We start from the raw sequence: 910,513 nt of genomic DNA, 5'->3' as shown, positions 1-910,513 counted from the left end.
CGCACATGCCCGCGGACCGGCGCAGCAGGGTGATGTTACAGTCGCCGCCTGTCCAAGACGAAAACGAATCGACCTATTCGAGATCGCTATAGGTCACAGCGAGAGAGGCGCTCCTTCGTTCATCTGCGTCCGGACCGCTGTCAGTCCTCGATGTGCTCCAGCCCGAGATACTCGGGGCTTTGCATTTCCATCAGGCGCGATACGACGCGCTGGAACTCGAAAGCGCCATCGCCCTCGACATAGAGCTTGTCGGGTGATGCTTCGGCCGAGCAGATCAGCTTCACCTTCTTCTCGTAGAACGCATCGATCAGCGTCGTGAACCGCCAGGCACGATCGCGGTTCTTGGGCGACAGCTTGGGCACGTTGCGCAGGATCACGGTGTGGAAATGCTCGGCGATGCAGAGGAAATCGGCCGCACCCAGCGGCTTGCCGCACCAGTCCTCGAAATCGGCCCACGCCACGCCGGGCGCCGCGCGCGGCACGATCACGTCGCGGCCCTGCGTGCGCAGCACGCGGCGGCTGCCCTTGGCGCCGTCGGTGAGATTGTCGAACGCCGCTTCCAGCTTGGCGTCGGCCCAGGCACCGGATGGCGTGATGTACATGTCGAGCTGGCGCAGCCGCTGCAGGCGGTAGTCGCGCCCGCCATCCAGCGACAGCACCTCCAGCTTGGCTTTGATCAGGTCGATGAAGGGCTGGAAGCGATCGCGCTGCAGGCCGCCCTTGTAGAGGTCGTCGGGCACACGGTTGGATGTCGCCACAACGGTGACACCCTCGGCGAACAGCGTGTCGAACAGACGCCACAGGATCATGGCGTCGGCGATGTTGGTCACCTGCATCTCATCGAAGCAGAGCAGCCGGGCTTCGGCCGCAATCGCGCGCGCGATCGGCGGAATGGTGTCGGACTCGCCGCCGCTGGCCGCCGTCTCCTGCCGGCGCTCGAACAGGCGCTGATGGACTTCCAGCATGAATTCGTGGAAGTGCACGCGCCGCTTCTTGGCGACCGGCGCGTCGGCGAAGAAGAGGTCCATCACCATCGACTTGCCGGTGCCGACCGGGCCCCAGATGTAGATGCCACCCGGCACCTGGACCGCGGGCTTGCGGCCCAGCCCGAGAAAGCTCAGCAAGCCGCCCGAGCGCGGCGTGGCGTTGGCCGCGCGCAGGGTGTCGTGCAGTACCTGCAGGCGCTCGGCCACGCGGCGCTGCGCGGTGTCGGCACGCACGACACCGGCCGCCAGGCGCACATCAAGATTGGCCAACGGCCCCTTGCCGGTCGGCGGTGGCATGGCGGGCGCGTCGGACGGCGCCGGGTCGTCTGGCGTCACAGCAACGTTCATGGCTGGCGGCATACCTAGCGATTCGCAGCGACAACGCAACAGCCAAACCGGAACTTCGGCCATTTCATATCGTTGCCGCTATTGGCTGAGACAGTACCGCCTGGTGGAGTTGTACGGCCGATCACGGAGACCATGATGCGCAGAAAAACGACATGCATGATTGCGACGGCGCTGTGCGTCGTGGCCACGGCGGCATCGGCACAACAACATCGCACGACGATCCAGTTGAACCTGATCAACGAGAAGGGCATGGCCGCCGCCATCGGCGCGGTCGTGTTCGAGGATACGCCCAAAGGGCTCGCCATCGAGCCCAACCTCAGCGGATTGCCGCCCGGCCAGCATGGCTTCCACGTGCACGAGAAGCCCAACTGCGCCGCTGCCGAAAAGGACGGCAAGATGGTGCCCGGCCTCGCCGCCGGCGACCACTATGATCCGACCGACAGCAAGGCCCATCGCGGGCCCGAACATGACGGTCATCGCGGCGACCTGCCGGCCCTGGTGGTGGAGAAGGACGGCGTCAGCACCGGCAAACTGTTGGCGCCCCACCTGAAGGTGGCCGACCTGCGCGGCCGATCGCTGGTGATCCACGCCGGCGGCGACAACTACGCCGACACGCCCAAGCCGTTGGGTGGCGGCGGCGATCGCATCGCCTGCGGCGTGTTCGACATCAAGATGGCGAACTAGTTTTCGGGACCGCGCGCGTGGACGCGCGCGGTCCCAGATTCACTGCGCAGCGATCCGCGCGGCGGGCGCGAACATCGTCTCCATCTCGCGCCGGATCTTGACGGCGGCGAGCGAGTCATCGAGCGCGACGTCGCCATAGGTCAGCGGCTGGCCGGCCTTGATCGCCCGCAGCAGCTTCACATTGTGCGCCAATCCCAGCGGCAAACCACCGGTCTGCAGCGACTTGCTGGCCGGGAACAGGTGGCCATAGACCGTGTAGCCGCCTTCGCCGTCGAGCACTTCACCCGCCGCCAGATCGCGCTTTGCCGTTGCGATCACGTCGGCGTTGAAGGCGATCGCGGTGCCGGTCGGCTCGCGCCGCAACGCGACGGCCGCTACCGAAACACCGACCTCCAGTCCGATCAGGTGCCAGCGCTTGTAGAGGCAGGCGTAGCGACCCGACGGATCGGTCTGCACCATGTATTCTTCGAGGCAGTTGCGGATGTAGTCGGTCTCCGCTTCGAAGCAGACCCAGACGCCCTTGCGGATCTCGTAGGGGATCGCGCGCCCGTCAGCCTCCAGCGCATTGATCACCTCGACCATGCCCTTGGCTTCGAGCTGGCCACCCTCGCTGCGCGGCCGCATGACATAGGGGATGTCATCGACGCTGGCCGAGGGATAGGCCAATCCCGCGGTCGGCACGGCAAGACCGGTGGCGTTGGCGACGGCGGCGCTTTCGATGGCGGGCTTGGTGCCATCGAGGAACGAGTTGAACATCTTGGGATTCAGGCCGCCGCGGCGCGCCTGTTCCTCGTTCAGGCCCCAATGCTTCCACACCGTGTCGGGCGTCGACTGCGCGAAGAACGGCCGCCACTTGTGGCCGCGGCCGGCGGCCACGACCGGAAAGCCGCACGTGCGCGCCCAGTCGACCAGATCGCAGATCAACGCCGGCTGATCGCCGAAGGCAAGGCTGTAGACCACGCCCGCTTCCTCGGCGCGGCGCGCCAGCAGCGGGCCGCAGAACGCATCGGCTTCGACCGTCACCATCACCACGTGCTTGCCGTGGCGGAACGCCTCGAGCGCATGATCGACCGCGGCCACGGGGTTGCCGGTGGCCTCGACGATCACATCGATCGCCGGATGCGAGACCAGGGCGCGCCAGTCGTCCGACAGATGCGTGTTGCCGCCCTTCAGCGCCGCATCCAGCGAGGATGCCGTCGTGCGCTCCTTGGCCCAGCCGACGCGATCGAGATTGGCGCGCGCACCCTGCGGCGAGAGATCGGCGATGCCGGCCAGATGCACGCCGGGCGTATTGGGGATCTGGGCCAGGTACATGGCGCCGAACTTGCCGGCGCCGATCAGCCCGACACGAACCGGTTTGCCGTCGGCCTCGCGCTTCAGCAGCATGCGGTGGAGATTCATCGTTCGGACCTTTCCTACTCGGCCGCCTGCCGTGGTGCGGCGGCAGCCTTGACGAGGCAGTCGTCGCTCCAGGCGTCGAGCGGCGTGAAGTCGCGGTGCGCGATATGGGCCGGCCGCTTGAAGCGGCGGATGGCGTTGCTGACCGCGTTGTAGGTGACATAGATGATCTGGCGGTCCCACGGCGACATGTTGGACGGGCTGCCGTGCACCAGCGTGCCGTGGAAGAAGATCGCCGATCCCGGCCCACCCTTGGGTGCCACGATGCCGCCCTGTGCCACCAGCTTGGCAATGGTGTCGTTGTCGATCACCCACAGCGGATAGGATGTCGTGGTGAGGTCGTGGCTGGCGTCGATGGCGCCCTTCTTGTGCGACTTGGGGATGAACCACAGCGGACCGTTGAACTCGTTCACCTCGTCGATGAACACCGCCAGGTTCATGGCCCGCGCCTCGGGCATGTCGTCATCGGCCTTCCAGGTGCCGTAGTCCTGATGCCACTGCCAGACATCGCCGTCGAATGCGGCTTTGCCGTTGATCTTGAACTGGTGGATGTAGGTGCGATCACCCAGCAGCTGCTCGGCCGGCTCGACGAAGGCCGGATGATGCACCAGCGCCTCGAACACCGGATGGTAGGTGTGCACGGCAAACGCCGTGCGTACCACGTCGCCGGTCTTCTCGCGCACGTTCTCCTCCCGGCGCTGGGTGAAGACGCCCGGCACCTCGTTCTTCAGGATCGCGGTCTCCTCGGCGGAGAAGTAGTTCGGGAAGAACAGGTAGCCGTCCTCGTCGAACTGCTTCAGCTGCTGTGCGGTGAGTTTCATGGCTTCCTCCTCAAGGGATTTGTTGTCGGCCGTCAGCCGGCCGCCCGCTGCGACTCCGGTGCTGCGCCAAGCTCCAGCGAACCGGCCAGACGCGCCGCCGCATCCTCGACATGCGCACGCACCAACGCCTCGGCCTGCGCAGCGTCACGCGCCACCAGTGCGTGGAGGATCGCGCCGTGCTCGCGCCACACGGCCTCGTAGGAATCGCGGTCGCGCAGCACGGCGCCCATGACGCGGCGCAAATGCCGCCAGTGCGGCGCGGCCGTCTCGCCGAACAGCGGATTGCCGGATGCCTCATAGATGAACAGATGGAAATCGACGTCGGCGGCGATCAACCGGCCGGTGTCGCCTGCCGCCATGGCCGCCTGCCCGGCCTCCAGCAACGCCAGTCCGCGACCCGCCAGTGTCGGGGTCATGCGCATCGCTGCCGCCCGTGCCGCCGCGGCGTCCAGCGCGGCCCGGATCTCATAGAGGTGGCGGACATGATCGGGCGCCAGCGGCGCCACCATCACGCCCTTGCGGCCGGCATCGACGATGAACCCCTGGCGCTTCAGCAGCATCAGGGCCTGCAGCACCGGCTGGCGCGACACCCCGAACAATGTCGCCAGCCCCTCCTGCGTCACCCGCTCACCCGGCGCCAGCCGGCCGGCGCAGATCGACTCGAGCAGCGCGTCGTGCACGCGCTCGGCCAGGTCGGGCTGCAGTTCCAGGCGTGTCATCATCTCCAGGCGTGTCATCATCACTCCTGAGTACCGTATTCCGTATACAGAAGATCAAAGAAACCGTTTTGTCAACGGTTTAAGACGAGCCAGGATCAGCCCAGTCCGAGCGCCCGCAGCCGCGCGATGCGATCCTCGGTAGCCGGATGCGTCGCCATCAGCGCCGATGCCTTGGCGCCGAACTGGCGCAGTGGGTTGACGATGAACAGGTGCTGGGTGGCGCGGCTGGCGCCGGCGAACGGACGCGCCGCCGCGGTGAGCTTTTCCAGCGCCGAGATCAGACCGGACGGGTTGCGCGTGAACTGCACCGACGTGGCATCGGCGAGGTATTCCCGCTGCCGGGACACGGCGAACTGCACCAGCTTCGCCGCCAGCGGCGCCAGCAACGCCACCACGATCAGCACGACGAACAGGATCACCCCGGCGCCGCCACCGCCACCGCTGCGGTCGCGCGACCGGCCGGGCCCCCAGTTCATGAAGCGCAGGATCATGTCGCTGACCAGCGCGATCAGGCCGACCGTGACGCCGACCACGGTCATGTAGCGCATGTCGAGGTTGGCGACGTGGCCCATCTCATGGCCGATCACACCCTGCAGTTCTTCCCGGTTCAGCCCGTTCAACAGGCCACGCGTCACGCCGATGGCGGCGTTGCGGCCGGAGGTTCCGGTCGCGAAGGCGTTCATCGCCTCGTCCTCGATGATGAACACGCGGGGCATGGGCTGTCCGGAGGCGATCGACATCTCCTCGACGACGTTGAACAACCGCGGCTCGCTCTCGCGCGAGACCTCGTGGCCGCCCGTCATGGCCAGCACCATGCGCCCACCCCAGGCCAGCGATATCGAGCTCCAGACGATCGACGCCGCGCCCAGGCCGAGCGCGGCCAGCACGCCGCCGGCACTCAAGACGCCAAGCTGCGGCTTGGCCTGCGATCCGATGTCGAAATACCAGCCCACCAGATAGCCCAGTCCCGACGCCATCAGCGTCAGCACCGCCAGCAGCAGGATCGTGCGGCGGCGATTGGCGCGCTGCGCCGCCAGGAAGTCGGTGGCACCGACGGCGGCACCCGCCGGCAGTCGCGCCGTCGCGGTCGGCGACGCATCGTCGGTTGCCGACAACCAGGGACCGGCTCCAGGTGCCGCCGGCGGCGGACCGTTCTGCTGCCGTGGCGCCTGGCCCCACGGCCCCGGTGGCCGATCTACCATCGCCGCCTCAACGCGTGGGATCGCTGCTCGCCGTCATTCCGAGCGAAGCGAGGAATCTTTTGGTGGTCCGACGACAGGTCATGGCGAGAAGATCCCTCGCTGCGCTCGGGATGACGGGTCAAGCACTCAACGCAGCTTCACTTGCGGCACCGCTTTTTCGGTTTCGGGCACGTCGAAGAACTGGCCGATCGTGAAGCCGAAGCGGCCGGCGATCAGGTTGCCGGGAAACGACTGGACGGCGTTGTTCAGAGCCATGACGCTGTCGTTGTAGAACTGGCGCGCGAACGAGATCTTGTTCTCGGTCGTCGTCAGTTCTTCCTGGAGCTGCATGACGTTGTCGTTGGCCTTCAGCGTCGGATAGTTCTCCATCAGCATGAGAAGCTTGCCGGTCGCCTCGCTGAGCGCCGCCTCGGCCACACTGGCCTGCGCCGGACCGGTCGCCGCGACGGCGCGATTGCGGGCTTCGATGACGGTCTTCAGCGTCTCCTGCTCGTAGCTCATCGCGTCCTTCACCACCTGCACCAGGTTGGGGATCAGGTCGTGGCGACGCTTGAGCTGGACGTCGATCTGGCTCCACGCGTTCTGCGATTGGTTCCGGCGCGAGACCAGGCCGTTGTACGTCGCGATCAGCCATACGACGACGGCAACGATCACCCCCAATACGATCCAACCGCCCGTGCTCATGAAGCGCTCCTGTTCTGGTTTCCTGCCGGGAGCCTACGCCAATTCGGCCATCGTCATAGCAGGTCGGCAGCCTCGCAATTGACAGCGCGACGCAAAAGAACTTGGCCTACAGCCCGAAAAAGAGTATCTATAATCCCGAAAAATGCATTTGTTACAAACCCTTACGTCACTTTCTGCATAACGGGGCAAGACGATGGAAAAGGTAGTGTGCGCAATACTTTCGACTCTCATCCTCGCAAGTTGCGCCAACTCGCCGCAAAGCTCTGCGAGCCTGTCCGACGTCAACCCGCAGAGCGGGCTGATGCCCGGCATGCCCTATACGGCCCCGGCCTCCACGGCACCGGCAGCGCCGATACAGCAGTACACCTATGTGTTTCCGGGCAGCCAGAACGCCTGTGCGCCGGATCCGCAGCGCTTCGTGGCCGCTTCGGGCGCGGTGACCTACCGGGTGAAGAACTGCGCCAAGGACGAGTACGACTATTTCCCCGAGGCCCACAAGGATCGGGTCGACGCGCTGGTCGCACAGTGCCGGGCGCGGTGCACGACAGCATCCAACTGACGCTTTGACGCCGGCGGATGCCGGCGGGCTCCCAACCCAGACACGCGGAAGTCGATCTTCCGCGTGTTTTCGTTATCCGCATTGCAAGTACGAAGCTGGACGTCACGGCCCGGGTCCGACACGGTTGCGCCCGCAATCGCATCGTCAAGGGTCCATCATGCTTGCTGTCGACCGTCTCAGCCTCGATCGCCGGATCGACGCCCTCTTCACCCGCGTCGCGCGCGAAGGATCACCCGGCGCCGTCGTCGGCGTGATGCAGGATGGCGAGATCCTGGTGTGCCGCGGCTACGGGTTGGCCAGCGTCGACTATCGCGTGCCCATCACGCCGGCGACACGCTTTCGCATCGCGTCGGTCACCAAGCAGTTCACCGTCACGGCGGCGCTGATGCTGGCCGCCGAAGGACGCCTGTCACTCGACGAACCGCCGCATACGTATCTGCCGGAGTTGCCGCCGTTGCCGGTGACGATCGACCAGATGATGCGCAACAGCAGCGGCCTGCCCGACTTCCTCGAGCTGATGCGGTTGGGCGGTCATGGGCTTGATCGGCCCTGCCATGCCCAGGATCTGCTGGCCGCCGCGTGCCGCAGCCATCATCTCAACTTCGCGCCCGGCAGCCGCTTCCTCTACAGCAACACCAACTTCCTGCTGCTGGGACTGATCGTCGAGCGCGTCAGCGGCCAGCCCCTCGGCACGGTCTTCGCCGAGCGCATCTTCGGGCCGCTGGGCATGACCCGGTCCCTGCTGCACCCGTCGCTCGACGTGCCGGTGCCCGATCTCGCCACCGGCTACCTGGCCAATCCGGACGGCAGCGTGCGCCGCGCACCACACGCCTATCCCCAGGGTGGCGAGGGCGGCCTGATCTCGACCGTCGAGGACCTGCTGATCTGGAGCCGTCATTTCGACCGGCCGGTGCTGCGTCCGACCGACCTGCCGCAACGCCTGACCACGGCCATGGCGCTGGCCGGCGGCAGCGCCAACAATTACCTGCGCGGCATCGAGCGCGGCCAGATGCGCGGCCTCGCCACGCTGGGGCATGGCGGCCTGTGGCCGGGCTACCGCACCGAGTTCCTGCGCGTGCCGGATGCGCGCCTGACGGTCGTCGTGATCGCCAACCTCAGCAGCATCGACCCGTACCGGCTGGCACGCCGGGTCGCCATCGAGACACTGCGCGATGCCAATGCGTTGACACCGGCGCCGGAACCGGTGGCCGCATCGGCGATCGAGGGCATCGCCGGCACGTACGTGAACGAGGCGGAGCCGGCTCTGTTCGATCTGCTGTGGCGCGACGGCGAGCCCACCGTGATCCAGAACGGCATGCCCTTCGCCCTGGCGCCGCGCGGCGATGGCTGGCTGGCGGCCGACAGGGGCTCGTTCGAATTCGCCGTGCGACTGCCCGCCGTCGACGACACGCTCGATGTGGCGCTGGGCGCCGGGCGGGTGTTGCCGTTTCGCCGGCTGGCCTATCGCGACCGCCCACCGGCCGACCTTCCGGGGCGCTACCATGCCCGGGACTGCGATGCGACCTGGACCATCCCGCCGGCATCGCCGGACGGCGGATTGGCCGTCCACGTGGCCGGTCCGCTGGTCACCGGCGGTGCGCCATGGCCGGTGCGCGGCGTGGCCACCGACCTGGTCGAGATCGAGACGCCAAGCCCGTGGCTTGCCACCACGCAACTGGCACGGATCGAGCGCAACGCGGCCGGCGACATCACGGGTTTTGCCGTTTCCAGCGGCCGCATCAAGCAAATGAAGTTCGCCCGGGTCGGCGCGATCTGACCGGCTCGACCTGCGCGGAGAAGATGGCATGGCCTTGTTTCGCAGACGGATCCTGATCGGGGCCGCAGCCGGCACCGTGGTCACGGGCGGCCTACCGACATGGGCGCAGACCCGCGCCGGTGGCGAGCCATACCCGAGCCGATCGATCCGGATCATCGTGCCGTACGGCGCCGGATCGACGACCGACATGGCGATGCGCATGATCGCGCCGCGCATGTCGCAACTGCTCGGCCAACCGCTGGTCATCGACAACAAATCGGGCGCGACAGGCGCCATCGGCAGCGATGCCGTCGCGAAGTCGCCGCCCGACGGCTATACGCTGGTGATGGGCACGGTGGCCTCGCACGCCACGCTGGTGCCGCTGATGCCCACCCTGCCCTACAACGTCTTGCGCGACTTCACGCCGATCGGCCGCGCCGCGACACCGCCGGGCCTGGTTGTGGTCCATCCGTCGGTGCCGGCACGCACGCTGGCCGAGTTCGTGGCCTATTCGAAGACAGAGCCCAACGGCGTCGATTACGCGTCCAGCGGCGTCGGCGGATCGGGCCACCTGGCGACCGAACTGCTGCGTCTGAAGACCGGCGCCAAGGTCGTGCACGTGCCCTATCGCGACGTCGGCCGGGGAATCTCGGACCTGTTGGCCGGACGCGTGAAGATGATGATCTACTACGCGCCGCTGCTGCCGCACATCCGCAGCGGCGACCTGCGCGGATTGGCCGTGTTGTCGGAGCGCCGCGTCGCTTTCGCGCCCGACCTGCCGACCGCGATCGAGCAGGGCGTACCGGGGCTGATCGCCTCGGGATGGACGGGACTGTTCGGCCCCGCGGCTTTGCCCGACACCATCCGCGACCGGATCTACGGAGCGATGAAGGATGCCCTGCTCGACCCGGCCATCCAGCCGCTGCTCGCCGACCAGGGACAGGAGGCTGCGCCCCTGGCGGGCCTGGAATTCCAGCGCTTCGTCGAAGCCGAGATCGACAAGTGGGCGCAGGTCGTCAAGGTCGCCGACATCCGCCTCGACTGACCGGAGCGCCTCAACATAACAAAGCCCTCCGCGCGGGGGGCTTTGCGTCAGCGTCTTGCGGCAGGTGCGCCCCTATTTCCGGGCCACCATCATCTTCTTGATTTCGGCGATGGCCTTGGCCGGGTTCAGACCCTTGGGGCAGGTCTTGGTGCAGTTCATGATGGTGTGGCAGCGGTAGAGGCGAAACGGATCCTCGAGCTGATCGAGCCGGTCACCGGTCGCCTCGTCGCGGCTGTCGACGATCCAGCGATAGGCTTGCAGCAGCACCGCCGGACCAAGATAGCGCTCGCCGTTCCACCAGTAGCTGGGGCAGCTGGTGGTGCAGGAGAAGCACAGGATGCACTCCCACAGGCCGTCGAGCTTGGCACGCTCCTGCGGCGATTGCAGGCGTTCGCGCTCCGGGGCCGGGCTCTCGTTCTTGAGCCACGGCTCGACCGAGGCCAGCTGGGCATACGCCGTCGTCAGGTCGGGCACGAGATCCTTCACCACCGGCATGTGCGGCAGCGGGTGGATCTTCACGTCGCCTTTCACGTCGTCGATGTACTTGGTGCAGGCCAGCGTATTGGTGCCGTCGATGTTCATGGCGCACGATCCGCACACGCCCTCGCGGCACGAGCGGCGGAACGTCAGCGTGCTGTCGACCTCGTTCTTGATCTTGATCAGCGCGTCGAGAATCATCGGCCCGCAGTCGGCAAGGTCGATGTCGTAGGTGTCGATGCGCGGATTCTTGCCGTCGTCGGGATTCCAGCGATAGACCTTGAACGACTTCACCTGCTTGGCGCCCGACGGCGCCGGATAGGCCGCGCCGTTGCGATCGATCTTCGAGTTGGCGGGCAGTGCGAATTCAGCCATTGCGTCTCACTCCGGGCTCTGCCTGCCGCTCAGTAGACCCGCGCCTTGGGCGGGAAGGATTGCACGTCGTTGCTCATCGGCTGAAGCTTGACCGGGCGGTAGTCGATCTTGGTACCACCCTTGTCGTCGACCCAGATCACCGAGTGCTTCAGCCAGTTCTTGTCGTCGCGCTCCGGGAAATCCTCGCGCGCATGCGCGCCGCGGCTTTCGGTGCGGTTGGCCGCCGAGCGCACGGTGGCCTGCGCCTGCAGCACAAGGTTCTCGAACTCCAGGGTCTCGACCAGGTCCGAGTTCCAGATCATCGAGCGGTCCTTGACCCGGATATCGGTCTTGGCGCCGAACACCGTGTCGAGCCGCTTGCAGCCTTCATCCAGCGTCTTCTGCGTGCGGAACACGGCACAATCGCTCTGCATGGCGTTCTGCATGTCCAGGCGCAGTTGCGCCGTGCCCGTGCCGCCGCTGGCATGACGCGCCCTGTCGAGCCGTGCGATGGCGTCCTCGCCCGCGTTGGGCAGCGACTTGTGCGCAGCACCCGCCTGCACGACCTCGCCGGCGCGGATCGCCGCCGAACGGCCGAACACCACCAGGTCGAGCAGCGAATTGGAGCCCAGCCGGTTGGCGCCGTGCACCGAGACGCAGGCCGCCTCGCCGATCGCCATCAGGCCCGGCACCACCACATTGGGGTCACCGTCCTTCACGGTCACCACCTCGCAGCGGAAGTTGGTGGGCACGCCGCCCATGTTGTAGTGGCAGGTCGGCACGATCGGGATCGGCTGCTTGGTGACATCCACGCCGGCAAAGATGCGCGCCGTCTCGGCGATGCCCGGCAGGCGCTCGTGAATCACCTTGGGCTCGAGGTGCTCGATGTGCAGGTCGATGTAGGCCTTGTTGGGCCCGCAGCCGCGACCTTCGCGGATCTCGATGGTCATCGAGCGGCTGACCACGTCGCGCGAGGCAAGATCCTTGGCCGACGGCGCATAGCGCTCCATGAAGCGCTCACCGTTGGCGTTGGTGAGGTAGCCGCCCTCGCCGCGCACGCCCTCGGTGATCAGGCAGCCGGCACCGTAGATCCCCGTGGGGTGGAATTGGATGAACTCCATATCCTGCATGGGCAGGCCGGCACGCAAGGCCATGGCGCCGCCGTCACCGGTGCAGGTATGCGCCGAGGTCGCCGAGAAGTAGGCCCGGCCGTAGCCACCGGTGGCCAGCACCACCATGTGGGCGCGGAAGCGATGGATCGTGCCGTCATCGAGGTTCCACGCCATTACGCCGCGGCAGACGCCCTCGTCCATGATCAGGTCGAGCGCGAAATACTCGATGAAGAACTCGGCGTGGTGCTTCAGCGACTGCTGGTAGAGCGTATGCAGGATGGCATGGCCGGTGCGGTCGGCAGCGGCGCAGGTGCGCTGTGCGATGCCCTTGCCGAACTCCGTCGTCATGCCGCCGAACGGACGCTGGTAGATCTTGCCCTCGGCCGTGCGGCTGAACGGCACGCCGTAGTGCTCCAGCTCGATGATCGCCGGAATCGCCTCGCGGCACATGTACTCGATGGCGTCCTGGTCGCCGAGCCAGTCCGACCCCTTGACGGTGTCGTACATGTGCCAGCGCCAGTCGTCGGCACCCATGTTGCCCAGCGCCGCCGAAATGCCGCCCTGCGCCGCCACGGTATGGCTGCGCGTGGGGAACACCTTGCTGATGCAGGCGGTCTTCAGCCCTTTGGCAGCAATGCCGAAGGTGGCACGCAGGCCGGCGCCGCCGGCACCAACGACCACGACGTCGTAGGTATGATCAATGACCTTGTAGGCGCGACCACCAATGGACACCGTGCCGGCGGCACCATTGCCGTTGCCCTTCTTGTCGTCGAGCGGCATGACTAGCCTCCGAACGCGATTTTGAAGATCGCCACGATGCCGGCGACGATCAGGGCCGCGGCGATGAATTTCACTGCCAGGTCCAGCCCGATGCGCCAGCCCTTGGTATGCACGTAGTCCTCGATCACGACCTGCATGCCCAGCGCCGCGTGCCACAGCCCGACGGCGATGAAGAGGATCAGCATGGTCATGGTGATCGGCGAGGCGATCCAGGCGCGCACCGCCGCCTGGCCTTCGGGCGCCACGCGCAGCATCGAGATGATGAACCACACCACCAGCGGCACCAGCGCTATCGCCGTGACACGCTGCAGCCACCAATGATGCGTGCCGTCCTGGGCTGAACCCAGGCCGCGCACGCGGGCGAGCGGTGAGCGAAGATCGGCCATGGCCCTTACCTCACCAGGCTGGCGATCAGCCAGCTGCCAATCGTGCAAACGGCCGTCGCGGCGAGCACCATCCAGCCGCTGGCATAAGCTTCCTTCAACTCGAGCCCGTAGCCGGCGTCCCAGAACAGATGCCGGATGCCGTTGAACAGGTGATAGAAAAGACTGGCCGTCCAGCCGAACAGGAAGATTCGACCGAGGATCGAGCCGTTGAAGGACGCGATGGCGCCGTAGGTGCTGGCATCCGACGCCGCAGCGCAGATCCAGACGACCAGCCACACCAGCCCCACCGCCAGCGCGATGCCGGTGGCGCGGTGCGTGATCGACAGCATTGATGTGAGCTGCGGCCGATAGACCTGCAGGTGGGGAGAAAGTGGCCGTGAAACCGGCCGGTCGGCTGTGCTCATGCCTGTCCCGGAAACGATGATGCCGGGTCTGCGCGGACGAATCGTCCGCAAAGACCCGGCCACGGCGGGCACTTTAGTCCTCGCGGCGAGCAAGTCAACGCATAGCACCAACCACCGCGTTGCGCATCGAAACCGAGTGCCTTGCACATCACGCAATGCGGTCCCGCTGGAGCCGCAGATCAGCGCGGCATCAGCACCCAATAGTCGAGGTCGAGGACGACCGCAGGGTCGGTCCGGCCATCCGCCGACTTGTCCGGAAAGGCTGATGACGGTGCGTTCTTGACGGCGAGCGTGCGCAGGCGCAACGCGCCGACGTCGGTGCGATGCGCGAGCTCGGCTTTGTCGGTCACCTCCGACCAGGCGTAGATCGTGTCGCCGGCCAGGGTCGGGTTGGTGTGACTGCCGGCATTGATCGCAGCCAGCCGTAAGGCATTGGCGAGGCCGTTGAACGACAAGGCCCGCGCCAGCGAAATGATGTGGCCGCCATAGATCAGGCGCCGGCCGAATCGACTGCCGGCAGCCAGGCGCTGATCGAAATGCACCTTGGCCGTGTTCTGGTAGAGGCGCGTGGCGATCATGTGCTCGGCCTCCTCGATGGTCATGCCATCGACGTGGTCGACACGCTCGCCGATGTCGTAGTCACGCCAGCGATGCGTCGCACCGGCGAGCTGCGCGTCATAGGACCCAAGCGACAGGCCGGCCGGCACCACGAGGTCGCTCGCCGCGACGGCCGGCGCCAGCTTGGGCGTCACGGCCACGGGAAGCTCGGCCTTGGGATCACGCTTGCGCACCATCACCCAGCGCACGTAGTCGAGCACGACTTCACCGTGCTGGTTGCGACCGGTCGAGCGCACATGCACGACACCGCTCTCGCGGTTCGAGTTCTCGCGCAGGCCGATGACCACCGACCGGGTCGACAGCGTGTCGCCGGGATAGACCGACGCGCCGAAGCGGCACTCGGCGTAACCGAGATTGGCGATCGCATTGAGCGACACGTCCGGCACGGTCTTGCCGAACACGATATGGAAGACCAGCAGGTCGTCGACCGGTGCGCGCGGCAGGCCCAGCGACTGCGCGAAGGCATCGGACGACTGCAGGGCGAAGCGCGTACCGTAGAGCGCCGTGTACAACGCCACGTCGCCCGACGTGACGGTGCGCGGCGTGGCATGGACCAGCTCCTGCCCGATGCGAAAATCCTCGAAGAAATTGCCGGCGTTGGTCTTGGTCATTGTCGGGCTCCGTGCTCTCCTCTCCCGCACGCGGGAGAGGAAGGGGCCCATCGTGCGCAGCACGATGGGAAGGTGAGGGCCCAAGGACTCGGCTCCTCGTGTGTATCCCCTCACCTCGGTTTATCGGCCGACGGCCGATAAACCTGACCGGACGCTGCGCGCCCGTCGACCTCTCCCGCTTGCGGGAGAGGTGAAGACATCAGGCGCCGGCGAGGGCGGCGATTGCCTTGGCGAGCGCGAGCTGGCGCTGGGCCTGCTCGACGTGAAGATTCTCGATCATGCGTCCGTCGACGGTGACCACGCCCTTGCCGGCCGCGCGCGCCTGATCGAATGCCGTGACGATCTTCTCCGCCATCGCGAGATCTGCCGCCGTGGGCGCGAAGACCTCGTTGCAGGGCTCGACCTGGCTGGGATGGATCAGCGTCTTGCCGTCGAAGCCCATCTCCAGGCCCTGCACACAGGACGCCCGGAAGCCCTCGGCGTCCTGGATGTCGTTGTAGACGCCGTCGAGGATTGCGAGGCCACTGGCGCGCGCCGCCAGCATGGTCACCCCCAGCGCGACCATCATCGGCAACCGCATGGGCGTATGGCGCGCGCGCAGATCCTTCACCAGATCATTGGTGCCCATCACGAAGCAGGCCAGCCGCGACGAGGCGGACGCGATCTCCTCGGCGTGCAAAATGCCGCGCGGCGTCTCCATCATGCCCCACATCGCCATCGACGGCGGCGCGCCGGCTTCGTCCAGCAGTTCGACCACGGCGGCCACGTCGGCGGCGCCTTCCAGCTTCGGCACCAGCACCGCGTCGGCACCCGAACCGGCAATGGCGACGATGTCGTCACGGCCCCACGGGGTGCCCAGGCCATTGGCGCGAATGACGATCTCGCGCTTGCCGTAGGCGCGGCTGGCGGCAGCGGCCACGACATTGGCGCGTGCCGCCGCCTTGGCGTCGGGCGCCACGGCGTCCTCGAGGTCGAAGATCAGCGCGTCGGCCGGCAAGGTGCGGGCCTTTTCCAGCGCACGCGTGTTGGCGCCGGGCATGTAGAGCACGCTGCGGCGCGGTCGGACAGTGGCAGTCATGGCGAAATCCTCTCCCCCCGGCAAGCGCGGCGGACTATATAGCGATCAACCGATGTAACAACCCATAGCCGCCCGGCATGCGAATCCTGTCGATCCAGTCTCATGTGGCCTATGGTTACGTCGGCAACCGGGCGGCAGCCTTTCCGTTGCAACGGCTGGGCCACGAAGTGTGGGCCGTCAATACGGTCGAATTCTCCAACCACACTGGATACGGTGCATGGAAGGGACGCGTCGCCGCACCCGATCAAGTGCGCGATGTCATCGAGGGCATCCGCGAGCGCGGCGTGCTGCCGTGCTGTGATGCCGTGCTGAGCGGCTATCTCGGCGACGCAGCCCTGGGCGAGGTGGTGCTCGATGCCGTAGCCGCCGTGCGAAACGCCAATCCCGCCGCGATATGGTGCTGCGACCCGGTGATCGGCGACGTCGGCCGCGGCGTCTTCGTGCGTCCGGGCATTCCGGAGTTCTTCCGCCAGCGCGCCGTCCCCCTGGCAGACATCGTGACGCCCAATCATTTCGAGCTCGAGCTGCTGACCGGCCGCACCGTGACGACGCTGGACGGCGCGCATGCGGCGGCGCGGACGCTGCTGGCGCCCAATAGCCATGCGGCCGGCCCCGCCATCGTGCTGATCACCAGCCTGCGGCATGCGGCCACGGCGGACGACTCGATCGAGATGATGGCCGTGACGGCCGGCGGCGCATGGCGCATCGTGACGCCGCTGCTGGCTTTCGCCGTGGCCCCCAACGGCACCGGCGATGCCGTGGCCGCGCTGTTCCTGGCGCAATGGCTGAAAACGCGCGATGTGGCCGCCGCGCTGTCCTATGCCGCCTCGGCCATCTTCGCGGTCCTTCAGGCAACATCGGTGGCCGGCGAACGCGAGTTGCAGTTGATCGCGGCGCAGGACACGCTGGTCGCACCGCCGCGCTCGTTCGCGGCCGTCCGGCTCTGAGGTGCTCTTGCTGCTCGATGGCATCGACCCGATCTATCTCGGCATCGAGGGCGCCGTCATCGGCTTCCTGATCGCCTTGCCGATCGGGCCCGCCGGCATCCTGTGCATTCAGCGCGCCATTTCGCATGGCGCGCTCGCCGGTTATGCCACCGGTGTCGGTGCCGCCGCCGGCGATGCGGTGTTCGGCGGCATGGCTGCCTTCGGCCTGAGCTATGTCGCTGAGTTCATCACCCACTACGAGACGGTGATCCGCGCCGTCGGCGGCGTGCTGCTGATGTGGATGGGCTGGTCCTACTACCACCATCGGCCTCGCACGATCGGCGATCCCGTCGCCGCCGATCGGGCACATCCCTACCTGACGTACCTGCACTACCTCAGCTCCAGCTTCTTCATCACCGTTTTCAACCCGATCACCGTGATGGCTTTCGGCGCCGTGTTCGCCAGCCGCGGGCTGAGCAATGTCGGCAGCGACATGCTCGCCGCCACCATCCTGATCGCAGGCGTGCTGGTTGGCGCACTGGCGTGGTGGGCGGCCCTGGTGCTGGTCTCGTCGGCCGCCCGCAGCTGGTTCGTGGGCGGCGGCCTGATCTGGCTCAACCGAGTCTCGGGCGCTGCCCTGGGCGGCTTCGGCCTGCTGGCGGCGATCTCGGTTCTGCCGATCAACTGGACGTCGGTGAAGGCGGCCGCGGGACTGCCGTAGGTTCTCTTCGCGCGCGGAGAACGCGCTACTACCCCACCGTCGTCTTCATGATGTCGAGCTCGGTGCGTACCCGGTCGACGACGCCGCGCCAGTCTCCCGGTATGGTCTGCCGGAAGATGCGCACGCTGGGATACCACGGGCTGGTGTCGCGGCCGTGCATCCAGCGCCAGTCGCACACTGTCGGCAGCAGCAGCCATGTCGGCATGCCCATGCCGGCGGCAAGATGCGTGATCGGTGCATCGATTGTCAGCAGCAGGTCGAGCTGCGACAGGGCCGTTGCGGCCTCGGCGAAATCGTAGATGCCGCGACCCACATCGTGCAGCAGCCCGTTGGCGCCCAGCTGCTGGATATCCTTCTGGTGAGCGCCGCCCTGCAGGCTGAAGAACAGCAGTTCCGGATCGCCGGCCAGCGCCATGAACTCAGCCAGCGGAATGGAGCGCTGGCGATCGAGCTGCTGGCCCGGCATCGCCGCCCAGTAGAGGCCGATACGCAGCCGCGCCCGGGGCAGCTTGCCGAGCCGGATCCGGCTTTCTGGCGGCGGCTTGAAGTAGGGCTCGATCGCCGTGGCCGCCGGCACATCGACGCCGCACAGATAGGGCAGCGACAACAACGACACGTGCAGATCGAAGTCGGGCAGCTGCTCGCCCTCGGCCACGACACGGTCGATGTAGTCGACGGACAGCAGCAGGTCCTTGAGCAGTGCCTGGCACAGCACCAGGACCGTGGCGCCGCGCCGCTTCAACTCGCGCGCATAGCGCACGAACAGCAGCACGTCGGACAGGCCCTGCTCCGGGTAGAGCAGGATGCGCTTGCCGCCCAGGGGGCCGCCATCCCAGGCCGGTTGCCGGAACTCGGGCGGCGGCACATCGGGCAACTGCTTGCGCCATTCGTACTCGGCGAAGCCGGCCGTGAAGTCGCCGCGCATCAGGTGGGCGATGGCGATCTCGACCCGGGCTCGCGTGTTCTGCGGCGCCAGTTGCAGCGAGCGCGACAGGCAGCCCAAGGCCTCATCCACGCGTCCGAGATCGCGCAGGCAGAGCCCCAGATTGAAGAACCCCTCGGCATAGTCAGGCTTCAGCGAGACGGCGCGGAAGTGATGGCGCACGGCCTCGTCAAGGCTGTTGGCAGCGCGCAGGGCATTGCCGAGGTTGGAGTGCAGCGCCGCGTTGTCCGGGTCCAGCGCCAGCGAGGTGCGGTGATGCGCCACAGCGGCATCGAGCTTGCCGATGATGCGCAGCGCCACGCCGAGGTTGTTGTGCAGTTCGGCATGATACGGCCGCACCGCCAGCAGGCGCATGTAGCTGGTGATGGCCTCCTCCAGCCGGCCGCTGCGATGGGCGGCGGCCGCCAATCGCATCTGCCGGTTGAAGCTGTCCTCCTCGCCCAGGAACAGCGGGCGTAGCTCGGCCGCCGGTGGATCGTCACCGCCGCTGCCACCGCCATTGCCGCCGAATCCTGCCACGTCCTTCACGGTCGATCCGTCCCCACGCCGGCCTTGCCGACGCCGCGCCGCACCCCGTCAGACGGGGCCGCAGCTCGGGCATCGAGCTTCCCTGCGGACCCCAGCATAGCACCCGCCGCCTGGATGCGTCGCGCTATCTGGTGCCCAGAACGTGCGGAAAACGCTCCCGGAACCGGTTTCTGAGCCAGCCGTCAGCCATTTCCGCCTGACCATCGCCAGCCGGAATTGCACAGCCGGTGCGGCGACCGTCACCACCAGGAAACTACCGGCCGCCCATCACTGGTCACATTTGGAGACCTTTGGTCGCCACAATCGATCCTCACGTTCAGGGGTAACGGCAAAGGAGGATGCGATGAAGACGAAGCTGATCGCCGCTGCGGTGGCCGCCGCGCTGACGGTGGGCATCGTTGGCCCGACCGTTGCCCCGGCATTCGCCCGCGACGGCTGGCACGAGCGCACGGACTGGCAGCGCCGCGAGGATTGGCGCCGGCAGCAGGAGTGGCAGCGCCAGCGCGAGATCGAGCGCCAACGCGCCTGGGAGCAGCGGCGCGAGGCCGAGCGGCAGCGGGCCCGTGAGCGTGAACGCGAGCGCGAGCGCCATTGGCGTTCCCAGAACGGCCGGAATGGACACGGCTACTGCGGTGGCGGCCGACCGCGCACGCTCGAGGAAGCCGCCTGGCGCCACCGCAACTGTTAGTGTCGGCCAGCGCCCGCAGACGACATCATCTGCAGCCGTCGCCCGCTCCCGCCAGGAGCGGGCGATTTGTGTGATCAAGCCGCGGCTTATTTCACCGCCAAGCGCCAGGCGCTGCCAATCATGTCGGCGAGGTCCAGCAGCCGTGCGACGTACTGATCGCGGGCCACGAAGCCCTTGCCGGCATCCCTGAAGAAGCCGTCTTCGAGCGCCGCGACCAGCCGGATCAGGCGCCGACGATGCAGGCCCAACCGGCGCTGCACCGGATCCGTCACGACGCCGGCGAAGGCACCGGCCATGGCCGCCACCAGCAGCAGACCGCCGGTGACCGACGCGACCAGGGCGGGCGTGGCGGCGACGGGAAACATGCCGTACCAGATGCCGCCCGCCCATGCCCCCAGCGGAAAGGACGCCACGGCGGCGTTGTGCGCGATCACGGCGGCCAGCGCCGGCCCCAGGCTGACCATGCCGGGGGTCGCCTGCTTCAGGGCCATCGCGCCTGTCGCCAGCGACAACAGCGAGGTGGCGATGTCGGCGGAGGCCGCACGCGTGCCGGCGTAGGTCGACAGCACGTCCTCCAGGCGGCGCCTGAAATCGCCATCGCCCGCCCGGCGCCCGATCTCGGTCAGGGCTTCGTCGAACGCAGCGGCCAGACGTGGGTCGCTGAGGATCATGTCGGCCAGCACGTCCCTGTCGGATCGCCGTGTGCCCTGCCCGAACGGCAGTTCAAGGAAATCCGTCATGATCAGCCATTCGACCTCGCGGGCGACGTCAGTGTCGAACAGCAACTTGCGGGATTTGAGGAATTCGGCAGCGCGCGCCGGACCCAGGCTGCGAGTCCAGGTCGCCGCCAGCCGCACCGCCAGATGCGGGACGGCCAGCAGCAGGTTGGCCGGTGCGCGGGCAAGATCCCATCCCAGGGCCTTGCGATGGATCGCCGCCGCGCCGGTCAGGGAAAAATGCCGGTCGACGAACGGCTTCACGCGATCGCGGCGGCTGGCAAAGTAGCGGCGGGCGGCGTCGTCGACGACGTCGCGTGCCAGTTGTCGATCCAATGCAACGGAAGGCAACGCCTCCACGCTCATCTTCCGCTCTCCGGAGCCCATGCGTTCCCGCTGCCGGTCAAACGACTCGGCTGGCATATAGGATGCAACCGCGGCGAGGGCTACAGGCGGCGCGGAGCTGCCGTCAGGGTAACGGCCGAACCACGGGCGTCGCCGGCGGCGGCGCATCGGGGCGAGGTGGGCCAGGGCGACGGAAGGGCACGGCGACCAGGAACAGCTTGCCGTTGCTGCAGGTCGCCGTCGAGGCGTCGAGCCCCTGCTTGGCCAGCGCCTGCGAGTCGGCTTCCGGTGCCACCGCCAGGCGTGTCACCCGCGGACAGTCATGGCCATGGTCGCGGATCAGCGCCGCGGCCGCGCGCTCCTGCGAGCCGGGCGGCGGCGGTATGTCGGCGCGTACGCCAGGGGCGACAATCACCGTGAACGACACAACAGCAAACGACACCAGCCAACGCGACACGGCCCCCTCCCTGCTCAACCGCGCTATCCTGCGCCAACCGACGTCGCCGGCAAAGCGTGCTTCGACAGGATATCCGCGGTGAGTGAGGTCGACGCCCTGCTGCTGTCTTGCGCCATCGAAGCGCCGGTGGCCGCGATTCTGGCCTGGGCCCTGCGCTGGGGGCATGCCGGGCGCGCCGCCCTGGCCGCGACGCTGGCGACGCTGATGACCCACGGGATCGCCTGGCGCGCCATCCTGTGGCTGCTCGAAGGCCTCGGCTATCCGCTGGCGGTACTGCTTGTCGAGACCGGCGTGGTCGCGGCGGAAGCGATCGCCTATCGCCTGATCGTGCCGCTTGATCTGCGCCGCGCGCTGGCCGTGTCGCTGATCGCCAATGCCGCATCGACCGGCGCCGGACTGGCGCTCTACGCGTTTGGGCTCGCCTGAGCCGCCGCCGCGCCGCCCAGCGCCAGCGCAAACACCGGCAGTTCCAGCCAGGCATGCACCAGCGCCGCCAGGGCATAGAGCTGGCGTTGCACGCCGTAGTCCAGCGCAAAACCCACCGCCAGTGCCGCACCACCGACCACGAGATAGCGCCCGAAGCGGGCGGCATCCGGCCACACCAGGCGCGGCCGGCTTGCCGTATCGATCAACCGCGGCAGGATGGCGATGACCGCGATGTAATGCATGCACTGCGCGAACACCGAGGCGGCGAACGCGTGCAGCGCCCAGTCGCTGTAGAGCGCCGACGCCGGCACGTAGGCACCGAGATTGCGCGTCAGATTGCCGGCCTGGAACAGCGTCGCCTCCGGCGCCACCAGGCCGAGCGCGGCGAACCCGGCGAACGGCAGGCCCGTGGCGATCAGCAGCGGCAGCACGATGAACGCGAGTGCCCCCAGCGCCAACGCCCGCCGGCGCGCGGCGCCGCGCAACACCTCGGCCAGGAAGCCCAGCGGGGTGAGGTTGTGCCCGATCGCCAGGCACAGCAGCGTCTCGAACGGCGCCAGCAGCGCGCCCGCCATCAACACCAGCGCCGCGATGACGGCGATCCAGCGGCGCCGGCGCATGCGCGCCACCGTCACGGCCAGCAGGATCGCACCGAGCCCGACCTCCAGCCCGACGGCGAGCGGCGCGGCTACCCATCCCTGCAGGCCGGCCAGGCGCAGCACGACGGCGATGCCCAGCAGCAGTGCCAATGTCCCGGCGAGGCCGCCATCCAGGCGGTCACCGAAGCGATGATCGACGTAGCGCAGTTCGCTCGCGACATGGGCGAAGCCGAACAGCGCCAGCACCGTGGTGTAGGTCGCCAGCGGCAGGGCGACCGACGCGACGAACGCCGCGACGATTCCCAGGATCCCGACGACGAGCATCGCATCCGGGAGGCTGCCGGCCGCAGGCTCATGTTCCTGGGGGCGCGGGCGTCCCGTCCGCATCGTGGTGAATGCCTCGCTCTCGCCTGACATGAGCGGGCGGGACGCCCGCGCTCCCGGGTCCCGATCGAGCGGAACCGGCCCTAGCGCTGCTTGAGGCTGGCGAGGCACGTCTGGACGACCATGTCGGCGTACTCCTGCGGTCCCACCGGTCCGTCGGGGTCGTACCAGAGGTATGTGTAGTTCACCATGCCCATGAACATCATGGTGTAGGCCTTCAATGTCCGGCCATCGGTCCTGCGGCCGCCGTCATAGGCTTCGATCAGCGCGCTGATGCAGGCCAGGATCGCGTTTTGCTTGCGCACGATCACCTTCTGATCCGACGCCTTCAGATTCTGCAGATCATGCAGCAGCACGACCTGCAGATCCTGCGAGCGGGCGTTGATGCGCACCATCGTATGGATCGCATCGCGGAAGCGGCTCGCCACGTCGGCCGGTCCTGACGCCGCCGCGCGGACCTCGGCGTACATCATGTCGAGATGATCGTTGAGCATCTCGCGCAGCAGGGCCTCTTTGGAGTCGAAATAGTGATAGAGCAACCCGCGCGAGGTGCCGTTGGCGGCGGCGATGTCCGCGATGCTGCTGTTGGGAAAGCCCTTGCGGGCGAAGAGCGTGGCGGACTTCCTCAGGATTTCTTGGCGGACCTCTTCATAATTCTCCGCTTGCGTCCGCGCCATATCGTCCTTGTCTCACGTCCGCAGCTGGACACGCTGAGCTTTCGCCTCGTAGCGCGGCAGCGTCCCTTCCGGGTGGCATTCGACCGGCACCTTCAGGCCCAGCCGGCTGGTCAGATCGCGACCGATGCTGGCCGCGAGGTCGTCAGGCACGCCATTATAGCTGCGTTCATATTCGACGGCGACACTCATGCGCCCGGGTGCCTGGTCCAGGGAATCGACGTAGATCTGCCACGCCTCCTTCACCGTCCCCTTGGTCGCGGCGATGACGTCCTCGATCTGCGACGGATAGACGATGACCCCGCGCACCTTCAGCATGTCGTCCGAGCGGCCGATGATGCGGCCGATCGTCATCATGCCCTGGCGGCCGCAGGCGCAATCGTAGGGACGATCCGATACCCGCACGAGATCGCGGGTGCGCCAGCGCACGACAGGCGATGCCTGCTTGTCGAGCGTGGTGACGACGATCTCGCCCACCTCGCCGGGGCCAACGGGCCTGAACGTGTCGGGATCGAGGATCTCGGTCAGCACCGTGTCCTCGTTGATGAGATGCATTTCGTCACGATCGTGGCTGTGCTCGCAGGCGACGGCGACGACAGGTCCACCGGCCTCGGTCGTGCCGTAGGTATTGTAGGTCTTGAAGCCCGCCGGCATCTCCGCTTCCAGCTCGTCGCGAAACGCGCGCGATACCGACTGGCCGCCGATGACGGCATGGCGCAGGGTCCAGTCTGTCCGCGGATCGATGCCCTTCTCGCGGGCGACGCGCACCAGGGTGGCCAGGAACACCGGCGATACCGACGCGAAATCGAGCGCCATGTCGCGCAGCCATTCCACAACCAACTCGCTGCGGCCGGGTCCGACCGGAAAGTTGACCATGCCCAGCTTCGCCATGCCGAGATCGTAGGCCAGGCCGCCGACCCATAGCCCGAAGCCGAAGCCGTTGTAGCCGCGATCGCCGGCGCGCAGGCCATGGCAGTAGAGCTGGCGCGCGACCTGTTTCGCCAGCAGCTCGTTCAGGTCATGGTCGGTGTAGCCGAAGAGCACCGGCAAGCCGGTGGTTCCCGACGTGGCGCAGAACCGGGTCACCTTGCTCACCGGCTCGCCCAGCAGCGGAAACGGATAACGCGCCCGCAACGTCGCCTTGTCGAGGAACGGCACGCCGGCCAGCGCCTGCGGGTCGGCCAGGTCACGGGGATGGATGCCGGCGGTCGCGAAATGCGCCACCCATTCCGGCGACTGCGCCAGACGCGCGCCGAGCGCCGCCAGCTTGCGGTGCTGGATCGCCCGCAGATCGTCGCGATCCAGCTGCTCGATGTCGGGATGCAGCATGGTGGCGGTCGCCATGGTCGTCTTCTCCCGAAATGTTTCTTGTTTCCAAGGTCGATGTTTATTATAAACCGGACGGCCGGTCAATTTATTGTGGACGCGATGGGAGAAGACGCCATGACGCCAAGCGCGCGCGATCTGGGTCATCTGATCGAAGCGGATCGTGTCCATGGTTCGCTGTACAGCGATACCGCGATCTTCGAGCAGGAGCTGCGGAAGATCTGGTACCGCACCTGGGTCTATGTCGGCCACGAGAGCGAAATACCGAACACCGGCGACTTCGTCATGAAGTCGATCGGTCCGCAGCCGATCATCATGACCCGCAGTTCGGCCGGCGCCGTGACGCTGCTGCTCAACCGCTGCCCGCACCGCGGCAACCAGGTCTGCACGGTGCCGAAGGGCAATGCGCGGACCTTCAGCTGCCCCTATCACAACTGGACATTCGCCAACGACGGGCACCTGACGGCTTTCGCCTTTCCGGCCGGCTACAGCGGCCAGGACATGTCCAAGCTCGGCCTCGGCCGGGTGCCGCGGGTGGCCAGCCATCGCGGCTTCGTCTTCGGCTCGTTCGCGGCGGACGGTCCGTCGCTGGCCGAGCACCTGGGCGGCGCCGCCGAGACCATCGACCGCCTGTGCGATGCCTCGCCGGAAGGCGAGATCGAGATCACGGCGGGCTTTTTGCAGCACCGCGTGCGCGCCAACTGGAAGTTCGTCATCGAGAACGAGACCGACGGCTATCACCCAGCCTTCGTGCACTCCTCCATCTTCAGCGTCGCCGACAGCGGCATCGGATCGCTGTACGGCCAGAAGTCGACGGCGCTCACCCGCGACTACGGCAACGGCCACACCGAAGTGGATCTGCGGCCCGAGTTCCGTCGTCTGGGCCGTCCGCTGGCCTGGTTCGGCACCACGCCCGAGCGCATGGCCGGCTACGTCGCGCGCATGAACGCGGCGCGCGGCGAGAAGAAGGCGACCGAGATCATGATCGACGGCGCGCCGCACGTCATGATCTTCCCCAACCTCTTCATCGCCGAGATCCAGATCTTCGTCATCCAGGCACGTGCCGTCGACGACACGGTCCAGCATGTGACCGCTCTGCAGCTCAAGGGCGCCGCCGACATCAACCGGCGGCTGCGCCAGCAGACCATGGGCTCGGTGGGACCCGCCGGCCTGCTGCTGGCCGACGATTCGGAGATGTACGAGCGCACCCAGCGCGGCGTGCAGATGCGCGATCCGGAATGGCTGTTCATCGGCCGCGGACGCCACCGCGAGCGCCTCGACGAGCACGGCTACCAGGTGGCGCACGCCACCGACGAACTGCCGCAGCGCGGCATCTGGCGCCACTATCGCGCCTTGATGGAGGCCGCCTGATGCCCGTGCCCACAGCCGACGACGATGCGCTGCTGCGGCGGGTCGAGCGCTTCATCTACCACGAGGCGCGCCTGCAGGACGAACACCGCTATGCCGAGTGGGAGGCGCTGTGGACCGACGATGGGATCTACTGGGTGCCGGCCAACGGCGATGACATCGACCCCGAGCAGCAGATGTCGATCATCTACGACAACCGCTCGCGCATCGGCGTGCGCATCCGCCAGCTGCTGACCGGCCGGCGCTATACGCAGGAGCCGCGCTCGCGCCTGCGCCACCTGATCACCAATGTCGAGGTCACGGACCATCAGGCCGGCACGATCCATGCCGCCTGCAACGTCATGGTGTTCGAGTCCAACCTGCGCGGCGAGACGATCTGGGCGGCCCGCACCGACTACGCGCTACGCGAGGCGGACGGCGACCTGAAGATGGCAAGCAAGAAAGTCGCGCTGGTGAACAACGACAAGCCGCTGCACACGCTGTCGTTCCTGATCTAGCGGCTGCTTCCCAGCCAGAGGAGAGAAACGTGAGCCAGACTGCCAAGACGTTGATCGCCGACGGACTCGTCCTGTTGAGCCTCGAGGGCGGCGTCGCCCACCTGCGGCTGAACCGGCCGGACGCCGCCAACGGCATGAGCGTGGAGCTGCTCAAGGCGCTCTACGACGCCATCATGATATGCCACGGCGAACCTGACGTGCGCGTCCTGCTGCTGACCGGCGAAGGCGCCAATTTCTGTGCCGGCGGCGACGTGCGGGCGTTTGCCGCGGAGGGTACAGCGCTGCCGCACTACGTCCGCCGCGCCACCGCCTATCTGCAGGATGCCGTGCTTTCCCTGTCGCGGCTGCAGGCGCCCGTCGTGGTGGCCGTGCAGGGCTTCGCGGCGGGTGGCGGCGGCTTCGGCCTGGTGTGCGCCGCCGACCTGGTGATCGCCGCCGAGAGCGCGAAGTTCCTGGCCGGCGCCACGCGCGTGGCGATGGCACCCGATGCCGGCGTCTCCGTCACGCTGGCGCGGCTGGTCGGCTTGCGCAAGGCCACCGAGATCCTGCTGAGAAACCCGATCATCAATGCGCGCGACGCGCTGGACCTCGGGCTGGTCAACCAGGTCGTGCCCGACGCCGCGCTGGCCGAGGCGGCACGGACCCTGGCCCTGGAGCTGGCCCAGGGCGCACCCCGGGCCCTGGCGGCGACCAAGCGGCTGCTGCGCAGCGGCATGGCGATGGGCATGGAATCGTGCCTGTCGGAGGAAGCGCGCACGGTCTCGGAACTCGCCGGTACCGCCGATGCGCGTGAAGGCCTGGCGGCCGTGATCGAGCGCCGCAAGCCAATGTTCACCGGCGCCTGACAATGAGCGACCTCACAGGCCGCCGCGCATTCGTGACCGGTGCCGCGAAGGGAATCGGCGCCGCCATCGCGCGCCGGCTTGCCACGCTGGGCGCCGAGGTGATCGTGGCGGATATCGACGCCAGCGGCGCCGACGCGCTGGCCACGGAGATCGGCGGCCGCGCCGTCGCGCTTGACGTGAGCGATAGCGCGCGGGTCGAACAGGCGATCGCCGATACCGGACCGTTCGCCATTCTGGTCAACAATGCCGGCGTCGACCAGCACGCCTTCTTCACCAGCACGACGGCGGATGACTGGCAGCGGCTGATGGGCGTCAATCTCCTGTCGGTGCTGGCCACCGTGCACGGCGCCCTGCCGGGCATGCAGGCAGCGCGTCACGGCCGCATCGTCAACATCGTCTCGGAAGCGGCCCGGGTCGGATCCAAGGGCGGCGCCGTTTACGCCGCGGCCAAGGGTGGCGTCATCGCCTTCAGCAAGTCGATCGCGCGCGAGAATGCGCGCTTCGGCATCACGGTGAACTGCATCGCCCCCGGACCGATCGACACGCCGCTGCTGCGCGCCGGCGTGGCGCGCGGCGGCGACAAGCTGCTGGCGGCGATGGTCGAGGCCACCCTGGTGAAGCGCCTGGGCACGCCCGACGAGGTGGCGGCGGCGGTGGCGTTCCTGGCGTCCGACGACGCGGGTTTCATCACCGGCGAGACGCTGGGCGTCTCCGGCGGCATGGGCCTGGGCGGCAGTTAATCAGCCCAGGCTGTCCGGATAGGCAAACAGGCCAGGCGCACCGCCGGTGTGTATGAAGATCACATCCTCGTCCGCCGGGATCCGGCCCGTTCTGATCAGATCGATCAGCCCGGCCATCGCCTTGCCCGTGTACACGGGGTCGAGCAGGATTCCGTCCAGGCGCGCCACCAGCGCCAACGCCTCGCGCATGGCGTCGGTCGGCACACCGTAGCCATCCCCGATGTAGTCGCCGACGGTCACCAGATCGACCGCCGGATCCACGACCTGAGCGATGTGCAGGGCCCGCTCCAGGTCTTCGACACGCGCCCGGATGCGATCGACCTTCGATGGCGGCGGTCCGTGGCAAATGCCCCACACGCGCACGTCCATCCCCAGCAGCTTCAATCCCGTCACCAGACCAGCCTGGGTCGCGCCGCTGCCCGTGGCGTGGACGACATGGCGCGGCCGGACGCCCATCGTCCGGCATTGTGCCGCGAGTTCGGCGGCACAGAGGACGTAACCGATCGCACCGAAGGCGGTCGACGCACCGCCGGGAATGTAGACGGCGCGGCGTCCTTCGGTGCGCAGTGCCGCCACGCGATCGCGCGCCCTGGTTTCGAGCGAACCATCGGCTGGCACCACGGTCATGGCGGCGCCGAGCAGGTGATCGAGCAGGACGTTGCCGGACCGGCGGTAGGCGCTGTCCGCCGACGCCGGCTGGCGGTCCTCCAGCAGCAGTTCGCATCGAAGACCTAGCCGCGCCGCGGCCGCCGCGGTCTGCCGGGCGTGGTTCGACTGCACGGCGCCAACGGTCACGATGGTGTCGATGGCGTCATCGGCAATCCAGCGGCCCAGTTCGAACTCGAGCTTGCGCGCCTTGTTGCCGCCCATCGCCAGGCCCGTCGCATCGTCGCGCTTGATGAACAGCCGGGCGCCCAGATGCCGGCCGAGGCCCGCCATCGGCTCCAGCGGCGTGGGCAGATGGCACAGGTCCACGCGGGCAAAACGCGACAGACGGTCGACGAGGTTGATGTCGGTCATGAGCGGTGCTTGCGGGCGAGTGTTGGGTCAAGTCGGTCGCGCAACCAGTCGCCCAAGATGCTGAATGCCAGCGACGTGCAGAAGATGATGGCCGCCGGCACGGCTGCGATCCACCAGGCCGTGATCAGGTAGTCGCGACCGAAGCCGACCATGCTGCCCAGGCTCGTTGCCGGCGGCTGCACGCCCAGTCCCAGGAACGAGAGCGAGCTTTCGAACAGGACGGTCTGCGGGAAGGCCAGCGTGGCGTTCACGATCAGGGCGCTGGCGATGTTGGGCAAGACGTGGTGCGTGGCGATGCGGATCGGCGCCAGACCCAACGCGCGCGCGGCGCGGACATAGTCCAGTTCCTGGGTCGACAGCGCCAGGCCGCGCGCCAACCGACCATAGCGCTCCCAGCCGTGCAGGCCGAGCATGACGATGAACAGCGGAAAGCTGTTGCCGGCCGCGGCCAGGATCGCGATCACCATCAGCAGGTAGGGCAGCGAGGCCTGGAAATCGACGATCACCATCAACCCGTCATCGACGGCGCCGCCGGCCACAGCAGCCGTCAGCCCGATGATCGTGCCGATGGCAGCGCCGATGACCGTGGCCGCGATGGCGACGACGATCGTCAGGCGGATCGAATAGATCAGCCGCGCCAACAGGTCGCGCCCGAGATCGTCCGTACCCAGCGGATGCGCCGCGCTGCCGCCCATGAAGAGGGGCGGCGCCAGGCGCGCCTGCAGGTCCATCGCCTCGTGGCCGTCGGGATAGAGCACCGCCGCCAGGCCGGCCACCAGCACCATGGCGACAACCCACAGCGCGCACGCACCCACCAGCCATGACATCGACTGGCGATTCATCGATCGGCCCGTGTGCGAATGCGCGGGTCGAGCCAGATGTAGAGCAGATCGACCGCAAGATTGGTGACGACCATCGAAAGGCCGGCCAGGATCACGATGGTCTGCACCACCGCAACATCGCGACTGACAACGGACGCCACCAGCAAGCGGCCGATCCCCGGCCAGGCAAACACGTTTTCCGTGATGGTTGCGCCCACGATGACGGAACCGAGGATCAGGCCCGCGATCGTCACCAGCGGCAGCGCCGCGTTGGGAAGCGCATGGTGGCGAACGACATAGGCGTACGAACCGCCGCGCGCCATCGCGGCGCGGATATAGGGTTGCCGCAGAACATCGAGCATCGCCGAGCGGGTGAAGCGGGCAAAGATCGCCGCGTCGGCCAAGGCGATCGTGGCGACGGGCATGACGTAATGGGCGATCGTGCCGCCGCCGGATGTCGGCAGGACCTGCAGGAATGCGCCAAAAACCAGGATCAGCGTGATGCCGGTCACGAACGTGGGGATGCAGAAGCCGACGGCCGTCACGGCGATCAACAGGCGGTCGATCGAGCGGTTGCGGTAGACGGCGGCCACGACGCCGGCCGGGATGCCGATGGCGATCGCCAAGCCGATCGCCAATCCCATGAGCGACAGCGTGGCCGGCACGCGCTCCAGGACCACATCGAGCGCCGGCCGCGCGCCGACGAACGATCGTCCGAAGTCGCCGCCGGTGATGCCGGCAAGATACGCGCCATACTGCGTCAGGATCGACGCATCGAGTCCCCAGCGCGCGCGGAACTGATCGCGCGCCGCCTGGTCGACATCGACCCCGAGCACGTGGAACGACGGATCGCCCGACAGGCGCAGGACGACGAAGGTGAAGGTGATCAGCAGGAAGACCGTCAGCGCGGCCCGCCCGAGCTTACGAACAAGGATGGCGGCCATGACAGGGGCGGCCCTGATGCACGCGGTCAGAACGAACGCAGGCCGCCAGCGCGGAAATCCATGAAGGCCGTATCGTTGGCCATCCACGTCACGGATTTGCGCTTGCCGTAGAACATCGGCAGTTCGTGCAGATACGTACCGGGCGGATCGTTTTCATAGATCACGAGCGCCCGCCGCGCCGCTGCCTGGCGTTCGCTCTTGTCGAGGCTCAGCAGACCGGCTTCGGTGGCATCGAAGTCGGCGCTGCTCCACTGCTTGCGGGTCGGAATCAGGCCACCGCGACCATAAAGGCGGAACAATTGGCCCAGCGGATCGGGATAATAGGCCGCATTAGAAATGTTGGAGATGCCGCCGCCGTCGGCGATGACCTGGTTGAAATTGTCGACCAGCTCGAGCTTCACGTTGACGCCGACGGCCTTCCACATCTGCTGCAGGATCTGGGCCGTGGCGACTTCACCCGTGTAGTAATCCTTCAGGTAACGATAGGGAATCTCACCGCCCTTGTAGCCGGCCTCGGCGAGGAGCGTGCGCGCCCGGGCCGGGTCGTATCCGGTCGCCACGTGATCGGCGATGAACATGTCACCGAAGCTGGCTTGTTGCAGGCCCTGCGGCACGGGCGTGCGGGATGCGAAGATCGCATCGGCGATCAGCTTGCGATCGATCGCCAGGTTCAGGGCGCGCCGCACGCGCGCATCCTTCAGGATCGGATGCCGGCTGTCGTAGACCAGCGCCCGGATGCTGCGGATCGGACCGCCGACCACTTCGGCGGCCGCACTGGCCTCGATCGGCCTGAACTGATCGGGGGCGATCTCGGTGATAATGTGGAACTCGCCGGCGAGCAGGCCGGCGACACGCGCCGCCGTTTCCGGCACCAGCTTCAAGGTAAAGGAACGCGCCGCCGGTTTCTCACCCCAGTAACCGTCGAAGGCCGCGAAGCGAACGAACTGCCCTTGCTTCACGGTGTCCACCTTGAACGGCCCCGTGCCCACCACGCTCTGCCCCCAGCGATCCCAGCTCCCGGCTGCCCGGTAGGCGTCGGCGCACGGCACCTGGCCCATCCAGCTGGCAAGCCGCAGTTCCAGCAGCGGGTCAGGCTGTCGCGTCCTGATGCGCACGGTGTGCGCGCCCGTGGCCTCGACATCGGTGATGAGTCCCAGGAACGAGCGGGCGATGGCGTGGCCGGGGGCGCCCTCGGCGTTGTAGCGGGCCGGCCCGAACATCACGGCGACATCGTCGGCCGTGAAGTCTTCGCCGTTGTGGCATTTCACATCGCGGCGAATGTCGAGTTCCATCGTCGTGGCGTCGATCATGCGCCACGCCGTCGCGAGTCCCGGTTCGAGCTTGCCGGTCGCGAAGTCGTACATGATCAGGTTTTCAACGACGTTCTGCGACACACGCTCGTTGTCGTTGGAATTGGCGCCCATCGGGTCGAGATGCTTCGGCAGGCTGGTGACGGCGACGACGAGGTCGCGTTGCTGCGCCTGGGCGGCGCCAATCGTCAGAGCCAGAGCCAGAGCCGCGCAGCCAAATCGGATGATGCTCATCGGGCCCTCCCGCGTGGATGGATATCCACTTGGTATGGACCAACTTTATAACAGCCTCGTGACGCCGCCCTTCAGTCGATCGGGATGCCGACGGACAGTTCGATTGCCGAGGCGATCCAGGCTTCCTCATCGACATGCACGATGCGCCCGGCGGCGTCGGTCTTGACGCGCGTGATGCGCAAACCGGGCGTATCCGGCACGACGTCCAAGGCCTCGGCTTCGGCACCCGACAGGCGGGCGGCGCGTGCCCGGAAACCGACCTGACGGACAACCGTGCCGTACTCCTTTTCGAGGAACGTCGTCAGCGGACTGCGGAAGGGACGTTCGAGAAAACCGGGGAAAGCCTCGGCCAGCAGATAGTTCTGTTCGGCGCACACCCGGCGATCATCGATCAGAACGATGCTCCGCTTGCGCAAGAGATCGATGCCGACGGGGACGGCGAACAGGCGCGCCAGCACGGCATCGGCAGCGATCATGGCCAGATCGAGCGTCTCGACCGACGGCCTGCGTCCCTGCTCCAGGACATTGCGGTATGTGTTGCGGTGACGGGTCGGATCATAACGCAGCGGCGGCGGCGCCACGAACCAGCCGCGCTTGCCCCGCCGCGTGCGCAGGATCCGGCCCTCGCCTTCAAGGTACAGCATCGCCTGCCGGATCGTCGTGCGCGCCACGCCCAGAGTCTCCGCCAGCGCGCGCTCGGTCGGCAGACGGCTGTCCGGCGTCAGACCACTCTCCCGCATGTGAGCAACGAGCCGATCCCTCACATGCAGGTATGCCGGTTGTTCGACGTCGCGCCGCGTGGCGGCAGCCGTCCCGCTCAACGTCGAAGCACCCAAGGTCCGACCTCTGCGTTACGCAAAGCGCGGCGTGAAGCGGCTGCCGCGTTCATCGATGTGGCACACGAACGGTGCACCGAAATGCGCCGGCATCAGCAGCGCGCCCGAGCCGGCGCAATCCTCCAGCACCCGCCGACGGCTCTTGCGGGCGTTGGCGGCGTCGGCGCAGGCGAAGCTGTTCCATTCAGGGTGAAAGACCTGCACCGCATGATGCAGGATATCGCCGCAGAAGACCGCGCGTTCGCCGCGCGAGGCGAGATTGATGGCGACCGTGCCGGGCGTATGGCCGGGCGCCGGCTCGATCGACAGATGCTCGTCGACCGTATGGGCGCCGCTCACCATCTGCGCCAGGCCGGCATCGACCACCGGCAGCACGCTGTCGCGGAACGAGCCGTGGTTGACCGGTCCCTTTTCAGGATCGCGATCGAGCGCCAGGTAGTGGTCGTAGTCGGCCTGGCTGAAGACATAGCGCGCGTTAGGGAACGTCGGCACCCAGCGGCCGTTGTCGAGCCGCGTGTTCCAGCCAACGTGGTCCATGTGCAGGTGCGTGCACATCACCATGTCGATCTGCTCCGGCTGCACGCCGGCCTCGGCCATGCGCTCGAGATAGCGGGTCTGCATCTGGTGCCACTTCGGGCGCGCCGGTCGCGGCTTGTGGTTGCCGACACAGGCGTCGATCAGGATGGTACGGCCGCCGATGCTGATCAGCCAGCTGTGCACGCTGAGCTTCAGGAAACCGCTGGCCGGATCGAAGTGATCCGACACCATCCAATCGCGGTGCGTCTCGACGATATCAGGATGCCAATCGGCAAAGAACGTCGCGGCGTCGAAATTGGGTTCGTAGCTCTCCTCGATGCGGCTCACCGTGGCGGCACCGATCCTCACCTCGGTCATTGTCATTCTCCTGGACCATGGGACCAATCCTCACCGCCCGGACGGAGAATGGCAACAGCCGCGACCGCAAAGAAAAGCCCCGGCGCCACGGACGCCGGGGGTTTCTTTTCAGGGAGCGCGGGCGAGACGCCCGCTCCCAGGCAAACTTTAAGCGGCAGCCTTGAGGTGCTGTCCCTTGATCATGGCCTCGGCGATCTGCACGGCGTTCAGCGCCGCGCCCTTGCGCAGGTTGTCGCTGACGATCCAGAGGTTCAGACCGTTCTCGACCGTCGGATCGGTCCGGATGCGGCTGACATAGACGCCATCATCGCCGGCGGTCTCGACCGGCGTGATGTAGCCACCGTCCTCGCGGCGGTCGACGACCACCACACCGGGGGCCTTCCCCAGGATCGCCCGCGCCTCGGTCTCGTCGAGCGGCCGCTCGAGCTCGAGGTTGACCGCCTCGGAGTGGCCGATGAACACCGGGACACGCACGCACGTGGCCGTGACCTTGATGCGCGGGTCGAGGATCTTCTTGGTCTCGGCCACCATCTTCCACTCTTCCTTGGTCGAGCCGTCGTCCATGAAGACGTCGATGTGCGGAATGACGTTGAAGGCGATCTGCTTGGTGAAGCGCTTCGCCTCGATGGGATCGTTGACGTAGATCGCCTTGGTCTGGCCGAACAGCTCGTCCATCGCCTCCTTGCCGGCGCCCGACGTCGACTGGTAGGTCGACACCACGACGCGCTTGATGACAGCGGCGTCGTGCAGCGGCTTCAGGGCCACCACCATCTGCATGGTCGAGCAGTTGGGGTTGGCGATGATGCCCTTCTTGGTCCAGCCGGCGATGGCGTGCGCATTCACCTCCGGCACGACCAGCGGCACGTCCGGATCCATGCGGAACTGCGAGGTGTTGTCGATCACCACCGCGCCGGCCTTGGCCGCCCGTGGGCTGTGCACCGCCGACACCTTGGCGCCCGGCGACGACAGCACGATGTCGATGCCCTTGAAGTCGAATTTCTCGAGGTCGTGGACTTTGAGGATGGTTTTCTCGCCAAACGACACCTCTTTGCCCACCGACCGCGCCGACGCCAGCGCGATGACGTCATCGGCCGGGAAGTTGCGTTCGTCGAGGATGTTGAGGAGTTCGCGGCCGACATTGCCCGTCGCGCCGACGATGGCGATTCTGTAACCCATTGTCCCTTCTCCAGAATTTCCCCTCGGACCGGCGAGAACGGTCCCCGGGCGAGCGGCTTTCCTACGCTCTCCGACCGCACCGCGCAAGCCGCGCCCTGCCGCATGGATGCCGGGCTGTCACGACCCTTCAACTGGCCGTGACAGCGGCTCCATTCCGCCGCCGGCGGCGTATCCGGACAGACACCATCGGCGAGGCAGGCCATGTACCGGTTGCGCGCACTGTTCGGCGTTCTTGTGCTGGCCGCATCGCTGGGCGGCCCGGCGCAGGCCGACGAGGCCAAGGACCACCCCATCGGCTGGCAGGACTGGACGGCTGACGTGTTCGCGCGCGCCGGGCGCGAGGACCGCTACATCATCCTGCACATGGCGGCCGTGTGGTGCCACTGGTGCCATGTGATGGAGGACACGACCTATCGCGACCCGGCCGTCCTGAAGCTGATCGGCGCGAAATTCATCCCCGTGCGGGTCGACCAGGACGCGCATCCCGAGCTCTCCTATCGCTACGAGAACTGGGGATGGCCGGCCACCATCATGTTCGACAAGGACGGCAACGAGATCTTCAGGCGCCAGGGATACCTGCCGCCCGAGCTGTTCGCCAAGCTGCTGGTGGCCGTGATCGAGGACCCGTCCGCCCTGCCGGCATCAGGCCTCGACGCCCAGGCACGCCACGGCGCGCATGCACTGGATGCGACCACACGCGAGAAGCTCGACGAGCTCTATGGCGCTGCCTACGACGCCCTGCACGGCGGTTTCGGCACCATGCATCGCTTCATCCATGGCGATACGGTCGAATACGCGCTGATGCGCAGCCGACCGCTGCGGCGCCAGGCAGACCCGGCGACCTACGCCGACATGGCGCGCCGCACGCTGGCCGGCGCCGCGTGGCTGATCGACCCGGTGTGGGGCGGCATGTACCAGTACTCCGACGCCGCGGACTGGTCCTCGCCGCACTTCGAGAAGCTGATGAACATCCAGCGCGATGCGCTGCGCAGCTACGTGCTGGCCCACCAGATCACCGGCGATCCCGCCGCCCTCGCCGCGGGCCGCGCCATCGCACGCTGGCTGATCGAGCGCATGCGCGCCCCGGACGGCGGGTTCTACGTCAGCCAGGACGCCGACGTTGACCGCGCGGTCACGGGCAAGATCTTCTACGCACTCGACGACGCCGGCCGCCGCCAGCTCCGCGAACCGCGCATCGACCGCAACCTCTATGCGCGCGAGAGCGGCTGGGCTGCGGCTGCCCTCGCCGCGCTCTACGACGTGACGGGCGAGCGCGACTATCTCGACGCCGCCACGCGCGCCGTCGACTGGGCCATTGCCCATCGTCGGGCGCCCAATGGCGGCTTCGGCCACGCCCGCGCCGCCGATGACGACGTGCATCTGGGCGACACCCTGGCCATCGGCGAGGCGGCACTGGCGCTCCATCGCTCGACGGGCGATCGGCGCTGGCTCGTCCTGGCGCTGGAGGCAGCACACGCCATCAACGGCGGCTTTCGCGACGGCGACGGCGGGTTTGTCGTTCGCCAGCCCGATGCCAACGCCATCGGTGTGTTGCGCAAGCCGGTGAAGCAGATCGACGAGAACGTCGCCGCCGTGCGCTTTCTCAACCTGCTGAATCGCTACACGGCCGACGCGACGCTGCGCGCCGCCGCCGAACACGGCATGGCGTGGCTGGTGGCGCTGGCCCGCAACGACATGGTGCTGCCGGGCGCGCTGCTGGCCGACGACGAACTGGCGCGCGAGCCGGCGCATGTCACGATCGTCGGCGCCAAGGACGACCCGGAGGCCCAGGCGCTCCACGCTGCGGCACGACGTTACCCGACACGCTACCTGCGCATCGAGTGGTGGGACCGGGGGGAAGGACCACTGCCCAACCCCGATGTCGACTATCCCGAGTTGCCGCAGGCGGCCGCCTTCGCCTGCGCCAACGGCGTGTGCTCGCTGCCGGTGTTCACGCCGGCCGAGGTTCACCGCATCGTGCGCCAGGTCGAGGATCGATAGCGCAAGCGGTCATGACAATGAGCGTCACTGCTCCGGCTTGACGCCGGCGGTCTGGATGACCTTGGCCCAGCGGGCGACCTCCTCGGCGAGGAACTGGCCGGTGCGGGCCGGATCGTAGCCGCTGGGGATGATGCCCATGCCGGTGAAGCGCTCCTTGACCTCGGGCAGCGCGACGACCCGCGCGACTTCCTTCGACAGCCGATCGACGATGTCTCCCGGCGTGCCGGCCGGCGCCAAGGCCATCATCCAGGTCGACGACTCCAGCAGCGGTCCACCCGCCTCGACGATGGTCGGGACCTCCTTGGCCGCTTCCAGCCGCTCCTTCGACAGCATGGCGAGCGCCCGGACCTTGCCGGCACGCACCTGCGGCATCATCGACGATGGCGCGTCGATCAGGATCTGGATGCTGCCGCCGATCAGGTCCTGCAGCGCCGGTGCCGTGCCGCGGTAGGGCACATGCGTCATCTCGACACCGACGGTCTGCTTGAACAGCTCGGTCGTCAGGTGCGCGGCGGCACCGACACCGGACGAGCCGTAGGAAATCTTGCCGGGATTGGCCTTGGCGTAGTCGATGAGCTGCTTCACGTCCTTGGGCGCGAAGTCGTTATTGGCCGTGAGAATGAGCGGCGCGATCCCCATCAGCGATACCGGCGCAAAGCTCTTCACCGGATCGAACGACAGTTTGCCGGCATAGAGCGTGGCATTGGCCGCGTGGCCGGCAATGACAGTCAGGATCGTGTAGCCGTCGGGCGTGGACTTCGCTGCCGCCTCGGCGCCGATCAGCGAATTGGCGCCGGGCCGGTTCTCGACGATGATGTTCTGGCCCAGTGCCGACGTCAGGCGCTCGGTGACGATGCGGGTGGTGGAGTCGGTGATGCCGCCCGGCGTGTACGGCACGATCCACCGGATCGGCTTGGCGGGCCACGCCTGAGCCTGTACGCCGCCGCCTGCCAGTGCAGCCGCACCGCCGACGCCGAGCGCCAGCGCGTGCCGTCGATTGAACAGTTTCGTCACCCTCAGCTCCTTTTTTGAAGTCGACGCCGTCAGTCGTCGCCGGCTTTACGGCGCTGCGGCTCTGGCTTCAAGAGGGTGCGAATTCTGGTCGCTAGACGTGCTGGCCACCGTTGATCTGGACCTCGGCGCCGGTGACATAAGACGAATGCCCGTCGCACAGGAAGTGGATCACGTCGGCGACCTCGTCGGTTGTCCCCAGTCGCCGCATGGGGATTTGCTCGGCCACGATCTTTTCCGTGCCGGGCGACAGGATGGCGGTATCGATCTCGCCCGGTGCGATGGCGTTGACGCGGATGCCCAGCGGGCCGAAATCATGTGCCATCTCACGCGTCAGCGTCGCCAGCGCAGCCTTGGACGTCGCGTAGGCTGTACCCGCGAAGGGGTGTACCCGCGAGCCGGCGATCGAGGTGACATTGACGACGCAGCCCTTGGCGGCGGCCAGTTCTTGGATCAGACCACGTGCCAGCATGACCGGCGCAAAGAAATTGACGTTAAAGACCTGATGCCACAGGTCGAACGGCGTATCGGCGGCCCCCAGGCGCGCACCTTCGGCGCCCTTGGGCGAGATGGCGGCATTGTTGACCAGCGCGTCGAGCCGGCCACCTTTCAGCCGCGCCTTGATCTGCTCAATGCCACGGCCGACATCGACCGGGTCGGCCAGGTCGAGTTGAACATGGTTCTCGCCGCCGCCCGGCCACGGGCACAGCGCACTGAACGGCTGTCGCGAAATGGTAATGATGCGCCAACCGGCCATGCCGAAGCGTTTGACCGTGGCGTGGCCAATGCCGCGGCTGGCGCCAGTCAGCACCAGCGTCTTGGTATTGGCAACGGCCGAATCCGGCGAAGCGGCCATGTCGTTCTCCAAAGATCCGATATGTGGGCATAGAACGCCTTCGGCGCAACAGGGTCAATCCTGCAAGCATCCGCTCGCCCCATGAACATCACCGCCCCGCTCTTCACTGCCAGCCGACAGCGTCTGGTCAAGCGGGGCCAATCATCTTAGAACCCACCTATGCAGTTTGACGACGTCATCCTCGGCCGCCGAAGCATCCGTGGCTACAAACCCGATCCCGTTCCCAGGGCCCTGATCGAGGAAATCATCGGGTTGGCGATGCGCGCGCCGTCGTCGATGAACACACAACCCTGGAACTTCTACGTCATCACCGGCGAGCCGCTGGACCGCATCCGCGCCGGCAACACCGAGAGGAATCTGGCGGGCATCCCCCATTCGCGCGAGTTCCGCACAGGACAGGGTTTTACAGGTCAGCACCGCGATCGGCAGGTTGGCGTCGCCAAACAATTGTTCGCCGCAATGGGGATCGCACGCGACGACAAGGAAATGCGCCAGGACTGGGTGATGCGCGGATTCCGTCAGTTCGACGCACCGGTCTGCGTGATCGTGACCTATGACCGCGTGCTGGACGGCAGCGATGACACGCCCTTCGACTGCGGCGCCGTGACGACCGCCCTGGTCAATGCCGCCTGGTCTCGCGGGCTGGGTGCCGTGATCAACAGCCAGGGGATCATGCAATCACCGGTGGTTCGCCAGTACGCCGGCATTGCCGATGATCAAGTCATCATGAAAAGCGTCGCCCTGGGCTGGCCGGATGAAAGCTTCCCGGCCAACGCCGTCGTGTCCCACCGCAAAACGGTGGCCGAGGCGACGGTGTTCGTCGGTTTCGACGACTGACCAGATCATCGGTACGCGCAGCGTTACAATCTCTTTAGCCGACGCAATCAGCCGGCTATTTTCTGGGCGCCACAAAACGGGGAGACACCATGGCCGAGATCATCCTGCATCACTATCCGACCTCGCCCTTCTCCGAGAAGGTGCGGATCGTGTTCGGGCTGAAGAACCTCGCCTGGCGCTCGGTCGAAATCCCCGTGATCATGCCCAAGCCCGACCTGATGCCGCTGACCGGCGGTTATCGCCGCACGCCCGTGCTGCAGATCGGCGCCGACATCTATTGCGACACCCAGATCATCCTGCGCGAACTGCAGAAGCGCTTCCCCGAGCGGTCGCTGACGCCGGCCGGCCATGAGGGCGTCGCCGAGGCCCTGGCCTACTGGGCCGACCGCACCCTGTTCTGGTCCGCCGTCGGCATCGTCATGGGCACGCTCGCCGACACGCTGCCCGAAGCCTTCCACAAGGATCGCAGTGCCTTCTCGGGCCGGCCGGTCGATCCTTCACGCATGAAGGCCATGGTGCCGGTGGGCCGCGACCAGACCTATGCCGGGCTGGCGCATGTCGAGAGCATGCTGGTCGATGGCCGCGCCTTTCTGCTGGGCGGACAGCCGTCGATGGCCGACGTGGCGGTCTACAACCCGGTGTGGTTCGTGCTGAAGCGCCTGGGCGCCTCGACATCGCCGTTCGACAAGCTGCCCCAGGTCATGGCCTGGGCCCAGCGCATGGAGCGTTTCGGCCACGGCCAACCGACCGACATGGCGCCGGGCGAGGCGCTCGATGTCGCCGAGCGCAGCGAGCCCGACATGCCGGCCGGCGTGGACGCCGGCGATCCCAGCGGCCTGAAGGCAGGCACCCCGGTGCTGGTGACTCCCGACGATACGGGCAAGGTGCCGGTGGGCGGCGAGCTGGTGACGCTCAACGCCTATGAAATCGCCGTGCGCCGCGCCGACGAACGGCTCGGCACCGTGGTCGTGCACTTCCCGCGCGCCGGCTTCGTGCTGGCACCGGCCGCCTGAATCACGTCGGGTCGGCTGCGCTGCGACGGCGCGTCGTCATCTGTTTGGTGCCTTCGTAGCGCAGCCGCTTGCACATCACCGCGAAGCCGTCGAGGTTGTCGACCACCCGACCGAAGATGCAGACCTGGTTGGGGTGCGGCCGCCCATCCTTGGTGTAGATCGTCGTCGGAAAGTTCACGAACGCGTTGCGTCCATAGGCAATCGTGACTTCCTCGATGTAGGGATCCCACACCATGTCGCCGGGTGCCAGCCGCTGGAAGCGGTTCTCCAACGCGTAGCCCAGCGTTTCCAGCAGCGGTATGCGGTCGAGATAGAACGCGGCGTGCCCGAACCAGGCGCAGTGGATCATGGTGCCGGCATAGGGCAAGGCATCCCAGAAGGCCTGGCACGTCCGGGGCGCGACGTGATCCAGCAGGACAGCGCCAAATCGCTCGCCACCCATCTCCAGGTCGAGCCGCCGCGCTTGCGGCGGCACGGCGTGCGGGATCTCGAACCGGTCGTACCACCAGCCGTCCCACATCCTGCGCTGCGCCGCCTTGTCAGCCGGATCGAGGCCCAGGTCTGCGCGCCGTTCCACCATTGCAGTACCTCCGCAAGTCAGTTGGTCCGGCGACTCTGATATCAATATGGTATTGTCGATATGGCCACTTCTTCAGAAGAAAGGCAGACCATTTTGGAGGATCGCCATCGTCAAGACAGCCCGATCCATCGACATTCCGGCGCTCACGCTCGACCGACGGTCTCGCGTTCCGCTGCACCTGCAGATCTACGAGCGGCTGCGGGCGGCCGTCCTCACGGGCGCGCTGCGCCGCGGCGCACGCCTTCCGGCAACGCGCGCGCTGGCGGCGGAACTGGGCCTCTCGCGCGCAACGGTGCTGGCCGCCTACGAGCAGCTGCTGGCCGAGGGCTATCTCGAGAGCCGGGTCGGCGCCGGCACGCGCGTCGCCCGTCAGCTACCGGAGAGCGCGCTGCATGCCCCCAGCAGTTCTCGCCGCGCCCGTTCCCAACCGCTCTCTGCCATCAGCCCACGCACCATCGCGACGCGCGGCAAACGCATGGCGGAGGACAAGTTCGGACCTGAGCTGAGGACGGCGCCGCGCCAATGGCGTGTCCCCTTTCGGGTTGCCGTGCCCGCACTGGATAGCGTGCCGTTTCAGATCTGGTCACGGCTGCTGTCGCGCCACATACGCCATGCATCGCCGGAGATCCTGGATTATCGCGACGGACGGGGCCTGAAACGACTGCGCGTCGCCATCGCTGGCCATTTGTCGGTGTCACGCGGCGTGCGTTGCACGGCCGACCAGGTGCTGATCACGGCCGGCGCCCAGAGCGCGATCGATCTCGCCGTCCGTGTGCTGCTGGATCCCGGCGATGCGGCCGTCATCGAAAATCCGTCGCACCTCGGCATCCGCGGGGCCCTGAAGGGTGCCGGCGCCACCATCGTCCCGGCGCCTGTCGATCGCGAAGGGCTCGTCCTGTCGGGGCGCCACGCGCCGCCGACGGGGACGCGGCTGGTGTTCGTCACGCCGTCCAATCAGTTTCCGCTGGCAGTGACGATGAGCCTGCCGCGCCGCCTGGCGCTGCTCGACTGGGCAGCGCGCGCCAACGCCTGGATCCTGGAAGACGACTACGACAGCGAGTTCCGCTTCGCCGGCCGGCCGATCGAAGCGCTCCAGGCGCTCGATCACGCCAACCGTGTGCTCTACATCGGCAGCTTCAGCAAGGTGCTCTACCCCGGCCTGCGGTTGGGTTATCTCGTGGTACCCAGTGACCTGATCGACACGTTCGCCGCGGCGCGACGCTTCATCGACGTCCATCCGCCGGTGGTGTTCCAGGCCGCCCTGGCCGATTTCATCGCGGCCGGTCATTTCGGCCGACACCTCAGGCGCATGCGCGTCCTCTACGGCGAGCGCGGACAGGTGCTGAAGGATGCCGTCGATCGCCACCTCGCCGGTGCGATCGCCATGGAGCGTCCGCAAGCTGGATTGCATGCCATCGGGTGGCTGCCGCAAACCGCCGATGACAGCCTGGTATCGCGCCTCGCTGCCGAGCAGGGCATCGAAGCGCGCCCGCTGTCGCTCTACGCAATCGGCCGGATCAAGCCCGGTCTCGTGCTCGGCTTCGCATCGGTGCCACCCCAGGAGATCGAGAAGGGCGTGCGCACGCTGGCGCGGGTTCTCGACGGCGTGACGCAACGACGACGCCCGCCGCAGGTTGACATACCGGGTCCTGCTTTCTAGATAACCGTATATATAGTTAGGCACCGCTGAAGGAAGCCATGGCGGCCACGACGCTATCCCAAGGCGACGCGCTCACCGTTGTCGACTACCGATGCGAAGCCTGTCCGACCGACACGCCTTTCGCCGAAGTGCATGAGGCGTTCTCGGTCTCCTATGTGCGCAAAGGCAGCTTCGGCTACCGCACGCGGGGCGAGACCTTCGAGTTGGTGGCCGGCTCCGTTCTGGTCGGCCATCCCGGCGACGAGTTCATGTGCACGCACGACCATCATGTCTGCGGCGATGAATGCCTGTCCTTCCAGCTGACGCCGGCGCTGGTCGCGGCGATCGGCGACGGGCGCCGTGTGTGGCAGACGGGTTGCCTGCCGCCGCTGCCCGACCTGATGGTGCTGGGCGAACTGGCGCAGGCCGTTGTCGAGGGCAAGAGCGATGCCGGCCTGAACGAGGTCGGCATGATGTTCGCCGCGCGCTTCGTCGGCACGGCAGGCGGACGGAAGCGAAAACCGATGGCGGTCAAAGCGCGCGATCGCCGCCGCGCCGTGGACGCCGCGCTCTGGATCGACCGGCATGCCCACCAGCCGATCAGTCTCGACCACGCGGCTGGGGAGGCCGGCGTCAGTCCGTTTCACTTCCTGCGCCTGTTCGCGCGCGTGCTGGGCGTCACGCCGCACCAGTACCTGATCCGCGCGCGGCTGCGTCGCGCCGCTCGTCTGCTGGCGGACGGCGCGGAATCCGTCACCGACGTCGCCTTCGATGCCGGCTTCGCCGACCTGTCGAACTTCGTGCGCACGTTCCACCGTGCCGCCGGCATGCCCCCACGCCGCTTTCAGCAGGCAGCGCGGGGTGATCGTCGAATCCTCGAAGCGCGGCTGGCGACACCACTGGTGCACTGAGGCACGCCGAGCGTAAGGGCGTTCATCCCTTCTCCCCGCGCAGGCGCAGGGGGTGTCCGGCGAAAGTGTCCGGCAAAATCTAGCACTTTTCGCTGCAGTAACGCTTCATGGTGAGCTTGTCGAACCATGAAGCGTTCCGCACCAACCGTCGTGCACGGCCTTCATGGTTCGACAAGCTCACCATGAAGGCTTTTTCCCCGGACAGCCCTGCGCGCAGGCGGGGAGAAGGTGGATAGTTCTCAGCTGGCGGCGGCGGCTTTCGCTGTCTGCCGTGCCTTCTGGGCCCGGTACAGAGCGAACTCCTCGCTGACCGCCTTGGCGATCGACGGGCGCTTGAGCATGCGCTGATAGTAGTCGTGCACCGCCGGATAGGCCGCCAGGTCGACGCCGCTGTACTGGGCCCAGTTGAGCACGGTGGCGAGATACGCATCGGCCACGCTGAAGCGATCGAGCAGGAATTCATGCTTCGCCAGATGATCCTGCAGGATACCCAGACGCAGCGCGGCCTTGTCGCGCGCATAGGTCTTGACGTCGGCCGGTGCCGTCGGGTCGAGCAACGGCACGAACAGGGCCTTGTGCAATTCCGTGCCGATGAAGCCGAGCCACTGTTGCAGGCGCGCCCGTTCGGCCCCGGCCGACGGGGCCAGCTGCGCCGCCGGGAAACGATCGGCGACGTACTGCAGCACCGCCGTATTCTCGGTCAGCACGAACCCCTCGTCCGTGCGCAGGGCCGGCACCTGGCCCATGGCGGTGACGGCGAGGAAGTCCGATCCGTCTTCGACGCGCTTGGCATGTGTATCGACAGACGTGAATTGCGCGTCGGCGCCGACTTCGTACAGGGCAATGCGGGTCGCGAGCGAACAGGCCAGGGGAGAGAAATACAAATTCATCGTCAGTCCTCCGGGTATTGATTTTTTGTACTGTATTGAACATAAATAGAATGAGTCAATGGATTTTATTCCAGATGGTACAAAAAACAGAAAAGCGTCCGCGTGGCCGGCCACGGGCCTATGATCCGGAGCAGGCACTGACCCAGGCGACCGATGCCTTCTGGCGCACCGGGTTCTCCGGCACGTCGCTGGACGATCTGAGCGCCGCGACCGGCATGAACCGGCCGAGTCTCTACGGCGCCTTCGGCGACAAGCGCGCGCTCTACCTGGCGACATTGGATCGCTACATCGAGACCGGACGGCGGCTGATGGAAGAGGTCCTGGACAACAACCTGCCGCTGCGCAAGGTGCTGAAGCGCCTCTACGATCAGGCGCTGGTGCTGTATCAGCCCCCGGGCGATGCGGCGCTGGGCTGCTTCCTGATCGGCACCGCCGCGACGGAGTCCGTCGCCGACCCTGATGTGCGCAACAAGCTCGGCGAGGGCCTGCGCACGTTCGACCGCGTGTTCGAAGCCCGCCTGCGGCACGCGCAGGCGCGCGGCGAGATTGCCGCCACGGCCAACCCCGCGGCGCTGGCCAAGATCGCCTCCGCCGTGCTGCATACGCTGGCGCTGCGATCGCGTGCCGGCGATTCGGCGGCATCGCTGCGCGCCACCGCGGACGCCGGCGTGCAACTCATCTGTGGATCGACGTGATCGCGTGCGATGGCAGTCGGAGGCGGTGACCGCGTCCGATTCCCGCCAGCAGCACCCTCACGCAAGGTTGTCGTGTTGAACACCGGAGCACATGTGATCCGGGGCCGTTGTCGGCTATCCGCCAATGGCCTCCCCGGCTGGCGCGGATTGGTCGTCGGCAACGGCGAGGTTGAACGCTAGGGTGTTCAGGCAGAACGACCAGGAGGGACTTATGGCTGCGAGCCAAAGCGACAAGGCCAACCGTTTCCGCGCCCTGCACCTGGGGACCAGTGCATTCGTCATGCCCAACCCGTGGGATGCCGGCTCGGCGCGCATCCTGGCCGGGCTCGGCTTCGAGGCCCTGGCGACATCAAGCGGTGCCTTCGCCGGCACCCTGGGGCGGCGCGACGGCAAGGTGCAGCGTGAGGAGGCATTGGCCCATGCCCGCGCCGTTGCCGGCGCCGTCGACATCCCGGTATCGGCCGACCTGGAGAACGGTTTCGGCCATGCGCCATCCTTCGCCGCCGAGACGGTGCGGCTTGCCGCCGAAACCGGTCTTGTCGGCTGCTCGATCGAGGACGCGACCGGCGAGAAGGATCGGCCGCTCTACGATTTCAATCAGGCGGTGGAGCGCGTGGCGGCATCGGCGGAAGCGGCAAAGTCGCTCGGCTTCGCTTTCACGCTGACGGCACGATCGGAAAACTTCCTGCGCGGCAATCCCAATCTCGATGACACCATCAAGCGCCTGCAGGCTTACGAGAAAGCCGGCGCCGACGTGCTGATGGCGCCCGGCCTGCCCGACCTCGCCGCCGTGAAGGCGGTGTGCTCGGCGCTGTCGAAGCCCTACAACTTCATGGTCGGCATCAAGGGCAGGTCGTTCACCCTCGCCGACCTCTCGGCCGCCGGCGTGCGCCGCATCAGCCTCGCCACGTCGCTCTATCGCGCTGCGATGAACGGGCTGATCAGCGCCGCGCAAGAGGTGAAGGACAAGGGCACCTTCGGTTATGTCGACACGTCGATCGCGACGCCCGATCTGAACAACTACATGCAAGGCTGAGCAGCCGGTACACGCAACCGCTCTGCCGCTGAGACGAGGGATCCAGGGACAGCCTGGATCCCTCGTTTGCGTTCGGCACAACCGCGCACCTCGAGATTCGCAAGATTCTTCAAGATCGATGCGACGGGGCTCTCCTAGGGTGACGCCGTCCGGATCCCGCGAGCACCGCATGCCGATACGCGGCACAGTGGCGGTGTCGACCGCGCGGTCCCTGTCATCAGGAGACGTGCCATGGCCACCCTGCGTCAGGAGATATCGATCAACGCACCGGTCGAACCGGTATGGTCCGCCCTGCGTGACTTCCACGCCCTGCACCGGCGCCTGGTGCCGGGTTTCGTCGTCGATTGCCGCGCCGACGGCGATGCCCGGGTCATCACCTTCTTCAACGGCATGACGGCACGCGAGCTGCTGGTCTCGATCGACGACACGCACCGCCGGCTCGTCTATGCGATCGTCGACGGCCAGGCGACCCACTACAGCGCATCGGCCCAGGTTTTCACCGATGGCGACGATCGCTGTCGCTTCGTCTGGCTCATCGACCTGCTGCCCGACACCCTGGCACCTGCCATCGGCGCCATGCAGGCGCACGGCGCATCCGTCATCAAACAGGCGCTGGACCGCCAGCCGGCCCATGCCTGATCGACGGGAGCGTCAGATGACAACACCTCTGCCCGCCTTTCTCGACGCGCTGCACGCCGAGGGTCCGGCGATCGATCGCACCGGCAACATGGATCTGTACGGTTGGCTCATCGGATCCTGGGACCTCGACGTCACCCGCTTCCGCGACGACGGCTCGCGTCGCCATTGGCCCGGCGAATGGCATTTCGGATGGACGCTCGAGGGGCGCGCCATCCAGGATGTCTGGATCGTCCCGCCGCGCGGGCCCGGACGCCAGGTCGATGCGGCCGCCAACGCCAATTCCTACGGCACGACGTTGCGGGTCTATGATCCGGCACGCAATGCCTGGCATATCCAGTGGACCGATCCCGTGACGCAAACCTACCTGTCGATGATCGGCCGCAAGGACGGCGCCGACATCGTACAGCTCGGGACAGCGCCGGACGGCCGTCGCATCCGCTGGAGCTTCCGCGACATCACGACGAACGCCTTTCGCTGGTGTGGCGAGACGTCCGCCGACGAGGGCGCCACATGGCAGCTTGTCGTCGAGTTCCTGGCCCGCCGTGCGGGCTCGACCGCAGAGTCCTGACGCGATGGAGACAGCATGACCGAACGCCCCGAGACTCTTCGCTATGGCGTGGTGAGCGCCGAGGACCAGCGCGCCCTGAGCGGACTGGACTTTGTGCAGGCCATTGTCGATGGTCGGTTGCCGCACAATGCCATGGCGGAGACTCTCGGCTACTGGATTGCGTCGGCCGCCGACGGCCGGGTCACGATCAGGGCGCGGCCTTCGGCGGCACACTTCAATCCTGCAGGGACCGTGCACGGTGGTTTTTCAGCCACGCTGCTGGATTCCTGCATGGGCCTTGCCGTCCACTCGACATTGCCGCGCGGCTGGGGTCAGACGACCCTGGAATTCAAGGTCTCCTTCGTCCGGCCGATCACCGTCGACACCGGGCTGATCACGGCGGAAGGCCAGGTGTTGAGCCGCGGCCGGCGTGCCGGCACCGCCGAAGGACGATTGACGGACGCGCAGGGGCGGTTGCTCGTCCACGGCACGACCACGTGCCTGATCTTAGAGAATCAACCGTAATCATCACCATCGACGCATCCCGCCACGGCGACTCGCAATAGCGGGACGCTGCCCTCTTGTGCTTTAGTATGCGCCGCATCCGATTGAACAAGCACCAACGTCCGGGACGGCACCATGAGCGAGGATCTGTCGATATTCGTCGGCGCAGGCGATGCTGATCAGGACCTGTTGCTGAAATACGGCAATCGCCATGGCCTGATCGCCGGCGCCACCGGTACCGGCAAGACCGTGAGCCTGCAGACGCTGGCCGAGGGCTTCGCGGCCTACGGCGTGCCGGTGTTCCTGGCCGACGTCAAAGGCGACCTGGCCGGCATGTCGCAGAAGGGCGGCGACAACCCGAAGGCCGTGGAGCGGGCCCAGCAGCTGAAGATCGAGGGCTATGCCGGCCGCGCGTTTCCGGTGATGTACTGGGACCTGTTCGGCGAAAAGGGCCAGCCGATCCGAACCACGGTGTCGGAGATGGGTCCGCTGCTGCTGGCGCGGCTGCTGGACCTCAATGCGACGCAGGAAGGCGTCCTGAACATCGTCTTCAAGGTCGCCGACGCGCAGGGCCTGCTGCTGCTCGACTTCAAGGATCTGACGTCGATGCTGCAGTGGTGCGCAGAAAATGCCGCCCAGCTCACGACAGAGTACGGCAACGTCAGCAAGCCCAGCGTCGGTGCCATCCAGCGCGCGCTGCTAGTGCTGGAGCAGCAGGGTGGTGAACAATTCTTCGGCGAACCGGCGCTGGACCTGAAGGACATGATCACGCGCGATGCCAACGGCATCGGCTGCGTCAACATCCTCGCGGCCGACAAGCTGATGCAGAGCCCACGGCTCTACGCGACGTTCCTGCTGTGGCTGCTGTCGGAGCTGTTCGAGGTGATGCCCGAGGTCGGCGACACCGACCGGCCGAAATTCGTGTTCTTCTTCGACGAGGCGCACCTGCTGTTCGACGACGCGCCCAAGGCGCTGATCGACAAGATCGAGCAGGTGGTGCGCCTGATCCGCTCGAAAGGCATCGGCGTCTACTTCATTTCGCAGAATCCGCTCGACATTCCCGAAAGCGTGTTGGGCCAGCTCAGCAACCGCGTGCAGCACGCCCTGCGCGCCTTCACGCCCAAGGACCAAAAGGCGGTGAAAACCGCGGCCCAGACGTTCCGTCAGAACAAGAAGTTCGACGCCGCCGAAGCGATTGTCGAACTGGGCGTCGGCGAAGCGCTGGTCTCGTTCCTCGACACCAAGGGCGCCCCGACGCCGGTCGAGCGCTGCCTGGTGGCACCGCCGCAGTCACGGCTCGGCCCGGTCAGCGACGCCGAGCGGCAGGCCGTGATCAAGGCGAGCCCGCTGGCCGGCAAGTACGACCGCGCCGTCGACCGCGACTCGGCCTACGAGGTGCTGATGGGTCGCGCCGGTTCGGGCCAGCACCAGGATGCCGGGGCACCACCGCCCAGCGCGCCCGCCCGACGTCGCGGCCAATACGGCGCACCGCCGCCGGCCGATACGGCGCCCGGCGGCGCCTGGGGCACACCACCGCAGCCGCAATGGGATCTGCCGCCGCAGCCACCCACCGACGACGCAGGCCCGCGCCCGCAACCCCGCCTGCGCCGCTCACTGCCGCCGGAGGAAGCGCCGCCACCGCGCGCGCCGGCGCGCCGCAGCGACAGCATCGTGGATGCCGTTACCAAGTCGGCGGCCCGCACCGTCACCAACGTCGTCGTGCGCGAAGCGTCCAAGGCCATTTTCGGCCGCGGCGGCATCGGCAGCTCGATCGTGCGCGGGGTGCTGGGCAGTCTGTTGAAATAGCCTGTCGCCATGACGCCGCGGCTCGAAACGGATCGCCTTCTGCTTCTGCCGCTGGGTGTCGACGATGCCACGGCGATCCAGCACCTGTTCCCGCAGTGGGAGATCGTGCGCTACCTCAACCCGCGGGTGCCGTGGCCGTACCCGGCGGACGGTGCCGAGGTGTTCCTGCGAGACGTCGCCCTGCCCGCGATCGCGCGCGGTGACGAATGGCTGTGGAGCCTGCGGTTGAAAGCTGATCCCGCAGCATTGATCGGATTGATCCACCTTCTGGCGCCCAAGAACGAGGAGATGGACAACCGCGGCTTCTGGATCGATCCCGCGCATCAGGGCCGGGGACTGATGACCGAAGCCGCCGATGCCGCGACGGACTTCTGGTTCAACACGCTGGGCTTCGCGCGCCTGCGCACGTCGAAGGCGGTTCCCAACCAGGCCTCCAGCCGCATCACCGAGAAGCAGGGCATGCGGCGCGTGGCGCTGACCGAACGCGACTATGTCGGCGGCCGCTTCCCCACCGAGATCTGGGAGATCACGCGCGACGAGTGGAACGCGCGACGGACGTAAATCGGGGCTCGCGCTTCCAGGTTCGAGCTGTTCATCCTCGGGCCGCTGCTGTCGTCCTGAGCGCAGCGAAGGATGACGGCAGCGGCCGACTACGGTTCGCTCTCTCCCAGCGTGATGGCCAATCCTTCCAGGATCTCGCCCCAGCCGGCCTGGATACGATCCCTGTGCTCGGCCCAATCGGGGCGCATCTCGTGGGTCAGAGTGAGCTCGCAACCGGAGGCCAGCGGCACGATGTCGATGGCAACGCGATCGATGTCCTGCGCGTACATCTCGACGGCAAGCGAGAACACCAGCCGGCGTGGCCGGTCGATCTCGAGATACTCGCCAGTGTGCGGCACGTCCTTGCCGTCACGCCGATCGACAAAGACGAACTTGCCACCGATCCGTGCGTCGATATCCACGCGCACCATTGTGCCTGTCGCCGTGGCGAACAGGAACGTGCCAGCCTTGGCCGGGTCGAGCCAGGCATCGAAAACGCGTTCCGCCGACGCGCTGAAGCGCCGCGTGACACGGGCAACGACCGCCGCTTGGCTGGCCATCCTGTCGCTCCTTCAAAGCTTCGAAATGACGGCGCTAGTGCCCGCGTCGGGTTCCGCTCTTCTTGCGCGTCTGTGCCGCAGCGCGATCCTCCGCCTGCAGCAACGCCTCCAGCGTATCCAGGCGGGCCGTCCACAGGGCGCGCTGCTTTTCGATCCAGGCCGCTGCCTCGTCGAGCGGCTTGGGATTGAAGGACAGGAAATGTTCGCGTCCTTCCCGCCGGCGATGCACCAGGCGCGCGCGCTCCAGCATGCGAATGTGCTTGGACACCGCGTTGAGCGACATGTCGAAGGGCTGCGCCAGGTCCGTCACGCGGGCCTCGCCCGACGACAGCCGTTGCAGGATCGCGCGCCGCGTCGGATCGGCCAGTGCCGTCAAGGTATGGTCCAAGGCCGACTGCATCGGGTGTCTCTCTATAATTCAACCATAATGTTGAATATTATGTAAACGTGTTGCCCTGTCAAGCGGCCGTGCCCGCGCGATGTCAGGGAATGATGCGGCGCCGGCGGAAGTCGTCGAAAATGCCGAGGAACATCGCTTCGGTGTCGACATAGTCATGAAAACCGAAGCGGCGTGCCTTCGAGCCATCGGCAAACATGTCGTAGTCCCATGAGAAGACGAAGTCGCCGAAGCGCCACGAGGAAACATCCTGGTAGGCAAGCCGCTGCAGGCCGTGCCGTGCCACCATGGCGTTCCACACCGGTTCCTTGTCGGCCATGACGGTGTCGAGCGACAGCGGCAAGGGCGGCGCCACGTCGAGGCCGAACGAGCCGGCAATCTTCGGCCACATCTCGCTCCAGCGGAACAGATCACCGTTGTTGATGTTGAAGGCCTGGTTGGCGCAGCGCGGGTCGGTCGCGGCCCATACGGTCGCCCGGGCCAACAACCCGGCATCGGTCATTTCCAGCAGCTTGTCGTAGGCCCCTGGCTTGCCGGGGAAGCGCAGGGGCAAGCCGAGTTCCTTGGACATCGCGCCATAGACCGCGATCACCATGGCGAGGTTCAGGGGATTGCCGAGGGCGAAGCCACACACCACGGCCGGCCGGATCGCCGTCCAGCTCCAGGCCTTGCCCTTCTGGCGCGCCTCCAGGGCGCGCTGCTGGTCGTGCATGAACTCAGGCGGCATGAAGTAGGCATCGGTCTCGCGGGCCGGCGTCTTGAACGGACCGAGATGGCCGCCATAGACCTTGTAGCCTTGCATCAGGCTGACGTGCAGCAGGCCGCGCGCCACCGGCTCCATGGCATCAAGGACATTCACCAGCATCGCGAGATTGGGCGGCACCAGTTCGGCCCAGGTCGGCCGATCCTGGTAGGCGGTGTAGAAGATGTGCGTCACCTCGGCCAGGTCGCCGAGCTTGCGGCGGCAGTCGTCCCGGTCGAGCAGATCGACGGACACATGGCGGATACGTTCCGTCGATTCCCCGCCCCGCCGCGACAGGCCAATGACGGTCCAGTCACCCAGCGCGGCGAGATGACCGACAAGATTGCGGCCGATGACGCCGTTGGCACCGACGACCAGGGCCACTTTGTTCTGCGTGCTCATGGCACTCACGCGATCGTATCGACCACACCGCCATCGACACGCAGCGCGGCGCCGGTCGTGGCGGATGCCTGCGGCGAGGCGACGTAGACGACCATGTTGGCGACCTCCTCGACCGTGGCGGCGCGTTGGATGATCGAGCTCGACCGGTGCGCCTTCACGAACGCCGCGGCGGCATCTTCGATCGACTGTCCGGCTTTGGCGGCGGTGTCCTTCAGCATCGCCTCGACGCCGTCCGACAGCGTCGGGCCCGGCAGGACGGCATTGACGGTCACGCCGGTGCCCGCCAAGCGCTTGGCCAGGCCGCGCGAGAGCGCGAGATAGCCGGTCTTGGTGAAGCCGTAGTGGATCATGTCGGCCGGAATGTTCAGCGCCGATTCGGACGACAGGAAAACGATGCGCCCCCACTGGCGGGCGATCATGCCGGGTGCGTAAGCGCGCGACAGGCGCACGCCCGACATGATGTTGACCTCGAAGAAGTGAGTCCACTCGCTGTCGGGGATCTCGAAGAAGTCCTGCGGACCGAAAATGCCGACATTGTTGATCAGGATGTCGGCCGACGGCTCGGCCTTGACGAAAGCCTCGCACCCCGGCGCCGTGCCGAGATCGGCGGCAACGCCGCGAACCGTGGCGCCGCTCACGGCCTGGCGGATCGCGGCGACCGCCTTGTCGACGGCCGCCGGTGTGCGGCCGTTGATCACGACGGTGGCACCGGCCTGCGCCAGACCCTTGGCGATCGCGAAGCCGATGCCGGCGGTCGACCCGGTGACAATGGCGGTCTTGTTGGTGAGATCGATGTTCATGACAGACTCCTGATCAGTCAGCGGTCCCAACGGAAACTTCGGATATGGCGCGCTGCGGCTTCCTGTCGAGGCGCAGCGCCACCACTGCGACAACGAGGGCGGCCAGCGGCACCAGGGCCGCAACCCACGGCAACGCACCCAGGCCCAGGCCGTGGTCGATCACGGCGCCGCCCAGCCAGGCGCCGACGGCGTTGCCGAGGTTGAAGGCGCCGATGTTGAAGCTGGAGGCCAGACTCTGGCCGGCACCCTCGGCCTTCTCCAGCACCCACATCTGCAGGGCCGGCACCGTGGCGAACGCAGCCGCACCCAGCAAGCCGACGAAGACCACCATCAGGATCTTGTCGTGAACGGCGAACGTCATGGCACCCATCACCAGCGCCAGCACGGCGAGCGTGCCCAGCATGGTCGGGACCAGCCGCCGATCGGCCAGCTTGCCGCCGATCAGATTACCGGCCATCAGGCCACCGCCGAACACCAGCAGGATCGGCGACACGGCGGCGTCAGTGAAGCCGGTGAGCTGCGTCAGCATTGGCGCAATGTAAGTGAACACCGCGAACATGCCGCCGAAGCCCAGCACCGTAGTGAGCAGGCCCAGCATCACCGGCGGACGCACCAGCACGCGCACATCCTGACGCCAGTCGCTGACCTCCGGTGTCGCCTGATCACGCGGCACGAAGAGGGCGATCACCGCCAGCGCGACCAGGCCGATCAGGGCCACGGCCCAGAAGGTCGAGCGCCAGCCGAACGCCTGTCCCAGCCAGGTGCCGAACGGCACACCCAGGATGGTGGCCACGGTGAGGCCGGTGAACATGATGGCAATGGCGGATGCGCGCTTGTCGGCGGCCACCAGGCCGGTCGCCACGACGGAGCCGACGCCGAAGAACGTCCCGTGGGCGAACGACGTGAGCACGCGCGCCGCCATCAGCGTCGTGTACGACGGCGCCAGGGCACCGGCGACGTTGCCCAGGACGAAGATCACCATCAGCGCCAGCAGCACGGTCTTGCGCGACCATCTGCCGGTCAACACCGTCATGATGGGTGCGCCCACCATGACACCGAGCGCGTAGCCGGAGATCAGCAGGCCGGCCGCCGAAATCGTGACGGCGAAGTCGGTGCTGACCTCCAGCAGCAGACCCATGATGACGAATTCGGTGACCCCGATGCCGAAAGCGCCGGCAGTCAGGGCGTAAAGGGCTATGGGCATGGAAAAGTCCTCTCACAACGGCATGCGCCGGATCCGCCCTCCACATGGACCCGACGCCACTCGTGAGTTAGAATGCCCAAAGGCAAAGTGCCTGTGAGATGAAGTCACAATGAGCCGACTGGACGTCAACCGCTCGGGCGAGATGGAAGTGTTCGTGCGGGTGGTCGAATTGGGCGGGTTTTCCGCCGCGGCCCGGGCCTATCGCATGACACCCTCGGCGGTCAGCAAGCTGGTGGCGCGGCTCGAACGGCGGTTGGGAACGCGGCTGATCAACCGCTCGACCCGACTGATCCAACTCACGCCCGAGGGCTCCGCCTTCTACGAGCGCAGCGTGCGCCTGCTGGCCGACCTCGACGAAGCCGAGCGCGGCGCCGCGACCAGCGCAGCCCCCAGCGGCCGGTTGCGGGTGAACACCAACGTCGCCATCGGCCGGCTGTACCTGCTGCCGATCGTCACCGAGTTCCTGGTCAAGCACCCCGCCGTGACCCTGGATATCGTGATCACCGATGCGGTGATCGATCTGCTCGAGGAGCGCACCGACATCGCCATCCGCAGCGGGCCGCTCAAGAGCTCGCGGCTGGTGGCGCGCAAGCTGGGCGAGACCCGCATGGCGATCGTTGGCGCGCCGGCCTATTTCCAGCGCTGTGGGACACCCTCGACACCGGCCGACCTGGACCAGCACAACCGCCTGGGCTTCGGCTACGCGCGCGCGATCGAGGGCTGGCCGCTGATCGAGGGCGGCACCCCGATCATGGTGCCGCCGGCGGGCAACGCGCAGGCGAGCGACGGCGAGACCCTGCGCCGCCTGGCCCTGGCCGGCCTCGGCCTGGCGCGTCTTGCGATGTTCCAGGTGCGCGCCGACATCGCCGCCGGCCGATTGGTGCCGGTGCTGGAGGACTACAACCCGGGCGACACGGAAGACGTGCACGCCGTCTTCCTCGGCCAGGGCGGCCACCTGCCCGCCCGCGTGCGCGCCTTCCTCGATTTCCTGGTCGCGAAGATCAGGGTGGCGTGAGGCACTCGGCGGTTTGCTTGGTGTCATGCGCTTAGCGCAGGTGGTCCATGGTGCAGGATCGATTTACGCCGCCAACGCTGTGCCGTTACGCTCGCGCCGCGTGAACGGAGGATCGGCGCACCTATGATTGCTTTGACCGGATATACGGATCGACTGTCGGCTGCGGCCGGTGAGCACATCGCGTTCAAGATATCGAGCAGCGGCAGCGAGCCCGCGCACGCACGGCTGGTGCGCATCCGCAGCGGCGATCCCAATCCGAAGGGACCCGGCATGAAGTTCGAGGACCTGTCGTCCCGCTTCACGCACACGTTCCCCTCGCGCGTCCAGCGGTCCTATCCCGGCTCGTACGCGGTCGTGGAGCGCGCCACGACGCTGTCGCCGCTGCAGGCGATCACCATCGTCGCCACGATCTGGCCGACCCTGCCCGGCAGCGGCGATCAATGCGTGCTGTCACGCTGGGATAGTGACGCGGGCGTCGGGTTCGCGCTGCTGGCAACGCCGCGCGGCCTGGCGCTGGAGATCGGCCGCACCACAGGCACGCCGCTGCGCATCGAGACCGGCAAGGCCTTTCGTCCACGGGCATGGTACCGCATCTGGGCGGTGGTCGACCCGGCCTCGCGGTCGGTGCGCGTCGGCCAGAAGCCGCTGCGCCCCGAGGCGCTGAGCGACGATGCCGGCGAAGCGCAAGGACCGCTCGACGCCAACGCGGCACCCGATGCACGACGGCCGGTTTTCATCGCAGCCCAACAGGCACAGCCGGCGCGGCGCTATTTCAACGGCAAGATCGAGGATCCGATGATCCTCGGCGCCGCCGTTTCGGATCCGACCGCGCTCGCCTTTGATCCCGCCAAGCTGCCGTTGCAGGCGGTGGCGGCGTGGGATTTCTCGCGCGGTTTCGACGGCATCGACATCGAGGATATCGGTCCCCATCGCCTGCATGGCGTGCTGGTGAACCTGCCGGCGCGGGCCATGAAAGGCTCGACCTGGACCGGCCGGGAGATGCGCTGGCGCGAGGCGCCACGCCAGTACGCGGCCATCCACTTCCACGACGACGATCTGCACGACTGCGGCTGGGAGACGGATTTCAGCTTCATGGTGCCCGCCGACCTGAAGAGCGGCGTCTACGGCATGCAGATCACATGCGGCTCGCACCAGGACACGATCCCGTTCTTCGTGCGTCCGTCGGCCGGCCAACCCAAGGCGAAAGTCGCCTATCTCGCCGCCACCTTCACCTACCAGGTCTACTTCAACTTCATTCGCGGCAACTACGACGATGCGTTCCGCCAGCGCGTCAAGGAATGGGGCGCCGCGCCGAACAACCCGCAGGACTTCCCCGAGTTCGGCCTGTCGACCTACAACCGGCACAGCGACATGAGCGGCATCTGCTACTCATCGCGCCTGCGGCCGGCACTGACCCTGCGGCCGGGCTTCCCGAGCTTCAACGACGCGCGCGGCTCGGGCCTGCGGCACTTCTCGGCCGACACCCACCTGCTGAGCTGGTTCGAAGCCAAGGGCATCGACTTCGACGTCATCACCGACGAAGACCTCGACGACTACGGCCTCGACCTGATCAAGGACTACAAGGTCGTCGTCACAGGCTCGCATCCCGAGTACCACACGCTGGGCACGCTCGATGCGCTGCAGGCCTACGTCGATGGCGGCGGCCGGCTGGCCTATCTCGGCGGTAACGGCTTCTACTGGCGCGTCGCGCGCTCGCCCAAGGTGCCGGGTGTGCTGGAGATCCGCCGCGCCGGTGCCGCCATCCGCACCTGGGCCGCCGAGCCCGGCGAGTACTACCACGCGCTCGACGGCGCCTATGGCGGCCTGTGGCGGCACAACGGGCGGCCGCCGCAGATGCTGGGCGGCGTCGGCTTCTCGTCCCAGGGACAATACGAAGGCTCGTACTACCGGCGTCTGCCGGCGGCAGACGACCCGCGCGTCGCCTGGATCATGAATGGCGTCAGCGACGAGGTCCTCGGCGACTTCGGCTTCAGTGGCGGCGGTGCGGCCGGCTTCGAACTCGATCGCGCCGACCATACGCTGGGCACGCCGCACAACGCTGTCGTGATTGCCTCCTCGGAGAAGCACCAGGATCACTTCGTCGCCGTGCCCGAGGAAGTGCTGGGCATCTACGCGACCGTGTCGGGACTGCCGATCGACAAGCTGATCCGGGCCGACATGACGTACTTCGATGCACCGCACGGCGGTGCCGTCTTCGCCACGGGCTCGATCACGTTTTGCGGCAGCCTGCCGCACAACGGCTACGACAACAACGTCTCGCGCATCCTGTTCAACGTGATCAACCGCTTCGGCGAACTGGGGTTGACCTGGAAGTAGCGGCCGGGGGGCATCGCCCTGCCGGTCAGTCCGGCAAGGCGATGCCTCGGAGCTCGAGACTGGAAACGGTGACGCCCCACGCTTCGGCGGCCGGCGCGACCTGCTGTTGCAGGGTGGTATTGATCGTGGCCCGATCGGTCGACAGCGCTGCGATCGGATGCGTGCCGATGACACTCTTCATCACCGTGCCGGCCAGCTGAGCCAGCGCGACCTTCAGGTCGGCGACCTCGTAAGTGGCCTTGACGGCATCAGCGATCTGGTAGCCCAGAACAGCACCCGCCTCGACCGTGGCGTTGTCCTTGGTCGTCGCGCGCTGGGGCGGCACATCCAGCGTCGCCTGGCGCATGTCATGCCGGGCGCCGATCCGGTCGATGAACGGCGCGACGAAATTGATGCCCGGCTTCAGCAGACGACTGAACCGGCCGAAACGTTCGACCGTCCAGTTCATATCGCGTGGCACGACCGTGAAACTGGCCCGCAGCAACAGGACCGCCACGATAACGATGACGGCGAGAGTGACGATGGACCCGAACGACTCCATGCGTTCCTCCCGACGTCACACCAGGCGGTCGAGTTCCTTGACGATGGCGTCACCCATCTCCTGGGTGCCGACCTTCTTCAGGCCCTTGGCGGCGGCAGCCTTGTCGTCGATGCCGCCGGTCAGCAGGTCGGCCGTGCGGTAGCCCGCCGCCAGCACGTTCTCGACGGCGCGCTCGACCAAGTCAGCCTCGCCCGGCAGGTCGAACGAATAGCGCAGCATCATGGCGTAGCTCAGCGTCTCGGCCAGCGGATTGGCCAGGCCCTTGCCGGCAATGTCGGGCGCGCTGCCGTGGATCGGCTCGTAGAGCGCCTTGCGCCGGCCGGTGGCGTCGGGCGCGCCCAGCGAGGCCGACGGCAGCATGCCGAGCGATCCGGTCAGCATCGAGGCCTCGTCCGACAGGATGTCGCCGAACAGGTTGTCGGTGACGATGACGTCGAACTGCTGCGGCCAGCGCAGCAGCTGCATGGCGAGCGCATCGGCATACATGTGGCTGAGCTGAACGTCGCTGTAGCTCTCCTTGTGCAGCTTGGTCGCTTCCTCGCGCCACAGCACGCCGGTGTGCATGACGTTGGCCTTCTCGGCCGAGCACACCTTGTTCTGGCGCTTGCGCGCCAGCTCGAAGGCCACGGCGCAGACGCGGCGGATCTCGCCCGATGTGTAGCGCTGCGTGTCGATGCCCTCGCGCTCGCCGTTGGCCAGGGTCTTCACGCCGCGCGGCTCGCCGAAATACACCCCCGACGTCAGCTCGCGGATGATCATGATATCCAGGCCCTTGACGATCTCGGGCTTGAGCGTCGAGGCATCGACCAGCGCGTCGAACACCTTGGCCGGGCGCAGGTTGGCGAACAGGTCCATCTCCTTGCGCAGGCGCAAGAGGCCACGCTCGGGCTTCTTGTCGAACGGCAGGGTGTCCCACTTCGGACCGCCGACCGAGCCGAACAGCACCGCATCGGCTTCCATCGCCGTCTTCACCGCGTCGTCGGTCACCGGCAGGCCGTGCTTGTCGAGCGCCGCACCGCCCACGAGGTCCTCGGTGATGTCGAAACCGACGGCGCGCTTCTTGCCCATCCAGGCAATGACCTTGCGCACCTCGTTCATCACCTCGGGTCCGATGCCGTCGCCCGGCAGTACCAGGAGCGTGCGGTTGGAGCCGGCCATCGCGATATCCTCCAAAACAAACCAGTTTCCGAAAAACGCGAAAGCGCCCGACGCCGGGCGCTTCGCCGCAGATGCGTGACGGCGCTCAGCGCGTCATCGACAACCAGGGCTGCGCCGACTTCTGCGCGCCCTCGAAGGAGTCGATCGCCGAAGAGGCCTGCAGGGTCTGGCCGATGTCATCGAGTCCCTCCAGCAGGCACTGCTTGCGGAACGGATCGATGTCGAACTTCACGGTGCCGCCGTCGGGGCCCTTGATCTCCTGGTTCACCAGGTCGACCGTGACGACAGCGTTGGCGCCGCGCTCGGCATCGTCCATCAGCTTGGCGATGTCTTCCTTGGGCAGCTTGATCGGCAGGATGCCGTTCTTGAAGCAGTTGTTGTAGAAGATGTCGGCGAAGCTCTCGGCGATCACGCAGCGGATGCCGAAATCGAGCAGCGCCCAGGGCGCGTGCTCGCGGCTGGAGCCGCAGCCGAAATTGGGGCCGGCAACGAGGATCTTGGCATTCTGGTAGGCCGGGCGGTCGAGCACGAAATCGACCTTTTTGCCGTCGGCGGCGTAGCGCATCTCGTAGAACAGGCCATCCTTCAGGCCGGTGCGCTTGATCGTCTTCAGGAACTGCTTGGGAATGATCATGTCGGTGTCGACGTTGACGATCGGCAGTGGTGCTGCCACACCCGTCAGTGTCGTGAACTTGTCCATGATCGTCCTCCGGTCCAGGAATGGCGGCGAATTAACGGGGATTGCATACAAGGTCAAGGCGCGGCGGCGGGTGTCTCCGATGCCGATTCTGCAGGCACCGCGGCCGCTTTTGCCGGCCCGACCAGGGCATTGGCCCACTGGTCGTGCAGCGCCTGGCGCCAACCGGTGCGCGGCAGCCACAGCAGGCAGGCCGGCGCCACCAGCCAGGCGATCAGGCTGAAGATCGCGGTGCCCAGGACCGGCGTCAGGATGGCCACCAGGGTGCCGGCCCAGAACGGCAGGGTGCGCACGACGGCCCGCTCGACCGACAGCCGCTTGCCCTCCAACGTGGTGACGGCAAGCCCCATCCAGCGTTTGCCCAGGGTGGCGCGCCAGGACGACGATTCGAGGCCGGCGCGATAGACGAGGTCGAGCAGGGCCACCAGCAGGGCCGCGATCGGGGTCAGGCTCCACTGATCGCCGGTCACCGCGATGATCAGCAGTGTCGGCGGGATCAGCAGCAGCGCGTCGATCACGCCGGCGGCCAGCCGCCGCCAGACGGTATCGGGGATCGTAAGGCGCTGCTTGTCCGCCACGGTCTTCAGCGATTGTCGCCGTCGAACAGATTGCCGATGCCACCCAGCACACTGCCCTCCTCGCGGCCGCCACCACCGCGCTGCGGCGCCGCCGCGAAGATCCGCGAGGCCAGGCGCGAGAACGGCAGGCTCTGCAGCCAGATAGTGCCCGGTCCCATGACACGGGCAAAGAAAATACCTTCACCGCCGAACAGGGCGGTCTTGATGTTACCGACATACTGGATGTCGAACTGGACGCTGGGCATGAGGGCCACCAGGCAGCCGGTGTCGACGAACAGCATCTCGCCCGCCGCCAGCTCGCGGCGCATGATGGCGCCGCTGCTGTGGACGAAGGCCATGCCGTCGCCCTCCAGCTTCTGCATGATGAAGCCTTCGCCGCCGAAGAAGCCGACGCCCAGCTTCTGCTGGAAGAAGATGCCCAGCTGCACGCCGCGGGCGGCGCACAGGAAGGCGTCCTTCTGGCAGATCAGCATGCCGCCCAGCTCACGCAGGTTCATCGGGATGATGGTGCCCGGATACGGCGCCGAGAACGCGACGGTGCGCTTGTAGGGCGACTGGTTGGTGTAGACCGTGGTGAACAGCGACTCGCCGGTCAGCAGGCGCTTGCCGGCCCCCACCAGCTTGTCGAAGAAGCCGCCGGAGGCCGTCTTGCGACCATCGCCGAACACCGCCTCCATGCCGACCCCGGCATCCATGTACATCATGCTGCCGGCCTCGCCGACGGCCGCTTCGCCGGGATCGAGTTCGATCTCGACGTACTGCATCTCCTCGCCGTGGATGCGGTAGTCGATCACGTCCATGCCGGCGGCGCCCGGCGCCGCGCCGGGCGCACCCCACTGCGGCCCGGGCGCCCCCGGTGGCGGCGGTGCGGGCGGCTGACCGCCCGATGGCGGGATCCACGACGGCATAAGCTCGGCTCCTGTTGGCGACAACCGGATCACAAAAAGGCCGACACGAGGCCGGCCTTTCCGTGGTTCAGGCAACGTTGCGCATCGGCTCTATTTCTTGATCACGACGGTGTCGGCGATCATGTCGTGCAGCGCCCGTTTGCGCTCGGTGAAGCCGGCCATCATGAAGCCGATACCGAACGGAATGAGGCCGGTGATGAAGAGCTTGGCGAAGAACCGGCCCGTGGCGCGGCCGAACGAGATCCGCGACCCGTCGGTGCCGCGCACGACCCGCAGGCCCAGCGCGCGCTTGCCCAGGGTGCCGCCGGCAGCCGAGCTGTTCATCATCGCTTCGTAGAGCCAGGCACCCACGAACGCCAACAGGTAGACGACAATGAAGATGCCGATGTTGTCGGCGAAGGCGTTGGCCACCGCCTGCTCGTCACCCGACGACAGCGCGCCGGACATCGAGGCGAACACGATACCGAAGATGATCCAGATCGGAATGCCGATGACCAGTCCATCGATGATGTAGGACACGACCCGGATCCAGAACCCGCCGAACACGACGCCGGGAGGCGCCGCGGCATAGCCGGGCGGGGCGTAGCCCGGCGGCGCATATCCCTGCGGGGCATAGCCCGGATGCGGCGGTGCCGCCGGATAGCCCTGCTGCGGCTGGCCGTAGCCGGGTTGTTGCGGCTGACCGTAGCCCGGGTGGGGCGGCGCCGGCGGGTAGCCAGGCTGCTGTCCCTGCTGCTGCCACGACGGCGGCTGTTGTCCCTGGTTACTCATCAACAATCTCCCCTTTTTGGCCGGCAGAAAATGACCGGCATCAGGTCTTGATCACCACCGTGTCGGCGATCATGTCGTGCAGCGCCCGTTTACGCTCGGTGAAGCCGGCCATGATATAGCCGATCATCAGGATAAAGGACGACACGAACTTGCCGAGGAACCGACCGGTGGCGCGGGCAAAGGTCAGCTGCGTGCCATCACCACGCAGGACGCGCAGCCCGAGGACGCGCTTGCCCACCGTGGCGCCTGATTCGGAACTCTCCTGAAGGGCGAAATACAGCCACGACACGATCAACCCGACCAGGCCGCTGGTGATCATGACCGTATCGAACTGTGGCGTGCCGACGGCCGCCTGGACTCCCATGATCAGCCGCAGCAGGAGACGGACGATCCAGCCGACGATGCTCAGGATGACGGCGTCGATGACGTAGGCCACGAAGCGTATCCAGAACCCGCCATACGTCGGCCCCTGCATCTGGCCGTACTGGCCATAGCCGGGTGGTGGCGGGGGTGGCGGTGGATACTGGCTGGACATGGACGCTCCTGACGCATCGTCTCGATCACCAGACAACGACCGGAGCGTACCACATCCCCCGCGCGGACGGCACCAAAGTGCCGCCGGCGTCAGTGAAACTCACGCACGTCCGTGAAAGTACCGGCGATCGCCGCGGCCGCCGCCATGCCGGGGCTGACCAGGTGCGTGCGCCCGCCACGGCCCTGACGGCCCTCGAAGTTGCGGTTCGACGTCGAGGCGCAACGCTCACCAGGCTTCAGCTTGTCGGCGTTCATCGCCAGGCACATCGAACATCCCGGCTCGCGCCAGTCGAAGCCGGCCTCGGCGAAGACCTTGTCGAGACCCTCCCGTTCGGCCTGTTCCTTCACCAGGCCGGAGCCCGGCACGATGAGCGCGTGCACATGACCGGCCACCTTGCGGCCCTGGGCCAGCGCGGCGCGTGCGATGGCGGCAACCTCGCGCAGGTCCTCGATGCGGCCATTGGTGCACGAGCCGATAAAGGCCTTGTCGATACGGATGTCCGTCATGCGCGTGCCGGGCTGCAGGCCCATGTAATCCAATGACCGTTTCCAGGCGCTGCGGCGGTCATCGTCGGGCGCATCGTCGGGGTTGGGCACGACGCCGGTGATGGCCACGACGTCCTGCGGGCTGGTACCCCAGGTCATCTGCGGCGTGATGTCGGCGACCGGCAGGGTGATCTCGCGGTCGTAGACGGCGTCCTTGTCCGACGGCAGCCGGCGCCACAGGCCCTGTGCGACCTGCCAGGCGCCGCCCTTGGGCGCATAGGGCAGACCCTCGAGATAGCGGAACGTCGTCTCATCCGGCGCGATCAGCCCGGCCCGTGCGCCACCTTCGATCGACATGTTGCAGACCGTCATGCGGCCTTCCATCGACAGATTGCGGATGGCGCGGCCGGCGTACTCGATGACGTGGCCGGTGCCGCCGGCGGTGCCGATGGTGCCGATGATGGCGAGGATCAGGTCCTTGGCGGTGACGCCTGCCGGCAGGTCGCCATCGACCGTGACCCGCATGTTCTTGGCCGGCTGCTGGATCAGGGTCTGCGTCGCCAGCACATGCTCGACCTCGGACGTGCCGATACCGAAGGCCAGTGCGCCGAAGGCACCATGCGTGGAGGTGTGGCTGTCGCCGCACACGATGGTGGTGCCCGGCAGGGTCAGGCCCTGTTCCGGCCCGATGATGTGCACGATGCCCTGGCGGATATCGTCCATGGCGAAGTACGGCACGCCGAACTCGCGCACGTTGGCTTCCAGGGTTTCGATCTGGATGCGCGACTCTTCGTCATCGATGCCGGCGGCCCGGTTGGTGGTGGGCACGTTGTGGTCGGCGACCGCGACCGTCAGGTCGGGACGGCGCACGCGTCGGCCGCTGGCGCGCAGGCCTTCGAACGCCTGCGGGCTGGTCACCTCATGCACGAGGTGGCGATCGATGTAGATCAGGCACGAGCCGTCGTCGCGGCGCTCCACCACGTGGGCGTCCCAGATCTTGTCGAACAGCGTGCGCGGCTTCGCCGGCTCGACCGGCGCCGATGCTGGCTTCCTGGCCATGATCTCACTCCCTCCCGTACGCAGGCCCGGTGTCCGCCGCGGCCGTCAATACCCTCCCCCGACGCAGTTGGGGGAGGTGGCCGAAGGCCGGAGGGGGAGACGACGTGGTCTATGTTACCACGACCACCTGGGCTCCCCTCCGCCCCTCCGGGGCACCTCCCCAGCAAAGCTGGGGAGGAAGAAGAATGACTACTTCTTGCCGCCGCCCTTGGCGGCGCGGACGCTGCGCTCGTCCTTCGGCCGCTCTTTCTTGACCTTCTCGCGCTTGGGCCGATTGGCCGCTGCCGCCGCCTGCTCGGCGACCAGCTCGCGCTGGGCATCGACGTCCTCGGCGATGCGCGAAGCCTTGCCGCGCAGCGCGCGCAGGTAATAGAGCTTGGCCCGGCGGACCATGCCCTTGCGCGCCACCTCGATCTCCCAGATTGCCGGGCTGTGCAGCGGGAAGATGCGCTCGACGCCCTCGCCGTACGAAATCTTGCGCACGGTGAACGACGAGTTCAGGCCGGCATTGCGGCGCGCGATGCACAGGCCCTCGAAGACCTGAATGCGCTCGCGGCTGCCTTCCTGCACCTTGACGTGGACCTTCAGCGTATCGCCGGGCTCGAACCGCGGCACCGCGCGCTCGGCCACGAGCCTGGCGACCTGTTCGTCCTCAAGCTGTTTGATCAGGTTCATGATGCTTATCCTTTCCTCTCGGAACCCCTGTCTTTCGACTCATCCTCTCGACGCTCGGCGACGTACCGTGACCACAGGTCGGGCCGCCGCTGCCGCGTGATCTCTTCCGCCTTCGTCCTGCGCCAGGCCGCGATCTTCGCGTGATGGCCCGTCTGCAGGATCTCCGGCACTGCCCGCTCGATACCGTCCGGTCCGGTCCATGCCGCCGGCCGCGTATAGTGCGGGTACTCCAGCAAACCCTCCTCGAAACTCTCCTCGGTCAGCGACTGTGCCGCTCCCACCACGCCCGGCAGAAGCCGGACACAGGCGTCGAGTGCGACCAGTGCCGCGATCTCGCCGCCGGAGAGAACCACATCGCCGACGCTCACTTCCTCAAGCCCGTGGGCCTCGATCACACGCTCGTCGATCCCTTCGAACCGGCCGCAGACCACGGTCACGCCGGGCCCCGCCGCCAGCGCCCGCGCCCGGGCCTGATCGAACGGCCGGCCGCGCGGGCTGAAGTAGATCGTCGGCCGATCCGACGTCGTCACCGCGGCGATGGCGTCCGACAGCACGTCGGGTCGCATCACCATGCCGGCGCCGCCGCCGAAGGGCGTATCGTCGACCGTACCGTGGCGGTCCCTGGCAAAGCGGCGAATGTCCACCGCCTCCAGCGACCACACACCTTTCTCAAGCGCCCGACCGGCGAGGCTCAGCCCCAGCGGTCCCGGGAACATCTCGGGGAAGATGGTCAACGCCGTCGCCCGCCACACGCGCTCTCAATCCTCTCCTTCCTGCCCATCGCCGCGCCGGCTGCTGCCGGTGCGGTCCTCCAGAAGTCCAGCCGGCGGATCGACCGTGATCGTGCCGCCCTCGACATCGACCGCGGGCACCGCCTGGGCCGTGAACGGCACCATGAACGATCGCCCATGACCGCCGCCCGACAACTCCAGCACCGTGCCGGCACCGAAATCGTGCACCGCCAGCACCGTACCCCACGCCCGACCGTCCGAACCGTGCGCGGCGAGGCCGATCAGATCGTCCTCGTACCACTCGCCCGGTTCCGGCGGCGGCAACCGGCTGCGCGCCGCATAGAGACGCAAGCCGCGCAAGGACTCCGCCGCGGTACGGTCGGCGATGCCGTCGATGCGGGCGATCACATCGCCCTTGGTCGACGTGCCCGTCGGTCGCACCGTGAAGGTCCGCATGCCCTTCTCGTCGGACAACGGACCGTACGAGCCGATGTCGGCCGGCTCGGCGCAGAGGCTGCGGATGCGCAGTTCACCGCGCACACCGTGAGCCGCCGCGACGACGCCCAGCAGCACCTTGCGATCAGCACGCGCCGCCATGGCCGATCATCGCGACCGATCAGCCCGCCGCCGCCTCGCCGCCCGCGGCTTCCGCCGCCTTGGCCGCACGCTCCTGGGCCTTGGCCTTGGGCGCCGACTTCTTGGGCTGCTCGCGACGCTCGGGCGCCTTGACCAGTTCGACGCCGGCGAGGAAACGCGTCACGCGATCGCTCGGCCGCGCACCGACGCCCAGCCAGTACTTGGCACGCTCGACGTTGATCTTGATGCGGTCGGCATGCTCGCGCGACAGCATCGGATTGTAGGCGCCGATCTTCTCGATGAAGCGCCCGTCGCGCGGGCTGCGCGAGTCGGCAACAACGATGTGATAGTAGGGGCGCTTCTTGGCGCCACCGCGAGAAAGACGAATAGCCAGCATGAAGTCGCTTGCTCCTTACCTGAACGCGTGAAACCGAAAATCCGATCGAACTACCTCGGCATGCCGGGCGGCATCATGTTGCCCAGCGACCGCATGAAACCCTTTTCGCCGAGCTTGTTGACCCGCTTCATCATCTTCACCATCTCGGCGTGCTGCTTGAGCAGCTTGTTGATGTCCTGCACATGCGCACCCGCACCGGACGCGATGCGCTTCTTGCGCGAGGCGTGGATGATGTCGGGGTTGCGGCGCTCCTTGGGCGTCATCGACTGGATGATCGCCTCCTGCCGCTTGATCACCTTCTCGTCGAGGTTGGCCTTCTGCATCGCCGCCTTGGCCTGCGCCGCGCCCGGCAACATGCCCATCAGGCCCTGAAGGCCGCCCATCTTGCGCAGCTGGCGCAGCTGCTGCAGCAGGTCGTCGAGATCGAACTGGCCCTTGCGCACCTTGGCGGCCAGCTTCTCGGCGTCTTCCTTCTCGATCGTCTCGGCGGCGCGCTCGACCAGCGAGACGATGTCGCCCATGCCCAGGATGCGGGTGGCGATACGATCGGGATGGAACTGCTCCAGCGCGTCGATCTTCTCGCCGGCGCCGATCAGCTTGATCGGCCGGCCGGTGACCGTGCGCATGGAGAGCGCCGCACCGCCGCGCGCATCGCCATCGACGCGGGTCAGCACGATGCCGGTGACCCCCACCTTCTCGTTGAAGGCACGCGCGGTGTTGACGGCGTCCTGGCCGGTCATCGCGTCGGCGACCAGCAGGGTCTCGGTCGGCTTCGAGGCGTCGCGCACGGCGGCGACCTCGGCCATCAGCTGCTCGTCGATCGACAGCCGACCGGCGGTATCGAGCATGATCACGTCGAAGCCGCCGCGGCGGCCCTCGTCGAGCGCGCGGCGCGTGATGCCCAGCGGCTGCTCGAACGGCACGATCGGCAAGGTGGCGACGCCGGCCTGCTCGCCCAGGATCTTCAATTGCTGCTGTGCCGCCGGGCGGGTGACGTCGAGCGACGCCATCAGCACCTTCTTGCGCTCCTTGAAGGAGCCACCGAAGGCATCGGCGGCCATGCCCTGCGGTCCCAAGGTCAGGCGGCGCGCGATCTTGGCCGTGGTCGTGGTCTTGCCCGAGCCCTGCAGGCCCACCATCAGGATCACGACCGGGGGCACGGCGTTGAGGTTCAGTTCGCTCGCCTCGCCGCCCAGCATCTCCACGAGATGGTCATGGACGATCTTCACGACCATCTGGCCAGGCGAAACGCTGCGGATCACCTCGGCGCCGACAGCCTTGGGCCGTACGCCGTCGATGAACTCCTTCACGACTGGCAGAGCGACGTCGGCTTCCAGCAGCGCCAGGCGCACCTCGCGCAGGGCTGCATCGACATCAGCCTCGTTCAGCGCGCCGCGGCCGCGCAGGCGGCCCAGCACATCACCGAGTCTTTTGCTCAGACCGTCGAACATCGCCGTCCTTCAACGCCGCGCCGCCCCGGAGGAGCGGCTGCCTCTGCCCAAACGACAAGCGCACCGATGCGCGAAACCTCGCGGATCGGTGGGGCCCCTCTGGAGTCGGCCCGCCGATGCGCGCCTGACCAGTCCGGACCGGGAAATCGTCTTCCCGTTTGAGCGGCCGCTGTATACGCGCGGCTCACCGTCCGAGTCAAACAGCACGGCGGGCCGGCATGCGCCGCCCTGCATTATATATTCCCTCCTGAGGAACATAAAATCAGGCCGCGGGCTTGGTGGCATGGAACAGCGCCACATCGATGGTGAAGCTGCCGTCCGTCTCGATCGCGAAGTGCCGGGTGACGCTCTCCGAGGCAGCGGCCTGCAGCGCACGGATGGCGTCGGCCTGGACCTTCGGCGTGCGCATGCGCTCGATCCAGACGGCAAAGTCCAGCCGCACCCGGTACGACGCCGTGGCGCCGACGACCAGGCCGGCGCCGGCCAGCGCCCGCTCCCACTCGGCGCGGGTGTAGTCGCGCACATGCGAGGGATCGCGCAGGACCTCGATGGCCTGGAAATAGGTGTCCAGCAGCGGCGGTCCGGGTGAGACGGCGTCGACGAAACCCGCCGTGCCGCCCGGCTTCAGCACCCGGGCGGCCTCGCGCAAGCCGGCATCGACATCGCGCCAGTGATGGGCGCTGTATCGGCTCAGCACGCAGTCGAAGCTGGCGTCATCGAACGGCAGCGACTCGGCCATGCCCTGCCGCGTCGCGACGTTGGCCAGCCCGCGCTCCCGCGCCGCACGCCCGACGACGTCCAGCATGTCCGGCGACAGGTCATAGGCAACGACGTCCCGGACATGCGGCGCCACGTTGAAGCTGACGTGGCCGCCGCCACAGCCCAGATCCAGCACCCGATCCGCGGACCGCCCCGCGACCAGGGCGGCCAGGGCCTGCAGGTCGGCGCCCTGGGCATGGACGGCGCTGGTCAGATAGGCGTTGGCGCGGGCCCCGAACTGGCCGTCGACCAAGGCCTCGTGGGTTCTGCTGGTGGACATGGCTGCGTGCTCCGGTGCTGGAAACCGCCTGGGTCCTTGCCGTAACAGGTATTGTTCACTGGTATAAGTTGTCTAGTTATGCTGGTATAATTTTCACCATGCTGACGGAAAGCGACTCCCGGCGCGAACTGGGCGACTTCGTGCGCGCACAGCGGGAGAAGCTCACGCCGGCGGTGGCCGGCCTGACGGTCGGCACCCGGCGACGGACGCCCGGCCTGCGACGGGAGGAGGTGGCGCAGCTCTGCGGGTTGAGCGTCACCTGGTACACCTGGATCGAGCAGGGCCGCGACGTCTCGGTATCGCCGACGGCACTCGCCCGGCTGGCCACCACCTTGCGGCTGGCGCGGGCCGAACGCGCCTATCTCTTCGGGCTGGCCGGCAAGCGCGACCCGGATCAGCACGACAGCGATGCCGGTGATGTGCCGGCGTCCCTGTTGGCCTGCGTCAGCGCGATCGCTACCCCGGCCTACATCCTGGACCGTACGTGGACGGCGCGCGGCTGGAACGCACCGGCCCAACGGCTGTTCGTGGGCTGGCTTGACGCGACGCAAGATCGCAACCTGCTGCGCTACATCTTCCTCGCCCCGGCCGCGCGCGCCTTGATCTGCGATTGGCCGGAGCGGGCACGCCGCGTGGTCGCCGAGTTCCGAGCCGCCTGCAGCGCGCACCTGAACGACCCGGCCCTGCGTGCGGTGATCGATGGCTTGCGGCTGCAGAGCCCAGCGTTCGCCGGCCTGTGGGACCAACACGGCGTCGTCGGCCGCGAGGGCGGCGCGCGGACTTTCAGCCACCCTATCGACGGTTTCCTGCGCTATGAGCAGGTGACCTTCGATCTCGCCACGCAGCCCGATCTGAAGCTGACAGTGTTGGTGGATGGCCCAACCGATGGGCCGACCGCGACAGGATGAACGAGCAGAAGCGAAAGGCGCCATGAGTTCGACCACCCCTGAACTGACGCCATCCGCCGGCGACGCGACATCCGTGGCGGCGCCCGCACCACCGGCACCACCGGCACCGCCACGACTGCACGGCCTCGACGTGGTGCTGACCGTGGTCGCCGGTGGCCTGTGCCTGATCGCGGCGCTTTACACCGTCAAGATGGTGCTGGGTGCTCAGCGACTGGCACTGGTGGCGAAGGGGCAGGATCCGCCCGCCATGATCCTGCTCTTCTCGGTCTTCTTTGCAGCCGTTGCGGTGGCGGTCTGGGTTGGCGTCGTGCGCCACGGCCGGACGGCATCCGGCCTGCTGGGATTGCGTCGCTTCGCCGTGCGATGGTGGTGGCTGGCGCCGCTCTGCACCTTGCTGTTGTCGGTGGCGATGGATGAAGTCCTGCTGCGGCTGGTGCGGGTGCTGTTCAACACGGATCTGACGCCGCAGACATCGCACGTGATCGCGGCCCTGGCGACGACCTTGCCGCTGGCGCTGGCGGCGACGCTCACCATCGGACTGCTGGGTCCGTTCGCTGAGGAACTGCTGTTTCGCGGCCTGATCTACGGCTACGTCGATGGCCGCTTCGGCGCCCGTGCCGCCTGGGCCACGAGCTCGATCCTGTTCGCTGCCGCCCATGCCGAGCCGGCGCATATCGCCCTGGTGCTGCCGATCGGGATCCTGCTGGGCTGGGTGCGCCTGCGCAGCGGCTCGCTGTGGCCCTGCGTGCTGGCGCACGTCATCAACAACACGCTGGTGGTGTGGTGGGCATACCTGGATCCGTGAGAGTCTGACCGAGTGGCCGCGCTGCGGCCACTCGACCAAAGTAGGATCAAATCACCTAGACCAGCTGGTCCTGGTGGACGATCAGGTGATCGGCCAGCACGCCGTTGGTAAAGGTGCCGTTGACGATGGCCAGCGTCTGGAAGGAATTGCCGCCGCCGTCGAGATCGACCTGAATCTGAGTCTGGCCGCCGGCCGCGCTGGCCCTGAGGTAGCCGCTGCCGATCAGGTCGAAGGCATCGTCGCCGGTGAAGTTCTGGAACATCGACGCCGACAGGACGATCCGGTCCTCCGACGCACCCGACAGCTTGAAGTCGGTGATGGTGTCGATGCCGTCACTCAGGCTGTCGAACCAGAACCGGTCGAAGCCGGCACCACCTGTCAGGGTGTCGGTACCCGCACCGCCCTTGAGCACGTCGTCGCCAGCGCCACCCTTCAGCACGTCGTTGCCGGCGCCGCCCGACAGCCGGTCGTTGTCGGCGCCGCCGTCGAGGTCGTCGTTGCCCGTGCCGCCATCGAGGATGTCGTTGCCCGCCGCACCCTTGAGGACATCGTCGCCGGCATTGCCCGTGAGCGTGTTCGCAAGGCTGTTGCCGGTGAGCCTGTCGTTCACCGAGCCGCCGATGACGTTCTCGACGTTCTCGATCGTGTCGGTGGCGAAGGTCGACGTGGTGCCGTCTCTCAGCGTCAGCGTCACGGCCGAGCCGAGGGCGCTGTAATCGATCGTGTCGATGCCGGCTCCGCCGTCGTAGCTGTCGCGGCCATCGGCCGTGCTGGTGACGACGAAAATGTCGTCGCCAGCATTGCCCTTGATGGTGTCGCTGCCAAGGCCGCCGATGATGGTGTCATTGCCGGCATCGCCGAAGATCACGTCATCGTCGGCGCCGCCGTCGATGCGGTCGTCGCCGGCACCACCCTGGATCAGATCGTCGCCGTCCTCGCCGTACAGGGTATCGTTGTCGAGGCCGCCGTCGATGCGATCCTCGCCCAGTCCGCCGGAGATGTGGTCGTTGCCAGCGCCGCCGGAGAGGACGTCATCGCCGCCAAAGATCGTATAGTACATGGCGATCGAGTCGTTGCCGTCGCCGCCATCGACAACATAGGCGGCCGCCGAGGTCGAGTTCAGTACGTCGTCGCCAGCGCCGAGCAGGATGGTCCCGCTCACCGTCGAGCCGACATAGAGGTTCACCTGGTCGTTGCCGGCGCCCATATCGATCGCCGAGCCACCCGTCGCGACGATCGATCCGGAGTTGTTCAGCGTATCACGGCCACCGCCCATCGAGATGCCGCCGACGATCCGGCCGGTGCTGTTGTTGCCGACGAAGTCCTCGTGATCTCCGATCAGATTGATCGCTTCGTTGCCGCGCAGGTCGAACCGGGCCGCGTCCGCCGGAGCGACACCCTCCGGGCCGTGGCCGTCACCGCGGATCAAGCCGTCGTTGACGATCGTGGTGACGCCCAACGCATTGCCATTGCTGGAATTGTCGACCTGAATGGCACGACCGTAGCCATAGATCTCGCCAGTGGCGTTGTTGACGATGCTACCACCGCCGATGGCCATGCCCTCCGAGACGTTCGGCTCGCCATTGTGATAGCCATCGGCACCCAGGCCGGCGATGCGACCGTAGTTCAGTACCTGCACCAACCCGTCGACGTCGATGGCGTCGCCATCCGAGGGGACCCCGTCGGCCGCACGGCCTTCCATCGTGCCCCGATTGGTGATGTATACCGTGTTCTCGACGGTGCCTTTGTTGTCGATGTTCACCGCCGAACCGTTGAGGCCGACCATGGTGGCGCCAACGGCGTTGTTGATCGTTGCGCCGACCTTGCCGGTGATGGCATGCCGAACCCCTTCGATATAGCCGCCCTCGAGGTTGTTAAAGGTCGCGTCGGAACTGCGGTTGTAGTTGAACCCGTCCGACCCGCCGACAATACGGCCGGCATTGTTCACCACGTCGATCTCTTGGAAATCCAGCGCCGGGCCGACGCGGCTGCCGCTGATAACGCCGGTCGTGAGATTGTTCAAAACGAAGGAGCCGTAGCTGCCCCCACCCAACACACGACTGTCGCCCTGGATCAAGCCGGCGTTGTTGATCTCGATGATCGCTCCTGCATCGTCGAAGACCTCAATGACAGCGCCCTTTCCGGCCATAGGTGCCAGTGACCGGATGACACCACCCTCGTGATTCCATAGCGTGACCGTGTGTGATGACCCCGTCCGTATCCGCATTGCCGAGCCCGCGGCTGCCTCGATCGTTCCCGCATTCTCGAGCACGACATTCGCTTCCAACGCGGCATGGGTATCAACGTTGATGACAGTCTCTTGGAAGGCCGGCGCCAGCGACTGGATGATGCCACCCTCGTGGTTGCGCAGCGTAACCGAGGAAGACGCCGTCAACGTCACGCCGATGGCCTGGCCCACCGCTGCCAGGATCGTTCCCGAATTGTCGACAGTGGCGTGCGCGTCATTGACATCGCTGGCGATATCCAGCCGCGCTCGCAGCGAGCCCCCGTGCTCGATCGTCAGGACATCGCTGTTGTCCAATCGGATATCCGACGTGACCGTCGCGCCATCCTTGATAACGATATCCGAATAACCCCGTGCACCGTCGGTCACCGACCAGGTTCCGTCTTGTACCACGAGGTTTTCGACGCCGGTGGTTGCAGCCAGCGTGCTCACGCCGCTGCCGACGAGAATAACGGTGTCATCACCCGCCCCACCGTCGATCGCGGTCGGCAGCGGTCCGGCCGTCGATACCCGAAATGTGTCGTCACCCGAACCGCCGACAATCTTCTCGATGCTCACGAGCCGGTCAGCACCTGCATCGGCACCGACCGCATTCCCGGCAACGAAGTCGACGGTGATGCCCGCCCGATCCTTCGCGTAGTCGGCCGTATCTTCACCGGCGCCACCATCGATCGTGTCGTCGCCGGCGCCACCATCGATCCAATCGTCACCGTCGTTGCCGTGCAGCATATCGTCGTCCAGGCCGCCGTCGATACGGTCCTTGCCTGCGCCGGCATAGATGTGGTCAGCCCCGGCCCCGCCGCGGAGAATGTCATCGCCGCCGTAGCTGTAGTCCATGGCCATCGTGTCGTTGCCGTCGCCGCCGTCGATCTCGAAGCCACCGGCCGAGGTCGAGAGCGCCACGTCATCACCGGCGCCGAGCAGGATGGTCCCGGCCACCGTCGCGCCGACATAGAGGTTCACCTGATCGTTGCCGGCGCCCATGTTGATCGCCGAGCCACCGGTCGCAACGATCGAGCCGGAGTTGTTCAGCGTATCGCGGCCGCCGCCCATCGAAATGCCGCCCACGATCCGGCCGGTGCTGTTGTTGCCGACGAAGTCCTCGTAGTCGCCGACGAGGTTGATCGCTTCGTTGCCGCGCAGGTCGAACCGGGCCGCGTCCGCCGGAGCGACACCCTCCGGGCCGTGGCCGTCACCGCGGATCAAGCCGTCGTTGACGATCGTGGTGACGCCCAACGCGTTCGCATTGCTGGAGTTGTCGACCTGGATGGCGCGGCCGTAGCCGTAGATCTCGCCGGTGGCGTTGTTGACAATGCTGCCGCCGCCGATGGCGATGCCCTCGGAGACATTCGGCTCGCCATCGTGATAGCCCTCGGCGCCCAGACCGGCGATGCGGCCATAGTTCAGCACCTGCGCCAGGCCGTCGACGTCTATGGCATCGCCATCCGAGTCGACCAGTTCGGCCGAACGGCCTTCCATCGTGCCTCGGTTGGTGATGAACACCTTCTCCGCTTCCGAGCCGCCATTGTCGATGTTCACCGCCGAGCCGTTGCGGCCGATCATCGTCCCTTCGTTGAGAACGGTGACGCTGTTGTCGCCGGTCACGGCGTGACGCGAGGCTTCCATCCAGCCCCCGGCGTGGTTGTTCACCTTGCCGCCGGTGCCGCTCTGGAAGTCGATCAGATCACCGCCGCCGGCAAAGCCCGGCGCCGTGGTGATCATGCCCCAGTTGTTGACGGTGGTGTTCTGGCCCGGCCGGATGACATCGGTGTCGCTGCCGGTCTGACGGATCGTACCACCGGCCAGATTGTTGATCGTGACATCCGCACCGCCCGACGCGAGGGTCTGGAAGTCGATGACGCGGCCGCTGGCTTCCATCAGGCCTGAATTGTTGATCGTGACGGTCGCGTCGGCGTGCGCCCGCTGCTGCGGATTCAACGAACCGCGGACCACGCCATCGGCTTCGTTGTTGAACGTGAAGGAGCCGGTCGCCCCCGCCGTCGTGTTGAGCACGCGGCTCGCTGCTTCGATCAGGCCTGCATTGTCGACCACGGCATTGCCGCCGCCTGCCCAGACGATGGCCGTGCCGGCGGCGAGCTTGCCGCCAGCCTCGATGGTCAGCCGGTCATCGTTGTTGAGCGTGATCGTGCTCGTTACCGTCGCACCATCCTCGATGGTGATGGCGGCGTAGTCACTGGCGACCACCGACCAGGTCCCTTCCTGGACCACGAGGCCTTCAACACCGGATGTCGCGGCCAGCGCGCCGGTGCCATTGCCCAGCAGCCTGATCGTGTCGTTGCCGGCACCACCGCCGATGGCGGACGGCAGAGGGCCGGCTGTCGACACCAGGAACGTATCGTTGCCCGAACCGCCGATGAGCTTCTCGATGTCGGCGAGCTGATCGTTGCCTGCGTCGGCGCCGACCGCTGTCCCCGCTGCAAGGTCGACCGTAATGCCTGCCCGGTCTTCCGAATAATCGGCTGTATCCACGCCGTCGCCACCGCTGAGCAGGTCATTGCCCGTGCCGCCGATCAGCACGTCATTACCGGCGCCCGCCAGAAGCTGGTCGTTGCCCGCGCCGCCCTGCAGGCGATCGTCGTCGGCACCGCCATCCACGACATCGTCACCGCCGCCGGCATGGACGAGATCGATTCCCGCGCCGCCGATGATGCGGTCGTTGCCGTCGCCTGTCGCAATCGAGTCCTGGCCATCGCCGGCGTCGATGTCCAGCGCGCCCGCGGCGTTCGACGACAGCACGTCATTGCCGGCACCCAGCACGATCTTGCCCGTGACAGCGGATCCGCCGTGCAGGTTGAGCGTGTCGTTGCCGTCACCCAGATCGAACGCCGTGCCGCCTGATGCGACGACGGAACCCTGGTTGGTCACGAGGTCGTTGCCGCCGCCCGTGGAAATGCCGCCGACGATCACGCCCGAGCGTGTGTTGACCAGCAGGTCGCCGGCGTCACCGGCGAACGCGATGGCCTGGCCCGACAGGCTCTGGATCATGCCCTCGTTGACGAGTTCGACGCCCGGGGCAGGCGCTGCATCCGACGCGACGGCGACGCCCTGGGCCAGGATGATGCCGCCGGCCTTGTTGTAGACCGAGCCGCCGCTGAGGCTGATGGCTCCGGCGGCTGCGGCGCCGTTCAAACCCAATGCCTGGATCAGACCTGCATTCTCGATGGCGGCCGCGCCCTCCGCGACAACCGCGTTGCTGCCGTTGGTCACCAGAATTGAGCCGCCGACGGCGACTTTCATGTCGCCCTGGTCAGCGAGCCTGACCTGCGACGTCACGATGGCGCCGGTGGCAATGGTCACGGTGTCATAGGCATCGCTTTGCAGCGTCCAGACGCCGCTTTGAACGTCGAGTGTTTCGAAATTCGTGTTGGTGCCCAGAGTACCGGCACCGGGACCCATCAGCTTCAGGGTGTCGTTGCCCTCGCCGCCATCGATCGGGGTGGCCACCGGCGCGCCGGCATGCACCTCGAAGGTGTCGTCGCCGTCACCAAGATCCAACGCTGAACCATCCGTCGACATCATTGTCTCCTTGTTGAAATCGTCACCCACGTTCACGCCCGCGATCAGCGTGACCTCTTCCGGCAAGAGATCGCGATGGCCGGCGGCCGTGATGGCGCCTGTGCTGGCAATCGTTGCGGCGAAGGCGTCTTCGTTGCGGGCGCTATCGATCTGGATCGCGTAGCCGTGCGGCCTGCCGCCTTGGTGGTTGACGATACGTGCGCCACCGCCATGGGACTGGGAGCCATTCGACGAAACTCTCCGCTGCGCCTCGCATGAAAGTGCGAGCGTTGAAGTTTGTGTTTGCCTGATACCGGGGAGATCGCAGGCGCGCGGAGCTAACACCGGCAATGTTACAGCGATGTGAGCTTTTCGTAACCGGTGATGGTTTCTTGTGGGAACGACGGCGTCCGCGCGCTGGAGAGCTCCCCGACCAGTAGTAGCCACCCGCGCCGTCAGTTATGAACACACCATGATCGCCTCTTCGGCCATCCCCGATGTCGAAAAACTCGCGACGCTGATCGGAACGTCACGGCGCGGCGCACCCACGGTCATCGAGACGGGTCAGAACAACCGCGTGTTCGATTTCGGCGACATGATCGTGCGCGTCCCCCGTCACGCCGCGGCTCAAGCGGCGCTGTGCCGCGAGGCGCAACTGCTGGAACGCCTGCGTGTGCAGCTGCCCATTGCCGTGCCCGCCGTCGCCATACGGGACGTCGACGGACTCAAACTGGCGGTCCACCGACGCTTGCCCGGCCAGCCGATCGAGTCGGCCGCCGATCTGGGGGCGGCGGAGCAAGCATCGCTGGCGCGTGATCTCGCTCATTTCCTGCAGCACCTGCACGGCCTGCCACTGGCCGTCCTCGGGCACGACGCAGCCCCGCCGAATCCTGCCCGCACCTGGCATGATCTCTTCCAGCGTGTCGCGCTATCGATCTTTCCGCGCGTGTCGACGGTGACCGCCCGGCGCATCCGGTATGATTTCGAACGGTTCCTGGGGCGCATCGATGACCTGCCGATCGTCGTCATTCATGGCGACTTCGGCACCGGTAACATCCTGGTCGACGGCGCGACCGTCACCGGCATCATCGACTTCAGCGGCTGCGATGCGGGCGATCCCGCTTACGACTTCGCGAGCCTTGCCGCCGGCCTGGGCAAGCCATTCGTGCGGCAGCTACAGCCCCACTACCCTGACCTGTCCGCGATGTGGAATCGCCTGGATTTCTACATGAGCACGTTCGCGCTGCTCGATGTCCTGTTCGGACTCGACCACGATGACGATGCGGCCCTGCAGGCGGGTCTGACGGCCATCAACAGCGCGCCGGGAGGGCACCGATAGACTGGACTGGCGTTCAGATGGTCGACGCCTCTGGCGAAAAGTTAGAGCTTCACCACCTCGGCGAACCAGTGCAGCTGGTCCTCGAATTCACCGAGGCTGTCGGCGGGGATCATCAGTGCGCAGGCATGATCGACGCCGATGGCGGAGAGGCCTGCGATCTTCTCGCGGATCAGGTCAGGGGAGCCGACGAGATTGGCGATCACCTGGTGCGACAGATCGCGACCGGTATAGGCCAGTGACTTGCGATGTGCGACTAGGCCCGACGCCATGTAGCGCCGTTCGGCCTCCTCTGCCGTCTTGGCGATGGTGAGTGAGAATTGCGGGGCGATCTCGATCGATGCGGGATTGCGGCCCAGCTCGGCGGCACGCGCCTTCAACACCCGGATGCGCTCTTCCAGTTCATGCCATGGCCGCCATCCCGGCAGCCAGCCGGTGCCGATGCGCGCGGCGCGCTCGACGGCGGCGAGATTGTGTCCCCCGATCCACAGCGCGAAGGGATCCTGTACTGGCTTGGGGAACATCTCGACGTCGCGGCATGCGTAATACGTGCCTTCGTGCGTCACACGCGGCTCGGTGAACAGGCGCCGCATCAGCGCGAGGCCCTCGTCGAGCATGTCGCCGCGCCGCGCCGTGGCCGCCAGCCGCGGTGCCCAGGCGGTGAACTCTTCGCGGTAAGCGCCGACACCGACGCCCAGGATCATGCGGCCCGCCGACATCTGATCGATGGTCGCGACCTGCTTGGCGAGCCAGAAGGGATCACGCATCGGCAGGACGGCCAACGCCGTGCCGACCTTCAATGTCGTCGTTGCCGCGGCGCAGAACGACAGCACCGTCATCAGCTCATAGAAGTTCGGCGGCCGCCCGGGAAAGAGGTCGCGCACATAGTGCTGCGTGGTGATGTGATCGTTGCCCCAGACGGAATGATAGCCCAGCCGCTCGCAGATCCTGGCCAGGCGCACGAAATCGCCGGGCTGCACGAAGGGGATCGGATACATCACGCCTTCGAAGCCGGTCGGCAGGCAAATGCTGAACTTCATGACGTCTCCTTGCCGTCATTCCGAGCGCAGCGAGGAATCTCCTGCGAATGGAGACTCCATGCCCGGGAGATCCCTCGCTGCGCTCGGGATGACAAGGTGTCCGGGACAGCGGCTGTCACCCCCGCGCCACAGCGAGCGCGGCGGTAATCGACGGTGCATCGTCGAGACCGCCGAGAATCACCTCGTCGAGGCCGATGGCGCGATATTCTTCGAGCCTGGTCCTGACCTGGGCGGCCGTGCCGCACGCGGCGTGACGGCGCACGACGTCGTCACTGACCAGGTGGTCGACCGTGGCCCAATCTTCGGCGGCATAGGCGGCGGCCAGCGCCGCCTGGTCGAGCGATGCGCCGGAGAGACGGACGTTCTCGGCGTGGTGGGCACCGCGCAGCACGAAGCCGATGGGCCGGCGGATCGGGTCGATGGCTTGCATCTCGGTGGCGGCGAGCTTGGTGTAAACGATACCCAGCTTGCGCAGGGCACGGCCATCGGCGCCGCCTGCCGCCTGATCGAGGCACGCCCTGACGAACGGCGGCGACGTGGCGGCGGAGATCAGGACGCCGTCGGTTTCGCGGCCGGCTAGCCGCAGCATGTTGGGCCGGGACGCCGCCAGCACGATCGGCACGTCGCGTCGTCCGCTCGCCAGCCGCCGACCAGCCGCACGGAAGACCTGGCCCTGGAAGTCCACGGTTTCGCCCGCCAGCAGGCTCCGACACAGGCCAACGGTCTCGCGCAACGCGACGAGCGGCCGGGGCGACTCGATGCCGGCCGCCTTGAGATCGGCCGGCGCACCGGCACCAAGGCAGAGGATCACCCGCCCCGGATACATCTCATCGAGCGTCGCGGCCGCCATGGCGATGAACACGGGGTGCGTCGAATAAGGGCTCATCGCCATCAGCGCGATCCTGATGCGCTGTGTGGCGCCCAGCGCCAGGGCGGCCGTGGTGATGGGATCGCGCAGGAACAGATGGCAGGCGATCCACAACGTGGTCGCGCCGCCGGCTTCCGCCGCCTGCGCCTGCGCCGGGATGTCGGCGATGGGCACGCGTCCATCCATGGAGATGCCGAACTCAGCCATGGGAGAATCCATAGACATCACGCAGGGCCTTGAGCACGTCCACGAACCCGCCCCGCACCAGAGGCGCGGCCGGCAGCGCCGTATCGATGACAGCCGGGTCCTTGAGGCCGCCGGCGGTCATCAACGCGACCACGCGCGCATCGGACGCGATCACACCCTGTGCCCGCAGGCGCTCGATCGCCGCGAACGGCGCCACCGAGGATGGCTCCGGCCACAGCCCTTCCTTGGCGCCCAAGGTCACCACCCAGCGGGCAAGCGCGTCATCGTCGATCGCAACGGCGGCCCCGCGGCTGCGCCGCACGACCTCCAGTGCCTGGACCGTGCCCTGGCTGGCGCCGATCGATGTCGCGATCGACGGCGCATTGCGCGGATGGTCGGGCGGCATGGCGGCATCGCTGGCCATGGCCGTGGCGATCGAGCCGGATACCTCGGCGGCGACAAAGCGCGGCGTGCGGGCGATCCAGCCCAGCGCCTTCAATTCCTCGAAGCCCTTCCACATGCCCAGCAGCGCATCGCCATAGCACACCGGCAATACGCACCAGTCCGGCACCTCCCAGTCGAACGCCTCGGCGATCTCGAAGGCGATCGTCTTGTAGCCCTCCATGCCGTAGGGATTGCTACCCACGACGGGGCCGAAGAACGGTGACGTCGGATACCAACCCAGCTCGCGCACGCCGGCCGATTGAAAGCGCCAGCGATCGGCCTTGTCCTCGACCACGACGACCATGGCGCCATAGGCCCGCATCTGGGCGACCAGCGGCGGCGATGCACCAGCGAACGTAAAGACGACGCAGGGAAGGCCGGCCTTCGCGGCATAGGCCGCCGCCGCCGCACCGGCGTTGCCGGATGAGCTCGATGTGATCACCGTGGCGCCGAAACGCCGGGCCATGGTGAGGGCCCCCGACGCCAGGCGATCCTTGAACGACCACGTGGGATTGCGCGACTCGTCCTTGACCCACACGTCGCCCAGGCCCAGGGACGGTGCCGGCAGCAACGGCGTATTGCCCTCGCCCAGGCTGACGGCATCGTCGGCGCGGGCCGGCAGAAAGGCATCCCAGCGCCACAGCGATGCCGGCCGGCGCGGTACATCACTGCGCGATAGGCCCGCACCCGGTTGGGAGTCGTAGACGACCGTCAGGTTCGACGGTGCCCCTGCCGTGCGGCAGTTCGGGCAGTCCTGCGCGTAGTGATCGATCGGATAGCGTGTGCCGCAACGGACACAGGCAAGCGCACTAGGCTGTGGCATGGAAGCACCAGGATGAAGTGAAATACGTCAATGGCGCAGCAAGGCGCCGGCCGTCATCCGATCTTGGGCATTACCTCTTCGGCGAAGACCTGCATCTGGTCGAGCAATTCGCTCACCGTGTTGGCGGCGAAGTAGAGGCCCAGCAGGTGGGTGACGCCGGCTTCTCGGAAGGCGTTGGCCTTGTCGATCACCTCGGCGGGCGTGCCGATCAGGTTGATGTCCTCGTGTGTCGCAGCGCCCTGGTCCTTCAGCGTCGACTTGCTGAGCGAGATCAGGTGTTTGTTCATCTGGCTTTGGCGGAAGCGTTCGATCGCAGCCTGGCGCGTCTTGCCGACATGCACGATGAACTGCGGGCAGACCTCGATGGTCTTGGGGTCGCGCCCCGCCTGTTCGGCCATGGAGCGCAACGTCTGCACGTCCTTGCGCAGACGTTCGACATGCATGCCGGCCGGCAGCCAGCCGTCGCCCCACGCCACGGTGCGGCGGATGTTGTTGGGGTTGTTGCCGCCAACGTAAATCGGCAGGTGCGACTGATACGGCTTGGGCCACAGCTCGACATCGCGAAAGCGGTAGAACTTGCCCTCGAAGCTCGCGACCCGCTCGGTGAACAGCGTACGCAGGGCTTGCAGGCCCTCGTCGACGATATCGCCGCGGTCCATGCGGGTGCCGGGCTGCAGCGCCAGGAACTCCTCGCGATAGGCGCCGATGCCGACGCCCAGTTCCAGCCGGCCCTTGCCGAAATGGTCGAGCGTCGCGATCTGCTTGGCGGTCACCACGATGTCGTGCCGCATCGGCAGCACCAGCACGCCGGTACCGACCTTCAGGGTCTTGGTGTTGGACAGCACGAAGGCATAGGTGACCAGCGGTTCCCAGAAGCGCGGCGGCACAGGGTACTCGGCGCGCACATAGTGCTGCGTCGTCATGTGGTCGTTGCCCCACACCGAGTCGTAACCGAATTTCTCGGCCGCCTGGGCGATCTTGATGACGTTCTCGGGATCGGAGAACGGGATCGGATAGGTGAGGCCTTCCATCCCCGTCGGCAAGCCGGCACTGACACGCATGGTGTGCTTCCTTGATGAGCGTTACGTCGTCCGTCTCGTCCGTCATGTCGAGCGCAGCGAGACATCTCCTGGGATCAGAGTCTCTATTCGCAGGAGAGTCCTCGCTGCGCTCGGAATGACATGAACGTCTTACTCCGCCGCCAGCGCGCGCAGTTTGGCGGTGGCCGCGGCGTCGATCGTGCCGTCTGCGCCAATGGCAACGCCGTAGTCACGCTGGGCGGCTTCGACCGAGATGAAGCCCTGCCGTACGTCATCCGCCACGGCGCGGGCATCGCGCTTGCGCGGATCGCCGAGACCGCCGCCACCTGGCATGGCGATGATGACGCGGTCGTCCTGCGGCACTGTCTGCAATCCCTTGCCGCGCAGCACGCCGCCCGAAGCCAGCGTGAGCGTGCCCGCGGCGCCGTTGCGCCCGCCATCGCGGCCACGCGGCGGATGATCGATTCGATCGTAGTAGGCACTGATGGCAAACGGCGCCGTATCGAGCGTGCCCACTTCCATGATCTGGCCAAGGCCGCCACGAAACTCGCCGGCACCGCCGGAGTCCTGGCGGTACTCCTTGCGCCAGACCACGATCGGCGAGACGGCTTCGTTCACCTCGATCGGCACGTTCTTCACACCGCTGGGAAACGCCGTGGCCGACAGACCATCACGTCCCGGTCGTGCACCGGTGCCGCCGGCATGGAAGCTCATCACGTTGAAGGGAACGGCATTGGCGGTCAGTGCCGGATCGCCGTCGGTTCGGCCAGGACCGCCAAGCGCGAACAGGTTCCACAGGCAGGACGTCCCTTCAGCCGGCACGCTGCCGCCCAGCGCCTGATGCAGGCAGCCGAACATGACGTCGGGCAGCATCTGTCCGGTCACATGGCGCGCCGCCACCGGCGACGGCGCCTTGGCGTTCAGGATCGAGCCTTCCGGTGCCGTAACGCGGATCACCGACAGCGAGCCCTCGTTGTTCGGCACCTTCGGCGCCACGATGCACTTCACGCCAAACGAGGCATAAGCCTCGGTGTAGCACATGGGCACATTGATGCCGTACGCCGAAACCCCGGAGGTGCCGGCGAAGTCGACGTCGATGCCGTCGTGACCGATCGTCATCGTCGCCACCAGGTCGAGAGGCTTGTCATAGCCGTCGACCCGCATGGAGAATGTGTAGGCGCCCGGCTTGATCCGGCGGATCGCCTCGAGCGAGGCCTGCTTCGACTTCTCGAGAACATGGCGGCCGAGCCGGTCGAGATCGTCGATGGCGAATTCGTCCATCATGGTGATCAGGCGGCGACAGCCGATCTCGTTGCACGTCGCCAGGGAGTAAAGATCGCCCACGACCTGGATCGGCTCGCGCACATTGGCATTCACGATCTCGATCAGCGTCTCGTCGACCTTGCCCTGGCGCGCGAAACGCATCAGCGGTATGTAAAGGCCTTCCTCGTAGACCTGCCGCGCGTCGGTGCCCATGCCGCGGCCGCCGATGTCGACGACGTGGCAGGTGCTGGCGAACAGCGCCACCATCCTGCCGCGTCGGAACGTCGGCGTGACGAACGTGAAATCGTGCAAGTGGCCGGTGCCCTTCCACGGATCGTTGGTCAGGAAGATGTCGCCTTCCTTCATGGTCGACGCCGGGAACTTGTCGAGGAAGTGCCGTACGGCGCGCGCCATCGAATTGATGTGCCCCGGCGTGCCGGTGACGGCCTGGGCCAGCATGGCGCCGCTGAGATCGAAGACGCCGGCCGACAGATCGCCCGCTTCGCGCGTCGACGTCGAAAAGCCGGTGCGGATCAGGGCCAGCGCCTGTTCCTCGACCACGGCGATCAGCCGATCCCACATCAACTGCAGGCGGATCGGCGAGAGCGGATCGTTGATGGTCATGCTGTGGTGCTCCTGGATCAATTTTTCGGACCGCGCGCGTCCACGCGCGCATCGGCGCGTAAGCGCCGACCGTTTTCGCTCTCCGCTTTGCTCCAAGCGAATGCGGGCGTGGACGCCCGCGGTCCGAAAAAAACTTTCATCGCCCTACACCCTCTCCATGAGGATCGCGCCGATCGGGTTGATGCGGGCGATGAAGTTCTTGGGCACGATGGTGGTCGTTTCGTCCTCGGCGATCACCGCCGGGCCGGGCAGTGCGCTGCCGGCCGCGAGATCGGCGCGGTGGTAGACCGACACCTCGTGCATGTCCTGATCGACCGGATCGTACATCGCGCGCTTGCCGCGCGGCGCACTGGGCTTGTCCGCCGGCTGCGCCGGACAGCGCGCAGGCGCGGTTTGTTCGGCCGCCAGACGCAAGGTCCAGTTCATGATCTCCACGGCGAGGCCCGGAATGGTCCGCCCGAACGTCGCCGCATAGGCCTCTTCGTAGAGCGCCGACAACTGCGCGCGCGACGCGGTGTCAAAAGCGCCCGATGGCAGGCTGACGGTGATCTCGTGGCCCTGGCCGCGATAGCGCATGTCGGCCGTGCGCGTCTCTTGCAGCCGGGCCCCCGACGCACCGGCCTGCACCACGGCTTCGGCTTCGGCGCGCATCTCGGCGAACAGAGCATTCACATAAGCCGGCTCGAAGGAGGCATCGAGCTGGACGTAGCGGCTGCGCACCACCTCGTAGGCGACAGGCGCCAGCAGGAAGCCGACCGCCGATCCCACGCCGGCGCCTTGCGGTACCATGATGCGGCGAATGCCCAGCTTCTCGGCCAGCCGCGCCGCATGGATGGGGGCCGCCCCACCAAAGGCGATCAGCGTGCGGTCCTGGATCTCCTTGCCGCGCTCCACGGCATGAACGCGAGCGGCGTTCGCCATGTTCTCCTCGACGATCTCGCTCACGCCGAAGGCCGCGTCCAACCGCTGCAAGCCGAGCGCCGTGCCGACGGATTTGTCGATCGCGGCACCGGCAGGATCGGGCAGCAGCGTGATGGAGCCGCCGGCGAAGTAGCCGGGATCGAGGCGGCCGAGCACGACGTCGGCATCGGTGACGGTGGGCGACGTGCCGCCGCGGCCGTAGCAAACGGGGCCTGGCTCGGCACCGGCGCTTTCGGGTCCGACGTTCACGCGCGCCAGGCTGTCGACCGAGGCGATCGATCCGCCGCCGGCGCCGATCTCGACCATCTCAATCACCGGGATGCGCAGCGGCAAGCCGCTGCCCTTGAGGAACCGATACTGCCGCGCTACTTCGAACGTGCGCGAGTATTGCGGTTCACCATCGTCGATCAGGCAGATCTTGGCCGTCGTGCCACCCATGTCGAAGGACAGCACCTTGTCGAGGCCGCATTGGCGCGCGAGGTTGGCGGCGAGGATGGCGCCGCCGGCTGGCCCGGACTCGACCAGTCGGATCGGGAATCTCCGCGCCGTCTCCAAGGTCGTGAGGCCACCGCCCGATGTAATGAGGAACAGCGGGCAGGCCAGGCCGCGCTCCCGCAGCGCGGCGTCCAGGCGGCCGAGATAGCGGGCCATCACGGGCTGCACATAGGCGTTGGCCACGGCCGTCGACCAGCGCTCGTACTCGCGGATCTCGGGCGAGACCTCGCTGGAGAGCGTGATCGACACGCCGGGCAGCAGCTCGGCCAGGATCTCCCGGGTGCGCCGCTCATGCTTGCCATCCAGATAGGCGTGCATGTAGCCGACCGCGATTGCCTCGATTCCAGCGGCCTTCAACTGGGGTGCCAGCGCGCGCACAGCCTGCTCGTCGAGCGGGATCAGCACGTTGCCGCGGCCGTCCAGCCGCTCGGGTACGCCGAACCGCAGCTCGCGCGGCACCAGCGGCGATGGCTTCTGCATGAAGATGTCGTATTGCTCGAAGCGATGCTCGAACGCCATTTCGATCGAATCGCGGAACCCTTCGGTGACGATCAATGCGGTGCGGGCCCCCTTGCGCTCAATGATGGCGTTGGTGGCCAAGGTCGTGCCGTGGATGAAGAGGCCGAGGTCGGCCGGCTTCACGCCCGCCTGCTTGAGGATGTCGTCGATGCCGGCCAGCACGCCTTCCTCGGGCGCGCGCGGCGTGGTGAGCACCTTGGTGCTGATCCGCTTGCCGCCCTGCTCCAACGCCAGGTCCGTAAAGGTGCCGCCGATATCGACGGCGAGACGCGCCTTGCTCATGTTGCCCTATGCCGCCGTTTGCTGGATGTTGCCGCCAAGATAGGCTTGGCGGATGCGAGGGTCGGCGCGCACGTCGGCCGCCGGCCCTTCCATGAATTTCTGCCCCTGCTCCATCACCAGGGCGCGATCGGAGATCAGAAGCGCGCCCCGCACGTTCTGCTCGACGACCAGCACCGTGACGCCGGTGCGCGCGATCGCCTGCACCGTCGTGAAGACGTCGGCCTGCATTTTGGGCGACAGGCCCAGCGACGGCTCATCGAGCAGCAACAGGGACGGTTCGAGCAGCAGCACCATCGCCATCTCGAGGATCTGCTGCTCGCCGCCCGAGAGGTTGCCCGCCTCGGTACGCCACTTGGTGCGCAGCATGGGAAAGAGCGCAATCACGCGGTCGATGGCCGCCGCATGCCGGGCCGCCGGCAAGGTGTAGCAGCCCATCTTGACGTTCTCGGCGACCGACATCGCGGGAAAATTGCAACGCCCCTGCGGCACGAAACCGATACCGCGCTGCAGCCGCTGCCAGGGCGGCAGGCGCTCGATCGCCTCGTCCTTGAACACGATCTTGCCGGAGAAGAAGCGATTGGTGCCGTAGATCGCGCGCAGCAGGGTCGACTTGCCGGCGCCGTTGCCGCCGATCAAGGTCGTGATGGTGCCGGCCTCGAGCCGGGCGGAGAAGTCGCGCACGATGGGGTTGTCGCCATAGCCCGCCGTAACATCGACCAGGTCCAGTGCCGGTGTCGTCATGCGGCACCCCGCATCTCGGCCTCGGCCATCTCGGGTGTCATGCCGAGATAGGCTTCCAGCACGCGCGGATCGGTGTGGATCGCCGCCGCCGTTCCTTCGGCGAGCTTGCGACCCTGGTCCAGCACGATCACGTGGTGGCAGAGGTTGGTGATGAATTCGACATTGTGCTCGACGATCAGGAACGTCTCGCCACCCGCGTTGAGCTTGCGCAGTACGTCCTCGACATCGCGGATGCGGGTCGGGTTGACGCCCGCCACCGGCTCGTCGAGAACCACGATGCGGGGCCGCGGCATCAATGCCGCCGCCAGCGCCAGCAGCTTCTTCTGCCCATAAGACAGAATGCCCGCGTCGGCATCGTAGTAGCGCGCGAGACCGACCAACTCGATCAGCTCGCGCGCGCGAGTCTCGGCGGCCGCTGCCGCGCGGCGATAGCGGCGGGTGCGGAAGAGTTCGTCGGACCAGGTGGCGTCATCGAACTGCTGGGCGGCGATCGCCAGGTTGTCGCGCAGCGGCAGGTTTTCGTAGACGCGCACGGTCTGGAACGTGCGCATCAGGCCGGCGCGCGCGATCTGATGCGCGGACCGGCCGGCGATGTCGGTGCCGGCAAGAACGACGCGGCCGCCATCAGCCTTCTGGAAGCCGGCGATACAGTCGATGGTCGTGCTCTTGCCCGAGCCGTTAGGGCCGATCAGCCCGGTGATGCTGCCCTGCTCGACGGTGAACGAGACGCCGTCGACGGCATGCACGCCGGCGAACGATTTGCGCAGGTCGCGGATTTCGAGCAGTGCCGTCATCGCAGCGCCGCCCGCATGCGCGCCAGACGGCGCTGGCGGATCCAACCGGCGAAGCCACCGGGCATCACCAGCATGATCACCAGCAGGACGACGCCATAGATGATCATGCGAAAGTCGGACGAGAAGCGCAGCACCTCTGGCAGCGCCGACAAGGCGATCCCGGCAATGACGACGCCCCAGAAGCTGCCGGCGCCGCCGATGATCACCATGATGAGGAACGTCTGCATGTAGTAGAAATCGAGGAACAGCGGGTCGATCACCTTGAGGTGGAAGGCGAAGATGCCGCCGGCGATGCCGGTGATGGCGGCGCTGATGGCGAACGCGGCGAGCTTGTAGGGCATCGGCGCGATGCCCTGGGCGCGCACCAGCGGCTCGTTCTGCTTGATCGCCACCAGCGTGCGCCCGATGCGCGACGTTCCCAGCGCGTAGAGAAAGCCGAGCGCCAGCAGGGCGTAGATCCAGGCGATCCAGTAGAAATGCGACGTGGTCTTGAACTCGAAGCCGAACAGACTGGGCGCCGGCAGGCCCGGGATCCCCAGCGGTCCGCGGGTCAGGTCAACCCAGTCGCGGGCGACCAGAGTCACCAGCAGCGCAAACGTCAGGGTCACGATCACGAAAGCATGCCGACCCACGCGCAGGGTCGGGTAGCCGACGATGAGCGCCAGTGCCGCGTTGAGCAGGCCCGCCCACAACAGGCCGAGCCAAAACGTGCCGCCGAAGGTCACCACGGTCAGCGCCGTGGCATAGCCGCCGATCCCCCAGAAGCCGAGCTGGGCGAACGACAGCAGTCCCGTGTAGCCGTAGATCAGGTTCAGCGCCGCCGCGGCGACCGTATAGATGGCCGCCGACACGGCAACGCCGAGAATGTAGTTCGAGCTCGTCAGGTATGGCAGCAAACCGAAGGCCAGTGCTGCGACGACAATCGCGACCGCTTTCATCCGACCCGCATCCCGCCGCGTGTGAAAAGCCCGTCGGGCTTCAGGAACATGACCACGACCATCAGGATGAAAACCGCCGCTTCCTGCCAGACGATCTCGAAGAAGCCGCCGATCCAGCTCTCGATCAGACCCAGGCCGATGGCTGATACGATCGCACCGGGGATATTGCCCAGGCCGCCGATGATGACCAGCGCGAAGGCCTTGAAGATCAGGAACTGACCCATGCCCGGCGTGACGAGCTGGATGGGCGCCAACGCGGCACCGGCAAGCCCGCACAGCCCAGTGGCCAGCACGACGGCGTTGCGCGCCACGACACGCGGCCGGATGCCGACCATCAGCGCCGCCTCGCGGTTCTGGGCGATGGCGCGCATGGCACGGCCGAACTGCGTGTGCTTCAGCAGCACGAACAGCAGCGCGAAGGCGCCGATGGCCACGACGGCACCGATGATGCGGGTCCAGGTGATGCGGATCGAGCCGATCAGCACGCCGTCGAAACCATACTGCGTGTCGACCATGCGCGGATTGGCCGTGAACAGGTACTGCACCACGTGCAGCACGATGATCGACAGCCCCAGGGTGATCAGGATCGAGCGCTCGAATTCATCGGGCCGCAGGCGCACCAGCAGGGTCTCGTAGATCACCAGTCCGCAGATCATGGTGGCGACCACGGCCGCCGCCATGGCCGGCCAGTACAGCGAGCCCATCGCCGGCAAGGCGAAGGACATGGCGAAGGCGCCGACCATCAGGAGTTCGCCATGGGCGAAGTTGATGATCTGCATGACGCCGAAAATCAGCGCCAGCCCGACGGCGATCAGTGCGTAGAGGAGCCCTAGCGTGATGCCGTTCAGCGTCAGCTGGACGAGGTAGACCGGGTCGACTGCCATGATGCTGCGGCCTATGCAAAATCCGTGTCGACGGATGGCCTGCTCCACCGACACATCGTCTCACGCGACATCGTGCTTAGCCTCCTCAACGCGGCGCGGAGCACCGGCATGGCCCAGTGACACCGAGCAGCGATGCGCGGCGTCGAGGACCATCTGCGTGATACGCGGCCACTCGGCTTCGCCATGCTCGCTGCTGAGGAATGCCACGCTCATCGACGCGACCGCCTTGCCCGACGCATCGCGGATTGCCGCCCCGATGGAGATGACACCGGGCAGGTTCTCCAGAAGCGCAAACGCGAAACCCTGGCGGCGGATCGTGGCCAGCTCGTCCGCCAGCGCCGGCGCATCGGTGATGGTGTTCGGCGTGAACCGCTCATAGGGCGGCGGGCCCACGACCAACGCCAGCTCCGCCGGCGGCAAGTCGGCCAGCAAGGCCTTGCCCATCGCGGTGCTGTGCGGGTTGGCACGCGTGCCCGGCATCATGCGCACGGCGATCGGACCGCTGCTCTGTGCGCAGTGCAGGTAGACGACGTTGTTGTCGCGCAGGACGCCCAGATAGCCGTTCAGGTGATGCTCGTCGGCCAGCCGGTTCAGCTCGTCGCTGGCGGTCGCCATCAGGCGATCGTCGCGGCGCAGCGCAGAGCCCAGCAACAGCGCGCGATAGCCCAGGCGGTAGCGCCGCGTCTCCAGCACCTGCTCGAGGTATCCGGCCCGCATCAGCGTGTTGGCCAGGCGCTGCACGATCGCCGGACTCAACGCCAGCGTCCGCGCGATCTCGCGGATGCCGATCTGCGAGGGATGGCCGTCGAGGAGGTCGAGGATCGCGATGCCCCGTTCGAGCGACTGATTGGTCGCCATTTTGTTCCAATTATCGCAACAGCGTTTCTCCTATTGATAGTCCGGGATCGATCAGCCAGTGTCAAGACCATGTCGTTCGTGGGGACGACAGATCGCAGGGGCAATTTCAAGGGGGCAAACGATGCAAAGAAGCTACCGGGTTGGCGCTTTTCTGGCCGCGCTGCTGTCGGCGGGCCCAGCCATGAGCCAGTCGATCGTGATTGGCGTGTCGACACCCGTCACCGGCCCGGCGGCCGTGGCTTCGGAATGGGAACTGTGGGGCGTCAACCTGGCGTTGGAGGAAGTCAACGCGGCGGGCGGCGTGCTGGGTCGCAAGGTCGAGATCCAGGTGCTCGACAACAAGTGCAACCCGTCCGAAGGCGTCAACGTCGCCAACAAGCTGGCGGAAGCCAAGGTCGTGGCGATCATCGGATCGCACTGCAGTTCAGCGCACCTCGCCGCCATGCCCATCATCAAGGACGCCAAGATCCCGATGATCACCGGCATCGCATCCAATCCGCAGATCACCGATCTGTCGGGTGTGGGCGGCAACGCGTGGGCATTCCGCATCAACGCATCCGACACCGCGATGATGAACACGCTGGGCGCCTATCTCGGCGACAAGAAGATCTTCAAGACCATCGCCATCGTGGCCGAGGACTCCGACTTCGGCCGCGGCGGCGCGGCGGCGTTCAAGGCGGTGGTCGACAGGGCCGGGATTGCCGTCGTCTCGACCGACTTCCATCCCCAGAACGCGCCCGACTACACCAGCATCCTCACCCGCCTGCAGCAGCGCCGCCCCGACGGCATCGCGACATTCCAGCTGGGCGGTGACTCGCTGAACTTCCTGCGCCAGGCGATGCAGTTGGGCGTGCGCATCCCCTATACGGGACGCGCCGAGCTTGGCGGCCGCAACCTGCAGATCATCGAGGCCGGCGGCATGGAAGGCTCGATCAGCGCCTGGACCTACAATCACGAGATCCCGGTAGCGACCAACAAGGCGTTCGCCGACAAGATCATGGCCAAGCACAAGTCGACACCGTACCTGCAGACCTGGGCATCCTATGACAGCTTCCGGATCATCATCCAGGCGATCAAGGAAGCCGGCAGCACCGACACCACCGCCGTGCGCGATGCCATCAAGAAGATGAAGTTCACCACGGTCTTCGGCAAGGATGTGACGTTCGACGACCACAACCAAGCCGGCCGCTACGTCATCCTGCAGCAGGTCAAGAACCGCAAGGTGATCGTCGCCGACATCGTCGAGGTGAAGTAGCGCTCGATACGCGATTACGCATCGATGCCGGCATGCGGCGGCCTGATGTGCGCCATGCGGCGGTCACGTCCCGGCGTGACGCGCCGCGACGGCGACAATCACCTCGTCGCCGTCGGCGTACTGGCGATCGGTCTCATACGCGCCGTGGAGCTGCTCCACCTCGAAGCCGTGGGCGGCCAGCAACGCCCGCAGTGAGTCCGGCGTGTCGGCACGCACGACGAAGCGTTCCTGCGCGACCGGGACGACCCGGCCGAAGCGATCGGCGTCAACCGCCCACTGAACGATGGTCGCGTCGTCCTCGTCGCGGGAATAGAGGGTGCGGCGGCGGAACGTCGTGTGGCCGAGCCGACGTTCCTCCACGACTTCGCGGCGGTCCGCCCATGCCAAGGCCGATGTGCGGACGTCGACGATCAGCCGCGCGTCCGGCGCGGCGTGCCGGCACACGGCCGCGAGCGCCGTCGCGCGCTGCGTGTCATCGAGAAGCATCAGGACGCTGCGCATCAGGATGACGTCGGCCGCGTAGGGCTCAGCAAAGGTCTCTGTGCTGCCCTCGACGAGGGTGATGTTGCGCGCGATCTCATCGCCGCCGTTCAGCCTGTCCATCGCAATCGCCGCCAGGACGGGCGAGGGCTCGAATGCCAGCACCTCGAGCCCGAGTCGCGCCAGGGCCAGCGCCGGACCACATAGGGCAGCGCCAAAATCGAGCGCGCGCCGGCGACCCGCCGTCCAGTGCGCCAGAAAGCGCTCCTCCTCCGCCGTGACGACCGCGTGCGGCCCGAAGAAGGCGTAGTAGCGTCCTGTCTGCTCGTACATGGCCAACTCCACGCTGTCGCCGACGACCCAGCACGCCGGACACCGAGGTCACTCCTTACCTGGAGGTCAGCGCTTACTTTATAGTGCGTAATCTACAGTGCGAGAAAGGCGGCCTTATCACTCGGCCGCGGCGACACCGAATGTCATCTCGCGGCGAACACGGCCGTCTTCGACGCATGGGGCGGCAATTCGGTTCACGCGGGTGACGACGTCGGTCATGCAGCGGCACTCGACACTGCGCCGCTCGGCCCGGGATGTTGTTGGCTCTGCAAGCCAGGCCGCCAGGCACCTGTACGATAATTTCGCAGCACGCGTACCGCTCATGCGCAGAGGCACCGGACATGGAAAGCACGATGAATGCCACCGGCACAGCGACACGCACGGCGCAGTGTGCCTGCGGTGGCCTGAAGATCACCATCACCGGCACGCCGGCGCGCGTCTATGCGTGCAGTTGCCTGGAATGCCAGCGCGCCACAGGCACGGCATTCTCATATCGCGCCCTCTTCACGCAGGACGCGATCGCGTACATCACAGGCGATCGCCGAACCTGGCGACGCAGCAGCGACTCGGGCCGCTGGGTCGAGCAGACCTTTTGCCCGACCTGCGGTACGCTGGTGTATATGGACGGCGAAGCCTTGTCGGGCGCCGTTGTGATTTCGGTCGGCTGTTTTGCCGATCCAGGCTTCGCAGCGCCGGCTACGCTGTTTCGCGCTGCCCGCCGGCATCATTGGTACGCATTGCCCGACGGCATGCGCGTCGTGGACTGACCGACGATCGCTTGAGGCCCGCCGCAGTCGGCCGTCTGCCGTGCATCAGCTGCCCAGCTTGCGATCGACGAAATCAAGCCGGTCCTGACCCCAGAAAATCTCGCCGTCGATGACGTAGCTGGGCGCGCCGAATACACCGCGATCAATCGCCCGCTTCGTGTCGGCCTCGCGCCTGGCCATGATCTCCGGCGACTCCGCTGCCGCGGCGATCTTCGCGGGATCAAGGCCGATGCCGGCGATGATGCCAGCCAGGGTCTGCGGGTCGCTAATGTCCTTCTCCTCTTCCCAGACGCCGCGCAGCACCGCATGCGCCAGCGCAATGGCCTTGGCGCCGTCGCCGGTCTCGCGCACGGCGATCACGCTGCGCGCCGCCGGCTGTTCGTTGGCGGGAAAGAACTTGGGCTGCAGGTTGATCGGCACGCCCAGATGGGCGCGCCAGCGCTTCAGCTCCATCATGCGATACGCCTGGCGCTGCGGCGCACGCTTGGGCAGCGGCAGGCCACCCGACGCCGGAAAGACCTGGCCGAAATCGACCGGCCAGATCGTCACGGTCGCACCGTGCCTAGCCGCGAGGGCTTCGATGCGCGCCGAACCAAGATAGGTCCATGGCGAAATCAGCGAGGCGTAGTAGTCGATATGCTTGGGCACGGCTCAACCTCTTTGGTGTCGCGGTATCGTATACGGCGGCACCGGACTTTTCGAGGCGCGGCTTTCCCGGAAGCGCGGGCGTCTCGCCCGCACCTTCGATGAGAGCTTGCTTTCGCACCGCACGGAACCAAGACATGAGCGGGCGGGAGAGGTTGTGAGAATATTGGCGACGTTCGCAGGGCCCTTTCGCCGATGAAAGAGATGTGATTCACAGTGTCTGAGGAAGAAGCCCGACGAGGTCAGAATGGCGCAGGGCCGTAAGGCGGGATTGCGTCTGGCGATGGCAGAGCGCAGCCAGATCGAGTGGCAGATGGCGTGCCTGGATGAATTGCTACCGCAGGATCACCGGGCGCGGCAGGTGTGGATGTATGTCGAAGGACTGGACCTGTCGGGGCTGTACGAAGCGGTTGGCTCGGTATCCGGAGAGGCCGGTCGACCAGCGATTGATCCGGCGATCCTGGTGGCGTTGTGGCTGTATGCAACGCTGGAGGATGTCGGCAGCGCCCGTCAGGTGGCACGGCTGTGTGAGCGCGATATCGCGTACCGCTGGGTCCTGGGCGGGGTAGGCGTGAGCCACAAGACGCTGTCGGACTTCCGGGTTGATGCTGGTGCGGTACTGGACGACCTGCTGTCGCGGTCGGTGGCGGCGCTGGTGGCGGCCGACGTGATGGATTTGCAGTGCGTGGCGGTTGACGGCGTGCGGCTTCGGGCCAGCGCCGGCGCCAGTTCGTTCCGAAGCAAGCAGCGGCTGGGGCAATTGCACGATCTGGCGTGCCAGAAAGTGGCGGCGTTGCGGGCGGAGCTGGATAGCGATCCGGCAGCATCAGACCGACGCGGGCAGCGCCGCCGGCTGCAGGCGGCGGCGGACCGTCAGCGGCGGATCGAACAGGCGCAGCAAGCGCAGGCCGAGATCGAGGCGCAACGGGCGGCCGAGGCCAAGCAGCAGCGGCGCAAGAAGCCCGCCAACAAACGTGAGCCACGCGCTTCGACGAGCGACCCGCAAGCCCGGGTCATGAAGATGGCGGACGGTGGCTTCCGGCCCGGCTTCAACGCTCAATTCAAGACTGCAGTTGGCAACGCGCTGATCGTCGGTGTGTCGGTGGACAATAACGGTTCCGATCGCGGCCGGTTGGGAGCAACGGTGGTCGAGATCGAGCAGCGCTACGGGCTGCGACCGCAACAGGTCCTGGCCGACAGCGGTTACGACAGCAAGGCAGATATCGCCGCCCTGCACGAGCCCGGGAACGGCGCTATCGAGGTATTTTGCCCACTCCCGCGCGACCGCCGCGGCCAGGTGCGCTCGCCGTGCGCCAAGGATGGGACGGGGGTGCTCGCCTGGCATCAGCGTATGAACAGTGACGACGGCAGGGCCCTCTACAGGCAGCGCTTTGCCACGGAGCGACCGCACGCTGACATGCGTAACCGCGGACTGACCCGCGTGCTGGTGCGCGGCATCAAGAAAGTGACGGCCGTCGTGCTGTGGCACGTTCACGCCTACAACTTCCTGACCATCTCTCGCTTGCTCCGCACCGCGTAGACCACACTCCTTCTCCGCTCCGAGGCCGCAGACCCAGCAACCTCACGCCACCGGCTACAGTCCACGTCCAGGCGCACGTCCGAGGCCAGCCTCGGCGTGCCAGTTTTCGCTCAGCTTGATAATTTTACAGCCTCGGACACCCGCGCTCCCGGGAATCAGGCGCCGTCTGCGAAATTTCTCAAGCCGGTTTGAGAAGCGTTCGATTTTCCCGCAGCAACATCAGGGACATCTTCCGGACGTCACCTCCCTCCGGAAAACGGCCATGACAACCCTTCTTCATCTCGACGCCAGCGCACGCCTGACCCGATCCCTGAGCCGGCAAATGACACGCCAGTTCGTCACGGCGTGGACGGCGGCGCGGCCCGGGGATCGCGTGATCCATCGCGACCTCGGGCGCGAGCCGCCACCGGCGATCAGCGAGGCCTGGATCGCGGCTGCCTTCACCCCTGAAGACAAGCGCACACCAGCGCAGCGCGACGCGCTGAGCCTGTCCGACGCGATGATCGACGAACTCGAACTGGCCGATCTGATCGTGCTGGGCACGCCGATGTACAACTACGGCATGCCGACGGCGCTGAAGGGCTGGATCGACCAGGTCGTGCGCATCGGCAAGACCTTCACCTTCGACCTCGCGCGCGGCGACTATCCGCTGGAGCCCATCATGCGCGGCAAGACGCTGGTGGTGCTGTCCAGCCGCGGCGAGTTCGGCTTCCTGCCCGGCGGACCGCGCGCCGCCATGAACCATCTCGACGATCATCTGCGCACGGTCTCGCACTATCTCGGCGTCACCGGCTCGCATTTCATCAGCACCGAGTACCAGGAGTTCGGTGGCGCGCGTCACGCCGCATCGATCGCGCGTGCCGAAGCAGACGTCTCGGCATTGGTTGAGCGATTGCTGGCCTCCAGCGGCGCCGGGGAGGACGGCAACCCGCACGCGCCTACACCGCCGCTTCTTGCTGCAGCCAGTCGGTGAACGTGCGCACGGAGCGCTTGCGCCGTGCCGACGCCCCCACCAGCAGGCGGAAACTGTAGCCGCCCAACACTGGTCCCTCGAGGCGGCGCAGATCGCCGGCCGCCACCTGGTCGGCCACCAGCACGCTGGAGCACAGCAATGCGCCAAAACCGCGTTCGAGCGCCTGGAGAGCCAGAGTCTCCTCGCTGTACCAGGAGATCTTGACCGCATCCGATGCCGTTCGCCCGAGTGTTTCGAACCAGGTGGCCCAGGTCGGACCATCGAGTGCCGCCTTCTTCCAGCGATAACCCAGCAGTGGCCGGCTCATCACGTCATCGATGGTCGGCGCGCGCCCCGGCGGACAGAGCGCCGCGCTGACCACGGGAGCATAGGTGTCCTCGAACAGCAGCGTCTCGCCCGGCCGGTCCGGCCGCTGCCGCCCGTAGCGGATCGCGAGGTCGATTCCGTCGGCGCTGAGATCGACGACATCCTCCGACGCATCGATGTTGACGATGATGCCGGGATGCCCGGCGTTGAAGCGATCCAGGCGCGGCATCAGCCAGCGTTCGGCAAAGGCACGCGTCGTCGAAACGGCGATCGCCTCGCCGCTGCGTCGCCGGTTGGTTTCCGAAAACGCCTCGGCCAGCTTGTCAAAACCGTCGCGGACCTGCGGGTACAAGCGCTCGGCGGCCGCCGTGAGCACGATGCTGCGCCCCTGCCGCTCGAAGAGCTTCATGCCCACGGTGTCTTCCAGCAGCCGTATCTGGTGGCTGACGGCGGTGACCGTGACGCCGAGTTCGTCCGCCGCCGCGGTGAAGCTCAACCGCCGCGCCGCGGCCTCGAAGGCACGCACGGCATTGAGAGGCGGTAGTTTGCGCACGCACCCTCCGGTTCGCCATCACAACGCCTCGACAAGCCCGGGATGAAGGCGTCACCATGGCGGCAATGACCAGGAAGAATATCGTGATCACCGGCGGCGATGCCGCCTATTTCGACCTCATGCGCGGCTGTGTCGCCTCGATCCGCGACAAGCCGGAAAGTCGCAACGTTGCGCTGGGCGTGCTCGATTGCGGGCTCGAGGCCGCGCAGCGATCATGGCTTGCGGCGCAGGACGCCATGCTGGTGAGTCCGCGCTGGGATTTCGACTTTCCCGGCCGCGCCGACTGCAGCGAGGCCTTCAAGGCGCTGACGGCCCGACCGTTCCTGCCGACCTACTTCCCCGGCTACGACACCTATCTGTGGATCGATGCCGATTGCTGGGTGCAGCACTGGTTCGCCATCGACCTGTTCCTCAAGGGCGCGGCGCGACGGCCGATCGCGGTGGCGCCGGAGATCCACCGCGCCTTCCGTCACTATCGCCATGCCTGGCCTGAGTTCAGTGCCGTCAATGGCGCGGCGTTCCGCCAGGCCTTCGGCGCCGACATCGCCGACCGGCTGGTGCGCTATCCGCTGATCAACGCCGGCGTCTTCGCCATCCAGACGGGATCGCCGGCCTGGGGTGCCTGGGCCACGATGCTGGACGATGCACTGCAGCGCTCGACCAACATGACCGACCAGATCGCGCTCAATGTCGCGGTTTACGAGCGCGGGTTGGCGGCCGAGGCGTTGCCCAGCACCTGCAACTGGCCGGTGCACCACGCCCTGCCAGCCTGGGACATCGCGCGCGGCCTGTTCGTCGAGCCCTCGCTGCCGCACGATCCGCTCGGCATCCTGCATATGACGATTTACACCAAGACCGTGCCCAGCTTCGACATCGTGCAGATCGGCGGCGACGCCGACGGCACAACCCGGCCGATGACGGTGCGCTACGTGCCGCCCGGCGAGAGCCGCACGCGAGCGCCGACACCGGACGCGTTTCGATTCTGATCTTCGCGCGCGTACCGGTCTGAGACGGTGCGCGCGCCGTTCGTCACGCCGTCATTGCTATGCCGCAAGGGCGGCGTCCATGAATTGCGAGAGGCGATAGCCCTTCACCTCCCGCGGCCCCTTTTTGGCATGGCCGGGATCTCCCTTCATCGTGTTCGCCACAAAGTTCGGAAGCCAATCGGACATGACGAAGTCGATCGTCTCCCGATGACTGCCGAACTGCCATGTCCCGACATTGGGATCGAAGAAGCGGCCCCCGGCCGATCGCGCGCCGAAACCGCCTCGGCTAAAGAAAAGGCCCACGCAATGGCCGCTCTCGTCACCGTTTCCGTACCTGTAGAGGATCGTCAGCGCGTACGCGGCCTGCGTCCGGGTCGTCGAGGAGCACTTCAGCAGCTCGAATATGAGCTTGGGGTGGTAATTCTTCGTGTCCAACAGCGCTTCAGGAACGATGGCGAAGCAATCATATGCGTGATGCTTGCGATCGACAGAGGAGAAGACCTCGTTCGTGTTGCTAAAATTCAGAACGCCCCTGTTTATCGTTCGTTTTTCAAACCCACCGCCAACGGGTCTGTCGACCTTCTGCGTCGTTGATCTCCAGTTGGCCGTTTGATGCTTCATGTTCTGAAGCTGCTTCATATAGGTGAGCCCGGGCCCTGGGCTCGACTGACTGGCCAGGCGGTGAATGATTTGGGTCTCGTGGTCACGCGTGCACAAAAGGGAACCCGCCCAATTGAAAACCAGCGTCCGACAGATGGCGGCGGGCTGCGAGTATCCGATCCGAGGCTTCGTTCGCAGCGACATTACCCTTCTCCTTGTCTTGCAGGGTATGGGCTGAGCGCGGCCGTTGCGCGCAACGGTCCGCTCAGACGGCAGGCCAGGGTCTGTGCCTATCCCCCCGTGGGGTTTCGGCAGGCCAAGGAACCCCGTTGGGCGCCGGCACCTTCGCCGGCCCCTGAGAGCGTCCTGACCTTGTATTGACCCGAGATGCCGTGCCCGCACTCTGCCGTCGGCGCGGCCAAGCGGGTACTTAAAAGTCCTTTAGAGATTCTTAAGTTCGTGATTTTCCGGGAATTTCCCCCGGAAATCCGGCGCCTCTACTGCAACCGTTCAACTGCCGCGAACGACCCGAAGCGACGGCTTGCTGGTCCGTGCCGGGCCTTGAGGAACGCCGGCAAGGCGCAATCCTTCAAGCGTCTTGAGCAGAAGGGCCGAGTTGGCGCGCCGGCTCAGCAGACGCGCGTAGGCCGCAAGGTTGAACGCGGGGTCGAGTTCCATCAGCTGCGCCACCGCGGCCTCGGCCGGCCGGCCGGCGGCCCCCAGCGCGGCCACATAGGCGCGGTGCGCCGTCAAGCGCTCCGGACTGGCGGCGATGGCGCGCTCGCCCCAGCGCACCGCGACGTCAGGGCGCCCGGCAACGAGATGGGCGAATGACATGCATGCCAACGGCTCGCCCGCACCGGGGTCAAGCGGGTCCAATCTCGACGCTTCCTCGAGATGAGGGATCGCGACCTCCGGTTCGTCCGCAAAGAGGTGGACCCAACCGGCCGCACTGCGCGTCAGCGCGGAGTTGGGATGATGCTCGACCGCGCGCCGCGCCAGCAGCACGGCCGCATCCAGCCGATGAACGAGGTATGCGAACAGCATGCCGACCTGCGCCAGCACGGCCGGTTCGTCCGGCGCCAGCGCCAGGGCCGCCTCGCCCAGCCGAATGGCTTCCTCGGCTTCGACAGTCGCCCCGTCGGAAAACGCCTGCGACACACGCCATACGCGGCACCAGGCGGCCGCGGCCATGGCCTGCGCGAAGCCGGGATCGATCGCCAGCGCCTCATGGAGGAATGAGAGCGCCGCCGCGCAGTTCTCGCGGGTCATGGGGTGCATGCAGGCGCTGGCGCGCAGCCAGGCCTGATAGGCGCCCGGCCATTCGGTGGGCCGCCGTCGCAGCTGCTCGATCTCGGCCCGCCGCAATCGGGGCTCCAACGCCGCAACGATGCTGCCGACGATCCGGTCCTGCAGGACGAACACATCGTCCAGGGCATGATCGAAGCGGTCGCTCCACGCTGGCACACCATCAGCGGTATTGATGAGGTCGACATTGACCCGCACCCGCCCGTCGGCATGGCGCAGCGTGCCCGTCACGACGTAACGCACACCCAACTCGCGCCCGATCTCCGGCGCCGGCAGGTTGCGGTCCTTGAAGCTGAAGGCTGAGTTGCGCGCCAGGACATAGAACCAGCGGATCCGCGACAACGCGGTAATCAGATCGTCCACGATGCCGTCGGCAATGTGGGGCGGCCCTTCTCCCACGGTCCGCATGGGCAATACCGCCAGCGACGGCCCCCGCGTCGGCGGCTGAGGAGCGATGTCAGCCAGCGCCGTCGCCGCAGGCTTGACCGAAGACGGCTCGGACAAGCCGCCGAGCCGGTAGCCGACTCCGGGAACGGTGACTACGATCTCTGCGCCGTCCGCGCCGAAAGCCTTGCGCAAGGCGGAGATCTGGACAGCAAGATTGCCCTCCTCTACGAGCCGGCCATGCCAAGCCCGGCGCATCAGCGCCTCCTTGGCGACCACCGCGCCGCGCGCTTCGATCAGGCTCAGAAGGACATCCGCGGCACGGCCACCCAGCGCCACCCGCTCGCCTTCCCCGACCAGCAGACGGGTCCGCGGCAGCAAGCGCCAGCGGCCAAAGACAATCCCTTCCTCGGACATCGCACCTTGCCGTCGGGCAGTGCACCGTGCTGTCGGGCGACTCTCCCGCCCGCGACAACCGCAGTGACTCTAGGGCAGCGGCAGCCTCGCTCCAAAACAAATCTACAACTCGTGGTACGACTTGTGGCGCACCCCACGGTCCGAGGCCTGCGGAGATTGGCCCGGTCAGTTCGCCACTTCATGGGCACGACGGTGGACTTGCCCGCCGCTGCGCGCCATATAGCCGGCCATGACCGCGACCGCCGACGTGCCGTTTCGCAAGATGCACGGGCTGGGCAACGACTTTGTCGTGCTCGACGCCCGATCACGGCCGCTTGATCTGACCCTGGAACGCCGCCGGACCATTGCCGACCGGCGGCGGGGCGTGGGCTGCGACCAGTTGATCGTGCTGGAGCCGCCGACCGACCGCCAGGCCGACGTCTTCATGCGCATCTACAACCCCGATGGCGGCGAAGCCGGTGCCTGCGGCAACGCGACACGCTGTGTCGCGCACGTGCTGATGAGCGAGCGCCAGGCCGATGCCATCGTGGTGCAGACCATTTCCGGCCTGCTCGATTCGGAAAAAACCGGGACCGGCGCCAATGGCCTGCCGATCGTCAGCGTCGACATGGGCCCGGCGCTGCTGGACTGGCGTGATATTCCTGTCAACGAAGCCTGCGATACCTTGCACCTGCCGGTCGCGCTGGGACCGGTGTCCGATCCGGTCGGCACCTCGATGGGCAACCCGCACGCCACCTTTTTCGTCGACGACCTGGACGCGATCCCGGTCACTCAGCTGGGGCCACAGCTGGAGACGCATGCGCTGTTCCCCGAACGCGCCAATATCGGGTTTGCCCAGATCGTGGGCGAGAACCGCATCCGCCTGAAGGTCTGGGAACGCAGCGCCGGCCTGACGCTCGCCTGTGGCTCGGGTGCCTGCGCCACGCTGGTGGCGGCGGCCCGGCGCGGTCTGACCGCCCGCAAGGCCGCGGTGATCGTCGACGGCGGCATGCTCGATATCGAGTGGCAGCGTGACGGGCACGTGTTGATGACCGGCGGCGTAGCGCAGTCCTTCGCCGGCACGCTCGATCCCTCGCTGCTGGTGTGACGGACTTGACCGAAGTCACCCCTTCCCGGGAGCGCGGGCGTCCCGCCCATTCACATTCCGGTGCGACGCACACAGGCGAAGGCAAGATTTCCACCAACGATGCGGGCGAGACGCCCGCGCTCCCAGGCGAAGACAGGATTGACGTCGTGACATTCGGCTGCCGCCTGAATGCGGTCGAATCGGAGGTCATGCGCGAGCGCGCGCGCGACGCCGGACTGACCGACGCGATCCTGGTCAACACCTGTGCCGTGACCGCCGAAGCCGAACGGCAGGCGCGCCAGGCGGTGCGCCGCTTGCGGCGGACGCACCCGGGCCGCGCCATCATCGTGAGCGGCTGTGCCGCGCAGATCGATCCGGCCGGCTGGCGCGCGATGGCCGAGGTCGATCGCGTGCTGGGCAATGCCGAGAAACTGACCGCTGCCGCTTACCTCAGCACCGAACGTGCCGCGGTCGGCGATATCATGACGGCGCCGCCAACGGCAGTCGACCTGCCGCCCGATCGCGCCAGCCACAGCCGCGCGTTCGTGCAGGCCCAGAACGGCTGCGACCACCGCTGCACCTTCTGCGTCATTCCCTTCGGCCGTGGTCCCAGCCGGTCGATGCCGGTGGGCGCCCTGGTCTCCCAGGTGCAAGCACTGGTGGCCGGCGGTTTCAACGAGGTGGTGCTGACCGGCGTCGACCTCACGGCCTGGGGCGCCGACCTGCCGGGCCGGCCCAGCCTGGGCGCGCTATGCCGGCGCCTGCTGCGGCTGGTGCCCGAACTGCCGCGCCTGCGGCTGTCGTCGCTCGATCCGGTCGAGGTCGACGATGCGCTGCTGGACTTGCTGGGCGACGAGGCGCGGCTGATGCCGCATTTCCATCTCAGCATCCAGGCCGGCGATGACCTGGTGCTCAAGCGCATGAAGCGCCGCCATCAGCGCGATGACGTGCTGCGGCTGGTGGAGCGCGCGCGACAACAACGCCCGGATATCGTGTTCGGCGCCGACCTGATCGCGGGTTTCCCGACCGAGACCGATGCGATGTTCGACAACACGCTGCGGCTGGTCGACGACGCCGGACTCACCTGGCTGCATGTGTTTCCCTATTCGGCGCGGCAGGGCACGCCGGCGGCACGCATGCCGCCGGTGCCGGGCGACGTGCGCCGCGCGCGGGCGGCGGCGCTGCGGGCCGCCGGCGACCGACGGGCCCAGGCCTTCCTGCGATCGCGGATCGGCACACGGGCGCAGCTGGTGATGGAACGCGACGGGACCGGCCACAGCCAGCACTTCGCGCCGGTGCGGCCGCAGGTCACGGCGGCGGCGCGCGCACTCGTCACGGTCGACATCACAGGGATTGAACAGGGCATGCTGGTCGGGCAGCCCGTTCTGCGCGAGGCGGCATGAGCGGCGAAAAGAAATCATGGTTTTCCCGGCTCAAGGCCGGACTGTCGAAATCGACGCAGCGCATCACGGAGAGCATCACCAGCCTCTTCGTGAAGAAGAAGCTCGACCAGAAAACGTTGGACGAGTTGGAAGAGGTGTTGATCCAGGCCGATCTCGGCGTGCCGGTCGCCGGCCGGCTGGTCGAGAACCTGCGCAAGACGCGCTTCGACAAGGAAGTCACCGACGAGGAGGTGCGCGGCGCGTTCGCCGACGACATCGCCCAGATCCTGGCGCCGGTCGCCCAGCGCCTGACCGTCGACCCTCAGCACAAGCCGCACGTCGTGCTGGTGGTGGGCGTCAACGGCAGCGGCAAGACCACCACCATCGGCAAGCTTGCCAAGCAGTTCGTCGAGGACGGCCGCAAGGTGATGATTGCCGCCGGCGACACCTTCCGCGCCGCCGCCGTCGAGCAGCTCAAGATCTGGGGCGAGCGCGCCAGGGTGCCGGTGATCGCCAAGGACACCGGCGCCGACGCCGCCGGGCTCGCGTTCGAGGCTCTGGAAAAGGCTCGGGCCGAGGGCGCCGACGTGCTGCTGATCGACACCGCCGGCCGGCTGCAGAACAAGACCGGCCTGATGGAGGAGCTGGCCAAGATCGTGCGCGTGATGCGCAAGCTCGACGCCACGGCACCGCATTCCTGCCTGCTGGTGCTCGACGCCACGGTGGGGCAGAACGCGCATAACCAGGTCGATATTTTCCGCCAGATGGTGGCGGTCGACGGCCTGGTGGTCACCAAGCTCGACGGCTCGGCCAAGGGCGGCGTGCTGGTGGCGCTGGCCGAGCGCTTCCAGGTGCCGGTGGTGGCGATCGGCGTGGGCGAAGGCATCGATGACCTGCGCCCGTTCGACGCCAAACAGTTCGCGCGCAGCCTGATGGGTCTCGAGACGGCGGCGTAGATACGCAGAGTAGCTTCATGGTTCGACCACCATGAAGGCTGCCGAAGGTGAAAGGACAGGGATGAGCGAGCAGAGAGAGTCGGGCGGTGGCCGCAAGCTGGCAAGCCTGGCTTGCGAACTGGGGCCGCTGGTCCTGTTCTTCCTGGTGAACGGCCGCTACGGCCCCCTGGGCGCACTCGTCGACGCCCTGTCGGGACCGCTGGGCATTGCCGACCTCGATCCGACGCGGCGCGGCCTGTTTGCCGGCACGGCGCTCTTCATGGTCGCCACCGCAATCGCTCTGCCGGCCTATCGCCAGATCGAGGGACGCTGGCCGATCATGCCGCTGGTCGGCGGCTTCTTCATCCTGGTGTTCGGTGGGCTGACCCTGTGGCTGCAGGACGAGCTCTTCATCAAGATGAAGCCCACCATCGTGAACTGCCTGTTCGGCCTCATCCTGACCGGTGGATTGCTGGCCGGCCGGCCGCTGCTGAAGCCGCTGTTCGGCGCCGCGTTCCGGCTCACCGACCCGGGCTGGATGCTCCTCACCAAGCGCTGGGCCGCCTTCTTCTTCGTGCTCGCGATCATCAACGAGATCATGTGGCGCTTCTTTTCGACCGAGACCTGGATCGTCTCGAAAATGGCGATCAGCATGCCGCTGACCCTGATCTTCGCGGTCGCACAGACGCCCCTGCTGAAGCGCTACTGGGACGGTGACGACAACCCGTTCAAGGCCGGATAGGATTTCCCCGCTTCAGCGGAGGATCTCATGGCGACTGAGCCCACCATCATGCCCGGCGCGGAGCCGTTCTCGGCCGCGGGCGACCGGCGCGGGGCGCTGGTCATTCATGGCTTCACCGGCTGTCCGCAATCCATGCGACCGCTGGGCCAGGCATTCGCCGCTTCGGGCTTCACGGTCGAGGTGCCGCGCCTGCCCGGCCACGGCACCACGGTCGAGGACATGGCGCATTACACCTGGCGCGACTGGACGGCAGCAGCCGACGACGCCTATCGGGCACTGGCCGAAAAAACCGACGGGGTCATTGTTGCCGGCCTGTCCATGGGCGGCACACTGACGCTCTGGCTGGCGCAGCGCTATCCGCAGATCAGGGGCATCGTCCTGATCAACCCCGCTGCCGAAGTCGACGACTTCAGCGCTCTGGGGGATGGCGTCAAGGCCATGATCGCCGGCGGCCAGCAGTTCATGCCGGGCGTCGCCGGCGACATCGCCGACCCCGACAGCAAGGAGCTGGGCTACGATCGCGTGCCGCTTGCCGGCATGGCATCGCTGATCGACGGCCTCCGCACGCTGAAGCCAGCCCTGCCGCAGATCAAGATGCCGGCCCTGCTGCTGCACAGCGTGCAGGATCACGTCGTGCCGGCGGGTTCACCGAAACTCCTGCGCGAGACCCTGGGCGGGCCGGTCGATTACGTCGCGCTGCAGAAGAGCTACCACGTCGCCACGATCGACTACGAGGGCGCCGAGATCAACCAGCGCGCGGTGGCGTTCGCCGAACGCGTGCTGCGGTAGCTTGCCCGTCTTCCTCCCCGCAGTGGGGGAGATGTCAGAGCCGCGGGTCGATCGGTTCGCTTTCCAGGGCCAGTACGCCGAACACGCATTCGTGCACGCGCCGCAGGGGCGCGCGGGCCACGAAGCGCGTCAAAGCCTCGTGGCCCAGCGCGAACTCGCGCAGGGCGAGGTTACGCTTGCCGCCCAGGCCGCGGCGACGCAGGCGCTCCAGGTTCTCCGGTGCATCGTACTCCGGCCCGTAGATGATGCGCAGATACTCGCGGCCACGGACCTTCAACGCCGGCTGCAGCAAGCCCTTCTCGCCGCGGACGATGAACGCGCGTGGCTTCACCACCATGCCCTCGCCGCCACTGGCGGTCAGCATTTCCCACCACTGAACGGCATCGGCACAGGCAGCATCATCGGCAAGATCGACGACCCGCCACCGCGTTGGGGCGAGGATGACCTGGTCGGCATTCGCGAGACGATCGGCGATGCCCATGTGCCAGACATGGTCGTGGTCGAACCACAGGCGCCCTTCGCTGGCCATGACGTGGAATGGCGCCACCCGCAGGTCATCGACCCCGGATACCGGCCAGACGTAGGGTGCCCAGGCCCGCGCATACGCCTGCGCCCGCACCACGCGCGCGGTGAAGCGGTCGTGCAAGGCATCAACCGGCGCGCCGCGCGCGCGTGCCTGCGCCAAAGCCTGCGTCGCGGCGCCCAGACCAGCCTGCGCCGAGGCGGCCACCGGCGCGAACTGGCTGTCGATCAGCGATTGTGCCTTGGCCGACCACGGCATGATCTCGGCATCCAGCAGCAGCCAGTCGGTGTCGAACTCCTGCCACAGCGATGCCTTGTCGACGGCCGCGCGCAACCGCGCCAGCACCGCGTCGTTCATTGCAGGATCACCAAAGAAGGTGCGGCCGGTCCGCGTCCAGATGGCACCGCTCTCGCCACCCACAGTCCCGAACCGCGCGCGGGCCACGGCGGCATCGCGGCACAGCGCGATGGCGGCGCGCGAGCCCATGTGCTTTTCCTCGCACACGACCTGCGCCGCGCCCCGTTCGCGGAAGTGCGCGAAGGCCTCCTCCGGCCGCTCCAGCCAACCTTCCTGGGTACTGGTTTCCGTGGGTGACATGGTCGGCGGCAGATAGACCAGCCATTGTGGTGCGATCGCGAAGCGGCTCATCGCCTCGAGCGCAGCGGCCGCGTTCTCCTCGGCCACCACGATGCGCCCGCGCAGCGCCGTGTCGATCCAACGCCGGCCGCTCACGTCCTCCATGTCGAGCAGATCGTCGGCTTCGGCCTGGGCCGAGCGCCCGTCGGCGGCCGGCGCCAGCGGACGCACCGGCTCGAAATAGGTCCGCGCCGCCGGCACGCTGACGAGCTGCTTCTCGGGCCAGCGCAGCGCCGTCAGCCTGCCACCGAAGACGCAGCCGGTGTCGAGGCAGATCGTGTTGTTGACCCACGCCGCATCGAGCACCGGCGTGTGGCCGTACACGATCGCTGTGTTGCCGCGATAGTCCGCCGCCCAGGGCAGGCGCACGGGCAGGCCGTATTCATCGACCTCGCCTGTCGTGTCGCCATAGAGCGCGAACTCGCGCACGGCGCTGGAGGCGCGGCCGACCATCTCAGCCTTCAGGCCGGCGTGGGCGACCGCCAGGCGACCGCCATCCAGCCAGGCGTGGCTCAGCAGCGAATCGAGAAACGTCCGGGTCCTGGCCTTGAAGGCGTCACCCTCGGCCGCCAGCTGATCGATCGACTCCTGCAGGCCATGGGCGATCTTCACGTCGCGGCCGGACAGCCAGCGCATCAGCTTGCGGTCGTGGTTGCCGTTGACGACGTAGGCCGTGCCGGCCGCCGCCATCGCCATGGCGATGCGCAGCACATCCGGCGTGCGCGGCCCGCGATCGACGAGATCGCCGACGAACACCGCCTTGCGGCCCGGCGGCGGCGTCACGGACACGGACCGCTCACCGTCGGTCTCGCTCCAGGCCACCGTGTACCCGAGATCCCGTAGCAACACCTCCAGTTCATCGGCGCAGCCATGGATATCGCCGATGATGTCGAAGGGCCCGCTATCGCTGCGCTTGTCGGTCCACAACGGCTGACGCGCGATCGTGGCGGTGTCGATGCTCTCGGCCGACGACAGCCGCCAGACCTGGCGGAACCCCTCGCGCGGCAGCCCGCGCAGGCCGCGGCGGATCTCGCCCACCATATGGCGCACGACGCCGGGGCCGAAGGGGCGTTCGGGTCGATCCTTGTTGCGCTCGATGCAGATGTCGACGCCGGGGTCGATCACGATCGCCACCGGCAAGGCATGCCAGCGGCGTGCCAGCTCGATCCAGGCCTTGCGGTCCGAAGCGCGCACGTTGGTGGCATCGACCACCGTCAGGCGACGGTTCTTCAGCCGCTTCTCGACGATGGCGCGCACCAGGTCGAAGGCGTCATGGGTGACGGCCTGGTTCGTCTCATCGTCGCTGACCAGCGCGCGGCAATCGTCCGACGACACCCGCTCCGTCGGCAGGAAGTGCTTGGCGGCAAAGGTCGACTTGCCTGAACCGGTCGATCCGATGAGGACCACCAGCGCGAAATCCGGCATGTCGATGCGCAGCGCGCTGCGGTCGCTCATCGGCGGAACACCGCCATCTGGGTCGGCGTGCCGTGCACGGCATCCACGGTGCCGATGCCGCTCAGCGCGGCGCGGTAGTTGTATTGCGTTTCGATCGAGCGGACCCAGGCAGCGAACTCGGCCCGCGTCCACTCGAAGCGATGGTCGGGATGGCGCAGCGTGCCGGGCGGCATGGTCGCGAAGAGGGCGTTGTATTCCACGTTGGGCGTCGTGACGATCACCGCGCCCGGCCGCGCCGCGCCGAACACGACGCGCGCCAGAGCCGGCAGCCGATCAGGATCGAGATGCTCGATCACCTCGACCAGGGTGGCGGCATCGAGACCGGCCCAACGCTGGTCACGATAGGTGAGCGCGGCATGCAGCAAGCTCAGGCGTCCTTCCGGACCACCGGCCTGGTGGAGCTTCAACCGTCGGGCCGCGCGCTCCAGGGCGTGCGTCGAGGCGTCGACGCCGACCAGACGGGCCAGACGGCGCTCGCGCACCAGGCGCGCCAGCAGCTTGCCTTCGCCGCAGCCGAGATCGACGACGCTGCGGGCCTCGACGGCCTCCAACGCGGCGACCACGGCATCCAGGCGCGCATCATTGAGCCGGATCGGTGTTTCCAGCGCCGTCTCGCCGGCATCGCGACTGCGCGGCGCTGCCGTCGCGGTCTCTTCTTCCTCCTCGCCCTCTTCCTCACGGATCTCGGGCGCCAGGCGCTCCAATGCGGCGCGCGCCAGCGACCGGCGGTGCTTCAGGTAGCGCTCGGCGATCAGGGCCTTGGCGGGATGGTTTTCCAGCCAGCCCTTGCCGTGCGCGACCAGCTTGGCGACCTCATCGTCGCCGACCCAGTAGTGCTTGTCGTCGTCCAGCACCGGGAGCAGCACATAGATGTGGGTCAAGAGCGCGCTCAGCCGGCCAAGGCCGCAGAGGCGCAGGGTGACGTAGCGCGCGGCGCTGGCGCCTGCGTCGGCCATCACCGCCTCGACCGCCACCGTCCATCCCAGCGGCTCGAACAGGGCGCGCACCAGCTTCTCCCCGCCGCGCGCCGGCAGCGGCGTGATCGTGGCCTCCAGCGGAATATCGGTGGCGGCCAGTGCCGGGCGATCCTTCGACGTGCCCGCCATGGCATTGCGCAGGGTGCGCGCCAGCGCCACCGACATGAACGACGAGGCGGCATAGGGCTTGTCGTTCACATACTGGTCGAGCAGCCCGTCGCCAGTGCCGCGCCCGCGCACCAGCCCGACCGGATCGATATCGAGGATCAGCGCCGCCTCGCAGCGCGTCTCGCTCGCCTCCGGGTAGAAGACATGGGCCTTGCCGAAGGCGAGTTCGGTCTCGTGCACGCGCTCGGGATGCTTGTGCAGGAGAAAGCCGAGATCGGTGGCGGGCCGATATGTGGTGGCGACGGACAAGAACATTGGTGCAGCTCGCGCAAACCCCTTTCAGCGGCGTGCCGGTTTCGCACTGGCCGGGTTCCCGCACGGGGTGCGCGGCATACAGGAAGCTATCGGGCTGTGCAACGGGAGGTCGCCCCTCCCGCCCGCACAATCATTCAAGACGGCGACTGGACGCGGCGCTAGCGTGCGCGGGCGATGACGCTGGAGCAGGGCCTTTCCTTCCTTATTTTCTCGTTCGTGGCGGCCGTCACGCCGGGGCCCAGCAACGTCATGCTGACGGCCACCGGGGCGATGGTCGGCGTGGCGCGCGGCCTGCCCTGCCTGCTGGGCGTCGCCGTCGGCATGGGGGCGTTGCTGTTCGCGGCCGCGTTGGGGCTGGGACAGGTCGTGCTGGGCCATCCGCGCCTGATGCAGGTCTTGAACTGGGGCGGCGCCGCCTTCCTGCTGTGGCTGGCCTGGAAGATCGCCACCGCCGAGCCCGCATCGCAGGACACCAACCGCAAGGCGGTGGGTTTCGTCGAGGCCGCCACGTTCCAGTGGATCAATCCGAAATCCTGGATGGTGGGCGTCAGCGCGGCCGGGACATACCTGCAGACGACAAGCGACAGCGCGCTGCTCTATGCCGTCACCTTCGCTGCGATCTTCGTGGCGGCGGCGCTGCCCAGCAGCTTTCTGTGGCTGGCTTTCGGTGCCTCGATGCACCGGCTGCTGCGCAGCACACGCGCCGCCCGCATCTTCAACATCGTCATGGGCGTCAGCCTGGCCGCCTCGGTGGCGATGATCCTGTGATCGGCATTGAGTTTCAGGCACATTGAAACGTCTCGTCTTGTCAGGAGCGCGCCACTGCGGGCGCATTGGCGCGCGGCGCCAAACGAGCCGCGCCCTCCGCAAGACGACGTGTGAAATTCAGCGGGAGGTCCTGATGGCAAAGAAAACGGCTGCTGATCCGGCTCAGCACGACGACGAGCGCTCCGGGGACGCGGCATTCGACCATCTCAAGTCAGAACTTGCGCGCGGCTTTGCGGCTCCCGACGGTACTTTTTGCCGACTGGACGCCGACATGGTTTTTGACGCAACGCCGAGGTCACGGAAAGCAGACTCGGATGTGGAGAAGAGAAGGGTGGTGGCGGTGCTCCCGGCCCCTACGTCGCCGGGCGCCACCACGCAGAAGCCTAGGCGGCGACGGTGACGGCAATGTGAAGCTTCAGCGTCAGGGCGATGGCGGTTGCCGGCCGGACATGGCACAAGAAACGCAATGAAAATCCCCCTCTTGTGGTGTGAACCGCCATGTTGCCGCCATATGCAGTGTCACACTCTCGGCTGCCTGCCGATGTCCTGATATCGTTTTTTCTGCCCCAGGCCTGAGATGAGTTTCGCCCGCGCTGTCGCCACTGTCGGCGGCTTCACCATGCTCAGCCGCATCGCGGGCTTCGCCCGCGACATGGTGATGGCCGCCGTCGTCGGTGCCGGACCGGTGGCCGATGCGTTCTTCATTGCATTCAAGCTGCCCAATTTCTTTCGCCGCCTGTTCGCCGAGGGCGCTTTCGCGTCGGCCTTCGTGCCGCTGTTCGCCAAGGAGCTGCAATCGGGTGGCCGCGCATCGGCCATCGCTTTCGCGCGCGAGGCACAGGCGGCGCTGCTGGTGGTGCTGATACCGTTCACCGCTGTCCTGATCGCGCTGATGCCGTGGGTCATGCGGGCGCTGGCGCCGGGGCTGGCCGACGAGCCCGCGACCTTCGCGCTGGCCGTCGAGTTCGGCCGCATCACGTTTCCCTATCTGCTCTTCATCTCTCTGGTGGCGCTCTATGGCGGCGTGCTCAACAGCGTCGAGCATTTCGGCGAGGTCGCGGCGACGCCCATCCTGCTCAACCTGGCGCTGATCGCCGTGGTGCTGGGCCTGACGCCGGTGATGCCCAACGGCGGCTACGCCGCCGCGACCGGCGTCTTCATCGCCGGCCTGGTGCAGTTCCTGTGGCTGATCTGGGCGTGCCGGCGCGAAGGCGTCGGCGTCGGCCTGACCAAGCCCGTGCGCAGCGCGCGCGTGATGCGCCTGCTGACGCTGGCATTACCGACAGCCATTGCCGGCGGCGTGCAGCAGATCGGCACCATGCTCGACGTGGTGTGGGCCTCGTTTCTGCCGGCAGGCGCCATCTCGGCGCTGTGGTATGCCGATCGCGTGGCGCAGCTGCCGCTGGGCGTGGTCGGTGTCGCGATCAGCACGGCCTTGCTGCCCCTGCTGGCACGCCAACTGCGCGCCGGCGAAGACAACGCCGCGATGGCCAACCAGAATCGTGCCATCGAGTTCGCACTGCTGCTGGCACTGCCGGCGGCGCTGGCGCTGGCGGTGCTGGCCGAGCCCGTCGTACGCATCCTGTTTGAGCGCGGCAGCTTCGGAGCGGACGACACGCGCCGCGCCGCCACCGCGCTCGCCGCCTTCGCTGCCGGACTGCCGGCCTTCGTGCTGGTCAAGGCGCTGATCCCCGCCTTTTACGCGCGCGAAGATACCCGCACGCCGCTGGTCGCTGCGATCATTGCCATCATCGTCACCGTGGCGCTGAACGTGGCCTTCCTGATGGCGACCCGGCTCGAGCATGTCGGCATCGCGCTCGCCACATCGGCGTCGGGCTGGGTCAATGCGATCTTCCTGGGTGTCTCGCTGCGTGCCCGCGACCGGCTGACGCTCGACCCGCGTCTGCGCCGCAACCTGCCGCGGATCGTTCTGGCCACGGCCGCCATGACGATCGGGCTGTGGTTTGCGATCCGGTGGCTCGCCGTGCCGCTGCACCAGGGCACCTTGGTGGGCGGCCTGACGCTGGCTGGCGTCTGCCTGGTGGGCGTCTTGATCTACGGTGGTGCGTGCGCGCTGCTGGGCGTGCTGCGCCTGGCCGAGCTGCGCAGCTTGCTGCGCCGCCAGCCCGGTGTGAAACCGCTCGCATCGGACGGCGAATAACGGGATTGCAACAGCGGTGCATCGGCTGGCAGCCGATCCGCGCTATGCTACCGTCGGTGGTCCCGGCGAGGAAGCAGCCATGGACAACGCGGGTTTCGATGCCGCCTTCGCGCGGCGCGTCGATGACATGCTGGACGCCTGCACCCGATGCGGTGCCTGTTTCACGGCCTGTCCGATCACAGCCCCGGCCGGCATCGCCGATGCCGAGCCGCAGCGCGTGGTTGACGGCGTGCTGGATATCGTGCGGCTGGGAAGCGGCCCCGACGAGGCGCGCCGATGGGCCAGCACCTGCATTCTGAGCGGCGATTGCATCAAGGCTTGCGACTATGGCGTCAACCCGCGATTCCTGCTCGCGGTGGCGCGCGTCAAGATGGCCAAGGCCGCGGGCGACGATGCCGCCCAGCGCCGCGCCGGCGTCGAGTCTTTCCGGCGCATGAGCCAGGACGTCTCCGTGCTGTCACGCCTGCAGCTGAACGATGCGGCGCTGGAGCGCCTGGGCCAGCGGCCGAGCCAGACGCACGCCCTGCCCGATGCCGATCCACCGCTGCCGGATGTCGTCTTTTACACCGGCTGCAACGTGCTGAAGACACCGCACATCGCGCTGCTGTGCCTCGACATCCTCGACCGGCTCGGCGTCAGCTATCGCGTCATGGGTGGCCCGTCGCACTGCTGCGGCATCCTGCAGTTCCGCGCCGGCGACACCAACACGGCATCGCGCTTCGCCGCCAGCACGATCACCAAGCTGGCGCAGTCCGCATCGGGCCAGGTGATCTCGTGGTGTCCCAGCTGCTTCGTGCAGTTCAGCGAGAACATGCTGCCGACATTCGAGCGCGCCACCGGCGAACGGCCGTTCGACATGACGCCGTTCATGCTGTTCCTGCACCAGCACCTCGATCGCCTGCGGCCGCTGCTGTGCCAGCCCGTGCCGCTGCGCGTGGCCCTGCACAAGCATGCCGGGGTCGCCGGCGTGGCCGACGCCGCCGCGGCCATCCTGCGCACGGTTCCCGGCGTCGAACTGGTCGATCTGGCGCAGCCCACGGTCGGCCTGCAGTCGGCGCAGCTGGCGTCGCTGCCGGCCTACAAGCGGCAACTTCAGCTGGCCGAGTTGGAGGCGGCGCAGGCCGCCGGTGTCGATGCGTTGGCGGCGGTCTATCACTCCGACCATCGTGATCTCTGTGCCCATGAACGCGACTGGCCGTTCCGCATCGTCAACCTGCTGGAGATCGTCGGCCAGAGCATGGGCATCGCGCACGAGGATCAGTACAAGCACCTCAAGGTGATGCAGGATGCCGACGCCATTGTCGCCGAGTGCGGCGATCTGCTGACGCATCACGGCATCGACACCGACCTTGCCCGCAAGATCGTCGTCAAGGGAATGCTGGAGGATCAACCGCTGCCGTTGCGCGGATAAGTCTGCGTGCAACACCTGCCTCAGAGTGCGCCGGAAGGACCGCCATGCCGCATTACACCGCGATCGTCACGCTGCTGGCCATCGCCTGGTATTTCTTTCTCGCGACGCGCGTTGCTGGCGCCCGCGGCCGGTTCAACGTCAAGCTTCCGGCGACCAGCGGCCATCCTGATTTCGACCGGATCTTCCGCGTGCATCAGAACACGCTCGAATGGATGCCGACGTTCCTGGTTCCGTTGTGGCTTTGCGCCATCTATTGGAGCGACATTGCCGCGGCGGCAGTCGGCCTCGCCTGGATCATAGGCCGCGTCGTCTATTTCGCCGGCTACAGCAAGGCAACAGAGAAACGCTTGCCGGGCTTCCTCATTCAAACGTCGGCATGCCTCCTGCTGTTCCTTGGCGCAGCCGCCGGCATTGTCATGCGCCTCGCCGGATTCTCGTCGTTCTAGGAAACGCGGCCGAGACGCACGATGGTCACGCCCGGCTTGACGGCGTGGTTCGACGGCATGACCAGCACGCAATCGTCGTAGGGCGTCACGAACGGCACGTCGTCGTCGTGGCCCAGGACAGTGCCGGCGCGCGGCACGGTGTCCTGGCCATTGTAGCGCTGCGTGAACGTGAAGTTGCCGTTCTTGGTGGCGATCGCGTGCGTCACTTCCACGACGCGCTGCGTGTCGGGCGTCGGCTGCCGCCACCCGGCCGGCAGATCCGCCGCGTCGACGACGCCGGTCAAGGCAAGGAAACGCGCCGTGACGTCCTTGGCCACGACCACCGACGAGGCACGCCAGTGCTGGCCCGTCTCGATCAGCAGTGCCGCCTTCGGACTGGCCGGGTCGCCGAAGCCGCCATAGTCGCGCATGCGACGACCTGACGGGTGACCTTTGTCGCGGATGATGTCGATAGGGGTGCCCACTTTCTGCGCGAACGCCACCCCCTTCTCCAGCGGGCCCGCCAGCATCAGGGGCACACAGTCGTCATGCATGGAATGCAGGTCCAGCAGCATGTCGGCGCGCTCGACGAAGGGGCGCAGCAGGCGCGCGCGGCGCAGCTCGACGGTGTCGCCCGGCTGGTCGAGGCGCGACCATACGCGGTTGAAGTCCTCGTTGACCATGCGCGACTTGAACGGATGGTCCTTGTTGAAGGAGAAGTACGCCTCGACATTGGCGAAGCTCAGGATCAGCGCGCCACGCCGTGGCCGCAGGCCGGCATCCAGCAGCGCATCGACCACGATCGCACCGGAGACCTCGTTGCCGTGGGTGAGCGCATTCACCATCACCGTGGGCCCGGGCGCGCCGCTTTCGAACACGTAGACAAACTCGGTGCCGCTATTGCCCGCCCGCCACCGCGTGATGTCGGGGAAATCGAACTCGATCGGAACGTCAGCCATGCCGCGGTCTCCTTGGGGGCGCCAGCATAACCGCTGTCATTGCGAGCGCAGCGAGGAATCTTTCGGGTCCCGGGCAGGTGTCCCGATCGAAAAGATTCCTCGCTGTGCTCGGAATGACAGAAGGCCCCGGCTTGACCGGACCGGCGTCTTCGGCGATATCGCGCCGCCGCCCGCTCCACCAGGGCGGTGCGCGGGCGTCCACAGCGCCGTGCCCACGTATGTTCTGACGGGAGTCCATATCCATGCCTGACGCCAGCAGCGCGGCATCCAACCCGCATCTCGACGCCTACACGGCGCGTGGCCTGAAGGGCCGCATCTTCTCCGGCGTGCAGCCGACCGGCAACCTTCACCTGGGCAATTACCTGGGCGCCATCCGCAATTTCGTGCGCCTGCAGGGTCACTACGACTGCCTGTTCTGCGTCGTCGACCAGCATGCCATCACCCAGTGGCAGGACCCCAAGGAGCTGACCCAGCAGACGCGCGAGATCGCCGCCGCGTTCCTCGCCGCCGGGCTGGATGCCAAGAACAACATCATCTTCAATCAGTCCACCGTGGCGGCGCATGCCCAGCTGGCCTGGATCTTCAATTGCGTGGCGCGCATCGGCTGGATGAACCGCATGACGCAGTTCAAGGAGAAGAGCGGCAAGGACCGCGAGAACGCCTCGCTGGGCCTGCTCGCCTATCCCTCGCTGATGGCGGCCGACATCCTGCTCTACAAGGCAACCCACGTGCCGGTGGGCGAGGACCAGAAGCAGCATCTGGAGCTGACGCGCGACATCGCCATCAAGTTCAACAACGATTTCGCCGTGCCGGACTTCTTCCCGATCGCCGAGCCGCTGATCTTCGGCGCCGCCACGCGCGTGATGAGCCTGCGCGACGGCACCAAGAAGATGAGCAAGTCGGATCCCTCCGACTATTCGCGCATCAATCTCACCGACGACGCCGACGCCATCACCCAGAAAATCCGCAAGGCCAAGACCGACCCGCTGCCGATGCCGGAGAGCGAGGCCGATGCCGAGAAGCGGCCGGAAGCCGACAACCTGCTGGGCATCTATGCGGCCATCGCCGACAAGGAAAAGGCCGATGTCGTGCGCGAGTTCGCCGGTCAGCAGTTCTCGGCGTTCAAGAACGCACTCACCGATCTGGCAGTCGCCAAGATCGGCCCGATCGGCAGCGAAATGCAGCGGCTGGTGAAGGATCCCGGCCACGTCGACGCCGTGCTGCGCGACGGCGCCGAGCGCGCCAACGCACTGGCGCGACCGATCCTCGACGAGGTCTACCGCGTCGTGGGCTTCCTGAAGCCGTAACGTTCTCTCCTCTCCCGCAAGCGGGAGAGGAAGGGGCCCGTCGTGCGCAGCACGATGGAAGGTGAGGGATCAAGCACGCGGCGCTGTATCCTTGGGCCCTCACCTCGGCGTATCGGCCGACGGCCGATACGCCTGACCGGGCGCTGCGCGCCCGTCGACCTCTCCCGCTTGCGGGAGAGGTGAAGATCACCAATCCGAGCGCGACAGCGCCTCGGCGGCGACGGCGCGCTGCACGGCGGGACGGTCCCAGAGGCGCGCGACGACGGCGCTCCACGCCGGGTACTGCCTGTGCATGTCGAGCCCGAGGCGCTTGCCCCAGCGAAACAGCACGAAGGGAAACGGATCGGCCGCCGAATAGCCCGGGCCGGCGGCAAAGCCGCGCTCGGCATAGGCCGCTTCGATCTCGCCGAAATAGCGCGCCACCGCAGCACGGCCATGGGCTTCCAGCGCCGCGGCGTGGTCGGTGCCGGCGGCGAAGCGTTCGGGCCGCCAGATGCCGGCGAAGGCGACATGCACGGTGCTGGAGAGCCACACCAGCATCTCCAGGCAGCGCGCCCGCGCCTGTGGCGCTTGCGGCAGCAGTCCCGCCTGGGGGTACTGCAGGGCGAGATACGACATGATCGCCGCGTTCTCCGTCAGCAGGAACCCGTCGATGAAGAGTGCCGGAATGCGACCGCGCGGGTTGACGGCGACATAGTCGGCATTCTCGAGCAGACGCTTGCCGCGCGCGTCGGCGAGGCGCAGTTCGAACGGAACGCCGACTTCATGCAGCATGATGTGCGGCGCGAGCGAGCACGCGCCGGGCGAATGGTAGAGTGCCGTCGTCATCGTCTCATCCCGCCGCCACTTGAGGTTCCTGGGGGAGCAGTCCTTCCTGCTGCAAGGCACGCTGAACGGCGGGGCGTTGCAGCAGGCGTCGCGTCAGGCGACCCCACGCCGGATAGGCCGTCATGTCAACGTCGATGCGCTCGCCCCAGCGATGGAAGACGAACAGGAACGGATCGACGATGCTGTAGGCATCCGGCACTGCCCAGGTCCGGCCATCGGCCAGGATCTGCTCGATATAGGCGTACTGTTCGCGCACGGCTTGCTGGCCCTTGGCAATGACGGGCGGCTCGTCGGCCGGGTCGGCGACAAAGCGCGCGGCACGCCAGATCTGGCCGTAGGACATCGCATGCACGTTGCTCGACAGCCAGTTCAGCCATTCCAGGCAACGGGCCTCGCCGATCGGTGATGCCGGCAGCAGGCCAGCCTGCGGATGGCTGCGCGCCAGATAGAGCAGGATCGCCGGCGCCTCGGTCAGCACGCCGGCCGGGCCCATGCCGCTGCCCGCGACGCCGTGCAGCACCGGCACCCGGCCCTTGGGATTGACGGCGCGGAATTCGGCGGACTGGGTCGTGCCGTCGCGTACCGAGGCGAGTTCAAGACGATAGGCCGCGCCGATCTCCTCCAGCACGATGTGCGGCGCCAGCGAGCAGGCATTGGGGGAGTAGTACAGGGTCAAAGTCATCGCTGATCTCCGATCAGGCAGCTGGCGATGTCGGAACGAAGCCTTCCGGCAGCTCGGGCAGATCGTGTTTCGGGTCGTACCAGGACGCGCTGTCCGATCGCCAGATGTGGCAGCGTGGCCGGTCCGACAGCGGGGTATCGAGGCATCCCAGCCGCAACAGGACGGTTGCCCTGGTGACCCGGTCGGCCAGGATCTGCGAACCGCATTGGGAGCAGAATCGCCTGAACTTGCCGGGAGACGATTCATAGGCGCGCAGCAGCGCCTCGCCCCGCGTCCAACGGAACTTGTCGCGGGGAACCTCGCAGACGCTGGAGAAGGCGCTGCCATGTGCCTTGCGGCACGTCGCGCAATGGCAGTGCACGATCGGTCCTGCCGGCGCATCGACTTCATAGGACACGCTTCCACAGAGACAGCTTCCGGTGAGCATGACCATCCCTCCTGCCACCGCTACGTAGGTGCCGCGGATTGCGCATGCCAGCGATGTTCATGAACCTTGCCGGTAAGATTTGCTAACATATGGACATGCCCCGGCACCTGCCTTCCCTGGAAACCCTGCGCCTGTTCGAGGCGGCGGCACGCCATCAGAGCTACACGCGCGCCGGCGAGGAGCTGGGCCTGACACATGCCGCCGTCAGCCAGCGGCTGGCGGCGCTGCGCACCCTGGTCGGCTATCCGCTGTTCGTGCGCGACGGGCGGCGCATGGTGCCGACGCCGGAAGCCCGGCGCCTGCTGCCCGGCACACGCCAGGCCCTGCAGCTGGTGGATTCGATCTACGGCCAGCGCGTCCGGCGCCCCCCGTCGGGCGCCCGGCCGCTGGCGCTCAGCGCCACGCCGTCGTTCGCGTCACGCTGGCTGGCGCCGCGCCTGGGCCATTTCGCGGCGGCGCATCCCGAGATCGAGCTGGAATTGCGGCCGTCGGCCGACGTGATCGACCTGCGCCGGACCGGAGTCGATGTCGCCGTTCGCTACGGGCCGGGCCAATGGCCGGGCCTGTCATCGGTGCATCTGGCCGACGAAACGGTCTTCCCGGTCGCCAGCCCAGCCTACCAGCGGCGCCTGCGGCTGCGCCGGCCACAGGACCTGTCACGCGCCGTCCTGATCCGGCACCACCTGCAACCCTGGGAGCCGTGGCTACACGAGGCCGGTTGCGAGTTGGTGCGACCGCCGAGCGGTCCGTTGGTCGCCGATACCGGCCTGACCCTGGATATCGCCGTCGCCGGCGGCGGCGTCGCGCTGGGCCGGCAGTTGCTGGCCGATGCCGACCTGCGGGCCGGCCGCCTGGTGCGCCTGTTCGATGTGTCGATCCGCGACACCTACGCCTATCACCTGGTCTGGCTGCCGCAATCACCGATGGCCGATGCCATCGCCAAGTTCCGGCGCTGGCTGCAGGGTGAACTGCGCGCCGGCGGCCGACGACGACGTGACAGCCCATGAGCCGCCGATGGTAGTATCGCCACCCCTTCGCTGATCCGATTGCTGTGTCCCGCTCCACGCGCCTTTTCGATCTGCTCCAAGCCCTGCGCCGCCGGCGGCGGCCGGTGACGGCTGCCGTGCTGGCTGCCGAGTTGAGTGTCTCGGAGCGCACCATCTATCGCGACATCGCCACGCTGGGCGGTCAGGGCGCCCCGATCGACGGCGAAGCCGGCCTGGGTTACGTCCTGCGGCCGGGTTTCATGCTGCCGCCGCTGATGTTCGGCGACGACGAGATCGAGGCCTTGGTGCTGGGCCTGCGGCTGGTGGCGCAACGCGCCGACGCGCCGCTGGCGACCGCCGCGGCCGATGTGCTGGCCAAGGTCACCGCCGTGCTGCCGCCGGCATTGCGCGACAAGGCAGAGAACGCTGCCCTGATTGCCGGTGCCACCCGCGCGCCGCAGGTGACGACCGATGTTGCCATGCTACGGCGCACCATCCGGGCTGAGTGCAAGCTGCGGATCTCCTACGCGGACGCCGAGGGCAAGGGCACGGAGCGCACGATCTGGCCGATCGCGATTGCCTTCTTCGACAAGGCCCAGGTTGTTGCCGCCTGGTGCGAAACACGCCAGGACTTCCGACACTTCCGCACCGACCGGATCCTTCATGCGCATCCCACGGATGAGCGCTATCCGCGGCGGCGCACCATGCTGGTGTCGGAGTGGCGCAAACGCGAGAGCATTCCCGAACAGATCTGATTTCAGCCAGATCTCGCAGCCACGGGCATATTTCTGTCACGCCGGCTGCGATCACTCCTGACGAAAACTGACAGCCCTTTCGACGATGCTCCCGAGCCTAGCGAAGGAGATCATCATGTCCATGCTGCAACGACTGGAAATCACCGACCAGCTGATGTCGCGCAGCGATGCGATCGACGCGCGCGTGCACGGCGAAACGCAGCAGCGAAACGCCCGGCAGCGCCCGCTGCTGCAGGCATTGACCGCGATGTGGCACCTGTGGCGCGAGCGTCGCGCTGCGCGACAAGCGTTGGCCAGCGTCGATGCGCGCACCCTGCGCGACATCGGTATCTCACCCGAATGCGTCGCTTTCGAACTGTCACGGTGGTCCTGGCGGCCGCTGCTGGACTGGCATGCCGCCCGCTACACGCACGGGATGGATATTCCCCGCGGAGATGGCATGGACAGCAACCGCCGTCGACACCCGCGTGGCTAGCCGAGCTCCGGCACGAAATCCACAGAGGGCGTGATGTCGGATCCCAGCTTCATCATCCTGTATGTCGACAACCCGCCCACCAGCGCCGGCTTCTACACCGGGCTGTTGGGCAAGGCGCCGATCGAGGCGTCGCCGACCTTCGCCATGTTCGCGCTCGATACCGGCGTCATGCTGGGATTGTGGTCGCGCCACACGGTCGAGCCCTCGGCAACAGCCGCCGCCGGCAGCGGCGAGATCGCGTTCGTGGTGGCCGATGCAGACGCGGTGCGCAGCACCCACGCCGATTGGACACTACGCGGGCTGACGATCGCCCAGGCGCCGACCGACCTCGATTTCGGGCACACGTTCGTTGCGCTCGATCCGGACGGCCATCGGCTGCGGGTCTTCGCACCGACCGCGCCATGATCCGCAGTTGGATTGCCGTGGCATGCGCCGAGCACGTGCGTCGCGGCGTTGCTGGCGGCTTCATGCAGGTGAGCCACGGCAAAGCGGCGCCATTGCGCCGCCTCACGCCTGGCGATCGCATCGCCTACTATTCGTCCAGCGAGACGATGGACAGCCGTGATCGGCTGCAGAGCTTCACCGCCATCGGCGTCATACAGGCGGGCGACATCGAGCAGGCCGACATGGGCGGCGGCTTTCAGCCGTTCCGGCGACGCGTCCGTTACCTCAGGGCACAGCCGGCACCGATCCGTCCGCTGCTGGACCGGCCGGGCTTTGCCCTGGCCGGTCCCGGCTGGGGCGGGCGCCTGCGCTTCGGTCTGGTGCCCATCGACGAGGCGAGCATGGATGCGATCGGCCAGGCCATGGGCGTTCGCTGACGATCACCGCTGCAGGGTATCGCGCAGCGCCGCGATGTCGTCGATGTGTTCCGAATCGTGGGTGACCATCGCGTCGACGACGTCATCGATCGTCATGTCGCCGACACCGTCCATGTGCCCCTTGCGCATGCGGTCGGTCGTCGACAGCCCACGCAGGCGCTCGAGGATGCGGCCACGGCCGTCGACGAACGCGGCGCAGGCGGCCGCAAGATCCTGCCGCTGGTAGTCACCGGCCACCGCCAGTGCGTCACCGTCGAGATCGTGCAGCGCCGGCAGATCCAAGGTCAGGATCCGCTCGATGCGTTCGCGATAGCCGCCGTGATCGATGTCGCGCAGGTGACAGACGTGCTCAACAAGGCTGAACGCGCCCGGCTTCGGCCGGGTCGTCCAGGCGCTCTGGGGAATCGCCGCAACGAACGCCTTGAGCTGGCCCGGCATGCGGGCAGCCGACGCCATCTTGACGGCGAAACCATCCCCCTCGATGCGGACCAGGTCCTCGATGCGGCACCCGAGGTTGCGCGCCAGGTGCGCCATGACCTCGATCGTGCCGGCCCGCTCGCCGGTCTCGATCTGGGTCAGGTAGGCACGGCTGATGCCCGTGAGCAGCGCCAACTGCGCCTGGCTGAAACCACGGGCTTCGCGCCAGGCGCGCAGCGGCGACACGCCGTCCGCCACCCGGCGGGTGACCTCCGGCGATACCTGGTCCCCGCGATCGTGGGCTGGCGCCTGGCGCAGCAGCGCCTGGTAGTGGTTCCAGTCGAGTACCGCGTGCTGCGGCGCACCATCACGATCGCGCAGAACCGTGACTGATTTCTCGGTGTCCATGCAGGTCATCGATATGTTGCAATAAGCAACCTATAAGGAGATATGTAGCAAATTGCAACATCAATCGACAGCAAGCGTTTTTGCCGCCGCGCGATGAGCGGCGATGAGGCCGGGCACCCGCGCCGGATCCGTGCGGCCCCATCCGCATTCGGAGGCGATCCCGAATCCCGTCACCACCTTTGATGCCGCCGCGATGCGGGCGCGATCACCGATGGCATCATCGTGATGGATCAGGCCCAGGTAGAGAGCCGTCTTGTCGGGCAGGTTCATGGCCCGCAGCGGCGCAACGTAGGCATCGTCGGTGCGATCCCGAGGCACCGGCAGATGGAGAAAATCCAGACGGCGCGGCAAGGCGTCGAGCAGCCCGCGCACCATCTCGACCAGGATGGCGGTGTCCTTAGGCATCACCAGATGCTCATCGCGCGGCGAGCCATAGCAGAGATGGTAGCCCAGCTCGACACCGTTGGGCACATGCGCGGCCAGACGCGCGAACTCGGCGAAGATGCGCTGCTTGTAGTCGCCGGGCCGATGCTGGAAGTAGTTCTCGAACACCAGCACTTCCTGGCAGATGTCCCATTGGATCGAGAGGTCGCCGTGCGGCACGGCGGCCAGGATGTCATCGAGCGCCTTGAACAGCGCGCGTTCGTAGACCGGCAGATAGTCGTCCAGCGCCTTGGGGCTGACGTACATGAAGCCGGACGCCATGGCGGTGGGCAGCGCGACCTGGAAGCGCACGCCGCGCGGGATCATGCCGGCATCGCGCAGGCGCTTGAACACGGCATAGGACTCGATCGCAGCCGGCGCGTAGCCGGTCTCGAACACGACCGCGCCGGGATCGACCCCGGGCTTGAAGCGCACCTGTTCGATACGGCGGAGCAGGACGCCATCCCATTGCGGCAGCGGCATCGGCGCGATCGTGGGATCGATCTCCATGTCGGGATGCTGCGTCAGCATCTCGTATTGCCAGTAGATCCAGCGATGGCGTGCACCGGTCTCGCCGTCGGGGATACGCCGCAGCCAGGGCCGCAATCCGCCTGCCAAGGCACGAAACACCGACTCGGCGTCGGGCATGGCAACGCTGCCGATCAGGTGCACACCGGGATGCTGCGGCATGGCGGCTCCCTCCCCATCTCTGTGATGCCTGTCACTCGGCGCGGTCGACCAGCGCCTCGTTGAGGGCGAGCGCGGCGGTACTGATGGCGCGGCGGGCACCATGGAGAACGGCACTCATGCCGAAGAAACCATGGATCATGCCGCCGAACTCGACATGATCGCAGCCGCCACCTTCATCGCGCAGGCGTTTGGCATAGGCGCGGCCTTCATCGCGCAACGGATCATAACCGGCGGTGATGATCATGGCCGGACACACCCCGGCGACGCTGGGCGCCCGCAGCGGTGCGGCGCGCCAGTCGCTGCGGTCGCCGGCCTGCGGCACGTAGTGATCGATGAACCACTGCATCGCATCGCGCGTAAGACCGAAGCCGTCGGCGAACCGCGCGTACGACGCCGTGGCGGTCACGCAATCCGTCACCGGATAGACCAGCAGCTGGAAGCGCACGTTGTTCAGGGCGCGATCGCGCGCCCACAGCGCCGCCGACGCCGCCAGATTGCCGCCGGCACTGTCGCCGCCGAGCGCCAGCAGATGCGGATCGATGCCGATGGAATCGCCTTCGTGACTGGCCCAGTCGAGCGCCGTCACCATGTCGTCGAACGCGGCTGGAAACGGTGCCTCCGGTGCCAGCCGATAATCCACCGACAGCACGGCCACGTCGGCCTGCGCCGCGAGCTGGCCGCAGGTGCCGTCGTGCGTTTCGATGTTGCCCAGCACCCAGCCGCCGCCATGAGCCCACAGCACCGTCGGCAGCAGCGCCTTGGGCGACGCCGAGGCCGGCCGGTACAGGCGGACCGGCAGCCGCCGCCCGTCGCGCACGATGGTATGGTCAGCCACGCGCACCGTGTCAGGGCGCGGACCACCCGAGGCGGTCCGGGTTTCGGCGAATTGCACGCGGGCAGCGACCGGGCCGATCGCCGTCCAGGCCGGTCGGCCTGCTGCGGCTTGCAGCTCCAGCAGTTCCAGCGCTTCAGGATCCAGGGGCACGTGGGCTCTCCTTGTTCATGCCGCGCTGTCGACCAACGCCTCGCGCACGGCCTGACCGGCCGACGCCAAGCCGCGGCGCGCCTGCGGCAGCACGCCCGGCATCCCGAGGAAGCCGTGGATCATGCTGCCGTGCTCGACATACTCGACCGTCACGCCGTCATGCGCCAACCGGTCGGCATAGATGCGGGCTTCGTCGAGCAACGGATCGAAACCTGCCGTCACGATCATGGCCGGCGGTAGGCCCGCGAAGCTGCGTGCGCGCAGCGGCGAGGCGCGCCAGTCGCTGCGATCGGCCGGATCGGGGATATAGTGATCATAGAACCAGACCATGGCCTCGCGGGTAAGCAGGTAGCCGTCGGCATTTTTCGCCAGCGACCCGGTGTTGGCCAGGGCATCGACGGCCGGATAAAGCAGCAGCTGGAAGCCGATCTGCACGCCGCCGCGATCACGCGCCATCAGCGCCACGACGGCCGCAAGATTGCCGCCGGCGCTGTCGCCGCCGACGGCAATCTTGGATCCCTCGGCGCCGATCGACCCGGCATTCGCGCTAGCCCACACCGTCGCCGCCCAACAATCGTCGACCGATGCGGGAAACCGGTGCTCCGGCGCCAGGCGATAATCGACCGACACCACGACCAGATTGCCGGCCTCGCTGAGGCGCTGGCACATGGTGTGGTGGGTCTCGATATCGCCGATCACCCAGCCGCCGCCATGAAAGTAGACCAGCAGCGGCAATCGAGCTGACGCCGCTGCCGATTTCGGCCGATAGATCCGCACCGGGATCTCGCCGGCCGGACCGGGGATCCGACGATCGTCCGATACCACGCTCTCGAGCACCGCACCCTGCACCGGCGCGCGCGTATCGCGCATCATCTGGCGCGCCGCGGGAGGCGGCAGGCTGTTGATCGCCGGCCGACCCGAGGCGGCGGCCATGTCGAGCAGCTTGCGGATGGTCGGGTCGAGCGCCATGTCGTTTCCTCAGGGGACGTGAATCGATCGCGATCATGGCCGTGCGTGCCCGCATGGCGCAACGGTTGGACACATCCCATATCGGAATACCCGTGCTAAACTCAGTGCACGCCATCCGGCTCCGCGCCACCGCCCCCCTGCCTGACGAGGATGCATGACCTTCGAGCCCGATGACGCCAAACCCCGCCTGGCCCAGCCTTGGTGGCGACGCGTACTCGGCTGGCGGCCGAAAATCTCGCTGTCCGGCGTCTGGAACACTCTGGTGCCGAAAGGCCGCTGGAAGCGGCTGGCGTTCGTGCTGCTGCTGATCCCGGTGCTGTATTACGGCGGCGGCGGGTTGTGGCTGCACAACATCGACGATCGGCCGGATTTCGAGGCGCAGAATGTGCAACCGGGCGAAAGCCGCGCGGTGGCGATCGCGGCGGCGTTGATTACGCGCGAGGTCGATGACCATCACTGGACGCCGATGGATCCGTTCTTCCTGCCCGGCGCCTGGCTCGACAACATGCCCAACTACCAGGCCGGCATCATGAAGGCGCTGGCGCGCTTTGCCGTCGAGATGCGCGACCAGTTGGCGCGCTCGCGCGGCTCGAGCCCGCAGGATCCCGACCTCGATCGCGCAGCGGCGCGGCTCAATGCCGACCCGAAGCAATGGGTGTGGACGCCGTCGATGTCGATCTGGCCCAGCGTGACGGCGACGTCGCAGTATCGCGACGGCCGCGCGGCACTGATCACCTACAACAAGCGTCTGGCGGTCAACCAGGCGAGCTTCGAGCGGCGCGCCGACAATCTGCAGGCCTTTCTCGAACGCGTCGCCACCGACATCGGCTCGACATCGGCGCAGATCGACCGCCACATCCACGACCATGGCGGTGATCTGCTCGACTTCTATGCCGACAATCTGTTCTACGCCAACAAAGGCCAGCTCTACGCCTACTACATGCTGCTGAAGGAGCTGGGTAACGACTATCAGGGCGTCTTGCGCGAGCGCGACCTCACTGGTCCGTGGACGCAGCTGATGGAGACGTTCCGCACCGCCGCCACCTTGCAGCCCTGGGTCGTCGTCAACGGCGCCGCCGACTCGCAGTTCCTGCCCAGCCATCTGGTGGCGCAGGGCTTCTACCTGCTGCGCGCCCGCACCCAGCTGCGCGAGGTCGCCGACATCCTGCGGAAGTGAGATCCCTCACTTCAGCACCAGCCGCACCCGTTGCTTGCCGCGCTCGCGCGCCGCGGCCGTGGTGAACCCGGCCTTGGCAAACATCGCCTCGAGCCCGGTGTAGACGAAAGCCGCGGGCGATTTCTTGCCGGCCTCGAGCTTCACCGGATAGCCTTCGGCAATCTCGGCGCCGTAGCGCTTCAGCGTCTTGACGGCGAAGGCCAGCAGCGCATCGGCCACGCCCTTGCCGCGCCACCCTGATTTCACGAAGAAACACGGCACCGACCAGACGCGTTCAGCATCATCGCATGCCAGGCTGGGCGACCGGTCGAGCTTGCTGAAGTCGATGCGGCGATCAAACGATATCCAGCCGATGGGTTCATCGCCGGCATAGGCCAGCGCGCCATGGGCCTTGCCCCGGCGCACCAGTGCGCGGAAGCGACGTTTGTTGGTGTCGCCCTGGATGTCAGGCCATTTCTCGCCCTTCTCCTGCCGCCAGAACATGCACCAGCAACCGCCCGTGGCGCCACGCGGTCCGAACAGCCGTTCGATGTCCGGCCATTGCTCGGGACTGAGTTCACGGCAGACGATCTTCATCTCATCCTCCGCGATCACCGAAACAATGAACGCCTACGATGCCGCCGCGCGCGGCATCCCACAAGCGGGCCATCCGATGCTCAACGACTACCGTCGGGAAACGACCAGTTGCAACCACAGTATGCAACCGCCCTGGTCACCCGGGGCCATTGGCCTGCGCACCATGCCCAGGCCGGGACTCCTTTGGTATTCGCAGCATTTGAAATGGAAACCGCAGCATCATGTATCGCCAGGCCAGGCGAAGCAGCGCCCGCAGGCGTTGGTCTTCGATCAGCATGACTCTCGACGATGGCAGATCGAGGAAACCATCGACGCTCGCACTGTGGGCGGCCCACAGGATCGCCTGGTGACGCGCCGCGACAGCCGCCTGAAATCAGTACGATTGCCAGTACTCCCCGGGGCGGGCCAACTCTGTGACCCGTGCCGCCTGGGCAGCCCGCATGGGGTCTTGTCGCATTGCGTGGCGCTACTAAGCTGCGCTTGAATTGACCTGCGAGAGGACGCGCCCATGACCGCCCGCCGCAAGACCGCCGAGCAATTGCGCAGCTATCGCTGGTACGGCGCGCAGGACCTGCGGGCCTTCGGCCACCGCTCTCGCACCAAGCAGATGGGCTTTGCGCGTGAGGACTGGGCCGGCAAGCCGGTAATCGGCGTCATCAACACCTGGTCCGAGGCCAATCCCTGCCATGTGCATCTGCGCCAGCGCGCCGAGGAGGTGAAGCGTGGCATCTGGCAGGCCGGCGGCTTCCCGCTCGAGATGCCGGCCATGTCGCTGGGCGAACCGATGATGAAGCCCACGACCATGATGTACCGCAACCTGCTGGCCATGGAGACCGAGGAACTGCTGCGCGCCAACCCGATCGATGGCGCTGTCCTGCTCGGCGGCTGCGACAAGAACATCCCCGGCCTGCTGATGGGCGCCATCAGCATGAACGTGCCGGCCATCGTGGTGCCAGCCGGTCCCATGCTGCGCGGCAACTGGCGCGGCAAGCAGTTGGGCTCAGGCAGCGACGTCTGGAAGTACTGGGCCGACAAGAAGGCCGGCGCCATCTCCGACGACGACTGGGACGAGATGGAGGACGGCATTGCCCGCAGCTTCGGCACCTGCATGGTGATGGGCACGGCGGCCACCATGATGTCCGTCACCGAGGCGCTGGGCTTCACGCTGCCCGGCGCGTCGGCGATCCCGGCGGCCGATTCGGCGCATGCGCGCATGGCGACCGAGGCTGGCCGGCGCATCGTCGGCATGGTGTGGGAGGACCTCAAGCCGTCGGACATCCTCTCGGTCGCCAGCTTCGACAACGCCATCCGGGCATTGATGGGCCTGGGCGGCTCGACCAACGGCATTGTGCACCTGCTGGCCTGGGCCGGCCGTGCCGGCATCAAACTCGACCTCGATCGGTTCGATGTCCTGGCGCGCGATACGCCGCTGATCGCCAACATCCGGCCCGCCGGCCAGTACCTGATGGAGGATTTCTTCTATGCCGGCGGCATGCGCGCTTTCCTCGCCAAGCTGGCGCCGCTGTTGCATCTGAACGTACCGACGGTCAGCGGCGGGACGCTGGGCGACGACATCGCCGGCGCCGAGACTTTCCTGCCCGAGATCATCGTCGATCCCGGCCAGGCGCTGAAAGCCAACGGCGCGCTGGCCGTGCTGAAAGGCAACCTGGCGCCCGACGGCGCCGTCATCAAGCCGGCCGCCGCCGAGCCGCGCCTGCACAAGCATGTCGGGCCGGCCCTGGTGTTCGAGAACTACAACGACATGGCCGCCCGCATCGACGACCCCGACCTGGACGTCACCGCCGACACGGTGCTGGTGCTGAAGCAGGCCGGGCCGCTGGGCGGTCCAGGCATGCCGGAATGGGGCATGCTGCCGATCCCGCAAAAGCTGCTGAAGCAGGGCGTGCGCGACATGGTGCGCATCTCCGACGGCCGCATGAGCGGCACCAGCTATGGCGCCTGCGTGCTGCACGTGACGCCGGAAAGCCACGTCGGCGGCCCCTTGGCGCTGGTCAAGACCGGCGACCTGATCGCGCTGGACGTCGAGCGGCGTACGCTGGACATGCAGGTGAGCGAGGCGGAGCTGGCCCGCCGACGGGCCGCCTGGCAGGCCAAGCCGGTGATCTACGAGCGCGGCTATGGCTGGCTGTTCACCCGCCACGTGCAGCAGGCCGACAAGGGCTGCGACTTCGACTTCCTGCGCCGCGACGCCGGCGCCCCGGTGCCGGAGCCCGAAATCCACTGACACGAACCGACCGTTCCACTGTCTTGAAGGTGACACAATAAGCCACCATATAGGGATGGTGGCGAGCCGGCGGTGTAATGGCCGGCGGGACCGACGATGTAATGGTCGGATACAGTCGCTGCTAAGACGGACCGCGCCCTTACCGGCGCGGTTTTGTCGTTTCAGCGCCGCATTGGCGCCATGGCCCTCGCGGCCGTCATCCCGCGCCAGGCTTCAGATCCTCGCTGTGCTCGGCCGGCAGATGTGGTCCAGGGGCAACTTCCGCCGCGCCTCCGGCGTTGCAGAGGATTGCCATCTCTTGACCACCGGGACTTCATGCGCGTCAGCCTGATCCACAATCCCTCCGCAGGGGACGATGAATTCTCACGTGAGCATCTGGTCTGGCTGTTGCAGGAGCACGGGCACGTTCTCGCCCACGAGGCCGCGAAGAACGAGGACTGGAGCCATCTCATCGAGGATCCCGGTGATCTCGTGGTCATCGCTGGCGGCGACGGCACGGTGGGTGCCGCTGCCTTGAAGCTGATCCACCGTCACGTCCCGATCGCCATCCTGCCGATGGGTACCGCCAACAACATCGCCCGCGCCTTGCGGATCCATGGCGGCCCGGCCGAGCTGATCGCCGGCTGGCCGACCGCCCGACGCCGCCCGATGGATGTCGGCGTGGCCAGTGGGCCGTGGGGCAAATCGTGGTTCATCGAGGGTGTCGGCCTGGGATTGTTCGCGACCGCCATGGCGGTGCTTGACGAACGCGACAGCCGCACACGCAGCAAACCTGGAACCCGCGAAAGCAAGTTGGAGCGCGACGTGCACACGCTGAAGGGGCTGGCATCGGAATATCCGCCGCTGCTGCTTGACGGCACGATCGACGGCCGGCCGCTGTCGGGCAAGGTGCTGCTGGTGGCGGCGATGAACATCGCCGCCGTGGGGCCGAACATGGACCTGGCTCCCAACGCCGATCCCGGCGACGGCCAACTCGACTTCGCGCTGGTGCGTGAAGAGCGCCGTGCCGATTTCATCGACTACGTCACCACGCGTCTGCGGGGCGGCGAGGCCACGCCACCGACCGACGTCCATCGAGGCCGCAGCCTGCGCCTGGCGTGGAGCGGCTACGACGCCCACATCGACGATCGCGCCTGGCGCGGGGAAAACCCGATGCCCGATGCCCATGCCGCCATCGAGATCGACGTGGCGGCACACGCGCTGGAGGTTTTGCTGCCGCCCGCCACCGAGAACGCGTAGACCGCCCCGATCATCCGCGCGCGAGAAGCGCTTGGTCTAGGGCTGACCCTCGACCGATATCCTCACACCGCTCAGCGCCTGGATGCGCGCAACGAGCAGTTGGCGCGCTTCGGGCCGGCCATGGGCGCCGGCCGGCGCGCCGCCACGGCGAGCGCCGCGCAGTGCGCCCACGAGGTGCCATAGCGAGCGGAACACCCGATAGTAGCGCACCGCCGCCGCATCGACCGAGCGCTGCCGGCCGTAGACGCGGCGGTAGCGCCACAGCGCATAGGACAGCAGCCCCCGCACGATCGGCCGCAGCCATGCCGGTACGCCCAGCGGCGTCGTGGTGATGGCCGCGATGGTCGAACCGACATCGAGCGCCGGATCGCCCAACGTGACGTTGCCCCAGTCGATGACTCCCGTGATCCGGCCGTCCTCGACCAGGATATTGAGGGGGTGGAAATCGCAGTGGCAGATGGCCGTGGCAGCCGCCGGCGGTTGATGTGCCACCAGCCAGTCCAGGGCCGGCTTCACGCCGGTCAGCCCCAGAGCGTTGATCTCGCGGCCCAACACCGCCAGCCGTGCCTCGAACGTGTAGGCCGAGGGCTGCAGGCCGGCGGTGCTCAACGCCCGCACCATCGCCTCGACGGGCAGCGCATGCAGCCGCACCTGCGCGTCGGCCCAGACGCGCGCGATCTGCTCCACCACGCGCGGCACGTCGATCACCAGGCGCAGCACACGACCGACAGCGGCGCCGGACACAAACGTGTCCATCCCCTTGGCCAGCGGCTGGCCGTCAACGAACGGCATCACCATGAAGGCACCGCCCAAAATAGCCGGGTCGGCCCCCACCAGCACGGCGCGCGGTGCCGGGTAGCCCACGCTCGCCAGTGCGCTCTGGACCGCGGCCTCCAGGCGGATCTGGTCCGGGTGATAGTGTGGCTGCAGGATCCGAACGATCAACGGGCCCGAACACACCGGCGGCGGATCCGACAGGCTGAAGCGAAGGATCGTCGTCTCGAACCCGCCGGTGATCCGCCGCGGCCTTTCGGCGTAGGCAAGCAATGGGACATCGAAGGCCGCCCGCATGTGAGCCAGCAATCGATCCGCGATCTCTGCGTCCGATGGAATCGGCACCTCCGGGAAGGTCGACGCCTACGCTAGCGCATGACCTTCCGCGTGCGCGAGTCCCTCTTGCGAACGTCGACGGGCGCGGCAGGCCGCACCGGTTTTGACAGGCGTTTCAGCTTCCTCTACCTCAGGCCATGACCTTCACCGTTGTCGACATCCCACCCGGCAAGATCGCATCCGTGGTCACGGCGCTGGAAATGACCGGCAAACCGCCGCGCCGGCCGGCGCCGTCGTCGGACGGCTTCTCGGTCCGCCGCGTCGAGCGGCCCGGCCTCGACTGGTATCGCGACCTGTTCCGGCGCATCGGCACGCCCTGGCTGTGGTTCAGCCGGCTGCGCATGGACGATGCCACCCTGGCCGCCATCGTGCACGACCCGGCCGTCGAGGTGTCGACGCTGGTCGCCGATGGCCGTGACGAGGGATTGCTGGAGCTGGATTTCCGCGTGCCGGGCGAGGTCGAGCTGGCATTTTTCGGGCTCACGCCGGCATTGGTCGGTCGCGGCGCCGGACGGCTGCTGATGGAAGCGGCGCTGACACGCGCCTGGGCGAGCCAACCGCGGCGGGTCTGGGTCCATACCTGCACCCTGGACCACCCCGGCGCCCTGGCGTTCTATCGGCGCTCCGGGTTCGTACCCTATCGCTGGCAGGTCGAGATCGACGACGACCCGCGGCTGGACGGTACCCTGCCGCCCGACTGCGCACCGCACATTCCGCTGGTCAGACCCGCCCCGGCCTGAACGTCAAGAAAAGCGCGCGACAGGCGCCACCTGTTTGTTGCATCGCGCCGTGGCCGGGCGCAAAAAGCGTGAAGCGGGTCGTAGCGGGTTGCGAACAGCCGAAGCAGACATCGGGCCCGTCGGAGGACTGGGCCCGCGTGGATGTCTATCTGCCCATCGCCGAGCTGTCGCTGAACGTGTTCCTGTTGCTCGGGCTGGGCGCCGTCGCGGGTGTGCTGGCGGGCATGTTCGGCGTCGGCGGCGGATTTCTGCTGACACCCCTGCTGATCTTCGCCGGCGTGCCGCCGGCCGTCGCCGTGGCCAGCCAGGCCAACCAGGTGATCGCCACCTCGGTCACCGGCCTGCTCAATCACTGGCAACGCGGCAATGTCGATGTCCGTATGGGCCTGGTGCTGCTGGTGGGCGGCCTGATCGGCTCGACTGCCGGCGTACAGCTGTTCGCCGTACTCAAGCGCTTCGGCCAGGTCGATTTCGTCATCCAGATCGGCTACGTCCTGCTGCTGTTCTCGATCGGTACCATGATGGTGGTCGAGGCGTGGCGCGCCTGGCAGCGGCGACGCGCCAATGTCCCGGCCCGGCGCAAGCTGCATCAGCACTTTCTGGTGCATCGCCTGCCGCTGAAGCTGCGCTTCTACAAATCCAAGCTCTATATCAGCGCCCTGCTGCCGGCCGGGCTGGGCTTCGCCGTCGGCGTGCTGTCGGCAATTCTGGGCATCGGCGGCGGGTTCGTGCTGGTGCCGGCGATGATCTATCTGCTGGGCATGCCGACCGTGGTCGTGATCGGCACGTCGCTGTTCCAGATCCTGTTCGTGGCGATCAACGTCACGTTCCTGCAGGCAGCCCAGAACCAGACCGTCGATATCGTGCTGGCGCTGGTCCTGATCCTGGGCGGCGCGATCGGGGCCCCGATCGGATCGCGGGTGGCCGCCAACCTGCCCGGCTTTCAGCTGCGCGGCCTGCTGGCGCTGCTGGTCCTGGGCATGGCGCTGGAACTGATGTTCGAACTGGTGGCACCGCCGGCTGCGATCCATACGCTGGGTGAGATGGTGCGCATGCCATGACCCGCCCGCGGCACACCCCCGGTCTCGTCCGCACCCTGCTGGCCCTGCTGCTGGCCCTGGGCGCACCGGCAGCGGCGCTGGCGCAGCCCCTGCTCGTCGACCTGTCGCGACCTCGGGTATCGATCACGTCGGCCTTTCGCGGCGCCGACGTTCTGGTGTTCGGCACCATTGACGGCCCGGGCGACGTGGTCATCACGGTGAGCGGCCCGGTCACGCGCCAGACGATCCTGCGCAAGGAGCGCGTGTTCGGCCTCTGGGTCAACGCCGGCCGCCAAGCCTTTGACGACGTCCCGGCCTATTACGCGATCGCCGCCACCCGCCCCCTGGAAGAGGTTCTGCCCACAGGCGGCGTCCCCGGCACGCCCGTGACCCTGGACGAACGGCTGGAGGCGGTGCGCGCCGTCGACGCCCAGCGCCGCCGGCCGCTGGATCTCACCGATTTCCGACAAGGCCTGATCGCCGCCAAACGCCGGGAGGGACTGTTTCCCGACACGGTCAATCCGATCACCGTTGTCGGCGGCCGCCTGTTTCGCGCCGAGCTGCGGTTCCCGTCGCGGCTGCCGGTGGGCGACTACGAAGTGCGCGCCTATATCTTCCGGGACAACCAGGCCGTTGCCGCCGTGTCGCGGCCGCTGGTGGTCAGCAAGGCGGGCTTCAGCGCCCGGGTCTCGGAAGCAGCGCACGAGATCGCGCCCGTTTACGGCGCCGGCGCCATTGCGCTGGCCCTGGCCATCGGCTGGCTGGCGGGTGTGGTGGCAAGACGGATCTAGCGGAGGGTAACGATGGCCGAGACCCCAACCGACCGGGTATTCCTGGTCGTGGTCGACGAGACACCGGAACTGCGTGTCGCCCTGCGCTATGCCTGCCGCCGCGCCAAGCGCACCGGCGGCCGCGTGGCGCTTCTCTACGTGATGGAGCCGCCCGAGCCGCAGCATTGGGAGACCATCGGCGATCTCATGCGCGAGGAAGCGCGTCAGCGGGCGGAGGAAATCGTTGCTGGCTTCGCCGACCAGGTCGTTGCCGCCACCGGCCTGCCGCCGATCCTCCATTTCCGTGAGGGCGGCCGGCGCGAGCAGCTCCTGAAGCTGCTGGCCGAAGACCCTTCCATTTCCATTCTGGTGCTCGCCGCTGGTACCGGCAGCGAAGGTCCCGGCCCCTTGGTCTCGTCTCTGGTCGGCAAGCACGTGGCCACGCTCAAGGTTCCGATGACGATCGTGCCCGGCAGCCTGACGGACGCGCAGGTCGATGCAATCACCTGAAATAAGGAGGCAATTTGTCTCGGTTATCCACTTCGAATATGATTGACTTTCGAACAACTTAGATTTGACGCCACTTGATGGCAGGGCTTTTTTGGATAGATAATTCCGTGGGTTACTCCGTTTTTACATAACAATTGATCATACACTCCGTTTTTTTGGCTTGAAGGCACCAAAAACGCCCCCTAACTCAAAAGGGTTCCGGTTGATCCGACGAAGTCGGATCGACCCGGCCACCAACCCCAACGGGTCGACGATCGACACTCGAGCTGACCCGGAGCCAGGCATGTTCATCCAAACCGAACAGACCCCCAACCCCGCGACGCTGAAGTTCCTGCCCGGTCGCGTGGTGCTCGAACAGGGCACGGCCGACTTCCCCAACGCCGAATCGGCGCAGCGCTCGCCGCTGGCGCGCCGGCTGTTCGACGTCGACGGGGTCGAGCGGGTGTTCCTCGGTTCGGATTTCGTCACCGTCACCAAGACCGGCGCGCAGGACTGGCAGGTGATGAAGCCCGCCGTTCTGGGCGGCATCATGGAGCATTTCACCTCGGGTGAGCCCGTTCTGCGTACCGAGGAGACGGCGGACGCCGCAGCCTCCGCCGAGGAGGATGATGAGATCGTAACGCAGATCAAGGAGTTGCTCGACACACGCATCCGTCCGGCCGTGGCGCAGGACGGCGGCGATATCGTGTTTCATTCGTACGAAGACGGCGTCGTCTATCTTCACATGCAGGGCTCCTGCTCTGGTTGCCCCAGTTCGACGGCGACGCTGAAGATGGGGATCGAGAACCTTCTACGGCACTACGTGCCCGAAGTGGTCGAGGTCCGACCGGTCGCGTAGTCCACTAGTTTTCCGCGTTCAGTACCGGCGGTGATTGCCGCCGGCGGCCTCATGATCGAGGCCGCCGGACGAGATCGTTCGTCGGAATTCCAACCAACAACGAACAGGTAACCTATGAACGAGCGCGCTGCCCGGGCGGCCGACTTTGGCCGCAACTATGCCCTGATCGGCGCGTTCGGAGCCTGTCTGCTCGGCGCCCTGACCGTTCCGACGGATGGTCCGCGTGCGGATTTGGCCATCGCCCTGCTGCCCCAGAGCGCGGATTCGCCTGAACTGGCGGCAGCGGACGTCGTCGACGTCACGGCTGTGTGGAAGACCGTCGCCATCGACATCCCCCTGCCCGTCGAACCGCCGCCGGTCGAACTGGCCATCGCCGCGCTGCCCACGCTGGAACTCGCCGTCGCCGAACTGCCGATCGCCGAGATGCCGTCGTTCGAAGCCGCCATTGTCGAATGGGAAGCGTCGTCGGCCGATGATGTCGTGGTCGTCAACGACGATACTCGCCGTGGACTGCATGGCCGTCTGGGCCATGCTGCCGGGCCGATGCGCCGGCAGGTCACGTCCATGCGCGTGGCAAACACCAGCGAACTGGCGAGCCTCTTCCGCTCCCACGACTATTCGCTCGACCAGGCGCGGCGCGGAGAGCCCGTGCCCGCCTTGCAGATCGACCGGGTGCCGGGCGATCTCGTCAACGTCAAGGACGGCAACGAGCGCAAGGCGCTGTTCATCAAGACGTTGCTGCCCATCGTGCTGGAGGCCAACGAACGCATTCTGGCCGATCGCATGCACCTGCAGCGCCTGCACGAGCGCCATGCGCGGGAACGCAGCCTCAGCGTGATCGAACGCATGTGGCTGGCGGAGGTGGCGGACCGCTATGGCGCGGAGTCGACCGACTTCATCGAACTGTTGCGGCGCGTCGATGTCATTCCGCCGTCGATGGCGATCGCGCAAGCCGGCGTCGAAAGCGGCTGGGGAACATCCTACGCGGCGCGCGTCGGCAATTCGCTCTTCGGCCAGATCCGTGCCGGCAGCCGCCAGATCCCGGCCGCCTTCTCGAGCATGTCGGCATCGGTGGAGGCGTATTTCCTGAATCTCAACACGCACTTTGCCTACAGCGGCTTCCGTGCCGAGCGGGCGCGACTGCGCACCGGCGGCAAGGACCCCGACGGCTACCACCTGATCGGCCAGTTGCTGCGCTACTCGGAACTGGGCCATTCCTACATCAGCTTCGTGCGCGGCGTGATCCGCGAGAATCGGCTGACCGATTTCGATGGCGCCAAGTTGCCGCCGATCTGACCCGCAGGTGCGGGCGCATGCGGGCGCCCGCACCTCCAGCAACTACATCATCGGCACCGGCAGGTCGGCATCGGCGATCAGGGGGAATCGCCGCGCGTCGAACAATTGATAGTGCCACCATTCATTGCGGTAGAAATCCCAACCTGCCGCGGTCATCAGTCCGAGAAGCAACAGACGATTGCGTTGGGCGTCAATGCTGACGTCGGGGTTCGCATGATGTGAGCGCGGCGTGAACGCATCGAACGCCGTACCCATATCGAGCGCCTGTCCGTTGCGATCGAGCAACGTGAGGTCCACGGCAACGCCGCGCGAGTGCGGCGAGCCGCGGCGCGGGTCGGCGAGAAATTCCGGATTGGGATCGGCATTCCATAGCGCCCATTGCGCTTCGGTCGGCCGCAGCGCGTCGAAAATGCGCAGGCGCCAACCCTGCAGGGCAGCCAGGTCAATCGCATGCCGCAAGTGTTGCGCCGCCGTACGGTGCAACCAGCACTGGGCATTCCTGTAGACGGGCTGTCCGGTTATGTTGGCCGTCGTCGCATAGGCCAACGCGATATCCACGTCAAAGTCCGGTGGCGCAATCTCGACGATGTCCATAGAAGTCATCATGCCTGCCACGCTCCCGCTGCGCCTGCGGATCTTGATCGGCGCCACGCACACCATCCCGTCATGACCGTCCCGCCTGTTCTTGCCTTCGACTGCTCCGGCACCGCCTGTTCCGTCGCCGTTGCGATACAGCAGACCGTTTCCGGCGTGACAATACTAGCGCACGACCGGCAGGAGATGCAGCGAGGCCATGCTGCGGCGCTGGCGCCCATGATCGTGGCAACGTTGGCCAGTGCCGGCGTGCGATCCGACGCGCTGGGCTTGATCGCCGTCACCGTCGGCCCGGGCAGCTTCACCGGCGTGCGCATCGGGCTTGCGATGGCACGCGGCCTGGCGCTGGCACACGACATCCCGCTGGCCGGATTGACGACAACCGAGACCCTGCTTGCGGCCGCGACCACCGCCGATCACCGGCGCCTGCAAACGCAACACCGTCGACTGCTGGCGGCGATCGACACGCATCGCGGTGACTACTACGTCGGTTTCGACGACACGCGGCCGCCGCGGGTTGCCGATGTTCCCGCGATCGCCGCCGAGGCCGACGGCGGACTGCTCATCATCGGCGATGGCGCGGCAGCGCTGTGCACCGCTCTCGCGCAATCCGGCGTCGATGCCGAACCCGCCGGCGGCCCGACGACGCCGGATGTCTGCGTGCTGGCACGTCTGGCGCTTCAGCGCGGCGCTGAGTATTGGCGCGACATCAACAGGACGAACGGCATGCCGGCACCGCTCTATCTGCGCCCGGCTGACGTCACGCTGCCGCGTACCGGGCGGTGAGCAATACCGTTCGCACACTGCGGCCGCACGACCGCAACGTGGCGGCGTCCCTCTATGCCCAGTGCTTCGACGCGCCATGGGAGCGCACCTGGACCGCCGCGGAATTCACACGCCTGCTGGAATCCCCCGGCTGCTTCGGCGCACTGTTGATGACCGGCGACCAGCCTGATGGGCTGGCGCTCGCCCGTGTCGCCGCCGACGAAGCCGAAGTACTGACGATCGGCGTCGTGCCGACAGCCCGCCGGCGTGGCGGTGCGACGCTGTTGTTGTCGACGTTGAGCCGGCGATGCCGGCGCCGCGGCGCACGCCATATCTTCCTCGAAGTCGCGGAAGACAACTTGGCGGCCCGCCATCTCTACGAAGCCCACGGCTTCGTGATCGTCGGGCGGCGAAACAATTATTTCGATCGCGGCCCGCATGGCCACGTCACAGCATTGACCATGCGCCGTGATTTTCACGGCAATCGATGAATAGCCAAGAAATATGACAATCGACGCTGAGTATCGGCCTGTCACCCGCGAGTCATGGTTCGCCGCTGCACATTCATTCCACTTCCGGCACAATATTGCGAAGCTCTCGGGTCTTTTATGACACCAATCGCCATAATAGTTGCGCACTTACGTTCAATAAACCCGCACACCAACGACCATCTCTACGCCCGGCGAATGACCAGGCGATGTATACTTGATCCATCCGATTCCGGTGCGAGGCTGACAATCGCGTGGCCTTCGGCCTGCGCCGATCGCGGCACGTTGCGCAGCGGTTCACCTGCATTCAGACGTACATCAAGCACGGCGCCTGATGGCAGCCGCTCAAGCGCGAGTTTCACGCGCACGAAGGTCATCGGACATACGTCCGCTGTAATATCGATGACAGCATCTGCACTCATCGCAGCAACGCACATATTTCTTGGCCGGCAAAGTCAAGGTTGATCCTGTACCGAGACAGTACTATATCGGAATTGTCCAGTAATTCTTTCCGGCCGATAAAGGAAAAACATGAGCGAACAAAACAAACCCGGAGCAGATCTTCTTGCCCTTACAACCCAGATTGTCACGGCTCACGTATCTAATAATACTGTTTCTGTCGCTGATGTGCAAAAACTTATCGAACAGGTTCATGCGTCGCTGTGCGCTGTCGGCAACGGCCGCGCGGCTGCTAAGCCCGAACCCGCAGTGCCTGTGAGCAAGTCCATCAAGCGCGACCATATTGTCTGCCTGGAAGATGGCACCGAGCACAAGATGCTGAAGCGGCACCTGATGAGTGCGTTCGGCATGACGCCCGAGCAGTATCGCGAAAAGTGGGGCCTGCCTGCCGATTATCCGATGGTTGCCCCGAACTATTCCAAGGTTCGCAGCGCATTGGCCAAGAAAGTCGGCCTCGGCACCAAGCGCATGCGTGCCCGCGTCGCGCGTACCAAGGGATAGCCCTGCCTCTGATTGTCAGCACCACTGACCCGTCGAACCGTACCGGAGTGCTAGAACTGTTGATCGGGCTGGCAGCCCCCGTCAAAGACGCAGTATAAGAAGACAGTTTGGAGGCTTTACCGGTGTCGGACAAATCGCGCCTTGAAGAGCGCTGCGTCGAGAAGGGACTGAAGATGACCGGCCAGCGCCGGGTGATCGCGCGCGTCCTGTCGGAGGCGACCGATCATCCCGACGTCGAGGCGGTCTATCGGCGCGCGATCGAGATCGATCCCAAGATTTCCATCGCCACCGTCTATCGCACTGTCCGCCTTTTCGAAGAAGCCAGCATCCTGGAACGGCATGACTTTCGTGACGGGCGCTCGCGCTATGAAGAGCACACCGAAGTCCACCACGATCACCTGATCGACATCCAGTCGGGCCGGGTAATCGAGTTCCAGAACGAGGAGATCGAGGAATTGCAGCGGGCGATGGCCGAAAGGCTTGGCTATCGCCTGGTCGATCACCGGTTGGAACTATACGCTGTTCCCCTCCCCACCGGCGATTCGGCCGGTCGGCGGAAAACTCGAAACAAATAGTTGGCCGAGACCCCCATTCCAGCTGATAATGGGGTGATGACCAGCGTCGCACTTCGCGCCGCCGCGCTCCGCCCCGGAGCCGACGCATTGCCGCCCATCGTGGCGGGCGATTTCGAAGTGCGTTTGGCTCGCAATGAAGCCGAAGTCGAGGCGGCGCAGGCTCTGCGCTATAAGGTCTTTTACGAAGAGATGACAGCCAAGCCGACGCCCGAAATGGCGGCGCTGCGGCGCGACTACGACGACTTCGACCCGCTGTGCGATCATCTGCTGTTCATCGACCGTCGCCGGCCGGGTCTGGCCGGCATCACCGGCACCTATCGCCTGATCCGGCGATCGGCCGCGGCAGCGCGCGGCAGCTTCTATTCCGTGTCCGAGTATGACGTGGCGCCGCTCGTCGGCTGGCCCGGCGAGATCCTCGAACTGGGCCGCTCCTGCGTCGACGCCTCGGCCCGCAGCATGCCGGCGATGCAGCTGATGTGGCGCGGCATCGCGACCTACGTCTTCCACTACGACATCGAAATCATGTTCGGCTGCGCCAGCCTGCCCGGGACCGACCTGCAGCGCCTGGCGCAGCCGCTGTCCTATCTGGCCCAGAACCACATGGCGCCGCCGGAGCTGCGGGCTCGCGCTCTGCCATCCCGTTATGTCGATATGAATATATTGCCGGCGGGCAGCTACGACACGCGCGTGGCCGAGCGCATGGTGCCGCCGCTCATCAAAGGCTATCTTCGGCTGGGCGGTTTTGTCGGCGACGGCGCCGTGATCGACTCGCAATTCGACACGACGGACGTCTGCATCGTCGTCAAGACCGACCTGATCACCGAGAAATACTACCGCCACTACGAGCGCGTCGCGCGCGAGACGGGAGCGATCTAGCCGACATCGTCGGCACCCTATACCCACTTACCCCCTGATCCATGTCCATCGGCTCCCCGACCCGCGGTTTCATCCGTCTCCTGCTCTACATCCTCTGGACATTGCCGCTGATGCCGCTTCAGTTCCTGGTGGTGCTGCTGCGCATTCGTCCGGCTTACCGATGGCTGCCGGTGATCTATCACCGCGTCGTCTGCTTCATCCTGGGCATCCGGATCGAGATCTACGGCCAGCCCTCGCGCGCCACGCCGACATTGTTCGTCGGCAACCACGTCTCCTACCTCGACATCGAGGTCCTGTCCTCGATCCTGCCGGTGTCGTTCATCGCCAAGTCGGAGGTCGCGGGTTGGCCCGTATTCGGCTGGCTTGCCAAGCTGCAACGCACGATCTTCATCGAGCGGCGCCAGCGCGCCGCGCGTGACGGGCGCGACGGCATTCAACGGCGCCTGGATGCGGGCGATGATCTGGTGCTGTTTCCCGAGGGCACCAGCAGCGACGGGACCCGCGTGCTGCCCTTCCGCAGCGCCCTGCTGGGCGCCACCCAGATGCGCCACGGGCGCGATCCGGTGCCGGTTCAGCCGATCACCATCACCTATGCCCGGCTTGACGGCATCCCCGTCGGCCGCCTGTGCCGGCCGTTCTTCAGCTGGTTCGGCGACATGGAGCTGGCGCCGCATCTCTGGAACATGATGGCCCTGGGCGAAGTGGCCGCCGTCGTCGTCTTCCATGAACCGGTCGACATCGACCGGATGGGTGACCGCAAGAAGTTGACGGAACACTGTTTCCGCACCATTTCCCAGTCCATGCAGGCGATCAACCGTGGACGCTATGACGAGCTGCCACCGCGGCTGGCGGCCTGAGCGCGACTCGACCAACCGCAGGGCGGATGATAGAAAGCGCGCGGTTTTGGGTGGAAATGGCCGCCCGCCAGCAATTCGAAGGCTCGATGACCGCACCGGCTCCGATGGCACGTAAGAAGGGACTGTTCATCCGCACCTATGGCTGCCAGATGAACGTCTACGATTCGGAGCGTATGGCCGACGTCCTGCGGCCGCTGGGCTACGCCCCGGCAGCCAGTCCCGACGACGCCGACATGGTGATCGTCAACACCTGCCACATCCGGGAGAAAGCATCGGAGAAGGTCTTCTCCGAGTTGGGCCGCCTGCGCGACGCGCAGGCTCGCCGTCGCGCCGCCGGCAATGACCTGGTGATCGCGGTCGCCGGCTGCGTGGCGCAGGCCGAGGGCGCCGAGATCATGCGCCGCCAGCCGGCGGTCGACATCGTCGTCGGACCGCAGGCCTACCATCGCCTGCCGGAGATGGTAGCCCGCGCCGTCCGCGCCGCCGGTCATCGCCGACCCGGCGCGACCAAGGGCGCCGGCGTCCTCGATACCGAATTTCCGGTCGAGCCCAAGTTCGATCACCTGCCGGCACCGACGACGGTCACCGGCGGTGCGGCCTTCGTGTCGGTCCAGGAGGGCTGCGACAAGTTCTGCACGTTCTGCGTCGTACCCTACACGCGCGGCGCCGAATATTCGCGGCCGGCGACGGCCATCCTCGCCGAGGCCCGCAGCCTGGTTGCCGCCGGCGCCCGTGAGATCACGCTGCTGGGACAGAACGTCAATGCCTGGCATGGCGCCGCGCCCGACGGCTCGACCGGGAGCCTGGCGCAGCTGATCTGGGCGCTGGCCGAGATCGATGGCCTGGCCCGCATCCGCTACACGACCTCGCACCCGCGCGACATGGACGATGCCTTGATCGCGGCGCATCGCGACGTGGCGGCACTGATGCCCTATCTGCACCTGCCGGTGCAGTCGGGATCCGATCGGGTGCTGGAAGCCATGAACCGCAAGCATGATCGCGATCATTACCTGCGGCTGATCGACCAGCTCAGGACGGCGCGGCCCGACATGGCGCTGTCGACCGACATCATCGTCGGCTTCCCGGGCGAAACGGACCGCGATTTCGCCGACACGCTGGCCCTGGTTCGCGATGTCGGATTCGCGTCGGCCTTCTCATTCAAGTATAGCCCCCGCCCCGGTACACCGGCAGCAATGCTGGAGCGTCAGGTGCCGGAGGCGGAGAAGGATGCGCGCCTGCAGGCCCTGCAAGCGCTGCTCGGCGAACAGCAGCGCGGCTTCAACGCCACCCTGGTCGGCCGGACGATCCCGGTGCTGTTCCAGGAGGCCGGCCGCAAGCCCGGCCAGGTGCTGGGCAAGTCGCCGTGGCTGCAGTCGGTGCATGCCTCAGGACCCGCGCGGCTGGTGGGACAGATCGTGGATGTCCACATCGTCGGCGCGCATGCCGTCAGCCTGTCGGGTGAGATCGTGACCGATGATATCGTCCAGACTGCCGTGACGCATCCCATCGAGGTCGCAGCGTGAGCGACGTGAACGGCCTGAGCGGCGCGCGCGCCGCCGACGTACGGCGGCTGACCTTCGACGACAACGCGTTGCTGCCGGCGCTCTACGGCCAGCATGACCGCCACCTGGTGCGCATCGAACAGCTGGTCGGCGTGCAGCTGAGCTCACGCGGCAACCAGATCGCCATCACCGGTGGCCCGGAAGAGACGGCACTGGCGCGGGCCGCGCTGCTGGCATTGTACGAGCGGCTCAAGCGTGGCCAGGTCGTCGACCAGGCCGAGGTCGATGCCGCCGTGCGCTTCGCCCGGGTCGGCGCCGATGCCAAGGTCGTCGACACCGCTGCGATCCGCACGCGCAAGCGGGTGATCCAGCCGCGCTCGCCGACCCAGCGCGAGTATGTCGAGGCGATTCGCGAACGCGATCTCGTGTTCGGACTGGGGCCGGCCGGCACCGGCAAGACCTACCTCGCCGTGGCCATGGCCGTGTCGATGCTGATCGCAGGCTCGGTCGAGCGCATCGTGCTCTCCCGACCGGCGGTCGAGGCGGGCGAGCGGCTGGGCTTCCTGCCGGGCGACATGAAGGAGAAGGTCGACCCCTATCTGCGACCGCTCTACGACGCGCTGCACGACATGATGCCCGCCGACCAGATCGCCAACCGGCTGGCGGCCGCCGAGATCGAGGTGGCGCCGTTGGCGTTCATGCGCGGCCGCACGTTGGCGCATGCGTTCGTGATCCTCGACGAGGCACAGAACACCACGCCCATGCAGATGAAGATGTTCCTGACGCGCCTGGGCGAAGGGGCACGCATGGTGGTGACCGGCGATCTGACGCAGATCGACCTGCCGCCCGGCGTGCCCAGCGGCTTGCGCGATGCGGTCGAGACGTTGAGCGGTGTCGAAGGCGTGCGCTTCGTGCACTTCACCGATCGCGACGTGGTGCGCCACGACCTGGTGGCGCGCATCGTGCGCGCCTACGACGCGCGCGACAGCCGCGAGGCGCAGCGCAAGCCCAAGCCGTGAGCCGCGCCGCCGCAGCGCCGCGCGCGACCATCGATATCGATATCCAGGATGCGCAGTGGTTGCTGCAGCAGCGGACCGTGCGCGCGCTGTGCCGGCGTGCCGTGCAGGCGGCGCTGGCCGGTGCGCCGAGGCGCCAGCCGGCTCCTGTCGCGCTGGCCATCGCACTGGCCGACGATGCCGCCGTGCGCGTCCTCAATCGTGACTTCCGCGGCAAGAACAAGCCGACCAACGTGCTCTCTTTTCCCGCCGATGGACGGGCCACCGCGCCCGGCGCGCCGCGCTTCCTCGGCGACATCGTGCTGGCACGCCAGACCGTGATGCGCGAAGCGCGCGCGCAGCGCAAGCGCCTGGCCGACCACCTGACGCACCTGGTCGTGCACGGCACGCTTCACCTGCTGGGCTATGACCACGAGGTCGATGCCGAGGCCGAGCGAATGGAAAGGCTCGAGGTCCGCATCCTCGCCGGACTGGGCGTGGCTGACCCGTACCAGGATTTCTCTCCGCCCGCATAGCGGGAGAGGGGTTCTCATACGATCGACAGCGACTGTTTGCGCCGTGGTGGCGGGAAAGCGCGATCGAGGTCGGCGAGATCCGCATCGCTCAGCTTGACCTTCAGCGCCCCGAAGTTCTCACTCAATCGCACCTTGTCGACCGACTTGGGAATCGCCACGACGCCCGGCAACTGCAGCAGCCACGCCAGCGCCACCTGAGCCGGGGTTGCGCCATGGCGGTCGGCGATAGCCTTCAGGTCGCGATCGCGCGCCAGCGGCCCGCGGTCGAACGGCGAATAGGCCATCAGCGGCATCTTGTGCTGCTGCATCCAGGGCAACAGGTCGAACTCCACGCCGCGACGCGCGAGGTTGAACATCACCTGGTTGGTGCCGCAGCGGCCGCCGTCCTTCTGGTGCCAGGACTGCAGATCGTCGCGGTCGAAGTTGCTGACGCCCCAGTCGGCGATCTTGCCCTGGTCTCGCAAGGTCTCGAACGCGGCGATGGTCTCCTCGAACGGTTCGCCACCGATCCAATGCAGCAGGTAGAGATCGATGCGATCGATGCGCAGCCGTTTCAGGCTGCGTTCGCAGGCCGTGACGGCACCGCGGCGCGAGGCATTGTGCGGATAGATCTTGCTGACGATGGTGAGGCCGTCGCGACGGCCGGCAATGGCATCGGCGATCGCCTCCTCGGCACCACCTTCGCCGTACATTTCGGCCGTATCGATCAGCGTGAAGCCGAGATCGATGCCGTGGCGGATAGCATCGGTCTCGTCCTTGCGTCGGCGCCGGTCCTCGCCCATGCGCCAAGTGCCGATTCCGAAGGTCGGCATGCGCGCGCCCGAAGGCAGTTCGACGCTCGGGATGGTCATGACAGCCACCGTCAGATGTGGAACTCCAGGCGTTGCGCGGTCTCGGCCTGCATGCCGTGCTCGCGCGCGTCGCGCACCATGTCCTCGATCGTGATCGCATCCATTCGCGACATGACCTCCTCGCGCAGGCGATTCCAGGTCGGCCATACCACCATGTGCGCCAGCGGCGAACCGACGGTCTCGTCCTGCGGCTCGGTCTCGGCCTCGAGCTGCTGAACCACCCGGATGATGTCGCCCAGGCTGATGCGCCGCCGCTCGCGGCCCAGCATGTAGCCGCCGCGCGGGCCGCGCTTGCCGGCGAGAACGCCTTCACGCACGAGATGCTGCAGAACCTGCTCGAGGTAGCGTTTGGGGATGTTCTGGCGGCGCGTGATGTCGCCACTGCGGACCGGCTGGTCGCCGGCATTCATCGCGATGTCGAGCACGGCCTCGATGGCAAACATGGTTTTCTTGCTCAGCCGCGGCATGCCGTCATCCCCGCGTGCCGGTGGAGCCGAAGCCGCCGGCACCGCGGGCGGTTTCGGCCAGCACCTCGACCTCGCGCCAACGGGCTTGCTCATGGCGGGCGATCACCATCTGCGCGATCCGCATGCCCCGGGTGATGGTGAACGGCTCGGCGCTGAGGTTGACCAGGATGACGCCCACCTCACCCCGGTAGTCGGCATCGATGGTGCCGGGTGCATTGGCCACCGTGACGCCGTTCTTGGCGGCCAGTCCCGATCGCGGCCGTACCTGGGCCTCGAAGCCGGGCGGCAGCGCGATCTGCAACCCCGTCGGCACAATCGCCCGTCCCAGCGGGGCCAGGACGACATCGCCGTCGATCGCCGCAAGCAGGTCCATGCCGGCAGCCATGGCCGTCGCATAGGCCGGCAGCGGCAAATCGGCGGCGTGGGGCAAGCGTTTGACGTCGATGATGACTGGATCAGACATGGCACATGCAATGAAAGGTGGGCGCGCCGAATTTCACATATCGGCCACGTGGATCGCAACCGGTCTTCCGGCTGACCCTGTATAACTTTGGGGTGACGTCAGGCCGTCAGGTGCTGGGCAATCCGTGCCGCCAGATGGCCGGCGACCGCGTCCTTCGATTGCGTCGGCCATGCATCGACCCCATCGGCCGTCACCAGATGGATCGTATTGTTCTCGCCGCCGAACGTACCGCTGGCGGGCGAGACGTCGTTGGCCAGGATCCAGTCGCAGCCCTTGCGCGTGCGTTTGGTGACGGCGTTGGCGACCACATTCTCGGTTTCGGCCGCAAAGCCGATGACCAGCCGCGGCCGATGGGCGCCCTGGGCCGACAACGTCGCCAGGATGTCGGGGTTAGGCACCAGTTCCATCGGCGGCGGCGGCGCGCCGGGCGTCTTCTTGAGTTTGGCGCCTTGGACGTTGGCTACCTTCCAGTCGGCCACGGCTGCCGCGCACACCGCCACGTCGACCGGCAGGGCGGCCTGGCACGCGGCGAGCATCTGGTCAGCCGACTCTACCTTCACGACACGAACGCCAGGCGGGTCGAGCTGCGATACCGGCCCGGCGACCAGGGTGACATCCGCGCCCAGCGCCGCCAGCGCCGCGGCGATGGCGTGGCCCTGCCGCCCCGACGAGTGGTTGGAGATATAGCGGACCGGATCGATCGCCTCGCGGGTCGGGCCGCTGGTGACCAACGCCCGGCGGCCCAGCAGTGGCCGGTGCGGCAACGAGATCGGCTCGGGCGGATACGGCAGGGCGCCCGGCACGGCAGGCGCCGGCAGCGTGCCGGTGAAAAACGCCTCGATGGCGGCCACGATCTCCAGTGGCTCGGACATGCGCCCCGGGCCGTACTCGTTGCAGGCCATGACGCCATCGTTGGGTCCGACGAACAGCACGCCCCGGCTGCGCAGGGTCGCGACATTGGCCTGGGTCGCCGGATGCAGCCACATGCGGACGTTCATTGCCGGCGCCGTCAGCACCACCTTGTCGGTGGCCAGCAGAACGGTCGAGGCAAGGTCATCTGCCAACCCCGCCGTCATCTTGGCCAGAAGATCGGCGGTCGCCGGCGCGACCACCAGCAGGTCAGCCTCGCGCGACAACTCGATATGGCCCATCTCGTTCTCGTCGGTGAGCGAGAACATGTCGGTGTAGACCTTGTCTTCCGACAGCGCCTGCAGCGACAGCGGCGTGACGAAGCGCGTCGCGGCCTGGGTCATGACGCAGCGCACGCCGGCACCGCGTTCGCGCAGGCGACGGATGAGGTCATGGCATTTGAAGGCGGCAATGCCGCCGGTGATGATCAGCAGAATACGCTTGCCGGTTAACATGACTCCCTCCCGCCGGGTGGCGGCGACCGTCCGGTCGGACGGCCGGATGATGGCAAACGCGCCGGGCTCCGCGCAAGGCGATGCATGGCAATCACGCGCGTCAGGTCAGCACTTCCCAACCGAGCCGCATCAACGGCATCGCCGCCGCGGCAAAATCCACCGATGCCGCGATCAGGGCGTCCCGGTCCGTGACGTCACGTTCGGCGAGGTTGCGCAGAACGAAAAAGGACTTCAGCCGCACGGCCGCGTCCAGACGGGGATGGACGTCCGAGAATCCCGCCGGCAGTCGCGTCAACTGGTCTTCCGGATCGAGCATCAGGCCACCCCGTTTCAGGGCGGACTGCATGGCGAGAAACCGCGATGGCCGCGCGACAATGGACCGGCGCAGCCTCAGCAAGTCGGTCGGTTCCGGACGATAGAAGCCCGCGGCCACGAACGAGCCCTTGGGGTCGATCTGCAGATAGAAGTGGCCTGTGGCATCACGTCGCCCGGTCCGCGACAGCATCATCGCCGTGTGGGCGTTGTAAGGCCGTTTGTCCTTGGTGAAGCGCACGTCGCGGTGGATGCGCAGAATGGCCGTCTTGGGGTCACCCAGGAACGGCACCTTGCGCCGGCGCATGGCGACAACCAATGCCTCGACAGTGGCGATCATGGGCGAGCGTACTGTTTGCTCGTACAGGTCGCGATTGGCCTGGAACCAGGCGCGATCCTGATGGAAGTCCAGGGCCTTGAGGAAGCGGAACGTGTCGGCACTGAAGGCTGATGGTCGCGGCACCGGCCGCGCGCTGCCCGCTTGTCTTGCCCTTGCCACCATGCCTCACCGCCACCATGCCGCGACGGCGGCAGCCAGCGCCGCGATCGCGATCAGCAGCACCCAGTCGACCCGCACCCGTCGCCCGCTTCCATCGGCAACGGGAGGCGTGGCCAGCTCGCGTTCGGCACGCCGCCGCTCGCGTTCGGCGATCTGCTCGACCGTATCGACCAGGCGCGGCAGCTTGCGCACGGCATCGACCGCCTCGGCCAGCGCCCGCTCCAGCCGCGCGCGCGGGCCGAAATGCGTGAGCATCCAGTCCTCGATCAGGGGCCGCGCCAGCTCCCAGATATTGACGCCGGGATTGAGCTTGGTGCCCATGCCTTCGGCCATCAGCATGGTCTTCTGCAACAACAGCAGCTGGGGCTGCGCCTGCATTTCGAACTGCTCGGTGACCCGCATCAGCTGGGCCAGCAGGCGCGCGATCGAGATCTGGCTCGACGGCTTGCCGAAAATCGGCTCACCGATCGAGCGACACGCCTGGGCGAACATTTCGACCGACTTGTCGGGTGGCACATAGCCGGCGCGGAACTGCACTTCGGCGACCGCCTGGTAATCGCGGCGCAGGAAGGCGATCAGCAGTTCGGCCAGATACCCACGCGTGTCGGCATCGACCCGCCCCATGATGCCGAAATCGACCGGCACAACGCAGCCCGACTCTTCGACGAAGGCGTTGCCACCATGCACATCGCCGTGAAAGAAACCGTCTCGGAACACCTGGAAAAAGAACGCCTCCGCACTCTTCTTCAGGACGGCATTCAGGTCATGGCCGGCCGCCAGCAACTTGTCGCGGTCGCCAATCGGGATACCCCGCACGCGCTCCATCGTCATCACACGCCGTGCGGTGCGATCCCAGTCGACGGCGGGCGTACGATAGTCCGGATCACTGGCGAAATTGGCACCCAGCTCCTCGGCGGCGGCGGCCTCCATGCGCAGGTCCATCTCGACGCGCACGACGTCGGCGAACGCCCGCACCGAAGCCGTCGGCCGCAGGCGGCGAAACCGCGGCTGCGTACGCTCCACCAGGTCGGCCAGCCAATAGAACAGATCAAGATCGCGCGCGAAGGCCTCCTCGATCCCCGGCCGCAGCACTTTGACCGCAACCTCGTGGCCATCGGCGGTCACCGCGTAGTGCACCTGCGCGATCGACGCTGCGGCCACGGCCGCGTCGTCGAACGTGGTGAACAGTGCCTCGATCGGCCGCCCCAGCTCGTGCTCAATGGTGCGCCGCGCGGCGGTACCGGCGAACGGTTCCAGTTGGTCGGCAAGCTGCCCGAGATCGAGCGCAACCTCCTCGCTCAGCAGATCAGCCCGCGTCGACAGGGCCTGTCCGAACTTGATGAAGCTCGGCCCCATGGCCGCCAGCGCCGCGGCCAAGCGCTGCCCCGGCCGCCTCGTCTCGCCCCGACGACGCACCAGCCGCGCCACAGCCACAAGGCCAGGGGCGATCCGCAGCGTCTCGAGCGGAAACAGCGCATCGTGCCGCGCCAAGGTAAAAGCAAGCTGTACGAGCCGCAGGCCATTGCGCAGGAAGCGAAGCATGGCGGCCGCAGTCTCAGATCCGCCAACCGCTATGCAAGGCGACGATGCCGCCCGACATATCGCGCCACGTCACATGCGAAAAACCCGCGGCGGTCATCTTGGCGGCGAGTTCGTCCTGCGGAGGGTGGCGGCGAATGCTCTCATGCAGATAGCGATAGGACTCGCGATCACCGGCCACAAGTCCACCCAGGGTCGGCAGCATCGTGGCCGAATACACATCGTAGACACGGCCCAGCAGCGGCATGGTGACGTGGGAGAATTCCAGGCACAGAAAGCGCCCACCCGGTTTGAGCACGCGGTGCGCTTCCGCCAGCGCCCGATCGATGTGCGTCACGTTGCGCAAGCCGAACGCAATCGTGTAGCCGTCGAACCGGCGGTCCGGAAACGGCAGCGCCTCGGCATCCCCGGCTGTCCAATCCAGTCCTCGCAGAATCCCACGGTCGACGGCGCGATCCTGGCCGACGCTCAGCATGGTGGGATTGATGTCGCAGATGGTGACGTGGGCCCCGCCTTGCGTCCGATCATGGATGCGAAACGCGATATCACCCGTGCCGCCGGCAACGTCGATGATCGCAGCCCCGGTGCGCGGCGCCAACATCGCCACCATCCGGTCCTTCCACAAGCGATGGACGCCCAGCGACATCAGGTCGTTCATCAGATCGTAGCGGACCGCAACGTTGTCGAAGACCTGGCGCACCAGGCCGGCCTTGTCGGCCGCCGGCACCTCGCGATAGCCGAACGGGGCAGTGGTGTCGGACGCGGTCGGGTCGGCAGGAGGATCGGATCGGGTCATGCACCCCTGCATATAGTCTGCGCCGGCACGGGACGCCACTTGCGTCCGTTTGTACGGCGACACCCCGCGATCACGGACCCAACAGGCGCAGGTGCAGTACCAACGGCCGATGGTCGGACTGGATATTCGGCCCCAGCCGCCGCTCGACCACCCGCAGGCCTGGACTGATCAAGGCATTGTCGATCGGCAGGCCCACCCCCGGCCATGTCGACAGCCAAGTCGGCCGCGGCTGCTCGGGATTCTCCGCCGCCGCCGCCGCGGTGTCGATCAGGCCGCTGCGCGCAAGCATGTCGCGCACGGCGCTGGAATAAGGCGTTGCGTTAAAGTCTCCGATCAGCAGCACGTGGTCCTGGGCCGCCAGACGGCGGCGGGCCATGGTGGCCGCCAAGGCCAACAGGCCGTCACGCAGAACGGCCGGCTCACCCCAGGCGGCTTCAGGCAGCGGCGGGCGTGGTGCATGCAGCGCGATGATCGCCAGGCACACCGAAGCCCCATCAATGGCACAGAACCGGGCCTCCAGGATGGGATAATCGGCTCCGAACGCATAATCGAAACGGACTTCGGTCGGCTGAATGCGGCTTATCAGCAGCAGGTCGAAGGCACTGCCGGCCGGGAACGGGGTCCGGAACCGGTAGCCGGGCGCGGTCATGGCGGCTGCTCGATGGCGCTCGGTCAATTCGGTCAGGATTACGATATCCGGCGTTTCAGTATCGAGCAGGCGCACCACGGCGGGGCCGCCCGTCACCCAGTTCCGGAGATTGGCCCAGGCGATGCGCACGGGAGCCCCCGCACCCGGCGCGACGCCCGGCTCGACCCGCGGCGGCGGTGCGAGATGGGGGTACAAGCTCCAGCCCAGCGCCGCCGCACACACAAGACTCTGCACGAACGAACGCCACATCTGGACGCTGACGGCAACGAGCATGCTCACCGTCGTTACGACCAGAATCTGCATCTGCAGCTGGGCGTAAAAGTCGAACAGCGGCCACCAGCTGCCGGCCAGTGCCAGAATCGCCAGCACGCACACGACCAGGACCAGCTGGCTGAAGGCGCCTTCCGCCCAGTGCCGCCGTGGCGCGCGACGCGATCGATCCCGGCCCGCTCCCAAAGTGCAGCCTTTCATACCCCGACGGCCGGTCGCACCCCTGCCGCGCCACATGTATAAGGTATGGGCAGTCCTTGCACACGTGCTACCAAACGCCATGCCCGAGTTGCCTGAAGTCGAAACCGTCCGCCTTGGCCTGATGCCCCGGCTGGCCGGGCGGCGCATCGTGCGCCTGACGCAACGCCGCCGCGACCTGCGGCTGCCCTTGCCGGCGCGCTTTGCAGCGCGCGTCGAAGGGCGGACGGTCACCACCATCGACCGCCGCGCGAAATACATGCTGTGGCGGCTGGAGGACGGTCACACGTTGGTCGTTCATCTCGGCATGTCGGGACGCCTGCAACTGCTGAACGGTGATGCGCGCAGCATCCCGTTCGAGGACCATGATCACGTCGTCTTCGACGTCGACGACGGCTGGCAGGTCCGGTTCAACGACGCTCGTCGTTTCGGATTGATGCTGCTGCTGCGCGACGAAGACATTGCCACGCATAAACTGTTCAAGCCGTTGGGCCCCGAGCCACTGGACGACACGTTCGACGGGCCGGCGCTGGCGACACGACTGAAGGGCAAACGCACACCGATCAAGAGCGCGCTGCTGGATCAGCACGTCCTGGTCGGCGTCGGCAACATCTATGCCTGCGAGGCACTGCATATTGCCGGCATCTCGCCGCGGCGCTCGGCACACAGTGTCACGGGCGAGCGGGCCGAGCGGCTGATGATGGCGATCAAGGACGTGCTGCGGCGTTCGATCGTCGACGGCGGCTCGAGCCTGCGCGATCACGTTCAGCCTGATGGCGAGCTCGGCTATTTCCAGACGCGCTTCGTAGTCTACGATCGCGAAGGACAAAAATGTACGCGCTGCAACAATGGTAAGGCCGTACGACGCATCGTGCAGTCTGGCCGTTCGACATTCTTCTGTCCGACGTGCCAGCGATAGGGGCACTGCGCCGCAATTGCCGCCGGCACTGAATCTGGATAGGAACGACTGAAACCATGGGGCCGGGAGGTCGTGATGACGGCATATGAAAACATCAAAGTCGAAACCCGAGGCCGGGTCGGCATCGTCAGCCTGAATCGACCCAAGGCATTGAACGCGCTGTGCGCGGCGCTGATCGTCGACGTGGGCCACGCGCTCGATGCGTTCGAAGCCGATGCCAACATCGGCTGCATCGTGATGACCGGCAGCGACAAGGCCTTCGCGGCCGGCGCCGACATCAAGGAGATGAAGGAGAAGTCGTACCAGGACGTTTTCCTGCAGGACTTCATCACTGTCGGCTGGGAAAAGGTGTCGCAGGTCCGCAAGCCGATCATCGCGGCGGTGGCCGGCTACGCGTTGGGCGGCGGCTGCGAGATGGCAATGATGTGCGACTTCATCATCGCCGCCGACAATGCCAAGTTCGGACAACCCGAGATCACACTGGGGACCATTCCAGGTGCCGGCGGCACACAGCGGCTGCCACGCTTCATCGGCAAAGCCAAGGCGATGGATCTCGTATTGACCGGTCGCATGATGGACGCGGCTGAGGCCGAACGGTGCGGCCTGGTGAGCCGTGTCGTGACACTGGACAAATTGATGGACGAAGCCGTCGCCGCGGCAGAGAAGATCGCGTCGATGTCCCTGCCCGCCACGATGGTCGCCAAGGAGGCCGTCAACCAGGCTTTCGAGACGCCATTGGCGAGCGGCATCACGTTCGAGCGGCGCACCTTCCACGCCACCTTCGCGTTCGCCGATCGGGTCGAGGGCATGAATGCCTTCGCCGACAAGCGAAAAGCCGCATGGAAACATCGCTGAACCGCCCGTTTTTCGGCCCAGATTGGGTGTTGATTCAAGGCTTTAGCGACAAGTCGCCACAGCCTTGACGCCCCCTTAGGGCATCGGTATAAGCCGCGCCTTCACGAGATCAGCAATTTCCCGGGCCCTCGGGCTCACCGGATGGAACAAGATGGCCAATCATAAATCCGCTGAGAAGCGCGCCCGTCAGACCGAACGCCGGACTCTGGTCAATCAGATGCGGCGGTCGCGGATGCGTACGTCGGTGCGTAAAGTGGAAGAAGCGATTCGCAGCGGCGACAAGACCGCGGCGGCGAGTGCATTGCAGTCGGCGGAGAGTGAACTGGCGAAGGGCGCCGGCAAGGGTGCCGCGCATCGCAACACGACCGCACGCAAGACCTCGCGCCTCGCTGCCAAGATCAACAAGATGGCCTGATCGAGTTTCGGTACACATCGCGGCGAAAGCGCCGGTCTTCGGACCGGCGCTTTTTTCATTTGTGGTCGCTCGTCATCATCGATCGTTCATTCGTCACGCTTGCACGTCATCGCATCACGATCGCATCACGCCGATGAACGTGTCGTTGCGCGATCGCATCGTCGCGTGCACCGCGTGCCGCATCCGTTGCGTCTGACAACGACATCGCGACTCAACGAACGTTGCGATTCTGGATATCCCATGACTCACGCTATCCACATTGATGCTTGTAAACGAACGAAGCGCGACACGTCCGTCGCAGCGTCGCATGCAAATCGCCTCCGTTGCGCGAACCTCAACATCGCGTCGCTACATGTAGCAGGCGTCATCGTTGCTGAAGCGGCGCGTCGCAACATCGTTGTAAGTGCAACGGAGGCGATGGATCGCTTGTCAAGAGTCCGTCACACGATCCTACCGACTCCGGTATCGAATTATTTTCCGCCAGCGCCGTCGTCGTCGTTGCGATGGCCGGTCCTCGCGTCTAAGGTTTCCTCGTTCGCGAGCGTGGGGTCGTACTTCGCGAACCGGTCTCGGCGCTAACAACGCCGCACAAAACACATCGCTGGTCAGGGGAGCTGTCGGCACGACGTTCCGACTTGGGGCTGCGTCCCTTAGTTGAAGTCCGCCGTCCGTTCGACATCCCCTCACGTAGCGTGAGCCAGGGCCGGTTCTGCATCCGATCGATCATGTGCCGCGGAGAGTGGGTGGGGACGCATGAGCCTGGCGATCGACATTTCAGAGCGTTACGCGATCGCCCCCGCCAACGGCTATGCCGGAGATGTGTCGCCCACCAATGCGTGGCGGATGCTCGAGGAGATTCCGGCCGCTGTTCTGATCGATGTGCGCACGGCGGCTGAGTGGACGTACGTCGGTACGCCCAACGTGGGGACGCTGGGCAAGGCGCCGATCATGATCGAGTGGCAGACGTTTCCCTCGATGCAGATCGACGCGCAGTTCGTTGCCAAGCTGGCACAGCACGTCGGCGCCGATCGCGATGTGCCTTTGCTGATGTTGTGTCGCAGTGGTGTGCGTTCGGCAGCCGCCGCCAAGGTGATGACGGCCGCCGGCTATGGGCGTTGTTTCAATGTCGTGAGCGGATTCGAAGGAACCGTCGACGACGCCGGCCATCGCGGCGTCCAGTCGGGTTGGAAAGCAGATGGACTGCCATGGAGTCAGAAGTAGGATGGGGGCTGCGGTGAAACACGGGCTGGCTAAATCCGAGCATCAACCCGAAACCAACAACAAGGTCGCGACCACAGCGGGGACGGGAATGGCTGACCATTTATTCAGGGGGACGCTGGAAACCCAGTGGGTGCGGGTTCAAGGGCGGCTGCAGCAGGAGGTCAGCGAGAAGGCCTACAGCACTTGGTTGGCGCCTCTGACTCTGGGCGACTTCCGCGAAGGTCGCCTGCGGCTGGCCCTGCCGACGCGGTTCATGCGCGACTGGGTCAGCAGCCACTATGCCGACCGCCTGCGGGTCTTGTGGCAACGCGAGAACGCGCAAGTGCGGACCCTGGAGATCGTCGTCCAGCCTCCCGTCGTGATTCGCCGGGGTCCTGAGATCGCCGACACGCCGTCGATCGCCGCCAGCCCGCGGCCGGTCATGACGCCGGTCGTGCCTGCTGCACTGCCGCGCACGGGACCGCCGGCATCGCGCACGCCTGAACGCAACTACGACGACCTGCTGAATCAACCCGACGCCCGCTTCACGTTCGATGGCTTCGTCGTCGGCAAGTCGAACGAGTTCGCCTACGCCGCGGCGCGGCGCGTCGCAGAAGCCGACTCGCCGACCTTCAACCCGCTGTTCCTCTATGGCGGCGTGGGCCTGGGCAAGACGCACTTGATGCATGCCATCTGGCATGCCGTCCGCGAGCGCGAGCCGCAGCGGCGGGTGCTCTACCTGTCGGCCGAAACATTCGTGAACCGCTTCATCCAGGCACTGCGCGCCAAGAACACCATCTCGTTCAAGGAGCAGTTCCGCGGCGTCGACGTCCTGATGGTCGACGACGTCCAGTTCATCTGCGGCAAGGACACCAGCCAGGAAGAGTTCTTCCACACTTTCAATGCCCTGGTCGACCAGCACAAACAGATCGTGTTGTCGTCCGACAAGGCACCGCAGGAGCTGGACGGCATCGAAGACCGCATGCGCTCGCGCCTGTCGCACGGGCTGGTGGCGGACATCCATGCCACGACCTACGAGCTGCGCCTGGGCATCCTGCAGAGCAAGATCGAGCGGTCGAAGGTCAAGGTGCCGGAGCGAGTGCTGGAGTTCCTGGCGCACAAGATCACGACCAACGTGCGCGAGTTGGAGGGTGCACTCAATCGCGTGATCGCCCACGCCACCCTGGTGGGGCGGGACACCAACCTCGAGACCGCGCAGGAAGTCCTGCACGACGTGCTGCGTGCCGCCGACCGGCGGATCAGCATCGAGGAGATCCAGCTGCGGGTCTCGCAGCACTACAATATCAAGATCAGCGAAATGCATTCGCCGCGGCGTTCGCGGTCGGTTGCCCGCCCGCGGCAGGTCGCCATGTACCTGGCGAAGATCCTGACGCAGTGCAGCCTGCCGCAGATCGGCCGCAAGTTCGGCAACCGCGACCACACGACCGTCATGCACGCGGTACGCAAAATCGAGGAGCTGAAGGCCAGCGATGGCACGATCGGCGAGGACGTCGAACTGCTGAAGAAACTGCTGCAGGGCTAGACCGTCCTGCCACTGTCCGATGCAGGGGCGCCGACCCGTACGGCGCCCCTTTTTCGTGCCTGGCGGGATACCCACTGAACCGCGGCTAACAGCCGGAAAACGCTGCGAAATGCGCTATTCAACCGACCCGGGCATGGTATAGTCCCCGGCCTTTTCGTGTGCTTGCCTGGGGTTGGCGACGCGCCGTGCCGCAAATGCCGGTGTCGACAGGCCATGGCGCCGTCGCGAAACGGTCCGGGACCCCTCCCGGCTGCTTCAACCACCCGATTTGGGTAATTGATTCCGGCCATGAAACTGACCATCGAACGGGCCGCCCTCCTGAAGGCCTTGACGCACGTCCAGTCTGTCGTTGAGCGCCGCAACACGATCCCGATTCTGTCCAATGTCATGCTGACGGCGCAGAAAGGGCGATTGGGCCTGGCCGCGACCGATATGGACCTGACGATCATCGAGCAGGTCGACGCCACGGCGTCCAAGACCGGATCGACAACGGCACCGGCGCACACCATGTATGAGATTGCGCGCAAGCTGCCGGATGGCGCGCAAGTCGAGATCGAGACCGGAACCGACGGCAGTCTGGCCCTGCGGGCCGGCCGTTCGCGGTTCACGCTGCAGTGCCTGCCGGTCGGCGATTTTCCGCAGATGAACGACGGCGACCTGCCGCACAAGTTTCAGATGTCGGCCACCGACCTGAAGGCGATCATCGACCGGACGCGGTTCGCCATCTCGACCGAGGAAACCCGGTATTACCTCAACGGCATCTACGTGCATGCCGCCAAGGCCGAGGGTGTCGACGTGCTGAGAGGGGTTGCAACGGACGGCCACAGGCTGGCCCGGGTCGAACTGCCGCTGCCGGCGGGCGCCGCCGACATGCCCGGCGTGATCGTACCGCGCAAGACCGTGGGCGAGCTGCGCAAGCTGATCGACGAAACCGAGAACCCCATCGATATCGAGCTGTCGGAAACCAAGATCCGTTTTGCCCTGGGCAGCATCACGCTGACGTCGAAGCTGATCGACGGCACCTTCCCGGACTACGAACGGGTCATTCCCAGCGGCAACGACAAGACGATGGAAGTCCGCTGCGCCGAGTTCTCGGCGGCCGTCGATCGTGTCGCCACGATCTCGACCGAAAAGTCGCGCGCCATCAAGCTGTCGCTGGGCAAGAACACGTTGACCCTGTCCGCGACCAGCCCGGATGCCGGCAGCGCCACTGAAGAAATCGAAGTCGGCTACGGCGGAACGCCCATCGAGATCGGCTTCAATTCGCGCTATCTGCTGGACATCACGTCGCAGATTTCCGGTGCCGACGCCCGCTTCCTGATGGCGGATGCGGGTTCACCGACCATTGTGCGTGATGCGGCCGACGAGAGCGCACTCTACGTCCTCATGCCGATGCGCGTATGAGCGGCGGCGCCCGTCACGCTTTCATCGACCCGACCGCCGATACGACCGAGCCGGCACTTCCCTTCGCACCGGCCAGCGGTCCATTGGCGGTGCGGCAGCTGCGGCTGACTGAATTCCGCAACTACCAGCGGCTGCGCGCCGATCTGGCACCCGGTCCTGTCGTGCTGGTGGGCGACAACGGTGCCGGCAAGACCAATCTGCTGGAAGCCGTCTCGTTCCTGACGCCGGGCCGCGGCTTGCGCCGCAGCCGCCTGGACGAGATCCAGCGCGGCGTGAAGGCAAACGAGCCGCCAGCACTGTCGGGCTGGGCGGTGGCTGCCGTCCTGGATGTCCCCGGCGGCAGGGTCGCGATCGGCACCGGCATCGAAACGGCACCTGCCGCCAATGGTGACGGCGAGCCGGGCCGGCGGGTGGTACGCATCGACGGGCGCCAGGCATCGAGCCAGCTGGCCCTCGGCGAGCACGTGGTGGCCATCTGGCTGACGCCACAACTGGACCGCATCTGGGTCGACGGCCCAGGCAACCGGCGTCGGTTTCTGGACCGCATGGTGGCGGCGTTCGATCCGGCGCATGCCAGCAGCCTTGCCGCCTATGATCAGGCCATGCGGCAGCGGGCGCGCCTGCTGGCCGAGGGCCGCACGGACGGACACTGGTTCGCCGCCGTCGAGGACACCATGGCACGCCATGGCGTGGCCCTGACCGTAGCGCGGCTGGATCTCGTGGCACGGCTGGACCAGGCGGCCCGCCTGGGTGTCGGCCCCTTCCCGCGCGCCAGCCTCGCGCTGAACGGCGAAGTCGAGGGCTGGGTCGCCGGGATGGCGGCGCTGGATGCCGAGGACCGGCTGCGCGAGCGCTTCGCCGCCAACCGCGGCATCGACGCGCAGGCCGGCGCCACCGTCTTCGGCCCGCACCGCGCCGATCTTGGCGTGCGGCACCTGGATCGCGACATCCCGGCCGCGCAAGGCTCGACCGGTGAACAAAAGGCGGTGCTGATCGCCATCGTGCTGGCCCACGCTCGGCTTGCCACGCTGGCACGCGGCCGACCGCCGCTGCTGCTGCTGGACGAGATTGCCGCTCACCTGGATGCAGGCAAACGCGCGGCGTTGTTTGCCGAAATCACGGCGCTGGGCACCCAGGCCTGGATGACCGGCACCGACGCCGCCGCCTTCGCTCCGCTCGCCGGCCAGGCGCAGTTCCTGCGCGTCGAGGCCGGCGACATCGTACCCCTCTGACCGACGGGACAATCCCATGGCCGACGAAACCAACGATCCGAAGATCCCGACCGACGGCGATATCCCGCTGGTGCCCGATGCGTTCGGCGACTACGACGCCAACTCCATCAAGGTGCTGCGTGGGTTGGACGCCGTGCGCAAGCGGCCCGGCATGTATATCGGCGACACCGACGACGGCACCGGTTTGCACCACATGGTCTACGAGATCGTCGACAATGCCATCGACGAGGCGCTGGCCGGCTTCTGCGATCGCGTCGAGGTAACCCTGGACGGCGACGGCTCCGTGAGCGTGTCCGACAATGGCCGCGGCGTGCCCACCGATATCCACTCCGAAGAGGGCGTGTCGGCGGCGCAGGTGATCTTCACCCAGCTCCACGCCGGCGGCAAATTCGAACAGAATGCCTACAAGGTATCCGGCGGCCTGCACGGCGTCGGCGCCTCCGTGGTCAACGCGCTTTCGACGTTCCTTGATCTGCGCATCTGGCGCGGTGGCAAGGAATACCACATGCGCTTCCGCGGCGGCGAGCCGGAGAAGGACCTTGAGGTGGTGAGCGACGCCCCGCCGGACAAGCGCGGTACGACCGTCACGTTCCTGCCGTCGCCCAAGACGTTCACCAAGACCGAGTTCGACTTCGCCACCCTGGAGCACCGGCTGCGCGAGTTGGCGTTCCTCAACTCAGGCCTGCGGATCGTGCTGACCGACTCGCGCAGCGTGGAGCCGGCCACCGTCGAGATGTTCTACAAAGGCGGCGTCGAGGCGTTCGTTCGCTACCTCGACCGCAACAAGAAGGCCCTGGTGCCGCCGATCTCGATTCGTACGGAAAGAGATGGCATCGACATGGAAGTGGCACTGGAGTGGAACGACACCTACCACGAGACCATGCTGTGCTTTACCAACAACATCCCGCAGCGTGATGGCGGTACGCATCTTGCCGGTTTCCGCGCCGCCCTCACCCGGACGGTCAACAAATACGCCGAGGAAAGCGGCATCGCCAAGAAAGAGAAGTTGGCGCTGTCCGGCGACGACATGCGCGAGGGCCTGACCTGCGTGCTGTCGGTCAAGGTACCTGACCCCAAATTCTCGGCGCAGACCAAGGACAAGCTGGTTTCCTCGGAAGTGCGGCCGGCGGTCGAGACTGCCGTTGGCGAGAAGCTGGCGCAATGGTTCGAAGAACATCCGACAGAGGCTCGAGCGATCGTCGCCAAGGTGGCCCAGGCGGCTGCCGCCCGCGAGGCCGCTCGCAAGGCACGCGAAATCACACGACGCAACCCGCTCGACATCTCGTCGCTGCCGGGCAAGCTCGCCGACTGCCAGGAGCGAGACCCGGCACTGTCCGAGCTGTTCCTGGTCGAGGGCGACTCGGCCGGCGGTTCGGCCAAGCAAGGCCGCAACCGTGCCTTTCAGGCGATCCTTCCACTACGTGGGAAAATTCTCAACGTCGAACGCGTTCAGTTCGACAAGATGCTGTCGTCGGCTGAGATCGGCACCCTGATCACGGCGCTGGGCACCGGTATCGGGCGCAGTATCGGGCGTGACGATTTCGATATAACCAAACTGCGGTACCACAAGATCGTCATCATGACGGACGCCGATGTCGATGGTTCGCACATCCGCACCCTGCTGTTGACGTTCTTCTTCCGGCAGATGCCCGAGCTGATTGACCGTGGCAATCTCTACATCGCGCAACCGCCGCTGTACCGCGCCACCAAGAACAAGTCCTCGGTATACCTGAAGAACGAGCGGGCGCTGATCGATCACTTGATCGCTGGCGGCCTAGAGAACGCCGTGCTGGAACTGCACGACGGCACGCAAATCGCCGGCGTGGAACTGCGGCGCGCTGTTGACATTGCCCGGTCGGTCGAAAGCCTCACGCGGCCCCTGTCGCTGAGCCGGCGGGTCACGAGCCAGGCGGTCATCGAACAGGCAGCCATTGCCGGCGCCATGAACCCCGACATCCTGGCCAATAGCGAGCGCGCCGCCGAGGCCGCCACCTACATTGCCAAGCGCCTGGATACGGTCAGCCCAGAGATCGAGCGCGGTTGGCAGGGCGCGCCGTCCGAGGACGGCGGCCTCGCCTTCGAGCGCTCGCTGCGCGGCGTCGCCGAACGGCACATCATCGATGCTGCGCTGATCCGTTCGGCGGAAGCGCGCAAATTGGATGCCCTGGCTGAGGAGCTACAGTCGATCTATCTGCGCCCGGCGACGCTGCGCATCAAGGATGTCGAGAAAGTCATCAATGCCCCGACCGAGTTGTTGGCGGTCGTGCTGGAAGCCGGGCGCAAGGGCGTTACGGTCCAGCGCTACAAGGGGCTGGGCGAAATGAATCCGGAGCAGTTGTGGGAGACCACGCTGGATCCGGCCGCCCGCACCTTGCTGCAGGTCAAGGTCAACCACGCCGATGAGGCCGAGGAAATCTTCACCACGCTGATGGGGGAAGTCGTCGAGCCGCGCCGCGAGTTCATCCAGACCAATGCGCTGAAGGTGGCGAACCTCGACGTGTAGGGCGGTCGCTCAAGTGCGGCGCGTTTCGGGCACGAAATAGAGAAACCACAGGAACCAGCTCAGCGCCAGGTAATCCAGCAGACCCCACGGGGCGCTGGTGCCGTCGAGCGCGGCCAGGATGGCGGGCAGCTTCAGAAAGCCAAGTAGGCCCACGAAGCCCAGCCACCATCTTTTTTGCATGTGCATTGCGTATCCGTCCTTGTCTCTGGCGGTGATCAGGCGGGTTCGCCGGGACGCGCCGTCGTGCGCTCGGCCGTGGCGCGGTCGTCTGCGGTCACCGAGGTCAGCCAGCCCAGATGACGGCCCAACCAGGCGCGCACGTCATCCATGCAGGTGAATGCCACCGGCACGAAAACCAGGCTCAGCACGGTCGACGCCAGCAAGCCGCCGATCACGGCGACGGCCATCGGCGCACGGAAACCGGCATCGGCACCAACGCCCATGGCGGCTGGAATCATGCCGGCCACCATGGCCACCGTGGTCATGATGATCGGTCGCGCGCGCACGGCGCCGGCTTCGAGCAGGGCCGCGCGACGCGGCACGCCGGCCTGCTGGCGTGTCATGGCGAAGTCGACCAGCAGGATGGAATTCTTGGTCACGATCCCCATCAGCATCAGGAGACCGATGGTCGACGACAGATCGAGTGCTGCGCCATAGGCCAGCAAGGCCAGCACGGCGCCGCCAATGGACAACGGCAATGCGATCAGGATCGTGACCGGCTGCAGAAAGTCTCGGAACAGCAGGATCAGGACGGCGAGTACGGCCAGAACCCCCATGGCCATGGCAGTGCCGAAACTCTCGAACATTTCTGACATGTATTCGGCATCGCCATATTCGATCTGCTCGATGCCCTCGGGCAGCATCCTCAAGGTCGGCAGTTCCGCGATCGCCGCTAGCGCCGTGCCCAGCGCAACACCGTTCAGGTCGGCCTCGACGGCGATACGCCGGCGCCGGTCCTGCCTCTCGATCCGTGCCTCGCCATCGGCAAAGCCGATATCGGCAACCGACGTGAGCGGCACCGCACCACCATTGTCACGGCCAACCCGCAACTGGCGCAGCGCATCGAGATCGGCGCGGGCCTCAGACCGCAACATCACGCGGACCGGCACCTGACGATCGCCGAAATTGAACTTGGCCGAATAAGCGTCGATCTGCCCCACGGTCGCTATGCGGGCCACTGTGCCGATCGCCTCCACCGATACGGCCAGCCGTGCCGCTTCGTGGAAGCGCGGCCGGATTACGAGTTCCGGCCGCGGCAGCGGTTCGGTCGATTCGACATTGGCGACCTGTAGCAAGCCGCGCATTTCCGTTTCCAGCGCCCGGGCTGCAGCCGCCAACCGCACCGGGTCGTCGCCGACGAGGATGATCGACACGTCGCGGGCGCCGGCGTCGGCCAGGAAGGTGAAGCGGATATCCGGCACGTTCGCCAGCATCAGCTGAACCGACTGCTCAAAGGCCCGGCGACTGACTTTGCGTTCCGCCCGCGGCTTCAGCACGGTGAGCACGCGCGCCTGGCGGACCTCCGTGATCATGACGAACACGTGGGCGACCTCGCTGCGCCGGCGCAGGTCATGGGCGATCCGCCGCGTGACCCGGTCGGTATCGGACAGCAACGATCCCGGCGGCAGCTCGACCTTGATCTGGGTGAGGTTGTTGTCGCCGGTCGGCATGAATCCGGTAGGCAGCAGGGGCACCAGGACCAGGGACCCGATGAAAACGGCCGCCGCAGCGCCCAGCGTCGTGCGCCGGTGATCCAGTGTCCAGCTCAGCAGACGATGATACCAACCGGCCAATCGCGACGGCTTCGAGGGGCTGCCAGCCGCCGGCTGGACTTTCGGCAAAAGAAAGTAAGCGGCCATCAGCGGCGTCAGCAGGCGCGCCACCAGCAGCGAGGCCAGGACCGCGATCGCCACGGTGAGGCCGAACTGCCGGAAATACTGACCCACGACGCCACCGACGAAACTGACCGGCGCGAACACGGCGACGATGGTGAGCGTGGTGGCAACGACGGCCAGACCGATCGCGTCGGCGGCATCGATGGACGCGAGGAAGGGCCGTTTGCCCATATGGATATGGCGATCGATGTTCTCGATCTCCACAATCGCGTCGTCGACCAGGATGCCGACGACAAGCGTCAATGCCAGGAGGCTGATGCTGTTGAGCGTAAAGCCCAGCAGATCCATGGCGAGGAACGTCGGCAGGATGGAGAGCGGCATCGCCAGCGCCGCAATGACGGTCGCGCGCCAATCGCGCAGGAAAGCGAACACCACGATGACTGTCAGGATCGCGCCTTCGACCAGCGCTTCCATGGCCGCTTTGTAGCTTTCGTGGGTGTATTCGACGGTCGACACGACCTCGCGGATCGTCACACCGGGCGAACGCGCCTGGATCGCCGCGACCCGGCGGCTGACCGCCTCGGCCACCACGGTGTCGCTCGAACCACGTGCCCGCGACACCGAAAAGCCAACGGCCGGTTCGCCATCGAAATGGGCCAGTTCACGCGGCTCACTGGCGCCGTCGCTGACCACCGCGATATCGGACAGCTTCACCCAGCGGTTACCCGGAAGGGGAATGGGCGTCGCCGCCAGGGCCGCGACGGAGGGAGCACTGCCCAGCGTGCGGATCGACTGCTCGCGCGCCCCGACCTCGCCCCGGCCGCCAGGCACATCGGCATTCAGGGCACGCAACTGGGTATTCACGAAATCCGCCGTGATGTTCAGGGCGGCTAGACGGTCGGGATCGAGTGCCACCCTGACTTCACGGCTGACGCCGCCCAGGCGCTGAATGCGCTGGACTCCGGGCACGGACAGCAGATCGCGCCCGATCGCGTTCTCGACGAACCACGACAGGTCGACCGGCGACATGTGCGGCGCTTGAACGGTGTAGTAGAGGATTGCGCTGCCTTCGATGTCGAGCCGTGTGATGATCGGTTCGTCGATTCCCTGCGGCAGGTCGGCACGAATTTGACTGACGGCATCGCGCACGTCGTTGGTGGCGCGGTCCGGATCAACGCCCAGGCGGAACTCGACGGTGGTTTCCGAAGAACCATCGGCAATGGTCGACTGGATATGTCGCACGCCTGACAGGCCGGCGATCATGTTCTCGATCTTGCGCGTGACCTGCGTCTCCAGCTCCGCCGGCGCGGCGCCGCGCTGGGTCACGGTGACGGTAACCACCGGAAACGTCACTTGCGGGTTGGCATTGACCGGCAGGCGCATGAAAGACGCCAAGCCCACGATCACCAGGGCCAGGAACAGCACGATCGTCGGAATCGGCCGCCGAATCGCCCACGACGATATGCCGCTCGTCATGGCGCCGCACCGCGTGTCGGCCCGTCATCGTCCGACGGCATCACCAGGTCGCCCTCGCGCAGGAACGCCGCTGCCCCCAGGACGACACGATCGCCCTCGTCCAAACCGGCGCGAATTTCAACCCGCCCGGCGCGCCGCACGCCGGCTTCGACCACGCGGCGCACGATGCGGTTGTCGGCACCGACGACGAACACAGACGCCTCTCCCGCCGTCCCGTGCAACAACGCGGCATCACCGATCGTCAGTGCATCATGCGTGCCGATTACGATCGTGCCGCGCCCGAAGACCCCGTGGTGCAGCGGTGTGTCGGGCGGACACGCCACGCGCGCCGTACCGAGCCTGTTGTCACGGCCGACTTTCGGTCCCACCAAACGGACACGGCAGGCGAGGGTCCGCGACAACCCGGTGACGCTCACGGTGACGGCCTGGCCGACGGCGATCCTCGGCAGGTCGGCCTCGGGAATGTCGGCCTCCAGTTCGATCTCGCCGTTGCGGATCAGCCGAAGCAACGGCTCGGTGCCGGCCAACGCGCCGCCGCGCGCCAGCCGCTCGGAGACGATACCGTCGGCCGGCGCCCGGATTTCCGTGCGATCCAGTCGCAGCGCGGCCTCGACCCGTTGCGCCTCGGCCTGCGCGAGATCGGCGCGCATGACCGTCAGTGCATGGCCGGCCGACAGGAACGCCGCCCGTCGTTCATCGTGCTGCTGGGCGCTGGCGGCGCCGACTTGGCGCAAGCCTTCGACGCGGCGAAAGCTGCTCTCTGTTTCGGCGTAGACCGCTTCCTGTTGGGCAATGGCCGCACGTGCCCGCTCGACCCGGCTTTGCGCATCCCGCAATTTCGCCGCCAGCATGTCGCGTTCGAGCCGCACCAGCACCTGGCCGGCGACAACGGCGTCACCCTCCTCGACCAGGACCTCGGCGATGCGTTCGCCCTCGACGGCTGCAGCCAGTGCGATCTCATCGCGTGCCGTGAACGTGCCGGTGACAGCCAATGTGTCCTGCACGGGCCCGCGGACGACAAGGCCCGTCGTCACCCGGCGGACAGTGCGGGTCTTGCCAGGATCGCTCGCCGCGCCGGCGGCGGAATTCGGCTCGATCATCGTGTCGAGCGCCGTCGTGACGACAACCGTCGCGACCACGGCGATCACCGCACCCGCGGTGAACCAACGCCATCGCCGCGCCGGGCGGGCAGCGATGGCGTTTATCGCCGGTCGTCCCCCGACGTCGTTCGATTCGAGTGTCGTTTGCATGGCTCTATCGCGCCAACAACCTGATCCAGGTTAGCGCCGCTTCCGTCGCGACGGAGATTTGGCCGGCTGCAGGAAACGCGTCACCAGGGTTCGCAGCATGGGGGCCTGCTCTTCGGGTTTGAAGGACGGCTCCAACGCCGCCCGACTGAAAGCGCCGTCAACCAGCGCCATCAGCCACACGGCGGCATTCTCGAGATCCAAGGTTGCGTCGACCTGACCACGGGCAGCCGCCCGCCCCAGTGTCTCCACCAGCAAGGCCTTGGCTTCGATTTCGTTGCGCCGCACCAGCGCGCCAACCCTCGGGTTGCGCATCGCCTCGGCCATGACCTCCACGCCCAGGCGCGTGGTCGCCGGATCCGCCACGACTTCCAGCAGCATATCCAGCGCGCGCAGCATCTCCTCGAGGATGTCGTCGGCATCGCGCAACTTGGCGAACAGATCCGCCGTCTCGCGACGGTCCTCCTCGACGATGGCCTCGATGATCGCGTCCTTGTTGGGAAAGTAGTGAAAGACGTTGCCCGGGCTCATCCCGGCCTCGGCACAGATCTCGGCTGTCTTGGTCTGGTGGAAGCCGCGACGGACAAAGCACGTAACGGCCGCCTCGAGGATCCGCCGCCGCTGGGCCTCTTGTCTTTTGGGATCAACCTTGCGCACGCCAACCGCCGTTCCCGATCGGTGAAAATTCTTAGATCGACTAGTCGGTCTAAAAATAGGAACCACGGCGGATCGCGTCAAGGGCAGCAGCCGGCGTTGACGCCGGCCTGGGACCCACCCTAGGTGAGTGACGTCCAGCCGCCATTGAGTGTGTGATGCTCGACCCTATCGGCGAGGTTCGACTGCTCGAACATCTCGCGTTCAACGCCTGGCCCGCCCTGCAGACCCTGGTCCAGGACGACTGGATCCTGCGTTTCGCCGACGGCTACACCAAACGCGCCAACTCGGTGAATGCCCTGGCGGCCGGCCGCGATACGCCACTGGCGGTGCTGGAACGGCGAATTGCGGATGCCGAGGCGCTCTATCAGCGCCGGTGCACCCGGTGCGTGTTCCGGCTCACGCCGCTGATGGATTCGCAGGTCGGCACGCTGCTGCAGGCCCGGGGATGGGCCGCTTTCGACGAGACCGTCGTCATGGTGGCCGATATCGCCGGCGGACGGCCGCCGACGGACGTCACCGTCGCCGCCGCTCGCAACGATACCTGGTCGACGGGCTACATGACGTTCAACGGCGTGCCGCGCGACCGTCAGGCAATCCACGATCGGATGCTGGAGGCGATCGTGCCCGAAGCCGGCTTTGCCCTATCGGTGGACGACGCCGGCGAGCCAGCAGCTTTCGGGCTCGGCGTGATCGAACGCCGTCACGTCGGCCTGTTCGATATCGTCAGCGACCCGGCCCGGCGCCGGGCCGGCCACGGCCAACGCCTGGTCGAGGGACTGATGTCCTGGGGCCATGCCAACAACACGACGCGGGCATACCTGCAGGTGGTCGCCGACAACAGCCGCGCAATTGCGCTCTATCACAAGCTCGGGTTTCGCGAAGCCTACCGGTACCATTATCGCGCCGCGCCGGTGTGACGACAGGTCACTAGAACGCGCCGACTGCCGAGCGTTCCCATTGGCTCTTGCGGATGGCGTGGAAACCATCGACCGTGCGCCGGATGATCTCGCTCACCGGCAACACCTCGTGAATCAGGCCTGCGGTCTGGCCCGCCAGTGCCAGCGACGCTTCCATATCGCCACCGAAATAGACGTCCTTTACCGTGCCGAAGACGGCGCGATCCATCACGCCAGCCTCGGCGATCGCCTTGGCGCGTTCCGTCTTCAAAGCCCGCACGCAGGGCGTCGACTTGCGATTCAGCATCAGCGTGCCGGTGTCGGCGGAATCGACGATGGCCTGCTTGTAGTTGCGATGCACCGGGCTCTCCGCGGCACTCACGAACCGCGTGCCCATCTGAACGCCCTCGGCGCCCAGCGCGAAGGCCGCCGCCATGCCGCGGCCATCGCAGATGCCGCCGGCGGCGATCAGCGGCAGATCGATTTTCTCCCGCACCGCCTGCAGCAGGACCAGGGTCGAAACGTCATCGGGATTCTTGAAGCCGCCGCCCTCACCGCCTTCGACGATCAAGCCATCGACCCCGGCTTCCGCCGCCTTGAGCGCGGCGGCCAGAGTCGGCACGACGTGATAGACGATCAGGCCGGCCTGCTTCAGCCGCGGCAGCAGCTTGGTCGGCGAACCGGCCGATGTCGTGACGAACCGCACGCCGCTCTCGCAAACGCGATCGACGATGGCGGGATCGCGCAGGAACAACAACGGCAGGTTGACACCGAACGGCTTGTCGGTGAGCGAACGCATCTTGGCGATCTCGGCCAGACAAGCGTCCGTTTCGCCGCTGGAGGTCTCGATGATGCCGAGACCGCCGGCGTTCGACACGGCGCTGGCAAGCTGGCTGCGCGCGATCCAGCCCATCGGCGCCTGCACGATCGGATAGGTGACGCCAGTGTGGGCCAGGACGCGGTTCATGCTACTCCGCCTCGTCGTTGATCGGCGGCCATAGCAGCACACACCACCAATTGCATTCCAGCCGACAAGGTGCTTGGTTTCGGCGAACGGAACGGGAGAGACCATGCAGACGCTCGCAACGATCGGGGATGCCGCGACGTCCCGCCTGACGCTGGTCGGAGCCTGACGCATGGCCAGTTCACCGGTTCCGGCAGCCTTGCCGGTCGCCGTGATCGGCGCCGGCATCGTCGGCATGGCAACAGCGCGGGCACTGCAACGGGCAGGACGCCAGGTCGTGGTGCTGGACAACGAGGATCCCGGCCGCAAGACCTCGTTCGGCAATGCCGGCTTCATTGCCATCGACCATGTGCTGCCGCTGTGCCGACCCGACGTGCTGCGGCGCGTTCCCAAGATGCTGCGGGATCCGAACGGCCCCCTGACGATCCACCTGCCCAGCCTGCTGTGGCTGCTGCCCTGGATGGCCCGCTTCGCGCTCGCCGCGCGCGACAGCGAGGTCAAGAAGGGTGTCGATGCGTTCGGCACGTTGATGGAGGAAGCCAACGCCAGCTGGAAAAGCGAAATCCAGTCGTCGAACCTGGGTGAGCTGTTTCGCAGCCTGGGGGCGCTCTATGTCTACGAAACCGAGGCCGGCTTCCAATCCGGGGCGCACGAACGCGCGCTGCAGGCGGCCAAGGGCACGGCCATGGAGATCGTCGACGGCAACCGTGCCCGGGAGCTGGCGCCCGGTCTCGCGCCTCATATCGTCAAGGGCGTCTATTATCCGCACGGCATGCACACCATCAGCCCGTACCACGTGGTGACGGCGCTGGCCGAGCGTTTCGTGGCCGAGGGCGGCCGTATCGAGAAGGCGAAGGTCACGGGCATCGACGTCGACGGCAATCGCGCCACGGCGGTGCGCATGGGCGATCGCGTCAAACCCGTGGATGCGGTGGTGATCTGCGCCGGCCGGGCCTCGGGCGACATCACGCGTCATCTACGCTTCCGCGCACCGCTGGTTGCCGAGCGCGGATATCACGTCATGGTCGAACCGACCAACGTGCGTTTCACGCTGCCGGTGTCACCGTCCGAACGCGGGTTCTTCATTACGCCGATGCGCGAGGGCCTGCGGCTGGCCGGCACCGTCGAACTGGGCGCGCCGGACAAGCCGCCGTCCTGGCATCGCGCCGACCTGCTGGTGAAGCACCTGAAGAGCATCTTTCCCGGTGTCGGTGGCGCCGAGACCAGCCGCTGGATGGGCGAGCGGCCGTCGCTGCCCGACTTTCGACCTGCCATCGGCCGGGCGCCGCACCATCACAACGTATACTGCGGCTACGGGCACCAGCATGTGGGCCTGACGCTCGCGACCGCCACGGCACGCCTGATCGTGCGGCTGATGGACGGCGAGGCCCTGCCGCCGACCCTGGCCAGCTGCGATCCTGGCCGCTTCGGTTCGTGATGAATAGGAGACGATGAATGGCCGACAATGAGTTCGCAATCCTCGATGACCGGTTCCGCTCTTGTGTCCGGGTCGCGGCGCGCGTGGAGAAGCTGTACGAAGGCTGCCGCTGGGCCGAGGGTCCAGCGTATTTCCCGGCCGGGCGCTATGTCGTCTGGAGCGACATTCCCAACGATCGCATCCTGCGCTGGGACGAGGCGTCCGGTACCACGAGCGTATTCCGGCACCCGGCGGGCTACACCAATGGCCATACCGTCGACCGGCAGGGCCGGCTGGTGTCCTGCGAGCACGGCAATCGTCGCGTTACACGGACCGAGCACGACGGCTCGATCACCGTCATCGTCGATCGCTACGAGGGCAAGCGTTTCAACAGCCCCAACGACGTGGTGGTGAAGTCCGATGGATCGATCTGGTTCAGCGATCCATCCTACGGCATCGACACCGACTACGAAGGGCACAAGGCCGAAAGCGAAATCGGCGCCTGTCACGTCTATCGGGTCGATCCGGCCACCGGCCAATGCCGCATCGTCGCCGACGACTTCGTACGGCCCAACGGCCTTGCGTTTTCACCGGACGAGCGGCGCCTCTACATTTCAGACACCGGCCGGTCGACAAACGCCGATGGCCCGCCGCATATGCGCGTCTTCGACGTCGGCGACGCCGGCAAGCTGACGAACGGCCGCTTGTTCGCCGTCTGCACCGCCGGTCCCTTTGACGGCTTTCGCCTCGACGACGCCGGCCGTATCTGGACCAGCGCCGGCGATGGCGTGCACTGCTACGAACCGGATGGCACCCTGATCGGCAAGGTGCTGGTGCCGGAGCGCGTGGCCAACGTCGTGTTCGGCGGCCCCAAGCGCAACCGCCTGTTCATCTGCGCCACCACATCGCTCTATGCCGTGTTGCTGCCGGTCAACGGCGCCAAGACATTCTGATCCCCAGGGGGCGCGAGCGCCCCGCCCGCGCTGCCATGGTTTCAGTCAGTTGATCGAACGGCGTCTCGCGACGGGCGGGCAGGCTCCGGCAGGACCTGGAAAATCGCGCGCACCCCGTCAGCCGTGAACGGCTGGACCAGTTGGCGCAGGAAGCCCGGTGCGATACGTCCGTCGATACCGATATCGGTCGGCGGACGGCGTGCCGGGTTGTAGTAGGTGCCCAACAACCGATCCCACAACACCAAGTTCTCACCATAGTTGCGGTTGCCCTCCGCCAGCACCTTGGAGTGATGCCAGCGGTGCAGGGCCGGCGTGCTGACGATGAAATCGAGAGGGCCTGTCCGCAGATCGATGTTGCAGTGGGTCAACAGGCCGGTGAACGCGGTGATGGCGCTGATCCACAAGAATACCGGCAGCGGCGCACCCAGCAGATAAAGCGGCGTCTGGCTCAGCGCGATCTTGAACAACGAATCGACGACGTGAAAGCGGCCGGTATTGAGCACCCACAGCCGCCGCACGCTGTGATGCAGAGCGTGAAACCGCCACAGGAATCGGCTTTCATGCGCCGACCGGTGCGCAACGTAGAGGCCGAGCTCGGCAATCACCAGGCCCAGAAGCACCTGCGCCGCCAACGGCCAGTCTCCCGGCCACGGCGATGCCGGTGTCCGCAGCGCCGGCTCGACGACAGTGGCCGCCACCATGCTGAGGCTGGAGGCGATCGCCGCCCCGATCTGCACCAACCCCTTGTTCAGAAGCGTATGAGCCAGGTCGTCGACGGTCTCCCGATCGGACCGCAGCCAGACTTCCTCGTGCGGCATCCACCGCTCGATGACCGCGATGACCGCTGCGGCGGCGACATAGGTCACGTTGAACCATACCAGGGGATGGTCGCTGGACAGCGCCAACCCGGTCCCCAAGAGCCCGCCGCCGAACAGCACCGGCCACAGGATGCGGGACAGAACCACCCGCATCCTGCCATGGCGGGAAAGCCGTATCATTATTGTCTCCATTCTCTACGCAACCAAGCCACTGACTGCGACCACCCATTCTGGTCTGTCGTCAGTTGCCGGACGGTGACGGCCTGTCCAGCACTGGAAGGACGCTGGCCCAGCCTCGACGGTAGAGCGATGAGGACTACTGGTATCGCGGATCGTCAGGCCGACGCATGGCCCAGACGTTATCCGTCGTAGTGTATTCGCTGTAACCCAGCCGTGCCACGGGCTTGAAGGCGGCAACATCGACCCTGCCGTTCTTGAGGATACTCTCGTCGATATGCACGCCGACCACCTGGCCGAAAACCATCGAGCCGGCATTCTTTTCGTTGCCCGGCTCGATCGGCAGCTCGATGGTCTTCCAGTAGCGGCATTCCAGCGCCATCGGCGATTCGGCGACGCGCGGCGGCTTGACGTACCGGCACGGTGCCGGCGTCAGGCCGGCCTCTTTCATCTCGTCAATGCCGTAGGCGAACATCGCCGTCGTAATGTTCATCCGCTCCTTCAACGACTCGCTGACCATGTTGACGACGAACTCGCCGGTCGATTCGGCATTCATGCGCGAATGCTTTGTCGCCGTATCGCCGTAGGTACCGGTGGTTGAGAAGTAGACGATGGGCGGGAACTCCGCGACGGCGTTGTAGAAGCTGTAGGGCGCCAGGTTCACCCTGCCCTCGGGATCGACCGTCGAGATCCAGCCGATCGGCCGCGGCACGATCAGCGATTTCAGCGGGTCAACCTTGAAACCGTGATCACGCTTGTGCGCGTCATAGAACATCCCTGTCTCCTGGACGGTATGGTATTCACGCTGCATAGCGCGCCCGATCGCCGCGGACAAACCACGAAGTGACGCCCCTGCGGTCAGTCGGCGCATCGGGCTTGCCGACCTTCCGCGGGCTCGCCATGTTGCAGCCATGTCGCGTGTCGCCAAGATCGTTCTCGCCGCCTGGATCGCGCTCATTGTCGCTTTTGGCGGTTACCTCATCTATTCCTCCGGCTCGGACGGCACGCCGGCCATCGGCGGCCCCTTCACCCTGACCGACCAGGACGGCAAAAAGGTCACCGAGGCGGATTTCAAGGGCAAGCCGACCTTGATCTATTTCGGCTTCACCTACTGCCCGGACGTATGTCCGACCTCGCTGCTGCTGATGCAGACCGCCATCGAGCAGCTGGGCAAAGACGCCGAGAAACGCGTCAACATGGTGTTGATCACGGTCGATCCGGAGCGTGACACGCCGGCGGTCATGAAGGACTACGTCGGCAATTTCGGACCGACCATCAAGGGCCTGACCGGCACGCCTGACGAGATCGCCACGGCCGCCAAGGCGTACCGGGTCTACTACCGCAAGGTCGAGGGCAAGGACGGCGCGCCCTACCTGATGGACCATTCTTCCATCTTCTACCTGCTCGATCAGCGCGGCCGCTTCGTGAAGCACTTCACCCACCAAAGCAAAGCCGAGGACATTGCCGCTGCAATCAAACCGCTTCTTTAATGCCGCAGGCGCTCAACGGCAGGCGCATTGCCCATTCAATTCCTTGAATCTGCTCATATTTTGCCATTGTGCACCGCCAAATTTCCCCGTGACATCCGCTACGGCTCAGGTAAGCTTCACGCTGAAAAATGAGCGCTTGATTTCTTTGAAGGACCCCGCTGATGGTGGGGTTTCTTCGCGTTAGGCGCGGAACGCGGACACTCATGCTCTATTCATTGTACGTTGCCAATCGCCAACTCGCGCAGCCGGTCCGTTGGGCCGCCGACATGCTCGAGGAGTTCTACGGCAGCCCCACAAACCCGCTGTCGGAAACGTGGTTCGGCAAATCGATGGCGGCGAGTGCCGAGATCGTTTCGCGACTGACCCGCGACTATTCGAAACCGGCGTTCGGACTCACCACCACGGTGGTCGACGGCCGCGAGGTTGCCGTCAACGAAGAGATCGTCCTGCGCCAACCGTTCTGCCAGCTCACGCGCTTTGCCCGCGATCTGCGCGGCCTGGTGCCCCGCAACGACCCGAAAGTCCTGCTTGTGGCGCCGATGTCGGGTCACTTCGCGACGTTGCTGCGCGGCACGGTGGAAGCGTTGCTGCCGGAGCACGAGGTCTACATTACCGACTGGATCGACGCGCGCGACGTGCCGCTCAGCGCCGGCAACTTCGACCTTGACGACTACATCGACTATGTCGCGACGTTCCTGCGCTACATCGGACCCGGCGCGCATGTGATGGCGGTGTGCCAGCCATCGGTGCCGGTGATGGGCGCTGCGTCGTTGATGGCGGCGGCCGACGATCCGATGCAGCCGCGCAGCATCACCTTGATGGGCGGCCCGATCGACACCCGCATCAGTCCGACCGTGCCCAACGATCTGGCCATGCGCAATTCGATGATGTGGTTCCGCCAGTCCGTGATCGCCTCGGTGCCCTGGGGCTATTCCGGCTTCATGCGGCGCGTCTATCCGGGCTTCCTGCAGCTCACCAGCTTCATCACGATGAACCTGGACCGGCACATCAACGCGCACATGCGCCAGTTCGAGCACCTGGTGAAAGGCGACGGCGATTCCGCCGAGAGCCACCGCCGCTTCTACGACGAGTACCTGGCGGTGATGGACCTGACCGCCGAGTTCTACCTGCAGACGATCCAGGTCGTGTTCAAGGAGCACCAGTTGCCGCGCGGCGTCTGGGTCTCACGCGATCGCAAGATCGAACCGTCGGCGATCTCCAAGGCCGGCCTGATGACCGTCGAAGGCGAGCTGGACGACATTTCAGGCCTGGGCCAGACCAAGGCCGCACATCGCCTGACGCCCAACATTCCGACCGACAGGCACGTCCATCTCGAGCAGAAGGGCGTCGGCCACTACGGCATCTTCAACGGCCGGCGTTGGCGCGAGCAGATCATGCCGCAGGTTCGCGACTTCATCCGCGCCAACGCCTAGGCCGCGTTCAGGGCTTCCAGCGCAGGAAGTTGGCGATCAGGCGCAAGCCGGTGGCCTGGCTCTTTTCCGGGTGGAACTGCGTGCCCACCATGTTGTCGCGGCCCACGACGGCGGTGATCGGCTCGCCATAGTCGGCGACCGCCAGCCGCTGGACCGGCTGCGCCACGCGCAGATGGTAGGAATGCACGAAGTAGGCATGGTCGGCAGCGGCAATCCCGGCCAGCACCGGATGGGCCGCGATGTCGCGCAGTTCGTTCCAGCCCATGTGGGGAATCTTCAGCGCCGGATCGGCGGGCTCCAGGCGCACGACATCGCCGGCGATCCAGTCCAGGCCCGCATGCACGCCATACTCGACGCCGCGTGTGGCCATGAGCTGCATGCCGACACAAATGCCGATGAACGGCTTGCCGCCGTCGATCACCTCGCGCTGCAAGGTTTCGACCATGCCGGGCACGCCGTACAGGCCAGCCCGGCAATCGGCGAAGGCACCGACGCCAGGCAGCACGATGCGCGCCGCCGCGGCGACCGCTTTCGGATCGCTGGTGACCAGCACGGTATGACCGGTCTCGGCCTCGCGCGCTGCGCGCTCGAACGCCTTGGCGGCCGAGCGCAGGTTGCCGGAACCGTAGTCAACGATAGCGACGGTGGACATGGTAACTACCGGGAGTCGGAAGACAGCGAGAACGGGGTGTAATCGACGAAGACGGCGCTACAGCACGCCCTTGGTCGAGGGAACCGCGGCCATGGCGCGCGGATCGATCTCGACGGCGTGTCGCAGGGCGCGCGCCAGGCCCTTGAAGCTGCTCTCGACGATATGGTGGTTATTCTCGCCGTACTGGTTCCACACATGCAGGGTCAGGCCACCGGTCTGGGCGAACGCCTGGAACCATTCCTTGAACAGCTCGGTATCCATGTCGCCGAGCTTGGGCCGGGAGAAGTTCACCTTCCAGACCAGATAGGGCCGGTTGGACGCATCCAGCGCCACATGGGTCAGCGTCTCGTCCATCGGGATCAGCGCACTGCCGTAGCGGCGGATGCCCTTGCGGTCGCCCAGGGCCTTGGTCAGGCACTCACCCAGCGCCAAGCCCGTATCCTCGGTGGTGTGGTGGAAGTCGATATGCAGGTCGCCCTTGGCCCGCAGCCGGATGTCGATCAGCGAATGCTTCGACAGCTGCTCCAGCATGTGGTCGAGGAAACCGATGCCGGTCGACACGTCGTAGGTGCCGGTGCCGTCGAGGTTGATCGATGCCTCGATCTCGGTTTCCTTGGTCTTGCGCGACACCGAAGCGGTGCGCGCCGCGGCGCCTGCGGCCATCGGGAAGGGCTCCTTTCGTGGGCGCCCTTGTAACAGATGGGATCAGGGGGAACCACCCCGAGGCCGAATGCCGCGTGGCGGCACTCGGCCGTGATCTGCCTGTCTTCTACGCAATCAGCTGCAAGGCCATCAGGACCAGGCCGACGATCGACACCGCCCACACACCGGTGCGCAGCCATGGAACGCCGGCGACATAGACCAGCGCATAGGCCAGCCGGCCCCAGAAGAAGAGCTGGGCGCCCAGCACGGTCATGGCGTTGCTCTTGCCGGCGGCGTGCGCCACCAGCACCAGCGCCGCGAACAGGACCAGATTTTCCAGCATGTTGAGGTGCGCGCGGCGCGCCCGGCCCGCCCATCCGGAGAAGGGTGGCAGGTCTTCGCGATTGCCGGCCAGTGCCGACAGCCCGACCTGCAGGTTGGCGCCCATCGCCGCGACCAGCATCTGCGCGAACATCAACACCACCGACCACACCAGCAAGGACAGTTCCACGCTCATGTCTTCCTCCAGCTGACGGCTCCCGGCGCAGGCCCCTGCCTTTCCCGCCGACCGTCAGCCGCCGATATGGTGGATCGGCTGCCATGCCTGCAATTACCTGCAGGATAATCGAGAGCCCGGCGCGGGAGTGCTATGGAGGGCGTGTTGTTCCTGTTCCGGGATGGTCACTATGAGCATCGCCTCCGATATCTCGTCCGGCGCCGAGCGCGCTCCCTTCGGCCTGCTGCTGCGTGACTGGCGCCGCCGGCGGGGTGCCAGCCAGCTGGAGCTTTCCCTGCGCAGCGGCGTCTCCCAGCGCCATGTCAGCTTTCTGGAATCGGGCCGGGCGCGACCGAGCCGTGAAATGGTGGTTCACCTCGCGGTCTCGCTGGATGTGCCGCTGCGCCATCAGAACCAGCTGCTGCTGGCGGCCGGTTTCGCCCCCGTCTACCGGCAGAGCAACCTGGAGGCTCCCGAAATGGCCGATGTGCGCCAGGCGATCGACCACATCCTGAACCACCAGGAACCCTATCCCGCCATCGTCATCGACCGGCTGTTCAACATCCTGCTGGCCAATACGGCGACCAGCCGCCTGATCGGCTTCCTGATGGGGCCTGCCGCTGCCGCCATCGACGGTCCGATCAACCTGCTGCGGGCGACCCTGGCGCCGCAGGGCCTGCGGCCCTACATCGCCAACTGGCCGGAGGTTGCCCATTATCTGATCACCCGCACCGCCGCCGAACTGGCGCTGAATGGCCTTGACGCTGACGCCAAGGCATTCCTCGATGAGCTATCCGGTTACCCTGACATGCCGACCTCGTGGCGCGACGCGCGGCCGGACGACACCGTGTCGCCGATCCTGCCCCTGCACTTCCACAAGGACGGCAAGGACATCCGCGTCATGACCACGATCTCGACCCTGGGCACGCCGCAGGACGTGACGCTGCAGGAGATGCGGATCGAGACTTTCTTCCCCGTCGACGCGGCCAGCACGGCGTTCTTCAAGCAGCTGGCCAAGGGCTGAAATAGGGGCCCAGGCCGCATATCTCGGTTGCCTCAAGGGACTTTCAATCGGTCCGTTCGGGCCCTATCTAAGGGCCCATGTCGGACTCGCAAATGCCGGTGTGGCACGGCACCACCATCCTCAGCGTGCGCAAGAACGGCCAGGTCGTGATGGCCGGTGACGGCCAGGTCAGCCTCGGCCAGACCGTGATCAAGGCCAACGCCCGCAAGGTGCGGCGGCTGGGTGGCGACGGTTCGATCGTGGGCGGTTTCGCCGGCGCCACGGCCGATGCCTTCACCCTGTTCGAGCGCCTGGAGGCCAAGCTGGAGCAGTATCCCGGCCAGCTGACCCGCGCCTGCGTCGAACTGGCCAAGGACTGGCGCACCGACCGTTATCTGCGGCGACTGGAAGCGATGATGGCGGTGGCCGACAAGTCGGCGTCGCTGGTGTTGACCGGCACCGGTGACGTGCTCGAGCCCGAAGACGGACTGATCGGCATCGGCTCGGGCGGCAACTACGCCCTGGCCGCGGCCCGGGCCCTGGTCGATATCGACGGCCTGGACGCCGAGGCCATCGCCCGCAAGGCCATGAAGATCGCCGCCGACATCTGCGTCTATACGAACACGAACCTAGTCGTGGAAAAGCTGTGACCGAATTTTCTCCCCGCGAGATCGTCTCCGAGCTCGATCGCCATATCGTTGGCCAGAACGACGCCAAGAAAGCTGTCGCCGTGGCGCTGCGCAACCGCTGGCGCCGCCAACAGCTGCCCGCCGCGCTGCGCGAGGAAGTGCTGCCCAAGAACATCCTGATGATCGGCCCGACCGGCTGCGGCAAGACCGAGATCGCGCGTCGCCTGGCCAAGCTTGCCAACGCGCCGTTCCTCAAGGTCGAGGCCACGAAATTCACCGAAGTCGGGTATGTCGGGCGTGACGTCGAGCAGATCGTGCGCGACCTGATGGAAGTCGGCATCGAGCTGGCGCGCGAGCGCATGCGCAAGGACGTGCAGGCCAAGGCCGAACTTGCCGCCGAGGATCGCGTGCTGGATGCGCTGTGCGGCCCGACCGCCACGGCCGACACGCGCCTGCGCTTCCGCCAGAAGCTGCGCGACGGTCAACTGGCCGACCGCGAGATCGAGATCGAACTGGCCGATACCGGCGGTCCCGCCACGTTCGAGATTCCCGGCATGCCGGGCGGCCAGATCGGCGTCATGAACATCGGCGACATGCTGGGCAAGGCGTTCGGCGGCCGTACCAAGAAGCGCAAGCTGACGGTCGCCGAGTCGTACGACCTGCTGATGCGCGAGGAGAGCGACCGGCTGCTGGACCAGGAGCGCGTGATCCGCGAGGCGCGCGAAGCGGTCGAACAGAACGGCATCGTCTTCATCGATGAGATCGACAAGATCTGCGCCCGCGGCCAGGAGTTCCGCGGTGGTGCCGACGTCAGCCGCGAGGGCGTGCAGCGCGACCTGCTGCCGCTGATCGAGGGCACGACAGTCAACACCAAGCATGGCCCGGTGAAGACGGACCACATCCTCTTCATCTGCTCCGGCGCCTTCCATCTGGCCAAGCCGGCCGACCTGCTGCCCGAAATGCAGGGCCGGCTGCCGATCCGCGTAACCTTGAAAGGGCTGACGCAGGAAGACTTCCGCCGCATCCTGGTCGAGCCCGAGGCGAGCTTGCTGAAGCAGTACAAGGCGCTGCTGAGCACGGAGAAGGTGACGCTGGAATTCCGCGACGATGCCGTCGACGAGCTGGCGCGGCTCGCCGCCGAGATCAACGGCTCGGTCGAGAACATCGGCGCCCGACGCCTGCACACGGTAATGGAGAAGCTGCTGGAAGAGGTCAGCTTCACCGCCTCCGACCGCGGCGGCGAGACGATCGCCATCGATGCCGCCTACGTACGCGACCGCGTCAGCTCGCTGGCCAAGAACGCCGACCTCAGCAAGTTCATCCTCTGACTCACGGTCAGAGGCAGAACATCTGTCCGATATCGAGCAGGATCGCTGCGCCGCGTGTCACCCACAGCCACGCGGCCGCCACGGTCAATACCGCGACGGTGCCGCCGATCGAGATCAGGAGCACCGCCGGGGGACGGTCGGTTGAGGTCGTCTGCAGCGACATGGCGCCGATTATCCGCCTATGCCGGCCGGGCCGCAAGCCGGGCTACCGGTACCTCGCGGATCGGCCAGTTGATCGCGGCCGCGAGCAGGCCCAGTCCGACCGAAATCCACCACATCAGGTCGTAGTTGCCTTGCAGGTCGTACAGCCGGCCGCCACCCCAGCCGCCCAGGAAGCTGCCGACCTGGTGGCTGAAGAACACGACGCCGTAGAGCATCGACATGTGGACCGGGCCGAACATGAACGCCACCAGCCCGCTGGTCAGCGGCACGGTGCCCAGCCACAGGAAGCCCAGGGTGGCCGCGAACAGCAGCACCGAGCCGGCTGACAGCGGCAGCGCCAGGAAGGCGATGAATGACAACGCCCGCAGGAAGTAAAGCAGCGCCAGCATGTCCTTGCGGCGATGGCGGCCGCCCAGCCAACCCCACAGGATGGCACCCGCGACATTGAACAGGCCGACCAGCGCGATCGCCCAGCCGCCCAGCTCGATCGGAGAAATCTCACGACCCAGCAATGTCATGCCGACGCTCTTGTCGGAGATGTAGGCGGGCAGATGCAGGCCAACGAACGAGACATGAAAGCCGCAGACGAAGAAGCCGATGGTCAGCAGCCAGAAGCCGCGTGTGGCGAACGCCTCGTTCAGTGCGTCGCGCAGACCTTGCGGCGCCGGCCCACCGGCAGCCGCGGGCGCCGGCCGCGTCTCGCGCAGCCCCAACGCCAGCGGGATCATGACCAACGACACCGCTGTCAGGATCAGCATCGTGGTGTGCCAGTTATTGAAGCGATCCAGCAGGATGCTGGCGAATGGCACGATGGCGAACTGGCCGAACGAGCCGCCGGCCGTGGTGATACCCAGTGCCAGCGACCGCTTGTCGGGCGGCGCGGCGCGGTTGATCACGGCCAGGATGGGGCCGAAGCCGGCCGCAGCCATGCCGACGCCCGTGATGGCATTGCCCAGGGTCAGCAGCACGCCTTCGGTCGCCAGCCCGATCATGACCATGCCCGCGACATAGAGCACGCCACCGGCCGCGACGGTCTTCACCGGGCCGAAACGGCGCTCGACGCCGCCCGCGAAAGGCGCCAGGACGCCCATCAGCAGCATCGAGAGCGCATTGCCGAACGACCACAGCTCGCGCCCTACCTGCAGGTCGGCCGCGATCGGTTTCTGGAAGATGCCGAAGCTCTGGCGCGCGCCGATCCCGATCGTCAGAATGATGGCGCCACAGACTACGGGAACCCACCAATCGCGTCGCATGCCCGCTCCCTTCGCAACAACTCGGCTGTCCGCGATCATCTGGCGCACACCCCGTGTATATGCAATGAAATCGAACTAACAGGGGTACAAGTTTTCTTGACGCAATTGTCCCTGGCATCGGCCTGTCGACACAGGCCTTGACTTGGCCGTGCCATGGCCCGATAGCGCCGTGATGCGTTCGGTTGTTCTCCGTCTGAGCATGGCCACGACCGGCCTCTGCCTGGGCTGGGTTGTTCTTGCCAGTACCGCGGCCACCGCCCAGGAGCGGCCGGTACTGCCGCGGCTCGAGCCGCACAAATGCTGGTTCAAGACGCCCCGCGGTGCGACCGCCAGCTGCCATCTGCTCAGCGTGCCCGAGAACCGTGCCATCCCGGACGGCCGCGTCGTGAAGCTGCCGGTGGCCATCCTCAAATCATCGGCCGGAGACCGCCGCGAGGCCGACCCGGTGATCTACCTGGCCGGTGGGCCGGGCGAGGCACCGCTGGCCGCTTCATCACCGGGAGTCGATCCCCTGAAGGATGGCGACTGGTGGCACTCGACCGCGGCCATCCGCCGCAACCGCAACTTCATCTTCATCGGCCAGCGCGGCGCGCAGCTGTCCCGGCCTGCGCTGCAGTGCGACGACATTGCCAGCCCCAAGACGCGACTGTCGCGTACCGGCGGCCATTTCGACGCCGTCGAGGACGAGCGGCGGGCCATGATCAAGTGCCGCGCCGAGTTGGAGCGCCGCGGCATCGACGTGGCGCAATACCGCACACCGGCTCTGGCCGACGACGTCGCCGACCTCGCCCGCGCGCTGGATCTGACCAAGGTCAATCTCTATGGCGTCAGCTACGGCACGCGCTGGGCGTTGGAGGTGATGCGCCGGCATCCGACCCTGGTGCGCGCCGCGATCCTCGACTCGGCCTATCCGCCGCAGATCAACGGCGATCAGGAAGAGGTCGATGCCGTGCGCCGGGCGTTCGAACGCCTGTTCACCACCTGCGCCGACGACACCTGGTGCGCCCGCACCTATCCCACCCTGCGCGCCGACCTCGAAGCCCTGGTCGCGAAGCTCGACCGCACACCGATCAAGCTGCGGCTGAAGCTGGCCCACGGCCGCGCCACCGCCTCGATCGACGGCACCAAGCTGATGCTGATCCTGCTGCACGTGATGCGGCTGGGCGGCGATGATATCGGCCGGCTGCCGACCACCATCGCGCGCACGGCGCGCGGCAACTACGCCGCCTTGCGCTTCTTCGCGCAGGACCTCGAGCAGACCGAGGGCGGCATCGTCGAAACGCCGATCGAGCAGATGGCCGGCCTGTACTATTCGATCGAGTGCCGCGAGACCACGGCCTTCGTCGACGGGCCGGCCCGCGAGCGCGCCATCGCACAGGCCGGCATCTACGGCCTGGTGGCGCGCTCCAACACCGGACCGGCCTTGTGCCCCGTGTGGCGCGTGCCGGCGGCCGATCCGGCCGAGCGGCAACCGGTGCACAGTGCCGTGCCCACGCTGCTGCTGAGCGGCTCCTACGACTGGTTGACCCCATCGGCCTGGGCCGAGGTGGCCAAGCAATCCCTGCCCAACGCGCAGCACGTCGAGTTCCGCGCCATGGGCCATGCCGTCACCGCCAACGACGACTGTGCCGAGACGCTGCTGGCGCAGTTCGTCAATCAGCCCGATCCCGCCCGCGTACCCGCCTGCGTGGGCACCAACGCGCCACCCAAGTTCACCGACAAGCCGCCGAAGTAGGGAGCGTCATCCCGAGCGCAGCGAGGGATCTCCCCGAAATACGGTCCGAGGCCTCGTGACGACGAGATCCCTCGCTGTCGCTCGGGATGACGCGCTCTTACCGCTTGTATCGGCGCTGCACGATCAGGTTGGCAGCGACGGTCAGCAACAGGGTCGCGGTCATCAGGATGAACGAGATCGCGGCGCCGAACGGCCAGTTGTTGACGCCGGCGAACTGGCCGTAGACCAGCGGTCCCATCATCTGGAACTTCGGACCGCCCAGCAGCACCGGCGTGGCATAGGCGTTCATGCCCAGGATGAAGGTGAGGATGGTGCCGGCCAGCACCCCGGGCAGCGCCAGCGGCCACAGCACGCGGCGGAACATGGCCAGCGGATTGGCGCCGAGACTGAACGCCGCCTCCTCGACATCGCGGCTGATGCCTTCGATCACGCTCTGCAGCGACAGCACCATGAACGGCAGGTTCACCGCCGCGATGCCGATGATCACCGCGGTTTCGGTATACATGATCTCGATCGGCGTACTGATCACGCCCAGGCCCATCAGGGTGGCGTTGATGGCGCCCTTGCTGCCGAAAAGGGTCATCCAGCCGGCGGCGCGCACGGCGTTGCCGACGAACAGCGGCAGAACCACCAGCATGATCAGCAGGTTCTTGAACCGGCTCTGGGTGCGCGCCAGCACGTAGGCCAGCGGAAAACCCAGCACGAGGCAGATCGCCGTGACCGTCACCGAGACGCGCAGGGTGCGCACCAGGATGTTGACATAGTACGGGTCGGTGAAGAACTTCACGTAGTTGGCGATCGTCACCGCCTCGACCATCAGCTTACGCTGGGCGACGAACTCGTTGAGGCTGTAGCGGAACAGGATCACCAGCGGGATCAGCAGCCCGATCGCCACCAGCACGGTGGCAGGCGCGACCAGCGACGCCGCGGTGAGACGCGCGCCACCGCGTTCCTCGGCCGCGATCAGGCGGGCGCTGGCGGTGGTGGTTGTGGTGGTGGCGGTGCTGGCGACGGCCATGACTCAGGCTGTCATCCCGAGCGCAGCGAGGGATCTATGTGATCCAAACATCGCCCTAGATCCCTCGTCTTGCTCGGGATGACAGAGTCTCAGCCTTTGAAGCTCTTGTCCCACCATTCCTTGAAGGCGGTGTCGTTGCTCGACAGGTAGCCGTAGTCGAGGTCCTTCAGGCGCGCCTGCTCCTGTTCGTCGAAGCCGATGCGCTTCTGCAGGTCGGGCGCCACCTTGGCGTTCTTGACGGTGGGGTTGTAGCCCATGTCGACGGCGAAAGCTTCCTGCGCCGACGGCGTTAGCATGGCATCGAGGTATGTATAGGCACCGTCTTTGTTCGGCGCGTTCTTGGGGATGCACATGCCGGAGACGAACAGCGGCACGCCTTCCTTGGCGGCCACCGTCTGTACCGGGATGCCGGCGTTCTGCCATTGCACGGCGCGCGCCTTCCACATGATGCAGAGACCGATCTCCTCGTTCTTCAGGCCCTGCGCCAGCGCCTCGTTGGTCGGATAGACGCGGGCGCCTGATTTGCGGCACTCCAGCAGCCGTGCCTTGCCAGGCTCGAAGTTGTTCATCGCGCCGCCCGACGCCAGCGCCGCGGCCATCATCGTGTACTGGTACTGAATGTCGATGATGCCGAGCTTGTTGCCGTGCCTGGGATCGAGTGCCTCGGCGAAGCTGGTCGGCGGCGCGGTGATCATCTTGGGATTGTAGAGGATCACCTTGCCCGAATAGATGTGGCCGATCCCCCACGCATACTTCATCTCCGGCAGCAGGTTCGCCGCATTGGGGATCTTGGCGTAGTCGATCGGCTCCAGGGTGCCGGCCTCGTTCATGTCGTACATGTTGTTGGCCGACAGCGCCTGGATATCGGTGGTGCCGCGGCGCAGCGACTTTTCGGCCAGCACCTTGGCGCGACGCGGCGGATCCTGCGCCTCGTCCTTGACCACCTCCCATCCCTTGGGAATGAGAATCGGCGTCTCGATGTTCTTGGCCAGCAGGCGCGAATAGTCGCCTCCCCAGGTGCCGACGATGACCTTCTTGTTGGCCTGCGCCACTGCCGGCGCGCCGAACGCCGCGGCACCCGCGACGCCGGCCGCACCGCGTAACGCAGCACGGCGGGAAAGAACGAAACGACCTGTCATGTGAGCCTCCTGTCCCTTTTGTTTCTCTGTGCTACGGACCCTGAACCTCGCCCGTTGTGGGGAACAATCGCGCAGCCGCTGCCGGCCAACCGACATGCACCGGGGCGCCGACCTCGGGTTCGAAACCGTCGCCGCGATTGGCAAGCTGAACGATGACACGGTCCGACGGCGACAGGCGCACATGCACATCGCTGGCGGCGCCCAGATACGAGACGAACTCCACCGTGCCGGGCAGGCTGTTGTCGAGTCCCGCAAGCGGCGTCGCGCCGATTTCCAGCCGCTCCGGCCGCAGCGCCAGAACCGCGCTGCCGACGGCGTCGCCAGCACAACGCAGCGCCAAGCCGCCCTCGGTGCGGAAGCGGCCGGGCGCTTCGACTCGGCCGGTGAGGAACGTGCCGCGGCCCACGAAGCCGGCGACAAAGCGGTCGGCCGGACGCTCGTAGAGATCGCGCTGGCTGCCGATCTGGCGTACGGAACCCTCGTTCATCACCACCAGCCGGTCGGCCATGGTGAGCGCCTCTTCCTGGTCGTGCGTCACCATCACCGTGGTGAGCCCCAGTTGGCGCTGCAGTTCGCGGATCTCGACCCGCACCTCCTGGCGCAGCTTGGCATCGAGGTTGCTGAGCGGTTCATCCAACAGCAGCACGTCAGGGCGCACGGCGAGCGCCCGCGCCAGCGCCACGCGCTGCTGCTGGCCACCCGAGAGCTGGCGCGGCAGACGCTCGCCCAGATGATCGAGGCGCACCAGCTTCAGCGCCTCACTGACACGGCTGGCAACGTCGGCCTTGCCCAGCTTGCGCATCTCGAGCCCGAAGGCGACGTTCTGCGCCACCGTGAGGTGAGGAAAGAGTGCGTAGCTCTGGAACACCAGCCCGGTGTTGCGCTTCCACGGTGGCAGCGCCGTCACGTCGCGTGTACCCAGCTGTATGCTGCCGGCCGTGGGGGCGATAAAACCGGCGATCATGCGCAAGGTTGTGGTCTTGCCGCAGCCGCTGGGCCCCAGCAGTACAACGAACTCGCCATCGGCGACATCGAGCGTCACGTCGCGCACGGCGTGGAAATCGCCGTAGCGCTTGGCAACGTGATCGAGAACGAGGCGGGACATCACACCACCCTGCTGATCTTGACGAAGCGATCGGTGATCAGCATGGCGCCGCCGATCAGCAGGATCTGCAGGACCGACACCGCGGCGATCGTAGGATCGATGCGCCACTCGAGGTACTGCAGGATCGCGATCGGCAACGTCGTGCGCCCGGGACCGACCAGGAACAGGCTCATCTCCAGATTGCCGAACGACGTCACGAACCCGAACAGGCCGGCGGCGACGATGCCGGGCCGGATCATCGGCAGGGTGACGCGGAAGAAGGTCGTGAGCGGGTTGGCGCCGAGATTCTGCGCCGCTTCCTCGATGGTGCGATCGAAGCCCGCGAGGCTCGCCGTCACCAGGCGCACCACCCAGGGAATGACGATGATGACGTGGCCGGCGGCCAGCGCCCAGAACGTGCCCAGCACGTCGACGTCGAGTGCATTCTCGGTCTCGACGTGAAAGACATACATCGACGTGCCCAGCACCACGCCGGGTACGACCAGGGGCAGCAACAGCAGGCTGTTCAGCGCCTCGCGACCCCGGAAGCGAAAGCGCGCCACGCACAGCGCCGCCGGCACGCCCAGGGCCAGGCCGATCAACGTGGCGATGACGCCCAGCCGCAAGCTGAGCGAAAAGCCATCGACGAACTTCTTCTCGTTGGCGATGGCGGCGAACCAGCGCAGCGAGTAGCCCTCCGGCGGAAAAGACGGAATCTCCTGCCGGAAGAACGCCAACCAGGTGACAAAGATCAACGGCAGGAGGATGAGCGCCAGCGCCAGCCCCGCCGCGCCATTGAGCGCCCAGCGCCCCAGCCGCCGCGAGTCGAGAGAGGCGGCTGCAGTCATCACACCCCCTCCCCCCTTGTGGGGGAGGGGGAAGGAACGGCGCTCATTTTCATCAGTTCAACGCGTTCTTGTGGAACTTGCCGGCTTTCATGATCACCGGCAGGTGGGCGCCCTGGTCGAGGAACAGTTCCAGCTTCTTGAGCGGGTTGCCGTCGACGACAATGACGTCGGCCGCGGCGCCCGGCTCGATGACGCCGAGCTTGCCCTCCTGGCGCAGGATCCGGGCGGCGATGGTCGTGGCCTGACGCACGATCTCGATCGGCTTCAGCACCTCGGCGCGATAGATGAACTCGCGGCTCTGCTCGACCTGCAGCTGGCCCAGCAGGTCCGAGCCATAGCCGACCTCGACGCCGGCCTGCTTGCAGATTTCCAGCGACTTCAGGCCGCCTTCCAGCACCAGGTCATTCTTGGCCAACATTTCGGGTGTCATGCCGAACTGCGCCGCGCGCTCCTTCATCGTGTAATAAGTGACCAGGTTGGCGATCATGAAACCGCCCTTGGCGCCCAGCAGCTTGGCTGACGCAGCGTCGATCAGGTTGCCGTGCTCGATGGTGCGCACGCCGTTCTCGACCGCGCGCGTGATCGCCTCGGGCGTATAGGCGTGCGCCAGCACGTAGCGGCCGAACGCATCGGCTTCGTCGGTAGCAGCGGCGATCTCGGCCGGGGAGAACTGCAGGCTGTCGAGCGGATCATAGGGTGAGGCGACGCCGCCGGAGCACATGATCTTGATCTGGTCGGCGCCCTGGCGCATCTGCTCGCGCACCGCCTTGCGCACGGCATCGGCGCCGTCGACCACCTCCATGCAATAGACCATGGCGTTGCAGCAGTTGCAGCTGGCGCCGTTGTCGGTGCGCCGCCGCCCGTCGCTGTGGCCGCCGGTAGGTCCGATGGCGCGGCCGGAAATGAAGAGCCGCGGGCCCGTGATCAGGCCGGTCTCGACCGCGACCTTGACGCCCCAGTCCGCACCGCCGGTGTCGCGCACCGTGGTGAAGCCGCGGTCGATCATGCCGCGCATCAGCTCGCTGGCGCGTGCCGTCATCAGGGTGAGCGGCACGGACTCGAGGTTGCGGATGCTCACTTCGCTCAGGAACACGTGCACGTGGCAGTCGATCAGACCTGGCATCAGGACGCGCTTGCCGCAGTCGACCACGCGCGCGTTGTCGGCCCGGATCGCCTTGGGCGAGACCTCCTTGATGGTCTCCCCTTCGATCAGCACCTCGTAGCCCTCGCGCGGTTCGTCCCAGCGCGGATCGAGCAGCGACAGATTGCGGAACAGGACCTGTTGCATGGGACTCCTCAACGCATTCGCGCACTCCCCGCGCGGGCGCCGCAGCCTACGCCGCCTTGCACGGCCGGAGCAAGAACAGGACAGCAAGAACGGGGCCAGACGGCCAGGCCGTGCACGACGCACGTGCGGGAAAGCGCATACCTGCGGCGATCCCGGCGAACCGCATATCCGGAAATAAAACGCCCTCTCAAAACGCGTGACAACAATGACAACAATGACAAGAACTCACGCCCTACACTTTTTCGTGGGGAACCGCAGCGTCCCCGGGGACAAAACGCGCGCGCCGAATCGCGTGACAACAATCACAACAATCACAACAATTCACTACCGCCCAGCCGTGTTGCGGTGCAGCGACAGGACTTACGCACCACGCCCGGAACATCGCCCCCGATGGCAACCTCGGGTCACCCCAGGATGCTGGTTGATGAGGGAATATTGGTGCCAGCCAACCGCGCAACAAGCGGAATAAAAATAAACATTGTTCCACCACGCACGAAGCAGGTGGAGCCAACTCAGCTTGCTATTCGACGACAATGCGCCACCAACGCCAGGAGGTCGTCCTCCGTGTTGTAATAGTGAGGCGAGGCACGCAGTACCGTCGGCAAGGCGCGCGCCGCTGCGTCCAGAAGCGTGCTTGATGCTTTGGACGTGGTGACGTTGATTCTGGCCTCCGCCAGGGCCGCCTTCACCGAATCCGCCGGTTGGCCATCGATCGTAAAAGATACGATCGCGGACGGATGAAGCCCAAGGTCGTGCACCGCGATGCCCGGCACGCGGCGCAACTCGGCACGCAAGGTATCGCCGAGTTCCCGACAGCGGGCCTCGATCTCGTCCAATCCCAACGCCTGGGCGTAATCGACGGCAACGCCAAGCCCCAGGCGCGCGGCGTAGTTGTTCTCCCAGCTCTCGAAGCGCCTGGCGTCGGGGCGCAAATCATAACGATCCGGCGCGACCCAGGGTGCGGCAAAGTGATCGATCATGGGCGGATGCAGCTGCGCCAGCAGCGCTTGCCGTACGTAGAGAAAACCGGTCCCCCGCGGCCCGCGCAGGAACTTGCGGCCTGTGGCCGAGAGCATGTCGCAACCCACCTGAGCGACATCGATCGGTAGTTGTCCTACGGCCTGACAAGCGTCGAGCAGGTAGGGAATTCCATGCTTGCGGGTGATCCTCCCGACCGCCGCTGCCGGATTGACCAACCCACCGTTGGTCGGGATCCAGGTGATCGCGACCAGCCGCACGCGATCATCGATCATTGTCTCCAGCGCCTCGGGATCAAGCACGCCATTTTCATCATTCGGCACGACATCGATCCTGACGCCATGCGTTCTAGCTACCTGCAGGAAGGCAACGTAGTTGGCCGCATACTCGGCGCGCGCGGTCAGGATGCGATCGCCCGGCCGGAACGAAAGTGAATAGAATGCCATTTGCCAGGCGATGGTGGCATTCTCCATCAGTGCGATCTCGCTTGTGTCGGCACCGACGAGACGAGCGACACTTGAGTAGACTGCGTCCAATGTTTGCTGCGCTTCGTCGGCCGCTTCATAGCCGCCTATGGCAGCTTCGCGCTTCAGGTATGTCGTCATGGCATCCAGGACGGGCTTCGGCATCAGCGCGGCGCCCGCATTGTTGAGGTGGATGCGATGTTCGATGCCGGGCGTGTCGGCACGAACACTAGCAAGATCGATCATTCGACAAACCCTTGCTCCACAGCCCGTCATCGGCGCCATCGCCAGATGATGCGGCACTGCTATGTCCTTCATGGTGATCGGGCTTCAAAGGCTGGTCATCCTGTTTCGTCCGGTGCTCGAGTTTCCCGGGTTCCGCGCCATCGCGCTTCACCCGGATCCACGACAGGCGGGGGTCACCAGTGGGCCGATTTCGGCACGCCCCCTGGCCGCCGACTCGTTGGACATCCGGTCAAACCAGCCGTTTCGCCGCCTATTGCCGCCCAGCGTGCGGCGAAGATAGCTTCGGCTCAACCAGGGCATCAGCGGATCGAACGGCACGAGTCGTGTCATTTCCGGAACGGAAGATCATGGACATATCTAAATTGTCGGACTTCAACACGGTGGCGCAGCACGGCGGATTCAGTGCCGCCAGCCGGGCACGCGGCATTCCCAAGACGACGCTGTCGCGCCGTCTGAGGGAACTGGAAGAGGAACTGGGTGTGCGCCTGATCGAACGGGGGACGCGGGCGCTACGTCTCACCGAGGAAGGAGAGCTGCTGCGCAGCCGCACCGCACGTCTGATCGACGAACTTGCGGAAGTGGGCGAGGAAGTGGCCGGTCACGCCGGGCGCCCGCGCGGCAGGCTCAGGATCAGCGTACCGGGACTATTTGCCCATACCGCGCTCGGCAAGATCGTCACGGATTTCATTGCCGCCTATCCCGACGTCACCGTCGACGTTTCGGTCGACGATCGGTTCGTGGATCCGATTGCCGAGAAATTCGATATCGTCGTACGGGCGAATCCGGAGCCCACCACCGATCTCGTTGGCCAGTGCTTCCTGCGGGATGACCTGGTGTTCGCCGCGCCACCGCGGCTGTCCATCCCCGACACGGACGGCGCCGTCGTGCCGGCCGTCACCATCGCCGCGGCGCACGACGCTGCGGAATGGACGATCGATGCGGGTGGCTGGCGCGGGACCGTCCGGCCCCGGGTGGTCCTGCGCTGCTCGTCCATGCTTCTTGTCTACAACGCCGTCATGGCCGGCGCCGGCGCTGCCGTACTGCCACGCTGGCTGGCCGAGCCGGACTTCAAGACGGGTGCGCTCATCAACTGGGGAACGGTGCCGGAGCGGCGGATCGACGCCTGGGCGCTGCACACATCGCGGCATCTGACCAGCCCGAAGGTGAAAGCCTTCGTCGCGATGCTGATAGCTGCTTACGACCCGGCGACAAGGCAGGGCGCGACGTCTCTGGCACGGATCGGCGGACGCTCGTTCGGGAAATAGGTTCAGGCGGCCGGAAACCATCTGCCGGCAAGCGGGCCGTTCGGTCCCATCGAGCGTTTCATTTTCGGCACGGTGCTTCCCGCACACGCGGCCTTACCGGCGATCGCGTCGAAGCGCATGTAACCACCGCACGAGCGAATTTCACTGCCGCTACTTTTGCGTGTCGCAGCGGTTCCCACTGCCGTGGCTGATACGTCGGCACGTGCATGGCGCCGCCGAACACCGAGCGCGGCGGCAACACCTGAAATGAGGACTGTCGGATGGCTGACCAACCACCTTCTCTGACCCACGCGACAGGAGCCCCGGTCAGCGACAATCTCAACATCCAGACCGCCGGCCGCCGCGGTCCTGCGCTGCTGCAGGACATCTGGCTGGTCGAGAAGCTCGCCCATTTCGACCGCGAGGTCATCCCCGAGCGGCGTATGCACGCCAAGGGATCCGGCGCCTACGGAACCTTCACCGTCACCCACGACATTACCCGCTACACCAAGGCCAGGATCTTCTCGCGGATCGGCAAGCAGACTCCCCTGTTCACCCGCTTCTCGACCGTTGCCGGGGAACGCGGCGCGGCGGATGCCGAGCGCGACATCCGCGGCTTCGCGCTGAAGTTCTACACGGAAGAAGGCAACTGGGACATGGTGGGCAACAACACGCCCGTCTTCTTCTCCCGTGATCCTTTGCGCTTCCCCGACCTCGGCCACGCGGTCAAGCGCGATCCGCGTACCGGCATGCGTAGCGCCGACAACAACTGGGACTTCTGGACGCTGCTGCCCGAGGCACTGCACCAGGTCACGATCGTGATGAGCGAGCGCGGCATTCCGAGGAGCTACCGCCACATGCATGGCTTCGGCAGCCACACCTACAGCTTCATCAACGCCGCGAACGAGCGGACCTGGGTGAAATTCCACTTCCGCACCCAGCAGGGCATCGAGAACCTGACCGATGCCGAAGCGGAATCCCTGGTCGGCAAGGACCGTGAGACACACCAGCGTGATCTCTTCGACAGCATCGAGCGCGGACAGTTGCCGCGCTGGACGTTTTTCATCCAGGTCATGACCGATGCGCAGGCCAAAACGTTCCCGTTCAATCCGTTCGACCTGACCAAGGTCTGGCCGAAGGCGGCCTTCCCGCTGATCGAGGTCGGCCATATCGAGCTCAACCGCAATCCGGAGAACGTCTTCGCCGAGGTCGAGCAGGCCGCGTTCTCGCCAGCGAACATCGTGCCGGGGATCGGCTTCTCGCCCGACAAGATGTTGCAGGCGCGGCTGTTCTCGTATGGCGACACCCAGCGTTACCGGCTCGGGGTGAACTTCAACCACATTCCGGTCAACGCGCCGAAATGCCCGTTCCACAGCTATCACCGCGACGGCGCGATGCGCACGGACGGCAATCTCGGGCGCATGCCGCCCTACTTCCCGAACAGCCGGCGTGAATGGGCTGACCAGCGCGATCTCAACGAACCGCCGCTCGAGATCGACGGCGCCGCCGCCCACTGGGATCAGCCCGACGACCACTATCAGCAGCCGGGCGATCTGTTCCGCAAGATGACGTCTGGTCAGCGGCAGGCGCTGTTTGACAACACCGCGCGCGCCGTGGGCCGCGCCGCCGTCGACATCCAGCGGCGCCACGTCGCCAACTGCACCAAGGCCGATCCCGCATACGGGGCCGGCGTCGCTGCAGCCCTGAAGCGCCTCGCGAGCGTCACGGAGACGCCGCGATGAATAAGGAGAGAATGCCCATGCGTGCGACCAACACGATGCCGCGCGACGACCGCCCGGCACAGCAACCCGCCGGTGTAAGCCCTGAGGGCGTCATCGCGATCTCGGCCGCGCTTAACGCGGTGCTGGCAGATCTTTTCGCCCTCTACGTGAAGAGCAAGAACTTCCACTGGCATGTGTCGGGGCCGCACTTCCGCAGCTACCACCTCCTGCTCGATGAGCAGAGTGCTCAGGTGCTCGCCACCATCGACCCCGTTGCCGAACGCGTGCGCAAGCTTGGCGGCACGACGCTGCGCTCGGTGGGCCACATCGCTCGCCTGCAGCGCGCAGCGGACAACGACGCCGAAGACATCGCGGCTGCCGACATGCTGAGCGAGCTACGCGACGACAACCGGCGTCTCGCCATAAATCTCCGCGAGGCCCATGACCTCTGCGATGAGCATCATGACATCGCGACGGCAAGCCTGATCGAGAACTGGGTCGACGAGGCCGAGGGACGCATCTGGTTCCTCGCCGAGGCCGTCCTGTAGCGATGCGTTGACACCGTCAGCGCCGCTGATCTCCACCGGATCCGCGGCGAGCAGGGAATGATTGCCCGGCATTGCCGTAGCCGCCGACCGCACAGGCTTCAGGCGCGACCGAGCTGCACTTGGCGGTCAACTGCAATCCACGTCGATCGAGCCACGGCCAGCAACGCTCCCGCTTCACCATAGGCCGCGGCCTCGGCAACGCGTTTGCGGCCGTCGCGGCCGGCCTCCCAGGCCGTGATGACGCAGCGTTCTCCCGGGCGCGGCCGTGTCTCTATCCGTGCCGACATCCGACCCAACAGGATCGGCGTCCCATCGAAGCTGCCGCTCTCCCGGTCATGAGAGGACGCATAGCCCGTGGGACAATCGAGCGCCGACCAGAGAAATTCGGGCGCGACGAAGCCGTCCTCCGCCGTCAGGCTCGGATCCGGTGTCCAGGTCGCCGCGAGCACAGCCGAAGCATTCCGGGACTGACGCACGAGCGGTCCGGGAAAAATGCGCAGGCCATCTCCCGGCGACCGCGCAGGACCGCACACGAAACACGTCGGCAGCGGATGCTCGTGCGGTTTGACCGGCGTCAGCAGCTCGGCGGCACATGCCTCGTCGAAGCTTGCCTTCTCCAGGCGCGCAAGTTCAAGACTTGCCGGTCGTCCGGTGGCGACGACCGTGGCGCCATCGCGAAGCTCCCACAACCCGTCGTCCGCCGCGACGACATCGAGCTGCTTGTCCAGGGGCGGCGGTGCGCGCAGCGTGATCTCCGCGCTGCCTGAAATGTGCCGGGCCAGCCGGCCACAGACATATCCGCCGTTCCCGGAGTTCGGAGGCCCGCAGTACCGCTTGTCGATGATTATCGATGTCATCGATTCCTTCCTCTCTTGCCCGCCGCCAGCGAACTCTCACCTTGTGCTCAGGACGATTCTTCCCTGAACCGTCCGATCAGCCACGGCGCGCAGCGCTTCCTTGACCTGTTCCAGGGGAAGGACGCGATCGATGTGGGGGTGAATCTTCCCCTCGGCCAACAACTGCGCCAGGGTGTCATTCATGCGCGCAGCCTGCTCAGGGAATTTCTCTATCCAGGCGCCGACAAAGACACCAACGATGGAATAGTTCTTCAATAACGGGAGGTTCATTGGCAGCGACGGAATCTGGCCACTGGTGAAACCGATCGGCATCAGCCGTCCACCCCACTTCATCAGCCGCGCCAGTTGCTCGAACATCGTTCCGCCGATGTTGTCGAGGCAGATATCGATGCCTTCGCCACCGGTTATCGACTTGATCCGCTCGCGCAGGTCTTCGTTCCGATAGTTGATGACATCGCAGACACCGTAGCCGCGCACCAAACCCGCCTTGTCGTCGGAGCCGACACCGGCGACGACGCGCAGGCCCAAGTAGCCGGCAAGGTCGACGGCGGCGAGGCCAACTCCACCTGCGGCCCCAGTGACAAACACCGTTTCACCGGGTTGCGCTCGTGCCGCCTCGACCAAGGCATAGTACGCCGTGCCGTAGCTGTGCCAGACCGTGGCCGCCGTTTCGAAAGCGACGCCGACCGGCAACCGCACACACTGCCGTTCCTTGGCGATCATCCGCTCGGCATAGCCGCCCGTCCAGCTCCCACACGCCACGCGATCGCCCGGCTGAAATCTCGTGACCCTCTCACCAACCGCGATGACGACGCCTGCCGCTTCAGTGCCGGGCACGAATGGCGTCGATGGTCGCATCTGGTAACGGCCCGAGACCAGCAGATGGTCCATGAAACTCACGGAGGCCGCATGGACGTCGATCAGAATCTCGTCACTGGCCGGCTTCGGCTCGTCGATCTCGCCGATGCGCAGGTCCTCCGCGCCAGTGAACGCACTGCATAGCACGGCTCTCATCGTGGCGCTCCCACAGGCCGAGGTGCCTGGCGATTGTCCGCCCGGCTCACGATGGCGTAGAACAGGATTAAGAGACGCGCGAACATCAATGTTTCCCCGTGCTGGCGGCAGCGGTGCCGAATGCAAGAGCCTGAACCGCTCGATAGCGAGCGCCTGACAGGTATCACCGGACCGTCCCCTGTGCGTCCCCGGGGCACCGATAGGGCAAGGGGGAGATTTCATGACCGGGTTCTCGCTTCAGACGCTCGGGTTCCCGGAGATCCACGGTGACAACCGCCCGATCAAGCTGAACCTGCGCAAGGGTCTTGCGCTGCTGATCTATCTCGCGGAGGCCCGGGGCGCCGTTGCCCGGGACGTCGTTGCCACGCTGCTGTGGCCCGAGAGTCCCCGCGAGACCGCCCGCGCGCGATTGCGGCGCATGCTTCATCGCATCGAGCTTACGCTCGGCCAGCCCATTTTCGAGACCGACCGCACCAGCGTGCGGTGGTCTCCGGCGATCGACCTGACGGTCGACTCGCATCTGTTCGAGAGCGCCTGCGACGGAGGCGCCTTTGAGGACGCCTGCCTACGCTATCGGGGTGACTTCCTCGCGGGCTTCGCTCTGGCTGATTGTCCCGAGTTCGACGATTGGGCGTTCTTTCGCCGCGAGGCGCTCAGAGGGCGGCTCATCCATGGGTTGGAACGCCTCGTGCAGGACAAGAATGCCGCCGGCGACCATTCTGCCGCGACAGCTCACGCGGGACGCCTTGTCGAGCTCGATCCGCTGAGCGAGGTGTATTGTCGGCATTTGATCCGCAGCCTCCTGCTTGCCGGCGATCGACGTTCGGCAGAACGGCACCACGCGGCACTGACACGGCGGCTGCGTGACGAGCTTGGAGTTGCACCCGAAGCCGCGACCGAAGCGCTCATGGACCCCACCACGCCGCCGCTGGTCCATGCCGTTCCAACAACACTCTATGTCGAGGGCGCCGGCGTCCATCTGGCGTATCAGACATACGGAAGCGGCGCGCTTGATATCCTGATCATGCCTGGCTTCGTGTCACACGTGGAACGCGCTTGGGAGCATCCCTCGTGCCGGGCATTTCTGGTTTCATTGATGGCGCTTGGGCGACTCATCATGTTCGATCGTCGCGGTATCGGGCTGTCGGACCGCGTCGGATCCGCCCCGAGTGTCGACGTCACGGCCGAGGATATCGGCACCGTGCTGCGGGCAGCGCACACGCGTCGTGTCATCCTGTTTGGGGCGTCGGAATGTGGGCCGGCATGCATCAAGTTTGCGGTCGATGAACCCCGCCTCGTGGCTGGCCTCATTCTGTTCGGCTCATTGGCCAAGGGTTGTTGGGCGCCGGATTATCCGTACGCGTTGCGGGCAAGCCAATATGACGCCTGGCGCCAGCAGCTCGTCGCCGAATGGGGTGGCCCTGCCGGGATCGAAACCTTCGGACCGAGCCTCTCTCGTGATCCCCAAGCGAGGGCCTGGTGGGCCGGACTGCTGCGCGCGGCCTCCAGTCCCGGCGGCATTTGGGCCGTGCTCAAGGCGTTGCGCGACACCGACGTGAGACACCTCCTGCCACGGGTTTCTGTGCCCACGCTGGTGCTGCACCGTCGGAACGATCAGGCCGTGCGTCTTGCGGCAGGCCGCGATATGGCCAGCCAAATCACCGGCGCTCAATTCGTTGAGCTCGACGGCAATGATCATTGGTTCTTTGCGGGTGCTCAACAACCAGTGCTCGAGGCCATCAAACGATTCGTTAACGCTCGGCCGCGCGACAGGCGGCCAACGCGGTAATGCAGGTCAGAAGCGCATGGTACTGGGCTTCGGTGAAGGGCAGATCGTACCAACATTGGAGCGCCACGACTTTGTGCCCGGGCAAATGATGGCGAATGAACTGGGTAGCGCCCCGCAGGCCCTCCTTGCCGTAGCCGCTCAGCGGCCACCGCGCAGGGCAAGGACCAGCCACGGCACGCCGAAGCGGTCGACGACCATCCCAAACAGGTCGGCCCAATCCACTGCGCTGAGCGGGGTCGTGACCTCGCCGCCGTCAGCCAGTCCGTTGAAAATGCGGCGCGCATCATCAGCGTTGTTCGTATGCAACGAGACGTTGAAGCCGCGCATCGGCGTGAAGGAGTCGGCCGGGACATCATTTCCCCGAAGCAACGTGTCGCCAAACCTCACTTCCGCGAACCTGATCTGATCGGCACCCGCGGCCACTGATCCCGGAGGCAGTTTGCGACCTTCGTTGCCACCGAACGTGTTCATCACGGTGATCTCGCCGCCGAGGAGCTTCGCGTAAAATTCGAAGGCTTGTCGGCACTGGCCAGCAAAAGCCAGTTGCGGGGCTACGTTCATCATTGGTCCTTCCTCGCCACTTCAGATCCGGCGGCGCCGCCCGGATGGTGTTCGAACTGAAACCTGGCCGACGCGGTAGCACTGCAGCACCACACCGCTGGCAAATGCGCGGCTTTCCATCAGCGCCAAGTCGCGCCGGATTCCGTCGTCGAACAGACGCGTGCCGCTGCCCAGCAGCACAGGGTACTGAATCAGGCAGATCTCATCGATCTGGCCCATCAGCGCCTGGGCCGCGCCGGCGCCTGCATAGACCGCGATCGGGCGCTTGGCCCGTAGCTTCAGGCCGGCGACGTCTTCCGTCGTCACCGCGTGTGAGTTCGCCCACCCGGTCCGTTCTTCACCATGGGTGAGTACGTATTTTGGCAGTGTGTTCATCAGCTCGGCCTGTTCGCTCAGGGCGGCTGAAGCGCCAGCCGTCCGCCCGGCGCTGGGCCAGAATGCGGCCAGCAGGGCGTGAGCCTTCCGACCGAAGATCATGCCGTCGATCGACCGCAGGGTGGCGGTGTGGACCGCGTCGAGCGAGGTGTCGCCCGCCATGAAGTCGATCGAGCCTTTCTCGTCCTCGATGTAGCCGTCCAGCGACACGGCGATCTGCAGGATCAGGTCAGCCATTGGGCCTCAGGTTCGTCCATGATCTCGTCATGCCAGCGGACACCACGCCAGCGACGAGTACGCGCCCTCGATGTCGCCCCGAGAACGATCCCTGCGACGTGGATCTTCCGCGGGTTCATGTGTTCTTCTCTGGGCCAGACTTGCCGTGAACGCCTGCTCGGCCAGCAAGGTTCCCGTGACATCTGAAGCACGATCGAACAGCAACTTTGTCGATCCAGCGCCGGGTCCCGGGTGCGCGGCGTCGTTGTTCTCCCCCGCTCTCGAAGTGTCTCGCGTCCGACTCTGACGCCCTGCATTTTTCGCAACTGCAAGAAGGCAATGCGGTTGGCGGCAGCCTCCTCGCCGCCCTCATCGGTGAATCCGGTTCATCCATCCGTCGTATGTTTCACTTCTGGTTGTAACGTTGTCCAGTCACTATCGAGATTCGATGAAATCGGACGTCGGGAGCGAGCGCCGATGGGCGCACGCCATCGCGCCGGGAGGATCCATGCGGCTCTATGACTACGGTCCCTCGCAAAACTGCTTCAAGGTCCGCTTGCTGGCATCACACCTGAATCTGAACCTCGAGATCGTGCCAGTCGCCATATTCAGAGGCGAGGGTGCCACGCCGGCGTTCCTGTCCAAAAATCCCACCGGGGCAGTGCCGGTGCTTGAAACGGATACGGGAGAATGCCTCGCCGAATCGAATGCCATCCTGACTTTCTTGGCGGAAGGGAGCCGCTACCTGCCGTTGAGCGGCATGGCCCGCGCTTGCGTAATCCGATGGCTGATGTTTGAGCAGCAGTACGTCCAACCGTCGATCGGCCTGCTTCGCTATTGGACGCAGACCAGCAAACTTGATCAGTACGCGCTGGGCGTCCCGTCGGCGCGCGCCTTTGGAAATCGAGCGCTCGACATACTGGATGGCGAACTGGGCAAAAGGCCCTTCGTTGCCGGCGATCGATATACGATCGCAGACATGTCCCTGTTCGCCTACAGCCACGTCGCGGCCGACGCCCACCTTGACGTCTCCACCAGAAAAAACCTGACGGCGTGGTTTGATCGCGTGCGGGCCGAGCCGGACTTCAAAGGCGACGTCATTCCGTATTCGATTGACCCGGATTCCAGGCGAAATTTGCCCTTCGCCGGCTAGTACCCGGAATCATGCGTCCCTGATACAGCTGTCATCCCGAGCGCAGCGAGGGATCTTTCAATGCAGGCGCACCCGTGCGTCACTTTCAGAAGATCCCTCGCTGCGCTCGGGATGACGATCCTGAGGCACACTCTAGCGAGAGTCCCACAAGCGTGGGCGATCGGGTTCGCGGCTGAAAGGCGACGAGCCAAAATCCGCACATTGCGAAACCCCAGCGCATCTCTTTGCGCAGGCTGGATCGTTGCGGTTCAAGCGAAGGTTGGAGATCGCGAAGGCGGGACAGCGCGGTGACGTGCGCCGCTGGCAGTCACGCTCCTACTCGTTCGCGCACAACGTACGCCCACGAAGCAGGCTCCGCGCAGGGGCTTTGACTCATCCGCGCGCAGAACACGAATACCGGGTTTGACTTTTATAGACGACCGGTCGTATTCTATTTGTTGACAGGAAATACCTGATGTCGCCGCCATAAAGGGAAGGCACCCGAACATGAAGCTGATTGGCACCTACCGATCGCCCTACGCGAGGCGCGTTGCTGCGGCCCTGATCTCCCGCGGGCTGCCCTTCGAGCACGAGCCGGTGAACGGCTATCGGGAATTCGAGATCGCAAGCCGCTACAATCCCGTGGCGAAGGTACCGTCGTTGGTCCTCGACGATGGCGAGGTGTTGATCGACAGCACGGCCATCCTCGACTACCTCAATGAGCTGACACCGGCGGCGCCGCTGATCCCTGCCGGATCCGCGGCGCGCCGCACGGCCCTGAAGCTCGCGGCGATCGGTTACGGCGTCTGCGAGCAGGCCACCAGCCTGTCGTTCCGCGGCGGCGAGGTGCCCGAGACCGAAGCCACGCGCTGGCGCGCACAGATCCTCGGCGGCCTGCGCGCGCTCGATGCGGCCGCGACTGAAGGCGGACCGCTGCAGGCGACACCTCTGGACGCCGCGGCGATCACCGCGATCGTCGCGGTGGAATACCTCGCGCGGACGAATCCCGGCCTGGAAATCCTCCCGGCGATCCCTGCCCTGGCCGAACTCGCCGTCGCGCATCGCGAGGCCCCGCCCTTTGCCCAGACCCGACCCGCGGCTTGAGCCCTGTGGAGGAAAGCATGACGGATCGGATCGCTCTCATCGTCGGTGTCGGCGGCGCGACCGGCGCCGCGCTCTGCCGGCGCTTCTCGCACAGCGGATATCGCGTCGCGATGATCGCGCGCAATGCCGAACGGCTTGCAGAGCTCGAGACCGAGATACCCCGTGCGCGTGGCTATCCCTGCGACGTCGCCGATCTCGACAAGCTCGGCGCGACAATCGAGCGTGTGCAGGCCGAGCTCGGAGCACCCCATGTGCTCATCCACAACGCCGTCGCGGCTACGTTCGCCAAGATCCTCGAGGCGTCGGTCGATGATCTTGAGCGAAATTTTCGGGTCAACACGACATCGCTGTTCTTTCTGGTGCAAAAGCTTGTACCCGCGATGATCGACCGCGGCGAAGGCGCCATCATGGTCACCGGAAACACCTCGTCGTTCCGGGGTATCCCGATGCGACCGGCCTTTGCGCCGACAAAAGCCGCCCAGCGCATTCTCGCCCAGTCCCTCTCGAAGGATCTGGGGCCCAAGCGCGTGCATGTCGGTTACATTACGATCGACGCTGCGATCGATGCCCCCTGGCTCGCGAGCGCACGGGGAGCACGGGGCATCAGGCCGCCGGCGGACTGGCCATATGATCGGGATGACTATTTCGCGCATCCCGACGCCATCGCGGACGAGGTCTATCACATCGCCCATCAGCACCCCTCCACCTGGTCCTTCGACCACGTCATCCGGCCTTTTGCTGAGAACTGGACCCTGAATTGATCGCCCATGCCCAAGCCCAACCATAAACAAACACTGCTCGACGCTGGCCTCGCCGCTTTTCATCGCCGCGGCTACCACGCGACCGGAGTCCAGGAGATCGTCTCGGCGGCCGGCGTGCCGAAAGGCTCCTTCTACAGCCACTTCGAGAGCAAGGACGCGCTCGGCCTGGCCGCCCTGGCGCGCTATTCGGAGGACCGTGCCGAGGCCCGCGCCTTGCTGCAGGACACGAGCCTTCCCGGGCTTGAGCGGATCGACCGCCACTTCGCAGCCCTCGGCTACAGCGAGAATGGCTGCCTCCTCGGCAACTTCACGGCCGAACTCGCGCAGCTCGACGCCTTCCACAAGGACTTGTCTCGCCTCTGGCGCCAGTGGACGGAGGCGCTCGCCCGATGCCTGGCGGACGGCCAGCGCGACGGCAGCGTGCGGACCGACGTACCCGTCGCGGAGCTCGCGCGCACGGTTCTGGCACTTTGGGAAGGCGCCGTGCTCTCCGCGAAAATCGAGCGGGGCCCCGAACCGCTCAACATCGTGCGCCACACGCTGCGACGTTTGCTGGCACCGTGACCGGAGCGTGTTCTTCTCACCAGAGCGGGTCCCCGCTGCGCGCTCACGGGCGACATGCCGTGCATCGGTTGACGCCGCTCACTGAGACGGTCACGGACAAGCGCGCCGACGGCGCTTACTCAGATCTTTGGCGGCCAGGCGTGCGTCTCGCCCTGGTGGTCGCGGCACCAGGCGTAGAGCGCGTCATACATGGTCATCGCCCAGCGCAGCATGGCGTGGTCGTCAGCAAACACCGACGACAAGCCGAGCGAAATCGCGAACAGGCCGGATGACTGCGGCGCGAGATCCAGGCGCGACGTATCGGCGCCACGCACGATGGTGGCGAGATGATGCAACGCCGGCTCATCGAGGCCGTATGCGGCGAGAATGGCGTCGAAGCTGCATTGCTCGCCGACGTGACTGAACTTCACACCGGGCACATCATAGGGAATGGCGCCGGTCTTGGTGGCGGTTACCGCCACCTCGGCCGGCGGCACGTAGAGGAACTCAGCCTCCTTGTCGACGAAGCGCGCGATCAGCCAAGGGCAGGCCAGCCGGTCGATCTTAGGTCGTTCACGAGTCACCCATTTCATAATGGTCTCCCGTTTCTTGCCTACAATGCCGGTTCTGTCGGTAGGCCGTCGGCGCGCCACGCACCGATGCCACCGCGCACGACGACGGCATCGACACCCTGCTGCCGCAGGCGCCGCGCGGCAGTGCGGCCGATTTCGAAGCCATAGGCGCAATAGACCAGCGCCTTGCCGCCGGCCGGCACCGCCGCGGCCAGCGCGTCGAGCTTCTCGGGCGCGAAATGACGCGCGCGCGGAAGAATCGTGCGCTGGAAGGCATAGTCGTCCTCCATGCGCGCGTCGATCACGGCAACGGTCGGGTCGTTGACCAGTGTGCGCGCCGTATCGACATCGACAACCGGTACGCCGTCGATCTCATCGGACATCGGGCTGGTCATCGCGGCGAACGAGGCAGCGACGACCGCGTGACGCCGCGCGATACGGTCCCACGCGATGTTGGCCATGAATGCCTCGACGTAAGCGCCGGCATCGGCGCCGAAATCGAGGTGATAGGCATGCTCGTACATGTCGAGCGCCAGGACGGGGACACCGAGCGCGATGCTGTGCGCGTGATCTGCCGCCCACATGTTGCGCAGCTTGCCGTCGGACAGAGACAGACTCAGCAGCACCCACCCGGAGCCGCCGCTCAATGCCTTGCCCATGGCGACGAAGTCGTGATGCCAAGCGTTGGTTGAGCCGAAGTCGCGCGCCAGTGCGGCCCCCATCTTTGCAGGAACCGTTCCGTCACCGCCCAGGCCATCGAAGTACAGTTCATGCAGGTCAGCCGAATTGGCGGCGATGAGTTCCTCACGCTTCACCCCGTTGAGGGCAAAGCCGGGCGTGGCGGTGACGTCCACTGCGTCGAGTTGCGCGCGGATGGCGTTCAACCGCCGCACCGCGCCGCCATAGTTGTTCTCGTAGTGACTGGCGATCAGGCGCAGTGACAGACCATGCAAACGCGACGGCTTGAACGGCAGGGCGCGGACGTGGCGGACCATCGGTCTTCCTCCCTGAAGCGGCCGGAACGGTAAGCGTGCAACGTGCATGATACAAGTGTTGCTTTTATAGAAACATATGTTATACACGAAGATGTGAGCGAGACATCCGACAGCCGTACCTGGCTTCTGCTGCTGCATCAGTTGCCGCCGCAACCCGCTTATTTCCGGGTGAAGATCTGGCGGCGGCTGCAGGGTCTGGGTGCCGTCGCGGTGAAGAACTCGGTCTATGCGCTGCCGGCGAACGACGACGCACTGGAGGATTTCCAGTGGCTGACGAAGGAGATCGTGGCCGGCGGTGGGGAGGCCACGATCGTAGAGGCACGCTTCGTCGACGGACTTTCTGATCAGCAAGTGATCGCGCTCTTCGACGCGGCGCGCACGGCCGACTGGGACGAGATCGTGGCCGAGGCGCGCCAGCTTGGCGACGGTTGGCGAGACCTCTCGGCCGATGACGCCCGCACGCGGATCGATCGGCTGGCCAAGCGTGCCGAGAAGGTCGCCGCGATCGACTTTTTTGGCACCACCGGCCGCGTTACCGCAGCCGGCATCCTTGAAGACCTGCAGCGCCGCCTGGCTGGCGACGCCGATCGGGAGGCACCGGCCATGAGCATCGACGCCGCGGTCAGGCTTTGGCTCAACCACACATGGGTGACCCGTCGGAACGTCGCAGTGGACCGGATCGCCAGCGCCTGGCTTATCCGCCGCTTCATCGATCCGCAGGCGCGCTTCAAGTTCGTCGACGGTCGCGGCTACAAACCCGAGCCGGATGAGCTGCGCTTCGACATGTTCGAGGCCGAGTTCACGCACGAGGGCGATCGCTGCACTTTCGAGACGCTGTTGCGCCGTGCGTCATTCGACGATCCGGCACTCACGGCCATTGGCGAAGTGGTGCATGACATCGACCTGAAAGACGATCGCTACGAGCGACCGGAAACCGCCGGCGTCGCCACCCTGATGAATGCCCTCGCGCGTGGTCCGCTCGACGACGCGGCACGCCTGGCACGCGGTGGCGACCTGTTCGACGGCCTCTACGAGGCCTTCACTGCCGCGGCGAAGAAGGGGAAGAAGAAGTGACCACGCCCGCGGTCGAGGATGCGGGCGCAGCCGGGCCGGCATACCCCACCTTCGGCGAGGCGATGGGGGTCTGGGCTCGTGTCGCGGCGTTGAGCTTCGGCGGACCGGCGGGACAGATCGCGGTGATGCATCGCATCATCGTCGAGGAGAAGCGCTGGATCGGCGAGGCACGCTTCCTGCAGGCCCTGAACTACTGCACGCTGCTGCCCGGCCCCGAAGCGCAGCAACTTGCCATCTACATCGGCTGGCTGATGCACAAGACGAAGGGCGGCCTGGTCGCAGGCTCGTTGTTCGTACTGCCCGGCTTCATCGCCATCATGGTGCTGAGCTGGATCTACGCCGGCCTGGGCAACGTCGGGGCAATCCAGGCGCTATTCTTCGGGCTCAAAGCCGCCGTGCTCGCCATCGTGCTCGAAGCCGTGGTGCGTGTCGGTCGCCGTGCGCTGAAGAACACCACGATGATGGCGATCGCCGCGGCAGCCTTTGTCGCCATCTTCTTCTACGATGCGCCCTTCCCCCTCATCATCCTGGCCGCCGGCCTCATCGGTTTTGGCGGCGGGCGCGCCGGTATTCCAGCATTCCTGGCCGGCGGCGGCCATGGCAAGGTCGGCGACAAGCAGATCGCCGACGCCGACTCGGTGCTGGGCGAGGTCACACCGGCGCATGCCCGGCCGTCGCTGCGCTGGTCGTTGTGCATCACGGGAGCCTTCCTGCTGCTCTGGCTGGTACCCGTGGCGGGGCTGCTGGTCGTCCTTGGCGACGACAACGTCTTCAGCAAGATCGCCATCTTCTTCAGCGAGATGGCCATCGTCACCTTCGGCGGCGCCTATGCAGTGCTGGCCTATGTGGCACAGCAGGCCGTCGATCACTATGGCTGGCTGCGCCCCGGCGAGATGCTCGACGGCCTGGGCATGGCCGAAACCACGCCCGGTCCGCTGATCATGGTAACGCAGTTCGTGGGCTTCCTGGCGGCATTCCGGGAACCCGGCGCCCTGCATCCGATGATCGCCGGCACCTTGGGCGGCATTCTCACGACGTGGGTAACATTCACCCCCTGCTTTCTCTGGATCTTCTTCGGCGCGCCGTTTGTCGAGGCATTGCGCGGCAACAAGGCTTTGTCTTCCGCTCTGGGGGCGATCACGGCGGCGGTTGTCGGCGTGATCCTCAACCTTGCGATCTGGTTCGCGCTGCATGTGCTTTTTGCCGAGCTCGTCCCTATGCACTGGCTCGGCCTGTCGGTCGAGGTGCCGGTGCTCGCCTCGGTCAATCAGCCCTCGCTCATCCTTACGACCGGCGCGGTCATCGCCGTGTTCCTATTCAAAAGCGGGATGATCCCAGTGCTCATCGCCTGTTCGCTGGCCGGCGTGGCGTATGGCCTGGCCGTCGGACTGCCATGAGCGCTAGCGACAGGTAAGCGATCTTGAGCCGGACTCCACACCGGTGGATCAGACCGCGTACTTGTGGAACGCACCACCCTTCATGATCGCGGCAAAGTGAGCCCCGCCATCCTGCAGGCAGCCGAAATCCTTGAGCGGATCACCGTCGACCAGCAGCAGGTCGGCGAAGGCGCCAGGCTCGATCACGCCGAGCTTGCCCTCACGGCGCACGATCTCGGCCCCCACCAGGGTGGCCGAGCGCAGCACGTCGATCGCCGGCATCACCTCGCGGCGGATCAGGAACTCGCGGCTCTGCTCGTTCTCCAAGGCCCCCAGCAGGTCGGAACCGTAGCCCATCTTCACGCCGGCGGCACGGCACAATTCCAGTTCGGCGTAGCCTGACTTCAGCACGTGCTCGTTCTTGTCGAGCATATCGGCGGTCATGCCGTAGGATGCGGCACGTTCCTTCATCACCACGTACGCCACGAGATTGGGCACCATGTAGGCGCCCTTCGATGCCATCAGCGCCGCCGCCTGGGCATCGACCAGGTTGCCGTGCTCGATGGTGCGCACGCCCGCGGTCATCGCGCGCGTGATGGCCTCGGGCGTATAGGCATGCGCCAGCGCATAGCGGCCGAAGGCCACGGCCTCCTCGACCCCGGCCGACATCTCCTCGACCGTGAACTGCCGGCTTTCCAGCGGATCGTAGGGCGAGGCCACGCCGCCCGAGACCATGAACTTCACTTGGTCGGCACCCTGGCGCAGCTGCTCGCGCGCCGCCTTGCGCACCTCGTCAGCGCCGTCGGCGATGCTGCGAAGGAACACCATGGCATTGCAGCAGTTGCACACCGGCTCGATCTGGGTGCGACGGTTGCGGTCGTTGTGCCCGCCCGTCGGGCCGATCGAGCGGCCGGAGATGAAAAGCCGCGGGCCGGGGATCAGGCCCGCCTCAAGCGCCGCCTTGATGCCCCAGTCGGCGCCGCCGGCGTCGCGCACCGTGGTGAAACCGCGATCCAGCATGCGCTTCAGCCGCTCGGCGGCATGCGCCGCCATCAAGGTCAGCGGCACGGTCTCCAGCCGGTTGACATAGACCTCGCTGTGCATGGTGTGCACATGGCAGTCGATCAGGCCGGGCAGCAGGGTGCGCCCGCCGCCATCGACGACCCGGGCGCCGGGCGCCCGGATCGGCCGGTCCGACACCTCGCGGATCGTCTCGCCCTCGACCAGAACCTCGTAGCCGCCACGCGGTTCGTTCCACCGCGGATCGAGCAGCGAGATGTTACGGAACAACACCTGGGACATCACGGACTCCGCCAGCCATGTCTGCAAACACGGCGTTAAAGCTAGAGCGTATCGCAGACAAAAGAAATCCTGGGAGCGCGGGCGTCTCGCCCGCATCAAGGCGAGAGCTTGGCTTTCCCTGACATGAGCGGGCCGGAGGCCCGCGCTCCCAGGTTTTATCCAGGTCTACTGGAATGCCCACAGAGAGAGGATCGGAAACGACGTCACCAGTTGCAGGGCGATCAGCGCCACCAGGAAGAACGGGACGACACCGATGTACATCTCACGCACGTTCACCTTGAGCACCGCTTGCGCCACGAAAAGGTTGACGCCGAACGGCGGCGTGAACGTCCCCAGGCTGAGGTTCATGACCAGGATGACGCCGAAGTGGATCGGATCGACTCCGATCGAACGGGCGATGGGCACCAGCAGCGGCGTCAGGACCAGGATGGCCGACGCCGTGTCGATGAAACAGCCGACCACCAGAAGGAAGATGTTGATGGCGAGCAGCACGGTCCAGGCCGGAACCTGCAATCCGCCGATGAACTGGGTGGCGGCATCCGACGTGCCGCTGACCGTGAGCAGCCATGAGTAGACACCGGCCACGGCCACGATGATGAAAACCTGTCCGGTAAGCCGTGCCGATCGCGCCGCCGAGTCAAGAATGCCGCGAAACGTCAGTTTGCGATAGACGAAGCAGGCGATGATCATGGCATAGACGCAGGCTACGCCGGCCGCTTCGGTCGGCGAGAACAGGCCGCCGTACAAGCCGCCCAACACGACGACCGGCGCGAGGATCGACCAGATGCCCGCGCGCGTCGCCGCCAGGAACCGTTGCCAGGTAAACCGGGTTTGCGGCCGCTCTTCGTTCAGCAGCGCGCGACCGTAAACCAGGGCGGCAAAGGCGGCCGCGAGCAGCAAGCCGGGCACAATGCCGGCGGTGAACAGGCGCAGGACCGACGTATCGGAAGCGGCGCTATAGAGGATGAACCCGATCGATGGCGGGATCAGGTTGTCCATCGCGCCGGCGGAAACAAGCAGACCCGAGGCATAGCGCTCGCTATAGCCCGTCTGGCGCAGCTGCTTGTACGTCATGCTGCCGACGGCCGCGACGGCAGCCGAAGTCGAGCCGGAGATCGCGGAAAACACCACGTTCGTGCCCAACACCGTCAACGGCAGATAACCGCGGACGCCGCCGATGATCGCACCCACCCAGGCGACAAGGCGCTCGGACACACCGCCCCGCGCCATCAGGTCCCCGGCGAAGACGAAGAACGGCACGGTGATCAGCGCATACTTGTTGAGCGAACTGAAGATCGCCTGATGCAGCAGATCGGCGGGGATATCGATCACGAAGGCCAGCGCCACCGTTACCGTGGCCAGCAGGACCAGCGCGAAGGGATAGCCGAACACCAGAAAAAGCAGCGGCAGCGCCGCCATCGTGATGTGCAACGCCGACATCGCTAGAAGCGCCCCGTGACGTACGATCTGGCCCGTATCAGCAGGGCGCACAGCGATCCGGTGAAACCCACGAAGATGGCGAGGTTGGGCACCCACAGCGGCATGCCCATCATCGGGTCGGTCTGCCCGGTCTTGATCATCAAAAGAACGACCTTGGCCGACTGCACGACGGCGAAGACCAGGCAGGCGGCGAACACAAGCGTCATGACGAGATTGTTCGCCAGGCGCCATCGCCCCGGCAGGCTCTTCGAGACGATGTCCATGGCCAGGTGATCGCCACGATAGGTTACGATCACGACACCGATGAAGACGCTCCAGCCCAGCCAGACGATCAGGATCTCCTCGGTCCAGACGATTGCGTAGTGGAACACGTAGCGGCCGATGATGTTCGCGAAGTTGAGGGCGACGGCGGCAAGCATGAGCCCGCCGAGCACCATCATCGGCCAGCGCACGAAAGCCGAGTCCGCCCACGACGGGTCAGCATGCTGATCGATATCGGGACTGAGCCCCGCGGCGTCCGCCTCGCCCGGCGGCAGGCCGGGCTCTTTGTGGTTGGGCATCTTCGTGCCTGCTCTTTTTTCTCTCCCCAGCGCGGTAGGGGAGGGATGGGCATCCCTAGTGCTTCTCTCCGACCGCGCGCAGCTGGCGATAGAACGTGCTGGCGAGCGCATTGTCGCGCGTGACGGCCTCGCCGACCGGTGCCAGCACCGTCCGCATGCGGGCGAGCTCGGCCTCCGGCAGTTTCACCAGGTCACCACCCATCGTCTTCCAGCGCGCGATCATCTGGTCTTCGATCTCGCGCGAGCGGGCGTTCAGGCGCCCCTGCATGTTCTCCCCCGCCTCGACGACGATCTTGCGCAAATCGGGTGGCAGCTTGTCGAGCCAGGCGCTGCTCAGTACGCCGACCGATACGATCATCGTGTCGCCGGTCTCCGTGATCACCTTGCAGATGTCGTTGAACTTGAAGTTCACATAGACCGCCATGCCGCTCATGGTGCCGTCGATGGTGCCCTGCTGGATTCCCGGAATCACTTCCGCCAGGTCCATCGGCACGGCCGCCGCGCCCAGCAGGCGCATGCGCTCGCGCTCGGCCGGGGTGGCGTTCACGCGCAGTTTCTTGCCTTTGAAATCATCGATGGTGCGGATCGACGGCTTGACGCAGTAGTTCGCCAGCGAATAGGTGAACACCGACACCGGCTGCAGCCCCTTGTCCTTGCCGAAGCCGAGAATCGCACGGTTGATCTCTGGATCGAGAATCACCTTGGCTGCGTGCTCGCGACCCTTGAACATCATCGGAATGGCAAAGACGCCAAAGCGCGGATCGATGCCGGCGAAGAAATCGGTCGGCGACGTGTAGGCCTGGATGGTGCCCAGCTGCGTGCCCTGGATCATCGACGGCCCGGTCCCCAGCACGGCCCGCGGATAGATCTGGACGGCGATGCGCCCCTTGCTCTGGGCCTCGACCTCCTCCTTGTACCAGTCCGCCCATTGCTGCTGGATGTCGTTGGCCGTACCGAACGCGATCTTCATCGTAAAATCGGCGGCGGCGGCCGTTGCCGCCGTTGCGGCCCATACCCCCAGCGCCGCAATGACACTGAGACTCCTGCTCCGTCCGATCATGGCCCCCCTCCACATCACCGGGTGGTTCCGAGGTCTGTCACCAGATGAGATCGCCCTCGCGGATCAGCATGCCGCACGGCGTGTCCGGCAACGTGTAGGGCGCATGCTCGTATCCGTGCGGAAAGCGGAACCAGAAGCCCTGCGTGTAATCCCTGTGCTCGTCCTTCAGGCAGCCGTAGAGGATCAGGCTCTCCTCGCCGACGGCATGATCGTGCGCCGGCACCTGCTTGCCCGGCAGCATCTCGCCCAGGCGGGCTGTCTCCAGCCCGTGGATATCGCGATAGAGGTGCGTCGCCATGCCGAAGCGCTGGCCCACCGCGACCCATTTATCGCGTTCGATCACGACCACGCTGCGCGCGCTGCCGCGCTCGCTGGCTCGGATCGGCATCCGCCGCTTGATATAGAGCAGGCAGCCGTCCCGGCTCGAGAGCGTGCGCCTCACCCCGGGCATCTCGCGCACGAAGGTGTACTTGGCATAGGCGCCGAGTTCGTCCTGATAGGCGCCGTCGAGCACGACGATGTCCATGCGGGTCTCGAGGTCTTCCGCCGGCAAGGCACTGCCGGCCTCGAACTTGACCAGCGCGGTTTCACGGCCCTTGCGCGGATCGATGATGCGCTCGAGCACCTTGCACGATACGCCGGCGGCGACGGTGGGCGCCCACGGCATGGCATTGGTATCGACGACCACCGGCGCCTTGGGATCGGCGTTGACCGGTGTGGCGGCCGACGACGCGATCGAATGAACGGACGGCATGCGGCCTCCCTATGCCTGCTGGTTGTGGCTTCCGTCACAGAACGGCCGCGTCCCGGTGCGCTTGCAGCCGCACATGGAAACGGTCTGGTCTTTCTCCTGGATGAAGACGATGGGCTTCGCGCCGGGCGGCGCCATCGTGTGCGATCCGTCGCAGAAGGGCTGGTACTTGCTGAGCCCGCAGGTGCACCACGAGTACTGGTAGCCGCCCAGCAACTCGACCCGGTGCGGCCCGGGCTTGTCCGCCGGCGCCGATTGCGACATGCGTCCCTCCCATCAGATTCCGGGATTGGGTGCTCTGACGGCATGAATCGCCGGCACCCATTGTCCCGACTTGAACGCGTAAGCCCGTTGGTGGAAACTCGAACGTGTACGCTGTCTGTCTGAACTTGAAGGCGTCGATCTTGTACCAGATCATTGGCCCAGGCGCACACCCATTTTCGCATTTCTGACAATTGGGCTATATTGGGTGATATGAAGAAGCCGACGAACCCGCCGCAACCGGAACTCCTGCGCCAGCTGCAGGCGTATCTGGAGCAGGACCGATTCTCCGACCAGACCCGGCTGCCGTCGGAACGCCTGCTGGCGGAGACGTTCGGCGTTACGCGCAATCGCATCCGCGGCAGCCTGCGCAAGCTCGCGGCGCAGGGCGTGATCTGGCGCCATGTCGGCATGGGCACGTTCGTCGGCAAGCAACCGGCGGATATCGGCGGCAACGGCACGCCGGGCATGGTTCCCACCAGTCCGCGCGAGGTCATGGATGCCCGCGTGATCTACGAGCCGATGCTGGCGCGGCTGGCGGCATTCAACGCCAACGACAACGACTATCGCGAGATGCAGCTGTGCCTCGACAAGATGGCCGCCGCACCGGCGTGGCCAGCCTGGGCATCGTGGGATGGACGCCTGCACCGGGCGATCGCCAAGGCATCCGGCAACAAAATGCTGCTGGCGATGTTCGATACCCTGCAGATGTATCGCAACCGGGACGTCTTCCGCGCGCTGGACCGCCCGTTCCAGGGCATCGACATGGCATCCAAGGACCATCGCGCCGTCGTCGCGGCCATCCGCGAGCGCGACGCCGATGGCGCCGAGGCCGCCATGCGCCAGCACATCCTGTCGCTGCGGCGCGCCGCGTTTGGCGACTGATATCACGGCGCGATTTCCACCCAAATAATTGGGTGAATTGGGTTGCCGACTACCCTGTGGCGATCGCCGCCCGACCGTCAAAGAGACGACCGGGCATATCCCCCAGTGCCTTGATATTGGGCATTGGCCAGCCTTGACGACCGCAGCGGCCGTGGGCCAAGTCGCGGCTCGGGCAAAAGTACGCTGGCCGCGCAGCTGGCCTGCACGTTGTCACTGCCGACGATCGAACTGGATGCGCTGTATTGGATGCCCGACTGGCAGCCGGCGCTGCCCGAGCTGTTCCGTCACCGGGTCGATGTCGCGACCACGGCCGACGCCTGGATCATCACCGGCAACTACAGCCAGGTGCGGGACCTGGTCTGGGGCCGCGCCGACACGCTAATCTGGCTCGACTTTCCCCTGCCGCTGATCTTGTGGCGCCTGCTGTGCCGGACGGTCTGGCGCATCACCCGCCAGGAGGATCTGTGGAACACCGGCAATCGGGAAAGCCTGCGCATGGCTTTCTTCAGCCGAGACTCGATCCTGCTGTGGGCGCTCAAAACCAACCGCCGCAACCGCGAGCGCTTTGCCGCCGACATCACCGACAGCCGCTTCGGCGCCCTTGATGTGCAGGTGTTCCGCTCGCCCGGTAAACTGCGGCGCTGGCTGCGCGACCTTGCGGTAGCCGACGCGTAACGTTCCGACCGGGCCATCCGCCACGTCTGCAGATCGCTACAGCCTATCTTCCCCGGCTTTCGGCGCGTAAGCTATCCTCTCTTCAACCGCTGCGGGCAGGGGGAGCCATGGCGGTCGATCCGAGAGATCTTGAGGCACTCGAGAAGGCTGTTAACGACGCGTCCGGGAAAACCGGTGCGCTCTGGATCACCTTCCTGACACTCGTCGTGTATCTGGTGATCGCCGTTGGTTCGGTGAGCCATCGCATACTGTTTCTCGAGCTGCCGATCAAACTGCCGATACTGAATGTCGAACTGCCGCTGGTCGGCTTCTTCATCGCGGCGCCGTTGTTGCTCTTTGTTTATCATTTTTATCTGCTGCTCCAGCTCGTCGTTCTCGCCCGCAAGGCAGGAACCTACGATGAAGTCCTGCGCAGCCAGGTGAGACTCACGGCGGATCGCGCACTCTTTCGCCGCCGCCTCGACCAGTTCCCGTTTCTCCAGTTGCTCGTCAGTCATCACGAAGCTGACGGCAAGGCGATACGGCATACGACTTCCCTGATCACGTGGCTCACGACGGTCGCTGCACCGGTGTTCACACTGCTGATGATCCAGGTGATCTTTTTGCCCTATCACGACGCCGCTGTGACGTGGATTCACCGGATCATCATCCTGGCGGATTTCGCAGTTCTCTGGGCCTTCTGGCCCGCCGCTCGATCCTCCCGCGGCGATTTGCTCCCGATCCGCAAGCCCGGCGACAGTCCAGCGGCCATGGCTGCGTACGTGTCCGTGGTGTTTATCGCCACGTTCGTGGTGCTGATCGCGACATATCAGAGCGAAGCGATCGGGATCGTAAAACACCACTTGCCCGGCGCGCGTCAGCTGACGGCAAATCTGTTCGAGGGGCCGGTCAATCAGGTGACCGGCCTTCGAACCAGCATCTTCTCGAATACGCTGGTCCTGTCCGACCAGGACTTCGTTGACGATGAGAGAATGGCGCGCATGGATGCCGCCGAAGACAGTGGCGCGGATGGACAGCAACGCGATCGGTTCAACCTGCCACGGGTCCGACAATCAATGAACAGCTTCCGCGGCCGCGACCTCCGAAACGCCATCTTCGATCGAGCCGACTTGCGGCGCAGCGACTTCACCGGCGCCGATCTTGGCGGTGCATCATTTCTTTCGGCAAAACTGCAGAAGTCATTCTTCGGCTGCGGCAGTGCACCGATAGAAAGATATGACGACACCGAGTATCGCGTCCGCGAGCAATGCAGCCGGGCGAATCATGCCCACTTCGTCAATGCGAACCTTGATGAAGCAATCTTCGAGAGCGCGCAGTTCTGGCGAGCCGACATGACTGGCACCCGGTTGCGGGGCGCACGGATAACGGATGCGCAATTCGTAGGTGCCATCTTCCACGAGACGGATTTTCGCGGTGCATTGGTTTGCGGTGCGACCTTTCAGCATGCCCAACTGCATCAAGCCGTTCTGAGCGGCGCCACGATTATCGGCGGGCGCTTTCAGAATGCCAATCTTCGTCATACCGATTGGCGCGTTGCCACGGTCAGGAACAGCAACTTTCAACTCAGCGACTTTTCACTGTCCGATATCTCAGGCGCTCAGTTTCAAGACGTTGACGTGCAGGGCAGCACATGGCGCGACGTCAAACTGAGATACGTGCTTTTCGAAGACGTCAAAGCGCATGGCGCCCTGCTCCTGGCGACGGAGGCCGAGATGGTGATGGCGCGCGGAGCCAATCTCGCGGCTTCACTGGAGCCTACACCGTCGGGAAAGATCGTGCAGAATGAGTGTGTCAAGCAGGACCCGCTGGAACCTGGTTTCCTTAATCGGCTTCGTGAGCTTCTTCCTCGGCGCAGTGCGGTCGATGCGAGCGGCTGGAACCAACTTGCTCGGCAACCCGTCGACGCCTCGAAGCACCGCAAGGCCATGGATGAGTACGTGGCCGGTGTGTTCTGTGCACCGTCCGACACGCCTCATGTTGCGCGGGGATTGTTCAGGGAAAAGCGGGTGGAGCCAAGGGCCTTGAGATCGCTCGCCCCGGTTCGCGACGATGTGCTCGCGGCAAACAACAAATGCCATGGACCCAACGGCCTGCTTGTGAGTGACCGGCTGGCGCTGGCCTGGCTGCTGATCCAATTGGGCTCGTCACCCGAACAATAAGAGTTTGCTTTTCATCCGCGGTTGACACTCCATGCGGAGATGCCGGCTCCTGCGGCACGGCGGCAAACACTCGACCGCCATTGACAGTCAACGATCAGCAGCACCGTAAATGTCACTCCACACCTTCACCTGCCTCGATGGCCACACCTGCGGCAACCCGGTGCGCCTGGTGACCGGCGGCGCGCCGATCCTGCGCGGCGCGACGATGAGCGCGCGGCGCCAGGATTTTCTGGCCCGCTTCGACTGGATCCGCCGCGCGCTGATGTTCGAGCCGCGCGGACATGACGTGATGTCGGGCTCGATGCTGTATGCGCCGACGCGCGAGGACTGCGACATCGGCATCCTGTTCATCGAAACCTCGGGCTGCCTGCCGATGTGCGGCCACGGCACCATCGGCACCGTGACCATGGCGCTGGAGAACGGCCTGATGACGCCGGCACGCGATGGCGAGGTGGCACTCGACGTGCCGGCGGGCCGCGTGGTGGCGCAATACGAGCGCGCCGGCCGCTTCGTCGAGAAGGTCCGCATCACCAACGTCGCCTCGTACCTGGCGGCCAGCGACATCCGCATCGACGTGCCGGGGCTGGGCGAGCTGGTGCTGGATGTCAGCTACGGCGGCAACTACTACGCCATCATCGAGCCGCAGAAGAATTTCGCCGGGCTGGAGTCGATCTCGGCCGGCGACGTGCTGCGCCTGTCGCCTGTCGTGCGCCGCCTGGTGCAGGAAAAATTCCAGCCGGTGCACCCGCAGGATCCGACGATCCAGGGCGTCAGCCACGTGATGTGGACGGGTGCCGCGCGCGACCCGCGGGCCCACCGGCGCAACGCCGTCTTCTACGGCGACAAGGCCATCGACCGCTCACCGTGCGGCACCGGCACCTCGGCCCGCATGGCGCAGCTGGCCGCCCGTGGTGAACTGGGGGTCGGCGCCGACTTCGTGCACGAGAGCATCATCGGCACGCTGTTCGAGGGACGCGTCGAAGCCGCAGCCCAGGTCGGCAACCACGCGGCCATCGTGCCCTCCATCGCCGGCTGGGCGCGCCAGCACGGCATCAACACCCTCTTTGTCGACGACCGCGACCCGCTGGCACACGGGTTTTCCGTACAGTAGCGCAGATCCGCTTGACTCTTTGTTGTCTTGGTACATAAATACCAAGACAACAAATCGAGAGCAGCCCATGGAGCGCATCCAGACCGGGATCCGGATGGAGAAACGCCTGGTCAAGGTCCTGAAGGCCCTGGCGGAATACAAGGACCTGACGCTGGGCGATCTGCTGGAAGGCATCGTGCTGCACGCGTTCGAGGGCAAGGCGCCGTTCGGGCCGGAAACACTGACGCTGATCGGCGAATTCAAGCGCCTCTACGGGCTCGACCTCGACGCCGCGAGCAGCCATGCGTTCAGGGAACCGCCCGAATGACCGACGACGCCTTCCTCGACGCACTCGAGGACACGACCTTGCCGGAACGGTCGTTCCAGCATCGCGATCACCTGCGCGCCGGCTATCTTTACCTGCGCCGCGACGGGTTCTTCGCCGGCATGGGCGCGATGGCGGCGGCCTTGCGCCGCTACGCGGCAGCGCACGGCAAGCCCGATCGCTATCATGAGACGCTGACGGTGGCCTATCTCACCCTCATCAACGAGCGCCTGCGCCTGGGCGGCGATGCCGGCGGCTTCGACGCCTTCATCGCGCGCAACCCCGATCTTGCGGCACCCGACCTGTTGGAGCGGTTCTATCGCCACGAGACACTGTCAAGCCAACGCGCCCGCCAGGTCTTCGTCCTTGAAGAAGCGCATCCCTCGAGCCGGGCGCGCTAGCGCAGACCAAGACGTCATCTCGAGCGCAGCGCGGGATGACAGTGCGCGGCGCTAGCCGAGGAAGCGCGTGGTGACGAGTGCGTGCAGCAGCATGCAGGTCGGCACCATCTCGTGAACCCACGACCGCTGGAACGGGTGCCTCGCCCCCGGCCAGGCGCTGTTCTTTTCCCAGCGCGCGTAAGGCAGGTTGATCAGGGCCGGGTTCTTGGCGGCATTGATCCCCAACGCCTCCTCCCGCGTGCGCTTGCCCATCGCCACGACATCCTCGCCCGAGTACTGGATGACCTGAGCGCCGTTCGCCGCCAACGCGGTGAACTTGCTGTTGGGGCAGTTGACGTGATGCCGCCCGTCGAAGTCGTAGACGGCGCGAACGCGCTTGGTCAGCTGCGGGCACGCCTCTACGAACTTGAACAGGAAGTCGAAGCCGCCGCTGTAGTGTGCCAGGATCAACGGCAGGTCGCTCGCCGTTCCCGTGAGATCCTCGACGATCTCGCGCAGCGCCGCGCTCACCAGCTTCTCGTCGCTCTGAAACACACCGACACCGGTCGCCGATGGCGACGGCACCACGACGGCAACGTCGCGCCGGGAGCGTGCGAGCTGCTTGATCACCTTCATGCGGCCGACCATGTAGTCGCCGATGCCGAAGCTGACGTAGCCGAACGGATCGCTGGCGTACTCGGGATTCTGCGGGTGCATCGGGTGATGGAAGTAGATCATGATCGCCTTGAGCGTCCCCACGCCCCTGGGATAAGCGACACCGACGAACTGGTTCTTCTTCGGGATACGATACAGCCGCATGTCGCACTCGCGCCCCGGCGAGCCCCCGAAAGGCAGGATCCAGTCTCGCGTGACCGCGGCCGGATCGGCCAGCATGTCGAAATTCTTGTCAGGTCGATCGAAGGTCCAGCTCGGCGGCAGCGCCGGCAATGCCTCCAACGTGCGGCTGTCGCTGGGAGTCGGCACGCCCGGTATCGGACCGGAAACCTTCTTGAGGCGCTGCCAGGTCGCGCCGCCGGGATCAATGCGCCCGTCCCGGCTGGGCAAGCCCTGCTTGGTCTGGAACCGTTTGATCGCATTGCCCAGGGCGTCGGGATCGCTGACCAGCGCCGTGACATCCAGCGGCGATTCGGGCCCCCCTTTTCCCGGCGGAACCGTGTTCAGGCGCGTGACGACATTGAAGACGTCGAGCGGCAGGTTGCCGCCGTTCCTGCCGACCGGAAAGCTGATCTCCGTCAGGTCCATGTCATCCTCCGCCGTCGCGCCGCCTGGTGGGCTTGTCCGCCCATCATTCGGCTGCTCGTTCCGTTCCGTCATCCGTCGAACGGATGAGACGGCGGCAGATGGGGGCGCACGAAAGGCTGGCGCCTACATGCAGGCGTCCCGGTACGCGCGCGGATCGTTCTTCAGCTTGCCGGGCCCGACAGCCGGTCCATGTTGGCGTAGACCCGCCGCAGCAGGCGCTTGAGCATGTCGGCCTCGGACGACGTCAGGCCCGCCACGGCGACATGCTCGTACCGTTCGGCGATCGGGATGATCCGGTCCGTCAGCCGGCGGCCGGCGGCGGTGACGTGGAGCGTGACGACCCTGCCGTCATCCGGCGCCCGCCGTCGCGCGATCAGGCCCTGCTTCTGCATGCCGTCGAGCACGCGAGAGAGCGTCGAGATCTCGATGCTGGTGTGGTCCGCCAGCTCGGACACGCGCTGGTTGTCGCGATCGCGCAGCGCTGCCAGCACGCGCCAGGCCTGCAGGGTGGTGCCGAGCGCCCGCATCTCCTCGGAAAACGCCTGCGCAATACGGGCGCCGGCACGGTTCAGCAGATAGGGGACGTAATTGTCGAGCGGCAGCATGGGTCCAGGCAGGCGTCGCGAGGCCTCTATATAGCCTCGCGGCACCCGACGATCATCGTGGATCAACGCCGCAGGCCGACCGGTCGTACCCCGTACCCTTTCATGCATTTCACTCTGCGGCCTTCAGGCGCAGCGCGGTATGGCTGCCCTCGAACGCCGGCGCCACCTCCTCCATGAAGCGCTGCATCTGGTCCTTGACCATGGCATGGGGCTGGGCGCCGTAGTTGAAATACAGGATCACCTCGGCGATGCCGGCGGCCTCGACGCCCTTCAAGGTATCGATGATGTGCTGTGGCGAACCGCAGATCACCGACTTGGTGGTCAAGGTATCGGCCTTCATGCCGCGCAGGATGTTCACGATGTCGACAAAGTACTTGTAGGTCGGCGGCACCTTCTCGCCCGAAGTCGACGGGAAAGCCGCGATCAGCGCATCGTGGAAATAGCGGATCAGCGCTTCCTTGCCGTAGCGCTCCTCCTCCGGCGTCGAGGCGACGTGCACGAAGTAAGAGCACATGGCGCGCCGTGCCGGGCGCTTGTACTTGGTCTCGCACTCCTCGCGGTAGACCCGCACCGCATCGGCCAGCGAGCCGTAGACCATGGCGGCGGCAAACGGCGCGTAGATGATGTTCCAGTCGTTCTTCGCCGCCAGCTCCATCGACGGGCGCGAGAAGCAGGCGACATACGGGCGCAGCGGGTTCTGCGCCGGCCGCGGCCGCACCTCGATGTCGTCGAACTGGTAGAAGCGGCCCTTGTGCGACCACTTGCCGGGCTCGGTCCAGGCGCGCCACACGACCTCGAGCCCTTCGGCGAACAGCTCGGCCGAGTCCTCGAACGAGGCCTGGAACGGCCCGTACTCCAGCCGGTCGTAGCCGCGGCCGGCGGCGAAGTCGACGCGGCCACCCGACAGCAGATCGAGCGTCGCCCATTCCTCGGCGACATGCAGCGGATGATGCACCGGCAGCAACGTCACCGCCGGCGCCAGGCGGATGCGTTTGGTGGCACCCGCGATCTGCGCCAGCATGGCGACCGGCGAGGCGTTCACGCCCAACAGGTTGAAGTGATGCTCGCCGATCCAGGCCGAGTTCATGCCCACCGTCTCAGCCCACAGGGCCTCGACGTAGATGTCCTTCAGGAACTGCTCGGCACTGCGCGGGTTGTTGGGATAGCGGTTGTCGCTGAGCGTGAAGTAACCGAAATCGAGCGCCATGTCCGATCCTCCCTGTTGTGAGGCGCATCCTGACTCGATTCGATTTATTTGTAAATGCAAATATCATGTCGAAACGACGCCTCCCCGGTTGAAGCTGGGGAGGCGTCCGCCCGTCGCCGGGCTCAGGATGAGGCGTCGGCGGGAATCAGGTCGCGGCTTTTTCGCGGGCCACGGTTTCGCGCAGCCAGGTCACGAAGGCCTTGATCTTGGGGCGGCGCAGGCGCTCGGCCGGTGCCACCACGTAGTAGGCGCTGTCGCTGGGCAGCTTGACGTCGAACGGCGCCACCAGGCGGCCGGCCTTCATGTCGGCCTCGACCAGCGGCCCGCGTCCCAGGGCCACGCCCAGCCCCTCGGTCGCGGCCTGGATGGCCGCCAGCGCCAGGTCGAACTTCAGGCCCCGTGTCGGATCGACACTCTTCACGCCGGTGGCGGTCAGCCACACCTGCCAGTCGTCGCGAAACGTCGAGACATGCAGCAGGGTGTGGTCCTTGAGGTCGGACGGGCGGCGCAGCGCCTTGGACCCCTTGAGCAGCGCCGGACTGCACACCGGGAAGATGTCCTCGGCGACCAGGCGTTCGGCGGCGGTACCCGGCCACTGGCCGCGGCCGTAGCGGATGCCGATGTCGACATCATCGCGCGCGAAGTCGACCAGCGCCGTGTTGGTCGAAATGCGCACATCGATGTCGGGATATTCCTGCTGGAACGATCCCAGCCGCGGCACCAGCCACTTGGTGGCGAACGAGGCGGTGGTGGTGACGGTGAGCGGGCCGCTGGCATCGGTCTTCAGCAGACGCTCGGTGGCATCGTGCAGCAGGTCGAAAGCCTGGCGCACACCCGGCAGGTAGGCTTGGCCAGCCTCGCTCAGCAGGATCTCGCGATTGCGCCGCACGAACAGCTTCAGCCCCATGCGGTCCTCCAGGCCGCGGATCTGATGGCTGATGGCGGCCTGGGTCACGGCCAACTCATCGGCCGCATCGGTGAAGGACAGATGGCGCGCGGCGGCCTCGAAGGCCCGCAAGGCGTTCAGCGGCGGTAGCGAACGACGCATGGAGTTCTCCAGATACAGCGTGATGGCACACGCCTAACTCATGAGGTTTTCTTATCCTGCCCCGACCCATCGTCGTTTGTAAAGACCCAGGCGTGGTCGCATATCCGTCAGCACTGAAAGCCTCATTGGAGGAGGCACCCATGGCTGATCGCAACACGACGAAGACCGCGTTGGCACAAGGGAAATTCATCCGTTCCTACGACCGCCCGCAACTCGAAGCCCGGGCTCGGGCCCTGCGTGCCGAAGCGGTCCTGGACATCGCCCAGGCCGCCGCCGCGGCGGCGCGCGGCTGGTTCGCGCGCCTTCTCGGCACGGCACGGGCAAGCACCTGATTTGACAGCGTAGTGGGTCGCAACACCGATTCGATGGAGAGTCACATGGCCTACACCACCTACACCAATGCCCTGTCCACCCCGGCGCGTGAATCGCTGCCGACACGCCTGGCGGCCGCGGTGCGGCGCTGGCGCCAGCGCGCCCATGATCGCGCCGAGTTGGCCCGCCTCACGGCGCGCGACGCGCGCGACCTGGGCATCGACCCGGGCGTGATCAACTACGAAGCCAGCAAGCCGTTCTGGAGAGCTTGAGAGCGACGCTCAATCGTCGTTCGCGCCGGCGGTCGCCCCTCCCCGACCGCCGGCGTCTTTCCTCCCGCATGGCGCGGCAACATCACACGAGTAAGCACACAGATGGCCGGGGATCGAATTCCTGGACCGATCATCGGCTCCTCGTCCTGACCGCGGACGGATGCGTGAAATGCGTCACGCCGTCTTGCCGGGCGGCCGTTCGTAGCGGAACCCCAGCCGGACCCTGACCTGATAGTGGGCGACCTTGCCGTCCTCGATATGGCCGCGGATTTCGCCGACCTCGAACCAGTCGAGATTGCGCACGGTCTGCGCCGCCGTGCTCAACGCCGTCTTGATGGCATGCTCGATGCTGGTTTCCGACGTGCCGACGACTTCATTGATCGCATAAACATGGCTCATCATCAGTCTCCGTTGCGGCCGACCGCGGCGCACTGCCGCTGACGCACGCGTGATCCGTCACCCGCGGCAACCTCGCCGCGTGCTGGATCGTTAACGACACCAGCCGGCGCCTGTTCCGACGCCGGTTTCCGTTTGTCGCTGCAGGGGGATCCGCCGTGGCCCTGAAGATCGAGGACTACGCCCTGATCGGTGATGGCGAAACGGCGGCGCTGGTCGGACGCGACGGCTCGATCGACTGGCTGTGCCTGCCGCGCTTCGATTCGGATGCCTGCTTCACCGCCCTGCTGGGAACCCCCGATCATGGACGCTGGCTGCTGGCGCCCGTGCAGCCGGCGCGCGTGTCACGGCGCTATCGGGACGACACCCTGATCCTGGAAACCCGCTTCGCAACCGACTCCGGGATCGTCACCGTGATCGACTTCATGCCGCCGCGTGACCCGCAGGCGGCGCTGATCCGGCTGGTGGTTGGCGTCGAAGGCCGGGTGCCGATGCGCACCGAATTGGTGCTGCGCTTCGGCTACGGCGCGACGGTACCCTGGGTGACGCGCATGGAAGACGGCGCGCTGCGCGCCGTGGCCGGACCCGACATGGCGCTGCTGCGCACGCCGGTCGCCTTGCGCGGCGAGGATCTGCGCACGGTCGCCGAATTCGTCGTCACACCGGGCGACACGATTCCGTTCGTGCTGACCTATTGTGCCTCCAACCAGCCGATCACGCGGCAACCGATCAATCCGCGCGCGGCACTCGCCACCACCGAAGCGTTCTGGCAGCGCTGGGCGGCACAGTGCAAACCGGCCGGCGAATGGAGCGGCGCGGTCAAGCGATCGCTGATCACGCTCAAGGCGCTGATCTACACGCCGACCGGCGGGATCGTGGCAGCACCGACGACATCGCTGCCCGAACGACTGGGTGGCACGCGCAACTGGGACTATCGCTTCTGCTGGCTGCGCGATGCGACGCTCACCTTGCTGGCCCTCATGAACGCCGGCTACTACGAGGAAGCACAGGCGTGGCGCGGCTGGCTGTTGCGCGCGATCGCCGGCGTCCCGGCGCAGGCGCAGATCATGTATGGCGTGGGCGGCGAGCGGCGGCTGACGGAATGGGCCGTAGGATGGCTCCCCGGCTACGAGAACTCGGCCCCGGTGCGCATCGGCAACGCGGCGCACAATCAACTGCAACTCGACGTCTACGGCGAAGTGATGGACGCATTGCACCAAGCCCGTCGCGTTGGCCTCGACAGCGGCGAGGCCGCCTGGGGCATGCAGCGTGCACTGATCGAGCACCTCACCAAGATCTGGGACCAGCCCGACACCGGCATCTGGGAAGTGCGCGACGCGCCGGAGCACTTCACCTATTCCAAGGTCATGGCGTGGGTGGCGCTGGATCGCGCCGTGAAGGGCGCCGAGATGTTCGGGCTGGAAGCGCCGATCAAGCGCTGGCGGCAACTGGCACAAACCATCCATGACGACATCTGCGCCAACGGCTTCGATCCGCAGCTGGGCAGCTTCGTGCGCGCCTACGGCGCCCGCGAACTGGACGCCAGCCTGCTGTTGCTGCCGGCGGTCGGTTTCCTGCCGCCCAGCGATCCGCGCATCCGCGGCACCGTCGATGCGATCGAACGCCACCTGCTGGTGGATGGCTTCGTGCTGCGCTACGACACGACTGCCGCGCAGGACGGCCTGCCGCCGGGCGAGGGGGCGTTCCTGGCTTGCAGCTTCTGGCTGGCCGATGCCTACGTCCTGATGGGGCGACCCGACGATGCGCGCCGACTGTTCGAACGCCTGCTGGCGCTGCGCAACGATGTCGGCCTGCTGTCGGAGGAATACGACGTCGTGCGCCAGCGCCTGGTCGGCAATTTCCCGCAGGCATTCTCGCACATCGCGCTGGTCAACACGGCCTACAACCTGACGCAGGTGCAAAAGCCGGTCGAACAGCGCGCCCGGCGCAACGGCGGGGACGCTGAAAGCACGCCGGCGCAGCGGGTATAGCCGGCCGCTTCCCCTTCTCCCGCAGCGGCGAAAGAAGAGGCGCCGTCACACCACCGCGCCGCTGGCGCGCAGCGTGGCGATGGCGTCGGCATCGTGGCCGGTTTCGCGCAGGATCTCGTCGGTGTGGGCGCCCAGACCCGGTGCGCGGCGCGGTGGCGCCTGTGACACGCCCGCCAAACTGAACGGGCTCGCGATGGTGCGCGGCACATCGGTATCGCCGGTCGCGACAAACGTGCCGTTGGCGGCAAGCTGCGGATCGTCCGGCAGATCGCGCAGGCCGGGCAGGACGCCGAAGGTGATGCCGGCCGCCGCCAGTCGCACGCGCCAGTCGCCCAGATCGCGGGTGGCGAACTGGGCGTCGAGGATCGCCATCAGCTCGGGCACACGCTCGGCGCGTGCCGCACGCGACGCGAAGCGCGGGTCATCGGTCAGCTGCGGCAGGTCCATGGCACGGCAGAAGCCGGCCCACAGCCGCTCCTCGCGCACGATGACCAGCGACAACCAGCGCCCGTCACGGGCACGGTAGGCGTTGGCGAGTGCGTTCTTGGCGAACTGTCGGCCGCGGCGCGGCTCGGGAAAGGCGCCCAGCAGTGCGGCCTGCGCGAAGATGCCGTTGGACCAGATGCCGTTGTGCAGCAGGTTGGTCGCCACCTGGCCGCCGCGGCCGGTGCGTTGACGCGTATAGAGCGCCAGCATGATGGCGCCGAACAGGGTCATCGCCGTCGGATGATCGCCCTGCGCCGGCAGGGTGAGCGCGGGCGGACCATCGGCCACCCGCATCGTATCGACGATGCCGGAACGGCCGAAATACGTCGTGATGTCGAACCCGGGCTGATCGGCTTCTGGCCCGGTCTCGCCGTAGCCCGACAGCGAGGCATAGATCAGCCGCGAGTTGATCGGCGCCACGTCGTCGTAACGCAGCCGCAGGCGGGCCCGCACCGGGAACGGATAGTTGGTGATCAGCACGTCGGCGCGCGCGATCAGCTGGTCCAGCACAGCCCGGCCGGCGTCACTCTTCAGGTCGAGCGCGATGGCGCGTTTGCCGCGGTTGTCCAACGCCCAGGAATAGTCGACCCCGCACTTGGGCATGCCGGCGCCATCGCCCATGCGCCGTAGCGGATCACCGTCGGGTGGCTCGACCTTGATCACGTCGGCACCGAAATCGGCCATCACCGTCGCCGCTGCCGGCCCGGCGATGAAGGACGCAACATCGAGTACGCGCACGCCGGCCAACGGCAGTGCTGCCTCACAAGTGGCGATATCGGCCACGGTTCCTCCCGGACGAAACTTGCTTTGGGCGCAGGATCACGACAGCACCCCGGCGGGTCAACCCGCACGCGTCGATCGGATCGTCCTGTGGAAGCGGTGGCCGCGTGGGACCGCGTTGCCGCGGTCCCACGTCATGGCTCTGAGACGGGGCGTCGCCCGGGGTCGCTCCGGGCTTCGCCCCTGAGGAGGCAGATGCATTGCAGCCGTCAAACTCGGTCGCTGATGCATCCGGTCGATGCGCTTATGTGCGCATCTGTCACGTGAGAGGGTGGGCCCGGCCCCGTGAGAAGATCGTGAAGAAACACTCACTTTGGAGGTCAAATCGCGTCAATTTCATAAGTCGTCCGCTAAAAAAGCACCCGGCACCCCGCAAGTTTATGCGCGACAATGCTTAATTCGTCGCTCCGCGCGAACGCAGGGTCGCGATCTCCCCATCCGACAAGCCAGCCTCCCGCAAAACCTGCGCGGTGTGCTCCCCGACCGACGGCGGCGCGCCGGCCTCGCGAGGCCGGGCGAACCCCAGACGCACCGGATTATTGATGGTGCGCGGCACGTCAGGAGACTTAGTTTCTGCAATGATACCAGCATGGTACGCCTGCGGATCGTCGGGCAGGTCCTGCAGCCGTTCGATCACCCCGAACGTCACCTCGTGGGCGCGCAGGACCTGACGCCAGTGCGGCCAGTCGTGCCGGGCGAAGGCGTCGTCGAGGATCGCGGCCAGCGCCACACTGTGGGTCCGGCGCGCCTCGCGCGTGGCGAAACGGGTATCGGTCGCGAGGTCGGGCCGTCCCAGCGCCCGGCACAGCCGGTCCCAGCCCTTGTCCTCGCGCACCAGGGTCAACTGCACCCAGCGGTCGTCCCGCGTGCGGTAGATGTTGGCCAGCGCGTTGCGCGGCCGCTCGCGCGGCGGCCGCGGCGTGATGAAGCCGCCGACCAGCGCCGCCTGGGCCAGGGTGCCGTTCGACCACACGCCGTTGGCATACAGCGACGTGCCGACCCAGCCGCCCTTGCCGGTGCGATCGCGCCGGCGCAGGCCCAGCAGGATGGCGGACACGATGGTCATGGCGGCGCAGCGATCGCCCTGGGCCGGCAGCGAGAAGCCGGGCGGACCGTCCTCGTAGCGCTGGGCATCGAGAATGCCGGCACGGCCGAAGTAGGCATTGACGTCGAAACCCGGCATGTCGCGATCCGGCCCGCTCTCGCCGTAGCCGGTGAGCGAGGCGTAGACCAGGCACGGGTTGACCGCAGCGACATCCTCGAAGCGCAGCCGCAGGCGATCGCGCACCGGCAACGGGAAGTTCACGATCATCACGTCGGCGCGCGCCACCAGGCGATCGAACGCGGCGCGACCGTCGGGATGCTTGAGATCGAGCGCGACCGAGCGCTTGTTGCGGCCATCGAGCTGCCAGACGAAGTTCACGTCGGTGCGCGGGTAGTTGGGATTCTGCCAGCTGTTGCGATGCGGATCACCGGTGCCCGGCGGCTCGACCTTGATGACGTCGGCACCGAAATCGCCCAGCACGACCGCCGCCGCTGGTGCGGCGATGAAGGAGCTGACATCGAGCACCGTCACGCCGGCCAGCGGCAGTTCGTCGTCCAATGCCGTGTCGTCGGTCATGTCAAAGAGGTCTCCCGCCGTCATCCCGAGCGCAGCGCAGCGATATCGGCGTCGGACAGACCGGCCTCGCGCAGCACCTCCTCGGTGTGCTGGCCCAATGTCGGGCCGGGGCCGGCGGTGCGCGGCTGCGCGAAGTCGAGCCGGATCGGGTTGCCGATGGTGCGCGGCATGTCGGGATTGTCCGCCGCGACAATAGCGCCGGCATGGACGGCCTGTTCATCGTCGGGCAGGTCCTGCGGACGGCTGATCACGCCGAACGTCACGTCGGCCGCAGCCAGCGCGGCGCACCAGTCGACGTAATCACGGGTGGCGAAGACGTCGCTGAACAGCGCCGCCAGTTCGGCCGCGCGCGACCGGCGCGCCTCGACCGTGGCAAAGCGCGCATCCTTCTCCAATACCGACAGGCCCAGTACGCGGCACAGCGCCGGCCACAGCTTGTCCTCGCGCACGATCACCAGCTGGATCCAGCGATCATCGCGGGTGCGATAGAGATTGCCCAGGGCACTGCGCGGCCGCTCGCGCGGCGGCCGCGGCGGCAGGAAGGCGCCGACCAGGGCGGCCTGGGCGACGACCCCGCACGACCAGATGCCGTTGGCCAGCAGCGACGTGCCGACCCAGCTGCCCTGCCCCGTCTTGGCGCGACGCATCAGGCCCATCAGGATCGCCGACACCAGTCCCATGGCGGTGGCGCGATCGCCTTGCGCCGGCACAGCGGTGCCGGGGGGCGCACCTTCATAGCGCTGGGCATCGAACAGGCCGGAACGCGCGAAATAGGCGGTGGCATCGAAGCCCGGCCGGTCGCGATCCGGACCGGTCTCGCCGTAGCCGGTGAGCGAGGCATAGATCAACCGCGGATTGACGGCCTTCACGTCCTCGTAGCGCAACCGCAGGCGCTCGCGCACCACCGGCGGAAAATTGCAGATCAGAACGTCGGAGACAGCGATCAGCCGGTCGAGTGCGGCACGTGCCTGGGGCTGCTTCAGATCGAGCATGACCGAGCGCTTGTTGCGGCTGTCGAGATGCCAGGCATAGTTGATCGGGCTCTTGGGGTAGCTCACCGAGCCCTGCACCATCTGGCGGTTGGGATCGCCGTCCGGGCCTTCGACCTTGATGACGTCGGCGCCCCAGTCGCCCATCACCGTGGCCGCCGCCGGCGCCGCAATGAACGAGCTGATATCCAGCACCCGCACGCCGGCGAGCGGCAACGCGTCATCGGATGGCGCGGCGGTATCGGACACGGCAACTCCTCACGGCGACAGAGGGACGATGCGTCAGAATCGCGGCGAAGAAGAACACGGTCAATCGACACCCGCGAAGAGCTTCCCTGCGTACACGCATTCTGAATTGCGGTTGAAGCATGCGGTTCCGTTGCGCCCATCGATACGCATTCTTGTTTTTTGTTGACAATTTTTCGACCAGCTTCGCAAATGGCGCCCGCCGAATGAGCGCGCCGACAAGAGCGTGCAGCGGGAGGAAACATGGACGCTCCGTCGTCGCGCCATCGTGGCGCGGCAAGCGATAGCACCGTGGCCGTGCTACGACGATCGACCGCTGCTGGCGACAGTGCCGACAGTCCGACGATCTGCGCCCTGCCGCTGCCGCAACAGATCGCCGACCATCTCGGCCACCAGATCATGAACGGCGACTGTCCACCCGGCAGCCGGCTGAAGGAAGAGAAATTCGCCGAGCACTACCAGGTCAGCCGCGGTCCCGTGCGCGAGGCGTTTCGCATCCTGGAGCGTCGTGGCTTCGTGGAGATCGTGCCGCGCCACGGCGCGCGGGTGCGCGTCTTCGATCCGGCCGATCTTGCCGCGCTGTTCAGCGTGCGCGGCGTGCTGCTGGGACTGGCGGCGCGCCAGGCCATCGAGCAGGCGGCGCCTGACGTCGTCGAGCGCCTGGCGGCACAGGTCGCGCGCCTGCGCCGCTCGGCCGAGGCGATGGACATCACGCCGCTGGAGCACGCCAAGATCGCCATGGAGGCGCAGGAAGCCGTGATCTGCTGCAGCGGCAACCGGCCGCTGATCCGGATGATGGAAGAACTCAAGGGCCGCGCCCTGTGGCGCATGGCCTGGCACGAGACACCGCTCGATTTCACGAGCCGCGCGCGACGTCAGCAATCGGCACGGCTGTGGGGCGACATGCTGCGCGCGATCAAGAACAGCGATGCCGACGGCGCCGAGCGCATCGGCCGCCTGCTGCTGGAAGCCTCGCGCGACCACATGCTGGCGGCGATGGCGGCACAGCGGCGCCACGCCGTCGCCGAGCCGGAGGATCCGGCACCGTCGCGACGGCGGCCCCGGCGATCGGCAACCGCCGCAAACGAGACCAACGTGACGGCGGAGGCCGACTGACATGCAGGCGTATATCGCACGCCGTCTGCTGGCGCTGATCCCGACCTTGTTCTTCGCCAGCGTCATCGTGTTCGTAACCGTGCGGCTGATCCCCGGCGACATCATCGACCTTATGCTGTCGTCCAACGACATCAGTGCCGGCAAGAAGTCGCGCGAGCAGCTCGAGATGGCGCTGGGGCTGGATCAGCCGATGTACCTGCAGTACTTCCGCTGGATCTACGCCATCCTGATCCAGGGCGATTTCGGCAAGTCGCTGTGGCAGAACACGCCGGTGGCCGAGCAGCTGCTGGTGCGCCTGCCGATCACCTTCGAACTCGGCTTCCTGGCGCTGCTGGTGGCGCTGGCTGTCGCCATCCCGATCGGCGTGTACTCGGCGATCCGCCAGGACACCGCCGGCGACTATGTCGCGCGTTCGTTCTCCATCCTGATGCTGTCGGTGCCGAGCTTCTGGGTCGGCACGATGGTGATGGTGTTCCCGTCGATCTGGTGGGGCTGGTCGCCCGACGTGAAGTTCGTGCCGTTCACCCAGGACCCGCTGCGCAACCTGGGACAGATGGCGATCCCGGCCGTCATCCTGGGCTGCGCGCTGTCGGCCGTCACCATGCGGCTGACGCGCACCATGATGCTGGAAGTGCTGCGCCAGGACTACGTGCGCACCGCCTGGGCCAAGGGCTTGGACGAACGTCTGGTCGTGGTGCGCCACGCGCTGCGCAATGCGCTGATCCCGGTGGTGACCCTGATCGGCCTGCAGGCGCCGCTCTTGATCGGCGGCGCCGTCATCCTGGAGCAGATCTTCGTCATCCCCGGCATGGGCCTGTTGCTGCTGGATGCCGTGAGCCAGCGCGACTATCCGATCATCACCGGCGTGTTCCTGATCGTCGGTGTGGCGGTGATGGTCATCAACCTGATCGTCGATCTCAGCTACGGCGTTCTGGATCCCAAGGTGAGGTACCGCTGATGGCCAGCATCGCCGACACCGCCGTCACGACGGCGCCGCGCCGGTCGCGCAGTCCGTTCACGCGCTTCGTCATCCGGCTGGTGCGGGAAAAGCCGCTGGGCGCCGTGTGCGCCGCCGTCTTCGTGCTGTTCCTGTTCTGTGGCGTCTTCGCCGACGTGCTGGCGCCCTACGGCATGAACCAAATCAGCCCGCTCAACCGGTTGAAGCCGCCCTCACTGCAGTACCCGTTCGGTACCGACAATCTGGGCCGCGACATGTTCTCGCGCTGCCTCTACGGCGCGCAGCTGTCGGTGATCATCGGTTTCTGCGCCGCCGGGCTGGCGACGATCATATCGGTCGTACTGGGCATCCTCACCGGCTATCTCGGCGGCAAGTTCGACATGATCGTGCAGCGCTTCGTCGACGCCTGGATGAGCTTCCCCGACCTGATCATCCTGATCGTGGTGGTCTCGGTGCTGGGCCCGGGCATGCCGCAGATCATCGGCACCTTGGGCCTGCTGCTGGGCATCGCCGGCTCGCGCATCATCCGCAGCGCCGTGATCTCGGTGCGCGAGAACATGTATGTGCATGCCGCCCAGTCGACCGGCGCCTCGACGTTCCGCATCCTGTGGCGCCACATCCTGCCCAACGTGATGCCGCCGGTGATCGTGCTGTTCACCACCCGCCTGGGCGTGGTGATCCTGGTCGAGTCGGGGCTGTCGTTCCTGGGCCTGGGCGTGCCGCCGCCGGCGCCGACCTGGGGCGGCATGCTGTCGGGCGCCGGCCGCACTTTCATGTACCAGGGACCGTGGCTGGCGCTGGCGCCTGGCCTGTGCCTGACCGTGGTCGTCTACGCCACCAACATGTTCGGCGACGCGCTGCGTGATCTGCTCGATCCGCGCATGCGCGGCAGCCGGTGACTATTCCCTCCCCCAGCTTCGCCGGGGAGGAAAATAAAGAGGAGGGGGTGATGATGAGTTTGCGCAGTTTGGGCAAAGGTTTGATGGCCGGCGCGCTGGCGTTGGCGATGGGCGGCACGGTGATGGCGCAGACTCCGGCCAAGCCGCAGTATGGCGGCACGCTGGAGATCGCCACCATATTTGCCACGCTGTCGGCACTGTCGTGGGATCCGAACGACTGGAACTGGAAGCTGAACCACGACACCAGCCAGTTCTACGAACAGCTCATCGCCGGCGATCTCGACAAGAGCGTGCGCAAGGGCGGCAAGTACGCCTTCACCATCGACTCTCACCTGCCGCCCGGTGCACAGCGCGGCGAGCTCGCCGAGAAATGGGAGATGGTGCAGAACCCGCTGTCGGTGGTCTTCACCTTGCGCAAGGGCGTCATGTTCCCGGAGAAGCCGGGTGTAATGCCCGAGCGCGAGATGACCGCCGAGGATGTCGTCTTCAGCTTCAACCGGCTGCGCGCCAGCGCCAAGGCAATCCCGACCTATTTCGACTTCGTCGACCGCGTCGAAGCCAAGGACAAGTACACCGTCGTCTACTATTTCAAGGAATACAACGCCGAGTGGGACTACCGACTGGCCTGGGGCTTCTATACACCGGTGACGCCGAAGGAGGTCATCGATGCCGGCGCCGGCAACTGGAAGAACGTCAACGGCACCGGCCCATTCGTGCTCGCCGACTTCGTACAGGGCAACTCCAACACGTACACCAAGAACCCGATCTACTGGGACAAGGAGACCATCGGCGGGCAGGCCTACAAGATTCCATTCGTCGATAAGCTGGTCTACCGCACCATCAAGGACGAGGCGACACAACACGCCGCGCTGCGCAGCGGCAAGATCGACATCCTGGAAGCAATCCAAGCGCGCAGTGTCGATGAGATCAAGAAGAGCAGTCCCAACCTGCAATGGTCCAAGCGGCTTTCCTTCCTCGGCCAGTATGTGGCGCTGCGCACGGACACCAAGCCATTCGACGACGTGCGCGTACGCCGGGCGATGAATCTCGCCATCAACAAGAAGGAGGTCATCGCAGCCCATTACCAGGGCCATGCCGAGCTGCACGCCTTCCCGATGCATCCGGACTGGACGGGCTACTTCGACCCGCTCGAGAAGCTGCCCCCGGCGGCGCAGGAGATGTACGCCTACGATCCGGCCAAGGCCAAGAAGCTGCTAGCCGAGGCCGGCTACCCCAAGGGCTTCACGGTCAAGATGCAGTACTGCGCCTGCTCGCCCGATCACACCGAGCTGGCGCCGCTGCTGGTGGCCTATCTCGAGCAGATCGGCGTGAAGATCGAACTGCAGCCGATGGAATATGCGGCGTTCCTGTCGGCGATGACGACGAAGAAACACGCCGCGGCCTACCTGATGAACAACAGCCATAACAACCCGACGACCAGCATCCGCAAGAACTTCGTCACCGGCCAGACCTGGAACGCGTCGATGTACGCCGACCCCAAGGTCGACGCCAGGATGGACGAGGTCTTCCGTGCACCGGACGAAGAGAAGCGCATGGAAATGCTGCGCGATCTGACGGCGGAGATCGTGGGACAGGCGCCCTATATCTGGCTGCCGACGCCCTACACCTTCGCCGCCTGGTGGCCGTGGGTGAAGAACTACGGTGGCGAGCTGAGCGTGGGATCGATCCGGCCCGGCCCGATCTATGCCCGTATCTGGATCGACCAGGAGCTGAAAAAGAAGATGGGATACTGACCCCTCGACGCCATCCCTGCCGAAGCGCGCCCCAAAGAGCGCGCCGGCAGATACCCATGATGCTGTGACCTAGGGAGGGTGACATGAAGGTGGGTTGGAGTCGCGCTTTTGGTGCCTTTGCGCTGAGTGCCGGCTTGCTGATCGGGCAGCCGGTGGCGAACGCGCAGACACCGGCGAAGCCGCAATACGGCGGCACACTCGAAATCGGCACGGTGTTCTACACGCTGTCGGCGCTGTCGTGGGATCCTTACGACTGGAACTGGAAACTGAACCACGACACCGGCCAGTTCTACGAGCAGCTCGTCGCGGGCGACCTCGACAGGAGCCTGCGCAAAGGCGGCAAGTACAGCTTCTCCATCGACGCCTTCCTGCCGCCAGGCGCCCAACGCGGCGAGCTCGCCGAGAAGTGGGAGCTGGTGCAGAACCCGCTGTCGGTCGTCTTCACCTTGCGCAAGGGCGTGATGTTTCCCGCCAAGCAGGGCGTGATGGCCGAGCGCGAACTGACGGCTGATGATGTCGTGTTCACCTATAAACGGCTGATCTCCAGTCCAAAGGCGATCCCCGGCGTCTACGATTTCGTCGATCGGGTCGAAGCCAAGGACAAGTACACGGTCGTCTACTATCTGAAAGAGTACAACGCCGACTGGGATGCACGTCTGGCGTGGGGCTTCTACACGCCGGTGACGCCGAAAGAAGTGATCGATGCCGGCGCCACCAACTGGAAGAACGTCAACGGCACCGGTCCCTTCATGCTGACGGACTTCGTGCAGGGCAACTCCAATACCTACACGAAGAATCCGATCTACTGGGACAAGGAGACCATCGGCGGGCAGGCCTACAAGATTCCGTTCGTCGACAAGCTGATCTACCGCACCATCAAGGACGAAGCGACGATGAACGCCGCCTTGCGCACGGCCAAGGTCGACATCCTGGAGTCGATCAGCGTGCGCCACGTCGACGAGATGAAGAAGAGCGTGCCGCAGCTGCAATGGAACAAACGGCTGTCGACTCTGGGTTCGTTCGTCGCGATGCGCACCGACACCAAGCCGTTCGATGATGTGCGCGTGCGCCGGGCAATGAACCTGGCCATCAACAAGAAGGAAATCATCGCCGCCCACTACCAGGGCCAGGCCGAACTGCACGCCTATCCGATGCATCCCGAGTGGTCGGGCTATTTCGACCCGCTCGACAAGCTGCCGCCGGCGGCACAGGAGATGTACGAATACAATCCCGCCAAGGCCAAGAAGCTGCTGGCCGAGGCCGGCTATCCCAAGGGCTTCAGCTTCAAGATGCAGTTCTGCGCCTGCTCGCCGGACCACACCGAGCTGGCACCCCTGCTGGTGGCCTATCTCGAGCAGATCGGCGTCAAGGTCGAGCTGCAGCCCATGGAGTACGCCGCATTCCTGTCGACGATGATGACCCGCAAGCATGCGTCGGCCTACCTGATGAGCAGCAGCCACACCAACCCCACCACCAGCATCCGCAAGAGCTTCACGACCGGGCATCAGTGGAATCCGTCGATGTACTCGGATCCCAAGTTCGACGCCAAGATGGAGGAGGTCTACCGCACCCAGGACGAAGAGAAACGCATGGAGATGCTGCGCGAGATGACGGCCGAGATCATGGCGCAGGCGCCCTATATCTGGCTGCCGACGCAGTACGTCTATGCGGCATGGTGGCCCTGGGTGAAGAACTATGGCGGCGAGATGTATGTCGGCGCCCTGCGGCCGGGACCAATCTATGCCCGCATCTGGATCGACCAGGAGCTGAAAAAGAAGATGGGATACTGAAACGACAACAGGGAGGGTGACATGAGGACAGGTTGGGAACGAACGCTGGGTGCGTTCACATTGGGTGCCGCGCTGCTGCTCGGGCAGCCGGCGGCGCACGCGCAAGGCGGCGATAAACCGCAGTACGGCGGCACGCTGGAGGTCGGCACGGTCTACGTGACCCTGTCGGCGCTGTCGTGGGATCCGGCCGACTGGAACTGGAAATCCAATCACGACAGCGGCCAGTTCTACGAACAGCTGTTCGCCGCCGACCTGTCGAAGAGCAAGAAGGCAGGCGGCAAGCACGCCTTCTATGCCGATGCCTGGCTGCCCAGCGACGGCACGCGTGGCGAACTGGCCGAAAGCTGGCAGTGGAAGGACAACCCGCTGCGCATCGAGATCAAGTTGCGCAAGGGCATCATGTTCCCGGAGAAGGCGGGCGTGATGAAGAGCCGCGAGCTGGTGGCTGACGACGTGGTCTACGCCTACACCCGCCTCGACAAGAGCCCCAAGAAGATCGTCGGCTACTTCGACCACGTCCAGAAGGTCGAGGCGACCGACAGCCATACCGTCGTCATCACCTTCAAGGAATTCTTCGCCGAGTGGGACTACCGGTTCGGCTGGGGTTACTTCTCGGGCATCTATCCGCGCGAGGTGGTCGAGGCCGGCATCGCCAACTGGAAGAATGCCAACGGCACCGGCCCCTTCATGCTGACCGATTTCGTGTCCGGCAATTCCAACACCTACACCAAGAATCCGAACTACTGGGACAAGGACAAGATCGGCGGCGTCGACTACAAGCTGCCGTTCGTCGACAAGGTCGTCTACCGCACCATCAAGGATGAGGCGACCAACATCGCCGCGCTACGCACCGGCAAGCTCGACCTGCTGGAATACATCCGCTGGCAGAACGTGGAGAGCCTGAAGAAGAGCGCACCGCAGCTGAAATGGTCGCGCTGGCTCAACATGAGTGGCACGTTCATGTCGTTCCTGGTCAACCAGAAGCCATTCGACGATGTGCGCGTGCGCCGGGCGCTGAACATGGCGGTCAACAAGCAGGAGATCGTCAGCGCCTACTACGCCGGCAACGCCGAGCTGTTCGCCTACCCGATGCACCCGGACTACATCGGCTACTTCGAGCCGCTCGAGAAGATGCCGGCCTCCATCAAAGAACTCTTCACCTACGATCCCAAGAAGGCACGCAAGCTGCTCGACGAAGCCGGCGTGCCCAAGAACTTCAGCTTCAAGGTCCAGGTCTGCTCGTGCAGCCCCGACCACATGGAGCTGCTGCCGCTGGTCGCCGCTTATCTCGAGCAGGTCGGCATCAAGCTTGAGATCCAGCCCATGGAGTATGCCGCGTTCCTGTCGGCCATGACCTCGCGCACCATGACGGCCGGCTACTTCATGAACAACGGCCATACCAACCCGACCACCACGATCCGCAAGAGCTTCACGACGGGCCAGCAATGGAACCCGTCGGGCTGGTCGGATCCGGCCTTCGACAAGAAGATGGACGAGGTCTACCGCACGCGCGACGAGGAAAAGCGCCAGGAAATGCTGAAGGAAATGACGCGCGAGATCCTCGACAAAGCGCCCTATCTCTGGCTGCCGACACCCTACATCTATACGGCGTGGTGGCCGTGGGTGAAGAACTACGACGGCGAGCTGCGTGCCGGCGCGGTGCGGCCGGGCCCGATCTATGCCCGCCTGTGGCTCGACCAGGAACTCAAGAAGAAGATGGGGTTCTAAAACCCGGGAGCGCGGGCCTCCGGCCCGCACGGCGCGTAGCGCCGAGATGTGAGCGGGCGGGACGCCCGCGCTCCCAGGAAGCAACAAGAGGTACGAAGCGTGGCTGTTGTGTCAGAGCAAACATTGACCGCACCGCGGCCGGCACCGGCGCCCGCCAAGGCGCCGCTGCTGCAGGTCCGCGACCTGGTCACCACCTTCCGCACCGACCGTGGCAAGGTGGTGGCGGTCGACCGCGTGTCGTTCGACGTCGCCCGCGGCGAGACGGTGGCGATCGTGGGCGAGTCGGGTTCAGGCAAGAGCGTGACGGCGCTCTCGATCCTGCGCCTGATCCCCAACCCGCCCGGTCGCATCGAGCAGGGCGAGGTGCTGTTCGACGGCCGTGACCTGCTGAAGCTCAGCGATGCCGAGGTGCGCGCCATTCGCGGCAACAGCATCGCCATGATCTTCCAGGAGCCGATGTCGTCGCTGAACCCGGCGCTGACGGTGGGCATGCAGGTCGGCGAGCCGGCGAACCTGCACCGCAAGGCCTCGTGGGCAACGGCCTTCGCGCGCGCCAAGGAACTGCTGTCCAAGGCCGCCATTCCCGATGCCGGCAGCCGGCTCAATTCGTATCCGCATCAGTACTCCGGCGGCATGCGCCAGCGCGTGATGATCGCCATGGCGCTGGCCTGCGATCCCAAGCTGATCATCGCCGACGAGCCGACGACCGCGCTCGACGTGACGGTGCAGGCGCAGATCCTGGCGCTGCTCAAGCAGCTGACACGCGAAGCGAACTCGTCGCTGATCCTGATCACGCATGACCTGGGCGTCGTGGCGCGCTACGCCGATCGCGTCGTGGTGATGTATGGCGGCCGCATCGTCGAGACCGCACCCGCCATCGATCTCTATACCAAGCCGCGCCATCCCTATACCCGCGGCCTGATGGCCTCGATCCCACGGCTGGACGGTGATACCGGCCAACGGCTGGTGCCGATCGAAGGCCAACCGCCCGATCTCGCCAACCTGCCGAAGGGCTGCGCCTTCGCACCGCGCTGCCAGTCCGCCACCGACCGCTGTCGCCAGGAGCGCCCGCCGCTCGAGGCTGTCAGCGATCGCCACTACAAGGCTTGTTTCCTCGATGCCTGACACCGTGACGACACAAGCGGCCGCAACGGCGGCCGACACCACCGCCGGCCCCCTGCTGCGCGTCGAGGACCTGAAGGTCCACTTCCCGGTGCTCAAGGGCGTGGTGGTCCAGAAGCAGGTCGCTACCGTGAAAGCGGTCGACGGCGTCTCCTTTACGCTGAACCGCGGCGAAACGCTGGGCCTGGTGGGCGAAAGCGGCTGCGGCAAGTCGACGACCGGGCTTGCCATCCTGCGCATGCTCAAGCCGACCAGCGGCCGCATCGTCTTCGAGGGCGAGGACATCGCGCGCCACGACAAAGGGCGCATGCGCAGGGTGCGCCAGCGCCTGCAGATGGTCTACCAGGATCCGTACGGTTCGCTCGATCCGCGCATGAAAGTGGGCGACATCGTCGGCGAGCCGCTGGTGGTGCATGGCGTCGCCGGCGACAAGGCAGCGTACCGTGCCCGCATCGCCGAGCTGATCCGCCTGGTCGGCCTGCTGCCCGACATGGCCGAACGCTATCCGCACGAATTCTCCGGCGGCCAGCGCCAGCGCATCGGCATCGCTCGCGCGCTGGCGCTCAACCCCAGCCTGATCATCTGCGACGAGCCGGTGTCGGCGCTCGACGTCTCGATCCAGGCGCAGGTGGTGAACCTGTTCATGGAGCTGCAGGAGCGGCTGGGGCTCGCCTACCTGTTCATCGCCCATGACCTGTCGGTGGTGCGCCACATCAGCAACCGCATCGCCGTGATGTATCTGGGCCGCATCGTCGAGATCGCCACGCGCGATCAGCTCTACAAGGAGCCGCTGCATCCCTACACGCAGGCGCTGATGGCAGCGGTGCCGATTCCCGACCCGGTGCTGGAGGCCACGCGGCCGCAGCAGATCATCACGGGCGAGGTGCCGAGCGCGCTGCGCCCGCCGCCCGGCTGCCGCTTCCACCCGCGCTGCCCGCACGCCACCGCCACATGCAAGACCGAGGACCCGCCGCTGCGCGACCGCAGCGGTGGCCGCGCGGTGGCGTGCCACCTGCACGCGTAGGTACAGATCATCCTGGACGTTGTTAACCCTCGCCCCGCGAGAGCGGGGAGAGGAGAAAGAGCACCGTCACACCTCGTCCACCGGCGCTTCGTTCCAGAAATTCAGCTCGATCTGGATGCCGTCGGGATCGCGGATGAAGATCAGCTGCAGCGGCCGCGCCGGTACCTTGTAGAGCGTATAGGGCACAGCGTCCCGCTTCAGGCGCGCGATCGTCTCGTCGATGCCGCTGCACCGAAGCGCGACATGATCGATCGCGCCGCTGCCCTGCGCCGTTCGGCCGCTCTCCGATATCAAATGCAGCACCGCCTGGTCGCCGGCGTAGAGCCACGCGCCGGGGAACGGGAACGGCGGCCGCGCACCGTCTCGCAGGCCGACATACGTCGCGTAGAAATCCACCGTCTTCGCGAGGTCGCGGCAATAGACGTTGTAGTGCTCGAGCGCGATGGCAGCAGGCATGGGCAGGATCCCCCGGAGACCGATTGCGCCTGATCTTAGTCGAGTATTTTTTGTTGACAATTTTTTGTTGTCATATGAAATCACGGCGGGGAGAAAGCGCATGACGGACATCAACAAGGTGCCGGTGCTGATCGTGGGTGGCGGCCCGGTCGGGCTGGCGATGGCCTCAGCGCTGGGGCGTTTCGGCGTGCGTTCGCTAGTGGTGGAGCGCAGTCCAACGACCACCGATCACCCCAAGTCGCGCGGCTGCAACACGCGCACCATGGAGATTTTCCGTCAGTGGGGCGTCGAAGCCGCCGTGCGCGCCCATGGCATGACCGGCCGCACCGACGTCTGGGTGATGATGGAGCGAATGGCCGGCCCGGAGTACGGCCGCACCCGCTCCGAGCCGCGCAGCGAGGAGACGCCGGCGCGCAAATGCCTGGTGGCGCAGGATGGCGTCGAGGCGGCGCTGCTGTGTGCCGTCCGCGACACCGGCATCGCCACCGCACGCTTTGCCACCGAACTGGTGGACTTCGAGGATCGCGGCACGCATGTCCGCGCCCGCATCCGTGACCTGCGCGCCGACACGATCGAGACCTGGGAGGCCGACTGGCTGGTCGCCGCTGACGGTGCCGGCAGCGGCACGCGTCATGCGGCGGGGATCGAGATGATCGGGCCGCCATCCTTGGCGGTGCTGATCAACGACTATCTGCGCGTCGACCTCTCGCGCTTTGCGGTCTCCAAGCAAGCCGCGTTGATCCGTATCATCCCGCCGGACCGGGCCATCCCGTCGGTCACGGTGCTCAACACCAACGGCATCGATCGCTGGCTGATGGTGATGGGGGTCGGCGACGAACGCCAGCGGCCGGTCCCCGACAGCGAGGTCGGCACCTTCCTGCAGCCCTATATCGGCGTCGATGACCTCGACGTGCGACGCATCAGCACTTCGACCTGGCGTATGAGCAAGCAGGTTGCCGCGACCTTCCGCAAAGGCAGGGTGCTGCTGGCCGGCGACTCGGCGCATCGCTTTCCGCCGACCGGCGGGTTCGGGCTGAACTCGGGCGTGCAGGACGCCCACAACCTCGCCTGGAAGCTGGCCTATGTGCTCAACGGGCAGGCGTCGGTGCGGTTGATCGACAGTTACGACCAGGAGCGCCGGCCGGTGGCGCAATCCAATGCCGACTGGAGCTTCGGCAACATGCGGCGCCTGCCGCATGTCGAGGAGGCCTGCCGATCGGGCAATCGCGAGCGGATCGATTTCTGGTTCAACGACCTCGACAACCACATGCACAGCACCGGCCAGGCGCTGGGCTTCGCCTACGAGCAGGGCGCCGTCATCAGCGACGGCTCGACGCCGGCGGCGCATGATCCGCGCCACTACACGCCCACCGACCGGCCGGGCAGCCGCTTCCCGCACTTCTGGCTCGACGACGCACACACGACATCCAGCCTGGACTGGTTCGACCGCGATTTCGTGCTGGTCGCCGGCCGGGACGCCGGCGACTGGCTCGAAGCCGGCCGCGCCGTGTCCGATCAGCTCGGCCTGCCCATCGCGTTGAAGCAGCTGCCGGTGCAGGGTGTCGATCCGGGCTGCAGGCTGGGCCGCCGTGGCGCGGCGCTGGTGCGACCGGACGGCCACGTTGCATGGCGCATGCCCTGGATGCCGACGGATCCACGCGCCGCGCTGGCCGGCGCCTTCGCCACGCTGCTGCACTGACGGGGCCGCCAATGCGTCGGCTGGTGGCCAACCATATCTCGACCGCCTACGACATCGCGGGCGCCGGCCCGCCGCTGGTGTTGATCCACGGTGCCGAGGCCGACAGCCGCATGTTCCGCACCGTCGCGTCCATGCTGTCGCCGCGCGCCACCGTGATCGTCTACGACCAGCGCGACTGCGGCCTGACCGAGCATGAGGCCGACGCCTACACGCTGCTCGACCTGGCGGACGACGCGGCGGCCTTGATCAGCGGTCTCGGGCTGGGCGCGGCGCATGTCTTCGGCCAGTCGCTGGGCGGGCTGATCGCGCAGCTGCTCGCTGCCCGTCATCCGGCCTGCGTGGAGCGCCTGATCCTGGGTGGTGCGATGCGGGCCGACGCATCGCTGCCCGACCTCAATCCGACCGGGATGGCCGCGGCAGCGTCCTACCGCGCCGCGGGCGATGCTGGGCTTGCCCCGTTGGCCGCCCTGTTCACGACCGCGACGTTCGTCGCCGAGAATCCCGGGGTCGTCGATGTCTGGCGTCATGCCAAGCCGCTGACCACGCCGGCGCAGCGGGCACGGCGACAGACCGCGATCCGCCGCCCCATCACCAAAATCGCGCTCGCCACGATCACGTGTCCGACACTGGTGCTGGTGGGTGACGCCGACCAGATCGTCCCCCCGGCTCACACGCGGACCATCGCCGACGACATTCCCGGCGCGATCTGCCGCACGCTGCCGGGGATCGGCCACGCCAGCGCGTTACAGGCTCCCGATCTGCTGGCGCGCGAGATTGCGCAATTTCTCCCTTTCCGACCCGCATGAGGGTGCCATGGACGTCCAACAGGCCTTCTCTTCACATGAGGACCTCCGGCGGCCGCAGAGAGCCTCGGCACGGGATGCATCACCGCTGTGCACCCTGCCGCTGGCCGAACAGGTCGCCGATCATCTCGGCCATCTGATCCTGCGCAGCGAATGCCCGCCCGGCAGCCGGCTGAAGGAAGAGACGTTCGCCGACCTCTATCATGTCAGCCGCGGACCGGTGCGCGAGGCCTTCCGCATCCTGGAGCGCCGCGGCCTGGTCGAGATCCTGCCGCGGCACGGCGCGCGCGTGCGCTCCTTCGATCTGGGCGAGCTCGGTTCGCTGTTCACCGTGCGCGCCGTTCTGTTCGGGCTGGCGGCGGGTGAGGCCACCCGGCACGCCAAGCCGGAATTCATCGATCGCCTGACGGCTCTGGTCGAGCAGCTGCAGCAATCGGCCGAAACGATGGACATCAGTGCGCGCGACCACGGCTTGCTCGCCTCCGACGCGATGCAGCTGATCGCCCGCTTCAGCGACAACAAGCCACTGATCCGGATCCTCGACGAGATCAAGATCAATCCGCTGTGGCGCATGGCGTGGAGCGAAACACCGGTCGACTTCGCGACCCAGGCGCGGCGGCGGCAATCGGCGCGCTATTGGCGCGATCTGCTGAACGCGATGAAGGGTGGCGACGCCCCGTCGGCTGAACGCATCGCGCGCGCCCTGCTCGAAGCGGCACGTGATTCGATGATGTCGGGTATCACGGCACTGCGCCGCGAGGCAGCACCGACCTGAAAAATCCCGCCAAGACAAGACGCGGGAGGGCTTGCAAGACACAGGAGGGGGAGATGCGCGTGCGGGCTTTGCGCGACCGGTTGATATCAGGCGCCCTGGCGGTGGCATTGAGCGGTGGCGCTGCGGCGCAGACCCCCGAGACGCCGCAGTACGGCGGCACCCTGGAGATCGCCACGGTATTCGCCGCGCTCTCGGCGCTGTCGTGGGATCCGTACGACTGGAACTGGAAGCTGAACCACGACACCGGCCAGTTCTACGAGCAGCTGATTGCCGGCGACCTCAGCAAGAGCATCCGCAAGGGCGGCCAATATTCGTTCACCATCGACTCCTTCCTGCCGCCAGACGCACAGCGCGGCGAGCTCGCGGAGAAGTGGGAGCTGGTCCAGGATCCGTTGTCGGTGGTCTTCACGTTGCGCAAAGGCGTCATGTTTCCCGACAAGCCGGGCGTGATGGCGTCGCGCGAACTGACCGCCGACGATGTCGTCTTCAGTTTCAATCGCTCGCGTTCGAGCCCCAAGGCGGCGCCCACCTACTTCGACTTCGTCGATCGCGTCGAGGCCAAGGACAGATACACCGTCGTCTACTATCTCAACGAGTACAACGCCGAGTGGGACTATCGCATGGCGTGGGGCTTCTTCTCGGCGGTGACGCCGAAGGAAGTCGTCGATGCCGGCGCCGGCAGCTGGAAGAACGTCAACGGCACCGGCCCCTTCATGCTGGCGGACTTCGTGCAGGGCAACTCCAACACCTACGCCAAGAACCCGATCTACTGGGACAAGGAGACCGTCGGCGGACAAGCCTACAAGATCCCGTTCATCGACAAGCTGGTCTATCGCACCATCAAGGACGAGGCGACCCAGCATGCCGCCCTGCGCACCGGCAAGATCGACATCCTGGAGCTGATCAACGCCCGCTCCGTCGAGGAACTGCGCAAGAGCGCGCCGCAGCTGAAATGGAGCAAACGCCTGGCCGGGCTGGGCTCTTTCGTGGCGCTGCGCACCGACACCAAGCCGTTCGATGACGTGCGTGTGCGCCGCGCGCTCAACATGGCGATCAACAAGAAGGAGATCATCGCCGCCCACTATGTGGGCGATGCGGAGCTGTACGGCTATCCCATGCATCCGGATTGGACAGGCTACGTCGACCGGCTCGACAAGCTGCCGGCGGCGGCGCAGGAGATGTATGCCTACGATCCGGCCAAGGCGAAGAAACTGCTGGCCGAGGCCGGCTACCCCAACGGCTTCACCTTCAAGATGCAGTACAATGCCCTGTCGGCCGATCATGCCGAGCTGGCGCCGCTGGTGGTGGCCTATCTTGAGCAGATCGGGGTGAAGGTCGAACTGCAGCCGATGGAGTACGCCGCGTTTCTCTCGGCCATGACCACGCGCAAGCATGCGCCCGGCTATCTGATGAACGCCAGCCACACCACGCCCACGAGCGCCATTCGCAAGGGCTTCGTCACCGGCGAGCTGTGGAACCCGCCGATGTATTCCGATCCCAAGCTCGACGCCAAGGTTCTGGAAATCCATCGGACGCAGGATGAAGAACAGCGCAAGGCCATGCTGCGCGAGGTCACCGCCGACATCATCGCCCAGGCGCCCTGCATCTGGCTGCCGACGCCTTACGTTTATGCCGCCTGGTGGCCGTGGGTGAAGAACTATGGCGGCGAGACCAGCCTGGGATCGATGCGGCCGGGCCCGGTCTATGCCCGCATCTGGATCGACCAGGCCCTGAAAAAGAAGATGGGATATTGAGCGGCCCTCTACCTTCCCCCACAAGCGGGGGAAGGTAGAAAACTCACGTCTGGCTGATACAGAAGGTGTTGCCGTCAGGATCCTGGAACAGCGCGAACCGACCCCAGCGGGCCACCGTCGGCGGTGCGGTGAAGACGACACCCTTGGCGCGCAGCGCCTCATGTGTGCCGTCCAGGTCGTCGGTCCAGAACGCCATGTTCATGAACTTGCCCGCTTTGTCGTCCGGTCCCATCGGCAAGGTCAGCACCAGCGCGGTGTCGGCGCCCGCGATCTTCAGTTCAATCCAGCGCATCGGCGAGGGCCCGCCCGGCTCGCCACCGCACTCCTCCGGCGCCATCGGCGTGTCCCGCGTGACCTCCAGCCCGATCACATCGCGCCAGAACGCCAGCGCCTTGTCCTGATCGCTGACGGTGATGCTGACAAAAGCCACCCGCTTGATCGCCATGGCTGAGCTCCGTTGTTGGTATGGGCGCGAAGGTAATTGCGTCGCCTCCAATATTCAAGTAATAACTTAAATATGGCACGACCACACAAGCAGGCAACGGATACGGGAGACGTTTTCCAGGCATTGGCCGATCCCCATCGGCGGCAGTTGCTCGCCTACCTCGCGACCGGCGAGCGCGGCGTGCAGGACGTGGCAGGTCACTTCCCGATCTCCCTCGCCGCCGTCTCGCAGCATCTGCAGATCCTGCACCAGGCCGGTCTGGTCACGCGCCGCGAAGCCGGGCGCCGCCGGCTCTACTGCGTCGATCCGGCCGGACTGGCGGCCGTGCGCACCTGGATCGACGGGCTGGCGCGGTTCTGGGAGTCCGCGGTCGACCGGCTGGAGGCCCACCTCGATGACGATGCCGGACAGTGAGTTCCAGCTGCTGATCGAGCGCACGCTGCGGCATTCGCCGGAGCGGGTGTGGCGCGCAATCACCAACGCCGACGAGATCGCGCGCTGGTTCTTCCCGATCCTGTTCGCGCCTGTCGTCGGCCACGCCTTTCGCATCACCGGGCAGGCCGTGCCCGGCTGGCGCGGCTGGACCGATTGCGCGGTGCTGGCGATCGAGCCGCCGCACCGCATGGTGTGGTCCTTTACCTGCACGGATGGCGCACCGACGATCGTATCGTTCGAGATCGCACCCCACGCTGAGGGTTGCCGGTTGCGCATCAGCCATCGCGGCCGCGTGCCGCCCGACACACTCGCCCTGCTCGACCAGGGCTGGAACCTCTACGCCGACCAGTTGTGCGGACTGCTGGCACCGTCATGAGACAGCCGCGCGGCGATCAGCTTGTCCGCGGCGGCACGAAGAAGCAGCGGCGCATGCCGTTGGGCTGGTGGCAACGCCAGAACCGGCCGTCCTGGCTGGGCAGCGTGTCGATATAGGGCACGACCTCCCCTGTCGGCTTGATCCACCAGCCGGGCGCGGTCGGCTCCACCTCGTCGGCGGGAATGACCACGCAATCCTCCTTGCCGCAGCACCATTCGTTGGTGAGCGGGCTGCGATAGCCGCCGCGGCCGATCCAGTCATGGTCGTCATGAGCACGGGCATCCGGTCCGAACCAGTTGCCCGGAAACAGGGCCACAAGAACCGCGAGCGTCATGACGCTGCCGCAGTGGTGCTGACACGAGGCGAGACGATCCAGCATCATCGTGCCTCCTTCGGGTCTCGCCGACCCGAGGCCGCCATCAGTCTATAGCGGATTCAGCTCAATCCGGAACCTGTGAACGCGGGCGGGACGCCCGCGCTCCCGGGAGCATGAACCGACTCGTTCGCACGCCGACGGTTCGACCGGCGTCGAAGCAACGGACGGCGAAGGGTGCCACCCGCGGTGATAGCGTCTCTCGTCCACGACAAACGCATGGAGATGACGATGCCCACTTCATCATCGGCTGGATCGCTCGCGCTGGCCGTCACCTGGGAAGCACGCCCCGGCGAAGCCGACGCCGTGGCCGACATCCTGCGTCGCATGGCCAGCGCCGTGCGATCGAAGGAGCCCAACGTGCTGCGCTTCGAGCCGCACCGCTCACCATCGAACGATCACGTGTTCTTCCTGTATGAGTTGTTCACGGACGAAGCTGCCTTCGAGGCGCATCAGCAGACCGATCATTTCAAGAGCCTGATCGTCGAGCAGGGACTGCCGAAACTGGTGCGGCGCGAACGCGTGCCGTTCACGCCGCTTGCCGCCTGAACGGCGGCCCATCGGGTGACGGGGCGGCCCGCCCTGTCACCTCACCCGACGCGCAATCATGTCCCGGTGCCTGGAGGGGCGACGGCAATCGGCGTGCATACCGATTGCCGCGACGTGGTATCGCTTGCCAACGATTGGAGACGGCATCGGCGCTGATTGGTCACCGAAAGAACGCGCCACGGGACCGCAGCGCTCGCTATGTAAAGGCTGCGGTCAGCTGACCGCATCACTGCGATCGGTGAAACGGGCTTTCCGATGCTGCGTCCCTTGTCGCTCTGTCTCCTCTTTCTGATCGGCACAGCGCACGCACAGGGCAATCCGGCGTCGGGCTGGATCGCCGATCCCCGCACACGCTGCCGCATCTGGAATGCCGAGCCGCAACCCAACGAATCCATCACTTGGAGCGGTGCCTGCGCGAACGGCTACGCCCAGGGCCACGGCATCCTGCAATGGTTCGAGAACCAGCAGCCGGGCGAGCGGTTCGAGGGCAACATGCAGATCGGCCGCCCCACCGGTCGCGGCGTCCATGTCTGGCCCGACGGCATGCGCTACGAGGGCGATTTCCGCGACGGCTACCGGACCGGCCGCGGCGTGCAGACCTGGGCGGACGGTGCGCGTTACGAAGGCGAATACCGCAGCGGCAACATGAGCGGCCGCGGCGTCTTCACCTGGCGCGACGGCGGCCGCTACGACGGCGAGTTCCGCAACAGCGACTTCCATGGCCAGGGCGTGCGCACGTGGCCCAATGGCGATCGTTACGAGGGTGAATTCCGCGACGGCAAGGAAAATGGCCGCGGCGTCTACACCTGGGCGAACGGCGATCGCTACGACGGCGAGTGGCGCGACGGCAAGGCACACGGCAGCGGCACCAAGACCGCCCGCAGCAAGCAGGTCTTCACGGGGGAATGGTCAGACGGCTGTTTTCGCGACGGCGCCCGCTGGGCCACGGCCGGCGTCAGCCGCCAGCAATGCGGGATCCGTTGACGGCACGTCAGTCTCCGCTCCAGTTGCGCACCGGGCCAGTGTCGACGTGGATGAAGCCTGATTTGTAGATGCCGATCCCACCGCCCCCGCACTGGCGCGCGATGTCGCCCAGCGTGGCGACCGGAACCCCCGTGACACTGAAGTCGACCGCCCGCGCCGAAATGTGGAAACTGTTCTCGGCGACATCGAAGCCGGCCATGTGCAGCAGATGGTTGGTCTGTGCCGAACGGTAGCCGCTCAGCACGCGCAGCGGCTGGCTCACCTTCGACTGCACCCGTGCCAGGATATCGAACAACGCCGGATCGACTGCCTTCACCTCGCCAGTGCGATAATCGCGCAGAAGCCGGTTGAGGCGCGTGAGGCCATCGTTGTCGTAACGATCGCCGGCAGAAAAAGTGTCAGCAAAGGATTCGCCAGTCTGCGCCACGACGAGATTCAGATATTTCGCCTGGAGGCTCGACTGCACGCTCTCGGATCGCACCGACGGCCCGCGTGCCCAAGCGGACGCACCCGTTGCCAGCGACACCGCGGTACCAGCCAGGCCCACCAGAGCGCTTCGCCGCCGCACCACACTGCTTGCCAAAGGCGTATTCATCGATGGTCACCCGCGCCAGTCATGACGTGAAGTGCCGAATCACATTCGGCTCAGCATCCAAGCGTCATAGTGTGGCGGGCGCGCGACCTCGCCAGTGATCAAGCCGTGATCGGGTTACCGATGCCTGTGAGGATGTTGTGGCCGTGGTGTCAGCCGGTCCAGTCGCGCATCGACGCCGTATCGACATGGACGAAGCCCGAGCGATAGACGCCGACGCCGCCGGCATCACTGCGTCGCGCAATCTCACCAAGCTTGGCCGCGGGAATGCCGGGCACCGTGAAGTCCACGGCCTTGGCGGCGACATGCTGGCTGTGCTCCGCGACATCCATGCCGACCAGATACATGAAGCGGTTCGTTCGCCAGGAACGATAACCGCTGAGCACGCGCAACGGCTGGCCGACATGCGACTGGATACGCGCCATCAGGTCGAACAACGCCGGATCGATCGGCTTCACTTCGCCGTTCTGATAGTCGCGCAGCAGCTTGCTGAGACGCGCGAGCTTGGGTGTGTCATAGCGGTCGCCTTCCGCGAACACATCCGAGAACGTTTCGCCGGTGTGCGCCACGATCAGGTCCAGGTGTCGCGCCACCGGACCCGGCACGCTGGGCGGCCCGGACGGCATCCGTAGTGCGGTCGAGACCCCCATGGTCATCGCAAACGCCGCAACGCCTGTGAGACCCGTCAGCAAGGTTCGACGCGGTACGGTTCCTGCTGTCGGCGCGGTGAGTGCCAGCGGCCGGGGACGCAGCGCCGTGTCGAGGCGAATCTCGGGCGCCACCCGGCGAAGCCCCGGATCGTCACGCTCCGACATGCGCCCGACCTGCCTGCATCATGCAGACCCCTGTAAAGAAGGCCGTCATTTTACAGGGCCCGATACAGCCACGGCAACCGCCTCGCCGTGGCGAGAGGCCCTCGGATCACGCCAGCTTCTTTTCGAAGCAGACACTGAGCGGATCGCCGACGTAAGGGCCGAACGCCGGTATCGGCCGCCATCCCAGGGCGCGGTAGAGGCCGATCGCCTCGGGCTGCGCGATTCCGGTTTCCAGGATGGCGCGCACAAAGCCGCGCCGCTGCGCCTCGCCTTCCAGGAACTGCAACATCAACCGTCCCAGTCCCCGGCCACGGAATGCCGGCACGACGAACATGCGCTTGATCTCGGCCGCCGTGTCATGGGGACGAAACGCACCGCACGCCGCCGGTTCGCCGCGCACATAGCCGACGGCAAACACGCCGCCACTATCCTCGAACGTTTCGGCATCGATGCCGTTGGTCGGCTCACCCGGATAGCGCTGACGGAGATCGGCATCCAGCGCCGCGATCAATGTCGCAGCAGGCTGCGATGTCGGCGTCTCGATGCGAATCTCGATCTCGGCCATGACGCCATTCTAGTCGGATCAGGTCGGCTGTGGCAGCGGCTGCGACACCATCGGCGGCGATACCGACATCGTGGGAGCCTTCGGATGCGCAATCGCGAATACCCCCACGGGTTGTTCGCGGCCGCGGATCGTGACCGTGCCGTTGGCAACAGCATCATCGCACGCCGCACCGGCGGCGGCATGGGTGGCGTCCGAAATCAGGCAGTCGGTGTCCAGCTCCTTGGTCAGCTCCTGCAGGCGCTGGGCAAGGTTCACCGTGTCGCCGTAGATCGTGTAGGTTTGCCGCCCGGCACCGCCGACCGTGCCGGCCGCGACCGCGCCGCTGGCGACACCGATGCGCAGTGCCAGTCGGTGTCCGGCGAAATCACGTGACCCGGCCAGGTCCAGAAGGGCACGCGAGGCCTCGACGGCCCGCACCGCGTGATCGGCGGCCGGCAGCGGCGCATTGAACGCGACCACCATCGCATCGCCCACGAAGTTCACCACCACGCCGCCGCGCATGACGATCACGGTTGCCGCCTCGTCGAAGAAGCGGTTCAACAGGCCGATCACGTCGGCCGGGGCCAGCGACTCCGACAGCCGCGTGAAGTCCTTGATGTCGGCAAACAGCACGCTGGCGTCGCGGGTCTGCGGCGCCAATGTCTGCGTATCCATCAATGCCGCCGCCACCTGCTCGGGCACGTACTGTCCGAACAGCCGCAGCACGCGATTGCGCTGGTGTTCGGCCGCTGCCCGGGCCCGCACCACTGCCCGCGCCCGGTGCACGGCCAGCGCCGCGATGCCGGTCACCAGCAGGATGATGATGCTGTCCATCACCCGCGATTGCAGGGCGATGAAATCGGGATCGAGCACCACGGCGACGTACTGTTCGCGCGACGGCCCGGCCGGCAGATCCGACCACGTGATGATCCGGTCCATGCCGGCCAGGATCCAGCCGATCGCCGCCCACAACGCCGCCACGGCACAGATGCCGGTCCACAGCACCAGCTTCGGCGACAAGGTCAGCACCGACGCGGCGATGATAATGAACACCAGCGTAATGCCGCGCAGGAACACGAGGTTCTGCGGCACGTCACCGCCTGTGCTCAATGGCACCAGCGCCAGATGGGCCGCGAACGCAGTGACATCGAAAGCGAAGAGAGCATAACGATGCCAGACGCGTTCATGCCGGGTGCCCAACAGGGGCAACTGCACCAAGCCGATGGCGATGAGCAGCGATACGGCCAGCAACGCGTAGAGGCCGCTGGGCCAATGCAGGACGTAGCCGTAATACAATCCGATCGGTGCCAGCGCCACCGAGCGGCCGATGACGGCCAGCCCGAAGCCGGCACGCTCGGCGTGATCCAGATCCGCCTCCACCGCCGCGCCGACGGCGGTGGCGCTGGCCGTGCGGGTGAAACGCCACATCGCGGTCGATGCTACACGAGAGCGCATTCGGACACGATCACCGTTCCGTGGGGTGACGTTTCCGGATAGGACTACGCACCTGCATGAAGGAGACGTCGATGTTTGCTCCCCTCGCCCGGATGCTGGTGCAGAAGCATGGCGGCAGTGCCGACGAACCGTTGCCGATCACCGTCTTCGATCCCGATGGCAACGTGGTCGACGCCAACGACCGCGCCGCGATCCGGTTCGCCCGGTTTCGCTGGGCCGGCTGGCGGCTGATCGAGCCGTACCAGGCCGGGCAGTCGATCACCGACTATGTGCTGGAATCGACGGCGGCCAGCGGCAAGTGGTCGATCACGATCTCGGCGCTGTCCAACGGTGGCGCCGTCATTGCCATCAAGACCGAGGGCGAGGTGGCACCGCCGGTCGCCGCGTTCGCGGTCAAGCTGGCGAGCAAGCTCAAGGGCTGACGGCGCATCCGTCAGCCGGTCGCCAATCGGGCTGCCGCCAGGTCCTGTGCCATCTTCCGGGAGTCGCCCGACGTCGACAGCCAGATGACGACATCCGTGGCCCAGGAGATGATGGCCGTCAGGAACCGCGTCCATCGCGTGCGGGCAACGATGTTCTCCTGCGCCGTCCTCAGGTGCTGCAGTTCTTCGCCTCGGATCGACTCGATCAGCGCGTGGAGCTGCACGTCACGATCGCGGACAAAGTGCAGTTGGTCATCCAGATGTCGGTGCACGGCAGCCTCGATCGCCGCGGTGCAGATCCAGATCCCTTGCCGGGTCATCAACGCCGTGGCGACGCCCAGGATCAGGCCACCGCTGCCCCAGAACCCCATGAAGCGGCACGGCCGGGCCTGTCGTTGCGGCATGGCGTCAAGAAACAGGCGGCAGTGCTCGATCTCATGGCCGATCGTCTCGGTCAGGAAAGGCAGGAGATCGGGGTAAAGGCGTCGCGCGACCCAGATCTGGGCTCGATAGATGCGAATGGCGCCGTGTTCGCCCGCATGATTGACCTTGAGGATTCGGGCGATCGTTCGCTGGTCTCGGGCTTCCATGGTCCGCACTCGTTACGTTTCACCGCTACCACGATCGCGCCGAACACACGAATACAACCATAGGTATATTTCACCTTGTGATATACGTTCTATAATTGTTCTCACGAACAAGCAGGAAATTATCATGGTCGCGCGCGTACGGACTGTCGCCTTTCAGGGCATCGATGTGGTGCCGATCGACGTGCAAGTCCAGATCTCAGGCGGCTCGCCGACCTTCACGCTGGTTGGCTTGCCCGACAAGGCCGTGGGTGAGAGCCGCGAGCGCATTCGCGCTGCACTGGCCTCGCTGGGCCTGGCGCTACCGCCCAGGCGCATCACCGTGAACCTGTCACCGGCCGATCTGGCGAAGGAAGGCAGTCACTATGACCTGCCGATCGCGCTGGCGCTGATGGCGGCGATCGGCGTGATCCCGGCCGATATCGTGGAGGGCTACGTTGCGCTGGGTGAACTGGCGCTGGACGGTGCCCTGACGCCGGTGGCGGGCGTCCTGCCGGCCGCCGTCCACGCTGCCGGCAGCGGGCGCGGCATCATCTGCCCGGCGGCGTGTGGCGGCGAGGCGGCCTGGGGTGGCTTCGAGGCGGTCGATTCGGCTGGGGAGGACGAGGCCGCCGCCGGCCGGCGCACCACCCGCTGCGGCGAGGTGATCGGCGCACCCTCGCTGCTGGCTCTGATCAACCACGTCAAGGGCACCCAGGTGCTGGCGCCGCCACCGGCGACACTGGCAACTGACAATGGCCGTTACCCCGACCTGCGCGACGTCAAGGGGCAGGAGAGCGCCAAGCGGGCGCTCGAGGTCGTTGCCGCCGGCGCCCACAACCTGCTGATGATCGGCCCGCCCGGCGCCGGCAAATCGATGCTGGCCGCGCGCCTGCCCGGCCTGTTGCCGCCGCTGGATGCCGACGAGGCACTCGAGGTCAGCATGGTCCAGTCACTCGCCGGCCAACTGGGCGAAGGCAAGCTGACCCGGCGGCGTCCGTTTCGTGATCCGCATCATTCGGCGAGCCTGGTGGCGCTGGTCGGCGGCGGCACACGGCCACGCCCCGGCGAAGTGTCCTTGGCGCACCATGGCGTGCTGTTCCTCGACGAGTTGCCGGAATTCAATCCCTCGGCGCTGGAGGCGCTGCGCCAGCCGCTGGAAAGCGGCCGCGTGACCGTGGCACGCGCCCATGCGCACGTCACCTATCCGGCGCGCTTCCTGCTGGTGGCCGCCATGAACCCCTGTCGCTGCGGCAACCTAGCCGACATGACGCGGGCCTGCGGCCGTGCCCCGCGGTGCGGTGCCGACTACCAGGGCCGCATCTCCGGTCCGCTGTATGACCGCATCGACCTGGCGATCGACGTGCCGCCGGTGGCACCGGCCGATCTCGCCCTGCCCCCGCCGGCCGAGTCCTCGGCCGATGTCGCCGCGCGCGTCGCGGCGGCACGCGCCGTCCAACGCCAGCGTTTCGCCGACCTGATCCGCAAGGACCCGTCGCTGGCATCAGGTGCGATCCCGCGCGCCAACGGCCAGGCCGACGGTGAACTGCTCAGTGCGATTGCCACGCCGGATGCCGACGGACGCGCCCTGCTCACGCGCGCCGTCGAGCGTCTCAACCTGTCGGCGCGCGGTTATCACCGTGTGCTGCGCGTCGCCCGCACGCTGGCCGACCTCGATGCCAGCGACGGCGTGCGGCGACTCCACATCGCCGAGGCCCTGGCCTGGCGCCGTGCACCACCGCGTGAGGCGATGGCGGCGTGATCCTGCGTCGGGGACGGAACTACAGTCCCCTGATCTCGCGCTCCGCCTTCAGTGCCCGCACGGCACGGCGCAGGCCTTCGGCGGTGCGATCGACGTCGGCGCCGTCATGCACCGACGACACCAGCCCGCCGGGGCTGGGCATGACGTCGATACCTTCGTTCATCAGCGCCATGCGGATCTTGCCCACGAGTGCGCCGTCGCGGGCGCCCTTCAGACCCTTGAAGCCGAGCTTGTGCGGATCGAAGGTCGCCGGATCGACGGGCACGCCGTTGGGGTTGGCGAAGATGTGGAACGACGAGGCATCGCCGTAGACACCCCACGGCACGGCCTCCTCGACCAGCACCTGGCGCATGGCATCGCGCAGGCGCGCCGAGGTGGCGTTTGCGCGGTCGCAGGCATCGGTGTTGGCGACGATCTCCAACGCCGCGACGGCAGCGGCGGCCGACACCGGGTTGGCGTTGTAGGTGCCTTGATGCCCGACCTTCTCGCGTTTGCCGGCCCGCGTCACGGCGTAGTCGAGCAGGTCCAGGATATCGCGGCGACCGACGACGGCGCCGCCGGGCAAGCCACCGGCCACGATCTTGGCCAGGATGCTGAGATCAGGCGTGATTCCTAGCGCCTTCTGGGCACCACCCGATGACCAGCGGAAACCGGTGATCACCTCGTCGAAGATCAACAGCACGCCGCGGCGCGCCGTCGCATCGCGCAAGGCCTGGATGAAGCCCGGCGGCAGCGGCACCTGGCCCCAGGACGCACCCGATGGTTCGAGGATGACGGCGGCGATGTCGTCGCGCTCTTCGAGCAGCTTCACCGTCGGCGCCACGTCGTCGGTCGGCATCACGATGGAGAGATCGACGATCGACGGCAGCACGCCGACCGGCACGCCGCCGTCAAAATGCGATACGGCGCCGGCCACTACCTGGTCATGCCAGCCATGGAAGTGGCCGGTGAAGCGTACGATCTTCAGTTTGCCGGTGAACGCCCGCGCCAGGCGCAGCACCATGTGCGAGGCCTCGGTGCCGGACGACGTGAACCGCACCTTCTGGGCGCAGGGAATGAGACGCGTCACCAGCTCGGCCCAGCGCACCTCTAGCTCGTGCGAGGCGCCCAGGTGCGTACCGATGGCCATCTGCCGTTGCACGGCCTCGACCACCGCCGGATGGCTGTGTCCCAGCAGCAACGCACCATGGCCGCCGAAATAATCGACATAGTCGTGGCCGTCGGCGCACCATTTGCGAGAGCCCTGCCCGCGCTGCACGTAAAGCGGATAGGGATCGAGGTAACGCGTGTCGTGAGTGATGCCGCTGGGGAACAGCTTGTTGGCGCGCTCGAACAGCGCCGCCGAGCCGGGCGTGCGGGCACGATAGTCGGCGACGATCGTCGAATTGGTCTGCGCGTCGGCAGGCATCGCCATGGTCAGGCTCCCGATAGGACTGAAACACCGGACGGGAGACTACGGCGCACCGTCAACAGCCGACAAGCAAACTTGATGCACGCCAGAGTTGACAACGGCCTGCCCTCAGGGCGGGCCCGAGCAGGGACATGCCCCCGACCCGTGCGACCGCGCCGCAGTGGAGCTACCGCTCACAACGGGCTATGATGGGGCCATGCGTTTTCTCGTTGCCATCGCCGCTGCCGGCGCCCTGGGACTGCTGTCGACCGCGACCCTGGCGCAGGATCGCCAGCAGGCCACCACGCTAAAGGTCGACATCGAGGGCGAGACGATCTCCGTGCCGGCCCCGTTCGGCTACTGCGATCTGGAACCCGGGGACCGGCGTGACCGCGTACTGATTGCCAGCTTCGACCGGCTGGCCGGCCAGGACCGTGTGCTGCGCCGTCTGGCGCCATGCGACGAGTTGAAGTCCTGGCGTGCCGACACCGCACACGAGCCGATCGAAATCGTCCAGATCCTATGGACTCGCCGGCTCGACACCGAGGGCGAGGATCGGCGCACATTCCTGCGCCGTGTCGTGCCGGGCGACGTGCTGGGCAAGGCTCGTGTGCTCGAACTGGCGGAAAAGGGCTTTCCCACCGGCGGCACGGAAGACCGCTTCGCAGCCGTGGGCCTGATCGAGCGCACCGACCGGGCCGCCATCCTGGCGGAAGCCGTCGTAACGAAGATCGACGGCGAGACCCGCCAGTTCATGGCGCTGACAGCAACGACGGCGGTCGAATCGACGCCCATGATCGTGCAGGTGCTGACGCCGTACGACGACGGCTCCGAGATCGACTGGATGCTGCGCGACACCCGCGAACACATCGACCGCTTGCTGAGCGCCAATGGCGAGACCTCGCGCCGGTTCCGCGAAAGCCGCCCGCCGATCGGCGAAACTCCGCCTGACGTCACGACGCGCAAGGCGCGCACGCCGCGCGACCGCTCCACGCCGGGCTTCTTCGACAACAACGGCGGTTACATCGCGTTCGGCCTGCTGGTGGGCGGCGGCCTGCTGATCGCCATCGGCATGCTCGTCGCCCGGCGACTGCGGCCGACGCCGTAAGGCCCTTCGCAGAAGGTCACATCGACGTTGCCGCCATGCGCGGCAGCAGGCGCAAGGCCTCGCGGTTGGTGGGGGACAGGCAGCGCGCGATGGCGTCGCGCCACGACACCCAGACGTAGCGCTCATGCTCGCCCGGCGACAGCTGCACCGCACACGGCGCGGCAACACATACCGAGAACGTGTGTTCGACATTGTGCGTCACATCGGGCGCATAACGACGGCGCCACGCCGGCCAGATCGTGTAGCGATTGACCCAGTTCCATGCGCGCGGCGCTTCGGCATCGATGCCGGTTTCCTCAAACAGTTCCCGCCGTGCGGTATCCTGCATCGTGGCATCGCGCGTTTCGCGAGCGCCGGTGACCGACTGCCACGCGCCGGGACGCCCGACGCGCTGCAGCAACAGCACCTGCAGGCCGGGCGTGTGCACGACGACCAGAACCGACTCGGGCAAGGCGAAAGTCATGAGGCTACCCATCCGCCAGTGACGCTTTGGCAGTATAACTGAACAGTGTTAATATAAGCGCGCGGACATCATATCATGCACGAGGAAGCCGATGGGCCTGCTCAGCCATTCCATCCTTGCGGTAGCGCTCGCGACGACGTTGTTCGTGGGTGGGCACTTTGTGCTCTCGCATGGGCTGCGGCGACCGCTGGTGGCGGCGCTGGGCGATAACGGCTTTCGCGTCGTCTACTCGGTGGTGGCCGCGATCGGACTGGGCTGGATGATCTGGGCGCACAAGACGGCACCCTATGTCGCGTTGTGGGGCGATCCGCTGTGGGCACGCCACCTGTTGCTGCTGATCATGCTGGTGGCGGTGTTCTTTTTCATGCTGGGCATGACGTCACCCAGTCCCGGCGTGGTCGGCGCCGAGACCATCCCGATGTCCTACGATAGCGGGTTGGGTATCCACGCCATCGTGCGCCATCCCGGCCTCTGGGGCTTCGCGCTGTGGGGCGTCGGCCACCTGATCGCCAACGGTGATGCCGCCACGGTGATCCTGGCCGGCGGCATCGCCGTGCTGGCCTTCGGCGGCATGCTGGGCATCGACGCCCGCAAGAGCCGCTCGTTCCCCGACGCTTACGGTCGCTTCAAGGCGCACACGTCGAACGTGCCGTTCGCGGCGCTGGCTGCCGGCAAGGTGCAGCTCGACTGGTCGAAGATCGGCCTGTGGCGCATCGCGCTGGCCATCGTCGTCTACGCCGCGCTCCTGTTCGCCCATCGGTGGATCATTGGGCTGAGCGCATTGCCCGTGTGACCGGTTTCCTCGCCGCACGCACAGCCGCGCCTCAGGCAGCGGCGCGATGTGCGCCGTGCGCCGCTGGCTGAGAACGCGTGACGTCGCGCGGCACAGCCCTGAGATGCATCTGTTCGCGGAGGTAGCGCTCGATCACGGACGCTTCCAGGCGCTCGCCGCACAGCGCGACATGGCCGTCAGGTCGCAGCACATAGAACGATTGCCGGGGAATCCCCGCCCGCGCCAGCGCGACGTCGTTGATCGGGTCCGCCGGAACCGCGTGGATCTTGACCAGGTCGGCGTTGCCCGCGAACGCAGCCGCCGCCTCAGGCACATGCTGGCCGAACACAAGCAGATGGAAGCACGTATCGTCGAGAGTCTGATACAGATCCTCGGTCGGCCCGTTTGCCCGCAGCCGCAGCGTCAGCCACGGGAAACGGTCACCCGCCATCGGCGCTGTCTCGGTCACGCCAGGCAGCGTGCGCGACAGCGGGCTCGCGCGATAGCTGATGCCGATCTGGGAGATGGTGCGGAAGGCAAGCGTGCGTACGCGCTCGAAGGTCATGGCGAATGCCGCCAGCCGCGCCAGAATGCGGGTACGCAGCAAGCCGGCGAGCCAGCCGTCGGACACGATCAGCTGGAAAGCACGGTCGGTCGAGCCCAACAGTCGCTGCGCCACCGGGATGCGCTCCTGCTCATAGCTGTCGAGTAGCGCCGCATCGGCGCGTCCCTGGATCACGAGCGCCAGCTTCCAGGCGAGATTGTAGGCGTCCTGCAGGCCGGTATTCATGCCTTGGGCGCCCATCGGACTGTGGATGTGAGCCGCGTCGCCGAGCAGGAAACAGCGCCGGTCGCGGAACCGCGCCGCTGCCCGGTGGTGGATGTGATAGGTCGAGAACCAGTCGCAGGACTTGAAGACCAGATCGGTGCCGGCTTCCCGGGCAATCGCGGGCACCAGTTCCTCGAACGTGACCGTGTCCCGTTGCCGCATGTCCTTGGGCAGAATCCCGATCACGCGCCAGCGGTCCTTGCCGCGCATGGGAAAGAACAGGTGGAAGCCGTCCTGCCACAGGTAGACGTTCAGTTCGCCCGCCTTCATCGCCCCGGTCGCTTCGGTATCGGCGACGAAAAACGTCTGCTCGTAGGGCGCGCCGGGAAAGACGATGCCGCTCATCTCGCGCACGGGACTGCGCGAGCCGTCACAGCCGGCCACCCAGGCGGCCCTGATCTGCCGGACACTGCCGTCCGGCTGTTTCAGCGAGGCAACGACATGGCCGGGCGATTGCTCGAACGCGACCAACTCGGTGTTCCACTGCACGTCCACGCCGTGGCCGCCCAGGCTCTCGCCCAGGATGCGCTCGTTCTCGTCCTGGCCCAGCATCAGGACGAAGGGAAATGCACTCAGGTCCTTGCCGATGTCGCCGATGGGGATGCGGGCAGTCCATCGCCCGTTGGCCCACATGTTGGCGCCGCCGGCGATCGCACCGCGCGCCAATGCCGTCTCGGCGAGCCCCATTCGCGCGTAGATCTCCAGGGTGCGGGCCTGCACGGCCATCGCTCGGGTCTGCTGCGCGGGACCGGAATGCCGATCGATGATCATCAGGCGCACCCCGTGGCGCGCCAACTGGTTGGCAAGCATCAGGCCGGTCGGGCCGGCGCCGACAATCAGAACATCCGTGTCCATTCGACCCTCGAGGGTCTCTGTGCCGCCGTGATCAATCTTCGTACAGTACACCGTTCGCGCGACGGCCGCTAATCGGCGCGTCGATCGGGTTCAAGGAGCGTCGTATGCCGTATCTCGTTGCCACCGACCTGCCCAGCGCACCCGCCGGCGAGCGTTTCCGGGCATTGATCGATCGCGGCGGTATCGTTCAGATGCCGGGGGCCCATAACGGCATGGCGGCCCTGCAGGCAAAAGCAGCCGGGTTCGAGGCGCTCTACCTGTCCGGCGCCGCGATGAGCGCCTCGATGGGATTGCCGGATCTCGGCATCATCACCATTGAAGACGTGTGCTTCTTCATTCGCCAGGTCGCTCGCGCCAGCGGCCTGCCGGTGCTGGTCGACGGCGATACCGGCTATGGTGAAGCGCTCAACGTCATGCACATGGTGCGCAGCTTCGAAGACGCCGGCGCCGCCGCGGTCCATATCGAGGACCAGCTGCTGCCCAAGAAATGCGGTCATCTCAACGACAAGAAGCTGGCCGACGCCCGCGACATGGCGGCCAAGGTCGCGGCCGCCGCCAAGGCACGGCGCCATCTGTACGTCATCGCCCGCACCGATGCGGCGGCGAGCGAAGGTATCGACGGCGCCGTGGCACGGGCCAGGCTCTACATCGAGGCTGGCGCCGACGCGATCTTTCCCGAGGCGCTGACCAACGCCGAGATGTTTCGCGCCTTTGCGCAGGCGCTGCCGGGCGTGCCGCTGCTGGCCAACATGACGGAGTTCGGCAGGACACCGTTCTTCACGGCGCACGAGTTTGAGGCCATGGGGTACCGCATGGTCATCTGGCCGGTATCGGCGCTGCGCGTCGCCAACCATGCCCAGGAGAGATTGTACGCTGCCATCCGTCGTGACGGCGGGACGCAAAACATGGTCGAGGCAATGCAGACGCGGGCCCAGCTTTACGCGCTGATCGGGCTGCAGGACTACGAGGCGCTGGACGCCTCGATCGTCGCCACCATCATTCCCCAGGGCATGCCGCAGCGGTGACAGCCCTAGAAGAAATGCCGGCCACCAATGCACGCATCGGTGCGATGCGCATTGTTTCCCGATCTGAAATCAACAATTTCCCGATAGAACCTTTATTCATCCATCTGAAACTGTCACCGTGACCGTCACTGCAAACGTTTGTATTGTCTTTGTGGGAGGCCCGGATGGCGCGGTCAGGCCTGAGCCTGCTGGTGGCAGCCGCCTTGATGATCGGCGCTGGCAACGGCTGGAGCGCACCGAGCGGAACGCTGCGCTTCGGCACCAACCAGCAGGTCGATGACTGGGAGACACTGACCAAGGCCAACGGCACATACACGTCGCTCGTCTATGAGGGTCTGGTCGAACTGGCGCCCGACGGCGTGAAGATCGTACCGAAACTGGCCACGCAGTGGACGGAGAGCCCGACCAAGCTCGAATTCACGCTACGCACCGGCGTCACCTTCCATGACGGCACGCCCTTCGACGCCGCTGCCGTGGTCAAGAACCTGGAGCGCATTCGCGACACGCCCAGTCAGTGGCGCTACATCATGGCCGCGGTCGACAAGATCACGGCCGTCGATGCCACGCAGGTGCAGATCACGCTGAAGCAGCCGGCGCCGAATCTGTTGCCCAACCTGGCGCGTCGCGGCGCCTACATGATCTCGCCGCAGGCGCTCGACAGCGGCAAGTGGAAGACGGCGCCAGTCGGCACGGGACCGTGGAAATACGAGGTCAAGGATTCGATCCGGGGTCTGCGCACGGTCGTCAGCTTCTACGAAGCCTACTACGCGCCGCAAGCCGTCGGCCCCAGGCGGATCGAGGTGACTCACATCGTCGATGCCGACAGCCTCTACAACGCGTTGCGGACGGGACAGGTCGACATCGTCTGGACCAACCCGTCGCTGGCGACGCGTGCCGAGGCGGACGGCCTGAAGACGACGTGGTTCCCGTCAGTGCTCTGGCATCTGCAGATGATGGACACCGTCAAGGTGTTCAACAGCCAGAAACTGCGCCAGGCCATCTGCTACGCCACGAACCCGCAGGATTTCCTCGATGGCGCGTTGGGCGGCCATGGCAAGATCCACACCCATCGCCTGCGCGCAGGCCAGCCCGGATACAGCGCCGACATCAAGGGCTATCCATTCGATCTGGCCAAGGCGAAGCAGCTGATGGCCGAGCTGGGCAATCCCAAGGTCGAGTTCACGCTGGCCACCTTCGACACCCAGCGCACGATCGCCGAACTGTTCCGCAGCCAGATGGCGCAGATCGGCATCGAGGTGAAGATCGACCAGATGACCTTCGGCCAGTTCTTCAGCACCTTCCGCAGCGGCAAATACCCGGCCGCGATCCTTACCGACTCCGCCGATACCGGACCCTACGACTACTATCTCTATCACTTCGCACCGACCGGTGCCGGCAACCCGCTGCGTACGCCGTTCCCGCCGATCGACGACGCCGTGCGAGCGGCACTGGCCGCCACCGATCCGGCGACGCAGGACGCCGCTTGGCGCACGATGATCAAGGTCATCGACGAACAGGCGCTGGACTGTGGTTTCTTCGACTACACGGCCTACTGGGCCTACAACCCGAAGAAGGTGGGCAACATCGTGTCCACGATCGGCGACGTTGCGGTGTTCCGCTACGCCGATGCCCGGGTGATCAGCCGATAGCGCCGTTTTGCGCGCCATCCTTCTTTTGATGATGGGAGTTCGTCGTGCCCCAAGCCTCGCACCGCCCGCTGCTGATCAAAGGTGGACTCGTCCTGACCATGGACCCTGCCCTCGGTGATCTCGATACGGGTGACGTGCTCATCGAGCAGGACCGCATCAGCGCCGTTGGACCGCGACTCGACGCCACAGACGCCGACGTCATCGACGCCAGCGGCATGCTGGTGATTCCCGGACTGATCGATTCGCACACCCACATGTGGCAGTGCCCGCTCAAGGGCGCCGGCGCCGGCCTGTGGGGCATGGCGGACTACAGCAAGCACGTCTTCCCGCTGCGTGAGCGCTTCACCGCCGTCGACATGTACGACGCGACACTCGCGGCGGGCATCGAGATGCTCGACAAGGGCATCACCACCGTTCTCGATTTCTGCCACAACGTCATGACGCCGGGACACGCCGAGCAGGCACTGCGGGCGCACTGGGATACCGGCCAGCGCGTCCTGTTCGCCTATGGCATGCTGGGGCGTTTCGCGTCGCTGGAGGCCGATCAACCCTGGCGCCTGGAGCAGGTGCGCAGCCTGCACCGCCAGGTCAGCGAGCATGCCTCGCCGCTGGTGCGGCTGGGATTAGCACTCAGTTCGCCGGAATATGCCGGCATGAAGCTGGTGGCGAACGAGATCGAGGCCGGGCGCGCACTCGGCCTGCCCATGACCTTCCATCAGAATCCGCCGGGGCAGATCCGGGCGCTGCACGAGGCCAAGCTGCTGGACGGCGACATCGTGCCGGTGCACGCCAACCTCGCCACCGATGACGAGCTGGCGCTGGTTGCCGCTTGCGGTGGCGGGATCTCCTTCACGCCAGAAGGCGAGTTCGGCGGCGGGCGTTCGATGAGCATCATCGGTCGCGCGCACCGGGCGGGCGTGACCCCCAGCCTGGGCGTGGACGTGCCGTCGCGCGTGGCGCTCGACGTCCTGGCCCAGATGCGGCTCACCTTCTCGGTGATGCGCGCCGAGGAGGCCACGGTCGAGCGGCAGACCGGACGCTGGCCGCTCGAACGCCATCCCGGCACGCCGCATGTCGAGCCGCGGCACATGCTCGAATACGTGACGGTGAACGCGGCCCGCGCCGTGGGCCTGGGCGACACGCTGGGACGCCTTGCACCCGGCTGCCTGGCCGACGTCGTGCTGCTGCACACCGGGCCCTACGGCCTGTCGCTGGGTGATCCGGCCGCACACGTGGTGCTGCAGAGCACGGTTGCCGATGTCGATACCGTCATCGTCAACGGCGCCGTGCGCAAGCGCGCTGGTCGTTTGACGGATCTCGACCCTACAACCGCCACCGCCGCGACGCGGCGCGTGCGGGAGCGGGTCATGGCCACCCACTGAGTCCGACCGTCAGGCCAGCACGGGAGGGAAAAACACCCATGAGACGGCTGTTGCTGACCCGGCTGCTGTCCGTGGTGCCCATGCTGTTCTTCGTTTCGCTGTTCACTTTCCTGCTGGTCCGACTCACCGCCACCGACCCCGTGGCCCAGATCCTGGGCCAGAGCGCATCGAACGAAGACCGGGCGGAATACGCACACCGGCTCGGCCTCGACCGGCCGCTGGCCGACCAGTTCCTCGGCTGGGTCGGGTCGGCCCTGCAGGGCGACCTCGGCAATTCCCTCTACACGAACCTGCCGGTGGCCGAGTCGATCAGCGATCGCTTCGGCGTCACGCTGTCGCTGGCGCTCGCCGGCATGCTGTTCGCGCTGGTCGTCGGAATCCCGGTCGGCATTGCGGGCGCTTTGCGCCACGGCTCGCGCTGGGATCGCCTGCTGACCATCGTGGTATCCACGGGCCTGGCCGTGCCCAGCATCTGGCTTGCCCTGCTGCTGTCACTGGTGTTCGCCGTGACGCTGCGCTGGTTCCAGGTCATCGGCTACACGCCCTTTGCCGAGAGCCCGCTGCTGTGGGCCTGGGGCCTGGTGCTGCCGGCCATCGCCCTGGGCATCCACACGGCGGCCGTCATCGCCCGCCAGACCCGCAGCGCCATGATCGAGGTGCTGCATGCGCGCTATATCCAGGCCCTGCGCGCCCGTGGCCTGCCGCAGCGACGGATCGTCCTGCTGTACGCCACCAAGAACGCGCTGGTCCCGGTGCTCAGCGTCATCGCCATCCAGATGTCGGTGCTGGTCGGCGTCAGCTTCGTCATCGAGCGGATCTTCGCCATTCCCGGCCTGGGAACGCTGCTGATCGACAGCGTCGTGCGGGCGGACTTCCCCGTATTGCAGGGCACCGTGGTCGTCGTCGCCTTCGTGGTGCTGGTCGTCAACCTGCTGACCGACATCGCCTACGGCGTGATCAATCCCAAGGTGCGTCCGCAATGAGCGCGGGAACCATCGCCGACGAAAGGTCCGACGCTGCCGTGGTTGAACCCGAGAGCGATGTCCGTTCGCACACCCGCCTGTGGCAGCGCCTGGCACGACGACCGCTGTCGCTGACCTGCATCGCCTATCTGGTGCTGCTGTTCGTTCTGGCGATCGGCGCGCCCCTCGTCGCGCCTTACGATCCGTTCCACCCCGACATCAAGCTTCGGCTGCAAGGGCCCAGCGCGGTACACTGGCTGGGCACGGACGATCTGGGGCGCGATACGCTCTCACGCCTGATCTTCGGCGCGCGCACGGCCCTGCTGGCCTCGTTCCAGAGCGTGAGCTTCGGCGCTGTCGTGGGCATCACCACCGGCCTTGTCGTCGGCTATCTCGGCGGCTGGTTCGATCGCATCGCCATGCGGGTTGCCGACGTCATGCAATCCATCCCCGCCGTCCTGCTGGCCCTGGCCTTGATCGGCGTGCTGGGCAAGGGGCTGGGCAATGCGATGCTGGCGGTGGGCGTGATCTTCTCGGTCAGCTTCATGCGCATCACCCGCGCCGTGGTGCTCGCCGAAAAGGAACAGCTCTATGTCGATGCGGCGCGCGTACTGGGCCTGCGGACGCTGTCGATCATGCTGCGGCAGATCCTGCCCAACATCTCGCCGCCGCTGATCGTACAAGCCTCGATCGCCCTGGGAACCGCCCTGCTGATCGAGGCCATGCTGAGCTTCCTGGGCGTCGGTATCGACAGCACCCAGGTCAGTTGGGGCGCCATGCTCGAGACCGCCCGCCAGTTCCAGAGCCAGCAGCCGCTGCTGCCGATCTTCCCCGGCCTTGCCATCACGCTGAGCGTACTCGCCTTCAACCTGCTGGGCGATTCGCTGCGGGACGCCACGCTGCCCACGGGCGCCACGGCTGAGAGCAGCATAAGCCGACGCACCGTTGCTCCCTTCGCGGTGTCGCCGACGTCGGTACACCGGCCGGAGGCACCGGCTGACGCATTGCTCGCGGTCAGCGGTCTCACCGTCGCTGCGCCGCGTCCGGGCGGCGGCTCGGCCGAACTGCTGAGCGACGTCTCTTTCCACGTGATGCGCGGCGAGACACTGGGCCTGGTGGGCGAGTCAGGCTGCGGCAAGTCAATGACTGCGCTGGCTGTCATGGGCCTGCTGCCGCCGGCCGTCAGCATCGCCGCGGGATCGATCCGGCTCGCCGGTACCGAGCTCGCCGGCCTGGACGACGATGCAATGCGACAGGTACGGGGCCGTCGCGTCGGCATGGTCTTCCAGGAACCGATGGCGGCGCTATCGCCGGTGCACACCGTGGGACGTCAGATCAGCGATGCGGTGCGCGCCCACACCGGCCTTGGCCGCCGGCAGGCGCTGGCGCGCGCCGCCGAGCTGCTGGCGTTGGTCGGCGTGCCCGACCCGCATCGCCGGCTCCAGGACTATCCGCACCAGTTCTCCGGCGGCATGGCCCAGCGGGTGGTGATCGCCGGCGCGCTGGCGTGCGAACCGGAGCTGCTGATCGCTGACGAGCCGACGACGGCCCTCGACGTCACCATCCAGGCGCAGGTGCTGGATCTGCTGATGGACCTGCGCCAGCGCCTCTCGATGTCGGTGTTGCTGATCACCCATGACCTGGGCGTGGTTGCCGATGCGTGCGATCGGCTGGCCGTGATGTACGGCGGCGAGGTGGTCGAGACCGGCAACGTCGAGGCCACGTTCAGCCACCCGCGGCATCCTTATACAGCCGCCCTGCTGGCCGCGATGCCGCGCGGCGAGGGCGTCGGTTCCCGGCTCGCCACGATTCCCGGTCGCGTGCCGCCGGCCTGGGCGTGGCCGCAAGGTTGCCGCTTCCACCCCCGATGCGCTCACGCCGTTGCAGCCTGCCGCCAGGAACCCAACATATTGCGCCACGGCGTGCGCTGCCGGCGAGCGGATGAGCTGACCTTGACGGATGCCAGATGAGCGACGTCCCGCTGCTCGCTGTCGAAAACCTGTCGGTCAGCTACCCGCTGAAGCGCGGCCTGTTCGGCGGCGCCCTCACGCTCGCAGCCGTGCGCGACGTCAGCTTCACGATCGAGCGCGGCCGCACGTTCGGGCTGGTCGGTGAATCGGGATCGGGGAAAAGCTCGATCGGCCGCGCCATCCTGGGGCTGACACCATCTTCCGGAGGCCGGGTCGTCTTCGACGGCACCGACGTGAGTGCCTTCGGTGAACGACTGCCTTTGTCGTTCCGGCGCGAGGTCCAGGTGATCTTCCAGGACCCGCTGTCATCGCTCAACCCGCGCCAGACCGTGGGCACCACGATCGGGCAGGCGATCCATCGCCACCATGATGTCTCGCACCAGCAATGCCAGCGCGAGATCGCCACCGTGCTCGACAGCGTCGGCCTGGCCGCGTACCAGGCCGAGCGCTATCCCTACGAGCTGTCCGGCGGCCAACGCCAGCGCGTGGCGATCGCCCGCGCCCTCGCCGTCCGGCCGCGCCTGATCATCTGCGACGAGCCGGTGAGCGCATTGGACGTCAGCACGCAGAGCCAGGTCATCAATCTGCTAATCGATCTTCAGCATGCGTTCGGCTTGAGCTACCTGTTCATCGCCCACAATCTCGATGTGGTGCGTCACATCAGCCACAGCATCGGTGTCCTGTATCTCGGGCGCCTCGTCGAGGCCGGCCCGGCCGACACCGTGTACAGTGCACCGGCGCATCCCTACACGCAGATGCTGCTGGCTTCGACCCTGGTCGCCGATCCGCGCGCACAGGCCGTTCGATCGCAGGCGCGGCGCCGCCAGCCGCGGTCCGAGCCACCCAGTCCGCTGAGCCCGCCACCCGGCTGTCCCTTCAACACACGCTGCGCCTGGGCTGCCGACGTCTGCCGAACACAGATGCCGACGTTCGAGGCGGCGGCATCGCAAGATCGGCACGCCGCCTGCCATCGAATCGATGCGGTCGCCTCTTCTCCCCGCTTAGGCGGGGAGAAGGTGGCGCGAAGCGCCGGATGAGGGGCTTCTGCGATGCTCGCTTCAGGAGCGGTCGGGGCATTTTCGTACTGACGTGAAGCCCCTCATCCGCCTCAGGTACTTCGACGCAAAGCGTCGAAGTACCGAAACGGGCACCTTCTCCCCGCCTTCGCGGGGAGAAGGGATACTACTCCGGTGCCGTGATCTTCTCGTCGCGGATCACCTTGGTCCAGCGGGCGACCTCGCTGCCGAGGAACGCCTGTGCCGCGCCCGGTGCGGTGCTCCAGACCTCGGCGCCCTGCGCGCGGATCTTGTCGACGACATCGGGCCGCTGGAGGATCGCCTGTGTCGTTTCACTGAGCCTGGCCAGAAGCGGCGCCGGCAGGTTTCGGGGTGCGGCGAGCGCATACCAGGCCAGGGCATCGAACTCCGGCAGCAGCGTCTCGGCCACCGTCGGCACGTCGGGTACCTGCCGATAGCGCGCCCTGGAGGTCACGGCCAGCATCCGGATCTTGCCGCTCTCAACCTGCGGCACCATGCCGGCCACCGAGCTGAACAGGACCGGGACCTCACCCGACAGCAGCGCCAGCATCGGCGTGTTGCCGCCCTTGTACGGGACATGATTCATCTGGATGCCGGCGCGCGATTGCAACAGCAGCGCCACCAGATGCATGCCGCTGCCGACGCCACCGGTGGCAAAGTCGATCTTGCCGGGCTCGGCCCGTGCCCGTTGCACCAGATCCTGGAGGCTGGCGTAGGGCGGCTTCGGCAAGGTCATGATCGCAAACGGACTGCTGGCCACCATCGAGATCATGGTGAAGTCGTCGACCGCATCGTAGGGCAATGACTTGTAGAGCCCCGGCGACGTCGCATGGCCCGACGCCATGAGGAACAGTGTGTATCCGTCGGGATCGCTGCGGGCGACGGCCTGCGCCCCGAGCGTTCCACCGGCGCCGGGCTTGCCTTCCACGAAGGCCTGCTGGCCCAGGCGTTCGCTGAGACCCGCGGCGATCAGGCGTGCGATGGCATCGACGGGTCCGCCGGCGGTGAAACCGTGCACGATGCGAATGGGCCTGGTGGGATAGCCCTGCGCCACTGCCGGCGTCGCCAGGACGCCGGCCAGAACGGCCAAGCAGGCCAGTCTGATCCAGCGATTCATGACGCGGCTCAGAAGACGTAACGGTCCGGCAGCGGACCGCTGTCGACTGATTTGTAGACGAACTTGCCCTCCTCCATCATGCGCAGGCGGGAGTCCATGACGTCCTGATGCAGCTTCTGCAGCCGGTCCTCGGGGAACGTCAGCTTGCCGCTGCGCTTCACGAACGTGCCCGCGATCATGACGTTCTCGATGTCGGCGGTCTCGGCGTACATCACCACCACGTGCGCCGGGTCGCCACCGGGCAGCGCCGGGAAGATGTTCATGCCGCGCGTGTCGATCATGATGAGGTCGGCCTGCTTGCCCGGTGTCAGAGAGCCGATCTTGTGATCCAGCCGCAGCGCCTTGGCACCACCGATCGTGGCCCATGCGACCGCATCGCGTGTGCGCGTGGCGTGCTGTGTGGCCGCCGGCCACTGACCGGCCTCGCGCAGGCTGCGATTGTCCATCGCACGCTGTTCCTGGAACGCATGCCGCGTCACCCAGAGCATCGAGCTGTTGAAGTAGGGATCGCAGTCGGTGCCCAGCGACGGCATGGCACCGAACTTCACCATGCGGCCCAGCATCGCCGGCTGTTCGTAGTTCAGCGCTTCGGTGAGGCAGGTCGCGGTGATGGTGCAGCCGGCGTCGAGAACGATCTTCAGCTCGTCCTCGGAGAAGCAGTTGCCGTGGGCGATGTTGTGGTCGGGCCCCAACAGGCCTTCCTTCGCCAGCCGCGGCATGCCGTCCTCGACCACGCGCTTGCCCTTGCGGCCATAGGTGTGGGCCGAATTAATCAGGCCGTATTCGCGCGCCAGCCGGATGTCATGCGCGGCAACATCGTACTCGCCCCAGTCCGGGCCCAGGATGGCCATCGCCAGGGTGACCAGGCGATCGTCCGATGCGAACCGGCCGGTGCGCAGGCGATGGATCTCCTCGCGCGGGAACGGCTTCTTGTAGTACGGCACCTCGCCCGCCTTTTCCGGCGGCTTCACCGTGCCGCGCGCGAACACCGCGCGAATGCCGGACTCCTCAAGGGCATCGATGGCGGCGTCCGTCATGTCCGCGTCGCGCAGGATGTGACACCAATCCATGATGGTCGTGGTGCCGTTGCGGATCTGATTCAACGCGCCCAGCAAGTTGCCCAGATAGACGTCGCGTGCCTGATACCGGGTCGCGAGATTCTTGTGCATGTTGCCGTGGTAGTCGCGGATGCCCACCCAGTCCGAACCGATGCCGCGCAGCTGGTACTCCCACGTATGGATGTGCGCATTCACCAGCCCCGGCATCACGAGGCGACCACTGCCGTCCACGACCGCTGCGTTTGGCGCCGTGATGTTCCTCTCGACGGCAACGATGCGATCACCGTCGATCAGGATATCGCCGCGATCGAGATCACCGATCTGCGGATCCATCGACAGAATGCAGGCATCTTTGATCAGGGTCTGGGGCATTTCGGCAGAGTCCGCAGGTTGATTTGATGCCTCATGTTGACGGTTTCCCAGCGATCAATAAAGATGTCACACTGAAACTGTCGATTTCTTGAGAAGAAATAATATGGATCGACTGACAGCCATGGCTGTATTCCGCAAGGTGGTCGAGCGCGGCAGCTTCACTGTCGCGGCCGAACACCTGAACATGTCCAACGCGTCGGTCAGCAAGTACGTCGCATCGCTCGAGACGCGTATCGGCACGCCGTTGCTGACGCGCACCACGCGACGCGTGAGCCTGACGGAGGCCGGCCGCAGCTACTATGCGAAGTGCATTCGGATTCTCGACGAGATCGAGGAAGCGGAGACATCGACCGGCCAGTTGCAGACGACGCCACGCGGCCTGCTGAAGGTGCGCGCACCGGTGTCGCTGGGTGCCGCCCGCTTCGGCCGCACCGTGGCCGATTTCCTGGCGCGCTTCCCGGATGTGACGATCGAGATGACGCTGAACGATCGCTTCAGTGACCCCGCTGACGAAGGCTTCGACGTCGCGCTGCTGATCGCCGGCAAGGTGACCGGCCTGACACGCGCGACGCAACCAATCGCCCGGATGGCCCGTGCGCTGGTGGCGGCCCCGGCGTATCTCGCGCAGCATGGCATGCCCACGTCGGTGCCCAGCCTCAAGCGCCACAACTGCATCATCTACAGCCGCGGCCACGTGCCGGACGAATGGCGCTTCAGCGGCACCGGCGGCGAGCGGGTGGTGCGCGTGAGCGGCAACTGCCGCTGCAACAACGCCATGCTGCTGCGCGAGGCGCTGCTGGAGGGTGCCGGCATCGGGCTGTTGCCGACCTTCCTGGTGACCGCCGACCTTGTCGACGGCAGCCTGCAGATGCCGCTGTCGGAATGGGTGCCGGAGTCGCGCACGATCTATGCGGTCTTTCCGCAGCAGCATCATCCGTCGGCCAAGGTGCGTGCCTTCGTCAACTTTCTCGCCCACAGTTTTGCCGCCGACAGCCAATGGCAGATTGCGCCGCACGAAGGGCGCGAGGCGTTCACCAATCTGCTGACACCGGCAGCATGACGATCGACCGACAGGCGGCCCTGCAATCCCTGCGGACAGGCAAGGCGTAATCGCCGGTTGCGGCGGTGCGCTCGCGTCTGCCACGCTGATGATTGTGAAGAGGCCGACACGTGCCTCGCACGGAGGAACGGCCATGGTGGATGCGCCCAGCACCACGACCGGCTGCTTGGCCGGCGTGCGGATCCTGGATCTCACTCAGTTCGAAGCCGGCCCGTCCTGTACCGAGGCGCTGGCATGGCTGGGCGCCGAGGTCGTCAAGGTCGAGAATCCCAAGGGCGGCGATCCCGGCCGTTCGGCGTTTCGTGGCAAGCCGGGCCAGGACTCGTGGTACTTCTTGCTGTTCAATGCCAACAAGAAATCGATCACGCTGGACCTGAAGAGTCCGCGCGGCATCGGCCTGGTCACCGAACTGGCGCGCAAGGCCGATGTCTTCATCGAGAATTTTGCACCCGGTGCCATCGAACGATTGGGCCTGGGCTACGACGCGATCCGCAAGGTCAATCCCGGCATCATCTATGCCCAGGTGAAAGGCTTCGGCACCGGCAGTCCCTTCGAGAATAATCTCGCCTTCGACATGATCGCGCAGGCGTGCGGCGGCATCATGAGCGTCAGCGGCGAGCCCGACGGGCCGCCCGTCAAGCCCGGCGCGACGCTGGGCGATACGGGCACAGGCATGCTGCTGGCCATCAGCGTTCTGGGCGCGCTTTATCGGCGCAAAGGCACCGGCCAGGGCGAGCGGCTGGAAATCGCCATGCAGGACGCGATGCTACACTATATCCGCGTCTGCTTCGCCGCCATGGCCGCCACCGGCGAGCCGGCGAAGCGCGCCGGCGCCAAGCTGTCATCGGGCGGCAACCCGCCGTGCGGCATCTATCCCTGCAAGCCCGGCGGCGCCAACGACTACGTCTATATCTACACCAGCCGTGCCAACCCGGCGCACTGGCATCGCCTGCTGCAGATCGTCGGCCGCGAAGACCTGATCGGTGATGCTCGCTACGAGACCGGCCTTGCCCGCACCGAACGCGAGCCGGAGATTGATGCGATGATCGCCGCGTGGACGCGCCGACACGACAAGCATGAAGCCATGCGCCAGCTGGGTGCCGCGGGCATTCCGGCGGGCGCCGTGCTCGATACCGGCGAGTTGCAGAACGATGCCAGCTTCGAAGCGCGGCACATCATGCAGACGATCGAGCATCCCACCAACGGCCCGTTCAAGATGCCGGCCTGGCCGGTACGGCATGACGGCGCGCCGCCGCCTGTGAAACCGGCGCCGCTGCTGGGCCAGCATAGTGACGACGTGCTCGGCACATGGCTGGACCTGAGCGCGGATGACATCAAGCGATTGCGCGCCGACGGCGTGATCTAGGCGAGGAGGCACCGGATATGGCCGAGCTGACCGGATCGGAAATCCTGGCGAAAGCGCTGAAGAACGAAGGTACGGAAAACCTGTTCTTCCTGATGGGCGGGCCGATGCTGCTGGCCGAGGCCTCTTGTATCAAGGAAGGCATCCGGCCGATCGACGTGCGACACGAACAGGCTGCGGCATTGATGGGCCAGGCCTACAGTCGCCTGTTGCAGAAACCCAGCGTCTGCATGGCGGCCAGCGGACCCGGCGTCATCAATCTGACCACCGGCCTCGCCAACGCGCTGATCGACTGCGCGCCTGTCGTGGCGATCGGCGGCTCCGCGCCGATCAGCCAGTTCGGCCGCCAGGTCTTCCAGGAGATCGACCAGGTCGCACTGCTGAAGCCGTGCACCAAATGGGCCGATCGCGTCTACAACCTCAAGCGCATCCCCGAGCAGGTGAACGCAGCCTTTCAGAAGGCGATGGGCGGCAAGCCCGGTCCGGTCTACCTCGATTTCCCTGGCGACATCCTCTACGGCAAGATCCCCGAAGAACAGATCGACTGGAGCCTCAGCGGCCGGCCGCTGTTGAACGCGCGGCCCATGGGCGACCCCAGCCAGGTGGCGCGACTGGCCGAAGCCATCGCCAGTGCCAAGCAGCCGATCATCCTGTCGGGCAGCGGCGTGATCTGGTCGCGCGCCTGGGACGAGATGCGCCAACTGGTCGAAAAGGCCGGCATCCCGTTCTATACCACGCCGCAGGGCCGCGGTGTGCTGCCGGACGACCATCCGCTGTCGTACCTCACCATGCGCTCGGCGGCGTTCCGTGAAGCCGACCTGATCATCGTGATCGGCACGCGCATGAACTACATCATCGGCCACGCCGCGCCGCCGCGTTTCGCTACTGGCGCCACCATCGCCCGCATCGACATCGATGCTGACGAGATCGCCTCATCGCCGCGCACGGTGCATATCGGCATCGTCGGCGACTGCAAGATGGTGCTGACCCAGCTGCTGGCCGACATCGACAAGCGTGTCAGCGCCGAACGCTTCGCGCCCTGGCGCAAGAAGCTGGCCGACGGCGAGGCCGCCAAGCGCGCGGCGCCCGGCGCCAACAAGCCGATGGACGACGCGCCGATCCACCCGCTGCGGCTGTGCGATGAGATCAAGAACTTCATGCAGCGCGACGCCATCCTGGTGGTCGACGGTCAGGAGATCCTGAACTTTGGTCGCCAATCGATGCCCACCTTCGCGCCGGGCCATCGCCTGAACTCGGGACCGTTCGGCACCATGGGTGTCGGCCTGCCCTTCGGCCTGGGCGCCAAGGTCGCCAAGCCCGACAAGCAGGTGATCGTCGTGCACGGCGACGGCTCGTTCGGACTCAACGCCATGGAGCTCGATACCGCCGTGCGCCACCGCATCCCGGTGCTGGTGGTGATCAGCCTCAATGGCGGCTGGACCGCCGATCCCAACCGGGACAAGCCAGGCCGCGATCTCGGCTACACACGCTACGACAAGATGGCCGAGGCGCTGGGCTGCCATGGCGAGTATGTCGAGCAGCCCGACCAGATCCGGCCGGCGTTGGAGCGGGCTCAGAAGAAGGTCGATGCCGGCATGGTGGCGGTGGTCAACGTCAAGACCGACTACCGCGCCCGCGCCGACACCGCCCGCTTCGCGGATTATTCGACGTAGCGGACTCTGTCATGTCGAGCGCAGCGAGACATCTCGCGGAGAAGAGGACTCCATTCCCGGGAGATTCCTCGCTACGCTCGGAATGACGTGAAAGACATCCCATGAAAATCGGCGTCCTGCAGTTCTTCAGCTGGCCCGAACGGCGCGTGTCGCTCGAGACCGTGTACCAGCGTGCCCTGCAGCGCATCGAGATCATGGACCGCACCGGCTTCGATGCGGTGTGGCTGGCGGAACATCATTTCAGCACCTTCAGCGTCTGCCCGTCGGTGCACATGGTGGGCACCATGGCCGCCGCGCGAACGACGCGCCTGCGCATCGGCACGGCTGTATCGCTGGCAGCGCTCTACCACCCGCTACGCCTCGCGGAGGAAGTGGCCCTGCTGGACGTGCTGAGCGGTGGGCGCGTCAACTGGGGTGCCGGCCGGGGTTTCTCGCTCACCGAATTCAACGCCTTTGGCGTGCCGCCGGAAGAAAGCGCGGCGCGCTTCCGCGAGACCGTCGAGATCGTGCTGCGTGCCTGGACCGAGCCACGGTTGAGCTTCGCGGGCGACTACTTCAAGTTCGAGGACGTCGAGTTGCTGCCCAAGCCGCTGCAACGGCCGCATCCGCCGACATGGGTGGCGGCGACATCCGATCCGGCCATCGACTGGGCGGCCAGCCGCGGCTTTTCGATCCTGATGGACCCGCATTCATCGATCGCCGATCTCGGCCGCAAGCGCCGGCGTTACGCCGAACAGATGGCGAAATCGGGCTTTGCACCGGATGGTCGCGACATCCCCATGGCACGCCTGGTCGCGCTGGCGGAGACCGAGGAGAAAGCGGCCGACGTCGCCCGCCGCGGTGCAGCCTGGCTGGTCGATGCCTATGCCGGGCCGCAGCATCAGAAAGGCAAGACGATGCATGTGGCGCGGACGTATGACGGTCTCGATCCGGTCGAGTTCTACCTCAAGGAGGTCGTGCTGCACGGAACGCCCGACTCCATCGTCGAGCGCATTCAGGCACTGCAGGTTGAGGTCAGCTTGAACTACCTGATGTGCGCGCCGCTCAGCCACGAGTCTTTCATGATGCTGGCCGAAAAGGTCGTGCCGCGGCTGGTGTGATCTACCACCGCCAGCCGGCGAACGGACGCACGAGCAGCAGGCCGGCGATGAAGCCACCGACATGGCCGGCCCAGGCGATGCGGTCACCGCCGGGTGTCGAGCCGAAGAAGCCCAGACCGACCTGCATGACGATCCACAGGATGGCGAACGGTACCAACGCATTCATGCGGCCGCGTTCGCGCATCAACAACAGCAGGCCGCCGAACAAGCCGCTGATGGCGCCGGATGCGCCCAGCATCAGATCGGTCGACGTCGGGTAGATCAGCGCATGCAGCAGCGCACCGGCGATGCCGGTGACCAGGTAGAAGGCGACATAGCGCGACGCTCCGAGGAAGCGTTCCACCGGTGCGCCGAAAGCAGCCAATGTCGCGGCGTTGATGCCGACATGCATCCAGTCGGCATGCAGGAACATGTGCGTCACCGGTGCCAGCAGCAGCGACAGTTCGTCGGCCGGCGCATCACCGAAGTAGCGCGCCGGAATGACGGAGAAGAACAGGATCAGCGACTCGTCGGTTTCCGCCGACAGCATCTGCCGCAACAGGTGCAGCACCAGCAGGACGACGATCAGTCCGAGCGTCATCGGCGGCAGGTTGATGGCCGGCTCGCCGCGCGGTGGCGGCTGGTCGCGCTGATCGAAAGGCACGCAGAGATCCCGCTGGCTGGCCGGTCAGGTGTTGGGGCCGCCCTGGCCCAAGGCACGCAGGCGCAGGCGCAGCGCATTGAGCTTGATGAAGCCCTCGGCGTCGCGCTGGTCGTAGGTGCCCTGGTCGTCCTCGAACGTGACGTGCTGCATGCTGTAGAGCGACTTGGGCGACTTGCGGCCGACCACGGTCGTGTTGCCCTTGTAGAGCTTCAACCGCACGGTGCCGGTGACGTTCTCCTGGCTGCGGTCGATCAGGGCCTGCAGCATCTCGCGCTCGGGCGAATACCAGAAGCCGTAGTAGATCAACTCGGCATAGCGCGGCATCAGCTCGTCCTTGAGATGCGCCGCGCCGCGATCAAGCGTGATGCTCTCGATACCGCGGTGGGCCGCATACAGGATCGTGCCGCCGGGCGTCTCGTAGACGCCGCGGCTCTTCATGCCCACGAAACGGTTCTCGACCAGGTCGAGGCGGCCGATGCCGTTGGCCTTGCCAAGCTCGTTGAGCTTGGTCAGCAGCGTCGCCGGCGACAGTTTCACACCGTCGATCGCGACCGGGTCACCCTTCTCGAAGTCGATGGTGATGTAGGTGGCCTTGTCCGGCGCCGCTTCGGGCGAAATGGTGCGCTGGTAGACCATCTCATCCGGCTCTTCCCAGGGATCCTCCAGCACCTTCCCTTCGGATGACGAGTGCAGCAGGTTGGCGTCGACCGAGAACGGCGCCTCGCCGCGCTTGTCCTTGGCGATCGGGATCTGGTGCTTCTCGGCGAACTCGATCAGCGTGGTGCGGCTGGTCAGCTCCCATTCGCGCCATGGCGCGATGATCTTGATGTCGGGCTTGAGCGCGTAATAGGTGAGCTCGTAGCGCACCTGGTCGTTGCCCTTGCCGGTGGAACCATGGGACACCGCATCGGCGCCCAGCTCGCGCGCAATCTCGATCTGCCGCTTGGCGATCAGCGGCCGCGCGATGGAGGTGCCCAGCAGGTACTGGCCTTCGTAGAGCGCATTGGCGCGGAACATCGGGAACACGAAGTCGCGCACGAACTCCTCGCGCACGTCTTCGATGAAGATGTTCTCAGGCTTGATGCCCAGCATTTCGGCTTTCTTGCGCGCCGGGTCCAGCTCCTCGCCCTGACCGAGGTCGGCAGTGAAGGTGATCACCTCGCAGCCGTAGGTCGTCTGCAGCCATTTGAGGATTACGGACGTATCCAGGCCGCCGGAATAGGCGAGCACGACTTTCTTGATGTCGCCCCGCTTGTGGGGGCCGGCGTACTGGACGGACACGATCAAGACCTCTCGGACGGCGCGGTCAGCCGCAAAACAAGGCACCGGACCACGTTGGCACGGGTTCAGCAAGGCGGCCGGAGTATAGGCAGCGCCAAAGCCGGGGCAAGCGGCGAAATCCTGAATAAAATCAATTCATTGGCTGGATGTCACAGATTTCGTGCCTGGCACGTCTGGTGGGTACGAATGCCGGAGACCGCCGTGACGATGCCCGATCCGTCCACCACAGCCCGCGCGACTTCCGCCGACGTGCCGCGTCCGGGGCATGGGGCCCTGACCTATGTCATTCCCGCGCTGCTGGGGGTGAACGCCCTGATCATGCTGGCCGCCGGCCCCTTCTGGTACGCAACGACTCCGGGCGTCCCGCAGACAGGGCCATACAACGGGCACTTCGTGGCCGATATCGGCATCGCTTTCGCCGCCGCCTCGGTCAGCTTGCTGATGGGACTACTGCCGCTGCCGCAGGCTCGGCTTTTTGCCCTGCCAGGCGCGATCTTCCTGATCGGCCACGCCCTGCTGCACCTGCTGGGCATCGTCCACCATGGGCTGTCCGACGTCGTCGCCGTCGCCACGGAAATCATCGGTATCTACCTGCCGGCATGGGTGGCATGGCACATCGTCCAGCCGGAACTGCCGACCCTGGTGGCCATGGTCCGAGCGCCTGCCCTGGTGATCAACGCTGGCATTCGCGCCGCCGAACGACGCCTGGGTGTCACGATGGACTATGTCCGCGACATCGCCCGGACATCGCCGGCCACCTTCGGCAAACTGCAGCAGGTGAGCGCTCTGGCAAACCGGAAACCGCACGGCGATCCGGCGCCCTTCCATTTCGCCGGACTGGGCGCCGTGGTGCACGACGATTGCGGCGAGTGCGTTCAGATCCACGTTAACCTGGCGCGTGCTGACGGCGTGCGCGCGGACTGGCTGCGCGCCGTGCTGGCGGATCAACTGGATGACCTGCCGGCGCCGTTGGCCGACGCCTTTCGCCTGGGGCGGGCGGTAGCCGCTGGCGATCCGGCCATGGAAACGTATCGCGCCCGCCTGCAGCAGCACTATGGTACCGCGACGGTCGCGGCACTGGCCTTCGAGATCGGTATCGCCCGCTTCCACCCCAGCCTGAAGCGTGCTCTGGGCGTGGCCCGCAGTTGCACCCCGGTGTCCGTGAAGGTGAGTGATGGCTGAGCACATCCACGACGACCCCGTCGCGACATTCGAGGCCGAACGCTCTCGTTTGCGCGCGCTGGCCTACCGCATGCTGGGCACGCTGGGCGATGCCGAGGACGCCGTGCAGGATACCTACCTGCGTTGGCACCGGACCGATCGCAGCACCGTACGCAAACCGCAGGCCTGGCTGGTCTCGGCCTGCACCCGCATCTGCATCGATCGCCTGCGCCGCGCCCGCACCGAGCGCGATGCCTATATCGGGCCATGGTTGCCCGAGCCGATGGTTGTCGAGACCCAGGACTCGCCGACGCTCGACGACACCCTGTCGCTGGCGTTCCTGGTGGTTCTGGAACGGCTGAGCCCGGCCGAGCGGGCCGCCTGGCTGCTGCACGAGGCTTTCGAGTATGACTACGGCGAGGTTGCCAGTGCCCTGGAGAAGAGCGAGGAGGCCTGCCGCCAGCTGGTGTCGCGGGCCAATCGCCACCTGAAGGCGGCGCGGCCGCGCTTCGCGCCCGACCGGGCACAGGCCGATGCGCTCGCCATGCGTTTCGCCAAGGCATCCCTGACCGGCGATCGCGCCGCCCTGATGGACATGCTGGCACCGGATGCCGAACTGTGGTCGGACGGCGGCGGCAAGGCGGTGGCGGCCCTCAATGTCATCACCGGCGCTGACCGCGTGATGCGTTTCGTGGTCGGCATCACGCGCAAACAGCCCGCAGAAATGCAGCGTACACCCGTGCGGATCAACGGCATGCCCGGTGTGATCGGCCACCTCCACGGCGCGCCACGGCTCACCTTGTCACTCGACATTGTCGATGGACGCATCGCCGGCATCTACATCGTGCGCAATCCCGACAAACTGAAACGCTTGCCATCACTGGTATGACGGTCGGTACAGCGACCGAGCGTCATCTCGCCACCGCGGGTGACGACCGTCTATAATCGCGGTCCTCGATTGGAGTCGCGATGCCCACGATGCTCGACCGTGTTGCCTACGCGGCTGGCCAGACCGCCCGGGTCGGCTGGTTCCTGGCCCACTACGCTGCCGGCCGGCGCCAGCTCAAACCAATGCCCCGGCCGGATTTTCCCGTGGGCCCCTTCCCTGACCGGCAGACTTTGCTGCGCGACATGCGCCAGTTGTTCACGCGTGAATGGGACGATATTGCAGCCGGTCTGTTCCCGCCGCCGCCCGTCCTCGACCAGGATCCAATTGCCTGGCTGCGCCGCAGCGCCCTCTATTTCCGCGACCTGCCGAAAGTGGACGAGCGTCGCCACGCGCGCACCAACGATGAGCCGAACCATGATCCGGCGCATGCGCACCTGCCGCGCTACTATCGCCAGAACTTCCACTACCAGAGCGGCGGCTGGCTGACCGAAGAGTCGGCCGCGGTCTATGACGTCCAGGTCGAGACCCTGTTCACCGGTGCCGCCGACGTGATGCGCCGCCGCGCGCTCAAGCCCATCGCGCTGTTCCTGGGCAACCAGGACCAGCGCCAGGCACGCCTGCTCGATATCGGCACCGGCACGGGGCGGCTACCCGGCTTCATCCGTCATGCGTTTCCCGGCCTGCATGTTACCGGTCTCGACCTCAGCCGGCCGTATCTGGACCACGCCCGCCGTACCATGGGCACCTCGCGGCGGTTGAAATGGATCGAAGGTGCCGCCGAAGCGCTGCCCTTTGCCGATGCCAGCATCGATCTGATCACCGCGTCGTTCCTGTTCCACGAGCTGCCTCCGAAGGTGCGCCGCGCCGCCGTCGCCGAGATGGCGCGCGTGCTGAAGCCTGGTGGCCGCGCGATCGTCATTGATTCGGCACTCGAGAGCGATCGGCCGGAATGGAAGGGGCTGTTCGACCTCTTCCCCTACTACTTCCACGAACCTTATTTCACCGACTGGGTCACGTCGGACCCCGATGCCCTCTTCTCGGCACACGGCCTGACGGCGCGTACGACGGAAATCGCATTCCTGTCACGCGTGATGGAATTCGAGCGACGGCCTCTCTAGAGAACCGAGCACCCGCGGTCGCGGTGCCTACACAACAGGTGCCAGTTTTACCGGCACACCGCTGAGTACGGCGTTGCCTGAAAGTGGATCGCGCAGGCTGCCATCGAACAGTGCGTTCAGGTTGGCGCCAGGCCTTTCGGCAGCGCGTGTCAGCCGGGCGCCATGTTTGTCATGACCCCAGCCGTGCGGCAGGCTGACGACGCCCGGCATCATGTCGTCGCTGATCTCGATCTGCGCTTCGATGGCATGATTGCCGCTGACGATGCGCGCCATCCGACCGCTCTGCAGTCCCAGACGTTGCGCGTCCTGCGGATGCACCAGCGCGGTACAGCGAAACGGACCCTTGGCCAGGATTGGCAGGTTGTGCATCCAGCTGTTGTTGGAACGCACCTGGCGGCGGCCGACGATCACCAGCTCAGGCAGCGGCCGTGCGAGATCGGCGGCCGGCCGCCGCCTGAGGTCGTCCAACAGCATTGCCGGCGCCAGTTCGATCTTGCCGGACGGCGTGCGCAGCAGATCGGGCAGGCGGGGTGCCAGCGGCCCCAGGTCGATGCCCGCCGGCGCGGCCTTGAGCTTCGCCAAATTGAGTCCGTCGGGCTTCATACCGAACATGTCGCCGTAAGGCCCGGCGCGCAGCGCCAGGTCGATCTGTCGCTCCGGCCCCTGCAGATCCGACACGGCCTGCATCACGGCCTCGGCCTGCGGGCCTGCGATCCGGCGCACATCGTCGGCGACGATGTCATCGTCAAGCTGCCGTATATCGGCGGCCGCTCCCCGACCCTGCACGATCGCGATCAGGCGCAGCAGGCTCTGCCATTCGGCGAGATGATCAGACGGACGCGTGAATACGGCTGGACTGAAGCGCGCCTGATTGCGGTACGACAGCTGTGGGAAGGCTATGTCGTAGTGCACCTCCTCCAACGGCGAGCTGCCGGGCAGAATGACATCGGCGTGGCGCGTCGTCTCGTTGAGGTAGATGTCGACGCTGACCATGAAATCGAGCTGGTCCAGCGCGGTCGCGAGGCGTGACCCGTTCGGCGCCGACAGAACAGGGTTGCCGGCAACCGAGATCAGCGCCCGGATCCGGCCATCGCCCGACGTCTCGATCTCCTCGGCAAGACAGGTGATCGGCAACTCGCCAAAGACTTCCGGCGCACCGCCGACACGGCTGTGCCAGCGACCAGTAACGATGCCCCGGCCGCTGCCCGGCTTGCCGGCAGCATTGGCGGCGAAGGCGGGCGCCTTGGGAAACATCGCGCCGCCCGGCTCATCGAGGTGCCCGGTCAACACGTTCAGAACATCGATCAGCCAGCTCACCAGGGTGCCGTATTCCTGGGTGCAAGTGCCAAGGCGACCGTAGACAGCAGCGCGCTCCGCGGCGGCGAGCGTGCGCGCCAGATCGCGAATCGCGATCGCCGCCATCCCGCAACGCGCGGCCACACGCTCGGCCGAGAATTCAGCGACGGCCTTGGCCAAAGCGTCGAGGCCGGCGACATGCGGTGCCAGCCGACCCAACCGCACCAGATTCTCGTCGAACAGCGTGTGCACCAGGCCCAGCAGCAGGAACACATCACTGCCTGGCCGGATGAAATGGTGCGCGTCGGCCATTGCCGCGGTCTCGCTGCGGCGCGGATCGATCACGACGATACGCCCGCCACGAGCCCGCAGCGCCTTGGCCTTGCCGCGGAAGTCGGGCACCGTCCACAGGCTGCCGTTGGACACGACAGGATTGGCGCCCAGGATCAGCAGGAAGTCGCTGCGCTCGATATCGGGCACCGGGATGGACAACCAATGTCCGAACATCAGGCCCGACGAGAGCTGCTTGGGCATCTGGTCAAGGGTCGAGGCGCTGTACATGTTCTGTGTGCCCAGCGCCTTGGCCAGGCGCGGGAAGTACAGCATCAGGCCGACCTGATGCACCGTGGGATTGCCGATGACGAGCGCCGCAGCATTGCGGCCATGCTGCGCCAGGATCGGCGGCAGCCTGCGCTCGATTTCGGCGAAGGCTTCGTCCCAGCTGACTTCGACAAAGCGTCCGTCGCGCTTGATCAGGGGCGTGCGCAACCGGTCCGGATCTTCGTGCAGATCCTTCAGTGCCGCCCCTTTGGGGCAGATGTAGCCGGCGCTGAATACATCAGCGTCGTGACCCCGAATCGACGTCACCTTGCCGTCCTTGAGTCGTAGCTCCAGGCCGCAGCAGGCTTCGCAGACCGGGCAGATGCGGTGGGCGATGGTTTCAGTTGCGTCAGCCATGCGCAGGCTCCGTTCGAGTGAACGCGGTCAGCATGGACCGTGCCACGCACCAAAGCGATTACGTCGATGGTTATCGCCGCGTGACAGCATCCGATTACCATCGAGAGAATTGAGAGACGGCAGCAGACCACCGATGTTCGCGTCAGGCACCGCACCGACCATCGAACGACGCGGTTGCCTTACCGATGGAGCCCTGACATGAGCAATCCCGCCGACCTGGTCGATCGCTACATTGCCGCGTGGAACGAAACCGACCCCGCACGCCGCCGCGACATCATCGCGCGCACCTGGACCGAGAATGCGAGCTATCTCGATCCGCTGATGCAGAGCGACGGTCATACCGGGATCGACACCATGATCGCCGGCGTGCAGGCCAAGTTCCCCGGCCACCGCTTCAGCCTGACGGGCAAGGTCGACGCCTACCAGGATCGCGTTCGTTTCTCTTGGGCGCTCGCACCCGACGGCGGGCCGGCGCTGGTGAAAGGCACGGACTTTGCCGTCATTGACGCGGGCCGGTTGCAGGCCGTGACCGGTTTTCTGGATCAGGTGCCGTCATAACCGCCCGACATCATCAAGCGTGGGCAAGGCGGACAAATGCTCCGCCTTGCCGCATGACACAGCGACTCAAAAACCCCCGAGGTCGTCAGAAATGCCGCGGTAGAGTTGCTGGGCAAATTCCGCCTGGCTCGTGCCGGTCAGCTGGCGCTGGTAACGCTTCACCCAAAGCACGCGAACCGGGATCGGCGTCGTGGGTCGCCGCTCAACGATCACGCGGCCGACTTCTCCCCAGCTGAAGCCGGTCATTCCGTTCGCGACCAGAATACGCGTCCCGTCCGAGAACTCCTCGACGCTCTCGATCGTCACCCCAAGCCGCCCCAGTATCGACAATGTCGAGGCGCGGACCCGGTCGTACGGTGCCTCGAATGCCGCCATGAGGCCGCTGCTGGGGTGCGCGTGCTGTATGTCGTCTGTTGTCAGGCATGCAGACAGACCGGCGCTTGCGGCGACGGCCAGAAAGGAACGACGCATCATCGAGCGATTCCCCGTGTTTACCGGGCTATCGCATTTTTGCCTCGCTGTCCGATCTTGCCACCCGGCTCAGTCCGGAACAGCAAATCCAGAGATAGCCCACCCCAGGGCCAATGAAGCCGGCGACACTGCAGCGTGTCAACGGTTGTCTTCCGGCAGTGTTCTACCCGTCAAATGGCAGCACGTGCTTCGACGTCGCGCACCTTTGTCCGGCGGTCGCGCTTGCTCTCGCTCTTGAGCTGGCCGCAGGCAGCGAGGATGTCGCGGCCGCGCGGCGTGCGCACCGGTGCCGACAAACCGCCCGCGTTGACGATCTCGGCGAAGCGGTGGATGCGGTTGTTGGAGCTGCACTCGTAGGGTGCGTCCGGCCACGGGTTGAACGGGATCAGGTTCACCTTGGCATGGATCGGCTTGAGCAGCCGCACCAGTTCGCGCGCATCGGCGTCGCTGTCGTTGACACCCTTCAGCATTACGTACTCGAAGGTGATGCGCCGACTGTTCTTGGCGCCGGGGTAGGCGGCACAGGCCTTGAGGAGTTCGGCGATCGGCCATTTCTTGTTGACCGGCACCAGCACGTCGCGCACCTCGTCCGTCACGGCATGCAGCGAGACGGCCAAGTTCACGTCCAGATCGGCCCCCACTCTGGGAATCATGGGCACGATGCCCGACGTCGACAGCGTGATGCGCCGCTTGCTGAGCGCGACGCCCTGGTCGTCCATGACGATCCGCAATGCCTTGGCGACATTGTCGAGATTGTAGAGCGGCTCGCCCATGCCCATCATGACGATGTTGCTGAGCATGCGCGTGGTCTCGATCGGCGTCGGCCACTCGCCATAGCTGTCGCGCGCCACCATGAACTGGCCGACAATTTCCGCCGCCGTCAGGTTGCGCACCAGCGGCTGCGTGCCGGTGTGGCAGAAGCTGCAGGTCAACGTGCAGCCGACCTGACTCGACACGCACACCGAACCGCGATCCGCCTCCGGGATGTTGACACACTCGACCTCATTGCCGTCGGTCAGGCGCAGCAGCCACTTGCGGGTGCCGTCAACCGAGCGCTGCTCGACGGCGATCTGCGGCCGTTCGATGACGAACAGCTCCTCCAGCCGCTCGCGCGTCTTGCGCGCGATGGTGCTCATGGCCGCGAAATCACGCGCGCCGTGCCAATAGATCCAGTGCCAGATCTGGCCGGCCCGGAACGGCTCCAGCCCGTGCTCGGCCAGCAGCGCCTTCAGTTCGGCCCGGCTCAGGCCGACCAGATTGGGGCGCAGGTCGTTGCGGCGCAGCGGCTCCAGGATCGCCAGCGGTTCGGTCTGCAGAACGGACATTGCGGACTGATAGTCTCGTGCCCGCGCCGGCGCAACTACCGGACGCGGCACTCCTGGGAGGCGCGCCAAAAAGCCGCCGTGAAGCCCAGCAGCGAAAAGGTGTCGGCGACTTCGCGGCCGGCCGTGTCGACGCCCCGCACGGTCACCACCTGGCCGACCCGCATGGAGTCGACGATCCGTGCATCGACCTCGGGACTGGGCGACCAGGCACCGTTACTGCCCTCCTGGGCGAACAGGCGGTACTTGGCGAAGCCAAAATCCAGCTCAATGTCACTGTCCGGTTTGACCGCATAGCCGGCGAAATAGGCCACCACGTTAAGTGCGTTCTTGGTCGGCCGCTGGGTCACGTAGAGCAGCGGCCGGTCCTTGGCTCGCCCTTCCGGCGGGGTCGGTATCGCCTTCTGCGTCACATAGCAGGTACGGTCCTCATCACCGCCCGCCGCCAGCGCCCGCCAGTCGCCAAAATCGTCGAGCTTGCGGGGCTGGTCAGGCGCTTCACCGGCCGGCGGCGCCGCTTGTCCCCAGGCCAGGGCCGACACGGCCACACCGGCTGCAGCCACACCGGCAACGAGCCCACGCGATATCCAACGATCGTGAATTTTCATTGCAGAATCATAGCCCAACCACCGGCAAACCACCATCGCGAGGCCTGGAGTCAGCCCTCACCTGCCGGTTTGGCAGCCGCCTGCATCTTTCGCCGCTGGCGTCGTTTCCAGATCGGCTCACCGAACACCGGCGGCGGCAGCGGCGTCTGCGGTCCCCCCGCGGCTACCGGCCGGTCGGCAAACCGTCCCAGGCTGACCAGGCGGTCATACATGACGATGGCGCCCGCGATCCCCAAATTGACCGAGAACCGCATGGGAATTCGCACAACGAAATCGCACAGCGCCTGGGCATCGGCAGAGAGCCCCTCGCGCTCGGCCCCCAGAAGATAGGCAACCTGGCGCGGGTGGCGAAAGCTGGGAAGCTCGACGGCCTCGGGTGTGATCTCGATACCGACCAAGCGGCAGGCCTGTGGCAGGCGAAACTCCTGGATGCTAGCGAAGTGGTAGGTCGGCACCGCACCCGGCGTATCGGACGTGTCGGACAGGCTTCCCTCGCCACGCCGGTACTGGGCATTCACGGTGAAGACGAAGCTGGCGCCGAAGGCGTGCGCCGTCCTGAACAAGGCACCGACATTCATCGCCTTGGTCACACCTTCGACGCCGATACCGAAATAGCCTTTCATCGTCCGCCAGATTGAGGCACAAGATGTTGTAGATTGCCTGCGCGCTTAGCACGTCCGCGGCGCGCGCAACAGGCGCCGGACGTTTTTGCCGAGCCGATCCGCACCATGAGTCATGACGTCACCGCCGGAGCGCCGCCTGCCCCCGCAGCGAACTCTCCGGCGAAGACCGACGCCACGGTGCGCGCGCAGTACGAGGCGATGCCCTACCCGCCGCGCGATCCGGCTGACGAGGCCCGGCGCCTGGTCGTCGGGACCCCCAGCCATGTGCTGGAGATCAACCACTATCTCTGTGCCGGCCGGCGCGACTTCCGTCAGCCGTTGCGGGCGCTGATCGCCGGCGGCGGTACCGGTGATGCCTGCATCATGCTGGCGCAGCAGTTGCAGGATCTGAAGTGCCCGGCCGAGGTCGTCTATCTCGACATTTCGGAAGCGTCGCGCGCCATCGCCGAGGCGCGGGCGCAGGCGCGCGGCCTGCGCAACGTGCGCTTCCACACCGCATCGCTGCTCGACCTGCCGTCGCTGGCGCTGGGCCAATTCGACTACATCGACTGCACCGGCGTGCTGCATCATTTGCCCGATCCCCAGGCCGGCCTGGACACGCTGGCCGATTCCCTGGCGCCGGAAGGCGGCATGGGTCTCATGCTCTACGGCGAATACGGCCGCAGTGGCGTCTATCCCATGCAGGATCTGCTGCGCACCCTGAGCCCGATCGGTACGGCCCCGGCCGAACGACTGGCGATGGCTAAGCGGCTGATCCGCTTCCTGCCGCCGACCAACCTGTTCCGCCGCAACACGTTCCTGAACGACCACCTGTCGGGCAACGACGCGGCCCTCTATGACCTGCTGCTGCACAGCCAGGACCGGGCCTATACGGTTCCGCAGATCGTGGACATGACCAAGCGTGCCGGACTGCGGCTGGTCGCCTTCATGGAGCCGATGCGCTACGAGCCGACCACCTACATGAGCGATCCGCAGATCGGCCGGGATATCGCGACGCTGCCGTTCCTCGAGCGGGCCGCGTTCGCCGAACGGCTGGCCAGCAACCTGCGCACCCACGTCTTCTACGCGACCAAGGCGGGCTACGACACGGTCGCCCGGCCAGAGGACACCTCGGCCATTCCGGTATTGCGCGAGATGGACGCGGCAGCCCTGGCGCAGGGCCTGAGGCCGGGCACGCCCCTGGTCGCCAACCTCGACGGCTTTCCCTGGCGCGCGCAATTGCCGCCATTGGCCAGTGCGATCGTCAGCCAGATCGACGGGCGCAAAAGCATTGCCGAGATCTACACCTCGATGGCGATGCGCGGCGGACTGCCGGTATGGGATGAGTTCCAGCAGCAGTTCGAACAGGTCTACGTGGTGCTGAACGGCATCAACCACATGCTGCTGCGCTTCCGATCCTGATACCCTCTCCCCGCCATGTCGCGCGCCTTCACGATCGCTCTGGCCACGGCCGGGCTGTGGGCGGTCTACCTCGTCGTCACCCGCTTCGTGGTGTCACGCGCGGGTCTTGATCCCTGGGCTTACACGCTGGTGCAGTTGCTGGCCGGAGGCCTCGTGATCTTCTGGATCGGCCGCAGGGCACCCGGCAACTGGCAATCGCTTTTCACACCCTGGATGGTGGGCTACGGCGTACTGCGCGTCGCCATCACCGGCGCATCGTCGGCTGCGTTGGCATGGCTGGTGGCATCGCAGAGCACGCTGCTGTCGACGGCCAATGTGCTGATGGGGGCCGTGGCAGGGCTCATCGCCTATCGCCTCGTCCCGTCGCCCGTGGAGCGCGCGGCCCTGAGCCTGTTGGCGCTCGGGCTCGTCGTTCTGATCGCCTGCCTCACACCCAGTACCGCCTACTATGGCGCGCTGTGGTTGCTGGCGTCGGAAACCGGGGTCGTGGTGACGGCGCTCGCCGTCGAAAAGCATCCGCGCAACCGCAGCGACAACATGGCCGAGCGCAGCCGCTTCACCGCCGAGACGTTGATCATCACGTCGATCGTGCTGATCGTGGCGTGGAGCGTCACCGGCATGCTTGAGCTGACGCGCTCACCCTGGGATCCCGACGGCAATGCGTTCGGCAATCCCACGCTGTGGCTGTGGGGCGTCGTGGCCGGTCTGGTCTTTCGCGGTCCTGGCCAGTGGCTGACGTTCTACGCCCTGCGCCATGCCGGCACGCAGGCTTACCTGATCGCCTTGATGCTGATGCCGGCCTTCACCATCGCGATCGAACTGGGTGCCGGCCACGCCGGCTGGGTCGATCCACCGGCACTCACCGCCGGCGAGTGGCTGGGCGCAGCGTTGATCCTGGGTGCCGCGGCATGGCTGATGGTGGCTCGCCTGCGCGGACGATAACCCCATAACGACAGAGGCCCGCGTCCAGGACGCGGGCCTCGTTGTCGAATGGTCCTGCCGCTAGGCCGCGGCGCGGATCGCGGCCTGTTTCACCTTGCCGTCGACGGCGGTCTCGAACTGCTTGAAGTTGGACTCGAAGCGGCGTGCCACATCCCGGGCCGCGGTTTCGTAGGCCTTCTTGTCCTTCCAGCTGGTCAGCGGGTTCAAGACATCGCTCGGCACGTCGGGGCATGCCGACGGCACCAGCAGACCAAAGTGTGGATCCGGTGTCGAGGCCACCTGTGCCAGCCGACCATCCAGCGCCGCACGCACCATCGCCCGCGTATGACGGATCGACATGCGCTCGCCGACGCCAAAACCGCCGCCTGACCAGCCCGTGTTGACCAGCCAGCACTTCACGTTCTGCCGGGCCATCTTCTCGCCCAGCATCTTGGCGTACACCGTCGGGTGGCGCGGCATGAAGGGGGCGCCAAAGCAGGTGGAAAACGTCGCTTGCGGCTCGCTGACGCCCTTTTCGGTGCCGGCCACGCGGGCCGTGTAGCCGCTGAGGAAGTGGTACATCGCCTGCTCGGGCGACAGACGGCTGATCGGCGGCAACACGCCGAACGCATCGGCCGTCAGCATGATGATGTTGTCGGGCGTCTTGGCGATACCCGTGACGCTGGCGTTGGGGATGAAATCCAGCGGGTAGCAGGCGCGCGTGTTCTCGGTGAACTTGTTGCTGTCAAGGTCGAGCAGCCCGGTGAGCGGATCGACCACCACGTTCTCCAGCACCGTGCCGAAGCGCTCGGTGGTGGCATAGATCTCGGGCTCCGCCTCGCGGCTGAGCTTGATCACCTTGGCGTAGCAACCGCCTTCGAAGTTGAAGACGCTGCTCTCGCCCCAGCCATGCTCGTCGTCGCCGATCAGGGTGCGCGACGCATCGGCCGACAGGGTCGTCTTGCCGGTACCCGACAGGCCGAAGAAGATCGCAACATCACCCTTGGGACCGATGTTGGCCGATGCGTGCATGGGCAGCACGTTCTTTTCCGGCAGCAGGTAGTTCAGGATGGTGAACACCGACTTCTTGATTTCGCCGGCATACCAGGTGCCGCAGATCGCCACGAGGTTACGGCGGAAGTCGCAGACGATGGCGCAGTCGGAGCGGGTACCATCGATCTCGGGCACCGCCTGGAAGCCGGGCAACTGCAGGATGGTGAAGTCGGGGCGGAAATCGGCCAGGTCCTCGCGCGGCGGGCGAAGGAACATGTTCATGGCAAACAGATTGTGCCAAGCAGTCTCGGTGATCACCCGCACGCCGATGCGATGCGCCGGATCGGCACCCGCATAGCATTCCCGAACGTAGAGATCGCGGCGCTGGGCGTAGGCCAGCATGCGGGACAGCAGACCGTCGAACTGGCGCGCTTCGATCGCCTGGTTGGTCTTGCCCCAGTCGATCTTGCCTTCGCTGGAGAGTTCGCGGACGAAGAACTTGTCGCCGGGCGAGCGGCCCGTGTGCACGCCGGTCAGAACGCACAGAGGCCCGCCCTTGCTGAGCACGCCTTCGCCGCGGCGGATCGCGTGCTCATAGAGTGCGGAGACGGGTAGGTTCCAATGAACGTTCCCGAGATTTTTCAACCCCAGTGAGTCAAGGCCATGTTTGCTGATGGCCATTCCTGCCTGCTGCACGTCTTGGTCTCCTGTGTCCCTACACTTTTTGTGTCGCAAGGGAATCAGATGGAACTACGCCCGGAAAGCGAACACCCACCCTACGGAGGTGCCCCGGACCCGGCAACATGCGACTTGCCGGTTAAACGTGACGAATCTGTGGAAGGTTCCGCTTCGCGGCAAGTGTGAAACATTGCAATCCACTGTCACGTTTTGTTCTATCGTTTGTGTTCAGTCGATTCACTCACAGTGCCGCCCGCGCCTGTTTGACCAACGCGACCAACGCAGCACGTGCTTGCTCGGCATCCAGTATCGGCACCGCGAAGTCGAGACGGGCCACTTCCCCAGCGCGTCGCAGGTCGAAGCCGTCGGCGTCGATGCCGGTCATGCGCCACCCGGTGCCGGCACGCCCCAGCAATCGCGTAGCGTATAGATCGATGGCATCGTGATGATCCTCATTCATGTGACTGACAATATCGACTTCGCGCTCGATCAGCGCCATTGACACTGGCGCCCCGACCAAGTCGGCCGGTTCCACCCAGCGGATACGGCCGAACCCGGCCACCAGGTGGGCTCGTGTGATCTCAAGCCGGTAGACGTGAAAATCGCTGAAATCGGCGTACAAAGCTGCGTCCGGATGACGCGCCAGAAAGCGCTGCCGCAGTCGCGGTTCGGTCGTGCGCCGTGCATGACCCAGCACCGTCAATCGAGGACCGGTCAGGGGTTGCTCCAGGCCGGTCGTACCATCGAACAGCAGCGATACGCGTGCGTCGGCGGCGATCGCCTTGCTGTGTTCGGCCAGCGCGCTGAGCAGCAGAATCGGCGCCAAATCATGGTCGACAGCCGTCAATACCAAGGACGCATAAGGCCAGGCCGCCCCCTGGCCCTCGGGGATGGCCTGCGACGCGGGCAGCGCGCTGGCCAGGGTGGCACGGTCGAGGCTGCGCATCAGGATACGTGCCTGCGGCGCGGGTTCCAGTTCCGGTGAAGGTGTCATGCCATGACCGTGCCGCCGGCGCGCCGGGGGGTCAATCTCGGCATCGCCCCTTTCCCCTTCGGCTTGTGTATGCTCAAAGACAGCGCATACCCCGCCCGGGTCCACCCTGGAGGCCCCACATGAAGAAGACGATTGCCCTGGTCGACGACGACCGGAACATTCTGACCTCGGTTTCCATGCTGCTGGAGGCCGAAGGCTTCACCGTCAAGACCTTCAACGACGGGGTCGCCGCCCTGGAAGGCCTCAACGCCAGTCCGCCCGATCTGGCGATCCTGGACATCAAGATGCCGCGCATGGACGGCATGGAGCTGCTGAACCGGCTGCGCAAGACCCAAACCATGCCCGTGATCTTCCTCACCTCCAAGGACGAGGAGATCGACGAGGTCCTGGGCCTGCGCATGGGTGCCGACGATTACATCAAGAAGCCCTTTTCGCAGCGTCTGCTGCTGGAGCGCATCCGGGCCCTGTTGCGGCGCGGCGACAAGGCCAGCCCCGACGCCAAGGATGCCGGCGAACGCATCGTGCGCGGCGACCTGGTGCTGGATCCGTCGCGCCACCTGTGCGTTTGGAGAAACAAACAGGTGAACCTGACGGTCACCGAATTTCTGCTGCTGAAGTCGCTGGCCGAGCGCCCGGGCCACGTGAAGAACCGCGACCAGCTCATGGACGCGGCTTACGGCGAGACGATCTACGTCGATGACCGGACGATCGACAGTCACATCAAGCGACTGCGCAAGAAGTTCCGTGAGATCGACGACGAGTTCGCCCAGATCGAAACCTTGTATGGAATCGGATACCGGTACCGCGACGGGCAATAAGCCCCACGCCAAGACCAGGTCGGCACCACCGTCGGACGTCGACTCGACGAGCCGGCGCCGGCCCTGGTGGCAACGCTGGGGAACCGGCTGGCTGTTCCCCGCGCAGCGGCAGTTGCCGCCTGCGGACCCTTCGGCCAGCGCGACATCCTCGCTGCTGCGTCGGCGACGGCGCGGACGACGGTTCTCACCGCTGACGCGTCGTGTGCTGCTGCTCAACATGCTGCCCATCGCGCTGCTGGCCGCCGGCGTGGTCTTCCTGGGTGACTATGAGGACACGCTGATCGAAGCCGAGCTGGCGGCGCTGACCGTGCACGGCGAAATCGTCGCCACCGGTCTCGGCGAGGGCGCCGTCCGCGGCGGCGAGACCACCATCAATCGGCTCGATCGCGACCAGGCCAACCAGCTGATGTCGCGTCTGACGGCGCCGATCGGGATTCGCGGCCGCTTGTTCGCCGAGACCGGCGAGATGCTCGGCGACACCCGCACGCTGCGCGACCGCGCCGGACGCATCACGTCACAGGCACTACCACCGCCCAATGCCCAGCCGGCGCCGCGCGATGCCCTGACCCGGCTCAGCGACTGGATTGACGCACGCCTGCGGGTGGCGCGCTCCGATGGCGAGTACGTCGAGCTGCCCGATCCGGTGGCGCGCGACTATCCCTGGGTCGAACAGGCGTTGCGCGGCATCAACACGCGCACCGCCCGACGCACGCCGGAAGGACGGCTGATCCTGTCGGTAGCGGTGCCGGTGCAGCGCTACAAGCAAGTGCTGGGCGCCCTGATGCTGACGCACGACGATACGGCGATCGCCATCCGCATCCGTCAGCTGCGCCTGGACGTGTTTCGCATCGCCGCCGTGGTGCTGGCGGCCACGGTGCTGTTGTCGCTGTTCCTGGCCAGCACCATCTCGCGGCCGATCCAAAGGCTGGCGCGCGCGGCCGACCAGATCCGCTTTGCGCGCGAAGGCACGCCGCGTATGCCCGATTTCGGCGCTCGCAACGACGAGATCGGCGATCTCGGCGAATCGCTGCGCGCCATGACCGACGCCCTGTGGCAGCGCATCGATGCCATCGACACGTTTGCCGCCGACGTGGCGCACGAGTTGAAGAACCCACTGACGTCGCTGCGGTCCGCCGTCGAGGTCGCAACCCGCATCGACGACAAGGAAAAGCGGGCCAAGCTCATGGAGATCGTGCTGGACGACGTGAAGCGGCTCGACCGGTTGATCAGTGATATCGCCGACTCATCGAGGCTCGATGCCGACCTGCAGCGCAGCGACCCGCAAGTCGTCGACGTCGGCCGCCTGCTGTCATCGATCACCGATGCCTACAATGCCACGGCCGCCGCCGAGGTGGGCGTGCGCGTCCAGCTCAACGTGCTGGGCGGCAAGCCCTTCATCGCGCTGGGACACGAGGGCCGCTACGGCCAAGTGGTGCGCAACATCGTCGACAACGCCATCTCGTTCAGCCCCAAGAACGGCATGATCGCGCTGGGCGTCATGCGCGAGCGCGATCAGATCGTCATCACGATCGACGATCAGGGCCCGGGCATTCCTGACGCCAATCTCGAATCGATCTTCCGTCGCTTCTACTCGGAGCGACCCAACGCCGAGCAGTTCGGCAAACACTCCGGCCTGGGCCTATCGATCTGTCGCCAGATCGTCGACGCCTACGGCGGCTCCATCGCCGCCGGCAATGTGCGCGCGCCCGATGGCCAGATCCAGGGCGCACGCTTCACGCTGCGCCTGCCAGTGGCGGCGTAAAGGCGCCTTCATGGTGAGCTTGTCGAACCATGAAGGCCCAACTCGTGCTGAAGTGCGTCATTCATCGCCAAACACTTCCTTCGTGTGCTCGCCGATCTTGGGTGCGCGATTGCGGATCGGCGGGCGCTTGCCGTCGAACTGGACCGGCAGTGCAATCAGCCGGACATCGCGCTCCAGATTCGGCACCGCCTGCAGCATGCCGATCGCTTCGGTCTGCGGCTCGGCCAGCATCTCGGGCAGCGAGTTGATGGGCGTGCAAGGGATGCCGGCGGCGGCAATGACCTTCAGCCAGTGGGCGCGCGGCTTGGTGCGCAGGATGCGCTCCATCTCCTGGACGATCTCGTCGCGGCGCTCGACCCGCTGACGGTTGGTCGCCAGGCCCGGGTCGCTCGCCCATTCCGGCTTGCCGATCACGGGGCAGAGCTTGCGGAACAGGGCATCGTTGCCCGCGGCGACGATGATGGGACCATCGGCGGTCTCGAGGCCTTCAAAGATCACGACACCGCGGCTACCGGTCGGATGCCGCTCCGGCACCTCCCCAGTGGCGGCGTAGCCTGAATATGGGTTGGTCCACCAGCCGATCGCCGTCTCCAGCAGCGAGGTATCGACCTTGCGCCCACGCCCCGTGCGATGCCGCTCGGCGATCGCCGCCAGCACGCCGATGGCGGCCCACATGGCGCTGCCGTGGTCCAGCACCTGCGTGCCCATGCGCACCGGCGGACCGCCCGGCATGCCCGACATCATCATCATGCCGGAGAAGGCCTGCACGATCGGCTCGTAGCCCGGATCCATCTTCTTGGGTCCCGTCGTGCCGTAGGCATTGACCGAGCAGTAGATCAGCCGCGGATTGCGTGCCATCAGCGCCTCGGCGCCCAGCCCCATGCTCTCCAGCGTGCCGGGGCGCATGTTCTGCACCACGACGTCGGCCGTATCGATCAGCCGAAGCACCTTCGCGACATCGGCCGGGTTCTTCAGGTCGGCGGCGACCGACTTCTTGCTGAGATTGACCGCGTTGAACGAGGAACTGGCGTCCGGCGACAGCAGCCGGCCCCAGCCGCGCGCATCGTCGCCGCCGTTCGGCTTTTCGATCTTGATCACATCGGCGCCCAGATGCGCCAGGATCTGGGCACAGAACGGTCCGGCAAGGTTCTGCGCCAACTCGATGACCTTGATGCCTTCCAACGGCAGCATTCGTTTCCTCCGTGTGCGGCACGCAGCATGGCGCGATTCTGCTGCCGCTGCCATGCAGGGGCGCGCAACGCTGCTTTTCGGGCGCCGCGTCTAAGGCAATACGTAGAGCAGCAGGGCCGGCAGGCTGAGGAACGAGACCACCGTGGTGATCACGATCATGCCGGCGACATCGGCCGGCTCACGCTTGTATTGCAGGGCGAAGAGATAGTTGAAGATCGCCACCGGCATCGCCGACTGGATGATCAGCACGCCGCGCGCGGCACCCGTCAGTCCGAACGCCCAGGCCACCACCAGGCCGATTGAGAATCCGCCAGCCAACCGCAACGCGGATAGCGCTGCTGCGCGTCCCGGACGTGTCACCTTCAGGGTTGCCAACGACACGCCCAGCGACAACAGCATGAGCGGGATCAGCATGTTGCCCATGATCTCAGTCGTGCGGACGAGCCAAACCGGCGGCCTGTGGCCCACCAGAATGAAGACGAAGGCCAGTGCGATGGCGTAAAGGATCGGCTGGCGCACCAGCTTACCGATGGCGAAGCTGCCGGCCGCGATATTGATGCCGACCGTGAACTGGCCGACGGCACCCACGGCGAACCAGGCGATACCCAGCGCCAGGCCTTCAGGCCCGAAGGCCAGGAAACACAGCGGCAGGCCGACATTGCCGCCATTGGGAAACATCAGCGCCGGCAGGTAGGAGTGCGCCGGCAACCCGACCAGCCGCAGCACGGTCCACCCCAGCAGGCCCATCGCGGCATAGCAGGCGAACGTCGCGGCGGCGAGTTGACCCAGGGCTGCCGCCGACACCTCCAGTCGCGTCAACGCACTGAAAACCAGGCAAGGTGCCGCAATGGACGATACCAGCGCCGTGGTAATGCCGGGATCAAACGGCCGCTTGAGCAGGCCCCAGATATAGCCGACAGCGGTGCACAACAGCACCGGCGCCATGATGGCGAAGATTTGCGACAGCAGGTCGAAGGACAGCACGGAGAAAGCAACGGCTGAAGGGTGTGCGGTGGACCATAGAGTTCGATGCGGACCCTGTCGACCGGGCGCTGACGGACGAAGCCTAGGCTATGTCCGTGAAGTCGCCATGGCGCCCCTTGCCGGCCGCGAAACGACCAGCACCCGCGGCGCCTTCCCTGGCATGAGCCTCCAGTCCGTTCGCCCATTCGCGCCGCAGCGCGTCGCGTACCGACAGGCCGTGGTTTTCGTAGGCACTGCGACGATCGGCGCGCACGGCTGCCTGCGGGAAGCGGGCGATCTCTTCCGCCATGGATTGCGCCGCAGTTCGGGTTTGCCCGTCCGCCACGATCTTTTCGCACAGGCCGATGCGGAGCGCTTCTTCCGCCGGCACTTTTCGCCCCGTCAGGATGATTTCCTGGGCCCGGCCCAACCCCACGAGACGTGGCAGGCGGACCGTACCGCCATCAAGCAATGGAATTCCCCAGCGCCGACAATAGACGCCGAAATAGGCAGATTGCCCGAGAATGCGGATATCGGCCCACAATGCGAGTTCCATGCCGCCGGCCACGGCAGGTCCCTCGACCGCGGCGATGACCGGCTTCGACAGCTCAAGGCGGGTCGGACCGAGCGGACCGCGCGGCGCCGGGTTGGCACCGGTCGGAAACGCGAGCCCCTCGGCGATCTCGTTCTGGAAGCGTGCCCGATCGGTCAGCGTCGCGGCGTATTTCAGGTCCCAGCCGGCGCAGAAAGCGCCACCCTCCCCCCACAACACCGCCACATGCGCCGAAGGATCATGCTCGAACGCCAGCATCGCCGCGTGCAGTGCGGCGGCGCTATCGGGATCCATCGCATTGCGCGCTTCGGAGCGCGCATGGACGACCGTCCAAACGGGACCCGCTTTCTCAATACGAACCGCCATGGCGATTTATCCTTTGATTCGGCCGCGTTCAGGCGCCTGGCAGGAGCCGCTCCAGGTATTGCGCCATGAGACCGTCAGCGTGCTCCTGGAAAAGCTTGAGCCGGCCCGTGCCGTCCATGATCAGCAGGCCAATGGCATGCGACACACCATCGGTGGCAAGCGCCGTCGCGCGATCGAACCCGGCGCTGGCGATCGTCGCGCTGATGACGTCGACAGCAGCCCGCAATTGGGCATTGAGGGTACGATCCAGATCCGGTTTCAGCCCGGTCGGGCGCACGCCGGCGCCCCGGAAGAGATAGAGACCCAGCGACAGTTCGGTAGGGCGCTCCTTGTAGTACGCGTAGAAGGCATCGACGGCAGCCCGGGCCCGGTCGACCGGCTCACGTCGCTTGTCGACATGCTGCTCGATGAACAGCTTCAACGCGGCCAACGACTCGCCCAGGATCGCGGCGTAGATTTCCTCCTTGCCGCTGAAATAGGGATAGATGGCACCGGTCGTGCAGCCGGCTTCGATAGCGATCAGGCGAATCGATGCGCCTTCGAGGCCGTGCGTTTCGAACACCCGTCGCGCGGCGTCGATCACCAGTTGGCGCTTGGTGTCCCGAATGACATCAAGCCGACCTCGAACTTTGGGATCGTCCGGCTTTCCCCGGGCGCGCGTCGTCGATGCCATGTGTGCCTCGGCTACCCCGCGGGATTGATCGGCCGATTGGCCGTCCAATCCCAGGTGCCTTGATCGCGGTTGCGCACGGCTTCCTTCCAGCCGACGGTTTCCGCCCGCTTCTTGAAGTTCAATCCCTCCGGCGAATGGCGGGTGATGCCGTCGAAAATGGTGGCAAACATCTGCGTCTGCTTCAGGCCCATGGCCTCGATCGCCTGGTTGACCATCAGCTTCTGCATCATGAGCTGATTGATGGGGACGGTGGCCATGCGCTCGGCCAGCGCTTCGACCTCGGCATCGAGCTGGGCGGCAGGAACCGCCTTGAGCACCAGACCGAGCTTCTCCGCCTCCCGGCCATCGATCTTGTCGCCGGTGAACAGCATGCGCTTGGCGCGCTCCGGCCCCAGGCGATAGACCCACATGGCGGTGGTCGGGCAGCCCCAGACACGCACCGGCATGTAGCCGATGCGGGCATCCTCGGCCATGACGATCACGTCGGCGCACAGTGCGATGTCGGAACCGCCCGCGATCGCATAGCCATGGACCTTGCAGATCACCGGACGGTAGGACCGCCACAGGCTCATGAACAGCTCAGTGTTGCGCATCATGAAGGCATAATCCTTCATGGGATCCCATGGCAGATCCTGCGTGGCGGCGTTGGCACCTTTCGTCTGTGCGTAGTGAGTGAGATCGTAGCCGGCACAAAACGCTTTGCCGCTGCCCGAGAGCACGATCACGTGCACGCCCGGATCGTCGTTGGCGCGTGCAACGCAATCGGCAAGCTCAGCCGGCACGTCGTCATCGATGGCGTTGAAGACGTCGGGACGATTCAACGTGATCCGCCCGATGCGGCCATCCTTCTCATAGAGAACCTTGGGCATGGGTTCCTCTTCCCCGCGTCGTCAATAACAATGTTATATTCTCATTGTAATCGTTACGCAAGATTGCTCGTCAATCGCCCGAGAGCACTTTCTCGGCAGTCGCGGCAGCGGCGTCGAACTGCTCCTCCAGCCACGGATGCACGCCGCGCAGGCCGGCAGCGACATCGCGTGCCCAGCGCACGTACTCGGTGCGTCGCTCGATCGACCAGCCGGCCGGCGGACTGGTAACAATGCCGCGCAGGTTGGAGGTCTTGTCGGCCAGCTTCAGCATCTTGGCGCGGTCGGTCTTGTGGGCGGCATGCGCAACCTGCAGCCGCTTGCGCTCCTGCTTGGGCAGCGACTTGTCGTCGGTGACCTCGCTCACCACCGACGCGACGTCTTCGTTGAACGCCCGCACCAGTTCATCGCGCGTGGTCTCGGTGTCCTCCAGGGTATCGTGCAGCAGGCCGGCTGCGATGAGATTCGCATCCCGCCCCTGCACCGCCGTCGCCAGGAGGTTGGCGACCTCGGCCAGGTGATTGATGTACGGCTCGGCGTCCTCGCCCTTGCGGCGCTGGTGCGCGTGTTTCTCGGCGGCGAAAGCGAAGGCCCGCGTCAGCAGCAGAATCTCGTCCATGCTCAGGTTCCTCCAGGCGCCAAGGGTGCCACGACATCGCGACGGCACCAACCTTGACTCCGGCAGCGGCGCATCGACACTCGGCCAACAAGCCAACGGGAGGGCACGCCATGGACGTCCGGACACAGATGCGCAGCGCCGCCGCCTACTACGCGCAGCGCGAGGCCATCGTTGCCGGCGGCCGCCGGCTCACCTTCGCGCAAGCCTGGCAACGCGGCATCCGCCTGGCCAACGGCCTGCTGACGCTGGGGTTGCGGCCGCAGGACCGGGTCGCGGTGCTGGAGGACAACCGCCTCGAATCGGCCGATGTCTTCCTGGGCGCCGCCATCGCGAACCTGGTGCGCGTGCCGCTCTATCCGCGCAACGCCCGCGACAGCCACGAGCACATGATGGGCCACACCGGCTGCCGGGCCGTGATCGTCGATGAGAAATACCTGCCCGAGATCGATGGCCTGCAGGCCGTCCTGCCGGCGCTGGAGCACGTGATCGTGCGCGACGCCGCCTATGAGGATTGGCTTGCGGTGCAGTCCGCCGTCGATCCCGATCCACCCATCGCACCCGGCGACAATTTCATCCTGCGTCATACCGGCGGCACGACGGGCAAGAGCAAGGGCGTCGCCTATTCGCATCGCGCCTGGCTCGCTGCCGCCCGCGACTGGTTCTACCTCTATCCGCCGGTCGAGCCGGATGATGCCTGCCTGCACCTGGGCCCGATCAGCCATGGCTCGGGCTATCTCTTCATGCCGATCTGGCTGGGTGGCGGCCGCAATGTGATGGTGGACCGCTTCGACCCTGCCGCCGTGCTCGATATCTTCGAGCGCGAGCGCATCGGCTACCTGTTCATGGTGCCGACGATGCTCAACGCCATCAACCGCGTCCCCGGCATCGAGCAACGCCGCTTCCCCCACCTGAAATGCATGCTGGTATGCGCCGCGCCGATCGCCGACGACACGGCGTTGAAGGCATACGATATCTTCGGCCCGGCGATGTACCAGGGCTACGGTCAGACCGAGGTCCTGCCGGTGGCGATGATGGGTCCGGCGCAGTGGTTCGCAAAAGACGTCCGGGGTTCCACGCCGCTGCGCGCCTGCGGCCTGCCGCTGCCCTTCGCGCAGCTGCAGATCTGGGACGAGGACAACAAACCGGTGCCGCCAGGCACGCCGGGCGAGATCGTCGCCAAGACCGATGGTCAGATGACCGGCTTCTGGAACGACCCGAAAGCCACGGCCGAGCGCATGGTCGACGGCTGGGTCAAGACCGGCGATGTCGGCTATCTCGACGCCAACGGCTATCTCTACATGATCGACCGCGTCGGCGACATGATCGTCTCGGGCGGCTTCAATATCTATCCGGCCGAACTTGAGAACGCGATCGCGGGCCATCCCGACGTGGTCGAGGTGGCGGTGTTCGGCATTCCGCACGAACGCTGGGGCGAGACACCGTGCGCCGTCTGCACCGTCAAGTCCGGCGCCACCGTGACGGAGGACGCGCTGATCGAGCTTTGTGAAGAGCAGCTGGGCAACTACAAGCGGCCAGGCAAGATCGTGCTGCGCGACGAGCCCCTGCCCAAGACGCCCGTCGGCAAGATCAAGCGCAAGGACCTGCGCGAGCCGTTCTGGATTGGCCATACCAGGCGGGTGGCGGGAAGCTGATCGTCAGTTCACGAGCCGGCACCACCAGCGCCGATTGGCGTCGACGCCAAACTCTTCGCATTTCCATGCGGCCGGGCGCGGCCATTTGCGCTCGGTCTCGCAAAATGCCGTGGCGGCCTTGTCGTCGTCGACCTGACCAGATAGCCGTGCCAGGCGGACGCACAGCCGGAAGAATTCGGCAGCATTGCCGCAGGGGTCACTGCCTCCTGCTTCCAGGCCCGTCATCAGCCGCATGACCCGCCAGGCCTCGCCCGAATCATGCCAACTCATGGTCGGTCCCTTCATGCGCGGCACACGGCATTGACGGAAGTGGAAGAAATCCACGTGGTCCGAAGTCCCCAGCCGGCGGTTCACGTCGGCGTCGGTGCTGACAGGCATCTCGGCAGGGGAGTCGCTCAGGCGCGCCATCCGCGCCAGGCCCGTGATGATCTGGCGACGGACACTGGCGCGGTTCTCGTCGATGCGATCCAGCATCGCGGTTGCCGCCTGCTCGCCACGGGCGACGCGCCCGTCATAGAGAGCCAGGATCGGGTCGACCAGAATGGTCGCGCTCTCCCGTCCATCGACCGGGCACTCGGGCCAGCGATTGCCGGGATGCAACACGGGGATGGGAACGCTGCCGCGCTGTTTGCTCGCCACGGCGGCGCAGTCCGGCGATGACGGCAGGCCTGGAATCGGCGGCTCGTGATAGCCCGTGCCCGTCCGACGATCCAGATGGTCCAGCGACGGATCGCTGCTGATGACGATGGCAATCGGCACGACTGGCCGCAAGCCGACCTGAACATCGCCACGACGTTCGATGACATAGCGCAGGATTTCATCCGCCGTCACGGCGCCGAAATTCTCATACAGGCCGCCATCGATGATGCGTGTCACCATGCGATCCTGCCCTCGGCTGTCGCGCATGCCACCAGCAGGCGAGATGACGGGGAAGCGCGCGCTCATGGTGACGGCAGTGCTGATCGGCATGTCGCGGCCCAGGATATCGAACGCATCGTAACGGTTGACGTCGTTGGCGATCTGGCCGCCACGGAAGTCGGCATTGGACGTGATGATCCGTTTGCCCTTTTCCACGGACGTTCCGTTGAGCGCCAGAATTGGCCAAGGCCGATAGGAATCACCCTTGCCGATGCCGGAGAACGTGGCGAGGAAACCGTCAGACCAGCTGAACTGGCCGTTCCGGTTCGTGCGAATGCTGTCCTGCCAGGCGGCTTCCCATGCTTTTTCCAGAGCGGCCGCGCGATCCGGCGGTTGCCACGCGCGCGGCAGAAACGTCAATGTGCGCCACGGCAGATCGACATAGAGGCCCGCGGCCATGGCCGGGGTCAGAAAGTCACGTTCGATGAACGACCGGGCATCACCCGCCGGATCCTTGAGGACAGTGGGTTTATCGTGAACCGATGTCTGGCGGTCGACCTCGACGATCGAGCGAAAAACCATGGCGCCCAATGACCCACCGGACACGCCACTGATCATGAACAGCCGGTCGGCAAAGCCCGGCTCGCGGGCCGCGATCTCGCCCAGTACTTGCGAGGTCCAGAACGCCGCGCGGCTGGCGCCGCCAGCCGTTGCGACAACGACGAACGGCGGCGCGACGACCCGGTCCTCCCCGTCAGCCGTTACTGCCAGCGGCTGCGTCATCTCGGGCCGGGCATTGACGGTCCACCAGTCCTGAAACAGCCGGCCGATCTCCTGCCGGCCCGTCACCGGATATGGTCCCGCGTCTCGGGCCGACGATCGCACGTCGTGATTATCGCCGAACAACCAGGGGCCAACCGCCAGCCACAGGATCGTCGTGCCCAGGAGCGGCAGACGAAACCGCGCCGACAACAGCGCCAGCAGGCTCAGGACCGGCACCATCGTTGCCAACCCCACCAACGTGGCGCGAACCGCACCGCCGAGGAAGTCCGACGCACCGACAGGATTGACCAGGAAGAAAAGAAACAGCACCGGCGTCAGCAGGAGGCTCAAGCCGAGCGCGGCGAAGGCAACCGGGTTGTCGTAGTCGCGCACGCTGTCGTGCGTGACGTCCGGCGTCGGCACCAGGTGCCCTTTCATCTTGTCGTGACCCAGCAACCGCGCTGTCAGCCAGGTGCGACTCGCGACCACGATATAGAAGACGATCGCCAAGACGACGAACCCGCCGGCCCACCAGGTGAACCGGGCCGCGTTGTCTTCGTCGCCGGCAGCACCATAGACGTCGCGTGCCTTCCAGAAGGCAACCGCCACAGCCAAGATTGCGGCTGCACCGATGATGCGCGGCACCTGGCGGCGCCACCACTGCCGCCAGCGCGCAGCGCGTTCAGGGTCGCCGCCCCCGGCAATCCAGAACGCCATGACCTCGGCGATGATCCCCAGCATGATAACGGTCGAAACGCCGTGCCCGACCCAGAGGGCTGCTCCCAGTGCAACGAGGATCAGCGCAAGGACGATGACAGGGGCCGCTCGCCGCCACGGCACCGATGATGCCCCGGGTTGCAGGTCGATGGGCGGCACGGAGAACGAGAAGTTGAGCGTAACGCGCGCCCAGTACCAGCTGACGGTGGCCCACAAAACCATGGTGGCAATCAGGCCGAGCGTGCCGACAACGCTGCCCTTGGCGACAGCGCTGGCCATGACGATATCGCGCGCCTGATCGGTCAACGCAATCAAGGCACCCCCGATCACGACCGAGAGCATCGGCGCACGACAAGCCCAGAAAAGGCGCAGGATGTCGCGCAACGCCCACCAGGGCCCGGCAATATGGCCGGCAATCCACGCAACGGCCGATGCAACTGCGCTGACCCGTCGCCAAAGCCAGGTGTTACCCGGATCGCCTGGATCGTTGGCCATGGCGCTCCCCCCATTGGACATCGATACGCCGCTTGCAGAAACTCTACCGCAGGGCGCACGCTTCGCGCCTGCATCATCTTTCGGTTAGGCTCCCGCGATGGTCCGATCCACCACCCGACTGCTGTGCCTGGTGCTGGCTGCCTTGTGCGGCACGTCTGGCGTGTCGGCACAGCCATCCACGACATTACCGACCGTCGATCGTTTCGATGCGATGTTCGGTGTCTGGATGAAGGACAGCGGGGTCGAGAAAGGCACGCTTGCCGTCGCGCAACAGGGGCGGCTGGTGCTGGAGCGCGGGTATGGTGGGCGGGATCCGAACGAACGCGTCCTGCTGGCCAGCTTGAGCAAGGCGGTCACCGGTCGGTGTGTCGCGGTGCTGATCGCCAACGGCAAGCTGCGGTTGGACAGTACGGTGGGCGATGTGCTGGCGCCGTTCTTCCGCCAGCATGGTGAGCCCGCCGATGCGCGCCTCAAGGCGGTGACGGTCGAACAGCTGCTGGTGCATCGCGGCGGCTTTGCGACGGCACCGCGCGATCTGATGACACCGCCTGCCGTCGCCTTGTTGGAGAAGAAGACACCCGGTGCGACCGAACCGGCGGAGTTGCTCGCCGCCACGTTGACGGCGCCGCTGGCCACGGCACCGGGCGAGGCCTTCGCCTACTCCAACATCGGCTACCTCGTGTTGGGCGTGATGATCGAGACCATCACCGGCGAGGGCTATGAGCGTTTCTGCGGCCGCGAAGTTCTCGAAGCCGCCGGCATCAAGGCGCCGCAGCTCGACACGCAGTGGCGCTCGTTCTCGTCGTTCGGCGGTTGGCGGCTCAATGGCGCAGAGTACCTCGCCTTCCTCGCCCGCACGCCCGACACGCTGCTGTCGGATACGCGCCCCTCGCGCGCTGCGACCGGTGCGCCCGCTGGGCTCACGCCGGCCTGGTACGCACTGGGTCAGTTCACCGCGAACCTCGCGCCCGACGCCCGCATCGCCTGGCACACCGGCAGTTGGGGTGTCGCGCCTGATACCGTGGGCATGCAGGTGGTGCAGCACCAGAGCGGCACATCATGGTTCGTCTGGTATTCACCGCGCCCGGGCAAGGATGCCACCGATACGCTGCTGGAGCGCATGGCCGCGCTGCCGCCACGGATCGTGGCCTGGCCCGAACGCGATCTTTTCCCCGAGCGCGGGCTGGCGTTGCCGTCGGCCAAATGAAACCGGCCCGCTCTTGCGAGCGGGCCGGTCCTTGATCGTTCCTGCAACGAAGAGAAGCCTTACTTCGCGTCGTTGTCCTTGTTGGCGCGGCGCAGGGCGGCGCCCAGGATATCGCCGAGGCTGGCGCCCGAGTCGGACGAGCCGTAGTCGGCCATCGCCTGCTTCTCCTCGTCGGCTTCGCGCGCCTTGACCGACAGCACGACGCGGCGCGAGGCACGGTCGATGTTGGTGATCTTGGCGTCGATCTTGTCGCCGATGGCGAAGCGGTCGGGCCGCTGCTCGGAACGCTCGCGGCTCAGCTCGGTCTTGCGGATGAAGCCCGGGATGCCGTCGGTCACCGTGACGTCCAGACCGTTCTCCTGGATGCCGGCGACGATGGCGGTGACCACCTCGCCCTTCTTCAGGTTGCCGGCCTTCTCGAACGGATCGTTGACCAGCTGCTTGACGCCCAGCGAGATACGCTCCTTCTCGGTGTCGACGTCGAGCACCTTGACCTTGACCATGTCGCCCTTCTTGAAGTCGCGGATCGCGTCTTCACCGGGCTTGTCCCACGACAGGTCCGACAGATGCACCATGCCGTCGATGTCGCCGGGCAGGCCGACGAACAGACCGAACTCGGTGATGTTGCGCACTTCGCCCTCGAGCTCGGTGCCGGCCGGGTACTTGTCGGCGAACGTGTCCCACGGATTGTCCAGGCACTGCTTGAGGCCCAGCGAAATCCGGCGCTTGGACATGTCGACATCCAGCACCATGACCTCGACCTCCTGGGAGGTCGACACGATCTTGCCGGGATGCACGTTCTTCTTGGTCCAGCTCATCTCCGAGACGTGGACCAGACCCTCGACACCGGGCTCCAGCTCGACGAACGCGCCGTAGTCCGTGATGTTGGTGACGCGGCCCTTGACCTTGATGCCGGTCGGGTACTTGGCGGCGGCGCCGTCCCACGGATCGGCCATCAGCTGCTTCATGCCCAGCGAGATGCGCTGCGTCTCCGGGTTGAAGCGGATGACCTGCACCTTGACCTGCTGGCCGATGTTCAGCGCTTCCGACGGATGGTTAATGCGCTTCCAGGCGATGTCGGTGACGTGCAGCAGGCCGTCGACGCCACCCAGATCCACGAACGCGCCGTAGTCGGTGATGTTCTTGACGACGCCATCCAGCACCTGGCCCTCGCTCAGCTGGCCCATCAGGCGGCTGCGGTCCTCGGCGCGACTCTCCTCGAGCACGGCGCGGCGCGACACCACGATGTTGCCGCGGCGGCGGTCCATCTTGAGGATCTGGAACGGCTGCGGCGAGCCCATCAGCGGGCCGACATCGCGCACCGGACGCACATCGACCTGGCTGCCCGGCAGGAAGGCCACGGCGCCGTTGAGGTCGACGGTGAAGCCGCCCTTGACGCGGCCGAAGATGGTGCCGGTGACGCGATGGTTGTCGCCGAACGCCTTCTCCAGCGCCGTCCACGACTCTTCGCGGCGCGCCTTTTCGCGCGACAGCATGGCTTCGCCGTCGCGGTTCTCCATGCGGTCGACGAACACCTCGACGGTGTCGCCGGTGCGCAGCTCGGCGGACGAGCCGCCCGTCGAGAATTCCTTGAGGGGTACGCGGCCTTCGGACTTGAGGCCGACATCGACGATCGCGAAGTCGCCGATGATGTTCACAATCGTGCCGCGCATCACGGCACCTTCGAAGCCCTGCGACTTGCTGAGCGAATCATCGAGCATCGCGGCGAAGTCGGCGGTCGAGGGATCAGCCTCCCTCAGGGCAGAACGTCTAGCCATACGATCACTTCTCCTCAACGATCCCGAGCGTGGGTCTCAGCTCGTCGGCCAGCCGGTTCATCCGGCGGATCCAATGCCTGGTGACACCCCGACCACGACGCACACGGTGCGACCGCAATCCAGCCATCGGTACCCGGATCGACCACGCCGCCGACGGCTTCAGGCCCGGCGTGGTCGCGTCGTGGATTCGATGAAAGCGACGATGCTGTCGAACGCTGCATCGACGTCGAGCGCACTCGTATCGAGTACGAAGGCACCAGGGGCCGGCAACAACGGTGCCGTGGCCCGCTCGCTGTCGCGCTTGTCGCGCGACGCCATCTCATCCAGAACGGCGCGTCTTATAGGGTTCGCCCCCGCCGCTTGCAACTCCCGGAAACGCCGCTCGGCCCGCGCTTCCAGGCTCGCGGTGACGAACAGTTTCACATCGGCATCAGGGCAGATCACGGTGCCGATGTCGCGGCCGTCGAGAATCACGCCCTGTTTGCCCGGCGGCGGGTTTTTCGCAAATTCGCGCTGCCACGCCAGCAGGTTGGCCCGTACCGCCGGAATGGCGGCCACGATCGAGGACGACTGGCTGGTGGCCTCGGACCGCAGCTCGGGGTCAGTCAGATCAACCGGCTGTAGGCTGGCGGCTACTTCGGCGGCGTATTTTGTGTCCTTCGGGTCCCGTCCGTCCCGCAGAATGCGCCGGCCCACGGCCCGGTAGAGCGAGCCGGTATCGAGGTGGGCCAGGTCGTAATGCTCGGCCAATCGGCGTGCCAGCGTGCCCTTACCGGCAGCAGATGGACCGTCGAGTGCGATGACCCGGGGACGAACTATTTGCACGCGCAATAACCTCTTATTATTTCCCGGGAGTGCGGGCCTCTGGCCCCGCTCATGCGGGCGGGACGCCCGCGCTCCCCGGTTTACACCAGCCGATAGCCTACGCCGGCCTCGGTGATCAAATGTCGCGGGCTGGCGGGGTCGGCTTCGATCTTCTGGCGCAGCTGGCGCACATAGACGCGCAGGTATTGCGGGTCGACCGTCTCGTCGCGCCAGGCTTCGCGCAGCAGGTGGCGGTGGGTCAGCACCTTGCCGGCGTGGATCACCAGCTGCTCCAGGATGTCGTACTCCTTGGGGGACAGCTTGACCTCGCGACCCGCCACCTGGACGTGGTGGTGCACCAGGTCGACCCTCAGGTCGGCGCTCTCGAATACCGGCCGCGTGCCCTGCTGCTGCAGGCGATGCCGCAAGGCGGCGCGCAGGCGCGCCATCAGCTCCTCGGCGCCGAACGGCTTGGTGACGTAGTCATCGGCACCGGCATCGAGCGCCGCCACCTTGGCCGCCTCCTCGCCGCGGCTGGACAACACGACGATCGGCACCGGGCTGTCCTGGCGGATGCGGCCGATCAAGGCCAAGCCGTCGATGTCGGGCAGGCCCAGGTCCAGCAGCACCAGGTCAATCTGGTGATGCCGCAGCATGGCGAGCGCATCCTTGGCCGTGGCCGCTTCGACGACGCGGTAGTCCTGCGCCCCCAGCGTCGTGCGCAACAGGCGACGGATCGGTGGCTCGTCGTCGACAATCAGGATGGCGGCGCTGTCGCTGGTCATGGTTCGGCCTTCCTCCCCAGCTTCGCTGGGGAGGTGCCCCGAAGGGGCGGAGGGGAGCCGACGTGGTCTTGGTAACCAGGACCACGTGGGGTCCCCCTCCGCCCTTCGGGCACCTCCCCCAGCGAAGCTGGGGGAGGGAAAACCGCTGGGAACGTGACAACGAACTCGGCGCCGGAGCGATCGCTGCGGTTGCGGGCGATGATGCGGCCGCCCTGCGCCTCGACGAAGCCCTTGGCGATGGCCAGGCCCAGGCCGGTGCCGGCGCGTCGCCGGTCACCCTCGCTCGACCGATAGAATTTCTCGAACACGTGCGGCAGATCCTCAGCAGCCAGGCCCGGTCCTTCGTCGCGTACCGACAACACCACGTTGCCGGCTTCGGCGCGCGCCGACAGGTCGATGACCGTGCCGGTCGGCGTATATTTGGCAGCATTGTCGAGCAGATTGAACAGCGCCTGTTCGCCCAGCACGAAATCGATATCCACCGGCGGCAGATCGGATGCGATCGACGTGGCGACACGGTGATCACGCAACAGGGGTTCGGCGCGGCGCAGGGTCGTGGCGACCAGGTCAGCCACATCGACCGGTTCGCGCTTCACACTGACGGCACCGGCATCCAGCCGCGTCATATCGAGCAGGTTGCCGACGAAGCGGTTGAGGCGTTCGGACTCGTCCTGCGCCGTCGCCAGCAGCTCGTCTCGGGTGGCCGGATCGTAGCGATCGCCGTAGCTGCGCAAACTGGAAATGGCACCCAGGATCGAGGCCAGCGGCGTGCGCAGATCGTGCGACACCGAGGTCAGCATGGCCGACCGCAGCCGCTCACGCTCGGCCCCCAGCCGTGCCGCATCGATATCGCGCGCCAGGATCACGCGCTCGATCGCCACTGCCGCCTGATCGCCCAGCGCATCGAGCAGGCGGCGCTGGTCCGGCGTCAGCGCCTCGTCGTTCTCGCGGTTGGTCACCCCCAGCACCGCGATCTTGCCGCGCGCGGTCCTGAGCGGCACGAACAGGCGCCGCGCGCCCGGCAGCGAATCGCTGCCCTTGCCGGTAGGCTGGTCATGGTCCCAGCACCACAGCGCCGCCGCCAGGTCGGCGTCCTCGAGCATATCCTCCGGCGGATACGCCGCCTTGATGTCGAGGTTGTTCCGTCCCGACGGATCGTGCTCCGGCATCAGCACCACGACCTCGACCCGCACCATGCGCGCGATCTGCGCAACGACGGTCCACAACAGGTCGTCGAGATCGGCCAGGCCCACGATCTTGCGGCTGAACCCATAAAGTTCGGCCGTGGTCTGCGCTTCGCGCCGGGCCGCCAGCGAGCGCGAGCGCGAGCGCGTGGCGAGCGCGCTGGTGAAGACGGCCACCAGCAGGAAAAAGAACAGGGCAACAACGTTGCCCGGATCGGTGATGGTGAATTCGTAGAGCGGCGGCAGGAAGAAGAAGTTGTAGGCGGCAGCTCCCAGCGCCGCCGCCCACACCGATGGCCAGATGCCGTGCCGCGCCGCCGTCAGCAACACCGGCACCACGAACACCAGCGAGATGTTGGCGAGGTTGACCAGTCGGTCGATACCGACGCCGACGCCCCCGGCGATCGCCACAGCCAGCGTCGCCTCGATGTAGGCCCAGGTCGGCGACCGTTCGGTGCGCCATCCGCTCCAGATCGAATCGGAGGCCGCGTGGGTCGAGGCGACGACCTCGACGGCGACGCCGCCTGCCGTACGCACCAGGTCGTCGACCACCGACCCGTGCAGCAGTTCGAACCACGTCGAGCGATTGGACTTGCCCACGACAATGCGCGTGACGTTGCGCTCGCGTGCGAAGGTCAGAACATCCTCGGCGATGCGCCGGCCGGGCAGGGTCGCCGCTTCGGCACCCAACCGCTCGGCCAGGCGCATCGTCTCGGCCAGCCGGTTACGCTCCGACTCGGTCAGCGATGCATGTCGGTCGGTCTCGACGTAGAGCGCCAGCAAGGGTGCCCGCAGGCTGTCGGCCGTACGCTTGGCGGCACGCACGACGTTCTCGGCGTCGGCCGAGGGATCGACACAGACCAGCACGCGCTCGCCGGCGGCCCACGGCCCGGCGATCGCATGCTCGCGCATGTAGCTGCGCATCTGTTCGTCGACACGCTCGGCCGTGCGCCGCAGTGCCAGCTCGCGCAGCGCCGTGAGGTTGCCCGGCGAGAAATAGTGCTTCAACGCCCGCTCGGCCGCCTCGCGCACATAGACCTTGCCCTCGCCGAGGCGCTTGATCAGGTCCTCGGGCGTGAGGTCGATGACCTCGACGCTGTCGGCGGAATCGACGATCGAGTCCGGCACTGTCTCGCGCACACGGATGCGCGTGATGCGCGCCACGATGTCGTTGAGACTTTCGACGTGCTGGATGTTGAGCGTGGTGTAGACGTCGATGCCGGCCGTGAGCAGCTCGAGCACGTCGAGATAACGCTTGGGATGTCGGCTGCCGGGCGCGTTGGTGTGCGCCAGTTCGTCGACCAGCACCAGCGCCGGACGGCGGGCCAGGACGGCGTCGATGTCCATCTCCGCCAGCGCGCGGCCCTTGTAGTCAATGTGTCGGCGCGGGATGACCTCCAGCCCGTCGATCAGCGCCGCCGTTTCTGCCCGGCCATGCGTTTCGACCACGCCGACGACGACATCGATACCGTCCGCCTGGCGCTGCCGGGCCGCCGTCAGCATTTCGTAGGTCTTGCCGACACCCGGCGCCGCGCCCAGGAAGATCTTCAGCTTGCCGCGCAGCTCGCGGTTGGCCGCCGCCAGCAGTGCCTCGGGCGACGGGCGGTCGTTGGTGCGTTCCGCAGTCTGGACGGCCATGGGGTGCAACGTCTAACGATCAGGCCACGCCCTGTCACCAACGCCCACGGGAATTGCTGCTTGCGGAAATTGCGGAAACGCACCGGCGCGTCCCCGGGGACAAAATCGCCTTCGCAAATCGCGTGACAACAATGACAACAATGACAACAAATCCGGGTGCGCGGGTTCTGGGAGGCGATGTCGCCGGGCGCAGGCAAACGACGCCAAGCGCGCAGCCCTTCGGCAGCACGCGACCACTTTGTCTTATAGATAATTCTTGATAAGAGAACAAGAGATTTTTTAGCCCGGCGTTGTACATCAGCCCCGCAGGATCGGACCGAGCGTGGCGAGCGCAGTCCAATAGGCAGCCAGGTCGAGGGACGAAATGCGTCGCGGATCGCGCAGCATGTCGGCTGCTTTGACGCTGGTGTCGTCACCTTGAGCCGACAGTCGCCGGATATGCAGCAACATGCCGCCATGCAGCACGACATACAGCAGAGCGACGGCGAGCAGGAAGTCATGCGCGCGGGCCGGATCGCGGACCACCCCGCCACTGGGTGCCAGTGCCACGAGCGTCATCAGCGCCGTGAGAACGAGGCTGCGGACGTTCGCCACCCGCAGCCACGGTCGCTGCAAGTCATCGGGACTCATGACGGACGATCACGCCGCAAAGCCGACGAACGGTGTCTCCTGCCACACCGGCGGCATCAGGGCAGCGGCACGGCGCGCCGCCAGTTCCTCGGCCGCCATCACCGGCTCGAGTGCCGCCGCCAGGCGGGCATCCGCTTCGGCGCCCAGCGGCGTCAGCGGCAAGCGCAGTTCGTTGGTGGTCAGCCCGAGCCGATGCAGCGCGCGTTTCACGGGAATGGGATTGCTCTCCAGGAACAGGGCTGCATGCAATGGCGCCAGGATCTGCGTAGCGCTACGCAAGGTCACCAGATCGGCGGCATCCCAAGCATGGTGCAGGGTAGCGCACAGCGCGGGTGCCACGTTGGCGGTGACCGAAATACAGCCATGGCCGCCGGCCAGACGGAAATCGGTCTGGCTCGCGTCGTCACCCGACAGCAGCACGAAGTCATCGCCGATCAGACGCAACAACCGGCCGACCCGCCGCAGATCGCCCGTCGCATCCTTCAGACCGATGACCCGTGGCAGTTCAGCCAGGCGGCGGACGGTTTCGTCGTGCAGGGCGAGCGCCGTGCGCGAGGGTACGTCATAGAGCACGATCGGCAGGCCGACCGCGTCGTGAATGGCGCGAATGTGCTGGATCACGCCCTCCTGCGTCGGGCGCAGATAATAGGGCGTAACGCACAGCAGCGCCGCGGCGCCAGCGCGCTCCGCTTGCTGGGCAAGGGCAATGGACGCCGCCGTGCTGCACGTGCCGGCACCGGCAATGACCGGCACACGACCGTCGGCCGTGGCGACGGCGATCTCGATCAGCTGCCGATGCTCATTGGCCGTCAGCAGCGGCGCCTCGCCTGTCGTGCCACAGGGTACCAGCGCCGACGTGCCGCGATCGATCTGCCGGGCGCACAAGGCCGCGAATGCCTTTTCGTCGATCCGATCGCCGCGCAGCGGCGTCACCAGCGCGGCGATCGAGCCGCCCAACTGCAAGCGTTCCGTGTTCATGCTCAGCTCCTGTCGAAATGGATCAAGCACGCGCTGCCACCCCGAGCCTCCGGGGATCCCTGGGAATGACGTCTCGCATGTCCCTCGCAGGGACCCCGCGTCACGTTCGGGGTGACAGGCGCGGCTTACGCAGCGCGCGCCAGCGCCGGCGCCCGCATGGCAACCAGGATGAGGTGGCTGCTGCTCTCACCAATCGAGGCGATGCAGAGGCCAAACGCAGCGATCTGCCGCTGCACCGATGCGAGGCCGCCGGCCTGCGCCAGGGCCGTCACATCCAGCACCACCCGCCCTTGCGGGCCGAGGCGGTGACAGGCGGTATCCATCGCCTCATCGAGTTCAGCATTGCTGTGCGGATCAGCGATCCAGGCCAGGTCGGCCGGCTCGACGTCCGGTGCACGCGTGCCCAGACGCAGACCGGCGACGGCGGCGCATCCCCGGTGCATGAGGGAGAGAACCAGCGGCAGGGTGTGGTGGCCGATCACCACGGCATGGGTTTCAGGCCGCGGCGGCGCCGCGGCGATCATATCGTCGCCAAGCGCCGCCTCGCGCTCGGCCGTCATACACGGTCCAGGGTCAGGCGTTGCTTCGATCAGACGCGGCACGGTGTGCCTCCTCTACGGTGGACAGCCGATAGTTGGCATCCTGAGGTGTGAAGCTCCATGTGGCTGACGCCGCCTCGACATAGGAACGACATAGGAGGATCCGGGAGTTTTTAGGACCGCGGGGGTCCACGCCCGCATTCGCTCGCAGCGAAGCGAAGAGCGAACGACAGTCGGCGCGAACGCCCTCAGGCGAAAGCAAGACTTTCGCCTGAGATGCGCGCGTGGACGCGCGCGGTCCAAAAAAGATCAGAACGACTTGCTGATGCTGAAGATGGCGCGCGGCGCGCAATAGTTGAAACCGCCACCGTTGCAGCGGCTCTTGGAGATGTTGGTGTCGATGTAGGTGACGCCGAGATCGACGCCGTACAGCGTGGCGACCAGGCCGACCTGCCACTCCCAGTAGTCGGGATTGGCGAAGCGCGCGTTGTGCTGGATCGACTGGTGGCCCAGGCCGCCGATCATCTTGAACGACACCTTATCGCTGATCTGGATGAAGCTCAGCGGTACCGTGACGAGCGCCTGCTTGTACCAGGCATTGCCCGAGCGGGCGAAGAAGTTGGGGCTGTAGCGCACCTGGCCCGCCACGCTGGCGAAACCGAAATCGTAGGTCAGCGACCCGCCGAATTCGTCGTAGTGCAGGTGCGCGCCGCGCTGCGAGCCGGGATAGCGGTAGCCGATCCAGCCGAGATCAAGCACCAGCTTCTCCTGCAGGAATTTGAACTTCACGCCGGCAACCATGTCGATCTCGACCGACTCGTCGACGTCGGGCGTGAAGTTGACGCTGCTGCCCCAGAAGCCGCCATAGACCGACACGGGCGCGAAATTGACGAACGACAGCGGCACTTCGTAGGTGAGGCCGGCCTGCAGCGCCGGGTCATTCTTGCTCTGGGAGATGCCGCGGAAGCGGTAGTCCGAGGTCAGCGTGACGATGCCGGTGATATTGCCGCCGAACGGGCCGGTAGGATCCGGTTTCGGTGGTTCGGGCGCCGGTGCTGATGCCGGTGCCGTTTGCGCAAAAGCCGGGACGGCCAACAGCATGGCGGCCAAGCATCCGGCCGCGAGAACACCCCTGGTCATGTTTGCTCTTTCCTCTGGGTTGAAATCGCCCTCCCTTCCCCGCTTGCGGGGAAGGTGGCCGAAGGCCGGATGGGGAATCGACGTGATCTCAGTTGCCAGGACCAAGGGCGGTCCCCCTCCGCCCCTTCGGGCACCTCCCCCAGCTGCGCTGGGGGAGGAACTATTTTGCGGCGTCGAGCGCCAGGTTGAGCTGCAGGACGTTGATCCGCACCTCGCCCAGCACGCCGAACTGACGATCCTCGGTGGCAGCGGCGACCAGGGCGCGCACGCGCTCCTCCGGCATGCCGCGCGCCTTGGCCACGCGTGCGACCTGCAAGGCGGCGTTGGCCGGGGAGATGTGCGGATCGAGGCCACTGCCCGAGGTCGTCACCATGTCGGCGGGAAGCGGCTTGTCCTTGCTGCCGCCGCGTTTGGCGACGTCTTCCTGCACGCGCTCCACCAGCGCTTTCGACGTCGGACCGAGGTTCGATGCCAGCGAGCTTGCCGCATTGTAGGGCGATGGCACGGTCTTGGTCGCATCATTGGGGTCGGTGTCGGTGGTTGCCGACAGCCGGCCCTGGAAGTACTTGTCGCTGGTGAAGTTCTGGCCGATCAGGCTCGAGCCGATCACCTTGCCGTCGCGCTCCTGCAACGAACCGGCGGCTTGCTGCGGCAGGATCGCGCCGGCAATGCCGGTCATGCCCAGCGGGTAGACAAGACCCAGCAGCACCGTCATCAGGATCATCATGACGAGGGCGGGACGAATGTCGCGAAGCATGGTCATTCTCCTCAGGCCAGACCGATCGCCGACACGACGACGTCGATCGCCTTGATGCCGATGAACGGCACGATGATGCCGCCCAGGCCGTAGATCAGCAGGTTGCGGCGCAGCAGTGCGGCGGCGCTGCTGGGCTGGTAGCGCACGCCACGCAGCGCCAGCGGTACCAGCGCGATGATGATCAGCGCGTTGAAGATGATGGCCGACAGGATGGCGCTCTGCGGCGTCGACAACCCCATCACGTTGAGCACGCCCAGCTGCGGATAGAACGCCAGGAACATTGCCGGGATGATGGCGAAGTACTTGGCGACGTCGTTGGCGATCGAGAACGTGGTGAGCGCGCCGCGCGTCATCAGCAGCTGCTTGCCGATCGCCACGATCTCGATCAGCTTCGTCGGATCGCTGTCGAGATCGACCATGTTGCCGGCCTCGCGCGCCGCGGCGGTGCCGGTGTGCATGGCGACGCCGACATCGGCCTGCGCCAGCGCCGGCGCATCGTTGGTGCCATCGCCGCACATCGCGACCAGCTTGCCCTTGGCCTGCTCGGCGCGGATCAGCTTCAGCTTCGCCTCTGGCGTCGCCTGCGCCAGGAAGTCATCGACACCGGCTTCGGCCGCGATGGCCGCGGCGGTGACGGCGTTGTCACCGGTGATCATCACGGTGCGGATGCCCATCTGGCGCAATTCGGCGAAGCGTTCGCGGATGCCGCCTTTCACGATGTCCTTGAGGTGAACGACGCCCAGGATCTGGCCGTTTTTGGACACCGCCAGCGGCGTGCCACCCTGGCGCGCGATGTCGTTGGCGATGCGCTCGGCGTCGGGCGGTATCATCTTGCCGATTCCCAGGCTCTGGGCATGCTCGATGACGGCCTCGACCGCACCCTTGCGGATGACGGCACCCTCGTAGTCGACACCGGACATGCGGGTGTTGGCCGAGAACGGCACGAAGCGGGCCTTGAGCTCACCCATCTCCATGCCGCGCAGACCGTGCTTCTCCTTGGCCAGCACGACGATCGAACGGCCCTCCGGGGTGTCGTCGGCGAGGCTGGCCAGCCGAGCCGCCTCCGCCAATTCCAGCTCGGTGATGCCGCGCACCGGCAGAAAGGCCGTCGCCTGGCGATTGCCCAGGGTGATGGTACCGGTCTTGTCGAGCAGCAGCGTATCGACGTCGCCCGCCGCCTCGACCGAGCGGCCCGACGTGGCGAGCACGTTGAAGCGCACCAGGCGGTCCATGCCGGCGATGCCGATGGCCGACAAGAGGGCGCCGATCGTGGTCGGGATCAAGGTGACGAACAGCGCGATCAGCACCACGATCGACACGGCGCCGCCGGCGTAGTCGACGAAGCTCGGGATGCTGGCCACTGCGAACAGGAAGATCACGGTGAGGCCAGCCAGCAGGATGTTGAGCGCGATCTCGTTGGGTGTCTTCTGGCGCACGGCACCTTCGACCAGCGCGATCATGCGATCGAGGAAGCTCGATCCCGCGGCGGTGGTGATGCGCACCTTGATGCGGTCCGACAGCACCCGCGTACCACCGGTCACCGCCGAGCGGTCGCCGCCGGCCTCTCGGATCACCGGTGCCGATTCACCGGTGATCGCCGACTCGTCCACCGTGGCGACGCCCTCGATGATGTCGCCGTCGCCGGGAATGGTGTCGCCGGCCTCGACCAGCACCACGTCACCGATCTGCAGATCGGGCGCGCGCACCTGCTCGAACATGTCGCCGACGTTCAGCAGGCGCTTGGCCACGGTTTCGGTGCGCGTGCGGCGCAATGCATCCGCCTGCGCCTTACCGCGACCTTCGGCAACGGCCTCGGCGAAGTTGGCGAACAACAGGGTGGCCCACAGCCAGATCACGATCTGGACCGTGAAGCCGATGCCCTTGGCGCCACCGGCGATGTCGCGGATCATCAGGATCGTGGCGACCAAAGCCACGATCTCGAGGGTGAACATCACCGGATTGCGGATCTGCACCCGCGGGTCGAGCTTGCGGAAGCTCTCCACGATAGCGGGCTTGATGAGCGCGGGGTCGAACAGCGAAGCCGCGCGCGAATTGCTGGACATTGTCAGTCTCCGTTACATCTTCTTCCCCTGGGAGCGCGGGCCTCTGGCCCGCATCGAGGCGAAAACCTGGCGTTCGCCTGAGCGGGCGGGACGCCCGCGCTCCCAGGCTCAGAACACCGTGCCGGCGAGCATCGCGAAGTGCTCGGCGATGGGGCCCAACGCCAGGGCCGGGAAGTAGGTCAGGCCGCCCACGATCAGCACGACGCCGATCAGCAGGCCGATGAACAGGCCGCCATGGGTCGGGAACGTGCCCACCGACACTGCCGTCTTGCGCTTGCCGGCAAGTGATCCGGCGACGGCCAGCATCGGCACGATCATCGCGAACCGTCCGACCGCCATCGTGATGGCGATCGTCGAGTTGTAGAACATCGTATTGCCGGTCAGGCCGCCGAAGGCGCTGCCGTTGTTGGCGGCGCCGGAGGTGAAGGCGTAGAAGATCTCGGAGAAGCCGTGCGGCCCGGCGGCGGCCGGACCGGCCAGGCCGACCGGCAATACCGTGGCCAGCGCCGTGAAGCCCAGCACCACCAGCGGCAGGCACAGCACGGCCAGCATGGTCATCTTGACCTCGCGTGCCTCGATCTTCTTGCCGACATACTCGGGCGTGCGACCCACCATCAGGCCGGCGATGAACACCGACAGGATGGCGAACAGCAGCATGCCGTAGAGGCCGGCGCCGACACCGCCCACGATCACCTCACCCAGCAGCATGTTGATCAGGGGTATCGCGCCGCCCAGCGGCATGAAGCTGTCGTGCATGGCATTGACAGCGCCGCACGATGCCGCGGTGGTGACGACGGCGAACAGCGCCGACATCGCTGCACCGAAGCGCACTTCCTTGCCTTCCATGTTGCCGGCGGACGGATCGACGCCGACCGCCGTCAGCAGCGGATTGCCGCCGGCCTCGGCCCAGTAGGTGATGACGACACCGACCACGAACAGCACGCCCATGGCGGCAAAGATCGCCCAGCCCTGGCGTTCGTCACCGACCCGACGCCCGAAGACGTTGGTCATCGCAGCGCCCAGCACGAAGATGCTGAGCATCTGCACCAGGTTCGACAACGCCGTCGGGTTCTCGTAGGGGTGCGCCGAGTTGGTGTTGAAGAAGCCACCGCCGTTGGTGCCCAGCATCTTGATGGCAAGCTGCGAGGCCACCGGCCCCTGCGCGATGACCTGCTTGCCGCCCTCGACCGTCGTCGCCTCGACATAGGCCGACAGGTTCTGCGGCACACCCTGCCACACATAGAAGAGCGTCAGCACGATGCACATCGGCAGCAGAACGTAGAGCGTGATGCGCGTCAGGTCGGCCCAGAAGTTGCCGATGCCTTTGGACTCGGCGCTGGCAAAGCCACGCGTCAGCGCCACGGCCAGCGCGATACCAGTGGCAGCCGACGTGAAGTTCTGTACCGTCAGGCCAGCCATCTGCACCAGGTAGCTCATGGTGCTTTCGCCGCCGTAGTTCTGCCAGTTGGTATTGGTGATGAAGCTGATGGCCGTGTTGGCGGCAAGGTCGGCGGCCACCGCGCCCATATCCTGCGGGTTGAACGGCAGCATGCCCTGCAGGCGCTGCAATCCGTAGAGCAGGACGAAGCCGAACAGGTGGAAGATCAGCATGCCGCTGCCGTACGCCCACCAACTCTGGTTTTCTGTCGGCTTGACGCCGGCCAACCAATAGAAGCCGCGTTCGACCGGTCCCAGCACCGGCGACAGGAAGGTCCTCTCGCCCTGCAGTACGCGATCCATGTAACCGCCGATCGGGCGCGCCAGCGCCACGATGATGGCGATGAAAATCAGGATCTGAATCCAACCGTTGACGGTCATGACGGGCCTCAGAATTTCTCCGGCCGCGTCAAGGCGACGGCGAGATAGGCGAGAAGAAAGACGGTCAGCAGACCGCCAAGGGCGTAGTCGAGCGTCATGACGGCCTCACAACCGGCGGCACAGCGCTTCGTACGCCACCATCAGCAGCATGAAGGCGCAGCCGCCACCCAGGAACAGGATGTCGAGCATCAAAGGAACTCCATCGCGCGTCCCGACGGGAGCGCTGCGAGCCGCATATGAGGCGGTGTGCGGATAGGAATTCGAGGCGGCTCGGCGCCCCCCGTCATAAAGAACGCATAGGAATTTCCGGTCGGCCCTGTCCCAGCGGTTCGAAATACAACCGCAGGCGGTTTCACTTTTTTTAAGAACTCTTAATGCCGGTTTCGGCACCGATACCCGCATCATCGCCGGTGATCACGTTGCCGACAGCATTCCACGCACAAACGCTATCCCGATGGCGGGGAGATCATCATGTCGAGCCCCTTGGCGCAGCTCAAGCCGGCGACCGTCGTGCCAGCCACCGCAGCGATCCCCAAGCACTCGGTCTGGCATAACCAGGCCCGCGGCATTGACAACAGCTGGCCGGCCAGCCTCCGTCAGGCCCTGCTGAAAATCGGCGACGAGATCAAGCTCTACGAACAGGCGTTTTCAGCCATGGCGAAGCGCAATGTCGCCATGTCAATCCACGAGCAAATCGAGGCCTTCGAACGGGCATGGAAGCGAGCCTATGCTTTCGCACCTTTGCCGAAGCTGCTGACCGACCTTGACGAAGCTGCTCGCAAGGAAGCCGGCCTGACCTCTTCGGCTCACAAGTACAAATATGTGAGCTGCGTCGGATACGGCGTCCTGACCGGCAAGTTCGACGAGAACCTCTTCAAGGCGACATGGTCCGGCACACAGTGGGACTACAACAACCTGGTCGAGTACAGCGGCGGCACGGGCGACAAAGTCGACAGCATGGCGCGGTGCTTCAACCTGCGGCAGGCGATCGACGCTGCCTACAGCCACTACACGGCGGCGCATGGGTCCGATCCGGACGACGACAAGACGCTGAAGATCTTCATGGCCCCGGAGTTCTTCTTTCGCGGGCGCCAGGGCGCCTACGACATATCCTATGTGAGCGAGATTTTCGACAATCTGCGGACCTTCACCCGCCATAGCCGCTTCAAGGATTGGCTGTTCGTGTTCGGAACGGTGATCGGTGCGTCGTTCGACGACCGCCTTGCCTGCCGGCGCTGCCGAAAGGTCGGCGCCAACAACTTCGTCCGCAGGGGCAACCAGTATGTGTGCCGCACCTGCCCGCCCGGCAGCGTGTTCGAGGCCAGGCTCGGCGCGCGCATCGACAACGTGGCCTTGATCCAAAAGGGTGGCGAGGACGACCTCAAGAACGCCCACGTCATCGAAAAGGAATACGTCTCCCACATCGACTTCCGTCGCTTCGCAAGCCCACAGGCGTTGCAAGAGGGCAAGAACCAAACAGGCTTCGACAACACGGCCATCCTCGACCCCTGGAACAACGATCGCAGGATCGAGATCAGGGGGCGGGTGCTGCCAGCCTTGTCGGTTCCCGGGTCGCGCGATGGCGGCGGTTCCAGCACATTCACGGACGAGCGCATGGGCGGGTCGATCTTCACGATCGACGGGATCAAGTTCGGCCTCGAGATCTGCCTCGATCACCTGAAGGGACGAATTCCCTCGGGTACCGGCATCCAGATTCAACTGGTGCCGTCGGCGGGCGCACACATCGAGCGGCTGACCTGCGTCACCAACGGCATCGGCTTCAATGTCGATGGGCTCACCGGGAAGAGCAAGATGCAGGTCAACTCACCCGGTACGCCGACCAAGGTCAAACCCACGTCCAGCGGCATACCCGGCGGCGGCAACGTCAACATCTTCCCGCGACAGGCGATTCCGTACCTGTAGGGGCCTTTCCTCCTCCCACTGCACGGAGGAGCGTCAGGTTATTTTCGCGCCCAGGCCGTTCATCAGGGCGGCGAAACCCGGGAAGCTGGTGTTGATTGTGGCACCGTCGTCGACGGCAACGGTGGCCTTCGCCGCCGTGCCCAGCACCAGGAAGGCCATCGCAATGCGGTGATCGAGGTGCGTTGCCACCAGGCCGCCGCCCGGCGGAGCGCCGTTGCAACCCTGAACGTGCAGATAGTCGGCACCGATCTCGAAGCGCACGCCGTTGGCCTCGAGCCCGGCGGCGACGCTGGCCAGCCGGTCGCTCTCCTTGGCGCGCAGCTCGGCGACGCCCTGCATGCGCGTGGTGCCATCGGCACAGGCGGCCGCGACGGCGAGGATCGGGTATTCGTCGATCATGCTGGGGGCCCGGTGCGGCGGCACATCGATACCCTTCAGAGCGCCACCCCTGACGCGAATGTCGGCCACCGACTCGCCGCCCATCACGCGTTCATTCTCAAAGGTCAGCGCCGCACCCATCTCGCGCAGCGTCTCGTAGAGACCGGCCCGCGTCGGGTTGATGCCGACATTCTCCACCAGCACGTCGCTGCCCGGCCGGATGGCCGCCGCCACCACCGCGAAAGCAGCCGATGATGGGTCACCCGGCACCACGATGTGGCGGTTGCCGGCCAGTTCCGGCTGGCCGACGATGGTGATGGCGCGCGCGCCGTCATCGAGCGCCCGGGTGCGTACCGTGGCACCGAAGCCCTGCAGCATGCGCTCGGTATGATCGCGCGTCGGCTCGGGCTCGATGACCGTGGTCTCGCCCGGCGTGTTCAGCCCGGCCAGCAGGATTGCCGACTTCACCTGGGCCGATGCCACCGGCAGGCGGTACTCGATCGGCAGCATCGTGGGCGCGCCCGTGACGGCCATCGGCAAACGGCCGCCCTCGCGGGCGATAAAGCGAGCCCCCATGCGCGAGAGCGGCTCGATCACGCGCATCATCGGTCGGCGCCGCATTGAGGCATCGCCGGTCATGAAGCTGGTAAAGGCGTGACTGGCGATCAGCCCCGACAGCAGCCGCGCCGCGGTGCCGGAGTTGCCCATATCGAGCACATCGGATGGCTCGCGGAAGCCGCCGACGCCGACGCCGCGCACGCACCAGGCGCCCGCACCTGTACGGTCGACGGTCGCGCCCAGCGAGCGCAGCGCCGCGGCGCTGGAGAGGATGTCCTCGCCTTCCAGCAGGCCCTCGATGGTCGTCTCGCCGACGGTCACGGCGCCGAACATCAGCGCGCGATGCGAGATCGACTTGTCGCCCGGCGCGCGCACGCGGCCCTCCAGGTGCGCCACGGGCGCGGAAACCAGCTTCTGGGATGCGGACGACGCGGACAGGACGGGCCTCCAGGTTGATGCGCGGCACCTCTAGCACGCGGCCCGGTGCGGCGGCTACCGCGTATGCCGCGAACATTCGCGCCGACATCACCCGACAGGGTGATGTGCGCCGCATTCCCGCCAGCGACAATCAGGTGCGAATTCCACGGAGCATCGCATGCGACTGAGACCGACCACGGGGCGCGCCGTCAGATCAGGTGTCGCCATGGGACTGGGGCTGTGCCTGGCAGGTTGCGGCGGCGGCGGCCTCACCTTCTCGGGCGGCGCCGACTTCACGCCGACACTGGCCTACGCGCGCAGCGGCAAGGCACCGAACGACGTGGTGATCCTGTTCGTGGGAGACCAGCCGGCGCAGCGCTTCATCCGCGTCGGCAGCCTGACGGCACGCCGCAGCGGCTATGTCGGCCAGGAGTTTCTGTTCAACGCCATCCGGGAAACCGGCGCGAAAAACGGGCTCGACGGTTTTGTGGACGTGCAATGCGCCTCGCCTGGCGGTGTCGGCGCCGAGTGCAGCGGCACCGGCTTCGTCTATCAGTAGGAGATTGCCATGGTGAGATCGACCGCAGCGCTGGTGCTGCTGGCGGCGCTGGCCGGCTGCGATGGCACGAGCGCCGGCCAGACCCATGCCCTGCCCCCGCCGCCACCGCTGGCGGAGCCGACCGGCCAGACGCCGACCGTGACCGACCATGCCAGCCGGCCACGACCCGTCTATACGCCGCCGCCGAAAGCGCCGACCTGGACCTTGATGCCCTCGCAGCGCACGAGTTGCGGTCGCAATTTCTGCTAGCGCAGGACGCTTCGGATGCGGCGGTGGCCGCTCACCGACACGGCCACGCCTGCGCCAGGGCTTCGGCCACGAAGCGGCCGAAGGGCTCACCCGTGCGGTCGGGTTTCGCATCGGCATAGCGGAGAACGACGGACACGGCGGCACCACTGTCCGTCCCCGCCGGCGGACAAGACGGCGATGTCTTGAGGTCTCGCCCCAGCTCCAGAACAGTCCGCACGACATCGAAGCAGGTGGCGGCGAGCTTCGGCTCCTTGGGGATCGTGTTCATGATATCGCGGCAGCCGCGCAGAACATCTGTCGTGCGCGGGCTTTGAGCGTGGCTGCTTCCCGCACCCAGACAAAGCGCCACGACAACGGCCGTGATGAACCATGATCTACGATCGTGCATGAACTTCGTCCTATCGTACCACAAGCAACGGTCCCCAATGCCAACCGCGCGCTGCGGGGCAAGCTGAAGGAACATTTGGGTGCTATTGCGGCGGCCGGACGTGTCCACCGGTACAGGTCACGAACTGCTGCGCTGCGCGCTGGAAGCCGATGCCCGAGAAATCCAGCCAGAGCGGACCAAAACGGCCCTCCAATGCCAGTTCGGCGGTGCTCGCCCACGCCCACTTGTTCATGTTGATGACAGAACCGTTGTAGAGTTCTTTGTTCCCCTTCCTGTCGGTCTTGCGTTCGTCGACCGTCGTCGGATCTCCACCATCGAACGCGACGCTCACGATCTTGTACTGAGCCGAGGCCGACATCAGCGCCGCCCAGTAGCTGCCGGCCTTGCCGGGACCCGGCTGCGCCTCGGTCCAGAACACGATCGCCGGCGCCCAGTCGCCATCCAGCGGACCTTCGACGTTGACGGCAAAGCTCAGCAGTCCACACATGCGGTCGTTGTTCTCGATGAACTCGACGGCAGCCCAGCTCGAGAACCACTGCACATTGTTGATCGCGAGATAGTCCAATACCGGCTGCTTCTTCAAAGGGACGGTGCTGGCCACCCATTGATCCAGTGTCGTCCGGGTCAGGAAACCCGTCACCAGCAGGCCGTTGCGCTTCTGGTAGTCGGCGATCGACTGGCGCATCGACGACAGCGCCATCAGGCGCTCGAGTGACCCGTCGCTCGCCGGCCGCAAGCTCGCTGTGGCAATGCCACCGCGCGCCGCCACATCCAGGAAAGCCTGCTGCACACCCAGTTCGACGTCCTGGACGCCAACCGCTTTCAGCTGCGGCAGGACCTGCTTGCGAAACAGATCGGCGGCGACCTCGACAGGCGTCGGACCGCCGCTGATCGATATTAGAATTGCCAACTGATCGGCATTCACCGTGCCGGTGGCGTCAAACCCACGCGCGGCCTGGAAGCGTCGTATGGCATCACGCAGGCCCTGGTCGCTCTGGTAGCTGCCGTAGCTTGGGTCATAGCCGGCATTGACCAGGCTCCGCCGCACCAGTCCCTTCTCGCTCTCCGACAACGATGGCGGCTTTTCAGCCGCGGCCTTCGCCAGGCGCTCCTGCTCCGCAGCAGCCTTCGCGTCGGCGGCGCGCTTTTCCTTGGCCAATCGCTCCTGTTCGGCCGCGCGTGTGTCGGCCTCACGCTTCTCCTTGGCCAGCCTTTCCTGCTCAGCGGCGGTGCGCGCATCGGCTTCGCGCTTCTCCTTCGCCCGGCGCTCCTGCTCAGCGGCCGCCTTGGCCTCGCTCTCACGCTTCTCCTGCGCCAGACGCTCCTGCTCTGCCGTTGGCTGCGCCGTGTCCGGCTCCCGCGGTCGTGGCCCTAGCGGCAAGACAATGGCGGCCGCCACACCGGCGAGGGCAAGGCCGCCCGCCGCAGCGCCGATCCATGCCCGTCGCCAGACGGGCTTTGGCCGATCATGGGATGATGCACGCGCAAACGTCTGGCGCCATTCGGCCACGGTCTGCGGCCGATCGGCTGGCTTCAGTCGAAGGCCGCGATCTACGGCAGCCAGGAATTTCGGATCGTAACGGCCGGCGCCGCGCTGCATCGCGGGCACGCAGCGGTCGTGCATCATGCGATCCATGGCGCCGACCGGCGGCTCGCCGGCGACGCAGTGATAGAGCGTGCCGGCCAAGGCGTAGATGTCGGTCCACGGGCCCTGCTGCGCCGATGTCATCTGCTCGACCGCGGCATAGCCTGGCGTATAGACGGCCGTCATCACGCGGGTGCGATCACCCAGCGCCTGGCGCGAGGCGCCGAAGTCGATCAGCGTCGCCTTGCCCTGCGCATCCACCAGGATATTCGCCGGCTTGATATCACGGTGCAGAAAGCCGGTGGCATGGACGCGCTCCAGCCCGTCGAGCAGCGGCGCCAGCACTGTCTCAATCGCCTGCTGCGGCAGGAACCGTTGGCGCGACAACACCATCTCCAAGGTGTCGCCGGCCACCAGCTCCATGACCATGTAGGCGGTGCCGTTGGCTTCCACGAGGTCGAACACGTTGACGATGCCGGCCGCGTCCGTGAGGCGCGCCAGCGTCTTGGCCTCCTCGAGAAAACGGTCACGGCCCCAGACGAAATCGTCGACCAGGTTCGTCGCATGCGGCACGACCTGATCGCCTTGGCGACCCGCAAACGGGGTCGGCAGATATTCCTTGATGGCAACGTCCCGGTTCAGTTGCCGATCGCGCGCCTGATAGGTGATGCCAAAGCCGCCGTGTCCCAGGACATGCATCAGCTCATAGCGTCCCACCCGGGTGCCCGGCCGCAGGCCGATCACCAGATCGCCGTCTATCGGGGTCTGGAACTTGCGAACCGGCGCTGTCGGATCGTCCTGCATGCCAGCACCCTCCCCCGCCATCTGGCCGGGGCTACGCTAGCATCGCAGGCAAAACGCTTCGTCACCCGATCGGGTGATACGCGGTCGACCCGCGCTCAGGTCATTCCGCCGGATGGGGCGTGGCGTCGCGGTCCAGCGCCTCGCGGCCGTGGCCCCACCGGGTCTGCAGCTGATCGAGGTAAAGGTAGATCACCGGCGTGATGTAGAGCGTCAGCAGCTGCGACAGGATCAGGCCGCCGACCACGACGACGCCCAGCGGCTGGCGCAGTTCGGCACCCGCGCCCATGCCGACCGCGATCGGCACGGCACCCATGATGGCGGCCATGGTGGTCATCATGATCGGCCGGAAGCGCAAGACGCAGGCCTCGTAGATCGCGTCCTCGGCACTGACATCGCCCTTGCTGCGCCGCTCGATGGCGAAGTCGATCATCATGATCGCGTTCTTCTTGACGATGCCGATCAACATCACGGCGCCGATGATGGCGATGACGCTGAGATCCATGCGGAACAGCATCAAGGTCAGCAGCGCGCCGATGCCGGCCGACGGCAAACCGGACAGGATGGTGAGCGGATGGATGAAGCTTTCGTACAGGATGCCCAGCACGATGTAGATCACGAACACCGCCGCCAGCAGCAACAGTGCCTGGCCCTTGAGCGAATCCTGGAATACCTGGGCGGTGCCGCGGAAGCTCGTGGTGATGGTCGCCGGCAGGTTGAGCTCACGCTCGGCACCCTGGATCGCCGCCACCGCCTGACCCAGCGCGACACCAGGCGCCAGGTTGAACGACAGGGTCACCGCCGGCAGCGCCGACTGGTGGTTGACGTTGAGCGGCCCAGCCTGGCGGCGGATGGTGGCCACTGCCTCCAGCGGCACGGTGGTGCCGGTGGTGGTCGGCACGTAGAGCGAGCCCAGGGCGGCGACGTCACCCCTGAACCGCGGATCGACCTCGAGGATCACCTCGTAGTTGTTGCTGGGCGTGTAGATGGTCGAGATCTGGCGGGCGCCGAATGCCGAGTAGAGCGTGTTGCGCACGGCGGCGGCGGTGACGTTCATCGTCGCGGCACGGTCGCGGTCGACCTCCACCACGACCTGCGGGCTGCGGACCTGCAGGTCGCTGGTGACGTCCTGCAGCTGCGGCAGGGTGGCGAGCTTGGCCTCGACCTGCGGCGCGAAGCGCTGGACCTCGGCGAACTGCGTGCCCTGCAGTGTATACTGGTACAGGCCCTTGGACAGCCGGCCGCCGACATTGATGTTCTGGATCGGCTGCAGGAAGACGTTGATGCCGGTCAGCGCCATCAGCTTGGGCCGCAGCCGGCGGATCACCTCCTGAGCCGACACCTTGCGCACCGCCAACGGCTTCAGCCCGACGAACATGCGGCCCGCATTGGTGGCGGTGTTCGGTCCGCCAACGCCGACCGTGGAGTTGACGACGTCGACCGCGGGATCGGCGAGGATGATGTCCGCCACGCGCTTCTGCTCACGCGCCAACGACTCGAAGGAGGTATCCTGCGGTCCCTCGGTGATGGCGAGGATCATGCCGGTGTCTTCGGTCGGGAAGAAGCCCTTGGGGATGGCCTGGAACAGGACGATCGACAGGACCAGGGTCAGGGCCGTGATCCCCAGCATGAAGCGCCGGCGCAGCAGTGCCCATTTGAGCGTGCGTTCGTAGACGGACAGCATCCCGTCGAACACCCCCTCGGACCACCGCATCAACCGGCCTTGCGGTGCCGAATGATCGATGTGCTTCAGCATCCGGCTGCACAGCATCGGCGTCAGGGTCAGCGACACGAAAGCCGAGATCAGGATGGCGATGCTGATGGTGACGGCGAACTGGTTGAACAGCCGCCCCACGATGCCGCCCATGAACAGCACCGGGATGAACACGGCGACCAGCGATATCGTGATCGACAGGATGGTGAAGGCGATCTCGCGCGAGCCTTTCAGCGCCGCCTCGAACGGCCGCATGCCGCCCTCGACGTGGCGCACGATGTTCTCGAGCATCACGATGGCGTCGTCGACCACGAAGCCGACCGACAGGGTGATCGCCAGCAGCGACAGATTGTCGATGCTGTAGCCCATCAGATACATGCCGCCGAACGTGCCGATGATCGATACCGGCAGCGCCAGCGCCGGGATCAGCGTCGCCCGCAGGTTGCGCAGGAACAGGAAGATCACCATGACGACCAGGCAGATCGTCAGCAGCAGGGTGAACTCGACGTCGTGCACCGACTCGCGGATCGACTGCGAGCGGTCGATGATGGCGCGCACGTCGATGGCGGCCGGCAGCTGGTTGCGGAACGTCGGCAGCAGGTTTTTGACGGCGTCGACCACGGCCACCGTGTTGGCATCGGGCTGGCGCTGGATGGCGAGCACGATGGCGCGCGTGCCGTTCATCCAGGTCGCGATCTTGTCGTTCTCGACGCCGTCGGTGACCGTGGCGATCTCGCCCAGCCGCACCGGGTTGCCGTTGCGATAGGCCACCACCAACGAGCGATAGGCCGCGGCGCGCTCGAGCTGGCCCGACGCCTGCAAGGTCACGCTCTGGCGGCTGCCGTCGATGATGCCGACCGGCGCGTTGGAATTGGCGGCGGCGACGGCGCTCTGGATCTGATCGACGCCGATGCCGGTGGCGGCCAGCGCCCGCGGGTCGATCTGGATACGCACGGCATATTTCTGCGGGCCGTAGATCGTGACCTGCGCCACGCCGCCCAGGGTCGACAGGCTGGGCGACAGCAAGGTCTCGGCATACTCATTGAGCGTCGACAGCGGCAGGGTGCTGGAGCTCAGCGCCAGCAAAAGCACCGGCGAGTCGGCCGGGTTGACCTTGCGGAAGCTGGGCGGCGTCGTCATCTCGTCGGGCAGCAGGCGCGCGGCGGTCGAAATCGCCGACTGCACGTCGAGCGCGGCACCATCGATGTTGCGGTCGAGGTCGAACTGCAGCGTGATCTGCGTCGTGCCCTGGCCGTTGATCGAGATGATGGAATTGACGCTGGGAATGGTCGCGAACTGCCGCTCCAGCGGTGTGGCGACCGACGACGCCATGGTCTCCGGACTGGCGCCGGGCAGGCTTGCCGACACGGAGATGGTGGGGAAATCGACCCGCGGCAGGGCGGCGACCGGCAGCTGCGCATAGCCGAACCAGCCGCCGACGATGAACGACACCATCAGCAGTGTCGTCATGACGGGTCGGCGGATGCACAGCTCCGGCAGGTTCACGACGGCTTCTCCGACTTGCCCTTCGCCGCCGGCTGCGACGGTTCGTCGGGCGCCGGCTCGCGGATCTCGACCCTGGTGCCTTCGCTCAGCCGCAGCTGGCCTGACGTAACGACCCTGTCGCCCACGGCGACGCCGGAGCGGATGACGGCCATGTCGTTCAGCACGCGATCGACGACGACCGCGTGGGCCGTCACCGTCATGTCGGGCTTGATCACGAACACGAACGTCCCGTTCTGGCCCGTCTGCAGGGCTTCGGCCGGAATGACGACCGCTTTCTGGTCGACGCGGACCGTAGTCGTGGTGTTCACGAACAGGCCCGGCCACAAATGGCGCTCGGGGTTGGGCACGATGGCCCGTACCGGCAGGGTGCCGGAGGACATGTCGACGGTGTTGTCGATGTAGGCGATCTTGCCTTCCAGCGGCTGCTTCTCGCGGCCGGCGATCATGATGCGCACCGGCACCGGACCGGTTGCCATCGCGTCCTGCAGCGCCGGCAGTTCGCGCTGCGGCACGGAGTAGCTGACGTAAATCGGATCGAGCTGGTTGATCGTGACCACGGCCGTGGCATCCGACGACCGCACCGACGTACCCAGCCGCGTGCCGATGGTGCCGAGCCGTCCGGAAATCGGTGCCCGGATCTCGGTGTAGGTGAGCTGCACCTTGAAGCTCTGCACCTGCGCGTCATCGGCCGCGACCGTGCCTTCCAGCGCCGCGACATTGCCGATGGCCTGATCGAGCAGCTGCTTGGAAACGGCGCCGGAACGCGCCAGCGGCTCGATGCGCGCCAGATCGCGGCGCGCATTTTCCAGCTGGGCCTTGTCGCGGGCGAGCGCGCCTTCCGCCTGGCGCAGCGAGGCCTGGGCCTGGCGTGCATCCAGCGTGATCAGCAGGTCGCCCGCCTTGACCTCCTGGCCGTCCTCGACCCAGACCTTGTCGACCACGCCGTCGATGCGCGAGCGCACGACGACGCTGGACTGGGTCTCGACGTGGCCGATGGCATCGATCAGGACCGGCATCGGGCGCATGGCTGCCGTGGCGGCGACCACGGGCTTGGCCTGTTCGCCCTGCCTCCCCTGCTGCGGTTGCGGGCCGGCGGCGCGGAAGGCCCACGCGCCCACCGCACCGACGACGAGGAGAAACGCCACCGCAAAAAAGCGCGACTTCATCATGGGGCTAACGGATCCCGTCGGGCCTGGCCGTGCATATTTTACCCCTCCAGCCCGGTTCTGACGCGGTTTTCCTGTCCATACGCGATGTCTTGATACAGCATCCCCTGACCGCCATATTTAGAACCGAGGAGTTCTGTTTTCAATGCCGCGCGACGATGGCGAAAATATGCCGGACTGGCGCCAGCGGCGCCGGGCCGACATCCTGCGGGCCGCCGCCGACCTGTTCGGCCGGCGCGGCTACGGCGGCGTGCAGGTCGACGACGTGGCACGCGCCGCCGGTGTCGGAAAGCCGACGCTGTACCGGTACTTCGCCTCGAAGGAAGAGCTGTTCCTGCAGGTTTTTGGCGATGCACTGGCGGGCCTGGAGGCAGACCTGGAGGCGATCCGCAGCCGCGAGACCTCCCAGCAGGCGGCACTGGTGGCCATGGTGACATGCCTGGTCGACGTGCTGGGCGAGCAGATGGTGTCGCTGCGCGTGCTCACCGGCGAGCAGCCGGAACTGGCCGACCGTTGGCGCATCCTGTTCCGCGGCCGGCGCCGGCCGATCCAGGACGCCCTGCGCACCGCGATCGCCGCCGGCATCGAGAGCGGCGAATTCCGCGCCGTGGACCCCGACGTGCTGCCGGCGCTGCTGCTGGGCATGATCCGGGGTGGCCTGATGGGCGTTCCCGACGCCTCGCGCGCCCAGCTGGCTCAGAGCGCCGTCGACCTCGTGCTGCGCGGATGCCTGGCCGGCCCGGGCAATCCGTCGCACGATACCTGATCCGTCTCCCCGGCGGGCCATTTTGGCTTTTGACAACCCCGGCCGGGCGTGGCAAACGCCCGCTTTCCGCGCCGGCCGGACGCCAGTGGCGCGCCCGCGGTATTGCAAAGAGGTTTTGGGAAATGGTGAAGGCCGCCTGGGGAACCAAGCGTAGCTGCCAGAGTTGCGGCGCGCGGTTCTACGATCTCAGCAAGAATCCGATCATCTGCCCGAAGTGCGGCCATTCGCACGACCCCGAGGACTTCGTGAAGGCGCGTCGTAGCCGGTCGGTCCCGGCGGCGGCGAGCAAGGCGCCGGCGGCCAAGAAGCCCAAGGACATGATCGAGGGCGTGCCGATCGCGGATGACGATTTGCCCGCGGTCGAAGGCGATAGCGAAGACGACGACGCGGCGTTGGAGGATACCGAGGATCTGGCCGAGGACGATGCCGAGATCGAGGTCGGTATCGACGACAAGGGCAGCGACGAGGAAACCTGAGCGGGACCTGGGATCGGCCGACATTTTCGCCTTGTCAGAGGCCGGCCTGCTCCATATGTTCCGCCGCGTTCGCGGGCCGTCCCCAGACGGATGCCGCGCCAGGATTTCGGGGCCATAGCTCAGCTGGGAGAGCGCTACAATGGCATTGTAGAGGTCAACGGTTCGATCCCGTTTGGCTCCACCAAAACAAGGGCCCGGTGCGAAAGCACCGGGCCCTTTGGTTTTTAGTGGTTCGTAGTGCCCTTGATCGCGGGCAGTCGCCACTTGCCGGCGCTGCACTTTCGTCCGTTCTCTTCCAGCTCACACACCGGCATCGGCAATGAGCGGCAGTGAAGTGCCGTGCTGCTGAACGCGAGATATGAGCTGACTGCGGCGGTCGTGCCGCTTTGCCCGCCTCTCTCGAAAATCAACCTTCGGTGGGCTGCGGCGGCCGACGATGCGTGCCGCGCAGGTCTCGTACTACCTGTTCGCATCAATGTGGCAATTTTCTTATGATACGATGATTAGTAAGCGAATGAATATCGCATAGCGGACTGCGTGATGTTGGGATCGAGAATTCTTTTTTTCGTTGAACCTTTCCCCATTCGAGAAACTGACGGCGCGTACTTCTGGGTCGCGGAACAGTGGCTCGCGGCTGCCGCGGACATCGATGCCGACGTCCATTTTCTCTCGAACGCGGCAACCATCCAGTTCCTGCTCCAGTGCAACGAGAAATACGATCGCCCGCTGCCCGATACCGCTTTCAGCGCGGTTGGACCCGAGCTGCAGGCGATGATCGAGGCACTGAGGACGCTACCCTGGCACCCCACGGGCATGCTGCACTGGCGGGAACTCCTTCTCGGCACCGGTGATTTCAGCACGGCCGTCAAGGACGAGCTCGAGCGTCTAAGGCAAGAGCGGTTCGAGTTCGATGCTGTCATGGTCTGGGGGCAGAATGGCGCGGCGCGCCAATTTTGCGACCAGCACCAGCTCGTGTGCATCAATTGCGAACTCGGCGCGACGCGGCATCCCCTGCCGACATCATACTATGCGGACCCTTGGGGTGCGCACAGCCGCGCTCTGCTGCCGCGCCTCTCTATCGATGACCTGCCTGCCGTCTCATCGGGACGCCTCGACGAGGTTCGACGGATGGTGAGCCCGTGGAGCAAGCGCTCGCCACCTACCGGGCAGCGTGCACTCGTTGCGCTTCAAACCTGTGATGACGCCAATTTTCTGGGGCTTCCGGAAGAAGCCGTCGATATGGCCGAGGACGCGATCCGCAGAGTGAAGCTTTTGAGCGACACTGGATTTGACGTCGTTGTCAAAGGCCACCCCTCGGCAAAGAACCACTCCTGGACTTTGGCGGCGCAGCAGAAGTGCCTCGAACAGTGTGCCGGCCTACGGGGCGTCGTATGCGTCGAGGATGTACCGCCGGAGACCAGCTATCTGGAATGGCTCTCGACATTCGATCTGGTGGCCTCGCGCACAAGCTCGCTCGTGTTCGAGGCCAGCCTTGTCGGCACCCTGACGGCCCTCGATGGGCAATCATCCTTCGCCACGGATGGCACCTTTCCGACGCTACGCACGGTGCTCGATGGTCGACACGATGCGCAGGCTCAAGTCGAGCGCGCTGCGCTGAACGCAGGCTTCTACTTGTCGCGTTACGTACACTTCGACCTGAGGTCATTAGTGCTGGCGATCCCCGGAATCGCGGCCTTCTACGCGGCCGAACGCCATGCGCCCGTCGACAGCCGGGTGGTGCATCGCTGGTCCGAGCATATGAAACAAGAATAGGCCCGGAGCCAGCCTGCTCCACATGTTCCACCTCGGTCGCGGGCCGTGCAGAGGTGAGGGACTCGACTCGCTTGGCCCACTCGATCAAGGGCCTGTCGGAGGCCCTGGACTGCTCAAGCGGCCCTCGCCATTTTCCGCAACCGCTCGACGAGCCGGTCCACGGCGGGATGTCGTGGCCCGGGACGAGTGACGATGTGGAACTTCTGCGGGCTCAGGATGCCGCGCGGATGGACCGCGACCAGCCCGAGGCGTTGGCGGAACGCACGACCGTAAGGATCACGCGCCAGCGCGACACCGAGGCCGGCGGCGGCAGCCTGCAGCGCAAGGTCGTGGCCCTCGAACGTCCTGTCCTTCGCCCGTCGCTGGTAGGCGATGCCCTGGCCTGACAGCCAGAACCGCCAGCCGTCCTCCGTTGCATCGTGAAGCAGCGGCAATGCGAGCAGGTCGCCGAGCCGCGGTGTCTTGCCGAGTGCATTTGCGATGTCCGGGGTCGCTACCGGCTGAAGCGTTTCGTCGAACAAGGGCTCGGCCACGACCCCGGCCCAGTTGCCCTGTCCGAGGCGGATGGCGATCCGCGCGTCCGACACCGCCATGTGGCGATGATCGATGTCGGCCTCTATTCGCAGATCGGGCGGCCTTCCCTCCAGGTCCGGCAAGCGCGGGATGAGCCACAGGCGCGCGAAGGACTGCACCACGCCGACCCGGATCGTATCGAGTTCGGGCTCCGCGCCGCCGCTGGTGCGGCTGTCTTCCAGCATGGCGACCGCGAGCTCGATCCGGGACGCCAGACGCTCGCCTTCGAGCGTGAGGCGCACACCCCGCCCGTGCCGGCTGAACAGCCTGATCCCGGCCCACGCCTCGACCGCAGCAATCCGCCGGCTCACGGCGCCATGGGTGATGTCGAGCGCCCCGGCCGCCGCCGAGAACGAGCCCAGCCGCGCCGCGGCGAGGACAGCCTGCAAGGCTTCGAGGGGCGGCAGTGCCCAGATGTGCTCCATACTCACATCTGAATGATTGTCGGCCTTCTATGTCAATGCATGTGCTGATGACACACATCCGGCATGAGCCAGCTCTGTGTCGAAACACGCCGATCCGTCGTTCTGCCCGCTCTTGCCGTGGCGGGCACCGTCTTCACCTGGGCGGCATCCTTCCCCGCCATCGGGTTCGCCCTGCGCCAGATCGAGCCGCTGCCGCTGGCTGCGATCCGCTTCGCGCTCGCCGGGATGTTTGCGCTTGCCTGGCTTGGGTGGCGGCGGCCGACCACGTTCGAACGGCGCGACTACGGCACCGTTGCATTGAGCGGGCTGCTGGGTATCGCGGCCTACAACGTGCTCCTCAACTCCGGGCAGGCGACGGTTTCGGCCGGTGCCGCGGGTTTCATCGTCAACACCCAGCCCCTGTTCATGGCGATCCTCGCGGTCCTGGTTCTCAAGGAAGCTTTCAACCGGTGGAGCTGGCTCGGCGCGCTCCTGGGCTTTGCCGGTGTCGGCGTGATCGCCTCGGGGCAGCCCGGCGGATTGTCGTTCGGCATGGGTTCGAGCCTGATCGTCGGTGCCGCCATCTGCGCTGCCGTCTATTCGGTCCTGCAGCGGCCGCTTCTGGCGCGCGCCGCGCCGCTTGATGTCACCGCTCTCGTGCTCGTCGCTGGTGGCGTGTCGCTTCTGCCGTGGCTTCCGGCCGGTCTTGCACAAGCGGATGCGGCGAGCCCGGAGACGATCCTGATGGTCGTCTTCCTGGCGGTGGGTCCGGGCATCATCGGGCAAAGCTGCTGGACCTATGCGCTGCGCAGCTTTGGCGCGGCGCAGGCGGGCCAATTCCTCTATCTGATCCCGCCGTCATCCGTGCTGCTGGCCTGGTGGCTTCTGGGCGAGGTGCCGCAGGCTTTGACCCTGCTCGGCGGCGCACTGGCGCTGACCGGCGTGGTCGTGGTGAACCGGTGGGGCAAGCGACGATAAAACGCCACAGCGCGTGACAGGGCAGCCGGGTTTGCCGTTGAACGCCGGCCACGGCAAAGTCTCGACAAGGCCAATCCTGGTTCGAGGCGATTGTGGCGTTCTCTCCGTTGTCATTCCGCAACCGCGCCGCGTGCGTGGTGGCGATCCTGGCGTCGCTGGCCGGCTGCGCGACCGACGCGTCGCGGCCGGCCACGACCGCGGCAGCGCCACCGCGCGAGCAAGCCCTTCTCGACCTGAACAAGCAGGTGCGCGCCAACTACGCCGAGTCCAAGCGCGAACTGATGCTGCGGGCGCGACCCGCCATCGTCGTGGCGTTCGACGATGCCACGTTGCTGCGGACAGGGCTGCCGGCAGAAACTCGGTCGTTCACGCCGCCGCTGTATCACCGCTACAAGGATGTGGCCCACGTGGCGCTGGGCGTCTGGGCGACGCTGGCACCGTGGACGGACCGCGACAGCCGCGCCTGGGTGGCTCCACTGGAGACGTTGTTGCAGCGGGCCCGCGCGGCGCGGACGACGCTCGACGATGTCGGCTTCCCGGCCGACCGGCTGGCACGGCAGCGGCTGATCTTCGATCAGTCCATTGCGCTGATGGAGCGGACACTGGCGGCCGGACGGGTGGACGGGCCGGCCCTGGCCGGTTTCGCGCACACCCTGGCGGCGCCGGTATTGGCCAACGGCGATGACGCGGCGGCGCTGCAGATCGACGGGCTGCACGCCCTGGTCAGCCGCTGGCGCGCCGAGCTCTCGCCCGACGAATGGGGTCGCCTCCATGTCCTGGTGCTGGGCCCCAAGATGCCGCGCGTCGACAACCTCGCGATTCAGTACTTTCAACGCGTGATGGGGCGCGGCGAACTCGGCCGCCGGCTGCTCTATGCAGAAGGCATCTTCGATCGCGATGCGGCGCTGGGCCTGCTGGGCACCGTTGTGACCGACCGGGCGCTGGCGGTGGCGTTTTTTGGCGATCCGATGCGCATGGACCGCGACTTCCTGAGCGATGGCAGCCGCAGGCGCCTGGACCAGGTGTTCGGTCCAGACGCCGCGGTACGCCGGTAGCGGCTACTTGGTGCCGGGGGTCCGCACGACCTTGCCGTCCGGCATGATGATGTCGCCGGGCTTCTGATCGGCGGCGCAGGGACCAAGGTACTTGGCTTCGATCGTCGTGTTGGACGTCACCGGCTGCTGCCCGGGCGCCTGCACGATGGTCGCCGTCGTCTTGGCCGTGATCTTCGACGAAAAATCACCGCTGATCACCGACTTGGCCGTCGATGTCATCTGGCCGAACTGGCAGCTCGTCTCGGTCTCGTAGCCGGCCGACGTCTTGGTGATGGTCGGCGGCTTGCAGTTGCCGCCACCCACAGCCGCCATCGCCAGCGAATCGGTCTTCTCATCGATGCACTGCTTGATGACCTGCGGCGCCGGCGCCATGCCCCCCGACACCGTCGACTCCCAGAGTCCGGCCTTGCGCTTGGGCAGCTCTTCAGCCTGCGCCGCGACACCCCAGGACAGGACACAAGCGACAGATGCGAGGAAAACAATGCGGTTCATCTCGACTCCTTGATTGAGGGCAGCCACGGGCACCCCCGCGGCCCCGCGTCACTTAAGAAGCGACAAAGTGGCGACAAAAAGAACGAATGAGTAATCGTTTCGTCATGCCAAAATTCGCATAATCGTGTAAAAGCGCCGTTTCGTCGCTTGAGATAGACCGCATGCGCCTTCCCGCTGTCCATGCCAGCCTGCCCACCCTGCTTCGGGCCGCGGCCGTGTCATGCGTGGTTGTGCTCGCCATACTGTCGCTGATTCCCGGCCAGGACCTCGTCCGTACCGACTTGGCCAAACTGGGGTACGGCAAGCAGGCCGAGCATTTCATCGCCTATTTCGGCGCGACCACGATCATCGGTCTGGCTTACCCGGCACGGATTCGCCGGCTGCCATTGGCACTGGCGCTGATCCTCTATGCCACCGCGCTGGAGATCGGGCAGCTCTACGTGCCCGGTCGCAGCGCCTCCGTCATGGATTTCTCGGCCAGCGCTGCCGGCGTCATTGCCGGCACCCTGCTGCTGTCGCTGGTCTGGCGGACGTTGGTGCGCACGTTTACCCTGGCGCCGACGTCACCAGCCCGCAAGCGGCGTTGAGCCCCCGGGACAGGATCTCTCATGCGGACATGAGATCGGGGGCGTGGACAGGCAGTCGATCCGCTGTATTATGTGCATATACACATAATGGAGCCCGGGCGGAGATGCACGGCACGATATCCCATCCCCTGCTATTGGCGCAGCCGCTGCCCACCATCCTGCGGCTGGCCGGCCCGACGACGGCGGTGATGTTCCTGCAAAGCGGTGTCAGCATCGCCGAGATGTACGTGGTGGGTCGGCTGGGCACGTCGGCACTGGCCGGCTTCCAGCTGGTCTTTCCGTTCCTGATGCTGATGACCATGATGGCCGCCGGCGGCATCGGCGGCGGCATCGCCTCAGCAATCGCGCGAGCCCTGGGTGCCGGCGACCGGAACCGGGCGGCATCGCTGGCCGTGCATGCCCTGCTGGTCGCGGCGGGCTTCGCGCTGTTGTGGACGGTGTTGATGTCGGTGGCGGGATCGGCGGTGTTCCGTGCCTTCGGCGCGACCGGCGAGACGCTGGATTTCGCCAACGCCTATGCCACGGCGCTGTTCGCCGGCGCCGTGGCGCCGTGGGCGATGTTCGCACTGTCATCGATCCTGCGCGGCACCGGCGACGTGATGACACCCGGCAAATACATGCTGCTGGCCTCGATGGTACAGATCCCGCTCTCGGCCGTGCTGGTGTTGGGCACGGCGGGCTGGGGACTGGGCAGTTGGACCGGACTGGGTATCGCGGGCGCCGCCGTATCGATGATCGCGACCAGCCTGCTGGCGACTGTCTTGATGGCGCACCGCCTGTGGCAAGGACGCGCCGGGTTCGTACCGTCGCTCGCCGATCGTGGTCTTGCCGGCGCGGCGTTCGCGCCGATCCTGAAAGTCGGCTTGATTTCCTCGCTGTCGGCACTGCTCGCCAACCTCACGACCATGCTGGTGAACTTCGCCATCAAGCCGTTCGGCGACGCCGCGATCGCGGGCTACGGCATCGGTGCGCGGCTGGAGTTCATCCTGGTGCCGCTGTCGTTCGGCATCGGATCGGCCCTCACGACCCTGGTCGGCATCGCCGCCGGCGCCGGCCAATGGGACCGCGCCCGGCGCTTCGCCTGGACCGGCGGCATGATGGCGGCGGCGCTGACCGGCACGCTGGGTTTTGCCGTGGCGCTGTTCCCCGGCGCCTGGGCCGGCATGTTCAGCAGCGATGCCGGCGTGCTGGAGGCCGCCACCCACTACCTGACGCGCGCGGCGCCGTTCTATGCGCTGTTCGGGCTGGGCATGTCGTTGAACTTCGCCGCGCAGGGCGCCAACCGTCAGGCGATGCCGCTCTTCGCCAGCGTGCTGCGCACGGCGATCGCCGGCGTCGGCGGCTACCTGCTGATCGTGGCCTGGCACGGCACGCTGCCGGACCTGTTCTGGCTGATCGGCCTCGCGATCCTGCTCTACGGCGCCATGATCGCAGGGTCGCTGGTGGTGCGCCCCTGGGGCCCGCGCTGACTATCGCCGCCCGCCGATCGCAAGACCGATGCCCACGCCGATCAGGCCGATGCCGACGGCGTGGTAGAGATGCACGTCCTCGCCGAGAAAGACGATGGCCAGCACGGTGCCGAACGCCGGCATCAGGTGCACGAACTGGCCGGCGCGGTTGGCGCCGATCAACTCGACGCCGCGGTTGAAGCAGAGATAGGCGAGCAGCGACGGAAACAGCGCCACGTAGGCGACGGCAACGATCGCAATGGTGGTCCATCGCATCGGCGCACCGGCCGTTGTCTCCCAGACATGGAACGGCAGCAGCATCAGGGCGCCCAACGCGAACGTTGCGGCGACGAAGCTCAGCGGATGGACCGCGGGACGGCGGCGCAGCAGCACCGAGTAGATCGCGTAGGAAACGACGGCGCAGAACACCCAGAGATCGCCGATGTCGATCGCGGTGTCGGCAATCGCCAGCGGTGATCCGCGGCAGGCGATTACCAGGACGCCGACCAGCGACACCAGCACCGCGATCAGCTGCATCGTGCCGGTGCGCTCGCGGAACAGGAGGAACGAGCACAGCAGGATCACCAGGGGCATCGCCGACTGCATCAGCAGCGCGTTGATCGCGGTCGTCGACTGCAGACCGATATAGACCAGGGTGTTGAAGGTGGCGACGCCCAGCGCCGACAACAGCAGCACCAGCCGCCAGTGCCGCAGCAATGTCGGCAGGTCGCGGCGCAGATGCGGCGCGGCAAAGCCGATCACCAGGACGAAACCCATGGTCCAGCGCCAGAAGGCCAGCGCCACCGGCGGCACCGAACCCTGCACGGCACGCCCGAGCACGAAGTTCCCCGACCAGAACAGCGCCGTCAGCACCAACAGCACATAAGGCGAGCGCCACAGCAAGCGGCCCGCATTGCGGACGAAGGACATGAGATGATTCCGGAAGCGATGACACCAGCGACTGCCGGACTGACGATGCACGTCCGCCCGCAACGGCCTCCGCTCAGGAGGCCGTGATCGTAAGTCGCACGAAGGACCATATCGACGTCATCACGGGCCTACGTTGCGTCGGCGCAGCGCATGCCGTCAAGCGCGCTTTGTTATCCCCTCAGGCCCTTCAACAAGGGCAGCACCTCGGCCGCAACGCGCTCGATCTGCGCATCGCGTTCCTCGTAGGGGCCGACCAGATCGAGCACCAGGTGGCGCACGCCGGCGGCATGGAATTCGCGGATGCGTTCGGCGATCTGGGCTGGCGGTCCCAGGGCGCAATAACGCTGCGCGGCTTTGCGGAAGTCCATCGCATAGCGCACGCTCAGCGTCTTCGTTGCCGCCTCCAGCGCGGCCTCGTAGGTGGCGTCCAGGCGCGTGAACAGCAGATGGCTGGTGCCGAAGCGCGTGAGCTTACGACCAGCCGCATCCGCCGCCGCGGCGATCGTCGCCAGGCTGTCGCGATACATCTGCGGCGTCACGACGTAGGACATCCAGCCATCGGCCAGGCGCGCGGTGCGCTTGAGCGCACCCTCCGAGCGGCCACCGCACCAGATCGGTGGACCGCCCGCCTGGCGCGCCGGCGGCTGCATCTGCACCTCGGGGAAGGAATAGAAGCGGCCCTCGTGCGCCACCGGTTCTCCGGTCCACAGCTTGCGCAGCACCGTGATCGCCTCGGAGAGGCGTGCGCCGCGCTCGCCGATCGGCACGCCGGCCAGCGCATATTCTTTCGGGAATTCACCGCCGACCCCGACGCCGAAGATCAGCCGCCCCTCGCTCATATGATCGAGTGTCGACACCTGCTTGGCGATCGGACCAGGATGGCGCAGCGGCAGCAGGTAGACGCCCGTGCCCAGCAGCAACCGGCGGCTCGCCACCGCCGCCTGCGCCAGTTGCAGCAGCGGGTCGAGGATGGGAATCGCGAAGGCAATGTGATCGCCGACCCACAGCGAGTCGTAGCCGCAGCGGTCGACAAGTTCGGTCAGCGAAACCAGTTCGTCGATCTGCGGCAGCCACGGCCCGGTCGCGGGTTCGGTGCGGCGATGAATGGTCTGGATGCCGACCAGCAACTTGTCGTCGAGCGGAAGGGGCATGGATCGTTTCCTGTGATGCTTTCGCCGTGGCGAAGACCCTGGTGAAGGCGTCGTGACCGACCCCGCGGCAGTCATGGTACACACACACCGTCGGCATGCCAGTGCCCGCAGGCGTCAACCTGGGTTGCTGGGAGCACGGACCTCCGGGCCGCTCATAAATCGGCGCTACGCGCGCAGGCGACAGCTTTACTTTCGCCCTGATGCGGGCGGACACCCGCGCTCCCAGTCATCTAGGCAAGCGCTCTTTCGATCAGCGCGCGATGGCGGATCATCCAGGCCACGCTGCGGGCCTGCCAGGCGATGCCCCACACGCGTGGAGCATGCTCGGTGTCGGGTGTGATCTGCTGCTCGATCACCTCGTTGGCGGCGCTCAGGGCGGCGACGTCGATGATGCGGGCCGTCAGCTTCTGTCGGTCTGGCGCCGGCAGGCCATACCCATCGGCCAGCAGACGCACCTGGGTGATACGGACCGGGGCATCGGGCAGTCCGTTCATCGCCGCCACATCGTCGTCGTAGAGATGGGCGTTGTTCCACGCGACCTGCGCCAGTTCGGTCAACGGATCGACCGGTCCCGCCACTTCCCAGTCGATCAGCGCAACGGGATGGCCATTGCGGGCGACGATGTTCCAGGGCGCGGCATCGCAATGGCCGACGATCCGACGGCCATCACCGATGTCACGCCCGAACCATGGCCGCCACGTTGCGCCATCAGGCGGTACGAACGTCGCGGTCGCATCATGCAGCCGGCGAATCATGCGACCGACGGCGGTGATCGCCGCGTCGGTCCACGGCGCCGGGTTCACGATTTCGCCCTCGATGTAGGTAAGCATCTCGCGACCGTCGGCATCGAAGCCGGTGCCGACGACCCGCGGCGCAGCCTCGAAGCCGGATGCCTCCAGGTGGCGCAGCAGCGCATGGACCGACGGCGCCCATGGCCCGGTCTCGCGATGGACGACGCCACCGCGGCGCGCCACCGCGGTGCGGCCGCCGCCCGTCAGCGGAACATCGGGTTCTTCCATCAGTACGGCTTGTTGCCGGCAACGGTCACGCGGTTGCCGTAGCGCCGGTGCGGCCAGTAGTCCCACATGGCGCGATGCTGGGCGCAGCGATTGTCCCAGAACGCGATCGAGTTGGGACGCCAGCGGAAGCGGCACTGGAACAGCGGGTTCTCCATGTGCTCGTAGAGATAGCGCAGGATGCCATCGCTCTCATCGCGCGGGATGCCGTTGATACGTACCGTGAAGCCGCGGTTGACATAGAGGCCCTTGCGGCCGGTCACCGGATGCGTGCGCACGACGGGGTGCTCGGCGCGCGGATAGGCGGGTTTATCGGCAACGCCGAGATTGGCGTAAGTGCCGCGATAGACATGCTCGCCGTCATGGACCGCGGTAAGGCCCTCGAGATAGGCCTTCATGCGGTCCGACAGCGCCTCGTACGCGGCGTACATGCTGGCGAACAAGGTGTCGCCACCCTCGTCGGGACACTCCTTGATGTAGAGAATGCTGCCCATCGGCGGCTCGGCTTCGCACGAGACGTCGGTGTGCCAGCCCTCGCCGTTGGCGCGCGTCGAGTTCTCGTCGGCGGCCACGATCATCAACTCGGGACGACCAGCCTCGTGCGGCGCGGCGGGGTGCACATGCAGGTCGCCGAACCGGCGGCCGAAAGCCACATGCTGGTCCGGCGTCAGCGTCTGGTCGCGAAAGAAAATCACCAGGTTCTCGGCCAACGCACGGTGGATCTCGTCCTGCGTGCGGTTCGACAGCGGCTGTGCCAGGTCGATGCCGTCGATCTCGGCGCCGATGATCGGCGTCAGCTTGCGCACCACGATGCTCTCGTAGGGTGTCGCATCGCGTGCGCCCTGCTTGTAGCGGGGGCCGCGGTTGCCGCGCAGGCTCGTGCTCTGCATGGTGTCCTCCTATTCGACTTTCAGTCCAGCGGACCGGATGATCTTGCCCCAGCGATCGATCTCGCTGCGGGTGAAGCGCCCGAACGCGTCGGTCAATGCCAGCTCGCGCGGACCACCGCCCAGCGCATCAAGCCGGGCCCGCACGTCAGGCGCGTCAATCGCTGCGGCGGCATCACGGGCGATCCGCTCGACGATCTCGGTCGGCGTCGCGCGCGGCGCGTAGAGGCCCGACCATGTCGTCAGTTCGAATCCCGCCATGCCGGCTTCGGCGCTGGTCGGCACCGAGGGTACCGTGGGATAGCGCGTGGCGTAAGTGACCGCCAGTGCCCGCACCGCGTCACGATCGACCAGCGGCTTGGCGCCCACCACGTCGACCGTCATCAGCGATATGCGTCCCTCCGTCAGATCGGGGAAGGCCTGCTGGTTGCCCTTGTAGCCGACATGCACGATGTCGACGCCGGCCTGCTGGCGAAACATCTCCGAGGCAATGCGCGACGGCAGGCTGCCGGCGCCGAAATGATGACGACCCGGTTCCTTCTTCAGGAAAGCGACCAGTTCCAGCAGCGACGTCGGCGGCAGCGCCTTGCTGCTCATCAGGATGAAGGGCGACATGCCCACGCGCAGCACCGGCACGAAATCGTTGACCGGATCGTAGGGCAGCTTGTCGTACAGTGCCGGGTTGGCGGCATGCGTCATCGCCGACGTCGCCAGCAACGTCAGCCCATCGGGCCGCGCACGCGCCACCAATTCACAGGCGATCAGCCCGTTGGCGCCGCCGCGGTTGTCGACCACGATCGGCTGGCGCCACATCTGGCTCAGCTTCTCGGCCACGATCCGGGTGGTGACATCGACCGAGCTGCCGGCCGGCAGCGACGTGATGATGGTCACACGATCCCTGGGGAAACCCTGCGCCTGCGCCACCCAGGGCATCGCCACGGCGCCAACCGCCGCTCCCGTCAACCATGCGCGTCGACTGAGCATGACGTGGCGCCCCCTAAGCCGTGGCGTCGGCGGCCAGCGCCGCGATGGCACCGCGCATGGAATCCTCGATGCGGCCGCGCGAGGCGGCTTCGGCGGCATCGGCGTCGCCGGCTTCCAGGGCCGCCAGGGCGGCCTGCCACAGTGCCAGCGAGCGGCGCCGGCGTTCGACCGACGCCAGCGACAGGCGCGTGTAGCGCAGCGTCTGCAACGACAGCGAGATCGCAAGATCGGCGAGCCGCGCGTTGCCGCAGGCGCGCGCCGACATCAGGCTGGCGCGAAACACAGTCTCGGCATAGGCCGTACCGTCGACATCGTCGACATGGCGGGCCAGTTCCTCGACCGCAGCACGGTAGTTGCGCAGCAGGACCGGATCGCGGCGCTCGGCCAGCCGGCGCGAAACGATCGCGAACAGCCCGGCCCGCACCTCGAACGTCTCGGCGACCTCCTGCGCGCTCAACCGGGTCACCTCGGCGCCGCGCCGTGCGTGGATGCGAACGAGGCCTTCTTTCTCCAAGAGCCGCAGGCCCTCGCGGATCGGGCCGCGACTCACCGCAAACGCGGCGGCAAGATCCTGCTCAACCAGCCGTTCGCCCGGCGCGTAAGTGCCGTCGATGATGCGATCGCCGATACGAGCGGCGATCTGCTCGGGCAGCGACAAGGTCAACCGTGGCGTCGCACCGAACCAGCGAAAGGCGACGTAGCCGTCGCGCGCCTGTGCTGCTGGCGGATCATCCGGATCAACCATCGGTGGCGATGCAGCCGCATCGATGTTCTCTTTCATATTGTTTACAATCTTAATGACGACGATCCCTGGCGGTCAACCCATGGGCGCACCACACTGCGACAAACGCCCGCAAAGAGTTGCCTTGACCCTCACCGGGGCGTCAGTTACCTACCGCGACTGTGCAAAGCCGCGTTGCAAAAACAAATGGTGCAACGCAACAAAAGGCCAGCACGTCTCGCCCATCCACCTCTTTCGCTGCTGTCGCGCGACAAAACCCGACGACAGGGCACAAGAAATGTGACGGGGCAGCATGAGGGAACGCGCATGAGGCTGGAGACGACGAGCACCGCCGCCACACCGGCCCAGACGTTTCCGCAGATTCTTGCCCAGAACGCCCGCCAGCGTGCAGACCGTCCGGCCTACCGCGAGAAGGATCTCGGCATCTGGCAGATCTACACGTGGCGCCAAGTGTACGAAGAGACGCGCGCCTTCGCCGCCGGTTTGGCGTCCCTGGGTTTCGCGCGTGGCGACAAGTTGATCATCGTCGGCGACAACCGTCCGCGGCTCTACTGGGCGATGAATGCGGCGCAGATGCTGGGCGGCATTCCCGTGCCGGTCTACCAGGACTCGGTCGCGACCGAGATGGCCTACGTCGTCGAGCATGCCGAGGCGCGCTTCGCGCTGGCCGAGGACCAGGAGCAGATCGACAAGCTGCTCGAGATCCGCACCCAGGTGTCCGGCCTGCAGACGTTGATCTACGAGGACGAACGCGGTCTGGGCGACTACGAAGGACTGCTGTCCTACCAGGAGGTCCAGGAGAAGGGCCGCGCCCTGCAGCAGGCAAAACCTGAATTCCTCGACGGCGAGATCGCCCAGGGCCGCGGCAGCGATGCTTCGGTGATGCTTTACACGTCGGGCACCACCGGGCGGCCCAAGGGCGTGGTGCTGACCTACGACAACCTGCGCAAGAGCGCCGAGAATGCCGCCAGGGTCGAGGGGCTCACCGAGCGCGACGAGTTGCTGTGCTACCTGCCGATGGCCTGGGTCGGCGATCACATCTTCTCGTATGCCCAGGGGCTGATTACCGGCTTCACGGTGAACTGTCCGGAATCAGCCGCCACCGTGCAGACCGACCTGCGCGAAATCGGCCCGACCTATTACTTCGCGCCGCCGCGCATCCTGGAGAACATCATCACCAACGTGATGATCCGCATGGAGGACGCCGGTGCCGCCAAGCGCTGGATGTTCCGTACGTTCATGGCGCTGGCGCGTCGAGTCGGCGGCGAGCTGCTCGACGGCAGGCCCGTGAGCCTCGGCGATCGGCTGCTCTATGGCCTGGGCGACGTGCTCGTGTACGGGCCGCTGAAGAACACGCTGGGCCTGTCGCGCGTGCGGGTGGCCTATACCGCAGGCGAAGCGGTCGGCCCGGACATCTTCAACTTTTACCGCTCGCTCGGCATCAACATGAAGCAGCTGTACGGGCAGACCGAGGCGAGCGTCTTCGTCACCATCCACCCCAACCGCGACGTGCGGCTGGAGACGGTCGGCAAGGTCGTCCCCGATGTCGAGCTGCGCATCGCCGACAGCGGCGAGGTGATGTTCCGTGGCCCCGGCGTGTTCCACGAGTACTACAAGAACCCGGAGGCGACGGCGGAGACCAAGACCGCCGACGGCTGGGTGCATTCGGGTGACGCCGGCTACATCGACGACGACGGCCACCTGCACATCATCGATCGCGCCAAGGATGTCGGCCGCCTGACCGACGGCACGCTGTTCGCGCCGAAATTCATCGAGAACAAGCTGAAGTTCTTTCCTCATATCAACGAAGCCGTCGCCTATGGCGACAAGCGCGACTTCGTGACGGCGCTGATCAACATCGACCTGACCGCGGTCGGCAACTGGGCCGAGCGCCACGATATCGCCTACGCCAGCTACCAGGAGCTGGCGTCTCGTCCCGAGGTTCATGACCTGATCGCCGAGCAGGTTGCCCAGGTCAACCGCGACCTCGCCCAGGACCCACGCATGGCCGGCGCCCAGGTCAAACGCTTCCTGATCCTGCCCAAGCTGCTGGATGCCGACGACGGAGAACTGACACGCACCCGTAAGGTGCGGCGCGGCTTCGTCGGCGAGCGCTACGCCGACCTGATCGCGGCACTCTATGACGGCCGCACGACGGTGCATCTGCGGACCGAAGTCACCTTTGAAGATGGACGCAAGGGCATGGTCGAGGGCGACGTCGCGATCCGCGGCGTGGGTGACGCCGCGACACCCACCGTGCGCAAGGCGGCCTGAGCATCATGGCGCGCACCTCGCACGCAACGGCCGAAGTCCTGCTGGCGCTCGAGAACATTTCGCTCAGCTTCGGCGGCGTGAAGGCGCTTACCGACATCAGCTTCGACATCCACAAGGGCGAGATCCGCGCCATCATCGGTCCCAACGGCGCCGGCAAGTCGTCGATGCTGAACTGCATCAACGGCTTCTATCACCCCCAGCAAGGCCGCATCACCTACAAGGGCGTCACGCGCCAGCAGATGCGCCCACACGAGGCGGCCGAACAGGGCATCGCCCGTACATTTCAGAACATCGCCCTGTTCAAGGGCATGTCGACGCTCGACAACATCATGACCGGCCGCAACCTGCGCATGAAGACGGGCCTGCTGGCCCAGGCCCTGCACTGGGGACCGGCGCAGCGCGAGGAGAACGAGCACCGCGCCTTCGTCGAACGCATCATCGACTTCCTCGAGATCCAGCATATCCGCAAGGTACCGGTCGGCCGCCTGCCCTACGGCTTGCAGAAACGCGTCGAACTGGGCCGCGCACTGGCGGCCGAGCCCGAGCTGTTGCTGCTCGACGAGCCGATGGCGGGCATGAACCTCGAGGAGAAGCAGGACATGTGCCGCTTCATTCTCGACGTCAACGACCAGTTCGGCACCACCATCTGCCTGATCGAGCACGACATGGGCGTGGTGATGGACATCTCCGACCGCGTCGTGGTGCTCGATTACGGCAAGAAGATCGGCGACGGCACGCCGGACGAGGTCAAGGCGAGCCCCGAGGTGATCGCCGCCTATCTCGGGACCAGCCACTGACATGAGACTAACGCGCGAACACACCACCATTGCCGTGCTTTGCGCCGCTCTCGTGGTGCTCATGCTGACGCCCCTGCTGCGCGACAGCGTGCGGCTGCAGGATTGGCTCGAGACCCTGCTCGGCGGCCTGCTGACCGGCGTGCTCTATTCACTGGTCGCCCTGGGCTTCGTGCTGATCTTCAAGGCCTCGGGCGTTTTCAACTTCGCCCAGGGCGCCATGGTGCTGTTCGCGGCGTTGACCCTGGCACAGCTGTCCGGCGCCAAGGACGTACCCACGGCATCGTTCATCGGCGCCGGCGCCGTCGTTGCCGGCACCGTCGGGCTGGTGGCGCTGGCGGGCTGGCACCGCTCGCGTGCCGCCCGGGAGGCACGGCCACCCGGTGCGCGGCTGCAGGTGGGAATCGCCCTTGCCTGTGCCGTGCTGGGCGGTGTGCTGGCGGCCGCTTTCAGCGGCAGGGGCTGGCCCATGTGGCTCGCCCTGCCGGCGACCGGCATCATCATGGTGGCGCTCGCCTACGGCATCGAGCGCCTAGTGTTGCGCCAGCTGGTCAACCAGGAAGGCATCATCCTGTTCATGGCGACGCTGGGCATCGCCCACTTCATCGATGGCGCCGGCCAGACGATCTGGGGCAGCGACATCTACAAGGTCGACCTCGGACTACCGAAAGATCCCGTTTTCCTTTTATCCGGCGTCTTCGAGGGCGGCCTGCTGGTGGAACCGACCGATCTCATCGCCGCCGGCATCGCCGGTGCCCTGGTGATCAGCCTGGCGTTCTTCTTTCAGAAGACGCGGACCGGCCGGGCACTGCGCGCCGTCGCCGACGATCATGCCGCCGCCCAGTCCGTCGGCATCCCGCTGAACCAGATCTGGCTGGTGGTGTGGACGGTGTCGGGCCTGGTGGCGCTGGTCGCCGGCATGATCTGGGGCGCCAAGCTAGGCGTGCAGTTCTCGATCTCGCTGATCGCGCTCAAGGCGCTGCCGGTGCTGATCCTCGGCGGCTTCACGTCGGTGCCGGGCGCCATCATCGGCGGCCTCATCATCGGTGCCGGCGAAAAACTGTCGGAGGTCTTCCTCAGCCCGGTGCTGGCAAAGACTTTCGACCTCGCCGGCGGCGGCATCGAAAACTGGTTCGCCTACATGCTTGCCCTGGTCTTCCTGATGGTACGTCCGCAGGGCCTGTTCGGCGAGCGGATCATCGAACGGGTCTGAGCGAAGGGATTGCAATCGTGCTGTACCGCGAAGCCGGCCAGTTCAAGACCAGCTACGGCGCCGATCAGGCGATCTTTCCGATCCTGCAGGATCGGCTGTTCGTGTTCGCCCTGATCGTGCTGGCGTTCCTGGCGCCGGTGGCACTCGCCGCCGTCGCGCCGGGCCTGGCGCAGTACCTCTTCACCGAAGTCCTGATCCCGTTCCTCGTGTTTTCGCTGGCCGCCATCGGGCTCAACATCCTGGTCGGCTATTGCGGCCAGGTCTCGCTGGGCACCGGCGGGTTCATGGCGGTGGGCGCCTACGCCGCCTATAACCTGTGGCTGCGGGTACCGATGGTGAACGACCTCATCATCGTGTTCCTGTTCGGGGGCCTGATGGCTGCCGCGGTCGGCATTCTGTTCGGCCTGCCGTCCCTGCGCATCAAGGGCTTCTATCTCGCCGTCGCCACGCTCGCCGCCCAATTCTTCCTGGACTGGGTGGTGGCACGCGTGAAGTGGCTGACCAACTACTCGTCATCCGGCTCGGTCGCCGTCGGCAACCTGACGGTCTTCGGCATCCCCATCGAAACGCCGATGGCGCGCTACCTCGTGATCCTGGCCGTGGTCGTGGTGCTGACCGTGGTCGCGAAGAACCTGGTCCGCGGCCATATCGGACGGTCGTGGATGGCCATCCGCGACATGGATATCGCGGCCGAGATCATCGGCTTCCGGCCGTTGCGCACCAAGCTGCTGGCCTTCGCCGTCAGCTCCTTCTATGTCGGCGTCGCCGGCGCGATGTACGGCTTCCTGCGGCTGGGCGCCTGGGAACCACTGGCCTTCGACATCAACCGCTCCTTCGCCATCCTGTTCATGGTGATCATCGGCGGGTTGGGCTCGATCCTGGGCAGCTTCCTGGGTGCCGCCTTCATCGTGCTGACGCCGATCATGCTGAACCAGCTGCCCGGCTGGCTCGGCCTGCGCATGTCGACGGCGCTGCTCAGCCATCTGGAGTTCATGGTTTTTGGCGCGATGATCGTCTTCTTCCTGATCGTCGAGCCGCACGGCCTGGCCCGGCTGTGGGCCGTCGCCAAGGAGAAACTGCGGCTATGGCCGTTCCCGCATTGAGGGCGGGCAACAAACAGTCCGACGGTCCGCGTCGGCGCTCGGCCTGCCAGTCGACCCTTGCGGGCGACTGGCGGCTACCGTTGGGACTGATTACCGTGGCGGCACGGACGGCATCGCCGTCACCCGCATAAAGGAGGGACGAAATGAGATGGGGTAAGCTGGCGCTCGCGGGCGCCGCGCTGATCAGCGGCGGCCTGATCGCCGCCGAACCGGCTTCGGCGCAAAACGAGCAGTTCATTCCTGGCCTTGTTTATCGCACCGGCGCCTATGCGCCCAACGGCACGCCGTGGGCCAACGGCGTTGCCGACTACTACAGCCTGCTCAACGAGCGTGACGGCGGCATCAACGGCGTGAAGATCGTCTACGAAGAGTGCGAGACGGCCTACGCTACCGACCGCGGTGTGGAATGCTACGAGCGGCTGAAGGGCAAGGGCGGCGGGGCACCCTTCTTCAACCCGCTGTCGACGGGTATCACCTTCGCGTTGATCGAAAAGGCGCCGACCGACAAGATCCCGGTGATCTCGATGGGCTACGGCCGCTCCGAATCACGCGACGGCAGCGTCTTCCCGTGGGTCTTCCCGCTGTTGGGCACCTACTGGTCCGCCGCCGACATCATCATGCAGCACATCGCCAAGAAGGAAGGCGGCTGGGACAAGCTGAAGGGCAAGAAGGTCGTGCTGGTCTATCACGACTCGCCCTACGGCAAGGAACCCATCGCGCTGCTGACCGAGCGCGCCAAGATGCACGGCTTCGAGTTCACGCCGCTGCCGGTCACGCACCCCGGCGTCGAGCAGAAGGCAACGTGGCTGCAGATCCGCCAGAGCCGTCCCGATTACGTGCTGTTGTGGGGCTGGGGCGTGATGAACTCGACCTCGATCAAGGAGGCTGCCGCGGTCGGCTTCCCGCGCGAGAAGATGTACGGCGTGTGGTGGTCGGGTGCCGAGCCCGACGTGCGGCCGGCCGAGGACGGCGCCAAGGGCTACAACGCCGCGATGCTGCAGCATGGCGCCGGGAAGTTCGCCGTTCACGACGACATCAAGAAGTTCGTCTATGACAAGAACAAGGGCGCAACCAAGTGGGACGAGGTCGGCGAGGTCCTCTACAACCGCGGCATGATCAACGCGATGCTCGGTATCGAGGCCTTGCGCATCGCCCAGAAGAAATTCGGCAACAAGCCGATGAACGGCGAGCAGGCGCGCTGGGGCCTCGAGAACCTCGTGCTCAGCGCTGATGACGTGAAGCGACTTGGCTTCGACGGCCTGATCCGTCCGATCAAGGTGGCGTGTGCCGACCATGAAGGCACCCGCGCCGGCCGTATCCAGCAATGGGACGGCAAGGAGTGGAAGGTGATCTCCGACTGGTACGAGTCGGACGACAAGGTGCTGAAGCCGATGGTCGAGGCCGCGGCGAAGAAGTACGCCGAGGAGAAGAAGATCACGGCGCGCGACTGCTCGAAGGAGAACTGAGAGCATGCCCCTCTCCCCGCGAGAGCGGGGAGAGGCTGGGTGAGGGGTACGAACGATCGGTCTCTATTTGCGAGAACGGAGTCCGATCGTTCGTACCCCTCACCTTCCCATCGCTTCGCGATGGGCCCCTTCCTCTCCCCGCTCTTGGCGAGGAGAGGAAATCTGGAGCCAACCATGACCGTCGCCCAAGCATCACCGGCCCCCGACACTGCGACACCGATCCTGTCGGTCAACAATGTCGAGGTGATCTATAACCACGTCATCCTGGTGCTGAAGGGCGTGTCGCTGCAGGTGCCGGAGAGCGGCATCGTGGCGTTGCTGGGCGGCAACGGTGCTGGCAAGTCGACGACACTCAAGACCATCTCCTGCCTGCTGCGTGCCGAACGCGGCGACGTCACCAAGGGCAGCGTCCTTTATCGCGGCGAGCGGGTCGACGATCTGACCCCCAACGAGTTGGTGCGCCGCGGCGTCATCCAGGTGATGGAAGGGCGCCATTGCTTCGGCCATCTGACGGTCGAGGAAAACCTGCTGACCGGCGCCTTCATCCACGGCAACAACCGTCGCCAGATCGCCGACGATCTGGAGAAGGTCTACCACTACTTCCCGCGGCTGAAGCAGCGGCGCGCCAGCCAGGCCGGCTATACCTCGGGCGGCGAGCAGCAGATGACGGCCATCGGCCGCGCGCTGATGAGCCGGCCGCGTACCATCCTGCTCGATGAACCATCCATGGGTCTGGCGCCGCAACTGGTCGAGGAGATCTTCGAGATCGTCCAGCGGCTGAATGCCGAGCAGGGCGTTGCGATCCTGCTGGCCGAACAGAATACCAGTGTCGCGCTACGCTACGCGCACTATGGCTACATTCTGGAGAACGGCCGCGTCGTGCTCGACGGCGATGCCGCCGCCTTGCGCGAGAACGAGGATGTCAAGGAGTTCTACCTTGGCATGGCCGGCGAAGGCCGCCGCAGCTTCAAGGACGTCAAGCACTACCGCCGCCGCAAGCGCTGGCTGTAACGGAGGCGTTCGTGGGAGCGCGGGTGTCTCGCCCGCGCTCCCACGAAATCACCCTCGCCGCATCATTCCCATCACCAGGCTGATGACGAACAGCACCAGGAAGATGATGAACAGGATGCGCGCGAAGTCGGTGGCCGCTGCGGCGATGCCGCCGAAGCCGAATACGGCGGCGACCAGCGCGACGACCAGGAAGATGACAGCCCATCTCAGCATTTGATGTCCTCCTCGATACTGGGGTCACCAGCGGCGGCGTCGTGACTGCGCCACGAGCACCGCGATCAGCGCCGCAACCATGTAAGCACAGCCGACAATCAGCGCCGCGTAGATCGGGCCAAGCCCCTGCGCGATCGCGAGGAAGGCGGCTGCAGTCAGGAAGCCCAGACCGACGACAGACAGAATAAGGATCAGAACGTAGAGGCAGATCCGCGCCGCGGTACGGCGCGCCACCACCGCGGCCATGGCCAGACCGTAGAGGCCAGCCGATCGAGCGAGAGGCAGCAGCATGGCTGACGCCGACTCAACGGCGGTGCAACAGCAGCGACAGCAGGCAGCCGACACCCACCGCAACGGCGATCGACGTCAGGGGCCGCTCACGGATCGTATCCTCCAGGCGCTCGGATCCTTCGCGCGCCGTCGCTTTGACATGCGAAACAGCGGCATGTGCCCGTTCGCTGGCGACATCACGAAAGTCCCGACTGAAGCCGTCGACGAACGACGTCGCCTGGGACAGAAAATCACGCGCCTTGTCACCCACGGCGCGGACCGCATCGCCGCCTTCCGATTTGGCCGAGGCCTCGATCGACGACGCCAGCTGCGCCAGCTGCTTTTTCAGGGCCGCCACTTCACTGGCAAAGTCATCCGCCGCTGCGCTCCTGCGCATCGCCATCGCAACCTCCTGCTCTCTTGCTGACCGGCCTGCTGCCGCAGCCCCATTCCGCCATAACGAGGCAACCCGGCCATGGTTCCGTCGATCGGCTTGCATCATCCCGCAACGACGTGCTGAATCGGACCAACGCCGCGCCCTAAAACCCGCCGAGGAAACACCATGGCCGAGCATTATGATTCGCTGGAGACACGTTCGGCCGACGAGCGCGAGAGGGCGCTGGCGGCGGCGCTGCCGGCACAGCTCGCGCATGCCAAGGCGAATGCGCCCTTCTTCGGCGAGTGGCTCAAGGATGTCGATCCGGCTGCCGTGACCAGCCGCGCCGCGCTGGCCAAGCTGCCGGTCCTGCGCAAGAGCAACCTGGGCGCCGTCCAGAAGAAGAACCCGCCGATGGGCGGGCTGCTGGGCGTGCCGCTGTCGCAGGCGCTGCACATCTTCATGTCGCCCGGCCCGATCTTCGAGATCGATACTGCCGACAAGGACTATTTCCGCGGTGCACGCGCCATGTACGCCGCCGGTTTCCGTGCCGGCGATATCGTGCACAACACCTTCTCGTATCACATGACACCGGCCGGCATCATGATGGAGACGGCGGCCCGCGCGCTGGGCTGCATCGTGGTCCCCGGCGGCGTCGGCCAGACCGAGCTGCAGCTTGACGCCATCGAGGCGATCCGGCCGGCAGGCTATGTCGGCACGCCCTCGTTCCTGAAGATCCTGCTGGAGAAGGGGCCTGAGCTGGGCAAGGACGTCTCGTCCCTCAAGAAGGCGTTCGTCGGCGCCGAGGCCCTGCCGCCATCGCTGCGCCAGATGTTCCAGGACCGCGGCGTCTCGACCCTGCAGAGCTATGGCACCGCCGATCTCGGCACCATCGCCTACGAGTCGAAGGCGCTCGAGGGCATGATCGTCGACGAAGGCGTGATCGTGGAAATCGTGCGGCCCGGCACCGGCGACCCCGTGCCCGAGGGCGAGGTCGGTGAAGTCGTGGTCACGACGTTCAGCAAGGCCTACCCGCTGGTGCGCTTCGGCACCGGCGACATGTCGGCGGTGCTGTCCGGCACGAGCCCGTGCGGCCGCACCAACATGCGTATCAAGGGCTGGATGGGCCGCGCCGACCAGCGCACCAAGGTCAAGGGCATGTTCGTCGATCCCGAGCAGATCGCCGTGATCGCCAAGCGCCATCCGGAGCTCGGCCGCCTGCGGCTGGTGATCGACTGGGTCGACCAGCAGGATGTGATGACCCTGAAGGCCGAGCTGGCCGGTGGTTCGGCCGATCTCGCCAAGACAATCGAAGGGACGGTCCAGAACATCTGCAAGGTACGCGGCAAGGTCGAGTTTGCCGCCCCCGGCAGCCTGCCCAACGACGGCAAGGTCATCGACGACGTGCGCAAGTACACGTGAGAGCATCGGAGTAGGAATTCCCATCTCTCCCTGCAGGACTGGGTGCCGCTGGTGACGGGTCGGACCGCGTCGCTCCAGCGACGCATCTCTGGTGCGCAAGCGCCGGCTTAGAACCATGAGCGCCGCTGGAGCGGCGCGGTCCCAGCCGCCACCAGCACCGCTCGCAACGGGCCCAATCACCGCGGGTTCCCTTGGCTGCATGGGCAGAGGGGATTGTCGCGCTGACGCCGAAAAACGCATCCCTCCCGCCATGTGAAACACCCGGGCGGCGCGCGCGTTGCGGCGCGGACGGGCGTCGGTCACGTTGCCATCGCGCACGGGCGCACGGTCGCCATGTGAGGAGCTGCGATGACCAACGTATCGGGCCGTACGGCGTTCATCACGGGCGGCGCGAACGGGATCGGGCTTGGCATTGCCCGTGCCTTCGCCAGGGCCGGCGCCAGGTTGGCGCTGGTCGACCAAGACGAGGAAGCCCTTGCGCGCGCTCGAGCGGAACTCGCAGCCACCACCGATGTGGAAACCGTGGTTCTCGACGTGCGTGATCGCGCCGCGTTCGCCGACATCGCCGACCGGATCGAGGCTCGGCTGGGTCCGGTGTCGCTGGTCGTCAACAATGCCGGCGTGGCCGGCGGCGCACCCGCGCCCAAGCTGACCTACGAGCTGTGGGACTGGGGATTGGGCATCAACCTCGAGGGCGTGGTGAACGGCGTGCAGACCTTCCTGTCGCGGATGGTCGAGCGCGGCGAGGGCGGACACATCGTCAACACGGCTTCGGGCGCCGGGCTGGTGGGCAGCAATACGTCGGGTGTTCTCTACGTCACCGCCAAATTCGCCGTGGTCGGCATGTCGGAAGCGCTGCATTCGGAGCTCAAGACGCTGGGGATCGGCGTGACGGTGCTGTGCCCCGGCCCGGTGGCAACGGACATCATCGCTCGCACCCGGCGCCTGCAGCCCAGCGTGGTCAAGTCGATGAGTGCCGAGCAGCGGGAACGGGCGATCGCGCGCAGCGCCGTCATGACGAAACTGCTGGCCGACGGCGTCCAGCCCGACACAGTCGGCGCCATGGTGCTCGATGCCGTCCAGAAAGACCGGCTCTATGTGTTGACGGACCGCAGCATGGAGCCGTGGATCAACCAGCGCACGGCGGCGCTGGTGGCCGGCATGCCCGCGGCGTGAGAGACCCTAGCGTCAGTTCACGTCGAGCTTCAGCCCTTCCTTCTCGATCACGCCGCGCCAGCGCACGATCTGCTGCTGCACGAAATCGTTGAACTGGGCCGGCGTTCCGTAGGCGGGGAAACCGGCCATGGTCTTGAACCGGTCCTTGGTGGCGTCCTGCTCGAGGAAGTTCTTGATCTCGCCGTTCAGGGCATCGACGACGTCCTTGGGCGTCCCCGCCGGCAAGAACACGCCGAACCATGTCGAGACGTCGAAGTCTTTCAGTTCGGGCATCGTCTCGCGGATCGGCGGCAGGTCGGGTACCAGCGGGTTGCGCTGCGCCGAGGTCAGGCCCAGCGCATTGAGCTTGCCGGCACGCACGAACTCGATCGCGGTTGTCAGGTTGTCGAAGAAGTACTGCGTGACGCCGGCCACCAGGTCATTGAGCGCCGGCGCCGCACCGCGATAGGGCACATGGGTGGCCTTGGCGCCGACGAGCTGGAGGAACAGCGCACCCGACAGATGCGGCGACTGCCCGGTGCCCGACGAGGCATAGGACGCCTCGCCGTTGCGGCCGCGCAGCCACGTCACGAACTCCGGCACCGTCTTGGCCGGCACGGCGGGATGCACCACCAGGACGTTCGGCGCCGTGATCACGTTGGACACCGGGATCAGGCTCTCCGGCTTGTAGGGCAGGTTCCGGTACAGGGAATAGGCGATCGACTGGGGCCCGATATTGCCCATCAGCATGGTGAGCCCATCGGGGGCGGCGCGCACCACCTCGGTCGAGCCGACCACGCCGCCGGCGCCCGACTTGTTGTCAACCACCACCGACTGGCCCCAGCGCTGTTGCAGATGGCTGGCCAGCAACCGCGCCACGATATCGGTGGTGCCGCCGGGCGCCGCCGGCACCACGATGCGCACCGCCTGCTTGGGCCGCCACGCGTCGGCGCGGACGACGGCGGGTGCAGCCAGCGCCGGCAGGGCTGCGGCCCCGGCCATGACGGTACGGCGGGACAGGCGGGTAAAACGAGTCATGGGCGTGGCCTCCGGAAATAACTTTTTGGGGTCGGCGCTTGTCGTCAGCGCCTGCAACCGGTTCTCGCACGGCCACGCAGATGACGAAAGGCGGGGGCGTGCCGGTGATGTGCAATTCTCGTGATTCAGCGCAATTGGGCTGGCATCTGGCACGCCTCTCCCGTACATAGTTCTGTGCTGGTGGTGCCTCTCAATTACAATAAGTTGTGCAAAATCACCGCCAGTGAACGCAACCCGTTGATACGGAGGCTCGCCCATGCGGCGCGCTATCAAAGGCGGGGTGGCAGCCCTCTTCGTTGCCCTGCTTGCTATGCCGGCGATGGCCCAGTTCAAGCCGATCAAGCCTGAACAAAGCCCGCCGATGGACTCCAAGGAAAGCTACATCGCCTGGATGAAGGCCAATCGCGGCGAGAGCGACAAGTGGCTCAATGCGCGGTGGGACCGTTTCGTGCACGTCGTCCGCAATAAGGACCTGTGGACGGACAAGACCAAGCGGGCCTTCCTGCTGACCCCGCGCGAGGTGTTCGCGGCCGGCAATCCGGCAGTGTCGCAGCGCGGCTATGAGCACGCCTTCCTCGACATGGGCTTCGGCGTCACCATGTCCGGCCCACACCTGCAGAGCCGCATGACCGAGGTGATCGACGTCAAGCGCGGCGAGAAGGTGCTGGAGATCGGCACCGGCTCGGGCACCCAGGCGGGCTATCTCTCGGAGCTGACCGACAAGGTCTACACCATCGAGATCATCGCGCCGCTGGCCACCCGCACCCGCGGCATCTACGACAAGGCGATCGCCGCCGGCTACGAAGAGTTCAAGGGCATCAACACCAAGCAGGCCGATGGCTACTACGGCTGGCAGGAGGCTGCCCCGTTCGACAAGATCATCGTCACCACCGGCATCGACCACATCCCGCCGCCGCTGCTGCAGCAGCTCAAGCCCGGCGGCATCATGGTGATCCCGGTCGGCCCGCCCGGCGCCCAGCGCGTGCTGAAGGTGATCAAGCAGGTCGCCGCCGACGGCGCCGTGTCGGTGACCCGCGAGGACATCTACGGCGGCAAGATCGTTCCCTTCGTGCCGTTCACCAAGCTGGTCGACGGCGAAATCAAGGGCACGCACAACAAGTAAGGCCGACCAGCCGGACAGAAAGGCCCCCGCGTTCACCCCGCGGGGGCCTTTGTCTTTCCACATTCCCGCCATAGACTTCACTTCTGCGGGGCAAACCCGCCACTGAAAAGACGGATCCCCCTCGCATGGCACTCAAGGCCGCCGCCGGCGCATTGCCGGACGTCGACTTCGACAACAGTCCGACGCTCACTTTCTATCTCTCGGTGGCGTTGATCGCCGGCGCCGTGATCGCCCTGCAGATCGGCATCATGCGCATCTTCTCGGTGGGGAGCTGGGCGCATTTCGGCTCGCTGGTGGTGAGCCTGGCGATGTTCGGCTTCGGCCTGACCAGCGCCATCATGTGCGTCGGCAAGTCGTGGTTCGAGACGCACTGGCGCGGCACGGTGAAGGCCGCCGTGCTGCTGTTCGGCCCGGTGATGGTGGCCTCGAACCTGGCGGCGCAACAGGTGCCGTTCAACGCCATCTTCCTGGTGTCCGACCCGATGCAGAAGTGGCGGTTGTTCGCCAACTTCATGCTCTATTTCCTGCCGTTCCTGTGCGGCGCTTTCTATCTCGGCGTCGTGTTCCTGAAGGCACAGAAGACCTTCAACCGCGTCTATTTCGCCGACCTCGCCGGCTCGGGTGCCTGCGGCCTGCTGTTCCTGCTGGCGATGTACGTCTTCAAGCCCGACGACCTGATCGTGGCACCGCTGCTGCTGTGGCTGGTCGGCACGCTGTTGTGGTTCATGGCGGTGTCGGACCGCCGCGGACTGGTGCAGACGGTCATCGCTGCGGCCCTGGCACTGGCGGGGCACTTCTGGCTGCCCCAGGTGCTGCACATCCCCAAGCTGGCGGTCAGCGACTACAAAGGCGTGTCCTACGTCCGCAAGTTCCCCGACGCCCAGCGGGTCTACGAACGCGCCACGCCGTTCGGCTACATGGAGATCTACGACAGCTCCTACCTGCACTTCGCGCCCGGACAGTCCGACAACGCCGGCTTCAACCTGCCTGAAATGCCGAGCAGGGCCTATCGCGGCCTGTACATCGACAGCGAAGGCCCCAGCGGCATCATCAAGACGCTGCCCGGCTCGCAGACCGAATATTTCCGCTACCTCATGATGTACTACCCGTACGTCGTGAAGAAGAACCCCGAGACCTTCGTCGTGCAGTTCGGCGGCGGGTTGTCGACGTCGCTGGCGCTGCGCGCCGGTTCAAGCAGCGTCACGGTCGCCGAAGGCAACCCGATGGTGCTCAATGCCTTCCTCACCGATCCCGAGCTGAAGAAGTTCACCGGCGACATCCTGGGCGACAAGCGGGTCGAGGTCATCGACTATGACGGCCGTCTCTACGCCGCGCGCACCAAGCGCAAGTTCGATGTGATCGACCTGGCGCTGGCCGATTCGGCAGGCCTGGCACAGCCCGGCGGCTTCGCCATCATCGAGAAGTTCAGCTACACGCGCGAGGCGATGCGCAATTACATGAGCGCGTTGAAGCCCGATGGCGTGCTGGCCGTGACCTTGTGGAACAAGGAGGAGCCGCCCAAGTCGGTCCTGAAGCTGTACGCGACCATGGTGGCGGCGGCGCGCGATGTCGAAGGCAAGGATGTCGCCAACCGCTTCTTCGTCGCCTCCAGCTACCTGTCGACGGCCACGGTCCTGTTCAAGCGGAACGGCTTCACGCCGGACGAGGCCGAGACACTGCGCAAGCACACCAGCCGGATGTCGTTCGACGAGATCTACTCGCCGGGCTTCAAGGCCGACCTGTCGCTGCTGGACGCCACGCTGCAGGGCTATTACGACCAGTTCTTCTACGAAGGCCCGCCGCCCGACCCGACCGGACCCGGCGCCGAGGACAAGGAGGCCAACGATCCGCCGCCGCCCGGCGCGCCCGCCGATGACAAGAAGGAGGGCGCCAATGATGGCGCGCCCAGCCGCCCCAAGGTGCCGGCGGTCGATCTCGGCCGGCTGTGGTGGCATTTCCTGATCAATGGCGATGCCCAGCAGATCGCCGACCGCTATGTCTTCGACACGAAGGTCCTGACCAACCACCAGCCCTACTTCGCCGCCTACATCAAGGTGAAGGACCTGCTGCGCTTCACCGACCGGCTGGAACTGGTGCAGGACGAGTGGGGCTATCTGCTGATCTGGGCGACCCTGGCCATCGCCGCGGTGGCGGCGCTGGTGCTGGTGCTGTTCCCCGTGGTGTTCGGCTGGCGCACCATCTTCAGCCGCTACCCCGGCAAGTTCGGCGCCATGATCTACTTCCTGTGCCTGGGGCTGGGTTACATCGTGACCGAGGTCGGCCTGATCAGCCACTTCATGCTGGCGCTCAGCAACGCCACGGTCTCGGCTTCGGTGCTGATCACCGGCATGCTGGTCTTTTCGGGCCTGGGCAGCTTCGTATCGGAACGCTACCTGGACCGCACCCGCACCTTCCTGCCCAAGGTCTTCCTGGCGATCGGCGTCATCCTGATCGGCTATGGCTTCCTGCTCGATCCGGTGCTCGACGCGATCGGCACCCTGCCCTACATCGTGCGCATCCTGGCGTGCCTGGCGATCATCTTCCCGCCGGCCTTCCTGATGGGCTTCCCGATGCCGACCGGCATGACCATGCTGGGCCGGCTGGGCAAGGACCACATGTTCCTGTGGGCCTGGGGCATCAACGGCTCGTTCTCGGTCCTGGGTGCGGCGCTGGTGCCGGTCGTAGCGACGTCGTTCGGCCTGCCGGCCGTGCTGTTGGTGGGCGGCATCGCGTATCTGGTGGCGATCCCCGCCTTCTTCCGCGTGCTGCTGCCGCTTCCCGGCAAGCCGGCGGCTGCGTAGGGCACGATGTCAGGGGGACCGCGGACGATCCTGGATCGACGCGGTCTCGTGCGCCTGCTGTTCGGGCTGACATTGCTGCCCGTCAGCGCGCTCGCCAAGCCGCCGCCCAAATCGTCGCCCCGTCCCAAACCGCAGGCCGCCGCGCCGGCGCCAGCCAAACCACTGCCGCCGCCGGTCCCGCGCCAGGCCGTCACCCGCATCCTGCCGTTCCAGTCCGCGCCCTTCCCCTATCGCGGCCTGGCTGAAGACGGCAGGACCCCGTTCTTCAACGTGTCGCAGGGCAAGCGGCGCGGCCGCACCGCGCCCAACGGCGAGGTGCTGTGGGAAGACACCGTCTATGCCGATGCCGGCGTTCTGCTGCACGTGCCGGCGTCGTTCGATCCGCGCAAACCGGCACGGCTGGTCGTGTTCTTCCACGGCCACGGCAGTTCGATCGATCGCGTCGTCTCGGACATGGAGATCGTGCGACAGATCACCCAGGCCGACATCAATGCCGTGCTGATCGCACCGCAATTCGCGCGCGAGGCCGCCGACTCGAGCGCCGGCAAATTCTGGCAACCCGGCGCCTTCGCCCGCTTCCTCGAGGAGGCGGTGGTGCGGATGACGGACGCGGCCGCTGTCAATCGTGCGGAACGACCGGTCGTCGCGGCGGCTTTGCGTGCAGCACCGGTGATCCTGGTGGCTTTCAGCGGCGGCTACAAGCCGGCTGCCTATGTACTGGATCGCGGCGGCGCCACGGGCCGCGTCAGCGGCGTCCTTCTGCTGGACGCCCTCTATGACGAGGAGGACCGCTACGCACGCTGGTTCACCACGGCGCGGGCCCGCGGCTTCCTGGTCAGCCTCTACACCGATTCGACGGCGCCGCGGCAGGCGATCCTGATGGACCGGCTGCGTCAGCGCCATGTCGCATTCAATACCGCCCTGCCCGGCGCCGTACCCCCCGGCACGGCCGCCTTCGTCGCCTGCGGCTCCGTCTATCGACATGGACGTTTCGTGCTCGATGGGCCGCCGCGCGATCCGGTGCGCACCGTGCTTGCCGCCACGCGTCCGCCGCCGCCACCGCCACCACAGCCCAAACCAACGTCGGCCAAACCGGTCGCCGGCAAGCCTGCACCCGCGAAACCGCCGGCGACCAAGCCGCCCGCCGTTGCCCGCAAGGCACGCCCGGCGCCCAAGCGGCCGGCATCACCGAATGCGCGCGGCGGCACGGGCCGGTGATACAGTGCGCGACATGCAGCACGGGCCTTCGACCATTGAACTTGTCGACGGACGGCCGTGGCCGCGTGTGGAAGCATTGCGGCACGGACCGTTCCCGTGTCCCGGTGTCGAGGGGCCGGCCGGTGTGTTCGACGATACGCGCAGCCTGCTGCATGTCACGCCGCACTTCGATCCGAGCCGGCCGTTCGTGGTCATTGCATTCTTCCACGGCTGGTGCGCGACGCTGACCCACCGCATCGGCGGCCATCGCTACCATGTGGTCGAGACCTACCGCCTGATCGAGCAGGTCGACGACTCGGGCCTCAATGCCGTCGTCGTGGCACCGCAGTTCGCGCGCGACGCCGACACCGACATCGTCGCGACGCCCGGCCACCCCGGCCGGTTCGGCGAACCAGGGGCCTTCGCGCGCTTTGTCGACGAGGCGACGGCGCATATCGCGGGCCGGCGCGGCGATGAGCCCGAGCGCTACGGGCGGGCGCCCATCCTGCTCGCCTCATTCAGCGGCGGCTACCGCGCCGCCGCCAAGGTTCTCACCGTCGGCGGCGTGTCCGATCGCGTGATCGGATTCATCGGCCTGGATACGATCTACGGCGAGACCGAGGCGTTCACGTCGTGGTTCACCGCCCATCACCGGCAGGCGTTCATCGCAGCGGTGTACACCGGCGGACGCGAACACGATTTTGCGTCGGCGGGCCCGACCCTGGCGCTGGCGCGCACACTGTCCGACATGGAGCTGCCCGGCGTACGCGTGTACGATTCACTGCCACGGACGCTGCGCCCCGGCATCGCCGCCTTCCGCCATGTTGGTGATCCCGTTCGACACCTGGACCTCGTCGCCGCCGGCTGGCCCCGCTTCAATCGGCCGCTGCGCCGGCTGCTGGCGCGGGTGACAGGATTTTCCTCGGGAAAGCCGGCGCCGGCTCGGTAACAGCGTTACACCAGCATCGCGCCCTCGTGCACCAGGAGCCAGCGCTTGGTTTCGACCCAGCCGCGGCCACTGTAGCCGACCATGCGGTTGCCGGCGCCCAGCACACGGTGGCAGGGGATGATGACCGGAATGGGATTGGCGCCGCAGGCACCGCCAACGGCGCGCGCCACGCCCCCGACCGCCTGCGCCATCTCGCCATAGGTCATGATCCCACCGTAGGGGATGTCGCACATCTGGCGCCAGACATCGCGCTCGAATAACGAGCCGGCGGGCGCCAACGGCAGATCGAACCGCTTCAGTCGTCCGGCAAAATAGGCTTTGAGCTGACGGCGCGCCTCGGCTAACAGACCGCTGTCGCCAACAGCGTCGTCGGCCCCACCGTCGATCCAGCGCACGGCGATGATGATGTCGTCGGTCGCTTCCACGACGAGGCAGCCGACCGGGGTGTCGACCTTGAGCGTGCTGGTATCGATCCGGGCGTCGGGCGGCAGTGCCGGTCGCAGCAAGGTTGAGGCAATGTTGCGGCTGGATGGTGGCGTCATGTCACGACGCTAGCCCGCGTCGCCGTGATTTGCCAACATAGCCGCAGGGAGACAGGGATTCATGGCCGGCGCAGATATGCCCGTACGAATCGGCCGGCGCAGCGTTATGGTCGCCGGGATGGCTGCAGCTATCGTGGGCCCGGCACAAGCGCAGACCCGCCAACAGCCGCGCAGCACCCCGCCGGCATCGCAGCTGCCACCCATCGTCTTCGTTCACGGCAACGGCGACACCGCGGCGCTGTGGCACACCACGATCTGGCGCTTCGAGTCGAATTCCTATCCGCGCAATTTGCTGCACGCGATCGATTTTACCTACCCCACGGCACGCACCGACGACTCCCGCCCAGAGCCCTTCCGTTCATCGACCGCCGACCAGCGCGAGGAGCTGGCCGCTTTCGTGAAGAAGGTCCTGGCCGAAACGCGGCGCAAGAAGGTGGCGCTGGTCGGCAGTTCGCGCGGCGGCAACGCGATTCGCAATTTCCTCAAGAATGCCGGCGGTGCCGAGTTTACGTCCCACGCCGTCTTGTGTGGTGCCACCAATCACGGCGTATTGGTTTCCGACACGGCGCTGAAGGGCAGCGAGTTCAATGGTGCCGGAGCCTTCATGCGCCAGCTCAACGACGGCCCGACCGAAGTCGTGCCCGGCGTCGCGTTCATGACATTGCGCAGCGACAAGCTCGACAAGTTCGCCCAGCCCGACGGCCAGTTCGTCGGCATGCCGGGCAAGCCGACGGGCCTTTCCTACGATGCGCCCGAGTTGCGCGGCGCCGCCAACGTCGTGCTGCCGGGTCTCGATCATCGTGAGGTCGCCTTCGACAAGCTGGCGTTCCAGAAGATGTACGAGTTCATCGTCGGTCGTCCACCCACGACGCTGTTCATTGCACCCGAGCGTGAACCGGTGCTGAACGGGCGCGTCAACGGCATCGCCGACGGCGGCCTGTACACCAACCTGCCGGTGGCCGGCGCCAGCGTGGAGATCTGGGAGGTCGACGCCCGCACCGGCGAACGCCGCGCGCTCGAACCGGTGCATCGCCGCGTGACGGGCGCCGACGGCGTCTGGGGACCGTTCAAGGGCCGCCAGGATGCCTACTACGAGTTCGTCGTCGCCGTGAGCGGTAGCCCGATCACGCACATCTACCGCTCGCCCTTCCTGCGTTCCAGCGACGTGATCCACCTGCGGCCGGGCCAATACGTCAAGGACGACGAGAAAGCCGGCTCGGTTGTCGTCATGACCCGGCCGCGCGGCTATTTTGGACACGGCCGCGACAAGTTCACGCTCGACGGCAAGGTACCCTCCGGCATCAACGAGGGCGTACCCGGTACATCCACGGGCCGCCTCACGCTGCCCGATGGGCCCACGCGCACGGTCGTCGCCGTGTTCAACCTCGAGACCATCCCGGTGCGCACCTGGCCGATGAAGGACAACCAGCTGGCGATGGCCGAGTTCCACAACTAGCCCCAGGACCGTCGGCGAGCCCGAGGGCCAACGCCCCGAAGAAGATCGATGTCGTCGCACGTGCCGGATTGACAATACCGGGCGTTCTATGGCGGACTGACTTGCAAACGTTTGCAAGGAGCAGTCGATGGCCAAGAAGAAGCAGCCGGAACCCACGATCGTGCGCCCCGAGGATGTCGACCCGCGCCACGACTGGACGCGACCGCTGCTGGCGCTGGGACAGATGGCGGTCGACTTCGAGGAGCGCGTCGACTTCCGCCGGCTGCACAACTACCGGCTGGGACGCACACGCCAGGCCCTGGCGAAATCGGATCTCGGCGCCATCCTGACCTTCGATCAGCACAACATCCGCTACATGTCCTCGACGGTGATCGGCGAATGGGCGCGCGACAAGCTCACGCGCTATTGCCTGCTGACCGGCAACGGCGATCCCTATGTCTGGGACTTCGGTTCCGCCGCCAAGCATCACCGGATCTATGCGCCGTGGCTGCACCACGATCACTGCCGCGCCGGCATGGTCGGCCTGCGCGGCGCCATCAACCCCAAGATCGGCCTGTTCCGGCGCGCGGCGGAGGAGATCAAGTCGATCCTCGAGGAGGAAGGCGTCGCCGACATGCCGCTGGGCATCGACATGGTCGAACTGCCGATGCTGTTCGAGCTGCAACGGCTGGGCATCAAGGTGGTCGACGGCCAGCAGGTGATGCTCGACGCCCGCGAGGTGAAGAGCCGTGACGAGCTGATGCTGCTCAACATCGCCGCCGCCATGGTCGACGGCACCTATCACAAGATCTCGGAAGCCCTGAAGCCCGGCGTACGCGAGAGCCAGATCGTGGCGCTAGCCAATCACGATCTCTACGAAAAAGGCTCCGACTGCGTCGAGGCGATCAATGCCATCTCGGGCGAACGCTGCTCGCCGCATCCGCACAACTTCACCGACCGGCTGATCCGCCCCGGCGATCAGGCGTTCTTCGACATCATCCAGTCCTACATGGGCTATCGCACCTGCTACTACCGCACCTTCAACGTCGGCAAGGCCACCGACGCGCAGAGGGACGCCTACAAGCGGGCGCGCGAGTGGATCGACACCGCCATCGCCATGATCAGACCGGGCGTACGTTCGGACCAGGTTGCCGACTGCTGGCCCAGCGCCGAGAAGATCGGCTTCACCAGCGAGATGGAGGCGTTCGGGCTGGAGTTCGGCCATGGCCTGGGGCTTGGCCTGCACGAACGGCCGATCATCAGCCGGCTGAACTCCTTCGAAGATCCGATGGAGATCAAGGCCGGCATGGTGTTCGCGCTGGAGACCTATTGTCCGGCGACCGATGGCATCTCGGCGGCGCGCATCGAGGAGGAGATCGTCGTCACCGACAAGGGCTGCACGGTGATCACGCGCTTCCCGGCCGAGGAGCTGCCGGTGGCAAACCGGTATTGACGTGCCGGGACCGGCGCTAGCGCGAAGCGCTACCGGTCCTGCCCGATGCCGCCGGCGGCGCGGTCGAGCCACGCACGACCAGGGACGGCTCCAGGCGGATGGTCACCGATGCGGTGTCGCGGCGACGCAGATGCTCCATCAGCACATCGCCGGCGCGGCGGCCCATCTCGTAATGCTGGATGCGCACCGTGGTGAGCGGCGGCGCGAAGCGGTCGACGAAGGGCATATCATTGAAGCCGGTGACCGATATATCACGCGGGCAGTGAAACCCGACACGGGCCAGCGCGTCGTAGCAGCCCAGCGCCAGCAGGTCGTTGGCGGCAACGACGGCCGTGAACGGCATCTTGCCGGCCAGCAGCTTGGTCATGGCGGCATCGCCGGCCGTTTCGCTGTAGGCGGCGGCCTCGACGATCAGGGCTGGGTCGGCCGTCTTCAGCGCTGCCAGGAACCCGCTGCGCCGTGCATATCCGGTGGACAGCGCCTGTGGCCCGGCGATGTGCGCGATGTGGCGATGCCCCTGGGCGACGAGATGATCGACGGCGAGCTTGATGCCGCCTTCGTCGTCATTAACGACGGCACTGATCGGCCGCTTGCCGGCCAGCGTGCGGTTGATCAGCACCACCGGCACGCCCTCGGCCATGCAGCGCTCCACCACCGCATCACGCCGCTGCGCCGTGGCCAGGATCAGCCCGTCCACCCGCCGGCCCAGCAACCGGTCGAGAATGGTGCCGTGCCGCTGCGGCTCACCTTCGGCATTGGCGATGATCGCCGTGCAGCCAGCCGTGGCCAACGCATCCTCGATGCCGCGCAGGATGGGTGGGAACACCGGGTTCATGATGTCCGGGATCAGCACACCCACCGTATTGGAGCGCCGCGTCCGCAGACCGGACGCGAAGACATCGGCGGTGTAGCCCAGGCGCCGCGATGCGGCAGCGATCCGCTCCGCGACCGCTTCGGCCACCATGTGCTGCGTCTGCGGGTTCAGAGCCCGCGATACCGTCGAGGCGTGGACGCCGACGGCCTTGGCGACGTCCAGGATGGTGGCTTTCTTGGTTTTTCCCGGTTTGATCATTCCAGATACGGCTTCCCTGACGAAGAAAGAGATTGCCGCTTTCGCGTCGCTCTGTATAGATTTATGCAAACGTTTGCATGACAAGGAGCCTTTATGCCGCTCTCCTCGCCTCCCGCGCACACCCTCGGTTGGGTCGGTACCGGACGCATGGGCTTTCCGATGGCCGGCCGCCTGGCCAAGGCCGGCGGCGCGCTCGCCGTCTACAACCGGACGCGCGCCAAGGCGGAGCCCCTGACGGAATACGGTGCAACGATCGTCGGCCGCCCGGCGGATCTCGCCGACCGCGATGTCGTCTTCACCATGGTTTCGACTTCGGACGATCTGCTGGACGTGACGTTGGGCCAGCACGGCGTCCTGTCGCGCGACGGACGGACGCCGAAAGTGCTGATCGACTGCTCGACCGTGTCGGAGGAGGCGTCGGCCAAGCTGCGCGCCGCGGCGGCCGAGCGCGGCACGCAGATGCTCGCCGCGCCGGTGAGCGGCAACGGCAAGGTCGTGAAGGCGGGCAAACTGAGCCTTGTCGTCTCGGGGCCCAAAGAAGCCTACGACATGGCGTTGCCATGGCTGGAAGCGCTGGGCACCGGCGTCTCCTATGTCGGCGAGGGCGACCTCGCGCGCATCATCAAGATCTGCCACAACGTGTTTCTCGGCATCGTGATCCAGTCGCTGGCCGAGCTCACGGTGCTGGCCGAAAAGACCGGTGTGCCGCGGCACGCCTTTCTCGACTTCATCAACAAGAGCGTGATGGGCTCGGTTTTCACCCGCTACAAGACACCGGCGCTGGTGAAGCTCGATTTCACACCGACCTTCACGCCGGTGCTGTTGCGCAAGGACATGGATCTCGGACTTGCCGCCGCCCGCAGCCAGAATGTGCCGATGCCGGTTGCCGTGGCGGCGCGCGAGGCCATTCAGGCCTTGATCGGCAATGGCTATCTCGACGAGGATTTCGCGCGCCTGATCACGCTGCAGGCGCGCAACTCAGGCCTGGACCTGAAACCGGAGAACGTCGCGGTCGAGGATGGTCTTAGCGGCCGCTGACAGCATCAGGGGAGGACGTCATGCGAGTCGTTCGTGCCCTTTTGTTCGCGTTGTTCGCTGTCATCGCCCTGCCCGCGACTCGGGTCGCGGCGCAGGACTACCCCAACCGACCGATCCGCTTCGTCGTACCCTTCACGGCCGGCAGCTCGACGGATATCGCCGCCCGCGCCGTCGCCGACAGGCTCGGCGCGGCGCTGGGCCAGCCGATCGTGGTCGAGAACCGGCCGGGCGCCGGCGGCCGGGTCGGCGCCGAGGCCGTCGCCAAGGCCACGCCTGACGGCTACACCCTGCTGGTCCATTCGTCGGCGCACACCGCCAACCCGGCGATCTACAAGGACCTGCCGTTCGATACCGCCAACGACTTCGCGGCCGTCACGCCGCTGGTCAACCTGCCGAACGTGCTGATCGCGGCACCGGCCAGGGGCTTCAAGACGGTGGGCGATCTGGTGGCCTACGCCAAGGCCAATCCGGGCAAGCTGAATTTCGCGTCGGCCGGGGTCGGCAGCGCCACCCACATGAATGCCGAGAAATTCCGTGCCCGCGCCGGGATCCAATACACGCACGTGCCCTTCAAGGGTACGCCGGAGGTCCTGAGCGATCTCATGAACGGACGGGTCGACGCCTATTTCGTGCCGCTGAACGCCGGGCTGCCATACATCCGCGACAACCGGGTGGTCGCCCTGGCCGTCGGTACGGCCCAGCGCTCGCCGCTGCTGCCTGACGTGCCGACCACCATCGAGGCCGGCGTGGCAGACTCGGACTACAATTTCTGGCTCGGCATGCTGGCGCCGGCCAAGACGCCGCGGCCGATCATCACGCGCCTCAACGCCGAAACGGTGAAGGCGCTGCAATCACCGGAGCTGACCGAACGGCTGAAGGCGCTGGGTGCCGTGCCGATGCCGATGTCGCCCGAGCAGTTCGACGCCTACATCCGCGCCGAACTGGTGAGCATCGCCGACATCGTCAAGGCCGCCGGCATCACGCCGAATTGATGTTGTTTTTGGACCGCGGGCGTCCACGCCCGCATTCGCTCGCAGCGAAGCAAAGAGCGAAAGACTGTCGGCGCTAACGTGCACAGGCGAAAGCACAGCTTTCGCCTGTGATGCGGGCGTGGACGCCCGCGGTCCAAAAAATTAGAGACGCCAGTCGACGGTTGTCGTCGCGCGTCCGGGCAGATCGAGCGTGGCTTCCGCTTTCGGCGCCTGCGCGACGATGCGGCCGCGGCGCAGCACATAGAGCCGTGTGGCGCGCAGGCGGATCGCTTCGGCCGGATCGCTAGCCTGCAGCACCACCAAGTCGGCATGGCAACCGATGTCGAGCCCATAGCGCTCGAGTTGCAGGATGCGCGCGGCATTGGCGGTCACCGCCTGGAAACAGGCCCCGATCTCCGCGACGCCGGTCATCTGGGCGACGTGCAGTCCCATGGCGGCGACATCCAGCATGTCGCCCGAACCCAGGGGATACCAGGGATCCATCACGCAGTCCTGGCCGAAGGCCACGGTCAGGCCGCGCGCCATCTGCTCCTTCACCCGTGTCATGCCGCGGCGCTTGGGATAGGTGTCATGGCGGCCCTGCAGGGTGATGTTGATCAGCGGGTTGGCGACGACGTTGAGCTGCGCCTCGGCCATCAGGTCGAGCAGCTTCGACGCGTAGTAGTTGTCCATCGAATGCATGGACGTCAGGTGCGAACCGGTGACCCGGCCATGCAATCCATGCCGCACAGTCTCGGCCGCCAGGGTCTCGACATGGCGTGACAGCGGATCGTCGCTTTCATCGCAGTGCATGTCGACCAGCGCGCCGCGTTCGGTAGCGAGAGCGCACAACCGGCGGACGCTGTCGGCGCCATCGGCCATGGTGCGCTCGAAATGCGGAATGCCGCCGACGACATCGACGCCCATCTCGAGCGCGCGATCGAGCAGCGCCACGGCATCGGGGCTGCGCAGGTAGCCGTCCTGCGGAAACGCCACCAGTTGCAGGTCAAGGTAGGGCGCCACGGTCCGCTTCACCTGCAGCAGGGCCTCGACGGCGAGCAGCCGCGGATCGCAGATGTCGACGTGGCTGCGGATCGCCAACAGGCCACGCCCCACCGCCCAGTCGCAGTAGCGCAACGCCCGTTCGACCAGCGCCGCTTGCGTCAGATGCGGCTTCAGTTCGCCCCAGAGTGCGATGCCTTCCAGCAAGGTGCCGGACTGATTGAGCCGTGGCTGGCCCAGAGACAGCGTTGAGTCCATGTGAAAGTGCGCATCGACGAACGGCGGGCTGACCAGGCAGCCGCCGACATCGATCTCGCGACGGGCCGACGCCGGCAACGACCGCTCGAGCGCCGCGATGCGGCCGTCCTTGACGCCAATGTCGAGGCCAGTCCGGCCGTCAGGCAGCACCGCATTACGGAGAATCAGGTCGAGCGTGGTCATGCGACCCAGCCTATCGCCCGTCTCCCCGGCCCGTCATCCCGGGCATCACGACGTCCCGATCACGTCTATGATAATGATTCGCAATTGCATTCTCAGAGGGTGTCTGGTACAGCTCAAGGGGTAGCCAGCCGGGAAATCTCCCCGCCAGCCATGTGGATGCCGTCGAGCATCCCAAAAGCAGGCGGGGGTCGGGGAGCATGAAGCGGTCTGGTTCGGCTGTGGTGATGGTGATGGCGGCATTGTCGACGAGCGACGCGCTGGGACAGGCCACGCCGGGTCTTCCGGACCAGGCGCAGGTGCCCGTTGCGCCGCTCGATCCGGTGACCGTGACCGGCACCCGCACCGAGCGCAGTCTCTACGACGTCCCCGGCTCCGCCTCGACCGTGTCCAAGCAGACTGTCGATTTTCGCATGCCGCAGCGCATCGACGATTTGTTGCGCGACCTGCCCGGCGTCGAGATCGGTGGCGGCCCGCGCCCTGGCGCGGGCGAACCCAATGTGCGCGGCCTTGAAGGCGAGCGCGTGCTGATCCGTCTCGACGGCGCACGGCAGGACTTCCAGTCAGGCCACAAGGGCCGCATTTTCCTCGATCCCGACCTGATCAAGCAGGTCGATGTCGTACGCGGTCCCAACTCGGTGCTCTACGGATCGGGCGCGCTGGCCGGCGTGATCAACATCACGACCCGCGATGCCACCGATTTCCTGCGGCCCGGCGAGAAAGCCGGTTACCGGGTCAAGACCGGCTTCCAGTCGGTCAACGACATGGCGATGGCGCAGGTCGTCGGTTTCGCCAACGTCGCTGGCTTCGACCTGCTGGGCGGGCTCACCTACCGCAACAGCGGCAACTATTCGTTCGGCGGCAAGGGCCACCTCGCCAATTCAGGCGCCGAGGTGGTGAGCGGCCTGGTGAAAGCCGGCTACACCTTCCAGCCGGGGCAACGGCTGGGCCTGTCGCTGATCGCCTTCGACGACCGCGATGTCTCAACCACGGCACCCAACACCGCGGCCACCACGGCGCCAGCGGACCGCACGACCCAGCAGTTCACGGGCTCGATCAGCTACGATCATCGCGATCCCAACCTGCCGTGGCTCGACCTCAAGGCGGTCGCCTACCACAACCGCGTCTACATCCGCGAACGGCTGTTGCGGCCAAGCCCCTTCACCGGTCCGCGCCTCGACGAGACGGCGTTGCGCACGACCGGTGCCGACGTACAGAACACCAGCCGCTTCAAGGTGTCGGATGCGGTGTCGGTAGCGCTGACCTACGGCGTCGACGGCCGGATCGAGACGACGGACGGCGAGCGCAACAATAACCCCCGACCCGAGTTCCCCGACGCGCGCGGGCGAGTCGCCGGCGCGTTCGTGCAACCCGAGATCCGGTTCTGGAATTCCGTCAGCCTGACCCCGGGCGTGCGGTTCGACTACTACTATCGCGCACCGGGCTCGAAGTCGGTCGGCGCCACGCTGTCTGAATCACGCGTCTCGCCGCGCATCGGCGGCCAGTGGGACGTCACCAAGTGGTTCTCGGTCTATGCGCTCTACGCCGAGGCGTTCCGCGCGCCATCGCTGTCGGAACTCTACGTTTCGGGCACGCACTTCCCCGGCAACAGGTTCATTCCCAATCCCAACCTGAAGCCCGAGATCGGCAAGAACAAGGAAATCGGCATCACCTTCAAGTTCGACGATGCCGTGCAGACCGGCGATCAGCTGCGCCTGCGCGTCTCGGGCTTCCATACCAACTATCGCGATTTCATCGACCTGCTCGTCACCGCCACGACGACCACGCCGACCAACGTCACACGCGCCACGATCTACGGCGTGGAGTTCGAAGGCGGCTACCGCAGCGGCAACTGGTTCGGCTCGCTGGGCGCGGCGCTGATCCGCGGTGAGAACAAGGTGACCAACCAGCCGCTGGCCTCGATCCCCGGCGACAAGGTGGCATTGACGGTCGGCCGCCAGATCCCGGAATGGGATCTGGTGATCGGTGGCCGTGCCAAGGTCGTGGCTCATCAGCACCGCGTGCCCACCGGCACGAGCAGGACCGGTGGCTACGCCCTGTTCGATCTGTTCCTCAGCTGGCAGCCGTCGGACGGCCCGCTGCGCGGTGCCCGTTTCGACGTCGGCATCGATAACCTGACCGACAAGCGCTACCGCGACCACCTCACCCCCAACCTGGACCCCGGCCGCAATTTCAAGCTGGCCGCGAGCTTCCAGTTCTGAGTGCCATGCAGAGGCACGGAGAAGGACCATGACCGCAGGCGACCGGCTTCCAGAACTGTCCCTCCGGGGCCGTGCCACGGGCATGGAAGCGGGCCCCCACCGAGACGAGGACTCCATGCACCAGGCCAATACGCCGCCGAACGCCATGCCACGGAGCACGCAGTATGCACGGCCGCCCCGGGCACCGTCGATCCGACGCGTCGGCAGCCGCGAACTGATGGGCCCCAGCGGCCAATTGATCATCCGCCATGCCGGCGACGAGTATCGCCTGCGCGTCACCAGCAAAGGCAAGTTGATCCTCACCAAATAGCGTTCCCGAGGTCCGCAAGCGGCCGACATCCCTTGCCGGTCGCGTGGCCAGTCAGCCAGGTCGTCGCACACATGCTTCCTCTCGCGGCCCCCAGCCAGCCCGCCACGAATTTCCCAGGAGACCACCCATGACCAAGGCATCCGATCTGCGCCAGAGGCTGCAGGCTCTGCGCGCCGAGCGGCCCGGCGTGCGCGCGCGCGACGCCGCCCAGGCATTGGGGGTCAGCGAAGCTGAGCTGGTATCGAGCGGCGTCGAGGACACCGCGACACGGCTGAGCACGGCATGGCGCGACATGCTGACGGCGATGCCAGCCTTGGGCCGCGTGATGTGCTTGACGCGCAACGATCACTGCGTGCACGAACGCCATGGCCGCTTCGAGCAGGTGAGCGCGAACGGGCCGCACGGCCTGGTGCTGGGCCCCGACATCGACCTGCGCATCTTCTTCGGCCAATGGCATGACGGCTTTGCCGTCGCCGAGGACACCCGCAGCGGCCCGCGGCGCAGCCTGCAGTTCTTCGATGCCTACGGCACGGCCGTGCACAAGATCTACGCTACGGCCGAAACCGACATGGCGGCCTTCGATGCCCTGGTGGCCCGCTTCCGGGCCGAAACGCAGAGCGCCGAGCTCAGCGTGGCGGCGCGTCCCGAGCCTGCGCCGGACCGGCCCGACGCGGCGATCGACCTCGAGTCGCTGCGCGGCGCCTGGCGCGCCATGCGCGATACGCACGAATTCTTCGGCATCCTGCAGAAGCACAAGGTCGGCCGGGTGCAGGCGCTGCGCCTGGTCGGCAATGATCTGGCGCAGCCCCTGGCGTCCAGCAGCGTACGCGATGTGCTGACGGCGTCGGCCAGCAGCGAGACGCCGATCATGGTGTTCGTCGGCAGTCCCGGTTGCATCCAGATCCACACCGGCCCGGTGCAGAAGCTGGTGCCGACCGGACCCTGGTTCAACGTGCTGGACCCGACGTTCAACCTGCATCTGCGCGAAGACGCGATCGCGCACACCTTCATCGTTCGCAAACCGACCGACGATGGCGTCGTCACCTCGGTCGAGGCGTTCGACGACGCCGGTCGTACCATTGCGCTGTTCTTCGGCGCCCGCAAACCGGGCCAGCCCGAGCGGGCCGCCTGGCGCGACATCGCCGAGGCCCGCGCGGCGGCATAACATGACGCTGCGTCGTCGCCCCCTGGTCGCATCGCTGGCCGCCGCGGCGGTGCTGGGCGTCGGCCGCGCATCGGCACGGACGGCCGTCGCCGATCACGCCGGCCGTATGGTCGACATCCCGGACGCCTCCCGCGTGGTCGCCATCGGCAGCTCGGTGACCGAGATCGTCTATGCACTGGGCGCCGGTGACCGGCTGATCGGTGCCGACACCACGAGCATGTATCCCGAACCGGCGCTGCAGTTGCCGCGGGTCGGCTACATGCGGCAGATCTCGGCCGAGGGTGTGCTGTCGCTACGGCCAACCCTGATCATCTCGACCACTGCCGCCGGCCCGCCTGCCGCATTCGACCAGTTGCGCACCGCCGGCGTCGCCACGCTGGTGCTGCCGGACGACTACGATTTCGACAGCGTGTTGCGCAAGATCGACGGCATCGGCACGGCACTGGGCCGACAGGACGCCGCGCGCAGCCTGATCACCGCCAGTCGCGCCGAGATGTCGAGCCTGGCCGACAAGCTGGCGCAGGCCGCCGAGCGCCCGAAGGTTCTGTCACTGCTGTCGGTCTCGCAGGGCCCGCCGCAAGCCGCCGGCCGCGTGACCGCCGCCGACGGCATCATCCGCCTGGCCGGCGGTACGAACGCCATCACCAGCTACGAGGGTTACCGGCCGATCACGGCGGAAGGGGCACTGGCGCAGGCGCCCGATGTGCTCATGGTCTCGGCACAGACGCTGCAGGCGTTGGGCGGCGTCGACAACCTGCTGGCGGCCGCATCACTGGCCCTGACGCCGGCCGGCAAGGCGCGCCGCGTGTTCGCACTCGACGCGCTGCTGCTGTTGGGCTTTGGCCCGCGCACGCCCGAGGCGGCGCGCCACCTGGCCGCATTCCTGCACCCCGAGCTGGGGCTGGCCACGGCCCGATGACCATCATCGCGCTGAACGCGGGCAACGCGGTGCGCCGACCCGCCACAGTGCCCGTGCTGCTGGCGCTGGCGGTACTGGCCGCCGTGATGGGCGTTGCCGGCCTGGCCCTGGGACCCGTGCGCATTGGCGTGCTGGAGACGCTGTCGGCATTCGCCCATCGCATTGGACTTGCCGTCAGCACCGCTTCGCAACAGCAGGAGGCGGTTCTGTTCGCCATCCGCTTGCCGCGTGTGCTGCTGGCCCTGGCGGTCGGCGCCGCACTGGCCGCCGCCGGTGCGGCCATGCAGGGCCTGTTTCGCAACCCGTTGGCCGATCCCGGCCTGGTCGGCGTGTCGAGCGGCGCGGCGCTGGCGGCTGTCGCCACCATCGTGCTCGGCGACAAGGTCCTGCACCTGCTCAGCCCCGCCATGCGGCCCTGGGTCCTGCCGGCGACAGCCTTCGTCGGCGGTCTTCTGGCAACGGCCGTCGTGCGCCGCTTCGGCCTGCGCGATGGACGGGCCTCGGTGGCCACCATCCTGCTGGCCGGCGTCGCGATCAATGCGCTGTGCGCCGCCGGCATCGGATTCCTGACCTTCATCGCCGACGAGCAACAGCTGCGCAGCCTGGTGTTCTGGACCATGGGCAGCCTGGGCGCCGCGACCTGGACATCCCTGCCGCTGGCGCTGCCCTTGATCGTCATCCCGACGATCATGCTGATGCGCGACACACGCGCGCTCGACGCTTTCGCGCTGGGTGAGCGCGAAGCGGGTCACCTCGGCGTCGACGTCGAGCACCTGAAGCGCCGGATTCTGGTCCTGGTGGCGCTGGCCACCAGCGCCTCGGTCTCGGTCTGCGGCATCATCGGTTTTGTCGGGCTGGTGGTGCCGCATCTGCTGCGCATCGCCTGCGGCCCCGGTCATCGCCTGGTATTGCCGGGCGCCACGTTGCTGGGCGCCGCACTGCTGACGGCCGCCGACCTCGCGGCACGCCTGATCGTGGCGCCGGCCGAAATGCCGATCGGCGTCGTGACGGCACTGATCGGCGGGCCGTTCTTCCTGTGGCTGCTGGCGCGCCGCCTGCGGCTGGCCGACACATGACGCTCGCGGTGCAATCCGTCTCGGTACGCATCGGCAGCGCGACGCTGCTGCACGATGTGTCGCTCGCGGCGCAACCGGGCGAGGTGCTGGGCCTGCTCGGCCCCAACGGCGCCGGCAAGTCGACCCTGCTGTCCGTGCTGGCCGGCGACCGCAAGCCCGATACCGGTACGGTGACACTGCATGGCCGCGCGCCCGGCGCCTGGCCAACCGAGGCGCTGGCGCGGGTCAGGGCCGTGATGACCCAGTCGGCCAGCGTCGCGTTCGATTTCACCGTGCACGAGGTGGTGACGCTGGCTCGTATGCCGCACGCTGGCCGTACCAGCGCGGCAGACGATCGACGCATTGTCGCTGCCGCATTGGCGCTGGCCGACGTCGCCCATCTGGCCGGTCGGCTCTATCCCAGCCTGTCCGGCGGCGAGCGGCAGCGCGTCCAGGCCGCCCGCGCACTGGCCCAGGTGTGGACCGCCACCGATGATGCACCCTGCCGCTTCCTGATGCTCGACGAGCCGACCGCCAGCCTCGACCTGCGCCATCAGCATGCGCTGCTCGAGGCCATCCGCCGTTTCGTCGGCAACGGCGTCGGCGGCATCGTGGTGCTGCACGACATCAATCTGGCCGCCGCCTACTGCGATCGCATCGCCCTGCTCGACCGTGGCCGCCTGGTCGCCTGCGGCCCCACGCGACAGACCCTGGCCCCCGAACGCCTGGCCGAGATCTACGGCGTATCTCTGGCAACGCTCGACGACGCTGGTACACCGCACTTCATCGTGCGCACGCCCCCGCAAGCCGACCGCGCGACTCCCGCCGTCCCGTAGGCGCGCGATCCGCGCCGCCCCGGGCTTCAGATCTCCGCCAGCGCCCGTCGCAGTTCGGCGGCCAGCGGGCCGAGGCCGTCCTGGCAGCGACCACGGTCGCCCGCCTTGCCGGCGCGCTCCAATTCGGCCGCAGCGTCGCCGACGGCGCCGGCACCCACGGTCAGCGCCGCGCCCTTCAAGCGATGAGCTGCCATCGCCACGTTGGCGAAATCACCGGTCCGCAACGCACCACCGATCTCGCGCTCGGCCTCGATCGCCGTATCGCGGAACTTAGCCAGCAGGGCCTGGATCGCGATGCCGTCATCGCCCAGCCACGCGCCCAGGACGCCACGGTCGATCGCCGGCGCAGCGACGCGGCCGCCTCTTCCCGACGTGTCGCTGGCCTGATCAAAACCATCCATCGGCAGCCAGCGCTCCAAGGCCGCGCGCAGGCGATCGATGGTCACGGGCTTGGCGAGATAGGCATCCATACCGGCGGCGAGGCAGCGCTCCTCCTCGCCGCGCATGGCATTGGCCGTGACGGCCACCATCGGCGTGCGCCCACCCGCACCGCTCCGCTCGCTCTCGGCGATACGAATGCGCCGCGCCAGCTCATAGCCGTCCATGCGTGGCATATGGATGTCGGCGAGCACGGCGGCATAGCGGCCGGGTACCCAGGCCGCCAGTGCCTCGACACCGTCGACGGCCGTGTCGGCATCGATTCCCAGCAGATCGAGCTGGCGCACCAGGACCTCGCGGTTGACCGGATGATCGTCGACGACCAGCACGCGTGCGCCCTGCCGCGGCACCGCGCGCGGGCGCGCCGACGGCATCCCGGTGCCGGCCCGCGGCAACGACTTCAGCGGCGAACTGTCCGGTGCCGTATCCAGCAGCAGCGTCACCGAGAAGGTCGAACCGGCACCCGCGGCGCTTTCGACTGCCACGTCGCCGCCCATCAGTTGGGCGAGCCGACGCACGATCGACAGCCCCAGGCCGGTACCGCCGAAGCGACGGGTGGTCGAGCTGTCGGCCTGGGCGAACGGCCGAAACAGCCGGGCACGCTGTTCGTCGTCCAGGCCGATCCCGGTATCGGCGACAGCCAACGTCACCTGGGCCCGGCCGCCGCCCGCCGGCGCTGTCGCGGCCCGCACGCGGATACCGCCGCGCTCGGTGAACTTCACGGCATTGCCCAGCAGGTTGAACAGGATCTGGCGCACCCGCGTGGGATCACCCAGCAGTGCATCGGCGGAACCCGGATCGATGTTCAGCCCCAGCGACAGACCCTTGGCGGCGGTCTGCGTGCGGAACGTACCGACCACGCTTTCGATCATGCCGCTGAGCGAGAATGCGGTCGACTCCAGTTCGAGCCGCCCAGCCTCGATCTTGGAGAAATCCAGCACGTCATCGATGATGCGCAGCAGCGCCTGCGCCGAGTCACGCATGGTGCCGACGGTGGCGTGCTGCGCCGCGTCCAGCCCTTGGCGTTCCAGGACGTCCATCATGCCCAGCACGCCGTTCATGGGCGTTCTGATCTCATGGCTCATGGTGGCCAGGAACGTCGATTTTGACTGGTTGGCGGCCTCGGCTTCATCGCGTGCCTGCTCGGCCTCCGTCGCCACCTGCTTGAGCTGCCCCTCGCGGTCCTTCAGCTCGCTGATGTCGGTGAACAGCGTGACGGTGTCGCCATCCGGGGTCTTGCGCACGAACAGCCGGGCCCAGCGATCGTTGCGCACGCGCAGCTCGACCGAAATGCCATCCTGCCGGTGCAGGTCCAGACTCGCCTGCACGTAGGCCTCTTCACGACCCGCAGCGCGGGGCGCATAACCTGCTGCCGCGAAGTCGCGCAGCCCATCCTCCAGCTTCTCGCCCGGCGTAATGGCGCGCGGAACGTTGGCCATCATCAGGCGATAGGCTTCGTTGCAGACGATCAACCGCTCCTGGTCATCGAACAGCGCGAAGGCATCGCTCAGCGTTTCGATGGCGTGTGTCATCCGCCGTCGTGCTTCGGCGACCTCCTCTTCGCTGTTCTTGAGTTCCGTCAGGTCGCGATGGATCGACAGCGTGGCGCCGTCACGAACCGGGATGAAACGGAGCTCGAGAAAACGGCCATCGTGCGTACGACGATGATAGAGAGCACCTTCCGGCGCCGATACGGCGGCCACGCGCCGTTTGACCTCGGTCTCGATGTCCTGGATCGGCCCCATGTCGCCGCGCGTGACCTGAAACCGGGCGACGTCCTCGAGTGTCCGCAGGCGCGCCATGGTTTCGGGCGGTATGCGGTGGAATTCGTGCATGGCGCGATTGGCGAACGACCAGCGCCCGTCTTTCTCGTACAGCATCACGGCGTCGGTCATGTTGTCGAGAACAGTGCGCATCACCTCGCGCGCCGTCTCCAACTCGGCTTTGGCGCTCGCCAGCTCTTCTTCGCGCCGCTTCAACTCGGTGAGGTCGGTGACCATCACCACCGTGCCACCATCGGGAGTCTTGCGCGCCTCGAACTGCAGCTTCCGTCCATCGGTGGAGCCGCCCTCCATGCGGCCGACCGGGTTGCGCATATAATTCAACCAGCGCTCGACCCACGGCCCGCCATGATCGCCGTCAACGCCCGGGATGGCCCGCGCCTTGGCGACCGCCCACAGCGCATCCTCCAGCAACACACCCGGCGTTCGCCGCTCGGGAACATCAGGCTTCATCGAAGCGAAGGTGCTGTTGCAGGTGACCAGTCGCAGGTCGGCATCGTACAACGCGAATCCACCAGCCTGGTTCTCGACCGCGTCGCGCAGCCGGCGCTCCGTGCTTTCCAGCTCCGCCTTGGCGCTTGCCAGCTCCGCCTCGCGGCGTTTCAACGCCGTGAGGTCGGTGAACATCAGCACCGTATTGCCGTCGGGCGTCCTGCGGCCCTCGAGCTGCATCCAGCGGCCGCCCGCCAGCGGCACTTCGACATGCCCCGCGGGGTTGCGCATGTAGCGCATGGTTCGGTCGAGCCAGCGCTGGGCATTCGAAGCATCGACGTTGGGTAGATTGCCGCTGCGGGCCAGCGCCTGCAGCGCATCCTCCAGCTTCGTGCCCGGCGTGTAGCGCTCGGGCACATCAGGCGCGATGGCAATGAAGGCGCTGTTGCAGGTGATCAGGCGCAATTCGGAGTCATAGAGGGCAAAGCCGCCCGCCTGGTTCTCGACCGCCTCGCGCAACCGGCGTTCGGCCCGCTCCAGCGCCTCTTCCTGCGCCTTGCGGTCTGTCAGGTCGCGATAGATCGCCAGCAAGCCGCCGTCGGACAGCGGCTTGAAATTGAACTCGATGTAGCGGCCGCCGGCCGTGCGCCGCTCGTAACGGTTGCCGCCCGGCTTCAGCATCATGGCGGCGCGGTCTTCGACCTGCTGCTCGATGTCGTCCGCCGCCCCGAAGTCACCACGCTGGGCCTGGAAGCGCAGGATATCGCGACCCGAGATACCTGGCCGTGCCACTTCCGGCGTAAACCGCTGAAACTCCATGAGCTGGCGATTGGTCATCTGCCAGCGGAAGTCCTTGTCGAACAGCATGACTCCGTCGGTCATGTTGTCGAGGACGAGTTGGAACATGTCGCGCGTCCGCGCTGCTTCGTCCTCGCCCTGCTTCAGCTTGGTGACGTCGCGGTTGACGACGATAACCCGCCCTTCGGGCAATACCGTGAACCGGAAATCGACGTAGCGGCCGCTGGGGGTTCGGCGCACGTAGGTGAGGCCACCCAGCGTGCGCAGCCGCTCGATGTTGGTTTTCCAGAATTTCGCGAAGGCGTCGTTGGAGAGGTAGTCACCGCGCTCGAACAGGTACCGCATCGCCTCGCGGATGGAGTGCCCCGGCTGGAACAGGTCATAGGGCCCTTCGACAAGGTCGGCGAAGCGCTGATTGGCCAACATGACCTTGGCATTGATGCCGACCACCAGCACGCCGTCGGCCATGTTGTCCATGACCGTGCGCAGCAATGCCAGGGAAGCGCCCGTGGTGCCGCCACCGCGCCGCTTGCGCGCCGGCGACGCCTTTCGAGCCGCTTTTTTCGGCGCGGCCGGGCGAGAAGCAGAAGGCGCCGCGCCACCGCGGGGTGGGCGTGCGGCGTTCAATAACTTGGAGGCCATGGTTCGATCCGTCACGGCACATTATCGGTGCCGCCTGTATCGCCACCGTATCGCCAGTGCGGGGTTTTGTATCGTCTGTATCGCGGGCGGATAACCGACGGTCCGCCACCGTCCACTTGACGCCGTGACGGCAGCGATCAGATGCCGAACAGATCGATATCCGTGCGCTTTTTCTGCCGGTTGCGCGGCGTATCGTGCCCGATGCGCCGGTACAGGGCTGCCTGGACCAGTTCCTCCAGGCTGCGCGCGTCATATTCCTCGGGACGGTTGCGATGCATCCGGTAGGGCCCCTGCGGGCGCTGCATCCATGTCCCGGATTCGGAGAAGCGCTTCTTGTAGGTCGCGCGCAACCAGTCGTTCACTTCATCGAGCGTCGCACGCCGGAACCAGGCCGGCCTGATGGCCGCAACATAGTGTGCGAAGCTATCGCGCTGGTGGTCGGCATGTTGGGCTACCGGCAGCGGGATGCGCAGCCGGTCAGCGATCAAATGGGCGCGCTGCGTGGCCGTCAGATAGCGCGGATCGTCCTCGACGGCGTCGGTTTCGAACGTCACGACGCAGGACCGGATCCCGCCCCGCGCCGGCAGCCGCCGCGTGACCTGAACCGCCCTGGCGTCCGGTAGCCGGAGATTGCCCGCCGCCAAACCTTGTGCGATCCGATAGAACTGCTCGGCGTGCCGCGTCTCGTGATAGACGGTGCTGCACAGTTCGACGAAGTCCTTGTAACGGATGGCGTCCTGGCCGGTGTAGCTCTGATTGATCCGAAGCCGCCACCGCATCCAGTTGAAGGCACCCCAGCTGCCGCTGGTCGCAAATTCGACGCTGGGGCGGACCATGAACATGGTCATGCGACTGACAGCGGTCTTGAACCGCCGTTCCCGCCGCTGCTTGCGACTGACGGTACTGGTCGGCAGACCGTCCTGAAGCCAGGTTGCCCAGATGTGGGCGCAGTCCTCGACGAAGGAGGTCAGGACGGAATCATATTGTAAACTTTCGACCGCCTGAACCACGGCGTCTCACCCCAATAATTTTCTGCGGGCCGTATATTCGGTGGCTCGCAGCGGACGCTGACGCATCCGTCATCAATAATGGTGCGTGCCATCGCCAAATGATTGCGAACACATGCGGGGCGCACTGCCCCGCAATGACCGCAAGCCTTCGGCGGACACGCCTTATGCTTGATACTTAATGCGAAATCGGTGTGGCCTGTATAGGGCGAAAACATGCCGAAGTACTTCCGGCAGCGGTGGAGACGCATATTTCACGGCTGTTTGCGATACAGATGACACATGGAATAGCCGCCCACGACACGCGCGCAATACACAGTCTCGGTAACGTCCTCTCGACCCGCAGTGCCACAACTGTGACCAGACCGTTCGGAGAGAGACATGTCCGTGCGCGCTCCATCATTGGCGATTGTCGCTTCATTGCTGAGCGTGGGCCAGGCTGCGGCCCAGTCAGCACCTGCTGCGCAGCCGCCGGTCCTTCAAACGATCGAGGCCGAGGGCACCCAGTTCAAGGTGACGATGAGCGATGGCCGGGTGCTGCGCTCGCCACAGCTCGTCGGCGCGACCCTGGTGATCGCCGCGGGTGGCGGCACCGTGCGCTTGCGCATCGACGCCGTCGAACGCGACCCGGAGGATACGCGCGCCGACCGACCGGCATCCGATGTGGTCTGGCTGCATACGTTCTCCGTGCTTGGTGCCGACGGCAACGCCCAGAATTTCTGCACGGCCGGACCGGATGGCCGGCGCCAAGGCTTCCCCCTGGCCGGCCGCAGCACACCGCAAGGTGATTTCAAGCCGGCTGAACCCGGCGTTTTCGAATTGGTCTGCACCAGCGGTGCGCAGGGCAAGTGCGTGCGTTTCGGCTACCTGCCCTGGTCGCGTGCCACCGATGGCACGGGCCTGCATGAGGCCTACAACGCCTGCACCCGCATGGTCCGCGGCGACTACGGCGGCCAAGGCAAACCCTTCACCAAGGACGGCATGCGCATCGATGTCTACGACCGCTTCGGCGTCCAGACGGCCGAGAACGATACGGCGGATGCGTTCGAGGCCGGCTGGTCGCCCGACGGGGCCGTCTGCGTGCACCATGTGCGCGTCAAGGAGAACACGACGCTGGCGGAATTGGAGGCAGCGTTCCCGCGCCTCAAGGGCCGGACCGGCACGATCTGCACCGAGGACTACGCGCGCGCCCAGGGCGCCGTCGTCTTCAATCGATCGCGGCCCTGACGACCCGTCGTCGCCCGCGCGTACCCATCGAGCCGACGCGGATCGTTTCTTTTTCGCGAATTGACCGGCGCTTCGCCGACCTGCAAGATTCACAAATGGGGGCGGCCTGCCGGTTCAGCCGGGAGGCCGGGGGAGATCCAGTGGCACAGGCAAAGGACACACGTCCACATATCGTGGTCGTCGAGGACGAGGCCGCTCAGCGCCAGCTTCTCGTCGATTATCTGGGGCGCAACGGCTATCGCGTCTCAGGCGTCGATGGCGGCGCCGCTTTCCGCAAGCTTGTCGAGCGCGATCCGCCTGATCTGGTCATGCTCGATGTCGGCTTGCCGGGCGAGGACGGCTTTGCGCTGGCCCGCTGGCTGCGCGAAAAGAGCGGCCGCATCGGCATCATCATGGTGACGGCGGCAGGCGATACCATCGATCGCGTCGTCGGACTGGAAACCGGCGCCGACGACTACATTCCCAAGCCATTCGATCCGCGCGAGCTGCTGGCGCGCGTCAAAAGCGTGATGCGCCGCGCGACTGGCGCGGTCACGGTCACGACCGGCAAACGCCTGCGCATGGGGCGGCGCGTGCTGGACCTCGAGAAGCGCGTCCTGGTTGACCCGACCGATGGCAATGAAGAACCGCTGGCGGCCAGCGAATTCGATCTGCTCAAAGTGTTCGCCGAGAATCCCAATCGGCCGCTGGCACGCGATTGGTTGCTCGAAGTGACTGCCCATCGCGAGATGGAGGCATTCGATCGCGCCATCGACCTGCGTATCACCCGCCTGCGCCGCAAAATCGAAATCGACCCGGCACATCCCGACGCCATTCGCACCGTGCGCGGTGTCGGCTACATGTTCGTGCCACCCAAGGATTGAGGGATCCTCCTCGCAGCGGGATCTTCATGGCGACGCGAAGAACGCGCCGCCATGAAGCCGCCTACGGACAGTTACTCAGGACTGCGCAACTCGACTTCACGCCGCACGCAGCGTTCATAGCGCGGCGATCCCGGTGTCAGGCCATAGTACGTACAGGCACGCTCGGAATCGGACAGAACGCGCGCCGCACCGTACTCACGGTTCATGCGACCGAGCCGACGCATTTCCAATTCCCGCTCAACGCAAAGCCGATATTCGGGTGTGCCGGGTGGAAAATCATAAACGGCACACGCCTCGCGGCTGGGGTACTGGGCGCCAGCCGGTGACGCTGTTGCGAGAGCGGCAAGACCAACCATCGCGACAGCCGTACAGAACCGGACAAACATCAGCATTCTCCGTTGTGCAGGTCGTGCATCAGAGAAAACGCACCGTGCACATCGAAGTTGCTGACGGTCGCCGGTGGTCGCGACGATCCTGCCGTCAAAGGCGCGGCTTTTCTGAATCTCAAGCGTACTCAGATCGTTGCGAGCCGGCGGCAGTGCCTTTCCCGGTCCGGCACCTCTGCTGCCATGCCGTGACAAATTGCGGACGATGACACGCACAGCCCGAGTGCGACATTTTCATGCTGCGGCGCAACACCGCTTGGCAGGCAGCGCATCGGCTGGCTACAACCAATATCAACAAGCAAATGCTTTGGGTGATTCGGTGCCGCCGAGGGAGGGAAGGGAATGAGCGAGCAAATCCTGCCCGTACTGCCGCAAGTAGCGGCCAAGGCCTACGTCGATGCTGCGAAGTACAAGCAGATGTACCAGGCCTCCATCGACGACCCCGTGACGTTCTGGGGCGAACACGGCAAGCGCATCGACTGGATCAAGCCCTATACCCACGTGAAAGATGTCGACTACACCGGCAAGGTCCACATCCGCTGGTTCCATGACGGCACGCTCAACGTCTCGGCCAACTGCATCGACCGGCATCTGGCCACGCGCGGCGATCAGACGGCGATCATCTGGGAAGGCGACGACCCGGCCGAGAGCAAGCACATCACCTATCGCGAGATGCACGGTGAGGTGAGTCGACTGGCCAACGCGTTGAAGGCGCATGGCGTCAAGAAGGGCGATCGCGTCACCATCTACCTGCCGATGATTCCCGAGGCGACGTACGCCATGCTGGCGTGCGCCCGCATCGGCGCCATCCACTCGGTGGTGTTCGGCGGCTTCTCCCCCGACTCGCTGGTGAACCGGATCGAGGATTGCGGCTCCACCGTGGTCATCACGGCCGACGAGGGCTTGCGCGGCGGCCGCAAGGTACCGCTGAAAGCCAACGCCGATGCGGCACTGAAGAAGTGCCCTGACGTCAAGACGGTGCTGGTGGTGCGCCGCACCGGCGGCAAGATCGACTGGGTCGAAGGCCGGGACGTCTGGTATCACGAGGCCTGTGCCAAGGTGGCGGCTGACTGTCCGCCCGAGCCGATGAACGCGGAAGATCCGCTGTTCATCCTGTACACGTCGGGCTCGACCGGCAAGCCGAAGGGCGTCCTGCACACGTCGGGCGGCTATCTGGTCTTCGCCTCGATGACGCACCAATATGTCTTCGACTATCACGATGGCGACATCTACTGGTGCACCGCCGACGTGGGCTGGGTCACCGGCCACTCCTACATCGTCTATGGACCGCTGGCGAACGGCGCCACGACGCTGATGTTCGAGGGCATTCCCAACTGGCCCGACAGCTCGCGCTTCTGGCAGGTCATCGATAAGCACAAGGTCAATACCTTCTATACGGCCCCCACCGCCATCCGCGCCCTGATGCGCGAGGGCGAGGCACCGGTGAAAAAAACCAGCCGCGCCAGCCTGCGCCTGCTGGGCTCGGTCGGCGAACCGATCAACCCCGAAGCCTGGCTGTGGTATCACAGGGTGGTCGGTGATTCGCGCTGCCCGATCGTCGACACGTGGTGGCAGACGGAGACCGGCGGCATCCTGATCACGCCGCTGCCCGGCGCCACGCCCCTGAAGCCCGGTTCGGCGACACTGCCGTTCTTCGGCATCAAGCCTGCCGTGGTCGATGCCAATGGCGTCGAGCAGCAGGGCGCCTGCACCGGCAACCTGGTGCTGACCGACAGCTGGCCCGGCCAGATGCGCACGGTCTACGGCGACCATCAGCGCTTCATCGATACATATTTCTCGACCTACAAGGGCTGCTACTTCACCGGCGACGGCTGCCGCCGTGACGAGGACGGCTACTACTGGATCACGGGTCGCGTCGACGACGTCATCAATGTTTCCGGCCACCGGATGGGCACGGCCGAAGTCGAGTCGGCGCTGGTGGCGCATCCCAAGGTCGCCGAGTCGGCGGTGGTCGGCTATCCGCACGACATCAAGGGCCAGGGCATCTACGCCTACGTCACCCTGAAGGCGGGCATCGAGCCGACCGAGGACCTGCGCAAGGAGCTGGTGGCCCATGTGCGCAAGGAGATCGGCCCGATCGCCGCGCCCGACCTGATCCAGTGGGCGCCCGGCCTGCCCAAGACGCGCTCGGGCAAGATCATGCGCCGCATCCTGCGCAAGATCGCCGAGAACGAGTACACCAACCTCGGCGACACCTCGACGCTCGCCGATCCTGCCGTGGTCGACGACCTGGTCGGCAACCGGATGAACCGCGGGGCGTAGGGAGGGGGCATTCCCTCCCGGCCAACAAGAATTTGGTCCGAAACGCGGGTGCAGAGTCGCGCGGTCGCTCACTTCGTGTATATGATCTCCCTCAGGGCAGGATGCGTCGACTGGGGGGAGATCAGTGCGCACCGACTTGTCGCGCGACAACAGCCTGGTGGCGGAGGTTCGCCGGGGCAGACGCATCACGCCAGGGTGGTTGGCCATCCCGTTGGGCGGCGGTGTGCTGGTGCTGGTGACCGCCGTATTGGCGCCACTGGCCGTACCGCCTCTGGGCAGTCTGCTCAAGGCGCTGTCCGAGCCGCTTTACACCACTTACTTTTCGACGATCATCACCATCCTGGCGTTCGCCTTTACCGCCCTGCTTTTGCTGTTGTGGGTGCGGCTGGCCGAGGGGCGGCCGTTTCATACCATCGGCTTTCACGCCCGCGGGGCACTGCTGGGCATTCCGCTCGGGCTGGGGCTGGCGCTGCTGTTCACCGGGCTGATCATGGGCATGCTCGGCATGTTCGGCATGATCACACCGCGGCCGCCCGGTACCGACCTGATCGGCATGGCGGCGATGCAGGGTATCGTCGTGGCGGCCGTGATGTTCGCCGTCCAGGCCTCGACCGAGGAAATGATCTATCGCGGCTGGATGCAGAACGTGCTGGCGGTGCGCCTGGGCCCACCGATCGCCATCGCCATTGTCACGATCGCCTTCACATGGGCCCATTCGCGCAACCCCGGCTTCGGCATCCTGCCGGGCATCAACCTGGTGCTGTTTGCCGTCTTCCTGTCGCTGCTGGCGCTGCGCACCGGCGGCCTGTGGGCCAGCTGTGCCTGGCATGCCGGCTGGAACTGGTCACTGTCCAATCTCTGGGGTGTGCCGCTGAGTGGCATCGAACCCGAGGGTGGTTCGGCGATGGCCTGGACCCTGACCGGCCCCACCATGATTACGGGCGGTGCCTGGGGCCCGGAAGGCGGATTGCTGGCCACGGCCGTGCTGGCGGGCGCCACGGTCTGGGTCGCGCTCTGGCGCGGCCTCGGTGCCAAACCCGTGGCGGTACCGCCCGTGCTGTCGCCGGAGGCCCGGCTGGCGGCCTATCGCGCGACGCATCGCCGCTAGAACCAGGCGGACGGCTAGGACATCAGCGCGCTCTGGAGCGCGAGCCGATCGACGACATCCCAATGCTCGACGATCCGTCCGCCAGCAACGCGGAACAGATCGGCCGTTTCGAATGCCACCCGCTTCCCGGTCGGCGCGAGGCCGCGGAACGTGCCGGTATGGGTGCCACGCCACAGGGTGAAAATCACGACCCTGTCGCCCTCGGCGAGCATGTGCAGCGTCTCGCCTCGGAAATCGGCGAACCCCGCGAGGAAAGTCTCGACGAGGTCCGTGAACCCATCAGCGCCCCGTGCCTGACTGCCGGCGTGGGTACGGAAGTCGGCGGCCAGAAGCTCGATCGCCTCTTCCGGCTTGCGCTCGTTGAACGCCAATTGCGATAGCCGTCCGACGAGCTGCTTGTTGTCATCCAGGGTCATGTTCGTGTCTCCCAGGGAAGGTAGATGCTCAAGCCTGACCGGCGGGCCGGGGCAGCAGCAGGGCCAGGACAAGCGTGATGAGGGCCGCCGCGACGGCACCGCCGGCACCGACCTGGAAAGCGGCGACGTGCGCTGCCTGCGCGCCGACCGACGATGCCTGCAGCGCACCGAAGTACAGCAGGTTGATCATCGCCACGCCGAAGGCACCGCCGACCTGCTGCATGGTGCTGGTCAACCCCGATGCCGATCCGGCCAGGTCTTCCGGCACGCCACTCATGATGGCGTTCAGCATCGGCGTCAGCACCAGCCCCTGGCCGGCGCCGACCACCATCAACGCCGGAATCACGTGCCATCCCGACGGCGTGTCGACGACCGACAGGGTGATGGCGGCGGCGGCAAAGCCCATGGCCGTCAGCAGCGCGCCGTTCGCCAGCACCGCGGTGCGGCCGAACCACGCGATGAGCCGGCTGACCGCAAGCGATGCGATCATGAAGATGATCGCGTGGGGCACCATGATGACACCGGTCTCGAACGCGGAGTGCGACAGACCGAGTTGGAACAGGAAGACCAGCAGGAAGGGAAACGCGACGATCGTCGCGTGAACGACGAGTGCCATCACGATTCCCACCGCGAAGGTGCGATTGGTCAGCAGCGCCGTATCAACCAGAGCCGTGCCGCTACTGCCGGCGGTCGACCGCGCCCGCTGATGCATCACGAACAGCGCCAGCACGGCAGCGGCGATGGCCAGCATGACAAACGTCCATGCCGGCCAGCCGGCAGCACGCCCATTGATCAGCGCATAGAGCAGCAGGCCTAGCCCCACCGCGCTGAGCCCAACGCCAAGGACATCAAACCGACGTGCGGTCGATGACCGCGACTCCGCCACCAGCTTCGTTGCCGCAACCATCGCGACCAAGCCTACCGGGACGTTGATCAGAAAGACCGATCGCCAAGCGAGGCCCCAGGGGTTGATGTCGACCAGCAGGCCACCCAGGAACTGTCCGACGATCGCCGACAGGCCCAGCGCAATGCCCAGGGCAGCGAAGGCTGTCGCTCGCTCCCACGGGTCCACGAACGTCACGCGGATCAGCGACATCACTTGCGGGTACATCACGGCGGCCGCAATCCCCTGCAGGATGCGCGTGCCGATCAGGATCTCAGGCGTCGGCGCCAGCGCGCACAGGCCGGAGGCCACGGTGAAGGCGCCCAGCCCCCAAACGAAAACACGCCGGCGGCCCTGGAGATCGCCGAGCCGACCGCCCGTGATCAGGACCATGGCGTAGGCGAGGCTGTAGTAGGCGACGACAGCCGTCAGTTCGGTGAAGCTGGCGCCGAGATCGTCGCGAACGCTGGGCAACGCGACGTTGACGATGATCGCGTTCATGACGGCGATGAACGCACCGGTCAGCAAGACCGCCAGTCCTGCCCATCGCCGATCGGCGGATCGGACACTGGCAGTGCCGACGCGAACATCCATGGCGTTCATGTCATCCCTTCCCACGCGTTCACCGCCGCGGTCGCGCGCCGGGATGATAGTGCAGCGGATATGGTATGATGGGACCAGAAGGGAAGTTATCCTGGTATCAGCACCACCCGGATCACCGACATGCCGGACATTCATCCATCCCTGCCCAGTCGACAGGAACTGGCGGCTTTCCTGCGCACCCGGCGGGCACGCCTGTCGCCGCTCGACGTCGGCATACCACCGACATCGCGACGTCGGACACCGGGCCTGCGGCGCGAGGAGGTGGCGCAGCTCGCCGGTATCGGCGTCACCTGGTACACGTGGCTGGAGCAAGGTCGCGCGATCTCGGTGTCATCGCATTTCCTCGAGAACGTCGCGCGCGCTTTGCGCCTGGATCCGGCGGAACGGGCTCATCTGTTTGCCCTGGCGCATCATCGTCCGCCGCCGGTGGTGCCCGTGCCCTCCTCTCGCGTGACACCGGCGCTGGAGCACACGCTGGAGACCATTCCCAACCCGGCTTACGTGAAGACCGCGCGCTGGGACGTGCTGGCGTGGAATACGGCCATGAGCACGGTGCTGGGTGACCTCGGCATGGTGCCGGCCGAGCGGCGCAACATGCTGTGGCTGGTGTTTTCCAGCCCCGACCATCGCCGCATGATGCCGGATTGGGCCGACGATGCGCGTGCCATGCTGGCCAAGTTCCGCCTCGAGTTCAGCCGGGCGGGCGATGATCCGGCTTTTGCGGCTCTGGTGCGCGAGCTCGATGACACCAGCCCCGAATTCCATCGCTGGTGGGCGCAGCATGACGTGATGGGCCGCGGCGAAGGTATCAAGCGCTTTCAGCATCCGACGCTGGGCGAGATCCGCTTCGAGCACACGTCCTTCATCGTCGAAGATGCGCCGGACCTGAGGCTGGTCATCTATACGCCGATCGCCGGCGACAGCACCGACAAGGTCAGACGGGCGCAGCGGATCGCCCACCGCCCGTTCAAACGGTGACGATGACGTCGGACGTAATTGCCCGCTGACCACGCGGCCGTTCAAATCCGTCATGGCGACTGACGGAGCACACCGCGGTGACATTGCGACTGCATCACAATCTGTTCTCGGCCTCGTCCCAGAAAGTGCGGCTGGCGCTGGCGGAGAAGCACATCGCCTGGGAGAGCGTCGAGGTCGACCTGCAGGCGGGCCAACAGCACACGCCGGCCTATCGTGCGCTCAACCCACGCGGCGTCGTGCCGACACTGGTGCACAATGATGCGATCCTGATCGAGAGCGCGGCGATCCTGGAGTACCTCGACGACGTCTTCCCCGAACCAGCCCTGCGCCCCGTCGATCCCGTAGCGCGCCAGCGTATGCGCGCCTGGATCCGGCGCCTGGACGACGTGCATCATCCGGCCAATGGCATGATGCACTACGCGGTGCTGGGCCGGCCGACGCTGCGCGCGCTGTCATCCGACCGGCTCTCGGCATTGCTGCAGGCCATGCCGAACCGGCGTGATCGGACACTACGCGCCGCGGCGGCGCACCTGGGTGTTGATGCGCCGGAATTCGCCGATGCCGTCCTGACCCAGGAAGAGATGCTGGATGCCATGAACGATGCGCTGACTGGATCGGCTTGTCTGGTTGGCGACACTGTCAGCCTGGCCGATCTGACGGCATTGCCCTATGTCGCGCGCCTGGAGCAGATGGGTCTGGCGGTCCTGATCGAGTCGGCGGGACGCCAGGCTCTCGCTGACTGGTACGGCCGCATGAAGAGACGCGCGTCCTGGCAAACCGCTATCGGCGTTCTGCCGGCACCCGTCGTTGAACGCTGGCAGGCGCTGGGCCGACAGGCATGGCCGCAGGTCGCCATGCATCTGCGTCGGCGGCCGTCGTCTCCCCCTGGTTGACTTTGCACGTTCGAACCGCAACCGTCAGCGGGACGATCGAGGGTCCCTCCATGACACGCGGCGGCGCCAAAGCGAAAGCCGGTAGCAGGACACGGACAACCTACAACGCAAAGCCGCCGGGTGAGGATCTGAGCCCGGCTTTTGCACGGGCGCATGCGGCAGCGAGCAGGCTACCGGACGTCGATGTCGCGTCATGGTTCGGCACACCCGCTTTGAAAGTCCATGGCAAGTCACTGATGCGGGTGAAAGACAGGGACACGCTGGTGTTGATGTGTCCCCTCGGGGAGAAGGCACTGCTGATGGAAACGGCGCCGGATATCTATTTCGAGACCGATCACTACAAGGGGTGGCCCGCTGTCCTCGTCCGGCTGTCGAAGATCGATGACGTGGAACTTGCGTTACGCCTGGAGCGTGCCTGGCGCCTGCAGGCGCCCAAGCGATTGGCACGCGCTTACGATACTGAGAAAGGATGAGCCGATCACGGCCACGTGCCCTCGACGATGACGAGCGCCTTGGCATAGACGTAGGTGCGGACCTCCTTGCCGCTGAGCTCGAAGTCGTCCTCCCCGAAACGGCTGAACCGGAACGTGTCGCCTTCCAGCTTTTGCATTTTCCAGTCCGCCTCGGTCACGGGATAGCGCGCCCCATCGACCCAGCGGCTGACGATCCCGTTAACCCGCACCTTCCACATAGCCTGACCCATAGCTCCGCTTCTTTGGAGTCGCTCACCACGCGCGCACGCCAACGACCGTTACGCCCCAGCTGCCGAGGGTACACACGCAACCAACAGACATCTAGCCGATCAACACGCCGACCAGCCCGATCATCCGACCACAATATATAGGATGAAACACGCTAACACGGACGTGATCACTGCACATCCAAGCAAAAAACTTTGAACAGCGCAAAAAAGCGCTGTGGTCACTCGGCGGCCACAGGCCTCGCCACGACGGGCGCCGGCCGCGGTCGGGTGATCACGGTGAACAATGACAACAGGATGAAACCGCAGACCAGTACGAAGATCAGCCGCGGCTCGCCGCGATCCATCAACCACCCGTAGAGCAGCGGCGATACCATGCCGCCGATATTGAAACCCGTCGACACGAAGCCGAACACCTTGCCGTAGGCGCCGGCAGGCGTCACGGCTCGTACCATCATGTCGCGCGACGGCTGGATGATGCCGTTGAGCAACCCGCCGATGGACATGACGGCGATGAGCAGGATGGAATTGAGGTCCACCCAGCCGATCAGGACGACCATGGTCGACGTCGCCGCAAAGCACAGCGCCGCCACGCGTTCGTGCCGCGATGTACGATCGGCAATGATGCCGCCGACCAGCACGCCCACCGCGCTCAGCAACAGGAAGCCGGAGAGGGCGAAGTTGGCGGCCGACGCCGGCGTGCCATGCAGGGAGCCCAACGCCACGACCGAGAAATTCTGCAACCCGCCATTGGCCATGGCCAGCAGCGCGAAGAACATCAGGTTGCGCAGAATGGGTGCTGAGAACAGCAGCCGCCATCCTTCCGGTCCAGCTGGCGCCGCTTCCTGTCGAGCCTTCGGCGCCGCCGGGCGCATCAACACGCTGCCCTGGGTGATCAGCAGCAGTGCCACCACGATACCCATCGCCGATGCCAGCAGGAAGGCGCTGCGCCAACCCCAGGTCGCGGCACACAGCAGGATGATCGGCGGCGCCACGCCGCTGCCGAGATAACCGGCGAAGGTGTGGATCGAGAACGCCTTGCCGATGCGCTTGCCGTCGATCGTCGCCGAGAGAATGGCGTAGTCGCAGGGATGGTACGCCGTGTTGGCCAGCCCCAGCACAGCAAACGCCAACACCAGCACCCAATAGCCCGGCACCAGGGCGGCCACGGCGATCGCGATGGCGCCCAGCAGCAATCCGCCGGTCAGGATCGTTCGCGGTCCGACCCGATCGACCAGGAATCCGGCCGGCGTCTGTAATGCTGCCGACACGACGTTGAACGCCGTCAGCGCCAGACCGATCGCGGTGTAGCTGACGCCGTATTCGTCCTTCACCAGCCCGAAGATCGGCGGCAGCAGAAGAATGTAAAAATGACTGACGAAATGGGCTGCGCTGATCAGACCGATCACGCGCCCATCACGCCGTCGCACCACATCGTTTTCGCCGGCCAAGGGTACCCTGCACAGGTCATTTTGCGCTGCAGCACAGTGGCCGGGAGCGGTGCGCGCGACAACCCTCCCGTGAGCACGCCAGCCCTGAGATTGCGGCAAGGGTTGTGCTTTTTGGCCGCGGGCGCGCCTTACACCGTGGCTTGGGCAATGCCGCCACGCCGGGCACCGGCATCGATGCTGCCCCACAGCACCTCGTGACCAGCCGGCAAGGCGCGGCTGTTGGGCATCGTCAGCCACAACCGCAGCAGCATCCGGTCATGGCCGGTCGACCTGTCGTCCTCGAAGGGCGTACGGCCGTGGTAGGTGATGTGGCTGTTGAGGAATTGAATGTCGCCCGGCGCGAGCGTCATCTCGAAGCTCAGTTCCTCGGCCAGCGCCATCAGCATGTCGATCGCCTCGCGCTGCACGGATGTCAGCTTCGGCACGCCGGGCACCAGTTCGGCCGCCTCGATATAGGTCAGTGAATAGTGGCTGGTGAAACGCCCGTCGCGCACGCCAAAGATCGGCAGCGGATAGACGGTTTCGGCCCTGTCCGACTCTTCGCCCAGGCGGCTGCGCCAGAAATCCTGGAACAGCACCTCCAGCAGGTCCGGCCGGCGCTCGAGGAAAGCGTTGTGTACCGCGGCCGAACTGCAGATCTTGCTGACGCCACCCGACTTGGCCTGCCGCACGCAGAGCAGCGCCACGACGTCGGTACGGTCGGTGTGGAAGCGCAGGCGACCGTTGCTCAGGGTGCGGGCGTAGGACGACAGGAACGGCTTGCCGTCACCCTTGCCCTCGATCTGGCCATAGCGCTGGCCGACTTCGGCGCCCTCGTCCCGGATGGCGCGCATGAGTTCGCCGCTGCGGTTCTGGAAGACCGGCGCACCCACATGCGATCCGATCCCGAAATAGATCTGCCGCAGTGCCGTTTCGTCATAGTCAGCAACCGGCACACCGCGCAGCTTGACCATGCCGCTGCCGTTCTCGAGTTCCTCGGCGACATCTTCGAGCAGGGCTTCAAGCGAGGGCAGCGGGAAGTCCTCGCGCCGGATCTGATGCCAGGCAAGGCCACGGCGGTTCACATCGTTGAGGGCCGCATCAATCTCCGCTCGCGCGCTATCCGGCAGGGTGCGAATCCAGCGCCCTGATGATGCCATCTCGGCACCGAGCCAAACACCAGGGCCGGTCAATGCTGCACGGCGGGTCATGACGTATCGCCTCGTTTCCAGGATAATCCCGGCGTAGTGGTACCACCGGCCGCGACCGGCTGCCATGGTCCCCTCGGCATGCCGCCTTGAAGGATTTGCAGACCCGCGGCAACCGGCGCTCGCCGCAAAAGAGTTCAAGGCAGACGAATCCTTTGGGCCGGCCCAACCGTCTAGAGTCGGTTGAGCAGAATGCTGTCTAAAGGAGAGTCTGATGAGCGCATCCATCGCCGGCGAGGCTGATGCCCGCGCTGTGTTCGACCGCCTTCTGGGCGAGTTGCGGCCAAAACTGCACCGCTACTGCGCCCGCATGGCTGGCTCCGTCATCGATGGCGAAGATGTCCTGCAGGACGCCTTGATGAAAGCAGTCAAGGCCTTCCCGCATGCCGGCCCCCTCGCCTCGACCGAAGGCTGGCTGTTTCGCATCGCCCACAACGCAGCCCTGGACCACCTGCGCCGACGCACCCGACAGGACGCCATCCATACCGACGCAGATCCCGATCTGATCGTCGATTCCGACGCCGTGACCGACGCGCGCCAAAGCGCGGCCGCCAGCCTGCGGACATTCATGCGCCTGTCGGTCGCACAGCGCAGCAGTGTCATCCTCATGGATGTGCTCGGCTACTCACTGCAGGAGATGTCGGACATCATGGATGCCACGATTCCCGCCGTGAAAGCCGCCCTGCATCGCGGCCGCACGCGCCTGCGCGCACTGGCGCAGGAGCCTGACGATCGCCCCATCCCTGCCCTTGCAGCGCCGGAACAGGTACTGCTGGCCGCCTACATCGAGCGCTTCAACGCCCGCGACTTCGATGCCATCCGCGACCTGTTGGCCGACGAGGTGCGGCTCGATCTCGTCAGCCGCACCCAAGCGACCGGCCGACGCGACGTGGCGACATACGTCGGCCACTATAGCCGGCTGCGGGATTGGCATTACGCCCTGGGCCGCGTTGAGGATCGTCTGGCCGTGCTGGTCTGCGACCCCGCCGACCTGACACGGGTTTTGTATTTCGTCCTATTGCAATGGTCCGACGGGCGGCTCGCGGCCATCCGCGATTTTCGCTACGCGCGCTACGCGACGATCGACGCGGACATGACCGTACTGGCGAAGCCCGGCGGGCTTCACAGTCCCAGGTAGGACCGCCGCAGGCTGTTGTCGTTGCGGATGTCGTCGGGTGTGCCGGATCGCACGATCCGGCCGTTCTCCAGCACGTAAACCCAGTCGGCCAGGCGCAGGCTGAGATGGGCAGCCTGCTCGACCAGCAGGATCGACTGACCGTCGCTGGCCAGCTGGCGCAGCGTGGCGAACAGCTCCTTGCCCAAACGCGGACTCAACCCCAGCGACGGCTCATCCAGCAGCAGCAGGCGCGGCGACGACATCAGGGCGCGTGCGATCGCCACCATCTGCTGTTCGCCGCCGCTCATCGTGCGCGTGAGCTGGTGACGGCGCTCACCCAGACGCTGAAAGAGTGCCAGCATCCGCTCCAGTCGCGGGCCCTCGCCTTCGCGCGCACGCTGCGCGTAGGCGCCCAGCCGCAGGTTGTCGAGCACGCTCATCTCGCCAAACAGACGGCGTCCTTCGGGCACCAGCGCCACGCCACGTTCGACGATGCGATGCGCCGGCGCCTGCTGGATCGATGCGCCGTCAATGGCGATGCGCGCGCCCGGCCGGGCCGGTACCAGACCGGCGATGGCATTGAGCAGCGTCGTCTTGCCGGCACCGTTGGCGCCCAGGATCACCACGGTGCGGCCGGTCTCGACGCGCAGCGCGACGTCGCGCAGCGCTTCGTGCTTGCCGTAGGCGACGCTGAGGTTCTCGACCTCAAGCATCGTCGTCCCCGAGATAGACGCGTGCGACCTCGGGATCGGCCAGCACGGCGTCGGGTGCGCCAGCCGCGATCAGGGCGCCGGCGCTCATCACCACGACATGGTCGCACAGCGCCCGGATCGCCTCCATGACGTGCTCGATCATGATGATCGTCACGCCCTCGTCCCGCACCTGCCGGATCAGCGCGATACCGATCTGAAGCTCCGTAGGGTTGAGACCGGCCAGCCATTCGTCGAGCAGCAACAGCCGCGGCCGGGTCGCCAGCGCCCGCGCCAGTTCGACCCGTTTCTGGTCGATATAGGTGAGCTGCGCGCCGGTCTGATCGGCGCGGTCGGCGAGACCGACCCGGTCCAGCAGCACATCGACATCGCGGCGCGCCCGCTCCAGCGGTGCCGGGTCAGCGCCGAACAGGCGGCCGATCAGGACGTTCTCGCGCGTGGTCATGCCCGGCAGGATGCGAACCAGCTGGAAGGTTCGCGCGATCTGCGACCGGCAAATGCGGAACGCCGGCAGGCCGGCCATCTCCTGGTCGGCGAGCCGGACCGAGCCGCCATCGGCGGCAATCTCGCCGGTGATCAGGTTGAGCACCGTCGTCTTGCCTGACCCATTGGGACCGATCAGTCCGACGATGGCACCCGCAGCAACATCGAGGTCGAATCCGCGCACGGCTTGCAAACCGCCGAACGACTTGCGCAGGCCGCGGACGGCCAGCAACGGTGCGTCACTCATGCCCGCAACCGCGCGCGCCAGCGATCCATCAGGCCCATCACGCCGCCAGGCAGGTAGTAGACGATGACCACGAAGCACAGGCCTACCGCGATGCTGAAATAGTGCGGGAACGTGCCGGATAACAGCTCGAACAGCAGCACCAGGGGTATCGCGCCCATGGCCGGGCCCCAGAGCCGGCCGATCCCGCCCAGCAATGCCATGATCAGGACCTGGAACGACACCAGCGAGTTGAAGCCGATGTTGGGATCGACGTAGGTGTAGCGCAGTGACAGAATGGCGCCCACCAGCGACATCACGGCCGAGGTCGCAGCGAAAATCAGCACCTTCACGCGTGTGGTGTCGATGCCGGCATGGCGCGCCACCATCTCGTCCTCGCCGATGACCCGCAGCGCGTAGCCGAGCGGCGTGCGCGATAACCACCAGACGCCCGCCAGCACGACCACCGCCGTCGCCAGCAGCAGTTCATAGATCAGGGCGCCGCTGGCGTTGACGAAGATGTAGCGCGCCAGGGTTTTGGTCTGGTTGATCTCGAACCAGATCACCACCTGTTTGATCAGTTCGGCGAGGCCGAACGTGAAGATCACGAAGTAGACACCACTCAGCCGCAGGGTCGCCAGTCCCACACCCAGGGCCACCACGAAGCCGACGACAGGCGCGATCACAAGCACCATCGGCAGCGGCAGGTGATCGCTCAGCAGCGCCACGGTATAGGTGCCAATGCCTACGAACGCGGCCGTGGCGAGCGAAATGTAGCGCGTGCGGCCGGAGAAGAAGGCCCAGGCGGTGGCCAGAGAGATGTAGGCCAGCATGCTGACCAGCAGCGATACCGTGTAGGCCGATACCATCAGCGGCACGGCGGCGAGGAAAGCAACCGCGGCGGCCGCGATGCTGCAACGGAACCAGGTGTTCTCAACCACGGCTGAACAACCCCTGCGGCCGTACCAGGAGGACCAGAAGGAACAATGCGAAATTGATCGCCAATGTCAGGCCGGGATCGACCAGGTAAGCGCCCAGCGCCTCGGCAACGCCCAGCAGCAGGCCCGCCATCAGACAGCCCAACATGCGGCCGACGCCGCCCATGATCACCACGATCAGCGCTTTCAGCGTGTAGACGATGCCGATCGAGGCGTTGAACGACAGGAACATGCTGACCAGGGTGCCGGCCACCGCCATGATCGCGCCGCCGGTGGCGAAGGCGAGCGCCGACAGGCGCGGCACGTCGATGGCAACCAGCTGCGCTGCAACGGGATCGATCGCAATCGCGCGCATCGCACCGCCCAGGCGCGTCGATCGCAGCAGCCAGTACAGGGCCAACGCCAACGCCACGGCAGCAGCGAACGCCAGCACCCGGTTGAGCGCGACGGTGGCACCCAACACGTTCAGCGGCACCGCGAGATAGGTGTAGCCGCGATATTCGCCGCCCCACTGCACCAGCGCCACTCCCTGGAACACGAACAGCAGGCCGAAGGTCACCAGGATGGTGTCGGCCTCCAGCACGTCCTGGTTCGCGGCGCGGCGCACCAGCGGTGTCAGCAGATAGCGATAGATCAGCCAGTTGCCGACGAACGCCACCGGCACGCTGAACAGCATGCTGGCCAGCGGATCGATGCGCCATAGGGTGAAGAACCAGAACGCGGTGAAGGCACCGCCCATCAATGCCTCGCCATAGGCGAGATTCATCATGCGCGCGATGCCGTACTGCAGGTTCAGCCCGAGCGCGATCAGGCCGTACATGCCGCCGACCAGGATACCGCTCAGAACGGCTTCGAACAGAACCACGGCGCGATGCCTCTATCCACACGAGTCATCCCGAGCGCAGCGAGGGATCTCCCGTGGGTGACGCACCGCACGCCATTCGCAGAAGATCCCTCGCTACGCTCGGGATGACAGAAATCACCACTTGGGCTTGGGGAACAGCAGCGGCTTGGCGCCACGCTTGTCAGCGGGATAGACGCCGACAACCTCCTCGCCTTGCCACTGGCCGACCGCCCACGCCGTCTGATGGACCTGGTCGGTGAACTTGTAGATGTCGGCGACGGTTTCGAAGGTGCCCGCCGCGATGGCGTCGCGGATCTTCTTGCGGTCGATCTCGCCGGCCTGCTCGATGGCCTTCTGCAGCACCTGCAGGGTGCCGTAGGTACCGATCGAGCCGATCTCCACACCGCGGTTGAACATCGCCTTGTGGCGCTCGATGTATTCCTTCTGCCCCGGCGCCGTGACGTCGATGGCGCCGTACAGCAGCACGCCGTTCTTCTTGGCGCCGAACTTCGCGGCGTAGGCCGGGAACGGCGTGCCGACGCCGGTGTAGAAGATCGGTGGGCTGAAACCCAGGACCTGCGCCTGTTCCGTCACCATGAAGGTGTCGGTCGGATAGCTGAAGCAGAAGAACGCGTCGGGGTCGAGCGCCATCACCTCACGGATCTGCGGCTGCAGATCAGAAACGCCCAGCGGATAGCTCTTGTTGTAGATGATCTCGACATTGGCCTTCTTGCAGGCCTCGACCATGGCGGTCGCCATCTCGACACCGAGCTGGTCGGCGACATGCATGATGGCGATGCGGCCCTTGATCTTGCCGTCCTTCTTCAGCTGGGCGCACATCGCCGCCAGCGGCGCGGTGCCGTTGTCGGGCTGCACCAGGGCCCAGAACGAGTAGGGCCAGCGTGGACCGAGCTGGCGCACGCGCATCGCCGACGTCGTGTAGTGAATCACCGGATATTCGTATTTGTTGAACACCGGCGCCGTCGCCAGATTGGTCGCCGTTCCCCACGGCGCCAGCACCAGATCGACCTTGTCGTTGAGGATCAGACGCTCGACCAGGCGGATCGCTTCCTCGACCTGGCTGCGGTCGTCATAGTCGATCAGCTCGACCGGAACCTTGCGATCGTGCTTCTTGAGATAGATGCCGCCCGCGTCGTTGACGTCCTTGGCCCACAGCTTGTACTGCGACCACGTCGTCGACTGCGCGCCCGGAGCGTACGGCCCCGACAGCGCTACCGCGTAGCCGATGCGGATCGATTTCGGCGCCTGCGCGCGCGCGACCGACGGCAGGCTGCTGGCGGCAAACAGAGACACCCCACCCTTGAGAACAGTTCGCCTGTTCATTGTCTCCTCCCGAACGTGGCTTTTTATTTTGTCGAACAATTGTTCGCATTGCGCACGCTACAAAAAGCGTAGCTGGAGAGACGACCTCCTGTCAATGAAGGTTTGACGCCCAACGATCGAGCGTCAGCTCACCGCGCCATCGGCCGGCCGGGCAAGTTGCGGATTGCCATCTCGATGTTGCGGGCCGCTTCGCGCAGGTCGGGCAGCATCTTGCCCACCGCCTCGCGCCGGCGCAGCCGGCTGCTGGGCGCACTGAGATTGAGCGATGCCACTGTCGCACCCGAGGTGTCGCGGATTGGCACCGCGATGCAGTTCACGCCGTAGTCGAGCTCTTCGTCCGTGAAGGCATAACCGTCGCGCCGCGCCTGCTCGATGATCTTGCGCACGCCGGCTGGCGTACACACGGTGTGCTTGGTCAGCGGCCGCATCTGCGCCGTCGCGAAATAGGCATCGAGTTCGTCGGACGGCAGGCCGCCCAGCAGGATGCGGCCCGGCGACGTGCAGTACGCCGGCAAGCGGCCACCGGCCGGCACCAGCATGACGCCATGCCGGGTGGCCGGCACGCGCACGGCATAGGCAATGTCATGGCCGTCGAGCACCGAGATCGAACAGGTCTCGCCGTGGATCTCGGCCAGCTCCCGCAGATGCGTCAGCGCCACCTCAGACCATCCCATCGACGACAGGTAGGCGTAGCCGAGCCGCAGCGCGCGCGGCCGCAAGGTGAAGAGCTTGCCATCGGTTGCCGCGTAACCCAGATCGCACAGAGTCAGCAGAAGGCGCCGCGCCGTGGCGCGCGTGATGCCGGCACGCTTGGCAACGTCGCTCAAGGTCAGCGCGCGCGCATCGTGGAATACCTCGATCGCCGCCAGGCCACGCGCCAACGCCTGCACGAAGTAGCGTCCGCTGTCCTGACGGCGCGCGCCGGAACGGCGTTTGATCGGCGTCGTGCGCGGCCGTTCGAGTTCAAGGACGACTGACATCGGCTCTCTCCTCACCGCCGCATGGCTGTTGTTGACTCAATCTTGCACCGCAGAGCATAGTGAATGAAAGCGTACAAACGTTCGCAATGCGCACAAAAAGTCTGGTCGGCCGGGCAAGCCGACGATTGCCGCACCAAGGCGGCGCCGGGATGGAGAACGCGATGCCGAGGCCGGACGACCTGCAGTTCAATATGTTCCATTTCATGCCGTACATCCACTTGCCGGAGGATCATAAGAAGTACGAGTCGGTCTGGGTGGATTTCCCCAACACGATCTACGATCCGGTCAAGGGCAACCAGCTCTACACGCGCTATCTGCGCGAGATGGTGCTGGCCGACAAGCTGGGCTTCGACGGACTGGTCGTCAACGAGCACCACTCGACCAGCTACAGCATGATGCCGGCGCCGAGCCTGATCGCCGCCGCACTGATCCCGCAGACGACGCGATCCAAGATCTGTGTCTTCGGCACGCCGCTGAACCTCGAGTATCCGCATCGCGTCGCCGAGGAGTACGGCATGCTGGACGTGATGTCGGGCGGACGGCTGGAGGTGGCGCTGCCGTTGGGCACCGGCATGGAATACTGGGTGAATCCGATCAATCCGGCCACCGCGCGCGCCCGCTTCCGTGAGTCGATCGACATCCTGCTGAAGGCGTGGCGCGAAGACGGGCCGATGGCCTACGAGGGCGATTTCTACACCTACCGCTATCTCAACGTCTGGCCCAAGCCCTACCAGAAGCCGCATCCCAAGATGTACCTGGTCGGCACCGGCAGCCCGGAAACGGTCCAACTCGCGGCCGAGCTGGGCATGGGCTACTCGTCGGTCTTCGTGCCGATCTCGCGCCAGATGCAGGCCTTTGCCGAACTGCGCGAGCGGTCGCCTAAATACGGCCACGCCTTCACGCGCGACAAGGCCATCATCGGTGTCATGTGCTATGTCGCGGAAACCAAGGAGAAGGCCGAGCAGGAGTGGATGGAACACCTGTTCTTCTTCTTCAAGGACGCGTTGCGCACCACGCCGCGCTATCTCGTGCCACCGGGCTACGTGACGCCGGCCGAGTTCCGCAAGCGCATCTCCGGCCCCAACCTGCATGGCGAGCTGACATGGGAGGCGCTGACCCAGCAGTTCTTCGTCGTGTGCGGCACGCCCGACATGGTCGCCGAATCCATCGCCACCTGGTCCGAGGAAGCGCAGTCCAGCCGCATCAATTGCTTTCTGCACCTGGGCACCATGCCGCACTGGATGACGGTGAAGAACATGACGCTGTTTGCCGAAGAGGTGATCCCCCGGCTGCGCAGCAAGGCGCCGGATATGGGCCAGGCGCTGTCGCAGGCGGCCGAGTAAGGGGGCACGCCATGACCAGCTTCAAGCGCGAAGAAATCACCATCGCCGGCGTCAAGACCGTCTACCTGACGGCCGGCAGCGGCGAGCCGCTGCTGTTCCTCCATGGCGGCGGCACGTTTCACGGCTTCGAATTCGCCAAGCCGTGGACCCGGAACTTCCGCGTCCTGCTGCCCTATCATCCCGGCTTCGGCGAATCGGGCGACGATCCCGACCTGTCGTCGATGCAGGACTACGTCATGCACTATGTCGAGCTGCTGGACCGGCTCAGCCTGGACCGGGTGAACCTGGTCGGCTTCTCGCTGGGCGGCTGGCTGGCGGCGAGCTTCGCCACCCAGCACACAAGGCGCATCAACAAGCTGGTGCTGGTGGCGCCGGCCGGCCTGCGCATCAAGGAAGCGCCGACCGTCGATCTCTTCCGCATCCCCGGCGAGCAGGTGCCGGAAATGCTGGTCCACAACTTCGACGTCATCAAGCCGCACCTGCCGACCGGCTTCGACGTCGACTTCACCGTCGACCGTTACCGCGAAAGCACCACGGTGGCGCGCGTGGCCTGGGAGCGGCTGCACGACCCCAAGCTGCCGCGCTGGCTGCACCGGGTCACCGTGCCCACCCTGCTGGTCTATGGCGAGCAGGATCGCATCATACCGGCCGCCCAGGCCCCGCACTGGGCCAGGCTGATCCCGGGGGCGACGGTCAAGACGTTCCCCCAGGCCGGCCACCTCGTCCTCGACGAGAAACCCGAGGCGGTGGAAGCCGTGCAGCGGTTCCTGCAATAGGCCCAGGGCGCGGGCCTCCGGCCCACGCTCCCAGGTTGAATTGGGCCGGGCTTTGGGGTTCACTGAGCGGTCAACGTTTGTCTCACCACGGACAGACACGATGCCCGCACCGTCGATTTTCGGAACCAGCCAAACGCATGGCGTTCTGCAGCAGGTCGGCGCCCAGGTCAGCGCATCAAGCGAGGGACTGGGGTGGACGTCCGCGTATGCGTCGACCCAGCGCGAGCAGCCGTACGAAGCAAACTTTCCCGCGCTATCCGACAGCCTGATGGTGCTGCACCGCGGCGGGCCCGTCGACCTCGTCTACAACACCGGCCGCCAATCGATATCCCGGCATATTCCCAAAGGCGGCGTCTTCTTCCTGCCCGCCGGCCAGGAGTGCCGTATCCATCTGCGCGGCCTGCTCGATACCACGCATATCTATCTCCGCTCGGAGCTGTTCGGCGATGGCGGACCCGCGACATCGCTCGCAGGCCTGGCGCCCCTTTTCGGCGAGCGCGATCCCGTCCTCGAGCATCTGGCCGGGGCAGTAGGCACGATCCTTGCCGAGGCAGCGCCGTCACTGGCCGTCGATCCGATCGCCAAGGCGCTGGCCGGCCGCTTCATCGATTTGAATTTCCGCACGCCCTCGACCGGACCGTCACGTCGAAGCTACCAACTGACGAACCGGCAGTTGCGCCGGGTGCTCGACTTCATTGAAACCCATATCGAAGCCGATATCAGACTGGACGCTCTGGCCGCCCTCTGTGGCGTCAGCCCGGACTATTTCCTGCGGACCTTCAAAGCCACTGCTGGCGTGTCGCCCTATCAGTATGTCCTCAACCGCCGCGTCGAACGGGCCAAGCGGCTTCTGGCCGAGGACGCCGCCGCCAGCCTCGCCGAGGTCGCGGTACGCTGTGGATTTGCGCACCAGGAACATCTCAGCCGGATGTTCCGCCGCTTCACCGGTGTCACGCCCGGCCAGTACCGGCGCGCCAGCAGCTAGCGCCGCCGCCGCGACTTTTTCGCGATTTCGTGCAGAGCCGTCCGGGTTTCGTGCAGGCCGCGAGACCCTTGCCCGGCTAGCGTGGCGCCAGATCAATAGAGCCAGGGAGGCAATCATGCCCGATGTGAAGACCGTCTTCGGTTCACTGGCGGACTACCAGAAGGGTGGCATTCAGATCATCAATGATGATCCGAAGAACTACGTGTTCTCGAACGTCTTCGAGGTGGCATCGAAGGCCGGACCATACGACCGCATCGCCGTCGGGAAGAACTTCGAATACGTGATCGAGTGCGTGCGTGCCGACGGCACGTCACCCTGGTTCACCTGCGATCACGACGAGTTCGCGCTGGTGATGGACGGTACTGTCGAGGTGCGCCTGCAGAAGATTGGCGCCGGTCAGTCGGCGCCTGATGGCAGCGACGGCGCCGTGCTGGTGAAAGGCGAGCCTGAAGGCGCCAGGATGGGCCGCATCGTGTGCCGGCGCGGCCACATGGCGCTGCTGCCCAAGGGCACTGCCTACCAGTTCCATGCCGACAAGCCCGGCGTGATCACCATCCAGACCGTGCAAGGCCCGCTCACCGTCGAGCGCTGGGCTGAGATCTGCGAAACCAAGTCCATCTGAGGAGTTCCACGATGTCGAGCGCCATCGCCGTCCAGGCCTCAGAGCCGGACAACTACTACGGCTACCGCAGCTTCAAGCAGGGCAAGTTCGAGTTCAGCCGCGACGAGTACTTCGTGAAGGTGAAGTGGCCCAAGGGCAGCCACCTGATGCCGGCCGATGTCTTCTTACGCGCCCTGCAGCGCGACGTCGCCTGGAACTTCTTCTACGGCACGGTCAATTTCGACCATGTGTTCGGCACGCTGAACCACTACGGCACGGTCGACATGTTCGCCGGCCGCTTCAACGATGCCTACCGCAACGGCGGCCTCGACTATGTCGAGACCTACAAGTCGGACGAGCTGATGGCCACCTTCAAGGCCATTCTCGACGACTGGACCAACAAGGGTTACGACCCGTTCGCAGCACCGGAAGAGACGGCCAATCCCTACGGCCGCAAGAACGGCAGCAACGTCGATGCCATCTCCCGCCAGCGCGTGACAGCCCAGCGCATGGTGGGCTGTGCCGGCGACACGCCGATCCGTACCGACCAGAACGGCTACCCGGTCAATCGTCACTTCGCCGACGTGCCGCAGGACCAGCCCGAGATCCACGCCGAGAAGGGTTTCGAAGACGAGGTGCGCGCCTTCAACCTGTTCGGCTATCTCTCACGCTCCGACGTGACCTGGAACCCCAGCGTCTGCTCGGTGGTGCGCGACAGCCTGTACTGCCCGACGTCGGAGGAATTCATCCTGCCGGTCGAGCACGGCAACGACCGCGTCGAGTGGTTCCTGCAGATGTCCGACGAGATCACCTGGGTGGTGAAGGACAAGGAGACCGGCGCGCTGCGCGCCAACGTCACCATGCGCGCCGGCGACATCGCGGCCATGCCGGCCGACATCCGCCACCAGGGTTACTCGGCCAAGCGCTCGATGCTGCTGGTATGGGAGAACAACTCCGGGAAGATCCCTGAGCTCATCGCCAGCGGCAAGGCACCGGTCACGCCGGTGAAGTTCTGAGGCGTTCGCGCCTCTCCCGCCCGCGGGAGAGGCGATCAAGAGTGAGAAACGCGATGAGCTACCAGACCAAGCTCTTCATCGGCGGCGACTTCGTGCCGGCGCAGGATGGCGCCACGTTCGCCACGCTGAACCCGCACGACGGGTCGGTGATCGCTGACGTGGCGGAAGCGAAAGCGGCCGACGTCGATCGCGCGGTCGAGGCCGCGCGCAAGGCCTTCCCGGCCTGGCGCGACATGCCGGCAGCCGAGCGCGGCCGACTGCTGCTGAAGCTTGCCGACAAGATCGAGGAAAACGCCGATGCGCTCGCGCGACTGGAGGCGATCGACACCGGTCACCCGCTGAAGGACGCACGCGTGCTCGACGTACCGCGCACGGCGGTGACCTTCCGCTATTTTGGCGGCATCGCCGACAAGGTGCAGGGTTCCGTCGTGCCGGTCGAGGCCGGGTTCCTGAATTACGTACAGCGCGAACCGCTGGGGGTCGTGGGCCAGATCGTGCCGTGGAACTTCCCGCTGATGTTCACCAGCTGGAAGATGGGTCCGGCGCTGGCGGCGGGAAACACCGTGGTGCTGAAGCCCGCCGAGCTGACGCCGCTGTCGACCCTGCGCATCGCCGAGCTGATGGCCGAGGTCGGCTTCCCCGAAGGCGTGGTGAATATCGTGCCCGGCTACGGCGCTACCGCCGGCCAGCGGCTGGCCGAACATCCCGGCGTGGCCAAGATCGCCTTCACCGGCTCGACCGTGACCGGTCGCAAGATCGTCGAGGCCTCGGCCGGCAACCTCAAGCGCGTGCAGCTGGAGCTGGGCGGCAAGGGCGCCAACATCGTGTTCGACGACGCCGACCTGAAGGCCGCGATCAACGGCTCGGCGTTTGCGATCTTCCACAACCAGGGCCAGGCCTGCATCGCGGGCTCCCGCCTGCTGTTGCAGGACAAGATCGCCGATCAGTTCCTGGACGGCTTCGTGAAGCTCGCCAGCTCGATCCGGGTCGGCGACCCGCTCGACCCGGTGACCGAGATGGGACCGCTGACCTCGGCCGGCCATCGCGACCGCGTGCTGGCCTATTGCAAGATCGCGCACCAGGCCGGCAGCGAGATCCTGACCGGCGGCGAGCCGCCCGCCGATACCGCGCTGAGCAAGGGCTACTACGTGAAGCCCACTGTCGTGACGGCACAGCCGCAGGACCGCGTCTGCATGGAAGAAGTGTTCGGCCCGTTCGTCAGCGTCACGCGTTTCAAGGACGAGGACGACGTGATCCGCATCGCCAACGCCACGGACTACGGCCTGGGCGGCGGCCTGTGGACGACCAACCTGCAGCGTGCCCATCGCGTTGCCGCCGCGATGCAGGCCGGCATGGTGTGGATCAATTCCTACAAGCGCGTGAACCCTGGCTCGCCCTTCGGTGGCGTCAAGGCCTCGGGCTACGGCCGCGAGATGGGCTTCGAGGCCATGCACGACTACACCGACGCCAAGTCCGTGTGGGTGAACGTCGATGCCCGACTGCCGCCATGGTACCCGCGATGAACGGGAAGCGCGCCACACGTCATACCCCTCTCCCCGCGAGCGGGGAGGGGTGAACAATGATCCCCCCCTTCACATACGACCAGTTGCCGGGCCGCGTGGTGTTCGGGGCCGGGTCGCTCGCGCATCTGCCGGAGGAAGTGGCACGGCTGGGTGCCGAGCGTGCCCTCGTGCTGTCGACACCGGAACAGGTCACCGTGGCGCAGGATGTCGCCCGGCATCTCGGCGCGCGCAGCGCCGGGGTTTTCGCCAAGGCCGTCATGCACGTGCCGATCGAGGCGGCGCGCGAGGCCCGTGCCGAGGCGCAGCGACTGAAGGCTGATTGCGCCGTTGCCGTGGGCGGCGGTTCGACCACAGGGCTGGGCAAGGCCGTCGCGCTCGACAGCGGCCTGCCGATCATCGCGGTGCCCACCACCTATGCCGGATCGGAGATGACGCCGATCTACGGTCTCACCGAAGGCGGTCTGAAGAAGACGGGCCGTGATTCGCGCGTGCTGCCGCGCGCCGTGATCTACGACCCGACGCTGACCCTGAGCCTGCCGGCGACGCTGTCCGCCACCAGCGGCATGAACGCCATCGCCCATTGCGTGGAGGCGCTCTACGCCGTCGACGCCAACCCCATCGTGTCGATGTGGGCAGCGGAAGGCATTCGTGCGCTGGCGGCGGCACTGCCGGCCATTGTTGCCAAGCCGGACGATCTCGCCGCGCGGACGGATGCGCTCTATGGCGCCTGGCTCGCCGGTGCTTCGCTGGGCGCGGTCAGCATGGCGCTGCACCACAAGCTCTGCCACACGCTGGGCGGCACGTTCAACCTGCCGCACGCCGAGACGCACACCATCGTGCTGCCGCACGCCACGGCCTACAACAGCATCGCAGCGCCTGCTGCGATGGCCAGCATCGCGCACGCGATCGGCGCCGCAGACGCCGCGCGCGGCTTGCATGATCTCGCGCAGCGCCTTGGTGCACCGACATCCCTGCGCGCGCTCGGTTTGCAGGAATCCGACCTCGACCGCGCCGCCGAGATTGCCAGCAGCGCACCCTACCCCAACCCGCGTCCCATCGACCGTGCCGCCATCCGCCAGTTGCTGCAGAACGCCTGGGTGGGATCGCCGCCGTCTGTCTAAGAAAACATAACGAGGAGGAAGCCATGAGGGAGACACGCATCAAGCGCCGGCAGGCGCTCACGGGCGCCGCTGGTCTGATCGCGGCCGGCGCCGTCGGCGCACCAGCCATCGCCCAGACCAAACGCATCAAGATCGGCTACGTCAGCCCGCAGACCGGACCGCTGGCGCCATTCGCCGAGGCCGACAACTTCGTGATCGGCGGCGTGCGCGAGGCGGCCAAGGCAGGCCTCTCGATCGGCGGCCGCAACCAGGCACTCGAGATCCTGGTCAAGGACAGCCAGTCCAACCCCAACCGCGCCGCCGAGGTGGCCAACGACCTGATCCTGAAGGACCAAGTCGACCTGATGCTGGTGGCCTCGACGCCGGAGACCACCAACCCGGTGTGCGACCAGTGCGAGGTCAACGAAGTGCCGTGCGTGTCGTCGGTGGCGCCGTGGCAGCCCTGGTTCTTCGCGCGCGGCGGCAAGCCCGACGCCGGCTTCAAGTACACCTATCACTTCTTCTGGGGCCTGGAGGATGTGATTGCCGTCTTCACCAACATGTGGGGCCAAGTGCCGACCAACAAGTCTGTGGGCGGCCTGTTTCCCAACGACGGCGACGGCAATGCCTGGGGTGACAAGGAGCGCGGCTTCCCGCCGGTGCTGAGCAAGCTCGGCTACAAGCTCACCGATCCCGGCCGCTTCCAGAACCTGAACGACAATTTCTCAGCGCAGATCTCGGCCTTCAAGTCGGCCAACGTCGAGGTCGTCACCGGCGTGGTGATTCCGCCCGACCTCACGACGTTCTGGAACCAGGCGCAGCAGCAGGGCTTCAAGCCCAAGGCGGTGTCGATCGGCAAGGCGCTGCTGTTCCCGGTCGTGCTCGAGGGCCTGGGCAACGCCGGCCACAACCTCTCGACCGAGGTGTGGTGGACACCACACCATCCGTTCAAGTCGTCGCTGACCGGTGCCAGCGCCCAGCAGCTTGCCGACGGCTATACGCAGGCCAGCAAGAAGCAATGGACGCAGCCGATCGGCTTCGTGCACGCGCTGTTCGAGGTGGCGATGGACGTGATGAAGCGCTCCAAGGGCGCCGGCGAGCGCGCCAGCGTGCTGGATGCTATCGCCAAGACCAAGCTCGACACCATCGTCGGCCCGGTCGCCTGGGGTTCGGGCCCGGTGAAGAACGTCGCCAAGACGCCGCTGGTGGGCGGCCAGTGGCGCCGCGGCGGCGCCTTCAAGTACGACCTGGTGATCACCGACAACAAGACCGCACCCAACATCCCGGTCGCCGGCAAGATGGAACCCATCGGGTGATTTCCTCCCCCACGTAGTGGGGGAGGTGGCCGAAGGCCGGAGGGGGAGCCGACGTGGTCTCAGTTACCAAGATCACCACGCCTCCCCTCCGCCCCTTCGGGGCACCTCCCCAGCAAAGCTGGGGAGGATGAAAATCATGACCGCGATCCTTCGACTTGAGGGCGTCTCCAAGTCCTTCGGCGCGCTGAAGGTGATCGACGACCTGTCGTTCAGCCTGCGGCGTGGCGAGGCGTTGGGTGTGATCGGGCCCAACGGCGCCGGCAAGAGCACGATGTTCAACCTGATCACCGGCGGCCTGACACCCGGTGCCGGACGCATCCTGTTCGACGAGCGCGACATCACGCGTCTGACGCCGCCGGCACGCTGCCGCCTGGGTATCGGCCGCTCGTACCAGATCCCGCAGCCGTTCGGCGGCATGACGGTGTTCGAGAACGTGCTGGTCGGCGCCACCTTCGGCAGCGGCAAACCGGAGCGGCAGTGCCACGAGTCGTGCATCGCCGTGCTGGAGACCACCGGACTGCTGGGCAAGGCCAACCGATTGGCCGGTACGCTCACCCTGCTGGAACGCAAGCGGTTGGAGCTGGCGCGTGCGCTGTCGATCGGACCCAAGGTGCTGCTGCTGGACGAGATCGCCGGCGGCCTCACCGAAGGCGAATGCCAAGCGCTGGTCGAGACGATCCGCACCATCCACGGCAACGGCGTATCACTGATCTGGATCGAGCACGTCGTGCACGCGCTGCTGGCCGCCGTCAGCCGTCTGGTGGTGATCAATTTCGGCGCACTCTTGGCTGAAGGCGAGCCGCAGGCCGTCATGAACGATCCCCGCGTGCAGTCGGTGTACATGGGCATCGACGAGGATGCCGCGTGATGGCACCGCTCCTGGAAACACGCGGCCTGACGGCATTCTACGGCGACTTCCAGGCGCTGTTCGGCATCGATGTGGCCATCGATCGCGGCGAGACCATTGCCATCATCGGCGCCAATGGCGCCGGCAAGTCGACGTTCCTGCGCGTGATCTGCGGCTTGCTGGGTGCCGAACCCGATCGCGTGCGCCATCGCGACGAGGCCATCGGCGGCCTGCCGGCCAACCGCATCGTGGCACGTGGCATTGCCATGGTGCTCGAAGGGCGACGCTTGTTCGCCTCGCTCAGCGTCGAGGAAAATCTGCGGATGGGCGCCGATGTCGGCCGCAAGGGGCCATGGTCGCTGGAACGTCTCTACCGGCTGTTCCCGATCCTGGCCGAGCGTCGGCGCGCATCGCCTGCGACATTGTCCGGCGGCCAGCAGCAGATGGCCGCGATCGGCCGTGCGCTGATGACCAATCCCGACGTGCTGCTGTGCGACGAAGTCTCGCTCGGCCTGGCGCCGGTCGTGATCCGCGAGCTCTACGCCGCCCTGCCCGCGATCCGCGCCGAGGGCACAGCGATCGTGGTCGTCGAGCAGGACATCAACCAGGCACTGCAGGTGGCCGACCGGGTCTACTGCTTCATGGAAGGCCGGGTGACGCTGACCGGGACGCCCAAGGCGCTGTCGCGCGAGCAGATCCGCGCGGCTTACTTCGGGATGTAGGTAGAAGATGGTAGTGCGCAACTGTCATTCCGAGCGCAGCGAGGAATCTCGCTGCCATGGCGCACTGTGCGTCATCTGCAAAAGATCCCTCGCTCCGCTCGGGATGACTGTACGGGGCAATCCATGACCGCCGCGCTCGACACGGTCCTGCAGGGCACCCTGCTGGGCGGGCTGTATGCCCTGTTCGCCGCCGGCCTGAGCCTGATCTTCGGCATCATGCGACTGGTCAACATCGCGCACGGCGATCTGATCGTGCTGGCGGCCTATGTCGCGCTGGTTGCCGTACAGGCGAGCGGCATCGGGCCGATCGAGAGCCTGGTGATCGTGGTGCCGGTGATGTTCGCCGTGGGCTATGGCCTGCAACGTGGCCTGCTCAACAGCACGCTCGATCGTGGCATCCTGCCGCCGCTGCTGGTGACCTTCGGGCTGTCGATCATCATCCAGAACGCGCTGTTGGAAGGCTTCTCGGCCGACAGCCGCAAACTGCAAGCCGGCGCCTTGGAGATCGCGAGCCTGCGGCTAGGTCCGGATCTCGCCGTCGGCTGGTTCCCGCTGCTGATCTTCCTCACCGCCGTCGCCGTGATCGCCGGCCTCCAGGTGCTGCTCTACCGCACACGCGTGGGCCGCGCCTTTCGCGCCGTGTCGGACGACCCGGAGGCTGCGCGTCTCTACGGTGTCGACAACCGGCACCTGTTCGCGCTGGCCATGGCGCTGGCGCTGGCCGTGGTATCGATCGCCGCGGTGTTCCTGGCCGTGCGCACCAATTTCGATCCTGCCGTCGGACCGGCGCGCCTGCTGTTCGCGTTCGAGGCGGTGATTATCGGCGGGCTGGGCAGCCTGTGGGGCACCCTGGCCGGCGGCGTCATCCTGGGCGTGGCGCAGAGCGTGGGCGCCAAGATCGATCCGGCCTGGCAACTGCTGGCCGGCCATGTCGCCTTCCTGCTGGTGCTGGTTTTGCGGCCACGCGGCCTCTTCCCACGCGCGGTGGATTGACGCCCATGACGACCCATGCTGTCCACCGTGGCACACGCACCAGCAGGACCGGCGTGCTGCTGGCGATCGCCGTGATCATCGGTTTGCTCAGCGTGCCGTTCTGGGCCGGCCGCGCCGACATGCGCCTGATCGTCGAGATGGCTTATTTCCTGGCACTGGCGCAGATGTGGAACCTGATGGCGGGCTATGCAGGCCTGGTCTCGATCGGCCAGCAGGCTTATGTCGGCATTGGCGGTTACGCGCTCTTTGCGCTCGCCATCCATGCCGATGTGCCGCCGCTTTTGGCGCTGCCGCTGGCCGGCCTGATCGCGGCACTGATTGCCGTGCCGACCGCGTTCGTGGTGTTCCGCCTGCGCGGTGCCTATTTCGCGATCGGCACCTGGGTGGCAGCCGAGGTCTTCCGGCTGGTGCTGGCGCAGGTCACGGCACTGGGCGGCGGCACGGGACAGAGCCTGCCGGCCACGATCGTGCGCTCCATCGCCGACAGCGTCGATGGTCGTGACAGGCTGATCTACTTCACCGGCATTGCGCTCGCCGTCTGCGCCACGGCGCTGGTGTTCCTGCTGCTGCGCTCGCGCCATGGCCTGGCACTGACCGCGCTGCGCGACGCCGAGGGCGCCGCCGAAAGCCTGGGGGTCGACCGTTTCCGCACGCAGCTGTGGGTCTACATCGTGGCAGCGCTCGGCACCGGCATGATCGGCGCCCTGATCTTCCTGCAGAAGCTTCGGATCTCACCCGACGCCGCCTTCAGCGTCAGCGACTGGACGGCCAACGTGATCTTCATCGTGGTGATCGGCGGCATCGGCCGCATCGAAGGCCCGATCGTCGGCACATTGGTGTTCTTCGCGCTGCGCGCGCTGCTGGCCGACTTCGGCACCTGGTACATGATCGTACTGGGCGGTGTCGCGGTGATCGTCATGCTCAAGGCGCCGCAGGGCCTGTGGGGCCTCGTGGCCGACCGCTTCGGCCTCGACTTCTTCCCGGTGCGCAGGCTTGTACGTTCCTGGGAGCGCGGGCCTCCGGCTCGCAACGACGCGTAGCACATGAGCAGGCGAGGCGCCCGCGCTCCCAGGCCTTGCCATGAGCGCCAAGACTCGTCACATTGCGGCCGCTGCGAGGATCTCTTCGAACAATGATAGAGCGCCAGTAACACACGGTCTGAAGGTCGGCACGACGCCCGGGCTCCCCGCCCGCTTCGACCGCCTGTCCATGGACAGGAAGAGGCACAGCGATGCTGTGCGTGTGCGCTGTATCTTCGGAGTTCCTCGTGTCCCATCCCTTGTTGACCGCGCCCATCGGGCCGGCCCTGCTGCGCCTGGCAGGTCCCACCACAGGTGTCATGGTCCTGCAGATGCTCGTTGCCGTCGCCGACATCTACTTCGTCGGCCGACTGGGCACCGATGCCTTGGCCGGGATGGCGCTGGTCTTTCCCTTCATGGCGCTGATGGTGAACAACGCCAACGGCGGCATCGGCGGTGGCGTGGCCGCGGCGTTGGCGCGCGCGCTGGGCGCCGGACGGCACGACGATGCCAACGCGCTGGTGTTCCATGCGCTGATTCTCGGCGCAGCCTTCGGGCTGGGCTTCACCATCCTAGCCTGGGCGGCAGCGCCCGCGTTCTATCGCCTGCTGGGTGGCAGCGGGCCTGCACTGACGCAGGCGCTTGCCTTCAGTGACGTGTGGTACTGCGGCGCCATCGCCGTCTGGTTGGCCGCCTTCATAGCGGCGCTTCTGCGCGGCAGCGGCAACGCCGCTGCATCAGCCCGCATCACGGTGATCGCCTCGCTGGTGTATGTGCCACTGGCTGGCGCGCTGACGCTCGGTACCGGCGACTGGCCAGGATGGGGCATGGTCGGTCTTGCGATCGCCTCGATCGCAACCTCCATCGCCGCGGCTCTGCTGTTGGCGCAGGCCGTGTGGCGCGGTGGGCTTGGATTCATGCCGACATTACGCGGCGTCCGCCTGCAGCGCCGGCTGTTCGCCGACATTCTCCACGTGGGCATCATCAGCGTACTGGGTACCCTCATTGCCAGCGTCGCTGCCATGGTGATGACGGGCCTGGTGGGCCAGTTCGGCGCCACGGCGTTGGCGGGCTACGGCGTGGGCGTGCGCCTGGAATTCATGCTGGCGCCGCTCGCCTTCGGCATCGGCACGGGATTGACGACGCTGGTCGGCGTGGCCGCCGGCGCCGATGACTGGAAGCGCGCGATGCGCGCGACCTGGATCGGCGGGCTCGTTGCCTTCGGCTTCATCGGTGCCATCGGCTGGACGGTGGCGCTGCTGCCCGAGACCTGGTCGCGCCTGTTCACCAGCGACCCGCCCGTGATCGCCACCAGTGTCTCCTACATCACCCACGTGGCGCCGTTCTTTTGTCTCTTCGGGCTCGGGCTGACGCTGCACTTCGCGAGCCAGGGTGCGGGACGCATGGTCGTGCCATTCCTGGCCAGCGTCGCGCGCCTGGTCGTAGCCACGGTCGGCGGCTGGCTCGCCATCGTGTGGGGCATGGAAATTGCCGGCGTGTTCGTCGCCATCGCAATCGGCATCATCGTGTATGGCGTCCTGATCGCCGGCACGCTTCTCCTTTCTCCCTGGAGATCCACGGTGCCGCCGGAACGATCGTCACCCTAGCCCGCGCAGCAGCCCCATGGCTGCGCGGACGGTGGCCTCGTCCGACACCAGGACCGAGCACAGGCGCGCGCGCAGGACGGCGGCGAGGACCGCCGCCTTGTTCAGGCCGCCCGAGGCGACGATCACCGTCGAAATATCGCGCAGGATGGCGATGGGCGGTGCGATCACGCGCTGATTCAGCCCATGCTTGACCGGCGCGCCGCGCGGATCGAGGAATGTACCCATGATGTCGCCGACCGCACCGGACGTGCGCAGCGACTCGACGGTGACGTCGCGTGGCAGGCCGTAGCGGATCAGCAGCGAACGCCGGCTGAGATCGCCGACGCTGAGCAGTGCGACATCGTTGGTGGCGATCCGCTGCAGGGAGTCGCGGAAAACGTCCTGGGCCAGGATGGTGTCGCGCGACTTGGCGCTGCCGGCATAGATCGGCGCCGCGAAATAGTTGCACTGCGCGGCGATGCGGCTGGCGAGGCTACTGGCGATCTCGAAGGTATTGAGTTCCAGCCCGTGCGTGAGGCCGCCCATCATCGAGTTCACGCTGAGTTCGGGAAAACTGCCGGCGCGCAGGTGGCGAACCGCCTCGCGCAGGGTCGTGCCCCAGCCGATACCCAGCCCGCGCACGCGGTTCTCGTCGAGATGACGCGACAGATACTCGGCCGCGGCGCGGCCCAGCACGACCGGCACCTGATCAGGATCGGATGGCGTCGGCACGACCACGGCGTCGCGCAGCGCGGTTTCCGCCACGAGCTGCCGTTCCAGCGCGACGCAGTCCGACAGCCGGGAATTGACCTGGATGCTGACCAGCCCGCTGGCGCGCGCCTCGCCCAGCAGGCGATTGGCCCGCAGGCGCGTGATGCCCAGGCGCGTCGCGATATCAGCCTGAGTCAGGCCCTCCATGAAGTAGAGCCACGCCACGCGCACGCGCAGCTGCTCGTCATCTGCCGTCATGCCTCACACCCCACTCCGGGCTCGCCGCGCGCACCGTGCAGCAGCAGCCACCATGCCGACAAGGACTGATCTTGAGCGCTGCCATCACTCTGAAACATATGTATGTCACTCTATACAAATGTTATCGAGATTGATAGGGTGGTGGCGACAAAGGCTTCGTGACGGGGGCGCTGTCGCGCCGATGGATACGCTGGATCATCAGTTGCCGGTTGCCCTGCGCCGCACCGTGACCACACGGCAGATGCGCGTCGGCGCTGGCGTGCTGGCCGCCCTGCCATCGGCGCTGCAACAGGCGTTGCCGGCGGACACGTATGTCATCATTGCCGATGCCAACACATGGGCTGCCGCCGGTGAGCAGGTTGCGGCGCGGCTCGCAGGGGCCGGATTGGCGACGGCATCACCGTTGATCCTACAGGAAGCCCCGAAGGTCCAGCCGCGCGTCGAAACGGCCCGCACCCTGGCCGAAAGCCTGCGCGGCGGCACAGCCGCGCCTGTCGCGGTCGGCGCCGGCGTCATCAACGACCTGGTGAAGTACGCCGCGTCACTGGCCGAGCAACCATACGCCTGTGTGCCGACGGCGGCATCGATGGACGGCTACGCCGCGTCAGGCGCCGCCCTGCGTGATGGCGGCTTCAAGCGCACCTTTGCCTGCCCGGCGCCGGCCGCGGTCATCGCCGACCTCGACGTGATCGCGACGGCCCCGGTCGATATGGCGGCGTGGGGTTATGGCGACCTCGCGGGAAAGCTGGTGGCCGGCGCCGACTGGGTGGTGGCCGACGCGTTGGGCGCCGAGGCGCTGAACGCTGGCCCCTTCGCGCTGGTGCAGGACAATCTCGCGGCGTGGCTGAAACAGCCGGACGCCATCCGGCGTGGCGATCGCGGCGCGCTCGAAGGCCTGGTGCGCGGCCTGCTGACAGCGGGACTGGCCATGCAGGCACATGGCAACTCGCGCCCGGCCAGCGGCAGCGACCACCAGTTCGCCCATCTCTGGGAGATGGAGGAACTCGCCGTCGACGGCGTACCCGTGTCGCACGGCGCCTGCGTCGGCGTGGGCTGTCTCTCGATGCTGGCAGCATACGAATGGCTGCTGCGCCAGGACATGGCCGTCATCACGCCGGCCACATTGGCGGCGCGATTGCCGTCACCCGAAGCGCTGCGGGACGAGGTCGCCACAGCTTTTCATATACCGTTCATGGCCGCCAACGCCGAAACCGAAACCCTGGCCAAGGCCAGTGATGCGGCAGCGGCTGAGCGGCGTCTGAAGACACTGCAAGCATGCTGGCCGACCCTGGCGGCCCGCCTGCGCCGGATGTTGCCGCAGGCCGCCGACGTACGGCAGTGGCTGCAGGCTGTCGGCGCGCCGGCGAGTGCCACCGCCATCGGCGTAGCGCCGCAGAAGCATGCCGCCGACTACCGGCGCGCACGCCTGATTCGGCGCCGCTACACGGCGCTCGATCTGCTGCACGAATTGGGGTGGCTGGATGCCGCTGTGAACAGCTTGTTCGACAGTAGTGGTTTCTGGGGGCAACCGCACACAGCGTAGGCGTGACCAGGGAGCGGCCGCCATGCCCGTAGCGCGCTCCCGGCAACACTCAGGGAGGGGTACGATGGGAATGACTCGAAAAGGACTTGCATCGGGGTTGTTGGCTGCGTGCCTGACGGTCGGTACCGCCATGTCCGCCGCAGCGCAGAAGGTCGAGGTGCAATTCTGGCACGCCATGGGCGGCGTGCTGGGCGAGCGCGTCGATGAACTGGTCAAGAAGTTCAACGACTCGCAGGCCAAGTACACCGTCGTCGCCGTGAACAAGGGCAACTACGACGAGGTGATCAACGGCACCATCGCAGCCTATCGCGCCAAGAAGGCACCGCACATGGTGCAGATCTATGAGCGCGGCTTCATGACGATGCTGATGTCCGACGCCATCGTCCCGGTACAGGACCTGCTGACCGAGAAGAAGTACGCGAGCGACTGGAACGACTTCATCAAACCGGTCGCCGGCTACTACCGCTACAAGGGCAAGCTGATGAGCATGCCCTTCAACTCATCGACGCCGATTCTGTGGTACAATAAGGAGCATTTTGAAAAGGCCGGCTTCAAGGATGGTCCGGCGCGGACCTGGCCGGAGTTCGAGAAGCAGCTCTATGAGATCAAGGCCAAGGGCATTGCCGACTGCGGCTCATCGCTGGCCGGCGATTATTTCTGGAGCCTGGTCGAGAACTACAGCGTGGTGAACGACCAGCCTTTCGGCACCAAGTCCAACGGCTTCGATGGGCTCGACACCGAGTTCGTCTACAACAAGACCCTCGTCGTGCAACAGGTGACCCGACTGAAGAAATGGGTCGACGACGGCGTGATGCAGATCGCGGGCCAGGGCCTCAACCCCGAGCAGCTCTACACCTCGGGCAAGTGCTCGACCTTCTTCGCCTCGACGGCGGCACATGGCAGCGTCGAGCGCAGTGCCAAGATCGCGTGGAGCGCCACCTATCTGCCGGTCGAACCGGGTATCGAGGCCCGCAACAGCACCATCGGCGGTGCCACGATCTGGGTGCTCAAGGGCCACAAGTCGGACGAGTACGCGGCGGTCGCGGCGTTCCTGAATTTCCTCGCCAGCCCCGAACTGCAGGTGTGGTGGCACAAGGTCACGGGCTACGTGCCGCTCACCGGCAAGGCCCATCAGCTGGCCAAGCAGGAAGGATACTACACCGCCAACCCGACACGGGAGATTGCCATCCTGCAGCTGAGCCGCGGCACGCCGACGGCCAACTCGCAGGGCTTCCGCTTCGGCAACTTCACGCAGACCACGTTCGCGCTGCGCCAGGAGCTGGAGTCGGTGTTCGCCAACAAGAAGCCGCCGCAACAGGCGCTTGATGATGCCGTGCGCCGCGGCAACGATATCCTGCGCCAGTTCGAGAAGCTGAATGCAGGGAAATACTGATCACTCGCCTCTCCCGCTTGCGGGAGAGGTCGCCGAGCGCGCCAGCGATCGGCGGGTGAGGGCCCAAGGACTCAGCAACGCGTCCGTGGTCCCTCACCCTCCCATCGCGCTGTCGCGCGACGGGCCCCTCCCTCTCCCGCGCGCGGGAGAGGGCAGAGCGTCCGGCCTGAAGCGGGCGCATTTCCGGCAGTCGCGCCTGCCGTGGCTGCTGCTGTTGCCGCAGCTGCTGGTGCTGGCACTGTTCTTTTTCATCCCGGCGTTTCGCGCCCTGGCGCAGGCCTTCCTGCTGACCGATCCGTTTGGCACCCGCGTCCAGTTCGTGTGGTTCGACAATTTCCGCGCCCTGCTGTCGAGCCCGGAATACCAGTCGTCGGTCTGGGTCACGATCTGGTTCACCCTGGCACAGAGTGCGCTCACCATCGTGATCGCGGGCGTGTTGGCCTTCGCCACCGACCGCGTCATCCGCGCACGGGGCCTCTATCGCAGCGTCATCCTGCTGCCCTACGCCGTGGCGCCGGTCATCGCCGGCATTCTCTGGGCCTTCCTGTTCAATCCGGCCGTGGGTCCGATCGCGCATGCCTTGCACGCCCTGGGCATCGGCTGGGATCCCAACCGCAGCGGGCGCGACGCCTTCATCCTGGTCACCCTCGCCGCCACCTGGAAGCACATCTGCTACGACTACATCTTCCTGGTCGCGGCGCTGCTGGCAGTGCCGCCCTCGCTGCTGGAGGCGGCCGCGGTCGACGGCGCCGGGCCGGCGCGACGATTCTTTCTGATCGCGCTGCCGATGATCGGCCCGACAGTGTTCTTCCTGCTGGTGATGAACTTCGTCTACGGCTTCTTCGAGACCTTCGCGATCATCGATGCCGTCACCCACGGCGGCCCGGGCGGCGCCACCATGATCCTGGTCTACAAGGTGTACCAGGACGGCTTTGTGCATATCGATCTCGGTTCGTCGGCGGCGCAGTCCGTGCTGCTGATGATCTTCGCCGTCACCCTGACCCTGCTGCAATTCCGCTACGTCGAGCGGAACGTGAACTACGATGTGTAGGGGGCGGGCATGATGCGGGCAGCATTTCGGACCGCGGGCGTCCACGCCCGCATTCGCTCGCAGCGAAGCGAAGAGCGAAAGACGGTCGGCGCTGCCGCGCCGAGGCGCGCGTTGACGTGCGCGGTCCCAAAGGGTGCCTGACATGATCGAACGCGCGCGCGGCACCGACATCACCTGCCACCTGATCCTCATCGCCGGTGCGCTGCTGGTGTGTCTGCCGCTCTATTTCGCCTTCGTCGCCGCCTCGCACACGGTCGCCGAGGTACTCACCATCCCCTTCCCCTGGCTGCCCGGCGATCAGTTCTTCGAGAATGCCCGCACGGCCTGGGAGAAGGGCAATCTCGGGCGCCTGTTCGTCAATTCGTTGATCGTGGCGTTGGGTATCACCATCGGCAAGATCGCGGTGTCGCTGCTGTCGGCGTTCGCCATCACCTATTTCCGCTTCCGGTTCCGGATGCTGGCGTTCTGGCTGATTTTCATGTCGTTGATGTTGCCGGTCGAGGTGCGCATCCTGCCGACCTACGAGGCGGTGGCCAATGCCGCCCTGCCCCTGCAATGGCTGCTCGATATCCTCGACGTCGGACGCTGGATCAGCGCCCTGATCGGCCGGCGCGTCGAGATCACGGTCGAATGGAACATGATCGACAGCTACGGTGGGCTGATCCTGCCGCTGATCGCCTCGGCCACGGCCACCTTCCTGTTCCGCCAGTTCTTCCTCACCGTGCCCGAGGAGCTGTGCGAGGCAGCCCGCATCGATGGCGCCTCACCGCTGCGCTTCTTCTGGAGCGTGCTGCTGCCGCTGTCGACGTCCAACATGGTGGCGCTTGCCATCATCCTGTTCCTCTACGGCTGGAACCAGTATCTGTGGCCGCTGCTGTTCACGACCGAGCCTGGCATGGCCACCGCGGTGATCGGGCTGAAGAACCTGATCCCGCGCTCGGACATGGAGCCGGCCTGGAACATCGCCATGAATGCCGCTCTGCTGGTCATGCTGCCGCCGGTCATCGTCGTGGTGGTGCTACAGCGATGGTTCGTGAAGGGGCTGGTCGACAGCAGCAAATAGGAGCTGTCATCCTGGGCGCAGCCAGGAGTGATAGAATACAGCATGGTCTTGATCATCGGACACCGCGGCGCCCGCAACCTCTGGCCGGAAAACAGCCTGGACGGATTTCGCCGCACGCTGGCGCTGGGAGTCGACGGCGTCGAGCTCGACGTGCATCTCTCGCGCGACAGCGACCTGGTCGTGATCCACGATCCGACCTTGGAACGCACGACGGAAGCATCGGGCGCGGTGCACGACAGAACGGCGGCCGAGCTGGCTGCCATCCGGTTGCACGATGCCGATGGCGAAGGCGTGCCGCGACTGAACGACGTGCTCGACATTTTCCGTGGCAGCGCCCTGGAGCTTCATCTCGAGATCAAGACCGATGTCGCCGGCCGAGCCTATCCCGGCCTGGAGGCACGGCTGTTGGACACGATCCAGCGCCATCAGCTGCAACAACAGGCCATCGTCACCTGTTTCGTGCCTGAGGTGCTGCAGACCGTACGCCGCCTCGATCCGAACCAGCGCGTGCTCGCTTCGCTCGATCGTCGCTCGGCTGAGCTGATGGGCGGTATCGAGGCGGCACTGGAGCGGTTCGCCGCCATCGACGGCTGCCTGCTGGCGGTCGAGAAAAGCCTGTTGTCGGCAACGCTGGACCTGTGCCGGCAAAAATTCGGCAGCGAGCGGCTGGGCGCCTGGGTACCGAACGATCCACCCGACATCACCTACTGGCTGCACCAGCCCATACACCGCATCACCACCGACCGGCCCGACCTTGCATTGGTCGCCCGCCGCGATCTGCTGCCGGTGCGGCCATGATTGGCCGCTTCCCGTCCCGAACGCACATCGGACGACGCCGTCTCCTGCTCGGTGCCACCGCAGGCCTCGTGGCCGGGCCGGCACTGATCGCGTCGGCAGCGCCCAACTTCACCGCCGACCCGTTCCAGCTCGGCGTCGCGTCAGGCTGTCCGCGGCCCGACAGTGTCGTGCTGTGGACACGGCTGGCGCCCGATCCGCTGAACGGCGGCGGCGTGGGGCCGGAACCGGTGCCGGTCGACTGGGAAATTGCCGAGGATGACGGCTTCCGCCGGATCGCGGCGCGCGGCCAACACATCGCCACCGCGGCCTGGGCGCATTCGGTGCATGTCCAGGTGCAGGGCCTGAAACCGGCACGCTGGTACTGGTATCGCTTCCGGGCTGGCGGCACACTGAGCCCCGTCGGCCGTACGCGCACGGCGCCGGCCGCGAATGCGGTGCTCGACCGTTTCCGCTTCGCTTTCGCCTCGTGCCAGCAATACGAGCTGGGCTACTTCACCGCGCTGCGTCACATGGCGGCGCGCGAGCTCGACCTGGTGATCCATCTCGGCGACTACATCTACGAAACGTCGTGGGGCTGGCATCGCGTCCGCCATTTTACGGGCGCCATCCCGACGACCCTGGACGAGTTCCGCGAACGCCATGCGCAGTACAAGACCGACGCCGACCTGCGCGCGCTGCACGCGGCCTTCCCCTGGCTGGTCATCTGGGACGACCACGAGGTCGCCGACGACTACGCCAACGACATCTCGCACCGTAACCGCGACCCCAAGTTCTTCCTGACCGTACGCCGCGCCGCCTACCAGGCGTGGTTCGAGCACATGCCGGTGCCGATGTCGGCGGCGCCGGTGAACGGCAGTCTCCGCATCTACGATCACTATCGCTTCGGCAGCATGCTGGATGTGATGCTACTGGACGATCGGCAGTACCGCTCGCGCCATCCCTGCGTCACTGACAGCCGCACTACCAAGCGACCGGTCGATTGCAGCGAACGCACGCGGCCCGACCGCTCGATCCTGGGCGCCGCGCAGGAGGGGTGGCTCGACGGCAGCCTGGCCACGGCCAAGGCGCGCTGGACCGTGCTGGCGCAGCAGACGCTGATGGCCGAGGTCGGCCGCGGCGGCCAGGGCGAGCAGGGCTTCATGGTCGATCGCTGGGACGGTTATCCAGCGTCGCGCCAGCGGCTGCTCGACAGCATCACGCGGCATCGCATCGCCAATCCGGTCGTCATCGGTGGCGACGTTCATTCCTTCTGGGTCAGCGACCTGAAGCGCGACTTCGCCACCAAGGGACCGGTGGTGGCGACCGAGTTCGTCGGCAGTTCGGTCACATCGAATGGTCCATCGCAGGCCGCGGTCGATCGCGTGCTGGCCGCCAATCCGCACCTGAAATACGGACGCGGCGACAAGCGCGGCTACGTCGCCATGGAGCTGACGCCACAGACGCTCACCACGCATTTCGAGGCCGTCGATGACGTGCAGGATCCGCAGTCCGCGGTGCGTCGCCTGAGAAGCTTCGTGGTCGAGAACGGCAAGACGGGCGCCGTGCCCGCATAATCCCGGGCACGCCGGCAGCCGCTTCAGCCACCCTTCACCGGACCCGCGGCAAGGCAGCGAGGCTTGGCAGCGCCTTGCGCGGCACGAACCTTGCCGGGTTCCACAGATCAGCGCGCCGCAAGGCCATGGTACCGTCGAGATGAACCTCCTGCACCTCGACAATGACCACGGACCGCGGCCGTTTGCCGTCAACAAGGAACCGCGACATCAGTTCGTCCGCCGCTGTCGTCGAGGCGATACCGTTGATGCGCAGCATCTCCTCGATACCGGGGATGAAGAACAGCAGTTCCACCGCCGGCACATGCGCGATGTTGGTCGGCGTATCGAGGTGATGGGAACCGGGCCGATCGGGAAACGCCAGCCTCTTGTGGTCCAGCACGTGAACAAAGCCCGGCTCACCGCCCCGCGGCGATACGTCGGCCAAACCGTTCGGTCGGATAGAGCTGATGCACAGGAAAGGCGACAACGCGATGAAGCTGCGCGTGTGGATGTCGAGATGATCGAGGACCCTGTCGATCTCTGCCTTGGCGGGCTTGAGTTCCTCCGTATGCAGCGCCGCTTCCGCTACCAGTTCGCTGCCGTGACTCATGGAACCCCCGCCGCCATCCCTGCTTCGGTTTCACAAATCTATCATGAATTGATAATAAGTCGCAATTGCAATTAAACTACACCCTTATCCTGACGTGATTCGCCAGGTGCGCGCCTGCATCTGCGCGTCCCACAGTCGGCGATAGAGGCCGTCCGGGACAGCCAGCAGGTCCTGGTGCGACCCGCGCTGCACGATGCGGCCCTGGTCGATCACCCAGATCGCATCGGCCCGAGTGATGGTCCATAACCGGTGCGCCACGACCAGGACAGTGCGATCCGCCGTCAGGGTACTCAGCGCGGCCTGGATTTCAGCCTCGTTCTCGGTGTCGATATTGGCGGTTGCCTCGTCGAGCACCAGGATGGGCGCATCCTTCAGCAGCGCCCGGGCGATCGCAATGCGCTGGCGCTCGCCACCCGATAGCGGTCCGCCTTCGGCATCGAGTGGCGTGGCGTAGCCCTGCGGCAGCGCCATGATGAAGTCATGGGCACGGGCGGCACGCGCCGCCTGCTCGACGGCATCATCAGGCGCATCCGGCCGGCCGAGCCGGATGTTGTCGGCAACGGTGCCCTCGAACAGCACGACATCCTGCAGGACCATGGCTACGGTGCGGGCCAACGTCTCGGCCGACAGGGCCCGCACGTCGACCCCACCGATCGTGATGCTGCCGGATCCGACATCCCACAACCGGGCCACGAGATGGGCAAGCGTGGATTTGCCCGAACCCGACGGCCCCACCAGCGCCACCATGGCGCCCGCCGGGATGTATCCGTCGATCTCGTGCAATCCGGCACCGTCGCCACCCTCGTAAGCGAAGGAGACTGTCTTGAAGGCAATGGCGGCGTCGGTCGGTGTCCCATCCACGACCGGCTCCGGTAATGGCGTTTCGGCGGCCAGGCGCCGGATGCGTGCCAGCGTCTCACGCGCAAAGCGCAGTTCGGCGAGGTTGAGGCCCAGATCCATGATCGAGCGGTAGAAGCGCAACGCCACGACCAGCAGCAGGACCAGGACCGCCGGCGCGATATCACCGCCACTGACACCCACCGCCGCCGCGATCGCGGCGACGGCGAACCCCAGTTGCAGGACAAAGGCGAAGGCCAGCAGCGCCGGCGCCGGCGCCAGTTCGGCGCGCATCTGCGCCTGCTCGAAGCGCTGCAACTGTGCCTCAACCAGAAGCCGTCGATGGTTACCGCGATCGTACTGGCGCAGGTCGCGGCTGCCTTCGATCTGATCGACCAGTGCGGCCACCAGATCATCGCGCTGGTCGGCGACCGTCGCCGACGCACGCGACAGCAGGCGCAACGACCAGGGAATGGCGATAAACGCTATCGGAACGAACGCAGCCGCCATCAGCGCGACGCGCACATCGAGAACCAGCAGCACGCCCCACAGGAATACCGGCAACGCCGCATTAACGACCGACAGGCCCCAGACATGGGTGACGACGTCCTGATAGAGACTGAAGCGCCCGGTCAGCAGTTCGGCGATGATCGCGCGACGTGCCTGTGTGAAGACGCCCATCGGCAGTCGACTGAGGTGGTCGGCCACGGCCAGCCGCGCATCGGCGACGACGCCGTAGGTTGTAGCGAAATTCTCGATGTTGGCGCGCGCCTTCAACACCACCAGCAGCATCGTCGCCACCGTCAGCACGAGCGCCGCCTCCACGGCCAAGGCGACATCGGCGCGGCCGGCAAAGACCGCGATGAGCACGCGCGCCAGCTCGACATAAGGTATGGTCTCGACGAGCGCCGCCGCCACGCCGAGGGCGAGGCCGCGCCACAGGCGTGGTTCGCGCCGGCCGGCGAGATCGAAGCCGAAATCGACGATCATGTGCGCAACGCCCAGTCGCGGCTGCCGGTCTGCGCATCCCACAGCCGGCGATACACCGGCGAGTCCCGCAACAGGATCTCATGCCGACCAACGCCGTCGAGGCGACCATCGGCCAGCACCGCGATGGTATCGGCCTGCATCACGGTGGCCAGGCGGTGGGCGACGACCAGCACGGTGCGCCCAACCGTCAGGCGGCCGATGGCCCGCTGCACGGCGCGCTCGCTTTCGGGATCGGCGAAGGCGGTTGCCTCGTCGAGCAGCAGGATCGGTGCGTCCTTCAGCAGCGCGCGGGCGATGGCGAGCCGCTGGCGCTCGCCACCGGACAGCCGCGCGCCGCGATCACCGATCGGCGTGTCGAGGCCCTGCGGCAGTTGCGCGACCAGTCCGGACAGGCCAACGGCATCGACGGCCTGCATGAGGGTAGCGGTCGTCGTGTCGGCGGTGGCAATCACCAGGTTCTCGCGCAGCGTGCCGTTGAAGAAGAACGGATCCTGGAACACCACAGCGACTTGGTCGCGCAGGCATTCGGGCGCCATAGCGCGCACATCGACACCGCCGATGTGCACGGCGCCGGCGCGCGGGTCCCAAAAACGGGCAACCAGGCGCACCAGTGTGCTCTTGCCGGCGCCGCTGGGTCCGACCAGTGCCGCGATGCTGCCGGCCGGTATGGTGAACGACACGTCGTGCACGACATCGGGTCGCTCGCCGTAGCCGAACGAGACATGCTCGAAGCTGATGTCCGCGCCGACCCGTGTTCCGGCGATCGGAGGCTGCCGTCCTGGAGACACCGCGGGCGTATCCAGCAACGCCGCCACGCGGGCGGCACCCTGCATCTGGCGCTCCAAAGCCCCGAAGGCGTACATCACGCGCAGCAGCGGGGCCGTGAGGCCGGCGCCCAGCACCACGAACAGAACGAACGCGGCGACATCCAGCGATCCGGCGACATGCAGGACCAGGCCGACCGGCAGCACCACCAGCAGGTTGGTCGACAGCATCACGAAGAACAACGCATAGGGAATCGCCGTCCGGCGCGTGATGCTGTCGGCAAGGCCAGCGAGCGCGTGAACGGCCTGCCGCAAGGTACCAAGCGAGCGCGCCACGCGATGGTGCGCCTTCAACGTCGCAATGCCGCGGATGTAGGCCAGCAGGCTGGCATTGGCGGCGGTATCGGCGGCATGCCATTGCGCGTGGATCACCTCGAGACCACTGAAAGCGCGCTTCTGGGCAACCAGCGCCACCGGCAGCAGGGCCAGCGACGCCAAAGCCATGCGCCAGTCCACCACCAGGAGCAACACTGCCGCCAGCAGCGGCAGGACCAGCCCGGCCACGGCGTCGGGCAAGGTGTGCGCGATCAGGTGCTCCAGTCCGCCGACATCGTCGACCAGCGTCTTCTTGAGATCACCGGCGCGACCTTCGAGCGCGCCCAATGGCTGGCGCTCCAGCGCACGCACCAACGCAACCTGCAGGTTCTTCTGGATGCGAAAGGCCATACGGTGCGACAGGATGTTGGCGCCGCCGAACAACAGCAGGCGCAGGATCGCCGCGACCAGCATCAGCACCGCCAGCCACACCAGATGGCCGGGATCGGGATCAGGCGCCATCACCGCGCCGGCCATGCGATGGACCAGCACGTAGGGCGCCAGTTCGGCGACCGCGGCCAGCGTCGCCAGCGCGGCCGCCGACAGCAGCAGGCGCGGTTCCGCTCGCAGCAGATCGGCAAACAGCCTGCGGCCGGTGCGCGGCGCGCCGTTCATCGCAACCCGGCCGGTCGCGGCCATCCTGCGAGGGCAGCGGTCGCGAGGTATCCTGCGGCGACAAGGCCGATGGTCACGGCATAGCCGAAACGCTGGGCAATGAACCCGCTGGCGGCAAAGCCCAGGAGGCCGACGAGTGCGACCGCGGCCATCAGCACGGTCACCTCGGTCGCGGCCTCGTCACCCCCGGCCAGCCCGAGAAAGAAACTGGTGAACGCGATGGTCTGTGCCGCCAGCGCGCAGAAGACGAGCACCACGGCCGCGATCGCGCTCGCTTCGGCGCCCAACGGCGCATCGGCTACCGTCAGCACGACAAAGAGCGGCGCCAGTGCCAGAGCGCCGATCATGATGGCACGCAGTGGCGGCGTCCGCCGTGCCAGCGCACCGGCGACCGGGCCGACGACAGTGAAGGCAGCGAGATGGATGACGGCGATCGCCGTGCCGATGGTGGCCAGACTGAACCCGAGGTCGACCAGGCGCGGCTGGATCATGGCAAAAGCCACCGACACGACGAAGGTGGCGGGTGTCACGATGACGATCGCCTGCCAGATGTCGCGCCGTCGCAGGATGCGCAGCAACAGCAGGCGCGCAGTCGTCGCGGCGCCGGGCCTCGGTTCGGCGACGGCCACGAGCGCGGCGGCGAAGGCAAGCATGACCCCCGCGACCGCCAGCAACGCGGCCCGCCAGCCGACGGCGTCGACCAGGTAAAGACAAATGGCGCCGCCGATGACGTTGCCCAACGCACCGCCCCAGCCGACGAACGCCGCGCCCATCGCGCGTTCACCCTCACCCAGCGCCTCGGCCACATAGCCCATCGTGGCGATGCGCTGGGTCGCCGCCAGGGTCGCCAGCACGATGCTGACTGCCAGGATGGCACCAAGATCATGTGCCGGATCGAGGAGGGACATGATCCCGACCGCAAGGGCACTGGCGATCTGCATCACCAGGATCCACGACCGACGCCGCCCCAGGCGGGTAAGCCGATAACGATCGACCAGCGGTGCCCACAGGAAATTGACAGCGAAGGCGAAGAACACCATGCCGAACAGGCCGATCATCTCCAGCGGCGCACCGTTGCGGCGCAGGATCACGGGAATTGCGGCATAGATCAGCGATACCGCCAGGTACTGCTGGCAGTTCAGCATGGCGACGACGGCGAACCGCATAGCGATCAGAACCGCACCTGGGCTCCCACGCCCACCACCCTGCCATGACCGACGGTGACGGCCTCGGCGCCCGGCCCGTAGAACAGGCCGATATACTGCGGTCGATAGTCGGCCAGGTTCTGGCCGAAGACGTAGACGCTGAAACGATCGAACTCGAGGCCGACCTTGGCGTTCACGATGTGATAGGCCGACAACCGGAAATGGCTACCGACGTCGGCGGCCCGCGCCCCGATGAACTGATGCTGCGCCAGGCCGAAGACATTGATGCTGTCGGGCAGGCCGAGCCAGGTCGCGGTGCCGCGATACTGCAGGCTGAGGCTGGTCGTGAAGCGCGGCGTGCTGGGCACCCGATTGCCGTTCTTCGCCCCGGACGATGCAGCGACATCGGCCGAGACGTTGCGCACGGTGGCATGGGTGTAGCCGGCGCTGCCGAACAGGTCGAGGCCAGGCATCAGGCGGTAGCCCAGCTCGATCTCGGCGCCATAGCTGCGCGTGTCGAGCGGCTTGGGCACGAAAGTGAACGACGCCGAATCAAGCGCGAACAGGTTCTGGTCCTTCACGTTGTTGAGGAACAGGGCAGCGTTCACGAAGGCGCGCCCGCCCAACAGGCGATTCTTGGTGCCGAGCTCATAGGTCCACGACGTCGACTTCTTGTACGGCTGATCGGCCAGGCCCGTCGGCGCGTTGTTGGTGAAATTGGGGAAACCACCGCTCTTGGCGCCCCGCGACACGCTGGCATAGACCATCGACTGTGCACTGATGTCGTAGCTCACCGCGACACGGCCGGTGACGAGATCGAAGCCCAGCGAACCCTTCTGGCGGAACGACGGCACCGTGCCGGCAAAACCGTTGGAGGTGTAGCGGGCGTCAAAATGCTTATCGTCGTGGGTGTAGCGCAGGCCGGCCGAGACCTTGAGGCCATCGACGCCGGGCACCGGCGCGGTGGCTTCGCCGAAGATGGCGTAGCTGTTGGTGCGATAGCGGTGGTTGCGCCAGCCGTTGGTCGAGATGAAGAAGGGCGACTGGTAGTACGAGTCGAGCTTGAAGTTGTCGTGGTAGAAGGTGGCGCCGGCCACCCAGGTGACGCGCGAGTCGGCGGCGCTGTTGAGGCGCACTTCCTGGTAGACGCTGTTGAAGCGCTCGTCATAGGTGGAGAAGTCCGTCGCCGGCAGGAAGAAGCCGACCGGCAGGCCGAACACACGTGAGAAGGTCAGCGCCTCGGAGTTGTTGCTGAGCGACTTGTAGTCGTAGTGATTGAAGGCGGTGACCGACGTCAATACGACGTTGCCGAAATCATGCGTCGCCGTCAGCGACACGCCGGCGACATCGCGATGGATATAACCGCGCGGATCGAGCGCCACGGCCGGAAAGTCCGCCTGCTTGCGCAGCAGGAAGTTGGAGGGATGGTTGCGGTCGCGCTGTCCGAAAAAGCTGAGTGTCAGCTTGGTATCGGCGCCCGGCGTCGCCACCAGCGAACCGCGGAAGGCACCGTTCTCGGTGTCGCCGATCTTGCCGAAGCCGGGCGCCGCGTTGGTGACGTCGCCATTCACGCCGGCATAGCTCGCCGTGAGCCGCCCCGCCAGCTTGCCATCGATCAGCGGACCGGAAACCGAGAGCTGCCCCAACCGATACCAGTCGGTGCCGACCTCGCCGCGCGCCGATGCCTCGAAGCGATCGCCGGGCTGGCGCGTGATGATGTTGATGGCGCCGCCTTGCGCGTTGCGCCCGAACACCGTGCCTTGCGGGCCGCGCAGAACCTCGACGCGCTCGGCATCGAAGATGCGCAAATCCGAGCCGAACAGCGGTTGCGGCACGCCATCGACATAAGTGACCACCGACGTGTCGTCATAGCCCAGCGGCTGCGACATCGGCCCGAGGCCGCGGATCGACAGGAAGGTCGACCGGCCATCGCCCAGCGAACTGAAGCCGACATTGGGGACCTCGCGCAGCAAGGTCTCGACGTCATCGATGCGGCGATCCTGCAGGCTTTTGGCACCCACGGCGGTGACACTGAGCGGTGCGTCCTGCTGGCTTTCCTTGATCTTGCGCGCCGTGATGTCCAGTGGCTCCAGCACGGTGACCGGCGCATCCGGCGCTGCCGCGGTCTGCGCCTGCGCGGTGCGATCTGCCGCCCACACACCACCGAGCATCGTGGTCGCCAGCAACGCCAGCAGCCGGGCGCACACCTGCCCTTGCGGCGCCCCATGCCGCCGCGTCACGCCACCCCGGTTCATCAATACCCCCGCTTTGCCAATAACCGGCGGAGCATGAGCATCCGAACACCCGGACGGCCAGTGATGTGGCCTATGCGCGGCGCCAAAAGGCTTATGCGTGCGGCCAGGGCGCCAATTGCACGACTCAAGCGCCGCGCGCGTCGCGCGGCGGCGAACCGAACTTGCGGCGATAGGCGGCGGCAAAGTTGCTGGGATGAGCGTACCCGACGAAATGGGCGGCCTGCTTCACGGTCCAGCCTTCGCGCTCCAGGCCGCGGCGGGCATGCTCCAGCCGCTGACTGCGCAGGAAATCGAACACCGATTGTCCCACCACGCGCGGGAACTTCGCCTTGAGACTGCTGACGCTCATGCCCGCCAGGTGCGCGAGGTCGTCCAGCCGATGATCCTCGGCCGGGGCCGCGATCAACTTGTCGCGTACCCGCAGTACGCGGCTGGCGTCGCGCGGATGCACCGCGCCGTCGGCGGACTGCTCGGCGGCGAGCCCGCGGGCCAGCAACTCGAGCGCGCAGCTCTCCGCCAGCAGCCGGGCGACCGGACCGGCCTGATGGGCCGCCATCAGGTCGTGTGCCAGCGCCTGCAGCCGATCGCCGATTCGCAGCGGTGCGAGAGCCGTTTCAGCGAGCCTGCCTGCGACGTGCGCACCCAGCGCATCGTCATCCATGTCGCGCGGATTGGCCTGCAGAACCAGGCTGCGGCTGCGCTCGCCGCGGCGATGGCGTCCCGACAGCCGCGCATCGCCCGCCACCGTGACCATCGCTGCTCGGCCCGGCCAGAAGATCTGCTCTTGCCCGCCGTCGAGCGCATAGCGGATCGGATCGCCGTCGAGCACCAGCACGATGGTCAGCGTCCGCGCGATGATCCCGGCCCGCTCGTTGTCACGCGTCGCGACCAGGTCGGTGGCGCAGACCCGCACGCCACAGGAGAGCTCCAGGGTCGACAGCACACCCTCGGCCAACGGCGCGTCATCATCGGCAGCGTCGACGTCGCAGCCATAGCCCCAGCGCCGCGCGACGTCGGCCAACCCGCGCGCCGAATGGCACGGCATCACCGATAAATCAGCCGGCTCCAGGGATCTGCCCGTCATCATACCGTGAACTTTCCCATCACTGCGAAGACAAGTCAATGCAATTGAGAATTATTATCAAAACTGCAGTCTTGAGACACCCAGCCACACGACATAGGTTCACAGCATGTTGACTTGGAGCGATTGTCCCGCTGTTGAGCGCATACCCGGCAAGGTGAGCGGTGCCTGGCTGTTCAAGGACACACGTGTGCCGGTCAAAGCGCTGTTCGAGAACCTGGAGGACGGCGCCAGTGTGAACGACTTCCTCGAATGGTTTCCCGATGTGCGCCGGGAACAGGTCGAGGCCGTGCTGGCACATACCGAGCGTAGTCTGGAAGGCGCCTAGCTGCTTCACACCCAGATGAAGATCCTGTTCGACCAAGGCACGCCCGCCCCTCTTCGTCATATGCTGGTCGCCCACACGGTCGCAACAGCCGGTGAAATGGGCTGGTCCGCGCTCAGCAATGGCGATCTGCTCGACGCTGCCAGCGTGGCTTTCGATGCCCTGATTACGACGGATAAGAACTTGCGGTACCAGCAAGTCATCACTGGCCGGCGGCTTGCTATCCTCGCGCTGCCGACAACGAGTTGGCCGAAGCTTCAGCGCCTCATCGCCGACATCGTTGCAGCACAGACGCATTGAAGCCTGGTGACTTCGTTGAATTGACGCTCTCGTCCTAGCGAGACAACACCAACACCCCACGTGCCGCTATTTGCTATACTGGCATGCAAGAACCTCGGGCCATTGTCCGACCAAACGCATGAGGAGACTGCTCCGTGCTGAGCGAACATTTCGCCGAAACGTCGCGCCACAAGACGTTCTATCTCGCGGCCGGCCCGGCCGACGGGCCGCTGATCATCTTCGTGCATGGCTGGCCCGAGCTGTCGCTGAGCTGGCGGCATCAGTTGCCCTGCATGGCGGCGCTTGGTTTCCGCGCCATTGCACCCGATCTGCGCGGCTATGGCCGCTCCAGCGTCTATCGCACGCACGGTGACTACGCTCAGGAGCACATCGTGGCCGATATGATCGATCTGCTGGACTCGCTGGGCGCCGAGAAAGCCGTGTGGGTCGGGCACGATTGGGGCAGCCCAGTGGTATGGAATGTCGCCAGCCACCACCCCGAGCGCTGCCACGCCGTCGCCAGCCTGTGCGTGCCCTACTACAGCCTGGAGCGCGGACTGGATTTCGTGATCCCGCTGGTCGACCGCCGCGTCTATCCCGAGAGCGAGTTCCCGGCCGGGCAATGGGAGTACATGCGCTTCTACGAGGAGAACTTCGAGGTCGTCACGAAGCAGTTCGAGGCCCATCCCTACAATCTGGTGAAGGCGCTGTTCCGCAAGGGCAACCCGTCGGGCGTCATGCAGCCCTCGCCGACGGCCTTCGCACGCAAGCACAACGGCTGGTTTCGCGGCCTGCCGTCGGCACCGGACATCCCGCGCGATCCTGACGTGGTAAGCGAAGAAGATCTGCGGATCTACGCCGAGGCATTGCAGCGCAACGGCTTCTTCGGTCCCGACTCGTTCTACATGAACCACAAGGCCAACGCCGCCTACGCCGAGACAGCGGTGAACGGCGGCCATCTCGATATGCCCGTGCTCTTCCTGGCGGCGCGCTACGACTACACCTGCGAGAGCGTAACGTCGCGACTGGCCGAGCCGATGCGAGCCCATTGCCGTGATCTCAGCGAACAGATCATCGCGTCCGGCCACTGGATGGCGCAGGAGCGGCCACTGCAGGTCAACGCCGCGCTGACGCGCTGGCTCGCCGGCAAAGTGCCGCAGGCCTGGCCGGCGTGGCCTGACGCGTAAGGTGAGTGCGGTCAGAGGCCCGCGCTCCCAGGAAAACCGACATTGCACAAACGGCGTTGCTGGACAGCGGCGCCAACCGTTAGCATCAGGGCATCCGATCCTTGCAGACCTGCAGCCGGCCGCCGCTCGCGGTTTCGGCACGGAGAGATACACCGATGCGAGACGAGCCCGATACCGATCTGGCGCTGATGAAATTCGGCATCGGCCAGCCCGTGCCGCGCAGCGAGGATCCCAAGCTGTTGCGCGGCGAGGGCCGCTACACCGACGACGTCAACCTTGCCGGCCAAGCGTATGCCGTGATGGTACGCAGCCGATATGCGCACGCCGTCATTCGCGGCATCGACCTCGACGCGGCCAAGGCGATGCCGGGCGTGCTGGGCATCTACACCAACGCAGATCTCGAGGCGGCGGGCTTCGGCCCGCTGAAATGCCCGGTCAACTTCCCCAATCGGGATGGCTCACCGATGAAGACGCCGGTGCGACCGTCGCTGGCCAAGGACAAGGTGCGCTTCGTGGGCGAGGCTGTCGCGGTCGTCGTTGCCGAAACGGCGGTGCAGGCCAAGGACGCCGCCGAAGCGGTCATGCTCGACGTCGAGGAACTGCCGGCCGTGACCGATCCGGCCTCGGCACTGGCGCCTGATGCGCCGCAGATCCATCCTGACGCACCCGGCAACCTGGTGCTGGACTATCACTATGGCGACGCCGATGCCGTCGCCGCCGCGTTTGCCCGCGCAGCTCATGTCACCCGGCTCGACATCGTCAGCAACCGCGTCGTGGTGAACGCCATGGAGCCGCGCTCGGCGATCGGCAGCTACGATGCGGCGAGCGGGCGCTGGACTTTGCATGTCGGCTGCCAGGGTGTCTTCGGCATGCGCGCGACCTTGGCCAAGGATGTGCTCAACGTGCCGCCGGACAAGGTTCATGTCCTGACCGGCAATGTGGGCGGCTCATTCGGCATGAAGGCGCCGGCCTATCCGGAATATCCCTGCCTGCTGTTCGCCGCTCGCGCGCTGGGCCGGCCGGTGAAATGGACCGACGAACGCGGCGAGAGCTTCGTCTCCGACCATCACGGCCGTGACCACCAGCGCGTGGCCGAACTGGCGCTCGATGCCGAGGGCAACTTCCTGGCGGTTCGACTCACGGGCACCGGCAACGCCGGCGCCTTCATCTATCCGCCGATGCCGGCCACCACCAATGCGGTGAAGAACATCGTCGACGTCTATCGCACGCCGGTGATCGAGGTGATCTCGAAGATCGCCTTCACCAATACCACGCCGATCGCGGCCTATCGCGGCGCCGGCCGGCCCGAGGGCAACTACTACATGGAGCGCCTGATCGACACGGCGGCCGCCGAAATAGGCATCGATCGCGTCGACCTGCGCCGGCACAATCACATCCCGCCGCAGGCGATGCCGTACAAGGCGCCATCCGGCATGCTGTATGACAGCGGCGAATTCACCAATGTGCTCGACAAGGCGCTGGCTGCTGCCGACTGGAACGGCTTCGACCAGCGCCGAGCGGACAGTCGCAACCGCGGCAAGCTGCGCGGGCGCGGCATCGGCAGCTACCTGGAGGTCACGGCACCGCCGTCCAAGGAGATGGGCGGCATCCGCTTCGAGGCTGACGGCACGGTGACGATGATCAGCGGCACGCTCGACTACGGCCAGGGCCACGCGACGCCGTTTGCCCAGGTGCTGGTCGAGAAGCTCGGCGTCCCCTTCGACCGGCTGCGCCTGCTGCAAGGCGACAGCGACGAGCTGAAAGCCGGCGGTGGCACCGGCGGCTCACGCTCGATGATGGTCGCGGGCCAGGCTTTCGTCGAGGCGAGCGGGCAGGTGGTCGAGCGCGGCAAGCAGATCGCGGCTCACCTGCTGGAGGCCGCTGTCGCCGACATCGAGTTCGACCGCGGCCGCTTCGCCATCGCCGGTACCGACCGCGGCATCGGCATCATGGCGCTGGCGCGCAAGCTCCACGCCGGCGTCGAATTGCCGCCCGACGTACCGTCATCGCTCGACGTGGGACATGTGTCGGACAACCCGCCGTCGGCCTTCCCCAACGGCTGCCACGTCGCTGAGGTGGAAATCGACCCCGACACCGGTGCCATCGACGTGGTGCGCTACGTGATGGTCAACGACTTCGGCACCGTCATCAACCCGATGCTGGTCGACGGCCAGGCCCACGGCGGCGTGGTGCAGGGCATCGGCCAGGCGCTGATGGAACGCACCGTATACAGCGAGCAGGGCCAACCGCTGGCCGGCTCCTACATGGACTATGCGTTGCCGCGCGCCGCGCACGCGCCTGATTTCACGATCCAGAGCCATCCCGTGCCGGCCAAGACCAGCATCCTGGGCATCAAGGGTTGCGGTGAAGCAGGCTGTGCCGGCGCCTTGCCCTCGGTGATGAATGCCGTGGTCGATGCACTGGCCGAGCACGGCATCCGCCACCTCGACATGCCCGCCACACCCGAGCGCGTCTGGCGCGCGCTAAACGGGACGTAAACCTGGGAGCGCGGGCGTCTCGCCCGCTCATATCTCGCTGCTACGCGGCGATGCGGGCGTGACGCCCGCGCTCCCAGGAATCACGCAGCGGCAACGTACTGGCGCAGGCAGCGCCGGATATCGATCTCCAATTCGAGGTCGACCATGGGCGCTGCCGTGTCGTAGCAGATGATGCCGTTGAGCGGCCGGATGCCGCGCGGTGCCAGCACCTGACGGTCGACCATCAGCGCCAGTGCATGGCGCGCATAGAGATGGACCTGGGTCGCATCGTCCCACCCGATGCCCAGGGGTTGGGCGCGGGCCAACAACGTATCGACGACGCACTGGGTCTTCTCGAGCAGGGCGTCGTCGCTGGTTTCACCCCGACGCACCGGGGCGGCGGCGCCCATGGGGATCTCGGGCGCGCCCGACATCACGAAGGACGGCGACGGATCTGATGTCGGCACGGTGTAGGAGAAGGCGGCCAGCGAGATCTCGGCCGGCGCGCCCGTGGTCGGCACCACGTTGGTGCGCATCGTCATCGCCAGGCCGTCGCGCAGCAGTCCCCAGGAGTCCAGGTGACTGGCATAGATCTTGTTGAACGCCAGGAATCCATCGCGGTCGAGCACGGTGGGCATGCGCAATTCGAAGCCGCAGAACGCCGCCAGGGGCCGCCCCAGTCCTTCGATGGTGCGCCGGGCCACAGCAAACCCGTCCGCCAACGGCAGCGGCTTGCTCAGCACGGCGTACTCGATACCAAACCCCGGCAGCGTCTTCACCCCGCTGCTGGCGAAATCCCGCATCGGCCCATAGACGTATCCGCCGGCATTGCTTTCAACCGACATGCGGCCTCCTGCTTGTCGCGTCTGGTGGATCCACTGGCCGATAGTCTATCACCATCCAAAGCCGAACCGCATGCACTGACAGAAGATTCACCACAGAGGACACAGAGGATGAGTCCCGCGCGCCGACACAGCGCGCCGCTTTCATCTCTGTGCTCCTCTGTGCTCTCCGTGCCTCTGTGGTGAATCTTCCCAGTCGAGTGGCGGATTGGCGACGCTACGACAGCCAGCGCTTGCGCATGCGGTAGTGCTTCACGGCGAGATAGTCGACGGCATGGTCGCCACCAAGATAGGCGTTCTTGACGTCGGGGTTGTCGGCCACGACGTCGGCCGGACCGCTCATCACGATGCGACCATTCTCCAGCAGGTAGGCCGTCTTGGCGATCGAGAGTGCTGCGATCGCGTTCTGCTCGACCAGCAGCACGGCGACCCCGGCCTCGTGGTTGATGCGCTTGATGATGCCGAAGATCTCCTCGACCAGGCGCGGCGAGAGGCCCAGGCTGGGCTCGTCGAGCAGGATCAGCTTGGGTTCCGTCATCAGCGCCCGGCCGATGGCCAGCATCTGCTGTTCGCCGCCCGACAGGTAGCCTGCCTTCGACGCCTTGCGCGCCGCCAGGGACGGGAACCAGTCGAATGTCCGCTCGATCAGGCGCGCGACCTTGGCACGATCGCGGTGCATCGAGGTCGCCGCCAGCAGGTTTTCGGTCGGCGTCAGATGCTCGAACACCCGACGCCCTTCCAGCACATGCACGATGCCGCGGCGCACCCGCTCGGCCGGCTCGATGGCGCCGATGCTTTGGCCACCGAACTGGATGTCGCCGCGGCTCACCATGCCGCGCTCGGGCTTGAGCAGGCCGCTCACCGCCTTCAGCGTCGTCGACTTGCCCGCACCATTGGCGCCCAGGAGGGCGACGAGGCCGCCCTCCGGCACATCGATCGAGACGCCTTTCACCGCGAGAAAGACGCGGTCGTAGACGACCTCGACGTTGTTGAGCGCCAGCAGGGTCATGCTATTTGCCGCTGGCCTTGAACTCGGCTGACGACTTGCGGATCTCCTCCCACACCAAGTCCTGGTTGGCCGAGAACCAGTCGGTGGTTGGCACGAACTTGGCGCCGTCCCAGCGCACGACGCGGCCACGGCCGCCGCCCTGGTGGTCGGCCTTGCTCGAGGTCATCGCCGGCATCAGCCCCTCGGCGGTGAAGTTGGTGATGGCGCGCAGGCCTTCGTTCAGCCACGGCCCGGTGATCGGCCCATTGGCGTTCTTCTGGAACGCCACGCGCACGCCCTCGACGATGATGGCGCCCATCATCACGCCGATGTTGTAGTAGCTGGTGCCGACCTTGGCCTCGGGCCCGGCGCCTTTGCCCTTGCCAACGACATCCTTGAGGATGTCCTGGATCAGCTTCGGTTCACGGCCGCCGGCGCAGGCCTCGAACTTCAGCACGCCCTTGGTCTCGTTCTTGCCCACGACCTCCATATCGGATTCCGACAGCCACACCGAGGACGCGACGCGGTCCATGCGGATGCCGTTGCGGATCGCCTCGCTCAGCGCCACGGTCTGGCCCACGCCGGCGCCCCAGAACACCACCCAGTCGGGCCGTGCCCGGCGCACCTGCGGCCAGATCGCCGCCTGATCGTTGCCCGGCGGCGTGTAGGGGAATGTCTGCAGCTCGTAGCCCAGCTTCTTACCCAATGCCTGGAAGATCGGCAGCGGCTCGCGACCAAACGGCGTGTCGATATGGACGACGACGATCTTCTTACCCTTCAGGTCCTTGTCCTGCTGGCGGAAGAAGTCGACCAGGATGCCGGCCTGCGTCCAGTAGTTGGGCGACAGCGGCATCACGTAGGGGAAAACGCTGCCGTCGGCCGCGTCGCTGCGGCCCGACAGCGCCGTCAGCATGTTGATCTGGTCCTGCATGGCGCGCGGCACCAGGGCACGCGCCACCGGCGTCGACAGCGGATCGATCAGCACGGCGCCCTGTTGCTTCAGCCGCTCGTAGGTCTCGATGGCGCGCGGCACGTCGTTGCCGTGGTCGGAGACCTCGGCCACCAGCTTGTAGCCGTTGATGCCGCCGCGCTCGTTGACCAGGGTGAGATAATCGCGCTGGCCCTGGCTGTATTCGGCCGTCACGAACGTATAGACGCGCGTGAAGTCCTGCAGCATGCCGAAGCGGATGACCTTGTCCTGCGCCAGCGCCCGGCTCAGCGGCAACGATGCTGCGGCTGCCAGTGCGGCGGCGCCGGCTACGAAATCGCGTCGATTGAGTGTCATTGCCCGCCCCTCCATATGATGAACGCCCTTACCGCCGGGCATGGCGGAAGGGCCAGACCAGGAAATAGTCCCTGACGTTGGCGTAGATCTTGGCCAGCCCCAGCGGCTCCCACAGCAAAAAGCCGATGATCAGCGCGCCGTACAGCACCAGCGGCACGTGGGCGCGCAGGTCGGTGCTGATGGGCAGTGCGAAAGCATCGGACAGGCCGCCGATAATGTTGTTGAACACGATGGGCGCAAACAGGATCAGCGCCGCGCCGAAGAACGAGCCCAGGATGCTGCCCAGGCCGCCGACGATCACCATGGCCACCAGCTGGATCGACAGCTCGATATGGAACTGATCGGGCGAGACGGAGCGCAGGTAGCACACCGCCAGCACGGCGCCCACGACGCCGCCGATGAACGAGGAGATCCAGAACGCCAGCAGCTTGTAGCGCAGGGTGCCGACGCCGATCACCTCGGCGGCATAGTCCTTCTCGCGTACGGCAGCGAGCGCGCGGCCCAGGCTGGTGCGCTTGATGTTGAGCATGAACAGGGTCACGATCGTGCCCACCGCCAGCGCCATGTAGTAGGTGGCGGCGTTGCCGACCACCGGCATACCGAGAAAGCGTACCGGCGGCACCTGGATCGTCGCCTGCGTGCCGCCGCTGATCGCCGGCACGTGCGAGATCACGAAGTCGACGATGTACTGCATGGCCAGCGTCGCCATGGCGAGATAAAGGCCTTTCACGCGCAGCGCCGCGGCGCCGAACACGATGCCGATGGCGGCGCTGGCGAGCCCGCCCCCGATCATGGCGATTTCCAATGGCGTGCCGGCGCGCACCAGGTGCACCGACGTGTAGGCGCCGATCGCCATCACAGCGCCGTAGCCGAGATGAATCTGGCCGGCACCGCCCATCAGGAAGTTCAGGCCCAGCGCCGCCGTCGACCAGATCACCCACGGCAGCAGGTAGCCGGCGAGATAGAGGTCGCCCACGACCAGCGGCGCCACCACCAGCAGGACGAAGATGATGGCCACCAACACCCGGTCGAAGGGCAGCGGCCACAGCTGGCGTTCGCTGCGGTACGTGGTGTGGCGGATGCCGGCGCGACGGTAGAACATCAGACGCGCTCGATATGTTCGCGGCCGAACAGGCCGTGCGGTTTGATCAGCAGGGTCAGCAGGATGATGACCGAGGCGACGACGTCGCGCGTGCCGCCGCCGACGATGGGATCGAAGATGCCGGTGGCGAGACTCTCGGCCACGCCGACGATCAGTCCGGCGACCAGCACGCCCGGGATCGAGTCGAGGCCGCCCAGGATGGCGATGGCCAGCGCCTTGATCAGCAGCAGCGACAGCGACCAGTCGACGCCCTGGTTGGAGCCCCACAGGATGCCGGCGACGGTGGCCGTCACGGCCGCCAGCCCCCAGGCCACGGCGATGGCGCGCTCGACCCGGATGCCGACCGACCACGACGCCGTCTGGTCGTCGGAGACCGCGCGCATGAAGACGCCGAAGCGCGAGTTGAAGATCAGCATCGAGATGATGATGACGACGGCCGAGATGATGCCGCCATAGAGCGTGGCGCGGTTGATCAGGAACTCGCCGGCGAACACCGGCGCCTGCGGGATGCCGACATCGAGCCGCTTTACCGCCGAGCCGAAGACGCCCGGCAGCAGGCCGCGCAGCATGATCTCCAGGCCAAGGGTCAGCATGATCGCCATGATCACCGGCTGGCCCGCCATGCGGCGCAACGCCAGCCGCTCGATCAGCAGCCCGACGACGAACATCATGACCAGAGCGAGAACGATGGCCGCCGCCATCGGCGCCCCCAGGCCGCTGGCCACCGCCCAGGTCAGGTAGGCGCCCATCATGGCGATGGCGCCCTGCGCCAGGTTGGCCAACCCCGAGGTCTTGTAGATCAGCGTGATGCCGGCCGCGACCAGGGCATACATCAACCCGACCAGTGCGCCATTGATGGCCAGTTCGCCAAGCAGGAAGAAGTCCATCTAGGCGGTACTCCTTATTCCCTCCCCCACGCAGTGGGGGAGGTGGCCGAAGGCCGGAGGGGGATCCGACGTGGTCTTTGTAACCAAGATCACCGTGGCTCCCCTCCGCCCCTTCGGGGCACCTCCCCACTGCGTGGGGAGGAATCGTTGACCTCGACGATCGAGAGCGTGCGGCGCATGGTGCCGGTATCACCGCTTTCGTAGGTGATGCGGGCGTCGAAACTCACCTGGGTACTGCCGTCGTAGAGGCCGGCGATCAGCGGCGCGTAGCGCTCCTCGATCACATTGCGTCGCAGCTTGCGGGTGCGGGTGATCTCGCCGTCGTCGGCGTCGAAATCCTTGTGCAGGTTGACGAATCGGTGGATGCGCAGCCCTGGCGTGAAGTTCTCGTTGCTGCGCGCGATGACGTCGCGCACCAGCTCGAGCACCTCCGGTTTCTGCGACAGGTCGGCATAGGAGGTGCTGGCGATGCCGCGTTGCTCGGCCCAGTAGGCGACGGCATCAAAGTCGATGCAGACGATGGCCGTCAGCATGGGCAGGCCGGCGCCGACAACGGCGACGTTGCGCAGATACGGCGAGAACTTCAGGCGGTTCTCGATGTAGTTCGGGATGTAGCGCTCGCCGGCCGCCGTGCGCACCACCTCGCCGACACGGCCCAGTACCACGAGCTGGCCGTCGGCCTCGATCGACCCGGCATCGCCCGTACGCAGCCAGCCGTCGACAAAGGCCTTGGCGCTGGCGTCGGGATCATCAAAGTACCCGTCCACGATGCTTTGCGAGCGCACCAGGATCTCGCCGCTGTCGTCGATCTTCACGTCAACGCCAGGCAGCGGCCGCCCCACCGTGTGCAATCGTACTGCGCCGTCGTCCTGCGCCGCGGTGAACGCCGACGTTTCGGTCTGGCCGTAGAACTGCTTGAGGTTGATGCCCAGCGCGCGGAAGAACAGGAACGTGTCCTCGCCCAGCGCCTCGCCGCCGGTGTAGGCGCGCCGCGTGCGCGAGAGCCCCAGCGAATCCTTGATCGGTGCGAATACCAGCACCTCGCCCAGCAACCCCAACACGCGGTCGCGCAGCATGTCGGGCTCTCCCGCCAGGCGCCGACGTTCGCGCGCCACGGCATGCGGCATGAAGTAGTCGAACAGCCGACGCTTGAACGGCGTCGAGTCGGCCATGCCGACCTGGACGTGCGTCAGCATGTTGTCCCAGGCACGTGGTGCGGCGAGATAGAACGTCGGCGCGACCTGGCGCAGGTCGGTCAGCACCGTCTCCTGCCGCTCCGGGATATTGATGTGGAAGCGCAGCAGGATGCCGGCACACACCGTGAAGACGAAGTCGCCGATCCAGGCGGTGGGCAGATAAGCGTAGTGCTCCTCGCCGATCTGGAAATAGCCGCCCGCCGCCGCGTTGCGCACGGCGGCAAGCACATGCCGGTGGCGCGGTGCGATGCCTTTGGGTGCGCCGGTGGTGCCCGACGAATGCAGCAGCACCACGATGTCTTCGGCCGTGGTGCGGCCGGCGATCGCTGTCTTCAGACCGGACTCCGCCGCCAGCCGCTCCCGGCCGCGCGTCAAGACATCGGCGAAAGAGACCAGCCCCTCGGCCGCGTACTCGCCGAGCCCGCGCCGGTCGTCGTAGACGATGTGCGCCGGCCGGCCGATACGCCCGCGCAACTCGATCAGCTTGTCGACCTGCTCCTGGTCCTCGGCGATGGCGATGTCGGGCGTGCCGTGCCGCGTGTAATGCGTGAGTTCCTGGGGTGGCACATCGGGAAAGACCGGTGACGGAAAGGCGCCCAGCGCGATGGCGCCCAGCATCGCGACATAGAGGTTATAGCGATTGTCGCCGATCACCGTCATGGCCGCCTGCGGCTTGAGCCCTAGCGCCTCCAGGCCAGCGGCGGCGGCCATCACGTCGTCGAAGAACGTGGTCCAGCTGTATTCCTGCCAGATGCCGAGGTCGCGCTCGCGCACGGCAATTGTGCGCCCGTGCTCCGCCGCGTTACGGGCCAGCGCGGCAATCAGCGTGTCGGCGACCGCATTCATGCGCGGTCCTGCGCCGGCTTGGTCATGGCACCCTGGCCGAGATAGGCGGCGACCACCTTGGGATCGGCCATCGCCTCACGCGGTTTGCCCTGCGCCAGCGGCGCACCCTCGTTCAGCACCAGCACGCGATCGCAGATCGCGGTCACGACGTCCATGTGGTGCTCGATCACCAGCACCGAGAGATCGCGCTCGATCCGGGCATCGAGCACGAAGCGCGCGATGTACTCCTTCTCTTCCTGGTTCATGCCCGCCATCGGCTCGTCGAGGATCAGCAAGCGCGGTTCGGCAGCCAAGGCTCGTGCCAGCTCGACCCGCTTCTGCATGCCCAGCGGCACGATCTCGACCGGCTCGTGGCGGATGTCCTGCAGCTGCATGAAGTCGATGATCTCTTCGACCACGCGCCGGTGCGCCACTTCCTCGCGCACGGCCGCCACCCAGTAAAACAGGGTCGCAAGCGCACTGGGCCGCATGTGGATGTGACGGCCAACCAGGATGTTGTCGAGCACGCTCATGCCCTTGAACAGGGCCAGGTTCTGGAAGGTGCGGGCAACGCCGTGGCGCGCGATGCGGTGCGGCGCCCAGCCGGTGATGTCGCGGCCGAACAGCGCCACCCGGCCCTGGTTGGGTGGATAGAACCCGGTGGCGACATTGACCATCGTGGTCTTGCCGCTGCCGTTGGGCCCGACCAGGCCGAAGATCTCGCCCTGCTGCAGATCGAAGCTGACGCCCTTCAGCGCCTTCACGCCGCCGAACGAACGCTGGATGTCCGTACAGCGCAACGCCGGTTCGCTGGTGGCCACCGACGGCACGGCCGTGGCACCCATCAGCGGCGGCATGCCCCGGCGACCGATGCTGGCAAAACGGCAAATCGCCGGCGCGCAACCACCATTTCCACCCCTTACGCTGCGCGGATTTGTGACCGAGCTTACGCAACCGCCATGAACGCAGTCCGACCTTATCTTGTCAAGGTGAATGGGATTCACTTTTCGTCGCAGCCAGGTCCCACGCTGATGTGCGGCACCGCGCGCAATCGGTTAAAGAGAGTATGTGACGCTGGAGGAGTCCGTGGACGATCATCCGTACCCACCCTGTTCGGGCGACGACGGCGGCGAGAACGATGCCCGCGTTGCCATGACCCTGGGCTACGCCCTGGGCCTCATGCGCAACTCGAAAATGGCACGCGAGATCGCCGGCGCCATCGCACGCGTGCATGCCCGCCAACGCGATCTGTTCGTGCTGTGCCGCACCAAACTGCCCCCCGCGCTGGACGGCGCCTTCCGACTCGCCTGGGAGGATATCGGACACGGCAGCACCGTCCGTATTGTCATGGTCGGATCGCCGGACTGGGATGACGTCTGGGCCGCCCGTGGTTTCGAGAGCGACTGGACGCCGTGAACGGCAACGCCAGCAATGCCTTGCTCCTGCCGGCCATATCGCCAGGGCCATAGCGATAGCCCTGATCCGCGCAGGGAGAAGGGACCGCAGTCTGAACACATGCAACGCTGATCTGTCGCGGCAGCGGTAGCGCTGCGGATCGCTGCTGCTACCATATCGCGATGAGCAACAACACGATGACGGCGGACGCCGCGCAAGCCGCGGCGCCGGCAGCAGCGGCGTCGGCCACCGGCACGACCTTCGCCATCATTCTCTCGCTGAGCTTCTGCCACCTGCTCAACGACATGATGCAGTCGCTGGTGCCGGCGCTCTATCCGATCCTGAAGGAGTCGCACGGGCTTTCGTTCGGGCAGATCGGCTTCATCACACTGGCGTTCCAGTGCACGGCGTCGATGCTACAGCCCGTGGTCGGCCTCTATACCGACAAGCGACCCCAGCCCTATTCCCTGATGTTCGGCATGGGCTTCACCCTGGTCGGCCTGCTGCTGATGTCCCAGGCCCACAGCTATGCCATGATCCTGCTGGCATCGGCGCTGATCGGCATGGGCTCGTCGGTGTTCCATCCCGAAGCCTCGCGCGTGGCACGCATGGCCGCCGGCGGCCGCTACGGCCTGGCGCAATCGCTTTTCCAGGTCGGCGGCAACATCGGCTCGGCGGCAGGCCCGCTGCTGGCCGCCTTCATCGTCGTGCCGCACGGCCAGCAGAGCATCGTGTGGTTCTCGGCCGCCGCCCTGGTGGCCATGCTGGTCCTGTTCCAGGTCGGCGCCTGGTACAAGGCCCGTCGCACCCCGCAGAAGCCCGTCGTACGCAGCAAGCCCGCAGCGGCCGCCGGCGGCGTGGCGACGCTGTCGCGCCGCCGTGTCGCGCTCGCCGTGACGATCCTGGTGGCGCTGCTCTTCTCCAAGAACGTCTACAGCGCCAGCCTGGGCTCCTATTTCACTCTCTATCTGATGGCGAAGTTCAGCGTCGACGTGCAGACGGCGCAACTCTACCTGTTCGCCTTCCTGGTCGGCATCGTTGCCGGCACGGTGGTCGGCGGTCTCGTGGGTGACAAGGTCGGCCGCATCCCCGTCATGTGGTTCTCGATCCTGGGTGCCCTGCCCTTCGCCCTCATGCTGCCGCACGCCAATCTGTTCTGGACCGGCGTGCTAGCGGTGACAGTCGCGATGATCATGGCGTCGGCCTTCTCGGCCATCCTGGTCTACGCCCAGGACCTCATGCCCGGTCGTGTCGGCCTGGTGGCCGGCATGTTCTTCGGCTTCTCGTTCGGCCTGGGCGGTCTCGGCGCCGCCGCGCTGGGCCAGCTTGCCGACATCGCCGGCATCGATGCCGTCTACCAGGCGACACCGTTCCTGCTGTTGCTCGGCTTGCTGACCGCGTTCCTGCCGCGCCAGCCTGGTGCACCGAAGCAGCCGGGCTGACAGCGCGGCCGAGCGAGCTGCGCGACAGACAAGGCCCGACGTCGACCTTGATGGCGTTCAATCGGTACGTCGCGGGCTCGGCGTGACCCGGTGCTTGGCGTCGAAGCGTGCCTTCATGTTGGCAAAGATCTTGCCCAGAACCCGCTCCAGGTCCTCCTTGTCGCGGCTGTCCAGCCCCTCCGTGAGCGACGCGCACGCGCGCCAGAAGGTCGGTGCAGCGCGTGTCACCAATGACCGGCCAGCCGGCGTCAGGATCGTCTGAATGCGACGGCGGTCGACCGGATGATTCATCCGTCGGATCAGTTTCCGCCGTTCGAGAAAATCCAGCAGTCCGGTAACGGTCGTGCGCGTGACACCGAAATAGTCGGCAATCGCCGATGGGCTGAGCAGGTTTTCGCCGTGCTTCTCGGTCTCCGCCAACATGAGCAACAGCAGGACGTCGAGCTTGCTTTCCGATATGTCAAACGGCGCGAGTTCCTCGTCGACGGCGCTCAGGACGTCGTCCGCGAGCCACATCAGCAGAAGACCCAGGCGGCCCTTCGTCCGATCGATGCCCGCCGTATCCAGCTGGGTCAGCAGATCGACATAGGGGCGCAGCGCTTCCGGCGCCGTGCGCGGTATCTCGTAACGGTCGTCGTTGTTGACCGTCGTTGCGGTCGGCTTCTTCGAGCTTGCAGCCATCGCCATCGGGATCCTGAAAGTACGCCTGCCGCATTATACGAACTGCGGATCGCTGAACACAGCACCCACGCGCCGCGCCGAGCGCCACCGGCTCGACGTGGGTATTGACATTTAATTCGTTATACGTACTATACTATATACGAACTATATGCCGATGCTGATACGGCACGAGGAGACATGTCATGGCGGTCAAGGTGCTGGAGCTTCACCACGTCGGCTTGCGCATCGCCCACGATGTCGCCGACCCGATGCGCGACTTCTACCGTGACGTTCTGACATTGGCTCAGGATACCGGACGCTGGCATATCCCCGGCGTCCATGGCTATTTCCTCGACGTGCCCAACGACATGCAAATCCATCTGTTGGGCTGCGACGGGCCGTCGCGATACGCCAAGGAGCCTGGCAAGGACCCGGTCGCCAACCACATCGCATTGGCCGTCGCGGATATCGTTGCGGCCGAGGCCGAACTCCAGCGGCTGGGCGTCGACTACTTCACGCTCGACAACGTGGCGTCGCCCAATCTGAAGCAGCTTTTCTTGCGAGATCCCGGCGGCAACGTGATCGAACTGCACCAGATCGGCCTGTGCCGCTGCAAGAAGAGCGCCCGGGTGCCCGCGGCGGCCTGATCTCAGATCGGTGCGCTCCACAGCCGTTCGTCGGCCAGTGCCTCGGCCACGTCACCGGCGATCGCCTGCAGCAGCTTCTCGCCCTTCTCGACGCTGGCCGTGGCGGCATCGCCGATCACACCGATGGGCGAGCGGCTGGAGAGCTGGCGCCAGCGGTAGACGCCGGGATTGACGCCGGCGATCCCCGACAGGCCGGGGATGTAAGGCCCGTGCATCTGCGCCAGTTCGTCGGGATTCACCAGTTCGGGTGACAGCGCCATGATCATCGAGGTCTCGGCCTCACAGGCATGCAGCAACGCTTTCTGCCGGTCGAGCAACTTGGCGATCGACGATGCGGCGATATCCCAGTAGGTGCCGGTGGCCAGTGGCAGCTTGTGGGCCACCGTCAGCTCGCCGATCATGTTCTGCAGCGCCGTCGTGTTGCCGCCATGGCCGTTCAGCACGAAGATGCGCTTGAAGCCGTGGCGGATCGCCGACTCCACCACACAGCGGATCACGGCATACATGGTGGCGTAGTCGAGCGTGATGGTGCCGTTGAGCGACATGTGATGCTCGGACATGCCGTAGGGAATCGTCGGCGCCACGATCACCGGCGTCGATGGCGCCATGAGACGTGCCGCACGATGGGCGACCTCCTGCACCAGCCGCCAGTCGACCATGCTGGGCAGGTGCGGGCCATGCTGCTCGGTGGCACCGATCGGCACGATCACGACGGCATTGCGCCCGGCCAACGCCTTGATCTCGGCGGCCTTCAGCCGCGACCATTCGATTTCGGTCATGGATGTCTCCCTATGTTTTCACCTCTCCCGCAGGCGGGAGAGGTCAACGAGCGCGTAGCGCTCGGCGGGTGAGGGCTTCAGGACTCGGCACCTCGTCCTTGGCCCCTCACCTTCCCATCGTGCTGCGCACGATGGGCCCCTTCCTCTCCCGCTCGCGGGAGAGGAATTCAAAAATTACAGCGACGGCAGCGGGGCCATGGGGATGCCGAGCCACTTGCGGTGCAGCTTGTCGAGCTCGCCGTTCATGGTGTTGAAGAAGATGAAGCCGTCGAGCCAGCGCACCAGATTATGCTCGCCCATGCGCACGCCCATGTGGGCCGGGCTGCGGCGGATGGTGAACTTCAGCTCGAACTCCTTGTTGGGATTGCGCTTCGCCAGGTCCGGCACGATCAGGCTGTTGGTGGCGATCAGGTCGGCCTGCCCGGAGATGTAGGCCGCCGCCGCCGTGGCATCGTCCTCGGTGCGCATGATCGTGGCCTTGGGATTCATCGCCGACAGCCCCAGGTCCTGCGTCGTGCCCTTGGCTGCCGCGACCTTGAGGCTGCCCAGCGCATCGGCCGACGTCACATTGGCACTCTTGGGACCGAACACCGCCAGCTGGGTATCGGCATAGGGCGCTGTGAACATGATCTGCCGGGCCCGCTCGGGCGTCAGCCCCATCACCGAGATCACGACGTCGACCTTGTCGGTCAGCAGGAACGGGATGCGGTTGGCGCCGGTGACCTGCTGCATCTCCAGCTTCACGCCCAGTGCCTTGGCCACCATGTTGGCGAGGTCGACGTCGAAGCCCTCGGCCTCGCGGTTCTGGTTCTGCGAGCCGAACGGCGGCACATCCAGCGGCACGGCGATACGCACCGTGCCTTTCTTGAGGATATCCTCGAAACGGTCGGCTTTCGCCGCCGTGCCGGCGACGGTCATCACCGTCAGTGTCAACAGCGCTGTCAGAATCCGTCTCATGTTGCTTCCCCCTTTGGCCACTGTCATCCCGAGCGTAGCGAGGGATCTCCTGGAAATGGATTCTCCGTTCGCGGGAGATCCCTTGCTGCGATCGGGATGACAGTCGCGCCGCCTCAATGCAGCACCGCGCTCAGGAACGTCTCCAGCTCTGCCGTGCGCGGCTTGGCCAGCGTCTCGGCGGCCGGTCCCTGCTCCCACACCTTGCCCTGGTGCATGAACACCACTCGGCTCGCGACCTTGCGCGCGAAGCCCATCTCGTGCGTCACCAGCATCATGGTCATGCCGTCGCGCGCCATTTCCTCCAGCACCTTCAGCACCTCGCCGACCAGCTCGGGATCGAGCGCCGAGGTGATCTCGTCGAACAGCATGAGCTGCGGCGACATCGCGAGCGACCGTGCGATCGCGACCCGCTGCTGCTGGCCGCCCGACAGGCGGTCGGGATAAGCGTCGATCTTTTCCTCCAGCCCGACCTTGCGCAACACCGTGCGCGCCAGTTCGCGGGCCGCTTGGCGATCCATGCCCTTCACGACCGTAGGCGCCAGGGTGATGTTGCGCTCGACCGAGAGGTGCGGGAAGAGGTTGAAGCTCTGAAACACGATGCCGACCTGCTGGCGCAGCTTGCGCAGGTCGGTCGCGGGATCGTTCACCACGGTGCCGGCGAAGGTGACCGCGCCGCCCTGGATCGGCTCCAGCCCGTTGACGCAGCGCAGCAGGGTGCTCTTGCCCGAGCCGGAGCGGCCGATGATGGCGATGATCTCGCCCTTGTCGACGGAAAGCGACACGCCGTCGAGCACCGTGAGCGGCCCGTAGCGCTTGACCACGTCGCGCAGGTCAACGAGCGACATGCAGCCTCCTTTCCAAACGCCGGCTCCACCAGGTGAGCGGAAAACAGAGCGCGAAATAGAGCGCCGCCACGATCAGGTAGACGCTGAACGGCCGGAACGTCGTGGCCGTCGTCAGCTGGCCCTCACGCGTCAGCTCCACGAAGCCGATCACCGCGGCCAGCGACGTGTTCTTGATCAGCTGCACCAGGAACCCCACGGTCGGCGGGATCGCCACGCGCACCGCCTGCGGGATGATCACGTGTCGCAACTGCTCGGCGAAACTCAGGCCCAGCGACGCGCCGGCCTCCCACTGCGTGCGCGGGATCGACTGCAGGCAGCCGCGCCAGATCTCGCCCAGGAAGGCGCCGGCATAGATCGAATAGGCGGCCGCGGCGGCGATCCAGGGCGAGACGGTGATGCCCACGATCGACAGGCCGAAGAAGAACACGAACAGCCAGGCCAGCAGCGGCGTACCCTGCACGGCGTGCACGTAGAGCATGGCCAGCCACCGCAGCGGGGCGGCCGGAGACACGCGCAACAATGCGACCGACAGGCCGACCACGGCGCCACCGGCAAACGCGATGACCGTCAGCGCCAGCGTCCAGCGCATGGCTGCGATCAGGTAGAAGACGTCGATGAGGGCGAGTTCGCGGATCATCGGCGTACGAACACGAGCTGGTAGATCGCCGCCAAAAACAGGCGGAACACCACGGCGAGCGCAAGATAGGCGCCGGCCACGACGGCATAGATCTCGAAGTCGCGGAAGGTGCGCGACTGCACGATCGAGGCGGCATGGAACAGATCCGGTGCCGAGATCTGCGAGACGATGCTGGTGGCCAGCATCAGCAGCACGAACTGGCTGGCCAGCGCCGGATAGATGACCTTGAGCGCCGGGAACAGCACGATGTAGCGGAAGATCTGCACACCGGAGAGGCCCATCGCGGCGCCGGCCTCGATCTGCGAGCGCGGAATGGCCTCGATGCCGGCACGCACGATCTCAGACGTATAGGCGCCGAGGTTGATCGTGAGCGCAATCAACGAGGCGGTGACGGCATCGAACTTGATGCCGGCACTGGGCAGGCCGAAGAACACCAGGAACAGCTGCACGATCAGCGGCGTGTTGCGGATCGCCTCGACGTAGCAGGCGATGATGCGCTGCAGCCAGCGCGGACCATAGACGCGGCCGGCTGCGCACAGGGTGCCGATGATAAAGCCGACAACGATGGTGACGCCCGACAACAGCAGGGTCAGCATCAAGCCGTCGGCAAGAAACTCCCAGGCAGCAAAAACGTCGCGAAAATTGAAGGTGTAGGTCAACGCCCCGGTCCATCCCCCGCACGCAGCCTACCCTACATCACCTCTCCCCGCGAGCGGGGAGAGGTGCGCGCTACGCCCCCTCGCTGCTCAGCACGTCGCCGAACAGGCGCCAGGTCTCGCCGTCGAACCGGGCCAGGCGCACAGACTGGATGGGATAGAAGTCCTTGTCGCTCGTGTTGATCCGGATACCGGGCAGCAGCATGGGGATTTCGAGGTTATGCATGCTGGCCGCCATCTTCATCAGGTTGGCACGGGTGAGATTGTCACCACAGCGCTTGAGGCAGTCGTGCATGGTGGCCGAGACGGCGTAGGCATAGACGTTGGCGGCATCGGCCGGATTGGCTTCCGGTTGGTACTTCTTCATCCAGGCGTCCCATGCCTTGAAGTCGGCATCCTGGGCCCATTGCGCATCGGTGGCATCCTTCACGTAGGCGGCCGTGATGATGCCCTTGCTGTTGTCGAGGCCTGCCGGCTTGAGCACGGCGGCGACCGAGGCCGAAACATTGGCCAGATAGTGTTCTGGCTTCCAGCCGAGATCGGCCGCCTTGCGAATCGCCTGCGCGGCGGCCTTCGGCGTCGCGTGGTTGAAGAAGACGTCGGCGCCGGAGTCCTTGAGCTGAATGACCTGGCTGTCGACCGTGGGATCGGTGATCTCGAAGCTCACCACCTTGATCAGGAACTTGTCCACGTCCTTGCCGAAGCCCGTCTGGAAACCGTGCAGGTAGTCCTTACCGGAGTCATCGTTCTGGTACAGCATCGCCACCTTGGCGTTGGGACGGGTGGCCATGATGTGCTTGGCGTAGATCGCCGCTTCGGTCGCATAGTCGGGCTGCCAGCCCATGGTCCAGGGAAACGTGCCGGGATTGCCCCATTTGGAGGCGCCGGTGGCGACGAAGAGCTGCGGCACTTTCTTCTGATTGAGGTACTTCTGCACGACGGTATTGGTCGGCGTACCGAGCAACTGATAGATGGCGAAGACCTTGTCGTCCTCGACCAGCTTGCGCACCATCTCCACCGTCTTGGGCGGCTGGTAACCGTCGTCATAGGTGACGAAGGTGACCTTGCGGCCGTTGATGCCGCCGGTGTCATTGACCATGGCCCAGTAGGCCCCGATCGCCTTGCCGATGGTGCCGTAGGCCGACGCCGGCCCCGAATAGGGGTTGGTATGCCCGAGCTTGATTTCCTTGTCGGTGACGCCGGGATCGTACTTCTTCTGCGCCCGTGCCACGTAGGGAGCCGTCAGAGCAAATGCGGTGGCCGAGGCCGCGAAGACGCGGCGGCGAACGGAACTCATTATCGTTTCCTCCAAACCTGACGATGCCGGAACCTGCGGATCGTGTCGTCCGCTTGCTGCACGCCTCGAAACGCTAACAACCGAGTCCTTGCTGTCAATCCGATGACACGACAAGCAGCCCAGCCCTGCACGCATGGGGGTCGCTGGCCCCATCTCTGCGTGGTGTGCTGGTACCAGACATATCGCGAGGACATGCGCCCATGATCGAGGAGATCCTGGACATCACCACCAAGGACGGCGCGATGGAGACGTTCATCTGCCGTCCCGAGCGCAACGGGCCCCATCCTGCCGTGTTCTTCCTGATGGATGCGCCGGGTATCCGCGAAGAGCTGTACGACATGGCCCGCCGCCTGGGCACATCAGGCTACTATGTGCTGCTGCCCAACCTCTACTACCGCGCCGGGCGCGACACGAAGTACGGCCCCGACGTGCTGGAACACGGCAGCGCCGAGCACACCCGCATGCGGGCGGTACGCACCAGGATGACCATCCCGCCGATGATGGACGACATCGCCGCGATGCTGGCCTTCGTCGACCGGCAAAAGGAAGTGCGCAAGGGCGCAGTAGGCTGCCACGGCTATTGCATGAGCGGCCCCTACGCGCTCGCCGCCGCCGCGCGCTATCCCGACCGTGTCGCCGCCGCCGCATCGTTCTATGGCACCTGGCTGGTCAGCGACGCGGTGGAGAGCCCGCACCTGAGCCTGGGCAAGGCCAAGGGCGAGCTCTACATCGCCTGCGCCGAGCACGACGACCTGGCACCGCCCGACATGGTCAAGGAACTGCAGGGCCTATTCCGGCAATCAGGCGCTGGCGGCGAACTCGAGATCTATCCCGGCGTGCACCACGGCTTCGCCTTCCCCCAGCGCAAGGTCTACGACAAGGCTGCCGCCGAACGGCACTGGGAGCGCCTGCTTGCGCTCTACCGCCGGCGGTTGGATTGAGCACCCGCAACCGTGATTGAAGACCGCCTCATGGTGAGCCTGTTGTCCAGCCCAGAGACATGGTGGACACCTGTCGAATCATGAAGCCAGTGGCCGCGGCTGCTCGCCATCGGTCAGTCCAGAAAACTGCGATCGAGGCCCATGTTGGCGACGAACGGCTTCTCGTCTTCCAGCGCCTTGGCGTAGGCGTCGGTCACGGCGATCCGCTTGAGATACGTCGCAAGCCTGGGATACGCCGCGGCGTCGATCCTGTAGCCCATGTACTGATAGACGATGAAGTTCGACACGATGGCGATATCCGCCAACGTCAGGGCGTTGCCGACAAGAAACAGCCCGCTGATCTGTGAGTCGAGGTAGGCCAGAATTTTGGGCTGCACAGCGTCGAGGACGTTGTCGATCACCGACTTGTCGGATGGACTCTGTCTGATGTTCGGGTTGACGATGGTCTGTACGAACAGCGGATGCACGACATGACGGAAGATCGTGCCGGCGTAGGCGTCGAACCACAAGGCACGCGCGTAGTCCCTGGTATCGCTCGGCAGGATCGACGGTCTTGGCTGCTTCCTTTCCAGATAGAGGCAGATTGCACTCGAATCCGCGAGCGTGAAATCACCGTCCTCCATCACCGGGATCAACCCGGTCGGACTGAGTGACGCCCAGTTCGGCGGCGGATTATCCGGAATCACGGGGATCACGGGCTTCACCGTGTAATCCATCTTCTTGAGGATCGCCGTGACGATCGTCTTGCGGGTGTGAACCGAGAGTGGAACACCGTAGATCGTGAGCATGACCTCACCTCCTCGTGTCGTCGCTGTCCGGTATCGGGACAGCAGGGGGCGTTGGCGGAAGCGCGTCGGCGCCCGGCCTGTGTGGAACGGAAGAACGAACGTCGTCAGGCGGTTTTGCGAATCGGGAACTGGATCTCCACCAGAGCGCCTTCGAAACCGGGCGGCTCCGTGATGGATTCAAGGAAGACCTCGCGGCAGGCGCCCGCGATCTCATAGTGGTTGGCCTCGATCCAGCGACCGACGGTGCTGAACGAGGTGTGGCTTTCCGCGTTCGTGCCCGGGCGCACGATGGTCGCCATGGTCTCGACCGCGGACAGCTCGCTTGCCCGCAGCACGAGATCGCCCGCGATGCGCACGCTGACATTCGAAGGGCGTGTCAGCGAGAAGCCGATGTCGAGATCAAGCTTTTCCGAATCGACGTCGTTGCGCGCGACGACCATCAGCCTGTCGCGCAGCCCCGGCTTGATCTGCCGGCTGCCTTCCGCCGCGACGGTTCGCACCATGCGCACCACCTCGTCCATGCTGTCGCAGGTGCAATTCAGCGACAGGAACGGCGTCAGCGGAACAGACTTCACGATGACGTCGAGGTCCTCGGCCTTGCCCTCCTTGTCGATCTGGGCGATGCGCGACTCGATGTGGCGGAGCCGAGCCTCCTCTTCCTGCAAGGAGCGCTCGATTTGCGCCCGCTTCAAGGTGAGCATGCTGCGTAGCGCCGACGGCGAGATCTCGTCCTTGAGCAGCGGACCGATCTGCTCCAGCGACAGGCCGAGTTCCTTCAAGGCCAGGATGCGGTTGAGCCGCGGCAACTGGCGGATCGTGTAGTAACGATAGCCGGTCTGTTGATCGATGTGCGCCGGTTGCAGCAGGCCGAGCTGATCATAGAACCGCAACTGCCGTCCGGACACCTGGGCGATCTGGGCGAATTCGCCGATCCGAAACATCGTCGAACCTCCCACCTCAGCTTGCGAGGAACGCCTGCAGGTCGGCCGTCACGCGATCACGCTCGGTGATGACGATGCCGTGCGAGCTGCCTTCATACGCGATCAGCCTCGATCCGGCGATGCCGGCGGCGGTCGCCTTGGCCTGTTCGAACGACACCGGGATGTCGGCGGTGCCGTGCAGAACCAGCGTCGGGACCTTGACCGCGCCCAGCTCGGGGCGGAAGTCGGTCCTGCTGAAGGCGTCGATACACCCGATCGTCGCCGGGATGCCGGCTTGCATCGCCATGGCGAGCGCGTTGTCGAGAATCGCCTGCGTGACCGGGACGGTCGAGGGCCGTTTGGCGTCGAAGAACACGTCGGCCAGCAGACCGGCGAGGAATGCCTTGCGGTCGCCGCGCACGCCCTGCTTCATCCCGTCGAACACGCCGATCTCGGCGCCGATCGGATTGTCCGCGGTCTTCAGCAGGCAGTATGCCGCACCGCCGACGAGGCCAGCCTTCACCACGCCGCGGTTGTTGTGACGGGTGAGGTAACGCACCACCTCGCCGCCACCCATGGAATAACCCACGATGGTGGCATCGCGCACGCCGGTCTGGTCGATCACGGCGGCCAGATCGTCGGCGAAGGTGTCGAAGTCGTAGCCGCTGTCGGGCTTGCCGGAACGGCCAAACCCGCGGCGATCGTATGTGATGACCCGGTAACCGGCTTTCGACAGCGCCGTTACCTGATCGTCCCAGATGTCGGCATTGAGTGGCCAGGCGTGGGTCAGGATGACGGCGCGACCGCCGCCGCCGGTATCCTTCACGAACAGCATCACACCGTCCTTCGTCTTGACAGAGGCGGTGCGGGCGAAGGCAAAGCGCGGCCGTGCGGCGACGCAAGCAGCGGCGAGCGTGCCGCCCAGAAACATACGACGATGGGTGATCATCATGAACTCCTCCGTTGGAGGAGCGCGTTGTGGCCGTTTGACGTAAGGTCAAAGTCAAGCTGAAAGGTGCGCGAGGCGACAGCCCCCGGGCGACGCGCTCAGTCCGCCGTCGTCAGCCGCCGGTAGCGGAAATCGCAGTGACTAGCGCCCTGCATGATGGTTTGCGTACGCGTGAGTTCGATGTCGGAGCCGAATCCCTCGGCCGTGTCGAAATCCGCGCTGCACACCAGCAGGAACCCGAGTTCCGGCTCGCCCAGTTCCTGATAGAACGCGGCGTACTGGCATGTCGTGACGTCGAACGCGAAGGCATCGCGCGACTGCTCAATCACGGTGTATTCAAGAGCATCGTCGCGGGCATACGTTGCAAACGCGGACGCCACGGCCTTCCCGACGTTCGCCTCGTTCTTGGCCCGCCAGAACGCCTCGCCGAAACGGCGATAGGTGTCGCCCAGCGTCTTTCGGACAAGGGCGTTGGCGCGCGCCTCGCCCAGCTCCGCCTGCAGGGCCTTCACGAGCGGAACCAGGACCTGAGCCTGGATCTTGGCTTGTTGGATGACGGAAACGCTCATACCAGACCTCTCTTTCTCGACGTATCCGCCCAGAAACCTGGATCGGCTCCTGCCGGCAGCCGTGATCACAGTTCCGGGAGGATTCGGATTTTTGCAGCGGACCGGCGCAATCCACTGCGCTACGGTTTGGGGTGGACAGCGACGGCCGTCACCGCCTGCGGACGATGCCGTCGTCTTTTGACGGAGGAAGCCCGTGGTCGCTCTCAGCATCAACGGCAAGACACACGACGTGACCGTCGATCCTAGCACGCCCCTGCTGTGGGTGCTGCGCGACACGATCGGCCTCACCGGCACCAAGTATGGCTGCGGCATCGCGCAGTGTGGCGCCTGCACCGTCCACATCGACGGTGTGGCGACACGCTCCTGCCAGGTGACGCTGGAGAGCACGGCCAACGCCAAGATCACCACCATCGAGGGCATCGCCGACAACGGCGTCCTCTCCAAGGTCCAGCAGGCCTGGCTCGACCTGGACGTGCCCCAGTGCGGCTACTGCCAGAGCGGCATGATCATGGCAGCGACGGCCCTGCTGAAAGCCACGCCCAAGCCCACCGACCAGGATATCGACGCCGCGATGACCAATATCTGTCGCTGCGGCACGTACCAACAGGTTCGCGCGGCGATCCATGCCGCGGCCAAGGCGTGAGGGAGGCTACGATGACCCTCGATACGCTCTCCGCCTCCCCCGCCACCCTGAACCGCCGCACGCTCCTGGTGGCCGCGGCCGCCGCCGGTGGCGGCTTCTCGCTCGGCTTCGGCCTTCCCGGCAATGCGTCGGCGCAGGCGACCCCGGTCCGCGAAATCAATGCCTGGGTCGTGGTCCATCCCGATGACAAGGTCGTGATCCGCGTCGCCCGCTCGGAGATGGGTCAGGGCACGCTCACCGGGCTCGCCCAGCTCGTCGCCGAGGAGCTGGAGTGCGACTGGACCAAGGTTACGACCGAGTACCCGACGCCCGGCCAGAACGTCGCGCGCAACCGCGTGTGGCGCAATTTCTCGACCGGCGGCAGTCGCGGCATTCGCGAGTCGCACGAGTACGTACGCCAGGGCGGCGCGGCGGCACGCATGCTGCTGATCCAGGCCGCCGCAGCGGACTGGAAAGTGCCAGCCAGCGAATGCACGGCGGCCAACAGCGTCATCACGCACAAGCCGTCAGGTCGCACGGTGACGTTCGGCAAGGTCGCGGCGGCTGCCGCGGCACTCGAGCCGCCGAAGGACATCCCGCTCAAGGATCCCAAGGACTGGAAGGTCGCGGGCAAACCGGTCAAGCGGCTCGATACGCTCGACAAGCTCACCGGCAAACAGCTCTACGGCAGCGACCTGCGCCTGCCCAACATGCTGACGGCCACGGTCAAGGCCTGCCCGGTGCCCGGCGGCAAGCTGAAGAGCTTCGATGCCGCCAAGGTTGAAAAGATGCCGGGCGTGAAGCGCGTCATGGCGCTGGACGGCATCGCGGTGGCCGTCGTGGCTGACACGTACTGGTCGGCGCACACGGCGCTCGCCGCGCTGCCGGTCGAGTGGGATGCCGGCCCCAACGCGTCGGTGTCCAGCGCCACCATCGCGGCGATGCTGAAGGAAGGGCTCGACGCCGACCAGGCGTTCGTCGGCAACAAGGCCGGCGACGTCAAGGCCGCGATCGTCGGCGCCACCAAGAAGGTCGAGGCGATCTACAGCTATCCGTTCCAGAACCACGCCACCATGGAGCCGATGAACGCCACGGCGCTCTACACGGCCGACAAGTGCGAGGTGTGGTGCCCGACGCAGAACGGCGAAGCAGCACTGGCCGCCGCGGCGGAAGCGGCCGAACTGCCGGTTGCCAAGTGCGACGTGCACAAGATGCTGCTGGGCGGCGGGTTCGGTCGTCGCGGCCGCAACGACTATGTGCGCCAGGCGGTGCTGATCGCCAAGCAGATGCCGGGCACGCCGGTGAAGCTGATCTGGTCGCGCGAGGAGGACATGGCGCAGTGCCAGTTCCATCCGATCACGCAGTGCAAGCTGGTCGGCGCGCTCGACGCCAAGGGCGACCTGGTCGGCCTGCACATGCGCATCTCGGGCCAGTCGATCCTGGCCTCGCTGCTGCCGCAGAACCTGCAGAACGGGATGGATCCCGTCGTCTTCCAGGGACTCAACCCCGGCGGTGCCGAGGCGGCGTTCGGCTACAACGTGCCGAACCTGCTGATCGATCACGCCATGCGCAACCCGCACATCGTGGCCGGCTTCTGGCGCGGCGTGAACACCAACCACAACGCCATCTATGTCGAATGCTTCATGGACGAGCTGGCGCACGCGGCGGGCCAGGACCCGCTGGAGTTCCGCCGCAAGATGCTGAAGCCCAAGCACCTGGCGGTGCTGAATGCGGCGGCCGAGAAGGCGGGCTACGGCAAGGCGCCGCCGGGCCGCTTCCATGGCCTGGCGCAGATCATGGGCTTTGGCAGCTACGTCGCGGCCTGTGCCGAGGTCTCGGTGAGCGACACCGGCGCGCTGAAGATCCACCGCATCGTCGCCGCCACCGACTGCGGCGTCGCCGTCAACCCGGCGCAGATCGAGCGCCAGGTATCGGGCTCGTTCGTCTATGGCCTGTCGGCGGCGCTCTACGGCGAATGCACCGTCAAGGACGGTGCCATCGAGCAGACCAATTTCGACAGCTACAACGTGGTGCGCATGGAGGAGATGCCACACGTCGAGACGGTGATCGTCGCCTCGGGCGGTTTCTGGGGCGGTGTCGGCGAGCCGACCATCGCCGTGGCGGCACCGGCGGTGCTCAACGCCATCTTCGCCGCCACCGGCAAGCGCGTGCGCTCGCTGCCGCTGATGCATGCCGATTTGAAGAAAGGTGCCTAGCGCATGCCGTCACGGTCTTTCCTCCCCCAACGCAGTTGGGGGAGGTGGCCGAAGGCCGGAGGGGGAGCCGACGTGGTCTCCGTTGCCAAGACTACGTCGGCTCCCCTCCGCCCCTTCGGGGCACCTCCCCAGCTTCGCCGGGGAGGAAACGCTGCCATCCTCACCGCCGCCCTGCTCTGGGCTGGTGCCGCTGCCGCTGCCTCACCCGAAGCGCCGGCCGGCGCCCTGTCGTGCTCCGGCTGCCATCCGGCCGGCAAGGGTGTCGATACGCCGGTGCTGTCATTGGCCGGTCGCGCACCCGCCGATCTCGCGGCGGCGATGCGTGACTTCCGCAACGGTGCCCGCGCGCCGACGGTGATGGGCCGCATCGCCAAGGGCTTCACCGATCCGGAGATCGATGCCCTGGCCGCCTGGTTCGGTGCTCAGAAGGACTGACCATGACCTCGCGCCGACGCTTCCTGGCTTCGACCGCCGCCGCGGCCGCGGCCGCCGTGTTGGCACCGCACGTCGCGTCGGCCCAGGCCGCCGCAGCACGCGTTGTCGTCGTGGGCGGCGGCTTTGCCGGGACCACATGCGCGCGGACCTTGCGCAAGCTCGATCCGGCGTTGTCGGTCACTCTGGTCGAGGCCAACGCGGATTTCGTGGCCTGCCCGTTCAGCAACGAAGTCATCGCCGGCCTGCGCGACCTGAAGCAGCAGCAGTTCGGCTACACGACGCTGGCCCGCGACGGCGTGACCCTCGCACACAGCAGTGCGACCGCGGTCGACCCGGGCGGCCGCACCGTGACCTTGGAGAACGGCACGCGCCTGTCGTTCGACCGGTTGGTGCTGGCGCCGGGAATCGACCTGCGCTGGGACGGGCTGCCGGGCTACACGCAAGACGCCGCGGAGCGCATGCCGCACGCCTGGAAGGCCGGCGCGCAGACGTTGCTGCTGCGCCGCCAACTCGAGGCGATGGACGACGGCGGGGTGGTCGTGATGTCGGCGCCAGCCAATCCATTCCGCTGTCCACCGGGGCCCTATGAAAGGGCCAGCCTGATTGCGTACTACCTGAAGACCAAAAAGCCGAAATCGAAGCTGATCCTGCTTGATGCCAAGGATGCGTTCTCCAAGCAGCGCCTGTTCCAGAGCGCCTGGGCCGCGCTCTATCCCGGGCTGCTCGAGTGGGTGGGGCTGTCGGCGGGCGGCAAGGTCACGTCGGTCGAGCCGTCGAGCCTGACCTTCATCACCGACTTCGCGCGCCACAAGGCCGCGGTGGCCAACGTCATCCCGCCGCAGAAGGCGGCGCGCATCGCTGAGCTGGCCGGCGTCGCGGATCGCACCGGCTGGTGCCCGGTCGATCCCTCGACCTTCGAATCGACCCTGCAATCAGGCATTCATGTGATCGGCGATGCCGCCATCATGGGCGCCATGCCCAAGTCCGCGTTCGCCGCCAATGCGCAGGCCAAGGCGTGCGCCGCCGCGGTCGTGGCGCGCCTGGCCGGCCAAGGCGTGGCTGAGCCGCGCCTGATCAACACCTGCTACAGCCTGGTGGCGCCTGACTATGGCATCTCTGTCGCCGGCGTCTATCGCCCCACCAACGGGCAGCTTGCCGACATCGCCGGCGCTGGTGGCGTCAGTCCGCTCGACGCCGATGCGGCTTTCCGGGCCCAGGAAGCACTCTATGCCCAGGGATGGTTCAAGACGATCACGGCAGAGGTCTTCGGGTGAGACGCCGACTGTGGTGCGTGATCGTCGCTGCGCTCTGTCTGCCCGGCGCATCGCTGCGGGCGCAGGAGGCGTTGCGGCCATACGCGGTCACGGGCGATGCGATCACGGCGGCGCTGACGGGACAGGCTGGCGATGCCATGCGCGGGCGCGCGATCGTCGCCAACCGGCAGCTTGGGCTGTGCCTACTGTGCCACAGCGGCCCTTTTCCCGAGGAGCGCTTCCAGGGCAATCTGGCGCCATCCCTGGCCGGTGCCGGCTCGCGCTGGTCGGAAGGCCAGTTGCGCCTGCGCATCGTCGATGCCGGACGGCTCAATCCCGACACGATCATGCCACCTTACTATCGCATCCAGGGGCTGGACCGGGTGGCCCGAGGCCTGGTCGGCAAGCCGATCCTGTCGGCCGAGCAGATTGAAGACGTGGTCGCCTTTCTGGCAACCTTGAAGGAGTAGGATGGCCATGGCCCGTACTCCCCGAACGACAACCCGGCGCACGTTCCTCGTGCGATCGAGCAGCGCTGCCGCAGCGTTGGCGCTGGGCGCGACCAGCATGCCCGCCCAAGCCACGCCGGAGTCGCTCGCGGCGGCGATCAAGGACGTCGTGGGCGGCGCATCGTTGCGCACGGGCAAGGTCACGCTGGATCTGCCGCCGCTGGCCGAGAACGGCAACACGGTGCCGATGACCGTCACCGTCGACAGCCCGATGACCGAGGTCGACCATGTCAAGGCGATCCACGTCTTCAACGAAAAGAACCCGCAGCCCTACGTGATGACCGCCACGCTGAGCCCGCGCAACGGACGCGCCCAGGTCGCGGTGCGCATCAAGCTCAACGACAGCCAGAAGATCATCGCCATCGCCGAGACCAACACAGGTGAATTCTGGACTGCCAGCGCCGACGTGATCGTGACCTTGGCCGCCTGCCTCGAGGATCCGACCTGATGGGCAACGCCCTCATCAACGTGCCCGGCACGGTCAAGCGCGGCGAGGCCTTCGAGATCAAGGCCCTGATCTCGCATCCCATGGAGACGGGTTTTCGCGCCGGCACCAACGGCACGCTGATCCCGCGCAACATCATTCAGCGCTTCACCTGTACCTACAACGGCGTCGAGGTCTTCAACCTGGTGCTATCGCCGGCGATCGCGGCGAACCCGTTCATCGCCTTCTTCACGGTGGCGACCGAGAGCGGGAAGCTTGTCCTGCGCTGGACCGGTGACGACGGCTTCTCGGCCGAGGAGACCGCCCCGATCACGGTCACGTCGTGAGCCTGCTGTCATCCCGAGCGCAGCGAGGGATCTTCTGCGAAGTGACGTACAGTGCGTCTCCCCAGGAGATCCCTCGCTGCGCTCGGGATGACGAGTCGTCATGAGCAAGACTCTGATCGCCGTCCTCTGTGTGGGCAGCACCATCGGCGTCTCCATCGCACTGGCGCAACGAGCCGACACCCGACGCTCCGGCTACCAGGACATGAGCAAGTCCGTGCAGTCCATGCAGGACGACGACACGGCCAATCCCGCCATGCTGTGGGTGCGCGACGGCGCCGCGCTGTGGACGCGGCGCGTGGGCGCCGCCGACAAGGCGTGCGCCGATTGCCACGGCGGCGTCGAGAGCATGGCGGATGTGGCCGCACGCTATCCGGCGTTCGACGCCGGCCTCGGCCGGCCGGTGGATCTCGAGCAGCGCATCAACCTCTGCCGCCGCGATCACCAGCAGGCCGAGGCACTGGCGGGCGAAAGCCGCGACCTGCTGGCACTGACCGCATATGTGGCACGGCAATCGCGTGGCAAACCGATCGCACCATCAGACGATCCGCGCCTGCGGCCGTCGATCGACGCCGGCGCGGCGCTGTTCAAGCAGCGGCAAGGCCAGCTGAACCTGTCCTGCGCGCAGTGCCACGACGATAACGACAGCCGCAAGCTTGGCAGTGCGACCATTCCGCAGGGCCATCCCACCGCCTATCCGATCTATCGCCTGGAATGGCAGGGCCTGGGTTCGCTGAAGCGGCGCCTGCGCAACTGCCTGGTCGGCATGCGCGCCGAGCCCTACGCCTACGATTCGCCCGAGTATGTCCAGCTCGAGCTGTTCCTGATGCAGCGCGCCCGCGGCATGCCCCTGGAGTCGCCGGGCGTACGGCCGTAACGCGCCTCTATGTGCCGACGCGCACGGCGCTCCCCAGATCACGCAGTACGGCCAGGACGCTGAGCGCGATGTTGCGCGATACCTCGGGATGCGCCGGACTGGGCCGGTGCGACAGGCGCGCCGACAGCACCGCGGTATCGGTCTCGACCGACACCTCGACGGTCGGCCCTTCGACCGTGTTGTCGCGCCGCACCTCGACCGGAAAGTCATCGACACCCAGCGCCAGCGCCGTGGCGACGAAGTTGTTGGCATGGCCCGGAAAGCGCCGGGCCGCATCGCGCGCGGTCCCGCGGTAGTCGTCGACTTCACCCGGTGCGTGGACGGAGGGCAGGCGCAGGCAGGCGCTGACGCGGCGCAGGTCATGAAACGCCAGCGCTTTCAGCGCATCCAGTGCCAGCGTCGCACCCGACGGCACGATGATGCGGCCACCAAGCTGGTCCAATCCGGGCTCGAGCCACAGGCCTGAGACGCTGGTCACGACCAGCGTTTTGCCCTGCGGCAGGACGCTGCGTGCCAGGTCAGGCACCACGGCGGCGGCCGCCGCCTCGACCACGATATCGGCGCCCGCCAGTGCCGCATGGCGGTCGGGCTCGGGCGTGCCGCGCCGGATATGGCCGACCAGGGTGAGCGATGGGATCGTGCCGGCATCGAGCGCCTGGGCGATCGTGCTGCCGATGCGGCCGAGGCCGACAAGCGTGACGGTGGGCATGACGCTGGTATTAGCATACCGTTCCCGTATATGACCTCCGTCATGCTGGAGACGCAGAACGTCACGGTGTCGTTCGGCGCACTTCGGGCGGTGGACGGCGTCAGCCTGTCCCTTCCTGTCGACGCCATCACGGCGCTGATCGGTCCCAATGGCGCCGGCAAGACCACGCTGTTCAACGCGCTGGCCGGCGCGATCCGGCCCGACTCGGGCACGATCCGCTTCGCCGGCACCCGCATCGACGGCCTGGCGCCACATCGCGTCTTCGCGCTGGGCATCGCCCGCACTTTCCAGATCCCGCGACCGTTCGCCGAACTGTCGGTGATCGAGAACCTGATGACGGTGCCGCCGCATCAGGCCGGCGAGGCGTTCTGGCGCAACTGGGTGATGCCCACGCGCGTGCGGGCCGAGGAGGCGCGGCTGCGCGACAAGGCCGAGGAGATCCTCGACTTCGTCTCGCTGCGGCCGCTGGCGCTGGCACCGGCGCGCACCCTGTCGGGCGGCCAGCTCAAGCTGCTGGAACTGGCACGCGCCCTGATGGCCGATCCGCGCTTCATCCTGCTCGACGAACCGGCGGCCGGCGTCAACGCGGCGCTGCTGGAGATCATCGTCGAGCGCATCCAGGCACTGAATGCACGCGGCATCGGCTTCCTGGTGATCGAGCACAACATCGACCTGGTGACCCGCCTGTGCCATCCCATCGTGGTGATGGCCCAGGGCCAGGTGCTGGTCGTCGGCGATGCCGCCACGGTGCGCGCCGACCCGCGCGTGATCGACGCCTATCTCGGAGATATGGCGTGAACGGCCCTCTCTTGGAGGTCCACGACCTGGTAGCGGGCTACCACCGTGACCTGCCGATCGTCGATGGTGCCTCGCTGTCAGTGTCCGCGAGCGAGATGGTGGTGCTGCTGGGTCCCAACGGCGCCGGCAAATCGACCCTGATGAAGGCCATCTGCGGCCTGGTGCTGGTCATGGGCGGTGCGATCCGGCTGGACGGCCGCGACCTGGCTGGCGTGCCGACACATGCCGCGATCGCCGCCGGCATCGGCTACGTGCCGCAGGTGCAGAACGTCTTCGTGACGCTCACCGTCGAGGAGAACCTGCGCGCCGGCGGCTTCGGCACCACGCCCCAGGTGACGCGCGAACGCATCGCCGAAGCCTACGCGCGCTTTCCCTTGCTGGCCGAGAAGCGACGCCAGCTCGGCGGCGCGCTGTCGGGCGGCCAGCGCCAGGTGCTGGCCATCGCGCGGGCACTGATGACGCAACCGCGCCTGCTGCTACTGGACGAGCCCAGCGCCGGGCTGGCGCCCAAGGCAGCGCAGGAGGTGTTCGCCGCGGTGCGCGGCATCTCGGCCGGTGGCGTCGGCGTGCTGATGGTCGAGCAGAACGTGAAGGCCGGCCTGGCAGCGTCGGACCGTGGCATCGTGCTGGTGCAGGGCCGGCCGGTGCTGGTCGACAAAGCCGAGGCGCTGGCGCGCGATCCGCGCCTGACGCGCGCCTTTCTGGGCGAGCGGGTCGCATGATCCTGCAGCTCCTCACCGACGGCCTGCTGACCGGCGCCGTGATCGCGCTGGGCGCCATCGGCATCACGCTGTGCCTGGCGATCCTGCGCTTCGCCAATTTCGGTTACGCCGAATTGCTCACCGTCGGCGGCTATGCGGCGCTGGCCGCGGTGCTGGCCTACGGCGGCACGGGCGCGCCGCTGGGCCCGTTTTCATTCGGCGGCTTCCTGGGGGTTGCGCTCGCGGTCGGCCTGGCCGTGACGGCGGTCGTGGCACTGGTGTCCGATATCGTCGTCTTCCGGCCGTTGCGCCGTCGCGGCGCCGGACCGCTGGTGCTGATCTTCGCTTCGTTCGGGCTGGCCCTGGTGCTGCGCCACATCGTGCTGCTGATGTTCGGCACCCAGCCGGAGTACTACAGCCGCGAGATCCAGATCGCGGTGCTGCTGCCGGGCGACGTGCGCGTGATGCCGGACCAGATCCTGGTGCTGGCCGTCACGGTCCTGGCGCTCGTGGCGCTGTGGTGGCTGCTGAACCGCACCCGCGTCGGCCTGGCGATGCGCGCCGTGGCGGAGAACACGGCACTGGCGCAGGCCTGCGCCATCGATCCCGAGGCCGCGGTCCGCTGGACCTGGATCGTGAGCGGCATGCTGGGCGCGCTGGCGGGGACCTTGTTCGGGCTGACGGTGCAGCTGCGGCCCGAGATGGGCGCCAACCTGCTGCTGCCGCTGTTCACCGCCGCGGTGCTGGGTGGCGTCGGCAGCATACCGGGTGCCGTGATCGGCGGTCTGCTGGTCGGCGTCGCCGAGAACCTGTCGGTGCTGGTGCTGCCCACCAGCTACAAGGCGACCGTGCCGTTCCTGATCATGCTGGCCTGCTTCCTGCTGCGGCCCAAGGGGCTGTTCGGCAAATGATGGGAATTCTCTCCTACCTGGTGTTCTTCGCCACCGTGGCCTCGATCTTCGCGATCGCCACCCTGGGCCTCAACCTGCAATGGGGTTTCTCCGGCCAGTTCAACGCCGGCGTGGTGGGCTTCATGGCGATCGGCGCCTATACCTACGCCGCGCTGACGGCGCCGGCGCAGCACGAGCACGTCGGCGGCCTGGACTGGCCGGTGATCGCGGCGCTGGCGGCGGCAATGGTCGTGACCGTCCTGGTGGCGCTCGCCATCGGCCGCCTCACCATCCGGCTGCGCACGGACTATCTGGCGCTGGCCACCTTCGGCATCGCCGCCGCCATCAACCATCTGGCGCTGAACCTGGAAGGCATCACCGGCGGCGGCCGCGGTATTGCCGGCATCGCCAAGCCGTTCGCCGACCTGCCGCCGTTCTGGTTCGGGCTCGCCTTCCTGGCGCTGGTAGCCGTCGTGCTGGCGGTCGTCTACCTGATGCTGGAGCGGCTGGTGCGCTCGCCCTGGGGCCGGGCGCTACGCGCCGTGCGCGAGGACGAGGTCGCCGCTGCCGCCCTGGGCAAAGACGTCGATCGCATGCGGCTGACCGCCTTCGTGCTGGGCGCCGCGCCGATGGGCCTGGCCGGCGCGCTGTACGCAGCCTTCATCGGCTATGTCAGCCCCTACGATTTCCTGGCGATCCTGACGTTCCAGATCTGGGCGATGCTGATCGTGGGCGGCAGCGGCAACAACGCCGGGGCCGTGCTGGGCGCCTTCGTCGTGTGGGCGCTGTGGAGCCTGTCGGGTGTCCTCGTCGTGCAGATCGTGCCGAGCACGCTGCAGGTCCAGGGCGGTGCCATCCAGGCCATCCTGATAGGCGTGCTGCTGATCGCCATGCTAGTTTTTCGGCCACGCGGCCTGATGGGCGAGCGACTGCATTCGTCACCGCTGTTGCGGGACGATGCGTCGCCGGGCCGGCAGAAATGAAACGGGGGAGACGACCATGAAAAACAAGTACCTGTTGGCGATCGCCGGCGCCCTGACGCTGGCGCTGACGAATGGCATGGCGCTGGCGCAAGGCGCGCCGCAATGCCCGGTCAAAATCGGTGCCGTCATTCCGCTGACGGGCCCGCAAGGCCCGATCGGCAAGCCGATCGCCGACTCCACCCAGTTGGCGGTCGAGCATGTCAGCGCCGCCGGCGGCATCAAAGGCTGTCCGGTCGAACTGGCGCTGCGTGACGACACCGGCCAGCCGACCTTGGGCGTCGACGCAGCGCGCTATCTGGTCGACGTGCAGAAGGTACCGGCGATCGTTGGCGTGGTCGGCTCAGGCATCGCCACCGCGATCGTGAGCTCGGTCACCACCGCCGCCAAGATACCCATGGTGTCGTGCTGCGCCGTGACGCCGACGCTGACGCGGCTGTCGGAGGAAGGCAAGACCGGCGGCTATTTCTTCCGCACCATCCCGACCAGCCGCGTGTTCGGCGTCGCCCACGCGGTCGCGGCAACCGACCGCGGCTACAAGAACCCGGTGGTGATCTACGTCAACAACGACTTCGGCTCCTCGCTCCTGCGTGACATTGAAAAAGCGCTGGGCACCCTGGGCGGCAAGATCGCCGGCGCCGTTCCGTACAACGAGAACCAGCCGAGCTATCGCACTGAGGTGAACCAGGCACTGGCCATGAAGGGCGATGCGCTGATCCTGCTCGCCTTCTCGCAAGACGGCGCCACCATCGCGCGCGAGTGGATCTCGCTGGGCGGCACCCAGAACCTGGTGCTGCACAACACCCTGCGCTCGACCGACTTCATCAACGCCGTCGGCGCCCGCTTCCTGACCAAGGCCGTCGGCATCGACAACGCGCAGGTCGCCGGCCCCTCGGTCGACGCTTTCAATGCCGGCTTCAAGGCCAAGTTCAACCGCGATCCCATCGGCCCCGGCCTGCACACGGGTTACGATGCGGTCGTGGTCACGGCGCTGGCCATGCAGCAGGCCGCGGCCCTGGATGGTACCGCCATCCGCGACACCCTGCGGCTGGTGCAGGATCCCGCCGGTGAAACCGTCATCCCCGGCGTCGAGGGCATCAAGAAGGGCCTCGAGGCCATCAAGGCCGGCCGCAAGGTGCGCTATGTCGGCGCCACCGGGCCGTTCACGTTCGACAAGAACGGCGACGTCACCGGCCCAGCGCTGGTGTGGAAGGTCGAGGACGGCAAGCTGGTCACCGACAAGGTGATCGATCTCGAGCAGATGACGGCCCTGTTCCGTCGCATCGGTTTCTGAGGCTACCCGCATGGTCGAACGCGTCCCGCTCGCGCCGGGTTATTCCGGCTCGCGCATCATCAAGGGCAACTGGCAGCTCGCCGAGCGCCACGGGCCGACGGTCGACCGCGGTGCCGCGCTCGACGGCATGCGGCGCTTCGTCGAGGCCGGCTTCGACACGTTCGACTGCGCCGACCACTACGTCGGCGTTGAGGAGCTGATCGGCGACTTCCGCAAGAGGCATCCCGATCTGGCACGACGCCTGAAGGTCCACACCAAGGTGGTGCCGGATCGCGACGTGCTGGCCAGGATCAAGCGCGCCGACATCGAGTTCCTGATCGACCGCGCGCGCCAGCGTCTGGGAATGGACTGCCTCGACCTAGTGCAGTTCCACTGGTGGGATTACGACACACCGGGCTACGTCGAGTCGATGGGCTGGCTCGCCGACATGAGCCGCGAGGGCAAGATCCGGCTGATCGGCACCACCAACTTCGACGTGCCGCGCCTGAAGGAAATCACCGCCGCCGGCATCGGCATCGCTGCCAACCAGCTGCAGTACTCCGTCCTCGACCGGCGGCCAGAGAGCGGCATGGTCGACTTCGCCCAGGCACACAACATGGCGCTGCTCTGCTACGGCACCGTCGCCGGCGGGTTCCTGTCGACACGCTGGCTCGGCGCATCCGATCCCGAACCGCCGCTCGCCAACCGCTCACTGGTGAAGTACCGCCTGATCATCGACGAGTTCGGCCCCTGGGACCTGTTCCAGGCGCTGCTGAGAACCCTCGATCGCATCGCGCGGGACCACGGCACCTCGATCACGGCCGTGGCCACGCGCTGGGTGCTCGACCGGCCGGGCGCATCGGCCGCCATCGTGGGTGCGCGCACCGATGCACATCTCGCCGATCTGCTCGCGGCCGACGCTCTGCGACTGACAGCGGCGGATCGTGCGGCGGTCGACGCCGTGCTGGCACAGGCGCACGGCCCCAGCGGCGAGTGCTATGCATTGGAGCGCGAGCCGGGCGGCCGGCACGCCAGCATCATGTGGACCAACCAGAACCTCAAGGGCGTAGGCGCCCGCTAGGGAGCGAACCATGGGTGACGACGATTTCCAGCTCTACGACCTGAAGGTCGAGGTCGTGCACGGCGACAAGAGCCGGCCGATGGTGTGCCAGCATCGCGAAGGCGACAGCTTCGTGCTGCGCGGCAGCCGCATCGAGATCGCCTCCGGCGACAGCTTCGGCATGTGGGCCATGCTGGCCGTGCTGCCGTTCCTGCCGGCCAAGCAGCGCCCGACGGTCAAGGGCGACTGGATGACCACCGATGCCAACATCGGCTGCACCGATCCCAACTGCGGCGCCCATTTCCGCATCAGCCGGCTGGAGCTGCGGTCCTACAAGCACGCCGACTTTACCAAGGTGCCGCTGACCGCAACCACCTAGGTACCGACTATCGCTAGAGTGTGACTCAGGATCGTCATCCCGAGCGCAGCGAGGGATCTTTCGATGCAGGCGCACCCGTGCGTCACTTCAGAAGATCCCTCGCTGCGCTCGGGATGACAGCTGTATCAGGGACGCGTGATTCCGAACCAGGCACAAGGCCAAAAGCCCACAAACATCACCGCCGGGAGTCACAGAACCGTCGCTGAACCTCCGCTAGATCGTCGCTGAACCTGGACTTTGGGAAGGTCGCGATGGGGCTGTCGAACGTCATGGGCCGCGCCGCCATGCGCGGCCTCCTGGTCGTCGCGGCGATGACGTTCATCCTCAATCTGCTGGCATTGATCCTGCCGGTCTACATGCTGCAGATCTACGACCGCGTGCTGTCGTCCGCCAGCATGCCGACCCTGGTCTACCTGACCCTGATCGCGCTCGGGGGCCTCGCTATCCTGGGCGCCATGGAGTCCATCCGCCAGGTGGTGGTGCAGCGCATCGGCGCCCGCCTGGAGGTCGATCTCGGCGAACGCCTGCTGGCAGCCACGGTGCAGAGCGGCGGCCGCGCCGACGCCGCGGCGCTGGGCCGTGATCTCACCCAGGCCCGCACGTTCCTGACCAGCCCCGTGTTCTCAGCACTGCTCGACCTGCCGTTCACACCGCTGTTCCTGGTCCTGGTCTTCCTGATCCATCCGGCGCTGGGCAGCCTGGTGCTGGCCGGTGCCGGCGTGTTGCTGGTCATTACCATCCTGAACCAGCTGATGGTGCGCCGGCCGCAGGAGCGCAGCGTACGCGACACCGCCACGGCAGGCCTGTTCCTGGCGTCGTTCACGCGCAATCACGAACTGCTGCGCGCCATGGGGATGCTGCCCACCGCCGCCGCCGCGTGGGGTGGCGCGACCGCCGCCGCGCTGGGCGCGCAAGATCGTTCCGTGCGCATCAACGCGGTCTTCACCGGCATCTCGCGCTTCATCCGCATGGGCGTCCAGATCGGCATCCTCGGGCTGGGGGCCTATCTGACGCTGAAGCAGGAGATCACCGCCGGCATGATCTTCGCGACATCGCTGGTCGCGGCCCGTGCGCTCACGCCGATCGACAACCTGATCGCCGGCTGGAAGGGCCTGCTGCAGACGCTGATCGGCCTGCGTACCGTCGATCGCGCGCTGGCCGCCACGGCACGGCCCAACGCCCGCACCCGCCTGCCGGCACCCAAGGGGCATCTTGCCTTCGAGAAGGTGGTGTACCTGCCGCCGGGAGCACCGGAGCCTACCCTCAAGGGGATATCGCTCACCATCGAGGCCGGCGAGGCGGTGTGCCTGGTCGGCCCGTCAGGCGCCGGCAAGTCGACCTTCGCGCGGCTGGCCGTCGGCGCGCTCGCACCGACACAAGGCACCGTGCGCCTTGACGGCTCGGACCTCGAGAACTGGGATGCGGTGGATCGCGGCGCTCACGTTGGCTACCTGCCCCAGGACGTCGAGCTCCTGCCCGCCAGCGTTGCCCAGAACATCGCCCGCCTCGATACACAGGCGCCGACCGATCAAGTGCTGGCGGCGGCGCAGCTGGCCGGCGTGGGCGAGCTGGTGAAGCGCCTGCCTGACGGCTACGACACGCGCGTCGGGCTGGGCGGGCTGCCGCTGTCCGGCGGCCAGCGCCAGCGGGTTGCACTGGCCCGGGCGCTCTATGGCCCACCACGACTGGTCGTGCTGGATGAGCCGAACGCGCATCTCGATCGCGACGGCGAGGCCGCGCTGAACGCCACGATCCTGCAGCTCAAGCGCCTCGGTGCCACGGTGATCGTCGTGTCGCAGCGCGCCGGCGTGCTGCAGGCCGTCGATCGCGTTCTCTTCATGCGCGACGGCCAGGTCGCGGCCTCGCAGAGCCGCGACGAGGCGTTGGCCCGCATGTCGGGCACCTCGGTGCCTGTGGCAGCCGGCGCCGAGATGCCGGCGCGCCCGGCCGTTGCCCGGGAGGCCCGCGCATGACGACGGCGACGCCGCATTGGTCAAAGCAGGTGAAGACCTCGTTACTGGGCCCGTCGCTGGTGGCACTGTTGATCGCCGGCGTCGGCATTGGCGGTTTCATGGGATGGGCCGCCACGGCACCGCTGGCGGGTGCCGTGATCGCGGCCGGCAACATGGCGGCCAGCGGCGAGAACCAGATCGTGCAGCATCTGGAAGGCGGCATCGTCAAGGAGATCCATGTCCACGAAGGCGATGTCGTCACCGCCGGCCAGCCGCTGCTGAGCCTGGATCCCACCGCCGTCGAAGGGAACCTGAGCCGGCTGCGCACGACCTTGGCGACCTTGCGCGCCGACGAGGCGCGCGTGCTCGCTGAACAGCGCGGCGAGCACGCGATCACGTTTCCACCCGAGTTGCTGGCCGCCGACCTCGACCCGTCGGTGAAGGACGTCGTCGAGTCGCGGACCACCGAGTTCACCGACCGCCTGTCGCGCTACCGCAACGAGATCCGCATCCTGGAGGAACGCCTGGCCGGCCTGGACCAGGAAATCGCCGGCGCCGAAGCGCAGCGTGTGGCCACGCAAAAGCAGATCGGTTTCATCGCCGCCGAGTTGCGCGATGTCGAATGGCTGTTCAAGCAGGGCCTCGCCCGCCAGGATCGCTTGTTCGCGCTGCGCCGTTCCGAAGCCGATCTCGAGGGGCGTGCCGGCGCCTTGCTGTCAACGATCGGCAAGGCCCGCCAGTCCATCGCCGAGATTCGCCAGCAGATGGAAAAGCTGGGACATGAACGGCGCACCGAGGCGGTCGCGCGCCTGGCCGAAGTCCGCGGCCGCACCGCCGATACGCGCGAGCAGATCCGCGCCGCCGAGAGCATCCTCAGCCGCATCGTCGTACGGGCACCGACCAGCGGCACCGTGGTCAAACTTAACGTCAACACCGTGGGTGGCGTGATCGCGCCGGGCGCACAGGTGCTGGAACTGCTGCCGGCCGGCGTCGATCTCGTCGTCGACGCCCGCCTGCAGCTCGCCGATATCGATGCCGTGAAGGTCGGTCAGCCCGCCAATGTGCGATTGGCGGCGCTCAATCAACGCACGACTCCTGTCGTGCACGCGCAGGTCATGTTCGTGTCGGCCGACAAACTGGTGGACCGCACCAACCAGCAGCCCTACTACCGCGTCCGACTGGCGTTCGACACCAACCAGCTCGGCCCTCACGATCGGGCCCTGCTGGCGCCGGGCATGCCGGCCGAAGCCTTCATCACCACGGAAGAGCGCACCATGCTGCGCTATCTCTTCCGCGCCATCGAAGACAGCCTGGCCCGCGCTTTCCGCGAGTCGTGATCACTATAGCTTCATGGTGAGCTTGTCGAACCATGAAGCTATAGCGCCGTTGGTGGGGAGAGCCTTCATGGTTCGACAAGCTCACCATGAAAGCTTTTCTCCTACACGACCGTATCGTTCTGGACGATGACGTGATCGGCGAGGATGCCGTTGGTGAGATAGGTGTCGACAACGGCCAGTGTCTGCCACTGATTGCCGCCACCATCGACATCGACCTGCACCTCGGTGCGCTTGCTTCCGGTGATATTGGCGCGCAGGAAGCCACTGCCGATCAGGTCGAACGCATCATCACCCGTGAAGCCCTGGAACAGGCTGTGCGAAAGCACGATCGCATCCTGGTCCCGGCCCGTCACCTTGAGGTCGGTGATGGTGTCGTTCGCCTCGCCGATTGACGCAAAGACAAAGTGGTCGACGCCGCCGCCGCCGGTGAGCCGGTCATTGCCGCCGCCGCCAATCAACGTGTCATTGCCCTCACCGCCGTCGAGCGTGTCGTTGCCCGCCCCGCCCTCGAGGCGGTCGTTGCCCTTGCCGCCATCCAAACGGTCGTTGCCATCGCCACCAGACAGGCGATCGGTGCCCTCACCGCCGTCGAGGCGGTCATTGCCGGCATCGCCCCTCAGGGCGTCGTCGCCACGACCGCCATCGAGACGATCGTTGCCGCCGCCGCCGCGCAGGTCGTTGGCGCCGTTGTTGCCGGTGAGTTGATCGTCCGCCGAACCACCGATCAGGTTCTCGACATTGATGATGGTGTCCGACCCGAAATGAGTGGTGCCTTCGGCGAGATCGAGCCGGATCGCGCGCGTGGCGGCACTGAAGTCGAGCGTGTCAATGCCGGCACCGCCGTCGTAGCGGTCGTCGCCATCGTTGGTACCGCTGATCACGAACGTGTCGTCGCCGTCACCACCCTTGATACGATCATCGCCAGTGCCGCCGGTGATCACATCGTTGCCGGCATCGCCGAAGATCGTGTCGTCGCCGGCGCCACCGATGAGGTCATCCGCCCCGGCGCCGCCTTCGACGACATCATCGCCGGCACCGCCGTCGATATCGTCGTTGCCGTCGTCGCCCGACAACCGGTCATCGCCGGTGCCGCCCAGGATGCGGTCATCTCCCGCCAGACCCCTGACGCGGTCGTCGCCGCCCAGGGCATCGATCCGGTCGTCGCCGGCCGTTCCGTCGATGACATTGTCGCCGTTGTCGCCATTGATCGGCGCGCCGACCAGAACCGTGTCGTCACGGAAGTTGAGGTTCTGGATCCGGGTGTCGCCGGCGATCGGCGTGTCGGCCTCGCGGTAGGCCGTTTCCGGTGTCGCGTGGAATTCCTCCAGGAATTCCCGGAACGCCTGCTGCTCGCCCATCACGCCGGCGGGGATGTTGGCCGGCAGGGTGAAGTCAAGCGCCTCGTCGACCGGCGCCGACAGGGTGCCGTCATCGAGCAGGTAGCGGAAGTTCTCGCCGTTGGCCTTGGCCGGATAACCATCGCCGCCGTTGGCGGTAAAGTTCAAGGTGACGATGCTGATCCGGGCCGGCGCGCCGGGCAGTACGACGCCGTCATCGACCAGTGCCGCGATGACATTGCCGTCGTCGTCGACCAGCGCAACATCGCGGATACGCGACCCCGGTGTCGAGCCGTTGTTTCCTGGCAGGTCCGGGTCGAACGAGAACCGCACGCCACCGATCTGCGGGAAGCCGCCGTTGTTGGCGGACAAGCCGGCACCCCAGTTCAGGATGTTCAGCAGACCCTGCGGAGTGGTGTCGAACACCATCAGCTTGTTGTCGAACCGCAGCGCATTCTCGATATCGAGTTGCGAGATGGCGCCGGCAGGCTTGCCGGCATCGGGATTGGCCGCCGGTGGAATCTTGTTGCCCGTGTCGTCGTCGATCGAGCCGATCTGGGCCCGGATACCGCCACCGTTCTTGAGCGACACCAGGAAGGTGCCCTCGCCGACCGCTGCGCGCGCCGCGAAGCTGTTGGCATCGGCGCTGATATTGCCGAAGTTGGTCTCCTGGGTGCGCACAAAGGCACGTTCACCTTCGAGGTAGACGTCGGTGTAGCCGAAGATGTTGCCGTCCTTGTCGGCAATCACCGCATCGACGGCCTGCGTGATGTCACGCACCTGATCGCCCTTGGAGCCTTCGGCGAAGGCCTGGTCGATGTCGTCGCCGTAGACTCGCTCCAGCGTCTGTTGATTGGAGGCGTAAGCGCCGTTGATCGCCTGGTAGTCGTCGAGCTTGGAGACATCGATGACGCCGTTGGCGTCGAATTCGACCACCAGCCGGCCCAGGTAGGTGTACTCACCATCGGTGTTCACAATCAGCGTCGGCGCGCCGTCGACGCCGGCCGTCACGATGGGATAGGTGTCCGCGAAATTCGCCTCGTGTCCGGGGAATGTTGCCGGCACGTCGTCGGCATCACCCAACCGGGTGTTCGAGCCGGCCGCCAGGATGATGTCGACGCCGCGCAGCAGGGTTGCCAGCTGCTTCTCGTTGGCGATGCTCTGCAGGTGCGACGTCACGACGATCTTGTTGACGCCTTGCGCGATCAGGCCGTCGATGATCGGCTGCAACTGCGAGGCCAGCAGCGCCATGTCGTCGACTTCCTCGTTGTCGCCGGGCTGGCCGGCGGTCGGGAAGCCCTTGACCTCGGTGCCGTTGGGCGAGGAGATCCGCTCCAGCACCTGGGTCGTGGCCGCGACGATTCCGATCCGCTCGCCGCCCTCGGTGATGATGGCCGACGGCGCGATACGGCCGGCGATCGTCGACGCCTCCTGACCGCCTGTGGTCGTCCGGGGTGCCAGGGCACTGTCGTTCGTGAAGTCGAGATTGGCCGACAGATACGGGAACTTCGCTCCCACCCAGGCGCCTGACGGCGTGAAAGCATCGCGCAGCACGGTCGAGCCGAGGTCGAACTCGTGATTGCCGATCGTCGAGGTCTCGACACCGAACGCGTTCAGGATCGCGATGTCGGGACGTCCGGGAGCCGTGGCGCCGATGACGGAATTGAGGGACGGGTCGGTGCCCGCGTTGAGGAACGGTCCCGGCAGGAAGTTGTCACCGCCTGACAGGATGAGCGTGTTGGCGTACTGATCGTCGAACCGATCGATCAGCGCGCCCATGATCGGCGCCGTGTCACCCGCCAGCAGGCCGGCTTCGCCGTCCGACATGTGCAGCAGCTGCAGCGTGAAATTCGGCGGCGTCGGCGGCGTGATCTGGTAGACCGTGGCGGTGTTGCTCACCTCGTTGCTGACCACGACCAGGTTCTGGCCGTTGGGCGAGTCGGCGGCCGAGATGAAGAGGACGCCCTCGGGACTGACGTCTCCAGGGGTCTGCAACAGGCCTGTGTAGGAGACGTGATCGGGGCTGGTGATGTCGAACATCAGTGTCGTATTGGACCGCTCCAGCGCGACGAAAGCGTAGGTACGATCGCCCACCGTACCGACGGTGATGCCCTCCGGCTCGGCGCCCTTGTTGTCACTGCGCGTGTCATCGAACAAGCCTGGCGCCTGCACCGCAATGCGCTCGATGAGATCAGCGCTGTCGAACACACGGTTGCCCTGGGCGTCGACGATCGAGAAGGACCGGCCGCCGTAGGTCAGGATCTGGTCGATATCACCGTCACCATCGGTGTCGCCGCGCAGGCCGGGCGCATTGGAGACCGAGTGGCGTCCCAATGCGGCGCTTTCCTTCAAAGCCGCTTCATTGGGGAACGTGCTGTCATCCAGGTCATAATTCGTGTTGCCGACCCGGATCGTCTCATCAGGCGTCAGGAAGTCATCGCGGTCATCACCTTCGTTGGCCATCACATAGTAGGTCTGGCCACCGACCTGGTACGCGGCGATCGCGTCGGGCATGTACATGCCGAAGATCGGCGCGTTGTTCACCAGGTTGATGCCACCATCCTGATCGCTGACATCGATCTGCAGCCCGGCCCAGTTCTTCAGGCCCAGCGGCACGATGTCAGTGAAAGTTGCCGTCGCGATATCGAGCAGCGCCACGGCATTGGCCTCCTGCAGGGTCACCATCGCCGTCGTGCCGTCAGGCGAGATTGCGATGTATTCCGGTTCGACGTCCTGCGCGACGGTCTTGCCGGCAAAGATGCGCACACCTTCGGCGCGCAGCGCGTCCTCCTGGCCATTGAATGCCGTGAACGTCGCGGTCTGCACCGTTGCCGACGCCACGCCACCGGAGAGATCGATGATGCTGACCGAACCATCGGGATCGGTGCCCGATGCCGGTACTTCACCCTCGTTGGCAACGAGGACCTTCTTACCGTCGGCCGTGAAGGTCAGCATGTCCGGCAAGGCGCCGACGTCGACCGAGCCCAGCAAGGCACCGTCTGCCGCGTTCAGGAACACCACCTTGCCGGGCAGCGTCTTGTCGCTGTTCGGCAGTGCCACCGCGACGATCCCGTTCTTCACGGCAACGCTGGTGATGTCGGTGCTGGCGAAGCCCAGGGCGGTAAAATCGATGGTCGCGAGCAGCGCCGGCGCCGCGGGATTGGCCAGGTTGACGACCTGCAGGCCCGAGCTGGACGTCACGAACAGCCGGTCGCTGCTGGGATCGAATGCCGAGATTTCGGCACCGGCGAGACTGACGCGGCCAACCTGCGCGGCAGTCACATCGTTGGTGGGCGTCGTCGACAGGGCCGGCGTCATGGCAAAGCTCGCAATCAGTGAATCGTGGTCGCTGACCTGATCGGCGAATTCCGAGTTGATGTGCACGACGTCATACCGGGCAGAGCTGCGCAGGCTTGTCGTGACCGCCATCTGGTCGAGCGATTGGGCGTTGCCCTCGAAGTTGTAGTCGTAGCTCTCGGATGGTGGCAGCAGACTACCCAGAACAGTGAGCACCTGCGTGCCACCCGGCGTGTACTCAGGCGCGGCGTCGGCATCGGGCCCGTCCTGGTAGGTCGCGCGGCCTTCCAGCACCTTGATCGGTTCCTCGAACTCGAACTCGTTGAGGTCGCCCGTCACCAGGACCCTTGCGTTGGCATTGCTTGCCAGCAGCGAGTCGACATAGGTGTTGACCGCCTGGGCCTGGGCGGCGCGCGCCGCCTCGGCACCGTTGAGCGGCGGCTGGTCCGATCCGAACAGCGCGCCGCTGCCGCCCTTGGACGAGAAGTGATTGTCGATGACGGTAATTTCCTCGCCGTTGAACGTAAAAGTAGCGGCCAGTGGCAGGCGCGACTGGAAGAACGGATTCGACGGATCGGTATTCGAGCCGACGGACGTTGTCGGATTGCCGTTGGCGTCAATCGTGCGCAGCGAGCTCTCGATCAGGTCGACGCCACGATCGACACGATAGATGAATGCCGTGCGAATGTTGCCGCCGGGCTGTCCACCATTGAGATCGTCGCCGATGAACGGATTGTCCTGGAAAGCATACTGCGCCGAACTGCCGGCGGCAGCGGCTGCCGCGTTGATCGTGTCGACCAGCCGCTGCAAGGTCGCCGATGCCGATGTCACCGCGCTGAGTTCGGCACCGTCGTTGTCCTGCACTTCCTGAAGCGCCAGGATATCCGGCGCCCGCAGGTTGTCCAGGATCTGGCTGGCGATCTGCGTGAACTTCGCCGTGTCGTCATCGACATTGGCCTGGCGCTGCGCTGGCGTCGCACCGGCCACCAGATTGATGTCCTCGACCTTGGGATCGAGATTCTCGACGTTATACGAGGCGATCGTAATGCGCTCGGCAGAGCCGGTGACCGACGTGGTCTCCCGCGTCAAGGAACCCGGGTTGGCCACGGTGAAGGTCTGGGTCGGCGTGATCTGATAGTTGCCGAAATCGTAGCCGACGACCCCGGTCACATCGCTGAGCCGCGCGCCGGCATTGACGTCCGGTGACACGAAACCCGCCAGCACCCCGCTGTCATCGTCGATCTGGATACGCTCCGGATTGAAGTCGCCGCCAACCGTATTGGTGTCACCAAATGCCGGCTGACCGCCTTCGACCAGGATCGTGCCACGGTCGGTGAGGCCCGTGGCGTTGAGCCCGTTGGCCGGATCGTCATCGTTGTCGACGACCGTGTAGATCTCGCCGAAATCGCTGGTCGGGCCGGTGGCCACGGGGTTCTTCACCGTGACCAGCATGCCCTCGAGGCTTTCGTAGAAATCAATGCCGTCATGGACCGGGTCGAACGTGGTGAGACCGTCGTCGTCAAGAACCTCGGTCGGCGGCTTGCGTCCGGCCGAGCCGCCGAGTTGCGTCGCCACGATCGCGGGACCAACGCCGAGATCCGTGATGTTCGCCGCCGTAGCGGTGATCTCAGTAAGGGACAGGCTGCCCGGTGCCGCGCCATTGGGTGTGAATTCGCTGACCTGGCCGTTGACGCTGACCAGATGGCCGACCGTTACAGAGGGCGCGCTGCTGGTGAACACGAAGATGCCGTCCGACGTCGCGATATTGCCATCGCCGGTCGGGTCCTGAATGTAGAAGCCGTTGCTATCGACTGCAGTCACCACGCCCCGGGTCGTCACCGTCTGGCCGGCGAAGGCCGACACGTGGCCCGCACCCTGGATCGTATAGATCGCGACCGTCTGTGCCGCCGGCGCGGTCGTGAAGTCGAGTGCATCAGCGGCGATACCGGCGAAGGCATTGCCGGCGTCGTCCTGGATCGCGCCGGACGCGACGACCACGTCATAGGCAGTGCCGGCCGCAAGGTCGACCGCCAGATCGATGGTGGCGGTATTGCCGTTGAACGTGACCGTACCATCGGTATCGGCGGTACCGACGGTGATGGTGCGCACATCCCCGGCACCATTGGAGATGGTGATGTCGCCGCTGCCCGCCTGCACCGCATCATTGAAGGTCAACACGATATTCGCCGACGTCGCGATACCCGTGGCATTGTCAGCCGGGCTGGACGAGACCAGTGACGGCGGCGTGGTATCGGGGCCACCGCCACCCAATACCGTGCTCGTCACCTGGATGTCGTCGATACCCACCCACTCGTCACTGCCGGCCGCGTTCGTCGTCAGAATGCGCACCTGGATCTGCGACTGATTGGCCGCATCGGCCGGCAGGGAGACATCGACCGCGGTCACCTGGCTTGCCGCACCGACCGTCGTGGCATCAGCGACATAGCCACCCGCGACATTCGTCCAGGTACCCGAGGCACCGACACGATACTGGACCGCGACCTGCTGGACCGCATCGTCAGTCGAGGCGTCCAGATCGCGCACGTTGAACCGGACCCGCACGTCCTGCTGGCCGGTTGCATCAAGGTAGATCACGAGACTGGGCGCATCCGCCGTCCCCGAGCCATTCAGCGCGATCGTCGGGTCAGCGATGGCGAACTCGGCAACACCACCCGCGGTCAGCGTGTTGGGCGCGGTCTGATTGGCAATCACATCGAGCGCGCCCAGGTTGGCCGCCGTCAGCGTGCGCGGATCAACGCCCGTCGGGGATCCCGCGTCGATGTCGCCCAGGAAACCTTCGATGCTCGGCACGCCGGCCCAACTGTCATTGGCGGTGATCAGGCCCGCGTCGTTCCAGGATTGCGTCAACGGGCCGGATGCGAGCGCGTGGTAGATGGCCGACATGAAGCTATCCTCCTGTTGTCAGGCCGCATCACCGCCGGAGTCGCGCACGCGGCGCGACGCTGTGTCGTGGATGACGAGCGGGGCAGCAGACCGTTGAAAGGCGCGCAGGGAACGCGAGGGATGCCTTTCGTAGCGATGAGAATTTACAGGTCTGTGTCTTCGCGTTCACAGCTACGTGACACGGAGCTGACGCCGCGGGATAAGTTCAGCGTCGCATTCCCGGTAATATTTTTGCTGTCCCAAAACGCGTGACAACAATGACAACAATGACGGAAAACAAATTTAAGTACGTCGGAGGTGTTCTGGACGTGTGTTTCGTTACCGCGAGTCACAATCTTCATTGATACGAGCGAAGGGGCGCACCGAGGTTCGTCGCGGCGATATGGGTAGCGCCCATAGCGCATCAAGGAGTCCAAAAATCGGCCCCTGGAATAATCTCCTGGGAGCGCGGGCCTCTGGCCCGCTCATGAGCGGGCGGGACGCCCGCGCTCCCAGGATTTCAGGCGAAGACGTCGGGGACGTAGCGGCCGGAGCGTTCCATTTCAGCCAGCCAGACCGAGGCCTGTTCGTCGGTGCAGCCGACGGTCTCCTTGTAGATGTCGGCCAGCGTCTGCCGCGCCGCCGGCGCCATGTTGAGGCCATCACCGCACAGGAACACGATGGCACCCTGGCGGAACAGGGCCCGCACCTTCTCGCGCTCCTGCCACAGCCGATGCTGCACGAAGGTGATGTCGCCTTCGGGCCTGCGATAGAACGCCGGCAGCAGCGAGACGATGCCGTCGCGCTCCCAGGCCTCCAGTTCCTCGCGATAGAGGAAATCGACATCGGGATGATCGCAACCGAAGAACAGCAACGCCGGCCCGGCTTTCTCGCCGGCAGCGTCGCGCAACGCGCGTTCCTGGACGAAGCCGCGGAACGGCGCCAGGCCGGTGCCGGCGCAGATCATCACGACGGGCGTGGCGTTCGACGCCGGCGGATGGAAAGGCACGTTCGGCGTCTTGATGGCCACCGGGACCTGATCGCCGACCTTCATGCGTGACAGGTAGCTCGAGCAGGTGCCGCGGAACTGGCCCTGGCCCGACCAGGCCGGCGCATCGACGACGGCCACCGTCAGGCTGCACTGTGCCGGGTCCATGCGCGGCGATGACGAGATGGAGTATTGGCGTACGCGCATCGCCGGCAGCATCTCGAGGAACTGCCCGAGATTGACGTCGCAGGACGGCCAGGCCTCGAGCAGCTCCAGCACGCTGACGCGCTTCTTCAGGATCTCGGCCTGGTAGCGCTCGGGATCCTCGGCGATGGCCGCGAGTTCCATCTTGTGCGGCGGACAGGGATTGAGTGCAGCCAGTTGCTCGACATTCTTGCGGGTCGCCGGCGCCGACAGCTCGACATGGCGGCCGAACAGCTCCTGGATCGAGACAGGCCGATCCGTGGGCAGCGACGCCGCCATCGCTCCACGTGTGGAGCGCAGAACCACCGCCGCGTCCGGACGCAGCCCCATGCGGCGCGCGGCGCGATCGATCAGATCGGGGTGGTTCTCCGGCAGCACCGCCAGGTAGTCGCCCGCGGCGTAGGTGATGCCTTCCGGCAACGTGAACTCAAGATGCCGCTTCGAGCGGCCCAGCGGCGACGTCATGTCGACCAGTTCGCGGTTGTCGCTGATGACGGCGAAATCGAGCTTGTTCTCCTCGACCAGCTGCAGGCTGGCCGACGGCACGACCTCGACGTCGTACAGGGGACCACCGGCAACCTCGGCCAAGGCGACGCCCAAGGTCGACGACACGGTCGGCCAGAATGCGCCGTACCATTTCTCGAAATCGCCGAAGAAATCGGCCCGCGCATCGCCCTCGCCGCGCTCCATGAACGACTGCGCCCCCGCGCGGCTCAACAGGTCGTCGATCTGCTTGGGTACGGTCTGGTAGGTCATCGTCCAGTCGCGATTGCCGCAGCCGAACAGCGCATAGCGCACGCCCATCAGCGCACCGTCCGGCACGCCGGCCAGCCAGGTCAGGAACTTGCGCGCATTGTCGGGTGCCTGGCCGTTATACGATGCCGTCACCACGCCCACGGCGCCTTCCTTGGGCAGCATGCCAGCGTAGTCGTCGAGCGGCGCCACCTTGACGGCATAGCCGCGGGCCTGGCCATCGCTGGCGATGCGCCGCGCGAACGCCTCGGACGAGCCGGAGTTCGAGCCGTACAGCAGCAGCAAAGGCGTGCCGTGCGACGGCACCGCCGCGGCGGCGGGCGCCGGCGCGGCGGTCGGCACCGGCGCCATCCGCGTCGCCATCGTGCGCGCCACCTGCTTGCGCACGCGGGCGTAGATCTTGAGGCCCTCGGGCTTCAGAGTCAGCGTTTCCTTGACGACCAGCTTGTAGGGTGCCGTGGTCCGCAGGTCGAAGCGCTGCAGCATCATGGCGATCACCAGCAGCGATTCCTGCCAAGCGAAGGCCCGTCCGATGCAAGCGCGCACGCCGTTGCCGAACGGCAGCCAGGCCTGTGGCGGAATCTTTTCCCGCAGTTCAGGCGTGAAGCGATCGGGATCGAAGCGTCCGGGATCCGTCCACACCGCCGGATCGCGATGCAGCGACGGCGTCAGGATGGAGAGCACATCGCCCTTCTTCAGGGGATAACGTCCGGCCAGCAGGGTGTCTTCCTTGGCCCGCACCGCGAACAACGGTGCCGTCGGCCAGATCCGGATCGATTCGCGCAGCACCTGATCGATGTAGGCGAGCTTGGCGATATCCTCGAAGCGGGGCACGCCGTCGCCCAGGACCGCATCGACCTCGGCGCGGGCACGGGCCAGCATCTCCGGATTCTCAAGCAACAGGTGAGTCGTAAAGGACAGCAGGCCGCTGGTTGTCTCGTGGCCGGCGATCAGGAACGTCACGAGCTGATTGCGGATGTTGGCGTCATCGAGACGATCGCCTGTGATCGGATCCTTCGCCGTCAGCATCAGGTTGAGCAGGTCGCGCGGCGCCTCGTCGGGGCTGAGCCGGCGGCGCTCGGCGATCACCTCATCGGTGATCTGGTGCATCAGGCGGCAGTCAGAATCATACTGCCGCTGCGTCATCAGCATCAGGCGTGTCTGTAGCGGCACGCGGTTGGTGCGGTTGCCGGCCTCGGCCAACGCCCGCACCATGGCATCCACGAACAGGTGCATCTCGCGCTGATAGAAGGAATTGAAGCGATTGCCGAAGCCGCACAGCGCGATGGTATCGAGCGTCAGGCGGGTCATGTTGTCGGCAACGTCGATCGGTGCCGCCGGCCCGAACCGTTCCCAGCGCGTCAGCATCTGGTCGGCGATATCAAGCATGTCGTCGAAGTAGTTGCGCATCGACGCCGGCCCGAACGCCGGCATCAGGATGCGGTGCGCCTTGGACCAGTTGGGCTCGGTCCCGTAGGCCGTGAACAGCCCGTCACCGGCGAAATCCCGGATATGCTTCAGCGCACCGTGGACGAACTTTTCGAACCGCGTCTCATCACACGCATCGCTCACCAGCTCAACCGAGCTCAACACCAGGATTGATCCGCCACCCGGGAAGGCGAGCCGATAGATCGGCCCGTGCTCCTCGGCGAGCTTCATCATGTTCTGGATCGGGATCTCAAAACCAACATCCGGCACATTGCCGACGATCGGCCGTACGCGTGGTTGTGGAATCGAAACCGGGCTCGTCGACATCGTATCCTCCCTACTGCCTTTACACGTCCTGAGCTGCCTGACGCGCTTTCTTGCAACCCGACGATCGCTCGCCGGGCCGTACTTCAGCCTGGCAAGACTAGGCTGATTCGGTCCTCTTTGGCGAGACGTCCCCTCACGCCGAGAGGACAGACCTTGCAAGACCGTTCGGTTTCGCAGGAAGATGGCCGTCGCAGCCTGGCAACGATAAGCTAACGGGTGGCCCAAACGCCCGACGTCCGGCGCGGGAGGACACGATGACGCGACTCGGCGGCATAGACGCCAATTTCCTGTATCTGGAAACAGCCGAAACGCCGATGCACGTGGCCGGCTTCACGCTGTTCGACCTGCCCGAGGGCTATACGGGCAGCTTTCACGACAACTATCGCGACATGCTGGTGAGCCGCTTGCACCTGGTGCCGATCTTCAGCAAGAAGCTGTCGCCGACGCTGCTCGACATCCATCACCCATCCTGGGTCGATGCGCCTGACCTCGATCTTTCCTACCATTTCCGCAACATCACGCTGCCGGCGCCCGGGTCGATGGAGCAGCTCGAGGCGGTGATCGCCCGCCTGCATTCCCAGCAGCTCGACCGCAACCAGCCGCTGTGGCAGTTCACCACCATCGACGGCATTCACAACGGCCAGGTCGCGCTCTATTCGAAGGTGCATCACGCCGCAGTCGACGGCGGTGCCGGCATGGTGATCACCAACACGATGTACGACCTGACCCCCGAGCCGCGGAAGGTGAAGCCGCCAGCCACGCCGAACCAGCCGGCAACCGCCAGCCGACCCGACCCGATCGGCGACCTGGTCACCAGTATGGTGCGCTTCCAGCTCGACATGTGGCGGTCGGCGCCGGAGGTGCTGGGCAATGTCGCCAGCATGTTCTTCCCCAAGGTACCGCGTGGGGCGCCGTTGTCGCAGTACCTACCCAAATCACCGATACGCGAGCTGCCCAAACTGGTGGCGCCCAAGACGCCGTTCAATGCCACCATCACCGGTGACCGCTCCTATGCGGCGCGGTCGCTGTCGCTGGCCGAGGCCAAGGCTGTCGGCAAGGCGACCGGCGGCAAACTGAACGACGTGGTGATGGCGGTCTGCGCTGGGGCTTTGCGGCGGTACCTGCTGGGACGCGGCGAGCTGCCCCAGTCGGAGCTGATCGCCTTTGTGCCGATTTCCCTGCGTGAGCTGGGCAACACCGACATGAACAACCAGGTGTCCGGCATGATGTGCGGGTTGGCCACCCACATCGACGACCCGGTCGCCCGCATCAAGGCCATCCAGGCCTCTTCGGCCGATGCCAAGCAGGTCGCCGCCGGCATCAAGGACATCGTACCGCAGGATTACGCCTTCTTCGGCGCTCCCATCCTGATCCGCGGCCTGAACGAGCTTTACGGCAAGTCCGGATTGGCTGACATCCTGCCGATGTCATGCAACGTCTGCATTTCCAATGTCCCCGGCCCCAACGTGCCGCTGTACGGCGCCGGTGCCAAGGTAGCGGCGCTGTATCCGGTCTCGATCCCCACCCACGGCTGCGCCCTGAATCTCACGGTGCAGAGCTACCTGGGCCATCTCGATTTCGGACTGACGGCGGACCAGCGCGCGGTGCCCGATATCGGCCGACTGGCCGATTTCGTGATCGAGGAGTTCGCGGTACTGAAGGCAGCCGTCCTGCCAACCAAGCCGCCGGGACCAGACGCCGCGGCAGGGGCCAGCCGGCCAGCCAGCCCTTGAAAATGACGCCGGCGTCTTCATATTTATGTAACAGTAGTGTCTGTGTGGTCTTTCCGACCCACCCCCGGGTCGCCCAGCCAACATAACGATAGGACACACCGGATGTCGGTCGCCGCTCAGGCCATTCAGCCACCGTCACGCGCTCTGTTGATGCTCGAAGGCCGAGCCCTGTGGGAACTGGGCGCGTTCGCCGCGTCATTGCCGATGCTGACCCTGGCGCCGCGCGGCGATGGCCATCCCGTGCTGGTATTGCCCGGGCTGATCGCCAGCGATGTCTCGACCCGCCCGCTGCGCGGCTTCCTCAACGGCCAGGGATACAAGGCGCACGGCTGGGGCATGGGCCGCAATCTCGGCCCCCGTCCCGGCGTGCAGGCCATGATGCAGGTCCGCCTGCGTGAACTGCACCAGCGCTACGGTCAGAAGATCAGCCTGGTGGGCTGGAGCCTGGGCGGCATCTTCGCCCGCGAGCTGGCCAAGGAGATGCCCGAGGCGGTGCGCACGGTGATCACCCTGGGCAGTCCGTTCGCCGGGCACCCCAAGGCGACAAATGCCTGGCGCGTGTTCGAAATGGTCAGCGGCGAGAAGGTCGCCGATCACGAGTCGGCCTTCGTCCACGCCTTGCGCCAACCGCCGCCGGTACCGGTGACGGCGATCTACAGCCGCTCGGACGGCATCTGTGCCTGGCAGAACTGCCGCGAACAGCCCGGCCCGCAGGCGGAAAACATCGAGGTCCCCGGCAGCCACTGCGGCCTGGGCCACAACCCCGCGGTCATCTATGCCGTGGCCGAGCGCCTGGCCCAGCCCGAAGGCAGCTGGCAGCCGTTCCAGCGCACCGGCTGGCGCGCGATGGTCTTCCCGGACCCCACCCGACCGGATTGAGCAAGATCGTCATCCCGAGCGCAGCGAGGGATCTTTCGCGGAAGACGCACGGTGCGCCACTCGCGGAAGATCCCTCTCCTGAGCCTGCCGAAGGGGCGCTCGGGATGACGGCGCCTCTACATCACCAGTTCCAGCGCATGCAGCGCCACGCCGGCGCAGCCGCCAATCAGCGTGCCGTTGAAGCGGATGTACTGAAGGTCCTTGCCGACATTCAGCTCGAACATGCGAATCAGCTGGTCGACGTCCCACGACTTCACCTGGTCGGCGATGAACAGCGCGATGGCGCCTTTGTGCGTCGCCACGAAGGTCTCGATCACCGACGCCATGCCGCGGTTGATGTCGCCGCGCAGCAGTGGATCGTCCTGCAGGTTGCGGCCGATTTCCATCAGCAGGTTGCGCAACGGCGCCTGGATCAGCGAGTCGGGCGCATGCGCCTGTTCATCGATGAACGCCTTGAGGCTTTCCCAGATGCCGTCGGCCAAATCGCGGATTTCCGCTCGCGCCAGCAGGTCTGTCTTCAATTTGTCCAAGCGCTCGGCATAGTCCGGTGACTCGCGCAACCGTGTGATGAAGCCGGCAATGAAGCGATCGAATTCGTGCCGCACGGGATGCGCGTCATCCTTGCCCACTTCTTCCAGGAAGGCCGACATCGAGCCCACCAGCTTGCGCAGCACGTAGGCATCGGCGCGGAACAGGTTGAACAGGGTTGGCAGCTCGTTGCGGATCTTGTCGCGGATCGCGTCGAGCGTTTCGGGGTTGCCGAGGATCTGGCGCAGGACGGAGAGCAGCTCGTCGAGAATGCGCTGGTGGCGGCGATCATGGGTGAAGGCAGTGAGAATGCCGGCGGCGAGTGGCGCCATCTCCACACCGCGCAGCTGATCCACCACGCGCCGGGCCAGGAACGGCCGCAGGCCTGAACCCTCGATCGACGACATGGCCTGCGGCAGCATCTTGAGAATGAAGCGCGCCAGATCATCGCTGCGCTGGCGGTCGCTGAGCCATTCCGAGATCAGGCGCGCGAAGTCGACTTCCTGCACTCTGGCCGACACCGTCTCGGCCGCCAGGAAGTGCCGGACGATAAAGTCGCCCAGGCTGTCGCCGATACGCGCCTGGTTGCGGGAGATGATCGCGGTATGCGGGATCGGCAGCCCCAGTGGCCGCTTGAACAGCGCCACGACGGCGTACCAGTCGGCCAGGCCGCCCACGAGTGCCGCCTCCGCGAAGGCGACCACGAAACCGAACAGCACGCTGTCACGCGCCAGAGGGCGTGCTGCCAGGAGCACTGCCAGACAGAGCACCAGCAGGCCGGTGGCCGTCCATTTGGTCCGGCGCAGGCTACGCAGCCGGTCGGCATCAAGGTCCGTGGAATCGGAAGGTACGACGGTCATGGTGGCTCAACCGCTTGGCATGATGGCAGACAGACTTCACTAACGCTCTGTAATCCCTGGCGTTTCACTTCTTTCAGCAACATTCATATTGCGCTGCACAATTTATGTTGCAATGCAATATAAGACAATGTATATACGCATCACCCGGGCCGCTTTGGACGGGATGCAACCCATAGCTCATCGAGAGGATGGAGACTGACATGACCGACAAGACGACCAATCCCGCCGCCACGGCGATCGACGCCCTCTACCAGATTCCCACCGCCGCGCGTGATTTCGTTCAGCGCACCGCCGCCTCCGCCCAGGATCGTGCCGCCAGCGTGCACTCCGGCGCCGAGAAGGTCGCGACCGCGCTGCAGGATGCCGTCAATGTGTCGGTGAACGGTTATGCCCTGGTCGGCCGCAGCCTGATGCAGGGTGCCTACCAGAACGTCGAGTCGACGCTGGGCATGGTCCAGAAGCTGGCCGGCGCGAAGTGCCTGGGCGACGCCATCGGCGTGCAGCTCGACTTCCTGCGCGACTACGGCAAGGCCAATGTCGAGCAGTTCCGCGCCACCGCCGATGTGATCCGCAAGAGCTATGCCGACAGCGACAAGGCCGTGCGCACCGTGTTCGCCAAGCCGGAAGCCCCGGCCGCCTAAGTCTTCACCAGTAGCGTTGTTGTTCAGAAAGGCCCGCGCACGCGGGCCTTTCTTTTGTTCCTCTCTCGCACGCCGGAGAGGGAACTACGCATCCACCCAGGTTGCGGTTTCCGCCACGGCGGCGCGGCGGGTGCGGAAGCCGTTGGCGGGATGCGCCGCATCCTCGTAGCCGAACGAGATCGCGCAGACGACGAGACGATCGTCGCCGAGACCGAAATGGCGGCGCACGAACTTGGACTGCGAGGCGATCGCCGCCTGGGCAATCGTGGCGACGCCCACGCTGCGGGCCGCCAGGCAGAAGGTGCTGACATAGGCGCCGCAATCCACGGCGCCATACACGCCCAGCGCCTCGTCCGACGTGACGATCGCCACGTGCGGCGCGCCGAACAGCCGGAAGTTCTCCAGGCCCTGCCGTCCCGACGCCTCGCGATCGCCGCGCTTGATGCCGACGCTGTCATAGAGCTGGAAGCCGCACTCGCGCCGACGCGCCAGGTAGACGCCACGATACTCGCGCGGAAACGGGATGTCGGCGTCGGCCGGGTTGCTGGTGGCGTGACGGTACAGCGCGTCACGGAAGCGATCGGTCGCCGCGCCCGACGCCACGGTCACCTGCCAGGGCTGTGCATTGCACCACGACGCCGTGCGCTGCGCCAATTCCAGGATGCGCTCGATCGTCGGCCGCGCGACCTGCTGCGGCAGGAACCCCCGGCAGCTGTAGCGTTGCGCCAACACCGTGTCGAGCACGTCATCGGGCGCCGTCGATGCGGCCGAAACCGGCGGCGAAACCTCGTTCATGGAGTCTCCTCAGCGTGAGGGTCGGTCACGCCATGGCGCGTCACGCCGCCTTCCCGCCAGCCAGGTGACCATCCAGGAACACCCCGACCTTCTTGATGGCATCGCGCGCCAGATCCAGGCGTGGCCAGAACCAGTGCCAGACATGCGGCGTACCCTCACCGAGTTCCAACGTGACATCAACCCCGGCACCGCGCGCGGCTTCCGCCAGGCGGGTCGCATCGGAGACCAGCGCTTCCGTCGAGCCGGCGTGGATCAACAACGGCGGCAGTCCCTTCAGATCACCGAAGATCGGTGATGCCAGCGGATCGTCGGCCCGCGTGTCGCCGAGATAGGCATGGGCATAGGCCGAGATCTCATCGAACTTGACCAGCGGATCGGCATGCGCCGCACGCGCCACCGGTGAATCGGGGCCGAAGGTGAGATCGACCCACGGCGACAGGCAGACGGCCGCGGCCGGCAGCTTGAGATTTGCGGCGCGGGCCGCCAGCACGGTCGCAACCGTCAAGCCGCCGCCGGCCGAGTCGCCCGCGATCGCGATGCGGTCCGGCGACGAGCCAGCCAGCACGGCACGATAGACGGCGAGCGCATCGTCCACTGCCGCGGGAAACCGATGCTCCGGCGCCAGGCGATAATCCGGCAGCCACACCTCGGCACGCGCGGCAACGCCCAGCGCCGCCGCCAGATGGCGATGCGAGCGCGGCGAGCCGATGCCGTAGCCGCCGCCATGGAGGTACAACAACCGCCGCCCGTCGACGGCATCGCGCACGATGAGGCGCTCGCCCGCGACGCCACCGTCGTTGCAGGACTGGACGGTCACGCCCTCGGGCAGGGGGAAAGCCTTCTCGGCACGATCGTAGGCCTTGCGTTTGGCACCGAGTGTCGCCTCGGCCGGCAACTGCGCCAGAAACGCCATCAATCGTTCCAGGTCACTCATGGTCATGCCTCCGTCGGCCGCGCCGCTACATGGCGAACCCGCCATCCACCATCAGGGTCTGGCCGGTAATGTACGTGGCCCGATCCGAAACCAGAAATTCGACGGCGTCGGCGATTTCGCGGGCCGAGCCGAGGCGTCGCAAGGCAACGGTGTCGCGCGTCACCTGCAGGAAGCGGTCATCGAAGTCGCCCGTGGCCAGCAGCGCGTGATACATCCCGTCCTCGATCACGCCGACGCCGATGCAATTGGCACGGATGCCAAAGCGTCCCTCCTCGGCGGCGATGCCCTTGATGACCGCTTCGATCGCGGCCTTGGGTGCGGCGGACAGCACGTCCTTGACCGCATAACGACGGACCGCCGGTGTTGCCAGCGCAGCGGCAACACCGCGCGATTGGCGCAGATGCGGCAGGGCGGCATGCAGGAAGTGATAGCAGCCGAACACGTCGGTGCCGACCGTGTCACGAAACAGCGACGGCTCCAGTCGGCTGATATGGCGCATATTGATGTAGGGACCGGCGGCATAGATCGCCGTGTGAATGCCACCGAACGCCGTTGCCGCGCCTGCCACGAAACGCGCCACGGCCTTGTCGTCGGTCAGATCCACCTGCACCGCTTCGGCACGACGACCTTCGGCACGCACGCTGGCTGCCACGGCTTCGGCCCGGTCGCGGTTCTTGTGGTAGGTGAGCGCCACGTCGGTACCGGCCCGTGCCAACACCCGACAGATCTCGGCGCCGATGCCGCCGGATCCACCGGCAACAATCGCTGTGCCCGTCGCAAAGCGGGCGGTCATCCTGGCTGGCTCGTTCATGTCGTTCCCTGCGATGCGTGCAAGTCTATCTGCCCGGCAGATCGACATTGCGTCAACATAATTTCTAATTCACTTTAGGAACATTCTGACCGATTTTCGCGCTTCGGTCGGGCAATAAATGCTTGCGTCATTTTTCTAATTTGAAATAGAATATTGCCAATATCGACGGGAGGAAGGTTTTGCTCGAACCGATGGCGCAGAGGCGCGCAGCGCTGGCGGCACGCTATCCGACCTGGCAGCCGGCCACATTGGACACCATTCTGTCAGACGCTGCGGCACGTCATCCTGACCGGCCGATGGTCCTGACGGACGACGCCACGCTGACCTATCGCGACGTCGCCGCGCGCGCCGACGTGCTGGCCCGCGGCTTGCGCGGCGAGGGTGTGCGCGCCGGCGATCGGGTCGCACTGGTCATGGCCAACCACGCCGATTTCGTGCCGCTGGTGTTCGCCATCTGGCACCTGGGCGCAGCTGCCATTCCCGTGAACTTCCTCTTCAAGGCACGCGAGCTGGCCTACGTCGTCGGCCAGTCCGAATGCCGCGTGGTCATCACCATGGCCTCGTTCCGCGGCCTCGACTACCTCGCCGCGTTCGACGAGGTCGCGCCGGGCTGGCGTACCGGCGCGCAAACGGCCTTTCCCCATCTGCGCTCCATCATCGTGCACGGTGGCGACAACGCCAGCCCTCGATCGCTCGAAGCACTCCAGGCGCGCGGCACCACCGACACCGTGCCGCTGGCAGCCAATCCGACCGGCGCGCTCGATCCCGCCGTGGTGATGTACACGTCCGGCACGACGGGGCTGCCCAAGGGCGTGATCCAGACCCACGACAACCTGGCGCGCTCGGCCTATGCCGGCGCCTATCACCAGGCATTCGAGGACGGACGGCGCACGCTTTTCTCGCTGCCGCTGTATCATGCCTTCGCGTTGGTCGAAGGTCTGCTGGCGGCGATGTTCGTCGGCGGCGCCATCATTCCGCAGCTGATCTTCGATGCGACTGCTACGCTCGCCGGCATCGAACGTCATCGCGCCACCTATCTGATGGCGGTGCCGACGATGAGCGTCGCGCTGGTCGAACACCCCGACATCGCCCGCTTTGACCTGTCGTCCCTGCAGGCCGTGCTGTCCGCCGCCGCGCCCACGCCGGTCCGCATCTGGCAGCAGCTCAAGGACCGGCTGGGTATCCAGGAAGTCTTCACCGGTTACGGCATGACCGAAGTCGGCGCGGCCACGACACTGACGGCGCCGAACGACGATCTGTCGATCGTGGCCCAGACCGTGGGACGGCTGATGGATGCCGGCGCTGCCGGCATGGCCGAGCACGGCGGGATCCTCGCCGAGTACAAGACGGTCGATCCCCTCACCGGCGAGGATCTGCCGCCGGGCAGCGTCGGCGAGCTGTGCTCGCGCGGCCCGACGTCGACATCAGGCTATTTCGCCAAACCGGCCGAGACGGCAGCCCTGTTTCTGCCCGGCGGCTGGCTGCGCTCCGGCGACCTCGGCCGCGTACGGCCGGACGGCTATATCGAGCTCACCGGCCGCTCGAAGGAGCTCTACAAGTCCGGCGGCGAGCTGGTCTCGCCCAAGGAGGTCGAGGAGCTGCTGTCCAGTCATCCGGCCGTCGCACAGACCTACGCCGTGGGCGTGCCGGATGATCGCTGGGGCGAGATGGGCTGTGCCTGGATCGTGCTGTCACCCGGCGCCAGCGTCTCGGCGGAGGAGCTGATCGAGCTCGCCCGCCAGCGGCTGGCGCGCTTCAAGGTTCCCAAGCACGTGCTGTTCCTCGACGCAGCAGAGCTGCCGACCACGGCGACCGGCAAGGTGCAGAAGTTCCGCCTGGTCGACATGGCGCGACAGCGCCTGCAGCTGGCGTAGACACTCGAACCAAGGGAGAGCCATCGTGGATCTCGGCCTGACCGGCAAAACTGTCGTCGTCACCGGCGGCGCATCGAACATCGGGCGCGCGATTTCGCAGGAATTCGCACGCGAAGGCGCTCGTGTCGCGATCCTCGATCGTGACGCGGCGCAGACCCGCAAGACGGTGGAAGAGATCAAGGGTGCCGGCGGTCATGCCTCGGGTTACGACCTCGACGTCACCGACGTCGACGCCACGGCGGCGACCATTGCGGCCGTCGAGCGCGACCAGGGTGCCGTCGACGTGCTGGTCAACAACGTCGGCTGGAACGGCAAGGCCGAGTTCTTTCTCAACCTGCCACCGGAGCGCTGGCAGAAGGCATTCCAGCTCAACCTGTTCTCGACGCTGAACGTGACGCGCGCCGTGCTGCCGGGCATGGTGGATCGGCGCGGCGGCGCCATCGTGTCGATCGCCAGCGACGCGGGCTTCGGCGAATTCCGCATGGCCGACTACGGCGCCATGAAAGCCGGCGTGCTCGCCTTCACACGGACCGTTGCTCTGGAGTATGGCCGCTACGGTATCCGGGCCAATACCGTGGCGCCGGGCCTGGTCGTCCCCGCGCCCGACGCCGTCGGCGACGGCAGCCTGTGGAGCATCGACATCGGCATGGGGCCGAAGGAAGTCCAGAACATCGAGTCGCGCATGCCGCTGCGCCGTCGCTCGGAAGCGGTCGACATTGCCTGGTCGGTGTTGTTCCTCGCGTCCGACCGCGCCCGCCAGCTCACCGGACAGGTGATGAGCGTGTCCGGCGGCTTCGTCATGCCCCGCTAGAGCGAATTGCGCTCAATCGGGACCTGGGACGTCCGCGCTCCCAGAAGCATGATTCCGTTGTAACGACATCCGCTTCAGGAGTCAGGCCATGCGCCACGAACGACAGATCGAATTGCTGGACCGGCTGGTGGGCGTCGATCCCAATCTGCCGTGGACCTACGGACCCACCAGCATGCGCAACCCGGCGTCGGCCTACACCGATCCTGCCCGCTTCGCGCGCGAGAAACAGGTGCTGTTCCGCGACCGACCGCAACTGGTCGGCCTGAGCGGCGAATGCACCACGCCGGGTGCCTATCTCACCGCCAACCTGGGCGGCGTGCCGATCGTTGTCGTGCGCCAGACCGACGGCAGCCTGCGGGCGATGGTCAACGTTTGCCGCCATCGCGGCGCGACCTTGCTGGAGGGGCGCGGCACCGGCGGCCTGCGGCGCATCGTCTGCCCGTATCATGCGTGGACCTACAACACCGACGGTCAGTTGGTGCACCGTCCGGCGGCGGCGCAGGGTTTCGACGACGTTACCGTCAACTGCGATCTGCACCAGCGGGCTGTGGCGGAGAAGCACGGCCTGATCTTCGTTCACCCCACCAGCACGGAGCCGTTCGACGTCGATACGCTGCTGTGCGGCCTGGGCGATGACCTGGCCGACTATGGACTGGCTGACTACGTGCACGTCGAAACGCGCACCAACAGCTGGAAAATGAACTGGAAGATGGTCCTCGATACCTTCACCGAGGCCTATCACATCCGGTTCCTGCACAAGGCCACGATCGCACCCTACTTCCTGTGCGACCTGATCTTCGATGCCTTCGGTCCCCATTCGCGCACCATCGGGCTGCGCAAGAGCGTCGTCGAGCAGATCAAGGACAAGCCGCGCAGCGAATGGAAACTGCTGCCCTATTCGACGACGCAGTACTTCCTGGTGCCCAATGCGCTCTTGGTCTACCAGCTCGACCACATCGAGCTGTGGCGCCTGACGCCCATCGACGTCAACACGGTGGAGGTCGCCACCAGCATCTTCGCGCCGGAACCGCCGAAGGACGCCGCGGCGCTGAACCACTGGACCAAGAATCTCGACATTCTGCTGAAAGTGACCGAGACCGAAGACTTCCAGCAGATGGTGCGCATCCAGAAGAACCTGGAGTCCGGTGCCCTGCCCGAACTCGTCTACGGCCGCATCGAGCCAGCACTGGTGCATCTGCACACGGCCATCAACGCGGCGGTGGCGGAAAGCGTCAGATAGATCCTGGGAGCGCGGGCCTCCGGCCCGCTCTTGTTGGGCGGAAGCAACGCTTGATGCGGGCGAGACGCCCGCGCTCCCAGGTCAGATCAAGAATGCCAGGTTCGGCTGGGCGACACTTGCCGTCACCAGTTCGACGATCTTCTGCGACATGCGCAGTGCGCCATCGACACGGCGCAACCGGTGGGTGACGCGGCCGGGCCAGATGCGCAGCGTGGCACCGGACTGCACGGCGAGTTCGTAAAGCACGAAGTTCGATGCCACGGTGTACGTGCCGGCAATGTCATCGGCAGCCAGCACTTCGATGTTGGAGACGATGCGGCGCATCGGCGAGGGCGGTGTCTGGGCGTGCCGCAGGCCGGTCGCAAGCTGGCGGATGCGCGTGGCGAGCCGCGCCCGATTGTCGTTGATGTAAGACAGCCGATCGGCCGGGTCGTAGTCGGCGGCGCCCTTGGGCACCCAATAGTGCATGTCGTCGGTGACCAGCGCTTCCCATTCGGCGTAGCGCGACTCATCGGCCAGGCGCGCCTCGAGATAAAGGAACGCCTCGATCTCGCGGCGCAGAGGCTCGGGTACGTCAGCGACGTTCATGCCCGGCGCTCCATCACGTGGCGGTAGTGCTGCCAGAACGCCCGGTTGGTCACCTCGTCGCTGACATGGCCGGTGCGCGTGCCGTCGGCCTGGCGCTGCTCGCGCGACAGCCCGCGGCTGAGATCGATCCAGCCGCGCCGCGCATCGCCGTTCGACGGCGGCCGCAATCCCTGGAACCCCAGCTGCATGCGCTCGGCAATGATGGCGTCGTCAGGCACGATGAAGCTGGCCGGACCCAGCGCCGCCTCGGACTGGCGCAGCAGACGGCGGTTCAGGGCATCGTCCACGCCCTCGAGCTGGATCACCGTGTGGGCATGCACCATGGATCCGACATCGACGGGATCGATGCGCGCCACGTTCACCTCGCCCAGGAACAGGTTGGGGAAGATGAAGCCGTGCGGCGGGCCGTCCCACAGCAGGCGGTCGGCGCGCTCCTGACCGTACCGAGCCACCATCGCGTCACAGTAGGCGCCGACCCTGTCACGGCCGACGCCCAGCCATGCCAGTTCGCGCGCGTAGCTGGGCCGCAGGTCGAGCTCGACATGGCCGCCACCGTGATCGACGGCGCGCGAGACGTTGGCCTGCTCACCGCCGATCACCGTGTCGTGGTAGTAGTTGTCGGGCTGGGCCCGCAGCATGGAGGCGTGCACGAAATCGAGGTGATAGCCGTCGCTGTCGCTCTCGGGCCACATCTTCCAGTTCGATTCGACGCGGTGGCCGATCCAGCCGGCGCTGAGGCGGATGTTGCCGGTCGGCGACAGATCGCACAGGCGGTCGATCAGATCCTGGCCGCCGGCGGCGAGATGATCGCCCAGCGGTCCGGCATCGCCCGACATGTTGGCGAACACGAAGCCGCGATAGCGGTCGACCTGCCCGGCGCGGTCCAATGGCATCTCGGCGCGGTCGCGTTCGAAACCGGCTTTGTGCGACACGGCGCGCAGGCTGCCGTCCAGCCCGAACGTCCAGCCGTGGTAGATGCACTGGAACGCATTGCCGTGGCCCGCCTCGCGCCAGCACAGCCGGTTGCCGCGGTGCGCACAGCGGTTGGCCAGCACCCGTATGGTCTCTTCGCGGTCGCGCACCATGATCACCGGCTCGCGCCCGACCTGGCGCGTCACCCAGTCGCCGGGCTTGGGAATTTCCGAGTCATGCCCGACGAAGACCCAGCCGCGGCGGAAGATGCGGTCCATCTCGTCGGCGAACACGTCGGCATCGGTGTACAGGCTGCCGTGCACGCGATCATCCTGGATCAGCGCGGCATATCGCTTGTCCATGGCGGTTTCCTCCTGTGCCTTGACGCCATTGAAATCCCATTGTCCGGCCATGACAAATCGTTTGATATTCTAATTTAATTTAGATTATAATACCTCTATCATCAGAGACACAGGAGAGGACGCGCCATGGACGTCGGCATTCAGATGGTATTCGCCAGCCACGGCTGGCCCGATATCAAGGACAGCCAGGTGGTCGACGAGGAGCTGCGCCTGGCGCGGCTGGCGGACGAGCTGGGCTTCGACGTCGTCTGGTCGGTCGAGCATCATTTCTTCGACTACTCGTTCTGTCCCGACAACACGCAGCTGCTGTCGTACGTGACGGGTGTCATCAAGAACGCCGACGTCGGCACGGCGGCCGTGATCCTGCCGTGGAACGAGCCGCTGCGGGTCGCCGAAAAGATCGCGATGCTGGATCATCTCGCCGGCGGCCGCCTGCGCTTCGGCATCGGCCGCGGCCTGTCGCGCCGCGAGTTCGCCGCCTTCCGCGGCATCGCCATGGACGAATCGCGCGAACGTTTCGACGAGGCGGCCGCCATGATCCTCGACGCCTTGCGCACGGGCTATATCGAGGGCAACGGCAAGTTCTATCCGCAGCCGCGCATTCCGATCCGCCCGAAGCCGGAGCGCAGCTTCGCCGACCGTCTCTACGCCGTCGCCTCCAGCGACGACTCCATCGAATCGGCGGCGCAGATCAAGGCGACCATGGTGATGTTCGCCGACCGCTCGTGGGACCACCGCCTGCCGTCGATCGAGAAGCATCGCACGCGGTACAAGGAGCTGCATGGTGTTGCCGCGCCACCGCCGCTCACCTGCGACTACTGCGTCTGCCTGCCCACGCACGACGAAGCCAAAGACCTCGCCACCCAGCACATGGCGACGTACCTCGAGAGCGTGCTGGAGCACTACGAGGTGATGGGCAGCCACTTCGCCACCACCAAGGGCTACGGTGCCTACGCGCAGGCCGCCGAGGTGCTGCGCCGCATCGGCGAAAGCGGCTTCCTGAAGGGCTTCATGCAGGCCTCCGCCTGGGGCACGCCCGATGATGTGCTGGCCACCCTGGAAGCACGCCGCAAGCTGCTGGGCTCGTTCGAGCTGGCGACCTCGTTCCGCTTCGGCGGCATCCCTTATGCCAAGGCCGAGCAGTCGCTGCGCCTGTTCGCCAAGGAAGTGCTGCCGGTCCTGAAGAGCTGGGACAAGGCTGCCGAGCGGCGCCGCGCGGTGGCCTGAGGCATGCGCGCCCTGGTCATCGGCGGCACCGGACCGACCGGGCCGTTCATCGTGAACGGCCTGCGTGAGCGCGGCTACACGGTCACGATCTTCCACCGCGGCACGCACGAGATCCCGGAGATCCCGGACGACGTGGAGCACATCCACGGCGATCCGCATTTCGCCGAGACCATCGATCAGGCGCTGGCCGGCCGCACGTTCGACCTGGTGATCGCCACCTATGGCCGCGTGCGCCTGCTGGCCGCCGCGTTGGCAGGCCGCACCGGTCGCTTCATCGGCATCGGCGGCTACGCCGCCTACCGCGGCTGGGTCGATCCCTATGCGCTCGACCCGCCGGGGATGAGCAGCCCGGTGCCCGAGGACGCGCCCGTCGTCGCCAGCGAAACCGAGCAGCGCTTCGCCTGGCTGATCGCGCAGACCGAGCAGGCCGTGCTGGCGCACCACCCGACCGCCACCGTGTTCCGCTATCCCTACGTCTACGGCCCCTACCAGATCCGGCCGCGCGAGTGGTCGGTGATCCGCCGCCTGCTCGATGGACGGCGCGAAATCATCCTGCCGCACTATGGGCTCAGCCTGTCGACCCACGGCTGGGCCGGCAATCTGGGCCACGCCGTGCTGCTGTCGGTCGACAGGCCCGATGTGTCGGCCGGTCGCGTCTACAATTGCGGCGACCTCGAGCAGCTCACCCTGGGACAGATCGTCGAGGTGATCGCCGGCACCCTGGACCGCAAGGTCGAGATCATCCCCGTGCCCTACGACGTCGCCGGCACGCTCAAGGCGATGGTGCTCTCGCCGCTGGGCCACCAGCTGCTCGACCTGACCCGGATCCGAACCGAGCTGGGCTATCGCGACGTGCTGGATGTGCGCACCGCGTTGGCGCAGACCGTGCGCTGGTATGTCGATCATCCGCCAGCGCCCGGCGGCGATATCGAGCGGGCGCTGGGCGATCCGTTCGACTATGCCGCCGAGGACCGGTTGATCGCCGCCTATCGTCAGGGGCTGGCGCTGATGCAAGCGGCCAGCGAAACTACGTCCGAGATCAAATGGCATCCCTACGCGCATCCGCGCGAGGCGGGCCAGGACCGCGACCAGAGGGGCCGCTGAATGACCAGGACTGCCGTGCAGGTCGTCGATACCTATCTCGACGTGCTCTACAACCAGCGCCGGCTCGACCTCGTGCCCGAGCTGATCGCCGACCCGACCTGGCGGCACGCCCCGGGCGAGGTGAAGCAGCTGTCGCTGGCCGAGTCCATGGCGCGCCTGGCCAAGCTGCTGGATCTCTGCCCCGTGCTGCGCTTCGAGACGGCGGTGCGGGTCGTCGAAGGACCGATGGTCACCGTGGCGTGGAACGGCTGGAGCACGCAGACCAGCGGCAAGTCCTATACGATGAGCGGCATCGAGATCTTCCGCGTCCATGACGGCAAGATCGTCGAGATCTGGAACTCGCGCGAAGCCGCCGGTCTGTGGCAATCGACGCAGACATTCTAGCGAGCTCAGATGAACCGTTCCGTCGTCCTACTCGGCTGTGATTCAACGAGCGCACGACTGTCATCCCGAGCGCAGCGAGGGATCTTTCCGACTGTGGACGGTCGCGAAACCGCCGAAAGATTCCTCGCTACGCTCGGAATGACAGCGTGGGCCCACAAAATCACAGGCTGTCAGCACAACGTCGAAACAAGACATGCTGCTTGAAACGACGACCGATCGCGAGCGCTTTGCCGCCTGGTTGTCGGCGGCACTGGGCCACGCGGTCACGGTCACCGAGGTTACGGCGCCGTCATCGAGCGGCGGCTGGTCGAACGAGACCGTGCTGGTCGACCTGGCCGGCAACAGCCCATCGCGGGTGGTCGTGCGCGTCAAGCCGGATGGACCGGCGATGTTCCGCGACTATGACGTCACGCGCGAATACCGGGTGCTGAAAGGCCTGGCCCAGCGGCAGGCGCCGCCCGTGCCGCCAGCCCTGGCGGTCGACCCGACCGGCGCCGTTCTGGGTCGGCCGATGCTGGTGACGGGCTACGTGGCCGGCCGTGTGCCCAGCGATGATCGACCCAGCTTCGTCGAGGCCGGCTGGCTGTTCGAGGCACCGCCCGTCGACCAGCATCGCTTCGCCCAGTCCCTGCTGCGCGCCATCCACGCCGTGCATGCCGCCGACTGGCGCGCACTGAACCTGGCGCCGCTGGCGCGCGATCTGGACCGGCCGCTGGACGGCGAGATCGCCTGGTATCGCGCCCTGCACGACTGGGGCGCCGGCGCCGACCGCCATGCCGTGATCGAACGCGGGTTCGCCGCCGTCCAACGCGACCGGCCGCCCGAGTCTGCGCCATGCCTGCTGTGGGGCGACGCGCGGCCGGCCAACGTGATCGCGCACGGCTTCGACGTGGCGGCGCTGCTGGACTGGGAGCTGGCAGGCCTCGGCCCGGCCGAACTCGACATCGCCTGGCTGCTGGAGATGAACCGCATGCGCACTGTGGGCGCCGGCGTGCCGCCCCTGCCCGGTTTCCCCACCGACGATGCGGTCGTGGCCGTCTATCAGGACCTGGCCGGCCGCGCGCTGGCGCATTTCGGCTGGTACCGCCTGTTCGCGGCCCTGAAAGTGGCGGTGCTGATGGAACGGCACCTGCGCACCGCGATCGCCCGCGGGCGCCTGGCCCAGGACCACCGGCTGCTACGCGACAACGTGGCGCTGCGGCGGTTGGACGAGCTCATGACGGCGTGAGGAGGCTTGGGAAATCGCCGAATCGGCGCTAGAAAACGCCCGTCTGGCGAGAAGGAAAAGGTCATGGGGCGAGTGGTGGCGCGGCGTGGGACGGCGGCCAAGACGGAGACCCGGCGGCGGGCCTCCGCCGAGGCGAGCGATCCGCCGGCGCTCAGCAAATCGGAGGCAACGCGGCGGCGCATCCTCGACGCCGCGGCGCGGGTGTTCGCCCAGAACGGCTACGCCGATACGCGGCTGAGCGATATCGCTACCGAAGCCGACACGTTCGCCGGCAGCATCTACTACTACTTCGAATCGCGCGAGGACCTGGTCGAGGAAGTGCTGCGGCTGGGCGTCACCGGCGTCTTCGATGCCGTGCGCGACAAGGTCGAGTCGATGCCGGCCGACAGCACCCACCGCGCGCGGATCACAACGGCGATCGCCACGCACCTGTTGTTCACCCTGAAGCTGAACCACTTCGCGACCGCCAACCAGCGGCTGTTCGCACAGGTACCCAGCGAGATCCGCCAGCGCCATATCCATGTCCATCGCGCCTACGGCGAATATTGGCGTAAGCTGCTGGAGGGCGCCCGGCGCGCCGGCGAGCTGCGCCGCGACATCGACCTGTCGGTGCTGCGCCTGCAGATCCTGGGCGCCATCAACTGGACGGTCGAGTGGTACAAGCCGGGCAAGCGGTCGATCGAGCAGATCGCATCGCAGCTCGCCGTCACGATCTTCGACGGCATCGCGAGCTGATCAGAGCCGCTGCAGCTCCGCCGCCTTGCCCTCGAAGGCGGTCGCGCCGTGGTGCCGCAGTTCCAGCCGCGGGTCGAGCCAGATGCGCCCGCCGATGGCACGCCAGCGCCGGCAGAAGCCATAGTCCTCGGAGAGGTACTGCCGCTGCGGATCATCCTCGTCGATGAGGCAGTCGAACAAAGCGTAGGTCAGCTGGCTTTGCTGATCCGACAGTCCCGCAGTGCCGCCATAGCGAGTCTGCGGGTACGCCTGCATCATGCGCTCGAATACGGCACGTCGGATCATCAGGAAACCAGCGGCTGCTTCCTTGATCTCGATGCGCCCCAAGGGATCGCGCTCCGCCGGACCGTCGAGAAAGTTGACGGCATAGGCCCTGGGCATCACTTTCTTCGGATAGGCGCCACACACGACGTCCTTGTCGGCCTCCAGGAGGGCAACGACAGCCTCCGCGGGCCACTCGACATCGGCGTCAATGAACATCAGGTGGGAATGCCCGGACGCCATGAAGACAGACACCAGCGTGTTCCGGGCTCGCATGACCAGGCTGTCGCCGGCGGCTGTCACCAACTCATGGCGCAGGCCGCGCGCCGTCAGCACGGCACAAGTCCGGACCATCGACAGCAGATAGGCGTTCGTGACAACGCCACCATAGCAAGGCGTGGCGATCATCAGACCGGAGAATATCGTCATGCCGTGCCCGTGGAATGGAGACAGAAAGCCAAGCAGGATGCGGAGCCGGTTCGATAAAAGATACGCCGACGCCACGCGGCATGACAATCAATGCACGAGCGGTCCGCGATGAGAGTGGCAGTTATCACGCCCTACTATCGGGAACCACTGGACGTCCTGCGCGCCTGCCACGAGAGCGTCGCGCGCCAAACCCACCCGTGCCGGCACTACATGGTGGCGGACGGTTATCCCGTACCAGTCATCTCGACATGGCCGGTGGAGCATCTGCAACTGCCGCGCCCCCACAACGACGTGGGCAACGCCGCGCGATGCATCGGCGCCATGGCGGCGGCTGGCGACGGTGTCGATGCCGTCGCCTTCCTCGACGCCGACAACTGGTATCACGACGACCATGTCGGGTCGTTGGTGGCGCTGCACCAGCGCACCGGCGCCCTGGTCTGCACCTCAGGCCGTAACATCCACCGCGCCGACGGCTCGGTGCTCATCGCAGGCGGTGAAGCAGGCGATGGGGAAACCCATACCGACACCAGCTGCCTGTGGATCCACCGCCGTGCCTTTGAAGTGCTGTCGCTGTGGACCGCCATGCCGCCGGCCCTCGGCGCGATCGGCGACAGGGTCATCTGGGCGGCGATCATGGCCCGGAAAATCCCCCGGGCTCATTCAGGACGCTCAACCATGGCCTACCGATCGCAGTATGCCGCGCACTACATCACCTGCGGTGAAACACCCCCGGAGAACGCCAAGACCAGTGAAAGCCTGATATCGGCTTTCCGTCTTTGGGAAGAGCTGCCCGCGGCGACCAAGACACTCATCCTACGCGGATATGAAGCGTCTCAGCCGCCGGCGTAGACGAACGGCGCCCAGTAGAACGGATGCGCCCAGCGCACCGGGTCACTGCCGGCGCCGGCGCCGTCGAGCATGCCGACCTGCACGTTGCGCAGGGACACCGCCGCCGGCGTGCCCTTGGCGGTCTCGGTCAGCAGGTTGATCATCATCAGGGTCGTCGATTCGTCGGCGACGTTCCAGTGCGAGGCCAGCACGCCACGCGTGCCGGCGGTGAAGAACGAGCGCGCCAGGCCGGAGAACGCCTCACCGGCGCTGCGGCCATCGGGTCCGGCCGTGTTGCAGGCCGACAGCACCACCAGGTCGGCGTCCATGCGCAGGGCAGCGATGTCGGCCGCGGTCAGCAGGGCCTCGGCGCCGGCACCGGCACCGGTCAGCACCACAGGCTGCTGCACGCAGCGCAGTTCCGTCGGCAGCAGCGCGTGCGTGGCGAAGTGCACGATGCGGTACCGCTCCAACCCGCCGCGCAATACCGCCGAACGGCTGAACGCGGCGCCGGTGCGGGCACTACCGCGGCCGGCGCCGAGCTTGTCGGCGGTCAGCGCGACCTCCGATTCCGCCAGCGCCAGCGGCGGCAGCGCCGCCAACTCGCGCGCATCGGTAACACAAGCAGCCGGCACCGGCGTGGCGCCGTCGCGGACCACCTGCAGGGCCTGACCCGCCGCCGCCTGCGTGATACGCGTGAAGCCGCCGAAGCCGACATAGGCGTTGGGCGCCCGCGACCGTGCCGCCACCCCGCGCAGCAGCACGAAGGACTGCGCCGCGGGTACGTAAGCCAGGGTCATCGACTTCACCAGCCAGGCCACGCTCTTGTAGTCGGCGGGACTGGCGATCGGCGGCGGCGCTTCGCTGACCAGCAATGCGAACGGCAGCGACTGCAGTGCACCGTCGGCCGCCACGATCAGCTCGCGCACGCCAGCCAACCGCGCCTTCACGGGGCCCAGCAGGCGCTGATAGAGATCGTGCGCCATCGCCACGTCGTAAGCCGGCAGTTCGCCGCGCGCATCAGGCATGAATGCCTTGCGCAAGGTCTGTACGGTCTGCGCCGCCTGTGCCGACGACAGGTCGATGCGGTAGGCGGTCAGGGCGCCGTCGCGCGCCAACACGCCGTAGCCGCCTTTCTCGCCCAACACGATCTGCAGGAACGCCTCGCCGGCGCGCAGGGTGCCCAGCAAGTCGGCCGCGGTCGGCTGGCCCTGCAGCAGCTGGAAGTAGTTCGGCACTTCGCGCCGCACCTGCTGCTCGGCCTCGTTGCGCGCGCGGGTGGCATCGCCAATCTGGCGGTCGATATCCTGCAGCACGGCGCTGTCGGCGCCGCTGTTGGCGGCGATGTCGCGGCGCTGGAACAGTTCGGCCAGTGCCTGCTCCTGGTCCTGCAGCGCCTTCACGCTGCGGTGCGCCGTACCCATGCGCACGGCGGCCTGGGCGACGAACGCCGCCGTCACGCTCGAGCCGATCAGCTGCGAGGCGTCGAACATCTCGGTCGCGGCCGAGCCCGACAGCAGCCGCGATCCGCCGGCCAGCGCATCGAGATAGGGCAACACCGTATCCGCCGGCAGGGTGTTGCGCCGCGCGCGCAGGATCTGCGCACCGCGACGGAACTCGGACAGTGCCGCAGAGTTGTTGCCGCGCTGCAGGCGCACGGCGCCCGACTCGAAGTACGTCTTGCCGGCCGGCTGCGACTGCGGCAACGACTCGCTCAACCCGCGCGCCGAGCCGCCCAACTCGCTGCTGGCCTGCGGCAGGTTCTGGCCTGCCGCGGCACCCAAGCCGGCCACGCGCACGATGCGCCAGCGCACGCCGCCGGGATCGGCACCGACCGACTGCAGCAGCGCGATGCCCTTGTTGGCATAGGCCTGGCTCTGCGCCGGCTGGTTGTCGCCCAGCGCCAGCAGCGCACGCGTGCGGTAGATCTCGGCGACGCCCTGCGCCGCCCATTCGGTGTTGGCGCTCACTGGTGGAATCGACGTGCCGATGCGGCTCTGCGCGTCGCGCCGGGGATCGACGAAGATCTGGCCGCGCACGCCATAGGCCCGCGGTGGCGTATCGACCGAACCACGCACCACCGCCTTGTCGACCAGCGCCTGCAGATCGGGCGCTGCCACGTAGTAGAGCTGCTCGGCTTCGTCCAATGCGGTGCGCGCTTCGTTCCGCCGTCCCTGGTTGGCCAGGTGCTGGGCCACATACTGCCGCAGGCGCGCGCGGATCAGGGGATCGCGCGTGCCGGCCCCCAACGCCTCGGCGCGGCGGAACAACGTCGTGGCTTCGTCGAAACGGCCCTGGTTGCTGACATTCATCGCCACATGGGCGAGCGCATCGGCCTGATCGGCGTTGTCGCGACCGAACAGGCGCTGCTGCAGGGCCAGTGCCTCACGGTAATTGCGCTCAGCCGGCGCGTATTCTTCCTCGATGTTGTGCCGTGCCCCCAACCGCATCAGCGCCAGGTAGCGATCGGCGTCGGCGGCCTTGTAGGTCGCCGCATAGCGACCACCCAACGCCGCACCCAGCGCGCCGGCACGGCCACCGCCGGCACCACCCGACAACGCCGTGATCGTTGCCTCGATCGCCGGCGCTGCCGTCGACAGGCCCTCGCCCAGGAACGTCGAACCGCCGCGCGACGTCGCCACCGCGACATAGGGGACGCCGCCCGACCGGCGCGCGCAGGCCAACAGGGCCGCCGGCTCGCCGGCCAAAGTCGTTGACGCGGGCCGTTCGCAGAAGGCACGGCTGTCGATCAACGACCGCCACGGGCCCGATGCCGTCACGGCGGCAAGCCCGCCGCTGTCGGTGGTGCCATCGACCTGATAGACGCGCCCCACCGGATCACTGGCGGTGCCGCAGCGGATATCGACGGCCTGGCGTGCGCGAACGGACGACTCCGCTGCTACCGGCGCATAGGTGCAGGCCTCACCAGCGCGGGTCTGACCGGCCGGCTGCTGTGCCATAGCGCTGGTGGTCGCCACCAACGACAGCATGAGAAGGGGCGCTATGGTCCTCATTGTCCGCCTCGCGCGGCGCGCTGCTTGCGCCGTTCCTCGTCGACGTTGAAGAAATACTCGTTACCCTGGTTGACCAGAATCACCGTCGACAGCCTGAGCGGCGTCGGTGAGCTGCGATCGGTGACGATGTCGATCAGCAGCAGGTCCGGCACGCCGACCAGGCGGCCGGAGTCGTCCGGCTGCCGGGTGACCGAGTCCGGGATATGGAACTCGTCAGTTTCTGGTGGCGGTGGCGGCGGTGGCGGGACCGGACAGAGGCCGGTGCCGATGACGCAGGTATTGAACGTCTGGAGATCGACCACCTCGCCGCGCCGACGCACGTAGAAGCCGGCAAACGTCGTGGAGTCGAACGGCTCGCTGAAGGGCGCCGTCACCGAATGCGATGATGTCGGATCGATCTGGCGCACGCTGCCCGTCAGCGCGATCGGGTTACTGTGCGCCACATAGACACCCAGCAGGCCGTACGTGCCGCTGCCGCTGATCGTCGAGCCTGCACCACCGACCAGGTACACCGTCGTGTTGCCGGCATTGACGTTGGTCAAGAGGATGCCGCCGTCAGGATTGGGGCCGATCGGGATCGCCGACGTACCGCTGGGCGGCGTGACGCTGGTCTTCAGGCCCGCGAAGCTGCCCGGCCCCAGCACGGGACTGCCGGTCAGGTCGAGCACCACGAGGTTCGGCGAACCGCTGCCGCTGTCGAACGACACATTGTTCAGGATGATCTCGCTGCCCGTGGCCCCGGCCACGCGCCGCAACAGAACCAAACCATCGACAGTCGTCAGCGTCGTGTTGTTGACGGTGATGTCGCCGGATCGAATCGCCAGCTCCAGGGTCGCGCCGGCGCCGGCACGCACGCCGTCGACCGCCGCCACCAAACTGTCGCCGGCCACACCGCCGGCGGACACCGTCACACTGGCATTGTTGATCAGCCGGAAATCACCGAGCGGCCCGAAGCTGCCCGCCGCCGAGCCCGATAGGAACCGCACATCGTTCAGGCCGACCGCCGTCGTCAGGTCGACCACGCTGGCGGCCACCGCCAGCAGGCCGTTGGCCACCACACCGCCTGCCGCGCTCTGGAAGATATCGCCGGCCGCCGCATTCAAGCGGGCCACGGCGCCGATGGCGGCCATGCCGTTGATGAATTCGATGCTGCCGCCGAGCGCGACCAGGGTCACGTCGCCGCCATTGGTCAGGATCGCGCTGTTGGCCGGTGCGCCCGGTGCCGCGCCGCTGTCGCGCGCGCCGATCAGCGGCGTGCCGGGACCGGCCACGGAGACCACGGGGATGGATGATCCATCGACATAGCGGAACGTGCCGCTCTGCGTGGCCAAGGTCGTATCGCTCTCGACCGCGACGTGCGCCAGGCCGGTCACGGAATTACCCGGGTTCGTCAGCTCCACCGATCCAGCGCCGCGGACTGCCGTGGCCAGGGCCCCTTCGAAACCGCCACCGCGTGTCAGGACGATCGCCCCCGTCTGCTGGATCGAGGTGCCCGACTCCAGCACCAGCCGCTGCAGCAACTGGCCGGCGCCGGAGAAGTTCAGGCCCTGAACGGTGATCGCGCCGGCTGGGTTTTCCACTGCCGTAAGAACACCGCCGAGTTGGACCGCACCACGGCCGATCGACCCCAACCGCAGCGTGCCGGTACGAACGCTGGCGATCAGCTGCGCTTCCGTCATCAGGTTGCCGGTGGTGCCGCCGGCACCGCCGACCACCATCGCCGCGCTCGCCGAGGTGGGCCGTAGCACGGTCACGCCGTCGGGGTTGTCCGCCGCGAGAGACGCCCCCGGTGTTCCGGTCGCAATACCGCCGATCCGGGCCCCGCCGACGACGTTGATCGTGTCGGCCGCGATATCGAGATAATTGCCACTGCCGATCGTAATGCCGATCGTGACGGTGCTGATCTGGCCGATCGTCAGCGGGCCGCCGTTGACGTAGCGGAAATTCGCCCCCGCCGCACCGACCAGGGACACGACGTTGTTGGTCGCACTGGGCAGATCGACGGAACCAGCCGCGGTCGCCGTCAGAGCCGTGGGGAAACCCGGACTGCCTGCCGCGATGATGTTGCCGCCTGTCTGGACAATATCACCTGCCGTGGCGTTGAGAATGACCCGGGGCACGTTCAGGGTGCCGCCCGTCTGCAGGATTCCCGTGCCACCGATGGCACCGGTCGACGTGATCGTCAATATCCCGGTGGTGCCAGGGCTCGTGATGTTACCGGTCACGAGCACCTGCTGCCCCGACTCGATGGTGATCGGCGCATCGGGCGCGGTGATCCCACCCTTGCCGATCGTCAAGGCCGTCGTGCTCTTGATGCTGATGCCGAAGACCGATCCCGCCGAACTCGCGGTATCGGCCACGGTGCCAATCGCGTTGCCCGCGTTGTTCAGGGTCACGCCATTCAACGCCTTGAAGTTGACGATGCCGGCGGTGATGGCGGCAGACCCCAGATTGATGCCGAAGTTGGCGTTCAGGTTCAACGTGCCGCTGCCCAGTGAAATCACACCCGCAGCATTGCCGTTGATGCTTGATCCTATGCTGGTAAGCGTCAGATTGCCGTTTCCCGACGCGGTGATGGGGGCGTTGATATTAATGGCTCCATCAGCCAACAACGTCAGTGTGTTGGCCGTCGTCCACGTGATGGCGTTCACGACCGTAATGATGCCTGTATCGAACGGCGTGATGCCGACGGCATTGGTCGTGATCGTAACGTTCGAGCCGCCGTTGAGGGCAGCGGCTATCACTGCCGGATCGATTGTGTGCGCGGAGCCACTCGGTCCCGGGTCATCCGGAGGATTGTTCACGCCACCGACGACGGACCCTGCACCGCCAGTCACAATGTTCACATTGCGCGGATCGAGCAGCCACATCCCTGCAGTGCCGGCAACTGCGGACGCGGCAACCGATGCGCCGGGCAATACCGACAGATCGATCTTGCCCGACGTTTCGACGAAGCCGCCGTTGCCTCCTTTGAGGCCACCCTTCGCCGAGATCGTGCCGCCGAACACCGTCGCGTTGTCGGCCCACACGATCACTGAGCCGCCGTTGCCCATCATCGTCGCATCGGCCGTGATCCGCGCGCCGGCCTCGACCTTCGTGTCCCGTGCGTTGGGCAGCGGCCCCTTGCCCTGGTAGTTCCCGCCGATATTCACACGACCGCCGCCCGACGCGCCCGACGCATCGATCACCGCGCTCGACGCCACGTTCACCTTGCCGCCCGCCGCCGTCGCGATCACCTGGCCGCCGCGCTGGCCCAGGCTCTTCCCCGACACATCCAGCTTCCCGGTGATGTTCACCGTCCCGCCGTCCTCGCCCCCCAGGACCAGCACGCCGCCTTCCTGGCTCACAGCCTGCGCCCGGATCGCACCGCCCACGTTCACCACGTTGTCGACAACGCCGCCCGCCGCACGCGCCGTCAGCGTCACAACACCGCCGTCCGCGTTGATCGTCCCCGTGTTCGATGCCAGCGGCTGCTTCTTACCCTGTCCATCCACAGGCTGGCGCGTCACCGGCTGGCCGATCTGGAAGTTGATCAGCCCATCGCCCGCCAGGTCCACCGTGAACGTCTCCGCCCCGCCGATCGTCACACGACCCAGCCGCGCGTTGATCACGCCGTGGTTGGCCGCCATGTTCCCGACCAATCCAACCAGCCCGCCGTCACGCACCGTGATCGTGCCCGCGTTCACCACGCCGGCATTCGCGTTGGGTGACGGCACGTCGAACACCAGCTTGCCGTCCGCCATGAACGCCTGCGGGTTGCGGATGTTCGCCGTCGACGCCGCCAGCGACCCCACGTTCACCTGCGCGCCGTTGGCGAACACGACACCCGCCCCGTTCACCAGCACGATCTGGCCGTTCGCCGTCAGCTGGCCCGCGATCACCGACGGGTCAGGCCCCGTCACGCGGTTCAGCGTCACCGAACTGGCGCCAGGCTGCTGGAAGTCCACCCGGGTGCCCTGGCCGATCGAGAAGCTCCGCCAGTCGATCACGCCACGGTTCGTGGTCTGGTTCACCACGACCTGGTTCGTTCCGGTCGTGATCGTCGCCGAGCCGCCCACCACCGTTCCGCCCGTCGGCAGCTGCGCTACCGCCGGTGACGTGAACGTCAGAACGCCCCAACCCACCAACGCCGCCAGCGATGTCGCGTTCATGAGCCCAGAGCGAACTTTGCCGCGCACGGTGCCGGCATCACGCCGGCCGGACTGCAATACGCTCGTCTGGGTCTGTGCCATCACCATCCCCTGTCGTGCCAACTGATCGTGTGGATCCACGTTGTCTGCGGCGCCAAGTCCCGCCGCTCCACGCGACGTTCCTCCAGGCAGCTCATTGTCCGCCCCGCGCGGCGCGCTGCTTGCGCTGATCGTCATCGACGTTGAAGAAGTTCTCGTTACCCTGGTTGACCAGGATCACCGTCGACAACCCCAGCGGCGTCGGCGTGCTGATATCGGTAACAATGTTGATCACCAGCAGATCCGGTGCGCCGACCAGGCTGGCGGTATTATCCGGCTGCCGGGTCACCGACGTCGGAATATGGGGCTCGTCGGTTTCCGGCGGCGGCGGAACCGGACAGAGGCCGGTGCCGATGACGCAGGTATTGAACGTCTGCAGATCAACGACTTCGCCACGCCGTCGTACGTAGAAGCCGGCGAACGTCGTGGAGTCGAACGGCTCGCTGAACGGTGCCGTCACCGAATGCGACGACGTCGGATCGATCTGACGCACGCTGCCCGTCAGCGCGATCGGGTTACTGTGCGCCACGTAGACACCCAGCAGGCCGTACGTGCCACTGCCGCTGATCGTCGAGCCCGCGCCACCGACGAGGTACACCGTCGTGTTGCCGGCATTGACGTTGGTCAACAGGATGCCGCCGTCAGGATTGGGGCCGATCGGAATCGCCGACGTGCCGCTGGGCGGCGTGCTGCTCGACTTCAGCGCTGCGAAATTGCCGGGAGCCATCGCGGGACTGCCGGTCAGGTCCAGCACCACGAGATTCGGCGAACCGCTGCCGCTGTCGAACGACACGTTGTTCAGGATGATCTCGCTGCCCGTCGCACCCGCGACGCGCCGCAACAGAACCAAACCATCGACAGTCGTCAGCGTCGTATTGTTGACGGTGATATCACCCGTGCGAATCGCCAGTTCAAGCGTCGCGCCAGGGCCAGCATGCACACCGTCGACACCGGCCACCAGGCTGTCACCGGCCACACCGCCGGCGGACACCGTCACACTGGCGTTGTTGATCAACCGGAAGTCGCCGAGTGGCCCGAAACTGCCCGCCGCCGAGCCCGACAGGAACCGCACATCGTTCAGGCCGGCCGCCGTCGTCAGGTCGACGCTGCCACCGGCGACGGCGAGCAGGCTGTTGGCCACGACGCCGCCGGTCGCACTCTGGAAGATCTGATCGGCGGCACTCAGGCGCGCCGTGGCACCGATGGCCGCCAGCCCGTCGATGAACTCGATACTGCCGGTACGCGACACCAGGGTCACGTCGCCGCCATTGGTCACGATCGCGCTGTTGGGCGGCATGCCCGCCGTATCGCCACTGTCGCGCGCGCCCACCAGCCGCGCGCCGGCGCCAGCCACGCGGATCACCGGGATCGACGAGCCGTCCACATACCGGTACGTGCCGCTCTGCGTTCCCAGTTGCGTGTCGCCGACCCGCGCGATATGCGCCAGGCCGGCTACCGAGTTGTCGGGGTTCGTGAGCTCGACCGAACCGCTGCCGACCACGGCGGTGGCCAGGTGGTTCACCTTCACGGCCGCCGTCTGACCGATCGCCGTACCGGTGGCACCTGACTCCAACACCAGCGTCTGCACCACACTACCCGACGTGAAGTCCAGGCCCTGGATCGTGATCGCGCCGGCGGCGTTTTCCGCCGCAGTAGCGGCCCCGCCCAACACCGTGCCCACCGCGCGACCGATCGAGCCGATACGCAGCGTGCCGGTGCGGATGCTGTTGAGCAGCTGTGCTTCGGTGTACAGGTTCCCCGCGGCGCCCGTGCCGCCGATCACCATGGCCGCGTTTGCCGTGGCGGGGCGCAGCACCGTCACGCCATTTGGATTGTCGGCCGGTGCGCCTGCACCCGGCCCGAAGGGGTTCGCGATGCCGCCAATCCGTGCGTTCGCCGTAATGGTGATGCCATCCGCCGCGATATCGACATAACGCCCAGCGCCGATGGTGATCCCGATCGTGAACGTCGACACCTGGCCGATCGACAGCGTGTTGGCATCGACATAGCGGAAATCACCGCCCGCTGCGCCGACCAGAGACACAACGTCGTTGGTCGCACTCGACAGGTCGACGGAACCGGAGGCATTCGCCGTGAGAGACACTTGAAAGCCGGGAGCGCCGGTCGCGACGATATTGCCGGCTCTCTGAACGATGTCCCCCGCAGTAGCACTCAGTTCAATGAGCGGGGCAGAAATGGTGCCGCCGGTCTGCAGGATGCCGATGCCATCGATCGCACCGGTCGACGTGATCAACAACGTGCTGGATGTGCTGGTACTTGTGATGTTGCCGGCCACGAGCACTTGCTCAGCCGAGCCGATCGTGATGAAGCCGGCACTCATGCCGCCAGGGCCGATCGTCAGGGCCGACTTACTGAAGATATTGATGTTCCCGAAGAGTGCCCCCGCCTTGCTTGCGGTATTGGCCACCGCGCCGATGACATTGTTCAGGTTGTTCAGCGTAACACTGCCGCCCGAGACAAAGTTGACGACTCCGGCCGTTATCGGCGCGGCACCGAGATTGATCGAACCACCGGCGTTCAGATTCAGCGTGCCGCCGCTGCCTACATCGATCGAACCATTGGCGCTGTTGTTGATCGGACCCGTAGGGTCGCTCAGCGTCACGACAGCGCCGATCGCGACCAGGGCATTGTTGATATTGACAGTGTCGGACGACAGCGATGTCAGCGAGACATTGCCGCCCGATGTTACGATCGCGGCATTCGCCGGCAAGCCCGGCGTCGTGCCGCTGTCGCGCAATCCCACCAGCGGTGTTGCCTCGGTGCCGACCGAAGCCGCGGTCACAGTGAAAACACCGACGTACTGATACGCGCCGGTTTGTGTGCCCAGTGTCGTATCGCTGATCCGAGCGATATGAGCGATCGTGCCTGCGCCGTTGCCGCTGGTCAGAGTGACCGATCCGCCGCCCGTCACGCCGGTGGCCAGCGCGTTCACGAACAGGGAATCCGTTTGCGTGATCGACCCTGCGCCGGACTCCAGCACCAACGTCCCGACCGCTGAGCCGAAGAGATTCAAGCCTTGAATCGTGAGCGATCCCGCAGCACTTTCCCCCGCCGTGGAAGCACCGCCGAGCGTAGTGCCGGCAGCACGACCGATCGATCCGATCCGCAGTGATCCGGTGCGAATACCTCCGCGCAGAGCGATCTCGGTCAAGCCGGGACCTGAACCAAGGCCTCCGATCACCATCGGTGTACCCGCCGCGGTCGACCGCAGAACCGTAGCGCCCGTAGGATTGTCTGCGCCCGACCCTGTGATCTCCCCAATCCGAGCCGCTTCATAGGGTACAAAGACGGTTTCCGCGGCGATCGAAAAAGCGTTGGCCGCTATGTCGACATAACCGCCTGCGCCAACACTGATTCCCCTGACGAAAAAGGAACTCGTGCCCGGCAACACCACTTCACCCAGAACGACGGCGTTGGCGTCGACGTAGCGGAAGTTGGTCGCCGCTGATCCGAAGATCGCGTTGACGTCATTCGTCGGGCTGGTGAGTTGAACGCCACCTGCGGTCGCCGTCACACCCAAGGTGCCGCTGCTTATTATGCTGCTGCCAACCGTTTGAGCGATATCACCGTCATCCGCCGTAAGGGTGACAGTCGGCGCAGACAGCGTGCCGGCCGTCAGCTGGATGCCGACCCCGCCGATCGCACCGCTCGCCTGTATGAACAGCGATCCCGATGTTCCCGTGCTGCGGACGTCACCATTCACGAGCAGCTGTCCCGTCGCCCGAATGGTTATCGGTCCCGTGGTGGTGATACCCCCGGAGCCGATCGTCAGGGACGAACCGTTGAAGATATTGACGTCGCCGAAGAATCCTCCCGCCGAACTCGGCGCAGCAGCCACAACGCCGATTGCGTTGTTCTCGTTGGTCAAGGACACGCTGCCGCCGGATGCCGTGAAATTCACGACGCCAGCTTTTACCGCCGCCCCACTGAGGTCGATGTTCCCTGACGTCGTCAAGGTCAGCGCGCCATTCCCCAAAGATATCGAGCCGGTTCCGGAGACGCCCAATGCTGAAATGGTTAGGTTCGCATCGCCCGGTGTTGTTATCGCGGCGCCGATGCTGACCGATCCTGACGAGAGCAGCGTTAGTGTGCGTCCACCTGGAATGCTCACAGGATCGATGACCGAGATCGAGCTGCCATCGCCCGTTCCGACGGTACTGTCGACAACAACGTTTGCAGTCTCCAACGCCGCCTGCAGCGTACCAACCGTCAGGATCGAGAGCGAACTCTTGCCGGTAATCGTATTGGGGTCTCCCCCTGTAGCCTCGGTATTATCCGGCCCCGCATTCTGGATCAGGATATCTGCCGGATCGAGGAGGAGGGTGCCTGTGATGCCATATGGCGCCCGCACATCCGTCGAGCCGCGGTAGTCCAGGTAGTTCTTGCCCGATACCTCCACGAACCCGCCGTTGCCGCCCTTTAGCCCGCCGCCCCGCGCCGAGATCGTGCCGCCGAACACCGTCGCGTTGTCGGCCCACACGATCACTGAGCCGCCGTTGCCCATCATCGTCGCATCGGCCGTGATCCGCGCGCCGGCCTCGACCTTCGTGTCCCGTGCGTTGGGCAGCGGCCCCTTGCCCTGGTAGTTCCCGCCGATATTCACACGACCGCCGCCCGACGCGCCCGACGCATCGATCACCGCGCTCGACGCCACGTTCACCTTGCCGCCCGCCGCCGTCGCGATCACCTGGCCGCCGCGCTGGCCCAGGCTCTTCCCCGACACATCCAGCTTCCCGGTGATGTTCACCGTCCCGCCGTCCTCGCCCCCCAGGACCAGCACGCCGCCTTCCTGGCTCACAGCCTGCGCCCGGATCGCACCGCCCACGTTCACCACGTTGTCGACAACGCCGCCCGCCGCACGCGCCGTCAGCGTCACAACACCGCCGTCCGCGTTGATCGTCCCCGTGTTCGATGCCAGCGGCTGCTTCTTACCCTGTCCATCCACAGGCTGGCGCGTCACCGGCTGGCCGATCTGGAAGTTGATCAGCCCATCGCCCGCCAGGTCCACCGTGAACGTCTCCGCCCCGCCGATCGTCACACGACCCAGCCGCGCGTTGATCACGCCGTGGTTGGCCGCCATGTTCCCGACCAATCCAACCAGCCCGCCGTCACGCACCGTGATCGTGCCCGCGTTCACCACGCCGGCATTCGCGTTGGGTGACGGCACGTCGAACACCAGCTTGCCGTCCGCCATGAACGCCTGCGGGTTGCGGATGTTCGCCGTCGACGCCGCCAGCGACCCCACGTTCACCTGCGCGCCGTTGGCGAACACGACACCCGCCCCGTTCACCAGCACGATCTGGCCGTTCGCCGTCAGCTGGCCCGCGATCACCGACGGGTCAGGCCCCGTCACGCGGTTCAGCGTCACCGAACTGGCGCCAGGCTGCTGGAAGTCCACCCGGTTGCCCTGGCCGATCGAGAAGCTTCGCCAGTCGATCACGCCGCGGTTCGTGGTCTGGTTCACCACGACCTGGTTCGTCCCCGTCGTGATCGTCGCCGCGCCGCCCACCACCGTTCCGCCCGTCGGCAGCTGCGCTACCGCCGGCGCCGTGAACGTCAGCACGCCCCAACCCACCAACGCCGCCAGCGATGTCGCTCCCAGCAACCCGCCGCGCGTCGCACGCCGCGGCGCTGGCCCGGCCATGGGCCGGACCGTCGCCGCGTTCGCTATCGTTCGTGTCCCCCGCCGTCTCACGTCACCCTCGAATCTCCAAGCCGATCCGATCACGCCCCCGCGCTGACGCTGAAGTGTCTTCCCCCCGGAAGGCATCCCTCGTCGGCGGCGTGATTGCGCTACTGCACCCCGTCACCCAGGAGAGGTGCGGCACTCAGCAACGCCCCTGGATCCCTCGCTGCGCTCGGGATGACAGGACGCTCCTGCTTACACTCCTTCGTCCCCTCAACCCCGACGCGCTCAGAAGCGCGCCGTCACCCGGCCGTAGAGGTTCCACGGATCGAGCCGGCGCGCCGCGGCGCCATCGACGTCGCGATCGAGCCGACGCGTGGCCTCCAGTTCCAGCGCCACGCTCTCCAGGATGCTGACGCGAATACCGCCGCCGAACGAACGCGCCGTCTGATGCCGGATCTCGCCGGGCGCGTTGTTCCACACCCGGGCGTGGTCATAGAAGACGTAGAGCTGCATCGGCAGGCTGCCGCCCTGCGACGGACCGCCCACGCCTTCCGTTCCCTCGTCGTACGCGATCGAGAAATTGAGCTGCAGTTCCAGCGAGCCCGCCACGGCCTTGTCGCCCGTCACCTGGCCCGAATAGTAGCCGCGGCCCAGCCGCTCGCCGCCCACGAAGTACTTCTCGTTCGACGGCAGGATGTCGCCGGAGTATTGCCCGGCCAGCGAACCCAGCACGTTCAGCGAAAAGCCCGCGCCGGTCCAGATCCCCTGCAGGCGATTCACTTCGCCGTTGAACTTGAAGAAGGTCGGATCGGCCCCGAGCCGGTTGAGGAACGGATCGCCCCTCTTGGTGGAACCGAACGCGTTGATACCCTGCGAGAACCGAACGTTGCCGAAGGTCACGCCGTTCCAGTCGTCGCGGTAGTTGGCGTCGGCACCGAAACGCAGCACGCTGAGGTCGGTTCGAGTAAACCCGCCTTTCGAATTGGCAACGATCAGATCGGCGTTGGAATGGTAGTAGTCGTAGCCGCCGAAGACGTTCAGGTTCAGCTGCCGCGAGCGGATCACCGGATAGAGCAGCGATATGCCGGCAACGGTCAGCTTGCCGTCGTAGTCGACGATCTGCAGGTCCGGCAGGATGCGGCCGCGCCCGAAATAGGCCCGCAGCTGCAGACCGTCGCCGCCAATATAATTCGACCAGTTCAACTGACCGAAGTTCTGCTCACGATCGAAGGTCGTGAAGAATGTCGCCTCCAGACGCTCGGCGAGGCCGGTCCAGGAGTTGCTGCCGACGACGAATGTTCCCTGCTGCTGGCCGGTGAACTTCGAACCGCGGTTGTTGACCTGCAGCAGGCCATCCCAGCTCTTGCGCTGTAGCTGGGCCACCAGCTCCGACGAGCCGGGTTCCTTGCCGGGCCGCAGCACGGCCTTCATCGAGACGCCCGGCATGTCCTGCGTCAGCAGCAGGTAGCGCTCGACGTCGCGCAGGTTGGCCGGCCGCGCCAGCGTCATCTTGTCGAGGAAGCGCCGCGCCTGGCTCGCCACGTCGCCGACATTGCCCTCGACCACGACGTTGGAGATGTAGCCTTCGACGACGCGAATCTTGACGCGCCCGTCAGCGACACGCTGCGCCGGCAGAAACACGGTTGTCAGAAAGTAACCATCGGCGCGGTACTTGGCCTCGATCCGCTGCGCCACCGCGAAAAGCTCGCTGACCGCCACGCGCCGGCCGACCACCGGCCGTGTCAGTTCGTCGAGAACGCCCGGCGGGTAGACGGTAGCGCCCTCGATGTCGATGGCGGACGGTGTCGCGAAGATCTGGTCGGCGCCGGGCGGCGCCGTGCGCGTGCCCGGTGGCGCGGCCGGAATCGAGTCCGGCGTCCGGGGCACCTCGGGTGCACCCGGTCGCACCGGGGGCGCCTGCAAGACCGGCGGCACCTGGGCCACGGCAACGGATGACAGGGCGGCCGACAACGCTGCAACGCACAGTGCAACGCCACGCCGTGGCACCGCGAACGGATGCCGAACTACAGGGTCAGCCGACGGTTCCCGCATCTCTCCCCCATCGGTTCGGGCCTACAGCCACGCCTGGCCGCCGGCCTTCCCGCCATTTGAACCTTGTTGCGGAGCGCTTGCTTGGACCACAGCGCACTTGTTTTACGGTCCTGTCCATTATGCTGAATTTTCACGGTCAGGTCGAGCTATTCGCCCGCTGGGCACATGAAAAATGGCAGACAATCCCTTGAATACTCGCCCTTTCTCGTTCGCCCTAGCCGCCTCTTCCCGCTCTGGTTGTAAACATCCGCCCTACGGCACCCGCCTTGCCGACGCGGCGCACCGGCCGCCGGCGACCAAGCGACACGTCCACGATCGCCTGGGCAGCTCAGCAAGCTGGTGGATCTCCCGCCAAAGGGGCCGTTCACGGGCATCTCGATGTTTAATCTCTCTTTCGAGAACAATTCTGCTCGCCGCACCGCGCGACATGTCAGCATCGCGCGCAACGACGATGGCCGCGTCCTCCATTCGGAGGAGACGCAGCGATTTTCCGCGCGGTGACGCCAAGTCCCGCCGAACGCTCACTCTTCTTAAGTGGCCGCCGTCGGCGCCGATAGTGACCAAGGTCACATGCCCGCGCGTACCACGTCCGTGGCTGCATCGGTGACCAGTGCACCCAGCGCGGCATGCAGTTGGGCGGGATCCACGGGCTTGAGCAGCACGGGACAACCGCTGGCCTCGATGCGCGCCAGCGTGGCAGGCGTGGTCTCGCCGGTCAGAACCAGGAATGCACCCACCTGCCGGCGCGCCAGGGCGTCCTGGGCGATCTGCAGGCCATCACGTGCGCCCGGCAGACGCATGTCGGCGATCAGCACGTCGAATGCCGGCGGCGCCACGCCGGCGCCGTTGGCCAGCACGTGTTCCAAGGCCGACTCGTCGGCGACAGTGACGGTCTGGCAGCCCCATTGCCGCAGCAGCACCTCCATGCCGGCGCGAATGGCAGGCTCGTCGTCCAGCACCAGGATGCGTGCCGCCAAGGGCGGCAGGGCCTCGTCGCTCCGGGCGGCAGGTGACGACGCCAACACGTCGGCGAGAAGCCGAGCCGGCATCCGGACGGCGAAGCAGCTGCCACGGCCGATCGCCGATCGCAGGGTGAGCGTAAACCCCAATGTATCCGCCAGCCGGCGGACGATCGCCAGTCCCAGGCCAAGACCGCGCTCGCGGTCCCGACCGGCGTTATCGACCTGGAAAAACTCCTCGAAGACGCGCGACTGCATCTCCGGCGCAATGCCGATGCCGCTGTCACGCACCTCCACGAGCCAGGCCCCGCCCTTCTCGCGCAGTCGCGCGCCGACCCAGACGCTGCCGCTGGTGGTATACTTGATCGCATTGTCGATCAGATTGCCCAGCAGCCGATCGATCATCACGGGATCGCCCGTCACGCAGGCCTGGGTTGGCGCAAAGCGCAGCGACAGGCCTTTCAGGCGCGCCGGTTCGGCAAAGCGATCGTTCAGCGCGCGGAAGACCGGCGCCAGCGCGACGGGCTCGCGTACCGCTTCCGCCTTCCCCGAATCGAGCCGCGAGATGTCGAGCATGAGGTTGAACGACGTTTCCAGCGCCGCGATGGCGCGCTGCATATGTCGCAGCCGATCCAGGCTGGCGGGATCCTTCAGATCGCCGCTGAGCGCGGTGGCGAACAGCGACAACGCGTGCAGGGGCTGCCGCAGGTCATGATTGGCGGCCGCAAACAGTCGTGTCTTCTCGCCGCTCAAACGCTCGATGTCGGCCAGCCGCAAGCGCAGCTCGTTGGCCAGCTTTTCGTTCTCGACCCGGTTGATGATCGATTGCGTGACAATGCTGTTCTGCTCCCACGAAAAGAGGATCAGGCAGGCCAGCATGATCAGCACGGCAGCACCGAGCACGACGCTGATCCAACTCGCCTCGATGAACAGGCGCAGCGCGAGGCTGAGCGGCGTCAGGGGCAGGAACACGCGCAGCGCCGGCCAGTAGGATGCCACCGCCGCGACGCCGACCTGGATCAGACCCATCACGAAGAAGGCCATCAAGGCCACGACGGCCATGCTGCTGGAAGGAAAGAACATCCACGGCGCCAGTGCCCAAGTGCCGCTGAACAGCAGCGCCAACCCGACCGCGCGACCATGCAGCGTGCCGGTCGAGGCGCGCGCCGTTGCGTCCATCGCCGTGGCGCGGATCACCCGCCAGCGGATGAACTGCACGACATACATGATCAGCGCCCAGATCACGGCACCGCTGTCGCCGTTGAGGATCCACATGCTGCCCGCCAGCAGGGTAATGGCGATCGTCGCCGCCAGCAGCGAGGTATGACGCTTGCCGGGCCACAGGGAGCGCAGCACCTCGCGCTGGATATCGGGTGCCAGGACCTGGGGACCGTTCCAGAGACGGATGAACACGGCAGGAAGTGTCGACACAGGGCCGCCTGTCACTTGAAGAGGCTGAGCAGGTGAGCGCGCGAGCGGGCCTCGAAGCAGATCAGCACCGCCGAGACGTAGTTCTTGACCGTGCCCAGGGCGAGGCCCGTCTCCGTCACGATCTGCTGGTTGCTGCATCCGCGCAGCAGCAGCTCCAGGACCTGCAGATGCCGCTCGCCCAGGCGCTGCACGTGGGCATAGCCGACGGGATTGTCGCGCGCGGCGCGGGCATGCGCCGGATCGGACACACCCTGGTCGGCCCGGCGCGTTCCCAGCGACAGCGCTGCCGCCAGCAGGTCCCGCAAGGATGTCGCCGTCGCGGATTTGCCGGCGAATCCCCAGGCACCCAGCGCCAGGACATGATGGTGAATCGCGTCGTCGGCGCTGGCCGATATCACAAGGACGCGCTGCTGCGGATAGGCTTGGCGCAGAGCGGACAGCGCACCGAAGCCCTGCGTGTCGGGCAACTTCAGGTCGAGCACCACCAGCGACACCGGACCCCGGGCCGCCAGGATCGCGAGCGTCTCCCGCAGCGAGCCGGCTTCCAGCCAGTCGATGCCGTCGGCGACGACCTCGCTCAACGCCGCGATCAGACCCTTGCGGAACAGTTCGTGATCATCGACGACGAGAACGGACGACAACGGCGCCACCTCGAGCACGTAACGACAAGCCGGGTAGGCTATGAGCGCATCGTCCGACCGTCATCCTTCATTTGCAGGAGGCGTTTGTGCCCTTCCTCCGGAGAGCCCTGCCCAGAGTTTGGGGAAACACGGGTTGCGGAAATTGCCGGAACCCGTGGCCACGGCATTAGTGACAGAAATGACAGAAGTGCTGGGAGCCACGATTCCAAGGCGTAAGCAGGTTGTCCTGACCTGACAGAAAAGCGACAGAAAGCGACAGAAAATCCTACTGCCCTCGCACCCCGGGAACCCGTGCGCGACAGCAGAAAGGGTTGCGGAAATTGCCGAAACCCGTGTGACTGGATCATCGAAACGCTCCTGCCATGGCAAGGGTCCGCCGCATCGCGGACACGACGACGAAACACCACGTGTGCCTGTGACGGCGACGACCGAAACGCCCGTTCAGCCCGGCGGCGGCGTGCCCCATGACGCGGGGCCCACGAAACGCCCGAAGCTCCGGCGGCGAGGACGCGAACCTGCTGCCAACTACAGCGCAGCGTGCGGCGGGCACAAGAGTCCAAAAATCGGCATCGAAAATAAATCGATCACCTTCATCGCAACATGGTCTAGTACCCGCTATCGCTGGAGTGCGACTCGGGACCGTCATCCTGAGCGCCGTATCAGTGACGCGTGATTCCGGGGACTAGCGTCGTCGGCAAACGACAGAGGAAACGCAGGCATGTACGATTACATCATCGTCGGTGGCGGTTCGGCCGGATCGGTCCTGGCCAACCGGCTGTCGGCCAAAAGCGCCAACAAGGTGCTGGTGTGCGAAGCGGGACAGGACACGCCGCCGGGCCAGGAACCGGCGGAGATCCGCGACAGCTATTCCGGCATGGCGTATTTCGATCCGCGCTTCCACTGGACCGAGCTGAAGGTCCACACCCAGATCGTCTCGCACAACAACCCCGACGCCGATCGACCGCCGCTGCGCAAGTACGAGCAGGCGCGGGTGCTGGGCGGCGGCTCGTCGATCAATGGCCAGATGGCCAACCGCGGCGCACCGACCGACTATGCCGAATGGCAGGCACGCGGCGCCGAAGGCTGGGGCTGGGATGACGTGCTGCCCTACTTCAAGAAGGTCGAACGCGATCTCGACTTCGATGGTCCGTGGCACGGCAAGGATGGCCGCATTCCCGTGCGCCGCATCAAGCCGGAGCACTGGACCGGCCACGCCACGGCATTCGCCGAGGCCTGCAAGCAGGCGGGCTACGCCTTTCTGCCGGACCAGAACGGCGAATTCGTCGACGGCTATTTTCCGGTCACCCACTCCAACGCCAACGAGCAGCGCGTATCCGCCGCGATGGGTTACCTCGACGCCGATACGCGCAAACGCGAGAACCTCACGATCTCGACCGGCACCCAGGTGAAGTCATTGCTGTTCGATGGCACGCGCTGCGTCGGTGTGACAGCCGAGGTGAACGGCCAGGAGACCACGTTCCGCGGCAACAACGTCATCCTGTCGTCGGGTGCGATCCACACGCCGGCACACCTGATGCGGGCCGGCATCGGCCCGGTCGGCCACCTGCACGATCTGGGCATTCCGGTGCTGTCCGCCCTGCCCGGCGTCGGCCAGCGGCTGATGGATCATCCTTCCATCGCATTGTCGGCATTCCTCAAGCCGCAGGCGCGCATCAACCAGCACACGCGCCGCCACATCCTGGTGGGCCTGCGCTACTCGTCGGGACTCGAGGGCGTGCCCAAGGGCGACATGTTCGTCGCCGTCGTCGGCAAATCGGCGTGGCACGCCGTGGGCGAACAGATCGCCTCGCTGCTGGTGTTCATCAACAGGACCTATTCGGAGACCGGCCAGGTCAAGCTCGCCTCGCGCGACTGGCGGGCCGAGCCGATCGTCGAGTTCAACCTGCTGTCGGACAAGCGCGATCTCGACCGCCTGATGAGCGGCTTCCGCCGCATGGCGGCGTTGCAGATGAGCGCACCGCTGCAAGCCGTCTCCAGCGATCCGTTCCCGGCCGCCTACAGCGACCGCGTGCGCAAGATCGGTGTGGTGAACGCCAAGAACCGGTTCCTCACGCAGGTGATCTCGAAGTTCCTCGACGGTCCCGCCGCGCTGCGCCGCCTGCTGATCGACCGCTTCATCATCGAGGGCTTCCGTTTCGACCAGGTCATGACCGACGACGACGCGCTGGAAGCCTTCATCCGCAAGGCCACGATCGGCGTCTGGCACGCGTCGTGCAGCTGCCGTATGGGACGCGCCGACGATCCCATGGTGGTGACGGACAACACCGGCCGCGTGCGCGGTGTTCAGGGCCTGCGCGTGGTCGACGCCTCGCTGTTCCCGGTGGTGCCGTGCGCCAATACGAACTTCCCGACGCTGATGACGGCGGAGAAGATCGCGGACGCGGTGCTGGCGGGTAGGTGATCATGACCTCTCCCGCGAGCGGGAGAGGTCGACGGTCGCGAAGCGACCGGCGGGTGAGGGCCTCAGGACACAGCATCTCATCTGTAATCCCTCACCCTCCCATGGCGCTGCGCGCCATGGGCCCCTCCCTCTCCCGCTTGCGGGAGAGGGATTAAGCCTTCTTGCGTTTAGCCCGGCGCTCACCGTACTTCATGCCTTCCAGCTTCAGTCCATCGGGATCGAGGAAGAAGACGGCGTAGTAGTCGTCGTAGTGCTCGCCGGCCGCATCGACGATCGTGGCCTTCAAGTCGTTCTCGAGGAACGCCTGCAGCGCGTCGACATCCTTGCGGTTGCGCAGCTGGAAGGCGTAGTGGTGGAAGCCGACGTCGCCGTTGCGATACTTGCGTTTCCTGCCGCTGGCGTCGGCCGGATAGATCCAGAAACGCGTCTTGCCGTTGGTCCAGCCGATCGCCTGCGGGTACTCGTCCGAGATCTCGAAGCCCAGGAAATCGAACAGCTTGCCGTAGAAGGCCTTCGACTTTTCATAGTCGCTGACCCTGATGACCAGGTGGTCGATACCGACGACGCGCGCCATCCTGCCCTCCTCGCCGCATGTTCGACCATAACGACGCCCGGTGCCGTTGGCTCCCTGGGCGCGCGGCGGCGATCGCACATGGCCCCCGCGCGACCGCATCGTGCCGGCGCAGCCTCGAAGGATGGGCTGCAGTCTCGGTCGGTCGGTCCTGCTGTTATCGCAACTCGTGCACGGTTGCGCGCGGGGTATCGTACGATCAAGACCGTCATCACCGGGAGGAACGACATGCTGCGACCAGGACGCGTCACTTTTGGCCAGATGGAAGAAGTGCTCTTCAACCGGCCGGCCGCCGAGGCCATTGCCGAGGTCACGCGCCGGTTCGACGCCAGGCGCGTCTTCCTGATGGCGAGCAGCACGCTCAACCGCCAGACCGACGAGATCGAGAAGGTGCGCCAGGCCCTGGGCAACCGCTATGCCGGCACGTTCGACGGCATGCCGCCGCATACGCCGCGCGCCGCCGTGGTCGCCGCCGCCGAGCAGGCGCGCGAGGCCGGCGCCGACCTCATCGCCACCATCGGCGGCGGCTCGATCACCGACGGTGCCAAGGCCGTACAGCTGTGCCTCGCCAATAACGTCCGCACGCCCGACGCTGTCGATGCCCTGCGGCCGGTCAAGGGACCTGACGGTGCGCTGACGGCGCCGCCCTGCGAGCCGCCCACCGTGCGCCAGATCAGCGTGCCGACGACGCTCTCGGGCGGCGAGTTCAGCGGCATTTCCGGCGTCACCGACGAGCGCCACAAGCTCAAGGAGCTGATCCGCCATCCGCGGATCATCCCCCGCGCGGTCGTGCTCGATCCGGCGATCACGGTGCACACGCCCGACTGGCTGTGGTTGTCGACCGGCATCCGCGCCGTCGATCATTGCGTGGAGGGCATCTGCTCGGGCCACGCCAACGCCTATGCCGACGCCCAGGCGCTGCACGGGCTCTCCCTGCTGGCGCGCGGCCTGCCGCGGGCGAAGGCGGATCCGGCCGACCTCGCGGCGCGCGCCGACTGCCAGATGGGCACGTGGCTGTCCATGGGACCGCTGGCCGGCGGCGTGCCGATGGGCGCCAGCCACGGCATCGGCTACGTGCTGGGCGCCGTGTTCGACATCCCGCATGGCCACACGTCATGCATCATGCTGCCGGCGGTGATGCGCTGGAACAAACCGGTCAATGCCGACCGCCAGGCGCTGGTGGCGGCCGCCATGGGCCACCCGGGCCAGGATGCGGGCGACGTGCTGGATGCCTTCATCGCCGGCCTGGGCATGCCGCGCAGCCTGAAGGCGGTGAATGTCGGTCCCGACAGCTTCGAGCGCATCGCGACCCAGGCGATGGGCACGCCGTGGGTGCCGCTCAATCCTCGGCGCATCGACGGACCGGCACAGGTGCACGAAATCCTGGCGCTGGCCGCGTGAGGAACATCCATCGGTATTCGTCGTACCAGCCATCACAAAGGGCGATTTGACACGCGTCTGCACCAGCCTGACGCTCTGTTGAAATACCCACGGCGCCCACCTCGGGGTCGGCGCCGACAGTCGGGTATGTGTCATGGCGGACAAAATTCATGACGTGAGGAGGAAGCACATGGCTGGCGTCGGAACAGAAAAAGTCTTCGAGAACGACAAAGTGATCGTGTGGAACTTCGAGCTCGCCCCGGGCGCGGAGACACCCATGCATACCCACGAGCATGCCTACATGTGGTACGCGATCGCGGGCGCGCCCTTGCAGATCTTCGACAAGGACGGCAACGACCTGGGCGTCTTCGACGTGCCGACGGGCGGCATCTTCTCCCTGAAGCTGGAGAACGGCTTCCTCGAGGTTCTGTCCGAGAACGGCAAAGGGGCACGCGTGCCGGCCACCCACAAGGCACGCAACATCGGCAAGACCGCGTACCGCGAGGTGCTGGTCGAATACAAATAGCCCAGTCCCGCCGTGCGTCCGAATGCCACGCCCAAGATGGGCTCGCCTTCAGGCGCACGGCCTCTACCCGGCTTCCTTCGAAACCGAAGGAAAATGGTTCAATTTGGACAGATATCGTACCAAACAGTGGTTTGGTACGGCGTCGGACCGGCCGCGCACCAGCCTTCGTTGCGACTGTCGACCCGCATGGCCTCAATGAAACGCCGACGTCAGTCGTCGGCGGTGGAGGCTTCGAGCTGCATGCGCACACGCCGCAGCAAGGTCAGGAGCTGATTCGCTTCCTGCTTCGACAGCCCGCGCAGTGCCACCGTGTTCACCTCACCGGCAAGCGGCAGCAGCTCGTCGCGCAGGGCGCGACCGCGCGCGGTCAGGAACACATTCATCTTGCGCCGATCCTCGGCGTTGCGGACGCGCCGGATGACACCGACTCTTTCCATGTTGTTGAGTGCCGTGACGGTCGTGGCTTCCATCATCCCGACGCGCTGACTGAGCTGTCGCTGCGTCAGCCCGTCCTCCTCCCACAATACGCGCAGGAACCACCACATGCCCGCCGTGATGCCGTGGGGTTCGATGCTGTTCTGCAGCGCGCGCTGAAACGCGCGGTGGGCGATACGCACCTGATATCCGACACTGGCATCGAATGGCAGATCAACGGACGTCTTGCGTGTCTTGTTAATGGCACCGGCCATTTCTTGCTCAGTCCCCTGTTGTTCTATGTGGGTTCTCGGCAACGACAGTCGCCCTCGATGGGGCGACAACCTACTCTCAAAGCGGCCGGTTCGCGCAACCAGATTCTGGCTCCTGCAATTACTTGACACCGAAATGACTTGGCTCGATCTTCGGCCACCCGTGATCGAAGCCAGTTGGACGATTGGAAAATCGGGCGTCAGCCGCAATCGCCGCTGAATGTTTTGACGTGTGTCAAAAACGTGTCGATGAATTCCCGTGCCACGGCCGGCGGGCTGCGCTGGGTCGAGTAGAGCGCGACGAACTCGAACCAGATCGCAGGTTCGAACGGACGCGACACGACCCCGCGCGTGGCGTATTCGCCGGCAGTGAATGGATCGCAGATCGACAAGCCGACCCCGGATGCGACCAGACCACAGGCAATTTCCGACAACGGTGTCTCGACGCGCATGACACGGCTGATGTCGTGGTCGGCAAACACGGCGTCGATGCGAAAGCGCGACACGGCGGAATGGCCCAGTGAAATAAAGGCTTCGCCCTCGAAATCGCTCGGCCGCAGCGTGCGCCGCCGTGCCAGCCGATGACCTTCAGGAACAACAGCCAGCATGCGCGCACGCGGCATCGCTTCGCTGGTGATCGCGGGATGTTTGATCGACGCCTCGGCAAAGCCCAGGTCGCACTGGCCGCTGGCCACCCAGTCGACAACGCTGTGCGAGACAAGCCCGAAGAGCGCGAGATCGAGTTTGGGGCGGTCGGCCAGGAAACGACCGGTGAAGCGCGGCAGGAAGCCGTTGGCCAACGCCGGCAGGGCGGCAATGCGCAGCACGCCGGCGCGGCGCGTGCGCAGTTCCGCCGCCGCCTGCTGGATGCGGTCGAGGCCAATGAACGAGCGTTCAACTTCACCGTACAACGACAGGGCTTCACTGGTCGGCATCAGGCGCGTGCCGCGACGTTCGAACAACCTCAGCCCCAGCGTGTCCTGCAGATCGCGGATCAGGCGACTTACGGCAGGTTGCGTGACGTTGATCATCTCGGCCGCGCCGGTAGCGCTGCCGGTCAGCATCAGGGCACGGAAGGCCGCGATCTGGCGCGGGTTCAGCGACATGCTGGAGTATAATATTTTGTCATAGATTGACCACCGTAATGAATTTGACGCCCTGCGGCGGTGCATGTGACCGTTTTTTGTTAGACGCAAGAAATCCTCCTCAGCAGGACGGAGGAACGACAGGGAGCGATTCATGTTGAGCCACCTTCGCACCGCGATGCTCGCCGGCATCGCCATGATCGGCGTCACGGCAACCGCCTCAGCCCAGCAGAAGACGTTCTACGTGGCAGGCTATGGCGGCTCCTTCGAGCAAACCATGCGCAAGGAGATCATCCCGGCGTTCGAGAAGAAGCACGGCGTGAAAGTCGAGTATGTGGCCGGCAACTCGACCGACACGCTGGCCAAACTGCAGGCGCAGAAGGCCAACCAGCAGATCGACGTGGCGATCGTCGATGACGGGCCGATGTACCAGGCGATTCAGCTCGGTTTCTGCGCGCCGATCCAGGGTCTGCCGGCGGCCGACATCTACGATGCGGCCAAGTACAAGGACAACAAGGCGATCGGCATCGGCCTGGTCGGCACCGGCCTGATGTACAACACCAAGGTGTTCCAGGAGAAAGGCTGGGCGGCGCCGACCTCGTGGAACGACCTGAAGGATCCCAAATTCAAGAAACTGCTGGTGATCCCGCCGATCAACAACACCTATGGCCTGCACACGCTCTTGATGTTCGCGCGCATGAACGGCGGCGGCGAGAAGAACATCGAACCGGGCTTCAAGGTGATGAAGGAGCAGGTCAATCCCAACGTGCTGGTCTATGAACCCTCGCCGGGCAAGATGACCGAGCTGTTCCAGAGCAACCAGGCCGTTCTGGCGGTCTGGGGTACCGGCCGGGTGTTCTCCTTCGCGGTGACCGGTTTCCCGGTCGACTTCGTCTATCCCAAGGAAGGCACGGTGACCTTGCTGGCGTCGGCTTGTCCGGTGGCCAAGGCTTCCGTGTCGCCGATGGCGCACGACTTCATCGCCATGATGGTCGAGCCGCGGCTGCAGGAGATCTTCGCCAAGGAATACGGCTACGGACCGGTCAACAAGAAAGCCCAGGTCGATCCCGCCGTCGCGCGCATGGCGCCGGTCGGCGAGCGCGCCAGCAAGCTGCTGGTGGCCGACTGGGACACCATCAACGAGCAGCGCGACACGTGGACCAAGCGCTGGAACCGCGAGGTCGAGCGGTAAGAAAGAAGAAGGCTTCACCACAGAGACACAGAGGCACAGAGGCACAGAGGAACACAGAGAGAGAAAAAGACTGCGCGCCAAGGGCGCGCCATTCTCCTCCTCTGTGTTCCTCTGCGTCTCTGTGCCTCTGTGGTTAATCTTTCCGGCGGAACGTACGAATGCCCTTCCTGGCTCTTGAAAGTCTGACCAAGCGGTTCGGCGACCAGGTCGCGGTCGATGCGCTCGATCTGGCGGTCGAGCCGGGCGAGTTCGTGTCGCTGCTGGGACCGTCGGGCTGCGGCAAGACCACGACCCTGCAGATGATCGCGGGCTTTATCGAGCCGACCTCGGGTGCCATCACCCTGGAAGGCCGCGACCTGCTGGGCATGCAGCCCAACCAGCGCGGGCTGGGCATCGTGTTCCAGAGCTACGCGCTCTTTCCGCACATGACGGCAGCCGAGAACGTCGCCTTCGGACTGGAGATGCGGCGCGTGGCCAAGGCTGAGCGCGATCAGCGCGTGGCGCAGACGCTGGAGCTGGTCGGGCTGGGCGCGCTGGCCGATCGCTATCCCCGGCGCATGTCGGGCGGCCAGCAGCAGCGCGTGGCGCTGGCGCGCGCGCTCGTGATCCGCCCGCGCATCCTGCTGCTCGACGAGCCGCTCAGCAATCTCGACGCCAAGTTGCGCGAGGAGATGCAGATCGAGCTGCGCCAGATCCAGCGCACGGTGGGCACCACCACCATCCTGGTGACGCACGACCAGGCCGAGGCCATGGCGCTGTCCGATCGCATCGTGGTGATGAACAAGGGCAAGGTCGAACAGATCGGCCGCCCGCACGAGGCCTATGAGAAGCCGGCCAGCGCCTTCGTCGCGGGCTTCCTGGGCAAGACCAACGTGCTGCCCGGTGCCGTGCACCACGACACCGGCGCGGCCATCGCGATGATCGGCGATGGCCGTTGGCCGGTGCCGGATATGACCGACGCGCAGGTGAGCATCTCGGTGCGGCCGGAGAAGATCGACTTCATCGATGCCGCTGCCTGCAGCATCGGTGGCACGGTGCGCACCCGCATCTTCCAGGGCAACCATTGGCTCTACCAGGTCGACACGCCGTGCGGGCTGGTCACGGTGATCCGCCAGAACTCCGGCCAGGCTGTGCCGGCCGAAGGCGCCGCAGTGCGCCTGACCTGGCGAACCGAGGACATGGCGATCCATCCGGCCGCGGCGACAGCATCATGAGCGTAACGGCACCCTCGACGCCGGCGGTGCGACGCGCATGGGCGCCCTACCTGCTGAGCGCACCGGCGCTGCTGCTGTTCGCCGGCGTCGTGCTGATTCCGATCGCGATGACCGTCATCCTGTCGTTCCACGACTGGGGCCAGTACAAGGGCATCGAGCCGGTCTTCATCCTCAAGAACTGGCGCGAGATCATCGACGACAGCTATTTCCACGAGATGTTCCTGCGCACCTTGCGCATCTCGGTCCTGGTCACCTTGATCGCCGCCGTGTTCGGCGCGCCCGAGGCCTACATCCTCAACCGCATGCGCAATCCCTGGAAGGGCATCTTCCTGCTGGTGATCCTGGGGCCGCTGCTGATCTCGGTGGTAGCGCGCACCCTGGGCTGGGCGCTGCTGTTCGGCGGCGAGACCGGCGTCATCAACAAGGCGCTGCTGAACCTGGGCGTGATCACGGCGCCGATCCCTTTCATGTTCACCGAGACCGGTGTCGTGATCGCGCTCAGCCACGTGCTGATGCCGTTTATGGTGCTGTCGGTATGGGCGGGCCTGCAGCGGCTCGATCCGCAGGTCGAGAACGCGGCCCTGTCGCTGGGTGCCTCGCACGCCACGGTACTGCGCCGCATCGTGCTGCCGCAGGTGATGCCCGGCATTCTCTCGGGCAGCATCATCGTCTTCGCGCTGGCCGCCAGTGCTTTTGCCACGCCCGCGATCATCGGCGGCCGACGCCTGAAGGTGGCCGCGACCCTGGCTTACGACGAGTTCCTGAACACCCTGAACTGGCCGCTGGGCGCCGCCGTCGCGAGCTTGCTGCTGGTGGCCCTGGTGGTGATCATCGTCGGCTGCAACCGCCTGGTCGAACGCCGCTACGCGCAGGTGTTCCAATGAGGGCGGTCACTTCCGTCATCTCGAGCGCAGCGAGGGATCTCCCTGAACTGGCGCACGTGCGCCACGTCAAGGAGATCCCTCGCTGCGCTCGGGATGACACTTTCGAGTGCCGCCCATGAGCCGCAACGGTCCCCTGGCGCTGGCCTATCACACGCTGTTCGTCGCCTTCGTCCTGGCGCCGATCGTGATCGTCTGCATCGTGGCCTTCACGCCCGAAGGGTTCCTGTCGATCCCGACCGAGCGCTTCTCGCTGCGCTGGTTCCGCGCCATCGCCCAGTATCCCGAGTTCATCGAGGCGTTCTGGAACAGCGTGTGGCTGGCGGCGCTGTCGTCGGCCATCGCGGTCGGCTTCTCGGTACCGGCAGCGCTTGCCATCGCACGGCACGATTTTCGCGGCCGCGAGGCGATGACGGCGTTGTTCCTCTCGCCGCTGATGGTGCCGCACGTCGTGCTGGGCATCGCCTTCCTGCGCTTCTTCACGCAGATCGGGTTGGGCGGCACCTTCGTCGGGCTGGTGCTGAGCCACATCGTGGTGGTGTTCCCCTTCGCCCTGCGCCTGGTGCTGTCATCGGCCGTTGGCATGGACCGCGCCGTCGAGAACGCTGCCGTGTCGCTGGGCGCCACGAATGTCGCCGTGTTCCGCAGGATCACCCTGCCGCTGATCCTGCCGGGCCTGGCCAGTGGCTGGGCGTTGGCCTTCATCCAGAGCTTCGATGAGGTGACGATGACGGTGTTCATCGCCGCGCCGGGCACCGTCACCCTGCCGGTGCGCATGTTCCTCTACATCCAGGACAACATTGATCCGCTGGTGACATCGGTGTCGGCCTGTGTGATTGCGGTCACAACGGTGTTCCTGGTGGTGCTAGACCGCATCTATGGGCTGGAGCGGCTGCTGGTCGGCCGCGGGCAACAGGAGGGCGTATGACGGCTGTCGTCCCGAATGCAGCGAAGGACCTTGCGGTGCGCCGATCATCCGCCGGGGCGCTCATTGGGCGGTGCAGGAAGATTCACCACAGAGACACAGAGGGCACAGAGGGACACAGAGTAAAGCGGCTGCGCGCCTACAGCGCGCTGGGATTCATCTCTGTGCTTCTCTGTGTTCTCTGTGCCTCTGTGGTGAACTTTTCAGCGTCTTATCCCACGTCGCAACCGGAGCGGACATGAGCACGGCCCGCGACTTTGATGTCGCCGTCATCGGCGGCGGCCTGGTCGGCTCGGCGATCGCATGGGGATTGGCGAAGGTCGGGCAGCGCGTGGCGGTGCTCGATGAAGGCGACATCGCGTTTCGCGCCTCGCGCGGCAACTTCGCGCTGGTGTGGGTGCAGAGCAAAGGCCTGGGCATGCCGGAATATGCCGGCTGGACGGTGCGCTCGTCGGAGGCCTGGGGCGGCTTCGCCGACGCCCTGCAGACACAGACCGGCATCGACGTTTCGCACCAGCGTCCGGGCGGATTCCATCTGGCGCTCAGCGAGCGCGAACTGGAGCAGCGCGAGCAGGTGCTGAAGCGCCTGCACAACCAGCCGGCCATGCAGCGCTACGACTGGGAAATCATGGACCGCGAGCGCGTACGGCAGGCGCTGCCGCAGATCGGGCCTGAGGTGGTCGGCGCCAGCTACTGTCCGCTCGACGGCCACGTGAACTCGCTGCGCCTGTTCCGCGCCCTGCACACGGGCATGCAGCAGCTGGGCGTCACCTACCTGCCCAACCACGCGGTCGACGGCATCGAGCATCGCAACGGTGAATTCATCATCCGCTCGGCCGGCGGCGAGGTACGCAGCGCCAAGCTGGTGCTGGCGGCCGGCAACGGCAACGCACGCCTGGGACCGATGGTGGGCCTCGACGTGCCGGTGCGGCCGCAGCGCGGCCAGATCGTCGTCACGGAGAAGGCGGCGCCGTTCCTGAACTATCCCGTGGTCACGGTGCGCCAGACCGACGAGGGCGGTGTCATGCTGGGCGATTCGCTGGAGGAGGCCGGCTTCGATCCCACGGTCGGCACCGGCGTGATCTCGATGATCGCCGATCGTGCCGTGCGCATGTTCCCGCAACTGGCGCGGCTCAACGTCGTGCGCAGCTGGGCGGCGTTGCGGGTGATGACCAAGGATGGATTCCCGATCTACGACCATTCGGCCACCTGCCCCGGCGCCTTCGTCGCCACCTGCCACAGCGGCGTGACCTTGGCGGCCAACCATGCGCTGGCGCTGGCGCCGCTGATCGCCGCGGGGCGGCTGCCATCAGAACAATTCGAGGTTTTCAGTGCGCGGAGATTCCATGTTCCAGCGGCTGCCTGACGCAGGCGACACGACGCTGTCCATCACCGTCGACGGCAAGCCGGTGACGGCACGTGCGGGCGATTCGGTCGCGGCCACCTTGCTGGCTGCCGGCATCGACCACTGCCGCACGACACCGGTGTCCGGCGCGCCGCGGGCGCCCTATTGCATGATGGGCGTGTGCTTCGAGTGCCTGATGGTCATCGATGGTGTCGGCAACCGCCAGGGCTGCCTGGTCCCCGTGCGCGACGGCATGGCGGTCGAGATCCAGCACGGCAAACGCGAGCTCGCGCGATGAGTAATGCACCCGAGCTGCGCGACAGCTACGACGTCGCGATCATCGGCGCCGGCCCGGCCGGCATGGCCGCGGCCGCCATCTGCGCCGGTGCCGGATTGTCGACAGTCGTGTTCGACGAGCAGACCACGGCCGGCGGCCAGATCTATCGCGCCGTGGGCGAGACACCGGTGCGGCGCGCCGCGGTGCTGGGCAGCGACTACTGGTATGGCGAGCGGCTGGTGCACGCCCTGCGCGCCAGCGCCGCGCACCACGTACCGGGCGCCACGGTGTGGAGCCTCTCGCGCGAGCGCGAGATCGGCGTGTCGATTGCCGGCGCCGCACGGCTGGTGCAAGCACGGCGCGTGATCATCGCCACCGGCGCGCTGGAACGACCGTTTCCGATCCCCGGCTGGACACTGCCCGGCGTGATGACGGCCGGCGCGGCGCAGATCCTGCTGAAGTCGAGCGGGATGATCCCGCAGGGCCGCACCGTCTTGGCCGGCAGCGGCCCGCTGCTGTGGCTGCTGGCGTGGCAGTATCTCAATGCCGGCGCCAAACTCGACGCCATCCTCGACACGACGCCGCGCGCCAACCGCAAGACGGCCTGGCCGCTCGCGGCGGCGTTCCTGCTGTCGCCCTATTTCCGCAAGGGATTGCGTCTGCTGCTGTCGGTACGCCGTCGCGTGCGTGTCATCGCCGACGTCAGCGACCTGCGCGCCGAGGGCGACGGCAGGCTGCAGGCCGTGGTCTATCGCGCTGGCGATGGCGCCGAGACGCGCCTGCCGGCCGACACCTTGCTGGTGCACCAGGGCGTGGTACCCAACGTCAACCTTGCGATGTCGGTGGGTATCGCGCATCGCTGGGATGACGACCAGCTGTGCTGGACGCCCGTGGTCGACGGCTTCGGCGGCACGGCGGTGGACGGCATCGCGATCGCCGGCGACGGCGCCGGCATCGCTGGCGCCTGGGCCGCCGAAGAGCGCGGCAAGCTCGCCGCGCTGGCCGCCGTGCGGGCGCTGAAGCCCGACGCGCGGCGCGAGCAGCTGCCGGACGAAGCGCAGGTGCGGCTGGCGCTGGCGCGGGTCGAGCGTGGCCGGCTGTTTCTCGACCGGCTCTACCGGCCGGCCGATCGCTTCCGCCTGCCCGACGGCGACACGCTGGTGTGCCGCTGCGAGGAGGTCAGTGCCCGACAGATCGTCGAGACCGTGGCGCTGGGCTGCACCGGCCCCAACCAGATGAAGTCGTTCCTGCGCTGCGGCATGGGCCCGTGCCAGGGCCGCCTGTGCGGTCTCACCGTCACCGAGTTGATCGCCCGCGCGCGTGGCGTAACGCCGGCCGAGGTCGGCCACTATCGGCTGCGGCCACCCGTGAAGCCGATCACGCTGGGCGAACTCGCGGCGCTGCCCAAGAACGAGGCCGCGATCAAAGCCGTGGTGCGCGGGTGATGATGTTCCCACCTGTCATCCCGAGCGCAGCGAGGGATCCCAGTGATGAAAACGCGTTCGTCTTTCGACGAGATCCCTCGCTACGCTCGGGATGACGGGTAAATGACCACGCCCGACGTCATCGTCATCGGCGGCGGACTGCACGGCTGTTCGACGGCGCTGCATCTGGCGCGGCGCGGCATCCAGGTTCTGGTGATCGAGAAGGACCACGTCGGCCGCCATGCCTCGGGCGTCAATGCCGGTGGCGTGCGGCGGCTGGGTCGGCACCCGGCCGAGATTCCGCTGTCCGTCGCCTCGATGGAGCTGTGGCACGCCATCCGTGACCTGGTCGATGACGATTGCGGCTTCGAGAGCCATGGCCAGGTCAAGGTCGCCGAGACCGAGGCCGAACTCGAGACCCTGCGCCGCCGTGTCGAAGAGGTGCGCACGCTGGGTTTCACGCACGAGGAACTGATCGGCCAGGACGAACTGCGCGACCTGGTGCCGGCGACCAGCCCGCACTGCGTCGGCGCCATCGTCTGCCGCCACGACGGCGCGGCACTGCCGTTTCGCACCACGCTCGCCTTCAAGCGCAAGGCCGAGAGCCTGGGCGCGCGCTTCATCGAGGGCATCCGCGTGACGGGCCTGCGCCGCGCGGCCGGCCACTGGCATGTCGAGACGACCGACGGCGCGCATGAAGCGCCGCGCATCGTCAACACCGCCGGCGCCTGGGCCCATCAGGTGGCGGCCCAACTCGGCGAGCCGGTACCGCTGGAGGTCATCGCGCCGATGCTGATGATCAGCGCGCCCATGGCGCCGTTCCTGAAGCCGGTGCTGGGCGCCACCGGTCGTCCACTGTCGTTCAAGCAGTTCATCAACGGCACGGTGCTGATCGGCGGCGGCCATCGCGGCCGGCCCGATCCGGAAACCAACTGGACCGACCTCGACTTCGCGGCGCTCGCCATCAGCGCCAGGACCGTGTGGGACCTGTTCCCGGTGATGCGCGGAGCACAGATCGTGCGCGCCTGGGCCGGCATCGAGGCGCGCATGCCCGACGACATTCCCGTCATCGGCCCCAGCCGCACCAGCGAGAACGTCTGGCACGCCTTCGGCTTCTCGGCGCACGGCTTTCAGCTCGGCCCTGTCGTGGGCGCCATCATTGCCGAGCTGATCGCCACCGACCGCACCAACCTGCCGATTGCCCCGTTCGACATCGCGCGCTTCGATCGGCCGACGTCACTCTGATCTGTAGCGGCGGGCCTCGCGCTTTTTCCACCAGATGACGATGCCGGTGAGCGAGAGGGCCGCGACCACGAGACCCATGAGGGTCATGAAGGTGCGGAACGGCAGCCCCCAGATGTGGGCCTGATGCAGGGTGGCGATCCAGCTGTAGATCGTATCACCGGCGGCCGCGCCGCTGGGAAGATGCACATGGAGCAGCGCCCCGTTGTCGGCGTCGAAGACGATGCGGGTCTTTCCCTGCCGTTCGCTGATGTCGAGACTCGTGCGGACGTCATAGACGTACACATTCCGCTCCGGATCATGGAGGAACCAATCCTCGGCCGCGATGGTGAAACCGCGTTGGCGTGCCTCGTTGGCCATCAGATGCCGGGCAACCGTCAGGGCCTGTGGCCAACGGAGTGACGGATCGTATCGCGGCGCGCTCAGCGCCGGGCGCTCGATCTCCTGCTGATGGGCGAAGAGCGCTCGCATCGTGGGTTCATAAACATCGCGCAAATTGAAAGCGACGCTCGACCAGGCCAGCACGAGCAACATCGCCCACAGCCACAGGCCGCCGGCGCGATGCACATCGACATTAAAGCGGTAAAAGCCGCCCCACCACCGCAGGCGCCAGGATTTGGCCCATTGGGACCAGAAAGCCCCGGCGGGAGCAGACGGAACGCTTGGCGGGAATGTGAGGTAAGCGCCGATGAAACAGTCGAGCGTCCACAGCAGCGCGACGATGCCGAAGATCAGCTGACCCGCTTCACCCAGCAACAGCGCATAATGCAGCCGATAGAGAAACGGCATCAGGTTGCCGATCCCTTCGCTGATGTCGTCCCACACGCGGCGTCCCAGGATGTTGCCGGTATAGGGATCGACGAAGATCTGCTCGACCCGCTCCCTGTCCGGCTGGAAGATGTGCGTATGGCCCGGCGCCGGCGGGCGCAGCCAGAAGGAGCGGATGCTCTCCGCCGTCCGCGCCGCCGTCATGTCGCGCAGCACCAGGACATCGAGCATCGGCGCGTCCGGCGCGGGCGGCACCACGCGGAACAGGTGCGGGTTGAGGGCCGCGTCCAGTTCCTCGTTCCAGACCAGAAGGCTGCCTGTCAGCCCGGCGATGACGAGAAACCCCGCCAACGCCAGGCCGACGAAGCGATGCGTGACAACCCAGAAGGCCCGCGCACGCATCGGTGGATGGTTACCACTTCATCGAATAGGCCAGCGAGATCCGGCGTCCCTGATCCGGAATCCACGAAAAGCCGGCATTGTTCGCTTCCGACGGGATCGAGAAATACTTGCGATTGAACAGGTTCTGAATGCCGATCTGGAGCGTGCCCGGGCCGACGTCGAAGGCGGCGGCCAGATGCACCAGCAGGACCGGGCTGACCCGGCCCTCCTCGAATTCGGTACTGGCGCCGAACGGATGTCGGCCGGCGCGGTACTCCAGCGTCGCCGTGTTGCGCCACCAAGCCTTGGGCTTGTAGTCCACCGAGAGGTTGCCCTGGAACGGCGGAACGTCACGGCTGCCGATCCGCCGCCACCGGGTCGCTCCTTCGGGCTTGCGAATACCATCCTGCCATGAAGCCGCCGCGGCCACCGACCACTGGTCGTTGATCGTCCAGTCGGCGGTCGCCTCGACGCCCCAGAAGCGCCGCGGTTCGCGCAAGGGGATGCAGGGTGCGTCGGGATCCCGGCATTCCAGCGAACTCATCAGGTCCGATTCCGTGAAAAAGGCGGCCAATGCAAAATTGAAAGCACGACCATATTGGCGAAAGCCGATCTCGTATTGGTTCGACTTGGCCGGCTGCGGATCGACGCGGCTGGCTGCGCCGGCATCGCGGGCCGCCCGGCCCAGCTGCGTGATCTCGGCACCTTGCGAGAAGCTGGCGTAGATCTCGCGCTTGGGCCCGATGGTGTAGACGACGCCGGCGTTGAACAGCGTCAGGCCAAAACTGCGAATGTCACCGCCCACGATGTCGCCTTCGCCGCTCGTGCTGGTGCCGCTTTTCACCCGTCCGCGATAAAATTCATGACGCACCCCCACATTGAAGCGCAGATCACCGAACGATGCCTGTGCCTGGAGATAGGGCGCATAGCTGTCGAGCGTCACGTTGGGCGAAAACAGGCTCACGATCTGGCGCGTGGTCTGGCTGATGTTCGGGCGGTAGTAGCGGTTGCGCTGGATATCGAATCCGTACGTGACCGAGGCCCCTTTCCACCAGACATCGAGCGGCGTCGTGACGCTCAGGCGGACACCCTGGTACTGGTTGGTCTGCTGATCGCGTTCGAGATCGGTGCCGGTGTCGGTGAACTGGACGGATCGCACCCGGCTGGCGAACGCTTCCACCTTCAGGGCACTGCCGAGGATGTCGTCGTGCTCGAAGCTCAGGTTGGTCGTGTAGAAGCTGCGGTGGTTGCGATTGCCGGCCGGAAGGTACGCCAGGTTGGACTGGCTGCGGCGATAGGTGCCGTTGAAGTCGCTGTCATAGTTGCGATCGACATTCGCGCGACCGGCGGTCGCCGTCAGCCGGATGCGGGCGACATCATTGAACTTGTAGCCCAGCGAGGTATCGAAATTGTACAGCGTCTCCTTGCCCATCGAGAACAGCGCCGGGCTGTTGAGATCGTAGGCCCGCTTGCCGTCGGCATCGTAGTTCAAGCCATCGAGGATCAGCGATGCCCCGAGATGAAAGTCGAACTTGCCGATGATCTGGGCTGCGCTCTGATAGAAGCTGTGCTGGAAGCTGCCGCCCGGATGGCTTGTGTTGAAGCTGGTGCGCAGCTTGGTATTGAACGTCAGCGTCTCCGACCGGGCGCGCGGCGTCGACAGCGCAATGATCCCGCCCGGCGAGCCGAAGCCGAATGCCGAGTTGGCGCCGCGCGCGACCTCGATCGACTCCAGGTGGTCGACGGGCAGCAGGTTGAGATCCGAACCGCTGCTGGCCCGCAACTGCTCGTTCACCGGCACGCCGTTGACGAACACCTGTGCGGTACGGCCGCGAATCTGACGCACACCCTGGTTGGTCGGGTTGAAGCCGGGCACCGTGCGCGACAGCACGTTCTCGATCCGCGGCGCGGTCGGCGTCTCCTTCTCGATCCGGTCGCGATCGACGAAGGTGATCGTCGACGGCACGTTCGACATCGGCACATTGGGCGCGCGCGAGCCTAGAACCGTCACCGGCCCCAGGCCGATGGCGCCATCGGCTGGCGCCGGCGTCGGATCGGCAATCAGAATGGCCGTATTGGCGCCCGTCATCCGGAAGCTGAGCTTGGTGCCGGCCAGCAGCCGCGACAGCGCCTCGGTTGATGTCAGGCGGCCATTGACGCCGGGCGACGCGGCCCGGTCGATCAACGCGGCGTCGGCAGAGACATGCAAACCCGATTGCCGGCCGAACCCGGCGAGCGCTGCCGCCAACGGCTGCGCCGGTATGTCGAAGGTACGGAGATCCCCTGTCTGCTGCGGTGGCGTTCCCTGGGCCTCTACGGCCGCTGGCGCGGCGATGAGTGCGGTTGCCGCCACCATGGCCCCGCGGAGCCGGCGCCTCCATGCGTTCATTCGTTCGTCCCCCGAACACCGATACCCTGATTGACCAAGGGGGTGCACAGCGCGTGTTCTCGCTCTCCCCATCGGTCATGACGCCGGTGGCCGAGGGGATTTCGGTACGGGACGGAAATTTTTGCTCAGTCGTCCGAAACGATGACGAGCCACGGCGTGATACGGCGCATTGTGCCGCCGTGAGGACCGATCAATGCGGCCAGGGCTTCCAGCGGATCAGCCGCATTGTAGCTGCCGCTCACGCGCCGCTCGCTGATCTTGCTGCCGGTGAGGATGATCCTGCCGCCGTACCAGGGGCGCAGGTCCGCCACCACGTCGGCGATGCGCCGATTGCGCACATCGATGCGGCGCTCCCGCCAAGACGCAATCCCGTCAGGGGTGACGGTCTTGCGCGTGAGGCCGCCGCCGCGCGCGGCGATGGCCTGCTCGCCCGCGCGCAGATCCTGGCGCATCGCGCCGCGTTCAACCCGCACGAGACCATGCACGACGGTGACTTCTGTATCCGCCGATGTCAGCGCAACCTCGAAAGCGGTGCCCAGCACGGTGACATCGGTATCGCCGACACGGACTCGAAAGGGACGGCCGGGATCCGGGGCGACGTCAAAAAAGACCCGCCCTCTGAGCAGACGCACGCCGCGCCGCGCGCCGTTGTCGTCAAAGGCCAGCGCGCTATCCGGACCCAACACCGCACGGCTGCCATCGGACAGCTGGACGTCGCGCGTTTGCCCTGTCGTCGTCAGCTGGTCGGCCTGCCAGCGCAGGGCCAAGCCCGGTAGCAGCAACACGATCAGGCCGGCGGCGAGCGCGGCCATCGCCACCCATCCCGCCCTGCCCCCTGGCGACAGGCGCGCGCTGATGCGTTCCGGCGGAGCGTGCCATCGGTCCCTGAGCACGGACGGCATCAAACCCAGCTTTTCGTAGGTCGCGCAGGTGTTGTCCCAGGCGTCGCCGTGACGCGGATCCACGGCAAGCCACTGCGCGAAACGGGCGCCGAGCGCCGCGTCCCGAGGTGCCTCCTTGAGTGCGACCAACCACCGGGCGGCCTCCACCGCCACATCCTCCGGATGATCGCTCTGCTGCCCGCTCCGCTCCGTCAAGCCTGGTTCCCTCGCCGATCTTGCATCCATACCATAGACGCCGGAGCCTGCCGGTTTTTTGGTCCAGAGGTTTTACAATCGAGCGGGGGGGCGCGTCAGGCCGGCGGATGCAGACGACGTTGGCAGTGGGCCAAGCCCTTGGCGATGATCTCGTGCGCGGTCGTAACGGAAACACCAAGCCGTGCAGCGATATCTTTCAGTCCGTGGCCGCCCAGGCGGTGCATCTCCAGCGCCAGCCGCGTGCGCTCGGGCAGGTCGGCCATGGCATCCAGCAGCAGCCGCAACTCTTCGCGTGACGCCGCAACCGCCTCAGGCGACGGCGTTTTGTCGGCAACGGTGTCGGAATCAACACCGGATGACACGACCCGGGCTTCGCGGTGCGCGCGCCGACGACCGTCGATCGCCAGATTGCGGACAATTCGATAGAGATAGTGCAGTGGTCGGCGGAGCGTTTGCTGCTGTGCAGCGCGTTCCAGGTGCAACCATGCATCCTGTACGACGTCCTCGGCGCGCGACCGGCATCCCACGATGGACGCCGCATGATCAACCAGCGCATCGCGATGCCCGAGATAGAGATCGAGTTTGCCGGCGCCTTCGGTCAACCCATTCCTCGCTTCCAAGCCACGCGCTTTTCGCCCGCCCCAAGGCACCCATCCGCCATGCCCAAAGCATCGCGTCACGGTACGACCCCGACCGTGCTGGCGTTCACGCTCAGTGATACTGCGAATGATTATCAATAACAAGCGGGAGGCGTATTCCTTGAGGCCTCAGCCCGACGACAGCACCACGGGCTGTCGCGTCGTGGCCGCGGTGAGCACGGCCTGTGTCGCCTCCAGAGTGCGCGTGCCGTCATGACCTGAAATCACCGGTTCCTCGTGGCCGCGGATGACGGCTGCGAAATGGCGCAGCTGTTCAACATAGGGATTGGCGGCCTCGATCGCTTCAGGGCTGGCCGTAATGGTCTCGTTCCAGCCGCGTGCGCCGGGATAACGCCAGTGATTGAGTTTCGGCAACGTCAGCGACCCTTCGGTGCCGCAGAAGAAATGGGTTTCGACACCGTCGGGTTTGAAGAAGGCCGGGTTCTCGCCCGACGCAAGATCCCACGTCCACGGCGCCGCGGCCGCATCGGACAACGTGATCGTGCCCAGCGCGCCGTTGGCGAAATGCAGCAGGATCGCGGCTGTATCCTCGACCGCGTAACCGCGCACGGTATTGGCCGTGATGGCCTGCACGCTCGTGACCTCGCCATAGAGAAAACGCAGGAGATCGATCTCATGGATCAGGTTGATCAGCACCGGGCCGCCGCCGGGCTGACGTCGCCACGCCACATTGAAGTACGCATCAGGCTTCAGGAACGTCGCCAGCACGGTGGCCGACACAAGGCGGCCCAGGGCGCCATCGCGGATGAGCTGTCGTGCGCGCCGCACGATCGGGTTATGGCGGCGATGGTGGCCCACCAGCAGCGGCACGCCGGCGGCCTGTGCCGCATCGGACAGGCGCCGGGCGTCGGCCACGGTGTCGGCGATCGGCTTCTCGACCAGCACCGGGATGCCGGCGGCGATGAAGTCCAGCGCCACCGGCACGTGCAGCACGTTCGGTGTCGCCACGATCGCGGCATCAGGCCGATCGCCCGCCAGCAGCGCCTGATGATCGGCGAGCCACGGCACGCCGGCATTCTCGGCCACTGTCCTGGCAGCGGGGCTGGGATCGACGATGGCGGACAACCGCACGCCGGGTGCACCGGCAGCACCCCGGATGTGCGCCGGCGCATGCATGCCGCCACCGACCAGCGCGACGCGGATGTCTGCCATGTTTCCTCCTCGATGACAGCGACGTGCCATCCTGGTTAGCCTAGCATCGCCATCCCGTGCCGAGCGAGGGGAGGCGGAGAGAGCGATGAATGATGGTGCAGCGCTACCCGTGATGCGCGCGGTCGAACCGCGGGCCGTTGGCATGGATGGCGAGCGTCTCGCCCAGGCCGTGGCCTTCGTGCAGGCACACGAATCGCCATGGCCGCGCAGCCTCTATGAACCTGACGGCCGTTTCTGTCTCACCGCCGAGGCCGGTGAGCGGGCGCCGGATGACGCGATCCTGGGTCCTGTCACGCCGCGCGGCGGTCCCGCCGGGCTGATCCTGCGCCACGGCCAGATCGTGGCCGAGTGGGGCGACGTGGACCGGCCCGACATGACCTTCAGTGTCGCCAAGAGCTATCTCGCCGTACTCGCCGGCCTTGCGGTCGGCGACGGGCTGATCGGCAGCCTCGACGATCGTGTCGGCGCGGATCAGCACGACAGCGGCTTCGACAGTCCGCAGAACCGCGACATCACCTGGCGCCATCTGCTGCAGCAGACCAGCGAGTGGGAAGGCACGCTGTTCGACAAGCCCGACATGATCGACCGCCACCGCCAGGTCGGCGCGACCGCGGCGGCACCAGCCAAGGGCACGTTTCGCGCGCTGCAGCCGCCGGGCACTTTCTGGGAATACAACGACGTGCGCGTCAATCGCCTGGCGCTGTCGCTGCTGCAGCGCTTCCGCGAGCCGCTGCCGTCCGTGCTCAAGCGCCGCATCATGGATCCGATCGGGGCCTCACCCACCTGGCGCTGGGACGGCTATCGCAATGCCACCGTCGATATCGACGGCACGCCGATGGTCTCGGTGCCCGGCGGCGGCCACTGGGGTGGCGGCATCGTGATCAGCGCCCGCGATCATGCGCGCGTCGCGCAGCTGGTGGCCGCCGACGGTGTGTGGAATGGCCGGCGCCTGCTGCCGCAAGGCTGGTGTGCCGAGCTGCGCCGGCCGTGCGCCGTGGCACCGTTCTATGGCCTGATGTGGTGGTTGAACACCGGCCGCAAGCAGTATCCGGCGGCGCCGGAGAGCAGCTTCTTCGCGATGGGCTGGGGCTCGCACATCCTCTGGATCGATCCCGAGCATGATCTGGTGGCGGTTGTGCGCTGGATCGACAGGGCCCATGCTAACGGCTTCATCAAGCGGGTGCTGGACAGCCTCTAGGACGCATACCGCAGCAAGGGAGGTCGCGCCGATGTCTCTACAGTCCGTGGTTGACGACTCCCCGTCCATCGACGCGATCGACGTCAGCGATCCGCAGCTTTACCTGGATGACACCTGGCAGCCGCTGTTCGCGCGGCTGCGCCACCAGGATCCGATCCACTACTGTCCCGCGAGTCCGTACGGACCCTACTGGTCGGTAACCCGCTACGACGACATCATGGCCGTCGAGCTGAACCATGCGGTCTACTCATCGTCCGGCGAGTTCGGCGGCATCCAGATCGCCGATTCGCCGCTGGGGCACGACGTGGTGAGCTTCATCCGCATGGATCCGCCGCTGCACCCGGTGCGCCGTCGCACGGTGAGCCCGATCGTGGGACCGAGCAACCTCGTCAACATGGAAGCGACCATTCGCGAGCGCACGGCCAGCGTGCTCGACGACCTGCCGCGCAACGAGACGTTCGACTGGGTTGACCGGGTCTCGATCGAGCTCACCACGATGATGCTGGCGACCCTGTTCGACTTCCCGTGGGAGGACCGGCGCAAGCTCACATACTGGTCTGATGTCGCCGTGGCCAATGTTGACGCACCCGACGCACCGGTGCGCTCCGACGAAGAGCGCTTCGCCGAACTGGGGCGGATGGGACAGTATTTCTCGCGGCTGTGGAACGAGCGCGTGAACGCGCCGCCGAAGTTCGACCTGATCTCCATGCTGGCGCACGGCGAGACGACGCGCAACATGACGCCGGCGGAGTTCGTCGGTACCCTGGCCCTGCTGATCGTGGGCGGCAACGACACCACGCGCAACACCATGTCGGGCGGACTGCTGGCGCTGCACCAGAATCCCGACCAGTGGCAAAAGCTGCGCGCCAACCCTGCCCTGGTACCGAGCCTGGTGGCCGAGACCATCCGCTACCAGACGCCGGTGATCCACATGCGGCGCACGGCCAAGACGGATGCGGTGCTGGGCGGCAAAACGATCCGCAAGGGCGACAAGGTGGTGATGTGGTACGTCTCGGGCAACCGCGACGATACCGTGATCGAGCAGCCCGACGCCTTCATCGTCGACCGCGCCAAGCCGCGTCAGCACCTGTCGTACGGCGCCGGCATCCATCGCTGCGTCGGTGACCGCCTGGCCGACCTGCAGCTGCGCATTCTGTGGGAAGAAATCCTGAAGCGTGATCTGCGGATCGACGTCGTCGGCCCGCCGCAGCGGATCTACTCGAATTTCCTGCGCGGCTTCCGCTACTTGCCGGCGCGGATCACGGGATAGTCCCTGTCATCCCGAGCGTAGCGAGGGATCTTTCGCGGCAGAAAGATTCCTCGCTGCGCTCGGAATGACAGGATCGGCGCTTGGAATGACGGTGATCTCGTTCGGCGTGCCGGCAAGTTGGAAGCGTTCGAAGCGGTGTAGTTCCTCTTCGATCAGCCGCTTGTATGTCCGCGCCGATCCGCGGCCGAACCAGTTCCACTTTTGCACCAGCAGCTTGCGCTTCTCGCGGTCGGTCTTCAGGTCGACGGCGGCAACGACCTTGTCGCCGACCAGCACCGGCAGCGCGAAATAGCCGAACACCCGCTTCTCCTTGGGTACATAGGCCTCGAAGCGGTGCTCGTAGTCGAAAAAGAACTGCAGGCGCTTGCGCTGAATGATCAGCGGGTCGAACGGCGAGAGGACGTGGACCAGCGCCTCGTCGGGCTGCGGGTGCGACTCGAGCGTTTCGGGCTGCGCCCAGTACTCCGTCTTGCCGGCATCCTCGAGCACCACCGGCACCAGTTCCTGGCGGCGCATGCGCGCGTCGATCAGCCGCCGCACGATCGGCTTGCTGGGCGCGTTCATGTAGCAGATGGAGTCGAGGCTCACGATCCCCTGCGCCCGCAGCGCCCGGTCGAGCTGGTAGGTGGCGATCTCACGCTCCGAAGCGGGCTTGGGCCGCTTGTCCCAGCCGAAATGCCGCTCCATCAACTCGTAGGTCTTGAGCATGCCGCTGCGCGTGCTGATGGTCAGCGTACCGGTATAGAAGGCGAACTGCAGTGCCCGCTTCGACGGCTTGCGGCTGGCCCACAGGTGCTCTTTCTCCATCAGCACGTCATCGTCGATGTCACGGATGGTGAGCGCACCGCCCTTGCGGATGAGGGTGAGAACCTTGCGCAGCTCCGGTTTCGTGACCGCGGCATACCATTTGGTGGGCTGTGCGCGGTGCTCGCGCATGTCGCGGACAAAGAAGCGCAGATCCCGGCTGGGAACGTAGGACAGCGCGTGCGTCCAATATTCGAACACCGTCTTGTCGATGCTTTGCGCCTGGTGCAGGTGGACGCGCTGGTAGTCGGGGATGCGGCTGTAGAGGATATGGTGGTGGCAGCGCTCGATCACATTGATGGTATCGATCTGCACATAGCCCAGATGCTCGACCGCCAGTCGCGTTGCTTCAGGCCCGTCGCCGAACGGCGCGCGCGTATCCAGCCGCTGCGCCTGCAACCAGATACGTCTGCCCTGGGACTTCGTCAGCGGAAGAGGCTTGTTACGGATGCGAGACATGCGTGGTCGGCACTGTAGCCGGACTCGCGCCGCCGGAAAGATGCAAAATGACGGCTATCAACAGCCAGGCGGGTCAACTCGCCACTGCGGCCGCGCCGGCATGAATGCGGCGCGATGCCGCTTCGGCCGCCGCCGCTTCCTGCGCCGTGGCCCGCGCCAGGCGCACCGGCACATTCTTGTGGTACGGCGTACCCGCGATCGGATCGCGATGATCGCCCGACGTGAGCAGGTTCACCCGCGGCCCGTTGACCAGCCGTCCACCGTCGGCGGTCGGGTAGGCTTGGCCGTAACCATGCGGCAGCGCCAGCTGGCCGCGCCGCATGGTGTCATCCGCCTGGCTGCGGACCACGACACGGCCTTTGGCCGACTCGATCGCCAGCCAGTCGCCGTCGCTGGCGCCCAGGCCGGCGAGATCCAGCGGATGGACCAGCAAGGCACCATCGGGATCGCTGCGCCGCCACGCCGGATCGCGGAAGATCTGGTTGGCGTTGTACATCCGGCGCTGGCCGGCCGCGAGGGCGAACGGATAATCGCTTTCAGGCTGAATTCGTGACGAATCGAGACGGCCGAGCCAGTCGAGCAACGCCGGAATCGCCAGCCGCACCTTGCGGTCGGGATAGTCGATCAGCGACCAGATATCGTCGTAGTCATGCGTCGTGAACGCCGTCCCCTGCCGCGTGCCGGCGATCGCATCGAACAGCGTCTCGCCCAGCGCCGCATCTTGTATCTCCGGCCCCGCCCCGACGGCGCGCCGCACGGCTGCCGGCATCCGCCGCGCCGCCATCTGGGCTGCCGGCCACAACGGCGCCGCGGCCGCAACGCCATCCGGCAGCACGGCGCCCAGCGTATTGTAGAGAACGAGCGCGGCAACAGGAGCGGCCGCCGGATTCTCCGACATGAAGATGCTGAAGGCCTTGCCGAATTCGGCCCGCGAGCGCGCGGCCGCCGCGCGCAACGGTGCAAGTACGTTGTCCCCAGGCAGCAAGCCCATGGCCCGGGCCAACCGCGTGTAGATTTCCGGCTCCGGCAATGTGCCCGGCAGCGGCGGCAACACCGCAGCGCGGACATGGACGTAGTTGGTCGGGAACTCGAAGTTGAAGAGCGTGAACTCGGTCTTCTCATACTGCGTGGATGCCGGCAGCACGTAATGCGCCAACCGCGCCGTTTCCGTCATCGCCACATCGACGACCACCAGCAGGTCGAGTGCTGCCAATGCCCGCTCCGCCGCGTGCGTGTCAGCCGCGGTGTTGGCCGGGTTGCTGCTGTCGACCAGCACGGCGCGCAAACGGTCGGGATGATCCGTCAGCACGGCCTGCGGGAAGCTGTTGGGCGGCAGCAGGCCGGCGATCACCTCGTCGCCCGTCGGGGCGAAGACCTGGCCGCGGCTGTTGCCCCACAGCGGCACCAGCCAGCTGTGCAGCTGGTTGGTACCTTTCCGGCCGAAGCTGCCGGTCAGCATGATCAGCAGCTTCTCCAGATAGGAGTTCAGCGTCGAGTTCACGCCCTGCTGGATGCCGAGCTCGACACGCACAACCATCGCCTTGGCGGCCAGCATCATGTCGACGCAGCGCTCGATATCGACCATCGGCACGTCGGCTGCGGCAGCCCATTGTTCAATCGGAATGCGCGCCAGCGCCTCGCGCACCACCTCGAAGCCGACGGTATGCTCGGCCAGGAAGGCATGATCGACGGCATCGCGGCGGATCAAGGTCGCCAGAATGGCACCCAGCAGGAACGCATCGCCACCTGGCCTCACCGCAAGATGCAGGTCGGCCTGCTGCGCGGTCTCGGTGCGGCGTGGATCGACGACGATCAGCTTGCGCTGCGGATCCTTGCGGATCTGGTTCAGATGGTCACGCGCGTTGGGAAAGCCGTGCGCCACCCACGGATTGCAGCCGATCGCGAACAGCAGGTCGCAGTGATGCACGTCCTCCGCCGTGTGGCAGACCTGACTGCCGAACATGTGGCCGTTGACCCAGAAATCGCCGGTCTTCTCCTGGGCGAGTGCATTGAACGTGTTGCGCGATCCCAGGGCTCGCATCAGCGCCGTGGCATAGGCGCCGCCGGCATGGTTGCCCTGCCCGCCGCCGCCATAGAGCGCGAAGCTGCGACCGCCGTGCTGTGCGTGGATCGCGTGGACGCGCTCGGCGATCTCGGCGATCGCCTCGTCCCACGAGATCGCATCGAAGCCTCCATCGGCGCGCCGGCGCAGCGGTGACGTCAGCCGATCCTTGTGATGGGCATAATAGGGAATCCGCGCCGCCTTGTTACAGAGATATCCCTGCGACTTGGGACTCGATTTGTCACCGCGCACCTTGGTCAGCCGACCCTCCTCGACCGACACCTCCAGCGCGCAGTTCACATAGCAGAGGTTGCAGACGGTCTTGTGCCAAACGGCCTGTGCCATGAATGCCTCCCCTGTGGAGTTCCGTGCCCTAGCCCACCTTGCTGAAATCAGGTGCCCGCTTCTGGGTGAACGCCGTGATGGCCTCGCGCAGTTCGGGCGACTTGAGTTGGGCTGCGAAATGAACGCTCTCGGCGCGCATGCGGTCGGCGACGGGTTCCTCGCCGCGCTTCATCAGCGCCTTGGTGGCACGCACGGCGCCGGGGGCCTTGGCCGCCAATGCCTGGGCGCGCGCCGTCGCTTCGCCCAGCAGCCCTTGCGTATCGAATATGGCGGTCACCAGGCCGGCAGCCTCTGCCTGCGCGGCGTCCATACGGCCACCCAGCAGGAACAGCTCCGCCGCCTTGGCGTGGCCGATCCGACGCGGCAGCAGCAGCGACGATGCAGCCTCTGGCACCAGTGCAAGATTGACGAACGGCGCACTGAACGTCGCCGTCCGCGCGGCGTACACCAGATCGCAATGCAGCAGCATGGTGGTACCGATGCCCACCGCCAGCCCATTGATGGCGGCGATCACCGGCTTCTCGGCGGTCGAAATAGCCGCCAGGAACCGCGTGACCGGCGCCTCGCCGCCCTGCGGTGGTGCGTTCAGGAAGTCACCCAGGTCGTTGCCGGCGGTGAAGGCATCGCCTGTGCCGGTGATCAGGACGACGCGGACCGCCGCGTCGGTCGCCGCACGCCCCAGGGCATCGGCCATGGCGGCATACATCGCGTGCGTGAGCGCGTTCTTCTTCTCCGGCCGGTTCATGGTGATGGTCAGCAACGGACCATCCTGGCCGACCACGACATGCTCGGTCATCGCGTGCCTCCGTCGCTACCAGGTCTCGCCATAGGGCCGCACTTCGACGTTGAACGACCAGGCCGTGCGATCCTGGTGTGCCACGTGCCAGATCTCCTCGGCGATCGCCGACGGCTGGATGAAGAAGTCGTCGGGCTTGTCCTTGTAGCGTTCACGCGCCCACGGCACGTCGATCACCGCGTCGATCACGAGATAGGCGACATGGATACCCTTGGGGCCGAGATCGCGCGCCATGGCTTCGGCGAGGATACGCTGCGCTGCCTTGGTCGGCGCGAAGCCGGCGAAGCCCGCTCTGCCGCGCAACGCCGAGGTGTTGCCCGTCACCATGATGGCGCCCTTGCCGGCCTTGATCATCGCCGGTGCGAGGCGGCGCGCCAGGTACAGCAGGCCCATGGTGTTGACCTGGAAGTTGCGGTTCAGCACCTGCGGATCGATGTCGAGGAACGATCCGAAGGCGCCCCCGACGGCGTTGTGGACCAGCACCGAAGGCGTGCCGAGGTCGCGCTCGACGGCATTGAGGGACGCATCGATCTGCGCCGGATCGGAGACATCGCAGACATAGGCCTTGGCACCGGGCAAGGCCTTGGCCAGCTCGGCGATACGCTGTTCATTGCGCGCCAGCAGGGCGACGCGATAGCCGCCCTTGGCGAACCGCCGTGCCAGGGCTGTGCCGGTACCCGGCCCGACACCGGTGACCACGCAAACGGGATCTGCCATGCGACTCTCCTCAGGCTGCCGCCTTGGCGGCGTCGGTCAAGAAATCCAGCCGGTCGTTGCCGAAGAACATCTGGTCGCCGACGAAGAAGGTCGGTGACCCGAAGACGCCGCGCTCGGCTGCCGCTTCGGTCGCCTTGTCGAGACGCACCATGACCTCAGGCGCCTCGGCCTTCTTCAGCAGGCCCTCACCGTCGAGCCCGGCCTTGTCGAGAAACGCGGTGAACACGCCACGGTCGGCGAGATTGGCATCGCCGGCCCACAGCGCCCGGTAGATGGCACTGACGTAGTCGCTGCCGCGGCCGTCATCGATGGCGACCAGGGCCACGCGGCCCAGCTGCGCGAAGTCGACCGCGCGCAGGTTCGGATTGCGCTGGAACGGCACCTGATAGCGTGTCGCCCAGCGGCCAATGTCGGCGCCGGCGTATCTGCCCTTGTTCTTGCACTCGACCGTGGTCGGCGTGTTGCCCACCATCTTCATGAGCGGAAGGATGCGAAACGGCTTGTAGATGACGTCGGCGCCCGTCTCGGCCCGGAGTCGGGGAAACTGCGTTGTCGCGAGATAGCTGTAGGGACTGGGAAAATCGAAATAGAACTCGATCTGGCGGGCCATGTTTCCCCCCGGCGGGTCGGCGATTGAGGTTAATTCCGCGCTGCGCTATCATGATAATCATCATGATTAAATTTATGATGATGGCCATCATGAAAACAGTCAAGTCCGCGGTCGGGGCGTTGTGATGAGAAAAATTGCGAGGTCGGCATGAAAGTTTCGAAGGAAACCAGCGCCCAGCACCGCGACGATCTCTTGCGGGCGGCGAGCCGGCTGTTTCGCGACAGGGGCTTCGATAAGGTTGGGGTCGCCGAGATCACCGCGGCAGCCGGCTTGACCCACGGCGCCTTCTATACGCACTTCAAGTCGAAGGACGAGCTCTGCGCCGAAGCCATCTCTCAAGCCGCGCGCCACAGCGCCAAGAGGGCGGCGGGGCTGGGCGACTGGTCGACCTACGTCGACGCCTATCTCAGCCCCAGACATGTGCGCGACCGCGGCAACGGCTGTCCCTACGCCGCGTTGGGCGGCGACGTGCCGCGCGAGAGTGCACCGGTCAAAGCCGCCTTCTCCACGGCCCTCGATCGCGCCATCGACAGCGTCGCGCGCATGGCCGATGGCGGCCAGGGCGCGCCGTCGCGTGATCGTGCCATCGCGGCACTGGCCATCATGGTCGGCGCCCTGACGCTGGCGCGATCAACCACCGATACTGATCTGCGCGACGAAATCCTCGCCACCGCCAGGGCGCACGTGATCGGCGACTCTGCCCCATGAGCGATCTTGCCGCCGACATCACGTTGTTGAACGCAGCGGTGCGCGAAGCCGGCGCGCTGGCACTGCGCTTCTGGCGCACGGAGCTGACGGTCTGGCAGAAGCCGGGCGACACGCCGGTCAGCGAGGCCGACATCGCCGTCGATCGCCATCTGCGGCAGCGGCTGTGCGAAGCGCGACCGGACTACGGTTGGCTGTCGGAAGAGACCGAGGACGACACCGCGCGCCTGCAATGCGGACGGGTGTGGGTCGTCGATCCGATCGACGGAACGCGGGCCTTTCTCGACGGCACACCGCATTTCTGTCATGCCGTGGCGCTGGTCGAAAACGGCGTGCCGGTCGCCGCGGCCCTGTTCAACCCGGCGGTCGCCGAATTCTATGAAGCGGCGATCAACCAGGGTGCGCAGTTGAATGGCATACCGATCCAGGTCAGCGACCAACAGACGGTCGCCGGTTGTCGCATGGCCGCCTACGGCCCCATGTTCAAGCACCCGGCCTGGCGTGAACCGTGGCCCGAGATGGAGATCATCCAGCGCGATTCGGTGGCCTACCGCCTGGCCCTGGTCGCCAGCGGCGCCGCCGATGCCGCCATGGGGCTCAACACCAAGAACGACTGGGACCTGGCCGCCGCCGACCTGATCGTGCGCGAGGCCGGCGGCCGCGTGACGGCGCATGACGGCAAGGCGTTGACCTACAACAACCCGACGCCGCAGCAGTACAGCTTCCTCGCCGCCGGCCCGAACCTGCACGCCGCGCTGTTCGCGCGCACCGGACACATCAAGCTGAAGTCGCGCGGGTAGGTAACCTGTCATCCCGAGCGCAGCGAGGGATCTCCCGCGAATGACGCACCGTACGTCCGACCGCAGGAGATCCCTCGCTGCGCTCGGGATGACAGACTAGACCCTAGGCAGCCTTGGCGACGGCGCTGGCGATCTTCTGCAGGTAGGGCCCGACATCGGGCGCGAACGCCGGATGGGCGCGGAGCTTGGCGTAGTGCGCCATGGCACGCGGATATTCCGCCTCGAGCCCATCATGCAGGATCGGCGTCAGGCCTTGCGCGGCCAGTGCCTTGGACCGCGGCTTCTCGTTGGCGAACAGGCTGAGCTCGGCCACGAAACAGATATCGGCCAAGGTGATGTCGTCGCCGACCAGGAACGACCGCGCCGGCGCCAGCGCCTGATCGATGCCGGCGATGTAGGTGCTGAACGCATCGCGCGTGCGGGCGTGGATTTCCGCCGTGACGGTGTCGCGCAGCGAGAGCAGATAGATCTGCGAATCGCGGGCAAACACCAGGCTGACATCGAGGAAGCTGTCGATACGGGCGGCCGAATAGGCATCGCTGCCGTAAAGCGGATAGGTGTTCACGCCCAGCCGCGCCACCGCGCGCATGATGCTGTTGGATTCGAAGATCCCGACCCTGCCGTCGGGACTGAACGCGGCTGGCACGGTGCCGAAAGGGTGCGCCTCCAGAAACGCCGGTGTCTTGTAGAGGCGACTCTTGAAGCCTGTCCGCCCGGTACGCTGGAGCGCCGGTTCCTGCCGTTCGCTGTCTGACAGCGGATGGGCATCGAAGTCCCACAGCCAGTCCTGAAGCTCGCCGGGCGGGGCGCCGCGCAAATCGATGGTAATGCCGCACAGCCGGGCCGCGATGGTCGCCTTCCAGATGCGCGGATTGGGCAGATAGGAAAAGATTCGCAGCTGGCTCATGCGCAACCTCCGACAGGCGGCGCATGATGCGCGACGATCGGCCGAGCCGCATCGTCGTTTGCCTCATGGCCGGCTGAGATCACCTCATGATGTGCTTTTTGCGCTTGACGATTGATGATGGTCATCATCTATATAGATGACGATCATCATCTTAATGGGTGCGCCAATGTCCTATGTCGGCCAACCGCTGCGGCGGCGCGAGGATCGGCGGCTGCTGACCGGCAGAGGACGCTATGTGGACGACATTCGCGTGCCGGGGACGCTGCATGTCGCCATCCTGCGATCCCCGCATGCGCACGCTGTCATCACGGCCGTGGACGTCACGGCCGCGCGAGCGATACCCGGTGTGCGCCTTGTTCTCGCGGGCGCCGATTTCGTGGGCAGGATCGGATCGATCCGACCGAACTGGGTCATTCCCGGTACAGCAGTGCCGGATCGGCCGGTCGTGGCCACCGACCGCGTACGGTTCGTGGGCGAATGCGTCGCCGTGGCCGTGGCCGAAACACGCGCGGCGGCCGAGGACGCGCGCGACCTGATCGACGTGATGTATGAACCACTGCCGGCCGTCGTCGACGAAGAGGCCGCCATCGCCGACGGCGCGCCGCAGCTGCACGACAACGTGCCCAACAACATCACCACGCGCTACAAGGTCGGCGGCGGCGACTATGCCGAGGCGGCGCGCAGCGCCGACCATGTCCTGCGCCTGCGCCTGGTCAACAACCGTCTGATCCCGACCTGCATGGAAACGCGCGCGATCCTCGCCGCACCGGAGGACGACGGCAGCTTGACCGTCTACATGGGAAGCCAGGTGCCGCACATGCACCGGCGCTGGATCGCCGAGACGGTGGGCATTCCCGAACATCTCCTGCGCATCGTGGCGCCGGATATCGGCGGCGGCTTCGGCGCCAAGATGCATCTCTACCCCGAGGAACTGCTGTGCGCCTGGCTGGCGCGCACGTTGCAAGCGCCGGTGAAGTGGTGGGAGTCGCGCTCCGAAAGCCACCAGGCGACCAGCCACGGGCGCGCCCATACCGAGCACCTGGAGATCGCCATCCGAAACGACGGCCGCATCCTGGGCCTGAAGGTCGAGACCCTGGGCAATGTCGGCGCCTACCTGTCGAACATGGCGTCGGGCGGACCGACAGTAAATACGGTGAATTTCGGCACCGGCACCTACCGCATCGACAACTACCAGGCCGTGGCCAAGGTCATTGTCACCAACACGGTGCCGGTGGACGCCTATCGCGGCTATGGTCGCCCGGAGGGCGCGTATATCGCGGAGCGCGCCGTCGAAGCCACCGCGCGCCATCTCGGCCTCGACCCGGTCGACGTGCGGCGCCTCAACTTCGTGCAGCCGACGGAGTTCCCCTATCGTCCCTATGGCAGCAAAGGCGTGTTCTACGACAGCGGCAACTACCAGGGCTGCCTCGACAAGGCACTGGCGATGTTCGACTACGCGGCACGCCGCGCCGAACAAGCGCCGTTGCGCGCATCAGGGCGCTATCGCGGCATCGGCGTCGCGGCCTACACCGAGATGTGCGGCATGGGCCCGTCGCGACGCCTGGGCATGATCGGCTTCGACCGCGGCGGCTGGGAGAGCGCGCGCATTAACATCGATTCCGGCGGCAAGGCCACGCTGTTCTCGGGTTCGATGAGCCAGGGCCACGGGCACGTCACCGTGCTGGCGCAGATCGCCGCCGACACACTGCAGATCCCGGTCGACGACATCACCGTGGTGCAGGGCGACACGCGCCAGGTCCAGGCTGGCCACGGCACGTTCAATTCCCGATCGATGGCGGTCGGTGGTTCGAGCACCAAGGTCTGCGCCGGCCGCATCGTCACCAAGGCCACCAAGATCGCGGCCAACATGATGGAGGTCGACGAGAAGGACGTGGCCTACCAGGCCGGCCGCTTCGTCGTGCCGGGCACCGACATCGCGCCGCTCTCCTTCGCGACGGTGGCACGCATGGCGTATGTCGGCCACGCCCTGCCCGCCGGCCTCGACCCCGGGCTCGACGAGACCTTGTTCTACGATCCCACGGGTCTGGGTGCGCCGTCGGGCGTCCACATGGCCTATGTCGAGGTCGATCCCGAGACCGGTGTGGTCGAGATCCTCGATTACGTCGCCGTCGATGACGCCGGCATCATCATCAACCCGCTGCTGGCGGAGGGCCAGATTCACGGCGGCGTGGTGCAGGGCATCGGCCAGGCGCTTTACGAGGACGTGCACTACGATCGCGAGACCGGGCAGCTGCTGACCGGCTCGCTGCTCGACTATGCCGTGCCGCGCGCCGACACGATGCCGGCGATCCGATCCTGCTTCCAGGAGACGCCCTCGCCCACCAATCCGCTGGGCGTGAAGGGCATCGGCGAAAGCGGCACCATCGGCGCGCCGCCCACCATCGTGCACGCCGTGCTCGACGCCCTGGCGCCGTTCGGCATCACGCACCTGGACATGCCATTGACACCATCCAAGATCTGGGCCGCCATCCAGCAGGCGCAGGAGGCGAAGTCATGAGACGGTCAAGGGAAGAAGCGGCAGAGACCCGGCGCCGGATCGTGGAGACCGCGGCAACCCAGTTCCGTGCGCATGGTGTCGCCGGCATCGGCATCGCCGACCTGATGGCCGAGGCCGATCTCACCCATGGCGGCTTCTATCGGCACTTCGAGTCCAAGGGCCGGTTGGTGGCCGAGGCCTGCCGACATGCGCTGAGCCAGACGACGGAGGATATCGCCACGGCGGCCGACAAGGCACCGGACGGCCGCGGGCTGGAAACAGCGCTGCGCCGCTATCTGCACCCGCTGCACCGCGATACGCCGGAGAAGGGCTGCGCATTGGCCGCAATCGGCGGCGAGGTCGCCCGCAGCGACACCGATGCCCGCGCCGCCATGACCGAGGGGTTCCAGTCCCTGGTGGATACGGTCCGCCGCCAGCTGCCCGACCTGTCGCCGGCGGAAGCCGAGGAGCGCGCGCTGGCCATCGTCGCCGGCATGATCGGCAGCCTCACCGTGGCCCGCCTTGTCCCCGACAAGGACTTGGCGAACCGCATCCTGCGTGCCAGCCGTACACACCTTCTGGCCTTGGCGGATCGGGACTAGCCCCCCTGGGAGCGCGGGCGTCTCGCCCGCATTTCCGGCGAAAGCCATGCTTTCGCCTGTGCGCAGCGCCAAGACATGAGCGGGCGAGACGCCCGCGCTCCCAGGGCTTTGCATTTTTGCGCGGGGAGCCCAGTCGCGATTGGACGATGCGTACACCGCGGTGATTTCCTACGATGCGCGCCCAACGACGACGGGGCGGCGTGCGCATGCTGAACAACGATCCTGATGCGGCTCATTATCCGATCGACGCCACGCGGCGCGATCTCGTCGATGAATTCCGCCGTGCGCCCAGGGGCCCGCACAGCCGCGAGCTGCAGATGGTGTTGCACCGCATGCGCTGGGAATCGCCGGGTGGCCGCTACGTGCTGGTGACGGTGGATCCCGGCCGGCGCTGGGTGCTGGGCCGACTGCCGGGCGAGCGCGGCGTGCCGATCGAGCTGATGCACAACAAGACCTACGACTCGCTGGCCGCGGCCGAGTGGGATGTTTTCAAGCTGCGCTGGGAAGCGCTGACCGGCCAGGCGATCGAGGACTGACATGAAACTCGGCGGTATCGATACGACGTCCGTTCTCGGCTACGCCTCTCCCTTGACCGTCGAACCCGGCGGCAAGGTGGCCTTCCATCTCTCCAGCGCCACCCTGCAGAAGGTCGACGTGACCTTGATGCGCGTGCGCTGCGGCGATCCCGACCCGGCCGGACCCGGCCTCAAGCTGGTGCCGATGGCATCAAGCGTTGATGGCCCGCGCGCCGTGCGCCATCAGCCGATCCGACCCGGCTCGTGTGCGGTCGCGGCCGATCGCGCCGTGCTGCGCGACATCGCCAGCTTCACCATCGGCTGTTTCCTGTGGCCGACCCGGCCGGGCGCCGCGGCGCAGACCATCGTCTCGCGCTGGCGCGATGATACGCAGGCCGGCTGGCGCCTGGGCCTGGATGTCGGCGGCCATCTCGAGCTGGTGGTCGGTGACGGCAAAGGCAGCGTGAGCACGGCCCGCGGCAGCCAACCGGTACTGGGGCGCGAGTGGCTGTTCGTGTGTGGCCGCTACGATTCGGGGTCCGGCACACTGGCCGTCGAGCAGATCAGTCTCGACCCGCAGGCGGGGCGCGATCGCTCGTCATCGGGCCAGGCGAAAGCACCTGGCGGTCTGGCGTGGCCTGCCGACGTGCCGCTGGTCCTTGCCGCGCGCTGCACCGGCGAGGCGCTGGCGGCACCGCTGACGGCGGCGCATTTCGACGGCAAGATCGACCGGCCGCGACTCTGCCGCGGCGCGCTCGATACAGCCACGATGCGCGCCCTGTGCGAAAGCATCAGCCCGGCGCCCGGCGATCCGAACCTGGTCGCGGCCTGGGATTTCTCCGTCGACATCCCGGGTCTGGTGGCCCACGACCGCGCCGCCAACCGCCTGCATGCGCGCCTGGTGCAGGTGCCGGCGCGCGGCGTCACCGGCGCTAACTGGGACGGCACAGCCAGTGACTGGCGCGCGCTGCCGGCGCAGTACGGCGCCATTCATTTCTGTGCCGACGATATGGCCGACTGCGGCTGGTCGTCCGATTTCACGTTGGATGTGCCGCCCGACTGGCCCGCCGGCTACTACGCCGCGCGGCTCACGGCGACGCCATCCGACGGCGATCCGGTCGAGAGCTACATTGGCTTCTTCGTGCGCTCGCCGCGCACGCGACCGGCGGCGAAGCTCGCGATCATCGTGCCGATCGCGACCTATCTCGCCTACGCCAACGGCGTCCTGCGCCTCGACCAGGTGCACGCCGAGTCGATGTTGGAAGGCCTGATGGTCCTGTCCCGGGACGACGTCTACCTGCAGGCGCATCGCGAGCTGGCGCCATCGACCTATGACACCCACGCCGACGGCAGCGGCTGGCGCGTCAGCTCGGCCAAGCGGCCGATCCTCAACATGCGGCCGCGGTGCAACACGTTCAACTACGGCAACGACACACACCTGATCGACTGGCTGGAAGAGAAAGGCATCGCCTACGACGTGGTGACCGACGAGGATCTGCATCGCGACGGGCTTGCGGCGCTGCGGCCCTATCGCTGCGTGATGACGCTGTCGCACCCCGAGTATTATTCGCGCGAGATGTGGGACGCGCTCGACGCCTACCAGCGGTCCGGCGGCCGGCACATGTATCTCGGCGGCAACGGCTTCTACTGGCGCATCGCCTTCCACCGCGAGCTTGCCAGCACCATCGAGGTGCGCCGCGACGTGACCGGCGTGCGCACCTGGGAAGGCGAGGCCGGCGAGGCGCATCTCGCCTTCACCGGCGAGGCCGGCGGCCTGTGGCGTACCAATGGACGCGCACCACAACGCTTGGTGGGCGTCGGCTTCGATGCGCAGGTGTTCGACCGCTCGGCCGGCTACCGGCGCCTGCCGGCCAGCCACGATTCCAAGGTGGCGTGGATGTTCGAGGGCATCGGCGCTGACGAGATGATCGGCAATTTCGGCGCCCGCAACGGCGGTGCCGCCGGGCTGGAGATCGACCGCGCCGATGCCACCCTGGGCTCGCCGCCCGGCCTGATGCTGGTGGCCAGCGCCGACCGCATCGGTTACGGCGGCATGCCGGCACCCGAGGAGTTCCGCACCTTCCATCGCGGGCTCGACGGCGAGCAGAACGCGCGCGTGCGCGCCGACCTGGTCTACTTCCCCACCGCCAACGGCGGCGGCGTGGTCTCGACCGGCTCGATCGCCTGGGTCACGGCGCTATCGCACAATCGCTACGACAACAACGTGTCACGCCTGATGGAAAACGTCGTGCGCCGCTTCCTGGACCCGACGCCGTTGCCGTAGGCTCATGCACCTGGGAGCGCGGGCGTCCCGCCCGCATTCGCCCGTAGCGCAAGCGGAGGGTGAACCCGCTGTGGTAGGCGCTTCACGCACAGGCGAAAGCACAGCTTTCGCCGGAGATGCGGGCCAGAGGCCCGCGCTCCCAGGCAGAAAGGACATGGCCATGCCGGACACTGTCTACGCCGCGCGCAGCCGGTATCTCACGCCGACCAACAGCTTTCGCGAGAAGCTGCCGCCGGTGCCCGCCGTCACCTTCGCCGCCGAGCGCGATTGCGCGTTCGCGCCTGATGCACCCACCGGGATCGTCGCACTCGACATCAGCGCGCGGCTCGCGGCGCCCGTGCCCGCCACCACGCCGCTGCTGCTGGCCCGCTACCTCCGAATCCGCGCCGGCGAGCAGCTGGCGCTGCGGCTGCGGGCGACGGCGGCGATCTACTATGTCATCCAGGGATCCGGCGAGACGACGGACCGGGCCGACAGACTGGCCTGGGCCGATGGTGACATCTTCTGCATTCCAGGCGGTGGCGAGACCATCCATCGCGCCGAGCGTTATGCCATCCTGTGGGCGGTCGGCAATGAGCCCGAGGTCGCGTTCCACGGCCTGGAACCGCCGGCGACCGCGGCCCTCGGCACCGTCCACTTCCCCGCCGACGAGATCAGGCGGCAGCTCGATGCCGTACGCGCTACGCCCGATACGGCGGATGCCTCCGGCAAGGTCGTCGTCTTCGCCACCGCGCCGTTCGAGAAGATGCTGAGCCTGACGCCGTCGATGACCCTGGCGCTGAACTCCATGGAACCGGGCAAGGCGCAGCGCAGCCATCGCCACAACTCCGTCGCGGTGACGCTGCCCATCGCCTGCGAACGCTGCTACTCCACGATCGATGGTGCGCGTGCCGACTGGCAGCCCTACGCCACCATGATCACGCCGCCGACCGCAGCCCATTCGCACCACAACGAGGGCGGCCGGCTGGCGACGTTCCTGATCGTGCAGGATGGCGGGCTGTTCTATCACTGCCGCACCATCGGCTTCTCCTTTACGTGACGGTGATGTCTTGAAAAACCTGATTACCGATGTGCCTGGCGTGCTGGTGGGCAATGCCCAGGATGCGCGCGTCGCGACCGGTGCCACCGTCGCCATCTTCGAGGGTGGCGCGGTTGCCAGCGTGGCAACCCTGGGCGGCGCGCCAGGATCGCGGTCCGTCTCGCTGCTCGAGCCGGAGATGATGCGCGGGCAGATCGACGCCGTCGTGCTGTCAGGCGGCTCGCTGTTCGGCCTCGATGCCGCCGGTGGCGCGACGTCGGTCCTGGTGGCGGACGGCCGCGGCGGCACGTTCGGCGGCATCACCTTGCCCGTGGCGGTGCAGGCCATCCTGTTCGACCTGATGAACGGCGGCGAGAAGGACTGGCTCAAGGCGCCGATGACGCACCGGCCGCCGTACTGGGAGCTGGGCCGCGATGCCGCGCGTGCCGCATCGGACGTCTTCGACCTCGGCACGGCCGGCGCCGGCTACGGTGCCACCACCGTCACCTTCAAGGGCGGCCTGGGCTCGGCGAGTGCGCGCACCAGCCAGGGTTTCACGGTCGGCGCATTGGTTGCGGTCAACGCCGTGGGCAGCGCCACGATCGGTGATGGGCCGCATTTCTGGGCCGGCGCCTACGAGCAGGGCAACGAGTTCGGCGGCTTGGGCTGGCCCACCAAGGTCCCGCCATCGGCCTTGGCGCCGCGCTTCAAGGGCCTGCCCGCGCCGGCGACGGCCACCACCATCGCCCTGGTCGCCACCGACGCCACGCTGGACAAGGCCGCCTGCAAGCGGCTGGCGATCATGGCCAACGACGGGCTCGGCCGCGCGCTGCGCCCGGCGCACGCACCCAACGACGGCGACACGGTCTTCGCCGCCTCGACCGGCCGCGCCGGACCGGTCAGCGAGCCGCCGGCGCTGACCGAACTCGGCGCCACCGCCGCCGACTGCCTGGCCCGCGCGATCGCGCGCGGCGTCTACGAGGCAAAGGCACTGCCCTTCCCGAACGCCCTGCCGGATTGGAAGCAGCGGTTTGCGCCATCCTGAGCGCAGACACGCTCGACGCAGGAAAAAAGATTCACCACAGAGACACAGAGGGCACAGAGGAACACAGAGAAAGAAGACGGCGCGCCGAAGGCGCATCGCAGCGCTCTCTGTGTTCCTCTGTGCTCTCTGTGTCTCTGTGGTGACGTCTTCATCAGCGTTTCATCCAGACCATCGTGAATGATCGACGCACCGCAGGGTCCTTCTCTACGCTCAGGACGACAACGTTTACCCGATCATTGCCGGGCGCTTGTCCTTCCAGGGTTTGGCTTGCTCGAGCTGGGCGGCGAGGCGGAAGAGGCGGGCCTCGTCACCGAAGGGTGCCACGAACTGCACGCCGACCGGCAGGCCTGACGCCGTCCAGTGCAGCGGCACGGTCATCGCCGGATTGCCGGCGGCGTTGAACAGCGACGTGAAGCCGATCGAGCGGTTCACCGCCACGAGGTAGGCATCGGTGTCCTTGCTCGACAACGACAGCACGCCCAGCGGCCATGGCGGCGAACACATGGTCGGTGTCAGCAGGATGTCGTGCTGCGTAAAGAAACGCGCCACGATGCGGCCGACGCGATGGATGACGGTAACGGCGGCGGCGTAGTCGGCGGCGGTGTACTTGACGCCGAGCTCGGCCAGCGACCAGGTCAACGGCTCCGCGTCGGTCGGCTCCAGCGTCTTGCCGATCGCCTTGGCGCGTGCGGCCAGCGTGGCATAGACGTTGGCCGCGACCAGCACGCGCGTGGCCTCGCGGAAGGCCTCGACGTCGAACGTGGGTCGCGCGATCGTCATCGTGTGGCCCAGCGATTCGCAGAGCTTGGCGGCGTCCTCCGTGGCCCGACGGCATTCCGCATCGACGGGTTCGCCGTTCCACGGCTCCACGCACAGCGCGATGCGCAGCTTGCCGGGATCGCGGCCGACCTCGTCGAGGAACTTGCCGGCGGGCGGCGGCGCCCAATAGGGATCGCCGATATCCGGGCCAGCCGTCGCATCGAGCAGCGCAGCACTGTCGCGCACGCTGATGCTGACGCAATGGCCGACGGCCTGACCGCCCCAGCCTTCGCCAACATCGGGGCCGCTGGGATTGCGCGCGCGGGTCGGCTTCACGCCGAACAGGCCGCAGGCCGAGGCGGGAATGCGGATCGAACCGCCACCGTCGGTGGCGTGCGCCATCGGCAGGATGCGGGCGGCGACCGCGGCCGCCGCCCCGCCGGACGAGCCGCCGCTGCTGTGGCCGAGGTTCCATGGATTGCGACAGGGACCGTACATCGCCGGCTCGGTCGACGGCGCCAGCCCCATTTCGGGCGAGGCCGACTTGCCGAAGGTCACGAGGCCAGCGGCACGGTAGCGCGCGACGATGGTAGCGTCGTGCGGCGCCACGAAATCGGCGAACAGCTTGCTCGATCCGGTCGAGGGCGTGCCGGTGAGCAGCGCGCCAAGATCCTTCAGCAGGAACGGCGCGCCGGCCAGCGGGCCTGCCGGCAACGGCGCCTTCGCCGTCTGTCGCCCCAGGTCATAGAGCGGGATGGTGATGGCGTTGATCGTGGGGTTGTGCTTCTCGGCACGGGTGATGGCCTCTTCGAGGACCTCCGACGCCGTGACCTCGCGCTTGGTGATGAGCGCGCTCAGCGCCATCGCATCCAGCTTTTCGTATTCCGCGATCGCCATCGATGTTGTCCTTTCGGCCGCCTGTCATCCCGAGCGTAGCGAGGGGTCTTTGCGTTATGGAAGCGGAAAGATCCCTCGCGTTGCTTGGGATGACAGCCTTGTGTTAGCCGCAGGTCAACGCGTCAGCCAGCTGATCCAGCGTTCGCGCATGGCGGCGCGGTGGACGGCGATCCACTCGTAGTCGGCCACCACCAGTTTCGACCAGTTGTCGGGCCAGGACGGGCGGAAGCGGCGTTCCTCGGCCGGCACCAGGTTGGCCGCTGCAGCATTGTTGCTGTCGAAGCTCACCTTGGCGCTGAACGGCACGTGCTCCTGCGGGTTGGTGGTGAAGAAGTTCAGGAACGCCAGCGCGTTGGCGGCATTGGGCGCGTTCTTCAGGATGGCCCAGTTGCCGACGTCGCGAATCGCCTGGTTCCAGGTGAAGTTGAAGCCCTCGCTCTTGGTGAGCGGTACGGCGCGGCTGGAATAGACCATGGCCATCACCGCCTCGCCGCCGCGCAGGATCTGCATGGAGTTGTCGCCGCTCTTCCACCACGCGGCGACCGAGGGCTTCAGCGTGTCGAGCTTGCGGTAGGCACGATCGAGATCGAGCGGGAACAGCTTGTCGACCGCGACGCCATCGGCCAGCAGCGCCATCACCGGGACCCACCATTCGCGATCGCCGGTATCGGGCAGGGTGCGCGGGCCGGGGAACTTGGCGGTGTCGAAAAAGTCGGCCCACGACTGCGGCTCCTTGCCGGCCGGGAAGTTCTTGCCGTTCCACAGCATCACCATGCCGCCACCGGTGCGCATCAGGCCGTGCGGAAAGCACGAATTGGGCAGCGCGTTCTTCTTGACGGTCTCCTGCTTGTCGCAATCGATCGGCAGCAGGATGTCCTTGTGCTGGATCAGGTCAGGCGGCGTCGCGGTGACGATGTCGAACGGCGCCGGGCCTCCGGAGCGTCCGGCCGCCACGGCGCGCGCCCACTGGTCGGGTAGTTCGATCGGCACCGAGCGGACACGGATGCCCTGCTCCTGCTCGAAGCGGCGATAGAAATGCTCCTGCAGCGAACGCTCCATCAGGCCGGCGGTCGTGGCGATGATGACGTCCTTCGACTGCGCCTGGCTGGCGGTGCCCAACAGCGTGGCGCCGGCAGCAGCGCCCAGACCCGATGCGATGAGTGTTCTGCGTTTCATGCCCCCGATCCTCCTTGTGATTCCGTACACTGTCATTCCGAGCGCAGCGAGGAATCTTCCGCGAGCGGAGACTCCATAGCCCAAAGATGTCTCGCTGCGCTCGACATGACCGGTTCACCCTGCCCGGCGGCGGGCGGCCATGCGGCCGACGACATGGCCACCGATCAGCACCGCGATCGAGACGAAGCTCAGCAGCGATGCCACGGCCGCCACCACCGGGGTCAGATTGTAGTCGATGTCCTCGAACAGCTTGCGTGGCAGCGATTTGCCGTCGATGTCCGAAATGAAGAACGAGATCACCGCCTCGTCGAAGGAGATGATGAAGGCGAACATGGCGCCGCTCAGCACGCCGGGCAGGATCAGCGGCAGGGTGACGTGCCAGAAGGCGCGCAGGCGGCTGGCGCCGCACGACAGCGCCGCCATCTCGAGGTCGGCATCGAAGCGGTAGAGCGCCGCCAGGACAGAGAAGATGGCGAATGGCGCCGCCAGCACCGTGTGGGCGATGGCGAAGCCGACCAGGGTGCCGTTCAGCCGCAGCCGGTCGAAGACCAGGAACAGCGCCACCGCGAGCGCGATGTGCGGCACCACGATGGGCCCCACGATCAGCAGATCGAGGATGCGACGGCCGATGACGCGGCCACGCACCAGGGCCAGCGCCGTCATCGTGCCCACGACCGTGGCGCCCACGGCGGCGATGATGCCGGCCCGTACGCTGAACCAGGTGGCCGACATCCAGTCGGCGTCGGCGAAATAGTCGCTGTACCAGCGCAGGGTGAAGCCGGTGGGCGGGAATTGCAGATGCTGGGCCGGCCCGAACGACATCGGCACCACGACCAGGGTCGGCACCATCAGGAACACGACCACGGCCCAGGCCGCCGCGTGCAGGATGAAGCGGCCGGAGGTCATCGCGTCCCCACGAAGCGGTCCAGCCCCAGCGCGCGGTTGAAGGCCAGCACCAGGCCCAGGGTCACCACCAACAGGCAGCCGACCAGGGCGCCGGCAAACGGCCAGTTCAACAGCTCGCGCACCTGTTGCGAGACCAGGGTCGCCATCATCATCTGCTGCGGCCCGCCGATCAGTGCCGGCGTGACGAAAAAGCCCATGCTGAGCAGGAACACCATGAGGCAGCCGCTGGCGACGCCCGGCCGGGAGAGCGGCCAGACGATCTCGATGAACGTCCGCACGGGCGATGCGCCCAGCATGGCGGCGGCCCGCGTGTAGTCATCCGGGATGTTGCGCAGCGATGCCCAGATCGGCAGCACCATGAAGGGCAGCAGGACATGGGCCATCGCCAGCGCCACCGCGCCCTCGGTATAGAGCAAGCGGACCGGCCCGCTAGTCCAGCCGAGCTCCTGCAGCAGCTGGTTCACGATGCCGTTGCGCTGCAGGATCACGGTCCAGGCGTAGGTGCGTACCAGCACGCTGGTCCACAGCGGCAACAGCACGCAGGCTACGAGCAGGGCCAGCACCGCGCCTTTGCTGCGCGTCATCACCAGAGCCAGCGGATAGGCCAGCACCAGGGTGGCCACGGTGACGATGGCGGAGATGCGGATCGTGCGCCACAGCACCCGCACATAGACGGGATCGTCGAACACCTTGGCATAGTGCTGCACCGTCGGTGCCGGCACGAACAGGCTCTCGTAGAGCAGAACGCCCAGTGGCAGCAGGAAGGCGATGGCCAGCAGCACCAGGAACGGTGTCAGCAACGCCGCTGTCGTGGTGGCGCTGAGGTGGCGCGCGGACGTGGCGGCGGTCATGGCGCGATGCCGATTGCAGCTGTCATTCCGAGCGCAGCGCAGAATCTCTCGCAGACGGAGCACTCATCTCCAGGAGATCCCTCGCTGCGCTCGGGATGACAGATTGGAAGAACCATCCCTCAAGCACCTTCCGCCGCAAAGGCGCGGGCGTCTTCGGCGGCCCAGGAGAGCGACACCGCGCCGTCGGCCGGCAGGTCCAGCGCGTTCGCGCCAGTGGCCGAGCGCATGCGCAAGGTGGCGCCAGTTGCCAGCTCCAGCACGTAGGTGGTGGCGACACCGGCGTAGATCGCTTCGCGCACGCGGCCGCTCACCGGGCCGCCACTGTCCGCCGACACGACTAGGCGTTCGGGGCGCACGGCGATGACCACGGCAGCATCGCGCGTCAGCGGTGCCATTGCCGTCGCCTCGACCACGGTATCGCCCACCAGCCGGATACCGACCCGGCTGCCGACGGCCGCGTCAGCCGCCGCACGGCCGTCGATCATGTTGGTCTCGCCGATGAAGCGCGCCACGAACGGATCGCGCGGCGCCTCGTAGAGTTCGCGCGGCGTGCCGACCTGGCACAGGCGACCATGATCCAGTACCGCGATGCGGTCGGCCATGGTCAGCGCCTCGGTCTGGTCATGCGTCACGAACACCACGGTGACGCCCAGTTCGCGCTGCAGGTGCTTGATCTCCAGCTGCATCTCCTCGCGCAGCGCCTTGTCCAGCGCCGACAGCGGCTCGTCCATCAGCAGCACCGGCGGGCGATAGACAATGGCGCGCGCCAGGGCCACGCGCTGCTGCTGGCCGCCCGAGAGCTGGGCCGGCATGCGGGCGCCGTAGTCCGCGAGCCGCACCGTCGCCAGCGCTTCGCGTGCCTGCGCCTCGCGCTCGGCGCGCCCGACGCCACGCATCTTCAGCGGGAAGGCGATGTTGTCGAGCACGCTCATGTGCGGGAAGAGCGTGTAGCGCTGGAACACCATGCCGAGGTTGCGTCGCTGCGGCAGGACCGACGTGACGTCGCGATCGCTGATGGTGATGCGCCCGGCGTCCGGTGTTTCAAAGCCGGCGATGCACATCAGGATCGTGCTCTTGCCCGAACCGCTGGGCCCCAGCAGCGCCAGGAACTCGCCGCTCTCGGCCGCCAGCGACACACCATCAACCGCCTTCACGGAGCCGAAATGCTTGACCAGACCCTCGACCGCGACCCGCCCCTGATCCGCTTCGCCCAACTCGATCTCCTCATCCGGCCGCTGCCGCAAGACACGATGTCGATCGCCGGCGCCGTCGTTGCCATGCGAAGACGATGCCAAGAGCCGGTGCCATATTCATTCAAGACCGGGTTCCAGACGGACGCAAGCGAGCGGCACGCGAGGCCAGCGTGTGCTCTTCAACCTGTTTGTGTCCGGCGCATAGTTACTTGCCGCGTAATTGCGGGCGCCCACGCGCTTCCTCATCTTGTGTCGTGTCAGAAGACACGAACACAGGAGACCATCATGTCGCTGGTAGATCGCCCGGAATTCCTGCGCACCGTCCTGCTGGTAGACGCTGTCACCTGCGTCGCCACCGGCGCACTGATGACCATCGGGGCGGAATTGGTTTCGCGCCTGACCCAGATCCCACAGGGATTGCTCATGGCGGCCGGCCTCAGCCTGTTCCCCATCGCGGCCTTCATCGCGTTCGTCGCAACGCGCCGGCCGCTGCTGCGGACAGGCGTGTGGCTGGTCATCATCGGCAATGTCGGCTGGGTGCTGGGCAGCGTTCTGGCCTTGGTGGCCATCGCCCCGAACGGACACGGCTACGCCTTCATCATCACGCAGGCCGTTGCCGTTGCCATCCTGGCGGAACTGGAAATCACCGGCCTGCGCCGGCTGCCCGCAGCAGCGTAACCGTGGGACGTGCAAAACGGGGCGGCCATCGAGGCCGCCCCGTTCTAGGCGCTGCCAACGCAGCGCGATCCGCTACTCCGCTGCCATCCTTGGCATGGCGGCATCCAATGCAGCCGACAGGCGCGGCGGCGACATCGGCAGCTCGGTCATGCGCACGCCCGATGCGCGGGCGACGGCATTGCCGACGGCGGCCAGCGGCGGCACGATCGGCACCTCGCCGACACCGCGCACGCCATAGGGATGGTGCGGGTTGCGCACCTCGACCAGGATCGTCTCGATCATCGGCAGGTCCGACGCCACCGGCATGCGATAGTCGAGGAAGCCCGCGTTATCGAGCCGGCCCTTGCTATTGTAGATGTATTCCTCGTTCAGTGCCCATCCGATGCCCTGCACGACACCGCCCTGCAACTGGCCTTCGACGTAGCTGGGATGGATCGCGGTGCCGACGTCCTGCGCCGCCGTGTAGCGATCGATGGTGACGATGCCGGTGTCGCGATCGACCGCGAGATCGACGACATGCACGCCGAACCCCGGCCCCGCACCCTGGGCGTTGAGCTGGGCATGGCCATTGATCGGGCCACCGGTCCGGCCGGCGCTCGCCGCCAGGTCGGCCAGCGACAGCGGCTCGAACTCGCCGACATTGCTGCCGGCCGGCCGCGCGTGGCCGTTCTCCCACACCACCGCTTCGGGATCGACCTTCCAGGTCTTGGCGGCGCGCACCTTCAGCTCGCGGATCATGTCCTTGACCGAGTTCACCACGGCCAGTCCGGTCGCGAAGGTGACGCGGCTGCCGCCGGTCACGAAGTTGAAGCCGATCGAGCTGGTGTCGGCGATGACCGGCCGCACCTTGTCGTAGTCGACACCCAGTTCCTCGGCCGCCATCAGCGCCAGCGACGCGCGCGAGCCGCCGATATCGGGATTGCCGGAGATCACCGTCACCGTGCCGTCCTCGGCGACGTGCGCGGCGGCGCTGGAATCGGCGCCGACGTTGAACCAGAAGCCGGCCGCCACGCCGCGTGCCATGCCGGGCTTCACCGGGCTCTTGTAGTGCGCCGAGTTCTTCACCGCTTCGAGCGTCTCGACGAAGCCGATGGTATCGAAGGTCGGGCCGTAGCTGGTCTTGGTGCCCTTCTTCGCGGCATTCTTCAGCCGCAGGTCGATGGGATCCATGCCCAGGTCCTGGGCCAGGATATCGAGCGTCGACTCCACGGCCCAGGCCGAGATCGGCGCGCCCGGTGCGCGGTAGGCCGCGACCTTGGGCCGGTTGCTCACCACGTCGAAGCCGACAACCTTGATGTTGTCGATGTCGTAGCAGGCGAAGCTGGTCCAGCACGCCGGACCCAGCGGTGAGCCCGGGAACGCGCCGGCCTGCAGCGCCACGGTGCATTCACCGGCAACGATGCGGCCGTCGCGCTTGGCGCCGATTTTCACCGTGACGGTGCCACCCGGCGCCGGGCCGGAGGCGCGGAACACCTCCTCGCGGCTCATCACCATCTTCACCGGCTTGCCGGTCTTCTGTGACAGGCGCACCGCTACCGGTTCGAGATAGACCACGGTCTTGCCGCCGAAGCCGCCGCCGATCTCCGTCGGCGTCACGCGGATCTGCGAGGCCTCGATATTGAGCAGGCGGCTGCAGAAGCCACGCACCTGGAAATGCCCCTGCGTCGTCGACCAGATCTGCACCTGGCCGTCCTCGGCGGCGCTGGCCAGGGTCGCGTGCGGCTCGATGTAGCCCTGGTGCACCGGCGCCGTGACATAGCTGCGCTCGATGATCACGTCGGCGCTGCGGAAGCCGGCCTCGACATCGCCCTTCGCGTTGTCCATGCGTTTGGCGATGTTGGACGCCTTCTCCGGTGGCGGCTTGACGCCTTCGGTGATCAGGTGGTCATGCAGGACGGGCGCGTCGTCCTTCATCGCCGCTTCGACGTCGATCACGTGCGGCAGGATTTCGTAGTCGACCTTGATCAGCTGCAGCGCCTCGCGCGCCACGGCCTCGGTTGTCGCCGCCACGGCGGCCACGGCGTGACCTTCGTAGAGCACCTTCTCGCGCGCCATGACGTTGCGCGTGATGTCGCGCAGGTTGACCTGCATCTCGCCGGTGGGAACGATCACGTTGGGCTGGTCGGGAAAATCCTTCGCCGTCACCACCGACTTCACGCCGGGCAGCGCCTCGGCCGCCGACGTGTCGATCGACTTGATCAGGGCATGCGCGTGCGGGCTGCGCAGCACCTTGCCGATCAGCTGGCCCGGCATGTTGAAGTCGGCGCCGAAACGGGCGCGACCGGTCACCTTGTCGGCGCCGTCGGGGCGATTGGGACGCGTACCGATCCATTTGTATGTCGGGTTGCTCATCGCGCGGCCTCCCTCATGTCGGCAGCCACTTCCATCACGGCGCGGATGATCTTGTCGTATCCGGTGCAGCGACAGAGATTGCCGGCCAGCCAGTAGCGGACTTCGGTTTCGGTCGGGTCGGGATTGCGATCGAGCAGCGCCTTGGAGGCGACCAGGAAACCCGGCGTACAGATGCCGCATTGCAGGGCCGCCAGCTCGACGAACTTCTTCTGCAGCGGGTGCAGCTGATCACCCTGCGCCATGCCCTCGATGGTCTGGATGTGATGCCCGTCGGCCTCGGGTGCCAGGATCAGGCAGCTGCACACCAGGCGATCGTCGAGGGTAACGCTGCAGGCGCCGCAATCGCCGGAGCCGCAGCCTTCCTTGCTCCCCGTCAGGCCGAGCTGGTCGCGCAACACGTCGAGCATGGTCTGCGACGCATCGCAAAGGAATTCGACCGGCTCGCCGTTGATGGTCGTGGTGACGTGTGTCTTGGCCATGGCTCAGCGCCCCCCAGCGCGGTCGGCAGCGATCGCGGTGGCGCGCTTCAAAAGCACACCGGCGATCTTGGTGCGGTAGACGATGGTGCCGCGCTTGTCGTCGATCGGTTTGCAGGCGGCGCGGCAGGCCGCTGCCGCGGCCTCCAATGCCTTGTCGTCCAGGCGCGACCCGACGAGCGCCTTGGCGGCGGCATCGACCAGCAGGACGGTCGGGGCGACGGCGCCCAGGCCGACGCGCGCGGCCACGCAGGTGCCGCCCTGCATCGTCAGGCTGACGCCGCAGCCGACCACGGCGATATCCATTTCCGTGCGTGGAATGAGGCGCAGGTAGGCGTCACTGGAACCCGCCGGTCGCGCCGGCAAGGTGAAGCTGACGACGATCTCGCCCCGCTCCAGGGTCGTGCGCCCGGGGCCGGCGTGGATCTTCTCGACCGGCACCTCGCGCCGCCCCTTGGGACCCTGCACGGTGACAACCGCATCGGCAGCGACCAGCGCCGGCACGCTGTCGGCGGCGGGCGAGGCGTTGCACAGGTTGCCGCCGGCCGAAGCACGGCCCTGGATCTGCTTGGAGCCGATCAGGTTGATCGCTTCGACCACACCAGGCCACGCCGTGCGCAGCGCGGCATGCTCACCCAGCACGGCGCCCGAGACGGCGGCGCCGATGCGAAAGCGGCCAGCCTTCTCCTCGACGGTGGTCATCTCCGTGATCTTCTTCACGTCGACGATCACCCCGGGCGACACCATGCCGGCCTTCATCTGCACCAGCAGGTCCGTGCCGCCGGCAAGGATCCGGCCGGTGCCGTTGGCAGCCGCCAGGGCGCTCACCGCCTCGTCGAGCGTGTGCGGGGCCAAATACCTGACCTCGGTCATGCGTGCTTCCTCTTGTCGTTTCCGATCCCGTGCGCCGCCCATTCGTTCGGGCAGTTCTACGCTACGTCACGCGACACTATAGCGAGCCCACGACCGACAAGACAAATCTCGGTCCCGCTGCTGCCATGCTCAAACCGACTGCATCCCATGAGCAGGACACGGGCCTGTTGACATAATCATCAATGCCGGCAAGGGGTTGTCGTCGGATTCGGCGCCGCTGGGGGCTTCACCCAAGTTCCGGGATCACCCACAACGGCGGCTCGCCCCGGGCGACGCGCTGGACGTTGTCGAACGCATTGCGCAACCGCGCCGTATTGCTCTCCCAGGTCGGCCCGGCCAGGTGCGCGGTGAGCACGACGTTATCAAGGGCCAACAGCGGGTGGTTGGCCGGCGGCGGCTCTTCGGCGAAGACGTCGAGCCCGGCACCGGCCAGCGCACCGGATGACAGCGCCCGGTGCAAGGCCACCTCGTCGACCACGGGACCGCGGCTGGTATTGATCAGGATCGCCGTCGGCTTCATCTGCGCGAGTTCCGCCGCACCCAGCAGATGACGCGTCGTGTCGTTGAGCGGCACATGCAGCGACACGATGTCGGATGTGCGCAGGATCTCGCGCAACAGGCGGAAGCGCACATCCAGCGCGTCCTCGGCATCCTCGCCAAGCCGCGCGATGTCATAGTACTGGACCGGCATGCCGAAGGCCGCCGCCAGCCGCGCCGTCTTCTTGCCGATCGTGCCCAACCCGACAATGCCCAACGTCCGGCCACGCAGCTCGTGAACGCGCGGCGTGTTGTTGCCCCGCCACCGGCCCGACGACACGCTGGCATGCTGCCAGATCAGCCGGCGCGACACCGCCAGCATCAGCAACAGCGCGTGCTCGGCAACGGCGACCGCATTGGCGCCGCCATTGTTGGCGATCGGCACCCCGGCGCGACGCGCGGCGGTGATATCGGCACGATCGTAGCCGGCGCTCAGGAGCTGAATCAGCTTCAGGCGCGGTGCGGCCTGGTAGAGGGCGTCCTTTACCAGCATGTCGACAAAGCCGACGAGGTAGTCGGCCGATCCCAGGGCGGCGGCATAGGTCGGGCTCGACGGCTGCTCGATGCGCAATTCGAAACCGGACGGCACCATCTCACGGGCCGATTCGTGAGCATCAGGCGGCGCAACAAGCACGATGGTCGGCGTCATGGCTTCTCTCGGACGATGCACGGATCGTCACGGTGGAGGATCGGGATGTGATGCGCCACCCATAGCTTTGGTGGATCAGCCGAGCGCGGCGTGCAGGACGACGACGTCAGTCAGAACGGCTAGCGCGTCCTGCCCGGTCTGTCGCCCGGACGCGGCGGCAGCGGCGTGATTGTTGCCGCCGCGCGGCGCGTCTCCAGAAAATGCGCGATGCGCACCGCATGGCGCGCTTCGGGGCTGGAGCCGTACTTCACCATGCCCTCGATGGCGAGCTTTGCCGACTGCATGTCGGCTTCGGTCGAATCGCTGGGCACGGCCTCCAGGACATCGCGCAAGGTCAGCATGAGATCGCGCTGCCGGCGGATGATCTCCCGATTCGGCGTCAGCCGCAGCCAGATACTGACGGCCACGAGCGCGTCATCGACCGTGCGCAGCAGCGCCGGGCCTGGACCGAGGCCCCAAGTCACCGGTGTATCGAAGATGCGCGTGCCCATATCCAGCGACGTTGACATGAGGAACGACCGAAGTGGTGTCGGCACGACCGACTTCCGTGAAGTTCGGGCCAACAATGGCCAAGGTCAAGCCTCGCGCTGCGATTTCACACCGCGCTGACGTTCTTCTCTGCACTGTCGGGAAAAAACCGGTCACGCGCTCCGATGACAACGCGCCTGTGGGTCCTCAGCGCGAACGTCGCCGACGCGTTGCTGGCCGGGTTCGCTGAGACGTCTTGCCGACCAGCCGCTCGACCGCCGGCGCCAGCGGCTGCCCGGCATCGTCATAACCAACCCATGCCTTGCTGCGCGCGATGAGGGCCGGCACGGTGCGGATCGTGAAGCGCCGGGGGTCGAGGCCGGCCCGGACCTGGTTCCAGGTCAGCGGCATCGAGACCGTGGCGCCGGGCCGGGCGCGCGGCGACAGCGGCGCCACCGCGGTCGCGAACTGATCGTTGCGCAGGTAATCGAGAAAGATGCGACCGGCGCGCGCCTTCTTCGCCATCACCATGGTGTAGCGGTCCGGGCTGTCGCCGGCCGCGCGCTGGCAGAGTTCGCGGGCGAAGGCCTTCGCCAGTTGCCAGTCCACGGGATGGCGTTTGGCCGGTGCCAGCGGCGTCACGACATGCAGTCCCTTGCCGCCGGTGGTCTTGCAGAATGCCTCGAGGCCAAGCGCCTCCAGCCGTTCGCGGATGTCGTGCGCCGCGGCGACGACGGCGTCAAAATCGACATCCGGCGCCGGATCGAGGTCGAAGATCAACCGGCCCGGAATATCAGGCGAATCGGGCTGGTTGTTCCAGGGATGCAGCTCCAAGCCGGCGACCTGTGCCATGGCGGCGAGGGCCTCGATACGATCGATCTGCAGGTAGGGCTTACGATCGCCCGCGATCTGCGTCAGCGTAACCAGGTTGGACGTACCGGGACCGGCATGCCGCTGGAAGAACTGCTCGCCGTCGACGCCGTCGGGGGCTCGCACCACCGAGCAAGGGCGGCCCTCCAGGTGGGGCATCATCCACGCGCCGACCCGCTCATAGTAAAGTGCGAGATCGCTCTTGGTCGCCGGCGCGCCGTCAACGTCGGGCCACAGCGCCTTGTCGGGATGGGAGATTGACACGCCCATCACCATGCCGCTGCCGGCAGCCGACGTCTGGCGGCCGGCAGCACGCCGAGGCGTACCCCGGCGGCGCGCCACAGGCCGCGGTGTGCCGACACGTGACGCCGGTGCCGGTTTTTCCACTGTCACCTCCGCGGCCGGCTTGTCCTCGCGCAGCCCCTTGAAAGCAGCCTGGCGTACCATGCCGGCCTCGGTCCAGCCGGCGAACGCGATCTCCGCCACCAGTTCGGGCTTCAGCCAATGCACGTTGCCCGCCTTGCGCGGGGCGTTGGCGCCGCTGAAAGGACTGACATCGGACGCCATCGCCTTGAGTCGCGGCTGGAGTCGATCGATCTTGGCCTGGCTGTAACCGGTACCGACCCGGCCAATATAGACCAGGTGCCGCCCGCGTCGGGCGCCGACCAGCAGCGACCGAAACCGCGCGCCGTCGCTGGTCCAGCCGCCAATGATCACCTCGTGACCCGCCCGGCACTTGGCCTTCGTCCAGCCGCCGCCACGGCCGGAGCGGTAGGGCGCGTCCAGCCGCTTGGAGACGATGCCCTCCAGTGACATGCGGCAGGCCGATTGCAGCACCGCGTCACCGGCCGTCTCGAAGTGCTCGACGAAGCGGATGGTGGGACCCAGCCGTCGTGCCTGCGCGGCGATCATCGCCTGCAGGCGTGCTTTGCGATCCGCCAGCGACAGTGCACGCACATCCTCATCGCCGTCGATCAGCAGATCGAAGGTGAAAAAGATCAGGTCGCCGGTATCCTCCTCGGCAAGAGCGGCCTGCAGGGCGCCAAAGTCGGGCGCACCGTCGTCATCCAGCGCCACGACCTCGCCATCGACAATCGCATCCGGCAGGCGGCCGGCCGCTTTGGCGATGGCCGGAAACTTCGCCGACCAATCCAGGCCGCGGCGCGTCTTGATGACAGCTTCGCCATCCTCGATGCGGATCTGCACGCGGTAGCCGTCGAACTTGATCTCGTGTCCCCAACCGGGACCCGATGGTGGCCGCTCGACCAGCTGACAGAACTGCGGCTCGATGAAAGCAGGCATGCGGCCTGACGGCAATTTCCGGCCGGTGCCCGCGATCTGAGGCCGTTGCGATGGCGACGTCTGCGTGTCGCGGCCGTCGTGGTGTGATGACCACACCGCACCGGCCTTGGTACGGCCCCGGCCCGGCATCATGAACGGCCGCGGGCCCCTGCCCCTGCCGGCTGCGATCTCCGCCATGGTGCGGCCGGATGCGACGGATCGATCCTCGTCCAGGACCGCATCGCCATCACCGTCGCGTGCCGCCGTGTCGCGGTGCTTGATCAACAGCCAGTTGTTGCGTTTGCCGCCGTTGCGGTCCTGGCGCAGACGCACCAGCACCCAGCCGCCGGACAGCTTCTCGCCGTCGACCGTGAACTTGAAATTGCCGGCACGCAGGCCTTCGTGTGGCGACTGCCCCTCGGCCGGGGCCCAATAGCCGCGATCCCACAGCATGACCGTGCCACCGCCATACTCGCCCTCGGGGATCGTGCCTTCGAAATCGCCATAGGCGAGGGGATGGTCTTCGACTTCCACGGCAAGCCGTTTGTCCTTGGGGTCCAGAGACGGCCCACGGGTGACGGCCCACGACTTGAAGACGCCATCCAGTTCGAGCCGGAAGTCATAGTGCAGGCGCCTGGCCGCATGCTTCTGGATCACGAGCCGCGGTCGCGACGAGCGCAGAACCCGGGCGTCGGCCCGGGGTTCAGCGGTCCGGGTGAAGTCCCGCTTTGCCCGATACTGCGATAACGCGCGCTTCGCCACCGGGCCTCTCCACGATCGACGGCCACCGACACCAAACGAGGCAATGGCACAGCCGGTTCCCGGTGCGGCCGACGCGCGCGGCGGAACCGGCCCGGGCAGCAGCCCGTTGTGTTCCCTGCTCACCTGGGAACCCGCCGTGCCGCGAGATACGCCCGACTCGATCCCGATGCCCGAGCTTGCCCTGGCCCGGCTCGTCTACGTCGGCGACTCCGATCCCGGGATCGCGCGCCATCGAACCGGTCGACATTTCACCTATCGTGGCCCGGATGGGCGGACGGTGAAGGATGCCGTCGTTCTCGATCGCATCCGCTCGCTGGCGATTCCGCCGGCCTACGCCAAGGTCTGGATCTGTGTCCGGCCGAACGGGCACCTGCAGGCAACCGGTATCGACGCGCGCGGCCGCAAGCAGTACCGCTATCACCCGCGGTGGCGCGCCGTGCGCGACGAGGCCAAGTTTGCCCGCATGGCGCATTTCGGTCGTGCCTTGCCGGCCTTGCGCCAGCAATGCGACCGCGACCTGGCAGACAGCGGCTTGAGCAAGCGCAAGGTGCTGGCGGCCGTCGTGCGCCTGCTGGAAACGACGCTGATGCGCGTCGGCAACGAGGAATACGCCGCCGCCAACAACAGCTACGGACTGACGACCTTGCGCAAGCGCCATGCCGATGTGTCCGGCACAAAGATCACGTTCGAGTTCCGCGCCAAGAGCGGCAAGCATCATCGGCTGGGCCTGCGCAACCGCCGCTTGGCGCGCATTGTGCGCGCGTGCCAGGAACTGCCGGGGCACCGCCTGTTCCAGTACATCGGCGACGACGGTGCCCGCCACCCGATCACGTCCGACGACGTCAACGGCTACCTCAAGGAAGCGATGGGCGAGGACTTCACGGCCAAGGATTTTCGCACCTGGGCCGGCACGCTCCTGGCCGCCGCGATCCTGGCCGCCAAACCCAGGGGCGACAGCGCCACGGCGTGCAGGCAGATCGTCAATGCTTGTATCGCCGACGTGGCGAGCGTGCTGGCGAACACGCCGGCGGTATGCCGGAAATGCTACGTGCATCCGGCTGTCGTGCAGGCATGGCAGGACGGTGCCTTGAGCGCGCGGCTGGGACAGGCCGGACTGGACCTTCCTGCCCGCGAAGCAGCGCTTTTGAGATTTCTGGATGGTCAAGCGTCGACCACGGCGCCGTGATGTGCGGAACCGGACCCTTGAGCCGGCGTTCGCCTGGAAGCGTCCCTTTCTCAGGTGTCCGCGATGAAGCTCGAATGCGTGATCCCAGACTCTCCCGCGCGATTGCGGGAGCTGCTCATGATGATCTTCGACGGGCGACCCTTCCTCGCTTTTGCCGGCGTCGATGCCGCGTCGGCGTCGTTCGATGTCGTCTGGCACCGACAGGCCGGAACGGATGGCTATCGCAATGTCACCGTGCCGCTGCGACGCGACGCGTTGGCCGATGCCCAGCGCCTGGTGGAGCATCTTCTGTCGCAGATGGCGATGGGCCTGCCGGCGGCGGACGGCAGTGCACAGGAACTGTTCGCCATGATCGAGCCGCGCGCCTCGGCCGCCGTAGACCGACCGGACTATGACGGCATCACACCGGCAGACGCGCTGGCGACGGACCAAGGCAAGGCCGACGAGTCGCAAGATCGTTCGTTCAAGCTCCGAAGCCTCAACGACATGACGTAGTCGATCCAGCGCGCGGAACAAAAGTCCGGATCGCACGTTGATCGTTCAGCCCACGTCGTATCGCCCCACGGGCCACGACAGGGTCGGGCCGGACGCCCGGACGACGGCGCCGGCCACCCCTTGTGCCGACAATGCACCATCACGAATGCCGATGCCGAGCGAAGTCAACCGAGCCGCCTTCCCCACCGCCATCCGTCTCACGGAGGTGGAGAACGCCGTGCTGAACGTTCTCGACGAACGCGGCATCGGCGAGGGCAAGAGCATCTATCTCGGCGAGATCGACGTCGCCATGGACGCCCGAGGATATGCCGGGCGATGGGTCGTGCACGCCGTCGAGTCGTTGGTCAAGAAGGGGCTGTTGCGACGCTCCGGACCCTCCTATCTGACCCGGACCGGGCAGACGTCCTCCATCCGCAGCACCCGCACCCGCACACCCCATCGGCGCCCGCGGCGGCCGGTACCGATCTAGCGCGGGTTTCCGACTGGACTGACGGTCAAGATGGCCCTGGAACCGCCGACCATCCGCGGCGATACTCGGGCCATGCCAGACCATATCGGTATCGTCGCCTGCTCCGCTGAAGGTGCGGCCCTTTGTTATCGGACCATCTGCGTGGAAGGTGCGCGCTATCTTGGCCCGCACGCGCATCCCGAGATCTCGATGCACACGCCCTCGCTGGCCGATTATGTGGCGTGCCTGGAGCGCAACGACTGGCCCGGCGTCGGCGCGTTGATGCTGACCTCGGCCCACAAGCTGGCCGCCAGCGGCGCCCAGTTCCTGATCTGCCCCGACAACACCATCCACCAGGCGCTGCCGTACGTGAAACCGCGGTCGCCGCTGCCATGGCTGCACATCGCCGAGGTCGTCGCCGCGCAAGCGGTGTCACGCGGCTTTCGGCGCCTGGGCCTGACAGGCACACGCTGGCTGGTCGACAGCCCGGTCTATCCGGACGCTCTGGCCGCACAGGGCCTGGACTATATGCGCCCGACGGCAGTCGAGCGCGACGAAACCAACCGCATCATCATGGATGAACTGGTCTACAGCGTCTTCAAGCCCGAGGGGATCGCCACCTTCCAGCGGGTCATCCAGCGCATGAAGGACGACGGGTGTGATGCCGTCATCCTCGGCTGCACCGAGATTCCACTGATCATCGACGCGAAGAATTCACCCCTGCCGATCCTCGACTCCACGCGCCTGCTGGCGCACGCCGCGCTGCAGCGCGCTGTGCACGGAAACGCGGCAGCGGCTTGATACCTGGGACCGCGGGCGTCTCGCCCGCCGCAGGCGAAAGCTTCGCTTCCGTCTGACATGAGCGGGCCAGAGGCCCGCGCTCCCAGGGTTCTATCACGTCGGCAAACGATCGAGCATATCGGGCAGCATGGTGTTGAATTCGGCGGCGCGCTCGTAGGCCACCCAATGGCCGGCGCCGGCGATATAGCGCAGGTCGATGTCGGGCTGATGGCCGCGCAGCAAGCTCTCGCGTTCGGCCATGTAGGGATAGGCTGTCACGTCGAACTCGCCCCAGATCGCGTTGAGTCGTGTCGCGATGTTGGGCAGGCAGTCGCTCAGCACGCCGGCCTTCGACATCGAGCGGCTGCGCGTGAGGGCGCGCGTCGAATTGAGGATCTGCATGTGGATCGCGACACCGTCGATCGACGCCGGGTCAGCCACCATCAGCACTTCGAGATTGCGCCGCGCCTCGTCGGCGAGTTGCTCGGGTGACATGTCCGGCGTCAGCCGGTTCATCACGCCGCGGGTCTGCCGGCGCAAGCGAAAGCCGCCGGGCCCGACCAGAGTGACGCTGCGTAAACGGTCGTCGAGCAGGGTCGAGACATGACCGCCGATCATGCCGCCGAACGAAAAGCCGCAGATGTCATAGCGCCGATCGCGCGGCAGGACCTGCAGCATCGCCGCCTTCACGCAGTGTGTCACTGACCAGACATCGCGCACGTCATCGGGCGGGTCACTGTCGCCCAGGCCGGGCAGATCGGCGGCATAGACCGCGTAGTGCTGCGACAGCGGCACGACGTTGCGGATCCAGTGGATCCATGAGCCGGAACCGCCGTGAAACAACACCAGCGGTGGCTTGCCGCTGTTGCCGCCCCACACGTGCCACATCATGCGCCCGCCATTGGGCATCGGCACGCGCGCGGCCTCGGCCTGCGACTTGATCTCGGCGATGTGCTCGGCAGCCGTGCGCCCGTCATCCATGCGGGGTACGGCAGAAAAATCCGGCACCCAGGGCGCGACGGCGTTCATGCCACCTCCTTATCACGCGGCCGCGACGGGGCGTATGCTTGGCGTGCAAGGCACCCTTCGACACACAGCAGCCACCGGCGCGCCTCGCGTACGGTACTGACAGAGGTCACGGTTTTCGGGAGAGGATGGCATGGCGGGCGGACCCCTGGCAGGAATCAAGGTGCTCGAGATCGGGCAGGCGTTCGCCGGCCCGCTGGCTGGGGCCATTTTCGCCGACATGGGCGCCGATGTGATCAAGGTGGAGAAGCCCGACGGCGGCGACGATGCCCGACTCTGGGGTCCGCCGTTCGTGGGCGACGACAGCGCCATGTTCCACAGCAACAACCGCGGCAAGAAATCGGTAACGCTCGACATCAAGAATCCGACCGACGTGGCCAGGCTGTTCAAACTGGCGGGCGCGGCCGACATCCTGATCCAGAACCTGCGCCCGGGCATTGTCGATGATTGCGGCATCGGCCCCGATGCCATGCTGGCCGCCCATCCGAGGCTCATTTACTGCTCGATCTGGGCCTTCGGCGCCAAGGGTCCGCTGCGGCTGGCGCCCGGCTTCGATCCCCTGCTGCAGGCCTTCGGTGCCGTGATGACCATGACCGGCCGGCCACAGGATCCGCCGACCTTTTGCGCGCCGGCGATCAATGACGCGGCCACCGGCCTGTGGTGCGTGATCGGTGCGCTGGCAGCGCTGCAGCAGCGCCACAGCACCGGCCGCGGCTGCGTGATCGACACGTCGCTGTTCGAAACGGCATCGCACTGGGTCTCCGGTGCACTGACGGGTTATCACCTGTCCGGCAAGGTGCCGGAGCGCCATGGCACCGCCAGCGCCCTGTTGGCGCCTTACCAGATCTTTGACACCGCCGATCGGCCGATCTGTATCGCCGCCGGCAACGACCGCCTGTTCGTCAAGTGCGCCGCGGCGCTGGGCCATCCGGAGTGGGCACAGGACCCGCGCTTCGAGGACGGCCGCCAGCGGGTGGCCAACCGCGCCGCGCTGATCGCCGCCATGGAACCGGTGCTGCGCGGCAAGCCGCGTGATGCCTGGATGGCGGCACTCACGAAAGTCGGTGTCCCTTGCGCGCCGGTGAACGACGTCGCCGAACTCGCCAACAGCGAGCAGATGCAGGCCGTCGACCTGATGCGCACCTTGCCGGGCAGCAACATGAAAGTGGTCGGCCTGCCGATTTCGTTCGACGGTACGCGACCGCATCCCCGGAACGATTCGCCCACGCTCGGCGAACACAACGCGGAGGTGCTGGGCAAGATCGAGTGAGCTCCCATCATTTCCGAGCGCAGCCCGAGGTCATCCCGAGCGCAGCGGGGGATGATGGAATGTCGAAACAAACATCTGGAGGAAACGATCATGAAGCATGTCTTTCGTCTGCTGGCCGGGGCGGTCGTGTTCGCCGCGTTCGGCGGCGCGGCGCTGGCGCAGAAGCAATATGGTCCCGGCGTCAGCGACACCGAGATCAAGGTTGGCCAGACCGCGCCGCTCAGCGGCCCGGCGTCGGCCTACGGGCAGCTCTCGCGCGCCGAGGCGGCCTACTTCAAGACGCTCAACGACAAGGGCGGCATCAACGGCCGCAAGATCACCCTGATCACGCTGGATGACGGCTACAGCCCGGCCAAGGCGGTCGAGGGCGTGCGCCAGCTGGTCGAAGGCGACAACGTGGCGCTGATCTTCAATGTGCTGGGCACGCCGATCAACACAGCGGTGCGGCCCTATCTCAACCGCCGGCAGGTGCCGCAACTCTTCATCGCCGCCGGCTCGATCAGCTTCGCCGATCCGGCGAAGTTCCATTGGACCATCGGCTGGCAGCCCAATCTGCTCGACGAGGCGCGCTTCTATGCCCAGCACGCGCTCAAGACCAAGCCCGATGGCAAGATCGGCGTGCTCTACCAGGACGACGATTTCGGCAAGGAGATGGTGGCGGGGCTGAAGGCCGGCCTGGGCGATAAGGCCGCCAAGATGATCGTGAGCGAACAGAGCTTCATGGCCACCGATCCCACGATCGAGTCGCAGGTGATCGCGCTGCGCGGCGCCGGCGTCGACACGCTGTTCCTGTTCACCTACGCCAAGCAGGCCGCGCAGGCGATCCGCAAGCTCGACGATCTGCAGTGGAAGCCGCAGACCTACCTGCATCTGGGTGCCGCCTCGGTCGGCGCCACCTTCAAGCCGGCGGGTCTGGAGGCCTCGGCCGGCGTCATGACCGCCGGATTCATGAAGGATCCCAACGACCCGAAATGGGCCGACGATCCCGACATCAAGGTGTGGACCGAGTGGATGAAGGCCAACATGCCGGGTGCCGACCTGTCCGACACGCTGAACCTGGCGGGCTATGCCTACGCCATGACCCTGGAGCAGGTGCTGCGCCAGGCTGGCAACAACCTCACGCGCGAGAACATCATGAAGCAGGCTGCCAGCCTGAAGGATTTCCGCATCCCGGTGCTGCTGCCCGGCAGCCTGATCAACACCAGCGCCACCGACTACAAGGTGATCGAAACCGTCCGCCTGCAACGCTTCAACGGCAAGAGCTGGGATTTCGTGGATTGACGTTTTTTTGGGACCGCGCGCGTCCACGCGCGCATCGGCGCATTAGCGCCGACAGTGCCTCGCTCTTCGCTTCGCTATGAGCGAATGCGCGCGTGGACGCGCGCGGTCCGAAAAACTAACCGCGCACCGACGAATCGCGGATGCGCAGCTCGGCCTTCAGCCGCACGACGCGCGGTGGCAAAGCGCGCGCGGTTTCGTCCCTCAGGCGCTCGAGCAGCAGAAGCATCGCCTGCACACCGATCGCCTGCGTCGGCTGCGCTACCGTCGTCAGACGGGGATGAAAGACGTTGGCCCAGTCGAAATCGTCGAAGCAGGCCACGGCGATGTCGTCGGGACAGCGCAGGCCGGCGTCGTGGATGGCCCGCATCAGGCCGATGCCCGACAGGTTGTTGCAGGCGAAGATGGCCGTCGGCCGTTCGGCCAGCGACAGCAGCTTGGCGGCGGCCTTGTAGCCGTCGTCGGCGCCGAAGCGGGCGCTGCCCACCAGTGCCGGCTCGTAGGCAATGCCAGCCTCGGCCAAAGCCTGGCGATAGCCGTCATAGCGCTCGCGTCCGGTCGACAGGGACCGACGACCGGTGATCAGGCCGATCCGACGATGGCCTGATGCAATCAGGTGGCGCACGGCATCGCGCGTGGCAGCCACGTTGTCGATGACCACGGCATCGGTCTCCAGCCCCTCGACCAGCCGATCGATCAGGACCACCGGCGTACGCCTGTTCTCGATCAACGCGCGCAATTCCGGCGTTTCACCTGAAGTGGCGACGATGAAACCGTCGACCATGCGGTCAGCCAGCAGCCGCAGGTGCATGCGCTCGTTGTCCGGATCCTCGTCGCTGCAACAGAGCATGACGCCGTAGTTGTGGCGATGCGCCTGCTCCTGGATGGCGTGGATCACCGTGGTGAAGAACGGGTTGGTGATGTCGGCCACCATCAGGCCGATCGTCGACGTGGTGCCGGTCTTCAGGCTGCGTGCGATGGCATTGGTCTTGTAGCCGACCAGCTTGATCGCCTTCTGGATGCGCGCCTTCAGCGCGGCACTGACGGGCGCTGAACCGTTGATCGCCGCCGACACCGTGGCGAGGGACACATCGGCCGCTTTGGCGACGTCGACCATGGTCGGCGCGCGCCCTTGCCGCGGCGCACGTCGGGATGCGGCCTTCCTTGGTTTTGTGTCTAATCGTTTCGACATCAACGCCTATAGATCGCACACAAACGACCCTTCATCAACGAAGGATGCCCATAACACGGCGGCGCAACCGGATTGACCTTGTCGAAACGTTTCGATACGAATCCTAACAACGACAAACGATGCCTGTCCTGGGAGGGAACGGCGATGGCGGCTTTCAACGGGCTCGGACTCCATCTCGGCAACCTGTCGCGCCTGTCCGATGCCAAGACACGGTCGATCAGCCCGGAGAATTTCACCGGCGCACGGGGCCAGGGCGGCATGGCCACCGAGGGCACCGGCGCATCGCCGGCCCGCTCGCTGGGCCAGGGCTGGAAGGTGTCGCCGTCGATCGATGTCGCGCCCGGGACGACGGCGGTGCTGGCCGATATCACGGGACCGGGCGCCCTGCAGCACATCTGGGCCACCATCCGCGGCGGCCGCTGGCGCTTCCTGATCCTGCGCATCTACTGGGACGGACAGGAGAACCCCTCGGTCGAATGCCCGATCGGCGACTTCTTCGCCAACGGCTGGGAGCGCTATGCGCCGGTTAATTCGCTGGCGGTGTGTGTCAATCCCGGCCGCGCCTTCAACTGCTACTGGGAGATGCCGTTTCGCCAGCATTGCCGCGTGACCTTGACCAATCTCGATGAGGTCGAGACGCGCATCTACTACCAGATCGACTACACACTGACCGACGTTCCGGCCGATGCCGCGTATTTTCACGCGAGCTTCCGGCGTTCCAATCCGCTGGCCTACAAGACCGACCACGTCATCATCGACGGCATCAAGGGCAAGGGCCACTACGTCGGCACCTACATGGCCTGGGGCAGCAACAACACCGGCTGGTGGGGCGAAGGCGAGATCAAGTTCTTCATGGACGGCGATCGCCCGTTTCCGACCATCTGCGGCACCGGCACCGAGGATTATTTCTGCGGCGCCTACAATTTCGACGTCGGCATCTGCGAGGCCGAGCAGCCGCATGCCTACAGCCCGTTCTCGACCGCCTATGCCGGCCTGTGCCAGGTGATCCGGCCCGACGGCGTCTACAAGTCGCAGCAGCGCTTCGGCCTGTACCGCTGGCACATCATGGACCCAGTACGGTTCGACACCGAACTGCGAGTGACCATGCAGGCGCTGGGCTGGCGGCCCGACAAGGAGCGCCGCTACCTGCCGCTACAGGACGACATCGCCTCGGTGGCGTTCTGGTACCAGACCTTGCCGCACGCGCCCCTGCAGGCGCTGCCCGATCGCGACTTCCTCGAGGTGATCTGACGACTGAGGTCCCACGCCAATGCAGGCGCTCGACGCACGCAACACACATGTCATCCCGAGCGTAGCGAGGGATCTTTACGAGGTGACGCACGACGTGCCCGTTGCGCATGATCCCTCGCTGCGCTCGGGATGACAAAATGGCCCGTCACGCGCGCTTCCTGATCGGCCGGTTGGCCTCCTATGTGGCCGTGGTGCTGGTGGGCATCACGTTCATCTTCATCATTCCCCGTCTCCTGCCGGTCAACCCGGTCGAGGCGATGCTGGGCCGGATGATGTCGCAGGGCGCCTACATGCAGGAGTCGCAGGTGACGGCGCTGCGCGAGGCGCTGTCGGATGCCTTCGGCCTGAACGGCACCCTGCTGGAGCAGTACGTCGGTTTCATGAAGCGGGCGCTGTTCAGCCAGGATTTCGGCCCGTCGCTGGCAATGTATCCGACACCGGTGCGCGAGCTGATCGGCCAGGCGCTGCCATGGACCTTCGGCCTGCTGCTGTCCTCCGTGCTGATCGCCTGGGTGGTCGGCAATGCACTGGGGCTGATCATCGGCACCATGCCCAACAGCCGCGTGTCCAAGTCGCTGGAAGCGGTCGCCATCGTCTTCTATCCAATCCCCTACTTCATCCTGGCACTCGTGCTCAGCATCCTGTTCAGCTACGTCTGGAAGGTTTTTCCGCTGACCACGACGGTGCGCGGCGCGCCGTGGAGCTGGGAGCTGATCTCCAGCGTCATCTACCACTCGTTCCTGCCGGCCGTGTCGATCATTGCCGTCACCTTCGGTTGGTGGATGCTGTCGATGCGGGCGCTGTCGTCGACCCTGATGGACGAGGACTTCGTGGTCTACGCGCGGCTGAAAGGCCTGGCGCGCTCGCGCATCCTGCTGCGCTACGTGCTGCCCAACGCCATGCTGCCGCAGGTCACGTTCCTGGCCCTGCAGCTGGGCCTGATGTTCAACGGCTCGATCATCGCCGAGATCGTGTTCAGCTATCCCGGCGTCGGCTCGCTGATCTACACCGCCATCCTGCAGGGCGACTACAACCTGCTGATGGGCACGGTGTCGCTGTCGATCATCGCCGTCGCCACCGCCACCCTGCTGGTCGATCTGCTCTATCCGCTGCTCGACCCCCGCATCCGGCACCGCTGACATGCGCGGCAAACTCGCCCTCGGCACCCTCATCGTCGGCCTGGTGATCCTGGTCGGGCCGCTGGCGGCGTTCATCGCACCGGACGATCCGCGCGTCTGGCAGACCCATCCGCGCAACCAGTGGCCCAGTATCGAGCATCTGCTGGGCACCACGGCGCTGGGCCAGGACACGTTCTGGCTGCTGAGCTGGTCGGTGCGCAATTCGCTGATGCTGGGCGTGGGTGTGGCGGCGCTAGCCACCCTCATCGGCGTCGCGGTCGGCCTGCTCGCGGGCTATCGCGGCGGCACGACGGACCGGGCGCTGTCCTTCCTGATGGATGCGCTGATCGTCATTCCCAGCCTGCCGTTGCTGATCCTGCTGTCGTCGATGACCAAGGGCCAGACCTCGCTGCTGGCGGTCGGCACCATCCTGGTGATCTTCAACTGGCCCTTCCCGGCGCGCCAGATCCGTGCCGTGGCGCTCTCCATGCGCGAACGCGATTTCGTCAATCTCGCCTGGTACTCGGGCGAGTCCGTCGGCCGCATCCTGTGGCGCCAGATGGTGCCCTACCTGCGCGGCTGGGCAGTGGCGAACTTCATCAACACCATCCTGGTGGTGGTCGCCGTCGAGTCGAGCCTGGCGTTTCTGGGCCTGTCCAACGACAACGTGCCCACCATCGGCACCATGATCTACTGGGCGCTGAAGTATCAGGCCCTGATCGCCGGGCGCTGGTGGTGGCTGCTGCCGCCGATCATCTCGATCATCCTGATCTTCGTCGGCTTCTTCCTGCTGTCCAATGCGCTGGCCGACCGGCTGCGCATCAACCCGATGGCAGCGCGATGATCGTGGTCGACAACGTCGTGGCGGGCTACCGTACGCCTTCAGGCATCGTGAAAGCGGTCGATCGCGTGTCGCTGGAGGTGCGCGACGGCGAGATCCTGGGCATCGCGGGCGAGTCGGGCTGTGGCAAGACCACGCTGCTCAAGCTGCTCTACGGCAACCTCGCCGACGGATTGGAGATCCTCTCCGGCCGCGTCTACTGGCGCGATCCCGACGGCAGACGCACCATCGAGTGCGCCGATTTCCGCAAGCACTGGTGGGAGATCTTTTCCTACGTGCCGCAGGGCTCGATGAGCGCGCTCAACCCGCTGATGCGCATCGCGCCGCAGATGCTGGATGCCGGCACCGGCGGCACGCGGCCCGACATGGCGGCACGCCGCGCGCGCATCGCCAAAACCATGGCCGAACTCGATCTGCCCGAGCGCACGCAGCGGCTCTATCCGCACCAGCTGTCGGGCGGCATGCGCCAGCGCGTGCTGATCGGGCTCGCAGCCTACGTCGATCCCGATGTCGTCCTGGCCGACGAGCCGACCACGGCGCTCGACGTGGTCGTGCAGCGCCAGATCCTGGAGAACCTGGTGCGCCTGCAGCGTGCGCGGCAGAACGCGATCGTGATCGTCTCGCACGATCTGGGCCTGCATGCCCAGATCGCCGATCGTGTTGCCGTGCTCTATGCCGGGCGCCTGGCCGAGATCGGCACGGCGGATGCCGTGCTGCATCGCCCGGCCCATCCCTACACGCAGGGCCTGGTCGACGCGCTGCCGCGGCTGGGCGACAAGCGGCCACGCCAGGGCATCGATGGGCGGCCGCCCGATTTCATGGCCATGCCGCAGGGCTGCCGCTTCCGGCCACGCTGCAATCGCGCCATCGAGGCGTGCGCCGGCGTCGATCCCGATCCGCAGCCGCACCAGGGCGATCGCACCGCGGCCTGCATCCGGCTTGCGGAGGCTACCGCATGACGCAGCCCATCCTCGAGGTCAGCAACCTGCGCAAGGCCTATCGGCAGGGCGGACTGTTCGGCGGCAGTGCCGGCCCGGCCGCGCTGGCCGATGTGTCGCTGGCGTTGCGGCCCGAGGACGGCAAAGTGCTGTCGATCGTGGGCGAGTCGGGCAGCGGCAAGACCACGCTGGCGCGCATCGTACTGCGGCTGGTCACCGCCGATTCGGGAACGGTGTCGGTTGCCGGCCAGACGATCGTCGCATCAGGCGCGCGCACAGTCGACAACCGTACCTTGCGCCACCTGGTGCAGCCGATTTTCCAGAATCCATTCGAGGCCTTCAGCCTGCAGCTGCCGGTCGAGGAATATCTCTTCCGCACCGCCATCAACCTGGGCGATGCCGCGATGCGCAGCAACCCGAAACCCGCCGTCGAGGATGCGCTGACCGCCGTCGGCCTTGGCTACGCGCGCATCGCCGGCAAGGGCATCCGGGCCTTCTCCGGCGGCGAGCTGCAGCGGATCTCGATCGCCCGCGCGCTGATCGCCAAGCCGCGCCTGATCGTGGCCGACGAGCCGGTGAGCATGGTCGACGCCTCACTGCGCATGACCATCGTCAACCTGTTCAAGGAACTGAGCGAGCAGCTGGGTGTGGCGTTCGTCTACATCACGCACGATCTCAGCACCGCTTACTACCTGTCGGACGTCATGGCGATCATGCGCCAGGGCGAACTGGTCGAGTTCGGCCGGCCCGAGACGATCCTGCAATCACCCCGCAACGACTACACCAAGGCCTTGCTGGACGCGATCCCGACGCTGGATCGGCGGTGGAGCATTGGATGAAGAGCGTCACAGACAGAAATCCTCCCCACGCAGTGGGGAGGTGCCCCGAAGGGGCGGAGGGGAGCCGACGTGGTCTGGGTAACTGAGACCACGTGGGGTCCCTCTCCGGCCTTCGGCCACCTCCCCCACTACCGTGGGAGAGGGAATCAGGGAGGGAGGAGAACAGCCATGAGACTGCGCACATGGATCGCCGCGGCGGCGCTGGCCGCGGCCGGCTGGGCGGGCACCGCCTGGTCGCAGGGCATGACCGATGTCGGCACACCGCGCAAGGATACGCTGGTGGTCGACATCCTGACCGGACGGGTCGGCAATCCCAAGCGGATGAACCCGTACCTGGAAGGCAACATCCTGGTGCAGGGCCTGCATCAGCTCGCCTACAGCAACCTGTGGGAGATCGACACCGTCAAGGGCACGCAGTATCCGGCATTGGCCGCGACCCTGCCCGAGGCGCTCGACGGTACATTCACCAAGTGGCGCTTCAAGGTGCGCAAGGGCCTGGCGTGGTCGGACGGCACGCCGTTCAGCTCGGCCGACGTGGTCTTCACCGCGCGCATGGCGCTCGACAATCCCAAGCTGCCGTACCACCGCTTCATCGTCTCCAACGTCAAGGATATCCGCGCCGTCGACGACGAGACCATCGAACTGGAGACGGTGAATCCGCTGCCCAAGATCACCTATTCCTTCGGCTCGGTGATCTTCGGCAACTCCTTCCGCGTCGTGCCCAAGCACATCTGGGAGAAGGTCGATCCGCTGACCTTCGAGAACTATCCGCCGGTCACCATCGGGCCCTACAAGCTCAAGGATTCCGATCCCAACGGCTTCTGGTTCCTGTGGGAGAAGCGCGAGGATTGGCAGCGCACCGACGTCGGCCAGATGATCGGCGAGCCCAAGCCGAAATATGTGCTGTTCCGCTCCTACGGGCCGGAAGAAAAGCGCATCATCGCCATGGCGCAGAACGAGATCGACATCCTGACCGACATCACGCCGGAAGGACTCGAGATCCTGCGGCTGCGCAATCCCAAGGTGAAGGCATGGTACGACGCCTTTCCGTGGGCCAACCTGGATGATCCCTGCGAGCGCGGCATTTCGTTCAACAGCTCGGTGGCGCCTTACGACAAGTGGCAGGTGCGCTGGGCCCTGGCGCTCGCCACCAAGATCGACGATGTCAGCATCGCCACCTTCTCCGGCATGCTGCGCGCCTCGCCGATCCACGTTCCGCCGATCGCGATCCTGATGCGCACCTACCACGAGCCGATGACGGGCTGGCTGAAGGAGTTCGCGCTGCCTGACGGCTACAAGCCGTTCGATGCCGACTATGCCGTGCGCATGGGCAAGCGGCTGGCGGCCGAGCGTATCGAGGGCCTGCCCAAGGACGAGGCCGGCCTGCGCCAGCTGTTCGGCGTCGGCTGGTGGAAGCATGATCCGGCCAAGGCGCGGCAGCTGCTGGAGAGCGTCGGCTTCAAGAAGACCGGCAACAGCTGGACCATGCCGGACGGTTCGCCGTGGAAGATGACCATCAATGCACCGGCCGACTTCGAGATCCAGTCGCAGCGACTGGCCTTCGCGGTGGCCAACGAGTGGAAGAAGTTCGGCATCGACGTCAACGTCCAGCAGCAGCAGGGCGGCGTGTTCGCCACCGAGTACGCCACCGGCAACTTCCACGCCGGATCCTACTGGAGCCAGAACTGTGCCATCGGCCCCGATCTCTGGGTGCGCATGGAATGGTGGCACGAGCGCTATGTCAGCCCCAACGGGCAGCCGGCATCGTTCAATCGCGAGCGCTATCGCTCCGCCGAAGTCAGCCGCATCATCGACCAGATGGCGCGCCTGCCGGTGACCGACCCGAAGAACGTCGAGCAGGGCACGGCGCTCTTGCAGGAGCTGGTCAAGGGCATGCCGGTGATCCCGATGTTCGGCACCTCCAAGTTCGTGCCGGTCAATACGACGTACTGGAAGAATTACCCTTCGGCCTCCAACTACTACGAAGGACCGTGGTGGTGGTGGTCGAACTTCAAGTACATCGTCGCCCGCCTCGAGCCGGCGCAGTGACGATGCGGCATGAGCGCAACGCGCGTACCTTCCCCCGGAGGGGGAAAGCGGCACGCAGCGCCGGAAGGGAGATGTTGCGACCGACTCGGTTTCGATGTGATCGACCGAAACAGGTCGAACATCCCCCTTCCCGCCTTCGGGCACCTTCCCCCTCAGGGGCAAGGATATGAACGGCATACCACTTCACCCCTTCGGCCGCAGCGGCGTCGCGATCACGCGGCTCGGGCTGGGCACGGCGCCGCTCGGTGGGCTGTTCGCACCTGTCAGCGATGCCGCGGCCGAGGCGACGGTGGCGCGGGCCTGGGAACTCGGCATCCGCTATTTCGACACCGCGCCGCTCTACGGCTTTGGTCTTGCCGAGCGACGGCTGGGCCCGTTCCTGCGCTCGCAGACACGCGATTCTTTCGTGCTGTCGACCAAGGTCGGCCGCCTGCTGAGGCGCACGACCGCCGGCCAGCCACCTGACGATCCCACCTACAAGGGCACGCCGCCCGAGCGAGCCGTGTTCGACTTCAGCTACGACGGCGTCATGCGGTCGGTCGACGAGAGCCTGGCGCGACTGGGCCTCGACCGCATCGACATCCTGTTCGTCCACGACCCCGACGATCATCATGACGCCGCCGTCGCCGGGGCCTTCCAGGCCCTGGCGCGCCTGCGTGGCGACGGCACGGTGCGCGCGATCGGCGCCGGCATGAACCAGCACGAGATGCTGGTACGCTTCGCCGACGAAGCGCCGTGCGATGGCTTCCTGCTGGCCGGCCGCTATTCGCTGCTCGACCAGAGCGCATGCACCGGCCTGATGGCCCTGTGCGCCGAGCGTGGCATCGGACTGGTACTGGGCGGCGTCTTCAACAGCGGGATCCTGGCAAACCCGCATCCAGGCGCGACATTCAACTACGCGACAGCCAGCCCCGAGCTGGTCGTGCGCGCGCGGCGACTGGACATACTGTGCCGTGCCCACGGCACCCACTTGACGGCGGCAGCGATTCAGTTCGCGCTGGCGCACCCTGCCGTCAGCGGCATCGTGCTGGGTGCGCGCACCGCGCATGAGATCGAGGAGAATGCTGCCATGGCACGCCTGGACGTGCCAACGGCGCTGTGGGCCGATATCAGGCGCGAAGGTCTCGTCGATCCGGCGGCACCGTTACCGGGAGACGCGCGATGAGCAGCCTCGTGATCGACGCGCATCAGCACTTCTGGGATCCGGCGCGGGCGCACTATCCCTGGATGGCGGATGCCGCGTTGACGCCGATCCGCCGTGCTTTCGGGCCCGATGACCTGGCGCCGCTGCTGGCTGCCAACGGCGTCGATGCCAGCATCGTGGTGCAATGCCGCTCGTCGATCGACGAGACGGAGGGCTTCCTCGCGATCGCGGCCGCCACACCCTTCGTGGTCGGTGTGGTGGGCTGGGTCGACCTGACGGATCCCGCCGTCGGCGCTCACCTCGATCGCCTGCAGCGCCGGCCCGACGGCGGCAAGCTGGTCGGCATCCGGCACCAGGCGCATGACGAAGCCGATGCCGACTGGCTGTCACGCACCGATGTGCGCCGTGGGTTTGCCGCGGTATTCGAGCGGGGCCTTGCCTACGATTTGCTGGTGCGCAGCCGCGAACTGCCGGCCGCCACCGCGGTGGTGCACGCCTTCCCGCACGGCCGCTTCGTGCTCGACCACGCCGCCAAGCCGCCGATCGCCACGGGCTTCGATCAACACTGGGCCGACCGGCTCGCCGCGCTCGCTGCCTGCCCCAACGTCTGGTGCAAGATCTCCGGCCTGGCCACGGAAGCCGATTGGCGTGACTGGGATGCCGAACGGCTGCAGCCGGCCATCGATCATGCCGGACGCTGCTTCGGTCCGGACCGGTTGATCTTCGGCTCGGACTGGCCGGTCTGCCTGCTGGCCGGCAGCTACGATCGCATCAAGGCGGCCACCGAGACCTGCCTGGCCACACTGGGCGCAACGGCGCTCGACAAGGCGCGCGGCGCCAACGCCCAGCACGCCTATCGGCTCACGACCGGAGACCCTGGATGTTGATCGGACTGGACCCCCTGCTCGGCCCGGACCTGCTGCACGCGCTGCGCGCCATGGGGCATGGCGACGATATCGTGCTGGCCGATGCCAACTTCCCCGCCCACGCGGTGGGACAGCGCGTGATGCGGTCCGACGATTGCGATCTGCCGCGCCTGCTGGCGGCGGTGCTGAAAGTGCTGCCGATCGACCAGGTCGAACCGGATGCCGCGGTCGGCATGGAGGTCGTCGGCGACGCCGGACGACGGGAGCCGGTTCACATCGACATCGAGCGCCTGCTGGCCACGCAGGCCGAACCACGCGTCAGTCTGACGTTGATCGAACGCCACGCGTTCTATGCCCGCGCCCGCAGCGCTTTCGCGGTCGTCGCCACGGGCGAACGTCGTTTCTACGGCAACGTCATCCTGCGCAAGGGCACGATCGCGCCGTAGTGGAGCCCTGTATCGACGTCAGCCTGTGGCGGAAGACGGAGTCCGAACGAAGACACCCTACCACCCGTCAACGCAGGGCCGTTTCTTGCCGGTGCGCGGCGGCGGCAGCGGCATCGAGCGCAGGCCGGCCATGATCCATTTGCGCGTGTCGGCCGGATCGATCACGTCGTCGAGTTCGAACAGCGAGGCGGTGTTGAGCGCTTTGCCGCGTTCGTACATCTCCGCGACCATGCGCTCGAAGGCCGCCATGCGCTCTGCCGAGTCCTCGATCGCCGCCAGCTCCTTGCGGCGGCCAAGCTTGACCTGGCCCTCCAGGCCCATACCGCCGAACTCGCCGGTCGGCCACGAGATCGCGAACACCGAGGCGTGGAAGCTGCCGCCGGCCATGCCCAGCGCGCCCAGGCCATAGGCCTTGCGGATCACGACCGTGAAGGTGGGCACCGTGACGTTGGCGCCGACGAGATAGGTACGGCAGCAATGGCGCACCAGTGCCGTCTTCTCATGCTCCGGCCCCACCATGTTGCCGGGCGTGTCACACAGGAACAGCAGCGGGATGTCGTGCGCGTCGCACAGCTGCATGAAGCGCGCACCCTTGTCGGCGGCCGGGCTGTCGATGGCCCCGGCCAGGTGCGCCGGGTTGTTGGCCACCACGCCGATCGGCTGGCCTTCGATGCGGATCAGCGCCGTGATCATGCCGGCACCGAAGCCGCGGCGGATCTCCAGCATCGAGCCGGTGTCGGCCATGGTCTCGATCAGCGCGCGCATGTCGTACGCCCGCAGCCGGTTCAGCGGCACGGCGTGGCGCAGATGGCGCTGGTCGGCGCAGCGCCAGTTGGCCACCGGCCCCTGGAAGTACGACAGGTACTGCCGCGCCACTTGGACGGCCTCGGCCTCGTCCTCGACCGCGATGTCCACCACGCCGTTGGGCACCTGCACGGACATCGGGCCGACCTCTTCCGGCCGGTATACGCCAAGGCCGCCACCTTCGATCATCGCCGGGCCGCCCATGCCGATCGTCGAATTGGCGGTGGCAATCACCACGTCACAGCAGCCCAACAGCACCGCGTTGCCGGCAAAGCAGCGGCCCGACGTGATGCCGACCAGCGGCACCAGCCCGCTCAGCCGCGCGAAGCGATGGAACGTGTCGAGTTGCAGGCTGCCCACCGACACGCTGTCGGTGTCGCTGCCACGGCCGCCGCCGCCTTCGGCAAGCATCACCAGCGGCACGCGCCACTGCTCGGCGAGCTTGAACATGCGGTCCTTTTTCTCGTGACCTTTCTTCCCCTGCGTGCCGGCCAGCACGGTGTAGTCGTAAGCGACGACGGCCACGCGACTGTCCTTGTGCGGGAACTGGTCGCCGTTGACGCGGCCCAGTCCCATGATCAGCGAGTCCGCCTGGGTGGTGTCGACCAGCTCCTGCAGGCTCGTGGTGCGCCGGCGCGCGGCCACGACCAGTGACCCGTACTCGACGAACGAGCCGGGATCGCACAGATCGGCGATGTTCTCGCGCGTGGTGCGCTGGTTGGTTTTGCGCCGGCGGGCGACCGCATCGGGCCGGTTTTCGTCGTGCGTCTTGGCTTGGCGCGCCAGCACCTCGGCGAGATCGGGACGGATTTCGTCGAGGTCGATCGCCTGCGCCTCTTCTACGGCCTTGCCCGCCGCATCGGAGGGCTCGATGAACAGCAGCGGGTGTCCCTCGAAGACGGTGTCTCCCATCACCACCGTCAGCACCCTCACAATGCCGCCGGTTGCCGCCTTGACGACGTGTTCCATCTTCATCGCGTCCATCACCAGCACCTGCTGGCCGACTCGCACCACATCGCCTTCGGCCACACTCAGGCTGACGATGGTGCCCTGCATGGGCGCCGGCAGCGGGACGGTGCCATCGGGTCCAACGACCTCCATCACCTCGGGCCCGGCGACCATCGCAACAGCATCGAGCCTGCCCGACGGCGCACCGAGGGTCCGGCCGTGATTCAGTACGGCCAGCGGATCGGCGGCATCGACCCGCGCACCCGCCAGTCGCGGCGCCCCGGCAGCGGCCTGTGGGGCGAAGTATCGACTTGGATGAACCTCAGCGTCACCGGCGAGAAGCTCGCCGATGCGTTCGTCGATGAACCGCGTGTGTGTACGGCAGGCCTTCACGTCGGCGTGGCCCAGCAATGTCTGCAGAAAGCCGATATTCGTCGGCACGCCCACAATCTTGAACTCGGAGAGCGCGCGATAGGCTTTGGCCGCCACGTCCGCAAATTTGCCGGACGGCGCGTGCACGATGACCTTGGCCAGCAGCGAATCGAAACGCGGACTGGTGCGATAACCCGCGTAGCCAAAGGCGTCGACCCGCGTACCCCGGCCGCTCGGCGGCTCGAAGGCGGTGAGCGTACCGCCGGCCGGACGCGCCGTGCCGTCGGCGGTCATGGTCTCCATGTTCACGCGAACCTGCACCGCCATGCCGCGCGGCTTCGGTACGGACTCCTGCATCAGGCCCAGGTCGGCCAGCGTGGCGCCACCGGCAATATCGAGCTGGGCACGCACAAGATCGATGCCCGTCACCTCTTCGGTCACGGTGTGCTCGACCTGCAGGCGCGCGTTGGCCTCGATGAAAGCAACGGCGGCGCCGTCGCCGTCATCGCCGGCGTCGACCAGGAACTCGAACGTGCCCGCGCTGCGATAGCGCGCCGCTGCCGCCAGGCGCACGGCCGCATCGAGCAGCCGGGCACGCACGGCCGGCCGCAGCGCCGGTGCCGGCGCGACCTCGATCAGCTTCTGGCGCTGGCGCTGGATGCTGCATTCGCGCTCCCAGAGGTGGCTGACGGCACCCGTGCCATCACCGACCACTTGCACCTCGATATGACGGGCGCGCGCAAACAGCTGCTCGACATAGATGTCGCCGTTGCCGAATGCCTGCATCGCCTCCGAGCGGCAGCGCTCGTACGCCTCGTCCAGATCGTCGATGTCGAACACCGGGCGCATGCCGCGCCCACCACCGCCGGCGATCGCCTTGATCATGACCGCGCCGCCGCGACCAAGCGACTGCAGGAACGCCCGCGCCTCGGCGAGGCTGGTGGCCTTCGTCGTTCCCGGCATCACCGGCACGCCGCACCGCTGGGCCAACGCCCGCGCCTGCGCCTTGTCGCCGAAGAGATCCAACGTCTCGGGTGACGGCCCCACGAACGAGATGCCGGCATCCGCGCAGGCGCGCGCGAAGCCGGCATTCTCGGCGAGGAAACCGTAACCCGGATGGATGGCATCGCAGCCGGCCTCGCGCGCCACTGCCACGATCTGCGCCGCATCGAGATAGGCCGCGGTGCCGACGCCTTTCAGCGCGCGTGTCTCGTCGGTGCGGCGGGTATGCAACGACAGCGCATCGTCCTCGGAATGCACACTCACAGTACGGATGCCGGCGTCGGCCGCGCTGCGCGCAATGCGGATGGCGATTTCGCCGCGGTTGGCGATCAACAGACTTTTCATTGTGCTGCCCCCAGCACGGCGCGCGTGCCGATGACGCCGGATGTTTCCAGCGACGTGAATTCAGTGACGGACAGGCCGAGTTCGCCCACCAGCACGGCCTCGTTATGCTCGCCCAGGGTCGGGGCCGGCGATTGCAGCGGCGGCGCGCGCCCGTCGATCCGGTACGGCGCCAACGGCGCGATATGACTGCCGATGAAACGTCTCCTGGCCCGGCGCCAGAAGCCGCTCCCGACAAGCTGCGGGTCGGCCAGCAGATCCTGCGCCGCATAGATGGACGCCGCCGGCACGCCCGCGGCTTGCAGCACGTGCACGGCGTCGAATGGATCCCAGGACGCCGCCCACTGGCGCACCAGCTGCTCCATTTCGGCTTCGCGCTCCTTGAGCCGCGCCAGGCCGGTGTCGGGCGGCATCGCGAGTTGGGCGCAGCCGATGGTTTTCGCCAGGGCGTTCCACTGTGGAGTGGTCTCAACGACGATGGCAATCCATCGGGCCGCCGTATTGGTCGGCGCCACCACCCGCAGCGCCGACAGCGGATGCCGACTGCCGCTGCGCATCAGCGGTTCCGACTGCGTGGACTGTGCGACGATGGCATCGGCGCACAACTGGAACAGGCACTCGACCTGACCGAGATCGATCACGGTGCTGGCGCGACCGTGACGTCGGCCATAGAGGGCGATCAGGCAGGCGACGGCGCCATACAGGCCGCCAATCGGATCGCCGTAGGCCACGTGCTGCATGGTGGGTGGGCCATCAGCCTCGCCATTGACGAAGGGCAGGCCCGATGCTTGTTCGACCGTCGAGCCGTAGGCGCGAAAGCCGCTCCATGGGCCCGCGGCACCGAATGCGCCCATGGACATCGCGATCAGGCCCGGTGCGCCGGCGGCCAATGCCTTGGGCCCGATGCCGAGCTTGTCGAGCACGCCGGGCGCATAATTCTCGACCATGATGTCGGATTGCGCCGCCAGTCGGCGGACCAGCGCCTTGCCGGCTTCCGTCTTCAGATCCAGCGTGATGCCGCGCTTGTTGCGGTTGACCATGAGGAACGACGGCCGCGTCTCGTAGGGCGGCGGATCGCCATCCAACGGACCATCGAAGGCCCGCCACCAATCGAAATGCGTGCACGACTCGACCTTGACGATGTCGGCGCCGAGATCGGCGAAGTGGCGTGTGGCCAGCGGCCCGGCCCACCCCATCGACAGATCGAGCACACGCACGCCGCGCAGCGGCAGGTCCGGCATTGTCTTCGGCCGCCGCAGCGCAACCGTATCGGCCCGCGCGCCAACGTCCATCCGAAACGGCATCGTGGGACCGACGGCGGAGTCGGCACCCGGCACGGGCGCGAAGCTGCCGCGTCCTTGCCAGTGCGGCGTCCGCGGCAAGGCCGCGAGGTCGGGGACGGGCGCCATGGGAATACGCCGCGCCTGTCCTTCCTTCAGCCAGTATGCGGCCGGACGAGTCTTGAAGGCCGGCACCAGGACCGGGTCGAGCGCATCGGCGCGGTCCAGGCGTTGCAATGCCACCTGGCTTTGGGGATCACGCGCGAGCTCGGGGCGGCCAATCAGGTCGCACAGCGCCGTCCATTGCGGCACCGTGAGCGCAGTGACGCCGATCCAGCCATCGCTGGCGCGATAGATCCCGCCGGGATAGGTCGGCGTGAAGCGGTTGACACCGCGGCGCACGACCTTGTCGCCCGTCAATGCCAGGCTGGCGGCGCCGCCTTCCGAGAAGCAGAGATTGGCGTCCAGGATGTTGACGTCGATGCGGCGGCCTTGCCAGCCGGCATCGCGGCCGATGAGCGCCCCCATCGCGGCGATGAACGCCGTCGCGCCGGCGACGACCTGCGGCGCATGTCCGCGCGGCAGCAGCGGCTGGCCATCCTTCGGCCCTGTCGCATAGGCCACGCCACTCATGGCCTGGATCAGGGCGTCGGTGCCGCTCCACCGCGCGTACGGTCCATCGGCGGCAAACCACGTCAGCCCCAGGCGTACGACGGCCGACAGCCCGGCCGCCTCTATGGACGCATCGGCGGCTTTGACCTGATCCGGGTTCTGTCCCGCAATGACCAGATCGATGGTCGAACTCAATGCCGCGCCAATGCGGCTCGACGCCGGCTGTTTTCCATGATCGAGCCAGGACGCATAGGCGGCACTGCCGGTGCCGCCATAGCCCACGCCGATCGCGTTGGGTGAACCAGCCTGCAGCACCGTTGCGCCATGGGCGGCAAAAAGACGACCGCAATAGCGTGTCGCGACACCATCCGGGCACTCGAGGATCGTCAGCCCGGCCAGCGGACCACTCATGTTGCCTCCGCAAGATGACAGGCGCCGGCATGACCGCGGCCGAGCGAACGCCAGGCCGGCGGTTCGATCGCGCACCGCTCGACCGCGCGTGGACAGCGCGGATGGAACTTGCAACCCGGCGGCGGCGCCAGCGCACTTGCGATCTCGCCGCGAATAGCGTCCAGCGGCGGCCGATGATCGGGATCAGGGCGCGGCACGGATGCCAGCAGCGCCTGGGTATAGGGATGCCGCGGCCGCGCGAAGACTTCCTCCGTAGGACCGGCCTCGACCATGTTGCCGAGGTACATGACGCCGACCCGTGTGCTGAAATGCTCCACCAATGCCAGATCGTGCGCGATGATCAGGTAGGCCAGCCGGAAGCGTTCCTGGATGTCGGCCAGCAGGTTCAAGATCTGGGCGCGGATCGACACATCCAGCGCCGAGATCGGTTCGTCGAGCACGATACAGCGCGGGTTGACGGCGAGCGCCCGCGCGATCGCGATCCGCTGGCGCTGCCCGCCACTGAATTCGTGCGGAAACAGGTCGGCCGCCGTGGCCGGCAGGCCGACGACGTCGAGGACTTCTTCCACGCGCCTGCGCAGGGCCGCACGATCGGGCCGTTCGTGCGCCAGGATCGGTTCGGCGATGATCGTGCGCACGCGCAGCCGCGGATTGAGCGAGGCGTAAGGATCCTGAAAGACGGCCTGGACATGCCGGCGATAGGCCTTGAGGTCGGCCCCCGACAGGCCCGCCAGATCGCGGCCCTCGAACAGGATAGCGCCTTCGGTTGGCCGCTCCAGCATCAGCACCATCTTGGCGATCGTGGTCTTGCCGCAGCCCGACTCGCCGACCAGCGCGACCGTCTCGCCGACATCCACGGAGAAGCCCAAGCCATCGACGGCACGCACGGTGCCGCCGGCCTGCAGCAGTCCGCCGCCGACGCGGAAATGCTTCTTCAGGTCGCGCACCTCCAGCAGCATCAGCGCGCCTCCGGACCCGGCAGCCAACAGGCCACCTTGTGGCCGGGCGCCAGCTCGACCTCGGGCGGATACTGCGCTTCGCACTGGGCCGTTCGCCGCGCGCACCGCGCGGCGAATCGGCAGCCGACGGGCGGATCGATCAGGCTGGGCGGCTGGCCACCGATCGCATGCAGGCGTTTGCGCTTCTGACCCAGGTGCGGAATCGCGTTCAACAGCGCCTGAGTGTAGGGATGCGCCGCGTTGCGGTAGATCGTACGCACATCGCCCACCTCGACGACGCGGCCGGCATACATGACCGCGACGCGGTTGCAGATCGATGCCGCCACACCCAGATCGTGCGTGATCAGGATGATGCCCAGGGCGCTGTCGCGCTGCAGTTCGCGAAACAGCTCGATCATCTGCACCTGGATGGTGACGTCGAGATTGCTGGTGGGCTCGTCGGCGATCAGCAGCCGCGGCGCGCAGGCGATCGCCATGGCCGCCACGACGCGCTGGCGCATGCCGCCGCTGAACTGGTGCGGGTAGTCGTCGAGACGCTTCTCGGGCGAGGGAATGCGCACGCGCCGCAGCACCTTGACCGCCGCCGCGCGGACCGCGCGGGCACCCTGCGCCAACCGATGATAGCGGAACGGCGCGCCGACCTGGTCGCCGACGGTAAACACCGGGTTCAGCGACGTCATCGGATCCTGCGACACCATCGAGACGCGCCGACCACGCCAATCGCGGGCCATCTCCTCTTCGGAGAGCGTGGTCAGGTCGATGCCGTCGACCCAGATACTCCCTTCGACGATACGGCCGCTCTGTTTGGGCAGCAGCCGCATGATCGACAGGCTGGTCATGCTCTTGCCCGACCCGGACTCGCCGACGACGCCCAGGGTCTCACCGGCATCGACATGCAGGTTCACGCCGTCGACCGCCCTCACGACGCCGCGCTTCAGGAAAAGATGGGTGCGCAGGTTCTCGACGCGCAGCAGCGGTTGGCTCATGTCACAGCTGCCGCCGCTTGGGATCGAAGGTATCGCGCAGCCAGTCGCCTACCATGTTGGCGGCCAGGCAGGTCAGCATGATGGCGATGCCGGGCATGGTGATCGCCCACCAGGCGTTGGTGAGATAGTTGCGCGCATCAGACAGCATCAGGCCCCACGATACATCGGGCGCCTGGATGCCGAGCCCGAGGAAACTCAGGGAGGCCTCGAAGATGATGACCTGGCCGACCTGCAAGGTGGCGAGCACCAGCAGCGTGTTCATGATGTTGGGCAGCAGGTGGCGGAAGAAGATCGTGCCGGTGCCGCAGCCGGCCACCTTGGCCAGCGCCACGTAGTCGCGTTCCTTGAGCGAGAGGATCTCGCCGCGCACGATACGGGCGTACCACGTCCAGTACGTGACGATGATCACCACGATCACGGTGCTGAAGTCGGCGCCGAACACGGCGGCAATCACCAGCGCCAATGCCAGCGACGGGATCGAGAGCTGAATGTCGACCAGCCGCATGATGACGGCATCGACGACCCCGCCGAAATAGCCCGAGATCATGCCGATCAGGCCGCCGATGCTGCCGGCAAAGATGATGGCGTAGAGCGCCGAGACCAGCGACACGCGCGCGCCGGCGATGATGCGGCTCAGGATATCGCGGCCGAGATTGTCGGTCCCCAGCGGATAGGCCCAATCGCCCTTCTCGGCCCAGGCCGGCGGACGGAAGGCGGCGCCGAGATCCAGCCCGTTGGGGTCATGGGGCGCAATCGTCTCGCCGCCGACGGCGGCCACGATCACGACCAGAAGCGTCAGCATCGAGAGCCACGGCAGGCCGCCGCCCCGCAGGCGCACCAGCAGTGAAGACAACGGTCCACGCGCGGGCAGCGTCGGGAATGCGGCGCTGTCAGCGGTCATAGCGAATCCTCGGATCGATGAGACCGTAGGACAGATCAACCAGCAGGTTCGAGGTGACGAACAGGATCGAGGTCAGGAGCACGCCTGCCTGCACCACCGGGAAGTCGCGCGAGAACACGGCCTCGACGACCGTGCGGCCGACGCCCGGCCAGGCGAAGATCGTCTCGACCACGAAGGCGCCGCCCAGCATAGCCGCAAAGTAGACGCCGAGAATCGTCACCAGCGGGATCGCGGCGTTGCGCAGCGCGTATTTCCAGATCAGCACACGCTCGCTGGCGCCCACGGCACGGCCCATGCGAATGTAGTCGCTGTCGAGCACGTCAAGCATGGCCGAGCGCACGATGCGCGTCTGCGCCGCCACCGGATACCAGCCCAGTGCAATGGCCGGCATGATGATGTGCGCCGGTGTGCCGTAGCCGTAGGCCGGCAGCAGGTTGAACTGGATGGCCAGGATCAGGATCAGCAGCAGGCCGACCCAGAAGTTGGGCATGGCCTGGCCCAGCATGGCGAAACCCTTGCCCAGCGTGTCGATCCACGAGCCGCGATAGACCGCCGACAGCACGCCGAACGGCACGGCCAGCAGGATCGAGAACAGCAGCGCCGCCAGCGCCAGGTAGATCGTGGCCGGCAGACGGTCCAGCACCAGCGACATAGCCGGCGCCTGCCAGCGGTAGGAATTGCCGAAATCGCCGGACAGGGCATTGCCGGCAAAGATCAGGTACTGCCGCCACAGCGGCTCGGCCAGGCCCATATCGCGGCGCACCTGCTCGATCAGCGCCGGCGGCGCTTCGGTCGGCAGCAGCAGCACGATCGGATCGCCGCTCAGCCGCGAGATGAAGAAGATCACGATGCTGGCGCCGACGATGCTGACCAACCCCTGCACGACGCGCTTGGCGATATAGACGAGCATGGGCGGACTGCCTATGGCACCGGCGCGCAGCGCCGGATCATGACCGATGTCGAAACATGAGCCGGCCCTTCGGGCCGGTGCGCCACTGGAGTGGCGCGCTCCCGGCGAACCATCATCGTGCCGCTACTTCTTCAGGCCGATTTCCTGGAAGCCGCGCCAGTAGCCGGGATACGGCCATGGCTTGAAGTCGACCTTGCTGTCGCGCCAGGCCAGCGTGATCATCGGCCGGTAGGTGGTCATGCCACCCAGCACCTTCTCCTGCTTATAGCGGGCGATCTTGCGGGCGAGTTCGTCGCGCTTCTGCGGATCCATGGTGAGCTTCAGCTGCTCGACCATGGCGTCCGCCTCGGCATCCTGGGTGAAAGAGTAGCTGCCCCAGCCCTTGCCGGAAACGAAGCTGTGCAGGTGACCGGCCCAGGCCGTGCCCGGATCGCCGGGCAGGTTCTGGCTCCACATCCAGCTGATCAGCCCATCCATCTCCGGTGGCGCGTTGCGGCCGCGACGACCCAGATTGATCCAGGCGCCGTATTCGAGGCCCTGCACCTTGCAGCGGATACCCGAGGCGGTGAGGTAGGCGAACATCGCCTCGCCGACCTCCTTCACGTTGGGCTCACGCGGTGTGGTGAGGTTGTAGCAAGGCGTCTCGAAGCCGTTGGGATGGCCGGCCTGGCGCAGCAGCTCGCGCGCCTTCTTCGGATCGTATGGGTAGGGCTTCAGCTCGGGATCGTAACCGACGCTGCCTTTGCCGACCTGCACGTAACGCTCGCCCTGGCCGAACAGCACGCTCTTGATGATGGCGTTCACATCGATGGCGTGTGCCGCCGCCTGGCGCACTCGCACGTCGCGGAATGGCGAGTTGGGCTGGTCGGTGTTGAAGTCGAGATAGAGGTTGTTGCCCGACACGACGCTGATGGTCTTCACGCCGGGCATCTTCTTGAATTCCTCGACCATCGACAGCGGCACCGCGTCGACCCAATCGACGGCCCCGGTCTTGAACGCCGCGACGCGCGTCAGGTCTTCCGGAATGATCTTGATGGTGAGGTTCTTAACGGTGGGCCGATGCTCCTTGTTCCAGTAGTCATCGAAAGCCTCGAGCTTCAACTCGTCTTTCACGACGCGCGATACGAACTTCCACGGTCCCGTGCCGACCGGCGCCCTGGCGAAGCCCTCCTCGCCGACGCGTTCGTAATAGGCCTTGGGGATCGCCCACAGCTGCAGCTGGCCGGAGATGTAGGAACCGTCGCCTTCCTTGAAGTGCAGGCGGAAATGATGGTCGTCGATGATCTCGAAGCGTTCGACAGAGGCCTGCAGGTGCGACCAGCGCGACACCTTGGGATCGCGCAGCTTGCCGTAGGCAAACTCGAAGTCGGCGCTGGTGAGCGGATCGCCGTTGTGGAACTTCACGCCCTTGCGGATGCGCACATCGATGATCGGCTTGCCGTTGTCCTCGGTCACCTCCCATGATTCGGCCAGCCAGTTGACGGTGCGCAGATTCGGATCGGGCCGCACCAGCTGCTCGAACATCTGGCCCATGAAGTAGTGATCGACGCCGGCCGAGTATTTCAGCGGATCCATCACGGTCGACTCGGCGGCAAACGCCACGGTCAGACTGCCGGTGGCCGGTGTGCTCTGCGCCAGGGCGGCCACGGGCAGCAAGGACAGCGATAGCGCGAAACCAAGCGCCGGCGTTCTGATCATGCGTTTCCTCCCATTCGTTTGGCGCCGCCTGCGCGACCGTCGTTGGGTTCGAAGCCAACATGCTCAGGTACGAATGTCAAATGTCAGTTGTCGACAATTGTACTTCCGAAAATGCATGCAGCTTGGTAAGGAGCGCATGGCAATTTCCCGTAGTGAAACTGAGTGGCGCCGATGGCGACGGCTGTGATGCGACCGGTGATGGCTTCTGCCGATGGCGTTCCACGCCGCCGTGGCGAGCGCACGCGAACGATTCCCGAGCAGATCGCCGATCACCTCGGCATCGCCATCCTCAACGGCGAGTATCGTGGCGGGGAACGGGTGGCCGAGCAGGAGGTGGCCGCGCTCTATGGCGTCAGCCGCGGGCCGGTGCGCGAGGCGATCCGCGCGCTGGAGAAGCGCGGTCTGGTCGAGCTGTTCCCGCGACGCGGCGCTTACGTCGTCGACATCACGCTCGATGCCATTGCCGACATCTTCAACATCCGCGCCGCGCTGCTGGGCCTGGCGGCGCGCAACCTGGCGCTGCGCCGCGATGCGGCAGATGCCGTTGGCGAACTGACCGAGCACGCCGCCAACATACAGCGCCTGGCGCCGCTCGAAGACACGGATCCGGTGGCGTTCGCACTGGTGGTCGGGCGCACGGGCGGCATCGTCTATCGCCAGTGCGGCAACGCTCCACTCATCCGCATGCTGCGGCAGCAGAATCAGGGATCCCTGTGGGGCCTGATCTGGCGCGAGCGACCGCTGGACTTCTTCACCCCCCAGCGCCGCGTCGAGACGGCCAACGACTGGACGGCGATGGCGAAGGCGATCCGAAGCGGCGACGGCGCCGGCGCCGAACGCATCGTGCGCAAGGCACTCTACGATTCACGTGACGGCGCGATGGTCACCTTGCGCCAGCTGCGTGGCGAGCAGGTGGATCCGTCGAAACTCATCCGTGACTGAGCGCGGGATCGCCGCTGCGGACGATCGGCGTCAGCCGAACACGGCGCTGGTGACCGTGCGGAACCAGGACGCGGCATTTCGTGCCTCATTGGCGCGAAGCGTCCGCGGCGCGACCAGCGGACTTGTCCCACTCAGCTTGACGACCTCGGCAAACTGCCCATTGCTGGGACGATAGACGCTGGCGATCGAAATGCCGTAATCCGGCGCCATGAGGCTGTAGCTGGTGTTGAAGAGCTGGTGATCGGCCGGCGGCAGACCGCGAACCAGGCTCGCGATCGCCGTGGCACAGACCTTCGCCTGGCTGTTGGCCGCGAATGCCGATTTCGGCAGGGCACCCGCGATCGCGGCGTCACCGATGACATGGATATCGGGCTGCAGGCGTGATTCGAAGGAGATGGGATCGATCGGGCACCAGCCGGTGCGATCGGTGACACCGGCGAGCCGGGCGATCGCGCCGGCTTTCTGGGGCGGAATGATGTTCGCGACACTGGCGCGATGACGGCCGCGATCGGTGTGAATGGTCTTCGCCGCCGGATCGACGTCCGTGACGGCGCCGCCCGACGACAGCGGCACCCACTCCAGGAGGCCGGGATAGAGGTCCTGCCACGCGGCCTGGAACTGGCGCTGGCTGGGAAAGGCATCCTTGGCATCGAGAACGATCAACTTGGACCGCGGTTTCCTGGTCTTGAGGAAATGGGCGATCAGGCTCGCCCTTTCATAGGGTGCCGGGGGGCATCGGAACGGGTTGGCGGGCACCGAGATGACGACCAGGCCACCGTCATCCATGGCGTCGAGTTGGCGACGCAGGAGCATCGTCTGCGGTCCCGCCTTCCACGCGTGCGGCATCAGATCGACCGCGGCGGCCCCGTAGCCGGGAATGGCGCCCAAACGCAGGTCGATTCCCGGTGCCAGAACCAGGCGCGTGTAGTGGAGAGCCGAGCCGTCGCGCAGCCTCACCAGGCGTGCCCGCGGATCGACCGCGACCGCATCCTGCTGCACGATGGAAATGCCGTCGCGTTTCAACCCATCGTAACCGAACTCCTGCGCTTCCATTCCACGCAGGCCGGCGATCACTTCGTTGCTCGACGGGCAGGCGGTGAAGCGCCGGTTGGGTTCGACCAGCGTGATGCTGAGACGGTCGGATTGACGGCGCAATTCGCGCGCGCAGGTCGCGCCGGCAAAACCGCCGCCCACGATCACGATCGCCGCCGCCGGTCGCGCCAAGACGCGCGGCGCCCCGATGAACGGCGTGCCGGTGCCGGCGAGACCGGTCGGCACTGCGCTATGACGGGCTGTATGGGTGATCATGTCGCTCACGTCAGGCGGCTTTCAAGTCGTGGTTCTTGAGCGGCAGCGTCCGGATGCGCTTGCCGGTGGCGGCGAAGATGGCATTCAGCACGGCCGGCGCCGCCACCGCGATCGTCGGCTCGCCGACCCCGCCCCAGAAATCACCCGAGGGCATCGAAACGGTCTCGACCGCCGGCATGGCCGCCATCCGCATCACCTCATAGGTGTCGAAGTTCTCCTGCTCCATGCGACCGCCCTTGACGGTGCATTCGCCGTAGAGGCAGGCCGACAGGCCGTAGACGAACGAGCCCTCGACCTGTCGCTCGATCTGCGCCGGATTGACGGCGTGGCCCGGATTGGTCGCCGCAACGATGCGATGGATCTTCAGTTCACCGCCGGTGACCGACACTTCGGCTGCGGCCGCGACGTAGCTGCCGAAGCCCATGATCTGGGCAATGCCGCGATGGACGCCCGCTGCCGGTGGATTGCTCCAGCCGATCCGGTCCGCCGCCGCATCAAGGACCGCGCGATGCTTGGGGTAGTTCGCCATCAGCTTGCGGCGAAACGCCAGCGGATCCTGGCCCGCGGCGTGGGCGAGTTCATCCATGAAGCACTCGAGGTAGATCGCGTTCTGATTGAGGTTGACGCCACGCCAAGGACCCGGTGGCACCGGTGGATTGCGCATGGCGTGGTCGATCAGCAGATTCGCGATCGAGTAGCCCAACAGGCCAGCGTGCGTACTGTTGGCGGTCAAGCCCTGGAAAACGAGAGGATCCTTGCCGTTCTCCAGACCTTGAGGCCGGATCGCCGCGAAGATCGACTGACCTGAAATTCGCATATGCAAGGCCGTCAGGTTGCCTTCGCTATCGAGCGCGCCGGTCAGCTTGCATTGCGTCGTCGGATGATAGGCACCATGCAGCATGTCCTCTTCCCGCGACCAGATCAGCTTGACCGGTGTACCGGGGAGCTCCTTGGCGATCCGCACCGCCTGGTGCACGTAATCCTGATGGATGCCGCGCCGGCCGAAGCCGCCGCCGAGATGCAGTTTGTGGACATCGCACTTCTGAACCGGCAGGCCGGCTGCCTCTGCCGCCGCCGCCAGGCTGCCCTCGCCATTCTGGGTCGGCACCCAGACTTCGCACTTCTCGGGCGTGTAGAGCGCGGTGGCGTTCATCGGCTCCATGGTGGCGTGATTCTGGTAAGGATAGCCGTAGACCGCCGTCACGGTCTTGGCCGCGCGCCGGATCATCCCGCGCGCGTCACCGACGGCCGTGCCGACGAACGCCGCTTCTGCATCCAGGCCCTCTGCCAACGCGCTGGCGATGGACGCACTCGAAACACCCGTGTTGGGGCCGTCGTCCCAATCGATCGGCAGCGCATCGAGCGCCGTCTTGGCCTGCCACCAGGTGTCAGCCACCACGGCAACCGCCGTGTCACCGACCTGAACCACTTTCTTCACGCCCGGCATGCCGGTGACCTTGCCAGCATCGAATCGGCTCACCTTGCCGCCGAACACGGGGCACGCCTTGATGGCAGCATTCAGCATGCCCGGTCGCACGACGTCGGTGCCGTAGATCTGCTTGCCGTTGAGCTTGTCGGCGGTGTCGAGCCTGGGCAACGGCTTGCCCGCGACGGTCCAATCCTTCGGATCCTTGAGTTTGACCTCAGCGGGTGGCGTCAGCTTGGCTGCCGCACTCGCGACCTTGCCGAACGTGGTCACGCGGCCCGTGGGACGATGCGTGATCACGCTCCTGGCCGCCACACACTCGCCCGCGGGGACGCGCCAAGCCTGCGCTGCCGCCGCGATCAACATCTCGCGCGCGATGGCCCCGCCCTTGCGCACATATTCTTGCGACTCGCGGATGCCGCGACTGCCGCCCGTGGAGAAGTCGCCCCACACGCGATTGCGTGCCACGTTCTGACCCGGGGTCGGATACTCGGTCGTCACCCGGGACCAGTCGCACTCCAGTTCCTCGGCCACGAGTTGGGCGAGGCCGGTCAGCGTGCCCTGTCCCATCTCCGAACGCGCGATGCGAATGACAACGGTCTCATCGGGCTTGATGACCACCCAGGCGTTGATCTCAGTGGCCGCATCAGCAGCGTACGCGCTGCCCGGCAGCGGCACATGGAAGCCTAGCGACAAGCCGCCCACCGCGGCAGCGGATCCGACGACGAAACGGCGGCGTGAAACGGTCATGCTCGCCTCCTTCAGCCTTGCCGGGTGTCGCGGCTCTTGGCCGCCTGCTTGATCGCCGCGCGCACGCGGTTGTAGGTTCCGCAGCGGCAGATATTGGTGATTTCGCTATCGATGTCGGTATCGGACGGATCACGGTTCTGCTGCAGCAACGCGACCGCGGCCATGATCATGCCGGACTGGCAGTAGCCGCATTGCGGCACGTCCAATGCCAGCCACGCCTTCTGCACCGGGTGAGAGTTGTCGGCAGACAGGCCCTCGATGGTGACGATCTTCTGTTCCGCCGAGACCGCACCGACCGTCAGCGCGCAGGACCGCGTAGCGACACCATCGATATGCACGGTGCAGGCGCCGCACTGGGCAACACCGCAGCCGTACTTGGTTCCGGTCAGCCCGAGCTGTTCGCGGATGGCCCACAGCAACGGCGTATCGGGATGAACGTCCACGTCGCGCACTGTGCCGTTGATGGTCAGTCGTGCCATGTTGAGCCTCGTGGATGGTGGCATGGGAACGCTAGGCGGGAGCTGTCGCAGAAAGTTGTCCTGCGGCGTCTCTGTTTGTCGCCGACTGTCGCGATCCGGCTGTTTGACACAGATTGATACAAACGCCGGGAGCACCTGCTGAAAGCGAATGCTCGCTGTGTCACGCGGCGCCTGTACGGCAGAGCGCGACCACGGTTTGCGCATCGAGACCTTGATGCATGACCCAGACGGCGACCGGCTTGCGACGGCCGCGCACTGTCAGACTCATCGGGCTGCGCTGGCAGATATCCAGGCCGATGTTCAGTGGGGCGCACCGGCAGGCTGCCCGCATCACGTCGTCGGAAACCACCAGCGACGCCCCCAGCTGACGCGTTGCGCGCTCGAGCCGGCTGGCGACGTTGACGGCATCGCCCAGCACCATCAGCTTGGCACGCCGATCATCGCCGCTGTTGCCGACCACGGCCTCGCCGACATGCAGACCGATGCCGATGCGCAACGGCTGCGCCTGGCGCGCCGGGCTTTCGCGGTTCCAGCGCACCAGTTCATCCAACATCGCCAGCGCGCAGCGCAGGGCCCGCACCGTGTCATCCGGCGTCGCCCACATGCCGCCCCACACCGCCATGACGCCGTCACCGATGTAGTCGTCGATCCCGGCGCCATGCGCGGCGATAACCCGCGCCATCCGCCGATGGAACTCACCGAGCAGGCCGATCGTGTCGGCCGGCGCGAGGTCCTCGCACAGGCGCGTGAACCCCACGATATCGGCGAACAGCACGGTCACCCGGGCCGGACGCGGGACGTCGAACGCAGCCGGATCGATCGCGGCGTGGCGCGCCAGCAGCGGTGGAACAAAGCGCGACAGATTGTCGTTGATACCGCCATGGATCGGCAGACCCACGCGGCGTATGGCTGATCTCAGCATCTTGGACACCCGCTGTGTTGAGGGGACGGCGCTGGTTCCTGGACGCCCTGATCCTGCCCCGCGGCTGTGACAGGACTTTGCCGCCGAACCCATTGAATTGTCGCGGAGTGCGACGGATGGGCGGGGCGACAAACTTTGATACAGTTTAGCCGGCGCGTTGCCGGCCTCGCCGTGGTAGCTTCAGGCTGCGAGAGAAAACGCGATGGAACCCACGCCTCACGTTGCCGTCGTCGACGATCACCGCGACATTCGCGAACTGGTCGGACGCTACCTGACCCAAAACGGCTACCGCGTCAGCGTCGCCGAGAGCGCTGCTGCGTTCCGCCGCATCCATGAACGCAGCGCCTTCGATCTGGTGGTGCTCGACATCATGATGCCAGGCGAGGACGGGCTGCAGCTCTGCCGGCATCTGCGCGCGACCGCCGACGTGCCCATCATCCTGCTGACCGCCATCATCGAGGACACCGATCGCATCATCGGCCTCGAGATGGGTGCCGACGACTACCTGACCAAACCGTTCAACCCGCGCGAACTGCTGGCGCGCATCCGCGCCGTCCTGCGACGCGCCAACAGCCTGCCGCCGCGACAACAGCGCCGGCCGGCCAACGCCGTGCGCTTCGATCGCTGGACCTTCGAGGTCGGCCGCCGCGAGCTGGTGGGCGCCGACGGCGTTGCGGTGCCGTTGAGCACTGCCGAGTTCCGCCTGCTGCACGTCTTCCTCGACCATCCCGGCCTGGTGCTGTCACGTGAGCAGTTGCTGGACCTCACGGTCGGCCGGGCCGCTGATGTGTTCGATCGCAGCATCGACAACCAGGTCAGCCGGCTGCGCAAGAAGATCGAGATCGACCCGAAGAACCCGGCGCTGATCAAGACGCATTGGGGCGGCGGCTACAGTTTCGAGGCCGACATATGCGCGGCATGATGCGACGCCTGTTGCCGATCAGCCTCACCGGCCAGATGGTGATCTTGCTGCTGGCCGCACTGGCGCTGTCGCAGGCCATCGCTTTCGTCGTCTTCAGCGATGAGCGCACCACCGTGCTGAAGGGTGCTGCCAAGGAAGAGTTCCTGGTACGCAGCGCATCGACGGCGCGGCTGCTCGAAGCGACACCACCTGCCCTGCACGCCGAGATCCTGCGCGCCGTCGGCACGAGCTACACACGCTACTGGGTGGCGACCGACACCACCGAGGATACCAGCCAGTGGATGCGCGAAGCATGGATCCAGCTGGCCGAAGGATTGACGCTGAAGCCGCGCCCCGGGCATCCGCCGCCGGCGGATGCGGCAGCGCAGTCATCCTGGATCGCGACCGCAGCTGCCGCCACGAACGCTGCATCCTGGCGTGTCCTGCCGGCCCATGTATGGTCGTTCACGCGACCGGCGAAATTCCTCTATCTGGAGGAAGCCAACGCGATGGGACTGACCGTCCCGCTCGGCGATGGCCGCTGGCTGAACGCCTTCTTCGCCAAGCGGTTGCCGTCCGTCTGGTCATCGCAGTCCTACCTGTCGCTGGGACTGACGGCGCTGGCTTTGTCGCTGATCGCCGTGGTGATCGCGGGGCGTATCGCACAGCCGCTGCGGCAGTTGGCGCAAGCGGCCGAAGGACTGGGTCGCGGCGAACAGGTCGAGCCGGTGCCCGAGCGCGGGCCGACCGATGTCCGCCGCACCGCCGAGGCTTTCAATCAGATGCAGACCCGCCTGCGCCGCTTCGTGGAGGATCGCACGCGCATGCTGGCCGCGATCGGCCACGATCTGCGCACGCCGCTCACATCGCTGCGCTTGCGCGCTGAATTCGTTTCCGACGAGGAGACGCGGGAAAAGCTGCTGGCAACGGTTGAGGAAATGCAGACCATGACCGAGGCGACGCTGGCTTTCGCGCGCGAGGATGCCAGCGGCGAAGCCACGCGCGCCGTCGATTTTCCGGCCTTGCTGGAAAGCCTGTGTGCCGACCTCGCCGATCTCGGCTGGAATGTGAACGTTTCCGAGACAGGGCCGATGCCTTATCGCTGCCGGCCCGACGCACTGCGCCGTGCGCTGCGCAACCTGATCGAGAACGCCGTGCGCTATGGCGGCGAAGCGCGCGTGGCGCTCAGCCAGACAGCGGATGGACTGGAGATCACCATCGACGACGATGGGCCCGGCATCCCCGACCAGGACCTCGAGCGGGTGTTCCAGCCGTTCGTGCGACTGGAGAATTCGCGCAACCGCGAGACCGGCGGGGTCGGCCTGGGCCTGTCGATCGCCCGCAGCATCGTGCGCGCCCATGGCGGCGACGTTATCCTCGCCAATCGCCCGGACGGACTTCGCGCCACCATCCGCCTGCCGCGCGTGGGCTAGGCGCTACTGCGCGCGGACCCACAGCATGGGTCCGCTGGCATCCATCATCTCGAACCGCGCCGCGCTCAAGAACCGGATCTGGGCATTGATCGGGCTGTTCATCGCCACGATGGGCCGGATCGGGTAGCAGGCGCCATAGCGGCAGTCCTGTTTGGGGTCGTAGTCATAATAGACCAGGGACAAGGTCCCGAGATCCGGCGACAGCTGGTAGGCGCCGACATAGTTCTGGGTCAGCCCCGGGATCACCATCTGCTGGCGGAACCGACCATCGGGGCCGAACTGGAAAAAGAAGGCGTGTGACTGCTGCCCGTCGCTGCGATAGGCCGAATAGCTCCAGACCCCGACAATGGGGTTTTGCTGCGCCGACGCCGCATGCATCAGCGCCAGCAGGGCCGCAACGAGCATCATCAAAGCCGACAGGTGCCGTTTCATGCTGCGATTCGGCCCGCATTTGTCGGGGCTGTACATGCAAAATAGTTTGGTCGCCATTCAGGCATGGCATGGTGCGGGTGCTGTCCATGCCATGAGCGGCCCGTGACATGGCGCGTGATGCCGGTCAATCTTGCCGCGGATGCCTGTTCAACGGAGCTCACATGCCGACTGCCCTTCCGCATCGCCGCATCGGCCGTACGGCCATCGACGTCACTGAGCTGGGTCTGGGCGGCGCGCCGATCGGCGGTTTCCGAGTCACCATCCCCGACGCTGAAGCCGTGGCGCTCGTAGACGCTGCCTACCAGGCCGGGATCGCCTTCTTCGACACCTCGCCCTTCTACGGCTACGGGCGCAGCGAACTGCGGATGGGTGCTGCGCTGCGCGAGAAGCCGCGCGACAGCTACGTGCTGTCGACCAAGATCGGCCGCGTGATGCGCACGTTACGCCCCGGCGAAGTCGTGGCGGACCTGCGGCCCAACTGCCTGCCGGGCTTCGCGCCGACGTTCGACTACACTTACGATGGCGTCATGCGCTCGCTGGAGCAGTCGCATCTGCGCATGGGCATCGCGCGGATCGACGTCGCGTTGATTCACGACGTCGATTTCTGGACGACGCAGGACCGCGCGGTGCTGGAAGAGCGCTTCCGCACCGTCATGGAGAGCGGCTTTCGCGCCCTGGATGATTTGCGCCGCGCCGGCGTGATTGGCGCCATCGGCATCGGGCTGAACGAGTCAGACACCAGCCTGCGTTTCCTGCAGGCCGGCGACTTCGACTGCATCCTGCTGGCGGGCCGCTATACGTTGCTCGAGCAGGGTGCCTTGGCCGAATTCATGCCGGCCTGCGTCAAACGCGGCACGTCCGTGATCCTTGGTGGGCCATTCAACTCAGGCATCCTCGCCGGCAACGTCAAACCGGGCGCCACCTACGACTATGCCAATGCACCACCGGCGATCATCGAGCGGGCGCAACGGATCGAGGCCGTCTGCGGGCGGCATGGCGTGCCGCTGGCCGCCGCGGCGTTGCAGTTCCCGTTGGCGCATCCGGCCGTGTGTTCCGTCATTCCCGGCGCACTGAGCGTCGCGGAGGTCGAGCAGAATGTGGGCCACATGCAGCGCCCGATCCCGTCGGACCTGTGGGCCGAACTGATCCACGAGGGGCTGCTCGACAGCGCGGCACCGATCCCGCGCCCCGGCAGGCCGTGAGTGCGCATCATGACCGTTGATCCCTACGCCCGCCTGGGCGTGCGTCGTCGCATCAATGCCGCCGGGGCCCTGACCCGCCTCGGCGGCGCCGTGATGGCGCCCGAGGTCGTGGCGGCAATGGCGGAAGCGGCGCGCGCCTCGGTGGATATCGGCGAACTGCAGGATGCCGCGAGCACACGCATCGCGGCGGCGACGGGCGCCGAAGCCGGCATGGTGACCACCGGAGCGGCCGCCGGCCTGACGCTGGCCACCGCCGCCGCGATGGCGCGGTTCGATCCGGCGCGCATGGCGGCACTGCCGCATGCCGACGGCTTCCCGCGCGATATCCTGATCCCGCGCACCCATCGCACCGGCTACGCCCATGCGTTGGCGGCCGCTGGCGCCCGGCTGATCGACATCGGCCACAACGATCGCGGCACCGGTGCCGGCGTGCGCGGCCTGGAGGCCTGGGAGATCGAGGCGGCGCTGTCGCCCTTGGTCGCCGCCTTCGGCTTTGCCGCCAACCCGACGACGATGACCGATCTGCCGACGGTCGTCGCCGTCTGCCGGCCGCGCGGCATACCGGTGATCGTCGATGCCGCCGCGCAACTGCCGCCCAAGGAGAACCTGCGCCGGTTCATCGCCCTGGGCGCCGACCTGGTGGTGTTTTCCGGCGGCAAGGCCCTGGGTGGGCCGCAGGCATCGGGCATCCTCGCCGGCCGGCGCGACCTGGTGGCATCGGCCCTGTTGCAGCAGCTCGACATGGATGTATCGCCGCGGACCTGGATACCGCCGCGGCTCGTCGACGGCGCCAATCTGCGCGGCGTGCCGCACCACGGCATCGGCCGCGGTTTCAAGGCGGGCAAGGAGGAGATCGTCGGCCTGCTGACGGCACTTGAGCGGTTCGTCGATGCCGATGTCGATCGCGACAACGCAGCACTGGCCACACGACTGGACGATATTGCCATGGCCATCGGCGACCGGCGCGGCCTCGATGTCAGTCTGGTGCCGGCGCAGGCGACCGGCCGCGTGCCCGTTCTGGAGCTATCGATCGATCCCGCCCTGGCCGGGACGGATGCGTTTGATCTCAGCGCCCGCCTGCAGGCGGGTGACCCGCCCGTCCATCTCTCGGAGCGTCACGCCACGCGGGGCGTGCTGACCCTCGATCCGCAGGTGCTGCCGCCCGAAGCCGATGCCCCACTCGCCGCAGCAATCCGTCAGGCGCTGCAAGCGAGCGGCGCCAACGGACGCTAGTACTTGGAATCGTTGGTCACTGATACCGTTGTCATCCCGAGCGTAGCGAGGGATCTTTGCGAGATGGCGCATGGTGCGTCTGCTGCGAAAGATCCCTCGCTGCGCTCGGGATGACATGCTGCCGCTGCTAGGCCGCGGCCACGTCGCCGGCCGCCTTGCGGGTGGCCTGCACGGCCTCGCGGGCCGCCTTGGCCATCAGGCCGCTGTCGTTGGCGATGGTGACGAAGCGGAAGCCCTTCTCGATCATGCGCGCGGCGTAGGCCGGCGTGCCGTTGTGCAGGCCGGCGAACTGGCCGCGCTTCTTGGTGGCCGCCAGCAGCTTGTCGTAGATCGCCAGCACCTGTGGCTCCTCGCGATCGAGCACCGGCTTCAGGCCGAGCGACAGGCCGAGGTCGCTGGGGCCGACATAGATGCCGTTGACGCCGGGTACGTCGAGGATGGCGTCGATGTTGTCGATCGCCTCCTGGGTCTCGATCATCGGGATCACCAGCACCTCGTCGTTGGCGGTCGCCTGGTAGGGCGTCGCCTCGCCGTAGGCGCCGGCCCGGATCGGGCCGTTGCTGCGTTTGCCCTTGGGCGGATAGAGGCAGTAGGATACCAGCGCCTTGGCTTCGGCGGCCGTGTTGATCATCGGGCAGATCACACCCCAGGCGCCGCCGTCGAGCACCTTGCCGACAATGCCGGGCTCGTTCCACGGCACGCGCACCAGCGGCGTTACGGGATGGCGGTCCATGGCCTGGAAGCAATGCACCATCGACTGGTAGTCCTGCACCCCGTGCTGCATGTCGACCGTGACGCTGTCCCAACCGCACTGCGCCATGGTCTCGGCCGAGAAGCCGTTGGGGATCGCCAGCCAGCCGTTGACGCAGGCCTTGCCCGCCTGCAGCCGCTGCTTCAGCTTGTTCGCCATGTCGCGTTTCCTCTCTCGTGAGCTCGGCAGCCGAAATTAGCCCGGCGCTCTGCCTCAATGCCATCGCCGATTGATGGGACGACGTCCGATCTCCTATGCAATCACCGCCTTGCTGCTGGCCGTGACGCACCGCGATCAGCCCCCCTGCCGCCATCGAAGCCGCGTTCGATCGCACGTCCCAGGCTGTGTGCGGCGGCACGCAGGGCCGGCAGGCATTGGCGCGCGATCGCCTCCGCCGTCGCCATCCGGGGCAGGTAGACCACGTTCAGGCAGGCCACTGCCCGGCCGCCAACCGTCACCGGCGCGGCGATAGCGCCGACACCAGGTGGAATGGAGATGTCGCGCACGCCATAGCCGCGCGCCCGGGTGCGGGTGACTTCGTGTTCAATGGCCGCTCGTTCGGCCGAGTCGGTGCGCGCGGCCAGGATCCGTTGGCGCTCGGTATCGTCGCACCACGCGAGATAGGCAAAACCCGAACCCGAATTGAAGATCGACGACATCATGCCGGCGTAGCGTCGGTTGATGTTGAGGCCTGAGTGGCTGCGGTTGGACGTCAGCACGATCATGGACTCGCCGCTGCGCACCATCAGGTCGGACGGCCAATGGATGCGACGCATCAGGCGACGCAGATGCGGCTGGGCAATCGCGGCCAGCCAGGCGTCGTAGTCGAAGGCCGACGACAGGACGGTGACGCGCGGACTGACATCGTAGCGCCCGTCCAGGCCGGTATGCGCGATATAGCCGGCGCCCTCCAGGGTCTCCAGCAGGCGGATCACCGTGGCGCGCGGCAAGCCGACCGCCTGTGCCAGTGCGGCAACCGATCCAGCCTGCCCTTGGTTGACGGCCGCCAGCACATCAAGCCCGCGCAGCAGGGCACGCACCGGTTCGAAGGTGGATCGAACGGCGCCCGGTCGCCGTCTGCCGGATGCACGAGAGGTGTTCACCAGATGAACACTAAGGCAATCCCGTCGCTAGGCAACGGGTGGCGGCTGTGAAAAATGGTGCAGCAGAACCGAAGAAATCATCGCCGATGGGGTGTCTGATGCGCCGGACATTGATTGCCTTTCTCGCTGCGCTGGGCATGGCGCCGACCGTGGTGTTGCCGGCCGCAGCGCAGGGCGACTATCCCAACAAGCCGGTGCGTATCCTGGTGGCGTACGCGCCCGGCGGCTCGGCCGACATCATGGCCCGCCTGCTCGCGCCGCCGCTCGGCCGGGTGCTGGGCACCACCATCGTGGTCGACAACAAGCCGGGCGGCGGCGGCATCGTCGGCAGCGAGGCCTGTGCGCGGGCGCCCGCCGACGGCTACACGATCTGCTTCGGCTCGACGACGACGCACTCGATCCTGCCCTTCCTGCACGGCGGCAAGCTGCCGTTCGATCCGCTCAAGGATTTCACGGCGCTGACCCTGGTCGGCACGCAGCCCAACGTCATTGCCGTCAACCCCAAGGTGCCGGCCACCACGCTGGCCGAACTGGTCGCCTGGGCCAGGAAAACACCGGGCGTCGGCTACGCCACGGCCGGCATCGGCACGTCCAACCACCTGATCGGCGCCTACCTCAACAAGGAGCTGGGGCTCGATATCGCCCATGTGCCTTACCGCAGCGGCGGACTTGCCACCGGTGCCGCCGTCGCCGGCGAGGTGCCGATGGTCATCGACCAGATCTCAACCGTGCTGCCGTTTCTCAACGGCGAGAAGCTGAGGGCCATCGCGGTCACCAGTCCCAAGCGCTCGCAGCTGCTGCCCGACGTTCCGTCCATCACCGAGGGCTTCCTGCCATCGATCAAATTCGATTCCTACCAGGCTGTGTTCGCGCCGGCCGGCGTGCCGCCGCAGATCGTGCACAAGCTCAATGACGCCATCCGCACGGCACTGGCCGATCCCGAGATCCGCAAGCGTCATCTCGAACTCGGCATCGAGCTGGTGTTGAATTCGTCCGAGGATTTCACCGCGTGGCTGCGCGAGACGGCGCCGCGGTGGCAGGAGCTGGTCGCGCTCTCCGGCGCCAAGGTCGAGTAGCGGCCATGATCCGCGTTGCATCCGATATCGGCGGCACGTTCACCGACCTGGCGCTGGAGCGCGACGGCCGCATCTTCAGCACCAAGCTGCCGACCACACCCGGCCGTCCCGAGGAAGCGGTGATGGTCGGCCTGCAGCAGTTGCTGGCCGAAACGGGCACTCGGCCCACGGACATCGGACTGTTCATCCACGGCACGACGCTGGCGACCAATGCCGTCATCGAGCGCAAGGGCGCGCGTACGGTGTTCGTGGGCACGGCGGGCCACACCGATTCACTGGAGATCGGCCTGGAGAACCGCTTCGATCAGTACAATCTGAGTATCGAAAAGCCGCGACCGCTGGTACCGCGACCGCTGCGCCTGGGCCTGCGCGAACGCATCGCCGTCGACGGTTCGGTGGTCGACGCGCTGGACGATGCCGAACTGGCGCGCCTCGAGGCCTTCGTTCGCGACACGAATGCAGAAAGCGTCGCCGTCTGCCTGCTGCACGCTTACATCAACGACAGTCACGAACGGCGGGTCGGCGCCCATTTGCGCAAAGCCCTGCCGGGTGTGTCGGTGTCGTTGTCGAGCGAGGTCTCGCCGATCGCCGGTGAATACGAGCGCGGCACCACCGTCTCGGCCAACGCCTACGTGCAGCCGCTCATGGCGCGCTACCTGGAGCGCCTGCAGGCGCAGCTTGTCACCCTCGGTGTCGGCGCCCCCGTTCTGGTGATGATGTCCGAGGGCGGACTCACGTCGGTCGAGACCGCCTGTCGCTTCCCGGTACGCCTGATCGAGAGCGGGCCGGCCGGCGGCGCGCTGCTGGCCGCCTCGATCGGCCGGCGACTGGGCATCGACCGGCTGTTTTCGTTCGACATGGGCGGCACGACCGCCAAGATCTGCCTGATCGATGACGGCACACCGCAGTTCGAGACGTCGTTCGAGGTCGATCGCGCCTATCGTTTCCGCAAGGGCAGCGGCCTGCCGCTGCGCATCCCCGTGGTCGACCTGGTCGAGATCGGCGCCGGCGGCGGTTCCATCGCGCGCGTCGATTCACTGGGCTCCATCCGCATCGGCCCCGAGAGCGCCGGCAGTGAGCCGGGACCAGCCTGCTACGGCAACGGCGGCACGCAGCCCACAGTAACCGATGCCGACTTGGTGGCCGGCAAGATCGATGCCACGCGCTTCGCTGGCGGGTCGCTGCGCCTGGATCCCCGCGCGGCCGCCGACGCCATTCGCGCGCATGTCGGCAAGCCGCTGGGCCTGTCGGATGTGGAAGCAGCCGCGGCCATCGGCGAAATGGTCGACGAGAACATGGCCAATGCCGCGCATATCCACGCCACGGAAAAGGGCAAGGACATCGCTGCCTACACCATGGTTGCCTTCGGCGGCGCGGCGCCGCTGCACGCGCTGCGCGTTGCCGACAAGCTCGGTATCGACCGTGTCGTCATTCCGCCCAATGCCGGCGTCGGATCGGCGATCGGCTTCCTGGTGTCGCCGGTGTCCTATACGACACGCCGCACGCACTACATGCGGCTGGCCGACATGGACCCTGTCGTCGTGCGCCGCACGCTGGAGGAGATGCAAGCCGACGCCGAGATCCAGGTCCGCTCCGCTGCCGCCCATGGGACGCTGGCGCAGGAGTGGAAAGCCTTCATGCGTTACGTCGGGCAGGGCCACGACATCGCCATCGATCTGGATGGCACACCGGCGGAAATCGCGACCGAAGACCTGGCCGAACGGCTGACGGCGCGTTTCGAGGACGCCTACCGTCACCAGTTCGGTCGCACGCTCGACGGCAACGCCATCGAGATCGTCGGCTGGGCCTACAAGCGCGCCATCCTGCGGCGCGATGCCGAGACGATCTGGTCGGCACCGCAGGAAGCGGCCGCAGCGGGCACCGAAACGCGGCGAACCGTCTATGACCCGGCACGCCGTGCGTCGAGCGCCGCGCGGCAGGTTGATCGCGCCGCCATGACGGCCGAGGCCCGGCCGGGTCCGGCCCTGATCGTCGAACCGCAGACCACGATCTTCGTGCCGGCGGGATTTGAAGCCTGGCGCGATGACAGCGGCTGCATTGTCGTCCAACGCCGCGCGCAGCGCGCAGCCGCCAGCACACCGTTGACCGACCTCGCCCACCAGATCATGTGGAACCGCCTGCTGTCGGTGGTCGAGGAGCAGGCGCAGGCGCTGATGCGCACATCCTTCAGTTCGGTGGCACGCGAAGCCGGCGATCTGTCCGCCGGCGTCTTCACACCAGACGGCCGCATGATCGCGCAGGCCGTCACCGGCACGCCGGGCCACGTGAATTCCATGGCCCAGTCGGTATTCCATTTCCTCAAGGTCATTCCACTGGAATGCTGGCAGCCGGGCGATGTCGGCATCACCAACGATCCGTGGAGCGGCACCGGACACCTCAACGATTTCTGCGTGGTCACGCCCGCTTTTCGTGGCGGCCGACTGATCGGCTTCTTCGCCTGCACGACCCACATCATGGACGTCGGCGGACAGGGCGCCGGCTTCGACGGCCGCGACATCTGGCAGGAAGGCCTGCGCATTCCGATCATGAAGCTGATCGAGGCCGGGCGACTGGACGACAAGCTGGTGTCGGTCATCGCCACCAACGTCCGCCTGCCGCAGCAGGCGATCGGCGACATCATGTCCCTGGTCGCGGCGAACCACACGGGATGCGTCGGATTGAACCGCATGTGCGACGAGTTCGGCATGACCGACATCGACGCGCTGGCGCACTACATCTTCGAGCGCTCGACCGCCGGCATGCGCGCCGCGATCGACCGGCTGAAGGCAGGCACCTACCGCGCCGAGCTGCAGATGGACGGCGTCGAACGGCCCATCCGCCTGGTGGCCGACATGACGATCGGTGATGGCGCCATCCACGTCGCCCTGTCGGGTGACCTCGAGCCGTCGGCCAAGGGAATCAACGTTCCCTACTGCTATACCGACGCCTATGCCAGCTACGGCGTGCGCTGCCTGGTCGGACCGGAGATCCCCAACAACTTTGCCTCGCTGGCGGCCGTGCGCATCGCGGCGCCGGTGGGATCCATCCTCAACGCCGTCGATCCGGCGCCGGTCACGTCGCGGCACATGATCGGCCAGATGCTGCCCGATCTGATGCTGAGCTGCCTCAGCGCCGCCGACCCCCAGGGCGCACCGGCCGAAGGCAGCGCTTCGCTGTGGAACATCCGTCTTCTGCGCCAAGGCATCACCACCACCGGGCTCGCACGCTTCGTTTCGCTGTTCTTCCACTCCGGCGGTACGGGCGCACGACCCGGGCTCGACGGATTGTCGGCGACGGCGTATCCCAGCGGCGTGCGCTCGATCCCCGTCGAGCTCGCCGAGCGCAACGCACCGGTGCTTTACGTGCGCAAGGAGCTGCGCCGGGACTCGGGTGGCGCCGGCCGCTGGCGCGGCGGCCTGGGCCAGACCATTGAACTGCGCGCTGCCGACGGCGGCGACATGACCCTGGCTGCGATCTTCGAGCGCGTCGCCAATGCCCCGCGCGGCCGCCTTGGCGGCGCTGATGGCGCATCGGGGCGAGTCTCGCTGAAAGCGGCCGGACCGCTGGCTGCCAAGGGCCTGCAGACGATCCCCGGCGGCGACACGCTGGTGGTGGAAAGCCCGGGCGGCGGTGGACTCGGCACCCCCTACGCACGCCCTGCCGACGCCGTCCGCACCGACGTCATGGCCGGCTATTGCAGCGTCGAGCAAGCACGCATGGCCTATGGTGTCGCCTTGCGCGCCGATCTTTCCATCGACGTGTCCACGACGGCATTGCTGCGGCAGAGCGCACGCCCAGCCAGTCTTGCCGCCGACTAGCGCGGTGCCGGGCGCGATCCCAGGAACCAGTCGAGAATGGCGGCATTCTCGTCGCGCGGATAGGTGTGCGACAGGTCGGGGATCTCGCGATAGATCACGTCGGCGCCGGCCTCCTGCAGGGTCAGGTGGGCGCCCTGGGCCATCTCCGGGGGAAACATCCAGTCGTGCGTGCCGTGCACGATGTGGACCGGCAGGCCACGCACCCGATCGCTGTCGGCGAAGGTCATCAGCAGCGGATGGAAGCTGGCGGCAATCGGCGCCAGGTGCGTGAAGTGACAGTCGCCCCGCAGGCCCAGCACGTAGGTGAACGTGCCGCCATCGCTCATGCCGGTCAGCAGTTGCCGCTCGGCATCGATGCGCCATTGGCCGGCGACGTCCGCGATCATGCGGTCGATGTTCGGGCCGTCGACCTCCGGCTCCATCAGCGACCAGGTCGACCCTGCGGCCGTCGGCGCCACGACGATGAAGCCGCGCGTTCGCGCCTCGCGGACCCAGCTCCACAGGAACGCACCGCCATTGCCGCTGCCGCCGTGCAGGGCGACGACCAGCGGCCAGGCGCGCGCCGCGTCGTACCACTCCGGCACATAGAGCGAAAAGGCACCGCGCGTGCCTGGCTTGCCGCCGACATGCATCACGCCGACATGCTCGCGTACCGGATCGACGGCGGCCAGCCGCGCCGCCACGGTGGCGTCATCGCGTGCCGCGGCTTCGAGAAAGAACTGGCTGACCGGACGCAGGTGGATCGCCATCGGATAGATCGCCTCGGCGGCCCGGGCATAGGCGCGCAGCGCCCGATAGGCGGCAAACATCGGCTGCGGCGCCTCGTTGGCGGCCAGGAGTCCGGTGATCCCCTCGCCGGCCGCCGCGGCGGCCTGTTCCAGGCAATCCCGCGCCGGCTGCAGGCGTTCAGGCCAGGTGAGCGCGCGCGAGGCCGACAGCGCGGCCGCAACGTCGCTCTCGCGGCCGGCGACAGCCTTGATCAACTGCGCCAGGGTCGCGGGTGACAGATGACGGCCGGCGAATTCCAGCGCATGCAGCGCCCGCAGCGTCACCGGCACCAGGGCGGCGATCGCATCGGCAGCCGGTTCGTTCTGCTGGTCCATGACACCCTCGTCCACGTAACGACATCAGAGCGCGCCGTGGGCCGATCGGCAACGGCGCTTTCACCGAGGGGCGATGCGGCCCCGGCATGACTGTGGCGGCGAACATCGGTTGACGTCCGACCGGCGCGAGGAACAATGCGTCCATCAATCACCGCGGCGGAGGCAGTCATGGATTTCGGTATCGCACTACCCACGGCTGCTGACTCCTGGAAAGTGGTGCAACGGGCCGAGGAGCTCGGCTTCACGCACGCCTGGTTCTACGACACCCAGATGCTGAGCGCCGACTGCTTCGTCGCCATGGGCGCCGCAGCCGTCACGACGCGCCGCATCCGGCTGGGCACCGGCGTATTGGTACCATCGAACCGCATTGCGCCGGTTGCCGCCAATGCGCTGGCATCACTCAACAAGCTGGCGCCCGGCCGCATCGACTTCGGCGTCGGCACCGGCTTCACGGCCCGCCGCGCCATGGGCTTCGGGGCGATGAAGGTCAAGGCCATGGAAGCCTACATCGCCCAGGTCTATGGCCTGCTGCGGGGCGACACCGTCGATTTCGACATGGAAGGCGAGCAACGCAAGATCGCCTTCCTCAATCCCGAGCTGGACCTGTTCAACATCAAGGATCCCATCCCACTGCACCTGTCGGCATTCGGTCCCCGCACCCGCGCGCTCACGGCCAAGCTGCGCGCGGGCTGGATCGACTTCGTCGGCAACGTCGCCACCGGCATCAAGGAGGTCGAGGCCATGGCCGAGGCCTGGCATCGGGCCGGACATGCGCGCAGCGATCTGCAGGCCACGGCTTTCGCACTGGGCTGCGTGCTGCAGGACGGCGAGCCCGCCGACTCGCCCCGCGCGATGGCGCAAGCGGGGCCGCGTGCCGCCGTGATGCTGCATCGCGCGGCGGACGAGGCCCTGTCGGGCCTGGCGCCCGGCGTCAGCATGCCGACCCAGCGCCGCGCCGAGATCGACGGCTACATCGCACTGGCCCGCACGTTCGAGCCCCAGGATGCCCGCTACCTGCAGAACCATCGCGGGCACCTGATGGTCCTCAAGCCCGAGGAACGACCTTTCATCACCGCCGACCTGATCCGCGCCACGTCGTTCACGGCGACGGAGCCGGAGATCAAGCAGCGCATCGATGCCTTGCGCGGCGCCGGCTACACGCAGTTCACGATCCAGATCGTGCCGGGCCAGGAGCAGGCACTGGCCGACTGGGCCCGCATCCGCCAGGCTTTTGCGTAGCCGCCCGAGCCATCCCTTCTCCCCGCGCGGGCGGGGGAGAAGGGATGGGCTGGCAGAAAGGGCAGATACGGCCAGAAAGTCGGATCGGGGTTTGACGCCAAGGCCTTGGACGACACCGCTCAGCGCGGCCAGCCGGCGGCAGAAAGCGGCCAGTTACGGCCAGAAAGTCGTGTGCTCTTGGGCGGTACCTCTCAGGGGACGTGTGGGGTGCTGCCTGAACGACGGCAGCACCGTGTGTCGCTTGCGTGGAATATCTAGTCGCGCGCGCCCAAAACAAGCGGAACGAAAATAAACATTTCGGCCCCCGCACGCAGAGGATCGAAAGCGTCTTCGCTACGCGCTCTTGGCGTACTTGCCCGACAGCTGCGGCGTGTGCGGACCCTCGCCGCCCTGCTCCTTGTGCTGCAGGCGGGTCGTGCGCGCCCAGGTACGTTTGAGTTCATCGCGGACGCCAAGGCGCAAGGTACCGACCTTCTCGATGGTCAGTTCGATCCGATCGCCATCCATGAAGGCGTGCAGGCCGCGGTGATTGGTGCCGGTGGCGACCACGTCGCCCGGCTCCAGGGTGTGGATCGAGCTCACCCATTCGATGCAGCGCGCGATCTGGTGCGCCATGTCCGATGTGTTGAACTTCTGCATCACCGCGCCGTTGTTGGTGAGCGTGATGTTGAGGTTCTGCGGGTCGGCGATCTCGTCGGCGGTCACGAGGCAGGGCCCGATCGGCGCAAACGTATCGCGCGACTTCATCTGGAAGAACACGTTGCCGGGCGGCGGCAGGCCACGGGCCGATCCATCGATGAAGCACGTGTAGCCGAAGATGTGCTTCAGGGCGTCCGCCTGCGATACGCGCGTGGCGCGCTTGCCGATCACCAGCGCCAGCTCCGCCTCGCCCTCGAAGATCGTGGCCGGCGCGTCGGGCAGCACCATCGTGTCGCCATCGCCGATCACCGCCGTCGCCGCCTTGTGGAAGGCGTTGATCTGCGGTTTCTCGGGCAGCGTGCCGTCCTCCATGTAGTTGACGGCCATGCAGACGATATTGCCGGGCTTCGGCACCGGCGGCCGCAGGCGTACGCCTTTGAGCGGAACACCCTGGCCCGCCGCCACGGCCTTCTCGATCCTGCCTTTATAATCGTCCCAGCGCGCGATCAGGCCCAGGATCAGGTCACGCGGATCGATGTGCGGGATGTCCTTCACCGTATCGGTGATATCGACAACGGTCTCGCCCTTGAGAACACCCAGACGAAATTCGTCGAAACAGACCAGCTTCATGTGGCGTCATCCTCTTGGTGGCGATGGACAAGGCCATCGATGCGCTGCACTCATGCGACGTCAGATCTCAGCCAGTTTTCCAGCGACAAACCAGGCACGCGGGAAAACTCGCGTTCATTGTCGGTCACCAATGTGGCGTTGATGGCGGCGGCCTGGGCAGCGATCCACGTGTCATTGGCACCAATGGGAGTCCCCTGCCGCTCAAGCAGCACCCTGATCCGAGCGTAGTGGCGCGTGGTCTCAAGGTCGATGCCGACCAGCGGCAGGCGCTGCGCAAGAGCGGCGAGCCGCGCCCGGTTGCGCTCACCCTGCGCGCTCTTCTCCGCACCGAAGGCCAGCTCCCCCAGGACAATGGTCGACAAACGCGTGGCGCTGAGCGGAACGGTCTGTAGCCGACGCTGTACGTCGATACTTCCTCTCAGCGCCGCAATGACGATGTTGGTGTCCAGAAGATAGAGGGTGGCCACGGCCTAGTCGTCCAAGGAAGATACGGATTCCGCCGGCTTGTCCTCTGGGGCTTGCAGGTCGATGTCGCCATCGGTCCAGAGGTCGCGAAAGGCGTCGGCCGCGACCTGGGGTCGATCCGGGACCAGCCGTGCCACGACCCTTCCATGGCGGGTGACAGCGATTTCCTCACCCGCCTCGACCTCAGCCAATAGAGCCGAGAAACGAGACTTTGCTTCGACAACGGTCACACTCTTCATGGCGACCCCGCCAAAAAAATGGTCATATGGTCATAATACTCCTCGTGCCTCCAGGCGCAAAGAGGTTATGCAGACCGATATGGTCGCTTCGGCCACATGCCCCGCGGGGAGACGGCGATCGCTGAAGTGATCAGACGTCAGGAATCGAACGCAACGACATGGCGGATCTGGAAGCCGCCCAGCAATGCCGCGCAGCGTTGCGCGATCGCGTCCTGCTTGTCGGCACCCTTGGCGACATGCACGGTTGCCAAGGTGCCGTGCGTGGCATCATTGCCGACCGTCACGGTCGCCGCAATTCCCTCGGCACGCAGCGGCGCGAGGGCCGCGTCGAATGCCAGCTGCGCGGCGTTCAAGCGCAGAGCCGGCTTGAAGATCTTGCCGACGCCGGTCAGCGGCATGACGGCAATCGGCACCACCTGCACGGGCACGGCGGCGCGTTCGGGAATTTCCTTGCGGCAGAACTCGCGCAGTTCTTCCGCGCTCGCCGAGGCGCCGGGACGCAGCTGCACGAACACCATCGGCAGTTCACCGGCATAGGTATCGGGCAGGCCGACCGCGGCGGCGGTCTCGACGGCGGGATGGCGGTTCAAGGCTTCCTCGATCACGACCGGATCGATGTTGTGGCCGCCCCGGATGATGAGGTCCTTCGAGCGTCCGGTGAGCCAGACATAGCCCTCGGCATCGACACGGCCCAGGTCGCCGGAGTCGAGCCAGCCGTCGGCCAGCATGGCGTTGCGGTCGTGACGCGGATCGAGATAGCCCGGCGTCACCTGCGGGCCACGCATCAGGACATGGCCGATCTCGTCGGTCGCGCAATCGCGGCGGATGACGCCATCGGGCCCGACATCGGCGATGCGCACCTCGGTGTAGGGCAGGCGCAAACCGACCGACCCGGTGCGGCGCTCGCCGTGGTACGGGTTCATGGTCGAATAGCAGTGCACTTCGGTCATGCCGTAGCCTTCGACCACCGGGGCACCGATCTCGCGCTCGATGCGGCGGATGAGCTCGACCGGCACGGTCGAGCCGCCGGTGACGAAGGTCTTGAGCGACGAGATGTCGTGCCCGTCGCGAGGCACGTTCATGATCGCGGCCAGGCTGGTCGGCACGGCGCCACCGATCGTGACCCGGTTGCGTTCGACGATGCCCCAGTAGTCACGCACGACATTGGGATTGCGGGCGCCCAACGGCGTCGGAATCACGACCGTCCAGCCCTTGGCGACCGGCGACAGCGCGCCGAACAGCGAGCCGCCGACATGGAACTGCGGCAGCGGATTGAGCAGCACCATGTCGGGCCCGAGATCGACCATCAGGGCGTTGCTCCACGCCATCAAGGTCAGCGCACCGTGGGTGTGCTTGGCCAGCTTGGGCAGGCCCGTGGTGCCGCCGGTATGAAACAGCGCCGCCACCGTGTCGCGATCGAGCGGCTTGGGCGTCACCAGCCGATCGCCGGGCTGCGCCGCGCTGGCGCTGTTGAAATCGACGACACCGGCGGCCGGCGTGTTGCTGCCCCCGACGCTGAACACCTTCAGCGCCGGCATCGCCGCGCGGATCGCTTCCACCTTCGGCCAGATGTCGGGATAGATCGATGGGTCGACCGCGACCAGGGCCTTGGCGCCGGCTTCCCTCATGATGCCGGTGATCTGCGAGGCATCGAGGAAATAGTTCACCGGATTGGCGACGGCGGCGATCTCGGCGCCCCACATCGCGAAGAAGGTCTCCGGCACGCTGGGCATCAGCAAGGTCACGGTGTCGTCAGGACCGATACCCTCGGCCCGCAACAGATTGGCCGCCTGGAACACGCGCCGCAGCAGTTCGGTATAGCTGACATCGCGCACGGGATCCGTCGCACCGGTGCCGGACAAATAGCGGATCGCCACCTTGTCGGCATTTCGCGCCGCGGTATCGCGCAGCAGATCAGCGACGTTGGTATGGCGGATGCGTTCGGTGACAGGCACGCGTTCGAGTTCGGCAATATCGGCCTGCGTACGGACCTTCATTGGACGTTTCCCCGGAGTGTTCTACGAAATGTTGTCCTGCCGGTATGGCAGAGACGCCGTGCGGTGTCAGCCGCTCGTGCCATCAATATCCGGCGACGCGATCGACAACCTCCTTCAGCGATGCACCGCGCAGGTAGCGGTCCAGGTTCTCCACGAACAGGCGTGCCACGATCTTGTCGCGTTGCGGGTGAGGGCCGCCGATATGCGGCAGCACGATGATGCCGTCGGTGGTCCAGAACGGATGCTCGGCGGGCAACGGCTCCTGTCGGAAGACATCGAGCATGGCACCCGCGATCGTCTTCTGCTTCACGGCGGCAACAAGGTCGTCATCCTTGATCAAATGCCCGCGGCCGAAATTCAACAGCCAGGCCGTCGGCTTCATCGCGCCCAGGCGGCGCGCATCGATGAAATTGTCGGTCTGTGGCGTTGCCGGCAGCAACAGCAGCACAAAATCCGATTGCGCCAGCACCTCATCGGTGCGCTCCGGCGGCAGCACGTCGGCGACGTTCGCCATCGGCGCCGGCCGGCGGCGCGTGCCGACGACGCGCATCCCCAGCGCGGCGGCAAGACGCGCAACCTCCTCGCCGAGGACGCCCAGGCCGAGAATGCCCAGCGTCTTGTCACTCAGCGGCTGTGCGACAGTGGGGACCCACTGTCTGCGCTTCTGGCTCTCGACCGCAGCGGCGTACGGCTTGCTGACATAGAACAGCGCACCCAGGATGTTCTCCGGCATCGATTCGCGGTGCGTGCCGCGGGCGCAGGTGAGCGCCAGGTCGGGCGGCAGGTCGGGCAGCGCCAGCCAGTGCTCGACTCCCGCCGTCATCGACTGCACCCACCGCAGTTTCGGCATGGCGGACAAGACACCGGGCGGCGCGCCCGGCGCGAACAGCACTTCAACCCGCGCCAGCTGGTCGGCCGACGGCCGCTCCTTGCGCGCGACCGTGTCGATGGCGACGCGGTCGGACAGGCCTGCCGCGGCGATGGCCTCGACATAGGCGCGCGTGGAGTCGGTCCACAACAGGATGTGCGTACGATCGGTCACGATAGCGGCTCCACCAATGGGGACGCGCAGCGTAGCGGTTTGCCGATGCGCAGGCCAAGCCGCGGACCGTTCACAACAATTCAGATGGCCCCTGCACCCAGCGCCGATCGCCAGTGGGCCAAGCGCGCCTTCAGATGCGTGTCGCGATCGATGGCGACGTCATCGTCTTCATCCCACCGCTCGAGGACGTCGAAGACAAAGCTTTCGGCGCCCCGCTCACGCCAGGCCTTCTGGAGGTCCCGATACGGGCTGCTGCCCTGGCGCAGGGTGAACCAGATGCGATTCTGGACGGTGTCCAGGGTTGGGCTCTGGCCCACCCAGACCTTGCCGGAGGCAGCACAGCGAATGGCGTAGATTCCAGCCACCGGCCTGCGTTCCTTGTAGGCCCGGATCGCTGCTTTTCGACTGTCGCCCTTCATCACCGAAACGCCTCGCGCCTGGATCATTATTATACGGGTAATAATTGACATATAATATTATCCGGGTATAAATTCAACAGATGACCGACCCCACAACCACGCTCTGCACGGCTTTCGAGGGCCATCGCCGGTTGGCGGCCGGCCCTCTGGTCGAGGTCGCGCTGGCGGTCAAAGCCGCTGGCGACGGCGGCACGACAGCGCCCCTTCTCATCTTCAATGACGCGACGGGCCGCGTCATCGACGTCGATCTTCGCGGTACGACAGGCGACATCGCCGCGCGGTTGTCGTCGGCAGCCGCGCCACGACCTGATGACTCGGCGCCCCCGCCGCGCGGACGAGGACGGCCCCGGCTGGGCGTGATCGGGCGTGAGGTCACCCTGCTGCCGCGGCACTGGACGTGGCTGGCGGCCCAGCCGGGCGGCGCGTCCGTCGCATTGCGGCGATTGGTGGACGCGGCCAGGCGGTTCGACGACCCGCGGCAGAAGAACCGGGCAGCGCAGGAGATTGCCTATCGTTTCATGTCGGCGCTGGCGGGCAACCTGCCTGGCTTCGAGGAAGCCGCGCGCGCCCTGTTCGCCCACGATCCGGTCCGGTTCGCACAACATGCCGCAGGCTGGCCGCGCGACGTGCGCGGCTACGCCACGCGCCTCGCCTTCGGCGATCCCAGCGACTGACGACGGATATCGTTGTCGATGTCACAGACGGCCATCGTGTCTCGTCCTGTCACTGGTTTCCACGATCGGAGACGTCATGCCAGGACGGACATCAGCGATGGCAGCTGACCACGACGCCGCCGCGTCCTTCGACGGGCTGCGCCCGACATTGTTCCGCACGGCCTACCGGATGCTGGGATCGGTCGCCGATGCGGAAGATGTTGTTCAGGACGCCTTCATCCGCTGGATGGCCGCGGATCGCAGCGCCATCCACGAGCCGCAGGCCTTCCTGCGCCGGGTGGTCATGCGCCTGTGCCTGGATCAGCTGAAGTCGGCGCGCCGGCGACGCGAAGTCTATCCCGGCCCGTGGCTGCCGGAGCCTGTTGTCGAGGCGCAGGACGATGACATCGACGACGTCACCCTGCCCTTGATGATGGCCCTGGAACGGCTGTCGCCGCTGGAGCGCGCCGCTTTCATTCTGCACGACGTCTTCGGTATCGGCTTCGACGAGATCGCGCGCACGATCGGCCGCGATCCCGCTGCCTGCCGCCAGCTCGCCAGCCGGGCCCGCGCCAACGTACGCACGCCACGCCCGCGCTTCGACCTGCCCCGGGAGCGCGGACTGCAGATCGCCGCCGCGTTCTTCGCGGCCTCCCGCCGCGGCGACATGAGCGCCCTGCAGTCGATGCTGGCAGCCGATGTATCGGTGTATGCCGACGGCGGCGGCAAGAAGTCATCGCCGCGCAAGCCCATCGTCGGTCTGGTGGATGCCTTGAAGCTGCACGAGGCCCTGGCGCGCTTGTTCGCCCGGGCGATGTCGCGGATCGTGCGCTTCGCCTTCATCAACGGCCTGCCGGGGTTTGTCACCGTCGAAGGCGAGGGCACGCTGCAAACGACGGCGTTGCGAATCGAGGATGGCACGATCACCGGCATCTATGTCGTGCGCAATCCCGACAAGCTGAGGCACGTGGCCGGCGAAACCGTGCACTGAGCGCTTGGGATCTTCCCCCGGAAGGAGCAGGGCATTGCATATGACACCAACCTCACCCTGAGGAGCGAGCGCAGCGAGCGTCTCGAAGGGTGGGCAACCACACATGGTGCGACAACAGCCGGAACGACGGATCGAGACAGCAGCCCATCCTTCGAGACGCCGGCTGCGCCGGCTCCTCAGGATGAGGTTGTGGGTTGCCACATATGGTGTTCTCTCCCAGCGCTCGCGGGCGAGGAGGAACAGAGATCGAGACGGAGGTTGACGTGCGCATTCGCATCGCGATCGTATATCACAGCGGCTATGGCCATACCGCGCGGCAGGCCGATGCAGTGAGGGCTGGCGTCGAGCAGGTCGGCAACACGGAAGCGCTGCTGATGACGGTCGAGGAAGCGCCGCGGCGCTGGGATGACCTGGCGCAAGCCCAGGCGATCATCTTCGGGGCGCCCACCTACGTCGCCGGCGCCTCCGCCGCCTTCAAAGCCTTCCAGGAGGCGACGTCCAATGCCGTGATGTCCAGGGGCTTCGCCTGGAAAGACAAGATCGCGGCCGGCTTCACCAACTCCGGCTCACGGGCCGGCGACAAGCTGGCAACGCTGATCCAGTTGGCGTTGTTCGCCGCCCAGCACGGCATGCACTGGATCAATCTCGCCCTGCCGCCGGGAAACTGCTCGACCACGGGATCGGAAACCGATCTCAACCGGCTGGGCTTTTTTCTCGGCGCCGGCGCGCAGTCGAACACCGATGAAGGTCCCGATGTCGCACCGCCCGAAGCCGATCTCGCAACGGCCCGGCACCTGGGGCAACGGGTGGCGGAAGCGACGCACCAGTTTGCCCGCGGCCGCGTGGCATAACGAGGTGGCGCGATCATTCATCGTTTGATGGAACCAACCGCTACTGTCGTCCTGAGCACAGCGAAGGACCCTGCGGTGTGTCGACCCGCACGAACGCGTGGTCATAAGATGGAAGATTCACCACAGAGGCACAGAGGACACAGAGAAACACAGAGAACAATCTTCGCGCGCGTCGAAGGTGCGCCATGGCCTTATCTCTGTGTGCCTCTGTGTCCTCTGTGCCTCTGTGGTGAAGTCTTCCTTCCGCCCTTGTCGGCCGGCGCGGTCGGCGCACTGCAAGATCCTTCGCTCCGCTCACGATGACGGTGGTGGGCGACTCGACCTGCCGTTTCCATCAAACGCTGAAACGCCCTACAGGTTGGGATCGATTGCCTTCGCGCGCTTCAGATCGGCGTCGGCGCCGGCGGCATCGCCCAGCCGGCGCTTGAGGAGGCTGCGCTGATAGAGCGCTGCCGAGTCCCGTGGTCGGACGTTGATGGCCATGTCGTAGTCCGCGACGGCACGCGCGAGATCGCCCGACGCTTCGTAGGCGACGGCGCGCTTGGCGTAGTAGTCGAACTCGCTGGGTGCCGACTGGATGGCTTGCGTATAGGCGCGGATGGCCTGGCTGAAATCCTTGCGGTTGGCGAAGATCAGGCCCTGCTTGTAGGCGGCGGCGGCATTGGCCGGGTCGAGCTTGACGGCCTGCTCGTAGTCGCGCAGCGCCTGTGTTTCGTTGCCCATGCGCAGATGAACGTCGCCGCGCCCGACATAAGCCGCTGCATCGCGGGCATCGACCGCGATCGCCTGGTTGTAGTCGGCAATCGCGCGTTCGTTCTGGCCGCTCTTGCCGTAGACGTCGGCGCGGTTCTGGTAGAAGCGCGCATTGCGGCCGTCGAGCTTGATGGCGGCATCGAAGTCGCGGACGGCAGCCACCTGGTCGCCCATGACGACGTATGCAGCACCGCGGCCACTGTAAGCACGCGCCACCGTTGACGGCTCACCGCCGGCCTGGATCAGTTGCGTGCACGCCTGCACGACAATGGCCGATGCAAAGCGGCGGCCCGCGTTGGCGCACTGGTTCTGCAGCGCCACCGTTTCGGGGCTGGCCGCCGTTGCCTGCTGCGGCGGCGGCTGTGGTGTCGGCGCGGCCGGCGGCGGCGCCGATGTCGTCTGTGATGGCGGCGTGCGCGAGGCCCCCGTGCTCCAGGCCCAGTATCCGCCACCACCCAACAACGCGACCGCCACGGCACCCGCCGTCGCCCAGGCAAGCCCGCGGCCGTTGCGTCCCGCCGGCGCCGGCGCCGGTGGTACGGCAACAGCCGGCTGCGGCACGGGCCCGACGACTTGCCAGGACGGCCCGCCGGCCGTCGCGCCCGGCACGGCTTCGCCGGCCAGCACGCGCCGCCATGCGGCAATGTTCTGCGGCCGCTGCTCCGGTTTCAAGGCAAGCGCAGCGTCGATGGCGGCGAGGAATGCCGGTGGATAGCGGCCGGCGCCCACCGTCCGCGCCGCAACCATCCGGTCACCCAGCATGCGCTCGATGGCGTTGGGCGGCGGCGCGCCCGTCACGCCGTGGTAGAGCGTCGCGCCCAGCGCGTAGATGTCCGTCCACGGGCCCTGGCCGCTGGCGCTGGTCTGCTCGAACGGCGCGTAGCCCGGCGTGAAGATCACCGTCATCGACTGCGTGCGATCGTGCAGCGTAATCCGTGCGGCACCGAAATCGATCAGCGTCCCCTGGCCCTGCTCGTCGACGATGACGTTGCCGGGCTTGATGTCGCGGTGCAGGAAGCCGGTGGCGTGCACGCGCTCCAGGCCGTCGAGCAGAGGATGCAGGAAGCGGTCCAGCATGGCGAACGGCAAGGTCTGCTCCCGCCGCAGGATGCTCTCCAGCGTCTCGCCGCGGACCAGCGCCATCACCATGTAGGCGGTGCCGTTGGCTTTCAGGAAATCGTGCACCGCCACGACGCCACGCACGCCACCCAACTGTGCCAAGGTCTTGGCTTCCGCCAGGAAGCGCTCGCGGCCCCAGGTGAAATCCGACGCCACCTGGGTCGATCGCGGCAGAACGGCCAGGTTGTCCTGGCGCTCGGCGAAATGAACCGGCAGATATTCCTTCAGCGCAACGTCGCGGCCCAGCTGCACATCGCGCGCGCGATAGGTGATGCCGAACCCACCGCGACCGAGAACGGACACGATGTCATAGCGACCCACGCGTGCGCCGGCGGGCAGCGTGCCGAAGGCATCGACCAGCGTCTGGCCCGTCGGTCCCGATGAGGCGGTGTCCCGTGCCACCGGCTGGTTGCCCCTCTCCGGCTATTGGATGGTCGGGTTCAGGGCCTTGGCACGCGCCATGTCGGCATCCGCGCCCGCCTTGTCGCCCATGCGCAGCTTGACGCCGCTGCGATTGAAAAAGTAGTCGGCCTCGCCGGGATCGAGACGGATCGCCTGGTCGAGGTCGGCCAGCGCGCGCTGGTATTCCTTCTTCATCGCATAGGCACCGCCCCGCACGCCGAAATATTCGCTGCGCGCCGGATTGAGGCGGATCGCCTGCGTCATCTCGCTCACGGTGCCGTCGTAGTTGCGCTGCATGAAGTAGATCTTGCCGCGATTGAAGAAGGGCTCCGGCGCGGTGGGATTGTGCTGCGTGGCGAGGTTGTAGTCCTGCATCGCAAGATCGACGCGGCCACGGTCGGCATTGGTATTGCCGCGACCCAGCAGCGCATTGAGATTGCGCGGATCAAGGCGCAGCGCGGCATCGAAGTCGACAATCGCGCGGTCGTACTGCTTCATCTCGAAATAGATATAGCCGCGGGCCGCCACCATCTCGGCGTTCTTCTGGTCCCGCTCGATCGCCGCATCCAGATCGCGAATGGCGGCGCGGGGCTCACCCAGTTCGCGATAGGCCTGCGCCCGGTTGGCGTAGATCACCGCCATGTTCAGCGGATCGTCGCGGTTGAGCTTGATCAGGGTGGTGCAGGCCACGACGATCTCGATCAAGGGGCTCTGGCGCGCGGGCGAACAGATCTGCTTCAGCTCGCCGGTCCAGATGCCGCCTTGCTTGTTGATTTCCGCCGCGCGGCGGCGAGCCGTCTCGTCGATGGCGCGACGCACCGACTCGTTGGTGATCGCGGGATTGCCCGATCCGGCGGAGTAGGGTTCCGAACCTGGCGGCGGCGGTGGCGTGGACGGCGATGCGCCCGGCGACGATGGACCGGGCGTCGACGGGGCGACGGCGGGTGTCGTCGGCGACGGCGTGGTGGATCGCGTGGTCGGCGGCGACGGTGCCGTGGCCTGCTGAGTCGGCTGCGGCACGTCACGATGGGTGCCCTGCCAGCTGTCCCACGCCATATAGCCGACCATGGCGACCAGACAGGCCGACAGCACGCCGATAGACGAGACGGCGAGCCACAGCGGCGGTCCGCCACGGGCCGGACGCGCCGCGACGGATGGCGGCAGTGGCGGAACGTAGGCCACCGCGGGCTGCATCGACGGCACCGGCATCACGGGCGGCGGCGGTGGCGCATTGATCGAATGGATGTCGGCCGGCGACACCAGCCAGTTGGCCGTCGTGCTGCCGGTCCGGCCGGTCATGGACGGCGGTGACGCCGCGCGTACGCTGTCGCTCGATACGCCGTGCGTGCCCAGCATGCGCCGCCAGTCGGCGATCGTCTGCGGCCGCTGCTGCGGATACACGACCAGCGCCGCGTCGATGGCCGCCAGCAGTGCCGGCGGATATTGGCCGGCACCGATGCGCGCGGCCGGCACCAGGGCGTCGTTGACGGCACGGTCCTTGGCGTTGAGCGGCGGCGTGCCGGCGATGGCGCGATAGAGCGTGGCGCCCAGGGCATAGATATCGGTCCACGGACCCTGATGCGCCGCGCTCGCCTGTTCCATCGGCGCGTAACCCGGCGTGTAGACGGCCGTCATCACCTGGGTGTGGTCCTGCAGCGCCAGGCGCGCCGTGCCGAAGTCGATCAGGGTCGGCAGGCCCTGGGCATCGATCAGGATGTTGGCCGGCTTGATGTCGCGATGCAGGAAGCCCTGCGCGTGCACGCGCTCCAGCCCGTCCAGCAGCGGCGGCAGCCAGCGCTCGAGCATGGCCGACGACAGCCGCGGCTCGCGCTGCAGCAGCGCCTCCAAGGTCTCGCCCTTGACCAGCGTCATCACCATGTAGGCGGTGCCGTTGGCCTCGATATAGTCGTGCACCCCGACGACGCCGCGCACGGCCTCGAGTCGCGCCAGCGTGGTGGCCTCGGCGCGGAAGCGCTCCAGGCCCCAGCGGAAGCTCTCGATGGTCTGCGTCGAGCGCGGCAGGACGGTGGCGTCCCGCTGGCGCACGGCGCACGAGATCGGCAGGTATTCCTTGAGCGCGACCTCCCGCCCCAGCTGCGTGTCGCGCGCACGATAGGTGATGCCGAAGCCGCCCTGCCCCAGGACGGCGGCGATCTCATAGCGTCCAACGCGCGTGCCCGGCGGCAACGTCGACAGCCGGTCCGTGACCGGCCCATCGGACGCTCGGCCGCTGGCGACTGTCGGCATGAGTGCCGCGTTCTGTCCGGGAATCATGGACGATACGTTCTACCCCACTGCTGCACAGTCGCTTCTATGGCCCCCCCGCGGCGGAATTTTGGCACCGTTGGCAGGGCACCCGGATCACGGGCGTGTGTTCAGGGCAGAGAATCGAGCGCGGCTTCTGTTACGAAAATGAAATGAGGGAATTGAATCAAATCGCTATCCCAAGACCATGATCGCTGTGATCGTCGCCGTGTCGGCACGTTCCCATGCGCCGTCCTTGGCTAGCCGACGGCGTGGGTGAATGCAACACGCGCACGAAGTCGTTGCGCGCAACTGCATGCAGTGCCGCGCAACTGTTTCCCGGATCGGGTTCCGACGGCTGACTGCCCCGGCCCGGCCGGGTGGCAGGTGGCCTGGGAGCGCGGGCGTCCCGCCCGCATCAGGGTTAGAGCAAGCCTGACATGAGCGGGCGAGACGCCCGCGCTCCCAGGTTTCGATCGAGCGGTGTCCGCTCTAGAAGCGCAGGGTGAGGCTGCCCTTGATCGCGTGGTCCTGTGCCCCGCGGGCGAACTGGCCGCTGTAGACGATGCCGAACCTGGCGTAGTTCGTGACGTCGATGTCGACACCCGCTTCGACGATCAGGCTGTCGCGCGCGATCGGCACGCCGACCACGGTGAAGGGGCTGCCGCCGGCGCGGAAGGCCAGGCGCTGTTCCGGCGTCACGTCGCCGAAGGCGTGGCGCCAGCCCAGGGTGCCGCGCACGGTCACAACCGTCGTGTCGGACGGCGCCGTCAGGGTGGCGGCCGCCCGCAGGCCCAGGGTGCTGAAGCCCACATCGAAGGCCTGGCGGCGGCCGGTGAGGGCGGCGGCACCGCCGGACTCGTTGATGCGATCGCTGCGGTAGTTGACCCAGGCCAGCCCGGCGAAGGGCTCGAATGCCACGCGCTCCAGCGTGACGGCGTAGCCCGCTTCGCCGAACACCTGGGTGGTGCGGGCGTTGTAGTCGGCCTTCAGGCGATCGACGACACCGGGGAAGGCGACACGGCGCGTGGTGCCGATATCGTGCCAGGTGAAGCTGGCGCCGGCGCGCAGACCGAGGGCACCGAGCTGGCCGCCGCCATAGAGGGCGACGTGATAGTTGTCGCTGTTGCCCGACGAGGCGCGGCTGTCGACGTCGAAGGAGGCGCGGGTGTAGCCGGCAGCCAGGCCGACGCGCCAGGTGCGCTCGACGGTGGCATCGACACCGATCAGGAAGCCGCCGAGCGACCGGCTCAACGTGCCGGCATTGCCATCGCCGCTGCGCTTGCCCCAGGCACCGATGCCCTGCATCCAGGCGGCGACGACGGTGTCGCCGGCCGGCGGCGCGGCCGGGGCCTGCGCGAACAGGCGCGCCGCGGCGTCGGCCGGCGTGGCATCGGGAACGACACCCGGCGACGCGCCGGCAAAGGCCATGACCTTGCCTTCCGGTGCCAACGCGGCGGCCGGTCCGGCAATGCCGTAGGACTGGCGCACGCGGCCGATGACGGTGTCGCGCAGGACCTGCGACTGCTCGACCATGGTGCCGGCGGTGCTGGCGTGGATCTCGCCCGACAGCAGTTCGAAGGCGCGGCGGATGCTCGTGGTATCGGGCAGGTTGGCGATGGCGTCGAACACGGCGTTGCCGGCACCGAGGCTCTCGGCGCGGACGCCGACGGCACACTGGTTGCGAGAGGCCGCGATGCGGCAGAACGTCACCGTGTTGCGCGTGACGTCGAGATAGACGTTGTTGGGGTCGTAGCTCAGCGCGAGGTCGAACAACGGCAAGCCGGAACCCGCCGCCACCAATCCGGCGAAAGTGCCGTTGACGCTGCTGTTGGCGCTGAGGATGGTGTAGCGGGCTCCCGCGACATAACCGTCGCCCGCCTTGGTGACCTGCACCGTGCCGCCGCTGAGCGTCGCCGTACCGGTGGCGGCGATGCGGTCGGCGTTGTTCGCCGCATCGATCTCGACCCGGTAGGTCGCGCCGGCGGCGAAGGCGACATTGCCGGCAACGGTGAGCGTGCCAGGAGAATTGCCCGGCGACACGGTGCTGCCGGCGTTGGCAGCGATGCCACCGACGGTACCGCTGCCGCTCAGCAGGCCGCCGCTGTTGACCGTCACCGTGCTGGCGATGGCGCCGTTCACGATCAGGTTGCCGGCATTGACGCTCGTCGGACCGGCGTAGGTGCTGGTGCCGGTCAACACAGTGGTCCCGGTACCGTTCTGCTGCACGGCACCGCTGCCTGAAATGATCCCGGCGAACGTCACGGTATCGGACCGATTGAACGCCAGCGTGCCGTTGTTGAGCACGTCGCCGGTGATCGAGCCCGCGGTGCCGCCGTTGCCCAGCTGCAAGGTGCCGGCGCTGATCGTCGTGCCGCCGCCATAAGCATTGCTGCCGGTCAACACGGTGGTCCCGGCGCCGTTCTGCTGCACGGCACCGCTACCTGAAATGATCCCGGCGAACGTCACGGTGTCGGACCGATTGAACGCCAGCGTGCCGTTGTTGAGCACGTCACCGGTGATCGAGCCCGTGGTGCCGCCATTGCCCAGCTGCAAGGTGCCGGCGCTGATCGTGGTACCGCCGCCATAGGTGTTGATGCCGGTCAGCACGGTGGTCCCGGCACCGTTCTGCTGTACGGCACCGCTGCCCGAAATGATCCCGGCGAACGTCACGGTGTCGGACCGATTGAACGCCAGCGTGCCGTTGTTGAGCACGTCACCGGTGATCGAGCCCGTGGTGCCGCCGTTGCCCAGCTGCAGGGTACCGGCACTGATCGTTGTGCCGCCGCCATATGTATCGATGCCGGTCAGGGTCAGCGTGCCGGCGCCTGTCTTTTCGACCGTGCCGCTGCCCGAGATCGCACTCGACAGGGTGCCCGCCGTCGCCTGGTCCAGAATAAGCGCGGCATTGTTCACGATGCCGCCTGTTCCGAAAGACGCGGCATTGCCCACCAGCGTGCCGGCGCTGATCGTCGTGCCGCCGCCATAGGTGTTGATGCCGGTCAAGGTCAGCGTTCCGGCACCGGTCTTCTCGACCGTGCCGCTGCCCGAGATCGCATTCGACAAGGTGCCGGCCGTCGCCTGGTCCAGCACCAGTGCGGTGTTGTTCACGATCCCGCCCGTTCCGAAGGCGGCCGCGTTGCCGACCAGCGTGCCGGTGCTGATGGTGGTGCCGCCGCCATAGGTGTTGATGCCGGCCAGGGTCAGCATGCCGGCACCGGTCTTCTCGACGGTACCGCTGCCGGAGATCGCGTTCGACAGGGTGCCCGCCGTCGCCTGGTCCAGAATAAGCGCGGCATTGTTCACGATCCCGCCTGTCCCGAACGAAGCGGCGTTGCCCACCAGCGTGCCGGCGCTGATCAGCGTGCCGCCACCATAGGTGTTGATACCGGTCAAGGTCAGCGTGCCGGCGCCCGTCTTCTCGACGGTACCGCTGCCAGAGATCACGGTCGACAGGGTGCCGCTGATTGCCTGATCCAGGACCAGTGCGGCGTTGTTCGCGATCCCGCCTGTTCCGAAGGCGGCCGCGTTGCCCACCAGCGTGCCGGCGCTGATGGTGGTGCCGCCGCCATAGGTGTTGATGCCGGTCAGCACCAGTGTGCCAGCGCCGGTCTTCTCGACCGTGCCGCTGCCCGAGATCGCATTCGACAGGGTGCCCGCCGTCGCCTGGTCCAGCACCAGCGCGGTGTTGTTCACGATGCCGCCTGTCCCGAAGGATGCGGCGTTGCCCACCAGTGTGCCGGCGCTGATCGTCGTGCCGCCACCATAAGTGTTGATACCGGCCAGAGTCAGCGTGCCGGCACCGGTCTTCTCGACGATACCGCTGCCGGAGATCGCGTTCGACAGGGTGCCCGCCGTCGCCTGGTCCAGAATAAGCGCAGCATTGTTCACGATCCCGCCCGTCCCGAAGGTCGTGGCGTTGCCCACCAGCGTGCCGGCGCTGATGGTGGTGCCGCCGCCATAGGTGTTGATGCCGCTCAGGGTCAAGGTCGCCGCGCCTGATTTGGTCAGGCCGCCGCTGCCGCTGATGTCGCCGCCGACCTCGAGGTCGGCATCGGTCTGGAAGGTGCTGCCGCCGGCGTCGAGCATCACCGCCCGTGTCATCGTGATCGCGGTGGTGTTCTGCAGCGTGCCGCCATTGAACGTGAGCCCGCCGCCGGGATCGCCGAGATTGGCGTCGGCCGATATCGACAACGTGCCGGCGCTGATGGTTGTGCCGCCGCCGTAGGTGTTGATGGCGGTCAAGGTCAGCGTACCGGCACCCGTCTTCTCCACGGTGCCACTGCCGGAGATCACATTCGACAGGGTACCAGCCGTCGCCTGGTCCAGCACCAGCGCGGCATTATTCACGATGCCGCCCGTCCCGAAGGACGCGGTGCTGCCCACCAGCGTGCCGGCGCTGATCGTCGTGCCACCGCCGTAGCTGTTGATGCCGGTCAACGTCAGCGTGCCTGCGCCCGTCTTCTCGACGGTGCCGTTGCCGGAGATCGCATTCGACAGGGTGCCGGCCGTCACCTGGTCCAGAACCAGCGCGGCGTTGTTCACGATCCCGCCCGTTCCGAAGGCGGCCGCGTTGCCCACCAGCGTGCCGGCGCTGATCGTCGTGCCGCCGCCATAGCTGTTGGTGCCAGTCAACGTCAGCGTGCCGGCACCCGTCTTCTCGACCGTGCCGCTGCCGGAGATCGCATTCGACAGGGTGCCCGCCGTCGCCTGGTCCAGAATCAGCGCGGCATTGTTCACGATACCGCCTGTCCCGAAGGACGCGGCGTTGCCCACCAGCGTGCCGGCGCTGATCGTCGTGCCGCCGCCGTAGGTGTTGATGCCGGTCAAGGTCAGCGTGCCGGCGCCTGATTTGATCAGGCCGCCGCTGCCGCCGATGTCGCCGCCGACCGCGAGGTTGGCATCGGTCTGGAAGGTGCCACCACCGGCGTTGAGCGTCACCGCCCGTGTCATCGTGATCGCGGCAGTGTTCTGCAGCGTGCCGCCGTTGAACGTGAGTCCGCCGCTGAGATCGCCGAGGTTGGTGTCGGCCGATATCGACAGTGTGCCGGCGCTGATGGTCGTGCCGCCGGTATAGGTATTGGCGCCGGTGAGGATCAGCGTGCCGCCGCCGATCTTGTTCAGGCCGCTGCCCGTGCCGTCGGCGATGGTCGAGCCGATGGTGGCGGTGATGCCGCTGTCGACCGTGATGGTGCCCGCCGTGCCGCTGGCGGGCGACAGCGCCAGCGTGCCTCCGCCGAGCACGTAGCCGCTGGTCGAGAACTGCAGCGTGTCGACGGCCTGCGTGCCTGCGACGCTCACGCCGCCGCCGGCCGCGCCGGCGAACACGGCGACCGACCCCTCCCAGGGGCCGTTGATGCCGGCCTGGCCGGGCTGGCCGGTCCAGTTGGTGCCGGCGCTGCTCCAGGTGCCGGCGCCGCCGTCCACGGTGCCGTTGCCGATGCTGTCGGTGCCATCCCAGAACTGCAGGGTCTGGCCGACACCGCGCACGGCGAGGTTGACCTGGCCCGGGATGCCCACCTGCACCTGATGGTCCGCAACTACGAAGCCGCCGGTGCCCGTCACGCTGGTGGCGGCAAAGCTGCCCGACAGCGCGCCGCCGTAGCCGAACAGGCGATAGTAGCCGCCGGCCGCGGCCTGCGCCTGGAGCGCGCCGCCCAGGGTAAGGCCGTTGGTGACGATGACCAGATCGTTGCTCACGCCACCGACGACACCCGGAGCGTTGAGCTCGAAGATCGATGTCGACCCCGCGTTGAGCGCCAGCGTGCCGATCGTCAGGGTGCCGGGACTGGTGCCGGCCGAGAGGGTGCCGCCCACCGTCACCGTGCCGGTAATGGCACCGCTGCCGCCCAGCGTGCCGCCGCTGTTCACCGTCGTGAGGCCTGACGCGATCGACCCATTGACGATGAGCCTGCCGCCGCCAGCGACCGTGGTGGGGCCGGTGTAGGTATTGTTGGCGGTCAGGATGGTCGTGCCCGCCTCGACCAGCACCGCGCCCGTACCTGAGATGGCCGGGGCGAACACGTAGTTGGTGGCGGTGTGGTTGAAGACAATCCGGTCGGTGTTGGCCCCCAACGCAACGGTCGGCGTGCTCAGCGTGCCCGGCGCGGCCGACGTGTCACCGGAGGCGGCGCCAATATTGAGGGTTCCGGTGGTCGCGCTGGCAATGACGGTGCTCGTGGCCGAGACGGTGCCCCCGTTCCGGATCGTCAGCGTGCCGGTGCCGCCGTCTCCGATGCGGAGCACACCGGTATTGGTCCACGACGACCCTGCGCCGTCCACCGTCACCGTGCCGGCCGACCCGTTAAAGTTACCAATAGAGCCGGCGGTGCTGCTGACAGCGGCGCCATTGCTGACCGTCAGCACGCCCCTGCCCTGGTCGCCGACGACGAGCGTGCTGCTATTGGTCCAAGACGATCCTGCGCCATCCACCGTCACGGTACCGGTCACGCCGGAAAAATTGCCAATGTCACCGCTGGTGTTGCTCACAGTGCCGCCATTGCGGATCGTCAGCGTGCCGGCGTCAGAATTGCCGACGATGAGCGTGCCGGAATTGACCCAGGACGAGCCTGTGCCGTCCACCGTCACGGTGCCGGTCCCCCCGAGAGAATTACCGACGCTGCCGTCGATGTTGCGCACAGTGCCGCCATTGCTGATCGTGAGCGTGCCGGTGCCAGTGCTGGAGGCGCCGACGACGAGATTGCTGGTAATGCTCCAGGATGATCCGGTGCCGTCCACCGTCACCGTGCCGGTCGCCGCGCTGCCGGTGCCAATCACGGCGGCCATGGTGCTGATCGCAATGCCGCCATTGCGGATCGTCAGCGTGCCGCCGCTTGTGACGCCGATGCTGAGTGTGCCGGTATTGGTCCAGGACGATCCTGAACCATCCACGATCACGTTGGCGGTCGGGCCGTCAGCGCCAACAAAGGCACCACCGCTTGTGACGGCGCCGCCGTTCTGGATCGTCAGCGTGGCGCCGCCGCCGTTGCCGACGATGAGCGGGCCGGAATTGGCCCAGGACGAGCCCGTGCCGTCGACTGTAACACTGCCCGTCCCCACACCGAAACCGCCGCCGATCTGGCCGGAGTCGCTGATCACGGTGCCGCCGTTGCGAACCGTCAGCGTGGCGCCGCCGCCGTTGCTGACGATGAGCAGGGAACTGGTCCAGGACGATCCTGCGCCATCGACCGTTGCCGTGCCGGTCGATCCAGCTGCGAGGGCAATAACGCTCGAAGTGGCTGTAACGTCGCCTCCGTTGCGTATCGTCAGCGTGCCATTGCCCGATTGGCCGACGAAGATCCCCGCGGAATTCCACAATGATCCCGCCCCGTCGATGGTCACGGTGCCGGTTGAATTGGCGGAAAGGGCCATCAAACCTGAGTTGCTGGTCAAGGTGCCGCCACCCTGGATCGTCAGCATCCCGGTCCCGGCGAAGCCAACGATGAGGCTGTTCGCCTGCGCACCGGCCGTGCCGACCACCGTCGCATTGGGCGTGACCGTGTCGATCGTCGCTATCGTGTCGGCCGCGTTGGTCGGAATCCCGGCGGACCAGTTGCCGGCGGTGAACCAGTCGGATGACGTCGCGCCGGTCCAGGTGGTGACTTGCGCTTGCGCCGGCATCGTGGCCGCGAGCCAGCCGAACGCCGTGAGTATGGTCGTGCTCAGCAGGGGGCGACAGCGGACCGCAGCCGAGATTGTCCCACTCTCCAGTTTGCGCCCCATCGGACCCGAGCCCCCGCCTTCGGTCGTTGCGCAATCTTGCGGCGCAGCGATGCTCGACAGATGTCAAAAAACATTAAAAATCCCGGGACCGCCGCGCGACGACGGCACCGAGCGCAAGATTGACGACGCCGGCATGCGACGATGACACTTCACGGCCCTGACCAATGACGATCCCCGCCCAGGCGACACAGGCGCTCGCGGCCATCCGGCACCACCTGGCCGACCGGCTTGTCGCGGTCTATCTCCACGGCTCGGCGGTGAACGGCGGGCTGCGCCCGAACAGCGACATCGACCTGCTGGCCGTCGCCGACAAGCCCGTGCCGTACGCGATCCGGCGAAACCTGGTCGGGGCGTTGACGACGATGTCCCGCTATCCACCCACCGCTACCGTGCGTCCGTTGGAGTTGATCATCTTCAACCGGGATGATCTGGCGTCGCTGCCCTATCCCGCGCGCGCTGAATTCATCTATGGCGAGTGGCTGCGCGCGGCATTCGATGCCGGCGAGGTTCCCGAACCCGTCGCGGATCCGGACCTGACCATCGTGTTGGCGTCCGCCAGACAGGTAGCAAAACCGTTGTGCGGACCCGATGCCGGTGAACTGTTGCCGGCTGTCCCCGCCGGCGACATCCGGCGCGCCATCGGCGATGCGCTGCCGGCTCTGCTGCGTTCCCTCGACGGGGATGAGCGCAACGTGCTGCTCACCTTGGCGCGCATGTGGCGGACGCTGGCGACAGGCGAGATCGTCGCCAAGGATGTCGCGGCGGCATGGGCCGCACCGCGCCTGCCGCCCGCAACGGCGGACCTGATGGACCAGGCGCGACAGGCTTATCTCGATGGGACCGAGATCGACTGGCCGGCGCGCCGACGCGATGTCGACCGCATCGTTGACGTCCTGCGACGTCGCGTACAGGACGCGTCAAGAATGCCTTGCGGCTGAAGCGGTCGAGGGACGGCCTTTTCGGAGGCGGTCCCGGGAAGCCACGGCATCAGGCATCGTCCCGCAGTGCCGCTGGAACGATTCGCCCCAATCACGCAGGCTGATCAGAACCGGCTCCAGCGTGCGACCGAACTCGGTCAGCTCATATTCCACCTTGGGCGGCACTTCGGGATAGACGATCCGCCGGATCACGCCGTCGGTCTCCAGTTCGCGCAATTGCAGCGTCACCATTCGCGGCGTGGCGTTGGGTGTCAGCCTGCAGAGCGCATTGAAGCGCAAGCGCCCTTCCAGGAGGTGGAACACCAGAACCGGTTTCCACAAGCCCCCGAGCACGCTCATCGTCGCCTCGACCGCGCAGCCCGTTCGTGTCGCCCGCCGCCGCAGGTTCCTTACACTATCATTCATGATAGTACATGTTCCTTTTGTACGTACTCACAGTAACGGCCATGCATGCCCATGTCGAGGCGGATCGATAACCGTGGAGAACGTGTGCATGCGTGCGTACAGACTGAATGGACCCAAAGCGCCCCTGAAACTGGTCGAGGAACCTGATCCCATGCCCGCGGCGGGTCAGGTCGTGGTCGATGTGAAAGCCGCGACCCTGAACTATCGCGACACGATCGTGCAGTCGGGCCGCTACGGCGGCCAGCAAAAGACCGACCTGATCCCACTATCCGATGGCGCTGGCGTCATCTCGGCCGTGGGCGACGGCGTGAGTACCGCCCGGATCGGCGAGCGCGTCGCCGTGGCGTTCATGCCGGGTTGGCTCGACGGGCCTTTTTCCGCCGCCAAACAGGCCAGCGCCCTGGGCGGCGGCTTCGTCGATGGCGTGCTGGCCGAACGCATCGCGGTGCCGGCCGCCGCCGCCGTTCCCTTTCCCGACGACTGGGGATTCGAGGAGGCTGCCGCCTATCCGTGTGCCGGCGTCACGGCCTGGAGTTGCCTGTTCGGTGGCCGCGGTATCCGACCGGGTGGCACTGTGCTGGTCGAAGGGACCGGCGGCGTCTCGACATTCGCGCTCCAGTTCGCCCGCGCCGCCGGCGCGCGCGTTATTGCGACATCAAGCTCGGACGAGAAGCTCGCGCACGCCCGAGCGCTCGGGGCCGAGGCGGGCGTCAATTACCGGCATGTGGCCCGGTGGGGAGATCGCGTTGCCGAAATCGCCGGCGGCGGCGTCGATCTTGTCGTCGAAGTCGGCGGTTCAGGTACCCTGAACGAGGCCCTTCGCGCCGTTCGTCCCGGCGGCGAGATCGCCCTTGTCGGTGTGCTGACCGGGTTCGACGGCGCCATCAACACGAGCGCCATCCTGATGAACGGGGTCGATATCCGGGGCATCTATGTCGGCTCGATCGGTGACCTGCGCCAGGCCATGCGAAGCGGCGTGCGTCCGATCGTGCACGAGGTCTTCGCATTCAAGGACGCCGACAAGGCCTACGCACACCTGCGCGCCGGCGGCCATCGCGGCAAGATCGCGATCCGGATTGGCGGCTGAGACCTGAACAGTGCGGTTCGTTCGTCGCGGACGCTGAGCCGTGCCGTGAGGGTTGGGTCCATCAGCTCACCCGGCATCCGTTCGCGATCGCGACGGACGCTTCGCGGCAGCGTCGCTCTTCATCGCGTCCCTGAGGACGCCGAAGACTCGCTTGTCGCCGAGCTGCGCAACGTTGAAGCGCAGGAACGACGCCGCCGATTGAGAGACGCTGAACACGTTTCCCGGCGCGAGGACGACGTTCTCTTCCATGCAGCGCCGCGCGATGACAGCCGAATCATGTCCGTCGGGCAAGCGGCACCAGAGATAGAACCCGCCGCGCGGCATGATCCAGGGCACGATCCCGAGCGGCGTCAGCCGGGCCATGGCGTCCTTCCGGGCGCGCGTCAGGCGTTGGCGCACTTCGTCCATGTGTTTGCGGTAGCTGCCGCCGGCGAGCACGCCCGCGATCAATTCCGTTGCGACGGGGCTCGGACCACCGAAGTTGGTGGCCACCTGAAGATCGACCAGTCCCTCGATCCAATCGGCCCGCGCGGCGATGTAGCCGCAGCGCACGGAGGCGGAGAGCGTCTTGGAGAAGCTGCCGATCCTGATGACGCGATCGAGGCCGTCGAGTATCGCGAGGCGTGGCGACAATGACGGCTCGAAGTCGGCGAAGATGTCGTCCTCGACGATCGCGAGGCCACGGGCTGCCGCCGCGCTCAGCACGCGATGGGCGGTCTGCGGGGAGATGGTGCCGCCGGTCGGATTATGAAGCGCCGCGTTGGTGATGTAGAGGCGGGGGTTTTCGTCCAGAGCCTGTTCGAACGCGGCGGTATCCGGACCCGTGGGCGTGAACGGGACGCCGACGATCCGCGTTTGGTGGGCACGCAGCAGTGCCTGAAAGTTGAAGTAGCAGGGGTCGTCCACCAGGACGGTGTCGCCCGGTCGCAGCAGCAGGCGGCATATCAGGTCGATCGCCTGGCTTCCCGAAGCCGTCAGCATGATCTGGTCCGCGCTCGCCGTGATGCCTTCGTCGGCAAGCCGCCCGAGCAGCACACGGCGCAGCGCGAGCGAACCGCGGGTGCTGCCGTAGTCGGCCAATATCGTGTCGTCGACCCGACCCAGCGCGCGCAAGCCTCGGCGGAGCGCGGCGTTGGGCATCCAATCCGCCGGCAGCCACCCGCAGCCGGGTTTGAGGACGGACGGGTCGGCATCGAGCGACTGCCTGGAGACCCAGAAGGGATCGACATTGCGTTCGCGTGGCGACCCCATGTCGGCCAAGGCCACGGGCGGCAGGCCGGCGCCGGTCACATAGAAGCCGGAGCCGCGCCGGGCGCGAATGACACCTTCAGCTTCGAGGCGATCATAAGCCTCGACCACGGTGGAGGGCGAGACGCCCATGACCTCCGCGAAACGGCGAACCGAGGGCAGGCGATCGCCCGAGCCGAGCGCCCGGTTGGCGATCTTGGAGCGGACAGCGTTCATCAGCGCTTCCGTCCGCGTCGTTCCGCGATCGTCCACGATCAGCTCCCGCTCAACTGTATGGGCCAGCTCATCCATACAGTTTGTCATAACTGTATTCCACTGTCCCTCCCCATGCCGGACCCGGACCGCTACTTCCAGGGCCAGGAAGCGAGGGCGTATGGAACGGACGACGGCGGGCTGGGGCAGCGGCCTCCTGGGTGTCATCATCTTCAGCGGGTCGCTGCCGGCCACGCGCGTCGCGGTCGCGGACTTCTCGCCGATGTTCCTGACCTCGGCGCGGGCGGTGATCGCCGCCTTGCTGGGCGCGGCGTTCTTGTTCGCGCTACGCCAGACGCGGCCGCAACGCCGCGACCTCCTCTCGCTGACATGGGTGGCCATCGGCGGTGTCGTCGGCTTCCCCCTGCTGACGGCGCTGGCGCTGCAGCACATCACGACGGCCCACTCGATCGTCTTCGTCGGGCTGCTGCCGCTCGCGACGGCGATCTTTGGCGTGCTGCGCGGCGGCGAGCGCCCCAAGCCCGTCTTCTGGCTGTTCTCGATCGCCGGCGCCGCGGCTGTCGCCGGCTTCGCCTTGTACGGCAGCCAGGGCGGAACCCTGACGGGCGACCTGTTGATGATCGCGGCCATCCTGGTGTGCGGGCTCGGCTACGCCGAAGGGGCAACGCTGTCGCGCCGTCTCGGCGGCTGGCAGGTCATCTCCTGGGCGCTGTTGCTGTCCCTGCCCATCATGGCCGCGATCGCCCTGTTCACCTTGCCCGCCACGTGGACCACCATCGGCGTCCCCGCCTGGATCGGCCTCGCCTACGTGTCGGTCTTCAGCATGATGGTGGGGTTCATCTTCTGGTACCGCGGCCTGGCGCTGGGCGGCATCGCGGGCGTCGGCCAGCTGCAGCTTCTGCAACCCTTCTTCGGGTTCCTGCTGGCGGCGATCTTCCTGGGCGAGCCGATCGCCTGGACCATGATCGCCTCGACCGTGATCATCGTCCTCTGCGTGGCCGGCGCGAAGCGCTTCGCCTGAGCATCCCCGGTCGCGGCGGCGTCAGGACGTCCGATTCTCCGCTGCGCCTGCAAAGTGACACGCGATTTGTGCCCGCCTTGTTTCCACGCCACAGCGAGCCAACGTATTCTGAAACATCGGTTGGAGATCTGGCGCCATGGCAAGGATCGTCTTCGGCATGAATCAGTCCCTGGACGGCTATGTCGACCACGAGGCATTCGCGCCCGACTCAGTGCTCTTTCGTCACTGGATCGAGCACGTGCGCGGCCTGGCGGGCAGCGTGTACGGCCGCCGCATGTACGAGGTCATGCGCTATTGGGACGAAGACCATCCTGAGTGGACGCCGGCGGACCACGACTTCGCTGCGGCGTGGCGGAACCACCCGAAGTGGGTCGTGTCGCGCTCGTTGACGTCGGTCGGCCCCAACGCCACGCTCGTCGCGGACAACATCGAGGCGGCCATACGCGCGCTGAAGACGGCGCGCGACGGGGAGATTTCCGTTTCCGGACCGGACCTGGCGCGCAGCCTGACCGACCTTGGGCTTGTCGATGAGTATCGGCTGTACATCCACCCTGTCGTGCTGGGCCGCGGCAAGCCGCTCTTCGCCGGCCCCCGGCCGCGGCTGCGCCTCGTGGCCCACGATCTCATCGGCGCTGATGTGATCAGGTTGACCTACGTTCCTGCTTGATCAGGCAGCGCGCGCGACGGTGCGCGCCGTTCAACGCGCCCGGGGCTTGCGACGCTGCGCCCGGCCCAGCCACCAGGCGGCCAGCGCGAGGACGAGCATGGCACCGCCGAGCAGGATGCCGATGACGATCAGGAGGCCGGAAACGTCGTCGCTGTCGTTGTATCTGCCGGTCAACTTCAAGGTAAAGCCGACGGCCGCGACCGCGAAGAAGATCGGCGCCCCGAACAGCCCGACCAGCATCCGGCCCCGGTAGAAGCCCGGGTTGACGATAATCTCACGCGCATCCACCCGCTCGAAGTGGCCAAGAACCCGGGCCGCCGCGGCGCTGGCGGCACGGGAGACCGGAATTCGGAGCGCGCCGACCGCTGTGTGGACGCGATGCTCATGCATCCAGGTCGCGCCGGTTCGGAATGCGATTGCCGGCAGGCTCTCGGACAGTATCCGCACGCCGGTGATCTTGAACATGCCGGTGGTGATGAGCGCGAAGTAGGTGTCACCCACGAGAACGCCGTCCGCCACGAATATGATCTCGATGCCCTGCGGCGGCGGCCGGCGTGGCGGCGTCCACATGTTCAGATTCTCGCGCCCGAGCGCGTTGCGGGCATGATCGTTGGCCGAAAATTCGGCGAGCTCGGCGGCGGTCGCGGTCCAGCGCCCGATTTCATTCTCGCCGCGCCGGATCGCCGCGAAGACCTTCATGCCGCGCCAGAAATTGTAGAACATGGCCGGTGCGAGGATGGCGGGAAGGAGCGCCAGGCCGATCTTCAAACCCGAGCCGAGTGTCTCCTCGCCGGCCATATGCATCTCGAGCGCGCCCCAGGCGACGAAGGCCCATGCCACGACGGTCACGGCCACGCAGATGAGCGCGCTGCGCTGAGGATTGCGAATGCCGTGGTTGTGCATGCCGTCCTTCCCTGCGGGGGCGCGCCGCCCACCGGAAGCCGCAGCCGAAACGAGAACCCTCTGCTCCAGAATGCCAGCTTACCATCCGGATCGCAGTGGTGTTGGAGATCCGTCTCGGCTTCAGCGCACCGCGCGCTTCCCGACCTGCACTCTCGCTTAGATGCGGCCTTGTCTGCGCTGGCCCATGCGGCTACGCGCTGAAGGCTGATCGCCGCGTCGCCGGTCCGGGCCCCCTCTTCGAACAGTGCCCGATACAAGGCATCGGTCAGTTCGCTGCGCATAACGGCGGCGCCCGATGGCTTCCGCGGCCGCCCACGTTGCTACTCTTGCGTTCCATCCTGGCCATCCTACATCTCGTCGAGACGATAGAGTCTCGTCCATACCGAAGCGGATGAATATTCGACGTGAGCAGGCGCTGTCTGATGGCAGTGGATCTTGGCCAATGCGTGCCGCCCAAAGAGGGGCTCAGGAACCGGAGAATAGGCCATGCAATGGGAATATATGGTGGTCGAAACAACATTGGATTCCAGCGCCCTCGGCAAGCTGGGGGCTGACGGTTGGGAGCTCGTCGCGGTCGTCTCTCCGGCGCACTTCGTGCTGCATTACTTCTTCAAGCGTGGGGCGCGCGCCTGACCCACATTGATCCGTCGGCGCCGCTTTTAGGCGAACCACCAATGGAGAATCTTTAATGGCCCAGCGTGACGCCGTTTTTCCCGCCGGTCGGCATGACCTCTACATGTCACACACCTATTCCGCGGCAATCAGATCAGGTGATCTCCTGTTCGTGTCCGGTCAGGTCGGCAGTCGCAGCGATGGCTCGCCCGAGCCGAACTTCGAGGCTCAGGTCCGCCTGGCATTCGCCAATCTTGAGGCAACCCTGCAAGCGGGTGGATGCGGGCTCGACGACATCGTCGATGTGACAACCTTTCATACCGATCCCGAAAATCAGTTCGGCACGATCATGGCCGTTAAGAGCGAAATATTCCCGGAGGCACCCTATCCGAACTGGACGGCGATCGGCGTCAACTGGCTCGCCGGGTTCGACTTCGAGATCAAGGTCATCGCCCGTATTCCGAACTGAAGGAGCCGGTCGCGCATCACTGGAACGCAACAAGGCGAATGTGATCGCCTTCTATGAGTTGATGTTCAACGCATGCCGGCCCGCCGAGGCCGTCGCGCGATTCCAGACCCGCACGCTCGCTTCGCTCGAACGCGGAATACGATGAATCGGCGAATGACGTTTCCGCGATAGCCCTGAACCCGCCGGATCAATTGTCGGCGCATTTCTTCTTATGAGCCGTTCGACATAGGATTTCAGCGTCGCGGGTAGATACGATCTCGTCGACAGAACCTGCCCGGCTCGGTGCGACGCGTCGCCTCAGATCGTTGGTCGAGCCGACATCAATATCGCCATTGCTTCATTGCAGGAAATAAACGTACCACATAGGCATCACCAGTCTCCCTGCGCTGCGTCGCAGCTTCGGGAGATCACCCTGCATCTTCGGCTTCGGGTGGCCTGCCACCCGAAGCCGAAGGCGCAGGGTGGCGGAGAGGGCGGGATTCGAACCCGCGGTGGCTGTTACACCACGCACGCTTTCCAAGCGTGTGCCTTAAACCACTCGGCCACCTCTCCAGTCGGGCGGCAAACTATACGCCAGGCGGGGTTTTGCCAACCTCCGGGAAAACGCGATTGCACGGACTGCCGGCTTTCATAGGGGCCGGCTGGCTGCTAGCGTCGGCCTCGATCTGGCAACAACGGACCGCGGCGAGGAGGCCGGCTGAATGGTGGTCTTGCGCGCGCTCGGTTGGCTCCTGGTCCTCGCCACGGCGGTGATCGGGGTTTACGAGATTGCCGAATATATCGACAACGGCGACCAATCGCTGACGGCGCTGGGTGAATTGTGGCTCAAGGTCCACTCGTCCAGCCTCAACGCGATGCAGGCATTTGTGCAGCGCGAGTTGCACGAGGACATCTGGACTTCCACCTTCCAGCCCGTGCTGGTGCAGCCGGCCCTCTACCTCTTCGGCGGGACTGCCCTGTTCTGCCTGATTGTCGGTTACATCTTTCGCCGCAGCGCCGAGGAGGCGCCCGGCCAGCGGCGCCGACGCCGGCGCCGCTGAGCGGGCGCCGGCTTCAGCTGCCCGTCTTCAGCGCGGCGAGAAACGCGGATTGCGGGATCTCGACATTGCCGATCTGCCGCATGCGCTTCTTGCCCTTCTTCTGCTTCTCCAGCAGCTTCTTCTTGCGCGAGATGTCGCCGCCGTAGCACTTGGCGAGCACGTCCTTGCGCATGGCGCTGATGGTTTCACGCGCAATGATGCGGCCGCCGATCGCGGCCTGGATCGCGATCTTGAACAGCTGCTTGGGAATAAGGTCCTTCAGCCGCTCGCACAACGTCCGGCCGCGGCTTTCGGCGTGGCTGCGATGCACGATGATGGACAGCGCATCGACGGTTTCGCCGTTGACCAGGATGGTGACCTTGACGAGGTCGCCCTCTTCGTAGCCGGCCATGTCGTAGTCGAAGCTGGCGTAGCCGCGCGTCACCGACTTCAAGCGGTCGTAAAAGTCGAACACCACCTCGTTGAGCGGCAGGCGGTAGACCACCATGGCGCGCGTGCCGGCATAGGTGAGATCGACCTGCACGCCGCGGCGCTCCTGGCACAGCGACAGCACCGGGCCGAGATACTCGTCGGGCACGATGATGGTGGCCTTGATCCACGGCTCGGAAATCGTCTGGATATGCGCCGGATCGGGATAGTCGGTAGGATTGTGCAGTTCGATCGCGCTGCCGTCGGTCATCGTGATCCGGTAGACCACCGACGGTGCCGTGGTGACGAGATCGAGATCGAACTCGCGTTCCAGGCGCTCCTGCACGATCTCCAGGTGCAACAGGCCGAGGAAGCCGCAGCGGAAGCCGAAGCCCAGCGCCGCGCTGCTCTCCGGCTCGAAGTGGAAGCTGGAGTCGTTGAGCCGCAGCTTGGCCAGCGAATCGCGCAGGTTCTCGTAGTCGCTGGCATCGACCGGGAACAGGCCGCAGAACACCACCGGCACCGAGGGCTTGAAACCCGACAGCGGGAAGTCGGCCGGGCGGCGTTCCTCGGTGATGGTGTCGCCGACCTTGCAATCCGAGATGGTCTTGATGCCGGCGATGATGAAACCGATCTCGCCCGGCCCCAGTTCCGCCACTTCGGCCGGTTTAGGCGTGAAGACGCCGACCTTGTCGATGTCGTAGGCGGCGCCGGTCGACATCATGCGGATCTTCATGCCCTTCTTCAGCACGCCATCGCGCACGCGCACCAGGGTGACGACGCCGAGATACGGATCGTACCAGCTGTCGACCAGCAAGGCCTTCAGCGCCGCGGCGCGATCGCCCGACGGTGAGGGCAGACGTTCGACCAGCGCCTCCAGCACGTCATCGACGCCCATCCCGGTCTTGGCCGAGATCGGGATCGCGTTGGAGGCGTCGAGCCCGATGACGTCCTCGATCTCCTTCTTCACGCGCTCGGGCTCGGCCGCCGGCAGGTCGATCTTGTTGAGCACCGGGATCAGCTCGTGACCGGCCTCGATGGCGTGGTAGGCGTTGGCCAGCGTCTGCGCCTCGACGCCCTGGCTGGCATCAACCACCAGCAGCGATCCCTCGCACGCCGCCAGCGACCGGCTCACCTCGTAGGCGAAATCGACATGGCCCGGCGTGTCCATGAGGTTCAGCACGTACTTCTGGCCGTCGCGCGCGGTGTAGTTCAGCCGCACGGTCTGCGCCTTGATGGTGATGCCGCGCTCGCGCTCGATGTCCATGCTGTCGAGCAGCTGGTCGTGGAACTCGCGCGCCTCGATCGCCCCGCACAGCTGGATCAGGCGGTCGGCCAAGGTCGACTTGCCGTGGTCGATATGCGCCACGATGGAAAAGTTGCGGATCTGCGAGAGCTCGGTCATGGCCGGCGGAGGTATCCAAAGCGCGAGAAATCGGTCCGGGTAGATAGAGGCCAAGCATGTTCCGCGCAACGGCTTCGCAGCGGCCCCGGGTGCCGCGATCTAACCTCTTGATATTATATATAAATCCGAGACAATCGAACATCCTGCAACGGACATGGCGGGCCGGCTTCAAGGCGCCGGATCGCTGGTCTTCGTCATCCGGGGGACGGTGTGGTCATGACCGTGCGGCGAAACGTCCTGTTCATCGTCATCGACCAGTGGCGCGCCGACGCGCTGGGGGCGGCCGGCAACCCGGTTCTCCGGACTCCCCATCTCGACCGGCTGGCCGCCGACGGCGTGCTGTGCACCCGGCATTTCGTGCAGGCCGCGCCCTGCGGTCCCTCGCGCGCCGCCCTGTTGACGGGCACGTACCAGCACAACAACGGGGTCATGCGCAACGGGACGCCGCTGTCGCGCCGCTTCACCAACCTGGCGCTGGAAAGCCGCCGGCTGGGCTACGATCCGGCTTTGTTCGGCTATACCGACACGACCGTCGACCCGACCGACAGGGATCCCCGCGACCCGGCACTCACGACGTACGAGTCGGTGCTGCCGGGCTTCACCACCCAGCTGTACCTGTCGGCCGAGCCGCTGTCCTGGGTCGCCCATCTGCATGCCAAGGGCTACGACTTCCCCGTCGATATGGACGAGGTCTATCGGCCGGAACCGGACTCCTCGGGCCGCGGCCCGACCTGGGCGCCGGCGCGCTTTGCCGCCGAGCACAGCATCACGGCCTTCCTGACCGACAATGTGCTCGACTACATCGCGGTACGCCGCGATCAGCCCTGGTTCGTGCATGCGGCCTATATCTGTCCGCATCCGCCGTTCATCGCCCCCAAGCCCTATCACGATCTCTACGATCCGGCCGCGATGCCGCCGCTGCGCCGTGCGCCCAGCCGTGCCGCGGCGGCGCAACAACACGCGCTGCTGGCGCATTACCTGCGCACCCAGCGGCAATCGAGCTACTTCGTCACCGGCGACGGACTGGTCAGCGATCTCAGCGCGGCCGACCTCGCGCAATTGCGCGCCACCTACTACGGCATGGTCACGGAAGTCGACGACCAGGTCGGCCGCCTGATCAACCAGCTGAAGGCGTGGGGCCTCTACGACGACACCCTGATCGTCGTGACGTCCGACCACGGCGAGATGCTGGGCGATCACTGGATGCTGGGCAAACAGGGCTATTTCGACGAAGCCTTCCATGTGCCCCTGATCGTGCGCGATCCGCGCCCGGCGGCCGACCGGGGGCGCGGCCGCACGCTCGAGCGCTTCACCGAGGCGGTCGACGTCATGCCGACAATTCTCGAATGGCTCGACCTTGCGGTGCCACGCCAATGCGATGGCCGATCGCTGCTGGCGCTGGTGCAGGGCGATGACGTCGCGGATTGGCGCCGCGAGGTCCACTGGGAATTCGATTTCCGCGGCACGGGGCCCCACGATGCCGAGGAGGGTCTCGGCTTGCCGATGGACGCCTGCTCGCTCGCCGTGATCCGCGACGCGGCCTACAAGTACGTGCACTTCGCCGCGCTGCCGCCGCTCTTCTTCGATCTGGCGGCCGATCCGTATTGCCTCAACGATCTGTCACGCGACCCCGCCGCCGCGCCGACGATGCTCGCCTATGCGCAGAAGATGCTGTCGTGGCGCATCCTGTCGAGTGCCCGCGACATGACGGGCATGATGGCATCGCCACAGGGATTGATCGTCCGCGGGTGATCAGCCCGTCATGCCGAGCGTAGCGCCTGGGAGCGCGGGCCTCTGGCCCGCATCGGCGCGAGCGCCGACCACGGCGGCTTCACCCTCCGCTTACGCTCCGGGCGATGCGGGCGGGACGCCCGCGCTCCAGGTCACCCGCGCAGCACGCCACCGGCTTGCTTGGCGACCTGGGCCACGACCTTCTGCGAGATCGCCTCGATCTCCTCGTCGGTCAGCGTCTTCTCGGCCGGCTGGATGGTCACCGACAGGGCCACCGACTTCTTGCCGTCGGGCACGCCCTTGCCGGCATAGACGTCGAACACCTGCGCCGCCGTGATCATGGCGCGATCGGCACCGCGGGCGGCGCGCACCAGCGTATCGGCCGGGATCGTGCCGTCGACGATGAAGGCGAAGTCGCGCTCCAGCGGCTGGAACGGCGACAGCTTCAGCGCCGGGCGGGCCTTGCTGGGACGTGCCTTGGCCGGCGGCGCGGCATCGAGGAACACCTCGAACGCCGCGGCCGGACCGCGCAGGTCGAGCTTCGCCAGCACATCGGGATGCACCTCGCCGAAATATGCCAGCGGCCGGTCGCCCAGCACCAGCGCGCCGGACCGTCCGGGATGGTACCAGGCCGGCGCCTTGGGCTGCGCCACGAGATTGTCCGTCGGCGCGCCGATGGCCGCCAGCACGGCCAGCGCGTCGGCCTTGGCATCGAAAGCGTCGACCGGCCGTTCTGGACCTGTCCAGGCGCGCGGCTGGCCCTTGCCGTAGCGCACGCCGGCTGCAATCGAACGCTGGCCGGTGGGTGTCGCGTCCTTGTACTGCGGGCCGACCTCGAACAACGCCGGATCCTTCAGCCCGCGCGCCTCGTTGCGACCGCAGGCCTGCAGCAGGTTGGGCAGGATCGAGGGCCGCATCACGTCGAGCTCCGACGCGATCGGGTTGAGCACCTTCAGGTCATCGCCGACACCGCCGAACAGATCAGCCAGCACCGAGTGCGTGAACGACGACGTCACGGCCTCGGTCAGGCCACGCACGGCGAGCGCCCGGCGCGCCGTGGGGACACGGCGCTGCTCGGGCGTACGCACGGGCCGCGATGTCGCGGTCTCGCGCGGCATGGAGACGGCCGGCACATTGTCGTAGCCGTGCACGCGCACGACTTCCTCGACCAGGTCGGCCTCGCCGACGACATCGGGGCGCCACGACGGCACGGCCACCGACCACGGCCCCTCGCCCGACGGCCCGAAGCCGAGCTTGCGCAGGATGTCGAGCTGGGCTGCGGCCGGCACGTCGGCGCCGCCCAGCGTCCGGGCGCGCTCGGGGCGCAGGCTGTAGCTGCGCTGCCACGCCGGCATGATGCCGCTGGACACCAGCTCGCTGGTCTCGCCACCGCACAATTCGAGGATCAGCCGCGCCGCGACTTCGGCACCCCACCACACCGACTCCGGATCGACGCCGCGCTCGAAGCGATAGCGTGCGTCGGACTGGATGGCGAGCTTGCGGCCGGCGGCCGAGACCGCGATCGGATCGAAGTAGGCGACCTCGAGGAACACGTTGGTCGTCGTTTCCGACACCCCGCTGTCCTCGCCGCCCATGATGCCGCCGATGCCGTGGACCGCCTTGCTGTCGGCGATCACCGCCATCGTCTCGTCGAGCGTGTAGGTGCGGCCGTCCAACGCCAGGACCGTTTCGCCCGGCGTCGCCTGGCGCATCACGAGATCGCCCGCGATCTTGTCGGCGTCGAAGACATGCAGGGGCCGGTTGAGATCGAACGTCACCAGGTTGGTGATGTCGACCAGCGCCGAGATCGGCCGCAAGCCGATGGCACGCAGCCGCTGCTGCAGCCACGCCGGGCTGGGGCCGTTCTTGACGTTGCGGAAATGGCGGCCAACGACGATCGGGCACGACACACCCGGCTTCACGTCATAGCCATGCGTCCAGCGGACGGGGCTCTTGTAGGTGCCCGGCACCTTGGCGACATCCGGCTGCTTGCGCCGGCCAAGACCGGCCGCCTCAAGATCACGCGCGATGCCCAGCACGCCCAGCGCATCGGCGCGGTTGGGCGTCACCTTGATCTCGATCACCGGATCGTCGATGCCCAGCACGCGTGCCGCCGGCAAACCGATCGGCGTATCGGCCGGCAGGTCGATGATGCCGGCGTGATCCTCCGACAGTTCCAGCTCGCGCTCCGAGCACAGCATGCCGTTGCTGTCGACGCCGCGGATCTTGCTCGGCTTCAGGTCGAGACCCGTGCCGGGAATGTGCGCGCCCGACGGCGCGAACACGCCCTTCATGCCGGTGCGCGCGTTGGGCGCGCCGCACACGACCTGCACGATGCCGCTGCCGGTGTCGACCTTGCACACCCGCAGCTTGTCGGCGTTGGGGTGCTGCACGGCCTCCAGCACGTGGGCGGTGATGAAACCCTCGAGCTTGGCGGCACGGTCCTCGACCGACTCGACTTCGAGACCGAGCATGGTGAGTGTACGCTGGATCTCGGCCACCGACGCGGTGGTGTCGAGGTGCTCCTTGAGCCAGGAAAGCGTGAACTTCATCGGCTGAGCCCTCCCGTGAGGCTCGGGACGTCGAGCGCCGAGAAACCGTAATGGCGCAGCCAGCGCAGATCGGAGTCGAAGAACGTGCGCAGATCCGGGACGCCGTACTTCAGCATCGCCACGCGCTCGATGCCCATGCCGAAGGCGAAGCCCTGGTAGATTTCGGGATCCAGGCCGCAATGGCGCAGCACGTTGGGATGCACCATGCCGCTGCCGAGGATCTCGAGCCAGCTGTCGCCGGCGCCGATCCGCAGTTCGCCGCCCTTCCACGAACAGCCGATATCGACCTCGGCCGACGGCTCGGTGAAGGGGAAGTAGGAAGGACGGAACCGCACCGGCACGTCGTCGACCTCGAAGAAGGCGCGACAGAAGTCGGTGAGACAGCCCTTGAGGTGGCCCATGTGCGTCGTGCGGTCGATCACCAGGCCTTCGACCTGGTGGAACATCGGCGTGTGGGTCTGGTCGCTGTCGGTGCGGAAGGTGCGGCCGGGCACGATCACGCGCAGCGAGCCGCCGTCGGCCAGCATCTTCTGGACGCGCTTGTCGAGCATGGTGCGTGCCTGCACCGGCGAGGTGTGGGTGCGCAGCACCATCGGCATGCCGTCGGCCCGCGGCGGCAGGAAGAACGTGTCCTGCATCTGCCGCGCCGGATGGTCGGGCGGGAAATTCAGCGCTTCGAAGTTGTGCCAATCGTCCTCGATGTCGGGACCCTCGGCCCAGACGAAGCCCATCTCGCCGAAGACAGCACAGATCTCGTCGATGGTCTGGCCGATCGGGTGCAGCGTGCCCATGCGCTCGGGCCGCACCGGCAGGCTGACATCCAGACGCTCTGCTTCCAGACGGGCCGCCAACGAGGCGCGATCGATATCGGCCTTGCGCGCATCGAGCGCGGCGGCGATCTCGTCCTTCAGGGTGTTGACCGTCTGGCCGAACGCCTTGCGCTCGTCCGGCGGCAAGGCGCCCAGGGTTTTCATCAACCCGGTGACGCGGCCGTTCTTGCCCAGCGCCGCCACCCGTGCCGCATCGAGCGCGCGCGCGTCGGTGGCCGCGGCGACTGCCGCCAGCGTCTCGGACCGGATCGTCGACAGATCGTCCATCGTCTCGCTCATGTTTTGCCTTCCCCGCAGAGGAAGGTGCTGAACGCACAAAAGGGAAGCCCGGTCGCCCGCGGCTTCCCTTTTCTCTTCTTGCGTCCGCCGGCGGTGACGCCGGGCGGCCGTTTACTTCAGGGCGGCCTGGGCTTGATCGACCAAGGCCCTAAACGCTGCCGGTTCGCGCACCGCCAGATCGGCCATCACCTTGCGGTCGATTTCGATGCCGGCCTTGGCGATGCCGTTCACGAACGCGGAGTAGGTCATGCCGTGCTCGCGCACGGCGGCATTGATGCGCTGGATCCAGAGCGCCCGGAAATTGCGCTTCTTGGTGCGCCGGTCGCGGTAGGCGTACTGGAGGCCCTTTTCGACCTTCTCCAGCGCCGTGCGATAGGTGTTGTGGGCGCGGCCCCGGTAGCCCTTGGCGAGCTTGAGGACCTTCTTGTGGCGGGCGTGGCTGGTGACGCCCCGTTTGACGCGGGCCATGGTTCAGCTCTCCGTCACGCGTTCGGCAGGAAGTACTGCTTGATCTTGCGCGCATCGCCCTCGGCCGCGATCACCGTGCCGGTGGCCTGGCGCAGGAAGCGGTTGCCGCGCTTGCTCATGCCGTGACGCTTGCCGGCGACCGGGATCTTGACCTTACCCGACGCCGTGAGCCGGAACCGCTTCTTGGCTCCGCTCTTGGTCTTCATTTTGGGCATTTCATCCTCTTTTCAAGAATTTAGCGCCCTATGGGGCGCTATCGGCGACGATTTCGCCGGGATGTCTTCGGGACCGCCATGGCATGCCCTTTACGCCAGGCCGCCCGAAAGGAGGCCGGTTTATACAGATCGCGGCAACGCAAGGCAAGCACACGGCATCAGCCGGAAATCACCCTTGAACGCCCGCTCAGCCGGGCCCACATGCTGTCCAGGTGGCGATGCCTTCGGGGTCGCCGCCGACCGCTCGCTCGGCAGAGGAGGGTTTTGTGAACAGGGTATCGATGTTCAGTTCGCCGTTCCTGCTCGGCTTTGAACAACTCGAACGGTCGCTCGACCGGCTGACGAAGAGCGGCAGTGACGGCTATCCACCGTACAATATTGAAAAGATTGGCGATGCCGGGTTGCGTATCACCTTGGCAGTTGCGGGTTTCACTGAGGCTGATCTGACCATCGAAGTGGTCGAGAACCAGCTGTCGGTCCGTGGCAAGCAGCAGGACGATCCGGAGCGGGTCTATCTGCACCGCGGTATCGCGGGTCGCCAGTTTCATCGCACCTTCATGCTGGCGGACGGCATCGAAGTGACCGGCGCCAAGCTGGAGAATGGCCTGCTGGCCATCGATCTGGCGCGGCCGACCATCGAACCGAAAGTGAAGACCATCCGGATCGACACCGCCGCATCGGGCTCCGCGAAGACGTCGCGCGGTAAGACCATCGACGTCACGGGCTGAAAGGCCCAACGGGTTCGTCATGAAGGAGGACCCCATGCTTGAAGCAGCTTCTCCCCTCAAGACACTGTCGGCGGCCGAGTTCGCTGTCCTCGGCCTCGAGCAGTTCGCCTACATCAAGGCCGTGACGCTGCCCGACGGCAAGAATGCCATCGGCGTGTTCGCTGCCGATGGCCGCCCGCTGGCCGGCGCCCCGGATATCGAGACCGCCCAAGCCCTGGTGCGACAGAATGAACTGGAGCCCGCGCTCGTCCACTGACGGACAGCGTGCGGATAGAAAACGGCGACGGCGCGTCGGCCTCCGACGCGCCGTCGTTGTGTCGAGGTTTTCGCTAGGCCGCGCGCGGCGAGCGCAGCGGCTCTACCAGCAGGGCATAGAGCGCATCGGCGCGGTCCGTCGCTCTCAACTTTTCGACCAGCACCCGATCGCGCAGCGCGCGCGAGACGCGTGACAGCGCCTTGAGATGGTCGGCGCCGGCACTTTCCGGCGCCAGCAGGACGAACATCAGGTCGACCGGACGCGCATCGATGGCTTCGAAATCGATCGGCGTGGCCAGCCTGGCGAACACACCATGAAGGCGATCCAGGCCGGCAAGCTTGCCGTGCGGAATGGCGATGCCGCCGCCCAGTCCGGTCGAACCCAGTCTTTCGCGCTCCAGCAGGACATCGAAGATCGTGCGCTCATGCAAGCCGGTGACGTGCGCGGCCCGTTGCGCCGTTTCGATCAACGCCTGTTTCTTGCTGCTTGCCCGCATGTCGGCGATCACGGCGTCCGGCGCGAGGATGTCCGCAAGTTCCATCGTGGCATGCCTTATTCGAGTTATGCTTCGGCCGGTCGCGGTCAGGATGACGCGCCCGAGGCTGGGCCGTTCTGGGGGTCGACCCACCCGATGTTGCCGTCCGGTCGGCGATACACCATGTTGAACAAGCCGTTAGCGCGATTGCGAAACATCAGGGCTGGCAGTTGTCCCAGATCGAGCCGCATTACGGCCTCACCGACGGTCAGTGTCTGCACGTTCGTCTGCATTTCGGCAATGACCAGTGGGTCATGACCGGACGTTTCTTCCGGCTCTTCGGCCTCGATCGCGATGACGGACTGGCGCGCCAGCGTGGCCTCGATCTCCCGCACCGGCCGCACGTTGTGATCGCGCAGCCGCCGTTTGTGCCGCCGCAGCCGCTTGGCGGCATGATCACACGCCGCCTCGAAGGCAACGTAGGGATCGCTGGCCGTCGCGTGGCTTTGGATCATGATATTGCGTCCGACATGAACGGAAATGTCGGAGCGGATTTCGTGCGCATGTCGTGAGAACGTTACCGTCCCGTCGAGGGCACCGTCGAAGTACTTGGCCACGGCCGCATCGAGCGAGCGCTGAACATGACCACGCAACGCGTCGCCGATGTCGATCTGCTTGCCACTGACCGTGAGGTTCATCGCCATGTCTGCGTCCCACTGCCAAGGCCAGCCAGGGCGCTGAATGAAATCACCATATGGATCGGTTTCAGGCGAGTCAAGCAACCCCCAACTATCTGATTTTACGTATAAAATTACCGACTGAACGCATCTTGAGCGCGGCTATGTACAGCAAACGCTCACAACGCCGCAACCTGGATCGCCATGCCCATCCCCGACAGCGACTTTTCCCGCCGGCGCTGGACCGACGAGGGAATGCGCATGGCCTCGCGGTACTTGGCGACCGTCCGCCGCGCGATCTCGATGCCTTCATCGCGCAACAGCTCGACCAGCCTGTCGTCGGACAGGGTCGCTTCCGGGCGTTCGGCATCGATCATGCGCCGCATGCGCGAACGCACCGCTTCCGCCGACACCGCCGGCGCGCCGCTGGCGGCCGACACGGAACTGGTGAAGAAGTACTTCAGCTCGAACAGGCCACGCGGCGTCGCGATGAACTTGTTGGAGGTGACGCGGCTGACCGTGCTCTCGTGGAGGCCCGTCGCAATCGCCACGTCGCGCAGCACCAACGGCCGCAGCGCCGTGACGCCATGTCGGAAGAAGCCTTCCTGCTGCTGGGCGATTTCGCGCGCAACCTTCAGGATCGTCGTGGCGCGCTGATCCAGGGCCTTCACCAGCCAGTTCGCCGTCTGCCAGCGCTCGGCGACGAACTCGCGGGTTTCCTTGGTCCGGGCATCGCGGCTCAAGGTGGCGTAGTAGCGCCGATCCGCCAGCACCCGCGGCAGCGCATCGGTGTTCAACTCGACTTCCCAGATCTCGCCCAGTTCGGCGTGCCGCACGCGGCGCAGATGCACGTCGGGGATCACCGTGCGCACCGGCTCGTGGTTGAAGCGCAAGCCAGGCTTGGGATCGAGCGCACGGATCTCGGCAATCATGCCTGCGAGATCCTCGGCATCGACACCGCACCGGCGCAGCAGGCCGTTCAGGTCGCGGCGCGCCAGCAGGTCGAGATTGTCCAGCAGCGCCTGCATCGCCGGATCAAGCCGGTTGCGATCAGCCAGCTGCGCGGCCAGACACTCGGCCAGCGTGCGACTGAACAGGCCCGGCGGATCGAACTGCCGCAGGCGCGACAGGACAGTCTCGACGCGCGACGCCTCGACGCCGAGTGCGGCGCCGACATCGCCGCTCTCGGACGCCAGGTAGCCGCTGGGCTCCAGCCACTCGACAAGACGGACGGCGACCATGCGGTCGACCGGGTCGAGAATCTCGGCCGAGATCTGCGCCAGCACATGACGCTGGAGCGAGGCGTCGCCTTCGGCAATCCGCGCCATGGCATCCGGTGCATCCTCGCCGAGAGCGCCGGTACCGCCACCCTTGGCCGACGAACCATCGCCACCGCGGTCGACATACTCACCCGCCCACCGCTCGTCGGCTTCGCCCAGCGCGGCAGAGCCGCCGGCCAGCGTATCAGCGGTATCGCCGCCTGCTGGTGCTGCCTTGTCGATCGGCGTTTCGCCGGCAGCGGCGCCATCATCCTCACGCGGCGACTCGACCAGCAGTGGATTGCTCTCAAGCTCGCGCTCGACGTAGCCCGCCAGTTCCAGCTGCGAAAGTTGCAAGAGCTTGATGGCCTGCTGCAACTGGGGGGTCATCACCAGTGCCTGACGCTGACCCAGCTGCAGGCGCGGCGCCAGCGTCATCGCCCGGGGACCTGCCATCAGAGGGTGAACCGCCGGCCGAGATAGACCCGCTGCACCTCTTCATTGGCAACGATCTCGGCGGGACGACCTTCGATCAGCACCTGACCGGCATGCATGATGTAGCCGCGATCGATGATATCGAGGGTTTCACGGACCTTGTGGTCGGTGATCAGCACGCCGATGCCGCGATCGCGCAGCTGCGACACCATTTCACGGATTTCTTCGACGGCGATCGGATCGACGCCGGCCAGCGGTTCGTCGAGCAGAATGAAATGCGGCCGCGACGCCAGCGCGCGGGCTATCTCGACGCGGCGCCGCTCGCCACCGGACAACGCCATTGCCGGCGCACTGCGCAGGTGGGCGATGTTGAATTCCTCGAGCAGCGCATCGACGGCGTCCTCGCGCGTGCGGCGATTGGGTTCGACAAGTTCAACAACGGCCCGCAGATTGTCCGCCACGCTCATGGTGCGAAAGACGGATGCCTCTTGCGGCAGATAGCCGATGCCCAGCCGGGCGCGCCGGAACATCGGTAGCCGGGTGATATCGCGACCGTCGAGCGTGACGCGCCCTTCATCGGCCTGCACCAGCCCGCAAACCATATAAAAAGTAGTCGTCTTGCCGGCACCGTTGGGACCGAGCAGGCCGACAGCTTCGCCACGCTGCAGCGTGATCGAGACATCGCGCACGACAGGCCGGTTGTTATAGGTCTTGCTCAGCCCATGCGCCTGCAGGCCACTGTCCGTCGACACCAGCCGCGGCCCCGGGCGCTGACTGGATGCCGGCGACGGCGCACTGGGCTTCCTGCCTCTGCTACGGATCGACATCAGACGCGTTCCACCGGTTCACTGTTCAGCGCTGCTGCTTCGGCTTCCCCTCGGGGGAGGACGCCGTCTTGTCATCGCACGGTGGGGCACCCGGACGATCGGTCGGTTTGGTGTCGGGCGTCGCGGCATCCTTGTTGGGCTCGATCGTGGCCTGGACCCGACCGCCCCCGCCGCCTGAAATGATCCGCGTATACCCCGTCCGGGTATTCATCTCGATGGTGTCGCCGTTCACCTGCTCCCGGCCGCGCGTCAGGCGCACGTTGCCCGTCAGCACCGCCGTTCCCGTGTTGGGATCGTAGAGCCCCTTGTCGGCATGGGCATAACCTTGGCACGACGCGATGTAGACGCGGCCAAAGGCCTCGATCCGCGCGATCCGCTGCTTGCCGCCGCGGCTCTTGGGATCGGGCTGACTGCCGTCCTTCGGCTCGAAATAGGCGACTGCCTGATCGGCCCGCATCTCCTCGCTGCCGCGGACGACAACCACGTTGCCGCGCGCCACCGCCATGCGCTTTTCATCCCAATACTCAAAACTGTCGCGCGCCGTCAGCTTGGAGTCCGGGCTGGTCATCGACAGGTTGCGGCCGGTCAGGCGCGCCACCTTGTTGTCGTTGTCGTAGACGCCACGATCGCCCGTCATGACGTTGTCGCCGTCGGCGATCCGCACCGACCCTTCGGCATCGACCCGATAGATGTCGCTGCGCGACGTGCCTTCGCCGCGATGATGGGCCGTGATGCGATCAGCAGAAATCGTGCGATCCCCGCGCGTGACCCGCGCGTTGCCGCGCGCAATGTACACGTGGGAATTCTTGTCCCATTCGATGCCCTGATCAGCCGAGATCTGGGTTTGATTCTTGTCGCCGCCCTTGTCGTCGGCGCCCGGTTTCGCCGGCTTCTGGGCCAGCGCCGGCACCGCGGCAAGAGCGACCGCAACCCACAGCCATCGCGCCACGTGTTTCACATCAACCCCCTGGCCCCGGTGCGACCACCGGCGGCGCGTTGGGATCGCTTGCCGGAGCATCGTCATCGGTCGAGTCATCGTGACCGCGCAGGATCAACAGGGAGCGGCCGGTGAACACGATGCGATCGCCGCGCTCGCTGGCGTGGAAGCCTTCGGCTTCGATCTGGCCATCAGGCCCATGGCCGCGTACCGGCCGATCGCCATAGGCGGCAGCGGCGTCGAGGTCGATGCGGGCCCGTTCCGTCGTCACGGTGTAGCCCTTGTCCTGGAACAAGGTCACGTTGCCGGACAGGTCGAGCATGCGCAGCCGCTGATCGTATTTACCCGTATCGGCGGTGGCGGCGATCCAGCGCTGCTTGTCATCGAGCAGATCGGCCTTGGGCTGGAAAAGATCGAAAATCTTCTCTTCCCGGGTCTTCTGGATCGCGTAGTCGGCGGTCACGGTATAGGGCCGATGCTTGTCGTCGCTGCCGGCGAAGTGCGGTCGGTCCATGCGCATGTATTGCCCGCGGTCGTTGTTGACCGGCATATCGCGAACCACGACCCCCGTGCTCTCGCCGAACATCGGCACCACGACACCGGCCAGGACGACGACCAGCGCGATCAGCGGCAGCAGAAGCCGGATGTGGTCGGCGTACCGTGAGATCCACGGCTCGCTGCTGTCGCGCTTCAGCCCGATGAACTGATCCAGGCGCGAGCGATCGCGCGAAGGCGCATCGCGGTCGCGTTCCGGCAGGTCAGGGGCGGAGGCCATCGCCGTGCCCTCGCTCACGCAACGCCGGCGCGCAGGCAGTCGTGCACATGCACGAGGCCGACAAGCCGATCATCGTCGCCGACGACGAACAGGCTGGTAATACCCTTGCCGGTCGCGTTCATGATCCGCACAGCCTCCGCCGCCAACGCCTCGGCCGCGATAGTCTTGGGCCGGGCCGTCATGATCTCGCTGGCTGTCTGGCTCAAAAGTCCGGCATTCATGTGGCGCCGCAAGTCACCGTCCGTGATGATGCCCAGCAGTCGGCGGTCGGGATCGATCACCGCAACACAGCCGAAGCTGCGGGCGCTCATCTCGATCAATGCCTCGGCCATGGACGTATCGGGGGACACGGCGGGCACTTCCTTGCCGACATGCATCAGGTCGGCGACCTTGACCAGGCGCTGGCCCAGGCGGCCGCCCGGGTGAAAATCGCCGAACCGTGCCGGCGTGAAGCCCTTGCGCTCCAGCAGGGCGATGGCGATGGCATCGCCCAACGCCAGCGTCATGGTGGTCGACGTGGTCGGGGCCAGCCCCATCGGACAGGCCTCGGGCACGCCGGGTAGCACCAGCGCCACATCAGCCGCTTGCGCCAGATTGCTTTCCGCGCCGCTGGTGATGGCCACCAGCCTGATTCCGAAGCGTTTTGCGTACCAAAGCAGCCCGGACAGTTCCGAGGTCTCGCCGGAATTCGACAGCGCCAGCACGACGTCACTGGAGGCGATCATGCCCAGATCGCCGTGCGAAGCCTCGGCCGGATGGACGAAATAGGCCGGCGTGCCGGTCGAGGCCAGGGTGGCGGCGATCTTGCGTCCGACATGGCCGCTCTTGCCCATGCCCGACACGATGACACGGTCGCCGCTTTCAAGAATATCCAGCGCCCGCCCGAAATCGTCGCCCAGCGCCGCCTGCAGCGCCTGCAAACCGGCAATCTCGGTCGCCAGCACGCGCCGGGCGCTGGTGGCGTCGGCGGCATGGTCATTGCCGGGCGGAGAGCGGTCGGCCGGGGTCACGCGCGGTGCACTTTTCATGGCTGCTGAAGTGTACGCGGCCCCCGCGCGCTATCGCAAAGCAAAAAGCGCGCCAAAACGCCGCTGATGGGACAACATTGTCTACTGACAGATGTTTATATCAGCACTCAATGTGAGAATATATCGACATCCGGCCACCCTTCGAGATCGAGCGCCGCGCGATAGGGGACGAACCGAAAGGCCGCTTCGGCCAGCTCACGACGTCCCTCGCGATCGAGCAGAACGTCGAGCTTGGCCTTCAGCTTGTGCAGGTGAAGCACGTCGGACGCCGCGTAGGCCAGTTGCTCCTCGCTGAGAGTCTCGGCGCCCCAGTCCGACGATTGCTGCTGCTTGGAAAGCTCGACGCCGATCAGTTCGCGGGCCAGATCCTTGAGCCCGAACCTGTCGGTATATGTGCGCACCAGGCGGGCCGCGATCTTGGTGCAGTAGATCGGTTCGGTGACGACGCCCAGATAGTGGCGCATCACGGCGACATCGAAGCGGGCGTAGTGGAACAGCTTCAGTCGCGCCGGATCGGCCAGCAGCGCTTTCAGCCGCGGCGCATCGTACTGGCCCTTGGCGAACTGGACCAGGTGTGCGTCGCCATCGCCGGCTGACAGCTGGGCCAGACACAGCCGGTCGCGATGGGGGTTGAGGCCCATCGTCTCGGTATCGATCGCCACGACCGGACCGAGGTCCAGGCCTTCGGGCAGGTCGCCCTTGTGAAGGTGGATGGCCATAGTGCTCCGGTGCGTACATGCCCGCAAAGCGAAGCGCCGTCCCGAAGGACGGCGCGCCGAATGGTGCCCTGGAGAAGACTCGAACTTCCACGCCCGTTAAGGCACTAGAACCTGAATCTAGCGCGTCTACCAATTCCGCCACCAGGGCACACCCGTCCGGCGAGCGAACGGGCGGACACCTAATGCCCAGTCATCGCGATGTCAACAACAGCCGGCGCATTTCTGGTACGGGACTTCCTCTTTCCCCAATAGGCCTGCCTGTACTATACGGCCTGCGGCCAGAACACTCGGGGCAAGGATAGACGGTCCCATGGACATCAGGCAGGTCACGGTCTTCGGCGGCACAGGCTTCCTTGGACGCTACATCGTGCGGGCACTGGCATCGCGCGGCGTGCGCGTTCGCGTCGCGGTGCGCCGCCCCGAACTGGCCGATTTCACGCGGATCGCCGGCGACGTCGGACAGGTCGTCGCGGTCCAGGCCAACCTGCGCTTTCCGTCGTCCGTCGCTGCTGCCGTCGCCGGCAGCGACGCCGTGGTCAACGCCGTCGGAATCCCCTACCAGCGCGGCCGCCAGCGCTACACGGCGGTGCACGCCGACGGCGCGCGCCACATCGCCGAGGCATCGACCAAAGCGGGCGTCCGCCGGCTGATCCACATGTCCGGCCTGGGCGCGCAGCAGCCGCGCTCGGGCAACGCCTTTGTCGAATCCAAGGCACAGGCCGAGCACGAAATGAACCGGGCTTTCCCCAGCGTGACCATCCTGCGCCCCAGCGTGGTGTTCGGCCCGGAGGACAAGTTCTTCAATCGCCTGGCGACCGCAGCCCGGCTGGCACCGTTCATGCCGGTCTTTGGCGATGGCCAGGCGAAATTCCAGCCTGTCTATGTCGGCGATGTCGCCGAGGCCGCGGCGCGCACGCTGCTCGACAAGGCGTCGGCCTTCGGCGTTTACGAACTGGGCGGGCCGCGCATTTATACCTACCGGGAACTGGTCGAACTGACGCTGCGGATCACCCACCGCCAGCGACGCCTGATGTCGGTGCCGGTCTGGCCGGTGAAATTCGCAGCTTTCTTCGCCGAGTTCCTGCCGGTGCCGCCGATCACGCGTGACCAAGTCGACCTGATGATCCGCGACAACATCGCGACCGCAGGCCGGCCGAGCCTTGCCGACCTGGGCATTGCCCCCCACACGGCAGAGGCGATCCTGCCCATGTACCTGGATCGCTATCGCGCCGGCGGACGCTACGACCTGATCGCCCCGATCTGACGTCGTCGCTTAGCGCGCCGGCTTGCGCGGTGTCGGCGGGGACGCCGGCGGCGGCGCCCCGGCCGGCGCGGCAAGCGCTGCACGTGCCCGGGCCGCCTGTTCGCTGGCCGCCGGCAGCAAGGTCAGCGCCTTGCGCAGGTCGGCATCGCTGCCGGCCTTGTCGCCCAGCGCGCGACGCGCCAGACCACGCTCCAACATGGCTTCGGCGGCCGTGGGATCACCGCGCAACGCGGCGTCCGAGTCGGCAATGGCGGCCTTGAAATCGCCGAGCTGGCGGCGGGCGGCGGCCCGCAAGATCAGTGCATCGCTGCGCCCGGGCGCCAGCGCCAAGGCATGCGTGAGATCCGATACCGCTTCACGATAAGCGCCCACCGCGGCATAGGTGATGCTGCGGTCGATCCAGATCTCGGCATTCTGCGAGTTCAGCAATATCGCCGCGTTCTGCACTGACAGCGCCTGTTCGCCCAGGCGCGCCGCCTGGTAGGCCTGGCCGGCCTGGGCGAAGATCTCGGCCCTCAGCGCGTTGCTCTGGCCGGTCATTTCGCGGGCCAGCGTCTCGAGCTGCTTGCCGGCTTCGACGTGGTCACCCAGTTCGAAGAGCGCGATGGCGCGGCAATGCCGGGCGCCGGCACCGCCACCGGCACTTTCCCATGCCCGTGCCGTTTCGATGCCGCGTTTGGGTTCGCTGCGCGCCAGCGCCATGCAATCCGCATAGCGGCGTGCCGGGTCGGTGTGTGGCGCCTGCGCCACGCTGTCGGCCCACGGTGCAGCGATGGTGCCGCACACGGCGGTCGTGACCAGCAGAAAACGTCTCATGCGGCTACACTTGCGCCAGCGCTCGAAGCAGTGCAAGCGACGAACGCACGCTGCGACAAGGCGAGGGAGAGTTCGGATGGATGCGAGCCGCCTCTTCATTTTCGGTTTCGGCGACACGGCGGCGCAACTCGCCCACGAAGCCCGAAAATCCCGATACACGGTGATCGGCACGGTGCGCACCGTCGACAAATTGCGTGCGCTTCGCGATGCCGGCCACGAGATCGTGCGCTTCGCTTCCGATGGGCCACTTGATGCACCGGCCCAGGCTCTTGCCGGCATCACCCATCTGCTGTGCTCGATACCGCCCGACGCCGAAGGCGATCCGGCGGCGCTGGCCCATGCCGACGACGTGGCGCGTCATGCATCGGGACTGCGCTGGATCGGATATCTGAGCACAACAGGAGTCTATGGCGATCACGGCGGTGCCTGGATCGACGAGACGACGCCGGTGGCGCCGATCAGCGACCGGGCCCGACGTCGCGTGGCCGCCGAACAGCAATGGCAGGCCCTGGGCGAACGCCTGCGTGTGCCGACCTTCATCTTCCGGCTGCCCGGCATCTATGGTCCGGGTCGCTCCGCGCTCGACCAGGTGCGCGCCGGGACCGCGCGGCGCATCGCGCGGCCCGGCCAAGTGTTCTCGCGCATCCATATCGAGGACATCGCCACGACGGTCCTGGCATCGATGCGCCAACCCGACGCCAGCGCGATCTACAATGTCGCCGATGACGAACCGTCAGCCCAGGCCGACGTCGTGGCATTCGCCTACACCTTGCTGGGTCTGCTGCCGCCGCCGCCGGTCGACTACGCCGACATCGAAGCCAGCCTGCCGCCGATGGCGCGGTCGTTCTACGCTGAAAGCCGTCGCATGAAGAACGACCGGATCAAGCGCGATCTTGGCGTCACGCTGGCCTATCCAACCTACCGCGAAGGCCTGCGCGCCATTCATGCCGGTGGCGGCTAATCACCGGCACATCGACGACACCACCGTCAGCAGCCGATCGATGTCGGCAGGGGTCGACAGTCGATGATCGCCGTCCTTGGTGAACGTGGCCGCGACATCCGGAGCCTCGATGTGGTGCAGCAGGCGCTGCGACATGTCCCAGGGGACGTCCGGGTCCTTCAGGCCATGAAAGAGGTGTACCGGCCCGTCAATGCGCAACGGCGTGCGCAATACCAGGTGATGGCGTCCCTCCTCGATCAGTCGCCACGTGAGGATGTCAGGCTCGTCCGAATATCGGCTGGGACGCCGCAGCTCGCCCTCGCGCTGCAACTTTTCGCGTGCCTGCGGCCCCAGCTGTGCCAGCATCAGGTCTTCCGTGAAATCCGGCGCCGCGGCAATGCCGATCCACCCTGCAACGCGCGCCGGTCTATGGCGCGCGACCAGCAGCGACAACCAGCCGCCCATGCTGGAGCCGACCAGCACCAATGGCCCCTGCGTCAAGGTGTCGACGACGGCCAGCGAGTCGTCGAGCCAGCGGCCGACGGTTCCATCACGAAAGGCGCCCGATGATTGACCATGGGCAAAATAGTCGAAGCGCACGAACGCCTGTCCCGTACGCCGCGCCCAGGCGTCGAGCGCCATCGCCTTGGTGCCTGTCATGTCCGATCGAAATCCGCCGCAGAACACAACTGTCGGACTGCGACCCTGTACCTGATGGTACGCAATTGTAGCGCCGTCGGGTCGTGATAAGGTAAGCGGACGTGCAGGATCAGCGGACATCCAGAACAGTTCCCTATGGTTTCGGCGCGCTGGCGCCAGCATGACGAATGACCGACGCTAGCATTTCGCCTGTGACGGGCGCGAGCCGACTTCCCACCGTATTGCAGATCGTACCGGCCCTGGCCGGCGGCGGCATCGCCCGCGCCGCCCTGGATACCGCGGCGGCGCTGATCGCTGCAGGCGGACGAGCGGCCATCGCGTCACCACCCGGCCCAATGCTGGGGGAATTGCTCCGCCTGAAGGTGACGCATGTCGCGCTGCCGCCGGAGCGGGAAACGCTTCTGCATGCGCTGGGCAATGTGCGCCGGCTGCGGCAGGCTGTTGCGGCGTTGGGCGTGGAGATCGTGCATTCCCGCTCGCGTGCTGCCGCCTGGAGCGCGCGCCGGCTGGCCCGCGCACGGCGGATCAAGTTCGTGGCGAGTGCGCACTGGCCGGACCGTAGCGAACGCTGGGCCACACGCCGCATGGAAGCAGCCCAGGCGCAGGCCGACGCCGTGATCGCGGTATCCGACTTTGTCGCCGATACCCTCAAGGCCCATCAGCCACCGCGCGGCCGCATCCTCACGATTCGTGGCGGCATCAACGTCGACCGCTTCAATCCCGCGACGGTCCGCGCCGAGCGGGTGATCCGGCTGGCGACCCAATGGCGCCTACCCGATGATCGCCGGATCATCCTGTTCCCGGCCCGCCTGGATAGCGATCGCGGCCAGATGCGCCTGGTCGACGCTATTCGAGCCCTGGGCCGACGCGACATCTATTGCCTCCTGCTGGGCGCGCAACCGACTCCCACTGCCTTCGAGAAGGCTCTCGGTCGCCATATCAAGGCGCGCGACCTGGGCGGCATCGTCGGCATCGCCGCTTTCTGCGATGACATGCCCGCCGCCTACATGCTGTCGGACGTTGTCGTCGTTGGCGGCAAGGGCCAGGGCTTCAGCCGCACCCTGATCGAGGCACAGGCCATGAGCCGTCCGACGGTCTGCGATGCCGGCAGCGGCGCCTCCGAAGGCATCATCCCCGGCGAGACCGGATGGGTGGTGCCCGCCGGCGCACCGACCGAACTCGCCCAAGCCCTCGATCAGGCGCTCAAAATGACCGCTGACGATCGGGCCGCCTTGTCGCACCGCGCGCAACGACATGTGCGCACGCTCTTTTCAGTCGAGACCATGTGCCAGCGCACGCTGGCGCTTTACGCCGAACTGGCTGCCCCGTCCGCGACCCCACGGTAAATGGCACCGGCGCGCCGCCAGCATTTTGCAGGCAACCGCGGCGGCCCGGCCGAACGCGGCGAACCCCGGCTTGCGTGCCCTTGACAGGCCGCCACCCCGAAAGTACCTCTCTGCCATGATTTCGCGCCCCGCGTTTCAGAACGCCTTCATGGCGGATATTCGAACGCTTACCGACCGAACTTGAGGCGGCCGGGCGCTTTCTCCTGCGTGGGAGGGCCTCCCGGCCCTGGATTTCCCAGCAGCGGCCACAACCGATGGATGCTGCGGCATGAGGCCCTGCGTGGCCCGTGCGGTTGGTTCCCGATCCTGAGTTTCCATCCATGATCAACATTTCTCTCCCGGACGGCAGCGTCCGATCGTTCGACCATCCCGTGACGGGCGCCGCCATCGCCGCGGCCATTGGTGCCGGCCTGGCCAAGGCAGCACTGGCCATCAAGGTGAATGGCGAATTGCGCGATCTGGCGCGTCCCGTCGACAGCGACGCCAAGGTCGCCATCGTCACGGCCAAGGACCCGGAAGGCCTCGAGCTGCTGCGCCACGATGCGGCCCACGTGCTGGCGCAGGCCGTCCAGGAACTCTATCCCGGCACACAGATCACGTTCGGCCCGGCGACGGAAAGCGGGTTCTACTATGACTTCGCACGCGCCGAACCGTTCACGCCCGAGGATTTCGAGAAGATCGAGAAGCGGATGGCGGAGATCGTCGACCGCGACCTGCCGATCGAGCGCGAGGTCTGGGACCGCGCCCAGCTGAAGACATACTTCCTGGAGCACGGCGAGACGTTCAAGGCCGAATGGTCAGACGAATTGCCGGCCGACGAGGAGATCACGGTCTACCGCCAGGGCACATGGCTGGACATGTGCCGCGGTCCGCACCTGCCGTCGACGGGCAAGCTGGGCAAGGCGTTCAAGCTGATGAAAGTGTCGGGCGCCTACTGGCGCGGCGATGCCAAGAACGCCCAGCTGCAGCGCGTCTATGGCACGGTATTCTTCGACCGCAAGCAGCTCGACGCCTACCTCACGCAGCTCGAGGAAGCCGAACGGCGCGATCACCGCAAGATCGGCAAGGAGATGGGCCTCTTCCACCAGCAGGAAGAAGCCGCCGGCATGGTGTTCTGGCACCCCAAGGGCTGGGCCCTGTGGCGCGTGCTGGAGGATTACCTGCGCCATCGCCTCGACGAGGATGGATACCAGGAGGTCAAGACGCCTCAGCTCGTCGACCGGCGCCTGTGGGAAGCCTCGGGTCACTGGGAGAAGTTCCGCGAGAACATGTATCTCTCGGAAAATGAAGAAGGCCTGCGCGCGTTCATGGACAACCAGGGCCAGCGCATCTTCGCGCTGAAGCCGATGAACTGCCCATGTCACGTGCAGATCTTCAACCAGGGCCTCAAGAGCTATCGCGACCTGCCGCTGCGGTTGGCCGAGTTCGGTTCCTGCCACCGCTTCGAGCCGTCCGGCGCCCTGCACGGCATCATGCGCGTGCGCAATTTCACGCAGGATGATGCCCACGTCTTCTGCACCGAGGCGCAGATCAAGGACGAGGGCGTCAAGTTCTGCGAGCTGCTGCGCCGCGTCTACCGCGACATGGGCTTCGACGACTTCTTCGTGAAGTTCTCGGATCGGCCGCCCGTGCGCGCTGGCAGCGACGAGGTCTGGGATCAGGCGGAGAATGCCCTGAAGGAGGCGTCACTGGCTGCCGGCCTCGACTACCAGCTCAATCCCGGCGAGGGCGCTTTCTATGGCCCCAAACTGGAGTTCGTGCTGCGAGATGCCATCGGCCGCGACTGGCAGTGCGGCACGTTCCAGGTCGATTTTGTGGTCCCCGGCCGGCTCGGCGCCCACTACGTCGCCGAGGATAGCGCGCGCAAAACGCCGGTCATGCTGCACCGCGCCATCTTCGGCTCGTTCGAACGCTTCATCGGCATCCTGATCGAACATTACGTGGGTCGCTTCCCGCTTTGGATGGCGCCGACGCAAGCGGTGGTATGCACGATCGTCAGCGACGCCGACTCCTATGCCCATGAGGTGGTTGCGGCACTGACGGCGGCCGGCTTGCGGGTCGAGTTCGACCGGCGCAACGAGAAGATCAACTACAAGGTCCGCGAGCACTCGCTGGCCAAGACGCCCATTCTCATCGCCGTCGGCAAGCGCGATGTCGAGGGCCGTACGGTCGCGATCCGTCGTTTGGGGTCGGAAAAGCAGGAATCCCTTGCGCTGGACGAGGCCGTTCATAGATTGTCTGAGGAAGCACGCCCACCACGTTAGGGCGTGTACTGCGTAGCAGCGGGCGGGGTCCGGTCGGCCCCACTCGCATCCCAGCCGCCGGTAGCGTGACTGCCGGGGTGTCAACGAAGGAGAGCGACGATAGCAAGACCGATGCAACAGTCCGCGCCCACCCGCGAGGGTCCGCGCGTGAACCGCGAGATCCGGGCCTACAATGTCCGTTTGATCAGCGAGACCGGCGAGATGCTGGGGGTGCTCGACACCCGTGAAGCCCTGGAAATGGCGGTCGAAGCCGGCCTGGACCTGATCGAGATCTCGCCCAATGCCGATCCGCCGGTTTGCAAGATCGGGGACTTCGGCAAGTTCAAGTACGAGATGCAGAAGAAGGCCAACGAGGCCCGAAAGAAGCAGAAGGTTATCGAGGTCAAGGAAATCAAGCTGCGTCCCGGCATCGATGACCACGACTACGACGTCAAGATGCGCCAGATGCGGGAGTTCCTTGGCGAAGGCGACAAGGTGAAGGTCACCCTGCGCTTCCGCGGCCGCGAAATGGCGCACCAGGACCTCGGCATGAAGGTGCTGGAACGCGTGCGCGACGACACATCAGACCTGGGGAAGATCGAGCAGTTTCCCAAGCTGGAAGGCCGCCAGATGGTCATGGTGCTGACGGCCAAGTAGAGGGCCATGGCGGACCTTTTTGTCGATCTGCCGGACCGTCGGATCCGCGCTCGCTGGATCAGCCGGGACGGCAGCTCGTCACGTCCGACCCTTGTCTTTCTGCACGAAGGGCTGGGTTGCATCGAGATGTGGCGCGATTTCCCGGAGCGGTTGTGCCGTCACACCGGGTTTCCGGGCTTGGCTTATGATCGCACCGGGTACGGCCAGTCCTCGCCCTGGCCGGTGGCGCCCGGCGTGCGTTACATGGAGGTCGAGGCGGACGAGGTGCTGCCGCGCCTGCTGGCCGCACTCGGGATCACGGACTGCATTCTCGTGGGCCACAGTGATGGCGGAACCATCGCGCTGAACTACGCCGCGACCGCCCCGGCGCCTTTGTGGGCGACCGTCACCCTCGCCGCCCATGCCGTCAACGAGCCGGTCTGTTCGGCCAGCATCGCGAAAGCGCGATCGGCCTTCGCGACCGGCGATTTGCGAACCCGCCTCGCGCGATATCACGGCGACAATGTCGAGGGTGCGTTTCGCCTGTGGAGCGACGCCTGGCTGACGCCGGGTTTCGAGCCCATGGACGCCGATGCGCGGCTGCCGCGGATCGAGGTTCCCGTACAGGCCATCCAGGGCGAGGACGACGAATATGGCACTGAGCTGCAGGTTGGCATCATCGCCGGCAAGGTCGCCGGCTATTGCGAGACGCGCCTGATTCCCGATTGCGGGCACAGTCCCCATCTGCAGCAGCCGGAGCGCGTCATGGCGGAGATCGCCCGCTTCATCGGCCCACTGTTGGCGCCAGAGTAGCGGGGTTCAGCGCCGGCCGAGCCGTTTGAGTTCGGCGGTGGCAGCCCAATGGGCGAAATGAGCAATGCCGCAGCGCGCCTGGGTGAGCTGCAGCAGTTCAAGCGCGCGCGCCTGGTTGCCCTGCCGGACACTGTCCATGGCGATGAAATAGGATGCCAGGCAGCGGCCGTCCGAGCGTTTGGCCCCGGCATCGGTTTCCGCCGCGATCTCGAGTTCGCCCGACGTCATGCGGCCGGCCAGAAAACGCGCGATCGGGGCCGGCCAGGCCTCCGGCTCGCCGTAGGAACGCAGGTCCGACGTCAGCATGCCGCGGGCGTCACGGCGCAGCTTCACGTTGTTCGCGTAGCGCCACAGCATCAGGTGGATAGGTTGCGAGACCGACGAGCCGGATTGCAGCAGATAGTCCAGGTCCCCCACGGCTTCGCGGAAATTGCCGTTGGTGTAGTAGGCCTGCGCCCGCAGCCGGCGCGCCACGTCGCTGGTCCCCGCATTCTGGCTGAAATCCGCCAGCGCGAGCGCATAGTCGCCCTGCATCATCCGCACCTGGCCACGGGTGGTGACCAGTGGTGCATAGCCGGGCTGATCCTGCAGCGCGCGCTCGACCAGATCGATGGCCGGCTGGGTCCGGCCGGACGCCGCCATATCGCGCGCCCGGCTCGCCAGCATGTCATATTTCAGGGTGGGATCGGTCCGCAGTGCGAGATCGATGTCGCGGTCAGCCCGCGATTGGTTGCCTGCCGCCAGATGGAGCATGGCACGGTACATCAGCAGGTTGCCGCGATCCTTGGGCGACAGATCCTGGCGCGCCAGTTCGCGCGTGACGGCCGGTATGGAATTGATCGGTCCCGATGGCCCCCGCGGGGTCACGGCGAGGGCACCGACGTCGCCGCCCTCGTGCCGGTTGAATTCGCGGGCGACCGGGTCCCAGTCGCGGTCCAGCGGAACACCGGTCTGCGCTGCCAGCGGCGCGACGGCCAGAACCGCCGCGGCGCCCAAACCGAGGATAAAACCGCGCATAACCTTGACTCTCCAAACCCTGATCATAGCCGTTTAGCGGAGCGCATTGGCCCTGACGCTAGCGCGTCACAAGCGCGCGCGAAACTGCCGGCCGATTTGACGGATTGCCCCACTCCCAGGGGCGGCCTATTTTCACCCCAACATTCCGCCATCACCGACGCGCATCCCCTCAGGAGAGACGAACCATGGCCGCGCACCCCAACAGCTTCAAGGCTCGAAAAACCCTCACGGTCGGCAACAAGGACTACACATATTTCAGCCTGAAGGCGGTGGAGAAGGAGATCGGCGATCTCAGCCGGCTGCCCTATTCGCTGAAGGTTCTCCTGGAAAACCTGGTTCGCAACGAAGACGGCACGACGGTGACCAAGGCGGATATCAGCGCCTTCGCCGGCTGGCTGAAAGAGGGCAAGTCGGCACACGAGATCAATTTCCGTTCAGCCCGCGTGCTGATGCAGGATTTTACCGGCGTCCCAGCCGTGGTCGATCTGGCCGCCATGCGCGACGCCATGGCCAAGCTGGGCGGTGATCCCAAGAAGATCAATCCGCTGGTGCCGGTCGACCTCGTGATCGACCACTCGGTCATCGTCGACAATTTCGGCAACAACCGCGCCTTCGGCGAGAACGTGAAGCTGGAGTACGAGCGCAACATCGAACGCTACCGCTTCCTGCGCTGGGGCCAGCAGGCGTTCGACAATTTCCGCGTCGTGCCACCGGGCACCGGTATCTGCCACCAGGTCAACCTCGAGTATCTCTCGCAGGTCGTGTTCGTGAAGAAGGACGGCAAGGAGCTGACCGCCTATCCGGACACCCTGGTCGGCACCGACAGCCACACGACCATGGTGAACGGCCTGGCCGTGCTGGGTTGGGGCGTCGGCGGCATCGAGGCCGAGGCGGCCATGCTGGGCCAGCCGCAGCCGATGGTGATCCCCGACGTCATCGGCTTCAAGCTGACGGGCAAGCTGCGCGAAGGCGCCACGGCTACCGATCTGGTGCTGACCGTGACGCAAATGCTGCGCAAGAAGGGCGTGGTCAACAAGTTCGTCGAGTTCTACGGGCCAGGCCTGGACGAGATGCCGCTCGCCGATCGCGCCACCATCGCCAACATGGCACCCGAGTACGGCGCCACCTGCGGCTACTTCCCGATCGACGATGAGACGCTGCGCTATCTCAAGGTGACCGGCCGCGGCAAGTCGATCGAGCTGGTCGAAGCCTATGCCCGCAAACAGGGCCTGTTCCGCACTGCCAAGTCGCCCGACCCGATCTTCACCGACACGCTGGCGCTGGACCTGGGTGACGTCCAGCCAAGCCTGGCCGGCCCCAAGCGACCGCAGGATCGCGTGCCGCTGGATCAGGCGGCATCGCAGTTCATCGCCAACATGGACAAGGAGTTCGGCCGCCAGGACGACGGCAAGCGGGTGAAGGCCGAGGGAACCGACTATGATGTCGGCCACGGCGACATCGTGATCGCCGCCATCACCTCCTGCACCAACACGTCCAACCCCTACGTGATGCTGGGCGCCGGCCTGATCGCGCGCAACGCGGTCAAGCACGGGCTCTCGGTCAAGCCCTGGGTCAAGACCTCGCTGGCGCCGGGATCGCAGGTGGTCACCGACTACCTCGAGAGCGCCGGGGTACAGAAGGACCTGAACAAGATCGGGTTCAACCTGGTCGGCTACGGCTGCACGACCTGCATCGGCAACTCCGGCCCTCTGCCGGACCCGGTCTCCAAGGCGATCACCGACGGCGATCTGGTCGTCGCTTCCGTCCTGTCGGGCAACCGCAACTTCGAGGGCCGCGTCAATCCGCAGACGCGCGCCAACTATCTCGCCTCGCCCATGCTGGTGGTGATCTATGCGCTGGCCGGCTCGATGAAGATCGATGTCACCAAGGATCCCATCGGCATCGGCAAGGGTGGCAAGCCGGTCTACCTCGCGGACCTGTGGCCCTCGAACAAGGAGATCGCGCGCGCGGTCGAGGAGCACGTCACCGCCAAGGCGTTCAAGACGCGCTACGCCGACGTCTTCACCGGCGACAAGTTCTGGCGCAGCGTCAAGGTGCCGACCAGCCTGACATACAACTGGGACGATGCGTCGACCTACGTGCGCAACCCGCCCTACTTCGACGGCATGGAAAAGACTCCGCGGCCGATCTCGAACATCACGGGCGCCCGGCCGATCGGCATGTTCGCCGACTCCATCACGACCGACCACATCTCGCCGGCCGGCTCGATCAAGAAGGACAGCCCGGCGGGCACATACCTGATGGAGCACGGCGTGGCACCCGCCGACTTCAACCAGTACGGCACCCGCCGCGGCAATCACGAGGTGATGATGCGCGGCACCTTTGCCAACATCCGTCTCAAGAACGAGATGGTGAACGGCGTCGAAGGCGGCTTCACCCACTACTATCAGTCGGACGAGGCGCAGCCGATCTTTGACGTGGCCATGCGCTACAAGCAGGAGAACACGCCGCAGATCATCATTGCCGGCAAGGAGTACGGCACCGGCAGTTCGCGCGATTGGGCCGCCAAGGGTGTCAACCTGCTGGGCGTGAAGGCGGTCGTGTCCGAGACGTTCGAGCGCATCCACCGCTCGAACCTGGTCGGGATGGGTGTGCTGCCGCTGCAGTTCAAGGACGGCATGACGCGCAAGGACCTCAACCTCACGGGCTACGAGACCTTCGATGTCGGCGGCATCGAAGGCGGCCTCAAGCCGCGCATGGAGCTGCCGCTGACGATCCACTACCGTGACGGCTCATCCCGCACGGTGCCGGTCATCTGCCGCATCGATACCGCGGAGGAGATCGAGTACTTCCGCAATGGCGGCGTTCTCCAGTACGTACTGCGCAACCTGGCGCAGTCCAAGCAAGCCGCCGCCTGAGGCAATAACGACCGGCTGATGGAGCCTTTGCCACATGATGTCTTGATCCTTCCCCCAGAAGGGGAAGGATAGGGACATGACCGACACCCCACCGCAGTCAGTGCCCAATATCCCGAGCGGGTATGCTGGCATGACTGTGGTGGTCGCCGACCTTGCATCGTCGGTCGCGTACCACCGGCAGTGGCTGCCCCTGCTCGGGTTCCGCCGCATCGGCAGCGACATGGACCGGACTCTGTTCATGCGCCGCTATGACCACCTGATGCTGCGGCAGGCGGAGGACGGCCGGCCACCCACGGGCAGTCTCACGATCGCGTTCAGTGCAGCCAGCCACGCCGAGGTGGATGCCGTCTACCAACGGCTGGTCGCGCTGGGCGCCGAAACCGTGTCGCCCCCGGCGGAGCAAGCCTACTTCGCCCCCGGCTATTACGCTTGCGGCGTGCGAACGCCAGACGGCCTGCGCTTCGATATCGTCTATCGCTGGCCCGATCTGCCCGATATCGCCGGGGTCGAGCGCGTGCGCCTGCCCGGCGCCGACGGCGTGACCCTGGGCGGCTACCTGTTCAAGCCCGAGGCCGGACAGCCGCCGCACCCGGCCCTGATCCTGCTGCACGGTTTTGGCCGCAACGCCTGGACGGAACGGCACCTTGCCGAATTGGCGACAGCCTCAGGCTACAAGGTGCTGGCCCTGGCGCTGCGCGGCTGGCTGGGCTCGGATGGCGACAGCGACCAGGGCCTGCATCAACCCGACGATGTCGTGGCCGCGATCGATTGGCTACGGCGGCTGCCGTCGGTGGACCCGGGCCGCATCGGCCTGATCGGCGCCTCGATGGGCGGCCAGGTCGCCCTGCTTGCCGCGGCGCGGCGTCCGGCCATTCGCTGCGTGGCGGCGCTGTTCCCGCCGACCGACCTGGAGCACTGGTACGTCGCCAATCCGCACATGCAGCCCTACCTGGACGACCTGACCGACACGGCCGGGCTGCGGGAGCGCTCCCCGATCTACCACGTTCACGATATCGATGTTCCCGTCCTCTTGCTGCACGGCGATGCCGACGAGAACGTTCCGCTCGATCAAAGCCTGCGCATGACCGAAACCCTGCGTGACGCCGGCAAGGAAGCGGAACTGCTGATCGTCTCGGGCGCCAGCCACTTCTTCTCGGTGCGCGAGAACGCCATCGCCCGCCAGCGGCTGTTTGCGTTCCTGCGCGAGCACCTGGGGCGACGCCAAGGCCGGACCGCGTAACAGCGCAACACCACGTTCTGATGAAGCACGCCGCTGGTGGAACAAATACCTGTCTGGCTTGGATAGGAGACGGGTTGAAAATGCAGCTGAAGCACCGTATCAGCCATTGTGCCTACCGACATTCCCGGGCTGGGCAAAATTGACCTGACACATGCGGACTCTGTTCGGCATCGGAAAGAAGGTCCCACTTCTTTCCGTGATCATGGCGTCTTTCAATCATGAGCCGTTCGTGGAGTCGGCTGTCCGCAGCGTGCTCGGCCAGAGTCTCGGCGATCTCGAACTCATCGTTGTCGATGATGCGTCAGCGGACGGTACCTGGGCGCGGTTATCCAGCATCAGCGATCCACGCCTGCGCCTGATGGCCCTGCCGTCGAACCGCGAGGCCCACGGTCGCAATCTGGCATTGCAGCAGGCCCGTGGTCGATACATAGCGTTCCAGAACTCGGATGATATCTGGGCTCCGACCAAGCTGGAGCAACAGGTCGCGCTTCTCGAGGCGAACCGGCAGGCTGCTGTCTGCTTCACCCAGGTGAACATCATCGGCGCAGACGGGCTGCCCCTGGCGGGGACATACCTCGACGGGATTTTCCGGGACAGCGCCTTGCCGCGTCTCGAATGGTTGCGGCTGTTCTTCGAAAAAGGAAACTGCCTGTGCCTTTCATCGGCAGTGACACCGGCCAATCTGATGCGGCGGGTTGGCGGTTTCAGAGGAAGGCTCGTGCAGCTGGGTGACTATGACCTCTGGGTGCGCCTGGCCGGATTCGGCGATCTGCTCATGGTGGAGGCGCCTCTGACCAGCATGAGGCATACGGGCGGCGGCAACCTCAGTGCGCCATCGCCCGCCGCCATCCGCCGCTCGACGATCGAGCACAAAGAGGTGCTGCTACGGTTTGCCGAGGACTTCCTCGCCAGGCAACTGGCGGACGTCTTTCCCGAAACGATCGACCGCCGCCTCACCCCGGACGAGGCTGTCCTGGCGCTGGCATTGTCAGCGCGTGGGCGTAGTGTTCCACATGACTTGTTTGCCGACCACGTGATCGGCGCCGTCATGGATGATGCCGCCGCGCGGGCCAACGCCGTTCAGCGATATGGCGCCGCATTCATCCGCGACTTCCTCACACTGCGAACACGCATCGAGACCCGGCACGTCGCACCCGGTGAAGCGTGATGCAGTATGGCGATGTAACGCATGATCACGGCGAGATCCTGAACTGGCTTCAGGACGTGGTCGCAAGGGACGGTTTCAGCGTTGACCAGGCGGATCTGGCAGCATCACGAAGCTGGCGCTTGCAGGATGGTGCCCTCGCGCATCGCTCCGGCCGGTTCTTTCGCGTCGTGGGGCTGCGCTACGGCGTTCGGCAGCAACCGTTTATCGAGCAGCGCGAGATCGGTCTCCTCGCCTTCATTCTCAGGCGTTCCGTGCAGGGACCGGAAATTCTTCTCCATGCCAAGGTCGAACCCGGGAACGTGAACGTCGCTCAGATCGCGCCCAGCGTACAAGCCACGGCAAGCAACCTGGACCAGGTCCATGGCGGCCAGCGGCCATGGGGTGCGTCATTCGTCCGCGCCGATACAACCCCGCGATTGAGCGACACATTGGAAAGCGAACAAGGAACGCGCTTCATCGACAAATTCAATCGCAACGTGTCGGTCCTTGGCGACTTGGAGATCCCCCCGGCAGCACCGCTGCGTTGGGCTGGAACGACAGCGTTGCTCCGCCTCCTGGATCAGGACTTCGCCGTCAACACGGACGCACGATCCGTCTTGGCAACGATGCCTTGGGAGCTCCTGGTATCGGGGGAGCCGTTCGCCGATGCCAGGGATGATTTTGGCAGCGATTTGCAACGCTCGTTCATCGAACCCGTCAACGCGGCCCGACTGAATGCAGTCGACGACGACCTGGCGCAGGCGCGCCGCCATCGAGGCGACGCGACGATCATCCGGCTGCATGACCTGCAGGGCTGGCAGATCCAGCCCGATGGAACGATCTCAAGTGTGTCCTCGCCGCTGCGCGCCATTCATATCCGCGTTCAGTCTCGCTCCCGCGAGGTGCCGACGTGGGATCAGCCGGTCCTCGAGAGCCGGGCAACCGGCCGGGCGGACCTTTGCGTCACCCGTATCAGCGGTACCTTGCGCTTCGGCTTCAGCGTCTGCCGCGAACCAGGCCTTGCGCGTGGCGCGGAACTTGGCCCGACAAGCATGGCCTGCGACGAGCCGACGAATGAGGGCAGCAACGGACGCGTCGTGATGGCCTGCCGGCAGTCGGACGAGGGTGGCCGGTTTTTCCGCGATATCACGCTGTACCGGATCGTCGACCTGAACGACGCGGCGCCCGATCCGCACAAGGTCTGGCTGCGTCTGTCGGAGGTTCGCGCACTTCTGGACCGTGGCGGCTATTTCACGAATGAAGCGAGAACACTCATCTCGTTGCTGATGAGACGGCTTGTCCCCTAGCCATGCCGCCGGCACACTAGCCATGTTCTCCGGCGCTCGAAATGATCGCCGGCTCATTGCACCCTCAACACTGACACGTGACTGACAATCCGCCTGACTGTCGCCCCTGGAGAATCCCGTGGCAGTGAGGCTCAGTTCTGCTAAATCACACCTGAGTTTGTATTGGGGGAAAAAGCTGCCTGGAACAATGGGCTGCATCCCCGGGAGGCCGCCAACGTGAAATTACTGCTTGGTTTCAGTGCGTTCGTTGACGCGGTCAACGAGCGTATCGGTAGAGTTTGCGACTGGCTGGTGCTACTGGCCTGCGTCGTCAGCGCCGGCAACGCGATGGTGCGGTACGCCTACGACACCAGCTCCAATGCCTGGCTCGAGATCCAGTGGTACATGTTCGCCGTTATCGTCATGTTCGGCGCTGCCTACACGCTCAAGAAGAATGAGCATGTGCGGGTCGACATCGTCTACATGATGCTGAACGAGCGGCAACAGATCTGGGTCGATATCTTCGGCATCCTGCTGTTCCTGCTGCCGGCCTGCATTCTGCTGGGTTGGCTGTCGTGGCCCTTCTTTGCGCAGTCCTACGCCGTGGGTGAGCATTCGAGCAACGCCGGCGGCCTGCTGCGATGGCCGATCAAGCTCGTCATGCCCGTGGGCTTCGTGCTTCTTGCGTTGCAAGGCATATCCGAACTCATCAAGCGCATCGCGGCGCTGGAGGGTCTGAAGGTTGCACTGGACGCCAAGTACGAGAGGCCGGTGCAATGACCCTACTGGAGTTGATGCCGCCGCTGATGTTCAGCGGCCTCGTGGTCTTCATGCTGTTCGGCTATCCGGTCGCCTTCTCGCTGGCCGCTGTCGGACTGTTCTTCGGATTCATCTCGATCAACCTGGGCTACTTCGACCTGAACTTCCTGCAGGCCATCCCGGGGCGTGTCTTCGGCAGCATCCTGTCGAACGAATTGCTGCTGGCGATTCCCTTCTTCACGTTCATGGGGGCGATCCTCGAGAAGTGCGGCCTGGCCGAGGACATGCTGGAATCGATGGGCCAGCTCTTCGGTCCCGTACGCGGCGGTCTTGGCTATTCCGTCATCATCGTCGGCTTCATCCTGGGTGCCATCACCGGCACCGTGGCCGCGCAGGTGATCGCCATGGCGCTGATCACGCTGCCGGTGATGATGCGCTACAAGTACGACATGCGCTACGCCACCGGCGTGCTGGCCGCCTCGGGCACCATCACGCAGCTGGTGCCGCCGTCGCTGGTGCTGGTCGTCCTGGCCGACCAGCTCGGCCGTTCCGTGGGCGACATGTATCTCGGCGCCTGGGGGCCATCGCTGCTTCAGATCGCCCTGTTCGCCGCCTACACGTTCTATCTCAGCATCGTGCATCCGACGCGCGTGCCGGCGGTTCCCCGCACCCTCACGGGCTGGCCGCTGCTGGTCAAATGCCTGTGGGGCATCATACCGGCGGCGGTGCTGATCTTCCTGGTGCTCGGCACCATCATGCTGGGGCTGGCAACCCCGACAGAAGCCGGTGCCATGGGCACGATCGGTGCGATCGTGCTGGCGGTCGTGCGCAATGCCCCGTTGACCCGCTTCGATAAATGGGCGTTCGGCGCCGGTATCGTCGCGGCGCTCGTCGGCAGTGCGATCGGCATCGTCGCGTTCAAGTCGCCGGCGTTCAAGGCCGCCTTCACCGTCATGTTCGCGGCCATCGTCTGGCTGTGCTGGCGCGCGTGGGAGACCACCGAACTGCGGACGCTGATCATCCAGGCCTTTCAGGCGACCATGCGCATCACCGCGATGGTGGCCTTCATCCTGGTCGGCGCGACGTGCTTCTCGATCACCTTCCAGGGTGTCGATGGCGGCGTCTGGGTCGAACACCTGATGTCGTCGCTGCCCGGCGGCGTCTGGGGCTTCCTGATCGTCGTCAACCTGTTCGTGTTCTTCCTGGCGTTCTTCCTCGACTTCTTCGAGATCGCCTTCATCATCGTGCCGATGTTGACGCCGGTGGCGCAGAAGCTGCTGACCCCCGTCGTCGGTGCCGATGCGGCCCTGATCTGGTTCGGCGTGATGCTGTGCGTCAACGTGCAGACGTCGTTCATGCATCCGCCTTTCGGCTTCGCGCTGTTCTATCTGCGCAGCGTGGCGCCCAAGGAGGTCAAGAGCTCGGACATCTACTGGGGCTCGGTTCCCTGGGTGCTGCTGCAGCTCATCATGGTTGTCCTCGTCATTGCCTTCCCGTCGACGGTCACGGCGTTTCTCGACAAGCCGTCGGGGATCGATCCCAACAAGGTCAAGATCGATATCCAGGCGCCGCAGATCGACGACAACCCGCCGCCCATCATTATCCCGCCGTCCAAGAACTGACGGCACGGGGAATCGTCGCCTGTCGATGCGCCCGACATAAAGAAAGCCCCGCCACAGGCGGGGCTTTCTGTTTCGCGATGGTGGTGTCAGCGGCCTTTGGCCGACATCGAGAAATTGAAATTGTCGAAGGTGTTCTCCGCCACCCGGAACCACAGGTTCTGGTCGGTGCGGAACGCCTTGAGATGCTCATAGACCTTCTTGAAGGTCGGGTTCTTCTCGGCAATCTCGTCGTAGGTCTGGAAGGCCGCGTCGAAGCACGCCTCCATGACCGGCCTCGGAAAGGCCTTCAACGTCGTTCCGCTGGCTGCCAACCGTTTCAGTGCCGCCGGGTTGGCGGCGTCGTATTTCGGCACCATCCACGCCGTGACCGCGTCGGCTGCGGTCTCGACCATGCGCTTGTAGGCCGGCGGCAGCGTGTCCCACGCCTTGGTGTTGATATACAGGGAGCCGACCGACGCTCCCTCCCACCAACCGGGGTAGTAGTAGTACTTGGCCACCTTGTTGAAACCGAGTTTCTCGTCGTCGTAGGGGCCAACCCACTCGCAGGCGTCGATGGTGCCCTTCTCCAGGGCCGGGTAGATGTCGCCGCCGGCGATCTGCTGCGGCACGACGCCGAGCCTGGTGAGGATCTGGCCGGCGAAGCCGCCGACGCGGAACTTCAGTCCCTTCAGATCATCGAGCGTATTGATCTCCTTGCGGAACCAGCCGCCCATCTGGCAGCCGGTACCACCGAAGGTGAAGTTCACCAGGTTGTAGGCCTTGTAGAAGTCCTGCAGCAGCGCATGTCCGCCGCCGTGGTACAGCCAGGCATAGTACTGGCGCTGATTGATGCTGAACGGCAGGCCGGTTTCGAACACGAATGTCGGGTCCTTGCCGAAATAGTAATAGGCCGCCGTCTGCCCCATCTCGACAGTCGCATTCTGCACCGCGTCGACAACCTGCAGGCCCGGCACGATTTCGCCGGCGGCGAATGTGCGGATCTGGAACTTGTTGTCTGACATATCCGCGATCGCCTTGGCGAAGTGCTCGGCACCGCCGAAGAGCGTATCAAGGCTTTTGGGAAAGCTTGAGGTCAGGCGCCACTTGATCTCAGGCATCGATTGCGCGATGGCCGGCGCCGCCAGCGCAGCGGCCCCCACCGCGCCGGCGCCGGCACGCTTCACGAATTTGCGACGATTCATCAGGCCTCTCCTCCGGGCAGTTTCGCCCCTGTCCAGTACGGTTCCATCCGACCGGTTCAGCAGGATCATCCTTGCACGACAGCGCAAACGGGAAAAACGGATTCTCCGGCGACCACGCGAATGTGGCCTGCCGGCAAAGAGAAAACCCCGCCGAGGCGGGGTTTTCAGATGACGGCGACGGCCGCGATGGCCTGGAAAGGACAGGCTATTTGACGGTTTGCGCCGCCGTGAACGCGAAGTTCTCATAGGTCAATTCGGCAACGCGGAACCACAGGAACTGCTCGTCGCGGAAGGCACGCCACGGTTCATAGACCTTCTTGAATTTCTCGTTCTTGGCCGCGATCTCGTCGTAGATCTCGTGCGTGGCTTTCCAGGCCGCCGCCATGATCTCGCGGGGCAGTGGCCGCAGCTGGGCTCCGGCAGCAACGAGGCGACGCAACGCCTGCGGGTTCACCGCATCATAGCGTGCCGTGGTGTCGAGGTTGATCTCGGCGCCGACGGTCTCCAGCACATGCTGGTAGAAGGGCGGCAAGCCTTCCCACAGCGTCTTGCCGACCATGAACGACAGCTGCGCGCCGCCTTCCCAGAAGCCCGGGTAGTAATAGTAGGGCGCCACCTTGGCGAAGCCGAGCTTCTCGTCGTCGTAGGGACCGACCCATTCGGCGGCATCGATCGTGCCGCGCTCGAGCGCCGCATAGATGTCGCCGCCGGCGATCTGCTGCGGCACGGCACCGAGCTTGGCCCAGATCTGCCCGCCCATGCCGGCGATGCGGAATTTGAAGCCCTTCACGTCGTCGAGCGTTTTGATCTCCTTGCGGAACCAGCCGCCCATCTGCGTGCCGGTGTTGCCGCCCGCGATCGGCACGACGTTGTACGACGCCATGAACTCGCGCATCAGCTGCGCGCCGCCGCCGTGGCTCATCCATGCGTTCTGCTGGCGCGGCGTGAGGCCGAACGGCACGCCAGTGTCGAACGCAAACGTCGGGTCCTTGCCCACGAAGTAGTAGGACGCGGTGTGCGCCATCTCGATGGTGTTGCTCTGCACGGCATCGAGGTTCTGCAGCGCCGGCACGATTTCGCCCGGCGCGAAAACGCGGATCTGGAACTTGTTGTCGGTCAATTGCGCCACGCGCTTGGCGAAGGCCTCGGCACCGCCGAAGAGCGTGTCGAGGCTCTTGGGAAAGCTCGAGGACATGCGCCATTTCAGCTCCGGCAGCCCCTGCGCAATCGCCGGCGCCGCCAGCGCGCCGGTCGCGACGGCGCCAATCGCCGTGGTGCTCAGAAACTTGCGTCTGTCCATAATCGCTTTCTCCTGTTGCGATGAAGATGACATGACAAGCCCCGCCGAAGCGGGGCTTGTGGCCTCCTATGGCCGATAGCGCCTCAGAGTTTGCTCTGCGCTGACGAGCGGGCCATGAAGTTGTCGAACGTGTTCTCGGCAACGCGGAACCAGAGGACCTCTTCGTTGCGGAACGTCTTCCACTGGTCGAACACCTTCTTGAACTTGGCATTCTTGGCCACGGTTTCGGCGTAGACCTCGTTGGTGGCGTTGAAGCAGGCTTCCATCACCGCCGCGGGGAACGGCAGCAGCTTGGTGCCGGCGGCCACGAGTTCGCGCAGCGCCTTCGGGTTCTGCGCGTCGTACTTGGCGACCATCCAGGTGTGCGCCTTGGCGCACGCGTTCTCGAACGCCGCCTGATAGAACTTCGGCAGCTCGTTCCACTTGCCGATGTTGATGAAGGCCGACAACTGCGGACCACCCTCCCACCAGCCGGGGTAGTAGTAGAACGGCGCGACCTTGTTGAAGCCGAGCTTTTGATCGTCGTAGGGGCCGACCCATTCGGCGGCGTCGATGGTTCCCTTTTCCAGGGCGGGATAGATCTCGCCGCCGGCGATCTGCTGCGGGACCACGCCAAGCTTGGTCATGATCTGGCCCGCGAAGCCGCCGATGCGCATCTTGACGCCCTTGAGGTCGTCGACGGTCTTCAGCTCCTTGCGGAACCAGCCACCCATCTGACAGCCGGTGTTGCCACACGGCACGGCGTGGATGTTGTACTCCTTGTAGAACTCGTTCATCAGCTCGCGGCCGCCGCCATGGATCATCCAGGCGTCCTGCTGGCGCGCGTTGAGGCCGAACGGCACAGCGGTATCGAACGCGAAGGTCGGATCCTTGCCGACATAGTAGTACGAGGCGGTATGGCCGCACTCGACCGTGCCGTTCTGCACCGCATCGGCGACCTGAAGGCCGGGGACGATTTCGCCCGCGGCAAAAACGCGAACCTGGAACTTGTTGTCCGTCGCCTCGGCCAGCGCTTTGGAGAAGGTCTCGGCGGCTCCGAAAATCGTATCGAGCGCCTTCGGAAAGCTCGATGCCATGCGCCATTTGACTTCCGGCATCGACTGGGCGATGGCCGGCGCCGCGACCGTGCTGGCGGCGGCAACGGCTGCGCCCGTCCCGGCGGCGCGAACGAATTTACGACGGTTCACTTGTAAGCCTCCCTAACCTGCAAAGCCCACGCGACGTTGCTTGCGCCGGGCCTGTGGATAATACGCGCACGCGAGAAAATTCCCACCGATTCCCGCTGGCGGCCCGCCTGCCGGGCATGCGGTTCATGGCCGCATTTGCCGGCTCAATGGCGACTGGCCTGGCCGGCATCGACGCTGAACACCACGCCGCTGGTGTAGGCGGATCGATCCGACGCCAGGAACACCGCCAGGTCGGCGATCTCCGAGGGCTCGCACGGCCGCCCGAACGGCAGATGGCGGGTCAACTCGGGCCACCGCTCCGGATCGCCCAGTTCCTTCTGGGCCTGGGATCGCATCAGGGTCGTCATCCGGTCGGTACGGGTGGACGGCGGATTGATCGCCACGACCCGCACGCCGTGATCAACGCTCTTGGATCCCACGGCCCGCGTGAACTGCATGAGCGACGCATTGCCCATCGAGCCTGTGACGTAGTCATACATCGGCATCTCACCGGCCAGGCCGATGATATTGACGATCACGCCGCGTTTGCGGGCGTACATCTTCTCCAGCATGGCGCGCGTGGTGTTGATGTAGCCGAAGACCTTGAGATCCCAGGCCGCACGCCATTTGGCTTCATCCATGCTGATCACATCGCCGCGCGGGATGGCGCCGGCATTGTTGACCAGGATGTCGGCGTCGGCGCAGGTCTCGATCAGGCCGCGCGCCGCATTGCCGTCGCTGAGATCAACGGCGTGAGTCTCGACGGGCACATTGAAGCGCGCCCGCAGGCGGTCGCGGGCAGCCGTCAGATTTTCATGGCCGCGGGCGACCAAATGCACCTGGCAGCCCTCGGCCGCGAATGCTTCGGCACAGGCGTAGCCGATCCCTTTGGATCCACCTGTGATCAGCACGGTGCGGCCCGATAGATGCATATCCATGGCGACAATCTCCTCACGGGGCGCAAATGGGCGTTCCGACGTTGTCGCATGCCATCGGCAGGACGGCGACTCATCCTACAAATGTAAAATTCACTGCTCTGAAATTATTCAGTCATGCATCAGAAACATGCATCCTGCGGTACATGCATTGCTGCGATGCAGCAATTCTGGTGGTGCGACAGTCTGGCTGACCCATATTTGGGATGTCAGCCGGTTGCTCAGTAAGAAGTCCCGGCGGCGGGAGGAGCGCTCTGACCTCAATCGACTGGAGGTTGGATATGCTCCGCAAAGACACGCTTCAAACGATTCAAACGGCGATTGCCCGCGGCGAGTCGGTTGCACCGACGCCCGAAGCGATCCGCGCCGTCGACGCGCAAGCGCGACAGCTGCGGGCGCATGCCCTGCGCAAGGCACTGACCGCAGTCGCATCGCTGTTTCGCACCCGCAACCTCGTCGTGCCGGTCGGCGCGATCGATGTCGTGCGCGGCCACTAACCCTCTGATTGGACTAGAAGACCATGACCCTCGCCACAACCCTGTCGGATGCCGCCCCGCGCCGCACGACACGCTCTCTGTCCCTGCTCGACACGTTGCGCCTCTGGCGACAGCGGTCCCGCGAGCGCGCCGAACTGGCGCGTTTCACGGACCGCGAGCTGCGCGACATCGGCGTGACCCGTTCCGACGCGCTCTACGAGATGGCCAAGCCGGCCTGGCGCGCCTGACCTGCACATGAACCGCTGGACGCCCCTCGCTCGGGGCGTCCAGGCTTCAGCCGCGCTGTTCCAACGGCAGCGGCGATCCGTCAAGACCATCCATCGGCAGACCGAGGAAGCGCAGCATCGTGGGCGCGATATCGGTGATGCATGTCGGCTGCCGCAGGGTGGCCGACGGCGATCCCGCATGATTGACGATCAGGAAGGGATTCGTCTCGTCCGGCCCCCAACCGCCATGTTGGCCATCGCCGATCGCGGCGGGCTTGCCCGGCTCGGCGACGACCCATCGCCGCCCCCGCACGCCATGCGGGTTGAGTTCGTCCCGGCGCGCCATATTGACCGCCGCGACGAGACCGCCCGTGGCGACCTGACCGTGTTCACCCATGGCTCCCTGCGCGATAACCCCATCGGCCCATGGCGCGGCACGCAGGGCATCGAGTCTCTCCAGCAGGCGCGGCCGACCATGCTCGGTCGCATAGAGCAGCGCCGCCGTACCCTGGCCCGCGACGGCGATGTCGCCGCTCTCGAGAAGGGGGGCGAGCCCCTGCTGCGACAGCCAGGCCTCCAGATCGAGGCAGTCGCCGATGGTTTCCTGACCATGGTCGGAACCGACCAACAGCAGGATTTCATCGCCGTCCCGACGCAGGCGCTCCACGGTCTGCAGGACCTCGAGAACGCATCGATCGGCATGACACAGCGCTTCGAGGTGGGCCGATGAACCCAGCGGCACGCCATGCAGCGTGTGGTCGGGATTGGCCAGCCACAGGACGGCGATGGCCGGTCGACGATCGGCCAGGATCTCGGCACAGAAACGCTGTGTCATGACCCAGTCGCCCGCGAGGTCATGGCTGACATCCAGCGCATCAGCGCCTCCGATCGGCACGCCTTGGGGCGCGTAGGAGCCTGCCCGGTGATAGACGAAGCCGAAATGCTCGGGATCGAGAAAGTAGGCGGCCCCGGGCGATACGTTTGAAAAAGCGATGAACCCGCCCGACGTCGCGACGCGCTGGGCCATCGTCGGAACCCGCAGCGTCGTACCCGTCGCGCGGCGCATGTGCGCGCGAAAGTCGGGATTGCCGACATCGCGCACGACCACGCGGCCACCCTCCAGAAGTCCCATGCGATTGCCATGCAGGCCGTGACGGCCCGGCAGGCATCCCGTCGCGATGGAGGCCGCGGAAACACGCGTCACGGACGGAAACACTGCCCGATGCTCGGCACACCACACACCCGTGTGGCGCATGTCTTGCAGCGTCGGTGTCCGGCTGGCATCCACCCAGTCACGTCCCAGGCCGTCGCAACAGACGAATACCGCCCTTCGATGCGTCATCAACGCGCCCCTCGACCGAATTGGCCACCCATCATGGACATCTTACCGATACCGGACAGCATCCATGTGACAGCCTGCGAGGCGCGTCGCCGAGTCCGGACGTCAAAAGTGACGCGCCCTTATTTCAAGTATTGACTTGGAAAAAGGATATTTCTACCCTTTATGAATCATCAGGGGAGGCTGGCGAACTGGTGAATCCAGCCGTGAAATCACGTCCCGTTGCCGATCGCGTGCTGCACGCATTGAAGCGACATGGTCCGCTGACGGCCACCGAATTGGGTGAGCAGCTGGGAACGACCGGCGAAGCGGCCCGTCAGCAATTGCTGAAACTCGCCGCCGAGGATCTCGTTGGCGCGACCGCGGAGCCCAAGGGCGTCGGCCGCCCAGCCCAGACCTGGCACCTGACCGATGCCGGTCACGGCCGCTTTCCGGATGCGCACGCCAATCTGACGGCCGACCTGCTGCGAACCATCCGAACGACCCTGGGCCAGCCGGCACTCGATCTTCTGATCGCGACCCGCGAAACCGAGACCCGCAGGACATACGAGGCTGAACTCAAGGGCGTGGGCCGCGTGGAAGACCGCATCGCGCGTCTTGCCGAGATGCGCGCCCGGGAAGGCTACATGGCCGAATGGCATCGCACCGAGGACGGGCGCGGCTGGCTGTTCGTCGAGAATCACTGCCCGATCTGCGTCGCGGCGTCGGCCTGCCAGGGATTCTGCCGCTCCGAACTCGACGTCTTTCGTGACGTGCTCGGCCCCGATATCACGGTCGAGCGCGAGGAGCATATCCTGATGGGCGCCCGCCGCTGTGCCTATCGAATCGCGCCGGTCAGCGACGGACAACCGACGCATCGCGACCGCAAAGCCACGCGCGGCAGTCGCCGTTAAGGCGCGCTATCCCGAGATGCGGTCGGCGGGCACCGTGCGCGTCCTGCCGATGGCATCGACGGCCGCGATCTCGGCCGCCCGCCCCGAGTGCGCGCGGGCATGATCCTTGGCCAGCACGGTGTAGACCGCGGGCAGCACGAAGAGCGTGAACAGGGTACCCACGGTCAGGCCCAGGACGACGACGATACCGATCGAAAAGCGGCTTTCGGCACCCGCGCCCGAGGCGTACAGCAGCGGCACCAGGCCGGCCACCATGGCAGCCGTCGTCATCAGGATGGGACGCAGGCGGATGCGGGCGGCCTGCTCGATCGCGGCCCGGCGACTGAGCCCTGCCGTCTCCTGCAGCTTGTTGGCGAACTCCACCATCAGGATGCCGTGCTTGGAGATGAGCCCGACCAGCGTCACCAGACCGATCTGGGTATAGATGTTGAGCGTGGCAAACCCCAGATAGAGCGGTATCAGGGCGCCGCAGATCGACAGCGGCACGGTGACGAGGATCACCAGCGGATCGCGCAGCGACTCGAACTGGGCGGCCAGCACCAGGTAGATCACGATCAGCGCGAACGCGAAGGTGATCGTGAGCTTGTCGCCTTCCTGCACGTATTGCCGGGAGTCGGCGAGCCAATCGTGGCGGAAGCCGTCCGGCAGCAACGCGCGCGCCTGGGCATCGAGAAACGCCACCGCATCGCCCATGCTCACACCGGGCGCCGCGATCGCCTGCAAGGTGGCGGCATTCATCTGGTTGAACTGCGTCAGCTTGTTGGGGCCGACCTCGGCAACGATCTGCACGACAGTCGACAGCGGCACCATGGAGCCGTCGCGCGCCGGCACGTAGTAGCGGGTCAGGCTTTCAGGCGACAGCCGGTCGCTGCGCGGCACCTGCGGGATGACTTCATAGGAGCGCCCCAGCAGACCGAACCGATTGACATAGTTCTCGCCGACCAGCGTCTCCAGCGTGGCACCGATGCTCTGCATGGTGACGCCCAGTTCGTTGGCCTTGGCACGATCGATGCGGATGCGCACGATCGGGTTGTTGAAGTCGAGATCGCTGTCGACGACGACGAACAGGCCACTCTTGCGGGCGACTTCCTTGATCCGGTCCATGGCGTCGAACGCCGCCTTGTGATCGCGCGCGCTCGAGATCACCATCTGGATCGGCAGTCCGCCGGTCGACCCCGGCAGCGCCGGCAACGAGAAGGCAAAGACGCTCTGGCCTTCGATCGCGCCGACGGCGGCCTGAAGCTCGGCAACGATCTCCTTCTCCGACCGCGTGCGCTTGCTCCACGGCACGAGGTCGATGCCGCCGATGCCGTTTGCCGGCCCGTCGATGCCGTTGATCATCCATGTCGACTTCCGCTCCGGGATGGTCCGGAAGATCTGCTCCAGGCGCTGAGCGAAAACTTCAGCATACTCGATGTTGGCGTACTGTGGCCCTTTGACCACGGCCATCGGCGAGCCCTGATCTTCCTCCGGCGCCAGCTCGCGCTGGGCGGACAGGAACAGGACAGGGATCGCCGCGAACACGATGAGCGCGAAGACCGCTGTTACCGGTCGGTGATCGAGACTGGCATGCAGGTATCGGCCGTAGGTTGCAGCCAGACGCTGGAAAGACCGTTCGATGATCCGGCCGAGCCGGGTTTCCATCGACTTCCGTGACAGCAGCAGGGAACACATGGCCGGCGACAATGTCAGCGCCACCACGCCGGAAACCACCACCGCACCGGCCAGCGTAAAGGCGAACTCCTTGAACAGCGTGCCCGTGAGCCCGCCCATCAGGCCGATCGGCGCGTAGACGGCCGCCAGCGTGATGGTCATGGCGAAGATCGGGCCGACGATCTCGCGGGCCCCGATCAGGGCGGCCTGCACCGGCGTGCGGCCCTCCTCCATGTGGCGGTACACATTCTCGAGCACGACGATGGCATCATCGACCACCAGCCCGATCGCCAGCACCATCGCCAGCAAGGTCAGGAGGTTGAGGCTGAAACCCATCGCCAGCATGATCGCTGCGGCGCCGACCAGCGACAGCGGGATGGTGACGATCGGAACCAGCACCGACCGGCCCGATCCCAGGAAGAGGAAGATCACGACAACGACGATGACGACCGCCTCCAGCAGCGTCGTGCGCACCTCGTCGATCGAAGCCTCGACAAACGTCGCGACCTCGAACGGAATGGCGACCTCCACCGTCGGCGGCAGGCTGCGCTGGATTTCAGGCAGCAAGGCTTTCACGCCGGCGACGATCGTCAGCGGATTGCCGCGCGGCGTCGAATTGACCGCGACGTAGACAGCACGCTTGCCGTCCATCAAGGCGGACTGGTCGGTCGACTTCGCACCCAGTTCGACCGTGGCGACGTCCTTGAGGCGCACCAGCGCGTTGGGCGTCGCCTTCACGACGAGGTTGCGAAAATCCTCGACGCTGACGAGATCGGTGTCGGTGCGCACGTCGGCAACCGTCCACGTGCCTTTGACCTGCCCCGGCGCTGCCTGGAAGTTGTTGCGTTTCAACGCGTCCGAGAGCTCTGCCGTCGATACGCCATGCGCCGCCAGTCGCGCCGAATCGACCCAGACGCGCATGGCAAGACTCTGCCCACCCTCCAGCTCTGTCGATGCCACGCCCGGCACCGTTGCGATCAACGGCTGCACGACACGCATGAGGTAATCGTTGATCGCGTACGGCGGCACCGTCTCGCTGGCAAAACCGAGATAGAGAACCGCCGTGGCATCACCGGTCGATTTGGTGATCACGGGATCCTGGATCTCGGCCGGCAGGCGGTATTTCACCTCGGCGACCTTGGCCATGACCTCGATCAACGCCCGATCGGAATTGGCGTTGAGCGCCAGGCGCGCCCTGACCTCCGACTGGCCTTGCGTCGAGGACGACGACAGGTACTCCACGCCGCTGGCCGATGCGATCGACTCCGAAATCGGCGCCGTCACGAAACCCTGCATCAGATCCGGCGACGCCCCCGGATACTGGGTCGTCACCGTGATGGTGGCCGATTCGAGTTCCGGATATTGCCGCACCGGCAAGGTGAACGCCGCCTGCAGTCCCACGAGCAGAATCAGCGCGCTCACCACGAAGGCGAGGACTGGCCGCCGCACGAAGAGGTCCGTCATGACTGATCTCCGCTCAGCGGACCTGTCCGGACGACGCCGGACGACGCGCATCCGGATCGGCCAGCGTATCGCGCGCGACCGGCTCGACGACGATGTCGTCATGCAGGCGCACCTGCCCCGAGCTGACGAGTCGGTCGCCCGGCGCCAGACCCGACAGAATCACGACCTTGCCGTCGAAACGTTCGCCGGGTTTGACCAGTACCCGCTTGGCCGTCCAGGTCGGCGCGCCGCCGGTGCTCTCGCTGCGCTGGCGCACCACGAAAGCAGTCGCACCGTAGCTTGCGAAATCGACCGCCGTCTCCGGCACAGTGATCACGGGCGCGCCTGCGGGCAGTTCGAGTTGCACGTTGGCGAACATGCCCGGCGCCAGTGCCAGATCCGGGTTGTCGGCAATCGCCTGCACCGTGATGGCCCGGTTGTTGACACTGATCTGTGGCTCGATCGTCTGCACGCGGCCAACGAAGGTCCGCCCCGGACTGGCATCGACGGTGAAGCGCACCGTCAAGCCCGGCTTGAGGTCGGGCCATGCCTGCTCGGGCAACGTGAACGTCACGTAGAGCGTGGCCAGGTCGGTCAGCGTCGCAACCGGACGACCGGCGTCGATGTATTCGCCGAGATCGACGCGGCGTATGCCCAGGACACCGTCGAACGGCGCCCGCACATGCTTCTGCGCGATCAGTGCCTCGATGCGGACGATGTCGGCGCGCACACTGCGCAGGTTTGCCTCGCGGTCATCGAGCTGAGCCTGCGGCAAGGCATGTGGCGCAAGTTGTCGCGTGCGATGATAGGAGAGTTCGGCCAGGTTGAGCTGCGCCTTCAGCCGCTCGAGTTCGGCCTGCTCGGGGGCGTCGTTGAGCTGAACGACCGAGCTGCCCGCCTTCACGGCCTGACCCGGTTCGAAGAGAATTTGAACGACCCGCCCGTTCACCTCGGCGGCCAGCGTCACCTTGCGCACCGCTTCGAGCGTGCCGACGCCGGTGCGACGCCGCGGCGGCGTTTCGAGCTTCGCCTCGACGACGGCGACACGCACTGCCGTGGACACCGCATTCAGAGCCGACGGATCCGATTTGCGCTGCACTTTCCACGCGTAAATCCCGCCTGCGATGCCCAGGACCGGCACCAGCATCGTCACCATGCGCAGGATCATCATCGAACCGCCCCATGAACCAAGCGGCGTCAATATTCACAATCCGCAAATTTTGCAAGTTGCGACTTTGTTAATTGCTGACTGCGCCCGCAACCGATGCGTCAGGCCCGCAGATGGGCGGGCGGCGCAAAGCGCAGCCGAACACTGTCGTGCGTGCCCAACAACAGCGAGGCGATATAGAACAGGCTGGCGACCAGCACGATCGCCGGCCCCGACGGCACGCTGAAGTGGTACGAGATCAGCAGACCCACGTAACCCGATCCGGCCGCCATCGGCAGCGCCACCAATGCCATGGTCACGACCTGGCGTGCCCAGAACGACGCGGCCACGGCCGGCAGCAGCAGCAGGCCCAGCGCCATCAGCGTGCCCAACGCCTGGAACGCGGCCACCATGTTGAGCACCGCCATCGCCAGGAAGGCGTAGTGGTAAAGCGCGCCGCGCACGCCTACCGCGGCCAGAAAACCCGGGTTGAAGCACTCCACGACCAACGGGCGGTAGATCGCCGCCATGCCCAACAGGGTGAGCGACGCGGTCGCTGCCACCAGCGCCAGAGACAGATCGTCGACGGCAAGGATGCTGCCGAACAGGATATGCATCAGATCGACCGTCGAGCCCTTCAACGACACGATCATGACGCCCACCGCCAGTGCCGTGAGATAGGCAGCGGCAAAACTGGCATCTTCGCGCAGTGACGTGAAGCGGGCCACGACGCCCGACAGCAAGGCCGTCGCGATGCCGGCGATGAAACCGCCGGCACTCATCGCCGGCAACGAAAGGCCCCCCAGCAGAAAGCCGATGGCGGCGCCCGGCAGCAAAGCGTGCGCCAGCGCATCGCCCATCAGGCTCATGCGGCGCAGAATCAGGAAGACGCCGACGGTACAACTGCCGGCCGACAGCGCCAGGCAAGCAACCAGCGCGCGACGCATGAAGCCATGCTCCACGAACGGACCGATCAGAAAATCCGACAGGAACTCCATGATCGATCGGCCGTCAGGCCGCTTTGCCGGGGTGGCAGATGCCGGCGGCGTCATCCCATGACTCGGCCATGGCGCGCGCACGCAGGAGATTGGCCGGCGTCAGCGCCTGTTCGGTCGGGCCGGCGGCGATCAGTTCGCGCGCCATCAACAACGCATGCGGAAAATTGGCCCGCACCTGATCGAGGTCATGCAGTACGCACACCACCGTCCGACGATCTTCGCGCCAGCGCTTCACGAGCGCCAGCAGGTCGGCCGTCGTGCGCGTGTCGATGGCGTTGAACGGCTCGTCGAGCAGGATGATCTCGGCATCCTGCAGCAGCATGCGGGCGAACAGGGCGCGTTGAAACTGGCCCGCGGACAGCGTTGCCAGCGGCCGCCGCTCGAAGCCGCGCAGACCGACGGCGTCGATGGCATGCATCGCACCGTCGATATCGGCCGGACCGGCGGCGCCAAACGCACCGATGCCATGCCAGCGCCCCAGCAGCACCATGTCCAGGATGCTGATCGGAAATGTGCGATCCACATCAGACTGCTGAGGCAGATACGCGATCTTGGCTCGGCTGCGACGGGGAAATTCGATGCGGCCCTGGACGGCGCGGACAAGGCCCACCATCGCCTTCAACAGCGTCGACTTGCCGGCGCCGTTGGGGCCGACAATGGCGGTGCACGTGCCTTCCGGAATGTCGACCGAGACATGATGCACGGCCGGATGGCGGTCGTAGGCCACCGTGACGTCGACCAGACGCAGCGCCGCGCTCATGATGCGGCCTCCACCGACACCGCCACGACAGCGGCCTCGGCTTCGAACGACAACGCCCACCAGACCGCCAACCACAACAGCACCACGCCGGCTGCGGCCCACAGCATCCGGCGCCCGGCACTCATCGCCATCAGGCGAGTGCCGAGGTCGGGCGGCGGCGCCGGCGGATGGACGTGAGCGGTCATGCGTATCGGCTTGGAATTGTTAATCTATAACATAACGAACCGGGGCCGAAATGCGAGTCCCGAATCGCCCGTCGGCAAATCGGCTCTTCACCGGTTTCATGAAAGAAACCTAAAGTATTTCCGTCACCCCTAAGTGATTGGCGCCGAATCAAAGTGATTGGCGCACGACACGGCGGAAAGTCAGAGTGTGCAAATGTTGTCGCTCAGTCGTTTCATGCTGGCTTTGCATGTCGCTGCATTGATGGGCGGGGCTCATGCGGTCGCCCAGACCGCCGCCGCACCCACCGTTGTCGAATTGTTCACGTCCCAAGGTTGCTCGTCCTGCCCGCCGTCCGACCAACAGCTCGGCGAACTGACCAAGCGCACCGACCTGCTTCCGCTGTCATTCCACGTCGATTATTGGGACTACATCGGCTGGAAGGACCCTTTCGCGTCGGCGATCAACACCGAGCGCCAGCGTGGCTATGCGCGAACCCTCAAGCAACGCTACGTCTACACGCCCGAGATGGTCGTTGGCGGCCTGGCCCATGATCCGGGCTACGACCCGGCTAAAATCGGCAAGATGCTGCGGCTGGCGGCCGAGCGACCCGGTCCTCGCGTGCACCCGGCATTAGCCCGTGACGCCGGCAACGGCCTCGCGGTCTCCGTCGCCGAAACCCGGCTGTCGTCGCCATCCGATATCTGGCTGGTGACATTCGACCGACAGCACCGCACGAAGATCGGCCGCGGGGAGAACAAGGGCGCGACACTGACCAACTACAACGTCGTCCGCTCGCTGGAGAAACTGGCGACCTGGAGCGGCGAGGCCACCCGCTGGATTGTCCCGGCCGAGCGGATCCGGGACAGCCAGTCCGTCGCCATCATCATACAGCAGACGTCTTACGGCCCCATCATCGGGGCTGGCCGGTGGGACCGCCCGCACTGACGCGGCAGTTGGTGGGCTGCGCAGACCATCTTATAGTGGCGGCATGTTTGCCGCCGTCGAGAAGTCCTTCGCGCAGCTTGGCGACCCCAAGCTGCGCTGGGTGGTCCTCAAGTCGCTTGGAATTGCGATTCTTTTCTATGTGGTGATCTGGGTCGCGACCTGGTTCCTGGTCGCCGCCATCCCCACGGTAAGCGTTTCCTGGCTGGGCGAGACCGGCAATCGCTGGCTCAACGACCTGCTGCATTTCCTCGCCGGCCTCGCCGCATATGCCTTGCCGTTGTTCCTGTTCCCTGCCTGCTTCGGCATCATTGTCAGCCTCTTCCTCGAGGAGGTCGCCGACGCCGTCGAGGAACGACATTACCCTCAACTCGGCAAGGCACCCGGTGTCCCGCTCTGGGTCGGCATCTGGTCCGGTGTGAAATTCTTCCTGCTGCTGGTCAGCGTCAATCTCGTGCTGCTGCCGGTCTACATCATCCTGCTGTTCTTCCCGATCGCCAGCGTCATCCTGTTTTGCGTGGTCAACGGCTACCTGTGCAGTGTCGAGTATTTCGAGCTCGTCGGCCTGCGACGCCAACCGATGACCGACGTCACCGCATTGCGCCGCACCAACCGGGGCCGGGTGTGGCTTGCCGGCATTCTGATCGCTGCCGCCGGCATCGTGCCGTTCCTGAACCTGCTGGCACCCATCCTGGGAACGGCGCTGATGGTTCATATCAGGCAAACCTTGTCGCCCGTGCCACCCGCTGCGCGATGGGTCGCGCCGGTCCGATAGTTGCGAGTGACTCTCGGGTTACCATTTGGAAACACTGGGGTTTTCGTCCGTCTTCACGGCTTCGTGATGGACGGTAATGCGATCGACAGTGTTTCATCGGTGACGTGCCGGTTCAGGCGAACGGCGGCGTGCGGCACGGTTTGGGGCCCGTCGACAAGCGGAGAGAGGAAGCGGATCATGCAAAAGGGGCTGATCGTCGGCGCCATCGGTCTGGCGCTTGCGGGAGCGCTGATCGGCAGTGTTGCCGTAGCACAAGGCGACCCGATCGCGGCACGCAAGGACAATCGCAAGCAGGCCGGCGCGCAAATGAAAGCGATCAAGGGCATCGTCGATGCCAAGGGACCGGCCAGCGGCGTGGTGCCGGCAGCGGCCAAGCTCAAGGAATTGTCGCTGGCATTCCCGGCCTTGTTCCCTGCCGGTTCGGACAAGGGGGAGACCAAGGCTTTGCCGGTGGTATGGACAGACATGCCGGGCTTCACGGCGGCCAACAAGGCTGAAGCGGCGGCGATCGACGCGCTGGCTGTCGCAGCCGCCAGCGGTGACATGGCCAAGGTCGGCGAGGCCTTCGGCAATGCCGCAAAGACCTGCGGCGCCTGCCACGACAAGTTCCGCGCGAAGTAGCGACCAGCGGACCGGCACGGCCGGTTCGACCATCACATCGCATGCGGCCGGTCAGACCCTTGACCGGCCGTTGTCGTTCCAGACGTCAGCTCGCGAAGCGCAGGATCGCGTAAACGACGGCGGCGGCAACGGCGAGGCAGATCAACGCCGACACGTTGCCGGCGAACCGGATGGCCGGCAGCGGCTGATCCGGCGCGACGACGTCGTCACGCCGTTTGCGGCCGGTGATCATGGCGAGGATCAGGTTCTGCTTCTTGACGATCAGGTACAGCACGGCGGCCAGCACGTGCAGTCCGATCAGAATGTAGATCACGAGGATCCAGCGCACGTGCAGGCTGGTCATGGCCTTGACCCATCGCTCACTCGCCACAGCGACCAAGGGTCCGTCGGTTGCAATGTCGTCCGTGGTGAAGAGCCCACTGCCGGCCTGCACCAGCAACGCCAGGATGATCACGATCACGACCCAGCCGCCGACCGCATTGTGACCGAGTTCGCGGGGCCCGCGCGAACCGAGCAGCTCGCGCACATGTGCCAGACCCGCATAGGGTCCCTTCAAGAAACTTGAAAAACGTGACGTCGTGCTGCCGACGATTCCCCAGAGGATGCGAAAGATCAGCAAAGTCAGGATCGCATAGCCCGACCGGAAGTGCCATGTCAGCCAGCTGCCCGCGAGCAGGCCGGTCGTGACCTGGAACACAACCAGCACGGCCAGTGCCCATTTGAACAGCCGCGTCGGCAGATCCCAGATGCGTACAGTGTCTTTTTCACGTGCGTCGTTCATCGACATCCCCGTCAGCCTGACACGGCACTGTGCTGGCTTATTCCACGACCGGCAACCAACCTCGCCACATCCGTGCCAATGATTGATACGACGTTGGCTTTCCGCCATGGTGCGCGGGTTCAAGGGAATGAGTACGAGAATGCGACTGCACATTCGGCCGATCATTGCCGCGCTGATCGCGGTATTGGCGGTTCCAGCGCTTCATCAGGCCGCATCAGCGCAAGCGCCGCAACCCAAGCCGGCCCCCAAACCAGCAGCGCCCCAGCCGGCCAACGACCTGAAGCCGGCGTTCGATGCGCTGAAGGCGGGCGACTACGCCAAGGCCGAACGCATCCTTCTGCCCATGGCGGACCGCAAGGACATGCGCGCCCAGTTCATGCTGGGCGCCGAGGTCTATGGTTTCGAGAAATCACCCCTCTATAATCCTGCCAAGGCGATCCCCTTGCTGCGAGACGCCGCGGAACGTGGCTTTCCCCGGGCCATGGCGCTGTACGGCAGCGCACTGGCATCGGGCGAAGGCGTCACCCAGGACAAAGTCGAAGCCTATAAATTCCTGGCCCTGGCTTCGCGTCAGCAGGTCCCGGGGACCGAGCGCCTACTGGACGGCTTGGCGAAAGAAATGACGGACGACGAAGTCGAGCGCGCCAAGAAATCGGCCGACACATTTGCGCCGCGCAAGTAACGTGCACGGTCTGATCAGCCGACCGATCACTGCCGGCGCTGTGGCCGCTTGGTTGACGGTGTCGTCATTGGCTTACGGTCAACCAGGCGACACATTGCGAACGGCGATCGCTGCGTTCGAGGCGGGTGATTCCGTCACCGCCGAACGACAGTTGCGGCCGCTGGCCGCCCAGGATCCGGAAGCCGCGGCATGGCTGGCCGCCGTCCTGCTGAAACGCAACGACCGTCAAGCGCTGGCAGAGGCCATCAGGCTGTTGAATGGGGCTGCCGGCGCCGGCAACGGTCGCGCCAAGTACCTGCTGGCATTCCAGCATATCGCCGGCCAGGGCGTCCCCAAGGACGAATCACGCGCCGCACAGCTTTTTCGCGAAGCCGCCGATACCGGCATCGCGCGCGCGGCCTACAATCTCGGCGTTCTTTATGCCAAGGGCCGCGGCGTGTCGGCCGACCAAAGCCAAGCACTGCACTGGTACGAGCGCGCGACCCAGGCCGGCGATCCCTACGGCGCCTACGCGTTTGCCCGCGCGATCGAAATTTCCCCGCAGGCCGCGGCGCGCACCACCGAGATGGTACACGCCTATCGCCTTGCGGCCGAACAGGGCCATTTGCCGGCCGCTATACGATACGGCGTACTGCTGGCCGACGGACGGGCTGGGCGCAAAGACCCTGTCGAGGCGCAGCGCTTTCTGCGCCATGCCGCCGACAACGGCTATCCCGAGGCTGCCTTGGCCCTGGGCGACGTGTCGGTTTCGATAGCGATGAATGCACGCGGCGAGGCGGCGCGCACGGCCGCATCGAGCGCCATCGCCTGGTATACTGCGGCAGCGAATGCCGGCGTCGCACAGGCACAATTCAAGCTCGCCAACGCGCTTTTCTCCGGCGCCGGCATCGACCGGGATCTCCCGAAGGCCGAACAATGGTACGCCCGCGCCGGCCGGCAGGGGCTTGCGGAAGCGCAATATGTGCTGGGCGTCTGGAAGATCGGTGGCGTGGCCAGTGCCAAAGACCCGGTCGACGGGTTCAAGTGGCTGCTGCTGGCTGAACGGCAAGGCAACACCAACGCCGCCAAGATCCGCGCCCGGTCGGCTGAGAAAATATCAGCCGCCGAGATCTCCCAGGCCGAGGCTGCCGCCGCCGCCTTTCGGGCCACGCCCGAGCGACAGCCGGGCCGGCTGGACGATGAGGCGCCACCGCTGAAGCCGATGGCAGCCAAGCCCTGAGCTGCCCACACACGATGAAACCCGTGTCATTTGATCCAATGTTTCCCAACGGAATTTATTTTTGATACGGTTCCATATTATTCACGTGCGCCATCGGAGTATCGGCAAATGGCGGAGGCGCAAATTATGCGCGAGCCATTCTGGGATCTGGGGCAGCGGATCAAAACACTGCGCAAGCAGCAGGATTTGACGCAGCAGGAGTTTGCCGCGAAGCTGGCTGTCACGCAGCCGACCGTCCACCGCTGGGAAAAGGGCGCATTCGAACCCGACCCGCAGACGCTGAAAGTATTGGCGGAGATGGCCGGCGTTTCGGTTTCGGAGTTTCGCTACGGGCCTGGTGGCGGTGTACGGCGCCTGATAACGGTTGCGGGCTATGTTGGCGCCGGTGCCGAAGTGTTCCCGGTCGATGCTCCGGCCAGTGGCGAGATCGACGAAGTCGAGGCACCTCCGGGCGACTCACTGAACACGGTCGCCGTCCGCGTGCGGGGCGACAGCATGTACCCTGTCTACGGCGAGGACGACATTCTGTTCTACAGCCGGGACCTGCAGGTCCATGGCATCGACATGGCCAGTTGCCTGGGTCGGGACTGTATCGTGAAAGTGATGAACGGCCCCACCCTGGTGAAGCGTGTGGAACTGGGCGGCGGACGCGGCCAGTTCACGTTGATGTCGTATAACGCCGCCCCCGTGATCAATGCGCGCCTGGAATGGGCCAGTCCGGTGCGCTGGATCAAACGGCGTTAACAAAAAGACCCGCCGCAGCGGGTCTTCTGAACACCCTGATCCCTGCCGCCGATCAACGGCATCCGGGTTTGCCGTTACCCTTACCGTTACCATTGCCGGGGCCTTTTCCGGGCGGGCACGGCGTTGACTGTGCAAAGGCACGACGATCCAACGTCGTGACCGTCGGCGCCGCATAGGCGACACCAGCCGCCAAACCCAGGCGAGCCAGTGCTCGGCGGCGCGACATGGCCTTGCCGTCAGTTGCCGTCTCAGGTGCCGACGATTCTTGGGAAGAGGCGGAAGACATCGTAAAATCCCCGGGCAGCAAACGCGACGAATTTAGCACAGAAGCGCAATATTAGCTACTGCTGAGCTCGCGCGATTTGGAACAATGTCGCGCCGGAACGGCACGGCCAGCATCAGTAATATCACAGCATGGCTATGGTGTGATCTCTGAAATTCATTTTATTTCTTCGTTTATGTGCAATTTTGCGCTTGTTCTCTAATTGTTCTGGGCAAGTCGCATTATTCCCGATACCATTGGGCTTTTCATTCAGGCCGATGCGATGAGCACATCAGTGAGGCTCCGTCCCGACGTCACCCTCGCCGTAACCCGCGGCGCTTGTCGCCTGTGGCGAGTGCGCGGATGGACGCCCTTGCTTGAGGTGCCGCTGGCCGATGGCCGACGTGCTGACATTCTGGCCCTGGGAGACGATGGCACGGCGGCGATCGTCGAGGTGAAATCCTCCATCGAGGATTATCGGGCTGACAGCAAATGGGTCGACTACCTCGCTTGGTGCGATCGCTTCTATTTTGCCGTCACATCGGATTTTCCCCACGACATCCTGCCGGATACGGCCGGCCTGATTGTTGCCGACGCGTTTGGCGGCGATATCCTGCGCGATGATCCACGCCCAGCGGCTGAGACCCGGCTGCCGGCGGCGCGGCGCAAGGCCCTGACCCTTCGCTGCGCGCGGCTGGGCGCCGAACGCCTGCAGCGCCTCCTGGACCCGCAGGCGACACTGGCGGTCTGACCAACTTACTCCGTCGTCCCCTTGCGCCGGCTTTCACCGCCCTTCCGGCCGGCTGCGGCGGCAAGGCTCCGATCCTGCGCGAAACTGCGCTTGGCGTGCGGCACGTTCTGACCGCCCGTGCGGCCGGCTGCGGCGGCGAGGGCATGGTTCTGAGAAAAACTGCGCTTTTCACCCGGAACGCTGCGACCGCCACGCCGGGCGATATCACGCTGCTTTTCCTGATCCATCGAGGCAAAGCCACGCGGTTGCCGACCCTCAGTCATCGCCACCTCCTTGAGTTGCCATAGGGAAAAGCCCAGGCGGCGCTCGGGTTCCACGGCGAAGGTGTCGCCACGCTCTTTGCACTTTGCCCGCAACGCGGCTATGCGGTGGCGCTACACAGGCCGACTTGGCGCGCGTGGCAGCCGGCCGCTAATCTCCCCGCCACATAGCGAACAGGAACACATCATGACCGAGCTGATGACCGGCGCCGACAGTCTGGTCCGTACCCTGGTGAAGGGCGGCGTGACCGTCTCGTTCGCCAATCCCGGCACATCGGAGATGCACTACGTGGCCGCGCTCGACCGGGTCCAGGGCATGCGCTGCGTCCTCGGCCTGTTCGAAGGCTCCTGCAGCGGTGCCGCCGACGGCTACTACCGCATGACCGGCACGCCGGCCGCAACCTTGCTGCATCTGGGCCCGGGCCTGGCCAACGCCTGCGCCAACCTGCACAACGCCAAGAAGGCGGGCTCTGGCATCGTCAACATCGTCGGCGAACACGCGACTTATCACATCAAGTTCGACACACCGCTGACCGCCGATATCGAGGGCATCGCCAAGCCGTTTTCGCACTGGGTGAAGACATCGCCGACGTCCAAGACCGTCGCCAAGGACGGCGCCCAGGCCATCCAGGCGGCCCGCGTCTCACCGGGCCAGATCGCAACTCTCATCCTGCCCGCGGACACCGCTTGGGGGGCGGCGCAGGACATCGCCGAAACACCAGCCGCACCGGCGCCGGCAAAGCCGTCGGCCGACGCCGTCACGGCTGCGGCCAAGGCGCTGACCACCGGCGAGCCGGGGATGCTGCTGCTGGGTGGCCGCGCCCTGCGGGAACGCACCCTGGAACTGGCCGGCAAGATCGCGGCCAAGACAGGCTGCAGGATCCAGGGTGCCGGCTCCAACGCACGGTTGGAGCGCGGTGCCGGTCGCGTGCAGATCAGCCGCGTGCCGTTCGTTGTCGAACAGGCGACCGCCGTGCTGCAGGGCACCCGTCAGATGGTGTTGTGCGGCGCTCGCGAGCCTGCCGCGTTTTTTGCCTATCCGGGCAAGCCCAGCATGCTCACACCCGAAGGCTGCACGGTCACCAAGCTGGCCGGCGTCGAAGACGATTGTGAGGCCGCGATCGAGGCGCTGGCCGCGGAGCTTGGCGCACTCAACGTGCCGGCTGCCGGCATCGCCGCGCCCAAGCGGCCCGATAAGCCCACGGGCAAGTTCACGCTCGATGGCCTGGGCATGGCGCTGGGCGCCACGCTGCCCGAGAACGCGATCGTGGTCGACGAGTCGATCACGACGGGACGCGGCTTTTTCCCGTTCAGCGCCGGTGCGCCGCCGCATGACTGGCTCAACAACATGGGCGGTTCGATCGGCTTCGGGACGCCGGTCGCCATTGGTGCCGCAGTCGCATGCCCTGACCGCAAGGTCATTTGCATGGTCGGTGACGGCAGCGCCATGTACACGATCCAATCCTTGTGGACGATGGCACGCGAGAACCTGGACGTTTGTGTCCTGATTTTCTCCAACCGCTCCTATCAGATCCTCTACAGCCAGCTGGCCGATGTCGGCGCTCCCAATCCGGGACCGCGTGCCATCGACATGCTGACCCTGGACCGCCCGACGCTCGACTTCGTCAAGCTTGCCAAGGGCATGGGTGTCGAAGGCGCACAGACCCATGACCTTGAGGGCCTCACCAAGCAGCTGCAGTGGGCGATGAGCCAGAAGGGGCCTTATCTGATCGAGGTTGTGATGTAGGATCGGCCCCGTCCGGGGTCACTACACACCCCTCGTTCGAGGTCGGTCCGTATGTCCGAGCGACAGCCTGACGCGCCGCGGCCGCTGATCGGCCGCAATGCCGCGCGCGCCTGGCTCGTGGGCACGCAGGTCGTCATGGCGATGCTGCTGATCTTCTGGCTGCCGCTGGCCGGCCTGTCGGTCATGGCGTTCGACACGCCACGCGCACCGGATGATCCTTGGCCGTTGCTGTTCGTCGGCTCGATCTGGTCCTGGCCGCCCGTGGCGTTCGTGTTCTCCCTGATGGCCTGGATGCTGTGCTGGCGCTACGGGCGCAATTTGCTGGCCGTCGTCATCACGACATTGCCGCTGGTCTTTCCGCTCGCCTTCGGGCTGGTCCTGCTGCTGCGCGGCTGACGGGAAGTCAAGCCGCAATTTCGCGTTTCCCAACACCTGTCACACTCTTCCGCCCGCGCACGGCAGTCCCTATAGTCAGGCCATGTCCGAACCGTCGTCCGACCGAAGTTCCGGCGTCACCGGAGCATCCGAAGTCGGTCCGCTGCGCCGTATCCTGCGCAAGCTGCGCCGGCGCAACCGTGGCGAGGAAATACGCGAAGTCATCCAGGAGCTCATCGAGGAGCGGCCCGAGCTGCGCAACGCGCCGCCCGACGAACCGGCGCTGGGCGAAGAAGAACGCGACCTTCTGGCCAACATCCTGGGCTTGCGCGCCAAGACCGTGGCCGATGTCATGGTGCCGCGTGCCGACATCGTCGGCATCGCCATCGACACATCGCTGGAAGATACCGTCAAACTGATCCAGCACGAGGCGCACTCGCGCTATCCCGTGTATCGCGAGTCGCTGGACGACGTCATCGGCATGATCCACATCAAGGACGTGCTGGCCTACTGGGGCAGTGGCCGTCGTTTCCACCTGCGCGATGTGTTGCGTCGCGTAAGCTTCGTGGCACCGACCATGCCGGTGTCCGACATGCTGCTGGAGATGCGCCGGCAGCGCGTCCATATGGCGCTGGTCGTCGACGAGTTCGGCGGCACCGACGGGCTGCTGACGATCGAGGACCTGGTCGAAGAGATCGTCGGCGAAATCGAGGACGAGCACGATACGGAACAGATGGCCGGCCTGGTGGCACGACCGGACGGCAGCTTCGACGCCACCGGCCGTACGCCGATCGACGCCTTCGAGGACATGGTCGGCCCCCTGCTCAGCGAGGAGGAACGTGGCGAGGTCGATACGCTGGGCGGTCTGATCTTCTCGCTGGCCGGCCGCATCCCCGAGCGCGGCGAGGTCATTCGCCATCCGTCGGGGTGCGAATTCGAAATCGTCGATGTCGACCCGCGCCGCATCCGCCGGCTGCGCGTACGCCTGGCCAAACCGTCCAGCGACACGACGTCGGCCGCCATGGCGGTACCGGAGAGCGGCTAGGGATGCAGCCTCGCAGGTTTGACGCGACGGGCGATCTTTAAGCGATGGAACGCAATTTTCCATGCTTCGCTCGGGATGACAGCCGTCATCTTCCGTAGGTAGAGTCGCGTACCCCTCAAACCAAGGAAGGGTGTCGTCATGGATATCATCATCACCATCATCATCGGTCTTGTCGTCGGGCTGCTCGCGAAGTTCATCATGCCCGGCAAGGATCCGGGTGGCATCATCATGGCCGTCGTCATCGGTATCGCCGGGTCGCTGATCGCGACGTATGGCGGCCAGGCTCTTGGCCTGTACCAGCCGGGACAGACCGCCGGGTTCATCGGCTCGCTCGTCGGCGCCGTCGTGTTCCTGATCCTGCTGCGGTTGATCCGTCGGGCGACCGGCGGCGCGGGACCCCAGGCGTGAGCACCAAAATCATCGACAGGCTCAAGGCGATCGAGCCCGAATTGATCGCCTTGCGCCGCGATATCCATCGCCATCCGGAGACAGCGTTCGAGGAGGTGAGGACGGCCGCGATCGTCGCCGACAAGCTGTCGTCCTGGGGCTTCGAGGTGCATCGCGGGTTGGCGACAACAGGCGTGGTCGGCACCTTGAAAGGCAAGCGGCCAGGCCAGAAGACCATCGGCTTGCGCGCCGACATGGACGCCCTGCACCTGCAGGAGAAGAACGACTTCGCCCACCGCTCGACCATCGACGGCAAGATGCACGCCTGCGGCCACGACGGGCACACCACGATGCTGCTGGGCGCCGCACGGCAGCTCGCCGCCGATCCGGATTTCGCCGGCACGGTCCATTTCATCTTCCAACCGGCCGAGGAAGGCCTTGGCGGCGCCCGCGTCATGATCGAGGAAGGGCTGTTCGACCTCTTCCCCTGCGACGTGGTCTACGGCATGCACAATGCGCCGGGCCTGCCGGTCGGCACGTTCGCGATCCGGCCCGGCCCCATGCTGGCCGCCAGCGACTCGTGGACCGCCGTCTTCCACGGCACCGGCGGCCATGGCTCGGCACCCAACCGCGGCACCGACCCGACGATGCCGGCAGCGAGCTTCATCCTCGCCGTGCAAGGCATTGTCGGCCGCAACGTGGCACCGATCGACACCGCCGTGCTCAGTGTCGGGCACATCGCCGCCGGTGCGTTCAATTCACCCAACGTCATTCCGTCCGACGTCACCGTGCGCGGCACATCGCGCAGCTATCGGCCGGCGGTACGCGATATCCTCGAGAAGCGCCTGGGCGACGTCGCCAAAAGCACGGCCGACACCTGGGGCTGCACGGTCGACTACACCTATCAGCGCCGCTATCCGCCGCTGGTCAACACGCCCGATCAGACCAAGGTGGCGATCGCGGCTGCCGCCGCCACCGTCGGCGCCGAGAATGTCGACGGCAACCTCGCCCCTCTGACCGGCGCCGAGGACTTCGCGTTCATGCTGGAAAAGAAACCCGGCGCCTACATCATGATCGGCAACGGCGGCGATGAAGCCGGCGGCTGCCACTACGTGCACACGCCGCTCTACGACTTCAACGATGCCATCATCACGACCGGCGCCACCTACTGGCTGAACGTGGTGCAGCAGGAGCTGGGCGCGGCGGCCACGTGATGTCCGGTCATTCAGCCGCGCGATAGATGAAGTAGCGATCCCTACGCACGCGGTCGGGTTCAGGCAACCGCGTCCAACGCGGCACGTCCAGCGGCTGGTTGACGATCACGTAGCCACCGGGCGCCAACAATGAATCCAGTGCCGGTCCAAGCCAGCCACCGAGCGCCATGTTGGCGGCGTGATCCCCCGTCCCCAAATCGCTGTGGATCAGCACGGCGCGATGAGCGAGCGCCGCAGCCGCACGCGGAAACGTCTCATGCACGTCGCCCAGGAACAGGTGATCATCCGGCGGCACGCAGTCGGGATGCGCATGGACTTCGCGCTCGAACACGTAGATGTCGTGATCCGGCAGCAGGTACCGCAGATGATCGTATGTCCGGCCATTGCCAAGGCCGACTTCCAGGACAGGACCCCGCACCGTGCGGACCTGGGCGGCGGCCCAGTTGAGACAATCCCGTTGCGCCTGCATTCGGCGGATGAAGCTGTCGAGACGGCTCATGGGCGCTCAGTCGCCAGCGAGTCGTCGCCCATCATGAAACACGGTTTCCTGCCCAAAAGATCACTCGCTTCGTTCGAGATGCCGATCTACGCCGCCCTGGCCGCCGCCAATTTGCCGTTCATGTCCTCCACACGGTGGGCCAGTTCGCGCATGATCTCGACCGCCATCTGCGGGAACTCGGCAACCAGCCGGAAGAACATCTCTTTCGGAATTTTCAGTGCCGTCACGCGCTCATGTGCTTTGACGGTGGCGGTGCGCGGCATGTCGCACAGGATCGCCATCTCGCCCACGAAGCCGTTGCGCTGCAGTTCGGCAACCTTGATCGGTCCCGTGGGCGAATCGATCAGGATGTCGGCCGAACCGCCGAGGATGACGTACATGGCATCGCCCATGTCACCCTGATGGCAGAGCTCCTGGCCGGCGTCGAACGTCATGCGGTCGCTGGTGAAGGCCAGCAGCTTCAATTTCGCCGGCTCGATCTTGGAGAAGATCGGCACCGTCTTCAGCAGCTCGACTTCCTCGTTGATGCTCATGAGCCTCTCCTCGCGAGCTCAGCCCGCCGCCAACAGGTCGGCGAAATTCTTGTCTCCGGTCATGTCACCGGGTGCCCCACTGGCCATCACCTTGCCACCCTGCAACACGATCACCTGATCGAAGCGGTCCGCCAGGCTGGCGCGGCTCAACGCCCAAACCACGCCACGCCCTTTACAGACTTCCAAAATCTTGTCCAGCAAACGCTGTTGCGCGGCGCTGTCAAGTACCGCTGTGGGCTCGTTCAGCACCAGCAGGTCGGGCCGCTTCACCAGACCGCGCGCCAGACCGACCTTCTGCCGCTGGACCGCCGACAGCCGCTTGCCGGCAACGCCGACATTATGATCGAGGCCGATTTCGACCACCGCGCCACGCAGATCGAGGCCTGCCAGGACCTCTGAGATCAATGCGCCCACCCGTTCCGACCCTTGCGCCTGGCCGTAGACGATACGGCCGAACAGGATGTTGTCCTGCAAGGTGGCTGCCGTGTTGTAGCGGTTGCGATCGTAAAACTCGATCGCCGTTGCGGCCTCAGGCGGCAGGTTCTCGGCAAAGGCACGCCGCGCCGCCAGCAGGCGCTCCTCCATCGCCGCATCGATCAGACCCAGGCGATGCCGTGCCTCGATGTAACGGAACGGCAGCGCCGCCAAACGGGCTCGTGACGCAGGATCGAGGTCCGCCAGGCTCCGGCCGGCCAGCCGGCTCAGGAGGGTGCGGAACTCGGGCAGGTCCTCGGCAGCGATGAAGCTGAACTGTTCGAAGAACGGATGGCCGGCTGGCAGATCGGCGAACAACTCGACCATCGTTTCGGCGATCGCCACACCCATCTGCAGCAGATCGGTCTCGAGTCCGACCCGGCTCAGCGCTTCGCGCATGTGGGGGTTGGCCGCAATATTGTCGGGATCGAACGTGCGGTCGATGGGCGTGCCGAACAGCAGGTTCTCGGCCACCGACATGTTGCGGTTGTAGCGGGCGCGATCAAACGGCTCGACGAGGGCCGCCAGCGCCGGATCGGCCAGCCGTGCATGCAGCTCATCGCGCGCCATGAGAATCGATTCGGCAACCCGCGGGTGGGCCACCGCATCGACCGTGCCGCGCAAACCGAACTGGTAGATATCTTCCTCCAGCTCGACCACGCGCAGCGCCTCGACGATGCGCCGATCGATGTCACCCGGACCGGTCGCGCCGGCGGCCTCGTAGTCGATCCAATCGTCAGCCGGGTCGAGGTCGGGATTGCCGGAGCGACGGGCCTCGACCGAGAACCGCTCGCGCGCCCGCCGCTTGGCCTCATCATACGCCGCCGGCTTGACCGGCCGGCGTTTCAATCCATAGAGGATGTTGTCGCGCACGCTGACGGGAAACAGATACACGTCCTGCCCGACATAGGAGATGCGCGCGCCGGTCACCGCCTCGGGCAGCGTCGACAGATCGGCGTCACCAATGCGGACGGTGCCGGTGCTGGGCCATACCAGACGCGCGATCACCTGCGTCAACGCCTCCTTGCCGCCGCCCTGCGGTCCGACCAGCGCCAACCGGCGGCTGATCGGCGTGACCAGACTGACGCCGTCGATCGGCTTGGAACCGCCATCGTCGGATACGGTGACTCCCGTCAACACGATATCGCCCGACAGAGGTGATACCGGCCCTTCGGGCGCGACCTGCAGTTCGCGCGCCAGCATGCCGTCGGGCTCGAACTGCTCGGCCACCTGCTCATACTTCTGCTGGACGTCCTGCCGCTGCTGGTCCCAGTCGATCAGCTCCTTCACCGGCCCGGGCAGGTCCTTGTAGGCCAGCAGGACGCCGACGACGCTGCCCACCTGCATATCGCTGAACAGCACCAGATAGCCGCCGATCAGGTAGATCAGGAACGGCGTCATCTGCGCCAGAAGGTTGTTGAGGAACTTGGCCGTGAACTTGCGCTGGAACAGCTCGAACCGGATGCCGAAGATGGTTCCCAACCGGTTTGCGATGTCGGCGCGCTCGTAGTTGGACGTCGCATTGGAGTGGATCTCGTGCACGCCGTCGACCGTTTCGGCGATGCGCCCGGCCAGTTGCCGCGCGGTCAGCTGGCGCTCCCTGCCCAGCGCGATGACACGCCGCCGCAGGCGGGGGATGACGAAGGCCTGGACCGCCAGCACCGCGATCACGATCATGCCCAGCCACATGCTTTGCAGCACGATAAAGAGCAGTGCCGTGATCGCCTGGCCGCCAAGGAAGGCGGGCTGCACATAAGCGTCGCCGATGAAGCCGCCTAGCGGCTCGACCTCATCCTTGATCATGCCGCTCAGCTCCGCGGCCTTGACCTTGCGGAAGTGGGCGTTGGGGAACAGCAGGATGCGATCGTAGAGTTCGTAGCGCAGGCGGCGCAGCATGCGCTCGCCCATACGGCCCTTCTGCGTGTTGATGGACTTCTTGAACATGCCGTTCACGGTGACCATGACCAGGAACAGGCAGCTCATGGCCACCAGGTAGGGCCATTGCGACAACGACAGGCCGTCGAACAGCGTGATCGATCCGGTGTCGGACAGAAACGATGGTACCGGAAGGGTCATACGCAGGAACGACACTTCGGCAGCCGTCTTGAACGCCTTGCCCTCGATGCCGTCGTTGACGATGACCTTGGGGATGTTCAGCGACACGAAATAGAAGACCTGCGCCACCACGACGAGGAGCAGGATGATGAGCTGTTCGTGGCGGCTGTGACGCCAGATATATTTGAACAGGTTCTTGTCCATTCCCCCGATCCACGCCAAACGCGCGGGCCGCTACCGAGCCTGTCGACCGCAGATTAGCCGGTAGCACCCGTCCCTGTCTTGTCCCTTCCGGCTAGGCTCCCAGGTCGCCGGCAACGGCGCGGCGCAAGGCCGGCGTCACGGCAGGCTCGGTGCCGCCGAACCAGGCGGCAAACCCCGGGCGTCCCTGGTGCAGCAGCATGTCCAGCCCGTCGACCGTCAGGTTGCCGCGCGCCTGGGCCCGTACCAGCAGGTCGGTGCGCAGGGGGACGTAGACGGTGTCGTTGACCACGGCCGCCGGCGGCAGGCGATCGAGCGCCAGCTCCAACGGCGGCTGGCCGCGCATCCCCAGCGACGTCGTATTGACCAGCAACCCGGCGTCGGCGAGCGCCGCGTCCCGGCGGTCCCAGTCCTCGACCACCAGCGTGCGACCGTCGTCCGGCGTAAACCGGACGGCGAGGTCGATCGCGGTCTGCCGCGTGCGGTTGACCAGGCGCACCTCCGGCACCCCGGCATCGACCAGGGCCGAAACCACGGCGCGCGCGGCGCCGCCGGCGCCCAGGACAACGGCCGGTGCCGCAGACGGAAGCCAGTCCGGCGCGCCGGCGTGCAATGCCGAGATGAAGCCGAACGCATCCGTGTTGCGTCCCTCCAGCTTGCCGTTGTCGCGGCGGACCACCGTGTTGACCGCGCCGATGCGCGCCGCCGCCGGGGTGACATCGTCGAGCAACGCCAGTGCCTCGATCTTGTGCGGCAGGGTCAGATTGCAGCCGCGCGCCATCGGTGTGCGGCGGATGAAATCGAACGTCGCCCGCAGGGCGGCACCACCCGGCTCGACGGCCAGGCGGCCATAGTAACCTTCGGCTTTGCGCCGTTTCAGCCAGTAGCCGTGCAGCGCCGGCGACCGCGAGTGCAAGACCGGCCAACCGACGATGAAGGCAAACGGTCGGCCCGCTGCGGCCGAGGACAACGAGGAGAAGTCCGGAGACGCCATGATCAGCTCCGCAACGCGCCGGCCGTACGCAACCAGGCCAGCAACGGCAACAGCGGCAGACCGAGAATGGTGAAGTAGTCGCCCTCGATACGCTCGAAAAGCTGGGCGCCCGGCCCCTCCAGACGGTAGGCGCCGACCGAGGTGGTCAGCGTTTCGCCGCACACGGCCACGTAGTGCGCCAGGAAGTCGTCGGAGAACAGCCGCATCGTCATCTTTGCCGCCGCGATGTGTCGCCACACGACGACACCGTCGCGCGCGACGGCGACTGCCGAGTGCAGCTTATGTGCTCGTCCGCGCAGGAAGCGCAGCTGCTCGCGCGCCGCCGCAACGTCGTCCGGTTTGTCGAACAGGCGGCCCTCGCAGGCGAGCGTCGTGTCACCGCCGATCACGAGCGCGCCCGGCGCGCGCGCCGAGCCGGCCAGGGCCTTGCGGTCGGCCAGTACCGTGGCCAACGTGGCGGCGCCGGCCCCGGCGACCTCGACCTTCACTGCAGCCTCGTCGACACCGGGAGCGATGGCGGTGAACCGGATCCCGGCGCCTTCCAGCAGCATGCGCCGGCCGGCGCTGACGGACGCCAAAACGATCGTTGGTGCGGCGTCGCCCTGCATCAAACTTGCTTCGACCATTAATCGTTTCTAGCGGGCACCCACGGAGCACGCAACTCGCGACCGCCAACGCTCACGCCGGTTCGATGCGGTAGAGGCCGCCGTTGTCGCTACGCGTGATCAGGTACAGCAATCCGTCTGGACCTTGGCGGACATCGCGAATATCGAACATGCCGGGTACCAGCCGCTCCTCGGACACGTAGCGATCGCCGTCCAATTCGATGCGCACCAGCGCGCTGGCCGACAGAGCCCCCGTGAACAGCGAGCCCCGCCAGGCTGGGAACGCAGCACCGTTGTAGAATGCCAAGCCGCTGGGCGAGATCGACGGCTCCCAATGGCGGACCGGCTCTTCCATGCCGGGCAGCGACTTATGATCGCTGATCTTGGCACCGCTGTAGTCGATACCGTAGGTGGCCAGCGGCCAGCCATAGTTGGCGCCGGCCCTCAGCAGGTTGAGTTCGTCACCGCCACGGGGACCGTGCTCGACCGCCCACAGGCGGCCGCTGACCGGATGCAGCGCGAGGCCCTGGGGGTTGCGATGGCCACAGGTGAAAATTTCCGGCCGGGCGCCGGCACGGCCGACGAAAGGGTTATCGGGAGGCACAGACCCGTCGTCGCGCAGTCGCACGACCTTGCCGCGCAGATCATCGAGCTGCTGGGCCTGCAGCCTCTGGTAGCGTTCGCCGCAGGTGACGTACATCAGGCCAGCCCGATCGAAGACGATGCGCGAGCCGAAGTGGTCGCCGTCGTTGGCCGGCGTCGCATCGAAGATCGGCGTGACATCGGCGAGGCCCCCCTCGCTCCAACGGGCCCGGACCACGCGGGTCACGGCGCCCTCGGGCGCGGGCCCTGCCAACGACAGGTAGAGCGCGCCATTACGCGCGAAATTCGGATGCAGGCAGATGTCCAACAGCCCGCCCTGACCGCGGGCCCGAACCGCGGGCACACCGGCGATCGGCCTGGTTTCCAGCTTGCCGTGCGCGAACACCCGTAAACGCCCCGGTCGCTCGGTGATCAGCAATCGGCCATCGGGCAGAAAGCCGATGCTCCACGGCTGCTCCAGCCCGGACGCCAAGGCGACCAGCCGATAGGACGCTGTCGGGCTGCGGAAGACCTTGGTCTGTGCGTGGAGCACCGCTGGCGATGCCAGGACGCCCGCCAGCCCACCGGCCACGAAAGCGCGCCGCTGCATGCACAATCTCCCACGCACCAGCCGTCAATATGTGTGTACCGGCAACGCTGCACAAGGTGGCGACCGCCGGCATGCCGCTGTCCCGATTTCCGGAAACAAAATCGCCCTCGAGGACGTGCGGCACTGGAAATAACCAGCGCCGCACCGATGAGCTGCACCTGCGATACGGCGCAACGCCGCATTCGGTTCATCCCGTTGCGTGGGACGCCGACAGCGTTGCTGCCGCAGTGCCGTCGATCAATGCTTCATCTTGCCGTGATCCGGCGCCGTGCCCGAGAGCTTCTCGACGGAGATGTCGACAGTGATGGTACCGGCTTTCTCGAAGGTAAGCGTCAGGGGAAAGCGGTCACCGGCTTTCAGCGGCGCCTTCAACTCCATCAACATGACGTGATACCCGCCGGGCTTCAGTTCGACCTTCGCCTTCGGCGCCAGATCGATCGCCGGCACCTCCCGCATGCGCATGACGTCGCCGTCCTGGATGACGGTGTGGACTTCCGTGCGCGCCGCCACGGGCGAAGCGGCCTTGAGCAGCCGATCGGGTGCACCGCCGGTGTTTTCGATGGTCATGAAAGCGCCGCCGGCGCGCGCCATGCGGGCGGTCTCGCGTGCCCACGGTCGCACGATCTTCAGATCACCCTGGGTGTAGTCCTGGGCCCACGCCGTCGGCGCGATGAAAAGCAGGGCCAGCGCGAGCGCGCCATAACGAGAAACGGTAGACATGAGACACCTGTCGTCTGAACGCATGAAGATTGCCGCGATGAATTCTTCAGACGACGGGCGGCCCGCGTGGCCGATGCGATCGCGCCACGGCAGCCGGGTATACACGCGCCGTTACCCCCGCGATGGGTGTGGTGATACGCGCCACAGTCGGCGCTATCACGTCCGCCGGCAGAGGAATGTCGCTGGCCGGCGCGCCCGTGCCTTGACAGAGCGGACAGCCGGCGGGCCCCGGGGGTGCCGCCGGCGGCAACCCATCGGCGTCGCGTGTGACCGGCGGTGCCGGATGCCCCGGCAGACAGAAGGCGGCAACATCAATGCGCTGACCGGCCAGAACGGCGTACAGCATCTGAAGGCGCGCATGCAGCAGCGGCAATGCGGCCTGCAACAGCAGCGCCAGCAGCACGACGCCAACGACATGCGCACGCGCGCCTGAAACGGGCGGCCGGCGGATCGTCACGGTGTCGGCGGGGCGCATGGCCGTCAGGCTTAGTCCAGCGTCACTGCCGCGGCAAGCCCACGACCGCCGACGCGGGTTGGCGGTAGCGACGCACGCGACGGCGTACTAGGGTGCGGCCCCGCGCGAGATGGGGAGCGTCGACCGCGCGTTCGGTACGACAATGCCAAGGAGCACGACATGGTGAAAGCCGTCCGCATCCACGAGACCGGCGGTCCAGAGAAAATGGTCTATGAAGATGTCGAGGTTGGCGATCCCGGCCCCGGCGAGGTGAGGATCAAGCATACCGCCATCGGGCTGAACTTCATCGACATCTACACCCGCAGCGGCCTCTATCCGGTGCCGACACCCAATGCGATCGGGCGCGAAGCCGCCGGCGTCGTGGTGGCCGTCGGCAAGAAGGTGAAAGGCTTCAAGAAGGGCGACCGCGTCGCCTATGCCGGCAGCGCGCCGGGCGCCTATTGCGAAGAGCGCAATGTGCCGGCCGAAATCCTGGTGCCGGTGCCCAAGGGCGTGTCGGACCGCGAGGCGGCCGCGATGATGCTGAAGGGCATGACGGCCGAGTATCTCATTCGCCGCACCTACAAGTGCAAGAAGGGCGACATCGTGCTGTTCCATGCCGCCGCCGGCGGCGTCGGCCTGATCTTCGGCCAGTGGGCCAAGGCGCTGGGCGTCAAGGCGATCGGCACCGTGTCGTCGCCCGAGAAGGCGGCGCTGGCCAAGAAGAACGGCTACACCTGGGTCATCGACTACAGCAAGGAAGACGTCGCGGCCCGGGTGAAGGAGATCACCAAGGGCAAGGGCGTGCCGGTCGTCTATGACGGCGTCGGCAAGGATACCTGGGAGACGTCGCTGAACAGCCTGTCGCCGCGCGGCCTGATGGTGTCGTTCGGCAACGCGTCGGGCCCGGTGCCGCCGTTCTCGCCCGGCGTGCTGAACACCAAGGGTTCGCTGTTCCTGACGCGGCCGTCGCTGGGCGCCTACACGGCCACGCGCAAGGACCTCGAGGACTGCGCCAAGCAGCTGTTCAAGGTGGTCAAGAGCGGCAAGGTCAAGATCACCATCGACCAGACCTATCCGCTGCAGGATGCCGCCCAGGCCCACCGCGACCTGGAGAGCCGCAAGACCACCGGCCAGACGGTGCTGCTGCCGTAACGGCGCACCATTGGAGGCAGGCGCGCCCGTTCGCCTGCCTCCGACCTCTGATCGAGAGTTGGGATGCGATCGCCGGATGATGTCACACGGCGGCGCGGCCGCGCGTCTACCGCTCATGACCACCGAGCGGAGATGACATGAAACGCGTTCTGATCATCGGCAGCGGATTTGCCGGCCTGTGGGCGGCGCTGGGCGCCGCCCGCGCCCGGCGTGACCTCGGCGCACCGTCCATCGCCATCGATGTCGTGGCCCCGACATCGATGCTGTGCCTCAAGCCACGGCTGTACCAGCGTCACGAGCCGGTCTTCGAGGTCGATATCGCGCCGCTGCTGGCCGCGGTGAATGTCGGTTTTGTTGCCGGCACCGTCGAGGCATTGGATACGGCAAGACACGTTGCGTCTTTGCGCACGACGACCGGTGCTGTTGCCGACGCCCCCTACGACACCCTGGTTCTGGCAACAGGCAGCCACACCACGCCGCCACCGCACGCCTGGCGGCCGCATGTTCATGTGCTGGACAGTGCGGCCGAGGCATTCCATCTGCGCCGGCATCTGACGGCCTTGCCGCAGCGTGCGCCATCGGCCGGTCGCTACACCGCCGTCGTGATCGGCGCCGGCTTCACGGGACTGGAGATCGCGACCGAGTTGGGGGGCTGGCTGCGCGAGCTGGCCGTTGGCGGCGGTGAAAATGCCCGAATCGTGCTGCTCGATCGCACCGCGACGGCCGGCGCCACGCTGGGCACCAAGCCACAGGCGGCGATCGCCGACGCCCTGGCACAGACGGGCGTCACGTTCCGGCCCAAGGCGCTGGTGCGCACCATCACGGCGGACGACCGCAGTGCCGACATGCGCGTGGAACTGGAAGACGGCAGCACCATCGCCGCCGCCACCGTGGTCTGGGCAACGGGCATGCAGGCCAATCCGCTGGGTCGCGCGGTGGGTGCGGTCGGCCCCGATGGCCGACTGTCGGTCGATGCCGCCCTGCGCGTTCACGGCCACGCCGCGATCCTGGCCGCCGGCGACATGGCGCGCGCCAGCACGGCCCCGGGCCACGACTCGCTGATGTCGTGCCAGCATGCCATGCCGATGGGGCGCACCGCCGGCCACAATGCCGTCCGTCTGCTGGCCGGCGTCGAGCCCATCGCCTATGCCCAGCCGCGGTACGTCACCTGCATGGATCTCGGCGACGCCGGCGGACTGGTCACGCACGGCTGGGACCGGACCGTCGTGTGGACCGGTGCCGAGGCCAAATCGGTGAAGCAGGCCATCAATGGCTGGCTCATTGCACCGCCACCGGCCAGCCAGCCTGAGCTGGCGCTGCAGCTGGCCGATCCCACACCGATGCCGGCGGTTGATCCTGACCAGATGGCCGCCCAGTGGCGAACGCTGTTGGCCGGCCGGCAGCCGCCCGTGGCAGCGTAGTCCTACGCATCGGCGACCGGTCGGCGTCCCGCACGGTGCAGGGCGACCAGCTCGGCCAGGCTCGCCACCTCGGCGTCGGGGTACACACTGGCCTCCGGTGTGGCCCCGGCGCCCTCCCGTCCCTTGCGCCGATTGACCCACATCGTCTTCAGCCCGAGCGCCTGGGCGGGGACGATATCGTGGAACAGGCTTTGCGCCGTGTGCAGGATCTCGCCCTTCTTGACGCCCATGGCCGACAGTTCGCGCAGCAGATACTCGAAATTGCGCCGGTTCGGCTTATAGGAGCCGATATCCTGGGCTGTGATCACGTGATCGAAATCGACCTGCAGCTTCTCGTTGCTGCGGGCGAACGACGCCCGGTCGACGTTGGACAGGATGACCAGCCGGTAGTGGCGCTTCAGATACTGCAGGCTCTCGGCGCTGTCGGCGAAGGCCGGCCAGCGGCCTACCGACTCGCCGAACGCACGGGCATCGGCGCTGCTGGCCGGCAAGGTCCATTGCTGTGCCAGGGCCAGGAAGACATCGGCCAGAATCTCGGGATACAGCTTCCGCGGCGTCGCCGCTTCGCACCGTGTTTCCGCCGCGCTGAAGGCATTCAGAATTTCCTCATCGGCCAGATTGACCGCGTTTCGCATGATCCATGGCCGCAGCTCGCTCAGCAGGCCGCGTTCCCAATCGATCAGCGTGCCGTAGCAATCGAATGACAGGGTGGTAAAATCGGTAAGTTTCACGAGTTATCCTCCGTCAAACTGCCGAAATGGCCGGCCGGCCGTTGAAAGTCTTCCCGAATTCCCTAAACTGGACTTCCTTACGCAGGAAGTAAGGAATGCGGGAAATCAGCCGACTGACATCCAAGGGCCAGATCACGATCCCCAAGGCGGTGCGCGAAGCCCTGTCATTGGGCGAAGGGGATCTGGTCGCCTTCGCCGTGGCCGACGGCCAGGCCACCATGCGCAAAATCGCCATGCGTGTCGAGGTCGCCGACCGGGATCAGGCCAACGCGCAGCTCGACGAATGGGGCGGCGCGGCCGACGAGGATGCCTATCGTGATCTGTGACCGGTTCGATGTCGTCGCCATCCCGTTTCCGCTGGGGTCGGCAGCGCCCACCGGTCGCCGGCCGGCCCTGGTCCTGACCACCCGCACGCTCAACCTGGCCCAAGGTCACACCGTCTTTGCCATGATCACGTCAGCCGAAACCGCCGGCTGGGCCACCGACATTGCCGTCGCCGACCTGGAAGAAGCCGGCCTGCCGGCGCCGTCCGTCGTGCGCCTCAAGCTGTTCACGCTGGACAACGGCGTGCCGCTGGGACGGCTGGGGACGCTGGCCAAGAAGGACGCCAAGGCCGTGCGTCGCGCCCTGCGCGAGGCCATGGGGGAGGACGACTGAGCGCCATGATGATCGTGGGACTGACCGGCTCGATCGGCATGGGCAAGTCGACAGCGACCCGGCTGCTGCGGCAGATGCGGATCCCCGTCTACGACGCAGACGCCGCCGTGCATGCCGTGCAGGGCCGCGGCGGCGAGGCGCTGCCCGCCATCGAGGCCGCGTTTCCCGGCAGCGTGCGCGACGGCGTTCTCGACCGCCCCGCGCTGGGCGCCAAGGTCTTTGCCGACCCGGCGGCACTGCGCCGCCTGGAGGCCATCGTCCATCCGCTGGTGCAGGCGCGGCAGCGGGCGTTCCTCAAGCATCACGCCGCCCGCGGCACGCCCCTGGTCGTGCTCGATATCCCGCTGCTGTTCGAGGGCAACGGGCACCATCGTGTCGATGCCACCCTGGTGGTCAGCGCGCCGGCTTTCCTGCAGCGGCGGCGCGTTCTGGCACGCCCCAGCATGACCGAAGCGAAATTCCTCGACATCGTCCGGCGCCAGGTGCCGGATCGGACCAAGCGCCGCCTTGCCGATTTCGTGATCCCCAGCAACGGCGGCATCGCGCCGACCCGACGGGCGCTCGAAGCCGCGTTGGATGCACTATCCCGCCGGCGTGGCACGACATGGCCCGCCAAACCCTGGCGCGAACGCTGGACGGCCCAGCTCGCGCGGCAACGCAAGCGATAGGAACGAGATGCGCGAACTCGTGTTCGACACCGAGACCACGGGACTGGATCCGCGCGCCGGCCATCGGCTGGTCGAGATCGGCTGCGTCGAAATGGTGAACGGCATGCCGTCAGGCGAGACCTTTCACACCTACCTGAACCCGCAGCGCGACATGCCCGACGAGGCCTTCCAGGTCCACGGGCTGTCGAGCGATTTTCTGAGCGACAAGCCGCTGTTCGAGACCGTTGCCGAAGCATTCGTGACGTTCGTCAGCGACGCCCGCCTGGTGATCCACAACGCGCAGTTCGACATGGGGTTCATCAATGCCGAGCTCGACCGGCTCGGCATGCCGCCGCTGAAGAACGAGGTGGTCGACACGGTCACGCTGGCGCGCCGCAAATTCCCCGGCCAGCGCGTCAGCCTAGATGCCCTCTGCGAGCGCATGGGAGTCGACAACTCACGCCGCACCAAGCATGGCGCCCTGCTCGACGCCGAGCTGTTGGCCGATGTCTATATCGAGCTGACCGGCGGCCGGCAGCGCGGACTGGACCTGGTCGGCGCCGGTACCGAAGTCCGGGTCGATGTGCTGGTCGCCGCGACGCACCAGGAACGGCGACCGCCACGACCGCATGCGCCCAGCGCCGCGGAGCTCGCCGCCCACGCGGCGTTCCTGGCAAAGCTCAAGAACCCGATCTGGCTGCTGGAGGCCGCGGCGGCGTAAGCCTTTTCGGATCACGGGCGTGAACGCCCGTGGTCCAAAGAATCAGGCTGTACCGACCTGCCCGCCGGCCTGCTCCAACTGCTGGCGATAGAGGGCGGCGAAATCGACCGGCGCGATCTGCAGCGGCGGGAAGCCGGCCTCACGCGTCGTGTTGGCCACCACGGCGCGCGCAAAGGGAAACAGCAGCCGCGGGCACTCGATCAGCAGCAGCGGTCCGACGGCTTCCTGCGGCACCTCGCCCAGAGTGAAGACGCCGCCATAGACCAGCTCGAGCACGAAAACGACCTCGTCCTTCTCGGTCTTGGCATCGGCCTCGACGACCAGGGCGACTTCGTAGGTGCTGCCTTCAAGCTGGCGCGTCTTCACCAGCACGTTGAGGCCCAGTTGCGGCTGGCCCTGCTCCATCAGGCTGTGCGGCGAGCGGGGATTCTCGAACGACAGATCCTTCACATACTGCGCGTGCACGGTCAGCGGCGGCGGTGGCGCGGAGTCAGCGGATTGGGCATCGCTCATGCGGGATCCTGTCGGCCAAAGGGTGGCGGTCGGTAGCACGCGCATTCCCGCCGCACAAGCGACGCACGGTGGACGGAAACGGGTCTGCTATGGTGCGGCAGAATCGGGGCTTGGGGGAGCGAGTCATGGTCACCGCCGGCCGGTATATCGGCCTCCTTCTGCTTGCCTTGCTGACGTCATGCGGCCGCCCGCCCAATACGGCCGTGGCAACGGCCGTGGCAGAACGATCCTACGGCGCCGTCACCGCCGCGACGCCGATTGTGAGCCTGATCCGGCAGCGCGACATCCGCCCATTGGACCCGGCATCATCGACACCGCTGCTCGACCAGGCCATGCGAGAGTTGCGGAAAACCGATCCCCAGAATCGCTACGCCGGCATCACCTACAGCCTGACCCGGAACAACGCGCTGGGTCGCGGATGGCTGATACAGACACCCGATCGATGGGGCCACCACGCTGCGGATTTCCCCTTCTATCCGCTGGCATGCGAAGGCTGCGTTGCGGACATCGACCTGCCGCGCTGCCGCAGCGACGCCGATTGCAAGAACGGGGGCACGTGCCGCGCCCTGTCGAGTCTGGACGTCTTGCCGGATCCCGCCGATCGCAGGGTCTGCGTGGGCCACTCCGACGGCGTGATCGATCGCATCTACAATCTCGTCATCCGGGCGCGGCGGACGGTGGACATTGCCGTCCTGCAACCGCCCCCCGATAGCCGCTTCCTGGCGGCGCTTCGCAATGCGATCACGATGCTGGGACGTAGCGGCCGCCCGGTGCAGGTCCGCGTTGTGGTCGGCCACTATCCGCTGGCCGGCGTCGATCCCTCGCCGCTGGCAATGACGCTCACGCGCGATCTTGCCGGCCTGCCGATGTCACGGGTCACGCTGCAGGTCGCTGCCGTTCGCTCCTGTGCTGGCGAATCCGGGTGCGACAGCTACTCGTGGAACCACGCCAAAATCGTCGCGGTGGACGGCCAGGACGCCCTTGTCGGTGGCCACAACATGTGGACTCGCGACTACCTTCTCGACCATCCGGTGCAGGATCTGTCGATGCACGTCAGCGGACCGGCCGCAGCCGATGCCGTCGCGTTCATCGATGCCCTGTGGCGGTTCGCCTGCAGTGCCGTCGGCACGCCGGCCGCTGTTGCCGTGGCAAGTCTGCCGGCGCAAAGCACCGAACCGGCCAGTACTTGTCTTGCGGTGGCGGCAGTACGACACCGGCCGCTGCCAGCAGGCGCCACGCCGATCCTGGCCACGGGCCGACTGGGGGCGGGCATCACGCCGGACTTCGCCAACCAGAGCGACCTGGCGCGCGACCTGCTGCTCGGCGCCGCCCGGCGCACCATTCGCATCGTGCAACAGGATCTGGCGTTCACGCTGGGCAGGCTCGATCCGCTCTACCCTGAAAGCACGCTGCAAAGACTCGCCGACTTCCTGCTGTCGGAGACGGGAGACCTGTACATCGTGCTGTCGGATCCCAGCGCCGTCGGCAACAGCGGTTCGAGCTATGGCAACGGCGTCAGTCTCGAGGCCGTAGCGCGCAAGATTCGACAGGTCGTCCGCGCCCGCACCGCCATGCCGGACACGCGGCTTGATGACCTGCTCTGCCAGCGTCTGCACTTGGCGCCGTTCCGGTTCGGGCCCGACTCGACGTGGCCCGACAAACGCCCCATCGGTACCCACACCAAGTTCTGGATGGTGGATGACCGCATCGCCTACATCGGGTCGGACAACTTCTATCCCGTCGACCTGCAGGAGTTCGGCTACATCATCGATTCCCATGCGGCGGCGGCCGAAATCCTGCATGCGTTCTGGACGCCGCTGTGGCGGTGGTCACGGCAATCGGCCGTTTCCGGTGCTGACGCGCCGCAGTGCACATTCGCCGGCGGCAAATAGCATTCAAGGGTGTCCGGTTCTGCCGCGCGCCACGGCAGCAAGCCCGACAAAAGCCGGATTGGGTCTCAGAATCACGTGCACGGGGATGGCCGCGAGATAGTCGTGAAAGCGACCTTTGGCTTCGAACTGGGCGCGAAAGGCCGAGCGCGCAAGATGGTCGACGATGCGGGGAACAATGCCGCCGGCGATATAGACGCCGCCGCGGGCACCGAACGTCAGGGCCAGGTCGCCGGCCGCCGCGCCCAACATCGCGCAGAACATGTCGAGTGCCTCGCGGCAGACCGCACAGGTTCCGGACAGCGCCGCCTCGGTGATCTGCGCCGGGCTGCGGACGGGCACCGACGTGCCGTCAACGGCAGCGATCGCGTCATGAAGGTTCACCAGCCCGTCGCCGGACAGCACCCGCTCCACGGAAACGTGGGCAAAGCGCCCCCGCAAACACTGGATGACGGCGTCCTGTCGCTCATGGGTGGCCGACGCCGTGGCGTGACCGCCTTCCGTCGCGATCGCAATCGGCGGATCCCCCGGAACAAGGCAGGCGACGCCCAGACCGGTCCCCGGCCCGAGCACGACGCATGGCCCCGGCCGGGCTGTACCGCCCCCGACGCCGGTCAGGTCGGCCGGCTGCAGATGCGGCAGCGCCTGCGCTGTCGCCTCGAAATCGTTGATCACGTCGACATGACGAAATCCGAAGGCCGCGCGCAGTTCGCCGGCGTCGACCACCCAGTCGCTGTTGGTGAATGTGCAGCGACCGTTCTCCACCGGACCGGCCACGCCGATCGCGGCGGCCGCAATGGGACCCGCCGACCGGTTGCGATCGATGAAAGCCTTGATCGCGTCATCGGCGCTCGGATAGTCGGCGACGGCCAGGACGTCGATGGCCCCCAGGACATCCCCGTCATAGAGCGCGAAGCGGGCATTGGTTCCGCCGATGTCGGCCAGCAGATAGTGCGTCAATGATGAAAACCTCTCGCTGCCTGTCCCGATGACGTCGGAACCTTTCAGACAACCCCGCCGTTCGCCCCTTGAGGCAACTTCGACAGAGTCGGACGGTCATGGCAACCCATCCCCGCACCGAGACCAACGATCAGGCGCCGCCGGCCACGGTGAGCCCGGATGAGGCGCGTTCCGCCGTCAAGCTTCACGTGATGCGCTACGTGCTGGCCACGTCGTTGGTGGCCGTCGTCGCCGGCATGATTCTCGCGTGGCTCTATTTCGCTCAATAAAACGCTAGCCGCAGCCGCCGGCACGGCCGGCCGCAGGTACTGCTGTTGAATGCCAACGGCATGATTTCATTTGTCTTTCCATGCTCCTTGGATCTTCGCCATGCATCAGACTCTGACGTTAACCTGACAACATGGGTATTGATAAATTCAGGACTCTTGCCAATATGACTGACGATAATTCTGGACACGGCGAGAACCCGTGCCGAGGAGGCTACGCATGGCTCAATGGGACAACAACGCGAACGCCTACGGCCAGCCACGGCCGGCCTATGGCGGCGCGACGACGATCGACCAGGCGCAGTTCGACGCCGGTCTGCGCTCGCACATGCTGCGCGTCTACAACTACATGGCCTCCGGCCTGGCGCTGTCCGGCATCGTCGCGCTGGCGGTGTACAGTGTTCCGGCGCTGAACGCGTTGTTCTTCAGCGTCAACCCGGCGACCGGCCGCATGGGCATGACTGTCCTGGGCTGGGTTGCCGTCCTGGCGCCGATCGGTCTGATCCTGTGGGCGAGCTTCCGGGCTCATGCCATGGGCACCGGCACCGTGAAGGGCATCTACTGGGCGATTGTCGCTCTGAACGGCGTCGGCTTCACGGTCCTGCTGTATCGCTACACTGGCGTCAGCATCGCGCGTACGTTCTTCATCACCGCGGCCGCCTTCGGCGCGCTGAGCCTGTACGGCTACACCACCAAGCGTAGCCTGGCGGGCATGGGGACGTTCCTGTTCATGGGCCTGATCGGTATTCTGATCGCCGGCCTGGTGAACATCTTCGTCCAGTCGTCGATGCTGCACTTCATCATCTCGGCGGCGGGTGTGCTGATCTTCGCGGGCTTCACCGCCTACGATACGCAGCAGATCAAGGAGCAGTATTCGGAAGCCTACGGCACGGACGTTCAGGAGAAGATGGCCATCTTCGGCGCGCTGAACCTGTACCTGGACTTCGTGAACATGTTCCAGATGCTGCTGTCGCTGATCGGCGACCGCGAATAGCCTCGAGCAGCCACGCGTTTTTCGCGACGCCCGGACCGCAAGGTCCGGGCGTTTCGCTTTCAGGGAAGAAGAATCCGATCTCGTCATGCATCGTGCCGTTCATCGTTTCTTTCAATCCGACGCTGCGCCGGGAATCGTCCTGATCGCCGTCGCGGCGATCACCATCATCCTGGCGAATACGCGGCTGGAGCCGTTCGTCCAGAGCTTCCTGGCCACCAAGCTAACCTTGAGCTTTGGCGATCTGGGGCTCAGCAAGGCACTGGTGTTGTGGATCAACGACGGCCTGATGGCCGTGTTCTTTCTGCTGGTCGGCCTGGAGATCAAGCGCGAAGCCGTGGAGGGCGCGTTATCGCAGCCCTCGCAGATCGCGATGCCCGTCGTGGCCGCCGCTGGCGGCATGATCGCACCGGCGGCGGTCTATGCCGCCCTGAACTGGAGCGACGCTACGGCGCTACGCGGCTGGGCCATCCCGGCGGCGACCGACATCGCCTTCTCGATCGGCGTGCTGGCCGTGCTGGGCCGCCGCGTGCCGCTGGCCCTGAAGCTGTTCCTGACCACTCTGGCGATCGTCGATGACCTGGGTGCCATCATCGTCATCGCGGCGTTCTACACGTCCGAGCTGTCCACGACGGCGCTGGCACTGGCGGGCGTGTGTGTTGCCGCCATGGTGGGGCTGAACATCGCCGGCGTCCGCCGCGCGGCTCCCTACCTGCTGATCGGCACGGCGCTGTGGGTCTGCGTGCTGAAGTCAGGCGTTCACGCCACCTTGGCCGGCGTGGTCACAGCCTTCTGCCTGCCGCTGCGCGGCGGCGATGAAGCACCCGACGACCGGGCTTTCATTCACCTCGAGCACGGACTGCAGCCCTGGGTGGCTTTCTTCATCATGCCAGTCTTTGCCTTCGCCAATGCCGGCGTGTCCTTCGCCGGCCTGACGGCCGCACACCTGGTCGAGCCGGTCACCCTGGGGATCGCGGCCGGCCTCTTCATCGGCAAGCAGATCGGCGTGTTCGGCGCCGCCGCGCTCTTCATCCGGCTGGGCTTTGCCGCGATGCCGGCGGGCGGCACGTGGCTGAAGCTTTACGGCGTCTCGCTGTGCGCCGGCATCGGCTTCACCATGAGCCTGTTCATCGGCACCCTGGCCTGGGACGACCCCGCGTACGCCGCGCCGTTGCGCATCGGCGTGTTGGTAGGCTCGATCCTGTCGGCCGTGCTGGGCTACGCTGTGTTGCGATGGTCCCGGCCGGCGCAGGCCGCCTAGCCTCACGGCTGCCAGAACCATTTGCGACATTCCGCAGCGCGCTGCGCCTTTGAGATCCCGATGTCGGCCAGCGCGCGGTCGTCCAGCTGACGCAGCGCGCGGCGTGTCCGGCCGCGGTGAAACCAGACGGCGAGGGATGGAAGCCATCCCGGTCCAGCCGGTATGCGGACACCGAGGCCCCAGCGCAGACGACCGGGCGAGGACAACCACGCCGTCCCGTTCTGCATCTTCATTTCCTGGAAAGCGGTCATCGCCAGCACTCCGTTTGCCGGCCACCGTCATGCCAAATGGAGCAAGCACGTTGTTGCGGCAGCGGCCGAACCGGCCGGCGACCGACAGCCGAGTCGACAAGGGCAAGGCCTTGCCCTAGGTTCCGCGCGCCCGCAAAAAGCCTGCCCCATGAGCCGACCGAACCCCATTTACTGCGCTGTCGACACCGTCGATCTGGCCGAAGCCGCCAACCTGATCCGCCAGGTTGCCAGCGGTGCACGACCGGCGGTCGGTGGCGTCAAGCTGGGGCTGGAATTCTTCCTCGCCCATGGCGCACCTGGCGTGCGCTACGCCTTCCCCGATCCGGTGCGGCTGACGGGCATCGGCTTTTTCCTCGACCTGAAACTGCACGACATTCCCAACACGGTGGCCGGCGGTATCCGTGCCGTGGTCGATCTGGCGCCGACCTACATCACGCTGCACGCCGCCGGCGGCCGGGCAATGATGCGGGCCGCGGTCGAAGAGACGGGTGCCCAGGCGTTGAAGCGGGGTTTGCCGCGCCCGAAGCTGCTGGGCGTCACCGTGCTGACGTCGCTCGACGGCAGCGATCTTGCTGCCGCGGGTGTCAACGGTGATCCATCGGATCAGGTGAAGCGCCTGGCGTTGCTGGCACGCGAGAGCGGGCTCGACGGCGTGATCTGCTCGCCGCATGAGATCGCGCCGCTGCGCCGCGAGTGCGGCACCGACTTCGTGCTGATGGTGCCGGGCATCCGGCCGGCCGGCAGCGCCACCGGCGACCAGAAGCGGGTGATGACGCCGCGACAGGCGGTCGACCAGGGTGCCTCGCACCTGGTGGTGGGCCGACCGATCTCCCAGGCGGCCGATCCGCGGGCCGCCGCCGAGGCGATCGCGCGCGAGGTCGAGGTCAACAATGTCTGACCCGGACGCCTGAGATGGCCATCGTCGCCAAGATCTGCGGACTGCGCACCGAGGAGGCGGTCCAGGCGGCCGTCGCCGGTGGTGCCCGTTACGTGGGCTTCGTGTGCTACCCGCCATCGCCGCGCCACATCGCCTTTCATGAGGCGGAGAAGCTCGCGGCGCTGGTGCCGGCGCATGTGTTGCGTGTCGGTTTGTTCGTCGATCCCGACGACGATCTGCTGGGCGAGTGGCTCGAAGGCGGCGCCCTGGACATGCTGCAGCTGCACGGCACCGAGTCAGCCAAGCGTGTGGCGCGCATCCGCACGATCGCCGACCTGCCGGTGATGAAGGCGGTGCGGGTGGCGACCCGCGAAGATGTCGAACAGGCGATCGACGTCTATGGTTCGGTCGCGGACCGCCTGATGTTCGACGCCACACCGCTGGCCGACGACCCGCAGGCGCTGCCCGGTGGCAACGGCGTACCCTTCGACTGGCGCATCCTGGAGGGCGTCACGGTCCCCAAACCGTGGATGCTGTCGGGCGGGCTGACACCGGAAAATGTCGCGGCAGCCGTGCATGCAACAGGCGCCAAGGCGGTCGACGTATCGTCGGGTGTCGAGAGCACGCGCGGCGTGAAGTCGGTCGAGCGGATCAAGGCTTTCCTCGCAGCGACAGCAAAACTTTGAAGGGGAGAAACGCCATGAAGATCCAGAAGCGTCTGAAAGAGCTGGGCATCGAACTGCCGAAACCGAGCAATCCCATCGGGACGTACGTGAACGCCGTGCGCACCGGCAACCTGCTGTACCTCTCCGGCAAAGGGCCGGGCGCGGTGCGCGGCAAAGTCGGGGCCGACATGAGCTGGGAAGACGCCAAGACGCACGCGCGCGCCACCGGGCTGAACCTGATCGCGGTCATGAACGACGAGCTGGGCGACCTCGACCGGGTGAAGCGCATCGTCAAGGTGCTGGGCATGGTCAATTGCACGCCCGACTTCACCGACCCGCCGAAGGTCATCAACGGCTGCTCCGACCTGTTCGTCGAGGTGTTCGGCGATCGCGGCCGGCATGCGCGCTCGGCTGTCGGCATGGCGTCACTGCCCAACGGCATCCCGGTCGAGATCGAGTGCATCGTCGAGGTCGACGATGCCAAGAAGAAGGACGGAAAAAAGGCCGGCAAGAAGAAGCGCTGAACGCCGTACGTCGCCCCCCCTCTGGAGGGGTGTGCCCGGGCGTGCTAAAGCCCGGCCCGAATGGAAAACGGGATTGTCATGAATGTCCTGAACAGCTACCGCGGCGGGCCTGACGAACGCGGCCATTTCGGCCTCTTCGGCGGTCGCTACGTCGCCGAAACCCTGATGCCGCTGATCCTCGAGCTGGAGAAAGCCTACGAGGCGGCGAAGAAAGACGCGTCGTTCCAGGACGAGCTCGACAATCTTCTGGCCCACTATGCCGGCCGGCCAAGCCCGCTCTACCACGCCGCGCGGCTGACGCAGCAGCTGGGCGGCGCCAAGATCTACTTCAAGCGCGACGAGCTCAATCACACCGGCTCGCACAAGATCAACAACGTGCTGGGCCAGGTCCTGCTGGCCAAGCGCATGGGCAAGACTCGGGTGATCGCCGAGACCGGCGCTGGCCAGCATGGCGTTGCCACGGCGACGGCCTGCGCGCTGTTCAACCTGCCGTGTGTCGTCTTCATGGGCGCCGTCGACGTGGAGCGCCAGGCACCCAACGTGTTCCGCATGAAGCTGCTGGGCGCCGAGGTGCGGCCGGTGACTTCGGGCTCGGCGACCTTGAAGGACGCCATGAACGAGGCACTGCGCGACTGGGTCGCTACGGTCGAGACCACGTTCTACTGCATCGGCACCGTGGCCGGCCCGCACCCCTACCCGGCGATGGTGCGCGACTTCCAGTCGGTGATCGGCAACGAGACACGCGAGCAGATCATGGCGGCCGAGGGCCGGCTGCCGGACACGCTGGTGGCCTGCATCGGCGGTGGCAGCAACGCCATGGGCCTGTTCCATCCCTTCCTGGACGACCCTGGCGTGCGCATCGTCGGCGTCGAGGCGGCGGGCAAGGGCATCGAGACCGGCGAGCACGCCGCGTCGCTGACCGGCGGCCGGCCCGGCGTGCTGCACGGCAACCGCACCTACCTGCTGCAGGATTCCGACGGGCAGATCACCGAGGCCCATTCGATCTCGGCCGGACTCGATTATCCCGGCATCGGACCCGAACACGCGTGGCTGAAAGAGGCCGGTCGCGTCGAGTATGTCTCGGCGACCGACAACGACGCGCTCGAGGCGTTCCAGCTGTTGTGCAAGCTCGAGGGCATCATCCCGGCGCTGGAGCCGGCGCATGCCCTGGCGCACGTGATGAAGCTGGCGCCGACCCTGCCCAAGGACAACCTGCTGGTGATGAATCTCTGCGGCCGTGGCGACAAGGATGTCTTCGCCGTCGCCGAACGGCTGGGAGTGAAGCTGTGAGTCGCATTGCTGCGCGGTTTGCCAAACTGAAAGCCGAAAAGCGCGCCGGCCTTGTCACCTACGTCGTCGCCGGCGACCCCAACCCCGACATTTCGCTCGAGATCCTCAAGGGCCTGCCCAAGGCGGGGGCCGATCTCATCGAGTTCGGCATGCCCTTCACCGACCCGATGGCGGACGGCCCCTCGATCCAGGCCGGTGGCCAGCGCGCGCTGAAGGCCGGCATCACCATGGACAAGACGTTCGACATGGTGCGCCGCTTCCGGGCCGAGACCGGCGATCAGGACACGCCCGTCCTGCTGATGGGCTACTACAACATGATCTATCAGCGCGGCGCCGAGCGGTTCTGCACGGATGCAGCCGCCGCCGGCATCGACGGCTTCATCATCGTCGACCTGCCGCCGGAAGAGGCCGACGAGCTGAAGCCGCACGCGACCAAGGCCGGGCTCGACACCGTGCTGCTGGCGGCACCGACGACGGATGCCAAGCGCCTGCCGGCGATCCTGCAGTTCGCCTCGGGCTTCGTGTACTTCGTCTCGATCCTGGGCATCACCGGCACCACGTCGGCGAGCGAAGAGGCCGTGAAGGGTCACGTCGCACGCCTGCGGGCGCAGACAGCGCTGCCGATCGTTGCCGGCTTCGGCATCAAGACGCCCGACCAGGCCGCCGCCGTGGCACGCCACGCCGATGGCGCCGCCGTCGGCACCGCCATCGTCGATCGCGTCAAGGCCGGCCTCGACGACAACGGCCAGCCCAAACCGGACCTGCTGCCCGGCATTTTCGCCTACATCCGTGCGCTGGCGGACGGCATGCGCGGGGCGCGGCAAGGTTGAAACGCCCTCTGGGCGGCCTTATCTTTGGGCCATGGACCAGCAGGTGGTGCCGCTTGATGAACTTGCCGAGGGCCTCCGGCAAGGAATAGCTGTGGCTGTCCGTGATGCCCACGCTCATGGGCTGCCGGTCTTTGAAGCGGACGACACGACAATCTACGCGGTCTATCCGGACGGACGCCGCATTGCGGTGGAACGCCTGCCGCGAGACGATCCCAAGGCCGCGTGACATCTCCTGTCCTGATCATCCTTGCCGGCGCAAACGGCGCGGGGAAAACGACGTTCGCGAAGCACAATCTTCAGTCCTTCATAGAAGCTGGCACGTTTCTTAACGCCGACGAGATCGCGCACGCAGTTCGCCCTGACAATGTTGATGCTGTTGCCGTGCAGGCAGCCCGGAGCATGCTCCATGAGCGTCATGAGATGCTTAGCCGCGAAGTGTCCTTTTGTATTGAGACTACGCTGGCAACCCTGACGCTCCAGCGTTTCATCCGGAACGCCCACGCAGGGGGATATAACTCGCGGCTGCTCTTTCTCTTCACGCCACACCCTCAACTCAATGAGCTTCGCGTGAAACAGCGCGTGATGATGGGTGGCCACAATATCGATACGGATACCATCCGTCGTCGCCATGCTCGCGGGTTGAAACAACTTGCTGACTACTGGGATGTTTGCAACGAAGGCATTGTATTTGATGTGCGCACGCAGCGACCAAGCGAGATCGTCAGCAAAGACACGCAAGGCACACGTATCGCCAGTGAAGCAGGTTGGAGATTGCTGAACCGCAGGATCCAGGCCGCCGGCGGTCGAATACTGAGCGAAAGCTGACGTCGCAACGCTCGCCTCTTTCGGAGGAGACGGTAGCAATGGACCATCCCGCACGCGGCGACGTGTCCGCCTACCAGCGGTATTTCGCGGGCATGGACGCTTCGATGGACCAGAAGGCCGCCTTCCTGGCGGCCCATCTGGTGACCGATCCGGGTGCGCGCATTCTCGATCTCGGCTGCGGTTCAGGGGCGCTGTCGGCACGGCTGGCGCTGCTGGCGCCCGGTGCGCACGTCGTGGGCGTCGACATCGATCCGCAGACGGTGGCGCTGGCGGGCGAGAAGTATCAGCTGCCCAACCTCTCTTTCGAAGTGGGCGATGCCGCCGCGGTCCATGACGGCGCCGACGCCGTCGTCTCGTGCTCGATGCTGCACCACGTCTACACCTACGGACCGCGCGCCTATGACGAGGCCGCGGCCGAGGCAGCGGTGCGGGCTCATATCGCATCGCTGCGGCCGGGCGGGCTGCTGGTGCTGCGCGACTTCTGCGTCGACGGCGCACCGGAGGAAACGTGCCTGCTGGATGTCGGCGCGCTGCCGGGTTCCGACGGCCGCTCCGACGTCGACATGCTGCGCGACTTCGCCGTGCGCGCCCGGCCGCTCGATGCGCTGGGCAGCGGCTTTCCGCTCGAGGATCTCGGAGAGACCGGCGACGGCTTTCGCCGCTTCCGCCTCTTGCGGCGATGGTCGGCGGAGTTCCTGTTGCGCAAGGACTACCGCACCGACTGGGAAATCGAGCTGCGCGAGCAGTATGCGTTCTGGACCGTGGGTGAATTCGCGCGCGTCGCCGAGCGCGCCGGCACGCGCGTCATCCGCGCCGCGCCGATCCACAACCCGTGGATCCTGCAGCATCGCTTCGCCGGCCGCGTGCGGCGCTTCGACGAGCGCCTGCGGCCGCTGCCCTGGCCCGCCACGAACGTGGTGCTGGTGGCGCAGCGCGTGGCACCCGGCCGGGCGCTGCGCCTGCGCGAGCAGCGTCTGGACGATGCGCCGCCGACCTACCTGCGCCAGACCAGCTGGACCGGCACACACGAGGTGTACGACCTGATCCAGCGCCCGACCGGCGCCATCGATTTCCTGCCCTACGCCGTGACGGACGGACGCCTGCGCGTGCTGGCCCGCAGCGGCTGGCCGCGACCAGCCATGGTGATGATGCGCCGCGGCGGCGATGTCGGCGAGGAGATCCGCTCGGGACACGCCGTCGAGATGATCTCGCTGGCAACGGACGGGCGCGATCCCGGTGCCGACTTCCTGGCGCGATCCGGCCTCACGCTACCGCAGACGGTGCATTTCGAGCGGCTGCTGACGTTCCTGTCGTCGGCCGGCATGGTGGACGAAGCGACGCAAGGCATCGCCCTGCATCTGCCCGACCTGCCCGCCAGCGGACCGGCGCCGCGCCCGCCCGAGCTGGCGTTCGACGCGGGCACGCTGCAATCCTTCGATGCGCAAAGCCTGCTGCGCGCCGCCGAAGTCGGCATGCTGCCCGAGGGGCGGCTGGAGCTGATGATCCGTGCGCTGTCCCACAAGCTTGACCTGCCCACCGGCGTCTGGGCCGGCGAGAGCTTCACGCCTTCCGCCATCGACCTGGCCGTGACGCCGTGGGACGAGATCGCGCGACCCGCCGGCACGCCCTTCGCGCCGACGAACAACAGCACCGGCTTCCTGCGCCGCATTCGATCGGTGTTCAGCGAGGAACGCGCCGGGCCACGGGGGCCGGTGCCCGGGGCGCGCCAGGCGTTGGAGATGGCAATCCCGGCGCGGCACGGTACGTGGACCGTGTCGGCGCTGCCGGTGTACCGCGATACGTCCGGCAGGATCCTGATCGGCATCGAGCGGCGCGTTCTGCCAGCGGCACAGTTGCGCTTTGGCGATGCCGGCCTGCCCTGTGTGCCGGCCTGGCGCGTGGCACTATTGCCTGACGCCCCCGATCCATTGCGTCAGGCGGCGGCCGATGCGGTGGGCTGCCCGACGGAGGCCGTGGTCCGCCTCGGGGCGCCGTACCATCCCAGCCTGGGCATCACACCGGAGCGTGTGCAGCCTTTCGTCGTGGCCGCCGGTGACCTGCCGCAATCCCTGCGGGCGTCACTGGCGTTCGCGACGCTCGAGTCGGTGCTGGCGCGCGCCGGTGACGTCCGCGACGGCCATCTCCTGATCGCCGCCTTCCGCCTCGCCGGCATGCTGGACCTCGCCTGAGATCAGTCGCGGCTGCCGTCGAAGCGCAGGATATTGCCGAACGGATCGTTGATCGACACGTCCTGGTCATTGGGGTCGGGGCGCGCGAAGCGGGCTTTCTTGTCGTGCAGTTCGCGCAGGAAGCCGCCGATGTTATCGACCTTGATGTAGACGGCACTGCCCGGCGTGCCGTCGCCATAGTGTTCGCTCAGGTGCAGCGTGACGCCGCCACGCGAGATCTGGACGTAGAGCGGCAGGTCGGGGGTGAAGCGATGCTCCCAATCGAGCGCGAAGCCCAGGAAGTCGAGATAGAATTCCTTGGCCTTGTCGACATCGAAGATGCGCAGGATCGGGATGGCGGGATGGAGCACGGCGCTCATCACGCCTCGTCGTCTTCGAACAGCATGTCGCAGACGAACGGGTTGGTCTTGCGTTCCCAGCCGAACGTCGACGTCTGCCCGTGGCCGGGGACGAAACCGATGTCGTCGCCCAGCGGAAAGAGCTTCTTGCGGATGGAGTGAAACAGCTGCTCCTGGTTGCCGCGCGGAAAATCGCTGCGGCCGACGGAACCGCGGAACAGCACGTCACCCACGAAGGCGACCTTGGCCTCGCGATGCACGAAGACCACATGGCCCGGCGTGTGGCCCGGGCAATGCACGACGTCGAAGGTGACGTTGCCCAGGCTGACGGTGTCGCCGTCGTGCAGCCAGCGATGCGGGCGAAAGGGCTTGGGCACCGGAAAGCCGTACTTGCGGTTGGAGTCCGGCAAGCCTTCGATCAGGAACAGATCGTCCTCGTGCGGCCCCTCGATCTCGACGCCATAGTGCTCAGCGATGGCGCCGGCCCCGGAAGCGTGATCGACATGGCCATGTGTCAGCATCACCTTGCCGACGGTCATGCCGGTCTCGGCGACGGCGGCCTTCAGGCGTTCGACGTCGCCGCCCGGATCGACCAGGGCGCCCTGGTTCGTCGCCTCGCACCAGACGAGGGAACAGTTCTGCTGGAACGGCGTGACGGGAACGACGGCGATCTTGATCATGGCTGCCGCAAAAGACCTCTGGTTTCAGCCTTTCCTAAGGCGCTACGTCGCCCTTGCAAAGGTCCCCGGCGGGAAAATGCAGACTGCATGACCGGGTTGCGCTAGATTGACGCCATGCGTTGCTGGCGTCCGCTCATCGTCCCCGCCGTCTCGGCATTCCTGTCCTGCATGGCCGTCCCGGCTCTGGCCCAGTTGTCGCCCCTGCCGACACCGACGGGCCCGCTGGTCGCGGGTCCATCCATCGTGGTCGACGCACAGACCGGCGAGGTTCTGCACCAACGCGATGCCGGTGCCCCATTCTATCCGGCGTCGATCACCAAGCTGATGACGCTCTACCTGCTGTTCGAGGACCTCAAGGCTGGCCGCATCGGGTTACAGGACAAGATCGGCTTCTCCGACTACGCCTACAACCAGCAACCCTCGAAACTGGTGCTGCCGCGCGGTTACCAGATCACCGTCGAGCAGGCGATCCTGGCGCTGATCCTGCGGTCGGCCAACGACGTGGCCGTCGCCGTCGGCGAGCGCCTGTCGGGCTCCGAGACGGCTTTTGCCGAGCGCATGACGTCAACGGCCCGCCGCCTGAGCATGACGGGCAGCTTCTTCAAGAACCCCAGCGGCTGGAAAGATCCGGAGCAGATGACGACGGCGCGCGACATGGCGCTGCTGGCCATCGCGCTGATCCGCGACTTCCCGCAGTACTACCCCTATTTCAATGCGCACGACGTGATCATCAACAACGTGCGCATCGGCCACAGCGTGAAGTTCCTGGACAAGTATCCCGGCGCCGATGGCCTGAAGACGGGCTTTCTGTGTTCGTCCGGCTTCAACCTGGTGGCCTCCGCCACCCGCGACGGCCGCCGGCTGGTGGGTGTCGTTGCCGGATTTCGCCGCGCCGACCTGCGCGACGAAGCGGCGGTGCGCCTGTTCGACGAGGCCCTGCGCGCCCGCACCGGCGGTGCCCGCCCCAAGGTCTGGCAGATCGACAACACGGGCAGCCGGCCGGCGACGGTCCTTTCGGACAGCGACTGCGTGCCAGCGCGTTACGACTATCCCGGCGATGGCGCCTGGGTCGGCACCTTCGCCAGCGTCGCCGCCGCGCGCCAGGCGCATCAGGCCGCGCAGGCCAAACTGGCTATCGCCGGCCGGACGTGGCTGGGCCGCGAGTGGATCGTCGACGTCGCCATGGGCAAGCAACGCAAGTTCGCCACCATCATTGCCGACCTCGAGCCCGGTGCGGCCGGTCAACTGTGCGCGCTCTATCAGTCGGCGAAACAATTCTGCCAGGTCATGCAGCCGCAGCAGTTGGTGCGCCCGTTCCAGAATCTATGGCGCTAGCCCCGGTGTGTCCGCAGCACCGCCGGCGTGCGCGGCATCCAGGGCAACGGTGAAGCGAGCCCCACCCTCGGCACGGTTCTCTCCCGCGATCGTGCCGCCCATCTGGCGCACGATCTGATAGCTCACCGACAGGCCGAGCCCGGTGCCCTGGCTCGTCGGTTTGGTCGTAACGAAGGGCTCGAATAGCCGCGGCAAAATGGCGTCGGGGATGCCAGCCCCGTCATCCTCCACGATCGCCAGAACCTTGCGCGAGGCTACCTCATAGCGCGTGCGCAGGTGCACTGTGCCGCCGCGCGACATCGCGTCGTCCATGCTGTCCCGTGCCTGGATCGCGTCGCGGGCATTCAGGATCAGGTTCAAGATCACTTGCTGCAGCCGCCCGCTGTTGCCCATCGCCCGGGGACAGTGCAGAGCGAAGTCCAGTGCCAGTTCGACATCCAGGATACGCAGCTGCTCGCGCAGCAGAGCCGCCGCAGCACCAACCGCCTGCGACACGTCGATCAGGGTCGATGCTTCATCGGACCGCCGCGCAAAGCCTTTCAGGTCATTGATGATCATAGCGGCGCGTTCCGTCTGGCCCACGATCCGTGACAGCTTGTCATCGATCATTCCGCGTATGTCCGCCAGCCTCGTCTCCGGCGACATATCCTTGATCTGCTCTGCCAGGTTCTCGAGGCCGAGCTGGATGATCGTCAGCGGTTGATTGATCTCGTGTGCCACACCGGATGCCATCTCACCCAGCGTCGCCAGGCGCGATGCCGCGAACAACTCCAGTTCCGTCGCCCGCCGGTCCGTCTCGTCGACCGCGACGAACACGATGTGCTCGACGTGCCCCGTCTCGTCACGCACCGGGTTGGCGGTGATGTGATGAATACGCTGCCGTCCGCCCGGGTCGACAAAGACCTTCTCGTACGTGATGCCCGAGATCGCATGGGATGGATCGGCACGAAACCACGCGGTAAAGACCGCGGAGTCGACGGGAGTCTCGATCACGTCGTACATCGGGTGGCCGACGAAGTCGGCGACCGACCTGCCGGGCATCAGGCTCATGAAGCCGGCGTTCACGACGATGATCCGCAGATCGCGATCGACCACCATGATGTGCGCACCGGTTGACTGGATCACCGAATTCAGTCGCTGCAGCTCATATCGCAGACGTTGGGCCAGATCGTGCTGTTCCTGGACGTCACGCATCGTGCCCGCGAACGCCAGCTGGCCATCGAGGTTGTCCTCGTCCTCCGGGGCCGACAGGCGCTCCTCCAGGTAGCGGGTCGAGCCGTCTTTGCCGATGGCGCGGAACGGGACAATGCCGGGCTTCCCGCGATTGTTGACCGCCCACTCGATGCATTCGTGCAATCGCGGCAAATCGTCCGGGTGGTAGATCTTGTCCGGCAGATCACCGACGATTTCCTCATGCGAATAGCCCAGCAGCATGCCCTTGCCGCCGCCGACATAGTTGATCCGGCCGCTGCGATCGGCCGAGTAGACCATGTCGGACAGGGAATTGATCAGCATATCGAAACGCTTCTGCGCCGCATGCGCCGCGGCCTCGCTCTGCTTCAAGTCGGTGATGTCACTGCGAATCTGAACGACCCTGCCATCCGATATGACGACCCGGCTCAAGCGTATGAAGCGGCCCTCTGGCGATATCCTGTCCGTGGTTGGTTCCCGGGCCCGGAACCGGCGCAGCTCGTCGGCTTTCCACTGCTTGGGATCTACTGAGGGATCAAGCGCGTGGATGCGAGATGCGACGGCTTCGACGACATCTTCGAGACGCTGTCCGGTGGGCAATTCACCCAACGATCGAGCGAGTTGGCCGGTGGCGGCATTCCAGAAAACGAGCCGCTCATCAGCGTCATACACCGTGATGGTATTGGGAAGAGCGTCAGCGGCCTCGACCAGCTGATCGCGCTCGGCCCGCAATCGCACCGCGGTGGTGTCGAACTGCCGTGTCGAGGCGCAATACCGCGCCGCACGCAGCGTCATTCGCCATAGCAGAATGGTCGCTCCCACCAGCGGCACCGACAGCATCGTCGACAACAGCCAGGCGGGAGCCTGCCACATCACCGACACGGCCACGCCCGCAACGGCAAATGCTGCGGCGATCGCGATTCCGATAACGGAAGCGCCACCCGCATCCATCAGTTCATCCAGGCTCCGACGCCGCGTCATGGGATTGCGCGCCACCTACCGCCCAACGCAAGCGCCGGCAGGTTGCCAGTCCCATGATGTGTCAGTCATGGGCGGACACACTGGCAGGCGCCGCATCGAGTGTGACAATGAATCGTGCTCCTCCTCCGGTGCGATTCTCGGCCGTGATTGCACCCCCCATCTGCCGGATGATCTGATAGCTCACCGACAACCCCAGACCTGTGCCTTTGCCCGTCGGCTTGGTGGTAAAGAACGGCTCGAATATCCGCGGCAGGATGTCATCCGGGATGCCAGGTCCGTCATCCTCGACAGACACCATGACCTTGCGGGCCGATACCTCGACCCATGTCCGCAGCCGGATGACATGGTGCCGCGCTTCGAGGCTTGCTGCCGGGACCTCCTGCATGATGGCGTCGCGGGCATTCAGGATCAGGTTCATGATGACCTGTTGCAGCCGGGCGCTGCTGCCGATCACGGCCGGACAGCCCGGATCAAGATCCAGTACAACCCCGACATCCGACAGGCGCAGCTGCTCACGCAACAGCTGCGCCGCCGCGGCCACGGCGGTGGATACGTCGAATGGCTTTGCGGCCTCGTCGGATCTGCCGGCGAAACCCTTCAAGTCCTTGATGATCGTTGCTGCGCGGTCGGTCTGGACGACCATCCGCGACAGCTTTTCGCCGATCAACTCGGATACCTCGGCCAGGGTGGCCTGCGCCCCCATCTCCTGGAGCTGCTCCGTCAGGTTCTCGATACCGAACCGAATGATCGTCAGCGGCTGGTTGATCTCATGCGCCACCCCCGACGCCATCTCGCCCAGGGTCGCCAAGCGCGATGCCGCGAACAGTTGGAGCTCGACCGCGCGACGCTCGGTTTCGTCAACGGCAAGGAATACGATGTGCTGTACTTGCCCTTGTTCGTCGCGCACAGGGTTGGCGGTGACATGATAGGTCCGCCGCCGGCCGCGCGCATCGGGTCCCCCGTTTTCGTATTCGATGCCTTTGACGAGCTCGTCCGGTCCAGCGGCGAACCATGCGTCGAACACCGATTGATCGACCGGGACCCGGATAGCATCGCGAAGCGGACGACCGACAATCGTAGCCACTGTCCTTGGCGTGGTATCCAGGACTTCGCGATTCACCATGACGATGCGCATGTTGCGATCGACCATCACGATGCGGGCACCGGTCGACTGCACGACCGAGTCCAATCGCCGCAGCTCGTACCGCAGGCGCTCCGCCATCTCGTGCTGGGCCTGGATGTCGCGGATCGTTCCGGTGATCGCCAACTCGCCGTCGAGATTGTCCTCCGCTTTCGGGGCCGTGACGCGCGCTTCCAGGTGGCGGACGGCACCATCCTTGCCGACGCCTCTGAACGTCAGCGAAACCGATTCACCTCGATTCCGCCTCATCCGGGTGATGCACTCATCGACCCGATGCTGATCCTCGGGGAGGATGACCTCGCGCGCCGTGCGCCCCACAATCTCATCCGGCGCAAAACCCAGAAGCGACGCGCCGCCCAGATAGTTGAAGCGCCCAACACGGTCGCTGGAAAACACGGTGTCCGGCAATGAACTCACCAGCGTGTCGAAACGCTTCTGCGCGGCGTGCGCTGCGGCCTCGTTGCGCTTCAGGTCCGTGACGTCGATCCAGAGCCTGACCGAACCACCGCTGCGGGTCGAAGCTTGTCGCAGGCGCATCGTCCGCCCATCGGCCCAGGAACGATCGCCACCTTCGCGAGCACGGAATATGCGCAGATACTCGATCTTCCAGTCCGCTTCGAGGCCGGGATAGGCAGCCTTGAACTGGGGCTCGAGGTACGGAAGCATGTCCTCGATCTTGAGACCGACCAGAGACTCGTCGAGCTTGATGTAGGTCGGCTCGTTGCGATAGGCGGCATTGAACATGACAAGCCGCTCATCGGCATCGTACAGGGTCATGCTGAGCGGAATAGCGTCAAGGATCTCGCCGAGCCGCCGCTTCTCCGCTTCGACATGCTCCAGAGCGTCGCGCGCCGCCTCCATGGTGTGGCGCTGCATCGCGACGACACGTCCTACATGCCACAGCAGAACACAGGCGCTCACCAGGCCGATCACAAGAAACGCCGGCCACGCAGCAGATGACAGCAGCGACGGCGATGCTCGATCCGCAGCAGCGAGGGCGATCGTCACCACCACGCCACCGACGGCAAGACCCGTTATCGCCAAAAGGCCATGGCTCTCACTGCGTCCAACGGCACGACACAGCGTGGCGAGCTGACCGCCAACACCTCCGCCACCGACACCAAGCGCTCCATTGTTGGCCATCGAATGCCTCTCGACGCCGTGGCTGCATGGCTCAAGCTGCAATCAGCCGAAGCGATCCCAGAATGCAGTCCATGCAAATCATAGGGCGCGGACCTTGCGACGCAAATGGTTAGCGGGCTCGAATGGTTCGAGTTTGTACCAAGATGGTGCCACCACACCGGCGCGACCGTCAGGCCATTGCCGACGCGGCAACAGCCGGTGGCGACAAGCCGTCGGCGATGCCGGCGGGTGCGGCATCCAGCGTGATGGTAAAGCGAGCCCCGCCTTCGGCACGGTTTTCCGCCACGATCGTGCCGCCCATCTGGCGGATGATCTGATAACTGACCGATAGTCCCAGACCCGTGCCCTTGCCGGTCGGCTTGGTCGTGAAGAAGGGCTCGAAAACCCGGGACAGCACGTCGTCGGGAATGCCGGGCCCATCATCCTCCACGGTCGCGACGATCTTGCCACCCGACTCCACGGATCGTGTGCGCAGCCAGATCGTGCCGCCGCGCGACTGGTCCTGGATGGCGTCGCGCGCATTCAGGGTCAGATTCATGATGACCTGCTGCAGTCGGCCGCTGTTGCCGAGCACCGGCGGGCAGCCGGATGCAAGATCCATCATCAACGTGACATGCGCCATGCGAAGCTGTTCGCGCAGCAGATCGGCGGCCGCATCGAACGCCTCGGACACGTCGAATAATCCGGGTGCCTCATCGGACTTGCGGGCAAAACCTTTCAGGTCCCGGATGATCGTCGCCGCACGCTCGGTCTGGTTGACGATCCGCAGGAGCTTCTCGTCGATCAGTTCCGATACCTCACCCAATGTCGTTCCTGGCGGCATCTCCTGCAGGTGCTCCAGAAGATTTTCGACGCCGAACCGGATGATCGTCAGCGGTTGATTGATCTCGTGTGCAACGCCCGACGCCATCTCGCCCAGGGTTGCCAGGCGCGACGCGGCGAACAGCTGCAGCTCGGCCGCCCGTCGTTCGGTCTCCTCGACGGCGAGAAACACGATGTGCTGCACCTGCCCCTGCTCGTCGCGCACCGGGTTGGCCGTAATGTGGTAAATGCGCTGACGGCCATCGTGATCGATGAAGTTCTTTTCGTATCTGATACCTTCGATCGCGTCGGACGGTTTGGCGTCGAACCATGCCTTGAACACCGACTGATCCACCGGACTGCTCATCACGTCGTACATCAAGTGGCCGACAAAATCCTCGGCCGCCCTCCCCTGCATGAGGCTGAGGAAGCCGCGATTCACCATGTTGATACGCATGTCGCGATCGACCAGCATGATGTGGGCGCCCGTCGATTGAACCACGGAGTTCAGGCGCTGCACCTCGTAGCGCAAGCGCTCCGCCATTTCATGTTGCGCCTGGACGTTGCGAACAATGCCCGTGATCGCCAGTTCGCCACCGAGATTGTCCTCCTTCCTCGGCGCCGTCATGCGCACTTCCAGGTGGTTGACGGTGCCATCCGCAGCAACGCCGCGAAAGGTGAACGTCACAGGTTTCCCGCGGTTCTGCGCCAGGCTGGCGACCGCCTGGTCGAGAAGCGGCAGGTCGTCGGGGTGAAAAATGGCGCGCGGCTGCACCCCCAGGAGACTTTGAAACGCGTGGCCCAGCAGCCTGCCACCGCTGATGTAGTTGATTCGTCCAAGGCGATCCGCGGAGAACACCGTGTCGGCCAACGAGTTGACCAGCATGTCGAAGCGTTTCTGTGCGGCTCGCGCCGTCTCCTCGCTGCGCTTCAGATCAGTGACGTCCATCCAGACCTGGGCAGTGCCGCCGCTCGGGATGGCGACGTGGCTCATGCGAATGATCCGGCCCTGGGACGTGAGCACCTCGTCAACCGCCACCCTCTGGCGGAAACGGCGCAATACATCTGCCTTCCAACGATCCAGGTCCACATCGCGTGTGCGAAACAGCGGCAAAATGCTATCCACCAGTTCCTCAAGCGCGATTCCGGCCAGCGGCCCCTTCATGTCCTCCAGACGTTGGATGCCGGTCGGAACGGTCGCGTTGTAGAGAACGAGGCGCTCCTCTTCGTCGTACAGGGCAAGACCTGCCGGGATCGCATCCACGGCCTCGGCGAGATGCTGGTGGATGATCTGCCGTTCCTTTTTTGCGGCCCTAGCGTGGTCCGCCTGCTGCAGGTACCGGGTCGCGCGGTGTGCCAGGCGCCACAGCTGAACGGCAACGACCACCAACCCAGCCGACAGCAGTGCCGAAGGTAGCCAGGTGGGAACGGATGAGCCGCCTTGCTCCCGCATGACAACGAGAACCACGCTTGCCGCCACACACACACCAGCGAACCCGGTGGCAGCCACCACAGCAAGCAGGCCACTACGGCCGGCAGCGTGGCCCAGCTGGTCAAGAAAACGATTACCACTCATGACTGTCGACAGTTGCTCGGGCCGTTATCTCAAGGTTACGTGGAACGCTGTCATCCGACGGCAGTCGGACGGTCAGCTGGGGCGGCATTCAATGTAATCGTGAAACGAGAACCACCCTCGGCGCGATTCTCAGCCGAAATCGAGCCCCCCAGCTGCCGCAGGATCTGGTAGCTCACCGACAGGCCCAATCCGGCTCCCCTGCCGGTGGACTTGGTCGTGAAAAACGGCTCGAAGACGCGCGGCAATACCTTGTCCGGAATACCAGAACCATCGTCTTCCACCGTCATGATGATCTTGCCGTTCGCAGCCACCGCCGAACGAAGCTTGATCATGCCGCGGCGTGACTGAGCGACACTTGGCCGACCAACCTCCAGGATCGCATCCCGGGCATTGAGAATGAGGTTCATGACCACTTGCTGCAGCTGCCCGGTGCTGCCGATGGCCGGCGGGCACCGCGGATCAAGATCCAAAGTCAACTCGATATCGGACATCCGCAACTGCTCGCGCAGCAGGTTGACCGCCGAACCGATCGCGCCGGCCACGTCGAACGGCGCCGGCGCCTCGTCGGACTTCCGCGCGAAACCCTTGAGATCCCTGATGATGATGGCGGCGCGATCGGTCTGAACAACAACCCGCGCCAACTTCTCGTTGATCAGATCCGCGGCCGTCGCCAGCGGCGTGTACGCCGGGATCTCCCGCAGCTGCTCCTGTAGATTTTCAACGCCGAAGCGAATGATTGTCAGCGGCTGATTGATCTCATGCGCAACACCCGAAGCCATCTCGCCCAGGGTCACCAAGCGCGACGTCGAGAAAAGCTGCAGTTCGGCCGTCCGGCGCTCGGTTTCGTCGACGGCGAGGAAAACGATATTCTGGACTCGCCCGTGCTCGTCACGGACCGGATTGGCCGTGACGTGATAGACGCGGCGCTGCCCCTGTGGGTCCGGTGTGGTGTTTTCGTACTCGATGCCGTCGATCGGCTCGGAGGGTCCGCTCGCGAACCACGCATCGAACACGGCTTGATCGATCTGGCTTTTGATGAGCTCCCGCATCGGGCGACCGATGACCGTGGCCGCTGACCGTCCGGGCACGGCCTCCAGAAACTCCCGGTTCGCCATGACAATACGCATGTCCCGGTCGACCAGCAGCACGCACGCACCCGTCGATTGCACGACCGAGTCCAAGCGCCGCAGTTCGTAACGCAGACGCTCCGCCATCTCGTGTTGTGCCTGCACGTCGCGAATGGTGCCCGTGACCGCCAGTTCGCCGGCGAGATTGTCTTGCGCTGCCGGGGCCGTGATACGCGCCTCCAGGTGCCGCTCCGCGCCATCCTTGCGAATACCCCTGAAAGCCAGCGCGACAGGTCCGCCCCGACCCTGACGCGCGCGCGCAATACATTCATCGACCCACGGCCAATCATCCGGGTGGATAAGGTCGCGGGCCAGCCGGCCCATCAATTCGGCCGGCGCGTAGTCCAAAAGAGGCGCACCACCCACGGCGGTGCATCGGCCTTCGCGATCGGAAGAGAACACAGTATCGGGCAACGAGCTGACCAGCGCATCGAAACGCTTCTGCGTCGCATGCGCGGCCTGTTCGTTGCGCTTCAGATCCGTCACGTCGATCCAGAGCCTGACCGAGCCACCGCTGCGGGTCGAGGCCTGCCGCAGGCGCATCGTCCGCCCATCGGCCCAGGAGTGGTCACCACCCTCGCGGGCGCGGAATACGCGTAGATACTCGACCTTCCAGTCAGGTGCGAGACCAGGATAGGCGGCCTTGAACTGGGGCTCGAGGCGCGGAAGCATGTCCTCGATCCTGAGACCGATCAGGGATTCGTCGAGCTTGATATAGGTCGGCTCCTTGCGATAGGCGGCATTGAACATGACGAGCCGTTCATCCGCATCGTAGAGCGCCACGTTGAGCGGGATGGCATCAAGAAGCTCTCTGAGCTGGCGACGCGCGATGTCGCCTTTCACCACATCCTCGCGCACCGCCTCCAGCGATCGGTGATGCGTCACGACCGTGCGGCCGATCCACCACAACAGAAGCACGGCGCCGACCAGGCATACGGCAAGCACCAGGAGCCAACCGGTCGAGGAAAGCAGAAGGCTCGACGACGGCTGTATCACCACAGCAAGACTGGCGGTCACCATCGCGCCGACAGCGGCAAGGCCACTCGTCGCCAGAATCGCGTAGGTTTCAGCATATCCAACGCTGCGGGCCAGGGTACGCAAACGACCTCTAGCGTCTTTCGCATCGAAACCGAGCGCCACATTACCGGCCATCGGAACGACCTTCGCTGCACCTCTCCAATCCCATGTGGGGGCGACGCGGTGACCGATCGGCGTTGACGGCAACCATCAGGGATGGTCCAGGCGGTATTCGCTGCGTTGTCTCGCGCAAATAATACGGCGTCGACCTTAGGAATCAAACGAATTACCGCGCATCAACTGCGCACCGCGATGCCGATATCGATGCGTTCACGCGACCGCGGATCTGACGACGCGAACCGACGATACCGCTGTCACATCCGCCGAGGCGACGTCCAAGGTTATGGTGAAGCACGCGCCGCCTTCGGCGCGATTCTCGGCCACGATCGTGCCGCCCATCTGGCGGATGATCTGATAGCTCACGGACAGGCCGAGACCAGTGCCCTTGCCGGTCGCCTTCGTCGTGAAGAAGGGCTCGAAAAGCCGGGGCAGGACGTGGTCGGGGATCCCCGGTCCGTTGTCTTCCACGGTGGCAACCACCTTGCTGATGGACGGCAGGCTGCGCGCCGTGATGCGCACCATACCGGGCTGCGATTGTGAAGCATCGGCCGCGCGTCGTTCGAGTATGGCATCGCGCGCATTTAGAATGAGATTGATGATCACCTGCTGCAGCCGGCTGTCGTGACCGAGCACCGGCGGGCAGGACTCATCGACGTCGACCACTTCTTCGATGCGAGAGAGACGCAGCTGCTCGCGCAGCAGTTGCGTGGCGGACCGCAATGTTTCGGCGACATCGAACGGCCGTGCCGTGGTCTCCGGCCGGCGCGAAAAGGCTTTCAATTCCTGGATGATCGCAGCCGCGCGCTCGGTCTGCGCGATGATCCGGGTCATCTTGGCGTCGATCACGCCGCCGGCACTCGCCAGCGAAGCGTCGGCCGCCATGTCCTGAAGCTGTTCCACCAAACTCTCGGCAGCGAACCGGATGATCGTGAGTGGCTGGTTGATCTCGTGCGCCACGCCGGACGCCATTTCGCCAACGGTCGCCAGACGCGAGGAATCGAAGAGCTGCAGTTCGGCCGCGCGCCGCTCGGTTTCGTCGACCGCGAGAAAGACGATGTGCTGGATATGGCCGGTGTCGTTACGCACGGGATTGGCCGTGACATGGTAGATCCGACGCCGGCCCTGATGATCCATCACCGCATTCTCGTATTCGATGGCCTGGATCACGTCCGTCGGCGCCGCGGCGAACCACGCCTCGAAGATCGCCTTGTCGATCGGACTGGCAATGACCTCCCGCAGCGGTCGGCCGATGACCGCCTCGGCCGACCGCCCCGGCCGGGTATTCAGGAAACCGTTGTTGGCCATGATGATGCGCAGGTCGCGATCGACCAGCACGATCGATGCGCCCGATGACTGTACGAGCGAATCAAGACGCTGCAGTTCATAGCGCAGTCTCTCGGCCATGTCGTGCTGGGCCTGCACATCGCGCATCACGCCGGTGACGGCGAACTCGCCGTCGAGATTGTCCGCCTTGTCGAGTGCCGTCATGCGCACTTCGATCTGGCGAATCGTCCCGTCCTTGCACAGTCCGCGATGCGTATAGGCCACCGGCACGCCGCGTTCGTGGCGCAAGCGGCCAATGCAGGCCTCGAGCTGCGGCCGGTCGTCGGGATGGACGATGTCGTGCGGCCGCCGCCCCAGCAGCTCTGCCGGCTGGTAGCCCAGCAGCTGCAACATGGCACCGCCGACGTAGCTGAACCGTCCGGTGCGATCGGTGGAGAAGACGGCGTCGGACAGCGAGTTGACCAGCAGATCGAAGCGCCGCTGCGCGACCTGGCCCTGTTCCTCGCGCTGCTTCAGATCGGTGATGTCCATGCGCGTCAAAACCAACCCGCCGCTGGATGTCGGAACCTGGCCGACTCGCATCGTCTGCCCATTGTCCCACAGCCGGTCGATGACCCTGCGCTCGCGAAAGCGGCGCAGGTACCCGGCCTTCCAGCGCGACAGATCGCGATCCGGAAAAACCTGCCTCAGCTGCGCTTCGAGACGAGTCAGCACCTCCTCGTAGCTGTGGCCAATCATCGACGCATCCAGCCCGTCGATGTGCTGGATCAGCGTGTTGTAGGCGGCATTGAATGCAATGAGCCGCTCATCGCCGTCGTAGAGGGCGACGCCCATCGGCAGGGCGTCGAACGCCTCGCCGAGTCGTCGATGCTGCAGCAGTGCGCTCGCTTCTGCTTTGCGGGCACGATCGGCCTCATGCCGATGTTCGGCAGCAGCACGGTCCGCGTGGTGCAACAGAATGCCGGCGCCGATCAAACCGACGCAGCAGATCATGAGCGCGGCAAGCGTCAGAACCTGGAGATCGCCGATCAACGAAGCGAACCCGGCCGGATGCGCGCTCGACCACCACACCGCCGCAAGGCCGATCGTCAGCACGGTACAGAAGATTGCAAGGCCCCAGATGATCCGCACGTTTCGGTTGCCACGCCCGGGCGACATGAATGCTTCGCGGTCCCTCGCAGTCATCACCTGCCGGAAACCGTCTGTCTGGCCCGCCGTCGATTCTTCCGCGTTCTGCGGCGACTCGATCCGTGACATGGGGTGACTTCCTAACGATCGCCGTAAGTCAACGGCACACTCACCAAGTGTGAGAGACAATGACTGCGTCTAACATCATGAAACTACGTGCTAAAGCCCGGCGACAGTAGCATGTCCGGTCGCTACCGTAGACCAATTCCAGTCTACTGCGGACCAATGACCGATTTCTGGCGATCGCCGTCAGCAAGATCGAGCAGGGGGCGTCCGTGGCACCGCAAGCTATTGATATATATCTACAATTCCGCACTTTGCCGGCACTGCCAATTCATGCCATACCGAATCCAACCGCGGCCCCGAGGAGGTAGAGCCACGCCATGAACTGGCTGACCAATTTCGTGCGGCCCAAATTGCGGGCCCTGGTGGCGCGCAAGGAAGCGCCGGAGAATCTCTGGCTCAAGTGCCCCAACTGCGAGCAGATGCTGTTCCACCGCGATCTGGAGGCCAACCAGCAGGTCTGCAGCCATTGCGACCACCATCTGCGGATCAAGCCTGCGGCGCGACTGGCCACCCTGTTCGATGACGCGAAGTACGACACACACCCGCTGCCCAAGACGATCATCGACCCGCTGAAGTTCCGAGATCGCAAGCGCTACACCGACCGACTGAAGGAAGCGCAGGCTGAGAACGGTACCCATGCCGAGGCCCTGACGGTCGCCAGCGGCAAGCTGGACGGCCATGCCACGATCGCCGGTGTCTGTGACTTCTCCTTCATGGGTGGCTCCATGGGCATCGCCGTGGGCGAGGGCCTGCTGATGGCGGCCAATCTCGCGGTGGACGCCAAGGCGCCGTTGATCGTGTTCTCGGCCTCCGGTGGCGCGCGTATGCAGGAGGCGATCCTGTCGCTGATGCAGATGCCGCGCACCACGATCGCCGTGCAGCGGGTCAAGGAAGCCGGCCTGCCTTACATTGTCGTCCTGACCGACCCGACAACCGGTGGCGTCACGGCCTCGTTCGCCATGCTAGGCGACATTCATCTCGCCGAGCCAGGGGCGCTGATCGGGTTCTCCGGACAGCGCGTCATCCAGGACACGATCCGCGAGACCCTGCCGCCGGGCTTCCAGCGCGCCGAGTACCAGTTCGATCACGGCATGGTCGACGCGATCGTGCATCGTCACAAGATGCGCGAGACGCTGATCCGCCTGACCGGCCTGCTGCTCAAGCGGCCGCAGACAGAGCCGACGCCGGCGGCCGCCGCCTAGGCCTTCTTTCTTCGCCCGCGTTGCGGCAGGGATGTCTCCATGAGCACGGACGCGATCCTGGCGCGCTTGATGACGCTGCATCCGCGCGCCATCGACTTGGAACTGGGCCGTATCCAGCGTCTGCTCGACACGCTGGGCAATCCCGAGAGGCGATTGCCGCCGGTCGTTCATATTGCCGGTACCAACGGCAAGGGCTCCCTGGTTGCCTACACGCGCGCCATGGCCGAGGCGGCAGGCCTCAGGGTGCACACCTATACGTCGCCGCATCTGGTGCACTTCAACGAACGCATCCGGCTGGCCGGGACGCTGATCGACAATGCCGAGCTCGAAGCGGTCCTCGAGGAATGCGAACAGGCCAACGACGGCCAGCTCATCACCTATTTCGAGATCACGACGGCGGCGGCATTCCTTGCCTTCGCGCGCCATCCAGCCGATTTGCTGGTGCTGGAGGTCGGACTGGGTGGGCGCTACGACACCACCAACGTCGTGAACAACCCGGTGGTGACCGCGGTGACGCCGATCGGCATCGACCACACGCAGTTCCTTGGCCCCACCCTGCGCCAGATCGCGCGCGAGAAATCGGGCATCCTCAAACACGGTGTCCCGGCGGTGATCGGGCGCCAGCGTCCCGAGCCGGCCGCCGTGCTGGTCGAAGACGCGCAAGCGCTCGACGTGCCGCTGTTCCGCATGGGTCACGAGTGGCGGATGGAAACGCGGGACAGCGGCTTCCGCTATGAAAGCGACTCGCTGGCGCTCGACCTGCCGGCGCCCCGGCTGGTGGGCGCCCATCAGATCGACAATGCCGCGACAGCGGTCGCGGTCGTCGAGCGACTGCGCGCCGCGGGTTTGCGCATCGGCGACGATGCCGTCCGCAAAGGGCTCGCGACCGTCGAGTGGCCGGCGCGCCTGCAGCCGCTCGTGCGCGGCCCTCTGGTCGATGCCCTGCCGGCCGGGTGCGAGCTGTGGCTCGACGGCGGCCACAACGAGGATTGCGGGTTGGTGCTGGCCGAGCAGTCCCGCGCCTGGGCGCGGGAGCCCGGCGCGCTGCCGCTGTATCTGATTTTCGGCATGCTCACGACCAAGGATGCCGGAGGCTTCCTGCGGCCGCTGGCGCGCCATGCCACCTCAGCGTGGGCGGTGCCGATTCCGGATCACGCCAGCTACACCCCCGAGGAAGCCTGCCGTCAGGCCGACGACGTCGGCCTGACATGCCTGCCGGCGCCCAGCGTGCCGGACGCAGTGGAAGACCTGCTGGCGAACGTCCATCCGCCGTTTCGGGTGCTGATCTGCGGCTCGCTTTACTTGGCGGGTACCGTGCTGGCCAAGAACGGCTGAGGCGACCACCGATTTCGGCCACAACGTCGAAGCGCGCACTGACTTGCGCCAGTGCGCGCTTCGTGACGGCTCGCTCGGGTCGGCGGTCCTAGACCACCGAGTTCAGCCACTGCGCCAGCTGTTGCTTGGGCGCGGCACCGATCTTGGTGGCGGCGACCTGACCGCCCTTGAAGACCAGCAGCGTCGGAATCGAGCGCACGCCGTATTTCGACGGCGCCATCGGATTCTCGTCGATGTTGACCTTCACAACCTTGAGCTTGCCGGCCATTTCGTCGGCGATTTGCTCCAATGACGGGCCAATCATCTTGCAGGGACCACACCACTCCGCCCAGAAATCGACCAGTACGGGCGTGTCGGACTTCAGCACTTCTTCTTCGAAGGTACTGTCAGTCGCCTTCTGGGTTGCCATGAATCTCTCCACTTCCGGGGCGGCATCTGCCCCTGTCTCGCCAGCCCGGAATCTAGGAATGGCGGGGTGAAGGGTCAAGGTAGCACAGCTGATAGCCCTGCGTCCGGCAGGGACATCAAAAGGGGCGTATCGGTCCACAGCAGGAAGCAGCGAACCGTTCTGCCGGGGTAGATTTGTCCCAGCAGAGCCCGGTAGAGGGCCATCTGGCGACGGTAAACCACGGACACGGCGGCCGGATCACGTGGCGGCGGCCGGTTGGTCTTGAAATCGGCGATCAGCACCTCGTGATCGGTCACCGCCAGACGATCGATCTGGCCGCTGATGCTGTAGGGGCCGGTGCCCAGCGCCACCGTGCCCACCACCGGCACCTCGGCCCGCGATTGCGGTCCGAACAGGACGCCGGCCTCCGGCAGGTCGAGGACGGCCAATGTCTCGGCCAGCCACGCCGCGCGTGTGGTGTCGTCCATGTCGCCGGCAAGAGAGCGCAGCAACCGCTCGCCCTCGTCCGGCCGGCGCGACGCCGGCAGTTCGGGCAGGACACGCAGCAGGCGATGAATAATGGTGCCGCGCCTGAAACGGTTTTCACGGCCTGGCGCAAAGGGGCCCAGCGGCGGCGGTTCGAAAACCGGCTGACGCGCGACGTCCGGCGTGTCCTCGATGAAGGGCCGCGAGGGCGCCAGCGGGACCGGCGGTTGCGGCTCGGGCGCCGGCGGGCGGCGCGCCCAGCCTGGCAGCGGCGACACGTCAGGCAATGGCAGCGGCGGCTGATCGGCCGGCAGCGGCTTGTCGCCGCTCTGCAGTCGCCAGCCCTCGCCGCTCCAGCCGTCGCGCGGCCCCAGTGACGGCGTGAAATCGAAGACATGCATTTGCGGCAAAGTCCGCTCCGCCGCATCGGGACCGGGGCCGCGCCTGAATGCCTGCGACACCAGTTCGTACCAGCAGCCCCGGTCCGGCGCCTTGGCGCCAGCCCAGCCGGCGATGTAGAGCCGGTCGGCAGCCCGCGTCATGGCCACATACAGGAGCCGGTTCTGCTCGGCCGCCTCGCGGCGCTTGACGCTGGCCTGCAGGGCGCGCGCAGCATCGCTGGCATCGTCGGCGCGCGGCAGCCACAACAGGGTCTCGCCATCGTCGGACCACAGCAGGCGATGCAGCGGATTGGGTACGCGGCTGGTATCGGGCACATAGACCACGGGCGCCTGCAGGCCCTTGGAGCCGTGCACCGTCAGGATGCGCACCTCGGGACGGCGATTCTCATCGAGATCGCGTTTGATGTCGCTGCCGCCCAATTCAAGCGACCGCAGGAAGCCCTGCAACGACGGCGCCCCCGTCTGTTGCGCCTGCAAGGCCAGCGAGAGAAATTCGTCGATCGGATCGGCGGCTTCACGACCCAGGCGTTCCAGCAGCTTCTCGCGTCCGCGATGAGTCCCCAGGATATCGGCAAAGAACTCGAATGGTGGCGTGTAGTCGGCGCGTCTCAGCCATTCGCTCAGCGTCGCATACGCATCGCCGTATCGCGCGTCGCCCGTTTGCGCCTTTGTCCGTAGCGCCGCCCACAGACGGCCCGGCCGCTGCCACGCGATGTCGAACAACGCCTCCTCGTCGAGCCCGACCAGAGGCGACTTCAGCAGGCAGGCGAGATTGAGATCGTCCTGCGGCAGCAGCACGAAATGGCCCAGCGCCATCAGGTCCTTGACCGGCAGCTCATCGAGCAGGGTCATGCGATCGACACCGGCGACGGGCAGGCCTTCGCGCTTGAGGGCGCGGACCAGCGCCGTGACGAATGCGTTGCGACGGCGCACCAGCACCATGATGTGGCCGGCATGGATCAATGCGCCGGTATTGGCCAGGCGCTCGCGACGCTCGATCAGGCCATGAGCGTGTTTGGCGATCTGCATCGCCAGTCGTTCGTCGGGCGGCGTCAGGGCATCCTGGCGTGCATCGACATCGGTCGGATCGGCGCTGCCTTCGATCGGACGCACGACCGGCCATACTTCCACGATGCCGGGTTCGCGCACGCGGATCGGCACGTGCCGCAACTCATGGTCGGCCGGCACCACGCCCTCGGCCGCCGGCGGCGCTGCGAACACCTGATCGACGGCATCCAGCACCGTGCCGACCGAGCGATAGGAATCGATCAGCTCGACATGCTCGAAGCGCCGGCCGGCCTGATCCGCACGCTCGGCGAACCACTGGCGCATCTGTGCCAGCTTGGCGGGATCGGCGCGCTGAAAACCGAAGATCGACTGCTTGGCGTCGCCGACGGCAAAAATCGTACGCTCGCGTTCCACCGCGCCTTCGCCGGCGAAGAATTCCTCGGTCAGGCAGCGCACCACTTCCCACTGATCGGGGTTGGTATCCTGCGCCTCGTCGATCAGTACGTGATCGATGCCGCCGTCAAGCTTGTAGAGCACCCAGGCCGCGATGCCGGATCGCCCCAGCAGGTTGCGCGTGCGCAGCACCAAGTCTTCGTAGTCCAGCGCCGCCTGATGGCGCTTGGCCGCTTCGTATCGCGCCAGGATGTCGGCACCCAGTTGCAGCAGCGCCGCGGTGAGCTCGATCAATCGCAGGCTGCGGCAGACGTTGTCGAGCGCCTTCAAGCGCTCGGCTTCGCGGGTCAGGACCTCGACGATGTCGGACATGGCGCCGATCGACGCCTTGCTCGCCAGCCGCTTCTGGATCTCGCCTTCCTTGGTGAAAAAGGCTGTCAGATAAGCATCGAACGTCTCGGCACGCGTCGCGGGATCGGCCAACCACGCCACGAGACATGCGCTGCGCTGACGATCCTCTTTGCCGCCGCCGGCCAGCACCTGTGCCGCACGACGCAGGCGCGCCTGGTCAAATGCCGCATCAGCGCAAGCGGCGGCGAGGAGACTCTCGGCAGTACCACCGGCCGGCAGGTCCAGAAGCTGCCGCAACCGTACGACATAGCTTGCCAACATCGCGGGATCGCCGGCGAGTCGCGCAATGCGGCCACGCTCGTTGAGCAGCATGCCCATGATGTCGACGTACTCGGCCTCGGCGACCCGGCTGGCGACCGCCTTCAGCGCCGCCGCGAGGTCCGGCGGCGCGTCGTCACCAGCCAGCAATGCCAGCTGCGCATCCTGCGCCAGGCGCAGCAATTCCAGCGCCTGTGTCTCGTCAAGCACGGCGAAACCCGGTGCCACGCCGGCCTCGAGCGGAAAGCGCTGCAGCAGCGCCTGGCAGAAGGAGTGGATGGTCTGGATGCTGATACCGCCGGGCGCATCGAGCACACGCGCGAACAGGCGCCGGGCCGTGACCATGTTCTGCGGTGTGGGAATCCGCTCCATCAGCTCGGTCAGCGCCGCCTCCAGCGCCGCATCACTCGCCAGCGTCCAGCCACCGAGCTGGTTCTCAAGCCGGTTGCGCATCTCCGCCGCCGCCGCCTTGGTAAAGGTCAGGCACAGGATGCGTTGTGGCGCGGCGCCATCGAGCAGCAATCGCACGATGCGGTCGGTCAACACCTTGGTCTTGCCCGTACCGGCATTGGCCTCGACCCAGGCCGACGCCTGCGGGTCGCTGGCACGCCGCTGCCGGCGGCTGGCCGCGACACGCGGATCGACGGGCAGCACCGACACGCTCATATGTCTTCCTTGGCGCCGGTCGACCACTCGGTCACGCGCTCGAGATGATCATAGTCGTTGAAGTACGGACCGAACTCCGGCCAGGGCAGCGGCGTGTAGGGTGTCTCGGCGCTGTCGAAGCGTTTGATCATGCGCAGCAGCAGCGCGAACATGGCGTCGGCGAGCGCGGCGCTGTCCTTGATCACCTCGATCTGGCCGCCGGCGCCACGGCCATGGATCTGCCAGTACGACAGCTCGACACCGCGGGGCTTTGCCGTCGTCCCCTCGAAGGTGCCGTGGTGCGCGATCGCCGCTTCCAGCAGCAGCTGCGGTGCAAAGAGCGCTCGCATCTCCTTGGGCTGCGGGATGCGGCCGGTCTTGTAGTCGATGATCTCCCACGCGCCGCCGGGCAGCAGATCGATGCGATCGGCCCGGGCCGTCACCACGAACGGACCGGCTTCGGCTTTGACCGTGAGCTGGCCCTTGCCCTCGTGCGTCAACGTCCGGATGCCTGCGGCACGGCGCACATTTTCCTCGCGCACGATCCACGCAGCCAGCCGTTCGACACGCGACCACCAGAAGGCGCGTTCCGCCGGCGATTTCAGCAGGTCGGCCAGCGCGTCCGCACCGATTGCCAACAATCGCGGCACGGCATCCGGCGGCAATGCATCAGGGTAGCGGGTCAGGAAGGCTTCCAATGCCGCATGCAGCGCGCTGCCCCGATCGGCGGCCCCAAGCTTGGCTTCCAGCGGATCGAGTGGTCGCAGCCGCAGGATGCGCCGCGCATAGAGCCCGTAGGGATCGCGCCGCCACTGCTCGATCGCCGACACCGGCAGCTCGCGCGGCCGCGCCTGCAGCGGTGGCCTCGGTTCGGGGCGCGGCCAGGGCGCGTATTGTGGTGCCTCGTCCAAGGCTTCGGCCCAGGCGACGCGTGCATCACCGCGCTTGAGATAGGTCGGGCGCGCACGCGCACCGCCGGTCCGCTCGCCCAGCAGCGCATCCAGACGCGCCAGCCAGCGGCTGGGGACGGTCGGCGCGCCGCCGACTCGGCCGGCCCGCGTGATCAGCACATTCGCGGCCGCGAAGGCCTGGGCGAAGTCGTGGGCCGCCAGGCCGATGCGGCGTTCCGGCTGCGGCAGACCCAGTGCTGCGCGCATCGGACGGTTGAGCCACGGCCCCGTATCGACCGACGGCGGCCAGGTACCTTCGTTCAGGCCACCGAGTACCACCAGGTCGGCACGCTGCAGGCGCGCTTCCAGCGGTCCCAGCACGGTCAGCCGCGGGTGCGCACCGTGACGCGGCCGGACCACAGCGCCGGCCAGCAGCGCGTCCAACAGCGCGGGCAGTTCCAGTAGCGGCAGCGACGGCAGGTCGCCCAGATGCCGGCGCCAGTCGAGCACGGCCAATGCCAGTGCCTCGCCGGCATCGCCGCGCCACAGCCGCTGGTCACCCGACATCTCGGGCACATCCGCCATCCGCTCGGCGACGCACGCCAGAGCATCGAGGCGCAGGCCGGGCGGTGTCGCCTCGTCCTGCTCCTGCAGCGGCGCCACCTGCGCCTCCAGGCGCGCGAGCAGATCGAGCACGGCCTTGCGATCGGCGTCCGGCAGCTCGGTGCCATCAATTCGCGTTCGCAGGGCTGCCAGCCCGAGATCGGGCTTGGGGCCGCGCAGCACACGCCGGTCGAGCAAGCGCGCGGCATGCAGCAACGCCGCGCGCGGCAGGCCCAAGCCGGTCAATGGATGCTTGAGCAGGGCCAGCAGATTGACCGGCGCGAAACCGCCCGCCAGTGCCTGGGCCAGCAGGCGCAGGAAGGTACCTGGTGGTGTTTGCGCCAGCGGCACGCCGGCCGAGTCATCGATCACGATGTCCCAGCGCCGCAACTCAGCGGCCACGCGGCGCGCCAGCTCACGATCGGGCGTCACCAGGGCTGCCGTACGCCGTGGCGTATCCAGTGCCTCGCGCAGCGCCATCGCCGCAACGACCGCTTCCTGCTGCGGCGTCGCGCAATCGACGCGCACGACATGCTCCAGCGCTGCCGGATCGAGCGGTCCCTCCTGGCTCCAGCCCTCGCTGGTTTCGGCCGGCCGCATGAGGGCCGACAGAAGTCGGCGCGACGGTGACTCGTGTGCGGAGACGCCTGGCCAGATCGGCACGGCGTCGCGCTGCATGGTCAATGCCGACAGCAGCTCGCGCAAGCCGGCCTGCGGATGGGTCGGGTCGAGCGCCGCCCAGCTGGCATCATCGAGTGCCTGATCGAGGCCAGGCAGGACAACGCAACCCGTCGGCAGCGACGCCACCGCCGTCAGCAGCTCGCGCGTGGCCGGTTGCGTGCCGGTCGACCCGGCAGCGACCACCGGATGATCCGGCGGCGTGGCACGCCAGAGCGCTGCCTGCTGGCGCAACAGCCGACTGCGGCGATCGACGGCATCGATACAGCCGCGCTCGGCCAGGATGGCCGGCCAGTGTTCGCCCACGATGCGCAGGAACGACAGCGTATGCTGCCAATGCTCTGCGAAGCCGGCGTCGACGACGGTCGCCAGGCGCTCGAACGGCACGCCCTCGATCTGCAGTTCGTCGACCAGCCGCCCCAGCTCGCGCGCCAAGCCCAGCGCTTGTGCCAGCGAGCCGGCGATCGGCTGGCCGTCGGTGCCGCGGAACGCCAGGACCAGCCGGGCCAGCAGCGCCTCGCGCGCCAGGGAGTCCATGGCAGGCGGTACGGCAATGGAGTCGTCGCCGTTCTCGCCCAGTGCCGAGACGTTGATGGACTCATCGTCCTCATCGACATCGCCGATCGGCCGCATGCGGGGCAGCAGCAGCGGCCGGCCGTCGGTCGCGCGCAGGAACGCCTCACGCAGGGCGCGTACCGCACGTCGGGTCGGCAGCAGCACCAGCACATCGGCGAACGTCAGCGGATCGTCGCCATAGGCTTCGAACAGACCGTGCGCCAGGGCATCGACGAAGCCGGCATCCGGCGGAATCGTGTAGACGCCGCGCACCGGTGTGGCCGTGCCGCGCCGCGCTGCCACCGACTACTCCATGGTGCGACGGCGGCCACCGCCGCGGGCGAAATAATCCTCAGCATCCGCCAGCGCCGCCGGCGTGCCGACATGAAAGAATTCGCCGTCATGGCGCAGGCCGCGGAGCTGTTCGCGCGCCTCGGCCTGATCCCACAGCAGAAGCTGCGAGAACGGCCCCTGCGGTGCCGCTTCATACAGCCGCCGATCGCAGATCGTCACGCCAGCAAAAACGAAGGGCGCCACCTCGCTGCGACTGCGGCGGCGCACGCGACCGTCGGGGGCCATGTGATAATCGCCCATGCTGTCGGGATCATAGCCACGGGCGGCCACCGTCGGATGCAACAGCAGCAGCGCCTGCATGCGGGCTGCATCCCATTGGTTGGCCATGCGCGCCAGCATCGGCGTCGGTCCGTCGAGCCACAGCGCGTCGCCATTGACGGTGAAGAACGGCGCGTCCCCGAACCAGGACAGCGCCTTCTTCACACCGCCACCGGTATCCAGCAGTGTCTCTTCCGGTGACAGTTCGATGCGGGGCCGCGTGCGCTTCGCCAGGTGCGCCCGGATTTGACCGGCAAGGTGGTGGATGTTGACGACGCATAGTTCGACACCGGCGTCCGCCAGCGAATCCAGCGCATGGTCGAGCAGCGTGTGGCCGGCCACCGGCACCAGCGCTTTGGGCAGCGTATCTGTGATCGGGCGCATCCGCTCGCCGCGGCCGGCGGCCAGCACCATCGCCCGTTTGATAATCACGCTGCTCATATCGCGAGAACCCTTTTGGCCGGCGGGACGTGACGATCGACCCAGTGGCGCAGCGGCGTCAATGCCGGGTGCGCCAGCGAGCGCTCGAACAGCCGCCACACCCGCGGCAGATGCGGCAGATAGATCGGCTTTCCATCGCGCTGCAGCAACCGTACGAACAAGCCGATGACGCGCGCATGACGCTGGGCGCCCAAAATGGCGAAGGCTGCCTCGAAGCCGGCGCGGTCGCCAACGCCGGCGCTGGCGACGTATCGATCCAGCATGGCGGCGCGCAGGGTCGGGTCGATGTCGCGACGGGCATCCTCGATCAGGGACATCAGGTCGTAGGCGGCATGGCCGCGCTGGGCATCCTGGAAATCGAGCAGGCCACACGCCTGGATATCGGACCTGCCGTGCAGCCACATCAGGTTGTCCTGATGGAAATCGCGCAGGACCAGTGTCTCGGGTTCTGCCGGCATCGACCGCAGCACATCGCGCCAGGCGGCGCGGTATGATGCTGTTTCCTCTTCGGACGCCACACGCCCAGCCGACGCCGGCATATACCACTCGGGCAGCAGCATCGCCGCATCGATCAGAGCGTCGCCGTCATAGGCCGCGAGGCCGGATGGCACGGCCCGTGGACCGTGGCCGTGCAACGCCACCAGCACATCGGTCGCCAGGGCATAAAGCGACGCCTCATCGCCACCGACGGGCACCGGTTGCGCGTTCATGACCCGGGCGTACGTGGCGTCGCCGAGATCCTCCAGCAGCAGAAAGCCGTTGTCTGCGTCCTCGGCGAGAATCGCCGGTGCACTGAAACCCAGGGCGTGCAGGTGACGCCCGATAGCAACGAACGGCCGGACATCCTCCTGCGGCGGTGGGGCATCCATGGCCACCGCCGTCTGCCCGCCGCGGCGCAGCCGGTAGTAGCGCCGAAACGATGCATCACCGGCCAACAGGGATTCGGCGGCATCTGCCCATCCGGCCTGCCGCACGAACTGCTGGCGCTGAACCGAACGCTGCGCGTCAACCATGGGTCAGCTCGGCCGCCAGCGCTTCGAGGCGACGCACCCACGTGGCATCGCCGGACAAGCTGCCGCGCAGGGCGTCGGCCGCGGCGATGCTCAGTGTGAGGTCCAGACGACGAGCCGGCAGCAAGCCGCCCAGTCGCTGGGGCCATTCGATCAGGGTCACGCCGTCGGCCAGAGCCTCTTCCAGGCCCAATTCCCAGACCTGGTCGGGCGTATCGATGCGGTAGAGGTCGAAATGCCAGATGGCACCAGCGGGCGTGTCGTAGGTCTCGACCAGGGTAAAGGTCGGACTGGGCACGATCAGCTCGCCATCGCCCATGGCGGCACGGATGATGGCACGGGCCAGCTCGGTCTTCCCGGCGCCGAGATCGCCGTGCAGCGCGATCACGTCGCCCACGTGCATCCGACGTGCCAGCGCGGCGCCCAGGCGCATCGTTGCATCGAGATCAGGAAGATCCAGGTCGAAAGCCGTCATCGATCGCAGCAGGGCGGGAAGAGAAGCGCCATCCATCGCCCCTCTCTAGCATCCTGCGAGTCGGCCCTGGAAGCCCGCTGTCATTCCGTGCTGGCTGTCCTCCTGAACGACAGCGAGGGATCCGAGGCGGCGCCCGGATCCCTCGCTACACTCAAGATGACGGAAACTCAGTACCGGTAGTGATCGGGCTTGAACGGGCCGGTCTCCGGCACGCCGATGTACTGGGCCTGGTCTGGGCGCAGCTTGGTGAGCTTCACGCCGATCTTCTCCAGGTGCAGCGCCGCGACCTTTTCGTCGAGGTGCTTGGGCAGGGTGTAGACCTTCTTCTGGTACTTGCCCTGATTGGCCCACAACTCGATCTGGGCCAGGGTCTGGTTGGAGAACGACGAGGACATCACGAAGCTGGGATGGCCCGTGGCGTTCCCCAGGTTCACCAGCCGGCCTTCGGACAGCAGGATGATGCGCTTGCCGTCGGGGAACTGGATCTCGTCCACCTGCGGCTTGACGTTCTCCCACTTGTAGTTGCGCAAGCCGGCGACCTGGATCTCGCTGTCGAAGTGGCCGATGTTGCAGACGATGGCGCGGTCCTTCATCTGCCGCATATGCTCGACGGTGATGACGTCGACGTTGCCCGTCGCCGAGACGAAGATATCGGCGCGCGGCGCGGCATCTTCCATCGTCGTCACTTCGTAGCCTTCCATCGCCGCCTGCAGGGCGCAGATCGGATCGACTTCCGACACCATGACGCGGCAGCCGGCGTTGCGCAGTGAGGCGGCCGAGCCCTTGCCGACATCGCCGAAGCCCGCGACCATCGCCACCTTGCCGGCCATCATCACGTCGGTGCCACGGCGGATGCCGTCGACCAGCGATTCACGGCAACCATAGAGGTTGTCGAACTTCGACTTGGTCACCGAGTCGTTGACGTTGATCGCCGGCCACAGCAGGCGGCCTTCCTTTTCCATCACGTACAGGCGATGCACGCCAGTGGTGGTCTCTTCGGTGACGCCGCGGATGGCAGCACCATTGCGGCTGTACCAGCCCGGCTGCTCCTTCACGCGCTTGGCGATCGCGGCGTAGAGCACCTCTTCTTCCTCGTTGGTCGGCTTGGCGATCAGCGAGGCGTCCTTCTCGGCGCGCATGCCCAGGTGGATCAGCAGGGTCGCATCGCCGCCGTCGTCGAGGATCATGTTCGGCGTGCCGCCGTCGCCCCACTCGAAGATGCGATGGGTGTAATCCCAGTACTCGACCAGCGACTCGCCCTTGATGGCGAACACCGGCGTGCCCGCCTTGGCGATGGCGGCCGCGGCGTGATCCTGGGTCGAATAGATGTTGCATGACGCCCAGCGCACATCGGCGCCCAGCGCGCTCAGCGTCTCGATCAGGACCGCGGTCTGGATGGTCATGTGCAGCGAGCCCGCGACGCGGGCACCCTTGAGCGGCTGCGTCTTGCCATACTCGCTGCGGATCGCCATCAGACCGGGCATCTCGGTCTCGGCAATGGCGATTTCCTTGCGGCCCCAGTCGGCGAGACCGATGTCTTTGACCACGTAGTCGGGCTTTTCCTTGGCCATGGGAGTCCTGTCGGAGGTACGCCGATGTGACGCGCGGCGTCGATCTGGTGTGGGTCGGCGAGGCGTACGTGACGTCCGACCCGATCGGAGAGCGCCCCTATACCAGCGCCCCCGATGACCGACAACGTGGCCGATATAAAACTATACTTATGTCTGCATATGAAGGGGCGTCGCGGCCCTAGTCCTCGCCGAAGCGGTCCTCGACCAGCTTGGCCAGCGCATCGAGCGCCTCCGGCGCCTGTCGCCCGCTGGCACTGACCTGGATCTGCGACCCCAGTGCGGCCGCCAGCATCATCAGGCCCATGATCGACAGGCCCGAAACCTCCTGGCCGGCATGGGTAACCTTCACGGCAGCGTCGTACTGCGCCACGAGCCGGACGAACTTGGCCGCGGCCCGGGCATGCAGGCCGCGCTTGTTGGCGATGGTCAACGTCCGCGAACTGGCGTCGGCCATGGGCGGGATCTCGCTCTAGCTGGCGTCCTTCGCCAGCAGGCGCGACGCGACGGTGATGTACTTGCGGCCGGCATCCTGACAGGCCGCGACGGTTTCCGCCATCGGTCGATCGACACGCACGCTGGCCAGCTTGATCAGCATCGGCAGGTTCACGCCAGCGATCACCTCGACCCGCGCCCGGTCCATGATCGAGATGGCGAGGTTGGACGGCGTGCCGCCGAACATGTCGGTCAGCACCACGACACCCTGTCCCTCGTCGCACTCGGCCACGCGCTCCAGAATCTCGGCGCGACGCTTCTCCATGTCGTCGTCGGCCTCGATGCACACCGCGGCCGCCAACCGCTGCGGTCCGACGACATGCTCCAACGCCGCCAGGAATTCACGCGCGAGCTTCCCGTGCGTCACCAGCACGATGCCGATCATCGGCTTACCTCTTCGTTCCGTTTCTTGTCCGGACGGCGGGCGCCGTCGGTGTGATATCGATGTCACGATGAGCCAGTACCAATGCTCTGCCCTGCCGTCGGATCCCATCCGCCAGCTGCTCGGCCACCATCACCGATCGATGGCGCCCCCCGGTACAGCCGACGGCGACGGTGAGGTAACTCTTGCCCTCCCTTTCGAAGCGCGGCAAGAGCCTGTCGAGTAAACTCCGCACGCCGTCGACGAACGCCCGGCAGTCGGGATCGCGCGCGACATACCGCCGCACAGCCGGATCCAGGCCGGTCAATCCTCTCAGTTTCGAATCCCAATAGGGATTGCGTAGGAACCGCGCGTCGAACACTAAATCTGCTTCGCGCGGGATTCCGCGTCGGTAAGAGAAGGACATCACCGACAACCGCAGCCCCTGACCGTCGCCGCCGAAGTGACCCAGCAGCAGCCGCTTCAGGTCATGCGGGCCAAGCATAGACGTATCGATCGTCTCGTCGGCATGATCGCGCAACCGGCGCAGCGCCCGACGCTCTTCGACGATGCCGTCCAGCACCGGCCGGTCCTGTGCCAGCGGATGGCTGCGCCGGGTTTCCGTGAAGCGCCGCAGCAGGACGTCGTTGTCGCAATCGAGATAGACCAGGCGCGCGTCGAGATCCGCGCGCGCCCGCAACTCCCGCACGCAGGTCAGCACGCGGGTCGCATCGAAACCGCGCGTGCGCACGTCGATGCCGATGGCAATCGGCTGGATGTCATGCGGCGCATCGGGTGACGACCGCAGCAGCGGTGCAATCATGGTCAGCGGGAGGTTGTCGATCGCGACATAGCCGGCGTCTTCCAGCGCCCGCAACGACGTGGCACGACCGGCACCCGAGAGACCCGTGATCAGGACGACGGAACGGCGGCGGGATGGCGACGCATCGCGCCGACGTGGCCGCGCCGGCGATGAACGCAATGTCTCGGGGCGTGATCGGGCCACGTGCGAATCATGAAGCGCGTGACGCGCCCAGAGCAAGACGAATCTTGACCGCAGTGGACGCATCGAACGCTGTCAATCGGCAGAGCGGAATGCGCACGCCAGCCAGCGCCGCAAACCGCGCCTCAGGCAACCGCTCGACATCCGCCGCCGGCACCAGATCGACGATCAACGCCACTGCCACCGCCGCGAGCACTTGATCGGCATGCAGGCGGAGTATGCCGATGCCGCGAGCCTCGATCAGCCCGGCCAGGACCGACGGCGCTCGTGCCATCAGATTTCCACTCTCCGCCGTCAGATCCGTACGGTCATCGGCCACCAGACGCGCACCGCCGTCGATCAGGCGAAGGGCCAGGTCGGACTTGCCGGCACCCGACGACCCGCGCAACAGAACGCCACGCCACGCGCCCGCGACGGACAGCGCGACACAGGTGGCGTGAATGTTCAGCGGCGATGCGTCGGTCACTGCGGTACATGGCCAGAGGGACACATAACCGTCAACGTATGCGGCCAGAGCCACCGCCACGCAATGGGCGCATTCCTGCCGCTGTGTTATGGACGTATGACAGCGGCGATGACCGGTACATCCTTTCGGTCGCCGGGAGGCAACGCGGGTGGACGGCTCACGCATCGATACGTCATCGCCGACGGTCGTGGTCACCGCTGACACGCCGGACACGGTGGTCGACCGACCTGCGGGCGTCGTGCGGCGCCAAGTCGGGCGGATGCAGGTTCGCATCGTGACGGCGCTGGCCATCGGGTTCCTGGCCGTCGCCTTCATCGCGGTCGCCGCGTTTGCCATCACCGTTCTGGGAGCCTCCGACACCACGCAACGGCTGCTGCTGGACCGCAACCGGCGTATTGTCGAAGCCGAAGCGCAATTCCTGCGCGACCGGCTTGATCCGGTGTCGACGCAGCTGCAGTTCATCGCATCGCTGGCCGCGCGCAACCGCCTCGACGTCAGCGCTCCCAGCCAGGTCGTCGATGCGCTGGCCGCCGCCATGGAGCAATTGCCGCAGGTCTCTGGTGCCGGTTTCGCCGCCCTCGACCAGATGGTGAGCCAGGTCGTGCGCAAGCCCGACGGACTGGTGCGGGATCGCGTCCCCCTGAGCGACTTCCCCAACGGTATCGAGCACTTCCATGAGATCCAGACTGCCCGGGGGGCGTTCTGGGGTGAGTTGCTATGGGATTCGTCGACGCGGCAGCCGATCATCAACGTCCGCGTTCCCATCCGCCGCAGCGACGGCGGCTTTGTCGGCGCGCTGGTCGCCACCGTCACCATGGGCGAACTGTCGCGGTTGATCGTGGACCATGATGTCGACGGCCAGTCTTTCATTCTGGTCGGCCGCGACCATGTGCTGGCACACCGCACGCTCAAGGAGCCCAAGCGGCTGGCGCTGACCGAAGATAAACCCCTGCCGCAGCTCAGCGAGGTGGACGACCCGGTGCTGGCCGCCATCTGGCAGCCGCCGGTGCAGAGCCGCACATTCACGCGGGTGCTGGGTCATCTCGGGCATGTCGTCGACGTCAACGACAGGCGCTGGATCTTCGTCTACCGCCAGATCGACGGCTATGGGCCGCAGCCGTGGCTGATCGGCCAGTACTTTCCCTACGAAGAAGCGACACGCGACATCGAGCGGCTGCGCGAAGGCATCTGGGCGGGCATGGCGGCGTTGTTGCTGGCGTTGCTGCTGGCAGCCGTCATGGGTCTGCGCATGGCACGCGCCATCCGCCGACTGGGCGCCACAGCGACGGCGCTGGAGCGCCTCGACTTCGAGGCCAGCGGGCCCATGGTGCGCTCGCGGCTCAAGGAGATCGACGATGCCGCGGAGGCACTGGAGAAGGCGCGCACCACGTTGAAGTGGTTCGGGCTCTACGTGCCGCGCCGTCTGGTCGCGCGGCTGATGAAAGAAGGCGGCGCGAGCCTGGTTTCCCGGCGTCGGACGGCCACGGTGATGTTCACCGACATCGTCGGCTTCACGCCGATGGCCGAGGACATGGACGAACGCGGCACGGCCGAACTGCTCAATCATCACTTTGCCCTGCTCGGCGCCGAGATCGAACGCGAGCATGGCATGATCGACAAGTTCATCGGTGATTCGGTCATGGCGGCGTGGGGCCTGACGTCGGACCACGCCGACGCCGCCTGCCGCACGGCCCTCGCCATCGCCGACGTGGTGCGCGGTGAAAACGCTGCCCGGCGCGCCCGCGGCCTCAAGCCGGTGCGTGTGCGAATCGGCATCCACAGCGGTGCCGTGGTCATCGGCAATATCGGCACGCCCGAGCGCATGAACTTTACGGTCGTCGGCGACGCCGTGAACGTGGCGCAACGCATCGAGCAGCTGGGCAAGAACCACATGCTGGAGGGCGACGAGGTGATCGCACTCGCCAGCGGCGACACGATCGCCTGGCTGCAAGACCCGACGGCGCTCAGCGCTACTCCCGTCTTCGTCGGCGAACAGGCCATCCGTGGCCGCGTTGTGCCGGCGAAGATCTATCGGCTGGCCTAGTACCCGCTATCGCTCGAGTGTGACTTGGGACTGTCATCCCGAGCGCCCCTTCGGCAGGCTCAGGAGAGGGATCTTTCGATGCAGGCGCACCCGTGCGTCGCTTGCAGAAGATCCCTCGCTGCGCTCGGGATGACAGCGGTATCAGTGACGCGTGATTCCGGGTACCAGGCCCTGACGCCCCGCTTCGCGCGGGCGGAAATCAGGTCATCTTGATCATGACGTGCTTCTGGTAGGCCGGGCGTGCCGCCAGACGGTCATACCAGGCGCGCAGGTGCGGCATCGCCGGCAGTCCTTCCCGCGCGAACGGCAGGTTGAACCAGCGATAGGCCATGGCTCCGGCCGGAATATCGCCCATGGTAAAGTGATCGCCGGCTACATAGGCCCGGTCGGCGAGATGACCGTCGAGGCGGGACCACAAATCGGCGGTGGCGACGCGCGCCTTTTCCATGGCCTCCAGGTCACGCTTCTCCGGCGGCGTGCGGATCCAGCCCCAGAACAGCGTTGTCATGCCCGACGCGATCACCGACAGCTGCCAGTCCATCCACCGGTCGGCTTCGCCACGCGGCTTGGGTTCCTTGGGCCACAACGTGCCGGCAGCATGGGTCGATGCGAGATAGCGCACGATCGCGTTCGACTCCCAGAGGATATAGCCGCCGTCATCGATGGTCGGCACGGTGCCGTTGGGATTCATCGCGCGATACCACGGCTGGTCGTTGCCGCCGAAAGCACCGCCGACATCGGTTCGCTCGTAGGCCAGCCCGCACTCGTCTGCCACCCACAACGCCTTCTGCACGTTGATCGAGTTGGCGCGGCCGTAGATCTTCAGCATGGAATAGCTCCTGTCAGCCCCGTCCGTCATGTCGAGCGTAGCGAGACATCTCCTCGAAAGGGAGTCTCGGCTCGCCGGAGATTCCTCGCTTCGCTCGGAATGACGTGACCCTCAGTGTGCTTCGGCCCACGTAACGCCAGATCCGACCTCGACCACCAGCGGCACCGACAGGCGAGCGGCGTGCTGCATGGTCTCCTGGATCACGGCCGAGGCGCGTTTGATCTCGGCCTCGGGTGCCTCGAAGACCAGCTCGTCGTGCACCTGCAGCAGCATGCGCGTCTCCAGCGACGCCGCGCGTAGGGCGCCAGGCAGGCGGATCATGGCGCGCTTGATGATGTCGGCGGCACCGCCCTGCAGCGGCGCATTGATCGCGGCCCGTTCATGGAAGCTGCGGTGTGCCGGGTTCTTGTCATTGATCCAGGCCAGGTGGACCTTGCGACCGAACGGCGTCTGCACATAGCCGGTCTTGCGGCAGAACGCCTTGGTGCGCTCCATGTAATCGCGAATGCCGGGATAACGCTTGAAGTAGGTATCGATGTAGGTGCGCGCTTCGCCCTGCGGGATGCCGAGCTGGGCCGCCAGCCCGAACGGCGAGATGCCATAGATGATACCAAAATTGATCGCCTTGGCGCGCCGGCGCACCAGCGGATCCATGCCCTTGGCCGGGATGTTGAACACCTCCGCGGCCGTGATGGCATGGATGTCGTCACCGCGTTCGAAGGCTTCTTTCAGCGACGCGATGTCGGCCACGTGCGCCAGCAGGCGCAGCTCGATCTGCGAATAGTCGGCGCTCAAGAGCTTGTGGCCGGCCTCGGCGATGAACGCCTTGCGGATCTTGCGGCCATCCTCGGTGCGCACCGGGATGTTCTGCAGGTTGGGATCGGTCGATGCCAGGCGTCCGGTCGCGGCACCGGTCATCATGTAGGACGTGTGCACGCGCCGGGTCTTGGGATTGATCTCCGCCACCAGCGCATCGGTGTACGTGCCTTTCAGCTTGGCGAGCTGGCGGTGTTCCAGCAGCTTGCCCGGCAGCTCGTGCCCCTGCTCCGCCAGCTCTTCCAGCACGCTGGCATCCGTGCTCCAGGTGCCGCTCTTGTTGCGCTTGCCGCCGGGCAGCTTCATTTCGTCGAACAGGATCTCGCCCAGCTGCTTGGGCGAGCCGACATTGAACTCACGGCCGGCGAGCTTGTGCAGGTCGGCCTCGAGCGCTGCCATGCGGCGTTCGAAATCGCTGCTCAACCGGCGCAGTTCGGTGGCGTCAACCTTCACACCGGCGCTTTCCATCGTGGCCAGCACCGGAATCAGCGGTCGCTCGATGGTTTCGTACAGCGTCGCCACGCGCTCCGCAGCGATCCGCGGCTTCAGCGCCAGCCACAACTGCATCGTGACGTCGACGTCCTCGGCCGCGTAGTCGCGCGCCTTGTCCATCGCCACGCGGTCGAATGTCACCTGCTTGGCGCCGCTGCCCACGACGTCGCTAAGCTTCGTGGTCTGCACGCCCAGGAAACGCTCGGCGATTTCGCTGGTACCGTGCCCATGCAGCCCGCCTTCGAGCACGAACGACAGCAGCATGGCATCGTCGATCGGCGTCAGCGCGACGCCGTGGCGGCCCAGCACGGTCCAATGGGGCTTGATGTTCTGCCCCACCTTCAAAACGCCCGGGTCTTCCAGCAGCGGCTTCAGGCGCGCGAGAACGTCGGCCTGCGGCAGCTGGCCGGGCAGCAGATCCGCCTTGGCACCCTCCGCCGGCGCGGTGGAACCGCCGCCCAGATCCAGCGCGCCCTGGGCCGATCCGACGGGACCCGGCGGACGATGCGCCAGCGGCACATAGACGGCGCGGCGGCGGCCGGCGCCGACGTCGGCAACCGGACCATCGGGCAGCGCCAGGGCGATGCCCACCAGGTTGCCGTCGAGCGGACTGGACGAATCGGTGCGACACGCAATCGCCAGCACACCCGCGGCATGCGCCGATTTGATGACATCGTCGAGCGTCTTGAGGCTGGTCACCAGCTCATAGTCGGCGGCACCGAACGGCTTCTTGCGCGGCAGGCGCCAATCGAGGTTGCCGGCCGTCTGCGAGTCGCCGGTATTGGCATTGGCTGCCGATGCTTCATTGCCCTCGGTCGCAAAGGCCGGTGCCAGTGCCTGCTCAGCGGCGATGGGATCCGGCTCGGATCCGCCGTCCGCTGCCGGCGTGCCCCTGGCAGGGGCGCCTTTCATGGCGCCGTACTTCGCCAGCAGCGAGCGGAAACCCTGCTTCTCCAGCCAGGGAATCAGCTTGTCGAGATCCGGCAGCTTCTTATCGAACGTATCCGGCTGTTCCGTGATCGGCACGGTGTCGGTCAACGTCACCAGCCGGCGCGAGACGCGGGCCAGCTCGGCGTTGACCTGCAAGGCCTCGCGCCGCTTGGGCTGCTTGATCTCGCCGGCGCGTTGCAGCAGCGTTTCGAGATCGCCGTACTCGGTAATCAGCTGGGCCGCGGTCTTGATCCCGATACCGGGTACGCCGGGTACGTTGTCGGTGCTGTCGCCGGCCAGCGCCTGTACGTCGATCACCTTCTCCGGCCCGACACCGAACTTCTCGATGACGGCATCGCGGCCCAGGGTGCGCAGCTTGATCGGGTCGTACATCGAGACCTTGTCGCCCACCAGCTGCATCAGATCCTTGTCGGACGAGACGATGGTGACATCGGCGCCGGCGGCGACCGCCACGCGGGCGTAGGTCGCGATCAGGTCATCGGCCTCGTAGCCCGGCATCTCGATGCACGGCAGGCCGAACATGCGATTGGCCTCGCGCAGCAGCGGGAACTGCGGCACCAGCGCTTCGGGCAGCTCGGGCCGGTGTGCCTTGTATTCCGGATAGATCTCGTTACGAAACGTGCGCTCGCTGTGGTCGTGGATAACGGCGATGTGGTCGATCTCCGGCCGCTCCAGCAGGAACTTGGTGATCATGGTGCAGAAGCCGTACACGGCATTGACCGGCGTACCATCGGGCCGGTTCATCGGCGGCAGCGCGTGATAGGCGCGGAAAATGTAACCCGATCCGTCGATCAGCCACAGATGCTTCAGCGGCTTGTTCTCGCCGCCGACAGCGGCAACAGCAGTTGGTGACGGGGCAGCCTCGCTCTTGGCGCGGGCGCGCGGAGCGGGTGCGGGAGTGGCGGCCGGCTTGGCCGCAGCGGCGGGCTTGCGAGGCATGTCAGGTGGGTAGCATGCCCCGGCGCGGGCGTCAGCGGGGATCAACCCGCGCTGGGGATGAACGGCAGTGTCACGACCGCCTTCGGAAACCCGAGAATCATCCTTTTAAATCAAGATTTCAGTGCGAACTGGCGCATCGCGGCGGCAACAACGGCGGCAGGTGTCGCACCGGCGTCGATATCCAGGCTCTGCGCCGCAGCAGTGGGCTGCGCTGTCGGATCCTTGAGCGCATGACCCGATATGACCAGCACGATCGGCCGTGGCAGATCGGCGGCGGCCAGATCGCGCCATGCCGCCAACGGCGTCGCGGCAGCAGGCTCGGCCGCGATCCCCTCATGGCGACCCAGATCGCGCATCGCGCGACGGATCTGCGAATCGCTGACGGCGACGGCTCGCCCGTTGGCCGACCGTAGAATCCTCAAGGTTCGCGTTCCATCGTCGGGATAGCCGCGCAACGGATCGTTGATCGAACCCGCCATGCCCTGCACCGGTGCCGGCCACGCCGTAACGACATCTTCCCCGCGCGCGAAGGCATCCGCGATGGGCGCGCAGCCCACGCCCTGCACCCCGATCGGCAGCGGCAATCGCTTCAGATACCCCTGTTCATGCAGAGTCCGGGCACCCTGCATGATGCCGTCGAGCATCGGGCCCGCCCCGATCGGCACGATCACGGTGCCCACCTCGCCGAGTTCGGCGTGAAGTTCGTAGAAAATCGTCGCGTGGGCTGCGGTCATGTAGGGGTTGAGATACGTCGATGTGAGATTGGCCCAGCCAGCGACCGCACCCTGGATCCGCGCCGCCTCGCGGTAGGCATCGCTGAAGTCGCCAGGCACCTCCAGCACGATGGCGCCGTGCGCCTTGGCCTGGGTGATCTTGTTGGCCGGCGTGCCCTTCGGCAGCGCGACGATGCAGGGTAGACCGGCGCGCGCGGCAAAGGCGCTGACCGACGCGGCATTGTTGCCTGTCGACGCGCAGATGACGCCCTCGGCACCGAGCGACAGGGCGGCCGAGACCGCCACGGCCGACCCGCGATCCTTGAACGAACCAGTGGCATTGGTCCATTCCGCCTTGGCATACACGGCATCGTCCGGAAACAAGCGCCGGAGTTTGAGCAACGGCGTCCCGCCTTCGCCGAGGCTGACGCGATGGTTCGCCACCGGCAGGAGATCGGCGAAATCCCAGAAGCATCTGCCCGCAGGCAGGCAGCCCGGCCACAGCGTCCGGGCGATCATCGTGCCGCCGCAGGCGCGACAGACAGGATGAAGATCGGTGGGCCTCTCTACGCCGCAGAAGAAGCAGACCAGCCGCGTCCGCGACAGCCCCCCGCATGGTTCGGGCGCCGGTGTGTCACGCGGGGGCGAGGTCATTCGACGGCCTTTCCGGACGTTGGCAGACCAGAAGCATGGCATGATCGCATCGGTCGGCAACGCCGGCGCCGACGCATGGCTGGCGTCACGTGTTGAACCGCCGGGCGGCGCGGGCTAATGCACGGCCATGCCGCCCACGGAGATGCCCATGCCCGACGATACCACCCGCCCGCGGCTCGAGACGCCGAGGCCCTTCGGCGCGCATCACATCGCACCCGACTGCCGGGGCATGAACTTCTATCGCGCCGATCGCGGGTTCCGTGACCTGCTGGGCCTCTATCTCGATCCCGACTGGCGGGCGCGAATGGACCCGCATTTCGATCGCATGAGCGCGCTGGCCGGCAATCAGCTCGACGAACTGGCCGACGAGGCCGACAAGCACGGCCCGGTGCTGCACCCGCGCGACCGCTTCGGCCGCGACGAGGAATGGATCGAGTACCACCCGGCCTATCGCGCGATGGAGCGGATCGCCTTCGGCGACTTCGGCATGCACGCGATGAGCCACCGCGCCGGCGTGCTGGGCATGCCCGACGCGGCGCCGCCCGTGGTGAAGTATGGTTTCACCTATCTGTTCGTGCAGGCAGAATTCGGCCTGATGTGTCCGATCAGCATGTCGGACACATCCAACCTCACCATCAAGAAGTATGGCTCCGACGCGCTGAAGCGGCTGCTGCTGGACCGCCTGCTGTCGACCGACATGGCCAGCGTGCTCAAGGGCGCGCAGTTCATGACTGAAAAGGCCGGCGGTTCGGATGTCGGCGCCATCGAGACCGAGGCCGAGCGGATCGGCATGGGCCCGGACGGCATCGACCGCTGGCGGATCTTCGGCGACAAATGGTTCTGCAGCCATGCCGATGCCGACGTGACGGTGATGCTGGCGCGTCCGCGCGGCGCGGCAGCGGGCACCAAGGGGCTGGCGCTGTTCGCCCTGCCGCGGCGCCTGGAGGACGGGTCGCGCAATGCCTATCGCGTCGTGCGGCTGAAGGACAAGCTCGGCACGCGCTCGATGGCGTCGGGCGAGGTGCGACTGGACGGCGCCACGGCCTACCTGGTGGGCGACGCGCAGAACGGCTTCAAGCAGATGATGAACCAGGTGAACCTGTCGCGCCTGTCGCACGGTGTGCGGGCCGCCGCCATGATGCGCCGCTGCCTGAACGAGGCGCTGGTGGTGGCGCGCCACCGCCGCGCCTTCGGCCACACCATCGACGCCTTCCCGCTGATGCGGCGCCAGCTGATGAAGATCATGGTGCCGACCGAGCAGGCGCTGTCGATGGCGCTGTGGTCGGCCGATGTCATGGGCCGCGCCCATGCCGGCGACCGCGGTGCCGCAGAGCTGCTGCGCATCCTGACGCCCGTCTTCAAGTTCCGCGCCTGCCGCGACAACATTCCCGTGGCGAGCCACGCACTGGAGGTGCGCGGCGGCACCGGCTACATCGAGGAATGGGCCAACGCGAGGCTGGTGCGCGATGCGCAGATCGGCACGTTGTGGGAAGGCACCAGCAACATCAACGCGCTTGATGTGGTTACCCGCGCGGTGGGCAAGAGCAGCGGCCACCGCGCGCTGCAGGCGGCGATCGACGACCGGCTGGGCCGCTCGCCATCCCTGCCCGGTCAGTTCCGTGGCCTGCTGAGCGCCACGATGGGCCGCGCCGCGGACTTCGCGGAAAAAGTCGCTGCCGATCCGAAACAGGAGAAGCGCTGCCGCATGGCAGCCGGCACGCTCTATCATGCCGCCACCGCCGCGTTGCTGGCGGCGGAAGGTGCCGCACTCGGCATGGCAGGTGGTGATGCGCGCCGGCTGCTCCTGGCCCGGATGGTCCTGGCGCATCGGCTCACGCCGCACGACCCGTTCGCATGGCACGACGACTCCTGGGAGGATGAGGCGACGTCATTGCTGCTATCGGATGCCGCAGTTCCTCTTGAAAAGGCGGCGGCGCTGGTGTCGGCTTGAGGCCGAACCCACCGGAGAGCGAGATGCGCCTGTCGCGCCGTGCCTTTGTTGCCGCTGCCAGTACCGTGCTGGCGGCATCCGCCGCGACGATCCGCATGAGCCACGCCCAGGCCTGGCCGTCGCGACCGTTGCGCCTGGTGATCCCCTTCCCCGCCGGCGGCGCGCAGGACAACGTGGGACGGGTGGTGGCCGCCAAGCTGTCGGAGCGATTGGGGCAGCAGGTCGTGCCCGACAACCGGCCCGGCGCCAGCGGCATCCTGGCCGCCGACATCGTGGCGAAAGCGCCAGCCGACGGCTACACGGTGCTGCTGGGCAACATCGCCTCGCACACGATCAACCCGCATCTGCAAAAGCTGCCCTATGATCCGTTCGGCGATTTCATCGCCGTGGCAGCCACCGGCTCACAGCCCAACCTGCTGTGCGCCCATCCGGCCTTCCCGCACGATACCGTCGCCAAGCTGGTGGCCGCCGCCAAAGCGGCGCCCGGCAAGATCAACTACGGTTCGTCCGGCACCAGCACGTCGCCCAGCCTGTCGATGGCGTTGTTCAAACTGCGTGCCGGTATCGACCTGACGCTGGCCGCCTACAAAGGCGCCGCGCCGGCAGCAAACGACGCCGTGGCCGGGCACATACCGCTGGTCGCCTCGAACTTCGACAGCCTGCGCGCCCTGGTGCAGGTCGGCAAGCTCAAGGCAATTGCCACGACCGGCGCGGCGCGTTCGCCAGCCCTGCCCGATGTACCGACATTCGCCGAGCAGGGCTTTCCCGACGTGGTGGTGACGGCATGGACGATGCTGTTCGTGCCCACCGGCACGCCGCGCGAGGCTGTCGAGCGGCTGCGGGCGGAGACGGTGGCCAGCGTCGCCGCCGCCGATCTGCGGGCACGCTTCGCGGAGATGGGCGTCGAGCCCATGGACATGACGGAGGCGCAACTGGTGCCCTACGTGCGTGCTGAGTATGAACGCTGGGGCGAGGTGATCCGCGCCGCCGGCCTCAAGCCGGACTGAAGGTCGCCGTCCGCCATCGTCGGGAGTCCGGAGAAGCTCATGCGCCTGTCGCGCCGCGCCTTTGTCACTGCCACCAGTGCGGCCTTTGTGCCCGCCATAACAACCGGTCCGAGCCGTGCCGAGGGCTGGCCGGCACGGCCGGTGCGTCTGGTGATCCCGGTTCCCGCCGGCAGTGCACAGGACAATGTCGCGCGCCTGGTCTCGGCCAAGCTGTCGGCGCGGCTGGGCCAACAGATCGTGGCCGACAACCGTCCCGGGGCCAGCGGCGTGTTGGCCGCCGAGATCGTGGCGCGGGCACCGGCCGACGGCTACACCGTGCTGATGGGCAATACGGCAACCCACACCATCAATCCGCATCTGCAGAAGCTGCCCTACGATCCGTTCGCCGATTTCATTGCGGTAGCCGCCGTCGGTTCACAGCCCAACCTACTGTGCGCAAATCCAGCCTTCCCGCACGACACGATCCCCAAACTGGTCGCCGCCGCCAAGGCCGAGCCCGGCAAGATCAACTGCGGCTCTTCCGGCGCCAGCACGTCGGCCAACCTGTCGATGGCGCTGTTCAAGCTGCGCACAGGCATCGACCTGACGCTGGCCACCTACAAGGGCGCCACACCGGCGGCAAGCGATGCCGTGGCAGGACACATTCCGCTGGTTGTCTCGAACTTCGACAGCCTGCGCGCGCTGGTGCAGGCCGGCAAGCTCAAGGCGATCGCCATGACCGGCGCGACCCGGGCACCGACGCTGCCCGACGTGCCGACCTTCGCCGAACAAGGGTTCCCCGATGTGGTGGTGAGCGCCTGGAACATGCTGTTCGTGCGCACCGGCACGCCGCGCGACGCCATCGAGCGATTGCGCGCCGATGCCATGGCCAGCATTGCGGCGCCCGACCTGCGGGCGCGTTTCGCGGAGATGGGCGTCGAGCCGATGGACATGACAGAGACGCAGCTCGCGCCTCATGTCAGGGCCGAGCACCAACGCTGGGGTGAGGTGATCCGTGCCGCCGGCATCACGCCAGAGTAGCGGCAGCGTCCAGCCGCTGGTGCCGGATGTCCTGGCGCCGGGCCTGGATCTGGTGTTCTGCGGCACGGCGCCCAGCCCGATCTCGTACCGCGAGCGGGCCTACTACGCCAACCGCGGCAACGGCTTCTGGCGGACCTTGCATCTGGTCGGCGTCCTGCCGGAACGCTTCGAGCCCAAGCGGTACCCCGAAGTGCTGCAGCATGGGATCGGCCTGACCGATCTCAACAAGACCGAATACGGCAGCGACCACGAATTGTCGCCGCAAGCCATGGACCGCGCCACCCTTGCCGCCAAGCTAGAGCGTTACCGGCCGGCTGCAGTCGCATTCACCAGCAAGAATGCCGGCGCCTTGTTCTTCGGCGCGAAGACAATCGAGTACGGCCGCCAAGGCGATGCCTCGTTGGCCGCCTTAGACCCTGCAGCATTGCGCAAGATCGTGTACTTCGTTCTGCCCTCACCGTCGGGGCGGGCGCGGTCCTGGTGGAACATCGCGCCGTGGCAGGAAGTCGGCCGCTTCGTGGCGGCGCGGCGGATCAGCCCTGCGCCGTAGCGCGTGCCTCGGCCTGCGCTTCGATGGCGTCCATATCCTCGTCGCTGAGGCCGAAATGGTGGCCGATCTCATGAATCAGCACGTGACGCACCAGATGCGTCAGGTCCTCGCCCGATTCAATCCAGTAGTCGAGGATGGGCCGACGATAGAGGAACACGCGGTCGATGTCGTTGGCGACGTGGGCCGCGCTCTTCTCGGCCATGGACACACCTTGATAGAGTCCCAGAAGATCAAAGGGACTCTCGAGTTCCATGGCCTTCTCGATCTCTTCCGTCGGGAATTCCTCGATGTGGATGCGGACATTGGCCGTGTGGCGACGGAACTCCGTCGGGATCGACGCCAGGGCCTCGGCTGCGATCTGTTCGATTTCCTCCAGCGTGGGCGCGGAGGTGAAAAGTCGTGGTGGCGTATCGTCGCTATATGAAGCCATGGTCGTCTCCTAGACCCGGCGTGCAACGTGCACAAGGGACGTGGGTCCATGGTGGTTCAATGGTGCTACGACCACCGGCATATCTGTCAAGAGGAGGATTTCGCATGCCAACCAAGCTCAGTGGCGCGCAAAGAGCGCAGGCGCTGGCCGGTCTTGACGGCTGGCGTGACGTCGATGGCCGCGATGCCATTACAAAGTCGTTTCGTTTCGCCGATTTCAATGCCGCCTTCGCCTTCATGACGCGCGCGGCATTCGTCGCCGAAAAAATGGACCACCATCCCGAATGGTTCAACGTCTACAACCGTGTCGAGGTCACGCTGGCGACCCATGATGCCGGCGGTGTCACCGAGCTGGACGTGAAGCTGGCAACCTTCATGGATGGCGCCGCCAAGGGCGGATGACGGCCTGTTACGTCATACCGACGGGGCCAGGTTATCGCCTCTGTCTTGGCTCGGCTGGGCCTGGGTGATGCCGCTGCCTGGCGGCACGCTGTGGGTGAGCCAGACGTTGCCGCCGATAACCGAATCGCGGCCGACGGTGATGCGGCCCAGGATCGTGGCGCCGGCATAGATCACCACGTTGTCCTCGATGATGGGATGGCGGGCGCCGCCCTTGATCAAGACGCCATTGGCGTCGGCCGGAAAGCGGCGAGCGCCCAGGGTAACGGCCTGATAGAGCCGCACGTTCTCGCCGAGAATGGCGGTTTCACCGATCACCACGCCCGTGCCGTGGTCGATGAAGAAGCTGCCGCTGATCTCGGCACCGGGATGGATGTCGATGCCGGTTGCCGAATGGGCGAGACCAGCGATCAACCGGGCCACCACCGGCGCCCCCAGCCGATGCAGCGCATGCGCCAACCGATGATGGATGATGGCGTTCATGCCGGGATAGCACAGCAGAACCTCGGTCGTGCTGGTGGCGGACGGATCGCCGTGCCAGGCTGCCATCAGATCGCTCACCAGGGCAGCACGGATCGCGGGCAGACGCGCGGCGAAGCTGCGCGTGATCGCCGCCGCACGCACCGCCAATATGCTCTCCTCGTGCGGCTCCGCATCGAGCAGCAGCCCGCGCCGCACCTGTTCGGCGAGCGCCGTGAGCGCGCTGTTGAGCGTGTTGCCCACGAAGTAGTCGATGCTCTCATCCGACAGGTCGGGCCGGCCGTAGTGCGTCGGAAACAGTGCCGCCGACAGCTCACCGATGATGTCCGCCAGCACGGCGCGGGACGGCAGTTCGCGGACATAGCCGCGATGGCGCACCTTGTTGATCACCTCGCGCGAGACGCGCAGCGCGGCGACGATGGAAGCCAGGTCCCAATTGGCCTCGTCGTCCCCTGATGCCGGCCACGGCCGGGATCTGTATTCGCTCACCGAAGAGGCTCCGTGAAGCAATCCGTCTGACGATCAGGCACTATGCCGCGGCTACCGTCTCAGCGGGGACGGGGACCGCCGACGCCAGCCGTTCAGCCAGCGCAATCGCCTGCTGCAGCAGTTCGACGTTGGTGCTCGATTCCCAGCGCGTGCCGCGCAACGGTGGGCCGATGGCAGAGAGCTGGTCGGACACCGCGCCGTCGCGCTCGATGGCGGCCGCATGTTGATCGGCATCGATGCCGAAGGCCAGCGGCCCCGGCCGCACCAGACCACGGCGCAGAAGGTTCGTCACCAGCGGCCGGTCACCGGCTTGCGCCCATTCATAGTGGGCACCTGTGCAGTTGATCACGGTATCGACCGTCACCGCCACGCGTACGTCGCTGCCGCGCAGCTGCAGGGTCACGGCGACCCGCCCGTTGGGCTCGAACTGCAAATCCCGCACGCGCGCGGCGCGATGAATGAAACGCCCTGCTTCGCGTACCTCTTCCAGCAGCAGGGCCGAGGGACCAGGCGAGCGATGCATGGCGTTTTCCCAGAACGGCCGCAGGTGACGCAGGAAGCGATGCCGCTGCGTCTCGTCGGCGCCCTGCCACAGGGCACCGACATGCGGGCGAATAGCCGCCACCAGCGATTGCCAATCCGCACCCGACTGGCGCACCGCCGTCAGCTCGCGCCTGATGCGTTGCAGCAGTACGACCACGGTACGCGGCAACCCGCCTTCGGCCAGGAAGTCGCGCCACGGCGTGACCTCGCGGCGCGGCTGCACCAATAACCCGCGGCGCGAGATCACATGGTAGCAGCCGCGAAAGCCGCGTCGTTCGAGAGTCACCACCGCATCCAGCATGGTGAGACCGCTGCCGATCAACGCCACGTCGCCCTCGGGCGGTACGGCCTTGTAGGCCTGTACGTTCCAGGGGTCCTCAATGTAGCGACCGGACTGCAGCAGCGATGGATCGTCGGCGAACCGCGGACGTGCCTGGAAGACGCCCAGCGCCAGCACGACATGATCAGCGACCAGCACACGGCCATCGCTCAACGCGACGCTGAGCGCATCGCCGTTGCGCCAGACGTCGCGTGCCTCGCCCACAACATGCTCCAGGCTCACACCGGGTGCTGCCTGCGCCACGGCCGCCGCAAGCTCGGCTTGAACATAAAGGCCCAGCACCCAGCGCGGCGCGAAGGCATTGGCGTAATCGGCTTCCTGCGGATCACGCCAGCCCCAGGTCGTGCCGTAGTCGGTGAGCCAGCGCGCGAAGTGGTCGGGTTGATCGGGATGCAACCCGAACAGCTTGGCCGGGCCGTTCACCAGATGCGACGACTGCCGCGTCGAGTAGGCAAGGCCACGCCCCAGCTCGGTGCGCGGTTCGATGATGCGCACCAGCAACGGCTGAGTCGCTGCATTGATCAGCTTGATCGCGGCGAGGGCACCGGAGAACCCGCCGCCGATGATGGTGACGTTGTGAGCCGGTCGCGGCCTGATTGTCATCGCGCTGTCCTGTCATGGCACTTGGTCTTCGGCCATTAGCGACGATGCGGCACACCGGCACAATTTAGATATCGAAAGGTCATCGTGAAGAAAATCTTCACCGACCATCGTGCGCCGGCATTGAAGGTGTTGTTAGAAAGTCTGAAGCATGGACCTGCCGGCAGGTCCGTATGATGGACGCGATCTCCCTCCCGCGCAGGAATGTCCGATGTCGGTCGATCACGTCCTCTTTCCGAACCGGTTCAAGGCACTGGCCGAGGTCTATGCCGTCGGGCGACCGACCTATCCGCGGCTGCTCGCACAGCGCGTTGCCGAACTGTTGGATCTCGACGGCACGCAGGACGTCCTGGACCTCGGCACGGGTCCGGGATTCCCGGCGCTCGACTTCGAACCCTTCGCGCGCGCGGTGACGGGCATCGACCCCGAGCCTGAGATGCTGCGCGTGGCACGACGCAGCGCCGAGCGCGCCAGCGTGCACATCAACTTCGTTCTCGGCAGTTCTCACGATCTCAGTCCGGCATTCGGCCGCTTCCGGCTGGTCACGATCGGCCGCGCCTTCCACTGGATGGACCGCGCCCGCACGCTGCAAATCCTCGATTCGTTGATCGAACCTGGTGGCGGCGTTGCGCTGTTCAGCGAGTCGTATCCGCCCGTCGCAGCCAACGCCTGGCACGACGCCTTCGAACGCACGGTGGACAGCTATGCCACGCACGATCCGGCGCGCGAGCGGCTGGCGGCGCACAAGGACCACGAAGCCATACTGCAGCAGTCGGCCTTCGCCCACCTGGAACGCATCGCCGTCCTGGAGCCACGCCGCACCACGTTGAATCACATGGTCGACCGCGCGCTGTCCTTTGCCAAGGCTTGGCAAGGCCGCGCCGGCTCGCGCCGTGACGATCTCGCGGCGGACGTGCACGCGGTGCTGGCACCTTACGCGATCGACGGTGCCATCGACGAAGTGCTGGAGGGCACGGCGCTGATCGCGCGACGCCCGGCGGAGATATAGAACCCATCTCCATCATTGCCCCGCTCGGGGCAGCGACGCATCTCACGATAGAAAACGTGACGTGGGGCTAAAGAAAAAATCGAAAACGGCCACGTGCTGCCCTGTGCCATGGTCGCCGCGTTGATGCGCGCGGTCGTTGCTGCGTCGCCCTCCTTGCGAAAGGCTTCACATGGCGCAGCAGGGGCATCTGGAAATTCGGAACGTCGCCAAGCAGTTCCAGGTCGCGGGTGCACTGTTGCCTGTGCTCGACAACGTCAACGTGTCGGTCGCCGCGGGTGAATTTGTCACCATCGTCGGCGCCAGCGGTTGCGGTAAATCCACCCTGCTGCGCCTGGTCGCCGGCCTGGATCGCGACTACGGCGGCACCATCGACTACGACGGCGACGGCATCGACGGACCCAGCCTGGATCGTGGCCTGGTCTTCCAGGAGCCCCGCCTGTTTCCGTGGCTGTCGGTGGCGCAGAATGTTGCCCTGGGCCTGCTCAACGCCGACATGGACACGGCGGCAAAGCGGCGATCCGTTGCCGAGCACATCGACCTGGTCGGCTTGTCGGGGTTCGAGAATGCCTTTCCGCATCAGCTCTCCGGCGGCATGGCGCAGCGTGCCGCGATCGCGCGCGGCCTGGTGAACCGACCCGGATTGCTGCTGTTGGATGAACCCTTCGGCGCGCTCGATGCGCTGACCCGGGCACGCCTGCAGGCCGAGCTGCAACGGATCTGGTCGCACGAGCGGATCACCATGGTCCTGGTGACACACGACGTGGATGAAGCGGTCTATCTCGGGGACCGGGTCGTGGTCATGGCGCCACGGCCAGGTCGCATTGCCGAGACGTTCGAGGTCGGATTGGCTCACCCGCGCGATCGCAGCGATGCCGTGCTGCTGCGGACACGCAACGCAGTGCTGGCGGCACTGGAAGCGACGACCGGGCCTGATGGGCCGTGGTCGAGCAAACCCCAGACGCGCCCCGCTGCGATCTCCATCCCACCGCAACAGGCAGCCGCGTGATGCGCATGATTTCCATCCGTTGGACACGTCGTGGCGTTGCGTTGGCGACGCTCGGCCTGCTGTTGCTGGCGCCGGCGGGAGCAATACGCGCCCAGGATCCGGTCACGGTGCGCATAGGGTTCGCCTCGATCGGCATCGACAATCGGCCGTTCGCCGGCGGCAGTTCGGCGGCGATCGCGCATGCCAACCGCTATGTCGAGGACGAGTTCAAGAACGATCCCGCGATCAAGGTGGAGTGGTTCTTTTTCAAAGGTGCCGGACCGGCCGTGAACGAAGCCTTCGCCAACGGACAGCTCGACTTCGCCCTGCAAGGCGACCTGCCCAGTGTGATCGGCCGGGCCAGCGGACTGAAAACCAAGATCCTGCTGGCGTCGGGTGCCCACGCCCCGATCTATCTGGCGGCGGCGCCCGGTTCGAACATCACGAGCGTCAAGGATCTGAAGGGCCGCAAGGTTTCGATTTTCCGCGGCACCAACAACCATCTTGCCGCTGTGAAAGTCCTGGCTGCCAACGGCCTCGGCGAACGTGACCTGCAGGTCATCAACATGGACGAGGCGTCGACCAACGCTGCGCTGGCAAGCAAGAACATCGATGCCGCCTTCGGCAATTTCGGCCTGCTGCTGCTGGCCGACCAGGGACTGGCGACCATCGTCTACACGACCAAGGGCGACAACCCTGCTTTCGAGCGCCACTCGACCCTGATCGCCACAGAAGCCTTTGCGAACCGCCGTCCTGAACTCACCGCACGTCTCGTCAAGGCGCTGACGCGCGCATCGTGGTGGTCCTCGCAGGAGGAGAACCGCGACGCGGTGTTCGCGATCTGGGCGAAATCCGGCCGACCTGCCGCCGCCTACAAGGCAGACTTCGCCGACCAACCGCTGAAGTATCGCAACTCGCCGCTGATCGACGACTCGATCGTCGCGCACTACCGGTACCAGGCCCAGCAAGCCCGGGAATTCGGCCTGATCCGGCGCGACGTCAGCGTCGAAGGTTGGTTCGCACCACAGTTCCTGGATGCGGCGCTCAAGGAGCTCGGCCTGGAGACGTTCTGGACGCGCTACGGCGCGGACGGTAAGCCCGCCAGCGGCTCATGATCGAGGCGGGGATGGCGTACTACACCCTGAGGAACGGCCCGGTGGGCCGCGTCTTGGCGGGTGATCGTGGCGCTACGCGCAGGAAGGTCGCGGTCAGCCCATGGCTGCGGCCGCTCGGCGGCGGCGCCGTTGCGCTGGTCCTGCCCTTGTCGCTGCTGGCGTTATGGACGCTGAGCGCGGCATTCGAGTGGCTGCCGCCGCAGATCCTGCCCGCACCGGCCGACGTCGAGCACGGTCTGGTCGAGATGTGGCGCAGCGGTGACCTAGCAAAACATACCGCTATCAGCCTGCTGCGCGTCGTCTACGGATTCAGCATCGGCGCCATCGTCGGATTGGCACTCGGCGTCGCAATGGGCCTGTCTCGCACGGTCGAGGACTACACCCGGCCGCTGTTCACCGCCTTCGCGCAGGTGCCGACACTGGGCTGGATCCCGTTGCTGATGCTGCTGGTGGGTATCGGCGAGGGCCTGAAGATCCTGGTGATCGCCAAGGCCGCCTTCGTGCCGATGACGATGAACAGCTTCGCCGGCATTCGCAGCGTTCCGCCCGCCTATGGCGAGGTCGCTGCCCTGTATCGCTTCAACCGCTGGCAGCTGCTGCGCCAGGTGATGCTGCCCGGCGCCATCCCGCCGATCTTCACCGGCGTACGCTATGGATTGACGCATGCGTGGATGGCGCTGGTTGCCGTCGAGCTGCTGGCCTCGTCGGAAGGCCTCGGCTACCTGCTGGTGTGGGGCCGGCAGATGTTCTGGCTCGATGCCGTGATGATCGCGATGGTCCTGATCGGCATCGTCGGCTTCGGTCTCGACAAGGTGATGGCGATCATCGAACGCCGGCTGCAACGCTGGCGCTTCGCCGACGGCGCCCGTGGCGGTCGGGCATGACGACGAGCGCCCGCTCTGGCTCCCGGGAGCGCGGGCCTCTGGCCCGCATCAAGGCGATATCCTTATTGTCGCCGGACATGAGCGGGCGGGACGCCCGCGCTCCCAGGAAACGTCAGGCGCTGCGTGGTATCGCGTTGCCGGTTCTGCTGCTGATCGCGTGGGAGGCTGCGAGCCACCTGCGTCTGATCGATCCGCGCATCCTGCCGCCGCTGGAGCAGGTCGCGCGCACGGCGATCGTGCAAATCGTCGACGAGGACCTCCTTTACCATCTGGCGGCAAGCCTTGTCCGTGATGCTATCGGCTTCACCATCGGCACCGTCACCGGCATCGCGCTGGGAACATTGCTCGGACTGTCACGCCTGGCTGACCGTCTGGCGACCCCCACCTTCAACGGCGTGCGCCAGATCGCCATCCTGGCGTGGATTCCACTGATCTCGATCTGGTTCGGCTTCGGCGAAGCGGCCAAGATCGCCTTCATCTCGGCGGCGGCGCTGATTCCTGTCGTATTGAATACTTACGAGGGCATGCGCAGCGCGTCCAACCAGCTGGTCGAGGTCGGACAAACGCTGCGGTTCACGACGCCCCAGCTGATCACCAAGCTCTATCTGCCGTCGGCGCTGCCGTCGATCCTGACCGGCATCCATCTGGCGCTGATCTACTCGTGGGTCGCCAGCGTCGGGGCCGAGTACTTCATGACGGTGGGGCCCGGCATTGGCGGCCTGATCATCGCCGGTCGCGAACGCTTCCAGATGGACCTGGTGATGCTCGGCATTCTGATCCTCGGCCTGGTCGGTTTCCTGATCAACCGTGGTGCCTCGGCGATCGAGGCCCGGCTTCTGCGCTGGCGGCCGACCTGAGCTGGCGATTTCCCATCCTGAACAGGAGAACACGATGAGTGCACAAGCTGCCGTTCTGGAACGCACGGCGCTCGACATACGACCGGTCACGGCCCGCATCGGCGCCGAGGCGCAGGGCATCACGTTGTCGGGACAACTGGACTCGGCACAGGTCGCGGCCATCCGCCAGGCGCTGGTTCGCCACAAGGTGCTGTTCTTCCGCGGCCAGCATCATCTGGATGAAGCTGGCCAGGAAGCGTTCGGCCGCCTGCTGGGCGAACTGGTGCCACACCCGACGGTGCCCTCGCTGTCCGGGACGTCGTTCATCCTCGACATCGACGGTTCGCACGGCGGCGGCCGCGCCAGTTCCTGGCATACCGACGTGACGTTCGTCGATGCGCCGCCGGAGATCTCGATCCTGCGGGGTGTCGTCGTGCCTGACGCCGGCGGCGATACGGTGTGGGCCAACACCGCGATTGCCTATGCCGACCTGCCGCCGATCCTGCGCGAACTGGCTGACAAGCTGTGGGCGGTGCACAGCAACGACTATGACTATGCCGCCAGCAGGCCCAACGCGCGGCCCGAGGATCTGCGTCGCCACAACGAAATCTTCACCAAGACGGTTTACGAGACCGAGCATCCGTTGGTGCGCGTACATCCGGAGAGCGGCGAGCGCACGTTGGTGCTGGGCCATTTCTTCAAGCGCTTCATCGGCCTCAACGCCGCCGATTCGCGACGCCTGTTCGAGTTGTTCCAGGCCCACATCACTCGGCACGAGAACACCGTGCGCTGGCGCTGGGCACCGGGTGACGTCGCCATCTGGGATAACCGCGCCACCCAGCACCGCGCCGTCGACGACTACGGCGACCAGCCCCGCATCGTGCGCCGCGTGACCATCAAGGGGCCGGTACCCGTCAGCGTCGACGGCCGGCACAGCATCGCCCGGCGCGGCGCGCAGGCATAATCGCGCGTACCCTTCCCCGCTCCGATGCGGGGGAGGGTAGTTTTGACGCACGGACTGCGACCTCGCGGCTGACGGAGATGCTTGCCTTTCCCGGCGCGGCGCGGAATCGTGCGGTATGAGCGTGTCTGTGCCTTCGGAGCGCCGCCTCATCGCGGTGCTCGGGCCGACCAATACCGGCAAGACCCATCTGGCGATGGAACGGCTGCTCGGCCACGAGTCGGGCATGATCGGCTTTCCGCTGCGCCTGCTGGCGCGGGAGAACTACGATCGCGCCGTGCGCAAAGTGGGCGCCGGCGCCGTGGCCTTGGTGACCGGCGAGGAAAAGATCCAGCCGCCCAACGCGCGCTATTTCATCGCGACCGTCGAATCGATGCCGTTGGACCGGCCGGTACGGTTCCTGGCCATCGACGAGATCCAGATGTGCGCCGACCCCGAGCGCGGCCACGTCTTTACCGACAGGCTGCTACGCGCCAGAGGCATGGATGAGACCATGCTGCTGGGCGCCGACACCATGCGGCCCCTGCTGCAGCGCCTGTTTCCGGATATCGAGATCATCGCCCGCCCGCGATTCTCGACCTTGAGCTATGGCGGCAGCAAGAAAGTGACCCGCCTGCCGGCGCGGTCGGCCATCGTCGGTTTTTCCGCCAGCGAGGTCTATGCGCTGGCCGAACTGGTGCGCCGCCAGCGCGGCGGCGCCGCCGTGGTGATGGGCGCGCTCAGTCCGCGCACACGCAATGCCCAGGTCGAGATGTTCCAGAACGGCGAGGTCGACTACCTGGTCGCCACCGACGCCATCGGCATGGGCCTTAACATGGAGGTCACGCACGTCTGGTTCGCCGGCGTGCAGAAGTTCGACGGGCGCGGGGTCAGGCCGCTGCGCAACGAGGAACTGGCGCAGATCGCCGGGCGGGCCGGACGGCATATGACCGACGGCACGTTCGGGACCACCGCCGATATCGGGCCGCTGAGCCAGGAACAGGTCGAGGCGATCGAGAATCACCGGTTCGATCCGATCCGCACCATCCAGTGGCGCAGCGCCGACCTCGATTTCCGGTCAATCCCAGCGTTGCTCGACTCGCTGGGCGCGCCGCCGTCATTGCCCGGCCTGCAGCGTGCCCGCGATGCCGACGACCAGATCGCGTTGGCCGCGCTGGCGCAGCGACCGGAAATCGCCGATGGAGCCAAAAGCCATCAGCGCGTGCGGCTGTTGTGGGACATCTGCCAGGTCCCTGATTTCCGCAAAACCATGAGCGAGGAGCACACCACCCTGCTCGCCCAGCTCTTTCGTTACCTCACGGCACCGCAGGAGCGCCTTCCGGAAGAGTGGATCGATGGCCATATCAAGCGCCTGGAACGCTACGATGGCGATATCGACACCCTGATGGCGCGTATCGCACACACGCGGACCTGGACCTATATTTCGCACCGCGTCGGCTGGCTCGAGCGCGCGGCTCAGTGGCAGGAAAGGACGCGGGCCATCGAGGACCGCCTGTCTGATGCGTTGCACCAGCGGCTGACGCAACGGTTTGTGGACCGGCGTACCGCCTTGCTGGTAAGGAAACTGAAGTTGCCGGAGGAATTGATGACTGGCGTCTCGGAAACGGGCGAAGTCACGGTTGAGGGTGAGCGGCTGGGGCGCATCGAGGGCTTCCGTTTTGCGCCCGAAGCCGCACGTGACGAAGCTGATCAGCGGACCGTGCTGTCGGCCGCGCTGCGCGCGCTGCGCCAGGAGTTGCCGGCGCGGCTGGAGAAATTCGCGAACGCGCCCGATGCCGCCATCGGCATCGATGACAAGCTGCGCCTGACATGGGGTGGCGGCGCCATCGCGCGTCTGCTGCCCGGCGCCGATGCGCTGTCGCCCAAGGTCGAACCGTTGAGCAGCGATCTGCTCGATGGGCCGGCGCGCGAGACGGTGCGCAAGCGCTGCGCCGACTGGCTCGAGGCCAGTATCAAGAAGTCGCTGCCCGACCTGATGGCAGCGCGCGAAGCCGAGCTGTCGGGTGCGGCCCGTGGCGTTGTCTTCCAGCTTGGCGAGGCGCTGGGTGCGATGCCGCGCGCGCCGCTGGAGGAACAGATCGCCGCCATGACCGACGCCGACCGCAAGGCGCTGGCGCGTGCGGGCGTGCGGCTGGGCGTCTACACCGTCTTCATCCCGACCATGCTGAAACCGGGCGCCATCCGCACGCGGGCGCTGTTGTGGACCATCTTCAAAGGCGCCGAGAGCATCCCGCAGCTGCCGTCCGAGGGACGGACGTCGATTGCGATCACACCGGAGATGGATCGCGACTTCCTGGCCGCCGTCGGCTACCTGCCGATGGGCGATCGCGCCATCCGCGCCGACATGGTCGAACGCCTCGCGTGGGTCGCGCGCAACGCCGTGCGCACCTCGCGCGAGGTACACCGGGCATGGCAGGAAGGGCCGAAGCAACAACCAGCCTCCGCCGCGCCGCCGCCAGCGACCGGCACGGACGGCGTCGTCAGCGAATGGATGATCGCCGCCGCCGCCCTGGGCGAGGTACTCGACGCCGCGGCGTCGCCGGCCGACACGGTGCCGGGCAGCGCGACAGGCGAACCGCAGCAAGCCGACGCGCCGGTCGTCGACGTGCCGGTGTGGACCCGCAGTTCGCCGGAAACCAGCGGCACGATTCCCGTGGCCGAGATTTTCTCGCCCATCTCCCGGACATGGAGCCTGGCCGCTGCCGTATCGAAGAAACCGGGAGAAGCCGCGCCTGCCGTGCCGGAAAGGCCGTCACTGCCGCCGGGCCATTTCCGCATCACGCCGGAGATGCTGTCGCTGATCGGCTGCGGCGAAGCGGAGATGACCATCATCCTGCGTGCGCTCGGCTATCGCGTGCACCAGCCGCCCGAAGGTGCCGAAGGCCCGACAACCTTCTCGATGCGGCCGCGCTTCCAGCGCGAGCGTGACGAGAATCGTGGCGACCGACGCGGACCGCCGCCCGAATGGCGGCGTCGGCGCCACGGCGACCAGGCACCGCACGAGGGACGCGAGGACCGCCGGCCACGTCGCGAGCGGCGGTCGGACGCACCGCCACCGGGCGGTGGCGCACCAGCGCAACCATCGGCGGGCGAGGCCGCCACGACGCCGGGCGATGATCGCAGGCCGCCGCGACGCGATCGCGGCCCGCGCGAGGAACGGCGCGATCGGCCCGAGGGTGGCGGCAAGTTTGGTGGCCCGCAGGGTGGCGGCAAGTTTGGTGGCCCGCAAGGCGGCGAGCGGCGCGGCGACGGCGAGCGTCGTTTCGGCGGGCCACGCCGCGATCGTGATCGCGAGCAGGGACCGGAGGTCCGACTTGTCGCCACGACCGAGAAGAAGGGCGATCGCCCTGCTTCCGATTCACCTTTCGCCAAGCTGCTCGAGTTGAAGCTGGGCAAGACGTGACAGAGAGCCGGGGATAGCGCCTGTGTCGGCGTCGCCCGGTGGCGAAACGATCCGACTCGACAAGTGGCTGTGGCATGCGCGCTTTTTTCGTTCGCGGAGTGTGGCGAGCCGTGCCGTGGCGGACACGCCGTTTCGCATCGATGGCCGACCTACCGACAAGCCGCACGCTTTGGTCGGACCTGGCATGGTGCTGACCTTCACGCTGGGCCCGCATGTGCGGGTGGTACGCATTGTCGCCAACGGCCTGCGGCGTGGGCCGGCCAGCGAAGCCCGCCTGCTGTACGAGGATGTCACCGAATCCACCTGAGCGGCGCAGCTGTGGCATACTGCGGCCATGACGGACGTCACGGCACGTGACGATGATGCCGATGTCGGCGCACTGGAAGGCGGCTGGGTCCAGCGCCGACTGTCGGACTCCACCGGCCGCGCCACGGCGACCCAGTTGGTCTGCCGACCCGACCGGCCGGCGCGGTTGCAGTCTGCGATCCCGGCGCCAGAGGGACGCAGTCTGATCGCGCGCGGCGGCGGCCACAGCCTGGGTGACGCCACGCTCAACGACGGCGGCGCCGTGGCGCTTACGGTGCGGCTGGACCGCATGCTGTCGTTCGATGGTGCGAGCCGCGTCGTCGAGGTCGAGGCTGGCGTGACGATCGGCGACATCCTGCGCACGTTCCTCCCGCGCGGCCACATGCCGGCCGCCTGCCCTGCTCCCGGCACCGCCACGGTCGGCGGCCTGATCGCCACCGATTCGCACGGCAAGAACCATGCACGCGTCGGCTCCTTCGGCGATCACGTGGCATGGCTGGATCTGATCACGCCACGCCACGGTTTGCGGCGTATCACGCAGGAGGACGACACAGCCTTGTTTGGCGCCACCATCGGCGGCATGGGCCTGACCGGTGTCATCGCGCGCGCCGCGATCCGCCTGGTACCGGCCGCATCGGCCTTCGTCACGGTCCACCATCAGGCCGTCCGATCGCTGGAAACGCTGATCGAAAACCTGAGCACCGCTGCGCCAGCACATGACTATGCAGCGGCGTGGATCGATACGCTGGCCACCGGCAGCGCACAGGGTCGCGGCGTGGTGGAAACCGCCGACATCGCATCGGCGAGCCGACGGACATGGACACCGATGCGATCGCCGTCGCCACCACGCGCATTCTTGCCGCAGCGCACCCTCAACGCACACCGCTTCCGGCGGGCATTGCGCGGCCGCCACAGCGTACTGCCCCTCGATCGTTTCCTGTTCCAGCACGACAGCACCATCCGACGGCACGATGATCGCCCCGGCTTCGCCCAGTTGCAGTGCGCGTTGCCCGCCGAGGGCGCGACAGCGGCCGTGCGACGACTGCTCGACATCACGCGGCGCGACGGCGGTGCCCTTCGCGCCGCCATGCACGTCGTCGGCAACGAGGGCCGCGGCCTGCTGAGCATCGCACGGCCCGGCATCAGACTGACGCTGGACCTGCCGACGACCGTGGCCACGCCGAACCTGATGCATCGTCTGGAACGCGAAACGCTGGACCGCGGCGGCCGCATCTTCCTGGCCAGCGACGCGCACCTGACGGATCATGGCTTTGCCGCGATGTATCCCCGCCTTGCCGACTTCCGCGCCGTGCTCGCCGATGTCGATCCCGATATGCGCCTGCAGTCCGACCTCGCGCGCCGGCTGCGGTTGCGCGACTACGTCGTGTAGGCGGCGATGGCATCGCGCGATACGTGGCTGATCCTCGGCGCCTCCTCGGCGCTGGCGCGCGCCTTCGCGCGACGTGCGGCCCGCGAGGGCGCGCGCTTGCTGCTGGCCGGACGCGATACCGCCGACCTCGCCGACGGCGCCGCCGATCTGCGCACACGCTTCGCCGCCGATGTCGACATCGTCGCCTTCGATGCCGTGGCACCGCAAACCCATGCCGCCGTCGCTGCGCGGCTGGCGTCGGCCGAACGGCCTAACGTACTGTTGGCGTTCGCCGCCATGCCCATGCAAGCCGAGATGGAAAGCAAACCGGCGCTGGCGGCCGTGACACTGGATGCCAACCTGACCGGCGCGGCCACGATCCTGCTGCGGCTCCTGCCGGTGCTCGAGGCGAAACGCGGCGCCCGCGTGGTCATCGTGGGCTCCGTTGCGGGCGATCGCGGCAGGCCACGCAACTATGTCTACGGCGCCAGCAAGGCCGGCTTGCACGCCCTGGCTTCCGGCTATCGCGGCCGCCTGCACCGCGCCGGGGTGTCAGTGAGCCTGGTGAAAGCCGGCCCCTTCGACAGCGCCATGACGTTCACGCGCACAGGCCTGCGCGGTGTCGCAACGGCAGAAGCCGTCGCCGACGATTGCTGGCGCGCGGCCCACCGACGGGCCACCGTCGTCTACAGCCCCGCCACCTGGCGTTGGATCATGATGGCCGTGAAGGCGGTTCCCGAACCGTTGTTCAAGCGTCTGGACGTGTGAGGCGCCGGCGACGTCATCCCTCGACGACGTCGAGGACCCTGCCGTGCGAATCCAGCAGCGCGCCCAGCAGCGGGCCGCCGAAGCCACAGCCGGCATCGAGCGTCAGCGTGTGGGGCTGATCGTGCACGCCGGGATGGTTGCGGTCGAAACCGCGGATGAAGCGTTCGATCCCGTCATAGGGTGCATCGATCGCCTCGAACGGCGTGCTGCCGCCCCACCAGAAGGCGTCACCCTGCAGGTCGAGCGGCTTGGTCGTATCGAGGCCCTGGTGTACCGCGATCAGCCGGCCATCCTCGCTCAATGCCGCACGACGGATCGCCGCCAGCCACTGGGCATGGCCGGGGCGCGCACGCAATGCCTGACGCAACTGCGTGGTCCAGCGCGCGATCGCCATCGGTCCGTCGCGCACGGCGCGCTCGCCGTCGCCGATCGCCGCGTCACCGCCATAGGCCGCGATCGTGGCACCCAGCCCGCGCTGCAACATCCAGCGCAGGACCTCCCTCGGGCCCTGGGCATAGTGAAGCTGCTCCAGCTTGGTCCACATCTCTTCCTGCGCCCCGCGCAGAAAGACCACATCGCAGGCACGTGCTCCCGGCAACGCCAATGTGCGCCGCCGCAATGCCAATGCGAGATCCAATGTCGGCGCCACATCGGACGTTTCACCGCCAACGGCACCACCGATCAAATTGCCGAGGAAAACGAGCGCGTCACCCGGTTCCAGTCGGGCCGCGATCGCATCGGCCACGGAATGCAATCGGTGCACCATGCCGTGGACGGCAGGGATCACCCACAGGCGCTTTGTGTCTCGCAGCGTGGCAATAGCTGCCGGCGTCTTCATAACAGATGCAACATAACCGACACGGATCGGGCGCTGTCAAAATCCGCCGGGGAAAACCCGGCATGCGATACGCATCAACGCAAAGGGCCGGTCCCATGGACCGACCCTTCAACACACGAAAAGAGGTAGAGGCTCAGCCGCCGCGACGCAACACTTCGATGGTGTCGCCAGGGAACAGCGGTGTATCGGGCTTGGCGTCGCAGGTTTGCCCGGGACGGAAGACCACCGACCGCTCCGGGCTCGCGCGCCGGTCGAGACCGCCGGCCAGCGCCGTCGCACCGCGAACATCGAGTCCAAAGGAGTACGGGTAGCGGCCCGGCTGGCGCACCTGGCCAAGCACGGTCACGGGCCGGTAGCCAGCGACCTGCACCGACACGCGCGGATCGACCAGGATGTTGGACTTCAGTCTGGCGGTGATATCTGCCTGGATCTCCGACACCGTACGGTCGACGGCAGCAATCTCACCGGCCAAGGCGATCACGATTTTGCCACCGGCATCGACCTCGGCTTCGCTGCCCAGCTCGGGCTGGCCCACGACGGTGACACGGACCTTGTCGCCGACGCCCAGCTTGTATTCAAGGCCGCCGATGGCAGCCTTGGTGCTGGGGCATGGCACACCCGTGCTGGTCGTACCGCCTTCGCATCCGGCAAGTGCCAGCACGCCGACGAGCGCCACGGCTGACACTGTCCATCGAGTGGAAGGCTTGTGGCCTACAAAACGCTGTGACTGACATCCGATGATCATCGCTAACCTATCGCAATATGAATTCTTCCACCCCACTGATCTCAGAACTGAGCGCCGAGCGTGATCAGGAAGCGGTTATCCGTGTAGTTCGCGCTCCTCGGCTTGGCATTGCGGCGTTCGTACAGATAGCGCGGGCCGGCATAGAAGTTCTTGTTGAAGAAGTACTTCGCGCCGACATCGAAGAGCCAGAAGTTTTCGCGCAAGCCTTCGCCTTCGTAGCGATACCGGGCATACGATACGCCAGCATCGAGCAGCAGCGGATCGAACGGTTCCCAGCCTGCGCGCAGGCTGAACGAGGTTTCGACGGCGTTGCCGATAGCCGCCGTGCCGAGACCGAATGCACGGTACTGCGAGAACGAACGGCGCGCTTCCGCCTCGATCGAAACGTTGTCGAGCGGGTTCCAGAACAGCCGGCCCAGGAACGACAGACCATCCTGCGGTTTGCCAATGCCACTGTAGGTGCGCCGGAAGTAGCCGAAGCCGAGCTCGGCGGTTAACGTCCGGGTAACGTCGTAGGCAACGCCGCCGCGAATATCGAAGCCCTGGTTGTTGCGGAAAGCGCCATTGCGATCGTAACGCACCCACTCATACGACGGGTCGATGAACACCGACAGCTCAGGCGTGATCCGGTAGCCGAGGCGCGCGCTGATATCGTAGACGTTAAAGTTCTCGTTGGTGGATACGCCCCGCACATACTCGAAGCGACGGAAACGGGGACCGATACGGCCGTAGAACAGGTCACCGTTGTAGGCGAGTTCGGTCGCCGCCGTGATGACGTTGACGATCTGCCGCCGGCCATCAAACCCGGTGGTGAGCAGGCCGGGTGAGCCGCGCCCCAATCCGACGCGGGCGAATTCGGCATTGGTGTTCCACCGCCATTCATCGGTGATATCGACGCTACCGCGCGCACCGACGGCGAACCCGACATAGCTTTCTTTCGACTGATCGATGTAGCGCGTCACATCGGCGCTGGCGTAGAGCGCCAGTGCGTGCTGGCCCCAGTCGCTTGCGAGCGTGAAAGACGGCCGTGCCCGGAAAATGAAATCGCCCTTCCGGTTGCGGCGGGTGCGATAGACGTTGTCGTCATACTCGCCGTCCACCTCGAGCCTGGGAAAGAAGGTGAAGCTGCCGATGGGAAACCCATCGGGCGGATCGCCGCGCTCGCGTCGCAGGACCGACGCATCGCGCGCCGATGGCTCATCTGCCTGAGGTGCCAGACGTTTCGGAGCAGGCTGATCCGGAGCCGGTGCTGGCGCCGGCGGCGGCGCCGTGTATTGAGCGGCGGCAGGCATGGCGCCGATCCCGCCAACAACGCCGCTGCACCCGGCCAGGAGAACCGCAAGGATTCGCCCGGCCCTGAAGGTCGATGAAATACGCACGTGACTGCCCCGAGAGAAGATAAGACGATGAAACGACTAACTGCGGCTCAAGGGTTGGCAGATACCCCGGCACGGCGGCTCCGGCTGCGTCTGCGGATTCCTGCGAGGTCCCGGCGGCTGATCCTGCGGCAACTCGGCCAAGGCCCGATCGATGCGAGCCTCCTGTTCCAGGCAGCTGCGGTTGGACACGGGTCCCTGAGACTGGGCGGTGGAGTCCAGCACGAAGCCGGAGGTCTGGCCAGCAGGCTCGATCAGCAGAGCGCCGATCTCGGCCGTTTGCGGAAAGGTGAGCTGCAGGTCGCCGCCGGCATGATCGACATCGAACACGACGGCCGGCGCACTACCCGGCAGTACGTTGCTGGGCGAAAAGACCTGTTCCGGTGCGCCATTGGCCAGCGCGCCGCGCGGCAGCCAGCGATCCGGACCTGCCGCCGTCACCTCAATCGAACGACCATTGGCCTGGATCGTGCGACCGAATGGCGTCGTCAGAGCCTGGGCCAGCGGCCGCTTGCCGCTGACGAGAACGACCCGATAGCGTCCCTGAGGCATCGACGTCTTGAAGCTCGATATGCCGATGATCGAGTCCCCCGAAGCGGGGTAGGCATCGTTGTAGCGAACGCCGGTGAGATTGTTGCCCGCGATGCGCGGATCGCCCGGTGAAACGGCGCGCATGCCCGGGTACACCGGCTGGCCGACCGGACCAAAGTCGAACGCCTGCGCGCCGTTCGGCACGTTGAAGCGTCGTACGCAAACCGAATCGATGATATGCGCGGCGCATACCGAGCCCTTCGAGATCAGGGCGATCTCATTGAGGACGTTCGGCGGGCACGTGCGCGAGGCCAGGCACTTCTGGTTTACGGACTTCAGCAGTTGAATGGCCCGGTCGGTGGTCGCCACACGATCAGGGTAAGCTGCCTGCAGATAGTTACGAATGCGGCCGCGCCAGTCTCCGTCATTGCGCGCAATGGCATCGGCAAGATCGTTGGCCTGCGCCACCAGTACGGTGGGAGCCGCCGCCCGAGAGCCACCGAGTTGCGGCGGCGCCGCTGCGGCGGGTGTCAGCACACTCGCTGCAAGGATGATGCCGCCGAGAGCGGGCGCGATGCGTGAGAGCAACATAAATCGCTTCCTGAGGCTGCCGTGATTGTTCGGTAGATGCATAAACCATAACATTTTCACCTTCAGAAAAGTACTACCTTTCTCACGAACCGACAATAATGCCGAGAACAAATAGAGAATACAGGCGTCAAAACAGGGCATTTTCGGCCCAAAATGGCGCAGTTTGCCGGTCGATATTTTCGGTGCGCGCTAACCTAAATCGAATTTCTTCATTAAATACTTTATAAAAATCTTATAAGCTATTGTTAATACGGAAATTTTCTGCAATAATGTTCCTTGGATGAGAATCTGGCGCCGCATCGAACAGCCAGTCGTGCACGGGCCGGCGTATTGATGCAGCTTCATTTTCACTCTCGTAGCCAGCCGGTAACGGGTCTGACTTGGTCAGTGCATGCCGCCCGATCGTTCAATCCTGGAAATGCCCGACTCGCTGATAGCGCCGCAGGTCGCGACTGCTTTCGGCCAGGCGACTGATCCTGGGCATGTTGCATCAGCGGCGCTGAAGCCCATCGACATCCTGTTGCGCTGTTTTCTGCATGTCGCCCAACAGCGGGGCCGACCGGTGGCCGAAGCTGAGGTGCGCGCGCTGGTGCCTGTGGGCAGCGACACTATGGACGTACCGCTGTTCCTGCTGGCCTGCGAGCGTTTCGGCTGGCGGGCGGCCGACGCGGCTCTGACGGCGGCCAGCTTGGCGTGCATGCCGCTGCCTTTTGTCGTTGTCGGAAAATCCGCTGGCCCGTCCTATGTCGTCACGCAGCGCGACGGGACGGCGTTCCGCCTGTTCGATCCCGCGGTCGGCAGCACCCTCACGCTGAGCGCCGACGCCATCACCGCACTGGCCGACCGCGTTATTCTGGTTGCAGACGGGGACCCGCCCGACGCCTTGGGCTGGCGGGCAGCGCTGCGCCGCCGGATCCGGAAAGTGTCGGGCGAACTGCTGGTCGCGTCTTTCGTCATCAACATCCTCGCATTGGCCACGCCGCTCTTCATGATGGCGGTGTTCAATCGCGTTATTGCCCACGGCAATCCCGAGACGCTCGGCACCACCGTGATCGTGCTGATGGCAGGCATGGCCATCGCCTACCTGTTCGATCTGGTCCTGCGCATCCTGCGTGGCTACGTGTCGAGCCATACCGGTGCGCGCATCGACACCCTGCTGTCGAGCGAAGTGGTCCGGCATCTGGTTCACCTGCCCTTTCGACACTTCGAGCGCACACCATCAGGCGTCATCGCCGAGCGGCTGCGCCAGCTCGATACGCTGCGACTGTTTTTCTCCGGCCAGATGCCGTCGCTGATCATCGATCTGGGTTTCGCTGGTCTCTATCTGGGCGTTCTCTTCGCCATCAACGGGCCGATCGGACTGTTCGTGCTGGCGGCGGTGCCGCTGTTCGCCGGCGTCTCGCTGGCGACGCACCGGGCGCAGAAGCGCCACATCGACGAAAACTTCCAGGCCCTGGCAGCCAAGAGTTCGGCGCTGAGCGAGACGGTGACCAACGCCGGCACGATCAAGGCGCTTGGCCTTGAAGCGGAGATGGAGAGGCGCTGGGGCGTGCGTGTCGCGCAGTCGGCGTGGGCGGGATTTCGGACCAACAACCTGGCCAACATCGTTGCGTCCCTGACCGGCACGCTGCAGTTGTTCGTCGCGCTGGGGGTCGTCCTGCTTGGCGTCTTCGAACTGGTCGAGCAGCGTCTGTCGATCGGCGCACTGATCGCGGCCAACATGTTGGCCAGCCGCACGCTGGCGCCGATGCGGCAGGTGGTCAACGCCTGGCACACGATCCAGGCCGTGAGATCGGCTTTTGCTCGGGTTGACGAGATGATGCGCATCCCGGCGGAGATCCTGCCCGGCCGGCAGGCGCCCATGCCGCCGATCAACGGCAGGGTGGCGCTCGAGCGCGCGACCTTCCGCTACGATGACGACGCACCGGCGGTCCTGCACGACGTCGACCTGCAGATCGAAGCCGGCTCCATCGTGGGCATCATCGGTCCCTCCGGCTCGGGCAAGACCACGATCACCAACCTGATCCAAGGCCTCTATCGCCCGACATCGGGCCGGATCCTGGTCGATGGCACCGATATTGCCCACATGTCGCCGGCCCAACTGCGGGCGCAGATCGGCTGCGTGCCGCAGGACGTTCAGCTCTTTGCCGGCACCGTGCGAGAGAACATCGCCATGGGGATTGCCGACAAGGACACGGCGCGCGTCGTGGCCGTGTCCAAGTTCGTCGGCGCCCACGGCTTCATCCAGCGCCTGCCGCAGGGCTACAACACGGTTCTCGGCGAACGCGGTGTCGGCCTTTCCGCCGGACAGAAGCAGTTGCTGTGCATCGCCCGCGCCCTGATCCGCAACCCGCGTCTCATCGTGCTCGACGAGGCGACCAGCGCCCTGGACCCGGCCAGCGAAGAGCAGTTGCTGCGCGCACTGCGTGACAACGCGCGCGGCCGCACCGTCATCATGATCACCCACCGGCTGGCGCCGCTGGCAATTGCCGACAAGGTGGCTCTGATCGTCGACGGCCGCATCGAGCGGTTCGGCCCGCCGACCGATGTCATGGCATACGCCCGTATCCGTATGGCGGAGACCAGCCGAGGCCAAAAGACGCCACCGCCCGCGACGATCGCTGGCCTGGGCATCGGCATGCCGCTGACGCCGGCTTGATACACAGGTGTTGGGGACGGGCATGACCGACATCGTCGAGACAAGCAAGGCCACACGGCAAAGCCGGGCGACGGACTTGCCCGGGCGCGCGGCTGCCGTGGCGCGCCTGCCCGCCGATCGTTACGCAGACTTCCTGCCGACGGCCGAGGCGATCGCGCAGCGCCGCCATGCACCGCTCGCGACTTGGCTGATTGTCACCTTGTCAGCCATGGTCATCGCCATCATCACCTGGATGCATGTCGCACGCATTGACGAGGTGGTGAGTGCACCAGCTGTCGTGCGCGCGACCGCCAATGGACTGCCGTTCGAGATCGTAGCGCGCGTCTCCAGTGCCGATGTTGGCATGATCGCGCCGGGCCAGGACGCCTTCATCAAGGTTCATGCCTTTGATTGGACCCGACACGGCATGCTGAAAGGTAAGGTCGTGGACATCACGGACGTAGCGACGGCGCCGTCTTTCATAACCCGCATCGCCATCGACAAGGCGTTCCTGGGCGATGATCCGCAACGCGCACGCCTGCTGGCCGGCATGACCGCCACGGTCGACTTTCACGTCGGCGAGCGGTCGATCCTGAGCTTCTTCACATCAGGCTTCCTGGGCACGGTCGGCCCGAGCCTACGCGAGCGAAATTAGCAAGGCCGCGCCGCCACGCCGCCGAAATGACGCCGCTATGTGCGGACGCCATGCGAACAATGCATAGTTGCGCTCTGCGATGCATCCTTGACATGTGAACACTCATTTGATAGCGTAACAATGCAACTTCATGAGGGCATTGTCGGAACCGGGGACGGGCCGGAATCAACTCCGCGACGGATCGAACCGAGCGGGATGATACTGCGTGATCGTTGATGTGGTGGGCGCGGGAACGCCAATCACAACATACGGTAGGCTCTACGAAGAATCACCGGATTTGATTCCGATTCCAATTTCCATGTCATTAGAGTAATTTAGCCTTCTTTTTTGAAGTTGGTATCTTTGCGGTCTTACGACTGCGTGTGTGCGTGCGTGCACAAGGAAGGGCGATGGCCAACGTCAGCCGTTTGCAGACCGGAAATAATAATCTGCCTGCTGAAACATTGCCGCCACTGCCGACGCCTCCCGGAGGCGGCGGCGGGGACGAGGGCGGTTCTGGCCTCTCGGCACGGCAGATTCTGGGCACCTTGCGTCGCCACAAGCTGCTGATCGGCGGCCTGGCCTTGATTGGCACCACCATCGCCTGGCTGGTGGCGAACCAGATGGCGCCTGTGTACCAAGCCCAAGCTGAGATGGTGGTGGAACCGCAGTCTCGGGACGTGATGCGCTCCCCTGCCGACTATGCGCAGCAACCGATCGACTACCGCGCGATGGAGACCGAGGCCGCCAAACTGCGCGCCGAACGTCTTGCACGTCAGTCGGTTATTGCGCTGGGGCTGGCGAAGAGCCCGCTCTACAACCCCGATCTTGCACCACCCGAGCAGAGCCGCCTGCGCGCCATTTTCCAGCCGGCGCTGCAAATCCTGCATTTGGCCGACCCGCCAGCCAAGCCGCAGTTTTCACCCGATGAGATCGACCGTCGCCTGGCAGCCATGTCGCCGGAGGCGCGTGACAGGCTCACCAGCCAGATTGCGGATGCCTGGCTGGTGAGCCTCAGTACGCAGGCGATGCAGACCTCTCTGGTGCTGACCGTGCGCTTCCGCTCGCCCGATCCGCAACTGGCGGCCGCCTCGGTCAACCAGGCGATCCGCAGCTACATTGAGGACCAGAAGAAGGAGAAGTCGGAGGGTCCGCTGGAGATGATGAAGTTTCTCAGCACCCGCATCGACGACGCCCGTGCCAAGGTGGTTGAAGCGGAACGGAACCTCGCGAAGTTCCGGGCTGAGAACGCCATGTACGACACCACCGACGCGTCGTCGCTGGCCAAGACCCTGGCGGACATCCGCACCCAGCTACTCGCGGCCGACCAGGTCGCAACCCAGAAGGAGCTGGGCATCAAGCAAGGCGTCTCGTCGGACCTCGCCGGCACCACGCTGCTGACCGAAGTGGCCGCCGCCGAAAAGGAACTGCAGGCCGTGGCGTCCTACGCCGCGCCAGGTCACCCCGAATACATGAAGGCGGCGAAGCGTTTGGCGGCCGTGCGCGCCCGGCTCGACGCCGAGCGCCAGCGTGGCGCCATCAACTTGCAGGCCGAGGCCAAGGCCGCCCGCGAGAACGCCAACAAGCTCAGGGCGGAGGCCGATCGCCTGGAGCGCGAGCTGAAGCGGCAAACCGAAGGTTCGGCGCAGCTGCGCGCCCTGCAGACCGAACTCGATACAGCCAAACAGCTTTATTCGACGCTGCTGACCCGGTTGCAGGAAGTCAACGTGCTGGCCAGCGTCGACAAGAAAGGTGACGCCAGGCAGATCAACGAGGCTGCCGTGCCGATGCTGCCTGTCGCGCCGCGCAAGGAACTGATCGTGCTGATGGCCTTTGTGGCGTCGCTCGCGCTGGGCGTTGCGCTATCGATCGGCATCGAGCTGATGGACTCGGGCTTCCGCTCCGTTCATCAACTCGAGCAACAGACCGGTGTCGCCGCGCTGGGCATGGTACCGTTCCAGTCGACCGGTCGGCTGCGGCGCAACCAGAAACCCTGGCTCAACGTCGTGGACAAGCCGAATTCGGCCTACTCCGAAGCGCTGCGCACCATCCGCACAGGCATCGCGCTCAGCAGCGCCGATCATCCGCAGCGCACGGTCGTTGTCACCTCGTCGGTACCCGGTGAAGGCAAGACCACCACGGCGCTGTCACTGGCGGCGGCGTCCGCCGCTTCGGGCGCCCGCACGTTGATCATCGACTGCGACATGCGTCAGCCGTCGCTGCACAAGAACCTGTCGGTCGACAATGAAGTCGGCCTGGCAGAGTTCCTGTCCGGACAGCGTGATCTGGAAGACCTGGTGCAGGTCGAACCCAAGACCGGCCTCTATTACGTCCTCGCCGGCAAACGGCCGCCATCGCCGACCGACCTGCTGGGCAGCCTGCGCATGCGCCGCCTGCTGCAGCAGCTGAGCGATGCCTTCGATCTGGTGGTGCTCGACAGTCCGCCGGTGCTGGCTGTTTCCGATGCGCTGCTGCTGGTGCGCCAGACCGACACGACGATTTTCGTCGTCCGCTGGGAAAAGACGCGACGCGACGTGGCGATGACCGGCGTCAAGATGGTCTACGAGGCCGGCGCCCGGCTGTCGGGCATCGTGCTGAGCCAGGTCGACCTGCGCCGCCATGCCCAGTACGACTATACCGACAGCGGCGTCTACTATTACCGCGGCTACCGGCGCTACTACGGCGACGGTTGAGGACGCCCGGTCGGCGCACCGCCAGCAGTGCGCCGGAGAATGGCCCCATGAAGCTGTCTGCGTCCGCCATGGAGAGCGAGGGCGAGCCGCGCGAGAAGCCGCACCGCGCGCTCGACCGCTACACGCTTGACCCCGACCGGCGACGGCCCGCGCGCCTGTTCGTCGCCTTGGTGGCGATGCTGGGCGGCGTGATGTTGTTGGCGCTGGGCATACCGCGCCTGCTCGCGGCCATCGAGCTGCTGGACGCCCGCAGCATTGCGGAACGCGCCGTGGTGAATGACACCACTGTGGCAAACCCGCAGATCGAGAGCGCAGCCTTGGCCTTGCAGCACGCGCTGCAGTGGCAAGACGATGCCGACCTGATGGCGCTGCTGGCAGCCGTCCGCCTGGCCCAGGCCGGACGCGCTGCCGACGACGCGGCCTTGGCCGCGGAACGCCTGAGCCAGGCGGCCGAGATTGCCCGGCGCGCGATCCGGCAGTCGCCGGCTCATCCGACAGCGTGGACGATCCTGGCCCTGGCACTGCAGGCGCGTGACCCGCGTGATCCGTTGTTCGCCACGGCACTGCAACGCGCCATCGCCGTGGCACCGTTTGATCCGCGCTATCTCGTGCAGCGCATTGAGATGGCCTGCCGATACTGGCACCTGCTCGACGAACCGGCACGCCAGCTGGCCCTGGCGGAAATCCGCGCCCTTGCCGACCGCGATCTGCGTACCCTCGTCGCACTGGCGAAGCGCAGCTACGGCCTGCCGGCGGTACGTGACGCCCTGGCGAATGATCCCGCATTGCTCGAGAAATTCGACGCCGCCTACATCGCGCCGCCGCCGTGATGGTCAGCCAGCGCCGCCCCGCGGGGCGCGATGGCTATGTTGGAAAAGCTGGTTCGGCCAGGCAGCGCCAACGCGCTAGGGCGCGCTGGCGGCGTCGAGACGGGCGATGGCGGCGGTGTCGAGCTTGACGTCGACCGCCTTGAGGATGTCGCTCAGCTGCTGCGCGCTCGTCGCGCTGACGATCGGCGCCGCGACCGAAGGCCGAGCCATGGTCCAGGCTAGTGTCACCTGGGCCGGCGTTGCCTTCACCTGTGCGGCCACGTCGTCGAGCGCCTTCAGGATGCCGAAGCCGCGGGTGTTGAGGTACTTCTTCACGCCGCCGCCCCGCACGCTTTGGCCCAGGTCGTTCTCATTGCGGTATTTGCCGGTCAGGAATCCGGAGGCCAGCGAGTAGTAGCCGATGACGCCGATCTCTTCCTTGAGGCAGAGATCCTGCAGTGGGCCCTCGAAGAGGCCACGTTCGCAGAGATTGTAGTGCGGCTGCAGGGTCTCGTAGCGCGGCGCGCCGAGCTTGGCGCTGGTCTCCAGCGCCGCCTTCAGCCGGGCAGCATCGTAGTTCGAGGCGCCGATGGCGCGCACCTTGCCCTGCTTCACGAGCTGGGCGTAGGCCTCGAAACGTTCCTCCAGGGGCGCATCGGGATCGTCTTTGTGCGACTGGTAGAGGTCGATGTAGTCGGTCTGCAATCGCTTCAGGGATTCTTCGGCCGAGCGCAGGATGTAAGCCTTGGCAAGCCCCTTGCGATCGGGCGCCATCTGCATGCCGACCTTGGTGGCGATCACCACCTTGTCGCGACCGCCCCGCTTCTTCAGCCAGTTGCCGATCACGGTTTCCGATTCGCCGCCCGTATGCCCGGGCGCCCACACCGAATAGACATCGGCCGTGTCGATCAGGTTGAAGCCGGCACCGACGAAATTGTCGAGCAGGGTGAAGGACCGCGCTTCATCGGCCGTCCAGCCGAACACGTTGCCCCCGAACGCTAACGGCGCCACGTCGATACCGGATCGCCCCAGCTTGCGCTTTTGCATCTCGATCTCCTCGTCTCCTCAGTGGTCCGCAGCATAGGGCGGGATACCGTGGGGCGGGAAGGCCGGGATTGCTAGGGTGTCGCAGCAAGGGTCCCGACTGGACGTGCCGCAATGATGCCGTCGGCGCTGCGGATGATCGTCCGCAGGGTTTGATCGGCTGCTTTCAGATCGGCGCCCTCGGCCGGCGGCTGCATAGCCAGCCATCCCGTGGCATCTTCCATCTCGGCACGAATGAAGTCGTCGAGCAGCGGCACGCGCGGCCCGACACCCAGTTCATGCGCCTGGGCCTTCAGCGACAACAGATGGTCGAGCGCGTGCGACACCGCCGGATCGAGCGCGACACCCGCCCGCAAGGCCGGCAGGTCCATGGGCAAGGGATCGTCAGGTCGACGGTGGAGCCACCGCAGGGCCAGCGCCGGGCGGATCGAATAGAAGTACTTCTTGAGGCGCACGCTGTCGCGGCCGTCGATGTCGCCCAGGAACTGGCGGCGCGCCAGTCCCAGATAGTGCCGCCGCGTCGCCACCGGCCCCGGGCGCAGGCCGACGAAACGGTGCAGCGGCTCCACGAGATCCGTTTGCCAGCGATAGACGATCGGCGAGCGCAGCCATTCCGGCAGGACGGGGTTGAACTTGCAGGCCAACGCCAGGGCCTTGCGCACATCCCAACCCGAAATGTCCAGTCCCTCGCTGATCGGCGCCTCGATCACGTCGCGACCCGGCCGTACCGTCAGGTACCAATCGAGCCGGTGGGCATAGACGAAGCGCACGTCGAAGTCGCTGTCGGGCGAATGAAAGCCCCAGGCCCGGCTGCCTGATTCGATGGCGAACAGCACCGCGACATCGTGGCGGGTCTCGATCTGCCCGAGCTCGTCAGCAATCCGGGCTGCCGTGTCGGGCGGGATGACATCGGGATCGATGGGCATGGCTGGCAGCGAATACCGACAATTGCCCTGGCACGCAAACTGCACGAAAATACCCGAACGAATGGCTATGCGAGGCTGAGAACCCGATGTCCCGCGCTGTGCGCCCGTTGATCGGCGTATCCGCCTGCCGGCGCACGATCACGGTGTGGACCGCTCATACGGTCGGCGAGAAGTACATCCAGGTTGTTACCGATGTCGTCGGCGGGGTGCCGCTGATCCTGCCGGCCGTCGGCGCCGGCGAGGATGGCCTGGACGTCGATCGCGTGCTGGATGTGCTGGACGGACTGATCCTCACCGGCAGCCCGTCCAACGTCGAACCGGCACACTATGGCGGTCCGCCGGCCCGCCGTGGCGTTGCCGCCGATCCGGCGCGGGACATGACCACGCTGCCGCTGATCCGACGCGCCATCGAGCGGGCCGTTCCCTTGTTTGCCATCTGCCGCGGCTTTCAGGAGCTGAACGTGGCCTTGGGTGGCACGCTGTACCAGCATGTCGAGGAAGTACCTGGCCGCCTGGACCATCGTGCACCCCGTACGGACGCGCTGGAGCCCAAGCTCGAGCCGGCACATGCCATCGCCATCACGCCCGGCGGACAGCTGCATGCGTTGCTGGGATGCACGGAGGCGCAGGTCAACTCGCTGCACGGCCAGGGCATCGATCGCCTGGCGCCGCGGCTGCGGGTGGAAGCCGTCGCACCCGATGGCCAGATCGAATCAGCCAGCGTCATTGATGCGCCCGGTTTCGTTTGCGCCGTGCAATGGCACCCTGAGCACAAGGCGCGCGAGAATCCCTTGTCGCTGAAGCTGTTCGACGCCTTCAGCGCCGCCTGCCGGGCGCGCGCCGTGGAACGCCTCGGCGCGCCGCTACGCGCCGCTGCGGAGTAGAGCCCTCGCCCATCCCGCCTCGCGTGGGAGGAAGGGGCTCACGGCCGCACGACCGCGCGCAGTTTGCCGACCACGATTTTCCAGACGCCGTCCGGATCGTTGTCCAGCAGCGAATTGACGGGCAGCCAGCGCACGCCCTTCACTTCGCCGTCCTGCGCTGTGAGCTGCTGGGTCGAATCGGCACTGAAGAGATAGCGAAAATCGAAATGGTAGTGCTGGCGCTCGCCGCGCCGGTCGTTGGCCGGGATCATGTGTGGGTCGATGTCGAGTGGCAGCGAGGGATCGTCGCTCCAATCACTGGGGATGAACCGTTGCAGCCCTGTCTCTTCCCAGGTCTCGCGGGCCGCGCCGTCCCGGGGACTTTCGCCGGCATCGACGTGACCGCCAGGCTGCAGCCAGCGATCGAGCGTCGCATGGTGGATCAGCAGAATGACGTCGCGCTTGGGGTCGACGACGAAGGCACTGCCGGTGACATGTCCCGACATCGACTCGCGGGCGAACATGTCCGTCGGGTCGGCCAGCCGATCGAGCAACGGCCTGAGGCGCTCCTTCTCGCTGGGGAAGCGCGCCAGGTAGCGCTGTACGATGCCCGGGATGCGCGCGGCCGGATCCCGCTCGCCCGTCATGCCGCGCCGGCGAGCTTGGTATAGACGTCCTTCACGGCCAGCCTGCCACCACGGAACGTGTAGCGCTCGACACCGATGTTCTCGAACGCACGGCCCGTCGTCTTGTCGGTACCGGTAATGCGGAAGGTCATGAACGTCGCGTCCGGCGCGTGGTGATAAACCACGTCGTGGAAGCGCACGTTCTCGACCTGCTGCTTGCGTTCGGCGAAGTACGCGACGATTGCCTCACGCGACGTCAACTGCCGCGGCGCATCGCCGCCCTGGACGCTCCAGACGAAGTCCGGCGTCACCACCTGGTACATCGCGTCGAGATCCTGCTTGAAGAAGGCGCGGCCGAAAGCCTTGAAGATCGTGTCGCGCTCGGCGGTGGTCGGGGTCATGGGTTCCTCCGTCGGTTTCCGTTCTCACGTATCCTCACGATGCGGCAAACGCCAGGTAGTCGCGCGCGACTTCGTCGACGGCAATCTCGTAGATGCGCTTGCCATGCGCGGCTGTCGACAGGTTGGGGTTCGAGCCGATGCGGCCGTCGGGGAATGTGCTGCGGTAATCGTCGGCATCGGCAAAGCTGCCGTTGGGTGCCACCTCAGGCTCCATCGGCACCTTCTTTTCGGTCTGCGGATGCATGAAGAAGGTGAGCGACACCTCGCTCGGCGTGGCATGGCTGCCTTCCTGGCTGCCATACAGCTCCTTCGACAGTGCCCGGCTGCCTGATCCTTCCCACCAGTTGCGCAGCTTGCACTTCACCGAGGGGGCATTGCTGCCGCGCTGCAGAGAGCGCTCGGCATAGATCTCCGAAAACGCCGCCGTGACCGTTGCAATATTGCCGCCGTGGCCATTGACGAAAAAGAATCGTGTGAATCCATGGCGCATCAGGGACTGAATGTTATCCCGCACCACCGCGATCAGAGTCGAAGGCCGCAATGTCATCGAGCCCGGAAAGCCGAGATGATGCTGCGCCATGCCGACCGCGATGGTTGGCGCTACCAGCGCGCCGGTCTTCTCGCCGACCCCGTGGGCGATGAATTCCGCCGTCAAGGCATCGGTACCGACCAGGCCGTTGGGGCCATGCTGCTCGGTCGAACCGATTGGAATGATGATGCCGGTGCTGCTCTTGAGATACTGCTCGACGTCGGGCCAGGTGACGAGCTGCAGGCGCATGATGTGCTCCGCCGATCTTGCTTCGATGTGGCGGCGAGCGTACTGTAGCGGCCATGCGGATGCACGCGCTCATCGGTCGGCGAATTAGCCGCCCGGTCCCTCATCGGGCCCGGGTCGAAGGCTATTTCGTTCGTCCGTCTCAGGAGCGCAATCATGTCTGCCGCCACGGCCACTGAGCCGTCCACCTCTTCTCCGTCATTCCGTCGTTTCCACGCACCCGAGCAACCGCGTCCCGTGGTGCATGCGCTTGACGCGCCGGTGTGGTGCTACGGCGTCAGCGCCGATCCCTCACCCGGCCTGCTGCCACGCGTGCTCGAGTTCGTCGCCAAGCGTGGCCTGGTGCCGCTGGTCGTCCATGCCAGCCGCTGTGTCGAGCGCGACGCACACGGCATCGAGGACACGCTGAGCGTCGATCTGCAGGTCGATGGTCTGGACCCCGACGCCGCGCGGCATGTCGGCAACTGCCTCGGCGAGATCGTTGGCGTACGCCACGTGGCGATGAGCCGGCGCGGGTGAACCGCGCCGGCGATCGCGCGGCCGGCTGTCAGGCAGCGGCGGGCGGCGCGTAGTTGCGCTGCCAGACGGGCGCCAGTTCCGGCACCGTGTCGCCGCGCAGTGCAATCGCATGCAGCTTGGGTGCGTTGGCCGCGAACCATGCACGCTTCGGCGTCCAGCGCGTCATCACCGAGATGTAGATGTCGAGCGCCGAGAAGCGGGCACCGAGGAACCACGGGCCCTCGTCACTGGCAGCAGGCTCGACCATGCGCCACAGCCGCTCGCGATAGGCCTCCATCGCCTCTTGCAGTTCCTTGCGCGGCCCGTCGCCGGAAATCCAGCGGCTGGTGTCATCGCCGATCGTGAACGTCGGGTAGATGTTCGTGACCAGGAATACCAACCACCGCAGGAACGCGTCGCGTTCCGCGCCCGGCGACGCCGGCACGAGCGATCTGCCGGCCGGCGCACTGTCGGCGAAGTGGAACGTGATGGCGACGCTCTCGGTCATGATGCGGCCATCGGGCAGCACCAGCGTCGGCAACTGCGCCAACGGGTTGATCTTGGTCAGGCGCTCGCGCGCCGCCTTCGATCGGAAGAGATTGCCCACCTCCTCGGTTTCGAACGGCAAGCCGTACCAAGCGAGCTGGGCCTCGGTGAGCGCCGAGCCCCAGCCCGTGTGCGCATAGAGTTTGTACATGCGACACCTCCCGTTGTCCTAACCGGCATGGTGGTTTGAATCACCGCCTGCGACAACTGAGGCTTTGTCACCCCTTCGCTGAGTTTTTCTAATCCTGGATGCGCCTATGGCTTGGCCAGGAGCTGGATCAGGCTCGAGGTGTCCCAGCGCCGGCCGCCCCGCGCCTGGACACGGGCGTAGAACTGATCGACCAGCGCGGTCATCGGCAGCTGCGCGCCGTTGGTCTTGGACTCATCGAGGCAGATGCCGAGGTCCTTGCGCATCCAGTCGACGGCGAAACCGAATTCGAACTTGTCGTCGACCATCGTCTTCCAGCGGTTCTCCATCTGCCAGCTCTGGGCCGCGCCCTTGGAGATGGCACCGATCACCTTTTCCATGTCGAGGCCGGCCTTCATGCCGAAATTGACGGCTTCTGACAGGCCCTGCACGACGCCGGCGATGCAGATCTGGTTCACCATCTTGGTGAGCTGGCCGGCGCCGGACGCACCGATCAGGACACAGGCGCGCGCGAAGCTGTCGATGACCGGCTTGGCGTTGTCGAACGGCGCCTGGTCGCCGCCGCACATCACGGTCAGCACGCCGTTCTCGGCGCCCGCCTGGCCGCCCGACACGGGCGCGTCGATGAAGTCGATGCCCTGCTGCCTGGCCGCATCGTAGAGTTCGCGCGCGACCTTGGCCGAGGCCGTGGTGTGGTCGACGAAAATGGTGCCCGCCTTCATGCCGGCCAGCCCACCGTCGGCGCCCAGCACGACCGAGCGCAGATCATCGTCGTTACCCACGCAACAGAACACGATCTCGTTGCCTTCCGCCGCTTCGCGCGGCGTCTTGGCGGCCTTGCCCTTGTGCTTCTGCGTCCACTGCTGGGCCTTGGCGAAGGTGCGGTTGTAGACGGTCACATCGTGGCCTTTGGCGACGAGATGGCCCGCCATCGGAAAGCCCATTACGCCCAGGCCGAGAAAGGCGACTTTCGCCATGGAATGCTCCTCGTTGTTTGGTTGCCACGATCGGCGGGCACCCTAGCGCCCCGTCTTTGCGACGTCACCTGTCGCGCTAGCCGACGGCCAATAGCCATCCGATTGTACCCATGCCGGCCACAATCGGCGGCAAGGCCAGGGGCCAGGCGGCGCGGTAGACCGCACTGTCGCCCCGGGCGAGGGCCAGGATCGCAACGCCCATCGAGACCCGGATCGGGGACAGCATGGTGAGGTTGGTGGTGACCGCGTTCTGTACCGCCGCCATCCACGACGGATCGACATGTGCCTCGGCCGCCACGGCGATCTGCATGGGCATCAGCATGGCATTCGATGCCGAGCCGCTGCCGGTCAGAAAGCCGCCGATGGCAGCGAACAACGGTGCGCCCAGCGCCGAGGCAACACCCATCGCGGCGTGCAGGGCATCGGCAATCGACGCCGCCATGCCCGCCGCGACATAGAAGGCAGCCATCACGACGAAGAACAGCGTCACGACGGAAGGACGCCACCCTGAGGCCACCGTGTCACGAACGACGCGCCACGCCGGTGCGCGCGCTGCCACCAGCGTGCCCGCGCCAATCACCAGCAACCAGAAGCCCGGGACGTAGAACGGCGCGAACGGCGGTTGGTCGGGCAACGGCTGCCACGCCGCCAGGGACTTCAGCACGGCTTGCAACGGCGGCACCGTGCGCGTCGCCACCAGCGCCAGGGTCAATGCCACATAGGGCAGCGATGTCCGCAGCGCGCGTCGCAAAGCCATCAGGTCAGGCCGCTCGTTGCGCACCCAGCGCAGCGCCACCAGTGCGCCCAGGGGCGCGGCGCCGGCGATCTCGACGTCGATCACGGCATGGGCCAGCCACACCGCGGCGACCGTGACAACGGTCCAGGCGACATCCTCCAGGCAGCGCGCGACGCGGAGCGGCACGCCGGATGCGCGCAGGAAATGCCAGAACAGCGCCAGGTACGCCGCGTGCATGGGCATTTGCAGCACGGCGCTGCGAGCCCCCAGTACCGTCGGTTCCATGCCGGCGATCTGCGCACCCAGAGTCGTGCCGGCGGCCAGCGCGCCCCACGGCACCAGGCTCTGGCTGTAGAGGCCCAGCACCAACGCCGGCACACCACGAACGCCCAGCCGCACCACCGTGGCCAGCGTGATGACATAGCCGACACCAAAACCCGTCACGGCCTCGGCGAACGGTCCCAGCAGGAAGCAGACGAAGTAGAGACGCGGGTGAAGGTCGTCCGCTACCGGCAAAGCCGGCGACGCGGGCTGCCCGGCGAGATCGCGGGCCCGGACGCAAAGATAGAAGAAGATGCCGCCGAGAACGATGGCGATCACCTGCCAGGCAAGCCAGGCACCGACAAAGGTGTTGTACGCCAGAAACGGAAGCAGCGCGGTATTCTCCGGCGGGGCAATCAGGACAACCAGCAGCGTTGCCGCCAGGCCGGCGGCGCCCGCCGGCAGGGCACTCACGCGTCCACTGGCCAGCAACGCCATGACCAGCAGCAACGGCGCTACCGCGAGAAGAACAGGCATGCAGACTCTCGTTCAACGGACCGGCACGCTGGCACAGGTTCACAGTGCATACGATGCACAAATGCGTCGGTGACCGCCCGCTGTGGCGTAACGAAAGTGCCGCGTCGTCATCAATGGTGCGCGGCGCCCGTCAGCCGGCGCTCGATGTCGTCGCCGATCTTGGGAAACAGCACCGGCGGTACGCTGATGCAGCGGCCAGCCTCGACGGCACCCAGCGCCTGCACGCCACTTGCCACCCATGGCGGAATGCCCACCTCCTCGCCCAGGGCACGCAGCACGCGCGATGCGGCGTCGGGAATGAAAGGCCAGGCGACGACCGCCGCCGTCCGCACGAGATTGACGCCGGTCCTGATGATGACCGCGGCACGGTTCCGATCGGTCTTGATCACCGTCCAGGGCGCCGTCTCGGCAAGATAGCTGTTCGCCAACCGCCAGATCGTCCGTACGCCTTCCGCGGCATGACGCAACGTGAGCGCCTCGTGATAGCCGCGAAGCCGGCCCAGGTGATGGTCGAGGTCGCTCGCCAGCTGCTGTTCACGCGGTCCCGGCTCGCCGTCGGCCGGCACCGCGGCGTCGAAGGCCGCGGCGGTGAACGTGAGGCAGCGGTTGACCAGGTTGCCGAACGTATCGGCAAGGTCCTTGTTGATGCCGTCGCGAAAGCGCGTGACGGTGAAATCGACATCGGCGCTCTCCGGCGCATTGGCCGCCAGCCACCAGCGCCAGCAGTCGGCGGGCAGAACCGCCAATGCCGTGTCGGCGAAGATGCCGCGGCGCTGGCTGGTCGAGAACTTGCCGCCCTCATAGGCCAGCCAATGGAAGCCCTTGATGTAGTCGGGCAGCTTCAGCGCCTGGCCCGAACCGATGATGGTCGCGGGGAAGCCGATGGTGTGGAACGGCACGTTGTCCTTGCCGAGAAACTGGACGTAGCGGACAGCGGCCCCACCTTCCCACCACGCACGCCAGTCACGTCCCGGCAATGCTTGCGCCCATTCGACGGCGGCGGCGATGTAACCGATCGGTGCATCGAACCAGACGTAGAAGACCTTGTCCTCGAAGCCGGGCCGCGGCACCGGCACACCCCACGACAGATCGCGCGTGATGCAGCGGTCCTGCAGTCCCTCGTCGAGCCACTTCAGGCCGATGGAGCGCACCAGCAGGGGCCAGTCGCGTTGCGCCTCGATCCATCGGCGCAAGCGCGGCACCAAGGCGGACTGGCGGAGGAACAGATGCCGCGACTCGCGGAATTCGATGTCGCCGGCACCCGAGATCGCCGACCGCGGCGCGATCAGTTCGTGCGGATCAAGAACGCGGGTGCAAGCCTCGCATTGATCGCCGCGCGCATTCGCGTCCCCGCAATGGGGGCACGTACCGATCACGTAGCGATCCGGCAGGAAGCGCCCTTCGGCTGGCGAATAGGCCTGGCGGACCGTGCGCTCTTCGATGAAGCCTGCCGCGTCCAGATGCCGGAACAGCGCCTGGGTGAGGGCGTGGTTGGCCGCCCCCGACGTGCGCGAGAAATGATCAAAGGAAAAACCGAAGCGCCGGTAGATGTCGGCCTGGATCGCATGCTGGCGCGCGCAGTAGTCGGCCACTGCGCCGCCGGCGGCATGGGCTGCGAGCTCGGCTGGCGTGCCGTGTTCATCGGTACCGCACAGAAACAACACGTCATGGCCGACCTGGCGGCAGAAGCGGGCATGGATGTCGGCCGGCAGCAGCGAGCCGGCGATGTTGCCCAGATGCTTGACGCCGTTGATGTACGGCAATGCGCTGGTGATCAGAACCTTGGTCATCGACCCCTCCGTCGTGTCCGGTGCGGACATGAAAAAGCCCTTCGCGAGGAAGGGCCGGAGGCATCGAGGGGTATGCTATCGCCCGCGCGTCACCTTGCCGTCCCGTCTTCGTCGAGGACGGAGCGCATTCGCCGCGCAGCAGCGCGATCAGGATGGCGGACGCCGGTCATGGCGTGCCTTATGCAGCGAAGCGCCGGGCGGGTCAACCGGCCGCGCCATGCCGCAGGCGGCGCACGCCGCGCCACAGCAACAGGCCCAGCAGCCACGCCACGAAGCCGAGGATGGGCATGAAGATCACGCCGGTCATGGCCGCCTCGGCGCGCTGCGACGGCGGCGTGGTGAGCTGCAGCAATGGCGCGCCCGGCGCTGGCGTCAAACCGAAGCGCTTGGTCATCTCGGCCATGCTCGAGCGATAGCGCTCCTCATCGGCGGCCGACACACGCTGCGTCGCCCGCACGGGCTGCGACAGCGCCCACGGGCACCAGTCGGCATCGCCGCCACTGCACACGCGCCACGCCGGCACCGGCGCGCTGCGCTGCCAGTCCGTGGGGACCAGGGGCGCCATGGCATAGTGCAGCTCCTGGCCGCTGGGTCTGCGCGTGGTCCAGGTCACCGTGAAATCGGTGGCGACCCGCACGTCGCTGAAGATCAGCACCTGGGCGTCAGTGCGCACCGGCGCGTCGGCAATGGGAATCTCGGCCGCCGTTATCCGCCGGGCGGTCTTGAGGTCGTCAGTGCCGCCCACCGCCAGCGCGGCCGGCAGCAGCGCCACGAACGTCGCGCCGAGGATCGACAGGATGCCCGTGCGATAGCCCCACGACAGTCCCGCGAGGGACAACGCCACCAGGGCGCCCATGCCGAGGCCGTACGATACGAAGCCCAGCGCCGAGGGGATGACGCTCATCAGCACGAAGACGGCGAAGCCCAGCCCGATCGCCGACATCAGCGGCAGCACCGTCTTCTCGCCCGGTGGCTGGTGCAGGATCCGCTGAATGGAGGTGCTGGTCATGGTGTCAGAGCCTGTCCGTGACAGGACGGTGGGGCTTTAGCCGGCGAGCAGCTTAAGCCCGTCCTGGAGCAGGATGGCAACGACATCGCTGGCAAAGGCGTCGAAATCGTCGTTGTCGTTGGCAGCTTCTGGCGTCGTGACCAGGTCATCGGTTTCGATATTGGTGATCAATGCGGCGGTGCGATGACGGCTCATTGTAAACTCCCCGGAAGATCCGGCGACAGTTCCCGTGCTGCCGCCGACGGGTAATTTGCATTGGCCATGTATCGCAGCGATGTCGCTCCGCGCTGCGCTGTGTATTGTCGGTATCGTAACTACAGTTTGCCGATGGGCGGGTTTGGCTGGACCGTGCCACCCCAGCCGCCGCCCAGTGCCTGATAGAGGCTGACCAGGGCGTTGATATGGGCCAGCTGTGACTGCGCCAGCGCGTCCTCGGCCTGCAGTACCGCACGCTGGGTGTCCAGCACCGTCAGGAAGTCGATGGTACCGGCGCGGTAGCGCAACTCGGCCAAGCGATAGGCTTCGCGGGCTTCGGTGCGCGCCTGCAAATTGAAGGCGTACTGCTGACGGAACTGATCGACACCGCTCAAGGCGTTGTCGACATCGCGGAAGCTGGACAGGATGGCGGTCCGGTACGTCTCGATCAGCTCTTCGTATCGCGCCTTCGACAATTTCTCCTGACCTTCAAGGGCGCCGCCCTGGAAGATGGGCGCCGTCAGGCTGGCAGCGATCGTGTAGAGCATGCTGGCCGGCGAGAACAGGCTGCCCAACACCGCGCTGGCCGTGCCGCCACTGGCCGTCAGCGAAATGTTCGGGAAACGCGCGGCGCGCGCCGACTGGATGTCGAGATTGGCGGCACGCAGATTGGCTTCAGCGGTGCGGATGTCGGGCCGGCGCAGCAGCAAGTCCGACGGCATGCCGGAGATGACCTTGGGCAACGTGAAGCCTTCGAGATTGCGCGCCTGCAGTTCGAACCCCTGCGGGTTGCGGCCCAGCAGCAGCGCCAGCGCCGCCAGGCTTTCACGCTCGGCCTGCACCAGGGCCGGAATGGCCGCGCGCTGCGTTGCCACATCCGCCCGCTGTTGCGCGACCTCGAGGTCTGACGTGGTGCCGATCCGGCGCTGCTCCTCGAGCAGCCCCAGCAGGCGCGACGATGTCGCCAGCGAACTGTTGGCGATGCGCACGCGCTCGCGCAGGGTCAGGATCTGGAAGTAGGTCTGCGCCACATTGGTGTTGATGGTCAGCGCCACCGTTTCGCGGTCGTAGCGGCTGGCCTCGATGCGCGTGACCGCCGCCTTGGCCGATGAGTACTCGGCGCCGAACAAGTTGAACTGATAGCCCGCGTTCAGACCCAGGGCATACGTCTTGGTCACGGTGCGGCCCAGCGGTGCCCTGTTCTGCGAACTGCGGGTCCCCGAGCCGTCGGCGCCGAAGGTCGGATACAGCGCCGCACCGGCGATCTTGGCCTGCGCCTCGGCCTGCGCGATGCGCGCGACGGCGGCTTTCAGGTCGCGGTTGCCTTCGGCGGCCGAGGCCATCAGGCGGTCGAGTTCGGGGCTGCGGAAAACCTGCCACCAGACAGGGTCGGGCCAAACGCCGACGCCCTGGTTGCTCCACTGCCAGCGCTCGGGAACATCGACCTGTTCGGGCTGGTAGTCCGGTCCGAGGATGGAGCAACCGGTCAGCGCACCGGCAAGGGCGATCGGGACAAGGAGGCGACGCATCACGGCACTTACACCATCGGACGGGGGAGGGAATTGAGCGCGGGTATGAACGAGAAAATTGAGTGCGAGCATCAGTCCGCGGCCAGGGCCACGACGGGATCGAGGTTGGCCGCCTTGCGTGCCGGGAGATACCCGAACAACAGCCCGGTGGCAAAGGCGCAGGCAAAGGCCAGGATGACGGGACCGGCCGAGAACATGACGGGCCGGCCCAACTGGGCGAAGCCCCAGGCGGTGGCCAGCCCCGCGATCACGCCGATCACCCCGCCGATGGCACAGACAACCAGCGCCTCGGTATTGAACTGCAACAGGATATTGAAACGGCGCGCGCCGGTCGCCATGCGGATGCCGATCTCGCGGGTCCGCTCGGTGACGCTGACCAGCATGATGTTCATCACGCCGATGCCACCCACCAGCAGAGAGATCGCCGCGATCGAGCCCAGGAGGATCGTCAGCGTATTCTGAGTCTCGGTTGCCGCCTCGAGGATCGAGACCATGTTGCGAATCTGGAAATCCTCGTTCTTGTGGCGCTCGATCAGCAGTTGCCGGATCGCCTCCTGCGTATCGTCAATCTTGCTGACATCGTCGACCCGTACGGTAATCGAACGCACATAGCGCTGACCGAACAGGCGCAGCGCACCCGTCGACAAGGGTGTAAAGACGATGTCGTCCTGGTCGGCGCCGGACGGCGCGGCGCCCTTGGGGCTCATCACGCCGATGACCTGGAACGGCACGTTGTTCACCAGCACGAACGTGCCGACCGGATCGAAGCCTTCGGGAAAGAGCGCACGCACCACGGTCTGGCCGAGAGCGACCACCGGGGCGTAGCTTTTCACGTCCGATTCGCTGAAGAAGGTGCCGCTCGCCACCGGCCAGTCGCGGGCCTGCGGGAAGAACTGCGTCGTGCCATCGGCCTGCGTGACATAGTCACGGCTCTGGTAGCGCACGGTCACCTGGCCGGGATACTCGGGCACCGCCACCGAGACGTTCGGCAGGTCGTCGATGGCATCGGCGTCGGCCGCCACCAGAGTTGCCGTCAGCGCGCCGGCCCGGCGCACGTTGGGCGCACCAGGCCTGATCAGCAACAGGTCAGTGCCCATGGCGGTGATCCGGCTCAGCACCTGCTGCTTGGCGCCATCACCGATGGCCAGCATCGCCACCACCGACGCCACGCCGATGATGATGCCGAGCAAAGTCAGCAGAGTCCGCATCAGGTTGGCGCGCAGAGACCGCATCGCCATCTTCGCGGCTTCGACCGCGTCGGGAATCACCGTCGAGCCGCGCGCGGCCTGGTGCGCCGGTGTTGCCGACGTCGCTGGTGAGGGTACCGACGTGCCACGGTCGCTGACGATGTTGCCATCCTTGATCTCGATGACTCGCCTGGCCTGTGCCGCGACGTCGGGATCGTGCGTGATCAGCAGAACCGTATGGCCGTCGGCGTTGAGGTCGTGCAGCAGGCGCATCACTTCTTCGCCGCTGCGACTGTCGAGTGCGCCGGTCGGTTCGTCGGCCAGGATCACCGATCCGCCGTTCATCAGCGCGCGCGCGATCGACACGCGCTGCTGCTGGCCACCCGAGAGCTGGCTGGGGCGATGATCGAGCCGTTCTCCCAGGCCCAGGGTGGTGAGCAGGTGTCGCGCACGCTGCACGCGCTTGCCATGCGGCAGGCCGGCATAGATGGCCGGCACCTCGACATTCTCGGTGGCCGTGGCGGCGGCAAGCAGATTGTATTGCTGGAAGATGAAGCCGAAGGATTCCCGGCGCAGCAAGGCGCGGCGATCCGTATCGAGTTCCGAGACCTCCTCGCCGGCAAAGCGGTAGCGACCCGACGTCGGCCGGTCGAGCAGCCCGATCAGATTCATCAGTGTCGACTTGCCCGACCCCGACGCCCCCATGATGGCGACGAACTCGCCGGCCTGGATGTCGAGCGAGATGCCGTGCAGCACCTCGGTCGCGACATCGCCGCGCACATAGGTCTTGGTGATGTCGCGCAGCTCGATCAGCGGGGCGCGTTGCGCCGGCGGTCGCGCCAGGGGATCGATCGGTTCGATGGATGCCGCGTCAGTCATCGGGCCGGCCGCTCATAGCCGTGGACCGCGCGCGTTGGCGGGCTTGGCGGCAGGTTTGCCCGCCGGCGGCGGCGTGTCGCTGATGACCACCTCGTCGCCGGCAGCGAGGCCGGATTTGACCTCGGCAACGACGCGGTTGATGACACCGACCTCGATGGTGCGATCGGCGATGCGGCCGCCCTCGACGACGCGAACCCGATACATCTTCTTGCCGTCGGCAGCCTGGCCACGCGCCGGCCGCAGCGCCGCGACCGGCACCAGGGGCACCTGCTTGGCGGCGGCAACGACGAAAAAGACCTGTGCGCTCATCTGCGGCAGCAGGTCGCCCTCGGGATTCTCGACCTCGAACAAGGACGAATAAAGGACGACGTTGTTGACGACCTCGGGCGTCGGCAGGACCTGCCGCAACTTGCCGAAGCGCTTGCGGTCGGGCTGACCCAACGTGGTGAAGTACGCCGGCATGCCGACCTTCAGCCGCGGCACGTCGGCCTCCGACACCTGCGTCCACACCGTCATGGGATCGAGGTCGGCAATGCGCAGGATGATCGGCGCCTGCTGGTTGGCATTCAGCGTCTGGCCTTGCTTGGCGGTAATGTTGACGACGGTGCCCGACATCGGGGCGAAGATCTTCGTGTAATTGAGGTTGGCGCGGTCGCCGTTCAAGGTCGACTCGGTCTGCTGGATCTGCGCTTCGATCATGCTGATCTGCGCCGCCGCGATCTTGACGTTGGCGTCGGCGATATCATGCGCGTCCTGGCTGGTGGCCTTGGATGCGAGCAGCTCCTTCTGACGCTTGAGCTGTTGGTCGGCCAGCAGCTTCTGCGCCTGCTTGTCGGCAAGCTGCGCTTTCAGGCTCTGCAGCTGGGCCTCGTCGGCGCTGACCTTGGCCTGGTAGACGGTGGGGTCGATCTGGGCCAGTTGCTGGCCCTTCTCCACCTTGGCGCCGAAGTCGACCATGATCTTCTGGAGCTGGCCCGAGACCTGGGTACCCACATCGACATATTCGCGCGGCTGCAGGGTACCCACGGCCGATACCGTGTCCTCGATGTCGCCGATCGACACCTTCTGGGTCAGCGGCGCGCCGCGGGACTCACCATCGCTGCCTGGCCACAACAGCCAGCCGCCCACCAGGACAGCGGCGATGACGGGCAGACCGATGAGAGCGAAGATGGCGCGGCGTGGCATGGCAGGGGTCGGGACTCGGGGCAGACGCATACGAGGGATCATCATCCTGTCGGTATCATGACACCGTACGCGGGGTGCCATTGCAGCATCCCTGCCGGACTGGTGCGGAAACCGACAGCACGATTGTAACCGTTTACGGCGAAAGCCGGGCGGCCAGGCCCCGCCGCCAAGCATCTATCTTATCGCAGTACATCCGCATATTTACGTTTTCATTGAATTATTTCAATGCGTTGCGCCGTCGTGGGCAGTTCCCGAAGGCCTCCCCTTGATCATTCAACCCTCCGGACGATGGCCGATTGCACCGGCATCCGCAGCCTCGGCCTTGAAGTAGCAGCCGCTTTCCCGTATGACCCCGCCCGCGCCCCGATAGCTCAGCGGTAGAGCAACCGCTTCGTAAGCGGTAGGCCGTTGGTTCAAATCCGACTCGGGGCACCATTCTTCCGGTACGGCATGGTGGTGATGGCCGGCACGCTGGCGATCACTGCCGGCGCTGCCGAACAATGGTTGCGGCGGCCGGCCTGTGTCTCCATGTTCTGCGGCATGTTCGACCCCAGGTATATGCCGTCATCGATTGCCGCGCGCCGGCGAGGCGCGCCATCCGCATAGGAATTCACCGTGCCCGGCCGTTTCAATTTCGGCGCGCTGCGTCAGCAGGCCGTCGCATACCTCATCGCCGGGGTGGGCGCCGCGCTGGCGATCGCGGTGTCGTTCGCCAGTGCGATCTATGAGGCGTCGCAACCCAAGGACATCAAGCAGATCGCAACCGGGCAGCCATTCGATACCGGTCGTTGGACGGTCGTGGCGCGCCGCGCCGAATTTGGTAAGCAGATGCAAGGCCTGCCACAAACGCAGCAGAATCGCCTCATGGTCGAACTCGACCTGACCAACCGGTCAGCGGCAACAACTGCCAGCTATGCCCGCCTGCTTGAATTGGCCACACCGCCGGCCGGACTGCAAAGGCCGATGTTCTATCTGGCGCGGGACAGCGCTCTCGTCATCGGGCTGCATCCAGGCATGCCCGAACGGGTCATTGCAGTATGGACATGGCCTCCGGGCGCACCACCGCCGCCACAGCAGCTGCGTTTCAAGATCGCAAGCCAGATCTACAAGGAGCGCGACAATCTCTACGGCGCGCCCAACTGGTTCGATGGGCCGGTCGTGGCAACGTTGGACATGCCGGTCGACATCCGCGACGCGGCGGCAGCCGGCAAATGATCCGCGTGACGATCGCCGTTATCGGCGTTGCAGCGGCGATCGCCCTGCTTTATGGCCTGCAAAAAACGCAGCCGGGATATGCCGACATCACCCGCCCGATCGCCGTCCACGGCGCCTTGGGCGAGCGGCTGACCGCGCGCGCGTTCGAGCTGACCGCGACGAAAATCACGCTGGCGGAGCGCATTGCGCTGAGGAGCGGTACCCGCGAGCAGACTTTCGACACATCAGGCGTGTGGGCTGTCGTTGAAGCACAGATCGCGGCGCGTCACGAAAGCATCAACGTCAGCAGCGCCAGCTGGATGGGCGCCAGTGGCGTCCGCTACACCATGAGCCAACGCGCCGCGACCGCGCCCGGGCTGTTGCCCGCAGAGCGACTGGAGCCGGGCCTGCCGCGCAAGGTGCTGATGCTGTTTGAATTACCGCCGGAACAGGTCAAGGACGCCACGATCCTCGTGTCGCGTACACCCTTCTCCCCCATCGACAGCGAGCTCCACATCAAGGCCAACGTGCCGACGCCCCTGTTCGTGCGCAACATCGTTCGCATCGTCAGAGGCACGAACGCCGGTGAGTGGCAACTCGAGGTGCGATGATGGTGGCCCTCGTCCCGTCGACACCGAAAGAAAAACGCGCGTATTGGCAGAGTGCCCTGGCATTGCTGCTCGTCGTACCGCTTGTCATCGCAACCCGCTCCTATCAGGACGTGATGGAGTGGCGCTCGCAGCAGGAGCTCAACGCCACCGTCGCCGCACCCAACACATCCGCCGTCTATGCCGGGGCCGAATGGCGGCTCGAGCGGGTGCACCGGCTGAACGAACCGGGCAGCGACGCCACTGTCATCGTGGTCGAGTTCGAGGCTACGGTGAGCGACCCGGCTCTCTTTGCCGCGACGTGCAACGTCGGGCTGACCGATGCCAGCCGACGACGCTGGAAGCCGCAGTTCCTGGCACCACCGATCGCGCGCCGGATACGACCGGCGGCCGTCGAGCGGCCACGCTGCGGCACAGCCGCCATCAAGCCCGTCAAGGCCGGCGATACGATCCGAATGGCCGAGTCGTTCGTGACGCCTGCCGACATCGCCGATGTCGACCTTGTCATATCGCTCTCTACGGCGCGTCCGGCATATCTCGTGCTGGAATAGCGCCTGTTCGGTCGATCGAAGCAGACTCTAGCGACCCCGCACAGCGTCGCGCTTCATACCGGACGACACGGCATACTCAAGCACGCCGGCCAGCAGGCAGATGCGTAAAGCATCCAACAGAATGCCGCCGTCCAGGTCGGCGGGGCTGCCAAAGAGGACAGAGATGGGGCTGGAAATCACCTGCCAGGTCGCAAGATCGAGCGCGCCGATGGCGCGTGTGGCACCGACCCAAATCCAGGCGCCACACCAGCCGATGAACCGATAGCCGATCACCAGCGTCAGGATGGTGGCGGCGCCGGCACCCAGCGTGAGGCGCATGCAATTCCATACCGGCTGGTAGCGCTCGCGATAGTCCTTGATGAAGTGGCCGAAGAAACCCTCCAGCCACTTGCGCCATGCCGGTGACGCCGTGTTGGAATCCGTCTTGCTGCCGAAGGCGCCGGCCTTCACGTCGTAACCGGCGATGATTGCCGCCATCACCAGCCAGACGACCGGCAACAAGGCGTAGAAGAACAGCGCTTGGGCCTGGCTCAGAAAATCCGACGGCGTGAACTCGACCGGCATGACGCCGTCGGCGGCCCAGGCACTCATGCTCAGCGGCGACCAGGACATGCTGAATGAGCCGGAGCCGATGCTTTCGATGATCCGCTCTTTGAAAACACTGAGCCCGTACAGCGCGATGAACATCCAGCTTGCATCCGCCGCCACCGTAAGGAAACGCCAATACGGCGATTTGGCGGTCTTGCTCATGTATTTGGCGAACCCGCGGATGATCAGGCACACGACGATCGAACCGATCAGCCATTTCGACTGCAGCACGTCCAGGAAATTGGCGCTCTCACCAAACGGCACGTTCGCCAAGGCAATGCGCGCATATTCGCGTACGACATTGCCCAGGAAACCCCACGCCGCGTAATAGACGAAGAACGGCAGGATCGCGACCGCGGTCAACGTCAGCAGAGACGTGGCAATGGGCGAGGAGTCCTCGACCGCACCGCGCGTCGGATGACCTGTCTGCTTCAACGACGATACGCCGGCCATCGCGGGCCGCAGCACGCCGAACATCATCACGATCGTGGCCAGCTTGGTCAGCACCACCAACGACAGGATCACCATGCCGGCCAGCGCGTTCTGCAATCCAACTTTGACCGCGACCGTCAGCAGGAGATTGCGCAGCAGGTATCCGATCGCGCCCACCAGCAGGAGCTGTGGCCAGAAACGCCACAGAAGACGCACCGCCACACCCAGCGGCGCCAAGATCGTTTCAGCCCATGTCATGGGCGGTCTTTTAGGCGGCGGCGCGGTGCAACTCAACGGCGATTGCCACCAAAACCCTCGCCACCGTAGGGCTAATAGGCGACCGGCAAGGATCAGCGCCCGGGAATGCGGAGATCGACGACGGCGGCGCCGATGAACGCTTCCGGTTTGGAGGCCGGCACCCGCAGCCAGTCCTCGCGCTCTTCGACACAGGGCAGCGCCTGCAGGAACAGATCACGCCAGGTCGAGACTCCCGAATCGTAGGCGTTGATCAGGCAGCGCTCAAAATTCAGATGGCGCTCGGTCGTTGTCGCGCCGTAGGACACGGTCGTGGGCGAGGCGGAGGCCATGATGATCCGCCGCGGATGGCGGGTCATGGCATCCGTGATCATCGCGCCGCTGTAACAACCCGACAGGATGAGAACCTGCGGGCGATCGCCGCAGGCTTCGGTCACGTAGCGATCGAGATCCCGAGCCGTGAGGTACTGCTGGCTCCTGTCGATCACCAGATGAATGCCGCGGCGGTTGGCATGCGAGGTGATGAAGAACAGGCAGGCACCCGTCTGCGGGCCCGCGATACGGGCGAATGCCGCACGGATCTCGTCATGCGTTGCCATCGCGGCCCCGGCACGCATCGCGTGTTCCGGCGTGGCCGTCAGAATGCGAATGTTGCTGACGCCGACGCCGCGCAAGCGCTTGGCGATGTCGGCGGTGGCGTAGTCATAGTTGGCTTTGTCGTTATGGCCGGCGGCCAACAGTGCGCCCCACTGCGCGGGATCGATCGCGGCGACGACCGACGACTGCGCCACGCTGATGGGCGCCTTGGGCATGTCGGCCGCCGCAGGTCGCAGCCCGAATACGCTGATCACCAGCAGCAGTGCAAACGCACCGCCCGCCCATTGCACCACGCGACCACGCCTGGTCGCCCCCATCCCTGGGACCGGCATCTGAACTCCCCCCGAAAGAACTCAGACACGGGTAGTATGTTCCAGCCCAGTCAGCGCCGCCACGAAACTCTATCAGGATGACATTTTCTTGTCCTGTCGAGTACACACCGTGGCCAATTGCTGTCATCCCCCTGTCAACACTTTCTCAATATAGGCCGGTACGACCTCGGTCGCCGGGCCGTAGATGCGCTCCTGGAACAGCGAGTGTCCGTCCGACGGTTCAAGGTTCAGTTCCACCGTGTGCGCCCGCGGAACACGCTGACGGACATGCTGCACGAAACCGGCGGCCGGATAGACCATGCCCGAGGTACCGACAGACATGAACAGGCGGCAGCGATCGAGCGCGGCGTAGATCTCGTCCATCCGCAGCGGCATCTCGCCGAACCACACGACGTGCGGACGCAGCTGGCCGCGCGCGCCGCAATGCGGGCACAGCGTCTCGACATCGAGCCGCATGTCCGAGTCGATGATCGTCTCGCAGACCATGCAGCGGATCTTCCCTGCCTGGCCATGCATGTGCAGTACGTTCTTCGAGCCGGCGCCCTCGTGCAGCAGGTCGATGTTCTGGGTGACGACCAGCACCTCGCCGGGCCATTCTCGTTCCAACCGCGCCAGCGCTTCGTGCGCGGCATTGGGCCGGATGTTGGCGCCCTGGAACCAGGTGAGACCCTGGTTATAGAAATCGAGCACCTTGCGCTTGTCGCGATGCCACGCCTCGATGGTGGCCACCTCCTCGAGATCGAACTTGCTCCACAGCCCATCCTCGTCGCGGAAGGTATCGATGCCGGACTCCTTGGAAATCCCGGCGCCGGTCAGCACGACAATGCAGCCCTGGCCGACATCCTGATGCATACGCGTTCTCCCGGTTGACCGCGCCACCATAGCGCGGCGGCGCGGCGCACGTTAGATAGCCATCATGATATGCGAGGTACGCGCGTGATCGGTGTCCTGTTCGTCTGCACCGGCAATATCTGCCGCTCGCCCACGGCCGAGGGCGTGTTCCGGACCATGGCTGCACGGGAGGGCCTGGCGACCGGCTTCCACATCGATTCGGCCGGTACCTACGACGGCCATGTCGGTGAGCCGCCCAGCCGTGACGCGGTGCGCGTGGCGGCACGCCGCGGCTATGACCTTGCCGACCTGCGGGCCCGGCAGGTCGTCGCGCCTGACCTGCAGCGTTTCGACCACGTGCTGGCGATGGACCGTGGCCACCTGCGCGCGTTGCGCGCCATGGCACCGCCGGCATTGAAGGACAAACCGCGCCTGTTCCTCGACACGGCGCCGCATCTGGGCCTGCAGGAGGTCGCCGATCCCTGGTACGGCACTCTCGCCGATTACGAGCGCGCCCTGGACACCATCGAGGCCGGCTGCGCGGCGCTGCTGGAGCATCTGCGCGCCACGTCGTTGACGGCGTGACCACCCGAGCCCAGCCCTTGGACGATGCGGCGGCCCTCAACGCGCAGATCGAGGCCGCCTTGGGCCAGCGCCCGGCGTCGGTCACGGCGATGGCCGATGGCGGCCATGGCGCCCGCCTGTGGCAGATCGCCATCGGCGGCGACAGGCTGGTGGCCAAGACCGCGCCGCGGCACCTGACAAGCGAAGGCCGCACGCTGCGCGACCTCGCCGCTGCCGGCTGGCCGGTGCCGCGCGTGCATTTCAGCGACGATCGCCTGCTGGTCATGGATTGGATCGATCATGACGGCAGCCGGTTGTCCGACGAGGGCGCCGCCGCCTTTGCGGAACGTCTCGCCGCTCTGCACCGGACCCCGATACCGGCGGACGGCGAACCGCCGTTCGGCTATCGCTACGACGTGATGATCGGCGGCCTGCCGCAGATCAACGAGCGCTGGGACACCTGGACGGCGTTCTTCCGCTGGAAGCGCGTATGGACCGCGGCCTGGCTGGCCCTGCGTCGCGGCCGGCTGGAAACGGCAACGATGCAGCGCATCGAGCAGCTGGGCGCGCGGCTGCAGACACTGCTGACAGAGCCGGCGCAACCGGCGCTGATCCACGGCGATCTGCGGGCCGGTAACGTGCTCTGCCGGCGCGGGCGTGTCGTGGCCGTGATCGACCCGGCCGTGTCGTGGAGCCATCCGGAGATCGAAATCGCCTTCACCACGCTGTTCGGCGGTTTTCCGGCGGCCTTCCAGCATCGCTATTTCACGCTCAATCCGGTGCCGCCCGGTTTCGCCGAACATCGGTGCGCAATCTACAATCTCTATCCGCTGCTGGTGCATGCCGCCCTGTTCGGCGACCCCTATCCGGCACAGATCGCGCGCACGCTGGACCACATCGAGCGCGCGTGATCAATTACGCAAAACCGATGACAACACAGCCGCACAGGGATGCCATGCTTCATTCGATCTCTCGACGCCGTGCCCTGATCACGGGTGGCACGCTGCTCGCTGCCCCGGCGCTGGCGCGCCACGGATGGGCGCAGGGCGGGTATCCCAACAAGCCGATCCGCATCGTTGTCGGCTTCGCGGCCGGCGGTGCCACCGACATCCTGGGCCGCATCGTGGCGAACCACTTGCAGACGACGTGGAACGTCCAGGCGATCGTCGACAACCGGCCCGGTGCCGGCGGCAATGTCGGCGCCGATATCGTGGCCAAGGCCCCGCCCGACGGCTATACGCTGCTGCTAGGCACCGTCGGTTCGGCCGTCACCAACCAGTTCCTCTACAAGAGCATGCCGTTCGACACCGCCACGGCGTTCGCGCCCGTGGCATTGGTGGGCGAGGTCGCCAATGTGCTGGCCGTGCATCCCGGCGTCGCGGCCAAGACGGTGCAGGAGTACATCGCGCTCGCCAAGGCCAAGCCGGGCCAGTTGAACTACGGCTCGCCCGCGATCGGCGGGACCGGCCATCTCGCGATGGAGTATTTCAAGAGCCTGACCGGCATCCAGGTCGAGCACATTGTCTACAAGGGCAGCGCGCTGGTGATTCAGGACCTGCTGCCCGGCCGCATCCCGTCGGTGATGGACAACCTGCCGGTCTACCTGCCGCACATCCAGTCCGGCGGCATCCGCGCCCTGGCGGTGACGTCGTCCAAGCGCTGGTTCAACCTGCCCGACGTGCCCACCATCGCCGAGTCGGGCGTGCCCGGCTACGACGCGGCGCCGTGGTGGTATGTCTCGGCACCGGCCGGCACGCCGGCCGATATCGTGAAGAAGCTGAGCGATGAGATCGTGCGCGGCATCAAGCTGCCCGACGTCGAGAAGAAGATCCGCGACGCCGGCGCCGCACCGCTGCCCGGCACGTCGGAGGAGCTCGCCAAACACATCGCCGCCGAAACCGTGAAATGGAAGAAGGTCGCCGACGCGGCAGGACTGAAGCCGGAGTGAGGTTTTTCACCTCTCCCGCTCGCGGGAGAGGACCTTAGCTCAATATCCCAGCGGGTATTCCGCTTCGACGGTGTACACGGCGCCGTCGGGGCGCATGTGGCTCTCGTAGAGACGGAAGCAGTCGACCTCGAACGGGCCGAAGCGGCAGAGATTGTTGCTGGCGACGAACTGGGCGATGTGGTGTCCCATCTCGGCGTGGCGATGGAAGCGCGCCAAGGTGACATGCGGCCGGAACTTGCGGCGGTCGAGCGTGATGCCTTCACCCCGCAAGGTCGTGCTGACCTTTTCCTGCAGCCGGGTCAGCCCCTCGGTCGGCGTTACGGCGGCGTACAACACCTTCGGTGTACGGCCTTCAACGAAGTGATCGACGCCGGCAATCTCGAGATCCAGGATCGGGCCATCGATCGTTGCCAACGCATCGGCGATGTCACGCTGCGCACCGCCGTTCACGTTGCCGATGAACGCCAGGGTGATGTGAAAATTGTCCGACGGCACCCAGGCGGCATCGGGAACGCCTTCCTGCAGCGCCACCAGATCATCAACAATGGCGTCAGGTAGCGGCAACGCGACAAACAAGCGGGGCATGGTGGTCCGACCTAACCCCTCTCCCGCAAGCGGGAGAGGGAGGGACCCGTCGCGCAGAGCGCGATGGGAGGGTGAGGGGTTAAGGACACGGTACGTAATCCCTCATCCGGCCGCCGCTGCGCGGCGTCCACCTTCTCCCTCTTGCGGGAGGAGGAACAACTCAAATACAGCGACCACCGTCCACGGGCAGGTCTACGCCGGTGATGAAAGCCGACTCATCCGACGCCAGGAACACCGCGGCATTGGCGTGATCGAGCGGCTGGCCCAGGCGGCCCAGCGGCACGGTGGCATTAAAACGTGTGCGGTTGTCGGCGTTGTCGCCGCCCATGAAGTGGGCCAACAGCGGCGTTTCCGTAGCGACCGGGCAGATCGCGTTGAAGCGGATGCCCTTGGGCCCGAACTCGGCCGCCATCGCTTTCACCGCGATGATCACGGCGCCCTTGGTGGCGTTGTACCACACCAGGCCCGGCCGCGGCCGGATGCCCGCGGTCGAGGCGATGACGATCATGTTGCCCGACTTCTGCGCCTCCCATCCCGGCACGCAGGCCCGCGCAGCCTGGTAGACGCCCTTCACGTTCACCGCGAACATCTTGTCGAACTCGTCCTCGGTGACGTCCAGCATCGGCTTGTTCCAGTGCGTGACACCGGCGTTGGCGACGAACACGTCCATGCGCCCGAAGCTCTTGGTCGCCGCCGCCACCATCGCCTCGTTGGCCGCCAGCTTGGTGACATCGCCCTCGCAGAAGACAGCACGGCCGCCCTTGTCGGTGATCGCCTTGGCGGCCTTCTGGCCATTGGCGGCGTTCACGTCATTGATCACCACGGCGGCGCCCTCTTCAGCCAGCCGCTGCGCGATCGCCTCGCCGATGCCCTGGCCGGCACCCGTGACGATCGCGACCTTGTCCTTCAGACGCATGGTATCCTCCCTGTTCGTTAGCCGTGCTGGATGGCCACGGTCTTCAAGGTCGAAAAATCGTGCAGCGCCGTGAAGCCCTTCTCGCGGCCGAAGCCCGATCCCTTCACGCCGCCGAACGGCAGCTCGATGCCGCCGCCGGCACCGTAATTGTTGATGAACACCTGGCCGGCCTTGATCGCCTTGGCCAGACGCATCTGCTTGCCGCCGTCGCGCGTCCACACGCCCGCCACCAGCCCGTAGGGCGTGGCGTTGGCGATGCGGATGGCATCGGCCTCATCGCGGAAGCGGATCGCCGCCAACACCGGGCCGAACACCTCCTCCTGCGCCAGGAGGTGATCCACCGGCACGTCGCCGTAGACCTGCGGCGCCACGTAGTAGCCGCCGGCCGGTGCGTTGGCCGCGGTCTCGCCCGCCGCCAGCAGCTTCACGCCGGCCGCCGTGGCCTTTTCCACGAAACCGTCGACGCGCTCTTTCTGCTTCTTCGAGATCAGCGGCCCGACATCGAGATCGCGATCCCACGGACCAGCCCGCAGCGCCTTGAACTTCTCGGCGACGCGCCCTACGAACGTGTCATAGACCTTGTCCTCGACCAGCAGCCGCGAACCGGCGGAACAGGTCTGACCGGCATTCTGGATGATCGCACGCGTGATGAACGGCAGCGCTGCGTCCATGTCGGCATCGGCGAACACCACCTGCGGGCTCTTGCCGCCCAGTTCCATGGTGCAGGGCCGGTTGTATTTGGCCGATGCCGCCTGCACCAGCGCACCGACCTGGCGCGAGCCGGTGAAGCTCAGATGATCGATACCAGGATGGTCGGCCAGCGCCGCGCCCGCCTCGGCGCCGAGGCCCGGCACGATGTTGATGGCGCCCGGCGGGAAGCCAACCTCCAGCATCAATTCGGCAACGCGCAGCACCGAGAGGCATGCTTCCTCGGCCGGCTTCATCACCACGGCGTTGCCCATGGTCAGCGCGCCGCACGCCGTGCGGCCGAAGATCTGCATGGGATAGTTCCACGGGATGATCTGCCCGCACACGCCGTGCGGCTCGCGCAGGGTGAAGACGGTATAGCCGTTTAGATAGGGAATGGTCTCGCCGTGGATCTTGTCGGCAGCACCGCCATAGAACTCGAAATAGCGCGCCAGCGCGTTGGCATCGGCGCGCGCCTGCGAGATCGGCTTGCCGGTGTCCTTGGCCTCCAGCACCGCCAGCTCCTCGGCATGGTCGGCCACCTTCTGCGCCATCTTGGACAACAGCCGACCGCGCTCGACCGCCGTCACCTTGCTCCAGGCGCCGCCCTCCAGCGCCGCCCGCGCCGCCGTCACCGCGCCGTCGATGTCCTCGGCCGAGCCGCGCGCGATTTTCGCGAACTCCGCACCGTCGCTGGGATTGAACACCGGCAGCGCCGCGCCAGAGGCGGGCGCCCGCCAGTCGCCATTGATGAGGATCTGGCCGCCGGGCATGGGACACTCGCGAGATGAAGTAATCCGCCCCATGTACCACGAACTGGGCGGCGCGCCACCCACCCCCAATGGGGGTCGCGTCACCTAGTGCAAAGCACAAGCGCTAAACCTTGCAAGCTTGCATATAGATAGTATTATTGTAATACAATACAACTTAAGGGACATTATGGCCGGCATTGAAGCGCTCAGGCATCCCGAGGTGATTGTCGGTTTGGTCGGCCCTGCGGGGACGGACTTACGCGTTGTTATTCGCTGCATCTCGGCAGAGTTCACCGCGATCGGCTATGCGATCTGTGAGGTCCGACTGAGCACACTCCTCCATAGCTTCACCCAATTCGGGCATCTTGCCGAAATCACCCATGACGAAGCGGCACGCATCGATGCGCACATGGATGCTGCGGACGATTTGCGCCAGAGAACCGACTGCGCGGACATCATGGCTCTGCTGTCTGTTGCCCGTATTCGCAAGGAGCGTCGCGACAACGCCAGCGAGCACGCCCCACCGGCCTCGCGCGTCGTTTACCTGCTCAACTCGCTCAAACACCCTGAGGAAATAGAGACGCTCCGAAAGATCTATGGTGACCTATTCTTGACTGTATCGGTGTATGCGCCTCGCGCCGACCGCGTGGCCCGTCTTGCCGAGAGGATCGCGCAATCCAAGTCCAATTCGAACGGCGACCGATATCGTGCTGATGCAGAGCGCCTCGTGGAGAAGGACGCAAACGCAGGCCGGAGCGGAACGGGCCAGAATGTCCGTGACGCCTTTCCCAAGGGTGACCTGTTTCTCCGATGGGGTGCTGAGGCAGCGATGCGCGCAGAACTGCGGCGGTTTGTTGAACTGATTTTCGGACATCCGTTCCATACGCCCCGACGCGATGAATACTCCATGTTCATTGCGCAGGCCGCAGCCCTGAGATCAGCTGATCTGTCGCGTCAGGTAGGCGCTGCAATCCTCTCCGATGGTGGGTCGATCCTCGGCGTGGGCTGCAATGACGTGCCAAAAGCTGGCGGCGGCGTCGTTTGGTCAGGCGACACGGACGACTTCAGGGACTTCGTCATAGGCTACGACGCCAGCGCCAAGAAGAAGCGCGAGATCGTACGAGAAATATTCAGTAACTTGCGCCAGGCCAATTGGATCGCCGAAACTTTGAACGATCGAACGGTGGATCAGCTTGTCGACGAGGCGCTCGAGACCGGCACCAATCCCCCGCTGCGGGATGCGCGCGTATCCAGCATCATCGAATTTGGCCGGATCGTGCATGCCGAGATGAATGCAATATTGGACGCCATGAGCAAAGGCCAGTCGGCGACAGGCTCAACGCTCTATTGCACGACCTTTCCTTGTCATATGTGTGCCAGACACATCGTGGGCGCTGGAATACGAAAAGTTGTTTACATCGAGCCCTATCCAAAGAGCCTCGCTCGGGATCTGTACCGTAACGAGATCTGTGTTGAAGACGATGGAGATCGGCCGAACATCGTCCGCTTCGAAGCCTTCGTGGGCGTTGCACCAAGGCAATACATGCAATTGTTTGCGATGCCGCATCGGAAAACCAGAAGCGGCGATAGCGTGGAATGGCAGGCGACAAGCGCTACATATCGATACCGGGTCCTGAACAGGGCTTATCTCGACAACGAGTCGGCTGTCGGCAATCATGTGAAGACCGTGCTCGCCGCGACCGGCCTTGAGATGTAAACGGCGCTGAAGGAGATGGTTTATGAGCGGCGATAACTGGCTCAAAACGGAACTTGATCAGGCGTCGAAAGAGGTCGCGGATTGGCCCACGTGGAAACGTGAGGCCATGAAAGTCGCAAGCCCTTCTGACGAGGAGAGCAAGACAAAGGGACTTGTTCAGCGGGCTGTTGTTTCAAGCCGCATCGATAAAGCGCCTTCCGACAAGTAGAGGCTCCTACACCAGCTTCACCCACTCCTTCACCCAGCCCACCGCCTCCTCGTCCGGCAGCGGCTGGGTTGAAGCGTCGACCTCGAGACGATCACCGATCTTGTTGGCGCCGAGCTGTCCCAGCAGGGCATCCATCTGCTTGCCGCCACCGCAGAACGTGTCCTGATACGTCATGTCGCCCAGTGCGATGACACCATAGCGCCAGGGCGACAGGTCAGGTTTCTCGCGGGCCAGCGTCTCGTAGAGCGGCAGGATGTTGCTGGGGATGTCGCCCGAGCCGTGGGTGGCACAGATCACCAGCAACGTGTCGTGGCCCGAGAACTCGTCGGCATGCGTTGCCTTGTCGGAGACCGTGACGCCGTGGCCGGCTCCCTCCAGGGGATCGCGCACGGCGTCCGCCACCATCTGCGCATTGCCGGACTCGGTACCGATCAGGACGAGGATGTTGGCCATGGTCATCGGAACATCGTTCTGAGTGGTGGTGAAACGTTCAATTCGGTATTTCAATACCGAATTACAGAGCGGAAGGCAAGAGCCTCGATGCTGTTGATTTACGAATCCGTCCGACGCGGAATGACGCAGGGCACAAGGAGACGACAACGATGCCTCTCGAGGAAACGGCCAAGCTTGGCATCGACCAGGCGATCATCAATCCCAAGGTCTACGCCGACGCCGCGGCTCATGACGCTCTGTTCACTCAACTGCGCCGCGAATCGCCGGTGCACTGGACCGACCCCGGCCACGTGCGGCCGTTCTGGGCCGTCACGCGGCACGCCGACATCCGGGACATCGAGCGCCAGAACGAGCGCTTCATCAATGACCCCCGATTGGTGCTGACCAGCATCGCCGATGAGGAACGCGTCAAGAAGCTGACCGGCGGCAGCCACCTGCTGCTGCGCTCGCTGGTCAACATGGACAATCCCGACCACCGTACGTATCGCAGCCTGACGCAACCCTGGTTCATGCCGCCGAACCTGAAGAAGCTGGAGGCCGATCTCGGTGTGCTGGCGCGCGAGTTCGTCGACCGCATGGAGGCCATGGACGGCGAATGTGACTTCTCCAGCGACATCGCCATCTGGTACCCGCTGCGCGTGATCATGATGATCCTGGGCGTGCCGCGCGAGGACGAAGCGTTCATGCTGAAGCTGACGCAGGAGATCTTCGGTGCTCGCGATCCCGACATGCGCCGCGGCGGCGAGGCGGAGGTCAGCGCCACCGTGCAGGACTTCTTCCGCTATTTCGCCGCCATCATCGCCGATCGCCGCAAGAACCCGAAGGACGACGTCGCCAGCGTCATCGCCAACGCGCAGATCAATGGCCAGCCGATCAGCGAGTTCGAGGCGCTGTCCTACTATGTGATCATCGCCACCGCCGGTCACGACACGACCAGCTCGACGACGGCCGGCGGCCTGCTGGCGCTGATGCAAAATCCGGCCGAGCTCGCCAAGCTGCGGGCGCGACCCGACCTGCTGCGGCTGGCGATCGAAGAAATGTTCCGCTGGGTGACGCCAGTGAAGCACTTCTTCCGCACCGCCACCGAAGACTACGAACTGCGCGGCCAGAAGATCAAATCAGGCGACTCGCTGATGATGTGCTACGCCTCGGGCAACCGCGACGAGGACGTCTTCGAGGATCCGTTCGCGTTCAAGATCGACCGCACGCCCAACCCCCATGTCGCTTTCGGCTACGGCGTGCATCTGTGCCTGGGACAGCATCTGGCCAAGATGGAGATCCGCGCGCTGTACCAGGAGTTGCTGTCGCGCCTCGACCATGTCGAGCTGGCCGGCGACCCGGCCTGGGTCGAGGCCACCTTCGTGAGCGGCCTGAAGCGACTGCCGATCCGCTATCGCATGACGCGCAAGGCGGCGTAGCGCCGGCCCGAGCTTCATGGTGAGCTTGTCGAACCATAAAGCGGTCCCCGACTGCCATCGTGCGAGGCTTCATGGTTCGACAAGCTCACCATGAAGCAAAAGCACTCTTTCGCAGATCAAAAGCCTGGCTCGTGACTCGCTGAACGATCGTTTACGGCGCTTGTCCGGGCGTGCGACAGTCCGCGCCCCAGGGAGATACGCCATGACCGAACAGCCTGTTGTTGCTGACATTGCCGCCGGCGTGATGACCATCACGCTCAACCGGCCGCAGCGGCTCAACGCCATGAGCCACGAACTGATCGCGGCGATGAACGAGACGCTCGATCGCGCTCGCGACGATGCCAGCGTGCGCTGCGTGCTGATCACCGGCACCGGCCGCGGCTTCTGCGCCGGCGCCGACCTGAGCGGTCGCGGACCCGGCGATGCCGGCAGCGACGGCAGACCCGATGTCGGCACGGCCATGGACCGGCTGTTCAATCCCATGATGCGGCGCATCCGGGCGCTGCCCAAGCCGGTGATCGCCGCCGTGAACGGCGTCGCCGCCGGCGGCGGCGCCAACCTGGCGCTGGCCGCGGATATCGTGATTGCCGCGCGCTCGGCCCGCTTCGATCAGGCCTTTGTACGCATCTCGCTGATCCCCGACCTGGGCGGCACCTGGTTCCTGCCGCACAACGTCGGCGATGCCCGCGCCCGCGCATTGGCCATGCTGGGCACCTCGGTGCCGGCCGAAAAGGCCGAGCAGATGGGCATGATCTGGCAGGTGGTCGACGACGCACAGCTGATGGACGAAGCGCGGGCACTGGCCAAGCGCATGGCGGCGGGTCCGACGTTGTCCTATGCCAGCATCAAGCGGGCACTGAACGAGGCCGGCACCAATTCGCTGGACCAGCAGCTCGATCTCGAACGTGACCTGCAACGCGAGCTGGGCCGCAGCGAAGATTTCAAGGAAGGCGTCGGGGCCTTTCTCGCCAAGCGCCCGGCCCAGTTCAAGGGACGATGAGCATGACCTACAGCACCATCAAGCTCGACATCAGCGACCGCCTGGCGACGATCACCCTGAACCAGCCCGACAAGCTCAACGCGGTGTCGCGGCAGATGGCGGGCGAACTCAAGGATTGCTGGCAGTCGCTCGCCGGCAACGGCAGCGTGCGCGCCGTGCTGCTGACCGGCGCCGGCCGCGGCTTCTGTGCCGGCGCCGACCTGTCCGATCCCGACCGTGCGCAGGGCGCCATGGCCGATTCGGGCGCCGCGCTGGAGAAGCTCTTCAATCCGATGATCCGCACCATGCGGGCACTGCCCCAGCCGATCATCGCTGCCGTGAACGGCGTGGCTGCCGGCGTCGGCATGAGCTTCGTGCTGGCCAGCGACATCGCCATCGCCGGCCGCTCGGCGAGTTTCCTGCAGGCCTTCGCCCGCATCGGACTGGTGCCCGACGGCGGCAGCACCTGGTTCCTGCCGCGCCTGATCGGCGATGCCCGCGCGCGGGCAATGGCGATGCTGGCGCAGCAGATCCCGGCCGAGAAGGCGCAGGCCTGGGGCCTGATCTGGGACGTCGTCGACGACGCCGCGTTGATGGACAGCGCCGCGGCGCTGGCGCGACGGCTGGCCGACGGCCCGCTGGCGCTGGCCAGTATCAAGACGGCGCTGAATGCGGCGCACGGCAACGATCTCTCGGCGCAGCTCGACCTGGAACGCGACCTGCAGCGCGAACTGGGCCGCAGCGAGGATTTCAAGGAAGGCGTGGCTGCCTTCCTCGCCAAGCGTCCGGCGCAGTTCAAGGGGCGGTAGGGAGCGAACCGATGCAAGTAACGACGATCGAACCCAAAGCGCGCGAGATCACATCCGGACTGAAGTTCCCCGAGGGACCGGTGGCGATGCCGGACGGCTCGATCATCCTGGTCGAGATCGCACGCCAGACGCTGACCCGGGTGACGGCAGACGGCAAGCAGCACGTGATCGCCAATCTGGGCGGCGGCCCCAATGGGGCAGCGCTGGGCCCCAACGGCAAGATCTATGTGACCAACAACGGCGGCTTCAACTGGATCACGCTGCCCGATGGCCGCACATTTCCCGGCACGCAGCCTGACGACTACCGCGGCGGCAGCATCCAGGTGGTCGACCCCGAGACCGGCAAGTTCGAAACGCTCTACGACTCCTGCAACGGCCGCCGGCTGAACGGACCCAATGACCTGGTGTTCGATGACGCCGGCGGTTTCTGGTTCACCGACCTGGGCAAGACGCGTGAGCGCGACAATGATCGCGGCGCTGTGTACTACGCCAAGGCCGACGGCTCGAAGATCGAGGAGAAGATCTTCCCGCTGGAGCGGCCCAACGGCTGCGGACTGTCACCCGACGAAAAGACGCTTTACGTCGTCGAGACGCCGACGGCGCGTTGCTGGGCGTTTGCGCTGTCGGCGCCGGGCGAGATCAAGTCGGCCAATGGACCCTACCGCGGCGAGAAGGGCCGCGTGGTGGCGGGCCTGGGCGGCTATCAGATGTTCGATTCGCTGGCCGTCGATTCGGCCGGCCACATCTGCGTCGCCACGTTGATCACCGGCGCGGTGTCGGACATCTGGCCCGACGGCAGCCGCGTGGATCAGTACAAGCTGCCCGACCCCATGGTCACCAACGTCTGCTTCGGCGGCGAGGGCCTGCGCACGGCCTATGCCACGCTGTCGATGACCGGCAAACTGGTCAGCTTCGAGTGGCCACGGGCTGGCCACAAGTTGAAGCATTTGAACCGGACGTAGTTCTTTGGACCGCGGGCGTCCACGCCCGCATTCCTCGCGGCGAAGCGAAGAGCGACGCAGTTCGGCGCCTCCGCGCACAGGCGAAAGATGCGCGCGTGGACGCGCGCGGTCCAAAAAAATCAGGCCTTCACCAGCCGCTTGACCTCGTTCGAGGCCACAATCTTGCCGTCGGCGTAGGCCTCGTGGTTGGCGTCGACGTCCTCGAGCTTGTAGCGGTAGTTCACCATCAGCCCACAGGCCTGTTTCAGGCCGTTGGCCGACGGATCGCCGAGCCAGTTCAATCGCTCGATGCGGGCGCCGTTGCCGAGATGGAAATGCGCCACCCGGTCCAGCGCCTTGCCGTTGCGGGTTTCGCGCACCAGGTAGCGGGCGCACAGGCGCATCAGGATCGGCTTCAGCACATGCTCCTGAGCGCGGATATCAGGCCATTCGCGGCCCGCCAGCAGCAGCTTGATCGCCGCGGCGCCGCGCGCGCCGTCCGTCACCGCGGCCAGGGTCTCGATCTCGGCCGGCAGCAAGGCTGCATCGCCATCGGCCTCCAGGGTCGCCTCCAGCCAGGGCCGAAAGCCGGGGATCGGCGACAGGGTGGCGAAAACGGAAACCTTCGGCAGCTCGCGCTTGAGCTCCTCGGCCACCCGCTTGATCAGGTAATTGCCGAAGCTGACGCCCGCCAGCCCTTCCTGGCAGTTGGAGATCGAATAGAAGATCGCCGTGTTGGCCGCGCGCGCGTCACGGGTCGGCGCTTCCTCGTCGAGCAGACGCTGGACGTTGTCAGCCATGCCGTCGACCAGCGCCACCTCGACGAAGATCAGCGGCTCGTCGGGCATGCGTGGGTGGAAGAACGCGAAGCAGCGCCGATCCGAGTCGAGGCGGTTTTTGAGGTCGCGCCAAGAGCCGATGGCGTGCACGGCTTCATAGGCGATCAGCTTCTCCAGCAGCGCTGCCGGCGCCCGCCAGTCGATATGGCGCAGGTCGAGGAAACCGACGTCGAACCAGGTGCTGAGCAGGCGGCGCAGATCCTCCGCCAGCCGGGCAATCGCCGGATCCTTGCGCCCCATCTTCAGCAGCTCGGCGCGCAAATCGACAATGAATTTGACGCCTTCGGGCAGACTGTTGAACCGCGCCAGCAGCTGTGCTGCAGGCGATTCCAGGGCCGCCCGCAATTCCGCTTCGGCCGCCGCCTTGCGACGATCATCGGTCGCGGCCTGCCAGTGCGCGATGGCATTGGTGATGCCCTCCGGATCGGGGCCGTGCTCACGCGCCAGTATGGTCAGGAACTTGCGCCGACCTTCGGCCGACAAGGCGATATAGGTACGGCCCAGTTCGGCAGCACGGACGCGGGCAGCGGTCTCGCCGCCGGGACCCTCCAGGCAGACGTCGATCTGGCGCCGCAGGCGCGGCAGTTCGTCGTCCGGCAGGTCGGGACGTAGCGGCGCGCCCACCACCTCGCGCGCGCCCGTCGTGGCATCCCGGAAAGCGCGCGCGACGCGGTCCAGGGCACGGTCGACGAAACCTGAAAGCGGAGAGGTCATGGTTGCCTACACGCAGCTTCGAAATGGGGTTATCGGGCCAAAATTGTAATACCGGTTCATGACACGCTGCGGAAAAAACATCACCACCCTCGCTTTTCGTCGTCCGCCCAAAATGTGAGCGCTTCGGCGTACTCCCGGGCAGATGACGCTGTGTCGCGCCCATTTCGTAGGCGAGCGTCAACGCGCATGACACGAGGCGCTGGCACCCGGTTTGCAGGGTGGGCGCCATGGCTCAACCGGCGAAGCTCGAATTGATTGCGCTCACCAAGCGCTATGGGTCCGTGGTCGCCGTCGACGCGATCAACCTGGTGGTGCCGCCGGGCACCTATTGCTGCCTGCTGGGACCCAGCGGCTGTGGCAAGACCAGCACCTTGCGCATGATCGCCGGGCACGAGGATGCCAGCGACGGCGACATCCTGCTGGGCAACGACAACATCACGGACCTGCCGCCGGCACGGCGCGGCACGGCGATGATGTTCCAGAACTACGCGTTGTTCCCCCACCTCGACTGCATCGACAACGTCGCCTTCAGCCTGCGGATGAAGGGTGTCGCCAAGTCCGAGCGCCGCGCCCGTGCGATGGACCTGCTGCGCCTGGTCCAGATGGACAACTACGCGACGCGGCTGCCGACTCAGCTGTCCGGCGGACAGCAGCAGCGCGTGGCGCTGGCCCGCGCACTCACCACCGATCCTGGCGCGCTGCTGCTCGACGAGCCGCTGTCGGCGCTCGACCCGTTCCTGCGGGTGCGGATGCGCGAAGAGCTGAAGCGCTGGCAGACCGAGCTCGGCATCACCTTCGTCCACGTCACGCATAGTCAGGAAGAGGCCATGGCGTTGGCCGACCTGGTGGTGGTGATGGCGCAGGGCCGCATCGAGCAGGCGGCGACGCCACGCGAGATCTTCAATCACCCCGGCAGCGCATTCGTGGCGCGCTTCATCGGCGGCCACAACGTGCTGGCAGCCACGGTCGACGCCGCGGCCGCCGGCCCGGTGGCAGTGCTGGAAGGCGGTACCCGCCTGGCGCTGCCCGTCGGATCGGCACCGCGTGGCGCCGACGTGCACCTGGCGATCCGCGCCGACCGCGCCACGCTGTCCCGGGACGCTGCCTCCCACGCCACGTCGCTGATCGGCGCCGTGCGCGCCATCGAATATCTCGGCGCCCAGGTCGAGGTCGCCCTGGCCGTGCCCGGCACCAACGGCTTCGTCGTCGCCCTGCCTGAACAGCGCTTCTTTGCCGATCCGGTTGCGGTTGGCCAGCAGGCGTCGGTGTCGTGGGCGCTCGAGGACATCCACGTGATCAGCCGTTAACGAGGGGAGAGTCACATGAAGGATGACGTCAGGGCGCCGAAGCAGCGCGCCATCGGCCGCCGCGCGGCGCTCAAGGGAACCGCCGCGGCCGCTGGCGTGGCGCTGGGTAGCGGCACCGTCGGCGGCTTTCCGACCGTCTGGGCCCAGAACATCAAGAACGTCGTGCTGCGCCAGTTCGGCACCGGGGTGTCCAACCTCAACGCCATCGCCGACAAGGTGAAGCAGGATCTTGGTTTCACCTTGCAGATGACGTCGCTCGACTCCGATGCCGTCACCCAGCGCGCCGTGACGCAGCCCAAATCCTACGACGTCGCCGACGTCGAGTACTGGATCTGCAAGAAGGTCTTTCCTGCCGGCATCATGCAGGCGATGGACACCAGGAAGATCAAGCTGGTCGACAAGATCGTGCCGATCTTCCTCAACGGCAAGCTGACACCGACCTCGACCATCGCACAGGGCACGGCGCCGCACACGGTCGGTTTCGTCGAGGGCAAGGACTCCGTGAAGTTCGCCAAGACGCGGACCGACTGGATGACGATGATTCCCACCATCTACAACGCCGATACGCTCGGCATCCGTCCGGATCTGGTCGGCCGCCCGATCACGAACTGGAAGGACATCATGGACCCCAAGTTCAAGGGCAAGGCCTCGATCCTGAACATCCCGTCGATCGGCATCATGGATGCCGCCATGATCTGCGAATCGATGGGCGTCATCAAATACGGCGACAAGGGCAACATGACCAAGCCCGAGATCGACAAGACGATCGCGGTGCTGACGGAAGCCAAGAAGGCCGGCCAGTTCCGCGCCTTCTGGAAGACATTCGATGAGTCGGTGAACCTGATGACGTCGGGCGAGGTGATCATCCAGTCGATGTGGTCGCCGGCAGTGACCGCTGTGCGCTCCAAGGGCGTGCCCTGCATCTACCAACCCCTGACCGAGGGTTATCGCGCGTGGGGTGGTGGTCTGGGCATCGCCAAGCATCTGAGCGGCCTGCAGCTCGACGCCGCCTACGAATACATCAACTGGTACCTGTCGGGTTGGGTCGGTGCCTATCTCAATCGTCAGGGTTACTACTCGGCCGTGCTCGATACCGCCAAAGCCCACATGAGCGAGGACGAGTGGGGCTTCTGGATGGAGGGCAAGCCGGCCAAGGGCGACATCAAGAGTCCCGAGGGCAAGGTCATGGAGAAGGCCGGCGCCGTCCGCGACGGCGGCGCGTTCGCCGATCGCATGGGGAGGGTGTCGTGTTGGAACGCAGTGATGGATGAGGATCGCTACATGGTCCAGAAGTGGAACCAGTTCATCGCGGCGTGAGCGCAACCAGCGCGAGGGAGGAAACGGCATGCTGCATCCTCTCATCGCGCCGGATCCCGGCTATGTCCTTCAACAGGTTCAGGGCAACAGCGTGAGTGTCGGGTCCGCGGCTCAAAACGCGCCGACAGCCACCCATCGGACGGCAACCCGCCGTGCCGGCGGCGCTGCGTGGGTGCCATACCTGCAGGCAACGCCGCTGACGGTGATCTTCCTGCTGTTCCTGGCGGTGCCCATTGTCACGATCGTGGTCGTGAGCTTCTGGGACTATGACACGGTGCGTGTCATTCCCGACATGCTGCTCACCAATTATCGCGAGTTGCTCGAATCGCCGGTGACCTGGCGCACCTATGGCAACACGGTGCGCTATGCCGCCATCGTGTGGGCACTGACCTTGGTCATTGGCTTCACGGTGGCCTATTTCCTGGCTTTCCACGTCCGGACCGTGACGTGGCAGATGGCGCTGTTCCTGCTGTGCACCATCCCGTTCTGGACGTCCAACATCATCCGCATGATCTCGTGGATCCCGTTCCTGGGCCGCAACGGGCTCCTGAACACGACACTGATCAATCTCCGCATCATCAGCGAACCGCTCGAGTTCCTGCTGTTCTCCGACTTTGCCGTCGTGCTCGCCTACGTGCACCTCTATGCGCTGTTCATGGTGGTGCCGATCTTCAATTCGATGATGCGCATCGACCGCTCGCTGATCGAAGCGGCCCGCGACGCCGGCGCCTCGGGCGCGCAGATCGTGCGCCACGTGGTGCTGCCCCTGTGCAAGCCGGGCATCGCCATCGGCTCGATCTTCGTCGTCACCCTGGTGATGGGCGACTTCGTCACCGTGCGCCTGATGAGCGGGGGCCAGAGCGCCTCGGTCGGACTGATGATGGCCAACGCCATGTCGCTGTTGCAGTACCCTGCAGCCGCCGCCAACGCCGTCGTGCTGCTGCTGGTCGTGCTGGCGATGGTGGCCGGCATGCTCCGCATCGTCGACATCCGGCGGGAGCTTTAGGCGCATGCGCGTCCGCACCAAGCGCTCCAGGAGCTTTTATCCGCTCGCCATCGTCTTCGGCCTGTTCGTGCTGTTCCTCTATGGGCCGATGTCGACCATTGTCATCCTGTCGTTCCAGGGACCAGACGGCGGGCTCACCTTTCCGATGAATGGCGTCTCGCTGCATTGGTTCCGTAATCTCTTCGAGACGCAGGCCGTGGGCGACTTCGGTGGCTCGTTCCAGCGCTCGCTGATCCTGGGCCTGATCGCGATGGTCCTCACGGTGGTCATCTCGTTCACCGCCGGCTTGGCATTTCGACACCGCTTCCGGGGCTCGTCCGGTGTTTTCTATCTCGCCGTGGCCAGCCTCATCGTGCCCTCGATCCTGATCTCACTCGGGATCGGGCTGGTGTTCACCATCATGGGCTGGCAGCCGGCCTGGTACTCCTCCGGGTTGGGCGCGCACCTGTCGTGGACCTTGCCGTTCGGCCTGCTGATCATGTTCGCGGTGTTCAATCGCTTCGATCGCTCCTACGAGGAAGCCGCGCGCGATCTCGGCGCCACGCCGTGGCAGACCATCCGCCATGTCGTACTTCCCATCCTGGCACCGAGCCTGGTCGGTGTCGGTTTGTTCGGCTTCACCCTGTCCTATGACGAGTTCGCGCGCAGTCTCATGACGGCCGGAACCTTCAACACCCTGCCGCTCGAGATCTATGGGATGACCACCAACGTCACGACCCCGGTTCTCTACGCCCTGGGCACCGTGACCACGGTGTTCTCCTTCGTCGTGATTGCCACGGCGATCATCGGCGTTCACGTCATCCGTCATCGTCGCGCGCGGCAGATCCCCAACGGCAGGCAGCCCGGGGTATAGTCACCCTCGCCCGTCACCTGCTGCCGAAATCCATGACCGCCAGCATCGTTGTCCGCACCATGAGCCGCGCCGAGCTCGATCTCGCTGTCGATTGGGCGGCGGACGAAGGCTGGAATCCCGGTCTTGCCGATGCCGCAGCCTTCCATGCCGCCGACCCCACCGGTTTCCTGATCGCCCTGCGCGACCAGGTGCCGGTCGCCTGCATTTCCGTCGTGCGTTATGGCGCCGCCTTCGGATTTCTCGGCTTCTATATTGCGCCCCCCGCGGCGCGTGGTCAGGGCTGCGGCATTCAGGTCTGGCGCGCTGGCATGGCGTACCTGGCTGGCCGCAACATCGGCCTCGACGGCGTGCCGGCGCAACAGGACAACTACCGCAAGTCGGGCTTCAGCCTGGCGTATCGCAATGTCCGCTTCGAGGGCGCACCGCCGGCACCCGAACGCCGACCACCAGGTGTCAGCCTGGTCGATGCCGCGTCGGTGCCGTTCGACCGCTTGTCGGCATTCGACCATCGGTTTTTCGCCGCGCCGCGCGATACGTTCCTGTCGCTCTGGACCTCGTTGCCGGGCCACCGCGCCCGCCTGGCACTGCACGACGGCGAGATCGTTGGGCTGGGCGTGGCGCGACCCTGTCGCCGCGGCACTAAAATCGGCCCGCTCTATGCCGCCGATCCGCTGATCGCCGCGGCGCTGGCCGGCGATCTTTGCATCGGCATCGGTGACGGCCCAGTCATCATGGACGTACCGGAGATCAACCCGGCTGCCGTCGCACTGGCGCAATCGTTCGGGCTGACCCCCGCGTTCGAGACCGCCCGCATGTACACTGGCAGCCCACCGGCCATCGACGTGCACGGCCTGTTCGGCATCACCACGTTCGAGCTTGGCTGACCGATGCGTTGCGGAGGACCCCGATGCGTCTGTTGCTGATCAACCCCAACACGACGGCGGCGATCACCGACAAGGTGGTGGCCATGGCGCAGACCGTGGCGACACCGGCGACCGAACTGGTGGCCGTGACGGGCCGTTTCGGCGCCGCCTACGTCGCCAGCCGCGCCGCCTACGCGGTGGCCGCGCATGCCACGCTCGACGCCTGGGCCGAGACACCCGGTCCGTTCGACGCCGTCGTGCTGGCCTGTTTCGGCGACCCCGGCCTCGATGCCCTGCGCGAGTTGTCGGCGGTGCCGGTTGTCGGCATGGCCGAGGCGTCCATCCAGGCCGCCTGCCAGCTCGGCGGCCGTTTCGGCATCGTCACCGGCGGTGAACGCTGGGGACCGATGTTGCGCGAGTTTGTCGCGGCGCGCGGCCTGTCCGACCGCCTGGCCTGTGTCCATACGGTGGCACCGACCGGCGCCGACATTGCGCGCGACCCCGACGGATCGCTGGCCGTGCTGGCAACCGCCTGTACCCACGCCGTCGACGGCGGGGCCGACACGGTGATCCTGGGCGGCGCCGGACTGGCCGGCCTGGCGGGACGGCTGTCGCATCGCGTGCCGGTGCCGTTGATCGACGGCGTGGCGGCGGCGGTCGGACAAGCCGAAGCACTGGCACGACTGGGGACGGCCAAGAGCCGGACCGGCAGCTTCGCCCTGCCGCCGCCTGTCGGCAGTGTCGGTCTGTCGAGCGGACTGGCAGCACGACTGGCGGGTCACACGAGCGCGTGATCGGCGAGTCCAGCGCTGCCGCATGCCGCCGTTGCGGCACCGACATTGCTTGGCCTTCGACTCCGACGCCCGACGATGTTAACGAGAAATTTCCCGGCCACCCGATCCGGCCGGTCGTTTCGTCGGCAAATGGAGTTCACGATGACCGACGCCTTCATCTGCGACACCGTGCGCACCCCGATCGGGCGCTATAACGGCGCGCTTTCCAGTGTCCGCACCGATGATCTGGCGGCATTGCCGCTCAAGGCGCTGATGACCCGCAATCCCGGTGTCGACTGGGGTGCGGTTGACGACATCGTCTATGGCTGCGTCAACCAGGCCGGCGAAGACAACCGCAATGTGGCGCGCATGGCCGGGCTGCTGGCCGGACTGCCGGTGGAGGTCGCCGGCGCCACGGTGAACCGCCTGTGCGGCTCGGGCATCGAGGCCACGGCCGCCGCGGCCCGCGCCATCAAGACCGGCGAGGCGCAGATCATGATCGCCGGCGGTGTCGAGGGCATGACGCGGTCGCCCTACGTCATGGGCAAACCGGCCCAGGGCTTCGATCGCAGCATGAAGCTCGAGGACACGGTGCTGGGCTGGCGCTTCGTCAATGCGGCGATGAAGGCGCGCTACGGCGTCGACGCCATGGGCCAGACCGCGGAAAACGTCGCCCAGGAGCACCAGATCAGCCGCGTCGACCAGGACGCGTTCGCCTATCGCAGCCAGCAGCGCTGCAAGAAGGCCACCGAGCGCGGCTTCTTCAAGAAGGAGCTGATCCCGGTCACGGTCAAGAAGGGCAAGACCGAGAGCGTGGTGGAGGCTGACGAGCATCCGCGCTTCGACACCACGATGGAAGGCCTGTCCAAGTTGCCGCCGGCTTTCCACGAGGAAGGCTCCGTCACGGCGGGCAACTCCTCGGGCATCAATGACGGCGCCTGCGCCATGATCATTGCCTCGGAAAAGGCGGCCAAGGGCCAGGGCCTGACGCCGCGGGCACGCGTGATCGCCACGGCCGCGGCCGGTGTGCCGCCGCGGGTGATGGGCATCGGGCCGGTGCCGGCGTCGCGCAAGGTGCTGGAGATCGCCGGGCTGAAGATCTCCGACATGGACGTAGTCGAGCTCAACGAGGCGTTCGCGGCACAGGGCCTGGCCGTGATGCGCCAGCTGGGTCTGTCCGACTGCGCCGACCATGTGAATGCCAACGGCGGCGCCATTGCGCTGGGCCATCCGCTGGGCGCCAGCGGCGGGCGGCTGATCATGACGGCCATCAACCAGCTCGAGGCGACCGGCGGCCGCTATGCGTTGTGCACCATGTGCATCGGCGTCGGCCAGGGCATCGCCATGGTGATTGAACGGGTTTGATTGGCGTAGCGTAGCGTACCCCTCTCTCAACTACAGGGGCGCCGTATGGCGCCCTTTTTCTTTGGCCAAGCCTCAATTGGCCCGCATGCTGGGAGGGCGCGGCAGTCGCGCGGATCAAGAAAAATCAAGGAGGCCGTCTTGGACTTCTCATTCCTGAGCGACTTTCGCATCGTGCCTCATCTTGTGGCCCTTTCCATTGCCTATGCGCTGGCGCTGCCGATCGCCTGGAATCGCGAACAGGAAGAGCGCAGCGCAGGCTTGCGCACATTTCCGTTGGTAGCGCTCGCGAGCTGCGGTTTCATCCAGGCGACGGAAGAGCTGGTGAAAACCTCGCCCGAAGCCATGGCGCGCATCGTCGAGGGCCTGATTACAGGCGTGGGCTTCATCGGCGGCGGTGCGATCCTGAAGATCGGCAGTTCGGTGCAGGGCACCGCCACTGCCGCCAGCCTTTGGGCAACAGGTGCGATCGGTGCGGCCGTCGGGCTGGGCAGTTATGACGTTGCTGTCACCATCGCGGCTTTTACAATGCTGACCCTGAAGCTGCTGACGCCCTTGAAACAAGAGGGACAGTCCGAGGAACGTAAGGACCGGTAGATGCTTCCTCTCCACGACCGACGCTCCCGCCCATGAGCGAGACCCGAACACCCACGTTCTGCCCGCTGTGCCGTTCGCGCTGCGGCGCCATCGCGGTCGTGCGCGATGAAAAGCTGGTGGCGCTGGAAGCCGATCCCAGCCACCCCACCGGCGAGGCGCTGTGCATCAAGGGCAAGGCCGCACCGGAGATCGTCGCCAACCCCAACCGGCTGCTGCACCCGCTGATCCGCACCGCGCCCAAGGATGCCGCCGATCCGCAATGGCGACGCGCTAGCTGGGACGAAGCGCTGGCACTGGTGGCCGGCAAGCTGTCACAGATCGCCCGGACCCACGGCGCGGAAGCCGTCGCCTTCGCCTCGACGTCGCCCAGCGGCGCGCCGATCTCCGACGCGCTGGTGTGGGTCGAGCGTCTGATCAACCGCTTCGGCAGCCCCAACTGCCTTTACGCCACCGAGATCTGCAACTGGCACAAGGACCACGCCCACGAATTCACCTGGGGCGTCGGTATCCGCTCACCCGATTTCGACGACACCGGCTGCGTGCTGCTGTGGGGCCACAATCCGACCGCGTCCTGGCTCGACCATACGCTGGGCGTGGCACGGGCCCGACGCAAGCGGGCCAAGGTCGTGGTCGTCGACCCACGCCGCGCCGGTCCCGCGATCGGCGCCGACGCCTGGTTGCGCGTGCGGCCGGGCACCGACGGTGCGCTCGCGCTGTCGATCGCGCACGTCATGCTGGAGCGCGGCTGGTTCGACGCGGCGTTCGTCCGGCAATGGAGCAACGGCCCGCTGCTGGTGCGCACCGACACCGGCCGCTTCCTGCGCATGGGCGACCTCGATGGCAGCGGTGATGCGCGGCTGGCGGCCTGGGACCGCGTCGCCAGTCGCCCTGCCCCTTACGACCCGCAGCGCGGCTACGATGCCGACATCGATACCGATCTGCTGGCGCTGCGCGGCGGCGTCACGCTGGACGGGCCGCACGGCACCATCACCTGCCGCACGGCGTTCGATCTCTACGCAGCGCAATGCCGCGACTATCCGCCCGAGCGGGCTGCCGAGATCTGCTGGGTGCCCGCCGCCGAGATCGAGCGCACGGCGCAGTTGCTGCACGAGTCGCGGCCGGTCTGTCTCTACGCCTGGACCGGCGTCGGCCAGCACACCAACGCCACCCAGACCGATCGCGCCATCGCCATCCTGCACATGCTGACCGGCAGCCATGATGTGCCGGGCGGCAACTTCGCACCGACATTGCCGGCGGCGGCCGACATGAGCGGCCGTGACCTGATGCCGCCGGCGCAGCGAGCCAAGGCGTTGGGGCTACACGAGCGCCCGCTGGGACCACCGGCACGCGGCTGGGTGCGGACCGACGATTTCTGTCGTGCCGTACTGCACGGCGAACCCTACGCCGTGGCCGGCTTGGTCGCTTTCGGCGCCAATCTCGCCGTCTCGCATGCCGACAGCCGATCGATCGTCGACGCGCTGAAGCGCCTCGACTTCTACGTCCACTGCGACGTGATCATGAACCCGACGGCGCAGTTCGCCGACGTGGTCCTGCCGGTGAACATGCCCTTCGAACGCGACGCGCTGCGCATCGGGTTCGACCCGACGCAAGCAGCGGCGCGGCGTGTGCAGTACCGTCATGCCATCCTGCCGTCGCAGGGCGAGAGCCGGTCTGACGCCTGGATCATCTTCCAGCTGGCGCAGCGCCTGGGCTTCGGCGCCGATTTCTGGAACGGCGACATCGAGGCCGGCTATGCCGCGATCCTGGCGCCGTTGGGGATCACCCTCGACACCTTGCGCCAGTCGCCGGCCGGCATCGACCTGCCGCTGGCGCCGCGCTACCGCCGCTTCGCCGAGCTGGTCGATGGCGTGCCGCGCGGCTTCGCCACGCCGACCCGCAAGGCCGAGATCTACTCCGAGCGCCTCCTCGAGCATGGCCAAAGCCCGCTGCCCGACTATGTGCCGCCGATGATGTCACCCGAAACGGCGGGACCGGCGTATCCGCTGGTCCTGACGTCGGCCAAGCGCATCTACTTCAACCACAGCCAGCACCGCGACATCGCAGCCCTGCGGCGGCGCATGCCCGATCCGCTGGTCGAGCTGCATCCCGATACCGCGGCCGCCCGTGGCATTGTCGAAGGCGACTGGGTGCGCCTGCGCACGCCGCGCGGCAGCATCCGCATGCGCGTTACGCTCGATTCGCATCTCGACCCGCGTGTGGTGTCGTCGACCTACGGCTGGTGGGCCGGCAACAAGGCCCTGGGCCTGCCGCCGCTCGATCCGTTCTCGGAAGACGGCGCCAACTACAACCTGCTGATCGGCGATGACCGGCTCGATCCGATCAGCGGCTCGGCGCCGCACCGCTCCTACGCCTGCGAGGTTGAGAAGGATGCTGGGAGCGCGGGCGTCTCGCCCGCATTCGCTCGCAGCAAAGCGTAGAGCGAACGCATGAAGCGGGCGGGACGCCCGCGCTCCCAGGTTTAGACTAGCTTGCGCGGCGCATCGCTGCGGTCAGGGCGCCGGCGCCGATCAGCACACCGCCGCCGACGCGGTTGACCACGCGACGGACCTGGGGCCGGCGAATGACGCCGCCGGCGCGGCTGGCCAGCAGGCCATAGAGACTAGCGTTGAGCGCGGCCAGCGTGACGAACGTGGCGACGAGGATCGCGGCCTGCGGTGCCCAGGCGTGCGACGGATCCATGAACTGCGGCACGAAGGCGATGAAGAACAGGATGCTCTTGGGGTTCAGCGCCGTGACGGCATAGGCGTGCGCCATCATCACCCATGGCGAACGGCGCTCGATCGTCGCCGTGAGGTCGTCGCCGACGGGCGCGCGCCACAACCGGATGCCGAGATAGATCAGATAGGCGGCACCGACCCACTTCAGGACTGTAAAGAGATCGCTCGATGCTGCCAGCAGCGCGCCGACGCCCAGCAGCGACAGGCTCATCGCCGTGAGGTCGCCCAGCGCCACGCCGGCGACGATGGCCAGCGCCGCGCGCCGTCCTTCACCCAGCGCATAGCCGATCACCAGCGCGATGGTGGGGCCGGGGATGATGAGGACGACGATCGCGGCGGCAACAAAGGCAAGCCACAGGTCAAGCGGCATGGCGGTCTCCTCGAAAAGAACGGGAGCCCTCTCCCCCCACTTCGTGGGCGGAGAGGGCTCAGAGGGCCGGCATCAATCCCTCTCCTTTTCGCGACGTCAACCGCGCCGTTTCAGGGTCTTGGGCACCGCCACGAGCCCGTCACGGTGACGTGTTCGCTCTCGGCCATGCGGCCATGCGCCAGGTCGGGTTCGACGTTGGTCAGGCGGAAGCGCCCGCCCAGCCCGTCCCGATCCAGCGTCACCGTTCCCGATGCCTTGGCATCGCGCGCATCGAAGCGCCCCTTCCACGCGCCTTTGCTCGTCATGCCGAGGGAAAAGGACCGCGCCAGCCGCACGGGTCCGGCGGTCCGCAACTGATCCGGCACGGGATCGATTTCCAGGGAGAAGTACTTGACGATCGGGTTGTTGAGCGGTGGATAGCCCGGCGCCGTGCCCATCGGCACCGACGAGCCACCGTCCTCGACCGTCGACGGGTCAGGACCGAAGACCACGCCATATCCCACGACATGGTTCGGCGGATCGCCCGCCGCCGGCGTGGGTTCCGCGGCGCTGGGAAGCCGCACGCGCGCCGGCATGACGCATTTGTGGCGATCATCGCCGCGATGAGAAAAGGTTGCCGCGGCAGCAAACTTGGCGTTCTGGAAGTTGACCGTGACGACGAGGTCCTGGCCAGACGATACCGCTGTCGGTGCTTCGCCGCATGCCGCCACGCAGAGCAACAGGGCGAGCGCCATGGTGCCAGTCTGGAAACGAATCATATCCCCCCTTTCACGGCAGTGCCCGGCGTCAACCGTAGCGCATCAGCGACGGGCCGTGGCGGCGCAACCAGGCCTTGCCGGCCATCATGTCACCTGATGTGAGCTTCTCGGCCAGCGCCCAGAAGCGAGCACCGTGGTTGTGATGAACGAGGTGTGCAATCTCATGCGCCACGACGTAATCCACCACCTCGGGCGGCGCGAACACCAGACGCAACGAAAAAGAGAGCACGCCCGATTTCGCGCAGCTGCCCCATTGGGTCGCTGTATCGCGCAGCGTCACATGAGCCACGGATCTGTCAACACGCGCGGCCTTTTCGCGCACCAAGGGCATCAGGTGGTCACGCAACTGCTTGGTCAGCCAGTCACCCACGCGACGCGACACATGCTCGACGCCGCCCGCGACATGGATCTCGCCACCCTCGATCCACACGGTGCCACGGGCATCCGGCCGGTGACGAATGCGGTGCGGCACGCCGAACAATGGAATCATCGCGCCATCGGAGAACGGCACCGGCTCCTGCCGGCGCTTCAGGCGCACCGCGATCCAGGCCGCGTTCTGGCGCGCGAACGCCAGAGCCTGCTCCTTGGACATGCGCGGTGGTACGATCAACTTCACATGACCGGTGCGCGGATCAACGCGCAACGCGACCCGGCGTGCGCGCGCACTAGGCTCGTATGCGATGGTCAGTGTCTCGCCGGCGTGCTCGATATCGATCGCATCTTCGGCGCGGCTGGTCGCAAGACCGTCCAACGCCGCGAGCGCCCAGGCGATCTTGCTGCGCACATAGCGCTCGATCGTGGCCATGGGCTCCAGGACCGGCGCAACGACCACGACGGTTTTCGCCATGGGATCAACTCTGATGACGATTCGCCGGGCGCGCGCGCTGCGCTCGAACACCACGTCGAGTTGTCGACCGCCTTCGGAGAAGGTGAGCCGACGCGCCGCCTTCGGCGCAGCCGGCACCAGTGCCGGTTGCGGCGGGACATGGCCGAACAGATCGGCGTGCGACTGCACCAGGGGATCGACGCGGCGGCTCGACATTGGGTTAGAGTAAGAGCCCTTCATGCCAGATCAAGTGAGGATAACATGACTACCGATTCGGCGCTTGCCGGCGCTCACGACACGCTCCGCGAAGCCGGTCGCCAGGTGCTGCGCGAGGTACTGGGCGCCCCCTATCTCGAGAAGCGCGACGCCGGCACCACGCCGTTCAATGGCCAGGCGCGGCGGCTCAGCGAGGAGTTCGCCTACGCCACGCTGTGGACGCGCGGCACGCTCGACCGCAAGCAGCGCAGCATGATCACCATCGCCATGCTGTGCGCGCTGAACCGGCCGCACGAGCTGCGCATCCACCTGGTCGGTGCGCTCAACAACGGCTGCACCGCCGAGGAGATCAGCGAGATCTTCACCCACGCCATCGCCTATTGCGGCTTCCCCGCCGCCATCGATGCCCTGCGCACGGCCGAGGAGGTGCTGAAGGAGCACGGCAAGCTGTAAGGGCCATCCCGGGAGCGCGGGCGTCCCCGCCCGCATCGCCGGCGAAAGCTTTGCGTTCGTCCGAGCGCGAAGCACCTGACATGAGCGGGCCAGAGGCCCGCGCTCCCGGGAACCCTGGCGCGATGGGCGGCAGGCGCCTGGGCTATATCCGGATATAAAAACGCCTCGCCGAATCGCGTGACAACAATGACAACAACGACAACAATTCAAACAGCCCGCATCAGCCGATCAGCGCATATGGGTGGCCGTCCCCGGCACAACAAGCGGAACGAAAATAGACATCACCCCGCCATGCGCAGCGGTGTGCGCGTGGCCAGTTCGTCCGTCAGCACGGCGGCCAGACGCCGTGCCGCCACCGACAGCGTCGCCGACTGACGCAGCGCGATACGGATCTCGGGCAGCGTCGGAAAACCGTCACCGGGGCCCAGGCGCCGCCAGCCTGCCGGCGCCGTGCTGTCGACCAGCAGGGTGATCGCAAGACCACACGACACCGCCGATACCAGGCCGGCGATGCTGGCGCTGGTGTAGGCCAGGCGCCAGCGCCGGTCGCGCGTGTCGAGCGCCTTCAGCCCGTAGTCGCGAAAGACGCAGCCGGTCGGGAACAGCGCCAGCGGCAGCGGATCGAGTGTCTCGGGGCGATGGTCGGGTGCCGCGATCCAGCGCAACGGCTCGCGCCGCACGACACGCCCGAGGTCTTCGTCGGGCCGCTGCGTGATCAGCGCCAGGTCGAGCCGGTTGCGGTCCATCTCGCGGTTCAGCGCGTAGCTCAGCATGCAGACGATCTCGACCTCGACCCGCGGAAACTCGGCCGCGAAGCGCGCCACGATCGGCGGCAGGAAGACGCTGGCGTAGTCATCCGGCACACCCAGGCGCACCCGGCCGGCAACCTGCGACGGCTTGAGCGCCTGCACCGCCTCATCGTGCAAGGACAGCATGCGCCGGGCATAGCCCAGCAGGCGTTCACCCTCCGGCGTCGGCGATACGCCGGCGCGGCCGCGCCGCAGCAGGCGATGACCCGCGGTCTCTTCCAGCCGGGCGATCTGCATGCTGAGCCCCGACTGGGTGCGGCCCAGGTGCCGCGCCGCTGCCGTGAAGCCGCCGTGATCGATGACGGCGGCAAGGCCGCGCAGCTGGTCAAGATCGAGGTTCATCATCCATCACCACTTGTGATGATAAGATCATATCAATCTATTTTTCTTATGCCAACGGCGGCCCTATGTGATGGGCCTGGAGCTGGAGACTTCCGCCGTGGCGATCACCCTTACCCTTGCCACCCCCGCCGCACCGCGGGATCCCGCGGTCCGCCGGGCCTTGGTCGAGATCGCCCTGGGCGCCTTGCTGATCGGGGCCGCGCCGGTGCTGGTCCGCTTCGCCGACAGCGCGCCCGCGGCCAGCGCATTCTGGCGCCTGACGCTGGCGACGCCGTTCATGCTGCTGCCGTTCCTGACCCGCTCCAGCGGTCCCGCACCGGGGGCCCGCGGCGGTGCGCTGGCGTGGTCGCTGGCGATGCTGACGGGCGTGTTCTTCGCGGCCGATCTGCTGCTGTTCCATACCGCGCTGGGGCTCACCTCGATCGCGAGTTCAACCCTAATCGTCAACGCAGCGCCGGTGCTGCTGCCGCTGCTCGTGTGGCTGCTGGAGGGCAGGCGGCCGGGCCTTGCCGCCGTCGCGGCGCTTCTGCTGGCTGTCATCGGCGTCGTGATCCTGGCGCTCGGCCGGCTCGATCGCAGCAACGCCGATGTCAGCGGCGATCTGCTGGCCATGGCTGCCGGCGGCGCCTATGCGGTCTATCTGTGGTTGGTGCGGCGCGCCCGCACCGTGCTGTCCACCGGTGCCGTGATGGCGGCCGGTAATGCCGTGGGCGCCGTTTGCCTGGCGATCGTCCTGGTGGTCGAGGGCGCATCGCCATGGCCCGGCTCGTGGACGGGCGCACTGGCGATCCTGGGCCTGGCAGTGCTGGGACAGGTTCTGGGCCAGGGCCTGATCGCGCGCGGCTTGGGCAAGGCACCGGCTGACGCCGCGGGCGCGCTTCTGTTGCTGCCGCCGGTGGCGACGACGGCGCTAGGCTGGCTGGCGTTCGGCGAAACACTGGCCGCGTTGCAGGCCGGCGGCGCGATCCTGGTGCTGATCGCCGTGTTCATGGTGGCACGCGGATCACGGTAATTGGGATGACTCCGTTCCTGGGAGCGCGGGCGTCCCGCCCGCATCAAGGCGAACGCTTCTGCTGTCGCCTGACATGAAATGAGCGGGCGAGACGCCCGCGCTCCCAGGGCAATCACGCCGCGCTCACGCTCTTCCAGTCGAGGTCGAAGCGCGCCAGGTATTTGCGCAGGCGGTCGGCGTCGTTGGCACTCGCCTTCTGCCGGCGTGACTGCGCGAAGAGGGCCCGGCCGGCACTGCTCAGAGACGCGTGCCGCCGGCAGACCTTGACGATTTCGGCGAGTTGCAGGCGGTCGAACAGGTCGACCTGCTCCAGCCGCGTCACACCCATCAGGTCGCGCAACATCGCGTCGGAGTCCGTCGCGGCGACCGGTGTCCAGGCCAGCCGCAGGCGCCCGATCTCCTCGCCGACGATGTCTTCGTCAATGCGGCCCGAGGCCGTCAACGTCGCCATGCGCGTGATCGAAGCGCCGAGATCGCGGAAATTGGCATTCCACGACGCTTCGGGCGACGTCGCGAAGGCAAGATAGCGGGTGCGCGCCTCGCGGTTGAACGTAGTCTGCGTGCCGGCATTGATGGCATAGCGTTGCAGCTCGTAGTCGATGTTCGGTTCGATATCCTCGCGGCGCGCCGACAAGCCGGGCAGTGCGAACGTCCACAGGTTGAGGCGGGCCAGCAGGTCCTCGCGAAACCGGCCCTCGGCCACGGCGGCCGACAGATCGCGGTTGGTGCCGGCAATGAGCTGGAAGTCGCTCGTCACTTCCTTGTCGGCACCGACCGGCAGGAAGCTCTTCTCCTCGATGGCGCGCAGGATCATGGCCTGCTCGTCGAGGCCCAGCTCGCCGATCTCGTCGAGGAACAGGATGCCGCCATGGGCGCCCCGCAGCAGGCCGGTCCGCGCCTGGTGCGCCCCGGTGAACGCCCCCTTGACGTGCCCGAACAGCGCCGACATCGCGCCATCGCCGCGCAAGGTGGCGCAGTTGACCTCGACGAACGGCCCCTCGACCTGATGGCGGGTTTTCTTCAGGTCGTAGATGCGGCGCGCCAGCTGCGATTTTCCGGCACCGGTCGGGCCGATCAGCAGCAGCGGCGCGCGAGAACGGATGGCGACCTTCTCGATCTGGTCGATCATGCGGTTGAAGGCGACGTTGCGGGTGGCGATGCCGGACTTCAGGAACGAAGCACCCTCCTCGCGCTCCTGCCTGAACCGCGTGGCGATGCGGTCATAGCGCGACAGGTCGAGGTCGATGATGTCGTAGCGGCCGACAACCTCGCCGTCCTTGCGCCGCGGCGGGCTGAGCTGCAGCAGCTGCGCCGGCAGGTAGTGCGCCTCGGTCAGCAAGAACCAGCAGATCTGCGCGACGTGGGTCCCTGTCGTGATGTTGACGAGATAATCCTCGGCCGCGGTGTCGAACGGATAGGCGCGTGCGAACCCGTGCAGCGCGCCATAGACCTCCTGGAAATCCCAGGGATCGCGCAGGTCCATGACGTGCGTGCGGACCTCGGTGTCGGGCGAGACCTGTTGGATGTCGCCGCAGATGCGCCGCGCCAGCGATGCAGAGCGCTGATCGTGGATCAGCTCGAGCCGGTCGACCAGGAAGTCCTCGTGCTGGCACATCGCGACCGTGGGCCGCCAATGCTGCCAGCGGTTCTCATGTTTGCCGGCATCCAACGTCGTTCCGAGGAAACCGATCACCACGCGCTTCTTGGACATGATTTATACTAAAATATAAAAAACGATCTTAATAGCTATAAAAAATCGCCATTTCACATATTTCAAATCGCCACCCGATTTTTTTCTTCAGGAATCATCCAATGAAAACAATCCATTAAAAGATTTCTGCGCCTGTCATTCAACGGTTGGCACGCGACTGGCAATAGGACGGGCCAGCAAACGAAGGACAGCGTGTCATGGCCAACAAGAACCTCTTCGCCTCGGTAATCGGCAAGCTGATGCCGCGGACGGATGCGCGCAATCACGAGGGCGCACCGGCCTACGCGTTCACGCCGCGCCATCAGCTGGCGCAGCTGGCGGCGACGGGCACGCTGAACCAGACGTTCTACGCCGACGCCCGCGCGCAGTTCGACGACGTGTACCTGCTGGCGTCCGACCTCGAGCCCGCCTTCATCGCGCGCACGGCGGTGTTCGCCCGCGAGCGCGGCTACATGAAGGACATGCCGGCGCTGTTGCTGGCGCTGCTGTCGACCCTGCCGTCGGCCGAGTTCGCACCGGTATTCCGCCGTGTGATCGACAACGGCAAGATGCTGCGCACCTTCGTGCAGATCATGCGGTCGGGCGCGGTGGGTCGTAGGTCGCTGGGTACGCGGCCGAAGAAGCTCGTGCAGGGCTGGCTGGAGACGGCGTCGGACATCGAGATCATGCGCGCCGCGGTCGGCCAGGACCCGTCGCTGGCGGATGTGATCAAGATGGTCCACCCGAAGCCCGCCGATGCGGGCCGCGCGGCGCTCTACGGCTACCTGATCGGCCGGCCGTACGACGTGGCGGCGCTACCGACGGTCGCGCGCGCCTTCGAGGCCTTCAAGGCCGACCCGTCGGCGCCGTTGCCGGATGTGCCGTTCCAAATGCTGACGGCACTGCCGCTGACGGCGGCGCACTGGGCCGCCATCGGCCGCCAGGCCGGGTGGCACATGCTGCGCATGAACCTCAACACCTTCGCGCGCCATGGCGCGTTCGAGGTCAAAGGGTTCGCCGAGCATGTCGCGCGCCAGCTGTGCGATCGAAAGGCCATCGCACGCGCCAAGGCGTTCCCGTACCAGCTCATGGCGGCCCACGCCATGATCGGCACGGGCGTGCCGCGGATCGTGCGCACGGCGCTGGCGCACGCGATGGAAGTCGCGATCGGCAACGTGCCGACGGTACCGGGTAACGTCGTCGTCTGCCCCGACGTGTCGGGGTCGATGTCCTCGCCGGTGACCGGTTACCGCAAGGGTGCAACGACCGCGGTGCGCTGCATTGATGTCGCGGCGCTGATCGCGGCGGCGATGTTGCGGGCCAATCCGAAGGCGCGCGTGCTGCCGTTCGAGCAGGACGTGGTCGCCATCGAGTTGGACCGACGCGACACGGTGATGGCCAACGCGACGAGGCTGGCTGCGATCGGCGGCGGCGGCACCAACTGCTCGGCACCCATCGAGCGGCTGGTGACGCAGCGGGCCAAGGTCGACCTGGTGGTGATGGTGTCGGACAACGAGTCGTGGGTCGATGCGAACCGGCATCGCCTCCGCGGCACGGGGCTGTTGCAGGCCTGGGAGAATCTCAAGGTGTTCAGCCCGAAGGCCCGCCTCGTCTGCCTCGACATCCAGCCCAACGCCACAACGCAGGCGCCCGAGCGATCGGACATCCTCAACATCGGCGGTTTCTCCGATGCGGTGTTCGAGGTGATCGGTGCCTTCGCCAACGGGACGCTGGGCGCCGACCACTGGGTCGGCGAGATCGAGCGGATCCAGTTGTAGCGCGGCCGCGAACCTGGGCTGGAGGGAATGCAGCCGGGACTACATTGATCACCAGAGGCGGTCCGGCAACGGATGCGCGGGGTGGATGTCCCGACAAACCTAGTCCCTCCAGCCCGATCAGGATGGGTCATGGCGAATGCAGGCGGGAGTACATCCTTTGCAATGTGCCCTCTCGCCGAACACCTTGTCGCCATGGCCCACCTGACTGCACGCGTGACGAATGCTGATGGAACTCCATCGTGTCGCGGGTTCGATCCCCGCCGGGCCGCAAGGTCCGTAGCTCAGTGGTAGAGCAGAGGCCTTAATAAGGTCAGGTTTCATCGATACTTGTCGTCACACGTCGACATAGGGGCGAATGCCGGCGGGATTACATGGTTTGAGTGCCTGCGCGAGCAGGAGGCGATGGTTCGATCCCATCCGGGTCTCGACAGCGGCCCGAAGCTCGGAAGACATCCCGCCATCCGTCGTCGCCACCTGGGGCAACACCCGTTCGATTGAGCGAAAGAAGGAAGAAGATCATGTCGACCAACTACGAAATGCTCGGCGGGGCAACCGCGACGCCGGTGAAGATGTGGACGCGCGGCGTGCCGGTGGAAGCCGAAGCGCGCGACCAGCTGCGTAACATCGCCAACCTGCCGTTCATCCATAGCCACGTGGCGGTGATGCCGGATGTCCATCTCGGCAAGGGCGCGACCGTGGGTTCGGTGATCCCGACCCGGGGCGCGATCGTGCCGGCGGCCGTCGGTGTCGATATCGGTTGCGGCATGTGCGCGGTCCAGCTCAGCCTGGGCGCGAGCGACCTGCCGGACACGCTGCGCGACGTGCGGATGGCGATCGAGGCGGCCGTGCCGGTGGGCGCGGCGTCGCACAAGGACGTGCCGCGGGCAGTCGAGAACCTGTGGTTCTCGACCCTGAAGGACCGGTACTTCGCGATCGAGCGCAAGCATCCGGACTTCGCGCCCAAGCAGTCGGGTGCGTTCCAGATCGGCACGCTGGGCGGCGGCAACCACTTCATCGAGCTGTGCCTCGACGAGGCGGAGCGCGTGTGGGTGATGCTGCATTCGGGGTCGCGCAACATCGGCAACCGGATCGGCAGCTACTTCATCACCCAGGCGCGCGAGGAACTGCAGCGGCAGGACGTGCACCTGCCGGACCGCAACCTGTCCTACTTCGTCGAAGGCTCGACGCTGTTCAACGACTACGTCGAAGCCGTCGGCTGGGCACAGGACTACGCGAAGGCCAACCGCGCGATGATGCTCAAGGCGACCTTGGCCGCGCTCGAGCCGCATCTGCCGGCCTTCACGCTGACGCAGAAGGCGATCAACTGTCACCACAACTACGTGGAGCAGGAGACGCATTTCGGCGAGCGCGTGTGGGTGACCCGAAAGGGTGCGGTGCGTGCCGGTGACGGCGACCTCGGGATCATTCCGGGCTCGATGGGCACGCGCTCCTACATCGTGCGCGGCAAGGGCAACCCGGAGTCGTTCTGCTCGTGCTCGCACGGCGCCGGACGGGCCATGTCGCGTACGGCGGCGAAGAAGCGGTTCACGCTGGAAGACCATGCGGCCGCAACCGCGGGGATCGAATGCCGCAAGGACGAAGGCGTCATCGACGAGACGCCGGCGGCCTACAAGGACATCGACTCCGTGATGGCGGCCCAGGCCGACCTGGTGGACATCGTGCACACGCTGCGACAGGTCGTGTGCGTCAAGGGATAGAAGACCAGGACCACGTGGTCCGGGCGGCCCGCCTCCGGCAGGAGCGGGTCGCCCGCGATCCCGTGCGCGTCCGGTCGGGGAAGAGGACCATGATCACGATCGATGGGACGTACGGCGAGGGCGGCGGGCAGATCCTGCGCTCGGCGCTGACCCTTGCCCTGGTGACGGGCAAGCCGTTCCGGATCGACAACATCCGCGGCGGCCGCGCCAAGCCGGGATTGCTGCGCCAGCACCTCACCTGCGTGCAGGCAGCCGCCCGCATCGGCGATGCGACGGTGGACGGTGCGGCGCTCGGCTCGACGACCCTGCTGTTCCAGCCCAAGGCCGTCAGCGGCGGCGACTACACGTTCAGCATCGGTTCCGCCGGCTCGACGACGCTGGTGTTGCAGACCGTGCTGTTGCCGCTGGCGCTGGCGGGTGCGGTCTCGCAGCTGGTCCTGGGCGGCGGTACGCACAACCAGAGCGCACCGCCCTTCGACTTCCTGCAGCACGCCTTCCTGCCGCTGCTGCGCCGGATGGGCTTCGTGGCGTCGGCAAAGCTGCGGCGCGCCGGTTTCTACCCGGCCGGCGGCGGCGAGATCGAGGTATCGATCTTTCCGCCCGATACGCTGCGCCCGCTGGTCCTGGAGGAACGCGGCAGCCGCACCGGCCAGCGTGCCGACGCGGTGGTCGCCAACCTGCCGTGGGACATCGCCCGGCGCGAGGTCGCCACGGTCGGCCAGATGCTCAACTGGAGCGCGGAGGACCTGCACGCACGCAGCGATGCGCAAGCGCGTGGGCCGGGCAATGTCGTGCTGATCACCTTGGAGCACGAGAACGTCACCGAAGTCATTACCGCCTTCGGCCAGCTCGGCAAGACGGCGGAACAGGTGGCATCGGAGGCAGCGCAGGAAGCCAAGCGCTATCTCGCGACGCCGGCGCCGGTCGGGCCGCACCTCGCCGACCAGCTCCTGCTGCCGATGACGCTCGCGGCCGGCGGCCGTTTCGTGACGACGCCCCTGACGCCGCACGCCACGACCAACATCGCCGTCATCCGGCAGTTTCTTGACATCGCGATCACGGTGACGCCGGCGGGCAATGGCCTCTACGCCGTGACCGTACCGGGCGCCGGATAGCGTCGCGCCCTCTCCGCCCACGGAGTGGGGGGAGAGGGCGCGGCCCATCGCGTAAGCGATGGGAGGGTGAGGTGGGCGGCCAAACAAACGCGGCTTCTCCAACAAGCACACGTTCGTCTTCCACACCCACCTCACCCTCCCACGCTACGCGTGGGCCCCTCCCTCTCCCCCCGCTGCGCGGGCGGAGAGGGTTTCCATAGCGATTCCACTTCAATGAATCCCGCTCTAAGGTGCCGGCCGTTTTGTTGCACCGATGGAGTGTGGTCATGGACGTCGCCCGCCTGCGCGCCGAAACACCCGGCTGCGCCAAGGTCGTTCACCTCAACAATGCCGGCTCGGCCCTGCCGACACAGCGCACGCTCGCTGCCACCCTCGATCACCTGCGCCTGGAGGCCGAGATCGGCGGCTACGAGGCAGCGGACCGCGAGCACGATCGCATCGAGGCGTTCTACCCCTCAGTGGCAAAGCTGATCGGTGCACAGCCTGACGAAATCGCGTTCATCGAGAACGCGACCCGCGCCTGGGACATGGCATTCTATTCGCTGGCCTTCGCGCCGGGTGATTGCATCCTGACCTGCCGCAGCGAATATTCATCGAACTACATTTCCTACCTGCAGGTCGCACACAAGACCGGCGCCGAAATCGTGACGATACCGGACGACGCGCACGGACAAATCGACGTCAAGGCACTGGCCGAGCGTGTGGATCGGCGGACCAAGCTGATCTCGATCAACCACGTGCCGACGCAAGGCGGCCTGGTGAACCCGGCGGCCGAGGTGGGCAAGGTGGCGCGCGCCGCCGGCGTGCCCTACCTGCTCGATGCCTGCCAGACGGTGGGACAGATACCCATCGATGTCGCGGCGATCGGCTGCGACTTCCTGTCGGCGACCGGCCGCAAGTATCTGCGCGGCCCGCGCGGTACGGGCTTCCTCTACGCGCGACGCGAGACCACGGCGCATCTGGAACCGATCTTCCTGGACAACCACGCGGCGCGCTGGACCGGAGCAACGACCTACGAGGTGCGCCCCGATGCGCGCCGGTTCGAGAACTGGGAACGCTATTACGGCGGCGTCCTCGGACTGGCCGCGGCGGTGGATCAGGCCAACGCGCTGGGCGTGGACGCAATCTGGACCCGCATCCAGGCCTTGAGCGCCGCATTGCGGCAGCGCCTGGCCCGTCTCCCGGGCGTCACCCTGACCGACCTGGGCGCCGTGAAGTGCGGCATCGTCACGTTCACCGTTGACGGCGCCAACCACGACGCCATCCGCACCGCCCTGCGCGCCCGCGATATCAACGTGTCGATCTCGACCAAGTTTTCATCACGGCTGGATATGGATGGTCGCGGGCTGGAGACCGTGATCCGCGCCTCGGTGCACATCTACAACACCGAGGACGAACTGGACCGGTTCGTTGCGGCCCTGCAGGCGGTGCGGAATGCCTGACGTCACGACCGCGCAGAGGTGGAACCTGCCAGCCGAGCGTCCGTCAACGCTACCGCGGCGCCCACAAAGCGATCTCGATGACGTCCGGTTCGACGGGGACGCTATCGTCGCGGCTGCCCTGGAATTCCATCCAGCTGATCCGCGCCGTCACGGTAGCGGCATCAAGAAAGAAGACAGGCCCTCCCGGCAAAGGATGAGGCGCCGACGGACTCGATATCGTGAATCGTCGTGACGGAAAGCATGCTTGGGCGGTTTCGACCCGTGTCCATGGCTTGCCGCTCATCGCTTCGACCGGCGCGTGATCCGGTTCGGAATCGTGAATGGCGATACGGATGTGCTGCTGCAGGCAATCGTGGGTGTAAATCACGAGCCCGGCAGCGGGCACGGCGAGGCTACGCCGCTCCATTTCGGCCGTGATCTCCGTTGGAGCCTGGAAGGCAGGATCGTCGCCATCGATAAGATAGAATTGGCCATAGTCCGCCTGCCACGCAAACTTGGCCCAACCGCGTATTGCCAAGATCAGCCCCCGCGCCCGGATATCGTCAGACCCGGATCATAGGCGGCCCGCTTCTCCCCGTCATTGCGCGCCCGCCCGGCCGGGCTTTGCAAATGGGCCCTCATCCGCTAGACAGCGGCCGCCGTCAGGGTCGACGGTTCTCGGGTTGCCGCACACACCATGATTCTGTTTCCCGCCATCGATCTGAAGGACGGCAAGTGCGTGCGCCTGCTGCGCGGCGACATGCAAAAGGCGACGATCTTCGACGTCGCCCCGGCGGACCAGGCGAAGCGTTTCGTCGAGGCCGGCTGCGAGTGGCTGCACCTGGTCGACCTCAACGGTGCCGTGGAAGGCCGCCCGGTCAACCGCGCCGCGGTGGTGTCGATCCTGGAAGCCGTCGGCGACCTGCCGGTGCAGTTGGGCGGCGGCATCCGCAACATCGAAACCGTGGCCTTGTGGCTCGAGGCCGGCGTGCGCCGCGTCATCCTGGGCACCGTCGCGGTCAAGGACCCCGGACTGGTGAAGGATGCCTGCCGCCAGTGGCCCGGCCGCGTCGCCGTCGGCATCGACGCCCGCGACGGACTGGTCGCGGTCGACGGCTGGACCCGGCAATCGACGGTCAAGGCGCTCGACCTGGCGCTGAAGTTCGAGGACGCCGGCGTGGCGGCGATCATCTACACCGACATCAACCGCGACGGCGCCATGGGCGGCGTCAACGTCGATCAGACCGTGACACTGGCGTTGCACCTGACGACACCGGTGATCGCCTCCGGCGGCGTGGCGACGCTGGATGACCTGCGCGAACTGAAGCAGCACGAGAGCGCCGGCATCGTCGGCGTCGTGGCCGGCCGCGCGCTCTACGACGGCCGCATGGGTCTGACCGACGCGCTCAAGGTGATGAAGGGCTAGGGCTTTCCTCCCCGCAATGGGGAAGGCGCCTAGGCTCGAGGGGATTGGCTGAGGCCGGAGCGACACACGCTGGGGCCGCGCCACGCCGTGGCGCGTCATGCTCATGGTATCCGCCAAGGCAGCCCGTGCTCCGCCGGCGAACATCGAATATGACCGCAAGCCATGACGCGCCACGGCGTGGCGCGCCCCCAGCGTCTGACCGTACCGCCTTGGCTCATATGCGGTTGCCCAGCCCGCAAGGAGGAGGGATCAGTTCGCCGGCGTCATGGCACCCTGCATCACGACCGGACCGGTCGGCAGACCGGTGGGTGAACCGCCGAAGGGCTCGACGGAAATCGCGAAACGCTGGCGGATCTGGTCCGGTGAGAGGTTGCGCAGATCCAGGCGGATGGTGCGCACCTGATCCATCAGGCCGATGGCGACCGGTGCCGGCTTGGCGGTGGAAATCGACCACAGCTGCAGGGATCTGCCCTGCGGTATCGGCGCCATCTCGAGCGGGATCAAGGTCACGCGACCGTCGGCATAGGCGTGCATGACGGCACCGGGACGACCCGCATCCGTGGTCAGCACGGCCACGAAGGCCGGCTGAGCCACGACCGCCGGGCGCAGTCCGACCAACATCACGAACAGCGCCGCGGCAGCGACAGCCGCCGCCGACAGCCCGCGCCAGAACGCGAGGCTGTCCCACAGCCACGACAGCAGCCCCGACTGTGTGGCGGGAGCCGCGCGGGTGGCGGCCGGTGCTGCCGAGGGCAAGGCGAGGCCCGACGCGATCCGCGACCACAACGCCTCGTCGGCCTGCTGCGGCACCGCGGTCATGTCCAGGTCCGCCAGACGTACGCGCCACGCGGCGACGGCCTGAGCGAAGGCTGCGTCGCTGGCCATCCGGCGCTCGACGTCGGCGGCTTCGGCACCGCCCAGCAGGCCCAGCACGTATTCGGCCGCCAGCGCGTCACGATCGTCGTCGCGGTCGGTCATCCCAGACACTCCCGCAGCGCCAGCGCGCCACGCCGAATCCACGACTTCACCGTACCCAGAGGCACACCCTCGCGCGCCGCCAGTTCGGTATGGCTGAGCCCGTGAACATAGGTCAGCACGATCAGCTTGCGCGCCCGTTCCTCCAAATGCTCCAGGCAACGGCGCAGGCTGCTGGAGTCCGACAGTTTCGTCACGATATCGTCCGAGCTTTCCTCGCTGACCGTCGCGGTCGGATCGCCGTCGGCGTCGAGCTCAAGCCGCCGTTCGTCACGCAGGATGCTGATGGCGCGATGGCGCACAATGGCATAGATCCAGGTCCGACCGGCGCCGCGGGCGGCATCGAAACTGGCGGCGCGTCGCCAGATCTGAACGAACGAATCCTGGACCACTTCCTCGGCCAGCGCACGGCGGCGCACGATCCGCTGCGCGACACCGATCATCCGCGGCGCCTCGCGCTCGAAGATTGCGCGCAGCGCTCCCGCGTCGCCGGCAGCACATCGGCGCAGGGCCTCCTCAACGTCCAGGTCGGTGGCCTGCTTCATGAGTCCCCAGTCCGTTCGGCCACGCCATACCACCCGACCGGCCGGGTAGGTGATGGACACTGGCATCATGACGGTCCTCATGCGCGTGGACAATTCTCCTTCGCATAGACGTGTCCGCGCGCCTTGGATGCGTCGAGGTGAATACGATTTCGTGATCGGCTTTGGATGCATCCACCCTGTCGCGACGCTGCGTACCCGACTGGACCGCCCGTGCGCCGACCGTCGTCGCCCGCCGCGGGATCGAGGGAGGCTGCGATGCGATTCGTGAAATTCCTGGCTGCTGCTGTAGGCATCGGCTTGCTGCCGGGCGCGGGCCAGGCTGCCACCGTGGCGGCGCTGACCGGCGATGCGACACTGGCCATCGTCGATACCGAGGCACTGAAGGTAACCCGCACCGTGACGGTCACCGGCGCCGGCGGCCCCCTGGTCGGCATCGACGTGCGGCCGGCCGACGGCGCGCTGTACGGCCTGCTGGCCGACGGCACGGTCGTGACGATCGACTGGACGACGGGTGCCACCGCCCGCAAGGCCAAACTGGAGAAAATGCCGGCCGCCGGTTCCACGGTGACGGTGGACTTCAACCCGGTGGCCGACCGCCTGCGTGTGATCGGCAGCGACGGCAGCAACCTGCGCGCCAATGTCGACGACGGCAAGGTGGTGACCGATGGCAACCTGAAATTCGCCGACAGTGATACGAGCAAGGGCAAGTCGGCCAAGGTGGTGGCTGGCGCCTACACCAACTCGGTCAAGGGCGCGACGCAGACCACGCTCTACGACATCGACTCGACAACCGCCGCACTTGTCAAACAGGCCCCACCCAACGACGGCGTCCTGGGCACGGTGGGCAATCTCGGCATGGCCATCAGCACCGTTGCCTTCGACATCGGGCCTGACGGCAAGGGCGGCGAGGCCGGCTGGCTGCTGGCCGGCGGCACGCTCTACAGCGTCGATCTGGCCTCGGGCAAGACGACCAAGGTCGGCACTATTGCGGGCAATCCGACAGCGCGCGACATGGCCGTCATTCCGGCGAGGTAGCAAAACCGCAACAATCGCGCCCTCCACCTTCCCCCGTCCGCGGGGGAAGGCCATGAATTCCAGCACTCATTAATGCTTGTGTTGATGCAGCGGTGCGGATAGCACCGCTGCATGCTGAAGGTGCGCATCATTCCCTGCCTGGACGTGCACGCCGGCCGCGTGGTCAAGGGTGTGAACTTTGTTGACCTGGTCGATGCCGGCGATCCGGTCGAGCAGGCGCGCGTCTATGACGCCGCCGGCGCCGACGAACTGACATTCCTCGACATCAGCGCCAGCCATGAGGATCGCGCCACGCTGCATGACGTGGTGGCGCGCACCGCCGAGCAATGCTTCATGCCCCTGACGGTGGGCGGCGGCGTGCGCACCGTCGAGGACATCCGCACGCTGCTGCTGGCCGGCGCCGACAAGGTGTCGATCAATTCCGCCGCCGTGGCGCGTCCGGAATTCGTCAAGGACGCCGCGGAAAAATACGGCGATCAGTGCATCGTGGTTGCCATCGACGCCAAGCAGACCGGCGCCGGCCGCTGGGAGGTGTTCACCCATGGCGGCCGCCGGGCCACCGGCCTTGATGCGATCGCCTGGGCCAAGCGCATGACCGACAGCGGCGCCGGCGAGATCCTGCTGACATCGATGGACCGCGACGGCACCAAGGCCGGATTCGATCTGGACCTCACGCGCGCCGTCAGCGATGCGGTGCCGGTGCCCGTCATTGCGTCCGGCGGCGTCGGCGCGCTCGATCATCTGGTCGACGGTGTCGTGCAGGGCCATGCCAGCGCCGTGCTGGCGGCATCGATCTTCCACTTCGGCACATTCACCATCGCGCAGGCGAAAGCACACCTGGCAGAACGTGGCGTTGCCGTTCGTCAAAATACAAACCTGTTCGAAAGTTTACAAAAGTAGCGTACAATTCCTTTTTGGGAAGGCATCGCACAAGACCGACCATGTCAGGTCGGCGCGTCTCCCTCGACGCGGATATGCGGACAATGGCGAAACGCAGACAGAAGCAGAAAAAGAAAGCCGCCAAAGCCAGAAAGAGCGCCACGAAGGATCGGCACGAGTTGCCGCCCAACGAAACGCTGCACATGGTCGACCGGCTGTACGCCACGATCGAGAGTCGCAAGGGCGCCGATCCGACGACGTCCTATACGGCGCGGCTGATGGCGCGCGGCCAGGAGAAGCTGGCGCAGAAACTGGGCGAGGAAGCCACCGAGGCCGTGATCGAGGCCGTCAAGGGTGACGCCGCCAAGCTCATCCTCGAGAGCGCCGATCTGCTCTACCATCTGCTGGCCCTGTGGGCGACCCTGGGCGTCAAGCCGGCCCAGGTGTGGGCCGAACTGGCCCGTCGCGAGGGCATCTCGGGAATCACCGAGAAATCCAACCGCAAGACAGGAAGCGGGTATCAGGGAGCCGGTATCTGAGGATCAGACGTCGGGCCGGTGTGCTATCTGATACCGGATCCCTGACGTATGATGCCGAAATGCTTCCCGCCGCCATCCTGTTCGATCTCGACGACACCATCATCCAGGCCTACGCCAAGCCCGAGGAGGCCTGGCAACGGCTGCTGATGCGTTTCAGTGCCGATCTTGACGACGGCACCGAGGTGACGCGGCTTCACCGCGCCATCCTCGACGAAGCGCGTGGGTTCTGGAGCGATCCGGCCAAGGCGGCGCGGTGGCGCCTCGATATCGCCGCGGCGCGGCGGCTGGTCGTCCGCCAGGCCTTCGCCCGGCTGGCCAAGCCCGATGACGCGCTGGCCGACCGCATTGGCGATGCCTTCACCGAGATGCGGCGCCAGGAATACAAGCTATACCCCGATGCGCACGATACGCTCGACCGCTTGCGCGCCACCGGCGTGCGGCTGGCGCTGGTGACCAACGGGCCTGCCGAAACCCAACGGGCCAAGGTGGCGCGGTTCGATCTCGAGCGGCGCTTCGATCACATCCAGATCGAGGGCGAGTTCGGCAAGGGCAAGCCCGAACCGGAGGTCTACGCCCACGTGGTGCAGCGACTCGGCGTCGCGGCCGGCGCGTGCTGGATGATCGGCGACAATGTCGAGTGGGAGGTCGTGGCGCCGCAACGGCTGGGCATGCGCGGCATCTGGTATGACCCGCACGGCGCCGGCCTGCCGCCCGAGTCGCCCGTCCGTCCCGACCGCATCATCAGTCGGCTAGGCGAGCTGTTGGAGTAGGCGAAACGCGGGCCGGAGGCCCGCGCTCCAGGGAATTACCGCTTCACGATCTCGACCCGGCGGTTGCGGCCGCGGCCGGCGTCGGTGTCGTTGCTCGACAGCGGCGCCAGATCAGCGACGCCGGCCGATGACAGCCGGGTACGATCGGCGCCGGCGCGAGTCACCAGGTCCGTCACGACGGCCTGCGCCCGCTGCTCGGAGAGATTGCGGTTGATGGTGAAGTCGCCCTTGTTGTCGGTATGACCGACGATCAACAGCTTCAGGTCGGGATCGTCCTTCATCAGCTTGGCGAGCTCGTCGATCGAGGCGCGCGACTCGGCCGTGAGCTTGGCGCTGCCGGTGTCGAACTGAATACCGTAGAGCGCGATGCTGCCGCTGGTATCCAACTCGCGCCCGATATCGGCGGCGGCAACCGGACCGGTGGCCGGCGCCGTCGCTGCGGCCGCACAGCGCCCAGACTCGCTGTCCGGTTTCTTGGCGGCGGCCGCTTGGCATTGGCTGAGCTGATCGCGCAGGGCGGCGGCGGTCTGCTCGGCTTCAGCCCGCGCCGTTGCCACCGCCCGCTCGGCTTCGGCCCGCAGCGCTGCGATGCGATCACCGGCGGCAGCCGCCTCGGCCTCGACCTTGGCTGCGGCGATGGCCTTGTTGGCTTCGGCCTGGGCTGCCATCAGCTTGCGCTCGCCCTCCTCGCGCGCGGCCGCCACGGCACGCTCGGCCTCGGCCTTGGCGGCCACCGCCGCCGCCGCGGTGCGCTCCGCCTCGGCACGAGCGGCAGCCAGGGCAGTGTTGGCTGCGTCGCGCGCGGCCGACACGCGCGCCAGCTCCGCCTTCGCCGCATCGCCCACCGACGTGCCCGGTGCGCTCCACAGGGCCAGGGCACCGCCAATGATGGCCAGCACCGCCAAGGCTGCTGCCATGGTCCGGTTCATGTGATGACCTCCCCGATCCGATCCGCCGCCATCGGGTTACTTCTTCTGGCCGCCGGCCAGCGCCGCCAGGTTCTGCCAGAACATCTGTTGCACTTGTTGCATCTGCTCGACGCCCTGCATCGAGGCCGGCAGCCACGTCTTGAAGATTTCCGACGGGTCCATGGCGTTCAAGCTGGTTTTCATGCGCTGTTCGATCTCGGCCAGGATGCGGTCCTGCATCGGCTTGAGGTCCGGCAGCCCGAAGAAAGCCCGCGCTTCCTCCGGCGTGCAGTCGATCTCGACATTGACTTTCATGCGCGCCTCCCGTCGGAGCGCAGATTAGGCGAGGCCCGCCGGGGATGCCAGCCTCGGCGGCACCGGCACCTCGGGTGGCTGGCAGGCCGTCCTTGCCGTGCTATGCCGAGGCCCTGCAACTTTCTCCATCCGGTGCCATGACCCTTTCCTGGCTTGCGCCCAATCCCCGCGCCGACCGCAGCCGCCCCTACGGTCCGGCCCAGCAGCGCGTCGTCACGTCTGCCGGCGTCAGCGACCTGGCGGCCGGCATGAGCCGGTGCCCGGCACACCGGATCACGCCGCTCTATGCACTGCCCGGCCTCGCCGCCCGCCTTGGCGTCGAATCGATCAGCGTCAAGGACGAAGCCCAGCGTTTCGGTTTCGGCGCCTTCAAGGCCTTGGGCGGCGTCAACGCGGTCTACCGCCACCTGGCGACCCTCGTCGCCGACGCCCAGCATCGCACACCCGACTTCGAGGCACTGATGTCGGGCAAGGCGCGCGCCGTCACCGGCGACATCGTCTTCACCACGGCCAGTTCGGGCAACCACGGCCGGTCGGTGGCCGCCGGGGCCCGGCTGTTCGGCTATCGCTGCGTGATCTTCCTGCCGGCATTCGCCAGCGCCGAGAAGGAAGCGGCCATCCGCCAGCGCGGCGCCGAGATCATCCGTATCGACGGCGACTACGAGGCGGCGGTGGCGCGCTGCCGCGAGGTCGCCGCGGCGAACAGCTGGGTCGTGGTCTCCGACACCTCATGGGACGGCTACGACAGGATCCCGGCCGACGTCATGCAGGGCTACAGCGTGCTGGCCTTCGAAGCGCTGCAACAGTTTCGCGCCGCCACGGGCGCTGCGGCACCGACCCACGTCTTTGTGCAGGCCGGCGTCGGCGGCCTGGCGGCGGCGGTGATCGGCACCCTGTGGCAAACACTGGCGGCAGCGAGACCGGCTTTCGTGGTGGTCGAGCCGGCCAGCGCCGACTGCTGGTTCCAGAGCAACAAGGCTGGCCAGCCGGCCCTGGCCAGCGGCGATGCGACCACGGCGATGGGCGGCCTCGCCTGCCGTGAGATTTCGCCGATGACGTGGCCCGTGGTCGGCGACGGCACCGACTGGTTCATGACCATTCCCGAAGAGGCCGTCGCACCCGCCATGCGACAACTGGCACGACCGGAACCCGGCGATCCTGTGATCGTTGCCGGTCCGTCAGGCTGCTCGGGCATGGCGGCGCTGCTGCGGGTGGCGGCGGAACCGACGGCCCGCTCGGCACTGAGTCTCGACGCGCGATCGCAGGTATTGCTGATCAACAGCGAGAACGCCAACGGCGAACCGGCCCTGTTCGAGCAGGCTGCCGGGATGACCGCGGCCGAGGCAACCGCCGCGATGAGCCACTCGCCACGCTAGGGAGCCCGCGATGAACACCATCGATGGCCGCAACCGGTTGGCCGACGAGACCAGTCCGTATCTGCTGCAGCATGCGGACAACCCGGTGCACTGGTGGCCGTGGGGCGAAGCGGCGCTGGCCGAGGCGAAGCGGCGCGACATGCCGATCCTGCTGTCGGTGGGCTATGCCGCCTGTCACTGGTGCCATGTGATGGCGCACGAGAGTTTCGAGAGCGATGACGTGGCCGCGGTGATGAACCAGCTGTTCATCACCATCAAGGTCGACCGCGAAGAGCGTCCGGATATCGATGCGATCTATCAGCAGGCGCTGGCACTGCTGGGCGAGCACGGCGGCTGGCCGCTCACCATGTTCTGCACGCCCGACGGCGAGCCCTTCTGGGGCGGCACCTACTTTCCGCAACCGGCGCAGTATGGCCGGCCGGCGTTCGTCGACATCCTGCGCAGCGTGGCCAACGCCTACCGGGAAAAGAAGGATGCGATCGAGGAGAACCGGGCGGCGCTGCTCAAAGGCCTGCGCGAGCGGGCGCGCAGTCGCGCCGCCGACGTCCCGCCGGGAACGGTGGCGCTGCCGCTATCGCTCTTCGCCCAGGTTGCGACACGGTTGGCCCGGGAGGTCGATCCGGTCTGGGGCGGCATCGGCCAGGCGCCGAAATTCCCCAACACCACCGTGTTCGAGCGGCTGTGGCGCAGCTGGCTCGCCGGCGGCAAGAGCGAACGCGCCCTGTTCGACGCCGTCACCGTGACCTTGGATCGCATGTGCCAGGGCGGCATCTACGATCACCTCGGTGGCGGTTTTGCGCGGTACGCCACCGACACCGAGTGGAAGATCCCGCATTTCGAGAAGATGCTGTACGACAACGCGCAGCTGATCGACCTTCTGGTGCTGGTCTGGCAGGAGACGAAGAGCCCGCTCTACCGCGCGCGCATTGTCGAGACCTGCGACTGGGTCCTGCGCGAGATGACGGCGGCCAACGGCGCCTTCGCCGCGACCTACGACGCCGACAGCGAGGGCGAGGAAGGCAAGTTCTACGTCTGGCGCGCCGCCGCGATCGACGCGACGCTCGGCGTCGAGGGCGGCGCGTTCTTCCGCCAGGTCTATGACGTCAGCGACGACGGCAACTGGGAACACGGCAACAACATCCTGCACCGCAATCGCACGCCGGCCTTGCTGTCCGATACCGATGAAGCCCGGCTCGCCGGTCTGCGGCTGCAGCTCAAGGCCGTGCGCGACAAGCGCGTCTGGCCGGGCTGGGACGACAAGGTGCTGGCCGACTGGAACGGGCTGATGATCGCGGCATTGGCCAACGCCGCGACCGTCTTCGACCGTCCGGCGTGGCGCGCCGCTGCCGTGCGTGCCTTCGAGGCGGTGTGGACGACGATGCGTGGCGATGACGGACGGTTGTTCCATTCCTGGCGCAACGACATGCGCAAGCACCGCGGCACGCTGGACGACCACGTCAACATGGCGCGCGCGGCACTGGTCCTGTTCGAGACCGGCGGCTATAGCGCGTATCTGGACGCGGCGCGCGCCCTGGTCGAGGTGCTCGATGCGCACTTCCTCGACGCCGATGGCGGCGGCTATTTCTTCACCGCGGCCGATGCCGCCGACGTCATCGTCAGGCGCAAGGATGCGCACGACAACGCCGTCCCCGCCGGCAACGGCACCGCGGTCGGCGTCCTGGCGCGGCTGTGGTCGCTGACCGGCGAGCCGCGCTATCGCGAGCGCGCCGAGTCCGTCGTTGCCGCCTTTGCCGGCGAAGTCGAGAGCAACTTCTTCCCGCTGATGACCCTGATGAACAGCGCCGAGTTGCTGCAGTCGATGGTCGACATCGTGATTGTCGGCCCGCCGGACGATGCGGCCACGCGCGCCCTGATCGCCGCCGTTCACGATCGGTCGCTGCCCGACAAGGTCGTGCGCCTGGTCGCGCCGGGCGCTGTCCTGCCCCCGACTCACCCGGCCGCCGGCAAGGGCATGGTCGGCGGGCGGCCGGCCGCCTATGTCTGCCGCAACATGGCCTGCTCGGCCCCGGTCACCGATGGCGCCGATCTTGCAGCAATGGTGTCAGCCCCTTCACAAAACTGACGCGGTCGCTTCTCCGGCAAAATGCCGCCTTGAGTGAACTGCGTGTCCCGCTGCAATGTGGCCGCCAGGATGGCATGGCACATTGCTCGTTGCAGGATGATGGACACTCTTTCTGGCGTCGCCTCTATGCGCTTCTTTCTGCGCGTTGCCCTCGTCGCTCTTTTGTGGCTGGCGTGGTGGCCTGCGATCACGCTGGGGCAGGTCACGCCGGAGCCGAAGAAGGGCGAGCGGCCGTTTGCGCAGATGGCGGAGACCTGGACGCGCACGCTGGACCGGGTCGCCCAGGAGACCGGACGTCCCAATCTGATCGACGCCGAGATCGAGCGCCTGCGCGAAGAAACGACCGAGACCCGGCAGGCGGCTGCCAAGGCCGCCGCCCAGGCGCGCGACGAGGCCACCGCCCTGCGCGCATTGCTGGCGCCGCTGGAGGCGCAGCCGGGTGGAACACAGGGCGCCAAGCCGCCGGACAGCGGCACGACCGACCAGACGCCGGAGTCGGAGGCAATCAAGGCACAGCGTGATCGCCTGCGCTCCGATGTGGCCCTGGTCGACGCCCGGGTGAAGCAGGCGGAACTGATCGTGGCCCGGGCCGATCAGCTGGTCGCCCAGCTCACCAAGGTGCGCAGCGACCGGTTCGCGCGCACGGTCCTGAAACGCGGGCCCTCACCACTGGTGCCATCGACCTGGCTGGGCCTGGGGCCCGATATCCAGTTCGCCTGGACGACCCAGATGGCGTCATGGCATGCGCTGGCGGAGTCCGGGGTGCTGACGGCGGCCCTGCATGACGCCGAGCGCCGCAGCAACACGATCGTGAGTGTGATCGGGTTGACGTTGGCGTGGCTGGGCCTGGTCTGGTTGCGCCGTTACTTCAAGCGCAGCGTAACGACATCGGAACCGTCGTACCGCGATCGCGCCATAGCGGCCGTGCTTGACGGCATCGGCATGGTGGCCTTGCCGGTGCTGGCGGTGCTGCTCGCCTTGTCGTGGCTGCCGTCCGTCGAGACGTCGCCGGAACCGCTGCGACCAGCCCTGGCCACGCTGGTCAGCATCGCCCAGAATGTGAACTTCTTTCTCATCGTCTACGGACTGTCGGAAGCCAGCCTGACGCCGACACGGCCGACATGGCGCTTGTTGCCGTTCTCGGCCGACAGCGCGCGTGTCTTCTGCGGCCGCATCCAACGGCTGGCCGGGTTCGTCAGCATTGCCGTTACCGTCGCCACGTTCTGGCTGCTGGAGCTGCCCACCGGACCGGCCGAAGTCGCGCGCCTGGCGTCCGTCATCGGGCTGATCGTCGCCGCCGGCCTGCTGATCTTCGGGCAGCCGACCCTGCGATCCAACGCCTGGCAATCCAGCGAGACCACCGATAGCGGCGCGCCGCGCCTGATCGGCGATTATCCCTGGCTGCTGGGCCGCCTGGCGCTGAGCGTTACGCTGATCGCGATCGTGGCGACGGCGTTGCTGGGCTACACGGCACTGGCCGTTCACGCCAGCGGCGCGCTGCTGTCGTCGGCGCTGATCATCGTGATCGCCATGGTGCTGCACGCCCTGGTCCACGACGTCGTGTATGCGGCCAGCGCGCCGGAAACGCCGCCCGGCCGGTGGATCCGCCGCGTGTTCGGCCTGGCGCCTGATGCCGCCATCCATGGCCCGTTCCTGATCGTCGTGCTGGTCGACCTGGTGCTGCTGGCTGGCCTGGCCGTGATCCTGCCTGTGGTCTGGGGTGCCGACCCTGACGACATCGGCGACAAGGCCCGGCGGCTGATGGAGGGTTTCTCGATCGGCCAGCACCGGATCTCGCCGATCGACATCGTCATTGCGATCGGGCTGTTCGTGGCCGCGATCACGCTGGTGCGTGTCGCCCGGCGTGCGCTGCGCGATCGCTTCCTGCCGTCGCTGAACATGCAGGACGACATCCGCCTGACCATCGATTCGATGGTGAGCTACGTCGGCTTCGTCATCGCGCTGCTGTTGGCGATCTCGGCCCTGGGCATCGACTTCACCAATCTGGCCCTGATCGTCGGCGCGCTGTCGGTCGGCATCGGTCTTGGCCTGCAGAACCTGGCCAACAACACGATCTCCGGCGTGGTGCTGCTGCTGGAACGGCCGATCAAGGTCGGCGACCGGGTGATCGTCGGCAAGCATGAGGGCATCGTGCGCCGCATCAACGTGCGCGCCACCGAGGTCGAGACCGGGCAACGCGCCATGGTCATCGTGCCCAACAGCGAGTTCCTGCAGAGCGCCGTCGTGAACTGGACCTATGCCGACAATGTCGGGCGCATCGACCTGCCGATCACCGTGGTCCACGGCAGCGACCCCGAGAAGGTCGAAGCGATCCTGCGCCAGGCGACCGAGAGCAATCCGCACATCGTCGGCGTGCCGCGACCGGTCGTCATGTTCAAGACCATCACCACGCTGGGCCTGGACTTCGAGTTGCGCGCACACGTCGATAACGTCGCCAACACCGTCACGGCGCAGAACACGCTCAACCGCACGATCATCGCCAGCCTGGCAGAGGCCGGCATCGACCTCGCCACGTCGCCACAACTGCCACAGCGACCGGCACCGGCGGCATCGTGATGCGCCGCTGGCTGTTGCGCCTCGCCGGCGTCATTATCGTTGTGATCGCCGGGGCCGCCGCGATCCTCTACACGCCCGAGATTCCGGTCCAGGCGCTGAAGGCGCAGTACACGACGGACCGCTCGCAGTTCATCGACATCGACGGCGGCGCCATCCACGTCAGGGATGACGGCAACCGGCAGGGCCCGGTGTTGATCCTGGTGCACGGATCGAACGGATCGCTGCAGGTCTGGGAGCCGTGGGTGCAGCGGCTGGGCGACAGCCTGCGCATCATCAGCCTCGACCTGCCGGGCCACGGCCTGACCGGACCGTGGCAACGCAACGACTACTCCATCGCCGCCTATGCCGATCTGGTGCCGAAGATCGCCGACCGGCTGAACATCGCCCGGTTCGCGGTCGGCGGCCACTCGATGGGCGGCGCCGTGGCGTGGACGGTCGCGGCGCGCCAGCCGCAGCGCGTCAGCCAGCTCATCCTGGTCGACAGCGCCGCCTATCCTCGCGATTCCATCCCACCGCTGTCGCTGCGGCTGGCGCAGATCTCGGGCGTCGGTGAGGCCATCGCAATGCTGAAACCGCGCTGGATGGCAGCGGATACCCTGCGCGCGACCTACGCCAATGCCACCCGGCTCGAGCCGGCGCAGGTGCAGCGCTACCACGATCTGCTGCGCCGCGAGGGCAACCGCGCCGCGACACTGCAGCGCCTGCGCACCGCGGTGCCGCTGGATCCGGCACCGCTGAAGGGGCTCACCATACCAACGCTGATCCTCTGGGGTGCGCAGGATCGCTGGGTACCCCAGAGCGACGCGCGGCGCTTGCACGCCGACATCGCCGGCAGCGAACTGGTGATCTACGACGGTACCGGCCACGCCCCGATGGAGGAACAGCCCGACCGCAGCGCGGCCGACGTCCGCCGGTTCTTGCTGAAGTAACACATCGTCCTGTGATCGTATGGGCGCACGCCTGTCATCCCGAGCGCAGCGAGGGATCTTTCCGGGCTGTGGACGATCGAGAAACCGCCGAAAGATTCCTCGCTACGCTCGGAATGACAGCTGTGCGCTCCAAAAAGCACAGCTTGTCAGGACGACGACGGTGCCATGCTCGCCGGCGTCGGTGATGCTGCCGGCGTCTTTTCAGCCGGTGGCGGTTCGGGTGGCAGGATTTCCTGCTCCGGGCGCAGACGCAGCGTACTGGTGGCGGCGGCCGCCGCGACGGCCTGGGCCGAGGGCGGCGGCATGCGCCATTCCGCCGTACCGAAAGCGCCGCACGAATCGCAGACGGCCTGCCAGCGATCGTGAACCGCGGCGCAGCTGCGGCAGCGCCACTGGCGATCTCCCGGCGAGTCGGCCGCGCGCGACAACCACTGGCGTACCTTCTCGCCGTCGCCATACTCCTGCTCTTCCAGGTCGGCCATGAGACGACAGAGCCGGGTCGGCGCATCGGACCGCTCGGCGCCGGCGGCCACGAGATGGCGGCGTGCCTCGCCCCACAGGCGCGCTTCCAGGCACTCGCGCGCCAGCGCAATGCGGCTGTCGAGATCATCGGCGTTGCTGGCCGTCAGCCGGTTGAGCGCCTGCACCCGCTTCAGCGGATCCTTCTCGCCGACCGCCGCCAGATAGAGCTGCGCCAGGTCGGGATGCGGTGAAGCGGGCCAGGTGCGTTCGATGGCCTTCTGCGCCTTGCGGCCATCGCCGCGCTTGATCAGCAGCTCGGCATAGCGATACGCCACCGGCTCGCGATCCGGTGCCAGCGCGACCGCGGCCTTGGCATGATCGATGGCGTCCTCGTCGGCGCCACCGCGTTCGGCGGCACGGCTGCGTTCCACCAGCAGGAGCGCGTTCAGCGTGCGGCCGCGTTCGGGATCGACGATCTTGCGCTTGAGTCCGACCTGCAGCGTCTCCTGCGCCTCGCGCCACTTGCCGGCGCGCGCCTGCATGTCGAACAGCGAGCGCACGACCCAGGGCGTGTCGGGCCGACGCTGGAAGGCCTGCTCGGCATAGGCCAGCGCCTTGCTCGAATCGCCGTCCTTCAGCGACTGCATCAAAAGCCCACGCAGCCCGAGGAACGCCATCTGCGGGTCATCCAGCATGGCGGCGAAATAGCGCTGCGCCGCATCGCGGTCGCCGGCCAGCTGTGCCGCCTGGGCCGACAGCAGACGGGTCAGCGGCGGCTCCTCGAGCAGCTTCTCGGCCAGGCGGGCATTGCGTTGCGCCTCGACACCATCGCCCGCAGCCACCGCGACCATGCCCTGGGTCAGCGCGCGATAGCCTTTGCGCCGGCGCGACTCGCCCCAGATATCGAACACGGTGGATGGCGCCCCGCGCAGCCAGCGCCACAGCGCATAGAGCAGCGCCGACACGACGCACAGCGCGACGATCGTGATTAGCACGATGCCGACACTGGTATCGAGGCGCCAGCCCTGCCACTGCACCGTGACCAGACCCGGGCGTTCGGCCAACCAGACGGCCGCGATCATGGCCACGACCAGCAACACAAACCAGACCAGCGTCCGCAGGAAAGTCATGCGTGTCGATCTCCTGCTGCCGCGGTCACTTGGTGGTGCTCGCCGGCGGCGCGCCCGCCGGCTGATCGAGCCGCGACAACAAGCCGATGCCGTACAAGCTCAACCGGTCGATGGCACGCTGCGCCGTCAGATGGGCTTCGGCCCGCGTCAGCCACTCGCGTGCCGGAACGTCAGCCGGGCTCTTCAGCCCTTTCATCTCGGCGACGGCCTTGGCCACATCGCCGGCGTCGAGCGCCGCCTCGGCGCGCGCCACGATCGCTTCCGGCGTGGCGCCGGCGGCGTCATCACCGACGCGGCGGATCGAGACCAGCTGCTTGAGCTTGCCCAGCAGCCGCTCGCCCCAGGAATCGTCGGCAAGGTCGGCGGCGACCACGCGGCGCGCCACCTCGGAAAACGCCGCCGCCAATTTGCGGCGCGTATCGACGCCCGCCGATGCAAACGGTGCCAGTTCACCCTGGATGGCGGCGATGGTGGCATCGCCTGTTGCCAGCGGCTTGAGCAGTTCGGCATCGGCAGCGAATGGACCGCCGGCATCGATCGCCTGGCGCAGCCGCGCGGCGACACCGATCGCCGCCGCCGCACGATCGCCGGCGCGCCGGTCGTTGTCGCCGCGCGCCGCGACGTCCTTGCGCACGGCATCAAGCTTGGCTGTCACGTCCTTCTCGACGGCGGCGAGACGGTCGGTCAGGCTCGACGCCTGGGCGCGTGTCCGCTCGATGTCGGTCGCGGTGCGGGCGAGCTGATCACGCTGCCGCGCCTCGGCGTCGCCGATGGCCCGGGCCAGCGCCGCGCTGTCGACGGCACCGGACACCGCAGTGCCGACCTGGTCCTCGCGCTTCTCGAGCCGGTCGAGGCGGTCCACCAGCGCGGCGACCTGACGCGCGATGTCGCCGGCACCGTCGGTGCTGCCGGGTACCGCGGGCGTCGATGGACGATCGGTCAGGGTTCGGATCGATGCATCCGCGGTCTCCTGGCGGCTTTTGACTGCGGCGAGGTCCGACTGCAGTGCCGCCAGCGCCTGGCGCGCCTGCGCCAGGTCGCGCGATGCGCCATCGGCGGTGCCGGCCCTGGCCTCGAGCTGCTTCAGCTTGTCGTCCAGCGGTTTGAGCGCGGCGGCCATGGCCTCGCGCGATACCGGCGCACTGCCGGCGTCCGTGGCGGTCGGGGAGAAAAGCTGACGCACTGCCTGCGGCTGGACCATGTAGATCGCGAGCGCACCGCCCAGGACCACGACGGAGGCCACCAGGCCGCTGACGAAGGCACCAACCACACCCACGCCGCGACGGGGCGGCGGCACCGATGCGGCGGTGACGCCGTCTTCGACGGCCGGTTTCAGCGCATCGTCGTGCCGGGAGTCGCCTGATGTCTGCTGTTTGTCATCGACTGACGTTTCGAAGGCAGTCGGCTTCTTGTCGTCGCTCATTGTCGGCGATCCCGGTTGTGGTGGCGCCACCGCATCGAGGGAAGCGAGGACACCGTCCTGGGTCGGCGCACGCGCGGCGATTCGCGTCCGCCATGGAATACCATCAGCGCCGGCCAGAGCCGCCGGACTGATGGCTACGGCAACCGTGCACGCCAAAAAAGGCGCGATTCCGGCCTGCACGGCCACCTTAACAAAGGCCTGCGCCGTGCGTGGCGAAAAAAACGTGGCTGCATCGAGGCGGCCATCCTCGACCATCTGTACGACATCGGCCGGCAGCGTATCGACGGACTGCATGTCGTACAGCGCAATCTCGTCAATGGCGAAGCCGGCAGACCGCAACGATGTGGCAACATCGCCCGCCTTCGCCGCGCCACCGGCATGAACCAGCCGCCCCTCCCCGGGCTGCAGCCATTTCGACACCACAGCGACCAGAGCCTGTGCGTCGCCCCGGGCCGAGACGACTTCGGTGAAGCCGCTGTCGCGCGCGGCGCGGGCCGTGGCATCGCCGACAGCGAAAATACGATAGCCGCGCACCTTGGTCGCCTGCGCCAGGGTGCGCGCGCCGTTGGCGCTGGTCAGCAGGATGGCCTGTGCCGCGGCCAGGCGCTCGACGAGGTCGTCCGGCACGGACAGCGCCACCAGACGCAACATCGGCGCCAGTACCGGCTCGTGGCCGCGCGCCACCAACGCCGCGGCGAATGCGCGTGCCTCCGGTTCGGGTCGCGTGACCAGAACGCGCATCGGCCGCGCGGCTCAGCCGAAGAAGCCCGGGCCAGCGCGTTGCCGCAGTTCGTGGCCGGCATCGACACCCATCGCCTCGCCGTCCCGTGCCATCCCGCGTCGCTCGGTCGTGAGAACTTCGCTGCCATCCGGCCGCGCCACCAGCGCGCGCAGCCACAGCTGGTCACCGTCGAGCACGGCGTGGCCCGCGATCGGCGTGCGGCACGAACCGTCCAGCACGCCGAGCATGGCGATTTCGGCCCGCACGCAGTGCGCCGTCGGCGCGTGATCGATGGCGGCCAGCAGCCCACGCACGCGCGCATCGTCGGTGCGGGCTTCGATGCACACGGCACCCTGGCCGACAGCCGGCAGCATCTCGTCGATAGGAATGACAGTGCCGACCTCGCCACGCCCCAGGCGATTGAGGCCGGCGCGGGCCAGGATCAGCGCATCGGCGGCACCGTCCTGCAGCTTGCGCAGCCGCGTGTCGACATTGCCGCGAATCGCGTCGACCTTCAGGTCGGGGCGGCGATGCAGAAGCAGCGCCTGACGGCGCAGCGCCACCGTGGCAACGGTGGCGCCCGTCGGCAGATCGGCAATTGACGCGGCGCTGCCGTCGCGCACGATCAGCACGTCGCGGGCATCCTCGCGCGGCAGGAACGCGGCCAGCACCAATCCGTCCGGCTGCCGGGTGGGCATGTCCTTGGTGCTGTGCACGCCGATATCGACCGCGCCGTCGAGCAGCTGCTCCTCGATCTCCTTGGTGAACAGGCCCTTGCCGCCGATCTCCGACAGTTTGCGATCCTGCTCGCGATCGCCGGTGGTGCGAATCGCGACGATCTCGATGGCGCCGTCAGCGGCCAGCGCCGGATGAGACGTAGCAAGCGCGTTGCGCACCAGCGTAGCCTGGACCAGCGCCAGCTTGCTGCCGCGTGTTCCAATGCGGAGAACGGGGGTAGCCATGCCCTGGGTGTAGCCTTCCGTCGCGCCGCGCGAAAGTGGCCAGAGGCCGCGGCAGCGGGTACAAGGCCGGCGCACCCAAGGAGGGCAGACGACACCATGCTGGTTCTCGGGATCGAGACAAGCTGCGACGAAACGGCCGCTGCCGTGGTCGAGGCCGACCCGGCCGCCGGTGTTCCGGTGGGCCGGATCCGGTCCAATGTCATCTATGCGCAACTTGGCGAACACCGGCCGTTCGGCGGCGTCGTGCCCGAGATCGCCGCGCGCGCCCACCTCGAGCGGATCGACGGCATGGTGGCCCGCGCACTGGCCGACGCCGGCGTCACCTTTGCCGACCTGGACGGCGTGGCCGCGACGGCCGGCCCCGGCCTGATCGGTGGCGTGATCGTGGGCGTCATGACGGCCAAAGCCATTGCGCTCGCCCATCAAAAACCATTCATCGCGGTCAACCATCTGGAAGGGCATGCGCTCACCACGCGGCTGATCGAGCCGGTGGCGTTCCCGTTCCTGCTGCTGCTGGTGTCGGGCGGCCACTGCCAGCTTCTGGCGGTCGACGGGGTCGGCCGCTACACCCGGCTGGGCACCACCATCGACGACGCGGTGGGCGAGGCGTTCGACAAGACCGCCAAACTGCTGGGACTGGGCTTTCCCGGGGGACCCGCGGTCGAGCGCGCAGCGCGCGACGGTGATCCGGCCCGCTTCGATCTGCCGCGCCCGCTGTGGCGTAAACCAGGCTGCGACTTTTCGTTCTCCGGCCTGAAGACCGCCGTGCGCCTGGCGGCCGCCGGCCTGCCGGCCGACGACCCACGTGCGGTCGCCGACCTGGCGGCGAGCTTCCAGCGTACCGTGGGCGACATCCTGGTCGATCGCTGCCGCAATGCATTCGCCATCTTCCGTGACAGCCGGCCCTCGTCGCGTGACGCGCCGGTGACGCTGGTGGTTGCCGGTGGCGTCGCCGCCAATCAGCATCTGCGGCTGCGCCTGACCGATCTGGCGATCACGCATGGCGCCCGCCTGGTCGCGCCGCCACCGGCATTGTGCACCGACAATGCCGCCATGATCGCGTGGGCCGGGATCGAGCGGCTGCGGCTGGGGCTGACCGACGGCCTGGATGTCGCGCCGCGGCCGCGCTGGCCGCTCGACCCCACGGCACGCGCCGCCATCGGCAGATCAGGTGTCGGATCAGGCGTGAAAGTGTAGGCTGCGGGCATGTCCTCGAGTACCACCGCCGCCAAGGTCGAAGTCGCGCCCCTGTTCGCCACGCCGGTCGCCGTGGTCGACGTGCCCGATGCCGGAGCACTGAACGCCGACCTCAAGCGCCTGATCCTGGCGCAGGAGAAGGCATCCCCGGGAACCCAGCACAGCAACGTCGGTGGTTGGCAGTCGGGCTGGGACATGGAGCGCTGGGCCGGCGCACCGGCGGCGCGGCTGCTGGATGTGGCCCGCGGCGTGGTCAACGGCCTCACCTGCGATCGCCAGGGCCGCGCCGTGACGATCGCGTGGAAGGCCAACATCTGGGCCAACGTGAACCGGGCTGGCCATGGCAACGAGTTCCACTTCCACCCCGGCAGTTTCTGGTCGGGCGTCTATTACGTCGAAGACGGCGGCATCGGCGGCGATCCGGCGCTGGGCGGCGAGCTCGAATTCATGGACCCGCGCGGCGCCGCACCGGCGATGTATGCGCCGCACCTGGCGTGGACCGTGCCGGGCGGCCGGTCGATGGGCGCCTGCGAGACCATCCCGCCGCGCGCCGGACGCATGGTGCTGTTCCCGGCCTGGATGCTGCATGCGGTGCGGCCTTATCGCGGCGGCACGGAACGCATCTCCATCGCTTTCAACCTGAGCCTGTGACCATGAGCGGCGTCTCCTTCCCGTTCCGCCCCGGCGATCGGGTGCCCGACATCGCCCTGCCGGCGCCCGACGGCCAGGCGCGCAAGATGCTGTGGGCCTTCCAGGGCGAGCCCGTGGTGCTGCTGGCGCTGGCCGATGCCCGCGCACTCGATGCCGAGGCGACGCAAGTGCTGGCCGCGATCACCGCGCTGGGCGCCACGCCGGTGCTGGTGGTGGGCATCGCGCCGGCGGCGACGGCGGCGGCTCTGGCCAGCGCGGCCGTGCCCGACGCCGACAAGCTCTTCGTCCTGTGCGATGCCAGCAACCGCTTCCTGGGCACGCTGCTGGCGCCCGACGCCGCGGCGACCGGCACGAGCGCGCACGCGCGCCGTGCGCTGGTGCTGGATCCCAACCAGCGGCTGGTCGCCCACGCCGCCGGTGCGCCACTACAGGCGTTGGTGACCCAGATCGGCGATGCCGTGGCCATTGCGCGCGCCGACCGGCCGCAGCAACAGGTGCTGTTCGGCTCGGTCGCTCCTGTGTTGATGCTGCCGCGCGTCTTCGAGCCGCCGTTCTGCCAGAGCCTGATCGACTTGTGGTCGTCGGGCGAGCGCAGCGACGGCGGTGTCGCCAGCCGCTACGGCAACGTGGTGGCCGCCGATCGCAAGCGCACCGAGGACCACATCGTCACCGAACCGGCGATCAGCAAGCAGATCTCCGATCGGCTCGCCTATCGCATCGGGCCCGAGCTGGGCAAAGCCTTCGGCTGGGACATCGAGTTCGGTTTCGATGCGCACGTCATCATCTCGTATGCCGCCGAGGGCCAGCACTATTTCCGCGCCCACCGCGACAACGGTACACCGCAGACCGCGGACCGCACGTTCGCCGTCTCGCTCAATCTCAACGAGGACTATGACGGCGGCGAGCTGGTGTTCCCGGAATATGGTCCGACGCGCTACAAGCCCAAGGCCGGTGCCGCTGCCGTCTTCTCATGCTCGTTGCTGCACGAGGCCCTGCCGGTAACACACGGCCGTCGCTTCGTGCTGACGACGTTCTTCCGCAACCGCAGCCCGCAGGCGCAGCAGCGCCGCGGCCGCTAGCGTAGGTTTCCCTGATGCCGAAGGTGCCTCTCCTCGTCGTCCTGAGCGAAGCGAAGGACCCTGCGGTGGTCGTATCAGACATTTCTGATGCTGGTGATCGCCAGTCCCGCCATTCTTTGAACACTCCAGCCCAAGGTCCTTCGCTTCGCTCAGGACGACAGGGGCCATGACGGACTCATACGCACATGTCGGCATCGTCGGTGGCGGCGCCTGGGGTACGGCGCTGGCGCTGACGGCGCAGCGCGCCGGACGCCAGGTGACGCTGTGGGCGCTGGAGCCGGAGGTCGTCGACGACATCAACGCCGCGCGCCGTAATGCGCGCTACCTTCCGGGGCACACCATCGCGCCCGGAATCGTCGCGACGGGGTCGCTGAACGATCTCGCGGCCTGCCATGTGATCCTGCTGGTGACACCGGCGCAGGCCTCGCGCGCGCTGGCGCAGCAACTGGCACCGCTGGTGACGGCGACGGTACCGATCGTGGTGTGTGCCAAGGGCATCGAAGCGGCCAGCGGCAACCTCATTCCCACCGCCGTCGCCGACGCACTGCCCGGCCGATCGATCTCCATGCTGTCGGGTCCGACCTTCGCCGAAGAGGTCGCGCGCGGCTTGCCGACCGCAATCACGCTGGCCAGTCCCGACCGTGCCCAGGGCGAGGCGCTGGCCCACGCACTGCGCACGCCGACGTTCCGCCCCTACTGGACCGACGACGTGACCGGCGTGGCGCTGGGCGGCGCGATCAAGAACGTGCTGGCGATCGCGTGCGGCGTCGTCGAGGGCCGCAAGCTGGGCGACAATGCGCGCGCTGCGCTGCTGACGCGCGGCTTTGCCGAGATGGCCCGCCTGGGCGTGGCGATGGGTGCCCGCCTGGAGACGCTGGCCGGGCTGGCCGGACTGGGCGACCTGACGCTGACCTGCAACGGGCCGCTGTCGCGCAACCGGTCGCTGGGCGCGGCGATCGGCCAGGGCATCACCGCGGCCGATTTCCTCGCCGGCAAGCCGAGCGTTGCCGAGGGCTTTCACACAGCCCCCATCGTCCAGTCGCTGGCAGCCCGTTACCAGGTCGACATGCCGATCTGTACGGCCGTTGCCGCCCTGTTGCATGATGACGCCGACGTCGATGCCACGATCCGGGCGTTGCTGGCGCGGCCACTGAAGGGCGAGGGAGAGTGAGATGGCCTACTGGCTGGTTAAATCCGAACCATCGACCTATTCCTGGGACCAGTTCGTCAAGGACAAGCGCACCTTCTGGAGCGGCGTGCGCAACTTCCAGGCCGCCGCCAACCTCAAGGCGATGAAGAACGGCGACCTCGCGTTCTTCTATCATTCCGGCGAGGGCAAGGAGATCGTCGGCATCGCCAAGGTCGTGAAGGAATACTACCCCGACCATACCGACAAGACCGGCAAGTTCGGCATGGTCGACCTCGAGGCGGTGAAGCCGGTGAAAACCCCGGTTACCCTGGTCGCCGTCAAGGCCGAGCCGAAATTCAAGGACCTGGCGCTGGTCCGCTCGTCACGGCTGTCGGTGCAGCCGGTCTCCGATGCGCACTGGACGCAACTGCTGAAGATGGCCCAGACGACGGCCTAGCCGCCCACCCGCTGTGGCGAGAGCAGCCCTCACTTTCATCCGTGCGTCCGGCTGCAGCTGACCGGCGCGGACGGCATGGCGACCCGACGCATCGCCGCAACCAGGCCTTCCAGCCATGCACGGCCCGCGGCCAGCATGTCGCGGACCGGCCCCTGGTCACCGGTGCGTGGGTTGTCAATACCTGTCCGTACGCTGCGGGCATCGTCGGGCAGCGAGAACGTCCCGAACAGCCGATCCCACAACACCAGCGCGGCATAGTTGCGGTCATGATGTTCTGGCGCCGCACCATGATGCACCCGATGCAGCGCCGGGCCGGCAATCACCCAGCGCTCCAGCCACAACGGGCACGGTGCATTGGAATGGATAAACGCGGCCTGCAGGCGCCCGATCAAGGCGGCGACGAAGACTGCGTCAGGATCGAAGCCCATAACGGCCAGGACGAGCATGACCGGCATGGACTTGATGAGGTCATCCAGCGGGTGCTGTCGGCTGTCGGTCAATGCGGTGAGATCGGTCGCCGCGTGGTGGATCGCATGCAACGGCCACATCAGGCGCGTGTGCATGAAGCGATGCCCCCAATAAGCAGCGAACGTCGCAGCGAGGAAGACCGCTGGCACCTGCAGCCAGAAGGGCATCATCGCCGACAACCACACCGAGGGAGCACCGGCGATGGCGGTACCGATCCAGGCGCTGAAGCCAAATGAGAAGACAAGCGCGAGAGCCGTCATGGCACCGGTGGCATCGGCAAGCACGAAAAACAGGTCGTATCGTGTGCGATGCAACAGATCGCGCATCACGAAGCGATCGGGTCCGTTCGCAAGCCGATCAATCAGCATCGCGCCGGCCATGATCGGCAGCGTGATAAGGTTGCTCAGGCTGGTCGGCGCACGAAGCAGGACGTCCCACTGGAGATCACCGCCGGCCCACAGCACACGCGCACACTCCAAGGCCACCACTGCCGTCCAGGCGGCCAACAACAAAGCCAGGACGCATCCCAACAAATGAATCATCGTCCTGGCCGGAAGCCGTCCGACACCCGCAGTAGGATCATGCCCCTCAGCGCGCTGCGAAAGATGTCGGTCGATCGGCATGGAGGGCTCCAGCGCGCGCAAGGATCACCGTGAGGTCGGCAGTTCCACCGCGATCACCTGAACCGTCGCAGGAAGACTTTGGGTGGCGCTTTTAACCGACTGGCCATTCAAGGTCTGACCATTCCAGGTCTGACCGTTCCAGGTCTGGCCTGCCCATGCGGACGTGCTCAGGGCGAAGCAAGCGGTGGCAATGAGGAAAAAGGTCTTGCGCATCGATCTCTCCAGGGTTCCCAGGAGGTGGCCTTTCGACCTCCTGCCGTCAGTGAGACCCTAAGGCGACCGGGTATCACCGACATGTCACACCACAGAAGAATCGTATCGTCTGTATCGAGACACTCACGTGATCTGCCGCCGGCCGGTCGAGCGGCCGGTACCGGCGTCGGCAGGCTGATATGGGGCAGGCGCAGCCTGTGTCTCCTGTCCCGGCAATTCCGCATCGGAGGGCAGGCATCGTCGCGCTGGTGCGGCTGACACGCGCCAGTAGAATTGCCCTCCGACATGTCAACGGCCATCGCCCTGCCGCCGTCCCCGATCGACGCCAACCGCCGCGGGATCGTCGCCATGGCCATCGCGATGACGTTGTTCATCGTCAACGATGCCCTGATCAAGCTGGCCGCCGAGACCTTGCCTGCCGGGCAGGCCATCCTCATTCGCGGCGCCTTCGCGACGATCCTGGCGCTCATCGCCGTGCTGGCGATGGGCCACGCGCGGGCGCTGCCGCAGATCACCAACCCGCACGTGCTGGTCCGCGCGACTCTCGACGTGCTCTGTACGTTCGGCTACCTCATCGCGCTCTTCAACATGCCGATCTCGATCGCCACCGCCATCAACATGGCGACGCCGCTGGCGATCTGCGTGCTGGCGGTGCTGCTGCTGCGCGAGCACGTCGGCTGGCGGCGCTGGAGCGCCGTGATGGCGGGCTTCGCCGGCGTGCTGCTGATCATCCGGCCGACGCCCGAAGGGCTGAACTGGTGGGCGCTGCTGGCGTTCGGCGCCACGGTGCTGAACGGCGCGCGCGACGTCTACACGCGCCGGATCGGCGGCGAGATCCCGTCGATCGTCATCACCCTGTCGACGGCGCTGGGCGTCACGCTGTGCGCCGCCGTCGTGGTCGCGATCGAGGGCTGGCAGCCGGTCGCTTGGCGCGAGTTCGGCCTGCTGGCCGCCGCCTCGCTCTTCCTGGCGTCGGGCTATCACCTGGTGATCGTCGCCATGCGCGCTGGCGAAGTGTCACTGGTCGGCGCCTTCCGCTACACGGGCATGCTGGGTGCGCTGGCCCTGGGCTACGGCGTCTGGGGCGAGACACCCGACCTGCTGTCGTGGCTGGGCATCGCCCTGCTGGTCGGGGCCGGCCTGTACATCCTGCATCGCGAGCGCGTGCGGGCGCGCGGCTGACTACTCCGGCTCGATGCCATTGGCCTTCATGATGTCGCGGTAGATCTGGATCTCGGCCAGCTGAATGCGGCGCAGTTCATCAGGGCTGGTCGCGTTCACCTCCGCACCATTCACGGCTTGCCGTGCCACGTACGCCGGATCGCTGATGAGCTGCACCAGCGCCGCGTGCAACTTGTCGCGCACGGCGACCGGCAGGCCGGCGGGCGCATAGACCGCCGTCCATGAACCCAGCTCGAAACCCTCAAGGCCCTGTTCGATCATGGTCGGGAATTCCGGCGTCAACCGGTAGCGCTGTCGCGACGAGGTGCCCAGGCAGCGCACCGTGCCGGCCTTCACCTGCGGCAGCCCGGTGACGGGATCGGTGAACATGATCTGCACGTGGCCGGCGATCAGGTCCTGCAGGCCCAGCGGCGTACTCTTGTACGGCACATGAACGATATCGATGCCGGTCTTCCATTTCAGCATTTCGCCCGAGATGCGCGTCGAGGCGCTGCCGCTGGCGAAGTTCAGTTTGCCGGGTTGCTGCTTGGCCAGCGCCACCAGGCTCTTTACATCCGTCACCGGCAGGGATGGATGAACCATCAGGTATGTCGGCGCCGAGCCGATCGCCGTCAGGGGCTCGAAATCCTTCAGCGGGTCGTAGCTCAGCGACCTGAACATCGCGACGTTGGAGGCCACCGCCGTATTGGACGTGACGAACAGCGTCTGACCGTCCGGCTTGGCGCGTGCCACGATCTCGGCGGCGATGGCGCCGTTGCCACCGGCCTTGTTCTCGACCACCGCCGGCACGCCCCACAGGCGGTTGAGCCCTTCCGAAATGTGACGCGCGCTGGTGTCGGTGGCCGACCCGGCCGCGAACGGCACGACGATGCGAATGGGGCCGTTGGGATAGGTCTGTGCCCAGGCCCGGCCTGAAACCGCAGCTCCCGCGATCGCCGCCAGCGCACCGCGCCGTGTCATTGCCATGTCCTGGGCCTCCCTCATTACGCTTTGGCGGCAATGAACCGTGAGCACGGCAGCCCCGCAACCGGCACCAGTGCATTGGCGCTCTGCAGGACGTCGGCCTAGAATGGCACGATACGAACCCATCGACAGACGGAACGGCCATGAGCGCCCAGACTGCCACCCTGAAGCCCACCACCGGCAACAACGCGCGGCGCGATTTCTATGAACGCATCGGCGCCTTGTCGATGGCGCCGCTGTGGGAATCCATGCACCAGCTCGTGCCGCCGATGCCGGCGCCGAAATATGTGCCGGCTCACTGGTCGTACGATGCCGTACGCCCCTACCTCATGGAGTCCGGCAGCCTGATCACGGCCAAGGAAGCCGTGCGGCGCGTGCTGATCCTGGAGAACCCGGCCCTGCGCGGCACGGCCTGCTGCACGCCCACCCTGTATGCCGGCCTGCAGCTGATCCTGCCGGGCGAGGTGGCACCCAGCCATCGCCACACCCAGTCGGCACTGCGCTTCATCGTCGAGGGCGAGGGTGCCTACACCGCCGTCGATGGCGAGCGCACCATCATGCGCGAAGGCGATTTCGTCATCACGCCAACCTGGACCTGGCACGACCACGGCAATGACTCGTCGAAGCCCATGGTGTGGCTCGATGGCCTCGACATTCCGCTGGTCGCCCTGTTCAACGCCGGCTTTGCTGAAAACTACGGCGCGGATGAACAGCCAGTGACACGTCCCGAAGGGGACTCGGATGCCCGCTACGCCCGCGGCCTGCTGCCGGTCGACTGGAAGCCAACGCGGCAGACGTCGCCGATCTTCAACTATCCCTACACCCGCACGCGCGAGGCACTGGATCGCATGAACAAGGCCGGTGATCCCGATCCCTGTCACGGCCACAAGCTGCGCTACGTCAATCCGGCCAACGGCGGCGCCCCGATCGCCACCATGGGCACCTTCATGCAGTTGTTGCCCCAAGGCTTCGCCACGGCACCGTACCGGTCGACCGACGGCACGATCATTTCGGTCGTCGAAGGCTCAGGCGAGTCGACCATCGGCGACAAGACATTCCGCTGGACGAAGCGCGATCATGTCGTGGTGCCGAGCTGGGCGCGCGTCACCCATCGCGCCGATACCGAGGCCGTGCTGTTCAGTTTCTCGGACCGGCCGGTCCAGGAGCGCCTCGACCTCTGGCGCGAGGATCGCGGCGGGAAGTAAGTGCCTGCGCGGAAAGGCCTCTACCGCTTCTGTGCCGACACGGAGCCGGCACAGCGGTCGACCGGCAAGGTGCGCAGCGACCGGTCGCGCGCTTCGGCGTGGCGCACCTGCCAGGTTCCGCCATTGGAATAGAGGAAGAGATCGAGATCGCAGGCATCGCTGCGATAGCGCAACAACCGGGCGACACCACCCTCATCGCGCTGAAATACGGGGCGCCCGAACGTACCGGTGACCTGGCGTTCGTCCATGGTCTTCAGCGTCGCCAGCGGGATCGGGGTGCCGGGGCGGCTGGAGTCGAACCGACCAGGCTCGACGCTTGTCAGGGTTACCGCCGGCCGATCTCCGCCGCTTGTCCCGCCATCACCCCCACCACTCGTGCAGGCCGTCATCGAAACGACACTCAGCGCGACGATCATGACGCGCAGCGGACAATACATAGCAGCTCCTGGCGGGCGAACACGTCGCGGACGAACGCATATATCTTATGCCGTCGCGCACGGCACGAAAAGTCGCGTCAGCTCACGTCCAGGCAACTGATGAAGTCTGCGGATTGAAACGCTCAACCGCCCGGCACGGCCTCGATCAGCCGCGCCCAGTCGGTGGGGGCGATCAGGGCCAGCAGGATCGAGCCGCCGGCGCGATAGATCGCGACGTGACCGTCGCCCAGCTCGGTGAGCTGCGAAATCTGGGCGGTTGTCGGCGCCAACAGATGGCCGACGACGACCAGATTGCTGCCGGCCGGCGGCGCATCGAGGTAGCGTTTGTAGGCGTCGACCTGGCCCGGGTTCTCCGGTCCGAGATCGGCGGCAACCACCGGCTTGACCCGAAATGCGATCTCGGCGAAATCGCGCGCGCGGTAATAGGGGCTGGCGACGACCTTGGCCACCGGAATGCCCAGCGCCCGTACGCCGTCACCGATCAGCCGCGCCTGTTCCTTGCCGGTCGATGTGAGATTGCCCTGCGCGCGACGGTCACCGGCGATGCGCCACGGCGCCGAATCCCGGTCATTGCCCGCCGCCTGGCCGTGACGCACGAGCATGACCAGCCCGCCCCGGCGCAGCGCATCGACCAGGGCCGGCGGATCGAGCGCCGACCATGCAACGACAGCCCCTTCGTCCCGCACCGACTCACGCATGGCTTCGGGGTCGGGCGGCCAGGCCGCCGTCTGCCGCAGGGCCGTGTCCTCGGCGCGTGCAGCCGTCAGCGACACCGCCAACGCTGCCGCCATCGATAGCGCCAGCGTCCATGACCTGGGTTGCATAACCCCCTCCACCTCGCGCTATCGATGCGGTCATCGATACGCGTGGCGCGACCGGTCCATCCCCGGCCGCACCATCAAATCGTCCTCATGCCGTCCCGTTCGGCCGGGACCCGCCTTGGTTGCGCCGCATCGGCACAAGGATCGCGGGTTCTCTCAGCCATCTGGTGAGCTTACGCTCGCTGCATGGCCGCAGATGTGGCGATCATGTGGCGCCTATTCAACCCTTCACACTGTTCTGTGAACACATAACAGGACAGCGACGCGTCCATTCCCAAGGACGCAGGCACACGCGCCGCTGTGACAGCGCGCACTGCAAATTATTCCGTGATGATGACCGGCGATTCGTCGCTGCGCGTCGCGGCCGAGGTCAACCCTTGCTGCGATCACCGAACAGCGCCGTGCCGACGCGTACATGCGTCGCGCCGAAACGAATCGCGGTTTCGTAATCGGCACTCATCCCCATACTCACGCGCGCCAGGCCATTGCGTTCGGCGATCTTGCGCAACAGCGCGAAATGCAATGCCGGCTCTTCGTCCTGCGGCGGGATGCACATTACGCCGACCACCGGCAATCCATGCGTGTCGATGCAGGTGCGGATGAAGGCGTCTGCCTCCGCCGGCAGCACGCCGGCCTTCTGTGGTTCCTCGCCGGTGTTGACCTGCACGAAGCAGGCCGGTCGACGATTCTGCCGTGCCATTTCCTTGGCCAGCTCGGCGGCCAGCTTGGGGCGGTCCACGCTCTCGATCACGTCGAACAATCCCACTGCATCGCGGACCTTGTTGGTCTGCAGAGGACCGATCAGGTGCAGCTCCAGGTCCGCATGCATCGCCTTCAGCGCCGGAAACTTGGCCTCGGCTTCCTGCACGCGGTTCTCGCCGAACACGCGCTGGCCGGCGCCGATCAAGGCTGCAACACGATCGGCGCCATGGGTCTTGGACACCGCCACCAAGGTCACGCTGCCGGGATCGCGACTCCCGGCGGACGCCGCCGCCGCGATACGCGCCCGCACACGCGCGAGATTGTCGACGGGAGTGAAGGCAGCATCATCTGGCATCGCACCCTCCTCAGGCTTGCGGCGCCGTCAAATTAGCGGACATCGTCCTCAACTGCTCCATCCCGGCAAGCGCATCGGCATTGCCGGGATCGATGATCAGCGCGTTCTCGTAGGTCCTGCGGGCATCCTCGATGTGGCCCCGCGCCAACAGACAGTTGCCGTAGTGACCCAGCAATCGCGGATCACCCGGCAACAGCTCCAGCGCGCGCCGATGCAAGGGTGCCGCCTCCTGCGCGCGATCCATGCGGGTCAAGGTGCGGCCGTAGTTGGTCAGGACCAGCGGATCGTTGGGCGCCAGCTTGTGCGCCCGCTTGAAGGCCGCGTGCGCCCGCTCCAATTCGTTCAACATCAGGAATGCGATGCCGGCATTGTTCCATGCCTGCGCGTCATCGCGATGCTGTTCGAGGTAGGGCTTCAGCAGATCCAGCGCGCGGCCGAACTCGCCACGATCGAGCGCGACAGACGATGCATCCTGGACAGCTTCGGAAAAACCCGGCCGCACCTTCAGCGCCGTCTCGAAGGCTTGCATGGCGCCGACCGGATCGCCCGACCGTTCGCGCGCCAGTCCCAGCATGCGCGCCGAGTCGGCGCGCGAGGCATCCAGCTCGACGGCCCGCTGGAAGGACGCGACCGCATCGGCAGCGCGCCCGGCATGAAACAGCACATGCCCACGGCTGTGATGCAATGTCGCGCGATCCGGCACCACGGACAGCGCCTCGTCGATGGCTGCGAGTCCATCGTCGAGGTTGCCGGACGCCGCCAGTGCCAGGCCGCGATCGGCCTGCATGCCGGGCCATTCCGGCGCCGTCGCCGGCAGGGCGGCGAGCGCGGCGTTGAACGGCGCCAGCGCATCGGCGGGACGCTCAAGGCGGTAGAGCACGTAGCCAAGACCGGCCTGTGCCATCGCCACCAGCCGCCAGCGTTGCGCGACGACCTCCGGCGCGGCGTCGCTGTCGGTCGCAGACTCCAGTGCCGTGATCAGTTCGCGATACGCATTCTCCGCATCGGCATGTCGCTCGGTCTCGGCCAACGTCGATGCCAGCCGCAGCCGCGCTTCGTGATAGTGGCCGTCGAGCCGCACGGTCTGGCGCCAGCTCTTCACCGCATCGTCGAGCCGGCCCTGGCGATGCAGGACCGCGCCGAGATTGAAATGCAGCATCGCCTCGTCGGGATCACGCTTGATCGCCTTGCGCCACAGCTTCTCGGCGGCGGCCGCATCGCCGCGGTTGGCCACGCACACGGCCAGGAAATGCAGAATGTCGGGCCGTTCGCCGAAACGCGCCATGGCTGAGCGAAAGCGCACCTCGGCGTCGGCAAACCGACCACCGCGCAGGAACTCCATCCCGTCGCGCAGATCGGGATCGGGCCCCTCGGGTGGCAGGGTCGGCACGGAAATGGTGGGCGCGGCCATCGACAATCCTCAACGCTCAAGATGCGGCTTGTAGCGAGCGGCCCCGGCAGCGGCAAGAGAGGGGTCGGCTTGTGCTACAAGCGCGCCATGGCGATCGACGAAGACGATCCCGCGGCACTTTTCCACGCCGCCATGAAAGACGCCCGGCCATTGAAAGGACGGCGATCGCGCACGACCAAGCCACCGTCCGCGACGCGCGGCCCCATGCCGCGGACGCCGGCGACCGCACGGCGCGTGACGCCGGCCGCCAAAAGCCCGGCACCACCGCTGGATCCGACGTCGGCGACCGGCCTGGACCGCGCCACGGCCGACAAGCTGCGACGCGGCCGGCTCGAGCCCGACGCGCGCCTTGATCTGCACGGCCTGACCCTGGCCCAGGCTGAACGCACGCTCGCGCGTTTCCTCGAGCGCGCCCAGTCGACCGGCTGCCGCGTCGTGCTGGTGATCACGGGCAAAGGCTTGCGCGAGCTGGACGGGCGCATGAGCGAGGGCCGCATCCGTGCCGAGTTCCCGCACTGGCTCAATCGGCCGGAAAACCGCACCCGGATCTACGGCGTGCGCACGGCCCATGTGCGGCACGGCGGCGGTGGCGCCTTCTATGTCATGATCCGAAGGCCGCGATGATCAGGGTGACGAGGATCGCCTGAACGCCGCCAGCATCCGGTCCAGCGCCTCCTGCACGCGCGGCCGCAGCGTTTCCGGCGTCTCGCTGTCGGCCAGCAGCTGGGCCACCTCGCAGATCATGGCCGAGATCATGCGGCTGAGCAGGTCGGGATCGTCGAACGTCAGTTCGCCGTCGCGACGCAGCGAGATCAGGGTCGCCGTCATCAGTCCCAGCGGATAGGCCTCGTCGATTTCCTGGTAGCGCCTGCGGCCGAGGATGGCGGGCGCCTCCTGGATCACCAGCCAGCGATAGGCGGGGTCGAGGCAGACCTCGAGAAAGGCATCGGTGCCGACCCGCAGCCGTCGCCACTTGTCGGGCTCGGCGCGGGCGCGGGTGGCAATGGTATGGGCCGCCTTGGCCTGCAGATCGACCACCACGGCGTCGAACAGCGCCTTCTTGTCATCGAAGTGATGATAGAGCGCCCCGCGGGTGACCCGCGCCGCCTGGGCCACCGCCTCGATCCCTGTCGCCTGGTAACCCTGTGATGCGAAAAGGGTTTTGGCAGCCTGCAGCAATGCAAGGCGGGTTGCCTCGGAATATTCCTCGCGCCGGCTGCGCTCCCGGTCCGGTTCCATGTCGCCATTCTAACCATTGACATGTTTACTACTGAAGTTATTTTACATACCGACGGTATCTCAACTGTCGAGAGGGAGCGAGCCATGGAAACCCGCGTTGATGAGATTGCGGACAAGATCTACCGGCTATGCACGCTGATCCCCGGTGCCAACGGCGCCCCGGGCTTCACCTTCAACCAGTTCCTGATCGATGCCGACGAGCCGCTGCTGTTCCACACCGGCATGCGATCACTGTTCGCATCGGTGTCGGCGGCAGCCGGCAAGGTCATCGACCTGAAGCGCCTGCGCTGGATCACCTACAGCCACGCCGAGGCTGACGAGTGCGGGTCGCTGAACGACTGGCTGGCGGCGGCGCCGCAGGCGACGGCGGCGCAGGGCCGCTTCGGCTGCGCCATCTGGCTGAACGACCAGGCACTGCGGCCGCCGCGCGCGCTGGCCGACAATGAGGTGCTCGATCTCGGCGGCAAGCGCGTGCGCCATCTGTCGACGCCGCATGTGCCGCACGCGGTCGACGCCAGCCTGCTCTACGAAGAGACGACCGGCACGCTGTTCAGCAGCGACCTGTTTACCCAATTGGGCGACAGCCCGGCACTGACCGACAAGGACATCATCGAGCCGGCGATCGCCGCCGAGAAAGCCTATGGCTTCACCAGCCTGACGCCGAAGACCGGGCCCACCATCCGCCGCCTTGCGGCGCTGGCACCGCGCACCATCGCCGTCATGCATGGCGCCTCCATCGCCGGTGCCGGCACGGTGCCGACACTGGAGGCACTGGCCGGCTATTACGAGGACCAGCTGCGCCAGGCGATGGCGGGCTGACGGCCCACCAAGCCTGCCACCATGAGGATCACATGACGACGCCATCGCAGGCCGAGAAGGCCGCACACTTTGCCAAGCTGCATGACGCGGGCTGCTTCATCCTGCCCAATGCCTGGGACATGCCCAGTGCGGCGCTGATCGTCGAGGCCGGCTACGGCGTGCTGGCGACGACGTCGGCCGGCGTCGCCTTCGCCCAAGGCTTGCCCGACGGCGAGCACATCGGTCGCGACCGCATGCTGGCGGTGGCCGGCGAGATCGCGCGGCGTGTACCGGTACCGGTCAGCGCCGACCTCGAGGCGGGCTACGGCGCCGCACCGAAAGACGTCGCCGAAACCGTGCGCCGCGCCATCGCCGCCGGCCTGGTCGGCTGCAACATCGAGGACAGCGATCCGGCGACGCACAAGCTGCTCGACTTCGACCAGTCTGTCGCCCGCATCAAGGCCGGCGCCGAGGCCGCCCGCGCCGCCGGGCTTCCCGATTTCGTGCTCAACGCCCGCACGGATCCGTTCCTGGTGGCCATGGGCACGCCGGAGCAGAACGTCGCCGAGTCGGTGCGGCGCGCCAATGCCTTCCTGACCGCCGGCGCCCACTCGGCCTTCGTACCCGGGCCGGTCGACGCAGCGACCATCGGCACCCTGGTCAAGGCCATCAAAGGGCCTTTGAACGTCATGGCCGTCGCCCGCGGCCACGCACCGCCGCTGGCCGAGCTGCGCGGCCTGGGCGTGCGGCGCGTCAGCCTCGGCGGCAGCCTGATGTCGGCGACCTACGGTTTCGCGCTGCACACCCTGAAGGCGCTCGGCGAGACCGGGACGTTCGACTATGCCGCGGGCAGTGGCGTCAACCACGGCACCCTGACAGCAATGATGCGGAAGTACGTGTAGATGGATGCACCTCCCCCAGCTTCGCTTGGGGGAGGGTCTAAACTCACGGCTCGACGATGATCTTGCCGGTGATCGTACGCTGTTCCAGGGCGTGCAGCGCGGCAAGGCCGTCGGTGAGCTTGAAGCGCTGATCGATGCAGGGATCGAGCTTGCCCTGCTGCACCAGGTCGAGCAGCGCCACGATGTCCTCTTTCTGCCAACCGTTCGAGCCCATGATGTTCTGCTCGAAGGTCCAGATGTAGCGGATGTCTTCCTTGGGATCGAACCCGGCCGTGGCACCGCAGGTCAGCAGCCGACCCTGGCGCCGCAGGCACCGGATCGAGGGCACCCAGGTGTCGCCGCCCGTGAAGTTGACCACGACGTCGGCGCCATCACCACCGCCCGACGCACCCCACACGCGCGGCCGTCCGAAGACACGGTGCGAGGCGGCCATAAACTCCTCGGTCGCGTAATTGATGAGATGGTCGGCGCCCAGCGCCTTCAAGCGCTGCAGCTTCTCCGTGCTGCTGGCGCAAACGGCAACCTCGGCACCGACCAACTTGGCGAGCTGAACGCAGCATGTGCCGACGCCGCCGGACGCACCGAGGATCAGTACCTTCTCGCCTCCCTTCACGGCACCGCGCGCCATCATCATGCGATAGGCGGTACCGTATGCGCAGGGCAGCGCGGCCGCCGTATCGAAGCCGACGTCGTCGGGCAGACGCAGCAACTGGTGTGCCGCCACCCGGACGTACTCCGCCATGCCGCCATCGAAGGTCTCGCCGGTCAACCCGCCGCGCACGCGGTCGATCGGATCCACCACGACGCGATCGCCGACCTTCCACCCCGTCACGTCGGGCCCCAGCGCGGCAACCTCGCCGGCCACATCCAATCCAACGATCCGCGGCATGGTGATCTTGATGCCGGGCATGCTGCGAATGGTGAAGACGTCGTGATAGTTCAGCGCGCACGCCTTCACGCGCACGATCACGTCACCCGGCTTGGGTGTCGGATCGGGGAATCCCGTTTCGTAGGTCATGTCGGCGATCGGCCCATGACGATGCAGCACGATGGCGCGCATAGCTGTTCTCCTTTTTGGACCGCGCGCGTCCATGCGCGCAGTGTGTGTTGTCGCCCTCCGCCTGTCGCTGCGGGCGAGTGCGGGCGTGGACGCCCGCGATCCGAAATCTAACGGCCCTCGCGCACGCCGCTGGGAAACAGCTCGCGGGCGCGGGCGATGAGGGCCTTGCGGTCGATCTTGTTGGTGCCGGCCAGCGGCAGTTCGGGCATGAACAGCACGCGGCGCGGGTGCGCGTAGGCCGGCCCATTGGCGAGCGCGTACTGCTTGATGTCCGCCTCGGTCGGCGACTCGCCCTTGCGGGCCACCAGGAAGGCGATCGGCACCTCGCCCTTGATCTCGTCCGCCACCGGCACCACCGACGCCTGATGGATGGTCGGATGGCGTTCGAGCAGCTTCTCGACTTCACCCGGATAGATGTTCTCGCCGCCGCAGACGAACATGTCGTCGGCCCTGCCCACGACGTAGAAGAACCCGTCGGCATCACGACGCATCACGTCACCGGTGTCGTACCAGCCGTCGTTCAGCTTCTCCTGGGTCTTCTGCGGCAGATTGAGATAGCCCGGCATCATGGTCGGCGCGCGCATGTGCAGCACGCCCTCGTCCGGCGTCGATCCGCCCACCAGCTTCACCTCGACATAAGGCTGCGGGTAGCCGATCGCGGTGTCGGGCCGCGGGCGGCCCTGGGGATGCGGACCGAAGCCGCTCGGACCGCCCTCGGTCGTGCCATAGCCGTTGGAAAATTCTGCCCCGGGAAAGGTTGCGCGAACGGTATCGGCCAGCGCCTGCGTCAGCGGCGCCGAGCCGGTGAAGACGAATTTCACGCAGGACAGATCAGCGCGCGCCAGCGCCTCGCGTTCACGCACCGCCAGCGCCAGCATGGTCGGTACCGACGTCAGCACGACCACCCGGTAGCGATCGATCGCCTCGATATAGGCGCGCCCGCTGAACTGGCGCAGCAGAACATTGGTGGCACCCAGCTGCGCGATCTGCTTGGAGAAGAAGAGCGCGTTCATATGGAACAACGGCGCCGCGACGATCGCCGCCTTGCCGCTCAGAACGTCACGCAGGCCGATGTTGCGGTTGACCATCCACACATACGGACCGTGCAGCAACGGCACGCCCTTGGGCATACCCGTCGAACCGGAGGTGTAGAGAATGGTGGCCGGCTCGTCGGCTGCCATAGCGAGGGCGGTGAAGGCGCCGGGGTCGAGATGCGACCGCCAACCGTCCGTTGCCGCATCGAGGGGAATCATCGGCAACGCAGCCGGTACCAGCGCGGCGCGCTCGGCGTCGGCGTACATCAGCGCGATCGCCGAGTCCTTGACGATGTGATCGACCACGGGGCGCGGCAGCTTGTGATTGATCGGTACGGCAACAAAGCCGGCGCGCATGATGGCGAAATAGGCAATGAGCACCTCGGCCCGGTTGGCCGAGAGGATGCCAATCGATGCGCCCCGCTTCAGGCCACGGCGCGACAGGCCGCGTGCCGCCGCGGCGATGGCCTGGCGTGCCTCGCCGTAGGTCAGCGTGGTGGACTTGCCGTCGGGCTCGACGTCGATCACCCATGGCCGGTCGTCCGGCGCGGTCGGATCGATGACATCGCCGAGATTGCTGACGTTGGGATCCCGCTCGTAGGACGGTCTATACATGGCCCGGGAGTCCTAGCCGGCTTGCGCGCTATAGGTACCACGGCCAATGGCACACAGCCGGCCTTGATCGTCGGTCACGTCGATATCGACCACGGCTACCGTGCGTCCCAGCCGCCGCACAACCGCCGTGCCACGCAGGAAGCTGCCCACCGACGGGCGCAGATAGTCGACACGGAAATTGATGGTCGGCACGCCTGACTTCAGCACGATGGCGACGGCGTAGTCGCCGACCGTGTCGATGAACGAGGCGATCGGGCCGCCATGGAACTGGCCGCTGCCGGCGCCGCGCTCGAACTCCGGCCGCATCGGCATCGTCATGGTGACCGACTGGGCTTTTTCGTCGACCGCGTCGACCGTGAGATTCAGGAATCTGATGAAGGGCGATTGCGCGAGCCACGCTGCAACTGTCTCGGTGGTCAACGGCTCAGACATGGACTCTCCCCCAACGGCGCGCGTCTTCAGGCGCAAACAGTACGAACGCGCACGATCGGCGGACGCTAACGGAGAGCTGAAAGAATTGCTTGGCTTTCTTTACTGACATCGGCGCAAAGCCGGCAAACCGATTTCGCACTTTCGCCGCTTCGTGAAATGTGAATCCAGCCTGTCCTCACACCGGCGATTTGATGCCGCGTCGCTTTCGGCAAAATGTCAGGGCGACAACGCCGCCCCGACATGACGCAACGGGCGTGGCGCGATGACTACAGTTTCGATTCCCAGTCCTTCACCTGCCGCTCGGCTTCATCCTTGGCCAAGCCATAACGTTCCTGGATGCGGCCGACCAGTTGCTCACGCTTGCCGTTCACGACCTGGATGTCATCGTCGGTGAGTTTGCCCCAGCCTTCCTTGACCTTGCCCGTCAGTTGCTTCCAGTTGCCCTCGATTCGATCCCAGTTCATCACAAAATCTCCACAGTTCGTGCTGCAGGACAGTGCATCGCACGCGAAACCAACGGCGTAAGTATTTGACGGTTCCTGGGAAGTCGGCGCGACCCGCATTTAACCCTTTTGCTGACGATCGCGAGGCCCCATGTCCGATGCATGAGCGGGACGATGAAAGCAGGCGATGAACAGACGAGTGAGTCGCCGGCCGGCAGCGTCAGGGCCGATCTCATCGCGCTGCTCCCCGACCTGCGCGCATTCAGTCGTTTCCTATGTCGCGAAAGGCAGGCGGCGGACGATCTGCTGCAGAACACCGTCGCAACGGCGCTCGCCAAGCAGCATCAGTTCGAGATCGGCACGAACCTGAAGGCATGGCTGTTTACGATCATGCGCACGCAGTTCTACTCCGAGATCAGATCGACGCGGCGCCGCATGAACATGCTCGATGAAGCCGGCAGTGATAGCGTCGCACCGTCTCCTGAATACCGCGCCGAGATGATGGATCTCGCGGCCGCCTTGTGGCGGCTCAGTCCGCAGTATCGCGAAGCGTTGATCCTCATCGGGGCCGGCGGCTTTTCCTACGAAGAGGCTGCGCGCCTATGCGGCTGTGCCGTTGGAACGATGAAGGCCCGCGTCTCCCGTGCCCGGCGGCAGCTGGCTGATCTCGTTGGATAGAACTACATATATGGTCAAAAATATGAAACATTACCATATATAGAGAAATTCTCTTTTCTGGCAACCCTTTGCGCTGTCCCGGCATTGGTTCGGTGTCAAAACAGCAAAACCATCGACGGAGCAGACGATGTCGACGGCAGAAGCCAAGACCACCAATTTCCACGCTGAACTTAAAAACATTCTGCCCCGGTTGCGGGTTTACGCTCTGTCGCTGACGCGCGACCGCGACCGCGCCGACGACCTCGTCCAAGAAACCGTCGTAAAGGCCCTCGCCGGCCAGAACAGCTTCCGCCCGGGAACATGCTTCTCGGCGTGGGTGTTCCGCATTCAGCGCAACGAGTTCATTTCAGGCCTGCGGCGCCAGCGCCCCACCGTGCCGCTTGATGAGACCATCTACAACGCGCTGTCGCACCCGGCCCAGCAGGACCGCGGGCTGATCATGCAGGAGTTCCTGTCGGCCTTCGGCAAGCTGTCGGTCGGCCAGCGCGAGGCGCTGGTGTTGGCCGTGATCGATGGACAATCGTACGATCAGATCGCGCGCCATGCCGGCGTGTCCGTCGGCACCATCAAGAGCCGCATCTCGCGCGCCCGCGATATGCTGGAACGGCTTCTGGTCGGCCAGGACGGCATCACCGTCGATGCACCCGAAACCGATACCGCCGTGGCGCAGGCACCGTCCGACGCTGCGCGCGATCATCCCCTGGCTACATCGACACCCGCAGCCGATGTTTTGAACGCCGCACGATCGTGATTCGTGGTATCGTGCATGGTTGTTGGATCGGGCTGGAAGGTCGGCCGGGGCAGCCCCCCGGCCATCAAGAGCGGTGAAGCCCTCAAATGGTCGGTGGCTCATACAGTGAGGTACGCGAGGGCGGCCATGGCCGATGACAGGCGTAGAGTCCCTCCTGGCGGCCGGCCCAGCAGACAATCGTCGCAAAATGCGCGCGAGGAACGGCCGTTCGACCTGTGGCTCAACCGGCAGCTTCACGCCATGTACGACGACATTGCGCACGAGCCGCTGCCACCCGACGTGGTCGATCTGATCGAGGCGGATGGCCGTCGTGCCGCCGCGGAGAAAACGGCGCAGACGCCTGAAACATCCGACCCGCCGATGACGGCTGAGCCGTCGGGCAGCGACAAGAGCTGAAACGTCGGGTTCGTCCCGATCGCAGCGAACGATCTGTTGACGATGCGAACGGCGCTGGTGATTGCCAGCGCCGTTCGCACGTCGCGTTACCGCGACGCTGAGGTCGACTCGACCGCTATCGCGCGACGCGCCGCTTCTCTTCCGCCAGAATCCGGCGCTTGCGGTCGACGCCCCATCGGTAGCCGGTGAGCGCGCCGCTGGAGCCGACGGCCCGATGACATGGCACGACGACGGCCACGGGATTCGTGGCACACGCACGACCCACGGCACGGGCGGCGCCGGGCTCGCCCAGCTTTTCGGCGATGGCGCCGTAGGTCATGGTCTGGCCAACCGGGATTTCGGTGAGCGCCTTCCACACGCGCCATTGGAAGGCGGTGCCGACGATATCGAGCGGCAGGTCGACGGCATCGATCGCGCTGGGCTTGCGGCCGTCGAGCCGCGCCAGCACAGCCTTCACGCGCGGCCCCAGCGCGCCATCGTCCGGGACGATCTCCGCTGCCGGGAAGTCGCGATGCAGATCGCCGGCCAACTGAGTGTCACTGTCGCCGAGATAGACGGCGGCAATGCCCTTGTGCGTGGCACCAACCAGGACCCGGCCATGGTCGCTGCCGGCGATCGTGTAGGCGATCCGCGCACCGGCACCGCCCTTGCGGTACGTGGCCGGCGTCATGCCCAGGACCTTGTCGGAATTCTCGTAGACCCGGCTCGAAGAACCGTAGCCCGCGCCGTAGAGCGCTTCCGTGACGCTGTCACCGCTTTTCAGCGCTGCCTTGAACCGACCCGTCTTGCGGGCGGCCAGCCAGTCGCGCGGGCTGACGCCCAGTTCGCGCTGGAAACGCCGCGTCAGGGTCGACGCGGTGATGCCCACCTTGCGCGCCACGGCCTCGAGCGAGGGCGCCTCGTCGGCATCGACGTTGTCCAGCAGCCGGCAGGCCATCGCCACAGCGCTGCTCAATCCCTTGTCGACGATCCATTCACGCGGACGGCAGCGCTTGCACGGCCGGAAGCCCGCCGCTTCTGCCGCCTCGGGCGAGGCATGGAAGGCAACATTCTCGCGCCGTGGCGCCCGGGCGCCGCACGAGGGCAGGCAATACACGCCGGTTGTCTTCACGGAGAAATAGAAACGGCCGTTGAAGCCGCGATCACGCCGGCCCAGCGCCGCCCAGCAGGTCTCGGCATCGGGGAGCACGTCGTTCTCGACCACAGGAGTGGCCGGCGCAACGGCATCACGCAGCGTCGCGCGGCTCGGAACAAAAAGGGCTCGATTCATGTCGGTCATGCCCGCAGTGAACACCCGGCGGTGATCCTGCGCTATCCGCCACCTGACGGCAATTTCGAGGGGGCGATCGGCCCTCCCTCGCGCAGTTGGGGAGGCGGAAAAAAGCTAGCGGAGTTTCGGAATCTGCAGCGGGATTGCGTCGGCGGG

Annotated in this window: 830 protein-coding genes and 4 tRNA genes (1 of these 834 cut by a window edge); 420 read left to right on the top strand and 414 right to left on the bottom strand. The window is 66.4% G+C overall.

Going from position 1 to position 910,513, the window contains the following annotated elements; all coding sequences use genetic code 11:
• Positions 1-140: 140 nt before the first annotated feature.
• The gene (zapE, locus tag FQU96_RS04660) at positions 141-1,334 is read right to left on the bottom strand and encodes a cell division protein ZapE (RefSeq protein WP_255467845.1); all 1,194 of its coding nucleotides are present in this window, start codon (positions 1,332-1,334) and stop codon (positions 141-143) included.
• 135 nt (positions 1,335-1,469) lie between these two features.
• Here zapE and sodC point away from each other — a divergent pair, with 135 nt between their 5' ends.
• Complete coding sequence (gene sodC / locus FQU96_RS04655) at positions 1,470-2,018, top strand: superoxide dismutase family protein (RefSeq protein WP_146539644.1); 549 nt, start codon at positions 1,470-1,472, stop codon at positions 2,016-2,018.
• Between the two features lie 39 nt (positions 2,019-2,057).
• Here the strand turns inward: sodC and FQU96_RS04650 are convergent, their stop codons facing one another.
• The 5 genes from FQU96_RS04650 to FQU96_RS04630 form a co-directional block, all read right to left on the bottom strand.
• Positions 2,058-3,419 carry an NAD(P)H-dependent oxidoreductase gene (locus FQU96_RS04650; protein WP_146539643.1) on the bottom strand — a complete coding sequence of 454 codons (1,362 nt, stop codon included), beginning with the start codon at positions 3,417-3,419 and terminating at the stop codon, positions 2,058-2,060.
• 14 nt (positions 3,420-3,433) lie between these two features.
• Complete coding sequence (locus FQU96_RS04645) at positions 3,434-4,237, bottom strand: phytanoyl-CoA dioxygenase family protein (protein WP_146539642.1); 804 nt, start codon at positions 4,235-4,237, stop codon at positions 3,434-3,436.
• 32 nt (positions 4,238-4,269) lie between these two features.
• Complete coding sequence (locus FQU96_RS04640) at positions 4,270-4,974, bottom strand: GntR family transcriptional regulator (protein WP_218574594.1); 705 nt, start codon at positions 4,972-4,974, stop codon at positions 4,270-4,272.
• Between the two features lie 77 nt (positions 4,975-5,051).
• Entirely contained in the window at positions 5,052-6,158 is a 1,107-nt protein-coding gene (locus tag FQU96_RS04635; protein ID WP_146539641.1) for a M48 family metallopeptidase, read from the bottom strand.
• A gap of 126 nt (positions 6,159-6,284) precedes the next feature.
• On the bottom strand, positions 6,285-6,842 hold the full coding sequence (locus FQU96_RS04630) for a LemA family protein (protein ID WP_146539640.1): 558 nt from the start codon (positions 6,840-6,842) through the stop codon (positions 6,285-6,287).
• 310 nt (positions 6,843-7,152) lie between these two features.
• Here FQU96_RS04630 and FQU96_RS04625 point away from each other — a divergent pair, with 310 nt between their 5' ends.
• The 3 genes from FQU96_RS04625 to FQU96_RS04615 all read left to right on the top strand — a co-directional run bounded on the left by FQU96_RS04625 (position 7,153) and on the right by FQU96_RS04615 (position 10,202).
• Positions 7,153-7,401 (top strand): hypothetical protein, encoded by a 249-nt coding sequence (locus FQU96_RS04625; protein ID WP_146539639.1) that lies wholly within the window; start codon positions 7,153-7,155, stop codon positions 7,399-7,401.
• A gap of 157 nt (positions 7,402-7,558) precedes the next feature.
• A complete protein-coding gene (locus FQU96_RS04620) occupies positions 7,559-9,178 on the top strand; it encodes a serine hydrolase (protein ID WP_146539638.1) in 1,620 nt (539 codons plus the stop codon).
• 28 nt (positions 9,179-9,206) lie between these two features.
• Positions 9,207-10,202 carry a tripartite tricarboxylate transporter substrate binding protein gene (locus FQU96_RS04615; protein ID WP_146539637.1) on the top strand — a complete coding sequence of 332 codons (996 nt, stop codon included), beginning with the start codon at positions 9,207-9,209 and terminating at the stop codon, positions 10,200-10,202.
• A gap of 72 nt (positions 10,203-10,274) precedes the next feature.
• On the opposite strand, the gene FQU96_RS04610 is transcribed toward FQU96_RS04615, so the two are convergent.
• From FQU96_RS04610 to FQU96_RS04585, 6 genes are all read right to left on the bottom strand, one after another.
• Positions 10,275-11,054, bottom strand: a complete 780-nt coding sequence (locus FQU96_RS04610) for a succinate dehydrogenase iron-sulfur subunit (RefSeq protein WP_146539636.1) — start codon at positions 11,052-11,054, stop codon at positions 10,275-10,277.
• 29 nt (positions 11,055-11,083) lie between these two features.
• Positions 11,084-12,925, bottom strand: coding sequence for a succinate dehydrogenase flavoprotein subunit (sdhA, locus tag FQU96_RS04605; protein ID WP_146539635.1), 1,842 nt, complete (start codon positions 12,923-12,925; stop codon positions 11,084-11,086).
• A 2-nt stretch (positions 12,926-12,927) separates the two neighbouring features.
• Positions 12,928-13,311 (bottom strand): succinate dehydrogenase, hydrophobic membrane anchor protein, encoded by a 384-nt coding sequence (gene sdhD, locus FQU96_RS04600; protein ID WP_146539634.1) that lies wholly within the window; start codon positions 13,309-13,311, stop codon positions 12,928-12,930.
• Positions 13,312-13,316: 5 nt separating this feature from the next.
• Positions 13,317-13,715 (bottom strand): succinate dehydrogenase, cytochrome b556 subunit, encoded by a 399-nt coding sequence (gene sdhC / locus FQU96_RS04595; protein ID WP_146539633.1) that lies wholly within the window; start codon positions 13,713-13,715, stop codon positions 13,317-13,319.
• 179 nt (positions 13,716-13,894) lie between these two features.
• Positions 13,895-14,944 carry a MaoC family dehydratase gene (locus FQU96_RS04590; RefSeq protein ID WP_146539632.1) on the bottom strand — a complete coding sequence of 350 codons (1,050 nt, stop codon included), beginning with the start codon at positions 14,942-14,944 and terminating at the stop codon, positions 13,895-13,897.
• A gap of 199 nt (positions 14,945-15,143) precedes the next feature.
• The gene (locus FQU96_RS04585) at positions 15,144-16,022 is read right to left on the bottom strand and encodes a CoA ester lyase (protein WP_146539631.1); all 879 of its coding nucleotides are present in this window, start codon (positions 16,020-16,022) and stop codon (positions 15,144-15,146) included.
• 77 nt (positions 16,023-16,099) lie between these two features.
• Here FQU96_RS04585 and pdxY point away from each other — a divergent pair, with 77 nt between their 5' ends.
• Together pdxY and FQU96_RS04575 are read left to right on the top strand one after the other, a co-directional pair.
• A complete protein-coding gene (gene pdxY / locus FQU96_RS04580; protein WP_146539630.1) occupies positions 16,100-16,969 on the top strand; it encodes a pyridoxal kinase PdxY in 870 nt (289 codons plus the stop codon).
• Positions 16,970-16,976: 7 nt separating this feature from the next.
• Positions 16,977-17,669, top strand: a complete 693-nt coding sequence (locus tag FQU96_RS04575) for a LysE family translocator (protein ID WP_178130309.1) — start codon at positions 16,977-16,979, stop codon at positions 17,667-17,669.
• A 28-nt stretch (positions 17,670-17,697) separates the two neighbouring features.
• Here the strand turns inward: FQU96_RS04575 and FQU96_RS04570 are convergent, their stop codons facing one another.
• The gene (locus FQU96_RS04570; protein ID WP_146539628.1) at positions 17,698-19,140 is read right to left on the bottom strand and encodes a tetratricopeptide repeat protein; all 1,443 of its coding nucleotides are present in this window, start codon (positions 19,138-19,140) and stop codon (positions 17,698-17,700) included.
• A 343-nt stretch (positions 19,141-19,483) separates the two neighbouring features.
• Here FQU96_RS04570 and FQU96_RS04565 point away from each other — a divergent pair, with 343 nt between their 5' ends.
• A complete protein-coding gene (locus FQU96_RS04565) occupies positions 19,484-19,828 on the top strand; it encodes a hypothetical protein (RefSeq protein WP_146539627.1) in 345 nt (114 codons plus the stop codon).
• 86 nt (positions 19,829-19,914) lie between these two features.
• Here FQU96_RS04565 and FQU96_RS04560 read toward each other — a convergent pair whose 3' ends face one another.
• Positions 19,915-20,910, bottom strand: a complete 996-nt coding sequence (locus FQU96_RS04560; protein WP_146539626.1) for a DUF6635 family protein — start codon at positions 20,908-20,910, stop codon at positions 19,915-19,917.
• A gap of 103 nt (positions 20,911-21,013) precedes the next feature.
• Positions 21,014-21,346 (bottom strand): hypothetical protein, encoded by a 333-nt coding sequence (locus FQU96_RS04555; RefSeq protein ID WP_146539625.1) that lies wholly within the window; start codon positions 21,344-21,346, stop codon positions 21,014-21,016.
• A 78-nt stretch (positions 21,347-21,424) separates the two neighbouring features.
• On the opposite strand from FQU96_RS04555, the gene FQU96_RS04550 reads away from it, so the two are divergent.
• Positions 21,425-21,772 (top strand): hypothetical protein, encoded by a 348-nt coding sequence (locus FQU96_RS04550; RefSeq protein WP_146539624.1) that lies wholly within the window; start codon positions 21,425-21,427, stop codon positions 21,770-21,772.
• Here the strand turns inward: FQU96_RS04550 and FQU96_RS04545 are convergent.
• From FQU96_RS04545 to FQU96_RS04535, 3 genes are all read right to left on the bottom strand, one after another.
• A complete protein-coding gene (locus tag FQU96_RS04545; protein ID WP_146539623.1) occupies positions 21,751-22,695 on the bottom strand; it encodes a hypothetical protein in 945 nt (314 codons plus the stop codon). The genes FQU96_RS04550 and FQU96_RS04545 overlap by 22 nt on opposite strands.
• 143 nt (positions 22,696-22,838) lie before the next feature.
• Positions 22,839-23,432 carry a TetR/AcrR family transcriptional regulator gene (locus FQU96_RS04540; protein ID WP_146539622.1) on the bottom strand — a complete coding sequence of 198 codons (594 nt, stop codon included), beginning with the start codon at positions 23,430-23,432 and terminating at the stop codon, positions 22,839-22,841.
• A 12-nt stretch (positions 23,433-23,444) separates the two neighbouring features.
• Entirely contained in the window at positions 23,445-24,773 is a 1,329-nt protein-coding gene (locus tag FQU96_RS04535) for a phenylacetate--CoA ligase family protein (protein ID WP_218574593.1), read from the bottom strand.
• A 99-nt stretch (positions 24,774-24,872) separates the two neighbouring features.
• Between FQU96_RS04535 and FQU96_RS04530 the strand changes: the two genes are divergently transcribed.
• The 4 genes from FQU96_RS04530 to FQU96_RS04515 are packed head-to-tail and all read left to right on the top strand — an operon-like array spanning position 24,873 to position 28,205.
• A complete protein-coding gene (locus tag FQU96_RS04530) occupies positions 24,873-26,126 on the top strand; it encodes a Rieske 2Fe-2S domain-containing protein (RefSeq protein WP_146539621.1) in 1,254 nt (417 codons plus the stop codon).
• The gene (locus FQU96_RS04525; RefSeq protein ID WP_146539620.1) at positions 26,126-26,620 is read left to right on the top strand and encodes an aromatic-ring-hydroxylating dioxygenase subunit beta; all 495 of its coding nucleotides are present in this window, start codon (positions 26,126-26,128) and stop codon (positions 26,618-26,620) included. The genes FQU96_RS04530 and FQU96_RS04525 overlap by 1 nt, the downstream gene beginning before the upstream one ends.
• 29 nt (positions 26,621-26,649) lie before the next feature.
• Complete coding sequence (locus FQU96_RS04520) at positions 26,650-27,465, top strand: enoyl-CoA hydratase/isomerase family protein (RefSeq protein WP_255467843.1); 816 nt, start codon at positions 26,650-26,652, stop codon at positions 27,463-27,465.
• Positions 27,466-27,467: 2 nt separating this feature from the next.
• Complete coding sequence (locus FQU96_RS04515; protein WP_146539619.1) at positions 27,468-28,205, top strand: SDR family NAD(P)-dependent oxidoreductase; 738 nt, start codon at positions 27,468-27,470, stop codon at positions 28,203-28,205.
• Here FQU96_RS04515 and FQU96_RS04510 read toward each other — a convergent pair whose 3' ends face one another.
• From FQU96_RS04510 to FQU96_RS04480, 7 genes are all read right to left on the bottom strand, one after another.
• A complete protein-coding gene (locus FQU96_RS04510) occupies positions 28,206-29,225 on the bottom strand; it encodes a D-cysteine desulfhydrase family protein (protein WP_146539618.1) in 1,020 nt (339 codons plus the stop codon). It lies immediately after the preceding gene.
• A complete protein-coding gene (locus FQU96_RS04505) occupies positions 29,222-30,067 on the bottom strand; it encodes an ABC transporter permease (protein WP_146539617.1) in 846 nt (281 codons plus the stop codon). The genes FQU96_RS04510 and FQU96_RS04505 overlap by 4 nt, the downstream gene beginning before the upstream one ends.
• Positions 30,064-30,990 carry an ABC transporter permease gene (locus FQU96_RS04500; RefSeq protein WP_146539616.1) on the bottom strand — a complete coding sequence of 309 codons (927 nt, stop codon included), beginning with the start codon at positions 30,988-30,990 and terminating at the stop codon, positions 30,064-30,066. Before FQU96_RS04500 ends, FQU96_RS04505 begins: the two co-directional genes overlap by 4 nt.
• Positions 30,991-31,016: 26 nt before the next feature.
• The gene (locus FQU96_RS04495) at positions 31,017-32,534 is read right to left on the bottom strand and encodes an ABC transporter substrate-binding protein (RefSeq protein ID WP_146539615.1); all 1,518 of its coding nucleotides are present in this window, start codon (positions 32,532-32,534) and stop codon (positions 31,017-31,019) included.
• 71 nt (positions 32,535-32,605) lie between these two features.
• Positions 32,606-33,298, bottom strand: a complete 693-nt coding sequence (locus tag FQU96_RS04490; protein ID WP_255467876.1) for a GntR family transcriptional regulator — start codon at positions 33,296-33,298, stop codon at positions 32,606-32,608.
• 87 nt (positions 33,299-33,385) lie between these two features.
• The gene (locus FQU96_RS04485) at positions 33,386-34,264 is read right to left on the bottom strand and encodes an MBL fold metallo-hydrolase (RefSeq protein WP_178130307.1); all 879 of its coding nucleotides are present in this window, start codon (positions 34,262-34,264) and stop codon (positions 33,386-33,388) included.
• Between the two features lie 147 nt (positions 34,265-34,411).
• A complete protein-coding gene (locus FQU96_RS04480; protein WP_146539612.1) occupies positions 34,412-35,440 on the bottom strand; it encodes an aspartate-semialdehyde dehydrogenase in 1,029 nt (342 codons plus the stop codon).
• 201 nt (positions 35,441-35,641) lie between these two features.
• Here FQU96_RS04480 and FQU96_RS04475 point away from each other — a divergent pair, with 201 nt between their 5' ends.
• Positions 35,642-37,441 (top strand): DUF255 domain-containing protein, encoded by a 1,800-nt coding sequence (locus FQU96_RS04475; RefSeq protein ID WP_146539611.1) that lies wholly within the window; start codon positions 35,642-35,644, stop codon positions 37,439-37,441.
• Positions 37,442-37,465: 24 nt separating this feature from the next.
• Here the strand turns inward: FQU96_RS04475 and FQU96_RS04470 are convergent, their stop codons facing one another.
• Both FQU96_RS04470 and FQU96_RS04465 read right to left on the bottom strand, forming a co-directional pair.
• Entirely contained in the window at positions 37,466-38,455 is a 990-nt protein-coding gene (locus FQU96_RS04470; RefSeq protein WP_218574592.1) for a tripartite tricarboxylate transporter substrate binding protein, read from the bottom strand.
• A gap of 91 nt (positions 38,456-38,546) precedes the next feature.
• Complete coding sequence (locus FQU96_RS04465) at positions 38,547-39,308, bottom strand: SDR family NAD(P)-dependent oxidoreductase (protein WP_146539610.1); 762 nt, start codon at positions 39,306-39,308, stop codon at positions 38,547-38,549.
• 159 nt (positions 39,309-39,467) lie between these two features.
• Between FQU96_RS04465 and FQU96_RS04460 the strand changes: the two genes are divergently transcribed.
• Positions 39,468-40,145, top strand: coding sequence for a nitroreductase (locus FQU96_RS04460; protein WP_146539609.1), 678 nt, complete (start codon positions 39,468-39,470; stop codon positions 40,143-40,145).
• Between the two features lie 89 nt (positions 40,146-40,234).
• The gene (locus FQU96_RS04455; protein WP_146539608.1) at positions 40,235-41,158 is read left to right on the top strand and encodes a glutathione S-transferase family protein; all 924 of its coding nucleotides are present in this window, start codon (positions 40,235-40,237) and stop codon (positions 41,156-41,158) included.
• Between the two features lies 1 nt (position 41,159).
• On the opposite strand, the gene FQU96_RS04450 is transcribed toward FQU96_RS04455, so the two are convergent.
• On the bottom strand, positions 41,160-41,738 hold the full coding sequence (locus tag FQU96_RS04450; protein WP_146539607.1) for a DUF3830 family protein: 579 nt from the start codon (positions 41,736-41,738) through the stop codon (positions 41,160-41,162).
• Between the two features lie 46 nt (positions 41,739-41,784).
• On the opposite strand from FQU96_RS04450, the gene FQU96_RS04445 reads away from it, so the two are divergent.
• Both FQU96_RS04445 and FQU96_RS04440 read left to right on the top strand, forming a co-directional pair.
• On the top strand, positions 41,785-43,398 hold the full coding sequence (locus FQU96_RS04445) for a PLP-dependent aminotransferase family protein (RefSeq protein ID WP_146539606.1): 1,614 nt from the start codon (positions 41,785-41,787) through the stop codon (positions 43,396-43,398).
• 38 nt (positions 43,399-43,436) lie between these two features.
• The gene (locus FQU96_RS04440) at positions 43,437-44,288 is read left to right on the top strand and encodes an AraC family transcriptional regulator (RefSeq protein WP_146539605.1); all 852 of its coding nucleotides are present in this window, start codon (positions 43,437-43,439) and stop codon (positions 44,286-44,288) included.
• Positions 44,289-44,527: 239 nt separating this feature from the next.
• On the opposite strand, the gene FQU96_RS04435 is transcribed toward FQU96_RS04440, so the two are convergent.
• Entirely contained in the window at positions 44,528-45,178 is a 651-nt protein-coding gene (locus tag FQU96_RS04435) for a glutathione binding-like protein (protein ID WP_146539604.1), read from the bottom strand.
• Between the two features lie 74 nt (positions 45,179-45,252).
• Here FQU96_RS04435 and FQU96_RS04430 point away from each other — a divergent pair, with 74 nt between their 5' ends.
• The 7 genes from FQU96_RS04430 to FQU96_RS04400 all read left to right on the top strand — a co-directional run bounded on the left by FQU96_RS04430 (position 45,253) and on the right by FQU96_RS04400 (position 50,966).
• Positions 45,253-45,873, top strand: a complete 621-nt coding sequence (locus tag FQU96_RS04430) for a TetR/AcrR family transcriptional regulator (protein WP_146539603.1) — start codon at positions 45,253-45,255, stop codon at positions 45,871-45,873.
• A gap of 211 nt (positions 45,874-46,084) precedes the next feature.
• Positions 46,085-46,909 carry an oxaloacetate decarboxylase gene (locus FQU96_RS04425; protein ID WP_146539602.1) on the top strand — a complete coding sequence of 275 codons (825 nt, stop codon included), beginning with the start codon at positions 46,085-46,087 and terminating at the stop codon, positions 46,907-46,909.
• A 231-nt stretch (positions 46,910-47,140) separates the two neighbouring features.
• Positions 47,141-47,548, top strand: coding sequence for an SRPBCC family protein (locus FQU96_RS04420; RefSeq protein ID WP_146539601.1), 408 nt, complete (start codon positions 47,141-47,143; stop codon positions 47,546-47,548).
• 16 nt (positions 47,549-47,564) lie between these two features.
• Positions 47,565-48,116: a hypothetical protein gene (locus tag FQU96_RS04415; protein WP_146539600.1), complete on the top strand. Its 552-nt coding sequence runs from the start codon at positions 47,565-47,567 to the stop codon at positions 48,114-48,116.
• Between the two features lie 15 nt (positions 48,117-48,131).
• Positions 48,132-48,620: a PaaI family thioesterase gene (locus FQU96_RS04410; RefSeq protein ID WP_146539599.1), complete on the top strand. Its 489-nt coding sequence runs from the start codon at positions 48,132-48,134 to the stop codon at positions 48,618-48,620.
• A gap of 114 nt (positions 48,621-48,734) precedes the next feature.
• Entirely contained in the window at positions 48,735-50,405 is a 1,671-nt protein-coding gene (locus tag FQU96_RS04405) for a helicase HerA-like domain-containing protein (RefSeq protein WP_146539598.1), read from the top strand.
• A gap of 9 nt (positions 50,406-50,414) precedes the next feature.
• Positions 50,415-50,966 (top strand): GNAT family N-acetyltransferase, encoded by a 552-nt coding sequence (locus tag FQU96_RS04400; RefSeq protein ID WP_146539597.1) that lies wholly within the window; start codon positions 50,415-50,417, stop codon positions 50,964-50,966.
• 89 nt (positions 50,967-51,055) lie between these two features.
• On the opposite strand, the gene FQU96_RS04395 is transcribed toward FQU96_RS04400, so the two are convergent.
• The 5 genes from FQU96_RS04395 to FQU96_RS04375 all read right to left on the bottom strand — a co-directional run bounded on the left by FQU96_RS04395 (position 51,056) and on the right by FQU96_RS04375 (position 55,050).
• Positions 51,056-51,505 (bottom strand): SRPBCC domain-containing protein, encoded by a 450-nt coding sequence (locus FQU96_RS04395; RefSeq protein WP_146539596.1) that lies wholly within the window; start codon positions 51,503-51,505, stop codon positions 51,056-51,058.
• 34 nt (positions 51,506-51,539) lie between these two features.
• Positions 51,540-51,905 carry a helix-turn-helix transcriptional regulator gene (locus tag FQU96_RS04390; protein ID WP_146539595.1) on the bottom strand — a complete coding sequence of 122 codons (366 nt, stop codon included), beginning with the start codon at positions 51,903-51,905 and terminating at the stop codon, positions 51,540-51,542.
• An 82-nt stretch (positions 51,906-51,987) separates the two neighbouring features.
• Positions 51,988-53,046: an SDR family oxidoreductase gene (locus FQU96_RS04385; protein ID WP_146539594.1), complete on the bottom strand. Its 1,059-nt coding sequence runs from the start codon at positions 53,044-53,046 to the stop codon at positions 51,988-51,990.
• Between the two features lie 5 nt (positions 53,047-53,051).
• A complete protein-coding gene (locus FQU96_RS04380) occupies positions 53,052-53,846 on the bottom strand; it encodes an SDR family NAD(P)-dependent oxidoreductase (protein WP_146539593.1) in 795 nt (264 codons plus the stop codon).
• 13 nt (positions 53,847-53,859) lie between these two features.
• Positions 53,860-55,050, bottom strand: a complete 1,191-nt coding sequence (locus FQU96_RS04375) for an MFS transporter (protein ID WP_146539592.1) — start codon at positions 55,048-55,050, stop codon at positions 53,860-53,862.
• A gap of 109 nt (positions 55,051-55,159) precedes the next feature.
• Here FQU96_RS04375 and FQU96_RS04370 point away from each other — a divergent pair, with 109 nt between their 5' ends.
• Both FQU96_RS04370 and FQU96_RS04365 read left to right on the top strand, forming a co-directional pair.
• A complete protein-coding gene (locus tag FQU96_RS04370) occupies positions 55,160-56,065 on the top strand; it encodes a LysR family transcriptional regulator (protein WP_146539591.1) in 906 nt (301 codons plus the stop codon).
• Positions 56,066-56,188: 123 nt separating this feature from the next.
• Positions 56,189-58,402 (top strand): N,N-dimethylformamidase beta subunit family domain-containing protein, encoded by a 2,214-nt coding sequence (locus FQU96_RS04365; protein ID WP_146539590.1) that lies wholly within the window; start codon positions 56,189-56,191, stop codon positions 58,400-58,402.
• A gap of 25 nt (positions 58,403-58,427) precedes the next feature.
• Here the strand turns inward: FQU96_RS04365 and FQU96_RS04360 are convergent, their stop codons facing one another.
• The 14 genes from FQU96_RS04360 to FQU96_RS04295 form a co-directional block, all read right to left on the bottom strand.
• A complete protein-coding gene (locus FQU96_RS04360) occupies positions 58,428-58,943 on the bottom strand; it encodes an SPFH domain-containing protein (protein ID WP_146539589.1) in 516 nt (171 codons plus the stop codon).
• Between the two features lie 15 nt (positions 58,944-58,958).
• Complete coding sequence (gene leuB / locus FQU96_RS04355; RefSeq protein WP_146539588.1) at positions 58,959-60,101, bottom strand: 3-isopropylmalate dehydrogenase; 1,143 nt, start codon at positions 60,099-60,101, stop codon at positions 58,959-58,961.
• An 85-nt stretch (positions 60,102-60,186) separates the two neighbouring features.
• A complete protein-coding gene (gene leuD / locus FQU96_RS04350; protein ID WP_146539587.1) occupies positions 60,187-60,801 on the bottom strand; it encodes a 3-isopropylmalate dehydratase small subunit in 615 nt (204 codons plus the stop codon).
• A gap of 53 nt (positions 60,802-60,854) precedes the next feature.
• The gene (locus FQU96_RS04345; protein ID WP_178130306.1) at positions 60,855-61,376 is read right to left on the bottom strand and encodes an RDD family protein; all 522 of its coding nucleotides are present in this window, start codon (positions 61,374-61,376) and stop codon (positions 60,855-60,857) included.
• A 5-nt stretch (positions 61,377-61,381) separates the two neighbouring features.
• Positions 61,382-62,284: a TIGR00266 family protein gene (locus FQU96_RS04340; RefSeq protein ID WP_370461340.1), complete on the bottom strand. Its 903-nt coding sequence runs from the start codon at positions 62,282-62,284 to the stop codon at positions 61,382-61,384.
• A 90-nt stretch (positions 62,285-62,374) separates the two neighbouring features.
• The gene (locus FQU96_RS04335) at positions 62,375-63,055 is read right to left on the bottom strand and encodes an RDD family protein (RefSeq protein WP_146539585.1); all 681 of its coding nucleotides are present in this window, start codon (positions 63,053-63,055) and stop codon (positions 62,375-62,377) included.
• Between the two features lie 40 nt (positions 63,056-63,095).
• The gene (locus FQU96_RS04330) at positions 63,096-63,590 is read right to left on the bottom strand and encodes an RDD family protein (RefSeq protein ID WP_218574591.1); all 495 of its coding nucleotides are present in this window, start codon (positions 63,588-63,590) and stop codon (positions 63,096-63,098) included.
• 89 nt (positions 63,591-63,679) lie between these two features.
• Positions 63,680-65,134, bottom strand: coding sequence for a 3-isopropylmalate dehydratase large subunit (gene leuC, locus FQU96_RS04325; RefSeq protein WP_146539584.1), 1,455 nt, complete (start codon positions 65,132-65,134; stop codon positions 63,680-63,682).
• A gap of 189 nt (positions 65,135-65,323) precedes the next feature.
• Complete coding sequence (gene rplS, locus FQU96_RS04320) at positions 65,324-65,809, bottom strand: 50S ribosomal protein L19 (protein WP_146539583.1); 486 nt, start codon at positions 65,807-65,809, stop codon at positions 65,324-65,326.
• A gap of 5 nt (positions 65,810-65,814) precedes the next feature.
• Positions 65,815-66,561 carry a tRNA (guanosine(37)-N1)-methyltransferase TrmD gene (gene trmD / locus FQU96_RS04315; RefSeq protein WP_218574590.1) on the bottom strand — a complete coding sequence of 249 codons (747 nt, stop codon included), beginning with the start codon at positions 66,559-66,561 and terminating at the stop codon, positions 65,815-65,817.
• A gap of 6 nt (positions 66,562-66,567) precedes the next feature.
• Positions 66,568-67,137 (bottom strand): ribosome maturation factor RimM, encoded by a 570-nt coding sequence (gene rimM, locus FQU96_RS04310; protein ID WP_146539582.1) that lies wholly within the window; start codon positions 67,135-67,137, stop codon positions 66,568-66,570.
• Positions 67,138-67,156: 19 nt separating this feature from the next.
• Positions 67,157-67,513, bottom strand: a complete 357-nt coding sequence (gene rpsP, locus FQU96_RS04305; protein ID WP_146539581.1) for a 30S ribosomal protein S16 — start codon at positions 67,511-67,513, stop codon at positions 67,157-67,159.
• A 50-nt stretch (positions 67,514-67,563) separates the two neighbouring features.
• The gene (gene ffh, locus FQU96_RS04300) at positions 67,564-68,964 is read right to left on the bottom strand and encodes a signal recognition particle protein (protein ID WP_146539580.1); all 1,401 of its coding nucleotides are present in this window, start codon (positions 68,962-68,964) and stop codon (positions 67,564-67,566) included.
• Between the two features lie 262 nt (positions 68,965-69,226).
• On the bottom strand, positions 69,227-70,003 hold the full coding sequence (locus tag FQU96_RS04295) for a class I SAM-dependent methyltransferase (RefSeq protein WP_146539579.1): 777 nt from the start codon (positions 70,001-70,003) through the stop codon (positions 69,227-69,229).
• A gap of 98 nt (positions 70,004-70,101) precedes the next feature.
• Here FQU96_RS04295 and FQU96_RS04290 point away from each other — a divergent pair, with 98 nt between their 5' ends.
• Together FQU96_RS04290 and FQU96_RS04285 are read left to right on the top strand one after the other, a co-directional pair.
• Complete coding sequence (locus tag FQU96_RS04290) at positions 70,102-70,911, top strand: helix-turn-helix transcriptional regulator (protein WP_146539578.1); 810 nt, start codon at positions 70,102-70,104, stop codon at positions 70,909-70,911.
• Positions 70,912-70,933: 22 nt separating this feature from the next.
• Positions 70,934-71,716 (top strand): CPBP family intramembrane glutamic endopeptidase, encoded by a 783-nt coding sequence (locus FQU96_RS04285; protein WP_178130305.1) that lies wholly within the window; start codon positions 70,934-70,936, stop codon positions 71,714-71,716.
• A gap of 55 nt (positions 71,717-71,771) precedes the next feature.
• On the opposite strand, the gene FQU96_RS04280 is transcribed toward FQU96_RS04285, so the two are convergent.
• Entirely contained in the window at positions 71,772-77,498 is a 5,727-nt protein-coding gene (locus FQU96_RS04280) for an S-layer family protein (protein ID WP_178130304.1), read from the bottom strand.
• Between the two features lie 451 nt (positions 77,499-77,949).
• Between FQU96_RS04280 and FQU96_RS04275 the strand changes: the two genes are divergently transcribed.
• A complete protein-coding gene (locus FQU96_RS04275) occupies positions 77,950-78,816 on the top strand; it encodes a phosphotransferase family protein (protein WP_146539575.1) in 867 nt (288 codons plus the stop codon).
• Between the two features lie 41 nt (positions 78,817-78,857).
• Here the strand turns inward: FQU96_RS04275 and FQU96_RS04270 are convergent, their stop codons facing one another.
• The 11 genes from FQU96_RS04270 to FQU96_RS04220 all read right to left on the bottom strand — a co-directional run bounded on the left by FQU96_RS04270 (position 78,858) and on the right by FQU96_RS04220 (position 91,533).
• Positions 78,858-79,853, bottom strand: coding sequence for an LLM class flavin-dependent oxidoreductase (locus tag FQU96_RS04270; RefSeq protein WP_146539574.1), 996 nt, complete (start codon positions 79,851-79,853; stop codon positions 78,858-78,860).
• Positions 79,854-79,968: 115 nt separating this feature from the next.
• A complete protein-coding gene (locus FQU96_RS04265) occupies positions 79,969-80,928 on the bottom strand; it encodes an LLM class flavin-dependent oxidoreductase (protein WP_146539573.1) in 960 nt (319 codons plus the stop codon).
• Entirely contained in the window at positions 80,921-82,174 is a 1,254-nt protein-coding gene (locus tag FQU96_RS04260) for a pyridoxal-phosphate dependent enzyme (RefSeq protein WP_146539572.1), read from the bottom strand. The genes FQU96_RS04265 and FQU96_RS04260 overlap by 8 nt, the downstream gene beginning before the upstream one ends.
• A 53-nt stretch (positions 82,175-82,227) precedes the next feature.
• The gene (locus FQU96_RS04255) at positions 82,228-83,235 is read right to left on the bottom strand and encodes a TIGR03619 family F420-dependent LLM class oxidoreductase (RefSeq protein WP_146539571.1); all 1,008 of its coding nucleotides are present in this window, start codon (positions 83,233-83,235) and stop codon (positions 82,228-82,230) included.
• A 129-nt stretch (positions 83,236-83,364) separates the two neighbouring features.
• Positions 83,365-85,101, bottom strand: coding sequence for a hydantoinase B/oxoprolinase family protein (locus tag FQU96_RS04250; protein WP_146539570.1), 1,737 nt, complete (start codon positions 85,099-85,101; stop codon positions 83,365-83,367).
• Between the two features lie 144 nt (positions 85,102-85,245).
• Complete coding sequence (locus FQU96_RS04245; RefSeq protein WP_146539569.1) at positions 85,246-87,318, bottom strand: hydantoinase/oxoprolinase family protein; 2,073 nt, start codon at positions 87,316-87,318, stop codon at positions 85,246-85,248.
• Between the two features lie 6 nt (positions 87,319-87,324).
• Complete coding sequence (locus tag FQU96_RS04240) at positions 87,325-88,059, bottom strand: ABC transporter ATP-binding protein (protein WP_146539568.1); 735 nt, start codon at positions 88,057-88,059, stop codon at positions 87,325-87,327.
• Positions 88,056-88,853, bottom strand: a complete 798-nt coding sequence (locus FQU96_RS04235) for an ABC transporter ATP-binding protein (RefSeq protein ID WP_146539567.1) — start codon at positions 88,851-88,853, stop codon at positions 88,056-88,058. The genes FQU96_RS04240 and FQU96_RS04235 overlap by 4 nt, the downstream gene beginning before the upstream one ends.
• Positions 88,850-89,791: a branched-chain amino acid ABC transporter permease gene (locus FQU96_RS04230; protein WP_146539566.1), complete on the bottom strand. Its 942-nt coding sequence runs from the start codon at positions 89,789-89,791 to the stop codon at positions 88,850-88,852. The genes FQU96_RS04235 and FQU96_RS04230 overlap by 4 nt, the downstream gene beginning before the upstream one ends.
• Positions 89,788-90,675, bottom strand: a complete 888-nt coding sequence (locus FQU96_RS04225; protein ID WP_146539565.1) for a branched-chain amino acid ABC transporter permease — start codon at positions 90,673-90,675, stop codon at positions 89,788-89,790. The genes FQU96_RS04230 and FQU96_RS04225 overlap by 4 nt, the downstream gene beginning before the upstream one ends.
• Before the next feature lie 60 nt (positions 90,676-90,735).
• Positions 90,736-91,533, bottom strand: a complete 798-nt coding sequence (locus FQU96_RS04220) for an IclR family transcriptional regulator (protein WP_146539564.1) — start codon at positions 91,531-91,533, stop codon at positions 90,736-90,738.
• Between the two features lie 121 nt (positions 91,534-91,654).
• Here FQU96_RS04220 and FQU96_RS04215 point away from each other — a divergent pair, with 121 nt between their 5' ends.
• Complete coding sequence (locus tag FQU96_RS04215) at positions 91,655-92,788, top strand: ABC transporter substrate-binding protein (protein WP_146539563.1); 1,134 nt, start codon at positions 91,655-91,657, stop codon at positions 92,786-92,788.
• Between the two features lie 63 nt (positions 92,789-92,851).
• Here FQU96_RS04215 and FQU96_RS04210 read toward each other — a convergent pair whose 3' ends face one another.
• A complete protein-coding gene (locus FQU96_RS04210) occupies positions 92,852-93,601 on the bottom strand; it encodes a bifunctional 2-polyprenyl-6-hydroxyphenol methylase/3-demethylubiquinol 3-O-methyltransferase UbiG (RefSeq protein WP_146539562.1) in 750 nt (249 codons plus the stop codon).
• A gap of 341 nt (positions 93,602-93,942) precedes the next feature.
• On the opposite strand from FQU96_RS04210, the gene FQU96_RS04205 reads away from it, so the two are divergent.
• A complete protein-coding gene (locus FQU96_RS04205) occupies positions 93,943-94,368 on the top strand; it encodes a GFA family protein (RefSeq protein ID WP_255467836.1) in 426 nt (141 codons plus the stop codon).
• Between the two features lie 45 nt (positions 94,369-94,413).
• On the opposite strand, the gene FQU96_RS04200 is transcribed toward FQU96_RS04205, so the two are convergent.
• Positions 94,414-95,016 carry a 2-hydroxychromene-2-carboxylate isomerase gene (locus tag FQU96_RS04200; protein WP_146539561.1) on the bottom strand — a complete coding sequence of 201 codons (603 nt, stop codon included), beginning with the start codon at positions 95,014-95,016 and terminating at the stop codon, positions 94,414-94,416.
• Between the two features lie 244 nt (positions 95,017-95,260).
• Between FQU96_RS04200 and FQU96_RS04195 the strand changes: the two genes are divergently transcribed.
• On the top strand, positions 95,261-96,553 hold the full coding sequence (locus tag FQU96_RS04195) for an IS1182 family transposase (RefSeq protein WP_146539560.1): 1,293 nt from the start codon (positions 95,261-95,263) through the stop codon (positions 96,551-96,553).
• Positions 96,554-96,815: 262 nt separating this feature from the next.
• The gene (locus FQU96_RS04190; protein ID WP_146539559.1) at positions 96,816-97,526 is read left to right on the top strand and encodes an FMN-dependent NADH-azoreductase; all 711 of its coding nucleotides are present in this window, start codon (positions 96,816-96,818) and stop codon (positions 97,524-97,526) included.
• On the opposite strand, the gene FQU96_RS04185 is transcribed toward FQU96_RS04190, so the two are convergent.
• On the bottom strand, positions 97,492-98,385 hold the full coding sequence (locus FQU96_RS04185) for a LysR substrate-binding domain-containing protein (RefSeq protein WP_146539558.1): 894 nt from the start codon (positions 98,383-98,385) through the stop codon (positions 97,492-97,494). The two genes, FQU96_RS04190 and FQU96_RS04185, sit on opposite strands and share 35 nt — an antisense overlap.
• Positions 98,386-98,441: 56 nt before the next feature.
• On the opposite strand from FQU96_RS04185, the gene FQU96_RS04180 reads away from it, so the two are divergent.
• Positions 98,442-99,371, top strand: a complete 930-nt coding sequence (locus FQU96_RS04180) for a hypothetical protein (RefSeq protein WP_146539557.1) — start codon at positions 98,442-98,444, stop codon at positions 99,369-99,371.
• Between the two features lie 57 nt (positions 99,372-99,428).
• Here the strand turns inward: FQU96_RS04180 and FQU96_RS04175 are convergent, their stop codons facing one another.
• Both FQU96_RS04175 and FQU96_RS04170 read right to left on the bottom strand, forming a co-directional pair.
• Positions 99,429-100,175, bottom strand: coding sequence for a hypothetical protein (locus tag FQU96_RS04175; protein WP_146539556.1), 747 nt, complete (start codon positions 100,173-100,175; stop codon positions 99,429-99,431).
• A gap of 306 nt (positions 100,176-100,481) precedes the next feature.
• Complete coding sequence (locus tag FQU96_RS04170; RefSeq protein ID WP_146539555.1) at positions 100,482-102,080, bottom strand: winged helix-turn-helix domain-containing protein; 1,599 nt, start codon at positions 102,078-102,080, stop codon at positions 100,482-100,484.
• Positions 102,081-102,309: 229 nt separating this feature from the next.
• Between FQU96_RS04170 and dapF the strand changes: the two genes are divergently transcribed.
• The 5 genes from dapF (at position 102,310) to FQU96_RS04145 (ending at position 106,994) form a co-directional block, all read left to right on the top strand.
• Positions 102,310-103,167: a diaminopimelate epimerase gene (gene dapF / locus FQU96_RS04165; RefSeq protein WP_146539554.1), complete on the top strand. Its 858-nt coding sequence runs from the start codon at positions 102,310-102,312 to the stop codon at positions 103,165-103,167.
• Between the two features lie 146 nt (positions 103,168-103,313).
• The gene (mtaB, locus tag FQU96_RS04160; protein WP_255467833.1) at positions 103,314-104,549 is read left to right on the top strand and encodes a tRNA (N(6)-L-threonylcarbamoyladenosine(37)-C(2))-methylthiotransferase MtaB; all 1,236 of its coding nucleotides are present in this window, start codon (positions 103,314-103,316) and stop codon (positions 104,547-104,549) included.
• Positions 104,546-105,484, top strand: a complete 939-nt coding sequence (ftsY, locus tag FQU96_RS04155; protein ID WP_146539553.1) for a signal recognition particle-docking protein FtsY — start codon at positions 104,546-104,548, stop codon at positions 105,482-105,484. The genes mtaB and ftsY overlap by 4 nt, the downstream gene beginning before the upstream one ends.
• Before the next feature lie 61 nt (positions 105,485-105,545).
• Positions 105,546-106,205, top strand: a complete 660-nt coding sequence (locus FQU96_RS04150) for a septation protein A (protein ID WP_146539552.1) — start codon at positions 105,546-105,548, stop codon at positions 106,203-106,205.
• Between the two features lie 27 nt (positions 106,206-106,232).
• Positions 106,233-106,994, top strand: coding sequence for a carboxylesterase (locus tag FQU96_RS04145; RefSeq protein ID WP_146539551.1), 762 nt, complete (start codon positions 106,233-106,235; stop codon positions 106,992-106,994).
• Between the two features lie 34 nt (positions 106,995-107,028).
• Here the strand turns inward: FQU96_RS04145 and FQU96_RS04140 are convergent, their stop codons facing one another.
• Both FQU96_RS04140 and FQU96_RS04135 read right to left on the bottom strand, forming a co-directional pair.
• The gene (locus FQU96_RS04140) at positions 107,029-109,590 is read right to left on the bottom strand and encodes a polynucleotide kinase-phosphatase (RefSeq protein WP_146539965.1); all 2,562 of its coding nucleotides are present in this window, start codon (positions 109,588-109,590) and stop codon (positions 107,029-107,031) included.
• Positions 109,591-109,604: 14 nt separating this feature from the next.
• Entirely contained in the window at positions 109,605-111,008 is a 1,404-nt protein-coding gene (locus tag FQU96_RS04135) for a 3' terminal RNA ribose 2'-O-methyltransferase Hen1 (RefSeq protein ID WP_146539550.1), read from the bottom strand.
• A 174-nt stretch (positions 111,009-111,182) separates the two neighbouring features.
• On the opposite strand from FQU96_RS04135, the gene FQU96_RS04130 reads away from it, so the two are divergent.
• From FQU96_RS04130 to FQU96_RS04110, 5 genes are all read left to right on the top strand, one after another.
• Complete coding sequence (locus FQU96_RS04130) at positions 111,183-111,776, top strand: LysE family translocator (RefSeq protein ID WP_146539549.1); 594 nt, start codon at positions 111,183-111,185, stop codon at positions 111,774-111,776.
• Positions 111,777-111,909: 133 nt separating this feature from the next.
• On the top strand, positions 111,910-112,176 hold the full coding sequence (locus FQU96_RS04125) for a hypothetical protein (protein WP_146539548.1): 267 nt from the start codon (positions 111,910-111,912) through the stop codon (positions 112,174-112,176).
• Positions 112,177-112,353: 177 nt separating this feature from the next.
• On the top strand, positions 112,354-113,937 hold the full coding sequence (gene murJ / locus FQU96_RS04120) for a murein biosynthesis integral membrane protein MurJ (protein ID WP_146539547.1): 1,584 nt from the start codon (positions 112,354-112,356) through the stop codon (positions 113,935-113,937).
• 79 nt (positions 113,938-114,016) lie between these two features.
• Entirely contained in the window at positions 114,017-115,348 is a 1,332-nt protein-coding gene (locus FQU96_RS04115) for a (Fe-S)-binding protein (RefSeq protein WP_146539546.1), read from the top strand.
• 44 nt (positions 115,349-115,392) lie between these two features.
• Positions 115,393-115,794: an MAPEG family protein gene (locus FQU96_RS04110; RefSeq protein ID WP_146539545.1), complete on the top strand. Its 402-nt coding sequence runs from the start codon at positions 115,393-115,395 to the stop codon at positions 115,792-115,794.
• Here FQU96_RS04110 and FQU96_RS04105 read toward each other — a convergent pair.
• Positions 115,791-116,732, bottom strand: a complete 942-nt coding sequence (locus FQU96_RS04105; protein WP_146539544.1) for a succinylglutamate desuccinylase/aspartoacylase family protein — start codon at positions 116,730-116,732, stop codon at positions 115,791-115,793. The two genes, FQU96_RS04110 and FQU96_RS04105, sit on opposite strands and share 4 nt — an antisense overlap.
• A 242-nt stretch (positions 116,733-116,974) precedes the next feature.
• Here FQU96_RS04105 and trpS point away from each other — a divergent pair, with 242 nt between their 5' ends.
• The gene (trpS, locus tag FQU96_RS04100) at positions 116,975-118,039 is read left to right on the top strand and encodes a tryptophan--tRNA ligase (protein ID WP_146539543.1); all 1,065 of its coding nucleotides are present in this window, start codon (positions 116,975-116,977) and stop codon (positions 118,037-118,039) included.
• A 186-nt stretch (positions 118,040-118,225) separates the two neighbouring features.
• Here trpS and FQU96_RS04095 read toward each other — a convergent pair whose 3' ends face one another.
• From FQU96_RS04095 to FQU96_RS04085, 3 genes are read right to left on the bottom strand one after another with little or no spacing between them, the layout of a single operon-like run.
• A complete protein-coding gene (locus tag FQU96_RS04095; protein ID WP_146539542.1) occupies positions 118,226-118,867 on the bottom strand; it encodes a glutathione S-transferase family protein in 642 nt (213 codons plus the stop codon).
• A 4-nt stretch (positions 118,868-118,871) separates the two neighbouring features.
• Positions 118,872-119,549, bottom strand: a complete 678-nt coding sequence (locus FQU96_RS04090; protein WP_146539541.1) for a glutathione S-transferase family protein — start codon at positions 119,547-119,549, stop codon at positions 118,872-118,874.
• 13 nt (positions 119,550-119,562) lie between these two features.
• Entirely contained in the window at positions 119,563-119,976 is a 414-nt protein-coding gene (locus FQU96_RS04085) for a GFA family protein (protein WP_146539540.1), read from the bottom strand.
• Positions 119,977-120,071: 95 nt separating this feature from the next.
• Between FQU96_RS04085 and FQU96_RS04080 the strand changes: the two genes are divergently transcribed.
• The 5 genes from FQU96_RS04080 (at position 120,072) to FQU96_RS04060 (ending at position 123,013) form a co-directional block, all read left to right on the top strand.
• Positions 120,072-120,983, top strand: a complete 912-nt coding sequence (locus tag FQU96_RS04080; RefSeq protein WP_218574589.1) for a LysR substrate-binding domain-containing protein — start codon at positions 120,072-120,074, stop codon at positions 120,981-120,983.
• Between the two features lie 44 nt (positions 120,984-121,027).
• Complete coding sequence (locus FQU96_RS04075) at positions 121,028-121,717, top strand: YafY family protein (RefSeq protein ID WP_146539538.1); 690 nt, start codon at positions 121,028-121,030, stop codon at positions 121,715-121,717.
• Positions 121,718-121,832: 115 nt separating this feature from the next.
• Positions 121,833-122,192, top strand: a complete 360-nt coding sequence (locus FQU96_RS04070; RefSeq protein ID WP_218574588.1) for a DUF1127 domain-containing protein — start codon at positions 121,833-121,835, stop codon at positions 122,190-122,192.
• 33 nt (positions 122,193-122,225) lie between these two features.
• The gene (locus FQU96_RS04065) at positions 122,226-122,597 is read left to right on the top strand and encodes a VOC family protein (protein WP_146539537.1); all 372 of its coding nucleotides are present in this window, start codon (positions 122,226-122,228) and stop codon (positions 122,595-122,597) included.
• A complete protein-coding gene (locus tag FQU96_RS04060) occupies positions 122,594-123,013 on the top strand; it encodes an EVE domain-containing protein (protein ID WP_146539536.1) in 420 nt (139 codons plus the stop codon). The genes FQU96_RS04065 and FQU96_RS04060 overlap by 4 nt, the downstream gene beginning before the upstream one ends.
• A 3-nt stretch (positions 123,014-123,016) precedes the next feature.
• On the opposite strand, the gene FQU96_RS04055 is transcribed toward FQU96_RS04060, so the two are convergent.
• The 4 genes from FQU96_RS04055 to FQU96_RS04040 are packed head-to-tail and all read right to left on the bottom strand — an operon-like array spanning position 123,017 to position 126,905.
• Positions 123,017-123,838 carry a helix-turn-helix domain-containing protein gene (locus FQU96_RS04055; protein WP_178130303.1) on the bottom strand — a complete coding sequence of 274 codons (822 nt, stop codon included), beginning with the start codon at positions 123,836-123,838 and terminating at the stop codon, positions 123,017-123,019.
• A 60-nt stretch (positions 123,839-123,898) separates the two neighbouring features.
• Positions 123,899-124,951 carry a hypothetical protein gene (locus FQU96_RS04050; protein ID WP_146539534.1) on the bottom strand — a complete coding sequence of 351 codons (1,053 nt, stop codon included), beginning with the start codon at positions 124,949-124,951 and terminating at the stop codon, positions 123,899-123,901.
• Between the two features lie 31 nt (positions 124,952-124,982).
• Positions 124,983-125,936: an alpha/beta hydrolase gene (locus FQU96_RS04045; protein WP_146539533.1), complete on the bottom strand. Its 954-nt coding sequence runs from the start codon at positions 125,934-125,936 to the stop codon at positions 124,983-124,985.
• A gap of 15 nt (positions 125,937-125,951) precedes the next feature.
• The gene (locus tag FQU96_RS04040) at positions 125,952-126,905 is read right to left on the bottom strand and encodes an alpha/beta hydrolase (RefSeq protein ID WP_146539532.1); all 954 of its coding nucleotides are present in this window, start codon (positions 126,903-126,905) and stop codon (positions 125,952-125,954) included.
• Positions 126,906-127,059: 154 nt separating this feature from the next.
• Between FQU96_RS04040 and FQU96_RS04035 the strand changes: the two genes are divergently transcribed.
• A complete protein-coding gene (locus FQU96_RS04035; RefSeq protein ID WP_146539531.1) occupies positions 127,060-128,082 on the top strand; it encodes a DUF2333 family protein in 1,023 nt (340 codons plus the stop codon).
• A gap of 6 nt (positions 128,083-128,088) precedes the next feature.
• Here FQU96_RS04035 and FQU96_RS04030 read toward each other — a convergent pair whose 3' ends face one another.
• Positions 128,089-128,658: a GNAT family N-acetyltransferase gene (locus tag FQU96_RS04030; RefSeq protein WP_146539530.1), complete on the bottom strand. Its 570-nt coding sequence runs from the start codon at positions 128,656-128,658 to the stop codon at positions 128,089-128,091.
• Between the two features lie 508 nt (positions 128,659-129,166).
• Here FQU96_RS04030 and araD point away from each other — a divergent pair.
• Together araD and FQU96_RS04020 are read left to right on the top strand one after the other, a co-directional pair.
• Positions 129,167-130,903 carry an L-arabinonate dehydratase gene (araD, locus tag FQU96_RS04025; RefSeq protein WP_146539529.1) on the top strand — a complete coding sequence of 579 codons (1,737 nt, stop codon included), beginning with the start codon at positions 129,167-129,169 and terminating at the stop codon, positions 130,901-130,903.
• A 315-nt stretch (positions 130,904-131,218) separates the two neighbouring features.
• Positions 131,219-132,142, top strand: a complete 924-nt coding sequence (locus FQU96_RS04020) for a diacylglycerol kinase family protein (RefSeq protein WP_178130302.1) — start codon at positions 131,219-131,221, stop codon at positions 132,140-132,142.
• Positions 132,143-132,178: 36 nt separating this feature from the next.
• On the opposite strand, the gene FQU96_RS04015 is transcribed toward FQU96_RS04020, so the two are convergent.
• On the bottom strand, positions 132,179-133,213 hold the full coding sequence (locus FQU96_RS04015; RefSeq protein WP_146539527.1) for a phosphotransferase family protein: 1,035 nt from the start codon (positions 133,211-133,213) through the stop codon (positions 132,179-132,181).
• Between the two features lie 176 nt (positions 133,214-133,389).
• On the opposite strand from FQU96_RS04015, the gene FQU96_RS04010 reads away from it, so the two are divergent.
• The 6 genes from FQU96_RS04010 to FQU96_RS03985 all read left to right on the top strand — a co-directional run bounded on the left by FQU96_RS04010 (position 133,390) and on the right by FQU96_RS03985 (position 138,446).
• Complete coding sequence (locus FQU96_RS04010; protein ID WP_146539526.1) at positions 133,390-133,992, top strand: N-acetyltransferase; 603 nt, start codon at positions 133,390-133,392, stop codon at positions 133,990-133,992.
• A 137-nt stretch (positions 133,993-134,129) separates the two neighbouring features.
• Positions 134,130-135,053 carry a sulfite exporter TauE/SafE family protein gene (locus FQU96_RS04005; protein WP_146539963.1) on the top strand — a complete coding sequence of 308 codons (924 nt, stop codon included), beginning with the start codon at positions 134,130-134,132 and terminating at the stop codon, positions 135,051-135,053.
• Positions 135,050-135,823 (top strand): TIGR02186 family protein, encoded by a 774-nt coding sequence (locus tag FQU96_RS04000; protein WP_146539525.1) that lies wholly within the window; start codon positions 135,050-135,052, stop codon positions 135,821-135,823. The genes FQU96_RS04005 and FQU96_RS04000 overlap by 4 nt, the downstream gene beginning before the upstream one ends.
• A 12-nt stretch (positions 135,824-135,835) precedes the next feature.
• Complete coding sequence (locus FQU96_RS03995) at positions 135,836-136,312, top strand: universal stress protein (protein WP_146539524.1); 477 nt, start codon at positions 135,836-135,838, stop codon at positions 136,310-136,312.
• A gap of 283 nt (positions 136,313-136,595) precedes the next feature.
• A complete protein-coding gene (locus FQU96_RS03990) occupies positions 136,596-137,150 on the top strand; it encodes a NifU family protein (protein ID WP_146539523.1) in 555 nt (184 codons plus the stop codon).
• Positions 137,151-137,264: 114 nt separating this feature from the next.
• The gene (locus FQU96_RS03985) at positions 137,265-138,446 is read left to right on the top strand and encodes a glucosaminidase domain-containing protein (protein WP_146539522.1); all 1,182 of its coding nucleotides are present in this window, start codon (positions 137,265-137,267) and stop codon (positions 138,444-138,446) included.
• Positions 138,447-138,488: 42 nt separating this feature from the next.
• On the opposite strand, the gene ddpX is transcribed toward FQU96_RS03985, so the two are convergent.
• On the bottom strand, positions 138,489-139,097 hold the full coding sequence (gene ddpX, locus FQU96_RS03980; RefSeq protein WP_255467828.1) for a D-alanyl-D-alanine dipeptidase: 609 nt from the start codon (positions 139,095-139,097) through the stop codon (positions 138,489-138,491).
• A gap of 15 nt (positions 139,098-139,112) precedes the next feature.
• On the opposite strand from ddpX, the gene tsaB reads away from it, so the two are divergent.
• Complete coding sequence (gene tsaB, locus FQU96_RS03975; RefSeq protein ID WP_146539521.1) at positions 139,113-139,826, top strand: tRNA (adenosine(37)-N6)-threonylcarbamoyltransferase complex dimerization subunit type 1 TsaB; 714 nt, start codon at positions 139,113-139,115, stop codon at positions 139,824-139,826.
• On the top strand, positions 139,823-140,296 hold the full coding sequence (locus FQU96_RS03970) for a GNAT family N-acetyltransferase (RefSeq protein ID WP_218574586.1): 474 nt from the start codon (positions 139,823-139,825) through the stop codon (positions 140,294-140,296). Before tsaB ends, FQU96_RS03970 begins: the two co-directional genes overlap by 4 nt.
• Before the next feature lie 182 nt (positions 140,297-140,478).
• On the opposite strand, the gene FQU96_RS03965 is transcribed toward FQU96_RS03970, so the two are convergent.
• Positions 140,479-140,715, bottom strand: coding sequence for a sulfurtransferase TusA family protein (locus tag FQU96_RS03965; RefSeq protein ID WP_146539520.1), 237 nt, complete (start codon positions 140,713-140,715; stop codon positions 140,479-140,481).
• A 109-nt stretch (positions 140,716-140,824) separates the two neighbouring features.
• Here FQU96_RS03965 and FQU96_RS03960 point away from each other — a divergent pair, with 109 nt between their 5' ends.
• The 7 genes from FQU96_RS03960 (at position 140,825) to ybeY (ending at position 146,594) form a co-directional block, all read left to right on the top strand.
• Entirely contained in the window at positions 140,825-141,253 is a 429-nt protein-coding gene (locus FQU96_RS03960; protein ID WP_146539519.1) for a MucR family transcriptional regulator, read from the top strand.
• Between the two features lie 107 nt (positions 141,254-141,360).
• Positions 141,361-141,828: a Fur family transcriptional regulator gene (locus FQU96_RS03955; protein WP_255467826.1), complete on the top strand. Its 468-nt coding sequence runs from the start codon at positions 141,361-141,363 to the stop codon at positions 141,826-141,828.
• Positions 141,829-141,864: 36 nt separating this feature from the next.
• Positions 141,865-142,704 carry a GNAT family N-acetyltransferase gene (locus FQU96_RS03950; protein ID WP_146539517.1) on the top strand — a complete coding sequence of 280 codons (840 nt, stop codon included), beginning with the start codon at positions 141,865-141,867 and terminating at the stop codon, positions 142,702-142,704.
• Between the two features lie 41 nt (positions 142,705-142,745).
• A complete protein-coding gene (locus FQU96_RS03945; protein WP_146539516.1) occupies positions 142,746-143,561 on the top strand; it encodes a 1-acyl-sn-glycerol-3-phosphate acyltransferase in 816 nt (271 codons plus the stop codon).
• 104 nt (positions 143,562-143,665) lie between these two features.
• On the top strand, positions 143,666-145,084 hold the full coding sequence (miaB, locus tag FQU96_RS03940; RefSeq protein ID WP_218574616.1) for a tRNA (N6-isopentenyl adenosine(37)-C2)-methylthiotransferase MiaB: 1,419 nt from the start codon (positions 143,666-143,668) through the stop codon (positions 145,082-145,084).
• Positions 145,081-146,082, top strand: a complete 1,002-nt coding sequence (locus FQU96_RS03935) for a PhoH family protein (protein ID WP_218574584.1) — start codon at positions 145,081-145,083, stop codon at positions 146,080-146,082. The genes miaB and FQU96_RS03935 overlap by 4 nt, the downstream gene beginning before the upstream one ends.
• Positions 146,079-146,594 carry an rRNA maturation RNase YbeY gene (gene ybeY, locus FQU96_RS03930; RefSeq protein WP_255467825.1) on the top strand — a complete coding sequence of 172 codons (516 nt, stop codon included), beginning with the start codon at positions 146,079-146,081 and terminating at the stop codon, positions 146,592-146,594. Before FQU96_RS03935 ends, ybeY begins: the two co-directional genes overlap by 4 nt.
• 14 nt (positions 146,595-146,608) lie before the next feature.
• Here ybeY and FQU96_RS03925 read toward each other — a convergent pair whose 3' ends face one another.
• From FQU96_RS03925 to FQU96_RS03890, 8 genes are all read right to left on the bottom strand, one after another.
• Positions 146,609-147,445: an aldo/keto reductase gene (locus FQU96_RS03925; protein ID WP_146539514.1), complete on the bottom strand. Its 837-nt coding sequence runs from the start codon at positions 147,443-147,445 to the stop codon at positions 146,609-146,611.
• 11 nt (positions 147,446-147,456) lie between these two features.
• Positions 147,457-147,912 (bottom strand): Rrf2 family transcriptional regulator, encoded by a 456-nt coding sequence (locus tag FQU96_RS03920; RefSeq protein ID WP_146539513.1) that lies wholly within the window; start codon positions 147,910-147,912, stop codon positions 147,457-147,459.
• A gap of 4 nt (positions 147,913-147,916) precedes the next feature.
• On the bottom strand, positions 147,917-148,375 hold the full coding sequence (dut, locus tag FQU96_RS03915) for a dUTP diphosphatase (RefSeq protein WP_146539512.1): 459 nt from the start codon (positions 148,373-148,375) through the stop codon (positions 147,917-147,919).
• A gap of 98 nt (positions 148,376-148,473) precedes the next feature.
• Positions 148,474-149,739 carry a phosphopantothenate--cysteine ligase family flavoprotein gene (locus tag FQU96_RS03910; protein ID WP_146539511.1) on the bottom strand — a complete coding sequence of 422 codons (1,266 nt, stop codon included), beginning with the start codon at positions 149,737-149,739 and terminating at the stop codon, positions 148,474-148,476.
• A gap of 100 nt (positions 149,740-149,839) precedes the next feature.
• Entirely contained in the window at positions 149,840-150,553 is a 714-nt protein-coding gene (locus FQU96_RS03905; RefSeq protein WP_146539510.1) for a DUF2461 domain-containing protein, read from the bottom strand.
• 3 nt (positions 150,554-150,556) lie between these two features.
• Complete coding sequence (gene ubiB, locus FQU96_RS03900) at positions 150,557-152,092, bottom strand: 2-polyprenylphenol 6-hydroxylase (protein ID WP_146539509.1); 1,536 nt, start codon at positions 152,090-152,092, stop codon at positions 150,557-150,559.
• 13 nt (positions 152,093-152,105) lie between these two features.
• Entirely contained in the window at positions 152,106-152,885 is a 780-nt protein-coding gene (gene ubiE / locus FQU96_RS03895; protein WP_146539508.1) for a bifunctional demethylmenaquinone methyltransferase/2-methoxy-6-polyprenyl-1,4-benzoquinol methylase UbiE, read from the bottom strand.
• 70 nt (positions 152,886-152,955) lie between these two features.
• Positions 152,956-153,903, bottom strand: a complete 948-nt coding sequence (locus tag FQU96_RS03890) for an endonuclease/exonuclease/phosphatase family protein (RefSeq protein WP_178130301.1) — start codon at positions 153,901-153,903, stop codon at positions 152,956-152,958.
• Positions 153,904-154,084: 181 nt separating this feature from the next.
• Between FQU96_RS03890 and mutM the strand changes: the two genes are divergently transcribed.
• From mutM to gyrB, 8 genes are all read left to right on the top strand, one after another.
• On the top strand, positions 154,085-154,921 hold the full coding sequence (gene mutM / locus FQU96_RS03885; protein WP_146539506.1) for a bifunctional DNA-formamidopyrimidine glycosylase/DNA-(apurinic or apyrimidinic site) lyase: 837 nt from the start codon (positions 154,085-154,087) through the stop codon (positions 154,919-154,921).
• Between the two features lie 75 nt (positions 154,922-154,996).
• On the top strand, positions 154,997-155,776 hold the full coding sequence (locus FQU96_RS03880; protein ID WP_146539505.1) for an enoyl-CoA hydratase: 780 nt from the start codon (positions 154,997-154,999) through the stop codon (positions 155,774-155,776).
• Between the two features lie 151 nt (positions 155,777-155,927).
• Positions 155,928-156,191: a 30S ribosomal protein S20 gene (gene rpsT / locus FQU96_RS03875; RefSeq protein WP_146539504.1), complete on the top strand. Its 264-nt coding sequence runs from the start codon at positions 155,928-155,930 to the stop codon at positions 156,189-156,191.
• 753 nt (positions 156,192-156,944) lie between these two features.
• Positions 156,945-157,412 (top strand): rhodanese-like domain-containing protein, encoded by a 468-nt coding sequence (locus tag FQU96_RS03870; protein WP_146539503.1) that lies wholly within the window; start codon positions 156,945-156,947, stop codon positions 157,410-157,412.
• A gap of 88 nt (positions 157,413-157,500) precedes the next feature.
• Positions 157,501-158,934, top strand: coding sequence for a chromosomal replication initiator protein DnaA (dnaA, locus tag FQU96_RS03865; RefSeq protein WP_146539502.1), 1,434 nt, complete (start codon positions 157,501-157,503; stop codon positions 158,932-158,934).
• A gap of 288 nt (positions 158,935-159,222) precedes the next feature.
• Positions 159,223-160,338, top strand: coding sequence for a DNA polymerase III subunit beta (dnaN, locus tag FQU96_RS03860; RefSeq protein WP_146539501.1), 1,116 nt, complete (start codon positions 159,223-159,225; stop codon positions 160,336-160,338).
• A complete protein-coding gene (gene recF / locus FQU96_RS03855; protein ID WP_146539500.1) occupies positions 160,335-161,570 on the top strand; it encodes a DNA replication/repair protein RecF in 1,236 nt (411 codons plus the stop codon). The genes dnaN and recF overlap by 4 nt, the downstream gene beginning before the upstream one ends.
• Before the next feature lie 16 nt (positions 161,571-161,586).
• Entirely contained in the window at positions 161,587-164,073 is a 2,487-nt protein-coding gene (gene gyrB / locus FQU96_RS03850) for a DNA topoisomerase (ATP-hydrolyzing) subunit B (RefSeq protein WP_146539499.1), read from the top strand.
• A gap of 9 nt (positions 164,074-164,082) precedes the next feature.
• Here gyrB and FQU96_RS42095 read toward each other — a convergent pair whose 3' ends face one another.
• Genes FQU96_RS42095 through FQU96_RS03835 form a run of 4 tightly spaced genes read right to left on the bottom strand, consistent with a single transcriptional unit; the run spans position 164,083 to position 169,288 of the window.
• Positions 164,083-164,253 (bottom strand): hypothetical protein, encoded by a 171-nt coding sequence (locus FQU96_RS42095; RefSeq protein ID WP_178130300.1) that lies wholly within the window; start codon positions 164,251-164,253, stop codon positions 164,083-164,085.
• A gap of 35 nt (positions 164,254-164,288) precedes the next feature.
• Positions 164,289-167,384, bottom strand: coding sequence for an efflux RND transporter permease subunit (locus tag FQU96_RS03845; RefSeq protein ID WP_146539498.1), 3,096 nt, complete (start codon positions 167,382-167,384; stop codon positions 164,289-164,291).
• Positions 167,381-168,634: an efflux RND transporter periplasmic adaptor subunit gene (locus FQU96_RS03840; RefSeq protein WP_146539497.1), complete on the bottom strand. Its 1,254-nt coding sequence runs from the start codon at positions 168,632-168,634 to the stop codon at positions 167,381-167,383. The genes FQU96_RS03845 and FQU96_RS03840 overlap by 4 nt, the downstream gene beginning before the upstream one ends.
• Before the next feature lie 30 nt (positions 168,635-168,664).
• Positions 168,665-169,288, bottom strand: coding sequence for a TetR/AcrR family transcriptional regulator (locus tag FQU96_RS03835; protein ID WP_146539496.1), 624 nt, complete (start codon positions 169,286-169,288; stop codon positions 168,665-168,667).
• A 155-nt stretch (positions 169,289-169,443) separates the two neighbouring features.
• On the opposite strand from FQU96_RS03835, the gene FQU96_RS03830 reads away from it, so the two are divergent.
• Entirely contained in the window at positions 169,444-170,205 is a 762-nt protein-coding gene (locus FQU96_RS03830) for a GNAT family N-acetyltransferase (protein ID WP_146539495.1), read from the top strand.
• A gap of 10 nt (positions 170,206-170,215) precedes the next feature.
• Here FQU96_RS03830 and FQU96_RS03825 read toward each other — a convergent pair whose 3' ends face one another.
• A complete protein-coding gene (locus FQU96_RS03825; RefSeq protein WP_146539494.1) occupies positions 170,216-171,151 on the bottom strand; it encodes a nitronate monooxygenase family protein in 936 nt (311 codons plus the stop codon).
• A 169-nt stretch (positions 171,152-171,320) separates the two neighbouring features.
• Here FQU96_RS03825 and FQU96_RS03820 point away from each other — a divergent pair, with 169 nt between their 5' ends.
• Both FQU96_RS03820 and FQU96_RS03815 read left to right on the top strand, forming a co-directional pair.
• A complete protein-coding gene (locus tag FQU96_RS03820) occupies positions 171,321-172,586 on the top strand; it encodes an FAD-binding oxidoreductase (protein ID WP_146539493.1) in 1,266 nt (421 codons plus the stop codon).
• Between the two features lie 17 nt (positions 172,587-172,603).
• A complete protein-coding gene (locus FQU96_RS03815; protein WP_146539492.1) occupies positions 172,604-173,518 on the top strand; it encodes an SMP-30/gluconolactonase/LRE family protein in 915 nt (304 codons plus the stop codon).
• Positions 173,519-173,559: 41 nt separating this feature from the next.
• Here FQU96_RS03815 and FQU96_RS03810 read toward each other — a convergent pair whose 3' ends face one another.
• The gene (locus tag FQU96_RS03810; protein ID WP_255467824.1) at positions 173,560-174,516 is read right to left on the bottom strand and encodes a sterol desaturase family protein; all 957 of its coding nucleotides are present in this window, start codon (positions 174,514-174,516) and stop codon (positions 173,560-173,562) included.
• A gap of 136 nt (positions 174,517-174,652) precedes the next feature.
• Positions 174,653-175,288 carry a flavin reductase family protein gene (locus FQU96_RS03805; protein ID WP_146539491.1) on the bottom strand — a complete coding sequence of 212 codons (636 nt, stop codon included), beginning with the start codon at positions 175,286-175,288 and terminating at the stop codon, positions 174,653-174,655.
• Between the two features lie 136 nt (positions 175,289-175,424).
• Between FQU96_RS03805 and FQU96_RS03800 the strand changes: the two genes are divergently transcribed.
• Positions 175,425-176,003, top strand: coding sequence for an SCO family protein (locus FQU96_RS03800; protein WP_146539490.1), 579 nt, complete (start codon positions 175,425-175,427; stop codon positions 176,001-176,003).
• Between the two features lie 203 nt (positions 176,004-176,206).
• Entirely contained in the window at positions 176,207-177,436 is a 1,230-nt protein-coding gene (locus tag FQU96_RS03795; protein ID WP_146539489.1) for a polyhydroxyalkanoate depolymerase, read from the top strand.
• A 7-nt stretch (positions 177,437-177,443) separates the two neighbouring features.
• Here the strand turns inward: FQU96_RS03795 and hisH are convergent, their stop codons facing one another.
• The 3 genes from hisH to FQU96_RS03780 all read right to left on the bottom strand — a co-directional run bounded on the left by hisH (position 177,444) and on the right by FQU96_RS03780 (position 179,247).
• Positions 177,444-178,088, bottom strand: a complete 645-nt coding sequence (gene hisH, locus FQU96_RS03790) for an imidazole glycerol phosphate synthase subunit HisH (protein ID WP_146539488.1) — start codon at positions 178,086-178,088, stop codon at positions 177,444-177,446.
• Positions 178,089-178,145: 57 nt separating this feature from the next.
• The gene (hisB, locus tag FQU96_RS03785) at positions 178,146-178,751 is read right to left on the bottom strand and encodes an imidazoleglycerol-phosphate dehydratase HisB (RefSeq protein WP_146539487.1); all 606 of its coding nucleotides are present in this window, start codon (positions 178,749-178,751) and stop codon (positions 178,146-178,148) included.
• Positions 178,752-178,857: 106 nt separating this feature from the next.
• Complete coding sequence (locus tag FQU96_RS03780) at positions 178,858-179,247, bottom strand: MAPEG family protein (protein WP_146539486.1); 390 nt, start codon at positions 179,245-179,247, stop codon at positions 178,858-178,860.
• A 169-nt stretch (positions 179,248-179,416) separates the two neighbouring features.
• Here FQU96_RS03780 and FQU96_RS03775 point away from each other — a divergent pair, with 169 nt between their 5' ends.
• The 3 genes from FQU96_RS03775 (at position 179,417) to hslU (ending at position 182,186) form a co-directional block, all read left to right on the top strand.
• Positions 179,417-180,250, top strand: a complete 834-nt coding sequence (locus tag FQU96_RS03775) for a helix-turn-helix domain-containing protein (RefSeq protein ID WP_146539485.1) — start codon at positions 179,417-179,419, stop codon at positions 180,248-180,250.
• Positions 180,251-180,327: 77 nt separating this feature from the next.
• Complete coding sequence (gene hslV / locus FQU96_RS03770; RefSeq protein ID WP_146539484.1) at positions 180,328-180,879, top strand: ATP-dependent protease subunit HslV; 552 nt, start codon at positions 180,328-180,330, stop codon at positions 180,877-180,879.
• Positions 180,876-182,186, top strand: a complete 1,311-nt coding sequence (gene hslU, locus FQU96_RS03765; protein ID WP_146539483.1) for an ATP-dependent protease ATPase subunit HslU — start codon at positions 180,876-180,878, stop codon at positions 182,184-182,186. The genes hslV and hslU overlap by 4 nt, the downstream gene beginning before the upstream one ends.
• Positions 182,187-182,193: 7 nt before the next feature.
• On the opposite strand, the gene FQU96_RS42090 is transcribed toward hslU, so the two are convergent.
• Positions 182,194-182,349, bottom strand: coding sequence for a hypothetical protein (locus FQU96_RS42090; RefSeq protein WP_178130299.1), 156 nt, complete (start codon positions 182,347-182,349; stop codon positions 182,194-182,196).
• A 16-nt stretch (positions 182,350-182,365) separates the two neighbouring features.
• The gene (locus tag FQU96_RS03760) at positions 182,366-183,601 is read right to left on the bottom strand and encodes an MFS transporter (RefSeq protein ID WP_178130298.1); all 1,236 of its coding nucleotides are present in this window, start codon (positions 183,599-183,601) and stop codon (positions 182,366-182,368) included.
• Positions 183,602-183,773: 172 nt separating this feature from the next.
• Between FQU96_RS03760 and FQU96_RS03755 the strand changes: the two genes are divergently transcribed.
• On the top strand, positions 183,774-185,336 hold the full coding sequence (locus FQU96_RS03755; protein WP_255467875.1) for an alpha/beta hydrolase: 1,563 nt from the start codon (positions 183,774-183,776) through the stop codon (positions 185,334-185,336).
• Between the two features lie 97 nt (positions 185,337-185,433).
• Here FQU96_RS03755 and FQU96_RS03750 read toward each other — a convergent pair whose 3' ends face one another.
• The 6 genes from FQU96_RS03750 to FQU96_RS03725 all read right to left on the bottom strand — a co-directional run bounded on the left by FQU96_RS03750 (position 185,434) and on the right by FQU96_RS03725 (position 192,401).
• Positions 185,434-186,354 (bottom strand): ABC transporter permease, encoded by a 921-nt coding sequence (locus tag FQU96_RS03750; RefSeq protein WP_146539480.1) that lies wholly within the window; start codon positions 186,352-186,354, stop codon positions 185,434-185,436.
• A gap of 89 nt (positions 186,355-186,443) precedes the next feature.
• A complete protein-coding gene (locus tag FQU96_RS03745; protein WP_178130297.1) occupies positions 186,444-187,493 on the bottom strand; it encodes a PotD/PotF family extracellular solute-binding protein in 1,050 nt (349 codons plus the stop codon).
• Positions 187,494-187,524: 31 nt separating this feature from the next.
• Positions 187,525-188,598, bottom strand: a complete 1,074-nt coding sequence (locus FQU96_RS03740; RefSeq protein ID WP_146539478.1) for an ABC transporter ATP-binding protein — start codon at positions 188,596-188,598, stop codon at positions 187,525-187,527.
• Positions 188,598-189,425 carry an ABC transporter permease gene (locus FQU96_RS03735; RefSeq protein ID WP_146539477.1) on the bottom strand — a complete coding sequence of 276 codons (828 nt, stop codon included), beginning with the start codon at positions 189,423-189,425 and terminating at the stop codon, positions 188,598-188,600. The genes FQU96_RS03740 and FQU96_RS03735 overlap by 1 nt, the downstream gene beginning before the upstream one ends.
• 52 nt (positions 189,426-189,477) lie before the next feature.
• On the bottom strand, positions 189,478-190,713 hold the full coding sequence (locus FQU96_RS03730) for an amidohydrolase family protein (RefSeq protein ID WP_146539476.1): 1,236 nt from the start codon (positions 190,711-190,713) through the stop codon (positions 189,478-189,480).
• A gap of 512 nt (positions 190,714-191,225) precedes the next feature.
• Entirely contained in the window at positions 191,226-192,401 is a 1,176-nt protein-coding gene (locus FQU96_RS03725; RefSeq protein WP_146539957.1) for an aminotransferase class V-fold PLP-dependent enzyme, read from the bottom strand.
• A 347-nt stretch (positions 192,402-192,748) separates the two neighbouring features.
• On the opposite strand from FQU96_RS03725, the gene FQU96_RS03720 reads away from it, so the two are divergent.
• From FQU96_RS03720 to FQU96_RS03710, 3 genes are all read left to right on the top strand, one after another.
• Positions 192,749-193,666, top strand: a complete 918-nt coding sequence (locus FQU96_RS03720) for a LysR family transcriptional regulator (protein ID WP_146539475.1) — start codon at positions 192,749-192,751, stop codon at positions 193,664-193,666.
• 260 nt (positions 193,667-193,926) lie between these two features.
• Positions 193,927-195,387, top strand: a complete 1,461-nt coding sequence (locus FQU96_RS03715; protein WP_146539474.1) for a catalase — start codon at positions 193,927-193,929, stop codon at positions 195,385-195,387.
• Between the two features lie 35 nt (positions 195,388-195,422).
• The gene (locus tag FQU96_RS03710; RefSeq protein ID WP_370461345.1) at positions 195,423-195,914 is read left to right on the top strand and encodes a Dps family protein; all 492 of its coding nucleotides are present in this window, start codon (positions 195,423-195,425) and stop codon (positions 195,912-195,914) included.
• Between the two features lie 98 nt (positions 195,915-196,012).
• Here the strand turns inward: FQU96_RS03710 and FQU96_RS03705 are convergent, their stop codons facing one another.
• Positions 196,013-196,771 (bottom strand): hypothetical protein, encoded by a 759-nt coding sequence (locus FQU96_RS03705; RefSeq protein WP_146539472.1) that lies wholly within the window; start codon positions 196,769-196,771, stop codon positions 196,013-196,015.
• A gap of 36 nt (positions 196,772-196,807) precedes the next feature.
• Positions 196,808-197,785, bottom strand: a complete 978-nt coding sequence (locus FQU96_RS03700; protein ID WP_146539471.1) for an NADPH:quinone oxidoreductase family protein — start codon at positions 197,783-197,785, stop codon at positions 196,808-196,810.
• A gap of 220 nt (positions 197,786-198,005) precedes the next feature.
• Between FQU96_RS03700 and FQU96_RS03695 the strand changes: the two genes are divergently transcribed.
• A complete protein-coding gene (locus tag FQU96_RS03695; RefSeq protein ID WP_146539470.1) occupies positions 198,006-199,574 on the top strand; it encodes an alpha/beta hydrolase in 1,569 nt (522 codons plus the stop codon).
• Positions 199,575-199,712: 138 nt separating this feature from the next.
• On the opposite strand, the gene FQU96_RS03690 is transcribed toward FQU96_RS03695, so the two are convergent.
• Complete coding sequence (locus tag FQU96_RS03690) at positions 199,713-200,138, bottom strand: VOC family protein (protein WP_146539469.1); 426 nt, start codon at positions 200,136-200,138, stop codon at positions 199,713-199,715.
• An 18-nt stretch (positions 200,139-200,156) separates the two neighbouring features.
• On the bottom strand, positions 200,157-200,747 hold the full coding sequence (locus FQU96_RS03685) for a dihydrofolate reductase family protein (protein WP_146539468.1): 591 nt from the start codon (positions 200,745-200,747) through the stop codon (positions 200,157-200,159).
• A 487-nt stretch (positions 200,748-201,234) separates the two neighbouring features.
• Between FQU96_RS03685 and FQU96_RS03680 the strand changes: the two genes are divergently transcribed.
• The 4 genes from FQU96_RS03680 to FQU96_RS03665 all read left to right on the top strand — a co-directional run bounded on the left by FQU96_RS03680 (position 201,235) and on the right by FQU96_RS03665 (position 204,287).
• Positions 201,235-201,879 carry a glutathione S-transferase family protein gene (locus tag FQU96_RS03680; RefSeq protein ID WP_146539467.1) on the top strand — a complete coding sequence of 215 codons (645 nt, stop codon included), beginning with the start codon at positions 201,235-201,237 and terminating at the stop codon, positions 201,877-201,879.
• 486 nt (positions 201,880-202,365) lie between these two features.
• Positions 202,366-202,962, top strand: coding sequence for a glutathione S-transferase N-terminal domain-containing protein (locus tag FQU96_RS03675; protein ID WP_146539466.1), 597 nt, complete (start codon positions 202,366-202,368; stop codon positions 202,960-202,962).
• Positions 202,963-202,979: 17 nt separating this feature from the next.
• Complete coding sequence (locus FQU96_RS03670; protein WP_146539465.1) at positions 202,980-203,723, top strand: SDR family NAD(P)-dependent oxidoreductase; 744 nt, start codon at positions 202,980-202,982, stop codon at positions 203,721-203,723.
• A gap of 6 nt (positions 203,724-203,729) precedes the next feature.
• Entirely contained in the window at positions 203,730-204,287 is a 558-nt protein-coding gene (locus FQU96_RS03665; protein ID WP_146539464.1) for a TetR/AcrR family transcriptional regulator, read from the top strand.
• Between the two features lie 119 nt (positions 204,288-204,406).
• Here the strand turns inward: FQU96_RS03665 and FQU96_RS03660 are convergent, their stop codons facing one another.
• Complete coding sequence (locus FQU96_RS03660) at positions 204,407-204,859, bottom strand: chromate resistance protein ChrB domain-containing protein (RefSeq protein WP_146539463.1); 453 nt, start codon at positions 204,857-204,859, stop codon at positions 204,407-204,409.
• A gap of 20 nt (positions 204,860-204,879) precedes the next feature.
• Positions 204,880-205,833: a Fe-Mn family superoxide dismutase gene (locus tag FQU96_RS43105; protein WP_146539462.1), complete on the bottom strand. Its 954-nt coding sequence runs from the start codon at positions 205,831-205,833 to the stop codon at positions 204,880-204,882.
• A gap of 42 nt (positions 205,834-205,875) precedes the next feature.
• Here FQU96_RS43105 and FQU96_RS03650 point away from each other — a divergent pair, with 42 nt between their 5' ends.
• Both FQU96_RS03650 and chrA read left to right on the top strand, forming a co-directional pair.
• Positions 205,876-206,907, top strand: coding sequence for a chromate resistance protein ChrB domain-containing protein (locus tag FQU96_RS03650; RefSeq protein WP_255467823.1), 1,032 nt, complete (start codon positions 205,876-205,878; stop codon positions 206,905-206,907).
• The gene (gene chrA, locus FQU96_RS03645; protein WP_255467822.1) at positions 206,904-208,304 is read left to right on the top strand and encodes a chromate efflux transporter; all 1,401 of its coding nucleotides are present in this window, start codon (positions 206,904-206,906) and stop codon (positions 208,302-208,304) included. The genes FQU96_RS03650 and chrA overlap by 4 nt, the downstream gene beginning before the upstream one ends.
• 48 nt (positions 208,305-208,352) lie before the next feature.
• Here the strand turns inward: chrA and FQU96_RS03640 are convergent, their stop codons facing one another.
• From FQU96_RS03640 to FQU96_RS03615, 6 genes are all read right to left on the bottom strand, one after another.
• The gene (locus FQU96_RS03640; protein WP_146539461.1) at positions 208,353-209,585 is read right to left on the bottom strand and encodes an amidohydrolase family protein; all 1,233 of its coding nucleotides are present in this window, start codon (positions 209,583-209,585) and stop codon (positions 208,353-208,355) included.
• 165 nt (positions 209,586-209,750) lie between these two features.
• Positions 209,751-211,025 carry a TRAP transporter large permease gene (locus tag FQU96_RS03635; RefSeq protein ID WP_146539460.1) on the bottom strand — a complete coding sequence of 425 codons (1,275 nt, stop codon included), beginning with the start codon at positions 211,023-211,025 and terminating at the stop codon, positions 209,751-209,753.
• 2 nt (positions 211,026-211,027) lie between these two features.
• A complete protein-coding gene (locus FQU96_RS03630; protein WP_178130295.1) occupies positions 211,028-211,585 on the bottom strand; it encodes a TRAP transporter small permease in 558 nt (185 codons plus the stop codon).
• A 55-nt stretch (positions 211,586-211,640) separates the two neighbouring features.
• Complete coding sequence (locus tag FQU96_RS03625) at positions 211,641-212,645, bottom strand: TRAP transporter substrate-binding protein (RefSeq protein WP_178130294.1); 1,005 nt, start codon at positions 212,643-212,645, stop codon at positions 211,641-211,643.
• A gap of 37 nt (positions 212,646-212,682) precedes the next feature.
• Complete coding sequence (locus FQU96_RS03620; RefSeq protein ID WP_146539457.1) at positions 212,683-213,399, bottom strand: cupin domain-containing protein; 717 nt, start codon at positions 213,397-213,399, stop codon at positions 212,683-212,685.
• A 9-nt stretch (positions 213,400-213,408) separates the two neighbouring features.
• Positions 213,409-213,660: a CDGSH iron-sulfur domain-containing protein gene (locus tag FQU96_RS03615; RefSeq protein WP_146539456.1), complete on the bottom strand. Its 252-nt coding sequence runs from the start codon at positions 213,658-213,660 to the stop codon at positions 213,409-213,411.
• Positions 213,661-213,870: 210 nt separating this feature from the next.
• Here FQU96_RS03615 and FQU96_RS03610 point away from each other — a divergent pair, with 210 nt between their 5' ends.
• From FQU96_RS03610 to FQU96_RS03585, 6 genes are all read left to right on the top strand, one after another.
• The gene (locus FQU96_RS03610) at positions 213,871-214,542 is read left to right on the top strand and encodes a FadR/GntR family transcriptional regulator (protein ID WP_146539455.1); all 672 of its coding nucleotides are present in this window, start codon (positions 213,871-213,873) and stop codon (positions 214,540-214,542) included.
• 123 nt (positions 214,543-214,665) lie between these two features.
• Complete coding sequence (locus tag FQU96_RS03605; RefSeq protein ID WP_146539454.1) at positions 214,666-215,217, top strand: adenylate kinase; 552 nt, start codon at positions 214,666-214,668, stop codon at positions 215,215-215,217.
• A gap of 107 nt (positions 215,218-215,324) precedes the next feature.
• Positions 215,325-217,376 (top strand): pentapeptide repeat-containing protein, encoded by a 2,052-nt coding sequence (locus FQU96_RS03600; protein WP_146539453.1) that lies wholly within the window; start codon positions 215,325-215,327, stop codon positions 217,374-217,376.
• A gap of 109 nt (positions 217,377-217,485) precedes the next feature.
• Positions 217,486-218,487, top strand: coding sequence for a 4-hydroxyproline epimerase (locus FQU96_RS03595; protein WP_146539452.1), 1,002 nt, complete (start codon positions 217,486-217,488; stop codon positions 218,485-218,487).
• 67 nt (positions 218,488-218,554) lie between these two features.
• Positions 218,555-218,794: a hypothetical protein gene (locus FQU96_RS03590; protein ID WP_146539451.1), complete on the top strand. Its 240-nt coding sequence runs from the start codon at positions 218,555-218,557 to the stop codon at positions 218,792-218,794.
• Complete coding sequence (locus tag FQU96_RS03585) at positions 218,791-219,192, top strand: hypothetical protein (protein WP_146539450.1); 402 nt, start codon at positions 218,791-218,793, stop codon at positions 219,190-219,192. The genes FQU96_RS03590 and FQU96_RS03585 overlap by 4 nt, the downstream gene beginning before the upstream one ends.
• A gap of 51 nt (positions 219,193-219,243) precedes the next feature.
• Here the strand turns inward: FQU96_RS03585 and FQU96_RS03580 are convergent, their stop codons facing one another.
• The 4 genes from FQU96_RS03580 to FQU96_RS03565 form a co-directional block, all read right to left on the bottom strand.
• On the bottom strand, positions 219,244-220,434 hold the full coding sequence (locus FQU96_RS03580; protein ID WP_146539449.1) for a peptidoglycan-binding protein: 1,191 nt from the start codon (positions 220,432-220,434) through the stop codon (positions 219,244-219,246).
• 161 nt (positions 220,435-220,595) lie between these two features.
• A complete protein-coding gene (locus tag FQU96_RS03575) occupies positions 220,596-221,039 on the bottom strand; it encodes a MarR family winged helix-turn-helix transcriptional regulator (protein ID WP_178130293.1) in 444 nt (147 codons plus the stop codon).
• A gap of 109 nt (positions 221,040-221,148) precedes the next feature.
• Positions 221,149-222,246, bottom strand: a complete 1,098-nt coding sequence (locus FQU96_RS03570; protein WP_146539447.1) for an LLM class flavin-dependent oxidoreductase — start codon at positions 222,244-222,246, stop codon at positions 221,149-221,151.
• A gap of 145 nt (positions 222,247-222,391) precedes the next feature.
• The gene (locus FQU96_RS03565) at positions 222,392-223,294 is read right to left on the bottom strand and encodes a transcriptional regulator GcvA (protein WP_146539446.1); all 903 of its coding nucleotides are present in this window, start codon (positions 223,292-223,294) and stop codon (positions 222,392-222,394) included.
• A 140-nt stretch (positions 223,295-223,434) separates the two neighbouring features.
• Between FQU96_RS03565 and FQU96_RS03560 the strand changes: the two genes are divergently transcribed.
• Positions 223,435-223,626 (top strand): hypothetical protein, encoded by a 192-nt coding sequence (locus FQU96_RS03560; protein ID WP_146539445.1) that lies wholly within the window; start codon positions 223,435-223,437, stop codon positions 223,624-223,626.
• A gap of 45 nt (positions 223,627-223,671) precedes the next feature.
• Positions 223,672-223,878 carry a DUF1127 domain-containing protein gene (locus tag FQU96_RS03555; RefSeq protein ID WP_146539444.1) on the top strand — a complete coding sequence of 69 codons (207 nt, stop codon included), beginning with the start codon at positions 223,672-223,674 and terminating at the stop codon, positions 223,876-223,878.
• A gap of 174 nt (positions 223,879-224,052) precedes the next feature.
• Here the strand turns inward: FQU96_RS03555 and FQU96_RS03550 are convergent, their stop codons facing one another.
• A complete protein-coding gene (locus FQU96_RS03550; RefSeq protein WP_146539443.1) occupies positions 224,053-224,280 on the bottom strand; it encodes a dodecin in 228 nt (75 codons plus the stop codon).
• A 152-nt stretch (positions 224,281-224,432) separates the two neighbouring features.
• Between FQU96_RS03550 and FQU96_RS03545 the strand changes: the two genes are divergently transcribed.
• The gene (locus FQU96_RS03545; RefSeq protein ID WP_146539442.1) at positions 224,433-226,265 is read left to right on the top strand and encodes a glycoside hydrolase family 15 protein; all 1,833 of its coding nucleotides are present in this window, start codon (positions 224,433-224,435) and stop codon (positions 226,263-226,265) included.
• Between the two features lie 45 nt (positions 226,266-226,310).
• On the opposite strand, the gene FQU96_RS03540 is transcribed toward FQU96_RS03545, so the two are convergent.
• From FQU96_RS03540 to FQU96_RS03530, 3 genes are all read right to left on the bottom strand, one after another.
• Positions 226,311-227,534: a CaiB/BaiF CoA-transferase family protein gene (locus FQU96_RS03540; protein ID WP_255467818.1), complete on the bottom strand. Its 1,224-nt coding sequence runs from the start codon at positions 227,532-227,534 to the stop codon at positions 226,311-226,313.
• Between the two features lie 391 nt (positions 227,535-227,925).
• Complete coding sequence (locus FQU96_RS03535; protein ID WP_255467817.1) at positions 227,926-229,152, bottom strand: CaiB/BaiF CoA-transferase family protein; 1,227 nt, start codon at positions 229,150-229,152, stop codon at positions 227,926-227,928.
• 20 nt (positions 229,153-229,172) lie between these two features.
• Complete coding sequence (locus FQU96_RS03530; protein WP_146539440.1) at positions 229,173-230,390, bottom strand: CaiB/BaiF CoA-transferase family protein; 1,218 nt, start codon at positions 230,388-230,390, stop codon at positions 229,173-229,175.
• Between the two features lie 240 nt (positions 230,391-230,630).
• Here FQU96_RS03530 and FQU96_RS03525 point away from each other — a divergent pair, with 240 nt between their 5' ends.
• The 8 genes from FQU96_RS03525 (at position 230,631) to FQU96_RS03490 (ending at position 240,778) form a co-directional block, all read left to right on the top strand.
• Positions 230,631-231,503 (top strand): GntR family transcriptional regulator, encoded by an 873-nt coding sequence (locus tag FQU96_RS03525; protein ID WP_146539439.1) that lies wholly within the window; start codon positions 230,631-230,633, stop codon positions 231,501-231,503.
• A 1-nt stretch (position 231,504) separates the two neighbouring features.
• Positions 231,505-232,461, top strand: coding sequence for an ABC transporter permease (locus tag FQU96_RS03520; RefSeq protein ID WP_146539438.1), 957 nt, complete (start codon positions 231,505-231,507; stop codon positions 232,459-232,461).
• Positions 232,461-233,360 (top strand): ABC transporter permease, encoded by a 900-nt coding sequence (locus FQU96_RS03515; protein ID WP_146539437.1) that lies wholly within the window; start codon positions 232,461-232,463, stop codon positions 233,358-233,360. The genes FQU96_RS03520 and FQU96_RS03515 overlap by 1 nt, the downstream gene beginning before the upstream one ends.
• A 53-nt stretch (positions 233,361-233,413) precedes the next feature.
• On the top strand, positions 233,414-235,114 hold the full coding sequence (locus FQU96_RS03510; protein ID WP_218574583.1) for an ABC transporter substrate-binding protein: 1,701 nt from the start codon (positions 233,414-233,416) through the stop codon (positions 235,112-235,114).
• An 83-nt stretch (positions 235,115-235,197) separates the two neighbouring features.
• Positions 235,198-236,904, top strand: coding sequence for an ABC transporter substrate-binding protein (locus FQU96_RS03505; RefSeq protein ID WP_146539435.1), 1,707 nt, complete (start codon positions 235,198-235,200; stop codon positions 236,902-236,904).
• Positions 236,905-236,925: 21 nt separating this feature from the next.
• Positions 236,926-238,632, top strand: a complete 1,707-nt coding sequence (locus FQU96_RS03500) for an ABC transporter substrate-binding protein (protein ID WP_146539434.1) — start codon at positions 236,926-236,928, stop codon at positions 238,630-238,632.
• 108 nt (positions 238,633-238,740) lie between these two features.
• Positions 238,741-239,757 carry an ABC transporter ATP-binding protein gene (locus FQU96_RS03495; RefSeq protein ID WP_255467873.1) on the top strand — a complete coding sequence of 339 codons (1,017 nt, stop codon included), beginning with the start codon at positions 238,741-238,743 and terminating at the stop codon, positions 239,755-239,757.
• Positions 239,750-240,778: an ABC transporter ATP-binding protein gene (locus tag FQU96_RS03490; RefSeq protein ID WP_146539432.1), complete on the top strand. Its 1,029-nt coding sequence runs from the start codon at positions 239,750-239,752 to the stop codon at positions 240,776-240,778. Before FQU96_RS03495 ends, FQU96_RS03490 begins: the two co-directional genes overlap by 8 nt.
• Before the next feature lie 66 nt (positions 240,779-240,844).
• Here the strand turns inward: FQU96_RS03490 and FQU96_RS03485 are convergent, their stop codons facing one another.
• On the bottom strand, positions 240,845-241,234 hold the full coding sequence (locus FQU96_RS03485; protein WP_178130292.1) for a VOC family protein: 390 nt from the start codon (positions 241,232-241,234) through the stop codon (positions 240,845-240,847).
• A 100-nt stretch (positions 241,235-241,334) separates the two neighbouring features.
• Here FQU96_RS03485 and FQU96_RS03480 point away from each other — a divergent pair, with 100 nt between their 5' ends.
• Genes FQU96_RS03480 through FQU96_RS03465 form a run of 4 tightly spaced genes read left to right on the top strand, consistent with a single transcriptional unit; the run spans position 241,335 to position 246,265 of the window.
• Positions 241,335-242,933, top strand: a complete 1,599-nt coding sequence (locus FQU96_RS03480) for an FAD-dependent monooxygenase (protein ID WP_178130291.1) — start codon at positions 241,335-241,337, stop codon at positions 242,931-242,933.
• A gap of 11 nt (positions 242,934-242,944) precedes the next feature.
• Positions 242,945-243,739: an alpha/beta fold hydrolase gene (locus tag FQU96_RS03475; RefSeq protein WP_178130290.1), complete on the top strand. Its 795-nt coding sequence runs from the start codon at positions 242,945-242,947 to the stop codon at positions 243,737-243,739.
• A 7-nt stretch (positions 243,740-243,746) separates the two neighbouring features.
• Entirely contained in the window at positions 243,747-244,511 is a 765-nt protein-coding gene (locus tag FQU96_RS03470) for a GntR family transcriptional regulator (RefSeq protein WP_146539428.1), read from the top strand.
• A 53-nt stretch (positions 244,512-244,564) separates the two neighbouring features.
• Positions 244,565-246,265, top strand: coding sequence for an ABC transporter substrate-binding protein (locus tag FQU96_RS03465; RefSeq protein WP_146539427.1), 1,701 nt, complete (start codon positions 244,565-244,567; stop codon positions 246,263-246,265).
• A 43-nt stretch (positions 246,266-246,308) separates the two neighbouring features.
• Here FQU96_RS03465 and FQU96_RS03460 read toward each other — a convergent pair whose 3' ends face one another.
• Positions 246,309-246,710: a VOC family protein gene (locus tag FQU96_RS03460; protein ID WP_146539426.1), complete on the bottom strand. Its 402-nt coding sequence runs from the start codon at positions 246,708-246,710 to the stop codon at positions 246,309-246,311.
• A gap of 72 nt (positions 246,711-246,782) precedes the next feature.
• On the opposite strand from FQU96_RS03460, the gene FQU96_RS03455 reads away from it, so the two are divergent.
• Together FQU96_RS03455 and FQU96_RS03450 are read left to right on the top strand one after the other, a co-directional pair.
• Positions 246,783-247,124 (top strand): helix-turn-helix transcriptional regulator, encoded by a 342-nt coding sequence (locus FQU96_RS03455; protein ID WP_146539425.1) that lies wholly within the window; start codon positions 246,783-246,785, stop codon positions 247,122-247,124.
• Positions 247,105-247,521, top strand: a complete 417-nt coding sequence (locus FQU96_RS03450) for an SRPBCC domain-containing protein (RefSeq protein WP_146539424.1) — start codon at positions 247,105-247,107, stop codon at positions 247,519-247,521. The genes FQU96_RS03455 and FQU96_RS03450 overlap by 20 nt, the downstream gene beginning before the upstream one ends.
• A gap of 16 nt (positions 247,522-247,537) precedes the next feature.
• Here the strand turns inward: FQU96_RS03450 and FQU96_RS03445 are convergent, their stop codons facing one another.
• A complete protein-coding gene (locus FQU96_RS03445) occupies positions 247,538-247,903 on the bottom strand; it encodes a hypothetical protein (protein WP_146539423.1) in 366 nt (121 codons plus the stop codon).
• Positions 247,904-248,125: 222 nt separating this feature from the next.
• Here FQU96_RS03445 and FQU96_RS03440 point away from each other — a divergent pair, with 222 nt between their 5' ends.
• Entirely contained in the window at positions 248,126-248,443 is a 318-nt protein-coding gene (locus tag FQU96_RS03440; protein WP_178130289.1) for a putative quinol monooxygenase, read from the top strand.
• 255 nt (positions 248,444-248,698) lie between these two features.
• Entirely contained in the window at positions 248,699-249,427 is a 729-nt protein-coding gene (locus tag FQU96_RS03435) for an MORN repeat-containing protein (protein WP_146539421.1), read from the top strand.
• A 7-nt stretch (positions 249,428-249,434) separates the two neighbouring features.
• Here FQU96_RS03435 and FQU96_RS03430 read toward each other — a convergent pair whose 3' ends face one another.
• The 4 genes from FQU96_RS03430 to FQU96_RS03415 form a co-directional block, all read right to left on the bottom strand.
• Positions 249,435-250,022, bottom strand: coding sequence for a DUF882 domain-containing protein (locus tag FQU96_RS03430; RefSeq protein WP_146539420.1), 588 nt, complete (start codon positions 250,020-250,022; stop codon positions 249,435-249,437).
• 149 nt (positions 250,023-250,171) lie between these two features.
• Positions 250,172-250,834, bottom strand: coding sequence for a DUF882 domain-containing protein (locus FQU96_RS03425; RefSeq protein ID WP_146539419.1), 663 nt, complete (start codon positions 250,832-250,834; stop codon positions 250,172-250,174).
• Between the two features lie 106 nt (positions 250,835-250,940).
• Positions 250,941-251,399 (bottom strand): GNAT family N-acetyltransferase, encoded by a 459-nt coding sequence (locus FQU96_RS03420; protein ID WP_146539418.1) that lies wholly within the window; start codon positions 251,397-251,399, stop codon positions 250,941-250,943.
• Between the two features lie 18 nt (positions 251,400-251,417).
• Positions 251,418-252,806, bottom strand: coding sequence for an adenylate/guanylate cyclase domain-containing protein (locus FQU96_RS03415; protein ID WP_146539417.1), 1,389 nt, complete (start codon positions 252,804-252,806; stop codon positions 251,418-251,420).
• 98 nt (positions 252,807-252,904) lie between these two features.
• Here FQU96_RS03415 and FQU96_RS03410 point away from each other — a divergent pair, with 98 nt between their 5' ends.
• Positions 252,905-253,255, top strand: a complete 351-nt coding sequence (locus tag FQU96_RS03410) for a hypothetical protein (RefSeq protein WP_146539416.1) — start codon at positions 252,905-252,907, stop codon at positions 253,253-253,255.
• An 11-nt stretch (positions 253,256-253,266) separates the two neighbouring features.
• On the opposite strand, the gene FQU96_RS03405 is transcribed toward FQU96_RS03410, so the two are convergent.
• Positions 253,267-253,845, bottom strand: coding sequence for a demethoxyubiquinone hydroxylase family protein (locus FQU96_RS03405; protein WP_146539415.1), 579 nt, complete (start codon positions 253,843-253,845; stop codon positions 253,267-253,269).
• 124 nt (positions 253,846-253,969) lie between these two features.
• Between FQU96_RS03405 and FQU96_RS03400 the strand changes: the two genes are divergently transcribed.
• Positions 253,970-255,583: a YifB family Mg chelatase-like AAA ATPase gene (locus tag FQU96_RS03400; RefSeq protein ID WP_146539414.1), complete on the top strand. Its 1,614-nt coding sequence runs from the start codon at positions 253,970-253,972 to the stop codon at positions 255,581-255,583.
• 19 nt (positions 255,584-255,602) lie between these two features.
• Here FQU96_RS03400 and FQU96_RS03395 read toward each other — a convergent pair whose 3' ends face one another.
• A complete protein-coding gene (locus FQU96_RS03395) occupies positions 255,603-256,997 on the bottom strand; it encodes an aspartate aminotransferase family protein (RefSeq protein WP_218574582.1) in 1,395 nt (464 codons plus the stop codon).
• Positions 256,998-257,190: 193 nt separating this feature from the next.
• Between FQU96_RS03395 and FQU96_RS03390 the strand changes: the two genes are divergently transcribed.
• Positions 257,191-258,081 (top strand): hypothetical protein, encoded by an 891-nt coding sequence (locus FQU96_RS03390; protein WP_146539413.1) that lies wholly within the window; start codon positions 257,191-257,193, stop codon positions 258,079-258,081.
• A 16-nt stretch (positions 258,082-258,097) separates the two neighbouring features.
• Here the strand turns inward: FQU96_RS03390 and nudB are convergent, their stop codons facing one another.
• Positions 258,098-258,544 carry a dihydroneopterin triphosphate diphosphatase gene (gene nudB / locus FQU96_RS03385; protein WP_146539412.1) on the bottom strand — a complete coding sequence of 149 codons (447 nt, stop codon included), beginning with the start codon at positions 258,542-258,544 and terminating at the stop codon, positions 258,098-258,100.
• A gap of 91 nt (positions 258,545-258,635) precedes the next feature.
• On the opposite strand from nudB, the gene FQU96_RS03380 reads away from it, so the two are divergent.
• Positions 258,636-259,337 (top strand): NnrU family protein, encoded by a 702-nt coding sequence (locus tag FQU96_RS03380; protein WP_146539411.1) that lies wholly within the window; start codon positions 258,636-258,638, stop codon positions 259,335-259,337.
• 31 nt (positions 259,338-259,368) lie between these two features.
• Here FQU96_RS03380 and FQU96_RS03375 read toward each other — a convergent pair whose 3' ends face one another.
• Positions 259,369-261,000 (bottom strand): FAD-dependent monooxygenase, encoded by a 1,632-nt coding sequence (locus tag FQU96_RS03375; RefSeq protein ID WP_146539410.1) that lies wholly within the window; start codon positions 260,998-261,000, stop codon positions 259,369-259,371.
• 104 nt (positions 261,001-261,104) lie between these two features.
• On the opposite strand from FQU96_RS03375, the gene prpB reads away from it, so the two are divergent.
• The 6 genes from prpB to FQU96_RS03345 all read left to right on the top strand — a co-directional run bounded on the left by prpB (position 261,105) and on the right by FQU96_RS03345 (position 269,025).
• Positions 261,105-262,025: a methylisocitrate lyase gene (gene prpB, locus FQU96_RS03370; protein ID WP_146539409.1), complete on the top strand. Its 921-nt coding sequence runs from the start codon at positions 261,105-261,107 to the stop codon at positions 262,023-262,025.
• A gap of 164 nt (positions 262,026-262,189) precedes the next feature.
• Positions 262,190-263,674: an ABC transporter substrate-binding protein gene (locus tag FQU96_RS03365; protein WP_146539408.1), complete on the top strand. Its 1,485-nt coding sequence runs from the start codon at positions 262,190-262,192 to the stop codon at positions 263,672-263,674.
• Positions 263,675-263,718: 44 nt separating this feature from the next.
• On the top strand, positions 263,719-265,056 hold the full coding sequence (locus FQU96_RS03360) for an amidohydrolase family protein (RefSeq protein WP_146539407.1): 1,338 nt from the start codon (positions 263,719-263,721) through the stop codon (positions 265,054-265,056).
• Between the two features lie 38 nt (positions 265,057-265,094).
• Entirely contained in the window at positions 265,095-266,039 is a 945-nt protein-coding gene (locus FQU96_RS03355) for an ABC transporter permease (RefSeq protein WP_146539406.1), read from the top strand.
• On the top strand, positions 266,036-267,988 hold the full coding sequence (locus tag FQU96_RS03350) for a dipeptide/oligopeptide/nickel ABC transporter permease/ATP-binding protein (RefSeq protein ID WP_146539405.1): 1,953 nt from the start codon (positions 266,036-266,038) through the stop codon (positions 267,986-267,988). The genes FQU96_RS03355 and FQU96_RS03350 overlap by 4 nt, the downstream gene beginning before the upstream one ends.
• Positions 267,985-269,025, top strand: coding sequence for an oligopeptide/dipeptide ABC transporter ATP-binding protein (locus FQU96_RS03345; protein ID WP_146539404.1), 1,041 nt, complete (start codon positions 267,985-267,987; stop codon positions 269,023-269,025). Before FQU96_RS03350 ends, FQU96_RS03345 begins: the two co-directional genes overlap by 4 nt.
• Before the next feature lie 145 nt (positions 269,026-269,170).
• Here FQU96_RS03345 and FQU96_RS03340 read toward each other — a convergent pair whose 3' ends face one another.
• Positions 269,171-270,142 (bottom strand): tripartite tricarboxylate transporter substrate binding protein, encoded by a 972-nt coding sequence (locus FQU96_RS03340; RefSeq protein WP_146539403.1) that lies wholly within the window; start codon positions 270,140-270,142, stop codon positions 269,171-269,173.
• Between the two features lie 8 nt (positions 270,143-270,150).
• Positions 270,151-271,572 carry an amidohydrolase family protein gene (locus FQU96_RS03335; protein WP_146539402.1) on the bottom strand — a complete coding sequence of 474 codons (1,422 nt, stop codon included), beginning with the start codon at positions 271,570-271,572 and terminating at the stop codon, positions 270,151-270,153.
• Positions 271,573-271,675: 103 nt separating this feature from the next.
• On the opposite strand from FQU96_RS03335, the gene FQU96_RS03330 reads away from it, so the two are divergent.
• The 4 genes from FQU96_RS03330 (at position 271,676) to FQU96_RS03315 (ending at position 276,768) form a co-directional block, all read left to right on the top strand.
• Positions 271,676-272,632, top strand: coding sequence for a LysR family transcriptional regulator (locus tag FQU96_RS03330; RefSeq protein WP_146539401.1), 957 nt, complete (start codon positions 271,676-271,678; stop codon positions 272,630-272,632).
• Between the two features lie 133 nt (positions 272,633-272,765).
• Positions 272,766-273,998 carry a CaiB/BaiF CoA-transferase family protein gene (locus tag FQU96_RS03325; RefSeq protein ID WP_178130288.1) on the top strand — a complete coding sequence of 411 codons (1,233 nt, stop codon included), beginning with the start codon at positions 272,766-272,768 and terminating at the stop codon, positions 273,996-273,998.
• Between the two features lie 17 nt (positions 273,999-274,015).
• The gene (locus FQU96_RS03320; protein WP_146539399.1) at positions 274,016-275,668 is read left to right on the top strand and encodes a thiamine pyrophosphate-binding protein; all 1,653 of its coding nucleotides are present in this window, start codon (positions 274,016-274,018) and stop codon (positions 275,666-275,668) included.
• 101 nt (positions 275,669-275,769) lie between these two features.
• Positions 275,770-276,768 carry an LLM class flavin-dependent oxidoreductase gene (locus FQU96_RS03315; protein ID WP_146539398.1) on the top strand — a complete coding sequence of 333 codons (999 nt, stop codon included), beginning with the start codon at positions 275,770-275,772 and terminating at the stop codon, positions 276,766-276,768.
• Between the two features lies 1 nt (position 276,769).
• Here the strand turns inward: FQU96_RS03315 and FQU96_RS03310 are convergent, their stop codons facing one another.
• Positions 276,770-277,411, bottom strand: a complete 642-nt coding sequence (locus FQU96_RS03310) for a rhomboid family intramembrane serine protease (protein WP_146539397.1) — start codon at positions 277,409-277,411, stop codon at positions 276,770-276,772.
• Between the two features lie 24 nt (positions 277,412-277,435).
• Entirely contained in the window at positions 277,436-278,692 is a 1,257-nt protein-coding gene (locus FQU96_RS03305; protein WP_146539396.1) for an argininosuccinate synthase, read from the bottom strand.
• Positions 278,693-278,893: 201 nt separating this feature from the next.
• On the opposite strand from FQU96_RS03305, the gene FQU96_RS03300 reads away from it, so the two are divergent.
• The 3 genes from FQU96_RS03300 to FQU96_RS03290 all read left to right on the top strand — a co-directional run bounded on the left by FQU96_RS03300 (position 278,894) and on the right by FQU96_RS03290 (position 281,860).
• Complete coding sequence (locus FQU96_RS03300; protein ID WP_146539395.1) at positions 278,894-279,874, top strand: carboxymuconolactone decarboxylase family protein; 981 nt, start codon at positions 278,894-278,896, stop codon at positions 279,872-279,874.
• Positions 279,867-280,742 (top strand): RNA polymerase sigma factor SigJ, encoded by an 876-nt coding sequence (gene sigJ, locus FQU96_RS03295; protein WP_146539394.1) that lies wholly within the window; start codon positions 279,867-279,869, stop codon positions 280,740-280,742. The genes FQU96_RS03300 and sigJ overlap by 8 nt, the downstream gene beginning before the upstream one ends.
• 80 nt (positions 280,743-280,822) lie before the next feature.
• The gene (locus FQU96_RS03290) at positions 280,823-281,860 is read left to right on the top strand and encodes a class I SAM-dependent methyltransferase (protein ID WP_146539393.1); all 1,038 of its coding nucleotides are present in this window, start codon (positions 280,823-280,825) and stop codon (positions 281,858-281,860) included.
• Between the two features lie 27 nt (positions 281,861-281,887).
• Here the strand turns inward: FQU96_RS03290 and FQU96_RS03285 are convergent, their stop codons facing one another.
• Positions 281,888-284,113: a molybdopterin-dependent oxidoreductase gene (locus tag FQU96_RS03285; RefSeq protein ID WP_146539392.1), complete on the bottom strand. Its 2,226-nt coding sequence runs from the start codon at positions 284,111-284,113 to the stop codon at positions 281,888-281,890.
• Positions 284,114-284,311: 198 nt separating this feature from the next.
• On the opposite strand from FQU96_RS03285, the gene FQU96_RS03280 reads away from it, so the two are divergent.
• The gene (locus FQU96_RS03280; RefSeq protein WP_146539391.1) at positions 284,312-284,671 is read left to right on the top strand and encodes a nuclear transport factor 2 family protein; all 360 of its coding nucleotides are present in this window, start codon (positions 284,312-284,314) and stop codon (positions 284,669-284,671) included.
• Positions 284,672-284,737: 66 nt separating this feature from the next.
• Here the strand turns inward: FQU96_RS03280 and FQU96_RS03275 are convergent, their stop codons facing one another.
• The 4 genes from FQU96_RS03275 to FQU96_RS03260 all read right to left on the bottom strand — a co-directional run bounded on the left by FQU96_RS03275 (position 284,738) and on the right by FQU96_RS03260 (position 287,695).
• Positions 284,738-285,145, bottom strand: coding sequence for a hypothetical protein (locus FQU96_RS03275; RefSeq protein ID WP_146539390.1), 408 nt, complete (start codon positions 285,143-285,145; stop codon positions 284,738-284,740).
• A gap of 167 nt (positions 285,146-285,312) precedes the next feature.
• Positions 285,313-286,467, bottom strand: a complete 1,155-nt coding sequence (rlmN, locus tag FQU96_RS03270) for a 23S rRNA (adenine(2503)-C(2))-methyltransferase RlmN (RefSeq protein ID WP_146539389.1) — start codon at positions 286,465-286,467, stop codon at positions 285,313-285,315.
• A gap of 35 nt (positions 286,468-286,502) precedes the next feature.
• Positions 286,503-287,072 (bottom strand): invasion associated locus B family protein, encoded by a 570-nt coding sequence (locus tag FQU96_RS03265; RefSeq protein ID WP_146539388.1) that lies wholly within the window; start codon positions 287,070-287,072, stop codon positions 286,503-286,505.
• Between the two features lie 50 nt (positions 287,073-287,122).
• On the bottom strand, positions 287,123-287,695 hold the full coding sequence (locus FQU96_RS03260; RefSeq protein WP_146539387.1) for an RNA methyltransferase: 573 nt from the start codon (positions 287,693-287,695) through the stop codon (positions 287,123-287,125).
• Positions 287,696-287,800: 105 nt separating this feature from the next.
• On the opposite strand from FQU96_RS03260, the gene FQU96_RS03255 reads away from it, so the two are divergent.
• Both FQU96_RS03255 and FQU96_RS03250 read left to right on the top strand, forming a co-directional pair.
• Positions 287,801-289,096 carry a bifunctional 2-polyprenyl-6-hydroxyphenol methylase/3-demethylubiquinol 3-O-methyltransferase UbiG gene (locus FQU96_RS03255; protein WP_146539386.1) on the top strand — a complete coding sequence of 432 codons (1,296 nt, stop codon included), beginning with the start codon at positions 287,801-287,803 and terminating at the stop codon, positions 289,094-289,096.
• Positions 289,097-289,111: 15 nt separating this feature from the next.
• Positions 289,112-290,038, top strand: a complete 927-nt coding sequence (locus FQU96_RS03250; protein WP_146539385.1) for a hypothetical protein — start codon at positions 289,112-289,114, stop codon at positions 290,036-290,038.
• Between the two features lie 60 nt (positions 290,039-290,098).
• Here FQU96_RS03250 and FQU96_RS03245 read toward each other — a convergent pair whose 3' ends face one another.
• Both FQU96_RS03245 and FQU96_RS03240 read right to left on the bottom strand, forming a co-directional pair.
• Positions 290,099-291,706, bottom strand: coding sequence for a phosphoenolpyruvate carboxykinase (locus FQU96_RS03245; protein ID WP_146539384.1), 1,608 nt, complete (start codon positions 291,704-291,706; stop codon positions 290,099-290,101).
• Between the two features lie 223 nt (positions 291,707-291,929).
• Positions 291,930-292,787 (bottom strand): HugZ family protein, encoded by an 858-nt coding sequence (locus tag FQU96_RS03240; RefSeq protein ID WP_218574581.1) that lies wholly within the window; start codon positions 292,785-292,787, stop codon positions 291,930-291,932.
• A gap of 14 nt (positions 292,788-292,801) precedes the next feature.
• On the opposite strand from FQU96_RS03240, the gene FQU96_RS03235 reads away from it, so the two are divergent.
• Positions 292,802-293,500, top strand: coding sequence for a response regulator transcription factor (locus tag FQU96_RS03235; RefSeq protein WP_146539383.1), 699 nt, complete (start codon positions 292,802-292,804; stop codon positions 293,498-293,500).
• The gene (locus tag FQU96_RS03230; RefSeq protein ID WP_178130286.1) at positions 293,466-295,262 is read left to right on the top strand and encodes a stimulus-sensing domain-containing protein; all 1,797 of its coding nucleotides are present in this window, start codon (positions 293,466-293,468) and stop codon (positions 295,260-295,262) included. Before FQU96_RS03235 ends, FQU96_RS03230 begins: the two co-directional genes overlap by 35 nt.
• A 57-nt stretch (positions 295,263-295,319) precedes the next feature.
• On the opposite strand, the gene FQU96_RS03225 is transcribed toward FQU96_RS03230, so the two are convergent.
• From FQU96_RS03225 to FQU96_RS03200, 6 genes are all read right to left on the bottom strand, one after another.
• Positions 295,320-296,453 (bottom strand): CaiB/BaiF CoA-transferase family protein, encoded by a 1,134-nt coding sequence (locus FQU96_RS03225; RefSeq protein WP_178130285.1) that lies wholly within the window; start codon positions 296,451-296,453, stop codon positions 295,320-295,322.
• Between the two features lie 90 nt (positions 296,454-296,543).
• The gene (locus tag FQU96_RS03220) at positions 296,544-297,437 is read right to left on the bottom strand and encodes an AEC family transporter (protein WP_146539380.1); all 894 of its coding nucleotides are present in this window, start codon (positions 297,435-297,437) and stop codon (positions 296,544-296,546) included.
• Between the two features lie 82 nt (positions 297,438-297,519).
• Positions 297,520-298,335 (bottom strand): crotonase/enoyl-CoA hydratase family protein, encoded by an 816-nt coding sequence (locus tag FQU96_RS03215; RefSeq protein ID WP_146539379.1) that lies wholly within the window; start codon positions 298,333-298,335, stop codon positions 297,520-297,522.
• Between the two features lie 28 nt (positions 298,336-298,363).
• Entirely contained in the window at positions 298,364-299,008 is a 645-nt protein-coding gene (locus tag FQU96_RS03210; protein ID WP_146539378.1) for a TetR/AcrR family transcriptional regulator, read from the bottom strand.
• Between the two features lie 11 nt (positions 299,009-299,019).
• Positions 299,020-299,877, bottom strand: coding sequence for a crotonase/enoyl-CoA hydratase family protein (locus FQU96_RS03205; protein ID WP_146539377.1), 858 nt, complete (start codon positions 299,875-299,877; stop codon positions 299,020-299,022).
• A gap of 70 nt (positions 299,878-299,947) precedes the next feature.
• Positions 299,948-300,493 (bottom strand): HD domain-containing protein, encoded by a 546-nt coding sequence (locus FQU96_RS03200; protein WP_146539376.1) that lies wholly within the window; start codon positions 300,491-300,493, stop codon positions 299,948-299,950.
• A gap of 110 nt (positions 300,494-300,603) precedes the next feature.
• Between FQU96_RS03200 and FQU96_RS03195 the strand changes: the two genes are divergently transcribed.
• Complete coding sequence (locus FQU96_RS03195) at positions 300,604-302,145, top strand: class I adenylate-forming enzyme family protein (RefSeq protein WP_146539375.1); 1,542 nt, start codon at positions 300,604-300,606, stop codon at positions 302,143-302,145.
• A 3-nt stretch (positions 302,146-302,148) separates the two neighbouring features.
• Here FQU96_RS03195 and FQU96_RS03190 read toward each other — a convergent pair whose 3' ends face one another.
• Complete coding sequence (locus tag FQU96_RS03190; RefSeq protein WP_178130284.1) at positions 302,149-304,977, bottom strand: patatin-like phospholipase family protein; 2,829 nt, start codon at positions 304,975-304,977, stop codon at positions 302,149-302,151.
• Positions 304,978-305,074: 97 nt separating this feature from the next.
• Between FQU96_RS03190 and FQU96_RS03185 the strand changes: the two genes are divergently transcribed.
• Positions 305,075-306,184 carry a serine hydrolase gene (locus FQU96_RS03185; protein ID WP_146539373.1) on the top strand — a complete coding sequence of 370 codons (1,110 nt, stop codon included), beginning with the start codon at positions 305,075-305,077 and terminating at the stop codon, positions 306,182-306,184.
• Between the two features lie 59 nt (positions 306,185-306,243).
• On the opposite strand, the gene rpsA is transcribed toward FQU96_RS03185, so the two are convergent.
• The 13 genes from rpsA to FQU96_RS03120 all read right to left on the bottom strand — a co-directional run bounded on the left by rpsA (position 306,244) and on the right by FQU96_RS03120 (position 320,703).
• The gene (rpsA, locus tag FQU96_RS03180) at positions 306,244-307,962 is read right to left on the bottom strand and encodes a 30S ribosomal protein S1 (RefSeq protein ID WP_146539372.1); all 1,719 of its coding nucleotides are present in this window, start codon (positions 307,960-307,962) and stop codon (positions 306,244-306,246) included.
• Positions 307,963-308,121: 159 nt separating this feature from the next.
• Complete coding sequence (gene cmk, locus FQU96_RS03175; protein WP_146539951.1) at positions 308,122-308,781, bottom strand: (d)CMP kinase; 660 nt, start codon at positions 308,779-308,781, stop codon at positions 308,122-308,124.
• An 86-nt stretch (positions 308,782-308,867) separates the two neighbouring features.
• Positions 308,868-309,551, bottom strand: a complete 684-nt coding sequence (locus FQU96_RS03170) for a response regulator (protein ID WP_146539371.1) — start codon at positions 309,549-309,551, stop codon at positions 308,868-308,870.
• Complete coding sequence (locus FQU96_RS03165) at positions 309,548-312,373, bottom strand: sensor histidine kinase KdpD (protein WP_146539370.1); 2,826 nt, start codon at positions 312,371-312,373, stop codon at positions 309,548-309,550. Before FQU96_RS03165 ends, FQU96_RS03170 begins: the two co-directional genes overlap by 4 nt.
• 297 nt (positions 312,374-312,670) lie before the next feature.
• Positions 312,671-313,003, bottom strand: coding sequence for a hypothetical protein (locus FQU96_RS03160; protein ID WP_146539369.1), 333 nt, complete (start codon positions 313,001-313,003; stop codon positions 312,671-312,673).
• Positions 313,004-313,012: 9 nt separating this feature from the next.
• Positions 313,013-313,981 (bottom strand): 4-hydroxy-tetrahydrodipicolinate synthase, encoded by a 969-nt coding sequence (gene dapA / locus FQU96_RS03155; RefSeq protein ID WP_146539368.1) that lies wholly within the window; start codon positions 313,979-313,981, stop codon positions 313,013-313,015.
• A gap of 125 nt (positions 313,982-314,106) precedes the next feature.
• Positions 314,107-314,541, bottom strand: coding sequence for a hypothetical protein (locus FQU96_RS03150; protein ID WP_146539367.1), 435 nt, complete (start codon positions 314,539-314,541; stop codon positions 314,107-314,109).
• 288 nt (positions 314,542-314,829) lie between these two features.
• The gene (locus tag FQU96_RS03145; protein ID WP_178130283.1) at positions 314,830-315,621 is read right to left on the bottom strand and encodes a TorF family putative porin; all 792 of its coding nucleotides are present in this window, start codon (positions 315,619-315,621) and stop codon (positions 314,830-314,832) included.
• Positions 315,622-315,820: 199 nt separating this feature from the next.
• Positions 315,821-316,417: a potassium-transporting ATPase subunit KdpC gene (gene kdpC, locus FQU96_RS03140; RefSeq protein WP_146539365.1), complete on the bottom strand. Its 597-nt coding sequence runs from the start codon at positions 316,415-316,417 to the stop codon at positions 315,821-315,823.
• An 11-nt stretch (positions 316,418-316,428) separates the two neighbouring features.
• Positions 316,429-318,480 carry a potassium-transporting ATPase subunit KdpB gene (kdpB, locus tag FQU96_RS03135; protein ID WP_146539364.1) on the bottom strand — a complete coding sequence of 684 codons (2,052 nt, stop codon included), beginning with the start codon at positions 318,478-318,480 and terminating at the stop codon, positions 316,429-316,431.
• A gap of 108 nt (positions 318,481-318,588) precedes the next feature.
• Positions 318,589-320,298 carry a potassium-transporting ATPase subunit KdpA gene (gene kdpA, locus FQU96_RS03130; protein WP_146539363.1) on the bottom strand — a complete coding sequence of 570 codons (1,710 nt, stop codon included), beginning with the start codon at positions 320,296-320,298 and terminating at the stop codon, positions 318,589-318,591.
• Positions 320,299-320,306: 8 nt separating this feature from the next.
• Entirely contained in the window at positions 320,307-320,396 is a 90-nt protein-coding gene (kdpF, locus tag FQU96_RS03125; RefSeq protein WP_146539362.1) for a K(+)-transporting ATPase subunit F, read from the bottom strand.
• Positions 320,397-320,403: 7 nt separating this feature from the next.
• Positions 320,404-320,703 (bottom strand): hypothetical protein, encoded by a 300-nt coding sequence (locus FQU96_RS03120; RefSeq protein ID WP_146539361.1) that lies wholly within the window; start codon positions 320,701-320,703, stop codon positions 320,404-320,406.
• 66 nt (positions 320,704-320,769) lie between these two features.
• Between FQU96_RS03120 and FQU96_RS03115 the strand changes: the two genes are divergently transcribed.
• Entirely contained in the window at positions 320,770-322,221 is a 1,452-nt protein-coding gene (locus tag FQU96_RS03115; RefSeq protein ID WP_146539360.1) for a hypothetical protein, read from the top strand.
• 33 nt (positions 322,222-322,254) lie between these two features.
• Here FQU96_RS03115 and aroA read toward each other — a convergent pair whose 3' ends face one another.
• Positions 322,255-323,595, bottom strand: coding sequence for a 3-phosphoshikimate 1-carboxyvinyltransferase (gene aroA / locus FQU96_RS03110; RefSeq protein WP_146539359.1), 1,341 nt, complete (start codon positions 323,593-323,595; stop codon positions 322,255-322,257).
• A 157-nt stretch (positions 323,596-323,752) separates the two neighbouring features.
• Between aroA and FQU96_RS03105 the strand changes: the two genes are divergently transcribed.
• Both FQU96_RS03105 and FQU96_RS03100 read left to right on the top strand, forming a co-directional pair.
• Positions 323,753-324,133 carry a hypothetical protein gene (locus tag FQU96_RS03105; RefSeq protein WP_146539358.1) on the top strand — a complete coding sequence of 127 codons (381 nt, stop codon included), beginning with the start codon at positions 323,753-323,755 and terminating at the stop codon, positions 324,131-324,133.
• Positions 324,134-324,142: 9 nt separating this feature from the next.
• Positions 324,143-324,382 carry a hypothetical protein gene (locus tag FQU96_RS03100; RefSeq protein WP_146539357.1) on the top strand — a complete coding sequence of 80 codons (240 nt, stop codon included), beginning with the start codon at positions 324,143-324,145 and terminating at the stop codon, positions 324,380-324,382.
• A 31-nt stretch (positions 324,383-324,413) separates the two neighbouring features.
• On the opposite strand, the gene FQU96_RS03095 is transcribed toward FQU96_RS03100, so the two are convergent.
• The 4 genes from FQU96_RS03095 to FQU96_RS03080 all read right to left on the bottom strand — a co-directional run bounded on the left by FQU96_RS03095 (position 324,414) and on the right by FQU96_RS03080 (position 331,545).
• A complete protein-coding gene (locus FQU96_RS03095) occupies positions 324,414-324,770 on the bottom strand; it encodes a Rap1a/Tai family immunity protein (RefSeq protein WP_146539356.1) in 357 nt (118 codons plus the stop codon).
• Positions 324,771-324,852: 82 nt separating this feature from the next.
• A complete protein-coding gene (locus tag FQU96_RS03090; RefSeq protein WP_178130282.1) occupies positions 324,853-327,159 on the bottom strand; it encodes a serine/threonine-protein kinase in 2,307 nt (768 codons plus the stop codon).
• Between the two features lie 100 nt (positions 327,160-327,259).
• Entirely contained in the window at positions 327,260-330,376 is a 3,117-nt protein-coding gene (locus FQU96_RS03085) for an efflux RND transporter permease subunit (protein ID WP_146539354.1), read from the bottom strand.
• On the bottom strand, positions 330,373-331,545 hold the full coding sequence (locus FQU96_RS03080; RefSeq protein WP_146539353.1) for an efflux RND transporter periplasmic adaptor subunit: 1,173 nt from the start codon (positions 331,543-331,545) through the stop codon (positions 330,373-330,375). Before FQU96_RS03080 ends, FQU96_RS03085 begins: the two co-directional genes overlap by 4 nt.
• A 142-nt stretch (positions 331,546-331,687) precedes the next feature.
• Between FQU96_RS03080 and FQU96_RS03075 the strand changes: the two genes are divergently transcribed.
• The 4 genes from FQU96_RS03075 to FQU96_RS03060 all read left to right on the top strand — a co-directional run bounded on the left by FQU96_RS03075 (position 331,688) and on the right by FQU96_RS03060 (position 334,557).
• Complete coding sequence (locus FQU96_RS03075; RefSeq protein ID WP_146539352.1) at positions 331,688-332,308, top strand: TetR/AcrR family transcriptional regulator; 621 nt, start codon at positions 331,688-331,690, stop codon at positions 332,306-332,308.
• Positions 332,309-332,430: 122 nt separating this feature from the next.
• Entirely contained in the window at positions 332,431-332,784 is a 354-nt protein-coding gene (locus tag FQU96_RS42085) for a TIGR02300 family protein (protein WP_178130281.1), read from the top strand.
• 108 nt (positions 332,785-332,892) lie between these two features.
• Positions 332,893-332,968, top strand: a tRNA-Ala gene (locus tag FQU96_RS03065).
• Between the two features lie 356 nt (positions 332,969-333,324).
• Positions 333,325-334,557 (top strand): hypothetical protein, encoded by a 1,233-nt coding sequence (locus FQU96_RS03060; RefSeq protein WP_146539351.1) that lies wholly within the window; start codon positions 333,325-333,327, stop codon positions 334,555-334,557.
• A 113-nt stretch (positions 334,558-334,670) separates the two neighbouring features.
• Here FQU96_RS03060 and FQU96_RS03055 read toward each other — a convergent pair whose 3' ends face one another.
• Positions 334,671-335,555 (bottom strand): LysR substrate-binding domain-containing protein, encoded by an 885-nt coding sequence (locus tag FQU96_RS03055; protein ID WP_146539350.1) that lies wholly within the window; start codon positions 335,553-335,555, stop codon positions 334,671-334,673.
• 63 nt (positions 335,556-335,618) lie between these two features.
• Between FQU96_RS03055 and FQU96_RS03050 the strand changes: the two genes are divergently transcribed.
• Entirely contained in the window at positions 335,619-336,512 is an 894-nt protein-coding gene (locus tag FQU96_RS03050; protein ID WP_146539349.1) for a DMT family transporter, read from the top strand.
• Between the two features lie 92 nt (positions 336,513-336,604).
• On the top strand, positions 336,605-337,567 hold the full coding sequence (locus FQU96_RS03045; protein WP_146539348.1) for a hypothetical protein: 963 nt from the start codon (positions 336,605-336,607) through the stop codon (positions 337,565-337,567).
• Positions 337,568-337,570: 3 nt separating this feature from the next.
• Here the strand turns inward: FQU96_RS03045 and FQU96_RS03040 are convergent, their stop codons facing one another.
• The gene (locus FQU96_RS03040) at positions 337,571-338,059 is read right to left on the bottom strand and encodes a DUF3617 family protein (RefSeq protein ID WP_146539347.1); all 489 of its coding nucleotides are present in this window, start codon (positions 338,057-338,059) and stop codon (positions 337,571-337,573) included.
• Positions 338,060-338,220: 161 nt separating this feature from the next.
• On the opposite strand from FQU96_RS03040, the gene FQU96_RS03035 reads away from it, so the two are divergent.
• Together FQU96_RS03035 and FQU96_RS03030 are read left to right on the top strand one after the other, a co-directional pair.
• Complete coding sequence (locus tag FQU96_RS03035) at positions 338,221-338,646, top strand: VanZ family protein (protein WP_146539346.1); 426 nt, start codon at positions 338,221-338,223, stop codon at positions 338,644-338,646.
• Between the two features lie 104 nt (positions 338,647-338,750).
• Positions 338,751-340,115, top strand: coding sequence for an MATE family efflux transporter (locus FQU96_RS03030; RefSeq protein WP_178130280.1), 1,365 nt, complete (start codon positions 338,751-338,753; stop codon positions 340,113-340,115).
• Here FQU96_RS03030 and FQU96_RS03025 read toward each other — a convergent pair whose 3' ends face one another.
• The 6 genes from FQU96_RS03025 to FQU96_RS03000 all read right to left on the bottom strand — a co-directional run bounded on the left by FQU96_RS03025 (position 340,116) and on the right by FQU96_RS03000 (position 345,843).
• Positions 340,116-341,024: a DMT family transporter gene (locus tag FQU96_RS03025; protein WP_146539344.1), complete on the bottom strand. Its 909-nt coding sequence runs from the start codon at positions 341,022-341,024 to the stop codon at positions 340,116-340,118.
• Between the two features lie 170 nt (positions 341,025-341,194).
• Positions 341,195-342,175 carry an LLM class flavin-dependent oxidoreductase gene (locus tag FQU96_RS03020; RefSeq protein ID WP_178130279.1) on the bottom strand — a complete coding sequence of 327 codons (981 nt, stop codon included), beginning with the start codon at positions 342,173-342,175 and terminating at the stop codon, positions 341,195-341,197.
• Between the two features lie 230 nt (positions 342,176-342,405).
• On the bottom strand, positions 342,406-343,194 hold the full coding sequence (locus tag FQU96_RS03015; protein WP_178130278.1) for an aminoglycoside phosphotransferase family protein: 789 nt from the start codon (positions 343,192-343,194) through the stop codon (positions 342,406-342,408).
• Positions 343,194-344,081 (bottom strand): TauD/TfdA family dioxygenase, encoded by an 888-nt coding sequence (locus FQU96_RS03010; protein ID WP_146539342.1) that lies wholly within the window; start codon positions 344,079-344,081, stop codon positions 343,194-343,196. Before FQU96_RS03010 ends, FQU96_RS03015 begins: the two co-directional genes overlap by 1 nt.
• Before the next feature lie 9 nt (positions 344,082-344,090).
• Positions 344,091-345,062, bottom strand: coding sequence for a tripartite tricarboxylate transporter substrate binding protein (locus FQU96_RS03005; RefSeq protein ID WP_178130277.1), 972 nt, complete (start codon positions 345,060-345,062; stop codon positions 344,091-344,093).
• A 13-nt stretch (positions 345,063-345,075) separates the two neighbouring features.
• Complete coding sequence (locus FQU96_RS03000; protein WP_146539340.1) at positions 345,076-345,843, bottom strand: GntR family transcriptional regulator; 768 nt, start codon at positions 345,841-345,843, stop codon at positions 345,076-345,078.
• Positions 345,844-346,110: 267 nt separating this feature from the next.
• Between FQU96_RS03000 and FQU96_RS02995 the strand changes: the two genes are divergently transcribed.
• From FQU96_RS02995 to FQU96_RS02965, 6 genes are all read left to right on the top strand, one after another.
• Complete coding sequence (locus tag FQU96_RS02995) at positions 346,111-348,078, top strand: long-chain fatty acid--CoA ligase (protein ID WP_146539339.1); 1,968 nt, start codon at positions 346,111-346,113, stop codon at positions 348,076-348,078.
• A 5-nt stretch (positions 348,079-348,083) separates the two neighbouring features.
• Positions 348,084-348,875 carry an ABC transporter ATP-binding protein gene (locus FQU96_RS02990; protein WP_146539338.1) on the top strand — a complete coding sequence of 264 codons (792 nt, stop codon included), beginning with the start codon at positions 348,084-348,086 and terminating at the stop codon, positions 348,873-348,875.
• Between the two features lie 61 nt (positions 348,876-348,936).
• Positions 348,937-350,085 (top strand): branched-chain amino acid ABC transporter permease, encoded by a 1,149-nt coding sequence (locus FQU96_RS02980; RefSeq protein ID WP_255467870.1) that lies wholly within the window; start codon positions 348,937-348,939, stop codon positions 350,083-350,085.
• Between the two features lie 17 nt (positions 350,086-350,102).
• A complete protein-coding gene (locus tag FQU96_RS02975) occupies positions 350,103-351,188 on the top strand; it encodes a branched-chain amino acid ABC transporter permease (RefSeq protein ID WP_146539337.1) in 1,086 nt (361 codons plus the stop codon).
• Between the two features lie 143 nt (positions 351,189-351,331).
• Entirely contained in the window at positions 351,332-352,654 is a 1,323-nt protein-coding gene (locus tag FQU96_RS02970; RefSeq protein ID WP_146539336.1) for an ABC transporter substrate-binding protein, read from the top strand.
• Positions 352,655-352,828: 174 nt separating this feature from the next.
• Positions 352,829-353,665 (top strand): ABC transporter ATP-binding protein, encoded by an 837-nt coding sequence (locus tag FQU96_RS02965; RefSeq protein ID WP_146539335.1) that lies wholly within the window; start codon positions 352,829-352,831, stop codon positions 353,663-353,665.
• Between the two features lie 48 nt (positions 353,666-353,713).
• Here the strand turns inward: FQU96_RS02965 and FQU96_RS02960 are convergent, their stop codons facing one another.
• Genes FQU96_RS02960 through FQU96_RS02950 form a run of 3 tightly spaced genes read right to left on the bottom strand, consistent with a single transcriptional unit; the run spans position 353,714 to position 354,551 of the window.
• On the bottom strand, positions 353,714-353,878 hold the full coding sequence (locus FQU96_RS02960) for a DUF1328 domain-containing protein (RefSeq protein ID WP_146539334.1): 165 nt from the start codon (positions 353,876-353,878) through the stop codon (positions 353,714-353,716).
• 24 nt (positions 353,879-353,902) lie between these two features.
• Positions 353,903-354,169: a hypothetical protein gene (locus FQU96_RS02955; RefSeq protein ID WP_146539333.1), complete on the bottom strand. Its 267-nt coding sequence runs from the start codon at positions 354,167-354,169 to the stop codon at positions 353,903-353,905.
• A 13-nt stretch (positions 354,170-354,182) separates the two neighbouring features.
• The gene (locus FQU96_RS02950; RefSeq protein ID WP_146539332.1) at positions 354,183-354,551 is read right to left on the bottom strand and encodes a YqjD family protein; all 369 of its coding nucleotides are present in this window, start codon (positions 354,549-354,551) and stop codon (positions 354,183-354,185) included.
• Between the two features lie 159 nt (positions 354,552-354,710).
• Between FQU96_RS02950 and FQU96_RS02945 the strand changes: the two genes are divergently transcribed.
• Both FQU96_RS02945 and FQU96_RS02940 read left to right on the top strand, forming a co-directional pair.
• Positions 354,711-355,946 carry a phenylacetate--CoA ligase family protein gene (locus tag FQU96_RS02945; protein WP_146539331.1) on the top strand — a complete coding sequence of 412 codons (1,236 nt, stop codon included), beginning with the start codon at positions 354,711-354,713 and terminating at the stop codon, positions 355,944-355,946.
• Between the two features lie 348 nt (positions 355,947-356,294).
• A complete protein-coding gene (locus tag FQU96_RS02940; RefSeq protein ID WP_146539330.1) occupies positions 356,295-357,122 on the top strand; it encodes an SDR family oxidoreductase in 828 nt (275 codons plus the stop codon).
• Positions 357,123-357,134: 12 nt separating this feature from the next.
• Here FQU96_RS02940 and FQU96_RS02935 read toward each other — a convergent pair whose 3' ends face one another.
• Positions 357,135-358,139 carry a tripartite tricarboxylate transporter substrate binding protein gene (locus FQU96_RS02935; protein WP_146539329.1) on the bottom strand — a complete coding sequence of 335 codons (1,005 nt, stop codon included), beginning with the start codon at positions 358,137-358,139 and terminating at the stop codon, positions 357,135-357,137.
• Positions 358,140-358,395: 256 nt separating this feature from the next.
• On the opposite strand from FQU96_RS02935, the gene FQU96_RS02930 reads away from it, so the two are divergent.
• The 4 genes from FQU96_RS02930 to FQU96_RS02915 all read left to right on the top strand — a co-directional run bounded on the left by FQU96_RS02930 (position 358,396) and on the right by FQU96_RS02915 (position 364,209).
• Positions 358,396-359,262, top strand: a complete 867-nt coding sequence (locus FQU96_RS02930) for a protein-L-isoaspartate O-methyltransferase (protein ID WP_218574580.1) — start codon at positions 358,396-358,398, stop codon at positions 359,260-359,262.
• A 125-nt stretch (positions 359,263-359,387) separates the two neighbouring features.
• The gene (locus FQU96_RS02925; RefSeq protein ID WP_146539328.1) at positions 359,388-362,063 is read left to right on the top strand and encodes a hypothetical protein; all 2,676 of its coding nucleotides are present in this window, start codon (positions 359,388-359,390) and stop codon (positions 362,061-362,063) included.
• A 6-nt stretch (positions 362,064-362,069) separates the two neighbouring features.
• Complete coding sequence (locus FQU96_RS43020) at positions 362,070-363,281, top strand: alpha/beta hydrolase (protein WP_146539327.1); 1,212 nt, start codon at positions 362,070-362,072, stop codon at positions 363,279-363,281.
• A 13-nt stretch (positions 363,282-363,294) separates the two neighbouring features.
• The gene (locus FQU96_RS02915) at positions 363,295-364,209 is read left to right on the top strand and encodes a hypothetical protein (protein ID WP_146539326.1); all 915 of its coding nucleotides are present in this window, start codon (positions 363,295-363,297) and stop codon (positions 364,207-364,209) included.
• Between the two features lie 5 nt (positions 364,210-364,214).
• On the opposite strand, the gene FQU96_RS02910 is transcribed toward FQU96_RS02915, so the two are convergent.
• Positions 364,215-364,751, bottom strand: coding sequence for a methylated-DNA--[protein]-cysteine S-methyltransferase (locus FQU96_RS02910; RefSeq protein WP_146539325.1), 537 nt, complete (start codon positions 364,749-364,751; stop codon positions 364,215-364,217).
• Between the two features lie 118 nt (positions 364,752-364,869).
• Here FQU96_RS02910 and FQU96_RS02905 point away from each other — a divergent pair, with 118 nt between their 5' ends.
• The gene (locus FQU96_RS02905; RefSeq protein ID WP_255467813.1) at positions 364,870-366,207 is read left to right on the top strand and encodes an alpha/beta fold hydrolase; all 1,338 of its coding nucleotides are present in this window, start codon (positions 364,870-364,872) and stop codon (positions 366,205-366,207) included.
• A 127-nt stretch (positions 366,208-366,334) separates the two neighbouring features.
• On the top strand, positions 366,335-367,639 hold the full coding sequence (locus FQU96_RS02900) for a Xaa-Pro peptidase family protein (protein WP_146539324.1): 1,305 nt from the start codon (positions 366,335-366,337) through the stop codon (positions 367,637-367,639).
• A 16-nt stretch (positions 367,640-367,655) separates the two neighbouring features.
• Here the strand turns inward: FQU96_RS02900 and FQU96_RS02895 are convergent, their stop codons facing one another.
• Entirely contained in the window at positions 367,656-368,711 is a 1,056-nt protein-coding gene (locus FQU96_RS02895; protein WP_146539323.1) for a LacI family DNA-binding transcriptional regulator, read from the bottom strand.
• Between the two features lie 93 nt (positions 368,712-368,804).
• Here FQU96_RS02895 and FQU96_RS02890 point away from each other — a divergent pair, with 93 nt between their 5' ends.
• Entirely contained in the window at positions 368,805-369,749 is a 945-nt protein-coding gene (locus FQU96_RS02890) for an NAD(P)-dependent oxidoreductase (RefSeq protein ID WP_146539322.1), read from the top strand.
• A 20-nt stretch (positions 369,750-369,769) separates the two neighbouring features.
• Positions 369,770-370,741: a tripartite tricarboxylate transporter substrate binding protein gene (locus FQU96_RS02885; protein ID WP_146539321.1), complete on the top strand. Its 972-nt coding sequence runs from the start codon at positions 369,770-369,772 to the stop codon at positions 370,739-370,741.
• Between the two features lie 141 nt (positions 370,742-370,882).
• On the opposite strand, the gene FQU96_RS02880 is transcribed toward FQU96_RS02885, so the two are convergent.
• Entirely contained in the window at positions 370,883-372,163 is a 1,281-nt protein-coding gene (locus FQU96_RS02880) for an amidohydrolase family protein (protein ID WP_146539320.1), read from the bottom strand.
• Between the two features lie 197 nt (positions 372,164-372,360).
• Here FQU96_RS02880 and FQU96_RS02875 point away from each other — a divergent pair, with 197 nt between their 5' ends.
• The 6 genes from FQU96_RS02875 (at position 372,361) to FQU96_RS02850 (ending at position 378,667) form a co-directional block, all read left to right on the top strand.
• Entirely contained in the window at positions 372,361-374,382 is a 2,022-nt protein-coding gene (locus FQU96_RS02875; protein ID WP_146539319.1) for a TonB-dependent hemoglobin/transferrin/lactoferrin family receptor, read from the top strand.
• A 115-nt stretch (positions 374,383-374,497) separates the two neighbouring features.
• The gene (gene hemP, locus FQU96_RS02870; RefSeq protein WP_255467811.1) at positions 374,498-374,692 is read left to right on the top strand and encodes a hemin uptake protein HemP; all 195 of its coding nucleotides are present in this window, start codon (positions 374,498-374,500) and stop codon (positions 374,690-374,692) included.
• Between the two features lie 127 nt (positions 374,693-374,819).
• Positions 374,820-375,857, top strand: a complete 1,038-nt coding sequence (locus FQU96_RS02865) for a hemin-degrading factor (protein ID WP_146539318.1) — start codon at positions 374,820-374,822, stop codon at positions 375,855-375,857.
• A 1-nt stretch (position 375,858) separates the two neighbouring features.
• On the top strand, positions 375,859-376,776 hold the full coding sequence (locus tag FQU96_RS02860; protein WP_146539317.1) for a hemin ABC transporter substrate-binding protein: 918 nt from the start codon (positions 375,859-375,861) through the stop codon (positions 376,774-376,776).
• Positions 376,773-377,852, top strand: a complete 1,080-nt coding sequence (locus FQU96_RS02855; RefSeq protein ID WP_146539316.1) for an iron ABC transporter permease — start codon at positions 376,773-376,775, stop codon at positions 377,850-377,852. The genes FQU96_RS02860 and FQU96_RS02855 overlap by 4 nt, the downstream gene beginning before the upstream one ends.
• Positions 377,849-378,667 carry a heme ABC transporter ATP-binding protein gene (locus tag FQU96_RS02850; RefSeq protein ID WP_146539315.1) on the top strand — a complete coding sequence of 273 codons (819 nt, stop codon included), beginning with the start codon at positions 377,849-377,851 and terminating at the stop codon, positions 378,665-378,667. The genes FQU96_RS02855 and FQU96_RS02850 overlap by 4 nt, the downstream gene beginning before the upstream one ends.
• Before the next feature lie 26 nt (positions 378,668-378,693).
• On the opposite strand, the gene FQU96_RS02845 is transcribed toward FQU96_RS02850, so the two are convergent.
• Both FQU96_RS02845 and FQU96_RS02840 read right to left on the bottom strand, forming a co-directional pair.
• Positions 378,694-382,758 (bottom strand): PAS-domain containing protein, encoded by a 4,065-nt coding sequence (locus FQU96_RS02845; protein ID WP_146539314.1) that lies wholly within the window; start codon positions 382,756-382,758, stop codon positions 378,694-378,696.
• 137 nt (positions 382,759-382,895) lie between these two features.
• Positions 382,896-383,768: a hypothetical protein gene (locus tag FQU96_RS02840; protein ID WP_146539313.1), complete on the bottom strand. Its 873-nt coding sequence runs from the start codon at positions 383,766-383,768 to the stop codon at positions 382,896-382,898.
• Between the two features lie 378 nt (positions 383,769-384,146).
• On the opposite strand from FQU96_RS02840, the gene FQU96_RS02835 reads away from it, so the two are divergent.
• Both FQU96_RS02835 and FQU96_RS02830 read left to right on the top strand, forming a co-directional pair.
• Positions 384,147-384,992, top strand: coding sequence for an ADYC domain-containing protein (locus FQU96_RS02835; RefSeq protein ID WP_146539312.1), 846 nt, complete (start codon positions 384,147-384,149; stop codon positions 384,990-384,992).
• Between the two features lie 140 nt (positions 384,993-385,132).
• Positions 385,133-385,855, top strand: a complete 723-nt coding sequence (locus FQU96_RS02830) for a response regulator (RefSeq protein ID WP_255467810.1) — start codon at positions 385,133-385,135, stop codon at positions 385,853-385,855.
• Positions 385,856-385,926: 71 nt separating this feature from the next.
• Here FQU96_RS02830 and FQU96_RS42080 read toward each other — a convergent pair whose 3' ends face one another.
• On the bottom strand, positions 385,927-386,079 hold the full coding sequence (locus FQU96_RS42080) for a hypothetical protein (protein ID WP_178130275.1): 153 nt from the start codon (positions 386,077-386,079) through the stop codon (positions 385,927-385,929).
• Between the two features lie 504 nt (positions 386,080-386,583).
• Between FQU96_RS42080 and acs the strand changes: the two genes are divergently transcribed.
• Entirely contained in the window at positions 386,584-388,524 is a 1,941-nt protein-coding gene (gene acs, locus FQU96_RS02825; RefSeq protein ID WP_146539310.1) for an acetate--CoA ligase, read from the top strand.
• 124 nt (positions 388,525-388,648) lie between these two features.
• On the top strand, positions 388,649-389,632 hold the full coding sequence (locus tag FQU96_RS02820; RefSeq protein ID WP_146539309.1) for a CPBP family intramembrane glutamic endopeptidase: 984 nt from the start codon (positions 388,649-388,651) through the stop codon (positions 389,630-389,632).
• A 14-nt stretch (positions 389,633-389,646) separates the two neighbouring features.
• Here the strand turns inward: FQU96_RS02820 and FQU96_RS02815 are convergent, their stop codons facing one another.
• A complete protein-coding gene (locus FQU96_RS02815; RefSeq protein ID WP_146539308.1) occupies positions 389,647-390,048 on the bottom strand; it encodes an ester cyclase in 402 nt (133 codons plus the stop codon).
• 28 nt (positions 390,049-390,076) lie between these two features.
• Positions 390,077-391,534 (bottom strand): MFS transporter, encoded by a 1,458-nt coding sequence (locus FQU96_RS02810; protein WP_178130274.1) that lies wholly within the window; start codon positions 391,532-391,534, stop codon positions 390,077-390,079.
• 120 nt (positions 391,535-391,654) lie between these two features.
• Here FQU96_RS02810 and FQU96_RS02805 point away from each other — a divergent pair, with 120 nt between their 5' ends.
• The 3 genes from FQU96_RS02805 to FQU96_RS02795 all read left to right on the top strand — a co-directional run bounded on the left by FQU96_RS02805 (position 391,655) and on the right by FQU96_RS02795 (position 393,878).
• Entirely contained in the window at positions 391,655-392,512 is an 858-nt protein-coding gene (locus FQU96_RS02805) for a helix-turn-helix transcriptional regulator (RefSeq protein ID WP_146539306.1), read from the top strand.
• A 77-nt stretch (positions 392,513-392,589) separates the two neighbouring features.
• Positions 392,590-393,405, top strand: a complete 816-nt coding sequence (locus FQU96_RS02800) for a glutathione S-transferase family protein (RefSeq protein WP_146539305.1) — start codon at positions 392,590-392,592, stop codon at positions 393,403-393,405.
• 50 nt (positions 393,406-393,455) lie between these two features.
• Positions 393,456-393,878, top strand: a complete 423-nt coding sequence (locus FQU96_RS02795; protein WP_146539304.1) for an MmcQ/YjbR family DNA-binding protein — start codon at positions 393,456-393,458, stop codon at positions 393,876-393,878.
• 5 nt (positions 393,879-393,883) lie between these two features.
• On the opposite strand, the gene FQU96_RS02790 is transcribed toward FQU96_RS02795, so the two are convergent.
• The 3 genes from FQU96_RS02790 to FQU96_RS02780 all read right to left on the bottom strand — a co-directional run bounded on the left by FQU96_RS02790 (position 393,884) and on the right by FQU96_RS02780 (position 396,746).
• Entirely contained in the window at positions 393,884-394,108 is a 225-nt protein-coding gene (locus FQU96_RS02790) for a hypothetical protein (protein ID WP_146539303.1), read from the bottom strand.
• Positions 394,109-394,326: 218 nt separating this feature from the next.
• Complete coding sequence (locus FQU96_RS02785) at positions 394,327-395,514, bottom strand: MFS transporter (RefSeq protein WP_178130273.1); 1,188 nt, start codon at positions 395,512-395,514, stop codon at positions 394,327-394,329.
• Positions 395,515-395,684: 170 nt separating this feature from the next.
• On the bottom strand, positions 395,685-396,746 hold the full coding sequence (locus FQU96_RS02780) for a TauD/TfdA family dioxygenase (protein WP_218574579.1): 1,062 nt from the start codon (positions 396,744-396,746) through the stop codon (positions 395,685-395,687).
• 211 nt (positions 396,747-396,957) lie between these two features.
• Here FQU96_RS02780 and FQU96_RS02775 point away from each other — a divergent pair, with 211 nt between their 5' ends.
• Positions 396,958-397,881, top strand: a complete 924-nt coding sequence (locus tag FQU96_RS02775; RefSeq protein WP_146539301.1) for a sigma-70 family RNA polymerase sigma factor — start codon at positions 396,958-396,960, stop codon at positions 397,879-397,881.
• Here FQU96_RS02775 and FQU96_RS02770 read toward each other — a convergent pair.
• From FQU96_RS02770 to FQU96_RS02745, 6 genes are all read right to left on the bottom strand, one after another.
• Positions 397,866-398,573, bottom strand: coding sequence for an ABC transporter ATP-binding protein (locus FQU96_RS02770; RefSeq protein WP_146539300.1), 708 nt, complete (start codon positions 398,571-398,573; stop codon positions 397,866-397,868). The genes FQU96_RS02775 and FQU96_RS02770 overlap by 16 nt on opposite strands.
• On the bottom strand, positions 398,566-399,300 hold the full coding sequence (locus FQU96_RS02765) for an ABC transporter ATP-binding protein (RefSeq protein WP_146539299.1): 735 nt from the start codon (positions 399,298-399,300) through the stop codon (positions 398,566-398,568). Before FQU96_RS02765 ends, FQU96_RS02770 begins: the two co-directional genes overlap by 8 nt.
• Positions 399,297-400,217 (bottom strand): branched-chain amino acid ABC transporter permease, encoded by a 921-nt coding sequence (locus tag FQU96_RS02760; protein WP_255467804.1) that lies wholly within the window; start codon positions 400,215-400,217, stop codon positions 399,297-399,299. Before FQU96_RS02760 ends, FQU96_RS02765 begins: the two co-directional genes overlap by 4 nt.
• Positions 400,210-401,079, bottom strand: a complete 870-nt coding sequence (locus FQU96_RS02755) for a branched-chain amino acid ABC transporter permease (protein WP_178130272.1) — start codon at positions 401,077-401,079, stop codon at positions 400,210-400,212. The genes FQU96_RS02760 and FQU96_RS02755 overlap by 8 nt, the downstream gene beginning before the upstream one ends.
• A 114-nt stretch (positions 401,080-401,193) precedes the next feature.
• Entirely contained in the window at positions 401,194-402,402 is a 1,209-nt protein-coding gene (locus FQU96_RS02750) for an amino acid ABC transporter substrate-binding protein (RefSeq protein ID WP_146539298.1), read from the bottom strand.
• 128 nt (positions 402,403-402,530) lie between these two features.
• Positions 402,531-403,382, bottom strand: coding sequence for an IclR family transcriptional regulator C-terminal domain-containing protein (locus FQU96_RS02745; protein WP_146539297.1), 852 nt, complete (start codon positions 403,380-403,382; stop codon positions 402,531-402,533).
• 161 nt (positions 403,383-403,543) lie between these two features.
• Here FQU96_RS02745 and FQU96_RS02740 point away from each other — a divergent pair, with 161 nt between their 5' ends.
• The 13 genes from FQU96_RS02740 (at position 403,544) to FQU96_RS02680 (ending at position 417,230) form a co-directional block, all read left to right on the top strand.
• A complete protein-coding gene (locus FQU96_RS02740) occupies positions 403,544-404,725 on the top strand; it encodes an LLM class flavin-dependent oxidoreductase (protein ID WP_178130271.1) in 1,182 nt (393 codons plus the stop codon).
• Positions 404,726-404,736: 11 nt separating this feature from the next.
• On the top strand, positions 404,737-405,501 hold the full coding sequence (locus FQU96_RS02735) for an alpha/beta fold hydrolase (RefSeq protein ID WP_178130270.1): 765 nt from the start codon (positions 404,737-404,739) through the stop codon (positions 405,499-405,501).
• A gap of 100 nt (positions 405,502-405,601) precedes the next feature.
• Entirely contained in the window at positions 405,602-406,486 is an 885-nt protein-coding gene (locus FQU96_RS02730; RefSeq protein WP_146539294.1) for an AraC family transcriptional regulator, read from the top strand.
• 115 nt (positions 406,487-406,601) lie between these two features.
• Positions 406,602-407,108, top strand: a complete 507-nt coding sequence (locus FQU96_RS02725) for a hydroxyquinol 1,2-dioxygenase (RefSeq protein WP_146539293.1) — start codon at positions 406,602-406,604, stop codon at positions 407,106-407,108.
• 11 nt (positions 407,109-407,119) lie between these two features.
• Positions 407,120-408,103: a hydroxyquinol 1,2-dioxygenase gene (locus FQU96_RS02720; protein ID WP_146539292.1), complete on the top strand. Its 984-nt coding sequence runs from the start codon at positions 407,120-407,122 to the stop codon at positions 408,101-408,103.
• 53 nt (positions 408,104-408,156) lie between these two features.
• Complete coding sequence (locus FQU96_RS02715; RefSeq protein WP_146539291.1) at positions 408,157-409,626, top strand: aldehyde dehydrogenase family protein; 1,470 nt, start codon at positions 408,157-408,159, stop codon at positions 409,624-409,626.
• Positions 409,627-409,682: 56 nt separating this feature from the next.
• Positions 409,683-410,747 carry a maleylacetate reductase gene (locus tag FQU96_RS02710; protein WP_146539290.1) on the top strand — a complete coding sequence of 355 codons (1,065 nt, stop codon included), beginning with the start codon at positions 409,683-409,685 and terminating at the stop codon, positions 410,745-410,747.
• A 23-nt stretch (positions 410,748-410,770) separates the two neighbouring features.
• Positions 410,771-412,042, top strand: a complete 1,272-nt coding sequence (locus FQU96_RS02705; RefSeq protein WP_146539289.1) for an ABC transporter substrate-binding protein — start codon at positions 410,771-410,773, stop codon at positions 412,040-412,042.
• Positions 412,043-412,178: 136 nt separating this feature from the next.
• Entirely contained in the window at positions 412,179-412,910 is a 732-nt protein-coding gene (locus FQU96_RS02700) for an ABC transporter ATP-binding protein (RefSeq protein ID WP_146539288.1), read from the top strand.
• Positions 412,910-413,611, top strand: coding sequence for an ABC transporter ATP-binding protein (locus FQU96_RS02695; RefSeq protein ID WP_146539287.1), 702 nt, complete (start codon positions 412,910-412,912; stop codon positions 413,609-413,611). The genes FQU96_RS02700 and FQU96_RS02695 overlap by 1 nt, the downstream gene beginning before the upstream one ends.
• A gap of 123 nt (positions 413,612-413,734) precedes the next feature.
• Positions 413,735-414,604, top strand: a complete 870-nt coding sequence (locus tag FQU96_RS02690; protein ID WP_146539286.1) for a branched-chain amino acid ABC transporter permease — start codon at positions 413,735-413,737, stop codon at positions 414,602-414,604.
• 5 nt (positions 414,605-414,609) lie between these two features.
• Positions 414,610-415,644, top strand: a complete 1,035-nt coding sequence (locus tag FQU96_RS02685) for a branched-chain amino acid ABC transporter permease (protein ID WP_146539285.1) — start codon at positions 414,610-414,612, stop codon at positions 415,642-415,644.
• Positions 415,645-415,871: 227 nt separating this feature from the next.
• Positions 415,872-417,230, top strand: a complete 1,359-nt coding sequence (locus FQU96_RS02680) for an MATE family efflux transporter (protein ID WP_178130269.1) — start codon at positions 415,872-415,874, stop codon at positions 417,228-417,230.
• Here the strand turns inward: FQU96_RS02680 and FQU96_RS02675 are convergent.
• The gene (locus FQU96_RS02675; protein WP_146539283.1) at positions 417,222-418,178 is read right to left on the bottom strand and encodes a sugar-binding transcriptional regulator; all 957 of its coding nucleotides are present in this window, start codon (positions 418,176-418,178) and stop codon (positions 417,222-417,224) included. The two genes, FQU96_RS02680 and FQU96_RS02675, sit on opposite strands and share 9 nt — an antisense overlap.
• Positions 418,179-418,359: 181 nt before the next feature.
• Between FQU96_RS02675 and FQU96_RS02670 the strand changes: the two genes are divergently transcribed.
• From FQU96_RS02670 to FQU96_RS02645, 6 genes are all read left to right on the top strand, one after another.
• A complete protein-coding gene (locus FQU96_RS02670) occupies positions 418,360-419,721 on the top strand; it encodes a sn-glycerol-1-phosphate dehydrogenase (protein ID WP_146539282.1) in 1,362 nt (453 codons plus the stop codon).
• A 64-nt stretch (positions 419,722-419,785) separates the two neighbouring features.
• On the top strand, positions 419,786-421,114 hold the full coding sequence (locus FQU96_RS02665; RefSeq protein WP_146539281.1) for an extracellular solute-binding protein: 1,329 nt from the start codon (positions 419,786-419,788) through the stop codon (positions 421,112-421,114).
• 103 nt (positions 421,115-421,217) lie between these two features.
• Positions 421,218-422,165: an ABC transporter permease subunit gene (locus FQU96_RS02660; RefSeq protein ID WP_255467869.1), complete on the top strand. Its 948-nt coding sequence runs from the start codon at positions 421,218-421,220 to the stop codon at positions 422,163-422,165.
• A gap of 142 nt (positions 422,166-422,307) precedes the next feature.
• Entirely contained in the window at positions 422,308-423,228 is a 921-nt protein-coding gene (locus FQU96_RS02655; protein ID WP_146539279.1) for an ABC transporter permease subunit, read from the top strand.
• Positions 423,229-423,270: 42 nt separating this feature from the next.
• The gene (locus FQU96_RS02650; protein WP_146539278.1) at positions 423,271-424,026 is read left to right on the top strand and encodes a glycerophosphodiester phosphodiesterase family protein; all 756 of its coding nucleotides are present in this window, start codon (positions 423,271-423,273) and stop codon (positions 424,024-424,026) included.
• Positions 424,023-425,579, top strand: coding sequence for an alkaline phosphatase (locus FQU96_RS02645; protein WP_146539277.1), 1,557 nt, complete (start codon positions 424,023-424,025; stop codon positions 425,577-425,579). Before FQU96_RS02650 ends, FQU96_RS02645 begins: the two co-directional genes overlap by 4 nt.
• A 34-nt stretch (positions 425,580-425,613) precedes the next feature.
• Here the strand turns inward: FQU96_RS02645 and FQU96_RS02640 are convergent, their stop codons facing one another.
• The 6 genes from FQU96_RS02640 to FQU96_RS02615 all read right to left on the bottom strand — a co-directional run bounded on the left by FQU96_RS02640 (position 425,614) and on the right by FQU96_RS02615 (position 434,233).
• Positions 425,614-426,168 carry an MSMEG_1061 family FMN-dependent PPOX-type flavoprotein gene (locus tag FQU96_RS02640; protein ID WP_146539276.1) on the bottom strand — a complete coding sequence of 185 codons (555 nt, stop codon included), beginning with the start codon at positions 426,166-426,168 and terminating at the stop codon, positions 425,614-425,616.
• An 84-nt stretch (positions 426,169-426,252) separates the two neighbouring features.
• Positions 426,253-427,995, bottom strand: coding sequence for an ABC transporter ATP-binding protein (locus FQU96_RS02635; protein WP_146539275.1), 1,743 nt, complete (start codon positions 427,993-427,995; stop codon positions 426,253-426,255).
• Positions 427,992-429,773 (bottom strand): ABC transporter ATP-binding protein, encoded by a 1,782-nt coding sequence (locus FQU96_RS02630; protein ID WP_146539274.1) that lies wholly within the window; start codon positions 429,771-429,773, stop codon positions 427,992-427,994. Before FQU96_RS02630 ends, FQU96_RS02635 begins: the two co-directional genes overlap by 4 nt.
• Complete coding sequence (locus FQU96_RS02625; protein ID WP_146539273.1) at positions 429,746-430,915, bottom strand: MFS transporter; 1,170 nt, start codon at positions 430,913-430,915, stop codon at positions 429,746-429,748. The genes FQU96_RS02630 and FQU96_RS02625 overlap by 28 nt, the downstream gene beginning before the upstream one ends.
• Before the next feature lie 5 nt (positions 430,916-430,920).
• The gene (locus FQU96_RS02620) at positions 430,921-433,149 is read right to left on the bottom strand and encodes a TonB-dependent receptor (protein ID WP_218574577.1); all 2,229 of its coding nucleotides are present in this window, start codon (positions 433,147-433,149) and stop codon (positions 430,921-430,923) included.
• Positions 433,150-433,273: 124 nt separating this feature from the next.
• Entirely contained in the window at positions 433,274-434,233 is a 960-nt protein-coding gene (locus tag FQU96_RS02615; protein ID WP_146539272.1) for a helix-turn-helix transcriptional regulator, read from the bottom strand.
• 106 nt (positions 434,234-434,339) lie between these two features.
• On the opposite strand from FQU96_RS02615, the gene FQU96_RS02610 reads away from it, so the two are divergent.
• The 4 genes from FQU96_RS02610 (at position 434,340) to FQU96_RS02595 (ending at position 438,519) form a co-directional block, all read left to right on the top strand.
• Positions 434,340-434,558 carry a DUF433 domain-containing protein gene (locus FQU96_RS02610; protein WP_146539271.1) on the top strand — a complete coding sequence of 73 codons (219 nt, stop codon included), beginning with the start codon at positions 434,340-434,342 and terminating at the stop codon, positions 434,556-434,558.
• Positions 434,559-434,573: 15 nt separating this feature from the next.
• Entirely contained in the window at positions 434,574-434,855 is a 282-nt protein-coding gene (locus FQU96_RS02605; RefSeq protein WP_146539270.1) for a hypothetical protein, read from the top strand.
• 134 nt (positions 434,856-434,989) lie between these two features.
• Positions 434,990-436,021, top strand: a complete 1,032-nt coding sequence (locus FQU96_RS02600) for an alpha/beta fold hydrolase (RefSeq protein ID WP_218574576.1) — start codon at positions 434,990-434,992, stop codon at positions 436,019-436,021.
• A 155-nt stretch (positions 436,022-436,176) separates the two neighbouring features.
• A complete protein-coding gene (locus tag FQU96_RS02595; protein ID WP_146539269.1) occupies positions 436,177-438,519 on the top strand; it encodes a xanthine dehydrogenase family protein molybdopterin-binding subunit in 2,343 nt (780 codons plus the stop codon).
• A gap of 80 nt (positions 438,520-438,599) precedes the next feature.
• Here the strand turns inward: FQU96_RS02595 and FQU96_RS02590 are convergent, their stop codons facing one another.
• The 7 genes from FQU96_RS02590 to FQU96_RS02560 form a co-directional block, all read right to left on the bottom strand.
• Positions 438,600-439,343, bottom strand: coding sequence for a hypothetical protein (locus FQU96_RS02590; RefSeq protein ID WP_146539268.1), 744 nt, complete (start codon positions 439,341-439,343; stop codon positions 438,600-438,602).
• Between the two features lie 214 nt (positions 439,344-439,557).
• Positions 439,558-440,349, bottom strand: coding sequence for an ABC transporter ATP-binding protein (locus FQU96_RS02585; protein WP_146539267.1), 792 nt, complete (start codon positions 440,347-440,349; stop codon positions 439,558-439,560).
• 1 nt (position 440,350) lies between these two features.
• A complete protein-coding gene (locus FQU96_RS02580) occupies positions 440,351-441,613 on the bottom strand; it encodes an ABC transporter substrate-binding protein (RefSeq protein WP_178130268.1) in 1,263 nt (420 codons plus the stop codon).
• Positions 441,614-441,641: 28 nt separating this feature from the next.
• Positions 441,642-442,715, bottom strand: a complete 1,074-nt coding sequence (locus FQU96_RS02575) for a branched-chain amino acid ABC transporter permease (protein ID WP_146539265.1) — start codon at positions 442,713-442,715, stop codon at positions 441,642-441,644.
• Entirely contained in the window at positions 442,715-443,602 is an 888-nt protein-coding gene (locus tag FQU96_RS02570; RefSeq protein WP_146539264.1) for a branched-chain amino acid ABC transporter permease, read from the bottom strand. Before FQU96_RS02570 ends, FQU96_RS02575 begins: the two co-directional genes overlap by 1 nt.
• 89 nt (positions 443,603-443,691) lie before the next feature.
• Complete coding sequence (locus tag FQU96_RS02565; RefSeq protein WP_146539263.1) at positions 443,692-445,644, bottom strand: long-chain fatty acid--CoA ligase; 1,953 nt, start codon at positions 445,642-445,644, stop codon at positions 443,692-443,694.
• Entirely contained in the window at positions 445,641-446,480 is an 840-nt protein-coding gene (locus FQU96_RS02560; RefSeq protein ID WP_255467802.1) for an ABC transporter ATP-binding protein, read from the bottom strand. Before FQU96_RS02560 ends, FQU96_RS02565 begins: the two co-directional genes overlap by 4 nt.
• Positions 446,481-446,709: 229 nt before the next feature.
• Here FQU96_RS02560 and FQU96_RS02555 point away from each other — a divergent pair, with 229 nt between their 5' ends.
• Positions 446,710-447,039, top strand: coding sequence for a hypothetical protein (locus FQU96_RS02555; RefSeq protein WP_146539262.1), 330 nt, complete (start codon positions 446,710-446,712; stop codon positions 447,037-447,039).
• 161 nt (positions 447,040-447,200) lie between these two features.
• Positions 447,201-448,460 carry an MFS transporter gene (locus tag FQU96_RS02550; protein ID WP_304623175.1) on the top strand — a complete coding sequence of 420 codons (1,260 nt, stop codon included), beginning with the start codon at positions 447,201-447,203 and terminating at the stop codon, positions 448,458-448,460.
• A gap of 57 nt (positions 448,461-448,517) precedes the next feature.
• On the opposite strand, the gene FQU96_RS02545 is transcribed toward FQU96_RS02550, so the two are convergent.
• The gene (locus FQU96_RS02545; RefSeq protein ID WP_178130267.1) at positions 448,518-449,141 is read right to left on the bottom strand and encodes a MarR family winged helix-turn-helix transcriptional regulator; all 624 of its coding nucleotides are present in this window, start codon (positions 449,139-449,141) and stop codon (positions 448,518-448,520) included.
• 182 nt (positions 449,142-449,323) lie between these two features.
• Here FQU96_RS02545 and FQU96_RS02540 point away from each other — a divergent pair, with 182 nt between their 5' ends.
• Positions 449,324-449,767: a VOC family protein gene (locus FQU96_RS02540; RefSeq protein WP_146539259.1), complete on the top strand. Its 444-nt coding sequence runs from the start codon at positions 449,324-449,326 to the stop codon at positions 449,765-449,767.
• A gap of 2 nt (positions 449,768-449,769) precedes the next feature.
• Here the strand turns inward: FQU96_RS02540 and FQU96_RS02535 are convergent, their stop codons facing one another.
• The 6 genes from FQU96_RS02535 to FQU96_RS02510 form a co-directional block, all read right to left on the bottom strand.
• On the bottom strand, positions 449,770-450,546 hold the full coding sequence (locus FQU96_RS02535) for a creatininase family protein (protein ID WP_146539258.1): 777 nt from the start codon (positions 450,544-450,546) through the stop codon (positions 449,770-449,772).
• Positions 450,547-450,720: 174 nt separating this feature from the next.
• A complete protein-coding gene (locus FQU96_RS02530) occupies positions 450,721-451,503 on the bottom strand; it encodes a transporter substrate-binding domain-containing protein (RefSeq protein ID WP_178130266.1) in 783 nt (260 codons plus the stop codon).
• Positions 451,504-451,616: 113 nt separating this feature from the next.
• Positions 451,617-452,348, bottom strand: coding sequence for an amino acid ABC transporter ATP-binding protein (locus tag FQU96_RS02525; RefSeq protein ID WP_146539256.1), 732 nt, complete (start codon positions 452,346-452,348; stop codon positions 451,617-451,619).
• Positions 452,335-452,985, bottom strand: coding sequence for an amino acid ABC transporter permease (locus FQU96_RS02520; RefSeq protein ID WP_146539255.1), 651 nt, complete (start codon positions 452,983-452,985; stop codon positions 452,335-452,337). Before FQU96_RS02520 ends, FQU96_RS02525 begins: the two co-directional genes overlap by 14 nt.
• Positions 452,982-453,644, bottom strand: coding sequence for an amino acid ABC transporter permease (locus FQU96_RS02515; RefSeq protein WP_146539254.1), 663 nt, complete (start codon positions 453,642-453,644; stop codon positions 452,982-452,984). The genes FQU96_RS02520 and FQU96_RS02515 overlap by 4 nt, the downstream gene beginning before the upstream one ends.
• A gap of 70 nt (positions 453,645-453,714) precedes the next feature.
• Positions 453,715-454,938 (bottom strand): ABC transporter substrate-binding protein, encoded by a 1,224-nt coding sequence (locus FQU96_RS02510; protein WP_146539253.1) that lies wholly within the window; start codon positions 454,936-454,938, stop codon positions 453,715-453,717.
• A 200-nt stretch (positions 454,939-455,138) separates the two neighbouring features.
• Here FQU96_RS02510 and FQU96_RS02505 point away from each other — a divergent pair, with 200 nt between their 5' ends.
• Positions 455,139-455,879 (top strand): dienelactone hydrolase family protein, encoded by a 741-nt coding sequence (locus FQU96_RS02505; RefSeq protein ID WP_146539252.1) that lies wholly within the window; start codon positions 455,139-455,141, stop codon positions 455,877-455,879.
• A 113-nt stretch (positions 455,880-455,992) separates the two neighbouring features.
• Here FQU96_RS02505 and FQU96_RS02500 read toward each other — a convergent pair whose 3' ends face one another.
• The 4 genes from FQU96_RS02500 to FQU96_RS02485 all read right to left on the bottom strand — a co-directional run bounded on the left by FQU96_RS02500 (position 455,993) and on the right by FQU96_RS02485 (position 459,105).
• Positions 455,993-456,667, bottom strand: coding sequence for a glutathione S-transferase family protein (locus FQU96_RS02500; protein ID WP_146539251.1), 675 nt, complete (start codon positions 456,665-456,667; stop codon positions 455,993-455,995).
• A 104-nt stretch (positions 456,668-456,771) separates the two neighbouring features.
• Positions 456,772-457,608: a MerR family transcriptional regulator gene (locus FQU96_RS02495; protein ID WP_146539250.1), complete on the bottom strand. Its 837-nt coding sequence runs from the start codon at positions 457,606-457,608 to the stop codon at positions 456,772-456,774.
• A 16-nt stretch (positions 457,609-457,624) separates the two neighbouring features.
• Positions 457,625-458,539: an alpha/beta fold hydrolase gene (locus tag FQU96_RS02490; protein WP_255467800.1), complete on the bottom strand. Its 915-nt coding sequence runs from the start codon at positions 458,537-458,539 to the stop codon at positions 457,625-457,627.
• Between the two features lie 95 nt (positions 458,540-458,634).
• Entirely contained in the window at positions 458,635-459,105 is a 471-nt protein-coding gene (locus tag FQU96_RS02485) for an L-2-amino-thiazoline-4-carboxylic acid hydrolase (protein WP_146539249.1), read from the bottom strand.
• A gap of 193 nt (positions 459,106-459,298) precedes the next feature.
• Between FQU96_RS02485 and FQU96_RS02480 the strand changes: the two genes are divergently transcribed.
• From FQU96_RS02480 to soxA, 8 genes are all read left to right on the top strand, one after another.
• Positions 459,299-459,748 (top strand): (2Fe-2S)-binding protein, encoded by a 450-nt coding sequence (locus FQU96_RS02480; RefSeq protein WP_146539248.1) that lies wholly within the window; start codon positions 459,299-459,301, stop codon positions 459,746-459,748.
• An 11-nt stretch (positions 459,749-459,759) separates the two neighbouring features.
• Positions 459,760-461,943 carry a molybdopterin cofactor-binding domain-containing protein gene (locus FQU96_RS02475; RefSeq protein ID WP_146539247.1) on the top strand — a complete coding sequence of 728 codons (2,184 nt, stop codon included), beginning with the start codon at positions 459,760-459,762 and terminating at the stop codon, positions 461,941-461,943.
• Positions 461,944-462,015: 72 nt separating this feature from the next.
• Positions 462,016-462,378: a cytochrome C gene (locus FQU96_RS02470; RefSeq protein WP_255467799.1), complete on the top strand. Its 363-nt coding sequence runs from the start codon at positions 462,016-462,018 to the stop codon at positions 462,376-462,378.
• Between the two features lie 2 nt (positions 462,379-462,380).
• Positions 462,381-463,652, top strand: a complete 1,272-nt coding sequence (locus FQU96_RS02465) for an NAD(P)/FAD-dependent oxidoreductase (RefSeq protein ID WP_146539246.1) — start codon at positions 462,381-462,383, stop codon at positions 463,650-463,652.
• Entirely contained in the window at positions 463,649-464,101 is a 453-nt protein-coding gene (soxX, locus tag FQU96_RS02460; protein ID WP_370461335.1) for a sulfur oxidation c-type cytochrome SoxX, read from the top strand. Before FQU96_RS02465 ends, soxX begins: the two co-directional genes overlap by 4 nt.
• Positions 464,102-464,108: 7 nt before the next feature.
• Positions 464,109-464,588 carry a SoxY-related AACIE arm protein gene (locus FQU96_RS02455; RefSeq protein WP_146539244.1) on the top strand — a complete coding sequence of 160 codons (480 nt, stop codon included), beginning with the start codon at positions 464,109-464,111 and terminating at the stop codon, positions 464,586-464,588.
• A complete protein-coding gene (soxZ, locus tag FQU96_RS02450) occupies positions 464,588-464,911 on the top strand; it encodes a thiosulfate oxidation carrier complex protein SoxZ (protein WP_146539243.1) in 324 nt (107 codons plus the stop codon). Before FQU96_RS02455 ends, soxZ begins: the two co-directional genes overlap by 1 nt.
• Positions 464,912-465,011: 100 nt before the next feature.
• On the top strand, positions 465,012-465,785 hold the full coding sequence (soxA, locus tag FQU96_RS02445) for a sulfur oxidation c-type cytochrome SoxA (protein WP_146539242.1): 774 nt from the start codon (positions 465,012-465,014) through the stop codon (positions 465,783-465,785).
• A gap of 7 nt (positions 465,786-465,792) precedes the next feature.
• Here soxA and FQU96_RS02440 read toward each other — a convergent pair whose 3' ends face one another.
• The gene (locus FQU96_RS02440; protein WP_146539241.1) at positions 465,793-466,494 is read right to left on the bottom strand and encodes an aspartate dehydrogenase domain-containing protein; all 702 of its coding nucleotides are present in this window, start codon (positions 466,492-466,494) and stop codon (positions 465,793-465,795) included.
• 42 nt (positions 466,495-466,536) lie between these two features.
• Between FQU96_RS02440 and FQU96_RS02435 the strand changes: the two genes are divergently transcribed.
• The 9 genes from FQU96_RS02435 to FQU96_RS02395 all read left to right on the top strand — a co-directional run bounded on the left by FQU96_RS02435 (position 466,537) and on the right by FQU96_RS02395 (position 475,864).
• On the top strand, positions 466,537-467,292 hold the full coding sequence (locus FQU96_RS02435; RefSeq protein WP_255467798.1) for an ABC transporter ATP-binding protein: 756 nt from the start codon (positions 466,537-466,539) through the stop codon (positions 467,290-467,292).
• Positions 467,289-468,014, top strand: coding sequence for an ABC transporter ATP-binding protein (locus FQU96_RS02430; protein ID WP_146539239.1), 726 nt, complete (start codon positions 467,289-467,291; stop codon positions 468,012-468,014). Before FQU96_RS02435 ends, FQU96_RS02430 begins: the two co-directional genes overlap by 4 nt.
• Positions 468,011-468,904, top strand: coding sequence for a branched-chain amino acid ABC transporter permease (locus FQU96_RS02425; RefSeq protein WP_146539238.1), 894 nt, complete (start codon positions 468,011-468,013; stop codon positions 468,902-468,904). The genes FQU96_RS02430 and FQU96_RS02425 overlap by 4 nt, the downstream gene beginning before the upstream one ends.
• Positions 468,901-469,866: a branched-chain amino acid ABC transporter permease gene (locus FQU96_RS02420; protein ID WP_146539237.1), complete on the top strand. Its 966-nt coding sequence runs from the start codon at positions 468,901-468,903 to the stop codon at positions 469,864-469,866. Before FQU96_RS02425 ends, FQU96_RS02420 begins: the two co-directional genes overlap by 4 nt.
• Positions 469,867-469,882: 16 nt before the next feature.
• Positions 469,883-471,157, top strand: a complete 1,275-nt coding sequence (locus FQU96_RS02415; RefSeq protein ID WP_178130265.1) for an ABC transporter substrate-binding protein — start codon at positions 469,883-469,885, stop codon at positions 471,155-471,157.
• Between the two features lie 10 nt (positions 471,158-471,167).
• Positions 471,168-472,217: an aldo/keto reductase gene (locus tag FQU96_RS02410; protein ID WP_146539235.1), complete on the top strand. Its 1,050-nt coding sequence runs from the start codon at positions 471,168-471,170 to the stop codon at positions 472,215-472,217.
• Between the two features lie 10 nt (positions 472,218-472,227).
• On the top strand, positions 472,228-472,575 hold the full coding sequence (locus tag FQU96_RS02405) for a TIGR04076 family protein (RefSeq protein WP_146539234.1): 348 nt from the start codon (positions 472,228-472,230) through the stop codon (positions 472,573-472,575).
• Positions 472,576-472,826: 251 nt separating this feature from the next.
• Positions 472,827-474,548, top strand: a complete 1,722-nt coding sequence (locus FQU96_RS02400; RefSeq protein ID WP_146539233.1) for a type I secretion system permease/ATPase — start codon at positions 472,827-472,829, stop codon at positions 474,546-474,548.
• Positions 474,545-475,864, top strand: coding sequence for an HlyD family type I secretion periplasmic adaptor subunit (locus tag FQU96_RS02395; RefSeq protein ID WP_146539232.1), 1,320 nt, complete (start codon positions 474,545-474,547; stop codon positions 475,862-475,864). Before FQU96_RS02400 ends, FQU96_RS02395 begins: the two co-directional genes overlap by 4 nt.
• Before the next feature lie 101 nt (positions 475,865-475,965).
• Here the strand turns inward: FQU96_RS02395 and FQU96_RS02390 are convergent, their stop codons facing one another.
• The gene (locus tag FQU96_RS02390) at positions 475,966-483,402 is read right to left on the bottom strand and encodes a choice-of-anchor I family protein (RefSeq protein WP_146539231.1); all 7,437 of its coding nucleotides are present in this window, start codon (positions 483,400-483,402) and stop codon (positions 475,966-475,968) included.
• Between the two features lie 499 nt (positions 483,403-483,901).
• The gene (locus FQU96_RS02385) at positions 483,902-487,081 is read right to left on the bottom strand and encodes a bifunctional cytochrome P450/NADPH--P450 reductase (protein WP_146539230.1); all 3,180 of its coding nucleotides are present in this window, start codon (positions 487,079-487,081) and stop codon (positions 483,902-483,904) included.
• Positions 487,082-487,335: 254 nt separating this feature from the next.
• Between FQU96_RS02385 and FQU96_RS02380 the strand changes: the two genes are divergently transcribed.
• Both FQU96_RS02380 and FQU96_RS02375 read left to right on the top strand, forming a co-directional pair.
• On the top strand, positions 487,336-488,814 hold the full coding sequence (locus tag FQU96_RS02380) for a wax ester/triacylglycerol synthase family O-acyltransferase (RefSeq protein WP_146539229.1): 1,479 nt from the start codon (positions 487,336-487,338) through the stop codon (positions 488,812-488,814).
• A gap of 102 nt (positions 488,815-488,916) precedes the next feature.
• Positions 488,917-489,693 (top strand): triacylglycerol lipase, encoded by a 777-nt coding sequence (locus FQU96_RS02375; RefSeq protein WP_146539228.1) that lies wholly within the window; start codon positions 488,917-488,919, stop codon positions 489,691-489,693.
• 116 nt (positions 489,694-489,809) lie between these two features.
• On the opposite strand, the gene FQU96_RS02370 is transcribed toward FQU96_RS02375, so the two are convergent.
• Positions 489,810-491,081, bottom strand: a complete 1,272-nt coding sequence (locus tag FQU96_RS02370; RefSeq protein WP_146539227.1) for a DUF445 domain-containing protein — start codon at positions 491,079-491,081, stop codon at positions 489,810-489,812.
• Between the two features lie 200 nt (positions 491,082-491,281).
• On the opposite strand from FQU96_RS02370, the gene FQU96_RS02365 reads away from it, so the two are divergent.
• Complete coding sequence (locus FQU96_RS02365; protein WP_178130264.1) at positions 491,282-491,722, top strand: phasin family protein; 441 nt, start codon at positions 491,282-491,284, stop codon at positions 491,720-491,722.
• Between the two features lie 84 nt (positions 491,723-491,806).
• On the opposite strand, the gene FQU96_RS02360 is transcribed toward FQU96_RS02365, so the two are convergent.
• The 3 genes from FQU96_RS02360 to FQU96_RS02350 are packed head-to-tail and all read right to left on the bottom strand — an operon-like array spanning position 491,807 to position 494,244.
• Positions 491,807-492,517 carry a nitroreductase gene (locus FQU96_RS02360; protein WP_146539225.1) on the bottom strand — a complete coding sequence of 237 codons (711 nt, stop codon included), beginning with the start codon at positions 492,515-492,517 and terminating at the stop codon, positions 491,807-491,809.
• A 40-nt stretch (positions 492,518-492,557) separates the two neighbouring features.
• The gene (locus tag FQU96_RS02355; protein WP_255467796.1) at positions 492,558-493,451 is read right to left on the bottom strand and encodes an alpha/beta hydrolase; all 894 of its coding nucleotides are present in this window, start codon (positions 493,449-493,451) and stop codon (positions 492,558-492,560) included.
• A 25-nt stretch (positions 493,452-493,476) separates the two neighbouring features.
• A complete protein-coding gene (locus FQU96_RS02350) occupies positions 493,477-494,244 on the bottom strand; it encodes an SDR family NAD(P)-dependent oxidoreductase (RefSeq protein WP_146539223.1) in 768 nt (255 codons plus the stop codon).
• Positions 494,245-494,453: 209 nt separating this feature from the next.
• Between FQU96_RS02350 and FQU96_RS02345 the strand changes: the two genes are divergently transcribed.
• The 3 genes from FQU96_RS02345 to FQU96_RS02335 all read left to right on the top strand — a co-directional run bounded on the left by FQU96_RS02345 (position 494,454) and on the right by FQU96_RS02335 (position 498,187).
• Positions 494,454-496,136: a class I adenylate-forming enzyme family protein gene (locus FQU96_RS02345; RefSeq protein ID WP_218574575.1), complete on the top strand. Its 1,683-nt coding sequence runs from the start codon at positions 494,454-494,456 to the stop codon at positions 496,134-496,136.
• Positions 496,137-496,161: 25 nt separating this feature from the next.
• On the top strand, positions 496,162-496,947 hold the full coding sequence (locus FQU96_RS02340; protein WP_146539221.1) for an SDR family NAD(P)-dependent oxidoreductase: 786 nt from the start codon (positions 496,162-496,164) through the stop codon (positions 496,945-496,947).
• A gap of 88 nt (positions 496,948-497,035) precedes the next feature.
• Positions 497,036-498,187: an aromatic ring-hydroxylating dioxygenase subunit alpha gene (locus FQU96_RS02335; protein WP_146539220.1), complete on the top strand. Its 1,152-nt coding sequence runs from the start codon at positions 497,036-497,038 to the stop codon at positions 498,185-498,187.
• Positions 498,188-498,268: 81 nt separating this feature from the next.
• Here FQU96_RS02335 and FQU96_RS02330 read toward each other — a convergent pair whose 3' ends face one another.
• Complete coding sequence (locus FQU96_RS02330; protein WP_146539219.1) at positions 498,269-498,775, bottom strand: aromatic-ring-hydroxylating dioxygenase subunit beta; 507 nt, start codon at positions 498,773-498,775, stop codon at positions 498,269-498,271.
• On the bottom strand, positions 498,772-500,049 hold the full coding sequence (locus FQU96_RS02325; protein ID WP_178130263.1) for a Rieske 2Fe-2S domain-containing protein: 1,278 nt from the start codon (positions 500,047-500,049) through the stop codon (positions 498,772-498,774). The genes FQU96_RS02330 and FQU96_RS02325 overlap by 4 nt, the downstream gene beginning before the upstream one ends.
• Before the next feature lie 126 nt (positions 500,050-500,175).
• Between FQU96_RS02325 and FQU96_RS02320 the strand changes: the two genes are divergently transcribed.
• The 5 genes from FQU96_RS02320 (at position 500,176) to FQU96_RS02300 (ending at position 504,727) form a co-directional block, all read left to right on the top strand.
• Positions 500,176-501,276, top strand: a complete 1,101-nt coding sequence (locus FQU96_RS02320) for an LLM class flavin-dependent oxidoreductase (protein ID WP_146539217.1) — start codon at positions 500,176-500,178, stop codon at positions 501,274-501,276.
• Between the two features lie 3 nt (positions 501,277-501,279).
• Positions 501,280-502,380, top strand: a complete 1,101-nt coding sequence (locus tag FQU96_RS02315) for an NAD(P)H-binding protein (RefSeq protein ID WP_146539216.1) — start codon at positions 501,280-501,282, stop codon at positions 502,378-502,380.
• Positions 502,381-502,764: an ester cyclase gene (locus FQU96_RS02310; RefSeq protein ID WP_146539215.1), complete on the top strand. Its 384-nt coding sequence runs from the start codon at positions 502,381-502,383 to the stop codon at positions 502,762-502,764.
• Positions 502,765-502,957: 193 nt separating this feature from the next.
• On the top strand, positions 502,958-503,992 hold the full coding sequence (locus FQU96_RS02305; protein WP_146539214.1) for a phosphotransferase family protein: 1,035 nt from the start codon (positions 502,958-502,960) through the stop codon (positions 503,990-503,992).
• A gap of 63 nt (positions 503,993-504,055) precedes the next feature.
• Positions 504,056-504,727: a TetR/AcrR family transcriptional regulator gene (locus FQU96_RS02300; RefSeq protein WP_146539213.1), complete on the top strand. Its 672-nt coding sequence runs from the start codon at positions 504,056-504,058 to the stop codon at positions 504,725-504,727.
• Here FQU96_RS02300 and FQU96_RS02295 read toward each other — a convergent pair whose 3' ends face one another.
• Positions 504,728-505,417, bottom strand: coding sequence for a glycosyltransferase family 2 protein (locus FQU96_RS02295; RefSeq protein ID WP_146539212.1), 690 nt, complete (start codon positions 505,415-505,417; stop codon positions 504,728-504,730).
• Between the two features lie 108 nt (positions 505,418-505,525).
• On the opposite strand from FQU96_RS02295, the gene FQU96_RS02290 reads away from it, so the two are divergent.
• The gene (locus FQU96_RS02290) at positions 505,526-506,266 is read left to right on the top strand and encodes a glycosyltransferase (protein WP_178130262.1); all 741 of its coding nucleotides are present in this window, start codon (positions 505,526-505,528) and stop codon (positions 506,264-506,266) included.
• Here the strand turns inward: FQU96_RS02290 and FQU96_RS02285 are convergent.
• The 6 genes from FQU96_RS02285 to FQU96_RS02260 form a co-directional block, all read right to left on the bottom strand.
• Complete coding sequence (locus tag FQU96_RS02285; protein WP_146539210.1) at positions 506,251-509,259, bottom strand: CHAT domain-containing tetratricopeptide repeat protein; 3,009 nt, start codon at positions 509,257-509,259, stop codon at positions 506,251-506,253. The genes FQU96_RS02290 and FQU96_RS02285 overlap by 16 nt on opposite strands.
• The gene (locus FQU96_RS02280; RefSeq protein ID WP_178130261.1) at positions 509,256-513,491 is read right to left on the bottom strand and encodes a filamentous hemagglutinin N-terminal domain-containing protein; all 4,236 of its coding nucleotides are present in this window, start codon (positions 513,489-513,491) and stop codon (positions 509,256-509,258) included. Before FQU96_RS02280 ends, FQU96_RS02285 begins: the two co-directional genes overlap by 4 nt.
• Positions 513,492-513,582: 91 nt before the next feature.
• On the bottom strand, positions 513,583-519,153 hold the full coding sequence (locus tag FQU96_RS02275; RefSeq protein WP_178130260.1) for a filamentous hemagglutinin N-terminal domain-containing protein: 5,571 nt from the start codon (positions 519,151-519,153) through the stop codon (positions 513,583-513,585).
• Positions 519,154-519,423: 270 nt separating this feature from the next.
• On the bottom strand, positions 519,424-521,190 hold the full coding sequence (locus FQU96_RS02270; protein WP_146539207.1) for a ShlB/FhaC/HecB family hemolysin secretion/activation protein: 1,767 nt from the start codon (positions 521,188-521,190) through the stop codon (positions 519,424-519,426).
• Positions 521,191-521,756: 566 nt separating this feature from the next.
• Positions 521,757-523,580, bottom strand: a complete 1,824-nt coding sequence (locus tag FQU96_RS02265) for a hybrid sensor histidine kinase/response regulator (RefSeq protein WP_178130259.1) — start codon at positions 523,578-523,580, stop codon at positions 521,757-521,759.
• Positions 523,581-523,591: 11 nt separating this feature from the next.
• Complete coding sequence (locus FQU96_RS02260) at positions 523,592-524,221, bottom strand: response regulator transcription factor (RefSeq protein WP_146539205.1); 630 nt, start codon at positions 524,219-524,221, stop codon at positions 523,592-523,594.
• 718 nt (positions 524,222-524,939) lie between these two features.
• Here FQU96_RS02260 and FQU96_RS02255 point away from each other — a divergent pair.
• The gene (locus FQU96_RS02255) at positions 524,940-526,643 is read left to right on the top strand and encodes a GMC family oxidoreductase (protein WP_146539204.1); all 1,704 of its coding nucleotides are present in this window, start codon (positions 524,940-524,942) and stop codon (positions 526,641-526,643) included.
• A 151-nt stretch (positions 526,644-526,794) separates the two neighbouring features.
• On the opposite strand, the gene FQU96_RS02250 is transcribed toward FQU96_RS02255, so the two are convergent.
• Positions 526,795-527,217: a VOC family protein gene (locus tag FQU96_RS02250; RefSeq protein WP_146539203.1), complete on the bottom strand. Its 423-nt coding sequence runs from the start codon at positions 527,215-527,217 to the stop codon at positions 526,795-526,797.
• A 228-nt stretch (positions 527,218-527,445) separates the two neighbouring features.
• On the opposite strand from FQU96_RS02250, the gene FQU96_RS02245 reads away from it, so the two are divergent.
• Both FQU96_RS02245 and FQU96_RS02240 read left to right on the top strand, forming a co-directional pair.
• The gene (locus FQU96_RS02245) at positions 527,446-528,615 is read left to right on the top strand and encodes an iron-containing alcohol dehydrogenase (RefSeq protein WP_178130329.1); all 1,170 of its coding nucleotides are present in this window, start codon (positions 527,446-527,448) and stop codon (positions 528,613-528,615) included.
• Between the two features lie 169 nt (positions 528,616-528,784).
• On the top strand, positions 528,785-529,120 hold the full coding sequence (locus FQU96_RS02240) for a hypothetical protein (RefSeq protein ID WP_146539202.1): 336 nt from the start codon (positions 528,785-528,787) through the stop codon (positions 529,118-529,120).
• Between the two features lie 209 nt (positions 529,121-529,329).
• Here FQU96_RS02240 and FQU96_RS02235 read toward each other — a convergent pair whose 3' ends face one another.
• On the bottom strand, positions 529,330-529,851 hold the full coding sequence (locus FQU96_RS02235) for a MarR family winged helix-turn-helix transcriptional regulator (RefSeq protein ID WP_218574574.1): 522 nt from the start codon (positions 529,849-529,851) through the stop codon (positions 529,330-529,332).
• A gap of 155 nt (positions 529,852-530,006) precedes the next feature.
• Positions 530,007-530,912, bottom strand: a complete 906-nt coding sequence (locus FQU96_RS02230) for a LysR substrate-binding domain-containing protein (protein WP_146539934.1) — start codon at positions 530,910-530,912, stop codon at positions 530,007-530,009.
• A 157-nt stretch (positions 530,913-531,069) separates the two neighbouring features.
• Here FQU96_RS02230 and FQU96_RS02225 point away from each other — a divergent pair, with 157 nt between their 5' ends.
• From FQU96_RS02225 to FQU96_RS02190, 8 genes are all read left to right on the top strand, one after another.
• Positions 531,070-532,083: an ABC transporter substrate-binding protein gene (locus FQU96_RS02225; RefSeq protein WP_146539933.1), complete on the top strand. Its 1,014-nt coding sequence runs from the start codon at positions 531,070-531,072 to the stop codon at positions 532,081-532,083.
• A 158-nt stretch (positions 532,084-532,241) separates the two neighbouring features.
• Positions 532,242-533,297 carry an ABC transporter ATP-binding protein gene (locus FQU96_RS02220; protein WP_146539201.1) on the top strand — a complete coding sequence of 352 codons (1,056 nt, stop codon included), beginning with the start codon at positions 532,242-532,244 and terminating at the stop codon, positions 533,295-533,297.
• The gene (locus FQU96_RS02215) at positions 533,294-534,181 is read left to right on the top strand and encodes an ABC transporter permease (RefSeq protein ID WP_146539200.1); all 888 of its coding nucleotides are present in this window, start codon (positions 533,294-533,296) and stop codon (positions 534,179-534,181) included. Before FQU96_RS02220 ends, FQU96_RS02215 begins: the two co-directional genes overlap by 4 nt.
• Before the next feature lie 115 nt (positions 534,182-534,296).
• Entirely contained in the window at positions 534,297-535,106 is an 810-nt protein-coding gene (locus FQU96_RS02210; protein ID WP_146539199.1) for an ABC transporter permease, read from the top strand.
• 235 nt (positions 535,107-535,341) lie between these two features.
• Positions 535,342-536,469 (top strand): FAD-binding oxidoreductase, encoded by a 1,128-nt coding sequence (locus FQU96_RS02205; protein ID WP_146539198.1) that lies wholly within the window; start codon positions 535,342-535,344, stop codon positions 536,467-536,469.
• Positions 536,450-536,746: a (2Fe-2S)-binding protein gene (locus tag FQU96_RS02200; RefSeq protein WP_146539197.1), complete on the top strand. Its 297-nt coding sequence runs from the start codon at positions 536,450-536,452 to the stop codon at positions 536,744-536,746. The genes FQU96_RS02205 and FQU96_RS02200 overlap by 20 nt, the downstream gene beginning before the upstream one ends.
• The gene (locus FQU96_RS02195) at positions 536,743-538,170 is read left to right on the top strand and encodes a (2Fe-2S)-binding protein (RefSeq protein ID WP_146539196.1); all 1,428 of its coding nucleotides are present in this window, start codon (positions 536,743-536,745) and stop codon (positions 538,168-538,170) included. Before FQU96_RS02200 ends, FQU96_RS02195 begins: the two co-directional genes overlap by 4 nt.
• 102 nt (positions 538,171-538,272) lie before the next feature.
• Positions 538,273-539,394, top strand: a complete 1,122-nt coding sequence (locus FQU96_RS02190; RefSeq protein WP_146539195.1) for an FAD-binding oxidoreductase — start codon at positions 538,273-538,275, stop codon at positions 539,392-539,394.
• Here the strand turns inward: FQU96_RS02190 and FQU96_RS02185 are convergent.
• From FQU96_RS02185 to FQU96_RS02165, 5 genes are all read right to left on the bottom strand, one after another.
• Positions 539,386-540,561, bottom strand: coding sequence for a PepSY domain-containing protein (locus tag FQU96_RS02185; RefSeq protein WP_146539194.1), 1,176 nt, complete (start codon positions 540,559-540,561; stop codon positions 539,386-539,388). The genes FQU96_RS02190 and FQU96_RS02185 overlap by 9 nt on opposite strands.
• Positions 540,562-540,571: 10 nt before the next feature.
• Positions 540,572-542,929: a TonB-dependent receptor gene (locus FQU96_RS02180; RefSeq protein WP_178130257.1), complete on the bottom strand. Its 2,358-nt coding sequence runs from the start codon at positions 542,927-542,929 to the stop codon at positions 540,572-540,574.
• A gap of 125 nt (positions 542,930-543,054) precedes the next feature.
• On the bottom strand, positions 543,055-544,026 hold the full coding sequence (locus tag FQU96_RS02175; protein ID WP_178130256.1) for a FecR domain-containing protein: 972 nt from the start codon (positions 544,024-544,026) through the stop codon (positions 543,055-543,057).
• A 95-nt stretch (positions 544,027-544,121) separates the two neighbouring features.
• A complete protein-coding gene (locus tag FQU96_RS02170) occupies positions 544,122-544,628 on the bottom strand; it encodes a sigma-70 family RNA polymerase sigma factor (RefSeq protein WP_146539191.1) in 507 nt (168 codons plus the stop codon).
• Between the two features lie 165 nt (positions 544,629-544,793).
• Positions 544,794-545,837: a Gfo/Idh/MocA family protein gene (locus FQU96_RS02165; protein ID WP_146539190.1), complete on the bottom strand. Its 1,044-nt coding sequence runs from the start codon at positions 545,835-545,837 to the stop codon at positions 544,794-544,796.
• An 85-nt stretch (positions 545,838-545,922) separates the two neighbouring features.
• Between FQU96_RS02165 and FQU96_RS02160 the strand changes: the two genes are divergently transcribed.
• Both FQU96_RS02160 and FQU96_RS02155 read left to right on the top strand, forming a co-directional pair.
• Complete coding sequence (locus tag FQU96_RS02160) at positions 545,923-547,035, top strand: serine hydrolase (RefSeq protein WP_146539189.1); 1,113 nt, start codon at positions 545,923-545,925, stop codon at positions 547,033-547,035.
• Positions 547,036-547,066: 31 nt separating this feature from the next.
• Positions 547,067-548,305: a cytochrome P450 gene (locus tag FQU96_RS02155; protein WP_146539188.1), complete on the top strand. Its 1,239-nt coding sequence runs from the start codon at positions 547,067-547,069 to the stop codon at positions 548,303-548,305.
• 6 nt (positions 548,306-548,311) lie between these two features.
• On the opposite strand, the gene FQU96_RS02150 is transcribed toward FQU96_RS02155, so the two are convergent.
• From FQU96_RS02150 to FQU96_RS02130, 5 genes are all read right to left on the bottom strand, one after another.
• The gene (locus tag FQU96_RS02150; protein WP_146539187.1) at positions 548,312-549,568 is read right to left on the bottom strand and encodes a winged helix-turn-helix domain-containing protein; all 1,257 of its coding nucleotides are present in this window, start codon (positions 549,566-549,568) and stop codon (positions 548,312-548,314) included.
• A gap of 73 nt (positions 549,569-549,641) precedes the next feature.
• Entirely contained in the window at positions 549,642-551,975 is a 2,334-nt protein-coding gene (locus FQU96_RS02145) for a molybdopterin-dependent oxidoreductase (protein ID WP_146539186.1), read from the bottom strand.
• A 28-nt stretch (positions 551,976-552,003) separates the two neighbouring features.
• Positions 552,004-552,771, bottom strand: coding sequence for an enoyl-CoA hydratase (locus tag FQU96_RS02140; protein WP_146539185.1), 768 nt, complete (start codon positions 552,769-552,771; stop codon positions 552,004-552,006).
• A 15-nt stretch (positions 552,772-552,786) separates the two neighbouring features.
• Positions 552,787-553,488, bottom strand: coding sequence for an SDR family NAD(P)-dependent oxidoreductase (locus FQU96_RS02135; RefSeq protein WP_146539184.1), 702 nt, complete (start codon positions 553,486-553,488; stop codon positions 552,787-552,789).
• Between the two features lie 10 nt (positions 553,489-553,498).
• Entirely contained in the window at positions 553,499-554,098 is a 600-nt protein-coding gene (locus FQU96_RS02130) for a 2-hydroxychromene-2-carboxylate isomerase (protein WP_146539183.1), read from the bottom strand.
• A gap of 147 nt (positions 554,099-554,245) precedes the next feature.
• Between FQU96_RS02130 and FQU96_RS02125 the strand changes: the two genes are divergently transcribed.
• On the top strand, positions 554,246-554,806 hold the full coding sequence (locus FQU96_RS02125; RefSeq protein WP_146539182.1) for a TetR/AcrR family transcriptional regulator: 561 nt from the start codon (positions 554,246-554,248) through the stop codon (positions 554,804-554,806).
• Positions 554,803-555,603: a 3'(2'),5'-bisphosphate nucleotidase CysQ gene (locus FQU96_RS02120; RefSeq protein WP_146539181.1), complete on the top strand. Its 801-nt coding sequence runs from the start codon at positions 554,803-554,805 to the stop codon at positions 555,601-555,603. Before FQU96_RS02125 ends, FQU96_RS02120 begins: the two co-directional genes overlap by 4 nt.
• Positions 555,604-555,706: 103 nt before the next feature.
• Here the strand turns inward: FQU96_RS02120 and FQU96_RS02115 are convergent, their stop codons facing one another.
• Positions 555,707-556,510, bottom strand: a complete 804-nt coding sequence (locus FQU96_RS02115; RefSeq protein WP_146539180.1) for a glutathione S-transferase family protein — start codon at positions 556,508-556,510, stop codon at positions 555,707-555,709.
• A gap of 166 nt (positions 556,511-556,676) precedes the next feature.
• Here FQU96_RS02115 and FQU96_RS02110 point away from each other — a divergent pair, with 166 nt between their 5' ends.
• The 6 genes from FQU96_RS02110 to FQU96_RS02085 all read left to right on the top strand — a co-directional run bounded on the left by FQU96_RS02110 (position 556,677) and on the right by FQU96_RS02085 (position 564,471).
• Positions 556,677-559,028, top strand: coding sequence for a xanthine dehydrogenase family protein molybdopterin-binding subunit (locus FQU96_RS02110; protein WP_255467794.1), 2,352 nt, complete (start codon positions 556,677-556,679; stop codon positions 559,026-559,028).
• Positions 559,025-559,609 carry a TetR/AcrR family transcriptional regulator gene (locus FQU96_RS02105; protein ID WP_146539178.1) on the top strand — a complete coding sequence of 195 codons (585 nt, stop codon included), beginning with the start codon at positions 559,025-559,027 and terminating at the stop codon, positions 559,607-559,609. The genes FQU96_RS02110 and FQU96_RS02105 overlap by 4 nt, the downstream gene beginning before the upstream one ends.
• Before the next feature lie 173 nt (positions 559,610-559,782).
• A complete protein-coding gene (locus FQU96_RS02100; RefSeq protein WP_255467793.1) occupies positions 559,783-560,145 on the top strand; it encodes a hypothetical protein in 363 nt (120 codons plus the stop codon).
• A 1-nt stretch (position 560,146) separates the two neighbouring features.
• A complete protein-coding gene (locus FQU96_RS02095) occupies positions 560,147-562,408 on the top strand; it encodes a N,N-dimethylformamidase beta subunit family domain-containing protein (RefSeq protein WP_146539177.1) in 2,262 nt (753 codons plus the stop codon).
• 160 nt (positions 562,409-562,568) lie between these two features.
• Positions 562,569-563,447, top strand: coding sequence for a hypothetical protein (locus tag FQU96_RS02090; protein ID WP_146539176.1), 879 nt, complete (start codon positions 562,569-562,571; stop codon positions 563,445-563,447).
• A 10-nt stretch (positions 563,448-563,457) separates the two neighbouring features.
• The gene (locus FQU96_RS02085; protein WP_146539175.1) at positions 563,458-564,471 is read left to right on the top strand and encodes a P1 family peptidase; all 1,014 of its coding nucleotides are present in this window, start codon (positions 563,458-563,460) and stop codon (positions 564,469-564,471) included.
• 225 nt (positions 564,472-564,696) lie between these two features.
• Here the strand turns inward: FQU96_RS02085 and FQU96_RS02080 are convergent, their stop codons facing one another.
• From FQU96_RS02080 to FQU96_RS02060, 5 genes are all read right to left on the bottom strand, one after another.
• Positions 564,697-566,127, bottom strand: a complete 1,431-nt coding sequence (locus FQU96_RS02080) for an amidase (RefSeq protein WP_146539174.1) — start codon at positions 566,125-566,127, stop codon at positions 564,697-564,699.
• Between the two features lie 114 nt (positions 566,128-566,241).
• Positions 566,242-567,303: an extracellular solute-binding protein gene (locus tag FQU96_RS02075; protein ID WP_178130255.1), complete on the bottom strand. Its 1,062-nt coding sequence runs from the start codon at positions 567,301-567,303 to the stop codon at positions 566,242-566,244.
• A 114-nt stretch (positions 567,304-567,417) separates the two neighbouring features.
• Complete coding sequence (locus tag FQU96_RS02070) at positions 567,418-568,209, bottom strand: ABC transporter permease (RefSeq protein WP_146539172.1); 792 nt, start codon at positions 568,207-568,209, stop codon at positions 567,418-567,420.
• The gene (locus tag FQU96_RS02065; protein WP_146539171.1) at positions 568,206-569,060 is read right to left on the bottom strand and encodes an ABC transporter permease; all 855 of its coding nucleotides are present in this window, start codon (positions 569,058-569,060) and stop codon (positions 568,206-568,208) included. Before FQU96_RS02065 ends, FQU96_RS02070 begins: the two co-directional genes overlap by 4 nt.
• 119 nt (positions 569,061-569,179) lie before the next feature.
• Positions 569,180-570,274, bottom strand: a complete 1,095-nt coding sequence (locus FQU96_RS02060) for an ABC transporter ATP-binding protein (RefSeq protein WP_255467790.1) — start codon at positions 570,272-570,274, stop codon at positions 569,180-569,182.
• 264 nt (positions 570,275-570,538) lie between these two features.
• Here FQU96_RS02060 and FQU96_RS02055 point away from each other — a divergent pair, with 264 nt between their 5' ends.
• Positions 570,539-570,931 (top strand): hypothetical protein, encoded by a 393-nt coding sequence (locus tag FQU96_RS02055; RefSeq protein WP_146539170.1) that lies wholly within the window; start codon positions 570,539-570,541, stop codon positions 570,929-570,931.
• Positions 570,932-571,003: 72 nt separating this feature from the next.
• Here FQU96_RS02055 and FQU96_RS02050 read toward each other — a convergent pair whose 3' ends face one another.
• The 6 genes from FQU96_RS02050 to ligD all read right to left on the bottom strand — a co-directional run bounded on the left by FQU96_RS02050 (position 571,004) and on the right by ligD (position 579,199).
• Positions 571,004-573,283, bottom strand: a complete 2,280-nt coding sequence (locus FQU96_RS02050; RefSeq protein ID WP_146539169.1) for a xanthine dehydrogenase family protein molybdopterin-binding subunit — start codon at positions 573,281-573,283, stop codon at positions 571,004-571,006.
• Positions 573,280-573,762, bottom strand: coding sequence for a (2Fe-2S)-binding protein (locus FQU96_RS02045; protein WP_146539168.1), 483 nt, complete (start codon positions 573,760-573,762; stop codon positions 573,280-573,282). The genes FQU96_RS02050 and FQU96_RS02045 overlap by 4 nt, the downstream gene beginning before the upstream one ends.
• A gap of 3 nt (positions 573,763-573,765) precedes the next feature.
• The gene (locus tag FQU96_RS02040) at positions 573,766-574,632 is read right to left on the bottom strand and encodes a xanthine dehydrogenase family protein subunit M (RefSeq protein ID WP_146539167.1); all 867 of its coding nucleotides are present in this window, start codon (positions 574,630-574,632) and stop codon (positions 573,766-573,768) included.
• Between the two features lie 226 nt (positions 574,633-574,858).
• On the bottom strand, positions 574,859-575,818 hold the full coding sequence (locus tag FQU96_RS02035; RefSeq protein ID WP_146539166.1) for a 2-hydroxyacid dehydrogenase: 960 nt from the start codon (positions 575,816-575,818) through the stop codon (positions 574,859-574,861).
• A 119-nt stretch (positions 575,819-575,937) separates the two neighbouring features.
• Positions 575,938-576,327 (bottom strand): hypothetical protein, encoded by a 390-nt coding sequence (locus FQU96_RS02030; protein WP_146539165.1) that lies wholly within the window; start codon positions 576,325-576,327, stop codon positions 575,938-575,940.
• A gap of 166 nt (positions 576,328-576,493) precedes the next feature.
• Positions 576,494-579,199 carry a DNA ligase D gene (ligD, locus tag FQU96_RS02025; protein ID WP_146539164.1) on the bottom strand — a complete coding sequence of 902 codons (2,706 nt, stop codon included), beginning with the start codon at positions 579,197-579,199 and terminating at the stop codon, positions 576,494-576,496.
• Between the two features lie 43 nt (positions 579,200-579,242).
• On the opposite strand from ligD, the gene FQU96_RS02020 reads away from it, so the two are divergent.
• From FQU96_RS02020 to FQU96_RS02005, 4 genes are all read left to right on the top strand, one after another.
• Positions 579,243-580,385, top strand: coding sequence for a DNA topoisomerase IB (locus tag FQU96_RS02020; RefSeq protein WP_218574573.1), 1,143 nt, complete (start codon positions 579,243-579,245; stop codon positions 580,383-580,385).
• Positions 580,386-580,502: 117 nt separating this feature from the next.
• Complete coding sequence (locus tag FQU96_RS02015; RefSeq protein WP_146539163.1) at positions 580,503-580,880, top strand: hypothetical protein; 378 nt, start codon at positions 580,503-580,505, stop codon at positions 580,878-580,880.
• Between the two features lie 151 nt (positions 580,881-581,031).
• Positions 581,032-581,349, top strand: coding sequence for a hypothetical protein (locus FQU96_RS02010; RefSeq protein WP_146539162.1), 318 nt, complete (start codon positions 581,032-581,034; stop codon positions 581,347-581,349).
• 72 nt (positions 581,350-581,421) lie between these two features.
• A complete protein-coding gene (locus FQU96_RS02005) occupies positions 581,422-582,129 on the top strand; it encodes an aspartate/glutamate racemase family protein (protein ID WP_146539161.1) in 708 nt (235 codons plus the stop codon).
• A gap of 93 nt (positions 582,130-582,222) precedes the next feature.
• On the opposite strand, the gene FQU96_RS02000 is transcribed toward FQU96_RS02005, so the two are convergent.
• Positions 582,223-583,137, bottom strand: coding sequence for an alpha/beta fold hydrolase (locus FQU96_RS02000; RefSeq protein WP_146539160.1), 915 nt, complete (start codon positions 583,135-583,137; stop codon positions 582,223-582,225).
• Between the two features lie 130 nt (positions 583,138-583,267).
• Between FQU96_RS02000 and FQU96_RS01995 the strand changes: the two genes are divergently transcribed.
• Both FQU96_RS01995 and FQU96_RS01990 read left to right on the top strand, forming a co-directional pair.
• Positions 583,268-584,404, top strand: a complete 1,137-nt coding sequence (locus FQU96_RS01995) for a CaiB/BaiF CoA-transferase family protein (RefSeq protein ID WP_146539159.1) — start codon at positions 583,268-583,270, stop codon at positions 584,402-584,404.
• A gap of 90 nt (positions 584,405-584,494) precedes the next feature.
• The gene (locus FQU96_RS01990) at positions 584,495-585,685 is read left to right on the top strand and encodes an ABC transporter substrate-binding protein (protein ID WP_146539158.1); all 1,191 of its coding nucleotides are present in this window, start codon (positions 584,495-584,497) and stop codon (positions 585,683-585,685) included.
• A 115-nt stretch (positions 585,686-585,800) separates the two neighbouring features.
• Here FQU96_RS01990 and FQU96_RS01985 read toward each other — a convergent pair whose 3' ends face one another.
• Positions 585,801-586,799 carry a LacI family DNA-binding transcriptional regulator gene (locus FQU96_RS01985; protein WP_146539157.1) on the bottom strand — a complete coding sequence of 333 codons (999 nt, stop codon included), beginning with the start codon at positions 586,797-586,799 and terminating at the stop codon, positions 585,801-585,803.
• 219 nt (positions 586,800-587,018) lie between these two features.
• Between FQU96_RS01985 and FQU96_RS01980 the strand changes: the two genes are divergently transcribed.
• The 9 genes from FQU96_RS01980 to FQU96_RS01940 all read left to right on the top strand — a co-directional run bounded on the left by FQU96_RS01980 (position 587,019) and on the right by FQU96_RS01940 (position 596,366).
• Positions 587,019-588,125 carry a glycoside hydrolase family 172 protein gene (locus FQU96_RS01980; RefSeq protein ID WP_146539156.1) on the top strand — a complete coding sequence of 369 codons (1,107 nt, stop codon included), beginning with the start codon at positions 587,019-587,021 and terminating at the stop codon, positions 588,123-588,125.
• 137 nt (positions 588,126-588,262) lie between these two features.
• Entirely contained in the window at positions 588,263-589,264 is a 1,002-nt protein-coding gene (locus FQU96_RS01975) for an ABC transporter permease (RefSeq protein ID WP_146539155.1), read from the top strand.
• Between the two features lies 1 nt (position 589,265).
• The gene (locus FQU96_RS01970) at positions 589,266-590,087 is read left to right on the top strand and encodes an ABC transporter permease (RefSeq protein ID WP_146539154.1); all 822 of its coding nucleotides are present in this window, start codon (positions 589,266-589,268) and stop codon (positions 590,085-590,087) included.
• Positions 590,084-591,043, top strand: a complete 960-nt coding sequence (locus FQU96_RS01965; RefSeq protein WP_146539153.1) for an ABC transporter ATP-binding protein — start codon at positions 590,084-590,086, stop codon at positions 591,041-591,043. Before FQU96_RS01970 ends, FQU96_RS01965 begins: the two co-directional genes overlap by 4 nt.
• On the top strand, positions 591,040-591,861 hold the full coding sequence (locus FQU96_RS01960) for an ABC transporter ATP-binding protein (RefSeq protein WP_146539152.1): 822 nt from the start codon (positions 591,040-591,042) through the stop codon (positions 591,859-591,861). Before FQU96_RS01965 ends, FQU96_RS01960 begins: the two co-directional genes overlap by 4 nt.
• Before the next feature lie 168 nt (positions 591,862-592,029).
• Positions 592,030-593,910, top strand: a complete 1,881-nt coding sequence (locus tag FQU96_RS01955) for an ABC transporter substrate-binding protein (protein WP_146539151.1) — start codon at positions 592,030-592,032, stop codon at positions 593,908-593,910.
• 166 nt (positions 593,911-594,076) lie between these two features.
• Positions 594,077-595,075, top strand: a complete 999-nt coding sequence (locus tag FQU96_RS01950) for an aldo/keto reductase (RefSeq protein ID WP_146539150.1) — start codon at positions 594,077-594,079, stop codon at positions 595,073-595,075.
• Positions 595,072-595,941, top strand: coding sequence for an amidohydrolase (locus FQU96_RS01945; protein ID WP_146539149.1), 870 nt, complete (start codon positions 595,072-595,074; stop codon positions 595,939-595,941). Before FQU96_RS01950 ends, FQU96_RS01945 begins: the two co-directional genes overlap by 4 nt.
• Positions 595,935-596,366, top strand: coding sequence for an RbsD/FucU family protein (locus tag FQU96_RS01940; RefSeq protein ID WP_146539148.1), 432 nt, complete (start codon positions 595,935-595,937; stop codon positions 596,364-596,366). The genes FQU96_RS01945 and FQU96_RS01940 overlap by 7 nt, the downstream gene beginning before the upstream one ends.
• Positions 596,367-596,423: 57 nt before the next feature.
• On the opposite strand, the gene FQU96_RS01935 is transcribed toward FQU96_RS01940, so the two are convergent.
• From FQU96_RS01935 to FQU96_RS01905, 7 genes are all read right to left on the bottom strand, one after another.
• On the bottom strand, positions 596,424-599,837 hold the full coding sequence (locus FQU96_RS01935; RefSeq protein WP_146539147.1) for a carboxyl transferase domain-containing protein: 3,414 nt from the start codon (positions 599,835-599,837) through the stop codon (positions 596,424-596,426).
• Complete coding sequence (locus tag FQU96_RS01930) at positions 599,834-602,137, bottom strand: CoA transferase (protein ID WP_146539146.1); 2,304 nt, start codon at positions 602,135-602,137, stop codon at positions 599,834-599,836. The genes FQU96_RS01935 and FQU96_RS01930 overlap by 4 nt, the downstream gene beginning before the upstream one ends.
• Positions 602,134-603,096 (bottom strand): ABC transporter ATP-binding protein, encoded by a 963-nt coding sequence (locus tag FQU96_RS01925; RefSeq protein ID WP_146539145.1) that lies wholly within the window; start codon positions 603,094-603,096, stop codon positions 602,134-602,136. The genes FQU96_RS01930 and FQU96_RS01925 overlap by 4 nt, the downstream gene beginning before the upstream one ends.
• On the bottom strand, positions 603,096-604,082 hold the full coding sequence (locus FQU96_RS01920; RefSeq protein WP_146539144.1) for an ABC transporter ATP-binding protein: 987 nt from the start codon (positions 604,080-604,082) through the stop codon (positions 603,096-603,098). Before FQU96_RS01920 ends, FQU96_RS01925 begins: the two co-directional genes overlap by 1 nt.
• Position 604,083: 1 nt before the next feature.
• Positions 604,084-604,983 carry an ABC transporter permease gene (locus tag FQU96_RS01915; RefSeq protein ID WP_146539143.1) on the bottom strand — a complete coding sequence of 300 codons (900 nt, stop codon included), beginning with the start codon at positions 604,981-604,983 and terminating at the stop codon, positions 604,084-604,086.
• Positions 604,973-605,893 (bottom strand): ABC transporter permease, encoded by a 921-nt coding sequence (locus FQU96_RS01910; RefSeq protein ID WP_146539142.1) that lies wholly within the window; start codon positions 605,891-605,893, stop codon positions 604,973-604,975. The genes FQU96_RS01915 and FQU96_RS01910 overlap by 11 nt, the downstream gene beginning before the upstream one ends.
• A gap of 123 nt (positions 605,894-606,016) precedes the next feature.
• The gene (locus FQU96_RS01905) at positions 606,017-607,591 is read right to left on the bottom strand and encodes an ABC transporter substrate-binding protein (RefSeq protein ID WP_146539141.1); all 1,575 of its coding nucleotides are present in this window, start codon (positions 607,589-607,591) and stop codon (positions 606,017-606,019) included.
• Positions 607,592-607,789: 198 nt separating this feature from the next.
• Between FQU96_RS01905 and FQU96_RS01900 the strand changes: the two genes are divergently transcribed.
• Positions 607,790-608,533, top strand: a complete 744-nt coding sequence (locus FQU96_RS01900) for a GntR family transcriptional regulator (RefSeq protein WP_178130254.1) — start codon at positions 607,790-607,792, stop codon at positions 608,531-608,533.
• Between the two features lie 30 nt (positions 608,534-608,563).
• Here the strand turns inward: FQU96_RS01900 and FQU96_RS01895 are convergent, their stop codons facing one another.
• The 4 genes from FQU96_RS01895 to FQU96_RS01880 all read right to left on the bottom strand — a co-directional run bounded on the left by FQU96_RS01895 (position 608,564) and on the right by FQU96_RS01880 (position 613,418).
• On the bottom strand, positions 608,564-609,841 hold the full coding sequence (locus FQU96_RS01895) for an NAD(P)/FAD-dependent oxidoreductase (protein WP_146539139.1): 1,278 nt from the start codon (positions 609,839-609,841) through the stop codon (positions 608,564-608,566).
• Between the two features lie 10 nt (positions 609,842-609,851).
• Positions 609,852-612,017 (bottom strand): molybdopterin cofactor-binding domain-containing protein, encoded by a 2,166-nt coding sequence (locus FQU96_RS01890; protein ID WP_146539138.1) that lies wholly within the window; start codon positions 612,015-612,017, stop codon positions 609,852-609,854.
• An 11-nt stretch (positions 612,018-612,028) separates the two neighbouring features.
• A complete protein-coding gene (locus tag FQU96_RS01885; protein ID WP_146539137.1) occupies positions 612,029-612,496 on the bottom strand; it encodes a (2Fe-2S)-binding protein in 468 nt (155 codons plus the stop codon).
• A 160-nt stretch (positions 612,497-612,656) separates the two neighbouring features.
• A complete protein-coding gene (locus FQU96_RS01880) occupies positions 612,657-613,418 on the bottom strand; it encodes an adenylate/guanylate cyclase domain-containing protein (RefSeq protein WP_178130253.1) in 762 nt (253 codons plus the stop codon).
• 202 nt (positions 613,419-613,620) lie between these two features.
• Between FQU96_RS01880 and FQU96_RS01875 the strand changes: the two genes are divergently transcribed.
• Both FQU96_RS01875 and FQU96_RS01870 read left to right on the top strand, forming a co-directional pair.
• A complete protein-coding gene (locus tag FQU96_RS01875) occupies positions 613,621-614,340 on the top strand; it encodes a response regulator (protein ID WP_146539135.1) in 720 nt (239 codons plus the stop codon).
• Positions 614,328-615,752, top strand: coding sequence for an ATP-binding protein (locus FQU96_RS01870; RefSeq protein WP_255467784.1), 1,425 nt, complete (start codon positions 614,328-614,330; stop codon positions 615,750-615,752). The genes FQU96_RS01875 and FQU96_RS01870 overlap by 13 nt, the downstream gene beginning before the upstream one ends.
• 3 nt (positions 615,753-615,755) lie before the next feature.
• Here FQU96_RS01870 and FQU96_RS01865 read toward each other — a convergent pair whose 3' ends face one another.
• Positions 615,756-616,184: a hypothetical protein gene (locus FQU96_RS01865; RefSeq protein ID WP_146539134.1), complete on the bottom strand. Its 429-nt coding sequence runs from the start codon at positions 616,182-616,184 to the stop codon at positions 615,756-615,758.
• Between the two features lie 161 nt (positions 616,185-616,345).
• Between FQU96_RS01865 and FQU96_RS01860 the strand changes: the two genes are divergently transcribed.
• Positions 616,346-617,386: an aldo/keto reductase gene (locus tag FQU96_RS01860; RefSeq protein WP_146539133.1), complete on the top strand. Its 1,041-nt coding sequence runs from the start codon at positions 616,346-616,348 to the stop codon at positions 617,384-617,386.
• Positions 617,387-617,395: 9 nt separating this feature from the next.
• The gene (locus FQU96_RS01855) at positions 617,396-618,619 is read left to right on the top strand and encodes an aminotransferase class V-fold PLP-dependent enzyme (RefSeq protein ID WP_146539132.1); all 1,224 of its coding nucleotides are present in this window, start codon (positions 617,396-617,398) and stop codon (positions 618,617-618,619) included.
• A gap of 127 nt (positions 618,620-618,746) precedes the next feature.
• On the opposite strand, the gene FQU96_RS01850 is transcribed toward FQU96_RS01855, so the two are convergent.
• Positions 618,747-619,529 carry an HpcH/HpaI aldolase/citrate lyase family protein gene (locus tag FQU96_RS01850; RefSeq protein WP_146539131.1) on the bottom strand — a complete coding sequence of 261 codons (783 nt, stop codon included), beginning with the start codon at positions 619,527-619,529 and terminating at the stop codon, positions 618,747-618,749.
• Positions 619,530-619,630: 101 nt separating this feature from the next.
• Entirely contained in the window at positions 619,631-620,473 is an 843-nt protein-coding gene (locus FQU96_RS01845) for a helix-turn-helix domain-containing protein (RefSeq protein ID WP_146539130.1), read from the bottom strand.
• Positions 620,474-620,571: 98 nt separating this feature from the next.
• Here FQU96_RS01845 and FQU96_RS01840 point away from each other — a divergent pair, with 98 nt between their 5' ends.
• Together FQU96_RS01840 and FQU96_RS42550 are read left to right on the top strand one after the other, a co-directional pair.
• Complete coding sequence (locus FQU96_RS01840) at positions 620,572-621,549, top strand: tripartite tricarboxylate transporter substrate binding protein (protein ID WP_178130252.1); 978 nt, start codon at positions 620,572-620,574, stop codon at positions 621,547-621,549.
• 5 nt (positions 621,550-621,554) lie between these two features.
• Positions 621,555-625,367, top strand: coding sequence for a hydantoinase B/oxoprolinase family protein (locus FQU96_RS42550; RefSeq protein ID WP_146539128.1), 3,813 nt, complete (start codon positions 621,555-621,557; stop codon positions 625,365-625,367).
• Here FQU96_RS42550 and FQU96_RS01830 read toward each other — a convergent pair.
• Positions 625,364-626,470: a phospholipase gene (locus FQU96_RS01830; RefSeq protein ID WP_146539127.1), complete on the bottom strand. Its 1,107-nt coding sequence runs from the start codon at positions 626,468-626,470 to the stop codon at positions 625,364-625,366. The two genes, FQU96_RS42550 and FQU96_RS01830, sit on opposite strands and share 4 nt — an antisense overlap.
• 168 nt (positions 626,471-626,638) lie before the next feature.
• Here FQU96_RS01830 and FQU96_RS01825 point away from each other — a divergent pair, with 168 nt between their 5' ends.
• Positions 626,639-627,709, top strand: a complete 1,071-nt coding sequence (locus tag FQU96_RS01825) for an LLM class flavin-dependent oxidoreductase (RefSeq protein WP_178130251.1) — start codon at positions 626,639-626,641, stop codon at positions 627,707-627,709.
• Between the two features lie 333 nt (positions 627,710-628,042).
• On the opposite strand, the gene FQU96_RS01820 is transcribed toward FQU96_RS01825, so the two are convergent.
• From FQU96_RS01820 to FQU96_RS01795, 6 genes are all read right to left on the bottom strand, one after another.
• Positions 628,043-628,978: a fumarylacetoacetate hydrolase family protein gene (locus tag FQU96_RS01820; RefSeq protein ID WP_146539125.1), complete on the bottom strand. Its 936-nt coding sequence runs from the start codon at positions 628,976-628,978 to the stop codon at positions 628,043-628,045.
• A gap of 50 nt (positions 628,979-629,028) precedes the next feature.
• The gene (locus FQU96_RS01815) at positions 629,029-629,445 is read right to left on the bottom strand and encodes a PIN domain-containing protein (protein ID WP_146539124.1); all 417 of its coding nucleotides are present in this window, start codon (positions 629,443-629,445) and stop codon (positions 629,029-629,031) included.
• A 3-nt stretch (positions 629,446-629,448) separates the two neighbouring features.
• Positions 629,449-629,682, bottom strand: coding sequence for a type II toxin-antitoxin system Phd/YefM family antitoxin (locus FQU96_RS01810; protein ID WP_146539123.1), 234 nt, complete (start codon positions 629,680-629,682; stop codon positions 629,449-629,451).
• A 137-nt stretch (positions 629,683-629,819) separates the two neighbouring features.
• The gene (locus FQU96_RS01805; RefSeq protein WP_146539122.1) at positions 629,820-631,679 is read right to left on the bottom strand and encodes an acyl-CoA synthetase; all 1,860 of its coding nucleotides are present in this window, start codon (positions 631,677-631,679) and stop codon (positions 629,820-629,822) included.
• A gap of 82 nt (positions 631,680-631,761) precedes the next feature.
• The gene (locus FQU96_RS01800; protein ID WP_146539121.1) at positions 631,762-632,721 is read right to left on the bottom strand and encodes a D-2-hydroxyacid dehydrogenase; all 960 of its coding nucleotides are present in this window, start codon (positions 632,719-632,721) and stop codon (positions 631,762-631,764) included.
• Between the two features lie 80 nt (positions 632,722-632,801).
• The gene (locus FQU96_RS01795) at positions 632,802-633,140 is read right to left on the bottom strand and encodes a GIY-YIG nuclease family protein (protein WP_146539928.1); all 339 of its coding nucleotides are present in this window, start codon (positions 633,138-633,140) and stop codon (positions 632,802-632,804) included.
• A gap of 80 nt (positions 633,141-633,220) precedes the next feature.
• Here FQU96_RS01795 and FQU96_RS01790 point away from each other — a divergent pair, with 80 nt between their 5' ends.
• The 3 genes from FQU96_RS01790 (at position 633,221) to FQU96_RS01780 (ending at position 635,635) form a co-directional block, all read left to right on the top strand.
• Positions 633,221-633,814, top strand: a complete 594-nt coding sequence (locus FQU96_RS01790) for a DUF2239 family protein (RefSeq protein WP_146539120.1) — start codon at positions 633,221-633,223, stop codon at positions 633,812-633,814.
• Between the two features lie 97 nt (positions 633,815-633,911).
• Positions 633,912-634,784: a sigma-70 family RNA polymerase sigma factor gene (locus FQU96_RS01785; protein WP_146539119.1), complete on the top strand. Its 873-nt coding sequence runs from the start codon at positions 633,912-633,914 to the stop codon at positions 634,782-634,784.
• 263 nt (positions 634,785-635,047) lie between these two features.
• Positions 635,048-635,635, top strand: coding sequence for a flavodoxin family protein (locus FQU96_RS01780; protein ID WP_146539118.1), 588 nt, complete (start codon positions 635,048-635,050; stop codon positions 635,633-635,635).
• A gap of 351 nt (positions 635,636-635,986) precedes the next feature.
• Here FQU96_RS01780 and FQU96_RS01775 read toward each other — a convergent pair whose 3' ends face one another.
• The 3 genes from FQU96_RS01775 to FQU96_RS01765 all read right to left on the bottom strand — a co-directional run bounded on the left by FQU96_RS01775 (position 635,987) and on the right by FQU96_RS01765 (position 647,875).
• On the bottom strand, positions 635,987-637,909 hold the full coding sequence (locus FQU96_RS01775) for a tetratricopeptide repeat protein (RefSeq protein ID WP_146539117.1): 1,923 nt from the start codon (positions 637,907-637,909) through the stop codon (positions 635,987-635,989).
• A gap of 21 nt (positions 637,910-637,930) precedes the next feature.
• On the bottom strand, positions 637,931-640,156 hold the full coding sequence (locus FQU96_RS01770) for a tetratricopeptide repeat protein (protein WP_178130249.1): 2,226 nt from the start codon (positions 640,154-640,156) through the stop codon (positions 637,931-637,933).
• A gap of 489 nt (positions 640,157-640,645) precedes the next feature.
• On the bottom strand, positions 640,646-647,875 hold the full coding sequence (locus FQU96_RS01765; RefSeq protein WP_146539115.1) for an autotransporter-associated beta strand repeat-containing protein: 7,230 nt from the start codon (positions 647,873-647,875) through the stop codon (positions 640,646-640,648).
• Positions 647,876-648,039: 164 nt separating this feature from the next.
• Here FQU96_RS01765 and FQU96_RS01760 point away from each other — a divergent pair, with 164 nt between their 5' ends.
• A complete protein-coding gene (locus FQU96_RS01760; protein WP_146539114.1) occupies positions 648,040-648,813 on the top strand; it encodes an aminoglycoside adenylyltransferase family protein in 774 nt (257 codons plus the stop codon).
• On the opposite strand, the gene FQU96_RS01755 is transcribed toward FQU96_RS01760, so the two are convergent.
• Positions 648,793-649,152: a helix-turn-helix domain-containing protein gene (locus tag FQU96_RS01755; RefSeq protein ID WP_304623174.1), complete on the bottom strand. Its 360-nt coding sequence runs from the start codon at positions 649,150-649,152 to the stop codon at positions 648,793-648,795. The two genes, FQU96_RS01760 and FQU96_RS01755, sit on opposite strands and share 21 nt — an antisense overlap.
• Before the next feature lie 154 nt (positions 649,153-649,306).
• On the opposite strand from FQU96_RS01755, the gene FQU96_RS01750 reads away from it, so the two are divergent.
• Positions 649,307-650,305 carry an NAD(P)-dependent alcohol dehydrogenase gene (locus FQU96_RS01750; RefSeq protein WP_146539112.1) on the top strand — a complete coding sequence of 333 codons (999 nt, stop codon included), beginning with the start codon at positions 649,307-649,309 and terminating at the stop codon, positions 650,303-650,305.
• A 66-nt stretch (positions 650,306-650,371) separates the two neighbouring features.
• Here FQU96_RS01750 and FQU96_RS01745 read toward each other — a convergent pair whose 3' ends face one another.
• Positions 650,372-651,844, bottom strand: a complete 1,473-nt coding sequence (locus FQU96_RS01745; protein ID WP_255467781.1) for a PLP-dependent aminotransferase family protein — start codon at positions 651,842-651,844, stop codon at positions 650,372-650,374.
• Positions 651,845-651,926: 82 nt separating this feature from the next.
• Here FQU96_RS01745 and FQU96_RS01740 point away from each other — a divergent pair, with 82 nt between their 5' ends.
• Positions 651,927-652,787, top strand: coding sequence for a DMT family transporter (locus FQU96_RS01740; protein ID WP_146539111.1), 861 nt, complete (start codon positions 651,927-651,929; stop codon positions 652,785-652,787).
• A 136-nt stretch (positions 652,788-652,923) separates the two neighbouring features.
• On the top strand, positions 652,924-653,454 hold the full coding sequence (locus FQU96_RS01735; RefSeq protein ID WP_146539110.1) for a dihydrofolate reductase family protein: 531 nt from the start codon (positions 652,924-652,926) through the stop codon (positions 653,452-653,454).
• Positions 653,455-653,484: 30 nt separating this feature from the next.
• Here FQU96_RS01735 and FQU96_RS01730 read toward each other — a convergent pair whose 3' ends face one another.
• Positions 653,485-654,357: a hypothetical protein gene (locus FQU96_RS01730; RefSeq protein ID WP_146539109.1), complete on the bottom strand. Its 873-nt coding sequence runs from the start codon at positions 654,355-654,357 to the stop codon at positions 653,485-653,487.
• A 486-nt stretch (positions 654,358-654,843) separates the two neighbouring features.
• On the opposite strand from FQU96_RS01730, the gene FQU96_RS42075 reads away from it, so the two are divergent.
• Both FQU96_RS42075 and FQU96_RS01725 read left to right on the top strand, forming a co-directional pair.
• Positions 654,844-654,990 carry a hypothetical protein gene (locus tag FQU96_RS42075; protein ID WP_178130248.1) on the top strand — a complete coding sequence of 49 codons (147 nt, stop codon included), beginning with the start codon at positions 654,844-654,846 and terminating at the stop codon, positions 654,988-654,990.
• Between the two features lie 55 nt (positions 654,991-655,045).
• Complete coding sequence (locus tag FQU96_RS01725; RefSeq protein WP_146539108.1) at positions 655,046-655,438, top strand: RidA family protein; 393 nt, start codon at positions 655,046-655,048, stop codon at positions 655,436-655,438.
• Positions 655,439-655,900: 462 nt separating this feature from the next.
• Here the strand turns inward: FQU96_RS01725 and FQU96_RS01720 are convergent.
• Positions 655,901-655,990 (bottom strand) — tRNA-Ser (locus FQU96_RS01720).
• A 149-nt stretch (positions 655,991-656,139) separates the two neighbouring features.
• Between FQU96_RS01720 and FQU96_RS01715 the strand changes: the two genes are divergently transcribed.
• Positions 656,140-656,478 (top strand): hypothetical protein, encoded by a 339-nt coding sequence (locus FQU96_RS01715; protein WP_146539107.1) that lies wholly within the window; start codon positions 656,140-656,142, stop codon positions 656,476-656,478.
• A gap of 13 nt (positions 656,479-656,491) precedes the next feature.
• On the opposite strand, the gene lepA is transcribed toward FQU96_RS01715, so the two are convergent.
• A complete protein-coding gene (lepA, locus tag FQU96_RS01710) occupies positions 656,492-658,291 on the bottom strand; it encodes a translation elongation factor 4 (protein WP_146539106.1) in 1,800 nt (599 codons plus the stop codon).
• A 216-nt stretch (positions 658,292-658,507) separates the two neighbouring features.
• Between lepA and FQU96_RS01705 the strand changes: the two genes are divergently transcribed.
• Positions 658,508-660,043, top strand: a complete 1,536-nt coding sequence (locus FQU96_RS01705) for an alkaline phosphatase family protein (protein WP_146539105.1) — start codon at positions 658,508-658,510, stop codon at positions 660,041-660,043.
• 131 nt (positions 660,044-660,174) lie between these two features.
• Here FQU96_RS01705 and pheT read toward each other — a convergent pair whose 3' ends face one another.
• From pheT to rpmI, 4 genes are all read right to left on the bottom strand, one after another.
• The gene (pheT, locus tag FQU96_RS01700) at positions 660,175-662,574 is read right to left on the bottom strand and encodes a phenylalanine--tRNA ligase subunit beta (RefSeq protein WP_146539104.1); all 2,400 of its coding nucleotides are present in this window, start codon (positions 662,572-662,574) and stop codon (positions 660,175-660,177) included.
• On the bottom strand, positions 662,571-663,671 hold the full coding sequence (gene pheS / locus FQU96_RS01695; protein ID WP_146539926.1) for a phenylalanine--tRNA ligase subunit alpha: 1,101 nt from the start codon (positions 663,669-663,671) through the stop codon (positions 662,571-662,573). The genes pheT and pheS overlap by 4 nt, the downstream gene beginning before the upstream one ends.
• Before the next feature lie 123 nt (positions 663,672-663,794).
• A complete protein-coding gene (rplT, locus tag FQU96_RS01690) occupies positions 663,795-664,151 on the bottom strand; it encodes a 50S ribosomal protein L20 (protein ID WP_146539103.1) in 357 nt (118 codons plus the stop codon).
• A gap of 14 nt (positions 664,152-664,165) precedes the next feature.
• Positions 664,166-664,366 (bottom strand): 50S ribosomal protein L35, encoded by a 201-nt coding sequence (gene rpmI / locus FQU96_RS01685; protein ID WP_146539102.1) that lies wholly within the window; start codon positions 664,364-664,366, stop codon positions 664,166-664,168.
• A 266-nt stretch (positions 664,367-664,632) separates the two neighbouring features.
• Here rpmI and FQU96_RS01680 point away from each other — a divergent pair, with 266 nt between their 5' ends.
• Both FQU96_RS01680 and FQU96_RS01675 read left to right on the top strand, forming a co-directional pair.
• Positions 664,633-665,094, top strand: coding sequence for an Hsp20 family protein (locus FQU96_RS01680; RefSeq protein ID WP_370461344.1), 462 nt, complete (start codon positions 664,633-664,635; stop codon positions 665,092-665,094).
• A 34-nt stretch (positions 665,095-665,128) separates the two neighbouring features.
• Positions 665,129-665,350: a DUF1150 family protein gene (locus tag FQU96_RS01675; RefSeq protein ID WP_146539101.1), complete on the top strand. Its 222-nt coding sequence runs from the start codon at positions 665,129-665,131 to the stop codon at positions 665,348-665,350.
• 73 nt (positions 665,351-665,423) lie between these two features.
• Here FQU96_RS01675 and ptsN read toward each other — a convergent pair whose 3' ends face one another.
• The 9 genes from ptsN to FQU96_RS01630 all read right to left on the bottom strand — a co-directional run bounded on the left by ptsN (position 665,424) and on the right by FQU96_RS01630 (position 672,630).
• Positions 665,424-665,891 (bottom strand): PTS IIA-like nitrogen regulatory protein PtsN, encoded by a 468-nt coding sequence (gene ptsN, locus FQU96_RS01670; protein WP_146539100.1) that lies wholly within the window; start codon positions 665,889-665,891, stop codon positions 665,424-665,426.
• Positions 665,892-665,932: 41 nt separating this feature from the next.
• Complete coding sequence (gene hpf, locus FQU96_RS01665; RefSeq protein WP_218574572.1) at positions 665,933-666,529, bottom strand: ribosome hibernation-promoting factor, HPF/YfiA family; 597 nt, start codon at positions 666,527-666,529, stop codon at positions 665,933-665,935.
• 152 nt (positions 666,530-666,681) lie between these two features.
• Positions 666,682-668,217 carry an RNA polymerase factor sigma-54 gene (gene rpoN, locus FQU96_RS01660; protein ID WP_255467779.1) on the bottom strand — a complete coding sequence of 512 codons (1,536 nt, stop codon included), beginning with the start codon at positions 668,215-668,217 and terminating at the stop codon, positions 666,682-666,684.
• The gene (gene lptB, locus FQU96_RS01655; protein ID WP_146539099.1) at positions 668,217-669,023 is read right to left on the bottom strand and encodes an LPS export ABC transporter ATP-binding protein; all 807 of its coding nucleotides are present in this window, start codon (positions 669,021-669,023) and stop codon (positions 668,217-668,219) included. Before lptB ends, rpoN begins: the two co-directional genes overlap by 1 nt.
• Positions 669,024-669,048: 25 nt before the next feature.
• Positions 669,049-669,972 carry an LptA/OstA family protein gene (locus FQU96_RS01650; RefSeq protein ID WP_178130247.1) on the bottom strand — a complete coding sequence of 308 codons (924 nt, stop codon included), beginning with the start codon at positions 669,970-669,972 and terminating at the stop codon, positions 669,049-669,051.
• Positions 669,973-669,982: 10 nt separating this feature from the next.
• Positions 669,983-670,735 (bottom strand): LPS export ABC transporter periplasmic protein LptC, encoded by a 753-nt coding sequence (gene lptC, locus FQU96_RS01645; RefSeq protein ID WP_146539097.1) that lies wholly within the window; start codon positions 670,733-670,735, stop codon positions 669,983-669,985.
• Positions 670,736-670,749: 14 nt separating this feature from the next.
• Positions 670,750-671,763 (bottom strand): SIS domain-containing protein, encoded by a 1,014-nt coding sequence (locus tag FQU96_RS01640; RefSeq protein ID WP_146539096.1) that lies wholly within the window; start codon positions 671,761-671,763, stop codon positions 670,750-670,752.
• 107 nt (positions 671,764-671,870) lie between these two features.
• Positions 671,871-672,482 carry a ribonuclease D gene (locus FQU96_RS01635; protein ID WP_146539095.1) on the bottom strand — a complete coding sequence of 204 codons (612 nt, stop codon included), beginning with the start codon at positions 672,480-672,482 and terminating at the stop codon, positions 671,871-671,873.
• Between the two features lie 61 nt (positions 672,483-672,543).
• Positions 672,544-672,630 (bottom strand) — tRNA-Leu (locus FQU96_RS01630).
• A 162-nt stretch (positions 672,631-672,792) separates the two neighbouring features.
• Here FQU96_RS01630 and FQU96_RS01625 point away from each other — a divergent pair.
• Positions 672,793-673,746: a complex I NDUFA9 subunit family protein gene (locus FQU96_RS01625; protein ID WP_146539094.1), complete on the top strand. Its 954-nt coding sequence runs from the start codon at positions 672,793-672,795 to the stop codon at positions 673,744-673,746.
• 9 nt (positions 673,747-673,755) lie between these two features.
• On the opposite strand, the gene FQU96_RS01620 is transcribed toward FQU96_RS01625, so the two are convergent.
• Entirely contained in the window at positions 673,756-674,562 is an 807-nt protein-coding gene (locus FQU96_RS01620; RefSeq protein WP_178130246.1) for a tetratricopeptide repeat protein, read from the bottom strand.
• 76 nt (positions 674,563-674,638) lie between these two features.
• On the opposite strand from FQU96_RS01620, the gene FQU96_RS01615 reads away from it, so the two are divergent.
• A complete protein-coding gene (locus tag FQU96_RS01615) occupies positions 674,639-675,523 on the top strand; it encodes an SDR family oxidoreductase (protein ID WP_146539092.1) in 885 nt (294 codons plus the stop codon).
• Here the strand turns inward: FQU96_RS01615 and FQU96_RS01610 are convergent, their stop codons facing one another.
• Entirely contained in the window at positions 675,524-676,282 is a 759-nt protein-coding gene (locus FQU96_RS01610) for a carboxylesterase (RefSeq protein ID WP_146539091.1), read from the bottom strand.
• Between the two features lie 47 nt (positions 676,283-676,329).
• On the opposite strand from FQU96_RS01610, the gene FQU96_RS01605 reads away from it, so the two are divergent.
• From FQU96_RS01605 to FQU96_RS01590, 4 genes are all read left to right on the top strand, one after another.
• The gene (locus tag FQU96_RS01605) at positions 676,330-677,508 is read left to right on the top strand and encodes a glycosyltransferase (protein WP_146539090.1); all 1,179 of its coding nucleotides are present in this window, start codon (positions 676,330-676,332) and stop codon (positions 677,506-677,508) included.
• Between the two features lie 320 nt (positions 677,509-677,828).
• Positions 677,829-679,772: a threonine--tRNA ligase gene (gene thrS / locus FQU96_RS01600; protein WP_146539089.1), complete on the top strand. Its 1,944-nt coding sequence runs from the start codon at positions 677,829-677,831 to the stop codon at positions 679,770-679,772.
• A gap of 111 nt (positions 679,773-679,883) precedes the next feature.
• Entirely contained in the window at positions 679,884-680,408 is a 525-nt protein-coding gene (gene infC / locus FQU96_RS01595) for a translation initiation factor IF-3 (protein ID WP_146539088.1), read from the top strand.
• A gap of 6 nt (positions 680,409-680,414) precedes the next feature.
• A complete protein-coding gene (locus tag FQU96_RS01590; protein WP_146539087.1) occupies positions 680,415-681,200 on the top strand; it encodes an alpha/beta fold hydrolase in 786 nt (261 codons plus the stop codon).
• Positions 681,201-681,206: 6 nt separating this feature from the next.
• Here the strand turns inward: FQU96_RS01590 and FQU96_RS01585 are convergent, their stop codons facing one another.
• Positions 681,207-682,217, bottom strand: a complete 1,011-nt coding sequence (locus tag FQU96_RS01585; RefSeq protein WP_146539086.1) for a hypothetical protein — start codon at positions 682,215-682,217, stop codon at positions 681,207-681,209.
• 185 nt (positions 682,218-682,402) lie between these two features.
• On the opposite strand from FQU96_RS01585, the gene acnA reads away from it, so the two are divergent.
• The 6 genes from acnA to FQU96_RS01555 all read left to right on the top strand — a co-directional run bounded on the left by acnA (position 682,403) and on the right by FQU96_RS01555 (position 691,150).
• Positions 682,403-685,096: an aconitate hydratase AcnA gene (gene acnA, locus FQU96_RS01580; RefSeq protein ID WP_146539085.1), complete on the top strand. Its 2,694-nt coding sequence runs from the start codon at positions 682,403-682,405 to the stop codon at positions 685,094-685,096.
• 76 nt (positions 685,097-685,172) lie between these two features.
• Positions 685,173-686,336, top strand: coding sequence for an alpha/beta fold hydrolase (locus FQU96_RS01575; RefSeq protein ID WP_146539084.1), 1,164 nt, complete (start codon positions 685,173-685,175; stop codon positions 686,334-686,336).
• A gap of 151 nt (positions 686,337-686,487) precedes the next feature.
• A complete protein-coding gene (locus FQU96_RS01570) occupies positions 686,488-687,504 on the top strand; it encodes a glycosyltransferase (RefSeq protein WP_146539083.1) in 1,017 nt (338 codons plus the stop codon).
• Positions 687,504-688,790: an NDP-hexose 2,3-dehydratase family protein gene (locus FQU96_RS01565; protein ID WP_146539082.1), complete on the top strand. Its 1,287-nt coding sequence runs from the start codon at positions 687,504-687,506 to the stop codon at positions 688,788-688,790. Before FQU96_RS01570 ends, FQU96_RS01565 begins: the two co-directional genes overlap by 1 nt.
• Positions 688,791-689,006: 216 nt before the next feature.
• Positions 689,007-689,549 carry a TRAP transporter small permease subunit gene (locus FQU96_RS01560; protein WP_146539081.1) on the top strand — a complete coding sequence of 181 codons (543 nt, stop codon included), beginning with the start codon at positions 689,007-689,009 and terminating at the stop codon, positions 689,547-689,549.
• Positions 689,546-691,150 carry a TRAP transporter large permease subunit gene (locus tag FQU96_RS01555; RefSeq protein WP_146539080.1) on the top strand — a complete coding sequence of 535 codons (1,605 nt, stop codon included), beginning with the start codon at positions 689,546-689,548 and terminating at the stop codon, positions 691,148-691,150. The genes FQU96_RS01560 and FQU96_RS01555 overlap by 4 nt, the downstream gene beginning before the upstream one ends.
• 86 nt (positions 691,151-691,236) lie before the next feature.
• Here FQU96_RS01555 and FQU96_RS01550 read toward each other — a convergent pair whose 3' ends face one another.
• From FQU96_RS01550 to FQU96_RS01535, 4 genes are all read right to left on the bottom strand, one after another.
• The gene (locus FQU96_RS01550; protein WP_146539079.1) at positions 691,237-692,331 is read right to left on the bottom strand and encodes a TRAP transporter substrate-binding protein; all 1,095 of its coding nucleotides are present in this window, start codon (positions 692,329-692,331) and stop codon (positions 691,237-691,239) included.
• A 205-nt stretch (positions 692,332-692,536) separates the two neighbouring features.
• Positions 692,537-693,631: a TRAP transporter substrate-binding protein gene (locus FQU96_RS01545; protein WP_146539078.1), complete on the bottom strand. Its 1,095-nt coding sequence runs from the start codon at positions 693,629-693,631 to the stop codon at positions 692,537-692,539.
• 83 nt (positions 693,632-693,714) lie between these two features.
• A complete protein-coding gene (locus tag FQU96_RS01540) occupies positions 693,715-694,818 on the bottom strand; it encodes a TRAP transporter substrate-binding protein (RefSeq protein WP_146539077.1) in 1,104 nt (367 codons plus the stop codon).
• A 143-nt stretch (positions 694,819-694,961) separates the two neighbouring features.
• Positions 694,962-695,735, bottom strand: a complete 774-nt coding sequence (locus tag FQU96_RS01535) for an SDR family oxidoreductase (protein ID WP_146539076.1) — start codon at positions 695,733-695,735, stop codon at positions 694,962-694,964.
• Positions 695,736-696,013: 278 nt separating this feature from the next.
• On the opposite strand from FQU96_RS01535, the gene FQU96_RS01530 reads away from it, so the two are divergent.
• Both FQU96_RS01530 and FQU96_RS01525 read left to right on the top strand, forming a co-directional pair.
• On the top strand, positions 696,014-696,229 hold the full coding sequence (locus FQU96_RS01530) for a hypothetical protein (protein ID WP_146539075.1): 216 nt from the start codon (positions 696,014-696,016) through the stop codon (positions 696,227-696,229).
• A gap of 23 nt (positions 696,230-696,252) precedes the next feature.
• On the top strand, positions 696,253-696,456 hold the full coding sequence (locus tag FQU96_RS01525) for a DUF1127 domain-containing protein (RefSeq protein ID WP_146539074.1): 204 nt from the start codon (positions 696,253-696,255) through the stop codon (positions 696,454-696,456).
• Between the two features lie 46 nt (positions 696,457-696,502).
• On the opposite strand, the gene FQU96_RS01520 is transcribed toward FQU96_RS01525, so the two are convergent.
• Entirely contained in the window at positions 696,503-697,777 is a 1,275-nt protein-coding gene (locus FQU96_RS01520) for an alkaline phosphatase family protein (protein WP_146539073.1), read from the bottom strand.
• 203 nt (positions 697,778-697,980) lie between these two features.
• Here FQU96_RS01520 and FQU96_RS01515 point away from each other — a divergent pair, with 203 nt between their 5' ends.
• Positions 697,981-698,667: a metalloregulator ArsR/SmtB family transcription factor gene (locus FQU96_RS01515; protein ID WP_218574571.1), complete on the top strand. Its 687-nt coding sequence runs from the start codon at positions 697,981-697,983 to the stop codon at positions 698,665-698,667.
• A gap of 6 nt (positions 698,668-698,673) precedes the next feature.
• Here FQU96_RS01515 and FQU96_RS01510 read toward each other — a convergent pair whose 3' ends face one another.
• The 5 genes from FQU96_RS01510 to FQU96_RS01490 form a co-directional block, all read right to left on the bottom strand.
• Positions 698,674-701,784 carry a MexW/MexI family multidrug efflux RND transporter permease subunit gene (locus FQU96_RS01510; protein ID WP_146539072.1) on the bottom strand — a complete coding sequence of 1,037 codons (3,111 nt, stop codon included), beginning with the start codon at positions 701,782-701,784 and terminating at the stop codon, positions 698,674-698,676.
• 13 nt (positions 701,785-701,797) lie between these two features.
• Positions 701,798-702,934, bottom strand: a complete 1,137-nt coding sequence (locus FQU96_RS01505) for an efflux RND transporter periplasmic adaptor subunit (RefSeq protein WP_146539071.1) — start codon at positions 702,932-702,934, stop codon at positions 701,798-701,800.
• A gap of 98 nt (positions 702,935-703,032) precedes the next feature.
• A complete protein-coding gene (locus tag FQU96_RS01500; RefSeq protein ID WP_146539070.1) occupies positions 703,033-703,908 on the bottom strand; it encodes a metal ABC transporter permease in 876 nt (291 codons plus the stop codon).
• Positions 703,909-703,921: 13 nt separating this feature from the next.
• Positions 703,922-704,668 carry a metal ABC transporter ATP-binding protein gene (locus tag FQU96_RS01495; protein ID WP_146539069.1) on the bottom strand — a complete coding sequence of 249 codons (747 nt, stop codon included), beginning with the start codon at positions 704,666-704,668 and terminating at the stop codon, positions 703,922-703,924.
• Positions 704,665-704,853, bottom strand: a complete 189-nt coding sequence (locus tag FQU96_RS01490) for a hypothetical protein (RefSeq protein ID WP_146539068.1) — start codon at positions 704,851-704,853, stop codon at positions 704,665-704,667. Before FQU96_RS01490 ends, FQU96_RS01495 begins: the two co-directional genes overlap by 4 nt.
• Before the next feature lie 157 nt (positions 704,854-705,010).
• On the opposite strand from FQU96_RS01490, the gene FQU96_RS01485 reads away from it, so the two are divergent.
• The 3 genes from FQU96_RS01485 to FQU96_RS01475 all read left to right on the top strand — a co-directional run bounded on the left by FQU96_RS01485 (position 705,011) and on the right by FQU96_RS01475 (position 707,171).
• On the top strand, positions 705,011-705,778 hold the full coding sequence (locus FQU96_RS01485) for a thioredoxin family protein (protein ID WP_146539067.1): 768 nt from the start codon (positions 705,011-705,013) through the stop codon (positions 705,776-705,778).
• 43 nt (positions 705,779-705,821) lie between these two features.
• Positions 705,822-706,550, top strand: coding sequence for an EI24 domain-containing protein (locus FQU96_RS01480; RefSeq protein WP_146539066.1), 729 nt, complete (start codon positions 705,822-705,824; stop codon positions 706,548-706,550).
• A 177-nt stretch (positions 706,551-706,727) separates the two neighbouring features.
• Positions 706,728-707,171 (top strand): cytochrome c, encoded by a 444-nt coding sequence (locus tag FQU96_RS01475; protein ID WP_178130244.1) that lies wholly within the window; start codon positions 706,728-706,730, stop codon positions 707,169-707,171.
• 85 nt (positions 707,172-707,256) lie between these two features.
• Here FQU96_RS01475 and FQU96_RS01470 read toward each other — a convergent pair whose 3' ends face one another.
• Positions 707,257-707,952: a cytochrome b/b6 domain-containing protein gene (locus FQU96_RS01470; protein ID WP_146539064.1), complete on the bottom strand. Its 696-nt coding sequence runs from the start codon at positions 707,950-707,952 to the stop codon at positions 707,257-707,259.
• 139 nt (positions 707,953-708,091) lie between these two features.
• On the opposite strand from FQU96_RS01470, the gene FQU96_RS01465 reads away from it, so the two are divergent.
• From FQU96_RS01465 to FQU96_RS01450, 4 genes are all read left to right on the top strand, one after another.
• Positions 708,092-708,634 carry a tetratricopeptide repeat protein gene (locus FQU96_RS01465; protein WP_178130243.1) on the top strand — a complete coding sequence of 181 codons (543 nt, stop codon included), beginning with the start codon at positions 708,092-708,094 and terminating at the stop codon, positions 708,632-708,634.
• Positions 708,635-708,728: 94 nt separating this feature from the next.
• Positions 708,729-709,853 (top strand): tetratricopeptide repeat protein, encoded by a 1,125-nt coding sequence (locus FQU96_RS01460; protein WP_178130242.1) that lies wholly within the window; start codon positions 708,729-708,731, stop codon positions 709,851-709,853.
• Between the two features lie 108 nt (positions 709,854-709,961).
• Positions 709,962-710,597 (top strand): helix-turn-helix domain-containing protein, encoded by a 636-nt coding sequence (locus FQU96_RS01455; RefSeq protein WP_146539061.1) that lies wholly within the window; start codon positions 709,962-709,964, stop codon positions 710,595-710,597.
• A gap of 545 nt (positions 710,598-711,142) precedes the next feature.
• Entirely contained in the window at positions 711,143-711,610 is a 468-nt protein-coding gene (locus FQU96_RS01450; RefSeq protein WP_146539060.1) for an MmcB family DNA repair protein, read from the top strand.
• A gap of 5 nt (positions 711,611-711,615) precedes the next feature.
• Here FQU96_RS01450 and FQU96_RS01445 read toward each other — a convergent pair whose 3' ends face one another.
• On the bottom strand, positions 711,616-711,873 hold the full coding sequence (locus tag FQU96_RS01445; RefSeq protein ID WP_146539921.1) for a general stress protein: 258 nt from the start codon (positions 711,871-711,873) through the stop codon (positions 711,616-711,618).
• Positions 711,874-712,069: 196 nt separating this feature from the next.
• On the opposite strand from FQU96_RS01445, the gene FQU96_RS01440 reads away from it, so the two are divergent.
• The 5 genes from FQU96_RS01440 to FQU96_RS01420 all read left to right on the top strand — a co-directional run bounded on the left by FQU96_RS01440 (position 712,070) and on the right by FQU96_RS01420 (position 716,638).
• A complete protein-coding gene (locus FQU96_RS01440) occupies positions 712,070-713,617 on the top strand; it encodes an acetolactate synthase large subunit (protein WP_146539920.1) in 1,548 nt (515 codons plus the stop codon).
• A gap of 51 nt (positions 713,618-713,668) precedes the next feature.
• Entirely contained in the window at positions 713,669-714,013 is a 345-nt protein-coding gene (locus tag FQU96_RS01435; protein WP_146539059.1) for a hypothetical protein, read from the top strand.
• An 82-nt stretch (positions 714,014-714,095) separates the two neighbouring features.
• Entirely contained in the window at positions 714,096-715,037 is a 942-nt protein-coding gene (locus FQU96_RS01430) for a hemolysin family protein (protein ID WP_146539058.1), read from the top strand.
• A gap of 138 nt (positions 715,038-715,175) precedes the next feature.
• Positions 715,176-715,445, top strand: coding sequence for a GlsB/YeaQ/YmgE family stress response membrane protein (locus tag FQU96_RS01425; RefSeq protein ID WP_146539057.1), 270 nt, complete (start codon positions 715,176-715,178; stop codon positions 715,443-715,445).
• On the top strand, positions 715,442-716,638 hold the full coding sequence (locus FQU96_RS01420; protein WP_146539056.1) for a M20 aminoacylase family protein: 1,197 nt from the start codon (positions 715,442-715,444) through the stop codon (positions 716,636-716,638). The genes FQU96_RS01425 and FQU96_RS01420 overlap by 4 nt, the downstream gene beginning before the upstream one ends.
• 7 nt (positions 716,639-716,645) lie before the next feature.
• On the opposite strand, the gene FQU96_RS01415 is transcribed toward FQU96_RS01420, so the two are convergent.
• From FQU96_RS01415 to FQU96_RS01385, 7 genes are all read right to left on the bottom strand, one after another.
• Entirely contained in the window at positions 716,646-717,137 is a 492-nt protein-coding gene (locus FQU96_RS01415) for a class I SAM-dependent methyltransferase (protein WP_146539055.1), read from the bottom strand.
• Positions 717,138-717,223: 86 nt separating this feature from the next.
• Positions 717,224-717,670 (bottom strand): cyclic nucleotide-binding domain-containing protein, encoded by a 447-nt coding sequence (locus FQU96_RS01410; protein ID WP_146539054.1) that lies wholly within the window; start codon positions 717,668-717,670, stop codon positions 717,224-717,226.
• Between the two features lie 18 nt (positions 717,671-717,688).
• Positions 717,689-720,403, bottom strand: a complete 2,715-nt coding sequence (locus FQU96_RS01405; RefSeq protein WP_146539053.1) for an ATP-binding cassette domain-containing protein — start codon at positions 720,401-720,403, stop codon at positions 717,689-717,691.
• A 91-nt stretch (positions 720,404-720,494) separates the two neighbouring features.
• Positions 720,495-721,394 carry a shikimate dehydrogenase gene (locus FQU96_RS01400; protein WP_146539052.1) on the bottom strand — a complete coding sequence of 300 codons (900 nt, stop codon included), beginning with the start codon at positions 721,392-721,394 and terminating at the stop codon, positions 720,495-720,497.
• A 2-nt stretch (positions 721,395-721,396) separates the two neighbouring features.
• Entirely contained in the window at positions 721,397-722,020 is a 624-nt protein-coding gene (locus tag FQU96_RS01395) for a Maf family protein (RefSeq protein WP_218574570.1), read from the bottom strand.
• A gap of 52 nt (positions 722,021-722,072) precedes the next feature.
• Positions 722,073-723,191 (bottom strand): PQQ-dependent sugar dehydrogenase, encoded by a 1,119-nt coding sequence (locus FQU96_RS01390; protein ID WP_146539051.1) that lies wholly within the window; start codon positions 723,189-723,191, stop codon positions 722,073-722,075.
• Positions 723,192-723,428: 237 nt separating this feature from the next.
• Positions 723,429-723,911: a copper chaperone PCu(A)C gene (locus FQU96_RS01385; RefSeq protein ID WP_146539050.1), complete on the bottom strand. Its 483-nt coding sequence runs from the start codon at positions 723,909-723,911 to the stop codon at positions 723,429-723,431.
• Between the two features lie 283 nt (positions 723,912-724,194).
• Between FQU96_RS01385 and FQU96_RS42070 the strand changes: the two genes are divergently transcribed.
• The 3 genes from FQU96_RS42070 (at position 724,195) to FQU96_RS01375 (ending at position 726,941) form a co-directional block, all read left to right on the top strand.
• Positions 724,195-724,344, top strand: coding sequence for a hypothetical protein (locus FQU96_RS42070; RefSeq protein WP_178130241.1), 150 nt, complete (start codon positions 724,195-724,197; stop codon positions 724,342-724,344).
• A 201-nt stretch (positions 724,345-724,545) separates the two neighbouring features.
• The gene (locus tag FQU96_RS01380) at positions 724,546-725,520 is read left to right on the top strand and encodes a quinone oxidoreductase (protein WP_146539049.1); all 975 of its coding nucleotides are present in this window, start codon (positions 724,546-724,548) and stop codon (positions 725,518-725,520) included.
• A gap of 137 nt (positions 725,521-725,657) precedes the next feature.
• Positions 725,658-726,941 carry an NAD(P)/FAD-dependent oxidoreductase gene (locus FQU96_RS01375; RefSeq protein ID WP_146539048.1) on the top strand — a complete coding sequence of 428 codons (1,284 nt, stop codon included), beginning with the start codon at positions 725,658-725,660 and terminating at the stop codon, positions 726,939-726,941.
• A gap of 2 nt (positions 726,942-726,943) precedes the next feature.
• Here FQU96_RS01375 and FQU96_RS01370 read toward each other — a convergent pair whose 3' ends face one another.
• The gene (locus tag FQU96_RS01370; RefSeq protein WP_146539047.1) at positions 726,944-727,672 is read right to left on the bottom strand and encodes a haloacid dehalogenase type II; all 729 of its coding nucleotides are present in this window, start codon (positions 727,670-727,672) and stop codon (positions 726,944-726,946) included.
• A 95-nt stretch (positions 727,673-727,767) separates the two neighbouring features.
• On the opposite strand from FQU96_RS01370, the gene FQU96_RS01365 reads away from it, so the two are divergent.
• Genes FQU96_RS01365 through dnaQ form a run of 4 tightly spaced genes read left to right on the top strand, consistent with a single transcriptional unit; the run spans position 727,768 to position 729,697 of the window.
• Positions 727,768-727,998, top strand: a complete 231-nt coding sequence (locus tag FQU96_RS01365; RefSeq protein WP_146539046.1) for an AbrB/MazE/SpoVT family DNA-binding domain-containing protein — start codon at positions 727,768-727,770, stop codon at positions 727,996-727,998.
• Complete coding sequence (locus FQU96_RS01360; RefSeq protein ID WP_146539045.1) at positions 727,988-728,329, top strand: type II toxin-antitoxin system PemK/MazF family toxin; 342 nt, start codon at positions 727,988-727,990, stop codon at positions 728,327-728,329. The genes FQU96_RS01365 and FQU96_RS01360 overlap by 11 nt, the downstream gene beginning before the upstream one ends.
• A 5-nt stretch (positions 728,330-728,334) precedes the next feature.
• Positions 728,335-728,997, top strand: coding sequence for a dephospho-CoA kinase (gene coaE / locus FQU96_RS01355; RefSeq protein WP_146539044.1), 663 nt, complete (start codon positions 728,335-728,337; stop codon positions 728,995-728,997).
• A 7-nt stretch (positions 728,998-729,004) separates the two neighbouring features.
• Positions 729,005-729,697 carry a DNA polymerase III subunit epsilon gene (gene dnaQ / locus FQU96_RS01350; RefSeq protein ID WP_146539043.1) on the top strand — a complete coding sequence of 231 codons (693 nt, stop codon included), beginning with the start codon at positions 729,005-729,007 and terminating at the stop codon, positions 729,695-729,697.
• 42 nt (positions 729,698-729,739) lie between these two features.
• On the opposite strand, the gene secB is transcribed toward dnaQ, so the two are convergent.
• Positions 729,740-730,210 (bottom strand): protein-export chaperone SecB, encoded by a 471-nt coding sequence (gene secB, locus FQU96_RS01345; RefSeq protein ID WP_146539042.1) that lies wholly within the window; start codon positions 730,208-730,210, stop codon positions 729,740-729,742.
• 125 nt (positions 730,211-730,335) lie between these two features.
• Here secB and FQU96_RS01340 point away from each other — a divergent pair, with 125 nt between their 5' ends.
• A complete protein-coding gene (locus FQU96_RS01340) occupies positions 730,336-732,102 on the top strand; it encodes a hypothetical protein (RefSeq protein WP_178130240.1) in 1,767 nt (588 codons plus the stop codon).
• 3 nt (positions 732,103-732,105) lie between these two features.
• Here FQU96_RS01340 and glk read toward each other — a convergent pair whose 3' ends face one another.
• Positions 732,106-733,089: a glucokinase gene (gene glk, locus FQU96_RS01335; protein ID WP_255467866.1), complete on the bottom strand. Its 984-nt coding sequence runs from the start codon at positions 733,087-733,089 to the stop codon at positions 732,106-732,108.
• Positions 733,090-733,157: 68 nt separating this feature from the next.
• Between glk and FQU96_RS42065 the strand changes: the two genes are divergently transcribed.
• The 3 genes from FQU96_RS42065 (at position 733,158) to nhaA (ending at position 735,577) form a co-directional block, all read left to right on the top strand.
• Positions 733,158-733,328, top strand: coding sequence for a hypothetical protein (locus tag FQU96_RS42065; RefSeq protein WP_178130239.1), 171 nt, complete (start codon positions 733,158-733,160; stop codon positions 733,326-733,328).
• A 217-nt stretch (positions 733,329-733,545) separates the two neighbouring features.
• Complete coding sequence (locus FQU96_RS01330; protein ID WP_146539039.1) at positions 733,546-734,319, top strand: Bax inhibitor-1/YccA family protein; 774 nt, start codon at positions 733,546-733,548, stop codon at positions 734,317-734,319.
• 85 nt (positions 734,320-734,404) lie between these two features.
• Positions 734,405-735,577 carry a Na+/H+ antiporter NhaA gene (nhaA, locus tag FQU96_RS01325; RefSeq protein WP_146539038.1) on the top strand — a complete coding sequence of 391 codons (1,173 nt, stop codon included), beginning with the start codon at positions 734,405-734,407 and terminating at the stop codon, positions 735,575-735,577.
• Positions 735,578-735,579: 2 nt separating this feature from the next.
• On the opposite strand, the gene FQU96_RS01320 is transcribed toward nhaA, so the two are convergent.
• A complete protein-coding gene (locus FQU96_RS01320) occupies positions 735,580-735,828 on the bottom strand; it encodes a DUF1127 domain-containing protein (protein ID WP_255467865.1) in 249 nt (82 codons plus the stop codon).
• Between the two features lie 148 nt (positions 735,829-735,976).
• Between FQU96_RS01320 and pyrF the strand changes: the two genes are divergently transcribed.
• The 8 genes from pyrF to FQU96_RS01280 all read left to right on the top strand — a co-directional run bounded on the left by pyrF (position 735,977) and on the right by FQU96_RS01280 (position 743,028).
• Positions 735,977-736,726, top strand: coding sequence for an orotidine-5'-phosphate decarboxylase (pyrF, locus tag FQU96_RS01315; RefSeq protein WP_146539037.1), 750 nt, complete (start codon positions 735,977-735,979; stop codon positions 736,724-736,726).
• A gap of 14 nt (positions 736,727-736,740) precedes the next feature.
• Positions 736,741-737,391 carry a phosphoribosylanthranilate isomerase gene (locus FQU96_RS01310; protein ID WP_146539036.1) on the top strand — a complete coding sequence of 217 codons (651 nt, stop codon included), beginning with the start codon at positions 736,741-736,743 and terminating at the stop codon, positions 737,389-737,391.
• A gap of 14 nt (positions 737,392-737,405) precedes the next feature.
• The gene (locus FQU96_RS01305) at positions 737,406-737,894 is read left to right on the top strand and encodes a RidA family protein (protein WP_146539035.1); all 489 of its coding nucleotides are present in this window, start codon (positions 737,406-737,408) and stop codon (positions 737,892-737,894) included.
• Positions 737,895-737,972: 78 nt separating this feature from the next.
• Positions 737,973-739,184, top strand: coding sequence for a tryptophan synthase subunit beta (trpB, locus tag FQU96_RS01300; RefSeq protein ID WP_146539034.1), 1,212 nt, complete (start codon positions 737,973-737,975; stop codon positions 739,182-739,184).
• Complete coding sequence (gene trpA, locus FQU96_RS01295; protein ID WP_146539033.1) at positions 739,181-740,014, top strand: tryptophan synthase subunit alpha; 834 nt, start codon at positions 739,181-739,183, stop codon at positions 740,012-740,014. The genes trpB and trpA overlap by 4 nt, the downstream gene beginning before the upstream one ends.
• 31 nt (positions 740,015-740,045) lie before the next feature.
• On the top strand, positions 740,046-740,240 hold the full coding sequence (locus tag FQU96_RS01290) for a hypothetical protein (RefSeq protein WP_146539032.1): 195 nt from the start codon (positions 740,046-740,048) through the stop codon (positions 740,238-740,240).
• Positions 740,237-740,839, top strand: coding sequence for a zeta toxin family protein (locus tag FQU96_RS01285; RefSeq protein ID WP_146539031.1), 603 nt, complete (start codon positions 740,237-740,239; stop codon positions 740,837-740,839). Before FQU96_RS01290 ends, FQU96_RS01285 begins: the two co-directional genes overlap by 4 nt.
• A gap of 38 nt (positions 740,840-740,877) precedes the next feature.
• The gene (locus tag FQU96_RS01280; RefSeq protein WP_146539030.1) at positions 740,878-743,028 is read left to right on the top strand and encodes a trans-aconitate 2-methyltransferase; all 2,151 of its coding nucleotides are present in this window, start codon (positions 740,878-740,880) and stop codon (positions 743,026-743,028) included.
• 2 nt (positions 743,029-743,030) lie between these two features.
• Here FQU96_RS01280 and FQU96_RS01275 read toward each other — a convergent pair whose 3' ends face one another.
• Together FQU96_RS01275 and FQU96_RS01270 are read right to left on the bottom strand one after the other, a co-directional pair.
• Positions 743,031-743,387 carry a glyoxalase superfamily protein gene (locus FQU96_RS01275; RefSeq protein WP_146539029.1) on the bottom strand — a complete coding sequence of 119 codons (357 nt, stop codon included), beginning with the start codon at positions 743,385-743,387 and terminating at the stop codon, positions 743,031-743,033.
• Positions 743,387-744,046, bottom strand: coding sequence for an MBL fold metallo-hydrolase (locus tag FQU96_RS01270; protein WP_146539028.1), 660 nt, complete (start codon positions 744,044-744,046; stop codon positions 743,387-743,389). Before FQU96_RS01270 ends, FQU96_RS01275 begins: the two co-directional genes overlap by 1 nt.
• A gap of 168 nt (positions 744,047-744,214) precedes the next feature.
• Here FQU96_RS01270 and FQU96_RS01265 point away from each other — a divergent pair, with 168 nt between their 5' ends.
• On the top strand, positions 744,215-745,381 hold the full coding sequence (locus FQU96_RS01265) for a D-alanyl-D-alanine carboxypeptidase family protein (protein ID WP_178130238.1): 1,167 nt from the start codon (positions 744,215-744,217) through the stop codon (positions 745,379-745,381).
• On the opposite strand, the gene FQU96_RS01260 is transcribed toward FQU96_RS01265, so the two are convergent.
• The 5 genes from FQU96_RS01260 to FQU96_RS01240 form a co-directional block, all read right to left on the bottom strand.
• Positions 745,370-747,553: a PAS domain S-box protein gene (locus FQU96_RS01260; protein ID WP_146539026.1), complete on the bottom strand. Its 2,184-nt coding sequence runs from the start codon at positions 747,551-747,553 to the stop codon at positions 745,370-745,372. The genes FQU96_RS01265 and FQU96_RS01260 overlap by 12 nt on opposite strands.
• Positions 747,554-747,614: 61 nt before the next feature.
• Entirely contained in the window at positions 747,615-749,705 is a 2,091-nt protein-coding gene (locus FQU96_RS01255) for a PAS domain S-box protein (RefSeq protein WP_178130237.1), read from the bottom strand.
• Positions 749,706-750,006: 301 nt separating this feature from the next.
• Positions 750,007-752,214, bottom strand: a complete 2,208-nt coding sequence (locus tag FQU96_RS01250; protein WP_146539024.1) for an ATP-binding protein — start codon at positions 752,212-752,214, stop codon at positions 750,007-750,009.
• Between the two features lie 50 nt (positions 752,215-752,264).
• Complete coding sequence (locus FQU96_RS01245; RefSeq protein WP_146539023.1) at positions 752,265-754,493, bottom strand: PAS domain S-box protein; 2,229 nt, start codon at positions 754,491-754,493, stop codon at positions 752,265-752,267.
• 195 nt (positions 754,494-754,688) lie between these two features.
• Positions 754,689-756,920, bottom strand: coding sequence for a PAS domain S-box protein (locus FQU96_RS01240; RefSeq protein WP_178130236.1), 2,232 nt, complete (start codon positions 756,918-756,920; stop codon positions 754,689-754,691).
• A gap of 413 nt (positions 756,921-757,333) precedes the next feature.
• Here FQU96_RS01240 and accD point away from each other — a divergent pair, with 413 nt between their 5' ends.
• The gene (gene accD / locus FQU96_RS01235; protein ID WP_146539021.1) at positions 757,334-758,218 is read left to right on the top strand and encodes an acetyl-CoA carboxylase, carboxyltransferase subunit beta; all 885 of its coding nucleotides are present in this window, start codon (positions 757,334-757,336) and stop codon (positions 758,216-758,218) included.
• Between the two features lie 39 nt (positions 758,219-758,257).
• Positions 758,258-759,553 carry a folylpolyglutamate synthase/dihydrofolate synthase family protein gene (locus tag FQU96_RS01230; RefSeq protein WP_146539020.1) on the top strand — a complete coding sequence of 432 codons (1,296 nt, stop codon included), beginning with the start codon at positions 758,258-758,260 and terminating at the stop codon, positions 759,551-759,553.
• An 88-nt stretch (positions 759,554-759,641) separates the two neighbouring features.
• Here FQU96_RS01230 and trxA read toward each other — a convergent pair whose 3' ends face one another.
• The 11 genes from trxA to FQU96_RS01175 all read right to left on the bottom strand — a co-directional run bounded on the left by trxA (position 759,642) and on the right by FQU96_RS01175 (position 772,700).
• Positions 759,642-759,962, bottom strand: a complete 321-nt coding sequence (gene trxA / locus FQU96_RS01225) for a thioredoxin TrxA (RefSeq protein ID WP_146539019.1) — start codon at positions 759,960-759,962, stop codon at positions 759,642-759,644.
• A 74-nt stretch (positions 759,963-760,036) separates the two neighbouring features.
• The gene (addA, locus tag FQU96_RS01220) at positions 760,037-763,564 is read right to left on the bottom strand and encodes a double-strand break repair helicase AddA (RefSeq protein WP_146539018.1); all 3,528 of its coding nucleotides are present in this window, start codon (positions 763,562-763,564) and stop codon (positions 760,037-760,039) included.
• Entirely contained in the window at positions 763,561-766,572 is a 3,012-nt protein-coding gene (gene addB / locus FQU96_RS01215; RefSeq protein WP_218574569.1) for a double-strand break repair protein AddB, read from the bottom strand. The genes addA and addB overlap by 4 nt, the downstream gene beginning before the upstream one ends.
• 3 nt (positions 766,573-766,575) lie before the next feature.
• Complete coding sequence (locus tag FQU96_RS01210) at positions 766,576-767,322, bottom strand: nucleotidyltransferase family protein (RefSeq protein ID WP_146539017.1); 747 nt, start codon at positions 767,320-767,322, stop codon at positions 766,576-766,578.
• The gene (locus FQU96_RS01205) at positions 767,319-768,335 is read right to left on the bottom strand and encodes an aminoglycoside phosphotransferase family protein (RefSeq protein ID WP_146539016.1); all 1,017 of its coding nucleotides are present in this window, start codon (positions 768,333-768,335) and stop codon (positions 767,319-767,321) included. The genes FQU96_RS01210 and FQU96_RS01205 overlap by 4 nt, the downstream gene beginning before the upstream one ends.
• Positions 768,328-768,843, bottom strand: coding sequence for a tRNA (adenosine(37)-N6)-threonylcarbamoyltransferase complex ATPase subunit type 1 TsaE (tsaE, locus tag FQU96_RS01200; protein WP_255467767.1), 516 nt, complete (start codon positions 768,841-768,843; stop codon positions 768,328-768,330). Before tsaE ends, FQU96_RS01205 begins: the two co-directional genes overlap by 8 nt.
• A gap of 131 nt (positions 768,844-768,974) precedes the next feature.
• Positions 768,975-770,378, bottom strand: a complete 1,404-nt coding sequence (gene ahcY, locus FQU96_RS01195; RefSeq protein WP_146539015.1) for an adenosylhomocysteinase — start codon at positions 770,376-770,378, stop codon at positions 768,975-768,977.
• Positions 770,379-770,556: 178 nt separating this feature from the next.
• Positions 770,557-770,832: an HPr family phosphocarrier protein gene (locus FQU96_RS01190; RefSeq protein WP_146539014.1), complete on the bottom strand. Its 276-nt coding sequence runs from the start codon at positions 770,830-770,832 to the stop codon at positions 770,557-770,559.
• A 15-nt stretch (positions 770,833-770,847) separates the two neighbouring features.
• On the bottom strand, positions 770,848-771,255 hold the full coding sequence (locus FQU96_RS01185) for a PTS sugar transporter subunit IIA (RefSeq protein ID WP_146539013.1): 408 nt from the start codon (positions 771,253-771,255) through the stop codon (positions 770,848-770,850).
• A gap of 4 nt (positions 771,256-771,259) precedes the next feature.
• Positions 771,260-772,237: an RNase adapter RapZ gene (gene rapZ, locus FQU96_RS01180; RefSeq protein WP_178130235.1), complete on the bottom strand. Its 978-nt coding sequence runs from the start codon at positions 772,235-772,237 to the stop codon at positions 771,260-771,262.
• A gap of 7 nt (positions 772,238-772,244) precedes the next feature.
• Positions 772,245-772,700 (bottom strand): HPr kinase/phosphorylase, encoded by a 456-nt coding sequence (locus FQU96_RS01175; protein ID WP_255467765.1) that lies wholly within the window; start codon positions 772,698-772,700, stop codon positions 772,245-772,247.
• A 148-nt stretch (positions 772,701-772,848) separates the two neighbouring features.
• On the opposite strand from FQU96_RS01175, the gene FQU96_RS01170 reads away from it, so the two are divergent.
• Positions 772,849-774,744, top strand: a complete 1,896-nt coding sequence (locus FQU96_RS01170) for an adenylate/guanylate cyclase domain-containing protein (RefSeq protein WP_146539010.1) — start codon at positions 772,849-772,851, stop codon at positions 774,742-774,744.
• 199 nt (positions 774,745-774,943) lie between these two features.
• On the opposite strand, the gene FQU96_RS01165 is transcribed toward FQU96_RS01170, so the two are convergent.
• The 3 genes from FQU96_RS01165 to FQU96_RS01155 all read right to left on the bottom strand — a co-directional run bounded on the left by FQU96_RS01165 (position 774,944) and on the right by FQU96_RS01155 (position 780,003).
• The gene (locus FQU96_RS01165) at positions 774,944-775,573 is read right to left on the bottom strand and encodes a glutathione S-transferase family protein (RefSeq protein ID WP_146539009.1); all 630 of its coding nucleotides are present in this window, start codon (positions 775,571-775,573) and stop codon (positions 774,944-774,946) included.
• 111 nt (positions 775,574-775,684) lie between these two features.
• Positions 775,685-778,771 carry a DNA polymerase I gene (gene polA, locus FQU96_RS01160; protein WP_146539008.1) on the bottom strand — a complete coding sequence of 1,029 codons (3,087 nt, stop codon included), beginning with the start codon at positions 778,769-778,771 and terminating at the stop codon, positions 775,685-775,687.
• 110 nt (positions 778,772-778,881) lie between these two features.
• Positions 778,882-780,003, bottom strand: coding sequence for a pyridoxal-phosphate dependent enzyme (locus FQU96_RS01155; RefSeq protein ID WP_178130234.1), 1,122 nt, complete (start codon positions 780,001-780,003; stop codon positions 778,882-778,884).
• A 283-nt stretch (positions 780,004-780,286) separates the two neighbouring features.
• On the opposite strand from FQU96_RS01155, the gene FQU96_RS01150 reads away from it, so the two are divergent.
• Genes FQU96_RS01150 through FQU96_RS01135 form a run of 4 tightly spaced genes read left to right on the top strand, consistent with a single transcriptional unit; the run spans position 780,287 to position 784,666 of the window.
• The gene (locus FQU96_RS01150) at positions 780,287-782,089 is read left to right on the top strand and encodes an acyl-CoA dehydrogenase family protein (RefSeq protein ID WP_146539006.1); all 1,803 of its coding nucleotides are present in this window, start codon (positions 780,287-780,289) and stop codon (positions 782,087-782,089) included.
• 23 nt (positions 782,090-782,112) lie between these two features.
• The gene (locus FQU96_RS01145) at positions 782,113-783,096 is read left to right on the top strand and encodes a tripartite tricarboxylate transporter substrate binding protein (protein ID WP_146539005.1); all 984 of its coding nucleotides are present in this window, start codon (positions 782,113-782,115) and stop codon (positions 783,094-783,096) included.
• A gap of 39 nt (positions 783,097-783,135) precedes the next feature.
• On the top strand, positions 783,136-784,116 hold the full coding sequence (locus tag FQU96_RS01140) for a tripartite tricarboxylate transporter substrate binding protein (protein ID WP_146539004.1): 981 nt from the start codon (positions 783,136-783,138) through the stop codon (positions 784,114-784,116).
• A complete protein-coding gene (locus FQU96_RS01135) occupies positions 784,091-784,666 on the top strand; it encodes a mismatch-specific DNA-glycosylase (protein ID WP_146539003.1) in 576 nt (191 codons plus the stop codon). The genes FQU96_RS01140 and FQU96_RS01135 overlap by 26 nt, the downstream gene beginning before the upstream one ends.
• Here FQU96_RS01135 and FQU96_RS01130 read toward each other — a convergent pair.
• Entirely contained in the window at positions 784,650-785,096 is a 447-nt protein-coding gene (locus FQU96_RS01130) for a metallopeptidase family protein (protein ID WP_146539002.1), read from the bottom strand. The genes FQU96_RS01135 and FQU96_RS01130 overlap by 17 nt on opposite strands.
• A 104-nt stretch (positions 785,097-785,200) precedes the next feature.
• Here FQU96_RS01130 and FQU96_RS01125 point away from each other — a divergent pair, with 104 nt between their 5' ends.
• Complete coding sequence (locus FQU96_RS01125; RefSeq protein ID WP_146539001.1) at positions 785,201-785,497, top strand: 4a-hydroxytetrahydrobiopterin dehydratase; 297 nt, start codon at positions 785,201-785,203, stop codon at positions 785,495-785,497.
• A gap of 12 nt (positions 785,498-785,509) precedes the next feature.
• Here the strand turns inward: FQU96_RS01125 and epsC are convergent, their stop codons facing one another.
• On the bottom strand, positions 785,510-786,463 hold the full coding sequence (gene epsC, locus FQU96_RS01120) for a serine O-acetyltransferase EpsC (protein ID WP_146539000.1): 954 nt from the start codon (positions 786,461-786,463) through the stop codon (positions 785,510-785,512).
• A 40-nt stretch (positions 786,464-786,503) separates the two neighbouring features.
• Positions 786,504-787,949 carry an FAD/NAD(P)-binding protein gene (locus FQU96_RS01115; protein WP_146538999.1) on the bottom strand — a complete coding sequence of 482 codons (1,446 nt, stop codon included), beginning with the start codon at positions 787,947-787,949 and terminating at the stop codon, positions 786,504-786,506.
• Between the two features lie 208 nt (positions 787,950-788,157).
• On the opposite strand from FQU96_RS01115, the gene FQU96_RS01110 reads away from it, so the two are divergent.
• The 10 genes from FQU96_RS01110 to FQU96_RS01065 all read left to right on the top strand — a co-directional run bounded on the left by FQU96_RS01110 (position 788,158) and on the right by FQU96_RS01065 (position 799,582).
• A complete protein-coding gene (locus FQU96_RS01110) occupies positions 788,158-788,955 on the top strand; it encodes a class I SAM-dependent methyltransferase (RefSeq protein ID WP_178130233.1) in 798 nt (265 codons plus the stop codon).
• A gap of 169 nt (positions 788,956-789,124) precedes the next feature.
• On the top strand, positions 789,125-789,961 hold the full coding sequence (locus FQU96_RS01105; RefSeq protein WP_146538997.1) for an ABC transporter ATP-binding protein: 837 nt from the start codon (positions 789,125-789,127) through the stop codon (positions 789,959-789,961).
• Between the two features lie 5 nt (positions 789,962-789,966).
• A complete protein-coding gene (locus FQU96_RS01100; protein ID WP_370461334.1) occupies positions 789,967-791,055 on the top strand; it encodes an ABC transporter substrate-binding protein in 1,089 nt (362 codons plus the stop codon).
• 11 nt (positions 791,056-791,066) lie between these two features.
• On the top strand, positions 791,067-791,939 hold the full coding sequence (locus FQU96_RS01095) for an ABC transporter permease (RefSeq protein WP_146538995.1): 873 nt from the start codon (positions 791,067-791,069) through the stop codon (positions 791,937-791,939).
• Positions 791,936-792,796 (top strand): ABC transporter permease, encoded by an 861-nt coding sequence (locus FQU96_RS01090; RefSeq protein WP_370461333.1) that lies wholly within the window; start codon positions 791,936-791,938, stop codon positions 792,794-792,796. The genes FQU96_RS01095 and FQU96_RS01090 overlap by 4 nt, the downstream gene beginning before the upstream one ends.
• A gap of 34 nt (positions 792,797-792,830) precedes the next feature.
• On the top strand, positions 792,831-793,739 hold the full coding sequence (locus tag FQU96_RS01085) for a TauD/TfdA family dioxygenase (RefSeq protein WP_146538994.1): 909 nt from the start codon (positions 792,831-792,833) through the stop codon (positions 793,737-793,739).
• Positions 793,740-793,854: 115 nt separating this feature from the next.
• Entirely contained in the window at positions 793,855-797,139 is a 3,285-nt protein-coding gene (locus tag FQU96_RS01080) for a helicase-related protein (RefSeq protein WP_146538993.1), read from the top strand.
• A 22-nt stretch (positions 797,140-797,161) separates the two neighbouring features.
• On the top strand, positions 797,162-797,446 hold the full coding sequence (locus FQU96_RS01075) for an RNA-binding S4 domain-containing protein (protein WP_146538992.1): 285 nt from the start codon (positions 797,162-797,164) through the stop codon (positions 797,444-797,446).
• Between the two features lie 27 nt (positions 797,447-797,473).
• Positions 797,474-798,835 (top strand): FAD-binding oxidoreductase, encoded by a 1,362-nt coding sequence (locus FQU96_RS01070; protein ID WP_146538991.1) that lies wholly within the window; start codon positions 797,474-797,476, stop codon positions 798,833-798,835.
• Positions 798,836-798,841: 6 nt separating this feature from the next.
• Positions 798,842-799,582: an SDR family NAD(P)-dependent oxidoreductase gene (locus FQU96_RS01065; protein WP_146538990.1), complete on the top strand. Its 741-nt coding sequence runs from the start codon at positions 798,842-798,844 to the stop codon at positions 799,580-799,582.
• Positions 799,583-799,595: 13 nt separating this feature from the next.
• On the opposite strand, the gene FQU96_RS01060 is transcribed toward FQU96_RS01065, so the two are convergent.
• From FQU96_RS01060 to FQU96_RS01045, 4 genes are all read right to left on the bottom strand, one after another.
• On the bottom strand, positions 799,596-800,369 hold the full coding sequence (locus FQU96_RS01060) for a hypothetical protein (RefSeq protein ID WP_218574568.1): 774 nt from the start codon (positions 800,367-800,369) through the stop codon (positions 799,596-799,598).
• A 184-nt stretch (positions 800,370-800,553) separates the two neighbouring features.
• On the bottom strand, positions 800,554-801,096 hold the full coding sequence (locus FQU96_RS01055) for a polysaccharide biosynthesis/export family protein (RefSeq protein ID WP_178130232.1): 543 nt from the start codon (positions 801,094-801,096) through the stop codon (positions 800,554-800,556).
• A gap of 110 nt (positions 801,097-801,206) precedes the next feature.
• A complete protein-coding gene (locus FQU96_RS01050) occupies positions 801,207-802,457 on the bottom strand; it encodes an outer membrane beta-barrel protein (protein ID WP_146538987.1) in 1,251 nt (416 codons plus the stop codon).
• Positions 802,458-802,580: 123 nt separating this feature from the next.
• Positions 802,581-803,804 carry a hypothetical protein gene (locus FQU96_RS01045; RefSeq protein WP_146538986.1) on the bottom strand — a complete coding sequence of 408 codons (1,224 nt, stop codon included), beginning with the start codon at positions 803,802-803,804 and terminating at the stop codon, positions 802,581-802,583.
• 250 nt (positions 803,805-804,054) lie between these two features.
• Between FQU96_RS01045 and FQU96_RS01040 the strand changes: the two genes are divergently transcribed.
• The 4 genes from FQU96_RS01040 (at position 804,055) to FQU96_RS01025 (ending at position 810,458) form a co-directional block, all read left to right on the top strand.
• Positions 804,055-806,322, top strand: a complete 2,268-nt coding sequence (locus FQU96_RS01040) for a peptidase domain-containing ABC transporter (protein ID WP_146538985.1) — start codon at positions 804,055-804,057, stop codon at positions 806,320-806,322.
• Positions 806,323-806,344: 22 nt separating this feature from the next.
• Complete coding sequence (locus FQU96_RS01035; RefSeq protein WP_146538984.1) at positions 806,345-806,956, top strand: hypothetical protein; 612 nt, start codon at positions 806,345-806,347, stop codon at positions 806,954-806,956.
• 389 nt (positions 806,957-807,345) lie between these two features.
• Positions 807,346-809,628 carry a GumC family protein gene (locus tag FQU96_RS01030; RefSeq protein ID WP_146538983.1) on the top strand — a complete coding sequence of 761 codons (2,283 nt, stop codon included), beginning with the start codon at positions 807,346-807,348 and terminating at the stop codon, positions 809,626-809,628.
• Positions 809,629-809,675: 47 nt separating this feature from the next.
• Positions 809,676-810,458 carry a hypothetical protein gene (locus FQU96_RS01025; RefSeq protein WP_146538982.1) on the top strand — a complete coding sequence of 261 codons (783 nt, stop codon included), beginning with the start codon at positions 809,676-809,678 and terminating at the stop codon, positions 810,456-810,458.
• 75 nt (positions 810,459-810,533) lie between these two features.
• Here the strand turns inward: FQU96_RS01025 and FQU96_RS01020 are convergent, their stop codons facing one another.
• Positions 810,534-811,484: an aldo/keto reductase gene (locus FQU96_RS01020; protein ID WP_146538981.1), complete on the bottom strand. Its 951-nt coding sequence runs from the start codon at positions 811,482-811,484 to the stop codon at positions 810,534-810,536.
• Positions 811,485-811,555: 71 nt separating this feature from the next.
• The gene (locus FQU96_RS01015; protein ID WP_146538980.1) at positions 811,556-812,407 is read right to left on the bottom strand and encodes a nucleotidyltransferase domain-containing protein; all 852 of its coding nucleotides are present in this window, start codon (positions 812,405-812,407) and stop codon (positions 811,556-811,558) included.
• 86 nt (positions 812,408-812,493) lie between these two features.
• On the opposite strand from FQU96_RS01015, the gene FQU96_RS01010 reads away from it, so the two are divergent.
• The gene (locus tag FQU96_RS01010) at positions 812,494-813,291 is read left to right on the top strand and encodes a gamma-glutamyl-gamma-aminobutyrate hydrolase family protein (protein ID WP_146538979.1); all 798 of its coding nucleotides are present in this window, start codon (positions 812,494-812,496) and stop codon (positions 813,289-813,291) included.
• Positions 813,292-813,329: 38 nt separating this feature from the next.
• Here the strand turns inward: FQU96_RS01010 and FQU96_RS01005 are convergent, their stop codons facing one another.
• The 3 genes from FQU96_RS01005 to FQU96_RS00995 are packed head-to-tail and all read right to left on the bottom strand — an operon-like array spanning position 813,330 to position 815,075.
• Entirely contained in the window at positions 813,330-813,917 is a 588-nt protein-coding gene (locus tag FQU96_RS01005; RefSeq protein ID WP_146538978.1) for an NUDIX hydrolase, read from the bottom strand.
• A complete protein-coding gene (locus tag FQU96_RS01000) occupies positions 813,914-814,297 on the bottom strand; it encodes a nuclear transport factor 2 family protein (protein WP_146538977.1) in 384 nt (127 codons plus the stop codon). The genes FQU96_RS01005 and FQU96_RS01000 overlap by 4 nt, the downstream gene beginning before the upstream one ends.
• A 34-nt stretch (positions 814,298-814,331) precedes the next feature.
• Positions 814,332-815,075 carry a creatininase family protein gene (locus tag FQU96_RS00995; protein ID WP_146538976.1) on the bottom strand — a complete coding sequence of 248 codons (744 nt, stop codon included), beginning with the start codon at positions 815,073-815,075 and terminating at the stop codon, positions 814,332-814,334.
• Positions 815,076-815,228: 153 nt separating this feature from the next.
• Between FQU96_RS00995 and FQU96_RS00990 the strand changes: the two genes are divergently transcribed.
• Positions 815,229-815,591, top strand: coding sequence for a hypothetical protein (locus tag FQU96_RS00990; protein WP_146538975.1), 363 nt, complete (start codon positions 815,229-815,231; stop codon positions 815,589-815,591).
• A 28-nt stretch (positions 815,592-815,619) separates the two neighbouring features.
• On the opposite strand, the gene FQU96_RS00985 is transcribed toward FQU96_RS00990, so the two are convergent.
• The 9 genes from FQU96_RS00985 to FQU96_RS00950 all read right to left on the bottom strand — a co-directional run bounded on the left by FQU96_RS00985 (position 815,620) and on the right by FQU96_RS00950 (position 826,549).
• A complete protein-coding gene (locus FQU96_RS00985; RefSeq protein WP_146538974.1) occupies positions 815,620-816,267 on the bottom strand; it encodes a glutathione S-transferase family protein in 648 nt (215 codons plus the stop codon).
• A 104-nt stretch (positions 816,268-816,371) separates the two neighbouring features.
• Positions 816,372-817,241 (bottom strand): NAD(P)-dependent oxidoreductase, encoded by an 870-nt coding sequence (locus FQU96_RS00980; protein ID WP_146538973.1) that lies wholly within the window; start codon positions 817,239-817,241, stop codon positions 816,372-816,374.
• Between the two features lie 76 nt (positions 817,242-817,317).
• Positions 817,318-818,775, bottom strand: a complete 1,458-nt coding sequence (locus tag FQU96_RS00975; protein WP_146538972.1) for an L-lactate permease — start codon at positions 818,773-818,775, stop codon at positions 817,318-817,320.
• Positions 818,776-818,885: 110 nt separating this feature from the next.
• Positions 818,886-820,595: a methionine--tRNA ligase gene (gene metG / locus FQU96_RS00970; protein WP_146538971.1), complete on the bottom strand. Its 1,710-nt coding sequence runs from the start codon at positions 820,593-820,595 to the stop codon at positions 818,886-818,888.
• A 172-nt stretch (positions 820,596-820,767) separates the two neighbouring features.
• A complete protein-coding gene (locus FQU96_RS00965; RefSeq protein WP_146538970.1) occupies positions 820,768-821,574 on the bottom strand; it encodes a hypothetical protein in 807 nt (268 codons plus the stop codon).
• Between the two features lie 36 nt (positions 821,575-821,610).
• Positions 821,611-821,769, bottom strand: a complete 159-nt coding sequence (locus FQU96_RS42060; RefSeq protein WP_178130231.1) for a hypothetical protein — start codon at positions 821,767-821,769, stop codon at positions 821,611-821,613.
• A 119-nt stretch (positions 821,770-821,888) separates the two neighbouring features.
• Positions 821,889-823,298: an efflux transporter outer membrane subunit gene (locus FQU96_RS00960; protein WP_178130230.1), complete on the bottom strand. Its 1,410-nt coding sequence runs from the start codon at positions 823,296-823,298 to the stop codon at positions 821,889-821,891.
• Between the two features lie 71 nt (positions 823,299-823,369).
• Positions 823,370-825,364, bottom strand: a complete 1,995-nt coding sequence (locus FQU96_RS00955) for a MacB family efflux pump subunit (protein WP_146538968.1) — start codon at positions 825,362-825,364, stop codon at positions 823,370-823,372.
• Between the two features lie 12 nt (positions 825,365-825,376).
• Complete coding sequence (locus FQU96_RS00950; protein ID WP_178130229.1) at positions 825,377-826,549, bottom strand: efflux RND transporter periplasmic adaptor subunit; 1,173 nt, start codon at positions 826,547-826,549, stop codon at positions 825,377-825,379.
• 360 nt (positions 826,550-826,909) lie between these two features.
• Between FQU96_RS00950 and FQU96_RS00945 the strand changes: the two genes are divergently transcribed.
• From FQU96_RS00945 to FQU96_RS00930, 4 genes are all read left to right on the top strand, one after another.
• Positions 826,910-826,984 (top strand) — tRNA-Thr (locus tag FQU96_RS00945).
• Positions 826,985-827,164: 180 nt separating this feature from the next.
• Complete coding sequence (locus tag FQU96_RS00940) at positions 827,165-827,764, top strand: hypothetical protein (RefSeq protein WP_146538966.1); 600 nt, start codon at positions 827,165-827,167, stop codon at positions 827,762-827,764.
• Positions 827,761-828,354, top strand: coding sequence for a hypothetical protein (locus FQU96_RS00935; RefSeq protein WP_146538965.1), 594 nt, complete (start codon positions 827,761-827,763; stop codon positions 828,352-828,354). Before FQU96_RS00940 ends, FQU96_RS00935 begins: the two co-directional genes overlap by 4 nt.
• The gene (locus FQU96_RS00930) at positions 828,354-828,902 is read left to right on the top strand and encodes a hypothetical protein (RefSeq protein WP_146538964.1); all 549 of its coding nucleotides are present in this window, start codon (positions 828,354-828,356) and stop codon (positions 828,900-828,902) included. The genes FQU96_RS00935 and FQU96_RS00930 overlap by 1 nt, the downstream gene beginning before the upstream one ends.
• Before the next feature lie 27 nt (positions 828,903-828,929).
• Here the strand turns inward: FQU96_RS00930 and FQU96_RS00925 are convergent, their stop codons facing one another.
• The 3 genes from FQU96_RS00925 to FQU96_RS00915 form a co-directional block, all read right to left on the bottom strand.
• Positions 828,930-830,180, bottom strand: a complete 1,251-nt coding sequence (locus tag FQU96_RS00925) for a hypothetical protein (RefSeq protein WP_146538963.1) — start codon at positions 830,178-830,180, stop codon at positions 828,930-828,932.
• A gap of 92 nt (positions 830,181-830,272) precedes the next feature.
• Entirely contained in the window at positions 830,273-831,106 is an 834-nt protein-coding gene (locus tag FQU96_RS00920) for a C13 family peptidase (protein WP_146538962.1), read from the bottom strand.
• A 123-nt stretch (positions 831,107-831,229) separates the two neighbouring features.
• Positions 831,230-831,958 (bottom strand): NAD-dependent deacylase, encoded by a 729-nt coding sequence (locus FQU96_RS00915; protein ID WP_146538961.1) that lies wholly within the window; start codon positions 831,956-831,958, stop codon positions 831,230-831,232.
• Positions 831,959-832,042: 84 nt separating this feature from the next.
• Between FQU96_RS00915 and FQU96_RS00910 the strand changes: the two genes are divergently transcribed.
• The 3 genes from FQU96_RS00910 to FQU96_RS00900 are packed head-to-tail and all read left to right on the top strand — an operon-like array spanning position 832,043 to position 834,449.
• Positions 832,043-832,522: a low molecular weight protein-tyrosine-phosphatase gene (locus tag FQU96_RS00910; protein ID WP_218574567.1), complete on the top strand. Its 480-nt coding sequence runs from the start codon at positions 832,043-832,045 to the stop codon at positions 832,520-832,522.
• Positions 832,519-833,412 (top strand): fructosamine kinase family protein, encoded by an 894-nt coding sequence (locus FQU96_RS00905; protein ID WP_146538959.1) that lies wholly within the window; start codon positions 832,519-832,521, stop codon positions 833,410-833,412. The genes FQU96_RS00910 and FQU96_RS00905 overlap by 4 nt, the downstream gene beginning before the upstream one ends.
• A gap of 44 nt (positions 833,413-833,456) precedes the next feature.
• Positions 833,457-834,449 (top strand): tripartite tricarboxylate transporter substrate binding protein, encoded by a 993-nt coding sequence (locus FQU96_RS00900; RefSeq protein WP_178130228.1) that lies wholly within the window; start codon positions 833,457-833,459, stop codon positions 834,447-834,449.
• A gap of 39 nt (positions 834,450-834,488) precedes the next feature.
• Here FQU96_RS00900 and thpR read toward each other — a convergent pair whose 3' ends face one another.
• The 3 genes from thpR to FQU96_RS00885 all read right to left on the bottom strand — a co-directional run bounded on the left by thpR (position 834,489) and on the right by FQU96_RS00885 (position 837,410).
• Entirely contained in the window at positions 834,489-835,034 is a 546-nt protein-coding gene (gene thpR / locus FQU96_RS00895) for an RNA 2',3'-cyclic phosphodiesterase (protein ID WP_146538957.1), read from the bottom strand.
• 160 nt (positions 835,035-835,194) lie between these two features.
• Complete coding sequence (locus tag FQU96_RS00890) at positions 835,195-835,950, bottom strand: glucose 1-dehydrogenase (RefSeq protein ID WP_146538956.1); 756 nt, start codon at positions 835,948-835,950, stop codon at positions 835,195-835,197.
• A 17-nt stretch (positions 835,951-835,967) separates the two neighbouring features.
• Positions 835,968-837,410 (bottom strand): aldehyde dehydrogenase family protein, encoded by a 1,443-nt coding sequence (locus FQU96_RS00885; RefSeq protein ID WP_146538955.1) that lies wholly within the window; start codon positions 837,408-837,410, stop codon positions 835,968-835,970.
• Between the two features lie 166 nt (positions 837,411-837,576).
• Between FQU96_RS00885 and FQU96_RS00880 the strand changes: the two genes are divergently transcribed.
• Positions 837,577-839,106 (top strand): anti-phage dCTP deaminase, encoded by a 1,530-nt coding sequence (locus FQU96_RS00880; protein ID WP_146538954.1) that lies wholly within the window; start codon positions 837,577-837,579, stop codon positions 839,104-839,106.
• A 22-nt stretch (positions 839,107-839,128) separates the two neighbouring features.
• Positions 839,129-839,314, top strand: coding sequence for a hypothetical protein (locus tag FQU96_RS00875; RefSeq protein WP_146538953.1), 186 nt, complete (start codon positions 839,129-839,131; stop codon positions 839,312-839,314).
• A gap of 6 nt (positions 839,315-839,320) precedes the next feature.
• Here FQU96_RS00875 and FQU96_RS00870 read toward each other — a convergent pair whose 3' ends face one another.
• Positions 839,321-839,773, bottom strand: a complete 453-nt coding sequence (locus FQU96_RS00870; RefSeq protein WP_218574566.1) for a flavodoxin domain-containing protein — start codon at positions 839,771-839,773, stop codon at positions 839,321-839,323.
• A gap of 143 nt (positions 839,774-839,916) precedes the next feature.
• Here FQU96_RS00870 and FQU96_RS00865 point away from each other — a divergent pair, with 143 nt between their 5' ends.
• From FQU96_RS00865 to FQU96_RS00850, 4 genes are all read left to right on the top strand, one after another.
• Positions 839,917-841,185 (top strand): cytochrome P450, encoded by a 1,269-nt coding sequence (locus tag FQU96_RS00865; protein ID WP_146538952.1) that lies wholly within the window; start codon positions 839,917-839,919, stop codon positions 841,183-841,185.
• A 202-nt stretch (positions 841,186-841,387) separates the two neighbouring features.
• Positions 841,388-842,185, top strand: a complete 798-nt coding sequence (paaG, locus tag FQU96_RS00860) for a 2-(1,2-epoxy-1,2-dihydrophenyl)acetyl-CoA isomerase PaaG (RefSeq protein WP_146538951.1) — start codon at positions 841,388-841,390, stop codon at positions 842,183-842,185.
• Positions 842,186-842,187: 2 nt separating this feature from the next.
• Positions 842,188-842,973, top strand: a complete 786-nt coding sequence (gene paaG, locus FQU96_RS00855) for a 2-(1,2-epoxy-1,2-dihydrophenyl)acetyl-CoA isomerase PaaG (protein WP_146538950.1) — start codon at positions 842,188-842,190, stop codon at positions 842,971-842,973.
• A gap of 11 nt (positions 842,974-842,984) precedes the next feature.
• Complete coding sequence (locus tag FQU96_RS00850; protein ID WP_146538949.1) at positions 842,985-843,935, top strand: SMP-30/gluconolactonase/LRE family protein; 951 nt, start codon at positions 842,985-842,987, stop codon at positions 843,933-843,935.
• 119 nt (positions 843,936-844,054) lie between these two features.
• On the opposite strand, the gene FQU96_RS00845 is transcribed toward FQU96_RS00850, so the two are convergent.
• Positions 844,055-845,467, bottom strand: a complete 1,413-nt coding sequence (locus FQU96_RS00845) for a malonyl-CoA decarboxylase domain-containing protein (protein ID WP_146538948.1) — start codon at positions 845,465-845,467, stop codon at positions 844,055-844,057.
• A 227-nt stretch (positions 845,468-845,694) separates the two neighbouring features.
• Between FQU96_RS00845 and FQU96_RS00840 the strand changes: the two genes are divergently transcribed.
• The 9 genes from FQU96_RS00840 (at position 845,695) to FQU96_RS00800 (ending at position 855,983) form a co-directional block, all read left to right on the top strand.
• A complete protein-coding gene (locus FQU96_RS00840; protein ID WP_146538947.1) occupies positions 845,695-846,774 on the top strand; it encodes an ABC transporter ATP-binding protein in 1,080 nt (359 codons plus the stop codon).
• Between the two features lie 15 nt (positions 846,775-846,789).
• A complete protein-coding gene (locus FQU96_RS00835) occupies positions 846,790-848,091 on the top strand; it encodes a PotD/PotF family extracellular solute-binding protein (RefSeq protein WP_146538946.1) in 1,302 nt (433 codons plus the stop codon).
• 28 nt (positions 848,092-848,119) lie between these two features.
• Positions 848,120-849,097 (top strand): ABC transporter permease, encoded by a 978-nt coding sequence (locus FQU96_RS00830; protein ID WP_146538945.1) that lies wholly within the window; start codon positions 848,120-848,122, stop codon positions 849,095-849,097.
• Positions 849,098-849,101: 4 nt separating this feature from the next.
• A complete protein-coding gene (locus FQU96_RS00825) occupies positions 849,102-849,950 on the top strand; it encodes an ABC transporter permease (RefSeq protein ID WP_146538944.1) in 849 nt (282 codons plus the stop codon).
• A 32-nt stretch (positions 849,951-849,982) separates the two neighbouring features.
• Positions 849,983-850,834: a GNAT family N-acetyltransferase gene (locus FQU96_RS00820; protein ID WP_146538943.1), complete on the top strand. Its 852-nt coding sequence runs from the start codon at positions 849,983-849,985 to the stop codon at positions 850,832-850,834.
• A 23-nt stretch (positions 850,835-850,857) separates the two neighbouring features.
• The gene (locus FQU96_RS00815; RefSeq protein ID WP_146538942.1) at positions 850,858-851,607 is read left to right on the top strand and encodes an aspartate/glutamate racemase family protein; all 750 of its coding nucleotides are present in this window, start codon (positions 850,858-850,860) and stop codon (positions 851,605-851,607) included.
• 141 nt (positions 851,608-851,748) lie between these two features.
• Positions 851,749-852,951 carry a 3-oxoadipyl-CoA thiolase gene (pcaF, locus tag FQU96_RS00810; protein WP_146538941.1) on the top strand — a complete coding sequence of 401 codons (1,203 nt, stop codon included), beginning with the start codon at positions 851,749-851,751 and terminating at the stop codon, positions 852,949-852,951.
• Between the two features lie 153 nt (positions 852,952-853,104).
• Positions 853,105-853,545 carry an MgtC/SapB family protein gene (locus FQU96_RS00805; protein WP_370461343.1) on the top strand — a complete coding sequence of 147 codons (441 nt, stop codon included), beginning with the start codon at positions 853,105-853,107 and terminating at the stop codon, positions 853,543-853,545.
• A 32-nt stretch (positions 853,546-853,577) separates the two neighbouring features.
• Positions 853,578-855,983, top strand: coding sequence for a molybdopterin-dependent oxidoreductase (locus tag FQU96_RS00800; protein WP_146538939.1), 2,406 nt, complete (start codon positions 853,578-853,580; stop codon positions 855,981-855,983).
• A 46-nt stretch (positions 855,984-856,029) separates the two neighbouring features.
• Here FQU96_RS00800 and FQU96_RS00795 read toward each other — a convergent pair whose 3' ends face one another.
• The 3 genes from FQU96_RS00795 to FQU96_RS00785 all read right to left on the bottom strand — a co-directional run bounded on the left by FQU96_RS00795 (position 856,030) and on the right by FQU96_RS00785 (position 858,453).
• On the bottom strand, positions 856,030-856,653 hold the full coding sequence (locus tag FQU96_RS00795) for a LysE family translocator (RefSeq protein ID WP_146538938.1): 624 nt from the start codon (positions 856,651-856,653) through the stop codon (positions 856,030-856,032).
• Positions 856,654-856,763: 110 nt separating this feature from the next.
• Positions 856,764-857,411 carry a hypothetical protein gene (locus FQU96_RS00790; protein ID WP_146538937.1) on the bottom strand — a complete coding sequence of 216 codons (648 nt, stop codon included), beginning with the start codon at positions 857,409-857,411 and terminating at the stop codon, positions 856,764-856,766.
• A 28-nt stretch (positions 857,412-857,439) separates the two neighbouring features.
• The gene (locus FQU96_RS00785) at positions 857,440-858,453 is read right to left on the bottom strand and encodes a M48 family metallopeptidase (protein ID WP_178130227.1); all 1,014 of its coding nucleotides are present in this window, start codon (positions 858,451-858,453) and stop codon (positions 857,440-857,442) included.
• A gap of 45 nt (positions 858,454-858,498) precedes the next feature.
• On the opposite strand from FQU96_RS00785, the gene FQU96_RS00780 reads away from it, so the two are divergent.
• A complete protein-coding gene (locus tag FQU96_RS00780; protein WP_146538935.1) occupies positions 858,499-858,906 on the top strand; it encodes a carboxymuconolactone decarboxylase family protein in 408 nt (135 codons plus the stop codon).
• Positions 858,907-859,187: 281 nt separating this feature from the next.
• Here FQU96_RS00780 and FQU96_RS00775 read toward each other — a convergent pair whose 3' ends face one another.
• The gene (locus FQU96_RS00775) at positions 859,188-860,057 is read right to left on the bottom strand and encodes a LysR substrate-binding domain-containing protein (protein ID WP_178130226.1); all 870 of its coding nucleotides are present in this window, start codon (positions 860,055-860,057) and stop codon (positions 859,188-859,190) included.
• Positions 860,058-860,154: 97 nt separating this feature from the next.
• Here FQU96_RS00775 and FQU96_RS00770 point away from each other — a divergent pair, with 97 nt between their 5' ends.
• A complete protein-coding gene (locus FQU96_RS00770) occupies positions 860,155-861,069 on the top strand; it encodes a DMT family transporter (RefSeq protein WP_178130225.1) in 915 nt (304 codons plus the stop codon).
• A gap of 112 nt (positions 861,070-861,181) precedes the next feature.
• On the opposite strand, the gene rtcR is transcribed toward FQU96_RS00770, so the two are convergent.
• Positions 861,182-862,780 (bottom strand): RNA repair transcriptional activator RtcR, encoded by a 1,599-nt coding sequence (rtcR, locus tag FQU96_RS00765; RefSeq protein WP_146538932.1) that lies wholly within the window; start codon positions 862,778-862,780, stop codon positions 861,182-861,184.
• 197 nt (positions 862,781-862,977) lie between these two features.
• Between rtcR and FQU96_RS00760 the strand changes: the two genes are divergently transcribed.
• The 4 genes from FQU96_RS00760 (at position 862,978) to FQU96_RS00745 (ending at position 868,812) form a co-directional block, all read left to right on the top strand.
• Positions 862,978-864,537 carry a TROVE domain-containing protein gene (locus tag FQU96_RS00760; protein ID WP_146538931.1) on the top strand — a complete coding sequence of 520 codons (1,560 nt, stop codon included), beginning with the start codon at positions 862,978-862,980 and terminating at the stop codon, positions 864,535-864,537.
• Positions 864,538-865,055: 518 nt separating this feature from the next.
• Entirely contained in the window at positions 865,056-866,255 is a 1,200-nt protein-coding gene (locus FQU96_RS00755; RefSeq protein WP_178130224.1) for an RtcB family protein, read from the top strand.
• 89 nt (positions 866,256-866,344) lie between these two features.
• Complete coding sequence (gene rtcA / locus FQU96_RS00750; RefSeq protein WP_146538930.1) at positions 866,345-867,370, top strand: RNA 3'-terminal phosphate cyclase; 1,026 nt, start codon at positions 866,345-866,347, stop codon at positions 867,368-867,370.
• 266 nt (positions 867,371-867,636) lie between these two features.
• Complete coding sequence (locus FQU96_RS00745) at positions 867,637-868,812, top strand: aminotransferase class V-fold PLP-dependent enzyme (RefSeq protein ID WP_178130223.1); 1,176 nt, start codon at positions 867,637-867,639, stop codon at positions 868,810-868,812.
• A gap of 49 nt (positions 868,813-868,861) precedes the next feature.
• On the opposite strand, the gene FQU96_RS00740 is transcribed toward FQU96_RS00745, so the two are convergent.
• Entirely contained in the window at positions 868,862-869,329 is a 468-nt protein-coding gene (locus tag FQU96_RS00740) for a hypothetical protein (RefSeq protein WP_146538928.1), read from the bottom strand.
• A 159-nt stretch (positions 869,330-869,488) separates the two neighbouring features.
• Between FQU96_RS00740 and hisA the strand changes: the two genes are divergently transcribed.
• Positions 869,489-870,217, top strand: coding sequence for a 1-(5-phosphoribosyl)-5-[(5-phosphoribosylamino)methylideneamino]imidazole-4-carboxamide isomerase (hisA, locus tag FQU96_RS00735; RefSeq protein ID WP_146538927.1), 729 nt, complete (start codon positions 869,489-869,491; stop codon positions 870,215-870,217).
• Positions 870,218-870,466: 249 nt separating this feature from the next.
• Here hisA and FQU96_RS00730 read toward each other — a convergent pair whose 3' ends face one another.
• Positions 870,467-871,195 carry an anti-sigma factor domain-containing protein gene (locus tag FQU96_RS00730; protein WP_146538926.1) on the bottom strand — a complete coding sequence of 243 codons (729 nt, stop codon included), beginning with the start codon at positions 871,193-871,195 and terminating at the stop codon, positions 870,467-870,469.
• Positions 871,192-871,806: a sigma-70 family RNA polymerase sigma factor gene (locus tag FQU96_RS00725; RefSeq protein ID WP_370461332.1), complete on the bottom strand. Its 615-nt coding sequence runs from the start codon at positions 871,804-871,806 to the stop codon at positions 871,192-871,194. The genes FQU96_RS00730 and FQU96_RS00725 overlap by 4 nt, the downstream gene beginning before the upstream one ends.
• Before the next feature lie 186 nt (positions 871,807-871,992).
• Here FQU96_RS00725 and FQU96_RS00720 point away from each other — a divergent pair, with 186 nt between their 5' ends.
• From FQU96_RS00720 to FQU96_RS00705, 4 genes are all read left to right on the top strand, one after another.
• Positions 871,993-872,772, top strand: coding sequence for a DUF4394 domain-containing protein (locus FQU96_RS00720; RefSeq protein WP_146538925.1), 780 nt, complete (start codon positions 871,993-871,995; stop codon positions 872,770-872,772).
• Positions 872,773-872,883: 111 nt separating this feature from the next.
• Complete coding sequence (hisF, locus tag FQU96_RS00715; protein ID WP_146538924.1) at positions 872,884-873,672, top strand: imidazole glycerol phosphate synthase subunit HisF; 789 nt, start codon at positions 872,884-872,886, stop codon at positions 873,670-873,672.
• 83 nt (positions 873,673-873,755) lie between these two features.
• Positions 873,756-874,190: a phosphoribosyl-ATP diphosphatase gene (locus FQU96_RS00710; protein WP_146538923.1), complete on the top strand. Its 435-nt coding sequence runs from the start codon at positions 873,756-873,758 to the stop codon at positions 874,188-874,190.
• Between the two features lie 59 nt (positions 874,191-874,249).
• Positions 874,250-874,960 carry an HAD family hydrolase gene (locus FQU96_RS00705; protein WP_146538922.1) on the top strand — a complete coding sequence of 237 codons (711 nt, stop codon included), beginning with the start codon at positions 874,250-874,252 and terminating at the stop codon, positions 874,958-874,960.
• A 35-nt stretch (positions 874,961-874,995) separates the two neighbouring features.
• Here the strand turns inward: FQU96_RS00705 and FQU96_RS00700 are convergent, their stop codons facing one another.
• Both FQU96_RS00700 and FQU96_RS00695 read right to left on the bottom strand, forming a co-directional pair.
• On the bottom strand, positions 874,996-875,889 hold the full coding sequence (locus tag FQU96_RS00700) for an OmpA family protein (RefSeq protein ID WP_146538921.1): 894 nt from the start codon (positions 875,887-875,889) through the stop codon (positions 874,996-874,998).
• Positions 875,890-875,925: 36 nt separating this feature from the next.
• Complete coding sequence (locus tag FQU96_RS00695) at positions 875,926-876,183, bottom strand: DUF6489 family protein (RefSeq protein ID WP_146538920.1); 258 nt, start codon at positions 876,181-876,183, stop codon at positions 875,926-875,928.
• Positions 876,184-876,320: 137 nt separating this feature from the next.
• Here FQU96_RS00695 and FQU96_RS00690 point away from each other — a divergent pair, with 137 nt between their 5' ends.
• The 4 genes from FQU96_RS00690 (at position 876,321) to FQU96_RS00675 (ending at position 883,148) form a co-directional block, all read left to right on the top strand.
• A complete protein-coding gene (locus FQU96_RS00690) occupies positions 876,321-877,559 on the top strand; it encodes a diaminopropionate ammonia-lyase (RefSeq protein WP_178130222.1) in 1,239 nt (412 codons plus the stop codon).
• Positions 877,560-877,569: 10 nt separating this feature from the next.
• Positions 877,570-879,642 (top strand): thioredoxin domain-containing protein, encoded by a 2,073-nt coding sequence (locus FQU96_RS00685; RefSeq protein WP_146538918.1) that lies wholly within the window; start codon positions 877,570-877,572, stop codon positions 879,640-879,642.
• Between the two features lie 126 nt (positions 879,643-879,768).
• Positions 879,769-882,219: a DUF3772 domain-containing protein gene (locus FQU96_RS00680; RefSeq protein ID WP_178130221.1), complete on the top strand. Its 2,451-nt coding sequence runs from the start codon at positions 879,769-879,771 to the stop codon at positions 882,217-882,219.
• The gene (locus FQU96_RS00675) at positions 882,219-883,148 is read left to right on the top strand and encodes an alpha/beta fold hydrolase (protein ID WP_146538916.1); all 930 of its coding nucleotides are present in this window, start codon (positions 882,219-882,221) and stop codon (positions 883,146-883,148) included. The genes FQU96_RS00680 and FQU96_RS00675 overlap by 1 nt, the downstream gene beginning before the upstream one ends.
• A gap of 146 nt (positions 883,149-883,294) precedes the next feature.
• Here FQU96_RS00675 and FQU96_RS00670 read toward each other — a convergent pair whose 3' ends face one another.
• From FQU96_RS00670 to hemC, 3 genes are read right to left on the bottom strand one after another with little or no spacing between them, the layout of a single operon-like run.
• On the bottom strand, positions 883,295-884,740 hold the full coding sequence (locus FQU96_RS00670) for a heme biosynthesis protein HemY (RefSeq protein ID WP_146538915.1): 1,446 nt from the start codon (positions 884,738-884,740) through the stop codon (positions 883,295-883,297).
• 25 nt (positions 884,741-884,765) lie between these two features.
• On the bottom strand, positions 884,766-886,904 hold the full coding sequence (locus FQU96_RS00665) for a uroporphyrinogen-III synthase (protein ID WP_146538914.1): 2,139 nt from the start codon (positions 886,902-886,904) through the stop codon (positions 884,766-884,768).
• A gap of 12 nt (positions 886,905-886,916) precedes the next feature.
• A complete protein-coding gene (gene hemC / locus FQU96_RS00660) occupies positions 886,917-887,846 on the bottom strand; it encodes a hydroxymethylbilane synthase (RefSeq protein ID WP_146538913.1) in 930 nt (309 codons plus the stop codon).
• A 96-nt stretch (positions 887,847-887,942) separates the two neighbouring features.
• On the opposite strand from hemC, the gene tsaD reads away from it, so the two are divergent.
• From tsaD to FQU96_RS00635, 5 genes are all read left to right on the top strand, one after another.
• The gene (gene tsaD, locus FQU96_RS00655; protein ID WP_146538912.1) at positions 887,943-889,043 is read left to right on the top strand and encodes a tRNA (adenosine(37)-N6)-threonylcarbamoyltransferase complex transferase subunit TsaD; all 1,101 of its coding nucleotides are present in this window, start codon (positions 887,943-887,945) and stop codon (positions 889,041-889,043) included.
• A gap of 9 nt (positions 889,044-889,052) precedes the next feature.
• Entirely contained in the window at positions 889,053-889,694 is a 642-nt protein-coding gene (locus FQU96_RS00650) for a TIGR02466 family protein (protein WP_146538911.1), read from the top strand.
• Positions 889,695-889,696: 2 nt separating this feature from the next.
• Positions 889,697-890,773 (top strand): 2OG-Fe(II) oxygenase, encoded by a 1,077-nt coding sequence (locus FQU96_RS00645; RefSeq protein ID WP_146538910.1) that lies wholly within the window; start codon positions 889,697-889,699, stop codon positions 890,771-890,773.
• Between the two features lie 166 nt (positions 890,774-890,939).
• Positions 890,940-891,944, top strand: coding sequence for an NAD(P)H-dependent glycerol-3-phosphate dehydrogenase (locus tag FQU96_RS00640; protein ID WP_146538909.1), 1,005 nt, complete (start codon positions 890,940-890,942; stop codon positions 891,942-891,944).
• 1 nt (position 891,945) lies between these two features.
• Positions 891,946-892,359 (top strand): EVE domain-containing protein, encoded by a 414-nt coding sequence (locus tag FQU96_RS00635; RefSeq protein WP_146538908.1) that lies wholly within the window; start codon positions 891,946-891,948, stop codon positions 892,357-892,359.
• Positions 892,360-892,394: 35 nt separating this feature from the next.
• On the opposite strand, the gene FQU96_RS00630 is transcribed toward FQU96_RS00635, so the two are convergent.
• On the bottom strand, positions 892,395-893,450 hold the full coding sequence (locus FQU96_RS00630) for a sterol desaturase family protein (protein ID WP_146538907.1): 1,056 nt from the start codon (positions 893,448-893,450) through the stop codon (positions 892,395-892,397).
• Between the two features lie 24 nt (positions 893,451-893,474).
• Positions 893,475-893,663: a hypothetical protein gene (locus FQU96_RS00625; protein ID WP_146538906.1), complete on the bottom strand. Its 189-nt coding sequence runs from the start codon at positions 893,661-893,663 to the stop codon at positions 893,475-893,477.
• A gap of 285 nt (positions 893,664-893,948) precedes the next feature.
• On the opposite strand from FQU96_RS00625, the gene FQU96_RS00620 reads away from it, so the two are divergent.
• Positions 893,949-894,845, top strand: coding sequence for a DMT family transporter (locus tag FQU96_RS00620; RefSeq protein WP_146538905.1), 897 nt, complete (start codon positions 893,949-893,951; stop codon positions 894,843-894,845).
• Here FQU96_RS00620 and FQU96_RS00615 read toward each other — a convergent pair whose 3' ends face one another.
• Positions 894,846-895,811: a tripartite tricarboxylate transporter substrate binding protein gene (locus FQU96_RS00615; RefSeq protein WP_178130220.1), complete on the bottom strand. Its 966-nt coding sequence runs from the start codon at positions 895,809-895,811 to the stop codon at positions 894,846-894,848.
• A 140-nt stretch (positions 895,812-895,951) separates the two neighbouring features.
• Between FQU96_RS00615 and gtdA the strand changes: the two genes are divergently transcribed.
• Positions 895,952-897,013, top strand: a complete 1,062-nt coding sequence (gene gtdA / locus FQU96_RS00610; protein ID WP_146538903.1) for a gentisate 1,2-dioxygenase — start codon at positions 895,952-895,954, stop codon at positions 897,011-897,013.
• A gap of 20 nt (positions 897,014-897,033) precedes the next feature.
• Here the strand turns inward: gtdA and FQU96_RS00605 are convergent, their stop codons facing one another.
• The 4 genes from FQU96_RS00605 to FQU96_RS00590 all read right to left on the bottom strand — a co-directional run bounded on the left by FQU96_RS00605 (position 897,034) and on the right by FQU96_RS00590 (position 900,739).
• On the bottom strand, positions 897,034-897,450 hold the full coding sequence (locus FQU96_RS00605; RefSeq protein WP_146538902.1) for a hypothetical protein: 417 nt from the start codon (positions 897,448-897,450) through the stop codon (positions 897,034-897,036).
• Positions 897,451-897,572: 122 nt separating this feature from the next.
• Entirely contained in the window at positions 897,573-898,274 is a 702-nt protein-coding gene (locus FQU96_RS00600) for a histidine phosphatase family protein (RefSeq protein ID WP_146538901.1), read from the bottom strand.
• Between the two features lie 367 nt (positions 898,275-898,641).
• Complete coding sequence (locus FQU96_RS00595) at positions 898,642-899,328, bottom strand: YggS family pyridoxal phosphate-dependent enzyme (protein ID WP_146538900.1); 687 nt, start codon at positions 899,326-899,328, stop codon at positions 898,642-898,644.
• A 10-nt stretch (positions 899,329-899,338) separates the two neighbouring features.
• Entirely contained in the window at positions 899,339-900,739 is a 1,401-nt protein-coding gene (locus FQU96_RS00590; RefSeq protein WP_146538899.1) for a lipopolysaccharide assembly protein LapB, read from the bottom strand.
• 87 nt (positions 900,740-900,826) lie between these two features.
• Here FQU96_RS00590 and FQU96_RS00585 point away from each other — a divergent pair, with 87 nt between their 5' ends.
• Positions 900,827-901,363 carry a Smr/MutS family protein gene (locus FQU96_RS00585; RefSeq protein WP_218574565.1) on the top strand — a complete coding sequence of 179 codons (537 nt, stop codon included), beginning with the start codon at positions 900,827-900,829 and terminating at the stop codon, positions 901,361-901,363.
• On the opposite strand, the gene FQU96_RS00580 is transcribed toward FQU96_RS00585, so the two are convergent.
• Complete coding sequence (locus tag FQU96_RS00580; RefSeq protein WP_146538897.1) at positions 901,364-901,978, bottom strand: TetR/AcrR family transcriptional regulator; 615 nt, start codon at positions 901,976-901,978, stop codon at positions 901,364-901,366.
• An 84-nt stretch (positions 901,979-902,062) separates the two neighbouring features.
• Between FQU96_RS00580 and FQU96_RS00575 the strand changes: the two genes are divergently transcribed.
• Both FQU96_RS00575 and FQU96_RS00570 read left to right on the top strand, forming a co-directional pair.
• Positions 902,063-902,797, top strand: a complete 735-nt coding sequence (locus FQU96_RS00575) for an MBL fold metallo-hydrolase (RefSeq protein ID WP_146538896.1) — start codon at positions 902,063-902,065, stop codon at positions 902,795-902,797.
• 32 nt (positions 902,798-902,829) lie between these two features.
• A complete protein-coding gene (locus tag FQU96_RS00570) occupies positions 902,830-903,678 on the top strand; it encodes an isocitrate lyase/phosphoenolpyruvate mutase family protein (protein WP_146538895.1) in 849 nt (282 codons plus the stop codon).
• 43 nt (positions 903,679-903,721) lie between these two features.
• Here the strand turns inward: FQU96_RS00570 and FQU96_RS00565 are convergent, their stop codons facing one another.
• The 4 genes from FQU96_RS00565 to FQU96_RS00550 form a co-directional block, all read right to left on the bottom strand.
• A complete protein-coding gene (locus FQU96_RS00565; RefSeq protein ID WP_146538894.1) occupies positions 903,722-904,738 on the bottom strand; it encodes a zinc-binding dehydrogenase in 1,017 nt (338 codons plus the stop codon).
• A gap of 107 nt (positions 904,739-904,845) precedes the next feature.
• Positions 904,846-906,387: a class I adenylate-forming enzyme family protein gene (locus FQU96_RS00560; protein ID WP_146538893.1), complete on the bottom strand. Its 1,542-nt coding sequence runs from the start codon at positions 906,385-906,387 to the stop codon at positions 904,846-904,848.
• A 12-nt stretch (positions 906,388-906,399) separates the two neighbouring features.
• Positions 906,400-906,819: a PaaI family thioesterase gene (locus FQU96_RS00555; RefSeq protein ID WP_146538892.1), complete on the bottom strand. Its 420-nt coding sequence runs from the start codon at positions 906,817-906,819 to the stop codon at positions 906,400-906,402.
• Between the two features lie 266 nt (positions 906,820-907,085).
• Positions 907,086-907,283 carry a CsbD family protein gene (locus FQU96_RS00550; protein WP_146538891.1) on the bottom strand — a complete coding sequence of 66 codons (198 nt, stop codon included), beginning with the start codon at positions 907,281-907,283 and terminating at the stop codon, positions 907,086-907,088.
• Positions 907,284-907,436: 153 nt separating this feature from the next.
• Here FQU96_RS00550 and FQU96_RS00545 point away from each other — a divergent pair, with 153 nt between their 5' ends.
• The 3 genes from FQU96_RS00545 to FQU96_RS00535 all read left to right on the top strand — a co-directional run bounded on the left by FQU96_RS00545 (position 907,437) and on the right by FQU96_RS00535 (position 909,087).
• Complete coding sequence (locus FQU96_RS00545; RefSeq protein ID WP_146538890.1) at positions 907,437-907,940, top strand: sigma-70 family RNA polymerase sigma factor; 504 nt, start codon at positions 907,437-907,439, stop codon at positions 907,938-907,940.
• A 127-nt stretch (positions 907,941-908,067) separates the two neighbouring features.
• Positions 908,068-908,691: a sigma-70 family RNA polymerase sigma factor gene (locus FQU96_RS00540; RefSeq protein WP_146538889.1), complete on the top strand. Its 624-nt coding sequence runs from the start codon at positions 908,068-908,070 to the stop codon at positions 908,689-908,691.
• Positions 908,692-908,817: 126 nt separating this feature from the next.
• Positions 908,818-909,087 carry a hypothetical protein gene (locus FQU96_RS00535; protein WP_146538888.1) on the top strand — a complete coding sequence of 90 codons (270 nt, stop codon included), beginning with the start codon at positions 908,818-908,820 and terminating at the stop codon, positions 909,085-909,087.
• A gap of 115 nt (positions 909,088-909,202) precedes the next feature.
• Here the strand turns inward: FQU96_RS00535 and ada are convergent, their stop codons facing one another.
• Together ada and FQU96_RS00525 are read right to left on the bottom strand one after the other, a co-directional pair.
• Positions 909,203-910,357: a bifunctional DNA-binding transcriptional regulator/O6-methylguanine-DNA methyltransferase Ada gene (gene ada / locus FQU96_RS00530; protein ID WP_146538887.1), complete on the bottom strand. Its 1,155-nt coding sequence runs from the start codon at positions 910,355-910,357 to the stop codon at positions 909,203-909,205.
• Positions 910,358-910,471: 114 nt separating this feature from the next.
• Positions 910,472-910,513 carry the 3' end of a hypothetical protein gene (locus FQU96_RS00525; protein WP_146538886.1) on the bottom strand. Its footprint extends 528 nt past the window's final position, so only the last 42 of its 570 coding nucleotides appear in the window; the start codon falls outside the window, past its right edge; the stop codon is at positions 910,472-910,474.

Origin of the sequence: Reyranella sp. CPCC 100927, from assembly GCF_007859315.1 — a bacterium.
GTDB lineage: Bacteria > Pseudomonadota > Alphaproteobacteria > Reyranellales > Reyranellaceae > Vineibacter.
The sequence above is the reverse complement of the archived record's forward strand: the minus strand, read 5'-3'. Positions and strand labels throughout refer to the sequence as shown.

Bases quoted from the DNA above. Each gene is read 5' to 3' on its own strand.
- zapE (WP_255467845.1), bottom strand. From the start codon at position 1,334: ATGAACGTTGCTGTGACGCCAGACGACCCGGCGCCGTCCGACGCGCCC.
- sodC (WP_146539644.1), top strand. From the start codon at position 1,470: ATGCGCAGAAAAACGACATGCATGATTGCGACGGCGCTGTGCGTCGTG.
- FQU96_RS04650 (WP_146539643.1), bottom strand. From the start codon at position 3,419: ATGAATCTCCACCGCATGCTGCTGAAGCGCGAGGCCGACGGCAAACCG.
- FQU96_RS04645 (WP_146539642.1), bottom strand. From the start codon at position 4,237: ATGAAACTCACCGCACAGCAGCTGAAGCAGTTCGACGAGGACGGCTAC.
- FQU96_RS04640 (WP_218574594.1), bottom strand. From the start codon at position 4,974: ATGACACGCCTGGAGATGATGACACGCCTGGAACTGCAGCCCGACCTG.
- FQU96_RS04635 (WP_146539641.1), bottom strand. From the start codon at position 6,158: ATGGTAGATCGGCCACCGGGGCCGTGGGGCCAGGCGCCACGGCAGCAG.
- FQU96_RS04630 (WP_146539640.1), bottom strand. From the start codon at position 6,842: ATGAGCACGGGCGGTTGGATCGTATTGGGGGTGATCGTTGCCGTCGTC.
- FQU96_RS04625 (WP_146539639.1), top strand. From the start codon at position 7,153: ATGCCCTATACGGCCCCGGCCTCCACGGCACCGGCAGCGCCGATACAG.
- FQU96_RS04620 (WP_146539638.1), top strand. From the start codon at position 7,559: ATGCTTGCTGTCGACCGTCTCAGCCTCGATCGCCGGATCGACGCCCTC.
- FQU96_RS04615 (WP_146539637.1), top strand. From the start codon at position 9,207: ATGGCCTTGTTTCGCAGACGGATCCTGATCGGGGCCGCAGCCGGCACC.
- FQU96_RS04610 (WP_146539636.1), bottom strand. From the start codon at position 11,054: ATGGCTGAATTCGCACTGCCCGCCAACTCGAAGATCGATCGCAACGGC.
- sdhA (WP_146539635.1), bottom strand. From the start codon at position 12,925: ATGCCGCTCGACGACAAGAAGGGCAACGGCAATGGTGCCGCCGGCACG.
- sdhD (WP_146539634.1), bottom strand. From the start codon at position 13,311: ATGGCCGATCTTCGCTCACCGCTCGCCCGCGTGCGCGGCCTGGGTTCA.
- sdhC (WP_146539633.1), bottom strand. From the start codon at position 13,715: ATGAGCACAGCCGACCGGCCGGTTTCACGGCCACTTTCTCCCCACCTG.
- FQU96_RS04590 (WP_146539632.1), bottom strand. From the start codon at position 14,944: ATGACCAAGACCAACGCCGGCAATTTCTTCGAGGATTTTCGCATCGGG.
- FQU96_RS04585 (WP_146539631.1), bottom strand. From the start codon at position 16,022: ATGACTGCCACTGTCCGACCGCGCCGCAGCGTGCTCTACATGCCCGGC.
- pdxY (WP_146539630.1), top strand. From the start codon at position 16,100: ATGCGAATCCTGTCGATCCAGTCTCATGTGGCCTATGGTTACGTCGGC.
- FQU96_RS04565 (WP_146539627.1), top strand. From the start codon at position 19,484: ATGAAGACGAAGCTGATCGCCGCTGCGGTGGCCGCCGCGCTGACGGTG.
- FQU96_RS04560 (WP_146539626.1), bottom strand. From the start codon at position 20,910: ATGAGCGTGGAGGCGTTGCCTTCCGTTGCATTGGATCGACAACTGGCA.
- FQU96_RS04545 (WP_146539623.1), bottom strand. From the start codon at position 22,695: ATGCTCGTCGTCGGGATCCTGGGAATCGTCGCGGCGTTCGTCGCGTCG.
- FQU96_RS04540 (WP_146539622.1), bottom strand. From the start codon at position 23,432: ATGGCGCGGACGCAAGCGGAGAATTATGAAGAGGTCCGCCAAGAAATC.
- FQU96_RS04535 (WP_218574593.1), bottom strand. From the start codon at position 24,773: ATGGCGACCGCCACCATGCTGCATCCCGACATCGAGCAGCTGGATCGC.
- FQU96_RS04530 (WP_146539621.1), top strand. From the start codon at position 24,873: ATGACGCCAAGCGCGCGCGATCTGGGTCATCTGATCGAAGCGGATCGT.
- FQU96_RS04525 (WP_146539620.1), top strand. From the start codon at position 26,126: ATGCCCGTGCCCACAGCCGACGACGATGCGCTGCTGCGGCGGGTCGAG.
- FQU96_RS04515 (WP_146539619.1), top strand. From the start codon at position 27,468: ATGAGCGACCTCACAGGCCGCCGCGCATTCGTGACCGGTGCCGCGAAG.
- FQU96_RS04510 (WP_146539618.1), bottom strand. From the start codon at position 29,225: ATGACCGACATCAACCTCGTCGACCGTCTGTCGCGTTTTGCCCGCGTG.
- FQU96_RS04505 (WP_146539617.1), bottom strand. From the start codon at position 30,067: ATGAATCGCCAGTCGATGTCATGGCTGGTGGGTGCGTGCGCGCTGTGG.
- FQU96_RS04500 (WP_146539616.1), bottom strand. From the start codon at position 30,990: ATGGCCGCCATCCTTGTTCGTAAGCTCGGGCGGGCCGCGCTGACGGTC.
- FQU96_RS04495 (WP_146539615.1), bottom strand. From the start codon at position 32,534: ATGAGCATCATCCGATTTGGCTGCGCGGCTCTGGCTCTGGCTCTGACG.
- FQU96_RS04485 (WP_178130307.1), bottom strand. From the start codon at position 34,264: ATGACCGAGGTGAGGATCGGTGCCGCCACGGTGAGCCGCATCGAGGAG.
- FQU96_RS04480 (WP_146539612.1), bottom strand. From the start codon at position 35,440: ATGGGTTACAGAATCGCCATCGTCGGCGCGACGGGCAATGTCGGCCGC.
- FQU96_RS04475 (WP_146539611.1), top strand. From the start codon at position 35,642: ATGTACCGGTTGCGCGCACTGTTCGGCGTTCTTGTGCTGGCCGCATCG.
- FQU96_RS04465 (WP_146539610.1), bottom strand. From the start codon at position 39,308: ATGGCCGCTTCGCCGGATTCGGCCGTTGCCAATACCAAGACGCTGGTG.
- FQU96_RS04460 (WP_146539609.1), top strand. From the start codon at position 39,468: ATGCAGTTTGACGACGTCATCCTCGGCCGCCGAAGCATCCGTGGCTAC.
- FQU96_RS04455 (WP_146539608.1), top strand. From the start codon at position 40,235: ATGGCCGAGATCATCCTGCATCACTATCCGACCTCGCCCTTCTCCGAG.
- FQU96_RS04450 (WP_146539607.1), bottom strand. From the start codon at position 41,738: ATGGTGGAACGGCGCGCAGACCTGGGCCTCGATCCGGCTGACAAGGCG.
- FQU96_RS04445 (WP_146539606.1), top strand. From the start codon at position 41,785: ATGGTATTGTCGATATGGCCACTTCTTCAGAAGAAAGGCAGACCATTT.
- FQU96_RS04440 (WP_146539605.1), top strand. From the start codon at position 43,437: ATGGCGGCCACGACGCTATCCCAAGGCGACGCGCTCACCGTTGTCGAC.
- FQU96_RS04435 (WP_146539604.1), bottom strand. From the start codon at position 45,178: ATGAATTTGTATTTCTCTCCCCTGGCCTGTTCGCTCGCGACCCGCATT.
- FQU96_RS04430 (WP_146539603.1), top strand. From the start codon at position 45,253: ATGGTACAAAAAACAGAAAAGCGTCCGCGTGGCCGGCCACGGGCCTAT.
- FQU96_RS04425 (WP_146539602.1), top strand. From the start codon at position 46,085: ATGGCTGCGAGCCAAAGCGACAAGGCCAACCGTTTCCGCGCCCTGCAC.
- FQU96_RS04420 (WP_146539601.1), top strand. From the start codon at position 47,141: ATGGCCACCCTGCGTCAGGAGATATCGATCAACGCACCGGTCGAACCG.
- FQU96_RS04415 (WP_146539600.1), top strand. From the start codon at position 47,565: ATGACAACACCTCTGCCCGCCTTTCTCGACGCGCTGCACGCCGAGGGT.
- FQU96_RS04410 (WP_146539599.1), top strand. From the start codon at position 48,132: ATGACCGAACGCCCCGAGACTCTTCGCTATGGCGTGGTGAGCGCCGAG.
- FQU96_RS04405 (WP_146539598.1), top strand. From the start codon at position 48,735: ATGAGCGAGGATCTGTCGATATTCGTCGGCGCAGGCGATGCTGATCAG.
- FQU96_RS04400 (WP_146539597.1), top strand. From the start codon at position 50,415: ATGACGCCGCGGCTCGAAACGGATCGCCTTCTGCTTCTGCCGCTGGGT.
- FQU96_RS04395 (WP_146539596.1), bottom strand. From the start codon at position 51,505: ATGGCCAGCCAAGCGGCGGTCGTTGCCCGTGTCACGCGGCGCTTCAGC.
- FQU96_RS04390 (WP_146539595.1), bottom strand. From the start codon at position 51,905: ATGCAGTCGGCCTTGGACCATACCTTGACGGCACTGGCCGATCCGACG.
- FQU96_RS04385 (WP_146539594.1), bottom strand. From the start codon at position 53,046: ATGAGCACGCAGAACAAAGTGGCCCTGGTCGTCGGTGCCAACGGCGTC.
- FQU96_RS04380 (WP_146539593.1), bottom strand. From the start codon at position 53,846: ATGAACATCGATCTCACCAACAAGACCGCCATTGTCACCGGGTCGACC.
- FQU96_RS04375 (WP_146539592.1), bottom strand. From the start codon at position 55,050: ATGCCCATAGCCCTTTACGCCCTGACTGCCGGCGCTTTCGGCATCGGG.
- FQU96_RS04370 (WP_146539591.1), top strand. From the start codon at position 55,160: ATGAGCCGACTGGACGTCAACCGCTCGGGCGAGATGGAAGTGTTCGTG.
- FQU96_RS04365 (WP_146539590.1), top strand. From the start codon at position 56,189: ATGATTGCTTTGACCGGATATACGGATCGACTGTCGGCTGCGGCCGGT.
- FQU96_RS04360 (WP_146539589.1), bottom strand. From the start codon at position 58,943: ATGGAGTCGTTCGGGTCCATCGTCACTCTCGCCGTCATCGTTATCGTG.
- leuB (WP_146539588.1), bottom strand. From the start codon at position 60,101: ATGGCCGGCTCCAACCGCACGCTCCTGGTACTGCCGGGCGACGGCATC.
- leuD (WP_146539587.1), bottom strand. From the start codon at position 60,801: ATGGACAAGTTCACGACACTGACGGGTGTGGCAGCACCACTGCCGATC.
- FQU96_RS04340 (WP_370461340.1), bottom strand. From the start codon at position 62,284: ATGCCGTCGTGGATCCCGCCATCGGGCGGTCAGCCGCCCGCACCGCCG.
- FQU96_RS04335 (WP_146539585.1), bottom strand. From the start codon at position 63,055: ATGAGTAACCAGGGACAACAGCCGCCGTCGTGGCAGCAGCAGGGACAG.
- FQU96_RS04330 (WP_218574591.1), bottom strand. From the start codon at position 63,590: ATGTCCAGCCAGTATCCACCGCCACCCCCGCCACCACCCGGCTATGGC.
- leuC (WP_146539584.1), bottom strand. From the start codon at position 65,134: ATGGCCAGGAAGCCAGCATCGGCGCCGGTCGAGCCGGCGAAGCCGCGC.
- rplS (WP_146539583.1), bottom strand. From the start codon at position 65,809: ATGAACCTGATCAAACAGCTTGAGGACGAACAGGTCGCCAGGCTCGTG.
- rimM (WP_146539582.1), bottom strand. From the start codon at position 67,137: ATGGCGGCGCGTGCTGATCGCAAGGTGCTGCTGGGCGTCGTCGCGGCG.
- rpsP (WP_146539581.1), bottom strand. From the start codon at position 67,513: ATGCTGGCTATTCGTCTTTCTCGCGGTGGCGCCAAGAAGCGCCCCTAC.
- ffh (WP_146539580.1), bottom strand. From the start codon at position 68,964: ATGTTCGACGGTCTGAGCAAAAGACTCGGTGATGTGCTGGGCCGCCTG.
- FQU96_RS04295 (WP_146539579.1), bottom strand. From the start codon at position 70,003: ATGTCCACCAGCAGAACCCACGAGGCCTTGGTCGACGGCCAGTTCGGG.
- FQU96_RS04290 (WP_146539578.1), top strand. From the start codon at position 70,102: ATGCTGACGGAAAGCGACTCCCGGCGCGAACTGGGCGACTTCGTGCGC.
- FQU96_RS04285 (WP_178130305.1), top strand. From the start codon at position 70,934: ATGAGTTCGACCACCCCTGAACTGACGCCATCCGCCGGCGACGCGACA.
- FQU96_RS04280 (WP_178130304.1), bottom strand. From the start codon at position 77,498: ATGTCGACGGATGGTTCAGCGTTGGATCTTGGTGACGGCGACGACACC.
- FQU96_RS04275 (WP_146539575.1), top strand. From the start codon at position 77,950: ATGATCGCCTCTTCGGCCATCCCCGATGTCGAAAAACTCGCGACGCTG.
- FQU96_RS04270 (WP_146539574.1), bottom strand. From the start codon at position 79,853: ATGAAGTTCAGCATTTGCCTGCCGACCGGCTTCGAAGGCGTGATGTAT.
- FQU96_RS04265 (WP_146539573.1), bottom strand. From the start codon at position 80,928: ATGGCTGAGTTCGGCATCTCCATGGATGGACGCGTGCCCATCGCCGAC.
- FQU96_RS04260 (WP_146539572.1), bottom strand. From the start codon at position 82,174: ATGCCACAGCCTAGTGCGCTTGCCTGTGTCCGTTGCGGCACACGCTAT.
- FQU96_RS04255 (WP_146539571.1), bottom strand. From the start codon at position 83,235: ATGCGTGTCAGTGCCGGCTTGCCGACGGGGATGGAAGGCCTCACCTAT.
- FQU96_RS04250 (WP_146539570.1), bottom strand. From the start codon at position 85,101: ATGACCATCAACGATCCGCTCTCGCCGATCCGCCTGCAGTTGATGTGG.
- FQU96_RS04245 (WP_146539569.1), bottom strand. From the start codon at position 87,318: ATGAGCAAGGCGCGTCTCGCCGTCGATATCGGCGGCACCTTTACGGAC.
- FQU96_RS04240 (WP_146539568.1), bottom strand. From the start codon at position 88,059: ATGACGACACCGGCACTGGACCTGGTCGATGTTACGGCGGGCTATGGC.
- FQU96_RS04235 (WP_146539567.1), bottom strand. From the start codon at position 88,853: ATGACGGCACTGCTCGAAATCCGCGACCTGCGCAAATCGTTCGCCGGC.
- FQU96_RS04230 (WP_146539566.1), bottom strand. From the start codon at position 89,791: ATGAAAGCGGTCGCGATTGTCGTCGCAGCACTGGCCTTCGGTTTGCTG.
- FQU96_RS04225 (WP_146539565.1), bottom strand. From the start codon at position 90,675: ATGGCAGTCGACCCGGTCTACCTCGTCCAGCTGACGCTGAACGGCATC.
- FQU96_RS04220 (WP_146539564.1), bottom strand. From the start codon at position 91,533: ATGGCGACCAATCAGTCGCTCGAACGGGGCATCGCGATCCTCGACCTC.
- FQU96_RS04215 (WP_146539563.1), top strand. From the start codon at position 91,655: ATGCAAAGAAGCTACCGGGTTGGCGCTTTTCTGGCCGCGCTGCTGTCG.
- FQU96_RS04210 (WP_146539562.1), bottom strand. From the start codon at position 93,601: ATGTACGAGCAGACAGGACGCTACTACGCCTTCTTCGGGCCGCACGCG.
- FQU96_RS04205 (WP_255467836.1), top strand. From the start codon at position 93,943: ATGGAAAGCACGATGAATGCCACCGGCACAGCGACACGCACGGCGCAG.
- FQU96_RS04195 (WP_146539560.1), top strand. From the start codon at position 95,261: ATGGCGCAGGGCCGTAAGGCGGGATTGCGTCTGGCGATGGCAGAGCGC.
- FQU96_RS04190 (WP_146539559.1), top strand. From the start codon at position 96,816: ATGACAACCCTTCTTCATCTCGACGCCAGCGCACGCCTGACCCGATCC.
- FQU96_RS04180 (WP_146539557.1), top strand. From the start codon at position 98,442: ATGGCGGCAATGACCAGGAAGAATATCGTGATCACCGGCGGCGATGCC.
- FQU96_RS04175 (WP_146539556.1), bottom strand. From the start codon at position 100,175: ATGTCGCTGCGAACGAAGCCTCGGATCGGATACTCGCAGCCCGCCGCC.
- FQU96_RS04170 (WP_146539555.1), bottom strand. From the start codon at position 102,080: ATGTCCGAGGAAGGGATTGTCTTTGGCCGCTGGCGCTTGCTGCCGCGG.
- dapF (WP_146539554.1), top strand. From the start codon at position 102,310: ATGACCGCGACCGCCGACGTGCCGTTTCGCAAGATGCACGGGCTGGGC.
- ftsY (WP_146539553.1), top strand. From the start codon at position 104,546: ATGAGCGGCGAAAAGAAATCATGGTTTTCCCGGCTCAAGGCCGGACTG.
- FQU96_RS04150 (WP_146539552.1), top strand. From the start codon at position 105,546: ATGAGCGAGCAGAGAGAGTCGGGCGGTGGCCGCAAGCTGGCAAGCCTG.
- FQU96_RS04145 (WP_146539551.1), top strand. From the start codon at position 106,233: ATGGCGACTGAGCCCACCATCATGCCCGGCGCGGAGCCGTTCTCGGCC.
- FQU96_RS04135 (WP_146539550.1), bottom strand. From the start codon at position 111,008: ATGTTCTTGTCCGTCGCCACCACATATCGGCCCGCCACCGATCTCGGC.
- FQU96_RS04130 (WP_146539549.1), top strand. From the start codon at position 111,183: ATGACGCTGGAGCAGGGCCTTTCCTTCCTTATTTTCTCGTTCGTGGCG.
- FQU96_RS04125 (WP_146539548.1), top strand. From the start codon at position 111,910: ATGGCAAAGAAAACGGCTGCTGATCCGGCTCAGCACGACGACGAGCGC.
- murJ (WP_146539547.1), top strand. From the start codon at position 112,354: ATGAGTTTCGCCCGCGCTGTCGCCACTGTCGGCGGCTTCACCATGCTC.
- FQU96_RS04115 (WP_146539546.1), top strand. From the start codon at position 114,017: ATGGACAACGCGGGTTTCGATGCCGCCTTCGCGCGGCGCGTCGATGAC.
- FQU96_RS04110 (WP_146539545.1), top strand. From the start codon at position 115,393: ATGCCGCATTACACCGCGATCGTCACGCTGCTGGCCATCGCCTGGTAT.
- FQU96_RS04105 (WP_146539544.1), bottom strand. From the start codon at position 116,732: ATGGCTGACGTTCCGATCGAGTTCGATTTCCCCGACATCACGCGGTGG.
- trpS (WP_146539543.1), top strand. From the start codon at position 116,975: ATGCCTGACGCCAGCAGCGCGGCATCCAACCCGCATCTCGACGCCTAC.
- FQU96_RS04095 (WP_146539542.1), bottom strand. From the start codon at position 118,867: ATGACGACGGCACTCTACCATTCGCCCGGCGCGTGCTCGCTCGCGCCG.
- FQU96_RS04090 (WP_146539541.1), bottom strand. From the start codon at position 119,549: ATGACTTTGACCCTGTACTACTCCCCCAATGCCTGCTCGCTGGCGCCG.
- FQU96_RS04085 (WP_146539540.1), bottom strand. From the start codon at position 119,976: ATGCTCACCGGAAGCTGTCTCTGTGGAAGCGTGTCCTATGAAGTCGAT.
- FQU96_RS04080 (WP_218574589.1), top strand. From the start codon at position 120,072: ATGCCCCGGCACCTGCCTTCCCTGGAAACCCTGCGCCTGTTCGAGGCG.
- FQU96_RS04070 (WP_218574588.1), top strand. From the start codon at position 121,833: ATGTCCATGCTGCAACGACTGGAAATCACCGACCAGCTGATGTCGCGC.
- FQU96_RS04065 (WP_146539537.1), top strand. From the start codon at position 122,226: ATGTCGGATCCCAGCTTCATCATCCTGTATGTCGACAACCCGCCCACC.
- FQU96_RS04060 (WP_146539536.1), top strand. From the start codon at position 122,594: ATGATCCGCAGTTGGATTGCCGTGGCATGCGCCGAGCACGTGCGTCGC.
- FQU96_RS04055 (WP_178130303.1), bottom strand. From the start codon at position 123,838: ATGGACACCGAGAAATCAGTCACGGTTCTGCGCGATCGTGATGGTGCG.
- FQU96_RS04050 (WP_146539534.1), bottom strand. From the start codon at position 124,951: ATGCCGCAGCATCCCGGTGTGCACCTGATCGGCAGCGTTGCCATGCCC.
- FQU96_RS04040 (WP_146539532.1), bottom strand. From the start codon at position 126,905: ATGGCGCTCGACCCGACCATCCGCAAGCTGCTCGACATGGCCGCCGCC.
- FQU96_RS04035 (WP_146539531.1), top strand. From the start codon at position 127,060: ATGACCTTCGAGCCCGATGACGCCAAACCCCGCCTGGCCCAGCCTTGG.
- FQU96_RS04030 (WP_146539530.1), bottom strand. From the start codon at position 128,658: ATGAAGATCGTCTGCCGTGAACTCAGTCCCGAGCAATGGCCGGACATC.
- araD (WP_146539529.1), top strand. From the start codon at position 129,167: ATGACCGCCCGCCGCAAGACCGCCGAGCAATTGCGCAGCTATCGCTGG.
- FQU96_RS04020 (WP_178130302.1), top strand. From the start codon at position 131,219: ATGCGCGTCAGCCTGATCCACAATCCCTCCGCAGGGGACGATGAATTC.
- FQU96_RS04015 (WP_146539527.1), bottom strand. From the start codon at position 133,213: ATGCGGGCGGCCTTCGATGTCCCATTGCTTGCCTACGCCGAAAGGCCG.
- FQU96_RS04010 (WP_146539526.1), top strand. From the start codon at position 133,390: ATGACCTTCACCGTTGTCGACATCCCACCCGGCAAGATCGCATCCGTG.
- FQU96_RS04000 (WP_146539525.1), top strand. From the start codon at position 135,050: ATGACCCGCCCGCGGCACACCCCCGGTCTCGTCCGCACCCTGCTGGCC.
- FQU96_RS03995 (WP_146539524.1), top strand. From the start codon at position 135,836: ATGGCCGAGACCCCAACCGACCGGGTATTCCTGGTCGTGGTCGACGAG.
- FQU96_RS03990 (WP_146539523.1), top strand. From the start codon at position 136,596: ATGTTCATCCAAACCGAACAGACCCCCAACCCCGCGACGCTGAAGTTC.
- FQU96_RS03985 (WP_146539522.1), top strand. From the start codon at position 137,265: ATGAACGAGCGCGCTGCCCGGGCGGCCGACTTTGGCCGCAACTATGCC.
- tsaB (WP_146539521.1), top strand. From the start codon at position 139,113: ATGACCGTCCCGCCTGTTCTTGCCTTCGACTGCTCCGGCACCGCCTGT.
- FQU96_RS03965 (WP_146539520.1), bottom strand. From the start codon at position 140,715: ATGAGTGCAGATGCTGTCATCGATATTACAGCGGACGTATGTCCGATG.
- FQU96_RS03960 (WP_146539519.1), top strand. From the start codon at position 140,825: ATGAGCGAACAAAACAAACCCGGAGCAGATCTTCTTGCCCTTACAACC.
- FQU96_RS03950 (WP_146539517.1), top strand. From the start codon at position 141,865: ATGACCAGCGTCGCACTTCGCGCCGCCGCGCTCCGCCCCGGAGCCGAC.
- FQU96_RS03945 (WP_146539516.1), top strand. From the start codon at position 142,746: ATGTCCATCGGCTCCCCGACCCGCGGTTTCATCCGTCTCCTGCTCTAC.
- miaB (WP_218574616.1), top strand. From the start codon at position 143,666: ATGGCACGTAAGAAGGGACTGTTCATCCGCACCTATGGCTGCCAGATG.
- FQU96_RS03925 (WP_146539514.1), bottom strand. From the start codon at position 147,445: ATGACCATCCCGAGCGTCGAACTGCCTTCGGGCGCGCGCATGCCGACC.
- FQU96_RS03920 (WP_146539513.1), bottom strand. From the start codon at position 147,912: ATGCCGCGGCTGAGCAAGAAAACCATGTTTGCCATCGAGGCCGTGCTC.
- dut (WP_146539512.1), bottom strand. From the start codon at position 148,375: ATGTCTGATCCAGTCATCATCGACGTCAAACGCTTGCCCCACGCCGCC.
- FQU96_RS03910 (WP_146539511.1), bottom strand. From the start codon at position 149,739: ATGTTAACCGGCAAGCGTATTCTGCTGATCATCACCGGCGGCATTGCC.
- FQU96_RS03905 (WP_146539510.1), bottom strand. From the start codon at position 150,553: ATGGTGGCAAGGGCAAGACAAGCGGGCAGCGCGCGGCCGGTGCCGCGA.
- ubiB (WP_146539509.1), bottom strand. From the start codon at position 152,092: ATGCTTCGCTTCCTGCGCAATGGCCTGCGGCTCGTACAGCTTGCTTTT.
- ubiE (WP_146539508.1), bottom strand. From the start codon at position 152,885: ATGACCCGATCCGATCCTCCTGCCGACCCGACCGCGTCCGACACCACT.
- mutM (WP_146539506.1), top strand. From the start codon at position 154,085: ATGCCCGAGTTGCCTGAAGTCGAAACCGTCCGCCTTGGCCTGATGCCC.
- FQU96_RS03880 (WP_146539505.1), top strand. From the start codon at position 154,997: ATGACGGCATATGAAAACATCAAAGTCGAAACCCGAGGCCGGGTCGGC.
- rpsT (WP_146539504.1), top strand. From the start codon at position 155,928: ATGGCCAATCATAAATCCGCTGAGAAGCGCGCCCGTCAGACCGAACGC.
- FQU96_RS03870 (WP_146539503.1), top strand. From the start codon at position 156,945: ATGAGCCTGGCGATCGACATTTCAGAGCGTTACGCGATCGCCCCCGCC.
- dnaA (WP_146539502.1), top strand. From the start codon at position 157,501: ATGGCTGACCATTTATTCAGGGGGACGCTGGAAACCCAGTGGGTGCGG.
- dnaN (WP_146539501.1), top strand. From the start codon at position 159,223: ATGAAACTGACCATCGAACGGGCCGCCCTCCTGAAGGCCTTGACGCAC.
- recF (WP_146539500.1), top strand. From the start codon at position 160,335: ATGAGCGGCGGCGCCCGTCACGCTTTCATCGACCCGACCGCCGATACG.
- gyrB (WP_146539499.1), top strand. From the start codon at position 161,587: ATGGCCGACGAAACCAACGATCCGAAGATCCCGACCGACGGCGATATC.
- FQU96_RS42095 (WP_178130300.1), bottom strand. From the start codon at position 164,253: ATGCAAAAAAGATGGTGGCTGGGCTTCGTGGGCCTACTTGGCTTTCTG.
- FQU96_RS03845 (WP_146539498.1), bottom strand. From the start codon at position 167,384: ATGACGAGCGGCATATCGTCGTGGGCGATTCGGCGGCCGATTCCGACG.
- FQU96_RS03840 (WP_146539497.1), bottom strand. From the start codon at position 168,634: ATGCAAACGACACTCGAATCGAACGACGTCGGGGGACGACCGGCGATA.
- FQU96_RS03830 (WP_146539495.1), top strand. From the start codon at position 169,444: ATGCTCGACCCTATCGGCGAGGTTCGACTGCTCGAACATCTCGCGTTC.
- FQU96_RS03825 (WP_146539494.1), bottom strand. From the start codon at position 171,151: ATGAACCGCGTCCTGGCCCACACTGGCGTCACCTATCCGATCGTGCAG.
- FQU96_RS03820 (WP_146539493.1), top strand. From the start codon at position 171,321: ATGGCCAGTTCACCGGTTCCGGCAGCCTTGCCGGTCGCCGTGATCGGC.
- FQU96_RS03815 (WP_146539492.1), top strand. From the start codon at position 172,604: ATGGCCGACAATGAGTTCGCAATCCTCGATGACCGGTTCCGCTCTTGT.
- FQU96_RS03810 (WP_255467824.1), bottom strand. From the start codon at position 174,516: ATGATACGGCTTTCCCGCCATGGCAGGATGCGGGTGGTTCTGTCCCGC.
- FQU96_RS03805 (WP_146539491.1), bottom strand. From the start codon at position 175,288: ATGTTCTATGACGCGCACAAGCGTGATCACGGTTTCAAGGTTGACCCG.
- FQU96_RS03800 (WP_146539490.1), top strand. From the start codon at position 175,425: ATGTCGCGTGTCGCCAAGATCGTTCTCGCCGCCTGGATCGCGCTCATT.
- FQU96_RS03795 (WP_146539489.1), top strand. From the start codon at position 176,207: ATGCTCTATTCATTGTACGTTGCCAATCGCCAACTCGCGCAGCCGGTC.
- hisH (WP_146539488.1), bottom strand. From the start codon at position 178,088: ATGTCCACCGTCGCTATCGTTGACTACGGTTCCGGCAACCTGCGCTCG.
- hisB (WP_146539487.1), bottom strand. From the start codon at position 178,751: ATGGCCGCAGGCGCCGCGGCGCGCACCGCTTCGGTGTCGCGCAAGACC.
- FQU96_RS03780 (WP_146539486.1), bottom strand. From the start codon at position 179,247: ATGAGCGTGGAACTGTCCTTGCTGGTGTGGTCGGTGGTGTTGATGTTC.
- FQU96_RS03775 (WP_146539485.1), top strand. From the start codon at position 179,417: ATGAGCATCGCCTCCGATATCTCGTCCGGCGCCGAGCGCGCTCCCTTC.
- hslV (WP_146539484.1), top strand. From the start codon at position 180,328: ATGTCGGACTCGCAAATGCCGGTGTGGCACGGCACCACCATCCTCAGC.
- FQU96_RS42090 (WP_178130299.1), bottom strand. From the start codon at position 182,349: ATGTCGCTGCAGACGACCTCAACCGACCGTCCCCCGGCGGTGCTCCTG.
- FQU96_RS03760 (WP_178130298.1), bottom strand. From the start codon at position 183,601: ATGCGACGCGATTGGTGGGTTCCCGTAGTCTGTGGCGCCATCATTCTG.
- FQU96_RS03755 (WP_255467875.1), top strand. From the start codon at position 183,774: ATGCGTTCGGTTGTTCTCCGTCTGAGCATGGCCACGACCGGCCTCTGC.
- FQU96_RS03750 (WP_146539480.1), bottom strand. From the start codon at position 186,354: ATGGCCGTCGCCAGCACCGCCACCACCACAACCACCACCGCCAGCGCC.
- FQU96_RS03745 (WP_178130297.1), bottom strand. From the start codon at position 187,493: ATGACAGGTCGTTTCGTTCTTTCCCGCCGTGCTGCGTTACGCGGTGCG.
- FQU96_RS03740 (WP_146539478.1), bottom strand. From the start codon at position 188,598: ATGTCCCGCCTCGTTCTCGATCACGTTGCCAAGCGCTACGGCGATTTC.
- FQU96_RS03735 (WP_146539477.1), bottom strand. From the start codon at position 189,425: ATGACTGCAGCCGCCTCTCTCGACTCGCGGCGGCTGGGGCGCTGGGCG.
- FQU96_RS03730 (WP_146539476.1), bottom strand. From the start codon at position 190,713: ATGCAACAGGTCCTGTTCCGCAATCTGTCGCTGCTCGATCCGCGCTGG.
- FQU96_RS03725 (WP_146539957.1), bottom strand. From the start codon at position 192,401: ATGATCGATCTTGCTAGTGTTCGTGCCGACACGCCCGGCATCGAACAT.
- FQU96_RS03720 (WP_146539475.1), top strand. From the start codon at position 192,749: ATGGACATATCTAAATTGTCGGACTTCAACACGGTGGCGCAGCACGGC.
- FQU96_RS03715 (WP_146539474.1), top strand. From the start codon at position 193,927: ATGGCTGACCAACCACCTTCTCTGACCCACGCGACAGGAGCCCCGGTC.
- FQU96_RS03710 (WP_370461345.1), top strand. From the start codon at position 195,423: ATGCCGCGCGACGACCGCCCGGCACAGCAACCCGCCGGTGTAAGCCCT.
- FQU96_RS03705 (WP_146539472.1), bottom strand. From the start codon at position 196,771: ATGACATCGATAATCATCGACAAGCGGTACTGCGGGCCTCCGAACTCC.
- FQU96_RS03700 (WP_146539471.1), bottom strand. From the start codon at position 197,785: ATGAGAGCCGTGCTATGCAGTGCGTTCACTGGCGCGGAGGACCTGCGC.
- FQU96_RS03695 (WP_146539470.1), top strand. From the start codon at position 198,006: ATGACCGGGTTCTCGCTTCAGACGCTCGGGTTCCCGGAGATCCACGGT.
- FQU96_RS03690 (WP_146539469.1), bottom strand. From the start codon at position 200,138: ATGATGAACGTAGCCCCGCAACTGGCTTTTGCTGGCCAGTGCCGACAA.
- FQU96_RS03685 (WP_146539468.1), bottom strand. From the start codon at position 200,747: ATGGCTGACCTGATCCTGCAGATCGCCGTGTCGCTGGACGGCTACATC.
- FQU96_RS03680 (WP_146539467.1), top strand. From the start codon at position 201,235: ATGCGGCTCTATGACTACGGTCCCTCGCAAAACTGCTTCAAGGTCCGC.
- FQU96_RS03675 (WP_146539466.1), top strand. From the start codon at position 202,366: ATGAAGCTGATTGGCACCTACCGATCGCCCTACGCGAGGCGCGTTGCT.
- FQU96_RS03670 (WP_146539465.1), top strand. From the start codon at position 202,980: ATGACGGATCGGATCGCTCTCATCGTCGGTGTCGGCGGCGCGACCGGC.
- FQU96_RS03665 (WP_146539464.1), top strand. From the start codon at position 203,730: ATGCCCAAGCCCAACCATAAACAAACACTGCTCGACGCTGGCCTCGCC.
- FQU96_RS03660 (WP_146539463.1), bottom strand. From the start codon at position 204,859: ATGAAATGGGTGACTCGTGAACGACCTAAGATCGACCGGCTGGCCTGC.
- FQU96_RS43105 (WP_146539462.1), bottom strand. From the start codon at position 205,833: ATGGTCCGCCACGTCCGCGCCCTGCCGTTCAAGCCGTCGCGTTTGCAT.
- FQU96_RS03640 (WP_146539461.1), bottom strand. From the start codon at position 209,585: ATGTCCCAGGTGTTGTTCCGTAACATCTCGCTGCTCGATCCGCGGTGG.
- FQU96_RS03635 (WP_146539460.1), bottom strand. From the start codon at position 211,025: ATGTCGGCGTTGCACATCACGATGGCGGCGCTGCCGCTGCTTTTTCTG.
- FQU96_RS03630 (WP_178130295.1), bottom strand. From the start codon at position 211,585: ATGCCCAACCACAAAGAGCCCGGCCTGCCGCCGGGCGAGGCGGACGCC.
- FQU96_RS03625 (WP_178130294.1), bottom strand. From the start codon at position 212,645: ATGATCGGACGGAGCAGGAGTCTCAGTGTCATTGCGGCGCTGGGGGTA.
- FQU96_RS03620 (WP_146539457.1), bottom strand. From the start codon at position 213,399: ATGCCGTCCGTTCATTCGATCGCGTCGTCGGCCGCCACACCGGTCAAC.
- FQU96_RS03615 (WP_146539456.1), bottom strand. From the start codon at position 213,660: ATGTCGCAATCGGCGCCGGCGGACAAGCCCGGGCCGCACCGGGTCGAG.
- FQU96_RS03610 (WP_146539455.1), top strand. From the start codon at position 213,871: ATGAAGAAGCCGACGAACCCGCCGCAACCGGAACTCCTGCGCCAGCTG.
- FQU96_RS03600 (WP_146539453.1), top strand. From the start codon at position 215,325: ATGGCGGTCGATCCGAGAGATCTTGAGGCACTCGAGAAGGCTGTTAAC.
- FQU96_RS03595 (WP_146539452.1), top strand. From the start codon at position 217,486: ATGTCACTCCACACCTTCACCTGCCTCGATGGCCACACCTGCGGCAAC.
- FQU96_RS03590 (WP_146539451.1), top strand. From the start codon at position 218,555: ATGGAGCGCATCCAGACCGGGATCCGGATGGAGAAACGCCTGGTCAAG.
- FQU96_RS03585 (WP_146539450.1), top strand. From the start codon at position 218,791: ATGACCGACGACGCCTTCCTCGACGCACTCGAGGACACGACCTTGCCG.
- FQU96_RS03580 (WP_146539449.1), bottom strand. From the start codon at position 220,434: ATGGACCTGACGGAGATCAGCTTTCCGGTCGGCAGGAACGGCGGCAAC.
- FQU96_RS03575 (WP_178130293.1), bottom strand. From the start codon at position 221,039: ATGCTGCCGCTCGACAATTACGTCCCCTATCTGCTGAACCGTGCCGGC.
- FQU96_RS03570 (WP_146539447.1), bottom strand. From the start codon at position 222,246: ATGGCGCTCGATTTCGGTTACTTCACGCTCAGCGACAACCGCTATCCC.
- FQU96_RS03565 (WP_146539446.1), bottom strand. From the start codon at position 223,294: ATGCGTCGTTCGCTACCGCCGCTGAACGCCTTGCGGGCCTTCGAGGCC.
- FQU96_RS03560 (WP_146539445.1), top strand. From the start codon at position 223,435: ATGGCTGATCGCAACACGACGAAGACCGCGTTGGCACAAGGGAAATTC.
- FQU96_RS03555 (WP_146539444.1), top strand. From the start codon at position 223,672: ATGGCCTACACCACCTACACCAATGCCCTGTCCACCCCGGCGCGTGAA.
- FQU96_RS03550 (WP_146539443.1), bottom strand. From the start codon at position 224,280: ATGATGAGCCATGTTTATGCGATCAATGAAGTCGTCGGCACGTCGGAA.
- FQU96_RS03535 (WP_255467817.1), bottom strand. From the start codon at position 229,152: ATGACCGACGACACGGCATTGGACGACGAACTGCCGCTGGCCGGCGTG.
- FQU96_RS03525 (WP_146539439.1), top strand. From the start codon at position 230,631: ATGGACGCTCCGTCGTCGCGCCATCGTGGCGCGGCAAGCGATAGCACC.
- FQU96_RS03520 (WP_146539438.1), top strand. From the start codon at position 231,505: ATGCAGGCGTATATCGCACGCCGTCTGCTGGCGCTGATCCCGACCTTG.
- FQU96_RS03515 (WP_146539437.1), top strand. From the start codon at position 232,461: ATGGCCAGCATCGCCGACACCGCCGTCACGACGGCGCCGCGCCGGTCG.
- FQU96_RS03510 (WP_218574583.1), top strand. From the start codon at position 233,414: ATGAGTTTGCGCAGTTTGGGCAAAGGTTTGATGGCCGGCGCGCTGGCG.
- FQU96_RS03505 (WP_146539435.1), top strand. From the start codon at position 235,198: ATGAAGGTGGGTTGGAGTCGCGCTTTTGGTGCCTTTGCGCTGAGTGCC.
- FQU96_RS03500 (WP_146539434.1), top strand. From the start codon at position 236,926: ATGAGGACAGGTTGGGAACGAACGCTGGGTGCGTTCACATTGGGTGCC.
- FQU96_RS03490 (WP_146539432.1), top strand. From the start codon at position 239,750: ATGCCTGACACCGTGACGACACAAGCGGCCGCAACGGCGGCCGACACC.
- FQU96_RS03485 (WP_178130292.1), bottom strand. From the start codon at position 241,234: ATGCCTGCTGCCATCGCGCTCGAGCACTACAACGTCTATTGCCGCGAC.
- FQU96_RS03480 (WP_178130291.1), top strand. From the start codon at position 241,335: ATGACGGACATCAACAAGGTGCCGGTGCTGATCGTGGGTGGCGGCCCG.
- FQU96_RS03475 (WP_178130290.1), top strand. From the start codon at position 242,945: ATGCGTCGGCTGGTGGCCAACCATATCTCGACCGCCTACGACATCGCG.
- FQU96_RS03470 (WP_146539428.1), top strand. From the start codon at position 243,747: ATGGACGTCCAACAGGCCTTCTCTTCACATGAGGACCTCCGGCGGCCG.
- FQU96_RS03465 (WP_146539427.1), top strand. From the start codon at position 244,565: ATGCGCGTGCGGGCTTTGCGCGACCGGTTGATATCAGGCGCCCTGGCG.
- FQU96_RS03460 (WP_146539426.1), bottom strand. From the start codon at position 246,710: ATGGCGATCAAGCGGGTGGCTTTTGTCAGCATCACCGTCAGCGATCAG.
- FQU96_RS03455 (WP_146539425.1), top strand. From the start codon at position 246,783: ATGGCACGACCACACAAGCAGGCAACGGATACGGGAGACGTTTTCCAG.
- FQU96_RS03450 (WP_146539424.1), top strand. From the start codon at position 247,105: ATGACGATGCCGGACAGTGAGTTCCAGCTGCTGATCGAGCGCACGCTG.
- FQU96_RS03445 (WP_146539423.1), bottom strand. From the start codon at position 247,903: ATGATGCTGGATCGTCTCGCCTCGTGTCAGCACCACTGCGGCAGCGTC.
- FQU96_RS03440 (WP_178130289.1), top strand. From the start codon at position 248,126: ATGCCCACTTCATCATCGGCTGGATCGCTCGCGCTGGCCGTCACCTGG.
- FQU96_RS03435 (WP_146539421.1), top strand. From the start codon at position 248,699: ATGCTGCGTCCCTTGTCGCTCTGTCTCCTCTTTCTGATCGGCACAGCG.
- FQU96_RS03430 (WP_146539420.1), bottom strand. From the start codon at position 250,022: ATGAATACGCCTTTGGCAAGCAGTGTGGTGCGGCGGCGAAGCGCTCTG.
- FQU96_RS03425 (WP_146539419.1), bottom strand. From the start codon at position 250,834: ATGTCGGAGCGTGACGATCCGGGGCTTCGCCGGGTGGCGCCCGAGATT.
- FQU96_RS03420 (WP_146539418.1), bottom strand. From the start codon at position 251,399: ATGGCCGAGATCGAGATTCGCATCGAGACGCCGACATCGCAGCCTGCT.
- FQU96_RS03415 (WP_146539417.1), bottom strand. From the start codon at position 252,806: ATGTGGCGTTTCACCCGCACGGCCAGCGCCACCGCCGTCGGCGCGGCG.
- FQU96_RS03410 (WP_146539416.1), top strand. From the start codon at position 252,905: ATGTTTGCTCCCCTCGCCCGGATGCTGGTGCAGAAGCATGGCGGCAGT.
- FQU96_RS03405 (WP_146539415.1), bottom strand. From the start codon at position 253,845: ATGGAAGCCCGAGACCAGCGAACGATCGCCCGAATCCTCAAGGTCAAT.
- FQU96_RS03400 (WP_146539414.1), top strand. From the start codon at position 253,970: ATGGTCGCGCGCGTACGGACTGTCGCCTTTCAGGGCATCGATGTGGTG.
- FQU96_RS03395 (WP_218574582.1), bottom strand. From the start codon at position 256,997: ATGGCGATGCCTGCCGACGCGCAGACCAATTCGACGATCGTCGCCGAC.
- FQU96_RS03390 (WP_146539413.1), top strand. From the start codon at position 257,191: ATGCGTTTTCTCGTTGCCATCGCCGCTGCCGGCGCCCTGGGACTGCTG.
- nudB (WP_146539412.1), bottom strand. From the start codon at position 258,544: ATGACTTTCGCCTTGCCCGAGTCGGTTCTGGTCGTCGTGCACACGCCC.
- FQU96_RS03380 (WP_146539411.1), top strand. From the start codon at position 258,636: ATGGGCCTGCTCAGCCATTCCATCCTTGCGGTAGCGCTCGCGACGACG.
- FQU96_RS03375 (WP_146539410.1), bottom strand. From the start codon at position 261,000: ATGGACACGGATGTTCTGATTGTCGGCGCCGGCCCGACCGGCCTGATG.
- prpB (WP_146539409.1), top strand. From the start codon at position 261,105: ATGCCGTATCTCGTTGCCACCGACCTGCCCAGCGCACCCGCCGGCGAG.
- FQU96_RS03365 (WP_146539408.1), top strand. From the start codon at position 262,190: ATGGCGCGGTCAGGCCTGAGCCTGCTGGTGGCAGCCGCCTTGATGATC.
- FQU96_RS03355 (WP_146539406.1), top strand. From the start codon at position 265,095: ATGAGACGGCTGTTGCTGACCCGGCTGCTGTCCGTGGTGCCCATGCTG.
- FQU96_RS03350 (WP_146539405.1), top strand. From the start codon at position 266,036: ATGAGCGCGGGAACCATCGCCGACGAAAGGTCCGACGCTGCCGTGGTT.
- FQU96_RS03345 (WP_146539404.1), top strand. From the start codon at position 267,985: ATGAGCGACGTCCCGCTGCTCGCTGTCGAAAACCTGTCGGTCAGCTAC.
- FQU96_RS03340 (WP_146539403.1), bottom strand. From the start codon at position 270,142: ATGAATCGCTGGATCAGACTGGCCTGCTTGGCCGTTCTGGCCGGCGTC.
- FQU96_RS03335 (WP_146539402.1), bottom strand. From the start codon at position 271,572: ATGCCCCAGACCCTGATCAAAGATGCCTGCATTCTGTCGATGGATCCG.
- FQU96_RS03330 (WP_146539401.1), top strand. From the start codon at position 271,676: ATGGATCGACTGACAGCCATGGCTGTATTCCGCAAGGTGGTCGAGCGC.
- FQU96_RS03325 (WP_178130288.1), top strand. From the start codon at position 272,766: ATGGTGGATGCGCCCAGCACCACGACCGGCTGCTTGGCCGGCGTGCGG.
- FQU96_RS03320 (WP_146539399.1), top strand. From the start codon at position 274,016: ATGGCCGAGCTGACCGGATCGGAAATCCTGGCGAAAGCGCTGAAGAAC.
- FQU96_RS03315 (WP_146539398.1), top strand. From the start codon at position 275,770: ATGAAAATCGGCGTCCTGCAGTTCTTCAGCTGGCCCGAACGGCGCGTG.
- sigJ (WP_146539394.1), top strand. From the start codon at position 279,867: ATGGCTGAGCACATCCACGACGACCCCGTCGCGACATTCGAGGCCGAA.
- FQU96_RS03290 (WP_146539393.1), top strand. From the start codon at position 280,823: ATGCCCACGATGCTCGACCGTGTTGCCTACGCGGCTGGCCAGACCGCC.
- FQU96_RS03285 (WP_146539392.1), bottom strand. From the start codon at position 284,113: ATGGCTGACGCAACTGAAACCATCGCCCACCGCATCTGCCCGGTCTGC.
- FQU96_RS03280 (WP_146539391.1), top strand. From the start codon at position 284,312: ATGAGCAATCCCGCCGACCTGGTCGATCGCTACATTGCCGCGTGGAAC.
- FQU96_RS03275 (WP_146539390.1), bottom strand. From the start codon at position 285,145: ATGATGCGTCGTTCCTTTCTGGCCGTCGCCGCAAGCGCCGGTCTGTCT.
- rlmN (WP_146539389.1), bottom strand. From the start codon at position 286,467: ATGTCCGTTCTGCAGACCGAACCGCTGGCGATCCTGGAGCCGCTGCGC.
- FQU96_RS03265 (WP_146539388.1), bottom strand. From the start codon at position 287,072: ATGAAAATTCACGATCGTTGGATATCGCGTGGGCTCGTTGCCGGTGTG.
- FQU96_RS03260 (WP_146539387.1), bottom strand. From the start codon at position 287,695: ATGAAAGGCTATTTCGGTATCGGCGTCGAAGGTGTGACCAAGGCGATG.
- FQU96_RS03255 (WP_146539386.1), top strand. From the start codon at position 287,801: ATGAGTCATGACGTCACCGCCGGAGCGCCGCCTGCCCCCGCAGCGAAC.
- FQU96_RS03250 (WP_146539385.1), top strand. From the start codon at position 289,112: ATGTCGCGCGCCTTCACGATCGCTCTGGCCACGGCCGGGCTGTGGGCG.
- FQU96_RS03235 (WP_146539383.1), top strand. From the start codon at position 292,802: ATGAAGAAGACGATTGCCCTGGTCGACGACGACCGGAACATTCTGACC.
- FQU96_RS03230 (WP_178130286.1), top strand. From the start codon at position 293,466: ATGGAATCGGATACCGGTACCGCGACGGGCAATAAGCCCCACGCCAAG.
- FQU96_RS03225 (WP_178130285.1), bottom strand. From the start codon at position 296,453: ATGCTGCCGTTGGAAGGCATCAAGGTCATCGAGTTGGCGCAGAACCTT.
- FQU96_RS03215 (WP_146539379.1), bottom strand. From the start codon at position 298,335: ATGGCGGTTCGTATTGAGAAAGCGGGTCCCGTTTGGACGGTCGTCCAT.
- FQU96_RS03210 (WP_146539378.1), bottom strand. From the start codon at position 299,008: ATGGCATCGACGACGCGCGCCCGGGGAAAGCCGGACGATCCCAAAGTT.
- FQU96_RS03205 (WP_146539377.1), bottom strand. From the start codon at position 299,877: ATGCCCAAGGTTCTCTATGAGAAGGATGGCCGCATCGGGCGGATCACG.
- FQU96_RS03200 (WP_146539376.1), bottom strand. From the start codon at position 300,493: ATGGACGAGATTCTGCTGCTGACGCGGGCCTTCGCTTTCGCCGCCGAG.
- FQU96_RS03195 (WP_146539375.1), top strand. From the start codon at position 300,604: ATGGACGTCCGGACACAGATGCGCAGCGCCGCCGCCTACTACGCGCAG.
- FQU96_RS03190 (WP_178130284.1), bottom strand. From the start codon at position 304,977: ATGGCCAACGATCCAGGCGATCCGGGTAACACCTGGCTTTGGCGACGG.
- FQU96_RS03185 (WP_146539373.1), top strand. From the start codon at position 305,075: ATGGTCCGATCCACCACCCGACTGCTGTGCCTGGTGCTGGCTGCCTTG.
- rpsA (WP_146539372.1), bottom strand. From the start codon at position 307,962: ATGGCTAGACGTTCTGCCCTGAGGGAGGCTGATCCCTCGACCGCCGAC.
- FQU96_RS03170 (WP_146539371.1), bottom strand. From the start codon at position 309,551: ATGACCAGCGACAGCGCCGCCATCCTGATTGTCGACGACGAGCCACCG.
- FQU96_RS03165 (WP_146539370.1), bottom strand. From the start codon at position 312,373: ATGGCCGTCCAGACTGCGGAACGCACCAACGACCGCCCGTCGCCCGAG.
- FQU96_RS03160 (WP_146539369.1), bottom strand. From the start codon at position 313,003: ATGAGTCCCGATGACTTGCAGCGACCGTGGCTGCGGGTGGCGAACGTC.
- dapA (WP_146539368.1), bottom strand. From the start codon at position 313,981: ATGAACACGGAACGCTTGCAGTTGGGCGGCTCGATCGCCGCGCTGGTG.
- FQU96_RS03150 (WP_146539367.1), bottom strand. From the start codon at position 314,541: ATGACGGCCGAGCGCGAGGCGGCGCTTGGCGACGATATGATCGCCGCG.
- FQU96_RS03145 (WP_178130283.1), bottom strand. From the start codon at position 315,621: ATGCTGTTGGCCGTCCCGGCTTTTGCGCAAACGGCACCGGCATCAGCA.
- kdpC (WP_146539365.1), bottom strand. From the start codon at position 316,417: ATGCTTCGCGACATTCGTCCCGCCCTCGTCATGATGATCCTGATGACG.
- kdpB (WP_146539364.1), bottom strand. From the start codon at position 318,480: ATGTCCAGCAATTCGCGCGCGGCTTCGCTGTTCGACCCCGCGCTCATC.
- kdpA (WP_146539363.1), bottom strand. From the start codon at position 320,298: ATGACCGTCAACGGTTGGATTCAGATCCTGATTTTCATCGCCATCATC.
- kdpF (WP_146539362.1), bottom strand. From the start codon at position 320,396: ATGACGCTCGACTACGCCCTTGGCGGTCTGCTGACCGTCTTTCTTCTC.
- FQU96_RS03120 (WP_146539361.1), bottom strand. From the start codon at position 320,703: ATGATGCGGGTATCGGTGCCGAAACCGGCATTAAGAGTTCTTAAAAAA.
- FQU96_RS03115 (WP_146539360.1), top strand. From the start codon at position 320,770: ATGTCGAGCCCCTTGGCGCAGCTCAAGCCGGCGACCGTCGTGCCAGCC.
- FQU96_RS03105 (WP_146539358.1), top strand. From the start codon at position 323,753: ATGCGACTGAGACCGACCACGGGGCGCGCCGTCAGATCAGGTGTCGCC.
- FQU96_RS03100 (WP_146539357.1), top strand. From the start codon at position 324,143: ATGGTGAGATCGACCGCAGCGCTGGTGCTGCTGGCGGCGCTGGCCGGC.
- FQU96_RS03095 (WP_146539356.1), bottom strand. From the start codon at position 324,770: ATGCACGATCGTAGATCATGGTTCATCACGGCCGTTGTCGTGGCGCTT.
- FQU96_RS03090 (WP_178130282.1), bottom strand. From the start codon at position 327,159: ATGCAGGACGATCCGACAGCGCCGGTTCGCAAGTTCCAGACCCCGATA.
- FQU96_RS03080 (WP_146539353.1), bottom strand. From the start codon at position 331,545: ATGATGAAGTCGCGCTTTTTTGCGGTGGCGTTTCTCCTCGTCGTCGGT.
- FQU96_RS03075 (WP_146539352.1), top strand. From the start codon at position 331,688: ATGCCGCGCGACGATGGCGAAAATATGCCGGACTGGCGCCAGCGGCGC.
- FQU96_RS42085 (WP_178130281.1), top strand. From the start codon at position 332,431: ATGGTGAAGGCCGCCTGGGGAACCAAGCGTAGCTGCCAGAGTTGCGGC.
- FQU96_RS03060 (WP_146539351.1), top strand. From the start codon at position 333,325: ATGTTGGGATCGAGAATTCTTTTTTTCGTTGAACCTTTCCCCATTCGA.
- FQU96_RS03055 (WP_146539350.1), bottom strand. From the start codon at position 335,555: ATGGAGCACATCTGGGCACTGCCGCCCCTCGAAGCCTTGCAGGCTGTC.
- FQU96_RS03050 (WP_146539349.1), top strand. From the start codon at position 335,619: ATGAGCCAGCTCTGTGTCGAAACACGCCGATCCGTCGTTCTGCCCGCT.
- FQU96_RS03040 (WP_146539347.1), bottom strand. From the start codon at position 338,059: ATGAACCGCATTGTTTTCCTCGCATCTGTCGCTTGTGTCCTGTCCTGG.
- FQU96_RS03035 (WP_146539346.1), top strand. From the start codon at position 338,221: ATGCGCCTTCCCGCTGTCCATGCCAGCCTGCCCACCCTGCTTCGGGCC.
- FQU96_RS03030 (WP_178130280.1), top strand. From the start codon at position 338,751: ATGCACGGCACGATATCCCATCCCCTGCTATTGGCGCAGCCGCTGCCC.
- FQU96_RS03025 (WP_146539344.1), bottom strand. From the start codon at position 341,024: ATGTCCTTCGTCCGCAATGCGGGCCGCTTGCTGTGGCGCTCGCCTTAT.
- FQU96_RS03020 (WP_178130279.1), bottom strand. From the start codon at position 342,175: ATGCCCCTTCCGCTCGACGACAAGTTGCTGGTCGGCATCCAGACCATT.
- FQU96_RS03015 (WP_178130278.1), bottom strand. From the start codon at position 343,194: ATGGAAGAACCCGATGTTCCGCTGACGGGCGGCGGCCGCACCGCGGTG.
- FQU96_RS03010 (WP_146539342.1), bottom strand. From the start codon at position 344,081: ATGCAGAGCACGAGCCTGCGCGGCAACCGCGGCCCCCGCTACAAGCAG.
- FQU96_RS03005 (WP_178130277.1), bottom strand. From the start codon at position 345,062: ATGCTCAGTCGACGCGCATGGTTGACGGGAGCGGCGGTTGGCGCCGTG.
- FQU96_RS03000 (WP_146539340.1), bottom strand. From the start codon at position 345,843: ATGAAAGAGAACATCGATGCGGCTGCATCGCCACCGATGGTTGATCCG.
- FQU96_RS02995 (WP_146539339.1), top strand. From the start codon at position 346,111: ATGAGGCTGGAGACGACGAGCACCGCCGCCACACCGGCCCAGACGTTT.
- FQU96_RS02990 (WP_146539338.1), top strand. From the start codon at position 348,084: ATGGCGCGCACCTCGCACGCAACGGCCGAAGTCCTGCTGGCGCTCGAG.
- FQU96_RS02980 (WP_255467870.1), top strand. From the start codon at position 348,937: ATGCTGACGCCCCTGCTGCGCGACAGCGTGCGGCTGCAGGATTGGCTC.
- FQU96_RS02970 (WP_146539336.1), top strand. From the start codon at position 351,332: ATGAGATGGGGTAAGCTGGCGCTCGCGGGCGCCGCGCTGATCAGCGGC.
- FQU96_RS02965 (WP_146539335.1), top strand. From the start codon at position 352,829: ATGACCGTCGCCCAAGCATCACCGGCCCCCGACACTGCGACACCGATC.
- FQU96_RS02960 (WP_146539334.1), bottom strand. From the start codon at position 353,878: ATGCTGAGATGGGCTGTCATCTTCCTGGTCGTCGCGCTGGTCGCCGCC.
- FQU96_RS02955 (WP_146539333.1), bottom strand. From the start codon at position 354,169: ATGCTGCTGCCTCTCGCTCGATCGGCTGGCCTCTACGGTCTGGCCATG.
- FQU96_RS02950 (WP_146539332.1), bottom strand. From the start codon at position 354,551: ATGGCGATGCGCAGGAGCGCAGCGGCGGATGACTTTGCCAGTGAAGTG.
- FQU96_RS02945 (WP_146539331.1), top strand. From the start codon at position 354,711: ATGGCCGAGCATTATGATTCGCTGGAGACACGTTCGGCCGACGAGCGC.
- FQU96_RS02940 (WP_146539330.1), top strand. From the start codon at position 356,295: ATGACCAACGTATCGGGCCGTACGGCGTTCATCACGGGCGGCGCGAAC.
- FQU96_RS02935 (WP_146539329.1), bottom strand. From the start codon at position 358,139: ATGACTCGTTTTACCCGCCTGTCCCGCCGTACCGTCATGGCCGGGGCC.
- FQU96_RS02930 (WP_218574580.1), top strand. From the start codon at position 358,396: ATGCGGCGCGCTATCAAAGGCGGGGTGGCAGCCCTCTTCGTTGCCCTG.
- FQU96_RS02925 (WP_146539328.1), top strand. From the start codon at position 359,388: ATGGCACTCAAGGCCGCCGCCGGCGCATTGCCGGACGTCGACTTCGAC.
- FQU96_RS43020 (WP_146539327.1), top strand. From the start codon at position 362,070: ATGTCAGGGGGACCGCGGACGATCCTGGATCGACGCGGTCTCGTGCGC.
- FQU96_RS02915 (WP_146539326.1), top strand. From the start codon at position 363,295: ATGCAGCACGGGCCTTCGACCATTGAACTTGTCGACGGACGGCCGTGG.
- FQU96_RS02910 (WP_146539325.1), bottom strand. From the start codon at position 364,751: ATGACGCCACCATCCAGCCGCAACATTGCCTCAACCTTGCTGCGACCG.
- FQU96_RS02905 (WP_255467813.1), top strand. From the start codon at position 364,870: ATGGCTGCAGCTATCGTGGGCCCGGCACAAGCGCAGACCCGCCAACAG.
- FQU96_RS02900 (WP_146539324.1), top strand. From the start codon at position 366,335: ATGGCCAAGAAGAAGCAGCCGGAACCCACGATCGTGCGCCCCGAGGAT.
- FQU96_RS02895 (WP_146539323.1), bottom strand. From the start codon at position 368,711: ATGATCAAACCGGGAAAAACCAAGAAAGCCACCATCCTGGACGTCGCC.
- FQU96_RS02890 (WP_146539322.1), top strand. From the start codon at position 368,805: ATGCCGCTCTCCTCGCCTCCCGCGCACACCCTCGGTTGGGTCGGTACC.
- FQU96_RS02885 (WP_146539321.1), top strand. From the start codon at position 369,770: ATGCGAGTCGTTCGTGCCCTTTTGTTCGCGTTGTTCGCTGTCATCGCC.
- FQU96_RS02880 (WP_146539320.1), bottom strand. From the start codon at position 372,163: ATGACCACGCTCGACCTGATTCTCCGTAATGCGGTGCTGCCTGACGGC.
- FQU96_RS02875 (WP_146539319.1), top strand. From the start codon at position 372,361: ATGAAGCGGTCTGGTTCGGCTGTGGTGATGGTGATGGCGGCATTGTCG.
- hemP (WP_255467811.1), top strand. From the start codon at position 374,498: ATGCACCAGGCCAATACGCCGCCGAACGCCATGCCACGGAGCACGCAG.
- FQU96_RS02865 (WP_146539318.1), top strand. From the start codon at position 374,820: ATGACCAAGGCATCCGATCTGCGCCAGAGGCTGCAGGCTCTGCGCGCC.
- FQU96_RS02860 (WP_146539317.1), top strand. From the start codon at position 375,859: ATGACGCTGCGTCGTCGCCCCCTGGTCGCATCGCTGGCCGCCGCGGCG.
- FQU96_RS02855 (WP_146539316.1), top strand. From the start codon at position 376,773: ATGACCATCATCGCGCTGAACGCGGGCAACGCGGTGCGCCGACCCGCC.
- FQU96_RS02850 (WP_146539315.1), top strand. From the start codon at position 377,849: ATGACGCTCGCGGTGCAATCCGTCTCGGTACGCATCGGCAGCGCGACG.
- FQU96_RS02845 (WP_146539314.1), bottom strand. From the start codon at position 382,758: ATGGCCTCCAAGTTATTGAACGCCGCACGCCCACCCCGCGGTGGCGCG.
- FQU96_RS02835 (WP_146539312.1), top strand. From the start codon at position 384,147: ATGTCCGTGCGCGCTCCATCATTGGCGATTGTCGCTTCATTGCTGAGC.
- FQU96_RS42080 (WP_178130275.1), bottom strand. From the start codon at position 386,079: ATGCGTCGGCTCGGTCGCATGAACCGTGAGTACGGTGCGGCGCGCGTT.
- acs (WP_146539310.1), top strand. From the start codon at position 386,584: ATGAGCGAGCAAATCCTGCCCGTACTGCCGCAAGTAGCGGCCAAGGCC.
- FQU96_RS02815 (WP_146539308.1), bottom strand. From the start codon at position 390,048: ATGACCCTGGATGACAACAAGCAGCTCGTCGGACGGCTATCGCAATTG.
- FQU96_RS02810 (WP_178130274.1), bottom strand. From the start codon at position 391,534: ATGAACGCCATGGATGTTCGCGTCGGCACTGCCAGTGTCCGATCCGCC.
- FQU96_RS02805 (WP_146539306.1), top strand. From the start codon at position 391,655: ATGCCGGACATTCATCCATCCCTGCCCAGTCGACAGGAACTGGCGGCT.
- FQU96_RS02795 (WP_146539304.1), top strand. From the start codon at position 393,456: ATGACACGCGGCGGCGCCAAAGCGAAAGCCGGTAGCAGGACACGGACA.
- FQU96_RS02790 (WP_146539303.1), bottom strand. From the start codon at position 394,108: ATGGGTCAGGCTATGTGGAAGGTGCGGGTTAACGGGATCGTCAGCCGC.
- FQU96_RS02780 (WP_218574579.1), bottom strand. From the start codon at position 396,746: ATGACCCGCCGTGCAGCATTGACCGGCCCTGGTGTTTGGCTCGGTGCC.
- FQU96_RS02775 (WP_146539301.1), top strand. From the start codon at position 396,958: ATGAGCGCATCCATCGCCGGCGAGGCTGATGCCCGCGCTGTGTTCGAC.
- FQU96_RS02770 (WP_146539300.1), bottom strand. From the start codon at position 398,573: ATGCTTGAGGTCGAGAACCTCAGCGTCGCCTACGGCAAGCACGAAGCG.
- FQU96_RS02765 (WP_146539299.1), bottom strand. From the start codon at position 399,300: ATGAGTGACGCACCGTTGCTGGCCGTCCGCGGCCTGCGCAAGTCGTTC.
- FQU96_RS02750 (WP_146539298.1), bottom strand. From the start codon at position 402,402: ATGAACAGGCGAACTGTTCTCAAGGGTGGGGTGTCTCTGTTTGCCGCC.
- FQU96_RS02745 (WP_146539297.1), bottom strand. From the start codon at position 403,382: ATGTCAGTCGTCCTTGAACTCGAACGGCCGCGCACGACGCCGATCAAA.
- FQU96_RS02740 (WP_178130271.1), top strand. From the start codon at position 403,544: ATGCCGAGGCCGGACGACCTGCAGTTCAATATGTTCCATTTCATGCCG.
- FQU96_RS02735 (WP_178130270.1), top strand. From the start codon at position 404,737: ATGACCAGCTTCAAGCGCGAAGAAATCACCATCGCCGGCGTCAAGACC.
- FQU96_RS02730 (WP_146539294.1), top strand. From the start codon at position 405,602: ATGCCCGCACCGTCGATTTTCGGAACCAGCCAAACGCATGGCGTTCTG.
- FQU96_RS02725 (WP_146539293.1), top strand. From the start codon at position 406,602: ATGCCCGATGTGAAGACCGTCTTCGGTTCACTGGCGGACTACCAGAAG.
- FQU96_RS02720 (WP_146539292.1), top strand. From the start codon at position 407,120: ATGTCGAGCGCCATCGCCGTCCAGGCCTCAGAGCCGGACAACTACTAC.
- FQU96_RS02715 (WP_146539291.1), top strand. From the start codon at position 408,157: ATGAGCTACCAGACCAAGCTCTTCATCGGCGGCGACTTCGTGCCGGCG.
- FQU96_RS02710 (WP_146539290.1), top strand. From the start codon at position 409,683: ATGATCCCCCCCTTCACATACGACCAGTTGCCGGGCCGCGTGGTGTTC.
- FQU96_RS02705 (WP_146539289.1), top strand. From the start codon at position 410,771: ATGAGGGAGACACGCATCAAGCGCCGGCAGGCGCTCACGGGCGCCGCT.
- FQU96_RS02700 (WP_146539288.1), top strand. From the start codon at position 412,179: ATGACCGCGATCCTTCGACTTGAGGGCGTCTCCAAGTCCTTCGGCGCG.
- FQU96_RS02695 (WP_146539287.1), top strand. From the start codon at position 412,910: ATGGCACCGCTCCTGGAAACACGCGGCCTGACGGCATTCTACGGCGAC.
- FQU96_RS02690 (WP_146539286.1), top strand. From the start codon at position 413,735: ATGACCGCCGCGCTCGACACGGTCCTGCAGGGCACCCTGCTGGGCGGG.
- FQU96_RS02685 (WP_146539285.1), top strand. From the start codon at position 414,610: ATGACGACCCATGCTGTCCACCGTGGCACACGCACCAGCAGGACCGGC.
- FQU96_RS02675 (WP_146539283.1), bottom strand. From the start codon at position 418,178: ATGACGGCAGATGACGAGCAGCTGCGCGTGCGCGTGGCGTGGCTCTAC.
- FQU96_RS02670 (WP_146539282.1), top strand. From the start codon at position 418,360: ATGGATACGCTGGATCATCAGTTGCCGGTTGCCCTGCGCCGCACCGTG.
- FQU96_RS02665 (WP_146539281.1), top strand. From the start codon at position 419,786: ATGGGAATGACTCGAAAAGGACTTGCATCGGGGTTGTTGGCTGCGTGC.
- FQU96_RS02655 (WP_146539279.1), top strand. From the start codon at position 422,308: ATGATCGAACGCGCGCGCGGCACCGACATCACCTGCCACCTGATCCTC.
- FQU96_RS02650 (WP_146539278.1), top strand. From the start codon at position 423,271: ATGGTCTTGATCATCGGACACCGCGGCGCCCGCAACCTCTGGCCGGAA.
- FQU96_RS02645 (WP_146539277.1), top strand. From the start codon at position 424,023: ATGATTGGCCGCTTCCCGTCCCGAACGCACATCGGACGACGCCGTCTC.
- FQU96_RS02640 (WP_146539276.1), bottom strand. From the start codon at position 426,168: ATGAGTCACGGCAGCGAACTGGTAGCGGAAGCGGCGCTGCATACGGAG.
- FQU96_RS02635 (WP_146539275.1), bottom strand. From the start codon at position 427,995: ATGATCGTCGATTTCGGCTTCGATCTCGCCGGCCGGCGCGAACCACGC.
- FQU96_RS02630 (WP_146539274.1), bottom strand. From the start codon at position 429,773: ATGGCCGCGACCGGCCGGGTTGCGATGAACGGCGCGCCGCGCACCGGC.
- FQU96_RS02625 (WP_146539273.1), bottom strand. From the start codon at position 430,915: ATGCGGTTCGCCGTCGTCGCCATGCTGAACTGCCAGCAGTACCTGGCG.
- FQU96_RS02620 (WP_218574577.1), bottom strand. From the start codon at position 433,149: ATGAACCGGGGTGGCGTGACGCGGCGGCATGGGGCGCCGCAAGGGCAG.
- FQU96_RS02615 (WP_146539272.1), bottom strand. From the start codon at position 434,233: ATGACGGGCAGATCCCTGGAGCCGGCTGATTTATCGGTGATGCCGTGC.
- FQU96_RS02610 (WP_146539271.1), top strand. From the start codon at position 434,340: ATGTTGACTTGGAGCGATTGTCCCGCTGTTGAGCGCATACCCGGCAAG.
- FQU96_RS02605 (WP_146539270.1), top strand. From the start codon at position 434,574: ATGAAGATCCTGTTCGACCAAGGCACGCCCGCCCCTCTTCGTCATATG.
- FQU96_RS02595 (WP_146539269.1), top strand. From the start codon at position 436,177: ATGCGAGACGAGCCCGATACCGATCTGGCGCTGATGAAATTCGGCATC.
- FQU96_RS02590 (WP_146539268.1), bottom strand. From the start codon at position 439,343: ATGTCGGTTGAAAGCAATGCCGGCGGATACGTCTATGGGCCGATGCGG.
- FQU96_RS02585 (WP_146539267.1), bottom strand. From the start codon at position 440,349: ATGACCCTGCTGGCGCTCAACAACGTCGAGGTCGTCTACGACCGCGTC.
- FQU96_RS02580 (WP_178130268.1), bottom strand. From the start codon at position 441,613: ATGACACTCAATCGACGCGATTTCGTAGCCGGCGCCGCCGCACTGGCA.
- FQU96_RS02575 (WP_146539265.1), bottom strand. From the start codon at position 442,715: ATGTTCTACCGTCGCGCCGGCATCCGCCACACCACGTACCGCAGCGAA.
- FQU96_RS02570 (WP_146539264.1), bottom strand. From the start codon at position 443,602: ATGGACTTCTTCCTGCTTGGCGAACTGGCCATCAATGGCGCACTGGTC.
- FQU96_RS02565 (WP_146539263.1), bottom strand. From the start codon at position 445,644: ATGAATGCGGTCGCCGACACGCTGATTGCCGCGCTGGCCCGTAACGCG.
- FQU96_RS02560 (WP_255467802.1), bottom strand. From the start codon at position 446,480: ATGCCGCCGCTGATGGGTGCCACGGCCGTGCCGTCGGTGGCCACCAGC.
- FQU96_RS02550 (WP_304623175.1), top strand. From the start codon at position 447,201: ATGAGCAACAACACGATGACGGCGGACGCCGCGCAAGCCGCGGCGCCG.
- FQU96_RS02545 (WP_178130267.1), bottom strand. From the start codon at position 449,141: ATGGCTGCAAGCTCGAAGAAGCCGACCGCAACGACGGTCAACAACGAC.
- FQU96_RS02540 (WP_146539259.1), top strand. From the start codon at position 449,324: ATGGCGGTCAAGGTGCTGGAGCTTCACCACGTCGGCTTGCGCATCGCC.
- FQU96_RS02535 (WP_146539258.1), bottom strand. From the start codon at position 450,546: ATGACCGAAATCGAATGGTCGCGGCTGAAGGCCGCCGAGATCAAGGCG.
- FQU96_RS02530 (WP_178130266.1), bottom strand. From the start codon at position 451,503: ATGAGACGGATTCTGACAGCGCTGTTGACACTGACGGTGATGACCGTC.
- FQU96_RS02525 (WP_146539256.1), bottom strand. From the start codon at position 452,348: ATGTCGCTCGTTGACCTGCGCGACGTGGTCAAGCGCTACGGGCCGCTC.
- FQU96_RS02520 (WP_146539255.1), bottom strand. From the start codon at position 452,985: ATGATCCGCGAACTCGCCCTCATCGACGTCTTCTACCTGATCGCAGCC.
- FQU96_RS02510 (WP_146539253.1), bottom strand. From the start codon at position 454,938: ATGAGTTCCGTTCGCCGCCGCGTCTTCGCGGCCTCGGCCACCGCATTT.
- FQU96_RS02505 (WP_146539252.1), top strand. From the start codon at position 455,139: ATGATCGAGGAGATCCTGGACATCACCACCAAGGACGGCGCGATGGAG.
- FQU96_RS02500 (WP_146539251.1), bottom strand. From the start codon at position 456,667: ATGCTCACGATCTACGGTGTTCCACTCTCGGTTCACACCCGCAAGACG.
- FQU96_RS02495 (WP_146539250.1), bottom strand. From the start codon at position 457,608: ATGTTTCGGATCGGCGAATTCGCCCAGATCGCCCAGGTGTCCGGACGG.
- FQU96_RS02490 (WP_255467800.1), bottom strand. From the start codon at position 458,539: ATGATGATCACCCATCGTCGTATGTTTCTGGGCGGCACGCTCGCCGCT.
- FQU96_RS02485 (WP_146539249.1), bottom strand. From the start codon at position 459,105: ATGAGCGTTTCCGTCATCCAACAAGCCAAGATCCAGGCTCAGGTCCTG.
- FQU96_RS02475 (WP_146539247.1), top strand. From the start codon at position 459,760: ATGACCCTCGATACGCTCTCCGCCTCCCCCGCCACCCTGAACCGCCGC.
- FQU96_RS02465 (WP_146539246.1), top strand. From the start codon at position 462,381: ATGACCTCGCGCCGACGCTTCCTGGCTTCGACCGCCGCCGCGGCCGCG.
- FQU96_RS02455 (WP_146539244.1), top strand. From the start codon at position 464,109: ATGGCCCGTACTCCCCGAACGACAACCCGGCGCACGTTCCTCGTGCGA.
- soxZ (WP_146539243.1), top strand. From the start codon at position 464,588: ATGGGCAACGCCCTCATCAACGTGCCCGGCACGGTCAAGCGCGGCGAG.
- soxA (WP_146539242.1), top strand. From the start codon at position 465,012: ATGAGCAAGACTCTGATCGCCGTCCTCTGTGTGGGCAGCACCATCGGC.
- FQU96_RS02440 (WP_146539241.1), bottom strand. From the start codon at position 466,494: ATGCCCACCGTCACGCTTGTCGGCCTCGGCCGCATCGGCAGCACGATC.
- FQU96_RS02435 (WP_255467798.1), top strand. From the start codon at position 466,537: ATGCTGGAGACGCAGAACGTCACGGTGTCGTTCGGCGCACTTCGGGCG.
- FQU96_RS02425 (WP_146539238.1), top strand. From the start codon at position 468,011: ATGATCCTGCAGCTCCTCACCGACGGCCTGCTGACCGGCGCCGTGATC.
- FQU96_RS02420 (WP_146539237.1), top strand. From the start codon at position 468,901: ATGATGGGAATTCTCTCCTACCTGGTGTTCTTCGCCACCGTGGCCTCG.
- FQU96_RS02415 (WP_178130265.1), top strand. From the start codon at position 469,883: ATGAAAAACAAGTACCTGTTGGCGATCGCCGGCGCCCTGACGCTGGCG.
- FQU96_RS02410 (WP_146539235.1), top strand. From the start codon at position 471,168: ATGGTCGAACGCGTCCCGCTCGCGCCGGGTTATTCCGGCTCGCGCATC.
- FQU96_RS02405 (WP_146539234.1), top strand. From the start codon at position 472,228: ATGGGTGACGACGATTTCCAGCTCTACGACCTGAAGGTCGAGGTCGTG.
- FQU96_RS02400 (WP_146539233.1), top strand. From the start codon at position 472,827: ATGGGGCTGTCGAACGTCATGGGCCGCGCCGCCATGCGCGGCCTCCTG.
- FQU96_RS02395 (WP_146539232.1), top strand. From the start codon at position 474,545: ATGACGACGGCGACGCCGCATTGGTCAAAGCAGGTGAAGACCTCGTTA.
- FQU96_RS02390 (WP_146539231.1), bottom strand. From the start codon at position 483,402: ATGTCGGCCATCTACCACGCGCTCGCATCCGGCCCGTTGACGCAATCC.
- FQU96_RS02385 (WP_146539230.1), bottom strand. From the start codon at position 487,081: ATGTCGACGAGCCCGGTTTCGATTCCACAACCACGCGTACGGCCGATC.
- FQU96_RS02380 (WP_146539229.1), top strand. From the start codon at position 487,336: ATGACGCGACTCGGCGGCATAGACGCCAATTTCCTGTATCTGGAAACA.
- FQU96_RS02375 (WP_146539228.1), top strand. From the start codon at position 488,917: ATGTCGGTCGCCGCTCAGGCCATTCAGCCACCGTCACGCGCTCTGTTG.
- FQU96_RS02370 (WP_146539227.1), bottom strand. From the start codon at position 491,081: ATGACCGTCGTACCTTCCGATTCCACGGACCTTGATGCCGACCGGCTG.
- FQU96_RS02365 (WP_178130264.1), top strand. From the start codon at position 491,282: ATGACCGACAAGACGACCAATCCCGCCGCCACGGCGATCGACGCCCTC.
- FQU96_RS02360 (WP_146539225.1), bottom strand. From the start codon at position 492,517: ATGAACGAGGTTTCGCCGCCGGTTTCGGCCGCATCGACGGCGCCCGAT.
- FQU96_RS02355 (WP_255467796.1), bottom strand. From the start codon at position 493,451: ATGAGTGACCTGGAACGATTGATGGCGTTTCTGGCGCAGTTGCCGGCC.
- FQU96_RS02350 (WP_146539223.1), bottom strand. From the start codon at position 494,244: ATGACCGCCCGCTTTGCGACGGGCACAGCGATTGTTGCCGGTGGATCC.
- FQU96_RS02345 (WP_218574575.1), top strand. From the start codon at position 494,454: ATGGCGCAGAGGCGCGCAGCGCTGGCGGCACGCTATCCGACCTGGCAG.
- FQU96_RS02335 (WP_146539220.1), top strand. From the start codon at position 497,036: ATGCGCCACGAACGACAGATCGAATTGCTGGACCGGCTGGTGGGCGTC.
- FQU96_RS02330 (WP_146539219.1), bottom strand. From the start codon at position 498,775: ATGAACGTCGCTGACGTACCCGAGCCTCTGCGCCGCGAGATCGAGGCG.
- FQU96_RS02325 (WP_178130263.1), bottom strand. From the start codon at position 500,049: ATGGACAAGCGATATGCCGCGCTGATCCAGGATGATCGCGTGCACGGC.
- FQU96_RS02320 (WP_146539217.1), top strand. From the start codon at position 500,176: ATGGACGTCGGCATTCAGATGGTATTCGCCAGCCACGGCTGGCCCGAT.
- FQU96_RS02315 (WP_146539216.1), top strand. From the start codon at position 501,280: ATGCGCGCCCTGGTCATCGGCGGCACCGGACCGACCGGGCCGTTCATC.
- FQU96_RS02310 (WP_146539215.1), top strand. From the start codon at position 502,381: ATGACCAGGACTGCCGTGCAGGTCGTCGATACCTATCTCGACGTGCTC.
- FQU96_RS02305 (WP_146539214.1), top strand. From the start codon at position 502,958: ATGCTGCTTGAAACGACGACCGATCGCGAGCGCTTTGCCGCCTGGTTG.
- FQU96_RS02300 (WP_146539213.1), top strand. From the start codon at position 504,056: ATGGGGCGAGTGGTGGCGCGGCGTGGGACGGCGGCCAAGACGGAGACC.
- FQU96_RS02295 (WP_146539212.1), bottom strand. From the start codon at position 505,417: ATGACGATATTCTCCGGTCTGATGATCGCCACGCCTTGCTATGGTGGC.
- FQU96_RS02290 (WP_178130262.1), top strand. From the start codon at position 505,526: ATGAGAGTGGCAGTTATCACGCCCTACTATCGGGAACCACTGGACGTC.
- FQU96_RS02285 (WP_146539210.1), bottom strand. From the start codon at position 509,259: ATGAGGACCATAGCGCCCCTTCTCATGCTGTCGTTGGTGGCGACCACC.
- FQU96_RS02280 (WP_178130261.1), bottom strand. From the start codon at position 513,491: ATGGCACAGACCCAGACGAGCGTATTGCAGTCCGGCCGGCGTGATGCC.
- FQU96_RS02275 (WP_178130260.1), bottom strand. From the start codon at position 519,153: ATGGCCGGGCCAGCGCCGCGGCGTGCGACGCGCGGCGGGTTGCTGGGA.
- FQU96_RS02270 (WP_146539207.1), bottom strand. From the start codon at position 521,190: ATGCGGGAACCGTCGGCTGACCCTGTAGTTCGGCATCCGTTCGCGGTG.
- FQU96_RS02255 (WP_146539204.1), top strand. From the start codon at position 524,940: ATGTACGATTACATCATCGTCGGTGGCGGTTCGGCCGGATCGGTCCTG.
- FQU96_RS02250 (WP_146539203.1), bottom strand. From the start codon at position 527,217: ATGGCGCGCGTCGTCGGTATCGACCACCTGGTCATCAGGGTCAGCGAC.
- FQU96_RS02240 (WP_146539202.1), top strand. From the start codon at position 528,785: ATGGCTGGCGTCGGAACAGAAAAAGTCTTCGAGAACGACAAAGTGATC.
- FQU96_RS02230 (WP_146539934.1), bottom strand. From the start codon at position 530,912: ATGTCGCTGAACCCGCGCCAGATCGCGGCCTTCCGTGCCCTGATGCTG.
- FQU96_RS02225 (WP_146539933.1), top strand. From the start codon at position 531,070: ATGCTCGCCGGCATCGCCATGATCGGCGTCACGGCAACCGCCTCAGCC.
- FQU96_RS02220 (WP_146539201.1), top strand. From the start codon at position 532,242: ATGCCCTTCCTGGCTCTTGAAAGTCTGACCAAGCGGTTCGGCGACCAG.
- FQU96_RS02215 (WP_146539200.1), top strand. From the start codon at position 533,294: ATGAGCGTAACGGCACCCTCGACGCCGGCGGTGCGACGCGCATGGGCG.
- FQU96_RS02210 (WP_146539199.1), top strand. From the start codon at position 534,297: ATGAGCCGCAACGGTCCCCTGGCGCTGGCCTATCACACGCTGTTCGTC.
- FQU96_RS02205 (WP_146539198.1), top strand. From the start codon at position 535,342: ATGAGCACGGCCCGCGACTTTGATGTCGCCGTCATCGGCGGCGGCCTG.
- FQU96_RS02200 (WP_146539197.1), top strand. From the start codon at position 536,450: ATGTTCCAGCGGCTGCCTGACGCAGGCGACACGACGCTGTCCATCACC.
- FQU96_RS02195 (WP_146539196.1), top strand. From the start codon at position 536,743: ATGAGTAATGCACCCGAGCTGCGCGACAGCTACGACGTCGCGATCATC.
- FQU96_RS02190 (WP_146539195.1), top strand. From the start codon at position 538,273: ATGACCACGCCCGACGTCATCGTCATCGGCGGCGGACTGCACGGCTGT.
- FQU96_RS02185 (WP_146539194.1), bottom strand. From the start codon at position 540,561: ATGCGTGCGCGGGCCTTCTGGGTTGTCACGCATCGCTTCGTCGGCCTG.
- FQU96_RS02180 (WP_178130257.1), bottom strand. From the start codon at position 542,929: ATGAACGCATGGAGGCGCCGGCTCCGCGGGGCCATGGTGGCGGCAACC.
- FQU96_RS02165 (WP_146539190.1), bottom strand. From the start codon at position 545,837: ATGGCAGACATCCGCGTCGCGCTGGTCGGTGGCGGCATGCATGCGCCG.
- FQU96_RS02160 (WP_146539189.1), top strand. From the start codon at position 545,923: ATGAATGATGGTGCAGCGCTACCCGTGATGCGCGCGGTCGAACCGCGG.
- FQU96_RS02155 (WP_146539188.1), top strand. From the start codon at position 547,067: ATGTCTCTACAGTCCGTGGTTGACGACTCCCCGTCCATCGACGCGATC.
- FQU96_RS02150 (WP_146539187.1), bottom strand. From the start codon at position 549,568: ATGTCTCGCATCCGTAACAAGCCTCTTCCGCTGACGAAGTCCCAGGGC.
- FQU96_RS02145 (WP_146539186.1), bottom strand. From the start codon at position 551,975: ATGGCACAGGCCGTTTGGCACAAGACCGTCTGCAACCTCTGCTATGTG.
- FQU96_RS02140 (WP_146539185.1), bottom strand. From the start codon at position 552,771: ATGACCGAGCATGTCGTGGTCGGCCAGGATGGTCCGTTGCTGACCATC.
- FQU96_RS02135 (WP_146539184.1), bottom strand. From the start codon at position 553,488: ATGGCAGATCCCGTTTGCGTGGTCACCGGTGTCGGGCCGGGTACCGGC.
- FQU96_RS02130 (WP_146539183.1), bottom strand. From the start codon at position 554,098: ATGGCCCGCCAGATCGAGTTCTATTTCGATTTTCCCAGTCCCTACAGC.
- FQU96_RS02125 (WP_146539182.1), top strand. From the start codon at position 554,246: ATGAAAGTTTCGAAGGAAACCAGCGCCCAGCACCGCGACGATCTCTTG.
- FQU96_RS02120 (WP_146539181.1), top strand. From the start codon at position 554,803: ATGAGCGATCTTGCCGCCGACATCACGTTGTTGAACGCAGCGGTGCGC.
- FQU96_RS02115 (WP_146539180.1), bottom strand. From the start codon at position 556,510: ATGAGCCAGCTGCGAATCTTTTCCTATCTGCCCAATCCGCGCATCTGG.
- FQU96_RS02110 (WP_255467794.1), top strand. From the start codon at position 556,677: ATGTCCTATGTCGGCCAACCGCTGCGGCGGCGCGAGGATCGGCGGCTG.
- FQU96_RS02105 (WP_146539178.1), top strand. From the start codon at position 559,025: ATGAGACGGTCAAGGGAAGAAGCGGCAGAGACCCGGCGCCGGATCGTG.
- FQU96_RS02100 (WP_255467793.1), top strand. From the start codon at position 559,783: ATGCGCGCCCAACGACGACGGGGCGGCGTGCGCATGCTGAACAACGAT.
- FQU96_RS02095 (WP_146539177.1), top strand. From the start codon at position 560,147: ATGAAACTCGGCGGTATCGATACGACGTCCGTTCTCGGCTACGCCTCT.
- FQU96_RS02090 (WP_146539176.1), top strand. From the start codon at position 562,569: ATGCCGGACACTGTCTACGCCGCGCGCAGCCGGTATCTCACGCCGACC.
- FQU96_RS02080 (WP_146539174.1), bottom strand. From the start codon at position 566,127: ATGGCGATCGCGGAATACGAAAAGCTGGATGCGATGGCGCTGAGCGCG.
- FQU96_RS02075 (WP_178130255.1), bottom strand. From the start codon at position 567,303: ATGAAACGCAGAACACTCATCGCATCGGGTCTGGGCGCTGCTGCCGGC.
- FQU96_RS02070 (WP_146539172.1), bottom strand. From the start codon at position 568,209: ATGACCTCCGGCCGCTTCATCCTGCACGCGGCGGCCTGGGCCGTGGTC.
- FQU96_RS02065 (WP_146539171.1), bottom strand. From the start codon at position 569,060: ATGACCGCCGCCACGTCCGCGCGCCACCTCAGCGCCACCACGACAGCG.
- FQU96_RS02055 (WP_146539170.1), top strand. From the start codon at position 570,539: ATGTCGCTGGTAGATCGCCCGGAATTCCTGCGCACCGTCCTGCTGGTA.
- FQU96_RS02050 (WP_146539169.1), bottom strand. From the start codon at position 573,283: ATGAGCAACCCGACATACAAATGGATCGGTACGCGTCCCAATCGCCCC.
- FQU96_RS02045 (WP_146539168.1), bottom strand. From the start codon at position 573,762: ATGGCCAAGACACACGTCACCACGACCATCAACGGCGAGCCGGTCGAA.
- FQU96_RS02040 (WP_146539167.1), bottom strand. From the start codon at position 574,632: ATGACCGAGGTCAGGTATTTGGCCCCGCACACGCTCGACGAGGCGGTG.
- FQU96_RS02035 (WP_146539166.1), bottom strand. From the start codon at position 575,818: ATGACGCCGACCATCGTGCTTGTTGCGCCGCCTGATGCTCACGAATCG.
- FQU96_RS02030 (WP_146539165.1), bottom strand. From the start codon at position 576,327: ATGTCAACGTCGCTGGATATGGGCACGCGCATCTTCGATACACCGGTG.
- FQU96_RS02020 (WP_218574573.1), top strand. From the start codon at position 579,243: ATGGCACAGCCGGTTCCCGGTGCGGCCGACGCGCGCGGCGGAACCGGC.
- FQU96_RS02015 (WP_146539163.1), top strand. From the start codon at position 580,503: ATGATGATCTTCGACGGGCGACCCTTCCTCGCTTTTGCCGGCGTCGAT.
- FQU96_RS02010 (WP_146539162.1), top strand. From the start codon at position 581,032: ATGCCGAGCGAAGTCAACCGAGCCGCCTTCCCCACCGCCATCCGTCTC.
- FQU96_RS02005 (WP_146539161.1), top strand. From the start codon at position 581,422: ATGCCAGACCATATCGGTATCGTCGCCTGCTCCGCTGAAGGTGCGGCC.
- FQU96_RS02000 (WP_146539160.1), bottom strand. From the start codon at position 583,137: ATGAACGCCGTCGCGCCCTGGGTGCCGGATTTTTCTGCCGTACCCCGC.
- FQU96_RS01995 (WP_146539159.1), top strand. From the start codon at position 583,268: ATGGCGGGCGGACCCCTGGCAGGAATCAAGGTGCTCGAGATCGGGCAG.
- FQU96_RS01990 (WP_146539158.1), top strand. From the start codon at position 584,495: ATGAAGCATGTCTTTCGTCTGCTGGCCGGGGCGGTCGTGTTCGCCGCG.
- FQU96_RS01985 (WP_146539157.1), bottom strand. From the start codon at position 586,799: ATGGTCGACGTCGCCAAAGCGGCCGATGTGTCCCTCGCCACGGTGTCG.
- FQU96_RS01980 (WP_146539156.1), top strand. From the start codon at position 587,019: ATGGCGGCTTTCAACGGGCTCGGACTCCATCTCGGCAACCTGTCGCGC.
- FQU96_RS01975 (WP_146539155.1), top strand. From the start codon at position 588,263: ATGGCCCGTCACGCGCGCTTCCTGATCGGCCGGTTGGCCTCCTATGTG.
- FQU96_RS01970 (WP_146539154.1), top strand. From the start codon at position 589,266: ATGCGCGGCAAACTCGCCCTCGGCACCCTCATCGTCGGCCTGGTGATC.
- FQU96_RS01965 (WP_146539153.1), top strand. From the start codon at position 590,084: ATGATCGTGGTCGACAACGTCGTGGCGGGCTACCGTACGCCTTCAGGC.
- FQU96_RS01960 (WP_146539152.1), top strand. From the start codon at position 591,040: ATGACGCAGCCCATCCTCGAGGTCAGCAACCTGCGCAAGGCCTATCGG.
- FQU96_RS01955 (WP_146539151.1), top strand. From the start codon at position 592,030: ATGAGACTGCGCACATGGATCGCCGCGGCGGCGCTGGCCGCGGCCGGC.
- FQU96_RS01950 (WP_146539150.1), top strand. From the start codon at position 594,077: ATGAACGGCATACCACTTCACCCCTTCGGCCGCAGCGGCGTCGCGATC.
- FQU96_RS01945 (WP_146539149.1), top strand. From the start codon at position 595,072: ATGAGCAGCCTCGTGATCGACGCGCATCAGCACTTCTGGGATCCGGCG.
- FQU96_RS01940 (WP_146539148.1), top strand. From the start codon at position 595,935: ATGTTGATCGGACTGGACCCCCTGCTCGGCCCGGACCTGCTGCACGCG.
- FQU96_RS01935 (WP_146539147.1), bottom strand. From the start codon at position 599,837: ATGAAAAGTCTGTTGATCGCCAACCGCGGCGAAATCGCCATCCGCATT.
- FQU96_RS01930 (WP_146539146.1), bottom strand. From the start codon at position 602,137: ATGAGTGGTCCGCTGGCCGGGCTGACGATCCTCGAGTGCCCGGATGGT.
- FQU96_RS01925 (WP_146539145.1), bottom strand. From the start codon at position 603,096: ATGCTGCTGGAGGTGCGCGACCTGAAGAAGCATTTCCGCGTCGGCGGC.
- FQU96_RS01920 (WP_146539144.1), bottom strand. From the start codon at position 604,082: ATGAGCCAACCGCTGCTGCGCGTCGAGAACCTGCGCACCCATCTTTTC.
- FQU96_RS01915 (WP_146539143.1), bottom strand. From the start codon at position 604,983: ATGACCGCTGACAGCGCCGCATTCCCGACGCTGCCCGCGCGTGGACCG.
- FQU96_RS01910 (WP_146539142.1), bottom strand. From the start codon at position 605,893: ATGCTCGTCTATATCGCCAAGCGCGTCGTGCAGGGGTTGGTCAGCATC.
- FQU96_RS01905 (WP_146539141.1), bottom strand. From the start codon at position 607,591: ATGATCAGAACGCCGGCGCTTGGTTTCGCGCTATCGCTGTCCTTGCTG.
- FQU96_RS01900 (WP_178130254.1), top strand. From the start codon at position 607,790: ATGGCTTCTGCCGATGGCGTTCCACGCCGCCGTGGCGAGCGCACGCGA.
- FQU96_RS01895 (WP_146539139.1), bottom strand. From the start codon at position 609,841: ATGATCACCCATACAGCCCGTCATAGCGCAGTGCCGACCGGTCTCGCC.
- FQU96_RS01890 (WP_146539138.1), bottom strand. From the start codon at position 612,017: ATGACCGTTTCACGCCGCCGTTTCGTCGTCGGATCCGCTGCCGCGGTG.
- FQU96_RS01885 (WP_146539137.1), bottom strand. From the start codon at position 612,496: ATGGCACGACTGACCATCAACGGCACAGTGCGCGACGTGGACGTTCAT.
- FQU96_RS01880 (WP_178130253.1), bottom strand. From the start codon at position 613,418: ATGCTGAGATCAGCCATACGCCGCGTGGGTCTGCCGATCCATGGCGGT.
- FQU96_RS01875 (WP_146539135.1), top strand. From the start codon at position 613,621: ATGGAACCCACGCCTCACGTTGCCGTCGTCGACGATCACCGCGACATT.
- FQU96_RS01870 (WP_255467784.1), top strand. From the start codon at position 614,328: ATGCGCGGCATGATGCGACGCCTGTTGCCGATCAGCCTCACCGGCCAG.
- FQU96_RS01865 (WP_146539134.1), bottom strand. From the start codon at position 616,184: ATGAAACGGCACCTGTCGGCTTTGATGATGCTCGTTGCGGCCCTGCTG.
- FQU96_RS01860 (WP_146539133.1), top strand. From the start codon at position 616,346: ATGCCGACTGCCCTTCCGCATCGCCGCATCGGCCGTACGGCCATCGAC.
- FQU96_RS01855 (WP_146539132.1), top strand. From the start codon at position 617,396: ATGACCGTTGATCCCTACGCCCGCCTGGGCGTGCGTCGTCGCATCAAT.
- FQU96_RS01850 (WP_146539131.1), bottom strand. From the start codon at position 619,529: ATGGCGAACAAGCTGAAGCAGCGGCTGCAGGCGGGCAAGGCCTGCGTC.
- FQU96_RS01840 (WP_178130252.1), top strand. From the start codon at position 620,572: ATGCGCCGGACATTGATTGCCTTTCTCGCTGCGCTGGGCATGGCGCCG.
- FQU96_RS42550 (WP_146539128.1), top strand. From the start codon at position 621,555: ATGATCCGCGTTGCATCCGATATCGGCGGCACGTTCACCGACCTGGCG.
- FQU96_RS01830 (WP_146539127.1), bottom strand. From the start codon at position 626,470: ATGGACCAGCAGAACGAACCGGCTGCCGATGCGATCGCCGCCCTGGTG.
- FQU96_RS01825 (WP_178130251.1), top strand. From the start codon at position 626,639: ATGGATTTCGGTATCGCACTACCCACGGCTGCTGACTCCTGGAAAGTG.
- FQU96_RS01820 (WP_146539125.1), bottom strand. From the start codon at position 628,978: ATGAAGCTGGTCTGTTTCGACGAATTTCGTCTGGGTGTTCTCAAGGGC.
- FQU96_RS01810 (WP_146539123.1), bottom strand. From the start codon at position 629,682: ATGAAGAGTGTGACCGTTGTCGAAGCAAAGTCTCGTTTCTCGGCTCTA.
- FQU96_RS01805 (WP_146539122.1), bottom strand. From the start codon at position 631,679: ATGAAGGTCCGTACGCAGGCCGATATTGCCGAACTCGAACGCGTGCCT.
- FQU96_RS01795 (WP_146539928.1), bottom strand. From the start codon at position 633,140: ATGAAGGGCGACAGTCGAAAAGCAGCGATCCGGGCCTACAAGGAACGC.
- FQU96_RS01790 (WP_146539120.1), top strand. From the start codon at position 633,221: ATGACCGACCCCACAACCACGCTCTGCACGGCTTTCGAGGGCCATCGC.
- FQU96_RS01785 (WP_146539119.1), top strand. From the start codon at position 633,912: ATGGCAGCTGACCACGACGCCGCCGCGTCCTTCGACGGGCTGCGCCCG.
- FQU96_RS01770 (WP_178130249.1), bottom strand. From the start codon at position 640,156: ATGCCGACAGTCGCCAGCGGCCGAGCGTCCGATGGGCCGGTCACGGAC.
- FQU96_RS01765 (WP_146539115.1), bottom strand. From the start codon at position 647,875: ATGGGGCGCAAACTGGAGAGTGGGACAATCTCGGCTGCGGTCCGCTGT.
- FQU96_RS01760 (WP_146539114.1), top strand. From the start codon at position 648,040: ATGACGATCCCCGCCCAGGCGACACAGGCGCTCGCGGCCATCCGGCAC.
- FQU96_RS01755 (WP_304623174.1), bottom strand. From the start codon at position 649,152: ATGAGCGTGCTCGGGGGCTTGTGGAAACCGGTTCTGGTGTTCCACCTC.
- FQU96_RS01750 (WP_146539112.1), top strand. From the start codon at position 649,307: ATGCGTGCGTACAGACTGAATGGACCCAAAGCGCCCCTGAAACTGGTC.
- FQU96_RS01745 (WP_255467781.1), bottom strand. From the start codon at position 651,844: ATGGATGAGCTGGCCCATACAGTTGAGCGGGAGCTGATCGTGGACGAT.
- FQU96_RS01740 (WP_146539111.1), top strand. From the start codon at position 651,927: ATGGAACGGACGACGGCGGGCTGGGGCAGCGGCCTCCTGGGTGTCATC.
- FQU96_RS01735 (WP_146539110.1), top strand. From the start codon at position 652,924: ATGGCAAGGATCGTCTTCGGCATGAATCAGTCCCTGGACGGCTATGTC.
- FQU96_RS01730 (WP_146539109.1), bottom strand. From the start codon at position 654,357: ATGCACAACCACGGCATTCGCAATCCTCAGCGCAGCGCGCTCATCTGC.
- FQU96_RS42075 (WP_178130248.1), top strand. From the start codon at position 654,844: ATGCAATGGGAATATATGGTGGTCGAAACAACATTGGATTCCAGCGCC.
- FQU96_RS01725 (WP_146539108.1), top strand. From the start codon at position 655,046: ATGGCCCAGCGTGACGCCGTTTTTCCCGCCGGTCGGCATGACCTCTAC.
- FQU96_RS01715 (WP_146539107.1), top strand. From the start codon at position 656,140: ATGGTGGTCTTGCGCGCGCTCGGTTGGCTCCTGGTCCTCGCCACGGCG.
- lepA (WP_146539106.1), bottom strand. From the start codon at position 658,291: ATGACCGAGCTCTCGCAGATCCGCAACTTTTCCATCGTGGCGCATATC.
- FQU96_RS01705 (WP_146539105.1), top strand. From the start codon at position 658,508: ATGACCGTGCGGCGAAACGTCCTGTTCATCGTCATCGACCAGTGGCGC.
- pheT (WP_146539104.1), bottom strand. From the start codon at position 662,574: ATGAAGTTCACGCTTTCCTGGCTCAAGGAGCACCTCGACACCACCGCG.
- pheS (WP_146539926.1), bottom strand. From the start codon at position 663,671: ATGGACGATCTGTCGACGATCCGGTCCGAGACGCTGGCGGCAGTCGCC.
- rplT (WP_146539103.1), bottom strand. From the start codon at position 664,151: ATGGCCCGCGTCAAACGGGGCGTCACCAGCCACGCCCGCCACAAGAAG.
- rpmI (WP_146539102.1), bottom strand. From the start codon at position 664,366: ATGCCCAAAATGAAGACCAAGAGCGGAGCCAAGAAGCGGTTCCGGCTC.
- FQU96_RS01675 (WP_146539101.1), top strand. From the start codon at position 665,129: ATGCTTGAAGCAGCTTCTCCCCTCAAGACACTGTCGGCGGCCGAGTTC.
- ptsN (WP_146539100.1), bottom strand. From the start codon at position 665,891: ATGGAACTTGCGGACATCCTCGCGCCGGACGCCGTGATCGCCGACATG.
- hpf (WP_218574572.1), bottom strand. From the start codon at position 666,529: ATGGCGATGAACCTCACGGTCAGTGGCAAGCAGATCGACATCGGCGAC.
- rpoN (WP_255467779.1), bottom strand. From the start codon at position 668,217: ATGGCAGGTCCCCGGGCGATGACGCTGGCGCCGCGCCTGCAGCTGGGT.
- lptB (WP_146539099.1), bottom strand. From the start codon at position 669,023: ATGTCGATCCGTAGCAGAGGCAGGAAGCCCAGTGCGCCGTCGCCGGCA.
- lptC (WP_146539097.1), bottom strand. From the start codon at position 670,735: ATGGCCTCCGCCCCTGACCTGCCGGAACGCGACCGCGATGCGCCTTCG.
- FQU96_RS01640 (WP_146539096.1), bottom strand. From the start codon at position 671,763: ATGAAAAGTGCACCGCGCGTGACCCCGGCCGACCGCTCTCCGCCCGGC.
- FQU96_RS01635 (WP_146539095.1), bottom strand. From the start codon at position 672,482: ATGGCCATCCACCTTCACAAGGGCGACCTGCCCGAAGGCCTGGACCTC.
- FQU96_RS01625 (WP_146539094.1), top strand. From the start codon at position 672,793: ATGGACATCAGGCAGGTCACGGTCTTCGGCGGCACAGGCTTCCTTGGA.
- FQU96_RS01620 (WP_178130246.1), bottom strand. From the start codon at position 674,562: ATGAGACGTTTTCTGCTGGTCACGACCGCCGTGTGCGGCACCATCGCT.
- FQU96_RS01615 (WP_146539092.1), top strand. From the start codon at position 674,639: ATGGATGCGAGCCGCCTCTTCATTTTCGGTTTCGGCGACACGGCGGCG.
- FQU96_RS01610 (WP_146539091.1), bottom strand. From the start codon at position 676,282: ATGTCCGCTGATCCTGCACGTCCGCTTACCTTATCACGACCCGACGGC.
- FQU96_RS01605 (WP_146539090.1), top strand. From the start codon at position 676,330: ATGACCGACGCTAGCATTTCGCCTGTGACGGGCGCGAGCCGACTTCCC.
- thrS (WP_146539089.1), top strand. From the start codon at position 677,829: ATGATCAACATTTCTCTCCCGGACGGCAGCGTCCGATCGTTCGACCAT.
- infC (WP_146539088.1), top strand. From the start codon at position 679,884: ATGCAACAGTCCGCGCCCACCCGCGAGGGTCCGCGCGTGAACCGCGAG.
- FQU96_RS01590 (WP_146539087.1), top strand. From the start codon at position 680,415: ATGGCGGACCTTTTTGTCGATCTGCCGGACCGTCGGATCCGCGCTCGC.
- FQU96_RS01585 (WP_146539086.1), bottom strand. From the start codon at position 682,217: ATGCGCGGTTTTATCCTCGGTTTGGGCGCCGCGGCGGTTCTGGCCGTC.
- acnA (WP_146539085.1), top strand. From the start codon at position 682,403: ATGGCCGCGCACCCCAACAGCTTCAAGGCTCGAAAAACCCTCACGGTC.
- FQU96_RS01575 (WP_146539084.1), top strand. From the start codon at position 685,173: ATGACCGACACCCCACCGCAGTCAGTGCCCAATATCCCGAGCGGGTAT.
- FQU96_RS01570 (WP_146539083.1), top strand. From the start codon at position 686,488: ATGCGGACTCTGTTCGGCATCGGAAAGAAGGTCCCACTTCTTTCCGTG.
- FQU96_RS01565 (WP_146539082.1), top strand. From the start codon at position 687,504: ATGCAGTATGGCGATGTAACGCATGATCACGGCGAGATCCTGAACTGG.
- FQU96_RS01555 (WP_146539080.1), top strand. From the start codon at position 689,546: ATGACCCTACTGGAGTTGATGCCGCCGCTGATGTTCAGCGGCCTCGTG.
- FQU96_RS01550 (WP_146539079.1), bottom strand. From the start codon at position 692,331: ATGAATCGTCGCAAATTCGTGAAGCGTGCCGGCGCCGGCGCGGTGGGG.
- FQU96_RS01545 (WP_146539078.1), bottom strand. From the start codon at position 693,631: ATGGACAGACGCAAGTTTCTGAGCACCACGGCGATTGGCGCCGTCGCG.
- FQU96_RS01535 (WP_146539076.1), bottom strand. From the start codon at position 695,735: ATGGATATGCATCTATCGGGCCGCACCGTGCTGATCACAGGTGGATCC.
- FQU96_RS01530 (WP_146539075.1), top strand. From the start codon at position 696,014: ATGCTCCGCAAAGACACGCTTCAAACGATTCAAACGGCGATTGCCCGC.
- FQU96_RS01525 (WP_146539074.1), top strand. From the start codon at position 696,253: ATGACCCTCGCCACAACCCTGTCGGATGCCGCCCCGCGCCGCACGACA.
- FQU96_RS01520 (WP_146539073.1), bottom strand. From the start codon at position 697,777: ATGACGCATCGAAGGGCGGTATTCGTCTGTTGCGACGGCCTGGGACGT.
- FQU96_RS01510 (WP_146539072.1), bottom strand. From the start codon at position 701,784: ATGACGGACCTCTTCGTGCGGCGGCCAGTCCTCGCCTTCGTGGTGAGC.
- FQU96_RS01505 (WP_146539071.1), bottom strand. From the start codon at position 702,934: ATGATGATCCTGCGCATGGTGACGATGCTGGTGCCGGTCCTGGGCATC.
- FQU96_RS01500 (WP_146539070.1), bottom strand. From the start codon at position 703,908: ATGGAGTTCCTGTCGGATTTTCTGATCGGTCCGTTCGTGGAGCATGGC.
- FQU96_RS01495 (WP_146539069.1), bottom strand. From the start codon at position 704,668: ATGAGCGCGGCGCTGCGTCTGGTCGACGTCACGGTGGCCTACGACCGC.
- FQU96_RS01490 (WP_146539068.1), bottom strand. From the start codon at position 704,853: ATGACCGCTCACGTCCATCCGCCGGCGCCGCCGCCCGACCTCGGCACT.
- FQU96_RS01480 (WP_146539066.1), top strand. From the start codon at position 705,822: ATGTTTGCCGCCGTCGAGAAGTCCTTCGCGCAGCTTGGCGACCCCAAG.
- FQU96_RS01475 (WP_178130244.1), top strand. From the start codon at position 706,728: ATGCAAAAGGGGCTGATCGTCGGCGCCATCGGTCTGGCGCTTGCGGGA.
- FQU96_RS01470 (WP_146539064.1), bottom strand. From the start codon at position 707,952: ATGAACGACGCACGTGAAAAAGACACTGTACGCATCTGGGATCTGCCG.
- FQU96_RS01465 (WP_178130243.1), top strand. From the start codon at position 708,092: ATGCGACTGCACATTCGGCCGATCATTGCCGCGCTGATCGCGGTATTG.
- FQU96_RS01455 (WP_146539061.1), top strand. From the start codon at position 709,962: ATGGCGGAGGCGCAAATTATGCGCGAGCCATTCTGGGATCTGGGGCAG.
- FQU96_RS01450 (WP_146539060.1), top strand. From the start codon at position 711,143: ATGAGCACATCAGTGAGGCTCCGTCCCGACGTCACCCTCGCCGTAACC.
- FQU96_RS01445 (WP_146539921.1), bottom strand. From the start codon at position 711,873: ATGACTGAGGGTCGGCAACCGCGTGGCTTTGCCTCGATGGATCAGGAA.
- FQU96_RS01440 (WP_146539920.1), top strand. From the start codon at position 712,070: ATGACCGGCGCCGACAGTCTGGTCCGTACCCTGGTGAAGGGCGGCGTG.
- FQU96_RS01435 (WP_146539059.1), top strand. From the start codon at position 713,669: ATGTCCGAGCGACAGCCTGACGCGCCGCGGCCGCTGATCGGCCGCAAT.
- FQU96_RS01430 (WP_146539058.1), top strand. From the start codon at position 714,096: ATGTCCGAACCGTCGTCCGACCGAAGTTCCGGCGTCACCGGAGCATCC.
- FQU96_RS01425 (WP_146539057.1), top strand. From the start codon at position 715,176: ATGGATATCATCATCACCATCATCATCGGTCTTGTCGTCGGGCTGCTC.
- FQU96_RS01415 (WP_146539055.1), bottom strand. From the start codon at position 717,137: ATGAGCCGTCTCGACAGCTTCATCCGCCGAATGCAGGCGCAACGGGAT.
- FQU96_RS01410 (WP_146539054.1), bottom strand. From the start codon at position 717,670: ATGAGCATCAACGAGGAAGTCGAGCTGCTGAAGACGGTGCCGATCTTC.
- FQU96_RS01405 (WP_146539053.1), bottom strand. From the start codon at position 720,403: ATGGACAAGAACCTGTTCAAATATATCTGGCGTCACAGCCGCCACGAA.
- FQU96_RS01400 (WP_146539052.1), bottom strand. From the start codon at position 721,394: ATGGCGTCTCCGGACTTCTCCTCGTTGTCCTCGGCCGCAGCGGGCCGA.
- FQU96_RS01395 (WP_218574570.1), bottom strand. From the start codon at position 722,020: ATGGTCGAAGCAAGTTTGATGCAGGGCGACGCCGCACCAACGATCGTT.
- FQU96_RS01390 (WP_146539051.1), bottom strand. From the start codon at position 723,191: ATGCAGCGGCGCGCTTTCGTGGCCGGTGGGCTGGCGGGCGTCCTGGCA.
- FQU96_RS01385 (WP_146539050.1), bottom strand. From the start codon at position 723,911: ATGTCTACCGTTTCTCGTTATGGCGCGCTCGCGCTGGCCCTGCTTTTC.
- FQU96_RS42070 (WP_178130241.1), top strand. From the start codon at position 724,195: ATGCCCCGGCAGACAGAAGGCGGCAACATCAATGCGCTGACCGGCCAG.
- FQU96_RS01380 (WP_146539049.1), top strand. From the start codon at position 724,546: ATGGTGAAAGCCGTCCGCATCCACGAGACCGGCGGTCCAGAGAAAATG.
- FQU96_RS01375 (WP_146539048.1), top strand. From the start codon at position 725,658: ATGAAACGCGTTCTGATCATCGGCAGCGGATTTGCCGGCCTGTGGGCG.
- FQU96_RS01365 (WP_146539046.1), top strand. From the start codon at position 727,768: ATGCGGGAAATCAGCCGACTGACATCCAAGGGCCAGATCACGATCCCC.
- coaE (WP_146539044.1), top strand. From the start codon at position 728,335: ATGATGATCGTGGGACTGACCGGCTCGATCGGCATGGGCAAGTCGACA.
- dnaQ (WP_146539043.1), top strand. From the start codon at position 729,005: ATGCGCGAACTCGTGTTCGACACCGAGACCACGGGACTGGATCCGCGC.
- secB (WP_146539042.1), bottom strand. From the start codon at position 730,210: ATGAGCGATGCCCAATCCGCTGACTCCGCGCCACCGCCGCCGCTGACC.
- FQU96_RS01340 (WP_178130240.1), top strand. From the start codon at position 730,336: ATGGTCACCGCCGGCCGGTATATCGGCCTCCTTCTGCTTGCCTTGCTG.
- FQU96_RS42065 (WP_178130239.1), top strand. From the start codon at position 733,158: ATGGCAACCCATCCCCGCACCGAGACCAACGATCAGGCGCCGCCGGCC.
- FQU96_RS01330 (WP_146539039.1), top strand. From the start codon at position 733,546: ATGGCTCAATGGGACAACAACGCGAACGCCTACGGCCAGCCACGGCCG.
- nhaA (WP_146539038.1), top strand. From the start codon at position 734,405: ATGCATCGTGCCGTTCATCGTTTCTTTCAATCCGACGCTGCGCCGGGA.
- FQU96_RS01320 (WP_255467865.1), bottom strand. From the start codon at position 735,828: ATGACCGCTTTCCAGGAAATGAAGATGCAGAACGGGACGGCGTGGTTG.
- pyrF (WP_146539037.1), top strand. From the start codon at position 735,977: ATGAGCCGACCGAACCCCATTTACTGCGCTGTCGACACCGTCGATCTG.
- FQU96_RS01310 (WP_146539036.1), top strand. From the start codon at position 736,741: ATGGCCATCGTCGCCAAGATCTGCGGACTGCGCACCGAGGAGGCGGTC.
- FQU96_RS01305 (WP_146539035.1), top strand. From the start codon at position 737,406: ATGAAGATCCAGAAGCGTCTGAAAGAGCTGGGCATCGAACTGCCGAAA.
- trpB (WP_146539034.1), top strand. From the start codon at position 737,973: ATGAATGTCCTGAACAGCTACCGCGGCGGGCCTGACGAACGCGGCCAT.
- FQU96_RS01290 (WP_146539032.1), top strand. From the start codon at position 740,046: ATGGACCAGCAGGTGGTGCCGCTTGATGAACTTGCCGAGGGCCTCCGG.
- FQU96_RS01280 (WP_146539030.1), top strand. From the start codon at position 740,878: ATGGACCATCCCGCACGCGGCGACGTGTCCGCCTACCAGCGGTATTTC.
- FQU96_RS01275 (WP_146539029.1), bottom strand. From the start codon at position 743,387: ATGAGCGCCGTGCTCCATCCCGCCATCCCGATCCTGCGCATCTTCGAT.
- FQU96_RS01270 (WP_146539028.1), bottom strand. From the start codon at position 744,046: ATGATCAAGATCGCCGTCGTTCCCGTCACGCCGTTCCAGCAGAACTGT.
- FQU96_RS01265 (WP_178130238.1), top strand. From the start codon at position 744,215: ATGGCCGTCCCGGCTCTGGCCCAGTTGTCGCCCCTGCCGACACCGACG.
- FQU96_RS01260 (WP_146539026.1), bottom strand. From the start codon at position 747,553: ATGACGCGGCGTCGGAGCCTGGATGAACTGATGGATGCGGGTGGCGCT.
- FQU96_RS01250 (WP_146539024.1), bottom strand. From the start codon at position 752,214: ATGAGTGGTAATCGTTTTCTTGACCAGCTGGGCCACGCTGCCGGCCGT.
- FQU96_RS01245 (WP_146539023.1), bottom strand. From the start codon at position 754,493: ATGGCCGGTAATGTGGCGCTCGGTTTCGATGCGAAAGACGCTAGAGGT.
- FQU96_RS01240 (WP_178130236.1), bottom strand. From the start codon at position 756,920: ATGTCGCCCGGGCGTGGCAACCGAAACGTGCGGATCATCTGGGGCCTT.
- accD (WP_146539021.1), top strand. From the start codon at position 757,334: ATGAACTGGCTGACCAATTTCGTGCGGCCCAAATTGCGGGCCCTGGTG.
- FQU96_RS01230 (WP_146539020.1), top strand. From the start codon at position 758,258: ATGAGCACGGACGCGATCCTGGCGCGCTTGATGACGCTGCATCCGCGC.
- trxA (WP_146539019.1), bottom strand. From the start codon at position 759,962: ATGGCAACCCAGAAGGCGACTGACAGTACCTTCGAAGAAGAAGTGCTG.
- addA (WP_146539018.1), bottom strand. From the start codon at position 763,564: ATGAGCGTGTCGGTGCTGCCCGTCGATCCGCGTGTCGCGGCCAGCCGC.
- FQU96_RS01210 (WP_146539017.1), bottom strand. From the start codon at position 767,322: ATGAGCAGCGTGATTATCAAACGGGCGATGGTGCTGGCCGCCGGCCGC.
- FQU96_RS01205 (WP_146539016.1), bottom strand. From the start codon at position 768,335: ATGGTTGACGCGCAGCGTTCGGTTCAGCGCCAGCAGTTCGTGCGGCAG.
- tsaE (WP_255467767.1), bottom strand. From the start codon at position 768,843: ATGGATGGCGCTTCTCTTCCCGCCCTGCTGCGATCGATGACGGCTTTC.
- ahcY (WP_146539015.1), bottom strand. From the start codon at position 770,378: ATGGCCAAGGAAAAGCCCGACTACGTGGTCAAAGACATCGGTCTCGCC.
- FQU96_RS01190 (WP_146539014.1), bottom strand. From the start codon at position 770,832: ATGGCCGACGCCAGTTCGCGGACGTTGACCATCGCCAACAAGCGCGGC.
- FQU96_RS01185 (WP_146539013.1), bottom strand. From the start codon at position 771,255: ATGATCGGCATCGTGCTGGTGACGCACGGGAAGCTCGCGCGTGAATTC.
- FQU96_RS01165 (WP_146539009.1), bottom strand. From the start codon at position 775,573: ATGCTGAAGATCTACGGCCGCGCCAACTCGATCAACGTGCAGAAGGCG.
- polA (WP_146539008.1), bottom strand. From the start codon at position 778,771: ATGCCTCGCAAGCCCGCCGCTGCGGCCAAGCCGGCCGCCACTCCCGCA.
- FQU96_RS01155 (WP_178130234.1), bottom strand. From the start codon at position 780,003: ATGATCGCCCGGACGCTGTGGCCGGGCTGCCTGCCTGCGGGCAGATGC.
- FQU96_RS01150 (WP_146539006.1), top strand. From the start codon at position 780,287: ATGCCCGACGATACCACCCGCCCGCGGCTCGAGACGCCGAGGCCCTTC.
- FQU96_RS01145 (WP_146539005.1), top strand. From the start codon at position 782,113: ATGCGCCTGTCGCGCCGTGCCTTTGTTGCCGCTGCCAGTACCGTGCTG.
- FQU96_RS01140 (WP_146539004.1), top strand. From the start codon at position 783,136: ATGCGCCTGTCGCGCCGCGCCTTTGTCACTGCCACCAGTGCGGCCTTT.
- FQU96_RS01130 (WP_146539002.1), bottom strand. From the start codon at position 785,096: ATGGCTTCATATAGCGACGATACGCCACCACGACTTTTCACCTCCGCG.
- FQU96_RS01125 (WP_146539001.1), top strand. From the start codon at position 785,201: ATGCCAACCAAGCTCAGTGGCGCGCAAAGAGCGCAGGCGCTGGCCGGT.
- FQU96_RS01115 (WP_146538999.1), bottom strand. From the start codon at position 787,949: ATGACAATCAGGCCGCGACCGGCTCACAACGTCACCATCATCGGCGGC.
- FQU96_RS01110 (WP_178130233.1), top strand. From the start codon at position 788,158: ATGTCGGTCGATCACGTCCTCTTTCCGAACCGGTTCAAGGCACTGGCC.
- FQU96_RS01105 (WP_146538997.1), top strand. From the start codon at position 789,125: ATGGCGCAGCAGGGGCATCTGGAAATTCGGAACGTCGCCAAGCAGTTC.
- FQU96_RS01100 (WP_370461334.1), top strand. From the start codon at position 789,967: ATGATTTCCATCCGTTGGACACGTCGTGGCGTTGCGTTGGCGACGCTC.
- FQU96_RS01095 (WP_146538995.1), top strand. From the start codon at position 791,067: ATGGCGTACTACACCCTGAGGAACGGCCCGGTGGGCCGCGTCTTGGCG.
- FQU96_RS01090 (WP_370461333.1), top strand. From the start codon at position 791,936: ATGACGACGAGCGCCCGCTCTGGCTCCCGGGAGCGCGGGCCTCTGGCC.
- FQU96_RS01085 (WP_146538994.1), top strand. From the start codon at position 792,831: ATGAGTGCACAAGCTGCCGTTCTGGAACGCACGGCGCTCGACATACGA.
- FQU96_RS01080 (WP_146538993.1), top strand. From the start codon at position 793,855: ATGAGCGTGTCTGTGCCTTCGGAGCGCCGCCTCATCGCGGTGCTCGGG.
- FQU96_RS01070 (WP_146538991.1), top strand. From the start codon at position 797,474: ATGACGGACGTCACGGCACGTGACGATGATGCCGATGTCGGCGCACTG.
- FQU96_RS01065 (WP_146538990.1), top strand. From the start codon at position 798,842: ATGGCATCGCGCGATACGTGGCTGATCCTCGGCGCCTCCTCGGCGCTG.
- FQU96_RS01050 (WP_146538987.1), bottom strand. From the start codon at position 802,457: ATGCCTGCCGCCGCTCAATACACGGCGCCGCCGCCGGCGCCAGCACCG.
- FQU96_RS01045 (WP_146538986.1), bottom strand. From the start codon at position 803,804: ATGCCCTGTTTTGACGCCTGTATTCTCTATTTGTTCTCGGCATTATTG.
- FQU96_RS01040 (WP_146538985.1), top strand. From the start codon at position 804,055: ATGCCGCCCGATCGTTCAATCCTGGAAATGCCCGACTCGCTGATAGCG.
- FQU96_RS01035 (WP_146538984.1), top strand. From the start codon at position 806,345: ATGACCGACATCGTCGAGACAAGCAAGGCCACACGGCAAAGCCGGGCG.
- FQU96_RS01030 (WP_146538983.1), top strand. From the start codon at position 807,346: ATGGCCAACGTCAGCCGTTTGCAGACCGGAAATAATAATCTGCCTGCT.
- FQU96_RS01025 (WP_146538982.1), top strand. From the start codon at position 809,676: ATGAAGCTGTCTGCGTCCGCCATGGAGAGCGAGGGCGAGCCGCGCGAG.
- FQU96_RS01020 (WP_146538981.1), bottom strand. From the start codon at position 811,484: ATGCAAAAGCGCAAGCTGGGGCGATCCGGTATCGACGTGGCGCCGTTA.
- FQU96_RS01015 (WP_146538980.1), bottom strand. From the start codon at position 812,407: ATGCCCATCGATCCCGATGTCATCCCGCCCGACACGGCAGCCCGGATT.
- FQU96_RS01010 (WP_146538979.1), top strand. From the start codon at position 812,494: ATGTCCCGCGCTGTGCGCCCGTTGATCGGCGTATCCGCCTGCCGGCGC.
- FQU96_RS01005 (WP_146538978.1), bottom strand. From the start codon at position 813,917: ATGACGGGCGAGCGGGATCCGGCCGCGCGCATCCCGGGCATCGTACAG.
- FQU96_RS01000 (WP_146538977.1), bottom strand. From the start codon at position 814,297: ATGACCCCGACCACCGCCGAGCGCGACACGATCTTCAAGGCTTTCGGC.
- FQU96_RS00995 (WP_146538976.1), bottom strand. From the start codon at position 815,075: ATGCGCCTGCAGCTCGTCACCTGGCCCGACGTCGAGCAGTATCTCAAG.
- FQU96_RS00990 (WP_146538975.1), top strand. From the start codon at position 815,229: ATGTCTGCCGCCACGGCCACTGAGCCGTCCACCTCTTCTCCGTCATTC.
- FQU96_RS00985 (WP_146538974.1), bottom strand. From the start codon at position 816,267: ATGTACAAACTCTATGCGCACACGGGCTGGGGCTCGGCGCTCACCGAG.
- FQU96_RS00980 (WP_146538973.1), bottom strand. From the start codon at position 817,241: ATGGCGAAAGTCGCCTTTCTCGGCCTGGGCGTAATGGGCTTTCCGATG.
- FQU96_RS00975 (WP_146538972.1), bottom strand. From the start codon at position 818,775: ATGCCTGTTCTTCTCGCGGTAGCGCCGTTGCTGCTGGTCATGGCGTTG.
- metG (WP_146538971.1), bottom strand. From the start codon at position 820,595: ATGTCCGCACCGGACACGACGGAGGGGTCGATGACCAAGGTTCTGATC.
- FQU96_RS00965 (WP_146538970.1), bottom strand. From the start codon at position 821,574: ATGACCAGCACCTCCATTCAGCGGATCCTGCACCAGCCACCGGGCGAG.
- FQU96_RS42060 (WP_178130231.1), bottom strand. From the start codon at position 821,769: ATGAGCCGTCATCGCACCGCCGCATTGATCACCAATATCGAAACCGAT.
- FQU96_RS00960 (WP_178130230.1), bottom strand. From the start codon at position 823,298: ATGCGTCGCCTCCTTGTCCCGATCGCCCTTGCCGGTGCGCTGACCGGT.
- FQU96_RS00955 (WP_146538968.1), bottom strand. From the start codon at position 825,364: ATGACTGACGCGGCATCCATCGAACCGATCGATCCCCTGGCGCGACCG.
- FQU96_RS00950 (WP_178130229.1), bottom strand. From the start codon at position 826,549: ATGCCACGCCGCGCCATCTTCGCTCTCATCGGTCTGCCCGTCATCGCC.
- FQU96_RS00935 (WP_146538965.1), top strand. From the start codon at position 827,761: ATGATCCGCGTGACGATCGCCGTTATCGGCGTTGCAGCGGCGATCGCC.
- FQU96_RS00930 (WP_146538964.1), top strand. From the start codon at position 828,354: ATGGTGGCCCTCGTCCCGTCGACACCGAAAGAAAAACGCGCGTATTGG.
- FQU96_RS00925 (WP_146538963.1), bottom strand. From the start codon at position 830,180: ATGACATGGGCTGAAACGATCTTGGCGCCGCTGGGTGTGGCGGTGCGT.
- FQU96_RS00920 (WP_146538962.1), bottom strand. From the start codon at position 831,106: ATGCCGGTCCCAGGGATGGGGGCGACCAGGCGTGGTCGCGTGGTGCAA.
- FQU96_RS00915 (WP_146538961.1), bottom strand. From the start codon at position 831,958: ATGCATCAGGATGTCGGCCAGGGCTGCATTGTCGTGCTGACCGGCGCC.
- FQU96_RS00900 (WP_178130228.1), top strand. From the start codon at position 833,457: ATGCTTCATTCGATCTCTCGACGCCGTGCCCTGATCACGGGTGGCACG.
- thpR (WP_146538957.1), bottom strand. From the start codon at position 835,034: ATGCCCCGCTTGTTTGTCGCGTTGCCGCTACCTGACGCCATTGTTGAT.
- FQU96_RS00890 (WP_146538956.1), bottom strand. From the start codon at position 835,950: ATGCGTCTGAAGGACAAGGTCGCGATCGTCACGGGTGCCGGCCAGGGC.
- FQU96_RS00885 (WP_146538955.1), bottom strand. From the start codon at position 837,410: ATGCCCGGCGGCCAGATCCTCATCAATGGCGACTGGCGGGCGCCCGCC.
- FQU96_RS00880 (WP_146538954.1), top strand. From the start codon at position 837,577: ATGGCCGGCATTGAAGCGCTCAGGCATCCCGAGGTGATTGTCGGTTTG.
- FQU96_RS00875 (WP_146538953.1), top strand. From the start codon at position 839,129: ATGAGCGGCGATAACTGGCTCAAAACGGAACTTGATCAGGCGTCGAAA.
- FQU96_RS00870 (WP_218574566.1), bottom strand. From the start codon at position 839,773: ATGACCATGGCCAACATCCTCGTCCTGATCGGTACCGAGTCCGGCAAT.
- FQU96_RS00865 (WP_146538952.1), top strand. From the start codon at position 839,917: ATGCCTCTCGAGGAAACGGCCAAGCTTGGCATCGACCAGGCGATCATC.
- paaG (WP_146538951.1), top strand. From the start codon at position 841,388: ATGACCGAACAGCCTGTTGTTGCTGACATTGCCGCCGGCGTGATGACC.
- paaG (WP_146538950.1), top strand. From the start codon at position 842,188: ATGACCTACAGCACCATCAAGCTCGACATCAGCGACCGCCTGGCGACG.
- FQU96_RS00850 (WP_146538949.1), top strand. From the start codon at position 842,985: ATGCAAGTAACGACGATCGAACCCAAAGCGCGCGAGATCACATCCGGA.
- FQU96_RS00845 (WP_146538948.1), bottom strand. From the start codon at position 845,467: ATGACCTCTCCGCTTTCAGGTTTCGTCGACCGTGCCCTGGACCGCGTC.
- FQU96_RS00840 (WP_146538947.1), top strand. From the start codon at position 845,695: ATGGCTCAACCGGCGAAGCTCGAATTGATTGCGCTCACCAAGCGCTAT.
- FQU96_RS00835 (WP_146538946.1), top strand. From the start codon at position 846,790: ATGAAGGATGACGTCAGGGCGCCGAAGCAGCGCGCCATCGGCCGCCGC.
- FQU96_RS00830 (WP_146538945.1), top strand. From the start codon at position 848,120: ATGCTGCATCCTCTCATCGCGCCGGATCCCGGCTATGTCCTTCAACAG.
- FQU96_RS00825 (WP_146538944.1), top strand. From the start codon at position 849,102: ATGCGCGTCCGCACCAAGCGCTCCAGGAGCTTTTATCCGCTCGCCATC.
- FQU96_RS00820 (WP_146538943.1), top strand. From the start codon at position 849,983: ATGACCGCCAGCATCGTTGTCCGCACCATGAGCCGCGCCGAGCTCGAT.
- FQU96_RS00815 (WP_146538942.1), top strand. From the start codon at position 850,858: ATGCGTCTGTTGCTGATCAACCCCAACACGACGGCGGCGATCACCGAC.
- pcaF (WP_146538941.1), top strand. From the start codon at position 851,749: ATGACCGACGCCTTCATCTGCGACACCGTGCGCACCCCGATCGGGCGC.
- FQU96_RS00800 (WP_146538939.1), top strand. From the start codon at position 853,578: ATGAGCGAGACCCGAACACCCACGTTCTGCCCGCTGTGCCGTTCGCGC.
- FQU96_RS00795 (WP_146538938.1), bottom strand. From the start codon at position 856,653: ATGCCGCTTGACCTGTGGCTTGCCTTTGTTGCCGCCGCGATCGTCGTC.
- FQU96_RS00790 (WP_146538937.1), bottom strand. From the start codon at position 857,411: ATGATTCGTTTCCAGACTGGCACCATGGCGCTCGCCCTGTTGCTCTGC.
- FQU96_RS00785 (WP_178130227.1), bottom strand. From the start codon at position 858,453: ATGTCGAGCCGCCGCGTCGATCCCCTGGTGCAGTCGCACGCCGATCTG.
- FQU96_RS00780 (WP_146538935.1), top strand. From the start codon at position 858,499: ATGACTACCGATTCGGCGCTTGCCGGCGCTCACGACACGCTCCGCGAA.
- FQU96_RS00775 (WP_178130226.1), bottom strand. From the start codon at position 860,057: ATGAACCTCGATCTTGACCAGCTGCGCGGCCTTGCCGCCGTCATCGAT.
- rtcR (WP_146538932.1), bottom strand. From the start codon at position 862,780: ATGTCCAAGAAGCGCGTGGTGATCGGTTTCCTCGGAACGACGTTGGAT.
- FQU96_RS00760 (WP_146538931.1), top strand. From the start codon at position 862,978: ATGGCCAACAAGAACCTCTTCGCCTCGGTAATCGGCAAGCTGATGCCG.
- FQU96_RS00755 (WP_178130224.1), top strand. From the start codon at position 865,056: ATGTCGACCAACTACGAAATGCTCGGCGGGGCAACCGCGACGCCGGTG.
- rtcA (WP_146538930.1), top strand. From the start codon at position 866,345: ATGATCACGATCGATGGGACGTACGGCGAGGGCGGCGGGCAGATCCTG.
- FQU96_RS00745 (WP_178130223.1), top strand. From the start codon at position 867,637: ATGGACGTCGCCCGCCTGCGCGCCGAAACACCCGGCTGCGCCAAGGTC.
- hisA (WP_146538927.1), top strand. From the start codon at position 869,489: ATGATTCTGTTTCCCGCCATCGATCTGAAGGACGGCAAGTGCGTGCGC.
- FQU96_RS00730 (WP_146538926.1), bottom strand. From the start codon at position 871,195: ATGACCGACCGCGACGACGATCGTGACGCGCTGGCGGCCGAATACGTG.
- FQU96_RS00725 (WP_370461332.1), bottom strand. From the start codon at position 871,806: ATGATGCCAGTGTCCATCACCTACCCGGCCGGTCGGGTGGTATGGCGT.
- FQU96_RS00720 (WP_146538925.1), top strand. From the start codon at position 871,993: ATGCGATTCGTGAAATTCCTGGCTGCTGCTGTAGGCATCGGCTTGCTG.
- hisF (WP_146538924.1), top strand. From the start codon at position 872,884: ATGCTGAAGGTGCGCATCATTCCCTGCCTGGACGTGCACGCCGGCCGC.
- FQU96_RS00710 (WP_146538923.1), top strand. From the start codon at position 873,756: ATGGCGAAACGCAGACAGAAGCAGAAAAAGAAAGCCGCCAAAGCCAGA.
- FQU96_RS00705 (WP_146538922.1), top strand. From the start codon at position 874,250: ATGCTTCCCGCCGCCATCCTGTTCGATCTCGACGACACCATCATCCAG.
- FQU96_RS00700 (WP_146538921.1), bottom strand. From the start codon at position 875,889: ATGAACCGGACCATGGCAGCAGCCTTGGCGGTGCTGGCCATCATTGGC.
- FQU96_RS00695 (WP_146538920.1), bottom strand. From the start codon at position 876,183: ATGAAAGTCAATGTCGAGATCGACTGCACGCCGGAGGAAGCGCGGGCT.
- FQU96_RS00690 (WP_178130222.1), top strand. From the start codon at position 876,321: ATGACCCTTTCCTGGCTTGCGCCCAATCCCCGCGCCGACCGCAGCCGC.
- FQU96_RS00685 (WP_146538918.1), top strand. From the start codon at position 877,570: ATGAACACCATCGATGGCCGCAACCGGTTGGCCGACGAGACCAGTCCG.
- FQU96_RS00680 (WP_178130221.1), top strand. From the start codon at position 879,769: ATGCGCTTCTTTCTGCGCGTTGCCCTCGTCGCTCTTTTGTGGCTGGCG.
- FQU96_RS00675 (WP_146538916.1), top strand. From the start codon at position 882,219: ATGCGCCGCTGGCTGTTGCGCCTCGCCGGCGTCATTATCGTTGTGATC.
- FQU96_RS00670 (WP_146538915.1), bottom strand. From the start codon at position 884,740: ATGACTTTCCTGCGGACGCTGGTCTGGTTTGTGTTGCTGGTCGTGGCC.
- FQU96_RS00665 (WP_146538914.1), bottom strand. From the start codon at position 886,904: ATGCGCGTTCTGGTCACGCGACCCGAACCGGAGGCACGCGCATTCGCC.
- hemC (WP_146538913.1), bottom strand. From the start codon at position 887,846: ATGGCTACCCCCGTTCTCCGCATTGGAACACGCGGCAGCAAGCTGGCG.
- tsaD (WP_146538912.1), top strand. From the start codon at position 887,943: ATGCTGGTTCTCGGGATCGAGACAAGCTGCGACGAAACGGCCGCTGCC.
- FQU96_RS00650 (WP_146538911.1), top strand. From the start codon at position 889,053: ATGTCCTCGAGTACCACCGCCGCCAAGGTCGAAGTCGCGCCCCTGTTC.
- FQU96_RS00645 (WP_146538910.1), top strand. From the start codon at position 889,697: ATGAGCGGCGTCTCCTTCCCGTTCCGCCCCGGCGATCGGGTGCCCGAC.
- FQU96_RS00640 (WP_146538909.1), top strand. From the start codon at position 890,940: ATGACGGACTCATACGCACATGTCGGCATCGTCGGTGGCGGCGCCTGG.
- FQU96_RS00635 (WP_146538908.1), top strand. From the start codon at position 891,946: ATGGCCTACTGGCTGGTTAAATCCGAACCATCGACCTATTCCTGGGAC.
- FQU96_RS00630 (WP_146538907.1), bottom strand. From the start codon at position 893,450: ATGCCGATCGACCGACATCTTTCGCAGCGCGCTGAGGGGCATGATCCT.
- FQU96_RS00625 (WP_146538906.1), bottom strand. From the start codon at position 893,663: ATGCGCAAGACCTTTTTCCTCATTGCCACCGCTTGCTTCGCCCTGAGC.
- FQU96_RS00620 (WP_146538905.1), top strand. From the start codon at position 893,949: ATGTCAACGGCCATCGCCCTGCCGCCGTCCCCGATCGACGCCAACCGC.
- FQU96_RS00615 (WP_178130220.1), bottom strand. From the start codon at position 895,811: ATGGCAATGACACGGCGCGGTGCGCTGGCGGCGATCGCGGGAGCTGCG.
- gtdA (WP_146538903.1), top strand. From the start codon at position 895,952: ATGAGCGCCCAGACTGCCACCCTGAAGCCCACCACCGGCAACAACGCG.
- FQU96_RS00605 (WP_146538902.1), bottom strand. From the start codon at position 897,450: ATGTATTGTCCGCTGCGCGTCATGATCGTCGCGCTGAGTGTCGTTTCG.
- FQU96_RS00600 (WP_146538901.1), bottom strand. From the start codon at position 898,274: ATGCAACCCAGGTCATGGACGCTGGCGCTATCGATGGCGGCAGCGTTG.
- FQU96_RS00595 (WP_146538900.1), bottom strand. From the start codon at position 899,328: ATGCCAGATGATGCTGCCTTCACTCCCGTCGACAATCTCGCGCGTGTG.
- FQU96_RS00590 (WP_146538899.1), bottom strand. From the start codon at position 900,739: ATGGCCGCGCCCACCATTTCCGTGCCGACCCTGCCACCCGAGGGGCCC.
- FQU96_RS00585 (WP_218574565.1), top strand. From the start codon at position 900,827: ATGGCGATCGACGAAGACGATCCCGCGGCACTTTTCCACGCCGCCATG.
- FQU96_RS00580 (WP_146538897.1), bottom strand. From the start codon at position 901,978: ATGGAACCGGACCGGGAGCGCAGCCGGCGCGAGGAATATTCCGAGGCA.
- FQU96_RS00575 (WP_146538896.1), top strand. From the start codon at position 902,063: ATGGAAACCCGCGTTGATGAGATTGCGGACAAGATCTACCGGCTATGC.
- FQU96_RS00570 (WP_146538895.1), top strand. From the start codon at position 902,830: ATGACGACGCCATCGCAGGCCGAGAAGGCCGCACACTTTGCCAAGCTG.
- FQU96_RS00565 (WP_146538894.1), bottom strand. From the start codon at position 904,738: ATGCGCGCCATCGTGCTGCATCGTCATGGGCCGATCGCCGACATGACC.
- FQU96_RS00560 (WP_146538893.1), bottom strand. From the start codon at position 906,387: ATGTATAGACCGTCCTACGAGCGGGATCCCAACGTCAGCAATCTCGGC.
- FQU96_RS00555 (WP_146538892.1), bottom strand. From the start codon at position 906,819: ATGTCTGAGCCGTTGACCACCGAGACAGTTGCAGCGTGGCTCGCGCAA.
- FQU96_RS00550 (WP_146538891.1), bottom strand. From the start codon at position 907,283: ATGAACTGGGATCGAATCGAGGGCAACTGGAAGCAACTGACGGGCAAG.
- FQU96_RS00545 (WP_146538890.1), top strand. From the start codon at position 907,437: ATGAAAGCAGGCGATGAACAGACGAGTGAGTCGCCGGCCGGCAGCGTC.
- FQU96_RS00540 (WP_146538889.1), top strand. From the start codon at position 908,068: ATGTCGACGGCAGAAGCCAAGACCACCAATTTCCACGCTGAACTTAAA.
- FQU96_RS00535 (WP_146538888.1), top strand. From the start codon at position 908,818: ATGGCCGATGACAGGCGTAGAGTCCCTCCTGGCGGCCGGCCCAGCAGA.
- ada (WP_146538887.1), bottom strand. From the start codon at position 910,357: ATGAATCGAGCCCTTTTTGTTCCGAGCCGCGCGACGCTGCGTGATGCC.